The sequence below is a fragment of the Gaetbulibacter sp. S0825 genome (assembly GCF_011777505.1).
Taxonomy (GTDB): Bacteria; Bacteroidota; Bacteroidia; order Flavobacteriales; family Flavobacteriaceae; genus Pontimicrobium.
On record NZ_JAATJT010000003.1, the window covers coordinates 1 to 673,264 of the forward strand.

At 32.7% G+C, this 673,264-nt stretch carries 626 protein-coding genes, 9 tRNA genes, 1 other RNA gene and 3 pseudogenes; 319 read left to right on the forward strand and 320 right to left on the reverse strand.

The window, feature by feature from the left end; translation table 11 throughout:
• The 4 genes from HB672_RS11130 to HB672_RS11145 form a co-directional block, all read left to right on the forward strand.
• The coding region (locus tag HB672_RS11130; protein WP_167769608.1) for a gliding motility-associated C-terminal domain-containing protein at positions 1-1,168 on the forward strand (1,168 nt) is incomplete at its 5' end.
• Between the two features lie 12 nt (positions 1,169-1,180).
• Positions 1,181-2,101 carry a type IX secretion system membrane protein PorP/SprF gene (locus HB672_RS11135; protein ID WP_167769609.1) on the forward strand — a complete coding sequence of 307 codons (921 nt, stop codon included), beginning with the start codon at positions 1,181-1,183 and terminating at the stop codon, positions 2,099-2,101.
• Positions 2,102-2,112: 11 nt separating this feature from the next.
• Complete coding sequence (locus tag HB672_RS11140) at positions 2,113-4,029, forward strand: OmpA family protein (protein WP_167769610.1); 1,917 nt, start codon at positions 2,113-2,115, stop codon at positions 4,027-4,029.
• Positions 4,030-4,438: 409 nt separating this feature from the next.
• Positions 4,439-4,933 carry a CAP domain-containing protein gene (locus HB672_RS11145; protein ID WP_167769611.1) on the forward strand — a complete coding sequence of 165 codons (495 nt, stop codon included), beginning with the start codon at positions 4,439-4,441 and terminating at the stop codon, positions 4,931-4,933.
• 58 nt (positions 4,934-4,991) lie between these two features.
• Here HB672_RS11145 and pdxH read toward each other — a convergent pair whose 3' ends face one another.
• Positions 4,992-5,642: a pyridoxamine 5'-phosphate oxidase gene (gene pdxH, locus HB672_RS11150; protein WP_167769612.1), complete on the reverse strand. Its 651-nt coding sequence runs from the start codon at positions 5,640-5,642 to the stop codon at positions 4,992-4,994.
• Positions 5,643-5,722: 80 nt separating this feature from the next.
• Between pdxH and HB672_RS11155 the strand changes: the two genes are divergently transcribed.
• Positions 5,723-6,034: a DUF3784 domain-containing protein gene (locus tag HB672_RS11155; protein WP_167769613.1), complete on the forward strand. Its 312-nt coding sequence runs from the start codon at positions 5,723-5,725 to the stop codon at positions 6,032-6,034.
• On the opposite strand, the gene HB672_RS11160 is transcribed toward HB672_RS11155, so the two are convergent.
• The 9 genes from HB672_RS11160 to lon form a co-directional block, all read right to left on the reverse strand.
• A complete protein-coding gene (locus HB672_RS11160; RefSeq protein WP_167769614.1) occupies positions 6,031-6,936 on the reverse strand; it encodes a ribonuclease Z in 906 nt (301 codons plus the stop codon). The genes HB672_RS11155 and HB672_RS11160 overlap by 4 nt on opposite strands.
• 3 nt (positions 6,937-6,939) lie before the next feature.
• On the reverse strand, positions 6,940-7,272 hold the full coding sequence (locus HB672_RS11165) for a ribonuclease Z (protein ID WP_167769615.1): 333 nt from the start codon (positions 7,270-7,272) through the stop codon (positions 6,940-6,942).
• 3 nt (positions 7,273-7,275) lie between these two features.
• A complete protein-coding gene (locus HB672_RS11170) occupies positions 7,276-8,205 on the reverse strand; it encodes an aspartate carbamoyltransferase catalytic subunit (RefSeq protein ID WP_167769616.1) in 930 nt (309 codons plus the stop codon).
• 5 nt (positions 8,206-8,210) lie between these two features.
• A complete protein-coding gene (pyrR, locus tag HB672_RS11175; RefSeq protein WP_167769617.1) occupies positions 8,211-8,750 on the reverse strand; it encodes a bifunctional pyr operon transcriptional regulator/uracil phosphoribosyltransferase PyrR in 540 nt (179 codons plus the stop codon).
• 127 nt (positions 8,751-8,877) lie between these two features.
• Positions 8,878-10,710 carry a 30S ribosomal protein S1 gene (rpsA, locus tag HB672_RS11180; protein ID WP_167769618.1) on the reverse strand — a complete coding sequence of 611 codons (1,833 nt, stop codon included), beginning with the start codon at positions 10,708-10,710 and terminating at the stop codon, positions 8,878-8,880.
• A 198-nt stretch (positions 10,711-10,908) separates the two neighbouring features.
• Positions 10,909-11,604: a (d)CMP kinase gene (cmk, locus tag HB672_RS11185; RefSeq protein WP_167769619.1), complete on the reverse strand. Its 696-nt coding sequence runs from the start codon at positions 11,602-11,604 to the stop codon at positions 10,909-10,911.
• A 59-nt stretch (positions 11,605-11,663) separates the two neighbouring features.
• Positions 11,664-12,548: a hypothetical protein gene (locus HB672_RS11190; protein ID WP_167769620.1), complete on the reverse strand. Its 885-nt coding sequence runs from the start codon at positions 12,546-12,548 to the stop codon at positions 11,664-11,666.
• A gap of 98 nt (positions 12,549-12,646) precedes the next feature.
• On the reverse strand, positions 12,647-13,669 hold the full coding sequence (gene porQ / locus HB672_RS11195) for a type IX secretion system protein PorQ (RefSeq protein WP_167769621.1): 1,023 nt from the start codon (positions 13,667-13,669) through the stop codon (positions 12,647-12,649).
• Positions 13,670-13,767: 98 nt separating this feature from the next.
• Positions 13,768-16,218: an endopeptidase La gene (gene lon, locus HB672_RS11200; RefSeq protein ID WP_167769622.1), complete on the reverse strand. Its 2,451-nt coding sequence runs from the start codon at positions 16,216-16,218 to the stop codon at positions 13,768-13,770.
• Positions 16,219-16,456: 238 nt separating this feature from the next.
• Between lon and HB672_RS11205 the strand changes: the two genes are divergently transcribed.
• Genes HB672_RS11205 through HB672_RS11220 form a run of 4 tightly spaced genes read left to right on the forward strand, consistent with a single transcriptional unit; the run spans position 16,457 to position 19,386 of the window.
• Positions 16,457-17,017: an RNA polymerase sigma factor gene (locus HB672_RS11205; RefSeq protein ID WP_167769623.1), complete on the forward strand. Its 561-nt coding sequence runs from the start codon at positions 16,457-16,459 to the stop codon at positions 17,015-17,017.
• Between the two features lie 4 nt (positions 17,018-17,021).
• On the forward strand, positions 17,022-17,576 hold the full coding sequence (locus tag HB672_RS11210) for a hypothetical protein (protein ID WP_167769624.1): 555 nt from the start codon (positions 17,022-17,024) through the stop codon (positions 17,574-17,576).
• Entirely contained in the window at positions 17,554-18,636 is a 1,083-nt protein-coding gene (locus HB672_RS11215; protein ID WP_167769625.1) for a hypothetical protein, read from the forward strand. Before HB672_RS11210 ends, HB672_RS11215 begins: the two co-directional genes overlap by 23 nt.
• A gap of 24 nt (positions 18,637-18,660) precedes the next feature.
• Positions 18,661-19,386, forward strand: coding sequence for a head GIN domain-containing protein (locus HB672_RS11220; protein WP_167769626.1), 726 nt, complete (start codon positions 18,661-18,663; stop codon positions 19,384-19,386).
• A 45-nt stretch (positions 19,387-19,431) separates the two neighbouring features.
• On the opposite strand, the gene HB672_RS11225 is transcribed toward HB672_RS11220, so the two are convergent.
• From HB672_RS11225 to HB672_RS11235, 3 genes are all read right to left on the reverse strand, one after another.
• Positions 19,432-20,745 carry an MFS transporter gene (locus HB672_RS11225; RefSeq protein WP_167769627.1) on the reverse strand — a complete coding sequence of 438 codons (1,314 nt, stop codon included), beginning with the start codon at positions 20,743-20,745 and terminating at the stop codon, positions 19,432-19,434.
• Between the two features lies 1 nt (position 20,746).
• Complete coding sequence (locus HB672_RS11230) at positions 20,747-22,078, reverse strand: MFS transporter (RefSeq protein ID WP_167769628.1); 1,332 nt, start codon at positions 22,076-22,078, stop codon at positions 20,747-20,749.
• A 67-nt stretch (positions 22,079-22,145) separates the two neighbouring features.
• Positions 22,146-22,964 (reverse strand): M48 family metallopeptidase, encoded by an 819-nt coding sequence (locus tag HB672_RS11235; RefSeq protein WP_167769629.1) that lies wholly within the window; start codon positions 22,962-22,964, stop codon positions 22,146-22,148.
• A 192-nt stretch (positions 22,965-23,156) separates the two neighbouring features.
• Here HB672_RS11235 and msrB point away from each other — a divergent pair, with 192 nt between their 5' ends.
• Together msrB and HB672_RS11245 are read left to right on the forward strand one after the other, a co-directional pair.
• Positions 23,157-23,639, forward strand: a complete 483-nt coding sequence (gene msrB, locus HB672_RS11240) for a peptide-methionine (R)-S-oxide reductase MsrB (protein ID WP_167769630.1) — start codon at positions 23,157-23,159, stop codon at positions 23,637-23,639.
• Entirely contained in the window at positions 23,632-24,186 is a 555-nt protein-coding gene (locus HB672_RS11245) for a DUF1572 family protein (RefSeq protein WP_167769631.1), read from the forward strand. Before msrB ends, HB672_RS11245 begins: the two co-directional genes overlap by 8 nt.
• On the opposite strand, the gene HB672_RS11250 is transcribed toward HB672_RS11245, so the two are convergent.
• Positions 24,181-25,476 (reverse strand): TlpA disulfide reductase family protein, encoded by a 1,296-nt coding sequence (locus tag HB672_RS11250; RefSeq protein WP_167769632.1) that lies wholly within the window; start codon positions 25,474-25,476, stop codon positions 24,181-24,183. The two genes, HB672_RS11245 and HB672_RS11250, sit on opposite strands and share 6 nt — an antisense overlap.
• Before the next feature lie 136 nt (positions 25,477-25,612).
• Between HB672_RS11250 and lpdA the strand changes: the two genes are divergently transcribed.
• Complete coding sequence (gene lpdA, locus HB672_RS11255) at positions 25,613-26,989, forward strand: dihydrolipoyl dehydrogenase (protein WP_167769633.1); 1,377 nt, start codon at positions 25,613-25,615, stop codon at positions 26,987-26,989.
• A gap of 53 nt (positions 26,990-27,042) precedes the next feature.
• Here the strand turns inward: lpdA and aroQ are convergent, their stop codons facing one another.
• The 3 genes from aroQ to HB672_RS11270 form a co-directional block, all read right to left on the reverse strand.
• Positions 27,043-27,459 carry a type II 3-dehydroquinate dehydratase gene (gene aroQ, locus HB672_RS11260; protein WP_167769634.1) on the reverse strand — a complete coding sequence of 139 codons (417 nt, stop codon included), beginning with the start codon at positions 27,457-27,459 and terminating at the stop codon, positions 27,043-27,045.
• A 76-nt stretch (positions 27,460-27,535) separates the two neighbouring features.
• The gene (locus HB672_RS11265) at positions 27,536-28,141 is read right to left on the reverse strand and encodes a porin family protein (RefSeq protein WP_167769635.1); all 606 of its coding nucleotides are present in this window, start codon (positions 28,139-28,141) and stop codon (positions 27,536-27,538) included.
• 183 nt (positions 28,142-28,324) lie between these two features.
• Complete coding sequence (locus HB672_RS11270) at positions 28,325-28,870, reverse strand: porin family protein (protein ID WP_167769636.1); 546 nt, start codon at positions 28,868-28,870, stop codon at positions 28,325-28,327.
• Positions 28,871-29,039: 169 nt separating this feature from the next.
• Here HB672_RS11270 and xerD point away from each other — a divergent pair, with 169 nt between their 5' ends.
• Positions 29,040-29,936, forward strand: coding sequence for a site-specific tyrosine recombinase XerD (gene xerD, locus HB672_RS11275; RefSeq protein WP_167769637.1), 897 nt, complete (start codon positions 29,040-29,042; stop codon positions 29,934-29,936).
• Between the two features lie 53 nt (positions 29,937-29,989).
• Here the strand turns inward: xerD and rny are convergent, their stop codons facing one another.
• The 4 genes from rny to HB672_RS11295 all read right to left on the reverse strand — a co-directional run bounded on the left by rny (position 29,990) and on the right by HB672_RS11295 (position 32,396).
• Positions 29,990-31,567 (reverse strand): ribonuclease Y, encoded by a 1,578-nt coding sequence (gene rny, locus HB672_RS11280; RefSeq protein ID WP_167769638.1) that lies wholly within the window; start codon positions 31,565-31,567, stop codon positions 29,990-29,992.
• Between the two features lie 49 nt (positions 31,568-31,616).
• Positions 31,617-31,744, reverse strand: a non-coding RNA gene (ssrS, locus tag HB672_RS11285) — 6S RNA.
• A 50-nt stretch (positions 31,745-31,794) separates the two neighbouring features.
• Positions 31,795-32,088, reverse strand: a complete 294-nt coding sequence (locus HB672_RS11290) for a cell division protein ZapA (RefSeq protein WP_167769639.1) — start codon at positions 32,086-32,088, stop codon at positions 31,795-31,797.
• 17 nt (positions 32,089-32,105) lie between these two features.
• Positions 32,106-32,396 carry a hypothetical protein gene (locus HB672_RS11295; protein WP_167769640.1) on the reverse strand — a complete coding sequence of 97 codons (291 nt, stop codon included), beginning with the start codon at positions 32,394-32,396 and terminating at the stop codon, positions 32,106-32,108.
• 175 nt (positions 32,397-32,571) lie between these two features.
• On the opposite strand from HB672_RS11295, the gene HB672_RS11300 reads away from it, so the two are divergent.
• From HB672_RS11300 to HB672_RS11310, 3 genes are read left to right on the forward strand one after another with little or no spacing between them, the layout of a single operon-like run.
• Complete coding sequence (locus HB672_RS11300) at positions 32,572-34,263, forward strand: M23 family metallopeptidase (RefSeq protein ID WP_167769641.1); 1,692 nt, start codon at positions 32,572-32,574, stop codon at positions 34,261-34,263.
• Positions 34,217-36,730: a TonB-dependent receptor plug domain-containing protein gene (locus HB672_RS11305; RefSeq protein WP_167769642.1), complete on the forward strand. Its 2,514-nt coding sequence runs from the start codon at positions 34,217-34,219 to the stop codon at positions 36,728-36,730. Before HB672_RS11300 ends, HB672_RS11305 begins: the two co-directional genes overlap by 47 nt.
• A 33-nt stretch (positions 36,731-36,763) precedes the next feature.
• A complete protein-coding gene (locus HB672_RS11310; RefSeq protein WP_167769643.1) occupies positions 36,764-37,378 on the forward strand; it encodes a DUF2306 domain-containing protein in 615 nt (204 codons plus the stop codon).
• On the opposite strand, the gene HB672_RS11315 is transcribed toward HB672_RS11310, so the two are convergent.
• Positions 37,368-38,513, reverse strand: a complete 1,146-nt coding sequence (locus HB672_RS11315; RefSeq protein ID WP_167769644.1) for a cysteine desulfurase family protein — start codon at positions 38,511-38,513, stop codon at positions 37,368-37,370. The genes HB672_RS11310 and HB672_RS11315 overlap by 11 nt on opposite strands.
• A 103-nt stretch (positions 38,514-38,616) precedes the next feature.
• Between HB672_RS11315 and HB672_RS11320 the strand changes: the two genes are divergently transcribed.
• The gene (locus HB672_RS11320; protein WP_167769645.1) at positions 38,617-39,135 is read left to right on the forward strand and encodes a hypothetical protein; all 519 of its coding nucleotides are present in this window, start codon (positions 38,617-38,619) and stop codon (positions 39,133-39,135) included.
• Positions 39,136-39,138: 3 nt separating this feature from the next.
• On the opposite strand, the gene HB672_RS11325 is transcribed toward HB672_RS11320, so the two are convergent.
• Positions 39,139-39,690, reverse strand: a complete 552-nt coding sequence (locus HB672_RS11325; RefSeq protein ID WP_167769646.1) for a Smr/MutS family protein — start codon at positions 39,688-39,690, stop codon at positions 39,139-39,141.
• Positions 39,691-39,692: 2 nt separating this feature from the next.
• Positions 39,693-39,887: a hypothetical protein gene (locus HB672_RS11330; protein WP_167769647.1), complete on the reverse strand. Its 195-nt coding sequence runs from the start codon at positions 39,885-39,887 to the stop codon at positions 39,693-39,695.
• A gap of 226 nt (positions 39,888-40,113) precedes the next feature.
• On the opposite strand from HB672_RS11330, the gene HB672_RS11335 reads away from it, so the two are divergent.
• The 5 genes from HB672_RS11335 to HB672_RS11355 all read left to right on the forward strand — a co-directional run bounded on the left by HB672_RS11335 (position 40,114) and on the right by HB672_RS11355 (position 43,279).
• A complete protein-coding gene (locus HB672_RS11335) occupies positions 40,114-41,862 on the forward strand; it encodes a T9SS type A sorting domain-containing protein (RefSeq protein ID WP_167769648.1) in 1,749 nt (582 codons plus the stop codon).
• Positions 41,863-41,969: 107 nt separating this feature from the next.
• Complete coding sequence (locus HB672_RS11340) at positions 41,970-42,254, forward strand: DUF2752 domain-containing protein (RefSeq protein ID WP_244306609.1); 285 nt, start codon at positions 41,970-41,972, stop codon at positions 42,252-42,254.
• Between the two features lie 8 nt (positions 42,255-42,262).
• Positions 42,263-42,586 carry a CCC motif membrane protein gene (locus tag HB672_RS11345; RefSeq protein ID WP_167769649.1) on the forward strand — a complete coding sequence of 108 codons (324 nt, stop codon included), beginning with the start codon at positions 42,263-42,265 and terminating at the stop codon, positions 42,584-42,586.
• Between the two features lie 17 nt (positions 42,587-42,603).
• A complete protein-coding gene (locus HB672_RS11350) occupies positions 42,604-42,882 on the forward strand; it encodes a CD225/dispanin family protein (protein ID WP_167769650.1) in 279 nt (92 codons plus the stop codon).
• 46 nt (positions 42,883-42,928) lie between these two features.
• Positions 42,929-43,279: a DUF2752 domain-containing protein gene (locus HB672_RS11355; protein ID WP_167769651.1), complete on the forward strand. Its 351-nt coding sequence runs from the start codon at positions 42,929-42,931 to the stop codon at positions 43,277-43,279.
• Positions 43,280-43,322: 43 nt separating this feature from the next.
• On the opposite strand, the gene HB672_RS11360 is transcribed toward HB672_RS11355, so the two are convergent.
• From HB672_RS11360 to HB672_RS11375, 4 genes are all read right to left on the reverse strand, one after another.
• Positions 43,323-43,769, reverse strand: a complete 447-nt coding sequence (locus tag HB672_RS11360) for a hypothetical protein (RefSeq protein WP_167769652.1) — start codon at positions 43,767-43,769, stop codon at positions 43,323-43,325.
• An 11-nt stretch (positions 43,770-43,780) separates the two neighbouring features.
• On the reverse strand, positions 43,781-45,025 hold the full coding sequence (rocD, locus tag HB672_RS11365) for an ornithine--oxo-acid transaminase (RefSeq protein ID WP_167769653.1): 1,245 nt from the start codon (positions 45,023-45,025) through the stop codon (positions 43,781-43,783).
• Between the two features lie 239 nt (positions 45,026-45,264).
• Positions 45,265-45,639: a DUF6768 family protein gene (locus HB672_RS11370; RefSeq protein WP_167769654.1), complete on the reverse strand. Its 375-nt coding sequence runs from the start codon at positions 45,637-45,639 to the stop codon at positions 45,265-45,267.
• Positions 45,629-46,183, reverse strand: a complete 555-nt coding sequence (locus HB672_RS11375; protein WP_167769655.1) for a sigma-70 family RNA polymerase sigma factor — start codon at positions 46,181-46,183, stop codon at positions 45,629-45,631. Before HB672_RS11375 ends, HB672_RS11370 begins: the two co-directional genes overlap by 11 nt.
• A 118-nt stretch (positions 46,184-46,301) precedes the next feature.
• Here HB672_RS11375 and rlmD point away from each other — a divergent pair, with 118 nt between their 5' ends.
• The 7 genes from rlmD to HB672_RS11410 all read left to right on the forward strand — a co-directional run bounded on the left by rlmD (position 46,302) and on the right by HB672_RS11410 (position 51,547).
• The gene (gene rlmD / locus HB672_RS11380) at positions 46,302-47,711 is read left to right on the forward strand and encodes a 23S rRNA (uracil(1939)-C(5))-methyltransferase RlmD (RefSeq protein ID WP_167769656.1); all 1,410 of its coding nucleotides are present in this window, start codon (positions 46,302-46,304) and stop codon (positions 47,709-47,711) included.
• Positions 47,712-47,727: 16 nt separating this feature from the next.
• Entirely contained in the window at positions 47,728-48,264 is a 537-nt protein-coding gene (locus HB672_RS11385) for a DUF6452 family protein (RefSeq protein WP_167769657.1), read from the forward strand.
• A complete protein-coding gene (locus tag HB672_RS11390) occupies positions 48,236-48,952 on the forward strand; it encodes a DUF6048 family protein (protein ID WP_244306610.1) in 717 nt (238 codons plus the stop codon). The genes HB672_RS11385 and HB672_RS11390 overlap by 29 nt, the downstream gene beginning before the upstream one ends.
• Positions 48,953-49,009: 57 nt before the next feature.
• Positions 49,010-49,630 carry a hypothetical protein gene (locus HB672_RS11395; RefSeq protein ID WP_167769659.1) on the forward strand — a complete coding sequence of 207 codons (621 nt, stop codon included), beginning with the start codon at positions 49,010-49,012 and terminating at the stop codon, positions 49,628-49,630.
• Positions 49,631-49,761: 131 nt separating this feature from the next.
• Positions 49,762-50,139: a DUF2200 domain-containing protein gene (locus HB672_RS11400; protein WP_167769660.1), complete on the forward strand. Its 378-nt coding sequence runs from the start codon at positions 49,762-49,764 to the stop codon at positions 50,137-50,139.
• Between the two features lie 156 nt (positions 50,140-50,295).
• Entirely contained in the window at positions 50,296-50,748 is a 453-nt protein-coding gene (locus tag HB672_RS11405; RefSeq protein ID WP_167769661.1) for a pyridoxamine 5'-phosphate oxidase family protein, read from the forward strand.
• A gap of 253 nt (positions 50,749-51,001) precedes the next feature.
• Entirely contained in the window at positions 51,002-51,547 is a 546-nt protein-coding gene (locus tag HB672_RS11410; RefSeq protein ID WP_167769662.1) for a DUF4136 domain-containing protein, read from the forward strand.
• A 33-nt stretch (positions 51,548-51,580) separates the two neighbouring features.
• On the opposite strand, the gene HB672_RS11415 is transcribed toward HB672_RS11410, so the two are convergent.
• The gene (locus tag HB672_RS11415) at positions 51,581-52,738 is read right to left on the reverse strand and encodes a THUMP domain-containing protein (RefSeq protein ID WP_167769663.1); all 1,158 of its coding nucleotides are present in this window, start codon (positions 52,736-52,738) and stop codon (positions 51,581-51,583) included.
• A gap of 145 nt (positions 52,739-52,883) precedes the next feature.
• On the opposite strand from HB672_RS11415, the gene HB672_RS11420 reads away from it, so the two are divergent.
• From HB672_RS11420 to HB672_RS11430, 3 genes are read left to right on the forward strand one after another with little or no spacing between them, the layout of a single operon-like run.
• Positions 52,884-53,615, forward strand: a complete 732-nt coding sequence (locus HB672_RS11420; protein ID WP_167769664.1) for a class I SAM-dependent methyltransferase — start codon at positions 52,884-52,886, stop codon at positions 53,613-53,615.
• 2 nt (positions 53,616-53,617) lie between these two features.
• Entirely contained in the window at positions 53,618-54,292 is a 675-nt protein-coding gene (locus HB672_RS11425; RefSeq protein WP_167769665.1) for a ZIP family metal transporter, read from the forward strand.
• Complete coding sequence (locus HB672_RS11430) at positions 54,293-54,721, forward strand: DUF4268 domain-containing protein (protein WP_167769666.1); 429 nt, start codon at positions 54,293-54,295, stop codon at positions 54,719-54,721.
• Here the strand turns inward: HB672_RS11430 and HB672_RS11435 are convergent.
• Positions 54,718-55,470, reverse strand: a complete 753-nt coding sequence (locus tag HB672_RS11435) for a peptidase E (RefSeq protein ID WP_167769667.1) — start codon at positions 55,468-55,470, stop codon at positions 54,718-54,720. The genes HB672_RS11430 and HB672_RS11435 overlap by 4 nt on opposite strands.
• A gap of 177 nt (positions 55,471-55,647) precedes the next feature.
• Here HB672_RS11435 and HB672_RS11440 point away from each other — a divergent pair, with 177 nt between their 5' ends.
• Together HB672_RS11440 and HB672_RS11445 are read left to right on the forward strand one after the other, a co-directional pair.
• Complete coding sequence (locus tag HB672_RS11440) at positions 55,648-57,234, forward strand: serine hydrolase domain-containing protein (protein WP_167769668.1); 1,587 nt, start codon at positions 55,648-55,650, stop codon at positions 57,232-57,234.
• Positions 57,235-57,345: 111 nt separating this feature from the next.
• Complete coding sequence (locus tag HB672_RS11445) at positions 57,346-58,197, forward strand: leucine-rich repeat protein (RefSeq protein WP_167769669.1); 852 nt, start codon at positions 57,346-57,348, stop codon at positions 58,195-58,197.
• Between the two features lie 225 nt (positions 58,198-58,422).
• Here HB672_RS11445 and HB672_RS11450 read toward each other — a convergent pair whose 3' ends face one another.
• Together HB672_RS11450 and HB672_RS11455 are read right to left on the reverse strand one after the other, a co-directional pair.
• Positions 58,423-59,046 (reverse strand): hemolysin III family protein, encoded by a 624-nt coding sequence (locus HB672_RS11450; RefSeq protein ID WP_167769670.1) that lies wholly within the window; start codon positions 59,044-59,046, stop codon positions 58,423-58,425.
• Entirely contained in the window at positions 59,030-59,740 is a 711-nt protein-coding gene (locus HB672_RS11455; RefSeq protein ID WP_167769671.1) for a DUF4294 domain-containing protein, read from the reverse strand. Before HB672_RS11455 ends, HB672_RS11450 begins: the two co-directional genes overlap by 17 nt.
• A gap of 123 nt (positions 59,741-59,863) precedes the next feature.
• Between HB672_RS11455 and HB672_RS11460 the strand changes: the two genes are divergently transcribed.
• The gene (locus tag HB672_RS11460; RefSeq protein WP_167769672.1) at positions 59,864-60,952 is read left to right on the forward strand and encodes a M42 family metallopeptidase; all 1,089 of its coding nucleotides are present in this window, start codon (positions 59,864-59,866) and stop codon (positions 60,950-60,952) included.
• A gap of 47 nt (positions 60,953-60,999) precedes the next feature.
• Here the strand turns inward: HB672_RS11460 and HB672_RS11465 are convergent, their stop codons facing one another.
• Complete coding sequence (locus tag HB672_RS11465; protein ID WP_167769673.1) at positions 61,000-63,387, reverse strand: penicillin acylase family protein; 2,388 nt, start codon at positions 63,385-63,387, stop codon at positions 61,000-61,002.
• 104 nt (positions 63,388-63,491) lie between these two features.
• On the opposite strand from HB672_RS11465, the gene HB672_RS11470 reads away from it, so the two are divergent.
• The 5 genes from HB672_RS11470 (at position 63,492) to HB672_RS11490 (ending at position 68,304) form a co-directional block, all read left to right on the forward strand.
• The gene (locus tag HB672_RS11470) at positions 63,492-64,040 is read left to right on the forward strand and encodes an NUDIX domain-containing protein (RefSeq protein ID WP_167769674.1); all 549 of its coding nucleotides are present in this window, start codon (positions 63,492-63,494) and stop codon (positions 64,038-64,040) included.
• Between the two features lie 18 nt (positions 64,041-64,058).
• Positions 64,059-64,742, forward strand: a complete 684-nt coding sequence (locus HB672_RS11475) for a PrsW family glutamic-type intramembrane protease (RefSeq protein ID WP_167769675.1) — start codon at positions 64,059-64,061, stop codon at positions 64,740-64,742.
• 87 nt (positions 64,743-64,829) lie between these two features.
• The gene (locus HB672_RS11480; protein WP_167769676.1) at positions 64,830-65,315 is read left to right on the forward strand and encodes an acetyl-CoA carboxylase biotin carboxyl carrier protein subunit; all 486 of its coding nucleotides are present in this window, start codon (positions 64,830-64,832) and stop codon (positions 65,313-65,315) included.
• A gap of 1 nt (position 65,316) precedes the next feature.
• Entirely contained in the window at positions 65,317-66,756 is a 1,440-nt protein-coding gene (locus HB672_RS11485; protein ID WP_167769677.1) for an acetyl-CoA carboxylase biotin carboxylase subunit, read from the forward strand.
• A 6-nt stretch (positions 66,757-66,762) separates the two neighbouring features.
• Complete coding sequence (locus HB672_RS11490; protein ID WP_167769678.1) at positions 66,763-68,304, forward strand: acyl-CoA carboxylase subunit beta; 1,542 nt, start codon at positions 66,763-66,765, stop codon at positions 68,302-68,304.
• Positions 68,305-68,316: 12 nt separating this feature from the next.
• Here the strand turns inward: HB672_RS11490 and HB672_RS11495 are convergent, their stop codons facing one another.
• From HB672_RS11495 to HB672_RS11520, 6 genes are all read right to left on the reverse strand, one after another.
• Complete coding sequence (locus HB672_RS11495; RefSeq protein ID WP_167769679.1) at positions 68,317-68,781, reverse strand: hypothetical protein; 465 nt, start codon at positions 68,779-68,781, stop codon at positions 68,317-68,319.
• Between the two features lie 11 nt (positions 68,782-68,792).
• Positions 68,793-69,881: an amidohydrolase family protein gene (locus HB672_RS11500; RefSeq protein WP_167769680.1), complete on the reverse strand. Its 1,089-nt coding sequence runs from the start codon at positions 69,879-69,881 to the stop codon at positions 68,793-68,795.
• Positions 69,882-69,954: 73 nt separating this feature from the next.
• On the reverse strand, positions 69,955-70,431 hold the full coding sequence (locus HB672_RS11505; protein ID WP_167769681.1) for a hypothetical protein: 477 nt from the start codon (positions 70,429-70,431) through the stop codon (positions 69,955-69,957).
• Position 70,432: 1 nt separating this feature from the next.
• Positions 70,433-70,846, reverse strand: a complete 414-nt coding sequence (locus HB672_RS11510) for a hypothetical protein (protein WP_167769682.1) — start codon at positions 70,844-70,846, stop codon at positions 70,433-70,435.
• 12 nt (positions 70,847-70,858) lie between these two features.
• Complete coding sequence (locus HB672_RS11515) at positions 70,859-71,305, reverse strand: DinB family protein (protein WP_167769683.1); 447 nt, start codon at positions 71,303-71,305, stop codon at positions 70,859-70,861.
• A 19-nt stretch (positions 71,306-71,324) separates the two neighbouring features.
• On the reverse strand, positions 71,325-71,939 hold the full coding sequence (locus tag HB672_RS11520; RefSeq protein ID WP_167769684.1) for a DEAD/DEAH box helicase: 615 nt from the start codon (positions 71,937-71,939) through the stop codon (positions 71,325-71,327).
• A 99-nt stretch (positions 71,940-72,038) separates the two neighbouring features.
• On the opposite strand from HB672_RS11520, the gene HB672_RS11525 reads away from it, so the two are divergent.
• Positions 72,039-73,232: a multidrug effflux MFS transporter gene (locus HB672_RS11525; protein WP_167769685.1), complete on the forward strand. Its 1,194-nt coding sequence runs from the start codon at positions 72,039-72,041 to the stop codon at positions 73,230-73,232.
• 48 nt (positions 73,233-73,280) lie between these two features.
• On the opposite strand, the gene HB672_RS11530 is transcribed toward HB672_RS11525, so the two are convergent.
• From HB672_RS11530 to HB672_RS11540, 3 genes are all read right to left on the reverse strand, one after another.
• A complete protein-coding gene (locus HB672_RS11530; protein ID WP_167769686.1) occupies positions 73,281-75,497 on the reverse strand; it encodes a transferrin receptor-like dimerization domain-containing protein in 2,217 nt (738 codons plus the stop codon).
• Between the two features lie 120 nt (positions 75,498-75,617).
• Positions 75,618-76,385 carry an NYN domain-containing protein gene (locus HB672_RS11535; RefSeq protein ID WP_167769687.1) on the reverse strand — a complete coding sequence of 256 codons (768 nt, stop codon included), beginning with the start codon at positions 76,383-76,385 and terminating at the stop codon, positions 75,618-75,620.
• A gap of 220 nt (positions 76,386-76,605) precedes the next feature.
• Positions 76,606-78,378: an ABC transporter ATP-binding protein gene (locus HB672_RS11540; RefSeq protein WP_167769688.1), complete on the reverse strand. Its 1,773-nt coding sequence runs from the start codon at positions 78,376-78,378 to the stop codon at positions 76,606-76,608.
• Between the two features lie 188 nt (positions 78,379-78,566).
• Between HB672_RS11540 and HB672_RS11545 the strand changes: the two genes are divergently transcribed.
• Positions 78,567-79,466, forward strand: a complete 900-nt coding sequence (locus tag HB672_RS11545) for a DUF1837 domain-containing protein (protein ID WP_167769689.1) — start codon at positions 78,567-78,569, stop codon at positions 79,464-79,466.
• A complete protein-coding gene (locus HB672_RS11550) occupies positions 79,433-81,739 on the forward strand; it encodes a helicase-related protein (protein WP_167769690.1) in 2,307 nt (768 codons plus the stop codon). The genes HB672_RS11545 and HB672_RS11550 overlap by 34 nt, the downstream gene beginning before the upstream one ends.
• 44 nt (positions 81,740-81,783) lie before the next feature.
• On the opposite strand, the gene HB672_RS11555 is transcribed toward HB672_RS11550, so the two are convergent.
• From HB672_RS11555 to HB672_RS11580, 6 genes are all read right to left on the reverse strand, one after another.
• The gene (locus HB672_RS11555; protein WP_167769691.1) at positions 81,784-82,068 is read right to left on the reverse strand and encodes a DUF2188 domain-containing protein; all 285 of its coding nucleotides are present in this window, start codon (positions 82,066-82,068) and stop codon (positions 81,784-81,786) included.
• Between the two features lie 280 nt (positions 82,069-82,348).
• Entirely contained in the window at positions 82,349-84,277 is a 1,929-nt protein-coding gene (gene acs / locus HB672_RS11560) for an acetate--CoA ligase (RefSeq protein WP_167769692.1), read from the reverse strand.
• A gap of 282 nt (positions 84,278-84,559) precedes the next feature.
• Positions 84,560-85,489 carry a PD40 domain-containing protein gene (locus tag HB672_RS11565; RefSeq protein WP_167769693.1) on the reverse strand — a complete coding sequence of 310 codons (930 nt, stop codon included), beginning with the start codon at positions 85,487-85,489 and terminating at the stop codon, positions 84,560-84,562.
• Positions 85,490-85,500: 11 nt separating this feature from the next.
• Positions 85,501-87,228, reverse strand: a complete 1,728-nt coding sequence (locus HB672_RS11570; RefSeq protein WP_167770190.1) for a sodium:solute symporter family protein — start codon at positions 87,226-87,228, stop codon at positions 85,501-85,503.
• Positions 87,221-87,478 carry a DUF4212 domain-containing protein gene (locus HB672_RS11575; RefSeq protein ID WP_167769694.1) on the reverse strand — a complete coding sequence of 86 codons (258 nt, stop codon included), beginning with the start codon at positions 87,476-87,478 and terminating at the stop codon, positions 87,221-87,223. Before HB672_RS11575 ends, HB672_RS11570 begins: the two co-directional genes overlap by 8 nt.
• Positions 87,475-88,857, reverse strand: a complete 1,383-nt coding sequence (locus tag HB672_RS11580) for an alanine/glycine:cation symporter family protein (protein WP_167769695.1) — start codon at positions 88,855-88,857, stop codon at positions 87,475-87,477. Before HB672_RS11580 ends, HB672_RS11575 begins: the two co-directional genes overlap by 4 nt.
• Positions 88,858-89,024: 167 nt before the next feature.
• Here HB672_RS11580 and HB672_RS11585 point away from each other — a divergent pair, with 167 nt between their 5' ends.
• The 7 genes from HB672_RS11585 (at position 89,025) to HB672_RS11615 (ending at position 95,561) form a co-directional block, all read left to right on the forward strand.
• Positions 89,025-90,323 (forward strand): M24 family metallopeptidase, encoded by a 1,299-nt coding sequence (locus tag HB672_RS11585; protein ID WP_167769696.1) that lies wholly within the window; start codon positions 89,025-89,027, stop codon positions 90,321-90,323.
• A 40-nt stretch (positions 90,324-90,363) separates the two neighbouring features.
• Complete coding sequence (locus HB672_RS11590; protein WP_167769697.1) at positions 90,364-91,155, forward strand: type II CAAX endopeptidase family protein; 792 nt, start codon at positions 90,364-90,366, stop codon at positions 91,153-91,155.
• A 13-nt stretch (positions 91,156-91,168) separates the two neighbouring features.
• The gene (locus HB672_RS11595; RefSeq protein WP_167769698.1) at positions 91,169-92,287 is read left to right on the forward strand and encodes a diaminopropionate ammonia-lyase; all 1,119 of its coding nucleotides are present in this window, start codon (positions 91,169-91,171) and stop codon (positions 92,285-92,287) included.
• 16 nt (positions 92,288-92,303) lie between these two features.
• Positions 92,304-93,149, forward strand: a complete 846-nt coding sequence (locus tag HB672_RS11600) for a hypothetical protein (RefSeq protein ID WP_167769699.1) — start codon at positions 92,304-92,306, stop codon at positions 93,147-93,149.
• 49 nt (positions 93,150-93,198) lie between these two features.
• Entirely contained in the window at positions 93,199-93,567 is a 369-nt protein-coding gene (locus HB672_RS11605; protein WP_167769700.1) for a TfoX/Sxy family protein, read from the forward strand.
• 143 nt (positions 93,568-93,710) lie between these two features.
• Positions 93,711-94,226 carry a DUF695 domain-containing protein gene (locus HB672_RS11610; RefSeq protein ID WP_167769701.1) on the forward strand — a complete coding sequence of 172 codons (516 nt, stop codon included), beginning with the start codon at positions 93,711-93,713 and terminating at the stop codon, positions 94,224-94,226.
• Positions 94,227-94,322: 96 nt separating this feature from the next.
• Positions 94,323-95,561, forward strand: coding sequence for an alpha/beta hydrolase-fold protein (locus tag HB672_RS11615; protein WP_167769702.1), 1,239 nt, complete (start codon positions 94,323-94,325; stop codon positions 95,559-95,561).
• On the opposite strand, the gene HB672_RS11620 is transcribed toward HB672_RS11615, so the two are convergent.
• Together HB672_RS11620 and HB672_RS11625 are read right to left on the reverse strand one after the other, a co-directional pair.
• Positions 95,558-96,508: a phosphoribosylaminoimidazolesuccinocarboxamide synthase gene (locus HB672_RS11620; protein WP_167769703.1), complete on the reverse strand. Its 951-nt coding sequence runs from the start codon at positions 96,506-96,508 to the stop codon at positions 95,558-95,560. The two genes, HB672_RS11615 and HB672_RS11620, sit on opposite strands and share 4 nt — an antisense overlap.
• Positions 96,509-96,593: 85 nt before the next feature.
• Positions 96,594-97,547, reverse strand: coding sequence for a PhoH family protein (locus HB672_RS11625; protein ID WP_167769704.1), 954 nt, complete (start codon positions 97,545-97,547; stop codon positions 96,594-96,596).
• Positions 97,548-97,657: 110 nt separating this feature from the next.
• Between HB672_RS11625 and HB672_RS11630 the strand changes: the two genes are divergently transcribed.
• The 4 genes from HB672_RS11630 (at position 97,658) to dnaN (ending at position 102,470) form a co-directional block, all read left to right on the forward strand.
• Positions 97,658-98,494, forward strand: a complete 837-nt coding sequence (locus HB672_RS11630; RefSeq protein WP_167769705.1) for an SAM-dependent chlorinase/fluorinase — start codon at positions 97,658-97,660, stop codon at positions 98,492-98,494.
• 2 nt (positions 98,495-98,496) lie between these two features.
• Positions 98,497-98,793, forward strand: coding sequence for an antibiotic biosynthesis monooxygenase family protein (locus HB672_RS11635; RefSeq protein WP_167769706.1), 297 nt, complete (start codon positions 98,497-98,499; stop codon positions 98,791-98,793).
• A 99-nt stretch (positions 98,794-98,892) separates the two neighbouring features.
• On the forward strand, positions 98,893-101,277 hold the full coding sequence (gene gldG, locus HB672_RS11640; RefSeq protein WP_167769707.1) for a gliding motility-associated ABC transporter substrate-binding protein GldG: 2,385 nt from the start codon (positions 98,893-98,895) through the stop codon (positions 101,275-101,277).
• Between the two features lie 74 nt (positions 101,278-101,351).
• On the forward strand, positions 101,352-102,470 hold the full coding sequence (gene dnaN / locus HB672_RS11645) for a DNA polymerase III subunit beta (RefSeq protein ID WP_167769708.1): 1,119 nt from the start codon (positions 101,352-101,354) through the stop codon (positions 102,468-102,470).
• A 115-nt stretch (positions 102,471-102,585) separates the two neighbouring features.
• On the opposite strand, the gene HB672_RS11650 is transcribed toward dnaN, so the two are convergent.
• The 14 genes from HB672_RS11650 to HB672_RS11715 all read right to left on the reverse strand — a co-directional run bounded on the left by HB672_RS11650 (position 102,586) and on the right by HB672_RS11715 (position 119,979).
• Complete coding sequence (locus tag HB672_RS11650; protein WP_167770191.1) at positions 102,586-102,924, reverse strand: DUF4870 domain-containing protein; 339 nt, start codon at positions 102,922-102,924, stop codon at positions 102,586-102,588.
• Between the two features lie 94 nt (positions 102,925-103,018).
• Positions 103,019-103,522 (reverse strand): hypothetical protein, encoded by a 504-nt coding sequence (locus HB672_RS11655; RefSeq protein WP_167769709.1) that lies wholly within the window; start codon positions 103,520-103,522, stop codon positions 103,019-103,021.
• Positions 103,519-105,291 (reverse strand): VWA domain-containing protein, encoded by a 1,773-nt coding sequence (locus HB672_RS11660; protein WP_167769710.1) that lies wholly within the window; start codon positions 105,289-105,291, stop codon positions 103,519-103,521. The genes HB672_RS11655 and HB672_RS11660 overlap by 4 nt, the downstream gene beginning before the upstream one ends.
• A gap of 3 nt (positions 105,292-105,294) precedes the next feature.
• Positions 105,295-106,074, reverse strand: a complete 780-nt coding sequence (locus HB672_RS11665) for a CbbQ/NirQ/NorQ/GpvN family protein (RefSeq protein ID WP_167769711.1) — start codon at positions 106,072-106,074, stop codon at positions 105,295-105,297.
• Between the two features lie 11 nt (positions 106,075-106,085).
• On the reverse strand, positions 106,086-107,345 hold the full coding sequence (locus tag HB672_RS11670) for an alginate export family protein (protein WP_167769712.1): 1,260 nt from the start codon (positions 107,343-107,345) through the stop codon (positions 106,086-106,088).
• 2 nt (positions 107,346-107,347) lie between these two features.
• Positions 107,348-108,076: an iron-sulfur cluster repair di-iron protein gene (gene ric / locus HB672_RS11675; RefSeq protein WP_167769713.1), complete on the reverse strand. Its 729-nt coding sequence runs from the start codon at positions 108,074-108,076 to the stop codon at positions 107,348-107,350.
• 11 nt (positions 108,077-108,087) lie between these two features.
• On the reverse strand, positions 108,088-110,097 hold the full coding sequence (locus HB672_RS11680) for a TonB-dependent receptor (protein WP_167769714.1): 2,010 nt from the start codon (positions 110,095-110,097) through the stop codon (positions 108,088-108,090).
• A 63-nt stretch (positions 110,098-110,160) separates the two neighbouring features.
• Positions 110,161-111,819 carry a nitrite reductase gene (locus tag HB672_RS11685; RefSeq protein WP_167769715.1) on the reverse strand — a complete coding sequence of 553 codons (1,659 nt, stop codon included), beginning with the start codon at positions 111,817-111,819 and terminating at the stop codon, positions 110,161-110,163.
• Between the two features lie 18 nt (positions 111,820-111,837).
• Positions 111,838-113,178, reverse strand: coding sequence for a cbb3-type cytochrome c oxidase subunit I (locus tag HB672_RS11690; protein ID WP_167769716.1), 1,341 nt, complete (start codon positions 113,176-113,178; stop codon positions 111,838-111,840).
• An 11-nt stretch (positions 113,179-113,189) separates the two neighbouring features.
• A complete protein-coding gene (locus HB672_RS11695) occupies positions 113,190-113,558 on the reverse strand; it encodes a cytochrome c (protein WP_244306611.1) in 369 nt (122 codons plus the stop codon).
• 338 nt (positions 113,559-113,896) lie between these two features.
• A complete protein-coding gene (locus tag HB672_RS11700) occupies positions 113,897-115,216 on the reverse strand; it encodes a TolC family protein (RefSeq protein WP_244306612.1) in 1,320 nt (439 codons plus the stop codon).
• Entirely contained in the window at positions 115,203-118,385 is a 3,183-nt protein-coding gene (locus HB672_RS11705; protein ID WP_167769719.1) for an efflux RND transporter permease subunit, read from the reverse strand. The genes HB672_RS11700 and HB672_RS11705 overlap by 14 nt, the downstream gene beginning before the upstream one ends.
• Positions 118,386-118,388: 3 nt before the next feature.
• Positions 118,389-119,504, reverse strand: coding sequence for an HlyD family efflux transporter periplasmic adaptor subunit (locus HB672_RS11710; RefSeq protein WP_167769720.1), 1,116 nt, complete (start codon positions 119,502-119,504; stop codon positions 118,389-118,391).
• Positions 119,505-119,514: 10 nt separating this feature from the next.
• Positions 119,515-119,979, reverse strand: a complete 465-nt coding sequence (locus HB672_RS11715; protein WP_167769721.1) for a MarR family transcriptional regulator — start codon at positions 119,977-119,979, stop codon at positions 119,515-119,517.
• Between the two features lie 130 nt (positions 119,980-120,109).
• On the opposite strand from HB672_RS11715, the gene HB672_RS11720 reads away from it, so the two are divergent.
• Positions 120,110-120,493 (forward strand): hypothetical protein, encoded by a 384-nt coding sequence (locus tag HB672_RS11720; RefSeq protein ID WP_167769722.1) that lies wholly within the window; start codon positions 120,110-120,112, stop codon positions 120,491-120,493.
• A 66-nt stretch (positions 120,494-120,559) separates the two neighbouring features.
• Positions 120,560-122,656 (forward strand): TonB-dependent receptor, encoded by a 2,097-nt coding sequence (locus tag HB672_RS11725; RefSeq protein ID WP_244306613.1) that lies wholly within the window; start codon positions 120,560-120,562, stop codon positions 122,654-122,656.
• Between the two features lie 55 nt (positions 122,657-122,711).
• On the opposite strand, the gene HB672_RS11730 is transcribed toward HB672_RS11725, so the two are convergent.
• The 12 genes from HB672_RS11730 to HB672_RS11785 all read right to left on the reverse strand — a co-directional run bounded on the left by HB672_RS11730 (position 122,712) and on the right by HB672_RS11785 (position 137,490).
• Positions 122,712-122,852: a hypothetical protein gene (locus tag HB672_RS11730; RefSeq protein ID WP_167769723.1), complete on the reverse strand. Its 141-nt coding sequence runs from the start codon at positions 122,850-122,852 to the stop codon at positions 122,712-122,714.
• Between the two features lie 229 nt (positions 122,853-123,081).
• Positions 123,082-124,392 (reverse strand): FAD/NAD(P)-binding oxidoreductase, encoded by a 1,311-nt coding sequence (locus HB672_RS11735; protein ID WP_167769724.1) that lies wholly within the window; start codon positions 124,390-124,392, stop codon positions 123,082-123,084.
• Positions 124,393-124,544: 152 nt separating this feature from the next.
• Complete coding sequence (gene trxA, locus HB672_RS11740) at positions 124,545-124,844, reverse strand: thioredoxin (RefSeq protein WP_167769725.1); 300 nt, start codon at positions 124,842-124,844, stop codon at positions 124,545-124,547.
• The gene (locus tag HB672_RS11745) at positions 124,841-125,869 is read right to left on the reverse strand and encodes a DUF3365 domain-containing protein (RefSeq protein ID WP_167769726.1); all 1,029 of its coding nucleotides are present in this window, start codon (positions 125,867-125,869) and stop codon (positions 124,841-124,843) included. Before HB672_RS11745 ends, trxA begins: the two co-directional genes overlap by 4 nt.
• Before the next feature lie 159 nt (positions 125,870-126,028).
• On the reverse strand, positions 126,029-127,450 hold the full coding sequence (locus HB672_RS11750; RefSeq protein WP_167769727.1) for an MBL fold metallo-hydrolase: 1,422 nt from the start codon (positions 127,448-127,450) through the stop codon (positions 126,029-126,031).
• A 94-nt stretch (positions 127,451-127,544) separates the two neighbouring features.
• Positions 127,545-129,284 carry a solute carrier family 26 protein gene (locus tag HB672_RS11755; RefSeq protein WP_167769728.1) on the reverse strand — a complete coding sequence of 580 codons (1,740 nt, stop codon included), beginning with the start codon at positions 129,282-129,284 and terminating at the stop codon, positions 127,545-127,547.
• Positions 129,285-129,357: 73 nt separating this feature from the next.
• Entirely contained in the window at positions 129,358-131,076 is a 1,719-nt protein-coding gene (locus HB672_RS11760) for a SulP family inorganic anion transporter (protein ID WP_167769729.1), read from the reverse strand.
• Between the two features lie 67 nt (positions 131,077-131,143).
• Positions 131,144-134,056, reverse strand: coding sequence for a molybdopterin-dependent oxidoreductase (locus tag HB672_RS11765; protein ID WP_167769730.1), 2,913 nt, complete (start codon positions 134,054-134,056; stop codon positions 131,144-131,146).
• Positions 134,057-134,073: 17 nt separating this feature from the next.
• Positions 134,074-135,690, reverse strand: coding sequence for an NrfD/PsrC family molybdoenzyme membrane anchor subunit (gene nrfD / locus HB672_RS11770; protein WP_167769731.1), 1,617 nt, complete (start codon positions 135,688-135,690; stop codon positions 134,074-134,076).
• Positions 135,691-135,801: 111 nt separating this feature from the next.
• Positions 135,802-136,215 (reverse strand): DUF6691 family protein, encoded by a 414-nt coding sequence (locus HB672_RS11775; protein WP_167769732.1) that lies wholly within the window; start codon positions 136,213-136,215, stop codon positions 135,802-135,804.
• 12 nt (positions 136,216-136,227) lie between these two features.
• Positions 136,228-136,785: a YeeE/YedE thiosulfate transporter family protein gene (locus tag HB672_RS11780; RefSeq protein ID WP_167769733.1), complete on the reverse strand. Its 558-nt coding sequence runs from the start codon at positions 136,783-136,785 to the stop codon at positions 136,228-136,230.
• 72 nt (positions 136,786-136,857) lie between these two features.
• A complete protein-coding gene (locus HB672_RS11785; protein WP_167769734.1) occupies positions 136,858-137,490 on the reverse strand; it encodes a Crp/Fnr family transcriptional regulator in 633 nt (210 codons plus the stop codon).
• A gap of 189 nt (positions 137,491-137,679) precedes the next feature.
• Between HB672_RS11785 and HB672_RS11790 the strand changes: the two genes are divergently transcribed.
• A complete protein-coding gene (locus HB672_RS11790; protein ID WP_167769735.1) occupies positions 137,680-138,333 on the forward strand; it encodes a hypothetical protein in 654 nt (217 codons plus the stop codon).
• Positions 138,334-138,383: 50 nt separating this feature from the next.
• Here HB672_RS11790 and HB672_RS11795 read toward each other — a convergent pair whose 3' ends face one another.
• Positions 138,384-139,001, reverse strand: a complete 618-nt coding sequence (locus tag HB672_RS11795; RefSeq protein WP_167769736.1) for a hypothetical protein — start codon at positions 138,999-139,001, stop codon at positions 138,384-138,386.
• 268 nt (positions 139,002-139,269) lie between these two features.
• Between HB672_RS11795 and HB672_RS11800 the strand changes: the two genes are divergently transcribed.
• The 6 genes from HB672_RS11800 (at position 139,270) to HB672_RS11825 (ending at position 154,639) form a co-directional block, all read left to right on the forward strand.
• Positions 139,270-139,713 (forward strand): hypothetical protein, encoded by a 444-nt coding sequence (locus HB672_RS11800; RefSeq protein WP_167769737.1) that lies wholly within the window; start codon positions 139,270-139,272, stop codon positions 139,711-139,713.
• Positions 139,714-140,009: 296 nt separating this feature from the next.
• Positions 140,010-141,314 carry a hypothetical protein gene (locus tag HB672_RS11805; RefSeq protein ID WP_167769738.1) on the forward strand — a complete coding sequence of 435 codons (1,305 nt, stop codon included), beginning with the start codon at positions 140,010-140,012 and terminating at the stop codon, positions 141,312-141,314.
• Between the two features lie 187 nt (positions 141,315-141,501).
• Positions 141,502-142,938, forward strand: coding sequence for a gliding motility-associated C-terminal domain-containing protein (locus tag HB672_RS11810; protein WP_244306614.1), 1,437 nt, complete (start codon positions 141,502-141,504; stop codon positions 142,936-142,938).
• Positions 142,939-142,940: 2 nt separating this feature from the next.
• Positions 142,941-145,328: a type IX secretion system membrane protein PorP/SprF gene (locus HB672_RS11815; protein WP_167769739.1), complete on the forward strand. Its 2,388-nt coding sequence runs from the start codon at positions 142,941-142,943 to the stop codon at positions 145,326-145,328.
• Between the two features lie 70 nt (positions 145,329-145,398).
• Positions 145,399-153,621, forward strand: a complete 8,223-nt coding sequence (locus tag HB672_RS11820; RefSeq protein WP_167769740.1) for a T9SS type B sorting domain-containing protein — start codon at positions 145,399-145,401, stop codon at positions 153,619-153,621.
• Between the two features lie 40 nt (positions 153,622-153,661).
• A complete protein-coding gene (locus HB672_RS11825) occupies positions 153,662-154,639 on the forward strand; it encodes a type IX secretion system membrane protein PorP/SprF (RefSeq protein ID WP_167769741.1) in 978 nt (325 codons plus the stop codon).
• Positions 154,640-154,894: 255 nt separating this feature from the next.
• On the opposite strand, the gene HB672_RS11830 is transcribed toward HB672_RS11825, so the two are convergent.
• The 8 genes from HB672_RS11830 to HB672_RS11865 form a co-directional block, all read right to left on the reverse strand.
• Positions 154,895-156,313 (reverse strand): TolC family protein, encoded by a 1,419-nt coding sequence (locus HB672_RS11830; RefSeq protein WP_244306615.1) that lies wholly within the window; start codon positions 156,311-156,313, stop codon positions 154,895-154,897.
• A gap of 13 nt (positions 156,314-156,326) precedes the next feature.
• Positions 156,327-157,001, reverse strand: a complete 675-nt coding sequence (locus HB672_RS11835; RefSeq protein WP_167769742.1) for an ABC transporter ATP-binding protein — start codon at positions 156,999-157,001, stop codon at positions 156,327-156,329.
• A gap of 18 nt (positions 157,002-157,019) precedes the next feature.
• Positions 157,020-157,763 carry a DUF2807 domain-containing protein gene (locus HB672_RS11840; RefSeq protein WP_167769743.1) on the reverse strand — a complete coding sequence of 248 codons (744 nt, stop codon included), beginning with the start codon at positions 157,761-157,763 and terminating at the stop codon, positions 157,020-157,022.
• 15 nt (positions 157,764-157,778) lie between these two features.
• Entirely contained in the window at positions 157,779-160,130 is a 2,352-nt protein-coding gene (locus HB672_RS11845; RefSeq protein ID WP_167769744.1) for an ABC transporter permease, read from the reverse strand.
• A gap of 29 nt (positions 160,131-160,159) precedes the next feature.
• The gene (locus HB672_RS11850) at positions 160,160-162,592 is read right to left on the reverse strand and encodes an ABC transporter permease (RefSeq protein ID WP_167769745.1); all 2,433 of its coding nucleotides are present in this window, start codon (positions 162,590-162,592) and stop codon (positions 160,160-160,162) included.
• A 24-nt stretch (positions 162,593-162,616) separates the two neighbouring features.
• Positions 162,617-165,022: an ABC transporter permease gene (locus HB672_RS11855; RefSeq protein ID WP_167769746.1), complete on the reverse strand. Its 2,406-nt coding sequence runs from the start codon at positions 165,020-165,022 to the stop codon at positions 162,617-162,619.
• 126 nt (positions 165,023-165,148) lie between these two features.
• Positions 165,149-165,826, reverse strand: coding sequence for an ABC transporter ATP-binding protein (locus tag HB672_RS11860; protein WP_167770195.1), 678 nt, complete (start codon positions 165,824-165,826; stop codon positions 165,149-165,151).
• Between the two features lie 23 nt (positions 165,827-165,849).
• Positions 165,850-167,100, reverse strand: coding sequence for an efflux RND transporter periplasmic adaptor subunit (locus tag HB672_RS11865; RefSeq protein ID WP_167769747.1), 1,251 nt, complete (start codon positions 167,098-167,100; stop codon positions 165,850-165,852).
• A gap of 207 nt (positions 167,101-167,307) precedes the next feature.
• On the opposite strand from HB672_RS11865, the gene HB672_RS11870 reads away from it, so the two are divergent.
• The gene (locus tag HB672_RS11870) at positions 167,308-168,660 is read left to right on the forward strand and encodes a sigma-54 dependent transcriptional regulator (protein WP_167769748.1); all 1,353 of its coding nucleotides are present in this window, start codon (positions 167,308-167,310) and stop codon (positions 168,658-168,660) included.
• Entirely contained in the window at positions 168,650-169,993 is a 1,344-nt protein-coding gene (locus HB672_RS11875) for a HAMP domain-containing sensor histidine kinase (protein ID WP_167769749.1), read from the forward strand. Before HB672_RS11870 ends, HB672_RS11875 begins: the two co-directional genes overlap by 11 nt.
• 246 nt (positions 169,994-170,239) lie before the next feature.
• Here HB672_RS11875 and HB672_RS11880 read toward each other — a convergent pair whose 3' ends face one another.
• From HB672_RS11880 to mnmE, 14 genes are all read right to left on the reverse strand, one after another.
• On the reverse strand, positions 170,240-171,259 hold the full coding sequence (locus HB672_RS11880) for a LacI family DNA-binding transcriptional regulator (RefSeq protein WP_167769750.1): 1,020 nt from the start codon (positions 171,257-171,259) through the stop codon (positions 170,240-170,242).
• Positions 171,260-171,301: 42 nt separating this feature from the next.
• Positions 171,302-172,186: a glycosyl hydrolase family 17 protein gene (locus HB672_RS14710; protein ID WP_167769751.1), complete on the reverse strand. Its 885-nt coding sequence runs from the start codon at positions 172,184-172,186 to the stop codon at positions 171,302-171,304.
• Between the two features lie 12 nt (positions 172,187-172,198).
• The gene (locus HB672_RS14715) at positions 172,199-173,605 is read right to left on the reverse strand and encodes an MFS transporter (RefSeq protein WP_244306616.1); all 1,407 of its coding nucleotides are present in this window, start codon (positions 173,603-173,605) and stop codon (positions 172,199-172,201) included.
• A 33-nt stretch (positions 173,606-173,638) separates the two neighbouring features.
• Positions 173,639-175,069, reverse strand: coding sequence for a glycoside hydrolase family 30 protein (locus HB672_RS11895; protein WP_244306626.1), 1,431 nt, complete (start codon positions 175,067-175,069; stop codon positions 173,639-173,641).
• A gap of 51 nt (positions 175,070-175,120) precedes the next feature.
• The gene (locus tag HB672_RS11900) at positions 175,121-176,137 is read right to left on the reverse strand and encodes a glycoside hydrolase family 2 TIM barrel-domain containing protein (RefSeq protein WP_208864217.1); all 1,017 of its coding nucleotides are present in this window, start codon (positions 176,135-176,137) and stop codon (positions 175,121-175,123) included.
• 3 nt (positions 176,138-176,140) lie between these two features.
• Positions 176,141-177,454, reverse strand: coding sequence for a glycosyl hydrolase family 17 protein (locus HB672_RS11905; protein ID WP_167769754.1), 1,314 nt, complete (start codon positions 177,452-177,454; stop codon positions 176,141-176,143).
• A gap of 9 nt (positions 177,455-177,463) precedes the next feature.
• Positions 177,464-180,913 carry a hypothetical protein gene (locus tag HB672_RS11910; protein WP_167769755.1) on the reverse strand — a complete coding sequence of 1,150 codons (3,450 nt, stop codon included), beginning with the start codon at positions 180,911-180,913 and terminating at the stop codon, positions 177,464-177,466.
• A gap of 36 nt (positions 180,914-180,949) precedes the next feature.
• Positions 180,950-181,999, reverse strand: a complete 1,050-nt coding sequence (locus tag HB672_RS11915; RefSeq protein ID WP_167769756.1) for a glycoside hydrolase family 16 protein — start codon at positions 181,997-181,999, stop codon at positions 180,950-180,952.
• 103 nt (positions 182,000-182,102) lie between these two features.
• The gene (locus HB672_RS11920) at positions 182,103-183,044 is read right to left on the reverse strand and encodes a PKD domain-containing protein (protein ID WP_167769757.1); all 942 of its coding nucleotides are present in this window, start codon (positions 183,042-183,044) and stop codon (positions 182,103-182,105) included.
• A 12-nt stretch (positions 183,045-183,056) separates the two neighbouring features.
• Complete coding sequence (locus HB672_RS11925; RefSeq protein WP_167769758.1) at positions 183,057-185,153, reverse strand: hypothetical protein; 2,097 nt, start codon at positions 185,151-185,153, stop codon at positions 183,057-183,059.
• A gap of 11 nt (positions 185,154-185,164) precedes the next feature.
• Positions 185,165-186,646: a RagB/SusD family nutrient uptake outer membrane protein gene (locus HB672_RS11930; protein WP_167769759.1), complete on the reverse strand. Its 1,482-nt coding sequence runs from the start codon at positions 186,644-186,646 to the stop codon at positions 185,165-185,167.
• A 9-nt stretch (positions 186,647-186,655) separates the two neighbouring features.
• Positions 186,656-189,685 (reverse strand): TonB-dependent receptor, encoded by a 3,030-nt coding sequence (locus tag HB672_RS11935; RefSeq protein WP_167769760.1) that lies wholly within the window; start codon positions 189,683-189,685, stop codon positions 186,656-186,658.
• Positions 189,686-189,986: 301 nt separating this feature from the next.
• A complete protein-coding gene (locus tag HB672_RS11940; RefSeq protein ID WP_167769761.1) occupies positions 189,987-192,797 on the reverse strand; it encodes a triple tyrosine motif-containing protein in 2,811 nt (936 codons plus the stop codon).
• 102 nt (positions 192,798-192,899) lie between these two features.
• The gene (gene mnmE / locus HB672_RS11945) at positions 192,900-194,291 is read right to left on the reverse strand and encodes a tRNA uridine-5-carboxymethylaminomethyl(34) synthesis GTPase MnmE (RefSeq protein ID WP_167769762.1); all 1,392 of its coding nucleotides are present in this window, start codon (positions 194,289-194,291) and stop codon (positions 192,900-192,902) included.
• A gap of 132 nt (positions 194,292-194,423) precedes the next feature.
• Here mnmE and HB672_RS11950 point away from each other — a divergent pair, with 132 nt between their 5' ends.
• Entirely contained in the window at positions 194,424-195,563 is a 1,140-nt protein-coding gene (locus tag HB672_RS11950) for a TlpA disulfide reductase family protein (RefSeq protein ID WP_167769763.1), read from the forward strand.
• 34 nt (positions 195,564-195,597) lie between these two features.
• On the opposite strand, the gene HB672_RS11955 is transcribed toward HB672_RS11950, so the two are convergent.
• Entirely contained in the window at positions 195,598-196,245 is a 648-nt protein-coding gene (locus tag HB672_RS11955; RefSeq protein WP_167769764.1) for a rhomboid family intramembrane serine protease, read from the reverse strand.
• Positions 196,246-196,425: 180 nt separating this feature from the next.
• Here HB672_RS11955 and HB672_RS11960 point away from each other — a divergent pair, with 180 nt between their 5' ends.
• The gene (locus tag HB672_RS11960) at positions 196,426-197,325 is read left to right on the forward strand and encodes a lysophospholipid acyltransferase family protein (protein WP_167770197.1); all 900 of its coding nucleotides are present in this window, start codon (positions 196,426-196,428) and stop codon (positions 197,323-197,325) included.
• Positions 197,326-197,338: 13 nt separating this feature from the next.
• On the opposite strand, the gene HB672_RS11965 is transcribed toward HB672_RS11960, so the two are convergent.
• Together HB672_RS11965 and glmM are read right to left on the reverse strand one after the other, a co-directional pair.
• Complete coding sequence (locus HB672_RS11965; protein WP_167769597.1) at positions 197,339-197,515, reverse strand: hypothetical protein; 177 nt, start codon at positions 197,513-197,515, stop codon at positions 197,339-197,341.
• 66 nt (positions 197,516-197,581) lie between these two features.
• Positions 197,582-198,973: a phosphoglucosamine mutase gene (glmM, locus tag HB672_RS11970; protein WP_167769765.1), complete on the reverse strand. Its 1,392-nt coding sequence runs from the start codon at positions 198,971-198,973 to the stop codon at positions 197,582-197,584.
• Between the two features lie 72 nt (positions 198,974-199,045).
• Between glmM and HB672_RS11975 the strand changes: the two genes are divergently transcribed.
• From HB672_RS11975 to HB672_RS11985, 3 genes are read left to right on the forward strand one after another with little or no spacing between them, the layout of a single operon-like run.
• On the forward strand, positions 199,046-199,648 hold the full coding sequence (locus tag HB672_RS11975; protein WP_167769766.1) for an acyl carrier protein phosphodiesterase: 603 nt from the start codon (positions 199,046-199,048) through the stop codon (positions 199,646-199,648).
• A 3-nt stretch (positions 199,649-199,651) separates the two neighbouring features.
• Positions 199,652-200,317 (forward strand): DNA alkylation repair protein, encoded by a 666-nt coding sequence (locus HB672_RS11980; protein ID WP_167769767.1) that lies wholly within the window; start codon positions 199,652-199,654, stop codon positions 200,315-200,317.
• Positions 200,318-201,031 (forward strand): hypothetical protein, encoded by a 714-nt coding sequence (locus HB672_RS11985; protein ID WP_167769768.1) that lies wholly within the window; start codon positions 200,318-200,320, stop codon positions 201,029-201,031.
• A gap of 2 nt (positions 201,032-201,033) precedes the next feature.
• Here the strand turns inward: HB672_RS11985 and HB672_RS11990 are convergent, their stop codons facing one another.
• Both HB672_RS11990 and HB672_RS11995 read right to left on the reverse strand, forming a co-directional pair.
• Positions 201,034-201,564, reverse strand: a complete 531-nt coding sequence (locus tag HB672_RS11990) for a hypothetical protein (protein WP_167769769.1) — start codon at positions 201,562-201,564, stop codon at positions 201,034-201,036.
• Positions 201,565-201,692: 128 nt separating this feature from the next.
• The gene (locus HB672_RS11995) at positions 201,693-202,367 is read right to left on the reverse strand and encodes a DUF4386 domain-containing protein (RefSeq protein WP_167769770.1); all 675 of its coding nucleotides are present in this window, start codon (positions 202,365-202,367) and stop codon (positions 201,693-201,695) included.
• A gap of 169 nt (positions 202,368-202,536) precedes the next feature.
• On the opposite strand from HB672_RS11995, the gene HB672_RS12000 reads away from it, so the two are divergent.
• Both HB672_RS12000 and HB672_RS12005 read left to right on the forward strand, forming a co-directional pair.
• Complete coding sequence (locus tag HB672_RS12000; protein ID WP_167769771.1) at positions 202,537-203,091, forward strand: LemA family protein; 555 nt, start codon at positions 202,537-202,539, stop codon at positions 203,089-203,091.
• A gap of 4 nt (positions 203,092-203,095) precedes the next feature.
• Positions 203,096-204,829 (forward strand): DUF2207 domain-containing protein, encoded by a 1,734-nt coding sequence (locus HB672_RS12005; RefSeq protein ID WP_167769772.1) that lies wholly within the window; start codon positions 203,096-203,098, stop codon positions 204,827-204,829.
• Between the two features lie 52 nt (positions 204,830-204,881).
• On the opposite strand, the gene HB672_RS12010 is transcribed toward HB672_RS12005, so the two are convergent.
• A complete protein-coding gene (locus HB672_RS12010; protein ID WP_167769773.1) occupies positions 204,882-205,259 on the reverse strand; it encodes a hypothetical protein in 378 nt (125 codons plus the stop codon).
• A 375-nt stretch (positions 205,260-205,634) separates the two neighbouring features.
• Here HB672_RS12010 and uvrA point away from each other — a divergent pair, with 375 nt between their 5' ends.
• The 12 genes from uvrA (at position 205,635) to HB672_RS12070 (ending at position 221,826) form a co-directional block, all read left to right on the forward strand.
• Positions 205,635-208,466, forward strand: coding sequence for an excinuclease ABC subunit UvrA (gene uvrA / locus HB672_RS12015; protein ID WP_167769774.1), 2,832 nt, complete (start codon positions 205,635-205,637; stop codon positions 208,464-208,466).
• Between the two features lie 29 nt (positions 208,467-208,495).
• Positions 208,496-209,185, forward strand: coding sequence for a TIGR00730 family Rossman fold protein (locus HB672_RS12020; protein ID WP_167769775.1), 690 nt, complete (start codon positions 208,496-208,498; stop codon positions 209,183-209,185).
• A 25-nt stretch (positions 209,186-209,210) separates the two neighbouring features.
• Positions 209,211-210,467: a T9SS type A sorting domain-containing protein gene (locus HB672_RS12025; protein WP_167769776.1), complete on the forward strand. Its 1,257-nt coding sequence runs from the start codon at positions 209,211-209,213 to the stop codon at positions 210,465-210,467.
• A gap of 1 nt (position 210,468) precedes the next feature.
• Positions 210,469-213,303: a M1 family metallopeptidase gene (locus HB672_RS12030; protein WP_167769777.1), complete on the forward strand. Its 2,835-nt coding sequence runs from the start codon at positions 210,469-210,471 to the stop codon at positions 213,301-213,303.
• Between the two features lie 163 nt (positions 213,304-213,466).
• Positions 213,467-215,878, forward strand: a complete 2,412-nt coding sequence (locus tag HB672_RS12035; RefSeq protein ID WP_167769778.1) for an alpha-ketoacid dehydrogenase subunit alpha/beta — start codon at positions 213,467-213,469, stop codon at positions 215,876-215,878.
• A gap of 79 nt (positions 215,879-215,957) precedes the next feature.
• Positions 215,958-217,562: a class I SAM-dependent methyltransferase gene (locus tag HB672_RS12040; protein WP_167769779.1), complete on the forward strand. Its 1,605-nt coding sequence runs from the start codon at positions 215,958-215,960 to the stop codon at positions 217,560-217,562.
• 99 nt (positions 217,563-217,661) lie between these two features.
• A complete protein-coding gene (locus HB672_RS12045) occupies positions 217,662-218,318 on the forward strand; it encodes a hypothetical protein (protein ID WP_167769780.1) in 657 nt (218 codons plus the stop codon).
• Between the two features lie 322 nt (positions 218,319-218,640).
• Positions 218,641-219,363, forward strand: coding sequence for a sensor histidine kinase (locus HB672_RS12050; RefSeq protein WP_167769781.1), 723 nt, complete (start codon positions 218,641-218,643; stop codon positions 219,361-219,363).
• Between the two features lie 4 nt (positions 219,364-219,367).
• Positions 219,368-220,045 (forward strand): LytTR family DNA-binding domain-containing protein, encoded by a 678-nt coding sequence (locus tag HB672_RS12055; protein WP_167769782.1) that lies wholly within the window; start codon positions 219,368-219,370, stop codon positions 220,043-220,045.
• A gap of 5 nt (positions 220,046-220,050) precedes the next feature.
• A complete protein-coding gene (locus HB672_RS12060) occupies positions 220,051-220,428 on the forward strand; it encodes a DoxX family protein (RefSeq protein ID WP_167769783.1) in 378 nt (125 codons plus the stop codon).
• 103 nt (positions 220,429-220,531) lie between these two features.
• The gene (locus HB672_RS12065; protein ID WP_167769784.1) at positions 220,532-221,032 is read left to right on the forward strand and encodes a barstar family protein; all 501 of its coding nucleotides are present in this window, start codon (positions 220,532-220,534) and stop codon (positions 221,030-221,032) included.
• 53 nt (positions 221,033-221,085) lie between these two features.
• Positions 221,086-221,826 carry a hypothetical protein gene (locus HB672_RS12070; protein ID WP_167769785.1) on the forward strand — a complete coding sequence of 247 codons (741 nt, stop codon included), beginning with the start codon at positions 221,086-221,088 and terminating at the stop codon, positions 221,824-221,826.
• Between the two features lie 34 nt (positions 221,827-221,860).
• On the opposite strand, the gene holA is transcribed toward HB672_RS12070, so the two are convergent.
• Complete coding sequence (holA, locus tag HB672_RS12075) at positions 221,861-222,865, reverse strand: DNA polymerase III subunit delta (protein WP_167769786.1); 1,005 nt, start codon at positions 222,863-222,865, stop codon at positions 221,861-221,863.
• 117 nt (positions 222,866-222,982) lie between these two features.
• Here holA and HB672_RS12080 point away from each other — a divergent pair, with 117 nt between their 5' ends.
• The 3 genes from HB672_RS12080 (at position 222,983) to HB672_RS12090 (ending at position 225,369) form a co-directional block, all read left to right on the forward strand.
• Positions 222,983-223,429: a type I restriction enzyme HsdR N-terminal domain-containing protein gene (locus HB672_RS12080; protein WP_167769787.1), complete on the forward strand. Its 447-nt coding sequence runs from the start codon at positions 222,983-222,985 to the stop codon at positions 223,427-223,429.
• Positions 223,426-224,415: a glycosyltransferase family 2 protein gene (locus tag HB672_RS12085; protein ID WP_167769788.1), complete on the forward strand. Its 990-nt coding sequence runs from the start codon at positions 223,426-223,428 to the stop codon at positions 224,413-224,415. Before HB672_RS12080 ends, HB672_RS12085 begins: the two co-directional genes overlap by 4 nt.
• Before the next feature lie 96 nt (positions 224,416-224,511).
• The gene (locus HB672_RS12090) at positions 224,512-225,369 is read left to right on the forward strand and encodes an OmpA family protein (RefSeq protein WP_167769789.1); all 858 of its coding nucleotides are present in this window, start codon (positions 224,512-224,514) and stop codon (positions 225,367-225,369) included.
• A 51-nt stretch (positions 225,370-225,420) separates the two neighbouring features.
• On the opposite strand, the gene HB672_RS12095 is transcribed toward HB672_RS12090, so the two are convergent.
• Positions 225,421-226,041, reverse strand: coding sequence for an L-threonylcarbamoyladenylate synthase (locus tag HB672_RS12095; RefSeq protein ID WP_167769790.1), 621 nt, complete (start codon positions 226,039-226,041; stop codon positions 225,421-225,423).
• Positions 226,042-226,089: 48 nt separating this feature from the next.
• Between HB672_RS12095 and HB672_RS12100 the strand changes: the two genes are divergently transcribed.
• The gene (locus HB672_RS12100; protein WP_167769791.1) at positions 226,090-226,959 is read left to right on the forward strand and encodes an alpha/beta hydrolase; all 870 of its coding nucleotides are present in this window, start codon (positions 226,090-226,092) and stop codon (positions 226,957-226,959) included.
• 30 nt (positions 226,960-226,989) lie between these two features.
• On the opposite strand, the gene HB672_RS12105 is transcribed toward HB672_RS12100, so the two are convergent.
• Positions 226,990-229,323, reverse strand: coding sequence for a UvrD-helicase domain-containing protein (locus HB672_RS12105; RefSeq protein WP_167769792.1), 2,334 nt, complete (start codon positions 229,321-229,323; stop codon positions 226,990-226,992).
• Between the two features lie 190 nt (positions 229,324-229,513).
• Here HB672_RS12105 and HB672_RS12110 point away from each other — a divergent pair, with 190 nt between their 5' ends.
• From HB672_RS12110 to HB672_RS12125, 4 genes are read left to right on the forward strand one after another with little or no spacing between them, the layout of a single operon-like run.
• The gene (locus HB672_RS12110) at positions 229,514-230,005 is read left to right on the forward strand and encodes a DsrE family protein (RefSeq protein ID WP_167769793.1); all 492 of its coding nucleotides are present in this window, start codon (positions 229,514-229,516) and stop codon (positions 230,003-230,005) included.
• A gap of 12 nt (positions 230,006-230,017) precedes the next feature.
• Positions 230,018-231,289, forward strand: a complete 1,272-nt coding sequence (locus HB672_RS12115) for an amidohydrolase (protein WP_167769794.1) — start codon at positions 230,018-230,020, stop codon at positions 231,287-231,289.
• A gap of 13 nt (positions 231,290-231,302) precedes the next feature.
• Positions 231,303-232,862 carry an FMN-binding glutamate synthase family protein gene (locus HB672_RS12120; RefSeq protein WP_167769795.1) on the forward strand — a complete coding sequence of 520 codons (1,560 nt, stop codon included), beginning with the start codon at positions 231,303-231,305 and terminating at the stop codon, positions 232,860-232,862.
• Positions 232,863-232,865: 3 nt separating this feature from the next.
• Positions 232,866-233,387: a hypothetical protein gene (locus HB672_RS12125; RefSeq protein ID WP_167769796.1), complete on the forward strand. Its 522-nt coding sequence runs from the start codon at positions 232,866-232,868 to the stop codon at positions 233,385-233,387.
• 7 nt (positions 233,388-233,394) lie between these two features.
• On the opposite strand, the gene HB672_RS12130 is transcribed toward HB672_RS12125, so the two are convergent.
• Positions 233,395-234,300, reverse strand: a complete 906-nt coding sequence (locus HB672_RS12130) for a patatin-like phospholipase family protein (protein ID WP_167769797.1) — start codon at positions 234,298-234,300, stop codon at positions 233,395-233,397.
• Between the two features lie 79 nt (positions 234,301-234,379).
• Between HB672_RS12130 and recG the strand changes: the two genes are divergently transcribed.
• The gene (gene recG, locus HB672_RS12135) at positions 234,380-236,482 is read left to right on the forward strand and encodes an ATP-dependent DNA helicase RecG (RefSeq protein ID WP_167769798.1); all 2,103 of its coding nucleotides are present in this window, start codon (positions 234,380-234,382) and stop codon (positions 236,480-236,482) included.
• Between the two features lie 212 nt (positions 236,483-236,694).
• Here recG and HB672_RS12140 read toward each other — a convergent pair whose 3' ends face one another.
• On the reverse strand, positions 236,695-238,848 hold the full coding sequence (locus HB672_RS12140) for a TonB-dependent receptor (protein ID WP_167769799.1): 2,154 nt from the start codon (positions 238,846-238,848) through the stop codon (positions 236,695-236,697).
• A gap of 129 nt (positions 238,849-238,977) precedes the next feature.
• Between HB672_RS12140 and HB672_RS12145 the strand changes: the two genes are divergently transcribed.
• The 4 genes from HB672_RS12145 to HB672_RS12160 all read left to right on the forward strand — a co-directional run bounded on the left by HB672_RS12145 (position 238,978) and on the right by HB672_RS12160 (position 242,455).
• Positions 238,978-239,652 carry a lysoplasmalogenase gene (locus HB672_RS12145; RefSeq protein ID WP_167769800.1) on the forward strand — a complete coding sequence of 225 codons (675 nt, stop codon included), beginning with the start codon at positions 238,978-238,980 and terminating at the stop codon, positions 239,650-239,652.
• A gap of 170 nt (positions 239,653-239,822) precedes the next feature.
• The gene (locus HB672_RS12150; RefSeq protein ID WP_167769801.1) at positions 239,823-241,247 is read left to right on the forward strand and encodes an amidohydrolase; all 1,425 of its coding nucleotides are present in this window, start codon (positions 239,823-239,825) and stop codon (positions 241,245-241,247) included.
• A 67-nt stretch (positions 241,248-241,314) separates the two neighbouring features.
• Complete coding sequence (locus HB672_RS12155; RefSeq protein ID WP_167769802.1) at positions 241,315-241,809, forward strand: RNA polymerase sigma factor; 495 nt, start codon at positions 241,315-241,317, stop codon at positions 241,807-241,809.
• Between the two features lie 4 nt (positions 241,810-241,813).
• The gene (locus tag HB672_RS12160; RefSeq protein WP_167769803.1) at positions 241,814-242,455 is read left to right on the forward strand and encodes a DUF898 domain-containing protein; all 642 of its coding nucleotides are present in this window, start codon (positions 241,814-241,816) and stop codon (positions 242,453-242,455) included.
• Between the two features lie 52 nt (positions 242,456-242,507).
• Here the strand turns inward: HB672_RS12160 and HB672_RS12165 are convergent, their stop codons facing one another.
• The gene (locus HB672_RS12165; RefSeq protein WP_167769804.1) at positions 242,508-243,305 is read right to left on the reverse strand and encodes a lysophospholipid acyltransferase family protein; all 798 of its coding nucleotides are present in this window, start codon (positions 243,303-243,305) and stop codon (positions 242,508-242,510) included.
• A 114-nt stretch (positions 243,306-243,419) separates the two neighbouring features.
• A complete protein-coding gene (locus HB672_RS12170; RefSeq protein WP_167769805.1) occupies positions 243,420-244,061 on the reverse strand; it encodes a CoA pyrophosphatase in 642 nt (213 codons plus the stop codon).
• Positions 244,062-244,063: 2 nt separating this feature from the next.
• Here HB672_RS12170 and HB672_RS12175 point away from each other — a divergent pair, with 2 nt between their 5' ends.
• A complete protein-coding gene (locus HB672_RS12175; RefSeq protein ID WP_167769806.1) occupies positions 244,064-244,765 on the forward strand; it encodes a peptidylprolyl isomerase in 702 nt (233 codons plus the stop codon).
• On the opposite strand, the gene HB672_RS12180 is transcribed toward HB672_RS12175, so the two are convergent.
• On the reverse strand, positions 244,766-245,371 hold the full coding sequence (locus HB672_RS12180; protein WP_167769807.1) for a trimeric intracellular cation channel family protein: 606 nt from the start codon (positions 245,369-245,371) through the stop codon (positions 244,766-244,768).
• On the reverse strand, positions 245,371-246,117 hold the full coding sequence (locus HB672_RS12185) for an RDD family protein (protein WP_167769808.1): 747 nt from the start codon (positions 246,115-246,117) through the stop codon (positions 245,371-245,373). The genes HB672_RS12180 and HB672_RS12185 overlap by 1 nt, the downstream gene beginning before the upstream one ends.
• Positions 246,118-246,140: 23 nt before the next feature.
• Here HB672_RS12185 and HB672_RS12190 point away from each other — a divergent pair, with 23 nt between their 5' ends.
• The 8 genes from HB672_RS12190 to HB672_RS12225 all read left to right on the forward strand — a co-directional run bounded on the left by HB672_RS12190 (position 246,141) and on the right by HB672_RS12225 (position 253,314).
• Positions 246,141-247,118 carry a stage II sporulation protein M gene (locus HB672_RS12190; RefSeq protein WP_167769809.1) on the forward strand — a complete coding sequence of 326 codons (978 nt, stop codon included), beginning with the start codon at positions 246,141-246,143 and terminating at the stop codon, positions 247,116-247,118.
• Positions 247,105-248,049 carry a hypothetical protein gene (locus HB672_RS12195; RefSeq protein ID WP_167769810.1) on the forward strand — a complete coding sequence of 315 codons (945 nt, stop codon included), beginning with the start codon at positions 247,105-247,107 and terminating at the stop codon, positions 248,047-248,049. The genes HB672_RS12190 and HB672_RS12195 overlap by 14 nt, the downstream gene beginning before the upstream one ends.
• A complete protein-coding gene (locus tag HB672_RS12200; protein ID WP_167769811.1) occupies positions 248,042-248,806 on the forward strand; it encodes a DUF4129 domain-containing protein in 765 nt (254 codons plus the stop codon). Before HB672_RS12195 ends, HB672_RS12200 begins: the two co-directional genes overlap by 8 nt.
• Positions 248,803-249,999, forward strand: coding sequence for a DUF4350 domain-containing protein (locus HB672_RS12205; RefSeq protein ID WP_167769812.1), 1,197 nt, complete (start codon positions 248,803-248,805; stop codon positions 249,997-249,999). Before HB672_RS12200 ends, HB672_RS12205 begins: the two co-directional genes overlap by 4 nt.
• Positions 250,000-250,002: 3 nt before the next feature.
• The gene (locus tag HB672_RS12210) at positions 250,003-251,082 is read left to right on the forward strand and encodes a MoxR family ATPase (protein ID WP_167769813.1); all 1,080 of its coding nucleotides are present in this window, start codon (positions 250,003-250,005) and stop codon (positions 251,080-251,082) included.
• A gap of 4 nt (positions 251,083-251,086) precedes the next feature.
• Positions 251,087-251,437, forward strand: coding sequence for a DUF805 domain-containing protein (locus HB672_RS12215; protein WP_167769814.1), 351 nt, complete (start codon positions 251,087-251,089; stop codon positions 251,435-251,437).
• A 26-nt stretch (positions 251,438-251,463) separates the two neighbouring features.
• Complete coding sequence (locus HB672_RS12220) at positions 251,464-252,795, forward strand: DUF58 domain-containing protein (protein WP_348272557.1); 1,332 nt, start codon at positions 251,464-251,466, stop codon at positions 252,793-252,795.
• 99 nt (positions 252,796-252,894) lie between these two features.
• Positions 252,895-253,314, forward strand: a complete 420-nt coding sequence (locus HB672_RS12225) for a DUF2141 domain-containing protein (protein WP_167769815.1) — start codon at positions 252,895-252,897, stop codon at positions 253,312-253,314.
• Positions 253,315-253,404: 90 nt separating this feature from the next.
• Here HB672_RS12225 and HB672_RS12230 read toward each other — a convergent pair.
• Positions 253,405-253,886: pseudogene (locus tag HB672_RS12230) on the reverse strand (Dps family protein).
• 102 nt (positions 253,887-253,988) lie between these two features.
• Here HB672_RS12230 and HB672_RS12235 point away from each other — a divergent pair.
• Positions 253,989-254,927 carry a LysR substrate-binding domain-containing protein gene (locus HB672_RS12235; RefSeq protein ID WP_167769816.1) on the forward strand — a complete coding sequence of 313 codons (939 nt, stop codon included), beginning with the start codon at positions 253,989-253,991 and terminating at the stop codon, positions 254,925-254,927.
• Positions 254,928-254,957: 30 nt separating this feature from the next.
• Here HB672_RS12235 and HB672_RS12240 read toward each other — a convergent pair whose 3' ends face one another.
• The 3 genes from HB672_RS12240 to HB672_RS12250 form a co-directional block, all read right to left on the reverse strand.
• Entirely contained in the window at positions 254,958-255,155 is a 198-nt protein-coding gene (locus HB672_RS12240; protein WP_167769817.1) for a hypothetical protein, read from the reverse strand.
• Between the two features lie 177 nt (positions 255,156-255,332).
• A complete protein-coding gene (locus tag HB672_RS12245) occupies positions 255,333-256,133 on the reverse strand; it encodes a TIGR00266 family protein (protein ID WP_167769818.1) in 801 nt (266 codons plus the stop codon).
• A 61-nt stretch (positions 256,134-256,194) separates the two neighbouring features.
• Entirely contained in the window at positions 256,195-256,614 is a 420-nt protein-coding gene (locus tag HB672_RS12250) for a DUF4442 domain-containing protein (protein WP_348272558.1), read from the reverse strand.
• 180 nt (positions 256,615-256,794) lie between these two features.
• Between HB672_RS12250 and HB672_RS12255 the strand changes: the two genes are divergently transcribed.
• The 5 genes from HB672_RS12255 to HB672_RS12275 all read left to right on the forward strand — a co-directional run bounded on the left by HB672_RS12255 (position 256,795) and on the right by HB672_RS12275 (position 261,226).
• Positions 256,795-257,253 carry a DUF4870 domain-containing protein gene (locus HB672_RS12255; protein WP_167769820.1) on the forward strand — a complete coding sequence of 153 codons (459 nt, stop codon included), beginning with the start codon at positions 256,795-256,797 and terminating at the stop codon, positions 257,251-257,253.
• Positions 257,254-257,373: 120 nt separating this feature from the next.
• Complete coding sequence (locus HB672_RS12260) at positions 257,374-257,715, forward strand: PadR family transcriptional regulator (RefSeq protein WP_167769821.1); 342 nt, start codon at positions 257,374-257,376, stop codon at positions 257,713-257,715.
• The gene (locus tag HB672_RS12265) at positions 257,712-259,436 is read left to right on the forward strand and encodes a PspC domain-containing protein (protein ID WP_167769822.1); all 1,725 of its coding nucleotides are present in this window, start codon (positions 257,712-257,714) and stop codon (positions 259,434-259,436) included. Before HB672_RS12260 ends, HB672_RS12265 begins: the two co-directional genes overlap by 4 nt.
• A gap of 95 nt (positions 259,437-259,531) precedes the next feature.
• Positions 259,532-260,257: a head GIN domain-containing protein gene (locus HB672_RS12270; protein ID WP_167769823.1), complete on the forward strand. Its 726-nt coding sequence runs from the start codon at positions 259,532-259,534 to the stop codon at positions 260,255-260,257.
• A 120-nt stretch (positions 260,258-260,377) separates the two neighbouring features.
• A complete protein-coding gene (locus HB672_RS12275; protein WP_244306617.1) occupies positions 260,378-261,226 on the forward strand; it encodes a DUF2807 domain-containing protein in 849 nt (282 codons plus the stop codon).
• Between the two features lie 53 nt (positions 261,227-261,279).
• Here HB672_RS12275 and HB672_RS12280 read toward each other — a convergent pair.
• Positions 261,280-261,354: transfer RNA gene (locus HB672_RS12280), tRNA-Pro, on the reverse strand.
• A gap of 93 nt (positions 261,355-261,447) precedes the next feature.
• Between HB672_RS12280 and HB672_RS12285 the strand changes: the two genes are divergently transcribed.
• The 14 genes from HB672_RS12285 to HB672_RS12350 all read left to right on the forward strand — a co-directional run bounded on the left by HB672_RS12285 (position 261,448) and on the right by HB672_RS12350 (position 275,130).
• Entirely contained in the window at positions 261,448-262,581 is a 1,134-nt protein-coding gene (locus HB672_RS12285; RefSeq protein WP_167769824.1) for a PQQ-dependent sugar dehydrogenase, read from the forward strand.
• A gap of 36 nt (positions 262,582-262,617) precedes the next feature.
• Entirely contained in the window at positions 262,618-263,223 is a 606-nt protein-coding gene (udk, locus tag HB672_RS12290; RefSeq protein ID WP_167769825.1) for a uridine kinase, read from the forward strand.
• Entirely contained in the window at positions 263,223-263,555 is a 333-nt protein-coding gene (locus HB672_RS12295) for a septum formation initiator family protein (RefSeq protein WP_167770200.1), read from the forward strand. The genes udk and HB672_RS12295 overlap by 1 nt, the downstream gene beginning before the upstream one ends.
• Complete coding sequence (locus tag HB672_RS12300; RefSeq protein WP_167769826.1) at positions 263,548-264,921, forward strand: methylmalonyl-CoA mutase subunit beta; 1,374 nt, start codon at positions 263,548-263,550, stop codon at positions 264,919-264,921. Before HB672_RS12295 ends, HB672_RS12300 begins: the two co-directional genes overlap by 8 nt.
• A gap of 22 nt (positions 264,922-264,943) precedes the next feature.
• A complete protein-coding gene (locus HB672_RS12305; RefSeq protein ID WP_167769827.1) occupies positions 264,944-265,558 on the forward strand; it encodes a hypothetical protein in 615 nt (204 codons plus the stop codon).
• Positions 265,555-267,675 (forward strand): methylmalonyl-CoA mutase, encoded by a 2,121-nt coding sequence (gene scpA, locus HB672_RS12310; RefSeq protein ID WP_167770201.1) that lies wholly within the window; start codon positions 265,555-265,557, stop codon positions 267,673-267,675. Before HB672_RS12305 ends, scpA begins: the two co-directional genes overlap by 4 nt.
• A gap of 327 nt (positions 267,676-268,002) precedes the next feature.
• Positions 268,003-269,319, forward strand: coding sequence for a serine hydrolase (locus HB672_RS12315; RefSeq protein WP_167769828.1), 1,317 nt, complete (start codon positions 268,003-268,005; stop codon positions 269,317-269,319).
• 173 nt (positions 269,320-269,492) lie between these two features.
• The gene (locus tag HB672_RS12320) at positions 269,493-270,260 is read left to right on the forward strand and encodes an AAA family ATPase (protein WP_167769829.1); all 768 of its coding nucleotides are present in this window, start codon (positions 269,493-269,495) and stop codon (positions 270,258-270,260) included.
• Positions 270,260-271,159 (forward strand): ParB/RepB/Spo0J family partition protein, encoded by a 900-nt coding sequence (locus HB672_RS12325; protein ID WP_167769830.1) that lies wholly within the window; start codon positions 270,260-270,262, stop codon positions 271,157-271,159. The genes HB672_RS12320 and HB672_RS12325 overlap by 1 nt, the downstream gene beginning before the upstream one ends.
• A complete protein-coding gene (locus tag HB672_RS12330) occupies positions 271,149-271,751 on the forward strand; it encodes a DUF5683 domain-containing protein (protein ID WP_167769831.1) in 603 nt (200 codons plus the stop codon). Before HB672_RS12325 ends, HB672_RS12330 begins: the two co-directional genes overlap by 11 nt.
• Positions 271,752-271,755: 4 nt before the next feature.
• A complete protein-coding gene (dapB, locus tag HB672_RS12335; RefSeq protein WP_167769832.1) occupies positions 271,756-272,460 on the forward strand; it encodes a 4-hydroxy-tetrahydrodipicolinate reductase in 705 nt (234 codons plus the stop codon).
• Positions 272,461-272,525: 65 nt separating this feature from the next.
• Positions 272,526-274,106: a signal peptidase I gene (gene lepB, locus HB672_RS12340; protein WP_167769833.1), complete on the forward strand. Its 1,581-nt coding sequence runs from the start codon at positions 272,526-272,528 to the stop codon at positions 274,104-274,106.
• Between the two features lie 95 nt (positions 274,107-274,201).
• Positions 274,202-274,822: a WbqC family protein gene (locus HB672_RS12345; RefSeq protein WP_167769834.1), complete on the forward strand. Its 621-nt coding sequence runs from the start codon at positions 274,202-274,204 to the stop codon at positions 274,820-274,822.
• On the forward strand, positions 274,822-275,130 hold the full coding sequence (locus tag HB672_RS12350) for a DUF6122 family protein (RefSeq protein ID WP_167769835.1): 309 nt from the start codon (positions 274,822-274,824) through the stop codon (positions 275,128-275,130). Before HB672_RS12345 ends, HB672_RS12350 begins: the two co-directional genes overlap by 1 nt.
• Here the strand turns inward: HB672_RS12350 and HB672_RS12355 are convergent.
• The 8 genes from HB672_RS12355 to HB672_RS12390 all read right to left on the reverse strand — a co-directional run bounded on the left by HB672_RS12355 (position 275,119) and on the right by HB672_RS12390 (position 281,566).
• Complete coding sequence (locus tag HB672_RS12355; protein WP_167769836.1) at positions 275,119-276,144, reverse strand: endonuclease/exonuclease/phosphatase family protein; 1,026 nt, start codon at positions 276,142-276,144, stop codon at positions 275,119-275,121. The two genes, HB672_RS12350 and HB672_RS12355, sit on opposite strands and share 12 nt — an antisense overlap.
• An 8-nt stretch (positions 276,145-276,152) precedes the next feature.
• Positions 276,153-277,058: a rhomboid family intramembrane serine protease gene (locus HB672_RS12360; protein ID WP_167769837.1), complete on the reverse strand. Its 906-nt coding sequence runs from the start codon at positions 277,056-277,058 to the stop codon at positions 276,153-276,155.
• 1 nt (position 277,059) lies between these two features.
• The gene (locus HB672_RS12365) at positions 277,060-277,794 is read right to left on the reverse strand and encodes a rhomboid family intramembrane serine protease (RefSeq protein WP_167770202.1); all 735 of its coding nucleotides are present in this window, start codon (positions 277,792-277,794) and stop codon (positions 277,060-277,062) included.
• Between the two features lie 9 nt (positions 277,795-277,803).
• Positions 277,804-279,654 carry a DNA mismatch repair endonuclease MutL gene (mutL, locus tag HB672_RS12370; RefSeq protein ID WP_167769838.1) on the reverse strand — a complete coding sequence of 617 codons (1,851 nt, stop codon included), beginning with the start codon at positions 279,652-279,654 and terminating at the stop codon, positions 277,804-277,806.
• Between the two features lie 6 nt (positions 279,655-279,660).
• Positions 279,661-279,960 carry a hypothetical protein gene (locus HB672_RS12375; RefSeq protein WP_167769839.1) on the reverse strand — a complete coding sequence of 100 codons (300 nt, stop codon included), beginning with the start codon at positions 279,958-279,960 and terminating at the stop codon, positions 279,661-279,663.
• Between the two features lie 4 nt (positions 279,961-279,964).
• Positions 279,965-280,183, reverse strand: a complete 219-nt coding sequence (locus HB672_RS12380; protein ID WP_167769840.1) for a hypothetical protein — start codon at positions 280,181-280,183, stop codon at positions 279,965-279,967.
• Positions 280,184-280,312: 129 nt separating this feature from the next.
• On the reverse strand, positions 280,313-280,792 hold the full coding sequence (gene ribH, locus HB672_RS12385; protein WP_167769841.1) for a 6,7-dimethyl-8-ribityllumazine synthase: 480 nt from the start codon (positions 280,790-280,792) through the stop codon (positions 280,313-280,315).
• A 3-nt stretch (positions 280,793-280,795) separates the two neighbouring features.
• Positions 280,796-281,566: a tetratricopeptide repeat protein gene (locus HB672_RS12390; RefSeq protein ID WP_167769842.1), complete on the reverse strand. Its 771-nt coding sequence runs from the start codon at positions 281,564-281,566 to the stop codon at positions 280,796-280,798.
• A gap of 137 nt (positions 281,567-281,703) precedes the next feature.
• Between HB672_RS12390 and HB672_RS12395 the strand changes: the two genes are divergently transcribed.
• From HB672_RS12395 to HB672_RS12410, 4 genes are all read left to right on the forward strand, one after another.
• Complete coding sequence (locus HB672_RS12395) at positions 281,704-282,786, forward strand: DNA replication/repair protein RecF (protein WP_167769843.1); 1,083 nt, start codon at positions 281,704-281,706, stop codon at positions 282,784-282,786.
• A gap of 8 nt (positions 282,787-282,794) precedes the next feature.
• Positions 282,795-283,223: a lipocalin family protein gene (locus tag HB672_RS12400; protein ID WP_167769844.1), complete on the forward strand. Its 429-nt coding sequence runs from the start codon at positions 282,795-282,797 to the stop codon at positions 283,221-283,223.
• Complete coding sequence (locus HB672_RS12405; protein WP_167769845.1) at positions 283,213-283,515, forward strand: DUF721 domain-containing protein; 303 nt, start codon at positions 283,213-283,215, stop codon at positions 283,513-283,515. The genes HB672_RS12400 and HB672_RS12405 overlap by 11 nt, the downstream gene beginning before the upstream one ends.
• 295 nt (positions 283,516-283,810) lie before the next feature.
• Positions 283,811-284,140 (forward strand): hypothetical protein, encoded by a 330-nt coding sequence (locus HB672_RS12410; RefSeq protein WP_167769846.1) that lies wholly within the window; start codon positions 283,811-283,813, stop codon positions 284,138-284,140.
• Between the two features lie 192 nt (positions 284,141-284,332).
• Here the strand turns inward: HB672_RS12410 and HB672_RS12415 are convergent, their stop codons facing one another.
• Positions 284,333-284,752, reverse strand: coding sequence for a nucleoside-diphosphate kinase (locus tag HB672_RS12415; protein WP_167769847.1), 420 nt, complete (start codon positions 284,750-284,752; stop codon positions 284,333-284,335).
• 53 nt (positions 284,753-284,805) lie between these two features.
• Positions 284,806-285,840: an alkaline phosphatase D family protein gene (locus HB672_RS12420; protein ID WP_167769848.1), complete on the reverse strand. Its 1,035-nt coding sequence runs from the start codon at positions 285,838-285,840 to the stop codon at positions 284,806-284,808.
• A gap of 85 nt (positions 285,841-285,925) precedes the next feature.
• On the opposite strand from HB672_RS12420, the gene HB672_RS12425 reads away from it, so the two are divergent.
• Genes HB672_RS12425 through HB672_RS12435 form a run of 3 tightly spaced genes read left to right on the forward strand, consistent with a single transcriptional unit; the run spans position 285,926 to position 288,659 of the window.
• Positions 285,926-286,942 (forward strand): bifunctional oligoribonuclease/PAP phosphatase NrnA, encoded by a 1,017-nt coding sequence (locus HB672_RS12425; protein ID WP_167769849.1) that lies wholly within the window; start codon positions 285,926-285,928, stop codon positions 286,940-286,942.
• The gene (gldI, locus tag HB672_RS12430) at positions 286,939-287,484 is read left to right on the forward strand and encodes a gliding motility-associated peptidyl-prolyl isomerase GldI (RefSeq protein ID WP_167769850.1); all 546 of its coding nucleotides are present in this window, start codon (positions 286,939-286,941) and stop codon (positions 287,482-287,484) included. The genes HB672_RS12425 and gldI overlap by 4 nt, the downstream gene beginning before the upstream one ends.
• A 2-nt stretch (positions 287,485-287,486) precedes the next feature.
• The gene (locus HB672_RS12435; protein WP_244306618.1) at positions 287,487-288,659 is read left to right on the forward strand and encodes a peptidylprolyl isomerase; all 1,173 of its coding nucleotides are present in this window, start codon (positions 287,487-287,489) and stop codon (positions 288,657-288,659) included.
• 51 nt (positions 288,660-288,710) lie between these two features.
• Here HB672_RS12435 and HB672_RS12440 read toward each other — a convergent pair whose 3' ends face one another.
• Positions 288,711-290,171 carry an aminoacyl-histidine dipeptidase gene (locus HB672_RS12440; protein ID WP_167769851.1) on the reverse strand — a complete coding sequence of 487 codons (1,461 nt, stop codon included), beginning with the start codon at positions 290,169-290,171 and terminating at the stop codon, positions 288,711-288,713.
• Positions 290,172-290,245: 74 nt separating this feature from the next.
• On the opposite strand from HB672_RS12440, the gene HB672_RS12445 reads away from it, so the two are divergent.
• The 7 genes from HB672_RS12445 (at position 290,246) to argE (ending at position 300,389) form a co-directional block, all read left to right on the forward strand.
• Entirely contained in the window at positions 290,246-291,313 is a 1,068-nt protein-coding gene (locus HB672_RS12445; RefSeq protein ID WP_167769852.1) for a DUF3810 domain-containing protein, read from the forward strand.
• Positions 291,314-291,393: 80 nt separating this feature from the next.
• The gene (locus HB672_RS12450; RefSeq protein ID WP_167769853.1) at positions 291,394-294,354 is read left to right on the forward strand and encodes an amidohydrolase family protein; all 2,961 of its coding nucleotides are present in this window, start codon (positions 291,394-291,396) and stop codon (positions 294,352-294,354) included.
• A 16-nt stretch (positions 294,355-294,370) separates the two neighbouring features.
• Entirely contained in the window at positions 294,371-295,657 is a 1,287-nt protein-coding gene (locus tag HB672_RS12455) for an amidohydrolase family protein (protein ID WP_167769854.1), read from the forward strand.
• Positions 295,658-295,748: 91 nt separating this feature from the next.
• Positions 295,749-296,546, forward strand: a complete 798-nt coding sequence (locus HB672_RS12460; protein ID WP_167769855.1) for an RNA methyltransferase — start codon at positions 295,749-295,751, stop codon at positions 296,544-296,546.
• A complete protein-coding gene (locus tag HB672_RS12465) occupies positions 296,546-297,778 on the forward strand; it encodes a M48 family metallopeptidase (protein ID WP_167769856.1) in 1,233 nt (410 codons plus the stop codon). The genes HB672_RS12460 and HB672_RS12465 overlap by 1 nt, the downstream gene beginning before the upstream one ends.
• Positions 297,779-297,812: 34 nt before the next feature.
• Positions 297,813-299,216, forward strand: coding sequence for a TIGR00366 family protein (locus HB672_RS12470; protein ID WP_167769857.1), 1,404 nt, complete (start codon positions 297,813-297,815; stop codon positions 299,214-299,216).
• 6 nt (positions 299,217-299,222) lie between these two features.
• A complete protein-coding gene (gene argE / locus HB672_RS12475) occupies positions 299,223-300,389 on the forward strand; it encodes an acetylornithine deacetylase (protein ID WP_167769858.1) in 1,167 nt (388 codons plus the stop codon).
• A gap of 187 nt (positions 300,390-300,576) precedes the next feature.
• Here argE and HB672_RS14720 read toward each other — a convergent pair whose 3' ends face one another.
• Positions 300,577-300,825: a hypothetical protein gene (locus HB672_RS14720; protein ID WP_244306619.1), complete on the reverse strand. Its 249-nt coding sequence runs from the start codon at positions 300,823-300,825 to the stop codon at positions 300,577-300,579.
• Between the two features lie 409 nt (positions 300,826-301,234).
• Between HB672_RS14720 and HB672_RS12485 the strand changes: the two genes are divergently transcribed.
• From HB672_RS12485 to HB672_RS12545, 13 genes are all read left to right on the forward strand, one after another.
• The gene (locus HB672_RS12485; protein WP_167769860.1) at positions 301,235-302,218 is read left to right on the forward strand and encodes a hypothetical protein; all 984 of its coding nucleotides are present in this window, start codon (positions 301,235-301,237) and stop codon (positions 302,216-302,218) included.
• Between the two features lie 225 nt (positions 302,219-302,443).
• Positions 302,444-303,130, forward strand: coding sequence for a hypothetical protein (locus HB672_RS12490; RefSeq protein ID WP_167769861.1), 687 nt, complete (start codon positions 302,444-302,446; stop codon positions 303,128-303,130).
• Between the two features lie 59 nt (positions 303,131-303,189).
• Positions 303,190-303,693 (forward strand): hypothetical protein, encoded by a 504-nt coding sequence (locus tag HB672_RS12495; protein WP_167769862.1) that lies wholly within the window; start codon positions 303,190-303,192, stop codon positions 303,691-303,693.
• 58 nt (positions 303,694-303,751) lie between these two features.
• Positions 303,752-305,965, forward strand: coding sequence for a RelA/SpoT family protein (locus HB672_RS12500; RefSeq protein WP_167769863.1), 2,214 nt, complete (start codon positions 303,752-303,754; stop codon positions 305,963-305,965).
• A gap of 27 nt (positions 305,966-305,992) precedes the next feature.
• Positions 305,993-306,448: a transcriptional repressor gene (locus HB672_RS12505; RefSeq protein WP_167769864.1), complete on the forward strand. Its 456-nt coding sequence runs from the start codon at positions 305,993-305,995 to the stop codon at positions 306,446-306,448.
• Between the two features lie 7 nt (positions 306,449-306,455).
• On the forward strand, positions 306,456-307,727 hold the full coding sequence (locus HB672_RS12510) for an adenylosuccinate synthase (protein ID WP_167769865.1): 1,272 nt from the start codon (positions 306,456-306,458) through the stop codon (positions 307,725-307,727).
• A gap of 126 nt (positions 307,728-307,853) precedes the next feature.
• On the forward strand, positions 307,854-309,623 hold the full coding sequence (locus HB672_RS12515) for an OstA-like protein (protein ID WP_167769866.1): 1,770 nt from the start codon (positions 307,854-307,856) through the stop codon (positions 309,621-309,623).
• A 1-nt stretch (position 309,624) separates the two neighbouring features.
• Complete coding sequence (locus HB672_RS12520; protein WP_167770204.1) at positions 309,625-310,803, forward strand: aminotransferase class III-fold pyridoxal phosphate-dependent enzyme; 1,179 nt, start codon at positions 309,625-309,627, stop codon at positions 310,801-310,803.
• A 117-nt stretch (positions 310,804-310,920) separates the two neighbouring features.
• Complete coding sequence (locus HB672_RS12525; protein ID WP_167769867.1) at positions 310,921-312,324, forward strand: tetratricopeptide repeat protein; 1,404 nt, start codon at positions 310,921-310,923, stop codon at positions 312,322-312,324.
• 34 nt (positions 312,325-312,358) lie between these two features.
• Positions 312,359-313,276 carry a DUF368 domain-containing protein gene (locus HB672_RS12530; protein ID WP_167769868.1) on the forward strand — a complete coding sequence of 306 codons (918 nt, stop codon included), beginning with the start codon at positions 312,359-312,361 and terminating at the stop codon, positions 313,274-313,276.
• Positions 313,277-313,279: 3 nt separating this feature from the next.
• On the forward strand, positions 313,280-314,299 hold the full coding sequence (locus tag HB672_RS12535; protein ID WP_167769869.1) for a DUF368 domain-containing protein: 1,020 nt from the start codon (positions 313,280-313,282) through the stop codon (positions 314,297-314,299).
• Positions 314,292-315,029: a shikimate dehydrogenase gene (locus HB672_RS12540; RefSeq protein WP_167769870.1), complete on the forward strand. Its 738-nt coding sequence runs from the start codon at positions 314,292-314,294 to the stop codon at positions 315,027-315,029. The genes HB672_RS12535 and HB672_RS12540 overlap by 8 nt, the downstream gene beginning before the upstream one ends.
• Positions 315,030-315,114: 85 nt before the next feature.
• A complete protein-coding gene (locus tag HB672_RS12545; RefSeq protein WP_167769871.1) occupies positions 315,115-317,160 on the forward strand; it encodes a DUF349 domain-containing protein in 2,046 nt (681 codons plus the stop codon).
• Positions 317,161-317,411: 251 nt separating this feature from the next.
• Here the strand turns inward: HB672_RS12545 and mazG are convergent, their stop codons facing one another.
• From mazG to mnmA, 5 genes are all read right to left on the reverse strand, one after another.
• Positions 317,412-318,191, reverse strand: coding sequence for a nucleoside triphosphate pyrophosphohydrolase (gene mazG, locus HB672_RS12550; protein WP_167769872.1), 780 nt, complete (start codon positions 318,189-318,191; stop codon positions 317,412-317,414).
• A 148-nt stretch (positions 318,192-318,339) separates the two neighbouring features.
• On the reverse strand, positions 318,340-318,855 hold the full coding sequence (locus HB672_RS12555; protein ID WP_167769873.1) for a hypothetical protein: 516 nt from the start codon (positions 318,853-318,855) through the stop codon (positions 318,340-318,342).
• A gap of 119 nt (positions 318,856-318,974) precedes the next feature.
• Complete coding sequence (locus HB672_RS12560; protein WP_167769874.1) at positions 318,975-319,913, reverse strand: nitronate monooxygenase; 939 nt, start codon at positions 319,911-319,913, stop codon at positions 318,975-318,977.
• Positions 319,914-321,539, reverse strand: a complete 1,626-nt coding sequence (locus tag HB672_RS12565) for a S8 family serine peptidase (RefSeq protein ID WP_167769875.1) — start codon at positions 321,537-321,539, stop codon at positions 319,914-319,916. It abuts the gene before it with no gap.
• 24 nt (positions 321,540-321,563) lie between these two features.
• A complete protein-coding gene (gene mnmA / locus HB672_RS12570; RefSeq protein WP_167769876.1) occupies positions 321,564-322,751 on the reverse strand; it encodes a tRNA 2-thiouridine(34) synthase MnmA in 1,188 nt (395 codons plus the stop codon).
• Between the two features lie 183 nt (positions 322,752-322,934).
• Between mnmA and HB672_RS12575 the strand changes: the two genes are divergently transcribed.
• Positions 322,935-325,184, forward strand: coding sequence for a fasciclin domain-containing protein (locus HB672_RS12575; RefSeq protein WP_167769877.1), 2,250 nt, complete (start codon positions 322,935-322,937; stop codon positions 325,182-325,184).
• 98 nt (positions 325,185-325,282) lie between these two features.
• On the opposite strand, the gene HB672_RS12580 is transcribed toward HB672_RS12575, so the two are convergent.
• The 3 genes from HB672_RS12580 to HB672_RS12590 form a co-directional block, all read right to left on the reverse strand.
• Entirely contained in the window at positions 325,283-325,978 is a 696-nt protein-coding gene (locus tag HB672_RS12580) for a toxin-antitoxin system YwqK family antitoxin (protein ID WP_167769878.1), read from the reverse strand.
• Between the two features lie 99 nt (positions 325,979-326,077).
• Positions 326,078-327,985 carry a membrane protein insertase YidC gene (gene yidC / locus HB672_RS12585; RefSeq protein WP_167769879.1) on the reverse strand — a complete coding sequence of 636 codons (1,908 nt, stop codon included), beginning with the start codon at positions 327,983-327,985 and terminating at the stop codon, positions 326,078-326,080.
• A gap of 91 nt (positions 327,986-328,076) precedes the next feature.
• A complete protein-coding gene (locus tag HB672_RS12590; protein ID WP_167769880.1) occupies positions 328,077-329,711 on the reverse strand; it encodes a CTP synthase in 1,635 nt (544 codons plus the stop codon).
• Between the two features lie 270 nt (positions 329,712-329,981).
• Between HB672_RS12590 and HB672_RS12595 the strand changes: the two genes are divergently transcribed.
• The gene (locus HB672_RS12595; RefSeq protein ID WP_348272559.1) at positions 329,982-330,581 is read left to right on the forward strand and encodes a DUF1080 domain-containing protein; all 600 of its coding nucleotides are present in this window, start codon (positions 329,982-329,984) and stop codon (positions 330,579-330,581) included.
• Positions 330,582-330,628: 47 nt separating this feature from the next.
• Positions 330,629-331,129, forward strand: coding sequence for a nuclear transport factor 2 family protein (locus HB672_RS12600; protein ID WP_167769881.1), 501 nt, complete (start codon positions 330,629-330,631; stop codon positions 331,127-331,129).
• Here the strand turns inward: HB672_RS12600 and HB672_RS12605 are convergent.
• From HB672_RS12605 to bshC, 6 genes are all read right to left on the reverse strand, one after another.
• On the reverse strand, positions 331,126-331,356 hold the full coding sequence (locus HB672_RS12605; protein ID WP_167769882.1) for a DUF3820 family protein: 231 nt from the start codon (positions 331,354-331,356) through the stop codon (positions 331,126-331,128). The two genes, HB672_RS12600 and HB672_RS12605, sit on opposite strands and share 4 nt — an antisense overlap.
• A complete protein-coding gene (locus HB672_RS12610; protein WP_167769883.1) occupies positions 331,356-331,889 on the reverse strand; it encodes a DUF922 domain-containing protein in 534 nt (177 codons plus the stop codon). The genes HB672_RS12605 and HB672_RS12610 overlap by 1 nt, the downstream gene beginning before the upstream one ends.
• A 43-nt stretch (positions 331,890-331,932) precedes the next feature.
• Positions 331,933-333,870 carry a LysM peptidoglycan-binding domain-containing protein gene (locus HB672_RS12615; RefSeq protein WP_167769884.1) on the reverse strand — a complete coding sequence of 646 codons (1,938 nt, stop codon included), beginning with the start codon at positions 333,868-333,870 and terminating at the stop codon, positions 331,933-331,935.
• 70 nt (positions 333,871-333,940) lie between these two features.
• Complete coding sequence (guaA, locus tag HB672_RS12620) at positions 333,941-335,476, reverse strand: glutamine-hydrolyzing GMP synthase (RefSeq protein WP_167769885.1); 1,536 nt, start codon at positions 335,474-335,476, stop codon at positions 333,941-333,943.
• Between the two features lie 91 nt (positions 335,477-335,567).
• Positions 335,568-336,938, reverse strand: coding sequence for an aminotransferase class V-fold PLP-dependent enzyme (locus HB672_RS12625; protein WP_167769886.1), 1,371 nt, complete (start codon positions 336,936-336,938; stop codon positions 335,568-335,570).
• Between the two features lie 3 nt (positions 336,939-336,941).
• Positions 336,942-338,543 carry a bacillithiol biosynthesis cysteine-adding enzyme BshC gene (gene bshC / locus HB672_RS12630; RefSeq protein ID WP_167769887.1) on the reverse strand — a complete coding sequence of 534 codons (1,602 nt, stop codon included), beginning with the start codon at positions 338,541-338,543 and terminating at the stop codon, positions 336,942-336,944.
• Positions 338,544-338,732: 189 nt separating this feature from the next.
• On the opposite strand from bshC, the gene HB672_RS12635 reads away from it, so the two are divergent.
• From HB672_RS12635 to HB672_RS12660, 6 genes are all read left to right on the forward strand, one after another.
• Positions 338,733-341,204 carry a M14 metallopeptidase family protein gene (locus HB672_RS12635; protein WP_244306620.1) on the forward strand — a complete coding sequence of 824 codons (2,472 nt, stop codon included), beginning with the start codon at positions 338,733-338,735 and terminating at the stop codon, positions 341,202-341,204.
• Between the two features lie 11 nt (positions 341,205-341,215).
• The gene (locus HB672_RS12640; protein WP_167769888.1) at positions 341,216-344,065 is read left to right on the forward strand and encodes a pitrilysin family protein; all 2,850 of its coding nucleotides are present in this window, start codon (positions 341,216-341,218) and stop codon (positions 344,063-344,065) included.
• 16 nt (positions 344,066-344,081) lie between these two features.
• Complete coding sequence (locus HB672_RS12645; protein ID WP_167769889.1) at positions 344,082-344,486, forward strand: hypothetical protein; 405 nt, start codon at positions 344,082-344,084, stop codon at positions 344,484-344,486.
• Between the two features lie 20 nt (positions 344,487-344,506).
• On the forward strand, positions 344,507-345,121 hold the full coding sequence (locus tag HB672_RS12650; RefSeq protein WP_167769890.1) for an alpha-ketoglutarate-dependent dioxygenase AlkB: 615 nt from the start codon (positions 344,507-344,509) through the stop codon (positions 345,119-345,121).
• Positions 345,122-345,155: 34 nt separating this feature from the next.
• Positions 345,156-345,710, forward strand: a complete 555-nt coding sequence (locus tag HB672_RS12655; RefSeq protein WP_167769891.1) for an outer membrane beta-barrel protein — start codon at positions 345,156-345,158, stop codon at positions 345,708-345,710.
• Between the two features lie 77 nt (positions 345,711-345,787).
• Positions 345,788-347,098: a carboxypeptidase-like regulatory domain-containing protein gene (locus HB672_RS12660; RefSeq protein WP_167769892.1), complete on the forward strand. Its 1,311-nt coding sequence runs from the start codon at positions 345,788-345,790 to the stop codon at positions 347,096-347,098.
• A 1-nt stretch (position 347,099) separates the two neighbouring features.
• On the opposite strand, the gene rimO is transcribed toward HB672_RS12660, so the two are convergent.
• Positions 347,100-348,401, reverse strand: coding sequence for a 30S ribosomal protein S12 methylthiotransferase RimO (gene rimO / locus HB672_RS12665; RefSeq protein WP_167769893.1), 1,302 nt, complete (start codon positions 348,399-348,401; stop codon positions 347,100-347,102).
• A 78-nt stretch (positions 348,402-348,479) separates the two neighbouring features.
• Between rimO and HB672_RS12670 the strand changes: the two genes are divergently transcribed.
• Entirely contained in the window at positions 348,480-349,565 is a 1,086-nt protein-coding gene (locus tag HB672_RS12670; protein WP_167769894.1) for a serine hydrolase, read from the forward strand.
• Here the strand turns inward: HB672_RS12670 and HB672_RS12675 are convergent.
• The 10 genes from HB672_RS12675 to HB672_RS12720 all read right to left on the reverse strand — a co-directional run bounded on the left by HB672_RS12675 (position 349,562) and on the right by HB672_RS12720 (position 356,473).
• The gene (locus HB672_RS12675; protein ID WP_167769895.1) at positions 349,562-351,190 is read right to left on the reverse strand and encodes an amidase family protein; all 1,629 of its coding nucleotides are present in this window, start codon (positions 351,188-351,190) and stop codon (positions 349,562-349,564) included. The two genes, HB672_RS12670 and HB672_RS12675, sit on opposite strands and share 4 nt — an antisense overlap.
• A gap of 39 nt (positions 351,191-351,229) precedes the next feature.
• Positions 351,230-351,658, reverse strand: a complete 429-nt coding sequence (locus tag HB672_RS12680) for an SRPBCC domain-containing protein (protein WP_167769896.1) — start codon at positions 351,656-351,658, stop codon at positions 351,230-351,232.
• 3 nt (positions 351,659-351,661) lie between these two features.
• Positions 351,662-352,615 carry a signal recognition particle-docking protein FtsY gene (gene ftsY / locus HB672_RS12685; RefSeq protein ID WP_167769897.1) on the reverse strand — a complete coding sequence of 318 codons (954 nt, stop codon included), beginning with the start codon at positions 352,613-352,615 and terminating at the stop codon, positions 351,662-351,664.
• Positions 352,616-352,800: 185 nt separating this feature from the next.
• Positions 352,801-352,953, reverse strand: coding sequence for a DUF4295 domain-containing protein (locus HB672_RS12690; RefSeq protein WP_167769898.1), 153 nt, complete (start codon positions 352,951-352,953; stop codon positions 352,801-352,803).
• 14 nt (positions 352,954-352,967) lie between these two features.
• On the reverse strand, positions 352,968-353,150 hold the full coding sequence (gene rpmG, locus HB672_RS12695; protein ID WP_007648529.1) for a 50S ribosomal protein L33: 183 nt from the start codon (positions 353,148-353,150) through the stop codon (positions 352,968-352,970).
• Between the two features lie 27 nt (positions 353,151-353,177).
• On the reverse strand, positions 353,178-353,414 hold the full coding sequence (gene rpmB, locus HB672_RS12700; protein WP_136842362.1) for a 50S ribosomal protein L28: 237 nt from the start codon (positions 353,412-353,414) through the stop codon (positions 353,178-353,180).
• Between the two features lie 82 nt (positions 353,415-353,496).
• Positions 353,497-354,744 carry a competence/damage-inducible protein A gene (locus HB672_RS12705; RefSeq protein ID WP_167769899.1) on the reverse strand — a complete coding sequence of 416 codons (1,248 nt, stop codon included), beginning with the start codon at positions 354,742-354,744 and terminating at the stop codon, positions 353,497-353,499.
• Positions 354,744-355,085 (reverse strand): Hpt domain-containing protein, encoded by a 342-nt coding sequence (locus tag HB672_RS12710; protein ID WP_167769900.1) that lies wholly within the window; start codon positions 355,083-355,085, stop codon positions 354,744-354,746. The genes HB672_RS12705 and HB672_RS12710 overlap by 1 nt, the downstream gene beginning before the upstream one ends.
• Positions 355,086-355,697, reverse strand: coding sequence for a fumarylacetoacetate hydrolase family protein (locus HB672_RS12715; RefSeq protein ID WP_167769901.1), 612 nt, complete (start codon positions 355,695-355,697; stop codon positions 355,086-355,088).
• Entirely contained in the window at positions 355,697-356,473 is a 777-nt protein-coding gene (locus tag HB672_RS12720; RefSeq protein ID WP_167769902.1) for a 3'-5' exonuclease, read from the reverse strand. Before HB672_RS12720 ends, HB672_RS12715 begins: the two co-directional genes overlap by 1 nt.
• Positions 356,474-356,659: 186 nt before the next feature.
• On the opposite strand from HB672_RS12720, the gene HB672_RS12725 reads away from it, so the two are divergent.
• The 3 genes from HB672_RS12725 to HB672_RS12735 all read left to right on the forward strand — a co-directional run bounded on the left by HB672_RS12725 (position 356,660) and on the right by HB672_RS12735 (position 359,264).
• Positions 356,660-357,724 (forward strand): nickel-binding protein, encoded by a 1,065-nt coding sequence (locus HB672_RS12725; RefSeq protein ID WP_167769903.1) that lies wholly within the window; start codon positions 356,660-356,662, stop codon positions 357,722-357,724.
• A 120-nt stretch (positions 357,725-357,844) separates the two neighbouring features.
• Positions 357,845-358,765, forward strand: a complete 921-nt coding sequence (locus tag HB672_RS12730; protein WP_244306621.1) for a carbon-nitrogen hydrolase family protein — start codon at positions 357,845-357,847, stop codon at positions 358,763-358,765.
• Positions 358,766-358,772: 7 nt separating this feature from the next.
• A complete protein-coding gene (locus tag HB672_RS12735; protein WP_167769904.1) occupies positions 358,773-359,264 on the forward strand; it encodes a DinB family protein in 492 nt (163 codons plus the stop codon).
• A 49-nt stretch (positions 359,265-359,313) separates the two neighbouring features.
• Here HB672_RS12735 and HB672_RS12740 read toward each other — a convergent pair whose 3' ends face one another.
• Positions 359,314-360,177, reverse strand: coding sequence for a winged helix-turn-helix domain-containing protein (locus tag HB672_RS12740; RefSeq protein ID WP_167769905.1), 864 nt, complete (start codon positions 360,175-360,177; stop codon positions 359,314-359,316).
• 147 nt (positions 360,178-360,324) lie between these two features.
• Here HB672_RS12740 and HB672_RS12745 point away from each other — a divergent pair, with 147 nt between their 5' ends.
• Together HB672_RS12745 and HB672_RS12750 are read left to right on the forward strand one after the other, a co-directional pair.
• Complete coding sequence (locus HB672_RS12745; RefSeq protein WP_167769906.1) at positions 360,325-361,137, forward strand: hypothetical protein; 813 nt, start codon at positions 360,325-360,327, stop codon at positions 361,135-361,137.
• A 37-nt stretch (positions 361,138-361,174) separates the two neighbouring features.
• The gene (locus HB672_RS12750; protein WP_167769907.1) at positions 361,175-361,759 is read left to right on the forward strand and encodes a hypothetical protein; all 585 of its coding nucleotides are present in this window, start codon (positions 361,175-361,177) and stop codon (positions 361,757-361,759) included.
• 204 nt (positions 361,760-361,963) lie between these two features.
• On the opposite strand, the gene HB672_RS12755 is transcribed toward HB672_RS12750, so the two are convergent.
• From HB672_RS12755 to recR, 3 genes are all read right to left on the reverse strand, one after another.
• Positions 361,964-363,316: a dihydrolipoamide acetyltransferase family protein gene (locus HB672_RS12755; protein ID WP_167769908.1), complete on the reverse strand. Its 1,353-nt coding sequence runs from the start codon at positions 363,314-363,316 to the stop codon at positions 361,964-361,966.
• 90 nt (positions 363,317-363,406) lie between these two features.
• Entirely contained in the window at positions 363,407-364,504 is a 1,098-nt protein-coding gene (locus tag HB672_RS12760) for a glycosyltransferase family 2 protein (RefSeq protein WP_167769909.1), read from the reverse strand.
• Positions 364,505-364,510: 6 nt separating this feature from the next.
• Complete coding sequence (gene recR, locus HB672_RS12765; RefSeq protein ID WP_167769910.1) at positions 364,511-365,128, reverse strand: recombination mediator RecR; 618 nt, start codon at positions 365,126-365,128, stop codon at positions 364,511-364,513.
• Positions 365,129-365,234: 106 nt separating this feature from the next.
• Between recR and HB672_RS12770 the strand changes: the two genes are divergently transcribed.
• Positions 365,235-366,698 (forward strand): sodium:solute symporter, encoded by a 1,464-nt coding sequence (locus HB672_RS12770; RefSeq protein WP_167769911.1) that lies wholly within the window; start codon positions 365,235-365,237, stop codon positions 366,696-366,698.
• On the opposite strand, the gene HB672_RS12775 is transcribed toward HB672_RS12770, so the two are convergent.
• Entirely contained in the window at positions 366,669-367,028 is a 360-nt protein-coding gene (locus HB672_RS12775; RefSeq protein ID WP_167769912.1) for a CoA-binding protein, read from the reverse strand. The genes HB672_RS12770 and HB672_RS12775 overlap by 30 nt on opposite strands.
• 237 nt (positions 367,029-367,265) lie before the next feature.
• Here HB672_RS12775 and HB672_RS12780 point away from each other — a divergent pair, with 237 nt between their 5' ends.
• Positions 367,266-369,737: an outer membrane beta-barrel family protein gene (locus HB672_RS12780; protein ID WP_167769913.1), complete on the forward strand. Its 2,472-nt coding sequence runs from the start codon at positions 367,266-367,268 to the stop codon at positions 369,735-369,737.
• A 296-nt stretch (positions 369,738-370,033) separates the two neighbouring features.
• Here the strand turns inward: HB672_RS12780 and HB672_RS12785 are convergent, their stop codons facing one another.
• Together HB672_RS12785 and HB672_RS12790 are read right to left on the reverse strand one after the other, a co-directional pair.
• Positions 370,034-370,408, reverse strand: coding sequence for a hypothetical protein (locus tag HB672_RS12785; RefSeq protein WP_167769914.1), 375 nt, complete (start codon positions 370,406-370,408; stop codon positions 370,034-370,036).
• A gap of 46 nt (positions 370,409-370,454) precedes the next feature.
• Positions 370,455-371,459, reverse strand: coding sequence for a beta-ketoacyl-ACP synthase III (locus tag HB672_RS12790; protein ID WP_167769915.1), 1,005 nt, complete (start codon positions 371,457-371,459; stop codon positions 370,455-370,457).
• A 186-nt stretch (positions 371,460-371,645) separates the two neighbouring features.
• Here HB672_RS12790 and HB672_RS12795 point away from each other — a divergent pair, with 186 nt between their 5' ends.
• From HB672_RS12795 to HB672_RS12845, 11 genes are all read left to right on the forward strand, one after another.
• Positions 371,646-374,090, forward strand: a complete 2,445-nt coding sequence (locus tag HB672_RS12795; RefSeq protein WP_167769916.1) for a prolyl oligopeptidase family serine peptidase — start codon at positions 371,646-371,648, stop codon at positions 374,088-374,090.
• Positions 374,091-374,320: 230 nt separating this feature from the next.
• Positions 374,321-376,231 (forward strand): molecular chaperone HtpG, encoded by a 1,911-nt coding sequence (htpG, locus tag HB672_RS12800; RefSeq protein WP_167769917.1) that lies wholly within the window; start codon positions 374,321-374,323, stop codon positions 376,229-376,231.
• Between the two features lie 267 nt (positions 376,232-376,498).
• The gene (locus HB672_RS12805) at positions 376,499-376,897 is read left to right on the forward strand and encodes a hypothetical protein (RefSeq protein WP_167769918.1); all 399 of its coding nucleotides are present in this window, start codon (positions 376,499-376,501) and stop codon (positions 376,895-376,897) included.
• 95 nt (positions 376,898-376,992) lie between these two features.
• The gene (locus tag HB672_RS12810) at positions 376,993-377,238 is read left to right on the forward strand and encodes a DUF1059 domain-containing protein (RefSeq protein WP_167769919.1); all 246 of its coding nucleotides are present in this window, start codon (positions 376,993-376,995) and stop codon (positions 377,236-377,238) included.
• Positions 377,239-377,248: 10 nt separating this feature from the next.
• Positions 377,249-378,370: a VCBS repeat-containing protein gene (locus HB672_RS12815; protein WP_167769920.1), complete on the forward strand. Its 1,122-nt coding sequence runs from the start codon at positions 377,249-377,251 to the stop codon at positions 378,368-378,370.
• 77 nt (positions 378,371-378,447) lie between these two features.
• Positions 378,448-380,100, forward strand: coding sequence for a serine hydrolase (locus HB672_RS12820; RefSeq protein ID WP_167769921.1), 1,653 nt, complete (start codon positions 378,448-378,450; stop codon positions 380,098-380,100).
• 254 nt (positions 380,101-380,354) lie between these two features.
• Positions 380,355-380,957 (forward strand): YkgJ family cysteine cluster protein, encoded by a 603-nt coding sequence (locus tag HB672_RS12825; RefSeq protein ID WP_167769922.1) that lies wholly within the window; start codon positions 380,355-380,357, stop codon positions 380,955-380,957.
• Between the two features lie 62 nt (positions 380,958-381,019).
• Positions 381,020-382,261, forward strand: coding sequence for a DEAD/DEAH box helicase (locus HB672_RS12830; RefSeq protein ID WP_167769923.1), 1,242 nt, complete (start codon positions 381,020-381,022; stop codon positions 382,259-382,261).
• Between the two features lie 102 nt (positions 382,262-382,363).
• Positions 382,364-382,966: a hypothetical protein gene (locus HB672_RS12835; protein WP_167769924.1), complete on the forward strand. Its 603-nt coding sequence runs from the start codon at positions 382,364-382,366 to the stop codon at positions 382,964-382,966.
• Between the two features lie 142 nt (positions 382,967-383,108).
• Positions 383,109-383,744 carry an MOSC domain-containing protein gene (locus tag HB672_RS12840; RefSeq protein ID WP_167769925.1) on the forward strand — a complete coding sequence of 212 codons (636 nt, stop codon included), beginning with the start codon at positions 383,109-383,111 and terminating at the stop codon, positions 383,742-383,744.
• A gap of 1 nt (position 383,745) precedes the next feature.
• Positions 383,746-384,951, forward strand: coding sequence for an MFS transporter (locus HB672_RS12845; protein ID WP_167769926.1), 1,206 nt, complete (start codon positions 383,746-383,748; stop codon positions 384,949-384,951).
• Between the two features lie 12 nt (positions 384,952-384,963).
• Here the strand turns inward: HB672_RS12845 and HB672_RS12850 are convergent, their stop codons facing one another.
• Genes HB672_RS12850 through HB672_RS12865 form a run of 4 tightly spaced genes read right to left on the reverse strand, consistent with a single transcriptional unit; the run spans position 384,964 to position 387,809 of the window.
• Complete coding sequence (locus tag HB672_RS12850; RefSeq protein ID WP_167769927.1) at positions 384,964-385,578, reverse strand: hypothetical protein; 615 nt, start codon at positions 385,576-385,578, stop codon at positions 384,964-384,966.
• Positions 385,579-385,590: 12 nt separating this feature from the next.
• Positions 385,591-386,760 (reverse strand): hypothetical protein, encoded by a 1,170-nt coding sequence (locus tag HB672_RS12855; RefSeq protein WP_167769928.1) that lies wholly within the window; start codon positions 386,758-386,760, stop codon positions 385,591-385,593.
• Positions 386,741-387,277, reverse strand: coding sequence for a hypothetical protein (locus HB672_RS12860; RefSeq protein WP_167769929.1), 537 nt, complete (start codon positions 387,275-387,277; stop codon positions 386,741-386,743). The genes HB672_RS12855 and HB672_RS12860 overlap by 20 nt, the downstream gene beginning before the upstream one ends.
• Positions 387,261-387,809 (reverse strand): RNA polymerase sigma factor, encoded by a 549-nt coding sequence (locus HB672_RS12865; RefSeq protein ID WP_167769930.1) that lies wholly within the window; start codon positions 387,807-387,809, stop codon positions 387,261-387,263. Before HB672_RS12865 ends, HB672_RS12860 begins: the two co-directional genes overlap by 17 nt.
• 132 nt (positions 387,810-387,941) lie before the next feature.
• Here HB672_RS12865 and HB672_RS12870 point away from each other — a divergent pair, with 132 nt between their 5' ends.
• Entirely contained in the window at positions 387,942-389,264 is a 1,323-nt protein-coding gene (locus HB672_RS12870; protein ID WP_167769931.1) for a hypothetical protein, read from the forward strand.
• On the opposite strand, the gene HB672_RS12875 is transcribed toward HB672_RS12870, so the two are convergent.
• Together HB672_RS12875 and HB672_RS12880 are read right to left on the reverse strand one after the other, a co-directional pair.
• On the reverse strand, positions 389,261-389,671 hold the full coding sequence (locus tag HB672_RS12875) for a hypothetical protein (protein ID WP_167769932.1): 411 nt from the start codon (positions 389,669-389,671) through the stop codon (positions 389,261-389,263). The genes HB672_RS12870 and HB672_RS12875 overlap by 4 nt on opposite strands.
• On the reverse strand, positions 389,640-390,239 hold the full coding sequence (locus tag HB672_RS12880; protein WP_167769933.1) for a sigma-70 family RNA polymerase sigma factor: 600 nt from the start codon (positions 390,237-390,239) through the stop codon (positions 389,640-389,642). Before HB672_RS12880 ends, HB672_RS12875 begins: the two co-directional genes overlap by 32 nt.
• A gap of 143 nt (positions 390,240-390,382) precedes the next feature.
• Here HB672_RS12880 and HB672_RS12885 point away from each other — a divergent pair, with 143 nt between their 5' ends.
• The 3 genes from HB672_RS12885 to HB672_RS12895 all read left to right on the forward strand — a co-directional run bounded on the left by HB672_RS12885 (position 390,383) and on the right by HB672_RS12895 (position 393,271).
• Positions 390,383-390,718 (forward strand): DUF6249 domain-containing protein, encoded by a 336-nt coding sequence (locus HB672_RS12885; RefSeq protein WP_167769934.1) that lies wholly within the window; start codon positions 390,383-390,385, stop codon positions 390,716-390,718.
• A gap of 91 nt (positions 390,719-390,809) precedes the next feature.
• Entirely contained in the window at positions 390,810-392,483 is a 1,674-nt protein-coding gene (locus HB672_RS12890) for a D-aminoacylase (protein WP_167769935.1), read from the forward strand.
• Positions 392,483-393,271, forward strand: a complete 789-nt coding sequence (locus HB672_RS12895; RefSeq protein WP_167769936.1) for a PhzF family phenazine biosynthesis protein — start codon at positions 392,483-392,485, stop codon at positions 393,269-393,271. The genes HB672_RS12890 and HB672_RS12895 overlap by 1 nt, the downstream gene beginning before the upstream one ends.
• Here HB672_RS12895 and HB672_RS12900 read toward each other — a convergent pair.
• Positions 393,268-393,939 carry a M15 family metallopeptidase gene (locus tag HB672_RS12900; RefSeq protein WP_167769937.1) on the reverse strand — a complete coding sequence of 224 codons (672 nt, stop codon included), beginning with the start codon at positions 393,937-393,939 and terminating at the stop codon, positions 393,268-393,270. The two genes, HB672_RS12895 and HB672_RS12900, sit on opposite strands and share 4 nt — an antisense overlap.
• A gap of 546 nt (positions 393,940-394,485) precedes the next feature.
• Between HB672_RS12900 and HB672_RS12905 the strand changes: the two genes are divergently transcribed.
• From HB672_RS12905 to HB672_RS12935, 7 genes are all read left to right on the forward strand, one after another.
• Positions 394,486-395,346 (forward strand): SPFH domain-containing protein, encoded by an 861-nt coding sequence (locus HB672_RS12905; RefSeq protein WP_167769938.1) that lies wholly within the window; start codon positions 394,486-394,488, stop codon positions 395,344-395,346.
• 180 nt (positions 395,347-395,526) lie between these two features.
• Positions 395,527-395,685, forward strand: a complete 159-nt coding sequence (locus HB672_RS12910) for a DUF4177 domain-containing protein (protein ID WP_167769939.1) — start codon at positions 395,527-395,529, stop codon at positions 395,683-395,685.
• Positions 395,685-396,188: a DUF1648 domain-containing protein gene (locus tag HB672_RS12915; protein WP_167769940.1), complete on the forward strand. Its 504-nt coding sequence runs from the start codon at positions 395,685-395,687 to the stop codon at positions 396,186-396,188. The genes HB672_RS12910 and HB672_RS12915 overlap by 1 nt, the downstream gene beginning before the upstream one ends.
• A gap of 6 nt (positions 396,189-396,194) precedes the next feature.
• Complete coding sequence (locus HB672_RS12920; protein WP_167769941.1) at positions 396,195-396,353, forward strand: Arc family DNA-binding protein; 159 nt, start codon at positions 396,195-396,197, stop codon at positions 396,351-396,353.
• A gap of 78 nt (positions 396,354-396,431) precedes the next feature.
• A complete protein-coding gene (locus HB672_RS12925) occupies positions 396,432-398,624 on the forward strand; it encodes a DUF5916 domain-containing protein (RefSeq protein WP_167769942.1) in 2,193 nt (730 codons plus the stop codon).
• Between the two features lie 123 nt (positions 398,625-398,747).
• On the forward strand, positions 398,748-400,055 hold the full coding sequence (locus tag HB672_RS12930) for a DUF819 family protein (RefSeq protein ID WP_167769943.1): 1,308 nt from the start codon (positions 398,748-398,750) through the stop codon (positions 400,053-400,055).
• Between the two features lie 47 nt (positions 400,056-400,102).
• Entirely contained in the window at positions 400,103-400,804 is a 702-nt protein-coding gene (locus tag HB672_RS12935; RefSeq protein WP_167769944.1) for a DUF4369 domain-containing protein, read from the forward strand.
• Positions 400,805-400,831: 27 nt separating this feature from the next.
• On the opposite strand, the gene HB672_RS12940 is transcribed toward HB672_RS12935, so the two are convergent.
• The 4 genes from HB672_RS12940 to idi are packed head-to-tail and all read right to left on the reverse strand — an operon-like array spanning position 400,832 to position 403,047.
• Positions 400,832-401,101 (reverse strand): hypothetical protein, encoded by a 270-nt coding sequence (locus HB672_RS12940; RefSeq protein WP_167769945.1) that lies wholly within the window; start codon positions 401,099-401,101, stop codon positions 400,832-400,834.
• Positions 401,102-401,138: 37 nt separating this feature from the next.
• On the reverse strand, positions 401,139-402,110 hold the full coding sequence (locus HB672_RS12945; RefSeq protein WP_167769946.1) for a type I phosphomannose isomerase catalytic subunit: 972 nt from the start codon (positions 402,108-402,110) through the stop codon (positions 401,139-401,141).
• A gap of 3 nt (positions 402,111-402,113) precedes the next feature.
• Entirely contained in the window at positions 402,114-402,524 is a 411-nt protein-coding gene (locus HB672_RS12950) for a 6-carboxytetrahydropterin synthase (protein WP_167769947.1), read from the reverse strand.
• The gene (gene idi, locus HB672_RS12955; RefSeq protein WP_167769948.1) at positions 402,508-403,047 is read right to left on the reverse strand and encodes an isopentenyl-diphosphate Delta-isomerase; all 540 of its coding nucleotides are present in this window, start codon (positions 403,045-403,047) and stop codon (positions 402,508-402,510) included. The genes HB672_RS12950 and idi overlap by 17 nt, the downstream gene beginning before the upstream one ends.
• A gap of 125 nt (positions 403,048-403,172) precedes the next feature.
• On the opposite strand from idi, the gene HB672_RS12960 reads away from it, so the two are divergent.
• Together HB672_RS12960 and HB672_RS12965 are read left to right on the forward strand one after the other, a co-directional pair.
• Positions 403,173-404,762, forward strand: coding sequence for a peptide chain release factor 3 (locus HB672_RS12960; RefSeq protein ID WP_167769949.1), 1,590 nt, complete (start codon positions 403,173-403,175; stop codon positions 404,760-404,762).
• A gap of 174 nt (positions 404,763-404,936) precedes the next feature.
• Entirely contained in the window at positions 404,937-405,173 is a 237-nt protein-coding gene (locus HB672_RS12965; RefSeq protein ID WP_167769950.1) for a (4Fe-4S)-binding protein, read from the forward strand.
• Between the two features lie 153 nt (positions 405,174-405,326).
• Here the strand turns inward: HB672_RS12965 and HB672_RS12970 are convergent, their stop codons facing one another.
• The 25 genes from HB672_RS12970 to HB672_RS13090 form a co-directional block, all read right to left on the reverse strand.
• Entirely contained in the window at positions 405,327-405,644 is a 318-nt protein-coding gene (locus HB672_RS12970; RefSeq protein WP_167769951.1) for a DUF3467 domain-containing protein, read from the reverse strand.
• 46 nt (positions 405,645-405,690) lie between these two features.
• Positions 405,691-409,992 (reverse strand): DNA-directed RNA polymerase subunit beta', encoded by a 4,302-nt coding sequence (rpoC, locus tag HB672_RS12975; protein WP_167769952.1) that lies wholly within the window; start codon positions 409,990-409,992, stop codon positions 405,691-405,693.
• 70 nt (positions 409,993-410,062) lie between these two features.
• Positions 410,063-413,875 carry a DNA-directed RNA polymerase subunit beta gene (rpoB, locus tag HB672_RS12980; RefSeq protein WP_167769953.1) on the reverse strand — a complete coding sequence of 1,271 codons (3,813 nt, stop codon included), beginning with the start codon at positions 413,873-413,875 and terminating at the stop codon, positions 410,063-410,065.
• Positions 413,876-413,998: 123 nt separating this feature from the next.
• Positions 413,999-414,376 (reverse strand): 50S ribosomal protein L7/L12, encoded by a 378-nt coding sequence (rplL, locus tag HB672_RS12985; protein WP_167769954.1) that lies wholly within the window; start codon positions 414,374-414,376, stop codon positions 413,999-414,001.
• Between the two features lie 64 nt (positions 414,377-414,440).
• Positions 414,441-414,962 carry a 50S ribosomal protein L10 gene (gene rplJ / locus HB672_RS12990; RefSeq protein ID WP_167769955.1) on the reverse strand — a complete coding sequence of 174 codons (522 nt, stop codon included), beginning with the start codon at positions 414,960-414,962 and terminating at the stop codon, positions 414,441-414,443.
• Between the two features lie 18 nt (positions 414,963-414,980).
• Positions 414,981-415,670, reverse strand: coding sequence for a 50S ribosomal protein L1 (rplA, locus tag HB672_RS12995; RefSeq protein ID WP_167769956.1), 690 nt, complete (start codon positions 415,668-415,670; stop codon positions 414,981-414,983).
• Positions 415,671-415,687: 17 nt separating this feature from the next.
• Positions 415,688-416,128, reverse strand: coding sequence for a 50S ribosomal protein L11 (gene rplK / locus HB672_RS13000; RefSeq protein WP_167769957.1), 441 nt, complete (start codon positions 416,126-416,128; stop codon positions 415,688-415,690).
• Positions 416,129-416,200: 72 nt separating this feature from the next.
• On the reverse strand, positions 416,201-416,755 hold the full coding sequence (gene nusG, locus HB672_RS13005) for a transcription termination/antitermination protein NusG (RefSeq protein WP_167769958.1): 555 nt from the start codon (positions 416,753-416,755) through the stop codon (positions 416,201-416,203).
• A gap of 13 nt (positions 416,756-416,768) precedes the next feature.
• Complete coding sequence (gene secE / locus HB672_RS13010) at positions 416,769-416,960, reverse strand: preprotein translocase subunit SecE (RefSeq protein ID WP_167769959.1); 192 nt, start codon at positions 416,958-416,960, stop codon at positions 416,769-416,771.
• 16 nt (positions 416,961-416,976) lie between these two features.
• Positions 416,977-417,049, reverse strand: a tRNA-Trp gene (locus HB672_RS13015).
• A 63-nt stretch (positions 417,050-417,112) separates the two neighbouring features.
• Positions 417,113-418,300, reverse strand: a complete 1,188-nt coding sequence (gene tuf, locus HB672_RS13020) for an elongation factor Tu (protein ID WP_167769960.1) — start codon at positions 418,298-418,300, stop codon at positions 417,113-417,115.
• A gap of 64 nt (positions 418,301-418,364) precedes the next feature.
• Positions 418,365-418,436 (reverse strand) — tRNA-Thr (locus HB672_RS13025).
• A gap of 13 nt (positions 418,437-418,449) precedes the next feature.
• Positions 418,450-418,522 (reverse strand) — tRNA-Gly (locus tag HB672_RS13030).
• 26 nt (positions 418,523-418,548) lie between these two features.
• A tRNA-Tyr gene (locus tag HB672_RS13035) sits at positions 418,549-418,631 on the reverse strand.
• A 35-nt stretch (positions 418,632-418,666) separates the two neighbouring features.
• Positions 418,667-418,740, reverse strand: a tRNA-Thr gene (locus HB672_RS13040).
• Positions 418,741-418,842: 102 nt separating this feature from the next.
• Positions 418,843-419,145, reverse strand: a complete 303-nt coding sequence (raiA, locus tag HB672_RS13045; protein WP_167769961.1) for a ribosome-associated translation inhibitor RaiA — start codon at positions 419,143-419,145, stop codon at positions 418,843-418,845.
• 37 nt (positions 419,146-419,182) lie between these two features.
• On the reverse strand, positions 419,183-420,070 hold the full coding sequence (locus tag HB672_RS13050; protein WP_167769962.1) for a tyrosine-type recombinase/integrase: 888 nt from the start codon (positions 420,068-420,070) through the stop codon (positions 419,183-419,185).
• 112 nt (positions 420,071-420,182) lie between these two features.
• Positions 420,183-420,377, reverse strand: coding sequence for a 30S ribosomal protein S21 (gene rpsU, locus HB672_RS13055; RefSeq protein WP_167769963.1), 195 nt, complete (start codon positions 420,375-420,377; stop codon positions 420,183-420,185).
• 80 nt (positions 420,378-420,457) lie between these two features.
• On the reverse strand, positions 420,458-421,597 hold the full coding sequence (locus HB672_RS13060) for an acyl-CoA dehydrogenase family protein (RefSeq protein WP_167769964.1): 1,140 nt from the start codon (positions 421,595-421,597) through the stop codon (positions 420,458-420,460).
• 20 nt (positions 421,598-421,617) lie between these two features.
• The gene (locus tag HB672_RS13065) at positions 421,618-422,487 is read right to left on the reverse strand and encodes a helix-hairpin-helix domain-containing protein (protein WP_167769965.1); all 870 of its coding nucleotides are present in this window, start codon (positions 422,485-422,487) and stop codon (positions 421,618-421,620) included.
• Positions 422,488-422,503: 16 nt separating this feature from the next.
• Positions 422,504-424,132, reverse strand: a complete 1,629-nt coding sequence (locus HB672_RS13070; protein WP_167769966.1) for an alanine/glycine:cation symporter family protein — start codon at positions 424,130-424,132, stop codon at positions 422,504-422,506.
• Positions 424,133-424,255: 123 nt separating this feature from the next.
• Positions 424,256-425,284: a potassium channel protein gene (locus HB672_RS13075; protein WP_167769967.1), complete on the reverse strand. Its 1,029-nt coding sequence runs from the start codon at positions 425,282-425,284 to the stop codon at positions 424,256-424,258.
• Between the two features lie 3 nt (positions 425,285-425,287).
• The gene (locus HB672_RS13080) at positions 425,288-425,515 is read right to left on the reverse strand and encodes a PspC domain-containing protein (protein WP_167769968.1); all 228 of its coding nucleotides are present in this window, start codon (positions 425,513-425,515) and stop codon (positions 425,288-425,290) included.
• Between the two features lie 105 nt (positions 425,516-425,620).
• A complete protein-coding gene (locus HB672_RS13085; RefSeq protein ID WP_167769969.1) occupies positions 425,621-426,889 on the reverse strand; it encodes a DUF2851 family protein in 1,269 nt (422 codons plus the stop codon).
• A gap of 140 nt (positions 426,890-427,029) precedes the next feature.
• On the reverse strand, positions 427,030-427,611 hold the full coding sequence (locus HB672_RS13090; RefSeq protein WP_167769970.1) for an NUDIX domain-containing protein: 582 nt from the start codon (positions 427,609-427,611) through the stop codon (positions 427,030-427,032).
• A gap of 127 nt (positions 427,612-427,738) precedes the next feature.
• Between HB672_RS13090 and pyrE the strand changes: the two genes are divergently transcribed.
• Both pyrE and HB672_RS13100 read left to right on the forward strand, forming a co-directional pair.
• Positions 427,739-428,383 (forward strand): orotate phosphoribosyltransferase, encoded by a 645-nt coding sequence (pyrE, locus tag HB672_RS13095; RefSeq protein ID WP_167769971.1) that lies wholly within the window; start codon positions 427,739-427,741, stop codon positions 428,381-428,383.
• 22 nt (positions 428,384-428,405) lie between these two features.
• Entirely contained in the window at positions 428,406-428,801 is a 396-nt protein-coding gene (locus tag HB672_RS13100) for an SRPBCC family protein (protein WP_167769972.1), read from the forward strand.
• Here HB672_RS13100 and HB672_RS13105 read toward each other — a convergent pair.
• Positions 428,798-429,529: a biotin--[acetyl-CoA-carboxylase] ligase gene (locus HB672_RS13105; RefSeq protein ID WP_167769973.1), complete on the reverse strand. Its 732-nt coding sequence runs from the start codon at positions 429,527-429,529 to the stop codon at positions 428,798-428,800. The genes HB672_RS13100 and HB672_RS13105 overlap by 4 nt on opposite strands.
• 94 nt (positions 429,530-429,623) lie before the next feature.
• Here HB672_RS13105 and rsfS point away from each other — a divergent pair, with 94 nt between their 5' ends.
• The 13 genes from rsfS to HB672_RS13165 all read left to right on the forward strand — a co-directional run bounded on the left by rsfS (position 429,624) and on the right by HB672_RS13165 (position 437,234).
• Complete coding sequence (rsfS, locus tag HB672_RS13110) at positions 429,624-429,995, forward strand: ribosome silencing factor (protein WP_167769974.1); 372 nt, start codon at positions 429,624-429,626, stop codon at positions 429,993-429,995.
• 10 nt (positions 429,996-430,005) lie between these two features.
• Entirely contained in the window at positions 430,006-431,952 is a 1,947-nt protein-coding gene (gene ftsH, locus HB672_RS13115) for an ATP-dependent zinc metalloprotease FtsH (protein ID WP_167769975.1), read from the forward strand.
• 94 nt (positions 431,953-432,046) lie between these two features.
• Positions 432,047-432,655: an LUD domain-containing protein gene (locus tag HB672_RS13120; RefSeq protein WP_167769976.1), complete on the forward strand. Its 609-nt coding sequence runs from the start codon at positions 432,047-432,049 to the stop codon at positions 432,653-432,655.
• Positions 432,656-432,664: 9 nt separating this feature from the next.
• On the forward strand, positions 432,665-433,486 hold the full coding sequence (locus tag HB672_RS13125; RefSeq protein ID WP_167769977.1) for a phosphatidate cytidylyltransferase: 822 nt from the start codon (positions 432,665-432,667) through the stop codon (positions 433,484-433,486).
• On the forward strand, positions 433,476-434,126 hold the full coding sequence (locus tag HB672_RS13130) for a phosphatidylserine decarboxylase family protein (protein ID WP_167769978.1): 651 nt from the start codon (positions 433,476-433,478) through the stop codon (positions 434,124-434,126). The genes HB672_RS13125 and HB672_RS13130 overlap by 11 nt, the downstream gene beginning before the upstream one ends.
• On the forward strand, positions 434,126-434,392 hold the full coding sequence (locus tag HB672_RS13135) for an acyl-CoA-binding protein (RefSeq protein WP_167769979.1): 267 nt from the start codon (positions 434,126-434,128) through the stop codon (positions 434,390-434,392). The genes HB672_RS13130 and HB672_RS13135 overlap by 1 nt, the downstream gene beginning before the upstream one ends.
• Position 434,393: 1 nt before the next feature.
• Complete coding sequence (locus HB672_RS13140; RefSeq protein WP_167769980.1) at positions 434,394-434,759, forward strand: glyoxalase; 366 nt, start codon at positions 434,394-434,396, stop codon at positions 434,757-434,759.
• A gap of 216 nt (positions 434,760-434,975) precedes the next feature.
• Entirely contained in the window at positions 434,976-435,212 is a 237-nt protein-coding gene (locus tag HB672_RS14780) for a hypothetical protein (protein ID WP_348272560.1), read from the forward strand.
• Complete coding sequence (locus HB672_RS14785; protein ID WP_348272561.1) at positions 435,194-435,538, forward strand: hypothetical protein; 345 nt, start codon at positions 435,194-435,196, stop codon at positions 435,536-435,538. The genes HB672_RS14780 and HB672_RS14785 overlap by 19 nt, the downstream gene beginning before the upstream one ends.
• Before the next feature lie 115 nt (positions 435,539-435,653).
• On the forward strand, positions 435,654-436,070 hold the full coding sequence (locus tag HB672_RS13150; RefSeq protein WP_167769981.1) for a DoxX family protein: 417 nt from the start codon (positions 435,654-435,656) through the stop codon (positions 436,068-436,070).
• 120 nt (positions 436,071-436,190) lie between these two features.
• On the forward strand, positions 436,191-436,280 hold the full coding sequence (locus tag HB672_RS14725) for a tautomerase family protein (protein ID WP_348272562.1): 90 nt from the start codon (positions 436,191-436,193) through the stop codon (positions 436,278-436,280).
• A 25-nt stretch (positions 436,281-436,305) separates the two neighbouring features.
• On the forward strand, positions 436,306-436,680 hold the full coding sequence (locus tag HB672_RS13160; RefSeq protein WP_167769982.1) for a nuclear transport factor 2 family protein: 375 nt from the start codon (positions 436,306-436,308) through the stop codon (positions 436,678-436,680).
• Positions 436,681-436,817: 137 nt separating this feature from the next.
• On the forward strand, positions 436,818-437,234 hold the full coding sequence (locus HB672_RS13165; protein ID WP_167769983.1) for a VOC family protein: 417 nt from the start codon (positions 436,818-436,820) through the stop codon (positions 437,232-437,234).
• Here the strand turns inward: HB672_RS13165 and HB672_RS13170 are convergent.
• From HB672_RS13170 to HB672_RS13180, 3 genes are read right to left on the reverse strand one after another with little or no spacing between them, the layout of a single operon-like run.
• On the reverse strand, positions 437,231-437,458 hold the full coding sequence (locus HB672_RS13170; protein WP_167769984.1) for a VF530 family protein: 228 nt from the start codon (positions 437,456-437,458) through the stop codon (positions 437,231-437,233). The genes HB672_RS13165 and HB672_RS13170 overlap by 4 nt on opposite strands.
• On the reverse strand, positions 437,458-437,667 hold the full coding sequence (locus tag HB672_RS13175) for a DUF6500 family protein (RefSeq protein WP_167769985.1): 210 nt from the start codon (positions 437,665-437,667) through the stop codon (positions 437,458-437,460). The genes HB672_RS13170 and HB672_RS13175 overlap by 1 nt, the downstream gene beginning before the upstream one ends.
• Before the next feature lie 2 nt (positions 437,668-437,669).
• Positions 437,670-438,980, reverse strand: a complete 1,311-nt coding sequence (locus HB672_RS13180) for a DEAD/DEAH box helicase (RefSeq protein ID WP_167769986.1) — start codon at positions 438,978-438,980, stop codon at positions 437,670-437,672.
• Between the two features lie 148 nt (positions 438,981-439,128).
• Between HB672_RS13180 and HB672_RS13185 the strand changes: the two genes are divergently transcribed.
• The 5 genes from HB672_RS13185 to HB672_RS13205 all read left to right on the forward strand — a co-directional run bounded on the left by HB672_RS13185 (position 439,129) and on the right by HB672_RS13205 (position 443,998).
• The gene (locus HB672_RS13185) at positions 439,129-440,745 is read left to right on the forward strand and encodes a M28 family metallopeptidase (protein WP_167769987.1); all 1,617 of its coding nucleotides are present in this window, start codon (positions 439,129-439,131) and stop codon (positions 440,743-440,745) included.
• A 25-nt stretch (positions 440,746-440,770) separates the two neighbouring features.
• Positions 440,771-442,039 (forward strand): DUF3472 domain-containing protein, encoded by a 1,269-nt coding sequence (locus HB672_RS13190; RefSeq protein ID WP_167769988.1) that lies wholly within the window; start codon positions 440,771-440,773, stop codon positions 442,037-442,039.
• Positions 442,040-442,960 (forward strand): YitT family protein, encoded by a 921-nt coding sequence (locus tag HB672_RS13195; protein ID WP_167769989.1) that lies wholly within the window; start codon positions 442,040-442,042, stop codon positions 442,958-442,960. It begins immediately after the preceding gene.
• A gap of 57 nt (positions 442,961-443,017) precedes the next feature.
• A complete protein-coding gene (locus HB672_RS13200) occupies positions 443,018-443,581 on the forward strand; it encodes a nuclear transport factor 2 family protein (RefSeq protein ID WP_167769990.1) in 564 nt (187 codons plus the stop codon).
• Positions 443,582-443,665: 84 nt separating this feature from the next.
• Entirely contained in the window at positions 443,666-443,998 is a 333-nt protein-coding gene (locus HB672_RS13205) for a hypothetical protein (RefSeq protein WP_167769991.1), read from the forward strand.
• Here HB672_RS13205 and HB672_RS13210 read toward each other — a convergent pair.
• Entirely contained in the window at positions 443,995-444,675 is a 681-nt protein-coding gene (locus HB672_RS13210) for a uracil-DNA glycosylase family protein (RefSeq protein ID WP_167769992.1), read from the reverse strand. The two genes, HB672_RS13205 and HB672_RS13210, sit on opposite strands and share 4 nt — an antisense overlap.
• 62 nt (positions 444,676-444,737) lie before the next feature.
• Here HB672_RS13210 and HB672_RS14730 point away from each other — a divergent pair.
• A pseudogene (locus tag HB672_RS14730) lies at positions 444,738-444,821 on the forward strand (30S ribosomal protein THX); the annotation flags it as partial.
• A gap of 145 nt (positions 444,822-444,966) precedes the next feature.
• Here HB672_RS14730 and HB672_RS13220 read toward each other — a convergent pair.
• From HB672_RS13220 to HB672_RS13235, 4 genes are all read right to left on the reverse strand, one after another.
• Positions 444,967-445,692: a hypothetical protein gene (locus HB672_RS13220; protein WP_167769994.1), complete on the reverse strand. Its 726-nt coding sequence runs from the start codon at positions 445,690-445,692 to the stop codon at positions 444,967-444,969.
• An 85-nt stretch (positions 445,693-445,777) separates the two neighbouring features.
• Positions 445,778-446,536 carry a peroxide stress protein YaaA gene (gene yaaA / locus HB672_RS13225; protein ID WP_167769995.1) on the reverse strand — a complete coding sequence of 253 codons (759 nt, stop codon included), beginning with the start codon at positions 446,534-446,536 and terminating at the stop codon, positions 445,778-445,780.
• Positions 446,537-446,615: 79 nt separating this feature from the next.
• Complete coding sequence (locus HB672_RS13230) at positions 446,616-447,671, reverse strand: RluA family pseudouridine synthase (RefSeq protein ID WP_244306622.1); 1,056 nt, start codon at positions 447,669-447,671, stop codon at positions 446,616-446,618.
• On the reverse strand, positions 447,658-448,209 hold the full coding sequence (locus HB672_RS13235; protein WP_167769996.1) for a PASTA domain-containing protein: 552 nt from the start codon (positions 448,207-448,209) through the stop codon (positions 447,658-447,660). Before HB672_RS13235 ends, HB672_RS13230 begins: the two co-directional genes overlap by 14 nt.
• A 179-nt stretch (positions 448,210-448,388) precedes the next feature.
• Here HB672_RS13235 and HB672_RS13240 point away from each other — a divergent pair, with 179 nt between their 5' ends.
• Genes HB672_RS13240 through HB672_RS13250 form a run of 3 tightly spaced genes read left to right on the forward strand, consistent with a single transcriptional unit; the run spans position 448,389 to position 450,256 of the window.
• The gene (locus HB672_RS13240; RefSeq protein ID WP_167769997.1) at positions 448,389-449,363 is read left to right on the forward strand and encodes a D-alanine--D-alanine ligase; all 975 of its coding nucleotides are present in this window, start codon (positions 448,389-448,391) and stop codon (positions 449,361-449,363) included.
• An 18-nt stretch (positions 449,364-449,381) separates the two neighbouring features.
• On the forward strand, positions 449,382-449,837 hold the full coding sequence (gene coaD, locus HB672_RS13245) for a pantetheine-phosphate adenylyltransferase (protein WP_167769998.1): 456 nt from the start codon (positions 449,382-449,384) through the stop codon (positions 449,835-449,837).
• A gap of 2 nt (positions 449,838-449,839) precedes the next feature.
• On the forward strand, positions 449,840-450,256 hold the full coding sequence (locus HB672_RS13250) for a VOC family protein (protein ID WP_167769999.1): 417 nt from the start codon (positions 449,840-449,842) through the stop codon (positions 450,254-450,256).
• Here HB672_RS13250 and HB672_RS13255 read toward each other — a convergent pair.
• Entirely contained in the window at positions 450,251-451,927 is a 1,677-nt protein-coding gene (locus HB672_RS13255) for a SulP family inorganic anion transporter (RefSeq protein WP_167770000.1), read from the reverse strand. The genes HB672_RS13250 and HB672_RS13255 overlap by 6 nt on opposite strands.
• A gap of 196 nt (positions 451,928-452,123) precedes the next feature.
• Here HB672_RS13255 and HB672_RS13260 point away from each other — a divergent pair, with 196 nt between their 5' ends.
• The 3 genes from HB672_RS13260 (at position 452,124) to HB672_RS13270 (ending at position 455,543) form a co-directional block, all read left to right on the forward strand.
• A complete protein-coding gene (locus HB672_RS13260) occupies positions 452,124-453,662 on the forward strand; it encodes an amidase (protein WP_167770001.1) in 1,539 nt (512 codons plus the stop codon).
• A 32-nt stretch (positions 453,663-453,694) separates the two neighbouring features.
• On the forward strand, positions 453,695-454,198 hold the full coding sequence (locus HB672_RS13265; RefSeq protein WP_167770002.1) for a GNAT family N-acetyltransferase: 504 nt from the start codon (positions 453,695-453,697) through the stop codon (positions 454,196-454,198).
• Between the two features lie 94 nt (positions 454,199-454,292).
• Positions 454,293-455,543 carry a DUF1015 family protein gene (locus HB672_RS13270; protein WP_167770003.1) on the forward strand — a complete coding sequence of 417 codons (1,251 nt, stop codon included), beginning with the start codon at positions 454,293-454,295 and terminating at the stop codon, positions 455,541-455,543.
• Between the two features lie 6 nt (positions 455,544-455,549).
• On the opposite strand, the gene HB672_RS13275 is transcribed toward HB672_RS13270, so the two are convergent.
• Together HB672_RS13275 and HB672_RS13280 are read right to left on the reverse strand one after the other, a co-directional pair.
• Positions 455,550-456,530, reverse strand: coding sequence for a pyridoxal-phosphate dependent enzyme (locus tag HB672_RS13275; protein WP_167770004.1), 981 nt, complete (start codon positions 456,528-456,530; stop codon positions 455,550-455,552).
• 44 nt (positions 456,531-456,574) lie between these two features.
• Entirely contained in the window at positions 456,575-457,810 is a 1,236-nt protein-coding gene (locus HB672_RS13280) for an FtsX-like permease family protein (RefSeq protein ID WP_167770005.1), read from the reverse strand.
• 9 nt (positions 457,811-457,819) lie between these two features.
• On the opposite strand from HB672_RS13280, the gene HB672_RS13285 reads away from it, so the two are divergent.
• Together HB672_RS13285 and HB672_RS13290 are read left to right on the forward strand one after the other, a co-directional pair.
• A complete protein-coding gene (locus HB672_RS13285; RefSeq protein WP_167770006.1) occupies positions 457,820-459,052 on the forward strand; it encodes a DUF1343 domain-containing protein in 1,233 nt (410 codons plus the stop codon).
• Positions 459,053-459,147: 95 nt separating this feature from the next.
• Positions 459,148-460,221, forward strand: a complete 1,074-nt coding sequence (locus HB672_RS13290; protein WP_167770007.1) for a serine hydrolase domain-containing protein — start codon at positions 459,148-459,150, stop codon at positions 460,219-460,221.
• On the opposite strand, the gene HB672_RS13295 is transcribed toward HB672_RS13290, so the two are convergent.
• From HB672_RS13295 to HB672_RS13315, 5 genes are all read right to left on the reverse strand, one after another.
• Positions 460,222-460,629, reverse strand: a complete 408-nt coding sequence (locus HB672_RS13295) for a hypothetical protein (RefSeq protein WP_167770008.1) — start codon at positions 460,627-460,629, stop codon at positions 460,222-460,224.
• 173 nt (positions 460,630-460,802) lie between these two features.
• Positions 460,803-461,642 carry a sterol desaturase family protein gene (locus HB672_RS13300; RefSeq protein WP_167770009.1) on the reverse strand — a complete coding sequence of 280 codons (840 nt, stop codon included), beginning with the start codon at positions 461,640-461,642 and terminating at the stop codon, positions 460,803-460,805.
• A gap of 137 nt (positions 461,643-461,779) precedes the next feature.
• Positions 461,780-462,208 carry a hypothetical protein gene (locus HB672_RS13305; protein ID WP_167770010.1) on the reverse strand — a complete coding sequence of 143 codons (429 nt, stop codon included), beginning with the start codon at positions 462,206-462,208 and terminating at the stop codon, positions 461,780-461,782.
• Positions 462,209-462,233: 25 nt separating this feature from the next.
• Positions 462,234-463,130, reverse strand: a complete 897-nt coding sequence (locus HB672_RS13310) for a hypothetical protein (RefSeq protein WP_167770011.1) — start codon at positions 463,128-463,130, stop codon at positions 462,234-462,236.
• A 110-nt stretch (positions 463,131-463,240) separates the two neighbouring features.
• Positions 463,241-463,732, reverse strand: a complete 492-nt coding sequence (locus HB672_RS13315; RefSeq protein ID WP_167770012.1) for a YkgJ family cysteine cluster protein — start codon at positions 463,730-463,732, stop codon at positions 463,241-463,243.
• Positions 463,733-463,806: 74 nt separating this feature from the next.
• On the opposite strand from HB672_RS13315, the gene HB672_RS13320 reads away from it, so the two are divergent.
• Positions 463,807-464,502, forward strand: a complete 696-nt coding sequence (locus HB672_RS13320) for a methyltransferase domain-containing protein (protein WP_167770013.1) — start codon at positions 463,807-463,809, stop codon at positions 464,500-464,502.
• Positions 464,503-464,506: 4 nt separating this feature from the next.
• Here HB672_RS13320 and HB672_RS13325 read toward each other — a convergent pair whose 3' ends face one another.
• A complete protein-coding gene (locus tag HB672_RS13325; protein ID WP_167770014.1) occupies positions 464,507-466,252 on the reverse strand; it encodes a TonB-dependent receptor in 1,746 nt (581 codons plus the stop codon).
• A 25-nt stretch (positions 466,253-466,277) separates the two neighbouring features.
• Positions 466,278-469,304 (reverse strand): tetratricopeptide repeat protein, encoded by a 3,027-nt coding sequence (locus HB672_RS13330; protein ID WP_167770015.1) that lies wholly within the window; start codon positions 469,302-469,304, stop codon positions 466,278-466,280.
• Between the two features lie 240 nt (positions 469,305-469,544).
• On the opposite strand from HB672_RS13330, the gene HB672_RS13335 reads away from it, so the two are divergent.
• Both HB672_RS13335 and HB672_RS13340 read left to right on the forward strand, forming a co-directional pair.
• Complete coding sequence (locus HB672_RS13335) at positions 469,545-470,228, forward strand: ATP-binding cassette domain-containing protein (RefSeq protein WP_167770016.1); 684 nt, start codon at positions 469,545-469,547, stop codon at positions 470,226-470,228.
• 2 nt (positions 470,229-470,230) lie between these two features.
• A complete protein-coding gene (locus HB672_RS13340; RefSeq protein ID WP_167770017.1) occupies positions 470,231-471,124 on the forward strand; it encodes a glycosyltransferase in 894 nt (297 codons plus the stop codon).
• Positions 471,125-471,128: 4 nt separating this feature from the next.
• Here the strand turns inward: HB672_RS13340 and HB672_RS13345 are convergent, their stop codons facing one another.
• On the reverse strand, positions 471,129-472,220 hold the full coding sequence (locus HB672_RS13345) for a glycosyltransferase (RefSeq protein WP_167770018.1): 1,092 nt from the start codon (positions 472,218-472,220) through the stop codon (positions 471,129-471,131).
• Between the two features lies 1 nt (position 472,221).
• Entirely contained in the window at positions 472,222-473,313 is a 1,092-nt protein-coding gene (locus HB672_RS13350; RefSeq protein ID WP_167770019.1) for a glycosyltransferase, read from the reverse strand.
• A gap of 92 nt (positions 473,314-473,405) precedes the next feature.
• Here HB672_RS13350 and HB672_RS13355 point away from each other — a divergent pair, with 92 nt between their 5' ends.
• Entirely contained in the window at positions 473,406-474,353 is a 948-nt protein-coding gene (locus HB672_RS13355) for a glycosyltransferase family 2 protein (protein ID WP_167770020.1), read from the forward strand.
• Here HB672_RS13355 and HB672_RS13360 read toward each other — a convergent pair.
• The 10 genes from HB672_RS13360 to typA form a co-directional block, all read right to left on the reverse strand.
• A complete protein-coding gene (locus HB672_RS13360; protein WP_167770021.1) occupies positions 474,346-474,744 on the reverse strand; it encodes an FdtA/QdtA family cupin domain-containing protein in 399 nt (132 codons plus the stop codon). The two genes, HB672_RS13355 and HB672_RS13360, sit on opposite strands and share 8 nt — an antisense overlap.
• Before the next feature lies 1 nt (position 474,745).
• On the reverse strand, positions 474,746-476,224 hold the full coding sequence (locus HB672_RS13365; protein WP_167770022.1) for an oligosaccharide flippase family protein: 1,479 nt from the start codon (positions 476,222-476,224) through the stop codon (positions 474,746-474,748).
• Positions 476,214-477,515, reverse strand: coding sequence for an O-antigen translocase (locus HB672_RS13370; RefSeq protein ID WP_167770023.1), 1,302 nt, complete (start codon positions 477,513-477,515; stop codon positions 476,214-476,216). Before HB672_RS13370 ends, HB672_RS13365 begins: the two co-directional genes overlap by 11 nt.
• On the reverse strand, positions 477,516-478,604 hold the full coding sequence (locus HB672_RS13375) for a DegT/DnrJ/EryC1/StrS family aminotransferase (RefSeq protein ID WP_348272563.1): 1,089 nt from the start codon (positions 478,602-478,604) through the stop codon (positions 477,516-477,518).
• Positions 478,605-478,612: 8 nt separating this feature from the next.
• On the reverse strand, positions 478,613-479,599 hold the full coding sequence (locus HB672_RS13380) for a GNAT family N-acetyltransferase (RefSeq protein ID WP_167770025.1): 987 nt from the start codon (positions 479,597-479,599) through the stop codon (positions 478,613-478,615).
• Between the two features lie 45 nt (positions 479,600-479,644).
• On the reverse strand, positions 479,645-480,238 hold the full coding sequence (locus tag HB672_RS13385; protein WP_167770026.1) for an HAD-IB family hydrolase: 594 nt from the start codon (positions 480,236-480,238) through the stop codon (positions 479,645-479,647).
• A gap of 7 nt (positions 480,239-480,245) precedes the next feature.
• Positions 480,246-482,012 carry a hypothetical protein gene (locus HB672_RS13390; protein WP_167770027.1) on the reverse strand — a complete coding sequence of 589 codons (1,767 nt, stop codon included), beginning with the start codon at positions 482,010-482,012 and terminating at the stop codon, positions 480,246-480,248.
• A gap of 4 nt (positions 482,013-482,016) precedes the next feature.
• Entirely contained in the window at positions 482,017-482,859 is an 843-nt protein-coding gene (locus HB672_RS13395; protein WP_167770028.1) for a UbiA prenyltransferase family protein, read from the reverse strand.
• 93 nt (positions 482,860-482,952) lie between these two features.
• Positions 482,953-483,180, reverse strand: a complete 228-nt coding sequence (locus HB672_RS13400) for a uroporphyrinogen decarboxylase (RefSeq protein WP_167770029.1) — start codon at positions 483,178-483,180, stop codon at positions 482,953-482,955.
• On the reverse strand, positions 483,181-484,980 hold the full coding sequence (gene typA / locus HB672_RS13405) for a translational GTPase TypA (protein ID WP_167770030.1): 1,800 nt from the start codon (positions 484,978-484,980) through the stop codon (positions 483,181-483,183).
• Between the two features lie 385 nt (positions 484,981-485,365).
• On the opposite strand from typA, the gene kdsA reads away from it, so the two are divergent.
• Positions 485,366-486,184, forward strand: coding sequence for a 3-deoxy-8-phosphooctulonate synthase (kdsA, locus tag HB672_RS13410; RefSeq protein WP_167770031.1), 819 nt, complete (start codon positions 485,366-485,368; stop codon positions 486,182-486,184).
• Position 486,185: 1 nt separating this feature from the next.
• Here the strand turns inward: kdsA and HB672_RS13415 are convergent, their stop codons facing one another.
• The gene (locus HB672_RS13415; RefSeq protein ID WP_167770032.1) at positions 486,186-486,569 is read right to left on the reverse strand and encodes a DUF1801 domain-containing protein; all 384 of its coding nucleotides are present in this window, start codon (positions 486,567-486,569) and stop codon (positions 486,186-486,188) included.
• A gap of 25 nt (positions 486,570-486,594) precedes the next feature.
• On the opposite strand from HB672_RS13415, the gene HB672_RS13420 reads away from it, so the two are divergent.
• The 11 genes from HB672_RS13420 to HB672_RS13470 all read left to right on the forward strand — a co-directional run bounded on the left by HB672_RS13420 (position 486,595) and on the right by HB672_RS13470 (position 496,229).
• Positions 486,595-487,551 (forward strand): transglutaminase domain-containing protein, encoded by a 957-nt coding sequence (locus HB672_RS13420; RefSeq protein WP_167770033.1) that lies wholly within the window; start codon positions 486,595-486,597, stop codon positions 487,549-487,551.
• A 79-nt stretch (positions 487,552-487,630) separates the two neighbouring features.
• Complete coding sequence (ggt, locus tag HB672_RS13425; RefSeq protein ID WP_167770034.1) at positions 487,631-489,328, forward strand: gamma-glutamyltransferase; 1,698 nt, start codon at positions 487,631-487,633, stop codon at positions 489,326-489,328.
• Between the two features lie 12 nt (positions 489,329-489,340).
• Positions 489,341-491,416, forward strand: a complete 2,076-nt coding sequence (locus HB672_RS13430; RefSeq protein WP_167770035.1) for an acylase — start codon at positions 489,341-489,343, stop codon at positions 491,414-491,416.
• Positions 491,417-491,489: 73 nt separating this feature from the next.
• Positions 491,490-492,116 (forward strand): hypothetical protein, encoded by a 627-nt coding sequence (locus HB672_RS13435; RefSeq protein ID WP_167770036.1) that lies wholly within the window; start codon positions 491,490-491,492, stop codon positions 492,114-492,116.
• An 11-nt stretch (positions 492,117-492,127) separates the two neighbouring features.
• Positions 492,128-492,415, forward strand: a complete 288-nt coding sequence (locus tag HB672_RS13440; protein ID WP_208864220.1) for a hypothetical protein — start codon at positions 492,128-492,130, stop codon at positions 492,413-492,415.
• Positions 492,416-492,449: 34 nt separating this feature from the next.
• Complete coding sequence (locus HB672_RS13445) at positions 492,450-492,746, forward strand: transcriptional regulator (RefSeq protein WP_167770037.1); 297 nt, start codon at positions 492,450-492,452, stop codon at positions 492,744-492,746.
• 49 nt (positions 492,747-492,795) lie between these two features.
• A complete protein-coding gene (locus tag HB672_RS13450; RefSeq protein WP_167770038.1) occupies positions 492,796-494,196 on the forward strand; it encodes a DUF4173 domain-containing protein in 1,401 nt (466 codons plus the stop codon).
• 3 nt (positions 494,197-494,199) lie between these two features.
• Positions 494,200-494,574 (forward strand): hypothetical protein, encoded by a 375-nt coding sequence (locus HB672_RS13455; protein ID WP_167770039.1) that lies wholly within the window; start codon positions 494,200-494,202, stop codon positions 494,572-494,574.
• 2 nt (positions 494,575-494,576) lie between these two features.
• On the forward strand, positions 494,577-495,209 hold the full coding sequence (locus tag HB672_RS13460; RefSeq protein ID WP_167770040.1) for an ElyC/SanA/YdcF family protein: 633 nt from the start codon (positions 494,577-494,579) through the stop codon (positions 495,207-495,209).
• Positions 495,206-495,574, forward strand: a complete 369-nt coding sequence (locus HB672_RS13465; RefSeq protein ID WP_167770041.1) for a DUF2809 domain-containing protein — start codon at positions 495,206-495,208, stop codon at positions 495,572-495,574. The genes HB672_RS13460 and HB672_RS13465 overlap by 4 nt, the downstream gene beginning before the upstream one ends.
• On the forward strand, positions 495,567-496,229 hold the full coding sequence (locus tag HB672_RS13470; RefSeq protein ID WP_167770042.1) for a DUF1361 domain-containing protein: 663 nt from the start codon (positions 495,567-495,569) through the stop codon (positions 496,227-496,229). The genes HB672_RS13465 and HB672_RS13470 overlap by 8 nt, the downstream gene beginning before the upstream one ends.
• On the opposite strand, the gene HB672_RS13475 is transcribed toward HB672_RS13470, so the two are convergent.
• From HB672_RS13475 to HB672_RS13500, 6 genes are all read right to left on the reverse strand, one after another.
• Complete coding sequence (locus HB672_RS13475) at positions 496,219-496,803, reverse strand: hypothetical protein (RefSeq protein WP_167770043.1); 585 nt, start codon at positions 496,801-496,803, stop codon at positions 496,219-496,221. The genes HB672_RS13470 and HB672_RS13475 overlap by 11 nt on opposite strands.
• Before the next feature lie 165 nt (positions 496,804-496,968).
• Complete coding sequence (locus HB672_RS13480; RefSeq protein WP_167770044.1) at positions 496,969-498,297, reverse strand: RagB/SusD family nutrient uptake outer membrane protein; 1,329 nt, start codon at positions 498,295-498,297, stop codon at positions 496,969-496,971.
• Positions 498,298-498,306: 9 nt separating this feature from the next.
• A complete protein-coding gene (locus HB672_RS13485; RefSeq protein WP_167770045.1) occupies positions 498,307-501,333 on the reverse strand; it encodes a TonB-dependent receptor in 3,027 nt (1,008 codons plus the stop codon).
• 237 nt (positions 501,334-501,570) lie between these two features.
• Positions 501,571-503,073 (reverse strand): helix-turn-helix domain-containing protein, encoded by a 1,503-nt coding sequence (locus HB672_RS13490; protein WP_167770046.1) that lies wholly within the window; start codon positions 503,071-503,073, stop codon positions 501,571-501,573.
• A 173-nt stretch (positions 503,074-503,246) separates the two neighbouring features.
• The gene (locus HB672_RS13495) at positions 503,247-504,620 is read right to left on the reverse strand and encodes a M20/M25/M40 family metallo-hydrolase (RefSeq protein ID WP_167770047.1); all 1,374 of its coding nucleotides are present in this window, start codon (positions 504,618-504,620) and stop codon (positions 503,247-503,249) included.
• Between the two features lie 193 nt (positions 504,621-504,813).
• Entirely contained in the window at positions 504,814-505,692 is an 879-nt protein-coding gene (locus HB672_RS13500) for a PPK2 family polyphosphate kinase (protein ID WP_167770048.1), read from the reverse strand.
• Between the two features lie 63 nt (positions 505,693-505,755).
• On the opposite strand from HB672_RS13500, the gene HB672_RS13505 reads away from it, so the two are divergent.
• Together HB672_RS13505 and HB672_RS13510 are read left to right on the forward strand one after the other, a co-directional pair.
• Positions 505,756-506,967, forward strand: a complete 1,212-nt coding sequence (locus tag HB672_RS13505; RefSeq protein ID WP_167770049.1) for a hypothetical protein — start codon at positions 505,756-505,758, stop codon at positions 506,965-506,967.
• 102 nt (positions 506,968-507,069) lie between these two features.
• Positions 507,070-507,798: a hypothetical protein gene (locus tag HB672_RS13510; RefSeq protein WP_167770050.1), complete on the forward strand. Its 729-nt coding sequence runs from the start codon at positions 507,070-507,072 to the stop codon at positions 507,796-507,798.
• 57 nt (positions 507,799-507,855) lie between these two features.
• Here the strand turns inward: HB672_RS13510 and HB672_RS13515 are convergent, their stop codons facing one another.
• The 6 genes from HB672_RS13515 to HB672_RS13540 form a co-directional block, all read right to left on the reverse strand.
• On the reverse strand, positions 507,856-509,019 hold the full coding sequence (locus tag HB672_RS13515) for a sigma-54 dependent transcriptional regulator (protein ID WP_167770051.1): 1,164 nt from the start codon (positions 509,017-509,019) through the stop codon (positions 507,856-507,858).
• 9 nt (positions 509,020-509,028) lie between these two features.
• Positions 509,029-509,856 (reverse strand): mechanosensitive ion channel domain-containing protein, encoded by an 828-nt coding sequence (locus HB672_RS13520; RefSeq protein ID WP_167770052.1) that lies wholly within the window; start codon positions 509,854-509,856, stop codon positions 509,029-509,031.
• A gap of 3 nt (positions 509,857-509,859) precedes the next feature.
• A complete protein-coding gene (locus tag HB672_RS13525; protein WP_167770053.1) occupies positions 509,860-511,173 on the reverse strand; it encodes an ABC transporter permease in 1,314 nt (437 codons plus the stop codon).
• Between the two features lie 2 nt (positions 511,174-511,175).
• Positions 511,176-512,102 (reverse strand): ATP-binding cassette domain-containing protein, encoded by a 927-nt coding sequence (locus tag HB672_RS13530; RefSeq protein WP_167770054.1) that lies wholly within the window; start codon positions 512,100-512,102, stop codon positions 511,176-511,178.
• 281 nt (positions 512,103-512,383) lie between these two features.
• Positions 512,384-513,502, reverse strand: a complete 1,119-nt coding sequence (dnaJ, locus tag HB672_RS13535; RefSeq protein ID WP_167770055.1) for a molecular chaperone DnaJ — start codon at positions 513,500-513,502, stop codon at positions 512,384-512,386.
• Between the two features lie 4 nt (positions 513,503-513,506).
• On the reverse strand, positions 513,507-514,043 hold the full coding sequence (locus tag HB672_RS13540; protein ID WP_167770056.1) for a nucleotide exchange factor GrpE: 537 nt from the start codon (positions 514,041-514,043) through the stop codon (positions 513,507-513,509).
• A 167-nt stretch (positions 514,044-514,210) separates the two neighbouring features.
• Here HB672_RS13540 and HB672_RS13545 point away from each other — a divergent pair, with 167 nt between their 5' ends.
• Both HB672_RS13545 and HB672_RS13550 read left to right on the forward strand, forming a co-directional pair.
• A complete protein-coding gene (locus HB672_RS13545) occupies positions 514,211-514,849 on the forward strand; it encodes a YceI family protein (protein ID WP_167770057.1) in 639 nt (212 codons plus the stop codon).
• A 152-nt stretch (positions 514,850-515,001) separates the two neighbouring features.
• On the forward strand, positions 515,002-515,403 hold the full coding sequence (locus tag HB672_RS13550) for a hypothetical protein (RefSeq protein WP_167770058.1): 402 nt from the start codon (positions 515,002-515,004) through the stop codon (positions 515,401-515,403).
• 67 nt (positions 515,404-515,470) lie between these two features.
• Here HB672_RS13550 and HB672_RS13555 read toward each other — a convergent pair whose 3' ends face one another.
• Positions 515,471-518,104 (reverse strand): valine--tRNA ligase, encoded by a 2,634-nt coding sequence (locus HB672_RS13555; protein WP_167770059.1) that lies wholly within the window; start codon positions 518,102-518,104, stop codon positions 515,471-515,473.
• 185 nt (positions 518,105-518,289) lie between these two features.
• On the opposite strand from HB672_RS13555, the gene HB672_RS13560 reads away from it, so the two are divergent.
• Complete coding sequence (locus HB672_RS13560) at positions 518,290-518,721, forward strand: DUF1573 domain-containing protein (protein ID WP_167770210.1); 432 nt, start codon at positions 518,290-518,292, stop codon at positions 518,719-518,721.
• 45 nt (positions 518,722-518,766) lie between these two features.
• Here HB672_RS13560 and HB672_RS13565 read toward each other — a convergent pair whose 3' ends face one another.
• Positions 518,767-520,104 (reverse strand): aspartyl protease family protein, encoded by a 1,338-nt coding sequence (locus tag HB672_RS13565; protein WP_167770060.1) that lies wholly within the window; start codon positions 520,102-520,104, stop codon positions 518,767-518,769.
• Between the two features lie 125 nt (positions 520,105-520,229).
• Between HB672_RS13565 and HB672_RS13570 the strand changes: the two genes are divergently transcribed.
• From HB672_RS13570 to HB672_RS13585, 4 genes are all read left to right on the forward strand, one after another.
• On the forward strand, positions 520,230-521,420 hold the full coding sequence (locus HB672_RS13570; RefSeq protein ID WP_167770061.1) for a pyridoxal phosphate-dependent aminotransferase: 1,191 nt from the start codon (positions 520,230-520,232) through the stop codon (positions 521,418-521,420).
• Positions 521,420-522,433: a UDP-N-acetylmuramate dehydrogenase gene (gene murB, locus HB672_RS13575; protein WP_167770062.1), complete on the forward strand. Its 1,014-nt coding sequence runs from the start codon at positions 521,420-521,422 to the stop codon at positions 522,431-522,433. The genes HB672_RS13570 and murB overlap by 1 nt, the downstream gene beginning before the upstream one ends.
• Positions 522,434-522,533: 100 nt before the next feature.
• Positions 522,534-523,064, forward strand: coding sequence for a sigma-70 family RNA polymerase sigma factor (locus HB672_RS13580; protein ID WP_167770063.1), 531 nt, complete (start codon positions 522,534-522,536; stop codon positions 523,062-523,064).
• A gap of 12 nt (positions 523,065-523,076) precedes the next feature.
• Entirely contained in the window at positions 523,077-523,874 is a 798-nt protein-coding gene (locus HB672_RS13585) for an anti-sigma factor (protein WP_167770064.1), read from the forward strand.
• Between the two features lie 65 nt (positions 523,875-523,939).
• On the opposite strand, the gene HB672_RS13590 is transcribed toward HB672_RS13585, so the two are convergent.
• Complete coding sequence (locus tag HB672_RS13590) at positions 523,940-524,641, reverse strand: MIP family channel protein (protein ID WP_167770065.1); 702 nt, start codon at positions 524,639-524,641, stop codon at positions 523,940-523,942.
• Between the two features lie 149 nt (positions 524,642-524,790).
• Here HB672_RS13590 and HB672_RS13595 point away from each other — a divergent pair, with 149 nt between their 5' ends.
• The 7 genes from HB672_RS13595 (at position 524,791) to HB672_RS13625 (ending at position 532,103) form a co-directional block, all read left to right on the forward strand.
• The gene (locus tag HB672_RS13595) at positions 524,791-524,994 is read left to right on the forward strand and encodes a membrane or secreted protein (protein WP_167770066.1); all 204 of its coding nucleotides are present in this window, start codon (positions 524,791-524,793) and stop codon (positions 524,992-524,994) included.
• A 6-nt stretch (positions 524,995-525,000) separates the two neighbouring features.
• A complete protein-coding gene (locus tag HB672_RS13600) occupies positions 525,001-526,110 on the forward strand; it encodes a glycosyltransferase (RefSeq protein ID WP_167770067.1) in 1,110 nt (369 codons plus the stop codon).
• Positions 526,101-526,652: a sigma-70 family RNA polymerase sigma factor gene (locus HB672_RS13605; RefSeq protein WP_167770068.1), complete on the forward strand. Its 552-nt coding sequence runs from the start codon at positions 526,101-526,103 to the stop codon at positions 526,650-526,652. The genes HB672_RS13600 and HB672_RS13605 overlap by 10 nt, the downstream gene beginning before the upstream one ends.
• Positions 526,649-527,878, forward strand: coding sequence for an Nramp family divalent metal transporter (locus HB672_RS13610; protein ID WP_167770069.1), 1,230 nt, complete (start codon positions 526,649-526,651; stop codon positions 527,876-527,878). The genes HB672_RS13605 and HB672_RS13610 overlap by 4 nt, the downstream gene beginning before the upstream one ends.
• Positions 527,879-527,929: 51 nt before the next feature.
• The gene (lipA, locus tag HB672_RS13615) at positions 527,930-528,799 is read left to right on the forward strand and encodes a lipoyl synthase (RefSeq protein WP_167770070.1); all 870 of its coding nucleotides are present in this window, start codon (positions 527,930-527,932) and stop codon (positions 528,797-528,799) included.
• Positions 528,800-528,801: 2 nt separating this feature from the next.
• Positions 528,802-529,797, forward strand: coding sequence for a type I glyceraldehyde-3-phosphate dehydrogenase (gap, locus tag HB672_RS13620; protein WP_167770071.1), 996 nt, complete (start codon positions 528,802-528,804; stop codon positions 529,795-529,797).
• Between the two features lie 83 nt (positions 529,798-529,880).
• Positions 529,881-532,103: an ATP-binding protein gene (locus HB672_RS13625; RefSeq protein ID WP_167770072.1), complete on the forward strand. Its 2,223-nt coding sequence runs from the start codon at positions 529,881-529,883 to the stop codon at positions 532,101-532,103.
• Here HB672_RS13625 and lpxK read toward each other — a convergent pair.
• Positions 532,100-533,104: a tetraacyldisaccharide 4'-kinase gene (gene lpxK, locus HB672_RS13630; protein WP_167770073.1), complete on the reverse strand. Its 1,005-nt coding sequence runs from the start codon at positions 533,102-533,104 to the stop codon at positions 532,100-532,102. The genes HB672_RS13625 and lpxK overlap by 4 nt on opposite strands.
• A 138-nt stretch (positions 533,105-533,242) precedes the next feature.
• On the opposite strand from lpxK, the gene HB672_RS13635 reads away from it, so the two are divergent.
• The 3 genes from HB672_RS13635 to msrA all read left to right on the forward strand — a co-directional run bounded on the left by HB672_RS13635 (position 533,243) and on the right by msrA (position 535,905).
• Positions 533,243-534,337, forward strand: coding sequence for a Nif3-like dinuclear metal center hexameric protein (locus tag HB672_RS13635; protein WP_167770074.1), 1,095 nt, complete (start codon positions 533,243-533,245; stop codon positions 534,335-534,337).
• 2 nt (positions 534,338-534,339) lie between these two features.
• Positions 534,340-535,119 (forward strand): C4-type zinc ribbon domain-containing protein, encoded by a 780-nt coding sequence (locus HB672_RS13640; RefSeq protein WP_167770075.1) that lies wholly within the window; start codon positions 534,340-534,342, stop codon positions 535,117-535,119.
• A gap of 105 nt (positions 535,120-535,224) precedes the next feature.
• Entirely contained in the window at positions 535,225-535,905 is a 681-nt protein-coding gene (gene msrA, locus HB672_RS13645; RefSeq protein ID WP_167770076.1) for a peptide-methionine (S)-S-oxide reductase MsrA, read from the forward strand.
• 101 nt (positions 535,906-536,006) lie between these two features.
• Here the strand turns inward: msrA and HB672_RS13650 are convergent, their stop codons facing one another.
• Positions 536,007-536,807 carry a class I SAM-dependent methyltransferase gene (locus HB672_RS13650; protein ID WP_167770077.1) on the reverse strand — a complete coding sequence of 267 codons (801 nt, stop codon included), beginning with the start codon at positions 536,805-536,807 and terminating at the stop codon, positions 536,007-536,009.
• Positions 536,808-536,973: 166 nt separating this feature from the next.
• Here HB672_RS13650 and HB672_RS13655 point away from each other — a divergent pair, with 166 nt between their 5' ends.
• The 13 genes from HB672_RS13655 (at position 536,974) to HB672_RS13715 (ending at position 547,917) form a co-directional block, all read left to right on the forward strand.
• Complete coding sequence (locus HB672_RS13655) at positions 536,974-537,645, forward strand: hypothetical protein (RefSeq protein ID WP_167770078.1); 672 nt, start codon at positions 536,974-536,976, stop codon at positions 537,643-537,645.
• A 69-nt stretch (positions 537,646-537,714) separates the two neighbouring features.
• A complete protein-coding gene (gene kynU / locus HB672_RS13660; protein ID WP_167770079.1) occupies positions 537,715-538,986 on the forward strand; it encodes a kynureninase in 1,272 nt (423 codons plus the stop codon).
• Positions 538,979-540,376 carry an NAD(P)/FAD-dependent oxidoreductase gene (locus HB672_RS13665; RefSeq protein WP_167770080.1) on the forward strand — a complete coding sequence of 466 codons (1,398 nt, stop codon included), beginning with the start codon at positions 538,979-538,981 and terminating at the stop codon, positions 540,374-540,376. Before kynU ends, HB672_RS13665 begins: the two co-directional genes overlap by 8 nt.
• Positions 540,377-540,381: 5 nt before the next feature.
• Positions 540,382-540,783: a RidA family protein gene (locus HB672_RS13670; RefSeq protein ID WP_167770081.1), complete on the forward strand. Its 402-nt coding sequence runs from the start codon at positions 540,382-540,384 to the stop codon at positions 540,781-540,783.
• A gap of 168 nt (positions 540,784-540,951) precedes the next feature.
• On the forward strand, positions 540,952-541,704 hold the full coding sequence (locus HB672_RS13675; protein WP_167769598.1) for a DUF6090 family protein: 753 nt from the start codon (positions 540,952-540,954) through the stop codon (positions 541,702-541,704).
• A 61-nt stretch (positions 541,705-541,765) separates the two neighbouring features.
• A complete protein-coding gene (locus tag HB672_RS13680) occupies positions 541,766-542,533 on the forward strand; it encodes a DUF6090 family protein (RefSeq protein WP_167770082.1) in 768 nt (255 codons plus the stop codon).
• A 9-nt stretch (positions 542,534-542,542) separates the two neighbouring features.
• Positions 542,543-543,982 carry an aldehyde dehydrogenase gene (locus HB672_RS13685; RefSeq protein WP_167770083.1) on the forward strand — a complete coding sequence of 480 codons (1,440 nt, stop codon included), beginning with the start codon at positions 542,543-542,545 and terminating at the stop codon, positions 543,980-543,982.
• A 5-nt stretch (positions 543,983-543,987) separates the two neighbouring features.
• Positions 543,988-544,428 (forward strand): GNAT family N-acetyltransferase, encoded by a 441-nt coding sequence (locus tag HB672_RS13690; protein WP_208864221.1) that lies wholly within the window; start codon positions 543,988-543,990, stop codon positions 544,426-544,428.
• Positions 544,429-544,483: 55 nt separating this feature from the next.
• On the forward strand, positions 544,484-544,795 hold the full coding sequence (locus tag HB672_RS13695; RefSeq protein ID WP_167770084.1) for a GIY-YIG nuclease family protein: 312 nt from the start codon (positions 544,484-544,486) through the stop codon (positions 544,793-544,795).
• A gap of 40 nt (positions 544,796-544,835) precedes the next feature.
• Positions 544,836-545,618: an SDR family oxidoreductase gene (locus HB672_RS13700; protein WP_167770085.1), complete on the forward strand. Its 783-nt coding sequence runs from the start codon at positions 544,836-544,838 to the stop codon at positions 545,616-545,618.
• Positions 545,619-545,650: 32 nt separating this feature from the next.
• Positions 545,651-546,187 (forward strand): 3-hydroxyanthranilate 3,4-dioxygenase, encoded by a 537-nt coding sequence (locus HB672_RS13705; RefSeq protein WP_167770086.1) that lies wholly within the window; start codon positions 545,651-545,653, stop codon positions 546,185-546,187.
• A gap of 3 nt (positions 546,188-546,190) precedes the next feature.
• The gene (locus tag HB672_RS13710; protein ID WP_167770087.1) at positions 546,191-547,273 is read left to right on the forward strand and encodes an amidohydrolase family protein; all 1,083 of its coding nucleotides are present in this window, start codon (positions 546,191-546,193) and stop codon (positions 547,271-547,273) included.
• Complete coding sequence (locus HB672_RS13715) at positions 547,273-547,917, forward strand: O-methyltransferase (protein WP_167770088.1); 645 nt, start codon at positions 547,273-547,275, stop codon at positions 547,915-547,917. The genes HB672_RS13710 and HB672_RS13715 overlap by 1 nt, the downstream gene beginning before the upstream one ends.
• A 2-nt stretch (positions 547,918-547,919) precedes the next feature.
• Here the strand turns inward: HB672_RS13715 and HB672_RS13720 are convergent, their stop codons facing one another.
• The 5 genes from HB672_RS13720 to HB672_RS13740 form a co-directional block, all read right to left on the reverse strand.
• Complete coding sequence (locus tag HB672_RS13720) at positions 547,920-548,207, reverse strand: twin-arginine translocase TatA/TatE family subunit (protein ID WP_167770089.1); 288 nt, start codon at positions 548,205-548,207, stop codon at positions 547,920-547,922.
• Positions 548,208-548,282: 75 nt separating this feature from the next.
• The gene (locus HB672_RS13725; RefSeq protein ID WP_167770090.1) at positions 548,283-550,586 is read right to left on the reverse strand and encodes a M1 family metallopeptidase; all 2,304 of its coding nucleotides are present in this window, start codon (positions 550,584-550,586) and stop codon (positions 548,283-548,285) included.
• A gap of 150 nt (positions 550,587-550,736) precedes the next feature.
• Positions 550,737-551,240, reverse strand: coding sequence for a DUF6702 family protein (locus HB672_RS13730; protein WP_167770091.1), 504 nt, complete (start codon positions 551,238-551,240; stop codon positions 550,737-550,739).
• A 96-nt stretch (positions 551,241-551,336) separates the two neighbouring features.
• Complete coding sequence (locus tag HB672_RS13735) at positions 551,337-552,134, reverse strand: hypothetical protein (protein WP_167770092.1); 798 nt, start codon at positions 552,132-552,134, stop codon at positions 551,337-551,339.
• Complete coding sequence (locus HB672_RS13740) at positions 552,121-552,924, reverse strand: carboxypeptidase-like regulatory domain-containing protein (protein WP_167770093.1); 804 nt, start codon at positions 552,922-552,924, stop codon at positions 552,121-552,123. Before HB672_RS13740 ends, HB672_RS13735 begins: the two co-directional genes overlap by 14 nt.
• A 100-nt stretch (positions 552,925-553,024) precedes the next feature.
• Between HB672_RS13740 and pepE the strand changes: the two genes are divergently transcribed.
• On the forward strand, positions 553,025-553,732 hold the full coding sequence (pepE, locus tag HB672_RS13745; RefSeq protein ID WP_167770094.1) for a dipeptidase PepE: 708 nt from the start codon (positions 553,025-553,027) through the stop codon (positions 553,730-553,732).
• 45 nt (positions 553,733-553,777) lie between these two features.
• Here the strand turns inward: pepE and HB672_RS13750 are convergent.
• Both HB672_RS13750 and HB672_RS13755 read right to left on the reverse strand, forming a co-directional pair.
• Positions 553,778-553,850: transfer RNA gene (locus HB672_RS13750), tRNA-Gly, on the reverse strand.
• Between the two features lie 48 nt (positions 553,851-553,898).
• Positions 553,899-554,324 (reverse strand): GNAT family N-acetyltransferase, encoded by a 426-nt coding sequence (locus HB672_RS13755; protein ID WP_167770095.1) that lies wholly within the window; start codon positions 554,322-554,324, stop codon positions 553,899-553,901.
• A gap of 143 nt (positions 554,325-554,467) precedes the next feature.
• Here HB672_RS13755 and HB672_RS13760 point away from each other — a divergent pair, with 143 nt between their 5' ends.
• The 3 genes from HB672_RS13760 to HB672_RS13770 all read left to right on the forward strand — a co-directional run bounded on the left by HB672_RS13760 (position 554,468) and on the right by HB672_RS13770 (position 557,271).
• A complete protein-coding gene (locus HB672_RS13760) occupies positions 554,468-555,241 on the forward strand; it encodes a M48 family metalloprotease (RefSeq protein ID WP_167770096.1) in 774 nt (257 codons plus the stop codon).
• An 83-nt stretch (positions 555,242-555,324) separates the two neighbouring features.
• The gene (gene gpmI, locus HB672_RS13765; RefSeq protein WP_167770097.1) at positions 555,325-556,842 is read left to right on the forward strand and encodes a 2,3-bisphosphoglycerate-independent phosphoglycerate mutase; all 1,518 of its coding nucleotides are present in this window, start codon (positions 555,325-555,327) and stop codon (positions 556,840-556,842) included.
• An 18-nt stretch (positions 556,843-556,860) separates the two neighbouring features.
• Positions 556,861-557,271: a hydrolase gene (locus HB672_RS13770; protein ID WP_167770098.1), complete on the forward strand. Its 411-nt coding sequence runs from the start codon at positions 556,861-556,863 to the stop codon at positions 557,269-557,271.
• On the opposite strand, the gene HB672_RS13775 is transcribed toward HB672_RS13770, so the two are convergent.
• Positions 557,272-558,546: an acetyl-CoA hydrolase/transferase family protein gene (locus HB672_RS13775; protein ID WP_167770099.1), complete on the reverse strand. Its 1,275-nt coding sequence runs from the start codon at positions 558,544-558,546 to the stop codon at positions 557,272-557,274.
• A gap of 120 nt (positions 558,547-558,666) precedes the next feature.
• On the opposite strand from HB672_RS13775, the gene map reads away from it, so the two are divergent.
• Genes map through HB672_RS13790 form a run of 3 tightly spaced genes read left to right on the forward strand, consistent with a single transcriptional unit; the run spans position 558,667 to position 561,005 of the window.
• On the forward strand, positions 558,667-559,485 hold the full coding sequence (map, locus tag HB672_RS13780; RefSeq protein WP_167770100.1) for a type I methionyl aminopeptidase: 819 nt from the start codon (positions 558,667-558,669) through the stop codon (positions 559,483-559,485).
• A 49-nt stretch (positions 559,486-559,534) separates the two neighbouring features.
• Positions 559,535-560,233 carry a DUF6090 family protein gene (locus tag HB672_RS13785; RefSeq protein WP_167769599.1) on the forward strand — a complete coding sequence of 233 codons (699 nt, stop codon included), beginning with the start codon at positions 559,535-559,537 and terminating at the stop codon, positions 560,231-560,233.
• Positions 560,234-560,240: 7 nt separating this feature from the next.
• A complete protein-coding gene (locus tag HB672_RS13790; RefSeq protein ID WP_167770212.1) occupies positions 560,241-561,005 on the forward strand; it encodes a class I SAM-dependent methyltransferase in 765 nt (254 codons plus the stop codon).
• Here HB672_RS13790 and HB672_RS13795 read toward each other — a convergent pair whose 3' ends face one another.
• Entirely contained in the window at positions 561,006-561,995 is a 990-nt protein-coding gene (locus HB672_RS13795) for an FAD:protein FMN transferase (RefSeq protein ID WP_167770101.1), read from the reverse strand.
• Position 561,996: 1 nt separating this feature from the next.
• Positions 561,997-562,374, reverse strand: coding sequence for a Na(+)-translocating NADH-quinone reductase subunit F (locus tag HB672_RS13800; protein WP_167770102.1), 378 nt, complete (start codon positions 562,372-562,374; stop codon positions 561,997-561,999).
• A gap of 187 nt (positions 562,375-562,561) precedes the next feature.
• Here HB672_RS13800 and HB672_RS13805 point away from each other — a divergent pair, with 187 nt between their 5' ends.
• The 14 genes from HB672_RS13805 to HB672_RS13870 all read left to right on the forward strand — a co-directional run bounded on the left by HB672_RS13805 (position 562,562) and on the right by HB672_RS13870 (position 575,279).
• Positions 562,562-562,753 (forward strand): hypothetical protein, encoded by a 192-nt coding sequence (locus HB672_RS13805; protein ID WP_167770103.1) that lies wholly within the window; start codon positions 562,562-562,564, stop codon positions 562,751-562,753.
• A gap of 38 nt (positions 562,754-562,791) precedes the next feature.
• Positions 562,792-564,291 (forward strand): M28 family peptidase, encoded by a 1,500-nt coding sequence (locus tag HB672_RS13810; RefSeq protein ID WP_167770104.1) that lies wholly within the window; start codon positions 562,792-562,794, stop codon positions 564,289-564,291.
• 160 nt (positions 564,292-564,451) lie between these two features.
• Positions 564,452-565,144, forward strand: a complete 693-nt coding sequence (locus HB672_RS13815) for a DUF6090 family protein (RefSeq protein WP_167769600.1) — start codon at positions 564,452-564,454, stop codon at positions 565,142-565,144.
• A gap of 31 nt (positions 565,145-565,175) precedes the next feature.
• Positions 565,176-565,883 carry a DUF6090 family protein gene (locus HB672_RS13820; protein WP_167770105.1) on the forward strand — a complete coding sequence of 236 codons (708 nt, stop codon included), beginning with the start codon at positions 565,176-565,178 and terminating at the stop codon, positions 565,881-565,883.
• Positions 565,876-566,607: a DUF6090 family protein gene (locus HB672_RS13825; RefSeq protein WP_167769601.1), complete on the forward strand. Its 732-nt coding sequence runs from the start codon at positions 565,876-565,878 to the stop codon at positions 566,605-566,607. Before HB672_RS13820 ends, HB672_RS13825 begins: the two co-directional genes overlap by 8 nt.
• 1 nt (position 566,608) lies before the next feature.
• Positions 566,609-567,328, forward strand: a complete 720-nt coding sequence (locus tag HB672_RS13830) for a DUF6090 family protein (RefSeq protein WP_167769602.1) — start codon at positions 566,609-566,611, stop codon at positions 567,326-567,328.
• Positions 567,329-567,368: 40 nt separating this feature from the next.
• Positions 567,369-569,042, forward strand: a complete 1,674-nt coding sequence (locus tag HB672_RS13835) for a hypothetical protein (RefSeq protein WP_167770106.1) — start codon at positions 567,369-567,371, stop codon at positions 569,040-569,042.
• Between the two features lie 31 nt (positions 569,043-569,073).
• Complete coding sequence (locus tag HB672_RS13840) at positions 569,074-570,492, forward strand: amidohydrolase family protein (protein ID WP_167770107.1); 1,419 nt, start codon at positions 569,074-569,076, stop codon at positions 570,490-570,492.
• A 7-nt stretch (positions 570,493-570,499) separates the two neighbouring features.
• Positions 570,500-571,243, forward strand: coding sequence for a DUF6090 family protein (locus tag HB672_RS13845; RefSeq protein ID WP_244306624.1), 744 nt, complete (start codon positions 570,500-570,502; stop codon positions 571,241-571,243).
• Positions 571,240-571,962, forward strand: coding sequence for a DUF6090 family protein (locus HB672_RS13850; RefSeq protein ID WP_167769604.1), 723 nt, complete (start codon positions 571,240-571,242; stop codon positions 571,960-571,962). The genes HB672_RS13845 and HB672_RS13850 overlap by 4 nt, the downstream gene beginning before the upstream one ends.
• Positions 571,963-571,990: 28 nt before the next feature.
• Positions 571,991-572,734, forward strand: coding sequence for a DUF6090 family protein (locus HB672_RS13855; protein WP_167769605.1), 744 nt, complete (start codon positions 571,991-571,993; stop codon positions 572,732-572,734).
• 28 nt (positions 572,735-572,762) lie between these two features.
• A complete protein-coding gene (locus HB672_RS13860; RefSeq protein ID WP_167770108.1) occupies positions 572,763-573,476 on the forward strand; it encodes a DUF6090 family protein in 714 nt (237 codons plus the stop codon).
• Positions 573,473-574,243 carry a DUF6090 family protein gene (locus HB672_RS13865; protein ID WP_167769606.1) on the forward strand — a complete coding sequence of 257 codons (771 nt, stop codon included), beginning with the start codon at positions 573,473-573,475 and terminating at the stop codon, positions 574,241-574,243. Before HB672_RS13860 ends, HB672_RS13865 begins: the two co-directional genes overlap by 4 nt.
• Entirely contained in the window at positions 574,236-575,279 is a 1,044-nt protein-coding gene (locus HB672_RS13870) for a DUF6090 family protein (protein WP_167769607.1), read from the forward strand. Before HB672_RS13865 ends, HB672_RS13870 begins: the two co-directional genes overlap by 8 nt.
• A gap of 82 nt (positions 575,280-575,361) precedes the next feature.
• Here HB672_RS13870 and HB672_RS13875 read toward each other — a convergent pair whose 3' ends face one another.
• From HB672_RS13875 to HB672_RS13910, 8 genes are all read right to left on the reverse strand, one after another.
• Positions 575,362-575,820 carry a nuclear transport factor 2 family protein gene (locus tag HB672_RS13875; protein ID WP_167770109.1) on the reverse strand — a complete coding sequence of 153 codons (459 nt, stop codon included), beginning with the start codon at positions 575,818-575,820 and terminating at the stop codon, positions 575,362-575,364.
• Between the two features lie 12 nt (positions 575,821-575,832).
• A complete protein-coding gene (locus HB672_RS13880; RefSeq protein WP_167770110.1) occupies positions 575,833-576,426 on the reverse strand; it encodes a hypothetical protein in 594 nt (197 codons plus the stop codon).
• 156 nt (positions 576,427-576,582) lie between these two features.
• A complete protein-coding gene (nqrF, locus tag HB672_RS13885; protein WP_167770111.1) occupies positions 576,583-577,896 on the reverse strand; it encodes an NADH:ubiquinone reductase (Na(+)-transporting) subunit F in 1,314 nt (437 codons plus the stop codon).
• Position 577,897: 1 nt separating this feature from the next.
• Entirely contained in the window at positions 577,898-578,620 is a 723-nt protein-coding gene (gene nqrE / locus HB672_RS13890; RefSeq protein WP_167770112.1) for an NADH:ubiquinone reductase (Na(+)-transporting) subunit E, read from the reverse strand.
• 11 nt (positions 578,621-578,631) lie between these two features.
• Positions 578,632-579,267: an NADH:ubiquinone reductase (Na(+)-transporting) subunit D gene (locus HB672_RS13895; protein WP_167770113.1), complete on the reverse strand. Its 636-nt coding sequence runs from the start codon at positions 579,265-579,267 to the stop codon at positions 578,632-578,634.
• Positions 579,268-579,269: 2 nt separating this feature from the next.
• Complete coding sequence (locus HB672_RS13900) at positions 579,270-580,019, reverse strand: Na(+)-translocating NADH-quinone reductase subunit C (protein WP_167770114.1); 750 nt, start codon at positions 580,017-580,019, stop codon at positions 579,270-579,272.
• A 2-nt stretch (positions 580,020-580,021) separates the two neighbouring features.
• Positions 580,022-581,227 (reverse strand): NADH:ubiquinone reductase (Na(+)-transporting) subunit B, encoded by a 1,206-nt coding sequence (locus HB672_RS13905; protein WP_167770115.1) that lies wholly within the window; start codon positions 581,225-581,227, stop codon positions 580,022-580,024.
• Complete coding sequence (locus HB672_RS13910; protein ID WP_167770116.1) at positions 581,227-582,582, reverse strand: Na(+)-translocating NADH-quinone reductase subunit A; 1,356 nt, start codon at positions 582,580-582,582, stop codon at positions 581,227-581,229. The genes HB672_RS13905 and HB672_RS13910 overlap by 1 nt, the downstream gene beginning before the upstream one ends.
• A gap of 158 nt (positions 582,583-582,740) precedes the next feature.
• Between HB672_RS13910 and HB672_RS13915 the strand changes: the two genes are divergently transcribed.
• Both HB672_RS13915 and apaG read left to right on the forward strand, forming a co-directional pair.
• On the forward strand, positions 582,741-583,985 hold the full coding sequence (locus tag HB672_RS13915) for a DUF5103 domain-containing protein (protein WP_167770117.1): 1,245 nt from the start codon (positions 582,741-582,743) through the stop codon (positions 583,983-583,985).
• A gap of 106 nt (positions 583,986-584,091) precedes the next feature.
• Positions 584,092-584,478, forward strand: coding sequence for a Co2+/Mg2+ efflux protein ApaG (gene apaG / locus HB672_RS13920; RefSeq protein WP_167770118.1), 387 nt, complete (start codon positions 584,092-584,094; stop codon positions 584,476-584,478).
• On the opposite strand, the gene HB672_RS13925 is transcribed toward apaG, so the two are convergent.
• Together HB672_RS13925 and HB672_RS13930 are read right to left on the reverse strand one after the other, a co-directional pair.
• Positions 584,471-585,472 (reverse strand): DUF6695 family protein, encoded by a 1,002-nt coding sequence (locus HB672_RS13925; protein ID WP_167770119.1) that lies wholly within the window; start codon positions 585,470-585,472, stop codon positions 584,471-584,473. The two genes, apaG and HB672_RS13925, sit on opposite strands and share 8 nt — an antisense overlap.
• A complete protein-coding gene (locus HB672_RS13930) occupies positions 585,465-586,190 on the reverse strand; it encodes an NRDE family protein (RefSeq protein ID WP_167770120.1) in 726 nt (241 codons plus the stop codon). Before HB672_RS13930 ends, HB672_RS13925 begins: the two co-directional genes overlap by 8 nt.
• A 101-nt stretch (positions 586,191-586,291) precedes the next feature.
• On the opposite strand from HB672_RS13930, the gene pruA reads away from it, so the two are divergent.
• On the forward strand, positions 586,292-587,920 hold the full coding sequence (pruA, locus tag HB672_RS13935; RefSeq protein ID WP_167770121.1) for an L-glutamate gamma-semialdehyde dehydrogenase: 1,629 nt from the start codon (positions 586,292-586,294) through the stop codon (positions 587,918-587,920).
• Positions 587,921-587,977: 57 nt separating this feature from the next.
• Here the strand turns inward: pruA and HB672_RS14735 are convergent.
• The 3 genes and pseudogenes from HB672_RS14735 to rsmG form a co-directional block, all read right to left on the reverse strand.
• Positions 587,978-588,067, reverse strand: a pseudogene (locus HB672_RS14735) (16S rRNA (guanine(527)-N(7))-methyltransferase RsmG); the annotation flags it as partial.
• Positions 588,068-588,090: 23 nt separating this feature from the next.
• The gene (locus tag HB672_RS13940; RefSeq protein WP_167770122.1) at positions 588,091-588,903 is read right to left on the reverse strand and encodes a cyclase family protein; all 813 of its coding nucleotides are present in this window, start codon (positions 588,901-588,903) and stop codon (positions 588,091-588,093) included.
• Positions 588,904-588,908: 5 nt separating this feature from the next.
• On the reverse strand, positions 588,909-589,538 hold the full coding sequence (gene rsmG, locus HB672_RS13945) for a 16S rRNA (guanine(527)-N(7))-methyltransferase RsmG (protein ID WP_167770123.1): 630 nt from the start codon (positions 589,536-589,538) through the stop codon (positions 588,909-588,911).
• A gap of 145 nt (positions 589,539-589,683) precedes the next feature.
• Between rsmG and HB672_RS13950 the strand changes: the two genes are divergently transcribed.
• Positions 589,684-590,778 (forward strand): acyl-CoA desaturase, encoded by a 1,095-nt coding sequence (locus HB672_RS13950; RefSeq protein WP_167770124.1) that lies wholly within the window; start codon positions 589,684-589,686, stop codon positions 590,776-590,778.
• 31 nt (positions 590,779-590,809) lie between these two features.
• A complete protein-coding gene (locus HB672_RS13955; RefSeq protein WP_167770125.1) occupies positions 590,810-591,994 on the forward strand; it encodes a pyridoxal phosphate-dependent aminotransferase in 1,185 nt (394 codons plus the stop codon).
• 129 nt (positions 591,995-592,123) lie between these two features.
• On the opposite strand, the gene HB672_RS13960 is transcribed toward HB672_RS13955, so the two are convergent.
• The 3 genes from HB672_RS13960 to trkA all read right to left on the reverse strand — a co-directional run bounded on the left by HB672_RS13960 (position 592,124) and on the right by trkA (position 595,399).
• Entirely contained in the window at positions 592,124-592,381 is a 258-nt protein-coding gene (locus HB672_RS13960) for a hypothetical protein (protein WP_167770126.1), read from the reverse strand.
• Between the two features lie 153 nt (positions 592,382-592,534).
• The gene (locus HB672_RS13965; RefSeq protein WP_167770127.1) at positions 592,535-594,028 is read right to left on the reverse strand and encodes a potassium transporter TrkG; all 1,494 of its coding nucleotides are present in this window, start codon (positions 594,026-594,028) and stop codon (positions 592,535-592,537) included.
• Positions 594,029-594,049: 21 nt separating this feature from the next.
• Positions 594,050-595,399, reverse strand: a complete 1,350-nt coding sequence (trkA, locus tag HB672_RS13970; RefSeq protein WP_167770128.1) for a Trk system potassium transporter TrkA — start codon at positions 595,397-595,399, stop codon at positions 594,050-594,052.
• Positions 595,400-595,513: 114 nt separating this feature from the next.
• On the opposite strand from trkA, the gene ubiE reads away from it, so the two are divergent.
• Both ubiE and HB672_RS13980 read left to right on the forward strand, forming a co-directional pair.
• Positions 595,514-596,245: a bifunctional demethylmenaquinone methyltransferase/2-methoxy-6-polyprenyl-1,4-benzoquinol methylase UbiE gene (ubiE, locus tag HB672_RS13975; RefSeq protein ID WP_167770129.1), complete on the forward strand. Its 732-nt coding sequence runs from the start codon at positions 595,514-595,516 to the stop codon at positions 596,243-596,245.
• Between the two features lie 2 nt (positions 596,246-596,247).
• Positions 596,248-596,961, forward strand: a complete 714-nt coding sequence (locus HB672_RS13980; protein WP_167770130.1) for a porin family protein — start codon at positions 596,248-596,250, stop codon at positions 596,959-596,961.
• Here the strand turns inward: HB672_RS13980 and HB672_RS13985 are convergent.
• A complete protein-coding gene (locus tag HB672_RS13985) occupies positions 596,948-597,682 on the reverse strand; it encodes an RNA methyltransferase (RefSeq protein ID WP_167770131.1) in 735 nt (244 codons plus the stop codon). The two genes, HB672_RS13980 and HB672_RS13985, sit on opposite strands and share 14 nt — an antisense overlap.
• A 163-nt stretch (positions 597,683-597,845) precedes the next feature.
• On the opposite strand from HB672_RS13985, the gene HB672_RS13990 reads away from it, so the two are divergent.
• The 3 genes from HB672_RS13990 (at position 597,846) to accD (ending at position 602,499) form a co-directional block, all read left to right on the forward strand.
• Complete coding sequence (locus HB672_RS13990) at positions 597,846-600,392, forward strand: BamA/TamA family outer membrane protein (RefSeq protein ID WP_167770132.1); 2,547 nt, start codon at positions 597,846-597,848, stop codon at positions 600,390-600,392.
• 130 nt (positions 600,393-600,522) lie between these two features.
• Positions 600,523-601,590, forward strand: a complete 1,068-nt coding sequence (gene fbaA, locus HB672_RS13995; protein ID WP_167770133.1) for a class II fructose-bisphosphate aldolase — start codon at positions 600,523-600,525, stop codon at positions 601,588-601,590.
• Between the two features lie 51 nt (positions 601,591-601,641).
• Positions 601,642-602,499, forward strand: coding sequence for an acetyl-CoA carboxylase, carboxyltransferase subunit beta (gene accD / locus HB672_RS14000; RefSeq protein ID WP_167770213.1), 858 nt, complete (start codon positions 601,642-601,644; stop codon positions 602,497-602,499).
• Between the two features lie 54 nt (positions 602,500-602,553).
• Here the strand turns inward: accD and HB672_RS14005 are convergent, their stop codons facing one another.
• Positions 602,554-603,414 (reverse strand): hypothetical protein, encoded by an 861-nt coding sequence (locus HB672_RS14005; protein WP_167770134.1) that lies wholly within the window; start codon positions 603,412-603,414, stop codon positions 602,554-602,556.
• A gap of 203 nt (positions 603,415-603,617) precedes the next feature.
• On the opposite strand from HB672_RS14005, the gene rpsO reads away from it, so the two are divergent.
• From rpsO to rpe, 5 genes are all read left to right on the forward strand, one after another.
• Positions 603,618-603,887: a 30S ribosomal protein S15 gene (gene rpsO / locus HB672_RS14010; RefSeq protein ID WP_167770135.1), complete on the forward strand. Its 270-nt coding sequence runs from the start codon at positions 603,618-603,620 to the stop codon at positions 603,885-603,887.
• A gap of 200 nt (positions 603,888-604,087) precedes the next feature.
• Positions 604,088-606,334 (forward strand): polyribonucleotide nucleotidyltransferase, encoded by a 2,247-nt coding sequence (locus HB672_RS14015; RefSeq protein ID WP_167770136.1) that lies wholly within the window; start codon positions 604,088-604,090, stop codon positions 606,332-606,334.
• 148 nt (positions 606,335-606,482) lie between these two features.
• Positions 606,483-606,857: a hypothetical protein gene (locus HB672_RS14020; RefSeq protein WP_167770137.1), complete on the forward strand. Its 375-nt coding sequence runs from the start codon at positions 606,483-606,485 to the stop codon at positions 606,855-606,857.
• An 86-nt stretch (positions 606,858-606,943) separates the two neighbouring features.
• Positions 606,944-607,807, forward strand: a complete 864-nt coding sequence (locus tag HB672_RS14025; protein ID WP_136842664.1) for a sigma-70 family RNA polymerase sigma factor — start codon at positions 606,944-606,946, stop codon at positions 607,805-607,807.
• Between the two features lie 132 nt (positions 607,808-607,939).
• Positions 607,940-608,599 (forward strand): ribulose-phosphate 3-epimerase, encoded by a 660-nt coding sequence (rpe, locus tag HB672_RS14030; protein ID WP_167770138.1) that lies wholly within the window; start codon positions 607,940-607,942, stop codon positions 608,597-608,599.
• A gap of 15 nt (positions 608,600-608,614) precedes the next feature.
• Here the strand turns inward: rpe and HB672_RS14035 are convergent, their stop codons facing one another.
• The 17 genes from HB672_RS14035 to mraZ all read right to left on the reverse strand — a co-directional run bounded on the left by HB672_RS14035 (position 608,615) and on the right by mraZ (position 626,081).
• Positions 608,615-609,040, reverse strand: coding sequence for a CBS domain-containing protein (locus tag HB672_RS14035; protein WP_167770139.1), 426 nt, complete (start codon positions 609,038-609,040; stop codon positions 608,615-608,617).
• An 88-nt stretch (positions 609,041-609,128) separates the two neighbouring features.
• Complete coding sequence (locus tag HB672_RS14040; RefSeq protein ID WP_167770140.1) at positions 609,129-609,977, reverse strand: zinc-dependent peptidase; 849 nt, start codon at positions 609,975-609,977, stop codon at positions 609,129-609,131.
• Positions 609,978-610,065: 88 nt separating this feature from the next.
• A tRNA-Arg gene (locus HB672_RS14045) sits at positions 610,066-610,139 on the reverse strand.
• A 6-nt stretch (positions 610,140-610,145) separates the two neighbouring features.
• Positions 610,146-610,595 carry a GatB/YqeY domain-containing protein gene (locus HB672_RS14050; RefSeq protein WP_167770141.1) on the reverse strand — a complete coding sequence of 150 codons (450 nt, stop codon included), beginning with the start codon at positions 610,593-610,595 and terminating at the stop codon, positions 610,146-610,148.
• Between the two features lie 138 nt (positions 610,596-610,733).
• Positions 610,734-612,644, reverse strand: a complete 1,911-nt coding sequence (gene ftsZ / locus HB672_RS14055) for a cell division protein FtsZ (RefSeq protein ID WP_167770142.1) — start codon at positions 612,642-612,644, stop codon at positions 610,734-610,736.
• 33 nt (positions 612,645-612,677) lie between these two features.
• Positions 612,678-614,003 carry a cell division protein FtsA gene (gene ftsA, locus HB672_RS14060; RefSeq protein ID WP_167770143.1) on the reverse strand — a complete coding sequence of 442 codons (1,326 nt, stop codon included), beginning with the start codon at positions 614,001-614,003 and terminating at the stop codon, positions 612,678-612,680.
• Between the two features lie 3 nt (positions 614,004-614,006).
• Positions 614,007-614,729: a hypothetical protein gene (locus tag HB672_RS14065; RefSeq protein WP_348272565.1), complete on the reverse strand. Its 723-nt coding sequence runs from the start codon at positions 614,727-614,729 to the stop codon at positions 614,007-614,009.
• Positions 614,716-616,068: a UDP-N-acetylmuramate--L-alanine ligase gene (murC, locus tag HB672_RS14070; protein WP_167770144.1), complete on the reverse strand. Its 1,353-nt coding sequence runs from the start codon at positions 616,066-616,068 to the stop codon at positions 614,716-614,718. Before murC ends, HB672_RS14065 begins: the two co-directional genes overlap by 14 nt.
• Positions 616,065-617,162, reverse strand: a complete 1,098-nt coding sequence (murG, locus tag HB672_RS14075) for an undecaprenyldiphospho-muramoylpentapeptide beta-N-acetylglucosaminyltransferase (protein ID WP_167770145.1) — start codon at positions 617,160-617,162, stop codon at positions 616,065-616,067. Before murG ends, murC begins: the two co-directional genes overlap by 4 nt.
• On the reverse strand, positions 617,162-618,358 hold the full coding sequence (locus HB672_RS14080) for an FtsW/RodA/SpoVE family cell cycle protein (RefSeq protein WP_167770146.1): 1,197 nt from the start codon (positions 618,356-618,358) through the stop codon (positions 617,162-617,164). The genes murG and HB672_RS14080 overlap by 1 nt, the downstream gene beginning before the upstream one ends.
• On the reverse strand, positions 618,358-619,692 hold the full coding sequence (gene murD, locus HB672_RS14085; protein WP_167770147.1) for a UDP-N-acetylmuramoyl-L-alanine--D-glutamate ligase: 1,335 nt from the start codon (positions 619,690-619,692) through the stop codon (positions 618,358-618,360). Before murD ends, HB672_RS14080 begins: the two co-directional genes overlap by 1 nt.
• Positions 619,692-620,933, reverse strand: coding sequence for a phospho-N-acetylmuramoyl-pentapeptide-transferase (mraY, locus tag HB672_RS14090; RefSeq protein ID WP_167770148.1), 1,242 nt, complete (start codon positions 620,931-620,933; stop codon positions 619,692-619,694). Before mraY ends, murD begins: the two co-directional genes overlap by 1 nt.
• Positions 620,934-622,397, reverse strand: coding sequence for a UDP-N-acetylmuramoyl-L-alanyl-D-glutamate--2,6-diaminopimelate ligase (locus tag HB672_RS14095; RefSeq protein WP_167770149.1), 1,464 nt, complete (start codon positions 622,395-622,397; stop codon positions 620,934-620,936). It lies immediately after the preceding gene.
• Positions 622,394-624,403, reverse strand: coding sequence for a penicillin-binding protein (locus tag HB672_RS14100; RefSeq protein WP_167770150.1), 2,010 nt, complete (start codon positions 624,401-624,403; stop codon positions 622,394-622,396). The genes HB672_RS14095 and HB672_RS14100 overlap by 4 nt, the downstream gene beginning before the upstream one ends.
• Before the next feature lie 10 nt (positions 624,404-624,413).
• A complete protein-coding gene (locus HB672_RS14105) occupies positions 624,414-624,734 on the reverse strand; it encodes an FtsL-like putative cell division protein (RefSeq protein WP_167770151.1) in 321 nt (106 codons plus the stop codon).
• A complete protein-coding gene (gene rsmH / locus HB672_RS14110) occupies positions 624,734-625,630 on the reverse strand; it encodes a 16S rRNA (cytosine(1402)-N(4))-methyltransferase RsmH (protein ID WP_167770152.1) in 897 nt (298 codons plus the stop codon). Before rsmH ends, HB672_RS14105 begins: the two co-directional genes overlap by 1 nt.
• Complete coding sequence (gene mraZ, locus HB672_RS14115) at positions 625,617-626,081, reverse strand: division/cell wall cluster transcriptional repressor MraZ (protein WP_167770153.1); 465 nt, start codon at positions 626,079-626,081, stop codon at positions 625,617-625,619. The genes rsmH and mraZ overlap by 14 nt, the downstream gene beginning before the upstream one ends.
• 302 nt (positions 626,082-626,383) lie before the next feature.
• Here mraZ and HB672_RS14120 point away from each other — a divergent pair, with 302 nt between their 5' ends.
• The gene (locus tag HB672_RS14120; protein ID WP_167770154.1) at positions 626,384-627,148 is read left to right on the forward strand and encodes an alpha/beta hydrolase; all 765 of its coding nucleotides are present in this window, start codon (positions 626,384-626,386) and stop codon (positions 627,146-627,148) included.
• Positions 627,149-627,158: 10 nt separating this feature from the next.
• Positions 627,159-627,770, forward strand: a complete 612-nt coding sequence (yihA, locus tag HB672_RS14125) for a ribosome biogenesis GTP-binding protein YihA/YsxC (protein ID WP_167770155.1) — start codon at positions 627,159-627,161, stop codon at positions 627,768-627,770.
• On the opposite strand, the gene pafA is transcribed toward yihA, so the two are convergent.
• On the reverse strand, positions 627,767-629,434 hold the full coding sequence (gene pafA / locus HB672_RS14130) for an alkaline phosphatase PafA (RefSeq protein ID WP_167770156.1): 1,668 nt from the start codon (positions 629,432-629,434) through the stop codon (positions 627,767-627,769). The genes yihA and pafA overlap by 4 nt on opposite strands.
• A 107-nt stretch (positions 629,435-629,541) precedes the next feature.
• On the opposite strand from pafA, the gene HB672_RS14135 reads away from it, so the two are divergent.
• The gene (locus HB672_RS14135; protein ID WP_167770157.1) at positions 629,542-630,279 is read left to right on the forward strand and encodes an ABC transporter permease; all 738 of its coding nucleotides are present in this window, start codon (positions 629,542-629,544) and stop codon (positions 630,277-630,279) included.
• A complete protein-coding gene (locus HB672_RS14140) occupies positions 630,279-631,046 on the forward strand; it encodes an ATP-binding cassette domain-containing protein (RefSeq protein WP_167770158.1) in 768 nt (255 codons plus the stop codon). The genes HB672_RS14135 and HB672_RS14140 overlap by 1 nt, the downstream gene beginning before the upstream one ends.
• On the opposite strand, the gene HB672_RS14145 is transcribed toward HB672_RS14140, so the two are convergent.
• Genes HB672_RS14145 through HB672_RS14155 form a run of 3 tightly spaced genes read right to left on the reverse strand, consistent with a single transcriptional unit; the run spans position 631,047 to position 634,180 of the window.
• Positions 631,047-632,498 carry a DUF389 domain-containing protein gene (locus tag HB672_RS14145; protein WP_167770159.1) on the reverse strand — a complete coding sequence of 484 codons (1,452 nt, stop codon included), beginning with the start codon at positions 632,496-632,498 and terminating at the stop codon, positions 631,047-631,049.
• A 2-nt stretch (positions 632,499-632,500) separates the two neighbouring features.
• Entirely contained in the window at positions 632,501-633,580 is a 1,080-nt protein-coding gene (locus HB672_RS14150) for a mannose-1-phosphate guanylyltransferase (RefSeq protein WP_167770160.1), read from the reverse strand.
• Positions 633,581-633,583: 3 nt separating this feature from the next.
• Positions 633,584-634,180: a SprT-like domain-containing protein gene (locus HB672_RS14155; protein WP_167770215.1), complete on the reverse strand. Its 597-nt coding sequence runs from the start codon at positions 634,178-634,180 to the stop codon at positions 633,584-633,586.
• Positions 634,181-634,264: 84 nt separating this feature from the next.
• Here HB672_RS14155 and HB672_RS14160 point away from each other — a divergent pair, with 84 nt between their 5' ends.
• Genes HB672_RS14160 through HB672_RS14170 form a run of 3 tightly spaced genes read left to right on the forward strand, consistent with a single transcriptional unit; the run spans position 634,265 to position 637,081 of the window.
• Positions 634,265-635,440: an MFS transporter gene (locus HB672_RS14160; RefSeq protein WP_167770161.1), complete on the forward strand. Its 1,176-nt coding sequence runs from the start codon at positions 634,265-634,267 to the stop codon at positions 635,438-635,440.
• A complete protein-coding gene (locus tag HB672_RS14165) occupies positions 635,433-636,521 on the forward strand; it encodes an alanine racemase (protein WP_167770162.1) in 1,089 nt (362 codons plus the stop codon). Before HB672_RS14160 ends, HB672_RS14165 begins: the two co-directional genes overlap by 8 nt.
• Positions 636,522-636,532: 11 nt before the next feature.
• Positions 636,533-637,081, forward strand: a complete 549-nt coding sequence (locus HB672_RS14170; RefSeq protein WP_167770163.1) for a nuclear transport factor 2 family protein — start codon at positions 636,533-636,535, stop codon at positions 637,079-637,081.
• A 32-nt stretch (positions 637,082-637,113) separates the two neighbouring features.
• On the opposite strand, the gene HB672_RS14175 is transcribed toward HB672_RS14170, so the two are convergent.
• The 3 genes from HB672_RS14175 to HB672_RS14185 all read right to left on the reverse strand — a co-directional run bounded on the left by HB672_RS14175 (position 637,114) and on the right by HB672_RS14185 (position 642,059).
• A complete protein-coding gene (locus tag HB672_RS14175) occupies positions 637,114-640,350 on the reverse strand; it encodes a T9SS type B sorting domain-containing protein (RefSeq protein ID WP_167770164.1) in 3,237 nt (1,078 codons plus the stop codon).
• Positions 640,351-640,429: 79 nt separating this feature from the next.
• Positions 640,430-641,113: an SDR family oxidoreductase gene (locus HB672_RS14180; protein WP_167770165.1), complete on the reverse strand. Its 684-nt coding sequence runs from the start codon at positions 641,111-641,113 to the stop codon at positions 640,430-640,432.
• Positions 641,106-642,059, reverse strand: coding sequence for a M28 family peptidase (locus HB672_RS14185; protein ID WP_167770166.1), 954 nt, complete (start codon positions 642,057-642,059; stop codon positions 641,106-641,108). The genes HB672_RS14180 and HB672_RS14185 overlap by 8 nt, the downstream gene beginning before the upstream one ends.
• Before the next feature lie 159 nt (positions 642,060-642,218).
• Between HB672_RS14185 and HB672_RS14190 the strand changes: the two genes are divergently transcribed.
• A complete protein-coding gene (locus HB672_RS14190) occupies positions 642,219-642,986 on the forward strand; it encodes a helix-turn-helix transcriptional regulator (RefSeq protein WP_167770167.1) in 768 nt (255 codons plus the stop codon).
• A gap of 139 nt (positions 642,987-643,125) precedes the next feature.
• On the opposite strand, the gene HB672_RS14195 is transcribed toward HB672_RS14190, so the two are convergent.
• The 11 genes from HB672_RS14195 to porU form a co-directional block, all read right to left on the reverse strand.
• Complete coding sequence (locus HB672_RS14195) at positions 643,126-643,509, reverse strand: cadherin repeat domain-containing protein (protein ID WP_167770168.1); 384 nt, start codon at positions 643,507-643,509, stop codon at positions 643,126-643,128.
• A 27-nt stretch (positions 643,510-643,536) separates the two neighbouring features.
• Positions 643,537-645,042 (reverse strand): T9SS type A sorting domain-containing protein, encoded by a 1,506-nt coding sequence (locus tag HB672_RS14200; RefSeq protein WP_167770169.1) that lies wholly within the window; start codon positions 645,040-645,042, stop codon positions 643,537-643,539.
• A 30-nt stretch (positions 645,043-645,072) separates the two neighbouring features.
• A complete protein-coding gene (locus HB672_RS14205) occupies positions 645,073-645,540 on the reverse strand; it encodes a hypothetical protein (RefSeq protein ID WP_167770170.1) in 468 nt (155 codons plus the stop codon).
• A gap of 4 nt (positions 645,541-645,544) precedes the next feature.
• Positions 645,545-646,600: a hypothetical protein gene (locus HB672_RS14210; RefSeq protein WP_167770171.1), complete on the reverse strand. Its 1,056-nt coding sequence runs from the start codon at positions 646,598-646,600 to the stop codon at positions 645,545-645,547.
• 121 nt (positions 646,601-646,721) lie between these two features.
• On the reverse strand, positions 646,722-647,468 hold the full coding sequence (locus tag HB672_RS14215) for a LytTR family DNA-binding domain-containing protein (protein ID WP_167770172.1): 747 nt from the start codon (positions 647,466-647,468) through the stop codon (positions 646,722-646,724).
• Between the two features lie 3 nt (positions 647,469-647,471).
• Positions 647,472-649,073 carry a histidine kinase gene (locus HB672_RS14220; RefSeq protein ID WP_167770173.1) on the reverse strand — a complete coding sequence of 534 codons (1,602 nt, stop codon included), beginning with the start codon at positions 649,071-649,073 and terminating at the stop codon, positions 647,472-647,474.
• Positions 649,074-649,576: 503 nt separating this feature from the next.
• The gene (locus tag HB672_RS14225; RefSeq protein ID WP_167770174.1) at positions 649,577-651,181 is read right to left on the reverse strand and encodes a pyruvate dehydrogenase complex dihydrolipoamide acetyltransferase; all 1,605 of its coding nucleotides are present in this window, start codon (positions 651,179-651,181) and stop codon (positions 649,577-649,579) included.
• Positions 651,182-651,184: 3 nt separating this feature from the next.
• Complete coding sequence (gene pdhA, locus HB672_RS14230; RefSeq protein WP_167770175.1) at positions 651,185-652,183, reverse strand: pyruvate dehydrogenase (acetyl-transferring) E1 component subunit alpha; 999 nt, start codon at positions 652,181-652,183, stop codon at positions 651,185-651,187.
• Positions 652,184-652,275: 92 nt separating this feature from the next.
• Entirely contained in the window at positions 652,276-652,758 is a 483-nt protein-coding gene (gene cdd / locus HB672_RS14235; RefSeq protein ID WP_167770176.1) for a cytidine deaminase, read from the reverse strand.
• Between the two features lie 75 nt (positions 652,759-652,833).
• Positions 652,834-654,075, reverse strand: a complete 1,242-nt coding sequence (gene porV / locus HB672_RS14240; RefSeq protein WP_167770177.1) for a type IX secretion system outer membrane channel protein PorV — start codon at positions 654,073-654,075, stop codon at positions 652,834-652,836.
• A gap of 63 nt (positions 654,076-654,138) precedes the next feature.
• Entirely contained in the window at positions 654,139-657,984 is a 3,846-nt protein-coding gene (porU, locus tag HB672_RS14245) for a type IX secretion system sortase PorU (RefSeq protein WP_167770178.1), read from the reverse strand.
• A gap of 242 nt (positions 657,985-658,226) precedes the next feature.
• On the opposite strand from porU, the gene gldJ reads away from it, so the two are divergent.
• The 3 genes from gldJ (at position 658,227) to HB672_RS14260 (ending at position 661,973) form a co-directional block, all read left to right on the forward strand.
• On the forward strand, positions 658,227-659,903 hold the full coding sequence (gene gldJ / locus HB672_RS14250; protein WP_167770216.1) for a gliding motility lipoprotein GldJ: 1,677 nt from the start codon (positions 658,227-658,229) through the stop codon (positions 659,901-659,903).
• A 66-nt stretch (positions 659,904-659,969) separates the two neighbouring features.
• Complete coding sequence (gene murF, locus HB672_RS14255) at positions 659,970-661,250, forward strand: UDP-N-acetylmuramoyl-tripeptide--D-alanyl-D-alanine ligase (protein ID WP_167770179.1); 1,281 nt, start codon at positions 659,970-659,972, stop codon at positions 661,248-661,250.
• Positions 661,251-661,304: 54 nt separating this feature from the next.
• Positions 661,305-661,973, forward strand: a complete 669-nt coding sequence (locus HB672_RS14260) for a hypothetical protein (RefSeq protein ID WP_167770180.1) — start codon at positions 661,305-661,307, stop codon at positions 661,971-661,973.
• A gap of 75 nt (positions 661,974-662,048) precedes the next feature.
• Here HB672_RS14260 and HB672_RS14265 read toward each other — a convergent pair.
• The 8 genes from HB672_RS14265 to HB672_RS14300 form a co-directional block, all read right to left on the reverse strand.
• Positions 662,049-662,123: transfer RNA gene (locus HB672_RS14265), tRNA-Val, on the reverse strand.
• A gap of 62 nt (positions 662,124-662,185) precedes the next feature.
• Positions 662,186-663,403 carry a folylpolyglutamate synthase/dihydrofolate synthase family protein gene (locus HB672_RS14270; RefSeq protein ID WP_167770181.1) on the reverse strand — a complete coding sequence of 406 codons (1,218 nt, stop codon included), beginning with the start codon at positions 663,401-663,403 and terminating at the stop codon, positions 662,186-662,188.
• Positions 663,404-663,406: 3 nt separating this feature from the next.
• Positions 663,407-664,288 (reverse strand): energy transducer TonB, encoded by an 882-nt coding sequence (locus HB672_RS14275; RefSeq protein ID WP_167770182.1) that lies wholly within the window; start codon positions 664,286-664,288, stop codon positions 663,407-663,409.
• 11 nt (positions 664,289-664,299) lie between these two features.
• Positions 664,300-664,695: a biopolymer transporter ExbD gene (locus HB672_RS14280; protein WP_167770183.1), complete on the reverse strand. Its 396-nt coding sequence runs from the start codon at positions 664,693-664,695 to the stop codon at positions 664,300-664,302.
• Between the two features lie 3 nt (positions 664,696-664,698).
• The gene (locus tag HB672_RS14285) at positions 664,699-665,403 is read right to left on the reverse strand and encodes a MotA/TolQ/ExbB proton channel family protein (protein ID WP_244306625.1); all 705 of its coding nucleotides are present in this window, start codon (positions 665,401-665,403) and stop codon (positions 664,699-664,701) included.
• A 53-nt stretch (positions 665,404-665,456) separates the two neighbouring features.
• Positions 665,457-666,851, reverse strand: a complete 1,395-nt coding sequence (gene nhaD / locus HB672_RS14290) for a sodium:proton antiporter NhaD (RefSeq protein WP_167770184.1) — start codon at positions 666,849-666,851, stop codon at positions 665,457-665,459.
• A gap of 18 nt (positions 666,852-666,869) precedes the next feature.
• Complete coding sequence (locus HB672_RS14295; protein WP_167770185.1) at positions 666,870-668,096, reverse strand: Glu/Leu/Phe/Val dehydrogenase; 1,227 nt, start codon at positions 668,094-668,096, stop codon at positions 666,870-666,872.
• Between the two features lie 163 nt (positions 668,097-668,259).
• Positions 668,260-669,324 (reverse strand): anhydro-N-acetylmuramic acid kinase, encoded by a 1,065-nt coding sequence (locus tag HB672_RS14300; RefSeq protein ID WP_167770186.1) that lies wholly within the window; start codon positions 669,322-669,324, stop codon positions 668,260-668,262.
• A 92-nt stretch (positions 669,325-669,416) separates the two neighbouring features.
• Here HB672_RS14300 and HB672_RS14305 point away from each other — a divergent pair, with 92 nt between their 5' ends.
• Positions 669,417-670,559, forward strand: coding sequence for an acyl-CoA dehydrogenase (locus HB672_RS14305; protein WP_167770187.1), 1,143 nt, complete (start codon positions 669,417-669,419; stop codon positions 670,557-670,559).
• A 53-nt stretch (positions 670,560-670,612) separates the two neighbouring features.
• Here the strand turns inward: HB672_RS14305 and HB672_RS14310 are convergent, their stop codons facing one another.
• On the reverse strand, positions 670,613-673,045 hold the full coding sequence (locus HB672_RS14310; protein ID WP_167770188.1) for a helix-turn-helix domain-containing protein: 2,433 nt from the start codon (positions 673,043-673,045) through the stop codon (positions 670,613-670,615).
• Between the last annotated feature and the right edge of the window lie 219 nt (positions 673,046-673,264).

The window sequence follows — 673,264 nt, forward strand, 5'->3', positions numbered from 1 at the left end:
GTCTAACTACACGTTAGTTAGAACTTGGACAGCTACTGATGCTTGTGGATTGGAAACTAGCCATACACAAACTATCTCAGTACAAGATACAACTGCACCTACATTTGTGGAAACACTTCCTGCTGATTTAACTTTAGAATGTGATGACACAATCCCTACTCCTGATGTATTAACTGCTACTGATAATTGTGACAGCAACTTCATTAAAGTAGAATATAACGAAGTAAGAACTGATGGTTCTTGTGGAGGAGATTATATACTAACTCGTAGTTGGACAGCAATGGACAATTGTGGAAATATTGCTGAATACTCTCAAATCATTACTGTTGCAGACACTACAGCACCAATTACAACAACAGATTTTGAATCTGACATTACAGTAAGTTGTGGTGATATACCTAGTGTTCCAGAATTAGAGTTTGAAGATGCTTGTTCATCTCAAATAGATGTAACTTTCAATGAAACAGATACTAATGATGGTAGTGGAGACAACTATGTAATTACAAGAGAGTGGACTGTAAGTGATGAGTGTGATAACGCAAGAATATATACTCAAACAATAAATGTAATACTAGAAGGACGCGTTACAGGTGGATCAACTGACTTATGTGTTGGTGATAATTTTGACTACGATTTGTTTGATTTACTAAGTGGAAACTTTGGAACAAATGGAACATGGGAAGTAACATCTGGAGACGCAACAATAAACGGTAACCTATTTAATCCTTTCGAGTTAAGTTTAGGCGAATATAGATTTACTTATACTGACACAGAAGGTGAATGTCCAAGTGAAACTGAAGTAATTATTACTTTAAATGATGCCTGTATTGTATTACCATGTCTAGATGCATTTGATGCAGATCAACATATTCCAAAAGCAGTAACGGCAAATGGAGATAATATGAATGATACGTTCCGTATTGCTGTATTAGACACAGATTCTGAGTGCTTTGATGTAACTATGCAGTTACAAATATTTAACCGATGGGGTTCATTAATTTATGAATCTAATGACTATCAAAATGATTGGGGTGGAGAATCTCACAACAATTCGGTAGGATCTCACGGTAAAGTACCGACTGGAACTTATTACTATATATTAAAATTAATTGAAAATGGTAGATTGATTGCATCACATGCAGGACCAATTTACGTAGGAACCAAATAAATTTAACCTATCATGAAAAAGTTTATTAAGTTTAACATTATTGCTATTGTATTGCTTAGCTCTTATACAGCTATAAGTCAGCAGTTACCACAGTTTACGCAATATATGTATAATACTATCTCAATAAACCCTGCTTATGCAGGAAGTAGAGAAACTCTAAGTCTTGTTGGACTTCACAGAAGTCAATGGACAGCAATTGATGGAGGGCCAACCACTCAAACCTTTTCTATTCATTCTCCTATGAGAAATGAAAAGGTAGGTTTAGGATTATCATTTATCAATGATAAATTAGGATTCGAGAACTTCACCTATATATATGGAGATTTCTCATATACGCTTAATCTTAGTGAAAAAACAAAGTTAGCACTTGGTTTAAAAGGAGGATTTACTTCATATAGTATTGATCAAGAATTAAGAAATGCATATCCAACAGATCCTGCAATATATGGTATTGAAGATCGATGGAATCCAAATATGGGAATTGGTGGGTTTTTGCATACTAACAAATGGTATTTAGGTTTGTCTGCTCCAAGAATCTTGACTACAGATTTAAATGACCACAATGATGTTAAAGCATTAGAGCGTGTGAGCTACTATTTAACTGGTGGTTATGTGTTTGAACTTAGTAATACTGTAAAGCTTAAACCTGCATTTATGGTTAAAGCAACAAATGGTTCGCCTTTGTCATATGACTTAACTGCCAACTTCTTATTTAATGAGAAAATGTGGCTAGGCGCTGCTTACAGAATTAATGAATCTACTGGTGCTTTGGGAGGCATATTTGATTTTCAGGTATCTAAACAATTACGCTTAGGATATGCTTACGAGCATCCTATTTCAGATATTAGACCATACTCTAGCGGAACGCATGAAATTTTATTAATGTTTGAAGTGTTTAAAAGTAAACGTGTTAAATCCCCAAGATACTTCTAAAATATACTACTATGAAAACAAAAGTTTTACTCATAATATTATTAATAAGTGGCTCTTTGACTTATGCTCAAAGCAAGCTTGCTGATAAATTCTTTGAAAATTTTGCTTACGTTAGAGCTAGCGAACTATATGAAGAAGCTGTAGCTAATGGAGATGATAGTGAGCACGTACTTACACGCTTGGGTGATTGTTATTACAATAACTCCAATGCCGCAAAAGCTGCTACTTGGTACAAAAAAGCTTTAGATAAATACTCAGATATTCATCCAGAATATATCTACAAGTACAGTCAAGTACAACGTAGTTTAGGAAACTATCAAGAAGCTGAAGATTATTTGCAGAAATTCAAAGAAAGACAAAATGAAGATAGTCGTACCAAGTTTATCTTAGGGGATGTTAAAATCTATGATGAGTTATCTTCAATGGAAAAAGTATATATCGAAGTAACCAACTTAGATATTAATACAGAATACTCTGATTTTGGAAGTTTTGAATACGATGGAAACCTATACTTTGCTTCGGCAAGAAATACAAGTAATAAGTTGTACGACTGGAATGAAGAACCATTTTTAGATATCTATCAAGTAGATGTTAAAGATGATAATGGTGTAAAAGCTCTTGGAAAGCCTGGATTTATTATGGCTGAAGATGTAAACACGAATTACCATGAAGCATCGGTAGCTATTACAAACGACGGAAAAACTATCTATTTTACACGTGATAACGTTAATAAACGTAACCGTTTAGACTATGATAAAAAAGGAACAACTCATTTAAAAATTTATAAAGCATCTTTAGATAATGGAAATTGGTCCGATATTGAGGAATTACCATTTAACGATGATGTATTCTCTACTGGTCACCCAGCTTTAAGTCCAGATAACAAAACATTATATTTTGTATCTGATAGAGATGATATTAATAGTTTTGGACAAACTGATATATATAAAGTTACCATTAATGACGATGGTTCTTATGGAGAGCCTGAAAATTTAGGAGCAGCTGTAAACACCGAAGGTCGCGAAATGTTCCCTTTTGTTGCTAAAGACAATACTTTATACTTTTCTTCTGATGGTTACTTAAACCTTGGTCTATTGGATATTTATAAATCTGATGCATTAAACGGAAGTACTGATAAACCTAAAAACTTAGGTGCACCTTATAATAGTGGTGCCGATGATTTTGCTTTCTATATTACTGAAAACGAAACTGGGTACTTCTCATCTAACCGTGAAGGTGGAAAAGGAAGTGATGACATATACAGTTTTGCTGCTTACGAATGTAAGCAAACTGTTACAGGTGTTGCTCGTGATTCGAAAACACAAGAACCTCTTAATGCTGTAACCATTGAAATTATCAATGATGCAGGTGTGATTATTCAAACAGTAACAACTGCTGCTGATGGTGCTTATACTTACGAGGTTGATTGTAACCAAAAGTATAGTATTAGAGGATCTAAACCTAACTATAAAGATGATGTACAACATTTTATAGCAGGTAGCGAGAACAACTTTGAAAATAAAGTAGATCTTAACTTAATACCGCTTTGCTTTGATTCTGAAATTGTAATCAACCCTATATTCTTTGATTTTGACAAATGGAATATTAGAACAGATGCACAATATGAGCTTGAAAACATTGTAAGTGTTATGCGAGATCATCCACAAATGGTGATTAAAATTGAATCGCATACGGATAGTCGTGGTCGAGATGCATACAACATAAAACTATCGGATAGAAGAGCAAAATCTACTAGAGATTATCTTTTATCTCGCAACATTGCACCTGAACGTATTGAAAGTGCTATTGGTTATGGTGAAACACAGTTGCTAAACGAATGTAGCAATGGTGTAAAATGCTCGAAAGAAAAACATCAAAAAAATAGACGCTCTAAATTCTTGATTGTTCAAGGAAAATGCGAAAACTAAAATAATGTAATAATGTTATAATCTTCCCTACACTTATGTTTGAAGAATAGAAATTTACTTATTGGTTGGTTGTAAATTCTGATAATAACTTATTACACTGAAAGCCGCTCGTTAAGAGCGGCTTTTTTATTGTTAAAAAGTAAAAAAAAGCAATTCAAATAAGTAGTAATTACCTTATAATTATCTCCTCATAAAGAGCAATTATTCGCTCTTGAATTTTATACCCAAACCACAATATTTTAATTTCCACCGATAAAAAGTACAAAAACATCTACAAACGTGCGTTTCATCGATAATATGTATTATACTTTCGATGAAATACGTGTTTTTCATCGATTTTAACATTTATTTAACAGTGTTTTTTAAGACGCCTGCTAACTTTACAGTCCCAAATCTTAATAACCTACTTATGAAATTATCAAAGTTTTTGCCAGCTTTGGCACTGTTAGCTTTAATGACTGTTTCTTGTTCTACAGACTCTATTGAAGAAGATAATATTGATGCGCTTTCAACATCTTATGTCCCACAAACAAAAGCTATTGAAATTGAAATTCTAGAATTAATAAACAATCATAGAATTACAGTTGGTTTAAATGCACTAAACGACATGAGTAAAGTAAAAGCAACAGCGTATAGCCATACAGACTATATGAGAGACAAACAAGAGGTATCTCATGATAATTTCTATCAACGTAGTAGTAGTCTAAAAAATAACCCTGGAGCAAGCAAAGTAGGAGAAAATGTAGCTTATGGTTTTAGTTCTGCTCAATCTGTAGTTAATGCATGGTTAAACAGTAGTGGTCATAAAGAAATCATAGAAGGTGATTTTACAAACTTTGACATATCTGCTGAAAAAGATTCAGAAGGAAAATGGTATTTTACCAACATATTTATAAAGAAATAGGTTAAGAATAACTCATAGTATAAACATAAAAAAGAACCGTTAAATAGCGGTTCTTTTTTTATGGTGCTAATCTATCTATTTGCCAATTATAATCTTCCAGAAGCTTGTAACGTATTCTATCATGCAACCTATTGGCTCGTCCTTGCCAAAACTCCATTTCTACAGGTTTAACAATAAAGCCACCCCAATACTTTGGTCGTGGTATTTCTTTACCTTCAAATTGCTTTTCTAAATCTTGTAATTTATCTTCTAATTCTTTTCTGTTTTTAACAACATTACTTTGGTTAGATACTACTGCGCCTAGTTGACTCCCTCTTGGACGTGATTCAAAATAGCCATCGCTTAAGTTTTCTACTATACGTTCTGCTTTACCTTTAATAATTATTTGTCGTTCGGCAGCATGCCAAAAAAAAGATAAACAAACATTAGGGTTTGTTTCTATAGCTTTTCCCTTTTCGCTATTGTAGTTCGTATAAAAAATAAAACCTTCGTATGTATATTTTTTTAACAGCACTACTCTACCCTTTGGATAGCCATCTAGACCTATTGTAGAGACAGTCATAGCATTTGCTTCATCAATAGAATTGTTATTGTCAACTTCATAAAACCACTTTTGAAATAATTCCATTGGATTTTCAGGAATATTACTTTTTAGCAATGCTCCTTTTTCATAGGATTTACGATAATTACTTAAATCGTTATTCTTCATAAGTGCAATTTACAAGATTTAATAATCATATTTTTATCAGAATTTAAAAAACTATTAACTTGTACTAAAAAATAATTATTATGCTTTTTTCATCTTTGTTAATGGGGGTTATTCTTATTATCTGTGGCTTTCTAGTAAAGAAATACCCCAATCTTATTGCAGGATATAACACCTTAAGTGAAGATGATAAAGAAAAAGTTGATATAGAGAATTTGTCTTCAATGATGAAAAGAGCATTAATTACTATTGGTGCTTTAATAATTGTTATGGGATTGATTATGAGTCTTATAAAAGTAAAAGAGCATTATGGTTTGCTAATTACCAGTTCTATCGTAATACTTGGTGTTATTATTATGATAATAAGTGCGAAGAAGTTTAAGAAAAAACCTTAAAACTCGAAGGTTTTTCCTGCTTCGGCTGTATCCACATTTTCAAAAATCTTTGAAGCTTCATCGATAAACTCCGAAACATCTTCATAACGTGTTGAAAAATGCCCTAAAATTAACTGCTTAACATCGGCCTTTTTAGCTATAATTGCAGCTTCTTTAGCTGTTGAGTGTTTCGTTTTTTTTGCCAAATGAGAGAGTTTTTCTAAAAAAGTAGATTCATGATATAATCCATCTACACCTTTAATTATTGGCACAATAGATTCGGAGTAAGCTGTATCACTGCAAAACGCATAACTCCTAGGCACAACACCTCTTTTTGTTACTTGTTCATTTTTTATTAATACACCATCCTCATTTATAACATCAAAACCTTGCTTTAGCTTTCTAAAATATGCTTTGTCTATGTTAGCATCTTCAGCTGCTCCCAACATTAATTTGCGCTCGTTTTCTTTTTCTTTGAATAAAAATCCATTGGTATAAATACGATGGTCTAACGGAATGGTATATACCTCGACTTTATCATCTTCAAAAATTAATTGTGAATCAGTTGATTTTAATTCGTGAAAAATTAATTTATAATTTGTCCAGGAATCGGCAAGTTTCATTTGCAATGTAATTACTTCTTTCAATCCCTTTGGCCCATAAATATGTAAATCGGTTTCTCTAGTTAAGAGTTTAAAGCTTGAAATTAATCCTGCTAAACCATAGTAATGATCACCATGCAAATGCGAAATAAAAATATGCTTTATCCTGTTAAACTTAACCTTATACTTTCTAAGTTGGACCTGAGTACCTTCACCACAGTCTATTAAAAAGATATGGTTTCGTATTTCTAACACTTGAGACGTAGGATGTGTAATAATGCGTGGAGTGGCGCTATGGCAACCAAGGATAGTAAGCTTCATAAATTAAAAACCTAAATCTCTTTCAATTTCTTCCATTTCAATAATATCATAGGCTTCTTGCAATGTTGGAACAATAATCAACTCATCTGGAATGTGGTCACTATTGATTTTATCAGTTACAATTACAAATGAATGTTTAGCCTTTCTATGCTGATTGGAAATCTGTAAAAACTCGATAACATCTTCAGCACTTAAAGGTTTTAAAGTTGTAAGGTTTATAATGATATTATCATTTTTGAACCTACTATAAATTATTTGCAGTTTTTTAACAAGCTCAACAATTGATGCTTTTTCTTGAGTAATAATTGAGATATTACCATCTTTATCAAAAATCATAGTCTATTGTTTTATTTTAGAAGCTAATAAATAAATAACAGCCATACGTATAGCTACTCCGTTTTCAACTTGGTTAAGAATAATTGCTTGGTCAGAATCCGCTACATCACTAGTGATTTCTACACCACGGTTAATTGGACCAGGATGCATAATGGTTATTTCTTTGTCTAAAGAATTAAGTAGCTCTTTAGTAACTCCATATTGTTGTGCATACTCCCTTGTGGATGGAAAATAATTAATTTCCATTCGTTCATTTTGTACGCGAAGCATATTTGCTACATCACACCAATCTAATGCTTTACGCAAATTGGTTTCAACTTTTACTCCTAATTTATCAATATATTTTGGAATTAATGTTTTAGGTCCACAAACCATCACTTTTGCTCCTTGTAATTGCAAAGCAAATATATTTGACAAGGCTACACGACTATGCAACACATCACCAACAATCACTACATTTTTACCTTTTACCTCTCCTAGCTTTTCTCTAATGGAATACGAATCTAATAACGCTTGGGTTGGATGCTCATGAGCACCATCACCTGCATTAATAATGCTTGCATTAATATGGTTAGATAAAAACACACCTGCTCCAGGATTTGGATGTCGCATCACCACCATATCTACTTTCATAGAAAGGATATTATTAACGGTATCTATTAAGGTTTCTCCCTTTTTAACAGATGATTGTGATGCTGAAAAGTTAATGACATCAGCCGATAACCGTTTTTCAGCAAGTTCAAAAGAGAGCTTCGTTCTGGTTGAGTTTTCAAAAAATAAATTTGCAATGGTAATGTCTCTAAGCGAAGGCACTTTTTTAATAGGCCTATTAATAACCTCTTTAAAATGGTCGGCTGTTTCAAAAATAAGCTGAATATCTTGTTTGGTAAGATATTTTATTCCCAGTAAGTGATTGACACTTAATTCGCTCATATTTCTTATTTATTTATTAAATACACTGAATCTTCGCCTTCGTTTTCAATCCAGTTCACCTTTACTTTTTCATCATTAATAGCATCTACCTGTCTACCTCTATAATCAGGTTGAATTGGTAAGTGCCTGCTAAAACGTCTGTCTATGAGTGTTAATAATTCTATTTCAGCTGGTCTTCCAAATGATTGAATAGCTGTTAAAGCTGAACGAATACTTCGTCCAGTATATAACACATCGTCTATAAAAACCACTTTCTTATTTTCAACAACAAAATCTATTTCAGTGGTATTTGCTTCTAATGGTTTATCACCACGTCTAAAATCATCTCTAAAAAAGGTGATATCCAACTGACCTAACCTAACATTTTTTATTTTATAATCTTCTCGAAGCATTTTGCACAAACGGTTAGCAAGGTATTTGCCTCTTGGCTGAATACCTATTAAAACAGTATTAGAAAAATCGTTGTGGTTTTCAATTAGTTGACAAGCCAATCGATGAAGAATGATGTTTACCTCTTTTGCATTAAGTAACACTTTTTGACTCATATAATATCCAAACGTATTTGGTCGACAAAGTTAAGTTAAAAAATTAGGGTTTGCAATGGTTTTATATAGCAATAAAAAAAGCCTCCCAAACGGAAGGCTTTAATTTTATATAAATATCTAAGAAATATTATTTCCCGTCCATTTTATCTTTAAGAGCTTGTAAAGCATCATTAGCATCACCTAAAGTAGGCTTTGCTTCTGCAGCAGCAGCTGAAGCTTTTTTAGCAGCAGCTTTTACAATTTTTGCTTCTTCTTCTCTAAAGATGGCAGTATGAGAAGCTACAACACGTTTAAATTCTTTATTGAATTCAATAATTTTAAACTCTGCTTCTTCTCCTTTCTTAAGTTTCTTACCATCTTCTTTCTCTAAATGACGAGAAGGGATGAAAGCAACGATATCCTCATTAAATGTAACAGTAGCACCTTTGTCTACTATTTCTTCGATAGCTCCAGTATGTGTAGAGTTTAATGCAAACTCAGTTTCATACTTATCCCAAGGATTATCTGTTGTTTGTTTGTGACCTAAACTTAGTTTACGTCCTTCAACATCCAATTCTAATACTACAACATCTAATGTATCACCAACTGCACAGAACTCAGATGGATGCTTAATTTTCTTAGTCCAAGATAGATCTGAGATATAAATTAATCCGTCGATACCTTCTTCTAATTCAACAAACACACCAAAGTTTGTAAAGTTACGTACAATACCTGAATGCTTAGAACCTACAGGATATTTCTTAGTAATATCTGTCCAAGGGTCTGGAGTTAATTGCTTAATTCCAAGAGACATTTTACGCTCTTCTCTATCTAAAGTTAAGATTTGTGCTTCAATTTCGTCACCAACAGTCACAAAATCTTGTGCAGAACGTAAATGTGTAGACCAAGACATTTCAGAAACGTGAATTAGTCCTTCAACTCCTTCAGCTACTTCGATAAAAGCACCGTAATCTGCAATTACTACAACTTTACCTTTTACTTTATCTCCAATTTTAACCTCTTCACCTAAAGCATCCCAAGGGTGCTTACTTAATTGCTTAAGACCTAATTGAATTCTTGATTTGTTTTCATCAAAATCAAGGATTACAACATTAATTTTCTCGTCTAGTTCAACAACCTCACTAGGGTGGTTAATTCTAGACCAAGAAAGATCTGTAATATGTATTAATCCATCAACACCTCCAAGATCCATAAATACACCATAAGAAGTAATGTTTTTAACAGAACCTTCTAGTACTTGACCTTTTTCTAGTTGACCAATAATTTCTTTCTTCTGTAACTCGATATCAGCCTCAATAAGTGCTTTATGAGATACTACAACGTTTTTGAATTCATGGTTGATTTTAACAACTTTAAATTCCATTGTTTTGTTTACATATTGATCGTAATCTCTAATAGGCTTCACATCGATTTGAGAACCTGGTAAGAAAGCTTCAATACCAAATACGTCAACGATCATACCACCTTTAGTACGACATTTAACAAAACCATTTACTATTTCTCCTGAATCGTGAGCAGCATTTACGCGATCCCAAGCCTTAATTACTCTAGCTTTACGGTGAGATAACACTAATTGTCCTGTTGCATCTTCACGAACATCAATTAATACCTCTACTTTGTCTCCAACTTTTAAATTTGGATTGTAACGAAACTCGTTTAAAGAGATAACTCCTTCAGACTTTGCATTAATATCAATAATCGCATCACGATCACTAATATGAATTACTTCACCTTCAACAACTTCATCATCTAAAGTGTCTACAAAATTTTCAGATACTAATTTTTCAAATTCCTCTAATTGTTTGTCATCAACTGGGTCAATTCCTTCTTCGTAATTGTGCCAATTAAAATCTTTTAGAAATTTGTCTGGATTTGCTTGAGCTTCAGAGACTACTGGAGCTTCGGTTGTTGCAGCTTCTTCAACTTGTGCTTCTACTGCTTTTTCTTTTTTTTCAGCCATTGCTGATTTAACATTTGTATTCTGTATGCTTTCAGAAAAATTAAGCGATGTACACACAGAAGTGTTATAATTTGTTTTTTTGTTCCTTTTATTTTCTGATAATCCGCTAAAAGGAGTGCAAAAATACATATTATCTGTGAAATTGCCTAATTTTATTTAAGTAGAAATGCTGTTTTTAAAGTATTGAAAATGAAATAACTATTCTTGGTTCTCAAGCGTCATTCTAACCAAGTTCATAATACTCTCAAATTGCTCTTCTAAAGTAAGGTTGGTATTATCTATTTCTATAGCATCTTGTGCTTTTATTAAAGGTGAATCTTCACGATGTGAATCTATATAATCACGTTCTTGGACATTTTGCAGCACCTCATCAAAATTAACCTTATCACCTCTTTTTATAAGTTCATCATACCTACGTTGCGCTCTAATTTTTGGAGATGCAGTCATAAATATTTTTAATTCAGCTTGAGGGAACACTACAGTGCCAATATCTCGTCCATCCATCACTATACCTTTTCCTTCTCCCATTTTTTGTTGCTGCTTTACCAACTGATATCGCACTTCGGGAACTGCCGACACCTTACTAACATAGCTAGATACTTCAAGCGTTCTAATCTCTTTTTCAACATTTACATCATTTAAATACATTTCAGAAAACCCCAAAGCTTCATTGAATTTAAATGATAAATTAATCTTATCAAGCTCTAGCACAAAGTCATTGACTTTAAAAGAATTTTCGTTAATAAAATTATTTTGCAATGCGTACAAGGTTACTGCTCTATACATCGCTCCTGTATCTACATAAACATAGCCTAATTCCTTAGCTATTTGCTTTGCTAAAGTACTTTTTCCAGTTGATGAAAATCCGTCGATGGCTATGGTAATGTTTTGCATGTTATTTTTAAGTAGTAGGTTTTGTTCTTTTGATGTTTTGTTTAACTGTTTATATATAATTAGTTTTTTTCTAATTCATAAACTCTTTCTCCAAGTATATATGTACCATCTTCTTTGTTTGACAATATATTATGGAAATCAATATTACCATTTTCATTCTTTACATACAAATAATGAAAAGCCTCGCTTTCGTCAATTAAAATATCATCAAAAAACATGACTAAGTCATATTTTGCAGGTGGTCCACAATAAATGTCAGTTGAAAAGTATACGGTAAAATTATCTAATAGACCAAATCCTTTAACAATTCCGTTATTTTCAATAGTTAAGCTTTCAGATAGAATGTTTCCCAAATTGTCTTTTAGAGTATAATTTCCACTAAGAGTTTTACTTCTTGTATAGTAATATAGAGGATTAGGAAATAAATAATCATTTTTAAATTCAAAGGGAATTCTTTTGAATACAATAAATTTCTCTTCATGTCCATTTCCTTTAGGTCTGTATAGAGAAACAGAATTATTATTAATATCCCAAGTAAAATATGAAATCCAATCATAATTGAAATAATAAATATCAGTCGTTTTGTAGTAATTAAGAGAATCTTTAGCTTTTAAGTTAATTTTATATTTACCTTGTTCTCGTATCGTGTCTTTATTATTAATTAAATATTCTGACACTTCAGGATGCAGTAAGTGGTCATGAAGTACTGAATATCCAATATTTAGTATTCCTTTTTTGATTTCTTTTGAATTGATTCTTAGAGCAACTGGATAATTAGGGTCGAATGCATTTTTAGATTTGATAGCACTATTATTTTCTTCAAATGAGTTGTAATATTCTTCAGCAATCCAAATACCTTCCAACATTTTGATTTCTTTTTTAATACTTTGTCCAAAGGAAATAAAGCATAAAAAAAATGGTAGTATTTTAAAAATGTGTTTCATTTTTCAAGTTAAGCCAGCCAAATTTATATGTATTCGTTTTAATGTTATATCTCAATCAAAGGTCGTCTATTATCTTAAAAAAATCAAGAAAAAATAAGCTACTGCAAATCTATTTGTAATCCAAAAAAGCTTGCGTTTGAAGCACTTGTATATCTTGCATGCGAATAACTAAATCGCATTTTATTCATTTTTATTCCTACCCCAAAAGACAAACCTGAAAAATTTCGCTGTTCCAAAATTCGTAACTCTTCGGCACGTCTAAAACTATAGCCTAATCTAATATTAAATCCTTTCTCTGGAAATAATTCGGCTCCTAAAATTAAATGTCGAAAAGCATTATTAAAAAAACTTACTTTTTCTTGAGTTTGGTTACCTTCTAAATCACTTGTTGCTCTTGCAGGATTTGGTCTTCCAATTGGCCATTCTTGCAGATTTTCAAAAGTCATGTGCCAACGTAAAGGGACATGCTCAAGTGTTTGTGACATGCCAAAATCCACTTCAAAAGGTAATGGTTCTCTTAATCCTGCGTAGGTTGTAATTTGACTTCCCAAATTTCTAACAACTACTGCTGCATTAAAATCTAAATTATCATTTATATATAACAATCCTAAATCTACAGCAGCACCAAAAGAGCTATACTGTTCTAATTTGGACGTAATTAGTTTTAAATTTGCTCCAGCATAAAAATCGGAATATCCAATTTGCGTAGCATAACCAACCGAGAGCGCTGTCTCACTACCAGAAAAGCTTCCTGTAGATACGCCATTTTCATCGTAACCATCAAAGCTTCCATAGTTAATATAGGTTACACCTCCATGTATGGTTTGTGTGCGTCTATCTATTGTATAAGCGTAAGCAGCACTACCATAACCAATACCTCCTAAATAACTCGTATAATTTAGTGCTAATTGGTTATCCATCTCCACATTAATGGTTGCAGGATTGTAAAGTCCTTGTGTGACATCATAATCTACATTGGTAATTACTTTTCCGCCCAAAGCTGCCTGACGTGGTGATGATATAAGATTTAAAAATTGATATGTTGACTCACCTCCTACTTGAGAAAAGGAGGTTTTTATAAAAAAAACCAAAAAACATACTGTGGTAATAGTTCTTATCATAAAGAAGGCAAAGTAACTAAATCTATCTTAAAACGATTTGCAATCTGTTTTATTTTTAAATTATTTAAAAAACCTCGACTTAAAATCGAGGCTTTGGTTTATAATTTCTTTGCATTTTTAACCTTTTGCTTTGTAACTGCAATATCAATAACCTCGCTCATGTCACTTACATAATGAAACGTCAATCCTTTTAGATATTCTTCTTTAATTTCTTTAATATCTCTACGGTTCTCTTCACACAGCAAAATTTCTTTGATTCTAGCACGTTTAGCGGCCAAAATCTTTTCTTTAATTCCACCTACAGGCAATACTTTTCCACGAAGTGTGATTTCACCAGTCATGGCTAAGCTTTTTTTAACTTTTCTTTGTGTAAATAATGATACTAAAGAGGTTAACATTGTAACACCAGCACTTGGACCATCTTTAGGAGTTGCACCTTCTGGAACATGAATATGCACATTGTACTTTTCAAATATCTCTGGGTCAACTCCAAAAGTATCTGCGTTTGCTTTTATATATTCCATAGCAATGGTCGCCGATTCTTTCATGACTTTTCCTAGATTACCAGTAATAGTCATAGTGCCTTTTCCTTTTGAAAGAATTGATTCTATAAACAGAATATCACCACCAACACGTGTCCAAGCAAGACCAGTAACAACACCTGCAACATTATTGTTTTCGTACTTGTCGCGCTCCATTTTTGGCCCACCAAGCACTTCAATAATATCTTCGTTGGTCACTTTAATATTGTATGGTTCTTCCATAGCTATATTTTTGGCAGCATGACGTACCATTTTAGCAATTTGTTTTTCTAAACCACGAACACCAGATTCCCTCGTATAACCTTCTACAATTTTTTCTAATTGCGGTTTCCCAATTTTTAAATGCTTCGTAGTTAATCCGTGTTCCTTTAACTGCTTAGGTAATAAGTGGCGTTTTGCAATCTCTACCTTTTCTTCAATAGTATAACCAGTGACGTTTATTATTTCCATTCTATCTAATAAAGCAGGCTGAATGGTTGACAAGCTATTAGATGTAGCAATAAACATGACCTTTGACAAATCGTAACCCATTTCCAAGAAATTATCATGAAACTCAGAGTTTTGTTCTGGGTCTAAAACTTCTAGCATTGCAGATGATGGGTCGCCTTGATGGGAATTGGACAATTTATCAATCTCATCAAGCACAAAAACTGGGTTGGATGTCCCTGCCTTTTTAAGACTTTGAACAATTCGTCCTGGCATTGCACCAATGTATGTTTTTCTATGTCCTCTAATTTCGGCTTCATCACGTAAACCACCCAATGACATACGCACATATTCCCTACCTAAGGCTTCTGCAATAGATTTTCCTAACGATGTTTTACCAACTCCTGGAGGACCGTATAGACATAGTATTGGTGACTTCATGTCGTTACGTAACTTTAAAACAGCTAAATACTCTATGATTCTTCGCTTAACATCATCTAAACCATAATGGTCACGGTCTAAAATCTTTTTGGCTCTTTTTAAATCAAATTTATCTTTACTAAACTCATTCCAAGGCAAATCCAAAAATAAATCTAAGTAGTTACGTTGGATGGAGTATTCAGCAACTTGAGGATTCATACGTTGCATTTTGGCCAATTCTTTATCAAAATGCTTCTTTACTTTTTCATCCCATTTTTTTGATTTGGAGCGAACTCGCATTTCTTCAATTTCCTCATCAGATGATACACCTCCTAGCTCTTCTTGGATGGTTTTCATTTGCTGATGCAGAAAATATTCACGTTGCTGTTGGTTCATATCACTTTGAACCTTAGACTGAATATCATTTTTTAGCTCCAATTTTTGAAGCTCAATATTCATATTCTTTAAAGTCGCTAAAGCGCGTTCTTTTAAATCGTTAATTTCAAGAAGCTTCTGTTTTTCTTCAACTGAAAGATTCATGTTTGAAGACACAAAATTTACTAAAAACGAACTGCTCTCAATGTTTTTAATAGCAAAAGTAGCTTCGGAAGGAATATTTGGACTCTGCTTAATTATTTGAAGTGCCAACTCTTTAATAGAGTCTATAATCGCTCTAAACTCACTGTTATCTGCAGCTGGTCTAGCCTCAGCAACTTCTTTTATTGTTGCATTAATATATGGCTCTTCGGTAATTACTTCGTTTATTTCAAACCTCTTTTTTCCTTGAATAATAATGGTTGTATTACCGTCTGGCATTTTTAAAACCCTTAATATTCTTGCAACTGTCCCTTTTTTATAAATATCCTTAGCAGTAGGATCCTCTATTGTTTCATCTTTTTGTGATACAACACCAATGACTTTACCTCCTTTGTTAGCGTCGTTAATTAGTTTTATCGATTTATCTCTTCCAGCAGTAATTGGAATAACAACACCTGGAAATAAAACGGTATTACGCAATGGCAATATTGGAAGGGCTTCTGGTAATATTTCGTTATTAATTTCTGCTTCATCTTCTGGTGTCATTAACGGAATTAATTCTGAATTTTCATCAAACTCCTGAAATGACAAACTGTCAAGACTTGTAAATTTAGACTTCGCCATACTATTTTTAGGTCATTCTGTCATTAAAACAGAATTATTTTTTATTTCAATTAAATTTATAAACTAAGTAATATGCTAAAAATCCCAATTTCAAAGGGCTTTTAATTGCTTTACACTTACTAATATTCAATTGTTATGCCATTATAATGCTAGTTTTCTTAAATAAAACCAAACTTTTTTTTATCAAACTGTAACAAAGTTTAATTACCTTAATCTTTCTAATAAACAATTTGTTTTAGTGTCACTACCAAACCTAAATACTGAAGCGCTTGCAGAGCTTTGTAAATCTGGCAACCAAAATGCACAATTGGAGCTATACAATAGATATTACAAAGCCATGTACAACATTTCGTTGAGGATTGTTAAGGATAGTTTTGAAGCAGAAGATATTATGCAAGATTCTTTTTTAACAGCGTTTACAAAATTAGGTGAATTAAAAGATTTAAAAACCTTTGGTGCCTGGTTAAAGCGAATTGTAACAAACAATAGTATTTATCACTATAAAAAGAGTCATAAATACCAAAACGTTCCTTTTGACAATGTGCTTTATAAAGTTGAAGAGAATCAAAACATTGGTAGTGATTATGATTTTACAAACTTAAAAGCACAACAGGTGCTTAAGGTTATAAATAACCTTAAAGACAATTATAGAATAGCATTAACCCTAAATTTAATTGAGGGATATGATTATGAGGAGATTAGTGATATTATGGATATTTCGTATTCAAATTGTCGAACAACCATATCACGCGCTAAAGAAAGTCTAAGACAAAAAATACAGCTTACTGCTGAATATTAAAATTATGAGTGAAGATATTTTAAATAACATGTTTAAAAACACCGAAGGTCAGTTCGATACTGAAGAACCAGCTATTGGACATAAACAACGCTTTTTAGATAAGTTAAACACTGTAGCTGTAACTGAAAAAAAATCGATGTTTAAGTTATGGAAACCAATTATTGGTATAGCTGCTTCTATTGTTTTACTGATTACGGTATCCTTTGGAGTTCTAAAAAGTAACGAAACAATAGATTTAGCAAACATTTCTCCAGAAATGGCTACAACGCAAGACTTTTTTACAAATGCAATCACTATCGAACTTGAAAAACTTAACAGTGAAGAATCTCCAGAATATCAAGATTTAATTGTTGACACTATGTTTCAAATGAAAATCTTAGAAGAAAACTACGAACAATTAAAGTTAGATCTCGAAGCAAGTGGTAAAGATGAACGTGTTATTTACGCCATGATATCCAATTTTCAAGACAGAATAGGCCTATTACAAAATGTAGTAGAACAAATAGATGAATTAAAACAAACAAAAAACGAACAATATGAAAACAGCACTACTTTATAGAGCTTTAATCACCCTTATTTTAATGCCATCATTAGTGTTAGCTAACAACAATGATTTAAATGGCAAACACACTAAAGAAAAAAAAGTACATAAAGAGTTTTCAGTAAGCGCTGATGCTACTTTAGAAGTTGATAACAGCTATGGAAATATAGACATAGTTACTTGGAATGAAAACCGCATTGTCATAGATGTAACCATCACTACAAACGGAAACAATCTAGAAAAAGTTGAAAAAAAATTAAAAGATATCAATATAGAGTTTTCTGGTTCTTCAAGTCGTGTTATAGCAAAAACACGCTTTTCTAAAAGCAAATCTTTTTGGAATTGGGGAAATAACAATGTTAGTATGAAAATTAACTACGTTATTAAAATGCCAATGAGTAATAATGTTGACCTAGAAAACGATTACGGTAGTATTAATTTAGATAAACTTGAAGGTCGTGCCACTATTGATTGTGATTATGGAAAAATTACCACTAAAGAATTAATGGCAGATAATAATGATATTTCATTTGACTACACAAAAAACTCATACTTCGAATACATTAAAAGTGGAGTGATTAATGCAGATTATAGTAGCTATACTGTAGGAAAGACAAACGATTTAGAAATTGATGCAGATTATACTAAATCAACAATAGAAATCGCTGAAGATGTTTCCTATAACTGCGATTATGGTTCTTTAACAATTGGAAAAGCTAACAATATTAAAGGTGATGGTGATTACTTAACCTTACGTATTGGTGAAGTTTATAAAAATGTATCTGTAACTGCAGATTATGGCTCCATGAAAATTGATAACATGACTAGTAACGCTGGCGATGTAAACATAGAATCTGACTATATGAAAATAACAATTGGATATTCTTCTGGGTATAGTTTTGACTTCGACTTAGACCTTAGCTATGCATCATTACGTGGTGATGATGACTTAGAGGTGTCTAAAAGAATTGAAAAATCTAGTAGCAAAAAATATTCAGGTTATCATGGTTCTAAAGGATCTGGAAATACTATTAATATTACATCAGATTATGGAAGTGTAACTTTCAAGAAAAATTAAATATCAATCAAAAAACAAACAGAAATGAAGAAATCAATTTTATTATTAGTAGCTATTTTAAGTGTCTCATCAATTAATGCGCAATGGTGGGGAGGAAAAAAAATTAAAGGCAACGGAAACATGACAACTGAAACCAGAAATACTGGAGATTATGAAGGTATTAAATGTGCTGGCTCAATGGATTATATATTAGTTGCTGGAAAAGAAGGAAAAATTACTCTTGAAGGGGAATCAAATTTATTAGAACATATTGTTACTGAAATTAAGGATGGCAATCTTATTGTAAAGGTAAAAAACAAAGTTAATTTAAGTCCAAGTTGGAATAAAACCATCAAGATTACGATTCCTTTTGAAGATATTAGCAATGTATCTTTAGCTGGGTCTGGAGATTTATGGAATAAAGATGAAATTACTGCTACTAATTTTGGTGTGTCATTAGCAGGTTCGGGTGATGTTATACTTAATATTGAAGCTTCTTCTGTTAAAGGTAGTCTTGCTGGCTCTGGTGATTTAACCTTAAAAGGTAGTACTAACGATTTAACAGTAAAAGTTGCTGGATCTGGAGATATTCATGCTTTTGGACTTCAAGCTAATAATACAACAGCTTCTATTGCTGGCTCTGGAGATATTGAAGTAGTAAGTAATAAGAGCTTAAAAGCTCGTGTCTCAGGTTCTGGTGACATTGAATATAAAGGCAACCCTGAAAAAGAAGATACTAAAGTATCAGGTTCTGGTACTATTAGTAACTAAGAACAATTATTTTAGTAAAAAAGCCACTCTATGAGCGGCTTTTTTTTATTTCACATATTTATTACCTTTTATAGTAAATAGAACGATGAGCGCTACTAAAAAGAATATTGCCAAAAATAGTACAGACCATTGCATAGAATTTGTAATTGAAATTAATAACCCAAAAACAAACATTCCTAATACAATGGCTATTTTTTCTGTAACGTCATAAAAACTAAAATATGTAGCATGGTCTTCAGTCTCTGGTAAAAGTTTTGAATAAGTAGAACGCGCTAAAGATTGTGTAGCACCCAAAACTAGACCCAAAACACCTCCAAGCACGTAAAAATACATATCAACATTTTCTTGACTTTTGTCTAAGCTAAAAGCTAAAAAGCAAACCAATCCCCAAATTATCAAGGTTATTTTTAAGGCTGTTAAGTTACCATACTTATTAGATAGTCTTGAAAAAATAAAAGCTCCAGCTATAGCTACAATTTGAACGAGCAGAATAGTTAAAATAAGGTTGGCAGTAGGTAAGCCTAACTCCTCGCTTCCAAAAATTCCAGCCATTAACACAATTGTTTGAACGCCAACACTAAAAAAAGAAAAAGACACTAAAAAGCGTTTTAAATCTTTGTATTCATTCAATTCTTTTGCCACTTTCTTCAACTCATTAAAACCTTTCCATATATAATCTTTTTCTGGTTTTTGATTATAAACATTATTAGGTAAATGTCTGTAGGTTATTTGTGCAAATCCTAACCACCAAATACCAACTAATAAAAACGTAATTCTTGAACCATAGGCTTCATCCAAAAACCCAAAAACGCCTGTTTGAATAAGAACCATACAAAGAACCATTAAAATCACTGATCCTATATAACCAAAAATAAAACCTTTAGCGCTCACATTATCTTGTTGTTCTGGATAAGCTATTTCAGGTAAGTAGGCATTGTAAAACACAATACTTCCCCAAAAACCTACACCTGCTGTAATTGTAAAAAATAAGGCAACCCAAAGTGTAGATTCATCTTTAAAGAAAAACAAGCACATTACTGATAGTGATCCTAACAGACAAAAGAATTTAAGGAATTTTAATTTGTTCCCTGTATAATCGGCAATACCAGAGAGTATTGGAGATATTATTCCTACAATTAAAAAAGTAAGAGACAGTGTATAATTATAAAGTGTGGTAGGATTCCAACTTGTCCCAAGAAAAGTTATGCTACCTTCTAGATTGGCAAATGAAGACGTCATACTACTATAATATATAGGGAATACAGCAGTACTAATAACCAATGAATAAACCGAGTTTGCCCAATCATAAAACGCCCAAGCATTGAGTAGCTTCTTATTACCTTTTTCTAATGTTGCCATATTAAGACTTTGTTGTTAATTGTAATTTTTTAGGAATCCTAAAGAGTAAAATAATTCCAAATAAGAAAAATACAAGCAAAAATAAAATGGCATTTCGCATGGTTCCTGTAATTTGGTCAACAGTTCCATAAATACTCATTCCTATAATAATTCCTATTTTTTCAGTCACATCATAAAAACTAAAATATGATGTTGTGTCTTTAGTCTCTGGTAAAAATTTTGAATACGTTGAACGTGATAATGCTTGCACGCCTCCCATTACAAAACCTACAACTGCAGCAGTCATATAAAACTCTATTGGAGTTTTAACAAAATAGGCAAACACACAAATAAGCATCCAAATAGTATTAATACCAATTAGCGTTGGTATGTTTCCATATTTGGCTGAAGCCCTAGATGTCAAGCTTGCACCAAAAACCGCCACTAATTGTATGACCAAAATACTAATAATCAGCCCTAAGGTTTTTTCATTATTGTCTGCCCAGGAAATTTCTTCTTCTCCAAAATACACAGCCATTAACATAATAGTTTGCACAGCCATACTGTAAACAAAATAGGCATATAAGAAACGCTTCAACCTTAAGTTTTCTTTAAGTTGTTTCCAAACAGAATTCAATTCTTTAAAACCGTTTAACAAAACATCTTTAATAACTTTTTTCTCTTGTGAATTTCCTTTAGGTAAATGATAAAAAGTGTATTGAGCAAATAGCATCCACCAAACACCAACAGTTATAAAAGAAATTCTCATCGCTACCATAGCAGCCTCTTGTTCGCTTCCTTCTATAGCAAACCAATTAGGTTTCATAACCATTGCCAAATTGGCTAATAATAAAATTACACTTCCAATATACCCTATAGAAAATCCTTTGGCACTAATGGCATCTTGTTGTTCTGGATAAGCAATATCAGGTAGATAGGAATTGTAAAATACCAAGCTTCCCCAATACCCTATTAACCCACAAAAATAGAAGAACAAACTTATGTAAATATGCTCCAAACTAAACCAAAACATACCTATACATCCCAAACTTCCTATATAACAGAAAAACTTCAAAAATAATTTCTTGTTTCCAGTATAATCTGCAATTCCAGATAAAATAGGCGATAAAATAGTAACTACAAAAAATGTAAAAGCAGTTACAAAAGATATAAGTGCTGTACTTTTAAAATCAAAACCTAAAAAACGAACGCTTTTTACAGCATCTAAAAATAAAGCTGAATAGAATATTGGAAAAATAGCAGAAGCAATAGTTAGCGTATAAACCGAATTTGCCCAATCGTAAAACGCCCAAGCATTGAGCAATTTTTTGCTTCCCTTTTTTAATATTGCCATAAACAAAAAGCTGCTCTATTATGAGCAGCTTCTAAAGTAAACATTTATTTTTAACCTTAAGAATGATTTATTCTCTAAAAGAAGTGATTCCAAATTTTGCAGCTTCCTTTTTTGCCGTCGGAGCTAGCTTTTGCAAATTAGCAATTCTGGTGTCATTAGAAGGGTGAGTACTTAAAAATTCTGGTGGTGCTTGTCCTCCACTATTGGCTTTCATACGTTTCCATAACTCAGCTGCTTCATCAGGATTATAACCAGCAATTGCCATTATATACAACCCTATTCTATCTGCTTCAGTTTCATGTGCTCTACTAAAAGGCAACATTACACCAACTGTAGAACCAATTCCGTAGTATTGATTGAAAGCATTTCTTGACTTTTCATCTTTAATTGCTATGTTTCCCGCAATTGCAACTCCTTGCTGCAATAAACCAGCGCTCATACGTTGCTGACCATGATTTGCCAAAGCATGTGCAACTTCGTGTCCCATAATAGCAGCTACTCCTGTTTCATTAGCAGCAATTGGTAAAATCCCTGTATAAAAGACTATTTTACCTCCAGGCATACACCAAGCATTAACTGTTTTATCATCTACTAAATTATATTCCCATTTATAATCATTTAAATATCCTTGATATCCATTGGCATTTAGCCAACGTTCAGCAGCTACTGCAATTCGCTGTCCAACCCTAGTTATCATTTCAGCATCTTTAGTTCCTTTTACCACTTTATTTTCACTTAAAAACTGGTCGTACTGTGCAAAAGCAGTCGGAAAAAGCTGGTCGTTTGGTACCAAAGCCATTGTTTTTTTTCCAGTAAAAGGATTTGTAGCACATGAAAGAAATAAAGCTATTATTCCAAAAGTAACTATTAATTTACGAGATTTCATCTGTTTATTTTTTTAATGGTTAAATGCAACCTTTAATATTTAATATCTTGTTAAGACATTTTAAAAATACAAAAAAGGTTTCTTAAATTTAAGACACAACTAATGATAATTTGTCACATTAAAAACTTTGTAATAATTTCAATTTTTTATCGACTTAATTAAAAAGAACCAAAAATTTGCTAAATTAATACTATGAAAAAGATTTTATTTCTTTCGTTTATTAGCTTTTGTTTAAGTTGCAATAGCTCAGCTCAAAAAAAAGAATCTGAAAAAAGTTTTCCAATTACAAAAACTGAAGCCGAGTGGAAAGCAGAACTCACAGATTTACAATATTACGTACTAAGAGAAGCTGGTACAGAGCCTGCATTTAGTAGCTCATTTAACGATAACCATTTAAAAGGTGTATATGTTTGTGCAGCTTGTGAAACACCATTGTTTAAAAGCGATCACAAATACGATTCTCGCTCTGGTTGGCCTAGTTTTGATAGAGAAATTAAAGGAAATGTAGCCTTTTCAGTAGATTATAATATAGGCGTTGCCAGAAAAGAAGAACATTGCGCCACTTGTGGAGGTCATTTAGGACACGTGTTTGATGATGGACCAAGAGAAACTACTGGATTACGTCATTGTGTTAATGGTGCTGCACTAAAATTTATTTCAAAAAAAGATGACTAACAGTTATTTATCTAGCATAATAAAACAATTTGAATACTACAAATCACTTGGTGATAAGACTTTTGAGCAATTAAGTAATGAACATATTCATTGGCAATATAATAACGAAAGCAACAGTGTCGCCATAATTGTTAAGCACATTGTTGGTAATATGTTGTCTCGCTGGACCAATTTTTTAACAGAAGATGGTGAAAAAATATGGCGTGAACGTGATAAAGAATTCATAGATACTTACAACTACAAAGAAGACATGTTAATGGATTGGAATAAAGGTTGGGAATGTCTTTTTGAAGCCATAAAACCTTTAGAAGAAAATCAACTTGAACAAATCATCTATATTCGTAACCAAGGACATACAGTTACCGAAGCTATTAACAGACAATTGGCGCATTACTCTTACCACATAGGGCAAATTGTTTTTTTAGGCAAGATGATAACCAATAATCATTGGAAACCCTTATCAATACCCAAAGGAAAATCAAGTAGTTACAACCAAGAAAAATTTGCTAAAGATAAAGGCAGAAGACATTTTACAGACGATTTATAATTTAATAGATGTATTAACCAATTTATCCTTTAAGATGGCTTCAACCTCTTCAGCAGTTGGGTCAACAGCTAAAATTTCACCAGAGCCATCAATTAAAAACATGCCGCCACCGCCATTCATAACATTATACTTCTCCCAAATTTTATTTTGCCTATCCAACTCAATTAAATTTAACCAAGGCCATTGCTCTTTATCCATAAACTTGTTGTAAGCGTTTAAATTTTTAAACTCTCCTGCTACACCAACAATGGTGAACCCTTTGTCCTTATATTTTTCATAAACTGGTCTTATTTTTCGAGATTTTACAATACAAGGTCCACACCAAGTTGCCCAAAGGTCTAATAATACAATCTTATTTTTATCTACAATTGGTTTTAGTTCATAGGCTACATTATTGATATCTGGTGCTTTAAAGTTAATATACTGACCACCAGGTTGAAGCTCGGTATAGCCAATCCACAGGTTTTGAGCGAGTTTAGAATATGGATGATTTGGGTATTTAGCACTCAATGTGTTATAAGCCTCTACTATTTTTTCCTTTGGTGCTTTGCTGTAATTTAAACTTTGCATATCTCTCATCAAAATAGAATAAGATACTAAAGAAGGGTTTGCTTCTATAAATTCATATTTTTTATTTTGAAATTGTTTAGACAATATATTAACGACTGAATCTAATTCTTTTCCTATTTCACTTCTGTGTTTTTTAGCTTTTTCTAATTTTCTAATGCTTTGATAAATTGGTACTTTTTCTTCCTGAGATTTAGCTTCTCTCAAACGAGAAAATAACTCATTGTACTCTTTTGAGTTGAATTTTTCAAATGAATCAAATAGATTGTAATCTTCATAAACAGCAGTAAGTTGGTTATTATAACCATCTTGAATTGAATCTAAATATATTTGATATAAATTGTTGTTTTCGCCACCCTCACGTGTAAATTTATTAGAATTATCTTGGTCATATAAATTAAAAACTATATCGGCATTTTCCGAAAAAAACTGAGTAGGCATAAAACTTCCAGTTACTAGTTCATCTTTAAAAATAAGTTGATACATTTCTATCTCATCAGACACAAACTTATGCTCAAACTTGCCATTAATTATCGGAATAGTATCTATTATATCTTGTCTGGGATCATCTGTAGCCTTCAACAAAAAAAGAGTATCACTCACTCTATCTACTACAGTTCCTTTGAGCACTGATACATTAATTATTGATTTTCTATTATCATTCTCACATGAAAAAACGTAAATAATAATTAATAAAACAAAAAGTATATTCTGTGCTTTCATAATTGGTTAGCTTTGTATAAAAGTAATTATTTAACCACAATTTATATACCATTAAATTTTAAAATCATAACTATTTAATTATTCAAATGTGATTTCGTAAATTCGTAGCCTAAATTTAAGACTTAAATATATACTCATGAGTAAATACGATATAATTGTTCTTGGAAGTGGTCCAGGAGGCTATGTTACCGCTATTAGAGCGTCTCAATTAGGATTTAAAACAGCAGTAGTTGAAAAGGAAAGCCTTGGTGGTGTTTGTTTAAATTGGGGCTGTATTCCTACGAAAGCGTTGTTAAAATCGGCTCAAGTTTTTGAATATTTAAAACATGCCGAAGATTATGGACTTTCTGTAAAAGATGCCGATAAAGATTTTGATGCGGTTGTAAAGCGTAGTAGAAATGTTGCAGATGGTATGAGTAAAGGGGTTCAGTTTCTTCTTAAAAAGAACAAAGTTGATGTTATTAATGGGTATGGCAAAATAAAACCTGGCAAAAAAGTAGATGTTGATGGTATTGAGTACAGTGCAGATCATATTATTATTGCTACTGGAGCACGTTCTCGAGAATTACTAAGCTTACCACAAGATGGTAAAAAAGTTATTGGTTATCGTGAAGCTTTAACACTAGAAAAGCAACCAAAAAAGATGATTATAGTTGGCTCTGGAGCCATTGGCGTTGAGTTTGCTTATTTCTATAACTCAATGGGAACAGAGGTTACTGTAGTTGAGTATATGCCAAAAATAGTTCCTGTTGAAGATGAAGATGTTTCAAAACAACTAGAACGTTCTTTCAAAAAAAGTGGTATTAAAATAATGACTTCGGCTGAAGTGACTAGTGTTGATACTTCTGGTAAAGGAGTAAAAGCTACAGTGAAAACTAAAAAAGGAGAAGAAGTGTTAGAAGCAGATATGGTGCTTTCGGCAGTTGGTATTAAAACGAATATCGAAAATATTGGATTGGAAGATGTTGGTATTGTTGTAGATAAAGATAAAATTATAGTTAACGATTACTACCAAACAAATATTCCCGGATACTACGCTATTGGAGATGTTACTCCAGGTCAAGCATTAGCTCACGTTGCATCTGCTGAGGGGATTTTATGTGTTGAAAAAATTGCAGGACAGCATGTGGAAGCACTAGATTACGGTAATATTCCTGGATGTACGTACTGTTCACCTGAAATTGCAAGTGTTGGTCTAACTGAAGCTCAAGCAAAAGAACAAGGTTTAGATATTAAAGTTGGTAAGTTTCCCTTTTCAGCATCTGGTAAGGCAAGTGCTGGCGGACATAAAGATGGTTTTGTAAAAGTGATTTTTGATGCCAAATATGGCGAATGGTTAGGCTGCCACATGATTGGTGCTGGAGTAACTGATATGATTGCCGAAGCTGTTTTAGGAAGAAAACTAGAAACTACAGGACACGAAGTATTAAAAGCGGTACATCCTCACCCAACCATGAGTGAAGCGGTTATGGAAGCTGTAGCTGCTGCTTACGGTGAAGTAATTCATATTTAATAAAAAAACAAAAAATATTAAATACAAAGCAGCCCTTTATGGGTTGCTTTTTTTTATAAAAAACTTTGAATAGCCAACTCATAACTCTGCAATCCAAAACCTAGAATTACACCATGTGAGTTAGGAGAAATATAAGATTGATGTCTAAACTCTTCTCTTGAAAATGTATTAGAAATATGCACTTCTACAACTGGTGTTTCAATAGCTTTTACAGCATCTCCAATACCAACAGATGTATGTGTATACGCAGCGGCATTCAATATAATACCATCATAAGCAAAACCAGCTTCTTGCAATTTATCTATAAGCTCCCCTTCTATGTTAGATTGGAAATGTTCTAAACTCACTTCTGGGTATTTTTCTTTAACAGTTTCAAAAAACTCCATAAATGTTAAGCTTCCATAAATATTTGGCTCTCGTTTTCCAAGCAAATTGAGATTTGGGCCGTTTATGATGATAATTTTTTTCATATATCAAATGTATCAAAAAATAATGCATAAAAAAACCGAAGCTTTGAACTTCGGTTTTTTTGAAATAATGTCGTTATTAAAGCTGAAAAATTGCTCCAATATTGAAAGCTGAAGTTGCATTTAACAGATTAAAATCGGCATCAATAATATTTATGAAGCCGTTATACCCTTGATATTCAATGAACAACTGTGTTTTATCTGTAATACTAAATTTATGGCCTATACCCAAACCTAAACCTAGATCAAATGTACTGTCCAGTTCACCTTTTATATCTATTTCTCCTGAAGGAGTATCAGCTTTAGCACTTGCCAAAAACCCTAAGGTTGGCCCAAAGTTTAAAAACCAATTTCTATTAGATCCAAAATGCCAGTTAGCATGAATAGGTAGTGCTATATAATTCAATTTATCTATATAATCATCTCCAGATTCAGTAATTTTTGTACCCTTTGAATCATAAAGTAATCCTGAACGTAAACTCCAGCGATCACTTAAATAATACTCAACAATTGCACCTGCGTTAAATGCTATTCTAATTTTATTGCTCAAACTTTCATTGCTAGTATAGTTTGATAGGTTTAAACCTAATTGTGGTGCAATGGTAAGGTCACCAGAATCGTTCTGCGCATTCAACTGAGTGAATCCAAGGATTACGATTAATGTTCCGAATAATAATTTTTTCATAATAAATTTGGTTTTAAATTTTATTGATTGGCAAAACTAAACGGTTAAAAGAAATAAAGCAACAAAATTAACTTTAATTTAGTGTAAATTTCTTACGCTTAATTAATATAAAATACCACAAAAAAAAGAGCGCCAAAATGTGCGCTCCTTCTTTCTTGATTTGCTATTAATCAATATTGTTTTTTATAAAAAATTGAAACCTATAGAAACTTGGAATACATTATTCTTCCAATCAGCATCTTCTTCATCAACAACGTTCCCTAATCCTAAGTTGTAACGTGCTCCAAAATTTAAACCAGATTCTAGTTGGTAATTCATTCCTATTGCTGCACTAAAATCAGTACTTTTAAGAAACTCCTTAACATCTTCACCATCAGCATCAGCTGAAAGTAAGAACCCTATTTGCGGTCCAACCTCTACACTAAATCCTTCCGCAACTGTAATCTTTGCAAGAACAGGAACATTAAGATAGTCCAATTTCAAATCTGCATCTCCTTCAGAAGCTCCTTGCGATGAATATTGCAATTCTGGTTGAACAGCGAATTTTTCAGATATTCCTATTGTAGCCACACCTCCAAAATGGAAAGATGTTCTGCTATCAAGTCCATCAGCATCATCTCCACCAACACTAGCAAAGTTAACACCTGCTTTCAAACCAAATGTGGTTTCTTGAGCATTAGCAGTGAAACAAAAAGCCACAACTGCCATAACTAATAATAATTTTTTCATAATTTGTAAATTTAGTTTTGATTAATTCACATCAAATTAAAAAATAAAAACGCTTTTCAACAAAAATTTAACCCAAAAAGTAGTACTTTTATCGATAAAACCGCAGTATTACTGATAAAAACAATGTAGTATTTAACTTACGTATTGTTAATAAAACTGACTTATAAACATGAAATGGCTTCAGGCTTTAGAAGATTATAGTAACTATTTAAAGATTGAAAGAGGTCTCTCTTTAAATTCTATTAGTAGTTATTCTAGGGATGTAAAAAAGCTAATTAATTTTCTAGAAGCCAACGATATATCAATGTCTCCCATTAAAATTGAAAAGACAATCATTCAAGAATTTATATACCATATAGCCAAAGAGGTGAATGCTAGAAGTCAGTCAAGAATTATTTCTGGTTTACGAAGTTTTTTTGATTTTTTAATATTCGAAAACTACAGAGAAACCAATCCTTTAGAGTTAATTGAAGCTCCTAAAATTGGTAGAAAACTACCAGACACGTTATCAATTAGTGAAATAGATCTAATTATTAGCTCTATAGATTTATCAAACGCTCAAGGAGAACGTAATAGAGCCATTATCGAAACATTGTATAGCTGTGGATTACGTGTTAGCGAACTTATTAATTTAAAATTATCAGATTTATTTTTTGATGAAGGTTTTATTAAAGTTACAGGTAAAGGAGATAAACAAAGGTTTGTGCCTATAGGAAACCTAACTCAAAAGTATATTAATATCTATAAAAACGAAGTACGTATCCATGTTCCAGTTATAGGTGAATACCGCGATGTTTTATTTTTAAATAGAAGAGGTAAACAACTAACTAGAGCCATGATCTTCACCATAGTAAAACAATTAGGAGAGAAAGCTGGCATAAAAAAAACCATTTCGCCACATACTTTTAGACATTCTTTTGCAACACATTTGCTAGAAAATGGTGCAGATTTAAGAGCGATACAACTCATGCTAGGTCACGAAAGTATTACAACTACCGAAATATATATGCATGTAGACAAAAGCCATCTACGGAATGTTGTAGATAAGTTTCACCCTAGAAAATAAAAAAGCACCCAAAAAATGGATGCTTTAATACTAATTATAATTATTCTTAAAGTTTATTTTGCAATATTTACTGCTCTAGTTTCTCGAATTACTGTTACTTTAACTTGACCTGGATAAGTCATGTCTGTTTGAATTTTTTGAGATATTTCAAACGATAGATTAGCAGCTTTCTCATCGCTTACTTTTTCGCTTTCAACAATAACACGTAATTCTCTACCAGCTTGTATAGCATAAGCTTTCTTTACTCCTGTAAAACCAAATGCGATATCTTCAAGGTCTTTTAAACGTTGAATATATGAATCTAAAACTTGGCGTCTTGCTCCTGGACGAGCACCAGAAATCGCATCACATACTTGAATTATTGGCGACAATAAAAATTTCATTTCTATTTCATCATGGTGAGCTCCAATAGCATTACAAACCTCAGCCTTTTCACCATACTTCTCTGCCCATTGCATTCCTAAAATAGCATGAGGTGTTTCCATATCTGCTTCAGCATCTGGCACTTTTCCTATATCATGTAACAATCCTGCTCTTTTAGCTAGTTTTGGATTAATGCCTAATTCGGCAGCCATGACCCCACAAAGTTTAGCAACTTCACGTGAATGTTGAAGTAAATTTTGACCATAAGAAGAACGGTATTTCATGCGACCAACCATTTTTATTAACTCAGGATGCAAACCATGAATTCCTAAATCTATAACTGTACGTTTACCAACTTCAATAATCTCTTGTTCTATTTGCTTTTGCGTCTTTTTAACAACCTCTTCAATTCTTGCTGGATGAATTCTTCCATCAGTTACTAATTTATGTAATGATAAACGAGCTATTTCTCGTCTTACAGAATCGAAACAAGATAGTATGATAGCTTCGGGAGTATCATCAACAATAATCTCTACGCCAGTAGCAGCTTCAATGGCACGAATATTACGCCCTTCTCTACCAATAATACGGCCTTTAACGTCATCAGACTCTATGTTGAAAACTGATACACAATTATCAACAGCTTCTTCGGTTCCAATACGTTGAATAGTATTAATGATAATCTTTTTAGCTTCCTGTTCGGCAGTAAGTTTAGCCTCTTCCATCTTATCCTGCACATAAACCATTGCATCATCCTTTGCTTCGCCTTTTAAAGATTCTACTAGTTGTGCTTTTGCATCTTCTGCAGACAGTCCAGAAATAACTTCTAATTGTTGTATTTGGCTTTTATGCAGTTTATCAACTTCCGTTTTCTTTTTATCAAGATGCTCTATACGATAGTCGTAATCTTTAATCTTTTCTTCAATTTCGCTGTTTAGCTTTTTTTGTTTAGATAATTCTGAAGATATTTGAGATTCTTTATCTCGAGTTCGCTTTTCTGACTCAGCCATTTTTTTGTCTCTGGACAAAATAACTTTTTCATGTTCAGATTTTAACTCTATAAACTTTTCTTTTGCTTGAAGAATTTTATCTTTCTTTATTGATTCGCCTTCATGGTTAGCTTCTTTAATAATGCTTAAAGCTTCCTTTTTTGCATTCTTAATTAACCTTGAAGCGTTGCTTTTTTCGAGCGTTTTTGCTATAAAAAATCCAACTATTAATCCTAATATAATTCCTCCAACAATTAATAAAATTGTGTTCGTTTCCATTTTGTTTGCTTAGTTTAATAAAAAAAGCCTACATCAGTTTGTTTTGTATAAACTCCTTAAAAACAAGTTTAGGGCTAATAAGCTGATCAAGTATCTGTTTTGCACTGAAACAAGTTCAACACATGCAGCTCGCTTTTACAACTTCAACTCACCCTTTTTAAAGAATTAACGTTGAGTTTATCAAAAATTAACTAATGTAGGCAGTAACCTTATTTATTTTAAAGAACTTAAGAGCTTAAGCACTCTTTTAAAAGCTGGTTCATAGCTATTAACTTGTGCTCGACCTCTTCACTTAAATTATCTTTATCTATTTCTTTTTGTTCTGTTTGAGAAGCAAATTGCAAAGCACACATGGCTAAAACATCTTGTTTATCTCTAACGGAATAACTTTGCTCAAATTGCTTAATCATAGCGTCTATTTTCTGAGCGGCTTTACGCAATCCTTCTTCCTGACTTGAATCAATAGTTAAAGGATATACTCTATTAGCTATGGATAGCTTTATTTTAAGCTTTTCAGACATTATTAAAATATGTTACATTATTCAGATAATTGCGATATACAATGATCGATATCTCTAATTAATGCGTTTATTTTGAGCTTCGTTTCTCTTTTACTCTCGTCACTGCCTAGTATGGAATTTGCAAATTTTAGTGTTTCGTATTTATCAACCCAAGTTGCAACTTCGGCTTCTTGTTTAGATAATCTTTCTTGAGATATTGACAATTCTTCACTTAATTTAGCGTTTGTTTGCTTTAACACTTCTAGTTTATGCAATACTTTACTAATTCTGTTCTCTAAAGAATCTACAATTGCCTCAATATTACTCATTTATCAAATTCAATACTAATTACACAAAGTTAACATACCAATAGTTAATTAGCAATAGTTTTTGAGTAAATTTTAAAAGGCATTAATTATCAGGTAGTTATATTTATTGGCATGCGTTTTGAATATCCTTTGCAAATTTGCTACAAATTAATATTTTAGCAGTAATATCTTACTTATGGCAAAATCCCTCATCATTGTTTTTATTGTTGTCTCGCAATTATCATTTGCGCAAAATCCTTATCCACAAGATTATTTTAGAAACCCTTTGGATGTGACTTTGGTGCTTTCTGGAACTTTTGCTGAGTTACGCTCCAATCATTTCCATTCTGGATTGGATATTAAAACCCAACAACGTGAAGGCTTAAAAGTATATACTGCTGCTGCTGGATACATTAGTAGAATTAAAATCTCTCATTGGGGCTATGGTAAAGCTTTATACATTACACACCCTAATGGCTATACAACTGTTTATGCACATTTACAAAAGTTTGCTCCAAAGATTGAAGCCTATATAAAGAAACTGCAATATGAGAAAGAGAGTTATGAGATAGAAGTGTTTCCTAAAATAACAGAGTTATTGGTTGATACGGATGAAGTGATTGCATATAGTGGCAATACAGGAGGCTCTGGAGGACCGCATTTGCATTTTGAAATTAGAGATAACAAAGAACGTCCAATTAACCCAATGCTTTTTGGTATCGATGTAAAAGATAGTAAACGACCTATGATTCTTGGTATATACGCTTATCCTATCGGTCAGGATTCTCATGTTAATAATATTAACGAAAAAACCAAGTTACGCATTGTGCCAACAAATGATGGCGATTATACAACAGAAGCTATTGATGCTTTTGGGAAAATAGGTTTTGGTGTTGTAACCTACGATCAACAAGATTTGGCTGCCAATAAAAATGGTGTGAGCAACATACAAGCTTTCTACAATGGCAACAAAAACTTTGAAATCGATTTTAAACGGTTTTCATTTAGTGAGACAAAGCATTTAAACCGCTTAATTGATTATGCACATTTTAAAGAGGAAAAATCTAGAATTCAAAAATTATTTGTAGAAAAAAACAATCCTCTTAGTATGTATAATAATGTCGTCGATGATGGTTATATCATAGCTGAAGACAGTACAGCATCAGTTTACAAGTTAAGGGTGAGTGATTATAAAGGAAACGACACCTGGGTAACCATTCCAATTTCTGGCAAAAAAAGCAATACTATTAAAAGTAAGCCTAGAAAAACCACCCAACATTTTGTTTATGCCGACCAATCCAATGTTTTAGAGAAAGATAATATTTCGGTGTATATCCCAAGTAATACTTTTTATGATGATTTTTTTATTGATTTTGATGCCAAAAACGATACTTTAACATTACATGAAAGCACTGTTCCTGCCCAAAAAAACTTCACAATTAGTTTTGATATAAGCAGATATCAAGAAAAAGATAAAGACAAACTATTTATAGCCAGAAAGATTGGTTATAAAGACTTTGTAACTTATTCTTCCACTAAAAGAAAAGGAAATATTCTAAGCAGTAGTACTAAAACACTTGGTACATATACATTGTCAACAGATGTTGATAGTCCAAAAATAAGACCAATAAATTTTCAAGATGGAAAGTGGTTAAGTAAGTATCGCTATTTAAAAATGAAGATAACCGATGATGTCTCTGGAATAAAAAATTATAGAGCAACTATTAATGGTAAATGGATTTTAATGGAGTATGACTATAAAAAGAATAGCTTAATCTATGATTTTAACGACAACATTATTTCAGAAACGAAAAATAATTTAAAGATTATTGTTACCGATAATGTTGGAAATAGCTCTACATTTGAAGCAACATTTTTTAGAAAATAAAAACCTCTTGAAAATCAAACCTTTTTTACTACTCACTCTCTTTATCCTATTACCAATCATAGGGTTTTCGCAAACAGCAACCTTGAAAGGGATTATTCTTGATAAAAATAACTTACCTGTTCAAAATGTTAATATTAAGGCAGGCGATAATGGTACAACTAGTAACGATAATGGTTTTTATTTAATTAAAATTGAAGCAAATAAAGATATAGCTGTTGAGTTTACGCATTTAAACTTTAAAAAAATTACAGCAACTTTCAATTTAAAGAATGGCGAATCCTTTGAGTTTAATCCAGTTCTTGATACACAAATCGAACAAATAGAAACTATTGTTATTACAAGTACCGAACGAAATCGTGTTGAAGGTGTCACCACTATTAAACCAGAAATAATAAGAACCATACAAGGCGCACAACCAGGTGTAGAAAATTTATTAAAAACACTTCCTGGAGTTAATATATCCAACGAATTAAGCACACAGTACTCTGTTAGAGGTGGAAACTTTGATGAAAACCTAGTATATGTCAATGAAATTGAAGTATATCGACCTTTTCTTATACGCTCTGGGCAACAGGAAGGTTTAAGTTTTGTTAATACCGATTTAGTTCAAAATGTCGAATTTTCAGCTGGTGGTTTTCAAGCAAAATATGGTGACAAACTATCCTCGGTTTTAGATATAACTTATCGAAGTCCAATTAAATTTGGCGTTAGTGCTGATTTAAGCTTATTAGGTGGAAGCGTTTCTGCTGAAGCTATTTCAAAAGACTCAAAATTTTCAGGCGTTATAGGTTTACGTTATCGTGATAACAGTTTATTAGTTGAGGCCAAAGAAACCGAAACCAACTACAAACCAAAGTTTGCCGATGTTCAAACCTATCTTACCTATAAGTTTTCAGATAAATTTCATCTAAATTTCTTAGGAAACGCATCTATCAATAGCTACAATTATCAGCCGCAAACAAGACAAACTAACTTTGGTACTCTTACAAATCCGCTTGCACTTTTGGTATATTATGATGGTCAAGAAAAAGACAAATACCAAACATATTTTGGTGCTTTTAAAGCAAATTATTTTGTGAGTGATGATTTGACATTGAAACTAATTGCATCACAATATCATACCACTGAAGAAGAATACTTTGACATTTTAGCACAATACAGGCTTGGAGAAGTAAACAGCAATATTGGCGATGAAAACCTTGGGGAAGTCGAATTTAGTGAAGGTATTGGAAGTCAATTAAATCATGCTCGTAACGATTTAGATGCACTTATTACAAATGTTGAACATAAAGGAAGCTATAATTACAATGATAATCTCTTGGAATGGTCTGTAAAATATACGCATGAAGATATTAGAGACCGTATTGTAGAATGGGAAGTAATCGATTCAGCAGGTTTTTCAATTAATCCACCAAATATTGATAATTTCAATGAGCAACCTTACGAAGCTTATGAAGGTCCTTTAGTGCCGTTCCAAAATGTAAGAGCGACGAATAATACAAAAATTGACCGTATACAAGCTTATGGGCAATGGAGCAAGCGTTCTGAAATTGGTAACCATGAAGTCTTTTACAACGCTGGGGTTAGAGCACATAGCTGGACTGTTAGTGGTAAAGGTATAGAAAGTAATTCTCAAATTGTACTTAGTCCAAGAGCGCAATTTGCCATAAAGCCAGATTGGGAAAAAGATATGCTATTTCGATTAAGTGGTGGTTTGTATTACCAACCTCCTTTTTATCGTGAAGTAAGAGACAAAAATGGTGTAGTGAATCCAAATGTAAAGGCACAAAAGTCAGTGCACATTGTATTAGGTAATGAATATAGTTTCAAGATATGGGAACGCCCTTTTAAACTGGTTTCTGAAGGCTATTACAAAAACATGAGTGATGTTAATCCTTATACATTAGACAACGTTAGAATTCGTTATGAAGCCGATAATATTGCAAAAGCTTATGCTTACGGATTAGATTTTCGCCTAAATGGTGAGTTTGTTCCAGGTACTGAATCGTGGTTTAGCTTTGGTTATTTAAAAACAGAAGAGAACATAAACAACCAAGGGTATATTTCAAGACCAACAGACCAACGCTTAAAATTTGGTGTCTTATTTCAAGATTACATGCCAAACATACCTGACTTAAAAATGTATTTAAACTTGGTATATAATACTGGAGTTCCTGGTGGTTCTCCAAGTTATGCAAACCCTTATGATTATCAAGAACGTTTACCAGATTATAAACGAGCAGATATTGGACTGTCGTATGTTATCATAAATAAAGACAAAACCTATTCTGGATGGAAGCAAAAATTTAAAGAATTGAGTGTTGGTTTCCAAATATTTAACATGTTCGATGTACAAAATTCAATTACCAATACTTGGGTAAGAGATGTATATTCCAAACGTCAATACTCAATACCTAATTACTTAACACCAAGGGTTTTTAATGTTCGTGTTGGCATGCAGTTTTAATTACTATCTTAGCACAACATCAATCATATTATTATGAAACTTAGTAAAGCTTTTTGGGTTCTGGTAGCAATCTTAGCGGTATCCATTGGTCTCTACCCAATTATATATCTAACTACTGATATGAAAAGTAATGGGTTATTAGCTTCCAAAAATCAAGAACTTCTAGCTACATCCATATACAATATTGGCTTTTACACTCACATTTTTCTTGGAGGATTTGCGCTTTTAATTGGCTGGATGCAATTCTCAATAAAACAGAGGCAAAGAAAAATTAAATTGCATAGAACTATTGGAAAGGCTTACATTATATCTGTTTTATTAAGTGGGATAGCTGGTCTTTATATTGCGTTTTACGCTACTGGTGGCATAGGAACAAAACTTGGGTTTGGGATTCTAGCTTTACTCTGGTTAGCTACTACTATTATGGCATATAAAGCTATAAGAAATAAAAAAATTATCGAACATCAAAAATGGATGATAAGAAGTTATGCTCTATGTTTTGCTGCTGTTACATTAAGACTTTGGATGCCAATACTTCCTGCTGTTTTTAATTTGGACTTTAGTGAAGCTTATCCAATTATTTCTTGGCTGTGTTGGGTTCCAAATTTAATTTTTGCAGAAATTTTAATAACAAGAATTAAGAATTGATTAATTCTTTTAAAACCTCAACTGCATAATCTATCTCTTCTTTAGTATTATAAATACTGAAAGAAAACCGAACCGATGGTTTTTTCAATTCATCCTCAGTAAGTATCTGCGAAAGCACATGAGAATTGGATGTTGCACCACTTTGGCAAGCACTTCCTTTAGAACAAGCAATACCTTTTAAATCTAATTGAAACAACAACATAGCAGATTTTTCTTCAGACACTGGCAAACGCATATTAACCAAAGTATAAGTACTGTTTTCCATATCTCCTGAACAACCGTTAAAAGCAACTTCTGGCAGCTCTTTTGAAATTCTTGAAATGAAATACTCTTTCAAACCTTTCACATAAGTACTTTCTTTTTCAAGGTTTTCGTATGCAAGTTTAAGTGATTCACCTAAACCAACAATATTATGTACACTCTCAGTTCCTGCGCGATACCCTCGCTCCTGCTCACCTCCAAAAATTAGGGGTTTTAACCCTGAACCCTTTCTAATAAAACAAAAACCAGCACCTTTTGGTCCATGGAATTTGTGTGCACTTGCTGCCAAAAAATCAATAGGAATTTCCTGCAAATCTAAATCATAGTGCCCAACAGATTGTACGGTGTCACTATGAAACAAAGCAGAATTGGCTTTGCATAAATTGGCAACACGTGAAATATCGAGTTTATTCCCAATTTCATTATTTATGTGCATTAAGGTCACCAACTGTTTTTTATCAGATTGCAATAAGGTTTCCAAATGATTATAATCTATCATTCCTTTAGAATCGATATTTACATATTTTATAGCAATTCCATATTCCTTTACAAGTTCATCAATGGTGTGCAAAATTGCATGATGCTCAATTTTAGAGGTAATAATTTCAGTAACACCCAAATCCCTTACAGCACTTCTAAGTACTAAATTATCAGCTTCTGTACCACCTGAAGTAAATACAATTTCGCCAGCAGACACATTAAAATACGACGCTATATCTTTTCTAATACCTTCTATTAAAGATTTAGATGAACGACCAAAACTATGTGAAGATGAAGCATTTCCGTAATTATTTTTCAAAGAATTAGTCATAGCCTCAATCACTTCACTACGTATTTGAGTGGTGGCAGCATTATCAAAATATACTTGCTTCATGTTTACGTCTTTAGAGGCACAAAAATACATTAAGTAAAATTATTTTCATTATGATTCGTTTTAAAATACAATTCGTTTATTTTTGTTTCTAAACCCATTTACAATGCGCAAATCGTTTTTCATTTTATTAGCAACCATCTTTACAATTACATCATGTGATGATGGCGATATCATTACCGTAGATTTAGAATTTGATAAAACGCTAGCTTTGTGTGGTAATGAGAATAGTGCTAATTATGTAATTTATGATATTAAAACCGACACAAATGAATCTTTAACACTATTGTTTCCTGTTAACGATGCAAACAAGTTGATATTCAATCCTATTGACAATCCACATAGTGGCTCTTTCAACATTGATAACAATACAGTAAAGTTTAATTATAGAACTTATAATGGTGATCCAGAAGAAATGATTTGTCAAGAAATCCCATCATCCACAGTTAGTATCATTAGAGACTACGAAGCTGAGAATGGTACTGTTTACTACACTACTACTTACGAAGATGACTTAGGGGTTAGAACTGTAACAGTAGAATTCACTATAGAAAATTTAGATTTAGATATTTTAAATTCAACCAACGAATTTCTAGGCACTTACACCTATACGTTTACTCTATAAAATTTACTTGCTCTGATAAACATAAACCTCGGTAGCACCTAACCCATATTTTTGGTAATTAGCATCATAGAATTTAATATTATCATATTGCTTAAATAAGTATTCCAATTCAAGTTTAAGCACTCCTTCTCCAACACCATGAATAAATACTATTTTTTGTATGCGCTTACGCATTGCAAACTGCAACTGTCGTTTTGCTGTATCTAATTGCAGGGTTAAAATTTCATGCTTAGACATTCTTTTGTAAGATTTCACCAATTGATGGATATGCAAATCTACCTCCATTGCTGGCTGTGTTCTTTCTTTTCGCTTAACAACGGTAGCTTTCCTTTTTTGTGGATTTTTATCGGAATGTATTTTTTGAAATGTATCCTCGTTAAAACCTGACGATTTTAATATTTTAGGATTTTCTACTTTTACTAATTGTGATGCCTCAAATTCAAACTCAAAATCGTCCTCAGTTTGAATTGTTATAATATTGTTTTTAGCAAAGATAACCTCTCCAGAAAGGTCTTCATCCAACACATCAACATAATCGCCTACTTTTAACGGCATATTTATTCTTTTTCGCTTTTTATAAAACTATCATCATCATCTTTACCCGAAATACCACGAGACAGTCTATACAAACCAGTCATAAGCATTACAATGCCTCCAATCAAAATGTATTCATTTTGATTTTCTTCTGCTTGTGAATAAAGAGCTATTATACCTCCTCCTAAGATTAAAATGATATTTATTATTCTAGACATAATTCTAATTTAATTATACTATAATTTTGGTTCTCTAAAGTATGGCTTTTATTGAAAATAGCATTAAAAAACCATACAAAATAAGTCGACAAACGTATATTTTTTATCGATGAAATACTATTTTTTCAAAAATATATCTATATTTACGAGCAAATTAATCTAAAGCCTATGTAAGGTTATGAAATTGAAAATATTACTTGTTCTATGCTTAGTTTCAAACTTCGTCATGGCTCAGATTTCTGTGAGTGGCAATAACTATATATATGCCACTACTAGTGTTGATGCTCCAGATGTATATGTGTTTGTTGAAGATGATGTGAATTTAGAAAACTCCAACTCTTATTTTTATTTAAGAAATGATGCTCAATTGCTTCAAGGCACAGGTTCAACTGGCAATTCTGGTGTTGGGAAGTTAAGTGCTTATCAAAGTGGCACTGTAAATAATTTCGCCTATAATTATTGGTGTTCACCCGTTGGTAATACTGATTTGGACAATAATGCCAATAGATCTTTTAGACCTAACAATAATATTTATGATGTGACTGCTACGCCAATTACAAGTAGTTTAGCTACCTATACAACTGGTTTAGATGGAACTTCGGGACCATTAGTAATATCAAGTCGTTGGCTATATACATACAACCCTGGGACAACTTATAGTGAGTGGAATTATATATCAGATTCTGGAACAGCTGCTGTTGGCTATGGATTTACAATGAAAGGAACTACAGGTGGTAACCAATTATATGATTTTAGAGGGAAACCAAACAATGGCACCATCTCAACCAATGTTGTAGCTGGAGATTGGACTTTGGTAGGAAACCCTTACCCTTCTGCTCTTGATGCTCTTGATTATATTCACGATACACAAAACCAAACGTCCATAAATGGAGCTTTATACTATTGGGAACAAGATGCAACTGTTAATTCACATAATGTTGCCGATTATGTTGGCGGTTACGCATCATATACCATTAACGCAGCTGGCACAGTAGAAACCTATACAGACGCTACTTTTGACACTTATAATAGTGATGGCTCACTAAACACAACAGGTGGTTCTAGAACAAGTCCAAAAACAGCAAGACGCTATATTCCAATTGGTCAAGGCTTTATGATAATTGGTACTGCAAATAGTACTGCAAGGACATTGAATTCTCATAGAGAATATTATAAACAATCTGATATAGATAGTGAGTTTTTTAGAACCGGAAATTCAAAAAAAGAAAAGAAACCAAACAAAAATATTGATAAAATAATATACAACGATAATGGCTTGCAGATTCTACCCAACGAGTACAAACGTTTTAGGTTAAACATTGATTTTAACGATGTATACACAAGACAGATATTACAAAATTTCCATCATACCGCAAGCGATCGTTTTGACTATGGTTTAGAAATTGAAAGCCCAGAAGGAGTTGATTCTGATGCGTATTGGGTTTTAAATGACAAAGCTTACGTAGCTCAAGCTTTTAATTTTGATGAAAGTATAAAAATTCCTTTGGCTGTAAAGGTTAACAACCAAAATCAATTAATTAGATTTAGAATTTTTGATGTACAAAACTTTAATCCTAATCAAACCATTTACTTGCATGATATTGAGACAGATGTTTATACAGATTTAACTCAAGAAAACCATGAAGTAAATCTTGAAGCTGGAGATTACACCAACCGATTTGAAATAACTTTTACTAATAATAAGAATATTGATATAGAACTTGAGTCTGATAGTTTAGCTGTTTATCAAAACAACCCAGATTCGCAGTTAACTATAATAAACCCTAATAATCTAAATATTGACGATGTGGTATTGTACGATGTGAGTGGTAAGTTAATATTTCATCACAAAGATTTGGATTCAAGAACTAAGCACGAATTTTCTACTCAAGGTTTGAGCAGTGGCATTTATTTAGTTTCAGTAAAAATCAACAAAAGTGCTATTAACAAAAAAGTAGTGATTAGTAATAAATAGTTTTACATTACACCGTATAAATATTAAAAAAGAACTATCTATATGATGGTTCTTTTTCTATTTATTAGAGATACTTTTTTAACTTTGAAAAACTTATAAAACTTACAATGCTTTCTCCTGAAGATTACATGTTACCTTGCCTTAGTAAAAAATTCCTAGGAATAGAGTGCTTTGGCTGCGGATTTCAAAGATCCATATCGTTCTTGTTTCAGGGGGAATTTATAGCTGCATTTAAAATGTACCCTGGAATTTATCCGCTTTTTGCTTTAGGCGTGTTTCTAATTTTAAACTTCTTTTTAAAAATAAAAAATGCTGAAAAAATTAAAATAACTTTAGTAGTTTTAAGCATTGTATTTATTGTAACAAACTATATATTAAAAATAACCAACTAAATAGTATTATGGAAAAACAAAAACTCAACACTACCCTAGTATATATACTTGCAATTTTAGGGTTTTTATGCTGCTGTATTGGTGGTATAGGATTTATTTTTGCAGGAATTGCATTTTATATTGCGCATACTAAACTAAAGGAAGCCTATGCCAATCCAGAAAATTATGAAAACATAGATGCAATGAAAACAGCAAAAACAGTTGCATTAGTAGCACTTATCATTAGTAGTCTTTACTTTTTATACAATGTTTATTGGTTTTCGACTGGTGGATGGGATGAATTTATGATGAAATATCAAGAAGCTATGGAAGAAATGCAACGAAACCAATAACAACTTAAACTTTTAAAATGGAACAAATCAAACCACCAAGACCAGATAGTTATTTAGCTTTAGCAATTATTAGTACCATAATATGCTGCTTGCCTTTAGGAATTGTTAGCATTGTTTATGCTACAAAGGTAAACAGTCTTTATGCTGATGGCAATTACGACGAAGCTATTAGAGCTTCAAAAAATGCAAAAACTTGGGGACTAGTTTCTGTTGGTGTTGCAGTTGTTGGTTTGCTCATTTATATACTGATATTTGGAGTTGCCATTTTTGGAGCATTAAGTAATGGTAATTTCTAAACTAAAATTATCAATAATTATAATTGGAGTGCTAACGTTTTTAGGAATGTTAGCACTTTATATTTTTTGGAATCCCACAGAAACAAATATTTTCCCTAAATGTCCTGTTTATGGAGTAACAGGTATTTATTGCCCAGGTTGTGGTAGCCAACGAGCTGCACATCAAATTTTAAACGGAAACATTATTGAAGGCATAAGACACAATTACTTAATTGGGTTACTTGGATTGGTACTATCATATCAAGCCTTTATGTTTATAATGAATAATGTATTACAAAAAGGAATCGTTAATTTATTACACAAGTCTAAAGTTACATTGGGTATTCTTATAATTGTGATATTATTTTGGATTCTTCGAAATATCAATCTATTTCCATTTACTGAATTAGCACCATAAAAAAAGGCGACCTATTGGTCGCCTTTTTATCCTGAAATCTATATTAAAATAATGATGCTCCAACAATAGCGAGTAAAAACATTATTAGATATAAGCTGAAAATAATTATCGCAAAAATCCCTATAAATTTATAATGAGATTTTAAGTTAGAAAATGCTGATTCAAAATCATCGTTATTATTTGCATGTAATGCTCTTTTCATTTTTCTTGAAAATTTATATAAATAATAAACTGGAAAGAAATATATAAGTGCTATAACTACATAGAAAACTCCCATTCCTGCAGTGTATCCTAATTGATAAGCAGGTGAATCTCCCATAGTCGACATGATAGTCCCAAATAATAAACCTACCACAACCATCAGTCCAATACCGATAAAACCAATTATTGACAAGAAGAAAGACCATTTAGCAATCTCATTTAAAAAACGCTTAATATTAGTTGATATATTCAGCTCAAAAGTGTCAAAAGATGACGGATTATTTTCCATAAATAGTTTATTTAATTTTCAAACTCTTTAAGTGTTTTAATAATAATTGAAACACAATCTAATAATTGTTCTTCGGTCATTACCAAAGGAGGTGCAAAACGAATAATATTACCATGAGTTGGCTTTGCCAATAACCCATTATCTCTAAGTTTTAAACATATATTCCAAGCTGTATCACTGTCTTCATCATCATTAATTACTATAGCATTTAACAAGCCTTTTCCTCTTACAAGTTTAACTATGTTACTTTGCTCTATATACTTGTTCATTTCAGCTCTAAAAACCTTACCTAAAAATTCAGCATTTTCAGTAAGCTTTTCTTCTTTTACAACTTCTAAAGCAGCAATAGCTACAGCAGCAGCTACAGGATTTCCACCATAAGTACTACCATGGTTTCCAGGTCTAATAACATTCATAATTTCATTATTAGCCAATACTGCAGACACAGGATAAATTCCTCCACTTAATGCTTTACCAAGAACCAAAATATCTGGTTTTACATTTTCATGGTCTACAGCAAGCATTCTTCCTGTTCTTGCTATTCCTGTTTGGACTTCATCTGCAATAAATAATATATTATACTTTTCACATAATGCTTTTGCATTTGCCAAATAACCTTCACTAGGCACATAAACTCCAGCTTCGCCTTGAATTGGCTCTACTAAAAACCCTGCAATATCACTTGAACTTTCCAAAGCATTTTCCAATGCTTGCAAGTTGTTGTATTCAATTTTCATGAATCCCTCTGTGTATGGTCCAAAGTTTTTACGAGCTACAGGGTCATTAGAAAACGATATGATAGTCGTTGTTCTTCCGTGAAAGTTGTTTTCACAAACAATGATTTTTGCTTTGTTTGTGTCAATACCTTTGACTTCATAAGCCCATTTTCTGCAAACTTTTAAAGCCGTTTCAACAGCCTCAGCTCCAGTATTTATTGGTAACACTTTATCGAAGCCAAAGTACTCGGTGATATACTTTTCGTATTTGCCTAACATGTCGTTGTAAAACGCACGAGATGTTAATGTAAGTGTTTGTGATTGCTTTGTTAAAGCTTCAACAATTTTTGGGTGACAATGCCCTTGATTAACAGATGAGTAAGCCGATAAGAAATCGTAATATTGCTTACCTTCTACGTCCCAAACATGTACACCTTCTCCTCTACTCAAAACTACTGGTAGTGGATGATAGTTTTGCGCACCATATTTGTTTTCTAATGCCATCGCCTCTTGCGATGAAATGTGGTCTAAAACAGCCATTTTAAAAATAATTTAAGGTTTATGCCTTATCTAAATAAGACACCGTTTAACATCATATTATAATGCAAACATTAATAATTAAATCTCGCTTAGCGAGTAAAATAACCATTCCTTATCTACCTTTATCCTTTCGAGGTATCGAAAATTCAGCGTGGGAAAGAAATCATCCCTAAAGGCTTGCAAATTACTAAATATTAGTTGCTTCCAAAAATCTTCTCACAATATTTTCTAATCCAAAATTATCGTGACAATGACGATACTTGTATCTCTAGGCGTTTAATTTCTCGTGTTAAGGCATTTCTATGAATCTGCATCCAAGCAAATATCTTTAGCATACTAATCATCATAAAACAAAAGAATACACCAGCAACCCAAAGTATTAAATCATTAGTCTCTTCAACATCAAAAGTTTGAATAAGACAATAGATGAGTAATCCAAAAGCAATGGCAGTAATTATATTCATAATAATTAAAAGCCATGAGTTTTTACCTTTAAACAATCCACCAAGCATTTGAAATACGTTTTGCTCGTCTAACTCATCATAAAATTTTGCTTCTTCTTCTGTTAATGTGTCCTTTATTAACTTGTCTATGTCTTCCATGTTAGTTCTCATAATTATTATTTTTTAAGATTATTTTTAATTTTTCTCTTGCATGAAACAGTCTTGATTTGACTGTGCCAGCTTTAACATTTAATAGTTTAGATATTTCGTTTAATGACAACTCTTCGGTGTAGAAAAGTTTTATTATTTGCTGTTGATTTGTTGGTAATTCCAAAATTGCATTGTACAACTTCTTTTTAAGAGCAGTTTTTTCATCATAAGGCTCATCTTCTTCAACTGAATCAAATTTCAATGAATTATTTCCTTTTAACTCTTTTTGACGTTTTCTTAAAACATCAATAGATTTTGTATGAACAATTCGCATTGCCCAACCACTAAAACTTTGCGGCTCCTTTATAGTTTCTAACTTATCAATTATGATTCGCCAACTATCTTGTGCAACATCTTTAGCTTCATCGGCATCTTTAACAATATAAAATGCCTTTGTGCAAAACTTCTTGTGCCAACGTTTTACCAATGCTGCAAGAGCCATTTTATTTCCAGATTGGTAATCTAGAATTAAAAGTCCGTCTTTTTCTTTTTCGGTTTGGCTCATTAAATGGTTGTTTTATATAACAGACGCTAAAACCCAAAATAGGTTCAATTTTCACTGAAGTTTTATAAAGATAGTTGAAATTTGTTCGAGTTACAGGATGCTTTCTTATTTTTGCCGCATGGCAAGAAAAAACAGAAAACAGGTTTTTACAAATTTAGAAGTTATTGACGCAGGTGCAAAAGGCAAAACTGTGGCTAAAGCACCAGATGGTAAGGTTGTGTTTTTATCTAATGCAGTTCCTGGAGATGTGGTTGATGTACAAACATTTAAAAAGCGAAAGGCTTATTACGAAGGTAAGGCCATAGCTTTTCATAAACTATCTGATAAAAGAACTGAGCCAAAATGCGAACACTTTGGTACTTGTGGTGGCTGCAAGTGGCAACACATGAGCTATGATAGCCAATTGTTTTACAAACAAAAAGAAGTTACCAATAACCTTACACGTATTGGACATATAGAATTACCAGAAGTAACACCAATCCTAGGTTCAGCAGAACAGTACTTTTACAGAAACAAAATGGAATTTTCGTTTAGTGATAGCCGCTGGTTAACACTTGAAGAAATACAGTCTGATAAAGATTTAGGTGATAGAAACGCCCTTGGTTTTCATATTCCTGGTATGTGGGATAAAATTTTGGATATCAAAAAATGTTGGCTACAAGCCGACCCATCGAATGCTATTAGAAATTCGGTAAAGCAATTTGCAATCAATAATAATCTGGAGTTCTTTAATACTCGTAATCAAACAGGATTGCTTCGTACCATGATGATTCGTACAACAAGTATTGGTGAAATTATGGTGCTAATTCAGTTTTTTAAAGAGGATTCAGAAAAACGTAAATTATTACTCGACCATTTAAAAAATACGTTCCCAGAAATAACCTCATTACAATACGTCATTAATGGAAAAGCTAACGATACCATTTACGATCAAGAAGTTGTTTGTTATCATGGTCGCGATCATATTTTTGAAGAAATGGAAGGCTTAAAATTTAAAATTAATGCCAAATCCTTCTATCAAACAAATTCTGAACAAGCATACGAGCTTTATAAAATAACTAGGGATTTTGCTGGATTAACAGGAAGCGAATTAGTGTATGACCTTTATACTGGAACTGGAACCATCGCACAATTTGTAGCAAAAAATGCTAAACACGTGGTTGGTGTAGAGTCTGTTCCAGATGCCATTACAGCTGCCAAAGAAAATGCACAATTAAATAACATCGACAACGTTGAATTTTATGTTGGAGACATGAAAAATGTATTTAATCAAGAATTTATTAATACACATGGGCAACCAGACATCATTATAACAGATCCTCCAAGAGATGGCATGCATAAAGATGTGGTTAAACAAATACTAAACATTTCGCCAGAAAAAATTGTTTATGTAAGTTGCAATAGTGCAACCCAAGCAAGAGATTTGGCTTTAATGGACAGTGTTTATAAAGTTACTAAGACGCAAGCTGTTGATATGTTTCCACAAACACATCATGTTGAAAATGTTGTACTTTTGGAACGTCGCTAACAGACATAACAAATAAATGAAAAAAACATCCATACTCATTCTACTTATTTTATTAGCCGTTTTTGCTTGCGAAAAGGATGATATATGCTCCGAAGCAACGGCTACGACACCTCAACTAGTGGTGCGATTCTACGATGCACTTATTCCAGAAGATACCAAATCCGTCTCGGGTTTGTTTGTATATGGTATTAATGATGCTAATGAAGCTGTGTTTTTTAAGAATATTACAGTTGGGACAAAAGATTCTATTGCTATTCCATTAAGAACAGATAGTGATATGACTAAATTAGTATTTCATTCAGATTTTAGTATTGATGATAATGGTACTCCAGATGATGGAAGTGACGATATTGTATTAGGGAATCCTGATACTGTTGATGTCAACTACGCAAGAGACGATATATATGTATCACGTGCTTGTGGCTATAAAGCGACATTCACCAATTTAGGAGCCGTTTTAACACTTGATACTGACAATTGGACAACACAAATTACTATCGAAAATAACACCATAGACAATGAAAATGCAGCGCACATTAACATATATCACTAGTATTTTTGCTGTACTGCTGATGACATTTTCAGTAAGCGCACAAGACGATAGTGTCGCAAACGATTCCATTCGTTATGCTCAAAAATATGGCTTACGATTAGGTGGTGATGTGAGCAAATTAGTGAGGTCTTTTATTGATGATGATTATACAGGCTTTGAAATTAATGGTGATTATCGTTTGTCAAAAAACCTATACATAGCTGGAGAATTGGGTACCGAAGAGAAAACTACCAAAAGTGATTACCTAAACGCAACAGCGCAAGGAAGTTATTTTAAAGGAGGTATAGATTTTAATTTATACGACAATTGGTTTGGTATGGAAAATATGATTTATAGTGGTTTTCGTGCTGGATTCGGTACGTTTAACCAAACTATTAATAGCTATACCATTTTTGACACCAATGGACAGCCATGGGGAAACCAAACAACAGTTACAGATGGTTCCAAACAAAGTGGTTTAACTGCTATTTGGGGTGAACTTATTCTTGGTGTCAAAGCCGAAACACTTAACAATTTGTATGTTGGATTTAACGTGCAACTAAAAGGTCGCATTACAGAAACGGAGCCTAATAATTTTGAAAATCTCTATATTCCTGGATTTGGACGCACTTACGACAGCGGAAACTTTAGTATAGGTTTTGGTTACAATGTGTCCTATTTAATTCCTTTGTTTAAAAAGGACAAGTAATTGTTTTTATACTTTTAGTTATTATAACCTAGTTGTGTAAAATTTAACCAAACCCAAATGAGATTAACTATACTATTTACTTTTTTAATATTTATAATATCTTTGACAAGTTGCAAAGACAATAAAAAAGTATCCATCGAGAATGTGCAGCATAAATCAATTCCTGGTGATTATTTTGAAAATCAAGAAGCAAAAAAACTCAATGATAAGGGAATAGAATTGAGTAAAACTGGCAATTACAAAGGTGGGGAGTCTGCGTTTTTTAAATCATTAGAAATTGAACCTAATAATCCAACCACGTTAAGCAATTTAGGGCTTAACAGATTTTTAGATTATGATTATGATAACGCAATAAAATATTATCAAAAATCTTATACAATATCTGATTCGACATATCATATTCCTGCAATTAATTTAGGTCTGACTTATTTTTATAATAAAGAGTTTGCCAAAGGAATAGAAATCACAAACTATGTTATTGAACACACTAACGACAAAGATATTTTATCTTCTGCATATGTTCATAGAGCATTGAACTATCTTGGAAAAAATGAATGTGACAAAGCACAAACTGATTTGAATTATATCATCGCCAATTTTCAAGAAAGCAGAAATACAGAATATCATATAAAAGACTTGACTGAGAAAATAAAAAACTGTGTACAACACCGTGTATAATTTATTGCTAGTTATAGCTTACTTATGAAAATCCTCGCTGGCTTTATGTCTGTGATTTATTTGCTAACTTTAGTGCTGAACCACCAAACTACTCATAGCCGAGACCGTTGGTAATAATTAAATTAATCAATATGAAAGTTACAGCCGAAAAAAATGAAAAGGTTGCCAATATGATATTTGCAACCATTTATCCACTTTACCTAAATAGATTAGAAAAAAATGGAAGAACAAAAGAAGAACTCGATCAAGTAATTAAATGGTTCACTGGTTTTGATCAAGATACCTTACAAACACTTATTGATGAAAAGGTAACCTTTGGAACATTTTTCCAAAAAGCTAAAATACATTCAAACGCACACATGATTAAAGGAGTCGTTTGTGGTTATCGAATTGAAGAAATAGAGGATGAATTTGAGTTATATAAACAATGTAGACAAATGGAAAAGCTGATTGATGAATTGGCAAGAGGGCGCAAAATGGAGAAAATTTTGCGTGAAGAAAAAAAGTAGAAACTGGTGCTAACAAAGTGTATCAATCATAGCGGTTTAACCGATAAAAAAACAAAGCATAAACGTAAAACGTAGGTTTATGCTAAACAGAAAAGTTAGTGAGTAGAAATCTGCAGCAATTCTTATACAAAACTGTTGTACGTAAGCTAAATCATCATGGAATTAACAGTTGAAATTAAGGAATACATAAACAAAAGTGTTTTGTGCTGGCTAGCAACTGCATCAACTGAAAACCTGCCGAATGTTTCTCCAAAAGAAATCTTCAACTATTATAATACGGACAAAATAATTGTTGCGAATATTGCTTCACCTCAAACCGTTCGAAATATTAAGCAGAACGAAAATGTTTGTGTAAGTTTTATTGACATTCTGGTGCAAAAAGGGTTTCAAGTAAAAGGAAAAGCGAAAATAATTGGAAAAACTGATTCTAGATTTTTGGAAATGAAAAGAATATTGACAAAAATGACAGGTGGAACTATTCCTTTTGCAACCATTACAGAAATTACTATAGAACAAATTAAACCAATTATTGCGCCTAAATATGTTCTCTACCCAGAAACAACAGAAAAAGAACAAATTGAAAGTGCAAAAAAACTATACGGATTTTAATCATCCTATAAAATCCTGAGCGCCACAATGGCTTTAAGTAATCGCTAGTACTCGCCTACTTACTAAAATCTTCATGGGTTTTCTATGCGATATGTGTTTGTTAAATTAGGTGCTTAATCAATTAAGCCAATACAAGACTGCTAAACAAACCTTCATTTTTTTAACAATTTAAACTGACATTTATCATAGTAATTCCCTAAGAGTTTAAAGACCTTTAACTCAATAAAAACATCAATCTTAAATTCCTTTGACTATGAAAACTTTAAAAACACTAAGTATTATTTTTCTCCTTACCCTTTACGGCTGTGCATCTACCGAAGCAGTATTAGCTGAGTTTGATGAAAGCGTAGATTTTGATAGCTATAACACCTTTGTATTATGTATAGACGATTTGTTTGTTGAAAACACTAATTTCCCTAACCATGATAACAATAAAGTACGTGAACTCATAGGAAACGCTGTAGAGAATGAAATGATTAATAGAGGACACAAAACCAATGTTATGGATCCGCAATTACAAGCAGGTTTTAAATTACTGGTTGAAGAAAAAGAAGCCACATTTTACGATTGTAAAGAACAAGACGAATACAGTTATTGGGCAGAATGTACAATAAACACAACTATTTACACTGAAGAAACGTTGGTGGTTTATGTATCTGATTTTGAGAAAAATCAAATAATCTGGCAAGCATCCATGACTTGTGACATGAGTCGCTATAACAAAAAATTACCAGGTTATATAAACGAATTGGTAGAAACCTTATTTAATGAATACCCAAAAATAGGTGGCGCATTATAAAAACTTAAGGCTATGAACTAAATGTTTGTAGCCTTATTGCTTTTTTGCCTTTTTACTGCCTTCGTACATCTCGTATTTAACAAAACGTGCCTCTAATTTTGCATTAAACACTTTAATTTTACGTGAAGGTCTCAGTCCAACAAATTTTAAAGCTTCTATGTTAGAAGTAATAAACCATGCATGGGTTCCAGGGTAACCATGTTTTAAAGTAGTGCCAATATCGCCATAAAATTCTTCTACATTCAAACTCTCTAAACGTTCACCATAAGGAGGATTAAATACCAAATGTAAATGCTCCTCACCTGCTTTTTGCGTTTTAAAGAAATCTTCATGTTTCACTTTTATAAAGTCTTCTAAATTGGCGTTTTTAATATTGTCTTGAGCTTTTCTAACGGCTGATGGCGACTTATCATACCCTATCATTTTATGATGAAAATCTCTGGTTTTACTTAGCAACGATTCTTCTATTTTTTCAAATAAATCGACATCCCAATCTTGCCAACGTTCAAATGCAAATTCTTTCCGCAATAAATTTGGTGGAATATTACAAGCAATCATCGCAGCTTCAATCAAAATGGTACCACTACCACACATTGGATCCATAAAATCACTTTGTCCATCCCAACCTGACAACATCACTAAACCTGCTGCTAACACTTCATTAATTGGTGCAATATTAGTTGCTGTTTTGTAACCACGTCTATGTAACGACTCACCAGAACTATCTAAAGACACGGTGCACAACTGTCTGTCGATATGCACATTAATCTTTAAATCTGGGAAGCGCAAATCCACATTTGGTCTTGTTCCTTTAGTATCTCTAAACTTATCGACAATAGCATCTTTAGTCTTTAAAGCAATATATTTTGAATGGGTAAACACAGTAGAATGCACTGTAGCATCTACTGCCAAAGATCCGTTTTCAGATAGATAATTATCCCAAGGCATTTTATACACTTGTCTGTATAAATCTTCTTCATTAGCAACCCTAAAAGTCTTAATGGGTTTTAAAATTTTTATAGCTGTTCTCAAAGCTAAGTTTGCCTTATACATGAAACCTGTATCTCCAACAAAACTTACATTACGCACTCCAATTTTCACATCTTGAGCGCCTAAATTTCTTAGTTCTTTTGCTAAAAGCTCTTCAAAACCAAATAAGGTTTTGGCTACCATTTTAAAATTATTCTCCATATACTAATTAAATCTTAGAGCTAGTTCGTTTTTTGATAATTAAAACAACTCTTAGATTATCAAATAAAATTTAATACTCAAATCTCGCTTAGCGAGCAAATAGATTGCAAAAATACTTTATTTTTGTTGCGACACACATTAATGTATGACAAAAGACACGAAAGATTGGTACTCATCATGGTTTGATACACCATTCTACCATATTTTGTATAAACATAGAGACGACAAAGAAGCGCACGCTTTTATGGAAAATCTCACGAGTTACCTTAATATTCCTGAAAATAGTTCTATCCTAGATCTTGCTTGCGGTAAAGGTCGCCATGCAGTATACCTAAACAGTATTGGTTATGATGTTACAGGAATAGACCTTTCGGAAAAGAGCATCTCTTTCGCTAAACAATTTGAAAACGATACCTTACACTTTGAAGTTCATGATATGCGTGAAGCTTATTCAAAACAATTTAACGCTGTTTTTAATTTGTTTACGAGTTTTGGTTTTTTTGATGATGATAAAGATGACCTAAATACAATAAAAGCGATTAAAGCAAATTTAAAAAAAGATGGTGTTGGTGTCATTGACTTTTTAAATGCTGATTTTATTGTAAATAATCTAGTAAAAGAAAACACCAAAACTATAGATGGCATCGATTTTTATTTAAAGCGTTATGTTGAAAATGGCTTTATTGTAAAAGATATCTCTTTTGAAGCTGATGGAAAACCTTATCATTACCAAGAACTAGTTAAAGCATTAACACTAAATGATTTTGAAAAGATGTTTACCAAAGCTAACATTCAATTATTAGATGTTTTTGGAGATTACAAACTCAATAAATTTAATAAGGATAATTCGGAACGCCTAATCATGATTTTTATGTAATTATGAATAAATATCTATTCCCAATATACGCAGTATTATTAGGTTTTATAATTGTAAAACTTACAAGAAACAAACCCATAAAGAACATTAAAATTTTGCTTGCTTTTAGTGGTGCATTTTTAATGTCAATCACGTTTTTCGAATTGTTCCCTGAAGTATTTGAACATTTAGATGCTAAACGTGCAGGTTTATGTATTATGATTGGTGTACTCTTTCAAATATTTTTGGAGTTTTTCTCTAAAGGAGCAGAACATGGTCATGTACACATACACAAAAACAGTCATGTCTTCCCTTGGTTATTGTTTTTAAGTTTGTGTTTACATGCCTTTCTAGAAGGTTTTCCAATACATCAGCATAATGATATGGTATATGGTATTATAATTCATAAAATCCCAATAGCCATACTTATAACCTCATATTTATTTCAATCAGATTTTAAAACATATCAAATTATTGCATTTCTAACTGTATTTGGATTAATGACTCCACTTGGAACAGTTATTTCTAACAACGTCTATTTAAGACCCGGACTATTACCACACATAAATGCTGTTGTTATTGGAATATTTTTACACATTTCGACTACTATTTTATTTGAAAGCAGTGAAGGTCATAAGTTTAATCTAAACAAGATTCTAGCAATTATTGTTGCTGTGGCAATTGCCTATTTTATATAAATGTTTAGCAAAGAAGATTCGCGACTATTACGACAGGAGTTTTGGACAAGCTTTGGAAAATCATTTCCAAGAAAATGGTTATTGTATAACACTAAAATTAAAGGCCTTTCTTTTAAATTCTACTTTGATACTAAAAAAGCATTTGTTTGTTTAGACCTAGAAGATGATTTAGATAACCGAATTAATTGCTGGGAAAAATTGCTTGCATTAAAAAATATTTTGTTAGACGACTACCTACCTAGCGCCATTTACAAAGAAGAATTTTATCTAGATAACGGTAAAGAAATATCACGAATATTCGTGCCTTTAGAACAAAAAGTATCCATCCATAACAAAAACACTTGGAGAGATACTATGGAATTCTTTAATGAAAAAATGTTGCTCTTTGAAGCTTTTTTTGAAGAATACAAAGATGTTATAAAAGGCTAATCCTTCAAAATAACCTTATCTAATTTCTCTTCAACTATTTCACCATTTACAAGTGATACATAATAGCAATTGCGTTCTTCGCCCATAGAAACTACTTTAAAAGGTTTGCCATTTTTAAAAATAATTCCAGCTTGATTATCCATAGCATAACCAGCTTCAAAAATGCCGTTTTTTATATTTTTTTCATATAATGGTCTTCGGAATTCCTCACCATCGTAGTGTGGACTATGACTATAAGGCAAAAAGCCTAAGCCTTCCACAACACTTAATTCTATTGGTCTGGAATCGGTTGTGCCATTATCAAACCAACAAAGTGAGCCTGCACTCCCTCCTGCTAACACAATGCCTTTTTCTAATGCTTTCTTTAAAACTTTATCGATACCTTGAGCTTTCCAAATGGCCATCATGTTTAGTGTGTTTCCGCCACCTACAACTATGGCATCCATCCCTAATAGAAATTCTTCAAACGTATATTTTTGTCTGTAAGAGCTTATCCAAACACGCTGTACATAAGGTTCTACTTCAAGGTCGTTCACCAATTCGTACCATCTAATAATACCACTTTCTCTATCTCCTGAAGCTGTTGGTAAATAGCAAATTTTTGGTTTTTCTTTTCCTGTTAACTTAATGATTTCTTTAATAAATGCTTTACTTGGTCCACTTCCATAAGGGAATATGTATTGATCTTGACTAAAAGCAAATCCTGTCGCAAAAAAAGAGACAAGACAAAAAATGATAAATCTTTTCATGAGTTGATATGTATTGGTTGGTTGTTTTTGATGTTCTACCAAATGTAAATTTTTATCCCTTCAAAATCAATTAATTACTTTATAAAAAGTTGTGATTTATTAACAAGCATTTAAAATACGTTAACATAAAAAATGACTAACTTTCTCAACATCTTAATAATGCTAAACTATCAACCAATGAAACATCTAAAGCATCTTCTATGTTATATAGTTATTATAACTGTTATAACGTCTTGTAATTCTAATACTTCAACTGAAATTGAAACTAGTACAACTACTTCATTTTCTAACTCATACAAAGCTCCAGCATTTGAAAACGATAATCGCGTAGAAAAAATTAAACAAGTAGCTCCAGAGATTGAAACAGTGATGATTGAACATGCTAAAGGCAGACATATTCCTGGAATAGCATACGGTATTGTAGTCGATGATCAGTTAGTTATTGCTTCAGCAGATGGTGTATTGGATGTTGATACTAAAAACCCATCAACTACAACTTCGGCTTTTCGAATCGCTTCTATGACTAAAAGTTTTACAGCAATGGCCATCATAAAATTAAGAGATGAAGGTAAACTAGCTTTAAATGATCCAGTTAGTAAATACATTTCCGAAATGTCAAATCTAGAGTATCTCACAAAAGACAGTCCAATTATCAGCATAAACAATCTATTAACTATGACAGCAGGTTTTCCAGAAGATAATCCTTGGGGAGACCGTCAATTAGATGAACCTAATGACATGCTTATTAGTATGATAGACGAAGGTGTGACATTCTCTAACGCACCATCATTTGAATTTGAATATAGCAACACTGGTTATGCTTTGCTTGGTAATATTGTATCACGCGTTTCTGGTGAGCCTTACCAAGAATACATTAAGAATAACATACTCCAACCCTTAGGGATGAACAACACCTATTGGGAGTGGAATGATGTGCCAAAAGAAGAACTTGCCATAGGCTACCGTTGGGAAGACGAACAATGGAAACTAGAACCTATGTTGCATGATGGTTCGTTTGGCTCTATGGGTGGGCTTATCACCACCATTGAAGATTTTAGTAAATACGTAAGTTTTCATCTTTCGGCATGGCCTCCAAGAAGTGATAGCGATAATGGACCAATTAAAAGAAGTTCACTTCGTGAGATGCAAACACCACAGTTTCCAAGACTATATCCAAATGCAAGAGATTACAATGGTGATACTTGTGCCTTAATGAATGGCTACGGATTTGGACTAGGAATTGCTACTTACTGCAACGATATAAAGCGCGTATCGCATGGAGGTGCGCTTCCTGGATTTGGCAGCAACTACTATTTTTACCCTGAGTATGGTGTTGGTGTGATGGCGTTTGGAAACCTTACTTATACAGGACCTTTGCCAATAAGTAAGGTGGAACAATTATTATTTGATAAAGCTGGGTTAGAACCACGCGAACTTCCAGTATCTGACATTCTTGAGAAGCGAAAAGAACAAGTTTTAGACTTAGTACAAAATTGGGATGCTAACCTTGAAAAGGAAATTATTGCTGAAAACTTTTACTTAGATAGGTCTAGAGAGAAGCGAATGTCTCAAGCCAAACAAATTTTTGCTGAAGCTGGAGCGATTGTTAAAGTAGAAGACCTAACACCTTTAAACCAATTACGAGGTCGCTTTAATGTGCAAACTGAAAATGGTATCATCTCTATGTTTTTTACGTTAACACCTGAAAAATCACCAAAAGTACAGCGGTTGAATATATCGTTTAAGGAAACACTATCCGATTAAAGACATTTGACTTTGTAAGAAAAAAAGCCGAACTTCGTTTAACGTCGGATATAAGTCATTCAAACGACGCATATCCGTAAAAACATTAGCCTTTATTAAAAAAAACCGAGAATGAGTAAGTTCAGATTTTTTGACTCAATAAATGATGGAAAATTCTTAAAAATAGAAACTGATAGATTATCAGAAACCATCAAGTATATTAATAAAGAAAAAATCTCAAATTTATATATTAGCAGACATCACGGATATAATTTAAATACAATTGAACCACTTCTTGACTTGAAAGGTATTAAAAAGTTGCAATACCAAGAACATGACAGATTAATATCAATGGAAGGAATAGAAAACTTTTCTGAATTAGAATATCTGCGAATTGATGACGAACAAAAAATTGATTTAAGTGCATTCCCTCACTTAAGATTTCTAATTATTAAATGGTCAAAGAAGATTTTAAATTTTGAAAAGTGCGATAATTTAAAACACCTAAATTTATGGAATTTTAATACAAAAGAGAAAGACTTCTCTAATTTTCCGCATTTAAAAGGTCTTGAAGTTTTAAATCTATTTTGGGGAAATGCTCAAAATCTGAATAAATTACAATTATCTGACAAAATCAAGAAGATTGAATTTCATAGATATCCAAAATTGGAATCCATTTCAAATTTGAAAAATCATAAGACTATTGAGTATCTATACTTTGAAAACTGCAAAAGAATCACAGACATTGAATCAATTACGGGACTTCCAAACTTAAAAACATTTTGTTTTAATGAATGTGGCGAATTAAATAACATAGACTTTATTAGTAAAATGGATAAATTAGTTGATTTCAGGTTTGTACGCACGAATGTGAAGAACGGAGATTTAAAACTATTGGAAAACGATAAGTTTAAGTATATCGGATTTGATAACAAAAAACATTATTCACATAAATATGAAAGTCTTAAACCAATTAAGGAATAACAAAGGCTAACAATGCATAAACAAAATGCTGCAAATTAGCAACTTGAAAGTGTGTACAAGTAATAAGCTCCGCCAATTTTATTTCCTTGCGGAAAGAAAATTGACTACATTGGTGCAAACAAATAAAATTGGCTAAGTAGTAAAATGAAACTAAATAATTCCAAATACGCACATTTGCTTATGCCAACGTTAAACGAACCTCAATATTTAGTTCTTCATTTTTAACTAAACCACATACCATAAAATCATAAAGTAGTGACAAATAGCACCAGCCAACACAAACACGTGCCAAATTACATGATTATAAGGTATTTTATTAATGGCATAAAACACAATGCCTACCGTATAAAATAAACCACCTGCAAATAAAAATAGTAATCCGTTGGTGTGCATTCTTTCTGCTAGAACGCTAAAATCAAAGACGATTAACCAACCCATTACCAAATACAACAGCGTTGAAAATACTTCAAAACGTCCTGTAAAAAAGAGTTTTAGAAATACACCAAAGGCTGCAATTCCCCAAACGGTATAAAACAGAAGCCAACCTTTACTATCTGATAACGTTAACAATAACACAGGAGTGTAGGTTCCTGCAATTAATAAATAAATGCTTATATGGTCAACAATTCTAAAATAGTGCTTGCGTTTTTCGGTTTTGGCTGCATGATATAATGCAGAAGCACTAAACAACACAATAATCGAAAGACCATATACTAATACACTAAACAAACTCCACGGAGCATTAACTTGTTTGCTTACTAGTATAATTAAACCAACAATACCAAATACAGCTCCAATGGCATGAGAGAATGTATTGAGCTGTTCCTCTAACTTAGTTTGTACGCTCAATGGTTTTGGTATTTTGGGTAGTTTTGGGTTTATCTCCTAACCATTTCTGGGTTAGTTCAAAGAAGTCTAAGCCTAAAGCATCTTTTTGTCGTTCTAAACGTCCACTTTGGAAGTTTCGTTGCAAGATATCTTCAATTAAATAATCTTCTTTTACATTCATTGGGTCGAACTCCTTTTTTAAAGACAAATCGAATAAACTTGCTGTATTATTAAACCAAAAGGCACGCCATCCATTACGCAGCTCTTTAATAAGCTCAAATGTCGTATGTCCTGTTTGTCGGTGGATTAATTTAATTAGTATTTGTCCTTCGGTTCGTGTGAGTTTTTTTAATTCATCTGAGAATTCACCTTCAATATACCGTTGTATTTTTTTAGCGTACTGCTTTCTATCACGCTTTTTTTCTAATCTATTTAGCCGCGCATTAAGTGTATCTAATCTAGTAGCAGCCAATTGTGCATAATGATACACTTTTAAGGTTTTACGTTTTAAAATTAAATAACGTCGTCTATCTTCTTTACTATCAAACTCCAATTTATGGAGTAGCATAACTTCGTCTAAATCTATGGCTAATCTTGGAATAGAATCGCCTTTTATTATCAAATATTTTGTTTGAGAAGTATCGGTTTCAGTCTCTTGAACCTGACCAAAACAAAACAATGGTAATACAAATAATATGCAAAGAATCTTTTTCATAATTGGGTTGAATTCAAATTGAGGTGCTTTGAATAAAACTTAACAGTGTAAAGTTAATATTTTACACTCTTTTAAACCTTAAATTCTTATTAATATTATTATTTTAGAGCAAAATATTTTAGAATGGCAAAAAAGAAGATACTCAATAAAAAGTCCATGGACTTTCTTGAAAAATACTTAAATAATGCAGCACCTACAGGTTACGAATGGGATGGGCAAAAAATTTGGATGAATTACCTAAAACCTTATGTTGATGAATTTATTACAGATACTTACGGAACAGCTGTTGGTGTTATTAATCCAGAAGCTGATTACAAAGTAGTTATTGAAGGTCATGCTGATGAAATTTCATGGTATGTTAACTATATTGCAGACAACGGATTAATTTATGTGATTAGAAATGGTGGAAGTGACCATCAAATTGCACCCAGCAAAATCGTGAATATCCACACCAAAAAAGGTATTGTAAAAGGTGTTTTTGGTTGGCCTGCAATTCATACACGAAATCGTTCGAAAGAAGAACCACCAAAACCTGATAACATCACTATTGATATTGGTGCTAAGGACAAAGCAGAAGTTGAGAAAATGGGCGTTCATGTTGGTTGCGTTATTACCTACCCTGATGAGTTCCATATACTTAACAAAGACAAGTTTGTCTGTCGTGCTTTAGACAACAGAATGGGTGGTTTTATGATTGCTGAAGTAGCAAGATTATTGCACGAAAACAAAAAGAAATTACCTTTTGGTCTCTATATCACAAATTCAGTTCAAGAAGAAATTGGATTGCGTGGTGCCGAAATGATTACACATACAATCAAACCCAATGTGGCAATTGTGACAGATGTAACTCATGACACTACTACTCCAATGATTGAAAAGAAAAAAGAAGGTCATTTGGAAATAGGTAAAGGCCCTGTAGTTGCCTACGCTCCTGCTGTACAGCAAAAATTACGCGATTTAATTATCGATACTGCTGAAGAGAAGAATATACCTTTCCAACGTTCGGCATTGTCCAGAGCCACTGGAACAGATACTGATGCTTTTGCGTATAGTAATGGTGGTGTTGCTTCGGCATTAATTTCGTTACCATTACGTTATATGCATACAACCGTAGAAATGGTACATAGTGATGATGTTGAAAACGTGATTAGAATGATTTATGAAACGGTTCTAAAAATAAAAGACGGAGATACGTTTAGTTATTTTGAATAAATAAAAAAGCCCTCAATTGAGGGCTTTTTTATTACAATTAATTTCGATTAGTTTTTCGGAACTACCTTAAGTAATCTTGATGTCTCTATAATCTCTTCTTTATTCATTTTCATTTTTCTAAACGCTCCTTTGCTATACATGACTGCTTGATCATCGTAATGTTCACTAAACGGATTTCCAGATTGTCCTGTTGGCAAAATACTAATACTATTTTCAACATCTGAGAAATCAATTATACGTCTGGTTGAAGGCCCTGCTTTTATGTCATATAATCCTGTATCATTAAAATCGAACGCTTTATTATCAATTACCTCTTCTGTTCCTCCTGTTTCAAATGGCCCAACATTAAAATAAGGTTTCAAAGTCTTTACAGCGCCTAATGCATGACCATGCTCTAAGGTGTGTACTGTTCCCCATTTCCAATTCATAATATCTTCACCAAATTGTGATTCTAAACTCGAAATAGCTTCAATAAATGATGCGTTAATAATATCAGCTTTTGTTTCTTTTACATTGGCAGTTTCAATATCATCCCACCACATAGAGGTGTCATTACCAATTTGTAGTGCTATAGACCTCTTGATTAAATGTGTACGTAGGAGTTGGCTATATAATGTATCGCCCAATTCATCTTTAAACGTATTTTCTAAATAACGATAAATAATACGATGATAAATGGTTGGAGCAATACCATCTACAGCATTATCACCTTCCCAAAGCTGCAATATATCCATTGCGCGTTGTTGATTCTTGTTTAATTTATTGTAATTAATAACCTTGGTCAACACCTTAACATTACTAGTAGCAACAGATGATGTATTATCTACAATCATTTTAGAAAAACTCTCTTTACTCCAATTATTTTTGGGTTCAAGAAGTTCTACAATGCGTTTTGCTCTATCTTCTGGCAAATAATAACCAGGATATAACATTCCTGCAATAGAATCTGGTTGGTTATTTGCTGAATACACATAATTCCAATCAGGATTTTCAGCCATTGGGTTATTAGAAAAGTCTAGATACTCTATTGGGTCATCCTCTCCACTTGCACCATCTAAAACAAACTTAGGGTTCACATGCTCTTTGTGTGTGTAAAGCTGCCCAGAAGCCCACCAAGCGACATTTCCTTTAGCATCACCATACATGACATTTAAACCTGGTGCATGAATCATTGAAGCTGCTTGTTTTACATCTTCCATCGTTTTAGAATGTGAAAGCTTATAACCAGCTTGTAAAATCTCAATTTTATGTTGTGTATATACCCAAGACATAGCAATAGGTCTGTCATGTGATATTTCATCTTGCACGCCATTCATTATTGGTCCATGTCTGGACGATTTAATCTCTAAAACAACATCATCTTCATCTTTAACTTTTATGCTTTTTGTGCTTTTCTTATATGCCGCATAACCTGTTGGTGTTTTATATTCATCTTTATTTGATGGATTATTTGTCTCTTGATAAAAATCGATATCATCATTTTCAAACATCGTTAAGCCGTAGGCGTAGTCTCTATTATGTCCCAATAGGGGAAAAGAAATTCCTGCAATATGGTAACCATACATTTCATAATTTGGTGTTACAATGTGCGCTTCGTACCAAACGGATGGTTGCGCATATCCAATATGTGGGTCGTTAGCAAATAACACACTCCCAGTGCTTGTTTTATTAGCATTAACCACCCAACTATTACTACCTATAAAGGCAGGCATTGGCAGCCTTTTTGTTACTTGGGCTATTTGATTAGATAATTCATTTAATGCTTTAATATTTTCTGAATTGCTCTTAATTAATGTCCCTTTGGTGTTCGGTACTACATCTAAATCCTTCAAGTACTCTGCTCCTAATTTTTCTTGTATAGCAGTTAGCATTGGGTCGGTTTTTTGTGCCATGGCAAAGCTAAAAGCCATATAACCAAAAATGTTATACATATCTTTTAGTTCATATGCTTCTTTTTCAATACCAATTAAAGTAAATTCTATTGGCGTTGCGCCTTCATCAATAAATTGATTGACACCGTTAATATATGCCATAGCGAACTTGTACGCATTACTGCTTTTATCTATATTTTTTATGGCTTTCTCTGTCGCCTCTTCTATTCCTAAAGTTGCAAAAAATTTATCGGTTACTAACAAATCTTTCCCTAGTATTTCTGATAAACGTCCTGGAGCAATACGTTTTAGAAGCTCCATTTGCCATAACCTGTCTTGAGCGTGCAAATATCCTAAAGTTGTATACGCATCTTCTTGATTTTTAGCATAAATATGTGGTATACCATAATCATCAAAATACGTTGAGACTTCTGATTGTAAATTTTGAAGCTCAAGATTTCCAGAATACTGAGGCTTTAGAGAGTTGATATATATAAAGCCAGAAATAGCAACAATTACGAGAAATATTAGAATTCCTAATAAGATTTTCTTAAAAATACGCATGAAATGAAGTTTGATCCTCAAAAATACTATTTACTATAATCAATTTAATTTTTTAAGCTACATATTTTCCATTTAAACTTATCTTTGATTGAAAATTTAAAGAATTGCAAGAGTATATAGACATTTGGACAGAAAATGGTGTGCCTACTGGCAAAAGTAGTTTAAAAGAAGAAGCTCATTTAAAAGGTCTATTTCACCCAACTGTTCATATTTGGTTTTATACCAAAAGTGGTTGCATTTTGCTTCAACAAAGAAGTAAGCACAAAAACACTTTTCCAAGTTTCTGGGATGTTTCGGTCGCTGGACATGTTTTGTCTGGCGAATCTATTTCGGAAGCCGCTATAAGAGAGGTCAAAGAAGAAATTGGTTTAACCATTTTAAAAAAAGACCTATTACAAATTGATGTTAGAAAGAATGTAAACATACATGCAAATGGTATAAATGATTGTGAGTTCCAGCATGTATTTTTGTGTGAATTATTGGTTGATATTAACGATCTAAAAATTCAAGATGAAGAAGTTGATGATATTACCTTAATTTCTTTAGATAAATTGAAATTTTATATCGAAAACCACAACGAAACATTCAAATTAGTTCCTGCAGATTACACTTATTATGCTTTTATCATAGAACAAGTAAACAAAGTAATTTAATTTTTATAATTTCCCTGCATGAATCTTTTAGTTGCTACTGCTACTCCAATACTTATCGTTATTATCTACATTTATATTAAGGATAAGTACGAAAAGGAATCCAAACGTGTATTATTAGTTAGCTTCTTACTTGGAGCCATTTTAAGCATTGTCATCACAACGCTTTTGTATGTGTTTTTTGATTTGTTTTTACCATTACCTGATAATTACAGTATTTTGCAACAATTTGTAAAAGCCTTTTTCGTTGTTGGGTTAATTGAGGAGTTTAGTAAGTATATCATGGTTCGCTATTACGCACAACCAAGAAAAGGTTTCAACGAGCCGTTTGATGGTATTGTATACGCAGTGATGGTTTCTATGGGGTTTGCAGCAGTCGAAAATCTATTTTATGTCTTACAGGGTGGTATTGAAGTTGCCTTAATAAGAGCTGTAACCGCAATTCCTGCTCATGCAACTTTTGCCGTATTAATGGGCTATTATATGGGAAAAGCAAAGTTCACTAACAACCGAGTAAAATGGAACCTTATTGGTTTATCACTAGCAGTTTTATTCCATGGAGCTTACGATTTCTTCCTCTTTATTGGCTTTATACCTGGCATATCCATTGGCGCATTTATCTCTCTCATTATAGGAATAATATTATCCAAACGAGCCATAAAGGCACATCAAAATATTTCCTATTTTAAAGATTCAAAAAAATAGTTGAAAACATGACTTACTTCATGTTATTAAACAAAACTTACTATTAATTTCGTAGCTTTAAAAGTTACCTAATCCACATATAAAGTAATGAGCAAAACATATACATTAAAAGTTAATTCTGATTATGAATTTAAACTAAATGATTTAGATATCTCCAAAGCAGATATAATAAGATTATCAAAATCAAAACACCATGTACTTCACAATAATAAATCAATAATTACTGAGACTATCGACTCAAATTTCAAGGCGAAATCATATAAAGTAAAAGTTAATAACAATAATTACAACATAAACATAAACAATGATTTAGATAGGCTAATTAAAGAAATGGGATTTGAGGTTGGTGTATCGAAATTAGTAAATGAGATTAAAGCACCGATGCCTGGGTTAATCCTTGATATTAGTGTTGAAGTTGGTCAAGAAGTAAAAGAGAATGACGCCTTATTAATTCTTGAAGCCATGAAAATGGAGAATATTATTACTTCACCACGTGATGGAATAATAAAAAACATCTCAGTTACAAAAGGAAACGCAGTTGATAAAAATGAACTGTTAATCGAATTCGAATAATATGAAAAAGATATTAGTAGCAAATAGAGGAGAAATTGCTATTCGTGTAATGCGAACTGCAAAAAAAATGGGAATAAAAACGGTTGCGGTATTCTCTGAGGCTGATAGAAATGCACCACACGTACGTTATGCAGACGAAGCAGTTTACATTGGTAAAGCACCTTCTAATCAATCATACTTATTAGGAGAAAAAATAATTGAAGTAGCAAAAAGGCTACACGTCGATGGTATCCATCCAGGTTATGGCTTCTTAAGTGAAAATGCACATTTCGCTGAATTATGCGAAAATAATAACATCACATTTATTGGCCCAAAGTCTAAAGCCATTAAAATTATGGGTAGTAAACTGGCAGCCAAAGAGGCTGTAAAAGCATACAATATCCCTATGGTTCCTGGAATTGACGAAGCCATTACAGATGTTAAGAAGGCTAAAGATATTGCCAAGGATATTGGCTTTCCAATTCTAATAAAAGCATCTGCTGGTGGTGGTGGAAAAGGCATGCGTATTGTTGAAAAAGAAAGTGAATTAGAGTCACAAATGAATCGCGCCATTAGTGAAGCAACTTCTGCTTTTGGTGACGGCTCTGTATTTATCGAAAAGTATGTTACTTCTCCTCGCCATATCGAAATTCAGGTTATGGCAGATAGCCATGGGAACGTATTGCACTTTTTTGAACGAGAATGCAGTATTCAACGTAGACATCAAAAAGTAGTTGAAGAAGCACCTTCATCTGTTTTGACACCTGAATTACGCAAAAAAATGGGAGAAGCTGCTATTAATGTAGCACGCTCTTGCGATTATCTAGGAGCTGGAACTGTTGAGTTTTTAATGGATGCTGACCTTAACTTCTATTTTCTAGAAATGAATACACGTTTACAGGTAGAACACCCTGTTTCGGAATTGATTTCGGGTGTAGATTTAGTAGAACTTCAAATTAGAGTAGCTCGTGGCGAAGCCCTCGATATAAAACAAGAAGATTTAAAAATCAATGGTCATGCCTTAGAACTTCGAGTATATGCTGAAGATCCATTGAACGATTTTTTACCTAGTGTTGGAACGCTTGAAACTTACAAATTACCCATTGGAAAGGGTATTCGTGTAGATAATGGCTTTGAAGAAGGTATGGAGATTCCTATTTATTACGATCCTATGCTTTCCAAACTAGTAACCTATGGTAAAACACGTAATGAAGCCATACAATTAATGCTACATGCTATTGAAAACTACCATGTTGAAGGTGTTCAAACCACGTTGCCATTTGGAAAATTTGTTTGCGAACATGAAGCTTTTGTTTCTGGGAATTTTGATACGCACTTTGTAAAAAACTATTATTCTCCAGAAAAACTATTAGAACAGCATAATGAAGAAGCTGAAATTGCAGCACTCATTGCCTTAAAGCATTATCTGGAAGACCAACAACTTTTACAATTACCAAATTAGACACTTATGGACTCAAAAATAAAAGCACTTAACGAAAAACTTCAGCAAGCCTATTTAGGTGGTGGTGAATCACGTATTGAAAAACAGCACGCTAAAAAGAAGCTTACTGCACGCGAACGTATCAATTATCTTATGGATGAAGGTTCGTTCGAAGAGATAGGTGCCTTAGTGACGCATCGTACCAAGGATTTTGGGATGGAAAAACAGAAATTTTATGGAGATGGTGTCATTACTGGTTATGGTACTGTTGATGGACGATTAGTATATGTATTTGCTCAAGATTTTACTGTTTTTGGTGGTTCTTTATCTGAGACACATGCTGAAAAAATTTGTAAAATTATGGATATGGCTGTAAATGTTGGCGCACCATTAATTGGTCTTAATGATTCTGGTGGTGCACGTATTCAAGAAGGTGTTCGCTCCCTTGGTGGTTATGCAGACATATTTTACAGAAATGTTCAGGCTTCTGGGGTAATACCACAAATTTCGGCAATCATGGGGCCTTGTGCAGGAGGTGCAGTTTACTCTCCAGCTATGACAGATTTTACCATCATGGTTCAAGACACAAGCTATATGTTTGTAACTGGACCTAACGTTGTTAAAACTGTTACTAACGAAGAAGTTACTAGCGAAGAACTTGGTGGTGCTTCAACACATTCTACAAAATCTGGAGTAGCTCATAAAACCTCGGCTAATGATATTGAGTGCTTAGAGGATGTTAAAGAATTATTGAGCTATTTCCCACAAAGTAATCGAGAAAAACCAACGAGTCTTGCTTATGAGCTAAAAGATGAAATTAGAGATAGCCTCTCGGCTATTGTTCCAGACAATCCAAACAAACCTTATGACATGCATGAGGTTATAAAAGGTATTATTGATACCGATTCATTTTATGAAATCCACAAAGATTACGCTGAAAACATCATAGTTGGATTTGCGCGTTTAGGCGGAAAAAGCATTGGTATCATTGCTAATCAGCCTATGTTCTTAGCAGGTGTTTTGGATGTGGACAGCTCAAAGAAAGCAGCACGTTTTGTTCGTTTTTGCGATTGTTTTAATATACCAATGTTGGTTTTAGAAGATGTGCCTGGATTTTTACCAGGAACAGACCAAGAGTGGAATGGTATTATAGTACATGGCGCCAAATTGCTTTACGCGTTTAGTGAAGCGACTGTCCCGCGAGTTACAGTTATTACCAGAAAAGCATATGGAGGCGCCTATGACGTCATGAACTCAAAACACATTGGTGCTGATATGAATTTTGCATGGCCTAATGCTGAAATTGCCGTAATGGGAGCTAAAGGAGCTGCCGAAATTATTTTTAAACGTGAAATTCAATCAGCAGAAAACCCTGAGGGCAAATGGAAAGAAAAAGAAGCTGAGTATGCTGAGTTGTTTGCTAATCCTTACAGTGCTGCCGAACGTGGTTTTATAGATGAAGTTATTTTGCCAAAAGACACGCGACGTAAGTTATTAAAAGCGTTTTCAATGTTGGAAGACAAACAGGTTAATAGACCTAAGCGTAAACATGGGAATATTCCATTATAGAAAATAATTTTTCTAGTTTCTTTTTATGAAGTCGAAAACATAAGTAACAAGGCTATCGCTTTCAAAGCCTTTTATAGTTCTACGGTAATTATTATCATCTATGAATTCATAAACGACTTGATAAGGATTTTTATAATCCATATTTTCAAAAACCATTTTGCTCTCATTGTGTTCTTTGGATTGAAATATTTTAGGTGTAGAATTCTTTATTACACTAAATAAAATGATTTCATTATTAACTTTTTCAATACGAGTTCTTGCACTATAACTAGTATCCGAAGATTCAATATAATACCCTTCTTGAAGCATCCATCCATCACTATCAAGTTTCCAAGTTTCGTGTAGTTCTCCATCAAAGGCTTTTGCTATCCACTTCCCAGATAATTTATGTTCTAGACTCAATTTGTCTTCAACTTTAAACTCTTCATTACAAGAAAAAAACAATAACATTAAAACTAGAATTACAGAAAATCTCACAACCAAAGTTATTATTTAGGAAACAAACTCTTATCCAATCCTGGAACTATACGTAGTGCATTTTTATAATACACTTTTTTTAATACCTCATCATCAAGATCTAATCCGTACATTGCCCAATACGCATGGTATTTTTTATGATATGGAAAATATTCATCGGCACTTTCTAGTACTCTGAAATAGGTTGGAAACTCTTCTGGTTTCCAGCTATCTTTACCAAATAACACTCTGTCTTGGTATTTGGTGATAAATGCTTTTGCAAATCGTGGTTGCCTCCCTAATTCAGCAATTATAGCACCTATACCAACATTCATATTTGGCATCTCATCAAACAACTCACCTAACCTCCCTAAATCATTAGCCAACCAACTCATATGAGCACTAATAAAAGTCGTGTTTGGGTGTTTCTTAATAATACTATATTGTTCATTCATGATTTGCTGAAATGGCGCAGGGTTTGTATCATCACGCTTACGTCTTGGATGTGTTTTCAACTCTAGCCAACGTTCATTATCACCATCAAACTCATCCCAAAAGGATGCAGGATCTGCTGAGTGAATTAATACTGGTATTCCTAATTCACCACATTTAGCCCAAATTGGATCTAAGCGCTCATCATTAATAGCCAAACGATTTCCTTGAGCATCTTTATTACTTAATCCTAAACTTTTATACACTTTCAAGCCTCGAGCACCATTTTTCACATCTTGCTCTAATTGAGCTACCATTTTTTCAGTCCATCCTTCACTTCCTGCATCTTGAAAATTGATATTCGCAAATACCACAAAGCGACCTGGAAAATTATCAGCTATATTCTTAACAGATTGCACAAGTTGATCACCAGTACGACCACTTAAGTTAACCATAATTCCCATATTTAACTTATCCATGTCAGCAACAACAGAAGTTAAATCTTGTGTTGGCATTCTATATTGATGTCCATGAACATCTATAAATGGGAATTTAGCTTTAAAAATACTATCACCTGGAACAACGAGAGTCGATTTTGGATTATAGTCTTCAAAAGACATTTCTTGCGCTAGTGTTATTGTGGTAATACAAAAGGCTAAACTAAGTATGAAGTAGTGTTTAATATTCATAATATGATTTTTAAGAAACTAAAGGTAAAAAATTGTTTTATTTATAATCTCACTTTATGAAGGCTTTAACGAATTAACTCTCTAATTCTTCAATCATCAAGTTAAAATCATATTGTAAATCTTCATGAATTTTTGCAATGGCTTTTTGAGCCAACTCCAACTGTTTGTTGTATGTGTTCGTTAATACTGTATTTCGCTTATAAGACGGTTTCATTTCGCCTAGTTCTTTACAGAAATAGATGAGCAACTCAGCTTCGGTTTCTTTTTTCTTAGAATAACGTATAAAACGTTTTACCTGTCTTAAAATCTTGCGTACAGATTTTTTTATATAATGATAACTCAAGGTGTTAATCTCTTGAAAGCTGCTTGTAATATAACCTTTTACACTCTCAATATATGTAGCTTCATTTTCAGACTCAAACACTAAATACGTCAATAACTCTTTAGATTCCAATTTGAAGCGAGCCATAGCTAAACAATAGTCAACTAGTTGCTCTTGCGAACGATACTTTAATTCTTTTTTGAGTTCGGTAATTGTGGCTGGTTTCATATTATGTAAAGGGCAATAAATTAGGTTCTAAAAATGATGATTTAGCAATATCTGAATTAAAAATATCAATACTATAATGCTTATCTAACAGTTCTTTAAAGTTTGTTTTTAATCTTGGGTGTTCTAAAATAAAATCCTTGAAATTATTAGAGTTCGATTTTTGCATAAAATGATACACTGCTTTAACTGCAGCTATGGTCACCGTCTTATTATATTTATCTTCTGCACCAAGTGAGCAAACATAGCTATATAATTGACTATCTAAATTAATTAAAGCCTGCTCTATTCCATATTTATTAATATGAATCCAAGCCAAACGAATATGTGCTTCATGATTAAATATAGACGAATCTAACGTACAATTTAAAAATTGCGATTCAAACTCTTCATCTGTAAATTGATAGTGATCTTTCATAATTAGAATTATTTACGAATCTAATAAACGTCTGTGATAATTTATTTGTCCCAAATGGTATGCTAAATGCGTAGAAAGATGCACTAAAAAATAACCTGTAGTCATGTAATCTTCAAAAACCCTTCGTCTATACTCCTTTTCTAAATCTTCTGGTGTTAATTTATTTAAGGTTCTTTCCACAATAGTCATAGTCTCATCAACTTGTCTCAATAACTCATCTCTTGACACATCCTTCAAAGAAAACTCTAAGTCACGCTTTCTAACATAACCAGTACCTCCTAACTCAGCACCAATAAAATGATTTAGATTCCCAATTAAGTGCAAACATAAGTTTCCAGAACAATTAGTAACCTCCTTGTCAATAATCCATAAGTTAGATTCTACTTTATAGGCTTTTATTTCTTCTTTTAATTTATTGAGGTCTCTATTAAAAATTTTTAGTAATGTTTCTAGTAACATAGGTTCTTAATTAAATTGATTATTTAATTTCTACAACTTGAGAATTGTACATAAACGACTCTCGAAAACGCTTAATTTTAGTATCAAATTTATTAGCAAAAATTACATACTGACATTTATTTATGCTCTCTGAAATTCGGTTAATATCCTGGAAATTATTGCTAATTGTTGTAAACTCAGCATCTTCAACAATAAACATTTTTAACAAACTAAAACTAATACTATTTAGAAGAAACAATTTGTTTAAACGTTTTGGTGTTGCAATTATCACATCAACACCTACATAAATTTCATCACGCTGAGCTTCTATATTTTGTTCTTCATAGGCACAATACACTCGTAAATCTGTGTGTCTCGTAAACACATTAAACTTATCTCGTAAAGCCAAGGCTTCTTGCTTGTTTTTAACCACAATAATAGCTCGTGGCACATCTTCAAACGCTTTTCCATTAAGCTTTTGAATTACACTTAATACCAAAGTCGTTGTTTTTCCTGAACCTTCTGGACCAATACCAAATACATTAACACCACTTTTTATTTTTGGTAAACCTACTTTTTGAAAATCTAAGGGTGTTTCAAATTCTAAATGCTCTAAAGTATTTTTTAAAGGCTCAATTAATTTTTTAAATGCCAAATCACTGTTTTAAATATGTATTACAAATGTAACAATATAAATAGAGCATATTAACCATAAGTTTTAATGTACTCTGCAGAATTAAATTACATTTGCACAATGCAAAATAAGCAAACTTTTGAATTTGAATTTGTAGCATTAATGGCGTCATTAATGTCTATTGTAGCACTTTCTATTGACGCTTTATTACCAGCACTTCCTGAAATTGGCACAGCATTAAGTGTCGAAAATCCCAATGACAACCAATTATTGGTGACCATGATATTTTTAGGTTTAGGTTTTGGTCAGCTTATTTTTGGACCTTTATCTGATAGTTTTGGGAGAAAGCCCATTGTATATATTGGTTTTACACTATTTATTATTGCCACTTTTATTTGTGTGTCAACTAATAGTTTTGAAATGATGATTTTTGGTCGTGTCCTACAAGGAGTTGGACTCGCATCACCAAGAACATTAAGCATTGCCATGATTAGAGATTCGTATAGTGGTAATTATATGGCAAAAGTACTATCCATTGTTGTGATGTTCTTCATTTTGGTTCCTGTTATTGCTCCTACGCTTGGGCAGTTTTTATTAAATTACTACAACTGGGAATCTATTTTTTATGTAAATCTAGCATTTGGACTTATTATCATGCTATGGTTTTGGAAGCGGCAAGATGAAACTTTAAGTAAAGATAAACGTATAAAATTTACGCCTATGCTTTTTGTAAATGGCAGCAAGGAGTTTATGAAACATAAAAATGCTGTCGCTTTCACGTTGGTGTCTGGTTTTATAACTGGGTCATTTATGGTGTATTTAAGCACTGCTCAACAAATATTTGAGCAACAATATAATTTGGGAGATAAGTTTCCTATTATCTTCGCAAGTTTAGCCATAGCTGTAGGTTTAGCCACTTTTTTAAACAGTCGCTATGTTGTTAAGTTTGGGATGTGGCGAATTGCATTTGCAGGTACGATTGCGTATTGCATAATTTCAATTTTGTACGTCATTTTGTTTTGGTCTGGAACAAACCCAAGTATTGAAGTCCTTATTGGTTTCTTTGCCTTACAATTTTTTGCTATTGGGTTTCTCTTCGGAAATTTACGTTCGTTGGCAATGCAACCTTTAGGTCATATTGCAGGTATTGGCGCTGCAATTAACGGATTTGTATCGACTGTAATGGCTGTGCCTATAGCTAATTATATTGGTAGCTTTGTATCAAATTCTGTATTACCTCTTTTTATAGGTTTTTCAATATTCGGAATTCTTTCGCTTTTGGTGTTTCTACGCTTAAAAGTATTACACAAATAAAAAGCACCTCGTTAAAGGCGCTTTCATAATGAATATATTTCTTAAGTATTATTTCATGAGTTTTATAGCCTCATCAATATTTGCACTAAAAGCATTTAAGACTTCACTTAAAATAGTAATCTGCTCTGTTACTTCATCAAAGTTTTTCTGTTCAATCGCTTCTCTCACGCCTGGTAAGGTTTTAACACCATAACCTGTGTAAAATCCAGGCGCGTAAATATGATGCTTATACCAAGAACGACGCGGCAAACCATGGTCTCGAATCAACTTGCTTTCCATACTTTTTAAAACTTTATTCAGTTTATTAGTATTAGCCGAATTACTGACACCTTTCTTTGATGCCATGGCAAACTCAGAGGCTTTCTCTTTTAAGTTTTTTAAGGCATTCTCTATTGGTGCAAAGTTGAAATAAGGCACTGGTGTTTTTGGTCCAGGAATTTTAAAATTATCTTTTGGGTTGGAAACTAAATCATAGGCACCACTTTTAATTAATTTGTTATGGCTATCAGCTTCTTTACGCAACTTATCAGCCAACTTGGTCACCTCATCAACATAACCAGATACAATTTTTGTGAAATGCTTAAACTCAAATGGCAATACTTCAGCATTTGCTAAACGTAAACTTGTACGTCCAGCAACCTTAGCCAAGGTCACGCCATATTGAAACGTTGGATCTTTAAAACGCTTATACAACTTATAAGAATCGTACATGGTATGATATTCTCCTCCTGAGCTTTCACCACCAAATCCCATATTAAAAGACGAAATTCCTAAATGCTGAAAAAACGGTGAATAATCAGACCCAGACCCTAAAGCCGATAACTTATAATGCGACCAACTTGGTTGCCCATTAACAATATTTCTAGCGTTACGTCTATCGAACACAGACACGCCTTTTTGTGGGTCGTCTACCACATGTGTAATTTGGTCAAAGAATTTCTCTAAGGTATGTGAACCACCAGCACCAAGAAATCCAGCACCAGTTCCATCAGTATTAATATATGCTACTACTTTTTCGCTCAACTCTTTGGCATGTGTTTCCACCCATTCTGTCGAGCCAATTAAACCTGGTTCTTCTGCTCCCCAAGCACAATACATAAGCGTACGTTTTGGTGTATGACCTTGTTTAGCTAAAATGCTCACTGCTCTAGCTTCTTCCATCATTGCTACCAAACCGCTAATAGGGTCGGCAGCACCATGAACCCAAGCATCATGATGGTTTCCTCTAATCACCCATTCGTCTGGTAATTCGCTTCCTTTTAAAGTAGCTATCACATTATAAGCTGGTTGCAAATCCCAATTAAACTCTAATTTCAACCGTACTTTTGCTGGTCCAGGGCCTATATGATAGGTTATTGGTAACGCACCTCTCCAATTGGCAGGAACCACAGGACCACCAATCGCTTTTAATAATGGTAAGGCATCGTTATACGATATTGGCAATACTGGTATTTTGGTTAAAGACGTGGCTTCACTAATTTTTAAACGCTTAGCACCATCAGTCGAACCATAACCAGGTGTTAATGGGTCTCCAGGAGCATAAGGTAAATCCATTACGGCTCCACGTTGTACGCCATATTCATTTTTAAATGGACCCTTAGGATAAACGTCGCCTTGATAGTAACCATCATCTTTAGGATCGGAATAAATAATACATCCAATAGCACCTTTTTCAGCTGCAAGTTTTGGTTTAATCCCTCTCCATGAGCCTGCATATTTTGCTATGACAATTTTTCCTTCTACCGAAATGCCTCTCTTCTCTAATTCTTCATAATCGGCAGGAATACCATAGTTTACAAACACTAATTCCGAAGTCACATCACCATCAATAGAAAATGCATTATACCCTGGAAGCGCTTCTTTTATTTGCTTAGACGATTCGTCGCCTTCTATAGCTGGCTCTATGAGTTTAGCTTTATACTTCGTTGGCGCAGTCATCTCCAATAGCCTTAATTTTGGCGTTGGAAATAAGACATCAAACTTTTCAATACGCACCTCATAACCCCATTCTTTAAACTTAGCAGCCACAAAATCGACAACTTTTTTGTCGTAAGGTGACCCTACATGATGCGGACGCGCCGTCATATACTTCATCCATTCATCAAGATTCGTCGCCGTAAGCAATTTATCGTAATCTTCTTCTAATTGTATTTGTGATTTTGAAGCTTCATCACTAAAGCCCATAATTGGCGATTGAGCCATCATTGCAGGCATTGACAAACAAAGAGCGATTGCCAATAAAGCAAGAGATTGTAAACGTTTCATAAAATAAAATTGGTTGATTATTCTCAAATATAGCGAATAATAACGCTAGAGAATACCGAAACTTATTAACAACTTGCTCTTAAAAAAAGTAGATTGTAATTGTATGTAAAAAAGTGACTATTATTTTTTTGCGCGAGAACGTCTTGCTGGCTTTGGTTTATTTTTTACATACACCAATTTTGAACGCCCTCTATAGTCTTCACGTCTTTCAATTTCAAATTTACCAATAGATTTAATAAGTGGTGTCAGTTTTTCAAAACCAAAGTTTCTAGAGTCAAAATTAGGTTGCTTTTTTTGCAACAAACTCCCAACATCACCTAAAAATGCCCAACCATCATCGTCTGCCAAATCAGAAATGGTGGACGATATGATGTGAATGTCTTTAGCTGTTATTTTATCATAATCATCTTTAGAGTCTTCAGAAGCGTCACCAGATGATGACTCACCTTCAGATTTTTGATGTTTTAAAATTTCTATATAGATAAACTTATCACAAGCAACAATAAACGGATTAGGTGTTTTCTTTTCGCCTATACCATACACTTTCATGCCTGCTTCACGCAATCGCGTTGCAAGTCTCGTAAAATCACTGTCACTGGAGACTAAACAAAATCCGTTAACTTTCTCAGAATACAGAATATCCATCGCATCAATAATCATTGCAGAGTCTGTGGCGTTTTTTCCTGTGGTATAACCGTATTGTTGTATAGGTGTAATGGCATTTTCCAAGAGCATATTCTTCCATTTAGACAAATGTGGCTTAGTGAAATCGCCATAAATACGCTTAATGGTAGGATTACCATATTTAGCAATTTCTTCCATCATTTCTTTCACATAAGCCGATGGAATGTTATCACCATCAATAAGTACTGCTAATTTAATATCCATATATACTTTGTAGTTTCTTACTTTAATTTTTTGTCTTACTATTATCCTCTAGAAGCTTTCTTAGCGCGTTTTGCTGCCTTTTTTTCTTTTGCTGTTAAAAGGGGTTCTTTTTTAACATTTCGCTTTGCATCTTGTGTTTTTGCCATCGTTTTAAATTTTATTTAAAGGTACGAAAACTGCAAGCAGTAATCCGTTGAAAATGAAAAATTTAAACTTTGCTTTAAATTTTAGATTGATAGGTGTATAAATCATAATACCTGCCTTCTAAAGCTATAAGTTCATCATGCGTACCACGTTCGGCAATATTTCCAGATTCAATCACCAAAATTTGGTCTGCACGCTTAATGGTACTTAATCTGTGAGCGATAACTATCGTAGTTCTATTCTTTGTTAGTTCCGATAAACTTTTTTGAATTAAGCCTTCACTTTCGGTATCGAGATTAGACGTGGCCTCATCTAAAATAATCACTTTTGGGTCTGCCAAAATAGCTCTTGCAATAGCTATACGTTGTCGCTGACCTCCAGATAGCTTCACGCCTCTTTCGCCAATTAAAGTCTCTAAGCCATCATCAAAACGATCTGTAAACTCGTTTACATAAGCTGCATTAACCGCATTTTGTAGTTCGGCTTCGGTGGCATTTGGCTTAGGGAACATTATGTTCTCTTTAATAGTCCCTTCAAATAAAAATTCATCTTGCAGGACCACGCCTAAATACTGTCGGTAGCTGTTTAATTTTACTTTAGATAAATCTTGACTATCGATAGTAATGGTGCCTGAATCTGGATTTAAAAACGTTGCCGATAAACCAGCAATAGTCGATTTCCCTGAACCTGAACTTCCTACCAATGCGGTGACTGAGCCTGATGGTGCTTTAAAATTAATGTTATGCAGTACTTCTTTGTCTTCTTCATACGAAAATGACACATCGTTAAACACAATATCGCCATCTAGTTGTTCTAATTCAATCGTTCTATTGTCATCTTCTTCTTCCGAAGCCATATTCATTAACTCTTCGGTTCTATCTAATCCTGCCAATGCTTCGGTTAATTGACTCCCAATATTGCTCATTTGTACAATGGGTGCAATCATAAACCCTAATAGCAATGTAAAAAATAAGAAATCACCTGTAGTCATGGTGCCTTCAATCATGTAATAACCACCCATTCCCATAATACCAGTAGTAGCCACACCAATTAAAAAGGTAGATGAACTCGTCATTAAAGCTGTGGCTGTTAAACTCTTTTTTACATTTTGATACAATCTATCCACGCCTTTTTCAAACACCTCATTTTCTTGTGCTTCGGCATTAAAGGCTTTAATTACGCGTACACCAGCAAGGGTTTCAGTTAAACGCCCTGTAACTTCTGAATTGATCTTACCTCTATTTCTAAAAATTGGTCGAATGTATTTAAACGCCTTTAAAGCTATAAACCCAAATATGGACAATGGCACAAATACAAACAGCGTCATCCATGGGTTTATTTTAATTAATAAGATTAACGAAATAATGGCAGTAAACAAACCTCCAACCAATTGCACCAATCCAGTACCAATTAAATTTCTAACGCCTTCTACATCAGTCATAATACGTGAGACTAAAGCGCCAGACTTCGTGTTGTCGAAAAAACTAATGGGTAACGACAGTACTTTCTTTTGCACTTGTGCACGTAATTCGCTAATTAAATACTGTGCTTGTACGCTTAAAATTCGTGTTAATAAAAACGAGGTCACTGCTTGAATTAAAATGGCAGATAATACAATAATAATTAACGTCGTTAACTGACTCGTGTCTTTACTAGGTACCACCTCATCTAGTAATACTTTACTTTGCCATGGCAAAACCAAACCAGATAAACTTTTTATTACGATAAGTATCAATCCAATAAACACCAAGTTACGTCTAGGCCAAATAATGGTCTTAAACGCTTGTGTCATGGTGACTTTTGGTTGCTTTTTGGTTGGGTTTTTGGGTTGGGTTTTTAAATTTTGCATGCTCAAAAATAGACAATTAATATGTCATAGCTAAGATGCATGACATATTAACAATGTTAATAATATACGTATAACTACGTATTGTTTTGCACTTGCAAAACTATTACCTTCGTTTAACATCGTATGTAAAAAGTTAAAAGGCTGGTGCTTTACATGAATGGCTACGAATATGAACAACAGAATACAGAATGAGACAATCGTTACTTGACCTTATAGAAAAAACTATTGTATTTCAATATGAATTACCCAATACAACTTTTGGAATTGATAAAACAATTGTTTCTGTTGACAATGACCAATGTTTTAAGTCACTAAACAAAGCCGATTTTTGTGAAATTATATATAATTCAATTTTAGAATATTCTTTTAACGAATTCGAAATTGAAAATAAAGACTATGATAAATTACATTACATAGCATTACAAAAAAGAATAAAATATAATCCTACGATTGGTCTAGACCAAAAAATAAAGTATGGCTTTTTAGGAGAGGTCATATTATTTAGCGTTCTGTACGTTATGTTTAAAGCTCAACCTTTAATTGCTCGAGGATATTTTTATAATCCTCTTGAGAATTCTGAAACTAAAGGCTATGATTCTTACCACTTAATAGAGAATAATCATCAACCAGAACTTTGGTTCGGAGAAGTCAAGTTTCATAAAAACTTTAAAACTGGAATTGACAGTATTTTTAAAAATATTGACAAAGCCATTTCTGATGACTATTTAAAAACAAACGTTTTTGCAATTTCAAACCAAATTAATAATCTTCATTATAAAGGTTCTAAAATAGAAACTGTTATGAAAGATTGGGAGAAAAACCCTTATTTATCGATTATTGATGAAATAAAACAACACAATATGAAATTGGTATATCCAGTTATGCTGTTGTATGAAGAAGATGATTTAGGTTTTGATGAGAGCATAAAAAACATACCGAAATATATTCAAAAAAAATATACCGCAAGTACTTTTAGTATAACTGTAGATTATTCCATTTTCTTTATTTTGGTTCCAATGAAAGATGTTAAAAAAATAAAAGAAGAAGTTATTAAATGGATAGAATTGAGGAAACCACTTATGTCTTAAAACAAATCAACAGATTCAATTCAAAAGAAATATCAGACGATATTCTTATTAAAAAAGTATGCGATTACTTTAATGAAATTAAGCATGATTCTTTAAATCAATCTGATTTAAAATTTCTAAAATATATTTCTAATATTGCTGGAATTCCTCACTATTTTGATTTACTTAATAATTTTGACCAAAATACTGAAATAGAAGAGTATAATTTAAATACTTTTTCGTCATTACTATACGAAAGTACTTTACATACTAGCGAAAATTTAAAAGTCCATAAATATCAAATGGAAATTATGGACTTATTCCAAATTGGAAAGCAAAATAGGTTCTTCTTATCAGCAAGCACTTCATTTGGTAAAACTCATATAGTTTTCGAAATAATAAAAAAAATGAATTATGGAAATGTAGTTCTAGTTTTTCCAACTATTGCTTTGCTTTCAGAAAACTTAGAAAAACTAATATCTGATGATAACTATATTTATTTCAGAGATAAATATAAAATTCACACATTAAGTGAGGTAACTGAATTTGGGACAAACAATTTATTTATATACACACCTGAAAGATTTTTATCCTTTAAAGAAAAAAATCCAACAACCATTAATTTTGATTTTGCGTTTATTGATGAAATATATAAAATTGATAACCAATATATACTCGACGAACAAGTAAGGGAGAATGAGAGAGATGTAGCTTATCGTTTATCTGTTTTTTATGCACTCGAAAACAATGTAGATGTATTACTCGCTGGTCCTTATATTGAATTTTTCAATTCGCTAAATAGTGACTACAATAGCTCTTTCGACAATTTTCTAAAACAGAATAAAATTGAATTAATCAATTATAACAAATATGAAATTGTAAATAAATCTTATGATGATATAAAATCTAGCAAACACGTTGATATTGATAATAATTTAGAGTTCGATTTTGAGTCAACAAGAAAAACAGATAGACTAGTAAATATTGTAAAAACTATAAATAAAATTAAAGAAAATACTATTGTTTATTGTTCAACAAGAAATTATACGGAAAAATATGCTACAATACTGTTGGAATCTGATGTTATTAATAATCATTCTTATACAGATTATTCTGATTTTGTGAACCATATCGCTAAGAACTTCAGTAAGGATTGGACAATAATAAAAGCATTAAAAAAAGGTGTTGGTGTTCACCATGGTTTGATTCCAAAATATATCCAAAAAGAAATAGTTTCATTATTTAATTCAGGTCATTTAAAAGTTCTATTATCAACTACAACAATTACTGAAGGCGTTAATACTTCTGCGAAAAATCTAATTGTACTACACAGTAAAAAAGGTGATAAAGAACTGAAAAAATTTGATGCTAAAAATATTGCAGGAAGAGCTGGAAGATTCTTACACCATTATTCAGGAAGAGTAATTGTTCTTCAAAATGATTTTATGAAAGCAATTGAATCAGAACCAGAAGGTATTAAGCATAAGAATTATGATTTAGAAGCACCAAAAGACGAAATTGATTTATTCTACTCTAAAGATGAATTTCTTTCCCAATCAGATAAAGACAAAAAAATAAACATAAAATTAGAACAAGAAAAAAGAGGAATTCCTGATGAAATATTTAATTTATATAAAGTTGTAAGTAGACTAGATAAAATTATTATTTATGACGAAATAAAAAAGCTGTCAGACGTAGAAATTGAATCAATAAAGAGTTTAATTAGAATAATAACGTATAAAATGGATATTGACAATGATGGCTTTCAAGCAATTTTAAAAGTAGTATATCCAATTATCAAAAATGAAAAACTTAAATTTTTGATAACCGAAAAAGATAGAAATCAACAATATTCAATACTTACTCATTTGTTACACTTTTATTTAGTTGGTGGATTTATGAGCTCTGTGAGATTTAAAATAACACAAGGTAAAACAATAGATAAATCCATTTCTGAAACAGCTCAATTTGTTTACAACACTTTAAAATATCAAGTAGTTAAATACCTTGGTGTTTTTAATATTATGTATCGTTTCATTCAGTCTCAAGAAGAGAACAAGCTCTTTGAAGAAATTATTGGAATTGATAGACTTTTAGTTAAACTAGAATATAATGCCTTAACAGATTTTGGTCGAATCGCAAGTGATTATGGAGTTCCTTCAAGTATAGTTGAATATTATGAAGAAGAAAATAAATCTAGTGAAATTAAAGCGAATTTTGATAACTACGAATTGAAAATATTTGATAGGATTGAAAGAATAATAAACGGAACAGATAAAAGCACTAACGCCTAACAATGTGTATAATTAATTTCTACTCGTCCTTCTTTCAAGAAACCCTAGTCAAAACTAATCCTATCACGTATCGTACCATCCGCACGATGTATAATGACATCGGCTTTGTGTTTTTTGGCAAGTGTCTTAGCTTTGCGTATGGCTGTGCTTTGTTTCCGGTGTTTAGAGGTAATACGCTTGTTGCCTTCACGTCGTACAGCCCAATCGTCTTCATAAGGCACAACATGTTGGTGCCAAGTTCTTGGTCTGCTATTTGAGCTTTTAAAAAAAGCCTCGAGAAGTTCGATGAGTATATTTATCCAATTTTTTGAGTTGCTGCTTTTTAGCATTTTGTAATGATTGTTTAGCGAAGATAGTATTTTTTGATATTATGCTTCTCGATACAATTCACTCGAATCTCGTGAATCACTCGAAGTGACAGGTATGTTTCTTTGTCACATCGAGTGAAACCGAACTTGAGAGGTTTTGTATCGAGATGTAGTTTAATAAGGTTCTCGATACTAAATTGCTACGCAATTTCACTCGAACTGACATTAATATATAATTTTACTCTCTCGATACTATTTGCTCATACTTCGCAAATTACTCGAAGTGACAGTTCGGTTAATGTTACCAATTGGTGTTTTTATAATCTTTAGCGCCTTCAATAATACTTTCTACCACTTCAGGATTTAACAAGGTACTTGTATCACCTAAATTACTAGTATCGTTATCTGCTATTTTACGTAATATACGACGCATAATTTTCCCAGAACGTGTTTTTGGTAAACCTTCGGTAAACTGGATTTTATCCAACTTCGCAATAGGTCCAACATGTTCTGTAATAATCTGGTTAATCTCTTTACGTACATTATCATGGTTTCTAGATTCGCCAGTATCTTTTAATATCACATACCCATATAAGGCATTTCCTTTTACATCATGCGGAAAGCCCACAATAGCAGATTCTGCCACAGCTGGATGTTCGTTGATTGCATCTTCAATGGGAGCTGTCCCCAAATTATGTCCAGACACGATAATCACATCATCCACACGACCTGTAATTCGATAATAGCCTACTTCGTCACGTAAAGCACCATCACCTGTAAAATACATATCTGCAAAAGCAGAGAAATAGGTGTCTTTATAACGTTGGTGATTTCCCCAAATGGTTCTTGCCATACTTGGCCAAGGGAATTTAATACACAAACGACCACTTACTTGATTACCGCTTAGCTCCTCGCCTTCTTCATCCATTAAACAGGGTTGAATCCCTGGAAATGGTAAGGTGGCATAGGTTGGTTTTGTTGGCGTTACATACGGGATTGGACTAATCATGATACCTCCAGTTTCGGTTTGCCACCAAGAATCTATAATTGGTGATTTCTTTTTACCAACATTGTCGTTATACCAATGCCATGCTTCCTCATTAATAGGTTCGCCTACCGAACCTAATACTTTTAAGGATGATAAATCGTATTTTTCTACTAGCTCGACACCTTGTTTTGCCAAGGCACGAATAGCAGTTGGTGCGGTATAAAATTGGTTGATTTTATGTTTTTCTACTATTTGCCAAAAGCGTCCAAAATCTGGATAACTGGGTATGCCTTCAAACATCACCGTAGTTGCGCCATTGGCTAGTGGACCATACACAATATAACTGTGTCCTGTAATCCAACCAATATCTGCGGTGCACCAATACACATCTTTTTCTTTATACTGAAAAGCGTTTTTAAACGAAAACGCCGCATATACCATATAACCTGCGGTTGTATGCACCATCCCTTTTGGCATGCCTGTAGAACCTGAGGTATAGAGAATAAATAAAGGGTCTTCGGCATTCATCACTTCAGCTTTGCCTTCAGGAGAGGCTTCGTCTAATAAGGGTTGTAACCATTTGTCACGTCCTTCTTTCATAGTAATATCTGAATTGATACGCTTTGCTACCAATACTGTTTCTACGCATGAGCAATTCTCTAAAGCGTCATCTACTATGCCTTTTAAGTCAATTGTTTTTGCACCACGATAAGAACCATCGCTAGTAATGACCATTTTACAATCGGAATCGTTTATTCTAGTCGCTAAAGCTTTTGCCGAAAATCCAGCAAACACCACAGAGTGAATAGCGCCTATTCTTGCACAAGCTAATACAGAGATAGCCAATTCAGGAATCATAGGTACATAAATGCAAACTCTATCGCCTTTTTTAATGCCTTGTGCTTTTAAAACATTGGCGAACTTATTAACGCGAGCGTATAATTGCTTGTAGGTAATATGTTCAGCTGGTTCGTCTGGATTATTTGGCTCAAATAAAATAGCTGTTTTGTCTCCACGAGTCGCTAAATGTCTATCGATACAATTCTCTGTGATATTAAGCTGTGCGCCTTCAAACCATTTTACTTCTGGTTTTGTAAAATCCCATGACAAGACCTTATCCCATTTTTTTCGCCAGATGAAATGTTCTTCGGCTATTTCCTCCCAAAATACTTCGGGATTTTGTACAGACTTTCTATAAACTTGATAATATTCTTCGAGGTGTTTTATGTGGTAATTGCTCATAGATTTATGCTTGACTTTAGAAATCTAAAATTAAAAATTTAATGTCACTTCGAGTGGTTTTTCATAGAAAAATTGTATCGAGAAGCATACTAACAAGGTTCTCGATACTTCGTCTAAAGCCTCAACTCAAACAAACAAGACATTGATTATTATATGTCACATCGAGTGTCCTGAGCCTTACAAAGGATGTATCGAGATGTATCTTAATATGGTTCTCGATACATTTCGCTTCGCGAAACACTCGAACAGACAAGACGTTGATTAATTAATGATTTGAAGCCTTTAGTCTTTGAAAGCGTTAACATCAAAACTTGTTTTGTATATTCTATTAAAACCGTTTTGATATCCATTAAATACATTCAATAGGTTTTTTGCAGATGTGATGCTTTTGTTAGCATCAATATTACTGCGTCTGCTCGTGAAGTATAGCTGTGTACCTGAATTTGTTACAAAAGGACAAAAGTCCATATACTTAGAATTGATTTTGTCTCCCATGTTTTTGGCTTGCGTCCAAGTATTATCATCGTTTTTAAAGCTGATATATAAATCGCCACTTCCTAAACCATCTTTTCTTGCATAGCCTCCAAATATCAAATAATCGTCGTTTGGTGAAATAAATGAATTGTACTCGTAACTTTTGGTATTAACACCGCCTTTAAGTGCTACAGGTTTTGAATATGTTCCGTCTTTAAATTCACTTACGAAAATATCGTCTTCACCCATGGCGTTATGACCAACAGATGTAAAATATAGGTTGCCATTTTTTGCAACGCTAGGGTAAAACTCATCTGCTTCCGTATTAATTGGAGCTCCTATGTTTTTGGGCTTAGACCACTCACTAGATGTTGTAGCTCTTTCTACATACCAAATATCGACATCTTTTAATTTACCTCCTTTGGTTAGAGGTCTGTTAGACACGAAAAAGAGTTTTAAATTATCTGGACTTAAGAAAGGTTCTAAGTCTTTATAGGTTCCAGAAAAAGAAGCAATATCTACTTTATTCCATGTTCCATTCTCTTTTGTGATTCTTATAATAACCGATTTCTCTTCTAGATAGCTTTGTGCAGAGACGTAAGCTTCGGTTTCATTATTATTCATCGTAAAGTCACGAACCTTAACGTAATCTCTTAAAATATCTAAAGCTGGTTCTACTTGAAAGGCGTTTATATTTAAAACAAAGCCAATACAAAGTATACTTAAAATGAGTTTCATAATTAAATTTATTAATGATTAGAAGCCTCTCCCGCTCCACTCGGAATTCTAATATTCTCCACAATCTCTTGAACGTCTTCAGGTGGTGCTTTCGTAAATTTCATGACAGTAATGGAAACTATAAAATTAATAACCATCGCCACTGCTCCAAAACCTTCAGGAGAAATACCAAACCACCATTCGCTTTTATTTGGAATAGTGTCATCTAGCCACCCAAATTTATATTTAACAATATAGTATAACATAATCCCTATACCAACCACCATACCAGCCACAGCGCCTTCTTTATTCATGCGCTTGTAGAAAATTCCCAACACGATTGCTGGAAAAAATGAGGCTGCCGCTAAGCCAAATGCCAAGGCGACGACCGCTGCTACAAAATCTGGTGGATTAATTCCAAAATATCCTGCCACACAAACTGCTCCTACTGCTGAGATACGAGCAGCGATTAATTCCCCTTTTTCAGAGATGTTTGGGTTATATACTTTCTTAATCACATCATGCGATACAGATGATGAAATGACTAATAACAATCCTGCTGCTGTAGATAATGCTGCGGCTAAACCACCAGCGGCTACCAGTGCAATAACCCAATTAGGTAAATTGGCAATTTCTGGATTTGCTAATACCATAATGTCCCTATCTACTACTAACTCATTTTGTGCTTCATCAGCGACATATTGAATCAGTCCATCGTTATTTTTATCTGTAAAGGTGATTAAACCTGTAGTTTCCCATTTTTTAAACCATTGTGGTACGTCACTATAAGGTTGATTAGAAACCGTTTCAATCATATTCGTTCTTGCAAACACTGCTACTGCTGGTGCTGTTGTGTATAGAACTGCAATTAAAAGCAATGCAATTCCTGCAGATTTACGAGCATCTCTAACTCGCTTAACCGTAAAAAACCTCACAATAACATGAGGTAATCCAGCGGTTCCTACCATTAATGCCAAAGTGATTGCAAAGACATCTATTAAAGATTTTGAGCCTTCGGTATACTCGGCAAAACCTAGTTCTGTACTTAGTCCATCTAACTTATCTAACAAATAGGTTCCTGAGCCATCAGCTAATTCTCCTCCAAAACCTAATTGAGGAACTGGATTTCCTGTCATTTGAATAGAAATAAAAATAGCAGGTACCATAAAAGCAAATATGAGCACGCAGTACTGAGCTACTTGAGTATAGGTGATCCCTTTCATTCCTCCTAAAACAGCATAAAAGAGTACGATTAACATTCCGATGATAACACCTGTATTAATGTCTACTTCAAGAAAACGAGAGAACACAATACCAACACCTCGCATTTGACCTGCAACATATGTAAACGACACTAAAAGCGCACAAATAACAGCCACAATTCTAGCAGTATCAGAATAATAGCGGTCTCCAATAAAATCAGGGACTGTAAACTTTCCGAACTTACGTAAATAAGGTGCTAACAATAAAGCTAATAATACGTAACCTCCTGTCCATCCCATTAAATACACAGCGCCATCGTAGCCTGCAAACGAGATAATTCCTGCCATACCAATAAATGATGCAGCACTCATCCAATCGGCTGCTGTAGCCATACCATTTGCCCAAGGAGACACACCTCCGCCAGCAACATAAAACTCTTTTGTAGAACTCGCTCTAGACCAGATAGCAATACCAATATAAATTGCGAACGTCACACCAACTAAAATGTACGTCCAGTTTTGAACACTTACGGCTTCGATTAATAATGTTTTATTCATCATAGCCATATTTTTTATCAAGCTTGTTCATTAAGCGAACATAAACGAATATGAGAATAACAAACACATAAATAGATCCCTGTTGAGCAAACCAAAATCCTAATTTAAAACCACCAACTCTAATACTATTAAGCGCATCTTTAAAAATGATTCCAGCACCATAAGACGCTAGAAACCATATCGTTAGTAAGATTAAAACATACCTAATGTTTTCTTTCCAGTAGGCTTTTGCTTTTTCCTGTGGTGTCATGCTTTGTTTTCTTTTAAACGTTGCCTATAAGCTCCTAGCTCTTTGACGACTTTTGGAGCTAATATGATAGTAGATAACATTGTTGGGATTGCCATAAGTGCAAATACACCATCAATTAAGTTTATCATAGCACTTAAAGACGTTGTGGCTCCCAGTATAATACTGACAATGTATATGTAATTGTAATAATGTTTTTTATCTGCGCCTATTAAAAAGGACATACATTTTGTGCCATAATAGGAATAGGAGAATAGTGATGAAATACTAAACACAGCGATACATATTAACAATAAATATTCACCAAACACAGGCATTGCCTCTCCAAAGGCCGAAGCTGTTAAACTCACGCCATTATTTGAGGTTGTTTCCCAAACACCAGTCACCAAAATAGCCAAAGCAGTAAGCGTACAAACTACCAACGTATCAATAGCTGGACCTAACATAGCCACTAATCCTTCACGAACAGGTTCGTCTGTTTTTGCCGCTCCGTGAGCCAATGGTGCTGTACCTAAACCAGCTTCATTTGAGAATGCTCCACGCTTTATTCCGTGCAAAATTAAAGCTCCCACGACACCTCCTAAAAACGTATCCTCTTTAGGGAAGTAATCTGCTGCAAAAGCATCCGTAAAAATCAAGCTTAAATACTGTGGTACTACATCAATGTTAACAGCTAAAATGATTAGTACAGACACAAAATATAATAAGACCATTGAAGGCACCATTTTGGCTGCCGTTTTACTAATGCGTCCTAAACCTCCAAGAATGACTATAGATGTAATACCAACTAATACTAATCCTATAATTAAATTGGAAGTGAAACCTACTTCAACACCATTAGGTGCTAATAAAATATCGTTGATGGCTTGTGTTAACTGATTGACATTAAACACTGGCAATGCGCCAATCATACAACAAAAAGCAAACATAATGGCTAATGGTTTCCAAGATTTACCCAAGCCTTCCATAATGAAGTACATTGGTCCACCTTGCAATTCTCCAGCACTATCCTTTCCTCTAAACATAATGGCTAGCGTCGATGTGAAAAACTTAGTAGACATCCCAACAACTGCGCTTATCCACATCCAAAATACTGCTCCTGGACCACCAATAGAAATAGCGACTGCAACACCAGCAACATTTCCCATACCAATGGTCGAGGATAAGGCTGTAGTCAATGCTTGAAAATGACTTATTTGTCCTGGGTCGTTAGGGTCGTCGTACTTACCTCGTAGTACCTGAATAGCATGTCCTAGCATTAAAAAAGGTGCAAATTTTGAACGTATAAGTAAGTATAAACCACCTCCAATAAGTAGTATTAACAAAGGTAATCCCCAAACTGCGCCAGAAAAAGCTTCAGTTATTTGGTTTAGTTTTTCCATGAAAATTTAGTTAGTTGAAGTTATAAATGTAAGAAAGATGATTGAAACAACTAACAATGTTAATAATTTCTTCTTTCAAGATTATATATAGCATTGACCAATACACTATTAAACCATAACTTAGCTTTGAATAATAATTGAAATACAATCCAATAATACCAGCCAATATGAAAACTATTCTTTATTCTCTTATTTTCCTTTTTAGCATTAATACATTTAGTCAAGAATCTCACCGTAGATGGCGAAAAATGAACCAAGTAAGAAACGACAAATTCGATTTGGTTTTGCCTGAAGCCATGAGAGAAAATAATATAGATATGTGGATTGTGACCAATAGAGAAGGAAATTTTGACCCTTTATATGTCGATATGGGAGAAGGTTATGTTGGTTCTACAGGCTATTACATATTTACAGATAAAGGCGGTGACAGAATAGAAAGAGCTGTTCTTGGAATTAGCGGCTACCTTCTGGAAGGAAGTGGTGCTTTTGATTATTTTGGTTCTCAAACGGAGCTTAAAGCATTTGTTGAAGCTCGTAATCCGAAAAGAATTGGACTTAATATTTCTAAAAACTATGGAGGCGCTGATGGACTTAGCCACTCAAGTTATCTAGAGCTTTCTGAAATTCTTGGAAAAAAATATCAAAACCGATTTGTATCGGCTGAAAAATTAGTTTCTGATTTTAGGTCTCGTCGTGTAGCTAGTGAAATAGCTATTTATGGTGAAGCTGGAGAACTGTCTTACACTATTGCCGAACGTGCATTTTCTAATGAAGTAATCACGCCTGGAGTCACAACCCTCGAAGATGTGGCTTGGTGGATGAAAGAGCAACAATTTAAAAATAATTTGGGCTCGTCTTTTGGGATGCCTTCAGTTTATATTACTGGTCCTGATGGTGTAGAAGCAACGTCTTCTGATAGAATTATTCAACGAGGCGATGTACTTATGATTGATTGGGGAGTCGGTCTTATGAACATGTACACAGATATGAAACGTATAGCATATGTGCTTAAAGAAGGTGAAACTCGTGTTCCAGAAGGTATTCAAAACGCTTTTGATCAAGGTGTGAAAGTGAGAGATATCATAAAGAAAACTATAAAAGCTGGAGTCACTGCCAAAGAAGCAGAAAACAATGTATATGAAGCCTTAACAAACGCTGGTTTTAACAAAATGGAAGCCTTTAATAAATTTACTAATCTTGATAAAACCGATGTTATTATTGGTTGTCACTCTGTTGGAAATTGGGGACATGGCATTGGCCCATCAATTGCATTTTTCAATCCTGTTAGGTTAGGATATGAACTTAAACCAAGTAATCTAATTTCTATTGAATTATTTGCTTACACGAAAATCCCAGAATGGGGAGGTAAAAAGTTAAGAGTTCCTCTAGAAGATGATGCTGTGATAACTGAAAGAGGCATAGAATGGTTATACCCTGTTAACCCACGAATACTAGTTATCAAATAAAGATATTTAAATACTTATAAGTAGAGCTAACTTTATAGATATGAAAGTAGGTAAAACAGCAAAGACAATAATTATAATTATCATTTGCTTCTCAATGTATCTTTACTTTCGTGACTATTTTAAAGCAATTAAAACTTGGCTAGACCCAATCACTAACTTTGGCTTATTGAGCTATTTTTTAACCTATGTAATTCTAGGAATTCCACTTTTTATTGGAACCTATCTTATTAACTTTAATAAAAACATTTGGAAAGATTTAGGGTTAAGTCTTAACATAATCAAACCTTTTGTTTACGCCTTGTTATTCGCAATACCTATGTTACTAGGAGGTATTATTTTCTTTGATTTTAACGCTGATATTAATACTCAAAATATTTTAGCAGGAAGTATTGTCATTGGATTTATAGAAGAATTGTTTTTTAGAGGCTTCCTTTTTGGTCAACTCTTTAAAAACACAAAGCTTGGTTTTATTCCAGCCATATTTTTTGGAGCTTTGGTTTTTGCCATGGGGCACCTTTACCAAAGTCAAGATATTTTTGAGTTGTTTGGCATATTTACAGTAACTTTTATGGGAGCTGTCTTGTTTGCTTGGTTATATGTAGAATGGAATTATAATTTATGGATTCCAATATTTCTACACGCATTAATGAATTTATCATGGAATCTATTTGCCATGGACGAAACTGCTCTTGGAGGCTTACTACCAAATATTCTTAGAGGATTAACCATTACTTTAGCGATAGGTTTTACTATCATTTATAAGCGGAAACGTAATATGGACATGGCTATTACTAAAAACACACTATTCACTTCTTTGAGTATATCAAAATGATATTTTAACTAACATGAGTAAAATTTATTACCAAAACATACCAAACAATAGTATTAGCAATAGTTTTACCAATAACATATTGAAAGCTCACAACGCAACTAAATTTCATGAATCTTTAAAAGGCTATAAGGCAACACCACTAATTCACTTGCCTAACTTATCTAAAAAACACAATGTTGGAACTATTTATGTTAAAGACGAATCATACAGATTTGGTCTTAACGCATTTAAAGTTTTAGGAGCTTCGTATGCCATTAAACAATGTTTAGAAAAAAATCCATCCATCGAAACGGTTTGTACAGCTACCGATGGAAATCATGGACGTGCTGTCGCTTGGGCTGCAAAAAAGTTTAAAAAAAATGCTGTGGTTTTTGTTCCAAGGGACACAACTCTTAAGCGTATAAATGTCATAGAACAGGAAGGTGCTAAAGTCATTCAGGTTGATGGTAATTATGATGACGCTTGCCTAGAAGCAGAAAATGCAAGCAATACCAATAATTGGACATTAATTCAAGATACTGCTTGGGAAGGTTACGAAGAAATTCCTGCAATGATAATGGCAGGATATTTAACCTTATTTAAGGAACTTGAAAATAGTATTCACACGGCTTCAAAACCAAAAATAGATATCGTGTTTTTACAAGCAGGTGTAGGAAGTATGGCTGCTTCAGGCATTTATTATTACCTAAACAAATATGGTGCTAACAAACCAAAAATAGTGATTGTAGAACCTCAAGAAGCCGATGGTATTTTACTATCGTTTTTTAACAACAAAATTTCCACATCAAAAGGGAATAGCAGTACCATCATGGCAGGATTAAATTGTGGAACACCTTCTTTAGGAGCGTGGAGTTTATTAAAAAATGGTGCAGACGTTTCCATAAAAATCAGTGATGATTATACTAAAAAAGCTATGCGAGAACTATATTATCCTACCGCAGATGATAAAAGAATTATTTCGGGTGAATCTGGTGCTAGTGGCTTCGCTGGATTTCTAGCCATTATGAATGATGCTAATTTTAAAACAGTCAAAAAATCCCTTGGTATTAATACCAATAGTAATATTTTATTTATAAGTACCGAAGGAGATACCGATAAACAAGTATTTGTAGACATAATAAGCAACAACTAAATAGAGACAAAAGCTTATGGCATACGACGAATATTCAACAGACAGTATAAGAAGTCTATTTAAAACAAAAAAAACTAGCATTCTTTATTTCTTGACCGCTTTAATTGTATTATACGCATGTGTTGAGAAAGAGACAGCCTCTAATATTTTACAAAAGACCATTCATTCAATAGATACAATTGAAACGATTTACTATAAGCAAGACATGTCGAGGTCAAATCCTCAAAATATTAATGATACAATCTTTCGGTTTCGAGAAATGTATTTTAAAAGATTGATAAAAGATTCCATTGTAGGTGTAAAAGGTCACTGGTACATGTATGTAAACGATAAGGAAAATGTAATTTATGAAGATATCTACGATGGTAATAAATTAATAAGAAAAAACAACCGAGATAGCATTGCAAGAGTTTACGATTTAGTCAAATTTCCTGATTTCAAAAAAAGCCATTTCTGGAGCCATAATACACTTTATGGGATGCAATATGAGTTCAAGTATATTCTAGATAATATGGATTCATACTCAATTAAGCGATTAAATGATACTATTATTGACGGTAAGGACAACTATCAAATTATCGTGAGTTTAGAAAACAAAATGACAATGCCTGGATTCGCAACTAAACTTGAAAATGACGAAGGTAGTATTTCGGAAACTCTATATGTCATTGCTAAGAAGACCTACTATCCCAAAAGAATAAAAGGGTTAAGCTATTGTATAAACAATCCTGAACAAAAAATATTTATTGACCAAAAATATTACGATATTGAATTCAATCTTACAATTGATGATCGCGTTCAGTTTAATACAACAAACCAATCAATAAAAGAGTTTAAAAAAATTGAAATGAAACCTGACTAGTTTTAAAGCAAATAGAACTGATAACATAAGACGAAGCAACAACTTAGTAATGGCATACGACGAATATTTAGCTGACAGAATAAGACAATCTCTAAAAGAAAAGCGAACTATCTTTACCGAACTTAAAATGATGGGAGGCTTATGCTTTAAAGTAGATAACAAAATGCTTTGTGGTATTCATATCGATAAAAAATATGGCGATAGCCTACTTATGGCTAGAATTGGTGAAGACGCTTATAAAACAGCTATTAAAAACGAGCATTGCTTACCAATGGACTTTACAGGTCGTCCAATGCGAGGTTATATTTTTGTGACTCCAGAAGGATTTGATAACGAAAACGATTTATCGCACTACCTAGACTTATGCTTAGCATTTAACCCATTGGCTAAAGCAAGTAAGTCTAAAAAGAAAAAGTAATGCGTATACGTAATTATACGTATTGATTTTATCATTTTAAAAGGCTAACTTCGTTTACTTGTGCTGAACTTGCTTCAGTAACAGTCGATAAACATCAATTAAAACTGAATTTATCTTAACATTGGCAACAAGCAAAAAAAACAATGAAACATAAAGTTTTAATACTGACAATGGGAATTCTTACATCACTTTTTGGGCACGGACAAAATAAAAACTCTGAATCTGACAAAATCTTTCCCGAAGAGAAATTTTCGATTTTGGAAGCAACTCTGACAAATGGAAATCCAGTAGTTGGTTCATTTAATATGTCATATAAAGATTATGACAAGAAATCGAAATTCCCTTGGTGTTTAAGTATTTCTATTGGACTCAAACTGGAAAATTGTAAAGAAAACGGACTTCCAGAATCGGAAGAAATATCAACAGCCAATCGATTTGAAAATGAACTACTTGAAAAAATAAAAGGAATAACAACTGCTCATTACGTTGGACATTTATTTAATGACACTTTTCTGGATGTTTACATATATCTTGATGACCCTGAAAAAGTTCATCAATGGCTTCAAACTCAAATAAACAAAGAAGGATTAATTAGAGGTTTTGGATATGAAATTAATCAAGACCCTAAATGGGAAACAGTAAGAAATTATCTGAATTGAAAACTAAAATGATAAATCCAGTTTCCATCAATGTATAAAAATAATGCTTAAGTTCATTCATTAATCGTAAGTTCGTGCACTTTAAACCATCACTTTATGAAAAATTCTATTCTTGTTCTTCTGCTCTTTGTATTATCAATTAATTTTTCAATCAATGCTCAAGATGATGTTAGTATAGGAAAAATTGAAACTATTGAATCAAAAATTTTAGGCGAAAGTCGAAAAATAATGATTTATACACCAAATGATATGTCTAATCCTGCAAATTTTAATAAAAAATATCCAGTAGTTTATTTATTAGATGGAGATGCGCATTTTACTTCGGTTGTAGGTATGATAGAACAATTCAGTCAAATAAATGGAAATACCATTACACCCGAAATGATTGTCGTTGCCATACCAAATACAAATAGAAATAGAGACCTTACTCCAACAAAATCGCAACCACAACCACCCATGGCACCAAAAGCCTTAACAGATCAATCTGGAGGAGGGAAAAACTTTGTGAGTTTTATGGAAAAGGAGTTATTTCCATATATTGAAACCAACTATCCTACTGTGCCATATCGCATGTTTATTGGCCATTCTTTTGGTGGATTATTAGTTTTGGACACGCTTTTGGACAAACCTGAGCTTTTTAATAGTTATATTGCTATTGATCCTTCTATGTGGTGGGATAACACCTTACTTTTAAATACCATTAAAACTACAGATTTCAATGATGCCAAATACAATAAAAAAGCACTTTACTTAGGTATTGCAAATACTTTGCAAGAAGGTTTGGATATAGATACAACTCGTGACATAAAAGGACCTATGACTGCTCATATAAACTCCATATTAGATACTAGAGATGCATTTAATAAAATTAATAATAATGGTTTTTTATTTGCATCTAAATTTTATGAGAATGATAATCATGGTTCTGCACCATTAATGACTACTTATGATGGTCTCAGGTTTATTTTTGACTTTTATCAATTTGAAGTCAGTTTTGCAGATGTTATGGCTGAAAATACAGACATTGTTGATAGAATGAAAGCTCATTACAGTAATGTTACTAAAACTCTAGGCTACGAAAACAAACCAGATGAAGCTATGATTAATGGCATGGGCTATCAACTCATGGAAATGGGGAAAATCGATTTAGCAGGTGAGTTTTTTAAAATGAATGTAGATTACTATCCAAAAAGTTCAAATGTATATGATTCCCTTGGAGATTATTATTTAGCCAACGAGGATAAAGCTAAAGCTAAAGCCAACTTTGAGAAAGCATTATCTATAAATGAAAATCCTGAATCACGAAAAAAACTAGAGAAATTAAAATTGGATTAACTATTTAAATATCCTAATACATTTTTCTCAATACGCTCTTGAATATTGCTCACATCAGCTTTTACAAAAGTGTCTCCAGTAATATTCTCGTAAAGCTCAATATAACGCTCCGAAACCGTTGTTATGTACTCGTCAGTCATTTCAGGGACGGTTTGCCCTTCTAATCCTTGAAAATTGTTAGCGATTAACCACTGACGCACAAACTCTTTTGAGAGTTGTTTTTGAGCCTCTCCTCTATTTTGACGTTCTTGGTATCCTTCGGCATAAAAATAACGTGATGAATCTGGTGTGTGGATTTCGTCAATCAACACAATTTTTCCGTCTTTCGTCTTTCCAAATTCGTATTTGGTATCAACTAAAATAAGTCCACGTGATGCTGCTATTTCCGAGCCTCTTTGGAATAGTTTTCTGGTATAATCTTCAAGAACTAAGTAGTCCGCCTCAGAGACAATGCCTTTAGCTAAAATATCTTCACGAGATATGTCTTCATCATGATCGCCTTGTTCTGCTTTGGTAGCAGGCGTAATAATTGGTTCAGGGAATTTATCATTTTCCTTCATGCCTTCTGGCATTGGCACACCACAAAGCATGCGTTTACCAGCTTTATATTCGCGAGCAGCATGCCCAGACATATAACCACGTATCACCATTTCTACTTTAAAGGGCTCACACAAATGTCCCACTGCTACATTTGGGTCTGGCGTTGCCACCAACCAATTTGGTACTAAATCTTCAGTTGCTTTCATCATTTTGGTAGCAATCTGATTTAGTATTTGACCTTTATACGGAATACCTTTCGGCATTACGACATCAAAAGCCGATAATCTATCGGTTGCAATCATTACCAACAAATCATCATTGATGTTATAAACTTCGCGAACTTTTCCTTTATAAACGCTTTTCTGGTTTGGGAAATTAAAATTGGTATCTGTGATGGTGTTGTTCATTTTTACAATTTAAAAGACACTTCGACTACGCTCAGTGTGACAACTAATTTTATTGTTGACTGCTACTGCATACTGCCAACTGATTCTATTCTCTATTTTCAATATTTTTATAAGCTGCAATGACCTTCTTAACTAATTTATGACGAATCACATCTTTATCATCTAAGAAAATAATACCTACACCTTCAACGTCTTTTAAAATTAATAGGGCTTCTTTTAAACCCGAAATAGTACGTCTTGGTAAATCTATTTGTCCAGGATCTCCAGTTAATAAAAACTTAGCGTTTTTCCCCATTCTGGTCAAGAACATTTTCATTTGTGCATGTGTGGTGTTTTGACCTTCGTCTAAAATCACAAAGGCATTATCTAGTGTACGACCACGCATAAATGCCAAAGGTGCTATTTGAATGATTCCTTTTTCTATATATCCATCCAATTTTTCATGCGGAATCATATCCCTTAAAGCATCATATAAGGGTTGCATATAAGGGTCCAGTTTTTCTTTTAAATCACCTGGAAGAAATCCTAAATTCTCACCTGCTTCAACAGCAGGACGTGTTAGTATAATACGCTTTACTTCTTTATTTTTTAAGGCTTTTACAGCTAAAGCAACGCCTGTATAAGTTTTTCCTGTTCCAGCAGGACCAATTGCAAAAACCATATCATTTTTACGCATGCTCTCCACCAGTTTACGTTGATTTGCTGTTTGTGCTTTAATGAGCTTTCCACCTACACCATGCACCAATACTTCGCCACTAGCCTCAGAAGTTGCATAATCATCACTTGTCAAGCTAGTTAAAACACGCTCAATAACGTTTTCGTCAAGCTTATTATATTTCCCAAAATGGGTTATAAGCATGGTTAACCGTCTATCAAATTCTTCAAGTAATTCTTCATCACCAAAAGCTTTTAATTTATTTCCTCGTGCAACAATTTTTAATTTTGGGAAGTATTTTTTTAGAAGTTCTATATTGGCGTTTTGGGCACCAAAAAACTCTTTTGGGCTTATCTCTTCAAGCTCGATAATTAGTTCATTCAAATGCTGAAAATTTTATAAGATAAATCACTTTGGATTTATTAGTTTTGTAAGACTCAAAAGTACAAAAATTACTAGCAAACTAGTTAAAAAAAATATCAACAAATTTGCCAATGGCAATTATTACATTAACAACAGATTTTGGAGAGAAAGATCACTTTGCTGGCGCAATTAAAGGCGCTATTTATAGTGAGCAACCTGAAGTAAAAATTGTTGATATCTCACACTCAATATCTCCGTTTAACATTTCAGAAGCTGCCTATGTCATACAAAATGCTTACAGTAGTTTTCCAAAGGGTACTATCCATATTATTGGAATAGACTCTGAGTTAAACCAAGAGAATAAGCATATTACCGTAAAATTGGATGGTCATTATTTTATATGTGCTAATAATGGTATTATGAGCATGATTTGCTCGGTTATTGCACCAGAAAAAATTGTAGAAATCAATATTCACGATAAAATAGAAACCAGTTTTCCAGTGCTCGATGTATTTGTAAAAGTGGCTAGCCACATATCAAGGGGAGGAACATTGGAGGTGATAGGTAAAACTATTGACAGCATTAAACCTATAAGAAATTTGATGCCGTTTGTAAATGATGAAAAAAATCAAATTATTGGAAATGTTATCTATATTGATAATTATGGGAATGTCGTAACCAATATTAGAAAAAAGTTTTTTGAGGGTATCCAAAAAGGAAGAGCTTTCGAAATTTCTGCGAGGAATTATAAATTCAGAACCATTTTTTCTAAATATAGTGAAGTCGTTAACTTTGATATAGAAGAAGACAAACGCAATGACGAAGGGAAATCTTTAGTCGTTTTTAACTCGTCAAACTATTTAGAGATTGCCATTTATAAAAGTAATAGCACAACAGTTGGGAGTGCCTCTACACTTATGGGATTAACGATGATGGATACTGTAACTATAAACTTTTTAAAAGAATAATTATGTTTGTACGAATAGTTAAGATGAGTTTTGATAAAGATTTGATTGATAGCTTTTTAAATGTTTTTCATTTACACAAAGAATCTATACGAAATTTTCCTGGTTGCCGCTTCTTAGAATTGTATCAAGACAAAGACAATCCATCAATATTTTTCACTTATAGTTACTGGAATGATGAAGCAGATTTAGAAAATTATAGAACCTCTGAGTTATTTAAAAACGTTTGGTCTAAAACCAAAACACTATTTAATGATAAACCACAAGCTTGGAGTGTGGATAAAATTGTGTCGTTAAAGTAAACTATCGCAATATTTAGTAAGCAATAAATAAATTATATATTCGTCATAATAATTAGTTAACAAAAAAAACCATCAACAAATAAACAGATAAACTAGAGAATGTTTGCAATCCTTAAAAAAGAAATTCAGTCGTTTTTTACCTCACCAATTGGTTATTTAGTTATTGCTATTTTTTTATTGACCAATGGGTTGTTTTTGTGGGTGTTTAAAAGTGAGTTCAATGTCTTAGACTATGGATTTGCCGATTTATCATCCTTTTTCTTTTTAGCTCCTTGGATATTGCTTTTTTTAATTCCTGCGGTGTGTATGCGAAGTTTTAGCGATGAGAAAAAACAAGGCACTTTAGAACTTTTACTTACCAAACCTATATCGCATACCAATATAGTTTTAGGTAAATATTTAGGTGCATTTGTACTTATTCTTATAGCCTTACTCCCAACGCTACTTTACGTTTACACAGTATATCAATTAGGAAATCCTATTGGGAATTTAGATACGGGAAGCACAATTGGCTCATATTTTGGCTTACTGTTTCTAATTGCAGCTTATACGTCTATTGGGATATTTGCGTCAATCATAACTGATAACCAAATAGTAGCTTTTATTACTGCTATTGCTATAAGTTTTTTCTTTTATTACGGATTTGATGCAATTGCCGATTTTGCTACAAGTACCTTTGTAGAACAATTAGGCATGAATTACCACTTTAAAAGTATTGGTCGTGGTGTTATTGACACAAGAGATGTCTTATATTTTGTAAGTGTGACTATATTTTTTCTTGCTCTCACCATTGTAAAAGTTGGTAATAAAAATATCGTTAAAAAAGAGTGGATTACCTTATCTATATTGCTTTTTGGTCTTTTTGTGGTGAATATTTTTTCAAACTCAATGTATAAACGTTTCGATTTAACTTCAGACAAACGTTACACCTTAAGCGAAGCTTCAAAACAATTAGTTAGGGATGTAAATTCCCCAATTATTATCGATGTGTTTTTAGAAGGCGATGGTTTCCCTTCAGAATTTAGACGTTTAAAAACTGAAACGCAACAATTACTAGAAGAGTTCAGTAATACAAACAAGAACATCAACTTTGGTTTTATCAATCCCATTGCAGATGAAGCGAATAGAAATATAAATATTCAGCAATTGTCTGAAAGAGGCTTAACACCAATGCAGTTGAATGTGCAAGAAAGCGGAAGAACAACTCAAGAAGTCATTTTCCCTTGGGCTTTGGCTAGTTATAACGACCAAACCGTAAAGATTTCGCTTTTAAAGAATAATATTGGTGCTTCAACCGAAGAAAAAGTAGCCAATTCTATTCAGCATTTAGAATATGCTTTTGCCGATGGTTTTAATAAATTAATAAACCCTAAGAGTAAAAAAGTTGCTGTTTTAAAAGGCAATGGACAGCTTGACAATCGTTATATAGCGGACTTTGTCAAGACGATTGGTCAATACTATTTAACAGCACCTTTCACATTAGATAGCGTTGCGAGTAATCCGAAAAAAACACTCAACGATTTAAAAAATTACGATTTAATTGTATCTGCAAAACCAACAGAAGCATTTACAGAACAAGAAAAATATGTGCTTGACCAATATGCCATGAATGGTGGTAAAAGTTTATGGTTAGTTGATAAAGTGACTATGGACAAGGACAGTCTTTATAACGAATCTGGTGTGAGTTTTGCCACAGTTAGGGATTTAAATTTAACCGATTTCTTCTTTAAATATGGCGTTCGTATAAATCCTGTTTTGGTAAACGACATGTACTCTGCTCCTATTGCGTTAGCTATTGGTGAAGGTAGTGAGGCACAATTTCAACCTGTACAATGGCAATATTCGCCTTTAGCTTCAGGAAATAGCAACCATCCCATTGGTAATAATTTAAATTTGGTGAAGTTTGATTTTGCCAATCAGATTGATACATTAAAAAATTCAGTTTCAAAAACTGTACTCTTAAAAAGCTCACCATTGTCAAAATTGGTTGGTGTTCCAAAAGAAATTAGTTTAGAAAGTATTACCCAAGAACCAGATAGAAGCACTTACAATAATGGTAATCAGAATTTAGCAGTGCTTTTAGAAGGAGAATTCACCTCAGTTTATAACAATCGTGTAAAACCTTTTGAGTTAACAGATGACAAATCCACAAGTGTCTCGACAAAAATGATTGTGATTGCAGATGGCGATGTAATAAAGAATGAAATAAGACGAAGTGGTCCCTTAGAATTAGGTTTTGATGCTTGGACAGGACGCATGTATGGAAACAAAGAATTTTTACTAAATAGCATCAACTATTTATTGGATGATGACGGACTTATAAACATTCGTTCTAAAGAAATTGCAGTTGCTTTTATGGATTCGGAAAAAATTTCAGCCGAAAAAAGCAAATGGCAAATTGTAAATATCGCATTACCACTTATTTTACTTGCACTTTTTGGCTTTGCTTTCAACTTTATTAGAAAGAAAAAATATGCCGCTTAGTTGTTAATAAGTTTGTTTCCAATTTAAGCAGCGATAAGATATATTTGTAATAACTAATTATACGAAAGATATACATGAAATTTATAGTATCAAGTACCTATTTACTTAAACAATTACAAGTTTTAGGAGGCGTTATTAATAGCTCGAATACCTTACCTATTTTAGATAATTTTTTGTTTGAACTTAACAACTCTAAGTTAACAGTTTCAGCTAGTGACCTTGAGACAACAATGTCCTCAACCATAAATGTTGAAAGCGATAGTGAAGGGAGTGTTGCAATACCTGCAAAATTATTACTAGATACTTTAAAAACATTTCCTGAGCAACCATTAACTTTTGTTGTAGAAGAAAACAACACAGTAGAAATAAGCTCTAACCATGGTAAATATGCTTTGGCTTATGCTAATGGTGAGGAATTTCCAAAAGCAGTAGCTCTTGAAAACCCAAGTTCTACGACACTTTCTGGCGATGTACTAGCTAATGCTATTTCAAAAACCATTTTTGCTGCTGGAAATGACGATTTAAGACCTGTGATGAGTGGTGTATTCTTTCAATTTTCAACAGAAAGTTTGACTTTTGTTGCAACTGATGCTCATAAATTAGTAAAATACACACGTAGTGATGTGTCTGCCAATGAAACAGCGGAATTCATTATGCCTAAAAAACCTTTAAATCTTTTAAAAGGAATTCTAGCAGGAAGCGATGAAGATGTGCTAATTGAATACAACGATTCTAACGCTAAATTCACGTTTGACAGTTCTGTGTTAATTTGTCGTTTAATTGATGGCAAATATCCAAATTACGAGGCTGTAATACCAAAAGAGAATCCAAACAAATTAACGATAGCTAGAACACAATTTTTAAACTCTGTAAAACGTGTGTCTATTTTCTCAAATAAAACAACACACCAAATTAGATTAAAAATTGCAGGAGCAGAATTAAACATATCTGCTGAAGATATTGATTACAGCAACAAAGCCGAAGAGCGTCTAACTTGTGATTACCAAGGTGACGATATGCAAATAGGCTTTAACTCGCGTTTTTTAAGCGAAATGTTAGGTAACCTTAGTGCAAGCGAAGTACAACTAGAAATGAGTTTGCCAAATAGAGCTGGAATTTTAACGCCAATTGATGGCTTAGATGAAGGTGAAAATGTAACCATGCTTGTAATGCCTGTAATGTTGAATAATTAATATTCAACAATACCAACCTTATATAAAACAAAAAGCTCACTTCCTAAAAAGTGAGCTTTTTTTATCTCTAATAAACTAACTAACTAATAAAACTAAGAGATAATACGTCTTTATATTATTTAATAAATTGAATTGACATTGGATAACTTGGTTTTTCACCGTTACTAGCCTTTATGGCATTAACAATTGGAAAAACAAATGATATAATCCCTAATACAATTAAACCTAATATTCCTAAACCTAATAACAGTATCAACGGAATACAAATAAGGGAGTAAATTAAAATACTCAATTGAAAATTTACGATACTTTTGCCATGATCATCCATTTCATAAACACGCTCTTTATTCGTTGCCCATAAAATTAATGGTAGTATTAAACTTCCAAAACCAATAACTAAGGTGATTAACTGACTTAAATGCGTTAGCACTATAAGTTGCCTATCTTCTCTCATTGCTATGTAATGTTCTTTTCTCATGATTTTTAGATTAATTTGATTGATGTACTTGTTTGACGCAAGTTTATAAGAAATGTTACAAAAATTTCAGTTATTTCTTAGCGATTTTCACAAGAGTATTCTTTTCTACTAAGTATTTATCAACTCCATCAAAATTCCAAGATTTTTCTTGGCTATTATTCATTCCCATTATGTTATAATCTATGGAAAGTGTGTCACCTTCTTTTACCAAAATAATTTTATTAAACGTATTTTGAATTGCTGAGTTTGAAGCTATATTAGGGCATTTTTTGAGTTTATAAGGCGCTAACATATCTTTAGAAAACCATTGTAATAAATTATTTAAATGCTCAGAATCACATTCATCATCAATGTTTAAGTCTTTTAGTATTTGGCATTTATATTTTGTAGAATTTTCTTCACATGCATTACCGTAAGCATATAAATACCAAGATAGTAGTGCTCTTTCAGAATTGCTCAAAGATTTAATAACCTCGGTGTTAATCTGTTCATTTTCAAGAATAACACTAGTTATATTTTCTTGCTTTACACAAGAACAACAAACTAACAATACAACAAACACTAATTGCTTCATGATTGATGTTTAATTTTTTCATACAACTTTACAAGCGATTGCAACAACTCAACTGGTGTGGTTAGAATTTGATAATGATTTTGCCCAAACATTTGCGGTAAATAATACTTTGCCTGAGCTTCTATTGCTAATGCATACGAATTTATTTGTCGCTCATTTAACTCGCGCAAAGCTTGTTTAACATCATTAACGCCATATTTTCCTTCGTACTTATCGTAGTCATTTGGTTTACCATCAGAAATCAAAATAACCCATTTATTTTTGGTGTCTCTTGTATCTAATAATGCTCCAGAATGTCTCAATGCCGAACCAATACGTGTATAACCACTAGGCTCAACAGCTCCAACTTTAAATTTTGCTTTGTTCCAATCTTCGTCAAAACCTTTTAAAGTAATATAATTTGAGTAGTTTCTGGTTTTTGAATAAAAGCAGTTGATAGAAAAATCGATATTAAATTCATCTAAAATTTCTCCAAAAAGTATGGACACTTGTTTTTCTACATCTATGACTCTATTTCCTGCTGCATAACCATCACTAGACAAACTAACATCCAGCAAGAGCAAAATAGAAAGGTCTTTTTCTTTCTTCCTATTTGATAAATAAATCTTCTCAGATGGTGTGTGCCCTGTATGCACATCTACAAACAAATCGGTAATAGCATCAATATCAAACTCGTCGCCTTGATGTTGTCGTCGTTGCTGTTGAAATCTGTTATTAACATTAGACAATAACTTACGTAAACCCAACAACGTTGAGCTATTTTTTGAAATAGTCTCTTTGTAATATTCTGGATTGGTTTTTAGAATCGATTTTGGATAGACCTTACAGAAATCTGGTTTATAGGTTCGAGTTTTAAAATCCCATTCGTCGTATTTTAAATGAAACCCTTGAGCATCAGTTTCAGCACTTTCTGAAATAGTTGTGTTCTCAATAAAATCGGCTTGATAGACAGAGTGTGCTGTATCATCTACCCTAACTGTATATTTCATATTGAGGTCTTCTAGGGCATTTGAGTGATCATCCAAATCATCATCACCATCCATATCTCGCCAATTGCCTCCAAATTCTTCGGCCGTTTCAACTTTTTCAAATTGATGCTGCAATACTGCATCTTCAAGTTGTTTTTCATCTACTTCAACCGACACAATTTCTTCTACTGCATTTGCTTTAAGAATTGTTTTAATGTCTTCTTCTTTTGTTTTTACCTTTTCTGAAAAATTCTCGAGCGTATTCTCTGAATCTGCTTCTGGGTTATTTTTCATCCATTTGCCATAAACATATGTAAGGTCTAGCTTAGAAATATCTTTAACCTGATTTTTATAATGCTCAACAAGTACATTATGAATGTTTTTTGAAGATGGAAACTCATCAAAGAGTTGCTCTAAAACTTTTGTAGAACTCTCCATTGCTTTCTGTCTTGAAAGTTCTAAGTTATCTGGACTTTTTTCAATCCAATTTAAGTCAAATTGTTTCTGAACAGAGAGATATAATACACGAAAAAGATAAAAGGATATATTTAAATCTACCTCTTTAAATTCTGAAAAGCTACTAGGAAGGAAGAAATTATTGTTTTTATACCCTCCTTCCCTTTCAGCTTCATATATTTCAATTGGTTTACCTGTAATTGCTCGAGCTACTAGAGTTAATCTTGGTTTAATATCATACAAATTAACAGTATGGGAAATCTGTTCTAGCTTCTCTTTCTTCTTACGCTTAAAATAGTACGCAAGTTTTGTAAATATATATTCATCTGGCTCAAACTCAAACATACATTATATCATTAAATCTGATAAGTCTTTTAACGCAGTTATCACTTCAAAATCATCACTTAATGGCTCTACTATTGCCACGTGAACAGATAAACGTTTAGGCAACCCACTATGGATTAATTTAGCTGCATCCACTAATAAACGCGTAGATACCGTTTCGGTTAATCCAAGTTCAGTTAGATTTCTAATTTTAGTAGCAATATTTACTAATTTCTTAGCTGTTGGTGCGTCAATTCCAGTTTCTGAAACCAAAATTTCTGCTTCAGTTTTTGCATCAGGATAATCAAACGACACAGCTACAAAACGCTGTCTCGTTGATGGCTTTAACTCTTTAAAACCTCTTTGATAACCAGGGTTAAACGACGCAACCAAGCAAAAATCTTCGTGTGCTTTTACAGTTTCACCTAGCTTATCTATAAACAATTCACGTCTATGGTCTGTTAATGAGTGTATCGCCACAATTACATCAGGACGTGCTTCTGCAACCTCATCTAAATACAAAATAGCTCCTTTTTTTACAGCTGAAGTTAATGGACCATCTAACCAAACTGTTTCTGCTCCTTTTATAATGAAGCGTCCAATTAAATCGGTTGAGGAGGTTTCTTCATGACAAGACACTGTAATAAGCTCCTTATTTAACTGATGAGCCATATACTCTATAAATCGTGACTTTCCTGTCCCTGTTGGACCTTTTAACAAAAATGGCAATTTGTTTAAATAGGTTTTTTCAAAAACTTCTACTTCTTTTCCTATTGGAAGGTAATATGGTGCTATAGTATTCAATTGCTTTTGTTTTATTGTTGTTGAGTTGAAAATAATTTTGGCTTAAAAGTAAACATTAACCAAGCCCAAGAGTTATTTTCGTCGCTATCTCCTCCTTTTAATATTTCCATAGAATCGGTCGCTAACATTTTAGAATAGCCAGCATTTAATGTAATGTCTTTAGATAGCTTATATCCAAATGTAAGGTCTATTTCGGTTCCTAAATTATTATCCATTTTCGTAGAGCCATCATAAATATCTGCTGCCGATGAGAATAAATGTGGTACTAATTTAGCCGAAAATTTATCTTTTTGATAAGAAAATGTGAAGCTAATATCATTAAGTCCTACTGATCCACCATGATTACCTACATAAAAATAATCCATCAAGCCATTAAATTTATGGTTAGTTCCAAATAAAGGCATAAATGATTTTATATCTGAATCGACATCATCTTGATCTTTCCCTGAAAGATATTCATACCCTATACCTAACGAAATATCGCTAGATACTTTATATGCTAAGTTTCCTGTAAAATTAGATGCACTCACATCATTATCGATTGCTTTTCCTGCTTGCAAATATGCAGCTCCATCAACATTAAACTTATCAAACTTATAAGTTAATCGCGAACCTATGGTTTGCATATAATCTATAGTTTGGTCGGTACTACTATCTAAATATTCTATTCCTGTATTTAAAAGTAATACGCTTAAACCTAAATTGTCAAAATTACCATGATACCACGCATACTGGAAGGTTTTGTAACCAGCAGCATTACTATACAAATTATCTAAATTACTTTGAGAATCAGAGTTTAAAGCCAAACCAATGTCCAATCTGTTATTGGCATTTGGTGCATATTTAAACAAAAATGCATCATGGCTTCTAGCTTGTTGCGCCCAACCTACACTACCAAAAATTCTTTGGTCATCGTAAGAGATTTCTTGACGACCAAGTTTTAAAGATATTCCATCACCAAATAATGCTTCACCCCAAGCTTCGTGTAAAGCCGTCGCATTATCATCGCTAGCCAATGTACTAACATCCCCCCAAACCCTTACGTTTTGCATGGAGAGTTTAAATATTAAGTTGTCTTGTTTAAAATCGAAATTAAGCCTAGTTCTTTGTGATATAAAATTAGAACCATCTGCGTCAGTTTCAAGAAGTGTACCAAAACCATGTTTGTTTTCATAGCGTGGCCTTAACTCTGCTGAAATATCTAATTGTTGAGCCAATACTGTTGGCAAACAAAGTATTATTGTTGCTACTGCTAAAATTATTTTTTTCATGACTATAACGATTTTGAAATTTGTTTTTTTAATGTAATTGCTTTAGGAAATAATATGTTATTCTCTAAATGTATGTGTTGATGTAGGTCTTGCTCAAATTCTTCTAACTTAGAATACAAAGCCTTAAAAGTGTTACAAGCACCCTCTGGAGTATTATAATTATTAGTTAAAACTGCTATTCTTTTAAATACGCTTCCAGCATGGTCATGCTCTTCATACATCATTTGAACTGGATTCTCTATGGAGCCAAAATGTGGTCTTTCTAATTCGGTACCATCCTTAAAAGCCTTTACGAGTTTTTTAATGTATGGAAACAAGATTAACTCCTCTTTCTTTAAATGAGCAGACAACTCCTTTACAACATCGCTAACTAGATTGTTAATTTCAATTAATTCGGTATAATGATGATCATGTACTTTTGCTACTTTATTTGTATACTGCACTAATAATGGAATATTCTCTTCAACATAAGTATGATGTATATTGATAATATGGTCAATTAGAAAATCTAACTCCCATTTATCGTAATTATAAGACCTATCTAAGTTGCTGTCTAAAGCCTCAAATTCAGCTTTTAACTCATCAAAATTAGCCTTATTTTTTGCACACGCCTTTTCTATTGTAATGCCTCCTCCACAGCAAAAATCTATACCATGTTTTTTAAATATATGAGCAGCTTTTATGTTTTTTACTACAATTTCGGCTACTGTGTTATCTTCTTTTATATTCATTGCTATTATTATTAAAAATTAAATCTTGTTTGTAAGTAATATGTTGCTCCCCAAAACTGTATGTTACGTTCGTGAGCAGAACCTATTTGATTAAACGTATCAATATCTTTTACGTCTAATAAATTTTTTCCTCCTAAGGAAATCGACAGCTTATTTTGAAGAAATGTTTTTGTTAACGATACATCTAAGTTGTTGAAATCTTCTCTTGTAGACTCTTTTAAGACATCTTCGCCATTTTCTTCTTCAATATAATGCCCTTTGCGCTTTCCTGAATATTTATAGAATGCATTAAGGCTTAAATCAAAAGGCTTGTAATTATATGAAACCGATGAGTTTACATAAGGTGTGTATAGAAATGAATCAGAATTAAATGTATCTGTATATTCCAAATATCTGCCTAAATATGAGAATCCTAAACTCAACTTTAAATCGTCAGATGCTTTGTACTTAATATCTATCGAAGTATTTAAAGATTTTGTTTTATTAAGGTTGACGTAATGCCTTTCAAAACCATCTAACTCACTTAACCCTATCAGGTTTTTTATTTCATTATATATAAAAGAAGGTTCAATTTGTAATGAGCTACTATTACTAATTTGTTTTGTGAATGTGTAGTATAAATTAAAATTATGTGACGATTCTACTTTTAAGTTTTCGTTTCCTGAAAAGGTATAGGTTACTGGTCCAAATGTTGGCATCCAATCTAAATACAGTTCTTTTAAACTTGGTGCTCTATAGCCATTTCCATAGGCAAAACGTAATATATTTTGATTGTTGAATTTATATTTTAAGTTTAGTGCTGGAGATAAAAGACTATTAAATGTACTATTGTAAGTATATCTTAGTGCTGGTTGAATTTCAAATGCATCAGTTATTTTATAATTAATACTACTAAAAATTGAGGTATTACTAACATTTTTTTTACCATCTAAAATTCTATTTCCTTTAGCATAATCTAATTCAAACTCGACCCCAATAACGTAGTTTAATTTATTATCTAAATTACTATTAGCATATTGTGCTTTAGAGAAAAACGTGTCGAAATAATTTGCGTTTTCGTTTGGGTTATTTTCAATTAATTCTGAAGAATTAGTTGCTGGGTCGTACGTATAAGAGGTGTCAAATCTGTCATAATTTAAATATGATAAAGTAACATCGATATAATTTTGATTTTTTAATTTACCTTGAAAGTTAAGCGAATTATCCCAACGCTTTGTTGTATAATCAACATCTGTTGCTGTGCCGCTTCTAGAGCTAATTTCACCTAAAGTGTTAACTTCCTCTTCGGAGAAATTACTGGAAAAAAGCAATTTAAAGTCCCCTAGCTCTCTAATGTACTTTGCATTAGTATGGTACTGATGTTTGTTTGGCCAATTCTGGGTTCTATCAAACTCATCATCGGTGTTAACACCATTAAAGTAATAATAACCTCCTTCTGCTCGAATTAGGTTTTTTCCAAATTTATATCCTAAAGATGCATCGATGTTTTTTGCTTCAACGCTTTCATAATATGCATTTAAACTTCCTATTATTGGTTTAGATTGCTCTTTTTTTGTGATAAAATTAATAGTGCCTCCCATAGCATCTGTTCCATAAAAAACCGAAACAGGACCTTCGACAACCTCAATACGTTCTATATTATCAATATTAATTTGATTTAGGTTTAAAACACCATTTACACGTCCAATTAGTGGTACACCATCAACTAAAATTTTTATGTTTTCTTTGGAAATTCCATTTAACTCAATACCAGCTCCAAACACAGAATTAAATGATAAATCTACATTTAATTCGTTTCTTAAAACGTCAGTAAGATTAGTAGCTGCTTTCGCTTGAATAGTTTTTAAATCGATAACCTTTACTCTATAAATCGCGTTTTTTTCAGTAGTTGGTGCAAATTGTGCTGTAATAACAATTTCATCAAGTTTCTCAACTTTTGTCGAATCTATAGGTTTAGTTTGTGCAAAAAGCGGGTTACATAAAAGCAATAACAAGCCTAAAGAATATAAATAATTCTTCATAATTTAGTGTTTTAAAATCATTCGGTAGTCGTTAACGACTACCGAATGATTTAGACTTTGTTTTTAATAAATATCGTTTGTGGTATTGTAAACGTTGAATTTTCCTGTTGGGTTTTCTACCCAGTCTCCTTGGATAATTTTTTTAACTTTTAAGGTTTTATCGTTATAAATAACAATAGCACTATTCTCACCCATAAAGTAAGACACCCAAACTTCATCCCCTGCTTTATTGTATTCCATGTGAACAGCTCTACCATCAACACCTTCTGGTGCTGGGAGTGTAGCTTTCAACTCTAAAGTATTTGTATCAAATACATCTACTACAGAATTTAATTCAGCATTAGGATTTAAAGTTCTATCTACCCAAAGGTGCTTGGATTTTGGATGTGATTTTACAAATAAAGCTCCACCACCATTTCCAGTAGCTTGAACTTCTTTTACAACTGTCCATTGACCTTCGCCAGGATTTGTTTTGATAAAAGATAGTTTGTTTTCACCTAAATGAGATGTTACCCAAAGATTACCCAAATCGTTTTTAATATTTGTTCCACGACCAGGATGTGGCTTGATACCAGTTTCAATAATTTTAACTAATTTTTTATTTGGCACGTCAATAACTACAATTTTATTACTTGCATTGGCAGCCACTAAGAAATAATGTCCTGTAGAATCCCAACCACCATCATGCAAGAATCTAGCTGAAGGAATTTGAGTAATACCAGGGTTTCTTGGGTCTGTGTAATCTACAATCCAAACCATACCAGTTTCTTTTACATTACAAATCCAAACAGGGTCTGTATGAGACGCAACAATTGAAGCAACACGAGCTTCTTCTAAATACTCTTTATCACCATCACAAGCATTTCCAGCAGTAGGAGTCACACTTAATGGCTCTAGTGTTTGCGCATCTAAAATGGCAATATGACTTGGGCTATATCCACCAAATACTAAGTATTTATCTTCATAACCTCTAAATTTTGAAACCTCAACTGAACGAGCATCAAAACCTCCTTTAACCTCAGCAACAATAGATGGCGATTTTGTGTAGGTATCAATCATAGTAATTCTACCATCTCTACCAACTGAATAAATATATCTACCAGAAGCCGATGTTCTTAAAATGTGTACTGCAAATCCTGTTTTTAAAACAGCTAATTGCTCTTTAGTATCACCATCAATAATGGCTACTTTGCCAGCATCTCTCATAATTACACCAAAGTAATTATCTATATTTCTATTATGTTCTGGCTTGGTTGGTCTATCTGCTACTGGAACAATTAAATTCCAGCTATTGGTGATTTCACCAATTCCATAAGGTGGAATTACAGGCGGATCAACTTGAAGGAAACGAGTCATCAACTCTATTTCTTCATCAGTCATAATTCCTTTCCACTCTGGCATTCCTCCAGGAGTACCATTTTCAATAAATGCTTTAAGACCATCTGTTCCAAACTCTAAGGTACCAGGTTTATCACTTCCTTCAGGTCTAACTGGCAATAAATGCGTACCAGTTGCCCCTAGTCTACTTGAGCCATGGCAACCTGCACATCTATCAAAGTAGATTTCACTACCTCTTTTCATTTCTTCATCAGAAACTCTAACTGCCGCTATATCTTCGGAGTCACTTTTAGTTACTGAATAATCCGACCCTCCTTTTTTATCACTTTTGCAACTAAATGTTAAAGCAATAAGAACTATTACTAAAAATTTTAAGTTTTTCATTTTATTATTTGATTTTATTTAATCTATTGTTTGCTCTAATGCTTCATCATTAGGTTTTCCATGCTTATAAAAATCTATTACATACAGCACTATGCCTGTTGTAAAAATTGTAGCACATAGAATTAATACGACAAAATGTACACTTATTTCTCCTTGCACTTGCATAAAGTCCATACCGAATTTTCTTTCTAAATAGACTTGAGCCACACCAGCGACTCCAAAAGCCACTGTCATACCAATCATACCAATATTAGATAGCCAATAAGCTGCTCGCCCTCTTGTACTTTGATATAATTTTCGTCCTGTTAAATTTGGTAAAGCATAACTTATTATTGCCAATACTATCATACCGTAAGCTCCCCAGAATGCTAAGTGACCATGCATTGCAGTAACTAGTGTTCCGTGAGTATATAAGTTTGTTTGTGGTAATGTATGTGCAAAACCTAATAATCCAGCCCCAACAAAGGATACAATAGCAGCTCCTAAAGTCCAGTATAATGCTAATTTATTAGGATGTTTTTTCTCTCCTTTTCTATACATATTAACTGCAAATAATGCCATTGCTAAGAATGCCAAAGGCTCAAGTGCTGAGAATATACCACCAACTATTAACCAAATTTTATTTACACCAATGTAATAGTAGTGATGTCCTGTACCTAATACTCCAGATAAGAATGTTAATCCAACGATTACATACAGCCATTTTTCTATAACTTCTCTATCTACTCCAGTAAGTTTAATTAATAAGAAAGATAAAATACCTCCCATAATTAACTCCCAAACACCTTCTACCCATAAGTGTACAACCCACCATCTAAAAAATGAATCGGTTACTTGACTATCAAATGGCAGCATACCTGGTAAGTATAACAAAGCAGCAAACAATAATCCCATAGATAGAACTAATGCTGTTGTTGTTCTTCGTTTTCCTTTAAAAAGTGTGACGAGAATGAGTCCTAAAAATAATAGAACATTTGCTACAACCAAGAAATCTAATGGCCTTGGTATTTCTAAAAATTTTCTTCCTTCCCAATAGTTAAAATGGTAACCTACTATAGCAACCACACCAACAACTGCTAAACTTATTAATTGAACATAAGCTAATTTTACGCTCACTAATTCGCGTTGAGCTTCTTCAGGAATAATATAATATGCAGCTCCCATAAAACCAGATAATAACCATACAACTAACAAATTAGTATGCACAGCTCTAGCTGTGTTAAAAGGAATGAAGTCGTGTAAATTGTCGAGGCCTATTCTAGCAAAACCCATTACAAAGCCATATACTATTTGTAATACTAGTAATAGCATTGAAAGGGCAAAAAACCAATAGGCAACTTTTTGTGATTTATATTTCATGATTAGTTAGTTTAGTTATTGATTTTATCTTTTGCTAGTGGAGATACAATTCTATCGAAGCCATTAAGGTCAATTTCGCCTATCCATTCAAAAAAGGCAATCATATCTTCTGCTTCTTGTTCAGTCATACTATAGGCCACCATTTTTCTTCCGTTTGGCTGCCATGGAACTTCTGACATTAAAATACTTTTAATGACTTCTTCTCCCTGTCCATCATACTTTTGGTTAAGCCTGTCTATAACCTTAGTTAATTCTGGAGCGTAGTATGCTCCTTCTCCTAATATTGTATGGCAGCCCATACAATTGTTCTCTTCCCAGATTATTTTTCCTCGAACAACAGATTCAGTAATATTTTCATGGTTAGATTGATCCTGTGACAACGATAAAGAATACACAGTCAAACCGATGAATACTAAAAATGTTACCAAGGTACCGCCTAGAAAGAAAGCTCTTGCTTGTTTTTTAGATAACATGTTAATTGGTTTTTTAGTTTGATTTATAAAAAAGACCTTTTTGTCTTTTTCAAAAGTAACTCACGAAAAAAGTAAAAAACATGACAAAAGTCAGTTTAAGATAAAAATGTCTTAAATACTACTGAATTATGTCTTATAATACCTCAACAAAATTGATAGTTAATTATAAAACTATAATTGCTAAAGAATTGAGCATAAAAAAAGCAGCTATAAAAGCTGCTTCTTATGTTTTAACAGTAGCTAATTTAAAATTCTACATTGAGTAATTCACCACTTAATTGTAAAAGTTCCAGTTCAATTAATTTGGCATCATACTTAGCGTTATTAAAAGCTGTTTGCGTACTTAATAAATTAATTTGTGCCTGTCGAAATTCTATAGAAGTTACTTGTCCTAATTTGTATCGTTCTTGAGTTCTGTCAAAATTGTTTTGGTTAGTAAGAACATTTTGTTTTTGTGCCTCAAGTACAAAAAGTGCGTTATTATAAGCTTCAAATGCATTTTTTAGAGTAGTTTCTATTGTTTCTACTTGTTGTTCTTTTAGTATTTTTTGATTCTCAAGTGCAATTTTAGCATTAGCAACACGTGTTTTAGTATTTCCTCCATCAAATAAATTCCAAGATAAATTGATTCCAGCATTTAAGCCAGTAGAATTTAATCCTGCTAAAAAAGAAGTTGGTGGGTTAATACTTTTGTTCCACCCATACGAACTTGTTAATGATGCAGTAGGCAAAAAGTTTGATTTGTTAATCTTGATATTGAACTCATTTATTGCAATATTCTTTTCACTTTGTTTTAATAGTACATTGTTCTCCTTTGCTTTATCCAATAACTCTTCAAAAGAAATTAACGTGGTAAAATTAACATCTGTTTCTACTTCATAATTAATATCATTTTGTATTCCTAACACAATATTTAAATTGCGTTTTGCATTAAAAAATAATTGTCTTGTTGAAATATAGTTTATACTATCGTTGTTTACATCAACCTCGGCATTTAATAGCTCCAACTTTGTAGATTGACCATACTCATACTGATATTTAGCACGTTCTAATCGTTGTTTAGAAATTTTTAAAGTTTCCTTTAAATTATTTGTATTCTCAGACAATCTTGCAATTTGAAAATACACACTAAACAATTGTAAATACATGTTTTCAATAGTTTCACGTGCTTGTAGTTCTGTGAGGTTATATGTTTCCTTTAACTGCTTATAATTATATTTTCTTCCTAAACCATCAAAAATTGTATAATTTAAGTTTATAGAAGCATTGAAGCTCTTGGTTTCCGCTCCATTAATATTGGTAATACTTCCGTCTTGTCTTTCAATTTCTTGATTACTATTATTATAATTTGCACCAGCGCTGGTAGATACAATTGGTAAAAAACCAGAGTTATATACGCTGGAATTATTTTTAGCTATTTCAAGATTATTATTGGCAATTTTTACACCATAATTATTCTGTAGAGCTATTTTTAATGCTTCATTCTTGGTCAATATCTCTTGTCCATGAGCTTGTAACAAAGTAAAAGCTAGAAAAGTATATATTAATCTTTTAGTGTAATTCATCGTTTTCATATTTTGATTCAATAATTGCTCTTTCTACTTCTTCTTTTGTGATTTCCCTTCCAGTTATCATCCACTTAAAAAACACTTTAACAGAATTAGAAATTGATAACAATAATGGTAACATTACTAAAGTCAATACTGTTGCAATGCCTATTCCGTAAGAGATGGAAACTGCCATTGGTTTTAAAAATTGTGCTTGCCTACTACCTTCTAACAATAAAGGTGCTAAACCAGCTATTGTTGTTAATGAGGTTAAAAAGATTGCTCTAAAACGTGATTTACCTGCTTGTACCAAGGCTTCATTATATGTCATACCTTCTTTTAAATAACCATTAAACTTTCCTATTAAGACCAGACCATCATTAACCATAATACCTATTAAAGCAATAATACCTAACCATGATAAGATATTAATCATAAAACCATGTACCCAATGTCCAAAGGCCACACCTATTAAACTAAATGGTATCATTATCATTAATAAAAATGGTTGGCTATAGGTTCTAAAGGTAAATGCAATAACCATATAGATTAATATCAATATAATTGGACCAACTAACGCTAGTGAATCTATGGTTTTTGATGCTTCCCGATTTTGACCTTCATACAATGCAGAAACGGTTGGATATTTTGATGACAGCTCTGGCATAATTCTATTTCTAACATCATCTAAAACATCGGAAGCACTGTCATCTGGAGATCTTAAATCCGCTGTCAACTGAATTTCTCTTTTACCTTCTAAGTGGTTAATAGCAACATCACCTCTTTCAATTTTATAGGTTGCAATTTCTGAAAACGGTACTTTGCTACCAGATGGTGCAATAATCCACATATCATCTAAATCTTTAATAGATGAACGATCTTCTTTTTTATAACGAACCCAAACTCTTATTTCGTCCTGTCCTCGTTGAAAACGTTGTGCTTGAAAACCAAAGAAACCTGAACGTACCTGAGCCATTACACTTTGTAGATTTAATCCTAATATGTTGGCTTTGTCTTTTAATTCTATTTGTATTTCTTTAATTCCTTCAGGATCGTTATCTGCTACATCCTTCAAAACTGGATTGGCGACTAACTCTGCCTTAAGCTCTTCTTTTGCTGCTTTAAGTTCTTCAATATTATTTCCTAATAATGATACAGCCACAGGGCTACCTCCAAAATTACCTCCAGAGCCAAAGGTTAAACTTTCAACACCATAAATTGTACCTGAAATATCTCGAATCTTGTTTGTTATTTCCTGTGAAGCTAAATCACCCCTCAACTCTCCTGGCAATAAATTAACCGTTAATGAGGCATTAGAAGTTCCTGGTCCTATTCGCTTTATAACATTTTGAACAACAGATTCATTATTAAATAGATTCTTATCATATTGCTCATTAACTATCCATACCTTTTCTTCAATACTTGAAATAATAGAGTCTGTAATTTTTTCATTAGTTCCTTGTGGCATTTCAAGATTTATAGACACAGTATCACTGGCAATTCTCGGAAAGAACGATGTACCAACAATTCCACCTCCAATGGCACCAATACTAAAAATGAACAATGCTATTGGAATAGCAAACCCTAAAAATTTATTCTTTAAAAAGAAACGCAAATATGGTACATAAATAGTATCTCTAAGCTTGACCAATCCTTTATCTGCTCCTTCATTTAATCTCCTAAAAAATTTATCAATCCTATTATATTTTCTTCCTTTACGTTGTAATGCTTTTGAATGTGCAACGTGAGCTGGAAGAATTATTAAAGCCTCAATCATTGAAACCAATAGAGTTAAAATCACTACTGTAGAAACCTCACCGAAAAAATCACCTATTCTTCCATCTAAAAAGAAAAATGTTGAAAATGCTATCATGGTAGTTAATAAGGCTGATACAACTGGTGGCAATACTTCGATAGTTCCATCAATCGCTGCTCTAATTGGAGATTTTCCTTTTTCGTAGTGATGATAAATGTTTTCACCAATAACAATACCATCATCTACTAGAATACCAATAACGATAATCATTCCGAAAAGTGATAACACGTTAATAGTAACTCCCATTTGAGCTGCAAAAATGAACATTCCGAAGAAAGAAATTGGAATTCCTACTGCTACCCAAAGTGCTAATCGTGCATTTAAAAATATTGCTAGAAAAAGAAGTACTAATAGAATTCCCATAATAGCATTATTCACTAGCAAATCTGTACGTTGTGTTAATGTAATAGAGGAATCACTGGAAATATCTAATTGAACATTATCGTACTGTTGATTAAATTTATGTATATACTTTTTTACCTCTTCTGCTGAGGCAATCAAATCTTCATTATTCGTGTTACTAATTCCAATACTAATTGCATTTTTACCATTAAAAAAGACTCTGTCTGGTGTTTCGGACCAAGTATCCTGAACATCTGCAACATCCTTTAATCTAATAATGTTTCCATTTGGCTCAGCTCTTACAATTATGTTATAAAGTTCATTACCATAATACGATCGGTTTCTTGCTCTAATTAAATAATCCTCTTCACTTGTCTTTATATTACCACCTGTTATTAAAATATTTGTTCTGCTAACAGCATTGGCGACATCTTGAAAAGATAAATTATAAGCTCTTAAATCATTTTCTCTTACAGAAATTGCAATTTCTTCAGCAGGAAACCCAGAAATAGATACTTGTGAAATACCCTCTATCCCTCTTAAATCGTTTTCAACTTCTCTTGCATATTGTTTTAAAGTTGTAAGTGGAATATTATCACCACTCAAGGTAAAGCTTATGGTTGGTCTTACCGTTTCTACTTTTGCAATAACAGGTGGTTCCATACCACTTGGAAACGATGGTACTCTATCTACAGCATTTTTAACATCTGCCAAAACAACATCAATATTCTTTCCTTTTTCTGTCTCTACACTAATGGTAGCAGCATTTTCCCTAGAAACAGAAGTAACACGTTCTACTCCAACTATTCCCTTTAAATTATCTTCTATCTTTAAAACCACACCTTCTTCCATTTCTACTGGAGAAGCTCCTGGGTAAATAAGATTGATTTGTATTAATTTTGAATCGGTTAATGGAAAAAACGATGATTTTATTGACAAAGCTCCAATAGTTCCAAAAATTATGAATGCAAAAATCAATACATTAACTGCAACGGGAAACTTTATAAAATAACTAATTACCTTTTTCATCTGTTATTGCTTGTCTTCAAATATTTTAACTTGCATACCGTTATATGCTCCTGGAGTGGGTTTAGAAAGCATAAGTGTGCCGTTCTTAACTCCTTTAATAACAGCGCTTTCTGCTGAAAAATACACAGGTTTAACATCTATAAGTTCTAAAATAGAATCTCTTACAACATATAATTGTTTATTATCTACCAATAACTTTCTAGAAACCTCTATGGCATCTTTTTCACTTCTGGCTGTTAAGTTTGCCTCCAAATAAGTACCTTCTCTTAAATCTTCATGCGCTACTTGAATAAAAGCCTTAATGGTTTGTGAGGTTGCATCAACCTTACCGTTTATTCTAATAACTTTTCCAATATATGTTTTAGTTTTATCTAGATTTTGAAGTGTTACCGCATTACCAACTTTTAATAAATCGGCAAATTCAGCATTAATTGACACCTCCATTTCAAAAATACTTGGGTCAATAAATTCTCCCAATTTTTGGCCAACTCTTACTAAGCTACCTGGAGTCACTAATGCCTCAGTCAATACACCTTTATAAGGTGCTCTCAAATTATATTTACTAAGTTTTACCTCTAAATTCTTAACGTTGTAATATGCTGTATTAATCCCTCTCCCTGAAATAAAATATTTTTCTTTTTCAGAATTAATTTGTGGCAACTCTGGAGTTGATTTGTTTATATCGAAATTATTAAGATACGTTTGCCATTTCTGATAGTCGTCTGGGTAATCTAAACGAATATCAGGCATAATTGAGGTAATACTGTTATAGAAATTACTCTTTTGTGACTGAAGATTGGCATAAAACTCATCACTATTAATTTTAAGGATAGATTCTCCTCTATTATACATAGTTCCAGCTTTAAACTCTTTAGAGGAAGCTTTTAAAACACCTTGTACTTCTGCATAAAGGTCAATTTTATGTTTAGCAACTAAATTTCCACTTGTTGTAATTATTATAGGTATTTCTCTATTATTAACCTCTTCAACAAAAACTGTTTTTACAATTTTGTCGAATTTTGGCTTAGGTCTTTTTTTGTTATCAATTAAATATTTGGCAACAAAGAATGCACCTACTAATAATAAAACCCCTAAAGCGATAGATATAATTTTTCTCATTTTTAGTCAGTTATATAGATTCTATTTTTGAATCGAAATTGTTTTGAATTTTTTTTAAAATCGTTATGATTTGCTTTTTTTCAGAAGCTGCAATATTCTTTTCCATTTTAGTAATCATTTTTTTTATCACTGGTTTCGTTAAATGGAAAACTTCTTTACCTTTTTGAGTTAAATAAACATTATTAATTCGCTTGTCCTCTTTGGATTGTTGTCTTGTTATATACTCTTTCTGTTCCATTTTAGTTAGCAAACGTGTTAAAGATGATTTATTTCTAAGCGTTAAAAATGCTAACTCGTTTTGACTCAAACCATCGTCATTATGCAGCCTCTTAAGAACAATCATTTGCTCTTTAGTTAAATCAAGCCCATGATCATTAAACAATTCTTGTAGATGATACTCAAGAATTTTTACAGTTTTCCCTAACCAAGGACCTATTGAGTTCTCAAAATCTATATTTACCTCTTCTCTTTTCATACGACAAATGTAAACAAATAATTAAATAGTTGCATATGCAACTATTTAATTATTTGTTAATTTTTTTATTATATCTTCAAACATGATAAAAGTCAGTTTAAGATATTTAAGTCATAAATATCTTTGCAATGTGAAACTTAGCTCCGTAATATTATCATTAACTTTATCTGCATTAATACTATTTAATAGTATGCAAGTATCACTAACATTTGCATATTACGAAATTGATCCTATTGACTTTATTGAGAGGTTATGTGAGAATTTAGATAAGCCTGAATTAGAATGTAATGGTAAATGTCAGTTGAAAAAAGTAGCAGAAACCAATTCTACAGATAATAAAAACGTGCCAAATGTTATTGATTTCAAAGAAATATTACTCTATAAAGAAAGTTCAAACAATTACTTTTTAGTAAAAAATGTAGAGAAGGTATTCCAAAATTATAGCTACCAAAACTTCTATAACTACCTAAAGTTTTCAGATTGCTTCCATCCACCTCAAAAATCATTCTCATAACCCATTTTTAAGGCTTTTTTAAGCCAAACCCAAAACAATTTCATTTAAAATTTAAAATTTTGAATCATGAGAAAGATTTATGGTATGCTTTTGTGTATGCTAATTTCAACAATGTCTTTTGCTCAAAATAAGAAAGCAAAAGACACGACAACCCAAAAAACAGTAGAACTGAATAAAGTGATTATTATTGGAAATGTAAAGACAGATCCAACACACTCTAAAGTATCAAATAAATATGACGAAAATATAATACAACCAAAAAATGTTGCCGACCTATTTAAGAACATCAATGGTTTTTCAACAATAAAAAGGGGGAATTATGCTATTGACCCTTCTTTTAGAGCCTCTCAATATGAACAATTAAACGTTCAGTATGATGGTGGGACAAAAGCAATGCATGCTTGCCCAAATAGAATGGATCCTATTACAACTCACATTATTCCTGAGGAAATTGCCAAAATTGAAATTATTAAAGGACCATACACTGTTAGATATGGAACTACTTTTGGCGGTATTATTAATATGGTGACTAAAACTCCAGGAATTGATGACTATGGCTTTCATGGTAATGCATCTTTTGGATATGAAGACAATGGAAATTCTATTTCTAATATGCTAGCTCTTAAGTATGCTTCAGAAAAATATGATTTTACAGTTAATGGAGGCTATAAAGATTTTGGTAACTATAAAGATGGTTCAGACTTAGAGATTCCTTCATCATTTAGAAGTACGGATTATGGGGTTAAGTTTGGCTATAACTTATCAGAAAGCGAACGTGTTCAAGCACATTGGCGACAATCTTTTGGTAGAGATGTTCTACATGCAGGTTTACCTATGGATACAGATTATGATAACAGTAGTATTCTTTCACTAGATTATAAAAAAGAATATACAAACAGTAAGGTTAAAAGCTTAAGTAGCAAACTATACTATAGTTATGTTGATCACTTAATGACCAACTTTAAAAGACCAAACTTTATGATGGTTGAAGCTGAATCTGGTGTAGAGGCTACAACTGCTGGAGGTAAAATAGAGCTAAAAATTGTACCAAACGAAAATTGGCAACTGTATAGTGGTCTTGATGCAACTTACATTGGACGAGAAGGTAATAGAAACCGTTTAGTGAAAATAATGAATGGAAATCCTTTACCTATGCCAATGTCTTTTACAGACAAGATTTGGCAGGATTCACAAATAACAGATATAGGAGTATTTACCGAAGCAAAGTGGTTTGCGAGCAATTCTACCATTTTTAATTTCGGATTGCGCTACAACGCTGTTATTAGCGATATAAAAGATCCTGCCGTTAATTTTGCAGCGATGTATGATTTAGAAAAACGGACAGAAGGTAATTTAAGTGGAACTGTAAGTCTTAAAAAGGTTATTTCACCAGATTTTACTTTAGAAATAGCTTATGGTAGAGGTGTTCGTTCAGCAAGTATGGTTGAGCGCTTTATAAACCATTTTACAGTTGGTCAAGACCCTTATGAATATGTTGGTAACCCAAACTTAAAGGCAGAAGTCAATAACCAATTTGAAATTGGATTTAAAGGCAAAAAGGATTTAACGAACGGTTTTAATAAACTTACTTATTCTTCATCATTTTATTATTCATTTTTCGAGAACTATATTGTTGGTATTGTTGATGAATCTTTAAATAGATTGTATATGCCAATGTTAGAACCAAGACACCCTAAAGTATTTAGAAATTTAGATGAAGCATATAAAACAGGATTAGAAGCTTCGATGAAACTTGAGTTTATGGACAATTTCTTTTTAAAAGCAGATATCGCTTATGTTTATGCAAAAAACAAAGATTTAAAAGAATCGCTTCCACTTACTCCTCCTCTAACAACCAAACTAGGCTTTGGATTCGAGAAAAAGAAATTTTGGGCAAATGCAACTTTTAACTTAGTTTGCAAACAAGATAAAATTGCCGAAAGCTTTGGTGAAACTTATACAAAAGGCTATGAAACGTTAGATATTCGTGTTGGACTAAAACCAATAAAAAATATAACAGTAGGTTTGGCTGCTATTAATCTTTTTGATCAAACCTACAATGACCATTTAAGTTTTTCATTTAACAACCAATCGGGTTTAGGTAGAGTCCCTATTAATGAACCTGGAAGAAACTTAACTGCTTTCTTGCAATACAAGTTTTAAACAACAAAAAAAAGAGGACAAATTTTGTCCTCTTTTTTGTTTTAAATAAATCAATCTATTCCTGATTTTTATCTTTTTTCCCACTACTCATAAAAGAAATCAACACTATAATTAATATTAAACAGATTAGACCAAAAACTGCCATCATAATTACGCCATTGCTCCAATCGTATAATGCAATACTACTACTTATCATATCTTAAATTGTTACTGTTATTTTTTCAAAAATATATGTAATGTGCTTAATATTTTATGACTTTTGTCACAAAAAAGCCCAAGTTTCCTTGGGCTCAACTATTAATCAACTCTAAACGAAACTATGTCCTATTTAAATTGATTTGGTGCAAAAAAGTGAACTTTATGCTTGGTAAAATTACTTAAATAAGTAAACACCTTGAGTAACTCTTGTTACACTAAAGTCAAATTTAAACTTCAATCCCTTTCATCATTTTGTTCCAATATAAATATGGCAATCCATATTTTTTAAGCATCCATAACCTCCAATGCTCTTTTGAAGAATCATTAAGCATCATTGGGAATTTTTTTAATTTAGGGTCTGGTTCAAAATTCTTATCATAGTCAAACTCAGCTAACACCATTTTACCATAACCTGTAACTAATGGACATGAGGTATAACCATTATATTCCTTTGAGGATAACCCCTCTACTTCTATCAATTTTAAAATGTTTGCAACAGTTACTGGAACTTGCTTTCTAATAGCTGCTCCTGTTTTAGAGGTTGGTAGATTAGATACATCTCCAAGACTAAAAATATTAGGATATTTAGTATGCTGCGTGGTTTTAGGATCTACTGAAACCCAACCCGTTTCGGCTGCTAAAGGAGAGTTTCTAATAAAATCTGGTGCACATTGTGGTGGTGCCAAATGCATCATGTCGAAATGAATCCCAAAACGATCTACCTCTCTAGTTACTTTTACGTCTTTATAGTTATACTGAATATCTCTGTCTAACGAAGCCACGTCACCATCGGCGATAGTTACACAACCACCAGCTGTTAAGTCTTTATCTATTTCGTACCATGCAATTTTTTTATCTGCATCAACTTTAACCAACTTATGAAAGAAACGCACATTAATATCTTTTCTGTCTACTACATTCATAAGTGTATCAGCAATAATTTTTACTCCAAAAATAGAACCACTTGGTAGTGCAAAGACTATATCTGATTTTTTTCTGACTCCAGTTTTTCTAAAATAATCATCTGCTAAATACATTATTTTTTGAGGTGCTCCTCCACATTTAATAGGTGTTGTAGGTTGGGTAAATAAAGCTGTACCTCCATTAAAGTTCTTTAAAGTTTCCCAAGTATGGTTTGGATCTGTATAGTTACTGCATACAACGCCTTTTTCCATTGCTTCTGTAAGTCCTTCTACCAATTCTGGTGCAATTTTTAATCCCGGAACTACCACAAGATAGTCATAGGTGAGTTCAGTACCATTTTTAGTAATTAAACTATTTTGTTCTGGTTTAAAAACATCAGCATATTCTTTAATCCAATCGACACCTTTAGGAATTAATGATGCCATTGGCCTAACAGTATCTTTAAATTTATATGTATTGGCACCAACCAATGTCCAAGCTGGTTGGTAATAATGCTTGTCGGATGGCTCTATTAAACCAATTTCTAAACTTGCGTTTTTTCTTTTTAATTGTGAGGCAACCATAATTCCAGCTGTGCCTCCTCCAATTATTAATACTTGATAGTGAGTTCTCATAAAACAATAAAATTTAGTTAGAAGTATCTGATTATTAATTTACTAAAATTAACGTCTATTTTTTAAAATATCTGTAACCTTAGTTACAAAAAAAGGCAGCTTAAAAAGCTGCCTTAGAAATCAATAAACACTATGAACATTAAAAATCGATACTAACTAAATTTATTAATTATGTTTATTAACTCTTCTTTTTTAACAATACCCGATTGACGCCAAACTAATTGTCCTTTCTTAAAAATTAAAAATGTTGGTACACCTCTCACCTGATATTTCCCAGATAATTCTTGATTTTTATCTACATTAATTTTTACAATAGATACTATGTCATTTAATTGATCTTTAACTTCTTTTAATATTGGGCTCATTACTTGACAAGGTCCACACCATTCGGCATAAAAATCCACTAAAACAGGGATTGGCTTATCAATTATTTCTGAAAACTTACTAATCATTTACTGTATTTTATACTCCATATTCCTCGCACTTCATTAACACCATATCCTGTTGCCATATCATTAGGATATAATTGTTTAATTGTTTTGTATGTATCGGATTGGACGTATTCATCCAACTTTCCATGACACTGTAAGCACATCATGTTTGTTGTTATTGGATAATAGAAACTCACATCATTTTTCGATTCTTCAATAATTGGTTTTGGGCCAGTATTATTTAACAATTCTTTTTTAAAAGTTTTGATATGCTTTAACTCAATTGCATTTGCAGTATTTAATGGGTTTCTAGGCTTATCTGAAACTCTTTTAATGTTTGCCGAAAAGACGTTAGCCATACTATCTGTTATTGATAATGCTTGTTCATTACAAAACTCCAAAGCTCCAACTGTCCCTTTTTCTTGAATAGCACCCATCAAATTTTTTCCAAGTTCTTTTTTTGTTGCTAACGCATAATGCATTCCTATTTCTTCAAAACTCTTATCTGTTTTATTAAAACTAGATTGTTGATGCTGCATCTTTCCCTTTCCTTTTCCACTTCCCATGCCTTTTCCTTTGCCATTGCCTTTTCCCATTTCTTGCTGATAATGTTCCTCAAACCATTCTGGTTGTTCTATATCATTATCATAGATATAATCAGCTATTTGTTCTACATCCTCTTCCTCATAAGGTGCATAAGGCATTATTCCAAAATTCCTAATAGCTCCAGGCATTTTTGATATTTCTTCTGAAGGAGCCTTAACCCATTTCTTAATATCATCAATAAACTCTTTCTTAGTGGTATTCTCTTTTTTATAATGTTTCTTAACAGCAATCATTGGAGGTGCTAATCTATTATCATGTGAGGCCATTGGATTATGACAAGCATAACAATAAGTTTCCATTAGTTTTTTTCCAGGATGCTCATTTTTTTGTATTATAGCAACGTCTTCATAATCAGGTCTTAGTTGTATGTAAGTAAAAAACAAGGTGGCAAGTAGTAATAAAATTATTGTAACGGTAAGGATTCTAATTGTACTTTTCATGGCTGTTTTATCTAGAAAAACGCTTTATAACAGTGCGCTTAATTTAATATTAAAATTAAAGCATAATCTTATATTTTGAAGTAACATTAGTTACATACAGCACATAAAAAAAGAGCAGCTTTTAGCTGCTCTTTTTTTATTAAAATAATTTATTAAATTCTACAATAAAGTAGTTGGACAAACATAATCTGTCATAGGAGCATCTGTTTCTTTTAAATCTTTAAATCCTCCTCTTACGTCCGTAACTTTCTCAACACCATTGGCTTTAAAAATTGAAGCTGCCACTAAAGAACGATAACCACTTGCACAGTGCAAGAAATACTCCTTATTAGGATCTATTTCAGCAAAGTTTTGATGTATAAAATCTAATGGGAAGTTTTCAACTCCTTTTACATGCTCAGATAAGTATTCTGATTCTTTACGAACATCGACAGGCTTTTCCATTTCTCCTTTTGCTAATTTTTCTGCAAATGTATGTGCAGAAATAGAGCCAATTTTATCCACTTCATATCCATAGGCTTTCCAATCTTGGATTCCTCCGTTCAAATAACCTAATGTATTATCGTAACCAACTCTAGAAAAACGTGTTACTATTTCGTTTACACGTAACTCATCATCAGCAATAAAAATGATTTTCTGATTAATATCTTTAATCAACGCACCTACCCATGGTGCAAAACTACCATCGATACCAATATACCAAGCTCCAGGAACTGTACCTTCTTCAGTATACAATTGTTTTGAGCGTGTATCTACTACAAGGACATCTTTCTGCTCACTCATTTCTTTAAACGTCGCAGGATCTAAAGGAGTTGTTCCTCTATGCAAAATCTTATCAATACTAGTATTAACAGATTTGTTCATACGTACATTGTTTGGAAAATATTGTGGTGGTGGCTTTAAACCTGTTGTAACCTCCTCAATAAATTCTTCTCTTGTCATATCTGCTCTAAGTGCATAATTTGTTTTCTTTTGATTTCCTAAAGTATCAAAAGTTTCACTACTCATGTTTTTACCACAAGCAGATCCTGCTCCATGGTTAGGATAGACGATAATATCATCTGGTAGAGTCATTATTTTATTTCTCAAAGAGTCAAATAAATGACTTGCTAGATCTCTTTCTGTTAATTCTCCTTGCTTTACAGCCAAATCTGGACGACCTACATCACCTATAAATAAACAGTCGCCAGTACATACGTAAGGTGTGTTCCCTTCTTCATCGGTAATTAAATATGAAGACGATTCCATAGTATGACCAGGTGTATGAAGCAACGTAATTTTACCTCCACCTAGCGGGAATTCTTCGCCATCTTTACCATTGTATATATCATAATCGGCAGTTGCATTTGGTCCAAATATAATTTTGGCTCCAGTTTTTTGAGCTAAATCATATTGCCCAGACACAAAATCGGCATGAAAATGTGTTAAGAAAATGTACTTTATTTTGGCTCCATCAGCTTCAGCCATTCTTAGATATGGCTCTGTTTCTCTTAAAGGATCAATAACAGCAGCTTCCCCATTTGACTCTATATAATAGGCCATTTCGGCAAGGCATCCAGTAAACAATTGTTCTACTTTCATATTATTTTATTTTATTGATTCATAATTATTTAGTAGCTAAATTTAATCAAAAATTACACCAACCATTGTAACTTGTGTTACACAATTAATATACCTATTTATTGGTTTGATTTATATATTGTTTAAAATTATTTTCAACAATCTCTTTTTTCTTATCTGTTTCAAAATAATCTACAGCTTCTTGAATACTCATAAAAAAATGATCTGGTTTAGCTTTTTCCATAAATCCTGATTTCAATAATTTATCTCGTACAGGACCTTTAATTCCAGTAAAGTAAACCGTTATATTTCGTGATTTAAAGTCAGATACTATTTCTTCAAACGCATGAATAGCTGTACTATCAATATTGTTTATACTTTCCCCATCAATTATTAATAGCTTAAGATTTTCCTTTTTTAATCTCTCATACTCATACAATTTATCTTTAAAAAAGTTTGTGTTTGCAAAGAATAGTTGAGCATCAAAACGATAAATTAATATCTCTTCATTAATCTCTAAATCAGAAAAACGTTCCATATTTCTATAAAAATGTGTATTAGGCACTTTAGCTAGTCTTGCTGTATGTGGCCTGGTAGTTTGGAATAAAACCATTGCTAATGATAAAATAACTCCCAAACCAATACCAATTTCTACACCAAAAGCTAATGTTGAAATAAACGTAGCAATGAGCATCCAAAAATCGGTAATATTACTCTTAAATAAATGGATGGCTTCTTTATAATCAATTAACCCAAAAACTGCTACCATAATAACCGATGCTAAAATAGCTTTTGGAAGATTGTAAAAATAAGGTGTTAAGAATAACAAAGTTACAATTATGAGTGTAGCGCTAATAATTGAAGCCAAACCTGTTTTTGCCCCAGCTTGGTCATTTACTGCTGTTCTAGAAAATCCGCCAGTTGTTGGATATGACTGAAAGAACGAACCAAAGACATTAGCCAAACCCAATGAAATAAGTTCTTGATTTGGCTCTACTTTATAATCTCTGTGTTTTGTTTGAATTGCTTTAGCAACGGCTATGCTCTCCATGAAGCTTATAAGTGAGATCGTTAATGCCATGGGTAATAATAACTGGATAATTTCCAAATTAAAGGTTGGAATTACAAAACTTGGCAAAGAACTTGGAATATTCTTTACAATATCAACAGTAGTACTCCCATTTCCTAAACCAAACAATGTAACTGCTAGAATACCAAATATCACAGCAAACAATTGTCCTGGTAAAGATTTCTTTGGTTTTTTTGAAATGATTATGATAAAGATTCCTGCCAAACCAATTATTAGTGAAATCCAATTTATTTCGTTGAATTTATCTACAGCATTCAAAATAATTTCATGTATGTGATGACTTCTAGGAATATTTACTCCCAATAAATGTTTTAATTGACTTAAACCAATTATTAATGCTGCAGCCGATGTAAATCCGCTAACAACAGGGTGTGACAGGAAATTTACTAAAAAACCTAATCTAAAAATCCCGAGTAAGAACTGAATTGTTCCAACCAACAATGCTAATAAAATTGCATAAGAAATATAATCAGAAGTAGATAAACCTTGAAAAGAACCAATTGCTGTAGCTGTTAATAAAGACACCATTGCTACTGGACCAACAGCCAACTGCCTTGAAGTCCCCAAAAAAGCATAAATTAATATTGGAACAATCGATGCATACAAGCCATAAACTGCTGGTAATCCTGCAATAGAAGCATACGCCATTCCTTGAGGAATTAGCATCACTCCTACGGTTAAACCTGCACTAATATCTCCTTTAAGCCACTCTTTTTTATAATTTGGCAACCAACTAAAAATTGGAAAAATAGATTTTAAATTCATAGAATTAATTTGCAATAACAAAGATAGTGCAAGTTGTAATATAGTATGTAACCCAAATTACAATTAAAAGACTTTAATTGGTTTTACATTCATCAAAAACCTTTTCCAAGCAAAGTCCATCTATTTTTTTATGAATTTCACGAATAGCTTCTTTCTTTTTCTGGAAGAAGATGTTATTTCCAATTTTGTCTACAAAACCTCCTTTTTGCAAAACATCCTGACTTACTAGTTTTAGTCCTGAAAAATAAATACCTCCTCGATTTTTTTGCCACTTTTTAATTTCATTTGTTAACCATTCAGCAGCAGCTAAATCAATAAAATTAATGCCATCTGCAGCTATTAAAATATATTGGACTTTATTTTCTTCATAAAGCTTAGAGAAATAGCTAGAAATTTTTTCTATTGACCCAAAATATAATGATCCATCTATGCGAACAATCTTTAGATTAGAGCATTCTTTAGTTTCATCATCTCTAATTATATTAATAAGACGCTGGTTTTTATCAACACCAAGAATTGCGATGTTTGGTTTTGAAGTCCTTTCCATATAAAAGAAAAACGATGTTAAAATACCTGCTAATAAAGCAAATTCTAAATCGAAGAATAATGTTCCAAATAATGTAATGAATAAAACAATTAATTCTCTTCCACTTGCTTTATAAACTTGTTTTATATGATGAAAATCTATTAAATTATAGCCTACTAATAAAATAATTCCTCCCATAGCTGCCTTAGGTAAGTATGATGCATATTTTGCAAATAATAACAGAACAACCATTAAAAAGACTGAGGCAAAAATGGCCGACATAGGTGTTTTAGCTCCAGCCTGATGATTAACACCTGAACGTGTAAACGAGCCTGAACCAGCGTAACTTGAAAAAAAACTTGCTGCCATATTGGATAGGCCTTGACCAATAAATTCTTGATTACCATCAATTTTTTGATGAGTATGTAATGCTATAGCCCTACCAATAGCTACAGCTTCTATTAAACCCAACAATGCTAAAACCATTGCTCCAGAGCTTAATAGCTTAATATTGTTCAAAGTAAAGTCTGGAACTTGAAAAGGCGGCAAATTTGAAGGTATTTTTCCAACGGTTTCAATACCATTTGCATCTCCTCCAAGAAAAATTGCCAATGCACTTCCTAATACCATTGCCAATAACATATAATATCTAGACAATGGTTTAATTAATAATTTTATTATAAGCGCGATGAGCAAAGTTCCTGTTGCTACTGTAAACACATACCAGTTAGTGTCTGAAATATGGTTAGATATATAGACTACAATGTCAATAATTGAGCTTCCCTGAGGAATTTCCACACCAAAAACATGCTTTAATTGTTTAAAAGCAATGAGTATTCCTGCTCCAGCAGTAAAGCCAATAATCACGGAATGTGACACAAAATTCACTAACTTTCCCATCCGTAATAAACCCATTACAAATTGAAAAAAACCAGCTAAAAAAGTAAGCACTAGAGCTAATGACACAAATCCTTCTAAATCGGTTTCTGGGTTTACAAATTTTATTAAGGTAGAATACACTACAATCGAAATTGCGGTAGTTGGTCCAGAAATTAAATGATATGAAGATCCAAATAATGCTGCAATAATTGGGGTAATCATTGCTGTGTAAAAACCGTATACTGGTGGCAATCCAGCAATCATTGCAAAAGCCACAGCTTGAGGAATGACAATAATTGTTCCAGTAATGCCAGCAATTATATCGTCCTTAAGCGTATGTTTTGCTGTTGGTAACCAAGTAAGAAAAGGAAAAACTTTCTTTAGCATGCACTAATTTAATTATTTTATTTTGCCTAAAATAAGATTCCCGCTTTCGCGGGAATACTTATTCTAATTATTTATCTTCTTTAGGTATGTAATAACATCCTCCATCAGACTTATCTGGAGTAAAGGCTCTATTAAACCAAAGTGGTCTTCTTTCACCATTTGGTCCAGGAGCTGGACGTGCCATCGCTAACCATTCTTTATAAATTTCATGCGACTTGTTTGTGTCTACATAAATGTCACCATATTTTTCATCTTTCCCAGGTACTTCTATTCTAACACGTTGATGCCAACAATGCATTCCACTAATTGGATCTGGATGCACAGCATGTGTGATATTTTGATGTACACCTCCATCTTTCCAGAAAATACGCTTTGAATCACTATCATGAGATTCAAAAGGTTTTACTCCAGAAATCGTATTCATTTTCCAACCTCCTTTTCCATCATTTTCAATATTAACCGTATTAGTTGCCCAACGGTTTCCAATTTTGTCTTGTGGTCTTCTCCAGCGACCAATATGATGCGAACAAGCTACAACTCCGGGTTTCATAGATTGGGTTACCCAAACTTTGTCAATAAAATAACCAATATCAGTATTCAATTTAACTAAATCACCTGTTTTGAATCCCCATTTTTTAGCGTCATCTGGATGCATCCAAATTGGGTTTCTATTAGAAATCTCTATCAACCATTTAGCATTACCAGAACGTGTGTGAATTAATGTTGGCAATCTAAACGTCGGCACTAAAACATATTCACCTTTTGATTTGTCTAATACGTCATTATGAATATGACTCTTTATATATGCTGGAGTTGCATATTCTGGCCATTTCCAATCAACCATAGTTTGAGAGTAGAATTCGTTTTTACGTGATGGTGTTGGAAAGCCTATACAAGCTTTACCATTTACCATAACACCAATTGATTTGCCATCTTTGGTAATAACATCTGTTACTGGGTCTACAATTGAGCCTTTTAATTGTTCTTCTGAGAGCTCATTTTCATTGACTTTGTAGGACTCGCCTTCTTCAATGGCAAAAGCACCATACTTTTTCATGTATTCCAATTCTGCAAATTGTCCAGTAAATCCATCTGCTTTTGCTGCTTCAGGCAAACCATTCACACGTTCGAAAATATATTGGTAATATTCGTCAATTGTAATCTTTTCTCCTGGTCTATAAGGCGATTCAAAGGTTTTTCTAATTCCCATACTTCCGTCAGGATCAATTCTCCATGATAATTCAATCCAGAATTCATCTTCCTCCCAAACTTCTCCAGGATTTGCTTGATATGTAAATTCAACAGGTTTTCCATTTCTTCGAGCCGCTTCCCTTAATACTGGTTGACGGAAAGCCACCCAAGTTCCACCATGAGTTGCGTAACTATTTAAATCATGTCGTTCAGAAGCTAATCCCATCGGCAGAACAAAATCTGCATAAAATGCTGTTTCATTCCAAGTTGGTGTTAAGGCTGCATGTATTCCAAATTTAGATTCGTCGGCTAGTGTTTCCATCCAAGTAAAGCCATCAGGATAAGTCCAAACTGGGTTAAACACTCTTGAGAAATACACATCCATTTTCCCTCTTCCTTCTTTTAGGAAATGAGGTAATAATTGACTCATTTCAAAAAATGCTAAAGGGTATTCTTTAGGGAAATGTAATTCGTTCCATTTTTTTTGAGGTGCTGGAGGGTTTGGTTGTGTTGGTTTAAATTTATTCCATGAATTTGGTGACGTCCCTCCTTTAGCTCCAACTGCTCCAGTTAAAACGGTTAAGAAGTGTAACGCTCTGGCAACACACCAACCACCTAGGTTTGATGCACCTGCTGCTCTCCAGTTATGAGATGCGAAACGTTCTCCTGCTTCGCCAATTTTATGAGCAATTTCAACAATCATATCAGCTTTTACTCCTGATTCTTTTTCAGCGAATTCAGGTGTAAACTCTTTATATTCATCAATCATTGCAGCTATATAATTCTCGAAAGTAACGTCTTTCTCTGAATGCCTTGCTTTTAGGTATTCTTTCCAATTTGTCCAATTTTCAAGATACTCTCTATTATATAGACCTTCTTCAAGAATAATTAAAGCCATAGCCAATAAAACAGCTGCTTCAGTACCAGGATATGACGGCAACCAATAGTCGGACATGGACGCTGTATTTGACAAACGTGGATCCATAGTTGCTAATTTAGCACCTTTCATTTTGCCTTCAATGATACGCTGTGCATGCGGATTGAAGTAATGTCCAGACTCTAAATGCGCAGATACCAATAAAATAAATTTTGCATTTGAGTGATCTGGTGAAGGTCTGTCGTAGCCATACCACAAATTGTAACCAAAACGAGCTCCAGAAGAGCAAATATTGGTATGTGAGTTATGTCCATCAATTCCCCAACCTTGAAGTATCCAGTTCATGAATTTTTCATGTCCTGGTCTGCCAACGTGATAGGCAATTTCGTTATGTCGATCTTCTTTTATCGCTTTTCTAATACGAGCTGCAATAGTATCTAGAACTTCATCCCAAGAAACACGTTCCCATTCTCCATCTCCTCTTTTACCTTTTCTTTTAAGTGGGAATAATATTCTGTCCGGATCCTTTATTTGATTTATTGTTGCAGGTCCTTTGGCACAGTTTCTTCCTCTACTTCCTGGATGATGTGGATTGCCTTCAAATTTTTTAACTTCTTGGGTTTCCTTATCAATAAAGGCTGTTAAGCCACAAGCACTTTCACAATTAAAACAGGTTGTTGGTACTATTTGATAGGTTTTTTTATCTTTTTTAGGCCAAACTTTAGGATCATATTCTACCCAATTGTCCCACTTTTCAGGAGGTGGGAAATTTTCATACATTCCAGCAACTTCCTCATCAGTAAAATGACGCATATCATCTTGAAACTCTTGATAGTTCTCTTTATGCAGGTTTGGAATAATTCCTAGTTTTTCTGCTATGTTTTCTATAAATGATGGCTTTTTATATCCCATGATTTTTTTCTTTTAAATTAAGCTAACGGAATTCGCTGAGGAGCTTCTACCCAAATTTTTTCTGTAACATAAATTCCTATCAATACGAGAATTGCTGAAACAGTTAACATAGTTGCACTCGGTGCAAACACTAACAATGCTAATGGAATAATGTTCCCAATTAGTACGACTCCAATCCAAAATAAATTTTTATACCTTCCTTTTGTAATCATTTCTACCACTGTATGTGCAGCTGTACTTGGATGTGTAATAGTTAATTCAGTTACCAATGAGAACAGATTTACTCCTAGAGCAACTATTAATGTTATTTTTAACATTGACATCCAATCTTCATTTCCAAAAATTAGGGAAGCCAACACAAAAATGGCAACACCAGCCATAACACTATGAACTAACATATGTAGAGGTAACGTTGGGCTTTGCCAGAAATCACGCCCTTTTGCTTGAGCAAATAAGAACGCTGTATAGATGGCTAATAGAACTGCAAATACTGCAGTTACCCATAATAATGGCATTTCAGGAATACCTAAATTAAACCAAGTATTTACTCCCCAAAGGGTTACTAATAATCCAAATATTGTAATGGTATAACCGCCTTTTACTAACCATGAATTCCATTGTGGACGTAATAATACATTTAGGAATCTGTCTGGTCTATCCAAATCCATTACTAAGAATAGCCCAGTTAAGGCTAAACCAACTAATGAGATTCCAACTGACCACAATTTAGCAGTATCAGAAATTTCATATCCTAAAAGAATTGCTAGAAATGGAATTAAGAATGCGCCTGCGGCAATGGCTTTTGTAAACACATAAGCAGATACTTCCCAACCCCAAAGAATTCCCTTATCTGGCGTGTCGTAAACTCGTCTTGCTTTTCCACTTAACACATCAATATAGTTAGGGTTTTCACTATCTTTTCTTTGATAAGCAGCTTGCATTTCATTATCAATACTCATTTGTAATAAATCGACATCATCATTAGTATGTAGCATTTTTTCGGCAGCTTTAGCAAAATGACCAACACCGCGTGCTTGAGAGTTCCATAAACCTGGACCAGATTTAGCAGTTGCTTCTGGATTTAGCGATGATTCGTCACCATCTATATAGAACAGATTAGGATTAGTTCCTTTTTCAGGTTTACGCACTTTTACAGCTTGTCTTGCTAAAAGTTGAGAGATTTCTGTATTAGGGTTGTCCATATCTCCAGCAATAATAGCATGTTCAGGACAAACAGAAACACATGCTGGTTCCCTTCCTACATCTACTCTATGTGCACAATAATTACATTTGGCCGCGGTATGTGTTTCAGGATCAATGTATAATGCATCGTAAGGACATGCTTGCATACAGGACTTGCATCCAATACATCGGTTATTATCAAAATCTACAATACCATCTTCTCGAATAAACAATGCTTCAACTGGACAAATTTCCACACAAGGAGCATCTGTACAATGGTTACAACGCATGACTGAAAATATTCGACGAGTATTTGGGAATTCTCCTTTTTCAACCTGTTTAACATATGTTCTGTTAACTCCTACTGCAACATCGTGTTCTGATTTACATGCAGTGGTACAGGCATGACAACCAATGCATTTTCGGTTATCAATTATAAAGCCGTACTTCATATAATAAAAATTGGATAGTTAAATGTTTAGCTTACCTCTCAAAGTTAACCAACTTTCTGTAAAAAAACTGTAACAATGGTTACTTAACTACCCTATTTATTATAATTCTATTTAATGAGGTAATTTATGCTTTATTGCATGGTAAAATAAAACTCCTAAAAGTCCTCCAAATATGACTATTAAAATTGACAAGACTCCTCGTCCTAACAAAATAAACATTGGTCCAGGACAAGCGCCAATTAATCCCCAACCTAAACCAAAAATAGTTCCTCCAATTATGGTTCTATAGAATCCTTTTTTCTTAGGTTCAATCATTATTTTTTTACCTAAATAGTTTTTTATAACTCCTTTTTTGAAGAATGAAAATAGGATAACTCCTAAAATTACTGCTGAACCAATAATTCCATACATGTGGAATGATTGAAATTTAAACATTTCGTAGATGCGATACCACGAAATAACTTCGGCTTTACTTAAAATAATTCCGAAGAGAATACCTAAAATAATAAATCTAATGTTTTTCATAATGTTTCGAAATTAAAATAGTAATGGTAAAATAAGCCAAGTCATAATAAGTCCTCCTATAAAGAAACCAATAACAGCTATTAATGAAGGTAGTTCTAAATTACTCAAACCTGTAATGGCATGACCTGATGTACAACCTCCAGCGTATCTGGCTCCAAAGCCAACCAAAATACCAGCAATAACTAATATTACTCCACCTTTTATGGATAGTAATGCCTCAAGTCCGAATAATTCTTCTGGTAAATATTGTGCTCCAGCATTTTGAAATCCAATGTCAGCTAAGTCACTCACAGTTTGAGGATTTAGCGCAATTGCTTGGTCTGGTGTCATGAATTTGAAAGCTATAAAGCCTCCAATAACCGTACCTACAATAAACATTAAGTTCCAGCTATTTTTTTTCCAATCGAAAGCAAAAAATTCGTGTAATTTTCCAGCACCTCCCATGGCACAAATAGATTCAAGGTTTGATGAAATTCCGAATTTTTTTCCAAAATAATAAAGAAAAAACATGATTAATGTTATGAGTGGCCCACCAACATACCATGGCCAAGGTTCTAATATAAAATCCATATTATATTTTTTTTCAAAATAAGTAATTAATATATGTAAGTATGTAACATTTGTTACTTGAAAAAATTAGTGCTATAAATTGATTATTTTAATACTGTTTCGATATAGTTTAATTTTATTTTCAGTTTCAAGTTTTTTTAACAGCCTCGACACCACTACTCTTGATGTATGCAAATCTTGAGCAATTTCTTGGTGTGTAGTTTTTATGAGGTCATCTCTATTAACCATAGCTTTATCCCTAAGATATTTGTACAAACGTTCATCCATTTTTAAAAACGCTATAGTATCTACTGCTTCTAAAAGCTCTTTCATACGCTCGTGATAGCTTTGAAGAATAAAACTTTGCCAACTTTTATATTTATGCATCCATTCCTGCATTTTTTGGATTGGAATCATTATTATTCTAGTGTCTGTTTCGGCTACAGCTCTAATCTCACTCTTGGTTTCACCCATACAACACGTTATTGTCATAGCACAAGTATCACCTTGTTCAACAAAATAGAGTATTAGATCATCTCCTTTTTCATCTTCTCTCATTACCTTTATCGCACCGCTTAAAATTAACGGCATACTCTTTATATAATCTCCAATATCCATTAGAATGAACCCTTCAGGGACTTCTTTATAAGTACCTATCTCACTTATTTCTTTTAAGAGCTCATCTTCAAACAAATAGGCGTAATTTCTCTGCAATCCTTCTATCATAAGTTTAGTTTTAACCTTTATATTACAGTTGTAAAAATAAGAAACAGTTATGAAATTAAGGCTATGGAATACTTTTTGTTAAGATTACTATAAATTGTTATAAAGTATCGTTAATCTCTATATGGATTAAAAAAATTAAAAATCAAATATATATCTTTAACCCCAAGCATTATTAATGCTAAGTAAGCTATGAAATTTTTTACAACTTTAATATTCTTTTTGTGCTTTGTATATGCTACAATGGCTCAAATAAACGATTCTCAAAAAGGGTTTAAAATTGACCCTGTAGATAGCACTATGCAAGTTGATTTAAAATTATCGTTTAAACTCTCTCCTGTTAAGGGTCTAACAAATAAAAATGTAAGATATACGCTCAGCTATAAATCATTACCAGAATCTAATAAAAAGAAATATACCGTAGATATGACCAAGAAAAGTTCTTTGGTCGATAAAGAATGGACAATTAAGCAACGCTTTAGTGAAGACAGACAAGATTTAAGTGAATTCGAGAAAGATTACTATTTAGGTGATTTAAGAACAACTTCAAAAACAATTGTTATAAAGTGTCGAGATCATGAATATGTTGATGGTGACAGAATAAAACTTACCGTAAATGATGTAGTTATTCATCCAAACATAAGGTTATATGGAGATTTTTACACTATAGATGTAGATTTAAAGGAAGGCTATAATACTATTAATTTTATTGCATTAAACGAAGGTGAGTCTTCTCCAAACACAGCACAACTTATGGTGTTAGACCCAGATGGAAATACTTTGGCTTCAAACAGATGGCTAATTAGAACTGGCTATAAAGCCACTTTGGTTATAATAAAGGATTAAAAGTATTTACGGTTTTATCCTCTATTTTTCAAATAACCGCAATTCTATATTTACAAGGTAGAGTTTTTTTCAAGCACAATATCTTTTGTTACTATAAGCATATCTCCCTGTTTCTCGGGTTTTAAAATATTATCAATCCCTTTTCTTTTTAAACGCTTACGGCATGCTTTAGTTAACAAGGGATCGTTATCAAAAAGTAATGCATCTAAATAATACTCTTGTTTACCATCTTCTTTTATGGTAGGCAATATTTTTTTAAGCCCTTTTCTACGAGGATATGTTACAGGAGCTATAGCAGATCCAGGTATGAAAGTATAAAACGTATATTGCCCATCAGCATTTGTTTTCACCCAACCTCTATGGTACATGTAACGCTTATTATTTTTTTCCTTTATTTGGTAATCACCATTATCATCGGCTTGTTCAATAAAAAGAATTACATCTTTTGCAGGTGTTACACCGTCACTTTCATAAATAGTTCCTGTAATCTTTAATTTATTAGCCTTAGCTTCAAAACCTGGAATTGTATCCGTATTATTTAATTGGTTTTCTGAATAATCATAAATCGGATTGCGTTTTTCATAGTCATCTAAGGCTGCTTGAGTATTTTGAGCAAAACCAAAAACAACAAAACAAGCAAAACTAATAAGTGTAAGTAGATTTTTCATGGGGTAAATTTTTGTTATCGATCTTAAAATTAGCCCATTATGTTTTCTTAGAAATAAAAATCGTCTGAACGCATAAATTTTACGATGTATTGAACAGATTTCAAATGAAAGTCAAAATTCATCGATTAAACGATGAAATGAATATTAACAAAAATTTAGTGACTCAAAATGGAATAAAATTGTTCTTTTAGATTGAAATAATCGATAAAATGTTTGTTTTTTTCGATTAATAGCATAAATTTGTCCTTTAAACCCCAAAATCGTAATCATGAAGAAGCTTATATTATTTAGCTTTTTGTTAGTATTTGGTATTAGCAATGCTCAAAAAAAGAAGAATGAACCTCAAAGTATTATTAGCGTAAATGTTGGTATAAAAAAATACCACAATAAAGAAGAGCTAAATAGAATGCAAAAAGGTGAATTATTAGATTTATATATTGAGCGAATTGAAAGTCTTGTTCAAACTTTACCATATATAGCATTTGCTACAAAACCTGGCAAAACTATGTCTACTTATGGAATCCCTAATACTAAAGAAAATAGAAAAACGCTTGAAGACAAGATAGAAGGCACAAACGATTTTCTTGAAACGACCATTGAATTCCAAAAAAAAATGTTACCATATTCCGATAAGAGCAACTTAATTGCTGCAATTTTGTTTTATGAAGAAACAATGAAATCCTTACATGAATACAATGAGTTTAGACATTAAGCTAAAGATTATTTATATTTAGACTTATTTATATTTTTTGTTAAAAAATTAGCTGTGAAAATTTATTTTTTTCACAGCTTCTCTATTTTAAAAAAAATCTAGCAACATATATATGTTTGATTTATTTAATAGAAAAAGTTAGCATATAAGCATAAAAGTTTCATTTTAGATGAAAATATTATTTTATGTAGGAATTTTTCTATTAATTAGTGTAGTTCATCGAATATTTTTGTGCTTCATAGGTATATTGCATAAGTTTGGGTTATTCAAGAAAATAAAAAAAATAAATTTTCGTTATGAAAAACTTTACCCAAATCATTTGCATGTTTCTATTTGCTTTTGGAAGCATTTCTGCCCAACAAGAAAAAGGAATTGTAGGTATAACTAATTGGTTAAACAATTGGACCGAATTTAACTCTAACTCAGTTGACTATGGTGAACCTACACAAATATTAGCTGGAAATATCACTCAAGATATTACATTGTCCAAAAAATATGTTTACATGTTAATGGGTAGTGTGTTTGTTACAAACAATGCTACGATTAATATAGAGCCTGGAACAGTAATAATTGGCGATTACGAATCAAAAGCTTCTCTTACCATAAGCAGAGGATCTAAAATAATTGCGGAAGGCGAAGAAACCGACCCTATTGTTTTTACATCAAATAGAGGTGTTAAGAGGTCTGGAGATTGGGGAGGAATTATTATTCTAGGTGATGCACCAAGCAACAAGTTTGGTAATGGTTCTGTAGCTTCCTATCATCCAGAGCTTAAACCATCAGAATATGAATATACCAATCATGGTGGAGATAGTCTTACTAGCTCTTCAGGTATTTTAAAATATGTTAGAATTGAATACGCTGGAAAAAGAATTAAAGGTGCTGGTAATTTTAATGGTTTGTTATTAGCTAGTGTTGGTAATCAAACAATTCTAGAAAATATTATGATAAGTCACTCAGCCGGAAATTCTTTTGAAGTTTTAGGAGGAGAAGTTTATTTAGAAAAAGTGGTATCCTACAAATCTGATAAAAATGATTTCAAATTTAACTACGGTGCACAATGCCAATTATATAATTCCTTAGCAATTAGATCGCCTTATGTATCAAGTAGTGATGGATCTAGAAGCCTACTAGTTAAATCTTATGATGAAAAGGAGGAAGTTGATTTTACTAAAAAAGGAACTTCGGTCGTTGCTCAAAACTTAACATTTATAAATAAAAGTGAAGATCTTAAATCTGATGTCGAGTCTGGGTTAGTAAAAGAAGCAATATTCATTGCTGAAAACGCATCATTAGAAATGGAAAAGAGTGTTATTTCTGGTTTTAATCCAGCAGTATTACTTGATGAAAACATAACTATTAATCAAGAAAATCTGGAAAAAATAAAATTCATCAATATGTATTTTAATAATTGTAACGGAAACATTTTTACAGAATATAATTCTAATAATGATGACTTAGAAAATTGGTATGGTAACAGTGCGTTTTTTAATGTATACTCAAAAGGTGATGACGCTGAAACGTTTATTAATTTTGATAGTAATAAAAGACCAGATTTTAGATTAAGAATTAATAAAATACTTGCATCAACTGATGATTAAAACTCATTAATGAGCAAAACAAAAGTATGTTTAATAAGTGCTATAGCGCTAAAAAACCTTAAGCTTTCTCATTTACCTTCCTTATCTATTGTTTATAAAAGCCAGGGAAAATAAAGCTTACTGTTTTAAGCCAGTTAACATTAAAACATTCGCAACCAAAAACACTTGACTAGTAACTTGACAATGTATGATGAGAAACTTTACTTTAATTGTTTTATTATTCTTTTCTTTCACTAATACTATTAGTGCTCAGTTAGTTATAAGCACGCCTAGTTTAGGCTTTAGTCAAGCCTGTGCAAGCGAATCTTTTAATACATATTATGTAACATTTACTTTCTCACCAGAATCAAGTCTTATTCCAACAAATCAATTCATAATAGAGCTTTCAGATAATACAGGAAGTTTTTCAAACCCTACAACAGTTTACACCTCTGCACAAGGTGCTATAACACAATCACCAGCAACTTTAGGTTTTTCGTTGCCAACTACTACAGCTGGTGAAAACTATAAAGTTAGAATAAAGAGTACTGCTCCATCTGCCACAAGTACAGGCTCAGTATCTTTTCCAGCCTACTACAAAATTCAAGATGAACCATTTTCAATTAATAATTTAATTGAAACAGCTGTTTTTTGCTCAGGAAGCAGTTATTTATTGAGTATTGATAATCCAGGAAATGAGAGTAATAACTCGCCATTACAATACCCTTCATTAACCTTTAATTGGTATAAGGAAACTAGTCAAACAACTTCGGTTTTTGTAGCTTCAGGAGAGACATTGTCTGTTACTGAACCAGGAACATACTTTGTTGAAACTAATTATGGTTCTTGTACGTCTGATTCTTTTTCAAATCGTGTCACTGTAAGTGAAGCATCTTCAGGGCAAACTACATCATCAATAAGTTCTAGTTTAGGAAATCCCTATTGTTCAACTCAAGGCTCTACCACTTTAAGTGCCATAAATGGAAATAGTTATAAATGGTTTAAAGATGGTGAAGAAATTTCGGGAGCAACAGACCAAATGCTAGTTACCAATGAATCTGGTTTATTTGAGGTTAGTATTGATTTAGGTGATTGCACTGCAAGTGCTTCCATTGAACTTGATAACACTGGTTTTACAAGTAGCATTGATGCTTCTGAAATAAACTATATAGCTGAAGGTGAAACATTAACGGTTACTGTTACTACAACTGCCAATACTCCAGAATATGTTTGGTATTTAAACGATGTGATTATTTCTGGCGCAACCCAAAATAGCTATGAGGCTTCAGCAATTGGTAATTATAAAGTTGTGGTTACTCAAACGGTTGGCTGTAATGCATCAAAAGAATTTGAATTTGTGATTAGCAATCCTTTTCCAGATGTTTCAAACATTCCAAACTTAATAAGTCCAAATGGTGATAATATAAATGACACATGGATGATTCCACAAGCTTATGTTTCTGGAACAAACACTGAGGTAATGATCTTAGATTCTAATGGAAATATTGTATTAAAAACAAATGATTATAGAAACGATTGGCCACAAAATGAACTAAATTTTAAAAACGTAAATCCAGTTTATTATTACGTGATTACAACTCAAAATAATAAAACAAGAAAGGGCTCAATTACGGTAGTAAAATAAATATGAAAATAAATTTATTAATCATATTGATTCTTATCTGCGCAACGCAGCTTTCCTATTCACAAGAAGATGGAGTAGCCTCACTTGATATACCAGTAAGAAATTCTTTAAGATTCAATAGGTTTATTGTAAACCCTACTTTTAGCTTTGTAAGAGAACAAAATAAATATCTAAGTTTTACTAATAAAAGACAATGGGTACAATTTAACGATGCACCACTTACTTATTTAGCTAGTTATTCTGGTAGATTCAAAGAAAACATAGGTATTGGAGTTGGTCTGTTTCAAAAAAACAATGGTGTACTAACATCTTTTGGAGGTGTTTTAAATTTCGCTTACAATGCAAGGCTTCAACAAGACAGCAATTTAACTTTTGGTATAAATTTAGGCGCCTATAATAGTGGAATAAATGAAGGCAAGGTTATTACCAATCTTCCAGATCCATCACTTAGCAATATTCCATCGAACTTCTTATTAAGCATAAGTCCTGGTATTAATTATGGAACACAATTTTTTGATTTAGGTGTATCTGTAAACAATTTAGTACAATATAATATTACCTCTTCAGAGTTAATAGAAGAAGATCCGCAGCAATCAATTCAGACGCATGTAATGTATACAGGCTACATGGATTCTCGTGGCTTTTTTGATCAAAGCAAATTTTCAACACTAGTCAAGTCTGAGTTTCAAAAAGACAATACTATTATATCTGGAATTGCAATGATTACAGTCCCTAAAGGAATTTGGGGACAAATTGGTTATAATACCCTCTATGGATTTTCTGGTGGGATTGGATTAAACATTACAGAACAAATCGCTATTGAATATAATTTTGAAAAAACAGTTGGAGATTTAGAAACATTTAGGTCTTCACACGATATAACTTTAGCTTATAGATTTAAGAAAAAAGAAAGCTATTATTATGGTGGCGATGATGAAGAATCTGCTTTTGTAATTCCTAAAACAAAAAAACGAAAAAGAGTAGTAGCAAAATCAACTACAACTAATACCGACAGAGCAAAACGAGAACAAGAAAAAGCAAACGCAGAAGAAGAAGCAAGATTAGCAGCAGAAGCAACAGCAAAAGCCAAAGCAGATGAAGAAGCGCGTATCGCAGCAGAAAAACTTAAGGAAATTGAACTAAAAACCAATGCTGACGAAAAAGCAAGATTGGAAGCTGAAGCAAAAGCTAAAGCGGATGAAGAAGCTCGAATTGCAGCAGAAAAACTTAAAGAAATAGAACTGAAAGCTAAAGCTGATGAAAAAGCAAGATTAGAAGCTGAAGCAAAAGCTAAAGCGGATGAAGAAGCTCGAATTGCAGAAGAAAAGCTTAAGGAAATAGAATTGAAAGCTAAAGCTGACGAAAAAGCAAGATTAGAAGCTGAAGCAAAAGCTAAAGCAGATGAAGAAGCACGTATCGCAGAAGAAAAGCTTAAGGAAATAGAATTGAAAGCTAAAGCTGAAAGAGAACGCTTAGAAGCTGAAAAAGCAGTCCAATTTGAGATTACTCATAAAGATGAACTTGCAAGAACTATGTTTAATATGACTGAGTTGGCAAAAATTTCCAAACAAAAACAAGAAGATTTACTAACCAGACTGAATGAAGCAGTAGAGGATAAAAATAAAGATCTTAAGGATTTAAAAGAAGAAAACGATTTAAGTGAACAAGGTATTTATAAAGAGCCAAAGGCATTTAAAAGTGTTACTGCTCAAAACAGAGCCTTGGAAGCTTTAAAGGTAGAAGTTGATAATGCAATAAGTGAACGCTCTAAAAATATTGAAGAATTAGAGAGACAATATAACAATAGACTTAAAAATGTTTCAGATAAAAACGATGCCACTAATCAATATTATCGTGATGCTATTCAACAATTAAAAGACGAGCAAGAACAATCTCTAAGGTCAAAAGCATCTTTAGTATCTCGATTAGAAAAAATTGATCTTGATTTAGAATTTGAGCGAAACCGAAGAATAAAAAGAGCTCTTTATGATAATGAAGAAGATAGATATGAAAAAGATAGAGCGACGCTTAATCAAATAAAACAAAGCACAGAAATTGGTGGAAATAGATTATTAAACGAAGGAGATTTTGATTTTGGTGAGGAACGTGTTTTAGATAATATACAAATTGTTAAAGATGTAAAGCATGTAGATGAAGGTTATTATGTTGTACTCGCAGTGCACAATGATGTTGATAAAAGGGATGAGTTCTTGACAAAAGTAATATCCGCTGGTCAACCAAAAATAGACTTCTTCTACGATATTAATTCAAGTAAATACTTTATTTATTATGAAAAATTTCAAAGTATAGACGAAGCAAGAAAAGCCATACAATTAGACAATGGTAAGCCATATAATAGTAAAATGTCGATAGTGAAAATTGAGAAATAAAATATATTGAAGACGTACCATTTTTTTCAACGATTCCCCAACGCTGAAAAAAATGCAAAAATATACAACCATGAAAAAACCTACTTATTTAAAAACCAGCCTAGTTGTTTTAGCACTATTTTTTGGAATACAGTCTTTTGCACAAAACTATGTTCCATTTACTCCTAGATTTGATCAAGATGTAAAAGGGGATATCGTTTTGATTGGTAACAATATTTTAGGACCAGACAATAATGCATTTAACGATAATTCAGTTTACAATCATAATGTTAATATGCAATATATTGACATTGATTCAGATGCGTCAACATATAATTCTTCTAGTGCAGATTTAGAAATACCAAATCCAAATTGTTATAGAATCATTCATGCTGGATTATATTGGGGAGCGGTTACCAATGGAGCAGAATCAATTACTGATGTAAAATTTAAGGGTCCAGTTGGTCCATATCATGATGTAATTGGAACTGTAATTTTTAATGCTAATGGTACTTCTGTAGATGGTGGCGATAGTTTTCCTTACGCAGCATATGCTGATGTAACATCCATTGTTACAGGTATAGGTAATGGAACTAACCTTGGTACCTATACAATTGCAAATGTATCTAGTGCTCAAGGTCAAACAGATACTTACGATCCATTTAATGGTACTGGTCATTCGGCTGGTTGGTCATTATTTATTGTTTATGAAGACCCAACTATGCCTGGAAAATCTATTACCAGTTTTGATGGTTTTAGTGCTATTAGTGTTCCAGGAGGAAATCCTGCTTTGGATATTCCAGTTTCAGGTTTCAGAACAATTCCTGCACCTGCTCCAGTAAGAGCAAATTTTGCATTTGCAACTTTAGAAGGTGATAGTCCCATTGTAGGCGATCAATTATTGCTTAATAGTGTTAACCTTTCAACAGCAGACAGACCTGCAGATAACTTTTTTAATAGTTCGGTAACGCGATTAGATGCTACACCAGTAACCAATAGAAATCCTAATAGCACAAATACCTTAGGATTTGACACAGGTGTCATGGTAGTTCCAAACCCTGGGAATACAGTTATTGCCAATGATGCAACGAATGCAACTGTACGCTTAGAAACTGATGGTGATACTTTTTTTCCATATTTTTTCGCTTTGGCAGTTGATATTATTGAACCAAACATTGTACTCACCAAAATTGTTGAAGATACTTTTGGAAATAATATTGGTGGTCAGTTGGTAAATCTTGGTGATGAGCTTAATTATGTGATAGGCTTTCAAAATACTGGAAATGATGATGCTACGAATATTACTATTAGAGACGTACTACCAACTAATATTATTTTTAATTATCCAGCAGATATAGTCTCATTACCCGCTGGAGTTACTGTGGATAGCTATAATCCAACGACAAAAGAAATTGTTTTTAGAATTGATGAATCTTTAGTTGAGGAAAATGATCCAGTTTCTGAAATTAGATTTAAAGTAACAGTTGTAGAATCTTGCAGTTTGCTTAGCGATGCTTGTTCTAATATTATAAGCAATCAAGCATTTACTACGTATTATGGAACATTAAACCCTACTTTTCAAATTACGGATGATCCAAGTTTAAGTAGTAATACGGGTTGTTTATTAACACCTGCTGCAACTAACTTTCTGGCTGATTTAAACTGTACGTTTTCGGAAGAAGTCATTCTATGTGGTGATAGTGTAACATTAACTGCAGCTAATGGATACGATTCTTATTCATGGTCAACAAGTCCAACGGGTACGCCAGTAATTGGAACAACACAATCTATTACTGTTACAACAACAGGAACATATTATTCATTCAATACAGCAGCAGCACCTTGTCAGTCTATAGAACAAGAATATGATGTTATAACGTTTGGAGCCAATGTACCTAATCCAATAATTCCTTATGCAGACCAGATAGTTATATGCCCAAATGATGGAAAAGAACTTCCAAATATCTTTTTATGTGGTGCGAATGATGAAAGATTCATTCAAACGGGAATTACTGACACTACATCAATGATTTGGGAAAAATTAGATGAAACTAGTTGTTCTGCAGTTGCAAACCAAGATTGTGCAAACGAAGATGCTACTTGTACATGGAATCAAGTTGCCACAGGACCAGATTATTTAGTGGATACTGCTGGGCAATACAGACTAACTTTAAATTATGAAGGTGGTTGTTTTAACCAATTCTATTTTAATGTCTATACCAATTTATTAGAACCTACAGTTACTTCAAGAGATATTGTATGTACAACACCTGGAGAAATTGTCGTAAACAATGTTCCAAGTGGCTATGAATATAGCATTGATGGTGTGAATTATCAAGCTAGTAATATTTTTTCTGTGGCTACACCAGGAATATATTCAGTTTATATTAGACAAATTGGTGTCTCTCCTAACCCATGCATTTTTTCAGTTCCTGATGTACAAATAAGAGAAAGAGATTTTACGGTTTCAACAATTATTACGCAACCGTATTGTAATGGTGAATTAGGGAGTGTACATATTGCTGCTAATGATGCAGATCCTCAATATTTCTTTTCAATTTATCAAGGAGCTACACTCATTAATAGCGTTGGACCCATAGTACCTAGCGATTATACGTTTAGCAATTTAGCACCTGGTACATATACAATAAATGTGTCTACCGAAGATGGTTGTACTTACACTGGAGATATAGAAATTATTGAACCTCCTTTACTAACAGCAACAGCAGCACTTACAAAACCTCTAACGTGTACCGATGGAGAAATTACAGTGTATCCTGTAGGTGGAACTCCACCTTACTTTTATTTTGTTAATAGCACAACTGTTTTCCAAACAACACCAATAATTACGGTTACAACACCAGGAATTTATAATATTACAGTTGTAGATTCTAATAACTGTACGGCAGACACTACTATAACAGTTGACGTTGCTCCTGCTCCAGATTTTAATATCACCACAACAGATATTTTATGTTCAGATGCTGGAAATGTTGGAGGAATTAGCATTAACGTCACTAATCCTAACGGAAATACTTTAGAATACAGTATTGATGGTGGTACAACATTCTTTAATTCAAATGTTTTTACTGGACTAGCGGCTGGAAATTATGATGTAGTGGTTCAATACACATTAGGAACAGATGTATGTGCAACTACACCGCAAACAGTAACTATCTCTGCAGTAACAGCCATTGATGGAACTGCAACATTAACAACACCTTATACATGTACCACAAATGGTATTATTACAGTTTCGGGAGTTACTGGAGGAACACCTCCTTATATGTACAGCATAGATGGATTTACTTTTCAATCAGGAAATACTTTTACAGGATTAACAGCAGGAACTTATAATATAACTATACAAGATGATAACAACTGTACATTTATAGCTGCGCCTGTAACGATTGATGTATTAAATCCACCAACCGATTTAACTTTTAGCAATACGCCTTTAAGTTGTCCGTCAATTACTTCAGATGTCACAATAACAGGAACTACAGGTGGAACAGCTCCATTAGAGTATCAAATTATTGCTCCAGCAGTATCAGCAACTCCTTACCAAACATCAACTATTTTCCCAGGACTTGCTCCAGGAACTTATACGTTTCAAGTGAGAGATGCTAATGATTGTACCTATAGCGAATCATATACCATTGCTCCATTACCTCCAACGACAGTAAGTACAGTTCTAACAAAAGATTTAGATTGTACAGCCTCTCCTGATGCTATTATTACTGGAACAATTGCTGGAGGAACTGCGCCATTTACTTATGCAGTATCTATAAACGGAGGTGCTTATACCTCATTAGGTGCAACAGGGTCTCCATTTATTTACGCTGCTTCTACAGATGGAACATACCAATTCCAAATAACCGATGCTAATGGTTGTATTTCAGAATCAGGTGTGCAAACGGTGAATGCAATTTCGTTGCCTGAAATAAGTTCAGTAACATCAACACCAAATGTATGTAATGGAGATTCCAATGGCTCTATACAAATAGCAATAAATCCAAGTGTTGGTACACCACCATTTACAATTAACGTTTATAATACTACTACTAGTACAGATTATGGAACTCAAATAAGTGGTTTACCTGCTGGCGACTATACAATAACATTAACAGATGCAAAATCTTGTACAGATACTGAAACTATTACCATAACCGAACCTGACCCCATTTTAGTAACCTACCATACTGTAGATATTACCTGTAGCCCAAGTGGTGTGTCACAAGGTTCCATAATAATCGATGTTGTGACTGGAGGAACAGCACCATATAACTATTTTGTTACAGGAACTAATGGCTATTCAGCATCAGAGCTTAATGCCTCTGGTACAACATCTACAACGTTTGATGTAGTTGATTTTGGGTTATATCAAATCAATGTGGTTGATACCAATGGTTGTTCTGTATTAATTCAAGATGTCTTAGTAGCTTCACCACCAGATGATTTAGACATTTCTATAACATCAACGGTTGATTGTGCTTTAGGTGGAGAAGCCGTAGTGAGTATTGGTACAACATTAATTAGTTCTGGTCCTTTCTATTTTGATATTTACAGAGGCGTTATTCCAGCAGCTCCACCAGGAGGAACTTGGGTTACTAATGGAACTTCGTCTTATACATTTACTGGTTTATTACCTGGAGTTACTTATACATTTATTGTTTATGATGCCTCTACTGGTTGTAGTTATTTTGAAACTGCCACATCATCAATTCCAACCAATTCAACATTAACAGCTGATGCCTTAACAGCAAATAATATTACCTGTGTTGGTAGTGCGGATGGAAACGTATCGTTTACTATAAATAGTGTTTATGGTGTGCCTGTAAATGTTGATTATGAAATATATGATTCGTTATCAACCTTACCAATCATTCCTGGCGTTTCTGGTTCTGGCATAGTTCCAGCTGGAGGGTCGTTAGCTATAAACAATTTAGGTTCTCTACTATTTGGGAATTATTTTGTATTGATTACAGAAACTACTGGACCAAATGCTGGATGTTCTGTTGTTACAGTACCTTTCAATATCACAGAATCTGCTTTTGATTTAAATATCACAGCAACGGTTGATAAAAACGCGAACTGTAACCCAAATTCAGGTGTTATTAGTGCAATTGCTACCGATGGTACTGCACCTTATTTATATCAATTAACTACCTCAGCAACACCACCATTGGCAACAGACCCATCTTGGGCATCTGCCAATGTGTTCAACGTTGATGCTAATAGCTATTATGTGCATGTTATAGATGCTTATGGATGTATTAGAACAACTCCTGTAATTGTATTACCAAATGACCCTGAACCAGTAATTGCTACTTCAGTAAGTAATCAATGTACAGTTACAGATGGAAATTTTGAAATAGATGTAACTTTAACAACCGCTGGAATAGCGCCATATAGCTATAGCATAGATGGTGGTGCATTCCAAACGCTTACTGCACCATTTACAATATCTAATTTAGCTTCAGGAACGCATACCATAGAAATTCAAGATGTTAACGGTTGTGGAAATTTAGTATCAGTAGATATTGAAGCTCCCTTAGGAATAATTCCAGATATAACAACGATGCCTTCTTGTAATAATGATGATGGACAAATTACCATCACAGGTTCTGGAGGAAGTGGAACCTATAATTATGCTATAAGTCCAAATCCAGCATCAATTACCTTAGTTGGCAATGTATTTTCAGGTGTGCCATCAGGAACATATACAGTGACAATAACTGACACAGTAACATTATGTACTGAAGATGTAGAAATAGTTGTACCAGAAGCAACATTACCAACCTTAACTACAACACCAACAGCAGTTACATGTTATGGATATAGTTCAGGTGCTTTTGAATTAAATGTAAGCGGTTATTCAGGTGCTTATAGCTATGAAGTGTTTGATAGTACAAGTACGTCAGTTTTTGGAGTTGTTTCAGCAAACACCTCAACAAATCCAGAAATAGTAACTGGATTAACTGCAGGAACTTACACAGTTGTGATTACTGAAACTGCTAGCCCATTCTGTTCTAATACAACAGGTGTTATTATTTCATCACCAACAGATGCTTTAACAGTAGTTGCAACTGAAACATCAAACGTAACCTGTGATGATGATAGTGGTACCATAACTGCTATTGCAAGTGGTGGTTGGGGAACTTTCGAATATGAATTAACTGGAGCAGCCACAGTTGCTTACTCAGCAAATGGAACGTTTACAAACTTATCAGCTGGTATTTACACAGTAAATGTTAGAGACGCTGGAGGATGTATAGCATCAGATACTGTAACACTAGACATTCCACCGCCAATTGCCTCAACAGTAACAGCAAGTACAACACTATTGTCTTGTTTTGGAGATGACAATGCAACAATAACAGCAAATACCACAACTGGTGGCCAAGGTGCAAACTATACATATACATTAAATATGTTGTCGCCTACGGTAAGTACGTCTGGTCCGCAATCATCGAATGTGTTCGGTAACCTAGGAGCTGGAACTTATCAAGTAGTCGTAACTGATGGTTATAATTGTGAGTTTATTTCAGCTGATATTACTATTAATGAACCAACTCAAGTACAAGCTAGTTTAGTAGCAGCTACTACTCCAACCTGTACAATTGATGCGACGCTTACATTAAGTGCTTCAGGAGGGACAGGAACTTACACATATAGTAATGATGCTAGTTTTTCGACTGTTTTAGGGTCTTTTGCATCATCAACTACATTTTCTGTAACTCCAGGAACATATCAATATTACGTTAGAGATGCTAATGGATGTATTTCTGCTGTATCAAACGAAATAACAATTGATCCGCTTCCAACATTGGATGTTAACTTAGAAGCTACAGATATCTTTATTAATTGCGTTGGAGATAATACTGGCGTTATTGTAGCTACTGCCGAAGGTGGATTAGGAAGCTACGTTTACACCTTACAAGATGGATCAGGAAATGATATTTTACCAGCTCCAACACAAAATAGCCCAGGAGTGTTTACTGATCTTCCAGCAGGAACCTATCAAGTAGAAGTAGAAAGTGGTGATTGTTTATCAACATCAGACATCATAAATATTACTGAGCCATCGTCACCTCTAGTTGCTAATTATACAGTAACAGACATCACTTGTAGTGGTAGCAATAACGGAATGGTTGAGATTACTGCTTCTGGTGGAACTGGAATTATCAAATATGCCATTTCTCCACAATTAAATCAATTTTTTGAATCACCAATATTTGAAGATCTTGCTCCAGGAATTTATCAAGCTATCGCTCAAGATGAACTTGGATGCTTTGTGATTATTGATTTTACAATAAACGATCCAATTCCTGTATCACTTACTATTGTTGGAGGCTCTATACTCCCTGAGATTTGCGATGGTGATTTAGACGGTGAATTTAGTGTTGACATCTTTGGAGGTAATTTACCATACAGCGTTAGTTTAGATGACATAAATGGTACTTATACAATAGGTGGTCCAACTCAAACACAATTTGATTTTACTGGATTAGCTGGAGGCGACCACATTGTTTATGTACGTGATGCACTTGGCTGTGAATCGGAATGGAATATTTCATTCCCTGAATCAGTGTTAATAGACCCACAAGTTGAAGTAGAATTTGGTTGTGTAAATAATGCACCTTCAAATATTGTCACAGTGACTGTTGATGATAGTATCACCAATCTTTCAGATTTAGACTATTCATTAAATGGTGGTCCATATCAAGCTAGCAACGTGTTTGTTGATGTACCTGCAGGGACAGGACATTATATTGATGTAAGACATACAAACGGTTGCATACAAAGAACTGAATTATTTGATATTCCTGATTTTGACCCTCTAGTACTAACATTACATGAAGGTGAAATAAATCAAATTGTGGCTACAACTACTGGAGGTTCAACACCGTATAATTACACGTTAAACGGAGAAGATTATGGAAGTACAGATACATTTATTATTTATGAAACTGGTACTTATACCGTCACTGTAACTGATGCTAATGGCTGTATAGCTACTGCTTTAATTGAGATGACCTATGTAGATGTTTGTATACCAAATTATTTTACCCCTAATGGCGATGGTGTTCAAGATAATTGGGGGCCAGGTTGTACGGCTCAATACCCAAATCTTACGTTCGATATTTTTGATAGATATGGTCGTGTAATAGCTACGCTTAATCAAGGCGACAAATGGGATGGTAAATACAATGGCAATGAACTCCCAACTGGAGATTACTGGTATGTAGTGAAATTAAACGATACGAATGATAATCGCCATTTTGTTGGCCATTTCACTTTGTATCGCTAATAAAAAAGGTGTTATGCGCCTTAACATTAAAACTAATAAAATGAAAAAACGTATCATATATCTTTTAACTTTAATTGTAAGTTACAGTTATGGACAAGAATTAAATCTACCTGTTTTTACACAATATTTGGCAGATAACAATTTTGTTATTTCACCTACGTATGCTGGTATTGGAGATAATTTAAAACTTAGAGCCAATGGCTTAACACAATGGGTTGGAATTAAAGGTGCTCCAGATAATCAATCGTTTTACGGAGATTTTAGAATTGCCGATCGTTCTGGTGTAGGATTATCATTCTATAATGACAGAAATGGAAATACTATACAAAAAGGAGCGAAATTTTCGTTTGCACATCATCTTGTTTTAGATTTAGTATCCGAGCAATATTTATCGTTAGGGCTTTCATATAATTTTAATAATTTTAGGATTGATATTGACAACTTTGTTACAACTCCAGAAAACCCAATAATAGATCCGTTTATTACTGATGATAGAAGAACAAACAATAATAATTTTGATGTTGGTGCGCTATATAGATACAAAGCATTCTTTTTTAGTTTGAATCTTAATAACATTTTAAAGAAAAAAATTGATGAAAACGTTAGAGTATTAGAGCCTAGTTTATTATTAAACTATCAATTCTATGCAGGTTATACGTATGGTCAAGCTAAAGAAGGTGGCATTGAGTTTGAACCTTCAGTATATTTTCAATATTTCACGAGTGATAATCGTTCAAGCACAGATGTAAATATGAAACTTAGAAAGTTTGGCAAAGATGAAAGTTATTTTTGGGGAGGCATATCGTATCGTTTTCTTAACGATCAATTTTTCAAACCGCTTAACATAGGTCCAATGGTTGGGTTTAAACAATCTGTATTCTATTTTGGATATGCTTATCAGTTTACCACTAATGGATTATCTGCATATAATTCTGGTACTCACGTAGTTACTATCGGACTAGACTTCCTAAGAGGCATAAGTGATTGTGCATGTACTAGTAATCGTAGTCCTTGGTAATAATAATATGCTATAGGATGAAATTATCTAACTAAAATATGTTATGTTTTGGTATAGAGTTATTTCCCAATACAAAAACTAAGCTATTAAGCATTATAGTGCTTTTAATAGTAAGGTTACAAATTTGGCACAACTGTTAACAAAATAAAAAAATAGAATAAGGTTTTCATTATTCAAAAAATAAGAAAGTCACTTATTCGATTCCCACCTTGAGTACAGTAAAGCCTTCAACCTTTTTGGTTGGAGGTTTTTTGGTTAAAAATTGCCTCTATAGTATTCTAAAATCTTAACTAGTAATAAATATTCATATTTGGCATTTGCAAGATTAGTTTTGGCATTATCAAAATTATTTTTACTAGTGATGTAAGCCAAAAAGTTTGACACGCCATTATTAAACCTAACTTCATTAATTCGATACGATTCATTAAACGCCTCAACTTGTTTTACCAAACTCTGATAACGCATATAACTAGCATTCATATCAAAATAAACTTGATCAATCGTATTTTTAATTTCTTGTCGAGTTCTATCTAATTCAATAAGAGATTCTTCAAATTTAATTTTTTCAAGAGCGACATTATTTTTTGCTCTAAAACCATTAAATAACGGTAAATTAACAGATACACCAACAACAGTACTTAAGTTATTATCAAACTGGTCTTTATAACTAATTTTGTTACTATTAAAGACTGTTTGCTCTCTTAAAACGGGAGTGTCTTGATTGTTAATGGTTACAAAATCACCAGTTTCAATAATGTTTGAGCCTGTTGCCGAAAACGTTTCTGCTAAGCTAGAATAGTTCGTGTTCAAGCCAGCAAAAGCAGATATTTGTGGTGTAAATTGTGCTTTAGCAATACTAATTCCTTTTTTTGCAGCTTCCACCCTTGTTTCTTTAGCTTTAATAGTTGCTAAACTATTTAAAGCATCATTAAATACATCTTCAGAAGACAGCTCATAGCGCTCAAAATTTATCAACAAATCAATGGTCTCTATATAAATATTTTCATCCAAATTAAGCAATCTTCTCAGATTAAGTTTAGAATTATTCAACGCACTTTCTAGGTTAAGTATATTAGTTTCGTCAAGGGTTTTCTGAGCTTTTATATCTGTATAATCTGCTGGATTACCAACTTCTTCTCGATAGATTTCTTCTTGTCTTTGCAATTGATTATTAGTAACATCTAGACGCTTTTTAGCCAGCTCTAACACATCACGATTGTTAAGAACCTGCAAATAAGCTAAGGTCACCTCTAATATCAAATTTTGCTTTGCTTCATCTGTTTCTTGTTCTGAGGCCTGTCTATTTAAGCGTTCTTGCCTTACAGTATTAATTAATCTAAACCCATTAAATATTATGGCATCCAAATTCAATCTAGCATTAGAAAATGTCAATTCCTGATTAATAAAATCATTTGTAAAAGGGTCAATACTTCTTCCGTCGTTAACACCTATATTAAAGTCTCCGTTAACACTCGGTAATAAGTTGGCTTTTGATTGCTGATGGTTAATTTTTGTAGAATTAGCTCTTAAATTTGCTGATTTTAAATCAAGATTATTCTCTAATGCAATTGATATGCACTCATCCAGAGAATAACTCTTTCGATTTATATCTTGAGCGTGTCCAACCAAGGACATCAATACTATCAAGGCAAATATTACTTGTCTATATTTCATGATTATTATTTTATTATGAAACTATTTTACCATCTAGCAGGTTTACAATTCTTGAACCATAGGACGCATTGTCTTCTGAATGTGTGGCTTGAATAATTGTTACCCCTTCTTTATTCAATTTTGAAAACAGTTCCATGATTTCTGTACTCTGCTTTGAGTTTAAATTTCCTGTTGGTTCATCAGCTAAAATCAATTTAGGTTTTCCAACCAATGCTCTAGCAATCCCAACTAATTGCTGTTGACCTCCACTTAATTGAATTGGGAACAAGTCTTTCTTTCCAACAATATTAAACCGATCCAACATATCTGCTACGAGTGCCTTACGCTCAGAAGATTTTACATTTTTATATAATAAAGGGGTTTCAATATTTTCCCAAACGTTTAACTCGTCTATAAGATGATACGCTTGAAATACAAAGCCTATGTATTCTTTATATAATTTGGATCTATTTTTTTCTTTCATACTGTGCACAGGTTCACCTAAAAAGGTATAACCTCCTCCTGTAAAACTATCTAACATTCCGATACAATTTAGAAGTGTAGATTTACCAGAACCCGATGGTCCCATTAATGAAATAAACTCACCTTCTGTCACTTGTAAATCAATATTATCTAGTAAAGTGACTTTATTACTTCCTGAATTAACAGTTTTTGTTGCTTCGTTTAAGCTTAATAGTTTATTTGCCATTTTTTGTCGATATTTTTATTAATCGATACGACTTATTTTTGAGTCTCCAAAACTCAATCCTTTGCTTACTTCTGCTGTTCCTTTATGATATAATTCAGCTTCTCCATAAGCAGTAAATTTTATTCTCTTTGAAGCTTGCACTCTAAACTCAGCTTCTCCATAAGCTTTAAGTCTTGAGGTTTTATTATCCACTTCAACTAAATTAATTTCTCCTTCTCCAAAAGCAGTTATGTACTGATTCTCAGTATTACCCTTTTTTATTGTCAATTGACTTTCTCCATAAACATCAACATCAAAATTTTTAATATTTACTTCATTAAAAGTTACCTGAGATTCTCCATAAATCTTTAAGTCAAATTTTTCTACATCAATCAAACTTTCACAAACAGCTTTTTGCTCTCCTCGTAATGATAAATTATTAATGCTTCTATAAGTAACAAGAATAGTTAAGACTTTACCTTTATAAATTGGCACCTTCATCTTCACTCCATTTTTCACAATTTTTTCATGCTTAGTAGTTTCTTTAGCATCATCTAAATACACCCTAAGTGTCTCTCCTTTTACTTCTATATTTATTTTATTCTCAGGTTCTGTACTGTTTAGAATTGTAACGGATTCTTCATCGCCTTGCACAAATGTGGTCTCGATGTGTGGGCTGATAATTACTTTATTAAAGGATACTACTTCTTTTGCTGTTTGCGACAATGCAACTTGACATATACAAATTGATACCACAAATGCTATGTGTTTTAAATTTTTCATAATATATTTTAATATTTATTCTGTTTTTAAACTATCTACTGGGTTTGCCAATGCTGCCTTTATTGCTTGAAAGCTCACAGTAATTAAAGCAATAAGTGTTGCCATTATTCCTGCAATAACAAAAATCAACCAATTAACTTCTATACGATATGCATAATCTTGAAGCCAGTTACTCATTGTTAGCCACGCAATTGGAACTGCAATTAAAATTGAAATAAAAACTAGTTTTAAAAAATCTTTAGATAGTAACTTAATAATAGTAGATACGCTGGCTCCTAACACTTTTCGAATTCCAATTTCTTTACTTCGTTGTTCTGCTGTATAAGCAGCCAAACCAAAAAGCCCTAAGCATGAAATAAATATTGCTAACAATGCAAATATTTGTGAAAGATGACCAACAAGTTGTTCGCTTTTAAACTTCGCATTAAACCTTTCGTCTACAAATGTATATTCAAAAGGAAAAGCTGGGTTGTGCTTTTTTAATACAGCTTCAACTTCAGAAAGCATCTCTCCTGCTGCTATATCTGAATTCGTTTTTATATAAAAATATCGTGCATAATTATGGTAGTTAAAAAATAATACTGGATCACTAGCGCCATACATATCTCCATATAAATAATCTTTTACAACACCAACCACTGTATAGGTATCTCCTCTTGTAACTTGTTTACCTATAGCACTCCCTTCTCCCATTAATTTTGCAAAAGATTCAGTAATCATCACATTTGTACTATCAGCATCAACATTTTTATTAAACCCTCTACCTTCAACTAATTCCATTCCTGTAGTATTCAAAAAATCTGAGCTTACATACCTAAAGGAAATTAATACGTCTTCTGTATTGGTTCCGCCTGTCCATTCTAAACCTGATCCATTATTTCCACCTTGTAACAATTGAGAATTACTCAATGTAGCATCTTTAACAACTCCTGTGTTTATCAAATCTTGCCTTATAACCGAAAACTTCTCAATCATGGTACCATTAACATTCATTGAGATCAATTGGTCTTTATCATAACCTAAATCTCTATTCTTAACATGTTGAATTTGTTGATATACTAAAATCGTACTTATAATAAATACAATAGATATTGTAAACTGTCCTACAACTAATCCTTTGCGTATAAATGTTGCCGAACCATGAGTTGCTTTAACTCCTTTTAAAACTTCAACAGGCTTAAAGGATGATAAATAAAATGCTGGATATAAGCCTGCAAAAACACCACAAATCAATGTAATTCCTAATAGAACTAGTACATGTATTGGGTTAGATAATCCTAATATTAAATCTTTTTCTATTAATAGATTAAATTGAGGCAATAGTATTAATAGTAAGAATACACTAAATAACGTGGCTATAAAAGATAGTATCAATGCCTCAGAAACAAACTGAATAATTAATCGTGAACGTCCTGAACCCATAGCTTTACGCACACCAACTTCGTTCGCACGTTTTTCGCTACGAGCTGTTGATAGGTTCATAAAATTTATGCAGGCAATAAGTAATATGATTAATGCAATTATGGAAAATAACCGCACATAAGTTATTCGGCCACCAACTTTTTCACCACCTTCAAATTTAGATCTCAAATGCCAATCTTTGATGGTATGCAAAAAAGCATACGTATCACTCTCTTCGGTTTTCTCTTGAAGAATTTGACGGACTTGTGCATCAACAGTATCAAAATCAGCTTCAGGCGACAATTCAACAAAAGTATCTGAAAAGAAGCTACCATATTCAGTCATCCATTCTGCACCATCTCTATAACGCTCAAAGGGAGCCACCCAACTAAAAGGAAAAGATACATTTTCTAGAAGATTTTCTACAACACCAGTAATTAAATAATTATCAGTATTATTAACTCTTAAAACTTTCCCTAATACTTTTACATTTTTACCGTAAAGATCCTCTGCGGTTTTTCTTGTAAGTACTATTGCTTCTGGGTTAGAAAAAGCATCTTTGGCATTTCCTTCAATAAATGTCAAGCTAAATATTTCTAAGAAATCGGCATCTGCATATCTCCCTCTTCTATTAATAACATTCTCTCCAACTGTAAACATACGTTCTTCACTGCTTGAACGCGTTGCTCTTACTATTCCTGGAATTTCATCTTTCATGGCTTGTGCTAGAGGCCCAGGGGTGGAATAAAATGTACGCCATTCTCCCTCATAACTCTGATTTGTAGGAATAATATATACTTGATCTTGTTTTTCAAATGCATTATTAAAGCTCATCTCATCTTCAACCCAAAGAAAAATTAAGCTTGCACAGGTAATACCAATGGCTAGTCCAAAAATATTCAAGAAGCTATAGCCTTTGTTTTTAAGTAAACTTCTAAATGCAATTTTTATATAATTAAATACCATGATTGTTTGTTTTTGATGATTGATAGATTTTATTCTGTCTTTAAACTATTTACAGGGTTAGCTATTGCAGCTCTAATGGCTTGAAAACTCAATGTTATTAATGCAACTAATAGTGCTACAAATCCAGTTATTGCAAAAATCCACCAATTAAGATCTATTCTAAATGCAAAATCTTGTAGCCATTTATCCATAAACCACCATGCAATAGGTGTTGCTATTACAAATGCAAGCATGACTAGTTTTACAAAATCTGTAGATAACATTTTTACAATATTAGTTACTGAAGCTCCAAGTACTTTACGAATACCAATTTCTTTAGTACGCTGTTCAGCAATATAAGTTGCCAATCCAAATAAGCCTAAGCAGGCAATGATTATTGCAAGTATTGCAAAAGACATTGCAACTTTACCAACTCGCCTTTCTTGACGATACATATTATCAAAGGCTTCATCTAAAAATTCATAATTAAATGGCATACCAGGAGCTGCTGCTTTGTATTTGTTTTCAATTGTCGCCAATAATCCACTAACATCGGTTGTACTAAATCTATAAGCAGTTTCCCAACTGTTATTTCCTAATTGGAAACATAAGGCTCCAACATTTTCGCGTAGTGATGCAAAATTGAAATTTTTAACGACACCAATAATAGTATATGCTTCGAGATTACTATCACCATCTGTTGTATATAGTTTTTTCCCTATAGGGTTTGTAAAACCTGCTAATTTAACAGCAGTTTCATTTAAGATGATACCTGTTGAATCTGAACCGAAATCACGCGAAAAATTTCGACCTGCTTCCATTTCCATACCTATTGTTTCCAAATAATCGTAATCTATATTCCAATACTGCATATTAAACCCATTAGATTCTGTCATAACAGTTTCCGTTGAAAATGTTGTATCCGAACGCGAAGAGCTACCTACTGGTAAATAACCTGCAAACGAAGCGGATGTTATTTCTGTCAATTGCTCAATTTCATTCTTTAGAGATTGCCTAGTCTCACGTGATAGTCCAAAATTATTAACTACTACTACCTGCTCTTTATTAAATCCTAAATTGGAGTTTTGTATATGGTTTATTTGTTTATAAATAACAATAGTTCCAACAATTAATATGATGGATGTGGCAAATTGAAACACGACTAAGAAATTTCTTAATGTGTTTTTATTACTACCTGATGATAATTTTCCTTTTAAAACTTTAATGGGTTGAAATGAAGATAAAAAGAATGCTGGATATGTACCTGCTAATCCGCCTACTATAAAAGGTAGTATAAGAATAAAGATTAAAAATTTTGGACTCAATATAGAAGCCATTGACATTTCTTTTCCTGAAACACCATTAAACCAACCTAACGATAACCATACAAACAATAAGCCTACAAAAAGTGCCAAAACTGCAATTAAGGTTGATTCTGTTAAAAACTGCCCAATTAACGCTTTCTTTTCAGAACCTAAAACTTTACGAATGCCCACTTCTTTTGCTCTACCAGACGATCTTGCAGTGGTAAGATTCATGAAATTAATACAAGCAATCAATAATATAAATAAAGCTGCAGCAGAAAAAATATAGACATATTGAATGTTGCCATTTGCACTTAATTCAGCACCTCTCGAGGAATGTAGATGTATATCTGTAAGTGGCATTAAAGAATACTCTAACTTATTACCACTTGCTTCAAAATCATCCATACTAGAAATTTCCATGAATTGTGCTGCTTGTGGAAGTAAGTATTTATTAATAACTTCTTTGAAATTCTTATTGAAAGCTTTATAATTTGCACCTTCTTTTAATAGTACATAGGTGTGAAAATTATGGCTTAAATAATTTCCAAAACCATAATCTACATTAGCCATGGAAAAAAAGAAATCGAAATTGAAATGCGAATTTCTTGGTATATCCTCAATAACTGCTGTTACTTTATACAACGTGCTTTGATTATCATCAGTTTCTAACAGTTGTCCAATTGCTAGCTCTGGGCTTCCAAAATAACGATTAGCAGCAGTTTCTGTGATAACCACAGTGTTTGGATTACTAAGTGCTGTTTTGGTATCGCCTATTATTGCTGACAAAGTAAAGACATCAAATAAAGTAGAATCTGCGTGAGCAACTGCTGATTCGTTAATATATTCATTTCCTTTTTTGATTAATTTAGATCCGTTAGATGCATAAAATCTTACATAGTTTTCAACTTCTGGATAATCTTTCATTAGAACTTCTCCCATAGGATCTGAACTCACAGCCATACTCATTTCGGTGCCTCCAAAAATGACATCAGAATTTACTCGATAAATGCGATTTACTTTTTCGTGGTGTCGATCATAGTTTAATTCATCTATGACAAACATAGAAATCATAATAAAGCAACCAATACCCATTGACAAACCAATAATATTAATGGCTGTAAAGCCTTTATTCTTTATTAGATTTCTCCATGCTATTTTGAAATAATTTTTAATCATGATGTTCGCTTTTAGATGATTGATTTATTCTGTTCGTAATGAATCTACTGGATTTGATGTCGCTGCTTTAACAGATTGAAAGCTTACCGTTATAAGGGTTATTATTAGTGCTCCTGAACTCGCAATTAAAAACACTCCCCATGAAATATCTGTTCGGTAACTAAATTTCTGTAACCATTGACTCATAATGTAATAGGCAATTGGCGAAGCAATTAAAAGTGAAATAATAACAAGTGTTATAAAGTCTTTTGAAAGAATCATCCATAATTGACTAACAGAGGCTCCTAAAATTTTACGAACACCAATTTCTTTTGTTCGCTGTTCTGCTACAAAGGCTGCCAAACCAAAAAGTCCTAAACAGCTAATAAATATGGCTAATCCTGTAAATACTTTTGCTAAACTCGCGATACGCTCTTCAGATCTAAATTTTCTACCGTATTCTTCGTCTACAAATTGAAAGTCGAAAGGTGTATTTGGGAAATTCTTTTTAAAAGTACTTTCGATAAGCTCTAAATTTTCGCTAGTTCCTTTTTCAGGATTTAATCTCAAATTATAGAATGCTATGTTGCCGTATTTTTCAAAAACATACATAGCTTGTTTTACTGGGCTATAAGGTGATTGAATAACCATATCTTCAACAACTCCAATAATTTTCAAAGGCGGTTCTGGGTTAGGGTCATCTACATCAGAATCTTTAATAAGCTTACCTATTGGATTGGTTAAATTCATATATTTTACGGCTGTTTCATTAAGAATTACAGCATTAGAATCTGTTGCAAATTCACGTGAAAACCCTCGTCCTTCAATAATCTTCAAACCTAAAGTTTCAACAAAATCATAATTAACTGTAGTATGTGCTAAATCTTCTTGAAAACCTACTGGCTTTCCTTCCCAAGTATAACCACTTCGATTAGACCAAACATTTGTTATTGGGCTACTCATTGCCGTCATTTTTACCACTCCACCTGAAGCAATAAACTGATTACGCATGGTTTCGTGTTTTCCTACAAACTGAGAACTCATAACCGGAATTTGAATCAAGCCTTCTTTATCATATCCAACAGGTCTATCTTTACTATGTTGAATTTGATTCATTACCACCAAAGTCCCAATAATTAATGCAATAGAAACTGTGAATTGTGTCACAACAAGTATTTTTCTTGGTAACGATGAATAACGTCCTGCTTTAAAAGTTCCTTTTAAAACGGTAACTGGATTAAAAGACGATAAATACAATGCAGGATAACTACCTGCCAAAAATGAGGTGATTACTATAAAAATTAATGAAACTATCCAGAACATGAAATTTGCCCAAGGAAAAACAATCGATTTACTAGCTAAATTATTAAAACCATTTAAAAACAGTAATACAATACCTAGAGCAACAACAAATGATAGAATAACAATTAAAAACGACTCGCTTAAAAATTGAAATATTAGTTGCCCTCTTTGTGAGCCTATGGATTTTCGGATGCCTACTTCTGTCGCCCTTTTTTCTGAACGTGCGGTACTTAAATTAACAAAATTAATACAAGCTAATAACAGTACAAACAAGCCAATAATACCAAATAACCATACATTTTCAATGCGTCCACCAGACTGAACACCATTTTCAAAATCACCTCTTAAATACCAATCTTTCATTGGAAATAAGAAAACCTGAGGATTAAATTCTGCTTCTTCTGGTGATGCATTTTTCTTAACATCAATAATTTTGGCAGTAATTGCTTCCATTGTTGTGTTTTCATTAATTTGCACAAACATTTGAAACGAATTATTTCCCCAAGATGTTTTAGCGCGTTCTAACCATGGCTGAGTAGTTATATAATACTTCCATGGGATTAAATAATCCGTGTCATTAAATGTGTTATTTTCAGGTATATCTTTATAAACTCCAGAGACAATTAAATCGTCTTGATTATTAACTTTTACGATTTTGCCAATGGCAGTTTCAGAGCCAAATAAAGCCTTTGCAGAAGATTTAGAAAGCATAATTGCATTTTTCTCTTTTAAACCATCTCTTATGCCTTCAACAATTTCTAAGCTCAACATTTCTGGTCCGCCTTCTTGCATTGCATTTCCTTGCCTGTATATATTGGTTTCACCAAAACGAAGATATCTAGGTTGTGTCCAAGACGACATTACAATATGCTTAAAATTATCATTATAATCTTGTCGTAAAGCAAATTCTAATGGCCTTGGAATTGCAGGCCCTGTATCTATCTCCCCATTATTGGATGACGATTCGTAAACCTGAGCTATGGTCGCTTTATTTTCGAAATGATTATCATAACTAAGCTCATCTGCTATCCACAACCCTATCATAATGGTTGCAGCCATACCAATAGCTAGACCAGATATATTAATAAATGAATATACTTTGTTTTTCAACAAGTTTCTTAAAGCTATTTTAAAATAATTTTTAAGCATAATTTTTAAGAATTACTGTTCGTTTTTTGATTGATTTGACTTTAACACTTCAGTATAAATTGGTTGGTTAGTTATTACTTATACTGAAGTGAAATCGCCAGATTGATTATTGATTGATGATTATTTTTAAGCTAAAATATTCTCGGTTACTTTTTGCCCATCCAACATGCGGATAATACGATGACTATATTTTGCATCGTGCTCACTATGCGTTACCATTATTATAGTAGTTCCAGCGTCATTTAAATCGATAAGTAAATCCATAACCTCATTACCGTTTGTACTATCTAAATTTCCAGTTGGCTCATCTGCCAAAATCAATTTAGGATTGTTTACAACAGCTCGAGCTACAGCAACACGTTGTTGCTGACCACCAGATAATTGTAGTGGGAAGTGATTACGTCTATGCATAATCTGCATTTTTTCTAAAACAGCTTCTACTTGAACTTTTCTATCGGCAGGTTTTACTCCTGTATATATTAATGGTAATTCTACATTTTCAAAAACTGTTAACTCATCAATAAGATTAAAGCTTTGAAAAACAAATCCAACATTATGTTTTCGTAGCTCAGAACGTTTGCGCTCGTTATACCCAGACACTTCTTCTCCATTAAATTTGAAGCTACCACCGTCTGAGTTATCTAACAAACCAAGAATATTTAGCAAAGTAGATTTGCCACAACCCGAAGGACCCATTATAGCTACAAATTCACCCTGTTTAACCTCAAAGGACAGTTTGTTTAAAGCAATGGTCTGAACCTCTTCAGTTTTGTAAAATTTTTCTAAATCGTTAATTTGTATCATTGTGCTCATGTTATTTTGATTTCTTATTTTAATATTAATTCTTCTGTATCTCCAAAAGAATCGTAACTCGACGTCACTACTTTATCTCCTGGATTTAAACCCTCTAGTACTTCGTAATATTCTGTGTTTTGGCTTCCTAGCCTAATATTTACTTTATAAGCAGTGTTACCATCTTCACTGACTTTAAAAATCCAATTACCTCCTGTTTTCTGAAAAAAACCTCCTTTAGCAACTAATAAAGCTTCTTTTTCTGCACTTAAAGCAACTCGTATTTGTAAATTTTGACCTCTTCTAATGCCTTCTGGAACTTCACCTTCAAAATTCATATCTACTTGAAAACGACCGTTAGTCACTTGCGTAAACACTTTCTTAATTGTTAAAGTGTAGGTTTTATTATTAAGTATAAATGTTCCTGTTTGCCCGTTATAAATTCTAGAGATATAATGCTCATCAATATCCACTCTTACTTTGTAACCACTCGTTACATCAACTTGCCCTAATCGTGTTCCTTTGGTTATAGATTGACCGATCTCAGCATCTAATGATGTTAGTTGACCATCAATTGGTGCACGTACCACAAGATCACCTACTTTTTTACGCATAAGTTCTAGAGCACTTTGTGTTCTAGCATATGAACTTTTAGCTTGGTTAATTTCCAGTTTTGATGAGATAGAATCTTCAGATAATACTTGCTCTGCCAATTTCATGCGTTCTTTTTGGTAATCGAAATTATTTTTAGAAGATTCATAATCCATTCTACCTATTGCATCTTTTTCGTAGAGTCTCTTGTTTAACTTATAGATACGTTCAGCTTCAATTAGACTATTTTCAACATCTGTGAATTGATTTTGTCTATTGATTGTATTCTGACGTGCAGCATTTTGGGAAATTTGCATCTGTGTCAATAGATTATAAACTGAGGTTTCTTGATTGACTAAACTTAACTCCAAATCTGTGTTTGATAAACGCAAAATTGGTTCGCCTTTCTTCATCATCGCACCATCTTCAACAAACTTCTCTTCTACGCGTCCACCTTCCAAAGCATCTAGATAAATTGTAGTAATTGGCAATACAATACCATTCACAGGAATATTTTCTTGAAACACATCTTCACTTACCGTATTTATAGAAATACGCTCTTTCTCGACATTTAATTTTGAACCTCCAGAGGTTTGCATAATTACATAAACGATTAAAGCCATAATTGCCAATATCCCTATTATGAGGCCTAATTTTTTATTTGAAAATTTCTTCTTCTGAATTGGAACGTCCATTGTTGGTTTTTTATTTATACTATTTATATAGTGAAGATGATGCCAAAATAATAACAAGCTGAAAATCAAACGATTATTGATTTAGCAAAAAATTAAAGTGTTCGGTTTTGATACACATTATGTCCGAAAATGCACACTTTTGTACACCCAAAAAATTTTAGTTTTTGAATATAAAATAGCTGAATATAAAATCGTAATATTGTATTGATGGTTTTAAAAAATGCTTCAATATTAGTTATAGATGACGATGCAGATGTACTCACTGCATTACGCCTTCTTCTCAAACCACTGGTTAAAGAAGTAGTTACCGAAAAAAACCCAAGCAATATTACATCGCAAATAGAACGTGCCAATTATGATGTTATCATTTTAGACATGAACTTTAATGGCCTAGTCAATACAGGTAATGAAGGTATTTTTTGGTTGAACAAAATTCGGAATCAAAAACCAGATACTTCAGTTATTTTAATGACCGCTTATGCTGATATCGATTTGGCAATACGAGGACTTAAAGAGGGTGCTTCCGACTTTTTAATGAAACCATGGAAGAATGATAAAATCATAGAAACCATAACAACTTTAGTCAGCAGGAAAAAGTCCAAAGCTTCTGAAAAAGAAAACCTTAATTCCAGTAGCGTTGAGATTATTGGCGATAGTGAAGTTATGAATGATGTTTTTGTAAAACTAAAAAAAGTAGCACCAACTGATGCCAATATTTTAGTGCTAGGTGAGAATGGAACTGGTAAAGATTTAATTGCTCGTGCCATTCATGATAATTCTAACAGACGCGATAAACCTTTTGTGAAGGTGGATGTTGGAGCCTTAACGTCTTCTCTTTTTGAAAGTGAACTTTTCGGTTACAAAAAAGGCGCTTTCACAGACGCTAGAGAAGATAGAAAAGGACGTTTTGAAGCTGCCAACGGTGGCACTTTATTTCTTGACGAAATCGGAAACATTAGCTTAGGACAGCAAGTTAGATTACTGACCGTGCTACAAAATAGACAAGTAACACCCTTAGGTTCCAATGAGTCTATTCCTGTTGATATACGGTTGATTTGTGCAACTAATATAGACCCAAACATATTAGCTGACGAAAAGAAGTTCCGAAAGGACTTAATCTATAGAATCAATACCGTTGATATTACCGTTCCGCCTCTTAGAAGTCGTGGTACAGATATTACTGAATTATCTCATCATTTTGTTTCACTATATGCGGAGAAATATAATAAAAGTCCTTTTTCGTTTGATTCTGGATTTATTTCAAAATTAAAGAAACACGACTTCCCAGGCAATGTCAGAGAGCTTCAATATGTGTTAGAGCGTGCAGTGATTATGACTGATGGTTCTGTTTTAAAACCAGAGGATTTAGTATTTTCTTCTATTGAGCGTTCCACTATTGTAACAAACAATTTAACTGCAAGTTTAAATTTAGATGATATTGAAAAAAACGCCATCTTAAATGTTCTAGAAAAAAACAAAGGAAATGTTTCAAAATCTGCTAAAGAATTAGGAATTACAAGAGCCGCTTTATATAGACGACTAGATAAGTATGAACTATAAAACTTACATCTTAAGGCTGTTTTTTAGAATTCTACTTCTAGTTGGTGCTATACTATCTTTAACCTATACAATTAACCAAAATTATACAGCTTATACCGTTATTATTTGTGTCAGCTTAGTCTATTTATTGATTAATACTTACATATTTGTAAAGCGTCGTTTTGTAGCAATGGATGATTTTTTTGAAGCTGTAAAGTATCGTGATTTTTCAAGATGGTTTCCAGAAGATAAAGGTCCGAAAGATATAAGGTTTTTATATACAGGTTTTAATGAAATTAATAGAACTATTAAGGAAATTAACTCAAAAAATCAAGCGCAATATGTTTATCTGCAAAAGATATTAGAAATGGTAGATATTGGGATTATAGCATATAACCTTGAATCTGGAGACGTTCTTTGGAGTAATGATTCTTTTGGAGAAATACTAGACATTCCTTCATTTAAGAATATAAAATTTGTAGAAAAAAGAAAGCCAGAATTATTCAATACTATTTTTGATACGTATCACAGAGAACCAAATTCAATTTCTATAGCATTACAAAATGAAAATATCAAAATATTAATTTCTGATACTGTTTTTCAAGTTGAAGAAGATGCATTTAAACTCATTGTTATTCAAGATATCGATAATACTTTAAATAAGAATGAATCCGAATCTTGGAAGAAGCTATTAAGCGTAATGACTCATGAAATAATGAATTCCATCGCACCCATTTCATCATTAGCAGATACACTTCAAAAAAGCCTACAAATTGCTATTGAAAAACCAGAAGATTCTCATTTAGAACTTGATGACCTAAATTCTGGTATTAAAACTATTAAAAACCGTAGTGAAGGGCTTTTAAAATTTGCTAAAACCTATCGTAGTCTAAGCAAAGTGACTAAACTTAAATTGCAAAATGTAAAAATCCCTGAACTGTTTAGTAATATTCAACTATTAATGGCTCCATCTATTGAAGCCAAAAATATAGATATAGAGTTTAAAATTTCTAGTCCAAAGCTAGAATTAGATATAGATACACATCTAATCGAGCAGGTTTTAATTAATCTATTATTAAATGCTGTTGATGCATGCAAAAATCATGATAATCCAGAAATTAAAGTTCTAGCAACTCAAAATTCTAATCGAAATATTGTAATAAAAGTTTATGATAATGGCTCAGGAATTCCTCAAGATATATTAGAAAATATTTTTGTTCCTTTCTTTACAAGCAAAACAACAGGAAGTGGAATCGGTTTAAGTCTTTGCAAGCAGATTATGTTACTTCATAAAGGAAGAATAATCGTAAAAAGTATTGAAGGCGAAGGCTCTGTTTTCAGTCTAATCTTTTAATGCTTAACAAAAAGTGAGAGACTTACTTGCTTTGTTAACTGGTCTGGACCCAGTGATCTTTTTCATTGAACTCACTCCAAACTTTCAAATAAATCTAATAAATGTTCGAACATAGGTCAAAGTTCTGTACTTCATTTCACATATATAACTTTTATATTTGTCCTTTGTTTCTTCTGTAAATACTATTAATCCTAGTAATTTTTTATAAGAAATTGAATAACATCTCTAATTTGAACATTGTGTTATTCAAATTGAACTTCTTGTTGTTTCTTTATGTACTATTTTAAATGGAATTTTAAGTGTTGAATGCGCATTATCCAAATCCTTATTTTTTAACTCATTAACTAACAATCGTAAAGCATTTTCTCCAATTGTTTCAGCATTTTGATCAATATATGACAACTTTGGTATAGATAAATTTGAAACAACTTCATCTGTAAATCCAATTAAGTTTATATTCTTTGGAATATCATAACCCATGTTTATAGCTACATTTACTGTAATGGTTCCTGTAATATTATCAGCAGCAATGATAGCGTCAATATTTGGATTATTTATTAAGAATTTTTTAATCAAATCTTGATAATCATCTTCTTTTTTAATAAATAAATACATAGGATTTAAATCAGGAACAACACTCATTTTAATAGCATTTTCATAGCCTATTCTTCTTAATGCTCCAACATTTAAATCATTTATAGTACTAATAAAAGCAATTTGCTTTTTTCCTCTATTTATAAACATGTTTGTTACTTCATGCGCAGCTTTAAAATCATTAATTATAACTTTATTACATTCAACATCATTTAAGTTACGATCAAACATAATCATTGGGATTCTTTTTTCACTAAGTGTTTGAAGATGTTCAATTCTAGAGGACATTAACGTCTCTTCTGAAACTGCAATAATAAAACCATCTACACTTCCATTTGATAATAGTGAAATACTTTCTTGTTCCTTAACCAATTGTTCGTTGGTTATGCAAGTAATTATACTATATCCCAATTTGGTAGCCTCATTTTGAATACCATATAAAGCCATTGCAAAAAAGCGATTTAAAATATTTGGAATGATAACTCCAATAGTTTTTGTTTCATTTTGCTTTAAACTTAAGGCAACTCTATTTGGTTGATAGTTGAGTTCTCCAGCTAATTTCTTAACACGACTAATTGTTTCTTTACTTATTTCATCACTATCACTTAATGCCTTAGAAACTGTCGAAATAGAAACGTTTAATCTCTCAGCTAAATTCTTTAATGTTATCATATATTAATACTAATATAAAAAGAGCGTCTTTGATTTATTTTCTCAATATTTTAAATTTTCGTTCTTATCCCAAATCCCCCAAAAAGCGCCTACATCGCCTTCTGCGCCAACTTTCCATGATTCATCAAAAGAAGAAAAATAAAACATTTCTATATTTTCTTCTTTTGACCATTTTTGGGCATTTATAAAATACTTTAAGGCATTTTCTTCAGATGGAAATGCGCCTTCTAAATTAGTACCTTCATTTGGCCAACCAGTTTCTGTGATGATGATACGTTTATCGCCACCTGCTCGCTTAGCTCTATTGTACATATCCTTCATATACAACAACGAGTAATCTTGGTCACAACCTTCCCAAAAAGGGTAGCAATTAGCTAAAATAACATCACAAACCTCTGTTATTGCTGGTTTATCTGAAAACTCATAATAAGCATCAACATAGCCTACAGGAACATCTTTAATTTCACTTTTTACTATAAGAATAAAATCAATTAATTCCGCTTCGGTTAGGTCTCCACGATACATGACTTCGTTACCTACAGCTGCAACATTAACATAGCCATTGTTTGCTAATTCTATCAAACCTTTAATTTCGCTTTCATTAATTTCAGAATCATCTCCTAACCAAGCACCAACTAGTGTTTTTAAGCCATATTCTTTAGCAATTTTTGGAATAAGTTCATTACCCTCGGTACATGAAAAAGAACGAATCCAATTCGTATAAGGCTTAATAATTTCTATACGACGTCTTATTTGCTCTTCTGAAATAACTTGACCAGGTTCTTGCCCATCCATATAAGGGCTAAAACATAGCCCGTGCATGCCATTTTTTAGTGTTTTTTTAAATGTCTTTCTTAATCCTTCAATAGATACATCATCATAATCTACAGCAGTTAATGCTAAAAATTTTTCTTCTCTAAGTGACATAATCTTAATCCTTTATTTGATTGCTGTTAAGCTGTTTTTTCGTTCGTTTAATTGTTCTCTAATTTCATTAGCTCTTTTTTCATCAATATCGTAGTCATACATAACGTACAATGCTATTAAAGTTCCGAAAATTGGCAATCCTGAGAAGAACAATCTCAATCCAGTAATTGCCTCTTCAGTTTGAGTCAAAGCACCAGATTCAAACCCAATAATTGAAAATATTACTCCACTTAAACCACCAGCAATACCAAAACCAAATTTCACCATCCACCAATAAATAGCTCCAAAAACTCCTTCACGTCGTTTCCCTGTTTGCAGTTCATCTAAGTCGATTACATCAGCAGTCATAGACATCATTAATGTAAATAAGCCACCAATACCAAATGAAAAGAATGGAAGTGCAAATAAAAACATATAAGGCTTACCAGGTATAAATAAAAACCATAACAGTATATAACCAAAGATTGATACTGACTGTGAAACCATAAATGCCTTCTTTTTTCCTAAAATTTTGGACATTTTCGCTACCAATGGAATTACTATAAATGAAGTAACTAACGCTCCTACACTACCAAAAAGGGTAGGCCACCACCATGCACCATCAGGACCAGTAACGCCATCAAATAAATAGTACACAATAATAAAATATGTAAAAGCAGCTACTGTTTGAAATGCATTGAAAACCAAAAAAGTAGCAATACATAATTTTCTAAATGACTTTAATTTAAATGCTTCACCAAAATTTACTACAAATATTGTGCGTAGTTTTTTTAGAATACTTGAAAAAGTTATACTTTCATAATCTTCATTTATAGTTGACTTCCCCTTTATAAATATTGCTGGTATCATTGCAAAAAGCATACATATAATTGCAACCCAAACAGCTAACTCCCTCACAGCCACTTCACTAGATGAAAACCAATCTTTATCATCCATTAAAACCCAGAACCATGGTGCAATTACCCAAGCCCATTGCCCAATAAATTGAGCGATAGCCATGATATTTGTTCGTTCATGAAAGTCATCACTCATTTCATAACCCATAGCTACATAAGGCACACTAAAAATGGTCAATCCTAAATAAAACACTAATGATGTAAAAAGGAAATAATAAAAATTATAATCAAGACTATTGTCTTTAAATAATTGCCACATTACTATAAAAGAAACACCCATAATTATAGCTCCTAACATTACATACTTCCTTCTTCTTCCCCATCGCGATTTCGTATTGTCAGAAATAAAGCCCATTATTGGATCAGTAATAGCATCAAAAAGTCTTGGAACTAAAGATACCACACCCCACATCCAACCAGGAAACCCTAAACTTTGAACAAGAACTACAATAAATATGCTTATAATAGCTGGAAACATTTGGTTAGCAAGCATACCAAAGCCAAACGCTATTTTCTTTGTCATTGGAACTTTATTTAGAGTAGTACTTGACATATCTTATTTTGTTAGGATAATAGTTTGTATTGCTTGTGCATTAATTGATAAACTTTTTTCTTTTTCACCAATAGAAATACTCATGTTCTTAACCTCATTGCCTTGATTGAGAACAACTATTGCAATTGAACCATCGGGATTTTTAGCTGCAGTAACCATTAGCTCATTATCTGAATTTTTAACTTCAATTATTTTAGCCTCAGGTCTAATGAATTTGCTAAAATGCGCCATGGTATAATATAGTGGCGTAAAATATATCTCATCATTATCAGGGTCCACAATAACAGGAGCTACACACCAGTTTTCAAACCAATTTGGACCTCCTTGTTTATCCAACACCATATTCCAGTCTACCCAACCATCAACCCAATTGTTGAGGCATCCAATAATGTCTCTTGCATATCTATAAACTGGAGAGTATTTTGGATGCAAATACTTCTGCTCTTCAGGTGCCCAATCCCAACCCCAATCTGTAGCTTCTTTGCTCCAATACCATGCATCATCTCTCCATTTAGGAACTTCGGAATCCACACAGCCTTCAGTTTCAATCAAATACTTATTTGGTGCTTTATTATGTGCGTATTGCAAATCGTCTGGAAAATAATCATAAGTACTTTCATACCAATGAATGGCTGTTCCTGCATAATATTTTGAGGATGCTTTATCTTTAAACATTACATCTACCCATTCTTTTAAGCCAGCTCTATTTTGGTCATATCCTAATATGTTAATACTACCTTTTCCTTCTGCTTCTAGTTTTGGACCTAAGTGATTTTGCACAAAATCGGTTTCTTCTTCTGGTGAAAAGTGCATGCTTTCCCAATTGTTACCATTTCCATGAGGTTCGTTTACTGGAGTTAAACCCCAAATATCAATACCTTCAGCTTTATATGCATCTAAATATTTATTGAAATACAAGGCAAATGCATCGTAATACTCTGGCAAAAGTTTTCCTCCAACATAGGCTTTGTTGTCTTTCATCCAAGGTGGTGCTGTCCAAGGAGATGCTATGATGTTAAATCCATCTTTTGAAATTGCCATAGCATCCTTAATCATAGGAATGAGGTCATCTCTATCTTCTTCAATTGAGAAATTTTCTAATGCTAAATCGCCTTCAATTGGAGCGTAGGTATAGTTATTCAATGAAAAATCACAAGAAGCAATATGCGTTCTGGTAAGTGAATATCGAGCACCATCTTCTCCAAAATAAGCTTGTAAGATTGTATCTCTATTTTTTTTACTCAATCGATTTAGTAAATAGGCCGAAGATTCTGTAAATGAGCCTCCAAAACCAGTGATGGTTTGATACGTCTTATCAGGATTAATTATGATTTCTGATGGGTTATCAGAAGGCGTGAATACAGTTAGTTTTGTCAATTTATTTCCTGAAGCCGATGTTTCATAAACTTCAAATTCATTAGAATTACAACTCATACATAATCCAATTAATACAATGATATGATGTTTTAGTTTTATCATCTCGTTTTAGTTATTTGATGATTTATACTTCTGTTTTACAACCTCAAAAGTATTTTTCTTATTTCTATCTATATCAACAATTCCCCAGTATTCTTCATTTGGCGCTCCATCATAGGGCACTCCAGTGCTATTTGGAGCACTTCCACCTGTATCTTGAATACTAGGATTTCCTGCTTTCCACCAGCCATCTAAAAATGAGAAAAGAGTAACTCCTGAACCAATATTAGTATTTGCAAAAACGTCATCTAAAATTTTTGCATTTGCATCAGCTTGTGCTTGTTGATTTTCACCTTCTTGGTATCCAGCCTTGGTAATTTTCATAAAGCTATCTGCTCCAGCTTCAGATAAATACATGGGTTTTCTGCTTACTTTTTCCCATTCTTTGTAAATGGTTCCTGGATTATCCCAACGGTATACATTCATTCCCCAAACATCTATATTTGTTCCCATTTCGAGAGCTAGTTCATCAGGTAAATCACCATGTGCTGTAGTTGTAGGATGATTTGAATCTATTTCATTAATTAACCCAGCAGCATCATTCATTTTGGCATACCAATTTTTAATATCGCCTTTAAACCATTCTGGGTGGTAATTATATTCGTTACCTAACTCCCACATTAGTATGGCATTGTGGTCTTTATATTTTTTTACGTAATTGATGAATGTTCCCGAAACTATGTCGTAAAAACCATCTTGGTCATAACCAAAACCAATAATAACCTTAATTCCAGCATCATGAATTTGGTTTAAAACCTGTAAGTCATCAATTGGTTCGTAAACTCTAATCGTGTTTATTCCTGCTTCTTTCATTAAAGCTAAATCTTGCGTGAGATTATCAAAATTTCTATAATTTTCACTGCCTTTAGGAACTGGATGGTAACAAATACCTTTGATGATATATGGTTTTTTGTTTACCAACAACTGTCTTTCAGAAACGGATACTTCATCAACTTGTGATTCACCGTTACATGACATTAATGACATGTTTAAAAAAGCTAATATGTATAGTATTTTCCTAATCATTTTTTAATTATTAATAACCTCAGCTTTTATGTTTGGAACCAAAACATCTTTCATTAGCTCTTCTTTATTGCCATTGTAGGTTTTAGTAATAGGTTTACCATTTCTTATTAAACCGTCAAAAACACCTTTATCCACTAAATCCCATAGTGCGTATTTAGCTTTTCCATCTAGGGTAAATAATCCGAAATGATTCTCTGAACCTCCTGGGTTTCCAGCATCTTTCCAGTTTTCATCAAAGGCTTCAAAATAGAAGCATGATATTCCAGCTTCATTTGTCCATTCACGTAAATGCTTATAATAAAGTGCAGCTTTGTATTCGTCTGTAGCCTTTGAACCATTACTTCCATATAACCCATTGGATTGTGTAGCCCAACCTGATTCACCAATATGAATTGGTTTATCTATTCCCAAACCATCAATAAAAGATTTTACACCATTATATTGAGATTTAGCATACATTTTGGCTCTTAACATTGCAGCTTCAATTTTTTGCAAATCGGTATCATATGTCGTGGTGTCATTAACCCAGTAATCAGGTGAGTAATGGGTATCGTGATACGCATATGTGTGCATAGAAATATAGTCAACTGCTTTGATTAGTTTAACTAAATCTTCCTTATGATAGACTAAATCACCTCCTCCCCAAGCTGCAAAATTATCAGAGCTTGTAATCCATAAATCTTTAGGGAGTTCTCCTTTGTTCTTTAATTGCTGAAGGTGATTTACCCATTTTAAAATGATTGCTGGTTCAACAAAATATTCGGTAGCCCAATGCACCATAGCCTCATTCCCAACTGCCAAAATCTTAACAATATTCGGATATTGCTTAGTGAGTCTAATAGCCTCTTTCATCTCAGCTTCGTTCCCAATCATCTTGTCGATTTGAGGCATATATCTCTCTCCATCTTGATTACGAATCTTTTCTGTCACATCAGTAAAGGCATGTTTTGCTTCAATCCAAGCTCCTAACATTACATACATTTCGAAATCAGAACCCTCTTTTTTAAGTTCAGAAATTGCTTTCAAAATATTTTCAGCATGAGGAAAATGTACATTATAAGTGCGTAATATTTTAATTCCCATAGCAGCCATAATCTTAAGGTCTTCCTTTATTTCAGGAATAGTAGGTTGTGTTTTACGTGAATTAGTTCGATACGCTCCATAAGAAATTGCCAAATACTCTGAGTTACCCAAAATATCTTTAGCTGATATGCTTTTTTGCGACTGCATTAATTGTTCTTTTGTTTGTTCTTTTTTACATGAAAAAGTAAGCACAACAGCTATAGCTAGTAGTATAATGTTTGCTTTGTTTTTCATATTTACATTTTACTTTAAAATATTTTCTTGAATACTCACTTTTATAAGTGTAACCTCTCCAGTTCTTTGAAATATTTTCTCACTTGTTTGTGCATCAATAATTAAACTATCTAATAGTTCAATTGAATTATCATTCTTAAAAATTTCAATACTATTTTTTCTCGAAATTTCATATACCACAGGTACTTGACAATACGTAAATGCCAACGAGTTTTTAGATAATTCTATATTTTTTTGTTCCTGATTTGTACTTATATATCTAAATGTTTTCTCTTCCTTTAAGAATTCTCTTTGTCTAAGTAAGCACGGATAGAATTGTAATTTACCACCTTCAACAAAAACTCCTAACTCACCAAAACGGCATAAAATATCTTCTTTTACTTGACCAGTCATTCCTGGCTGTTGTGCTCCTTTACCAGCAGGTGTATGAGAATAAGGATCTGTAGGGAATGCGCCATATAATTTTGGTGGTTTGTGTACACCTATTCCTGCGTGAATCTCATAATAATGGTCTAATAGTCTCCCTATAACCTCAGGACTTTCATTTTTTCTAATAGCCTTCAAGCAATTTTCTTGGACACTTAATAATAGTTTAGAAACCATATGCCAATAAATAGAGCCTAAACCTTCATAACCATAAAAAGTACCTGAACGACCTGTGAATGATTTATGGTCAAAAATGTCTTCAAAAATCTCGAGTACTAATTCCATTTCTTTTTTTACAAGTGCTTTATATCTTGGTTCTTGTAAAGATTTCAATGCCAGTTTTAGATCATTTGCATTTTTAAAATTTCCGTTGAAATGATAATCGCCATTTACATCTTGTTCTATAGTCTGGGTGTTTTTATCAGCAACAAGTTGTTGTAATAACTCTGATTTTAAAACCTGGTCTTTTGGAATTGTGTTTCGATTAATAAAGCTTGGCAAGTCTTTATTTGGATATAATAAGTAACTGTATTGATCTTCTCTAAATAAAGCACTTTGCTTCATTGCATCTAATATTTCAACAGCTTTTGTAGCAGATAAGTATTTAGAACTTAATACTGCTACCTGACCTTCAAGCATTTCATTTAAATATGAAATTTTAGCAGTATCATTTTCAACTGTTATCAAATTATAGGCATGAAATAATTTATCCTCTCTCCTATTACCACGAATTGAATGTTCTAAATACTCAATACTTGTATTTACAAAATCCTTTAGACTATCTAACAAAATTTGAGTTTTACGACCAGTAAATGCATTATTATAAATTTTAGTTCTATAATCATTAGCAGCTTTTAGTAAAGGCTCCAATACTTGCATGCGCTGCGCATCGTCAAAATTGTCTGATAAAAGATGTTGATGAGTTTTTAAAGTGTCATGAACTTTATTATAAAATTTTACTAGCTCTATTGAAATTTCGAATGAATCCTGATTGGTATTTTCAAAAACTGTTTTAAAGAAGTCCAGAAAACGACGCAAATAATATAGCGTTACCATAGATACGCCATTACCAACCAATGCATTATTCGCGTCATTCCATTCTGGTCGCTGTGTGTTCATCCAAATACCTGCTTCTGGAATAAAATTAGAAAGCTTTGCCAACGTAGTAGCTAATATTTTTTCAATGAAGTTTACTTTAACGATAAATCTATTTTCATCTCTCAGCAAAGCGCCATCAGCTCCAACTTCCAATCTTTCTTGTCTAATTTTAGCATCTAGCACTTCATCAAATTCTATAGTATCTTTTGGATTACTTAGGATACTCTTATAATCTTTTATTCTATAAGGGACATTAGCATAAACAAATAAATCAGTAGTAAAATAACTTTGCAATTTACCCGGTTTATGTTTTTCTATAAACTCTAAAAATTTAAGTAGATAAATAATTTGATGATCTCCCCAATACCCAATATAAGACCAAGGGTCGTCTGGCTCAATCGTTTCCCAATCAAATCCATCTTTAGTTACACGATAAGGATTATAACCATCAAAAGTAGTAGCATTTAAAAACTTATGAATCATGCTTTCTATAAACTCAGGAAAAGAAATCGCTAAAGCTTCCCAGTTTTGAAAAATATCACGCCAATTACCTTCGTAATCCAAGATTTTTGAACCATCTACCTCACTACGCGTGTTAATTGAAAACTTGTTCCAAGGACGACTTGGGTCTCCATGACGACGACTAAACCTAAGTGGCATATACTCTAAACATAAGCGTCTAAAGTTTGGGTCGTTACTGTTGTTTGCTAAATCATGTAGCATAAAAAGTGTAAACGCCTCTGGCAATTTATTAATAATTACCTCATTGTTTCTTGCTACTTTTTTATTTGCTTTTGATATGTAATTTTTAAAATCACTTTTCTCAATCTGATAATTATCATCAAAAATGCCACCACGCATTATGTTGAACAATGTATTAGAAAAATGTCTGGTATCCCTGAACTTATCTTCTGTTAGTTGAATACCATCTGATGAACCATTGAGTGAAATTAATCGTTGTGTACCAAAATTGATGTTTTCTTTTACTTTGTTAATCAATTGAGCATCTTCTTGAATACTCTTAGATAATGCTGCAATTTCAGAATGATTTTGATTAACATTAGCAATTATCATCCATTTTTTTTCTTCATTAGGATGCAACTCTAAAGTATCATTTAAAAAATAAGCTCCTTTTTCAGCTTTAACATCTGTTTCTTGAGCAATAGATTGTCTATTTCTGAAAGCTTTTAATTGACGAGAAGACAAAAGATGCTTAGGGTTTTCTAATCCTATTGACCAAGCAATATTAGCCTTTAATGCTTCACTTGGTTCTGCTTTATCTACAATAATAGCACTTAAAGCAAAAATACCTAATCCTGTTTTTTCTTCTAATTCGCTACGTTTATAAGCATCAACTAAATTGCTGCTTTGATTCTGTAAATCACTTCCAACACCATAAGGCATAATATTTTGAATACCATCCAATAATGATATACTTACTGAACCTTCACTATGATTTATAAGAGTTGATTCTTTAACAAAACCAAAAATATTACTTGAGCTCCATTGATATCTAAATGTAAGTCCTAAGTCATCATTAACCTCTTCAAACATTACTTTATTACCATATTGGCTCTTATAGAGATTTCTTGTGGTACTATATAAGCCTTCGTAACGATCTGAAAATGGTTCCCAAATATGTGTTTTGTCATATTGATTTACCAAAAAAATTGATTTACTCCCAGTTATATCAGCGGACTCAGTAATTTTGTCATCTGTATAATAAGGGAATAGTGCATACTCAGCATTTTTACGCCCAGCAGTTAGTCCGCCATTGCTCGAAATAAACATCCAATGATTAGAATCACTAACAATGCTCATAAAAAATGATCGCATTGCATCACTATTGGAAATCTTATAATAGTTTTCGCTATTAATTTTTATAAAATCTATAGTTGTATCGTTGTTCAATATTTTTTGATCTAAAAAATTCATTAATTACTAAAAGTCATTAAAAATCAACAGAATAGTTTATTGGTATACTCTAACATAATCAATCTCCATGGTGGATTCAGAAAAATTGGAATCTATGGAAAACCAATTTCCGCCCATTGCTATATTTAAAATAAAAAAGTGTGGATTATTGAAAGGCCACGTAGAAGCATTTTTTACTGTTGGGTTGTACTCATATAAAAAATTATCATCTAAAAAGAAACGCAGTTTATTTTCGGTCCATTCAAGACCATAAACATGAAATTCAGTAGCAAAATCTGAAACAGTGATTTCTCCAACATTAGCATCCATACAACCACCAGAACATGAAGGTGTATGCGTTGCACTTGAAACAATAGTTGGGTTATGTCCCCAATGCTCCATTATATCTATCTCACCACAAGCTGGCCAACCAACAGTATCTATATTTGCTCCTAATAACCAAATAGCTGGCCATGTACCAGCACCCTCAGGTAATTTTGCTCTAACTTCAATTTTCCCATAAGTAAACTCGTACTTATCCTGAGTAGTCATTCTTGTTGATGTATAATCGCTTCCTTGATATGATTCTTTTTTAGCTGTAATTTTTAGTAGACCATTTTCTACAATTACATTATCACTTCTATCAGTATAAAATTGAGATTCCCCATTACCCCAGCCTCCAGCTCCAATATCATAACCCCATTTCGAACTATCTGGTGCTCCATCAGTATTAAACTCATCAGACCAAATTAATTGTGGCTCATCATTAACAAAAACAGTTACATTCTTAAAAGTACTAATTGAATGTCCTGTACTTGAATACGCAAAAACAGATACTAAATGACTATTGTTTCCCTGAGTTAAAAACGTATAATTTACACTTCCATTGGTACTTTGAATTTCTTCGTTGTTAAATTTAAAAACGTACCTAACAGCGTTAGTAGCCGATGCATTAGCAATAATTTCTCCTGAACCATCTCCATTAGGATTTGATGCGCCTGAACCAACTATATCAATATTTAATACCAGATTAGAAGGAATTATGTCCTGTGGTGGTTCGCTAACTGAATCGTCATCGCTTCCACCACTAGAACATGAAAAAACCAAAAAAATCAATAACAGTTTAACACTGCGAAAAAATATGCGACTAACTCTATTCAATATTCAATTACTTTATGTCTCCTTATTTTTTAAGAAAAATCAATTATAATTAATCATTAGGATTATCTGTTTGGTATTTACAATACCAAGCCAATGCTGGATTAGAACTATCTGTCATTCTAACAAACAATGTAGTTTCTGTAATCTCAATAATTTCAACAGAATACACTCCAACATACCATGACATAAAACCACCATCTGAAAAATTAATAGTAGTACCTCTATATTCGCCATCAATAGTTGCCGTAGAATTTGATGGGCTAAAACTTACATTTTTAATACCATCAAGTGATGGTGCCACATCAACTCCATGACAAGTATCTCCATCAACACCAATTGAACCTGCAAAATCGCCAGGTGTATATGCAATATCTGTTAATTGTTCAAAAGTAATATTTCCATTTCCATCTTGTGAGAATACAAATTCGGCATCATACATACAAAGTTTATCTGAATGCCAAGCATCTGACGTAAACCACTGAGACCATGTATGCTCTCCATCTGCTGGATTATTAGGTCCAAGTCCAATATTCCCTGGTTTATCCGCAGCCCAATACCATGTTTTACTATTTCCTGCTCCTCCGCTTAAAAAGTCTTTTGCTTCCTGGTCTTCGAAAGAACTATAAACTTCCACATTTATTGAAGTCGAACTTGTTACACCTCCAACTCCAGAAGCTATTACAGTTACTGCATAAGATTGAACTCCAGTTTGTGTAAATCTATGTGATATAGTTCCTGAAGGAGCTACAACAACATCTGTGTTATCTCCAAAATCATATCTATAGGTTATAGAGTTGTCTGATGAAGATGTGAAATTTACTATTCCAGAACCATCACCGTTAGGGTTAGCAGCATCTGCTCCAACAATCTCTGCTGTTAACTGTAAGTTAGTAGGAGCAATAATTTCTCCTACTGAAAAGTCATCATCTTGACATGACACTGTAACCATTACAATGCCAAATAAAACTAAAATATATTTAAATTTTTTCATGATTTATTTTTTCTAATTATGAAAATAAAGGTTATCAATATAAACAGTAGCACTTGCCCCAGTTGTATCAAAAAGCAGCTGTGTTACTCCTGAAGGGTCTATATCGTAATCGCCTAAAGGAATAGTAACACTCACCCATGTACCTGTCACTATATTTGATACAAATTCGATATCTTCTTCACCAATAACTGTATTCACTATTTTTAATCCTAAAACTGTTGCATCTGGAGTCCAATAATCGAAGTGAACATATTTCATTCCAGATAAATTTGTTGGATTACCATAATCTGTTACAATACCTGTATAATTTAGTAAGTCGTATTGCCAAATGTTATTCCCTCCAATATTTATAGGTGTCAATGTTGTTGTTTGTCCCCAATTAGGATTTAATTCACTTATTCCAACACTTGTATAACTATCACTAAATATCGACATGACATCACTAGCATCAATGGTGGGTACTGGCGCCTCTACTGTTGGTTGCCCTCCAGTTTCAGAATAGAAGTATAGATTGTCTACATACACTTTCGCACTGCCTCCAGCTGTATCAAATAATAATTGAGTTACTCCAGATCTATCAATAGCAAAATCATCTAATGGAATCGTAACACTTACCCATGTTCCTCTTACTCCTGGTTCACCAACAGTAGAAACCCAAACAATATCTTCTTGCCCTACAACAGTATTCACAATTTTAAACCCTAACGGAGTTACATCTGGTGTGAAATAATCAAAGTGTAGGTAATCCATTCCTGATAAGTTTGTAGGATTTCCATAGTCTGTTACAATTCCTGTATAATTTAAAGCTTCGTACAACCAAATATTATTTCCATTAATATCTACAGGTGTTAAGGTTGTTGTTTGCCCCCAATTAGGGTTTAATTCGCTTATACCAACACTCGTATAACTATCGCTAAAAATTGATATCACATCTCCAGCACCGTATGTAGGGGAAGGTGCATTATATTCTGGGACTGTAGCTACAGTTGATGGCTTAAAGAAATAAATGTTATCAACAAACACCGTTCCAGCTGCCCAAGGATCTCCAACTAATTTTAATTGAAAAATATCAGTAACTGTAAGTCCTTGATCTGTATAATCTGAAATAGGTATTTCTATTGTTGTCCATTCTCCTGCAGTTAAATCACTCCATACAGGTGCTTCTGTAGCGCCACCAGGAGTATTATTAATTAGCGATGTTTCAATTCTTGAAGTATCTCCAGAAGTCCAAACATCCATATGCAAGAACTCCATTCCTGAAACATCAACAGATGTCCCATCTGCGAGAGCAATCCCTTGGTAGCTTAAATTAATGTATTGTAACATCTCATCTCCATTCAAATCGAATAAAGCCCAACTACTACCTTGACCTCCTTGTCCCCAATCTGGAAAATAATTAGTTCCTGATACATCAGTATATGTAGAACTAAATATTGAAATCACATCTTGTGTATCTCTATTAGGCTGAGATGGAGCTGGTGCTATAGGTTGCAAAATTTCGGTTACAACAAATTCTTCTACATATTCTGTCGTTTCAATTGCCGCTCCCATAACCACAGTTCTAATTGTATATGTTCCTGAATCTTGGTAAGTATAAGATACTGTTTCTCCAATGTTAGCTACTAAAGGATCATCATTTCCTGGTTCCCCAAAATACACCTCATAAGATATTGCAAAATCGGCATTTGCTGTTACATTAACCTGTTTAGAGATAGCAATATCATTTTCAATAACAATATCTAAATTCTCTGGAGCCTTAAAAGAAACAACTAAAGGCATCGTCGAGACTGTCTTTAAACCAGTAATACCAACTGCTTCAATGCTTACAGTATAACTACCCTCTTCGTAAGTGTGTGTAATAGATTCACCAGAAACAACTTCCTCTGGAGTTTCATTTCCATCTCCAAAAACAATATTAAATAATGATGCACCAACGGCATTTGGTGTAATAGTAACTAACCCTGTATTATCTTGTGTTACCTGCATTAAGGCTGTTACATTAGATGGTGCAACTACATCATCTAAAAAGTTTAGATTGTCGTCATCTGCGCAATTCCAAATTAAAAGCATTGCGAAAAGCGAACCGAATATAAATTTAATTTTTTTCATAATAATTTTTTTTAATATCCTGGGTTTTGTGCCCATCTATTTCCAGATAATTGAATTTCCTCGATTGGAATTGGAAAAAGTTCATGCTTACCAGAAACAAACCCATCAATTTCTTGAGCAGCTTTTCCTGTTCTTACCAAATCAAAGAAACGATGCCCTTCACCTACTAACTCTACACGACGCTCTTTATAGATATCGTTAGTTAAATTAGCTCCTGTAGTACTTACAGAGGGAAGCATTGCTCGATTACGCACTTGGTTTAAATACCCTTGTGCTCTTGCATCACTAATATTACCCCTATTTAAAGCTTCGGCTGCCATTAATAATACATCTGCAAACCTTAAGGCTCGGTAATTATCAGGATTGGTCAACGCTGCATCACCAATATTTAAATCTCCTAAACGTGCTATATATTTTCTATTGAAATAACCTGTTTGTTCGTACCCATCTCCACTCCAACTAGATCCTGGATTATCAATAATATACTGTTCCATGTCTAGTATAGAAGTTTCATAACGTAAATCTCCAGGCTCAAAAGCATCTACTACTTCTTGAACGGGCACATTAAAACTATAGCCAGAATCAAACTTTTCAGCAGCATCTACAAACCCTCTTGGTCCATTGAAATACACTGAATAGTTACCTTCAAGACATTGGAAGCACTCAAAACTTCCACCATCAACATCTGAATACTGTATTTCAAAAACAGATTCTATGTTATTTTCATAATCGCGTTCAAACATATTAGGGTACTCTGCAGATGTTAACAAGCGATGAGGTCCACTATTAATTAAGTCTTCCAAAACTGTCGCAGCTTCTTCAAACTTATCTTGATATAAATATACTTTACCAAGCATTCCTTGTGCAGCACCTTTAGTAACTCTACCTGTTTGATTTTGTACATATGGTAAATTGGCTGCAGCAAAGATTAAATCATCTTCAATTAAAGCATAAACATCTTCTTTTGGCGTTCTATCAATAGTAAACTGGTCTCCAAATTGTATGCGTTTATCAACAAGCATTGGAACATCTCCCCACCATTTTACCAAAATAAAGTTATAATAAGCTCTTAAGAATCTTGTTTGAGCAATAACGCTGGTTTTATTGGAAAAATCTGTTTTGTCTTGAAATTCCATAATATAATTACAACGGTTTACAGCTTCGTACATCCATTGCCACATAGTTCTTAAACCACCATCACTCTGACCATCGGCTGAGTGAATCATATCGTCTATTTGTTGAATATATGGTGAATCTGTAGCACTCTCTCCTCCACATAATGTGTTGTCTGAAGCTATCTCTGCAAATTGATAAAATTTTGCTGTTGTTTGTAAATAATCGTATGCCGCTACAAGTGCAAGTTGATAATCCTCTTCGGTATTAAAAAAGCTTTCTGAATTTTGATCTTCTGAATCAACTTCCACAAAATCATCACTACATGAAAACACTATTAAAAATGTAAAGAGATAAAATATAATTTTTAAATTTTTCATAATACTTAATTAAAATTTTACGTTAAGACCCAATAAAAATGTACTAGCACTTGGATAAAATCCATTATCAATTCCGCCTCCAATTGGAGCCCCATTGCCAATAGTAGGATCATATCCTTTATATTCAGTTAATGTAAATACGTTACTAGCTGAAACATAAATTCTAAACTTGCTTATTTTAGGGTTTTTTAATACACCATCAGAAAAAGTATATCCTAATTGTATATTTTGTAATCTTACAAATGAACCGTCCTCTACATAAAAGTCAGAAAAAACTGTGTTAGAAGTCGCTCCAATTGTATGTAGTGGTGAGTAGTTATTAGTACCTTCTCCAGTCCAACGATCTAAATACCAAATTGGCTTATTCACTAATTGCTGGTTACGTTCATAATTTCGTACAATATCATTCCCAATTGATGCAAACGTATATGCTGAGAAATCAAAGTTTTTATAATCAAAAGATATGTTAAGACCCATTGTTGCATCTGGTATTGGATTACCTAGATTTACTCTATCGTCCAAATCTATAACTCCATCTCCATTTTGATCAACAAATTTTAAATCTCCTGGACGTGCTCCAAGTTTAGTAACTGCGGAATTATCAACTTCTGATTGGTTTTGAAAAACCCCATCGGTTTGGTAACCAATAAAATAACCCATTGGAAACCCTGCTTCCATTCTAGATATAGCAGGTTGTGAAATACCAAAACCACCGCCTTCAAGATATTCACCTTCTCCACTTACTTCGAGAACTTCATTTTTTAAAGTGGTAACATTATACTTTATGTTAAACTTGAAGTTTTCACTTAGATCATCTGAATAACCAATGGCAAACTCAAGACCTTTATTTTCAACAACTCCTGCATTAACAAATGGCGGCGCTCCTGTTCCTAAAAGTCCAGATATTTGAGGTGAGACTAATAAATCTTCTGTTCTCTTTTTAAAATAATCAGCAGTGATATCTACTTTATTATTTAAAATGCGCAAATCAACACCTATATCTAATGTTTTTTGTTTTTCCCACTTAATTTGTGGGTTAGAAATTGGTCCACTTGCTATTCCAAAGATTTCGTTTTCACGATCATTTCCTCCGAAAAAATAGGTCCCTTCCCCAGTCAATAATGATACAAATCTATAATCTCCAATTCTATCATTACCTAAAACTCCGTAAGAGCCTCTAAGTTTTAATAAATCAAAGAAATTATTATCATTCATAAATTCTTCATCTGAAACAACCCATCCAATAGATCCAGAAGGAAAAACACCAAATTTATTACCTGGCCCAAATCTTGTTGAACCATCTCTACGCACTACTGCGGATAATAAATATTTTCCTTTATAATCATACTGCAATCGTGCAAAATAAGATAATAATCTACCATCAAATTTAGGGTTACTACCTCTTTCTGCATATATATCTTGTTGTTCTGATCCTTCTTCTACTGAAGCATAACGTATATCATTATTCTTTATATCAGAGGCAGTAGCTCCAGAAAACATTCCTGTAGTTTTAAAAACAGAAGTCCCTAAGAGTACATCAAGTTTGTGGACGTCATTAAATGTATTTTGGTATTTAATAAATCCATCAAAAGTATAGTCTCTAAAAATATTAAACCCTTCAAAAACGCCACTTCTTTGAGTATTAAAAACTTTTCCACTACCATAATAATCAATTGGATCGAATGAGAAGCTCGATACTTCGGCATAATTAAATTGAAAATTAGCTTCTGCGGTAAAATGATCTAAAAAATTATATGACAAACCTCCAAAACCATTAAACTTCATGACTCTATTTCTATTATATGTGTTAGCCATTTGAGCTACTGGATTAATAACTTCTGCACCTAATCCGTCAGCTAATGAAAACTCACCATTTTCGTTTCTTACTGGAATATTAGGTGCCATATTTAAAGCATTAAAAAGTACAGAACCTAATGCGTTTTCTGGCAAACCTTGACTATTTATTCCTGTAAGAGTAAGACCTGATTTAAACTTAAAATTTTCTAAGAAGTCTAAATTATAACTTGCACTATTTGTTACACGTGTAAAATTTGATTTCTTACCACCAACAATACCATCTTGAGTTAAAAATGAAGAACTAAATGAATATGATGACTTTTCCTTACCACCTTTAAATGTGATACTATGATTCATAATTGGAGCCGATTCAAATACTTCATCTTGCCAATCAGTTCCAACACCTAAAATAGACAAGTCTGGAAAAGGAGGTGTGCCTCCACCTGCAGCATATGCCTCATTAACTATTACACCATATTGTGTTGCATTTAATACTGGAATTTTACGTGTTGTTTGCTGAAAGCCTCCATATGCATTATATTCTATAGTTAATGGCATTTCTTTACGCCCAGTCTTTGTAGTTATAAGAATAACTCCATTAGCAGCTCTTACACCATATATTCCAGCAGTAGCATCCTTAAGAATGTTTATAGTCTCAATATCATTAGGATTCACAACACTAAGATCTTCTACAACATTACCATCTACTAGAATTAATGGACGACTATCTCCGTTTGTAGATACACCTCTAATACTAATAGTTGAACCACCACCTGGAGATCCAGAATTGGTTGTAATATTTACACCTGCTACTTGACCTTGTAAAGCTTGTTCAATACGTGTTGGTTTTAATTTCTCTATGGTCTCACTTGACACCACAGAAACAGCTCCTGTAATTTCTTTCTTGGTTTGGGTTCCATAACCAATTACAACTACTTCATCCAATTGAGCCACATCTGGTTGCAATTGAATATTTAAAACTGAGTTGTCATTAACAGCAACTTCATAAGTTACATACCCTATGTAACTAAATGATAAAACAGACCCTACTGATACGTCTTTCAAATTGAAATTACCATCAAAATCTGTTGAAGCTCCTTTGGATGTTCCTTTTACGATAATGTTTACTCCTGGAATTGGCATTCCAGTTTCATCAAGAACAGTTCCTTTTACATCTAAAGTTTGGGCACTAATTGTTATTACCCCAAACAATGTAATTAGTATTCCTAAAATTCCTTTCATATAAATTAAGTTTTATAGCTCACACATTTTTGTTAAGTTTTTTTGTTTTCCTAATAGGTTTAACAAAAAAAGTTGTGTATGATTTCCGAACTCTATAAAACTAAAGATATGATTTATTAAATCTGTAAATAACACCTAAACAAAAAACATACATAATAAAAAAAACGCCTAAAAATTGTGAATTTATCAATAAAAGGTAATAAAACTAACGAGTTTACAATGTTTAATTATTTGTGATGTATTAAGCTAAAACAATGCCTGTAGTGGTAATGTTGTGGTGTTTTTAAGTTTTGTTAAGTTACTATACTTCTAAAATATAATTTGTTAGACTTGATTCGTGAGCTAATCCCATTTTTTTACGCAATCGATATCGCTTAACTTCAACACTTTTATGTGATATGTTTAGTAATGGAGCTATTTCTTTTGAAGATAGATTAAGTCTTAAATAAGCACACAAGCGCAAGTCATTTGAAGTAAGTTTTGGGTGAATCTCTTTCATTTTCTTTAGAAAATCCTTGTCTGCATTATTGAAGGCTTCTTCAAATAATTTCCAATCATCTGTATTGTTTAAGTTTTTGTCGATTAATTTAACCACATACGACGAATTGCCATCTTTCGTAGTTTTTAATTCGTTTTTAATGTTATTTAAAAACTCATTCTTTTTTATCAAACTCATTGTAGAGATTGCTAATTCTCTATTCTTATTATTAATATCTTGTTCAAGACGCTCATTCTTGTAATTCATTAATTGCTGTTTGTTTTCAAGTTCTTTAAGCGCCAATTCCCTTTGTGCTTTATACAATAGTTTTTCTCTTTGTTTTTTATAATACGATTTATAAATATTATGTGTTAGTATTATTAACAACAAAAATAGTAATGCATAAATGGTAATAGCTAAATTAGAAAGTAATAAAGGTCGTTTTACTTTAAACGAATAAGACGCTTCATTATTTGTAACAGTATCTCCTACTTTGCCCCTTACTTTAAATGTATAATTACCATAGGGTAAATTTTCAAAAAACTCTGAAGAATTTGTAGACCAAGCGCTCCAAGAATCATAGATGCCTTCTAATTTATATTGATATTCTTTAATGTTGAATTTTGAATAGTCTGCCACACTAAACGAAAACTTGAAATTGTGCTGTTGATTTTCAAATACTCCACTTTCTGACTTATCAACAACTTTGAGACTGTCTTGTTCTTTACTTCTGCTATTTTCTATTATGTCTAAAGTAACTTGATAATCTTTGATTTTTGATTTTTTATTTAAATCTATTACAATATAACCTCTTGAAGTACCAAATAAATACTGCTCGTTACCAAGATTTAAAACACTTTCATAACTAGATACCTTATCACCTAAATTGGAAGGCAAGTAGACTTTATCAATACTAGGTTTTGAGCTCAATTTACTTGGAGAAATAAAACTTATATGTGTTTTGGATAACGCGATTAAGGAATTAGAATCTTCATCAAACATTAATTTGCCAGATATATAACTATCATCGTTATAAATTTCACTAAGCTCATTGTCTTTAGTAAATTCTTCACTTGAAAAATTAAATTTAAATACACCATCTTTATAAGCATAATAAATATCTTCATTATAACTAGCAAGACTAGAGCCTATACCCTTTTCTACACTCAACTCTTCTATTTCAATTAGCTCTTTATAATTATTAGTCACTTTTAATTTAAATACACCTTTGTATTCATGGCTAATTAAAATATTATCTAGGTTATATACTTCAACAAATCGAGACGATATGTCAAATCCATTAATTTTATTTCTATAAGTCCATCTACCATTCTTTTTTTCTAAAACAGATAACCCATTATAGCCTCCTTGAAGAATGAGGTTTGTTGAATGCTGTATCTGTTTTAAATTCCAAATTCCTTGTTCTTCTGAAATTTTAGTAGCAGAATTTCTATTTATTAAAAAAGTTCCTGAATTATGCCCACAGAATAACGTGTTATCAATAACTTCTAGACTCCAAACTTGGCCTTTAGTACCACTAATAAATTGAAAATCACTATTAATAGCTGAAAGATTTTTGTAAAACAGGCCTTGATTAGTTCCTAAATACAAAATATTATTGTGCTCCGCTGAAACATAAACAGAACCTAATGAGCCTACATTATCGTAATAAATTCTAAAAGGAGAATTAATATTCAAGCTATTAATACCATTATCCAAACCTAACCAGATATTGTTATCAACATCTTCAAAAACAGCCAATACGGTATTATTTAGTAATCCTTCTTTTTGATTTATGTTATAAGATATAGTACCATTATTTAGATAAACTAAGCCATTTGAAATAGTTCCAAAAACAAAACTTCCATTTTCAAGACGAGTGCTGTTGTACACACTTAAACTAGATAAATTATTACTTTGTGAAACATCCCATTCTTTTAATTGGTTATTGTTAAAAGTGAAAATCCCTTTGTTTTGTGTTTGAATTAATAAATCATCATCATACTGAAACATATTAATTACCTCTTCATTAACTATACTAGAATCATTTGTGAATAGAATATCCTTACCATTTTCAATTTTATAAATGCCGTCATTTATACGCTGAAAAAAAATCGCATCATTGAGATTGAAAACTTTAGTGATTCTGGAATTAGAATCTATAATATTGAATGTTTCATCAACAATATTATAAATATAGATTCTATCAAGAGATTGAAATAATATGTTTTCTTCAAAATCAATAATATTCCAAAATTCTTCATCTTCTTTTAATGGAATATCTAACTTTTTAGCTAGAGAAGTATAATTTAATTGTCCGTAATAATCTCTTATCCAAAATCCAAACTCCATATAGCATCCAGAATATATTCTATTTTCAGTAGCTATAACAGATCTCATAATAGATTCATTTGGAGATTCATACAATCTCCACTTCTCTCCATTAAACTCTAGTAATCCCTTGTTATTTGCAAAGTATAAGTTTTTATCATCTGTTTGAGTAATAGACCAGTTTTGTCTTCCAGCGTTATAAGTATTTGGTGCATATCCATTAATAGGTGGTAATTCTTGTGAAAAAGAAAGCACTGGAACAACTAAAAGAATAGTAAATATTAATCGAAAAACACTTCTCATGCCTAGGCCAATTATTAAAGTTGTTAAGGTACGAAATTTATTTACTATAGGATCTACAGGGCTTTAAACAGAAATTGTATAGTAATTGTAGCGTTTAAAAAGCTATTTTCCGATACAGAAATTAGCAAAAATGTTCCCTAAAAGATCATCACTAGTAATCTCTCCTGTAATTTCACCAAAATGGTACAAGGCTTGTCTAATATCTATAGCTAATAAGTCTCCAGAAAGATTTGAATCCATGCCTTGCTTAACTTTTTGAATTTCTTCTAAGGCTTTTAAAAGCGCATCGTAATGACGAGAATTAGTGACTATAGTATCATTGTTTCTTAAAGCTCCTGTATTGATAAGACTCAATAGTTTATTGGTTAACTCCTCTACTCCAAAACCTGTTTTGGCCGAAAGCAAGATAGCTTCAGAAATATTGTTGGTAAGTTCTGCCAATTGTATGTCATCCAACCTATCAATTTTATTGGCAATGATGATTAATGGTTTTTGTGGATGTCTGTTTTTGATTTTTTCAATTTCAATAAGTACAATTCCTAAGTTAGTAATACTTGTTGCACTATCAAACAAATATATAACCACTTGCGATTGGTCTATTTTCTCGAAGGTTTTTTTAATACCGATACTTTCAACCACATCTTTTGTGTCTCTAATACCTGCTGTATCAATAAATCTAAAACCAATACCACCTATGGTTAATTCGTCCTCAATGGCATCTCTTGTCGTTCCAGCTATATCGCTTACAATCGCTTTTTCTTCGTTAAGCAATGCATTAAGTAAAGTCGATTTACCAACATTTGGCTCACCAACAATAGCTACTGGAATGCCATTTTTTATCACATTCCCAACAGCGAAAGAGTCTATGAGGTGTTTTAAAACTTTCGTAATGCGCTCAATTAAGTCTTTAAATTGGTCGCGATTAGCAAACTCTACATCTTCTTCAGCAAAATCCAATTCCAACTCAATTAAAGAAGCAAAATTCATAAGCTCATCGCGTAGGGCTTTAATCTCATTACTAAATCCTCCACGCATTTGCTGTATGGCCACTTGATGCGATGCCTCATTATCACTCGCAATTAAATCTGCTACAGCTTCGGCTTGACTTAAATCTAATTTTCCGTTTAAAAATGCTCTTAAGGTAAATTCTCCAGGATTTGCAATTCTGCAACCATTCCTTAAAAATAACTGAATGATTTCTTGCTGTATATATGGGCTTCCGTGACACGATATTTCAATAACATTTTCACCTGTATAAGAATTTGGGTTTTTAAAAACCGAAACCAACACCTCATCTAATTCTTTACCATCCTTTAAAATATGCCCTAAATGAATGGTGTGAGTTTTCTGGTCAATAAGCGACTTCTGTTTTTTAACAGACCTAAAGCTATTATTAACTATGCTAATAGCGTCTTTACCAGAAACCCTTATAACAGAGATGGCTCCAGCACCTGAAGGCGTTGCTAATGCAATTATAGTATCGTTATTTGTCACCTAATCTAAATTTTAAGCAAAAATAGGAAATTGACAACGGACTTTATACATATTGTCTGATTATAGCGTAAGTCGTCTACATAAATTTAAAAGAAAACAAAATCGATGTATATTTGTGAAAAAATATAGAAAATGAAAAAGACAATCCTACTTTTGGTCTTAGTAATATTAAATTACAGTTGTAAAACTAACGAACAAGAGCCTCTTGCTCCTAATTCCTACGAAATTAAAGGTACTGCTAAAGGTGTTGTTAATGGCCTTAGAGCTTATATAAATTCTGTTGAAAACAATAGACAAGTTACCATAGATACTGCTATTGTTATGAATGAAGAATTTATATTTCAAGGAAAAGTTGCAAATCCTTCAATAAAAACCATTACTATAAATAGTGTAAATGGTAGTTTACCGTTTGTTTTAGAATCTGGAAAAATTACAATAAACATTAACAAAGACAGCTTATTTTATTCACCTATTATTGGTTCGAAGAACAACGAAGATTATAATTCTTATAAAACTGAATACAGAAAAAAGGGTTCAGCAATTAACGGTTTAAATGATGAGTATAGAAAAGCCACAACGCAAGAAGAAAGAAATAAAATTATTGCAAAAGCAAGAGAGATAACTGCTGAATTAGATGCATTTGGTATGGATTTTATTGCAAACAACCCTAAATCAGATTTTTCATTATTATTGCTTGAAACCCAGATTACGAATCCAGACATCAATCTAGAAAAACTAAAAAACAACTACAAAGCTTTACAACCTTTAATTAATAAGAATGCTGCCTATAAATCTATTGGAGCTAAAATAAAAGGCGAAATAGAAATCATTGAAGCAAGCGCTAACCTTAACATTGGTAAAATAGCACCAAACTTTACGTCACCTTCTATAGATGGTGAAATGATTTCGTTAAACGATATTAAAGGAAAAGCTACTATTATAGAATTTTGGGCGTCTTGGTGTGGACCATGCAGACGTGAAAATCCAAATATTGTAAGGGTTTACGAGAAATATAAAGATAAAGGCTTAGAAATTATTGGCGTATCTTTAGATAGACCAGGACATAAAGAACGATGGAAAAAAGCCATAGAGGACGACAACTTAAACTGGCATCATGTAGGTAGTTTACAATACTTTAATGATCCAGTTGCAAGAATGTATAACATAAATTCTATTCCAGCGTCTTTTATACTAGACGAAAATGGTAAAATTGTTGCAAAAAAACTACGTGGAAGTGCTCTAGAAAAACAGATAGCTTCAATGTTAGATTAATAAAAAAGCCTTCAAGGTTGAAGGTTTTTTTAGTTTATATCCTTCCTGTTTTTCGCATCACATACAGTATTACAATAGGTATTGCTAATAGAATTACCATAAGTAAATGCTCTGTAAACAACCAAGGCGCTAAAATCAAGGTAATCACATAACCACCAATAGCACCTCCAAAATGGGCGTCGTGACCTATGTTGCCGATTCTCTTTTTCATTCCGTAAATGGAATACAACAAATAACCTATTCCAAACAAATAGGCTGGAATTGGAATTGGAATAAAAAACATATACAGCTTCATTCCAGGATTTAATAAAATAGCAGCATATAAAATTCCTGTTACTGCTCCACTCGCTCCTACTGCACTATAATGATATTCATTTTTATGAAAATAAAAGGATAAAAGATTACCAAAAACCAAACTTCCAAAATATATTAGTACAAAATTAAAAGTACCTAATTGTAATACAGGATTTGCGAAAAAGTAAAGTGTAAACATATTAAAAAACAAATGCATCTCATCTACATGTAAAAAGCCAGAGCTTAGCATTCGCACTTGTTCACCTCTTCGTATACCTCCAATATTGAACTTGTATTTTTCAAAAAAAGAAAAGTCATTAAAGCCTTTTAAGGAGACTAAAATATTTGCACCAATAATAATAATTGTAATAGCTTTTAAATCAAACATAAGGTATAAACGTAAAAAGCCAAAAGTACATGATTTTTTTCATTTGGAAATTATCAAAAATCAAATGAAAAAAATTTATGGATTAACGAAGTAGTTACTGAAGCAAAACTAAATTTAGTACATTTTATTAAACTGAATTTAGTTTTTGAAGAAGAAATATAACATATATTTGCCAAAACAATTAAGCATTTGCAACTTCTAGCTTACATAATAATTTATCCTGTTTTATGGATTATTTCAGTACTTCCACTTAGGGTTTTATATATACTATCTGATGGTGTTTATGTATTACTCTACTATATAATTGGCTATAGAAAAAAGGTAGTAAAAGACAATCTTAAATTAGTGTTTCCAAAAAAAAGCGAACAAGACATAAATCGTATTTCGAAGAAATTTTATCATCATTTTTGCGACATGATGTTTGAGGCGATTAAGTCGCTTACTATTTCGGAAAAAGAAATACTAAAACGCTTTAAAGTTACCAATATTGAGGAGCTTAAACAATACGAAGCATCTAAACAAAGTATTATACTTATGTGTGGCCATTATGCGAGTTGGGAATGGTCCATGAGCTTACAAAAACACATCGATTTTATTGGTTATGGTGTTTACAAAAGATTACGAAACCCCTACTTTGACAAATTAGTTAAGCGTGTAAGAGGAAAATACAACACTTTTTTAATACCTACTAAAGAAATTATCCCTAAGCTTGTTCAGTCAAAAAAGAACAATGAACTTTTTTTATGCGGAATGGCAGCCGACCAATCGCCAAAACTAAATAAAGCTTATCACTGGACAGAATTTATGGGAGTGAAAGTACCTTGTTATACAGGTTCTGAAATGCTTGCCAAACGATTGGATTTACCAATAGTTTTTATGGCAATAAAAAAAGTAAAAAGAGGGTTTTATGAAGCCACTTTCAGCACGATAACTAAAACTCCTAAAGATTTTAAAGATTATGATTTAACTGATGCCTTTCATAAGTTAGTTGAAGCACAAATTAAAACAGCGCCCGAGTATTACTTATGGACGCATAAACGTTGGAAGCATAAGGATAATGTTCCTGAAGAGTTTCAATAAATATTTTGAAGATTTAATTAGTTTTTTTTCTTCTACACTTTCTACTTTCGTTTCTAATAGCTGCCGCAAAAGACAAAGCTGTTCCAATACCTATAGATAATCCAACTGCAAGACTATTTGTTGCTACTCCAATACTAATTCCTATGCCTGCTCCAAAAATTAAGCTTGAAGCTATATAATTATTTTTCATACAATATTCAATCTATCTAATTAGTAGTAATTTTCAATTATTGTTACAATGCATAATTATTAAAAATTAATTTATACCTGCAATTTCCTTAATCTCACCCATAATTTTAGTCGCCAAATCATCTGCTTCTTGTTGCGATGTTGCTTCGGTATAAATTCTAATAATAGGCTCCGTATTACTTTTGCGTAAATGCACCCAATTCTCTGGGAAATCTATTTTTACACCATCAATAGTGGTAATGTTTTCATGAGCATAACGTGCTTCCATTTCTTTTAAAACGCCATCAACATCCAAACCTGGTGTTAACTGTATTTTATTCTTACTCATAAAATAGGATGGATACGTTTTTCGCAACTCACTAACTCTCATTTTTTTATCTGCCAATAAGCTTAAAAACAACGCTACACCTACTAAAGCATCTCTTCCGTAATGCAATTCTGGATAGATAATACCTCCATTACCTTCACCACCAATAATGGCGTTATTCTTTTTCATTAACTCCACCACATTTACTTCACCTACAGCACTTGCTTCATAAGTGCCTCCATGTTTTTCTGTGACATCACGAAGCGCACGAGTAGAACTCATATTGCTAACCGTATTTCCAGGTGTATGGCTCAACACATAATCGGTACAAGCGACTAAGGTGTATTCTTCACCAAACATTTCTCCATCTTCGCTTACAAAGGCTAATCTATCTACATCAGGGTCGACCACAATACCAAAATCAGCATGTTCTTTAACCACTTTTTCCGATAAGTCTGTTAAATGTTCTTTTAAAGGTTCTGGATTATGCGGAAAGTGTCCAGTTGGGTCACAATACAATTTTACAGCATGCACGCCCAATCTATCTAACAACAAAGGAATAGCAATACCTCCTGTAGAATTAACACCATCTACTACCACTTTAAACTTTGCTTTTTCAATTGCTTTTTTGTTTACTAATGGCAGTTTTAATACTTCATCAATATGCATATCTATATATGCGTCGTTAATTGTGATTTTACCTAAACTATCAACATCGCTAAAGGTAATATCATCAGATTCTGCCAATCTTAAAATCTCTTCACCATCTGCACCATTTAAAAACTCACCTTTATGGTTTAATAGCTTTAGGGCATTCCATTGTTTAGGATTGTGGCTTGCCGTTAATATAATACCTCCATCTGCATGCTCCATAGGTACTGCAACTTCAACCGTTGGCGTGGTAGACAAACCAACGTCTATCACGTGAATTCCCATACCAACAAGCGTATTCGTTACCAGGTTCTGAATCATTTCGCCAGAAATTCTTGCATCACGCCCCACTACGACTCTGTAGTGTTCCTTTTTGCGCTGTTGCTTAATCCACATACCATAAGCCGATGCGAATTTAACCGCATCGATAGGTGTTAAATTCTCTCCTACTTGCCCACCAATGGTACCTCGAATTCCTGATATAGATTTTATAAGTGTCATATATGTTTATATTTTGAACAAATATAATATTTCAAAACCGTATTCCTCGTTACGAATTTGTAAATTCGACCAATGAATTTTTTAGCACATATTTATCTCTCAGGCGATAGCGATTTAGTAACCATTGGTAATTTTATGGCTGATGGTATTAAAGGAAAAGAATACCGAAAATACCGTAGAGAATTGCAAATTGGCATTCTACTTCATCGCGAAATAGACACGTATACTGATGCGCATCCAACCGTAAGAAAAAGTACAAAACGATTACATGAAAAATACAGTCACTATTCTGGCGTGATTGTAGATATTTTGTATGACCATTTTTTAGCTAAAAATTGGAAAAGCTATTGCGATGTTCCGTTGGACAAATATGTTGAACATTTTTACGATTCGTTAGAAGACAATTTCGATATTATACCTTTACGCATTCAAAAAATGATGCCTTATATGATTACCAATAATTGGCTGTTGAGTTATGCCTCAATTGAAGGGATTGCAAAGATTTTAGAAGGCATGAATCGAAGAACTCACAACAGATCACAAATGAATTTAGCTGTAAACGAACTTGAAGAGTTCTATGAAGAATTTGAGAAAGAATTCACTTCTTTTTTTAAGGAACTCATTACCTTTGCTAAAGAAAAGCTAGCTTATTTATCTGCTCAAAAAACATTGTAATATATGTTTATTAAAGACCTCATCGACTTATACAGTAAGCATGCCAATGCCGAAAATGCAACTCACATGAAAAATTACATGAGAGGTCAATTCGAGTTTTATGGTATAAAAACTAAGGAACGTAGAACGCTTTTAAAACAAGCCATAGCCAATAATAAAGAAGAAGTGGTTACAAATGTTCGCGAACTTACTTTTCAATTATACGATTTGCCTCAGCGCGAATTACACCTTACAGCTAATGAGATTTTCGACAAACAACTCCGCAAAAAATATCTAAAAGATGATATTGTTTTAATTGAAAGGTTAATCACGGAAAACTCTTGGTGGGACACTGTCGATTTTATCGCCAAATGGGTCTTAGGTAACTATTTAACCATGTATCCAGACATGGTTAAAACAACCATAACTAGGTTTTCAAACGTAGATAATATATGGCTAAACAGAAGCACGATTATTTTTCAGTTGGGATACAAACACAATACCGACGAAGAGTTATTGTTTAAACAATGTATGGCTCATAAAGAATCTAATGAATTCTTTATACAAAAAGCCATTGGTTGGGCACTACGAGAATATGGAAAAACAAGCCCTCAATCTGTATTAAATTTCGTAAATTCAACCAGTTTAAAGCCTTTAAGCCATAGAGAAGCTATTAGAAATATTATATAAATGAAGTTGAAAAAGACATTAAAAATTATAGCTGGTGTGGTTGTGTTTTTTACATTGCCAACCTTACTCCTTTTAGGCTACATTTATTTTAAATACAACGAGGATGTGCCTGTTGGGATTGAAGGTGAAGCAGCTGATGCTTTAGCAGATAATATGCTAGATGCTTTAGATTACGAAGCATACAAAAAAACAGAATATATTGAGTGGACGTACCAAAACAAACGTCGTTACGAATGGGATAAAGCCAATAATTTATGTACTGTTCGTTGGAAAGAGTTTAAAGTAGATTTACATCTTAATTTCCCTGAACGAAGTAAGGCTTACGTCCATAGCTTTAATATTATTGGCGATCAAAAAGATGCATTAGTTACTACAGCATTAAATTATTTTAATAATGATTCTTTTTGGATTGCTGCTCCTTATAAAGTCTATGACGATGGTGTAAAACGCAGTGTCGTAAAAAGAGATGGCAAAGATGCACTGTTAGTCACTTACACACAAGGTGGCACGACTCCAGGTGATTCGTATCTATGGTCGTTTGATACCACAGGAAAACCTCTTAAATTTAAAATGTGGACAGACCTTTTACCTATGGATGGCCTAGAAGCTTCTTGGAGTGATTGGACAACCACTAAAACAGGAGCACAACTCCCAACCTTTCATAAAATACTCTTCTTTGGGTTTGAAATAAACCATATTAAAACGACGAGGTAATCCTACTTACTACTCTGCCCTGAAAACTGTTGTGTTTTTTGCTTAAACAACACATTAAACGTTGTTAAACTCCCGTAACATCTCGTAATGTATTGTTGCAAGTCTATTTTTTCTTGCTCGTCAAGATTTTTACTAGAGTTTATTTTTTGCTCCATCACTCGTAGTCTGTCGCGAAGCATGACTATTTTATGAAAAAATGTATCTATTGGCACTTCTTTACTTTGCAACGCTGTATCTCCAGGTTCTAGAATAAGGTTACCACCTTTCCATTTATCTGCAATGGGCACAACCTCACTAGCATCACTCCACTTTTTGAGTATCTCTACTAAACTACTTTCGACATCAAACAAGCTTACTGTATCTACATCGTCTGCGTTTGAACGTTCAATCACTTCAAATTCGCTATCTAATTCTATGGTCTCTAAACCTTTGTCTATAAAGGTTACCCAATAATGTCTTGATGTTACATTTGTCACTACGCCTTTTCCGAAGTCTGAGTGGCTTATTCTAGAGCCTATCCCTAATAATCTCATATAAATTTATTTAAAGTTCCCGTAAAAGTGGGAATCTGTCTTATTACTATACAAGTATATAGATTTTTTTGAAAACTTCGAAAGTTAAAAAGTATGATTTAGCTTAACCACGTCGTGTGCCATTTTTCTTATTCCCTTTCCTCTTTTAATTCTGGAGAACTAAAGCCTTTAATTATTAACCAAATTGGAAGTGCTAATTGTATTAATCCCATTGGAAGCATCATGTTCATACTTATACTCTGTCCAAAAATTGAAAACAACACCTCAACAAACATGAGTAAAACAGCAAATATTCCAAAAATAGAGATTACTCTTGGTACAATCCTTGAAATATAAAAACCATAATACAACACAAATACAGGAAAGCAAGAAACTAGCAAATACATATAATGTGTCCAGTGATGTTTCTCATAAACTAGATTGCCCATTGCTTGTAACGTATTAGAATCTCCATTGGTTACATAGTCATTGCTTAACTCCAACATAGATACAACACTTACGTTATCAAGCATGAGCGCAATAAAATTTAGAATACAAAAAGTCAGATATAAAAATGCCACGTAGTAGCTGTGTTTTTTAAAAATCGGCAACAATAACGTCGCAATAACGATAGATGCTAGACCACTTAAAATACCGAGTAATGCAGAACTAATAATTTTGCTTGAATTTTCAGATGTAGACGTAAGAAAATCATCTGAGAAAAGTACAGGACCTTGTAGCACCTGAAAGATGACTACACCAGAAATAAAAACGAATAGAAATAATAAGCCAGAAATTCTTCCAGTTTTTTTGTTTGAATACATAGTTGATTGTTTTGATTGATTATGTATATGTAGCTTAACTGCACAGAAAGTTACAAATCGTATCTATAGCACTTTACAATTATACAATTTATTATGCTTTTGTTAGTATTTTAAAGACATAGCTTTTTCATTAAATTTTAATATCTTTAATACTTAAAATTTAATTACTATGACAGTAACATACGCATTAATTGGTCTTGTAGTATTAGTAGCATTTTATGGTGTTGGAATTTACAACAGATTAGTAAAATTAAAAACACTCGTAGCCGAGGCTTGGAGTGGCATAGACGTGCAATTAAAAAAACGTTATGATTTAATCCCAAACTTAGTTGAAACCGTAAAAGGCTATGCAAGCCATGAAAAGGAAACCTTTGAAAATGTCACTAAAGCAAGAAGTCAAGCACAAAATGCGACGACTGTTGAAGGACAACAAGCTGCAGAAAATCAATTAAACAAATCGCTAATAAATTTATTTGCAGTAGCAGAACAATATCCTGAGCTAAAAGCAAACGAGAATTTTTTAAGCTTGCAAAACGAATTGTCTGTTGTAGAATCTGACATTGAAAAATCAAGACGATATTATAATGGTACAACGCGAGATTATAATATATTAATAGATTCGTTTCCTTCAAATATTATTGCTGGAATTACTAAATTCACCAAAGCAGTATTTTTTGAAATTGACACTGAAGCTGAAAGACAAAACCCTCAAGTAAAATTTTAAAGCGTTGAAACAACTCTTTTTTATTGTACTATTAATTACAAACACTTTTTCTTTGTTTTCGCAAAGTGAACGAGTGCTTTCATTTCATTCAGACATTGAAGTAGACACCTCAAGTACCATCACTGTAAAAGAATCTATTAAAATTTATGCTAACGGAAACGTTTTTAAAAGAGGTATTACTCGTACTATACCAACAGTAAGTAGAGATAGTTCTGGTAGAAGCGTAAGATTAGATTATAAAATACTGTCTGTAGAAAGAGATGGTAGAGTTTCAAAATACCATACAGAAAAAGCAAGTAATGCCATTACCATTTATGTTGGAGAAAGTGATGTGTTTTTAAATGAAGGTGAATACGACTACACAATTACTTATCGTATGAGTGGACAAATTCGGTTTTTTGACACTTACGATGAAATTTACTGGAATGTCAATGGTTTTGATTGGGAGTTGCCTTTTGGTCAAGTGTCCAGTCAAATCACATTACCAGAAGGCGGAAGCATTATTCAAAACGCTTGTTATACCGGTAGCTATGGCAGCGAAAGTAGCAACTGTAGTGCTACAATAATATCAGACAATAGTATAAGTTTTAATGCTAATAATTTTAGAGCTGGAGAAAACCTAACGGTTGCAGTAGGTTTTAACAAAGGCATTGTAAATCAACCTCCACCACCACCTCCTCCAACATTTTTTCAAAAGTTTGGAGCGCTTATCTTAAGTGGACTTATAAGTTTAATACTTTTATTTTATTACGGTTTTACTTGGTTAAAGTTTGGTATTGACCCAGAAAAACCAACGGTATTTCCCCAATTTGAAGTTCCAGAAAATATGACACCTGCTTCAGTTGGCATGTTAGATAAGTTCCGCTATCATGGCGATTTAATTACAGGTTCCATTTTAAATTTAGCAGTAAAAGGATATCTTAAAATTGAAGAAGATACTCAAGATTATGTTTTTGGCATCTTTAAAAGCAAAACGTTTTTTATCCATAAAGTAAAGGACGATACAGGAGCACTCAACGATGAAGAACGTGTACTGTTTAAAAAACTTTTTTCGACCACATCTACTGTAACCTTAGATGGAAAATACGACTCAAAAATACAAAGCGCGGTTAGCGCCTTTAAATCATCATTAAGGAAACAGCATCATGGTTTAATTTATCAAGGGTTCAATGCAAAATTTTGGGTAGTTCCAATATTAACAATCATCGCTTATGTGTTTTTGTTTGTCTTTTTAGCGTCGCAATATTTCCAAGGTGAAAATGATGGAGTGATATTCGTTTTATTCTTGATTTCAAATATTGTATTCTTTTTAATTTACCAATATTTAATTAGAAAACCTGCTGTAGAAAAACTAAGGCTTAAGTCATTAATTGATGGTTTTAAAATGTACATGAGTGCAGCCGAAGAAAAGCAAATTGCCCACTTTAATCCACCAAATTTAACTCCTGAAATTTTTGAAAAATTATTGCCATATGCAGTCGTGTTAGGAGCAGAAGATGTCTGGGGAAACAAATTCCAAAACCTCATTGATAAATCGCTAATAGACCAAAGCTATCAACCAACATGGTACACTGGAGGACGTATTGGCAACTTCTCGACCTTTAACCATACCTTAAATTCATCATTATCCAATTCCTTAAGCAAATCTGCAACGCCACCATCAAGCAGTGGTAGTGGTTCTGGTGGTGGTGGATTCTCTGGCGGCGGAGGCGGTGGCGGCGGAGGTGGTGGCTGGTAGGCGACACTGTTTTTTGTATAACAATTATACTATGTGCTTAAAATAGATGATTTTATGAAGGAAAAATTTGTTGCAAACAATTACTTTGATCATCTAAAAACTCATTAATCTCTTCAATAAATGTTTCTTTTTGTTCTTCTCGATTTATTGTTAGATGGATAACTATAGATTCTGTTTCTGGCTGAAGTCCAGTTGTAATAGTCCACGTTAAAGCATTAGGACATTCTAACAATGTAAAACGCAATCCTCCTCTAATTTCATTTCTAGTTAAAGTAAATTCACCCCAAATACTTCCAATACTGGCTTCAATATTATTTCGAATACTAATAATAATTATTTCATTGCTCATCAATTCTAGGTTTTCTAGAGTTAATAGCTCTTGTATATCTTTATCTTGTGTCTTTTGTTTAATAATTCGGAAAAACTCCATGTTAAACTTATTTTTTTTAATTTTTATATTCCAATTCGAGTATCGACATAATTATTAGGCTTTGGTATTCTCCATCTTTAAAAATACTATCTCTTAATATACCCGCTTCTTTAAACCCTTTGGTTTGATATAAATCGTTTTCTTTGATTGGATTAAGTATTAGTAATTGAAAGTGTTTTTTCTGAAGTTCGTTTAATGCTTTAATATAAACTTTTTTAATTGTTTATATTAAATGTTAAACGAAGTTAGCCTTTTAAAGTGATAAAATCAATACGTATAACTACGTATATAAACCCACACTTATCAACAATTCACTGTTAGTACTTTGCTTCGTATTTACCTATAAAATCTGTACCTTTGCAACTTTGCCAATTTATGACCAATTTTAAAGACTATATAGATGTTCAAGGTGCTAGGGTTCACAACCTAAAAAACATAGATGTGACTATCCCTAGAGAAAAACTTGTAGTAATTACAGGCTTATCTGGTAGTGGTAAATCATCCTTGGCGTTCGACACCATTTATGCCGAAGGACAACGACGCTACATTGAGACTTTTTCTGCCTATGCACGACAGTTTTTAGGTGGTTTAGAACGTCCAGATGTCGATAAAATTGATGGTCTTTCGCCAGTTATTGCCATAGAGCAAAAAACAACCAGCAAATCACCACGCTCTACTGTTGGCACGATTACTGAGATTTACGATTTTTTACGTCTGTTATATGCACGTGCAAGTGATGCCTACAGTTTTAACACTGGCGAAAAAATGGTAAGCTATAACGATGAGCAAATTCAAGCCTTGATTATAGAGAGTTTCGCAGGCAAACGTATCAATATTTTAGCACCAGTAGTACGTTCTAGAAAAGGACATTACCGCGAACTCTTTGAACAAATTGCCAAACAAGGCTTTGTAAAGGTGCGAACTGATGGAGAAATTAAAGACCTTGTAAAAGGCATGAAACTGGATCGTTATAAAACTCACGATATAGAAATTGTGATTGACAGACTCAAAATTGATGAGAATGTTGATAACGACAAACGCCTCACTGAAAGCATTAATACTGCCATGTATCATGGTGACAATGTGCTTATGGTAATTGATAACGACACCAACGAAGTTCGCTATTTTAGTAGAAACCTTATGTGTCCTTCATCTGGAATTTCGTACCCAAACCCTGAGCCAAATAACTTCTCATTTAACTCTCCAAAAGGCGCTTGTAGCAAGTGTAATGGTATTGGAACCTTATACGAAGTAAATGAAGAAAAGATTATTCCAGACCCAACATTATCTATAAAAAATGGTGGATTAGCACCTCAAGGACCACAAAAAAACTCTTGGATTTTTAAGCAATTGGAAGCAATCGCAATGCGTTATGAATTCGATTTGGCTGACCCAATACATAAAATCCCTAAAGATGCTATGCAAATGATTTTGTATGGTGGTAACGAAAAATTTACCGTAGATAGTAAAACCTTAGGTGTATCAAGAAATTATAGCATCGATTTTGAAGGGATAGCTAATTTTATTGAGAGCCAATATAGAAATGCAGAGTCTACCTCAATTAAACGTTGGGCAAAAGACTATATGGATAAGGTGGTGTGCTCCGATTGTGGAGGTTCACGATTAAAGAAAGAATCATTATACTTTAAAGTTAATGGTAAAAACATTTCGGAATTAGCCAATTTGGATATTGTTGATTTAGCAGATTGGTTTGAGAATCTAGAAAACCATTTATCGGATAAGCAAAAAGCAATTTCAGAAGAAATCATCAAAGAAATAAGGGCAAGAGTTCAGTTTTTATTAGATGTTGGTCTTACGTATTTAACCATAGACAGAAGCTCAAAATCTCTTTCTGGTGGTGAAGCACAACGTATTCGTTTAGCAACTCAAATAGGGTCGCAATTGGTTGGCGTACTTTATATTTTAGATGAACCAAGTATTGGTTTACACCAACGTGATAACGAAAAACTCATCAATTCGTTAATCTCTCTGAGAGATATTGGTAACTCAGTCATTGTGGTTGAGCATGATAAAGACATGATTGAACGCGCAGACCATGTGATAGATATTGGTCCTTTTGCAGGAAAACATGGAGGTGAAATTATTAGCGAAGGGACTCCTAAAGAACTATTAACACACCATACACTCACCGCAGATTATTTAAACGGAACAAAAGAAATTGAGATTCCGAAAAAACGACGCAACGGTAACGGAAAAACAATGAGTTTAACTGGTTGCACTGGGAATAATTTAAAAAATGTGTCGGTAAAGTTTCCGTTAGGAAAAATGATTGGTGTTACTGGTGTTTCTGGTAGTGGGAAGTCCACATTAATTAACGAAACCCTCTACCCTATTTTAAACAACTACTATTTTAATGGTGTAAAAACACCAATGCCTTATACCAAAATTAATGGCTTAAAGCATATCGACAAAGTGATTGATATTAATCAGTCGCCAATTGGCCGAACACCACGCAGTAATCCTGCTACATACACAGGCGTTTTTAGTGAAATACGGAGTTTGTTTGCTAAAATTCCTGAAGCGATGATACGTGGTTACAAACCTGGTCGTTTTAGTTTTAATGTCGCTGGTGGACGCTGTGAAACCTGTAAAGGTGGTGGTTTGCGAGTGATTGAAATGAATTTCCTGCCAGATGTCTATGTGGAGTGTGAAACTTGCCAAGGCAAGCGTTTTAATCGTGAAACGTTAGAGATACGCTACAAAGGAAAATCGATTAGCGATGTGTTGAATATGACTATTGAAGAAGCTGTTCCGTTTTTTGAATTGATTCCAAAAATTCATAGAAAACTAAAAACCATTCAAGATGTTGGTTTGGGTTATATTTCTTTGGGTCAACAAAGTACGACACTTTCAGGTGGTGAAGCACAGCGTATAAAACTCGCTACCGAATTAAGTAAACGCGATACAGGAAACACCTTTTATATTCTCGATGAGCCTACAACTGGCTTGCATTTTGAAGATATTAGAGTATTAATGTTAGTACTTAACAAGTTAGTAGACAAAGGTAATACTGTGCTAATTATTGAACATAATATGGACGTTATAAAAACGGTAGATCACATTATTGATATTGGCTATGAAGGTGGTAAAGGTGGTGGACAAATCATTGTAGAAGGCACTCCCGAAGAAGTAGCAAAACATCCAAAAAGCTATACAGCTAAGTTCCTAAAAAAAGAACTAAATTAGCCTTTGGTTAAAATTAAACAAAAGAATTTATGAATAAGGAATTACATCCAAAAGGTTGGAATGAAATAAAAACAAATGACTCATGGGCAATTTTTAAAATCATGGGAGAATTTGTAAATGGTTATGAAAAATTAAGTCGCATTGGTCCTTGTGTGTCCATATTTGGATCTGCTAGAACAAAACCAGATAATAAATATTACAAATTAGCGCAAAGTGTAGCCCAAGCAATAGTAGAAGCTGGTTATGGCGTTATTACAGGTGGTGGCCCAGGAATTATGGAAGCTGGTAACAAAGGTGCACATCTGGCTGGAGGAACCTCAGTTGGATTAAATATAGACTTACCTTTTGAGCAGCATGACAATCCATATATAGATAGTGACAAGAGCCTTGATTTTGATTATTTCTTTGTTAGAAAAGTAATGTTTGTAAAATATTCACAAGGGTTTGTGGTAATGCCTGGTGGTTTTGGCACACTTGATGAATTGTTTGAAGCGATGACTCTTATTCAAACTAATAAAATTGAGAAGTTTCCAATTATCCTAGTTGGCACTGAGTTTTGGAGTGGTATTATGGATTGGGTTAAAGACACGCTACTTGATAAATTTGGAAATATTAGCGCAACCGATTTAGATTTAATCAATCTAGTAGATACAGAAGCTGAAGTTATTGACATTTTAGATTCATTCTATAAGAAATACGAGCTAAGTCCAAACTTTTAATATAATTAATCCTTTCTCCCTAAGAATGGTAAAAAAATACATAGTAGTAATTTTAGTAATGCTCACTAGTTTTTTTGGGTTTTCACAAGAAACCTTTAAAGCTATGTTTTATAATGTGCTAAACTTTCCCTTACAGCAACCAGCAAGTAGGATTCAACATTTAGATGTGGTTCTAAATGACTATTTGCCTGATTTATTCATGATTTGTGAGTTAAACACTGAAGCTGGAGCAAATACCATATTGCAAACCATGCAATTTATTAATCCAGATTACCAAAGAGCCGCTTTTGTAGAAAACACTTCTGATGATAATTTTGGTGACCAGAATGAATTACAGAATATGATTTTTTATGATAGCTCTAAATTTATTTTAGAATCGCAAGCAGTTGTTACAACTATTTACCGTGATTTTAATCATTATAAATTAAAGTTAAACGCCACCGATCAAGCTAGTAATCCTGTATATCTAGACGTATTTGTAACGCATTTAAAATCTTCCAGCGGAACTGCCAACAAAAATTTACGCAAACAAATGGTTGATGCTTTTGTGGCATATCTAAGTACGATGCCTAACGATAGTAATATTTTATTAGCTGGAGATTTAAACCTATATACCTCTTCTGAACCTGCTTTTCAAGAATTACTTGATAACACCAATAATATTACCTTAATGGATCCAGCAAATCGTATTGGAAGCTGGAGTAATAACACAACATATTTGGATGTATTTACACAATCTACAAGAACCACAAATGCTCTAGGTGGCGCAAGTGGTGGTTTTGACGATAGATTTGATTTTATTATGACATCTGAAAATATGACTACAAATCCTGATATTTCTTTTGTTTCTGGAACTTATCAAGCCTACGGAAACAATAATAATATTAACTGTTATAACGCTGATATTAATTCTGCGAATTGTAGTGGTGCCTCCTTTAGCCAATCCATTAGAGATGCGCTTTACTATTTTAGCGACCACTTGCCAGTAACATTAACATTAGAAACCAATAGGTCTTTATTAAATACCAAAACAGTAGAGTTTAAAAACGGAATAACTATTGAGGGAAGTAATTTAGTGGGTGACATCGTTACATTAAAAATAAGTGAGCAACTAGATATAAATAGATTAACTATTTATAACATTCTAGGTCAAAAAATGAAAGAATTCCAAGTTAATGATAGGAATTTTGCAACTTTAAATGTTTCATACTTGTCAACTGGTATGTATTATATTATTGCTGACAAAAAATTAACAGAGCCCTTAAAATTTATCAAACGCTAATTTGAGAAACAAAATTCTACATATATTAATTGCTGCTTTAGTATGTGCTAACGCATTCAGTCAAGATAAAATTGACATAAAAGCGACGTTTAATGTAGAATTTGATCAAATACAAATCCACCAGTTCATTGCTTATAAAAATGTATCGAAAGACACTTTAAAGAATATCTATTTAAACGATTGGAGTAATAGCTATTCAACAAAATCAACGCCTTTAGCTAAACGTTTTTCCGAAGAGTATGATGGCAAATTTCATTTTGCCGAAAGTGAAGAACGTGGATTTACGGTTATAACATCCATAGTCAATACAAAAAATACCCGTTTAAATTTTGAAAGGCTACAAGAACATCCAGATGTATTAAAAATAGATTTAGCAAATCCCTTACTTCCTAACGAAAGCTATAATATTATATTAGAATATATTGTAAAACTGCCCAAAACAAAATTCACAGATTATGGTGTCACGCCTTTAAAAGATTACAACTTAAAATATTGGTACATAACACCAGCTGTATATAATGGCGACTGGAATTACTATAGCAATAAAAATTTGGATGATCTTTTTATCCCAAAAGCTGACATAACGTTACAAGTAGAGTTTCCGAGAAATTATGTGTTGACTTCAGAGTTAGATTTAGTAAATACCACGCAAAGCAACAATTCTCAAACAATTCTCTTGCAAGGAACTAATAGAGTAGATAGTAAATTGTTTTTACAAAAACTACCATCCTATAAAACAGTTCAAACTGATAATTTTTCTATAGTATCAAATTACACCGAAAAAGATTTAGAACCATCTAAAAAAGCCATTATCACTGATAAAATAACAGCTTTTGTAACAAAACATCTTGGATCATATCCTCATAAAAAACTTATTGTTTCAAATATTGATACTAAAAAAGATCCTGTGTATGGTTTAAACCAACTACCAGATTTTATAAGACCATTTCCTAAAAATTTCCAATACGAATTACAGTTATTAAAAACCACTCTTGGTAATTATCTAGACAACACCTTACTTATCAACCCAAGGAAAGAGCAATGGCTAAAAGATGGAATTCAAGTATATTTTCTAATTAAATATATTGAAGAGAATTATCCAGATATGAAATTAGCTGGTACTCTAGCCGAAATTTGGGGACTAAGATCTTTTCATGCTGCATCTTTAAAATTTAATGAGCAATATAATTTAGTGTATTTACACATGGCCAGAACCAATAGAGATCAAGCTTTAACAACTTCAAAAGATTCTCTATTGCGTTTTAATAGTGATTTAGCAAATAAATATAAAGCTGGAGTTGGATTAAAATACCTGGACGATTTTATTAACGCTCAAACTTTAGAAAACACACTAAAGGAATTTTTAAAAAATAACCAACTGGAGAATACGTCTACCAAAGCATTTGAAACATTTTTAAAATCTAAAACCAATAAAAACCTCGATTGGTTTTTTAAAGAGTACATCAACACCAATAAAAAGATAGATTTTAAAATTAAGGCTGTAAAAAAGACTGAAGACTCTGTAACACTTACCATAAAGAATAAGCGAAACAACAGTATGCCAATTTCGTTGTTCACACTAAGAAACGATACTGTAACATCAAAAACTTGGATAGAGAATATCAAGAATAGTAAAACCATTACTATTCCAAAACATGACATTAACAAGTTAGTTTTAAATTACGACAACTCTATTCCAGAATACAACTTAAGAGACAACTGGAAGTCTTTAAACGGTTTTTTAGCAAATAACAAACCTTTACAAGTTAGACTATTTAAGGATTTGGAAGATCCATCTAAAACACAACTATTTTTAATGCCAGTTGTGGAGTTTAGAAATATATATGATGGATTGATTCTTGGTGGAAAATTTTATAACAAAACCTTATTGCGTCGTGGATTTAATTATAAAATCTCACCTAATTATGGTACAAAATCTAAGTCATTTACTTTTTCGGCTTCAGTCAGTTACACACATAATATTGAAAACAAGGATTTATATGCAGTTTCATATGGGCTATCTGGGAAGTACTCTTCGTATGCGCCAGATTTATTCGCAAGAGTTATCACACCTTATTTAAGGTTTAATTTTAGAGATCATACAGACTATAGATCAAACAAATTTCAATCTCTTAATTTTAGGTATTTAGATATTAACAGAGATGAAGATATTAATAACATAGCCAATAACACCAACCCAAACTATAGTATTTTTAACGCAAGGTACGTCAATACAAACCCAGGATTGATAAACTATTACAAGTGGTTTACCGATTTTCAGTTGTCAAAAAATTTCGGAAAGCTATCGTTTAATTATGAATTTAGAAAACTATTTGAAAGCAACAGACAAATCAATATTCGCTTTTTTGCTGGTGCTTTTTTATACAACAAAAACCCTACAGGTTCCGATTATTTTAGCTTCGCTCTAGATCGACCAACTGATTATTTATTTGATTATAACTATTTAGGGCGCTCAGAAGCTTCAGGAATATTCAGTCAACAAATCATTATAGCCGAAGGTGGTTTTAAATCAAAATTAAATACCCCATTTGCAAACAGGTGGATAAGTTCTGTCAATTTTAGTACTACTCTTTGGAAATATATTCAGGCCTATACCGATTTTGGTTTAGTGAAAAATGCCCTTAATCCTGTCAAATTTCAATATGATTCAGGTTTAAGAGTCAATTTAGTTACCGATTATTTTGAAGTCTACTTCCCTATTTACTCAAATCTTGGATGGGAAATAGGACAACCAAATTACGATCAAAAAATACGCTTTGTATTTACGGTAGACCCAAAATCTCTTTTAGGATTATTCCGTAGAAAATGGTACTAGTTAATTTAAATTATTCTCACCAAAGAATTATTTTTCTTGTTTTTTTTGATTAATCATCAGTTTTATTTGTTTTTTATTGAGAATTTATTAATTTATTAACAATGTGTGCCATTGCGTAAAACATAAAAAATAGCTAAATTTGCAACACCTTAATCCCTAATAAATGCAAACAAATCCAGAGATAACCAAAAGCATGTCTTTTAATGATTTTAAGAGCGAAATCATTAACGATTATACCATTGCAGTTACAAGTAGAGAATGTAGTTTACTTGGTCGTCGTGAGGTATTAACTGGGAAAGCTAAATTTGGAATATTTGGTGATGGGAAAGAGATTCCGCAACTAGCTTGGGCAAAAGCATTTAGAAATGGGGATTTTAGATCAGGCTACTACAGAGACCAAACATTTATGATGGCTATTGGCGAATTAACCATCCAACAATTTTTCGCTGGTCTTTACGCACATACCGAGATTGACGCAGATCCAATGAGTGCAGGAAGACAAATGGGTGGCCATTTTGGAACTCACAGCTTAGACGAAAACTATAATTGGAAAGATCTTACCAAACAAAAGAATTCCAGTTCAGACATATCTCCTACCGCTGGACAAATGCCAAGGTTATTAGGATTAGCGCAAGCATCGAAAATTTACAGAAATGTAGAAGGAATTGATAGCACAAAGTTTTCGGAAAATGGAAATGAGGTTGCTTGGGGAACTATTGGGAATGCTAGTACAAGTGAAGGTGTATTTTTTGAAACCATCAATGCTGCTGGTGTTTTACAAGTACCTATGGTTATTAGTATTTGGGATGATGAATATGGTATTTCGGTACATGCAAAACATCAAACTACTAAGGAAAACATATCTGAAATTCTAAAAGGTTTTCAACGAGATGAACATGGCAATGGCTATGAGATTATAAGAGCAAAAGGTTGGGATTATGCAAGCTTAGTCAATGCATTTGAAGAAGCTTCTAAAATTGCAAGAGAAGAGCATGTTCCAGTATTATTGCACGTTCAGGAATTGACACAACCGCAAGGTCATTCTACTTCTGGATCGCATGAGCGCTATAAAAGTCCCGAAAGATTAACATGGGAAAAAGAACACGATTGCATTGCTAAAATGCGAGAATGGATGATTAGTAATAGTATTATTACAAACGAAGAAGCTACGCAATTAGAAAAAAACATCAAAAAACAAGTAAGAGACGGTAAAAAAGATGCTTGGAACGCATTTATTTCTCCTATTCTCAAAGATAAAAGTGAACTTATAGAATTACTCAACAAAGTTTCACAAACAAGTCACAACAAGGTGTTTATTCAAAAAATAGTAAATGACTTGAATACTGTTGATGAACCAACAAGAAGAGATGTAGTTTCAGCAGCACGTAAAGCGCTACGTTACATTACTTTTGATGACTCTCTTGAAAAAGAAGATTTACAAGATTGGATTAACAACTACTTTGAAACCAATCAGCCAAAATACAGTTCTCATCTTTATAGTCAATCCAACCAAAAAGCTACCAATATAGAAGGAATAACGCCTACCTATGATGCTGATGCTTCTATGGTAGATGGTAGAATAATCATTAGGGATAATTTTGATGCTATTTTCAGTAAATATTCCGAAGCACTAATTTTTGGTGAAGATTCTGGAAACATTGGTGATGTTAATCAAGGACTAGAAGGCTTACAAGAAAAGTATGGCGAACTTAGAGTAGCAGATGTAGGAATTCGTGAAGCCACCATAGTTGGTCAAGGTATTGGTATGGCGATGAGAGGACTGCGCCCAATTGCCGAAATTCAATATTTAGATTATTTAATGTATGCGCTTCAAATAATAAGCGATGACCTTGCTACTTTACATTACAGGACTTTAGGAAAACAAAAAGCACCAATGATTGTTAGAACAAGAGGCCACAGACTTGAAGGTATTTGGCATTCTGGTTCACAATTAGGTGGAATTTTAAATTTAGTAAGAGGCATTTATGTGCTTGTACCTCGAGACATGACCAAGGCTGCTGGTTTTTATAATACCATGCTAGAAAGCGACCAGCCAGCTTTAATCATAGAATGCTTAAACGGTTACAGGTTAAAAGAAAAAATGCCTAATAATATTGGTGAATTTAAAACACCTGTTGGTGTTGTTGAGACTGTAAAAGAAGGAGCAGATATTACTTTAGTATCCTATGGTTCTACTTTAAGAATGGTGGAACAAACTGCAAAAGAATTGCTAGAAGTTGGTATAGATGCTGAAGTGATTGATGTGCAATCACTAATTCCATTTGATATTAACCATGATATTCTAAAAAGTCTTGAAAAAACCAATCGCCTGATGATTATTGACGAGGATGTTCCTGGAGGTGCTTCAGCATATATTCTAGATAAAATTATGAATACTCAAAAAGGGTACTTACATCTTGATAGTCAGCCTAAAACACTAACGGCCAAAGAACACAGACCAGCTTATGGCACTGATGGTGATTATTTTTCAAAACCATCATTAGAAGATATTTTTGAAGCAGTTTATAATGTGATGAATGAGGTAAACCCCGAAGATTACCCTAAACTGCGTTAATTTAATTCATCTATTAAAAAATGTAAAGCGCTTATTAATAGCGCTTTTTTCATATATTTAAGTAATTAACAGCTTAAATATGCTCACAAAAAAAGATAAAGAACAGCTTAGAAGCATCATTTTTCGTCACTTAGATGGCATTGCTGTTGCCACTACTGCTTTTGCCTTGCATAAAAAAGGCATCATCAAGCATTTACAAGATAATAATCAAGATACTTTAAGTGATTTAACGACTACTTTCAATGCAAACGAAGGTTATTTAAATGTAGCCTTAAGAATATTATGCTCACAAGGTTGGTTAGATAGAAGTTTTAATAACAAAAAAAACACTATTACGTATACAACCAACCAAAATAGCAATCAAGCTTTTAATTTAATCCCATTATACGAAGATGCAATAAACCTCATCGCCTATTTCATTAAATTTCCTGAGGAACGCATTGGACCAGATGCATTTAGTGTCTTGGAGAAAATATTTAATAAATACGAAAATGATTTTGGCTTAAAGAATATAAAAGAAGGTTCCATTGAGCATCAAATATTAATGCACATAGAAGGGGTGATTATTGCGCCAATTATTGTGATGTTAGGTGTTAACGGATTATTTCATAAATATTTTATGGAAGCTTCTTTTAGAGCTCAGGAATATCATCAAAACCCTGAAAGTTTTAAAAAAATATTAGACTTCTTCACTTATCTAGGTTGGTTTCTTAAAAAAAATGACACGTATAGATTTACAGATAAAGGTTTGTTTTTTGCAAAACGCGCTAGTGCTTATGGCGTTACAGTTTCTTATTTACCAACGTTTTACAAGCTAGATGAACTAATTTTTGGGAATCCGTTAGTATTAAAAACAGAGTCGCCAAACGACACCGAAAAGCATGTGCATCGTGAAATGAATGTTTGGGGAAGCGGTGGCGCACATTCTACCTATTTTAAAGTGATTGACGCTATAATCATTGAGCTTTTTAATAAACCCATAGACGATCAGCCAAAAGGTATTTTAGATATGGGTTGTGGCAATGGTGCATTTATTCAGCATATTTTTGATGTTATTGAACACCAAACATTAAGAGGAAAACTACTAGAAGAACACCCTTTGCTTCTCGTTGGAGCCGATTTTAATCAAGCTGCTTTAAAAGTAACAAGAGCAAATCTTATTAAAGCTGATATTTGGGCAAAGGTGATTTGGGGAGATATTGGCAGACCTGATTTATTGGCAAACGATTTAAAAGAAGATTACGACATCGATTTAAAAGATTTATTAAACGTTCGTACATTTTTAGACCATAACCGTATTTGGGAGCCTCCAAAAAAAGCAATCAATAAGGTTAGTAAATCCTCAGGCGCTTACGCTTTTGAAGGAAAAAGGCTTAGTAATAATCTAGTTGAAGATTCTTTAAAAGAACATTTACAAAAATGGAAACCTTATGTTGAAAAATTTGGATTACTAATAATAGAATTACATACAGTAAATCCAAAACTTGTTTCAGAGAATTTAGGCAAAACTGCTGCAACGGCCTACGATGCTACTCATGGTTATTCCGACCAATATATTTTGGAAGTCGATGTATTTAATTCTGTTGCCAAAGAAGCTGGCTTATATCCTGATGAACGCTATTTTACAAAATTCCCAAATAGTGAATTGGCTACAGTTAGTATTAACCTTTTAAAAGGAAAATAAATTGTTCGACATGAGTTAATCCATGTTTGGCGAAATTTGTTGATTTACACATTACATTGTTATTGTTTTGTTCTAAGAAATCAAAAAACCTTAGAAATTATGAAAACTAAATCACTAATATTAATTTGCTGCTTAGCATTTTTTAGTTCTTGTATTGTAAAATCTATTCGTCCATTTTACACAGCTGATTCCACAGAATATCAAGCACACTTGGTAGGAGAATGGACAGATAACAAAAAAGGCAGTTGGGCAGTTGCATCATTTAAACAACTATTTTTAGAAGAAAATAAAGATTGGTCTAAAGTTAGTGTGGAGGAGAAAGCTACTTTCGAAAAATACAAAGATGGCTACCAAATTACCTACACAAAAAAGAACAATGAAGCAGTTTTTATGGGAATGCCATTTAAAATAGACAACCAATTGTTTATGGATTTTATTCCTTTTAACTATGAAGATATTGGTAATGACTTAGTGAGTCAGCATTTACTTAGAACACATTCGGTAGCGAAAATAGATAAAACAGCAAACGGTCAACTAAACATTACATGGCTAGATGAAGCTAGATTAACAGATTTGTTTGAGAAAAACCAATTAAAACTTGAATATGAAATTATTGGTTTAGAAGAATCGTTTGTACTAACAGCTACTTCTGAGGAATTGTACGCGTTTTTAAAAAAATACATGAAATCTGATATCGAAAACAAATGGGAATCTTCTGAAAAATTTACTTTAACTAAAACGAATGCTCAACCTTAATCCATATTTAAAAAAACTAAATAACCACAGTCCACTTTTATTTAATTTGGCACTGTGGTTTTGCTCGTTTGTTATTTTACTATTCATTTTTTCTAAAGGACAAAAACCAATTAAGATAGATTATATCTACACTATTAGTTTCTTAGTTAGTGTCGCAATTCCTGTTTTAATTAACTTATACGTATTACTACCACGCCTACTAAAAAAAGAAAAATATTTGTTGTTTGGAATCGCATTTATTGCAAATCTCATCGTATTTACACAATTGCACAATTGGTTATTTGAACCATTGTTAGATAAATTATTCCCAAATTATTTTTTTATGTCTTACTTCTCAAACACCAGACATATCATCATATTTAGCATATTTTTAATTTCAACAACACTTTTAAAGCTATCTGAAGATTGGTTTTATTTTAATCAAAATGAAAATAGAGCCCTAAAGTCTCAAAACGAGCTCATACAAATTCAATTATCTTCTTTACGTTCGCAAATAAATCCTCATTTCTTGTTTAACTCGCTAAACGTTATTTATGCACTAGCTATACAAAAGAAAGACAATATCAAGGATGCTGTTGTACAATTATCTGATATATTACGCTATGTAATTTATGATTCAAATACCGAAAGAGTCACTTTAAAAGACGAAATGATACTTTTAAAAAACTATATAGAATTTCAAAAATTTAGAGTACAAGGGTTTAATAATATCAACCTAAAAACCGAAATAGAGAATGAATCTTTTGAAATTTATCCCATGTTGTTGTTGCCTCTCATTGAAAACAGCTTTAAACATGGTGTAAAAGGCGATTTAGAGGAGACATTCATTAACATAACAATGAGTCAGAAAGGCGATAATTTTAGCTTTAAAATTGAAAATAATAGTTTAGAGGAAAATGACAATAATACTCTTGAAGCATCTGGCGTTGGACTTGAAAACATCAAAAAAAATCTAGACATTGTTTACCCAAATAATCATACATTTATAACAGACAATAGGGATAATATTTTTACTGTGAAACTAACTATAAACGCACAACAATAAGGCTATGAAGCTTAACTGTTTAATTGTAGACGACGAGCCTTCTTCACAATCCATATTAAAAATATTTTGTGAAGATGTGGACTTTCTAAACGTTATTAAAATTTGCAATAACGCTTTGGAGGCAATGTCTATTTTAAACAGTCAAAACGATATTGATTTGCTGTTTCTTGATATTAATATGCCTAAATTATCAGGATTGAATTTTTATAAATCATTATTAAACCCTCCAGATGTCATTTTCACCACAGCCTACTCAGAATTTGCTTTAGATGGCTTTGAAGTAAATGCCATAGACTATTTACTAAAACCCTTCTCTTTCGAACGTTTTTTAGCGGCTGCAAACAAAGCCTTAAACAAGAAAAAATCAGAGAATAATAGTGATGACACAATTATAATTAAAGCAAACAAAGTACTTCACCAAGTACATCCAGATGATATTTTATTTGTGGAAGCATTTGGCGATTATGTAAAAGTGCATCAAAAAAATACGGTAATAACAACCAATAGCACCTTTACCAATATTTTAAAAATTTTGCCTAAACAATTTGTGCGTTGTCATAAGTCGTTTGCTATTAATTTAAAAAAAATGAATAGCTTAGCAGGAAATGTGATAACCATTGGAGATAAAACAGTTCCTATTGGTCAAACTTATAAATCGGACTTTTTAAAGTCATTAAACTAATAACCATGTTTACAAAAAACTACAACGACATAGCCTTAGCCATTTTAAGAATAGGTACCTCAGCAATGATGTTAACCCATGGAATCCCTAAAATAAATCGTTTGTTTGCTGATGAAGTTCAGTTTATGGACTTTCTAGGTTTAGGTGCATCAACATCTCTAACTTTAGCCTTAATAGGTGAAGTGATAGCACCACTATTTATCATTTTTGGGTTTAGAACAAAACTAGCTGCTATTTTCCCGATAGCAACCATGTTAGTGGCTTTCTTTTTTGTGCATTTAGATGACCCTTTTGGGAAACAAGAAAAAGCGCTACTCTACTTAATGGCATTTTTAGTTATATTTTTAGCTGGTCCTGGAAAGTATTCGGTGGATGGGAAATAGAAACTCTGATAAGCCCTGAGTTATAAACATCTAATTCTTATAAATATCATTATATAAATAAGTTGTGCTTCATTATCCAGAACGCACGTGTTGAATACGAAAAATGGAACTAAAAGAAGATAAAATAGAGAGAGATATTGAAATTCTGAAAGACGGACCAATATGTAAATATTTCAAAAATGGAATTTTGAACGAAGATTTAATTTGGTTTAGCAATAACAATTTTGAGATTATAGAAATGAATTGTCAGAATTGGAATCGAAAAAACGCTCATCAGAAATTAAAAATCGCTCTGAATTCTCCAGATTATTATGGAGAGAATTTAGACGCATTCAATGATTGTCTTGGAGATTTATATAACAAAAAATATAAAGGCTTAATATTAGTTTTTAGGAATTTTGACAACTTTGTGGAAGAAGATGGGAGATTTGCGGAAGGAATTCTTGACAATATTGCGGACGAATCTAGAATTTGGCTCGTAACTGGACAAAAATTAATCGGACTTGTACAATCAAACAATCCTGATTTGAATTTTCCAAAATTGGGCGGAATAACTCCAAATTGGAATTCATCTGAATGGTTTGATGCTGACAGAAAAAAATAACGAAATCATACACAAGCACGTTGGCAACAAGCTAAAAAAACAGGACGCTAAAAATGAAAATCCTCTCTTTTATTTTGACATTTTTAATTCTATCAAGTTGCGATGATTCTAAAAATTCTATTCATACTCAAACAAAAATCGACCTTGAATTGGTTGATAATATTTACATTAAAAAAAGACTTAACGAAACTGACTCAATTCGTTTGACCAATGAACAAACTGAACTCTTTGTAAAGGAATGGAATAACGCAAAGTCAGAAGGACTTTATAAAATGGGACCTGAATTTTGGATAATTCTAAAACTCAAAAATGATTCAATAAGAAAGTTCAGGACAAATAGAAATCTAATAAAAGAAAAAAATGATTGGACTTATTCTTTATCCGATTCAACATTAGTTAGTTCATTTTGGAAACCTAAATATCCATTTGCAAAACCCGAAAATTATGACCCAATTTCATTTCTAAAAGAAGTTTCTTCAAATTTAAAAACTGAGAAAGATACTTTAAGAATCGGAATGACAATGATTGGAGATTTTCCACTTGATTGGGTAAAAGTAGAACACATTGAATATTTAATTAGGTCGTTGGAATCAAAAGAAATTTGTGGCTGTTATCTAAACCCATTTTCGTCCTATATACCAACTGACAATTTTGCCGAAAAAGGCGGTTACGCTGGAATTTTTATTAAAGCATATAAAGAGAAACAAAAAGTTGAATTAGGATTATACTCTTGTCCGAAAGTTGATGAAAAACTAAATGCGGAATTGACAAAATGGTGGAAAGAAAGAAAATAAAGCCAGTTGCCAACACCCTATATAGTTCATCACCCTAACTCATAATCCTAACCATTAACTCCTTCAATAAATCACCTTGAGGTACAGCGTTAGCACCAACACCTTTACTTTTTACATCAAACTCACGTAAGGTGGCAATCACGCTACTTACTTTTTTCATTGGGTAGTTTCTTGCTGCATTTGTATATTCATTCACAAAATATGGGTTTACTCTAAGTTTTGAAGCAATATTTCGTGGCGATTTATCATTCAAGCCATGTAAATGCAATAACTGAGCGAAAAAACTAAATAACAATGATACAGTCACTACCATTGGGTTGTCCTTTGGGTTATCAGCAAAGTAATTGATGATTTGGTGTACCTTAACAACATTCCTCTCACCTACTGCCTTACGTAATTCAAAATTATTGTAGTCTTTAGAAATGCCAATATTTTCCTCAATAAGCTCTGGCGAAATTTGAGTGTCTTTAGGTATAATCAGTTGCAGTTTTTCCAACTCATTATTTATTTTACTTAAATCGGTTCCTAAAAACTCCACCAACATTTGTGCAGCTTTTGGAGAAATACTATAACCTTTAGGCGACAATACACGACGTATCCAATCGGCTACTTGGTTTTCGTAGAGTTTTTTGCTTTCGTAAACTACACCAACCTTATTAATCGCTTTATACAACGCTTTACGCTTGTCTATTTTTTTGTATTTATAATTAACAACTAAAACAGTTGTTGGTTGTGGGTTTTCGGCATAAGAAGCTAATTTCTCAATGCTACGCGACAGGTCTTGCGCTTCTTTTACAATTACTACTTGGCGCTCTGCCATCATTGGGTAACGTTTGGCGTTTCCTACAATATCATCAACCGATACATCACGACCATATAACACCATTTGGTTAAAACCCTTCTCTTCTTCTGCAAGAACATTGTCTTCAATGAAATCAGAAATCTTATCAATATAATAAGCCTCCTCACCCATTAGAAAATAAATAGGTTTTAAATTGCCATTTTTAATATCGTTTACTAGCTGTTTAACTTCGTCCAAAGCAATTAATATGATTAATTAAGTCAGTTCGAGTTGCGTCTCAAAATTTCGAGAACTTCTCGATAAAATTTTCTTTGAAAATCACTCGAAATGACATTATAATTATAAATTTGTGATGTGCAAAAATTAGATTTTCCCACATATACCTTCCGATTCAAAAATAGCGAAAATAAACCTTATATTTTTGATGACATCCGCAAAAAATTTGTGGTTTTACAACCAGAAGAATGGGTGCGCCAACATTGTGTGCAATATCTCATTAATGAAAAAAAATATCCCAAATCATTAATTAATGTCGAGAAGGAATTAAAAATAAATAACCTTAAAAAGCGCTATGACATCGTTGTGTTTAATAGTGATGGTACTATACACTTAATTGTAGAATGTAAAGCGCCTAAAATCACCATTAATCAAAGTGCTTTCGACCAAATTGCTCGATACAATTTGGCACTAAATGCCACATTTTTGATGGTTACCAACGGATTAAATCATTATTATTGTAGTATCAATTTTGATGAAGAACGCTATCAATTTTTAAGGGATATTCCTGAATACCAACTGTGAAAATAGCCATTGTCATACTAAACTGGAACGGAAAGGCATTGTTAGAACAATTTTTGCCTTCGGTAATATCATTTTCCTCAGAAGCAGGTATTTATGTAGCAGATAATGCTTCTAGTGATAATTCGGTTGAGTTTTTAAAAACGCATTTTCCACAAGTAACTATTATTCAAAACAGTACAAATGGTGGTTATGCCAAAGGTTATAATGATGCGTTAAAACATATTAAAGCAGATGTGTTCTGTTTATTGAACAGTGATGTTGAAGTAACTAAAAACTGGTTATCACCAATTCAAGAAGCTTTTATTAATGAGCCAAATACTGCAATTATCCAACCAAAAATTCTAGACCAAAAAAACAAAGATTATTTTGAATATGCAGGAGCAGCTGGTGGATTTGTAGATAAATTTGGTTATCCGTATTGTCGTGGACGCATTTTTAACACTATAGAGAAAGATGAAGGTCAATATAATGATATAGCAGATGTTTTCTGGGCTTCTGGTGCTTGTTTATTTGTGAGAAGTAGCGTTTATAAGACTTTAGGAGGTTTTGATGAAGCTTTTTTTGCTCATATGGAAGAAATAGATTTTTGTTGGCAAACTAAAAATTTAGGATTCGATATTAAATATGTAGGCACTTCAACCATTTACCATGTTGGAGGAGCTACATTAAGTAATACAAGTCCAAAAAAAACATATTTAAATTTTAGAAACAGTTTATACACGCTAGTTAAAAATGCATCTGGAAACATTTTTTATCTTGTATTAGTGAGATTGCTTCTAGATGGTATTGCTGGAATAAAATTTCTATTAGAAATAAAACCTAAGCACACATTTGCAATTATTAAAGCACACTTCTCTTTTTACAGTCATTTAAGTACGCTTCTCAAACAAAGAAAATCTCAAAATAGGCTACCAAAATACTACTCTCAAAAAAGTATTGTTTGGACATATTTTATTACCAAAAAACGATATTTTAAAAGTTTATAAGTCCGTTAGTAAAAGTTTTGTTAATACTAAGTATAATTGGGCTTTTTTACATAATTTTGTGATATTCGTCAAATATAAATTAATTAACATCGTATCATGAAGAAAATTTTATTGTTAAGCCTATCTGCAATGCTTGTTTTAAGCTCATGCGTATCTAAAAAAGAATATGCTGCTCTAGAGGCAAAACAACAAGAAACGCAAGACCTATTAAATACTGCAACTATTAAATTAAATGCTTGTCTATCTGACGCTGCTGCTGCAAATGCACGAGCAGAATCTTTACAAGATCGACTTGCAGACATGAAAAAAAATAACGAAAGTCTTATTCAGCAAACTAAAGACCTAACAATGCTTACTGCAAAAGGAGCTGATAACATTGAAAAAACTTTAGAAAGTATTAAAGAAAAAGACCTTAAGATTACACGTTTACAAGATGCTATCAACAAAAAAGATAGTGTAACTCTAGCTTTAGTAACAAGTTTGAAACGAGAAGTTGGCTTAAACGATCCTGATATCGAGATTAATGTTGAAAAAGGAGTAGTGTTTATTTCTATATCTGATAAATTATTATTTAAAAGCGGAAGCTACGTAGTGACATCTAATGCTAAAAATGTATTAGCTAAAGTTGCTAAAGTAGTTAATGACAAGCCAGATTTTGAATGTATGGTTGAAGGGCATACAGATAGTCAATCTTTCCAAAAAGGTGTGTTATTAGATAACTGGGATTTAAGTGTTAAACGTTCTACATCTATTATTAGAGTTTTAGAAGATTTAGGCGTTAATTCTTCACGTTTAATAGCTGCTGGTAGAAGCTACCATGTACCTTTAGTTGATAATGATACTGCTGAAAATAGAGCAAAAAACAGACGTACACGCATTGTTGTTATGCCAAAAATTGATCAGTTTTACGATATGATAGAAAAAGAAATGAAAACACTTTCTGCTGGAAGTTAATCGTATTTCAAAATAATAAAAAAGCTCAACCGAAAGGTTGGGCTTTTTTTATTAAAATATCTCTAAGCTGCCTTTCCCTTCTCTGATCACTTCTGGTTCATCTCCAGAAAAATCTATAATGGTCGACGGTTCGTTATCTCCATAACCACCATCAATCACCATATCAACTAGATTATCCCATTTTTCAAGAATCAATTCGGGATCTGTAGTATATTCTAATATTTCATCTTCATCATAAATTGATGTTGAAATAATTGGATTTCCTAATTGCTTCACAATTTCTAAAGCAATATTATTATCAGGTACTCTAATCCCTACTGTTTTTTTCTTTTTAAATGCATTAGGTAAACTTTTGGCACCAGGAAGCACAAATGTATAAGGTCCAGGAAGTGCACGTTTTAAAACCTTAAATGTTGCAGTATCAATTTGCTTAACGTAATCACTTAAATTACTTAAGTCATGGCACACAAACGAAAAATTTGCTTTCTCGAGTTTAACCCCCTTTATTCTGGCAACACGCTCTAATGCTTTATTATTGGTAATGTCACAGCCCAAACCATATACAGTATCTGTTGGGTAAATAATTAAACCTCCCCTTTTTAAGACAGCAACAACTTTTGCAATTTCTTTTGGGTTTGGGTTATCTTCATAAATTTTCACAAATTCGGCCATAATTATTATCTTGCTAATGCGTTATACAAATAAACTAATTATTTAAATATGAAGACTCCAAAATCTGCATTGTTAAGCATTATTTGCACATTTTTGCTATTTGCTTGCTCATTAAATGATGACAATAACATTCCAAACACAAATACGTTAAATCCTACTCAATACTACCAAGAGCTTGATGTAGCCTATGGAAATGATGCAAAGCAAACATTTGATATATACTTGCCAGCAGATAGAGAAAATACTACAAAAGTGATGATTCTTGTTCATGGTGGTGGATGGTCTGGTGGTGACAAAAGTGAAATGAATCTATTTAAGAATTTTGTGAGACAAGAGCATCCAAATGTTGCCATTGTTAATATGAATTATAGATTGGCAGACGATAACAACAATCCGTATCCAATGCAAATAAATGATATTACTTCTGTAATTAATCATTTAAAAGAGAATAGTGAACATTATACTATCGGTGATGATTTTGGCTTTATTGGCGTAAGTGCTGGTGGACATTTATCGTTGTTATGGAGTTATGCTTTTGACACAGATAATGATGTAAAAATGGTATGCAGTGTTGTTGGACCAACAAATTTTACCGATCCTGCTTACCTAAATAATAATGATGCTCATTTACAGGAATTACTCGATTTGTTTGGAGTAGAACCTACCACCGCCTTTTTGGAAGAAGTAAGTCCGTTACATCGTGTAACAGCCTCTGCGCCACCAACAATTTTGTTTTATGGAGGACAAGACCCACTTATTCCTACCACACAAGGCACAGCTTTAAGGGATGAGTTATCAGATCTTGGTGTAACTCACGAATTTACTTTATACCCTGATGCTGGACATGGTTGGGTTGGCACAGACTTATTAGATACAGTATTAAAATTAAAAGCTTTTACGCAAACGTATTTGGAATAAGAAACAAATATGGAGTTATTTTAACTACTTCTAACCAATAACTTTCAACTTAGCAAAACGTAGCAATAGCTTCTTTGAACCTCCATTTTCAAAGTTAATTTCTGCTTTTATATCAGCTCCTGCCCCTTCTATTTTTACAACTTCGCCTTTACCAAAGCGCAAATGTTTTACGATATTACCCACAGCTAATTTGCTATCAAACAAATTGGTGTTTTCATTAGAACTTGTTATTTTTTTAAAATTCTTGGGTGTACTTATTTTAATACCTTCAGGTTTAGGTTTTACTTTAGTTTTCCTTTTTGACTCATATTTTTTAGGTGGCTTAAACCTAATTTTATTAGGCTCAATATCTCCAAAAATATCTGCTGACAGCATTGGGTTGATACGTCGTTCTTCAATAGGCGTAATGACATCTAAAAATTCATCTTCAATTTCTTCAATAAATCTACTAGGTTCTGAGTCAATCAATTTTCCCCAACGGTAACGCGACAATGCATAGGTTAAATACGCTTGTTTTTCAGCTCTAGTTAAAGCCACATAAAACAAACGTCGCTCTTCTTCTAGTTCGCTACGTGTATTCATACTCATAGCACTTGGAAACAAATCTTCCTCAAGACCAACAATAAACACATGATTAAATTCTAGTCCTTTTGCTAAGTGAATGGTCATTAATGCCACATGATTAGGGTCACCTTTGTCACCGTCCAAATCTGTTGCAAGTGCCACATCTTCTAGAAATTCAGCTAAAGAATCCCCTGCATCAGCTAGTTCCATTTGTCCTTCAACAAAATCTTTAATACCATTTAAAAGTTCTTGCACATTTTCCAAGCGTGTAATCCCTTCAGGCGTGCCATCTTTATTAAATTCTCTTATTAAACCACTGGTTTTGGTTACATGCTCAGCCAAATCAAAAGCATTAGCTGTTTGATTCATCACTTGATAACTTTCAATAAGTGTCACAAAATCTCTTAACTTATTTTTTGTTCCGTTATTGATGTTAATATCAATTGCATCAAGGTTTTTTAAGATTTCAAAAATGGTTTTATTGTAATTATTTGCAGCAACAACCAATCTATCAATAGTAGTTTGTCCAATACCACGCGCAGGGAAATTAATAACGCGCTTTAGCGCTTCTTCATCTGCAGGATTTAAAACCAAACGCAAATAAGCTGTGACATCTTTAATTTCTTTACGCTGATAGAAGGATAAGCCTCCATAAATACGATAAGGGATGTCACGTTTTCGCAATGCATCTTCAATGGCACGTGATTGCGCATTGGTACGATATAGCACTGCAAAATCGCTATTTTGAAATTGGTTATTCATTTTTTCTTCCCAAATGGTACTTGCTACGTAACGCCCTTCGTCCCCATCTGTCAACGAACGATGCACTTTTACTTTTTGACCTTCTTCATTTGAAGTCCAAACCACTTTATCCAACTTGGTTTTATTATGCTCAATCACTGAGTTTGCTGCACCCACAATATTTTTTGTTGAACGATAATTTTGCTCTAAACGATAGAGTTTTACGTCGTCATAATCCTTCTGAAAATTCAAGATATTATTAATATTCGCACCACGAAACGCATAAATACTTTGGGCATCATCTCCAACCACACATATATTTTGAAAACGGTCTGCCAAAGCACGAACTATTAAATATTGCGAGTGGTTTGTATCTTGATACTCATCGACAAGAATGTAACGGAACTTATCTTGGTACTGTGCTAAAACATTAGGAAAGCGTGTCAATAATTCATTTGTTCTCAACAATAAATCGTCAAAATCCATGGCACCAGCTTTAAAACAACGGTCAACATACTCTGCATAAATCTCTCCCATTTTCGGCCGTCTAGCCATAGCATCTGCTTCCATGAGTTCTGGGTTTTTAAAATATGCCTTAACTGTTATTAAACTGTTTTTATAAGATGAAATCCTACTATAAACCTGTTTGGTTTTATAGATGTCTTTCTCTAAGCCCATTTCTTTAATTATTGAGCCTAATAGTTTTTGAGAATCTTGCGTATCGTAAATAGTGAAATTACTAGGAAACCCTAAATGATGCCCTTCAAAACGCAAAATTTTAGCAAAAACGGAGTGAAACGTTCCCATCCAAAGGTTTTTAGCTTCACCATCGCCTACAATTTCAGCGATTCTACCTTTCATTTCTTTAGCAGCCTTATTGGTAAAGGTCAATGCCAAAATATTAAATGCATCTACACCTTGACTCATTAAATAAGCGATTCGGTAAGTAAGTACCCTGGTCTTTCCAGAACCTGCTCCAGCTATCACAATCATAGGGCCATCCTTTTGCAAAGTTGGTGCTAATTGCGCTTCATTTAATTGACTTAAATACTTCTCCAAGACTATTATTTTTAAAGCGTGAATTTAGCCAATGTTATGCTGATTTCTTAATGATATTAGCAATAATTATAAACAATTATATTAATGCTATTAGGTTTCCTAAAAAATTAAATATCTTTAGCATTCTTAATTCATTTATATGAAAAAAACCGTATTTACTTTATCCTTTTTAACCTTAACTTGCTTTTCTATGTTTGCACAAAGTGAACGTATTGAAGGAAAGATTGTTAAAAATTTTGGAGAAACTTTCGATGTTGAAAGTTTAGACATAAAAACCAATACTTCTGAAGACTTTAAAGTAATTTTTGATGTCTCTCAATCATCAAGCGATAAAAGTGTTATCAATAAATACATTGTTACTGCAGCGCGTTTTTTAAACATGCATGCAAATGAAGGTATGAAAAAGGAGCAGCTAAAAGTTGCTATGACCATTCATGGTGGTGCGTGGCAAGATGTATTAAACAATGAGGCTTACAAAGAAAAATATGGTGTTGACAATCCTAATCTGGAATTAATTAATGAGCTTACAGAAGCTGGAGCAGATATTATTATTTGTGGACAAACAGCCTCATTTAGAGGCATCACCAAAGATAATGCTAACCCAAACGTAAAGTTTGCTTTATCTGCTATGACAGCTCTTATACAATATCAAAAAAACGGTTTTACGTTTATTAAATTTTAAAAACACAAAAGCATGAAAAAATTATTACTAATTGCTACTTTTTTATTCAGCACTTTCGGTTTCGCTCAATATGGTTTAGACAAAGAAATTTCAGCTATAGAATCAAAAGTCATTGAATGGCGACGTCATTTTCATCAAAATCCTGAGCTTTCCAATCGTGAATTTAAAACTGCCGAAAAAATTGCGGAACATTTAAAATCTCTAGGCTTAGAAGTTCAAACTAATGTTGCACATACTGGAGTTGTAGGCATATTAAAAGGAAAAAAACCTGGAAAGGTATTGGCTCTTAGAGCAGATATAGATGGATTACCTGTTCCTGAAAGATCAGACTTACCTTTTAAATCGACTGCCATAGGAGAGTACAATGGCGAAGAAGTTCCTGTAATGCATGCCTGTGGTCATGATACACACATTGCAATATTAATGGGAGTTGCCGAAATTATGTCAAAAAACAAAGACAAAATCAAAGGCACTATTAAGTTTATTTTTCAACCAGCTGAAGAAGGCGCTCCTTCTGGAGAAGAAGGTGGTGCAAAATTAATGGTTAAAGAAGGGGTTTTAAAAAATCCTGATGTTGATGCTATTTTTGGATTGCACATTGGTTCTGGACAACCTGTAAATACTATTGGTTATAAATCTGGTGGAACCATGGCTGCTGTAAATAGTTTTGTAATAAATGTTAAAGGAAAACAAACTCATGGTTCTAGACCTTGGGGAGGTGTAGATCCAATTATGGTTAGCGCAAAAATAATTGATGGCTTGCAAACCCTAGTTAGTCGTGAAATGCCTCTTACTCAAGAAGCAGTTGTGTTATCCATAGGAAAAATTACTAGTGGTGTACGTAGTAATATAATTCCTGAATCAGCTGAATTAGTTGGTACTTTACGCACACTAGATACAGATATGCAATCACATATACATAAACGTATGCGAGAAATGGTTGCTGACATTGCTAAAGCTTATCGTGCAGAAGCAACAATTGATATAGATGAAGGTTACCCAATTACTTATAACGACCCTACACTTACTTCGCAAATGGTTCCTTCGTTAGAAAAAGCTGCAGGAAAGGATAATGTAATTGTCATGAAAGCGATAACTGGTGCTGAAGATTTTTCATTCTTTCAACAAAAAATTCCGGGACTATATTTCTTTTTAGGAGGTATGACTAAAGGTAATACCGAACCTTTTCCTCACCATACACCAGATTTCTTTATTGATGAAAGCGGTATGCTATTGGGCGTAAAAGCTTTTATACAATTGTCGTTAGATTATTTAAATGATTAAAAAAGAAAAATAAATGGAGTTCTTACCTAAAATTCCTTGGTGGATATGGGTCTTAATCGTAATAGCACTTGTTGCCATACGTGATGTTTTCATTCAAAAAAAACATACAATTAGTCATAACTACCCTATTATTGGACATTTACGCTATTTATTCGAGAAAATTGGCCCAGAAATTCGTCAGTATTTTGTAGCTAACAATAGAGAAGAACTACCTTTTAATCGCATTGAACGCAGTTGGATTTACGCTTCGGCTAAAAAAGAAAACAACTACGAAGGTTTTGGAACCGATCGAGATATTTATGCGCATCACCATATTTTTATTAATAATGCGATGATGCCCTATAAGCTATCTGAGAATCATCCAAATACCATAAACCCAACCTTTTTGCCTTGTGCTAAAGTCATGGGTTCATTTAATAAACGGAAAAAGCCATATCGCCCAGCGTCTATCATTAATGTTTCGGCTATGAGTTTTGGCTCACTTTCAGCAAAAGCTGTTGAATCCTTAAACAGAGGAGTTAAAATTGCTAGTGCATATCACAATACTGGAGAAGGTGGCTTATCGCCCTACCACAGTAATGGTGGTGATGTTGTGTTTCATTTTGGAACAGGTTACTTTGGTGTTCGTGATACCAATGGTAATTTTTCGATGGAAAAGTTGAAGCAATTAGTAAATGACAATCCGTTTATTAAAGCCATTGAAATAAAACTATCTCAAGGTGCAAAGCCAGGTAAAGGAGGCGTTTTACCTGGAGCAAAAATAACACAAGAAATAGCCGATATTCGTGGTGTTGAAGTTGGTAAAGATGTATTATCTCCTCCAAATCATTCAGCTTTTTCAAATGTTGAAGAATTAATGACTTTTATTGAAGATATAGCCGAAAAAACAGGACTGCCAGTTGGTATTAAAGCAGCTATTGGCAAACTTGACGAGTGGGAAAAACTCGCTAATATCATGTTAGAAACTGGAAAAGGTCCAGATTTTATTACTGTTGATGGTGGTGAAGGTGGCACTGGAGCTGCGCCTCCAAGTTTTGCCGACCATGTATCACTACCTTGGGTATATGGCTTTAGTGATTTATATAAAGTTTTTAAAAAACAAAAACTAACCGAGCGTATCGTTTTTATAGGAAGTGGTAAGTTAGGTTTTCCAGCCACTGCAGCAATGGCATTCGCCATGGGAGCTGACTGTATAAATGTAGCACGCGAAGCTATGATGAGTATTGGTTGTATTCAAGCACAAGTTTGTCACACCAATAAATGCCCTAGTGGTATTGCTACACAAAGTAAATGGCTGCAAAACGGTATAAATATTCCAATAAAATCCTTACGTCTTGCGCAATATTTTAAAACCTTTAGAAAAGAACTGGTAGAGATTACGCATGCAGCAGGTTATGAACACCCATGTCAATTCACAATGAAAGATATTGATGTTAATGTAGATGACCACAATTTATCAGAACAATTAAACAAAACATACAACTACGAAAAAACACCAGTCCCTTACACAAATATGCAAGATTTAAAAGATTGCATATATTTGGGAGGACAACCACAAACCTCAAACACATAAACTATGGAAATTGAAAAAATTTTTGAAGTCATATTATATGCAGTTCCTGCACTAATTACAGGAATGATTGCCTACTACTTTTTTAAGGAACACACAAAAAATGAAGATGGCCGCAGACGTTTTTTATTGCATAAAGACATGCAAGTAAACACACTCCCTATTCGATTACAAGCTTACGAACGCATGGCATTATTTTTAGAACGAATAACACCATCAAAATTACTAATTAGAGTTAAGCCAACTAGTTCTGATGAAAGTACTTACGAATCTTTAATTGTAGCAACTATTGAACAGGAATTTGAACACAATTTATCTCAACAAATATATGTAAGTGACGAGTGCTGGAACATCATTGTCGCTGCAAAAAACACTACTATCCAGCTTATTAGAAAAGCAGGTTTATTGGAAAAAACGGGGACAGCCGACAAACTTAGAGAAGTCATTCTAACCGAAATGATGGAAAAAAGAGCGCCTAGTGATGCCGCCTTAGCATTTATTAAAAAAGAGGTTGGCGAATTGTGGTAATTTAAAATTACTTTAATTCATTAGACAAAGAATCCTGATGTTTATTCTTAGCATATTCGTAGCCTTGCTTCCACCATTTCACCATTAAACGTTTGCTAAAAATAAGTGAGTTCTCTGTTAAAGTTGTTGGTGTGTAATAGATGTTTAGATTTACATTTTTGTTTTTTGCCGCAAGCTTTCCAATCGTGATATCATTTCTTTCAACTTGATTCAGTAAATGACCAAATAAATTAAGCATCAATGAAAATGGATTTTTACCTAACACTTTCTGTTGCTCCATAGTTTCAGCTTCTAAAACAATAGCGTCAATTTCTGTTGCTCCTCGCAAAATAGCTTCTCTTATTGGTACTACACAACCCAACCCACCATCTGCATATTCAAAACCATCAACAGTGGCAAGCGACATAAATGGAATGTAATTACATGAAATCCATATCCAATTACAAAATTCTTCATAAGTACAATCTTTAATTGATTTATACTCTACACTATTCTTTGATAGATTAGAAACCGTTACAACCACATCTTCTTTTGTGGCTAGAATAGCTTCAAACTCATCTCTTGTAAAATTCCGTCGTATATTTCGTTTTAAGTGTTTACTCTCTCCAAAAGTGCGTTTCATACGAATAAATTGCCACAACGAATTCACAAAGTCAATAGATACAAATTCACGGTCACCTTTTTTGCGCTGTACAAAAGGGCTTACACTAAATATATCACGCTGTGTGACATTTGTAAACAACTCGTAAACCTTATCTATTTTGTTTAATGATAAATGTGGAATTAATAAGCTACCCGTTGAAGTGCCAAGAAACATATCGTACTCCTTACCTAGATCTTGCATTAAAAATTGCGCAACACCTCCTGCAAAAGCACCCTTACTTCCTCCTCCTGATATAACTAATGCTCTCATAAATATTTGTGCTATACAAAGTTAGAACCAAATTATCAATTGACCTTGCTATTATTAACAAAAGAATTATTTTAGTTGAATGAACACAAACCTCCAAACTCCAATAGATTATTTAAAGGGCGTTGGTCCAAATCGTGCGGATTTATTGCGCAAGGAGCTTGGTATTCATACCTATCAGGATTTAATTAACCTATTTCCAAACAGATATATTGATAGAACACAGTATTACAAAATCAACCAATTACAGCAAAACTCAGCTGAAGTGCAAATTATTGGTCAAATAACAAGCCTTAAAGAAGTCGCTCAAAAGCGCGGAAAGAGACTTGTAGCCACGTTTCAAGACGATACTGGAACCATGGAGTTTGTGTGGTTTAGGGGACATAAGTGGATTCGCGACAGCATTAAACTAAACACAACTTATGTAGCGTTTGGCAAAATTAATTGGTTTAATGGTAAATTTAGCATACCTCATCCAGAACTAGAATTAGTAGCAGAACATGAAAAGAATTTGCGTTCGGCTATGCAAGCTGTGTATCCTTCAACCGAAAAATTATCAAATAAAGGCATCACCAATCGTGTGATTATAAAAATCATGCAACAAGTGTTTTTGGAAACCAAAGGAAAATTTACAGAAACCTTATCTAAAAACTTAATTGAAGAACAAAAATTATTATCGAAATCTGAAGCACTTTTTAATGTGCATTTTCCGAAGTCTCAATCGCTTTTAGCACGTGCTCAATTCCGATTAAAATTTGAAGAATTATTTTACATTCAACTGCAGTTAATTTTAAAAAACCTCATCCACAAATCAAAAATAAAAGGGTTCCCATTTACAAAAGTTGGCGACCATTTTAATACTTTTTTTAAAGAGCATTTACCCTTCGAATTAACCAATGCTCAAAAGCGAGTTATCAAAGAAATTAGACAAGATTTAGGAAGCAATGCACAAATGAACCGATTACTACAAGGCGATGTAGGTTCTGGAAAGACCATAGTTGCGCTAATGTCAATGTTAATAGCTATTGACAACGGTTTTCAAGCCTGTTTAATGGCACCAACTGAAATTTTGTCAGTACAGCACTATAATAATTTAAATGAACAATGTAAAAAACTGAATATCAGTATAAAACTATTAACTGGCTCAACCAAAGCTTCAGATAGAAGAAAAATTCATGAGTCTTTAGAAAATGGCGAATTAAACATCTTAATTGGGACGCATGCGCTACTTGAAGATAAGGTTAAATTTAAGAATTTAGGCCTTGCAATTATAGACGAACAACATCGTTTTGGAGTTGCTCAAAGAAGCAAACTTTGGAAGAAAAATACCTCTCCTCCACACATCTTGGTGATGACTGCAACACCAATTCCAAGAACCTTAGCAATGTCTGTTTATGGCGACTTGGATATCTCCGTAATTGATGAATTACCTCCAGGCAGAAAAGACATAAAAACCGTCCACCGATTTGATAAAAATCGCTTACAAGTATTTGGGTTTATTCGTGATGAAATAAAAAAAGGTAGGCAAGTTTATATTGTCTATCCATTAATTCAGGAAAGTTCCGCTATGGATTATAAAGATTTAATGGATGGCTATGAGAGCATTTCAAGAGATTTTCCAATGCCAAATTATCAAATCTCTATTGTACATGGAAAAATGAAAGCTACCGATAAAGATTATGAAATGCAACGCTTTGCCAAAGGTGAAACACAAATCATGGTTGCCACCACTGTTATAGAGGTTGGTGTTAATGTACCTAATGCCTCTGTTATGATTATAGAAAGTGCAGAACGCTTTGGCTTATCGCAATTACACCAATTACGTGGCCGTGTTGGTCGTGGCGCCGAACAAAGCTATTGTATTTTAATGACTGGTTATAAATTAAGTAATGATAGTAGAGCACGACTAGAAACCATGGTTAGAACCAATGATGGCTTTGAAATTGCCGAAGTCGATTTAAAACTTCGTGGTCCAGGAGATATTATGGGAACACAGCAAAGTGGTGTATTAAACCTTAAAATAGCAGACATTGTAAAGGACAAAGACATTCTACAACAAGCACGTTTTTATGCTAAACGTGTTTTAAATAGCGACCCTACCCTTACGCTTTCTGAAAATAAATCGATTCTAAATACGTACAAACTACTTAGTAAGTACAAAAACATTTGGAATTATATAAGCTAAAAAATAAAAAAAACTCAAAGACACTACCAACCTAAGCGCTTTGAGTTATAAACTGACATTGATAAATGTTCGTTTTCTAATTGACTTTTTACCAAATTAAAGTTACAATCTAAAATGATGTAAGCTGTTAGCATACTGTTAATTAACGATTTTTTAAGAGTATCTATTGTTAACAAATTGACGCATCAAAATGTTAGTCTTAAAAAAGCTTCTTAAAATTTATCCAACTGGTTACTCGTATTATCCTCACTAATGGTCCAAAAGAAACCAATAAAAAAGAACTGGTCTGCAGCAGGTTTTAAAGCTCTGCTTGCAAAATTGCCATTAATATCTGGTGTGTTAGCATATTGATAACCGTTTACATTTTTAAAACCTGTTACGTTGTTTATAGAGAAATAGAGTATTTTTTGTGGACTCAACAAGTAAGCCCAATTTAGGCTTAAGTTATTATAAGCTTTTGTCTTCTGGTTTAAAAACCCATCCATATTTGGGTTGGTGTAAGTACGTCCAGAACCATAGGTATAACTAAAACCTACTTGACTTTTCCAATCTTCTATAAAATATTTTCCAACAACCGATAGATTGTGTGTATTTGCAAAGTTTGGCTGTGCTTTAGTTGGATAATTACGATAATCTCTCTCAGAATCTAAATAAGAGTAACTCACCCAATAATCGGTGTTTTTAATACTTTTATTATCTCTCCAAAATAAGTCAATTCCTTTTGCAAAACCGTAACCGTCGTTTGAAAAATTGGTGTCAAAATTGGTAAACTCATCATCATACTTTAATAAATTATCATAGTCTTTATAGTAAGCTTCAGCTCTAAAAATGCGTCCTTCGGAATTGAACTGATAGTTTAATATATAATGATCTGTTTGTTGTGATTCAATATTTTTAGTGAACTTCAACACATTGCTTTGCGGATTCTGATAAAAGTTTCCATAAGCAAAAGACACTTGACTTTTAGGTGATGTTTTATAAGCCAAGGATACTCGTGGAGATATAGTAAACTCATTAAATAAGGATGTGTGTTCTGCTCGCAATCCTGCTTTTATAGCAAATGCTTTTGAGAAAATAATATCAGCTTCAGCATAACTTGCAAAAACATTGTTATTAAATCCGTAATCTGTTTTTGCAACAAAATCAGAAGCATACTCCTCGCTAAAATTTGTTGTGAAATATTCACTTCCAAAATATAATTTAAGTCGATTACTAACTCTATTTTTTAGTTTGAATTTAAAATGCGCTGAGTGCTCTTGGTCACGAATATCGCTATCAATAATATTAATATTCTCATCGGCGTACGTATAACTCATGCCACCAAAAACAGTCCATGTATCACTAAGCATGCCTTGGTATGAGCTATTAACATAAAGGTTATTATTTTTCATTTTAAAATACACACCTTCATCATAATTAATATCTTCTTGTGTTAATTCAAAATTAGACGTATCAAAAGCAGCGTAAAGCTTTAACAAACCGTTGTCAAACTTCTGTCTAAAAACAGTTTCGCCAGCAAGCCCTTCATAAGGTTTTTTCCAATCGTTTCTATCTGGAAACAAACCAATATAAGGTGCTAGATTAATATATGAGGCGTTAATACTTAACGAGCTTTTATCCCATTTTTGAGTGTTTCCAAGCGTGCCACCAACAGTCATAATACCAATGTCTGTTTTCTCTTGATCTGGCTCGTCGATAGTATTTAAAAGCAATACAGACGATAAGGCTTGACCATATTCTGCTGAATATCCACCAGTTGAGAACGTAATTCCATCAAATAAAAATGGTGAATAACGACCTCTTGTTGGTGTGTTATTGGTTGTTGGAGAATAAGGTGTAAACACACGAATACCATCGATAAAAATTTGAGTTTCTTCAGCTTCTCCACCCCGCACAAACAAACGACCATCTTCGGCAACGGTTGCTGTTCCTGGTAAGGTTTGTAAAGCCCCTACAAAATCACCTAATGCACTTGCTGTAGTGACTACATCTAATGGTTTCAGTGCATTGACTTTACTGTTATCTCCAGCTTCAAAAGTTCCTGCAGACAATACTACAGCGTCAAGAGCACTAACATCCTCACGAAGTTTAATATCTAGATTTTTCATATATGATATGTCGCCTACCATTGTAAATTTTTCATAAGAAATAAATGAAACTACTAAGATTTGCGAACCAGTTTCGGTAGTATTAAAACTAAATTTTCCTTCTTTATCTGTCGTGGTTCCATCGTAAGTACCTTCAAGGTATACATTGGCACCTTCGATTGGGACACCCTTATTATTGGCGACCTTTCCACTAATAACAGATTGAGCAGATAAACTTAAACTTAGTAAAATTAATAGCGAGGTGATTAGTGTTCTCATCTTGTATCTAATTGTTCGTTTTTAATTGATGAGACAAAATTGCGGCATTAGCAACGTGAATGAAACTTAAAATGACTGAACTGTAAAATTTTAATGATGAATTGAATATATTTGAAAAAAACCACCGAGATGCGTTTCACCAAGGCTGAAAAAATCTTCACGCTCATTTTCCTAATAATAGTATTCTTAGAGCTTTTGTCTGAAAGTACATTACAGATTCTTTCAGTTAGATTTTTACCTAAACCATTAATATTATTATCTCTTATTATCTTTTTTTTAACACAGAGCAAACACTTAACCTCAACCACAAAATTGTTTATGACTCTTGGTCTTACTTTTTCATTAACTGGTGATGTTTTATTAATGTTCGTTGATGCTTCTCCAAACTATTTTATAGGTGGCTTAATTGCTTTTTTAATAGCACATATAATGTATGTCAAGGTATTTCTAGATAAAAGAAATAAAGATAATTCCTTATCAGGAATTTTAGTTGTGTTATTGATATATGCTCTAGGTATATTTTATCTTTTAAGGGATGGCTTGGGAGATATGCTAATTCCTGTGATATTTTATATACTAATTATACTGTCTATGGCAATAACTGCATGGTTAAGGAAAGGAGCTGTTTCCAAATTAAGTTATCTGCTTGTTTTTATTGGTGCACTTTTGTTTGTAGTGTCAGATAGTACTCTTGCCTTAAATAAGTTCTATCAAACTGTGCCACAATCTCATATTATTATTATGAGCACTTATGCCTTAGCTCAGTATTGTATTGCTCTTGGGGTTTTAAGGCAAAAAAACTAAAGATTTAGCAAGGTTAATTCCTGCAAAACCACCACCAATAATAACAACTCGAGGCAATTTAGATTTAGGAATATTCATGATGCTTTAGTGTTTTACAAAAAAACAACCTGCGTTTTAAATAATAGCAATAGAACATTTATATTTGATGTATAACCAACAAAAACCAACCAATGAAATCAATTTATTCACTTTTATTATTAATACTAATAAGTACTAACATACAAGCGCAAAAGAGCAAAGACAAAATACTTAACCAATTAGATAATAAAACTTCATTTTATGGTGATATTGCCCAAACAATTTGGGGTTATGCTGAAATGGGATATAAAGAAGTTAAAAGTTCTGCTTTATTACAAAAAACTTTAAAAGATGAAGGTTTTAAAATCACAACAGGCGTAGCTGGTATGCCAACTGCTTTCATTGCTGAATTTGGCAATGAAGGACCAGTTATTGCAATTTTAGGAGAGTACGATGCTCTTCCTGGTCTATCACAACAAGCTGTAGCTGAAAAAAAATCAGCTGATGCAGCTGCAGGTCATGCTTGTGGACATCATCTCTTTGGAACTGGTGCTGCTGCGGCTGCAATAAGCATTAAGGAATGGCTAACCAAAACAAAAACTAAAGGTCGTATTCGTTTTTATGGTTGTCCTGCTGAAGAAGGAGGTTCAGGAAAAGTTTATATGACTCGCGAAGGTTTATTTGATGATGTTGATGTAGCACTACATTGGCATCCATCATCGGTAAACGCTTCAAATCCTGGAGCAGCTTTAGCAAATAAATCAGCAAAATTCAGATTTCATGGTGTGTCTGCTCACGCAGCAGGTACTCCTGAAAGAGGACGTTCTTCACTAGATGCTGTTGAAAGCATGAACTATATGGTAAATATGATGCGTGAACATATTCTTCAAGAAGCACGTATACATTATGTAATAACTGATGGAGGAAAAGCACCAAATGTAGTCCCTGATTATGCTGAAGTTTATTATTACGCTAGACACAACAATAGAAATGTAGTAATCGATATATTCGACCGTATTGTTAATGCTGCTAAAGGAGCAGCTCTAGGAACAGATACTACAATGGAATTTGAAATGATTGGAGGTACTCACGAGTTACTACCAAATTATGTACTTCAAGAGGTTATGTATAAAAATTTAGTAGCCATAGGTGGTTTTACATTTGATGAAAAAGAATTACAATTTGCCAATGAGATTACTAAAACTCTAGGGCTTGAAAAATTAAACACTTCCTTTAGTGAAGGTGTTGTACCATATACTGAAAAGGCAAAAGCTTATGGCTCAACAGATGTAGGTGATGTAAGCTTTGCAGTACCAACCGTAGGGATGAGTGCTGCTACATGGGTTCCTGGGACTCCAGCTCATAGTTGGCAAGCTGTTGCTGCTGGTGGAACATCTATTGGAACTAAAGGAATGATGATTGCAGCCAAAACATTATCAGCTACTGCTATAGAGTTGTTTTCTAATACAGATCTAATAACAAAAGCCAAAGCAGAGTTTGAATCTAGTAGAGGTACTGACTTTAAATACATTCCACTTTTAGGAAATAGAAAACCTGCTTTAAAATATAGAGATTAAACAATATCAAAATAAGTTGTAACATTTTAAGCTATAAAGCTACTTACAAAGTAACTAACTTATCAAATTGCACAAAGAACTAGAACATAGTTTCGTTGAATTGCTGGAGAAGCATCAAAACATCATACATAAAGTATGCAGACTGTATACGTATGATTATGATGCACACAACGATTTATTTCAAGAAATTACCATACAGCTTTGGAAAGCATATCCAAAATTTCGTGGTGATGCAAAGTTTAGCACTTGGATGTATCGAGTTGGATTAAATACAGCAATTACGCTCTACAGGAAATCGAAACGACGAATTAGCACACAAGATTTTAACGATGTGCAGTTTAAAATTTCGGCAGAAGAATATGACGATACTGAAGAGCAACAACTAAAACTATTATATAATGCTGTAAGGCAGTTAAATGATATTGAAAAGGCATTGGTATTCTTGTACTTAGAAGACAAGAATTATAGAGAAATAAGTGAAACAATGGGGATTAGTGAAGTAAATGCAAGAGTGAAAATGAATCGCGTGAAAACAAAACTTAGAACTATTTTAAATCCGTAATACTATGGATGAATTAGAATTATTAAAAAAAGATTGGAAAAAGGAAGGCAACAGCTTCCCCAAATTGTCTTATAACGAAATTTATAAGATGATCCTCAAAAAATCATCGTCTATTGTAAAATGGATATTCATAATAAGTATCCTTGAATTTGTGTTTTGGGTTGCTATTTCATTTACTCTAAAATATACTGGATTTAGTGACGACATTGCCAATGTTGAATCCAATACCACTTTTATTGTCATGAGCATCATTTCATACCTTATTTTAGCCTACTTCTTTTATAGGTTTTATATGAATTATAGAACGATTAATACTACAGATAATGCAACGACATTAATGGAAAACATATTAAAGACCAGAAGAACCGTTAAACAATACGTTGGTTTTAACTTAATTGCCATAGTAGTTAGTGTTGGTGTTTTACTACCTTATTTTATAAATCAAGACCCAGAAGCACAAACAATTATAGAAAATGCTACTGCAAATGGAGAATTATTCAAGTTTTATGCAGGAATCATTATTGTTACATTATTAATGCTTGCAGCTGTTATAGTGATTTTATTATTGTTTTATTGGCTAATTTATGGCTTGCTTTTAAAACGTTTGAATAAGAATTATCGAGAACTTAAAAAATTAGAGGTATAAGGCCTAAAAAATACCTTACTACAACTGAAAACTGATTACTACCAACTTAAGGCTACCACTCACGCTTTTTATTTAACTCTTCCTTAGCTAATAATTCTTCTTTTGGAATTACTTTTAAAAATGATGGATGTTGCTCTATAGCATATTCAATTTTCTCAACAATTTCAGGAATTGTTTCGTTTTCATAATCTATATCCAAAGGCTCTTTAATTTCCATAGATTGAAGGATGTTTTTCTTTTTAATGCGTAACCCCTTTTTATCAAACGAACGCCTAAAACCATCAATAACTATAGGCACCACAGTTGGCTTATAACGCTTAATAATATGTGCTGTTCCTTTTCTAATTGGTTTAAAAGGTGTTGTTGTTCCTTGCGGAAATGTGATAACCCAACCATCATCTAACGCTTTGGCAATATTGGAAATATCACTCATTTTTACTTGTCTGTTTACATCTTGCCCTTCGGCTCTCCATGTACGCTCAATACTAACCGAACCAACATATGCCAAAATTTTAGGAAGTAAACCAGCTTTCATGGTTTCCTTGGCAGCAACGTAATATATATTAAGCTTTGGATTCCATAAGTAACCAACATTTTTTATAGAATCATCACGACCGCTTAAACTAGCATTAAACACATGAAACATGGCAACAACATCAGCAAAATATGTTTGATGATTTGAAATAAATAGTACGTTGGTTTCTGGTAGCCCTTTTAAAATTTCCGAACCATCAATTTGTAATTCGTTAAATCCTCTAAATCGTCTGTGGGTAATGGCTCCTAAAATTCTAATCAACCATTTTTTTACGAATAGTATATGTCCAAAAGGATTTTTCTTAAATAATCCCATAAATTAATTAGTCGAGTCTATTAGTTAGTGAATGCAAACGTACATATTTTTTCTGTTTTAGGTCGTTAACTAATCCTAATTAACAAATTCTAGAAAACATAAAGCCAACGAATATTATAATACTTTTTTTAAAATATCTTTTATTTCGCTTAACATCATAGCTGTAGCTCCCCAAACTATGTGTCCGTTAAGTTCAAATGCAGGAACTTCAATTTTGGTTGTATAAGATGTTGTTACAGATTTAGTTACCACATTAGTTTCATCTAAAAAATGGGCTAAAGACACCTCAATAATACCTTCAACTTCTTCATCCTGTTTTATAAATCTAGGAGTTTGGGCAGCAATTCCAATAAAAGGTTGCACATAAAAATTACTTGGTGGTATATAAACCTCTGTCATTTGTTTAATTACTTGTATTTGATGATTAGGCACTCCTATTTCTTCCCAAGTTTCTCTAATTGCTGTATCTTTTAATGTTTTGTCTATTGCTTCATATTTACCTCCAGGAAAACCTATTTGAGCCGAATGAACACCTTTATAGGTTTTTCGTAGTATTAACGCTAAGTGAGTCTCCATTGCATTACCTGGATAAAATAATGCCATCACACCTGCTCGTTTAGCATCTTTAATTCGCTCTTTATACTCTTCAATAAGCTCTCTTCTAAAAGGTGGTGACATTTTAAACTGAGATGCTTCGGCTGGCAATGGTATATTTTTTATTTTTGACAGTGAAACTGAAAATTCATCAAAATTCATCTATGAGAGTCTTATTGCTTGTATGCTTTTTATTGCTATTAAACTGTGAAGATAAAAAATCTGAAACTAAAAAAGTAGCAAAACCTACAATTGAAGCCACATCTAACACCGAAAAGAAAGACTCGGTTACTAACACCAATGAAAGAGAATTTCCAAAACTTGACAACAAAAATGCTATGCTTTTCTTTTTAGAGTATGAAAAAGAAAACAAAGAGAATAAAGTAAGAATGACAACCGATTTTGGTGAAATTGATATTTTACTGTTTGATAATACAAAGTTCCATCGTGCAAATTTTATTTTTCTCACCAAACAAAAATATTTTGAGAATACACAGTTTTATAGGGTCATAGACAATTTTATAGTACAAGCGGGAAATAGCGACAATAGAGCAATTTCACGAAAGAGAACAGATATTGGCAGGTACTTATTACCAACTGATACTAAAAAAGGTTATACTCATGATAGAGGTGTAATAAGCATGCCAAGTAGCGAGATCGACAATCCACATAAATTGGCATCACCTTTTGAGTTTTTTATCGTTTCTCAACGAGGTGGTGCGAAGTTTTTAGATGGCGATTATACTATTTTTGGAAAGGTAATTCGCGGTATGGATGTAGTTGATAAAATTGCCGCAGTCGATACAGATGAGGCCGATTGGCCATTGCAAAATATTTATATTAGAAAAGTGGAAATTATTGAGTGATTAACTTGCTCGATAAATATTTGGTAATGCAATTTTAAATTTTACAGCTAACAAGCGTACTAAAATAACTATCGCTCCAGAAATAATAAATACAAAATCGCTTTCTAATGGTAGCTTTCTAATTAGAAAATAGCTTAAACCTCCTAATATACATGCTGTAGCATAAATTTCTTTTCTAAAAATAACTGGGATTTCATTACACAAAATATCTCTAATTACACCTCCAAAACAAGCAGATATTGTTCCTAAGGCAATACATATAATTGGATGCAAACCAGCAGAAAGTCCCTTTTCTACACCAACAACGGTGTACAGTCCAATTCCAATAGTATCAAATAAAAATAAGGAAGTTCTTAAGTAGTTAATTTTATTTCTCAATAAAACTGCAAATACTGCTGAACCTAAAATAACATAGGTAAAGGTCATATCCTTCATCCAACCTACAGGTGTTTGACCAATTAAAACATCTCGCAGCGTTCCTCCACCAACTGCAGTTACAAATGCAATAATTAATATGCCGAACAAATCCATTTTTTTGTTCATAGCCACTAATACACCAGAAATGGCAAAGGCGATCGTTCCTAAAATATCAATAGTATAAAACATTACATGTTTTGTGTGTAGTAGTTATAATCTTTTAAAATCACATCAATAAACTCATGATCTGTATTATGCTTAATTTCTTTTAATTCTAGCACCTCTACAATTTTACTCCTAAGTTTTATAAGTGTTTTGTAATCTTTAGATTTTTTTGCTGTTTTAAAAGTATCTTTTATAATTCGAACATCATTATCCGACAACTTGATAACGCTAGGATATGTTGGCACATAATCCTGTTTTAAGTCTTCTAAAATAGTATGGTTAATATTTACATTATTCTTTAAAGTAATCACAGATGTTCCTGCTGTCATGTCACCAAGGCGCTGATTTCTAGGACTGGTAATTATAGTAATCAAGGCAATAACACCACTCATCATATTTAAATCGACTATTCTAAAAATCCAACGAATTATAAAATCCGACAAAGTAGCTTGGTAACCATCAATCTTTACTACTTTAATCTTTAAAATACGTTTCCCAGGAGTTTGTCCATCCAATAGGGATTCGAATAATAATGAATAGAAAATGACTGGTAAGTAAAATACAGCAATAATAGCCATTTGAGACCAAAAGTCCATATCTTCAATAAATTCATCAATTGTTAACAGCTTAAACATTATCTGGTAAATCACTATACCATAAGCTATTTTAATTAACCAATCTATTCCCCAAGCAAGTATACGCTCACCAACACTTGCTGCGGTAAAATTAATATTTACATTTTGAGTAGTGTTTATTTGTAACTCTACCATTTATTCTGTTAATTTGAAAGTCTATGAGAGAGGTCGCGTTTATCAAACAAAATAAAGAAAAATGGCTAGATTTTGAAAAAGCCATTTTTGGAAAAACACTTAAAAATCCTGATGAATTAGCGTCTTTATATATTCATTTAGTAAACGATTTGTCTTACGCACAAACTTATTATCCCAAAAGTAAAACAATTCTTTATTTAAACAACTTAGCTGCTAAAGCTTTTCAAAAAATTTATAAAACCAAACGTGAAGACTCCAACCGTTTTGTGAATTTCTGGAAAGTTGAAGTACCACTTATAGTCTATCAATATAGGCGTTATGTACTTTATGCCTTTGTGCTTTTTTTATCGTTTGTAGCTATTGGAGCCTTATCTGCTGCTTACGATGATACGTTTGTAAGGCTTATTTTGGGTGACCATTATGTTAATATGACTTTGGAAAATATTGAAGCTGGTGATCCTGTAGCTGTTTACAAAAGTGGCAGCAATTGGGGAAGTGCTTTTGGTATTACACTTAACAATTTATATGTTGGTATAAAGTCCTTTATATTTGGCGTTTTTGGTGGCATAGGCACAGGATTAGTGTTACTTTTTAACGGTATTATGGTTGGTGCATTTCAGTTTTTCTTTTACAAAGAAGGCGTACTATGGGAAAGTGTACGAGGCATCTGGATTCATGGCTCAATGGAGATTTTTGCCATTGTCATTGAAGGAGCTGCTGGACTCATTTTAGGAGCAAGTATTTTGTTTCCTAGAACATATTCACGACTAACCTCTTTTAAAATAGGCGTGAAAGATGGTGTGAAAATATTAATTAGCACCTTTCCTTTTACTATAGCCGCAGGATTGTTGGAAGGTTATGTAACACGTTATTCTAATGCGATGCCTAATTGGTTATCGGTTGGCATTATTCTAATTACACTTAGCATCATTTCATATTACTATTTAATTTACCCTCGTCTAGTACATAAAAAACTTAAACAAACTTATGCAGTTATATAAATCAAGAGGCTTTAGTGCCTTCTTTCAAGATACATTTACCTTTATAAAGCTAAATGGAAAGCATTACTTTAAACACTTCTTTATTGTCAATGGTGTTTTCTTATTAATTTTAATGGCTATTGGGTATTTTATATCCAAATTTTACACAGATATTGTTTTTGGTGGTGTTTTACAAGGCAACAGTAACACACAAATTGAAGAGTATATGAATGAGAATTTTGGAATCTTCATTCTATTAATGATATTCTTTCTAGTTGTAGCACTTATCGCTGGACTTATCTCATACTCCTATTCTGCTATCTATTTAAAGTTGTATGCCGAAAATGATGGTAAAAATTTTGAGACCAAAGAAATAATCCAGATGTATAAACAAAACTTAGGGAAACTTTTCATTTTTCTATTGTGCGGTATTTTACTTGGAATTCCTTTGATATTTGTATTAGGTATTGGAGCTTTTGTATTAATGATAACCATTATTGGAATTTTACTATTGCCTTTTTTAGCTGGTTCTTTTTCGTTGTTTTACAACATGACACTTATGGAATACATACGTCAAGAAAGAGGTATTTGGGATAGTTTTGGGTATGCTTGGACACTTATGACCAGTAAATTTTGGGCATCAATTGGTAGTGTTGGTTTGTTTTACTTAATGGCTTATGTTGTTCAAAATGTTATCACCATGATTCCTTATTTATTTTTTTTAGGGGATATGTTTACAAGCGCACAACAAGGAGAGAGCCTAAACCCTGAGGAAGTTGGTGCCTCACTTATGGTGATGATGCTAGTCATATTTTTTATCACTTTTATTGTTGGTATTATTCTAAATAATATTACACAATTAAACCAAGGTATTGTGTTCTATAGTCTAAAAGAAGACAACGAAAACATTAATACCAAAAGTGTGATTGACCAAATTGGTTCAGGTGGATAAAAACCTTAGTTTACATATCGTCCTATTTTTGTTAGTTTGTTTTTCATTTCAAGAAATTCAAGCTGAAACTCACCACGAATTCTCAATTGTAACAATTGAAAGTGATACGCTTAATGTAGATACTTCAAACGTAAAACCTCGACACTTTAATGATTTAAAAGAAACATATAGCGACGATGATTTTATTTACGAACGCACTATTGAAAACTCTGGTTGGTGGACGCGTTTTAAAAAATGGATAAGCGATAAATTCCGTAGCCTTTTTAATATAAAAAATGCTGGACAAGCTTCAAGAATGACCGATTTAGCCATTAAAATTGGTGGCGTTCTTCTTTTTGTTTTGGTTGTATATTTTATTTTTAGAGCCATTATTAATAAAGAGGGTGCTTGGGTTTTTGGGAAATCGTCTGATAAAAGTATCATTCCTGTTACTGATATTGAAGCTAATATTCATGCAACTGATTTTAAAGCCTTAATTGCTGAAGCAGAAGAAAATTCTAATTACAGATTGGCTGTTAGATATTACTATTTATGGCTACTCAAAAAACTAAGTACTGCTGAAATCATTCACTATGATGTAGAAAAAACAAATAATGACTACCGAAACGAAATAGAAGCCCTTGAAGTAAAAAAAGAATTCACTTACACATCATACTTGTACAACTATATATGGTATGGCGAGTTTAATGTAAACGATGAGCAGTTTGATAAAGCAAAACGTGCTTTTGACTCATTTATAAAATCCATTAAAGCATGAACAAAACCATAAAAATATATGTTGGGTTGTTAATCTTGCTTTTTGTTGGAGCCATTGCCATTGAGTTTTCTAAGCCAAAGCCTATTAATTGGACAAGAACATTTAATGAAGCGCACACCATTCCTTATGGTACGTTTGTGTTGTATAATGAGTTACCAAATTTGTTCCCTGAAAGTGAGGTACAAGATATTGCAGTATCTCCTTACGAGTACTTTGACGAGTATTTTAATTGGTCAGACTCATCTTACACAACCTCTGGAAGCTATATGTTTATTGATGATTATGCCGAAGTAGATGATGTATCTGCTCAAGAATTATTGGATTTCTCCTCACATGGAAACACCATTTTCATGTCAACAAATTATTTGCCAAAAAAGTTTCTGGATACTTTAGGAATAGAACTAAAAAATGATTTTGATTTTAAAGGTAAAGCTGAGTTTCGTTTATCAAATTCTACCTTTAAAAATGATTCTATCACTATTGATAGAGGTTTGAGTAATATTTATTTTTCTAAGTTAGACTCAACTAGAACAACGGTTTTGGGCTATCAAAAATTTAATAAAGAAGAGCGTATAAATTTTATTAAAGTCGACCATGAATTAGGCGAAGTTTATTTGCATTTACAACCAATGGCATTTACAAATTTTTCGCTACTAAAAAATGATAATAAAAAATACGCAGCAGCCATCTTATCTTATTTACCAGATGACACTATTTTTTATGATTCACGCAATAAAAAGCGTACTGAATTAGGTGATTCTCCATTACGCTTTGTGTTAAGTCAACCAGCATTAAAATGGGCTTGGATATTAGGCTTGGTTTCGCTTCTCATATTTATTTTATTCAATGCCAAACGAAAGCAACGTATTGTAAAGGTCATAAAACCATTGGAAAATTCAACCATAGCGTTTACAAAAACTATTGGGAACTTATACTACGAAACAAAAGACCATAATAACTTAATAGAGAAAAAAATCACCTATTTTTTAGAGTCCATTAGGCGCAAATACTATCTAGATACACAGTTACTAGATGAGAAATTCATGAAAAATCTGGCTTTAAAATCTGGAAAAGACCTAGGGAAAACTAAAAAAACCATGAATCTTATTGTACATTTAAAAGCGAAACAAATGTGTAATGAAGACGATTTAAAAAACTTAAATAAAACAATAGAAGACTTTTATAACAACTAATATATGGAGCACACAAACTACTCTCAGGAAAATAACTTAAATCAAGACAATCAAGAGCAATTACCTATTGAGAATGAACCACAACAAGAGGTTCAAGAATCTCAAGAAGACAGTTTGAGCTTTAAAAATCGTATTGATTTATCAGAACTCCAAGCTGGTGTAGAGCTTATTAAAAATGAAATAAGCAAGGTTATTGTTGGCCAAAAAGGTATGATTGATATGCTTATCGCCTCTATTCTTGCCAATGGTCATTCACTAATCGAGGGTGTGCCAGGAGTTGCTAAAACTATTTCGGCTAAGTTGTTGGCAAAATCACTGGATGTTGGCTTTAGCCGTATTCAATTTACACCAGATTTAATGCCTAGTGATATTTTAGGAACCTCAGTTTTTGATATGAAAACTTCAGAATTTGAGTTTAAGCAAGGGCCTATTTTCTCTAACATGATACTTATTGACGAAATAAATCGTGCACCAGCAAAAACACAAGCAGCTTTGTTTGAAGTAATGGAAGAACGCCAAATAACTATTGATGGTCATAAATACAAAATGGATTTACCTTTTATCGTTTTGGCTACTCAAAACCCTGTAGAACAAGAAGGAACATATAGATTACCAGAAGCGCAATTGGATAGGTTTTTATTCAAAATAGATATTGATTACCCTAATCTCGATGAAGAAATAGAGATTATTAATCGTGAACATGGACTTCAAGGTGCAAACAAAACAGCTAAAATAACCTCGCATTTAACCAAAGAGCAAGTCGCCAAATTTCAAGGCTTGGTAAATCAAGTGATTATTGAATCGCATTTGGTAAAATATATTGCTGATATTATTGTAAATACAAGAAATAATCCATTTTTATATTTAGGTGCTTCACCAAGAGCGTCCATCGCAATATTAAAAGCAAGTAAAGCCTTTGCGGCTATGAATGGACGAGATTTTGTAACACCAGAAGATATTAAACAATCGGCAATTCCAGTATTACAACATAGAGTTATTGTTACTCCAGAACGTGAAATGGAAGGCGTTACGACTAAACAAATTATTAATCAAATTATTGAAGCAGTAGAAATTCCAAGATAACAAAATGTTTGAAAAACCATTTTCATTTAAAGGTAGAATCCGCAGAATAGAATACTTTTTAAGTATATTATTTCAAGCTATAATATATTTTCCAATTGTTTATTTAATTCGTGGATTACCTTATGAAGATGAAATTTTTTGGTCGATATTTATAATTCTAGCTTGGTTCATTCTTGCACAAGGAGCCAAACGATGTCATGATATTGGTAGAAATGGGTTTTATCAATTTATTCCATTTTATTTTTTTTGGATGATAGTTGAAGATGGTGAACCTAAAAAAAATAAATATGGTCTAAACCCAAAAGGGCTAAAAGGTCCTGAAGAAACTGGTAAAATTCGTCAAAACGAAAGATAATTCAGTAAACAGAATAAACGAGCTTAGTGAAACTAATTAAACCAATTTACATACAAAACCGCTTTTTTTTCGCATGCATAACACTCATGGTGTTATTTGTGTTCAGCTTTGTATTTCCAAGATGGTTTGTAATTGTAAAGCTATCATTTTTAGTGCTTTTCATATTTACGCTGCTCGATGTTTTAATATTATTTGCTGCAAAAAAGGGTGTAAATGGTCAAAGAATTCTTCCTGAAAAATTTTCAAATGGAGATCAAAATCCAATTAAGATAAGTGTTGAAAACTATTACACGTTTCCCATATTTATTAAGATTATCGATGAAATCCCAGAGCAGTTTCAAGTGCGTAATTTTAGTATTGAACGAAAATTAGATGCCACGAGTAAAACCAAATTGCAATACGAATTACGACCAACAGAGCGAGGTGAATATCACTTTGGTAAATTAAATATTTATGCAACTACTGTTTTTGGGTTAATTGCAAGGCGCTTTAGTTTTTGTGACGATGCTATGGTACCAACGTATCCAAGTTTTATTCAATTACGTAAATACGATTTGATGGCAATTAGTAATAATTTACATCAATATGGTATTAAAAAAATTAGGCGAATTGGTCACACCATGGAATTTGAGCAGATTAAAGAATATGTTTTAGGTGACGATTTACGAACTATAAATTGGAAGGCTACAGCAAAATCCAATCAATTAATGGTTAATCAATTTCAAGATGAAAAGTCACAACCTGTATACTCAGTTATTGACAAAGGTCGTTTAATGAAAATGCCTTTTGATGGATTAAGTTTATTGGATTATGCAATAAATGCTGCTTTGGTGATATCTAATGTTGCTATAAAGAAACATGATAAAGCTGGAATTTTCACGTTTTCAAAGATGGTTGAAAATATGGTGGTTGCCGAAAAACGCACTTCACAAATGAACATGATTCTTGAAGGCCTTTATAATATTAAAACCGATTACTTTGAAAGTGATTTTGGTCGTTTATATGGTGATGTAAGAAGAAACATTACTCATAGAAGCTTATTGCTACTATATACCAATTTTGAAACCTTAGATAGTTTACATAGACAATTACCTTATTTAAAAGGTATGGCAAAAAACCATTTGTTAGTAGTCATTTTCTTTAAGAATACGGAGTTGAACAGCTTAATCGAAAATAAAGCTGAAACAATCCAACAAGTATATGATAAAGTTATTGCCGAAAAATTTGCCTTTGAGAAACGCCTTATTGTTAACGAGCTAAAAAAATATGGTATTTACTCTATTCTTACCACACCAGAAAACTTAACGCTCGACACCATCAATAAATACCTAGAAATAAAAGCGAGAGGACTTCTTTAACAGTTCAGAAGCAAAAAATTACAGTTCGGTAACTCAAATTACCATACCTTGTTTTTATAACTGACTTTTACAGTGTAAAACAAAATAAAACAAAAAATCATGAAAATTTTATCTCTTATCATCACATTAATTTTAAGCACAACATTAAGCTTTGCACAAACAGAAAAAGGTCAAGATGTAACTGTAACTATTGAAAATATTTCAAATGAAAGAGGTCATGTTATCATTGGGCTTCATACTAATGGCACCTTTATGAAAACTGAGGCTTTACAACAAGCTGCTGCAAAAGTAAAAGATGGAAAAGTAGTCTATACATTTAAAAATGTTGCTCCAGGAAATTATGCACTTTTAGCGTTGCACGACGAAAACGATAACAAACGTATGGACTTTGAACCTAACGGAATGCCAATGGAGTCATTTGGAATATCAAATAACCCAATGTTAATGGGTCCGCCAACTTTTTCAGAAGGGAAATTTGAGGTAGGAAAAGAAAATATTGAGTTAACTATAAAATTCTAACAACACATCATATCAATCAAAAACAAAAAGGAGCATGTAAAAAACATGCTCCTTTTTCAATCAATCAAAAAACTAACTATTAATCAATAGTTATACTGTTTCATTTAACCAAGCTTTCATCATCCAAACGGTTTTTTCTTGTTCCGAAATAAAATCGCTCATCATTGCATTGGTACCTTCATCGTCTGCTTCACCTGACTTATTTAAAATATCTCTTTCAATTTTTAATAGTCTGCTAAAGAATCTACTATTAATTTCACTGCCTTGATATCTTCTGAAACGTTTTTACCAACTGGTACTTTTCCGTAATTAGTATAATCATCAAACGTATGTAATGGTGTCTCACCAAGTGTTAAAATACGTTCTGCAATCTCGTCTACCTTAATGTTTGCGTCATTATAAAGCTCTTCAAATTTAACGTGCAAATCAAAAAACGCTCGTCCCTTAATGTTCCAATGTATGCCTCTTAAGTTTTGGTAATACAATTGAAAATTGGCTAATAATGTATTTAAATCTTCAGCTAAAAATTTAGCCTTTTTGCTATCTAAACCTATACTATTTAATGTTGTCATATCTTTATTTTTTTATTTACTACAAATTAAATCTATTAAAAAGGTTGTTTTGTATAAATTTTATTGATAGTTTTTATATCTTTATAGCATAAAATTATAAGCATGACAATTACACAACTATATTATGTTTTAGCTGTTGCCGAACATCAAAATTTTACAAAAGCTGCCGAAAAATGTTTTGTGACGCAACCTACACTAAGTATGCAAATTCAAAAGCTTGAAGACCAATTAGACATTCAAATTTTTGATAGAAGTAAAAAACCTATTGAGCTTACTGAGGTTGGAAAAAAAATAGTAAATCAGGCAAAAAACATTGTAAATGAAGCTGATAGAATACAAGATATTGTTGACCAACAAAAGGGGTTTATTGGTGGCGAATTTAGGCTTGGCATTATCCCTACCATTATGCCAACCTTACTACCCATGTTTTTAAAAACTTTTATTAAGCGATATCCTAAAGTAAAATTGAAAATTGAAGAATTAACTACAGACGAAATCATACAACGAATTAACGATGGGCATTTAGACGCAGCTATTGCAGCTACACCATTAGAAAATGAATCCATAAAAGAACGTCCACTTTATTACGAACCTTTTGTAAGCTATATTCCAAAAGGACATCGATTACATGACAAGAAAAAAATTGATGCTTCCGATTTAGAAATCGAAGATATGCTGTTACTTGAGGATGGCCACTGTTTTAGAGATGGTGTAATTAATCTATGTAAATCTTTTAAACAGCATGACGACGATAATTTTCAATTGGAAAGTGGAAGTATTGAAATGCTAGTTAAACTATCAAACGAAGGGTTAGGCATGACCTTATTGCCTTATTTGAACACTTTAGATATTAAAGAATCTGAGAAATCTAACTTACATAGTTTTAACGATCCAGTTCCAGCACGAGAAGTGAGTATTATTTACCATAAAAGCGAACTTAAAATGCAAATTATTGAAGCTCTACATACTGTTATTTCTGGTATTATTAGAGGAGCTATTGCTTTTCAGAACGTCAATATTATTAGCCCATTGCCTAAATAAAAAAAGCGACTCTTTCGAGTCGCTTTTTAATTATGCTTTTAAATAGATTAAACATTTATTTAATTCTGGGTTCTGTTGTATTAGAGAATTAATAAAAATTTTAAGCTCCTCAATTTCATAAGGTAATAATCTTTGAAGTGCTTTTTCTAGTTCTCTACAGAACAATGTAGCGTCAAAGCTTACTTTTTTAAGTACTGTTTTAGTGTACTCAAACATTGCTCTTGCCATAGTTTACTTAGGTTTTATAGATAAATAATAAAAAGTAGAAATGTTTCTATAGGCTAAAAGTTTATTAATATTTAATCTTAAATTTAAGAAAAAATTTGATTGAATTTCATTTTTGTGGAAACTTTAACAGGCTATTCATGTTAAAATATTGAAAATCAAATAGTTTAAAATAAACTCCTAGAATCTATTATCACCATCCAATATATCTCCAATACCACCTAAAATACTTCCTTCACCTCTATCTTTTCCACCTCCTCTTGGAGCAGTAGCTAATACTCTACCTGCTAATCTACTAAAAGGTAGCGACTGTATATATACAGTACCTGGACCTTGCAATTTTGCAAAGAACAACCCTTCACCACCGAAGACCGTGTTTTTAATACCTCCAACAAATTCTATATCGTAATCTACATCTTGTGTAAAACCTACTATACAACCTGTGTCTACTTTTAAAATCTCTCCAGATTGTAACACTTTCTTAGACATAGTGCCTCCTGCGTGTACAAACGCCATACCATCACCTTCTAGTTTTTGCATGATGAAACCTTCACCACCAAACAGACCACGTCCAAGTTTTTTACTAAATTCTATGCCAACGCTTACACCCTTGGCTGCACATAAAAACGCATCTTTTTGACACACAAATTTTCCTCTAAACTCAGATAAGTCAATTGGAACAATTTTTCCTGGATAAGGTGACGCAAACGATACATTTTTTTTGCCACTTACGTTGTTATAAAAGGCAGTCATAAATAGACTTTCTCCAGTTAAAATACGCTTTCCTGCTCCTAGAATCTTTCCTAAAAATCCTGAATCTTTTTGTGAGCCATCGCCAAAAATGGTTTCCATCTTTATGCCATCGTCCATCATCATAAAGCTTCCTGCTTCGGCTACAACACCTTCTTGCGGATCTAACTCTATTTCAACGTATTGCATTTCCTCTCCATAAATTCTGTAATCAATTTCGTGTGCTGTCATTTTTTATATTGTTAAAGTGTTAATTCTTCTATATGTTGATTTGTTTTGCGTTTTGTTACAATTAAGCTCTAACTTTAATTGACCAAGTAAAACTAAATTTAGACACTTCAATATTATCGCTATTTCTTCCAATAACATTCAGGGCTATTAGTTGCCCTTCTCTACTTTCAATGGCTTTTTTAATAATACCATCTATTAGTTTTCCTTCAGTACATTCAAAAGTGATTCGTCCTGTAGCTTTTTTCGAATAACTAGCATCATTTTTCACCAATAACATGGCAATGTCTTTATCAGTTTCCTTAATTTTTTTGATAATTAATGCTCCAGTTGTTAACTCTGCAGCCATTCCTTGCACAGCCCAAAAAAGTGATTTAAAAGGGTTTTGATTTATCCATCGATGCTTTACAGAAACAATACATTTTTCATTATCTAGATACTTTGTTCTAACTCCAGTAAAATATGCTGAAGGTAATTTAAACATTAAAAAAGTATTGAGTTTTCTCGGGTTTATAGTCATTACGAACGATTATTTGATGCTAAGTTACTCAAAAATGGTGATATCTTAATTGTTAATTTTTTGTTAAATTTTAGTACTTTGTATTGCATAATACCTTTTTTTAGACATATATTTGCATAAGAAATTACTATATGTTTTAATATCATGTTATCAAACCACCATAAAAATGTTGCAGCAATTATTCATTTATCTGCATTATCGAAATTTATTTTTCCGTTAGGAAATTTTATTATGCCATTAATTTTTTGGACGATGAATAAGGATAAATCTGAATTTGTAGACAAACACGGTAAACAAGCTATCAACTTTCAGTTAAGTATTTTGCTTTACACGTTTTTTATTGGAGCCATAACAATACCACTTTTTTTATTTGGTGTTTTAAACCATATAAATTTTCCTGAATTTTGGCAAGCTTATGATTTTGACTTTGATTTTCATTTGTCAAATAGAGACAGTTATAATGTGGTTATATTTTCAATTTTGGCAGGCTTATTAGTTATAGCAGCTTTTATACTGGAAATCATTTTCATCATTATTGCTACAAGTAAGGCAAATCAAGGCGAACCTTATAAATATCCATTAACAATCAATTTTTTAAAATAAAAAACAATCATCAATCGATCATCAATCAAAAAATGAACAGTTATTTAAAAACTTTAATTCTAATATCACCAAACCTCATCAGTTTTAAAATGCTATTAGAAAACAAACAAAAATGAACACATGAAGATAGAAAACACAAAAGCACAAATGCGTAAAGGCGTTTTAGAGTACTGCATACTATCGGTCTTAAAAGACGACGATGCCTATGTTGCAGAGATTCTGGGCACCTTAAAAGATGCAAAGATGCTCGTTGTCGAAGGCACGATTTATCCGTTGCTTACACGTTTAAAAAACGCAGGTCTTCTCAATTATCGCTGGGAAGAATCAACATCTGGACCTCCAAGAAAATATTATGGCTTAACCGAAACGGGGAAACTATTTTTAAACGAATTAAATACTACTTGGAGCGAATTACAAAACGCAGTTAACCTAGTAACAAGAGAAAAAACAACAAAAAAATGAATAAAACAGTCAATATAAATTTAGCAGGTACATTCTTTCATATAGATGAGAATGCTTACCAAAAGTTACAACGCTACCTTGAGGCTATTAAACGTTCATTTACAGACTCCCAAGGTCGAAATGAAATAATAGCTGATATAGAAACACGAATCGCTGAACTTTTCAATGAGCGAGTTGAAAACGACAAACAAGTGGTATCTATTAAAGAAGTAGACGAAGTTATTACTATTATGGGACAACCTGAGGACTATATAGTAGATGAAGAAATATTTGAAGACGAGCCAAAACAATCTTACAAATCTTCAAGAACAGACACTACGAGAAAATTATATAGAGATACCGAAAATGCTTATATAGGTGGTGTTTCATCTGGTTTAAGCCATTATTTTGGTATTGAACCTCTATGGATTAGGCTTATTTGGGTGCTATTGTTTTTTGGCGCAGGAACAGGAATTCTTGTTTATATTTTACTTTGGATATTAATGCCAGCTGCAGAAACAACATCTGAAAAACTGGCAATGTCGGGAAAGCCAGTTAACATTACTAATATAGAAGAAAAAGTAAAAGAAGGGTTTAGTAATGTTAAAGAAAGTCTTGATGGCGTAGCAGATCGAATTTCTAATGCCGATTATGACGGTGTTAGCAATAAGGTAAAGCATAAATCACGTTCATTCTTTGATGCCCTTGGAAATGTAATTATGTTTTTCTTTAAGATTTTTGCCAAATTCATAGGTATTATCTTAATTATTGTTGGTGCTACAACGCTAATTTCTCTCATTGTGAGCTTATTATCTGTTGGCGTAGTAGATATTTTCAATTTTGATGGTATCGATATGGCACACACCTTCTACTCCTCCAATTTACCAATTTGGGTAGTATCTTTATTAGTGCTTTTTGCAGTAGGAATACCATTCTTTTTCATCTTTATTTTAGGATTGAAAATTTTAGTTGATAACCTTAAATCCTTAGGTAAAACAGCCAATTTCACACTTTTTGGTTTATGGTTAGCATCCATCGTTACTTTAGCCATTTTTGCAGCGAGAGAAGTAGCAGAATTTTCAAGAGAAGGTGAATTTACGGAAACTATTGAGTTGAATGTAAAAGCCAACGACACCTTATTTGTTGAAATGGTAAATAACGAAAAATATGCTAGCAATAAATACAGAAGCAATGATTTTGATATCGTATTTGATGGGAATAATAAAAAGCAAATTTACTCATCGGACGTAAGGTTCTTGGTAAAATCAACAAAAGATTCTATAGCTTATATGGAAATTGTAAAAGACGCTAGAGGAAGAACTTATCAAGATGCTAGAGATCGTGCAGAAGAAATAGACTATAATTTTGATTATACAAATGGGAAATTAGCATTAGACAATTATTTCTTAACGGATGCCGATAATAAGTTTAGGAATCAAGATGTAACAATTATCTTATATATGCCAGAAGGAAGCGTTATTTATTCGGATAAAAGTACACGTAACAAAAGAAGCTGGAGATTAGGATCAGATATTATATCTCGCGGAAAAGAAAATCATTTCTTAAAAATTAAGTATAATGATATTGAGTGTTTAGACTGCGAAGAAGAAGATTCAATTATTGAAATTAAAGATGATGAAGGATCATTAGAAATAGACAGTGATAAAATCGAATATAAAGATGGAGAAGTAAAAGCCACTATTGATTCCAGTGGCATTACTATAAAATCGACAGATAATTAACAATTCAGAAACAAAAATCTACAGTTCAGAATAAAACAAATTGTAGACATAACAATAACATAGATATTTACAAAGAATATTAAATCAATCAAATTATGACAACTATATCAAAATTTATCACAGCCCTAATTGCAAGTTTATTGCTGGTTTCGTGTAACTTCGATTTTGGAGGTTTCGGAGTTAGAGGAAATGGAGACGTTGAAACTGCTGAGCGTTTTCTTGACGAAGATTTTACCGAAATTAAAGTTAGCCGAGGAATGGATGTGTATTTAACACAAAGTGACGAAGTGAGTTTAACTGTTGAAGCAGATGAAAACTTACACGACATCATCGTAACCGAAGTAGAAAATGGTGTGCTACGTATTACTACCAATGAAAACATAAGCTACTCAAAAGCTAAAAAAGTAATGGTTAGCTTTAAAGACATTTCAAAAATATCAGCTACTAGCGGAAGTGATGTCTACTCAACAAACACTATTGTAGCAGATAACTTAGAATTATCAACTACTAGTGGTAGCGATATGGAATTAGAAGTTGAGGCTCAAATTGTAGATTGTAGTTCTACTAGTGGAAGTGACCTTAGAGTTTCTGGAACAACAAATAAATTATTTGCTAGTGCAACTAGTGGTAGTGATATAAAAGCGGGAAATTTAAAAGCTAAAATTAGTGAGGCAAGAGCTACAAGTGGCTCAGATATTACTGTTAATACTTCACAAGAATTATATGCTAAAGCTACAAGTGGCGCAGATATAAAATACTACGGAAATCCAGAAAAAGTCACTAAAAAAGATGGCGTTTCTGGTAGCGTACGTAAACATTAAACCAATCAAAAAATATATTCCTTAAAGGAGTATACTAATCAATCATGTTTAACCATTCCATAGTTAAAATATAACTTTGGGATGGTTTTTTGTCTATATTTGTTAGATACTAATTTGATTATGATGCATAAAAAAGGTTTACTACTTACTCTTATTTTACTTTGTAATACAGTCGTTTACGCTCAAAAAAAAGAGAGAATAAAAGGAAATAAAAATGTAACAACTCAAGAAACTCCAATAAATTCATTCAATAAAATTTTAGTTGGAGAAGACTTCTTTATAGATATTATTGAAGGCGAAAATGCATCAGTATTTGTAGAAGCTGATGATAACTTACATGATGTCATCAAGTTTAATGTTTCCGATAGCGTTTTAAGTTTTAAAACAACTAAACGCATTACTTCAAGTAAAAAATTGAGCATAAAGGTTATTTACACAAACTCTTTAAAAGACATTGAAACAATCGACGATGGTGAAATTAGTTCGTTAACATCCATAAACCTAGATGATGTTTCAGTAAAAAGTAGTGGTACATCAAAGGCATTTTTAAATATTAAATCACAAAATTTCAACCTAACAAGTAGTGATAGAGCAAGAGTAAAACTTAATGTAACTGCTAACGAAACCAAATTTGAACTTAGTGACAATAGTAAACTAGATGCTTTAATAAATGCAGACAGAATGCTTATCGATTTATATCAAAGGTCAGATGCCAAAGTGCGAGGGAATTTAGATAAGTTAAAAGTAAGAGCTAGTAATTCTTCCAATGTTGAAGGTAAAGAGTTAGTGTCTATAAATTGTGAAATACTTTCAGAAGACAGCAGCGATGTCGCTGTAAATGTGACAGAGGAACTATTTATAGATGTTTCTGGAAGTGGCGAGATTTATATTTACGATAATCCAAAAATCACTCTAAATAAGTTTGTAGACACTGCTAAGCTTCATAAAAAAGAACTGAGGAAACAGTAGATGTTTTATTTAAGAAAACAAAAAAAGCTGAACAAATGTTCAGCTTTTTTTTGTCGGGGTGGCAGGATTCGAACCTGCGACCTCCGCGTCCCAAACGCGGCGCGATAACCGGGCTACGCTACACCCCGAATTGGTTATCAAAATTAGAGGTGCAAATATATAGCTTTCTTTTAAGAACAAATAATTTTTTATTCGTATTTTCAAGTCAAAATAATAATGAAATGAAATTATCAAAATTACCTATCGCCTTACTAATATTATTTAGCGCTTTTTCATGTAAAGAAAGTAAAACAACCGATTCTCTTTCTTTTAATAATTCAACAACAAAAACAGGAAACTATTCACATGAAGTTGTTGTACCAGATTTGGATATTCCATGGGGATTTATTTTTCTGCCAGATGGCTCCATGCTAATTAATGAAAAAAGCGGTGAGCTAATTCATTATAAAAACAATAAAAAAACAACAATTAGTGGTTTGCCTGAAATAAAGGTGCAAGGACAAGGTGGCTTAATGGATATTGAATTGCATCCTAATTATAATGACAATGGATGGATATACTTGTCATACGCCTCTTCTGATGATGGAAATGGCGCAAATACTACCATTATGCGATGCAAGCTTGAAAACAATGCTTTAACCAATAAAAAAGTGCTTTATAAAGCAACACCAGACAGCAAACGAGGACAGCATTTTGGGTCTAGATTGGCTTTTGATAATGATGGATATTTATATTTTTCCATAGGAGATAGAGGTAATAGAGATGTAAATCCACAAAACATAGAAAGAGATGGTGGTAAAATTTACAGGCTACATGATGATGGTCGTATTCCAGTTGATAACCCATTTGTAAAAGATAGAAACGCAAAAAAAGCCATTTATTCTTATGGGCACAGAAATCCGCAAGGTATGGTCAAACACCCTAAAACCGGAAAACTTTGGGCGCATGAACATGGTCCTAGAGGAGGTGACGAGATAAATATTATTGCTCCAGGGAAAAATTATGGCTGGCCAGTAATAAGTTATGGTATTAACTACAGTGGCACAAAATTTACTGAAATTACCGAAAAAGCTGGAATGGAGCAACCTATACATCAATGGACACCATCTATTGCTCCTAGTGGAATGGAATTTGTAACAAGTGATATTTATCCCGAATTTAAAGGAAACTTATTAGTTGGCTCGCTTAAATTTCAATATTTAGACCTATGCGTCTTAGATGGAAATAAAATTGTTGAAGAAAAGAAACTTATTGAAGGTTTAGGTCGAGTAAGAAGTATAGAACAAGGACCCGATGGTTATATTTATGTTGGTGTGGAAAATGTTGGTATTGTTAAAATAATTCCGAAGAAATAATCTTAAATTTGCCCTGATTAATCAAATAAACTATTCATGCTTATAATTGGAATTGCTGGAGGAACAGGTTGTGGAAAAACTACGGTTGTTAATCAAATACTAAACGAATTACCAGAAGGAGAAGTTGGTGTCATTTCGCAAGATTCTTACTACCAAGATACAACACATTTGAGCTATGAAGAACGTGTGAAAATTAATTTTGACCACCCACGATCCATAGACTTTGACCTTTTAGCAACTCATTTAAAGGAATTAAAAAACCAAAAACCTATAAATCAGCCTGTGTACTCATTTGTTCAGCATAATAGAACTGGTGATACCATTTTAACACATCCAAGAAAAGTAATGATTGTAGAAGGTATTTTAATACTCACAAATCCTGAACTCAGAGATATGTTCGACATTAAAATATTTGTTCATGCCGATAGTGACGAACGCCTAATAAGACGCTTAAAACGTGATATTTCTGAAAGAGGTCGAGATTTGGACGAAGTACTTTCTCGTTACCAAAACACTTTAAAGCCAATGCATGAACAGTTTATTGAACCTATGAAAGAATATGCCGATATTATTATACCAAACAATAAGTACAATACCGTTGCAGTTGACATAGTAAGAACAATTATAAACGAAAGATTGTGATGGTTAACTTTTTAAATAAAAACAAGCGCTTTCTTAAACCGTTTAAAAATGTTGTCTTTGTTATTTCTTTAGTATTTGCTATTTGGATGCTTTTTTTTGATTCTAATTCGTGGTTTATTCATAACGAATTGAATAATGACATTAAGGCACTAGAAAATGAAAGAGAGTATTATAAGAACGAAATTAAAAAAGACAAAAAAGAAATAAAAAAGCTGAGTAACGATAAAGGTGTTGAAAAATACGGTAGAGAAAAATACCATATGAAAAAAGAAAATGAAGAAATTTATATAATTGAATACGAAGACAGCCTTAAAGACAACAAGAATGAGTAAAAAGCTATTCAATGATTTCGAACCAGTTTCTGCCAAAGCCTGGAAACAAAAAATTCAGTTAGATTTAAAAGGAGCAGATTATAACGAAACCCTTATTTGGAATTCTCCCGAAGGTATAGACGTCAAACCCTTTTATAGCTCAGAAGACATAAAGAATAAGACTTCGTTATTTAATTCAGACCACAACTGGCAAATTTGTCAAACCGTTCACGTTGAAAATACAAAAGAAGCTAACTTAAAAGCTTTAGATGTTTTAAACAAAGGTGCCGAAAGTTTAAATTTCGTTATAGCAAATGAAAAAATAAACGCATTAGAACTCTTAAAAAATATAAACTTAAAAAACGTTCCAATATTTTTTGAGTTGGAATTTCTTTCTTCTGCTTATGCATTAACTTTAAATAATATTGCAGAAGAAGAAAATGCTACTTTTTATCTTCAAATAGATATTATTGGACATTTAGCTAAAAGCGGTAATTGGTTTGAAAATCTAAAAGAAGACCACATCGTTTTAAAGCATATCATAGCAAATTGTAAGTCTTTAAAATCATCGGTATCTATAAATGTGTCTCTTTATCAAAATTCTGGAGCAAACATCACGCAACAATTAGCCTATGCTTTAGCACATACAAATGAGTACCTTAACCATTTTGGCGATACTATAAAAAACAATTTGCTATTTAAAGTCTCTGTTGGTTCTAATTACTTTTTTGAGATTGCTAAATTAAAAGCCTTACGATTATTATGGAACACATTGGCTTCAGAGTATTACTCCAACCCACTTTCTTGCATCATAAAAGTGTTACCTACAAAACGCAACAAAACCATTTACGATTATAACACTAATTTGCTTCGTACCACAACAGAAAGCATGAGTGCTAGCTTAGGAGGTGCAGACTTTATTAGTAATTTAAGATATGATGCGATATATCATAACGACAATGAATTTGGTGAGCGTATTGCTAGAAATCAGTTATTGGTTTTAAAACACGAAAGTTATTTTGATGCGGTAAACAATGCTACTGAAGGTGCTTATTATATTGAAACTTTAACGACGCAATTAGCAGATAAAGCCTTAGCTATTTTTAAAAGTATTGAGGCTAATGGTGGTTTTCTAAAGCAATTAAAAGAAGGTATTATTCAAAGAAAAATAAAGGAAAGTGCTTCAAAAGAACAAGAATTGTTTGATAAAGAAGAAATTGTATTGTTGGGTACTAACAAGTACATAAATAAAAACGATAAGATGAAAAATGATATAGAACGCTATCCGTTTTTAAAAAGAAATAAAAGAAAAACGTTAATCGAACCAATTATACCACATCGTTTATCCGAAAAAATTGAAAAAGAGCGCCTAGACAATGAAAAATAACAACAGCCCACTGTTACATATTATGAATTTTAAATCAAATTTTTACTTAATACTTATCTTGCTTATTACATTGTCTTGTAACGATGATAAAAAAGCGAGTACCGAAAATTTATCTGGAAAATATCATTTTTTAGAAGATACTGGAACTCAAATTTACTTACCTAAAGCGTTTGAAAGATATTCATTAACCGAATATCAACGATTATTAGATTCGTTAACCACAAAAAAAGAATACGAAATTGAAACCGAAAGATTAGAATCATTAAGCAAAATGGATGGCTCGTTGTATATATATTACGATAAAGAAAATGGTTCTACTTTTACTATTAATACACGACCATACTTTGCATTTACAAAAGAAGATGCACCTCAATTATTAGGTTTAATTACCGAAAATAATGATAAAGTAAAAGAAAATAGTGATGCAAAATTCACCAAAATAACTGCCAAATATGGTGGCGATAAAAACCAACAACTATTTAAGGCAATTTACAAAGTAAGTGGAAAAAGCATGAAAAATGATGTATATAACACTTCGTATATTATTTCCTCAAAAGGCCAAACGGTTTTTATTCAATTATCAACATTAGAGGAAACTAATTTCGATCCTTACGTTGAAAAGATACTTCTGAAATAATGAGGAAAAATGTCCAACATATAGCATTAAAGCACGAAGCTAGAAGCACGAATACGGAAGTTAAAAACCATAAAACCGCCGAAGACATTCCTGTTAAGTCTGTTTACACGAAGGACGATTTAAACACTGTTGAACACCTCGGCTTTGTAGCAGGAATTGCACCTAACCTTCGTGGTCCTTACAGCACAATGTATGTGAGGCGTCCTTGGACCATTAGGCAATACGCAGGATTCTCAACTGCCGAAGAAAGCAACGCTTTTTACAGACGTAATTTAGCTGCTGGACAAAAAGGACTTTCTGTAGCATTCGATTTAGCCACACATCGTGGTTACGATAGCGACCATGAACGTGTGGTTGGAGATGTAGGAAAAGCTGGCGTAGCTATCGATTCAGTTGAAGACATGAAAGTATTGTTTGACCAGATTCCGTTAGATAAAATGTCGGTTTCTATGACTATGAATGGTGCAGTATTACCAATTATGGCATTTTATATTGTGGCTGCTGAAGAACAAGGTGTAAAACCTGAACAACTTGCTGGAACCATTCAAAACGATATTCTTAAGGAGTTTATGGTACGTAATACCTACATCTACCCTCCTACACCATCTATGAAAATTATTTCTGATATTTTTGAATATACGAGTCAGAACATGCCAAAATTCAATAGTATTAGTATCTCTGGATACCATATGCAAGAAGCTGGAGCGACCTGCGATATTGAATTGGCTTACACCCTAGCTGATGGTTTAGAATATATTAGAAAAGGATTAGAAGCAGGAATGGACATTGACACTTTTGCACCTAGACTCTCATTCTTTTGGGCAATTGGTATGAATCATTTTATGGAAATCGCCAAAATGCGAGCTGCAAGAATGCTATGGGCTAAATTGGTAAAACAATTCAATCCTAAAAATCAAAAGTCTTTAGCGTTACGAACGCATTGTCAGACTTCTGGTTGGAGTTTAACCGAACAAGATCCTTTTAATAATGTTGCTAGAACAACCATTGAAGCTGCTGCTGCTGCATTTGGTGGCACTCAAAGTTTGCATACTAACGCCTTGGATGAAGCCATTGCTTTACCAACCGATTTTTCTGCAAGAATAGCAAGAAACACACAAATATACCTTCAAGAAGAAACCAATATCACTAAAACAGTAGACCCTTGGGCTGGAAGCTATTATGTTGAAAAGTTAACACATGACATTGCTCAAAAAGCATGGGCTTTAATTGAAGAGGTTGAAGAGTTAGGTGGTATGACCAAAGCCATTGAAGCTGGTATCCCTAAAATAAGAATTGAGGAAGCCGCTGCACGTAAACAAGCACGTATAGATTCTGGACAAGATATTATTGTTGGCGTTAACAAATACCGCTTAGGGCAAGAAGATGCTATTACCACTTTAGAAGTTGATAACCAAACAGTTAGAAAAGCACAAGTAGCACAATTAAAAGTACTTAAAGAGACCAGAAATAACGAGGATGTAGTAGACTCTTTATCTAAATTAACTCAAGCGGCTAAAACAGGAAAAGAAAACTTACTATCTTTAGCAGTAGAAGCGGCACGAGAAAGAGCAACCTTAGGAGAGATAAGCGATGCACTTGAAGCTGTATATGGAAGATATAAAGCGCAAATAAAATCATTTTCAGGCGTGTATAGTAAAGAAATAAAAGACGACGAATCCTTTAAAAAAGCAAAACAATTAGCAGATCAATTTGCAGAGCAAGATGGTCGTAGACCACGTATTATGATTGCCAAAATGGGACAAGACGGTCACGACCGAGGTGCTAAAGTGGTTGCTACAGGTTATGCCGATGTTGGTTTTGATGTGGATATAGGACCATTATTCCAAACACCCGAAGAAGCAGCAAAACAAGCGGTAGAAAACGATGTACATATTTTAGGAGTGTCCTCTCTGGCTGCAGGGCATAAGACCTTAGTACCTAAGGTAATTGAAGCATTAAAAGCCTATGATCGCGACGATATTATGGTAATTGTTGGTGGTGTAATCCCAAAACAAGACTACCAATATTTATTTGATGCTGGTGCAGTGGCGGTTTTTGGTCCAGGCACAAAAATTAGTATGGCTGCGATTAAGATTTTAGAGATTTTGATTGAGTAGTTTAGCTTGATTCTTATCGAGAAAAAAGCTAACTTCGTTTAACAGCTGACAGGCTCAAGCCTTTAACGTGCCATAACAGGTGCTAAATGCAATTTGGATCTACTTATTGAACTCCCAATCTAATAAATTTAATTACTAACGGTAGCTTCGATACCTAGTCGATAAACAATATTTTGATACCCAATTATAAACATCAGTCCAATTCTCAAATCATTGTTGCTTAAATTTATTATCTTTTCGTTCGCAAAGCAGAGCTGCGTTTAGCAGGTCGTTAAACGAAATTCAAAAATTACTTCAAAAACTTATAATAATGTAGCTAGTTGCAAAATGATTATCAAAAAACTATATAGTTTTCTTATTATTTCAATAGTATTATTGAATAATTACACATATTCACAAAACCCAAATAAACATTGGAAAAAATATAAGCACATAGAACAATCTGGGTTTTCCAAAGAAAAATTAGCATCTGCTAAAACCTATTATGATTCGTTAAAATCCTCTGCCTTTTTGGTTATTCAAAATGGAAAAATAGTAGCAAACTGGGGCGATATTAACAGAAGATTTATTATTCATTCAACAAGAAAAGGAATACTTAATTCCTTATATGGTATTTATTCTGAGAATGGAACAATCGATTTAAATACAACTATTGGAGAACTTGGAATTACAGATAAAGATTCGTTGTCTGAACTTGAAAAATCTGCAAAAATAATTCACTTATTAAAAGCTCGTTCTGGAATTTATCATAAGGCTGCTGCAGAACCCAGTTGGGTTGATGATTATAGACCTAAAAGAAGTAGTGTACAACCAGATTCTTTATGGTTTTATAACAACTGGGATTTTAATGTATTAGGGACCATTTTTGAACAACTAACCAACACTTCAATTTATGAAGCTTTACATAACGATGTTGCAATTCCTCTACAAATGCAAGATTACAGAATTATGGATGGTGAATATTTTTATGAAAAAGAATATTCAAATCATCCAGCCTATCACTTAAAGATGTCGGCAAGAGATTTAGCAAGATATGGTCAACTTTTTTTACAACAAGGTCTATGGAATGATAATCAAATATTTTCAAAAAAATGGGTAACTAATAGCACTTATCCTACTTCAAAACATGGAGGAGGCGATAAAATTGGCAGATGGTACGGTTGGTTATGGGGAGTTTCAGAATATTATAGTGACTACAAAATGTTTTTTGCTTCGGGAACTGGAGGTCAAATAGTAGCCATATTTCCTAATGATAATTTAATTATCGTCAACCTTTGTAATACATATCAAAAAGATAAAATCACCAGTAAAGAAACTATAAAACTTTTCGATTTAATTTTGGAAGCAAAAATTGATAAGTCTATTAATAACCCTGAATTAATTACAATAAAAACTAGGCCAAGAACTCCTGAAAAATTATACCAACAAAAACTAGATAATGCGAAGTATGTTGGTGATTATATCATTGATGGCAAAAAGGTTTCAATAATTGAATTGAATAGTCATTTAATAATAAAAGATTATTACATGAAACTAAAACTACTTCCAATTTCACAGAATCGTTTTTTCGTTGAGGATATAGAAAAATATCTAAATATTGAATTGGATAATAATGGATTTGCAAAGAAGCTGTATTACGACTAATGTTAAAGTTATTTGTTAACAACTTCAATTTCTTAAACTCGTAAATAATTGTATTTTTACTGCTCATAAACTACCTCGATAAAGCGTACGAGGTGTTTAAGAAAAGAGTATGAATTTCGAAGTAATCTTCGATATATTAAAATCTCGATTATCGAGTAAAACCAAATCAATCAATGGGTAAAATAATAGCAATCGCTAATCAAAAAGGAGGAGTTGGAAAAACAACCACCTCGGTAAACTTAGCAGCTTCGCTTGGCGTTTTAGAAAAAAAAGTCCTACTTATAGACGCCGACCCTCAAGCGAATGCAACCTCTGGATTAGGTTTAGATGTTGAAAACGTTTCTCTTGGCACCTACCAACTGTTAGAACATAGCTGTTCTGCAGAAGAATGCATCATCGCAACCGATTCACCAAATGTGGACATTATCCCAGCACATATAGACCTTGTGGCTATTGAAATTGAACTAGTTGATAAGGAAGAACGTGAGTACATGCTTAAAAAAGCGATTACGCATTTAAAATCGGCTTACGATTATATTCTAATAGATTGCGCACCTTCATTAGGCTTATTAACATTAAATGCACTTACAGCTGCAGATGCAGTAATTATTCCAATACAATGTGAATATTTTGCCTTAGAAGGTCTCGGAAAATTATTGAATACTATTAAAAGTGTTCAAAAAATACATAATGAAGCCTTAGATATTGAAGGTTTGTTATTGACTATGTACGACTCGAGATTACGATTATCAAATCAAGTAGTTGAAGAAGTTCAAAAGCATTTTACCGATATGGTGTTTCAAACCATTATTCAACGTAATGTACGTCTAGGAGAAGCACCAAGCTATGGTGAAAGTATAATTAACTACGATGTGAGTAGCAAAGGAGCGACTAATTACTTAAGTTTGGCTAAGGAAATTATCATAAAAAATGAAGATTAATGGCGAAGGCAACAAAAAAACAAGCATTAGGTAGAGGACTTTCGGCTTTGTTGAAAGACCCTAGTAACGATATAACATCTGCACAAGACAAAAACGCCGACAAAGTTGTTGGAAATATTGTTGAATTAGAACTAAACAGAATTGAAGTCAATCCGTTTCAACCTAGAACAAAGTTCAATGAAGAATCACTTCGTGAATTGGCTTCTTCAATTAAAGAACTAGGTGTTATTCAACCCATTACGGTTCGTAAAATTGCTTTTAATAAATACCAATTAGTGTCAGGAGAGCGTCGTTTTAGAGCCTCGAGTTTAATTGGTCTAAAAACCATTCCAGCATATATTAGAATTGCCAACGACCAAGAGTCGTTAGAAATGGCTTTAGTTGAAAATATTCAACGTCAGGATTTAGACCCAATTGAAATTGCTTTGTCCTACCAACGTTTAATTGATGAAATAAACCTCACACAAGAACAAATGAGTGAACGTGTTGGTAAAAAGCGTTCTACCATTGCCAACTATTTGCGATTGTTGAAATTGGATCCAATAATTCAAACAGGAATGCGCGATGGGTTTATCTCCATGGGACATGGTCGTGCTATTATAAACATAGAAAATCATGTAGCGCAACTTGAGATTTACGAGAAAATTTTAACCAGTAAATTATCGGTTAGACAAACAGAGCAGTTGGTAAAAAACTATCGCCAAAATAAAGAAGTAGCAGTATCAAAGACAACTGAAATGCCGAAACATATTAAAAAAGGCATTAAAGAAATATCGGAATACTTTGGACATAAAATTGACGTTAAACTAGGAAAGAATGGTAGTGGAAAAATCACCATTCCATTTCATTCTGAAGAAGATTTTAATAGAATAAAGAAACTCGTTAAGCGTGAAAAATAAGGCTTTTCTTCTAGTAGTAATATTACTTTTACCCTTTGCGCTAATATCTCAAAATGAGGAAATAACCATTGGTGAAAATGTTGTCATTCAAGATACAATTACCAAAAACTCATTTGACCCTTTAAGACCATCGAAAGCAGCGTTTTATTCTGCCATTTTACCAGGGTTAGGGCAAGCATACAATAAAAAATACTGGAAAATCCCCATAGTCTATGCTGCTTTAGGTACAGGTATTTATTTCTATGCAGATAACAATAAAGACTATAAACGCTACCGAAATGCTTATAAACGTCGTTTGGCTGGTTTTAGTGATGATGAATTTTGGGGAGAAAGCACTGATGGAAGTCCATTATCATCACCAAACATATCTAACGACGGTTTAATTAGAGCACAACGTACTTTACGCAGAAACAAAGAAATTTCATTATTGGTCACCATTGGTATATACGCTTTAAACATTATCGACGCCAATGTAGACGCACATTTACTACAATATAATGTGGATGATAATTTGGCTATAAAACCGCATTTTAACTTCAACGAAATGGATGCTACAACCAACTTAGGACTTACAGTAGGGTTTAAATTTTAAATAGATGAAAATTGCATTACTTGGCTATGGGAAAATGGGAAAAGCTATCGAAAACATAGCTTTAGAACGAGGTCATTCTATTGTGCTTAAAATAAGCGATGATATAAATAATCATAATATTAGAACTGCTGATGTTGCTATAGATTTTAGTATTCCTGAAGCAGCAGTTAAAAATATTTCCAATTGTTTAAAAAATGGTGTTCCTGTTATTTCTGGAACTACTGGATGGTTAAAAAACTATAACGATATGGTTGCTTTGGCTAAAGAACGAGATGGTGCTTTTATTTACGCCTCTAACTTTAGTTTAGGTGTCAATATTTTCTTTGAGTTAAATAAACAGTTAGCAAAAATGATGTCTAACTTATCTCAATACAACGTTGACTTAGAGGAAATTCATCATACACAAAAACTGGATGCGCCAAGTGGCACTGCCATTACTTTAGCTGAAGGCATTATTGAAAACACAACTAATGAAAGCTGGTCTTTGGGTGAAACGGATGAAGCCAACACCATTCCGATAGAATCAAAGCGTATTGAAGCTGTTCCAGGTACTCATTTTGTAAATTATAACTCGAATGTAGATACTATTTCAATATCCCATACAGCACATAACAGACAAGGTTTTGCTTTAGGAGCAGTCATTGCTGCCGAATGGATTATTGGAAAAACTGGCGTATTTACAATGAACGATGTGTTAAATATTGGTTAAGATGGTTTATTATTGTAACACTCAAATAGGACTTTGGTACTAACTAACAACAAAAAACTACGATTATGACATTGACGCAGTGGCTTATATTCATTTTAATAATTCAAGTAGTACATGGATTAGGAACTTGGAAGCTATACATAAAAGCAGGAAGACAAGTATGGGAAGCATTTGTTCCAGTATATAATGCTGTGATACTAATGAAAATCATAAATCGTTCGCCTTGGTGGACGATATTATTATTTCTTCCTATTATCAATCTCATCATGTTCCCAGTTGTTTGGGTAGAAACAGCTAGAAGTTTTGGCAAAAACACTTATACGGATACTATTTTAGCAGTTGTTACACTTGGTTTTTACAACTATTACTTAAACTATGTAGCTGATGTTAGCTATGTTGAAAATAGAGATATCAACCCTAAATCATCGTCTGGTGAATGGGTCAACTCCATTTTATTTGCGATTGTTGCTGCAACACTTGTACACACCTATTTTATTCAGCCTTATACTATTCCTTCATCTTCTTTAGAAAAATCCTTATTAGTAGGTGATTTTCTGTTTGTAAGTAAGGTGAATTATGGCGCTAGAATTCCAATGACTACTGTCGCCGCACCAATGGTTCATGATACTATTCCTGTGCTTAAAAAGAAATCGTATTTATTTAACGATGATATTACTAAAAAGAAAACCTCATGGCTCAACAAATTACAGTTGCCATATTTACGTATTCCAGGATTTGAAAAAATAGACAGAAACGAAATAGTCGTATTTAATAGTCCTGCAGATTCAACTGATAATATAAATCGCTTTACATCCGATAGAAATTATAACAAACCTATAGACAAGAAAATTAATTTGGTTAAGCGTTGTGTTGGTGTTCCAGGAGATTCTTTAGAAGTGCGTGATGGCTTTATATACATTAATGGCGTAAAGAATGAATTACCAGATAGAGCTCAGTTGCAGTTTAGCTACTTTGTTCAACCAAAATCGAATCAATTTAATCCACAGTTGCTCAAAGAAAGGTATGATATTACTGATCGTTTTCAAATTATGAATAATCAGAATACTTACTATTTTTCTGCTATTTCTGATGAAGCTTTAAGTAGATTTAAAAATCATCCAAATGTTTTAAGTATCACACCAAACAAACAAGAAAAGGGTGTGAGAGACCCAAGTATTTTTCCGCACCATCCAGATTATAACTGGAATAATGATTTCTTTGGACCATTATATATTCCAGAAGAAGGGAAAACCATTGATATTAATTTAGAAGTGCTACCGCTTTATAAACGTGTTATTGAAGAGTATGAAGGTAACAGTCTTCGTGTGGAGGGTAACCAGATTTTTATCAATAATGAATTAGCAACCAACTACACTTTTAAACAAGATTATTATTGGATGATGGGAGACAACCGTCATAACTCACTAGATGCAAGAGCTTGGGGCTTTGTACCATTTAATCATGTGGTTGGAAAACCAGTCTTTATTTGGATGAGTTGGGATGGTTTAAAAAATCCTCGTTGGGAGCGTTTCTTTACAACTGTTCATGGAAGTGGAGAACCTGTATCCTATTTAATTCCATTTTTAGTACTGTTATTTGGATATTATGGATTTAAAAAATGGCGTAAGCATAAGAAAAGTAAATAGTTAATTTGTCATTCCTGCGAAAGCAGGAATCCACAATTATAAAATCACTTAAATAAAATAAATTCCTGCTTTCACAGGAATGACAAAACAAATTAATGAACATATTACTGCACCCAACATATTTTCCAAATGTTGCTCACTTTGTAAGTATAATTCATTCAGAGAAGTTGCTGTTTGAAGTTCATGATAATTACCAAAAGCAAACCTACAGAAACAGAACAAATATCTATGCTGCAAATGGTAAACTAGCTTTAACTGTTCCTGTAATTTATTCGCAAAAAAATAGACAGCTTTATCGAGACATCAAAATTTTTAATGATGACAAATGGCAAGCGTTACATTGGAAATCATTACAAAGCGCCTATAGAACCTCACCGTTTTTTGAATTCTATCAAGATGAACTATCACCTTTATTCCATACCAATCAAGTATTTCTTTTAGATTTTAATTTTAAATGCTTGGAAGTAATTTTAGAATGCTTACAGTTAGATATTGAATATGAGACAACACAAACATTTGAAAAAAAACCTAACAATTGTTTAGACTATAGAATTTTGGCAAACGCCAGAAAGGAAAAAGAACACAAGTTTGAGTCTTACACACAAGTTTTTTCAAACAAACACGGATATATTAATAATTTGAGTATTCTGGATTTGTTATTTAATGAAGGCACCAATACTGTTCCTTACCTACAATCACAAAAAATTCAATTATAATGCTGCAACCATTTGTACATTATGGTATTCATTTTTTAGCGCCATTACTTATTGCTTTAATCTTTTTTAAGAATGATTGGATAAAGGCTTTTCTAATCATGATAGCAACGATGTTAATTGACTTGGACCATTTATTAGCCTCTCCAATTTTTGATGCTAATAGATGTAGCATCAATTTTCACCCACTACATTCCTACTATGCTATTGGACTATATATTGTTCTACCTTTTATAAAAAAAACAAGACTACTTGGAATTGGGCTCTGCATTCACATTATTGCAGATTGGTGTGATTGCTTATTTATGTAAACTTACTTTTGCCCGAATTGGGTAATGGTCAGATAATTTTTCTTCAAAAACTTTAAAGCTATTGACTTCAAAAGCGTCATCAACTAAAATAAAATCAATTCGAACAGGGAAATATTTAAAATTAAATGTTCTTCCAAAGCCATTACCAGCTTCTTCAAAACTGTCTTTTAAATCGTCTTTTATCTCCTTATAAACATACGAATAGGGTGAGTTATTAAAATCGCCACAAATCACCATTTTATAAGGTGAATGTTCTTTATGCTTAATAAACAATTCGGCTTGCTCCTGTTGCATTTTAAACGTTTCACTTACCTTATTAATAAGTTTTTCGGAATCCTCTTTTTTTAAGTTTTCAACATTAGCATCAATATGTAGCGACTGTAAATGCAAATTATAGATTCTAATAGTATCATCTTGCTTAACAATATCGGCAAAAATGGCGTTGTTTGCAGTATTTGGAAATTCTACTGAACCAGAACCAATAATAGGGTATTTAGAAAAAATAGCTTGTCCATATTTTACTCTATTGCCAGAGAGCTTTTCATATTTATACTTATAAAAAGACAAATCAATACGTTCGTGAGGATGGTATTCTTGAAAGGAAATAACATCAGGGTTATCATCTTTAATGAGCTCTATAATTTCTTGTTCAACGCTATCGCTATCAATCCAATTATACAAATTAAATAATCTAACATTGTAGTTCATTATTGAGATATTGTTGTCTTCTTCAACATTTTTTGAAGATGAAAACTTGTACAATGACCCAACATAACTATATCCCAACAATAGTACTAAACCAGACAAAAGCAGTTGTTTTTTAGCTTTTAACAGCCAATACAACATAAATAATGCGTTTAAAATAATTAATAGCGGAACTGCTAAACTTAATACGGAAAGGAAGGCAAAATTTTTAGGAGCTACATAAGGTAGAAGGTAAGATAACAATAATACAGCAGCCACCAGAGAATTGATGAAGAAGATAATTTTTTCTGAGCCCTTTAATTGCTTCATAGCGCTTTTTACTTTCCAGATCTGAATAAAAATTCTTTTTCCTCCTTGCTTAAACTTTCGTAACCACTCTTGCTTATTTTGTCTAATATGATATCTATTTGCTTTTGTTTATTAAACTCTACAAACTCGTCTTTAGTATGTCCAGCAAACGTCTTTCCTTTACTTTTAGACCTGTGCACCGTTTTTAATCTTGATTTTTTAGAAAATAGGCTCGAAACACTATCCATAATACGCTCAAAACCTTTACCGATATCTGTACCCTTTTTTAATTGTGTAGCGTATAAAAAGCCCAAAAGAATGCCTCCTAAATGAGCAATATCTCCACCAATATTAGAATTTGATGGTATCTCTGCCGACATTGAGTTTAATAAACCTACAACATCCAAGAATACAAATACCAATCCTATGTACAACAGTTTAATATTAAAATTTACTATTCTAACTTCATAATTAGGCATATAAGCACATAAAAAGATTAATACTGCCCTAACACCTGCAGAAGCACCAATTAATGGCCCTGTAGATTTTAAAATACCATTTGGAAAAACAACAAACACTAACATATATGCTAATGCACCTGTAATTATTCCTAAAAAATAAATATTGAGTGATAATTTGTTACTAAATAAATTTGAGAGCGAACGACCAATAAAATACAGGACTAGCATATTAAAAAATAAGTGCCAAAAACCTATATGTACAAAACCATAAGTGATAATGGTCCAAGGTTTAAATATAAACTCTGAAAATTCTTTAGGTAGCTCTAACCAAGCTAAACTTTGATTTCTAGATACGCTTGAAAAATTAGCAATCAGCCAGCCAATTATATAAACAACGAAGTTAGCTGCAATTATTTTCTCAAAGGCAGTTAAGCGTTTAAGCTTATCTTGGATATCGTGAGATAACGACGTCATTTTAATTCCAACGATTTTTATTAAACTGATTCTTTTTCCAGTACCACATAATGATAAATCCAGTAATAGCGCCACCAACGTGAGCCATATAAGCCGTATTACTTGGGCTAAAGAATGATTGACCAGTTAATGCAGAAATAATATCAAGAATAATAATTCCAGGAATAAAATACTTTGCTTTTATTGGAATTGGCAAAAAGATAAGCATCAGTTTTGCTTCTGGATTCATCATCCCAAAAGCAGCCAATATTCCCATAATACATCCTGAGGCTCCAACCATTGATGCATAATAAATTTCGTTAAATTTAGGTCCTATTGCCGTAAAAACTTTTCCTTCCTTAAAGATTTCTACTATTTGTTGTTCATTGAATCCAAGACTTATTGCTTCTGCTTGCATAGGTAAATATTGAAAATAATAATACCCTAACTGAAACAATACTGCTCCAAGTCCTGCTGAAATATAAATGAACAGGAATTTTTTACTTCCTAATTGTTGCTCAACAGCTGTACCAAACATCCATAAAGCAAACATATTGAACAATAAATGTGCAAAACCACCATGCATAAACATATGTGTAATGACTTGCCAAGGCTGAAACAATTCGTTTTTTGGAAAATATAATGCAAACCATTTATAAAATAACTCGCCATTTCCTCCACCAACAAGCATAGTACCTATAAACATAATCACGTTAATGATTAGTAAATGCTTTACTGTGTCTGTTATCCCTCTCATCATGTTATTCTAATTAAATTTTTTATCAATATCATCAACTTGCATGGTGATAAAAGTAGCTCTATTTGTTGGTGAAATTGAAGGTTCTTTGCAAGCAAATAAACTATTTACTAAGTGTTCTTGTTCTTGCAATGTTAAATATTGCCCTCTTTTAATAGCTAAACTTTTTGCTAAGCTTTTTGCTATTAAGTCTGTTTGGCTAAAATGATTATCTGGAACTTCATTTTCAACATCGTTTATAAGTCTTTCCAATACTTCTGAAACCTTAGAAGCTTCAACGCTTATAGGCACACCTGATATTTCAATCGTATCGCCTTCTAACTTAGAAAATATAAATCCTGTTTGTTCTAATTGTTCTCTAAAATTTGCCAATATGGCTATTTCCATATTAGAAAACTCTATATTTAAAGGAAATAGTAATTGTTGACTCACAGCCTCTTTAACAGTAATATGCTGCAAAAATTGTTCATACAACACACGTTGATGTGCCCTATGTTGGTCAATAAACAACATTCCCGATTTAATAGTATTTACGATATACTTTCCATGAACCTGAAACGTTTTTTGTGTCTTCTCCTTATTGGCGTTATCAAACATCGAAGGCATTTCTTCGTCGTTTTCAACTTGTAGCTGACTAAATACTTCCTTTTTGTTATTGCCTTTAGACTCCAAACCAACGTACAAACTTTCCCAACTACTAGCAGTTTCTTTTTTAAACGAAGTTCCAGAATTTCTCCCAGATACTTTTTCGTCCTTAAATGGATTAAAGCTTCTATCTACTTCTACAACAGGATTTGAAGCTTGCTTATTTTTATAATCATAAGGCGTATCCATACTGCTGTTGTGCTCAAAATCTAAAACTGGCGCAATATTAAATTGTCCCAAACTATGTTTTACTGATGAACGTAATAAAGCGTAAAGCGTATGTTCGTCATCAAACTTAATTTCTGTTTTTGTAGGGTGAATGTTAATGTCTATCGTTTTTGGATCAACTTCTAAATATAAAAAGTAACTAGCGTGTGTACCTTCTCGCAGCAAGCCTTCGAACGCTGCATTAACAGCATGGTTTAAGTAACCACTTTTTATATATCGATTATTTACAAAAAAGAATTGCTCGCCTCTAGTTTTTCTAGCGAATTGAGGCTTACCGACAAATCCTGATATTTTTAAAACCTCAGTCGATTCTTCAACAGGCACTAATTTTTCGTTGGTTTTACCACCAAATACATTTACTAGACGCTGTCTTTTATTGGTAATTGGCAAGTTGAATAGTTCACTTCCATTATGATACATAACAAAAGTGATGCTTGGATGTGCCAAAGTTACACGATTAAATTCATCAATGATATGTCTAGATTCAACCGTATTGGATTTTAAAAAATTACGTCTCGCAGGAATATTAAAAAATAGATTTTTCACAGCGATAGACGTTCCTGTTGGAGTTGCAATAACCTCTTGCGAAACCACCTCGCTTCCTTCTATTTTTATATGTGTACCAACATCGTCAGTATCAAGCTTTGTTTTAAGCTCCACATGCGAAATAGCTGCTATACTAGCCAAAGCTTCTCCACGAAATCCTTTGGTAGTTAAATTAAATAAATCGTCTGCTGATGTGATTTTTGAGGTTGCATGACGCTCAAAGCTTAAACGAGCATCAGTCACACTCATACCTTTACCGTTATCAATAACTTGAATTAATGTTTTACCAGCATCTTTAACAATAAGTTTTATTAAAGTTGCGCCAGCATCAATAGCGTTTTCTAACAACTCTTTCACAACCGAAGCTGGACGCTGTACGACTTCGCCTGCAGCAATTTGGTTAGCGACATGGTCTGGTAATAACTGTATAATATCTGCCATTAATTTTTATGAAAAGAAAATGGATAAGTCAAAGTCTAAAATGTATAAAGATATAAACACTAAAATTATAATTATGATATAAATAGTCCTATTAAACTCAGAATTACCTCTGTTTCTACTACTTATTCTACTCTCTTTCCAATGGCCAGAAAAATCATTATCATTTAATGTTTCGGCGTAAGCGTCAAATTTTGTAGGATATGACATTTCATCAGTATCTTTTTTACCTTTATAATATCTAGGTGTATAATTAAACCTTTTATTTTTTGGTAATCCCCTAAATAATTTAAATTTTATTGGTCCCATAATATTATTGTTTTATGTATCCATTAAGGATATACATTAAAATAAAAGCAAAAACTAAAAAAACAATAAGCATTGGCATTGAAGTAATAAAGCTTTTTTTTCGTTTGGTATTTCCTCTAATTTGATCCCATTGAGCTTTTAAATCTTCATGAGATGGCGATTTTTTTGAATCCGAAATCTTGCCTTTATAATTAAAACGTCTTGGTTTTCGTTGATTAAACATCACTATTAACTAAATTAAATCACAGCTCTAAATGTACTTAAAATACAAGGAAATATTGCTTAAGGATTCCTTAAAATTATCAACAAAAAGGATGCCAAATACAGATAGAAAGATTATTTAAAGATACTATTAACCTTTGATGGCTGCCATTTTAATCGCAGCTATGGCAGCTTCAGTACCCTTATTACCATGAATACCACCAGAGCGTTCAATGGCTTGTTGCATAGTATTATCGGTCAATACACAAAAAATTACTGGAATTTCATGCAATACATTAAGGTCTTTTATACCTTGAGAAACACCTTCGCAAACAAAATCGAAATGCTTGGTTTCGCCTTGTATAACACTACCAATAGCAATAACAGCATCTACATTTTGTTGTTGCATTTTTTTACTTCCATAAATAAGTTCAAAGCTTCCAGGAACATTCCAGCGAATAATATTGCTTTCACTAACACCACAATCTATTAAAGCTTCGTGAGCTCCTTTGTAGAGGCCTTCAGTGATTTTATCATTCCATTCAGAAACAACAATCCCAAACCGAAAATCTTTCGCGTTTGGGATTGTTGTCTTATCGTAATGTGATAAATTTTTATTTACCGTAGCCATGTTTTAGTTACTAGCAGCTTCAGCTTTACCAATAAATGCATCGATATTCGCTGCTTCGGTGCTTGAAGCAAATTCGTCTTTAATTCTGTTAAAATATTGTAATGCCTTAGCATTATCACCTAAATCCAGAGTAATATTACCAGCTTTAAATAAATACATTGGTGTAGTAAAGGCATTTGTAGACATATTTGCAGCCTTAGCATAGTAATCTAAAGCTTCTTCTTTTTGTCCTAACTGAATAAATGCATCTCCAATACCTCCTTGAGCAATTGGTGCTAAAACCTCATCATCTGATTTGAAATTACTTAAATGCTCAACAGCATTTTGATAGTCTTTAAGTTTTAAATAAGACATTCCAGCATAATAGCTTGCTAAGTTTCCAGCTTTGGTACTTTTATACTCAGAAATAATATCTAGCATTCCAAATTTACCTTCACCTCCATTTAGAGCTAGATTAAATAATGAATCTTGCTCAGTGCCTGCTGCTATAGCTTCATCAAAATATTGTTGCGCTTGGAACATATCGTTCATTGCAACGCTTTCTTTAGGCTCTTGGATAAATTTATTATACCCTAAATATCCTAAAACAATTATTGCTGCTAAACCAACAATAATAAAAATATATTTCTGATTTTTTGCAACCCATGCTTCAGTTCTAGAAGCACCTTCATCCAAAGTATTAAATACCTCAGCTGTTGCCGATTGTTCTTCTATTGCGTTAGCTTTATCAGCCTTTGTTTTTGGTTTATAACCTCTTTTCTTATAAGTCGCCATATATTCTATATTAATGCGCCGCAAAAATAAAATTTTTATTGGTATAAAAAAGGTAATTTATTTGTTATTTTTCAATAATTTGCAGCTTCTTTTTAAAGAATTACACCTTCTTTTTAGATTTATAACTTGCTTTTTTAATGGTTTTAAAAACATTATCTGTACTAAATTATAAAAACTTCGATTCAAAAACCTTTGAATTTGATGCAAAAATCAACTGCTTTGTTGGAGCAAATGGCATTGGCAAAACCAATATTCTAGATGCCATTTACCATCTGTCCTTTGGTAAAAGTTACTTTAACCCAATAGCCTCTCAAAATATTAAGCATGATGAAGATTTTTTTGTGGTTGATGGTGTGTACTCAAAGAATGATAGACAAGAAAAAATAATCGTCTCCTTAAAAAAAGGTCAAAAAAAGATTATAAAACGAAATGGTAAGGTTTATGATAAATTTAGTGACCATATTGGGTTTTTGCCCTTGGTTATTATTTCGCCAGCAGACAGAGACTTAATAATAGAAGGAAGCGACACAAGGCGCAAGTTTATAGATGGTGTTATTTCGCAAAGTGATAAAACGTATTTACAACACCTTATTTCGTACAATAAAGTATTAACACAGCGTAATGCATTATTAAAATATTTTGCCCTTAATAACATATTTAATAACGATACTTTAGATATTTACAATGCACAGCTAAACGAATTAGGGCAAGCTATTCATGAAAAACGCAATGCTTTTTTAGAAGTATTTGCACCCATATTTAAAGAACGCTACAAAGCCATTAGCAATGGTAACGAAATTGTAAATCTGTCGTATAAAAGTGATTTATTTGATGACTCACTATCCACACTTTTAAAGACTAATTTAAATAAAGATAAAGCCTTACAGTATACAAGTGTTGGCATACATAAAGATGATTTAAAATTTGAAATTGAAGATTATCCAATAAAAAAATTTGGTAGTCAAGGGCAACAAAAATCTTTTTTAATTGCTCTAAAATTAGCTCAGTTTGACTTTATTAAAACACAAAGTGGTGTAACGCCAATTTTGTTATTAGATGATATTTTTGATAAGCTAGATGAAAACCGTGTCACACAAATTATAGCTTTGGTTGATGATGAGAATTTTGGACAAATTTTTATAACTGACACACATCCTGAGCGTACTGAAAAAGCTATAAAACAAGTACATCAAACCTATCAAATTTTTAAATTGAAGTAACAAAAAAAATGAATTTTAGAAAATCTTTATTTATTGTATTAGTTGCCTTAACTTTTGGCAGCTGTACTTCTAGTCCTGAAGATAAAATTGCCTTTATCGAAGGCTACTGGGAAATTAAAGAAGTGAAAAAAGACAATAAACTTATTAAGGAGTATAATGTAAATCTTTCAGTTGATTATTTTGAAGTAAATGATGACTTAACTGGTTTTAGAAAGAAAGTCACACCAACACTTAATGGCACTTTTACAGTTACACAAGATCAAGCTCTATTTACATTGAAAGCTGAAAACGATTCTTTGAACATCTATTACAATCATAACGATGTAATTACCAAAGAAACTGTTATTAAAGCTACAAAAGAAGAACTTGTTATAGTTAATACTCAAGGCTTTCGTTATATTTACAAACCTTACAAAAGCATTAATATTGAAGAGTAAAAAGCGACATAATGAAAATTTATCTTTAGGAGATGTTCTAAAAGAATTTGTTTCTACAAATAAGCTTCAAGAAGGTTTAGACAAGGTTGAAATTAAAGATGCTTGGAAAAATCTTATGGGAAATGGTGTAAATAGTTATACCACTTCAGTACAATTAAAAAGGGATACATTATATGTTCAGCTTAGTTCATCTGTACTACGAGAAGAACTAAGTTATGGAAAAGAAAAAATTATTGCTATGCTCAATGAAGCATTAGGAAAACCGCTTATTAAAACTTTAGTTCTAAAGTGATTTATTGTCCATATACGTAATTATACGTATTGCACATTAAATAAAAAACTCCTAATTTTACTTTAATCCCTCTATAAAACTTGTGCAAGTTTATCTTGTACAAATTTATAGCTATAAAGTTTAACAATGAAACCGTTTTCCCTAACAACAATCATTGTTTCTAACCTTATGCATTATTGTTTAGGCAGAAATAGATTGTATCTTTTTTTTCATAATAACAACTATGATTATTCTGTATTAAAATTGAATCAGCTTATTTCTAGGATTACAGTTTCTTTTTTTAAATCAATCCCTCATGAGCAAAAATCTTAAAATTTTCTGTCTTAAAAGCTTTCTTAATGTAGTAGCTCTTTGTTTATTCTTAGCTGGAAACATTTATTCTAACACCATTCTAATTATTATTGGTGGTAGTGCTATGATTTTGGTTTCATTTATTTTATATCGTCAATTTTTAAACCCCCTCATTGCAATTGTTCTAGGAGTATTTTTGGCACTTATTATGTCTCCATGGTATCTTGGTGTATTTTGGGCAGTAAGCATCTACCTAATGTTTCAAATTATAACACTATTACACAACTTGTTTACCAAACCAAATTTTTTAAAAACTAGATTTAACAGCAACTAATCAAACAAATATGAATAATACGTATTGCAATTACTTATAATAAATACTATTCTATACTATGCATAACAGGCACCATTAAAGTCTTCCCTAAATTCAACTAGCTATTTTTTTTTTTAGAATTATATGTAATATAAATGTATAAAAAAAGCTGCAACTCACGTTGCAGCTTTTTTTATTGCATATTATTTATAACTAAAACATTTCTCTTCCAGAAAAATGAAAAGCACCTTCTATAGCTGCGTTTTCATCACTGTCACTACCATGAACAGCATTTTCACCAATAGATGCTGCATACAATTTACGTATAGTACCTTCAGCAGCGTCAGCTGGATTTGTTGCTCCAATTAAAGTTCTAAAGTCTTCAACTGCATTGTCTTTTTCTAATATTGCAGCGACTATTGGTCCACGAGTCATATATTCAACTAACTCTCCAAAAAATGGACGTTCGTTATGTACTGCATAAAATGCCTCTGCATCTGCTTTAGTCATTTGTGTTAACTTCATTGCTACAATTCTAAACCCTGAAGCTGTTATTTTTTCTAATATTGCACCAATATTCCCTTTTTCAACCGAATCAGGTTTAAGCATTGTAAATGTTCTATTTGTTGCCATTTTTAAATTTTAAATTCGTGCAAAAATACAGTTTTTATGTAAACTTGCAAGTGTTAGTATGCTTGTATTAATTCTTGTTGCAAAACATTGTTTTCACCTCGCATTTGCATAATAATCTTTTTTGTTTCAAAATTAATCTTTAGTAAGCCAAAACTTAAGTCAGATACAACCTCGCCTTCACGATATTGGTTTGGTTCACCATCAAAGCTACTATATGAGTGCGTCATACCACTTGAAGTAAAATCTATTAATGGGTAATCAACACCATCTATTGTTGTTTTAGAAAATTCAGAAATATGTCTGTCTCCAGATAATATAATAACACCTTTAGCCTTAGAAGCACTAATCATATTTTTAAGTTTGTCGACCTCGTGAGGCATGGTTCCCCAAGTTTCAAAACCATGTTCGGCTGACAAAAACTGAATACTGCTCACAATTAGATTAAAGTCAGTTGTTGAAGAATTTAATTCACCCTCTAGCCATTGCCATTGTGCATTTCCTAACATTGTTCCTTCTCCATAAACATTTGGCTGATATCTCATTTCAGGGTTTTCAGATGGTGTTAAAGCACTTCTAAAATAACGCGTGTCTAAAATTATAACGTTCACGCTTCCCTTATTTGTTTCAATAATTTCTGAGTGATATACACCCTCACGCTCTCTCCTACTATCTGTTTTTGAAACTCCCATAAAGTCTAAGAATAGTTGCTGACTTTCAGCTTTTGCAACATATTCCGCCCCTCCATCATTTAATCCATAGTCATGATCGTCCCAGGTTCCTAAAACCTTCATGTTTTTAACTATCTCACCATAACCTTCTTGTTCAAGTTGTTGTTTGTAGTGTTGTGACATTAATTCCATATCGTCAGTATCAGAATAAATAATGTCACCACCCCAAATCCAAGCTATTGGATTATTTTCTAAAACAGGTTTCCATAGTTTGTTTTCAAACGATTGCCTATTACAAGATCCAAAAGCGATAACTAGGTCATTTTCTGTAGTTTCGCTTAAATTAATTGATTGCTCCTTCTTGCTCTTACAAGAAACAACGATTAAAACAAGCAATGTATATTTAAAAATAGTCTTCATAGGTAATTCTAAAAAAGGTTAATTTTTTACAAAAGTAGCATAATACTTTTAAAGGATTTGCTATTAAATTGTATCTTCGCATCTTATGACAAAAAGAGAGATTTCAGAAATAAAAGACTTATTAAAATCGCCTAAAAAAATAGTGATTGTACCTCATAAAAATCCGGACGGTGACGCTATGGGTTCCACGCTTGGACTATACCATTACCTAAAGCTTTTTAATCATGACGCAACGATAATTGCGCCAAACGATTATCCTGATTTCTTAAAATGGCTTCCTGGAGACGAGTTTGTTTTAAAGTATGACACAGATAAGACCAAAGCAGATGAGTTAATTCTAAACGCTGAACTTGTTTTTACCTTAGATTTTAATGCTTTACATAGAACTGGCGACATGGAAACTGTACTATTTGAAGCAAAAGGGGTGAAAATATTGATTGATCACCATCAACAACCAGATAACTATGCAAAGTATATTTACTCGGATGTTACAATGTGCTCAACAGCACAAATGATTTATCATTTTATAGAGATGCTCGGTGATGTTAAAACAATAAACTCAGATATTAGTACCTGTCTATATACTGGAATAATGACAGATACTGGTTCTTTTAGATTTAGATCTACAACTAGCACCACACATCGCGTAATTGCAAACCTTATAGATAATGGTGCAGATAATGCACAAATACACAATAATGTATATGACACGAACAGTTATAACAAATTACAATTATTAGGATGTGCTTTAAGTAATCTTAAATTGATTTCCGATTCAAATACTGCATATATAACCTTATCTCAAAAAGAACTCAATACATTTGATTATAAGAAAGGAGACACAGAAGGCGTTGTTAACTACGCCTTATCTTTAAGTGGTGTTAAATTTGCTGTTATTTTTATTGAAAACAAAAGCGAAGGTATTATAAAAATATCCTTACGTTCTAAAGGGAATTTTGATGTAAACACATTTGCAAGGGAACATTTTAATGGTGGAGGACACATAAATGCATCTGGTGGAAGAAGCGAATTGAGTCTCAAAAAAACCGTTGAAAAATTTATTAGTATCTTACCAACCTATAAAAATGACCTCAAATCATGAAAAGACTACTAATTTTAACCCTAGCATCCACTCTACTCTTTGGATGTAAGTCGCCTGAAGCAAGGCGTCCAAAAACGGTAAAAACTGGCTCATTTATTGACGCTTCTGTGGAAAGAAATAAGAAACTAAATGAAACCGAAAGAAATGCAATATTAGAACTCATCCAAAAAGATGAAACTGCAGAATATATTGCCTCTGAGAATGGGTTTTGGTACAGCTACAATACAAAAATTGAAGAAGATAACATTACACCAGAATTTGGTGATATTGTTAATTTCAAGTATAACGTATCTGATATAAACGGAAATACCATCTATACCGAAGAAGAATTAAAGACCAGAGATTATGCCATGGATAAAGAAGAATTATTTTCTGGATTAAGAGAAGGATTAAAACTCATGAAAGCTGGTGAAACTGTAACTTTTCTATTTCCTTCCCAAAAAGCTTATGGCTACTACGGAGACACAAACAAAATAGGAACAAATGTTCCATTAATATGTAACGTAACAATAAACTCAATAACTCAAACAGAAACTAATTAACAATGAAGAATTTTAAACATTCTATGAAAATTATTGCATTTGCTTTATTAGCAACATTCCTATCCTGTGACGAAAAATATCCAGATTTAGGAGATGGTCTATTTGCAGAAATCGTAACCAATAAGGGTACAATGGTGGCAAAACTACATTATGAAAAAACACCTGTAACAGTTGCAAATTTTGTAGCATTAGCCGAAGGAAATCACCCAATGGTTGATAGTACTTATAAAGGAAAAAAGTTTTACAATGGTTTAATTTTCCATCGTGTAATGAATGATTTTATGATTCAAGGTGGAGACCCATTAGCAACTGGAAGTGGGAACCCAGGGTACCGTTTTGGCGATGAATTTGACGATACATTAAAACACGATAAACCTGGTATTTTATCTATGGCAAATGGCGGCCCAAACACCAATGGAAGTCAGTTTTTTATTACTGAAAAACCAACACCATGGTTAGATAACATCCATACAGTATTTGGTGAGTTAGTTTTGGGACTTGATATTCAAGACTCAATTTCCAATGTAAAGGTGGCTGAAAGAAACAAACCTGTTGAAGATGTTATAATTGAAGAAGTAAACATTATAAGACAAGGCTTTGAAGCTCGCAAATTTGATGCAGTTAAAACTTGGGAAACCGAATTGCCTTTACTAGCTGATCGTGCTAAAGCAAAGGCTGATGAAGCTCAAAAGGAGGCTAATGAAGCTTTAAAGAAGGCTGAAGAAACTAATCTAGCTGCTGCAAAAGACATTTTACCAACACTTAATGAATATAAAAATAAAGCTAAAAAACTACCTTCGGGATTAATAATTCATACTGTAAAAAAAGGTAATGGAGACAAACCAAAACAAGGTGATAGAGTTAAGGTTTGGTATGAAGGCTACTTTACTGATGGTAGACTATTAGACACTAACGTTAAAGAAATTGCTGAAAAATATGGAAGATATGATGCCATTAGAGACCAACAACAAGGTTATACGCCAATGCCATCACAAGTGAGCCCTAATGCTAGAAATATAGCTGGATTCAATGAAGGCTTGGCAAATATGAATGTTGGTGATAGAATATATTTATATATTCCTTCTCATCTAGGGTTTGGAGAAAATGGTCGCCCACCAGTAGATCCGAATACAGATTTAGTATTCTTTATTGAAATGGTAGAGATTGTAAAATAGAGATTACACTATTATAGTAAATAAAAAAGGCAGCTAAATTAGCTGCCTTTTTTATTTCTTCGGAATGTTTTTAAGTATTTCTAAAACAAACTTCCAGTATTTTTTAACTGAAGATATTTGCGCTCTTTCATCTGGTGAGTGAGCTCCTTTTATATTAGGTCCAAAACTTATCATTTCCATATCTGGATAATTGGCCCCTAAAATACCACATTCTAGGCCTGCATGACAAGCAGCTACATGTGGTTCTTCATTATTCAACTTAACATATAATTCTCTCATCACTTTTAAAATAGAAGATTCCATATTTGGTGTCCATCCTGGATAACTGCCTGAGAATTCAACCTCACATCCTATTAATTCGAAAGTAGCACGAAGTTTATTGGCTAAATCCATTTTAGAAGTTTCAACCGAAGAACGTGTTAAGCAACCAATTTTAATACTTCCATCTTTTACTATAACTCTTGCAATGTTATTAGATGTTTCAACTAATTCTGGTATATCTGCACTCATTCGATAAACGCCATTATGTGCTGCATAAAGCGCTTTGATTAATCCTTCTTGTACACCTAACTCCATAACTTTATTTGGAAGTTCAGTTTCTGAAATAACAACTTTCAAGTTTGGCTCCATCGTTTTTAATTCATTAGAAATAACTTGAGATAATTGCCTCATTTCAAACTTAAAAGCTTCATCATGAATAGTGTCAATTGCTACCTTTGCAAAGCTTTCTCTAGGAATAGCGTTTCTTAAACTTCCGCCATCAATTTCATTAATACATAATCCAAAATTTTCGAAACCTTCAAAAAGAAGTCTGTTTAATATTTTGTTGGAGTTACCTAATCCTTCGTGAATTTGCATCCCAGAATGACCTCCTTGTAATCCTTTTACAATAATTTTATATCCTTTTTTTCCATCTGGAGTGTCTTCTTCTTTATAGGTTCTTTTAGCAGTAACATCTATTCCTCCTGCACAACCAACACCTATTTCATCATCTTCTTCAGTATCTAAATTTAAAAGAATATCGCCTTTTAAAACATTGCCTTTTAAGCCCATGGCTCCTGTCATTCCTGTTTCTTCATCAATGGTAAATAAAGCTTCAATAGCTGGATGCTCAATAGTATTACTTTCTAAAATCGCCATGATAGTGGCGACACCTAAACCATTATCTGCTCCTAAAGTTGTTCCTCTCGCTTTTACCCAATCACCATCAATATACATTTCTATGCCTTGCGAATCAAAATCAAACGTTGTATCAGCATTTTTTTGATGTACCATATCTAAATGTGACTGCATGACAATCATTTTTCTGTCTTTCATTCCTGCTGTGGGTGGCTTTCTAATAATCACGTTACCAACCTCATCTTTGATAGTTTCAAGACCCAAACGTTTTCCAAATTCCATCATAAAAGCAATAACTCTCTCTTCTTTCTTTGATGGTCTTGGAACTGCATTTAAGTCGGCAAACTTATTCCATAGTACTTTAGGTTCAAGGTTTCTTATTTCTGAATTCATTTATCTATAATTAAGTTTTACAAAGGTATATAAGTAAATAAAAGAATTATTAAACTATTGTGTATTTTTGGATAATGCTGAACAAGAAAAAACTAATAATCGCTTTAAGTATTATTCCACAATACTTTATTGTAAAGCTAATGGCTAATTACCCTGAATTTATAGAAACGTATTACAGCAACGGATTATATCAATTTACTTCTAAAATATTAAGGTTCGCTTTTGGTTGGATTCCTTTTTCGGTTGGAGATATACTATATACAATCGCAGGAATATACATTTTAAGATGGCTTGTAATAAACAGGAAACGCTTAAGGTTAGATACAAAAAATTGGCTAATTGAAGTGTTTTCTGCTGTTTCAATTGGTTATTTTGCATTTCATATATTTTGGGGAATGAACTATTATCGCCTTCCAGTATATAAAACTCTTAACATAGATTATAAATACACCACTGAAGAGTTAATACAAGTAACCGAAGGTTTTATTGAAAAATCTAATAGCATTCACGAATCAATTACTAGTAATGATTCTATTAAAGTAACTGTTCCGTACAGTAAAAAGGAACTTTTTGACGGAACAATAAATGGCTATAAAGTTTTAGCTGAAAAACATCACATGTTTGATTATCAAGCAAAAAGCATCAAGCAATCCATTTATAGTTTACCGCTCACATATATGGGATTTAGTGGTTATTTAAACCCGTTTACAAACGAGGCTCAAATAGATGGTTTAATTCCTTTGTATCAATATCCATCTACTGCATGTCATGAACAAGCGCATCAATTGGGTTATGCAGCTGAAAATGAAACCAATTTTATTGGCTATTTAGCAGCCATAAATAATCCAGACGCATATTTTAAATATTCGGGTTATGTGTCAGCATTAAGACAATGCTTAAACGAAGTTTATAAACGCGATAAAGATGCTTATGAAAAATTAAGAAAAAAAGTAAATAAAGGTATATTACTAAACTACCAAGAATCTTATGACTTCTGGACTTCTTACGAAAATCCTCTAGAACCTGTATTTAAAATAGTATATAGCAATTTTTTAAAAGCCAACAATCAAGACAAAGGTATAGAGAGTTATAGCTATGCTGTGGCATTATTGGTCAATTATTTTAAAGATAAACCCTTATAAAAACGTTAAAAAAATCTTAACGTGATATTACTACTTCCATAATCATTATATTTAGTGTTCTAATTTATTACCAACCAAATATGATTAAAAAGTATCTTATCTTAATGATGCTCATGTGTTCATTTTCTATTGTAGCACAAGAGCATGTTCCGAAAAATGATGGCGTAAAATCAGTAAACACAAATTATACAGCATTTACCAATGCTAAAATTTATGTAACGCCAACTCAAGTAATTAACAAAGGCACATTACTTATCCATGATGGGAAAGTAGTGGCGACTGGAACCACAGTAAACATTCCTGCAAATGCTGTAGTAATTGATGTTTCAGGAAAAAGCATTTATCCTTCATTTATTGATTTATACTCCTCATTTGGAGTCGAAAAACCAAAACGTCAAGGTGGTGGTAGTCGGTATGATGCCAATAGAGAAGGATTTTATTGGAATGATCACATTCGACCAGAACAAAATGCAGTAGACCATTTTAAGTACGATTCAAAAACTGCATCAGCTTTACGAAATGCAGGTTTTGGTGTTGTAAACACACATTTACAAGATGGTATTATGAGAGGAACTGGTGCCTTAGTTGCACTTAAAAATGAAGGAGGTGATGGTGAACGTATTCTAGATGACAAGTCAGCAGATTATTTAGCATTAAACAAAAGTGTTAAATCTTCTCAAGCTTATCCAAGCTCCATTATGGGGACTTTTGCACTAATTAGACAAGTACATCATGATGCAGATTGGTATGCTAAAGGAGGTATAACAGTTAAAGACCGTTCGCTTGAAGCTTTTAATAGCAACAAAAGCTTAGTCAAAATAATAGCAGCTGGAAGTAAAATAAATGCCTTACGTATTGATAAAATTGGTGATGAGTTTGGCACACAATATGTGATTTTAGGTGGAGGCGATGAATATGAAAACATTAAAGCAATTAAAGCTACTAATGCTACGTTCATTCTACCATTAAATTTTCCTAATGCGTATGACGTTGAAGATACCTTTGCAGCTAGCGTACTAGAATTATCCGCAATGCGCGAATGGAACCAAAGACCTTCCAATCCTAAAGCATTAGCAGATAATGGTATACCATTCACCTTTACAACTAATGGGTTAAAATCACCTAATATGCTTAATGTTAGTGTAATGAAAGCTATTGAATATGGCTTAGATAAAACGAAAGCATTAGAAGCATTAACAACAGTTCCTGCTCAGGTTTTAGGGCAACCAAACAAAATAGGTTCTCTAAAAAATGGAGCTTTTGCCAATTTCTTAATTACATCAGGTGAGCTTTTTAGTAAAGGCACAAAAATTTATGAAAACTGGGTTAAAGGTGACAGAAACATTATTAGCGACATGACCGTAAAAGATATTGATGGTGATTACAGCTTTACAATGGCAGGAAAAACATACGATGTTTCTATTTCTGGATCATCAAGCAAACCAAAGGCCAATGTTAAAAGTGATGAAAAACAACTAGGTGCAAAAATCACTTATAAAGATAATTGGGTAAACCTAACCTTTACTAGTTTAGATACAACTCAACAAGAATTTATGAGGTTTACTTCAAGAGTGAATCAAGGAGATAATCTCAGTGGAAAACTTATAGATCCTAATGGAAATAGTGTTTATGTAGTTGCACAAAAAGCTCCAAGCGATGATGCTACAAAAAATAAAATGAGCAAGAAAAGCGGAAGCTCAAAAGATGTAAAAATCGTGCCTGTTACATATCCTAACGGAGCCTATGGTGTTTCAGAATTGCCAAGACAAGAAACAATACTATTTAAAAACGCAACAGTTTGGACAAATGAATCTGATGGTATTCTAAAAAACACAGATGTCTTGATTAAAGACGGCAAAATCGCTAAAGTTGGAAGCAATTTGAGTGACCGTAATGCAACTGTAGTAGATGCTACAGGAAAGCATTTAACTGCTGGTGTAATTGATGAACATACGCATATTGCAGCCACTAGTATTAACGAAGGTGGACAAAACTCATCAGCTGAAGTATCTATAGAAGATGTTATCGACCCAGAAGATATTAGCATCTATAGAAATCTAGCAGGAGGTGTAACATCTGCCCAAATTTTACATGGTTCAGCAAATCCAATTGGCGGACGTTCAGCCATCATAAAATTAAAATGGGGTGAATCTGCTGATGGACTTCTAAATAAAAACGCACCTAAGTTTATAAAATTTGCACTTGGTGAAAATGTAAAGCAATCACGTTCACAAAGCGGAACACGTTTCCCAAGAACAAGAATGGGAGTTGAACAACTATTTGTTGACAATTTTACTAGAGCTAAAGAATACGAAGCCAAAAAGAAAAGCGGACAACCTTATAGAAAGGATATTGAAATGGAAACTTTGGTTGAAATAATGAATGGAGACCGCTTCATTAGCTGTCATTCGTATGTTCAAACTGAGATTAATATGATGATGAAAGTAGCCGAAAGATTTGGTTTTAGAGTAAATACATTTACTCACATTCTAGAAGGTTATAAAGTAGCAGATATCATGAAAGAACATGGTGTAGGTGCTTCAACCTTTAGTGATTGGTGGGCTTATAAATACGAAGTTAATGATGCCATTCCTTACAATGCATCCATCATGCACAACGTTGGTATTACAACCGCAATTAATAGTGATGATGGCGAAATGTCGAGACGTTTAAATCAAGAGGCAGGCAAAACAGTTAAGTATGGAGGCGTTAGCGAAGAAGAAGCTTGGAAAATGGTAACACTAAATCCAGCTAAATTATTACACATTGATGATCGTGTTGGGAGTATAAAAGTTGGCAAAGATGCCGATGTAGTGTTGTGGAGTGACCATCCTTTATCTGTTTATGCTAAAGCTGAAAAAACTTTAATTGAAGGTGCTACCTATTTTGATATTGAAAAAGACAAGCAAATGCGATTAAAAATTAAGCAAGAGCGTAGCGATTTAATGTCAATGATGCTGCAAGAAAAAAACAAAGGCATGAAGACACAACCAATTAAAGTAAAAGAAAAGCAACTGCTTCATTGTGATTCAATGGACTAAACAAAAATAATAACAGATGAAAAAAATTATATATATATACTCAATTTTAATGTTATGTTGCTCACTAACTTTTGCGCAACAAACTCCTGCTGGTAAACAGACAGAAGCAATTACCATAACTGGAGCAACAGTACATATTGGTAACGGTACAGTTATAAATAATGGTACTGTAGTATTTGAGAACGGAAAAATCCAAGTGGTAGGAAGCTCAAATACTCCTACTAAAGGTAAAGTTATAGATGCTTCTGGAAAGCATGTGTATCCAGGTTTTATTGGTGCCAATACTAGCTTAGGGCTTGTAGAAGTTGATGCTGTAAACGCAACAAACGACCAAGTAGAAATGGGAAGCATGATTCCGCATGTGCGTAGCTTAATTGCTTACAATGCAGAATCTAAAGTCGTAGAATCTATGCGACCTAATGGAATATTAACAGCTCAAGTATCTCCAAATGGAGGACGAATTTCAGGAACATCATCCATCATGCAATTAGATGCATGGAATTGGGAAGATGCAGCAATAAAAACAGATGATGGCATCCACTTAAACTGGCCAAGTAGTTTCTCAAGAGGTCGTTGGTGGTTAGGTGAACCTCCTGGATTGAAACCAAACAGCAACTACGGAAAACAAGTAAGTGATATCGCAAATTTTGTAAAAGAAAGCAAAGCCTATTTAAAAGGAAAGCGTGCAACTAAAAATTTACCTTTTGAAGCCATGGAAGGCCTATTTGATGGTACTCAAAAACTTTATGTTCATGTAGATGATGAAAAAGGTATCACTGACGCAGTAAACTTTGCTATTGAAAATGGTATAAAAATGGTTGTTGTAGGTGGCTATCAAGCTCATGCAGTTACTGGTTTATTGAAAAGTAATAATATTCCTGTTTTAATAGACCACACGCAAAGTTTGCCAAAGACCGAAGATGAAGATTACGACTTACCATATAAAAATCCAAAATTATTAGCAGACGCTGGTGTTTTAGTGGGTATTCATACTGGTAACAACTCTAACTTCCAAACACGTAATTTACCTTTTTACGCTGGGCAAGTAGTTGGACAAGGAATGAGTAAAGAAGATGCCTTAAAATTAATCACGTCTAATATTGCTAAAATATTAGGGATTGACGACCAATTAGGAACTATAGAAGTTGGTAAAAATGCTACACTTTTTATAAGCGAAGGAGATGCATTAGATATGAGAGGTAACCAATTAACTCATGCTTTTATTGATGGTCGTGCTATTAGCTTAGAAACTCATCAAACAGAATTATGGAAACGATACCATAATAAATATCAAGGACAATAAATTATTTTAACATCCTAAAAGGCGAGCTATATAGCTCGCCTTTTTTATTAAAAACACTGTTCCCCAAAGTATAATTCTTATTTTTGCGACAATGGCAAAACAAATTTTTAGCATACAAAATTCATTAATTAAACAACTAGTTCAATTAAAAGAAAAATCTAGAGCTCGTAAAAATTCAGGTTTGTTTTTAATAGAAGGACAGCGTGAAATTAGTTTAGCTATTAAAGGCAACTACGAGATTGAAACTATTTTGTTTTACCCAAAACTTTTTGCAGAAAAACAACTGAGTAGCCTAACTACACAACAACTAAACACAATAGAAATTTCAAAAGATGTCTATCATAAATTAGCACATCGCGAAACCACTGAAGGCATTTTGGCAGTTGCTAAGGTAAAATCATTAAGCTTAGCTGAACTCAATCTTAAAAGTAAAAACCCACTAATTCTAGTTGCTGAAGCTCCTGAAAAACCAGGTAATATTGGAGCATTACTTCGTACAGCTGATGCTGCAAATGTTGATGCTGTTATTATTGCCAACCCAAAAACCGATTTGTATAATCCTAACATCATTCGTTCAAGTGTTGGTTGTGTTTTTACCAATCAAATTGCAACAGGCTCAACTGAAGAGGTAATTAATTATTTAAAAGAAAACAATATTAATATCTATTGTGCCGCTTTACAAGCTTCAGTTGATTATCATACACAAGACTACACCAAACCAACTGCCTTAGTTGTTGGAACTGAAGCAACAGGTCTGAGTGACAAATGGATAGAACATGCAACACAAAATATCATAATCCCAATGCAAGGTGTTATTGACTCCATGAATGTATCTGTTGCGGCTGGAATATTAATTTTTGAAGCAAAACGACAAAGACAATTTAACTAATGACAAGCACAGCACTATTTTATATCATCATAGGAATTATCATAATCAATTTTATCATTGATAAAATTCTTGGTGCATTAAATGCAAAACACTTTAATGACGAATTACCTCCTGAATTACAAGATGTTTATGATGAAGATGAATACAAAAAATCTCAAGAATATAAAGCGGTTAATTACAGATTTTCAAATTTCACATCGCTATTCTCATTATTTTTAACCTTAGGATTCTTCTATTTTGATGGCTTTGAATATGTCGATAATATTGCTAGAAGCTATAGTGATAATACCATTGTCATAGCTCTCATTTTCTTCGGAATTATTATGCTTGCTAGTGACATCATTACAACACCATTTTCTTATTACAAAACTTTTGTGGTCGAAGAAAAATTTGGTTTTAACAAAACAACAACCAAAACGTTTATTCTTGATAAGATAAAAGGTTGGCTTGTGTTAGTCATTCTAGGAGGAGGAATTTTAACCTTGATTATTTGGTTTTATGAAGCCACAGGTAGCAATTTTTGGTTATACGCTTGGGCTTTGGTGACTGCTTTTTCAGTATTCATGAATATGTTCTACTCTAAACTGATTGTTCCATTGTTCAACAAGCAAACACCTTTAGAGGAAGGTGAACTCAGAAATAAAATAGCAGAGTACGCTAAGACAGTTGGTTTTAAACTCAATAAAATATTCGTAATTGATGGTTCTAAACGAAGCACAAAAGCCAACGCCTATTTTTCAGGATTTGGTAGTGAAAAACGTGTCACACTTTATGACACTTTAATTAAAGATTTAGATGACGAAGAAATTGTTGCTGTTTTGGCTCACGAAGTTGGTCATTACAAACGCAAACACATTATTTTCAACCTTTCTGCATCTATTTTGCTAACTGGTTTAACACTGTATATTTTGTCATTATTAATTTCAAACCCTTTGTTATCAAATGCTTTAGGTGTTGAGATATCGAGTTTCCATATTGGATTAATCGCTTTTGGATTATTATATAGTCCAATTAGTGAAATTACTGGTTTAATTATGAATGTTATGTCTCGAAAGTTTGAGTATCAGGCTGATAATTATGCCAAAGACACCTATGCTGAAGAACCACTTATCACTTCACTAAAAAAGCTATCCAAAAACAGCTTAAGTAATTTAACACCTCATCCTGCGTATGTGTTTATGCATTATTCGCATCCAACGTTATTGCAACGTATTAAGAATTTGAGGTCGTAAAAGAAAAGACTATCTTAGGCTCTTTATTTTTTAAATGAGCGAAATCAATCTTAAAAACAAACCATGGTACAAGCGTATTCCGCATGCAGTAACCATGTTGTTTGGTATCATCATTTTAGTTTCTATTCTTACATATATACTTCCAGCTGGAGCTTATGAACGTATTTTGGTTGATGGCAGAAAAGCAGTCGTACCAGATTCATACAAAGTCATTCCGTCTACACCAATTGGGTTATTGGATATGTTTAAAGCTATGCCTCTTGGGTTTAAAGCAGCTGTAGAAATTATTTTTATTGTATTCGCTGGGGCGATTATGTTTGGATTTATGGAAAAATCTAAAGCAGTCGAAAATTCGGTTGGCACACTCGTTAAATCCTTAGGTTTAAAAAATAAAAACCTCATTATCGTTATCATGACTTTTATCTATGGCCTATTAGGTGTAGCAGTTGGTTATGAAAATAATATTGCTATGGTTCCTATTGCTGCGGTTTTAAGTTTAGCTCTTGGTGGCGATTTAATTTTGGCTGCAGGTATTTCGGTTGGTGCCATGACCATTGGATTTGGACTCTCTCCTATCAACCCTTATACTGTTGGCACAGGTCATAAAATTGCTGAATTACCAATGTTTTCAGGAGCATTGTTACGAAGTATACTTTGTTTTGTTGGCTTAAGCATTATGGCGTATTACAATGTGAGATACTTCAAAAAAATAACAAAACACCCTGAAAAAAGCTTAGGCAAAGGTTTAGATATAAGCAATATGTCTCTATCAAAACCCATTAGGGATTATAGAGTTTCAGGAAATAACTGGATGGTAATTTCCATTTTTATCATTGGCTTATTAGTCATTTTGTATGGCGTTTTCAACTTAAAATGGTATCTCAACGAGCTATCTGCTGTATTTTTAATGATTGGTTTAGTGTGTGGTATTGTGTCTAGAATGGATGCCACAACCATGAGTGAAACTGTTTTAAAAGCAGTATCTGTTGCTGCTCCTGGAGCGTTTATGGTTGGTTTTGCAACATCAATAAAAGTGCTCATGGAAATGGGAAATATTGGAGACACCATCTCCTATAATTTATCAGTGATGCTTCAAGATTTACCTTTGTATGCTTCTGCAATTAGCATGTCGGTTTCACAAACAGTTATCAACTTTTTTATTCCGTCAGGAAGTGGTCAAGCATTGGCAACCTTACCTGTAATGCTCCCCTTAGGAGAATCTTTAGGACTAACAAGACAAATAACCATTTTAGCATTTCAAATTGGCGATGGTTTATCTAATTTAATCAATCCAACTTTAGGAGGTCTCATTGCTATGTTAAGTATGTGTCGAGTACCAATTGACAGATGGATTCGATTTATTTTTCCAGTCTTAATTACCCTATTTTTAATCGCATCTTTGGCACTTGTGATAGCAGTAGCAACAAATTACAGTTAACAACTTATGACAGTAGAAAATATTTTAGCAAAACTCGTGTCCTTTCCAGTACTTGGAGGCGAAAGTAATTTAAGCATCATCCATTGGATTAAAGAGTATATAGAATCTTATGGTATTACGACTACTTTAGTTCCAAATGAAGAAGGAAATAAGGCATCATTGCATTGCAGAATTGGTCCAGCTATTGATGGAGGCATGATTCTTTCTGGTCATACAGACGTAGTTCCAGTTAAAGGTCAAGAATGGACAACAGACCCTTTTAAACTCACAGATAAAGGCGACGGTAAACTCTACGGAAGAGGTTCTTGCGACATGAAAGGTTTTGTAGCTTGTTGTTTAGCTGCATTACCAAATATGGTAAAAGCCGATTTAAAAAAACCTGTTTATTTTGCCTTTTCCTACGATGAAGAAATTGGATGTTTAGCTGGGCCAGAATTAGCTCAAGCTATAAAAACACATTATAACGAAACACCTAAATATGCTATTATTGGTGAACCCTCTTTAATGGAACCCATTGTTGGTCAAAAAGGAATTTATATTTTAGAAACTTACGTAAATGGTTCTGCAGGACATAGTAGCAGAATTAAACAAGAAGTAAGTGCCATACACGAAGCAATGCGACTCATTTTATGGTTAGAAAATAAGATGAATCGCCTCATAGAAGATAATCGATTAGACAAACGCTTTCATCCTCCGCATTCTTCAATTCATGTTGGTCAAGTTAATGGTGGCATTGCACCAAACGTTATTGCAGATAAAGCTTATTTTTATTGGGATTTACGCACTATTCCAATGGATAAAACAGACACGATTGTCAATGAATTTGAAGCCTATTGCAGAGAACGCGAACAAGAATTGCGACAGGTTTTTCCAGATTTTAAAATTAAAACCATAGAAAACCATCCTCCAGTCATTCATTTAGATACTAAAGAAACAGATGATGTTGTAGATTTAATAAAACGTATTTCTGGAAACTCAAAATTGAATACTGTGGCTTATGGCGCTGAAGCTGGACAATTCGCTGCCGAAGGTTTTCAAGCTGTTATATGTGGTCCTGGTTCTATTGCACAAGCACATAGAGCAGATGAATTTATTGCAAAAGATGAATTAGTGAAAGGCATGGAAATGATGAATAAGTTAATTACAGAGCTAAGTTCTACTCATTTACAATAGAAACAAAACATTGACTTTATCATAAAAAACCACTAACTTCGTTTACTTTCAATGAATTAACTTCAGTTGACGTCGGATATAAGTCATTAAAACGACGCATATCTGTAAAAACATTAGCAACAAGCAACATAAATTCATAATTAGATATATACGTGAGCATTCTAAAAACAAAAAGAGAAAACTCTGGCTACACACAATTAGAGTTAGCAAAAAAATCGAAGTTGTCCTTGAGGACAATACAGCGTTTAGAATCCAACAATATAGAACCCAAAGGGCATACTCTAACTGTACTATCTGAAGCTTTTAATATAAATCCATCAGATCTTCTAGAGCAATTCAAAATTGTTGAGCAAACTAAAAAATCTGAAACGGCTTTCATTAGGATTATTAATTTATCTGTTTTATCTTGTTTAGTAATTCCTTTTGGTAATATCATTTTACCATTAATACTTTGGAGGAAAAACCGTAAATCCAAGTTCGTTGATGAAATTGTAAAACGAATTATTAATGTTCAAATCATATGGTGCATATCCCTTTCTTTTTTTCTTTCCATATCACCTCTAATAAGTCGTATGCTTTTCTCAAACAGATCAATAATCTTAATTGTTTTATTTCTGATATATGCTGCTAATGTTATTATTGTTTACTTAACAGCTATTAAACTACAGCGAAATAATTTCAGAATACTAAACATTCCTGTTCGCTTCATATAATACTGAAATTAGAGGAATTGTCATAAAATTGGCGGTATTTCAAACACTAATTTCTTTCATTTTTAGTCTTTATTTGTTTAACTGGACTTTCCATAAACTCAAAGGATTTCATCACATCAAAAAAAGATAATTATGAAGAAAAAATCAAAAATCATTATTTCAATTTCAATACTATGTATTCTATTTGTTGCCTGTGGCTGCTATACTTATAAATCTAGTTTTGGAATTTGGGAAATAAAAAAATCAAGCAAAGCAGAAATTGTATGGGCTGACTTTATATGGAAAAATCAAACCATTAATGGAAAATATTTCGAAAAAACAGCCATGCTTATTCCTTGTAAAATAAAAGAAATAGAAAATAATTTGACTTTCCAATTTGATATAGGTTCTAACAGAACGATGCTTTATGAAAAAAGTCTAAGTTCATTCTATTTTCAAAATGAAACATTGTCAGAGAATGTAGAAAAATTTAAATTTCCTTTGAATTTTTCCAAGAATAAAAAGCTTTTTAAAAATTTAAATATATCATTTGGAGGTTACGAACTTTTCAATGAAAGTTCATATGTGCTAGGAAACTATGGTCTTGTTTCATCTGTTGAAAAAATTAACAAAGGAGATACGATTCATATAGGAACGATTGGAGCTGATTTATTTCAAGGAAAGGTTTTAATTATTGATTATCCAAAACAAAAATTTGCTATTTGTGAAGAAGTTCCGGATCAATTCAAAAAGACATTAGTTGATATTGAATTGGATAAAAATGGCAGACCCGTTCTTCCACTATTATTAAATTCAAAAAAATATAGAATATTATTTGACAATGGGTCAAGTTTATTTCCACTTGCTACCAGTACAAAAAATATCAATAATTTTAGTACAAATCCAGTTTTAGATAGTATTGAAATTTCTTCTTGGGGAGAAAAGCATATAGTTGATAGTAGAATGATTACTGACACATTTGATTTAGCTGGTAGGAAATTTTGTAATGTGAAAATTTACGAAAACCATACAGGTTTAGGAATAGACAAAAAAACAGATGGAATGGCTGGAAATTTTTTATTTTGGAATAGCACTATAGTTATAGACTTTAAAAATAAAAAAATTGGAATATATTAAAAACTCTATCTTGAATGATAAGCCAGTTGCCAACACCGTATATAATTTATTGCTGGCTACTTCCCTATTTACGAAAGTCCTCGCGGACTTTCTTGGTCGGTAATTATTTACTAAATAGTTGCTTGAAACACACAACAAACCATACACAAGACCGTTAAACGAACTTCAAAAAAAATTGAAAGCATTTTTAATTTCATTATCTTAGTTGAAACTAAAACAAACAACATGAAAAGAGTAATTATAGTATTTGCTTTTTTAGCAATATTAACATCTTGTAACTCAGAGTCTAAGACAAAAGATAATGGCACAGAACAATCTGATACGACAACTCAATTAGAAACTGATGCTTCAGAAGAAGTAGATATCACTCTTAAAGACATAACTACAGATGAAGCTTTAATTGCAACCGCATTAATGGCTGCACCTGAAGAAAGTAGAGCAAATGCCACAGTAATTGGATACAATATGGCTGGAGAGTTTGTAACCCTAAAAGAAGGTAGTAATGAATTTATTTGTCTGGCAGATGACCCAAAAAAAGACGGTTTTAGTGCAGCATGCTATCATAAAAATCTTGAACCATTTATGGCAAGAGGTAGAGCATTAAAAGCAGAAGGAAAAACGTTTCAAGAAATATTTAATATTAGAGAAGCAGAAGCTAAATCTGGAAAGCTTGATATGGGAGGGCTTGGATCAACGTTACACATTTACTTTGGACCTGAAACACAATACAATCCAGAAACATCTAAAGTTAAAAACGCAAAGTACAGGTATGTTGTATATATGCCATTTGCTACAGCTGAATCTACTGGTTTACCTGAGGTTCCAATAGCACCTAACCATCCTTGGATAATGAATCCTGGAACTCATAGAGCACATATAATGATTTCGCCCATCCCAGAGAAAAAAGAATAACAAAAATTTACGCAACGTTTTTGTGTTAAATGCATCTATATTGTAAAAGATATGTTATTATGAAAAATTCTATTGTATCCTTACTTATTCTATTAGTAGTATCTTCATGTAGTTCTGATGATGTTGAAAGCTATGATATAAGTACCTTTTACTTCACTACTGAATCCAGAATTTTATTAACTACTGAAAATGAATACACTTACGCCAATATTGAATATGGTGAGAATCTTGTTTTTAAGTATGAGTTCATTAAAGCAGACGACCCTAATATTCAAGACGACGAATATTCCGAAAGACTTATTTTTGAAATTGATCCTTCCTTAGATAATTTCACTTATAATGCCGAAGATATTACAAACGCTAAAGCCTATTTTAACCAATATTGTTTTTGTGCAGACACACAAAGCATTCCTATTGTATCTGGTACTATTAATGGAACAAAACTAGGACTAAATGATTGGTTGGTAAGTATTGATGTAAGCTTTGAACTTAATGGAGAGCTACAATCTAGAAGTATAAACAAAGTGTTTTCGAATAGAGCCCTTTTTCGTCAAAGCTATTAATTAAATTAAATCCCAAAAACATATTGCTCATTAATTTACTTTATGCTATTTTTAATCTATGACAGATGTTGAGATTGAAAAAGAAAATGCAGCCATTGCAAAAGAGTACAAGGAGCTCCTAAAAATTAGTTACCGTATGCTTACCGATGAGGATAAAAAACTCATTAGAAAAGCATTTGATGTGGCTGTTGATGCGCATAAAGATCAACGCCGTAAATCTGGCGAAGCTTACATATTTCATCCTATTGCAGTTGCTAAAATTGTAGCTTCAGAGATTGGTTTAGATGCCACTTCTATTGCTGCTGCATTACTTCATGATGTAGTTGAAGATAATCCTGATTTCACGATTGATGATATAGAGCAGCTCTTTGGTGAAACTGTTGCCAAAATAGTTGATGGGTTAACCAAAATATCATCGCTAAAAAAGGATATGAATGTGTCGATGCAAGCAGAAAATTTTCGCAAAATGCTGCTTACATTGCATGACGATGTTCGAGTGATAATCATAAAAATTGCCGATAGATTACATAATATGCAAACTATGGAATCTATGCGAGCAGATAAGCAAGTAAAAATTGCTTCAGAAACACTTTACATTTATGCTCCTTTAGCTCACAGAATTGGGCTTTACAACATTAAAACTGAACTTGAAGATCTTAGTTTAAAATACACCGAGCCCGAAGTATATAAAGATATACTACATAAAATAAAGGAAAGTAAAGAGCAGCAAGATGCCTACATCAAGGATATAAGTGATATTCTAAAAATTTCTCTGGACAAAGAGGGCTTAAATTATGATATTAAAGGGCGTCCAAAATCTATTTTTTCGATACGCAAAAAAATGGTAAAACAAGGCGTATCTTTTGACGAAGTTTACGACAAGTTTGCAGTTAGAATTATTTACAAATCCGATATTGAAAATGAAAAATTTCTAGCTTGGAAAATTTATTCTATAGTAACCGACCATTTTAGACCTAACCCTATTCGCTTACGCGATTGGATTTCCTCTCCAAAATCCACTGGTTATGAAGCATTACACATTACGGTTATGGGGCCAAAAGGACGTTGGGTAGAAGTACAAATTCGTAGTGAGCGTATGAATGAAATAGCCGAAAAAGGCTACGCAGCGCATTATAAATATAAAGAAGGTAGTGAGAAGGACGACAGCTTAGACACCTGGATTAGCCGATTGCAAGAAGCTCTGGAAAACCCTGATGGAAACGCAGTCGATTTTGTAGAGCAATTTAAACTTAACCTTTATTCTAAAGAAATATTTGTTTTTACACCTACTGGTGAATTAAAATCATTACCCAAAGGAGCTACACCTCTAGATTTTGCATTTAGTATCCATACAGAGGTTGGTATGAAAACTCGCGGTGCAAAAGTAAATGGCAAACTAGTACCATTGAGTCATGAACTACAAAGTGGCGACCAAGTAGAGATTATGACTTCGGAAAATGCCAAACCAAATACCAATTGGTTGGATTATGCCACGACAGCAAGAGCACGAAGTAAAATAAAATCGTCCCTAAAAGCCGAAACCAAAATTGTTGCTGAAGACGGTAAAGAAATTTTACGACGAAAATTAAAGCAACTTAAAATTACGCTTAACGAAAAATCGACCAATGAACTTGTAAATTATTTTAATTTAAAAACAAGTCTTGATCTTTTTTACCGTGTTGGTATTGGTAGTATCGATAGTAAAATGCTTAAAGAATTTTCATCTTCAAGGAGTAATGCTTTAGTTAGTTTTATTAAAAATAAAATCACAAGAAAGCCGTCTATTTCAAAAGAAGATATTGAGAAAGACGAAATAACTGCCAAATACGATATGTTAGTGTTTGGTAAGGAAGAAGAAAAGCTTAACTACAAACTTTCAAATTGTTGCAACCCCATTCCTGGAGATGCAGTTTTTGGTTTTTTAACAATAAATGAAGGTATAAAAGTGCATAAAAAAAACTGTCCAAACGCTCTTAGCTTGCAGTCTAATTATGCTTATAGAATAATGTCGGCAAAATGGATAGATTCCTCTCAACAGGAGTTTACTGCCATTATCAAATTAAATGGTATCGACAACCTTGGCTTGGTTAACGAAATTACCAAAGTAATTTCCAGTAACATGCATGTAAACATGAAGAATATTAGTTTTGATACTGATGATGGTGTGTTTAATGGGAAAATTACAGTAGTTGTAAAAAACAACAATTTGGTAAAGAAATTAATGGATAGACTTAAAAAAATTAATGGTATAGAAAAAGTCTCTAGAGTTTAAAAAATAGTTTAAATTTGCAACGGATTTATGAGTGCAAAAACCGAAAATAAAAACCAAGACATTGTAAAAAATGTATTCACTAAATTTTTAGAAGATAATGGTCATAGAAAAACGCCAGAGCGTTACGCTATTCTTCAAGAAATTTACGATAGTAACGATCATTTTGACATAGAATCTCTATACATAAAAATGAAAAATAAAAACTATCGTGTATCTCGTGCTACACTATACAATACTATTGAGCTTTTATTGGATTGTGCTTTAGTTAGAAAACACCAATTTGGGCAGAATCAAGCGCATTACGAAAAATCTTATTTCGACAAACAACACGACCATGTTATTTTAACCGACAGTGGTGAAGTTATCGAGTTTTGCGATCCAAGAATTCAGTCCATAAAAAAAACAATCGAAGAAGTTTTTGACATTGACATTCATAATCATTCACTCTACTTTTACGGAACAAAAAAACAACCAACTAACTAATTACATAATGGCAGTAGATTTACTACTAGGTTTACAATGGGGAGACGAAGGCAAAGGTAAAATTGTTGATGTACTAACCTCTAACTATAATATTATTGCACGATTTCAAGGTGGTCCAAATGCTGGACACACACTTGTTTTTAACGGCATGAAACATGTTTTGCATACAATTCCATCAGGGATTTTCCATGAAGATGCTGCAAATCTTGTTGGGAATGGCGTGGTAATAGATCCTGTAATATTTAAAAAAGAACTGGACAAATTAGCAGAACAAAATGTAGATTATAGAAAGTCATTATTAATCTCTAGAAAAGCACATTTAATTTTACCAACACATCGTTTATTAGATGCTGCTAGTGAAACTGCTAAAGGAAAAGCAAAAATTGGTTCGACGCTAAAAGGTATTGGACCAACTTATATGGACAAAACTGGACGTAATGGTATTCGCGTTGGCGATATTGAATTAGAAGGTTGGAAAGACAAATATCGTGCCTTAGCAAATAAGCACGAGGCTATGATTGATTTTTACGATGTAAATATTCAATATGATTTAGATGAATTGGAAAAAGAGTTTTTTGAAGCTATTGATGTTTTAAAGTCACTAACTTTCATTGATTCTGAAGAGTATATTTTTCAGGCTCAAAAAAGTGGGAAATCTATTTTAGCAGAAGGTGCGCAAGGGTCTTTACTAGATATCGATTTTGGAACCTATCCTTTTGTAACATCATCTAATACCACAGCAGCAGGTGCTTGTACTGGTTTAGGAATTGCTCCAAACAAAATTGGAGAAGTATTCGGTATTTTCAAAGCCTACACAACTCGTGTTGGTTCAGGACCATTTCCTACCGAGTTATTTGACGAAGTTGGAGAAACTATGGGGCGTGTTGGTCATGAATTTGGCGCAACAACAGGACGTAGTCGTCGTTGTGGTTGGTTAGATTTAGTAGCTTTAAAATATGCCTGCCAAGTGAATGGTGTTACGCAATTAATGATGATGAAAGCTGATGTTCTGTCAGGTTTTAAAAGCCTAAAAGTATGTACTGCCTATAAGTATAAGGGAGAAGAAATCACACATTTGCCTTTTAATATTGAAGCACATAACGTGACGCCTATTTACAAAGAATTTAAAGGTTGGAAAGAAGATTTAACTGCTATGGAGAATGATTTTCAAATACCTAAAGAATTAAACGACTATATAGATTTTTTAGAAAAAGAACTAGAAACACCTATTAAAATAGTTTCTGTTGGACCAGACAGAAAGCAAACTATTTTTAGGTAAATAAAGTTAACTCAATAAATAAAACCTGTAATCAGCCTAGTTGTTTACAGGTTTTTTATGCTAAAAATTTATTAACTAGCAATAAAGAACTAATATAATAGTTATTTTTACCATAAATAATAGGCCTTGAAATTTTATAAATTCACATATCTACTTGTATTCATTACTTTTCTTGTTTCCACTTGCTTATTTGCTCAACAAAAACGAAAAATAGAAGTTAAGTATGCTGGAAATTTTGAATTTAACGAAGAAAAACATCCTGGAGCAAGGATCTTTTTTAGAGACGATTCGCAACAAATTCACATTTTCCATGATGGTATTGATATGTGGTGTGATCAAGCTATATACTTTGAGAAAGAAAACTTTGTAGAAGCTTACGGCAGTGTTATAATAAAACAAGGGGATTCCATTAACATGAACTCGAAATATGTTGAGTATAGCGGAATCACAAAACTAGCTTATGCCAGTGGTGACGTTGTTTTAACAGACCCCACTTCAATCATAAAAACTGATACGCTTTACATGGATCGTGTAAAACAGCAAGCTTATTATAAAAGCGGCGGAACAGTTGTTAAGGATTCATCTGGTACAATTACAAGTCAAAGAGGGATTTATTACATGTCCAATAAAAAGTACCAGTTCGTTCAAAATGTAAAATTGGTAAACCCTGAATATGTTATAGAATCAGACCAGTTAGATTATTATTCTGAAACTGGTAGAGCGTATCTTTTTGGCCCAACAACTATTACTGGAGAAACGAGTACAATTTATTGTGAGCGGGGTTTTTACGATACTAAAAATGACACAGGCTATTTCTTAAAAAAATCACGAATCGATTATGATGACCGAATTATAGAAGGTGATAGTTTGTATTTTGATAGAAACAGAAGTTTTGCTTCGGCAACAAACAATATAAAAATTACCGACACCATAAATAAAGCGATTATAAAAGGCCATTATGCCGAAGTTTTTAGGGATAGGGATTCTGTATTTATTACCAAACGTGCCCTGGCAATTTCAGTTCAAGAAAACGATTCTATTTATATTCATAGCGACACTTTAATGGTCACAGGAAAGCCTGAAAACAGAATTACAAGAGCCTATTATAACGCGAAAATCTACAAATCGGATATTAGCGGAAAAGCAGATTCAATTCATGTAAATCATAAAACTGGATTGACAAAACTTATTAATTTAGGACGCTTTTCATCTAATGATAAATTTGCAAAAAAACGCACACCAGTTTTATGGAATATTGGCAACCAAATGACTGGAGATACCATCCACCTCATTTCTAATCCAGAAACTAAAAAACTAGATTCCTTAAAAGTATTTGATAACGCTTTTATAATTAGTAATGATACTCTTGGAAATGGCTATCATCAAATGTCTGGAAAACAACTTTTTGGTTTTTTTGAAGATAATAAACTCAGCACCATTGACATTATAAAAAATGCAGAGTCCATTTACTATATGAGAAATGACAAAAACGAACTCGTAGGTACAGATAAATCGAGATCTGGAATCATAAAAATATGGATTACCGATAATGCTATTGATGAAGTACGAAAAATTAAAGATGTAGATGGCAATGTATTTCCAGAAGGTGATTTTCCCGAAAAAGAAAGCTTACTAAGAGGTTTTGTATGGAGAGACGATGAGCGACCAAAAAGTGTAGATGACCTTTTTAAAGATGACCCTCCGCTTGAACTACCAGTAATTAAAGGATTGGAAGATTACGTGCCTCAAGATGAATTTTTTGATGATGCATTGATGCTACGTGTAAAAGAATCGGACAAAAAAAGTAACTCAAAACAAAGTAAGGCATCGCGAAAGATTCCTAAGAAACCAAAAATTGGTGAGAAAACATCTAAAAAAATCACAAAACAACAATAACATTAAAAACGATTTTTTTAAATACCAAGCGCAAACAACACCACATCCATTGGCAATGGAAATTTCCCATGCAGATGGGAACTATATCTATGACACCAACAATAAAGCGTATTTAGATTTTGTTGCTGGCGTATCTGCATGCCCTTTAGGTCATGGTCACCCAAAAGTTGTCTCAGCTATAAAAGAACAAGCCGATAAATATTTACACGTCATGGTTTATGGCGAGTATATTCAAAAGCCAGCTATAGATTTAACAAAACTCTTAGCAAAACATTTACCAGACCCTTTAGAAAGTACCTATTTAACCAATTCTGGTACCGAAGCTATCGAAGGCGCACTTAAACTAGCGCGTCGTTATACAGGACGCTCTGAAATTATTGCCGCACACAAAGCCTATCACGGAAATACCATGGGGTCTTTGAGTATCATGGGATTTGAAGAACGCAAGCAACCTTTTAGACCATTAGTTCCTGATGTTCGGTTTATTACTTTTAACAATGCAGAAGAGTTAACAAAAATCACCAAGAAAACTGCAGCTGTCATATTGGAAACCATTCAAGGTGGCGCTGGATTTATCGAGCCAACAAATAATTATTTACAACAAGTACAAAAGCGCTGTAACGAGGTTGGAGCCTTATTGATTTTAGATGAAATTCAACCAGGAATTGGTCGTACAGGAAAACTCTTTGGTTTCGAAAATTACAACTGCATTCCAGATATTGTGGTTACTGGAAAAGGCCTTGGAGGTGGTTTACCAATTGGTGCTTTTACAACTTCAAAAGCAATGATGGATTGCCTAAAAGACAATCCAAAATTGGGTCATATCACCACTTTTGGAGGACATCCTTTAATAGCTGCAGCAGCATTAGCAGCACTTAAAGAAATTACATCTACTAATTTAATTTCTGAAACTTTAAAAAAAGAAACACTAATTAGAGAACATCTTCTGCACCCTCTTATTAAAAAAATTAGAGGAAAAGGATTGATGTTAGCCGCTATTTTACCATCTGACGATATAGTAAATCGTGTTATTTTACAATGTCAAGAAGAAGGATTAATACTATTCTGGTTACTTTTTGAACCTTGTGCCATTCGTATCACACCTCCCCTTACCATATCTGACAGTGAGTTAATTACAGGCTGTGAAATCATAAAAAAAGTATTAAATAAAATAGCTTAAAAAGTCACTTTTAGTAGGAAAATTGCTGTTAATTACTTTGTTGAAAACAATGATTATTCTTTCTCAAATCTAAGCAATAGAATACTAATTTTATTTTGTGAACTTTTAATGCCACCTATGGAGTTTAGTCAATACGACGACAACAATAATCTATCTCTCACAAAATTTGAGTCCATGTTAAAAACCAATAATATATTGTTTTTTGACTCAAATGAATTCGAGAATATCATCCACCATTATTTAGACAATGGGAAAATAGCTTTAGCAAAAAAAGCTATAAATCTTGGGTTGCAACAACATCCAGCTTCTATAAATTTAAAGTTATTTCAAGTTGAAATTTTTGTATTTGAAAATAAGCTGGATAAAGCTGATGCGCTTTTAAATGAGCTATACGAAATAGAGCCTAACAATGAAGAAATCTATATTCAAAAAGCCAATATTTTTTCAAAAAAGGATGAGCATTTAAAGGCAATTCATATTTTAAAGAAAGCATCAGAAATTACTGAAGAATCTGCCGATATTTATTCACTTTTAGGAATGGAGTATCTTTTCTTAGACAAATTTGAAGACGCCAAGTTCTATTTCATGAAATGCTTGGAGGTCGATACCGAAGATTATTCAGCTTTATATAATGTCATTTATTGTTTTGACTTTTTAGAGCAAAACAATGAAGCCATAGATTACTTAAACTTATATCTAGACACAAACCCTTATTGTCAAGTCGCATGGCATCAATTGGGCAAGCAATATTTTTCGGTAAAAGATTACGAAAAAGCATTAGCAGCCTTTGATTTTGCTATTATTTCAGATGATACATTTGTAGGAGCTTACCTTGAAAAAGGAAAGGTTTTAGAAAAATTAATACGCTACGAAGAAGCGATTGAAAATTACAAAATCACACTAGCTATAGACGACCCAACATCTTTTGCATTGCTCAGAATTGGTAAATGCTACGAAAAACTGGATCAAAAAGAGTTAGCAGTACAACACTATTATAAAACAGTTGAAGAAGATCCTTTATTGGATAAAGGTTGGATTGCTATTACAAGCTTCTATAACAAAGCACAAAATTATCAGAAAGCGCTTTTTTACATAAACAAAGCTATTAACATTGATTCTGAAAATGTAATATATTGGAAGCTTTATGCACAACTAAACCAACGCTTGAACTTTTTGGAAGAAGCCGAACGTGGTTATAAAAAAACATTAGAGCTTGGTAATTATGAATTAAAAACGTGGTTATCTAGAGCTGATATTTTAATACAACTTGGTGAGTACGAGGCTGCCATAGTTAGCTTAGATGAAACTTTAGAGTTTTATACTGATAATGAAGAAGTGCAATACCGTTTGGCAGGTTTACATTTTATGCTAGGCAAGGAAAATGATGCACATGTTTATTTAAACAATTCATTACGTATAAACCCAGAGTACTCTTTTATTATTGAAGAACTTTTCCCAGCAATCTATTCTTTGAATAAAGTACAAGAAATTATAGAAAAATATAGAAACCCTTCCAGCTAAAATTACCTAACTTTACGTTTCTTAAATTAAAGTAATGCAAAGACGTTTAATAGATTATCTCGTTATTTCTTTAAAAGGATTGGCGATGGGAGCAGCAGATGCTGTTCCTGGGGTTTCAGGAGGCACCATAGCCTTTATTTCAGGTATTTACGAAGAATTAATAAACACTATTAGTGGTGTAAATTTATCATTATTTACTACTTTAAAAAAACAAGGCTTTAAGGCTTTTTGGAAACAGCTTAACGGTAATTTTATTTTAGCATTACTTCTAGGAATTGTTATCAGTTTTGTATCGTTTATGAAACTTGCAAAGTACCTTATAGAATACCATCCAATATTAATTTGGTCATTCTTTTTTGGACTCATTGTTGCTAGTATTTATTTTGTTGGAAAGCAAATAACCAAATGGAATATAGCCACAGTTTTAGCCATTATCATTGGCACAGCCATAGCATACTATGTTACAACCATTCCAGCTTCCGATGTAAATGACAGTCCTTATTTTTTATTTTTTGCTGGAGCAATAGCAATATGTGCCATGATTTTACCAGGAATCTCGGGTTCTTTTATCCTTGTAATTCTTGGAGCTTACAAAACATTAAGCGATGCTATAGACGTTTTGGATATTAAGAAGCTAGCCTTATTTGTTGGTGGTGCTGTTGTTGGTTTATTAAGTTTTAGTCATGTTTTAAAATGGCTGTTCAAAACCTATCATAACTTAACACTTGCAATTTTAACTGGGTTTATTTTGGGTTCATTAAACAAAGTTTGGCCGTGGAAAGAAGTGTTGAGCTGGAGAACTAACTCAAAAGGGGAAGAAGTGCCGCTTTTAGAACAAAGCATTTCTCCCACATCATTTGATGGTGAACCACAAGTTTTATTCGCTGCTGGATTAATGCTAATTGGCTTTTTAACAATTATTCTTTTAGAGAGAATAGGCAAAAAAAGTTAATTAATGCAAAGCACCAGAACACTTAAAGACAAATTGTTTTTAGTCATTAAAGGACTAGGCATGGGAGCTGCAAATAAAGTTCCTGGAGTATCTGGTGGTGTAGTTGCTTTTGTTGCTGGTTTTTACGAAGAGTTTATATACTCTTTGCAAAAAGTAAACGGAAAAGCTTTTAAATTATTGATAAACGGTCGGTTTAAAAGCTTTTATCGCTATATAAATGGACGCTTTATAAGTCTGTTATTCTTAGGGATGATAGTAAGTTATTTTAGCGTTTCCAAAATCTTAGATTATTTAATTGTTCATTACGAATTATATGTTTGGAGCGTATTTTTTGGAATGATTATAGGCTCAATTTACTATATAGGCAAAGACTTTGATGATTGGTGTAATAAAACCATTATATCGGTTTGTATTGGGATCATTGTTGGTTTAAGCATTAGTTTTTTAGATCCTGCTACTGAAAATGACAACCTGTGGTTTGTCTTTTTCTGCGGAATGATTAGCATAACTGGAATGACACTTCCAGGATTTTCAGGTTCATTTATTTTGATTCTTTTAGGTAATTATGTTTTACTGTTAGTAGATTCTGTTAATGCGCTTTACGATACAATTTTTGATGTTTTTACGGGCGATTTTTCGTTTGCAAGCAATCCTGAGCGTATTAGAATGTTGAAAGTTTTAGGCGTGTTCACACTGGGTTCAGTAGCTGGATTAGTAACTTTTTCTCATATAATAAATTATGTACTAAAGCATTATAGAAACATCACACTTTCATTACTAATGGGGTTTATTATTGGGTCGTTAGGTGTTGTATGGCCTTGGAAAGAAACTATTTATAAAACAACTAAAAGTGGTGCTTTAATTCTAGATTCCAGAGGAGAGAAAATTATTGAAAATTACAGTCGCTATATGCCCCAAATGCAAAACGAAACATATATTGCAATAGCTTATATATTGCTTGGGATTTTAATAGTTTTAGCTTTAGAATGGTATGGTAAAAAAACAAGGAAAATAAATGGCTGAATTTGGACTTATAGGCAAAGATATTGACTACTCGTTTTCAAAATCTCATTTTGGTGAAAAATTTAAAAATGAAGGTTTAAAGCATACCTATGAAAATTTTGATATCGATTCAATTGATAAGTTTCCAGAAATTATAAGCTCAACAAAAAGGCTTCGAGGCTTAAACGTTACCATTCCTTATAAGGAGGCCGTTATTCCTTATCTTACCAGATTACATAAAACAGCAAAAAAAATAGGTGCTGTAAATACTATTAAAATCACAAAAAAAGGAAAACTTATAGGTTACAACACTGATTATTTTGGTTTTAAAAAATCGATAGAGCCACATTTGAAGTCGCATCATAAAAAAGCACTTATTTTAGGAACTGGTGGTGCTTCAAAAGCTATTGTGTATGCTTTAAAAAAACTAGGTATTGATTACAAATACGTTTCTAGAAAAGCAGCAGGCAATCATGTTTTTACGTATGTAACCCTTACCGAAAATGACATAAAATCGTATCAAATAATTATTAACTGTACACCTCTTGGTACCTACCCTAAAACCAACGAATGCCCAGATATTCCTTACGATGCCATTGATAAAACACATTTAGTTTTTGACCTTATTTACAATCCAGAAGAAAGTAAATTTCTAACCATTGCAAAACTCAAAGGTGCAACTATTTGCAACGGTTCAAAAATGTTAGAACTACAAGCAGAAAAAGCATGGAGGATTTGGCAGAAATGCTAAAACCAGTCTAAATAAACTTCATTACTTTGTAATTCCCTGTGTTAATAGTATCTTTAAACTTTAAAGAACCTAAACATTGAAAGATATGTCTGAGAAAGATAACCTGCAAGAAGCAGATGGAATAAAAGAAGAAAACACGCCTCAAGTTGAAAATGCATCTGAAAACACAGATACTGAAGCTGTAGAAGAATCTACTAGCAGCACACAAGCTACTGATGAAGTAAAAAAAGAACCTGAGGTAGTTGAAGAATCTCCAAAAGAAGAAAGTACTAAAGAAGAAGTAAGTTTAGAAACACAAACTTCCAAAGAGTCGTTAGCAGAAAATGACACCTCTGAAAAAACCGATGACGTTTTAGAAGAAATAGAAGCTTCAAACGCCGAAGATGCCGAAGATGAAGCCAATAGCAAACGTCATGACATCAAAGAAAAAGACTATCATGCAATGTCACTTGATGTTTTAGTTGATGAACTTGAATACCTAGTAAAAAATGAGAAAATTCAAACAATTAAATCTCATTTTGAAACCATTAAAAATGAATTCAACACTAAGTTTAGTGCCTTATTAGAGGAGAAAAAAGAAGAATTCATAGAAGGTGGAGGCAACTCAATTGATTTTCACTTTAAAAGTGCAGAAAAAACGCGCTTCAATGATATTTATAGAGAATATCGCGATAAACGTCAGGATTATTATAAAAACTTAGAAAAGAATTTAAAGGCCAATCTTGAACAACGATTAGAGATTATTGAAGAGATTAAAGGGCTTATAAATGTTGAAGAAAACATAAATACTACTTACAAGCATTTTAAAGAACTTCAGGAAAGTTGGAGAAGTGCAGGACCAATTCCAAGAGACAAATACAATAATGTATGGAATAATTACCACCATCATGTTGAGATTTTTTATGACTTCTTACATTTAAATCGCGATTTAAGAGATTTAGATTTTAAACATAATTTAGAGCAGAAGCAAAAAATAATTGCTCGTGCTGAGGAATTAGCTCAAGATAGTGATAGCAATAGAGCTTTTAGAGAATTACAAGTGCTACATAAAATTTGGAAAGAAGAGTTAGGTCCTGTAGATAAAGAATATAGAGAAGATATTTGGGAGCGTTTTAGCGCTGCCACTAAAACCATTCATGAAAAGCGACAAGTGTTTTTTGAAGAGATGGACAAGGTCTACGAAAAAAACTTAGAGCTTAAACATGAAATTATCTCGAAGATAAATGCCATAGCTGAAGATGAAACCAATAACCATAGTGCTTGGCAAAAGAAAATTAAATCCATAGAACAACTACGTCAGGACTTTTTTAATGCTGGAAAAGTGCCTATTAAAGTAAACGAAGAAACTTGGGCAAAGTTTAAAGATTCGGTTAGAGCGTTTAATAGAAAAAAGAATGCGTTTTATAAAGGCTTAAAGAAAGACCAATATGATAATCTTCAAAAGAAATTAGAGCTTATTAAAATCGCTGAAGACAATAAAGACAGTGAGGATTTTGAAGCGACCACTTCGTTAATGAAGAAAATTCAAAGTGATTGGAAAAAAATTGGTCATGTACCAAGAAAGGACAGCGATAAAATATGGAAGCAATTTAAAACAGCTTGTAACCATTACTTTGATAAATTTCATGAAAGTAAAAATGCTGCCAATAAAGAAGAAGTTGAAGCATTAGATAAGAAAACAAAATTGCTTGAAAGTATAAGTTCTTTAGAATTTACAGATAATGTCGAAGCTAGTTTAGCAACCATACAAGAAAAAATTGCTGAATGGAAGGCTATTGGTCGTGTACCATATAATAAGCGTTTTATTGATGGGAAATTCAATAAAGCAATTGATGCCTTATATGGTAAGCTCAACATGAATAAAGCTGATATCGAATTGTTAAAATATGATAATAAATTAATGACAATGTCTAGTGATAAGCGCTCATTGGATAACGAACATAACTTTATTAGAAAAAAAATAGGTGATATTAAAGGAGAAATAAATCAGTTGGAGAATAATTTACAGTTTTTCTCTAATGTTGATGATGACAATCCTTTAGTGAAAGATGTATATAAAAATATAGAAAAGCATAAAAGCAGCTTAAGCACTTGGAAAGAAAAGCTTAAAAGAATTAAGCAATACTACTAAAAAGCACATCCTACTTGCGAAAACAGGTAGGATGTAAACTTCTAACTAAACTAAATAAAATTGATTTTTTTTAAATCCTTATTTAAAAGGATTGTGTGCTATTAATCCGAGCAATTTTATTTCTCTATGATATAGAGTTATTATACTTACGAGTAAAAGTATGTGTTTGGATGTTTTTAAAGTAAAAAAGTTAATCAACTTTATATCTTCCCATGTTTTGAGATTTGAAAATCAATAGATTTTCTAATTCCCTATTTTGGCAATTGCTTCGCTTCTTCCCAAAATACATCCATTTCAGCTAAGGTCATGTCTTTTAATGGCTTATTTAATGCTTTCGCTTTTTCTTCAAGGTACTGAAATCGTTTTGAGAATTTTTTGTTGGTTTTTTCTAAAGCATTTTCTGGGTTTATTTTTAAGAAACGTGCGTAGTTTATCATAGAAAATAATACATCACCAAACTCACTTTCAATCGCTTCTTGATTCCCATTGGCAACTTCAGCTTTAAACTCTTCCAGCTCCTCTTCTACTTTTTCCCAAACTTGTTTTGGTTCTTCCCAATCAAATCCAACACCAGCTACTTTATCTTGAATACGATTTGCTTTTACTAATGCAGGTAAACTTTTAGGTACACCTTGCAACACACTCGTTTTACCCTCTCTTAATTTTAGGTTTTCCCAATTTTGCTTTACTTCTTCTTCATCTTTCACTTTAACATCGCCATAAATATGTGGATGTCTATTTATTAGTTTCTCACAAATAGCGTTGGTCACATCAGCAATATCAAAATCGTTAGTTTCACTTCCAATTCTAGCATAGAATACAATGTGAAGCAGTAAATCTCCTAATTCGCCTTTTACTTCTTGTAAATCATTATCTAGAATCGCATCACCTAACTCGTAAGTCTCTTCAATAGTTAAGTGACGTAACGTTTGCATGGTTTGCTTTTTATCCCAAGGACATTGCTCTCGCAACTCGTCCATGATGGTTAACAATCTATCAAAAGCTTTCAGTTGGTCTTTTCGGGAATTCATGCATTAAAGTTTGAACAAAAATAACAGATTTGAGTGAGGTTTTAGAGAATTGTTATTAACAGAAAATTAAGTGTCTAATTGGAGCTATGCTTATTCTTTACAGCTTAGTCTTCATTTTAATGTGGTTTAGCTATTGTGCATTCTTTTTTTATACGCTATACCATTCAAGAGTTTTAAGATTCTCTAGCTTAATATTTTTAATCTTATATTTTTCAATGATATCTTTAGCTTTCTTAGTACAAATAATCTTCATTGTTGATTCAGGTATAAAAAAGTCGCAACCATCCCATGTTTTAATATCAAACTCATATCCTATTACAAATCCACTTTGCTCAGGTCTTATTGGAGAACCACAAGTTCCAGTGCATTGAAATCCTTTATAGCCATCTAATTCAATATCTGACTCTATGCTAAAAGTCTTCCAACCTGTCAAACTATTTGACTCTAGTGCATAGATAAGACTTGGTGATACCAAAAAATTAAATACGTCTTGCAAGCGGACTATATCATAAGCTTTTCTTCCTTGACTTTTTTTGACTTTCAGAGGGTTAGGATTATACTCACCTGTTTTTAGTTTTTTATCATCATAATCACCAATGACCTCCACAAATAATTCCACATTATTTGAATTAAAACTTAATGAATAAAAATCTTCTTGCTTCATATTTTATTGATGGACAGCGACGTAATAAAATATCGTTTTAATGTTTTATATCAAGTTATAAGTGAAGTTAGAATTTTCTAACTGTAAAGTCAATATCAATAAGACAAACTTATTAAGAATTACAAACTTCCTAATTCTTTTTTAGCCAATTCAAACTCAGAGACAATTTCAGTAACAATTTCTGCAACAGGTTTTATACAGTGTATGAGTCCAGCTATTTGTCCTATTTCGAGTTCGCCATCGTCCAAATCGCCTTCAAACATACCTCGCTTTGCTCTAGCTCTACCAAGTAGTTCTTTAAGCTGCTCTTGTGTTGGTGACGTTTTATACAATTCTTGAATCTCGTTAAAAAATTTATTTTTAATCAATCGTACTGGTGCTATTTCTTTTAAAGTAAGTTGTGTATCGCCTTCTTTAGTATTGACTACAACCTCTTTAAACGCTTGATGGGCTGAACTTTCTTCACTAGCTACAAACCGACTCCCAATTTGCACACCATCGGCTCCTAAAATCATGGTGGCCAGCATCGCTCTTCCAGTAGCAATACCTCCAGCAGCAATTAAAGGGATTTCTATTTGCTCTTTTACCATTGGGATTAATGTGAGTGTTGTGGTTTCATCCCGTCCGTTATGTCCTCCAGCTTCAAAGCCTTCGGCAACAATAGCATCTACTCCAGCTTCTTGTGCCTTTAAAGCAAACTTTACACTACTAACTACATGAACAACTGTAATACCCTTATCTTGTAACCATTTGGTCCAAGTCTTTGGGTTCCCAGCAGAAGTAAAAACAATTTTTACGTCTTCTTCCACGATAATGTTCATGATGTCTTCAATGTTTGGGTATAACATTGGAACATTCACACCAAAAGGTTTATTCGTTGCTTTTTTACATTTTTGAATATGCTTTCTTAATACCTCTGGATACATACTTCCAGCGCCAATCAGTCCTAAAATTCCTGAATTACTTGCAGCAGAGGCTAGTCGCCAACCACTATTCCAAATCATTCCTGCTTGAACAATTGGATATTGAATATTAAAAAGTTGTGTCAGTCTATTCATTTACTCTTTTATGAGTTTAAATGTATTCGTTTTTTTGTTATCGCCTTTTAGCTTAGTAATGTAAATACCTTTTGACAAGTTTTCTATATTAAGAACCTTATTCTCTTGATAGATAACCGTATTAATAACCAACTTTCCTAAAATATCAAACACTTTTACGTCAGCAGCATTGACATTTTCTGGAAAATTGATGAACAATAAATTTTCAGCTGGATTAGGAAATATCTTAAACTCCGTTCCCATAGAATTTCCTTCGCTAAGGACAGCTCCAAGAGCTTGCTGTAAATCTGGAATACCATAGCCAACTTCATAATCTGGCGTGTTATAAATAGAAGCAGATTCACGTACTAATTGCATAATCTCAGCATTAGTCATATTTGGTAATGCTTGCATTAAACACGCTAAACCACCTGTCATTATTGGCGAACTAAAGGATGTTCCATTATTTTGAACGATAAAATTATTTTTGTCAATCACATAAGCTGCACCTCCTCTTGCTGCTACGTCTGGTTTATGAGTAGGTTGGATAGCGCTCCCTTTTGAGCTAAAAGAAACATAATTTTCATTTACATCTACAGCTCCAACTGTGAATACACCTGCTGCATCAGCTGGAGCAGTTACGCCACTATTTCCAGAATTTCCCGCTGAATTCACTACAAGCATCCCTTTTTCATAAGCAATATTGGCACCTCTTGTGATAAAAGCAGTATTTCCATCCATATCTGCGGCAGTATAATCATATCTTGGATACGCTGGAAAATCTAAATAACCTAAAGATGTATTTACAATATCAACACCCAAGCTATCAGCTCTTTCGGCTGCTTCTACCCAATAACTTTCTTCAACTGGGCTTTCGTCCAGACCATCTTCAGTTAAAAACAAATAATACGAAGCATCAGGTGCTGTACCAACATATTGATTTTCTATATAACCAGCCATGGTGCTTAATACTTTCGTGCCATGGTCACTAACAGTTGATGCATATACATCACTTGTTCTGTTTACAAAATCGTAACCACCCAATAAATCACTATTATCTCTTAAGCGCTGAAAAGCTCCCATAGTATCTACATTTGGAAACCCTGCATCTATCACAGCCACAGTAACGCCTTCGCCTGTATAATCAGCAAGGTGCAAATCATCAGCATTAATCATTTCTACCTGGTTTTGCGTGTTTCCATAATTGAAAACTACCCTTGTGTTTTCGACCGAAAACTTATCTTTTGCTTTTTTATTAGGTATAGAAATTCTTGCAGTATTTAAACTTTTATCTGCAAAATCTATATGATCTACAAAACTAAATGTTGTTTCTAAGTTATTGATATCCGTTTCGGTTCCACGTACATGTACCGCATTAAACCACTTGGATTTAGCATATACGGTAATTCCTGTGGCACCTTTTAAACTGGTGATATAAGCTTCATTTACTTCAACATCTCTAGCATCTATAGCGACACTATGTTTGTTTTTTCTGTCTATAGCCTTTTGAGTAAGAATAGTAAGAGGATTCGCAATTTTATTGGCTACATCTACCTTATCTGCAAGATAAACCCAAGCATCTTCAATTTGTGCAGAAGCAAAGAAAGGCAAACAGATCAAAGCAAATATTAGTAGTTTCTTCTTCATAATTAGTGATTTGGTATATGCAATTTAAGAAATTACTCCAGAACCTACTAATTCGTCATCTAAATACCAGGCTACAAATTGCCCTTCGGTTATTGCTGACTGTGGATTTTCAAAAGCTACATATAATCCACTATCTACTTTATAGAGTATTGCTTTTTCCAGAGGTTGTCTATAACGAATACGAGCCAAAACTTCCATTGTTTCATCAACTTCCAGTTTTAAATCTTCACGAATCCAGTGTAATTCGTCATTAGTGACAAATAACGCCTTCTTATAAAGTCCAGGATGTGATTTTCCTTGTCCTGTGTAAATAATGTTGTCTTCAACATCCGTATCAATAACAAATAGTGGTTCTACTGTGCCACCAACTGCCAATCCTTTACGCTGTCCTTTAGTAAAATAATGTGCACCTTGGTGCTTACCAACCACTTTTCCATCATTTATTGAATACTCCATTTTTCGAGATAGATAAGCTAATTCTTCTTCTTTTGAATTGAATTGTGGCTCATTTTTATGATAAACGCCTTGTGACTCTGGGATTTCAACAATGACACCTTCTTTTGGTTTTAACTGTTGCTGCAAAAAATCTGGCAATCTAACTTTACCTATGAAACATAGACCTTGAGAATCTTTTTTGTCGGCAGTTACTAAATCTAGTTTCGAAGCAATGGCTCTTACTTCTGGTTTTGTTAATTCTCCTATAGGAAATAATGTCTTAGCCAATTGCTCTTGCGATAATTGGCATAAAAAGTATGATTGATCTTTATTATTATCCTTTCCAGAAAGCAATTGATAAATTTCCTTCCCGTCTTTGGTTATTGTTCCTTTTCTACAATAATGTCCAGTTGCTACATAATCTGCTCCAAGCTCAATGGCTATTTTCATAAAGACATCAAACTTTATCTCACGATTACATAAAACATCTGGATTTGGTGTACGACCTCTTTCATACTCATTAAACATATAATCTACTATACGCTCTTTATATTGCTCACTTAAATCAACAGTCTGAAAAGGAATCCCTAGTTTTTCCGCAACAAGCATTGCATCGTTGCTATCATCTAACCAAGGACATTCATCAGAAATGGTAACCGAATCGTCATGCCAATTTTTCATAAATAGACCTATGACCTCGTAGCCTTGTTCTTTAAGAACATAAGCTGCAACGCTAGAATCCACACCGCCCGAAAGACCAACAATTACTCGTTTCATTATCATTTAAATTGAGTGCAAATTTACAATTATTTGCTGAAAAACAGCGAAGCCTTACCGTTTCATGAAATTTCATAAATATTCATTTTGTTTAAATTTTTGTTAAAATTTTTAAACACTATATCATTTTGTTTAATGTTTGTATATATTTGTTGAACAAAACAACAAAAAAAAAACCACAGAATGAAAACTTTAAAAAAATTAAACACATTATTTATTGCCTTGATTGTGGCAGTATCTTTTACGTCTTGTTTGACAGACGATGACAACCCAGAAGTAGTTAGAACCTTAAACATTGTAGGTATTGCTAGTCAAACACCAGATTTAAGCATATTAGTTGAAGCCCTACAAGCAGCAGATGGGAATTTACCAGAAGCACTTTCAGGAGGTCCATTTACGGTATTTGCACCAACTAACGATGCGTTTGCTGCATTTTTATCTGCAAATGGTTTCTCTAGTTTAGGCGATGTTCCAACTGATGTATTATCTCAAATACTTCTAAACCATGTAGTGAGAGGCGAATTAAGATCAACAGATCTTTCTACTGGCTATGGTAAAACAATGGCAAGAGAATCATCAACAGGAGAAAACATAAGTATCTTTATTGATACGGCATCTGGAGTGACTTTAAACGGTACTTCTGATGTAACAAGTGCAGATGTTGAAGCTTCAAATGGAGTGATTCATATAGTAGATGCTGTTATCGGTCTTCCTACAGTAGTGGATTTTGCTTTAGCTGATCCAACATTTTCAACTCTTGTATCTGCTTTAACAAGACAAGATTTAACATTTGATTACGTAACAACTTTATCAACACCAGCAGGAACTTCTCCAGCACCTTTCACTGTGTTTGCTCCAACAAATGATGCATTTGGAGATTTGTTAACTGAGCTAGGAGCTACAGGTTTAGCTGATATAGATGAACCTACTCTAAAAGCCACTTTAAACTTACATGCTGTTGCAGGAGCAAATGTTCGCTCATCTGCTTTAATAGACAATATGACAATTAGTACTTTAGGAGGAGATGTTACAGGTAATGTTTCGGGAGGTGCTACAATAACAGATGTTAATGGTAGAATAAGTAATATTATTGTTGTAGATGTACAAGCTGCAAATGGTGTGATTCATGCTATCGATAGAGTAATTTTACCTCAACAACCAAGTATTGCTGGAATAGCTCTAGACACACCAGATTTAAGTATTCTAGTCGATGCCTTAAGTAGAGCTGGATTAGTACAAATATTAAGTTACCCTGGAGATTACACCGTTTTTGCCCCAACAAATGTAGCTTTTACTAGCTTCTTATCTTCAAACGGATTCGCTAGTTTAGATGATGTACCTGTAGATGCTCTAACACAAGTGTTATTAAATCATGTTGTATTAGGTGGAGTAATGTCTACTGAACTCACTACAACTTATATAAATACCGTAGCAACAAAATCTGGAACAGATTTAAACTTAAGTATGTTTGTTGACACATCATCAGGAGTTACTTTAAATGGCGTATCTAACGTATCAACTCCAAATATTGAAGCTACTAACGGAGTTATACATATTGTAGACGCTGTAATAGGTTTACCAACTATTGTAGATCATGCTGTTGCAAATCCTAACTTCTCAAGTTTAGTAGGTGCATTAACATCTTATGGCACAACGTTTACAGATTTACTATCAACTCCAGGAGATTTCACTGTATTTGCTCCAGACAACACAGCCTTTGGTGCATTTACAAATCCAAATTCAAATAGCTTAGACCAAATATTATCTAACCATGTTATTCCTGGTGCTACAGCAATGTCTTCAGGATTAGAAAACATGTATGTAAATACAGCTGCAACATTTAATGGTACAATGGACTACTTAAGTATGTACATTAATACTGATAGTGGTGTGACAATAAATGGAAACTCAAGCGTAACAGCTGCAGATGTAGTTGCTTCAAATGGTGTGATTCATGCAGTAGATGCTGTAATTGATTTACCGACAGTAGTTGATTTTGCAGTAGCAGATCCAACATTTACAACATTGGTTGCAGCATTAACAAGAGATGATTTAACATTTGATTATGTATCAACTCTATCAACTAACATTGGTACAAGTCCAGCACCTTTCACAGTGTTTGCTCCAACAAACGATGCTTTTGGAAGTTTATTAACTGAATTAGGAGCAACTGGTTTAGGTGATATTACAGAACCAGTATTAAAAGCCACTTTAGACCATCATGCAGTAGCTGCGGCTAATGTACGTGCAGAAGATTTAATGGATAACATGACTGTTGGAACATTAGGAGGTGACATTACTGCTAATGTTACAGGAGGAGCTACTTTAACCGATTCTAACGGTAGAGTTAGCAATATTGTTAAAGTGAATGTACAAGCTGCAAATGGTGTGATTCATGTAATTGACAAAGTTGTATTACCAAACTTAGATTAAAACATTATAATTGATTTGAATAAACAAAGTTTAGTTTAGTTAGAAGTAAGCCCTAGTCAGGTTTACAAAAAAAGCTCCTTTATGAAGGAGCTTTTTTTTTATTGTTTTTCTTTCTTTTTGGGAGCGCTAAAGTTAGTTTCTTTTGTTAGTTTTCCATCTTCATAATACTTCCATACTCCTATTTTTTTGCCGCGCTCATACTTACCTTCTGCTAGTAATTCTGCTTTAGGATTATAGTATTTAGCAATACCATGGAGTTCACCATTTTCGTACATAAACTCTTTTAAAACAACACCTTTAACCGAATACCAAAGTGATTTACCATGCTGTTTCCCAGCAACAAAATTAGCACGTTCAGCAACTTCTCCTTCTTTATAATATACTAGCTTTTCACCTTCTAATTCCCCTTTATCATTATAGTTTTCTAGAGTCATTATTTTGTTGGATTTATTATGATAATAAACCCATTTTCCAACATATAATTTTCCAACCATTTTACCTTCACTAATTACTTTCCCATTAGAAGCTAAAAATTTAACCTCTGCACTATTATCATTGGCATTAAACACTTTAGTTGCAGTTAAAATGCTTTTCTTTTTTACAAGTTTATAAAACTTAAATTCCCCTACTTCTTTTCCATGTTCAAACGTTCCTTGGTAACGAATTTGCTTTGTTCCTTCAAAATTCTTTTTCCAAACACCATGTCTTTTACCTTCAGAATCAAACTGATTAATATCTTGGGCTAACGTAAAAGTACTTATAATGACAAGTAGAAATGTGAGTTTTACATTCATTTTAAAATCAATTTTATATGTGTTAAACGTTGCAATTTTACGAAAATTGTCATAACAAAAAAGCTACCTAGTTGGTAGCTTTTTCAATAGTTATTAACGTTACTTTTTTCTGTTTTGTTGTTGTCGTTTTTGTTCTTCAGCTTTTTCCATCATTTCTGCCATTCGCCTTTGGAACTTTCCTTGTTTTTTAGGTTTTTGTTTATTTACCTGAATTTGCGCATGGATTTTATCTTCATCCAAAATATAATTCTTAATAACTAGCATAATACCAATGGTAATTAAGTTTGAAATGAAGTAGTACAAACTTAATCCTGCAGCATATTGGTTAAAGAATACTAATAGCATTAATGGTGAAAAATAAATCATATATTTCATCATTTTCTGCATATCTGGCATACCTTCTTGAGTTGGCTGAGATGCCACTTGCTGTCCAGTTGTCATTTTCATATAGAAGAAAATGGCTATTGCTGCTAATATTGGAAACAAACTAACATGGTCACCATATAAAGGAATCCTGAATGGCAATTCTGCAATGATATCATACGATGATAAATCTTCTGCCCAAAGGAAGCTTTTTTGACGTAATTCTATAGCTGTAGGGAAAAACATGAATAAAGCATAGAAAACTGGTAACTGTAATAATGCTGGTAAACAGCCACTCATTGGGCTAGCTCCAGCTTTACTATACAATGCCATAGTTTCTTTTTGCTTTTTCATTGCATTATCCTTGTACTTTTTACTAATCTCAGCTATTTCAGGTTTTAAAATTTTCATTTTCGCCTGTGATAAATACGACTTATATAGTACTGGAGATAGAACTAGTCTCACAACAATAGTCATGATAATAATGGCTATCCCATAAGGAAAAATACCGCTCAAAAACCCAAACAATGGGATAAATAAACTTTTATTAATCCATCCAAAAATTCCCCAACCATAAGGGATACTCTCCTCTAGGTTTCTATCATATGTTTTTAAAACAGTACCATCAGTTGGACCGTAATACATATTCATAGATTCATTTAGTTCGCCTCCATTTAATTGTAATGGAATAGATGCTGAATAGCTTTTTGTAAACAATGTATCAACCTCTTCATCAATCAATAATGTTTCTGAAGTTAATGACGCTGTTTTAAAAGGTTTATCGGTTAATAAAATAGAACTAAAAAAGTGTTGTCTAAATGATAGCCAATTGACATCTTCTTCTACTTCTTCATCATTTCCTGCTTGAGACAACTTACTTACTTTATCACCATTTTCATACTCATAAGTTAAACGTGTATAACGGTTTTCGTAAGAAATACTTTTAGCGTGACGCCTTCCTTTTAGTTTCCAATCTAAACGGACATCTTGGGAAGTATTAATTATATTACTTAATCCTTGTGACCTTACGGTAAATCCTAACATATAATCGTTAGGTTTAAGCTCGTAACGATATTCTAAAAATTGTGTTTCAGATACTTTCAATTTCATTGATAGTACTTGATTTTCACCACTTTTAGTTAGAGTTGGTTGAAAATAAAGGTCTTTTGTGTTTAAAGTTCTATTATCTGAAGTTCCAAAATTAAGATTGAATAACGCATTTTGGTCCTTAATTAAATATACAGGAACAGAATCGTGATTTACAAACTCCTTTAGTTTTACTTCTTCAAAATAACCACCTTTATTATTAACTGTAATTTTTAGCACGTCATTCTCTAAAACAGTTGTTGCATCTTGCGCTGATGGTAAAGAAGCTGAATAAGCAAATGAGCCTATTCTATTTTGTAAAGCAGCTAGTTGCGTTGAATCGGCTGTTTGAGTTGCTGTAAAATCTGTTGGTGTTGCTTGAAATTCGTCTTTGGCATCTTCGGCCACTTTTTCAGCTTCAATTTGCTCTTGTTTTGCTTCTTCCTGCGCTTGTAATTCTTCAGGCGTTGGCTGGTTTTGATAGAGCATGTATACTAATATCAATGCAATAAGTACAAAACCTATGATTGAATTAATGTCTAATTTTTTTTCTTCCATGTATTACTGTTGTCTTATTAAAAAGATTCCTTCTATTTTAGGGAAGGACAAATATAGTTTTTACCTAACAAAAAGCTATCCATTGTTCTAATTATGCCATACTGACATTATTTTTAGCTTTTGAGTATTTAAGTGCAGCTTTTACAAATGCCACAAATAGTGGGTGCGGATTTGCTACAGTACTTTTATATTCTGGATGGTATTGAACACCAACAAACCAAGGATGTGTAGGAATTTCAACAATTTCTACCAAGCCAGTTTCTGGATTCATCCCAGTAGCTTTCATACCTTTAGCTTCAATTTGCTCAAGGTAGTCACTGTTAAACTCGTATCTATGTCTATGTCGTTCCTCTATGATATCTTTACCATATACTTTAGCAGCAATACTCCCCTCTTGCAATTTACAATCCCAAGCACCTAATCGCATAGTCCCTCCTTTATGAGTCACACTTTTTTGCTCTTCCATAAGGTCAATAACAGGATTAGTAGTAGTTTCGTCCATCTCTGTTGAGTTAGCATCTGCCAACCCTAAAACATTTCTAGAATACTCTATTACTGCCATTTGCATACCTAAACAAATACCCAAAAACGGAATATTTTGCTCGCGCACAAATTTTACTGCTGCAATTTTGCCTTCTATACCACGCTCACCAAAACCAGGAGCTACTAGCACACCATCTAAGTGTGACAGTTTGAGTTTTATATTCTCACTAATTAAATACTCGCTATGTACAGACTCCACATTTACCTTTACTTCGTTTGCTGCTCCTGCATGAATAAAAGCTTCTAAAATGGACTTATACGAATCTTGCAACTCTACATATTTACCAATTAGGCCAATTGTAACTTCTCCTTTTGGATTCTTATGGCGTGACAAAAACTCATTCCATTGTGTTAAATCTGGAGTGTCACTTTGCAATTCTAATTTTTGAAGAACAACCTTATCCAACCCTTGCTCCAACATTAAATTTGGTACATCATAAATAGTAGATGCATCAATAGATTGAATAACTGCTTCTTCACGAACATTACAAAACAATGCTAGTTTGCGACGTAAATCCTCTGGCAATTCATGTTCTGTTCTACAAACCAAAACATCTGCCATCACTCCGCTTTCCATTAAAGTTTTTACACTATGCTGTGTTGGCTTCGTCTTTAATTCTCCCGCAGCAGATAAAAAAGGCACTAAAGTTAAATGAATAACAATCGCATTGTGCTCACCTAAATCCCATTTTAGCTGACGTACTGCTTCTATATAAGGCAACGACTCAATATCACCAACAGTTCCTCCAATTTCAGTAATTACAATATCGTAATCGCCCGAGTTTCCTAATATTTGTACTCGATTTTTAATCTCATCGGTAATATGAGGAATGACTTGTACCGTTTTTCCTAAAAACTCACCACGACGTTCTTTTTCTATCACACTTTGGTAGATGCGTCCTGTGGTAACATTATTTGCTTGAGAAGTTGGTACATTTAAAAAGCGCTCGTAATGACCTAAATCCAAATCGGTTTCGGCTCCATCATCGGTTACATAACACTCACCATGTTCGTAAGGATTTAATGTTCCTGGATCTACATTTATATAAGGGTCTAATTTTTGAATAGTCGTTCTGTAACCTTGAGCCTGAAGTAGTTTAGCCAAAGATGCTGCGATAATACCTTTACCGAGCGACGAGGTTACACCTCCTGTTACAAAAATATATTTAGTTGCTGTAGTCATGTTGCGCTTTTAAACGCAGGCAAATTTACAAAATTTCTACACTTATCTGGGCTTTGTTTTAGGTTATTTATAAGCCATTGTTAATAACCTTCATATATGGCTTGAATACATAGAACTACGTATTGATTTTCTTACCTAAAAACACTAACTTCGTTTAACTATCGATATAGTTCATTAAAACGGAACCATATCATAACATTAAACGAACCTCCAAAATTACATTCACATAAATTAATTACCTTAGTAAAGTAATCATAAAACTATAAAGCAATGATGAAATCTAAAATAATGCTATTTGCAATAGCTTTTGCTTTTCAAGGAATTTCTAATGCGCAAAACTCATCACTGTTTAATGGAAAAAATTTAGATGGATGGCAAATTTATGGTACCGAAAAATGGTATGTTAATGATGGAGTTTTAATATGTGAAAGTGGCGATGATAAAGAGTATGGTTACCTAGGGACTAACAAGTACTATAAAGATTTTATTTTAACCTTAGAATTTAAACAAGAATCTAATGGAAATAGTGGCGTTTTTATTAGATCTACAGTCGATGGTATTAAAGTAAAAGGTTGGCAAGTTGAAGTTGCGCCAATGGGAAATCACACAGGCGGTGTCTACGAATCTTATGGTCGTGGATGGTTAATAAAACCTGACCCGGAAAATGAAAAAGTTTTAAAGGAAGGTGAATGGAATTTAATGAAAATTAAAGTTCAAGGTGCTAATTTAACTTCTTGGTTAAATGGTACTAAAATGGTTGACTTTAAAGACGAAAAAATTGGTGAAGGAGAAGGAGGAATAGTTTTACAAATTCATAGTGGAGGCAATGTAAAAGTGAGTTGGAGAAATATTACTATTAAAGAACTTTAAATAATACTATATCATTGATTTCATAATTCAATTTACCTAAAATAACTATGAATAAGTTTTACCTCATCAGCCTTTTAATAGTACTATGCTTTTCGTGCAACAAACCAGTATCGTTTTCCATTGAAAAGGAAACCGAAAACATATTAAAGTTACATCACGCTCAAAGAGAGTATCACTTTAACAAAGATTCTATTGCTTTTGCAAATCAACTTTCTAAAAATTTTGTTTCTGTAAACAAAGGCGAAATAAGTAACCCAACAAAAGAAGCTACTATTTCAAGATACAACAACTATTTCTCATCTGTGGAATTTGTAAAATGGGATGATGTCTCCGAACCTATAGTTAGATTTTCTGACGATGGTAGTTTGGCTTACACCATAGTTGATAAAGTGGTGCGTGTAGCATACAAAAATGAAAACGATAGTTTAGTTGAAAGTGAAACTCATTTTGCTTGGACTGCTATTTACAAAAAATATGACAACGACTGGAAAATAGACCACGTTGCTTCTACCGACAAGCCAAGTATTATAGGTTCTATAGATAATTAAGACGTTCTTCTAATATTCCTCACCAACTCTTCCAAACCATTTACTTTAAGCTCATAAACTGTTGCGAGCATCTCACCTATTTGCCCTTTAGGGAAGCCTTTAGTTTTATACCACACCACATAATGTTCAGGTAAATCTATCATGTATCTGCCTTTATATTTACCATATGGCATTTTGGTGTTAGCTAGTTTTACTAGAAATTGTTTGCTTTGATTTTCGTTGAGCATTATGAACTGTAACGTGACAATTTATTAAGTGCTTCAATTATCTTGGTTTGCCACTCTTGTTGTTTCTCTAAGTCTTGAGAATGCCTTGTTTCGGCATCATATCTTTTTTGTAATGCTTCCAACTCCTTATTAATGGCTTCATGTAAACGATTCATTTGATTATCAATATTCATTGTGAATCTTGTTTTTTCAATACGCTGCCTAAACAAGCGTGCATGGAGTTCGGTAATATCAAAATGTAATCGTTCGTGATTTAATATATTATTATCCGCTTTCTCTTTTAAATACCAAGATTTGTTCGGATAGAAATCGGCACGGATATTATAATGATAATCTATTAATCGAGTATCTGATTTTTTTGTAGAATAACTAAAAGTAATTCCTGAAGCCGTAACAGCTACTGAGTTATTACTAGGTTTTGGCTCGCCACGAAAGTCACTCCATTCTAATCGATTATTTAAGTCCCAACTTATAGTTGGGCCATCTTGAAATTGGAATAAGGATAAAAAACAAACTAAAAAAAATCTGTGCATAGCAAAGCAATTAATTACAGAAAAAACGCAAGATTAATTACTATTATTGTTTTACTTCAACAATTCTAAGATTATCAAACTTTACAATATACATTGCTTCGTTGTAGTAACCGCCAAACATTTTTTTACCATAACGGAACTTGTTCTCGACATACTCTGTTTCAATATCGTTTGAAGACGCATCGTATAAATCGTCTGCATAAGCCAAACGCAGCAACACATCCATTGTAAGGTCAAAACCTCTAATAGCATAACGATTTGGAGTGGTGTAAAACTTTTTTTGGTAAGCCTTTACAAAACTATCCGTTTGATCTTCGCTAATTGGCCTATTGGGTGATGGGTAATGAAATTTTAACTTAGACAGGGTAATATTGGATACATTATCGCGGTCAAAAGCCCCATTTTTATCGCTTGTTAACAGTACTACTTCACGTTCAATTTTCAAGTCTTCATCAAAACCGATAAACCCAGACAGCATACTTGTTACGTTAGATATAAAGCCTTCGTTGTCTGATTCTAGAAAGACCATATTAAGACCTTCTCTAAGTTCTTTTTCAATATCATCCTTCAAAATGTAAAATTGATCTTTTCCTGTTTCATCATCAACACGAGAAAAAACCTGATTAGATAATGAAAATTCTTGCTTTAGTAGGTTACTTTCATTACGATGTTTTTGATCGGAAATAATTAAAATTCGACTAGGAACTGTATCCAATTGCTTTACAAATTCCACAATGCGTTTACGCTTTAACTCATTAGTTGGAATGGTTTGAAATACATTGTTATATAGATTGCTGGTTTCCATCACTGGAGACACCATTGGTACATTATCGCGACGTAACATAGTTGCTGCGCGATCAAAATTTTGAGGTATAAATGGTCCTATAACTGCATCATAATTTGAGAAATCTTTGTCATTTATAATATTTGCAACCTCGCTTTCTCTTGCTTTAGTATCATACACGTCTAACTTGGTAGAAATACCTAACTGTTTAGCAGAATCTAAGGCCATTAAAACACCTGTATGAAAATCTATTGTTCTAGTTATTAAAACGTTTTCGTCACTTAACATATCCTTTACATCCTCTGTAGCATTCATATCAACACGATCCAATCTAAAAGGTAGCATCACTGCCAAGTTCTTTGTTTCGAAATTGCTTATTTTATTAGCTAATACTGAACGTTCAATATCTCCCGAACCACTATTGTCATTAACATCTTTAGGTACTTTAATAATCATACCTGCTTTTAAACCGCCTTCTTTTAACTCGGGATTTAATTCTTCTATTTCCTCTTGCGATAAACCTAGTTTACGTTTTAAAGCGAAAAAACCTTCACGAGGCACAACTGTGTAATAACCAAATTCTTCATCAATCTCTTTTTCTTCATTATTGGCAATATTTGGTACATTGATTTTTTGACCAACTTGTAAAGTATCTGCTATTTTAGGGTTGAGTTTTTCTAACTCATCGACAGTGATTCCAAATTTATAAGCGATGCGCCATTTGCCTTCTTTAGGTTGTACTTGATAACTTCTTAGGGTATTTTCTAATGTTGTGGTAGTATTTACTTTATCGTATTTTGGAATATTTATCCTATCTCCTTTTCTAAGGTTTTCAGAATATAATCTATTGTTATGTTTTTTTAAATCATCAACGGTCACATTATAAATTTTACTAATGCTATATAAAGTTTCTCTACGTTTTACTTTGTGTGTTTTATAACCAACCAATTTAGTCACCTCTGTCTCCACAGGACTATCTAACACCTTAGATTCAGGTATAATAATTACCATATTAGGTTGCAGGCTGTTTTTAGCATCAGGGTTTAAAGCATAAATATCGTAAGGTGTAACCATGTATATTTTTGCAATACTTTCAATGGTTTCACCAACCTTTACTTTATGTGTTTTATAACCTTGTGCTTTAGCAGACATGCTAAAAAGAATTACAAAACTTAAACTAACTAAAAATTTCTTCATGTGTTATTTTTAAATGTATATACGTAATTATTGCTTATATAGACTTAGACACAAGCAGGTCACATATATTTTATTCCCATTCAATGGTTGCTGGTGGCTTCGAGCTAATATCATATACTACTCTATTAACGCCTTTCACCTTATTTATTATGTCATTTGATGTTTTTTGCAAAAATTCATACGGTAAATTTACCCAATCGGCTGTCATTCCATCTGTACTTTCTACTGCTCTAAGCGCAACACATTTCTCATACGTACGCTCATCGCCCATCACTCCAACACTGTTTACAGGGAGCAACATTGCTCCAGCTTGCCAAACTTTATCGTATAAACCCCAATCTTTTAAACCATTGATAAAAATGGCATCTACCTCTTGTAATATACGAACTTTTTCAGCTGTAATATCTCCTAGAATCCTGATAGCCAAACCTGGACCAGGAAATGGATGTCTGCCTAATAGCTCTGCATCAATTCCCAAAGAAGCACCTACACGTCTCACCTCATCTTTAAATAAGGCTTTTAATGGCTCTACTACTTTTAGCTTCATAAAGTCTGGCAATCCACCAACATTATGATGACTTTTAATAGTTGCACTTGGTCCTCCAGTTGCCGAAACACTTTCAATAACATCAGGATAAATGGTGCCTTGTGCTAACCACTTAACATCTTCTATTAAATGTGCTTCATCATCAAACACTTCAATGAACGCGCGACCTATTGCTTTACGTTTTTTCTCAGGGTCGCTTTCTCCAGCTAGTGCATCCAAAAAGCGTGCCGAAGCATCAACACCTTTTACATTAAGCCCCATTCCTTCGTATTGATTAAGTACATTTTCGAACTCATTTTTACGAAGCAAACCATTATTTACAAACACGCAGTATAAGTTCTTTCCAATGGCTTTATTCAATAATACAGCAGCTACTGTAGAATCGACTCCACCAGATAATCCAAGAACTACTTTATCGTTTCCAATCTTAGCTTTTAAGGCTTCGACGGTTTCTTCTACAAAAGAATCTGGCGTCCAATCTGGGTTTACTTCAGCAATATTTATTAAAAAGTTTTCTAGTAGTTGCTTTCCGTCTGTAGAATGATAAACTTCAGGATGAAACTGAATTGCAAAGGTAGTTTCTCCATTAATCTTATAAGCTGCATTTTGCACATCATGTGTGCTTGCTAATAATTCACCATTGGTTGGCAATTCTTTAATGGTATCACTATGACTCATCCAAACTTGCGAGCCTTCAGAAATACCTTCTAGAAAAGCTTCACCTTCCTTTACATAAGATAGTTTAGCACGTCCATATTCTCTGGTATTTGAAGGTGCTACATTACCACCAGAAAAATGTGCTAAATATTGTGCACCATAACAAACACCTAATAAAGGTTTTTTACCTCTAATATTCGAAAGATCAGGATGCAAAGCTTCGTCACCTCTTACTGAGAATGGACTTCCAGAAAGGATGACTGCCTTGTAATCGTCAATATTTGTTGGAATTTTGTTGAATGGATGTATCTCGGAATAGATGTTGAGTTCCCTAACTCTACGTGCAATAAGCTGTGTGTATTGCGATCCGAAGTCTAAAATAAGTACCTTGTCGTGTTGCATGTGCAAAAGTAATCATTTGCTATTTTTTAGCAACTTTTAAATTAGAAATTTTTGCTACTTTTCTACAAGTTTTTAACAACAAAAATCCACATTAAGCCATAGTATCTAGAATCATCTTGATATCTTCTTCGGTGGTATCTGGATTAATAAAACAAAAACGAGAAACAGTTTCAAATGTATCTCCGTTTTTCCACTTTGTAGGCGTAACTAAAGCAAATCCCTTGTCGTGATTATCATAAGTCCAATTCGTATAATCTTCTGGAATCCAACCTTTTCTTCTATATAATACACAAGACAAACTAGGTTCTCTAACCAATTCAACATTAGGATTATCTTCAATCATTTTACCAGCTATTTGAGCTAGTTCAATGCCACGTTCAACAGCTTCTTTATATTTATCGGTTCCATGAGTTGCTAATGAGAACCATAAAGGTAATCCTCTCACACGACGTGTCAGTTGTATTTGATAATCGGTTGGGTTAAAACCATGTGCGCCTTCATCTTTAAAAATATCTAAGTACGACCCTTGTTGTGAATGCGCTTTCTTAGCAAATTCGGGACGTCTATAAATAACTGCTCCACAATCGTAAGGTGAAAACATCCATTTATGAGGGTCTATGGTAATACTATCTGCTCTTTCAATTCCGTTGAATAAATGTCGAACAGAATCGGCCACCAAAGCACCTCCTCCATAAGCAGCATCTACATGAAACCAAATTCTTTCGTTATCGCAAACCTCAGCAATACCTTCTAAATCATCAATAATCCCTGCATTGGTAGTTCCTCCTGTAGCTACTACTGCAAAGAGTCTCTTACGTTGATGGAAGTTTAGATTATCAATTGTTTCGCGAAGTGCAACTCCCGTTAGTTTTTCTTCAGAATCCACCAATAGAATATCAACATCGGCCACTTTTGCCATGGCTTTAATTGATGAGTGTGCTCCACTTGATGTTATAATTAACCCTTTTTCTCTCTTATAAGTATCGTCTTCTCTCCAATGCTCACGAGCTGTTACAATAGCAGAAAGGTTTGCAGCAGTTCCGCCACTTGTGAATACTCCAAAGGCACCTTCTGGTAATCCTGTTAAAGAAACAATCCATTTCATGGCTTCGTTTTCACAAAAAATACCTCCAGCACCTTCCATCCAATATGCACCATGAATACTAGACACCGATGTCACCAAATCGAACATTACCGCAGCTCTTGTAGGAGCAGCAGGCACAAATGCCAAATTACGTGGATGATCTACAGGCACATTGGCTTTTGCTAAATGCTCTTTCCATAATTGAAATGCCTTTTCGCCACCAATGCCATGATTAGTAATTGTTTCGCCAACTAAGCTTTTTAGCACTTCGGCTTTTTGAGGTTTTCCAACTTTTTGTTTGGTATGTGAAATGCGATCAATAGCGTATTTCATGACGTCCATGGTCATTTCAATAAGCTCAAAATCTATCTTATGCATGTGTTACAGTTCTAATATTAAAAAATCTCCCTTTAGAGGTTGCAAATTTAATACTAACTGTTGGATTAATTGGTCTCCAAACTCAAGATAAAGTTCAGAAAAATTTAAATTCCGTTCTTGTAAACTTTGACCTGGGAATAATTGGTTTTGAATCTCTGTAATTCGAGATATTTGGTCATTCAATTTTCGTTTTTGTGCTTTTAGTAATCGTTTCTCCAAATTAGCTAACCCTTTGATTTGCTTTTTTTCTTGAGCAGCTACTGCTCCAAGAAAGGATTTATCAGTTTTTTTAGCTAATTCATAAAGTGACTTAAACTGCTTTTGAAGATGTTCTTTTTGTGGTGAGAAATCTATATCTATAGTTGATAATCTTTTAACTTGTTTATTAATTAAATCGTTTTGTTTAGAAAACAATTCATTTAATGACACTCCTAATTTTTTTAGTTTTTCAGATTGTTTTGGTGTTTTAATTAGGACAGAATTACGTAACAACAGTATTGGAAAAGGAGCTTTAACTTCCTTAAAATAATTCTTCAATTGAAACCAATATGCTAATTCTCCTCCTCCTCCAATATAACATAGGTTTGGCAAAATAACTTCTTGATATAAGGGACGCATAATCACATTTGGACTGAATCGTTCAGGGTGCGTATCTAATTCTTCTAAAATTTCGCTTTCAGTAAATGAAATATCAGTATCATTTATAACATAGTTACCATTCTGCTTAACTATTCGTTCACGTAAACCATCTTTTAAATAGAACAGATTAATCTCTCTAGGATTAACTTGTATTTTATAATTACTTGGCAAATCGTTTATATCCTGATTTGTTTGTGACACAGCTTTATAGGAGGTTAGATTTAAAAGTTCTTCTTTAATATAAGGTGCAAAAAGTCTTTTTAAATCTTGATTATTAGCATCAATAATCACTAATCCAAGTTCTTTAAATAATTCATTAGCTATATATCTTGTAGCATCAGCAAGATTCTTATGCTTTAAATAGGCGCTATTAAAAAGTTCCTTCAAAAAATTAGCATTTTGACCTTGACCTAACTCTTTAGAGTAAGTTTCAAAAATTTTATCTAATCCGTTAGTATCTAATTCTCCAACACCTCCGCTTGCGTCTCTATTCCATCTAACTTTTTTGCCTTTAAAATTGAAATAGTTAATCTCATCAAAATCATGATCTTCACTAGCCATCCAATAGATTGGCACAAAATTATGCTTAGGGTATTTAGCTTTTAATTCTTTAGTAAGATTAATTGTTGAAATTATTTTATACAAAAAATACAAAGGACCTGTGAACAAATTAAGCTGATGTCCTGTTGTTATTGTAAATGCATTTGGTTCTTTTAACAAAGCAATATTATCAAACGTAGCCTTTGAAGTTTCAACATGTTCGTATTGCTTTTTTAATGCAGAAACTAATACATTGCGATTAGCTATGCTATAACTTGTAGCTTTCTCGTTAATCTGGTCTTTAAAGTTTTCCAGCTTTGGAAAACGGTTATAAAAAGGTTGTAATTCTTGATGTTCATCAAGATAATCACATATTAAAGAAGAAAAATAGTTAGTGTCTCTAAACGGAATACAATCGGTTGGCATAGTTAGCTTTCAAATCTTTTGTAAATATACTGCTCTTTTATCTATTTGAAATTTTCACTTGGTTAAAAAAAGACTAAAATTTAACTGTTTTCTTCAAACGCTAATTTTTTGCAAAAAATATGTTCAAAACTACCAATGTTCGCTTTGGGTTTATATCTTTATAGCTACTATTTTTTAAATCAACCAATAATGCAAAATTTTTATAGAATCGTATTAGTCGTTTTATGTTCAGTTTCCATTACAATGGCGCAACAAATTAAAACGCCAAGTGAGTTTTTAGGCTATGAATTAGGAACTCAATTTTCAAGAAATCATCAAGTTGTAGATTATTTTAAACACGTTGCTTCTACTATGCCAAATCAGGTAAAATTAGAACAATATGGTGAAACCTATGAGCGTAGACCTTTGATTCATGCTTACATCTCTTCTGAGGAGAATATGAAAAACCTTGAAACCATTAGAGAAAATAATTTAAAAAATGCAGGTATCATGTCTGGTGCTCCTTCAAATACTGATATTGTTATTGTTTGGTTGAGTTATAATGTTCATGGTGATGAAGCATCTAGTACCGAAGCTTCAATGAATACTATTTATAAGCTTTTGACGGAGAGACAAGAATTACTAAAAAACACAGTGGTTATTATTGATCCTTGTATTAATCCTGATGGTCGTGACCGTTATGCCAATTGGTACAACGAAACTAAAAGTACACCTTTTGATATAGACCCACAATCAAGCGAACACTCACAACCTTGGCCTGGAGGTAGAGCAAATCACTACTTATTTGATTTAAATAGAGATTGGGCTTGGACCTCTCAAAAAGAATCGATTGCTAGAATTAAAGTGTATAATAAATGGATGCCACAAATTCATGTGGATTTTCATGAACAAGGCATCAACAGTCCTTACTATTTTGCACCAGCAGCTGAGCCTTATCATGAGTTAATAACCGATTGGCAAAGAGATTTTCAATTCCAAATAGGACGGAATCATGCAAAATATTTTGACCCTCAAGGTTGGTTGTATTTTACTAGAGAAAGCTTTGATTTATTGTATCCAAGTTATGGTGATACCTATCCAACATACATGGGAGCTATTGGTATGACTTACGAACAAGCTGGTGGTGGTCGTGGTGCTTTAGGTGTAAAAACATCCGAAGGTCATGTATTAACTCTAAAAGATAGAATTGCACATCACACTACAAGTGGATTATCGACCGTTGAAATATCTTCTAAAAACGCTTCAAAATTAAACGAAGAGTTTAATAAGTTTTTCAAAAATGATGGCTTAAAATACAAAAGCTATGTCATGTCTGGAAACCCAGAGAAAATTGATGCTCTAAAAACTTTATTGGACAGACATGAAATTGCTTATGGCTATGCAACAAGTAAAAAAGTAACTGGTCATAAATACTCTACCAATGCTAATGGAAGTATGAATACTACTTCTAACGATTTGGTCGTAAGTACCAATCAACCAAAAGGTAAAATGATAAAAGCTTTGTTTGAACCAAACGCCAAATTAAGTGACTCTTTAACTTACGATATTACTGCATGGAGTTTGCCTTACGCTTATGGTTTAGAAACAATAGCTAGTACAAGTTTAGTTAGTTCGCAATCTCGACTTGCCCCACCTCCTCCAGTTCCTCCGTTATCTAAAACTTATGGTTATGTAAGTGACTGGAATTCTTTGAAAGATGCTAAATTTCTAGCAATGCTATTAAACAAGAATATTAAAGTGCGTTTTAATCATGAACCATTTTCTCAAAATGGCAATACTTTCAATAGAGGTTCTTTAATTATTCTCCAACGAGATAATACGCACATTGAAAACTTTACAATCGAACTGAGTGAAATTGCTGTAAAAAACCAACAACGTTTAAAAGAAATTCAAACAGGCTTTTCTGATAAATTCCCAGATATGGGGTCATCGTCTATCAGGCTTATCAATAAAACAAGAATTGCTATGATTTCTGGTGAAGGAACATCGTCATTAAGCTATGGCGCTACGTGGCACTTCTTTGAGCAGCAATTAAAATATCCTGTAACATCTATTAATTCTGAAGATTTTGGAAGAGTAAATCTAGCTGAATACGATGTATTAATTTTACCTAGTGGTAGTTACAGAAGTATGCTTAACGACAGTGGCATGAGCAAGTTACAAGATTGGATGCGTTCTGGTGGAAAAGTAATTGCTATTGATAGAGCTTTAAGCACTTTTGCTGGCAAAAAAGGATTTGGCTTAAAATACAATGATAATGATGACGACAACGAATCAAACAATTTAATTCCTTATGCAGATAGACAGCGTGAATCTGCCAAAAATATGATTACTGGTGCCATTTTTAAAACAAACGTAGATAATACTCATCCAATGGCATATGGATATTCTAAAGACTATTTTACTTTAAAATTAGGAGGAACTTCTTATAGTTTATTAGACAGAGGCTCAAACGTTGCTCATATTGGAGATGATGTTATGAAAGTATCAGGTTTTGCTGGAATTAACGCTCAAAAAGGACTTAAAAACTCCCTAGTCTTTGGAGAAGAGCGCCAAGGTAGAGGAAGCATTATATACATGGTAGACAATACACTTTTTAGAAGTTTTTGGGAAAATGGAAAACTATTTTTTGTAAACGCCATTTTCTTTGCAAATAATTAAAATCAATCAAAATGAAAATCACTAAAACACTATTAATCCTATTGGTTTTTATCGTTACATCTTGCGCTAACGAAACAAAAACCACTGCAGACAACAAAGAATTTAAAGTAGAATTTGAAGAGTTTACTTTAGACAATGGCTTATCAGTAATTTTCCATGTAGACAGATCAGATCCTGTAGTTGCAGTAGCACTTACAAGTCATGTTGGTTCTGCTAGAGAAATTGAAGGACGTACTGGGTTTGCACACTTATTTGAGCATTTACTTTTTTTAGAATCTGAAAACCTTGGAAAAGGTGGTTTAGATAAAATGAGTGCTCGAATTGGAGGCTCAGGTGCCAATGGTTCGACAAGTAGAGATCGTACTAACTATTTTCAAACCGTTCCAAAGGACGCACTTGAAAAAATGATTTGGGCAGAAGCAGACAAACTAGGTTTTTTTATTAATACAGTGACAGAACCAGTTTTAGCTAAAGAAAAACAAGTAGTTAAAAACGAAAAACGTCAAGGTGTTGACAACAACCCTTATGGACATACACAATATGTCATCGATAAAAATTTATACCCTGAAGGGCATCCGTATAGTTGGCAAGTAATAGGCTCGCTTGAAGATTTACAAAATGCAACACTTCAAGATGTAAAAGATTTTTATAACCGTTGGTACGTGCCAAACAATGTAACCTTAACAATTGCTGGTGATTTTGACACTGCTCAAGCAAAGCAATGGGTTGAAAAATATTTTAGTGAAATAAAACGTGGTGAGGATATTCCAAAAATGGCAAAACAACCTGTTGAGCTATCTGAAACTAAAAAGCTGTTTTATGAAGATAACTTTGCACGTTTACCACAGTTAACGATTGCGTGGCCTGGTGTTTATCAATATCATGATGATTCTTATGCGTTGAGTGTATTAGCAAGCTATTTATCAAGAGGTAAAGCTGCGCCTTTATATAAATCGATTGTTGAAGAACATCAACTAGCAAGTAATGTGAGTTTGTCTCAATACAATTCAGAAATTGCTGGACAAGTAATGCTACGTGTTACAGCGTTTAACGGAACAAAACTAGACAATGTTCAAAGCGCCATTAATGAGGCTTTCTCCAAATTTGAAGCAGAAGGTATTCCTCAAAAAGATTTAGACAGAATTAAAGCTGGTCAGGAAACTGCGTTTTATAACGGACTGTCAAGTGTATTAGGAAAAGGGTTTCAATTAGCACAGTATAACATATTTGCTGAAGATCCTTCGTATATCAATGAAGATGTAAAAAAGATATTGGCAGTTACAGCTAACGATGTGATGCGTGTGTATAATGCCTACATAAAAAATCAAAATTATGTAGCCACTAGTTTTGTTCCAAAAGGACAAGCTGATTTAGCACTAGTTGATTCTAAATTAGCAGAAGTTGTTGAAGAAAAAATTGTAGAAGGTGCTGAGGAAGAATTCGACCCAAGCATCGTAGCAACCTATGAAAAAACCCCATCAAGTTTTGATAGATCTATAGAACCTCCTTATGGAGGCAGTCCAGATGTAAAAGTTCCAGAAGTTTGGAAAGAGTCTTTATCCTCTGGCATGAATTTGTTGGGCATAGAAAACAATGAAGTGCCATTGGTACAATTTAGAATACAGATTAAAGGTGGTATGTTGCTTGAGGATATTAATAAAATTGGTGTGTCCAACTTATTAGCTAATATGCTCACTAAAGGAACAAAAAACAAAACACCAGAAGAGCTTGAAAATGCTATTCAAAGTTTAGGAGCCTCCATTAATGCGTTTGCATCGAACGAAGCAATTACCATTTCTGGAAATTCTCTTGCTAAAAACTATAAAGCTACGATGGCTTTAGTAGAAGAAATATTATTAGAGCCACGTTGGGACATTGATGAATTTGCATTATTAAAACAAAGTACTATAAGTCAAATTCAGCGTCAAAAAGGAAATCCAAATAGTATTGCATCTATAGAGTTTGCTAAACTAACGTATGGAGATGACCATATTTTATCAAAAAATAATATTGGCACGGAAGCTTCAGTAAATACTATTACTATTGAGGACCTACAAGACTATTATACAAACAATGTTTCGCCAACAGTAACCAGTTTTCATATTGTTGGAGATATTACACAAAAGGAGGTCTTGAATTCTTTAAAAAATTTAGATAGTAATTGGGAAGCTAAGGAAGTGTTATTTCCAGAAATTGCATCACCAATGGCTCCTGAGGTATCTAAAGTCTACTTTTACGATGTACCTAATGCAAAACAATCGGTAATTAGGTTTGGTTATCCAGCTTTAGCTGCAACAGATGCTGATTATTATCCTGCAAGTGTTTTAAATTATCGTCTAGGTGGTGGTGGGTTTGCATCTCAATTAACTCAAGAACTTAGAGAAGGTAAAGGGTACACTTATGGTATTGGCTCTGGGTTTTCTGGTTCAAACATTAAAGGTGCTTTTACTATTTCTAGCGGCGTTAGATCTAATGTAACTTTAGAATCGGCTAGTTTAGTAAAAGAAATTGTAGAAAACTACGGTAAAAATTATACCGAAAAAGACTTAGAAATCACCAAAGGCTTTATGATTAAAAGCAATGCAAGAGCTTTCGAAACTCTAGGGTCTAAACTAGGAATGTTAAGTAATATTAGTAATTACAATCTGCCAGATGATTATGCAAAACAGCGCGAAGCTATTGTAAAAGCGATGACTGTTGAAGATATTAAACAACTCGCGGACAAATATTTAGATGTCAATAAAATGAATTACATGGTTGTTGGTGATGCCAAAACCCAAATGGGTAAACTAGAAGCCTTAGGTTTTGGAAAACCAATTCTCTTAAATGAAGTTGAAGCGAAATCGAATATTGAGCAGTAGATAATTATCTTTTATAATGATTGAAAAGAAGAAATTTTTATTAGATGAAAGATTGGAATCTTCTAAAGAAATATCCTATTCAATCTTTCACTGTGCTTTTAATAGTGACGGTGGATCTATAGATACTCCAATAGGTAGAATTGAGATTAAGAGAAGACAGTCTGGAGACGGATTTAATGAACATACTGAAATTAGAATATTAATGCGTAATGGTGTTTTTAAAAAATGGAGACAGTTAAAAATTATTAAATCACCTAAAAAGCTAAATAGAATAGAAAAAATCATTTCTAAATCCGAACTCAATAAAATTATAAAGGAATTAATTGAAGTAGAAAAAATTTCAGAACCTTACACAATTTATAATTGTATTGAAAACGTAGAAGATTATAGAGCTTTTGGAAAACTTTATAATTGGGATTAAAAAAGCACCTATTATAAACTGTGAAACTTTTTAACGACATCATAGACGAAACCAAAAACCTTTTACCAAAAGATGGTGTGGTTAATTACTATGGGAAAATCATTCCAGAAGCATTAGCTAACACCATTTTTATTAATCTATTAGAAAACCTAAATTGGAAACACGATGAAGCTACAGTTTATGGCAAACATTACATAACCAAACGTAAAGTAGCTTGGTATGGTGATAAAACTTTTGAATATACCTATTCAGGAAAAACAAAAAAAGCCTTACCATTGACTCCTGGATTATTAAAACTAAAACAATTGGTTGAGCTTAAAACAGGAGAAACCTTTAATTCGTGTCTTTGTAACCTTTACCATAATGGAGAAGAAACTATGGGTTGGCATAGTGATGGTGAAAAAGATTTAAAGAAACATGGAGCCATAGCATCCTTAAGCTTTGGAGCTGAACGTAAATTTGCCTTTAAACATAAGCAAACCAAAGAAAAGTGCGAGTTTCTATTAGAACACGGAAGTTTATTGGTCATGACTGGAACCACTCAAGAACATTGGTTGCATCGTTTACCACCAACCAAAAAAATTAAAAACCCAAGAGTTAATTTAACTTTTAGAACCATTGTAGAAAACAATTAATGGTATAACTTTACTCAACTTGAAAATGATAATTATGAAAAAATTTATACTCGCAACAGTTTTAATGTTTTTTGTTGGACACATTTCTGCACAAGACGAAGAGATAATTATACCAGAAATAGGATTTGGGTTAAAAGCAGGTTTAAACTCCATGCACAATAAAACTGTGAATGAATCCAGTGATAATGTTCAAAAAAAATCTGGTGTTTATATTGGTGCTTTTGTGAATATACCAACCTCAGATATTTTTAGTGTGCAACCAGAAATTATTTATTCTTCCACCGAATTTCAAGGCAGAAACAATGCAAGTTTTTTGCACATTCCTGTATTGTTAAATTTTGAATTAGGAAATGGATTTTCTGGATTCATAGGTCCCGAAGGTCAGGTTTTAATTGACTTAGGTGAAGCTGAAAACAGCGATTTATACAACTCATTTATGTTTGGATTTACTTTTGGAGCAAGATATCAAATCACACCAAACTTTTATATTGAAGGTAGGCCTTACTTTGCTTTATCGAAGTTTATTGAAGAAGATTCTGGCTATAGAAAATTTAATACCCTACAAATTGGATTGGCATTTAAATTTTAAAAAAATCTAGGTTAAAATCTAAAAAATCAGTATCTTAAAGGCTCTTACCTCTTACAACAAATAAAAATAAAGTTATCATGAAAAAGGGATACTTAAAACAGAACAAAACAAGCTTCGTTACACTTTTAGTATTATTTACTTTTTTGGTTTTTAATCAAAATACTTCCGCCTTAGCTTTTCAAGAAACTTCACAGTCTTTTGACGAATATAAAGGTCGTGTTATTGGTAATGACACTAAAAAACCATTAGTATTTGCTGATGTTTCAGTAATTAACTCTAATATTAGTACTATCACCAATAAAGAAGGTGAGTTTACTTTAAAAGTGCCTAAATCATTATCTGGCAATAGTGTTAAAGTGTCTTTTCTTGGTTATGAAACTCAAGAAGTTCCATTAAGAAACCTAAAAGGAGAGAACAATACAATTACATTAAATGTTATTACTACTCAACTATCGCAAGTAAACATTAACGTTCCTAAAGATGCTCGTGCACTTGTAAAGGCCACATTAGAAAATCGTGAGGAGAAATATGTAAACGAGAAAACCTTAATGACTGCTTTTTATAGGGAAACCATAAAAAAACGCAATAAAAATGCCTCTTTAGCTGAAGCTGTTGTTAAGATTTATAAAGAACCTTATTCAACATCTAAGAGAGATGCTGTAGAACTTGTGAAATCTAGAAAAAACACTAATTACTCTAGATTGGATACTTTGGCTGTAAAACTACAGGGAGGTCCATTTAGTGCTTTATATTCTGATATTGTTAAGTACAAAGACTATATTTTTGATGAAGAATTATTTGACTACTACAATTTTAATTTTGGTAATTCAACTCAAATAAATGATCGTCAAGTATATGTTGTAAATTTTGAGCAACAACCAAATATAGTAACACCATTATATAGAGGTAAATTATATATTGATGCTGAAACTTTCGCTTTAGTAAGTGCCAATTATAGCTTAAATGTTGAAAACAAAGATGAAGCAGTAAAACTGTTTATTAGAAAAAAACCTCGATTAGTTAGAGTAGAACCAGAAGAAGCTTTGTATCGTGTAGATTATAAAACAACACCTGATGGCAAATGGTATTATAGTTATAGTAATGTGCAATTAGCATTTAGAGTAAAATGGCGTAAAAAACTATTTAGTAGTATTTACACTTTAAATATAGAAATGGCCATAACCGATTGGACAACAAATATTACCTCTACTTTAAATAAAGACAACAGAATAAGACCAACGGTAATTTTAAGTGATCAAGCTTCAGGATTTTCGGACCCAGAATTTTGGGGAGAATATAACATTATAGAACCTGAAAAATCAATAGAATCTGCTATTCGAAAAATTTCAAGACAACTTGAAAAAATCGAAAGAAAAGAAAAAGAGTAAATTAAACAACCTCAGCATAAAGATCGAAGTCTGCTGCATCAGTGATTTTTACTGTAGCAAATTCTCCTGTTTTTAGATATGTTTTAGTTGCATCAATAAGCACTTCATTATCTACATCTGGAGAATCAAATTCTGTGCGTCCAACAAAGTAATCGCCTTCTTTTCTGTCGATAACCACTTTAAACTCCTGCCCTATTTTTTCTTGATTTAATTCCCAAGAAATTTGAGACTGTATTTCCATGATTTCATTTGCTCTCTCTTGCTTCACCTCTTGTGGCACATCATCTTCTAGATTATAAGCGTGTGTATTTTCTTCATGTGAGTAAGTAAAACAACCTAAGCGTTCAAAACGCATATCAATTACCCAATCTTTAAGCTTCTGGTAATCTTCTTCGGTTTCTCCAGGATAACCAACAATAAGTGTTGTTCTAATCGTCATATTAGGAACTTTTGCTCTAAATTCCTTTAACAGCTTTGTCGTTTTTTCTTGAGTTGTTCCACGACGCATGCTTTTTAAAATACTATCGGAAATATGTTGTAATGGTATGTCTAAATAATTACAAATTTTAGGCTCTCTATTCATCACATCTAGCACATCCATTGGAAAACCAGTTGGAAATGCATAATGAAGGCGAATCCACTCAATGCCGTCAACTTTTACTAAAGCATCCAGAAGTTCAGCTAAATTACGTTTCTTATATAAATCAAGTCCGTAATACGTTAAATCTTGGGCAATAAGTATGAGTTCTTTTACACCATTGGCAGCTAGTTTTTCAGCTTCAATTACAATCTCTTCAATTGGTGTCGATTTATGCTTCCCTCTCATTAAAGGAATTGCACAAAAACTACAAGGTCTATCACAACCTTCAGCTATCTTTAAATAAGCGTAATTTTTTGGTGTAGTTGTTAAACGCTCACCTATAAGTTCATGCTTATAGTCTGCACCAAGGGCTTTTAATAAATTTGGTAATTCGGTGGTTCCAAAATACTGATCTACATCAGGAATTTCCTTTTCTAAATCTGGCTTATAACGCTCACTTAAACAACCAGTCACAAACACTTTATCGACATCGCCTTCCTCCTTTTTTTGAAGATATTCAAGGATTGTATTTACACTTTCTTCCTTAGCATTATTAATAAAACCACAAGTGTTTATCACTACAATATTCCCTTCTTCTTCATGTACAACGTCTTTATTATTCGCTTTTAGTTGTCCCATCAACACCTCACTGTCGTAAACATTTTTAGAGCATCCTAATGTTACTACGTTGATTTTATTCTTTTTAAGTGACTTTGTCCTCATGCCTTAATTTTGGTTTGCAAAGATACAATCTAATTTAAACCTTTCATATATTTGAGAGTCTTATTAAAAACCCTACTTATGAAAAATATGCAGTTTTATCTATTTATCATTTGTTCTGTACTTTTATTTAATTGCTCTTCAAGCAATGATTCTGATATAATTGATGAAAACATAATAACAGATTCTAAAATTTATTTTCCATCGATTATATCAAATGAATGGGAAACAACACCTTTAGAGGAACTAGATTGGAATGAAGCTAATTTACAATCACTTCTCGATTTTTTAGAACAAAAAAATACCAAAAGTTTTATCATACTTCATGAAGGCAAAATAGTAGTAGAAGAATATTTTAATGATCATAATTCAACTTTACCATGGTATTGGGCTAGTGCAGGAAAAACACTTACCACTGCTATTGTTGGTATTGCTGAAGACGAAGGTTTAATAAATATTGACAATAAAGTATCAGACTATATAGGAACTGGGTGGACAAGTGCTCCACTAGATAAAGAAAATCTTATTACTTGTAAAAACCTTCTATCTATGACTTCTGGCTTAGATGACAGTTTAGGTGATAGCACATCTCCTGAAGATTTACAATATATATCTGATGCTGGAAGCCGTTGGGCATATCATAATGTATATGTAAAGCTACAAGATGTCATTGCTCAAAACAGCAATCAAACTTGGTCAAACTACTTTAATTCTAAACTAAAGAATAAAATTGGGATGTCTGGCTCTTGGGTACAGAATAACGATTTTAATGTGTATTGGAGTAATGCAAAAAGTATGGCTCGTTTTGGACTTTTAATCTACGCTAAAGGAAAATGGGAAAATGAACAAATAGTCCCTGAAGGTTATTTGAATGACGCTATAAATACTTCTCAAGACATCAATGAAGCATATGGGTATTTATGGTGGCTTAATGGAAAATCAACGTATCATTTACCACAAAGTCAATTTGAATTTTCCGGTAAATTAATACCTAATGCGCCAAACGACATGTATAGTGCTTTAGGGAAAAATGACCAGAAAATATACATCGTACCCAGCAAAAAATTAGTCATTGTTAGGATGGGAAACTCTGCTGATAATGTGAATTTTGCGCTTTCTTCTTTTGACAATGACCTTTGGGAAAAGATAAGCACCTTAATTAACTAGTTATAATTTACTGGAGGTACTCGTTTCTTCGATGCTTGTTCGTATACATAAGCCCATTCTAATAAGGTTTTTTCACTCAAAGGCTTTGAGATAAACGTTAATCCTCTTGGGCGACCGCTTTCTTGATAACCCATTGGAACCGTTAGTGCTGGATATTCAGCTGTGGCTGCCCAACCTGCGTGAAAATTATTGATTGATAAAAAGCCATCAAGATTTTGCTTCTCAATAGGTGTATCAAAATACAATCTACTTTTTGTCTTTAAATCGGTTTTAATAGAATCTAGATATTGCAAACTCCCTGGATCATCTACAATGCCTTTAAAGAGTCTTTGTCCGTAAGGTGCGCGATTTAACGAGTCTAGATTGTTAAAATTTATCACATCCTGAACAGAAGTAACTTCTACAACATTTGCAGCATGATTAGCTAGATATTCTGGCAAATCTTTTTTCATATCTAGATTTAACAAGCTTATAAATCCTGAACGTTGCACATCAATTTCATCAACCTCAACAACTTCAGCACCATTGTCACGTAACACTTTAATAGCATTTGCATATAAAGAGTCTTCCATAAGTCTCTTAAAAGCACCAAATCGTTTGCCTTCAATGCTGCTTTCGGAAAGCGATTCAGAATAACTCAAAACCTGACTTTTAATTGCTTTTGAATCTGAATCATCAAAACCACTCATAGCATCCAACATTATGGCATTATCAATCACATTTTTAGTCATTGGTCCAGGTGTATCTAAAGTTGACGAAATAGGCACAATACCACTTCTACTCAATAAACCAATAGTAGGTTTTAACCCAACTATAGAATTAGAACTGGAAGGCGATAAAATAGACCCTGACGTTTCACTACCTACAGCACCAACACTAAAGTTTGTAGCTACAGACACACCACTTCCTGAACTTGAACCTCCAGTATCCATAGTTCGTCTGCCATAAGGATTTAATGTTTGTCCACCAATGGCGCTATACCCACTTGGACAATCACCACAAAAGAAATAAGCCCATTCGCTTAAATTTGCTTTCCCTAAAATAAGTGCGCCATTACTTTTTAAACGTTCGGTAATAAAAGCATCTTCTGAAGTATTCTCCTGTAATGCCACAGCACCAGCAGTTGTTGTCATTCCAGAAGCATTGATATTGTCTTTTAATAAAATTGGCATTCCAAAAATTTGATGTGGTGGCACAACAAATTGGGTGTTGTCAGCCTTTTTTGCTTCATCAATCACATTTGGGTTTAAGGCAATTATAGAGTTTAGTGACAACTCATTTTCTCTATCGAACTTTCTTATACGATACAAATAAAATTTGGTAAGTACTTCATAAGATAAATCGCCGTTAGTAATATGTTTTTGAAGCGTTGGAATATCTTGCTCTAATACAAGTGGTTTTAACTTATTATAAGTTTCTTCTGTGAAATCTTCTAAATCCTTATTGAACGGTTTCCACAACTCTTCTTTACTAATATATCTAGAATCTAATACTCGAAACTCTCTAAAATCAGTTGAGTCTTTAACAACTTCAAGAATTTCTCTCTCGGTTGTTACAGTTGAAGATGTATCATTTTTACAAGAAAAAACAAGGGCAATAAGAAGAAAATATAAAATGTTACGCATAATTAATATTTTGAATAAAAATACTAATTATTTTAATCACTAATTCCTTTCGTCAAAAGGAACAATCTTTCCTTCTTCTAAATAATTTTTTAGGTCGTTGAGCAACATTGCCCAACAAAATGATGAGTTTTTAAATTCGTTATTCTCTTTTAGCCAATTTACATGACTAAACTTTAACAACGTACCATTTTTTGTATCTACTAAATCAAAACCAAATGTGGTTGGATTCCAATCATCATCAGATTTTGTCATTTTTAAATGAAAAGATTCGTTTGGTTTTACTTGTGACACTTTGCAGTACCAATCGTATTCATCGGTAAAGTTTAAGTTGTATTCTGCATGTAATTCTGGTTTTCCAGAACTTTTCAACGTCCACCAATTATCTAAATGTTTTGGTAAAGTCACCGCATCAAATACTTCTTTTGGAGAAGTATTAATTACTAGATTATGGTAAATATTAAAACTCATTAATTATTTAAAAAACGAATCTACAAACTCGTATTTATTAAACACTTGTAAATCCTCAATCCCTTCTCCAACGCCTATATATTTTACAGGAATTTGAAATTCATCACTAATACCAATAACAACGCCTCCTTTGGCTGTCCCATCTAATTTGGTGACTGCCAACGATGTTACTTCGGTTGCTGCAGTAAATTGTTTTGCTTGTTCAAAGGCATTTTGACCTGTAGAGCCATCTAATACTAATAATACATCGTGAGGCGCATCGTCAACTACTTTTTGCATCACTCGTTTTACTTTGGTAAGCTCATTCATTAAGTTGACTTTATTATGCAAACGTCCAGCAGTATCAATAATTACAACATCAGCATTCTGAGAGACTCCAGATTCTAATGCGTCAAATGCTACAGACGCAGGATCGCTTCCCATAGATTGCTTTACAATTGGAATATCTACACGATCTGCCCAAACTTGTAATTGGTCTATCGCTGCTGCTCTAAAGGTATCTGCTGCTCCTAAAACAACATTCAACCCTTGCTTTTTAAATTGATATGCCAATTTACCAATGGTTGTGGTTTTTCCGACACCATTTACACCAACCACCATAATCACATGCGGTTTTTGAGTGTCAGGAATAGTAAATTCAGTCGCTTCACCTGAATTAGTCTCTGATAATAATCCAGCAATTTCTTCTCTTAGTATCTTGTTTAATTCTGATGTTCCTAGGTATTTGTCTTTTGCAACTCTGGCTTCAATGCGTTCTATGACTTTTAAAGTAGTATTTACACCAACGTCACTAGTTACTAAAATCTCTTCCAAATTATCAAGAACATCGTCATCAACTTTAGATTTTCCAGCAACTGCTTTGTTAAGTTTGTTGAAAAATGAGGTTTTAGATTTTTCTAATCCTTTATCTAGTGTTTCCTTTTTTTCTGAGGAAAATATCTTTTTAAATAAACTCATGTATTGTTATATATTACTTAATTTAGAAATAGCAATATTCTTGCCTAAAGACAATTTCTGCTACATTGTCATTAAATCGTGCATAAAGAAAATAAATATTTCTTGAAGATTGCCTATTATAAGGTATAAAAAAAGCTGCTTTCTATAAGAAAGCAGCTTGAAATATCTTGATTATAAAAAATAATTTATTTTTTATTCAAAAAGTCGTTTACTTGTTCTGGTGCCATAATTGATTCAACAAACATATAGGCTCCTGATTTTGGAGACTTTACCATTTTAATAGCCTTTGTTAATCTTTTAGATCCAGTTTGTAATGATGCTACTGATTTCTTTGCCATGATTCAATTATTTTTTACTTGATTTCTTTATGAACTGTCATACGCTTTAAGATTGGATTAAATTTCTTAATCTCCATTCTATCAGGCGTGTTCTTTTTATTTTTTGTTGTAATATATCTAGAAGTTCCTGGTTGTCCAGATTCTTTATGCTCTGTGCACTCTAATATTACTTGAATTCTATTTCCTTTCTTTGCCATTGTACTACTATTTAAACTGTGAGGCTATTATTTTAAAAATCCTTTAGACTTAGCTTCTTTAATTGCAGCAGAAATACCAACTCTATTGATAGTTTTTAATGCAGCAGCAGAAACTTTTAAAGTCACCCACTTATCTTCTTCAGGAATGTAAAAACGTTTTTTAAGTAAGTTCGCATTAAACTTACGCTTAGTTTTATTCATTGCATGCGAAACGTTGTTTCCAACCATCGCTTTTTTTCCAGTAAGTTCACAAACTCTTGACATGATATCTAACTTTAAAAATATTGTTATTTTAAAACGAGGTGCAAATTTACGAATTCTTTAATGTTTGACAAACTTTATTTTGTCAATTTTTAAAAATTTCTTTTTGAAGCATTTCAAAAGCTTTATTTACAGCTTTATTAATCACTTTTGTTCGATGATTTCCTAGGCTAAATATTTCTGAAAAAACACCATTAGGAGTAGCAATAGCAATACATACAGTCCCAACTTCAACATTTGCATCACCTTTTGTTGGTCCTGCATTTCCTGTTGTGGCAATAGCATAATCTGTTTTAAACAATTTTTGCACACTTTTTGCCATAGCTTCTGCTACTTGAGTACTAACCAAAGAATATTTATTAATTAAATCTTTGTTAATTTTTAATACATCTATTTTAGCTTCGGTGGAATAACTTACCACACTGCCTTTAAAATAGACTGATGCTCCTGAATTTGCTGTGATTCTTTCGGCTATCTTGCCTCCTGTACAACTTTCGGCTGTTGCCAAAGTTTTCCCTAGGCTTGTTAGTTTTTCTCCAATTAATACTTCAATTGCGCCATTTTCTTCAAAACCAGCAAACTCCTTTTCTATTTGAGGTAATAACATTTCTATTTGCTTGTTCATTTCGGCAATCAATAGCTCCTCGTTTGTTCCTTTTGCAGATAAACGTAGTCTTACCATACCTAAATTAGGCAAATAAGCAAGTTTTATAAAAGTTGGAAGATTATCTTCCCAATCTTCAATTTTTTCAGCAAGTTTACTTTCTCCTAGACCATAAGTAAGCAGTGTTTTATGCAAAATAAAAGGTAATTCAAATTGTTCTTTAAGCCGAGGCAGCACTTCATGATTCATTAAAGCCTTCATTTCAAAAGGCACACCTGGAAGTGATATAAATGCCTTATTTTTCTTTTCTAACCACATACCTGGAGCACTCCCAAAATGATTCATTAAAACCTTTGCTTTGGAAGGCACTAAGGCTTGATCGATATTAACCTGTGAAAGCTCCTGTTTGATATACTTTTTCCAAAGTTTTTTAATGTTTTGCAAAACAGCTTCGCTTTGCACCAATGAGTCACTAAAATAATCCGCAAGGGTATTTTTGGTAATATCGTCCTTTGTTGGTCCTAAACCTCCAGTAATAATTATGATATCGGCGTTTTCTTCGGCTTCTTTTAAAGATTTTAGGATGTGTTCTTTATCGTCTTGGACAGACGTAATTTGGTAAACAGATACGCCAATCTTGTTCAGTTCTTTTGAAATAAATGCCGAATTGGTGTCAACTACTTGACCAATGAGAATCTCATCACCAATAGTAATTATCTCTGCTTGCATTATAAATTGAAATCTGACCTAATCTCTTCTACTGCCTTACTAACTGCGCTGAGTACAATTTCTAGTTTTTCGAAAATATCCTTATCGCGCTGCTCAAATTTTCCCCAATCCTGAACTTCTATTAAGTCATCTAAAACACCAAGTTCAAATAAGTCTATAGTAGGTTTCATTTTGTGGGCAGATTTGTATGCAGCTAAATAGTCTTTACTTACAACAGCTGTTTGTAAAAGGAGTGCGTCTTCTGGCACTTCTTCTATAAACGTCATAGCTAAAGTTTTAATAAAATCGGTATCGTTATCAGCCAATTCTCTTACTCTATCGAGTTTGTAATGTTGTTCCATTTATTTAACTGTTATTGAAAACATTTCTTCGTTTTCTATAAATCCTTTTAGTTTATCGTTAGCAACTACCTTGCCAACTCCTGCAGGTGTGCCTGTAAAGATAATATCTCCAATCTTTAAAGTAAAATATTTTGACACATATTCGATTAACTCATCTATCTTCCAAAGCATTAAATTGGTGTTTCCATCTTGCACAATGGTGTCATTTTTATGTAAAGTGAAGCTAATATTGTCAACGTTTTTAAAATTAGTTTTAGGCAACCATTTCCCTATAACCGCTGCGCCATCAAAGGCTTTGGCCTTTTCCCATGGCAATCCTTTAGACTTTAATTGACTTTGCAAATCGCGTGCTGTAAAGTCTATACCCAGACCAATTTCATCGTAATATTTATGTGCGAATTTTCGGTCTATGTGTTTGCCAACTTTATTGATTTTTACTAAAATTTCAACTTCATGGTGTACATCATTAGAAAAATCTGGGATAAAAAACGGTTGTTTTTTTAGTAAAATAGCAGTGTCTGGTTTTAAAAACACCACAGGATCTTTAGGTTTTTCGTTTTCTAACTCTTCTATATGTTTGGTATAATTTCTACCTATGCAAATTAACTTCATTAGAATAATTTATTATTAAAGCTACGTAACTTAATAGCTGTTAATACTTTTTTTGTGTATAACGGAAAATCGGCATTTAGCAACCATCCAAAATAACCAGGTTCTTTCTCTAGAACTTCGGTCACTAATTTTCCTTTATGCTTACCAAATGAGAAGCACTCTTCTCCTTTTTTGTTATAATTAATAAATCCTGCAAAATCGGCAAACTTCTTTCTTGAGCTAAACTCAGCTAAAAATTTAGTGTCATTTTCCAATTCGTCATATTTTTCTATTTGCGATTTAAGCACTTCATAAGTTGCTTTTGTATCAGCTTCGGCGCTATGTGCATCTTCTAGGCTTTCATCGCAATAAAACTTATAGGCTGCACTTAAAGTACGTTGTTCCATTTTATGAAAGATAGTTTGTACATCTACAGCCACACGGTTTTTCATGTCGAAATCTATCTCAGCTCTTAGCATTTCTTCGGCTAACAACGGAATATCAAAACGATTGGAATTGAAGCCTCCTAAATCGGAATCTTTAATCATGTTATGGACATCCTTAGCAATGTCTTTAAAAGTAGGTTCGTTAGCCACTTTTTCGTTGGTAATACCATGAATAGCAATCACCTCGTTAGGAATAACCATTCCTGGGTTAACCAACCATGTTTTACTTTCTTCTGTTCCGTTAGGATACACTTTTAGAATTGAAATTTCTACAACACGATCTTTAGAGATATTTATACCTGTTGTTTCAAGATCGAAAAAACAAATAGGCTTTGTTAAATTTAACTGCATTAATCAACTATTTTTCTAAACACAAAGGTAAATAGAATAAACAAAAAAGAGCCTTTTGAAATTAAAAACCTCATTTGACTATGTTAAAAAAATAGTCGATATTAGTTTTCAACTTATATAAAAATTAAAATACTAGACATATAAGTCTCATTTGATTATTCATAACTCTAACACAAATAAAATATTATGCCTTTATACATGGATATTCACAATGTTGACACTGATGAATTTTCTGCTGAAGATGTTGTAAAAGCTCACATGGAAGATTTAGCGATACAAGATCAATTTGGTGTTAAACAATTAAAGTACTGGGTAAATGAGCAAGCAAAAACAATATTTTGTTTGATGGAAGGACCAAACAAAGATGCATGTAATCAGGTACACTTAAAGTCACACGGAAATACAGCTTGTAATATCATTGAAGTAGCGGACAATGAATACAATTTATTTATGGGACAAGGTACAGATGTGGATGACTTGGCAAAAACAGACTCTGGAGACCTTGATTCTGGATACAGAACAATTCTTCTTGTCAATATTTTGAGCTTTTCTAATAATAATCGAAGATATTTTAGCAAAATTAAAGAGCTAGTTCTAGAGTACAATGGTGTAGTTGTACGTGAGCCTAACAATCAAATTATGATTACATTCATATATGCTACAGATGGCATCTCTTGTGCATCAGATATTATGAAATTCATCAATACTTCAAATGACTTAGAATTTAATTTAGCCGTAGTAAGTGGCAAACCTGTAGATGAAGAAGGTTCGGCTTTTTTTGAAGTAGCCAAAGCAAAAATTAATAAGGTTTGTTCTCTAGGTTTAAATAAGAAAATGTATCTGGACAAAGAGACTATTCTAATTTCAGAAAAAGAAATTCAAGAACCAAAAGAAAAACTGAGCAACTTTACCGTTCTCAATAATGATGACTTTGTCTTTTCTTCTAATCTTCACGATGTAATCAAAAAACACTTTACACGCTCCGATTTTAACAGTGAAGAATTAATCTCAGAAATTGGATTAAGCAAATCACAAGTAAGTCGTAAAGTAAAATCTTTAACTGGATTAGCTCCAAATCAACTCATACAAGAATCAAGACTCCAATGCGCTTTGAATAACATTGCTTCAAGTCATAAAACTATTGCGGAGATTGCCTACGACACAGGATTCAATAGTCCAACATACTTTACTCGTGTTTTCAAAAAAAGATTTGGAATTTTACCCACAGATTTCATAAAGCAACTGAGATAATCAAAGAATAATTGAATTTGAATCAATTGTACCAGTATTTGAATCAATTGTGAAATATTGTCTTACATACATGTTCTAAATTTGTATCATAGAGTTTCAATCAATTTAATTAGAAGCAACATGATGAACAAAACAAAAATAGCAGCAGCTCAATTATCTCCAGTATTTCTAAACAAAGAAAAAACAATTGAAAAAGCTTGTGACGCAATTTTAGAGGCAAGTAATAATGGAGCTAAAGTAATTGTTTTTCCAGAAGCATTTATATCAGGTTATCCAGATTGGATATGGCTTGTTCCCAATAGCAAGGGAGCTGAACTCAATGAACTATATGTAAAACTTGTTGAAAATGCAGTTTCCGTTCCTGACAATTCAACCAACAAACTTTGTGAAGCCGCGAAAAAAGGAAAAATTAGTGTTGTAATTGGGATGCACGAACGCAATACAGAAACAAGTGGTACTAGTTTATTCAATAGTTTATTGTTTATCAATAATGACGGAGAAATAGCGGGGAAGCATAGAAAATTAATCCCAACTGGTGGCGAACGTCTAATCTGGTCACAGGGAGATGGTTCTACTTTCAAATCATATGATACAGCATCTGGAAAAATAGCTGGACTTATCTGTTGGGAAAATTACATGCCTTTAGCACGAAATGCTGTATATGAAACAGGAGCACAGATTCTCGCAGCGCCTACTTGGGATAAAAGCTCAAATTGGTTGCAATCAATACAACATATTGCAAGAGAAGGAGGCTTATTTGTTGTAAGTACTTGTATGGCATTACATATTGATGACATTCCAGACGACTATACATTTAAACATCTTTACCCTGAAGGTAGGGAATGGATAAACACTGGTAACAGTTGCATTATAGACCCAAAAGGACAAGTAATTGCAGGTCCATTAGAAGCACAAGAAGGAATTATATATGCAGATATAGACCTTAACACAATTATAGAAGCCAAACGAATGTTTGATGCTGTAGGTCATTATTCAAGACCTGATGTCTTTAATTTTTCAGTCAAATCAAACCAAAAATAAATATATTATGACAAATTCTAACACACGTGCAATTGCACTAGCAGAAAGATTAACACTAGGAGCAAATGCACTCGCTAATTTCGCAGAAAATTTATCTAATTCTGAGTGGAATAAACCTGTACTTGGAGACGGAAGAACCATTGGTGTTGTAGTGCATCACGTTGCAAGTGTTTATCCACTTGAAATTGAACTAGCTCAAGTAATTGCCTCTGGAAATCCAATCACTGATGCTACAATGGATGTTGTAAATCAAATGAATGCTCATCATGCTAAAGAATTCGCAAATGTGGGGAAAATTGAGACTATAGAACTACTAAGAAGAAACAGTAAAATTGCAGCCGATGCTGTGCGTTCCTTTACAGATAAAGAACTTGATAATGCGTCAACTGTTTCATTAAATGCAAATGCTCCATTGACTGTCCAATTTTTTGTCGAAGACCACGCACTTCGTCATAGTTACCATCACTTTAGTAAAATTAAAGAAACACTTAAAAAGTAATCAAAAAGCACAGTATAAAACTGTGCTTTGGCATTTATCTATAAGATTCCTAACTCACTTCAAGTTTATAACCAACACCATGAACATTAACTAATTTAATGGAATCGTCTTCTTTTAACTTCTTACGAAGTTTTGAGATATAGGTGTCTAAACTTCTACCTACAATTACACCATTATCTTCCCAAACGCGTTTTTCTAATTCTTCTCGCTTTATAATTTGATTTGGATTGGCTACAAAAATTTCCAACAGCTCACATTCCTTTTTAGAAAGGCTAATCTCTATCGCTTGCTTAACTAATTTATTCTGCTCTGGATAAAATTGAAAACTGCCAATAGAGGCATAGTTGTCATTATTACTTTTTTCTAAGTTATTTGATTTACTCTTATAAAAAACAATTCCTAATACAACTATCACAGCAACTAGAAAGTAAAATAGATATTTTAAGCTGCTATTTTGAGAGTTTAATGACTTAGTAAACCTTACACTTACAATGTAACAGGCTTTGTGCAATTGTCTTCCTCCACAAGGCACAATATCCTTATCAACATTTTCTTTCATTTCGTAACTGTAAGCTACCTCACCATCTTCACATTGTTTTACTTCTGTAAGATAATATCTTGGTAAATCTGCTTTTTGAAAACTGCTTTTTATGATATTTACAAGACTATCTGGATGAATTGATACAGATTCTTGAAAGGCCAATTGATACTTTTGATTATCTAATTCTAAAACTGGCTTAACCAAAGATGTTGAATCCTGATTGTTAAGTAGTATTTTATGACCTACATCACGTAATGCTACTTTAGTAACTTCTGAAAAGTTTCTATTTGAATCATTATTACATGATAATATGCAAAATAAAAACATGATGAAGGCTAAGCTACTAGCTAAATATTTGGAGGTGTTATTCATAATTAAGTGTAAATAACACACAATTTCTCGACTTTTTACAACTGTTGACACTTCTTTTACATTTTTTTGACACTTTCATGGTATTCTAGCTCTAGTTTAGCATCATCAATTAACATGAAGTATACTATTAATCATAAAACAAACAAAATGAAAAAGAGAGTTTTAATTATTTCAGCTGCAGTTATTACAGTAAGTATAACAGCATTTAGTGTTATGTCTTTTAACAATTTAAAAAGCAACGAAACAACACAACTAGAAAACAATACAGTTGCCATGAATACGGAGGTCATTAATAAAATGGCCAATAGAATTTTTACCGATTTTATTTACGATGTAGGCCCAAGGTATAATCCTATTAAAAAAACAGACTTAGATGCTGTAAGATCATTTAATGACCTTATTGACTTGGAGCATGCCCAACGAATTGTTGACTACAAATCTATTAGTGTTATTAAAATTATTGATGACAAAGAATCAAATATTCGTGAAACTGGAAACAGTGACGCATTAACTAATAAGCAATTAGAATTTATACAGGCCTCAAATTATTCAACCAATCTAACGTTTTCGGCATATTTAACAGAGAAGAACCCAGAAACAGGAACTATAGAAAACACGCATTGGAGACCTTACTTTACAGTTATTCCAGAAAAACAAGCTGAATATTCAGAAGGCAAAGAGGCACTTAAAAAATATCTTAAAGAAAATAGCAAAGCATCAAGAGATAAAGCAAATGTGGATCCCGAAAAGTTACAAGCTGCCAAATTATTTTTTACGGTAACTAAAAAAGGCGCTATTGAAAATGTTAGGTTAGATAGAACCTCAAACTACCCTTTAGTTGATAAAACCATGATTGAGTTAATAAAAAACACACCAGGAACATGGAAACCTGCTGAAAATTTTGAAGGCAAAGAAGTAGACCAAGAACTTGTGGTTTCCTTTGGATTAATGGGTTGTTAAGCCATAATTTTAAATATAAATTATTAGACTAAAACTTATGAAGAAACATATAGTTACAATTTTGCTGCTATTCTTTTGCATACTATCATATAGTCAAGAAGAGGAAAGCCTTGAAGTGTTTACAACAGATAGCACCTGGATAAAAGAAATTATAAAATTCCCAATTAATTTTGCTCAAGACATCAACTATGAAGGCTTTGAAGATTTAAGATTTCCTCAAGGATGGTCTAACCAAGAGAGTCCAAACTTTTGGTCTTATGTTTGGGCTTGGAATATTAATGGTATTGAAAAACCATCTGAAAGTGACTTAGAAAAAAATGTGCAACTCTATTTTGACGGTTTATTAGGCCTTGATTTCTATAAAATTAATGACGTTAAAACACCAAAAACAAATGCCGTTTTTATTAAAAAAGGGAACACACAATATGTAGGTAAAGTAAAAACCATAGATACACGTTACACCAAACTACCAATGACCTTAAATGTGCTTGTTGAATACTACTATTGTGAGATTCAAAAGAAAACGATTATGGTTTTTAGATATTCGCCAAAACCATTTGATAATGCTGTTTGGTATAAACTTAACGAGGTCAAACTGCGAGCAGATGCTTGTGAGTTTTAATGCTAATTGATAAATTCCTTATTTGACTTTGTAAGAAAAATTGTCGACCTTCGTTTAACAACTGATATAAACAATTGAAAAAGTTCATATCTAAGCATTAAACAAAGACCTAAAATTTTGCAACAAAAAAAGCACAGTTTTAAAACTGTGCTTTTGCTTTTATTAAGACATCTCGACTCGGTTCGATGTGACAGACTAAATGTATTATATTTCTCTATCTAAATCCCAAGCTTCTAAATAATCTTTTACGGCTTTTACAAATTGTCCTCCAAGAGCACCATTTACCACTCTATGGTCATAAGAGTGCGACATAAACATCTTGTATCGTATACCTATATAATCACCTTCAGATGTTTCAATAACAGCAGGTACTTTTCTAATAGCTCCTAAAGCTAAAATACCAACTTGTGGCTGATTAATTATTGGTGTTCCCATAATGCTTCCAAAGGTTCCAACATTAGTTACTGTATAGGTACCTCCTTGTATATCGTCAGGTTTAAGTTGGTTCATTCTAGCACGATTCGCCAAGTCGTTCACTTGTTTTGCCATACCAATTAAATTTAACTGATCTGCATTTTTAATAACAGGCACAATTAAATTACCATCACCTAAAGCAGCTGCCATACCAAGATTGATATGTTTCTTCTTAATGATTTTATCTCCTTGCACCGAAATATTCATCATTGGGTAATCACGAAGTGCTTTTGCTACAGCCTCCATAAATATTGGTGTAAAGGTTAAGTTTTCACCTTCACGCTTTTTAAAGTCGTTTTTATGTTTATTTCTCCAGTTCCATATATTCGTTACATCTGCTTCAATAAAGGACTGCACATGAGCAGACGTTTGTACAGAATCGACCATGTGCTTCGCTACCAATTTACCCATTCTGGTCATTTCAATAATCTCATCTCCTCCACTTACTTCAATAGGTGTTTCTTTAACTTCTGGTTTAGGAGTCACTGGTGCGCTTTGTGTTTTTACTGGTTCAGGTGTTACTTCTTGCTGAGCAACTGGTTGTGGTTCTGGTTCGCTACCTCTATTTCCAAGATATGCTAAAATATCATTTTTAGTGACTCTACCTTCTTTACCTGTTCCCAGGATACTATCTAGTTCAGCTTGTGATAAGCCTTCTTTTTTAGCAATATTTTTAACCAATGGCGAATAGAATCTGTCTTCAGTTGAACTCACAGGAGTCTCTACCACAGCTTTCGCTGCTACTACTGTTTGAGCAACATCAGCAACTGCCTTTGTTGGTGCTTCAACCTTTGGTTCTGCAACCTCTTGCTTTGGTGCAGCAGGTGCTTCAGTAGCACTTCCTTCTATTTCTATAACAGCAATGGTTTGACCTACTTGCACAACATCGTCAACCTCAAATAATTTTTCTACAAGTACACCATCTACTTCACTTGGAACTTCACTATCTACCTTATCTGTTGCTATTTCAAGAACAGCTTCGTCAGCTTCAATAGTGTCTCCCACTTCTTTTAACCAAGATGTTATGGTTGCCTCAGCAACACTCTCTCCCATTTTAGGTAACTTAAGTTCAAATTTTGCCATATCGTTAATACAAAAGCGATTTTTAGGTTATTGACTGCAAAATTAGAGAAAAATGATTAATTCTGTTGCAGTTTTTTCAATAAATTCGATTTAAAACGTGATAACTTCTCCTCTACTATTTGAGCTATCACTACCAATTATAAAGTTAGAATTATTTACTAAAATTCTAAATGATATATCGCTCTTTCTATTCAAATGTATCAAATTAGAAATGATTTCTTTATAAGTCATCGACGATGTGTCGAATATAACTGTGCTAGCATTTTTAATTTCCTCTTTGGAATTAACTAACAAGATTTGTTTTTGCAATTTCTTTGAAAGAAATTCAACATTTTTACTTGAAAACGCATAACTATTTTTTGAATCTTTCTTAGCCACTTTTGGTGCTTTACGAAATAAGAACGCTAGCTTAATTCCTAACCAAACAAACACATCAAACACAATATTAGACTTAAAATGCTTCTTATAAAATATTTGCATTGCTCCATAAAAACGTTTCGCGTAAGATTTGTCTTTTAATGTGCTTTCTCCTTTATAATGAATCACCATAGTTGTTCCGAAATAGTAATTATCTAAGCCAGCTTTTATGGCTTTGTACGATAAGTCAATATCTTCTCCGTACATAAAATAATCTTCGTCAAAACCTTCCAACTGATTATAAACAGCTCGTTTCATAAACATAAAGGCTCCAACAAGGATATTTACTTTTGCAACCTCATCTTCTTGAACATGATTTGCATAATAATTGGCTGAATTTCCTCTTATTTTTTGCAAAGCCACCTTTACTACAGGAATATTACGTTTGCTTTCTGGTAGAAATTTTCCCGAGCCATCTATCAGTTTACATCCAACTATTCCTAAGTTTTCTTTAGCTTCTGAAAACTTTAATAATTGAGAAAACACATCTTCAGGCACTACAGTATCTGGGTTTAAAATGCAGATATACTCTCCTTTTGCAACTGCAACGCCTTGATTATTTCCTTTTGAAAAACCTAAGTTCTCTTTGTTCTCTATTAAAATAACCTCTGAAAATAATTGCTTTACCATTTCGCAACTACCATCATGTGAATTGTTATCGACTACAATAATTTCAGAATCGATATTTGTTGTAGCGGCTTTTACGCTATGCAAACACAGCTCGAGAAAATAGCGAACATTATAGTTTAATATGACAACTGAGAGTTTCACGCGCCATTACATTTTTAAAGACGCTTCAAAAGGCACGCGATTTACAATGCTTCTTCCTAAGGTCACCTCATCGGCATATTCCAATTCGTCACCAACCGAAATGCCTCTGGAAATAGTTGATGTAATCACTTCTAAATCTTGGATTTGCTTGTAAATATAGAAGTTAGTCGTATCGCCTTCCATGGTAGAACTAAGAGCAAAAATTAATTCTTTTATCTCGCCTTGTTTTACTTTTTCAACTAAGGAATTTATGTTTAAATCGTGAGGTCCAACACCATCCATTGGCGATATTTTACCTCCAAGAACATGGTACAATCCTCTAAAAGTACTTGTGTTTTCAATAGCCATGACATCTCGAATGTCTTCAACTACGCAAATAATATCAGTTTTTCTGTGAGGGTTAGTACAAATTTCACATATAGCAACATCACTAATATTATGGCAGCTTTTACAAAACTTAATCTCTTCACGCATTTTAAGCAATGCCTTAGTCAAGTCACTAGTTTGCTCTTTGGGTTGACGTAATAAATGCAGCACTAAACGCAATGCTGTACGCTTACCTATTCCTGGTAATTGCGACATTTCGTTCACAGCATTTTCAAGTAATTTTGAAGAAAATTCCATAGTTGCGAATTTACAATTTTTATCCTGCATTCAAATAGGAAAGAATTTGAATTATTTGGAATTTGAAAATTTTAATTTGTACTTTGAAACACCAATACTAAAACAAATGAATCCAACTCAAATTCTTTTACTTATTGCAGCTTATTTTGGCGTGCTGATATTAATATCGTATTTCACTGGAAAAAATGATAGTAATGCCGATTTTTTTAAAGCTGGAAAAACATCACCTTGGTATGTCGTAGCTTTTGGAATGGTTGGCGCATCACTCTCTGGTGTGACTTTTATCTCGGTTCCTGGTTGGGTTGATGGTTCACAGTTTAGCTATTTTCAAGTGGTTTTGGGTTATATGGTTGGGTATTTTGTAGTTGCCTATGTGCTAATGCCTATTTACTATCGCCTTAATGTGACGTCTATTTATGAGTATTTATTGCAGCGTTTTGGATTTGTAAGTCATAAAACTGGTGCTTTCTTCTTCTTTGTTTCTAGGGTTCTAGGCGCAGCTTTTAGACTCTATTTAGTCGCCATTGTATTACAACAATTTGTGTTTGATGAATGGAATGTACCTTTTGAAATTACAGTAGTTATCTCTATTTTATTGATATGGATTTACACGAATAAAGGTGGTATTAAAACCATTGTTTGGACTGATACACTACAAACATTGTTCATGATTTTGGCTGTAATCTTATCCATCTATTTTATAAACGAAAGTTTAGGATGGAGTTTTAGTGAGTTTTTAGCATCTAGTGAGTTAAAAGAATACAGTAAAATTATGGTTACTGATAGCTTTTTAGAAAGAAGTCATTTTATTAAATCGTTTGTTGGCGGTATGTTTATCACTATTTGTATGACAGGTTTAGACCAAGATATGATGCAAAAGAATTTAACCTGTAAAACACTAAAGGATGCTCAAAAAAACATGGTATCATTTAGTATTGTGTTAGTGGCTGTTACCTTTCTTTTCATGCTTTTGGGTGCGCTTCTTTTTATATATGCAAAAAAACACAACATTGCCACTCCTTTAATGGATGGCACTCCAAAAACAGACTTATTATTCCCAGAAATTGCTTTGAACGGTGGCTTAGGAATAACTCTAGCCATTACTTTTATGCTAGGTTTAATTGCTGCTGCTTATAGTAGTGCAGATAGTGCCTTGACGTCGCTTACTACGTCATTTTGTGTGGATTTCTTAAACATTGAAAAGAAACCAAAAGACCAACAAAAAAGCATTCGTAAAAAGACACATATTGGTATGAGTGTCATGCTCGTTATTGTTATTATAATCTTTAAATATGTTTTGAGTAGTAATGTTATAGATAGCTTACTTACAGTTGCTGGTTATACCTATGGGCCACTACTTGGGCTTTTCGCCTTTGGTATTTTTACTAAAAAACAAATAAAAGACAAGTATGTTTGGATTGTTGCTATTATATCCGTGGTGCTTACTGCAGTTATTGGTAATATTCCAGCTGAAAGCCTTGGTGGTTATGTTGTAGGTTACGAATTACTACCAATTAATGGCATGCTAACGTTTATTGGATTAGTACTGATTAGTAGAAAGCAAGACTAAAGTACAGGACATTTCAAAATTAATATTGTTTTCTTCTAATAGTTTAAAAAACTCTGGGTTTTCGGTTCCCGGATTAAAAATGATGCGCTCAGGTTTTAATGATATAAGATAATTGTAATATTCCTTTTGCCTTTTAGCATTCATATATAATGTCACTGTATCAATATCTTCATAAGGCTTAAGTTCTGTATCAATCATTACACCCTCAACCTCTCCCTCTCTTAAACCAAAGGCAACAACTTCATGCTTATTTGCCACTAAACGTTGTATCGCATAGTGAGAATATCTGTTAGGATTTAATGATGCTCCAAAAACTAAGGTCTTTTTCATGTGTTTATGTTTATTGCTTTTTAATTGTCATACTTCGACTACGCTCAGTACAGACTTATAACATCCATATAATCAATTTCACTTTGACAGAATTATAGTTATGGAAGTTTTATGTAAATGTTAAAAAAATGTTAATGCGTGTTAAAAAAAGTAACAGCATTTAAATATAGTCGTCTGTTAAGTATAAATGTAGTAAAATACATTTATTATTAACATCATCAATCAATCAAAAAACGAATGAAAAAACTGATCACACTGTGTTTGGCAATACTCTTTATTGTACAAAACACTCAAGCAACAAATGACAACTCTAGCGAATTAATCGATGGCTCTATTACTGGAAAGGTACTAGACGCCACACTTAACGAGCCGCTCCCTTATGTAAACATCATCATAAAAAATGATAAAGGTGAAACCGTAACAGGCGCCATCACACTTGATAATGGAACATTTGAAATTAAAAAAATTCCTGAAGGTAAAATTACAGTAACCGCTCAATATATTGGTTACAAAGCCGTAGTTAAAGAATTAACCATTAGCAAAAAAAATCGCAAGTTTGACCTTGGAGAAATTAGATTGGAGGAAGAAGCTGCGGGTTTGGACGCAGTAACCGTAGTTGCTGAAGTATCTACTATACAGCAAAAAGTAGATAGAAAGGTTATTACCATTGGTAAAGACCTTGCTGCTGCTGGTACAGCTTCAGAACTTATGGTTGGTATTCCTTCAGTTAGTGTGGATGCACAATCTGGAGATATTAGTTTAAGAGGAAACTCTAACGTAAGAGTTATGGTAGATGGAAAACTATCTAATATTCCAACAGCTCAATTATTAAAACAAATTCCTTCAACAGCTATTAAATCAATTGAGTTAATTACGAATCCTTCAGCAAAATATAACCCTGAAGGCATGAGTGGAATTATCAATATTGTACTTCACAAAAACACGATGGTTGGCTTTAACGGTAGTGTAAGTGCAGGCATTAGTTATGAAAAAGAAGTAAAATTCAATAGCGCCTTAAATTTAAACTACCGTAATGGAAAGTTTAATTTATATGGTAGTTACAGTAATAATTTAGGTAAAAACCAAAATGTTGGACGAGTTTTTAGACCAACTAACAATTCTGAAATGTTCTTCGATATTTTAGACGAACGAAAAAATCACTTATATAAAGTAGGTGTCGATTATTATATAAATGATAAGAACACCGTTTCTTTCTTTACCAATCAAAGTACCTCCGATAACGGTACTGTAGGTGCTACGAGTGCGCTATTTTACAATAACCCTTCTTTTGACCAAATGCAAGAGTTTGATGCAAGTAACAAAAACAACTCATCGCAATATAACTTCGATTATAAATTAGATTTTGCCAAAGAAGGTGAAAATATTGAGCTGGAAGTAGACCACAACATTTACAATGGTGATGGCCCTGTGGTGTATGACGATATTTCTGGAACTAACGATTATATCGATTCTAACGATACTGAAAGATTACGAACAACGGTAAACTTAGATTACGTAAATCCGCTTTCTGAGACTACGAAACTAGAACTTGGTTTACAAGCAAGGTTATTTAATACAGATATAAAATACTCTTCAACTGGACAATCTTTAGATAGCCAAGGTATGTTGCGTCCAACACCTGACACACGCTTCGATTATACAAGAGATATTTATTCAGGATATGCAACATTTAGCAAAAAATTTGAAAAATGGACATACCAAATTGGAGCTCGCGTAGAAAGTGTGAATGTAGATGCATTAGCTTTAGAAACCGAAATAGGCTCAGGAAACACAACACCTATCGCTTTCGACAATAATTATGTACGTGTATATCCTTCGGCTTTCTTTACCTATACACCAAGCGAAAAGAACCAATATCAATTAAGTTATAGCAGAAGAGTAGATCGTCCTGGAATTGGACAAGTAAACCCAATAAAAGAATGGAGTACACCTTTGGTATCGCAATACGGAAATCAAGAATTAGAGCCACAGTTTACAAACTCATTAGAAGTAAATTACACACGTGGTCTTGAAAACGGAAGTGTAACAGCTGGTGTATTTTACCGTTCAATTTCTGATGAAATAAATCAAGCATTATTAATAGACAGATCTGATGTAAGTGCTGGACGTGTTATTTTAACACACGATAATTTTGATGATACCTCAGCTTATGGATTGGAATTATCAACTAATTATCGTCCAACAAAATGGTGGAGCATTAATTCTAGTTTCGATTTATATTCACAAACGCAAAAGGGTATTTCTGAGAGTTTAACTGAACCTCTTGAAACAGCAACTATAGATGATATTGTTATCGAAGTAAGAGAAGTAGATGTTGTAGCTTATAACTTTAGAATGTTTAACAACTTTAAAGCAACTAAAAACTTAACGTTTACAGCCTTTGGATTCTACCAAGGCGCTAACGAAAACCTACAGTTTGATGTCGATGCCATGTTTTTTGTAAACCTTGGTGCACGATTAAGTTTTGCTGAAGGAAAAGGTAATATAGGTGTTAGCTTTAATGATGTGTTTAACACGATGCAGTTTAAAGGTGTTGGAACAAGACCATACGAACAACGTTTACGCTTTGAATGGGAAAGTAGAACTATTGGCATGAATCTATCTTATAGATTTGGCGGAGGAAAATACCGTGCTAAATCTAGAAAACAACGAGATAACAACGAAAAAGACGGAGGAGGTCTTTTCTAGATATAAAAACTCATTAATAACCTGCGTAATAGTTGATGGTTAGTGTTAATGTTAGGTTATTAATAAAAAGCCCAGGCAATTTTTGTCTGGGTTTTTATTTGTAATGAGATGTGCAAATGTTAAAATTGGTTAAATTAACACTTGTGATGAAATAAAAAGCAAAAACTAACGTCTTACATACAAGAGCATTTAGTTTAAATGTTAATGTTGGTTAATAGCAAAAAAACCCAGAGCATCTTTGTTCTGGGTTTTTTTATGTATTCCTTAGAAGTAAGGAAGTTTGTTACTTTTAATATTTATTTCTTTTTTACAAATTCTATTTTAGTGTCTATACTTCGGCTTTTAGCGTGGACTTTCATTTTACTTCCATTTGTTTCCAAAATTTCAACATAAATTTTTTGCCCAATCACATCACTTACATCATCTGGATAATTTAAAATTTTCTCATATGTCATTTCATAACTACATTGAGATGTCCATTTAATTGAAGAGTAAATAACAACTTCAGTTTCAGTATTTGTTTCAATTTGCATTGATTCAGTTCTAACAATTTTTTCAGGAAAATTTTCATTAACATAAAAAAATGTTCCAGTTTTAAAATCGGAACAATTTTTTTCTTGAGTAAAACTGCTAATTGAAATAAAGAAAATAAAAAATAAATAATTTTTCATAAGATTAATGATTTCTTAATGAAATTCCTTTCCCAAAGGTGTTAGATTACCACTTAATAATAGCACTTCCCCAAGTAAAGCCACTACCAAAAGCAGCTAATACCACATTATCGCCTTCTTTAACCTTGCCCTCTTCCCAAGCTTCAGTTAAAGCAATAATTACAGAGGCAGCCGTAGTATTGCCGTACTTCATAATATTATTAAATACTTGGTCGTCAGATAGACCAAATTTTTTCTGAATAAACTGCGCGATACGTAAATTAGCTTGATGCGGAATTAACATATCGATATCATCCTTTTGTAATCCGTTTTTCATCAACCCTTCCATAATCACTTCGCTAAAACGTACCACAGCATGTTTAAAAACAAACGTACCATCCATATATGGAAAATATGATAAATCGTCTTCTCCGGCTTCCATTATTTCTGGCACCCAATGCCTAATACTTGGTGCTTCAACAATTAGTTTATCGGCATATTTACCTTCACTATGCAAATGCGTAGATAAAATCCCTTTTGAGTTATCTTCTTCTCGCGATACAATACAAGCTCCAGCTCCGTCACCAAAAATAACCGTAACGCCTCGCCCTCTAGTTGATTTATCTAGACCATTAGAGTGATATTCGGCACCAACGACCAGAATATTTTTATACATGCCTGTTTTAATAAATTGGTCTGCTACCGACAACGCATAAATAAAACCAGAACATTGATTTCTTATATCAATGGCTCCAACATTTTTTAATTCCAATAAATCTTGAATTTGCACACCACAACCTGGAAAATAATAATCTGGTGTCATTGTGGCAAACACTATAAAATCGATATCATCTTTATCTATTCCAGCACGTTCAATCGCCATTTCGGATGCCTTTGCTCCCATAATTGCAGAAGTATCATCACTTCCTTGCTTTATCCATCTTCGTTCTTTAATTCCAGTACGTTCTTGTATCCATGCATCATTAGTATCCATCATTTTAGACAAATCATCATTGGTAACCACGTTTTCTGGTAGATATTTTCCAAGTCCTGTTATTCTTGAATTATACATAAGCAACTCTTTTTCTTAAATTAAATTGAATTTTAAATGTAATGAATTATTACAATTTAGCTGTGAAAATATCTCATATTTAATGATTCTGTTAAAAACTTTAACTAATACTTAAGGTCTTACAAAGTATAAAATTGTGTAACTTTAAGCTCATTTATTTTATCGTCTAATTTAAACCAACTCAAAATGAAAAAATCAATTGTTTTAGTGCTTATTTTCTTTGCAGCCCTTTTACAAGCACAAGAAAATGTAAGCTATCAAACGCCTCACGATAATATTTTAGAATTAGCAGATGCAACTGCTGCTCCTGTATTAAGAATGGATAGTAAAAGTGATAAAATGCTATTTCTTTCTAGAAGTAATTTTAAAACCATTGCCGAATTATCTGAAACTGAAATGCGTTTAGGCGGACTTAGAATTAATCCAGTAACCAACATAGGCAGTCGCCAAAATTATTATACTGATATTAAATTGAGAAATGGGAGAAACAGTGAAAATGTTGCTGTAAAAGGCTTACCAAAAAATGGTCGCTATGCCTATTTTAGTTTTTCTCCAGATGAAACTAAAGTAGCATTTACAAATACAACAGACACAGGAGTTGAACTTTGGGTATTAGACTTTGATACTGCAACAGCTACAAAATTAACAGATGCTAGCATCAATGCAAATATGGGAAGTCCATTTGATTGGTTTAAAGACAACAATTCGCTTTTGGTTAAAATGCTATCTAACAACAGGAAATCACTAATAGACACTAAAACAGCAGTTCCAACTGGTCCAACTATTTCGGTAAGTGAAGAAGGTGTAAAAGCCCAAAATAGAACCTATCAAGATTTATTAAAAAATAGAAATGATGAACACAATTTTGAGCAATTAGCCTTAGCACAATTATACAAAGTATCGTTAGATGGCAATAAAACCAAGTGGAAAGATGACGATATGTACACAGGAATATCATTCTCTCCTGATGGAAAATACATCATGGTAAACACCCTACAAAAACCATTCTCTTATATAGTAACCTATGGACGTTTTCCTTCAAGCACAAATATTTATGACACTAACGGAAATTTAGTAAGCGAGTTTTTAAAAACACCTCTTATCGAAGAGTTGCCAAAAGGTTTTATGTCAACTCGAACAGGTAAAAGAAGTGTCTCATGGAGAGCCGATAGGCCTTCAACGTTGTATTGGGCAGAAGCATTAGATGGTGGTGACCCAGCTATTGATGTGGCCTATCGTGATGAAGTATTTCAATTGGATGCTCCTTTTAATGGCACACCAAAATCGCTTGTAAAACTAAAGCAACGTTACGCTGGCGTAATTTGGGGAGACGATGATACTGCTATTGCCATGGATAGATGGTGGAATACAAGAAATTCTAAAACGTACATCTTTAATCCATCAAACAATAAAGAAGCTCCAAAATTACTTTGGGATAGAAATTACCAAGACCGTTACAGCGACCCTGGAAGTTTTGCCACCAAAAGAAATGAATATGGAAGATATGCCTTAGAATTAAGTGGTGATGACGCTTACCTTATTGGAGCTGGTTATAGCAAAGATGGAAAGTTTCCTTTTATTGATAAAATCGACTTAAAGAACAAACAAACCAAACGCTTATATCAATCAACTGAAACCAATAAGCTTGAAAATATTAGTGATATACTTGATGTGAAAAAAGGTGAAATATTGGTACGCGTAGAATCTAAAAACGAGTTTCCAAACTATTATGTAAAAAACATAAAACGTAAAAAAGGTGCAGTAGCATTAACACAATTTGAAAATCCGTTTAAAAGCATTCAAAATGTACATAAAGAGGTTATTAACTACAAGCGTGATGATGGTTTAGATCTTTCTGGAGAATTGTATTTACCAACCAATTACGAAAAAGGTAAAAAATACCCAATGATAGTTTGGGCGTATCCAAGAGAATACAAAGACAAGAGTAGCGCATCGCAAAGTACTGCAAACCCTAACCAGTTTACATATCCATCGTATGGATCACCAATATTCTGGGTAACACGTGGTTATGTAGTATTAAACAATGCGTCTTTCCCAATTGTAGGTGAAGGCAGTAAAGAACCTAACGATAGTTTTAGATCGCAATTGGTTGCTAATGGTAAAGCCGCTATTGATGCCGTTGATAAATTAGGTTATATTGACAGAAATAGAGTGGCTGTTGGAGGACATTCGTATGGCGCCTTTATGGTAGCAAATCTTTTATCTCATTCCGATTTATTTGCAGCTGGAATCGCTAGAAGTGGTGCTTATAATAGAACGTTGACACCTTTCGGTTTCCAAAGCGAAGAGCGAAGTTATTGGGAAGCACCTGATGTTTACTACACCATGTCGCCATTTATGCATGCCGATAAAATGAAAACGCCAATGTTATTAATACATGGTGAAGCCGATAATAATTCAGGAACGTACCCACTACAAAGCGAGCGTTATTTTAACGCTTTAAAAGGTCTAGGTGCTCCAGTGAGGTTAGTAATGTTACCTAAAGAAAGTCATGGTTATCGAGCAAAAGAATCTGTCATGCACTTACTTTGGGAACAAGACCAATGGCTAGAAGAGCATGTAAAAAATAAGCCATCGGTGAATACGCCAAATAAAATATTGAAAGATTAATTAAGTGTTTTTTTATAAAAAAGCCATTCTTCTAAGAAATTAGATTGAATGGCTTTTTTTATGTCAACTTGTCACAAATACACAATTGGTATTTTTTTTGACTATAAGAAACAAAACGAATTATAAATAATAACCGTTAGTTCGAGTTGAGACAAAGTCGAAGTATCGAGAACTTCTCGATAAACCTTTCGACAAGCTCAAGGCACTCGAAGTGACAAATAAATTAAATTATGACAAAAGGAAATATTAATGTTTCGGTAGAGAATATCTTTCCGTTAATTAAAAAGTTTCTCTACAGTGATCACGAAATATTTTTACGTGAGCTTATAAGTAATGCTACTGATGCTACTATGAAGCTTAAGCACCTTACTAATATTGGTGAAGCTAAAGTAGAATATGGTAATCCGAAAATTGAAGTTAAAATTGACAAAGACGCCAAGATACTTCATATTATTGATCAAGGTCTTGGTATGACAGCCGATGAAGTTGAAAAGTACATTAACCAAGTGGCTTTTTCAGGTGCTGAAGAGTTTTTAGACAAGTATAAAGATAAAGTTGATGATGCTGGCATTATTGGTCATTTTGGTCTTGGTTTTTATTCGGCATTTATGGTTGCCGATAAAGTGGAAATCATCACTAAATCTTTTAAAGATGAGCCTGCTGCACATTGGACTTGTGATGGATCACCTGAATTCTCAATGGAGGCTTCTGATAAAACAGAAAGAGGTACAGAAATCATTCTTCATATTGCAGATGATTCTACCGAGTTTTTAGAAGAAAGTAGAATTAGAGAGTTGTTGTTGAAGTATAACAAGTTTATGCCTATTCCAATTAAATTTGGAACTAAAGAAATAAACGACCCAGACTTTACACCTAAAACAACTAAAGATAAAGACGGTAAAGAAACTACTGAGCCTCACAAACAAATAACAGTTGATAACATTATTAATAATCCAAATCCTGCATGGACCAAACAACCAGCAGATTTAGAAGACCAGAACTATAAAGATTTCTATCGCGAGTTGTATCCAATGCAATTTGAAGAACCTTTATTCAACATCCATTTAAATGTCGATTATCCTTTCAATCTTACTGGAATCTTGTATTTCCCAAAGATGACGAATGATTTGAATATTCAGAAGGATAAAATTCAACTATATCAAAATCAAGTATTTGTTACTGATAATGTTGAAGGCATTGTTCCAGAATTCTTAACCATGCTTCGAGGTGTCATTGATTCACCAGACATTCCATTAAACGTGTCTCGTAGTTACTTACAAGCAGATGGAGCAGTTAAAAAGATTTCATCTTACATTACGCGTAAAGTAGCGGATAAGTTAAAATCGTTATTCAATAGCAATCGTGAAGATTTTGAAGCTAAATGGAATGATATCAAAATCGTGATTGAATACGGAATGCTTTCCGAAGAAAAATTCTTTGAAAAAGCGGATGCTTTTGCGTTGTATCCAACTGTAGATGGTAAATACTATACGTTTGAAGAATTAACCAATGCTATAAAAGCAAAACAAACGGATAAGGATGACAAAATGGTGATTTTGTATGCATCAAATAAAGATGAACAACACAGTTACATTGAAGCTGCAAAGGATAAAAATTACGAGGTGTTATTATTGGATTCTCCTATTGTAAGTCATTTAATGCAAAAACTAGAAACGACTAAAGAAAACATATCATTTGCTCGTGTAGATGCTGACCATATTGATAATTTAATTAAAAAAGAAGACACGAAAATTTCTAAGCTATCTGATGAAGAAAAGACAAAGTTGGATGAGCTATTGAAAGAAGTTGTGCCTTCAGAAAAATTCATGGTACAGTTAGAGGCTATGGACAGTAATGCAGCTCCATTTATGATTACACAACCAGAGTTTATGCGTCGTATGAAAGAGATGCAACAAACTGGTGGTGGAGGTATGTTTGGAATGGGTAACATGCCAGAAATGTATAACCTTGTGGTTAATACAAACTCTGAGCTAGTTAACGACATTCTCAACACCAAAACACGTAAAAAACAAGAGCGCTTAATAAACCAAAGTTTAGATTTAGCGCGACTGTCTCAAGGCTTGTTAAAAGGTGAAGAGTTAACTAACTTCATTAAACGTAGTTACGATATGATAAAATAATCGAGTTTTATATAGTTAACGTCATAAGTCTCGTATTTTATAAAACTTATGATTTGGATGAATCGCTCGGGGTATAGAGCATACAATAACTATTAATCATGCAAATTAAATTTCGTGATTTAGAGATAAAACTCTATTTAGTTGAGATAGCTATAGTCTATCTATTGCTATTCTAAAAAAAGAAACCACTTCATAATCGAAGTGGTTTTTTTATTATTTTATTACTATATTACCTCATAATCAATTTATTAACTTAATCCCCAAGTCATGAAAAGAATACTAATTTTAATAGTTTTAAGCTTAACTTTAGGCTGTTCAAACGATAATGATGACAACCCAGATATTGATGTTTGGAGAATGATTCGTTTTCAAACTGGACCTACAGTTAATGATAACTTTGCTGATGATGATATTGAATGGACTTTTAATTTCGACACCAACATTTTAACTGTTGAAAATAGGGTTTTAGCTCTATATCCTGGATTAGTTTCTTCTGGTACATACCCTTTTACATTTGAAAATAATATCATCTCATTTGAATACAATTCGCTTGAATATACTGCCGATTATGATTTATCTGAAAATGATAATAAACTAACTCTGTTTTTCGATTTAATTCCCCAAGCCATTGATGATGAACAAACTTATGGTTTTGAAAAAAAATAGCAGCTATAATATTAATCACGAAACCACTTCAGTTTAGAAGTGGTTTTTTTATTACCCTTGTTTTACTAACTTGAAAGAAATTTTAAAAGACAACTATGAAAACTATGACTTGTAAACAATTAGGAGGCGCTTGCGATATGGAATTCCATGCAAATACCTTTGATGAAATTTCTGATATGAGCAAACAACATGGTATGGAAATGTTTCAAAAAAATGAGGAAGCTCATTTACAAGCAATGCACAAAATGCGTGAGTTAATGCATTCTCCGGACTCTAATGCTATGCAAGAATGGCTAAAAAATAAGAGAGCAGAATTCGACGCACTTCCTGATAATGTTTAATAACAATTTTATGAAATATTCAATACTTGTTTTCTTTCTTATTCTAACTCAAACAACCACATCACAAGACATACAATTTCGCTCAAATTCCAGAACTGTTCTAGGAAATGGTAATGAAAAATCGGCATCCATTGATGTTGGTGATATTGATAATGATGGCGATTTGGACATTCTGGTTGCAAATGGCAGACATTGGCCAGAACCAAATATGGTCTTTATTAATAACGGTCTCGGAATATTTACGGTATCAAAATTATTAGATAATATTAACGAGACAAGCTATGCAACCGAACTAGCAGATTTTGATGGTGACGGAGATTTAGATGTCGCAGTAGGAAACGACATGGCCCCAAACGCCATTTATTTAAACGATGGTGAAGGCAACTTCACAAGAGCTGGTAATTTTGGTAATGATTATTCTCCAACTCGAAACCTAAAAACCATAGACATTGACATGGATGGTGATATTGATATTTTAATCACTAATAGAGGAAAGGAAAATGAAATATGCTTGAATAATGGAAAAGGACAGTTTACTGAAATTGTGAAATTTGGTTCTAAAGATGATTCTACAATCGATGTTGAAGTGGTTGACATAGATAAAGATGGCGACAACGATTTGGTGCTGGCTAATAGAGACCAACAACAAAATTTTGTTTATCTAAACAATGGTAAATTAAATTTTAATGAAAAAATTCCTTTCGGAACAGGAATAGACGAAACAAGAGCAGTTGGTATAGCAGACATTGACGATGATGGACACTTAGATATAATCACCGCAAATATTGATGAATCAAATGTGATTTATTTTGGAAGTAAATCGATGAATTATTCACGTAGTATTGTGTATGATACGTCTTCAAATAACTCCTATTCTTTAAGTATTGGTGATATTGATGGCAATGGCAATAAGGATATTGTAATCGCTAATTCAGGAAAACCAAATATGGTATTTCTTAATTTTAAAAAAGGTGCATCTTGGAAATCAATGAGTCTTAGGAATCAAGAACTGGCGACTTACGACATTATTCTTGCCGATTTAAATAACGACAATAGATTAGATATTATTGAAAGTAATTCAGATGCCACTAATTACTATTACCTAAATATAGCATCCAATAAAAAGCAGTAGAAAAACTGTAACTATAAATCTTTTTATTCGTCATATAGAATAAGTTATAATCTATAATAAATCAAAATACACATACTATGCAGCACAAGTTTTTTAGTAAAACAATTGCCTTATTATCTTTTTGCCTACTCATATCTTTTTCTAATCAAGCACAAAACTTAGAATCTCAAATAGACGATATTCTCAATGCGACCTATAAACCAAATCAACCTGGAGCAACAGCTTTAGTGTCTAAAAATGGTGAGGTTATCTATCGTAAAGGTTTTGGTAGTGCTAATTTAGAATTAGGTGTGGCAATGAAACCAGAACATGTATTTGAAATAGGCTCAATTACCAAACAATTTACTGCCATTGCTATTTTAATGCTCGAAGAACAAGGAAAATTAAAAGTTGAAGACGACATCACCAAATATATTCCAGATTATCCAACCAATGGAAAAACCATTACAATTCATCATTTATTAAATCATACCTCTGGTATAAAAAGTTATACAGGAATGCAAAGCTTTCAAGCCAACGCAAGACGTGATATGACACCAACCGAAATAATAGACTTCTTTAAAAATGAGCCAATGGATTTTGATCCAGGCGAAAAATTTCTATACAACAACTCAGGTTATATCATACTTGGCCATATCATTGAAGTTATTACAGGAAAATCTTATGCCGATTTCGTTCAGAAAAACATTTTTGATAAAGTAGGCATGAAAAATTCCTATTATGGCAGTAAGACAAAACTAATTAAAAATCGAGCTACTGGTTATCAGCAAAGAGAAAATGGTTATCAAAATGCTGAATATTTAAGTTTAACCCTACCTTATGCTGCTGGGTCGTTAATGTCTAACGTAGATGACCTTTTAAAATGGCAAAAAGCCTTAAACACCAACCAACTTATATCTCAAAAAAGTTACGAAAAAGCTATAAACGGTTCGTCTTTAAACAGTGGCGAGCACATTGGTTATGGTTATGGTCTTGGAGCAGGAAAGTTACAAGGCTCAAAGAGTATTTCTCATGGTGGAGGCATATTTGGATACACAACTCAGGGTATTTATATGCCTGAAGAAGATGTGTTTGTGTCTATACTTACAAATTGCGATTGCAACTCTCCTGGAGGTGTCGCAAATAAAATTGCAGCCTTAGCTATTGGAAAACCATTTTTAGATAAAGCAGATGCCATTACATTAAATGAAGCTAAACTAAAGCAATGGGTTGGAGCTTACGAATTCCCTGATGGTGCTATTAGACATATTACTGTTGAAAATGGGAAAATTTTCAGCCAAAGAGAAGGTAGTACAAAGTTGGAAATCTATCCAATGTCTGAATCTAAATTCATTTTTGAAGAAGGTGATATTACCTATAATTTTAGCATGAAAAATGGTAAAAAACAAGCAGCGTTTGTAACAGACGTAACAGCTATTGGAAACGAAATAAATAAAGCACCACCAGCCGAACAAAAAGAAATTACTTTGGCTCCAGATGTTTTAAAACAATATATAGGCAAATACGAATTACAACCAGGTTTTGTTATTATGGTAACCGTAAAAGGAAATCAAATATTTGCACAAGCTACAGGACAACCTCAATTTGAGATATTCGCAGAAAGTGAAGACAATTTCTTTTTTAAAGTAGTACCAGCAAAATTAGTTTTTAGTAAAGACGATAATGGTAAAGTTAATTTGGCGACCCTGTATCAAGGTGGGCAGGAAATACCAGGAAAAAAAATAGACTAATTACCAATAATACATATTTCAAAGCCACTTCAATCGGAGTGGCTTTTTTTTATTGATATTCTCATAAAAAAAGACGAAATTCGTTTGCTTGTGATGAACTTGCTCCAGAATTAAAGCTAAGTCATACATATATTAAAGTTAGCAATAGTTACTTCAAAATCAAATCTTCCTGTAACTAGTAAAACAATATTAATTTCTTTTCAAGAATAAATCAAACTTCATAGCAATATTAAGTCTACCTTCGGTAAAAAATAATGTCAATAGAGCGAAAAGTTCAATTAGTGGAAAGTCTTTTTTCTAAATTAGAACAAGAAACCGCTCAATTTGAGCAATCATCAGTACTTACTTGTGTTTCTGGCTGTGGAAAATGTTGTACTCAACCAAATATAGAAGCCTCTCCTATAGAATTTTTACCGTGGGCATTTCACTTGTTTTTAAATGGAGAGGCAGAAAAAACATTCATTCAGCTTAAGAAAAACCAAAATTCAACTTGTATAATCTACAAACCTTTAGCTATTATTAATCAAGGTCGTTGTAGTAACTACAAATATCGAGGTTTAATTTGTAGACTTTTTGGGTTTGCAGCTAATACTGATAAATACGGGAATTTAAGATTGGCTACTTGTAAAATTATCAAAGAAGGTCAAGCCGACAATTATAGTTCTACTTCCGAAGCCATAACTAAAGGACTTTATGTACCTGTTTTTACTGAATACTATATGCAATTAAATCAGATAGATTTCAACTTAGGAAATATCATTCTACCAATAAACAAAGCTCTTAAAATGGCTTTAGAAGAAGTTTTACAATTTTATGCATACAGACCATTTCTTCATTTAGGAAAAAAATGTGGTTAAAATATCCAAAACCTATTCCTTACCTTTACATTCTTATTAAGATTGAAAAACAATAACACCCTATGTCCTTTAAAGACTTAAAGCTCAACAAACCTTTATTACGAGCTATCGCAGAATCTGGTTATGATAACCCTACGCTAGTACAAGAAAAAACCATTCCTTTAGTATTAGATAAAAAAGATGTCATTACCTCAGCACAAACAGGCACTGGTAAAACAGCTGCTTTTGCCTTACCAATTTTACAGTTATTATTTGATTATCAAGATGCACCAAAAAAAGGTAAAAAAATAAAGGCTTTAATTGTGAGTCCAACAAGAGAATTGGCGGTACAAATTGCTTCAAATTTAAAAACATACAGCAAATACACCAACATACGTACTGCAGTGGTTTTTGGTGGCACATCCATTGAGCCTCAAAAGGATATTCTTAAAAAAGGGGTTGATATATTAATAGCTACTCCAGGACGTTTACTCGACTTACATAAACAAGATTTGATAAACCTTGATTATATTCAAATATTGGTGTTAGATGAAGCTGATTTAATGCTAGACATGGGTTTTATTGACGACGTAAAAAAAATCGAACGCTTATGCCCTGAAACTAAGCAAACCTTATTGTTCTCGGCAACCATCCCATATAAAGTAGAGCAACTGGCAAATACAATTTTAAAAGACCCAAAGCGTATTGAAGTCACACCTAATGCCTCAACGTCCAAAAATGTGAACCAAGCCCTTTATTATGTACCTAAACGTAATAAAATAGAATTGTGTTTGCACTTACTTCGAAACACTATTAAAGGGAATATCATCATTTTTAGACGTACAAAATTTGGTGTGGATAAGCTTGAAAAAACACTTCTTAAAAACGGCTATTTGGTAGGTAGCATTCATGGCGATAAAACTCAAAGCGATAGACAAAAAGCCTTAGTGAATTTCAAAATGAATAAGGTCAATATATTAGTGGCGACAGACGTTGCAGCACGTGGTATTGATATTGACAACTTAGATGCGGTTATTAACTTTGATTTACCAAACGTACCCGAAACCTATGTACATCGCATAGGTAGAACAGCACGCGCAGGAAACAAAGGTGTTGCTTACTCCTTTTGTTCGGCAGATGAAAAATCTTATGTAAAAAGCATTCAACAGCTTATTCAATTACAATTAGACGTTGTTGAAGACCATCCTTATCCTCTAGATCCAAAAGTAAAACCAATAGTTCACACATCCAAAACACCAAAAAGCAAGTACAAAAAAGGACGTAAAAGTGAGGCGTCTAAAAAGAAAAAGAAGCGCTGGTATTAAGTTTTGACTTTGTTAGAAAAAATGTCGAACTTCGTTTAACATCTTATGTAAACAATTGAAAAAGTTCATATCAAGGCATTGCCATTAATACCGAAAAAAGAAATGCAGAAATTTTGGAAGATCAGAGATTCTAAATCAAACAAACTAATTTACATAAAAGATAAAACAATTTATAAAGGAAACCCTAAACATGATGAACTTAATAAATTGAATTCTGAAACTTCAAATTTATCTTTTCTAGAAAACCTTTTTAGCATTCCTTATTCTTATATTAAAAGAATTGAAAATCAAAGCGGAAAGAATGAAATCAAAATATTTTTCGGGAACGATTCAGAAGATGAATTAATTGTAAAAGACAAAAATGTCAAACAAGAAATTTTTGACTTTCTAAAAACTGACTTGACGAATTTTAAATATAGTTCTAAACTTCCAAGTATATTGAGTTACGGAAAAGCACAATTCTTCGCATTATTATTTATGTCTGGAATTTTTCTTTGGTCACTTTACTTAGCTATTCAAATTGAAAATGGAGCTGAATATGAAATAATTGGTAGTGGTCGAAGTATAACTGGAATTGTTCTGTTTTTAGCTAATTTCGGCATTGTAAAGAATATAATCGGATATATTATTATTTTATTAATAATCATAATCTCTCTAGCTAAAAGATTAAAATCAAGGAGCGAGATGGAAATTTTAAAAAGATAAAGTACTAATAGCAACAACGTACACAACTCATTACTTCAGATTTTCCTCTCGGAAAATCCTCGTTGCTGAACAATGGGTTCTTTCCTTTTTGCTATCTTAGTCTCTTCGCAACTAAACCATAGCATAAATCGTTAAACGAAACTTGAAAATAATCTCCACCAATATCGCTAAACCAGGATTTGTAACCATTAATGGTGAAACCCAACGCACTGGTATTCATAAAAAACCAACAACCTCACCAATACATCTAGAAAAGGACAATGTAAAAGGCGACGAAGTCACTAACCGTAGAGTTCATGGTGGTGAGTTTAAAGCCTGTTATTTATTTTCAGCAGACCATTATTCTCATTGGGAAAATCTATATCCTAATTTAGAATGGCATTACGGTATGCTTGGTGAAAACCTAACCGTTGAAGGCTTAGACGAAACGCAACTATATGTCGGCGATGTTTATAAAGTTGGCAATGCACTAATACAAGTGACACAACCTAGAGAACCTTGTACAACGTTTGCTGCAAAAATGGGTACAGCAGATATTATGGAACAATTTATTGCTCATGGCAGGCCAGGGACTTACATTAAAGTTCTAAAAGAAGGAAGCGTTACAGTTGGTGACACGTTTGAACTAGTTGAAAAAACAAATAACAGCATCTCGATTGCTGATTTTTTTAAACTAATATTCGATAGAGAAAAAAATCAAGAGCATTTACAAATAATCGTTAATAGTAATGCTCTACCTGAAAAAAAGCGAAAAGAACTAAAACGCTTTTTAAAATAACATGACAAACTCTATAAAACTTGGTTTAAAAGAAAACTGGCAGCAATTTACCATTCTAGTTATTGTCAACGCTTTTGTTGGTGGCATGGTTGGTTTGGAGCGAAGCATTTTCCCCCAATTTGCAGAAATAGAATTTGGAGTAGCTACCACTTCTGCTATCTTATCTTTTATAATCGCTTTCGGAATTACAAAAGCCATAGCCAATTATTTCACAGGACGTTTAGCAAATAAATTTGGTCGTAAAAATCTTTTGATTTTTGGTTGGATTATTGCTTTACCTATTCCGTTTATTTTAATTTATGCAAACCATTGGAATTGGGTAGTGTTTGCCAACATTTTACTGGGAATAAGTCAAGGATTTACTTGGAGCAGTACTATTGTTATGAAAATAGACTTGGTTGGCGAAAAAAATAGAGGTTTAGCCATGGGACTTAATGAATTTGCTGGTTATTTCGCTGTTGGTATCGTTGCATTTTTAACAGGCTATATTGCCGATAATTTTGGCATTACACCTTATCCATTTTATTTAGGTATTGGTATTGCAGTTCTTGGATTATTATCTTCAATTTTCTTTGTGAAAGACACAAGAGTATTTATGCATAAAGAACATACAACTAATACAACTGAACAGCTATCAAATGTATTTATTGAAACATCATTTAAGAATAAAACACTAAGCTCTATCACACAAGCTGGACTTGTAAATAATCTAAACGACGGTATGATTTGGGGCTTATTACCAATGGTGTTATTATCATTAAACTACTCTACTGAAAACATTGGCATTATTGCAGCTATTTACCCAACAGTTTGGGGATTAGGACAATTATTTACAGGAAAAATGGCAGACCATTATTCTAAAAAAGCCATGTTATTTTGGGGTATGTTATTACAAGGGATTGCTATTATTATTATTCCGTATAGCACTACATTTTTTGAATTAGCAACAATATCTGCGCTTTTAGGTTTAGGAACTGCTATTGTATATCCAATATTTTTAGCAGCTATTGCCGATGCTACAACACCAACCCAACGCGCTGAAAGCATTGGGTCGTTTAGGTTGTGGCGTGATTTAGGTTATGCCATTGGCGCCATTATTTCAGGTATTACAGCAGATGTTTTTGGCATAGACTATGCTATTTTACTTATTGGAGGTATTACTATTTTATCTTCTATAGTCATAAAAACACGTATGCCTAGCAATTAGAGTAAAGAAATTTTATTCAAACAAAATCTCAACAAGAAAGTAATTTGGTATGTTGAAAACTGCTCCCCAATCGTCTGGATGATGCTTACTTCCAGACACCTCACAATACTTTTTCCAGCCAGTTTCTTTATCTAAATAAGGCAAAAAATATCCCATTATGTACGTTGGCTTCCCTATTTCAATTTTCATGGGCTCAGTACCGTTTAAAAAATCATGTAATGCATAATTATCTTTAGTTGATTTAATAGCATATTCCTTGTTTGTAGAAAAGCGATCAAAAATTGATGTCATTTTTATAGTATTGTCCAATTGTGTTTTTACAAAGAATTTAAAGCCAAAATTGTCTTTTTCTATAGGCTGCAAGTAATCATCTTGTTTTGAACTAATTAATGTGTCCGTTTTAGATAAACTCCCATTGGTAAATTCCTTAATTAAAATGGTATACTCTTTTTCTTTTAATTGTTCTCCTGAAAAATTCAGGTCAATAATTTCTATACCTTCAAACCTAAGCAGTTCATGCATATCTTTATTATCTGAACCATATTCTGTTTGTAATTCTAAAGTTTGTTGCGCTGTTAAGCTGCTGAAGCTAATTATAGCAGCAGCTAATAAAAATAATTGTTTCATAGTTATGTGTGTTTAGTTGTCTTTATTTATTAATATAATGGGGTCGTCGTAAGAATATATAACCCCATGAACGATATCAAAATTAATAGCTCCAGCAAAAACTCCTTCTTTTCTGGGTTTTCGCTCCATCATTTTGAACTTTTTACCATTTTTAGTAGGCTGCATTGTAATTTTTGTTTCACCTAAATAGTTAACAGTATTGTTACCAACTACTTTAAGACTATAGTCTGACTCTGGATAGAAATAATGAATTTTTGAATATTCTGAATACAAATTAAAACGACCAAAATCTGTAGACCAATTATAGAACCAATATTCGCTATTAAAATCGGTGATAGTAATATTTTTTTCAATTTCCCCAATTTCAAGTTTAGATAACTCTGAGTTTATTTTAATATTTTTTATACTTCCTATGAGTCCATTACTGACATTGATAAAATCGTAATTACCACCAACTATTTTTTCTGATTTAAAACTTGCTTTAACTATTTTGATTTTGTTGTAATTATTAATGAGTTTCTTTGCTTTAAAAAGGCCCTTATTTAAATCTATAGACAACTCATTAGTCATATCATTGCGAAATGTTATTTGACTCTCTTTGGCATTAATTTTAAGACTTACAGAATTTGGCAGTTTTATTACAAATTGGCTTTTGTACATCTTTACTTTATCAAAATCAATTGGTTTTTCATTATTATCATTATCTAAAAATTTCACACTTTTTAGAATAACTTTTGATAAAGATTCATCATTAATTAACTTAATAATTGAATCTTTAGATTTTCGCATGCTTTTTTGGGTCATGGAATCTGTTTTAAAAAAATCTGATTCCAAAGTCAATCCGAAAGGAGTGTCAAATGCATAAGATGTCTGGGATACTTTGGTAGCACTTTTCGCATCAAGTGTTATGTTATTTTCAAACATAGTTGCTTCTACTTTAATATTATCTAGAAAAGATTTAATCTCTTTTTTAGAATAATTTTTGAATTCAATTTTATAATCAAAATGAATTTTGTCATCTATTGATTCTTCTATTGCAACCGCTGTGTTTTCTAAATTAAAAATTGCCGTTGTGCTTGAATTAGTATCAAAAATTTTAGAATAAATAAGCTCATTTTGAGCAAATGTTGTAATTGATGTGATGAGCATCAATACAAGTATTTTAGATTTGAATAGTTTCATAATATCCGTTTTTTTGATTTAATAATTTAATGTGCTCTTGTATATCTTTTAACAGCCGTAAGCGTGTTTGTAGATTTTTCACTATACTTTCAATAATTAAAATGTTATTGCTATCTGCTTTAAATTGTTCTGATATAAATTGATAATCTCTATTTAAATCATCAAGCTCTTTCTTGTAGCGTTCAACTAATTTTTTATCGTCTGTTAATGCTTTAAAACTTTGCCATTCTTTTTCAATATTTTCTAAATATTGTTGTTCAACTTCTTTTATTTGAAGCTCTAAAGCAGACTCTTTTATAATTGATTCCTGAGTTAATTTGTTTAATGAAACATAACCAAGCGCCACAAATAATATAATTGCAGCTGCATACTTAAATACACTTTGAATGCTATTTTTTTGACTACGTTTAAGTTTATAATCCTTTAGCTTTTTTTGAAACTCATCTCTATGAGAAACTGGCAGCTTTTTATCAGCCTCCATCTCGGTTTTAAATAGTTTTCTAATATCCTGTTCCATATCGTTTATTTTTTAAAAGATCTTGTAATTTTATTCGTCCTCGCCGTAAATGTGTCCTCGAGGTTTTAATTGGAATATCGAGTATTTGTGAGATTTCTTCATGGTCATAGCCTTCAAACAAATAGAGCTTCACAACAATTTTATACTTGTCGCTTAATTGCTCAACATTTTCAATTATTTGATCTTTTGTAATTCTTGCGTTAAAATTCCAATCTTCTGCATCAATAATCTGCAATTCTTCAACCTCTGCATTGACTAATTCCAGTTTTCTTTTCTTCAAATAATCAATACTCTGATTTATAATAATGCGCTTTAACCAGGAGCCAAAACTAAACTCCGCTTTATAGCTCTCAATATTCAAAAAAGCTTTTAAAAAACCTTCTTGCATAACATCTTTAGCATCTTCGTCATTTTTTACATATCTACAAACCACATTATACATAGCATTACAATAATTATCATAGAGTTGCATCTGACTTTTTTCGTCTTTTTTTATGCTTCCTGCTATAAGAGTTTCTATGCTAGATTTCATTTACTTTGGTTAGTGCATTCATAATTAAAAACGAACAAAAAATAAAAAGGTTTCATTTTTAGATAAGATAAATTAAAAGTAACTTTTTACTTTCTTTATAAAGTCATTATCTTTAAAGAAATAATAAGGTAGATGAGTCAAGATTATACCAATCCCGCTTTTAAAAAATTACTTCAAAAACTACAAGAAGAAAGTTGGCAATTGGAATTGCTAATTTCTGGTTTTGCTATTTTTGGATTATACTCAGCGCTTTCGACTATTGAAATAGAAGTAATGGACGCTCAACTCTCTCAACAAATTTATGCGTTTGTTGTCTACTCTATACTTTGGGCTTCATGCAAGATTTTAATTTTTAATCTATTACTTCATGTGTTACTACGTGGTTTATGGATTGGTGCTTTAGGTTTACGCTATGTGTCTGGAGATATTGATTATGACAGTTTAAAATATAGTCCAAAATTTACAAAGTACTTAAAAAAACGTGTTGGTTCTTTTGATAAATATATTGCTACTTTAGAAAATTATTGTAGTGTTATTTTTGCTATAACATTTCTACTTATTTTTTATGTGTTGGCTATCACTTTCACAATAGTTACAATTGCTTTAATTGCAAATTATTTATTAGACAGTGATGATTTACCTGATTGGTTATCAAAAGGAGTTGGCATAACACTCATGTTATTTGTTGTTTTTGGAATGTTTTTTACATTAATTGATTTTTTAACCCTAGGGTTTCTAAAGAAGAAAAAATGGCTTTCTAGAATTTACTTTCCAATTTATTGGGTATTTAGCTTTATCACTTTATCATTTTTGTACAGACCATTAGTCTATAATTTTTTAGATAATAAATTTGGCAAACGTTTAAGTCTTGCTCTTGTTCCATTTTATATTTTAATAGCTTTAACCCAAACAATTAGATACAAAACCTCTAATTATTTTGGTATAGACTCAACATCTTCAGAAATTATTGCAAACAATAATAATTATGAAGATTTATTAACTGAAACAAGCTTTATTGATGATGTAGCCATTCAATCCAAAGTAATCACAGATGATTATGTAAAAGTGTTCGTGCAGTTTAATGAGAACATTGAAAATCGTATGTATATTTACAATAAAGGATTAAAACCTAATGATGATCAACGTGGTTTAGGGTCGAATATTACATTTAATGGTGGGCCAATTATAGATTCTAAAAAACGTGATAGCTTACGAAAAGAATACATTAAAACCTTTAACGATATTTACTATGTAAAAATTGACACAATGGTTTACACAAGCGAGTTTATTTTTGCTAGTAACATTCAAAACAAACCAGGGTTTGAAAGCTATGTACCAACAAAAAACTTAAGCGAAGGCAAACATGTTTTAAGAGTTAGACGAAAAGCTATTAAGGATCAAGATACTACGTATTGGAATGTAGCAACCATTCCGTTTTGGTATTTTAAAGATTAGTATTCTAAGCACTTAGTCATAATATGCTTCATTAGTGGTATTTGTATAAAAAATACCAAACCAAAGAAACCAATGGCATACATTACTGTTTTCGAAAAGGTAATTCCAGAAAGCACACTAGTGACCTTATTGTTTGAAATAACACTATAATCTACAGCATCTAGCAGCGTAGAGCCTTCAACATTTCCTAGAGTCATATATAGTGAAACACCTATCAATATGGCAATAATTCCAAACCAACCATACTTTGTTATTAGTGGTTTATAAACTGTTGAAGAACCAATTCTAATTGATTCGATCTCTTTCATCACTTTAGCTGTAAAATCTATGGATGGTGCTTTTAATCCAGACGATGTCATCGCCTTTTTTGCTAAATTATCTAAATGCTGCCCTGTATGTTCCTTCATAACTTTCAATAATGTCGTTATCTAATTTCCTTTTTAATATGGTCGCTAATTTTTTGCGACTTCTAAAAAGCTTCACTTTTACATTGTTAGGTTTTAAGCTAACAATTTTTCCTATTTCTTCTAACGATAGTTCTTCAAAGTAATATAAAGTTAATAAAAAACTATCTTCGCTGGGCAATAATGCTAAACATTCTTGTATAGCTTCTTCTTTTTCTTTTGCCTCTATTTGATCAAGAGCATTATCCAAGGTCTTAACCTGATGCTCTGTGTATTCATTAATTTCAACAGTATATTGCTGTCGTTTATTTTTTTTTAGTCTATCTAAGCACGTATTATAAGCGACTCTATAGACCCAAGTTGAAAACTTTGAGTCACCTTTAAACTTATTAAGTGATTTATAAGCCTTAATAAAAGTGTCTTGAGCTGCTTCTTCTGCTTCCTCTGTATGCTTCATCATTCTCAATGTCAAAGTATATACTAAGTCCTTATAACGATCTACCAATACTGTAAACGCATTCGTGTCGCCTTTTAAAATAGCCTCTATATAAACTTGATCGTTGGTGGTCATTGTTACTATGACTATATAAGTATGGATTTGGTTACACTTTTTTAAGAAAAAAAATAAATTTTAATTTTTTTGTAACCAATATTCAAAAGCAGTCGTCATAAGCTATGAACACATTAAAAATAATCAATTAAAAACAAACAATTATGGAAGTAGCAATAATGGCAATTATATTCGGATCGATTTTCGGGGTATTTTATTTATTTATTTCATCAAGAAACAAAGAACGTTTAGCATTAATCGAAAAAGGAGCAGATGCAAGTATATTTAATGTTGGTAAACGAGCAGGCTCATCTTGGAAAGTGATTATAATTAACCTAGCATTTTTATCAATGGGAATTGGGCTAGGTGTATTCATTGCACATTTATTAGTAACCTACACTAGCTTAGATTACGAAGTATTCCCTGCACTTATATTCTTTATGGCTGGAGTTGGCTTATTTATAGGATATACGCAAACTAAAAAAGCATTAGACGAATAAAATACTACCTAATCAATCAAAAAATTAAAACCGCTTCGAAATTATCGAAGCGGTTTTTTTGTAACTTTAATTTTTCAACAACCAACCAATTATGAAATCTATTAAATTCCTTCTATTGCTAATAATAATTAGCAGTTGCTCCTCTCCTACTAATTACGATGTTTTAATAAAAAATGGTACGATTGCAGATGGCTCAGGCAATACAACCTATATTGGTAGTATTGGCATTAATGCAGATACCATTGCTGCAGTTGGAGAACTTAAAAATGTCACAGGAAGTATAGAAATTGACGCTACAGGGTTAGTGGTTGCTCCCGGATTTATAAACATGCTCTCTTGGGCAACCGAATCGTTGATTGCAGATGGTAAATCGCAAAGCGATATTCGTCAAGGTGTTACTTTAGAAGTCTTTGGTGAAGGGTCGTCCATGGGACCACTTACAGAAGACAGAAAGAAACAATGGCAAGAAAATCAAGGCGAATTAAAATTCGACATCGATTGGACAACTTTAGACGAATATTTACAATCACTAGTAAAACGAGGTGTTTCGCCAAACGTTGCATCCTTTATTGGCGCGACTACAGTTCGTGTAAATCATATAGGTTATGAAGATAGACCACCTACAGATGAAGAAATGGCATCTATGAAAAACATGGTGAGAGAAGCCATGGAAGATGGCGCACTTGGTGTTGGGTCGTCATTAATTTATGCACCAGCGTTTTATTCTTCAACTGAAGAATTGATTGAACTTTGTAAAGTCGCTTCGGAATATGATGGTATGTATATTTCGCACATGCGCAGTGAAGGCAATCGCTTATTAGAAAGCATGGACGAGCTTATACGAATTGCTGACGAAGCAGATATAAGAGCAGAAATTTACCATCTTAAAATGGCAGGAAAAGATAACTGGAATAAATTTGACGCTGTCGCTAAAAAAATTGATTCAGCTAGAGCAGCAGGTTTGCATATTACTACAGACATGTACACTTATACAGCTGGAGCAACAGGTTTAGATGCTTCAATGCCACCATGGGTTCAAGAAGGAGGTTATACTAAATGGGCTGAACGCTTAAAAGACCCAGAGATTAGAAAACGTGTTTATAAAGAAATGACCAAACCAACGGATGAATGGGAAAACTTAATGTATGCCGCTGGAACACCAGATAACATATTATTAGTGGGTTTTAGTAACGACAGCTTAAGGCATTATACAGGGAAAACATTAACTGAAGTTGCCAAAATCCATGGGAAAAACCCTGAAGAAACAGCCATGGACTTAGTGATTGCAGATGGCAGTCGTGTTGGAACCGTTTATTTCTTGATGAGTGAAGACAACGTAAAAAAACAAATCGCGTTGTCGTATATGAGCTTTGGGAGTGACGCAGCTTCCATAGCTCCAGAAGGGTTGTTTTTAAACTCAAATCCACACCCTAGAGCCTATGGTAATTTCTCAAGAGTGTTAGGTAAATATGTAAGAGATGAGAAAGTAATTCCGCTAGAAGAAGCTATCTATAAGCTAACTAAGCTGTCAGCCACTAATTTAAAAATTAAAAATAGAGGAAGTCTAACTGAAGGCTATTTTGCTGATTTAGCAATATTTGACCCTTCAACAATTCAAGACCATTCAACATTTGCCGAACCTCATCAATTATCAACTGGAATGGTACATGTATTTGTAAATGGAGAACAAGTTTTAAAAGATGGCGAACATACAGGAGCATTACCAGGAAAAGTAGTTAGAGGCCCAGGATATAAAGAAAACTAATGACCATAGACATATTTCAAATAGATGCTTTTACAGACCAGTTGTTTGGAGGAAATCCAGCAGCTGTATGTCCTTTAAAACAATGGTTCCCAGATGCAACATTATTAAATATTGCTAAAGAAAATAATCTTGCAGAAACAGCCTATTTTATTCATAAACACGATAACGTATTCCATTTGCGTTGGTTTACACCTGAAATTGAAATTGACCTTTGTGGTCATGCAACATTAGCTTCTGCCTTCGTGATTCTAAATTGTTTGGATTATAATTTCGATTCGGTAGTTTTTCAAACAATGAGTGGCGAATTGATAGTGTCTAAAAATGAAAGTTTTTTAGAGATGAATTTTCCTTCTCGCCCACCAAGTAAAGCCGAACTACCAGAAATTATATTAAAATCACTAAGTGTACAACCTATTGAGGTTTATAAAGCTAGGGATTATGTGTTGGTTTATGATACTGAAAATGATATTCAAAATTTAAAAGTAGGTGCTTCCGTTTTAGAGCAGATTGATTTAAGTCCTGGTGGTATTATTGTAACAGCAAAGGGTAATGCTTCAGATTTTGTATCAAGGTTTTTTACGCCTGGAGCTTCTGTTTTTGAAGACCCTGTTACTGGTTCCGCGCATTGCACATTAGTTCCTTTTTGGGCAGATTTATTAGGAAAAAATGAATTACATGCACTTCAAATTTCAGAACGTAAAGGGGAACTATTTTGCAAACTTGCTGGTAATCGTGTATTTATAAGAGGTACAGCAGTAAAATATCTTCAAGGAACTATAGACATTTAGTTTACAGGAAAATCAAAATATGTATCTGGAAAAGGTTCATTTTTCAACGTGAAATGCCACCACTCCTTAGTATAATACTTAAAGCCATGTTTACGCATAATGGTTTGCAATAACATTCTATTAGCTCTTTGCTGAGCAGTCAGCTCTAAGTTTGCAACCCAAGATTCAGGTCCAAAAAAGTCCCAAGGACTTCCCATATCTAATTCTTCACCTGTGTTAATATCAACCAACGTCATATCTATTGTGCTTCCACGAGTATGACCAGATTTAGAAGATATATACCCTTCTTCAAAAAGATGTTCTTTTTTTACTTTTGGGTAAAACTTTTGCTTATTAACCGTATCATTTAATTGTTTTGCCCAACGGACAAAATGATTTACAGCAGTTTGCGGTCTATAACCGTCGAATATTTTAACAGATAAATTGTATGACTTTAACTCGTCTTGCACATTTTTTAAAGCAGTTATAGCTTCGGTGGACATAATAGCTACATTCTTTTTATAGCCATCAATAGGTTTACCGATAAAATTATCATTTCCAAAATAACGTAGCTCTAATTGAATATCTGGAATGATGTCGCGTACATAATCAAAACCTTTAGGTAGTCTATTTTGCGAAGTACATGTCCAAGTACAACTTATCAAGAAAATAATTAGTAGTTTTTTCATTTCATATTATTAGTGCCACTAAGTTAAGCAATAATATAAAATAAAAGCCGAGGTCCCTCAACCTCGGCTTTCTTATTTGCTTTTTATTACGGTGATAGATTTAGGGTCTCTAATTCTATTACATAACGCAAATATTAATTAATTAATCCATTGAACTAAAAACTAAATTTTAGTACACACCAAATGTAAAATTAATATTCAAAACATCGCTAAACAACGCTTTTTATTCGATGAAATGCACTTAATTTTAACATTTATCGTTTAAAATAGCTAATTTATCGATGAAATACACTAATAACAAAACCCTTTTGTCGATTATAAAAATGAAAAAGCCTCGTTCTAGATAGATCGAGGCTTTTCTACTAACCAACCAAAAATTGTTACTACGTTTTATAAAGTAACCACACTTTTAAAAACTCTTATGCAGTAACAATTATACTTATTCAATCATCATGCCAAAAAATAAATATTCGAAAATATTTTGAAGAATAAATTTATTTACATATCTTTATGATATCATTTTAATATCATTTAATTTTAAATATCATGAAAGAAGAGAAAATTATTGTCCCAGCTAACGGTTACCTAATGTTATTTGTATTCCTATTGTTGTTTATTGGAGGTATTGTGTCAATAATTACCACACATAGACCATGGTTCGCTTTTGCTATTTTGGCGGCTATATTTATAGCGCCAGGGTTTATTATGGTACAACCAAATAATTCGAGAGTATTATTACTTTTTGGAAAATATGTTGGAACTGTAAAGAAGAATGGTTTTTATTGGGTAAATCCATTCTATACAAAAAAGAAAATATCATTAAGAGCGAGCAACTTTGATAGCGAGCGTCTTAAAGTAAACGACAAACTTGGTAATCCCGTAATGATAAGCACCATATTAGTATGGAGAGTGCAAAACACTTACAAAGCAGCTTTTGATGTGGATAATTTTGAAAACTTTGTTCGTGTACAAACAGATGCTGCTGTTCGTAAACTAGCAAGTATGTATCCTTATGATAATTTTGCTGACGAAGGCCATAAAGAAGATATTACGTTGCGCTCTAGCGTCAATGAAGTAAGTGAAGCTCTCGAAAAAGAAATAGACGAACGCCTCTCAATTGCTGGTATTGAAGTTCTTGAAGCTCGTATAGGTTACCTAGCCTATGCACAAGAAATTGCAAATGCTATGCTAAAACGCCAACAAGCAACCGCTATTGTGGCTGCACGACATAAAATTGTTGAAGGCGCAGTGAGTATGGTAGAAATGGCTCTTGAAGAATTGGGTAAAAAACAAATTGTTGAGTTAGATGAAGAACGCAAAGCAGCCATGGTTAGTAATTTAATGGTTATTCTTTGTGGTGATAAAGATGCATCACCAGTTTTAAATACAGGCACTTTAAATCATTAAAATGAATAAAAACCAAACATATAGCATAGCAATAGGTAGCGCATTAGGCTCAAGCATAGGCACAACTTTTGGAGTGGTACTTAATAATATTGCATTAGGAATTGTGTTCGGGTCTATGTTAGGCCTAATAATTGGTATATTAATAGCTGTATTTTATTTTAAACAAGGTAATAATAGTTTATGAAAGAATATAAAGTTGTAGCACCTAAATTAGGGTTTAAAGAAAGAAATCAAAGATTAGAGGACACTTTAAATCAACACGCACGAGAAGGCTGGGTAGTATCACATATTGCACAAAGCGCCTATTTTATTGTATTTGAACGTGACAAAAATAGATAATGAATAACAAAAGACCTCGTATAAAAGTACCTTTTGAAACGGTAGATATTATTATTGAATTTATCTCAATAACACTACTTATTTTAATGTGGGTTTATTGCATTGTTAATTATATGGAGCTTCCAGACACCATAGCAACTCATTTTAATGGAGCTGGAGAACCAGATGGCTATGGAAGCAAGCAAACTGTTTGGGTTATCCCAATTATTGCAACAGTTATGTATATTGGTTTATTTATATTGAATAAATACCCACATATGCATAACTATATGGTAAACATTACCGAGGAGAATGCTTTAAAGAATTACAAATTTAGCACTCGCATAGTAAGAGTAGTAAACTTTCTTTGTGTACTGCTAATGACATATATAACCTATATGATAGTGGAATCTGCTTTTGGCAAACAATTCAATCTTGGTACTTGGTTTGTGCCTGTAGTTATTGGTGTTAGCATTATTCTACCAATTATAATATTTGTATATATGAGAAAAATGAATAAATAAATTAACATGGCGAAGAAAAAAGCTTTCGCATTGCGAGTGAATGAAGATATGTTAAAAGCTATTGAAAAATGGGCTTCTGATGAGTTTAGAAGTACCAATGGTCAAATAGAATGGATGCTTATGCAAAGTCTTAAAGACGCCAAGAGAGAACCAAAAAAGTCTTAAAACAATCTTAAAGTTTTTCAATAGTAGTAAGATTAGTAATTATTCTTCTAATTTTATACTAACCAACCAAGCTTTACATTGAAAAACACATTACTGCTACTTACGTTATTCTCAATTTCAATTGGGTTTAGTCAAAACAAATCATTTGTTGTTAAATATATAAATACGCCTATTATTCTAGATGGAAACTTAAATGAATCCGTTTGGAATGAAGCAGATTCTGCAACAAATTTTTGGCAATATTTCCCAACCGATTCTCTACAAGCAACGCAACAAGCAGATATAAAAATGCTCTTTGACGATACCAATTTATATATTGGAATGAAAGTCAATGCACCTTCAAATAATTTTGTGATTCCATCATTACGTCGTGATTTTAGAGCTGGAGGCAGCGACAATATAACTTTGATGTTTGATACTTTTAACGATGGTACAAATGCCTTTATATTTGGTACAAATCCAGCTGGAGTACAACGCGAAATATTGTTATCTGGAGGCGGTAATGAGTTACGAGGTTTTAATACTGCATGGGACACTAAATGGCGTAGTGAAACAATAGTGCATGAAAACTATTACACGGTTGAGTGGATTATCCCTTTTTCGGCATTTAAATATCGAGAAGGCGAAACTAAATGGCGTTTTAACAGCTATCATTTTGATACACAAGCTAACGAACGTAATACTTGGATACAAATACCGCAAAACCAACCTATTTTCAGCTTAGCATATATGGGAGATATGGTTTTTGAAAAACCTCTAGGAAACTCAAAAACACCCATTTCTATTATTCCTTATGTGAATGGTTTGGTTGGGAAAGATTACGAAAACGGAACAACAACTGAAGATTTTAAATATGGTGGTGATGCAAAAATGACTATTGGCAATAGTATGAATTTGGATCTCACCGTTAACCCAGATTTTTCTCAAGTTGAAGTCGACCAACAAGTCACCAACTTAACAAGATTTGAAGTATCACTTCCAGAAAGACGCCAGTTTTTTATAGAAAATAGCGATTTATTTGCCGATTTTGGTAATGATAGAGATGCCAATCCTTTCTTTTCTAGACGTATAGGTATTGCTAGAGATACAGATGATAATAGTATTGAGAACGATATTATTGCGGGCGTTAGACTAAGTGGAAAAATAAGCAACAATCTTCGTCTTGGTATTTTAAATATGCAAACAGCCGAAGATTTAGCTAATGAAATTCCAGCTACAAACAATGCAGTTATCACTGCTCAACATAAGCTTTTTAATCGTTCCAATATCAGTTTCATGTTTATCAATAAACAAGCGACTAAGGATTACGATTTTTTAGCCAATGAAGACAAATACAACCGCGTTTTTGGAGTAGATTACCGATTAGCATCAGAAGATAATTCATGGATAGGCAAGTACTTTTTCCATAAATCATTCTCGCCAGACACAAGTGGAAAAGATGTTTCTTCTGGTGCAACAACAGAATATAATAGCAGAAACTGGAATTTTCGTTTTGGTGCTGTTTTCGTTGGAGAAAATTTCAGGTCAGATTTAGGTTTTATTAGAAGAACAGATGTGTTTAAAATAAGCCCAAGAATTGAACGTGTGTTTTGGCCAAAAACAGGAGCCATTCAAAAACACAGTATTTCGGTTATGCCTTTTTATTTATGGAGACCTGAATTAGATTTCGAAAAATCTGATCATACCATAATAACCAGTTGGAATGCAGAATTAAAAAACACATCAAATATAGAGCTTCAAATGAATAACAGGTTCACACATCTTTACGATGATTTTGACCCTACTAGAACAGATGGTGGCACTCCTCTTCCTGGAAACGAAGGTTATCATTATACAAGTTTTGAAGCCAACTATAGGTCAGATCAAAGAAAACAATTTTCATATAATATAAGTCCGTCAATTGGCCAATTTTATAATGGTAAAAAATATTCTCTAGGCGGAATGATGTCATGGCGATTACAACCTTATTTTTCTGCTTCAGTACAAATAAATTATGATAAAATTAATCTGCCAAATCCTTATCCAGATGCCTCTATTTGGTTAATAGGCCCAAAGTTTGACGTTACTTTTAATAAAAATATATTTTGGGCAACCTTTGTTCAATATAGTAGTCAAAGAGATAATTTTAGCATAAACACAAGGTTACAATGGCGTTTTGCACCATTATCCGATTTATTTGTTGTGTATAACGACAACTATTTTACAGACAACATTTTTGCGCCTCGAGTGAGATCTTTCAATGTAAAATTAACCTACTGGATTAATATATAATTATTTTAAAACCAACTCTAAAAAGCATCATTTTAAAATTAAAAAATGGTGCTTTTTTATTTAACACAAACCGTAAAGAACATTTTATTTTCTTATTTTACGACATATTTAAACTAATTATAAATGAAAGATACTTCACCTTTATTTACTGATGACACAATTGTATTTGGTCTATTGATGCTTATGTTAGGATTTGTTTTTTATACATCTACAAGTATAAAACCATATTGGCAAAAATTCTATAAGTACATCCCTGCACTTTTAATGGCATATATGCTTCCAGGTGTTTTAACAACGTTAGGCATTATTGCTCCAGAATGGACAAAAATAACAGAATCTGGAGAGGTCATAGAAGGCTCATCGCAAGTATATTATATTTCAAGTAGATATTTACTGCCTGCGGCTTTAGTTTTAATGACATTAAGTATCGATTTAAAGGCCATTTACAACCTTGGCCCAAAAGCACTTATCATGTTTTTAACAGGAACCGTTGGTATTATTATCGGAGGTCCAATAGCTGTATTATTGGTTTCAATAGTGTCGCCTGAAACAGTTGGTGGCGCTGGCCCAGATGCAGTATGGAGAGGTTTATCAACATTAGCTGGAAGCTGGATTGGTGGTGGAGCAAATCAAGCAGCAATGTTAGAAATTTATGGCTATAATACCGAAAATTATGCAGGCATGGTTATAGTAGATATAGTTGTTGCCAATATTTGGATGGCTATATTAATACTTGGAATTGGTAAATCTGAAAAAATTGATAAGTGGTTAAAGGCAGATACGAGCGCTATTGAAGTCCTTAAAGAAAAAGTATCAAATTATGCTGCTGGAATATCAAGAAATCCAAGTTTAGCAGATTATATGGTTATTTTAGGAATTGCTTTTACTGTCGTTGGAATATCACATTTTGGTGCTTCAGGGATATCAAATTTTTTAAAATCTAATTTTGATGCTGTTAGTGATACAACTTCTGCGATGTCTTCATTTGGCTCACAATTCTTTTGGATGATATCTATTGCAACTATTTTAGGAATCGCGCTATCTTTTACAAGATTTAAACAATACGAGGGAGCTGGAGCCAGTAAGCTTGGTAGTGTGTTTATTTGGATTTTAGTTGCTAGTATAGGAATGAAAATGGACCTTACTAAAATTGCGGATAACCCAGGATTGATAGTCGTTGGTTTAATATGGATGATAATACATGTAGCATTAATGTTTTTAATTGCTAAAATAATTAGAGCACCATATTTCTTTTTAGCTGTTGGTAGTAAAGCAAATATTGGAGGAGCTGCTTCTGCACCAGTTGTAGCTGCAGCATTCCATCCGTCATTAGCTACTGTAGGTGTTTTATTGGCAGTTTTTGGTTACGTGGTTGGAACTTATGGTGCCATGTTTTGTGCCGAATTAATGAAAATAGCAGCAGCGAGTTAGCATATAATAAATTAATATAAGATATTTACCGACATAAATTTTTGTACATGAAAAAGCTCATATTTCTATTAGTAATATTTACTATTATCTCTTGCGGTAAAAAAGAAGCCGATTTAACGGTTACTGGAACAATTAAAGGTTTAAAAAAAGGAACCGTTTACCTTCAGCAGCTAAAAGATTCTTCTTTAGTAGCTTTAGATTCAATAGTTATTAATGGTGAAGGAGCTTTTACTTTACAAAGTGATCTTGAAGAACCTGAAGTACTATTACTAATGTTAGATAAAAATAGTTCAGAAGATTCAAGAATTGCTTTTTTTGCTGATAAAGGTATTACCGAAATCAATGCTACGTTAAAAGACTTCCCGTATAAGCACACTATTAAAGGGGCTTCTCAACAAGAGAAATATACTGAGTTTAAAAACATGATAACTCAATTTAACAATAAGAATTTAGATATTATTAAAGCTCAATTAGAAGCCCAAGTAAGTGGAGATACAGCCGAAGCCAATGCTAAAACTAAAGAAGCTAATAATTTATTGAAAAGTAAATATCGCTTTGCAATAAACTTTGCTATTAATAATAAAGATAGTGAAGTGGCACCTTATATTGCTTTGTCTGAAATTTATGATACCAATATCACTTATTTAGATACAATTTATAAATCATTGCCTAAGCATATAGCAAGCTCTAAATATGGTGTTGAACTAGACAAGTTTATAAAACAAAGAAAAGAGGAAGATAATCAATAAAAAAAAGGCGCCTTAAGCGCCTTTTTTTTATTTTAGTTTGTTTATTTTTTCAATTAAAGCTCGTCCTTTAGATTCAAGCTCTTGATTGATACTTTTAAAGTGAGCTTTTTTATCTTCTACACTCTTATCATTAACTTTTGCGATTAGCTCGTCAAAAGTTTCGATAGCTTCATCAATTATTGCCTCACTTTTTTTGGTGTCTTTATCTGTATTTTCATATTCCCAAAAATATACTGCTTCAATAATATCTCCAAGAACGTAGTTTATATCCTTCTTTAAATTTCTAATGTTTGCCATTTTATAGTAAAATTAATTTTAGCAAAATTACGGAATTTTATACATAAACCTCTAAAAGTTTTGCATTGTTTGCTTCAATTTCAAAATGTTTTAAAACTGCAGGAAGTAACATCGTTTCTCCTTTCTTAATTGTATCAGAAAAACCTTCAATATTTATGTTTATCTCGCCATCAACACACATATATATCATAAAGGAATCATGATAATTCTCCTTTTTGATAGTTTGTGTAAGATGTAAAAAATTTGTTGTGAAATAAGGGCAAGAAACCATTTTGTTTGATTGATTTTTTTGCGTTGAATATGGCACTTTAAAATCATCATCCATATCAAAATCGATAGCATCAATTGCTAAATCGTTGTGCAATTCTCTTTCATTCCCTTCATCATCTGTTCTATCCCAATCATACACACGATAGGTAATATCACTTGTTTGTTGTATTTCAGCCAGCATCACTCCTGCTCCAATTGCATGTACACGTCCAACTTCTATAAAATAGGTATCGCCTTCCTTTACGTGTTCAAAATTCAAAATTTTGGTAAGCGTTTTACCTTCTAAGTGTTTTAAATAAACCTCTGGTGTTATTTTTTTATTGAACCCCACAATTAAATTAGCGTCATCATCAGCATGCATTACATACCACATCTCGGTCTTACCAAAAGAATTATGACGCTTTGCCGCCAACTTATCATTTGGGTGAAGTTGAATAGATAAATCTTCTTTAGCATCAATAAATTTTATTAACAATGGGAATTTTTCTCCAAATGCGTCAAAATTCTTTTTACCAATAAGTTCTTCTTGATATGCTGATAGTAATTGTTTGAGAGTTGCACCTTTTAATTCACCATTACTTACCACAGATGCATCTCCATCAACATCGCTAATTTCCCAGCTTTCTCCAATATTTTTAGCATCACTTTCTTTATTGAGAAAGGTTTTGAGTTTTGTTCCTCCCCAAATCTTTTCTTTTAAAATTGGGTGAAACTTAAGTGGATATAAGTGATTTTTCATGAATTAGTTTCCTGAATAGGTTACGAAATTACGAGGTGTTTCGTAGAGTGTAATTTCCAAATCAAAGGATGCCTTGAGTTTAGGCTTTATTTTATTGTAAATAATCACTACAATATTTTCCGCTGTTGGATTTAAGTCTTTAAACTCTGGAACTTCAATGTTTAGATTTTTATGGTCGAAAGCATCTTCAACTTCTTCTTTAATGATATCTTTTAACCCCTTCATATCAATGACATAACCTGTTTCTTGGTCAATATCTCCAGTAACACTCACAATTAGTTCATAGTTATGACCATGAAAATTTGGATTATTACATTTCCCGAAAACTGCGCCATTTTTTTCATGACTCCAATCTTTTCTATACAATCTATGTGCAGCATTAAAATGTGCTTTTCTACTAACCGTTACCTTCATTATCAACTAAATTTATATGTTTGTAGAATTTATCAAAAATAATTTTAAACCAAGCAGTGTACTTTTCTGGATGTAAAGCCATATCAACTTTTACATCTTCTATATCCATCCATTTCCAAGATTCAACTTCATCAGGATTTATGCTTGGTTCTTCATTGTAAAGACCTACCATGATATGGTCTAGTTCATGTTCAGTCAATCCATTATCAAAAGGAGCTTTATAAATAAATGACGTCGTTTCTTTTAACTCAGTTACAAATCCCATTTCTTCATGTAAACGTCGTTTACCTGCTTCTATATTACTTTCACCATCACGTTGATGGCTACAACACGTATTGGTCCAAAGTCCAGGTGAATGATATTTACTTAAAGCACGTTGTTGCAGCATTAATTCATTTTTATCATTAAAAATAAATACTGAAAATGCACGATGCAGTACTGCTTTTTCATGAGCTTCCATTTTAGGCATTAAACCTATTTGCTCGTCGTTTTTGTTTACTAGAATGACTTGTTCCTCTCTCATAATGTAAAAATACCAAGATATTTTATAATAACAGCAACCCAGACATAGATTTAAAAACGAATGGCATCAATTATATTTATTAGGTCTAATAATCCTATATTTGCATCCCAATTGCAACAAACAAAATGAGTTTTTTAAAAGAAATAGAGCGCAGACGAACCTTTGGTATTATTTCACATCCAGATGCTGGTAAAACCACCTTAACAGAAAAGTTATTACTTTTTGGTGGTGCGATACAAGAAGCAGGAGCAGTAAAAAGTAATAAAATTAAGAAAGGTGCGACGAGTGATTTTATGGAAATTGAGCGTCAGCGTGGAATTTCGGTAGCAACCTCGGTTTTGGCTTTTGAATACAATGGCATAAAAATTAATATTCTTGATACTCCAGGTCATAAAGATTTTGCCGAAGACACCTTTAGAACCCTTACTGCTGTTGATAGCGTAATTGTTGTTATTGATGTTGCGAAAGGTGTGGAGGAACAAACCGAAAAACTTGTTGAAGTTTGTAGAATGCGTAATATTCCAATGATTGTGTTTATAAACAAACTAGATCGTGAAGGTAAAGATGCTTTTGATTTATTAGATGAAGTAGAGCAAAAATTAGGATTAACCGTTACACCAATGAGTTTTCCAATTGGAATGGGCTATGATTTTAAAGGTATCTACAATCTATGGGAAAAGAATGTCAACTTATTTAGTGGTGATAGCAGGAAAAATATCGAAGAAACCATAGAAATTTCTGATCTAGCATCAGAAGAGCTTACAAAATTAGTAGGTGAAAATACAGCTCAAACTTTAAGAGATGAAATAGAATTAGTTGAAGGCATTTATCCTCAATTTGATAAAACAGAATATCTAAATGGTAATTTGCAACCAGTGTTTTTTGGATCAGCTTTAAACAACTTTGGTGTTCGTGAGTTATTAGATTGCTTTGTAGAAATAGCGCCTAAACCAAGACCTAAACAAAGTGAAGAACGATTAGTAAAACCCGAAGAGGAAAAATTTACTGGTTTTGTATTTAAGATTCATGCCAATATGGATCCTAACCATAGAAATCGTTTAGCATTTATTAAAATAGTATCTGGAACTTTTGAAAGAAACAAGCCTTATTTGCATGTGAGACATAATAAAAAGGTGAAATTCTCAAGTCCTAATGCTTTTTTTGCAGAGAAAAAGGAAATTGTGGATATATCATATCCAGGAGATATTGTTGGGTTACAGGACACTGGAACATTTAAAATTGGAGATACACTTACCGAGGGGGAGGTTTTAAATTATAAAGGGGTGCCAAGTTTTTCTCCAGAACATTTTAGGTATATTAATAATGCAGACCCTATGAAATCTAAACAACTTTATAAAGGTATTGACCAATTGATGGACGAAGGCGTTGCGCAATTATTTACACTTGATTTAAATGGACGAAAAGTAATTGGAACAGTTGGCGCACTACAATATGAAGTGATACAATATAGACTTGAACACGAATATGGAGCTAAGTGTACCTACGAAAACTTGAATGTACATAAAGCTTGTTGGGTAGAACCAACAGATAAAAATAATGAGGAATTTAAAGAGTTTTTACGTGTAAAACAACGTTTTTTAGCGAAAGACAAACAAAATCAACTCGTATTTCTAGCAGATTCTATGTTCTCATTGCAAATGACGCAACAGAAATATCCAAGTATAAAATTCCATTTAACTTCTGAATACAACTAATAATCAGTGAGTTATCAAATTATTCTGATATAGCTAAAATGTTATTCGTCTAAAAAATCAACATATATTTGTTTTTAATCGTAATTATCGTACATTTCAACGATGATTTAAAATACTTAGCATTTAGTGTTTATACATTTAAAATAGATTCATAACCCCAAACGTGAACTACTTATGGAAACTCAAGACAACATCTTCAGTAATGAAGACATTACAGTAACCTTCGAACCTTGTAAATGCATTCACGCTGAAAAGTGTGCTAAAGAACTATCTCAAGTTTTTAGGACCTCTGTGATACCATGGATTAATTTAGACGGAACAAAATCCAAACGAATTATTGAACAAATAAATAAGTGCCCTTCTGGTGCATTACAATATTCATTAAATAATATGAAAAGAAAAGTAAGCTAGTAAAGCATAAAAAAAGCCCTTTGTATTTACAAAGGGCTTTTTTTATGCTTTTCCAGTCAGTCCAAAGTTTAATGGCATTGGCGTTTTCTCGCTTTAAATATTTCGAGAAATCTCCTAATATCCAATTACACTTATAGATTACAATTACACCTATTATGCTTGTCCTGTCGGTCCAAAGTTTAACGGCATTGGCGTTTTCTCGTAATCCTTTATTTCACCATGTGCTTTTTCAAAACGATGCACATTATCGCCTAAAGCTTTTACTAAACGTTTAGCGTGTTGTGGTGTTAAAATAATTCTCGATTTCACTTTGCTCTTTGGAGTCCCAGGCATAATGCTAACAAAATCTAACACAAACTCAGATACCGAATGATTAATTATTGCTAAGTTTGAGTAAGTTCCTTCTGCAATTTTTTCATCCAATTCTATATTAATTTGACCTTGCTTTGGGTTGTTTTTATTTTCTGCCATAATATTAATATTAAAAAAAATTCCCGCTCTTGCGGGAATTTTATGTTTAGTTATAATTCATTTCTTGCTTAGCTTGCATCATTTCGTCAAACTCTTCTTTAGAACCTACGATAATGTTTTCGTAATGCCTAAGTCCAGTTCCTGCAGGAATTTTATGTCCAACAATCACGTTTTCTTTAAGTCCTTCAAGCGAATCCACTTTACCAGCTACTGCTGCTTCATTTAAAACTTTAGTCGTTTCCTGGAACGATGCTGCCGATATAAATGATTTTGTTTGAAGTGATGCTCTTGTAATTCCTTGAAGAATTGGTGTTGCTGTTGCTGGATTTGCATCACGAGCTACAACTAGGTTTTTATCTTCACGACGTAACAATGAATTTTCATCTCTTAACTCTCTAGACGTAATAATTTGTCCAGCTTTTAAGTTTTCAGAATCTCCAGAATCTTCAACCACTTTCTTTCCAAAGATTTCATCATTTTCAGTAATAAAATCTGATTTATGAACTAATTGATCTTCTAAGAAAATAGTATCTCCTGAATCCTGGATCCTAACCTTACGCATCATTTGTCTTACAACAACTTCGAAGTGCTTGTCATTAATTTTCACACCTTGCAAACGATATACTTCTTGTACTTCATTTACTAAGTATTGTTGAACTGCAGATGGGCCTTTAATATTTAAGATATCGTTAGGAGTAATCGATCCATCAGATAATGGCATACCAGCCTTAACAAAATCGTTTTCTTGTACAAGAATTTGATTAGATAATTTCACTAAGTATTTTTTAATATCTCCTAGCTTAGACTCAACTATAATCTCACGGTTACCTCTTTTAATTTTACCAAAAGAAACCACACCATCTATAGCACTTACAACTGCTGGGTTTGATGGGTTACGTGCTTCGAATAATTCGGTTACACGAGGTAAACCACCAGTAATATCACCAGCTTTTGCAGATTTACGAGGAATCTTAACTAAGATTTTTCCAATATTAATCTTATCTCCATCATCAATCATTAAATGCGCTCCAACTGGTAAGTTGTACGAACGTATTGTTTCTCCCTTAGAATCTTCAATATGAAGTGTTGGAATAAGTTTTTTATTTCTAGATTCAGATATTACTTTTTCTTGGAAGCCTGTTTGTTCATCAATTTCCACTTGATATGTAACACCTTGCTCAATATTTTCATATCTTACTTTTCCAGCAAATTCCGAAATAATTACACCGTTATATGGATCCCATTGGCATACCACATCATTAGCTTTTAGTTTCTGACCATTTTTAACAAAAATGGAAGAACCATAAGGAATGTTATTAGTACTTAAAGTAATTCCTGTCTTCTCATCAATAAGTTTAATCTCTGATGTTCTTGAAATTACAATATCTACAATATTTCCTTCTCCATCTTCTCCTTTAACAGTTTTTAGATCTTCAATCTCTGCCTTACCATCAAATTTTACAAATAACTTGTTCTCTTCTGAAATGTTTCCAGCAATACCACCTACGTGGAATGTACGAAGTGTCAACTGTGTTCCAGGTTCTCCAATAGATTGAGCTGCAACAACACCTACAGCTTCACCACGTTGCACCATTTTACCAGTAGCAAGGTTTCGACCGTAGCATTTTGTACAGATTCCCTTTTTAGCTTCACAAGTTAATGGCGAACGTACTTCTACTGCATCAACTGGTGAATTTTCTATTTTCTTAGCAATGTGGTCATAAATATGACCTCCGGCTTCAACTAAAAGTTCATCGGTTAATGGATCATAAACATCGTATAACGATGTACGACCAACTATTCTATCTTCTAAACTTTCAACAACTTCTTCGTTTTTCTTTAATGGTTCTACATTAATACCTCTTAATGTACCACAATCTTCTTCATTAACAATTACATCTTGCGAAACATCAACCAAACGACGAGTTAAATAACCTGCATCAGCAGTTTTAAGTGCTGTATCGGCAAGTCCTTTACGAGCACCGTGAGTAGAAATAAAATATTCTAAAATTGAAAGTCCTTCTTTAAAGTTAGAAAGAATTGGATTTTCAATAATTTCTCCTCCACCTGCGTTAGACTTTTTAGGTTTTGCCATCAATCCACGCATACCTGTAAGCTGACGAATCTGTTCTTTAGATCCACGAGCTCCAGAATCAAGCATCATAAACACCGAGTTAAATCCTTGTTGGTCTTCTCTAATACGCTTCATTGACAATTCTGTCAATTCTGCATTAGTAGAAGTCCAGATATCAATAACCTGGTTATAACGTTCGTTGTTTGTTATAAGTCCCATGTTATAGTTAGCTCTAATTCCATCCACCTGCTTATTTGCAGAGTCTATCATAGTATGCTTTTCTGGCGGGATAATAATATCACCTAAACTAAATGATAAACCACCTTGGAATGCAAACTTATAACCTAAAGTTTTAATTTCATCAAGGAATGCAGCCGTTTCAGGAACACTAGTTACCTTAAGAATATTACCAATAATATCTCTTAACGATTTTTTAGTTAATACCTCATTAATGTATCCAGCAACTTCAGGAACTTTATCATTAAATAAAACACGTCCAACAGTTGTTTCAACAATTTGGTTTACTAATTCTCCAGCATCGTTAAAATCTTTAGTTCTAACTTTAATAGACGCATTAAGATCTGCTCTTTTTTCATTATAAGCTATAACAACTTCTTCTGGGGAATAAAATGTTAATCCTTCTCCAACAACTTTCACGTCTTTTGTCGACTTACGTAACTTAGTCATATAATATAAACCAAGTACCATATCTTGAGAAGGTACTGTTACTGGCGAACCATTTGCAGGATTCAAAATATTATGAGAAGCTAACATTAATAGTTGTGCTTCCAAAATAGCTTCTGGTCCTAATGGTAAATGTACTGCCATCTGGTCACCATCAAAATCGGCGTTAAATGCAGTACACACTAATGGGTGTAACTGGATTGCCTTACCTTCGATAAGCTTAGGTTGAAATGCTTGAATACCAAGTCTGTGTAACGTAGGAGCACGATTTAAAAGAACTGGATGCCCTTTTAAAACATTCTCTAAGATATCCCAAACTACAGGCTCTTTTTTATCTATAATTTTCTTTGCAGATTTTACCGTTTTAACAATTCCTCTTTCAATTAGTTTTCTAATTACAAAAGGTTTGTATAACTCGGCTGCCATATTTTTTGGCAATCCACATTCGAATAATTTTAATTCTGGTCCAACAACAATTACCGAACGCGCAGAATAATCAACACGTTTACCAAGTAAGTTTTGACGGAAACGACCTTGCTTACCTTTTAATGAATCTGAAAGAGATTTTAAAGGTCTGTTAGAATCGGTTTTAACTGCTGATGACTTACGTGTGTTATCAAATAATGAATCTACAGATTCTTGTAACATACGTTTTTCGTTACGTAAAATAACTTCTGGTGCTTTTATCTCAACAAGTCTCTTAAGACGGTTGTTACGAATAATTACACGACGATATAAATCATTTAAATCAGACGTAGCAAAACGACCACCATCAAGTGGTACTAATGGTCTTAATTCTGGTGGAATTACTGGAACCGCTTTCATAATCATCCATGAAGGATGATTTTCACGATTCAAATTAGCCTCTCTAAATGCTTCAACAACTTGAAGACGTTTTAAAGCTTCTGTTTTACGTTGCTTAGACGTTTCAGTATTTGCTTTATGACGAAGTTCAAATGATAGTTCATCAAGTTTAATTCTTGATAACAATTCAATTAAACATTCAGCTCCCATTTTAGCAATAAACTTCTCTGGGTCTGTATCATCTAAATATTGGTTTTCTTGTGGAAGTGTTTCAAGAATATTTAAATATTCTTCTTCTGTTAAGAAATCCATTTTTTGAACAGGTTCTCCTTCGGCATTTTTAGCATTACCTGGTTGGATTACTACATAACGCTCATAATAGATAATCATGTCTAATTTCTTAGATGGTAATCCAAGTAAATAACCTATTTTGTTAGGTAAAGAACGGAAATACCAAATGTGTGCTACAGGTACAACAAGGTTAATGTGCCCTACACGATCACGACGTACTTTCTTTTCTGTTACTTCTACACCACAACGGTCACAAACAATGCCTTTGTAACGTATACGTTTGTATTTACCACAAGCACATTCGTAATCCTTTACAGGACCAAAAATACGCTCACAAAATAAACCATCACGTTCTGGTTTATGTGTTCTATAGTTAATGGTTTCAGGTTTTAAAACTTCTCCTCGAGATGCAGCCAAAATAGACTCTGGAGATGCTAAACCAATTGAGATTTTACTAAACCTCTGTACTGTATTCTTATCTTGTTTTCTTGCCATGTTCTTTTAAGTCTTCAGTTTTCAGTCTTCAGTACGCAGTTAAACTATGTACTGAAAACTGTTAACTAATTTATTCTTCTAATCTTATGTCTAATCCAAGACCTTTCAATTCGTGCATTAATACGTTGAAAGATTCTGGTAGTCCAGGTTCTGGCATTGGTTCGCCTTTTACGATTGCTTCGTAAGTTTTAGCTCTACCAATTACATCATCAGATTTTACTGTTAAGATTTCTCTTAACGTTGCTGATGCTCCATAAGCTTCAAGTGCCCATACTTCCATTTCTCCAAAACGCTGTCCACCAAACTGTGCTTTACCACCAAGAGGCTGTTGCGTAATTAATGAGTATGGTCCAATTGAACGTGCATGCATCTTATCATCAACCATATGTCCTAGTTTTAACATATAGATAACACCAACGGTTGCTGGTTGATCGAAACGAGATCCTGTACCTCCATCATAAAGATAAGTATGACCATATCTAGGAATTCCAGCTTCATCTGTAAACCCATTAATTTGGTCGATTGTTGCACCATCAAAAATTGGTGTTGCATACTTACGATCTAATTTTTGTCCTGCCCATCCTAATACTGTTTCATAAATCTGACCAATATTCATACGAGAAGGTACACCAAGCGGATTCAATACAATATCAACTGGTGTTCCATCCTCAAGGAAAGGCATATCTTCTTGACGAACGATACGTGCAACAATACCTTTGTTACCGTGACGTCCTGCCATTTTATCTCCAACTTTTAGTTTACGCTTTTTAGCAATGTAAACTTTCGCTAGTTTTATGATTCCTGCTGGTAATTCATCACCTACAGAAATTGTAAATTTCTCACGTCTAAGAGACCCTTGAAGGTCATTTTCCTTAATCTTATAATTGTGGATTAAATCTGCAACTAACTTATTAGTCTTTTCATCTGTAGTCCATTTACCTGAAACTAAATGCGCGTAATCATCTACAGCATTTAACATTTTTAAAGTAAACTTCTTTCCTTTAGGGAAAACCTCTTCTCCTAAATCGTTAAATACACCTTGAGCAGTTTTTCCAGCAACTATAGCAAAAAGCTTTTCAATTAAAACTTCAATTAAGTCATCAAACTTTTTATCGTAAACAGCTTCAAGTTGAGCAATGTCCTCTTTATCTTGAGCTCTTTTACGCTTATCTTTAATTGCTCTAGCAAATAATTTCTTATCTATAACTACACCATGTAATGAAGGTGATGCTTTTAGAGATGCATCTTTTACATCTCCAGCTTTATCTCCAAAAATAGCACGTAGTAACTTTTCTTCTGGTGTAGGATCACTTTCTCCTTTAGGTGTAATCTTACCTATAAGGATATCTCCTGGTTTAATTTCAGCACCAACGCGTATCATTCCATGCTCATCAAGGTCTTTTGTAGCCTCTTCTGAAACATTAGGAATATCATTAGTAAGCTCTTCGTTTCCAAGCTTTGTATCTCTTACTTCCAAAGAATACTCATCGATATGAATAGATGTGAATACATCTTCTCTAACGACTTTCTCCGAAATTACAATCGCATCCTCAAAGTTATATCCTTTCCAAGGCATGAAAGCAACTTTCATGTTTCTTCCTAAAGCCAACTCTCCACTTTGAGTAGCATAACCTTCACACAATACTTGTCCTTTAGTTACTTTATCTCCTTTTTTAACAATTGCTTTTAAGTTAACAGAAGTTCCTTGATTGGTTTTTCTAAACTTTGTTAAAGGATATGTTACCGTATCTGTATCGAAACTAACCATAGCTTCTTCTTCTGTACGACTATATTTAATTACAATTTCGTTTGCATCTACATATTCTACAACTCCTTTTCCTTGAGCATTTATCAATACTCTAGAATCGGATGCTACTTGGCGTTCCAATCCAGTTCCAACAATTGGAGATTCCGGACGTAATAATGGCACTGCTTGACGCATCATGTTTGATCCCATCAAAGCACGGTTTGCATCATCATGTTCTAAGAATGGAATTAAAGATGCCGAAATTGATGTAATTTGGTTTGGAGCAACATCTGTATAATCAACAGTTAATGGGTCGATTACAGGAAAATCACCTTCTTGACGAGCAATTACTTTTTCATCTAAAATTTTACCAGTGTCATCAACCTTTACAGTTGCTTGAGCAATCATCATATTTTCTTCTTCCTCGGCACTTAGATATACAGGTGTGTTTTTAATATCTACAACACCCTTCTCTACTTTTCTATATGGTGTTTCTAAAAACCCTAAAGCATTAACTTTTGCATATACTGAAAGTGAAGAAATTAATCCAATGTTTGGTCCTTCAGGCGTTTCAATAGGACATAAACGTCCGTAGTGTGTATAATGAACGTCACGAACCTCAAAACCTGCTCTCTCACGAGATAAACCTCCAGGTCCTAAAGCCGATAAACGACGTTTATGAGTAATCTCTGCTAACGGATTTGTTTGATCCATGAACTGAGATAACTGGTTTGTTCCAAAAAATGAGTTAATTACAGAAGACAATGTCTTCGCATTAATCAAATCGATTGGTGTAAATACTTCGTTATCACGAACATTCATACGTTCACGAATAGTACGTGCCATACGTGCTAAACCAACACCAAATTGAGAAGATAATTGTTCACCTACTGTACGTACACGACGGTTAGATAAGTGATCGATATCATCAATCTCTGCTTTAGAATTAATTAACTCGATTAAGTATTTTATAATAGTTATGATATCTTCTTTAGTAAGCACTTGCTTATCCATTCCAATATCTAACTGTAATTTCTTGTTCATTCTATAACGACCAACTTCACCTAAGTTATAGCGTTGATCACTAAAGAATAGCTTGTCAATAATACCACGTGCTGTTTCCTCATCTGGCGGCTCAGCATTACGTAATTGACGGTAAATATGTTCTACTGCTTCTTTTTCAGAGTTAGTAGGGTCTTTTTGAAGTGTGTTATGGATAATTGCATAATCTCCCGATTGGCCATCTTCTTTATGTAAAAGAATAGTTTTAACACCAGCTTCAAGAATTTCTTCAATGTTTTCTTTATCTAAAACAGTATCACGATCTAAAACAATCTCGTTTCTTTCGATAGATACTACTTCTCCTGTATCTTCATCTACAAAATCTTCATGCCATGTATTAAGTACACGAGCAGCAAGTTTGCGACCAATTACTTTTTTAAGTCCAGATTTTGAAACCTTTACTTCTTCAGCAAGGTCAAATATCTCAAGGATATCTTTATCACGTTCAAATCCAATGGCGCGGAAAAGTGTAGTTACAGGTAATTTTTTCTTTCTATCGATGTATGCATACATTACAGAGTTAATATCTGTAGCAAATTCTATCCAAGATCCTTTAAAAGGAATTACTCTAGCTGAATATAATTTTGTACCGTTAGCATGGAAAGATTGTCCAAAGAATACACCTGGAGACCTGTGTAATTGTGATACAACTACACGTTCAGCACCATTAATACAGAATGTACCACTTGGCGTCATGTACGGAATTGTACCCAAATAAACATCTTGAACAATTGTCTCGAAATCCTCATGTTCAGGATCAGTACAATATAATTTAAGTCTTGCTTTTAACGGAACGCTATAAGTAAGTCCTCTTTCAATACATTCTTCTATGGTGTATCTTGGTGGATCAATAAAATAATCCAAAAACTCCAAGACAAATTGATTACGTGTATCTGTAATCGGGAAGTTTTCCATGAAGGTGTTATATAACCCTTCATCACCTCTTTCTTCTGATTTTGTCTCTAACTGGAAAAAATCCTGGAAGGATTTAATCTGAATATCCAGGAAATCAGGATATTCTGTTCTATTTACAATAGATGAGAAATTTAATCTTTCAGCTTTAGTTGCTAACATCGACGGACGAAATTTTGATTAAAAAATAATTTTACGTGCACATAACGTTTATATACACAAAAGGGTCTAGGTCATAGAGAGCATTTCTCTAGACCTAAACCATATTTTGTAGGTTAGTTAAGCTTACTTAAGCTCAACCTCAGCTCCTGCTTCTTCTAACTGAGCTTTTAATGCTTCTGCTTCGTCTTTAGCAACACCTTCTTTAATTGCTTTTGGTGCACCATCAACTAATTCTTTAGCATCTTTTAATCCTAAACCAGTTAATTCTTTAACAAGTTTTACAACAGCTAATTTAGAACCACCAGCTGCTTTAAGGATTACGTCAAATTCGGTTTGTGCTTCACCAGCGTCTTCACCACCAGTTGCACCACCAGCAGCAACAGCAACAGCTGCAGCAGCAGGCTCAATACCATACTCTTCTTTTAATATACCAGCTAATTCGTTAACCTCTTTTACTGTTAAGTTTACTAACTGTTCTGCGAAATCTTTTAAATCTGCCATTTTTCTATCGTTTTAATAATTTTGTAATTTAATTTATTTTGTAAAAAGTGCGTACATTTTTATACTATCCCTCTTTTTGAGATAGTGTTTGTAAAATACCTGATAATTTACCTCCTCCAGATTTAAGCGCTGAAACAACGTTCTTAGCAGGAGATTGTAATAATCCAATAATATCTCCAATAAGTTCTTCTCTAGATTTAATATCTACCAACATATCTAATTGGTCGTCACCTAAGTAAATTGCTTCTTCAATAAAAGCTCCTTTTAATAGAGGCTTTTCTGATTTTTTTCTGAAAGCCTTAATTACTTTAGCTGGTGCGTTTCCAGTTTCAGAATACATAACTGAAGTATTTCCTTTTAATATAGAAGGTAATTCTCCAAATTCTTTCTCTGAAGCATCCATTGCTTTTTCAAGCAAGGTATTTTTTACAACTGCTAACTTCACGTTTGCTTTAAAACAAGCACGACGTAAGTTTGAAGTAGTTCCTGCATCTAATCCAGAAATATCTGCCAAATAAATATTTGCGTTTTCGGATAATTGAGCAGTTAACTCTTCAATTACTTGTGATTTTTCTTCTCTTGTCATAATAAAAAGTTTTACTGCTTAACCTATTTTTGGATCAATTGCAACACTAGGACTCATTGTACTTGACATAAAAATACTTTTTACGTAAGTCCCTTTTGATGCAGTTGGTTTAAGTTTCATTAATGTTGTAAGTAATTCTTGTGCATTACCTGCAATTTTATCAGCACTAAAAGATGCTTTTCCAATTGCTGCATGTACAATACCTGTTTTATCAACTTTAAAGTCAATTTTTCCAGCTTTTACTTCACCAACAGCTTTTGCAACATCCATAGTTACAGTACCTGTTTTTGGGTTAGGCATTAAGCCTCTTGGACCTAATACACGTCCTAAAGGACCTAATTTACCCATAACGCTAGGCATGGTAATAATTACATCTACGTCTGTCCAACCACCTTTAATTTTATCAAGGTATTCGTCTAAACCAACATAATCAGCTCCAGCTTCTTTAGCTTCTGCTTCTTTGTCTGGAGTTACTAATGCTAAAACTTTAACGTCTTTACCAGTACCATGCGGAAGTGACACAACACCTCTTACCATTTGGTTAGCTTTTCTAGGATCTACACCTAAACGAACAGCTAAATCTACTGATGCATCAAACTTTGCATTGGTGATTTCTTTTATTAATACTGATGCCTCATCAACAGAATAAAGTCTTCCTTTTTCTATTTTAGCAACAGCTTCTTTTTGTTTTCTTGTTAATTTTGCCATTTTAAAATCTTTTTAGGTTAATTAGGTGCTTCACCACCTTTAACAGTTATACCCATAGATCTTGCAGTTCCCGCAACCATTTTCATTGCTGATTCTATAGTAAATGCATTTAAATCTACCATCTTGTCTTCAGCAATAGTTTTAACTTGATCCCAAGAAACTTTAGCTACTTTTTTTCGGTTTGGTTCACCTGAACCCTTTTTCACCTTGGCCGCTTCTAATAATTGTACTGCAGCTGGAGGAGTTTTAATTACAAAGTCAAATGATTTGTCTTTATAAACAGAGATAACAACTGGTAATACTTTACCAGGCTTATCTTGAGTTCTAGCATTAAATTGCTTACAGAACTCCATGATGTTAACTCCAGCAGCACCTAAAGCGGGTCCAACCGGTGGCGACGGATTCGCAGCACCTCCCCGAACTTGTAACTTAACTACTTTACCTAATTCTTTTGCCATTTTTAATAATTTAGTTTTGGATGTCTCTTAAATTTGGAAGCTCAAGAACATACATATATAGTGTAACAATTATTATACTTTTTCTACTTGCATATAGCTTAATTCTAATGGTGTTTTTCTTCCAAAAATCTTTACCATTACTTCTAGCTTACGCTTTTCTTCATTTATATTTTCAATAGTACCATCAAAACCGTTGAATGGTCCATCAATTACTTTTACAGTTTCTCCTTTTGTGAAAGGTATCGCAACATTTGCATCAGCTTCTACAGCTAATTCATCAACCTTACCTAACATTCTGTTCACTTCAGATTGTCTTAACGGCACAGGATCCCCTCCTTTTGTTTCTCCTAAAAATCCAATTACATTAGTAATAGATTTAATTATATGAGGAATCTCTCCACTTAAGTTTGCCTGAATCATAATGTAGCCTGGAAAAAAAACTTTTTCTTTATGCACTTTTTTCCCATTACGTATTTGAATCACTCTCTCGGTTGGCACCAAAACTTGATCTACAAAATCGCTTAGACCTAATCTAGCAATTTCGTTTTCGATGTAATTTTTGATTTTGTTTTCTTGACCGCTTACAGCCCTTACAACGTACCATTTTTTTTCAACACTCTCAGACATTCTCAAAATGTTTTTAAATCCAATTAAAATACGCCTTTATAACTCTGCTAAAAACTGTATCTACTCCCCAAATAGCCAGCGAAAAAATAATAGAAAACACAGCAACCAATACTGTTAAACTTTGTGCTTCTGACCAAGGAGTCCAGCTTACATTATTTTTAAGCTCTCCAAAAGATTCTTTTATATAATTTACTATTCCTGCCATTTGTTTTTATTTTTTGCACGGGTTGAGAGACTCGAACTCCCGACACCTGGTTTTGGAGACCAGTGCTCTACCAACTGAGCTAAACCCGTAAATATAAGTCAAGGTATTCCGAAAAAATCGGAATACCTTAACTTAATATTTATTAACTTAAATTAGTCTAAAATCTCAGTAACCTGACCAGCTCCAACTGTTCTACCACCTTCACGGATAGCGAAACGTAAACCTACGTTCATTGCAATTGGTTGGTGTAAATCAACAGTAATTGTTAAGTTATCTCCAGGCATTACCATTTCAACTCCATCAGGTAAATTAATATTTCCTGTTACATCAGTTGTACGCACGTAGAACTGTGGACGGTAGTTGTTATGGAATGGAGTATGACGTCCACCTTCTTCTTTTTTAAGGATATAAACCTCAGCTTTAAATTTAGCATGTGGTGTTACAGATCCTTGCTTACAAATAACCATACCTCTACGGATATCAGTTTTTTCAATACCTCTTAATAAGATACCAACGTTATCTCCAGCTTCACCTCTATCTAATATCTTACGGAACATTTCAACTCCTGTAATAGTAGATGTTAATTTTTCAGCTCCCATACCAATAATATCTACAGGATCTCCTGTGTTAGCTACACCAGTTTCAATACGACCAGTTGCAACAGTACCACGACCTGTAATTGAGAATACATCCTCGATTGGCATTAAGAAATCTTTATCAACATCACGCTTAGGCAATTCAATCCAGCTATCTACAGCTTCCATTAACTCCATAACGGTATCAACCCATTTTTGCTCACCATTTAAAGCTCCTAAAGCAGAACCAGAAATAACAGGACCATTGTCTCCATCATATTCGTAGAAGTTTAATAAATCTCTAACTTCCATGTCTACTAATTCCAAAAGCTCTTCATCATCCACCATATCAACTTTGTTTAAGAAAACAACGATACGAGGAATTCCTACCTGACGTCCTAAAAGGATATGCTCACGAGTTTGTGGCATTGGACCATCTGTAGCAGCAACTACCAATATAGCACCATCCATTTGAGCAGCACCAGTAACCATGTTCTTTACGTAATCCGCGTGACCTGGACAGTCAACGTGAGCGTAATGACGATTAGCTGTTGCATATTCAACGTGTGAAGTATTAATTGTAATACCTCTTTCTTTTTCTTCTGGAGCATTATCGATTTGATCGAAATCTCTTTTTTCAGATAAACCAGCGTTAGCTAATACCGAAGTAATAGCAGCGGTTAAAGTTGTTTTACCGTGATCAACATGTCCAATTGTACCTATATTTAAGTGCGGTTTGGAACGATCGAAAGTTTCCTTTGCCATGATTTAAAATTTAATCTTAGTTATATAATAATATTAGTGTTCAAAATTTTTAAATCTTTATAAGAGCCAATGACGGGATTTGAACCCGTGACCTCTTCCTTACCAAGGAAACGCTCTACCCCTGAGCTACACCGGCCAAAAAAAATTAGAGCGGGAGACCGGGTTCGAACCGGCGACATTCAGCTTGGAAGGCTGACGCTCTACCAACTGAGCTACTCCCGCAATTTTTTTTTAAATCCTTTAAAAAGTGGGGAGAGCAGGATTCGAACCTGCGAAGGTGAAAACCAACAGATTTACAGTCTGTCCTCGTTGGCCGCTTGAGTATCTCCCCAATTATAAAAAATCATCAGTCTTTAAAAGAACTTGAGCCGATGGAGGGACTCGAACCCACGACCTGCTGATTACAAATCAGCTGCTCTAGCCAGCTGAGCTACATCGGCTTAATTTGTTGTTTTTAACGCAACAAAAAGTCCGCTATTTCTAACGGACTGCAAATGTATATATATTTTTTTTTAATCAAAACATTTTTCGAGAAATTTTCTCTATAAATATGTTCTTAATTTTTCTTTTCGTTTTTTTAGCTGTCTTTGTAGTGATGCAACTGCCATATCTGTGCCTTCTTCAAACGTTTTGCATTGTTTTTTTACAACGAAACTATCTCCTGGCACATGTACCTTAGCTTCAAATATCTTATTTTCTTTATCACTTGTGTTTTCAACTTTTAGAAATACATCAGATTTTATGACTTTATCATAATACATTTCTAACTTGTCCATTCGTTTTTGAATAAAGTCTATTAATTTTTGATCTGCATTGAAGTTAACTGATTGCGTGTTTACTTTCATATTCTAATTCTTTTTAGTTAGACAATATTTGTAGTGTTTATTTATTTCTTGGATGTGATTTTGCATATACTTTTTTAAGTTCGGCAATACTATTATGAGTATAAACTTGAGTAGCAGCTAAACTGGAATGCCCAAGTAGCTCTTTAACAGCATTTAAATCGGCACCTTGATTTAGTAAGTGAGTTGCAAATGAATGCCTTAATATATGTGGACTCTTTTTTACTTTAGTTGATGCCTTACTAAAATAGTTATTTATTATTCTGTAAACAAGAGTTTCGTAAATTTTATGACCCTTTTTGGTTAGAAATAAGGTTTCTTTATCTACAATCTTTTCTAATCTATTTCTATTACTTATATATACTTTAATTGTATCCAATACAGATTCTAATAACGGTAAATAGCGTTCCTTATTTCTCTTTCCTAAAACTTTAAGCGTTTTATTAGCTTCATCAACATCTTTTAATTGCAATTGCACTAACTCTATACGTCTAATTCCTGTGGAGTAAAACAATTCGATAATTAACTTGTCCCTTATACCTTCAAATGAATTATCAAAATTGAATTCATCTAGTACCATGTTCACTTCGTTTTTAGAAAAAGGAATTTGAACTTTTTTACTAACCTTGAGAGCTTTATGCTTTGATAATGGGTTCGCCTTAACTACCTCAGTCTTTATTAGAAATTTATAATACGAATTTAATGATGATATTTTTCTATTTACAGTTCTGTTTTCTAAACCAGAATCTACCAAACTAATAATCCAACTTCTAATTTGCGAATAGTTTGCTTTATTTATGTTTTCTTGATTAAAAGTTTCGTAATTAAATTTTGTGAAGTTTTTCAAGTCCTTAGTATAAGCATTAACTGTATGCTTTGAGTATTTCTTCTCTAATAAAAGATAATCATTAAAAGACGATAAGGACATTTTTAAATTTTAGGTTGTTTAAAAGTACAAAACTTTAAAGTACCATATATATTATGTATAAAAAAAACCCACAATATAAATTGTGGGTTTTTAAGTATTTGTTTATTGGGTTTTAGACTTCTTCTGAATCTCTTAACCTTTGAATGTATTGCGCTTTTTGAATTTGAGCTCTACGTGCAACTGAAGGTTTTGTAAACTGCTTACGCGTTTGCAACATACGCTTTGTTCCAGTTTTGTCAAACTTTCTCTTAAAACGCTTAAGTGCTCTATCTATATTTTCTCCTTCTTTAATTGGTATTATTAACATAGTGTCTTAACCTCCTCTCTTTTAGAATTTTTGGATTGCAAATATATAATTTATTATAAAACTACAAATGCAATTATATTTTATTTTAAAATATTTCTGGCTATGACTAATTTTTGAATTTCTGTAGTACCTTCTCCAATAGTACATAACTTAGAATCTCTATAAAATTTTTCTACAGGAAACTCTTTGGTATACCCATAACCTCCGTGAATTTGTACTGCATCGTTAGCAACTTTTACACATACTTCACTTGCGTACATTTTAGACATGGCTCCAATGGTAGTCATGCGTTCGCCTGCATTTTTTTTAGATGCAGCCTTATGCAACAATAGTTCGGAGGCTTCAATTTCGGTAGCCATATCTGCTAACTTAAATGAAATCCCTTGAAAACTAGAAATAGGTTTACCGAATTGATGGCGTTCTTTAGAATATTTTAAGGATGCTTCATAGGCTCCTTTTGATATCCCTAGAGACAAAGCTCCAATAGATATTCGTCCTCCATCCAAAACTTTTAATGATTGAATAAATCCTTCGCCTTCTTCTCCTAACATATTGTCTTTATGTATACGACAATTATCAAATACCAATTCAGCGGTTTCACTTGCTCGCATTCCTAATTTGTCTTCTTTCTTTCCAGAAGTAAATCCTGGTGTGCCTTTTTCTATTACAAAAGCAGACATGCCACGAGAATCACCTTTATCTCCTGTTCTTGCTATTACTACAGCAACATCACCACTTTTTCCATGAGTAATAAAATTCTTTGCACCATTAAGCACATAATAGTCTCCATCTTTAACAGCTGTAGTATTCATTCCTCCAGCATCACTTCCTGTATTATGCTCAGTTAATCCCCAAGCACCAATCCATTCGGCCGATGTTAGTTTTGGCAACCATTTTTGTTTTTGTGCTTCATTTCCAAAATAATAAATATGACCAGTACAAAGCGAATTATGAGCTGCTACTGATAATCCTATTGAAGGGTCAACTTTTGAAATTTCTTCTATAATCGCAATATATTCATGATATCCAAATCCAGAGCCTCCATATTTCTCATCTACAAAAACGCCCATAAAGCCCATTTCTCCAGCTTTTTTAAAAACCTCTACAGGGAAAATTTGAGCTTCATCCCATTCCATAATATTGGGTCTAATATATTGTTCTGAAAAATCTTTAGCTGAAGCTGCAATTAGTAATTGCTCTTCACTATAATTAAAATTCATAGCTATGTAATTGGTACTTATTAATTGAGTGTCAAATATAATTTAATTATCTCAATTTTATCTACTGGAAAGTTTTTTACTTTGGTTAATTCGTCCAAAGATTTAAATCCTTCTCTTAAGGTTCTTTGGTCTAAAATTTCGTAAGCAATCTCGTAGTCTATATGTTGTACAGTCACAAGCTGTTCAATAGAAGCAGTGTTTAATCCAATCTTTTTTATTTGTCTTGGTGTTTTTACTGCAAATTCGTTTAACAATCTTTGTAAAACTTCTGGAGAAATTCCATAGACATCTTGTAACTGAATATCATCAATAAAACCACCTTCGAACTTATTTCTAAACTTAATAATTCTATCTGATAATTTTTCTCCAATCCCATTAATTATCTGTAATTGTTTTGATGTTGCTGTGTTTAAATCTATTTTTTGTGTAAATGTTTTAGGTGTATCATTTTGATATTTAAAACTAGAGGTTGGTTTAGGATTTGTGACCCATTCTGGGAATTTAAAATATGGAGATATACTATTTAATAAAGAATCGGAAACCTTAGTAACATCTTGAAATTGTTTTGCTGAATTCACCCATTTGTTCTGCTCTCGAAATTTTAATAGCCTATCTATTTCATCAGGAGTCATTCCTAAAGTGTACCCTTTATAATCGGTAATATAATTTGGATTGAATGGAAATATTTTAGTTTGCTGCGATTCTATTTCAACCAATCGCAACGAGTCTATTTCGTTCTGGAATGCATTTAATTCATCCTTGTTAACAGATACATCTTTAGAAGAGAAGTCTACAAAATAATATAGACTTTGCATAATAAAAATGATTAACAATAATAAAAAAATCCCACTTCGTTGTCCTTTTGTGAACTTGAAATGGGATTTTTTCATAATATTTTAGTTTGGCTTATTCTTTATTACTCCTAATTGCCGAAAGATACTTAGTCATTTCTTCTCTTACCTTAGGGAATAAGAAGAACAGACCTATCATATTAGGGAATACTAAAGCTAGTATCATTGCATCAGAGAATTTAATAACCGCATCCAGTGTAGCAGCAGCTCCAATAACAACAAATATTAAGAAAAGAAGCTTGTAAACTAAATCAGCTCTTTTTCCTTTACCGAATAAATATTTCCAAGATTGAAGTCCATAATAAGACCAAGAAATCATTGTAGAAAAAGCAAATAAAACAATTGCAATAGTAAGTATATATGAGAATCCTGGGATTACAGAATCAAAGGCCTGAGAGGTTAAATCTACACCTCCTAATTGTCCACCTCCGTTCAAAATCACACTACTTCCATCTACGGCTCCATACTCAAATACACTTTGCATATTAGTTCCATCTATATTAAAGAAAATAATTACTAAAGCCGTCATTGTACAAATAACAACAGTATCAATAAATGGCTCTAATAATGCCACAACACCTTCAGATGCTGGGTATTTAGTTTTTACAGCTGAATGTGCAATTGCAGCAGAACCTGCTCCTGCTTCATTTGAGAAAGCAGCACGTTGGAAACCAACAATAATTACTCCAACAAAACCACCAAGGCCAGCCATAGGTGTAAATGCTCCTTTAAATATTAATCCAAAAGCGTCGTCTATATAACTAAAGTTTGCGAAAATAATCACAAGTGCAGCTAACACATAAATTCCAGCCATGAAAGGCACTATTTTTTCTGTGATTTTAGCTATTCTCTTTATTCCTCCAATAATTACTATTCCTACTAATACAGCAAGTACAGCACCAATGATTAGACCTGTTGCGCCTCCTGATATCCCAAATAAAGAACTCAACTGAACTGCAGCTTGGTTTGATTGAAATGCATTTCCTCCACCAAACGATGCACCTACACACAAGATAGCAAATAACACTCCTAATACTTTTCCAATTCCAGTAAAACCTCTTTCTTTTAGCCCTTTTGACATATAATACATTGGACCACCGTAAACTGTTCCATCTTCACCTACATCTCTATATTTTACACCAAGTGTACATTCAACAAACTTAGTTGCCATACCTATCAATCCACAAACAATCATCCAAAATGTAGCTCCAGGACCACCTAAAGCAATCGCCACTGCTACACCAGCGATATTTCCCAAACCAACGGTTCCAGAAACTGCTGTTGCTAATGCTTGAAAATGCGATACTTCTCCCTCTTGACTTTCATCTCTAATAGTTTCAATTGCATCACCTCCTGGAGTTGAATCACCATAAGCTGGTTCTACTACTGGATGATCAATATCATCATACTTACCTCTTACAGTGTTAATTGCCAATCCAAATTTTGTAATACTTGGAAACTTAAAGTAAATTGTAAAAAAAGTTGCTCCAACAACCAATAAAATCACAACAAAAGGGACATTGTATTCACCTATTGGCACTGTTGTTAATACAAAACCTTCCCACCAAGTTGCAATTGGCATAAAAGCATCATTGACTTTTTCGTCTAGTCCTTTTTCTGCTTCTTGAGCAAAGGTTAAAAGAGGCAACATTAAAGTAAATATTGAAAGAAAATATTTCTTCATAATTAAAAATTATTAGTTAGTTTAATTTATTAAAATCGTTAGTTTAAGTTAGCAAGATGCTAAAAAAAAATGAGTTTTTAAAGTATAATGGTAATTTAACATTGTGTTTCGCTAGCAAAAAGCCTACTCTACTTCAATATTATATAGTGAATTTAGCTTCTGGATTTGTTCTGGTCGTCCTAAAACTATCACTTTAGAATTAGGCACTAATTTGAGTTCCGCTTCTGGGTTTATTAGGTACTCTCCTTTTTCGTTTTTGAAACCTATAACATTACAGCCTGTTTTTTTACGTAAATCTAGATCTCTTATAGTTTTAATTTCTGAAGTGTTATATAGTTTTTCTACTGAAACCTCTTCTATATTTATATTGGTTTCGCCAATAATGGAGAGATTATCAATAAACTCCAATAAATCAGGAACTACAACCAAGGATGCCATGTGGTCACCTCCAATTTTATCTGGCAATATTACATTATTAGCTCCAGCCAGTTTTAATTTTCCATAGGTGGTTTCTTGTGATGCTCGACTTATAATACGCATGTCTTTATTTATTTGTCTTGCCGATAGTACTACAAACACATTATCGGAATCATTTGGTAATGCTGAAATTAAACAATTTGCTCTATCTACTCCTGCTTTTAAAAGCATTTCGTCTTCATTTGCGTTTCCATGAACAAAAGGCACCATGTCACTTTGATGCTTATCAACCGTTTCCTTTTTTGCTTCAATAACGACAAAAGACCTTTTATGAGCTAAGAGCTTTTTAGCTGCTTGTTTTCCGTTTCTTCCGTAACCACAAATAATAACATGGTTTGAAAGTGCATCAATCTTTTTTTGCATCTTTTTTTGTTTTAGTTCTTCAAGATCGTTTTTGGTAATAATATATTCTGTAATCACTTTAATAGCATAACCTACAATAACTACGCTTGTTAAGATTAAGAATATAGTAAATATTTTAGATTCGGGATCTAAGGGCTTAACCTCACCAAAGCCCACTGTGGTAATTGTAATTACAGTCATATACAAGGAATCAATCCAACTGTAATTGGTCATAATTTTAAATCCTATAACACCAATAAACAATAACGCAATTAAAAGAATAACTGCAATATTAATTTTAGATCTAAATACTTTTACTAAGGGATTTGTCATAGGTTATAAATCGAATACTGAGCTTCGTTTAGTGTATAATAAATCTTTAATTCGCATCCAAAATGCTATAAATAAGTATAGTGCAAAACCAAACCCAAGGGTAACAAAGGTTAAGTACATAAACGATGTTCTTACAACTTTAGCTCGAATCCCTAAGCGATCTGCAATACGTTGGCATACATAGTAACCATGCTTTTGAAAATAGAGTAAAGCCTTATAAAAAACATTCATTTGGTGATTAATACTTTATTTAATTGTCAAATGTAATTGGCTAATTATAATATAGAAATATCGAACCTTTACATAAACTCATTTCATACTGCAAGGTAATTAAATCTATGAAATTAACGAACTTCCAATAGCACATTGTAAACATTTATTTTTGTCACAATACTCATTTTTTAATTGTAACAATGCTTGCGAATGAAATGCAGAAGCAGATATCTCTGCTAAAGTATTGAATTTGTTAACTATACTATTTTTTTCTGAAGGCAATTGTTGAATGATACTAAGAATGATATCATTCTCTCCTTTTCCTTGATGCTTTGCGTAAGAAAACTTTAAAGGCACAATAGTATTGATAATTAAAAGATCAATAAACGATTTTGTGAGCTTTTTAACCGAGCGCTTAGATGTCTTATTAAAAGTGTAATGGGTTTCCCAAAACGAAGCTGTTTTTACATTGAAAATTGCATAAATATCTTCACTCGTTTTTGCTTCAGTTATTTTGGAAAATAAATTGTTGTGATTGTGATATAAATTTGCGAGTTGCGACAATCTAATGGTTGGGAAATTTGATGGACGCAATCTAAAAAACTGGATTGGTAATACACCAATATTAGTAAGTTGAAACTTAGTTTTCAAGAACTTATATTCCTTTTGAAGCTCATTTAAATAATGTTCTTGAGCATCTGTATCAAGCAATCCAGCTTGTCCAAACAATAAAGCTTCTAAACTTTGCTGTTTAGGTTGTTGTTTTCGTAATACTGAAAAATTGAATGAATTTGCCAAACTCAAAAAAGCATCACCATTGACTTTTAAACCAAAGTTTTTAGCAAGCATCTTAAACAGCGCTTCTTCCCAACTATTGCTAGATTGTTTTAAGAGCAATTCAATATCATTAGCTTTTCTTTCCAAACGTTCAAAATATAAACGCTCCAGCCAATTTTGCAAGACAAAATCATCTACAGCTGCAAAATCGTTTTCACAATTTATCCATCTTTGCTTTTTGGAAAACAGTTTTTCATAGCTTAATAAAACCTCTTTAGATACATAAGGTTTTAACTCAAGAGTTGGTATTATGGTTTTGTCTTTTCTATAGACTTCTATATCATGTTCCCAAACTACATGCAAAATTACATTGTCATAATTCTTATCGTTTTCATGATTGTGCACATACCAATCACTAGCATTAATGTGCATTTCTACATTTCCTGCCCAGAGTTGTTCTCCAATACTAATTTGAGCATTAAAAAAATCTGGGCCAGCGTTAAAATTATGAATACCAACATTTTTAACAACAATTGTTTCAGCTTCAGTTGTTTTCAATTCTAAGGCATGAAACTTTTTATATTTCCATATATGATGTAGAAAGTCTTCTTGCATGTAACTAAATTAGCTAAAATAGTTGTAAGAGGAAATACGTATAACTACGTATTAATTCAATAGATTAAAATAGGTGCTTTAGTCGATTATTTTACAACAATTAAAAATCATATCATGATAATCAACACCTCCTTCTTAATTCAAAATAATTCCCTAATATTAGCATAGCTATTTTCTAAAGCTTTGACTTGTTTTTTCTTTCCTAGCCATTCTACTTTAGTAATGCCTTCACTAGTTTCAGGTTTCAGCTTTCCGTTATAGGAAGTATGCATTTCAAACCAATGGGTGATTTTAATTTTATAACGTCCATTACGCTTAAAAATATGGTAAGTTTTCTCTAATGGCTTTGTGATTTTAAGTCCTTTCACACCTGTTTCTTCTTCTACCTCACGAATAGCTCCTTCTTCAATAGTCTCTTTACTTTTAACACAGCCTTTAGGTAAATCCCATTTATCGTTTCGATAAATAAATAACACTTTCTCTTTATCATTAATTACTTTACCACCTCCAGCTATAACATTTGGAAACTTTTTTAGAAACTTTTTCAGAAGTTTTTTCTTATTAGGATGGTATAAGTAAACCCCTTTATTTTCGGTTTTTCGAAAATCACGAACCACTCTTGGCAAATCAACATATTTTAGAGGATACGTTTTGTAGAGTTTTCCTTTCGGAACTTCTGAAGTTAGTATGATAGGCTTGTTATTAACAAAAACTTTATACATGGTATATATTAAGGTTAGGTAATGTAAAAATATCAATTTTTAATTCAAAGGAGGTCAACTACAAAAAAATATTTTATTCAAGATTTTTTCATTTCCTAAAAATAAATTTATACGTAGTTTTGCAGCTATGATTGCTAACAAGAACACCGCTAAAAAAACGGCCGAAGTTTTACTGCAAATTAACGCCATAAAACTAAGCCCAAAAGAACCATTTACTTGGGCTTCGGGATGGAAGTCGCCAATATATTGTGATAATAGAATTGTATTATCCTATCCTCCAATTAGAAATTATATTCGTGAGAAAATGGCAAAACATATAGAAAAACAATATGGAAAGCCAGATGTTATCGCTGGTGTTGCAACAGGAGCTATTGGTATTGGTGCTTTAGTTGCTGAGTATTTAGGCTTACCATTTATATATGTACGCCCAGAAGCTAAAAAACACGGTCGTCAAAATCAAATCGAGGGTTATATTCAAAAAGGACAAAGTGTAGTAGTTGTTGAAGATTTAATTAGTACAGGAAAAAGTAGTTTAAATGCTGTAAAAGCACTAAAAGAAGCAGAAGTTAGCGTAAAAGGAATGGTAGCAATTTTCTCTTACGGATTCGATGTTGCCAATGAAAACTTTGTGAAAGAAAATGTAACGCTTCATACCCTTAGCAACTACGAAAACTTACTAGAACAAGCTCTAGATACACATTACATTAACAAAAAAGAATTGGAAACTTTGTCGCAATGGAACGCCAATCCAAGTGAATGGAACGCTAATTGATAGCTTCTTTAAAAAACACATTATGAATTTAGAATCACCTAAAGTATCTGTAGATAAATCGGCACAAGACGTTTTTGATTTTTTAACCAATGTTGAAAATTTCGAAAAACTCATGCCTGAAAACATTAGTAAATTTGAAGTTTTAGACGAAGGCAAATTTTTGTTTGCGTTAAAAGGGATGCCAGAAATTGTTTTAAAACAAAAAGAAGCGACTCCTCCAAATAAGATTGTACTAGGAGCTGCAGGTGGTAAACTAGATTTTTCTTTAATTGGAAATATTACTGAAACCTCAGCTGACAAAAGTGATATTCAATTAAGTTTTGTAGGTGATTTTAATCCAATGATGGCTATGATGATAAAAGGGCCTATATCAAAGTTTATAGAAACGCTTGCAACTAACATCCCAAACTCAATCTAATACAATAACTGGATTTCTTTCAGTTCAAATTCTTTTATAATGCCATCTTCAAGTAGTATTTGAAGCGTCCCATTATTATTAACTCCTTGAATAAATCCAGAGAAAAGTTGTCCTTCTAAATCTTTAAAAGTAGATGGTTTATGCCTTCTAAAAAGTAACGCTTCGTATGCGCGTTTTATAAAATCATGTTTTCCTTTCTCCAGTTTATCAAAATAATATTGAAGCTGTTCCACAATTCGAGTCAACATCTCCTCAACATCAAACAAGGTTCCTGTTAAGTTCTTTAAAGACGACGCTAATGGCAAATTAGAAAATTGTGTTTGATTTACATTAAGTCCAATACCGATAATACTTCCTTCAATATTTTGTTGTTTTATGACATTTTCAATTAAAATACCGCATATTTTTTTTTGTTCTGCCAAAATGTCGTTAGGCCATTTTACAACTAATTTTGGCACTTGAAATTGCTGTAATGTTTTAATAATAGCCAAAGACGTCACCATACTTATGTAAAATGCATCATCAATAGAAACACAGCAATTACGTTTAAATACGCTACAAGTAAGGTTTTTATCTTTTTCTGAATTCCAAACAGCACCTATTTGACCTTTTCCTTTGGTTTGGTGTTTTGCAATAACAACAGTAAAATCCTCTAACCGTTTTTTAGAAGCCAACTCACGTAAATACGAGTTTGTAGAGTCAATGGCATTAAGTTTGATTATATGCATTACATCTAGAAAATTTAAATTATAATTTTCTTAAGATTTTTAAGGGTATTATGACCCAAAAAAATAATAACTTTGCACAAATTAAAACAATTTAATGACGAAAGAAAATAGTAATGCAGACCATTTAATATCAGTTATAGTAAATGGCATTGAAGATGTAAAAGGGCAAAACATTAATATTTTAGATTTAAGAGAAATAGAAAACACCGTTTGCGATTATTTTATTATTTGCGAAGGGACTTCGAATACACAAGTTAACGCCATTGTAAACTCCATCCAAAAAAAGGTTAGTAAAGAAACCAAAGATAAGCCTTGGCATATCGAAGGTAGCGATAATGCCGAATGGGTCTTAATGGATTATGTAAATGTGGTTGTACATGTTTTCCAAAAGCACATTAGAGAATATTATGATATTGAAAGCCTTTGGGGAGACGCCAAAACAACCGAAATAAAAACAAGCTACTAAAAAATACTACATGTCAAAAGATAATAAGTTAAATACAAAAAAACCAAAGTTCAGTCCCTACTGGATTTATGGAATCATTATAGTTATATTTTTAGGGATTCAAGTTCTTTCAGGCGGAATGGGTTCTACAACTGGATCTCCGACAACTCAAGATAAGTTTTTTGAATATTTTGAAAATGGCGATATTGAAAAAGTAGTCATCATTAACAGAATTCAGGCCAGAGTCTATCTAACTCCTGAAGCCATTACTAAAGCAGAACATAAAAACACTGTAAAACCTCAATTGTTACCAATGTCTGGAAAAGCTCCAAACTATCAGTTTCAGTTGGGAGATCTTCAAAACTTTGAAGATAAAATCGATGAAATTAAAGCTGAAAATGTTGACTTACCTACCGTTCTAGATTATAAGATAGAAGAAAACCTTTGGGGTGATTTTCTACTAACACTTTTACCTTTTGTACTTATTATTGGTGTTTGGATTTTTATTATGCGTCGTATGTCGTCTGGTGGTGGCGGTGGTGCTGGAGGGCAAATTTTTAATATTGGAAAATCTAAAGCCAAACTATTTGACCAAAACACCGAAGTAAAAACTTCTTTTAAAGATGTTGCAGGACTTGAAGGTGCGAAAGAAGAAGTTCAAGAAATTGTAGACTTCTTAAAAAACCCTGAAAAATACACCTCTTTAGGAGGTAAAATACCAAAAGGAGCATTATTAATAGGGCCTCCAGGAACAGGTAAAACTTTATTAGCAAAAGCTGTAGCTGGAGAAGCTAAAGTGCCATTCTTTTCTTTATCAGGGTCAGATTTTGTTGAAATGTTTGTTGGTGTTGGAGCTTCCAGAGTTCGTGATTTATTTAAACAAGCCAAGGAAAAATCTCCTGCAATTATTTTTATTGATGAAATAGATGCTATAGGTCGTGCAAGAGGAAAAGCTAATTTTTCTGGTTCTAATGATGAACGTGAAAATACCCTAAACCAGTTATTGACTGAAATGGATGGTTTTGGTACAAACACAAACGTTATTGTACTTGCAGCAACAAACAGAGCAGATGTTTTAGATAAAGCTTTAATGCGTGCTGGACGTTTTGATAGACAAATTTTTGTGGATCTTCCAGATGTTCGTGAGCGTAAAGAAATTTTTGAAGTACACTTAAAGCCGCTTAAAAAAGCAAAAGATTTAAATACAGACTTCTTGTCTAAACAAACCCCAGGATTCTCAGGAGCTGATATTGCCAATGTGTGTAATGAAGCTGCTTTAATTGCTGCAAGAAAAGGAAAAAAATCTGTAGAAAAACAAGATTTCTTGGATGCTGTAGATAGAATTGTTGGAGGATTAGAAAAGAAAAATAAGATTATAACTCCCGAAGAGAAAAAAGCAGTAGCATTCCATGAAGCTGGACACGCAACTATAAGTTGGCTACTAGAACATGCTGCACCATTAATTAAAGTAACTATTGTGCCTCGTGGACGATCGCTAGGAGCTGCTTGGTATTTACCAGAAGAACGTTTAATTGTTCGTCCAGAGCAAATGCTAGACGAAATGTGTGCTGCATTAGGTGGTAGAGCCGCAGAAAAAGTAATTTTCAATAAAATATCAACTGGTGCTTTAAGTGATTTGGAGAAAGTCACTAAACAAGCAAGAGCTATGGTAACCATATATGGTTTAAGCGATAAGGTAGGTAATTTAACCTATTATGATTCTTCTGGTCAAAATGAGTATGGTTTCACAAAACCTTATAGCGAGCGAACTGCTGAGTTGATTGACAAAGAGATTTCAGATATTATTGAAGAGCAATACCAACGTGCAATTAAAATACTGGAAGAAAATAAAGATAAATTGACCTTATTGGCAGAGGAGCTTCTAGTAAAAGAAGTGATTTTTAAAGATAACCTTGAAGAAATCTTTGGAAAAAGTCCTTTTATTAAGCATGATGAAGATATAACGGAAGAAGAATAGAACCGTTACAAAAACCTTAAATAATCCAATGTTTACTTTAGATTTTATATATTTGGTAAAAACTAGGACTTAACTGGTTAATAGCAAACCCTAAATGAGCCTATTTCGAAAAATCTTCGGACTAAAATCCAATGACTCTCAAGAAAGCATTGAAAACGATGAGAGAAGCAAGTATATGCCTGACATTAAGCTACCTATTGATGAGCGTTTTACCATCAATTTTAAAGCTAATGGCGGCAAATTCTTGTATTGCGAAGACTTTGATGAGGTAGACCAAAATTTAGGTCTAATTTTAGAAGAAAACGGTTGGACAGATAAAGGTGTGATGATTATTGATAATCGGTTAAGTGAAAAATTCGCAAACTTTAATCTAAAAACCAATAAAAAAGCAAGTGAATGCACTTACTTTTTAACCACCTGCGAATATTTAATTTCTAACGATGGATCGCTTTTAATTTCGTCCAATCAAATTGCTGAAAAAAAACTAAAAGAGCTCCCTCCAAATTTTATCATTTTTGCAACTACAAGCCAGTTTGTAGAAACTATTAGTGAAGGTTTAAGAGGTATTAAAGACAAAAACCGCGAAAAAATACCTACAAATATTACAACCATAAAACATTTTAAAGCTAGCGAAGATAACGACTTCTTAAGTTATGGAAGTAGCTCAAAAAACTTATATTTGCTCTTATTAGAAGATCTTTAACCCAACCACGTGAAAGAATTAATTGTTAGAGCAATTTCAGGCGTTTTATACATTGCACTCTTTATATTATCATTACAATCACAACACCTTTTAATAGGTTTGTTTTTTGTTTTTGGATTGATTTGTATTGCAGAATTCAATAAACTCATCAACCAAAAAGGCATTAGATCTTATATTATTTTTATAATTTCCTACTTAACTTTTTCTTATTGGCAACTAATGCTTGCTAATAGTGAAGGATTTGATGAAGCAATTCAAATATTACATGTACTTACCATATTTGTAATGCTTTTTTTGATAAAAGATTTATTTTCAAAAAAAACGTTACCACTCTTTATTACCAATAAATATATCAATACCACCTTCTATTTATCTAGTGCATTTATTTTTATCATTCTCATTGCCAATTATTACGAAACATTTAATCCAAATATTTTACTAGGCTCATTTATATTAGTTTGGATAAACGATTCTTTTGCTTACTTAGTAGGTAAAAATTTTGGGAAGCAAAAATTGTTTCCAAGTATATCGCCAAAAAAAACTGTTGAAGGCTTTTTAGGAGGTCTACTTTTTGCTTGCATTAGCAGTTATTTTATAGCGAAATATACTAACACTTTGGGCTCTACCGAGTGGCTTATACTAGCTATAATTGTAAGTGTATTTGGAACTCTAGGAGATTTAATTGAGTCTAAATACAAACGACAAGCAAATGTAAAAGACAGTGGTGTAATAATGCCTGGACATGGTGGATTGCTAGATCGCTTAGATAGTATTATTTTTGCAGCACCATTTATTTATTTATTCTTAAGAATTTTAAAATATGTTTCATAAAGAAGGACATAAAATTATTATAATAACTACAGCTATTGTTGTCGCTGCAACTTTGTTAGCTGATGAGTTTATTAGTATTTCGTGGTTACGAATGTTGCTACAAATTGCTTTTCTTGTATTTTTCGTTCTTATTTTACAGTTCTTTAGGAACCCAAAACGTCATACAAAGTTAAACGATAAGCAAGTGTTGTCTCCTGTAGATGGGAAAGTGGTCGTGATTGAGGAGGTTGAAGAGACCGAATATTTTAAAGATAAGCGCATACAAGTAAGTGTATTTATGTCTCCAATAAATGTGCATGTTACTCGTTATCCTATTGGTGGAAATGTACTATACAGTAAATACCATCCTGGGAAATATTTGGTTGCATGGCATCCAAAATCAAGCACAGAAAACGAACGCACCACTGTAGTTGTTGAAAATGCAACGTACGGAAAAGTACTTTTTAGGCAAATTGCAGGAGCGCTAGCAAAACGCATTGTTAATTATGCAAAAGAAGGAAAGGAAGTAAATCAAGGATCGGATCAAGGATTTATAAAGTTTGGCTCTAGAGTAGATTTATTTTTACCTTTAGATACTAACATTAAAGTCCAGCTCAACCAAAAAGTAAAAGGTGGAGAAAGTATAATAGCAGAAATGTAATGACCTCGGCAGAATTAGACATAAAATTTAGAGAAGCTGTTGATCGTATCAATGCGCATACCGAACCTTTTCCTGCAGATATTTTACTAAAACTTTATGCTTATTACAAAAAAGCAACTAACGATTATGGCAGACCAAAAAGCCGCGAACCGTTAATTAATGCCTTTAAAACCAATGCGCTTTTTCAAGCGGAAGATATAAGCCAAGACCAAGCTAAACAACAATATATTGACTTGGTTAATAATTACTTTCTATATCGCAAATAAAATGACCTTTCAAGTAAAATCAATACGAGCGTTTATTGGTGCTAAAAACTATAATGAATCCAGACAATTTTATTTGGATTTTGGTTTTGAAGAAATAAAAACCTCGCCTACAATGTCTTACTTTAAGCTAGGTGCCTTTGGGTTTTATTTACAAGATGCTTATATAAAAGATTGGGTAGATAACTCCATGATATTTTTAGAAGTTGACAATCTACAACAACACCTTGATGAGATAACGAGTTTACAACTAGACAAAAAATACAAGAATGTACGTATAACCAATATTAGCTATAACTATTGGGGAAATGAGTTTTTTATGTACGACCCATCTGGTGTGCTATGGCATATTGGTGAATTTAAGAAGTAAGCAGTCTTGACTTTCTTAAAAAAATAGTCGAAATTCGTTTAACGTCGGATATAAGTCATTAAAACGACGCATATCCGTAAAAACAATGATGTACATATCAATAGCTATATGCAACCTGTCCACGTTTAATTTGTATTCTAAAAGTATGCAATAAATTGCTTACTTTTAAAACCACAAAATGTGGCTTTACATAGCCCTGCGTTGGCAACAATTAAAATGAAACATCATCTAAAACAGCATATAGAAGAAATAATTAAGTTAACAGACGAAGAGTTTGAATTTATATTGAGCCATTTCGAAACGACAAATAAACGCAAACGTCAATACTTATTGCAAGAAGGTGAAATTGCCGACAAAGAATATTGGATAGTGAAAGGTTGCCTAAAAGCTACTTTTTTGATGAAAATGGAAAAGAACATATTTTACAGTTCGGAATGGAAAATTGGTGGATAACCGATTATGAATCTTTCGTAAAACAATCAAAATCTAAAATCAATATAGACTGCATTGAAGATTGCGAACTTCTTTACATAACATTTGAAAATAGAGAAAAACTGACCAAAGAAATGCACAAAGTGGAACGATTTTGGGCAAAGAAAAGCAAGTTTGGCAGAGTAGCACTTCAAAACAGAATCTTATCGTTATTAAAAAACTCTTCAAAAGAGCGATATGAATTACTTCTCAAACAATATCCAAAACTTTTTCAAAGAGTACCAAAAAAATTAATCGCTTCATATTTAGGTGTCAGTAGAGAAACTTTAAGCAGATTAAATTCGTAAAATAAACTACTTCAAAACGTGACATTTATCACAAATTTATAGTGACAATTGTCCTATGATCTGTGTTGTTATTTCTTGATTTTTGTATCATAATAATTTTAAAAAATTAAATGATATGAGTACTTTAGAAAACATTCAAAAAAAAGACATAGGATTACTAATACAAAGAATTAGTATCGGAATCCTTATTCTATTCCACGGAATTGCAAACTTGACTTCCAATTATTCATTTATTAAAAATTTATTGAATGGCATGGGAATTCCAGAATTTGTTGCATACTCGGTTTTTATAGGCGAAATAATTGCACCAATATTAATAATCATAGGTTTTAGAGTAAGAATGGCAAGTTTAGTTTTAGCTTTTAATATGTTAACAGCTATTTTAATGGCACATTCTTCCGACATTTTCACTTTAAATCAATTTGGTGGTTGGGGAATTGAGTTACAAGGCTTATATCTATTTGGAGCGATAATAATATTTTTATTAGGAGCAGGAAAGTATGCAGTATCGACAACTTCAAAGTGGGATTAATATTCAGCAACTCAATTATTTTAATAAATAAAAAATCATGCCTTACATTAACATAAGAGTTACAGACACAAACGTAACAAACGAACAAAAAAACTATTAATTGAAGGGGCTACAAATTTAGTGGTTAGCGTTTTAAATAAAAACCCTAAAATAACTCACGTGGTAATAGATGAAATACCAATTGAAAATTGGGGATTTAATGGAAAATAATCTTTAGGGAGTAAAAAATAATCAAATGTATATTGACAACATTAAAGAAATCGAAAATTTAATTAATAATTACATAGAGGGAATCTTTTATGGAAACACATTAATCCTTGTAACTTGTTTTAGTGAAAATGCGTTTGTTCATGGAGATTTAAATACATGTGAATATTCTAAGAGTGTGAACGAGTACATTGAGACCGTTAAGGTTAGAAAAAGCCCAAATGACCTTAGAGAAACTCTAAAAATGTCAATCATTGGAATAGATATACTTGGTAAAATTGCAATGGTAAAATTGCACGTTCCAATGCTAGGTTTTAATTATTATGACTATTTATCTCTTTTTAAAATAAATGACGAATGGAAAATAGTCAATAAAATATTTACTCATGTAGATAATGACTGATAGAGTAAATAACAGTTACCAACAACGTGTATAGTTCATTGCTTGTACTCACCCACTTACGAAAATCTTCACGGATATTCTATTCAGTTTGAATTAGCTATATTAGTTATATTATTACTCAACTACTCATAAACACTATGGAACAAAGACTTACTATTATTGGATTAGGTGTAAACGATTTAAAAGCAGCAACTCATTTTTATGAGTATATTTTTGGATGGGAAAAATTAGAATCTAGTAACGAATCTATTACGTTTATTAAGCTTAATGGTATTTTACTGTCATTATATAATAGAGAAGCTCTTGCAGAAGACGCTACTGTAAATGGTAAAGGAGGAGGTTTTAAAGGATTCTCTTTAGCTTATAACACACGTACAAAAGAGGAGGTTGATACTATTATTTCAAATTTAAAACAAAAAGGGGTAACAATAATTAAACCTCCACAAAATGTGTTTTGGGGAGGTTACAGTAGTTATGTTTCGGACCTAGATAATAACCTTTGGGAAATTGCTTACAATCCATTTTTACCAATTGATGAAGATGGTAATATTTAAGACCTTGTATTTTTTAGCATTTTTAAATACATATTTTCAACCTTAGTTCGAGCCCAAGGTGTACGACGTAAAAACTTCAAACTGGATTTTATTGAAGGATCGTGAGTAAAACAGCGAATATTAATGTTGTAGCCTAAATATTCCCAACCATAACGGTCTACCAAATCATTAATGATTTGTTCTAGTTTTATACCATGTAAAGGGTTGTTTGGTTGAGATGCCATTATTCAATAAGCGCTTTTATTTTTACAGCTTTTTCAAAATGGTCTAATTGATGCGTTTGTATCCACCATGTAGCAGCTTCCATCAATAGCTCTGGGTTATCATTCTTATTGGCAAAAAATGCATAGAATGACAAACCAACAGTGTTTCCTTTTTGAGCTATTTTCTTATTGCAAACGCCAATAATTTTGTTTCGTAATTCAGTAGTCATAATTAACGTCTATTTCTATTACGATTTCGGCTTCTGCTTTTATTTCTGCTAGTATTTCTACTATTTCCTGAATCACCACCATCAGCAGATTTTCTCGAACTTTGAGATTTTGGTTTATTAGATCTTCGTTGGTTTCTTCCCCCTCCCTGGCCTTGTTTTATAGGCTTTGTTGATGCATTAGGGTCAGGTTCAAAACCTTCAACAATTTCTACAGGAATTTTTAAACCTACCAGTTTTTCAATGTCTCTTAAATACGTAGTTTCATCGGCACTTACTAAAGACACTGCTTCACCATTTGCTCCCGCTCTACCAGTTCTTCCAATACGGTGTACATAGTCTTCAGAAATATTAGGCAATTCAAAGTTTACAACATGTGGTAATAAAGGAATATCTAATCCACGAGCTGCAATATCTGTAGCCACCAACACTCTAACGGATCCGTTTTTAAACCCTGCTAAAGCTTTTGTTCGTGCACCTTGACTTTTATTTCCATGAATAGCTGAAGCAGAAATACCTGCACTAACCATTTTTTTACAAAGTTTATTAGCACCATGTTTGGTTCTGTTAAACACCAAAACCTGCTTCCAATTGCCTTCAGAAATAAGTTTAATAATTAAATCGGTTTTCTTCGCCTTTGCAACACGATATACTTTTTGTTCAATAGCATCGACTGTAGTGTTTTCAGGTGTTGCTTCAACCAAAACAGGATGGTGTAATATGCTATTTGCCAGATTTTTTATCTCTCTTGAAAACGTTGCTGAAAACAATAAATTTTGTCTTCTTGAAGGCATTAAGCTCATTATCTTGTCAATATCTCTTTTAAAGCCCATATCAAGCATTCTATCTGCCTCGTCTAAAACCAAAATTTCAATTTTTGCAAGCGATAATAGTCCTTGACTATTTAAATCTATAAGACGTCCAGGAGTGGCAATAAGAATATCGACACCATTTCTAATAGTGGCTACCTGTGGTCGTTGATTAACACCTCCAAATATCACTGCCGAACGGATGTCCAAAAACTCACTATATGCTTTTACATTATTATGTACTTGCGCAGCTAATTCTCTAGTTGGCGTTAATACTAAAGCACGAATTGGTCGTTTACGCATATGTTGTCCTTGTGACAATTTTTGCAGCATTGGCAACGTAAAGCCTGCTGTTTTACCAGTTCCTGTTTGGGCAGATGCTAAAACATCTTTTCCTTCTAAAATTAAAGGAATTGCTTTTTGTTGGATTGGTGATGGTGTTGTGTAGCCTTGTTTACTAACGGCTTTTAATAAGGCATCCGATAAGCCTAGGGAATTAAATGACATATAAATAATTGTGCAAATGACATTCTTATTTATAGCGCCATTTTTTTATTAAGCTGCAAAGTTAAGTCTAATTTATGCGATGTCCTTGATTTTATGTAAAAATTAGTCGAACTTCGTTTTTCTACAATACTCATTTAAAATATTATTTATGAAGAATTACTTTAAATTTTTAGTACTACTACTTTTTATTAGTTGTAATAATGACAAAAAAGACACAGCAGGTTTAGTTGAAGTTAGTCAAGAAACGCTTGGAAATCATATTGAACAGTTAGCGTCAGATGAGTTTCTTGGAAGAAAACCATTTACTGAAGGCGAAGTAAAAACAGTTAACTATTTAAAAGATGAGTTTGAAAAATTAGGACTTTTACCAGGAAATGGCGATAGCTTTTTTCAAGATGTTCCACTAGTAGAAATTACTGGAACCCCTTCGAAAAACATGATAATTACTGGAGATAATACGAGTATTAATTTAGAACCTTTAAAAGATTTTGTGGTAACAACTAATAAACCAGTGGAAAATGTGAGCCTTGAAAACTCCGAATTGGTTTTTGCTGGCTATGGTGTTGTTGCTCCTGAATATGATTGGAATGATTATGAAGGTATTGATTGGAAAGGAAAAACTGCAGTTGTTTTAATTAACGATCCTGGATTTAAATCGGGAGATTCAACGTTATTTAAAGGAAACGAAATGACGTATTATGGTCGTTGGACTTACAAATACGAAGAAGCAGCAAGACAAGGTGCTGATGGACTTATTATTATACATGACACAGAGCCTGCTTCCTATGGATGGAATGTTGTAGAGTCTGGCTGGAGTGGTGCTCGCTTAACTATAGAAAGTGATTTGCCGCTTTTAAATGTTGAGTCTTGGATTAGTGGAGAAAGTGCTCAAAAAATGTTTAGTGTCTCTACTATGAAAGGGCAAGATTATAAAAACTTAGCTAGAAATAAAGACTTTAAGCCTGTTCCATTAGGATTAAATGTATCGGTGAGCATAAGTAATAGTATCAAAAAAGATGTGTCTAAGAATGTAGTTGCCATGATTCCTGGAACTGACAGAAAAGACGAAGTAATTATTTACTCAGGACATTGGGACCATTTTGGTGTTGGTAAAGCCATTGATGGCGACTCTATATATAATGGCGCTGTAGATAATGCCTCTGGAACTGCTGGTTTATTGGCTATAGCTGAAGCTTTCAAAAAAAGCAGTCCTACTAAACGTTCTATTGCTTTTATTGCTGTAACAGCCGAAGAACAAGGATTATTAGGCTCTGCTTTTTATGCTGAGAATCCTATTTTCAATCCTAAAAAAACAGTGGCGAATATTAATATAGATGCCTTAGATAGTCCAGGAAAAATGAAGGACTTAACCATCACTGGTTATGGTCAATCTGAAATGGATGAATATGCCAAAGAAGCTGCCACCAAACAAGGCAGGTACATTATTCCAGATCCTGAAGCTGAAAAAGGCTATTTCTTTAGATCTGATCATTTTAATTTTGCTAAAATTGGCATACCTGCTTTGTATGCAAGTGGTGCTTATGAAGGATTTGACATTAGTATTGAAGATATAAAAAAGTATAATGATAACTACCGTATGGTTAAATATCATCAACCTTCTGACGAATATAATCCTGAAACTACAGAATTAAGTGGTATTCAACTAGACTTACAATTATTTTTCAATGTAGGAACAAAATTAGCTAACGAAGATTATTTTCCGAAATGGTATGATGGTAGTGAATTTAAAGCGGCAAGAGATTAGTAATTATTAGGTTCTTTAAAAAAACATGAAATACTCAAAGTTATTTTGCATTTTAATCGTATTTACTTTTGTTGCTTGTAAACAAGAGATGTCTTTTGATGTTTCGCTTTTAAATACTGAAATAACATCAGGAAATAGTTGGGTAATAAATGATGCGTCTAAATCTTCAGAAGTGATTACCAAAGAAGGTATTACAAATTGGCAAGATGCAAACGACACTATTAGAGCTTATTTTTATACCGAAAAAGAAGCTAGTATTCCTTTTGGAATCATAGCTAAAGGTACCTCAGAATTTAAGATTTCTTATAATAACAAAACTGAATCTATCAAGTTAGAAAACTCTGAATTTGACACTATTTATATTGATAATTATAATAGTGAAGGTAAAGGCTATAATCATATTGATTTTCATGACATCACAAATAACAATATAGAAATCAAGAGTATTCTTATTAAGCAACCTGACGACAATACCTTGGTAAAATATATTAAAGACGATTTTTATTTTGGCAGACGAGGTCCTTCAACACATCTGGTATATGAAACACCAACTGATGATATTGAATGGATGTATAACGAAATTGAAATTGATAAAGATCAAGACGTTATTGGTTCCTACTTTATGGCAAACGGTTTTGGCGAAGGTTATTTTGGCATTCAAGTAAACTCAGAAAACGAAAGACGCATTTTGTTTTCTATTTGGAGTCCGTTTAAAACCGACGACCCAAATAGCATTCCTGATGACCAAAAAATAAAACTCCTCAAAAAAGGCGAAGGTGTTACCACAGGTGAATTTGGTAATGAAGGCTCTGGTGGACAAAGCTATAAGGTGTTTAATTGGAAAGCTGAAACTCGGTATGGTTTCCTTACAAGAGTAAAACCAAATGGTAAAAACGCTACAGATTACACATCTTACTTTTTTGATCCTGACACTAATCAATGGCATTTAATAGCAAGTTTTAGACGACCAATAACTAATACTTATGTAACGCGACCTTATTCTTTTTTAGAAAACTTTATTCCGAATACTGGAGCATTAGCGAGACAAGGAGGTTTTTACAATCAATGGATGCGAGATAGTAAAGGTGTATGGTATGAAATTACCGAAGCTAAATTTTCAGCAGATGCAACTGCTAGAAAGGATGCACGATTAGATTATTCTGGCGGAATCATAAATGATGGATTTTATTTAATGAATTGTGGTTTCACAAACGACCATACCACTATCGGAACTATGTTTACAAGGGCAACCTTAAGTGTTTCTCCAATTATCAATTTTAATAATTTAGAATAGATGACTAATAAAAAACTATATACTTATTTCTCAGAATATTTTCAAATAGCTCTAGGGATTTTTCTTGCTAGCATTGGTTTAAAGGCCTTTTTATTACCCAATGATTTTTTGGACGGAGGTGTTACAGGTACAGCTATTTTACTAAACTCGCAGTTTGAGAGTATTAATATTTCAACACTTTTAGTACTCATTAATATTCCGTTTTTAATTCTTGCTTACTTTACACTATCAAAGCGAATTTTAATCAAGTCCATTTTTAGTATTATTGGGTTAGCCTTAGTAATACATTTTGTTGAATTTAATACTGTTACAGAAGACAAATTACTCATCTCAATATTTGGTGGCTTGTTTGTTGGTTCTGGTATAGGTTTAACAGTAAAGAATGGTGCGGTTTTGGATGGTTCGGAAATTCTAGGTGTATTTTTAAACGACCGCTTTGGGTTTAGTATTGGTCAAATTATTTTATATTTTAATATTATATTATTTAGTATTACTGCATTGGTGCTTTCGGTTGAAATAGCTATGTACTCTATACTTACCTATATCGTTACTGCAAAAGTTATTGACTTACTTATTGAAGGGTTTGAAGATTTTATTGGAGTCATGATTGTATCAAAACACCACAAGGAAATTAAGTTAGTCATCATTAATGAACTTGGTGCAGGAATGACCATTTATAAAGGTGAAAAAGGGTATGGGAGCAGTGGGGAAATGCTAAAATTTGATATTATACATTCGGTAATAAATAGAATTGATATTCGAAAAATGCATCGCGTTATAGACAAAGTAGATCCTGATGCGTTTTTAATAGAGTTTGATATTAACCATATAAAAGGCGGTGTTCTTCGTCGATATTTAGCAAAAAACAAAGGAAAACAGCTGCCTAAAGAAATACTGGATTATAATAAAAGTAAGCATTAATTGTAACACTTTTAATAAACTTTACACGTATAGATATCAATCAAAAAAATCAATCAAATGCAATTAAAACCAACCTTTATCCTTTTAGGACTGTCAATCTTGTTTACTAATTGTAAGCAACAAGATGAGGTACATGTAGAAGCTAGTGACAACCAAGTTCATGGTCGCTTAGAAATTTCAAATCACAATTCAGAAAAAGGTGAGTTATTTAATCTACTAAAAGAAAAAGACAGTTTAATGTTTGAGCTATCGTACAATCAACTTGACACAAGTATTCTTGAAGAATTAGCAACTGATGATATCGAGTTTTACCACGACCAAGGAGGTGCAACGTATACCAAAGAAGATTTTATAAATGGTATGAAAAGCTTAGGAAATTTGTCTTATAAAGCTAGAAGAGAATTAGTACAAGGAAGCATAGAAGTGTTTCCAATGCATAAAAACGGCGAGCTTTATGCTGCTATTTTAAAGGGTGAACATGCATTTTATGCTAAAGAACCTAATGAAAAGCCTGAATACTTAACTAGTACTGCAAAATATTCTATACTATGGATTTTAGTTGATGGTGAATGGAAAATGAGTAGAATTTATAGCTACGATCATCAATCTCCAAGCAATTAATTAACCTATAATTACCACAACACCAATTAGTTATTTATAATTAGTTATATTAGTAGGGCATATCACTAATTAATCCCTCGAAAAGTGTTATTTAAAATTATTCTTTGGTCTGCAAGAATACTAGGTGCCTTAGTCATTATATTTTTGTTATTTATGACTATTGGTGAATTATTTACCGATTCGAATACTACTGCTATAAGTAATTCAGACGTTATTGCTTTACTCTTATTTCCAGGTAGCACTATAATAGGCTTGCTATTGGCATTTAAATGGAAAGGTATTGGTGGTTTAATTACGGTTGGAGGAATGATTTTGCTCCATATAATACGACCAGATTTAGCTTCAAGCGCTTTAATAAGTGCCTTTGCTATTCCTGGATTGCTGTATATTATTTATTCCGTTTGGTCAAAAAACTAGAGAAACTCTTTGTATTGCATTACTCTAAAGTCAAACGTATTAAACTTAGGATTCTTTGATTTTTGTTGCTTGTAAAAGGGTGTTCTACTTATTGAAATATTAGCAGCTCCAGAGCCTGAAGTTAATGATACTGTTTTGATTATTCTAAATGAGGTTTCAACTACGCTCGACTTGACAGGGAGTTTAAATTGATGAATTCTTGGAATAACATTAGAAACCATTTCTAGTTTCAAACCATATTCTTTAAGATGTTTTCTGAAAAAATATTCTGGTCCGTTTTTACTGTTTCCTCCAGTAAACAACAAGGTGTTAATATTCGGATAATGCTTTAAATAACCAACAATATCTCTAAGTATAATATTTTTCATACCTAAATCGGATGCATCAATTTTTTCTCTTTCTGCACTTTCAACGATATCGCAAACGCCAATTTTATGTTGTATTAAAAATTGTTTCCGCTCGTTAATAGCTTCTTGTGAATTATCAAAACGTAATCCAAGATTATGGATTTTATCTATAAACAACCACAACGAATTGTAATAACTACCATAACAAAAATCAACATCCTTCTCTAAAAGCTCACCTTTAGAAAATCGTGGTGGTGGTAAAGTACCCACTATTAATTTTGTTGTATCTTGTTGAATAAAAGTTTGATAAGGATGCTTATGAAAAAACATAGTATTTTGAATTCAATGCTAAAAATAGTATTTTTAAATAACTAACCTTTAAATAGTTACTCATGGGAAAAGGCGACAAAAAAACGAAACGTGGAAAAATAACAATGGGGAGCTATGGTGTTAGGCGTCCTCGAAAAAAGCAAAAAGCAATAACAAAAGCAGCACCTAAAGTAAAAAAGACAGCAGAAAAACCTAAAGCAGCAGCAAAACCAAAACCTGCAACCAAGAAAAAAGCAGCTCCAAAAAAGGCTGACAAAAAATAAGTGATAGAAACCTCGCTTTTTCTTAGAATCAATTATACTCTACTAATAGCTTTTCAACTTCCATTATTGTCAACCTATACTTTTTTCTGTTAGGCTTAGTCATATGTTTTGCTTCAGAACTAATATCAAGAAGAATTTCTTTAGCATTTGATGTTTTACCACTTGCATTTAAAAACTTAGCTAAATGTAATCGTTCATTGTAGTTAGAATATCGTTGATTAATTTGCATTAACTCTTTTTCAGCTTCATCAAGTCTATCAAGATGGTGAAGTGCAATGCCGTATAAAAATTGTAATCTAGAATTATTAAAATCTCTATGAGTTTTTACCTTGTCTGCAAAAGTTACAACCTCATCATGTTTCCCTAGCTTACTATAACAGTCAACTATTTGTTCAATAATATGGTAATCGTCACCATAATTATCTTCTAAAGCTATTTTATAATTGTTAAGCGCATTATTATAGTCTGTAATTTCAAAATAAGCATCAGCTAGGTTAATTCTATTCTGGAAAGTATCAGCAAAATCTACTTGAGCCTTTAAATCATTTACCTTTTTTGTTGGATTAATAATTGTAGTAATTTCATTTTGAAGAACTTCAACATCTCTCTTATTAAAAGCCTTGATAATTATATATGCTATACTGCCAAGAGCTGGAATAAAGAAAATCACAAAATACCAGAAAGTCTCATTTCTGTTTTTATAACAATGATAAATGCAAAAGGCTTGTAAAACTACTATAAGGTAATAAGGCATTTAGTTAGGTAAAATTAAACAGACCTAAATTAGAGTTTTTTTTGAGAATAAAAATTATCTACTAAAAGAATTACCTCTTACAAACTTATCTTATAAATACTAGATCGGAATCTGTAGACATGGATTCGCTAAAACCATAACCTTCATAATTAAAGCCTTTAATATCGTCAATGGTATTTGCGTTTGTATCAATAATATACCGCGTCATGTAGCCTCTTGCTAATTTAGCGAAGGTCATAATGGTTTTGTACTCACCATTTTTAAGGTCTTTAAAATTAGCTGTAATTACGGGTACTTTTAATGCCTTAGCATCTATTGCTTTAAAATACTCATTGCTAGCAAGGTTAAGAAAAATCTCATTTTCTTGAAGCTCTTCATTCAAAGTTTTTGTGATTTTTTGCTTCCAAAACTCATAGAGATTTTTGTTTTTACCTACTGGAAATTTTGTTCCCATTTCTAAACGATAAGGCTGAATTAAATCTAATGGTTTTAATAAACCATAAAGCCCAGAAATGATTCTAATAGTATCTTGAACTTTTTCCAGTTTATCTTTAGGGATTGTATAGGCATCTAACCCACGATACACATCGCCAGAAAACGCATACACTGCTTGTCTAGCATTATCTTGGGTAAATGGTAATTGCCATTCTTGATTACGCTCATAATTTAATTGCCCTAAATTATCTGAAATCTTCATAAGCTTAGACAAACTCCTTGCAGATTTCTTTTTAAGCAATTTATTTAAACGCTCAGCTTCTTTTAAAAAACAAGATTCTGTAGCTTTATTGGTTGGCAATTCACTTTCAAAATTCAATGATTTTGCTGGAGAAAGAACTAGTTTCATCGTGATTCATTTTTGTTTCTCAAATTTAAGAGTAACAGCAATGAAATGAAACTAATTTTAGAAGTAATTATATATAGACTTATAAATTATCTTGATGCTTTGAGTAAGCTCGCCACTTTTTAATACATTGTTGCATATCTTCTGGTAATTCTGTGGTAAAACTCATCCACTCGCCTGTTTTAGGATGCTTGAAACCAAGTGTTTTTGCATGAAGTGCTTGCCTTGGCAATACCTTAAAACAATTGTCTACAAACTGCTTGTATTTAGTAAAGGTTGTACCTTTTAATATTTTTTCACCTCCATAACGTTCGTCATTAAACAATGTGTGTCCAATATGCTTCATATGTACCCTAATTTGATGTGTACGACCTGTTTCAAGCCTACAAGACACCAAAGTGACATATCCTAAACGCTCTAGCACTTTGTAATGTGTAACAGCTGGTTTTCCTTTATCTTCATCATCATCAAGATAAACGGTATTCTGCAATCTGTTTTTTGGATGACGACCAATATTTCCTTCAATAGTACCTTCGTCCTCTTCAACATTTCCCCAAACCAAGGCTATATATTCTCTTTTACTTGTCTTTGCTGCAAATTGATTTGACAAATGAGTCATAGCCTTCTCTGTTTTTGCTACGACTAAAAGTCCACTAGTATCTTTATCAATTCTATGTACCAAACCTGGTCTATCACTAGAATTATTTGGTAGATTATCAAAATGAAACGTGAGTGCATTAATTAATGTTCCTGAGTAATTTCCATGTCCAGGATGCACAACCATACCAGCAGGTTTGTTTACTACCAATAGATGTTCATCTTCATAAACAATATCGATTGGAATATCTTCAGGGACTAATAAATTTTCATGAGGAGGATGCTCAAAAAGGACTTTTATTTCATCTAAGGGTTTTACCTTATAATTTGATTTTACAGGAATTCCGTTAACGCGAATACTTCCACCCTTTGCTGCCGCTTGAACTTTATTTCTCGTAGCATTTTCTATAAAATTCATTAAGTATTTATCGATACGCAAAGGTTGTTGTCCTTTTTCAACCGTAAAAGAATGATGCTCGTAAAGTTCAGGGTTTTCTTCTGGAAAATTATTGTCTTCCATCAAGGTATTATTGTTTTCCATTCCCTAAAACTAAGTCTATTTTTGTAGTTTTTTCGAGCATAGTTCCAGGATTAATTTTCTCGCCTTTATATCTTACCTCAATAACTTGGTCTAAACCTATATCGTTTACACGTATTATCTCTCCAACTTCAAAACCCAAGGCTTCTAAAGTAGGTTTTGCTTGCCTAAATGTTCGTCTAATAATATTTGGAACACCTACTTTTTTGTATCCTGACGGATTTAAGGTTAGGTAAATTTTTCGATTTTCTTTTACTAAAGATCCCGCGGCAGGTTGTTGGTCAATTACCGAATATTTAGGGTAATTTGGATTATAATTAGCTGAATCTTGAACAACCATCGTTAAGTCGTTGTCATCAATTTCAATTTGAACTACATTTAAAGTTTTCCCTTTTAGTTCTGGAACTTCAACAAAATCACCATGATTGGTTGAAAATTTTAAATACCTAAGCGTAAAAAAACCAATAATTATAAGCGCAACAATAGCTAATCCTAATTGCTTTAAAAACTCTTTACTGGTTACAAATTTAATAATACTCATACTGCTGAAAAATATTTAACAAAACTACACATTTTTATAGTTTTACGATTAATTGGGTAAACTTTAGTTTTAAGATATACGTATATTAAAACAAAAAGGTTTTGCATTACATGAATAAATGATATTTTTACAAAACGGTCAAAATAGCTATTTTATTGAAACCTAAATACTTTTAATCAATGAGAAAAAATGTTGCGATTATTATGGGAGGTTATTCTAGCGAATATGAAATCTCATTAAAAAGTGGAAATGTTGTATATGAATCACTAGATGATACAAAATACAATACCTATCGCATCCATATTTTCAAAAACAAGTGGGTTTATGTAGATGATAATGACAATGAATTTCCAATTGATAAACATGATTTTTCGGTTATAATACATAATCAAAAAACAAATTTTGATTGTGTATTCAATGCTATTCATGGTTCTCCAGGAGAAGATGGTTTTATGCAAGCGTATTTTGAACTATTGAATATTCCGCAAACAAGTTGTAATATGTATCAAGCAGCATTGACGTTTAATAAACGTGACTGCTTGAGCGTTTTAAAACCTTACGGAATCAAAACTGCAGAATCATATTATATAAATTTAGGTGACAAGATTGATGAAGGTGCCATCATTAAGAAAGTGGGATTACCTTGTTTTGTAAAAGCTAACAAAGCAGGAAGCAGTTTTGGAATTACCAAAGTTTATAAAAAAGAGGATTTACAAAATGCTATTGATGTCGCTTTTGCTGAAGACGATGAAATTATTATTGAATCGTTTTTAGATGGTGTAGAAGTCTCGGTTGGAGTTATAAAATACAAAGGCGAAGTAAAAGTATTACCTATTACCGAAATAGTGAGTGACAATGATTTCTTTGATTATAAAGCTAAATATCTGGGTGAGTCACAAGAAATAACACCTGCAAGAATTAGTAATGATATGACTAAGAAGGTGCAGGCCGTTGCAAAACAAGTATATGAAATACTTAAAATGGATGGCTTCACAAGAAGTGAATACATTTTTAAAGATGACGAACCACACTTACTAGAAGTAAATACGGTTCCTGGGTTAACTAAAGAAAGCATCTTACCTCAACAGGCAGTAGCAGCTGGAATCTCTTTAGAGGAGTTATTTGGAAATGCAATTGAAGAAGCTATGAAATAAAAAGTGTAAATTTAAATCATGAAACAAGCTATATTTCCAGGATCTTTTGATCCAATTACTTTAGGTCACTATGATATTATTAAACGAGGTGTGACACTGTTTGATGAAATTATTGTAGCCATTGGTGTAAACTCTAATAAAAAATATATGTTCTCTCTAGAAGAGCGTAAAAAGTTTATTGAAGATACTTTTGCTAATGAACCAAAAGTAAAAGTAGTTACCTATAAAGGCTTAACAGTAGATTTTTGTAAGGAAATAGGAGTAGAATTTATATTAAGAGGACTACGTAATCCTGCCGATTTTGAATTTGAAAAAGCCATTGCGCATACTAATAGAGATTTAGCACCTATTGAGACTGTCTTTTTGTTGACATCGGCGCAAACATCTTACATAGCATCATCTATTGTAAGGGATGTTATTAGAAATAATGGTGATTATACCAAGCTAGTTCCTAACAGTGTACGAGTAAAATAATCATGAAACCTTTCAGTATCAATTTTTTAGATCATGTGGCTATTCGTGTTAAAGACATGAATGCATCAATTGATTGGTATAGTCATGTCTTAGGACTCAAAAAATATCAGCTGGAAGCATGGGGGGAATTCCCTGTATTTATGTTATCAGGAACATCTGGCCTTGCTATTTTTCCTGCTAATTTGGAGCATGATGAACTTAATCTAGAATCTCGCCATGTAAAAATAGACCATTTTGCATTTAATGTGTCAAATGAAGATTTTATTAAAGCTCAAGAACATTTTAAGGCGTTAGGAGAAGTATATGATTTTCAAGATCATATTTATTTTCATTCTATTTACCTTAAAGATCCTGATAATCATACAGTAGAACTTACAACTCTGGTTGTTGATGAGAAAGACTTCTACAAACATTTATAAATTATACTCTCCCAAACCTTTGGTAAATGCTTCAGGGTTTTCTGCTAAATGATATCGAGGATCATCTATAGCTTCAACTATAACGTCCCTAAACATTGGGCTTGACTTATAGAGCAATATTTTACAATCTTCGCTCAAATGTTTTAATTTAACAGATTTACCAGCATCCTTATATTTATTAACCAAAGCAAAAATAGCTTCAATTGCTGAGTGATCACTCACTCGTGATTCTACAAAGTCAATCTCTACATGGTCAGGATCATTTTTTACATCAAACTTTTCATTAAACGCAGTGATACTTCCAAAGAATAACGGTCCCCAAATTTCATAAATTTTTGTACCATCCTCACGCATACGTTTTCTAGCACGAATACGCTTAGCGTTTTCCCATGAAAACACTAGAGCACTTACAATAACACCTGCAATTACAGCAATTGCCAAATCAAATAAAACAGTTAATCCAGACACCAAGATCAAGACAAACAAATCTGTCCTAGGTATTTTATTCATAATTCTAAAACTAGACCATGCAAACGTCCCGATAACTACCATAAACATTACACCAACTAAAGCTGCAATTGGAACCTGTTCAATGAGACCTGATGCAAATAATATAAAGGCTAATAAGGCTAGTGCAGCAACAATACCTGAGAGACGTCCTCGTCCTCCGCCTTTAATGTTTATTATTGATTGACCAATCATAGCACAACCACCCATACCTCCAAATAAACCAGTGACAATATTGGCGCCACCTTGAGCCAAACATTCTCTGTTTGTATTTCCACGAGTTTCAGTTAAATCGTCTATTAAGTTTAGTGTCATTAATGATTCAATTAACCCAATAGCTGCTAGTATTAAGGCATAAGGACCAATAAAAACTATCGTTTCTAAATTAAATGGTACTTTACTAAAAATATCTGTTTGAAATTCTGGCAAGCCACCTTTAAGACCTTCAACTTTACCTCCACTACCTTCTACAATAAAAGATTTTACTGTAGCAACATCTATATCTCCAAAAATCACAATGGCAGAAACTACTAATATTGCGACAAGAGCTTCAGGTACTTTTTTAGTAAGTTTTGGTAAACCAAACATTATAGACATAGTAACTCCAATGAGTCCTAACATTATCCAAAATTTCCCGTTAGTTGCTAAACTGTTAAATAACTCTCTAAACCAAGTCCCCATGTCTCCCCAAAAAGAAATATCTTCAGGTACTAAAGTTGGAAACATTTTAAGCTGAGCCAAGAAAATCACAATAGCTAAACCATTTACAAATCCCATCATTACAGGATGTGGAATCAATCGCACAAACTTTCCAAGTTTAAAAACACCAGCAAGCATTTGTATAAATCCCATTAAAATGACTGTAGCAAATAGATAATATAACCCTAGCTGCTCACCTTCGGCTCCCATAGCATTCCCCTTAGCAACTAGTGCAACCATAACGACAGCCAAAGCTCCTGTTGCTCCACTAATCATTCCTGGTCGTCCACCAAAAATAGAAGTGATTAAACCAATCATAAAAGCTGCATACAAACCAACCAAAGGGTCCACTCCTGCAACAAATGCAAACGCTACTGCTTCTGGCACTAAAGCCAAGGCAACAGTTAATCCGCTTAAAATATCATTTTTAGCATTTGCTGTTCTTCTTCTGATAAACTCAGTCATAATGGTTTGTTTTAAGAAGCGGCAAAAATAGAACTATTAATTTGACTTACAAATTCTTAAATTCTATGACAAATATTAATTCTCTTTTGACTTAAGTTCCTTTATTACTCAATGTAACCCATTTTATGAATTCAATTATCACTAAACATTTTAATAAAAAATCGCTTATATTTAGTGTGCTAAACTACTAAGTATTATGACTAGAAAACTCATTCTCCTATTTATAATCGCAATTATATGTTTTGTAGGTTGCCAAAAACCTAGTCAAACTCAACCAATACATCTAGAAGAATTAACCATTGCCGAAATTCATAAAGCATATAAAAATGGCACATACAATAGTGAAGCTTTAGTCACTGCATTTTTAAAAAACATAAATTCTTTAGATAGTAAAATAAACGCACTCACAACTATTAATAACGACGCTATTATACAAGCTAAAGCACTTGATAAGGAATATAAAAAAACAGGTGTTTTACGTCCGCTTCATGGTATTCCAATTATAGTAAAAGATAATATTAACACAATAGATCTTCCAACTACTGCTGGTTCTTTTGCGCTAAAAGATTTTATACCAACCGAAAATGCTTTTGTTATAAAAAAACTCATTGATGCTGGCGCTATTATTCTTGCAAAATCCAATATGGCAGAATGGGCTTTTTCTGCTATGCATACCGAAAGTTCAACTGGAGGAACAACACATAATCCTTATAATTTAAATCATGTGCCAGCTGGCTCAAGTGGCGGAACTGCTGCTGCTATTGCATCAAATATTGGTATTGTTGGTTTAGGCACTGATACAGGAAACTCCATACGAGGTCCTTCTTCACATTGTTCTTTAGTAGGGTTTAGAACAACTCTTGGTTTAATTAGTAGAGAAGGAATTGCGCCTTTATTTTTACGAAATGATGTTGTTGGACCAATGTGTCGAACCGTAGAAGATGCAACTCGTGTTATGCAAATAATGGTAGGTTATGATACCGATGACCCTATTACAAAGAATTCTGAAGGAAAAACACCTAACAGCTATACCCAATTTCTTGATGAAAACGGGCTAGTAGGTTCCAGAATTGGAGTCCTTAGAGAGTTAAGTGATAATAACATAGATACAGATATAAAAGATTTGTTTGAAAAAGCACTTTTGGATTTAAATGTTCTTGGTGCCGAAATAATTGACCCTGTAGTCGTTCCAGATTTTTCAAGTCTTGCTCAAAACCAATGGTGTGCTAAATTTAGAGAAGATATTGAAACGTATTTAGCAACATACGTTAAAAGAGACACTATGAAAACTCTTGAAGACATTATACGAGTTGGCACAACTTCCAAATTTTCCAATAGTCGATTAAATCAATATACAACTGCTGATGGTAGATGGGGGAATTCGGACGCCGAATGCTCAGATGCTTATCATGATGAAAGAAGAGTCGCTTTTAGAGAAGCCATAGAAAACGTAATGGATTCTTTAAAATTAGATGCTATTGTCTATCCAACTTGGAATAACAAACCTGCCAGAATTGATAATTTTGAAGAAGAATACAAAGGAGATAACAACCAGATTATTGCGCCTCACACTGGGCAACCAGCTTTTACTGTACCTATGGGAATGAGTCCAGGAAATTTACCTGTTGGCATTCAGTTTCTTGGAAGAATGTATGACGAACCAACATTAATAAAACTCGCCTATTCATATGAACAAGGAACAAAGCATAGAGCTGTACCTCCAAAAACATATTAGAAAATAAATCCTTGAAATAACTATCCCAATTAATGGCCCAAAATATTAACATACGATTCGCTAATGTTTCTGATCTTGATGAAATAGTTGTAATTTTTAATCAAGCTGTCAGAGCTCGAATTAATGGTTCGTTACAAGAAGAAACTGCGCAAAGTCGCTTAGATTGGCTTAACTCTTTTAACCAAAATGATTACCCAATTTACGTAGCCGAACAAAACAATCGTGTGGTTGGCTATTGTTACTTATCGCCTTATAGAGCTGGACGACAAGCCATGAATAAAGTTGCAGAAATAAGTTATTATATAAACTACAATCACCATAGACAAGGTATTGCGTCAAGATTAATTAAGCATACTATTAATGAGTGTCAACGTGTTAACAAAAATAGTTTGCTCGCTATTTTATTAGATAAAAACAAACCAAGTATTGCTATTCTGGAAAAATTTGGTTTCAAAAAATGGGGACATTATCCAGATATTATTGATTTAGATGGCCAGATTTGTAGTCAACTAATTTATGGCTTAAAACTAGGTTAATAACTATCGGTAAGAATCATTTGTTTTTCTTGTTAAAAAACCCTCGAAGTTTTACATTTACGCTTCAATTAACGTTACATATAATTTACAAAGCATGTCTATATTTGTTCCTTTTAAAGCATTTCGTCCTACACAAGAAAACGCAAAATCTGTTGCCAGTAAACCCTATGATGTATTAAATGCAAAAGAAGCTAAGTTAGAGGCTAAAGGAAATCCTGTATCTTTTTATAATGTTATAAAACCTGAAATTAATTTCCCAGAGGATTCTAATTTTTATGCTCCTGAAGTTTACTTAAAAGGAAAAGAAAGATTTGATAATCTTGTTAGTCAAAATATTATTAAACAAGATGCTTCTAATAGTTATTATGTTTACGAATTAACTATGGATGGCCATGTGCAAACAGGCTTAGTTGGTTGTTGCGCTATTGACGATTATTTTAATAATATCATTAAAAAACATGAGTTAACACGTCCAGATAAAGAAGAAGACAGAAAAAATCATATTCGTGCCAGCAAACTTAATTATGAACCTGTGTTCCTTTCATATCCTCAAGTAAATGCCATTGATGATTTAGTTAACGATATTAAGAGCAATAATGTAGTTTACGATTTTATTGCCGATGATGGCATTAGACATCGTCTTTGGACTATTGATGAGGCAAATACACTTGATCAAATTGAATCGCTCTTTAAAACCAACGTTCCAAGTATTTACATTGCTGATGGACACCATCGTACTGCTGCTGGCGCTTTAGTTGGTCAAGAATTAAGGAATTCTAGAAATGGAAACTCCAATGACAATGGAAGAGACAATTACTTTATGGCTGTTGTATTTCCAGATAATCAATTAAAGATTTTAGATTACAATCGTGTAGTAAAAGATTTGAATGGTTTGTCTGAAGATGAACTAATCGAAAAATTACAAGAGAATTTTACTATTGAACAAAAGGAAAATCAGTATCGCCCTGAAACAATGCATACCTTTGGAATGTACTTAAATAACAAATGGTACAAGCTTACAGCAAAAGATGGGACTTACAATGATAACGATCCCGTTGGACAACTTGATGTTACTATTCTATCTGCTAATGTACTTGAACCAATTTTTAATATTGTTGACCTCAGAAAAGATAAGAGAATAGATTTTGTAGGTGGTATGCGTGGACTTGGTGAATTAGAAAAACGTGTTGATAGTGGCGAAATGAAAGTCGCATTTTCTATGTATCCAGTAAGCATGAAGCAATTAATAAGCATCTCGGACAACGACCTTATTATGCCTCCAAAAGTAACTTGGTTTGAGCCAAAATTAAGAAGCGGCTTGTTTGTTCACAATCTAGATGAGTAAATTACTTTAATCTATATAACCCATTTCACGCATCCAGTCGTCGTTAAACATTTTACCAACATAACGACTTCCATGGTCATGGAATAACACCACCACAACATCGTCTTTTGTAAAATGCTCTTTAAGTTGTAACAACCCTTTAATTGCTGCTCCAGCCGAGTTTCCTAAAAACATCCCTTCTTTTTTGGCAAGCAATTGTGTATAGACTGCAGCATCTTTATCGGTTACTTTTGTAAAGCCATCAATGATACTAAAATCTACATTTTCTGGTAAAATATCTTCACCTATCCCTTCAGTTACATAAGGATAGATTTCCTTTTCATCAAACTCACCTGTCTCGTGATATTTTTTAAACACACTACCATAAGTATCAATTCCCCACACTTTGATGTTTGGATTTTGCTCTTTTAAATATTTTCCAACACCTGATACGGTTCCTCCTGTTCCTACGCCTACTACAAAATGTGTGACTTTACCATCTGTTTGTTTCCAAATTTCTGGTCCTGTGCTTTCGTAATGTGCTTTAGCATTACTTGGATTGTCGTATTGATTCACATACCAAGAATTTGGCGTTTCTTCTCCAAGACGTTTAGAAACGGAATAATAACTTCTAGGGTCCGTTGGCTCAACATCTGTTGGACACACAACCACCTCAGCTCCTACTGCACGTAGTATATCCATTTTTTCTTTGGATTGCTTATCTGAAATCACAAAAATACACTTGTAGCCTTTTACAATGGCTGCTAAAGCTAAACCCATTCCAGTATTTCCAGAAGTCCCTTCAATAATAGTACCTCCAGGCTTTAAGCGTCCGTCAGCTTCGGCATCTTCAATCATTTTTAAAGCCATTCTATCCTTTACAGAATTTCCTGGGTTAAATGTTTCGTATTTAGCTAATACTAAACATGGTAAGTCTTCAACCAACTTATTTATTTTAACCAATGGTGTATTTCCAATGGTTTCTAATATATTTTTAGCGTATTCCATTTTAATTTTTTGATGATGCAAAAATAGTAAAACTTATGACTATTCTATTCAAATCGCATAGCTTTGACTGGAGATATTTTTGTGATAATGTATGAAGGCACTAACAACATTATTAAGCACAAAATAAACGTGCCAATATTAAGTACAATAATATAAGTTGCACTTATGTAAACAGGTGCTTCGGTCACATAATAGACACTAGGGTCTAGCGGAAATAGTTTAAAGTATTTTTGGGCAAACAATAAGCCTAAACCAATGAGGTTTCCCCAAAATAATCCTAAGACAATTAAATAAGAGGCGTTGTATAAAAATAGTTTTCTAATACTCCAATTATTACTCCCAAGCGCTTTTAAAACCCCTATCATTTGAGTTCTTTCTAAGATTAATACCAAGAGCGCAGTAATCATATTAATTCCTGCTACTAAAATCATAATACCAATAATGGCATATATGTTTTTATCAAAAATATTTATCCATTCAAATACTGTAGGATATTTTTCTTCAACAGTTCTAGAGGTATAAAAGGAAGAAATATTTTGGTAGATTTCTTCTTCTTTCTGGACTATTTGAGAATAATCGTCTATAAAAACTTCAAAGTGTCCAATTTGGTCATCTTCCCATTTGTTAAAAAAACGGATATGCCTAATATCTCCTAGTAAATAGGTTTCGTCTAATTCTTGAAAACCTGAATTATAAATACCTGAAACGGTAAATGTTCTAATAAAAGGTAATCTGTCAACTCCATCTCTCTCAAATAACATTTGGAAAGTATCTCCAACTTTAAACTGCAGCCTATTAGCTAAATACTGTGATATTAGCACCTCATTACTAATGTTGTCTCCATATATTGGCAATTTGCCATCAACTAAAAACTCTTCAAAATACTTCCAATCATAATCTTGTCCAACACCTTTTAAAACTGCTCCATCAAAATCGGTTTCTGTCCTAATCAAACCCCATTTCGTGGCAATACCCTGAATATGAGTAATTCCATCTATATTGGAGAAATTTGGGTAGAAATCTTGATTGATAGACAGTGGAACTTCCGATTCATCAGAAGCATTCGAGTTAAAAGTTGTAATGGTTATATGTCCATTAAAAGCGACTGCTTTATCACGGATTTTTTGTTGCAAACCAATACCTGTTGCAATAGCAATCATCATCACTACCATGCCAATGGCAATAGCAGTAATTCCAATTTTTATTATTGGTGCCGATACACTACTTTTATACGACTTGCTACCAATAATGCGTTTAGCAATAAAATACTCGAATTTCAATTTGTGATAATGGTTTTAAACGTTTTCAAAAATACAGTTTTATTCTTTCTTTTGGCATTCATTTCATGTGGTTCTAAAACTAAAGAGCAACATTCTAACAATAATGAACTTACTAATCTAGTTCAGGAGGACAAAAACATCATCGTTGGTGCTAATCAAACCGAAACATATTTACCTCTTTTAAACGGAAAACGTGTTGGGATTGTTGCTAATCAAACTTCCGTTATTTTTAAAGATGATAATACATATACACATTTAGTTGATTCGTTGGTTGACTTAAACTTAGATGTAAAAAAAGTGTTTTCTCCTGAACATGGTTTTAGAGGAAATGCTGATGCTGGTGAACATGTTGCAGATGGTGTAGATATTAAAACTGGTTTGCCAATTTTTTCCCTTCACGGAACGAGCAAAAAACCAAGTAAAGAACAGCTAGAAGGCGTAGATATAATGATTTTTGATATACAAGATGTTGGCGTGCGTTTTTACACATACATTTCAACGTTGCATTATATCATGGAAGCTTGTTCTGAAAATAACATTCCGCTTATTATTTTGGATAGACCAAATCCTAATAGCCAATATGTTGATGGCCCAACCTTGAAAAAAGAGCATCAAAGCTTTTTAGGCATGCACCCAATTCCTTTGGTTCATGGTATGACTATTGGTGAATATGCACAAATGATTAATGGTGAAAAATGGTTGCCAAATGGAATTCAATGTAATATCACTATTATTCCATGTAAAAACTATGCTCACGATATGCCTTATAGTCTTTCCATAAGACCTTCACCAAACCTTCCTAATGACCATTCCATAAAGCTCTATCCTAGTCTCGGCTTATTTGAAGGCACCAATGTGAATGCTGGACGAGGCACCGAATTTCAATTTCAACGATATGGAGCGCCTTTTTTGAATCCTGAAACAATGACATTTACTTACACGCCTCAATCAAATTTTGGAGCTAAATACCCAAAACATAAAGACGAATTGTGCTATGGTGAAGATTTAAGCAATGTAAATCTTACAAATGAAATAACTTTAAAATGGATTATTAAAGCCTATCAAAATTCAACTGATAAATCTCTTTTCTTTTTAACGAACGGATTTACAAAACATGCAGGAACAACAATATTGCAGAAACAAATAGAATCTGGAATGACTGAAGCAGACATTAAAGCTACTTGGCAAGAAGGCCTAGACGCTTTTAAAAAAACACGAAACAAATACTTATTATATAACTAATGAAAGCCCATAATGGGCATTTGGCAGATAATGGTTATTAACAAAAACTAAATTATTAAAATTTGAATAATTACAACTTACAAAATCTTAAAAAAATGAGCAAACTAACTTTTCTATTTCTACTATTCACTGGTTTTGCATTTAGTCAAACTTTTGATAAAGCATACGCCGAAAAAATTGAGAACGCTCAGGAGATTGCCAATCAATTTTTAAACGATGTGAAAATTCCTGGAATGTCTATTTCGGTTTCAAAAAATGGTAAACTTATTTGGTCCGAAGGTTTTGGATATTCTAATATTCAAACCAAGCAAAAGGTAAATCCAAGTGTCACACAATTTAGAATTGCCAGTATATCAAAATCAATTACAGCAGCAGCTTTAGCAAAACTTGTGGATGATGGGAAACTAGATTTTGATGGAAGCATTTACACCTACATTCCAGATTTTCCAAAAAAGACATACGATTTTACCGTGCGTCAAGTTGGAGGACATATAGCAGGTGTAAGACATTATAATGGCAATGAATTTATACTTAACAAAAAAATGACTATCGTAGAAGGACTCGATATTTTTAAAGACTCACCTTTAAAATTTAAACCTGGAAGCGATTATAGTTATAGTACTTATGGTTGGAATTTGCTGAGTATTGTTGTTCAAAATGCTTCAGGGGTTGAGTTCAATAAATACATGACTGAAACCATTTTTAACCCTTTAAAAATGGATAATACTGAATTAGGCCTATCTGATGTTGATATGCCAAATCGCACGCAATTTTATATTAAAACAAACTCTGGAGATATCAAACTAGGAGTTCCTGTAAGCAATGAACATAAAGTTGCAGGTGGCGGATTTATAGCTACCTCAGAAGATTTAGTAAAGTTTGGAAACGAAATTGTTAATCCAACCATACTTTCAAAAGCTTCAGTTAAAGAATTAGTAACTCCTTTATATACTGATGATGGTAAAAGCACCGAATATGGTATTGGCTTTGGTGTTGTAAAAACTAAAAACGACACACCTCGTTACAGTCATTCAGGTGGTGGTATGGGAGCAACCACGTTTTTAATGATGTATCCAGAAGAAAATATTGTTATATCTATAGTTACAAATCTTTCGCAAGTACCAATTAGACAACTTACAGCAAAGCTAGAAGATGTGTTTATAGATTAGTTATTTTTTATCGTTATTAGAAGCCGTTATTTTTTCAACTTCAACTTTTGAGAATTCTTTTGGGTCTTGCAATACTCTTACAACAAAAACAATTTTTAGAGGCACTTGTTCAACAACAAAAATATGCTTCCCTTTGCTTAAGTGATTTAAAGCAACTTTAGCCGAATTAGCATCAATGTATTCTTGAGTTTCTCGCTTATAATTAGTGTTTATTGAATACACGCTTCTAATTCGCTTATCTCCGTTAAGGATTAAGGTATCTTTAGTTTTATTCAAATCATGGAATAGGTCACTAGCAGTAATATTCACGTTCTTTTCGATTAACGCGAAATCTTTCTTTTGTGCAGTTGCACTATTACATAGAAGACCAGAGCATGCTATTATTAGCACTACGAGAGTTTTTTTCATACAAAAAGCTGTTTAATATCAAATAATATTTGAATTAAATAGCAATTATCGACCCTCGTTGGCTAATCTAGGCAAGATTGATATACATTCAGAAAAAAAATCTATGAACGGTACAAAATATTAGAGGAACGTACTTTGATTGTTAATAAGTATGTTGAAAACTCAAAAATCAGCTACTTTTCTTCTGGAAGAATCGTGGGTTTTTGATATTCTTGAAATGGCTGTTTTAATAATTCCATAACGTTGCCATTTTTAACTTCATCTGGAAAGACATCGACACCATACACCAGCTTTTCTCTATCCATTTTCATATAGGTTCCAAAAAGTCGGTCCCAAATAGAAAAAATATTGCCATAATTAGAATCGGTATAAGGCAATACGTAATGATGATGAATTTTATGCATATCTGGAGATACCAAAATATAGCTTATAAAATGGTCGACCTTTTTAGGCAATTTAATATTTGCATGACTAAACTGAGTTGCAACTAAAGACATCGATTGATACAACATAACAATACCAATTGGCGCGCCTATAATGATAACGCCTACTAACGTAAAGGCATAGCGTATTAAGCTTTCTAATGGATGATGCCTGTTTGCAGTAGTTGTATCCACCTTATGGTCGGTATGGTGCACTAAATGTATCATCCACAATGGCTTCACTTTATGCTCTATATAATGCGCTAGATAAGCACCAATAAAGTCCATTAACAACACACCAAGCAACACATACAAAGCTAAAGGCATTTCTGGTAACCAATTAATAATTCCGAAATCGTTTGCTATTACCCAATCGGCTGCTTTTAATAATAAGAATGCTAATGCAAAATTAATAATGATGGTTGTAAAGGTGAAAAAGATATTAGGAACAGCGTGTTTCCATTTATGATATTTAAACCTAAATAAAGGCACAGCTCCTTCTAGTAACCAAAAAAAAGTTAATCCCCCAACAAGTATCAAACTTCTATGAAGTGAAGGAATGGTTTCAAAATAATTGATTATGGTTTCCAATAACTTGTTTTATGTGGTTGAGAGACTAATTTAGGAAATAAAAATTTGAATAGAAAATCTTCTTTCGCAACAAAAGCTATCCGAATTCTTGAATAAGTTTGCTAACCAGGAATTATTCTTTTTGTTGGCTGTCGGTTTTATTCAGTTTTTAATTTAGTTAGTATAAACTTATCATAACTTAATTCTAATATTTTAAATTCCATTCCATAGCTTGCAATTCCAACACTTGTTTTCAAAATCATATTTATTTTGTCAATAGACCAACTACCTCTTTTAGGATTTAAGCTATTATCGTTTAAACAAGGGATTGAATTAGCAGAATATCCAGAAACAAACCCTCCATTGTAATAAAATATAACTAGTTGACTAATATAATCTTTGTTATAAGCTAATCTTTTTACTAATACAATATTCTCGCCACTTCGGTTAGATTGGACTTCCCAAACTTCAGACAAATCTCCATAAAGATACTTAAAATCAAATTCTGCTGAATCTTTGATTTGTCCATAACCTATTCCAAAAACCGAGGCTATAAAAACTATTGATAAAAAAAACTTAACTTTCATTCCTATTCTTTTCTAACTGCGGTGACTACCTATTACTATTAACAATCAATTCCGTCTTTTTTAAATCTACTGCAGAGAGTTTATCCTTAAATAAAGCCGCATCATCTTCTTTTTTTAACAATTTAAAAGTCGTGTAGTTTAAGAAATTGTATAATGTTTGGTTGGTCGAATCAATTTCAGCTTCATCTATCCTTTTTAATAATCTACGCGCTTTACCAGGGTTATTTAAAATTAACGCTTTTTCAATATCAAGAAAATCCAATCGCTGCAAAAACCCTACTTTGTTATTTAAACTGCTTTTATCAAGATATTGCTTCGCTTCATCAAAATAAATATCTGCTAGCTTAATTACCTCAGGCCTAACATTCTTTTGTACGTATATTGAAAAATCTAAATATTTAGACCCCAAATTAAATGCTGTAGTGACATTTTGTTCTTTAGAATAATTGTTGAGTTCATGTTTTAAAAAGGTGGTGCTTAAAGCATACTTTTTAATTAATAACGTTAGGTTTTCGATTGGAACATCGTATGGCTCAATATTTAAAATATTTCCGTTAGCATCCATAATTTTAATGCTATCGTCTTTTAACTTATCTAAATACCATGTGCTTCTATTTTTTTTAGCTTCATTATATAATTTATCATACTCCGTCTCTAATAAGATAAGAGGTACAAAATGCTTCCAAATCAAACTATTTACCTCATCGTTTTCATTTAAATCTACCACAACTGAAACGCTTTTCTCGCCAACTAATCTTACTGGATACGGATAATCCAAGGTGTTTTGCCACATAACCAATAACATTTTGTCTTGTACTAATGCCAAACGCTTTGCTACATCAAAAGAGGTAAACCACTCTTGGGCATTACAAATAGTAATTGAGCTAAATGCTATTAAAAAAATAAGGATTGTTTTTTTCATGTGTTCATTTATATTGTTTTTCAATTGTCATACTTCGACTGCGCTCAGTACAGGCTTGTAACATCCATTTAATCATTTTTATGTTTGATTAAATTATAGTTATGAGTGTTTCATTGAATGTTCTTTTTCATTTCTTCAACAATATTAAAAGCAGCTGGACAAATAGCCACATTTTTAAGTGTTAAGTTAGTAATTTGCTGAAACTTTTTTCTATTAGTGTGCGGAAATTCTCTGCATGCCTTTGGTCGTACATCATAAATCGCACAATAATTATCACTTCCTAAAAAGGTACAAGGTACACTTTGCAACACATAATCGTTGTCTTCATCTAGCCGCAAAAATTGTTCCGTAAATTGCTGCGGTTTTAATTTAAAATGTTTTGAAATTCTCTCAATATCTTTACTAGTAAATAAAGGCCCTGTGGTTTTACAACAGTTAGCACACTCTAGGCAATCTGTTTTTTTAAATTCCTCGTCGTGCAAGTCTTGCATGATATAGTCTAATTGCTTAGGTGGTTTCTTTTTTAGCTTTGCAAAGAAGGTTTTATTCTCCTTATGTTTATCTTTGGCGAGCTTTGGAAGATTATTAATAATGTCTTGCATAGTGTAAAAATACTAAAGTTCTCGATACAATTTCGATAAATCGAAATCACTCGAACTGACGAAAACTATATTCAATGAAAGACGTATTTGGAAAAGCTATTTTAGATTATCAAAACGGAAACTATACAGAAGACATCATTACTTCTACAAGTATTTCGGATGACGATGTGTTACCTATTCCTTACTTGTTTAGAGGCTTTTCTGAAATGCCAAACATAGAACAAAAGGCTTTACAACTAGCTAAAGGAAAAACTTTAGATGTTGGTTGTGGTGCAGGTTCGCATAGTTTGTATTTACAAAAAAAAGGCATAGATGTAAAGTCTATTGACATCTCAGAAGGTGCTATAGACACCTGCAAGCTAAGAGGCTTAGAAAATGCTCATGTATTTGATATATTAGATGAAACCGAAACCTTTGATACTATTTTAATGCTTATGAATGGATCTGGGTTTTTTGAATGTTTACAACGAGCACCTTATGTTTTAAATCATTTAAAAGGTTTACTTAATAAAAATGGACAAATACTTATTGATTCTTCAGACATTAAATATATGTATGAAGACGACGATGGTGGGTTTTGGTTTGATGCAAATAGCGACTATTATGGTGAATTAGAATACCATGTAACATACAAAGGTGAAACCGAAAGTTTCACCTGGATGTATTTAGATTTTGACAATCTTAAAACCGCTTGTGACATTGTTGGATTACAATGCGAACTCGTTTTAGAAGGTGAGCATTATGATTTTTTAGCAAGAATTACCAACTAGCTTTTTAAAAATCAAACTTATAAGTAGTTCCAGCTATAAACTGAATACCTTGAACTGGATAATTCAACCACCTTTTATAATCTTGATTTGCAATGTTATTTGCTTTAGCATACACAGACCACTTATCGTTAATTCGGTAACCTAAATGTGCATTGGCGTCGAAATAACTTTCTAGGGTGTGTGTGGTTGTTAAACTTTCGCTTGGATCTAACGAACCTTCAATAGAACTTTGGTCAAAACGCTCGCCTATATAAAACAAATTAGCGCCTGCAAACCAATGCTCATCAAATTGAATATCCATAAAGAGCGAGCCTTCAAAATCAGGTAGATTCCATGGTTTTGCTTCGTTTTTGGTATTGTATGAGAAATATTCGGCTTTTATTCCTAAGGTGAAGTTCCTGTTTACATCTACATTTATTTCACCAAAAACACTTAATGTTGAAACATTATCATACACTACATTATATGAATTTCCTTTGTTATAATTATTGTTAGTGGTTTGATTCATGTCTTTATTATTCTTAAATAATGCCTTATCGTTTTCGGCATAATACTTACCTCTAATATTATAACTCATATTGTTAGACAACTTTCCTTTTAAACCCACATAAGCATCATATTGCTTGTCTGTAGGCAAGATATTAAGTGTTGGAGATACATACGGATTTTCATTAGCAAACTGATGATACGTGTTTTGAATTAAACCCCCTTCAAGACCTCCATAGGCTATTAATAACTCATTTACCAATCTGTAAGTTGCTGTAATGTTAGGATAAATATATATTTTGTTTTTTCCAGCTTCGGTATCGTTTAAATAAAACACAGACGCTCCAAGATTAAGTGTTAAGTCATCTTGTTTCATTTGATAACTAGAAGATACACCAACATTAAAATTACCATATTTTAATTTATCACTTGTTTCATACGATTGGTTAAAAGACCCATTTAAATAATCTAGTTTTATGGTTGTATTTAAATCACCATCGTTTAATGGAATGTCAAAATTCGTGCTCATTGCAAAGTGATTTTCTCCTGAATCATAGTCGTCAGCAAAACGTCTAAAACGCATATTGCCATTATTGAATAATCTGTCGTCAAAATCTATCTTTCCACCAAATTCAAACGTAAAAAACTTATGTTGAGGCATCATTGGGTCTGCAAAAGCTTGGTCGTATGTAGGCTGTGGCAAACCGTACCAATTAAACACTTGCTGCTGAAATCCTGCATCTACATTCCAAGAATAATCACGAAGTTTTCTTGCGTAATTGGTATTGATTTGTGTATTTGAAAAAGCATCATCTAATAATATATCTTCAATCCCTCCTTGTGATGAATGGTGACTTACGTAACCTCCAACACTTTCGGTTCTATTTATGGCATGATTTAAATATACTTCGCCTAAAAAACTGGTATAAGAGCCAACTCCAAACGATGCGTAATTATCATACAGCTTAGCTTTCTCTCCTTTGTCCACTTCAGCTGCTTTTCCTTTTGCAGGTGTAAACGTCGATGCCACTGGGATTGAAAAAATATTATATTTTATTACTTTTTTGGTCGTTGTGTTTTCATCATCTAACGACGGAATTTCCTTTACCTTAAATGCATCCGAAATTTTTGGCGTATAAGGTTTTACCACATTCACAACCTCGGTGTTAATAGTATCCTTGGTTTTTCTGTTTTCTTGTGCAATCACTGTTACAGTTGAAAATAAGAAAGTAACTATAAAGATGTTTTTGATTTGATTTAACATGCTTGTATGTTTTCGTTTTTTGATTTTAATTTCCATTATCGGTTTCTACTGAAGCATTTGTTTTTGCTTGTTCCGATTTGATTCTACGAAGTTCAGTCCTTGCTTCATCGACTACATCATCAAACTCAACAAAGTTTTCAGTAACACTCTCTAAAATATAGGTTGCTTGATAGGCATCACCTAAAGCATAAAAATTCTTTGCCATAATTACCAAACCTTTCGCACCATATAATTTATAACCTGAATAATCTTTAGCTAATTTTTGAACTACTGTATTAGACGATTTATACTGTCCTTCTTGGTTTTTGAAATAAGCATTATAATACAATGCTTCGGCTGCTAATTCTCCAGATGCGATTCTTTCAACTTGGGCGTACGCCGATTTAGCTTTACTTTCATCGCCAGTTTTCATAGCTGATCGTGCTATAATAACATGTGCATCACTTTTAACATTCTTATCCGTTCTAGAGCTTGCTAGTACTTTTTCGGCATAGGCTACAGCTTGATTGTAATCCTGTAACTGGTAATGTACTTTCATTAAATTAGATTGTGCAAATACTACATTTTGAGGGAAATCTGCTTCGTTTTCCAAACGCTCTAAAATCGGCATTGCTCTTGTAACATCTTTCTCATTCAAATAGATTTCTCCTAATCTCGTTAAGGCTAGTTCTGTGAACTCACCACTTTGCTTATTAACCACATATTCGTAATGAGGTGCTGCATTTGTTTGCAAATCATCTTTATAATATAACTGTGCTAAGTAAAAATGAGATTTTAAGGCATGTAAGCCATTTGGGAACTCGTTTAAATAACCGTTAAATAACCTAATTGCTCTACCTGTGTCTCCCGCTAAATATTGTTTTTCGGCAGATTCGTAAGTTGTATTATCTAAATCGGCATCAGAAACATTCACATAATCCAAGCCTTTTACCCAACGTGCGTATTCATCTACACGACCAAGATCTATATAAATTAATCGCGCCGTGGACACAGCTTGCATACCTTCAGGAGATCCTGGGTAATTGTTAGCAACATTTTTAAACTTAGATAATGCATCTTCATTTTTGCCAGCATTATAATACACTAATCCTTGTCTTAACAGCGATTTAGATGCATAAGGGCTCGACCTGTATTCTTTATTTAGCTGATCGTATAGCTGCATTGCTCTATCTTCCTCACCTTTTTTAACATAGGAGTTTCCTAGTTCATAAAGTGCGTCATCACGTAGCGGCGACCTTTTATATGTAGTAATAAATTCTTCTAATTCCTTAATCTTTGTGCTTCCTTGACCTATATAACCATAGCTTATTGCTTTTTGAAAGAAGGCATAATCTGGTTCAATCTGGTTCATTTTAATTGCTCTTTCGTAAGCATTTATCGCCTTGTTGTAATCACTGGATACGAAATGACCATCACCCAAACGTAAAAAAGCATCGTTGATTCTTAACTTATCTTCAGAAGTATTGGAAATGTACTTTTGGAAATGCTCTGTTGCTTTTGCATAGCTTTTTTGCTTGAAATAGGTATAACCTAAGTTATAATCGATGTTTTTAATTTCTGGAGTTCCAGATGATTGGCTACTACCTTGAAATTGTTTAAAACCAACCAAAGCATCGTCATAATTGGTGAGGTTATAATCAGTTTCAGCTTTCCAAAAAATAGCTCTAGCTAAAAATTTCTCGTCTCTTGGCTCAGCAATAGACTTATCAAAATACGATTCGGCTTCTAAGTATTGGCTTTCATTATATAACTCGACACCTCTATAAAATGCTACTTTTTGGTAAGCAACTTTGTTTTCGAAACTTTTTCTTCCTTCTAAAAGATTTAAAGCCTCTTTGTAGTTTTTTGATGTAATGTAAGAATCAATCAACAAGGTTTCAATTTCTTCCTTATAGCCTGTATCTGGGTATTTATCTAAATAGCCTGCTAACACTTGTGGTACTGATTGATACGGATTACCTATTTCGTAGCTAATCTTTGCATAATTTAACCAAGCATCTTCCTGAATTTTTAAATCGTAGTCCATTTGAGAAGCATTACGAAAGGCATTTAAGGCTTCTTGTTTTTTATCGACATTAATGTAGCTCTCCCCTAAATGGTAATAGGCGTTTTGCGCTACAGAATCGTTTCCATCAATAATTTTATTGAATTCTGAAATCGCATTTTCAAAGTCATTTTGTTTATAATATGCATATCCTAATAGGTAATAATCGGTATTATTCCAACGTTTGCGCTTTCCTTGATAGGCTTTTAAATATGGAATGGCTTCGGCATATTGTTCTAGGTTAAAATAGCTTTCGCCTATAATTTTAGATAATTCTGAAACCTCAGTATCATCGCTCGTTGGCAATTTCTCTTTGGCTAATTCTATTGCTTTTTCGAAGTTTCCTAATTTAAAGTTTAAGTCTGCTTGGTAATAAGACAGTCCTTCTTGATATTTTTCGTTATCACTTACTTGCTCAAAATATTCTGAAGCTTTGTCGTAATCGTCTCCTTCATACGCCATATATCCAATATAGTACTTTGCTTGAGAGCCATACTTTTCAGAGTTTTCTACTCTTGATAAATATTTTTTGGCACCTTGTGCATTATTGGTCGCATAAAAAGAATAGCCATAATTAAAATAGAACTTCTCGCGCTCACTTCTAGCTAAGGCTTCTTCATCCACTTTATCATACCACTTTCTTGCGTAAGCAAATTTTGAGTTTTCAAAATAGTAATCGGCCACATCAATATATGCTGTGTTACGTTTAGTACTAGTAGGGTAATCGTTTACAAAATTTTGTATTAAATCGTCAGCATTTTGTTGATTTAATCTCACTGCACAATTGGCTATATAGTAGGCACAATCGGACTTTACAACTTCATCCGTTGCTGTATCCTCAATTTTATCGAACATAGATTGTGCTGCTAAATATTGCTTGCTATTGTAAAGTGATAATGCTTTTTGAAAATCTACTAAGTCGCTTGTATAAGCTGCTGTTTGTTGCGCAAAAACACCAAGATTAATTGTCAGTGTCAATACAATTGCTAATAATCTTAATTTAGTCATTAACTTCGTTTTTTGTTGAGAAATTATTAGTATAAACTAATGTGATACTTTTCTTAGTAATCAATATTGATACCAAAAATACTTTATATCGTTTTTATAACGTTAGAAATTTATGATAATTATAAACCAAGTTATTAAATGTTAAAAAGTTGTCAATTAACTTCGTTTAAATACTGCGTATTTTTTGAGTAATTCCTTATTTAATAATACATTTACAGTACTTTAAAACTAAAAGATTTTATGCCTGAAACAGTTTTACAATTAAAAGATGCGTCTATTTATCAAGGTGATAGTTTAGTGCTCGCCGATGTGAATTTTGAAATGAACAAAGGCGATTTTGTCTATCTAATTGGTAAAACTGGAACAGGTAAAAGTAGTTTTATGAAAACGCTTTATGGTGACTTAGAACTCACAAAGGGAGAAGGCAACATTGTAGATTTTGATTTAGCAAAATTAAAAGAAGATGACATTCCTTTTTTACGAAGAAAACTTGGTGTTGTGTTTCAAGATTTTAAACTCCTTAACGATAGAACAGTAAATGCAAATTTAGAGTTTGTTCTAAAAGCTACTGGATGGAAAGACAAAGAAGAAATCGCCACTAAAATTGAAGATGTTTTAAATCGCGTTGGCATGAAAACCAAAGGATTTAAATATCCTTATGAGTTGTCTGGAGGTGAGCAACAACGTATTGCTATTGCTAGGTCCCTATTAAACGACCCTGAATTAATTCTAGCAGATGAACCAACTGGAAATCTAGACCCTCAAACTAGTATTGAGGTTATGGAAGTACTGCAAGAGCTCAACAAAAAAGGACATACTATTTTAATGGCAACACACGACTATGCCTTACTTTTAAAATATCCAAGCAAAACATTAAAATGCGACGACAATAAAGTGTTTGAAGTTGTGCAACGTAAAGGCTAATTATGCTCTCTGTTTTAATTCCTGCTTATAATTACAATATCACTCAGTTAGTAAATGAGTTACATAAACAGCTAGTAGCTTCAAATATTGATTTTGAAATTATTTGTTTGGATGACAAGTCTAACCAAGATATTATAGATTCCAATTTAAGCATAAGTGTGTTATCAAATACCGCTTATAAACTATCCGATAAGAATAATGGTATAGCTGTAAACAGGCAAATCTTAGTCGATACTGCAATTTATGACTGGATTATATTGATTGATGCCGATATGGAATTAATTGATGATAGCTTTATTTCAAATTATTTACAAGCGATTAACAATGGTTACGAAGTGATTTTTGGTGGTATTTCGTATAAAAACTCACAACCAAACTCTAACAATATTTTAAGATGGAAGTATGGTAAACAATGTGAAGAACTTAATGCGAAAAAACGCAACAAGCGTCCCTACAAAGTAACTTCTGCTGCCAATTTATGTATAAAAAAAGATGTATATAAACAGTTTGGTTTAGGAGATGTTGGTAATTCTTATGGTATGGATATCTTTTTTGGACCTCAACTAAAACTGCACAAAGTTCCTGTAATACATATAGATAATAGTGTTTATCACTTAGGTCTCGAAAGCAGTAGTAAGTATTTAAGTAAAGTAGAGTTTGCAGTTAGTACATTACATAATCTCTATTATGAAGGTAAGATTAAAAAACATGAAAACAGTTTACTTAAAACATTTCTGTTAATGAAAAAAACTGGTTTTAACTATGTCTGTTCAGGGCTTTATAAGGTTTTTAATTCTAAAATCAAGACACAATTGCTATCAAGAAATCCAAAAATTAAATTGCTTCAACTTTATAAAATTTTATATATGTGTTATTACGATTTATATACAAAGTAAAACTCTATTCTAGTGATTGAAATAAGTCGTGCCATTGCTTCATTATAATATCAATATCAAATTTTTTCACACTCTTTTTTGCATTTTCACCTAGTTCTCTTATTAATGTTTTATCATCTATTAACTGTTTTATTTTATTAGCATAAGCATCAATATCAAAGCTTTTAATCAAGTAACCATTAGTACCATTATCGATTAACATTTTTGGACCAGAAGCACTTTCAAATGCAATGGCTGGCAAACCATAAGCCATAGCCTCAATAATCACCAATCCAAAAGCTTCTGAGGATGATGTATTTAAGAGCATTGAAGCATTTACATATTCTGCTGTAATATTTTTTGTTGGTGGATGAAGTTCTACCTGAGTACCAATCTCTAGTTTTTTAACCAATGTTTCTAATGCCTTTTCATTATCACTTTCACCAAAAACTTTAAGAGTCCAATCAGGATAATCTTTAACTACCTTTTGCCATATTTTTAATAGTAAGTCAAATTGTTTTTCTACCGAATGTCTTCCAACAGCTAAGACTATTTTATTGTCAAATTTAGGGTCATCTAGAGGTGGCTTAAACCAAATTGGGTTATAAATTAACTTGACATTGTTGCATTTCCAATCTTTTCTATCATCATCATTCGAGACAGCGAAAACTATATATTTTTTAATACTTTGGTCAATTAAAAAATTGGCTCCCTTTTTCTTAAGGTATTCTACAAATGTTGTTGTTTTAATTTGTCTGCTACCATGTCTTTCATAAACTAATGACGCATTAGATTTAACCAAAAGAGGTAGTAGAGTTCCTTTAAAACCATTGTCACAATTAATAATAACTTCTGGTTTTACATCATTAATTATACTTTGCAGCATTCGTTTATATTTCCTTAAATGCCAAAATCCAAAATCTTTAATATCAATTTTATGAAACTTAATGTTGTTATTAAACTCATAAAAAAAAGTATTGGATTTATTGTTGGTTGTAATTACATCAATATTATAACCATATGTTTCAACCAAGTAATTAAGTTTTACAGACAGTAATCTAGAAACACCTCCAGAGCCTTGTAGATTTGTAGTTATATATAGTAGTTTTGGTGACAAATTAATTTTTATATTTCATTAAATCTAACCATTGCTTTCCAATAGCTTCAATCGAAAATTTCTGAGCTGTTTTAAAAGCATTCATCTTACAAGTGTCATATAATTTACTATCATACATCATTGTATTTATTCCTTCGGTTAAAGCTTTAATATTTTGATGTTCTATTAAAAGCCCATTTTCGCCAGGACTAATCACTTCTTCTGGACCAGTTGGACAATTAAATGACACCACTGGAGTTTTACACGCCAATGATTCTAACAAAACCATTGGCAAACCTTCTAATTCACTTGATAATACAAAGAACTTAGCATTCTTAATATACTTAAAAGGGTTGTTTTTAAACCCTAAAAAATGCACTAAACTTTCAATATTAAAAGATTTTGCAATAGACTTTAAATTTTCCTTCAATTTTCCTTCTCCTAATATTACTAAAGCAATTCCTTGATTTGGCAATTTAGATTTTGCATAGGCTTCAATAAGTTTATCAAACTGTTTTACATTAGTATCGTACTGGCCTACTCCAATTATATATTTAAAATCCAATTCGATTGCATCTTGACTTTTAATAACAATATCATCAATATCTATAGAATTATATATTGTCGATACATTATCTAAATGATGTTTATTTTGAATTAGCTGTTGCATAGTTTTAGTAATAGCAACATTTTGAAATGCATTGCCATACATTAATCTAGTTAAAGGTGAAAAATTTGGCATATAGCTATCTATTTTAGAGCTATGAACAGTAAATATCGTTTTAGTATTATAAACCCATCTTGAAACTAATAGTTCTTGAATCGGTTTAATTCTAAATCTAAAGTCAATAATAAAATCAAAATCATGCTTATTTAAATATTTCTTTAAAGCGACTAATCTTTTAATCTTGTTAAAAATGCCATTATACTTGTTCTTTAACTTTCCTAAATTAAAAACTTCGCCAGAGTGAGGGTACTTTATGTCATCAAGTACAATTATGTTATGAACTTCAACATTGTTAGCATGAAAAAAGTTAGATAAATTTGCCATTACTCGTTCAGCACCTCCTTTATTTAATCGATATCCTACTAAAGCAATTTTTGGTCGACTCATTATTAAAACAATGTTTCTTCAAAAATAAATGATTAATTCATTTATTCTATTTTTCTTTATTCTAAATTTATACAATAAAACTGTTTCATTGGATGATTTTGCTATCTGTACATCTTATAACTTTTAATAACGAGCAACATATAGAAGAGACTCTTCAATCTATCTTAAAGCAAAAAGTTGATTTTGATTATGAAATTGTTGTTGGTGATGATTGTTCAACAGATAGCACTTTAAATGTTATTGAGACTTATGCTGCAAAACATCCAAACATATTCAATATTAAAAAGAATAGTGAGCAATTAGGAATTCTTAAAAACTTTAAAGCAACTTTAGATAGATGTAGTGGGACTTTTGTGTTTGATATTGCTGGCGATGACATGCTTAAAACTACTGATGCATTACAAAAAATGGTGAATGTACTTAAGAGTAATCATATTTTAGGTTTTGTTGACAGTGGGTTTGATAGTTATTACGAAGACACAAAAACCATCAGCGTATTTAAAAATGAATCAATTATTTGCGCTATGAAAGAAGCATACAAAGAAGCTGTCTTACTAGGTAACGTTGCTCCTATTGGTCAATGTTTTAGAAAAGATGCAGTGCTTAAACATGTAGATTTTGACACCTATATAAATATGAACATCACCATTGAAGACTATCCCATTCTGGTAGACATGGTCATGAACACTGAATTTGAAAGAATAAATGAACCGTTGTGTGTTTATAGATCACATGATGCTTCTTACTCTCATGAAAAAGATTTAGATAAGTTTGTTTTTCAAAAACTTCAAATGAAAAAATTGTTTAATTATTTCGCAAAAAAATATACGTTCCCTATTGAAATAAGAAAAAGTTATTTAAGCAGTCACAATAAAGCCTTGTTATTTTATGCTGGTTATTTTAGTAATAAGAAACTTGGAAAAGAGGTCTATAAATCCATTAAATCAAAATCTTTAAAAGATAGGATTCATTATTTAGCAAGTCAATATCCTACAATTAGAAAACTGGTTTCTTTAAGGAAAAGCCTGAAAATCAACTAGCACAAAATACATTAAAATCTCTAATGTAATCGTCTTTATCATAAACTTCTGAGGCTACAACCAAACAAATGGCTCCAGAAGAAAACTCCTCTAGTTCTCTCCAAACCATATTAGGAATCAATAGTCCTTTATTAGGTTTGTTTAAAGTAATTGTTTGTTTGTCTCCGTTTTTATCTTTTAAAACCACATCAAAACTTCCACTAATAGCGATTAATAATTGCTGTAATTGTTTATGTGCATGACCACCTCTATAGGAGCCGCTAGGTACATCATACAAATAATAAACACGTTTGATATCGAAAGGAATTACATCGTTTTCTATAACAGAAAGATTGCCTCTAACATCAGTGATTTTTGGAATATCGATTATTTTAATTTGGCTTAAACTCAAACTACTTACTTTTTGTTATTCGTTGTTTTATTTGCTTAATTAAATCGGTTTTTCTATCTAATCTATTAATGCTAAAAATACTTGATGCAGCAATAAAAACAAACAGTATTGCATATTTTATGTATAAATTATCAATGTAAGTTGCCAAATAAGTTCCAAAGCATAGTATTAAACAAATAAATAATATTTTATAAAATTCGTTTTCAAACTTAAATTGATATTTATTATTTGTTATAATTTTTATTCCAAAAAGATATATAATATAATACACAAGATAACCTATCCCAATACCTGTAAGTCCACCATAAACATACCCGAAAACACTCATTATTAGCAGTAACACGTTAAAACCAACTTCGGTTTTTATATAAAGTTTAGAATCTCCTTTAGCCACAAGTATATATCCCATAGACCAAGACACTGCTTTAAATATTGTGGCTAAAATTCCGAAGGTTAGAATACCAATAATTGGCATAAATTCTTTAGTAAAAAGTATACTAATAATGGTAGGAATAAATGCCAGAAAGATTACTATAATAGGCGTTAACAATAAAATAGCTACGTAAGCTTGCTGATTTACAACCTTAAGCATAGTTTTTTGTTCGTTAACAATAGAAGATAATCTTGGAAAATAATCTTTACTCATAGCACTAAAAACAACACCTACATAAGCATTAATTATTATAAAAGCAGCATTGTAAAACCCTACCTCATCTACACCTCCATTATTCGTAATAAAGATTTGGATTGCATAAATAGTTATAACAGTTGCAAGACTTCCTAAGCTTAAAACAAAGCCTAGCTTCATCATAGATTTTCCCTGGCTCAAAGTTTCTTTTACAGCAAGTTTAGGTTGGTTTACAAACTCCTTTTTAGTGTAAATCCAAGAAAATATATAAGTGAAAAATGAGATTAAGATAATAGCTGGAACAATTCCACTAATACCATAATAATAATACAATGGGATAATGACTATTAGGCTAAAAAAACTTCCCCATAATGAAGCTTTCGCCAATTTCTTTAACCTTCTTAATCCTTGTAAAATTGCAAGATTTCCAACTGTGAGTTGATTGAATAACACAGCAACGGACAAAAGCATAAAAGATACTGTATGCGATGAATCTTCAAAAGCTAATTTGCTTAACCAAGGAGACAATACAAATGTGATAACAGCTCCCAGTAATCCAGTAATCCAGCACAACCTTTTTAGGACACTTACTATTCTTAATACTTTCTTTTCATCTTTATCATATAAAGCTGAAATCTCCTTTACGGCACTTACATCCAGGCCTAGTTTAGAAAAACCGATGATAACATTTAAAGTAGAGTTTAAAACACCTACTATACCTACTCCCGCTGGACCAATAAGCATAGCTGCTAATTTCGATTTTGCTATAGAAATAAAAACACCTAAAACCTGAACACCACTAAATAAAGATGTAGTTTTTAAAATATCTCGATATGAATTTTCACTCTTCATGTTCAGGAATTACACCAAATAGAGAACTGCTAAAAATTATTACTATAATTATAAAATACAAAACATAACTAACAAAATGCGCCATGTTTGCTCCTACAACACCATACATATCCACAAAATATAAACTCGTAAAATAAGTTATAAATACTAAAAATAGCTCTGTTATAATAAAGTGCCAAAACATCTTTTTGGCAATAAAATTATAAGCTATTAAAACGGATAGAATTTTCACAAAATCTCCTAATAATTGCCATCCAAACAACTCTTTAACGGGCAAGAAATCGTCTGTTAAAAATAGCATAATTATAAAGGGTTTGAGTAAGTAAATTACCAAAAGTCCTAAACCAAAAACAGGTGCTATATTTTTATAAAAACTAGTTATTTCAGCTCTAAATTCCTTTTTTTCTTTAATTTCAGCAAATCTTGGTAGAAAATAAAGCGCCATTATAGAATTTACAAACATTAAATAATAGGTTGAAATTCTATTCATTGCTTCCCAATAACCAGCACTGTTCATACCTTCATTAGTAATTATATAATTTCTAATACCAATAGTTACTAAAGGCAATGCAATACCAGTCACCAAAGCAATGAGTGCAAATGGACCAAGTTTTTTAATCCATTGAAAATCTATGTTTTCAACCTTAATTTGGTTAATTAAATTTCGCCTATTTAAAATACCCACAAGTGTAATTAAAAAGATAAGCGATGGCGAAATAACTACCGAAATAAGTGCTCCATCTATATTATTTTTCCATATTAATAGTAAGGTCACTCCCAATCCCATGATTTGTCCAATAATATTGATAACCAAAAGGATTTTATACTTCGAAAACCCATTCATAATGGAAAAACAAAACATATTTAAGGCATAGAAAGGGATTGCCAATGCCATTATTTTTATGATATATGCAAAATCGTAATTATCAGAAAACAAAAATATATTAACTCTTTCGGCATTATAATAACACATTAAACTCACTAAAATAGTAGCAAAAAAACCTAAATAGTAGGCTGTAGAAATCGTTTTACTCAACTTGGCCGCATCTTCCTTAAACTCGCCTATATATTTTACGACGCCATTATAAAGTCCAACGGTTGCAAAGGTTTGAATTGAGGTAAAAAAGCTCCTTAAGTTTCCAATTAACGCCATTCCCTCAGCGCCAATAAAAATGGCAATGAATTTGGTGGTCAAAAAACCTGAAATAATTTTAGTCAATACTGTTGCAGAATGCAACCAAGCAACTTTAACTAAGACTTTACTATTAATATATTTAATTAACTTTTTCAATTAGTAGGCATTTAAAAGTTCTATTATTGTTTGCACATCTTGGTTTGTCATTGTTGGGTACAAAGGCAAACTTACAACTGTTTTATGGATTTTCTCTGTAATAGGAAAACTCAAATATGAAAATTCTTCTAATGCTTTTTGTTTGTGGGGCGGAATTGGGTAATGGATTATTGTCTCTACTCCATTTCTATTTAAATAATCTACAAAAGCATCCCTATCTTTTACTCTCACCACAAATTGATGAAACACATGATTTCCTTTTTCTGATAAACTAGGTAATAATATTTTAAGAGAAGTTATTCCTAAGGTATATTGTTTTGCTATTTCTATTCTACGTTTATTATCCGAGTCAAGAAAAGGTAATTTAATATTCAAGAACATGGCTTGAATTTCATCCAATCTAGAATTGAAACCTTTAACTTCATTTACATATTTTGAATCAGTTCCATAATTACTCAATTTGCGAATCATGTTCGCTAACTCTTTATTATTAGTAGTAACACAGCCTCCATCACCTAATGCTCCTAGATTCTTACTTGGGTAGAAACTAAACCCAGCTGCATCACCAAAATTTCCTGCTTTTATTCCTTCACCATTAACTGCTCCATGTGCTTGAGCAGTATCCTCTATTGACAACAAATTATGCTTAATTGATATTTTTTTTATTGCCTCAACATCTGCAAGCTGACCATATAAATGGACCACCATTATTGCTCTAGTTTTCCATGTGATGGCATCCTCAATTTTAGTAGGAGAAATATTAAAAGACTTCTCATCTGGCTCTACCAATACTGGATTTAATCCAGAATGAATAATAGCCAATATAGATGCTATATAAGTGTTTGCAGGAACAATTACTTCATCACCTTTTTGTAATAAACCAAGCTCTATATACGCTTTAAAAATTATTGTTAATGCGTCTAAACCATTTGCAGTACCAATACAAAATTTAGTGCCACAATAATTTGCGAAATTAGTTTCAAAAGCATCTACCTCATCGCCTAAAATATATCTTCCTGAAGCTAAAAATTTAACGTAAGCTGCTCTAAATTCCTTATCAAATCGCACATTAACACTATGCAAATCCATAAAACATATCATATAAAAACTGAATTAAGTTCTACATAATTTTTCGTGTCTACTTTATAAAACTCATGCACAATAGTTCTAGCACCAAAAGATTCTTTCCATGACAATAAGCCTTCATTAATTTGCTTTCCTTGATTGATATTGGAAATGCCAAAATCAAAATACTTCTTGGTTTTAAAAACATCATTTATTAGATGGTGAAAAAGCACATCTAAACTTCCAAGTTTTTGTTTATCATCGTTAGCCGAAATATACTGCACGTGTGCTACATGTTTTGTGTCAAATATCGTAGCTCCAGCGACGACTTCGCCATCACTAAAAACATTAAATTGCCTAATTTGCTTTAGAAATTTAGATTTAAGAAAGGTGATTTCCTCTAGTGAATGTACTGGATTTGTTAGATGTCTTTTTTTAAGATTTGGAATTAAAATTTCATTCCAAAAGTCTTCAAAATTATTTATTTCTCGAATCTCCAAATTGTGAGACTTAGCTTTCTTTAAACCTCTTTTTCTGTTTGAAGACTGAATTGATAATTTATATTTAGCATCAATAACAGAGGTTATATCTCTTCGGGTTAATTTGGCTTTAGTCTTAAAAAGCAAATAATTCATTTCATCACTAGGCAACGTGTTATAGATTTTTGGCAGAAGTTTTATATGAAGCTGGCTAATCGCTTTATTATGAAGAAATTTTAAAAGTTCCTTATAAACCAGTAATACATCTTTAAAAGCTATTTCATCACTAAGAATGAGCCCTCCATAAGTTAATCCTTGATGTGAATACACATTCTCTTTGTCTTTATTGGCTGGGAAAATTGCAATTAGCACTTCATCTTTAAAAACCAATAATGAAAAATCATGAAATCTATCATTATGGTACTCAATAAAATCACGGTAAAATAAAAAAGTAGCATTTTTTGATTTAGAAACAAAATTATTCCATTCATCAAAATATTTTGAAGTGTACTTTAAACAATTATAAACACTATTACTCATACTATACTTTCGTAAACAAGTTCATATTTAGATAACAGTTTTTAATTATCTAATAGAGTTCATATATCCCTTATTTGAATACTCAATAAGTTCTTTATCCCCTTTACTATTCCCAAACGAAATTAATTTATATGATTCTCTATTGGGAAATTTATTTAAAATTCTCAGCACTTTTTCTTTTCCTTTACAATTTTTTGAAAGGAAACACCCTGTTAAAAATCCATCCTTATCAACTTCAATTTGTGTGGCAACAACATCATCAATTCCATTTTTAACTGCCCATGGTTTAATCCAATTCTCAATTGAAGCACTAACAATTATTATTTCATGATTGGGTTTTTTAAACGAATTAATCGTTTGTAAGGCTTCTTGACGTAAAAATAGGTCAATTTTACTAGAAAAACTTCTACTTTTTAAATTAAACTCATTGATTGATAGTCCTTTAAAAAAACGGTAAAACACCTTCTCTTTTGCACCATCTACAGTAATAATTCTCAATTTAGCAGCAAGCCATAAAAAGGCTAAATATGGTAAATTCAAAAAGAAAATAGTAGTGCCTTTACAAAATTTAATAAACTCAATAAAGGAATCCTTTTTTGTGAGTGTACCATCAAAATCAAAAGCAACAATCGTTTTCAAAGTTATACTAATTTGAGTTTGGTTTTAAAATATCAAAATAATCATTACTCCACACTACGACATAGTGATTCCTCTTAAGGAAAGCATTCATGGCTTTTACTCTACCTCTTTTATAAAGATAATTTTCTTCCTTGGTTTCATCCATATAGTCTTTTATTGGCTCAGAAAAGCCTCCTATGGTTTCAAATTTTTGCTGTACTACAAGAGGTAGCGCGTCAATTTCACTCTCAGCTTGCATTAGTTTTCTTTCAAATGTATAGCTATCATATACCCAAACCCAAGAATTTCCCATATAGGGCTTTGTTTTTGTTAAGTAGTTTATCATTGGGATATTATCAAAAGCCAAAAGGTAATCATCCTCTTGAACAAAATCTTGCAATTCACCTAATAAATCATTGATAATAGTTGCCCTTTTATGTGTTGTGTAGGTGTTGGCCAAATTACTGTTTATTATATGCACTTTATTTAATCTGCTACCATAATCAAAATAACTAGTGTTACTCATTTTATAAATCTTGGTAATAAAAAAAGCCAGAATAAAAACAGCAATAACTTGTTTAATTACATTATGATTGATAGAAATATTACTTAACGAATTAAAGCTCTTCAAGCTAAATTCGATATCATTAATATTCAATATATACCAGAAGAAAAATGGTAGTGAAAACCATAAACTCACATAGCCTGCATTATGTATGCCACCATCGCTGCCAAATGGCAAAAACACCATAAACAGCAGCGATAGTAATGCCAATAACCTTATTTGAATATCTACTGTCTTAGAAAGTATAGTCGCCAAAGTACCAAAGAGTCCACAGGCATACATTATATTTATATTTTGAGAATAAATTAAATAAGAAAAAGCTGTAAGTGTTACTAAAAGCAAACCATATTTTAATACGATACTTTTATTTTTATAACTATTAATAGCACCATATACTCCAAAAATAACGACCAATTTTAAGGCTGTTAATAAAACCCCTGCATATTCTGATTTATACACTTTAAATAACCTAAAAATGTTATGGTTACTATCTTGTTCACCTCCTTTATCAATAATACCTAGAACAGCATTTTTAAATATATCAAGATGACCAAACGCTAACAATGCAAAATAACTTATTACAAAACCCAATATTGCACCAAAAGAATAATACAGCATATTATTTATGCATGTTTTTAAACTTTTATCATGACTATCCAGTAAATACTGAGCAGGAAAAACTAAGATGAAACTAAATAATGTAATATTTGGAAGTCTTGCAAAAATATTAGCAGCTGTAACTAATCCTGCAAAAAATATTAGCAACCAATTATTTTTTCTCAATCCTGATGATAACAACCAAATAACAATTACCGCTAGAAGACTAGATAGATGATTATAGTAAAATGCCAATAACGCAAAGTCATTAATAAAAAAAATCATTACTAAGCCTAAAAGGACTATTTCCTTTTTAATAAATGACTTTAAAACTTTATAAGAAATTATAAAAGTCCCCAGGTTGATTATAAGTGCCAATATTCTAAAAGAGACTATGCCGCCATTAGGGAATATTTTATACCAAGTACCTCCAATGATTCCTGTGAGCCAAAAAACAAAATTATATTCGACTGTTTCCGGATTATCAAAAATTTGCTGGTAAAAAGAAAGATACCAACCTTCGTCACAAACATCAAAACCTTGAAAAGATAACAAGGCGAAAACACAAAATAAAAGCCCCAGTATTAATGGAACATTTTTAAAAATTTTGATGTTTTCTAGATAATTACTCATTCAATTAAAAATAAATAAAAAAACAAAAGCATAAAATCCATCCTAAAACTATCAATTGCATGACATTATCGCTCCATAAAATTTTAGTTGGATTAGCAGAGTTTAATCTTCTCAAAATTAGATTAAAATACCTTATCATTCCGGCAATTACAAAAATAGCTGTAATAAAAATATAGTCACTCCCATAATTATTAATGGCATTTTTTGAAAAACTATAAATTATATACAAGATTATTAGAAGTGTAGCAATTCCATACAAAAACTTGTCAATTATCTTAATATTATAATATTCAATATTTTCTCTAACCAAAATATTTGTATCATTAAAAAACAATACTTCATCGCGTCTTTTACCTAATGTAAGGAATATGGCTAATAGAAAAACCATAATTAATATCCAATAGGTTAACGGTGTTTCTGTTGCAACTCCTCCAGCCAAAACCCGAAGCACGAAACCAAAACTTATCATTAGTATATCTAAAACAATAATTTTTTTTAACCCGAATGTGTAACCAATATTTAGAATAAAATATAGAACTAAAACGAAAACAAATTCTTTATTTATAAGAAAAGACCCTAGGATTATTCCAAAAAGAAAAAATGAAATTGCTATTCTTTTTGCAAAAGCTTTGGTTATTGTACCTTTTGCTAATGGCCTGTTTTTTTTATCAATATGATTTTTATCGAAATCAACATCAACAATATCATTAAAACAATAAACAGCGCTTGATATAAGTGAAAAGGAAATAAATGCCAATAAACCTAATAATATTGTATCAAAATAATAGAATTGCTTATTAAAAAACATTGGTAAAAAAACAAATGTGTTTTTTATCCAATGTTGCACTCTAATAGTTTGAAAAAAATCTTTAGGTTTAATATCTAGGTGCGTTTTTCTTATAATATACCAACAAAAGTATTTATTTAATTGAAAAAGGCCCTATTTCTTGATAAACAAATAATAGAAGTTGATACAAATAATTGCTGAATTCGTTATTACAATCGGCCAAGACGTACTTAACATGAAACCGTAAACAACGAATAAGCCACAACCTACAGAGTTAATTATACGAAGGTTTTTCACATCCTTCATTATAAACGACACCAACAATGCAAACATAGCTGCATATCCAACCCAATCGGTTAAAGAAATTCCTAAAATATCCATTTAGATACTTTTATTACGCTTTCTATCAACTTCTTTTAATAACACTTTACGTAAACGCAAATGATTTGGCGTAACCTCAACATACTCATCTTTTTGAATATATTCCAATGCTTCTTCTAATGAAAATTTAATAGCAGGAACAATTTTTGCCTTATCATCAGCACCAGAAGAACGAACGTTACTTAACTTTTTTGTTTTAGTAACATTTACAGTCATATCATCGCCACGAGAGTTTTCACCAATAACCTGACCTTCATAAATATCTTCGCCTGGATCTACAAAAAACCTACCTCTATCTTGTAATTTATCAATCGAATAAGGAATGGCTTGTCCTTTTTCCATAGATACCAAAGATCCGTTTTGGCGTTCAGGAATACCTCCTTTTATTGGCTGATATTCTTTAAAACGGTGAGCCATAATGGCCTCACCTGCTGTAGCAGTTAATAACTGGTTACGTAAGCCTATAATACCTCTTGATGGCACCATAAATTCACACACCATTCGGTCGCCTTTTGCTTCCATACTCAACATCTCTCCTTTACGCATGGTTACCATTTCTATCGCTTTTCCTGAAACAGATTCAGGTAAATCAATAGTCATTTCTTCTACAGGCTCACATTTTACACCATCAATTTCTTTAATAATAACTTGTGGCTGCCCAATTTGAAGCTCGTAACCTTCACGACGCATCGTTTCGATTAATACAGATAAATGCAAAACACCACGACCAAAAACAAGAAACTTATCGGCACTATCGGTTGCATTAACACGAAGCGCTAAATTCTTTTCAAGCTCTTTATCTAAGCGTTCTTTTATATGTCGAGATGTTACAAACTTACCATCTTTACCAAAAAATGGTGAATCGTTAATGGTAAATAACATACTCATAGTTGGCTCGTCAATAGCTATGGTTTTTAACCCTTCTGGGTTTTCTAAATCGGCAATAGTATCACCAATTTCGAATCCTTCTAATCCTACAATAGCACAAATATCACCCGTTTGAACTTCTTCAACTTTTAAACGCCCTAGACCTTCAAAAGTGTGTAGCTCTTTTATTTTTGATTTCACAATACTTCCATCTCTTTTAACCAAAGAAATATTTTGACCAACTTTTAATTCGCCTCGTGTTAAACGTCCAATGGCAATTCGTCCAGTAAATGAAGAAAAATCTAAAGAAGTAATTAACATTTGTGTAGTTCCTTCTTCAATTTTTGGAGCAGGAATATGTTCAATAACCATATCTAATAATGGCTCTATATTATCAGTTTCGTTTTGCCAATCGTCACTCATCCAGTTGTTTTTAGCAGAACCATAAACTGTAGGGAAGTCTAGCTGCCACTCCTCTGCTCCAAGCTCAAACATTAAGTCAAACACTTTTTCGTGAACTTCATCAGGTGTACAGTTTTCTTTATCAACCTTATTGACAACTACGCATGGCTTTAACCCTAAATCAATAGCTTTTTGCAATACAAAACGTGTTTGTGGCATTGGTCCTTCAAATGCATCTACTAATAACAACACACCATCAGCCATATTAAGTACACGCTCTACTTCTCCTCCAAAATCGGCGTGACCAGGTGTATCAATAATATTAATTTTAGTGTCCTTGTAAACAACCGATACATTTTTAGATGTAATGGTAATACCGCGTTCACGTTCTAAATCGTTATTATCAAGAATTAAATCTCCTGTATTTTCGTTTTCACGAAATAACTGACAATGGTACATAATTTTATCTACCAAAGTAGTTTTACCGTGGTCTACGTGTGCAATAATTGCAATGTTTTTAATATTAGCCATAATAGTGCCTTATTTTGCGCGTGCAAAGGTACTGTTTATTTTATAATATAGTTAAAAATATGTTATTATTAAATACTCCTATAATTTTAGAATATTAAGTACGTTAATCTAAATACCACTAACCTCTCTTTAAAATTTAAAAAATAGAATTATGAAATTTTATAAGATTAATCACTATGTGTATTTTGTTAGTGTTGCTCTGTTTTGGTATACAGTATTAGAATTTATTACAACACTTTTTGTGCTTGATAATCAAACCAAACAAACTATATTATTTACAGGTCTTTTAGTAACTATAAATTTTTCGTTGATGTTTTGGATTATAAGAAATTCTAGAAAGAAACGTATTTAATATGTAACTTTACAGCTTAAAATTTTTAAGCCAATGAATCTTCAAGATATTCCAAAAATAAAACATACTAATTCAAACAATTTCTTTTTGTTAGCTGGCCCATGTGCCATTGAAGATGAAGATATGGCGATGCAAATTGCTGAAAAAGTAGTTGGCATTACTAACAAATTAGAAATCCCTTTTATTTTTAAAGGTAGTTTTAAAAAAGCCAATAGAAGCCGCATTGATAGTTTTACAGGCATTGGAGATAAAAAAGCACTTGAAATATTAAAAAAAGTGTCTAAAACATTTGATGTTCCAACAGTTACAGATATTCACGAAGTATCGGATGCAAACATGGCAGCACAATATGTTGATGTGTTACAGATTCCAGCCTTTTTAGTTCGCCAAACTGATTTGGTAGTTGCGGCAGCTAAAACAGGTAAAGTTGTTAACTTGAAAAAAGGACAATTTATGAGTCCTGAAGCCATGAAACATGCAGTGCAAAAAGTAAAAGATGCTGGGAACGACAAAGCGTGGATTACAGATAGAGGCACTATGTTTGGTTACCAAGACATGATTGTTGACTTTAGAGGTATTCCTACTATGCGTCAATATGCGCCAACCGTTTTAGATGTGACACACTCTTTACAACAACCTAATCAAAACATAGGTGTTACTGGAGGACGACCAGACATGATTGAAACCATTGCCAGAGCTGGTATTGTAAACAATGTAGATGGTTTATTTATTGAAACCCATTTTGATCCAGCTAACGCCAAAAGTGATGGCGCTAATATGCTACATTTAGATAATTTAGAGCAATTACTGACTAATTTGGTGGCTATTAGGAAAACCATAAATAGTTTATAATTTAACTATCTAAAAGCCATGCTCTCTTCTTTTTTTTGGTTTGAATTGCTGCTACTTTAAGTAGCTCAACAAATAGTAGTTCATCTAAATCTTCAATAGTTCTAAGTTGAATTGAGCGTACTTGTTTACGGTTATTATCATTTCTTAGAATTGGAAATTCTTTTTCAAAAACGATTCCATGTACAAAAGCTACATCTACATAATCCTTACCTTTTAGAACATTGAGATATAGCATAGGCTTTTTACCAATATTATAAAAAGGAATGTTATAGCTACAACGTTCAATAACATCAGGCAAGGTTTTTAATATCACACTTCTTACATAAAGCATAATAGATTGATAAGGTTCATTTTGATTAAAAAAATAAGTGTCTACTGGCTTCAATGTGATTTTTTGGTATATTTACTTTATGCGTAATCTAATTTTTTATTTCTTTTTCATCTGCACTACAGCATTTTCTCAAAACTACGAATTAGTTGATAAAGTAGTTGGTGATTATCCATCTTATTCAAACTTGGAAACTTTAAGTGAAAGAATTAAAAAAGATTTTAAAACTGATATCAATAAAGCTAGAGCTGCCTACGTGTGGATTGCCAATAATATTGATTATGATATAGAAACTACTAGAAAACCTAAGGTTTTTAACACATTTATGTATTTCTCTGAAAAAGATTATGAAAGACATGTAAAAGCACGTTTAAAGCGTAAAGTAAAAATGGCGTTAATGACTAAAAAAGCACTTTGCGAAGGCTATAGTGCAATGTTTGTAGAATTATGTGAGCTATTAGACTTAGAGTCTAAAATAGTTAATGGTATAGCTAAAGTTCGTCCTTCAGAAATTAACTCTAATAAAAAAACAAAGAACCATGCTTGGAATGTCATAAAAATAGATGGCAAGTGGCAACTAGTGGATGTTGGTTGGGCAAATGGTTTTATAGATGATATTTCTGGGGATTGGGTTAATGATTTTAATGATTTTTTCTTCCTTACAAATCCAGAACACTTCATTACTTCTCATTATCCTAAACTAAAAGAATGGCAATTACTTAACAAAACAATAAGCTTAGAATCGTTTTATGAAAAGCCGATTTTTTACACGCATTACTTTAATAGTGATCTAGTTTTAAATGAGCAACAAAAAGGCAATTTAAAAGTGTCTAAACGACGAATAGTTTTAAGTTTCAAACAAAAAGGAGAAAAGAATAATCTTTTCTATAAACTCTCTGGAGACAAGTATGTTAAAAGTCTAAAAGTCTTTAAAAACACTGAAGACACTTATAACGCAATTATTTATTGTAATAATACTAGCGATATACTTACACTTTATGAAAACTTAAATCCCGTATTAGGCTTTAAAATAAATTAAGTCCCAATACAAAATTTCTATTTTAATATTCAAAAAAGTTTAACTTTAGCATTATCATTTTTCACAAACACCATTTAATATGAAATTACATTTCAAACAGTTCATCTTTTCTTTATTGACTCTTATTTTTTTACTAACAACTTCACAACTCGTAGCCCAAACTTACGCCAAGAACGGCATGGTTGTGTCAGCTAGTAAAATAGCTTCTCAAACAGGTGTTGATGTTTTAAAACAAGGTGGTAATGCAGTAGATGCAACTATTGCAACTGCTTTTGCTTTAACAGTAACACATCCTACCGCCGGAAATATTGGTGGTGGAGGTTTTATAGTATTTTTAAATAGCGAAGGAGAAGCAACCACGATAGATTTTAGAGAAAAAGCACCTTTGGCGTCTTCCGAAACCATGTTTCTAGATGAAAACGGAAATATAAAAGACAACAGTAACCATAAAGGTTTGTTAGCTGTTGGCGTTCCTGGCACAGTTGCAGGACTCTACTTAGCGCATCAAAAATACGGCAAACTTCCATGGAAAGATTTAGTACAACCAGCTGTTGATTTGGCAGAAAAAGGGTTTGAATTCAATTGGACGTTATACGGTAATGCGTTAAATTTTAAAAGACAAGAAGCTGATTATCCTTTTATGGCAACTTATTTCAACAATGATAAAGGAGAAATTACACAACCAAATGAAGTTTGGAAACAACAAGCGTTGGCAAATACTTTAAAACAAATTCGAGATAAAGGTCGTGATGGTTTTTACAAAGGAAAAGTTGCCAAAAAGATTGAAAGTTATATGAAAGCCAATGGTGGTATTATTACTACCGAAGACTTAGAAAAATATGATGCCATTGAGCGTAAACCAGTAAAAGGCACTTACAAAGGCTATGATATATATGGAATGCCGCCTCCAAGTTCTGGTGGTGCAACACTTATACAAATGATGAATACTATGGAATTGGTAGATTGGGAAAACATTGAGTTTAACTCTACTGAATATGTACATGTAGTTGCTGAGGCAATGCGTCGCGCCTATGCTGATAGGGCTGAACATTTAGGTGACCCAGATTTTAATCCAGATATGCCTATAGACCGATTGTTATCTAAAAAACACGCAAAAAATCGTTTTGAGAACCTAAACATGGAGAGAGCTTCCGTAAGTGACTCTTCTAAATTCGGACAAATTTACGATGGTAAAAATACGACTCACTTTTCGGTTATTGATAAAGATGGAAATGCTATTTCTATGACATACACGCTAGAAAATAGCTACGGTGTAAAAATGGGTTCCAAAGAACTTGGATTCATTTTTAATAATGAAATGGGCGATTTCAATCCGGTTCCTGGAGTCACAACTTCTGGTTGGCAAATTGGTACTAAGCCCAATTTAATAGCACCTCAAAAACGTATGTTATCTAGTATGACGCCAACCATAGTCGCAAAAGATGGCAAACCCTATTTACTTATTGGAAGCCCAGGAGGACGAACCATTATTAACACCGTTTTTCAAACTACTCTAAATGTTTTAGAGTTCGATATGCGAATAGACAAAGCCATTGAAGCCATGAAAATTCATCACCAATGGTCACCAGATGTTTTACAATACGAACGCCACTTAATGTCGCCAGATACTCGTAAAGCACTTGAAGCTATGGGGCATACTTTACGTGCAACAGGAGGCTTAGGAGCATTAATGGGAATTACTTACGATGCCAAAAACAACATTATCACTGGTGCTGCAGATTCTTCAAGACCTGAAGGTGCAGCCATTGGTTATTAATAAAAAAGTTCTATGAAGAAAATAGAAATAGTACTCATTATATCTTTATTTATCCTCAATGTTTCCTGTAAATCTCAAGAAACGCAAGAAGCCCAAATTGTTTGGGACACTTGGGGTGTACCGCATATTTACGCTGATACTGTTGAAGATTTATTCTTCCAGCAAGGTTGGGCACAAATGAATAATCATGCTAACCTTATTTTAGAACTTTATGGAAGCTCTAGAGGAAAAGGTGCAGAATATTGGGGACAAAGTAAGCTGCAAAATGATATGCTTATTCACACACTTGGTTTTGAAGAATTAGCAGAAGAATGGAAAACTCAACAAGACCCAGAAATAAAAACAATGTACCAAGCGTTTGTGGATGGCATGAATGCCTATGCACAAGCCAATCCTGAAACTATTGATGATAAAAATAAAGTCGTTTTGCCATTAACCTCAAAAGACGTGAACATGCATAGTATGTACGTTATTTTTACACGTTTTATTGGTGGAAATGATTTAGGTCTTGTGCAAGAGTGGCCAGATATGGGAAGTAATGCCTATGCTATTGGTCCAAAGCGTTCGACATCAGGTAACGCTATGTTGGTTCAAAATCCGCATTTACCTTGGTTTCAAGAATTTTTATTTTTTGAATCTAATCTAAATCTTGGAGGAAAAAACATGTATGGGACAACACTTGTTGGTTTTCCAGGAATTGCCATAGGTTTTAACGAGAATCTTGGTTGGAGTCATACAGATAATACCATAGATAATGCCGACACTTATGAACTAGAACTAAAAGATGGTGGCTATGTATTGGATGGTGAAGTAAAACAATTTGAAGCTTCAAATAAAACAATAAAAATAAAACAGGAAAATGGTTCTTTAATTAATCAAGAAATTCCGTTGTTAAAAACCATTCATGGCCCTGTTGTAAATAAAAAAGATGATAAAGTTCTTGCTTTACGTATGGTAGGTTTAGACAGACCAAATATGTTTTTGCAATGGTGGCGAATGATAAACAGCAACAATTTTAACGAATTTGAGTCTGCTTTAAAAATGGCTCAAATTCCATTTTGGAATGTGATGTATGCCGATAAACAAGGTGAAATATTTTACCTGTTTAATGGTTTGGTTCCTAAACGAAATGAAGATGCTTGGAGTTATTGGGATAGAATAATTCCTGGTGGAAAAAGTGCCGATATTTGGACAGAAGTTCATAGCTATCAAGATTTACCAAAAGTTAAAAATCCAAAAGATGGTTGGCTGCAAAACGCTAACGATCCGCCTTGGACGAGCACAATACCAATGACATTAAATCCTGATGATTATCCTGGGTACATGGCACCTCAATATATGCCGTTTAGACCACAACGTTCCGCAAGAATGCTTATAGAAGACGAATCCATTACGTTTGAGGAACTCGTAGAATATAAGCTTTCGACAAGATTAGAGTTTGCCGATAGAATTTTAGATGATTTATTTGCAGCTATAGACGCTTCAGATTCAGAAAAAGCAAAAGAAGCAAAAATAGTATTAGAAAATTGGGATCGAGAGGCTGATGCCGATAGCAAAGGCATGCTCCTTTTTTATAATTGGTCTAACAAATTTAATGTTTGGAGAAATTCAAACTATATAGAATCTTGGTCTATGGAAAAACCTAATACAACCCCTGATGGTTTGTCAAATCCTGAACGTGCCGTAAGTCTTTTAGAACAAGTAGCAATTGAGATTGAAACTAAATTTGGAAGCTTAGAAACACCTTGGGGAGATTATTATAAAATAAATTACAATGGTAAAAACTTACCAGGAAATGGTATTGATGGGTCTCTAGGAGTGTTTAGAGTTGCATGGCCTGGAAGCGCAGACGATGACTATATGTATATTGGCGGAGGTGACTCATGGGTAAGCATAATTGAATTTGACGAGCAAGTAAAAGCTAAAGTACTTTTAAGCTACGGCAATGCTACACAAAAAAATTCACCACATAACGGCGACCAATTAGAATTGTTTTCAAAAAAAGAAATGCGAGATGCTTGGTTTACACAAGAAGCCATTAAAGCTAATACTAAGCGCATTGAAAAACTCTCTGAAATAAAACAGTAAACTTTATTTAACAAAAAATTAGTTGTAGATATAGATTAGTTTTACTTACTTTGTAATTCAAAGTACTTTTAATATGGAATCAAAAGATTATTTACAAGACCTAAGCGAGATTAAGCATCTTATGAATAAATCATCTCGATTTATGTCACTAAGTGGTTTATCAGGCATACTTGCAGGTATTTACGCGCTTATAGGAGCTTACCTTGGTTATACAATTATTTATAGAGATAATGTAATCTCAAATGATGGCTATAGAACATTGATTCTAGATGGAAAAGATATTATAAATATAGTTTTAATAGCATTTGCTGTAGTTACTTTGTCTATCATTACTGGCGTTTTTTTAAGCTGGCAAAAAGCCAAAACTCAAAATGAAAGTTTCTGGAATTCTGCTTCAAAACGCTTGCTTATAAACTTTTTAATTCCCTTAGCAACTGGAGGATTCTTTATATTATTTCTAATTGAAAAAGAAATCTATGCGTTTGTTGCTCCACTCACACTTGTTTTTTATGGTCTTGCATTAGTTAACGCCAGCAAATATACTTTAGGATACATTCGCTATTTTGGAATTACGATGATACTTATTGGTTTAGCATCCGTTTGGTTTTTAGGATATGGTTTATTCTTTTGGGCTTTGGGCTTTGGAGTATGTCATATTATTTATGGCGCATTAATGCATTTTAAATACGATAGAAAATAATATATAGAATCATGATACAAAATAAACGACTTACTTATATTTTCACATCAATAGCATTTATACTTTTAATCCCATTAGTAGCAATGCAGTTTACTAATGATGTACATTGGACTTTATCTGACTTTATAATAGCTGGCGTATTACTTATTGGAACAGGATTAGTATGCGAATTTGTAATGAGAAAAGTAAAAACAAAAGAAAACCGAATAGCTTTAATTGTAATGACTATTGCACTATTATTATTGATTTGGGCAGAATTGGCTATTGGCATTTTTGGAACACCTTTAGCAGGAAGTTAAATTAAAAGAGATTCCTGCTTATGCAGGAAGTATTATGAGCTTACTAACAAATATAAATAAAGCATTCGATCACCGTATTAGGTTAGGCATCATGTCTATTTTAATGGTAAATGAGTATGCCGATTTCAATACACTTAAAGAATTACTTGATGTGACCGATGGTAATTTGGCAAGTCATTTAAAAGCTCTTGAAAAAGAAGATTTTATAAGCATAGAAAAACAATTTATTGGTAGAAAACCTAATACACGTTACAGCGCTACCAAAATTGGAAAAAAAGCATTTAAAGACCATATTGATGCCCTAGAACGTATTATTAATAAACAGAAGTAAAAAAATTTATCAATCTACTTTGAAATTCAAAGTGAAATTTATTATAAACATGAAACACATAATAATAATTATCTCATCCATCTTATTTAGTACTTTATTCTACAATCAACAAATTGGATTGAACATTTCAATTTTTAGTGTATTAACAGTAATAATACTAGCAGTTAGCAATACACATAAATTCAAAAATAAAACTACCCTATTATACATATTCATTTACTTGTTAACAGCAGCTTTAGTATTTATTCAATACACTAATTTGTCAATACTAGCAAACATCATAGCCTTTTTGACCTTGATTGGAAGTGTAACAGAATCTAAATCATCCATTTATGTGCAATGGTATAATGGCATTTACACAAGTATTGTAGGTTATTTTCATAGAAAATTTATCAAGCAAAACATAAAAGATGAAGATGAAACACAAAAAAAGGCAATTGATGTTTTACACATCACAAAGCTCATTGGCATTCCCTTAATATTCATTATTGGTTTTATAGTGCTTTACAAAAATGGTAACCCTATTTTTAACGATATAATATCAAAAATTAATTTCGATTTTATTAATCTACAATGGTTACTATTTACTGTATTAGGCTATTATTTATTTAGCAATATATTTAACCCTGTTCAAGTAGATTCTGCAACTAATATAGATTTACAAACTGGTAACACATTACGTAAATCTGAAACATTTTCAATTGAAGCATTAAAAAAAGAGAAACAATTAGGCACTATACTATTATTACTACTTAATATACTTATTGTTTTCTATTTAGCTACAGATATTATTTCATTAAGTACTATTAATTCAACTCACGCTTCAGTCCTTTCCAGTCAAGTTCATAGCGGAATATATACATTAATTGCTTCAATAATCATTGCCATTATAATAATACTCTACTTTTTTAGAGGAGACCTTAACTTTTTCAAGGATAATAGAATACTAAAAAACCTATCTTATACATGGATTTTTTTAAATGCAGTACTTGTCATTTTAATAGCAACAAAAAACTATAATTATATTGCTTCATTTGGACTAACCTACAAGCGAATAGGCGTTAACATTTATCTATTTCTCACTCTCATTGGCTTAATCACAACATTACTAAAAGTTTCTAAGGTTAAGAATTTCTGGTTTTTAATGAGAATAAATACGCGAATAGCATTTGGATTTCTTATACTTTTTAGCATAATTGATTGGGATTATTCCATCACAAAATACAACATTAATCATGCGCCTTCATTAGACTTAAATTACCTCATCAACTTATCAGATAACAATGCTGTTTTACTTAATGAATATAGAGAGTCAACTAACCTTAATACAGAACAAAATAATAGGATTTTCACTAAGCATCTTGACTATATAAAAACAGTCAACAATAGAAATTGGCAAGAATTCACCTATTCTAATCTTAAATTAAAAAAACTGCTAAAAAAACTATAACAAATGCATATTCTAAGTAACATTGGGAAATCATCACTTTTAGCTGCTTCAATATTTTGGATTATTATTTTATCAGACACCTTTAACTGGGATATGGCGCCATATATTTTTCTTTCATTAATTCCAATATATGTAATTTGTGCGCTAACCATTTTAATCACTATTTGTCCCATATTTTGGTTTTTAGAAAACGATAACTATAGTAAGCAAAGAATTTTTAAAACTTACTTCCCAATATATACAATAATTGCATTTGTGCTCTGTGCGTATAGTATTTACAAATCTTCGTTTGATGTTTTTGCTTTAAGTTTTTACGCTTCTGCGTATATTACAACTACACAATCTTGGGTATGGTTTGCCAAGAAAAAAAGGAAATAGACATGAAAAAAATCCTGAAACTTATTACAATCTGCATCATTCTTTTAATTGGAAGCCTTTTTATTCCTAATAAAATTATTATTTCAAATGCTGAAGAATTAACATATAATTCTATTTCTGAAATACCGAAAAACAAAGTAGGTCTTCTTCTTGGCACGAGTAAATACTTAGCAAATGGAAACATAAATCTATACTATAAATACAGAATAAATGCTACTTCTGAACTTTACAAATCAGGCAAAATTGACTTTGTTCTAGTAAGTGGTGACAATAGCACTAAAAGTTATGATGAGCCATCAACATTTAAAAACGATTTAATTACTAAAGGCATACCAGAAGAAAAAATCTTTTTGGATTATGCAGGTTTTAGAACATTAGACTCTGTAATAAGAGCAAAAGAAATATTTGGTTTAGAAACTTTTACAGTTATTTCACAAAAGTTTCACAACGAGCGTGCTATATATTTAGCAAAAAAACATGAAATACAAGCTATAGGTTTTAACGCAAAAGACGTTGAAGGAAGGTCTGGGTTTAAAACAAAACTTAGAGAGTATTTTGCAAGAACAAAAGCCGTTTTGGATGTTATGACTGGGAAGAATCCAAAATTCTTGGGAGACAAAATTGAAATAAAATGAAATTCTCAAAAATATATTTCATACTATTCTTAATGCTATTTACTATAGAAGCATACATCGCTTATTTCTTGAAAAGTGGCTTCATTCGCCATACGTTTGGCGATTTTTTGGTGGTTATTATGTTGTATTGTTTATTTAAAAGTTTTATAGACTTAAAACCAATTACTTTAGGCTTAATAGTCCTATCTATTGCTTTTATTGTTGAGTTTCTACAACTGACGCCATTATTGGAATTGATGAATTTGCAAGATAATAAGACAGCTAAAATTATTTTCGGAAGTACGTTTCATGTATCAGATTTACTAGCATATACTTTAGGTATCATGACTACTATAATAATTGAAAAGAAATTAAACAATGACTAATTTAAAAACACTCATAAACTCAAGGTTTCAGTTACTCACTTATATGGCATTGTCAATGATGCTAAGTGGATTTCTACTACTACTTAGAGTAAAGCTAAACCAATCGTTTTACTACTTATTTTTAGTGTGGAATTTGTTCTTAGCTTTTATTCCATTTTGCATGACATTATATCTTAGAAGCAAAACTAGAATAACCAGAACAAAGCTACTTACTTATTTCACAATTTGGTTATTATTCTTGCCAAATGCACCTTATATAATCACCGATTTGTTGCATTTTAAAAGAAGTACAAGCACATTTTTATGGTTAGATATTTTAATGGTAACATCATTTGCAATAAATGGATTAGTACTTTTTAACTTAACACTTTTGGATATGGAAACTCTGTTGAGGAAATTCATGAGTAATAAGAAAACTAACTTTCTATTGTTATTTATTTTCTTTTCAACTGGGTTTGGAATGTATTTAGGTCGTTTTTTAAGATTCAATTCTTGGGATATTTTACAACATCCAGATATGTTGCTACTTAATATCTGGGACATACTAATTTCTCCAACCCAACATCTTGAAGCTTGGGCCTTCACATGCTGCTTTGGCGCCTTTTTAGGATTAAGTTATTATGTAATTAAATCGATAAAGCAAACTAATCTCTAACTTTACCCTGAAGAACGCTTACTTTTGAGTTAAACGGGTTTCCTGAAGTTCGTCTGTGCGTAATCACTTGTCCTACATGCCATAATGCATCAGATATTGGTCCATTAATTTGATTCCAAAACGGATACTCAGTAGTGTTTTCTCCCCTTACGAATACCATAGTAAATTCTGACAAATCATCACTCTTACGAAAAATATCAGCAGCTTGTTTTAATAGATTTAATGTCTTAGCTCTTTTTTCAGCAAAGGTCATTTCTGCCTCTTCAGTTGGAATATTTGGTTTCTTTAATGCCGAATTAATAATTGTTTTGGTCAATCCGTAAATATGGTCAACAGTTTCACTTGTTGTTCTACCTCCTTCACTAGGTTTAAAGGCTAAATCTTCATCTCGCAAACCTTCAGTTGCCCAATAGTATCTAAATCCTAACCCATCAATCAATCTTGCAACTACAGTACATTCATTATATTCTGCTGGGTAATCAGGAATTTTATGATAAGGTAATTCTTTATTTTGTGAATTTGTGATCTGCGACACACAGATAGCAGCTATAACAAGTAATAATTTAATTTTCATGAGTAAATAATTTAGCTAAAGTTATTAATAAAAAATTATATAAAAGTAGAATCCCTTCAAGAATATACTTGAAGGGATTCACCGAATTAAGAACCAATAAAAATTGGCACCAACCTTTTTCTTAATTCATAGCTATAAAAGTTATCGTTAGTTTACACTTTTATCTTAATAATCAGGATTTTGACTCAACAATGGATTTCTATCCCTTGCCGATTGTGGTATAGGAAAAACCAACTTGTTATCATTATAAGGCAATCCTCCTATATCTCTCTGAGTTCTCTTATAATCATGCAAAACAAATCCTTCAAAACCTAATTCCAGTTCTCTTTCATTTAGTATTAAATCTAATGTCAACGCTCCTAAAACTGGAGCAGATGACCTTGACCTTAACGTGTTAATCTCCACTAATGGATCTAATCCTAATGATGTACCTTCTCTAAAATTTGACTCTGCGCGAATTAAATGCATCTCTGCCAATCGCACTTGCTCTGTGTTGGCAAATTGTCGCACATATTTTAAGCTCAAGGTTAATCCTGCGTCAGTATAATAGAAATTTCCACGTTCATCTAATGGTGAATCAAACTTGCTCAAATAAGCTGGTGTTATTGAAATATCACCTCCTCTACCACCTAAGGCTTGTGTTGCAAAATGAGTAACTTGTGCATTAGCACCTTCTTGGGTCGTAATTACCCAAGAAAAAATAGTTTCGGCTGTGTTATCATCTGAATTAAAAACAGCGCTAAAAGTTGGCATTAAACCATGTCCGCTATTTTCAATAACATCATGAGCAGCATCTCTTGCAGCACTATAATTACCTTGCTGTAAATAGACTCTTGCCAACAATGCCTGAGCTGCATATTTATCTGCTCTATTACCATTATCATCAGGTAGAATAGCATAAGCATCTGTGAGGTCACTTATTACTTGAGCATAGACTTCTTCAACTGTATTTCTAGCCACTTGCCTTGTAACATTTGGAGGATCTAACACAATAGGGACTGCCTCTTGAGTATTCCCTCCTGCTGCGTTGTATTGTTGTCCAAAAAGACGAACCATATCAAAATAAGCAAGCCCTCTTAAGAATTTAGCTTCTCCTTCAACACGATCTTGTCTATCAGGATCTGTAAACTTATCTAAATTTGCCAAAACGGTATTAACGTTACCAAATAACAAATAGTAGTTTCCATAAATAGTATTTGCAGAGCCATTATTATTTACCATCTGCTTAAAATAAATATCTCTAAGATTAGAAAAAGTTCCATTCCATTCAACTTGATTAGTATTACCAAATAGCACACTAATGTTTGCTATATCTCCATCATAATTACCTCTACCTGTATTATAAGCACCTACTAAAATTGCTTCGATATTATCGGCTGTTGCAGTCGCAACATCTTCACTAACACTTTGTTGAGGTTCTATATCTAATTCGCTTTCGCATGCAACGATGTAAAACGAACATAAAACAATGATTATATATTTTATATTTTTCATAACGTATTTTTAAAAGGTTAAATTAACTCCAAGTGTAAATGTCTTAGCAGGTGGTGCCGAATAAAATGTATTACCTACATTAGTATTTGTATTGGCATCATCATTTGATGATTCTGGATCATAACCTCTATAATCTGTAATAGTAATTAGATTTAAACCTGCCAAATACACCCTTACTTTACTAAAACCTATTTTCTCTAGCACACTTTCTGGCAGTGAATACCCAAGTGTTATATTTCTAAGTCTAATAAAATCAGCATCTTGTAAATATCTAGAACTAGCTGAATGTCCATTATTTCTAAACAATCTCGCTTGCGGTACATTAGTTATGTCTCCAGGATTTTGCCATCTATTCTTGAAAATATATACATCCTGATTATCCAAACCATTACCAAAACCTGTTTCTTGATATTGCCCAGCGTTATTATACAAACTTGCTCCCCATTGTCCTTGGAACGTAAACGAAAAATCGAATGTCTTATAATTTAAATTACTCGACAAACCTCCAATAAGATCTGGATTTGGATTACCCATAATAATACGTTGCGCTTGAGAAAAATCGTTTGTAGTCGTTTTGTTTAAAGAACCATCAGAATTTTCAGTATTTAAATAATACAATGCATCACCATTTGATGAATCAACACCTGCATATTCAGCCATATAAAAAGCATTGATAGGCTCACCTTCTCTAAGGATATTTCGTCCTGTAATTAGGTCTGCGCCATTAGGTAAGTTAGTTACCTTGTTTTTATTGGTTGCAATGTTAAAACTGGTTTTCCAGGTTAAATCATCCGTTTGAATATTGGTCGTATTTAAAACAAATTCAAATCCTTTGTTTTCAAGATTTCCAACATTTTTCAAGATAGCATGTCCTGGAGCTCCTGCCTCAAATGGAATACGCTCATTAAATATTAAATCGTTTGTTTTCTTTACATAATAATCAATTTCACCGCTTATTCTGTTATTAAGAAATCCGAAATCGATTCCAATATCAGTTTGGGCTGTTTCTTCCCATTTTAAATCAGGATTTTCAATTTGTGTAAAAGCAATACCAGACACGCCATCATAAGCAGTACCTCCATAAAGTCCTAGGCTTCCAAAGTTAGCAACTGGTGTATTACCATTTATTCCCCAACTTGCTCTTAGTTTTAAATTTGAAACCACATTAGAGCCTTTTAAGAAATCTTCTTCTGATATAATCCATCCAGCTGATGCTGCAGGGAAATATCCATTACGTTGGTCTGCACCAAATCGAGATGATGCATCATTACGAAGTGAAGCCTTTAATAAATATTTATTATCATAACTATAAGTCGCTCTAGCAAAATAAGATACTTGCGCCCAATTTGTAAATGTTCCTGTTCCCGCTGAAATTGTTGCAGCACTTGAAACAGATTTAAAATCGTCGGTTGGAAAACCATCTCCTGTAACAGAAATCGCTCTGTTTTTTAATCTAGTATATGTCATACCAGCTACAACATTTAAATCTGATAATTCTCCAAACGTATGATCGAAAGTGAAATAATTATTTGTCGATATAATTTCAGTTCCATTATTAGAAGCAAATGTTTGACCATTTGTGGATTGAAAAGGCGCTAGTCTTCCTGTATTTCTGTCAACTGTTTGACTTAAATAATCGTAACCAAACTCTGTTCTAAAACTTAAAGATGGTAAGAATTGATAATCTCCAAAAACCTTACTTAAAATCCTCCTAACCGATGTTTTTCTAAAAGAATGCTTGTCTTGCAACAAGAAATTAGCATATAAAGTACCGTCATTCGGGTCTCCATTACTTAAATATACTGGTGAGGTTGGCACTTGCGCAATTGCTTGTAGTGGCGTTGTAAACGAATTATCTCCAGATATTCTATCAATAATTGTACTGGAATAATTTGCATTAAGACCAACATCAAACTTATTACTTACCTCATGGTCTAGGTTTGCTCTTAAACTATAACGTTTTAAGTTATTACCTCTTACAATTCCTTCGGTATCATTATAAGCACCAGAAATATAACTTGTTGTTTTTTCATTTCCTCCTGACACTGATACGTTAACATCTTTAGTGATACTGTTTTGAAAAGCTTCTTCTTGCCAATCAGTATCTACATTTCTCCAGTCCTCATCACCTTGATATCTTGGTAAACGACCATCAACCCATGCATCTGATGCTGCTTGATCTGCAAAAAAACCACTATTAAAAGCTGATTCTCTTAGCAATTCAACATATTGAGCTGCATTTAACCAATCTCTTTTATTGGTTGGCTCTCCAACTGTTGTAGAAAAATCTACAGACACCTTAGATGCTCCTAGCTTTCCTCTTTTAGTTGTAATTAAAATAACGCCATTAGTCCCCTTTGCTCCGTAAATTGCAGTTGCTGAAGCATCTTTTAAAATGTCAATCGAGGCAACATCATTAGGGTTTAAGGATAGTAACGGATTTAAATTAGCTCCAATAGAAGAGGTGTTTCTATTATTCATTTCAATTCCATCAATGATATACAATGGCTCTTGAGATGCTGAAACCGAAGAAAGACCTCTAATAATGGTTTTCACACCACCTTCAACTTTACCGTTAACTTGTGTAATTTGTACACCAGCAGCCTTACCAACAATAGCTCCTTGAAAACTAGGTGTTGAAATACCTTCAATTTGGCTAGCATCAATTTTTGCAACATTATCTGTTAGTAATTTTTTGGATTGCGTACCATAACCAATTACTACAACCTCTTCTAATGCTGCAGCATCCTCTTCCATAGTAACGTTTATAGTATTGGAAGATGCTACTGTTATCTCTACAGACTTAAGTCCTACGTACGTAAATGCAAGGGTCTGACCTTCATTTACATTAATTGAATATTTACCATCAAAATCTGTTTGTGTTCCATTAGTTGTACCTTTTACAACAATGTTAACACCTATAAGAGGAACACCAGATTGGTCCGAAACTGTTCCCGTTACGGTTTTTTGTTGTGCAAAAGCAATGGAAATGTTTAAAAACAATAGTAAAAAAACAACTTTGCATTTTTTCTTCATAATTCTTTTTTTAGTTATTAATTCAGTTTTACAACCAAAAAAAGCCTGTGGTAAAGCGAAGACTAACTCAAATAAATATCTTTCTAAATTGGTTTAACGAAAACAAAGTCTAATGAAAGATGTAAAAATTACGACAAGCCTTTTTGATTGATTGTATATCAAAAGAACTTGTTATTACTGTGTTTCTAGGGAAACCCTATAAGAATTAACCAAAGCCGAAGAATATTTACTTTGTATTTACGCTCTTAAGGATTTAATGTATTGTGTTGGCGTAAGAGATAGCTGTTTTTTAAAATATTTATTAAAAGACACCTTATTGTTAAAACCAACTTCGTACGCAACTTGAATAATACTTAAGCTATTGTATTCATCTCTTTTTAGTATTTCCGTTGCTTCCTCAATTCTATATTGATTCATAAGCTCAGAAAAACTCATGTTAAAATGCTCGTTAATTACTTGAGATGTATTATGTCTTGTTGTATTTAATTTGATTGATAATGACTCAAGATTTAAATCATTATCTAAAAACACTTTATCTTCATTAAGAAGTTTTAAAAGGTTTTCCTTTAATTCTAATGATAAAGACGACGTTAATCCTGATTTTTTATATTTAAATAATTTCAATGGATCTAATAATTTCATTTTTCCTTTGAAAATCTCAGGCTGTCCATAAGCTATATAAGCAACATAAAACACTACGCTCACCATAACTACGATTTGCAAATGGAATAAAGGTTGAAAATTAACTATTCCAGTAATTCCCCCAGCATATATAATATAAGCGATTGTATAAATTATGTGAAGTGAGAGTAAATTTCTTTGCCAACAAAATGTATCATTTCTTTTACTATTGATAGTCTTTTTGTTTTTACGGTACATTTTCAAAATTAAAAAAGCATAAATAGACAAAGAGAGTATTTTTACAATAATAACAGTATATGCCGCGGATTGCAATACATTTTTTCCATCAAAAAGAATATTAAACTTCTCCAACGGAGACATCATATAATAAGGCAAAATTGAAACAAAGAGAATTACAGAAGGTAATAAATGTAATGTATCTATTAATTTAAACTTATAATTATAATTAATTCTTTTAAAATAAAAATAAAGCAATGGACCATATAAAAAAGAAAACGTTGCAGTCATTAATAATGCTTGAGGCAAATGATATTGATAATTGATTACATACAAGCTTAAATGCAAAATAAACAATGAGTTAAAAAGTACAAATAGACTAATTAAAAATGTACCCAATCTATCCACTCCTTTTTTAATATTTAAAATGATAAAAATAAAAATCCCCAAGAAGCCTGCATAGAAATAAATTATTGCCATAAAATTGAATTTTGGCAAATACTTTTCCTTAAACTCAAGATATTTATCAGTGCTATTGATATTTGAAAATAGGTGGTCGTTAATAATAGACAAGTCTGCTGTAGCACCTATATACTTTTCAATATATAGCATTGCGCTATCAACATTATTGTTATTGGAATATTCTATTGCTAAATCCCTAAAAACTTCTATAGAATCCAACGTAGACGCTCCCCTTGAGACCAATGTGGTCGAAGGGTTAAAAAAAGAAGGAAATTCTAACAGTTTATTTTCATAGGTTTTCAATTCTACACCTTGAATAAAATTTTGCTCAAATGCAAAAGCACTTGAAAACAAAGCAAGAAAAATAATTAGAATAAAGTCTTTTTTTGGATAAACTATATGTGATTTAAGTTTTACCAAAGCGTAATTTTTACAATTAAATATACGATATGAAGCCCAAAAAACACCTACAGAAAGTAAAATCCGATAATTATTTACTTAAAATTTAGCATTATTTTAAGACATCTATCACATAAATGTCAATAATCACAAAAAAATTATGATTTGACTTATTAGTCGTATTAATTAGCTTTTCATTTCACACCATACTTATCATATAAATAAACCAAAGCAGTCATAGTAGCTGCACCAAGCTCTAATTCTCTTTTATTGACAGCATCAAAAGTATCATTTGCTGCATGGTGATAATCAAAATAACGCTGTGTATCTGGGCGAAGTCCAGCCAACACCACATTTCCATCTTTTAATGGTCCAATATCTGCACCACTACCTCCTTTAACAAAAGAATGGACTAAATAAGGCTCAAATAGATGCTTCCAACTTAATACTTGATTAAACTCATTATTGCTACAATCAAAAGAAAATCCCCTAGGTGTAAAACCTCCAGAGTCACTCTCTAAAGCAAATATGTGATTTTCTCCTTTTTGTTTAGCTACTTCAGCGTATTTTCTCCCTCCTCTTAAACCATTTTCTTCATTCATAAAAAGCACCACTCTTATTGTTCGTTTTGGTCGTATTCCTGATTCCTTTAAAAGCCTTAGCACATCCATAGATTGCGTGCAACCTGCTCCATCGTCATGAGAACCATCTCCTAAATCCCATGAATCTAAATGACCTCCAACAACAATTATTTCTTTAGGAAATTCACTTCCAGTTATTTCACCAATAACATTATGTGATTGAACATCTGGTAATTGTTTACAGTTTTGTTTGAAATAAAATTTTACATCTTCATCTAACTTAATCATACTACTTAACAATTCTGCATGATTGGTACTAATTGCAGCAGCCGGAATTCGCTGATTAATTGGTGTATCTCCATAATTAGTCCCTCCAGTATGCGGAAAATCGTCAAGACGCAAATTCATAGACCTTACAATAACTCCAACAGCTCCATATTTAGTTGCTTCTTTAGCACCAGAACCTCGTTGGTCAACACAACCTCCATAAGCATTAAAAGTATTGATATGTGTTTCGTCCATTGGTCTATTAAAAAACACTATTTTTCCTTCTAGTTTTTCACGACCAAGAGTTTCGAGTTCATCAAGACTATGTACTTCAACAACATTTGCTTTAATACCAAGTGCAGGCGTAGCAACCGAGCCTCCTAAAGCGCAAATATTCACATTGATTGTTTCTCCTGGCATTGTTTCGATGTATGCATACTCAGCAGCACCTCTTACCCATTTTGGTACCATTACTGGTTGTAACCAAACTTTATCTAATCCCAACTTATCGAGTTCTTCTTTAGTCCATTGCACTGCTCTTTCTGCATTTAGCGACCCAGATAATCTTCCTCCTATTTGATTTGATAAATGGTCTAGCCATTCATAGCTTTTTCCGTTAGAAAGTGATGTATCGAAAATCTTCTTAAAGACTTCTTCATCTGTTTGGGAATAAGCATTGATTGACATTAGGAATACAAAAAATATAAATACTTGTTTCATCTGTTAATTGTTTTATGTTTTTAAATATACTATTAATAGACTTATTGAATAACAAAGAATCTATAAAAAAATCCAGCCTAAGCTGGATTTTAAGAATAACTGTAAAAATTAACGTCTTAATATTAAAAAATCACACAATCAAGACGTTATCCCTATATTTAAGACTCTAATAGAGCAGAAAAGTTTAAACCTTTTACTCATTTTCTAATTGTTCCTTGTACAAATTAAAATTTGCCTTTACTTCATCATCTAATTCTGGCTCTTTAATATCTTTATACGTTTGCAATGTTTCCAATAATATTTTAGCAACAATATATCTCGCTGTAGGTTTATCATCTGCAGGAATTGTATACCAAGGTGCATGCGGTTTAGATGTTCTATTTATGGCATCTTCATAACATGCAAAATACTTATCCCATAGCTTACGCTCTTTTAAATCACCGGGAGAAAATTTCCAGTTTTTTTCCTGTTTGTTAAGCCTTCTCAGTAGTCTATTTTTTTGCTCTTGTTTTGAGAGATTTAAAAAGAACTTAAATATGATTGTACCATTATCTGTTATATGTTTTTCAAAATTGTTTATTTGCTCAAAGCGCTTGTTCCAGAAATCGTCATTAATATCATCAATAGAGTTAACTGAGGGAATATTTTCTCCAAATATGTACTCTGGATGTACTCTAGTTACCAATACGTTCTCATAATGTGTTCTATTAAAAATTCCAAATTTTCCTCTTTCAGGTAAAGCAATGTAATGCCTCCAAATATAGTCGTGTGACAACTCTTTTGGGGTTGGCACCTTAAAACTATGAACAATAACACCTCGCGTATTAAAATCTTTAAAAACCTCACGAATCATACTATCCTTACCAGCAGTATCCATGCCTTGAATACAAATAAGCACTGCGTATTTACCATGAGCATACATGGTATCCTGTAGCTTCCCTAGTTTTTTTCGAACCTTTTTAAGCTCTTTTTCGGTTGTTTTGCTATCCTCTTCTAAACTGTAGATAGTTGACCTATCTGATAGATTAATTTTTTCAGAAACTTTAAATTCGTTAATATCAATAGATTTCATATAAGATTAATTTTTTCTAAATATAGCGAAGATTTTGTAGTTTTATAGTTACTAAATCCTTGCATGAAGAATATTACATTTATTACTTTTCTGCTTTATATTTTTTGTGCAACAGTATATTCCCAGGAAATATATTCTAGCGACGTTACATTAAAAAATGGTATTTCAAAACCTAGCGTATTATCAACACATCCTTTTGGAATCTTTTTTTCTAGAATTCAAGGTAATTTTAAAATTCATCCTACAAAAAAAACTCAATTAAAAATAAATTTAGAAAGCGGAAATGTTTGGGGTACTCAAATAAAAACTTACATACCTAACAATATTGAAGTTAGAAATGAAGTAAGGAATCATCAATGGCATCAAGCACAATATTTTTTTGATGAAGAAACCCTTGACGCAAAATCTTATGAATTACAAATAGATGGAGTAATTAAAGGGCTAAGACTTAAAACGTCTCTTAATTTAGGAAATAAGCAGGAACTTAATATTGGTCTCAGATTATTTATGTTATCTAAAGGGGAAGCTCCATTTTCTATTTTAACCAGTGATAGATTTATTGAAAATTTTCACAAAAAAATAGCTGGTGGATCTGATCCTTTTGATAGAAAAGTCTTTGGTTATAATAAAGCTTTAATTAAGTATACTGATAGAAATGGTAACACTTTAGAATTAAACAATAATGGTTTGTTTGTCGGTGGATTAGAAACTTCATATTACTATTACCCAAGCAGTTTAGTTTCTAAAACATATTCAATGAATTTTGGGGCTCATTTAGGCTATAACCTTTCATCATATAATAATTCGTTAGATTTTGGTTTATCGACTAATGCAATTAAAGTTATACCTATAAATAAAAATCAATATTTTCAAATAGGTTTAGAAATTGGGTTTTTGCGAAAAGAACTTGTTAGCTTTAGTAAAAACAATGTCGATTTTGGAACTAATAATTACCTCGGAAATATAGAAAGTATTATTGAATACAACATCATTTCAAAAGGAAATACCACACATTCTATAGGCTTAGACTATTATTTACAAACTAGTCTAAATAGAAGAGACGAATTAGAATATGCTATTCCAATAAGACATCCTGATGCACATAAATCTTGGGGACATGGTGTAACCAATTTGTATAGAAATAATAACTACTGGTCACTACTTTACTCTATTACTAAAAAAACATCTTTAACATTCTATCTACAGCAAGATTTTGAAGTCAACAACAACCCAGATATTCAAACTGGCATAAGTTTTACCTTCAATTTAAAGTAATCACGACGCAACACTTCATCGATAAAATGCATAAAAAATACGTCTAATAGCATTTTTTTATTACATTAGTCCCTACCTACTTAACATATTAACCCAAATGCCATGAAAAAAAACTACTTATTTTTTCTGTTATCCTTAGTGTTTTTATATTCAAATTCACAGAATAAATGTGAAGATGCCCATTCGGATGTTATTTATGCTTATTCGCATGTAAAATCTGCATATGACTCAAATAATATCTCTCATTTAAAAGATTATTCTTATCGCTCTACTGATGCCTTTAATCGTGCCAAAAAAATATTGAATGACTGTGGTTGTGAAACTTCATATAATTATGCTTTTGATGCTTCAGAATTGTTAAGTAAAGTTGAGAATACTAAAACATTTGAAGATGGTCGCTTTTATGTCAAACGTGCTCGTGACATTGCCAAAAAAGTTATTAATGAATTGGAAATATGCACAAAGTTAACTCAAGAAGATGAATCACTTGCCGAATTGGAAAATGATAGACTCAAACTTCAGCAACAGCAAATTGAGTTAAGTTTAAAAGAGGAAAAAATAAAACAAAAATTAGCTGAAAAAGAAGCAGCCGAACTTAGGCTAAAAAAGGAACAACTCATTATAAAAAATGATATGGTTTTAACTTCTAATTTAAAAAACTTTAATGCTATTTTAAACGTTTGCGATTGCGATATTGAAATGCCTGAAATAAATTATGAGAAAGAGGCATTACTCTCTAAAGACCTTAAAGAGATTAAGAAAGAATACTTAATAATTTTTAAAAATATGACTAGTAATTATCTAGATAAATTAAACGCATGTAACGATTAATTGTTGTCTGTAAGAGGTCTGAAAAAAGAAACATGAATTAGTTTCAGACCTCTTTTTTTATTTACTGGCAAACATTTTTACGTCTTCCTCACTAACCTCAGCACCTCCAAGTATAATAAGTCTTTCTACTACGTTTCGTAGTTCTCTAATATTCCCTGTCCAATCATACTCTTGAAGTAGTTTTATGGCTTTGGTTGAAAAAGATTTTTTTGAAATACCTTGTTCATTTGCAATTTTTGATGAGAAATACTCGATAAGCAAAGGTATATCTTCTCTCCTATCGTTTAATGCAGGAACTTTTATTAAAATAACAGCCAATCTATGGTATAAATCTTCTCTAAATTTTCCTTCTTCAATTTCTTTACTAAGGTCTTTATTTGTAGCTGCTACTACTCTCACATTCACTTTTATATCCTTATCACTACCAACCCTTTGAATACGACTTTCTTGTAATGCTCTTAAAACTTTAGCTTGGGCTGACAAGCTCATATCACCTATTTCATCAAGAAAAATGGTGCCTCCATTTGCTGCTTCAAACTTTCCTGCTCTATCTTTATTAGCACTGGTAAAAGCGCCTTTTACATGTCCAAATAATTCACTTTCTATAAGTTCACTGGGGATAGCTGCACAATTCACCTCTATCATTGGTCCTTTTGAGCGTTCACTTTTTTGGTGTAACCAATGTGCCACCAATTCTTTTCCAGTTCCGTTAGGCCCAGTAATTAGCACACGAGCATCAGTTTGCGACACCTTGTCTATCATGTCTTTAATTTGTGAAATTGCTTCGCTCTCACCAACCATTTCGTAGTTTTTACTAACTTTTTTCTTTAAAAGTTTGTTCTCAACTACAAGTTCTTTTCGGTCAAGCGCATTTCTGACAGTATTTAATAGGCGGTTTAAATCTGGTGGCTTAGAAATATAGTCAAAAGCTCCAAGACGCATAGTGTTTACTGCAGTATCTAAATCACCATGACCAGAAATCATCACCACAGGAATCTCTGGTTTAATCTTTTTAATAGCTTCTAGAACTTCTACACCATCCATTTTTGGCATCTTAATATCGCAAAGCACTAAGTCGTAATCTTCTTTTTTTATTTTTTCTATGCCTATTAATCCATCTTCAGCTTCATCCACATTATAGGCATCACTTTCTTCAGAAAGTATTTTTGTAAGGACTCTTCTAATTGCTGCTTCGTCTTCTATTACTAGTATTTGTGGCATATAATCTTTTTAATTATTGTATAAATGAACGTCTCTTTGTGGAAACGGTATTGTTATATTATTTTCTTTGAACAGTCTATTAATTTCAAAACGAATGTCACTTTGCGGCAATACCGCTTCAAAACTATTATTTAACGTAAAAATAAGTTTGAAATTTAGTGAGCTGTCACCAAAATTCATGAATAAAACTAAAGGAGGTGGATGCTTCATTACTTTAGGATGTGTTTTAGCTGCTTGTAGCAGCAGCTCTTTAACTAAGTCTACATCACTACCATAGGCTACTCCAACACTAACACTTTCTCGTGTTTTAGTCCCATTTTCAGTCCAATTATAAAGTATTGAAGTTAAATATTTATGATTTGGGATTACCAACACTTTATTGTCTATGGTCACTGCTCTTGTTGTTCTTAATTTTATCTCCACCACTCTACCAACTTTTCCATCAATTTCTATAATATCACCAACGTGAACCGATTGGTCGAGTAAAATAAAAATACCAGAAATAATATCCTGAAAAAAAGTTTGCAGTGCCAAACCAATACCAACTAAAAGCGCCGCAGAAGCTGCTAAAATAGCTGACATTTGTACACCCATATTTTGCATGGTAATAAAAACTACCACTAGATAAATAAAGTACCTAGCAAAGGAGAATACAGACGTAAATTTTAGTTTGTCTTCTTCAGGCAGTTTTCTAGTTAAAAGCTTTTTTATTCCTCTTAATATAATAGCAGTAAGAATAAAAACTGCTATAACAACCAAAACCATTTTAACAGTTAAATGACCTGAATCACCTATCTTAATAATCTCATAATTTAAAAAATCACTAAGCTTTTCCATTTACTAATACTTCAACCATTTATAGAGTTCTTTGTAGCTAGGTTTTTTTCCATACATTAAAATACCTACACGGTATATTTTGGCAGCAAACCAAACTGTAAACATAAATGTACCAATTAAAATTAATACTGAGACCACTTGTTGCCATATTGGGACTCCAAATGGAATACGCATAAGCATTACCACAGGAGACGTAAGCGGAATAAATGAAAAAACCGTAGATACTGTACCATGGGGATCTTCTATAACTGTAAATATACCAACATAAACCGCTAAAATTAAAGGCATTAAAATTGGAAGCATAAATTGTTGTGTATCTGTTTCGTTATCAACAGCTGCACCAATAGCAGCATATAATGAGCTGTACAACAAATAACCTCCAATAAAAAATAACAAAAACATTATCACTAAATTGGTTAATGGTAAGTTATAAATGGAGCTTATAAGGCTTTGAATTTTCATATCGGCACCTTGAGTTTCCATAGTTTGTTGCATTAGCTCTTGTTGTGGCGCTTGCATTTCTGTCATGTTTATCCCAAAAATGGCTGAAACTACCATCATTAAAACACCTCCAAGAATAATCCAAATAATAAACTGTGTAATTCCCGCTAACGACGTTCCAATAATTTTTCCTAGCATTAATTGTACTGGTTTTACAGAAGAAATTATAACTTCTATAATTCTGCTTGTTTTTTCTTCAATCACACTACGCATAATCATATTTCCATAAATTATGATAAACATGAACAGCATATAACCTGCAAATCCACCAAAAATGAGTTTTACAACATTATCTATTTTAGATGATTTTTCGCCTAGGAAACTTTCTTGAGCAATGCTAATTCTAGCTTCTGATGATTTTAATTTATCAATATCTACACCTTGCTCCTGCAGTTTTAAATCTGTAAATTTTCTTTCAAGCTTACTTTCTAAACCTTCCATTAAGGTTATTGAAGGCGTGTCTTTTGAATAAAATTTAATATCATCCAGCACATCGTCAATACTTTCACCTTTAGAAATATGAAGCAAACCATATTGCTCTTTTTCTTCAACTTGCTTTTTAGCATCATCTATTGAAACATCATTTAAAATCACATAATTTGTGTTCTCTGTACTTTTAAATATACTTTCCACCATTCCAGATTCATCAAGTATTGAAATAGTTCTTTGCTTGCTATTATTAAGTTGTGACAAATAAGCAACAACTGCAATAAGCGCAATCATGATTATTGGGCTTAAAATAGTCATGATTATGAACGATTTGTTTCTAACCTTAGTTAAATACTCTCGCTTTATAATTAATGGTAAATGGTTCATAATTAACTATTCTTAACGGTTTGAATAAATATATCGCTTGCAGTTGGTACTAACTCATTAAAATGATTTACTTCTGCTTTTGAAGTTAAAAATCGTAGCAAGTCGTTTGAAGTATCATTATCATTAAGCTTAATATTTAATTTTAAATCGTCGTTTAATGATTTAAAATCTGCTTTTGAAACGTCAAACTTTTCTTTTATTAAATTGGTTAGATCGACTTCATTATTAGTTACCAAACCAACCTCAAAAGTGTTGGTCTTAAACTCTCTTTTAATATCTTGGAGCTTACCATCCAATATTTTATTAGATTCATGGATTAAAGCAATATGGTCACATAATTCTTCTACCGATTCCATTCGATGTGTAGAAAAAATAACAGTTGCGCCTTCATCTCTTAGTTGTAAAATTTCATCTTTTATCAAATTTGCATTTATAGGGTCGAAACCCGAAAAAGGCTCATCGAAAATCAATAATTTAGGTTGATGTAAAACGGTTACCACAAACTGTATTTTTTGCGCCATCCCTTTGGACAATTCTTGAATTTTTTTATTCCACCAATCTCCAATTTCTAATTTATCAAACCAATATTTTAAACGTTTCTTTGCCTCACTTTTACTCAAACCTTTTAATTGAGCGAGATACAACGCTTGCTCACCTACCTTCATGGATTTGTACAAACCACGTTCTTCTGGCAAGTAACCAATATCCCTAATATGATGAGATTGTAAAGGTTGACCATCTAACATAACACTACCAGAATCTGGCATTGTAATTTGATTAATTACCCTAATTAAAGTAGTCTTTCCAGCACCGTTGGGTCCTAACAAACCAAAAATACTTCCTTTTGGAACCTCGATAGAAACATTATTTAATGCAGTAAATTTCCCGAAGTTTTTAGAAACCGAATTGGCCACTAATAAGTTATTCATTTAATTTCTTTTAGTGTTTTAATAAGTGTGGTAAAGATATTAAATGTTACAAGAACTTATCCTTTTTTTAAAAATAGAATTGTATAAAAACAAAACCCACCCTTAAAAAATTTAAGGATGGGAAAAATTGCTATGAAAAAGAAAAATTACCACTAAAATTCATTAGTGGTAAATCAAATATACATTTTTTTCTTAAATAATTCTTAAAATAGAACATTATCTTAAACAATGCTCCAAATAGAAAGAAATATATTACAAGTTTAAAAAATTGATGTTACAGGTTAAGAAAACATGTCTTTTACCTTTTCAAAAAAAGACCTATCAGTACTTTCTGGTTTAGGACTAAAATGTTCATCATCTCGCATGTTCTCAAAAAACTCCTTTTGCTGTTTGCTTAGTGTTTTAGGTGTCCAAACATTAATGTGCACTAATAAATCGCCTTTACCATAGCCGTTAATACTTGGGATTCCTTTACCTCTTAAACGTAATATTTTTCCAGACTGGACTCCAGCTTCAACTTTAATTCTAACTTTTCCTGTAACAGTATCGATTTCTTTGGAAGTTCCTAAAACTGCATCAGGATAGCTTATATATAAATCGTAATGCAAATTATCGCCTTCGCGTTGCAAGGTTGGATGGTCTTCTTCGGTAATTGCTACCAATAAATCACCAGAAATTCCATTTCCAGGCGCTTCATTACCTTTTCCCGATACTTTTAATTGCATTCCATCTACCACTCCAGCTGGAATTTTAATAGACACTGTTTCTTCTGCTACTTCTAATCCTTGAGCATCTGCTCCAGCAGGTCTATTATCTAAAGTTTGACCTGCTCCTCCACACACATTACAAGGTGCAGACGTTTGCATTCTTCCTAAAATAGTATTAGTCACTCTAGTAACTTGACCAGAACCTTGACAGGTTGGACAGGTTTTATAAGTCGTCCCTTTAGCTTGCTTTTTTCGTTTTACTTTTACCTTCTTCTCAACACCATTTGCAATTTCCTCAAGCGTTAATTTTACTCTAATGCGTAAGTTACTTCCTTTTACAACACGTTGTCTTTGACCTCCAAATCCTGAAAACCCGCCTCCACCTCCAAAAGCGCCTCCAAAAATATCACCAAATTGACTAAAGATATCGTCCATATTCATACCTCCACCACCAAAGCCTCCAGTTCCATCAAAGGCTTGATGCCCAAATTGGTCATAACGTGCTTTTTTATCGGCATCACTTAAAACTTCATAAGCTTCAGCAGCTAATTTGAATTTTTCTTCGGCTTCTTTATCGTCTGGATTCTTATCAGGATGATATTTTAAAGCTTGTTTTCGGTATGCCTTTTTTATTTCAGCAGCCGACGCTCCTTTACTTAATCCTAATATTTCGTAATAGTCTTGCTTTGCCATAAATTTATTGTCCTATAACCACTTTTGGAAAACGAATTACTTTATCTCCTAAAGCATATCCTTTTTCGATTACATCTATAATTTTACCTTTAAGGTCTTTACTTGGTGCTGGTATTTGAGTAACCGCTTCATGGTTATCGGCATTAAATACATCGCCTTGCGCTACTTTAATTTGCGACAAGCCTTTTTGCTCTAAAGTATTGAGTAGTTTTTGATAAATCAATAATACGCCTTTACGTAGTTCTTCGGCTTCTTTATCTTCATCAATATGTGTTAATGCACGCTCAAAATCGTCAAGTATTGGTAGCATCGATACCATAACATCTTCACTCGCTGTTTTAAATAACTCTATACGCTCTTTGGCTGTACGCCTTTTATAATTTTCGAACTCAGCAAACAAACGCAAAAATTTGTCTTTTTCAGACTTTAATTCTTGTAACTGTTCTTCAACAGTTTGTTGTGGAGCTTCCTCAACTTGCGCTTCCTGTTGGGCATCTATTTGCTCTTCTGCCACATCTTCTTTTTTACTTTTCTTGCTCATGTTTTTTTAGCTAAAGTTTTAAAAAAATCATTACTTAATAACAGTTGGCAAAAGTACTGCCATTATTATTAAAATGTCAAAATGTCACAAAATATTTTCACAACTTTTTAACTATTCTGATTTTATGAATTAGTATTTTTGCTAAAACACTTTAAAAAACAACAACTATGAACAAACCTGTTTTAAAAATTTTTACAATTTTAATGTTGACTATAGCTTTTGCAAGCTGTAAAGACAAAGCTGATGAAGCAAAAACCACTGAAGCTACTGAGGCTACTGAAGCTCAAGCAACATCTACTAAATACATGGCTAATCCAGCAAATACATTAATCGAATGGGCTGGATATAAACCTACTGGAGAACATTTTGGAACCATCATGCTAGAATCAGGAGTATTTACAGTTAATGATAATAAAATTGAAAGCGGAACATTCATTATTAACATGTCTTCGATAAAGGATTATGATGGTAGCGCAAGGTTAGAAGGCCATTTAAAAAGCGCTGATTTTTTTGACGTAGAAAACCATCCAAGTGCAGCTTTTGAAGTAACAGGTTTTGAAGAGGTTGAAGGAAAAATGATGCTTTCTGGAAATTTAGCTTTAAAAGGAAAGAAAAATAACGTTACATTTCCTGTGACTTTAAGTGAAAAAGATGACATTTTTACTATTACAAGTGAGAAGTTTATCATAGATCGTTCTAAATGGGATGTGAAATATGGCTCTAAATCGTTCTTTGATAATTTAGGAGACAAATTTATTAATGATGATATTGAATTAAAGATTGTTGTTAACGCAAAGAAGTCTTAATACTATAACCTTTAATTTAAAAAAAGCCACTCATTCCTAAATATCGAAAGAGTGGCTTTTTTACATGCATTAAGTTAAAACTATCTTAAGTATTGTTTACTTTTAAACATTAAGTAGTATTTTCATTATTAAACATATAGTATATTTTTAGCATGAAACACTTTATTTTAATAATTGCTCTTTTTTTAAGCTCGCTAAGTTTTGCACAGGTTGATGATAGGCTAACTACTATTGAATTTGTGGAAGTTGTTAACAACAATAAAGCAGAAGCTCTATTCTATTTCCAAAACAATTGGAAAGTGTTACGCGATAAAGCCATAAAGAAAAACTACATACACTCTTACCAGCTTCTTGAAACTCCTGCGAGTGATGACGCCTCTTTTCAAATCATGTTATTAACAACCTACCAAAACAAAACTCAATATGACCAACGGGAAGAACACTTTCAAGAACTGATTAAAGAAAGTGGTGGCCTAAAATTATTAAATAATAAAAAGCCAGTAGAATTCCGTAAAAGTTTGTTTAGCAAAGACATGGTAAGACATTGGAACTAAAACAACTCTTGACTTTTTAAGAAAAAAAAAGAAAAAAAAAAGAAAAAAACGACCTTCGTTTAACTGCTTAATTCAAACTAGCCAAACTCGCTTTAATCGTTTCAATTTTTGCCAAAGCATCTGCTTCTTTTTTCTTTTCACTCGCAACAACCTGTTCTGGTGCTCCAGCAACAAAGCGCTCATTAGAAAGCTTCTTTTGTACCGATTTTAAAAAGCCCTCGGTATAATTAAGTTCTTCTGTAAGTTTTGCTTTTTCAACTTCAACATCAATACTTCCTTGCATTGGGACAAAATACTCATTAGATTTTGCTCTAAAGGTTAATGCGCCATCAATTGCAGTATCTGTATAATTTAATGCAGAAATATTACCGAGTTTACTTATTACCACATCAAAGTTAGTAGCTGCTTTTCCATTATTCAATATAAACAGTTCAATTGCATCCTTAAACGGAATGTTTTTTTGCTTTCTAATAGTACGAATACCCGAAATAACATCCGATGCAAAATCAAACTCTTTGATTATTTTACTATTTACAGATTCTTTCTCTGGCCATGTAGCAACGATTAATGCTTCATCTGGAGAACGCTTAGCAATAAGCTGCCAAATTTCTTCCGTTAAGAAAGGCATAAATGGATGCAATATTTTTAAGTTATTCTCTAAAATAGCAATTATAGCATCAAATGTTGTTTTATCAATTGGTTGTTGGTAAGCTGGTTTAACCATCTCTAACAACCACGAACAGAAATCGTTCCAGATAAGTTTATATGTTTCCATTAAAGCATCACTTAAGCGATACTTACTAAAGTGATCCTCTATTAAAGCTAGGGTCTGTTGGAACTTATTTTGATACCAATCAATAGCTATTTTAGCGTATTCTGGTTGTTCGATATCTGCTACTTCCCAACCATCAATTAACCTAAAAGCATTCCAAATTTTGTTAGCAAAAGCTTTTCCTTGTTGGCACTTTTCTTCGTCAAATAATAAATCGTTTCCAGCTCCTGAGCTTAAAAGCAACATGCCTATTCTTACACCATCTGCTCCATAAGTTTCAATAAGTTTTAAAGCATCTGGTGAATTTCCCAGCTGCTTAGACATTTTACGCCCTTGCTTATCACGCACAATTCCTGTAAAATAAACATTATTGAAGGGCTTTTCGTTTTTATACTCGTAACCAGAAATAATCATTCGTGCTACCCAAAAGAAAATAATATCTGGACCTGTTACCAAGTCGTTTGTTGGGTAGTAATAATTTATGTCTTTATTATCAGGATTTCTAATACCATCAAACACACTTATTGGCCATAACCAAGATGAGAACCAAGTATCTAAAGCATCTGAGTCTTGAACTAAGTCGTTTATAGAAAGTGCTTTGTTTCCAGATTTTTCTTGTGCAAATTTAAGAGCTTCTTCTTTAGACTCGGCAACTACAAAATCTTCCTGACCATCTCCAAAGTAATAGGCTGGAATTTGTTGTCCCCAAAGTAATTGACGAGAAATATTCCAATCACGAATATTTGTCATCCAATGTCTATAGGTATTTTCAATTTTCTTTGGAAAAAACTTAATGTCACCTGTTTCTAAAACTGCCGAAATTGCAGGTTTTACAAGATTTTCCATTTTTAAGAACCATTGATCGCTTAAACGTGGTTCTATAATGGCTTTTGTACGTTCCGAAATACCAATTCTATTGTTGTAATCTTCAACTTTTATTAAACAACCTAAGTTTTCTAATTCCTTAACAATCTCTTTTCTTGCTTCAAAACGATCTTCACCTTCATAATGCAAACCATAACTGTTAAGTGTGGCATCATCATTAAAAATATCTATGACTTCAAGGTTGTGCTTATCACCTATTTCCTTATCGTTTACATCATGAGCAGGTGTAATTTTTAAGCATCCTGTTCCAAATTCAATATCAACATAATAATCCTCAATTATAGGAATTTCTCTATTACAAATAGGCACAATTACTTTTTTGCCTTTAAGATGGGTATACCTTTCATCGTTTGGGTTAATACAAATTGCTGTATCGCCTAAGATTGTTTCTGGGCGTGTTGTAGCAATAGTAACAACATCGCTAGAGTCTTTTATTTTATAAGCAACGTGATATAGTTTTCCTTGTTTTTCAATATATTCAACTTCTTCATCGGACAACGTTGTTTTAGCTTCAGGATCCCAGTTTACCATTCGGTAACCGCGATAAATCAGTCCTTTATTAAACAAATCCACAAAAACTTTGATAACGCTTTCGCTCATATCGTCATCCATCGTGAATTTTGTCCGATCCCAATCGCAGGAACATCCTAATTTTTTAAGCTGCTCCAGAATAACGCCTCCATATTCATGGGTCCAATTCCAAGCATGCTTTAAAAACTCATCACGTGATAAATTATTTTTATCTATTCCTTGTTGCTTTAACTTAGCCACAACTTTAGCTTCAGTAGCAATAGATGCGTGATCTGTACCAGGAACCCAACAGGCATTTTTACCTAATAAACGTGCACGACGAATCAATACATCTTGTAACGTATTATTGAGCATGTGTCCCATGTGTAAAATTCCAGTAACATTTGGAGGAGGAATTACTATAGTATAAGGCTCTCTTTTATCTGGTTCTGAATGAAAATAATTATGTTTCATCCAGTAATCGTACCACTTATTTTCTACATTATTTGCATCAAAATGCGATGGTATAGACATACTTTGGAATAATTTTTGAATACTAATGTGCAAAAGTAGGTATATTTTGTTTTCTGCGAAATTAAAATGACTTAATAATGACCTTAACGATAGGTTGAATGCATAATCAAGAGTGCATTACGTCTAATAATTTTGTAGAATGATGAAAATGTATGTATGTTTACAATGATTAAAAACCTAAAATGATGAAAAAATTAGTAATCTTATTATTTGTTGGAATGATTGGTTTTGCAGTATCTGCTCAGGATAAAGTAGCAAAAATCAAGTTTAAAACTGAGACCATTGACTATGGTACAATTGAAAAAGGTGCTGATGGTGTTCGTGTTTTTGAATTTACAAATACAGGTGATGCTCCTTTGGTTATAACCAAAGTTAAGTCTACATGTGGTTGTACAGTACCAAAAAAACCTGAAGCTCCAATTATGCCTGGAGATACTGGTGAAATTGAAGTTAAATACGACACAAAACGATTAGGTGTTATTATGAAAACCATATTAGTTACTTCTAATGCTGAAACATCAAGCGTTGCTTTAAAAATTAAAGGGAAAGTTATTGACCCAAGTAAGAGTAGTGTGTTGGAGAAAAAAAGTAAAAGTGTTTTAGAACAAACACAATAAAATATTAAAAGATTTATTAAAATCCTCCATATGGAGGATTTTTTTTTAGAATAAACTTTCTAGTTGAAATTGAAATTTCATTTGAACTCCATTTCTATCAATAATCATTTTTATACGCCTACCATTATGTCCGTAAAATAGCTGGGTTACTTGTTGTATAGAATAAAGATGAGCATCTTTGTTATTAACACTTAAGATAATATCATTTAGCCTTAAACCCGCTCTTTCAGCTGGGGAGCCTTTTCGCAACTCAACAATTGAAAATGATGGCGCCAATGCGTATTTGTAAGATTTAGAAAAGTCAATAAAATTCCCTCCAGCACTGTTATTAGTTGTTCCATATGGCATTTTAACTTGACTTGAATTTAACTCCTTTACAACTCTAACACCGCTATGTTCAAGAGAAATACCACTCTTATTATAATTAAAAGGGTCTTTAAATTTACTGTTTTTACGCAAGGTTATTTTCTTGTTTTTATAATCAAATATTACATTGAACCGCTTTAATATTTCCCCTCCCAAACTTCCATTTCTTTCTTTAAACTTTCTGGCAAAACTAACGGAGGTCGAATCTGGAAAAGCAGTATTTACTTCCTCTAAAGAAAAACTACCAATAGAAAAACTATAAACTTTTGAGCGTTTACCATAAACACTTCCGCTTAACCCTCTACCTAAAAAATCTATAAAAAACTTCTTTGGAACATTAATATTTTTTTTTTCATCATTAAATAACCATAATGCATCACTTCCTCCACTATCAATTAAAAGTTTTACTGGAATGGGTTTGTCATTTTTTCCCACTATAACACTTCCATCAATAAATGGCTTTTTACCTGAAAAATCTAAATTAAATGTTTCACATTTTTTACATTTTTTAGCTTTATAAAACTCTGGAGCATAAAAAGTTATATTTTTTTTGGAATAATTAATTTCTACTATAAAATCTTTTAATAAGTCATAACCTATAATACCATGTATAGGTATCCCAAGTTGTGGTGTAAAGTTTAATGAAGGATCAAAAATGGCAAATACATCCTGGGTGATATTAACAGCATCACCAATTTTAAAAACATTGTCTTTTGACCTAAGAGCTTCTACAGAATCTCCTTCTCCTAAACCTCTTAAAAAGATTTGTTCCGTTTTGTTTATTTTAAGTTCGCTAGATAAATTAACAAAATTGAATATAATTGCTTTACTAACTCCTGTGTCCAACAAAAAAGACAATGGGACACCATTAACCTCAACAGGAATAACTACAAGGTTATTTATTAGTTTAAAGCTAACCTTATCTTTATCACTATCTTGTAGTACAAACTTACCTTGCGTATAAGCAGATAAGGTCAATACGAATAGTATTGAAAAAATTAAACACCTCTTTTTCATGCAATTAATTATAGGCTAACAACAATTTACAAATCTTTTTATAAAATACTTTCTAAAGCAGCATTTTTTAAATAAACTTTAGGATTATTTTTTGCAACTTTGTAATTCTATTAAACAACTATAAAATGCCAACTATATCTAACAAAGGAAAAGCAATGCCACAATCACCAATTAGAAAATTGGTGCCATTTGCTGAAAATGCTTATAAACAAGGTAAAACAGTTTACCATTTAAATATTGGACAACCAGATATTAAAACACCACAGGTAGCTTTAGATGCTGTGAAAGTACACTCTTTGGATATTTTAGCTTATACACGTTCTGAAGGTTCTGAAGGCTACAGAACTAAAATAGCCGATTATTATGCTAAAAATGACATCTATATAAACCATGATGACATTATAGTGACCACTGGAGGAAGCGAAGCTTTACTTTTTGCCTTTGGAAGCATCATGGATACTGACGACGAAATCATTATACCCGAGCCTTTTTATGCCAACTATAATGGCTTTTCTACTGCTTCAGGAGTAAAAGTTGTTCCTGTAATTTCTAAAATTGAAGATAATTTTGCCTTGCCTCCAATTGAGGAGTTTGAAAAACTTATCACACCAAAAACAAAAGCAATTTTAATTTGCAACCCTGGAAACCCAACAGGTTATCTATATTCTAAAGAAGAAATTAAAAAACTAGCTTCAATAGTAAAAAAATATGATTTATTTTTAATTGCAGACGAAGTGTATCGTGAATTTGCTTATGATGGTGCTAAGCACTATTCTATTTTACAAGGAAACGATCTTGACCAACATGCAATTATAATTGACTCTGTTTCTAAGCGCTATAGTATGTGTGGCGCAAGAATTGGTTGCATGGTGTCAAAAAACAAAGAAGTAATACAAACAGCATTAAAATTTGCACAAGCACGTTTGTCTCCTCCAACATTGGCTCAAATTGCTAGTGAAGCAGCTCTGGCAACACCACAAAGCTATTTTGATGAAGTTATAACCGAATATGTTGAAAGACGTAACACACTTATTGAAGAATTACAAAAAATAGATGGTGTTAAAGTAGCCAAACCAAAAGGTGCTTTTTATTGCATTGCAGAATTACCAATAAATGATGCCGACGCTTTTGCACAATGGTTGCTTGAAAAATTTGATGTTAATGGAGAAACTGTTATGGTTGCTCCTGCTGCTGGATTTTACTCAACACCTGGAGTTGGACTTAACCAAATAAGAATTGCTTACGTATTAAATAAAGAGAGTTTAGTTAAAGCTGTAAATATTTTAAAAGAAGCACTAAAGGTTTATAAAGATTAGTGAATATTCAAAAAAACATATCTCTAAAACCTTATAATACCTTTGGCATTAATGTTTTTGCAAAACAATTTATGTCAATAAATAGTATTGAAGAGTTGCAAGAAGTTTTAAAGTCGGAAGACTACTCAAACACATTTATTTTAGGTGGTGGTAGCAATATGCTACTCACAAAAGATATTGACAAATTTGTACTTCATATTAATTTAAAAGGCATTGACGTAGTTTTTGAAACAGCATCTACAGTTCTCGTTAAAGCGAATGCTGGCGAAAATTGGCATGAATTTGTCCTTTGGTGTATTGATAATGATTTTGGTGGTATTGAAAATTTGTCACTAATACCAGGAAATGTTGGTACTGCTCCTATTCAAAATATTGGTGCTTATGGTGTGGAGTTAAAAGATGTTTTTGAGTCTTGCGAAGCTTTACACATGGCATCTGGTGAAATAAAAATGTTTACAAAAGAAGATTGCCAATTTGATTACAGAAATTCTGTATTTAAAAATGAGCTTAAAGGTCAATACATTATTTTGAATGTAACCTTTAAACTTACCACTCAAAATCATGCTATTAAAACCGATTATGGTGCGATAGGCAATGAATTAGAAAAACAAAACATTACAAAACCAACCGTAAAAGATATCTCTAAGGCTGTTATTGCAATAAGGTCATCTAAACTTCCAGACCCAAAAGAAATTGGAAATAGCGGGAGTTTTTTTAAAAACCCAATAATTCCAAAAACACAGTTTGACACACTTAAACAAAATTTCCCTAAAATACCAAGTTATAGCGTTTCGGAGGAGTTAGTTAAAATTCCTGCAGGATGGTTAATAGAACATGCTGGTTTTAAAGGTAAAAAGTTTAATAATTATGGTGTTCATAAAAATCAAGCATTAGTTTTGGTAAATTATGGAAATGCTAATGGAAATGACATTTTAAACCTATCTAAACTCATTCAAAAAACTATAAAACGTATTTTTGACATTAATTTAGAAGCTGAAGTAAATATTTTTTAACATTTAGCGTTACTCTCATTAAAGTTTCAAGAAATCAATTTACCTTTTTAATTAATCAGTATAATTGCTATCTTGTTTTAAATATATTATATAACCCAATTTGGTTTCACAATTAGAACTACATATTGTTAGTCTTTTAAAGGAAGGAGATAAAAGAGCCATTCCTATTATTTATGAGAATTATTCAGGTTCCTTACTTGGTGTGATTCAAAAAATAATAAAGGATGAAGCCATGGCGCAGGACGTTCTTCAAGAAACGTTCATAAAAGTTTGGAAGTACGCAAAAAAATATGACGAAAAAAAAGCCAAATTGTTTACTTGGTTATATCGTATTGCAAGAAACACTGCTATTGATAAATTACGAAGTCACAATCTAAAATTTGAAAAAGAAATCCAAATAGCCGATTCTAACGTATATAAGATATCAACAGCAGGATTAAATCAAGACGCAATTGATTTACAAAAGCATGTTGCAACATTGGATGTAAAGTACCAGATAGTGTTAAAAGCCTTATTTTTTGAGGGCATGACACAACAGGAAGCAAGTGATGAGCTCGATATTCCGTTAGGTACAATAAAGTCCAGATTAAAAATTGGATTAAGAGAGTTAAAAAAAATCTATAGTCCATAAATTATTACAGTCATGGAAAAAAAAGTACAAAAATTTTTAGCATCTGGTTTACTGGATAAGTACTTGATTGGAGCCACTACAGCTTCAGAAACTGTAGCAGTAGAATCATTTATACTTAAACATCCTGAGGTTAAAGAAGAATATGATTTGTTGCAAGAACGACTAGAATTAGCAGCAAAAACTCAAGCTGTTAGACCTCCTTCATATACATTAGATGTTATTTTAGATACCATTAACGAAAAGCCTGTAATTCATTTACAGCCTCAACGTAAAGTATCTGCATGGTTTAGTATAGCTGCAAGTGTTGCTGCACTAATATTTGCTGGAACTGCTTACAAACTATATGATAAAAACCAGGATTTGTTAAACGAGAACAATACTATTGCCGAAGAAATTTTCGACTTAAGAGACGATATTCAAGAAAACAATAGCAAGCTTGATGATGTTATGAGACAATTCATGAAGCTAAACAATCCTGAAACCGAGAAGTATGTATTGAGAGGAAATGATAGAGCTGAAGACTTAAAAACTGTGGCATATATCAACCCTATTGAGAAATCATCTTTGATAGATGTTGTGTCACTTCCAGAAATTTCGCAAGAGCAATCATACCAGTTATGGGCGCAAATGCAAGACAAAATGGTGAATTTAGGTATTCTTGATATTGAAGACCGTAAACTTAAATCGGTACCTTATATTGAGGATGCATTGAGTTTAAATATTACTATTGAGCCTAAAGGAGGGAATAGCAATGCTTCTTTAGAAAATTCAGTAGCCGAAATTTCTTTAAAACAAAAAAACAACAATTAACACTTATAGTACACTTAGTAATAAAAAAGAGCCTTTTTAATATAAAGGCTCTTTTTTATTATGTATTAATTGTCGCTAGTTGCAATTCCGTATTTCCAAATTAATGTACCTAAAATACCACCTGCAATTGGCGCTACTATAAAAAGCCAAAGCTGTTGTAATGCCATTCCTCCAGCAAAAACAGCAGGCCCTAAACTACGAGCAGGATTTACAGAAGTACCTGTGATTGGAATCACTACCATGTGTATTAAAACCAATGTTAAACCAATGGCTAAACCTGCCATTGTTGCATTACCAAGTTTAGACGTAACCGCATGAATTACTATTAAGAAGATAGCTGTAAAAACAAGTTCAGCAATAAATGCTGCTTGCATCGAATAGTTACCTAGGTAACCTTCTCCCCAACCATTGGAACCATAAGCCCATTCACCTGCTTCAAACCCTGATTGTCCATTTAGCAGAGTAGATAATACTAGAATCGCTAAAACAGCTCCAATACACTGTCCAATGACATAACCAACAGTATCTTTTACCGAAAGCTTCCCAGCAACCATCATTCCAACCGAAATAGCTGGATTAATATGGCAGCCAGATATGGGTCCAATGGTATAAGCCATAGCTACTACCGCTAAACCAAAAGCGAGAGAAATTCCTAATAATCCAAGCCCAGAAACAGCTCCAACAGAGCCTCCTGCTATGGCTGCTGCACCACAACCAAATAAGGTGAGGCAAAACGTTCCAAATAATTCTGAAATAATGTTTTTCATAATAGTTAATTTAATTAGTTAGTAACAATAAATATAAGCAATTAAAAATAAGACACTTAACTATAATATTTGTCACATTTAGACACTAACACTTTGTTTTTTATAATAATTTACTAGAATGAATTATCTTTGTACAAACATTTTTATACATGAAACTTCTTTTAATCACATTAGTCTTACTAGGGCTAGCAATTGCTGGAATTGCAATTAAACTTTGGGCAAAAAAAGATGGTGAATTTGCAGGAACTTGCGCGAGCCAAAACCCTATGTTAAATAAAGATGGAGAAGCTTGTGGTTTTTGTGGAAAAACGCCTGACCAATTTAAAGATTGTAATGAAACTGAGCACTCTTAAGCAATAATGATTGTGTTAGATATTTTATTTTACACATTTATTGCTGTTGTTATTATTCAGTTAGGTTTTTATGGTGCTATTTTTTCAAAATTTACTTTTCACACACATCAAAAGCAAAAGCAAAAAAATATTGCTGTTTCGGTTTTAGTTTGTGCAAAAAATGAAGCAGAAAATTTAAAAGAATTTATTCCTCTAATTTTAGAACAAAATTATCCAGCTTTTGAGGTAATTCTTATCAATGACGATTCAAATGATGGCACCTTAGATGTCATGAAGTCTTTTCAGTCATCTCATAATAACATTAAAATAGTAGATGTAAAACCTATTGAAGCTTTCTGGGGAAACAAAAAATACGCCTTAACTCTTGGTATTAAAGCCTCATCAAACAACTTCCTTCTTTTTACTGACGCCGATTGTACACCACTTTCCAATAACTGGATAAAGGAAATGAGTAGCCATTTTACTAACAAAAAAACAATTGTTTTAGGTTATGGTGCTTATAAAAAAACTAAAGGACTACTTAACAAACTTATTCGGTTTGAAACCTTATTAACTGCCATTCAGTATTTTTCTTATGCAAAAATAGGCATGCCGTATATGGCTGTTGGAAGAAATTTAGCCTATAGAAAAGAAACGTTTTTTGAAGCCAAAGGATTTATGAATCACATGAATGTTCGTTCTGGTGATGATGATTTATTTGTTAATCAAGTTGCAAATGCATCAAATACAGCTATTTGCACTACAAAAGATAGCTTTACTGAATCTATTCCTGAAAATTCATTATCTGAATGGTTTAAACAAAAAAAGCGCCATGTTTCAACTGCAAAATATTATAAACCAAAACACAAATTATTTTTAGGATTATTTTATGTATCACAAATCCTTTTTTGGTTGTTAAGCCTGATTTTTTTAGCAACATTATTTAATTGGAAAATAGTTTTAGTGTTATTTCTTCTAAGGTTTATTGTACAATTTTTTGTTATTGGCTTATCTGCCAAAAAATTAAACGAGGAAGACACAATTATCCTACTTCCTTTCCTCGAATTATTTTTAATTGTCTCGCAAATGGCTATCTTTATATCTAATATTACTTCAAAACAAGATCGTTGGAAATAGAAGATGCCATTAAAAAAGCAAAAGAAAACAATCAAATAGCTTTCAATTTTTTGTTAGACACCTTTTGGAATGACGTTTATGGGTTTTTACTAAAACGCACCCAAAATGAAAACGACACAGAAGATATTACCATTCAAACTTTTTCAAGGGCGTTCGATAAAATTGGTACTTACAACGAAAAATATAAGTTTAAAACATGGCTTATTACCATTGCAAAAAACATTCACATAGATTTCCTAAGGGTTAAAAAAGCGTCCATAACAAATGAAAGAGGTCATGACCACGACGAACGCGTTAAAGAAATTATTGATGAAACACCAACCATTGAAGATACTATTATTACTGAGCAAAATTTAGCAAAATTACTTCGTGACATAAAAAAATTAAAACCTCATTATCAAGAAGTTATTAATTTACGATACTTTCAAGAGTTGAGTTATCAAGAAATATCAAATGCACTTAATGAGCCTATGAGTAATGTAAAAGTGAAGTTACTTAGAGCAAAAAAATTATTAGCAGAAATTATTCAGAAGAAAAAATGAAATTAAGTATTAAAAATCTAGGACCTGGATTATTGTTTGCTGGAGCTGCCATTGGCGTTTCACACTTAGTGCAATCAACAAGAGCTGGAGCCGATTTTGGTTTAGGCTTGCTTTGGGCATTACTATTAGTAAACCTATTTAAATATCCATTTTTTCAGTTTGGACCAAGATATGCTTCAGCAACAGGAGAAAGTTTATTAGATGGTTACAAAAAAATGGGCAACGGTATTTTAATAGCCTATTTTATTTTAACGTTTGCTACTATGTTTACAATACAAACAGCAGTAACGATTGTCACAGCAGGATTAGCATCTTCCTTATTTGGCGAACTTGGTTTTGATGCTGAATTTGCCGTAAAAATATGGACTATAATTGTTCTTATTGTTTGTTTAGCATTACTTATTTTTGGAAAATACAAACTACTAGATAGACTAATAAAAATTATTATTATTACCTTATCCATTAGTACAATTGCAGCTGTTATAGTTGCCTTATCAAGTAACCCAGCTCCAATTTCATTTACACAAATATTACCAGAAGGCACTATTGAAATTGGATTTTTAATTGCTTTTATGGGTTGGATGCCAGCACCTTTAGATATTTCGGTTTGGCATTCTCTTTGGGCTATAGAAAAACGAAAAGATGACAAAGAATTTAATGCTAAATCAGCTTTGTTCGATTTTAATGTAGGATATATTGGCACTGTTATTTTAGGCATTTGCTTTGTGTTATTAGGCTGTATAGTAATGTTTGGCTCAGGAGAATCATTTAGTAATGCAGCTGGAGTATTTTCGGGGCAGTTAATAGATATGTATACTTCTAGCTTAGGTGAATGGGCTTATATAATTATTGGCATTGCCGCTTTTACTACTATGTTTAGTACTACACTTACATGTCTAGACGCCTCTCCTCGAGCTATGGATAGAACTATTGAACTCTTATTTAATAGGGACTATAAACTTGGCTACTTAGCTTGGATACTATTATTGGCCATCGGAACTATTAGTATTTTCTTCTTTTTTGATTCAGAAATGGGATTATTGGTGAAAATTGCAACAGTACTCTCGTTTTTAACTGCTCCTTTCTATGCCATTATAAACTATAAGCTTATTAGTAGTAAGTACACCCCTAAAAATGCAAGACCATCATTGAAAATGCACATTTTAAGCTGGTTAGGCATCATTTTTTTAATTGGTTTTAGCATATATTATCTAACAACTTTATAATCTATTTTTAATTCTATACTTTGTATCTTTGCAACCATATTTATTAAAAGCATGAGTACCGAATCAATTACAACTAAACGTCAACCTAAACCAAAGTGGCTTAGAGTTAAATTACCTACAGGAAAAAAGTACACCGAATTAAGAGGGTTGGTTGACAAGTATAAATTAAATACTATTTGCACTTCAGGTAGCTGCCCAAATATGGGTGAATGTTGGGGAGAAGGAACTGCTACTTTTATGATTCTTGGCAACATTTGTACTCGTTCATGTGGTTTTTGTGGTGTAAAAACTGGAAGACCAGAGTCGGTAGATTGGGATGAGCCAGAAAAAGTGGCACGTTCTATCAAAATCATGAACATTAAACATGCTGTTTTGACGAGTGTTGATAGAGATGACTTAAAAGACATGGGAAGCATTATGTGGGCAGAAACTGTAAAAGCAGTAAGACGCATGAATCCAGAAACCACAATGGAGACGTTAATTCCAGATTTTCAAGGAATTGAGCAACATTTAGACAGGATTTTAGAAGTATCTCCTGAAGTTATTTCACATAATATGGAAACTGTTCGTCGTTTAACAAGAGAGGTTCGTATTCAGGCAAAATATGATAGAAGCTTAAGTGTTTTAAAATATTTAAAAGATAACGGACAACGCAGAACTAAGACAGGAATCATGCTTGGATTGGGTGAAGAACGCGAAGAAGTTATAGAAACACTATATGAGTTAAAAGAAGCTAAAGTAGATGTGGTTACTATTGGTCAATATTTACAACCAAGTAAAAAGCATCTTCCTGTGCAACGCTTTGTTACTCCAGATCAATTTCAGGAGTATAAAGAAATAGGTTTAGACCTTGGTTTCCGTCATGTAGAAAGTAGTGCTCTGGTTAGGTCCTCATACAAAGCTCAAAAACACATTAATTAAGCATGATTAATGTTGCTATAAACGGTTTTGGCAGAATCGGAAGACGTGTTTTTAGATTACTACTAAATAACCCTAACATACAAGTAGTTGCAATCAATGACCTAGCTGATAGTAAAACACTTAGCCATCTACTTAAATATGATAGTATTCACGGTGTACTACCAAATACTATATCCTTTGATAATGACAATATTACTATAGACGGTAAAAAAGTAAGTCTACAAAACCATAACTATCCAAAACTTATTAATTGGAAACCTTTTAATATTGATGTTGTTATAGAGGCTACAGGAAAGTTTAAATCTACAACCGATTTAAACCACCACATAAACAATGGTGCTTCAAAAGTCATTTTGTCTGTTCCACCTACTGACGATTCTATAAAAACAGTAGTTTTAGGGGTCAATGACAATATTTTAAGCGAAAATGATAATATCATTTCTAATGCTTCCTGCACGACAAACAATGCTGCCCCAATGATTGACATCATTAATAATTTGTGTGGCATTAAACAAGCATATATCACCACTATACATTCATATACCACAGATCAAAGTTTACACGATCAACCGCATCGTGATTTACGTCGGGCAAGAGCCGCTGGACAATCTATTGTTCCAACAACAACTGGAGCTGCCAAAGCATTGACTAAAATTTTCCCAGATTTATCTGAAGTTATTGGTGGATGCGGTATTAGAGTTCCCGTGGCAAACGGCTCACTTACAGATATAACCTTTAATGTAAAGAAAATTGTAACTGTAAATGAGGTGAATTTGGCATTTAAAAAAGCTGCAGAATCAAACTATAAAGGTGTTTTAGAATATACCAACGACCCGATTGTATCCATTGATATTGTTGGCAATCCTCACTCTTGTATTTTTGACTCCCTCATGACATCTGTTATTGGAAATATGGTAAAAATTATTGGTTGGTACGATAACGAAACTGGATATTCTAGCAGAATTATCGATTTAATTTCCAAATTGGAAAAGAACTAGCTTATCGACCAAATGCATATTTTTTTTCAAAAAGTGCATTTTATCGAATAAAATGTTATATTTGTCGATAAAACGATCTAAAAATGTCCCAAATCAAATATTACATATTTGTTTTTTTAGTCTTAATAACTACAAATTTTTACCCTCAGGATAATATTGAGGATGACATTTCTTTGGATAAAAATAGAATTGACTTTTTTGTTGAAGAAGCTGATAAAGAAACTCAAAAGTCCAACTATTTTAATGCTATTACCATACTTCAAAAAGCATTGGTTATTGCCGAAAAAATTGAAAGTGAGAAAGACCAAGGTATTTTACATTCTAAGATAGCGAACTTACAATACAACTTAGAAAAATATCAAGAAGCTAACTTTACTATCATTAAGGCAATGACTATTCAAAGTAGGATTGATGATACAGCTAACCTTGCAGTATCAAGATATACATGCGGAATTATTTATCTCGCACAAGAAGATTACACTAATGCTTTAGACTATTTTAAATCTGCAAAAACGATATTCGAAGAAAAAAATTATAATGAGCTTGTTGCTAAAGTAACGCTTAATGAGGCAAAAGCTTACTTAGGGCAAGGCAACTTAACCGAGGCCAATGCTTTAGTGGATAAAGCTATTATTTCATCAAAAAAATATAAGTTACCTGACGTTCAAAGTGCTGCTTTAATAAAAAGCGGAGAAATCGCATATGCTGAAGGCAAATACGAAAGAGCTTTAGCTCAAACCTTAGAAGGATCAAATATTGCCAAAAGTTCTGGCAATCTTGTTGTTTTAAACGAAAGCTATAAGGCTCTAAGCAATATCTATGAAAAGACAGGTAATTACCAATTGGCAAATACAAACTTGCATCTTTTTATAAAACTTAGTGATTCTATTTCAAACATAAGAAATGAAAACTTACTTGCTGAAAAAGAAATTATAGATGCTGATAAAGACACTTTAATTCAAACCCAGAAAGAACAAATTGACGAAAAAAATGAGTCAGATAGTTTAAACAAACTAACCACTATTTTAAGTGTTGGATTAATAACCATTCTTTCTCTTTTAACACTTTCATTATACAAAAACAACAATATTAGACTAAAAACTAATAATATGTTGTATCGCAAAAATGAAGAACTTTTAACCGAAAAGGAAAGAGCAGAAATTGCTGCTAAAACAAAAACAAATTTCTTATCTACGGTAACACATGAATTAAGAACGCCTCTATATGCCGTTACTGGTTTAACTAATATGCTATTAGAAGAAAACCCAAGAAAAGAGCAAATGCAACATTTAAAATCACTTAAATTTTCTGGTGATTACTTGTTAACCTTTATCAATGATATTCTTCAAATAAATAAAATTGAAGCCAACAAAGTAGAGTTAGACCCTGAAGTTTTCAATCTAAAAAATAAAGTAGAAAATGTAATAGCTGCATTAAATAATTCAGCTATTGACAATAATATTTTTATCCATTTTGAATACGACAAAAAGCTACCAGAAATATTTAATGGAGACCAATTAAAAATTTCTCAAATTCTTATTAACCTTATTGGCAATGCAATAAAGTTTACTAAAGATGGAGATATATGGGTAAGAGTAACACAATTAGGTCTTAAAGGTAAAAAACACTCTATTCGCCTTGAGGTAGAAGATAACGGAATTGGAATCACCAAAGAAAAACAAGAAAGTATGTTTGAGAGTTTTTCTCAAGGATCAGTTCAAATTAACCGAAAATATGGTGGTACAGGACTTGGACTATCAATTGTAAAAGGTTTGGTTAAAATTTTAAAAGGTAAAATTTATTTAAAAAGCGAATTGGGGAAAGGAACAAGCTTTTTTGTAGAAATGCCTTTAGAAGAAGCTCAAGAAGTAACAAATGTTAAAAGTAAAGATTACGCAAAAGATTTAAATAACTTAGATTTAGAAAACGTGAGAATTTTAGTAGTAGAAGACAACAAAATTAACCAGATGATCACTAAAAAAATCTTAAACAAGATGAACTTAGTTTGTGATTTGGTTGACAACGGTGAAGACGCCGTTGAGAAAGTTAAGGAAGTGACCTACGATGTCGTACTTATGGACATTCACATGCCAGGAATTAGTGGCTTAGAAGCCACTAAACAAATACGTGCATTCGATAAAGAGCTTACCATTTTTGCTCTTACAGCAGTAACGCTCGAGGATAAAATGCAAGAGTTTGAAGAGGCTGGTTTTAACGATATTATATCGAAGCCATTTAAGCAAGAAGATTTTGAGAAAAAATTATATGAAGCATTAAAGGAAAACGAAACCTCTGCTTCGGCTTAATATTTAGTACAAAAAGCCAATAGTATTTTATTGAATTTTTCATGCTCAAAAATTTTGGTTTCAATTGGTAAATAATAAAGCTTATTTTCAATTAATTTATTACCAAGTTTGGTAAAATCTTTTTCAGTTGTTACAATTATTTCTTTTTCATTTAAAGCCTCAATATCTGCATCGGTAAAAATATGGTGATCTTTAAAGTTTATATGTTCAAAATTATAACCTTCATCATTCAAAAAATTCACTAAAGGTATTGCATTGGCAATTCCAGTCACAAGCGTGAAATTCTCATCTTTTAACCCACTTAAATTAACATTGTCACTGTTAGAATAGATAGTACTAGAGTAATCAATAGTACTGAAAAATACTTCTTGATGTGATTTTGGTTGTAATCTATGTTTAAGCTTGCTTCGTTCTTCAATAGTAATGTCTTTAGGACATTTTGTAACTACAATAACATTGGCTCTTTTAGCTCCAGATTTTGGTTCTCGTAAATCGCCTGTTGGTAAAGTGATATCATCAATATATAGTTTATCGTAGGTAGTTAACAAAATATTAAATCCTGCGTCTACTTTTCTATGCTGAAACGCATCATCCAATAATATAACATCAGGGTTTTTTAAACTTTGTAATTTAGAAATTCCATGTTGCCTATTAGCATCAACACTCACTGTAATACCTTTAAATTTCGAATAAAATTGATAAGGTTCGTCTCCAATAGTTTCAGCACTTGACATGTCATTTGCTATTTGAAAACCATCAGTTGAGCGCTTATAACCTCTACTTAAAGTTGCTAGCTTATAGTTATCCTTTAAAAGTCTTATTAAATATTCTATCATTGGTGTTTTTCCTGTACCACCAACACTTAAATTTCCAACGCAAATTACTGGAAAATCATAACTTTTAGATTTAAAAACGCCTTTATCATACAAAACATTTCGCAACCATGTAACGCCATAGTAAATAGGAACAATTGGTAATAATATGTTTCTTAATAGCTTCACGATAACGTAATCAAAATAATTTATAAAAGAGTGCCAAGATAATAATTAAATCATTCAAGATTACACAAGGCTAATTGAAAACAATGAAAGTCAACTTGTGGAAGTAATTATTTATCTTTGAACTAAACATAACTTTTTATGATTGTACAAGACGTTATTAATCACCTAGAAGAATTAGCTCCAATGTCTTATGCTGAAGATTTTGACAATGTTGGTTTATTAGTGGGTGATAAAAATAATAAAGTTTCAGGCATCCTTGTTACATTAGACACTCTTGAAACAGTAATAGATGAAGCTATTGAGAAAAATTGCAATCTCATAGTAAGTTTTCATCCTATAATTTTTAAAGGATTAAAAACTATTACAGGAAAATCCTATGTAGAACGTGTTGTAATTAAAGCCATAAAAAATAACATTTCAATTTTTGCAATTCATACAGCTTTAGACAATGCATTACAAGGAGTAAACGATAAAATATGTGAGCAACTTGGGCTATTAAATAGACAAATACTAATCCCTCAAGTTGGCACCATAAAAAAATTAACCACGTATATTCCAAAAGATAAAATTGAAAAAGTAAGAGATTCATTATTTAATGCTGGAGCTGGTTCTATTGGTAATTACAACAATTGTAGTTTCAATGTTAATGGTATTGGCACCTTTAATGGAAATGAAAACTCAAATCCAACAATTGGAGAAAAGGGAATTACTCAACAAGAAGAAGAAATAAAACTCACTGTTACTTTTCAAAAACATCTTGAATCCAAAGTTTTACAAACGCTTTTTAAAAATCACCCATACGAAGAAGTTGCTTATGAAGTGACAACACTAGAAAATAAAAATCAGCATATTGGCATGGGAATGATAGGCGAATTCGAAAATGCTATGACAGAAACTAGCTTTCTGGAACATTTAAAATCAACAATGCAAACTAAATGTGTGCGTCATTCTTCTTTTTTAAATAAACCAATAAAAAAAGTGGCTGTATTAGGAGGTTCAGGAAGCTTTGCAATTAACGCCGCAAAAGCTGCTGGAGCAGATGCATTTGTTACAGCCGATTTAAAATACCATGACTTTTTTACTGCCGAAAACAAGCTGCTTTTAACAGATATTGGACACTACGAAAGTGAACAATACACAAAAAACCTTTTAGTAGCGTATCTTACAAAAAAAATTCCTAATTTTGCAATCGTTTTATCAAACACAAATACCAATCCTGTAAAGTATTTATAAGCATGGCTAAAAAGAAAGAAGTTACTGTAGAAGAGCGATTAAGAGCACTATACGATTTACAATTAATCGATTCTCGCGTTGACGAAATTAGAAATGTAAGAGGAGAACTTCCTTTAGAAGTACGTGATTTAGAAGATGAAGTTGAAGGATTAAAAACTAGACTTCAAAAATTAGATGACAGTCTTTTAGATATAGGTGAGCAAATTAAGTCTAAAAAGAACTTAATTGAAGAAGCAAAAGCACTTATAAAAAAGTACTCTGAGCAACAAAAAAATGTTAGAAATAACAGAGAATACAACTCTTTAACTAAAGAAACTGAATTTCAAGAATTAGAAATTCAATTGGCTGAAAAGCATATTAAAGAATTTAATGCTCAAATTGAGCAGAAAAAAGAAGTTATAGACGAGACAAAATCTCGTTTAAAAGAAAGAGAAACACATTTAAAACACAAAAAAGGTGAATTGGATGCTATTCTTTCTGAAACTGAAAAAGAAGAACAAGCTTTATTAAAGAAAAGCGAAGAGTATAAAAAGACAATCGAAGAGAGATTAGTGCTTGCATATTCTAGAATTCGTGAAAATGTAAAAAACGGACTAGCAGTAGTTGCTATTGAAAGAGGAGCTTCTGGAGGTTCTTTCTTTACAATTCCACCTCAAGTTCAAGCTGAAATTGCTTCTCGAAAAAAAATAATCACTGACGAACATAGTGGTCGTATTTTAGTTGATGAAGCTTTAGCAAATGAGCAAAAAGCAAAAATGGAAAAAATGTTTTCTAAATTATAGTTAGAATACAAAAAACATAGAAAAAGCCTTTAACAATCTGTTAAAGGCTTTTTTATTGTGTAATTTTTTTGTTAATTATCGACTTATAGGAAAAGGAAAACATATATGAAATCATTAATAGTATCTCTCTCAGTTGCATTATTATTTAGCTGTCAAAATAATGCACAACAAAAAGCAGTAGCAACATCTAATAAAAGTAAAATAGAACAAGGGTTAATGACAGCAGACCCTATTGAAGTTCCTTTACAAGATGGTTTAGCAAGAGCCTATTTTGCGAGTGGCTGTTTTTGGTGTGTTGAAGCTGTGTATGAAAGCGTAAAAGGAGTTAAAGAATCTATTTCTGGTTATTCTGGTGGACACACATTAAATCCAACGTATGAGTCTAGTAATACAGGAAGAACTGGTCATGCCGAAGCTGTTGAGATTATTTACGACCCAAAAATTGTGAGTTTTGCTACATTGGTTGATGTGTATTTTGGGTCTCAAAATGTGACTCAAGTAAACGGTCAAGGTCCAGATATTGGCTCACAGTACCGTTCTATTATTTTTTATCAAAATGAAAAGCAAAAGGAAATTATTATTCAAAAAAAAGAAGCTTTAGCAAAAAAACTCGATAAACGTATTGCTGCTGAAATTATGCCTTTTCAAAAATTTTGGATTGGTGAAGATTACCATCAAGATTTCGAACGCCTAAATCCAGACAACCCTTATATACAAGGTGTTTCTATTCCAAGACTAAATCGTTTTAAGCAAAAATTTCCTCACTTATTAAAGGATAAGCATTAATACTTAACATTGACTTTCTCATAAAAAAACGATAACTTCGTTTAACGTCGGATATAAGTCATTAAAACGACGCATATCCGTAAAAGCATTAAACGAACTTCTCAAATTTTTCTCACCCTTAGCTCAAAAATCAAAGGGTATAATTGGTCTTTAGTGGCATACATTCCAGATTCAGTTTTAACTAAATTTGGTAACACATCATAAGGGCTTTCATTGTATTCGTTTAAATAGTCTATATGTAAACCAGCTTCTGTAAGTGCATTAATCACCTCACTCAATCCATGATTCCATCCATATTCTTTACTAATCATTTTTGAATCTTGATTAGCATAAGTACCTTCATACTCTTCATAAATCACCTCATTTTGCATATAACCATATTTCATTTCTTGTTTATCATTTGCGTAATCAAACATCCACACAATTGGATGAAATTCAACCATATAAAAAACGCCTCCTGGTTTTAGTCTTTCGGCAATCATTTTACCCCAAGGTTTTAAATCTGGTAGCCAACCAATAACACCATAGCTTGTAAAAACGATATCAAAAGTCTCCTTGACGTATTTAGGTGTATCCAAAACATTACAGCAAACAAATTCAGCATCTAGTTGTAACTCGTCATTTAGCTTGTTTGCCAATGCAATACCTTCATCACTTAAATCCACACCAACACACTTCGCTCCTAACCTACTCCAACTTAAGGTATCTTGACCAAAATGACATTGCAAATGCAACAACAATTTTTCTTTTACATCTCCCAAAGCATTTAATTCATAGGACATTAAAGAAGATTTCCCTTTTTTAAAGGCTTCCAAATCATACATAGCACTTTTAGCATGAACTTTAACCTTTTCATTCCACGTATCCTTATTAACCTCGAAATATTTTTTATGACTTGTCATTAGCTAAAATTGAGCTTCTAAAATAAGATTTCTAAATTAATTGTGTTTAGTTTCTTATTTTTGATGAAAATCCAACCACATGAAACATCCGCACTAAATTTCTAATATTCAATAAAAATATTATAGATGTTACATGTGACCGTTGAAAAACAATAAATACTATCACATGAAAAAATTATTCCTCCTTTCGTTTCTAATTATATTTTCTGCTTGTAAACAAGCTGAAGAAAAAAAAGAAGAACCTGTTAAAGAATTAACAGTTGCTGAAAAAATTGCTAATGCGCATGGCTATGAAAACTGGGATAACGTAAAAACCTTTGCATTTACCTTTGGAGGCACTTTAGAGGATCCAAACAGTGGTCGTTCATGGGTATGGAATCCTAAAACGAATGATATTAAATTAACCCGTAATGATGAAGTTTTAGAGTACAATAGAAGTAATATGGATTCTGTGGACTTAAAAGCAGATAGAGGGTTTATTAATGATAAGTTTTGGGCTTTAATCCCATTTCAACTGGTCTGGGATGAAGGCACAACAATTTCGGAGCCCGAAAAGGCTATATCTCCTGTAAAACAAGAAGAGTTTAATAAATTGATAATTACCTATTCCAGTGAAGGCGGTTATACACCTGGAGATGCGTACGACATTTATTTTGACGAGGATTATATTATTAGAGAGTGGAGTTTTAGGAGAGGTAACGCTCCAGAACCAACCATTTCAAATACTTTTGAAAACTATAGTGATTATAATGGTATTAAAGTTGCTCAAGACCATAAAAGAAGTGCAAGTGACAGAAATCTTTTAATCAGAAATATTAAGGTCGAATTAGAAGAATAATTCACCTAATTAAGAAGTAAAATATCATTCAAATTTTCCTATTTTTGGGTAAAACCAAAACATTTTACTTTGTCCAACTATAAACTAGGTCTTGAATATGCTAAACAACAAGACCAAAATGATGTTCTAGCTTCTTACAGAAATCAATTTCACATTCCTAAAGATAAAGAAGGAAACGATTGGTTGTACTTTACAGGAAATTCACTTGGCTTACAACCAAAATCAACCAAATCTTATATAAATCAAGAGTTAAATGACTGGGCAACCTTAGGTGTCGAAGGTCATTTTGAAGCTAAAAACCCTTGGATGGGATACCATGAATACTTAACGGAATCCATGGCTAAAATTGTTGGCGCAAAACCTATTGAGGTTGTTATTATGAATACCCTTACCACAAATCTGCATTTGTTAATGGTATCTTTTTATCAACCAACAAAAACCAAGTATAAAATAGTTATTGAGAGCGATGCATTTCCATCAGATAGATATGCAATACAAACACAATTAGAGTTTCATGGGTTTGATGCTAACGAAGGATTGATTGAATGGAAACCTCGACAAGGTGAAGAATTACTGCGAATAGAAGACTTAGAAACCATTCTTGACCAACAAGGTGATGACATTGCATTGCTTTTAATTGGAGGCGTCAACTATTATACAGGACAATATTTTAATCTAAAACGAATTGCAGAGCTAGGTCATTCCAAAGGTTGCATGGTTGGTATCGATTTGGCTCATGGTGCTGGAAACATACAACCTGAGTTACATGATTCAGGTGTTGACTTTGCTGCTTGGTGCACTTATAAATATTTAAATTCTGGTCCAGGAAGCTTAGCTGGTTTATTTGTACATGAAAAACATGCGTATAATAAAGATTTAAAACGTTTTGCAGGCTGGTGGAGCCATAACAAATCGACGCGATTTAATATGCGTCAACCACTTGATGTAATTCCAGGTGCGGAAGGTTGGCAATTAAGCAATCCTCCTATTCTATCTATGGCAGCAATTAAAGCTTCATTGGATATGTTTAATGACGTTGGCATGAATGCTTTAAGAGCAAAATCTAAAAAACTTACTGGATACTTTGAGTTCTTGATTAATGAACTGGAAAATGATAACATAAAGATTATTACGCCTTCAAATCCAGACGAACGAGGTTGTCAATTATCAATACAAGTTAAAGATGCTGATAAAAGTTTACATAAAAAGTTAACTGATGCTCATATCATTACTGATTGGCGCGAGCCAGATGTAATAAGATGCGCTCCAGTGCCTTTATACAACAGTTTTGAAGATGTTTATAGAATGGTTGAAAAATTAAAAGAAATTTTAAGTGAATAGAAAACAAAACATACTCATCATAGGTGCTGGACTTTGTGGTTCACTTCTCGCTTTGCGTCTTGGTCAACGAGGTTATAACGTTACTGTTTACGAAATGCGTCCTGATTTACGCAAAGTAGATATTTCAGCAGGACGTTCAATCAATTTGGCTTTTTCTGATAGAGGAAATAAAGCCATGAAATTGGTTGGCATTGAAGACAAAGTAAAAGCACTTTGTATACCAATGAATGGTCGTATGCTGCACGACAAGGAAGGCAATACATTTTTGTCAAATTATAGTGGAAGAGACCATGAATACATCAACTCCATTTCTCGTGGCGAACTAAATGGTTTGCTATTAACTGAAGCTGAGAAACATGATAATGTGACGATTCATTTCAACAAAAAGTGCAAGTCGGTTGATTTTGAAAAAACCACAGCATTATTTAAAGATTACCATACTAAAGATGAATTCATTGAAGATGCTGATATCATCATTGCTACTGATGGCGCTGGTTCAGCAATGCGAAAAAGTTACTATTTAGGAAAGAAATTCCTGTTTAGTTTTTCGCAAGACTATTTAACGCATGGCTATAAAGAATTAAGCATTCTTCCAACAAAAGAAGGTGGTTATAAAACTTATAAAAACGCCTTACATATTTGGCCTCGAGGCGATTTTATGCTCATAGCATTACCTAATTTAGATGGTAGTTTTACGGTCACACTGTTTTTGAGTCATGATGAAGGTGCTTATAATTTCGGAAATTTGACAACTCCTAAAATCGTGACAGAATTCTTTAAAAAAGAATTCCCAGATGCACTTGAATTGATGCCCAATTTAGTTGACGACTTTTTTGAAAACCCAACAGCAGCATTAGGAACTGTAAAATGCTCGCCATGGCATTACAAAGGAAACACCTTGTTAATGGGAGATGCAGCACATGCTATTGTTCCTTTTTATGGACAAGGTATGAATGCCTCGTTTGAAGATGTGGTGGAATTTAACAAAATTCTTGACCAGAATCTTGATAATTGGGAAGCCATTTTCACAGCCTATGAGAAGTCTCGCAAAAAAGATACTGATGCCATTGCAGATTTAGCCATTGATAATTTTCATGAAATGAAAGACCATGTTGCTAACCCAATATTTCAAAAGAAACGAAAGATTGAAATGGCCTTAGAAAAGCATTTTCCTAATGACTATTCTTCCAAGTATTCATTAGTGACTTTTAATGAAGATATAAACTATAGAGACGCTATGTTAAGAGGGCGTGCACAAGATAAAGCCATATTGAATATGCTTTCAGATGGTGAGATTGATACTAATGGCGATTTACAAAGTATATTAGAAAAAGTAAAACAACAAACCGAAGCCATTCTAGAAGATGATAGAATTGCTGGATTAAAATAAAAACTATGAGTGACAAAGTAACACCAAGAGGAGCCTATCCACATAATAGAAGAGCTGGAGATTTTATTTTTATATCAGGCACAAGCTCTCGTCGTGCAGATAACACCATTGCAGGAGTTGATATTATTGACGAAATGGGAACCAAACGTTTAAATATTGAAGTTCAAACTCGTGAAGTATTGCAAAATATTGAAAAAAACCTGAAAAGCGCTGGTGCCGAAATGAGCGATGTGGTAGATGTGACGTCGTTTTTAGTAAACATGAACGATTTTGCAGGTTATAATAAAACTTATGCAGAATTTTTTAATGCAGAAACAGGACCAGCCAGAACAACCGTTGCTGTTCATCAATTACCTCATCCAGATTTAGTGGTAGAGATTAAGGTGATGGCTTACAAGCCATTGTAATAACTCCTTCCCTATTTTAGGGAAGGTGGATTCAATTCCATTTAAAGGAATTGAAGTCGGAAGGGTAAACATTCGTTTTATCAATAAGGCCATTATTTAGAATTGTTTACATTTAGCATAACCAACCTCAAACCAACCAACGCTTAATCACTTATTAATTTTAAAAATGTGATTAAATTTTTCCGTCGTATTCGCCAACAACTTCTAACTGATAACAAGTTCAGTAAGTACTTACTCTACGCCATTGGCGAAATTATACTTGTGGTAATTGGTATTCTTATTGCCCTTCAGATTAATAATTGGAATGAAGGTAGGAAATTACAAAACGAAATAAACATCTATCTTAATCAGAAACTTGAAAATCTAAAAGAAGATAGATTACGTTTAATTGAAATTAGAGATGTAAGACAGGAGAAGGCAGAAAAAAGCAAATATGTTTTTGATGTTGGGCTAAAAAATATTGATGCTATTTCAATTACAAATATCATATATTTTATTCTTGTAGAACGTCATTTTATTAGTGCAATAGAGCGCAACGAATCTTCAATTACAAAATATTATGCTGGTTCTAGTGAAGCAACTATAAACAAACTAGAACTATTATATATCAATAATATTAAAGAAATGACCTTAGAAGAAAATCGCCTTAACACCTTTAGTGAAAATGCGGAGTTTAGTTTATGGACCGATGGTTTTTTAGTAGATAACAGAGATTTGTTTGCAACAACCATTGAAAATTTGGGAGAATTAAAATATAATGATGGCGTTCCAGAATTAACCTTGAATGGTAACAGTCAAAAAGTACTAGAAGGAATATTTAGAAGGAACGAACTGGCAAATGAAAGTCTTATAGCTAAGCTTAATACACTTATTGAGATTAATGAACAATTCATTAAAGAAATTGAAAACTATTTAAATTAAAGTTACAACTGTGATTAAATTCTTTCGACAAATACGTAAAACACTAATTAACCAAAACAATATGGGAAAATATTTTAAATACGCTATTGGCGAAATTTTGTTGGTTGTAATTGGTATTTTAATTGCTTTGCAAATCAATATCTGGAATGAACAAAAAAAAGAACAAAAAATAGTTAAATCTTATTTAAAGAACCTTGTTGTAGATTTGAATGAAGATATTAAAATGACAGAAAACTTAACTCAAATTATAAAGTATAAAGTTTTGTATATAGACAAGCTTGCAACGTTTTTTAGAAACAAAGAGATAAATGAATTGGATAATTTAGAGGTGTTTTATGAAGCTTATGATACCTATGGATATAGACCTTTTACTTGGTATAAAAGTACTATTGATGAAATAAAAAATTCGGGGAGTTTAAAATTGATAAAAAATGATTCGCTACGAAAACAAATTAATCAATACTATGCATTAACAGATCATTTGGATCAGGATTTTATCAATGATAGTGAAGGGGCTGCATCATTACGTTCGTCTTTATTTAATATTGTAAATACAAATTACCCAAACCGTAAAGACCTAATAGACACCTTAAATCTATCCTACAGAAAAAGTGATAAATCTATATTTACAAACTCAAGGGTTTACAAAGAGGCTAAAAAAAGCAATTTTAAATTGCTTACAAATGATATCAATGATATTCATGTGTTTGTAAATAACTTATTTCGATATAATGGTTTATTAAACGTTAGATACAAAAGCGAGTTTCCTAGATTAATAAAAATGGGTAAGAATATAATTGAAATGATAGAGAATGAATACAATGATTAAATTTACAGAATGAACATTCAAAACTACATAAACGGCAACTTTCATAATCCAATACAAGATAATTGGCTAGACAACTACAATCCCTCAAATGGAGAAGTGTATAGTCAAATACCTAACTCTACTAGTGAAGATGTCGAAAACGCATACATAGCAGCAAAATCTGCTTTTCCAAGTTGGAGTCAAACCACTTTGGAAGAACGAAGCAGAATCATGCTCAAAATTTCAGAGCTCATTGAAGCAAATCTAGATAAGCTAGCTGAAGCCGAAAGTAAAGACAACGGCAAACCCATTTGGTTGGCCAAAGCGATTGATATACCTCGAGCATCTAGTAATTTTCGCTTTTTTGCAAATGCCATTACCCAATTTGCTAGCGAAAGTCATGAAAGTGTTGGTCAACAAGCTATAAACTATACGCTCAGGCAACCTATTGGAGTTGTAGGCTGTATTTCACCTTGGAACCTTCCACTCTATTTGTTTACATGGAAAATCGCTCCAGCCATTGCAGCAGGAAATTGTGTGGTTGCCAAACCAAGCGAGGTCACACCAATGACTGCTTATTTATTAGGTGAAATCTGCACAGAAGCAGGTTTACCAAAAGGTGTACTAAACATCGTTCATGGCTTAGGAACAACAGCAGGACAAGCCATTGTAGCGCATCCAGACATTAAAGCTATTAGTTTTACAGGAGGCACAGCAACTGGAGCACATATTGCTAGGACAGCTGCACCAATGTTTAAAAAACTATCCTTAGAGTTAGGAGGTAAAAACCCAAACATCATTTTTGCCGATTGTGATTATGAGGATATGTTAAAAACCACAGTTCACTCATCATTCGCCAATCAAGGTCAAATTTGCTTGTGTGGAAGTCGCATTTTTGTAGAAGATTCCATTTACGAACAATTTAAAACTGATTTTGTTGAGCGTGTTAAAAAAATGAAGGTTGGTCATCCATCAGATGAAAAAACAAAGGTCGGTGCTTTAGTCTCTAAACAACATTTAGAAAAAGTATTAAGCTATGTTGACATTGCAAAAGAAGAAGGTGGAACAGTATTATGTGGTGGAAATAAAGTAACTGTTGAAGGCTATGAAAATGGCTATTACATGCAACCAACCATAATTGAAGTTAAAACAGACGAATGTCGTGTTAATCAAGAAGAAATATTTGGTCCAGTTGTAACCATTATGCCCTTTAGCAATGAAGATGAAGTGTTACAAAAGGCCAACAAGGTAAAGTATGGATTATCAGCCACTTTATGGACAAACGATTTAAAACGCACGATGCGAATGAGTAACCAAATACAAGCAGGTATTGTTTGGGTTAATACGTGGTTATTGCGTGATTTACGTACACCTTTTGGTGGTGTTAAAGACTCAGGAGTTGGTCGTGAAGGAGGTTTTGAAGCGCTACGCTTTTTTACAGAGGCTAAGAATATTTGTATTAAGTATTAAGTACAATGATAGAAGTTCAAAAAGACATATTCTTCTCTTCAGATAAAAAAGATATGGATATGGAATTGATTTATAATTTCATTCATAATAGTTATTGGGGAAACAATAGGACTTTTGAGGAGCAAAAAAAGGCTGTAGAAAACACACTTAATTTTGGTTTATTTCATAACGGAAATCAAATAGCCTTTACTAGAGTGATGACGGATTTCGTGTTTTTTGCTTACATTCTTGATGTTTTCGTCATTGAAGACTATCAAGGAAAAGGTCTATCCAAATTATTGATGAAGCATATATTAGAACATGAACCTATTAAAAATGTAGACAAATGGATTCTAGCAACGCGAGATGCTCATGGTTTATACAGTAAATTTGGTTTTGAATCATTAAAAAATCCAGATATGATTATGGAAAAAATGAGTGAACGCGCTAAAAAAATATATCAGTAATAACTTGTGCTTGTCATATCGAGCGCAGTCGAGATAAAGCACAAGTCAAATATTCATGAAATTATACTATGTTTACATATTAAAATGCTCTGACAATTATACTTATACAGGTATTACTAATGATATTGTCAGAAGATTAAAAGAACATAAAGAAGGTTTTAACAAAGAGTGTTTTACATACAAAAGAAGACCATTGAAATTAATATTTCATCAAGAATTCAACGATGTAGAGCAAGCAATATATTTTGAAAAGAAAATTAAAAATTGGAGTGCAAAAAAGAAATTTGCGTTAGCTAATGGTGAGTTTGATATGCTACAAATATTATCTGAATGTAGAAATGCAACACATTCAAAATTTAAACCATGACCAAAAGTAGGTCTCGACTGCGCTTGACCAGACAAATATTATGAACTTAAACTTAAATAATAAATACGCTTTAGTCTGTGGAAGTACTGCAGGAATAGGTAAAGCAACTGCAATAGCTTTAGCTTCGGAAGGTGTACAAGTAACACTTGTTGCAAGAAATGAAGGCAAACTAAAATTAGCACTAGCAGATTTACCTCAACAACGAACTCATGATTATATCGTCGCCGATTTTTCAAATCCAGATGATTTGAAGAATAAAGTGTCAGAATATATAATTAATAATCACGGATTTCACATATTAATAAACAATACAGGAGGCCCAAAAGGAGGCCCTGTGTTTTCAGCAGATGTTGAAGAATTTGAAAATGCGTTCACGCAACATTTAAAATGTAATCATGTTTTAGTACAAGCGGTTGTACCATTCATGAAAAGTGAAGGCTTTGGGCGCATTATTAATGTCATATCAACTTCAGTAAAACAGCCTTTAGATGGTCTTGGCGTAAGTAATACCATTCGTGGTGCTGTTGCAAATTGGAGTAAAACTTTAGCTAATGAATTGGGGCAATTTGGCATTACTGTAAACAATGTGCTCCCAGGAGCCACTGGAACTGAACGTTTAACAGAAATTATTAAAAATAAATCGGATAAAACTGGCAACACTGAAGAAGCTGCCGCCAGCACTATGAAAAATGCTATTCCAGCAAAACGATTTGCAAAACCTGAAGAATTAGCTGATGCCATTACTTTTCTAGCTAGTGAACGTGCAGCTTATATTAACGGAATTAACCTTCCTGTTGATGGTGGACGAACAAAATCTTTGTAACTTTATATCATTCTTTTTAAAATCATAAAATCATGAGCAAATTATATCCTCCAATAAATTTTAAAGCATGGATTGATGAAAATAGACATCTTTTAAAACCACCTGTAGGTAATAAAGTTGTTTGGAAAGATGGTGATTTTATTGTTATGGTAGTTGGTGGCCCTAACAGCAGAAAGGATTACCACTATAATGAAACTCCAGAATTTTTCTATCAAGTTGAAGGTGATATTGTTTTAAAAGTGATTGATAAAGGCACTCCAAAAGATATTCATATTAAGGAAGGGGAAATATTCTTATTACCTCCAAAAGTACCGCATTCTCCGCAGCGAGGTGCAAATACAGTTGGATTGGTTATAGAATATCCAAGAGAAAAAGGTGTGCAAGACGCACTACTCTGGTTTTGTGAAAATTGTACAACAAAATTATATGAAGAAGACTTTACATTAGATAATATAGAGACAGATATGCCCGGGATTTTTGACAAGTATTATGGTGATAAAGATAAGCGAACATGTCCTAATTGTGGTGAAATAATGCAACCACCAAAAAAAGTACAGATAGACGAATAATATATGAAACGTAAACTTCGAATTAACGGTCACTCTCATCTCCTTCCTTATCCTGAGGAAATCCCTCAATTTATGAAGGATAAAGGTATTTTTTGGGTAGATAAGGACCGGAAATTTATGCTTCAAAAAGACTGGAATCGTCCAATTACAGATTCTAGCTTTTTCTTGAATGAAAAATTGGCTTGGATGGAACGTTTTAACATTGACCATGCAGTTGTTTTAAACTTATCACAATTGTATGGTAATGGTTTGCGTGTGGAAGAAATGAAACAAGCACTTCGATTTCAAAATGATTTTAATGCAAGAGTGCAGCAAGAAAACCCAAGTAAATTCACTTGTGGCTTTGTGGTTCATCCTGGTTTTGTTAAAGGAGCTTGTTGGGAAATTGAACGTTGCGTTGAAGAGTTGGGCATGCAACTTTTATGCTTACCAACGCACTATATGGACACCATAGGCACTTGGCGTTGTATTTTTGATGAAGAAAACGAACCAATTTTTGAATTGGCGAGCAAATACAACCTAGCTGTTGAAATTCATCCCTATGATGGTGAAAAATTTATCAAGTTAGAAAACACCTCTTGGCGTTTTCATCTTATATGGATGCTTGCTCAATGTGCAGACGCTTATCATTTTCTAACCTTAAACGGTTATCAAGATAAATATCCAAATATGCGAACTTGTTTTGCTCATGGAGGGCAATTAGCACAAATTAATTTAGGCAGACGTATTCAAGGTTTTGATGGACGACCAGATTTATTTGAAGGTAAAAGCCACCCAAGAAAAGCAGTTGGTCACAAAAATATCTTTTTCGATACCTTAGTACATGATACTGGAGGATTAGAATTGCTTATAAAGAATCAAGGTTCTAAACAAGTTTTAATGGGACTTGACGACCCTTATCCGCTAGGTGAAATGGAAAGTGAGAAACAAAGTTCTTATCCTGGTAAAATTTTAGATTTGGCAATTGACCAAGATATAATAACTGAAAATGAACGAGACGCTATTTGGCAAGACAATGTAATACAATGGTTGTGCGGCGATGATGAAGCTGCTAAACAAAAATTAGTTAATAGAATTTTAGCCTAATGAATTTTTTATCGGAAGAACTTGATAACTATGTGGTAGGCCACAGTCAAGATGAACCTGAATTACTGCAACAACTCAATAGAGAGACCTATCAAAAAATATTACAGCCTCGTATGTTGAGTGGTCACTACCAAGGCCGTGTTTTGAGCATGATTTCTAAATTAATAAACCCTAAGAACATACTAGAAATTGGGACTTACACAGGTTATTCTGCTTTATGCCTAGCTGAAGGCATGCAACTATCTGGAGAGTTACATACTATTGATATAAATGAAGAATTATTTGATTTTCAACGGAAATACTTTGATAAATCTGGGTATGGTGAACAAATATTTCAACATTTAGGAAATGCTTTAGATATCATTCCAAAACTGAATAAAACATTCGATTTAGTTTTTATTGATGCGGATAAAGAAAATTATGTGAATTATTTTAATGTAATTATTGATATAATGACCCCTGGAGCAATTATTTTATCCGACAATGTACTTTGGAGCGGTAAAGTTCTAAATACTGAGTTTAAAAAAGAAGACATTTCTACACCTGCTCTTATAGAGTATAATAAACTATTAAAAGAAGATAAAAGAGTGGAAACTGTAATGTTACCTATTAGAGATGGATTAACTATTTCTAGAAAATTATAGTGTTACAACTTTCGTTTTACTGAACCAGTAAAATCATCAATCCCATCCTTTACTTTAGTAATTTCCTCATTAATACTGCTAGCTACATCAGTATCAATACCATGTTTATCGGCACTTTTTGCAATTTCGTGCTTTATATCGTTTGTAGCATCTTTTAGAGTACGCATACCTTTTCCTAAACCACGAGCTATCTCAGGTATTTTATCTGCACCAAACACCATCACCACTATAAAAAGGATGAATGCAATTTCGGCACCGCTAATAAATAAAAAGGTTGCTTGTTGTAACATGGTACAAATATAATGAGTATGTATAAAAAAACCGACTTAAAAAAGTCGGTTTTAATATTAAATTACAAACTTTAACTAGTTTTTGTTCTTAAATTGATCAAACTTACTTTGCTTAACTTCTTTTGGCCAAGAGTTGTTAGATGTATCAATATCTGCAGTTTCTAAATCTGGATCTACTACAATAGATACAATTTCTTTTTCAGAAGCAATAGATTTGCTTACTTCTTTATCGTTGTGTCTCCAAATTTCAGCAGGATATGTTTCACGTTTCTTCGTTCCATCTGCATATTCATATTCAACAATAATTGGCATTACCAGACCTCCTGGTTTATTAAATGTTACATTATAAATATACTTAGGTGATTTAATATTTTTACGCTCCTCAGTAGTAAAATTATCCATTAAATACTCTTTTAATGTTGGTGCGTTCTCTAAAGTAGATTTGTTTTTTATAGCTTCCGTAAACTCTTCGCTTCCTTCTTCTACCATGTAAACTAATGGAGGTAAATCTTCTACCTTCATACCATTTCTACTTGCAATATTCTCTACAATATTCTTAGGTGCATCTGTAACATACATCTTCTTAACCTCTTTTAAACCTATATCTGTATAATCAGTTGTATAGAACCAACCTCTCCAGAACCAGTCTAAATCCATTGCTGATGCATCTTCCATAGTTCTAAAGAAATCTTCTGGCGTAGGATGCTTAAATTTCCAACGGTTAGAGTACTCTTTAAAAGCATAATCAAATAACTCACGCCCCATAATGGTTTCACGTAATATATTTAAACCAGTAGCAGGTTTTGCATAAGCATTATTCCCAAATTGGTAAGTATTTAAACCTTTACTCATAATTGGTGCTAAATAATCTTGGTCGGTACTCATATAAGGCACAATTTTATCTGCAGGACCACGTCTTGCAGGAAAATCGGTATCACCTTCTGCTAAAGCACCTGGATATAATTTAGCAAAATCTCGTTCGGCTACATATTGTACAAAGGTATTTAAGCCTTCGTCCATCCATGTCCATTGACGCTCGTCACTGTTTACAATCATTGGGAAGAAATTATGTCCAACTTCGTGAATAATAACTCCCATCATACCGTATCGTGTTCTCTTTGGAATTGTTCCATCTGGATTAGGGCGACCAAAGTTGTAGCATATCATTGGATATTCCATTCCCATTGGTGCACTAACCGAAATTGCTTTATGATAAGGGTAATCAAAGGTCATTCTTGAATAAGAAATTAATGTACTAGCAACAGTTTTAGTAGACCAGTCTCCCCATAGAGGATTTGCTTCTGGTGGATAAAGTGATACAGCCATTACATTTTTGTCACCAATTTTAACAGCCATCATATCCCAAATATGCAGACGAGAAGAAGTCCAACCAAAATCACGTACGTTTTCAGCATATAATTTCCAGGTCTTTGTTCCTTTGCTTTTCTTCTTTGCTGCAGCTTCAGCTTCTTTTTGAGTTACAATTTCTACTGGTTCATCAAAAGACTTTTTAGCTTTTTCAAAGCGCTTCATCATTTCTTTACTAAATACTTCGCTTCTATTTGTTAATCGTCCTGTACCGTCTAATACATGGTCATCAGGAACTGTAATATTAACCTCAAAGTTCCCAAATGGTAATGCAAATTCATCGCGCCCAAAGAACTGCGAATTTTGCCATCCTTCAACATCGTTATATACAGCCATTCTAGGATAGAATTGTGCCATTACATAAATTTTATTATCCGACTCTTCGAAATACTCATAGCCAGAACGACCTCCTTCAGTTACGTGATTGTTAATATTATACCACCATTTAATTTGGAAAGAAAACTTGTCTCCAGTATTCATTGGTTTTGGTAACTCAACACGCATCATTGTACCATTTATCATATGAGGTAATGGTTTTCCATTAACATCGCTTACTTGCTGAATATTAAAACCTCTTTCTGGAGCTTCTTCCATGTAGCTTTTTGAGAAGTTAGCAGCTGGCTGTAGTTTTTGCGTTCCGCTACTCTCAATTAAAGGTGTTTTAGAGTCTTTAGCTCTCATGTTTTGGTCTAATTGCACCCATAAAAACTTTAACTCGTCAGGTGAATTATTAGTATATGTAATAGTTTCAAAACCAGATAAACTTGCTTTATCATCGTTTAACACTAAATCCATTTTATAATCTGCTTGCTGCTGATAATATTCTGGTCCTGGTGCTCCAGATCCAGTTCTAAACATATTAGGAGTAGAAAACTCATTATACATTTGTCTAAATTTATTGATGTTTACGTGACCTGGTTTTCGTTCAGGCTTCTCTTGCTCTTGTTCTTGAGCAAAAACCCCTACTGAAACAAACATGGCTGACAGTAGGAAATACTTAAGTTTTTTCATTAGAAAATATTTAATTGTTTTAAAAGATTAGAATTATAAACCCTAGTTTAGTTGTAGAAAACATATACTTAATAAGGCTTTATAAATTACTATAGTTGGTTACAAATTCTAATTGTTGAAATTAACAAATTTTAAGGAATTTTTAACCTTTTAATTAAAGTTTAACACTCCTTTATCATTTTGAGGTATGAGCATAAAACTCTTTCTTTTAGAATTGATTTTTGTTTTTACCAAATTTTGCTGATCATCGAAAACATCAAAAAGAACTTGGTTTACAATTTCGAAATTATTTATAGCAGAAACATCTGTTATTTCTAAATAGCAAAATAGAATATCATCTTCATATTCTTTTCCTAAAAATTCAAATTGCTGTAAAGTATTATCAATTGTTATTTGTAGTTTACTACTTAAATATTTTTGTATGTAAGCGTCTATTTGAGTTTCATCTTTCCCAATATCTAAGGTGATACTTTCATCATATCGCTCTCTCAACATTTTCTCGAAATCATCAATAAAAATCCTTGTTACTATTTGCACAGATTCTTGCTCTTTAACATACTCAACTTCGGTAACACTCACATAATATTTATGCGTTATGGTAAATGACATTAAAGGCATTATTATCAAAAAAATCAATAATTTATTAATTTTCATAACTCTGTTTATTTTTTAAAGTGTAGTTAACAAATGTACTTATTTTGTTTTATCATTTGTTAGTAATTGTAGGTCAAAAAGTGTTCCAAAATAAAATTAATTGCCTTTCAATTTTAAATTTACCTTATAAGCAGCCATTTTTTCAGCTAAAAACTCAAAAACCTCAATATCACTTTTATCCTTACAGCGTTTTTCAAAATTTTCGTCATCAGAACAGAAATAGAAGAAGTCTGTTCGCAGTGTCTCATCCAAAGGATAAGTAACAAAAAAATCTTCGGTTAAATTTGCTTTTATCCTTTCTAAAAGCACATCGTTATTCTCTTTTTCAACTCGATCTTTAAGTTTTTTTGTTCTGCCTGAGATTTTATTTAATATTTTATTAAGGTTTAATCCAACTCCCAATCCCACGTACACATATTTACCTGCATCTGCTTCATATAGTCTACGTTCGCTTTGAGTTTTTGGCTTCCCTTTATAACCAGGTAAGCCAACATCATAAAAATTTATTGGTCTTTCGGCATCAGAGTTTTTTATGTCGGAATCTAAACTACCTGTAAGCACTTTACCAACAAGAACCTCGCCTAACTCATTGACCTTATCTTCTAAAAAAACCATCATTCTTTTTTCGGAAATAATTTTTGGTGTTATCAAAATCGAGTGCAAATTATATTGCACAGATGAGAAGACTAAAGTGTCGGACAGTTTCACTTGAATGGTAAACGCTCCAAGCTTGTTGGTGGTAGTAAATTTATTGGAAGTTTTATTTATAACATGAATATTCTCAACATCTGTACTTCCAGTAACCACACCTTCAATTTCAATAGTTTGAGAGTATATTGAAGAGAAAACGAAACAGCACAAAACAACTAAAAAATAACTATTAGTTTTTACCATATTTTTTTTTGACAAACTTTTTTTCCAGTTGCTTTATAAAGGCTAAAAAATCTAGTTTTCTATTAGGTTCTAGCAAAGAACGGTCAAAGTTATTCTCTTCAATATAATAGACAAACTCGACCACATCCGTGTCTTTAATACTTAACGTTTCACTTAAATATTCTTTAGAATAAACATCTAGTATGCTTCCTTTTTTATAGTTAGGTATTGCCTTTGTTTTAGTTTTTTTTGATTTAAAAATTGGTATTAATAATTTTCCAAAAATATTTACAACATCAATGCCATTTACCAATCTATTTTCGTTCATGGCAATATTTTCTATTTCAGAAAGATGGTCAGGTGTAAATTCAAATTTATCAAGATTACCTAAACCAAAGTATAACGCATCTAAATTTGGGTTCATTAATTCAATATTACTAACATCAAAAGACAAATCACCTGTTAAATTATAAGGCAAAATTAAAACCTCATCCAGTTTGTTAATTTGTTCAATTAAAAATACCGTAATCTCCTTTACATCAATAATTTGCTGTGTTATTACAACTTTAAAATCTTCGAACTGTAATGCAGAAAATTCAATGCGGTCGTTTAAAGCAACTTCAATAGTAAATTTCCCATCCTCATCTGTTATAGTCCCTTTGCCTGAAGAGCTGTTAAATACTGTTACACCTTCTTTATCGTTTCTATCAACGATAATAGTACCTGTAATTTCAGTACGGCTTGTGCCTTGGGAAAAGGTTTGTGTGCTTGTTAAGCACATTAAAAGCAATAAAATTAGGTTAGTTTTCATGTGTTAAAGTAAGTGATTACTTATCTTAATAAAATGTAAATAGCTTTTAAACTTTTGTTAAAAGATGTATTTACATAAATTTACAACAATATTTAACCAAATGAAAAAAATTCTTATTGCAAGTACCTCTACAATACATGGAAGTAATTTTTTAGATTACTTATTGTCAGATTTAGAAGAACATTTTAAAGATACAACCGAAGTGCTTTTTATTCCCTATGCAAGACCAGGTGGTATAAGTCATGAAGATTATACTAAAAAAGCCCAAGGCGCTTTTAAAAAAATAAACAAAACACTGATAGGGCTACATGAATTTACAAACGTAAAAGAAGCACTAACCAATGCTAAAGGTATTTTTGTTGGAGGTGGAAATACTTTTGTACTTGTCAACAAACTTTACAAAAACGACCTAATAACAACACTACAAAAAGTAGTTTTAAATGGCACTCCATACCTAGGAACTAGTGCAGGAAGTAATATTTGTGGACTAACCATGAATACAACCAATGATATGCCAATTGTATATCCTCCTAGTTTTAAAACATTAGGCTTCGTACCTTTTAACATAAATCCCCATTATTTAGATCCAGACCCCTCAAGCACTCACATGGGTGAAACTAGGGAAACGAGAATACAAGAATTTCACAAATTCAACACACAACCAGTTATAGGTTTAAGAGAAGGCAGTTTTTTAAAAGTCTTAAATGAAGATATTGTTTTAAAAGGACATTTATCTGCACGAATATTTTTACATAATGAAGAACCTTACGAAATAGAAACTAATACTAGCCTTAACTTTTTAAAGTAATTAAATTCCATAAAAAAAGCTTCACTAAACTGAGAAGCTTTTTTGAGCGGGAGACCGGGTTCGAACCGGCGACATTCAGCTTGGAAGGCTGACGCTCTACCAACTGAGCTACTCCCGCAATACCTGGCCAAATATATATAATCTTATTGTTTTGCTAAAATAAAATTTACAATTTCTTTGCGAAATGATATCCGTAAATTTTAAATCCTTGATTGTGATAAAACTTATGAGATGGATGATTAGTTACATAGGTGTTTAATTCTATTTCTTCGCATCCTTTGGCTTTAACATACTTATAAATCCAATTGAAAAATAAATCTCCAAGACCTCTACCTCTATGTTCTTCATAAATAAAAACATGGTCAACCTCAACGCTTTTTCCTGAGTAATGTCTAGTACAAAACCACATACCACAAATACCTATCAACTCATTTCCAATATATATTCCAGCACACTCATAATTTTGTGTAAACATTTCGACAAAACGTTTTCTCAATACTTCATTTGTGAATTTTTCTTCGGTAAATTTTTGCATCAAAGGTAGTATTGCATCAATATCTTGAGACGTTAGCAATTTATAATCATACAACATAATTCAATTTATTTAAAATTCTCTCAAATATAATTTTAAAAACGTGACATTTTTTAATTTCTGTGTCTATATAATATAGCCCTTTATATTTTAGTTAAAATTCTGTAAACTTTTGTATTTTTAGGATACTTAAAACATTAACCATGAGAAGAGGAAGTAGCAAAATAAGATTATTAATTGGTGCTGGAATTGTATTATTTGCTGTTATTAAATATTGTTCAAGTGCTGAGACAAATCCATATACAGGCGAGAAACAACATATAGCCTTAAATGAAGAACAAGAAATTGCTTTGGGTTTGCAAGCTGCTCCACAAATGGCACAACAGCATGGAGGTTTGTATCCCAATGAGAACTACCAAGCATTTGTAGATCAAGTAGGAAATCGTTTAGTAAATAATAGTATTGCAAGGCAAACTGGCTATAGGTATGAATTTCATTTGTTAGCTGATAAAAACACCATTAATGCATTTGCATTACCTGGAGGGCAGATTTTTATTACGTATGCTCTTTTTTCTAAACTTGAAAATGAAGACCAATTAGCTGGTGTTTTAGGTCATGAAATTGGTCATGTAGTAGGCAGACATTCTGCAGAAAGAATGGCAAATCAAGGGCTTATGGAAGGTATTTTAAATGGTGTAGCAATTGGCATAGACCCAAATACTGCACAAGGTGCAGCTGCTATAGGCCAAATGCTAAATATGAGTTATGGCAGAGAAGACGAATTACAAAGCGATGATTTAGGTGTGAAATTTATGATAGAATCTAATTACAATCCTGAAGAAATGATTGGTGTTATGGAAATATTAAAGGCTGCCGCAGGACCTAACAGAACTCCAGAACGAATGAGTACACATCCTGACCCTGAAAATCGCGTTGAAAAAATTAAAGAAGCTATAGAAAAATATCGAAACCAATAGCACTGACGATAACATATTTTATTAATAAATCCTGCTAATTAGCAGGATTTTGTTTTTATCTTTGAAGTGATAATCTTTATATCATGAACAAAAAAGTAATCTTGATGATTTTGGACGGTTGGGGAAAATCTCCCGACCCAAAAGTATCAGCCATAGAACATGCCGAAACACCTTTTATTGACAGCCTGTATTCTAAATATCCAAATGCTAGTTTACGTACAGATGGATTACATGTTGGTTTACCAGAAGGTCAAATGGGAAACAGTGAAGTTGGACACATGAACCTAGGTGCTGGGCGTATTGTATATCAAGATTTAGTAAAAGTGAATCTGGCAGTAAAAAACAAAACACTACAAAATGAGCCAACACTTGTTAAAGCTTTTACTTATGCGAAAGAAAACAATAAAAAAGTGCATTTTTTAGGGCTTGTAAGCGATGGAGGTGTTCATTCGCACATAAATCATTTGTTTGGTCTTGTGGATGCAGCCAATGAATTTGGTATTAAAAATAGTTATGTCCATGCATTTACAGATGGTCGTGATGTTGACCCAAAATCTGGATATGGATTTATTACTGAGCTTGAAAACTACATAGAAAATACACCAACCAAACTAGCTTCTGTTACAGGACGCTATTATGCTATGGACAGAGACAAACGTTGGGAACGTGTGAAATTAGCTTATGATGCTGTTGTTAATGGAAGAGGTGAGACATCTGTTAATATTCCAAAATCGATTCGTAAAAGTTATGAAAACGATATCACTGATGAGTTTTTAAAACCAATTATCAAAGTTGACAACAATAGCAATCCCATTGCTAAAATTGAAGAAAGTGACGTTGTAATCTTTTTTAATTTTAGAACAGATCGCGGCAGACAGCTCACACAAGTTTTAACTCAAGAGGATTTCCATGAGTACAATATGCACAAATTACACCTGCATTATGTAACGCTTACCAACTATGATGAAACATTTAAAGGTATTCATGTTGTTTTTAACAAAGACAACCTTAAAGAAACTTTAGGCGAAGTATTAGAAAAGCACAATAAAACCCAAATTAGAATTGCTGAAACAGAAAAATATCCACATGTTACTTTTTTCTTTTCAGGTGGTAGAGAAGAACCCTTTAAAGGTGAGCAACGCATTTTATGTAACTCACCTAAGGTAGCAACTTACGATTTAAAACCAGAAATGAGTGCCTTTGAATTAAAAGACGCCTTAGTCCCAGAATTAAAAAAAGGCAAGGTTGATTTTGTCTGCTTAAATTTTGCAAATGGCGATATGGTAGGACATACAGGTGTTATGGAAGCAGCCATAAAAGCTTGTGAAGCTGTAGATACATGTGTTGCCAAAGTAATTACTACTGCATTAGAAAATAACTATACAACCATACTTATTGCCGATCATGGCAACTGTGAGACCATGATTAATCCTGATGGCACACCACACACAGCGCACACCACTAATCCTGTACCAATAATTTTAATTGATAAGAGTTTAAAAGAGATAAAAAATGGTATTTTAGGCGATCTGGCTCCTACTATATTGGAGCTTATGGGAGTTGAGAAACCAGAAGCAATGACTCAAAATTCATTACTTTAGTAAAAATTTTTAATTTAAATGAAACTTTACAATCGGTTAACAATAGCTATAGATTTTGATGGCACCATCGTTGACGATGATTTTCCTGGTATTGGTAAACCTAGAATTTTTGCATTTGAAACTCTAAAAAAACTACAAGAAGACGGTCATAGGCTAATTTTATGGACATATAGAAGTGGTCTAAAATTAGAAGATGCTGTGCAATTTTGTAAAGATAATGGCGTAGAGTTTTATGCAGTTAATAAAAGTTTCCCCGAAGAACAGTTTGACTATACTAAAAGCCGTAAAATAAATGCGGATATTTTTATTGACGACCGCAACCTTGGTGGCATATTAGGTTGGGGAGAAATTTATCAAAAAATCACCAATAAATCTCCTCAATTTGAAGGGACGAGAAAGAAAAAAAGTTTTTTCGGTTTCTTTAAATAATTAGCCTCTTATTAAATCAAAATATTGTTTATCAATCGTTTCTCTATGATCTGGATGTGCAATTTCAGTTAATGCTTTTACACGTTGTTTTATTGTTTTTCCATAAAGATTGGCAATACCATATTCTGTCACGATATAATGCACATGAGATCTTGTAGTTACAACTCCAGCACCGGGTTTTAAAGCTGGTACAATTCGACTCACTCCTTTTCTAGTAATCGATGGTAAAGCTATTATTGCCTTTCCATTTTCACTTAAAGAAGCACCACGAATAAAATCCATTTGACCACCTACACCAGAATACATCTTAGCCCCAATAGAATCAGCACAAACCTGACCTGTAACATCAACTTCAATTGCAGAGTTTATAGCCACCATTTTTGGGTTTTGCTTGATAATTGAAATGTCATTTACATAATCTGATGTTCGCATCTCGATATAGGGATTATCGTCAACATAATCATATAATCGTTGGGAACCCATTAAAAAAGTAGCCAAAGCGCGACCTGGATTAATCCCTTTATGGTTGCCATTAATAACATCCTTTAATATTAAATCAATAACACCATCAGAAAACATCTCAGTGTGCAATCCTAAATCTTTATGATTCACCAATTTGGTTAAAACTGCATTAGGAATAGAACCAATTCCCATTTGCAAAGTGCTTCTGTCTTCTATTAAACTTGCAACATTATTACCTATTTTATTTTCTATTTCTGTTGGCTCAACAACAGGATGAGCTGGCAATGGCTCGTCACATTCAACAAAAGCATCAACCTCAGATACATGAATAATACCATCGCCAAAAGTACGTGGCATTTGTTTATTTACTTGCGCAATAACATAGTCAGCATTTTCAATAGCTGCAACTGTTGCTTCAACCGAAACACCTAAAGAACAATATCCATGAATATCAGGGACAGACACATGAATTAATGCTACTTGTAAATCCACAATATTACGCTTAAACAGCAAAGGCAATTCACTTAGAAACACTGGTGTATAAGACCCATTTCCAGCTTTAAGTGTGTGACGAACATTTTTTCCAATAAAAAAAGAGTTCACATGAAAGCTTTCTCTAAGTTCTGGATTTGCATAAGGCGCCTCGCCTTCGGTATGTAATTGGCAAATTTCAACACCTCTCAATTCTTCATGTCTTGCTGTTAAAGCACGAATTAAAACTTGAGGAACTGCAGATGCTGCTTGTATATATACTTTATCTTTAGATTTTACAATTTTAACTGCTTCTTCTGCACTTACTACTTTATACTTCATAACTAATTTTATTGAGGCAAAAATATTGATTAGCTTCTTTAAATAAGCTGTCAAATGTCATAAAAAACGAAAAAATATTTACATCTTAATTTTAAGTATCTTTGCCATTATTTTTTAAATATGATTGTAGTAAAAACAAAAGAAGAAATAGAATTAATGCGTGAAAGTGCTTTGGTAGTTTCTAGAACCTTAGGAATGTTAGCCAAAGAAGTTAAACCAGGCGTTACCACCTTACAACTTGATAAATTGGCCGAAGACTATATTCGCTCACAAGGCGCTATTCCTGGATTTTTAGGCTTGTATGATTTCCCAAATACATTGTGTATGAGTCCAAACGAGCAAGTGGTCCATGGCTTTCCAACTAACGAGCCTTTAAAAGAAGGTGATATTATTTCAATAGATTGTGGTGCCATTAAAAATGACTTTTATGGCGATCATGCATATACATTTGCCGTTGGCGAAATAGATTCTGAAACTAAAAAGTTATTACGAGTAACTAAAGAATCACTTTATGTTGGCATAAGAGAATTTAAATTAAATAATCGTGTTGGCGATGTTGGTTATGCTATTCAGCAGTATTGTGAAGCTCATGGATATGGTGTGGTTAGAGAACTCGTTGGCCATGGAATAGGTAGAAAAATGCATGAAGATCCTGAAATGCCAAATTATGGTCGTAGAGGTCGTGGTAAAAAATTTGTTGAAGGAATGGTAGTTGCCATCGAGCCAATGATAAATATGGGAACGCATCGCATTAAACAACATCGAGATGGCTGGACAATTACTACTCAAGATGGAAAACCAAGTGCACACTTCGAGCATGATGTTGCCATTGTAGATGGAAAACCAGAATTACTTTCAACGTTTGCTTACATTTATGAAGCACTAGGAATTGAAAGTAATGAAGAAGATGAGTTTCGCCAAAAGACTTTAGTAATATAATCTTTATTTAATAATGCTCAAGTTTTTTAGAAAAATTCGATACAATCTTATGAGTGAAAACAAATCTCGAAAATATATTAAATATGCCTTTGGAGAAATTATTCTCGTGGTCATTGGTATTTTAATAGCACTTCAAATAAACAATTGGAATCAAAATAGGAAAGATCGCATTCTTGAAACAGAATACCTTACTAGATTACGAGCTGATATTGAATTTGACCATGGTTGGTTAGATTTCTATTTCATTAATAGGTACAATCGAAAAGTAGAAGGCCTTAAAAAAGGTAAAGCTTATTTTCAGGGAGAACTGGTTATTAAGGACACTTTACAGTTTTTAAATGATATCGGCTATGGTGGCGTATTTGGACATGCTTCTTGGGGTCTTAGTAAGAACAGCTACAACGAATTAATAAGTACTGGTAATTTAACAAAAATTGAAAATGATTCTTTAAGAACAGAGATTATCAAATATTACGAAAATAGCAATGCAGTAGTAGAAACTAGTAAAGCTTATGTTTCTGGTTATGTAAAATTCACTAATTCATTTACGGCTTTCAACACCAACGACCCAAACCATATAGAAGCTTTTGACCAAAAACTTTTTTTGAAAAACATTAAAACCCTTGAATATTATCGCTTAGCTAATACAGAACTTACACTTGCACATAGACTATTAGATTGGGCAAAAGAAGTAAAAACAGATGCTAAAGAGTTAATAGCATTAATTGACAAACAATTAAATGACTGATCTTTTTGTGAAAAAGCTCTTTAAATTTTTTCTCAATTTTTTTCCTAGACCTTTTTTAATTAGGTTGAGTTATACAGCACGTCCTTTTTTAGCTTTTTTCTTAAAAGGTGATACGTATACCGATCCTATTGATGGTAAAAGTTTTAAATCATTTTTGCCTTATGGCTATGGTAATCAACGTAAAAATGCGTTGTCACCTTCCACGTTATCACTAGAGCGTCATAGATTGTTATGGTTATATTTAAAAAACGAGACCGATTTTTTTTCTGCCTCAAAAAAAGTTCTTCATTTTGCACCAGAACAGTGTTTTTTAAAACGTTTTAGGGATTTAAAAAATTTAGATTATACTACCACCGATTTAGAATCACCTATTGCTGATGTCAAGGCTGATATTTGCAACTTGCCTTTTGAAGATAATAGCTACGATGTTATTTTATGTAATCATGTTTTAGAACACATTCCAAATGACACCAAAGCAATGCAAGAATTGTATCGTGTACTAAAACCAGGAGGTATGGGCATATTTCAAATTCCGCAGGACTTAAACAGAGAAGCCACTTTTGAAGATGATAGTATTACAGATAAAGCAGAACGTGCTAAAATATTTGGTCAATACGACCATGTACGTATTTATGGGCGCGACTATTTTAACAAACTACGCACTATTGGGTTTAAAGTTAATGAAGTAGATTACACTACTACGCTTTCTAAAGAAGACGTTACAAGATACTGTTTAGCAAAAGGAGAAATTATTCCTGTTGTTTATAAGTAATTATGCTTCAGGGAAATAATTTAAAGACAAGGTTTCAAGTTCATTATTATCATTTTCAAAAATCACAAACACCTTAAGCTCCGGGTGTTTTTTTACAAAATTTTTAATACCATCAACTGTCATAGTCATTAAAGCTGTTGCATAAGCATCAGCAATCATACACTCTTTAGTTATAACCGAAACACTTAGTACGTTATTTTTGCTAGAATAACCTGTTTTGGGGTCAATAATATGTGCATATTTATTACCCTTTTTATCTATTTTAAACTTTCTATACGTTCCTGAGGTTGCCATGGCTTCATCAGTTAACGAAATAGCTTTCATAACGCTTTGTGAGCCGTCAAAATTTGGATTCTCCACACCTATTTTCCATGGATTTCCACTATCTAAATTAATCCTTTTAGTTCTTATTTCACCGCCAATTTCAACCAAATAACTTTCAACATTTTGTGTGTCCAAAAAATTTGCAATAACATCTACACCATACCCTTTGGCTATTGCGCTAAAATCAATAATAGTCCCTTCGTGTTGCTTATTAATTTTGTCATCCTCTCGTACTACTTTATCAAAACCAACAGATAACATTAAACTATCAATGGTAGTTGCATTCAAATTTTCAACGCCATCATCCGATCCAAAATTCCATGCATTTACCATCACGCCAATAGTTGGGTCAAAAGCACCATTGGTGGCAGTATATATGTCTTTTGAAGCATCAAAAACCTTTCTAAAATGTGAATCGATAGACACTTCTTCATTTCTATTAATTTTAGAAATTATGGAATTTTCTTGATATGTTGACATGGATTTATTAATAATATAAAACAACTTGTCAAACTGCTCTTGAAAATCAATTTTAGATGCAGGCGCTTCAAACTGTACTGAATACGTTGTTCCAAAAACATTACCTATAAGATGATGGTTTTGCACCTCATCCTTACAGGAAGCGACTATTAACACTAAAAATAAATACTTAAATACGTTTTTCATCTTAATTAAGATTAGTTTCTATAAACTGTATACCATTGTACTCACATAAGTACTCTTCATTTAAATAAATTGGCAACTCTTCACCATCAGGATTCCCAAGTGCAACGCCTGCATATAACACTTTCGCATCTTTATCTCTAGCATGTTCTTTAAACGTTTCCATCCACACCACATCGTAATTATTTGGGTTTTCTGGTAACTTAACCGTACGAACAATTACAAAATAATATTGACTTGTTTTATCAATACACACAAATTGTGGGTGCTTTTTAAGCTTACTATTTACAGCAATAAACTCGAAGCCTCTTTTTTCTAAATCTTTGCCTACAAGATTCATGGCTAAATTGTGTAATTCCTGCTCGCTAAGTGGTGTACTCATAATGCAAAACTACTACTATTATTTTCTATCATAAAATTGTTTAACTTTAAATGCTATTACCAACCAAAACTACTCATTACTAAAAACTACTTACAAAACTTGTAAGTAAATGGATAGGCTTTTTCTAAGCCTTATCAAATCATTACTTATTAAAATATATAATTAACTATAAATACATGTAATATCCATGGGAATATTTTGGGATTTAATCCAACAAGACGAATTACAAAAACAAGAAGACAAAGCCAACAGTTTAGAGGACAGAGTTGAGCAATTAGAACAAGAGTTAGCAAACACTAGAACATTACTTAAAAAAACATTAGTGGCATTAGAAACACACCTCATTCAGGATATTGATGGTGACGGCAAAATGGGATAAACAACAGAAAACATTATTAACAATAGAAATACATACAAATGAAAAAATTAGCATTATTACTAACGCTTGCAAGCGTTTTTACACTTACAGCACAAACTGAAATTGAAAAAGTAACCGAAACTGTTAGCAAAAGTGATATAGAAGGTCATATTTACTTTCTAGCAGACGATTTACTAAAAGGAAGAGAAACAGGCACACCTGAGCTTAAAATTGCAGCGTCTTATTTAGCAAACCAATTTAGAGGCTATGGCGTAAAACCCAACCCAAAAACAGGAACTTATTATCAAGAAGTAAACTTTAAACGTGTATCGCCTCCAGAAGATGTTTCGATGCAAGTGAGTAATCAAGCAATTAACGATTATGTGTTAATATCGTCATCTCCATTTAATACAGAAGCTGATGCAATATTCTTAAATCATGGTATGGCAGAAGACTATGCAGGGAAAGATGTAAAAGGTAAAGTAATTGTAATTCAAGCTGGTAATGCCGAAGCTGGGGATTTTAGAGCTTCATTTCGATTACGAGGCCAAAAGCAAAAATTGGCTAAAGAGAATGGTGCGATAGCAATTCTTGAGCTAATGGACATGCAAACTGAAATGTGGGATAATGTGAGTCATAATTTTAATGGCTCAAGATTATCTGTTGTGACTGGTAATGAAACAGCATCTGAACAAAATAACGAGGATATTGTCCATGCCTGGGTTTTAGATAAAGGAAACAGTATGCTTAATCAATTAAAAGGGTCTAAAACTATTAGTACTAAAATTTCTGTGAGCGGTAAGAAAGAAGAACCTGTAATATCTCAAAATGTTATTGGTGTAGTAGAAGGTACTGATCCAGTACTTAAAAACGAATATATTATATATTCTGCACATTACGACCATGTTGGCATTGGTAGTCCAGATGAAACAGGTGACACTATTTATAATGGAGCTAGAGATAACGGTGTAGGCACTACAACTGTGTTAGCAATGGCTGAAAATTTAGCAAAATACCCAACGAAACGCTCAGCTCTTTTTATATTGTTTACTGGAGAAGAAAAAGGTTTATTAGGCAGCCGCTTTTATGTTGAAAATCCAGTATTGCCATTAGAGCAAATGGTGTATTGTTTTAATAGTGATAATGGCGGATATAACGATACGTCTTTAGCAACTATCATAGGGCTTACAAGAACCTCAGCCGAGAAGAATATTTATGATGCTGTTAAAACTTTTGGTCTAACTGCTATTGAAGATCCAGCAAAAGAACAAGGCTTATTTGACAGAAGCGATAATGTAAACTTTGCTAAAAAAGGAATTCCAGCACCAACTTTCTCATTAGGGTTTAGGTCTTTTGACGGAGAAGTGACTAAATACTATCACAGACCTGGAGACGAGGCTCATACCTTAGATTACGATTACTTATTAAAATTCTTTAGAGCTTATGTACTCGCTGGTCGTAAAATTGCTAATGATGGTGCTACACCTGTTTGGAATACTGGCGATAAGTATGAAGAGGCTTCTAAAAAACTCTATAAAAGAGAAGCGGTTAAAAATTAGTCTGTAAAAAATATGGAGACCAAAACCATTATTTATTTAGTGGTAGCTACCTTAATATTACGCATTATTATTAAGGTTGCTGCTCACTATTTTAAAGACCAAAAGAGCAGCTGCGACGTTTTCTATGCTTAAATTCTTTAGAAAAATACGATACAATCTCATGAGTGAAAACAAGACAGCTAAATATTTTAAATATGCTATTGGCGAAATTGTACTCGTCATGATTGGTATTCTCTTAGCGCTTCAAGTTAATAATTGGAACGAGAGCAGGAAAAATAAAATAAATGAAACCAAACTTTTAACTGAGTTATTTAACGATGCCAAATTAGATTCTGTGTTCTTTGAATCTAGGAATAGTAGTCTTAAAAAACATTTGGTAACTGTTAACCATTTAAACAGTATACATTTAGGTATAAATGCAGATTCCATTTCTGAATTGCCTTTAGATTATGAGTTTATATTCGACCCAAGTTTAGCATATCAATCTACAGTCGATGCCAATTTCAATAACAGGATTGATGCAATCTCGAATGATAAAATTAAAATGAACCTAAGAATGTATAGTCTCGCATATCATTATTTAAAATTACATTATGAAAGACGCAATAGAATATTCGAAATTAATTGTAATGATTTATCTGTAAAATATCACAGTTATAGAACTCAAATTGACTCATCCACAACCCTTGGAAATTACTTTTTAGGCATAGAATTCGCAAAACATGAAAAAGTAATCAATTATACAAATGAGGCAGTAGTTTTATCTAAAGAAAGAACGGAAAACTTTATTACAATAAACACAATGCTGTTAAATGAATTGCGTGCAATTTTAGACATTACCACTAATGATTAAGTACTTTCGACATATTCGTAAATCACTTCTTATGGAAAACAAAAAACACAAATACTTTAAATACGCTATTGGTGAAATCATTCTAGTAGTTATTGGAATTCTTATTGCTTTAGGCATTAACAATTGGAATGAGCATAGAAAAGATTTGGAAAAGGAGAAAAATATAAGTGCTAATCTTCAGCAAGAGTTTAGTCAAAATCTCAAATTAATTGATATAATCCTTGAAGAAGTTAACAATAATGAACAGGCTTGTTTCACGCTTATGGAATATATGAATCAAGATATAGATGAAACGAAAAGCAAAACAATTGACAGCCTTATATATTGGGCTATAGAGCACAATTCTTTCAACCCCGCTAATAGTACTTATACCGAAATATTAAACACTGGAAAAATAGAATTGGTTCAAAACAAAAAACTTAAAACTAGTCTTTTTGATTGGTCTCGAGAATTAGAAGAAAATAAGGCAACGCATTACATTTTCGAGAAATGGATTGAAGAGGGTATACTACCCTATTTATCTAAAAATATTGCACTAAAAAATATTGACATGAATGGTGCTTTAGCTTGGGATAAGGAATCTGAATTTAATAGTGGGGTTTCTAATATTATGAAAGATCGTGAATTTGAAAACGTTATCGATAACAATATCTATCACATATCAAAAATTAAAGACGAATATCTAAATCTAAAAAAGATAATTGAAACCATTATAGAAGAAACTAAAGGCAATGATTAAATTCTTTCGTAAAATACGCTACAACCTCATGGAAACAGGAAAAACAGGCAAATACTTTAAATACGCTATTGGTGAGATTATTCTAGTCATGATAGGGATTCTCCTTGCATTACAGGTAAATAATTGGAATGAAAATAAAAAGACAAAGCATACAGAAGTGTTTGTTTTAAAAGAAGTATTAAATAATTTAAATGAAGATGCCACCATTTTAAACGACATAATAAATCAAAGGCTAAAGACCAAAGTATCTATAGCAAACATGCTTGTCTATTTACAAGAAGAAACAATAAATAAAGATACTTTAGAAAAAGATCTAGTAAACTATATGACATTCGAGAGATACTTTCCAATAAATAATGCCTATGAAATATTAAAATCTAAAGGCTTACAACTTTCTAATAATTCGCTTACCACTAAAATATCCCGCTATTATGATTTTGAGCAAAAAAAAATAAATCGCAGTATTCTAGATGTTGAAAATGCCATTCTTAATGTGCTTGAGAATCCTTCTGGTATTATTCAATATGTAGAATCAATCGAACTAAATAAAAAAGTCTCAATAATTAACAGTAATGACCCAAATTTGAAACATGATCTTAATAGGAATTTAGTTGCTTTTAAACACAATAATATTGGCACACTTGACAAGCTAATTGTATTCAATAAACTTAATAAATCTCTAAGAAATAGCATTGAAACCGAACTAAAATTAATCGGCATTTAAAATGATTAAATTCTTCAGACATATACGCTATAAACTTATGGAAACAGGAAAAACAGGCAAATATTTTAAATATGCGATTGGTGAAATTATCCTAGTCATGATTGGTATTCTACTAGCCTTACAAGTCAACAATTGGAATGAATCTAGAAAAGTACAAACACAAGAATTTCACCTAGCCACACAATTATTAGAAGATGCTAAAGCTGATTCGGTTTTTTTTGAATCAAGAATTACTTTTCAAAAACAAAGAGACACATTATATAACAACTTATTGAATCTTTACAAACAAATAGCTGTGGACTCTATTTCAAAACTAACAGTAAACGATGACCCTTTTTTCTTTAGGTTGGCTTATCAATCAAACCTCATCAATAATAATCCTGATGCTTACGAACTTATAAGTAATAAAATCATTAAATCTAAGCTTCGTGACTATGCTGCAAAATATGATTATGTAGTACATGGTATCGAATTAAATAATCGTATTAGTGAAGAATATGGTGTGCCATTGGAAATAAAATATTACGCCCAAAGAGAAAAATTACCAGAAACCCCAACTTATAAAGATTTTCTTTTTGCTATTGAAGACGAAGAAACCGTCGCCTCGTTTCAATTGTTTAAAAAATACGGCATCAACTACCTCGTACAGGTACAAAACTTTTTAATAGTTAATCAAGAACTTAAGCTATTACTTGAAACATATATAAAAGAGAATCAATGATTCTCAAAAAAAATAAAATAATAACTAAACCAACCAACCAATGAAACATTTATTAGTTATCCTAAGCATTAGTTTTCTAGTTTTTAGCTGTAATACAGAAGTAAAAACAGATACTGCAAATAATACAAAAACACAAACGTATCAGAGTAATAGTTATGATGATTTAGTCGTTTTATTTAAAGAATGGCGAGCTTTTGAAAACCCTCCAAAACTTGATGGTGCACCAGATTATACCAAAGCTACCTTCGAGAAGCGTTGGCCACAGTTTAAAGAACTTCAAAATCAATTAAAAGCTATTGATACATCAAATTGGTCAATCGAAAATCAAGTAGATTGGATGATTGTTTGGGCCGAAATGAATGGTTACGATTTTAACCATAACATTTTAAAGCCTTGGGTTCGCGATCCTGCTTATTACAAAGTATTATGGAGCTATAAAAGTGACGTACCAGCACATGAAGGTCCAACAAACCATGGTACTACCGAATTATGGACTTATAAGTTTCCGTTATCTACACAAGAACGTACACGATTTATAACCGATTTAAAAGTGATTCCTCCTTTTTACAAACAAGCCAAGCAAAATCTAACTGGAAACGCCAAGGACTTATGGATTACAGGAATTAGAGATATTCAGTATCAAAGTGTCTTATTAAATAACTTAAAAGAAAAACCTGAAATTAAAAGAGATGAAGAAATTATTTCAGTGATTGATAATGCTATATCTGCAACCAATGATTTAGCCTCATGGTTACAAAAAAAATCTACGTCTAAAACTGGTCCTTCAGGAATTGGTAAGGACAACTATACTTGGTATATTCAAAATGTACACTTACTACCTTTAACTTGGGAAGATGAAGTGATGATATTAAAACGTGAACTAGCACGTGCTTGGGCAGCTTTAAAACTAGAAGAACATAGAAATAGAAATCTTCCAGAATTAGTCGATGTAAATTCTCCTGAAGCGTATAATAAAATGGCAGACGAAGCCGCAAAAAGTTTAATTAATTTTTTAGACCAACAAGACATAGTAACTGTAAAACCTTATTTCGATACAGCACTACGTGAGCATTTAGGGTCATTCATCCCAAAAGAGAAACGCAACTTTTTCTCGATAGGACAACATTACGATGCACGACCATTATATTCTCATTTTTATCATTGGTTTGAGTTAGCACGTATGGATTTAGAACCTCATAAAAGTGAGATACGTCGTGAACCATTGCTGTACAATATTTTTGACTCCAGAAACGAAGGAACAGCTACAGCAGTAGAAGAAATGTTTATGCAAGCTGGCTTGTATGACGATAGTCCAAGAACTAAGGAAATTGTTTATATCATGATTGCACAACGTGCTGCAAGAGGTTTAGGCTCACTATATGCACACTCTAACGACATGACTATGGAAGAAGCTGGAGGCATCCATAGCGAATACACACCTCGTGGTTGGATGAAAACCGAAAAAGAACTCCTAATTTTCGAGCAACATTTGTATTTACGTCAACCAGGATATGGCACTAGTTATATTACTGGAAAATATTTACTAGAAGCTGCTCTAGCAGATTATGCACGCATACAGGAGCTTAAAGGAAATGACTTTAAAACTAAAGATTTTTTCGACACGCTTAATAGCACTGGTAGTATTCCAACATCGCTTGGGCATTGGCAAATGACAGGAGAAAAGAAACATTTAGAATCTATCATCAATGATTAAATTCTTTTAACAGAACCTAAAAAAGCAAACCATGAAACTAAAACTAACCATCATTACCATTCTATGTTGTATAATACAAGTACAAGCACAAGAATTCTCATCGCAAGTAGAACGCTTTATTAATGTCGATGATGCTGAATTTGCTATAACCAATGTTACTGTTATTGACGGTACTGGTAATACTGCCAAGATCAATCAAACTATTGTGGTATCTGAAGGAAACATTATTGCTTTGGGGAATAAGAGTGAGGTTAACTTACCTCCAAATGCCAAAATTATTGATGGGACTAGTAAAACTATTGTGCCAGGGCTAGTAATGTTACACGAACACATGTTCTATACCATGCCATTCGAAAATTGGTTTAGTGTAGGACAAATGACGTTTACCTTTCCTCGCCTATATTTAGCTGGTGGTGTTACATCTATGCGAACTGGTGGTAGTATACAACCACAAACCGATTTAAATGTGCAAAAATGGATTAACGAAGGAAAAATGACAGGTCCAAAAATGCATGTTACTGGTCCTTTTATTGAGCGTGAAGGCCCCAAAGTACCAGAACTTGGCTTTATAGGAAATACTGATGAAGTAGCCAAGATTGTAAATTATTGGGCAGATAAAGGAGTGACCTCCTTTAAAGTATATAATAACATCACAAAAGAAGACTTAAAGATATGTGTTGAAGAAGCACATAAGCGAGGTTTAAAAGTCACTGGACACTTATGTTCGTTAACTTATGAAGAAGCCTCTAATATAGGTATTGACAACTTAGAACATGGGTTTATGGCTGCAAGTGACTTTGCTGAAAACAAAGAAGAAAACATTTGCGATCCTTTTACTGCTCGACAAGGGTTGACAAACGAACCTGAAGATGGTGATAAAATAAATAGACTAATAGATTTACTAATTAAAAACAAAACAGCAATTACAACTACTCCCAATGTTTTTGAGCCCTATACAGATCGAGAAATTGCTCCTGGTGGAGGTTTAGAAGCTTTGGCTCCACAAATACAAGAACGCTTAAAAGCAAGTTATGAACGCTCACAAGGTAAAGATGCTGGCACTCTAGCTCGATTTAATAAAAACCTTACTTGGATTAAACGTTTTTACGATAAAGGAGGAATTCTAGTAGCAGGAACCGATCCTACAGGAGCTGGCAGGACAGTTGCTGGTTACTCAAACCAACGCACTGTTGAAATTTTAGTGGAAGCTGGCTTTACCGTAGAGGAAGCCATTAAAGTGTGTACTTTAAATGGTGCAAAATTTCTTGAACAAGACAAACTTATTGGAACGCTTGAAGTAGGTAAAAAAGCAGATATCTTACTTATTAATGGTAACTTAAAAACCAATATAAAAAATATTAGAAACATGGAAATAGTTTTTAAAGATGGTATTGGTTTTGACTCCCAAAAATTATTCGAATCAGTTAAAGGGCAAGTTGGTCTTAATTAATTGAGTTATGATAAAATTCTTTAGAAGTATTCGTAAATCACTGCTTATGGAAAACAAAACAGGCAAATACTTTAAATACGCTATTGGTGAAATTGTACTTGTTGTGATTGGTATTCTAATCGCGTTGCAAATAAATACTTGGAATCAAGAAAAAAGCAACCAAAGTACTTTAAAACAGTTTCTTGTGGAATATAAAGAAGAACTACGTTTAAACATTAAGGACTTTAAATTAGACATTAAATTAATTGCGTCGCAAAAAAAAAATAATGACAATCTTTTAAAAAATAAAAGGTTAGATACAATACCACTAGACTCCTTAGAAAAACATCTAGAACCTGCATATATAAAGGTAAGTTATAGTCCCACCTTACTAAAGCGTTTTGAAAATTCACAGATTACAAACTACGGGAAATACGACTCAATTTTTTACAACTTACAAGAACTATATGGCTATTTGTGGCCAGAATTTAACATTGATAAGAATAAGCACAATACTAAGGTAGATGAAATCAAATCATATTGGCTTTACCAACAAAGCAATTATGAATTTAATTTTTCTCATGGAGATAATACTTTTATTAATGATTCAACCCAACGTAAAAAAGTACTTATTAATTTGTTGATGTCGCCAAAAGCCAGAAATCTCTTAAAAGTGGATTCAAGATCAAAAGAATTTATTAAGAAAAAGATGGATCAATTAAAAGGTTTTGCCGAGACTAATCTTAAGGAAATAAATAAATTATTAGAATGATAAAATTCTTCAGGCGTATTCGTAAATCACTACTCATGGAAAACAAAACAGGCAAATACTTTAAATACGCTATTGGTGAAATACTTCTAGTTATGATAGGTATTTTATTAGCATTGCAAGTAAATAACTGGAATGAAAACAGAAAACAACTCAAACAACAAGATTTTTTATTCACACAATTACTATCTGATGCTAAAGCAGATTCTGTTTTTTTTAAAAGTAGATTACTTGGTCTTGAATTATTAGATAGCACATTAATCAATATTAAGCAATTTGGTATGGATTCTACATTAAATATTTCTACAATAAACACTAATGGAACTGGAAAAGTTTTACCAATAATTGCTTTTAGACATGCATCAAATCTTCTAGATAATAATCCAAACGCTTATCAAGAATTATTAGATAATGAAATTAAGGATATGCTTAGAGATTATAATGCAAAATACAGCTATTTGTCTCCTCAATTTTTATTTTTAAATACGCTGTTGGAAAAAAATAGAGATATAATCTCTAGGCGTTATTACAAAGAACTACGAGAAAACAAAAGGACTAAATCAATTAAAACTTTATCAACTATATATAAGGATGTAGAGTTACAATCTGATATAGATAATATTAGAATAGCATTAGAAGCGGCTCATCGACGAACCAATGAATTTATGGGAATAAATAAAAATATAACTAAGGCACTTACTAATAGATTAAATAATGATTAAGTTTTTTCGCAAAATACGCTATAACCTCATGGAACAAAACAAGACAAGCAAATACTTTAAATATGCCATAGGCGAAATTGTACTTGTTGTAATTGGTATTCTCATCGCCTTGCAGATTAATAATTGGAATGAACACCGTCTTGAAAGAATTGAAGAAAAAGCAATTTTAGAGGCCATAAAGGTAGATTTTAAAAATGCAATAGTAGAGTTTAATGAGCTAAATAATAATAGAACAGTTCTTGAAGAAGCTAGTAAAACAATTTTTACAATTATAAAGGCAAAAGAAATAATATATACTAAAGCTGAATTAGATAGCATATTATCCATTTTATTGATTGGCCCAACATACAACAGCCAAACCAAAACTTTAGAAGTTTTATTTAATTCTGGTAAAATGAATTTTATTTCTAATGATAGAATAAAAGATAAGCTTGTTAATTGGCCAAAACTTGTAGAAGATATGACGGAAGGCGAGTTGCAAGGTATTGAAGTTCTAAGAGATAAAGTAATACCATTACTAAATACTTATGTGTCATTTTTTGATCTTAACACCAAGTTTAAGTTTAAAAATTATGATATGTTCGATAAAACTTTAGAAAGTGCTTATAGTAGTAAATATAAAGAATTGTTTGAAGATAGAAACTTTGAAAACGTTCTAAGTTTAAGAGAACTATATAATAAAGTAGCAATAATTGAAACCAACCAGCTAATTGCGGAAGCAAAAATTATCATTGAATTAATAAACAAGAAACTAAACCTTGAAGATGATTAAATTCTTTCGAAAAATAAGATACAACCTTATGGAAACAAGAAAAACAAGCAAATACTTTAAGTACGCTATTGGTGAAATTATATTAGTTATGATAGGTATTTTACTTGCCTTACAAGTAAATAGCTGGAACCAAATGCGATTGGATAGAATTGAAGAAAAAACCATACTATCTAATTTGCACAGTGAGTTTCAAGAAAACAAAATCCTTTCTACACAGAATATCAATTTAATGAAAGGAGCGATGAAAGCAAATAAGGATCTCATGGCTTTAATGGGGAGTTCTGGCGATGAATTACAAAAACACAATTTAGATAGCCTATTTTATAGCTCTCTTCCAGCAGCACAATTTACCGCTTCTGAACAAAGTATTTCAAACATTATTCAAGGAGGAAGAATGAATATTATTAGAAACCAAGAGATTAAAAAATTACTCTATCAATGGCAAGCACAATTAGATGCTGTCGAGATAAGAGAACGCGCCTTAGATAATTGGAGTTATCAACAGATACTACCAATTATGTCTAAATACATTTCGTTCAAAGAAATGGATGCAAATGGCAACTATGATTGGGCTGGAAAATCGAAGTTAAAAAAAACTTACGATCCTTTATTCCAGTCGTTAGAATATGAAAATCTATTAGACAATTTTTTATTCTTGCATTTAAATAATTTACAAGAAATTGAAAAAGCAAATATTATAATCACTCAAATTTTAGATATAACTAAGCCATATACTAAATGATTAAATTCTTTAGACATATACGTAAATCACTACTCATGGAAAATAAAACATCCAAATACTTTAAATATGCAATTGGTGAAATAATTTTAGTAATTATTGGAATATTAATGGCTTTACAAATTAATAACTGGAACATAGAAAGCAATAATAAAACTATTGAAAAACAACTCTTAATTTCTTTACAAAAGGACTTTACAGAAACAAAAGACAATCTGCAAAATACAATCAAACTGCAAAGTAATGTAGTTAAGTTGTCCAAAACATTAATGCAGCATTATATAACCAAAAATATAGAGTTAAGTAAAGACTCCATTTATAAAATGTTGACAACAGGTGCACAATCATTTTGGAGAATAGAACCAACAATCGGAACGTATCAAAGTATGTTAGGTAGTGGAGATTCTAAACTCATTCAAAGTCAAAAACTAGTCCAACAAATGACACGTTTTTATGGCGAAATCAGTTATGGCTTTGAAGATCATGATGTTTGTATGGATATCATTATGGGTATACTAAACGATTTAGCTGAACATATCACATTAGCAAATGAACCCTACTTCTATTTGGACACCTATAAAAGACCTGATAATTATGCAGAAATCATAAAAAAAGAAATAAAAAAATTATATGATAATCATGCTTTGTTTGTGAAACTAGATTCTAAAGTAGATTATGAATCAAACAGATTAGATTGGCAAATGGACTTGAAGATGAAAGTAGAAGATATTTTAACCGAAATTGAAAAGGAACTAGAAAACCATGATTAAATTCTTTCGAAAAATACGATACAACTTTATGGAAACAGGAAAAACAGGCAAATACTTTAAATACGCTATTGGTGAAATATTCCTAGTAATGATTGGTATTTTGCTGGCATTGCAAGTAAATAATTGGAATGAAACCAGAACCAATGAAGAACGTTTTATGAAAATTTTAAAAGAGGTTAGAAACGATCTAGAAGTAGATATTGACCGATCTATAAGAGTATTAGAAAGGGGTAAAGAAATGGACTCGTTAGTAAACCTTGTTTTAGATGAAAATCTTACTACAGAAGATTATTTAAAAGAAGAAAATAGGAATTTGTTTTGGGTTGGGTTACAGTTTTCTCCTTTTGACTATCAAAAAACTGCCTTTAATAAATTTGAAGGTTTTAATAATGTAATTCCTCAAAAATATGAGACTATAATTAGCAGCATAAACAATCACTATAACGCAACAGGCAAACTGTATGATGATCTATATCAAATCTTTAGAGAACAAATTAAAGACAGGCATGATTATTTAGCAAATAATCAAAACTGGTATTATTTATTGCGAATGCAACAAACCACTGATGAAATGATTGATTTTTTCCTAAACGATCCTAAATATAAAAATTGGATAGTCCAACATCAGGTAGATAACACTGCTAGCGATAAATATGGAGTGCTAAAAGATTTACAATCTAGTGCTTTTGGATTGGCAAATGAAATTAGCGATATTTTAAATGATTCGTTCAAGTTCAAAAACGACAAACTTTACAAAAAATTTGGTGAACCGCTAACACAAGCTTCTGATTGGATAGGTAAATATGAAGAAGAAGATAAAGACGTAGTCATAATAAAGAATAAAAATGGTTATTTGTTTTTAAACCAGTATTTATTAAAATTAGTAAGTAAAGACACTTTATTTTTCGATAGTAGATACTTCAACAGTAGACTGGTAGCAGACAGAGATAATGGTGGTCAAATAAATGGCTATAAGTTTATTAACTTAAAAGATTCGACTCATAACGAATATGTAAAAAAAATTGAGGATGATTAAGTTTTTTAGACACATTCGTAAATCACTCCTAATGGAAAACAAAACAGGAAAATACTTTAAATATGCTATTGGCAAAATAATGCTATTCGTTAACATCTTTTACACCAGAAACATGAGAGGTTATGGCTTTCCAGATGCCATCTTTTTTAATTAACACATTACTAGATTGATAAATAGTTTCTGTAGAATCTTTAAATATATGTCCAGTTCCTGAGATTAATGCTGTTCCATTTTCATATATAGACAAACGTTTAATATCGTAATAAAAAGAATCGTTATCAGATTTATTATACTTTACCCAATTTAATTCGTCAGCTCTAGTAAACCATTCTCCATTATCTCGAACCATTTTAAAATCATCATTCAATATTCTATCTAACAATACAGTGTCTCCCTCACGATAAGCTTTTGGCCATTCTACCTCTTTTAAATAGGTTAGTTTTTGCCTGTCATCTTCAGTAATAACAGAATTTCTTTTATCATTTTGAGTACATCCAACAATCAATAGAAATACAATAAAATACAAACTTATTTTTTTCATAGTAATAAAATATTAACTCACTTCTAAATTATAATACGCATCATTTTCAGGATAGTTAATTTCATAGCGTTCACCATTTCCTCCAACAATAGCTCGAATATTAAACTTTAGTCTCCAGATACCTTTACCGAATCTCGATTTACTAATTTGTATTTCTCTACATTCAGCATTTTTAAAATTGATTTGTGGCTCATCTCCAGTACGATCCATACCGTTTAACCAAACCACATTAGATGTCCAACCATCAATTTCCCACCATAAGTCACTTGTTGAGTCTTTAGGCTGTTGCTCATCATTACCTATTTCCCATTCACCTAGTTGTGCAGATACATGTAAATTTAATGGTGTATCTAAGCTCTCACTATCTATTTCTAGATCTAAAGTACCGAAACTACCTTCAGGGTAATTATAGGCCAACCACACATAGTGTTCGTTTTGATATATATATAAGTTAACATCATCAGACAATGCTATAGGCTCAACTCCTAATCTAACATAGTCATCATATTTCCCATCTACCAAAGGAGGCTCAAGTGAGATTTTATTGCTATTACAGGAAGTAGTTATTAATAGAATAATGTACAGAAATAAAAAGGAGGGTCTCAAGATTGAAAGTGTTTAATTAAACATAGCTATTCAAAGCTACTATCTAATTTTTTAGATTTACTTATAATTTTGTTAAAACAAAAAGCCCAACACAATGTGTTGGACTTTTCAAATATTTAAATAAATTCTTCCTGATCTGTAGAATGAATCTTTGGTCTATCCTCCAAAGTCATCAAAACGTATGTTTTCATCGTCTATACCAAAATCTTCTCCCATTTTCTGAACTGCTTGGTTCATTAATGGAGGTCCACAGAAGTATAATTCAATATCCTCTGGTGTTTCATGCTTTGATAAGTATTGGTCTATTACCACTTGGTGAATAAAGCCAACAAAACCATCACCTTCTTCATCATTAATATCCTTCTTAACTTTCCAATTATCTTGTTCCAATGGTTCAGATAATGCCAAATAGAATTTGAAATTTGGAAAATCTTTTTCAAGATCTCTAAAATAATGTATGTAGAATAGTTCGGCTTTAGAACGACCTCCATACCAATACGTTACTTTACGTCCTGTTTTTAAGGTTCTAAATAATTGGTATAAATGCGAACGCATAGGCGCCATTCCTGCACCACCACCAACATATAACATTTCGGCTTCAGAATCATTAATAAAAAATTCACCGTAAGGTCCAGAAATTGTTACTTTATCTCCAGGTTTTTGATTAAAAATATATGATGAAGCAATACCTGGGTTAACATCCATCCACCCACCCTTGGCGCGATCGAAAGGAGGCGTAGCTACACGTACATTTAACATAATTTTTCTTCCTTCAGCAGGATACGAAGCCATAGAATAAGCCCTTTCAACAGTTTCGGTATTCTTCATTACTAAAGGCCAAAGTCCAAATTTTTCCCAATCTGGTTTAAATTTATCCGGCTCTCCAGGATGATCTTCAGGATGCGCAGACACATCCATATCAGAATATTTAATCTCGCATTCTGGAATCTCAATTTGAATATAACCTCCAGCTTTGTATCCCATATCTTCTGGGATTTCAACAATAAATTCTTTAATAAATGTAGCAACATTATAGTTAGACACTACCGTTGCTTCCCATTTTTTAATTCCAAATACTTCCTCTGGAATTGTAATTTCCATGTCTTGCTTCACTTTTACTTGGCAAGACAAACGTGCACCATGTGCTAATTCTTTACGTGTAAAATGAGGCGTTTCGGTAGGTAGAGCTTCTCCTCCACCAGATAGTACGTGGCACTCACATTGTATACAAGTTCCACCACCACCACAGGCAGATGGTAAAAATATTTTTTCTGCTCCAAGCGTAGTTAATAAACTATCTCCAGAACTAACCTCTATTTCACGTTCACCATTAATTAGAATCTTTACAGGTCCAGATGGTGATAATTTTTGTTTTACAAATAATAACAACGTTACCAATAATAAGGTTACAACCAAAAATGCAGCTACCGTCGCCAAAATTGTTCCTAATGTACTTGCGGCTAATATCATGTTATTCGTTTTCTTTTAAAGTGTTATCGTTATTAGCTAACTCTTCTTTAATATCTTCTTGTACAGTTTCAACTTGAGCCGTAGTTTCTTCTTTAGCTTCCTCATCTCCTCCTGTTAACATACCACCAAAACTCATAAACCCAATAGCCATTAATCCAGTGATAATAAATGTGATTCCTAAACCTCTTAAAGGCCCAGGTACGTTTGAGTATCTAATTTTTTCACGAATAGCCGCAATAGCTAGAATTGCTAAAAACCAACCAATTCCCGAAGAAACTCCATAATTGAATGCTAAGCCTAAAGTCGCAATTTCACGAGATTGCATGAATAATGAACCTCCTAAAATGGCACAGTTCACAGCAATTAATGGTAAGAATATACCAAGTGAATTATATAATGATGGTGAGAATTTCTCTACTACAATTTCTACCAATTGTACCATGGTTGCAATAGTTGCGATAAACATGATAAATGATAAGAAACTTAAATCGTAACTAGCATATTCTTCACCTAACCATGCTAAAGCACCTTCTTGTAAAATGTATTGATCTAACAACCAGTTTAAAGGTACAGTGATGGCTAAAACAAAAATTACTGCTGCTCCAAGTCCAACTGCTGTTGATACTTTTTTAGATACTGCAAGGTATGAACACATCCCAAGGAACGTGGCAAATACCATGTTATCTATAAATATTGATTTGAAAAATAATTCTATATGTTCCATAATACTGTCTTCTAGTTGTCTTCAATTAATGCTGGGTTTCTACTACGTTGAACCCAAATTATAATACCTACAACAATTAATGCCATTGGTGCTAATAACATAAATCCGTTATTCTCGTAACCAATGCTATACAATCCTGTTTTTGCAATTGGATCTCCCAATACTGGAAAACCTAATAATGTTCCTGAACCTAATAATTCTCTAAAGAATCCAACAATAATCAGGATTAAGCCATAACCAAGTGCGTTTCCAATTCCATCAAGAAATGATCTCCATGGTCCATTCGCTAAAGCAAAAGCTTCAAAACGACCCATAATAATACAGTTGGTTATAATAAGTCCGATAAATGCTCCTAGCTCTTTACTTAATTGATATGAATAGGCTTTTAAGACTTGGTCTACAATAATTACCAAAGCAGCTACAACTGTAAGCTGTACAATGATTCTAATTTTTGATGGAATGATATTTCTAATTAAAGAGATAACTACATTACCAGCTCCCATTACAAAAAGCACTGAAATTGTCATAACAATTGATGCTTTCAATTCTGCAGTAATCGCTAAAGCAGAACAGATACCTAATACTTGAATTGTAATTGGGTTATCGTCTCCTAAAGGATCTAATATTAATCTACTATCTTTTGCCATGACTACTTCTTTAATGTTTTAAAATAAGGTACGTACAACTTTAAATCACTTCGTAACATTGCTGACACACCATCACCAGTAATAGTAGCTCCAGCAATGGCATCAACTTCATTATCTGTTTTATCTTCGTTTAGAGGATCACCATTACTTTTTGAAATATTAATTCCAACAAAGTTTCCTGAACTGTCCAATAGATGTTCTCCAATAAAATCATCCATAAAAAAACGTTGCTTTATATTGGCTCCAAGACCTGCAGTTTCAGCTTGATGATCAAAATAAGCACCTAGCACTACCATATTCTCATCCATAGCAACATAAGCCCAAACAGCATCCCAAAGTCCCTTACCTCTAATTGGTGCTACATAGAATGTTTTTCCTTCTTTCTCACCAATAAAAAGTGGTAAACGTCTTTCTTCACCATCTTTAGCTTTAGACTGCTCTTTCTTAACATCAATTAAATACGCTTCATTATCTTCTACTACTTCAGTACCATTTGTAATGACTAACTGATTGGTAATATATTTTTGAAACTCAGCACCTACTTTATCATCGGCTACGAAAATGGCGCTACTTTCGTCATTCTCATTTACTCCCATAGCATATAGAATATTTTGTTGCTTTTCTATACGCTTGTTCTCATCAATTTTTGGTCTTAATGAAGATGCAACAAAGGCCAACAAGGATCCTACTACTATTACCATACCAGTGGCAAATAGCATTGTATATAAATTTTTATCTGTTTTCTTTTCCATCGTTAAGCCGTTTTTGGTTTTAGACGTTTAAGCCTACGTTTAACATTACCTTGAACTACATAATGGTCGATTGTTGGCGCAAAGACATTCATTAATAAAATAGCTAACATTACACCTTCTGGATATGCAGGATTAAATACTCGTATCATTACAGAAATAAATCCAATCAAGAATCCATAAATCCATTTTCCTTTATTAGTTTGTGATGCTGTTACAGGGTCTGTTGCCATAAACACAATACCAAAGGCTAATCCACCTATTAAAAGATGATGCCACCAAGTAGTGCTCATTAATCCGTAAAATTTGCTGCCTTCCGAAATCCATTCAGAATCCACAACAAAATTGAAAATTAATCCCATTACTAAAGCTCCAACAACTGAAGATAACATGATTCTCCAGCTTCCTATTTTAGCAAAGATTAAGAATAACCCTCCAAGCAAAATTAATATCGTTGATGTTTCACCAACTGACCCAGGAATAAACCCTAAGAACATATCTGCTACTGAGTGCATGACTTCGTTATTTTGTGCTAGACTTCCTAAAATGGTTTCTCCAGAAATTGCATCTGGTGTTCCAGCTCTTTCCACAGCACCATGTACCCAAACTTTATCACCACTCATCCATGTTGGATAGGCGAAGAATAAAAAGGCTCTAATGGTTAACGCAGGGTTTAGAATATTCATTCCAGTTCCTCCAAATACTTCTTTTCCAATTACTACTCCAAATACCACTGCAACAGCAAGCATCCAAAGCGGAATATCTATAGGAACAATTAATGGTACAAGCATTCCAGTTACTAGATAACCTTCTTCAACTTCATGTCCTTTGATAACTGCAAAAACAAATTCAACTGCTAAACCTACTCCATAAGACACTATCACCAAAGGCAATACTTTCCAAAGACCAATAACTAAATTATCCCATGACCAAAAAATCGAATCGAAAAATCCACTAGCATTCTCTATTGCTCCAGCAGCTAAATGATGCTGATAACCAGCATTAAACATACCAAAAATTAAACATGGCACTAAAGCCATGATAACTGTATTCATTGTACGCTTTAAATCATCGGCTGATTTTATATGAGTTCCATTATGAGTGGTCTCGTTTGGCATAAATAAAAACGTATGGATTGCAGAAAATGCTGGCAACCATTTTTTGTCTTTATTCTTTACTTTAAAATTATGTAAACTATTTTTTAAACCCATTATCCTATCTCTTTTAGCATTAAGTCTAAGCCTTCTCGTATAATTTTTTGATGTGGCTGTTTAGACACACATACAAATTCTGTTAACGCAAAATCTTCAGGAGCAACTTCATACATACCAAGTGCTTCCATTTCATCTAAATCCTTATACAAACATGACTTTAAGATTTGCATTGGAAAAATATCTAACGGAAAAACTTCCTCATAAGTTCCAGTTGTAACAAAAGCACGATGCTCACCATTTGTATTCGTATTTAAATCAAATTTTTTCTTTGGAGTTAACCATGAAAAAGTTAATGCTCTCGAAGTAGATATTTTATTAAAAATCGGCTTGTTCCAACCAAAGAATTCGTAATCATCTCCTTCAGGAATTATAGTAATTACGTTACTGTAATAGTCTAAATAACCATCTGGTTTTATTTGCTTTCCACTTAAAACATTTCCTGAAATAATACGTACGTTAGCATCCTTTTCAATACCATGATCATAAATCATTGTTGCTACTTCACTACCAAGCTTTGTTGTAAAATATCTTGGTTTTTGAACTGACGAACCAGCCAAGGCAACAACACGTTCTGCGTTAAATTTTCCAGTTAACAATAGCTCACCAATAATAACAAGGTCTTGAGCATTCACTGTCCAAACTACTTCACCTTTATTTATTGGATCAACTTTATTAATTAAAGTGCCTACATTCCCAGAAGGATGTGGTCCTGAAACCTTATGAATAGCTGCACCTGAAAGATTAGCTAATGGTGAATTTGCATTTTTCCCTACAGAAACATGCACTTTCCCTTCAGTTAATTTTCCCAATGCTGATATAGCTGCTTGCAATTCTGCTTCTTTACCTTGAAGTGTAAAATCTAAGTCGGCTGCTAAAGGTGCTGATGCATATCCTGAGATAAAAATCGCTTTCGGCGCTTTATCGGGATTTGCAATCACATCGTAAGGGCGTTGCTTAATAAATGGCCAGCAACCCGCAGTTAATAATTTTGATTTCACCTCATCTGCTGATGCATTATCAACATTTAATAATCCAAAATCTTGATACGATTGCTCTTTGTCGGCTTGAATTTTAATAGATAAAATTCTACGTTTTTCACCACGTGCAATCTCCTTAACTTCACCAGAAACTGGAGAAGCAAATTTTATAGCTTCATTAGATTTATCGTAAAAAACGGTTTCACCAGCTTTTACTTTAACACCTTCTTTAGCAACAAGTTTTGGAATAACACTATGGAAGTCTTCAGGTCTAATGGTGAAGAAATTGCTAATAACAGCAGCTTCTTTAGCCTTTTGAGCCTCACCTTTAAGATTAATGTCTAGACCTTTTTTTATTCGAATGTCGTTTGACATATTTAATTTTTTGAGATTAGTTGTCTAAAAATCCGTGCAAATTTACGGATTTAATAAACAATTTTCATAATAAATTACTTAGAATTTTACAATGCAAATAGTTCAAAGAATTTTAGGTATGAAATTTGTTTATCTTTACCCAAACAACTCAAATGTTCATGACAAAATATAAGTTTTTATTCTTATTCCTTATGTGCACTTTTCTTGGTTTTTCGCAAGTTGAAGAAGAGGTTAATCCACCAGATTATATAAAAACCATCAACTTTAAAGGCCACACGAACGAAAGTGAATTACCAATCATTAAACTTAATGAACGAGTGCAACTCTCGTTTGATGCCATTAACGGTAATGAGGACGACTTTTATTATGTGATAGATCATTACAATTTCGACTGGACACCTTCACAACTCATGAAATCGGAATATTTACAGGGTTTTGATAATATTCGTATCTCAAATTATGAGAATTCATTTAACACCTACCAAATTTACTCACATTACAGGTTACAAATACCAAATCAACAAACTCGAATAAAAAAATCTGGAAATTATATTCTTAAAATATATGATGATAATGGTGACATGGTATTTAGCAGAAAATTCATGATTTATGAAAATTTGGCAAATGTAGGTGTATCTATAAAACGTTCGCGTAATGTAAAACACATTAAGCATAAGCAATCGGTTGATTTTAAAATATCATCACCTACAATTTTGTTTAACAACCCTCAACAAACTGTTAAAGTTGCTGTTATTCAAAACAACAACTTAAACACAGCTATAACAAACCTAAAACCGCAATATACACTTGGTCGTGAGCTTATTTATAAATATGATGACGAATCGAGTTTTTGGGGAGGCAACGAATATTTGTATTTTGAAAACAAAAACGTTAGAGCTGCAAATATTGGAGTGCAATATGTAGACCTTAAAGACATATACGAACACTATTTATTTACAAATATTATTAGAGCAGACAGACCTTATACTTACAATCCAGACATTAACGGAAACTACTTAATTACTGCTGTAGACACAGATAATACAGATATTGAAGCTGATTATACGGTTATACATTTCTCATTACAACACCCAGAAGTTTTTGGCAAAAACATCCATATTTATGGTGGTTTTAATAATTACGCTATAACTGAAGATACAAAAATGACTTATAACCCTACTTCAGGGTTTTACGAAACCTCCCTAATTTTAAAACAGGGATTCTATAATTATAAACATGTTATAGTTGACGAAAATGGAAAATTAAACGAAGGCGCCATTAGCGGAAATTTTGATGTTACAGAAAACAATTATAAAGTATTAGTCTACTATAGAAACCTTGGAGCAAGATATGATAGACTTATCGGTATTGGCGAAGGCTCGTCAACGACTATTACCAACTGATTATCCATTAAATTGTTAAAATTATCTAAGAAATAGGATTTTTGAAATTCTAAAGCAATTATTTAGTATTTTTGAGTGTAATAATTGGGTTTCCTCACTAAAAAACATGGTACAACAAGTAACAAAAGGCATAAAAATTTCAGTTGAAACTAATTTTGAAGGTACTTTCTATAAAAACTATAAAGTACACTTTGCTTTTGGTTATAAAGTTACTATTGAAAATCAAAGTAAAGATTCTGTGCAGTTAAATTCCAGACATTGGAAAATTCTAGATGCTTTAAATAAAGATGAAATAGTAGAAGGCGAAGGTGTTATAGGAAAAAAACCAATTATAAAACCTGGAGAATCTCATACTTACAATTCGGGCTGCCTCTTAGCATCTCCTTTTGGAGCTATGCATGGTCACTACAACATGGTGAATTTCACTGATACCAAAAAATTTAAAGTGGTTATCCCATCCTTTAAATTGAGCGCACCTTTTGCGCTTAACTAAGCCTTTTAATTAAATCGAATCTATAAATTTTTTCTTGCTGTTCTATATGATAGAATGCACAATTTGAATAGTGCACAAAACTATAACCTTCCTCATATTTAAAACATTCTTTATCCACTTTATATAACCCATCTACATCAATATTCCCATAAGGTGAAATGCGTCTAAATCTATATTCATGCATAATATCAGTAACATGTAACTCAAACCAAGCACCAGCTGCAATACCATCTAACCACTGAGCATGATGACTTTTATCTTCAATATGCTTAGGTTCTAATGTCCCAATAAAATTTGGTTTATGCTGCGTTAAACGATCTAAAAAATAACGTCTATTATCTTTTTTTACAGATGATTGATATTCTAAAATCTCACCAACTTCACTAACTTCATAAATATGATTTTCTGTATCAGCAATTACAACATTACCAATCGTGCTTGGTGTAAACCATTTTGACTTTTTTAATTGCTTCTTAATTTTGAAATCAGTTACAGATGCTATTAAACTATCGGTCACAAATCTGGCACAATTGCAAGCATCTTTGATGAAAGCTGCATAACGAATAAAATGACGATTTTGCATTCTAGTAATATGGCTTCGAGCTTTACTATAATCAATTGCGTTACAAACCGAAGCTATTAATTTACCATCGCCATGAGTCAATTTTGGATGCGTAGCTAAAAAATGTAGAATATCATCTAAGTTTTCAATTTTATCTTCCTTTACCACAGCTTTAATTGGGAAATCCAATTCATGGTCTGTATCTTTTCCTCTTACACGACCATTTGGAATTGGCGTAATATAGCGTCCAAAATCATGATACTCTAAAACTCCAGTCATCTTATTTATTAAAACTAACGCAGCATGACCAGCTCTAACATAATTTTTTTTACCAATACCAAGATAACGCATGTATGGCGAGTACCATTCGTCTGCAACCATAACAATGGTTTCAGGATAAGCTAATGTTAAAATGATTCCAGAATTAGTCATCTACTGAGATAGGAAATTGGAATTTATGATTAGATTTTTCTTTTGTTTGAAGGTTTTCAAAACTCATAATAACGTCATTCTCATTCTTAGATATTTGTGTAATGCTAGTAGTTTTTACAAAAAAACGATCCATAATCACCCCATAGTCTTCGTTCCCTTTTCCAGCCGTATTATGAAACTTTAAGATACTGCTTGATGTCAATTCAAAATCTTTTTTAAAATCTTCAAACCACTGTAATCGCTCTTTTTTCATTTCAGCATTGTATAGTGAAGATGAAGACCAAATTATAGGTTTTAGAGGTAAACTACTTAAATGTTTATCTTTTCCGTCCCAAATTAATTCTTTAAATTTCATTATAGAATTCCACTCAACAATAACAAGTGTAAAAGGTTCAACACCTTCTAAGTTATAAGTGTTTATAGTTTCATCAAGGTTTTTAGCAATAAGTAAATCTTTTAAAACCACTCCTCTGCTCAATCTATAAGAAGCTTTACGCTCATGCATTTTAAAACCACCATTTAGCACGCACAAAACACGCTGTCTTTCACTAACTCCAATCCAAGAACCACCAGCAACCTCATCTTTTGGCATAAGTAGTTTTGTGTTTTCAACACTATAAAAATCTGGTGGCAAGGTCTTTCTATTTGGTGCTTCATCTCTATTAGATGTGAGCACAAAACTTTTTTGGCCTGTTGGAATAAGGGTTACTGTACACATGATTTTTTAAGTCTGTAAACCATTGAGCAACTTACAAAATATCATCAAAAAAATCGTAACTTTGCAATCATTTTTAATATTTACAAAAACAAAAATATATTATGGGAAAAGGTTTCTTTAACGTACCAATTGCAGTAAACGAACCTGTAAAAAGATACGCTCCAGGATCTCCAGAGCGTGATGCTGTTTTAAAAGCATACAAGGACATGTTTAATAGTAACACTGACGTGCCAATGTACATCAACGGTAAGGATGTTACTACTGGAAATATACGAACAATGTCTCCACCTCACGATCATCAACATATTGTTGGGCAATACCATATTGCTGAACAATCGCATATTGAAGAAGCTATTTCAACAGCATTAGAAGCTAGAAAAAATTGGGCAGAAATGCCTTGGGAACATCGTGCAGGAATCTTTTTAAAAGCTGCCGAGTTAATAGCTGGACCATATAGAGCAAAAATAAATGCTGCAACCATGATTGCTCAATCAAAAACAGTACATCAAGCCGAAATTGATGCAGCATGTGAGTTGATTGATTTTTTACGTTTCAATGTTCAGTTTATGACTGATATTTACATGGAACAACCTGAAAGTACTAGTGACGCATGGAATCGCATTGAGTACAGACCTCTAGAAGGTTTTACCTATGCTGTAACACCCTTTAACTTTACTGCTATTGCTGGAAATCTTCCTGCATGTATGGCTTTAATGGGAAATGTAGTTGTTTGGAAGCCAAGTGATAGTCAAGTATATTCTGCTAAAGTAATTATGGATGTATTTAAAGAAGCTGGTGTTCCTGCAGGTGTAATCAACGTGGTATTTGGTGACCCAGTAATGATTACAAATACAGTAATGGCTAGTCCTGATTTTTCTGGATTGCACTTCACTGGTTCTACTTTTATTTTTAAAGAACTTTGGAAGCAAATAGGAAACAACATACATAACTATAAAACATATCCAAGAATTGTTGGTGAAACTGGTGGAAAAGATTTCATCGTGGCTCACAAAACAGCAAACGCAAAACAAGTTGCAACTGCTATAGCAAGAGGTGCTTTTGAATTCCAAGGACAAAAATGTAGTGCAGCATCAAGAGCTTATATTCCTACTAATTTGTGGAGTGATGTGAAAAACTTTTTGTTAGAAGACATCAAGTCCTTTAAAATGGGATCTCCAGAAGATTTAAACAATTTCATAACTGCAGTAATCCATGAAGGTTCTTTTGATAAACTTGCAAAGTATATTGACCAAGCAAAAGCTGATGGCAATGCTGAAATTATTGCAGGTGGTGGTTATGATAAGAGTAAAGGCTATTTCGTTGAACCAACAGTTATTGTCACTAAAGACCCAAAATACACAACCATGTGCACAGAGTTATTTGGTCCTGTTATGACCATTTATGTATATGATGAAAATGAGTATGCTGAGACTTTAAAGTTGGTAGATGAAACTAGTGAATATGCATTAACAGGAGCTATTTTAGCAACCGATAGATATGCAGTTGAACAAGCTACAAAAGCACTTCAAAATTGTGCAGGAAACTTTTATATTAACGATAAACCAACAGGAGCGGTTGTAGGTCAGCAACCATTTGGTGGTGCAAGAGCCTCAGGAACAAATGATAAAGCTGGAAGCGCTCAAAACTTGTTACGTTGGGTATCTCCAAGAATGATTAAGGAAACGTTTGTAACTCCAACAGATTACAGATATCCTTTCTTAGGAGAATAGTAGATACTGTTATAAAGATAAAAAAACCTGCAATTGCAGGTTTTTTTATTTGCTAATTTATCCTTTATACTTCAAAGGTAAGTGCACCACTTTTTTTGTGTCGAAAAAATCTTCTTCAAAATAATCACTAAGACAATATAAAGTGGCTTTTGGGAAGCAACTTATAGAAATTAACGTAGTACAGCATATAAACGCACTTGTCCACCAGAGCCTCCTTGAATTTTTACGGGTGCTACAATTAGGAATATACCTTTAGGTGGTAGCAAATGTAAATTAGCTACGTTTTCTAACTGGTATTTTCCTGATCCATTAACTACGCTATGAACTGGTAAGCCTTTAGCTTGAGCTGCATCTACGCTCATATTGTCTATACCAATACCTTTTATGTCTCGCTCATCAATTAAAAATTGTGCAGCTTCCTTAGAAAAACCAGGAAAATGCATTTTGCCGTTACTATCTTCATTTTTATAGGCTTTATAATCGTTCCATTTTTTACTCCAACCAGTATATAAAAGCACTATTACGCCTTTAGGAAGTACTCCATTAACTGTTTCCCATTTTAAAATATCAGACTTACTTAATATATAATCAGGGTTTGTTCCACTTTGCTCAGAAATGTCGATGACTACCGCTGGTCCAAACAAATCGGTTGCGCTAAGCTGTTCTACTGATTTTAAATTATCTCCACCATGAATTGGCGCATCAATATGCGTTCCAAAATGCTCAGGTGTGCTATAAGCTCCCATTCCTGGTGCACCACTTTTACGTGCAAAAATAGTATCGTACTCAAAAGGGTTTCCTTTGTCATTTGGCCAATAAGGACTTGTATTGTTAAGCACATGTGTTAAATCAATAATTTGTAACTCACCATCAATAAGTTGCTGTAGTGTATCTTTTGAAGGTGTTTCTTGTTTGCAGCTAGAAAATGAGATGCTAAATAGTAATACAAACAATCCTTTTTTAATTATAGTTTTAACCATCATAGTATTTATGGTTTATACTTTAATGGCAAATACACCACTTTTTTAGTTTCGAAAAAATCTTCATTGAAATAATCACTAAGACTATATATAGTGGCTTTGGGGAAGTCTTGCAATTCTTCGGTTAAATCTCCTCCCTTTAAGTATAGAATTCCATTTTTAAGCTCGTGGTTACTTTTTTTGTTTACTTTTCTTTTCACCCAACCAACAAAACTAGACATAGATGTAACCGCTCTACTTACAATAAAGTCGAAGGTTTCATTAATATCTTCAGCGCGCTTATGCGAGGTCTTTACATTTGATAAACCTAAACTTTCTACTAATGCGTCAACCACTTTTAATTTCTTATTAATACTATCCACCAAATGAAAATTGCATTCTGGGTAAAGTATAGCTAATGGAATCCCAGGAAACCCTCCTCCAGTACCAACATCTAAAACAGTTGTTCCATCTTTAAACTGTATTACTTTTGCAATACCAAGAGAATGCAATACGTGACGTAAATACAATTCATCAATATCTTTTCTTGAAACCACATTAATCTTGGAATTCCAATCTAAATAAAGCTCAAAAAGTTGACTAAATTGTTCCTTTTGAATTTCAGAAAGTTGAGGGAAATATTTTTGAATTAATTCCATTAATTAATATTTTTAGACAAAATTAACTATTTAAACCAATAATAATTCTTTTGCTAAAAGATTATCGATTTAATAATTAATATATTTGCAACTTATTATATAAAAACGAACAAACTAACGTTATTATATTGATAATAAACAAAACATGAATAAACAAACTCTCACCTTTTCAAGAACTGATTCAGCCAAATTTTTTAGAACCCTAAATAAACGAGTAAACGATTATTTTAAAGAAAATAACCTAAAAAAAACAGGTAACTGGAAATTATATACAAAAGCCATCATAATGTTTACATTATTGCTTGGACCTCTAGTACTCTTACTTACTGTTAATTTACCAGGTTGGGCTTTAGTTTTATGCATGATAACGATTGGTGTTGGTATGGCTGGTGTTGGTATGAATGTAATGCACGATGCTAACCATGGATCTTTTTCCAGTAAAAAATGGGTAAACAAGCTAATGGGAAGCAGTATACATATATTAGCTGGAAATGATTATAACTGGAAAGTGCAACACAATGTATTGCACCACACATATACTAACATTCAAGGTCATGATGAGGATATTGATGCTGGAAGAATCATTCGTTTTTCAAAACATTCAAAGTGGTTGAAAATTCATCAATATCAAAAATATTATGCGTTCTTTTTATATGGATTATTAACAGTAAATTGGGCTATTACTACCGATTTTAAGCAAACATACCTATACTTAAAAAGAAAATTATCTTATGGAAAAATGCCAAATCCTGCAACACAATGGACTAAGCTAATTATTGGAAAAATAATTTATTACTCTATTTGGGTAGTTTTACCGTTATCTTTAGGATATACTTGGTGGCAAGTATTAATAGGCTTCTTAATAATGCATTATACTGCGGGAATTATTTTAAGTGTTATTTTCCAATTAGCACACGTAATGCCAAACACCGAGATGCCTTTGCCTGATGAGGATGGAAATATGAAAAACACTTGGGCAGTTCACCAATTATTTACAACATCTAATTTTTCACCCAAAAGTTGGTTAGTAGAGTTTTACACTGGTGGCTTAAATAGACAAGTTGAACATCATTTGTTTTCGCACATTAGTCATATTCACTATAAAAACATTGCAAAAATTGTTAAGCAAACTGCAAAAGAATGTAGTTTACCTTACAATGAATACAATACAATATGGAAGGCTATTGCAGAACATTACAGACAGTTAAAAGTCTTAGGCCAAAAGCCTGCATTAGCTTAGTTTATTTTTACGCTACTAACAATACATTACAATGAGCCTACTTTCTGAAAGAGTCTTAAAAATGTCTACCTCTGCAACTTTAGCTATGGCTGCTAAAGCAAGAGAATTAAAGGCTGAAGGAAAAGACATTATTAGTTTAAGTTTGGGTGAGCCAGATTTTAACACCCCAGATTTTATTAAAGATGCTGCTATAAAAGCAATTAATGAAAACTATAATTCGTATACACCTGTTGATGGTTATGTAGAATTAAAACAAGCTATAATCACTAAGTTTAAACGTGATAACAATCTAACATATACCTTACCTCAAATTGTTGTTTCTACTGGTGCTAAACAATGTTTAGCTAATATTGCTGCCACAATGATTAACCCTGGTGACGAAGTAATTTTACCTTGTCCTTATTGGGTAAGCTATAATGATATAGTAAAATTAAATGAAGGTATTCCTGTTGAAGTTACTACATCCATTGAGACAGACTTCAAAATGACAGCTAAGCAGCTTGAAGCAGCCATCACACCAAAAACAAAAATGCTTTGGTACAGTTCGCCATGTAACCCAAGTGGTTCAGTATATAGCGAACAAGAGCTTAGGGACATTGCAGATGTTCTACAAAAACATCCAGATATTTATGTGGTATCCGACGAAATCTATGAACACATAAACTTTGAAGGTGGTCATGCAAGTATGGCACAATTTGATGATATGTACGATAGAACTATTACTGTAAATGGTGTCTCAAAAGCGTTTGCTATGACAGGTTGGAGAATAGGTTTTATTGGTGCACCTACCGAAATTGCTAGGGCTTGTAATAAAATGCAAGGTCAAATAACAAGTGGTGCCAATTGTATTGCACAACGTGCTGTAATTACAGCTATGGAAGCTAACCCAAGTAGTGTAAAATATATGGTTGACGAATTTAAGGTGCGTCGCGATTTAGTATTAAATCTTCTAAAAGACATTGAAGGTTTTAAAACCAATACTCCTGAAGGTGCCTTTTACGTATTACCAGACATTTCGAGTTATTTTGGAAAAACATTACGAGGCAAAACCATTAATAATGCAACAGATTTTTCATTGTTTTTATTAGAAGAGGCACTCGTAGCTACTGTAACAGGAGAAGCTTTTGGAAATGCCAATACTATTAGAATATCGTATGCAGCATCACAAGAAGAATTAATTGAAGCTATAAAACGTATAAAAGAAGTAGTTAATTAAAACTACTTGTCACTTCGATAAAAAAATATCCATAAATAAAAAGCCACATACTGTTAAAGATGTGGCTTTTTAGCATAACCAACCAAGGTTACTAACTAACTAAATTAAAATATATGTTGATGTATGTGTTTAACTAAAAACCGCTATGATTGCTATTGCGAAAACTGACAATTTTAAAACAGCATCAATACCTAAAGTATATTGATATTGAAAACTCTTAATACGTTGTTTAACTCCAAAAACAGATTTTGGACTAGACTGAAAGAAGTTGTTCTTTATTTCTTCTTTATAGGCTGAACTTAAAATACCTTCATTATTAAAAACAAAATGCTCTCTTTTCTTCTTGGGTAATGGTTCAAATTCTTGATGTGATAATACTAATTCCATGATTTAATTTTTTTGATTGATTTATACATATAAGACGATGATTAAATAAAAATGTTACATAACATATTCTAAAATCATTTTGAAAATAAGCATGAAAAATCACGAAAGATATTGTAAATATTGAAGAAAATAGATTTAAAAAAACTAAAGAAATTATCTGTTTCTCCAGAAAAAAGGTGTTAATAAAATAAGAACTGTAAACAATTCTAAACGACCAATAAGCATTAAAAAGGACGCCCACCATTTACCAATTGCAGGCATATCGTAAAAGTTATTTACTGGTCCAAAGTCTCCCAACGCAGGCCCAACGTTTCCTAAACTTGAAGCTGCAACACCTATAGCAGATTTAAAATCTAAACCTAACATAGAAAACACCAATGCACCAACAATAAATGACAGCATATAGAGAATAAAAAACGCTAGAATATTAAAAATAATCTTCTCGTCAATAGATTTTTTATTGTAACGTACAGGTAAAATAGCATTTGGGTGTAATGTGCGTTTAAACTCCATAAAGCCATTGCGAATCATTAATAAATGTCGCACTACTTTCACGCCACCAGAAGTACTTCCTGCTGATCCACCAAGAAACATTAATCCAAAAAAGAAAACGGTTAAAAATGGTGTCCAAAGTGTAAAATCGGCAGTAACAAATCCTGTGGTAGTAATAATTGCAAGCACTTGAAACAAGGCGTGTCTTAAAGCACTTTCACCTTCTCCCCAAACCATTGGATGTGCAATGGAAGATGCTGTAACATCTGCCTTAAAGTAAATAATCAAAGAGGCTACAATTGTAAAAATTACAATAAATTTAAAGTACAATTTAAACTCTTCATCTTTTATTATTTTTTGAACACGTCCTTTAAACGCAAAGTAACTTAGTACAAAATTGGTTCCTGCTAAGAACATGAACAAAATCACAATGTATTGAATGATAGGCTGATTATTCCAATATGCTAAACTTGCATTTTTTGTTGAAAACCCACCAGTAGACAAAGTACTCATTGAATGATTAATAGCGTCAAAAAACGACATTCCTGCAACTTGCAACAATACTGTTTCCGCTGCTGTGTATCCAAAATAGATTAACCATAAACGCTTAGCGGTATCGGTAATTCTAGGATGTAACTTATCTGCACTTGGCCCAGGAGCTTCAGCAGCAAATAACTGCATTCCTCCAATACCCAATAATGGTAAAATAGCAATGGCAAGTACAATAATTCCCATACCTCCTATCCAATGCGTTAAACTTCTCCAAAATAAGACTCCTTCTGGTAAGGATTCTATATCATTTAAAATGGTTGAGCCAGTTGTTGTATATCCCGAAATGGTTTCAAAAAAGGCATTAGTGAAACTTGGAATAGAATCGGTTAAAACATAAGGTAGAGTTCCAGAAAGTGCCATGATAATCCACCCAAAGGTTACTACAATATAACCTTCACGTTTATTCATTTCTTTTTCATGATTTTTGGTAATCAACATAACAAGAATGCCAATAACCATAACCGCAATTCCAGATAATGAAATACTAAGTGTCGCACCATCATTATAAGCATAACTCATAATGGCCGCAAGCAACATAAAACCACCATTAAATAATAGTAGTAATCCAAGAAAATGAAAAATTATTTTATAGTTAAGTTTCATTAACGATACTCATTTCTTTCACTAATAGAAAAAGCTTTCAACTTTTTTAATTGATTGAGGCAAGCAACACACCACTACTCTGTCTCCTGCTTCAACTTTAAAATCTCCTAAAGCAATAACACCTTCATCATTACGTATAACACCACCAATAATTGCAGAACGGGGGAATTTAATCTCCTTTATAAGTTTATTACAAATTTTTGATTCAGGTTTTACAATAAACTCCAGCAACTCAGCATCCATATTGTTGAGTTTTGTCATAGCTACAACCTCACCTTTACGTATATACCTAAAAATATTGTTTGCTGCTAAGAGTTTTTTATTAATTAAAGTATCGATACCTATAGAATGGGACAACTCGAAATAATCCATATTTTCAACCAAGGCAATTGTTTTTTTAACGCCTCTTGAATTTGCAACAAGACATGACATTATATTTGTTTCGGAGTTTCCAGTAACCGAAATAAAAGCGTCCATATCTTCAATGTTTTCCTCATCAAGAAGCTCAACATTTCTTCCATCACCATTAATAACCAAAGTATTTGGAAGCTCATCAGCAAGATCCATTGCAATATCTCTATCCTTCTCTATTAACTTGATATTAAATTTATTGTCTGTTAAATCTCTTGCTGTTTTTGAGCCAATTTTTCCTCCTCCAAGAATCATGACATTCTTAATTTCGGTCTTAAATTTTCCAGTAAGTTTACATATCTCCTCATCACCTCCTTTTGAGGTCATAAACACCACGTGATCACCTTCTTTTAAAAGTGTATCTCCTCTTGGAATGATAGTTAAATGCGACCCAAAACGCTGTATTGCAATAGGCATAAAATGTACTTCAGGCATCAACTTTGCAGCGTCTTTAACTGACTTTCCGACTATTGCAGCTGTTCTTGAAAGATTGAGTCCAAGCATTGTCAAAGCACCATCTTCGAACTCATAAGTATCGCTAAAAACAGATTGATTTAAAAGCAATTCTATTTCGGCTGCTGCCAAAGATTCTGGAGAAATCAACTCATCAATTCCAAATCTGGTAAAGCCTACTTCATCTTTAAAATCTATAAACTCTGTATTAGAAATTCTTGAAATAGTTTGTTTTGCTCCTAATTGTTTTGCTAAAACACTGGCGGTAATATTTGTGGTTTCTGAAGATGTTACTGCTATAAACAAATCGGCATTATCAACACGACAATCTTTTAAAATAGCAATAGATGTTGCATCTCCTTTAACAACCTTAATATCTAAATGCGTATCCGCATAAATAAGGCTATCTTTTTTTGAGTCTATTAATGTAATTTCTTGAGATTCGTAAGATAAAAGTTTTGCTAAATGAAATCCCACTTCACCAGCTCCAGCAATAATAATCTTCATCTGTTATTATTAAATATAAAGATGTGCAAATATAATTTATTTTTAGGGATTTGTATGCGAATTGCATTTCTTTGCACTAAATATCACTTAACATCAAATTTTTCTAACATATTCATGTCTAAAAAAGTAAACCCATATAAAAACAGCGATTTAAGCAAGAAAGAGCAGGTTACAAAAATGTTTGATACCATTTCTAAAGAATATGATGGCTTAAATCGTGTAATTTCTTTTGGCATAGATGTGAAATGGCGTAAAAAAGTTGTGGCTATCGTTGCAAAAAAACAACCTGACACCATACTTGATATTGCAACAGGAACAGGAGATTTAGCGATTAACTTATCTGAAACCAATGCTTCAAAAATAATTGGATTGGATATTAGCGATGGCATGCTAGAAGTTGGTAGACAAAAAATCACCAAAAAACATTTGAACAATAAAATTGATATGATATTAGGTGATTCTGAAAATCTGCCTTTTGATGACAATACATTTGATGCAATAACTGTAGCCTTTGGTGTACGAAATTTCGAAAACTTAGAAAAAGGGCTATCCGAAATTTTACGTGTTTTAAAACCCCAAGGTATTTTTGTGATTTTGGAAACATCAGTACCAACTAAATTCCCTTTTAAACAGGGTTATAATATTTATACTAAAGGAATTATGCCATTAATTGGTAAATTATTTTCTAGAGACAAAGTTGCCTATTCCTATTTAAGCGAATCGGCTTCAGTTTTTCCTTATGGCGAGGCATTAAACAATATTTTACATAAAATTGGGTTTATTAATGCGGAAGCATTGCCACAAACATTTGGTGTGGCAACCATATATAAAGCAACTAAGCAGTAACTATGAAGAACATACTTTTAGTTTTAACATTACTAATATTTACGCAAACAGCTTCGGCACAACTATTTAGCAAAAATAAAATCCAAAACAATCAAAACATGGATAAGCCTAAATGGTCTTATGGTTATTTTTTAGGATTTAATAGTTATGATTATAATTTTGACTACAACCAAGATTTACCAGATATCCAAACACTAAAAACTGTTGGCTTTAGCGTTGGTCTTGTGGGTAACATGCGTATAAACGATTATATAGATATACGTTTAGAACCAGGTTTATACATTACTAAACGTGAATTACATTACCATAGCAGTTATTTTAATGGTGTATCTTATAACGACTCAGACCTATTGAGAGAAGTAAACTCTACGTATATACATTTTCCTCTGCTTTTAAAATTATCTACAAAGCGTGTCAATAACATTAAACCGTTTGTGGTTGGTGGTTTTTCTACTTCTGTAAACTTATCCAGTAACCAAAATAACCCTGATGATAACAGCAATGGTCAGTTTAGAACAAAAAATGGTGTAATTTTTTACGAAGTTGGTGCAGGAATAGACATCTATTTACCATGGTTTAAATTTACGCCTTCTGTTAGAGGTGTTTTTGCTATTAATGATGAATTGGTTAGAGATGTAGATCCAGATAGCCCTTGGACTAGCAATATAACAACTATGAAATCTAGAGGTTTGTTCATCAACTTTACATTTCAATAGATCTTCTCTTAAACTCACTTAATAATATCGCTGTGGCGTTTGCTACATTTAAACTTTCGGTTGCTTGCAATTCACCAAAACGAGGAATAGAAATCCGTTTTGTTACTTGACTTTCTATGTCATGGCAAATACCGTTTGCTTCGTTTCCTAAAACCAAAATTCCAGAATTTGGCAATTTACTTTCATACACATTTTCTCCGTCCATAAATGCTCCAAAAACTTCTGCTTTTTGAATTTGTAGCACTTGTTTTAAATCTATATAACTTACGTTAACTCTTGTAATAGAGCCCATTGTGGCTTGTATTACTTTTGGATTATAACAATCTACAGTTTCATAGCTGCATATAAGGTCTTTAACACCAAACCAGTCGCATAATCGAATTATTGTTCCTAAATTCCCAGGATCTCTAACGTCATCTAATGCAACAACTAACTTAGAAAAGTCGATAGAAGTTTCATTTGGAATTTCAAAAACTGCCAAAGCGGTATTTGGTGATTTTAAAAAACTGATTTTTTTAAGTTCTGTGTTTGAAATTTGAGTCATTAAGTCATCTAAAACATCAAACTCCAACATAGTTGTGTATAGCTGATGTAATTGTAAATTTGACTGTAATAGTTCTAGAATAGTTTTTTTCCCTTCAGCAACAAATAACTTGTATTGCTGACGGTACTTTTTTTGTTTTAGACTTGTTATGAGCTTTATTTGACTTTTACTTAGCATTCCAACAAATATCGAATTTTATCGTTTTAAATTTATATAAAGAAACATATTAATTATAAACAATAATAACCTCTTAGCTAATTATTTTTTTTCGATGGAAATAATGTATTTTTGAAGCTACTAAGGTTTTGCTTTTTACAAACTTTTAATTTTTCCTTTTTAATTGAAACACATCTTTACGAAAATATTATTTCTAGTAATTTTTATTAGCAGTATTGTATCATGCAATGTAGTTAAAAGAGTTAGTGAAGATGAGCATTTACTAACCAAAACCTCGGTTACTGTTAATGAGAAAACTACATCATCCGAAGAGATTAACAATCTTGTATATCAACGAGCAAACAATAAACTACTTGGTTTTCCTTTAAGATTGCATATCTACAATTTAGCACGCCCAAATTTAGACTCTATATTAAATGAAAAAATTTATAATAATCCTAAAAAATTAGCTCGAAAAACCAAGAGACTTTCTAGAAAACAACTAGAAAAAGACATAGAAACTAGAAAAAACCTAAACAGCTGGTTAAAAAAAACTGGGGAACCTCCTGTAATTTTAGATAGCATAAAAACCGAACGTTCGAAAAATAATTTAAACAATTATTATTACTGGAACGGTTGGTTTGATAGAGAAGTTACTTACGAGATTGATAAAAAAGAAAATAAACGAGCTGCAGTTAATTATTTTGTTAAAACTGGTAAGCCGTATTTATTAGATTCTATTTACAGTTCTAACTCAGCAAAATTAATAGATTCACTTTACCAAAATGTCCAAGCTACGAGTTTGTTAAAAAAAGGAGATCAATTTAAAAAAGTAAATATTGACAATGAAAGAGAAAGACTTACTGCATCCTTTAGAAACTCAGGTTTATATCATTTTTCTCAAGATTACATAGAGTTTGATATTATCAAGGATGATAGCATAAAAAGAGCAGATGTTGATGTAAAAATTAGAAACCGTACTATTCGTAATGAAGATTCAGTAGCTGTGGTGCCTTTTAAACCTTATAGAATTAGAAATGTAAATATTATTACAGACGATTCTTTTGAAAAAGAAGGCGAAGAACCTCAACTTACTGCTAGATATGGTAATGCTCGATATTATAGTTTTGATAAATTGCGTTATCGACCAAAAGCTCTCCAGCAAGCCATCTTTATTAATAGAGGTGATTTATATAGCGATATAGATAGAACTAGAACATTTCGATACTTAAACAAATTTGGAATTTTTAAATATCCAAGTATTAGATATGATATACATGAGCAAGACTCCACATTAACTGCAAATATAAAACTGTCACCAAGAAAAAAATATGGTCTTGGATTAGATGTTAATGTATCGCAAAGCAATATTCAATCTGTTGGATTTTCCTTTAACACAGGGTTACTTATTCGAAATATTTTTAGAGGTGCAGAAACTTTTGAGATTTCAGCATTAGGTGCCATTGGAGCATCTAAAAATGGCTCAAGTAGCGATCAATTTTTTGATATAAATGAGGTTGGTGTCAATACAAAATTAACCATTCCTAGGTTTTTCTTTCCTTTTAATACAGAGAGGATTATCCCTAAATATATGTCACCAATTACTAGGTTAAGTTTAGGTTTTACAAGTCAAACAAATATTGGTTTGGATAAACAAACGGTTAATGGTATTTTAAACTACAATTGGAATCCTTCTGAAACTGTCACCAATAATCTGGATTTATTTAACACGCAATATGTTAGAAATTTAAACCCCGGAAATTATTTTAAAGTCTATCAAAATTCATTTAACCGTTTAGAGAATATCGCAGTAAACACCTATAATACGCCGCCAGAATTTATTACAAACGATAATGGAACAGATGAATTAATTAGAAGTAAAGCCGATGAGTTCATAGATTTAGTGTTGCAAGATTCTGGTTTTGAAAATACCAACAGTGACGAGTACAAAACTGTAAATAATATTAAAGAACGTAAAGATAGACTTACCGAAGACAACCTAATTTTCGCTACTAGTTTTAGTTATGTAAAAGACAATCGAGAAAACTTGATTGATGAGACTTTTTCTATATTCAGGTTTAAATTAGAATCAGCTGGGAATTTATTAACGACAACATCAAAATTGTTGGGATTAAACAAGAACAATGACAATAGATATAAGCTATTTGGCGTACCTTACTCTCAGTATATTAAAACCGAATTTGACTATATAAAACATTGGGATATTGGCAGAAATAATGTTATAGCTATACGAAGTTTCTTTGGCATAGCAATACCTTATGGAAATTCTAATAACATACCATTCTCGAAAAGTTTTTTTGCAGGAGGTGCTAACGACAATAGAGCTTGGACAGCATATAATTTAGGACCAGGAAGTTCGGACAGTAATAATGAGTTTAACGAAGCAAACATGAAAATTGCCCTTAGCCTCGAACATCGTTTTAATTTATTTGGAAACCTAAACGGGGCTCTTTTTATAGATGCTGGAAACATATGGAATGTATTGGATAATGAAGATGACCCTAATGCAACTTTTACTGATTTTAATTCGTTAAAAGACATTGCCATTGGTTCTGGCTTCGGATTAAGATATGATTTTGGATTCTTCGTATTTAGGAGTGATATCGGCTTTAAAACCTATGACCCATCATACAAAACTGCCAATCGATGGTTTAATGACTACAATTTTGGAAACGCAGTTTATAACATCGGAATAAACTATCCTTTTTAACATAATTCTTTTGTTTTTTACTAAAACGATTGCGCAAACTTTTTGATTTTTTGGGTCTTCTAGCAAACCCATTTTGATTAAAATTTATGTAGTTTTGTATTTTACAAATCATCTACAAAAACATCATAAAATGGGACATAACATTAAAGCTGGAGTAGCAACTGGAAAAGAGGTACAAGAAATTTTTAAACTAGCCAAAGAAAAAGGGTTTGCATTACCTGCTGTAAATGTTGTTGGTTCGAATAGTATTAATGGTGTTTTAGAAACCGCAAGAGATTTAAACGCACCTGTAATCATCCAGTTTTCCAATGGAGGTGCACATTTTAATGCAGGAAAAGGATTATCTAACGAGAATCAAAAAGCTGCCATTGCTGGTTCTGTCGCTGGTGCAAAACATGTACACTTACTAGCAAAAGAATATGGTGTCCCTGTAATTTTACACACCGATCATTGTGCAAAAAAACTATTACCATGGGTAGATGGCCTATTAGATGCAAGTGAGCAACATTTTGCAAAAACTGGCAAGTCACTATATAGCTCGCACATGATTGACTTATCGGAAGAACCTATTGAAGAAAACATAGAAATATGTAAAACATATCTTCAACGCATGAGCAAAATGGGGATGACACTTGAAATTGAATTAGGCATTACAGGAGGTGAAGAAGATGGTGTGGATAATACAGATGTAGATGATTCAAAACTATACACCCAACCAGAAGAAGTTGCTTATGCTTTTGAAGAATTAAGCAAAATTAGCAACCAATTTACCATTGCAGCAGCTTTTGGAAATGTACATGGTGTTTACAAACCTGGAAATGTAAAACTAACACCAAAAATTTTAAAAAATTCTCAAGAATATGTATCTAAAAAATTTAGTTTAGACCATAACCACATAGATTTTGTGTTTCACGGTGGCTCAGGTTCTACCGTTGAAGAAATTAGAGAAGCCATTGGCTATGGCGTTATAAAAATGAATATTGATACAGATATGCAATATGCGTTTATGAGTGGCATTAGGGATTATTTTAAAACAAATGAAGCCTATTTACAATCGCAAATTGGAAACCCTGATGGCGATGATGTCCCAAACAAAAAATATTATGATCCAAGAAAATGGCTACGTGAAGCAGAAAATTCTTTTGTTGAACGCTTAAAGAAAGCATTTGAAGATTTAAATAATGTAAATACATTATAAAATTTATGTAGTTTTGCATTCATACTAACTAATATAACTTAGATGAGTAAAATGGCTTGGTTTAAACGTAAGGACAAAGGAATCCAAACTCCCACAGAAGCAAAAAAAGATACTCCAAAAGGATTATGGTACAAATCTCCTACTGGAAAAGTAATTGATACCGAAGAATTAGAAAAAAACTATTATGTAAGTCCAGAAGATGGTTATCATGTTCGCATTGGCAGTAAAGAGTATTTTGAAATCCTTTTCGATGATAATAAATTTAAAGAACTAGACGAAAAGCTAGAATCCAAAGACCCTTTAAGATTTACCGATAATAAAAAATACACAGATCGTTTAAAAGCAGCTAAAGAAAAAACAAATCTAAAAGATGCTGTACGTACAGCTGTTGGAAAATCCAAAGGAAAAGAACTTGTTATTGCATGTATGGATTTTAGTTTTATTGGAGGGTCTATGGGAAGTGTTGTAGGTGAAAAAATTGCACGTGCCGCAGATTATTCTTTAAAAAAGAAATTACCTTTTATGATTATTTCAAAATCTGGAGGTGCACGTATGATGGAGGCTGCATTATCTTTAATGCAATTAGCAAAAACATCTGCAAAATTAGCTCAACTTGCTGATGCAAAAATTCCATACATTTCACTATGTACAGACCCAACAACTGGTGGAACGACAGCATCGTTCGCAATGTTAGGAGACATTAATATAAGTGAACCTGGAGCGTTAATTGGATTTGCAGGGCCTCGTGTTGTTAGAGATACCACAGGGAAAGAATTACCTGAAGGTTTCCAAACCGCTGAGTTTTTACAAGAACATGGTTTTTTAGATTTTATAACTCATAGAAAAGACCTTAAAGACAAAATCAATCTTTATATAGATTTAATAACAAATCAACCTTTAAGAACATAAAAAAAGCGAGCCAGTTGGCTCGCTTTTTTTATAACTACAAAATCAAAAACCTACTTATCTAAGTGTAATATCTCTTACGGTACCATCCTCGAAAGTAAAAGTCGCTTGATTATCGCAATCGCCATCTCCATAATCAAAAACACCTGCAAAATTTGTGCGCTCTACATCTATAGAACCACTTACAAAAAATCGACATATAACTTCTCTTCTTAATGGATTAGTCACTTCGTACGAATGCGTGTTTCCGTTTCTAAAATTCGATGTCCAGTTTCCAGTAACTTCAAACACATTATCGCTCCAAACTCCGCTTCCATGTCCTTCTACCCATTCTCTAACTTTTGTTCCTACTCTAGATGCTTCAACCTCATCAGGCCAAACAACCGTAATATCTACTGTTTTGGTAAATTGAGGATTTCCATTAACATTAGAACGTTCACGCAAAATAGTTTTTCCTCCGAAAATATTTTTATCATTAAAATAAAAATCTTCAAACGTTTTAGTAATCAAAATCTCCCTAGCTTCTGGATCTCTAGTATAAGATAAAATAATTTTACCCTTTAAAATATTGTTTCTCACTTCACATCCTTCAGTTCCAAAATCAATAGTTAATTCTCTATAATTTTGTTGAGCAACAACTGTAATGGTTACACAGTCAGGTAGTGTAAAAAATTCATTACCATTGGTAGTTCTACCTGAAGTATCTTCATTAACTTCTTGTTCTTCATAAGCATCAATAGCAATATCATCCATAGTCTCTAAAGCAACATCCATTTCGGCTGATAATGCCACTTCAGTAGAATTAAGGTCTTGTTCTAAATTTTCAATAGGTTCATTATCACTACATCCAAAAAAGACAAGTGTAAGACCTAATGATGCCACTAACATTTGTTTCGTTACATTTAATTTTTTCATCATTGCAAATTTTAAGTTTATATATGTTAAGACTTTCTTAAAATGAAATGGTTTAATTGTTTTAAAAATGACTGGCAAAAATTATTACGTTTTAAGATGTAAAAACAGGCCTAAAAAAATTGCAAGTCTCTAATTTTTACTATCTTTGCCGCTTGAATACGAAAACCGTAATCAAGTACATAAAAATCATTTACAATAATATTAGCATGTATTTAACAAAAGAAGCTAAAGAGAAACTCTTTAAAAAACACGGTAAAGATGCAAAAAACACAGGTTCTGCTGAAGGACAAATTGCATTATTTACTCACAGAATTAATCACTTAACTGAACACTTAAAAAACAATCGTAAAGATTTTAATACTGAGCGTTCACTAGTAAAATTAGTAGGTAAGCGTCGTGCTCTACTAGATTATTTAACTAAGAAAGATATCTTAAGATATCGTGCCATAGTAAAAGAATTAGGATTAAGAAAATAATTAAAAAGAGGCTTTACGCCTCTTTTTTGTTTTAATATAACTCGAGCGCAAGAGTTTAAACTGCGCATTGAAGAAGCTAAATATAGTTTTTCATTGGTCAGACACTTAGGTGTCACACAACAACTACAACAACACAACGACCATTGTTTAACAGTGTTCTGACAATAATTAAATCGTCAGTAACTAGAATTAAAAAATTTATGATTCCACAAGTTTTTAAAGAGGTCATAGACCTAGGGGACGGTAGAGAAATTTCTATCGAAACCGGAAAATTAGCAAAACAAGCTCATGGTAGCGTTGTTGTGCAATCTGGAAAATGTATGTTATTATGTACAGTTGTTTCCAATTACAAACAAGCAGATGTCGACTTTTTACCATTAACGGTAGATTATCGTGAAAAATTTGCTGCTGCTGGACGTTATCCAGGAGGTTTCTTTAAAAGAGAAGCAAGACCTAGTGATGGTGAAGTATTGACTATGCGTTTAGTAGACCGTGTTTTACGTCCACTATTCCCAAAGGATTATCACTCTGAAACTCAGGTGATGATACAATTAATGTCACATGACGAGAATGTTATGCCAGATGCTATGGCAGGTTTAGCCGCTTCAGCAGCTATTCAATTAAGTGATTTCCCATTTGAATGCCCAATTTCCGAAGCGAGAGTTGGTCGTGTAAATGGTGAGTTTATAATCAATCCAACACTTGCACAATTAGAAGAATCTGATTTAGATATGATGATTGGTGCTTCTGCTGATTCAGTTATGATGGTTGAAGGTGAAATGGATGAGATTTCTGAAGAAGAAATGGCTGATGCCATTAAGTTTGCTCACGAAGCAATTAAAGTTCAATGTGCTGCTCAAGTTAGACTAGCTGAAGCATTTGGAAAGAAAGAAGTACGTGAGTACGAAGGAGAAAGGGAGGATGAAGAATTGGCAAAGAAAGTTCATAATATGGCTTATGATAAAGTATATGCCATAGCAAAAGCTGGATCTTCTAAACATGAAAGAAGTGCTGCATTTGAAGAAATAAAAGAAGAGATAAAAGCCACTTTTTCTGAAGAAGAATTAGAAGACTTTGGTGATTTAGTATCTAAATATTATCGTAAAGCTGAAAAATCTGCTATTCGCGATTTAACCTTAAACGAGGGCTTACGTTTAGATGGTCGTAAAACAGATGAGATTAGACCAATTTGGTGTGAAGTTGATTATTTACCTTCAACACATGGTTCTTCAATCTTTACACGTGGAGAGACTCAAGCTTTAGCTACAGTAACTTTAGGAACATCTAGAGATGCAAACCAAATAGACATGCCATCTCAAGAAGGTGAAGAACGTTTTTATTTACATTATAACTTCCCTCCTTTTTGTACTGGAGAAGCTAGACCAATCCGTGGAACATCTCGTAGAGAAGTTGGACATGGTAACTTAGCGCAACGTGCTTTAAAAGGCATGATTCCTGAAGATTGTCCTTATACAGTTCGTGTGGTAAGTGAAGTATTAGAATCTAATGGTTCGTCTTCTATGGCAACTGTATGTTCTGGTACAATGGCACTTATGGATGCTGGTGTACAAATGACAAAACCAGTTTCTGGTATTGCCATGGGATTAATCTCTGATGCAGATTCTGGAAAGTACGCTGTATTATCTGATATTTTAGGTGATGAAGATCATTTAGGAGATATGGATTTTAAAGTTACTGGTACGGCTGATGGTATTACAGCTTGTCAAATGGATATTAAAGTAAAAGGATTATCATACGAAATTTTAGTGAATGCATTAAAACAAGCTCGTGAAGGTCGTTTACATATCTTAGAGAAATTAACGGATACTATTGCACAACCAAATGCTGAAGTTAAGGAACACGCACCAACTATGGTAACACGTCGTATTCCTAATGAGTTTATTGGTGCTTTGATTGGTCCAGGAGGTAAAGTCATTCAAGAATTACAAAAGGAAACTGATACAACTATTGTTATCAATGAAGACCCAGTGACTGAAGAAGGTATTGTGGAAGTTCTTGGTGTAGGCAAAAAAGGTATTGAAGCTGTAATGGCTAAAATAGACTCTTTATTGTTCAAGCCAGAAGTTGGAAGTATTTACGAGGTTAAAGTAATTAAGATGCTTGATTTTGGTGCTGTTGTAGAATATACCGAAGCTCCAGGAAACGAAGTATTATTACACGTAAGTGAATTAGCTTGGGAACGTACTGAAAATGTAAGCGATGTTGTGAATATGGGAGACGTTTTTGATGTAAAATATTTTGGAATAGATAAACGTACTCGTAAAGAGAAAGTATCTCGTAAGGCGATTTTACCAAAACCAGAAGGTTATGTAGAAAGACCACCAAGAGATAATAATCGTGGACGTGATAATCGTGGACGAGATAACCGAGGTAGAGATAATCGTCGTGACGATAGAAGACCTAGAGAAGGCAAGAAAGAAGAATAAAAAATCCTTCTATCTACTATAACTATAAAACCTCTCAATTAATTTTGAGAGGTTTTTTTGTTTAAAAACAATCGTTTGCAAGCAATAACAAAACGTTTAAGTATCAATAAAATTTGTAAATCCAATAAATTTCGTTATATTATGAGCTATGACATTTAACGACAAAGAAGAGTATTCAGATTTTTTAGAAACCTCAGTAAATTACTTGCAAAATTTGGGCTACCAAAATATCAAGGCAGATATGAAAGGTTACGAAACACCAAAATCATATCACAAAAAAGGTAGTGATATTACAATAACACCCGATATTGTAGCCGAAAAAGAAGGCAGAAAGCATATTTTTGACATTAGTTTAAAAACCTCTAAAACCAATTTGTTGAAATCGAAATGGTTATTTTTAAATACGCTAAGTGTAATAAAATCTCATAATTTTAGGCTAATTACTACTCGTGGTCATTACAAATTCACTGACGAAATGCTTAGTGATATTAATTTAACGGACAAAAAATTAATTAAAATTTAATTTTTTGTAACATTTTAGTAACATTTCACGTATAACTATACGACAGGAGTATTAATCCCAATAAACTTAAAACAGGAGACCTTTAGATGAGACAACTTAAAATTACGAAGCAGGTTACTAATAGAGAAACTGCATCGTTAGATAAATACCTACAAGAAATAGGAAAAGTTGACTTAATTACAGCAGACGAAGAAGTAGAGTTAGCACAACGTATTAAAGCAGGAGACCAAATTGCTTTAGAAAAATTAACAAAAGCTAACTTACGATTTGTAGTATCTGTAGCTAAGCAATACCAAAATCAAGGACTTACTTTACCAGATTTAATTAATGAAGGTAATTTAGGTCTTATAAAAGCCGCACAACGATTTGATGAAACCAGAGGTTTCAAATTTATATCGTATGCAGTATGGTGGATTCGTCAATCAATTCTTCAAGCATTAGCTGAACAATCACGTATTGTACGTTTACCACTAAACAAAATTGGTTCTATTAATAAAATTAATAAAACCTATGCATTCTTAGAGCAATCACATGAGCGCCCACCAAGTGCCGAGGAAATTGCTAAAGAATTAGACATGACAATAAACGACGTTAAAGAATCTATGAAGAATTCTGGACGTCATGTATCAATGGATGCACCTCTAGTAGAAGGTGAAGATTCTAACCTTTACGATGTATTACGTAGTGGTGAATCTCCAAATCCAGATAAAGATTTATTACACGAATCGTTACGTACAGAGATTGAAAGAGCTTTAGAGACGTTAACACCTCGTGAAGCAGATGTAATACGTTTATACTTTGGTTTAGGCAATCAACACCCAATGACTTTAGAAGAAATTGGTGAAACTTTTGACCTTACTAGAGAACGTGTTCGCCAAATAAAAGAAAAGGCAATTCGTAGATTAAAACATACATCTCGTAGTAAAATTTTAAAAACTTACCTAGGATAGTTATATTTATCCTAATAAACGCAACAAACAGTTACATAACTGTTCGTTTTTTGATTGATGAAAGAACCCAGAGCTGATTACTCTGGGTTCACTTTTTTACACTATTTTTGCCAAAAGACATATTTTTATAAAATGAGTAAATTAATAGCACCTTCAATTTTAGCAGCCGATTTTTCAAACCTTCAAAGAGATATTGAAACAGTAAATAATAGTGATGCTGATTGGTTTCATATTGATATTATGGATGGTGTATTTGTACCAAATATTTCTTTTGGGATGCCTGTTTTAGAAGCTATTACAAAACATGCAAAAAAAACTATTGATGTTCATTTAATGATTGTAGATCCTGATAGATATATTAAAACCTTCGCTGCTTTAGGAAGCAATATACTTACAGTACACTATGAAGCTTGTACACATTTACATAGAACACTTCAAGCAATTAAAGCAGAAGGAATGAAAGCTGGTGTGGCTCTAAATCCGCATACAAATGTGAGCCTTTTAGAAGATACTATTAATAATATTGACCTAGTGTGTTTAATGAGCGTTAACCCAGGTTTTGGAGGACAAAGTTTTATTGAAAACACTTACAATAAAGTTGAACAATTAAAGGAATTAATTGTACGTAAGGGTGCTTCAACTTTAATTGAAATTGACGGTGGCGTCACCAATAAAAACGCCAAAGCACTTGTTAATGCAGGAGCTGATGTACTAGTTGCAGGTAGCTTTGTATTTAAGAGTTCTAATCAAATAGAAACTATTAAAGACTTAAAAACCCTTGCTAATTCCTAAAAATTTTTAGGACAACTATTCATCGAATTGCGTTAGTAAATAATTTATTAAATCGGTAGTAGTTACAATACCCACCAATTTATTATTATCAACCACAGGAATAGCATGAAACTCTTTTTTTGCTAGAATTTCTGCTACTTCTTTAATAGTAGTTTTAGATGTAACACTTATTAAATTTTTAGCCATGACTTGTTCTATCGTAAACATATTGTATACGATGGTGTCTACATAATCTTCAGTTTCATCAACAGCATCAGCGAAACTAATACGTAATAAATCTGTAAGACTTAACATTCCTTTTATGCTTTTTCCACTAACCACTGGAATATGTCTAATATGATTTTGCTTAAATAAACGTTCAGCAGTTTCTAAAGTATCCGATGTATTTAATGTAATAACATTCTTTGTCATTATTGCCGAAATTGGTGTTCCTCTTTTCATCATTCTAGGTTTTATATTTACCTTTAAAGTTAACTAAGAAGAGGTTTTTAAATTATGACAAAAGTCATGTAGTAAGAATAAACAAGCATTAATATTTAGCATAACTAAAGTTTAACATCTGTTTTACTTTAAGATAAATACTTGGAAATTGTGTTTTAAACTCAACTGGTGTCTCAAAAAAATATTCAATTAACACTGCAAGAAATTCAAATTGATTGGTATACGCATACTCCCTAAAGTATCTAGAAGCTATTAACTTATCCCTCATTGGCTTACTATTAGAAAGTATCTCTGTTAATTCCTTAAAAGAATCTTTAAATATCGTTGAACTGACATCTCGTTCTTTTAAACTGTTTAAATGTATGGCGTGTGCAAATTCATGGATGCCTAAATTTAAATTATCATCACCAATATTGTAACCATGCATAAAATCCTCCCATGAAAGTACTAAGGATTTTAACTTAGGATTAAATTCTCCTTTATGATAATCGTCATTCGTTTTAGAATAAAAGGATTTTGGGTAAACAAATATCTTATCAATTAAGCCAATGTAAAAATCTCTAAAACCAAAAGTAAGCATTATAGCTGTTGCCGAAATCAACACTTTAACTTGATCGTCTATTCTTAATTCATCTCTTCCAATGAAGGTTTTATCTTCTATAAAACAAGCCACACGATGCTCAAAATATCCTTTTTCCTTTTTTGATAACCTACCATAAAACAAAAAATCCTTTAATATTAATTTTTGTTTTGGTGTAAGCCTTTTTTTAATTGGGTAAAAATGAGTGAAAAAAGGTTTTTTATAACGCATCACTCTTGCCATTTCAAGCATTCTAAATCCATAATAAAGCATCATGATTAAAAGTGCCAACAAAAATATGGCAATAATAATGTTATTGGAAGGTGTCTCTTGGATTAAGAAATGGGGTAGCGTCATATTACAAAGTAACGCAATTATAAATTGATAATTGTTTAGCTACTCAATAAAAAAGAGCGCCCTAAAGCACTCTTTAATTTAAATAATGTGACTCCTCAGGGATTCAAACCCCGAACCGCTGGAGCCGAAATCCAGTGCTCTATTCAATTGAGCTAAGGAGCCCTAATTTTATATCAATTTTGACTTAACAATAGTAGATATAGTCTTACCATCGGCTTGTCCTGCTAGTTGCTTACTAACGACTCCCATAACTCTCCCCATATCCTTCATACCATTTGCTCCAGTACTTTCTATTACTTGTACTACTATTTTCTCTATATCTTCTTCACTCATTGCTTCTGGCAAGAACTGTGCAATAATTTCAGCTTCAGCTAGTTCAGGTGTTGCAAGATCTTCACGACCTTGCTCTAAAAATATGGCAGCACTATCTTTTCGCTGCTTTACTTGTTTTTGAAGTAGTTTTAATTCTTGCTCTTCCGTAAGTTCACTAGCTGCGCTACTTTCAGTTTTTGCCATTAAAATGGCAGATTTCACTGCTCTTAATGCTGTTAATGCTGTTTGGTTTTTTGCTTTCATTGCTTCTTTCATAGAAGTCATGATTTGATCTTGTAAACTCATATAAATAATTATTTTAGGTTCTGCGAAGATACTAAAAAAGTAAGCAAGAAATATTTAAGGAAAGAACAAAAGAAAACCCTAAAAACTTGAGGAAAATTTTTAGGGCTTTAGGTTAAATACTAAAATTCTCGCTATTAATTAATCTACATTATCGTGTAAAAAAGAATTATTACTTCTTAATTGAACATCGTCGTTATCATCCATACCAATAGACATTCTAGATGCATTAGTCTCGGATGAATGCTGTACATCATTTAAGTCTACTCCTTGCCTTTTATAAGCTGGCTCTTTTTCTATATCGTCAATTTTTGCATTGTTGAATTTATAATTAAACTCTTTCATTTTTTTACGACGCTCATTAGCTCTCTCTTTTAAGAGTTGAGAAATCGGGCTGTTTATAGGGTCTAATTCATCTCCTAAATCTTCCTCTGTTTCTTCTTGAATAGTTTTCTTTTCAAAAACTATTTCATCTTCAACTTCTAAAACAACTTCTTGCTTTTGTTCTTTTTCATTAATGGCAGATTCTAAAACAATATAATCGTCAAGTGCATATTTAGTTTCGCCATCTTTATTTGCTTCTGTTACAGGGATTAGCTCAACATAGTCTTTTACAGACATATCTTTTACCTCATCATCTAATTCGAAAGTGATTTTTTCACTTACAGTTTCTATTTCCTCTATCTCCTTTTTTTGTGTAGACAAAGGCAAATCAAAAGTTAACATAATTTGCTCTTCCTGCACTTGCTCTTCTTCTACAGTTTCTTCAGTAGTTATTTCATTTATAATAAACTCCGTATCATCTACATTTGCAAGAACTTCATCGTACACTACATTAATATTTTTAATGATTTCGGTAGTAGGAATCAAGTTCATATCATGACGCTCTTCGTCTTCATCAACCAATGTGTGTATTACTTTTTCTTCCTTTACTTCTTTTTCTAAAATAATATCTGGTGTAATGATAGCTGGCTCTTTATCCTTAGATAAATCCTGATCCATGCTTTGATCTTCTTCTAAAGAATGTATTACTTTTTTTGTTTCTGTATTAGAAATTTCATTTTGCTGTTCTACATCAAAACCTGTTGCAATAATGGTTACTGAAATTGCTTCTGCTAATGCTTCGTCTTCACCAACTCCCATAATAATATTCGCGCCATAACCAGCTTCGGCTTGAATATGATCATTGATTTCACCAATTTCATCAATAGTGATTTCTTGAGAACCCGAAACGATAAGCAACAATACGTTTTTAGCTCCTGTAATTTTATTATCATTTAATAATGGTGAATCCAGTGCTTTCATAATCGCTTCTTGAGCACGATTAGATCCTGAAGCACTAGAAGAGCCCATAATGGCTGTTCCACTATTACTCAATACGGTTTTAGCATCTCGTAAATCGATGTTTTGTGTGTAGTGATGTGTAATTACTTCAGCAATACCTCTAGAGGCTGTTGACAGCACTTCATCTGCTTTAGAAAAACCAGCTTTAAAACCTAAGTTTCCATAAACTTCTCTTAGTTTATTATTATTAATTACAACTAAAGAATCTACATGTTCGCGAAGCGTTTCAATACCTTTTTGAGCTTGAGCAATACGAATTTTTCCTTCAAACTGAAATGGCATCGTTACAATACCTACAGTTAAAATGTCCAGCTCTTTTGCCATTTTTGCAATAATTGGAGCAGCTCCTGTACCTGTTCCACCACCCATTCCAGCAGTGATAAACACCATTTTTGTATTGGTATCTAACATGCGCTTTATATCTTCAAGGCTTTCTACAGCGGCTTGTTCTCCAATCTCTGGATTTGCTCCTGCTCCTAATCCTTCGGTAAGGCTAACGCCTAATTGAATTTTGTTTGGAACTCCACTGTTGTTTAGGGCTTGTGCATCTGTGTTGCAGATTACAAAATCTACACCTTTAATTCCTTGTTGGAACATGTGATTGATAGCATTGCTACCTCCACCACCAACACCAATTACTTTAATGACGTTGGATTGATTTTTTGGCAAATCGAATGTAATGCTCCCAATGTCTTTGTTGCTACTCATAAAATTAGTTTTTACTGGTTTCTTTTATTTTGTTTACTCAGCGTTATCTAAAAAATCTTTAACGCGTTCGGTTAATTTATCCAGAAAAGATTTTCGTTCTTTTCTAGGTTGTTCAATGGTTTGTTCTTGTTCGTTATCATCTAGTACCTCACTAGCTTCAAGGGTAGCTTGTGCGACACTTTCTATTCTTTTTTTCTCTTGACGTTTTAGACCATCCATAACCAACCCAACTGCTGTCGCAAATAAAGGACTCGTTACTTCATCATCACTTTCTCCTGCCAAGTGCTCATTTGGATAGCCAATTCTGGTATCCATTCCAGTGATATATTCTACCAACTGTTTTAAATGTTTTAATTGACTTCCACCTCCTGTTAAAACTATTCCTGCTATTAGTTTCTTTTTTTGTTCTTCATGACCATAGTTTTTTATTTCAACATATACTTGTTCAATAATTTCTACGACTCTTGCATGAATAATTTTTGACAGGTTTTTTAATGTAATTTCTTTTGGTTCTCTACCTCTAAGTCCTGGGATAGAGACAATCTCGTTATCTTTATTTTCTCCAGGCCATGCAGAACCAAATTTAATTTTTAGTAATTCGGCTTGCTTTTCTATGATTGAGCATCCTTCCTTAATATCTTCGGTAATAACATTTCCTCCAAATGGAATGACTGCTGTATGGCGAATGATTCCATCTCTAAAAATGGCTAAATCAGTTGTTCCACCTCCAATATCTATAAGAGCAACTCCTGCATCTTTTTCGTCTTCGCTCAATACTGCATTCGCAGAAGCTAAAGGCTCTAAAGTGATACCTTCCAGTTCCAATCCTGCGCTTTTAACGCATCGTCCAATATTTCTAATAGAAGACACTTGACCAACAACGACATGAAAATTTGCTTCAAGCCTACCTCCATACATACCTATTGGCTCTTTTATTTCGGCTTGTCCATCAACTTTATATTCTTGCGGTAATACATGGATAATTTCTTCTCCTGGAAGCATTACCAATTTATGCACTTGATTGATTAATCTGTCTATATCGTCTTCGTCTATTACTACTTCAGAATTTGATCTTGTTATATAGTCACTATGTTGAAGACTTCTAATATGTTGTCCTGCAATACCAACCGTAACTTCATTAATTTTCATCCCTGAAGCTGCTTCGGCTTCTTGTACTGCTTGCTGAATTGACTGTGTTGTTTGCGTAATATTATTTACTACACCTCTATGAACTCCCAAACTCTTAGATTTTCCAATACCTAGAATTTCTGCTTTTCCATATTCATTTTTGCGTCCAATCATGGCCACAATCTTTGTGGTTCCAATATCTAGTCCAACCGATATATTATTACTCTCCATAATTTACTTTTTAGTGCAAACAACTTGATTATCAAACTGCAAATTCACTTTACTATACTTACTTAGCATATCATCTTTTTTCGCTTTTTGATAAAATGCTTTTAAATTGCTTATTTTGTTATCTAGTTTATCTAGATTTCCCAACCATATTTCAAAATCGAAAGCTCTTGTTTTTAAAACAAATGTTTCATCTTCGTTTTGATAAATCTCTACAACATGAGTCTTTAAAAATTGGTCATTAAAAATTTTGTCAGCAATTATGTACACATTGCTTAATTTATTTTTTTTAACATGACCTGTTACTAAAGGCACACGAGCTGTATGAAACGTAGATAAAGGCATAAACGCGCCTTCATCATCTATATAATATGACGCATTTGTGCTTACTCTAGCTATTGGTTTTCGCTGTAAAATATCAGCTCGAACCTCGCCATTAACAGTAAGATGCACTTCTGCGGTTTTGATCATTGGATTAGATTTTAGGGCACTTTCTATATCATTCAAATCTAAAATTTCTTTAGCCATGTTTGGAAGCTCTTCGTTATTTTGTATTAACAATTTATTAACCGATGCCTCGGTCATGAATAAATTATTTTCACCAAGAAAATTCACCTTTATTTCTGCGATTTTTCTTACATTATTTCTAAAAGAAGAAAACACAAAAACAAAGCTCACCAAAGCAATTAAACCCAATCCTTTTATGTAATTCCAGTTAACTCGCAACACTTAATTGTTCTTTAATGTTATTAACTTCTACTCCAATATCTCCAGCACCAAGAGTAATTATTATTTGTGCGTTACTTTTTTTAATTTCAGACACAATATTTTCTTTACTTATCAATGCCTTATTTGGGTTTTTAATTTTATTTAATAACCAATTTGAATTAACGCCATCAATAGGCAATTCTCTCGCTGGATATATCTCTAACAGTAAAACACTATCGAATTTTGATAAGCTCTCTGCAAATTCATCAATAAAATCTCTTGTTCTACTAAATAGATGTGGTTGAAAAACCACCAACACTTCTTTGTTTGGATACATTTCCCTTACAGCTTGATGCACGGCATTTATCTCTTCAGGATGATGAGCATAATCATCAATAAATACAAGCTCTTCTGTTTTAATTTGATAGGTGAACCTACGTTTTACACCTTTGTAAGATGCTAATGCGCTGGCAAGGCTATAAGGAGCGCAACCTAATTCTATAGCCATTGCCAGTGCTATTAATGCATTCGACAAATTATGTCTACCTGGTAGGTTAAATAAAAAATCTTTAATATGTTGACTAGGTGTTTTTACATCAAACACGTAGCTTCCTTCTTTTATTCTAATATTAATTGCTGAATAGTCTGCATCTTCATCTACTGCATAAGTAATTCCATTTATTGGCAACCCCTTTTTAACAAACAGTTTTCCATTTGGTTTTAATTTCTTAGAAAAATCTCTAAAGGAATCATCTAAAGCTTCTTTCTTTCCATAAATATCTAAATGATCTGCATCCATCGAAGTAATACAAGCCAAGTCTGGTGACAAGGTTAAAAATGAACGATCAAATTCATCAGCTTCAACAACAGATACTCTAGTACCTTTTAAAATGAGGTTTGAGTTATAATTCTCTGTAATTCCTCCAAGAAATGCTGTTACTTCTACACCACATTCAGCTAGTAAATGACCTAAAATACTTGTCGTGGTTGTTTTGCCATGAGTTCCTGCAACCGCCAAACAATAAGTATCCTCAGTAATTAAACCTAATACTTGTGAGCGTTTTAAAACCTTAAAATTATTATCTCTAAAATAATTTAACTCACTATGTTCCTTTGGAATTGCTGGTGTATAAACCACAAGCGTTTTTTGGGAGTCTAAAAAGTTTTTAGACACATTATCTAAACTATCTTCAAAATGCACATCTATTCCTAATGTTTCCAACTCACTAGTAAGTTCTGTTTGTGTTTTATCATAGCCAGCAACTTGTTTCCCACTAGCAACAAAATATCTAGCAAGCGCACTCATACCAATGCCTCCAATGCCAATAAAATAGATATTATGTATGCTATTTAAGTTCATTTACTTTTTAAAAGTTTTTCTACTTCGTCTGCTATATCCTTAGTTGCATTTATTAATGCTAATTTTTTAATATTATTACTTAATAATTCTTGTTTTTCTTTAGAGTTATTTAAGAGTTTGAACTTGTTTTCAAAATCAACATCTAAATCTGCTTCTTTAATCAAAATAGCTCCATCTTTTTCAACAATAGCGTTTGCATTTTTTGTTTGATGATCCTCAGCTACATTTGGTGAAGGAATAAATATTACTGGCTTCCCAACAATACATAATTCTGACACGGAACTTGCTCCTGCTCTAGAAATAATTATATCTGCGGCAGCATAAGCCATATCTATTCTATTTAAAAAAGCATGGACTTGTACATCTTTAATATCTCCATTAATCTTATAATCTTGATAATATAATTTTCCACACTGCCAGATAATTTGCACATTTTGCTCATGAAAAAAATCTAATTTTTTCACTATTAATTCATTAATTCTCCTTGCACCTAAACTACCACCCAAAACAAGTAATGTAACCTTGTTATGCTTTAATCCAAAAAAATCTTTTGCTTCAATAGATTTATTATCCAAGCTGAGTAAATCTTGTCTCACGGGATTTCCTGTTTTAACAATCTTATCTTTTGGAAAAAATCGTTCTAATCCATCATAAGCAACACATACTTTATTCGCCTTTTTAGATAGTATCTTATTGGTAATCCCAGGATAAGAATTCTGTTCTTGTATTAAACTTGGAATACCCTTTGAAGTGGCCACTTGCAATAATGGTCCACTAGCAAAACCTCCTGTACCAATAGCAACATCTGGCTTAAATTGCTTAATTATTTTTCGAGACCTCAATAAACTAGCAATAAGTTTAAAAGGAAATGATAGATTTTTTAAAGTCAATTTTCTTTGAATTCCAGAAATCCACAACCCTTCAATGTTATATCCAGCTTGCGGTACTTTTTCCATTTCCATTTTATCTTTTGCTCCAACAAATAAAAACTCAGCGTTTGGATAACGCTGTTTTAACTCATTTGCAATGGATATAGCAGGATAAATATGTCCTCCTGTACCACCTCCAGATAATATGATTTTATAGTTACTCATTATATTGTCTCACTTAAAATTTCAAGTGGATTATCTTCTCTTTCTTCTTGTTCTTTAATTTCTTGTCTTCTTGCACTAACACTAAGTATGATGCCAATTGCCAAACAGGTAATCCAAATGGAAGTTCCACCACTACTTATTAATGGTAGTGTTTGACCTGTAACTGGAAATAGCTCTACAGCCACAGCCATATTTATAAGCGCTTGAAATACTATTGGAATCCCAACTCCTATCACTAAAAGCTTACCAAAAATAGTGTCGGCCTTATGTGACGCTATTACTATTCTAAACAACAATAACAAGTAAAGTGTCATTAAAAACAACCCTCCTATTAAACCATACTCTTCAATGATAATTGCAAAAATAAAGTCGGATGATGACTGTGGCAAAAAGTTCTTTTGAGTACTTTTTCCTGGACCAACTCCTTTTATATATCCTGATGCTATTGCTATTTTTGCTTTTTCTATTTGATAATCAGCCTCAGTATCTTCACCGTTTGCAAAATTTTCTATTCTACTTGCCCAAGTATCGATACGATTTGGCATAACATCTGGAAATGCTTTGGCAACCAAAATAAATAGCGCAAAAGCCGCAACACCTGACAATAGAATTAACAATAAATATTTAACAGGATAACCTCCTAAGAATGCCAATGCAATTACCATTGTAAAAATGATAGCTGTTGTTGAAAAATTAGCTGGTAATATTAACACCAAAACTAAAAATACTGGGAACCATAACGGTAAGATTGTTTCTTTAAACGTGACTGTTTTATCTTTTATTTTTGATAAATACCTAGCTACATAAACCATTAAAACTACAGATGCCAAAGTTGAGGGCTGAAACGTAAAACCAACTATTGGTACTTTTATCCAGCGCTTTGCATTTGTTAAACTTTCGGTGGTTTCTGGTTGAAACATAGTAGCAGCCAACAATACTAATACTACTGGAATCATAACCATTGATAATCCGCGAAAATATCTATAAGGCACTTTGTGTACACCATATATAATCGCAAAACCTAGAAATAAATGCACAAAATGTTTAACAAAATAATTAAAGGTATTTCCATCACCGCTTATGTACGCCAAATTACTAGCTGCACTGTACACAGGAAGGAATGAGAATATTGCTAGTAATGCTGCAATAGCCCAAATTAACCTATCTCCTTTTAAATTGTTAAACAATAATTGCATTATAATTTTCTTACTGCATTTTTAAACTGACGTCCTCTATCTTCATAATTTTCGAATAAATCAAAACTTGCACAAGCTGGTGACAAAAGAACATTATCTCCAGCTTCAGCAATTTTATAAGCTATTTTCAATGCTTCGCTCATAAACTGAGTTTCAACCATTATCTCTACCATATTACCAAATGTTTCAAAAAGTTTTTTGTTATCCACACCCAAACAAATAATAGCTTTTACTTTTTCGTTTACAAACGGAAAAAGCTGTTTATAATCGTTGCCTTTATCTACTCCACCTACAATCCAAACGGTTGGTGCTTCCATACTTTCTAAAGCAAAATATGTGGCATTCACATTAGTTGCTTTTGAATCGTTTATGTATTGCACTTTATTAATACGCAATACATTTTCTAAACGATGTTCTGCGCCTTGAAAATTCTCAAGGCTTTCACGTAATGTGTGACTTCTAATTTTAAGCAAATGCGCAACCGTCGAGGCTGCCATTGCATTTTTAATATTGTGCTTTCCCTCTAAAGCTAAGTTTGCTGTTGGCATAATTATATGGCTATTATCAATTAATATTTTTATGTTGTTATTTTCTAAATACGCTCCTTGTTCCAATTTCTTTGTTAATGAAAATGGCAATAATGTTGATTGAATTGGATGTGATTTTAGATAGTTTGTTATGTCTTTATCATCAGCATCATAAATCAAGTAATCTTCTTTGGTTTGATTCATCGCTATTCTAAATTTTGAAGCGATATAGTTTTCAAACTTGTAATCATATCTATCTAAATGATCAGGAGAAATGTTTGTAATAATGGCAATGTGCGGTTTAAATGTTTTTATTCCATCTAATTGAAAACTACTCAACTCTAAAACAAAATGCTCATAACTTGAGTCTAACACTTGCTTTGCAAAACTATCACCAATGTTTCCTCCCATAGCTGCTTTTAAACCTCCTTGTTTAAGTATATGGTGTGTCCACATGGTCGTGGTAGTTTTACCATTGCTACCTGTTATTCCAATAATATTAGCCTTTGTGAATTGTGATGCAAATTCAATTTCGGAAACAACCGAAATATTATTTGCTAACAACTTTTGCACTAAAGCCACTTTATCTGGAATTCCAGGGCTTTTCATTACAACATCAGCATTTAGAACTTTAGATTCTGTATGCTTTTCTTCTTCCCATTCAATCTCATTATGTATAAGAACTTCTTTATATTTTTCTTTAATTTTTCCTTTATCAGAAACAAACACATCATATCCTTTTTCATTTCCCAATAGTGCTGTTCCAACACCACTTTCTCCTGCTCCTAATATCACTAGCCTTTTCATTAGCGAATTTTCAAGGTCACTATTGAAAGGATGGCTAGCAGAATACCTACAATCCAAAACCGTGTTACAATTTTACTTTCGTGATATCCTGATTTTTGATAATGATGATGCAAAGGCGACATCTTAAAAATGCGCTTTCCTTCACCAAATTTTTTCTTTGTGTACTTGAAATAGCTTACCTGTAGTACAACTGATAAATTTTCGGCTAAAAAGATGCCACATAACAGTGGAATAAGCCACTCTTTACGAACTGCAATTGCTATTACTGCTATAATTCCGCCAATAGTTAAACTTCCTGTATCTCCCATAAACACCTGAGCTGGATATGTATTATACCATAAAAATCCAATAAGCGCCCCCACAAATGCAGCGATATATATGGTGATTTCCTCAACACGAGGTATATACATAATGTTTAAGTAATCTGAGAAAATGATATTACCAGAGACCCAAGCAAAAATCCCAAGAGTTAAAACAATAATTGCTGATGTTCCTGCTGCAAGTCCATCGATACCATCTGTAAGGTTTGCTCCATTAGAAACTGCAGTAATAATAAAAATTGCTGCTAGGATAAAAATTATCCAAGCATATGGTTTTAAGCTAGGGCTTATCCAAGTTATTAAACTGGCATAATCAAACTCATTACCTTTTACGAAAGGTATGGTTGTTTTTGTTGATTTAATTTCGTCTTCAAATAATTTGGCTTGTGGTATGGTAGGGTTTTCAGCTAGTAATTCTTGCTGTTGCGCAATTGGCAGTTTTTCCTTAATGGTCACATCATTATTAAAATATAATGTTGTGCCTACGATTATTCCGAGACCTACTTGACCTAATATTTTAAATCTTCCTTTTAAACCTTCTTTATCGTTTTTGAATTTTTTAATGTAATCATCGATAAACCCGATAATCCCCATCCAGATTGTTGTAATTAACAATAAGATGATATAAATATTATCAAGTTTTGCGAATAAAAAAACAGGAATTAAAGTGGCAAGGATAATGATAATTCCACCCATAGTTGGTGTTCCCGCTTTTTCAGCTTGTCCTTCTAGACCCAAATCTCTAACAGTTTCACCAACTTGTTTTTTTTGTAAAAATTTAATGATACGCTTACCATAAATAGTAGAAAATAACAACGACAAAATTATAGCCATAGCTGCCCTAAAGGATAAAAACCCAAACAAGGATGCGCCTGGAAACTGAAATTCTTTTTCTAAATATTCAAATAAATAATACAGCATTTATTTTTGTAATTGTTTTAAAAATTCTTCAACTATTTTATAATCATCAAAATTGGTTCTAACACCATTAATTTCTTGATAGGTTTCATGACCTTTTCCTGCTATTAGGATAATATCGTTTGCATTTGCTAACTGACAAGCCGTTTTAATGGCTTGATTTCTATCTACAATCGACATTGTTTTTTTAAAGTTTTGTGGCTGTACGCCAACTTCCATATCTTTAATTATTTGCTCAGGATTTTCGGTTCTAGGGTTATCACTAGTAAAAATGACTTTATCACTTAAAGCTGATGCGATATGAGCCATTTTTGGTCGTTTAGTTTTATCTCTATCACCTCCACAACCAACAACAGTTATGAGCTCTTCATTTTTAGTACGAATACTATTAATGGTTTCTAACACGTTCTTTAAAGCATCTGGTGTATGTGCATAATCAACTATAGCAGTGATTTTTTCATCAGAAATTAAGTATTGAAATCTCCCACTAACACTATCTAACTCACTCATTAAACGAAGCACCTCAACACTTTCTAAGCCTAATAAATCTGCAGTTCCATAAATCGCTAATAAATTATAAGCATTAAAATTGCCTATTAACCTAGTCCAAACTTCATTATCATTTATTTTTAAAAACAAACCGTTCAATTGGTTTTCTAAAATTTGAGCTCTATAATCCGCAAAGCTTTTTAGTGCATATGTGTATTTTTTAGAAGCCGTATTTTGTAACATTATAGCTCCATTTTTATCATCAACATTCACTAATGAGAATGCTGATTTTGGGAGGTTGTCAAAAAATGATTTTTTTACATCACGATATTCAGCGAATGTTTCATGATAATCTAAATGGTCGTGTGTGAGATTTGTGAAAATCCCACCTTCAAAATGAAGACCCTCTGTACGCGATTGATGAATACCATGAGAGCTTACTTCCATGAAGCAAAACTCAACGCCTTCATCATTCATTTCACTTAAATACTTATTTATAGTTAAGGAGTCTGGTGTTGTGTGAATAGTTTTATATTCTTTTTCGTCAACTAAAATTTTTACAGTTGACAATAATCCAACTTTATAACCTGCTTTTTTAAAAAGTTGATATAATAGTGACGCTATAGTTGTTTTACCATTAGTGCCAGTAACACCAACTAATTTTAAGTTCTCTGATGGTACACCATAATAATTGGAAGCCATTATCGCTAAGGCTTTAGAGGAGTTATCTACCTTAACATAAGTGACACCCTCAATAGTCATGTCTGGAATTTGCTCACAAATAATGGTATTAGCTCCTTTCTCTATGACCTGTTCAATAAAGTCATGTCCATCTACCACACTTCCTTTTACTGCAACAAACACATCATTTTTAGATACTTTTCTAGAATCGAATTGAATGCTGTTAATAGACACACTTGTATCACCCACAACAGCGTCGAGGGTTACTTTATACAGTATGTTTTTTAATTCTATCACGATAATTCTAAGACTATTGTTTGTTTTGGCTTAAGTTTTACACCTGAGGATACCGATTGTTTCACAACTTTTCCGTTACCTTTTAAGCGTACTTTCATTCCCATATTTTCCAGTAACACAATAGCATCCATTGCTGGCATACCTTTTAAATCTGGCATTATGGTTTTATAAGTTTGCGCAACATCATAATAGGCTTCAAAACTCCTATCAACATCAACATGCATTTCTTCTAAATTTTCAACAGCATCAATAATTGGCGTGTCTGTATATATTTTTTGTGCTATTTTCTTGAATACAGGACCAGATACATCCGCACCATAATAACCCACCTCTTTATCAGGTTCATGAATTACGACAATACAAGAATACTTAGGATTTTCAACTGGAAAATAACCAACAAATGAAGAGATATAATTAAGTTTATCTTTATCTACATAATCCTTCTGGCAAGTGCCTGTTTTTCCAGCCATCGAAAAATTATCAGCATACAAACCATTTCCAGTACCATGTTTCTTTTCAACAACATTTGCTAAAAGTTTTTGGAGTTTAGCTACCGTTTCCTTAGAGCATATTTGCTTATTAATCACATCTTTGTCAAACGTTTCAACAGAGTTACCATATTCTTTCACCTCTTTTAGGAATCTTGGACGGACCATTTCACCATCATTAGCAATGGCATTATAAAAGGCAAGTGTTTGCATTGGCGTAAAAGACACACCATATCCGTAAGCCATCCACTCAAGTGCTATACCGCTCCAGCGATTATTTTTAATTCTAGGATCAGGAATTATAGGTTTACCCTCGCCAATTATTGGTAAATCCAATGTATTTTGAAGGTTCATATCATATAAACCATCCACGAATTTCTTAGGGTTATCCTTATAATTATTATGAATTGCCTTAACAATTCCAGTATTTGAAGAGACCTCAAATGCCTTTGCAACAGAAATTTTACCATAACCTCCATTTTTAGAATCTCTAACCTTTTTTCCATAGAATGTTAAAATTCCATTTTCAGTATCAACAACTGTAGAAGTGTCTATTACTTTATCATCTAATGCAACTGCTAAAGCCATAAGCTTAAATGTAGAACCAGGCTCATGTGATTCTCCAACAGCATAATTAAGTTTTTCATAATAAGTACCTTTTGACGTACGCCCAAGGTTAGATATAGCTCGTATCTCTCCCGTTTTAGTTTCCATAACCACTACAGAGCCATGATCTGCTTTATATTTTTCTAACTGTTCTAATAAAGCATGATGTGCAATATCTTGAATATTTACATCTATAGTTGTGTATACATCGTACCCATCTTGAGGCTCGACTTCGTTTGCATCACTTACAGGCTTCCATTGCCCTTTACCTATTTGTTGCTTTAATCGTCTACCATTGGTTCCTCGTAAATACTGCTCTCCAAAGGCACCATCTATTCCTGGACGTGTTACATTACCTTCTTCATCCCAACGCTCATAACCTATCGTACGCTCTGCAATGCCACCCATTGGGTGTTCGCGTTTTGTATTCTGCTCCACAATTAGCCCACCTTTAAAAGCACCCATATTAAGTAACGGAAAGTTTCTGAATCGTAAATAATCTGAATACCCCAGGTTACGAGCCAACAGAAAATACCTATTCTTGTCTTGCCTTGCTTTACCTATGGCTTTTTGGTAATATCCTGAAGTTTTACCATGAAATTTAGCAAGCGAATCACATAAAGGCTTTAAATATTTTTTGAAATTTTTAGCAGAAGGCGTTAAAGCATCTATTCTAATATCATATTTTGGAACAGAGGTCGCCAACAAACTTCCATCGGCTGAATACAAATTACCTCTATTTGCAGGAATGTCAACTGTTTTTAATGATCTTTTTTCAGCTAAACCTCTATATTGTTCTCCTTGAACAAACTGAATATTTACAAGTTTAAACACCACAAGAAGCGCGAAGATGAACAAACATCCCGCTACAAAATACAATCGTTTTAATATGTTCTTCTCGGTTACTGCCAAAACTGAACTTTTAATCTTGTGATTTAACTTTTATTTTTTTTGGTGGCTCTGTGGAAGGCAACACCTCTTTACTTGCTAATTTTTCTCTAATGTTTGATTCCATTTTCAACTCCATTAATATGGAGCGACCATCTATGAATGCCGAACGATACTCCTTTACCTCTTCACCAAGTCGTGCAATTTCATGTACTTTTCTATCTGCGCTATGCGAACTAGCAATCATTACAATGGCCAGAAATGAAAAAAAGATGATCATTCTCCAATTTTTAAAAGAATCATCACTTACTAAAAAAGTGCCTTTTAAAATGTTATAAAACTTCTTTTTTGCCATTATACTTTTTCTGCTATTCTAAGTTTTGCGCTTCTTGCTCTGTTATTTTTTTTTATTTCTTCTTGTGATGGAATAATAAGTTTCCCTATTCGCTTTAGAGGCACCTCAAAATTCCCAAATACGTCTTTCTCAGGCTCCCCCTCAAACATCCCACTTCTAATAAATCGCTTTACTAATCTATCTTCAAGCGAATGATAGGAGATAAAACTTAAACGTCCCTCTGGGTTCAATAATTCTGGAACTTGCGTTAAAAATTCCTTTAATGCTTCAATTTCCTGATTTACCTCTATCCTTATGGCTTGATAGATTTGAGCAAGAATCTTATTTTCTTTTCTTGGTGGTAAATACTTTTTCAATACACTTTTCAACTGCTCTGTTGTTTCGATTTGCCCCTCCTTTCTCTCTGCAACAATTGTCCTTGCTAAAGCTGGTGCTTGCCTAAGCTCTCCATACTCCCAGAACATTTTTCTTAAAGCCGCTTCATCATATTCATTAATCACATGAAATGCCGACAATTCATCTTGCTGATTCATTCGCATATCCAACTTCGCATCAAACCGAATTGAAAAACCACGATCAGCTTCATCAAATTGATGTGATGACACACCAAAATCGGCTAAAATACCATCCACTTTCTTTACGCCATGAAACCTCAGAAACCTCTTGAGGTATCTGAAGTTTTCATTTATAAGCGTAAATCTGCTATCAACTATTGTATTTAAAAGAGCGTCTTGATCTTGATCAAATGCAATTAACTTTCCTTTTTCACCCAAACGACTTAAAATCTCACGACTATGTCCTCCTCCTCCAAAAGTGACATCTACATAAACGCCATCTTCCTTAATATTTAAACCTTCTACTGTTTCCTTTAATAAAACCGGATTATGATATTCCATCTTCATCTTGCCCCATAACTTCTTCAGCTAAATCTGCAAAGTCCACAACGGCATCATCAATAGCTTTTTCATAATTTTCTTTATCCCAAATCTCAAGTATATTACCAACCGAAGACACCACAATGTTTTTTGACATACCAGCAAATGCAATTAAATCTTTTGCCACTAGTAATCTTCCAGAAGCATCTAACTCAATAAATTTTACACCTGCTGTAAAACGACGAATGAAATCGTTGTTCTTTTTCTTGAAACGATTTAGCTTATTTACTTTTTGCATCAAAGTTTCCCACTCGCTCATAGGATACAACTCCAAACAAGATTGAAACACTGCTCGCTTTAAAACAAAACCATCTTGCATTACCGAAGACAACTGCTTTTTAAAGGCAGAAGGCAGCATCAATCTCCCTTTAGAGTCGATTTTACATTCGTATGTTCCAATTAGTGAATTCAAGCGTTTACTATGGTATTTATATATAAGTTTCAAATCTAATAAAAAATTCTCCACTTTTTACCACTTTACCCCACTTTGTTGATAATTTTTTTTCAATCACCTTAAAATTCGATAGAATTAACAAACATCTCTCAACATAATTATTGAAAATCAATAAGTTATAAAATGTCAAAGTTTAATTAACATTAGTTATTTACTCACTAAATATTATCCTTTTTAGATATAGATAATGTCTATGCGCTATTCCATACTTTAAAATAAATTTATGTAGATTTGCCAAACAGAGAAACCACAACTATAACATGGCTCACACTTTAAAAAAAGAAGGGGACTACAGCTATATAGAAGCAGGAGAAGGTACACCAATTATCATCTTACATGGATTAATGGGAGGCTTAAGTAATTTTGATGGCGTTACTGATTTTTTTAGTAAAAATGGCTATAAAATTGTTATTCCAGAACTTCCTATTTACACCATGTCATTACTTAAGACAAATGTTAAAAGTTTTGCTAAATATTTAAAAGATTTTATTGAATTTAAAGGTTACGAACAAGTTATACTTCTAGGAAACTCTTTAGGCGGACATATTGGTTTGTATCACACAAAACTTTACCACGAAAAAGTAAAAGCTTTGGTTATTACTGGAAGCTCTGGCTTATATGAAAGCGCAATGGGTGGTGGTTATACCAAGCGAAGTGATTATGAGGTTATCAAGAAAAAAGCACAAGACGTTTTTTATGATCCTGCAGTTGCAACCAAAGAGATTGTAGATGAGGTTTATGCTACTGTTAACGACCGAAATAAGCTTATAAAAACCTTAGCTATTGCTAAAAGCGCCATAAGACATAATATGGCTAAAGACCTTCCTAAAATGCTTACACCAACATGCATTATTTGGGGTAAAAATGATAATGTGACACCACCAGAAGTTGCTGTAGAGTTCAATGATTTGTTACCAGACTCGGAACTGTTTTGGATAGATAAATGTGGGCATGCTGCAATGATGGAGCATCCTGACACTTTTAATGAAATTCTTTTTGATTGGTTAAAAAAAAGAAAGTTCTAAACTTTTTGAAATGCAAATAAAATCTGCCGAATTTGTCGTTAGCAACCAAGATGTTGCTAAATGTCCAAATAACAATATTCCCGAATATGCTTTTATTGGCAGAAGCAATGTTGGTAAGTCTTCTCTTATAAATATGCTTACTGATAGAAAAAGCTTAGCAAAAACATCTGGACGACCTGGAAAAACGCAGCTTATTAATCATTTTATTGTTAATGACAATTGGTATTTAGTTGATTTACCTGGTTATGGTTATGCTAGAGTGTCAAAATCAACCAAAAAAGTCTTTCAGAAGTTTATTACTGCATATTTTGAAAAACGCAAACAACTTGTTTCAGCATTTGTTTTGGTAGATATTCGCCATAAACCTCAACCAATAGATTTAGAGTTTATGCAATGGCTAGGAGAAAGCACAATTCCGTTTTCAATCATTTTTACAAAAGCAGACAAGTTGAAGCCTAAGGCTATTGAAAATCATATTGAAGATTATAAAAATATTCTTCTTGAAACATGGGAAGAAATGCCTAACTACTTTGTAACCTCGGCTTCTAAAAAAATTGGAAAAAACGCCCTTTTAGAATATATCGATTCTATAAATAAGGAAATAAACCAAAACAAAAATTAGTCTTGCACTAGAACTGATTGAATAGGCAAACCAATGTTTCCATTTGGAAAACTTATACCTAATAATGCAGATATTGTTGGTGCAATATCTACAATTCTAGTTCGCTTAACAGTACTTCCTTTGTTAATTCCATTTCCATAAAACAATAATGGTACATGAGTATCATAGCTCATTCCACTACCATGAGTTGAACCAGTAAGACTGTATGAAATTGTTGCAGGGTCGTAAACATAAATCACATCTCCTGAACGTTTTTGATTAAATCCATTTTGAAGTAATTTCTCAATTCCACTACTATACGATGTATTAGACATTGCATAAGCTGTATATGCCTTATCAATATTTCTATAATTAATAATCTCATTTACAATAGCATCCTGTACCTCATGTAAATCTAAACTGAGTTCTTTTACTTTTTCTCTATTTAAAAATACTTGATTATTGCTTACACTTTCAATTAATTCATCCGAATTATATTTTTCTTTTAAAAACGCTTCAAACCTAACTTTTGTTTGCGTTGAACTAATATATCCTGCAGGAATTTTTACACTTTTTAAATACGAAGGTACGTGAACCGCACCATGGTCTGCGGTTAAAAACACGGTGTAATTTCCTTTTCCAACTTTAGTGTCAAGTGCATTAAACAAACGCTCTAAATCTTTATCCAAACGAAGATATGTGTCTTGAACTTCTTTAGAGTTTACTCCAAAATTATGACCAACATAATCTGGACTAGAAAAACTCACTGCAAGCACATCTGTATTATTGTCTTTTCCTAATTGTTCGCCATCTATAGCAGCAATAGCAAAATCGGCCACAATACTATTTCCAAAAGGTGTAGACTTGAGTATATCGAAGCCACCATTTTCGGCACTTAAAGCTTTTAAATCATAAGGAAATGTTGCAGATTCCTTTCCTTTAAATCCACCTTCAAAATCATTTAAATCACTACCGCTTTCAACATAAGTTGAAATATCATAAAGTGTATTCCACTCTTTCATATACTTTGAAACACTATTACTTTCATTATATGTTTTTACCCAATTTGGTAAGTCAGTCATATAAAACGTACTAGATATAAAATTACCTTCTAATTTTCCTTGAAACCAATATGCAGCATTAGCCGTATGTCCTGCTGGTAATATTGCACCTCTGTCCTTGATAGAAATTCCAATAGATTTCCCTCTCATTTGCGTAAACAATCTATTTTCATCTGCAAAAGTGGTCGTTTTCATTCTTTGCGGTGACATTTGTCCAGATGTATCTTCAGTTCCAACTGAAGCAACGGCATCATCACCTGCACAATACACATACTTTTTACTTACTTTATCATACCAACTATTAGAAATTACTCCATGATATTTAGGTGTAGTTCCTGTATAAATTGACGCATGCCCAGGGCCTGTATAGGTTGGCACATAGTTATAATGATTGTTCTTGCAATTAAACCCATCATTAACCATTCTCATAAAACCACCTTGCCCAAATCGTTCCTGGAATCTAGTTAAATATTCATAACGCATTTGGTCAACTACAATACCTACTACAAGCTTAGTCTTTACATTTTCAGTGGTTGTTTTCTCAAGCTGAGTAGTTTGTTTTTGAGCCACACATGAAAAACTAAATACAACACTTATAATAAATAACAAGAAATTCTTCACCATAATTAATTTTAATCTTATATATCAAAAATACGTTTTTTAATAATTCTTATGTTGTTTAGACGTTAAATAATATTGTATTTTTTACTTTAGCGGTAACAAAATTAAATATGACATATCTTAACAATATTGGTCTTTATTTTTTAATGATAAAGGAAATGTTTCGTAAGCCAACAAAGTGGTCGGTTATGAAAGGTTTAATTTTAAAAGACATTGACGATCTTGTTATTGGCTCATTAGGTATTGTTGCATTTATATCATTTTTTGTTGGTGGTGTAATTACAATTCAAACAGCGCTAAATATTACTAACCCTTTAATTCCAAAGTATTTAGTAGGTTTTGCTACCAGACAATCCGTTATTTTAGAGTTCGCACCAACATTTACCTCTATTATTATGGCTGGAAAAGTCGGCTCGTTTATAACATCAAGCATAGGAACAATGCGAGTTACAGAGCAGATTGATGCGCTTGAGGTTATGGGGATTAATTCGTTAAACTATTTGGTTTTCCCAAAAGCAGTTGCCATGATGCTATACCCTTTCGCTATTGCTATAGGTATGTTTCTTGGCATTCTAGGAGGAATGGCTGCTTGCGTTTACGGAGGCTATACAACTCTGGAGGATTACATAACTGGTATACAAATGGATTTTGATGGTTTTCACATGACCTATTCATTTCTAAAAACTTTTGTGTTTGCATTTATTCTAGCAACAATCCCTTCATTTCATGGGTATTACATGAAAGGTGGCGCTTTAGAGGTTGGAAAGGCAAGTACCACATCGTTTGTTTGGACAAGTGTTGTGATTATTTTAATAAATTATATACTAACTGATATGCTCTTAGGGTAATGATAGAAGTAAAAGGCTTACATAAATCGTTTGGTGATGCGCATATTTTAAAAGGTATAGATGCGTATTTCGAAAAAGGAGAAACTAGTTTGGTTATTGGGCAAAGTGGCTCTGGAAAAACAGTATTTATAAAGTGTCTTTTAGGTTTATTCCCTTATGATGAAGGCACTATCTCGTATGATGGGAAAATTTATTCAGAATTATCTGAAGACCAAAAAAGGGACTTAAGAGCAGAGATAGGCATGGTATTTCAAGGTAGTGCTTTATTTGACTCTATGACCATACAAGAGAATGTGATGTTTCCATTGCGCATGTTTACTAAAATGAGCAAAAGCGAAATGGAAGATCGAGTTGACGTGGTTTTAAAACGTGTAAATTTAGATGATGCGCATCACAAAATGCCTAGTGAAGCATCTGGTGGTATGCAAAAACGAGTTGCAATTGCTAGAGCTATTGTAAACAACCCTAAATACTTATTTTGTGATGAACCCAACTCAGGTTTAGATCCAAAAACAGCTATAGTTATTGATAATCTTATTCAAGAGATTACAGATGAGTACCAAATAGTCACTGTAATTAACTCTCACGACATGAATTCTGTTATGGAGATAGGTGAGAAAATTGTATTTTTACAACATGGTTATAAAGAATGGGAAGGCTCTAAAAACACCATCTTTAAAACCGATAACAAAGCTGTAACCGATTTCGTCTATTCTTCGGAATTATTTAAAAAAGTGCGTAAAATGTATCTTGAAGAGAAGCAGTAATTAGTCTCTTTTTATAATTACATTATCAATCTTCAGCTCTTGTTTTAACCAATTACTAAGTTCAACTTCTTTAACAGTCATAATACTATCGGTAAGTGATGTATTCCATTTAACATTTGCAATAGCTATGGTATCGGCTTTTCTAAAATCAGACGAAGCAAGCATCTTAGCATATCCAAAATATTGCAAATCGGTAAATTGAATTTTAGCATCTTTTGCTAAAGATGTAAAGTCGTTAGCATCAAGAATATTACTCTTTTTTGCAAAATACGCCTTGACACTATCTAATTCTTTTTGCTTTTCAAACAATAGACTATCGCGTTGTTCAATGTTAACTAGTGATTTGTCATATAAATCCATTAAACGTTCAGCACTTACATTTTTATTTCCATTAATAACAAGGTCAAAATCTTTAATATTACTATACTTATTTAGCTCATTTCGCAAATCAGACTCTGTAGCTTCTGTTATTTCACCATTGAAATACAATGTGATTCTATTATTATCTGGATCGAGCTTTTCACGTTGTAACCACAGTGATTCGTTAGAATCTATTTCATTAGCAATAAATTGTTTATAATCATTTTCCCGCTTACTTTCTCCCCAAACATTATAAAATGTCCATCCTGCAGGAATCATAGCAATAAGCGCCAATAAACCCGCGAGTTTAGCAATTCTTCTTCTTTTGGCAGAATTTGCATAACGCAACATTGGAAAACGCAATAGTTTTAAAACCAAAAATGTTGCTAAGGCTATAAATACTGTATTGATACTAAAAAGATACATTGCCCCTCCAAAATAGCTCCAGTTTCCTTTAGCCAATCCGTATCCAGCTGTACATAATGGTGGCATTAAGGCTGTTGCTATAGCCACACCAAAAATTACTGAAGCGATAGTTCCTTTTTTGGTTCTAGCAATAATTAATGCTAAACCTCCAAAAAATGCAATTAGTACATCTCGAATATCTGGTCGTGTCCTTCCTAATAGCTCTGAAGTGTCTTCGCTAAGTGGGAATAGCCAGAAAAACAAAAATGCAGTCAATAAACTTAACACTATCATGACTGCTAAATTGATAAGCGATTTACGAAGTGTATCAATATCATTAATAGCAATAGACATTCCAACACCCAATATTGGACCCATTAAAGGTGAAATTAACATGGCTCCAATAACCACAGCAGTGGAGTTTGCATTAAGTCCAACAGATGCTACCATAATAGAACATATCAAAATCCAAGCAGTTGCACCCTTAAAGGGTATATCCGCTTTTATAGCATCTATGGTTGCATCGCGATCTGTGTCTTTTCTAAAGCTAAAAATTTCAAACAAAAATTGCTTTGAGTTACTAACTAAACCTTTAGCATCTTTTACAATGGCTTCTTTTTGTTCTTCTACGACTTTTTGTTGTCCTTGAGATTCATCATCAGTAAAATTAAACTTATTTTCTTCCATACTTACACGTACTTATTACCAAATTTATCACTAACGCTTTTTCGTAAATCTTTAATCTCTTGCTCTTTATCTTTTGGAAAGATAAGCAAAACTTCGTCTTTATCGACTATTATAAAATCCTTTAAGTCTTCTATAACTACAATTTTTTCTTTTTCTGAATATATCATATTTCCAGAAGCTTCTTTACTTAACACGTTTGCATTTACTACTGCGTTTTTTCTTTTTCCTTCATCAATTTTATCATATAAACTTCCCCAAGTCCCAAGGTCATTCCAATCAAACGTTGCTGGCAACACATATACATTATTGCTTTTTTCCATAATAGCGTAATCGACAGATATATTTTCGGCTTTACCGTAATTATCTCTTACAAAATCATCTTCAAAATCGGTGTTATACACATCAATTCCTTTTTCAAATAAGTTAAATAATTCTGGTTGGTTATTTTGAAAAGCTTCCACTACACTATTGACGCTCCACATAAAAATTCCTGCATTCCACAAAAAATTCCCTTGTTCTAAGAAAGATTTTGCTGTTTCGTAATCTGGTTTTTCTCTAAATTGATTAACGCTTTTTATTTCTTCATTTGAAGATTTATCAAACTCGATATAACCATAGCCAGTATTAGGAAAGGTTGGCTTTATACCTAGAGTCATCAATGCGTTTTTAGCAGCACAAAAATCAAAAGCTTGCTGTACGTTTTCGGTAAAAGCTGCTTCATCTTCAATCCAATGGTCACTTGGCGCAACGATCATTACTGCATCTGGATTTTCCTTTTGTATTTTTAAAGCCGCGAACAAAATACAAGGCGCAGTATTGCGCATTGCAGGCTCCAACACCACTTGTCGTTTAGTCACTTTTGGTAATTGCTGAAACACTAAATCGTTATAACGTTCGTTGGTAAGAATAAAGATATTTTCTTCAGGAATGATATTAGATAAGCGACTAAAGGTCTTTTGAATTAAGGTTTCTCCTGTTCCTAACATATCGTGAAACTGTTTAGGAAATTCTTGGGTACTTACAGGCCAAAATCGCGACCCTACTCCTCCTGCCATTAAAATGGCGTAATTGTTTTTGTTCATCTATTAATCTAATAATTCAACTTCTGCATTCGGATTGAAAAGATACAACTTTCCTGTATTAACCTCAACACATTCAAAACGTTTTATACGCTTATTCCCTTTTTTAAAAACTCGTTTATTGTGCAATTTAAATTTACTCCCATAAGGCACTTCGAAAATATAGGTTTTTCCATTTGGTTCATCATATTGTTTTAATGCCAACGCTAAAATAGCATCACTATCACTACTAGCTTTTGGATTCTTAAAATGCTTTGCTAAAAGCGGTAATAAACTGTTTGGGAAAATATTAGGGTTTAAAAAAGGTAACATTATATGCTGAAATATATATTTCCATTCTTCGCCATGTGGTTTTATATCTCTTCCATACTCTTTGTACGTTTCAAAATGTGCTATTTCATGTAATAACGTAATTAAAAACCTATACTCATTTAAATTTGAGTTAACCGTAATTTGATGCTGACCATTCAATAACCGCTTGTAATCGCCATGTCGAGTTTTGCGTTCACTTTTTATTTTGACAACCAAATTGTCATGTTCCAACAAACTAAGAGTCTTGGGTAACGCTGCATCTGGAATGTAATCTTTTAATTTGTTTCGCATCACGACAAAAATAAAAGTTTAAATTGCTCTAGCATAATAAAACAGCTATTTTAGTAAACGTTAAGACCTATCTATACACAACAGATGAAATCAAAAATAATTCTTCCAATAATTGTATTTTCACAATTTTGTTGCACCTCATTATGGTTTGCTGGAAATGGTGTTATGGCAGATTTGATTTCGACGTTTAATTTAAACGAAAGTGCTTTGGGGCACATTACTTCTGCTGTCCAATTTGGATTTATTAGTGGTACATTGGTTTTTGCTTTATTAACTATATCTGATAGGTTTTCACCATCTAAAGTTTTCTTTTTTTGTGCTTTAATTGCAGCTCTTTTCAATTTAGGGGCCATCCTTGAAAACAACTCATTTTTCTCTTTATTCATTCTTAAATATTTTACTGGTTTTTTCCTCGCTGGTATTTATCCTGTTGGCATGAAAATAGCAGCAGATTTCTATGATAAAGGTTTAGGGAAATCGCTTGGGTTTTTGGTTGGCGCATTGGTTGTTGGGACTGCCTTCCCTCATTTATTAAAAGGATACTCCTTTGGGTTTTCGTGGCAATATATTATAGTTTTTATTTCGATCTTAGCACTATTTGGAGGTCTACTTATGTTGTTATTTGTTCCAAACGGACCTTATAGAAAGGCAAGTCAGAAATTAAAACTAAATGCATGGTTAAAAAACTTTAAAGACTCAAAATTTAGGTCAGCAGCTTTTGGGTATTTTGGGCACATGTGGGAACTATATACGTTTTGGGCATTTGTTCCTGTGATATTAAGTCTTTATAAAGAAAATAATCTTGAATCTACTTTAAATATTCCACTTTGGTCCTTTATAATTATTGGAGTTGGAGGATTATCTTGTGTTGTTAGTGGTTATTTATCTTCCATTTTTAAAACTAAAAAAGTAGCATTTACCGCTTTATTATTATCATGTCTTTGCTGTTTGATATCGCCATTTATTTTTTTAACCAATTCAGAATCTATTCTACTCAGTTTTTTGGTTTTTTGGGGAATGGTAGTCATTGCAGACTCCCCTTTGTTTTCAACTTTAATAGCACAAAATGCGATTCCAAAATATAAAGGCACTGCCTTAACCATAGTGAACTGTATTGGGTTTGCCATTACAATTATTAGCATTCAGTTATTAAATTACTTACATTTAAAATATAATTCAAGTTTCCTATATATGATACTAGTCATAGGTCCAATTTTAGGTCTTATAGCTTTATCTAGAAAACCAATAACACATGATTAGCAAACCCACTTTATTACTCGATGAAACAAAATGCAAAGCCAATATTGCATTTATGTCTGAACGTGCCAAACGATTTAATCTTGAATTGCGACCACATTTTAAAACACATCAATCCTTAGAAATTGGTAGATGGTTTAAAGATGCTGGCGTTTCTAAAATCACAGCTTCCTCATTAGATATGGCTAACTATTTTGCTGAAGAATGGAATGATATCACTGTAGCATTTCCTATAAATATTTTAGAAATAGATACCATTAATGATTTAGCAAGTAGAGTTACCTTAAATGTTTTAATAGAGTCTAAAACAAGTTTAGAATTTCTAAAAATCCATTTACAACATCCTATTAATTTTTACATCAAAATAAACATTGGCAACAATAGAGCTGGATTATTGCACTATGATACCGAAAGTATTGATGCACTATTAGAAATTTCAAAGAACAGTGATAAACTGAATTTTATTGGATTTTTAGGTCATGCTGGACAAACCTATAAATGCAGAAGTAAAGCAGATATTATTAGAGTTCATGAAGAAGCCAAAAAGAAATTGGTAATCTTAAAAAATCAATATAAAACAAGCTATCCTGATATTATTGCTAGCTATGGAGACACCCCTAGTTGCAGTGTTGCTGAAAACTTTGAAGGCATAGACGAAATCCGTCCAGGAAATTACGCATTTTACGATATGATGCAAATACAAATTGGCTCTTGTAATGTCAATGATATTGCTGTGGCTATAGAGTGTCCTATTGTTGCTATCCATCCAAAACAGAGTGAATTAGTTATATATGGCGGTGGCATACACTTGTCAAAAGACCGAATGGAGGATGATACTTTTGGAACTATTTATGGAAATGTTGCACAAAAATCTAGCAATGGTTGGAATGAGCTTATAGCAAATACATATGTTCGTGCCATTTCGCAAGAACATGGCATTGTTAAAGTACCTAAAAGTGATTTAAAAAATTATAAAGTTGGTGACACACTTTTAGTATTACCAGTACATAGTTGTATGACAGCCGATTTGATGAAAAAATACCAAACTTTAGAAGGAAAAAACATAAATATGTTAACCTATTAAAACTAATAATTATGAAAAAAATAGTATTCTTTACAGTACTTTTATCAATAAATGCAACTGGAATTACGCATTGTGACAACCATCTAAATAATTTGACAAAAAGTATAGATGTTGCAAAAGACTCAACGCGATTAGCTGAACTTAACAACTATTGGAAAGAATTATCTAGAACAGTACGTGAAGGTGATTTTGAAGGTTACAAAGCTACTTATCATGAGGATGCTGTGGTTATTTTTGCTACTGGTGAAAATAAAATGTCAACTGCTATAGCATCAGCATTAGATGGTTGGAAACAAGGATTTATAGATACAAAATCTGGGGAAGTGAAAAGTGATGTAAACTTCCGTTTGTCACAAAGAATAGGCGATGCGACTACAGTACATGAAACAGGCATTTTTCATTATACGTCTATTAATAGTGATTGTAAAGAATTAGCAAATCAATTAATTCATTTTGAAATGCTATTAGTAAATAAAAATGGCAAATGGCTTGCTGTTATGGAATATCAAAAATCTGTTGCTAACCAAGAGGAATGGAATGTTATGGAAAAATTAGAGTGAAATTATTTTTATAGAAAAACAAGGAATTTCTTTTAACGTTTAAGGGTGAAATGTCCTTTAAATTGCTTTGTATTATCTAGATTAGCGGTAAACCAATAATCAGATGACGGTAACAGCTCACCATTAAAAGTACCATCCCAACCATTAGAATTAGAAGAGAGTTGTTTTAAAAGTTTTCCATACCTGTCATAGATAAAAACTTGAATATTATTGAAATTATCAACGCCTCTAATTTGCCAATAATCATTAATACCGTCATTATTAGGTGTGAAAAATTTGGGGTAATCTATAATGACAACATTTTCTTGGTCTCCTCCGCAGCCGTACTTATCCCTTACATATACCGTATAGATGCCTCCTAAAACACTATTAAATGTATTACTATCTTGATATCTAACACCATCAATAGAGTACTCAAAATCGCCATCGCCCGAAGCTATAATTTTGATATAGTTATTGTTTGAGAGTTCTTGAATCTCAACATTTTCAATATTTGGCAATACCGACCTAATTAATTCAAAATTATAAGTGTTTTCACATTCAATTCCATTACTGATTTCGGTCACTCTTAAACTATAATTTCCAGCGTCAATTAAATTAGTTTCAAAATTGTTAGAAACAATCGTTCCATCTTGATATTTCCATTCCCAAGAGTTTAAGTTTTGATTTACTGAAATTGGCAAACTAGGCTCAAGATTACACAAAAAATAACTTTCTTCAAGAGTTACTTCTGGAAGCGCGTTTACTATAAGATTAAAACTTGTTTCCGTGAAACACATTGTACTTAAAACGTTTTCAACTTTTACAGTTATAGTTTCATTCCACGCTTGAGAATTTCTATAATTAGATGAAATTGAACCAGTTATTTCATTACCGGTTGAATCAAAATAATACACGTTTAAGTTATTTTGATTACCAATGATTTCATTTTCTAAACCACTCAAATCAAACGTTGAAATTCCGTTGCCATAATCACAAGCATATTTATCCAGAGGAGTGTTTATGTTTGGTTTTTCGGAAGTAGTTAATCTTAATTGCGTTTCAGAAAAACATTGTGTAATAGTATTGGTAACCCTTACAGTTAAAACTTCTTGATTTGGCACTGCGTTTGTATAAGGGTTTGGTAGCGGATTTGATAATATGTTTCTATTTGCATCATAATAACTTACTTCCATTCCTGTTTGATTTCCTAACACTGTACTTTCTACATCTGTTAGGTCAAAGTACTCAGAAATGCCATCAGAATTATCATCACATCCAATGATATCTTCTAATGGGTAAGCAATAGGCAAAGTGTTAACTATTAGTTTAAATGTGATTTCATTATAACAATTAACTAAATTATCATAAAGTCTTAAGTTAATTGTTTCTTCATTAATAATTTGATTTTCAACAGCAGCAAGATTACCTATTATTTGTGTACCATTTTCATAGTAAAACTCTACACTTGTATTTGCGTTGTTAACGACAATATCATTTTCAATAACACTAAGGTCAAATAAAGCAAAACCATCTGTATCATCATCGCACTCTTCCAAGTTATTAATACTTGAAACATCTGGTAATGGATTTACTATTAAATCGAATGTTATTTCAGAGTAACAACATAATTCATCATTTCTAGCAATTCTCACGGTAATCGTTTCTCTATCCTTTACAGTATTTGTAAATGGATTAGGTAACACATTATATTCATTACCACTACCATCTATAAACGTTACCGTTTTATTGGTTTGTCCACCTAAAACTTGCGACAAAACATTAGACGTATCAAAAGTTGACGAAAAACCTGTATCAAAATCATCTTCGCAAGCCATTAAATTATTTATTCCATAAGCATTGGGAGGTTCTTTTACTTGAATGGTTTCTGTTAAAACCTCAACTGTTCCAGTATTTGCTGTAACAGTTGCAGTAACAGTATAAGTACCATCAGAAGAAAAATCGTGAAACGGAGATAAATCTGTGGACGTATTATCTACTCCAGAAGCAGGGTCTCCAAAATCCCAAACTACTTGAGATGCATTATTTGTATCACTAACACTAAACTCCTTTAAAAATTCGGAGCAAATGTTTGAAATATTCATTTCAAAGTTGTTGGTGACGTGATTAACGTTTCCTGTTACATTTATGTAAAAATTTGTGTCTGGACGACCTAAATCACTAGTTTTTGTATAAGTCATAGGTGGACAACCCCCATTACTTGATCGAAACCACGAATCATCATTAAATTGATTAGTTCCTGCTGTAAATGCGATTGCACTATGGCTACCATGTAACTGGAAAACCTCAACAAGGATTTTGTCTATATTTGCTGGCACAACGATTGGTGTATCAAAATCAACATTAATAATCTGTGGGTTTGAACCAAAATTATAAATACGAACAATTTGACTAGAACCTATTAAATCTGTGTCGGAAAATGTAGCTGGAAAATTATCATCTATACTATAAATTTTAAATTGGATATTCACATCTCCAGAACCAACCTCCGCTAAGGCTATTTGTCCAGATTCAATTATATACTCCTCATTATTACTTATTCCAAAATCATCTAAAGTATACGTTCTTCCCCAATTGATACCTCCCGAACTACAAGCATACATCTGGTTTTCTCTTAAATCATCACATAAATTATGAGTTAATGTTGCTTTTGACCCATAACTAGAAGCATTAAATTTTTCTCCCGTAACATATATAAAAAAGTTTGCATCTGGAACTGGGTTATCAAGTTCAGTTGTTGGAGTATGAGAGTAATATTGACTACACCCTAAATACCATGAAATATCATTATCGTATTGAGTGCCAGCAATATAAGCAGTTGAAGGTGTTGGATTGTAAAAACCCCTATCATACTTATTTACACGCACTAATATCTTTTCCACATTTACAGGGACAACAATTGGTCTATTAAAATCTACGTTAATAATTTCAGGAACGCCATTAATAACAGGTATCTCAACTCCTTGGCTCCCTCCTAAAAATTTAGGATCGGAATTTGGAAAATCAGAATCAATACTGAAAATACCAAAACTTAAATTAGCTCCGCCATAAGATCGACTAATTGCAACTTGCCCAGATCTAATAATAAATTGTTCGTTAGTTGTTATTCCAAAATCAGATAAGGTAAAAGTTCTTCCCCAGTATTCATCATCCTCACATGAAGTAATATCAGTAACAACAGGTACATTACCAACATTATGAGTTAGAGTAATTTGGGCATTAACCGAAGTAAATAAAAAGAAAAATAGTAGGGCGATAAAATTCTTCATGTCGCTAATATAGAAAATACCTACAATATGGATTTATTCATAAGTTAAAAAGCACTAAATTAAGTTAAAAGTCAAAACATCAAGGTGTCGAATTAGACACTTGCAATAATTTTCCATTATAGTATTTGTGACCATTTAAGGAAAAATTATAAATATAATTAGCCATCTCTAAAGCGGTAGTTGGTGCTTTGTACCCTGGAAAGGCTTCTTCTAACATTTCTGTTTGTACGGCTCCAAGTGCCAATACATTAAAAGATATTCCTGATTCTTTATATTCTTCGGCAAGTAACTCTGTTAACGTAATTACAGCGCCTTTACTAGAACTATAAGCGGCTAAACCAGGGAATTTCATACTACCTTGTACACCTCCCATCGAACTGATAGTCACTACATGACTATTAGCTTTCATAAATGGCAAGACAATTCTAGTTAATTCAGCAACCCCAAATACATTGGTTTTATAAATGTATTCAAAATCATCAAAAGTCGTTTCAGCAAACGGTTTATTCAATAAAGCTCCTGCATTATTAATTAAAACATCTACTTGCTGCCAATTTTCTTTAACGAAACTGCTTACTTTTTTATAGGAAACTTCATTACTAAGGTCAAAAGACCAAGTGGTAACATTTTTTAAACCTAAATCGTTAACTGGTTTTTCGTTTCTAGATAATGCCAAAACATTATGTCCTTGGGCTGCAAATAATTGTACCAACTCAAAACCAATACCTCGACTAGTACCTGTTATGATGATGTTTTTACTCATCGTTCATTTTTATTTCTTGTGTTGGTGCATTAATCATACCTTCCATAGCTGGAAACAAATTGTTAATTGTACTTGCCATGTGGTTGTAATCCATAATATCTGCTTCATCATCCACATGGTGATAAAAGTCGAAATTAGTTAAATCGCAAGATGAAATAGTTTGTGCTGCTATTTTAAAATGTTCATAAAATGCATAGTTATCCGAGCGCTTAAATAAATTAAATTTTGCAGCTTCATCAGATTTTCCAACTAGTTTATTTCCTGCATATTTGTTTAACACCTCAGCCATATTAGACAAATCGTAACCTGTTGCAAACACTTGATAATCCCTGTCAGGAAAAGGAACACCTAACATCTCAAAGTTTACCATTGTATACAATTTTAAATTTTCATTCTTTAAACGTTCAGCTAATTGCTTTGCACCTCTTAAACCCATTTCTTCTCCAGAAAATAAGGCAAACATAATGCTACGTTTATTATTCTTTTTAGCTGCAAAATATTTTGCCATAGCTATTACCGTAGATGTCCCTGAAGCGTTATCGTTAGCACCATTACCAATAGAGTCGCCCTCAACCGGTTTTGCCCTTCTACCAATATGGTCGTAATGCGCACCAATAATCACTACCTCATCTTTTAATTTAGGGTCACTACCTTCTATAAATCCAACCACATTAAAAGCATCCAAACTGTCTATTTTAAAATTGTCTCGATAGGTATCAAAATATGGCTTTACACCATAATCTTTGAATTTAGTTTCTATATAAGTAGCCGCTTTTTCTATACCTACAGAGCCTGTATTTCGTCCTTCCAATTCATCAGATGCCAAGAAATAAACAATATCTTTGATATAATCACTTGTGACCGTGATTGATTGTGTTTCTTCTTTCTTTTTACAACCAACAATAAAGGTTAACAACAACAAGGCAATAATAGTAATACGTTTCATAAGTGTTTTTTAATTTAAGGCTTAAAGATAATAAAATAGTTAAGCTTTAAATCATGTGTCTTACTGTAAATTATTGCTTTAACACTTAATCTGTACGCTTATTTTTCTAGTTTAATTTCTTAAAAATCACTAACTTGTAGAAAGCTATATCTTTCTACTATGAATTCTGACACTTCCTATATAATGGTTATTGAAACTAGTGATTATCTTCATAGACTGGAAGCCAATCAATTTAATTTATTTACACAAAAGCTCCACAATGGTATTTCTAACTTATTAAAAAAATTTCGAGGCACTATATTAAAACATAATGACAACACTTATGTAGTTTCTTTTACCACAGTAACGAATGCTGTGTTATGTGGTCTGAAATTAAAAGCTAATTTTAAATACATTACACCAAAGTTTGATAAATCAATTCGTGATTTAAAGCTGGGGATTACTGAAGGTGAATCAAAAAAATCTAAAGTTTTAGCAACTAGAATGTGTGAAATTGTCGTTAATGATAAATTTGTAATTTCAGAAGCAGTTAAAAGAGCCTACGAAAAAGAAAACAGTAATAGTTTTATTAATAGAGGTGATATTAAAATCCTAAAGTCAACTGAAGCAAGTTTCTTGACAGACTTGATGAATTATGTTGAAAAAATATGGAATGATACTAACTTCAATGTTTCCAACTTCAGTAAAGAGTTGGGGTTAAGTAGTTCGCAATTTTACAGAAGGCTAAAAAACCTAACTGGGAAATCTCCAAGCATTTTTTTAAGAGATTACAGGCTTAAACGAGCTATGATTATGCTACATTACAAAAAAGGAAACGTTACCAAAATATCCGAAAGAACAGGATTTAATAGTCCTGCTTATTTCTCAAAATGCTTTAAAGAGACTTTTAATATTTTGCCTTCAAAATATATGCAACAACATACATAAAAAAATCCTGTTCTTTCAAACAGGATTTCGAGATTTGGGTCTAATTAAACTAAAAGTTTTAAAAAACAAACTAATAAAGTTGAATAAAAAACTACTAGAAATAATTCTAGCCTATATTTTTGAAACTTAATTAGCATGTTTAACTAGGCTCATGTACATCTAAAATATTAATCGTAAGCGTTAATTCTGTTGTACTAACTCCATCTGTAACAGCAATTATAGCCGTTATAGTAGTATTCTGCTCATAGTCAAAAGCATTAATATCTGCTATAAAAACCTCGCCTGTAGTTTCATTAATTATTACGCTTCCAACTGGATTTTGAGAAACAATAGAATATGTTAAATCATCACCATCTAAATCTGTTGCAACAATAGTGGTCAATAAATCTGATGTTGGGTTCTCGTCCATGTTAACCACCATATCTTCTGAAACTGGCGCATGGTTTTTTGGGGCGTCATCATTACTACATGATGCAAATACAGCTATTATTAGCAGTAATGATAAAATTTTTAATTTGTTCATAATTTTAAATTTAGGGTTTATATTTATTTATTGTTTAACTATTTTTTTTGTTATCTCACTATTATTAGTTTGAATTTTTACAAAATAAATTCCACTTGACAAATCTGAAATATCGTATCGATTTTGAGTCTTTAATTTTTTTATAATCTGCCCTTCTATCGAATATATTTCTATGTTACTTAAAATTGAATTGGATGTAATTTCAAAATAGCTAGTTATTGGATTTGGATATAATGACATATGTCTTTCTATTAAATTACTATCATTAACACCTAAACTAGTTTGATCTCTATATACTCTCACTTGGCCAGCATCAGTACCATTAGTAGAGTTTTTTGGTGCTCCAGAAGCAATTGTGTAACCATCACCACTTATTCCCACAGAATATCCAAATTCTTCTCCTGCTGTAACTCCATTAATCTCTGTGAATGCTTGAGTCCATGAACCAGAAATGTTATCAAAAACAATAGTTTGCCCTGAATTACTTCCATTTATATCTCTGGCTTTTGCTCCAATTGCAACTCGATTACCACTATTACTAAGACTTACGGAAAATCCTAATTGATCTCCTTGAGCAGAACCATTAATATCAGCACCAACTTGCATCCAAATTCCAGATATTAACTCATAAACTCTAACATGTCCTGTGCTTGCAATACCATTAGCTCTTGCTCCAATTGCAATAACATCACCTTGCTCATTTATACTTATTGAAGAACCTGAAGCATCTCCAACAGCTTCTCCATCAATATCAACACCAACTTGGGTCCAAATGTTAGAAATTAGTTCGAAAACCCTAACATGTCCAGAACCATTTCCATTTCCATCATTATATGGTGCTCCAACTGCTACAATATTTCCATCAGAATTTATACTAATACTAGCACCAAAACCATCTTGCATGGCTTCTGAACTAAGAAGACCTCCTAGAGGTGTCCAAATACCTGAAATCAATTCATAAACTCTTGCATAACCTCCAAAGCTTGAATTGAATGGATCTTGTCGAGCTCCGACTGCTAGAATATTACCTTCAGAATTTAAATCTACAGAAAAACCAAACCAGTGTTTAGCTCCTCCACCAAGTATATCTTGACCAGCTTGCACCCAAGCTCCTGAAACATTTGCATAAACTTTAACTCTACCAGACTCTGCACCTGGACCAGAATTAAAGCTATGTGGTGCTCCAATTGCTATAACACTACCATCAGAATTTAAGCTTAATGGTGCAGCGTCATAATTATTCAATAAATCGAATCCTCCTGAATAATCCATGGTAATTGCGCCATCAATATCGTCTCCTATTTGTCGCCAAACACCTGATTGGTTTTCGTAAACACGAATATGACCAGAGTTGCTTCCGTTTCCGTCATTAAATGGCGCAGCAATAGCTAATACCTTTCCATTAGAGCTCAATGCAATGGTTTGGCCTGATCTATCTCCAACTGTTTCTCCATCGATAGGGGAACCAATAATGCCCCATTGACTAAACATAAGCATTGGACAAAACAATAATGCAAGTAATATTTTCTTCATAATATTTGGGTTTAAAAGTTTAATTTTTAATTATTGTAGCGCATCCAACAGCATACCATCTTCTAACTCATTTTTTAGATAAACAAAGGTTTTCCAATCGCCAATATTTGCAGATCCAAAACGCTCTAATCCTACTAAAACGCTAACCGTTTTATAATCATCAGTAGGTGTCTTTTTAGAGCCAAAATTGTCAAAAAGATTATCAATTTTATCGTTAATATTATTTAAGTCTTTTTTCGCTGCTGTCTTTTTTTGTTTTACAATTGCGGTGGTGTCTTCAAAAACAGCAAGTTCTAAATAGCTTTTCTTTATTTTACCTGTATTGGTTTTTAAATGATACTTGTTAATGACTTGTGCTTCGGTACGAATGCCTTGGTTTAATAAGCTTTTTTCGTAATTGAGTTTCATTATAGATTGACCAACAACGAATACTAACAAGATTGCTAAAAAGCTTCCGCAGACGATGTATATTTTTTTATTTAAGGCTTTATTACTCATTGTACTACTTGTTTATGTTTTCGCATAAAAAACTATCGGATGCCATATTAGATTTTCCTGTTGCAAAATCATTATATCCTGAACCATTGTATTGTTGATAGATATGATAGTTGATGTACAATCTGCATTCCCCTTTTTTATTATCCTTAAAGGCAATAGCTGCAAAGTGCTTTCTTCCTAAAATGGCTCCCGTGTATTTGTTTTTAATAATAGTCCAACCTCTGTCAGTAATATTTATTTTAAGCAGCGTTCTATCCCAATTGGTGTCTTTACTTTCGTTATTAAAAGCTGTTTTGAAAAGACGCTCAATTTTAGCATCTGTAATTACTGCTGACGGCATTTTTTTATTGGCTAACTTTTCATTTTGAAATGTCTTGGATGTTTTTTTTACATCTTCAAGAGAGCCTACTGTTTCTGCGAAATCATTATATTTTTTTGAAGCTTCAACCACTGAACGTTCTTCTGGCAAAATAGTAGCTGCTGTTTGCCAGAATAGTTTTTTACTATTCAAATCCTTAAAATGATTTTCCATAGTTTCATTATCTGCTCCTTCAGAAAAATTCACTTTCAACCGACTTAAATTTCTGTCCACAGTTTTTGTTCTAAACTGGATTTCTTCAACATCATTATCATAACCCCTATAATCCTTATTCGCTGCTATTACTTTATTTGCTAGTTCTTGTGTGATAATTAGTTCTGATAAAAACTTGGTCATAATTTTTTGTCCGTTTAGTTTCTCATCAAAAGCATCTCTCATTCCTTTTCGTTCTGCTAAAGTTTCTGTTTTATTAGCACCACAACTCACCCTTAATTCTTCTAGCTTTTTCTCTAGATTTGATGTATCAAAGTCTGGGTCTTTCTTCTTTATAGATACCAATGAACGTTCTAAAGAAGCTATTTTACCTTCAGCTGTTTTAAAACGATTTTGTTCTAAAGCTTTATTGGCGACTTCAATTTGCTTTTCAAAGGCATTTACAAGAATTTTTGCTCTACTATTCTGCGCATTCATAACATGTAGATTTAAGGTTAAAATGAATAATATGAAGATTGTTTTTTTCATGACTGTAGGTTTAAGTGCTATCCAAAAGTCATAAAAAAAGCCAGTAAAAACTGGCGATATAAATAGATGTATTACTAAAATTATGTAAGTGTAGCGTAATTGAGTAAAAGTGATACAGTGCTTATAATTTGTCTAAAAGCTGAAGTATTTGCGTCTTTTTTCGATGTGAAACAGGAATTTCCTCCAATGTTTCCATAATTAAACTTCCACCATCTACTTTATCAAATCGCAGAATTTTATCGATATTTATTAAATGTGAATGATGCGGGCGAATAAAACCGTAAGGTTCTAAAAGTAATTCGTATTCTTTTAAAGATTTAGAAATAACAATCCTTTTTGCATCTTCAATATAAAATTCTGTGTATTGCCCTGATGATTCACAGCGAATAATATCATTAACATTCACAAAATAAATAGAACTACTATCTTTTAAAACTATCTTTTTTTCTCGCGATGTAATTTTATTTAAACTTTGTTGCATCACTTGAAGTTGGTGATTCAAAAATTTGTTTTTATGCTGTTGCTTCACTTTTTCAAAAGCATTTATTAATTCATCTGGCGCAATGGGTTTTAATAAAAAATCGATAGCACTAAACTTAAATGCATCTATGGCATATTTATTATGTGCTGTAATAAAAATGAGATGGAAGTTTATTTCTGATAGTTTAGATAGCAAGTCCATTCCTGTACCATCGTCTAATTCTACATCCAAAAAAACAACATCTGGGTCGATTTCAGCAATTTTATTAAGTCCATTTTGCACACCATCGGCTTCATAAATTTCGGTAATCCCTTCGCAAAAACCACCAATCATTTCTACAATACCTTCTCTAATATTTGTTTCATTATCTATTACAAGAACTTTCATTTATTAATAAAGTTTAGGCAAAGTTATTACTATTTTAAAGCCTTTTTTGTTTACATCCACAATTTCATAAAATGCATTTGACTTATGTTGCTTGTTGAATAAAAACAATCTATCTTTTATTATTTGCATTGCTCTAGATTTATGAGTTTTTTTATTTTCAATGGAGTTGAATCCTACTCCATTATCTTCAACAATTACCATTACTTGATTGTTCCTTTGCTTAAAATTTATATCCAACTTACCTTTATAATCTATACCCTTAAACCCATGTTCAATGGTATTTTCAACAAATGGTTGTGTGAGCATTCCTGGTATTTTCAATTCATTTATCTCTAAATCATTATCAATATGAAATTGGTACTCAAACTTATTTGGAAAACGCAATTTTTGAATTTCTAGATATTGGGTTAAAAAGTCTATTTCGTTTTCAATAGTAACAACTTCCTCATACGTGTTTTCTAACGATTGTCTCATTATTTTTGCCAGTCGCGATGTGTATAGCGTGGTTTGACTACTTTTTTCTTGTTGCGCTAATCTTTGTAATGATGCCATAGCGTTAAAGAAAAAATGCGGGTTGATTCGCGCTCGATTTAAACGCTGTTCAATTTCTAAAATTTTCTGTTTGTTTTTTAATGAGCGTTGACGGAAATAGAAAACAATAGTTAAAATAGTTAATAAACTACCTATAATCAAAAACAAGTAAAGTTGTTTTGTTTTTTCAAGAGAGGTTATTTTTTGAATATCTTTTGCTTTATTGTATTTTATTTCTAACTCATTTATACTTTCTAGTTTTTTTGAGTTAAGTATACTATCCTTAAGTTTACTATATACTTTGTAACTTTTAAGAGCTTTATCAAGTTCGCCTGAGTTTTCATAAATTTGAGCTGCTTCAGAATACAACATCATACTTGCAGCTGTTTGCTTATTCTTAACATGAAATAAAGAGGTATCCATCCATTTACTGGCCTCATTAAATTGTCCTAAATCTAAATGATTCCATGCTTTGGATAAATACAACCCATGCAAATTTTTATATCCTTCTACTTTTTTCCCATAGTAAATTGCAGAATCTGCATATATTAATGCATTCTCTAATTCACCTCTATGATACGAACAAGCTTCTTCAACTCTGTAACATTTAGTAATCTCATCAAACAAATGGTATTTGAAAGCTCCTTTTTTAGCTTCGTTTATAAAAATCAAAGTAGAATCTATAAGGGGTTCCCTTTCAGTTATAGTGTACTTATTTTCATACTGAAATGCTAACCAAGTGTAATAGTGAGGATATAATTCTGGTTGTTTTAATCCTAAGATTAACTGTTGAGCTCGTTTAATATATTTCCAGTTTTTTTCATCTTCATTTAATCTTGTAAATAGATAAACAAGTTCTTGAATTGATTTAATCTCTTTTTCAGCATCACTAAGTCGTTCAGCTTCAGCTAACGCCTTGAATGCATAATCTGATAATTTTTCAAAATCATTTGTTGCATGGTAATAACGTGCCTTATTATATACAAGTTTAAATAAAAAGTCATTATTACAGTCTATATTATTTAATAATGCCTCTTGTTCTTGTAATAGGCCATAGGCTTTTTTAAACTGCAATTGGCTGTTATAGAATTGAAAATCAAGACTTATGCCTTCATATTGGCAAATTTTAAATCTCGAGTTTTTTAATTTTTTAATGAGTTCAAATTGTTTTATTGAATCTTTTTTTTGTAGTAATTCTAATTTTTCTACAACTAAGAACTGATTACAATCGCACTTTTCTTGTGCAAATAATGAACTAGATATAAGTAAAAAAAATAATGCACAAGTTTTAAAAAACAGAAATGAATTTAATTTTAATTGTTTATAAAAATTTTCAAAAAAACACTTCATGCTTCTGCTTAGAAAGAATATGACTAAAATAAGTATATTTTATCTTATGAAGACATATTGTATTAGTAGAATATCATTTTTATTCTTCTAAATTGATAAGTGTTGATATTGAATATATAAGTGTGAACAGTATAAAATATATTTAAAAAAACCTGCTTCAAATAAATGAAGCAGGTTTCTTTATATAATAAGACCTCTAGACTGTGCTCAAGGCGACAAAATTATTTTTAAACCAACATCGTCACTGGATTCTCAATATATCCTTTTAATGTTTGTAAGAACATAGCTCCTGTGGCACCATCAACAGTTCTGTGGTCACATGCCATAGATAACTTCATGGTATTACCAACCACAATCTGACCTTCTTTAACCACTGGCTTTTGCACAATAGCTCCAACAGACAATATTGCTGAATTAGGTTGATTAATAATTGACGTAAAACTATCAATACCAAACATTCCAAGATTAGAAATTGTAAAGGTACTACCTTCCATTTCTTCGAGTGTTAACTTTTTATTCCTTGCTCTACCTGCGTAATCTTTTACTGCAGCATTAATTTGTGGTAATGATTGCTCGTTAGCAAAACGAACTACAGGAACAACCAATCCATCAGGAACAGCAACAGCTACACCAATATGTACATGATTATTCATTCTCATTCTATCATCAAACCACTGAGAGTTAACCTGAGGATGTTGTTTTAATGCTAACGCACATGCCTTTACGACCATGTCGTTAAATGATATTTTTGTATCTGGTAATGTGTTATACTGAGTTCTAAACGCAATAGCATTATCCATATCAAATTCTACATTCAAGTAGTAATGTGGTGCTGTAAATTTAGATTTTGCTAAGTTTTTAGCAATAGCCTTACGCATATTCGAGTTTGGAACTTCATCAAAATCTTCTTGTCCAGAAGGTACAAATTTACCAACTGAAGCAGTAGATGCAGCTGGAGTAAAGTTTTCAATATCACGTTTTACAATGCGTCCATTTTCTCCTGAACCTTGAACTTGGGATAAATTAATGCCTTTTTCTTCTGCTAATTTTTTTGCTAGAGGAGATACGAATATTCTACCTGAACTTGAAGTTGAAACTGAATCCTTAACCTCTTGTTTTGGAGCCTCTTTCTTGTCTTCAACTTTAGTTTTTGGCGTCTCTTCTTTCATTTCTTCTTGCTTTGGAGTTGAATCTCCAATAGCTTTAAAGTTTTTAGCAATACTAGAAACATCTGTTCCTTTTGGGCCAATTATTGCCAATAATGCATCTACTTTAGCTGACTCACCTTCATTTAATCCTACGTGTAACAAAGTTCCTGATTGAAAGGACTCAAATTCCATAGTCGCTTTATCTGTTTCTATTTCAGCAAGAATATCTCCTTCTTCAACTGTATCGCCAACGTTTTTTAACCAAGTCGCCACAGTTCCTTCCTCCATAGTATCACTTAATCGTGGCATAGTCACGACAGTCACACCTTCCGGTATATCTACAGATTCAGTTAGTATTTCTTCATTTGAAGATTGATTCTCTTCTGTTTGCTCTTCTTCTTTTGCATCAGAATTGGAATTATTTAACAATCCTAAAATATCTTCTCCTTTTTCTCCAATAATAGCTAAAAGCTCATCAACTTTGGTAGTTTCTCCTTCTTTAACTCCAATATGTAACAACGTTCCTTCATGAAAAGACTCAAACTCCATTGTAGCCTTGTCCGTTTCAATTTCAGCTAAAATATCGCCTTCACTTACTGTATCACCAACTTTTTTAAGCCAAGAAGCTACAGTACCTTCCTCCATGGTATCGCTTAAACGAGGCATTGTAATAATTTCTGCCATGACTTATAATTTATGTTGTAAAAATGGATAATCTTCTTGCTCGTAAACTGCATCGTACATCAAACTCTTTTCTGGATAAGGTGATTCATCGGCAAATTTCTCGCATTCGCTAACTAGTTCTTTAACACGCTTATCAATAACTTTTAAGTCAGCTTCTGTTGCATATTTATTCTCTAAAATAATATCCTTTACTTGTGTAATAGGGTCTATTTTTTTGTATTCTTCAACTTCGTCTTTTGTTCTGTAATGCTGCGCATCACTCATAGAGTGCCCTCGATAACGATATGTTTTCATTTCTAAGAACGTTGGACCGTCACCACGACGTGCTCTATCTATAGCTTCATGCATTGCTTCGGCAACTTTTACAGGATTCATCCCATCTACAGGTCCACAAGGCATTTCGTACCCTAGACCAAGTTTCCAAATATCTGTGTGGTTTGCTGTTCTTTCTACTGATGTTCCCATAGCGTAACCGTTGTTTTCACAAACAAAAACTACTGGTAACTTCCAGTTCATTGCCATATTAAATGTTTCGTGTAATGACCCTTGACGCACTGCTCCATCTCCCATATAGCATAAAGTAACAGCACCTCTATCATGATATTTATCACCAAAGGCCATTCCAGCACCTAAAGGAATTTGTCCTCCAACAATACCATGTCCTCCATAAAATCCTTTTTCTTTAGAGAAAATATGCATAGAACCACCAAGTCCTTGAGATGTTCCTGTGGCTTTTCCATAGAGTTCCGCCATCACTCGTTTTGGGTCAACTCCCATTCCAATTGGCTGTACGTGATTTCTATAAGCAGTTATCATTTTGTCTTTAGACAAGTCCATAGCATGCAAAGCACCTGCTAATACGGCTTCTTGTCCATTATATAAATGAAGGAATCCACGAACTTTTTGTTGAATATATACTGCGGCTAATTTATCTTCGAACTTTCTCCAAAACAGCATGTCTTCATACCATTTTATATACGTTTCTTTAGTGATTTTTTGCATCGACTAATTTTGGTTTTAATTAAGCGAATAACAAAAGTAATACTTTAGTTATTAACCTAAAAACTGTTAAGAGTTAATTTTAAACGAAAACGTTATAGAACAGATTTATCGAACACTAATGGCAATAAGTTTTTAAGAGAATTTGACTTTACAACTTTACCTGTTTCCCCCATAAAATAGATTTCTATTGGAGATTTTTGATTTATTTCATACTCCACAATAGCTTGCCTGCATGCTCCACAAGGCGGAATTGGCTCTGTAGTTTTATTAATTTGTGAGCTTGCTGTAATTGCCATTTTCAAAATTTTAGCTTCTGGATACTTGGCTCCCTTATAATAAATAGCTGTTCTTTCGGCACAAAGCCCTGAAGGATACGAGGCATTTTCTTGATTACTACCTATAACCACCTCACCATTATCAAGTAACAAAGCAGCTCCAACATTAAATTTTGAATATGGCGCATAGGCTTTGTCTCGCGCTTGATGTGCATTATTCATTAAATCTTGTACATCACTTGGTAAATCTTTTACTGTATTATAAACGTAAAGTGTCGATTCTATTTTTATTTCCTTCATTACCACCTTTTTTAGACAAAAAAACTATTGTAAAATACAATAGTTTTTTAAAAATCTTAAATATGTTGTTCTTTTCTAGTATTCGTTATACTCGCCATCTCCAAAATTGAAGGTTAAAGAAAAACGTAATGTGTTTTCTAATGGGCTTTGTACTTTAGATGCTGAAAACAGATAAGACATGTCAACATTAATAGTTGTATACTTAAAACCTGCACCAAGTGCAAAGAATTTTCTTGCTCCTTTTTCTTCAGCTTCATTAAAGAAACCTGCTCTTAAAGCAAAAGAATCTTGATATTGGTATTCGGCTCCTAAAGCCCAAGTAAATTCTTTAAGCTCTTCACTAAATCCTCCTGGGGCATCTCCAAATGATTGAAACACACCCGAAATAAAGCTAACGTCTGTAGATTTACCTGAAATAATAACGTTGTCTTTTTCACTAATTAATGTATCTGTCCCTTCCTCGTAAGTTCCATTTCCATTTTCATCTTCAAACTGAACTTCTCTACCTAAAACTGGAGGTGTCGGCACTAAAAGTTTTGTAAACTCAGCTGTTACAGCCAATTTATTGTATTGGTCGAATATAAAATCGAATCCTCCACCTAATCTTAAATTAGTAGGAATAAAGTTTTCACGACCTGCATCGTCATATTTTATTTTTGGTCCTAAATTTTGAATAGCAAATCCACCTCTCCAACGACCATTAAAATCACTGTAAGCTTGTTCTTCGCCTTGATAGAATCCAGAAATATCAACACCAATGGTACTAGCTGGTGCTGGATTTTGATCTACTCCAATAATTTTTAAATCTGAACGTAAATAACGTAATGCTACTCCCATAGCAAATTGATCTGCTAGACGCAATGTATAAGATAAATCCATAGTCATTTCGTTTGGCTTTGCAATTCTTGGTGTATCATTAGGTCCGTCAACCAGTTCAATTTCACCTAAACTGAAATATTTAAAACTTCCTGCAAAAGCACTACGCTCATTAAGTCTATTAAAATAAGTTACCTGTCCAATAGAAATATCGTTAACTAGCTTACTCAAATAAGGTGTATAACTAATACCTATACCAGATTTAGCAGTTGAAAAAGCGTATTTTGATGGATTCCATTGTTGCGAATAGACATCTACGGAAGTTGCAACTCCCATATCTCCCATACCTGCTGCTCTTGCATCTGCTGCAATAAGTAAAAATGGGACTCCTGTTGTAATGACCCTACTATCATTTGAATAGGGAATAATTTCGGTTAATGTTTGTGCATTAACTTGAACGAAAAAACCTAGTGTGATTAGGGCTAAAATGTAGTTTTTCATAAGTAAATGTTGATTTAAGTTGCTGTTTTTACAGCCATAATATGTTGGCAAATATAATTATTATTATAGTATCACAAGTTTTTCAAACTTTTCCACCTGTTTATTTAATTGATTTGAACGTACAGTTAATTTATATACATAAACTCCTTTTCCAATTTTTTCACCAAAGTCGTCTCTTCCATCCCAAACAATATCTTTAGATACGGAACTTGTAGACTTTAATCCTCCGTTGGTTTGACCGTTTAAAGTCCTAACGAGTTTTCCAGAAACTGTGAATACTTGTACTGAAACGTCTAAAACCTCCGAACTATTGTGGTTGAACCAAAATTCTGTGTAATTAACAAAAGGATTTGGATAATTCAACACATTATCGATAACTAGTGACTCATTTTCGTCGTAAACCACAAATTGTATCTCAGCAGTCGATGAATTGTTGTAAACATCCCATGCCTTGAGGGTTAATGTGTGTAACCCTGGCTCTAAATCTCTAAATGGATAGGTTACTGTCCCATTTTGGTAATCGTCAACTTCGGTGGTATAGTAATCATTTAACTTATACGGATTAGTTTCATCACCATCTAAAATGGCAATAATATCGTGACCAATTCCGCTTGCTGTATTAATGCCGTTTTCATCTTGCAGTTTTGCTAACAAAGTTGGAGATTCATTGGTAATTCCTCCATACACAAAGCTTTCATCGTTCATAAATAGATTAATAATAGGACCTTCATTATCTTCTGGTGCATTGTTATTAATTCCTCCAATTTGTATATCAAAATTAGCGCCTGCTTGATCTTGTAATGGGTTGTCATTTTTAGCATAGAAGCTTATTTTACCATTCCCAACTGGAACACCAATATCTCTAGGTACTACAAAATCAAACTCAAAAACACCATTGACGATGGTTGCCTGACCTCTAAATATGGTTTCCCCAAGTGTTTTATAGTCCATAACCACTCTTTGACCACCGTTGGTGGTACCATCGTTTGATAAGGTTTGTCTATCAATTTCCTTATCAAAAATTGTAGTAGTAACCACACCATTATAATTGGTTAACACAATTCCTGATTCATCAACAACTTCTCCTTTAATCTTTGCTCGACCTAATGCTTGTAACACATCAATATTACTAGTTATTGGCACATCATTTATTTCGGTAAGTCTAACACTTGGTTTTGGCAATGCTAGTTTCATGGCTGGATCGCCAATAAAAAACACTAATCGCCTTTGGCTAACTCCAGAAATACGAGGATCGTTTTTAGTTAAGCGCAATGCTTCTGCCATTGAAGGATAGTCGTTAGTCCCAAACGCAAACATATATTCACCCAAAACAACATTAAAAGACACACCAACACTTACAAAAATTTGTCGTGTCGTAGTTATTAGCCCAATTGCTCCTCCTTTTTTGTTCCAATATAAGTACTCTCCTGCTGTGACACGTAAAGGGTTATCAAATTTTGTATACTCACAGGTTACTGTTACAAAACAATTTAGTTTGCATATATTTTTAAGTTCTTGGGCGTTTATTTTATCGAAGATTCGTTCGCTTGCCAATCCATCTTCACCTCCATGCCCAAAATAATTAACTACTAATGCACCTACTTCTATATTATCGAAAATAGCCTTATTTACTGATGGATACCTTTCTCCTCCTGCTGTTGATTGCTGCACAAATGCATCCGTATGTACCTTTATCGCATTAATAAATGGCTTGTTTTGTGTAATATCATTTGCGATATCATCCGTTGTTTGTTGCAAAATCCCTTCCCATGACTCGTCTACATCATCAGAAACCACCATGACATTATTACGCCAATTACCATAAGCCTCTTCTTGATAATAGGATTCTATTTTATCGACAAGTTCTCTAGCTCTTTGAGGTGTGTCGGCTAAAACTCTACCTACTGCTATATCTAATTTATCTGAAGAATGCATAGTTCCTTCATTTAGATCCATCATACCAAAAAAATCATCAGACACAAACGAGCTGGATAAACTAAAACTATTTAACGAATGCCAAGAAGGAACAACGTTGGTGTTATTTGAGACTCTATCTTTATAATCAAAGGATGCATCTCCAAACAAGCATAGATATTTTAATCTATTAGTTGGTGTACTAGCATTATCATAGACGTATTTTACAAAATTCCTGATTCCTGATATATCTTGGTTACCAGAACTAAACTCATTATATATATTTTGCAATGTGTAAACCTTAACGTTCAATTTATTTTTGTCTCTGTTTATTTGTGCTAACCGTTCAGCTTGACCAAGCATGTCTTCTCTAGCAATAATAATATAATCCACGTCTTGAAACTGCCCTTGAGCATTTTCAAATACAGTTCCCTTTATATTTTGATTAACTACTCGAGATTTTGATTCACTTTTTGGCGTGTGAAAATCCGAATCATCTATTGCAATATATTTTCTTTCTTCTCCTAATTGTGCTTTAAAACTTAATGTATTTGAAGCATCACTATTTTGTATGGATGTAATATTATACTTGTCGGTAACATCCCAAACTTCGGTAATATTTGAAGCATTAGATAAATCGTACTGACCAATTCCAGATAATAGCGGGACATTATTGTTTTTAAATAGAAATTGTTCTCCTACTCCTTCTAAACTTCTAGTGGCTTCAATTGAAATATAATCCAAATAGCCCTCAGAAGTTGGATTACCATTATTATTATAGGTGAGATTTACCGATATATTTCCAGACGTAACATTAATGTTGCCATTAAAAAAATCTTGTGTTGCAAGAATAGGACTGTTTATTGCAGGAAAAGTAAAATTATCTACATCTGTACCATTTACCCTAACTCGCATACTTGTTTGCACAACTCCAACTGCTGCTGCATAAACCTTTAAAGCTACAGGCTCAGAAGTCACTATATTTTTCACTTCAAAATCAAATACTTTATCTGGGTCAAAATCGAACCTATCTCCAAACCAACGTCTTCCTAATTTAGCAAGGTTGTACTCATCTAACTCATGAAACTGATAATCGTGAAATGTATTAATAGTAGTATTTGCAACTCCTACAGGCTCAATATAATCTTGTACTTGTTTTGCATTGCCACCTGAATTTACATTTATAAAGTAATATGCCTTATCGGTATATGCATTAATGTTGGTATTGCTTTCACTATTATAACCCTTTGGTCCTTCACCATAAAATAATATATAATCGTTATTATTAAATTTACCGTCTTCACCACCAATAACTTCTATAGGGTTCTCTGTTAAATCTAAAGGATAATACACCGAATTTCGCATTGGCAACATATTACCTCCTTGTCCAAATACTCTAATAGATCTTGGATCAATATTATTCATACTAATACCCAAACTACTTAAAAAGCTTCTAGACAATTTAAATACTCCCGTTTGTTCAATATAAAACTTATACCAATCTCCCTGGTTTAAAACCGAATTAACAATAACTCTACTTGACGCCCCACTTCTATTAGCTTGATTAAAATTATATGTTATAGTAAAGCTTCTAACTTTTTTATAAATACCATTATCATTAATAATTGGAGACATTTCAAAATAAACAGATCGTTTACCTCTACTATTTGTGTTTTTTATTAATAATTGTATTTTTTTTGGAATAGTTTCTAACCTAATATCTTTTAATTCATTTTTAGATATTGTTAAGTAAGATATATTAGAAATTTTTAAGGAATTTTCATTAACCAAACCATTAGACTCCCATTGGCTTATATATTTTAATCCACTTACATGGTCGAAACTAAAATTAGAATTATTAAATGACGGCACTTCTACTTTTGAAGAAGAGGTAGACAGTGTTCTAGTGCCATTCCAATCAATAGTAAATTGTTTTTGTTGAGAATAGCTTAATGATGTGGTTAATAAAATAATAGAAAAAAGAAATTTCTTCATAAAAGAATTAACGCTGGTTATTTGGGTATAGTATAGCAATATTAATTTTGTTCAAAGTTACGATAATAAATAATGATAAACTGCGTTTTAGAGTAACAAAATTAGGCAGAAAGAGGATTAAAAATCCGATATTCTGTATAAAAAATAGGATGAAATGCACATTTTTTTCAAAAAAACCTTGTGTTATTATCTTTAATTACTATATTGCAACACCAAATATTAAACTGACTTACTTAAAAAGTATGGATATGAAAAACGCCGCAACACTAAGAATAATGCTAGTTCTAGCATTATCACTATCAATGTTTAGTTGTAAAAAATCATCTAATTCTAAGAACACTTCTAGAGGAACTGGATGGGCAATTAACTCAAATGATGGAGGATTTCAATACAACACAAACTTTAAAGAGCAGGCAACTGCTCCTGGTTTAGCATTTATTGAAGGAGGAACTTTTACCATGGGTAAAGTTCAAGACGATGTGATGCACGATTGGAATAATACTCCAAATCAGCAACACGTACAATCGTTCTATATGGATGAGACCGAAGTTACCAATATGATGTACATGGAGTACTTAGATTGGATTAAAAGAGTTTATCCGCCAGAAGACCCAAATTTTAAAGCTATCTATAATGGTGCGCTTCCAGACACATTGGTTTGGAGAAACCGTTTAGGATACAACGAAATGATGACTAACGAATATTTACGTCATCCTGGATATGCCGAATATCCTGTGGTTGGTGTGAGCTGGATTCAAGCTGTAGAATATGCAAATTGGAGAACAGATAGAGTTAACGAAATGTACCTTGAAAGACAAGGGTATTTAGCTCGTGACGCTAAAAATACTGCCACTGCAGATGCTAATTTTAGTACAGACACCTATATAAATGCTCCAAAGGAAGTTTATGGAGGTAATGAGGAAATTGTAAGAACAGATAACAACAATATTAAAACTGATGCTGATGGTAATGAAAGTAATGTCTATGCTAACAGAGGTACAGGAATTTTATCTCCAAAATACAGACTACCAACAGAAGTTGAGTGGGAATATGCTGCTTTAGGGCTTACTGAATTAAGAAGCTATAATGTATATAGAGGGCGTAAAAAATATCCATGGGATGGACAATATACGCGTTCAGGAAGTCGTAAAGTACGTGGTGACCAATTAGCTAACTTTAAGCAAGGAAAAGGTGACTATGGTGGAATTTCAGGATGGTCTGATGATGGTGCTGATATTACTGCTCAAGTAAGATCCTACGAACCTAACGATCATGGTTTATATGATATGGCAGGAAATGTTGCCGAATGGGTTGCAGATGTTTACAGACCTATTGTAGATGACGAATTTAACGACTTTAACTACTATCGTGGTAATGTGTATACTAAAAATGCCATTAACGAAGACGGTACAGTTAAAATAGTAACGACTAACGATATTGTTTATGACACTTTAAGTAATGGTAAAGTAATTGCTAGAAACTTACCTGGTGAAATAGCACAAGTTCCTGTTGACGAAAACGAAACATACTTAAGAAACAACTTTGATACTAGTGACAACCGTAACTTTAGAGATGGTGACAAGCGTTCGTCTCGTTACTTCGAAAGCTTTAATGAAAGTGAAGAAGGTGAAGATGCTTCAACTACAAAGAAAATGTATAATGCTCCAAGGCATAATGTAGAAGTAGATTCGGCTGGAAACTTAATTAGAGAATACGATAAAACCAATGCAAGAACATCTTTAATTAGTGACGAAGTTCGTGTTTACAAAGGTGGATCATGGAGAGATAGAGCTTATTGGTTAGATCCTGCACAAAGACGCTACTTCCCACAAGATATGGCAACAGACTATATTGGATTTAGATGTGCAATGTCTAGAATTGGATCGAAATCTAAACAAAAGAACAAAAAGAAAAATTAAACTTTTTAAGTTATAAAATTAAAGTCCTAACGGTTTCGTTGGGACTTTTTTTATTACATTTAATCTATGAACATCGAAGCACTACATAAACTTTTTTTAAAGCACCCAACGGTATGTACAGACACCAGAAAAATCACTAAAGACTGTTTGTTTTTTGCTTTAAAAGGCGACAACTTTAACGGAAATCTATTTGCAGAAGATGCTTTGGCAAAAGGCGCAAAATATGTGGTCGTAGATGATAAGGCAGTTGCTTTAAATGATAGTTATGTTCTTGTAGAAGATGTACTCAACACGCTTCAAAAGTTAGCAAATTACCATCGTAACTTTTTAGGATTAAAAATAATAGCCCTCACAGGAAGCAATGGCAAAACCACTACTAAAGAACTTATTAATTCTGTTTTGTCAAAAAAGTATAAAACTACAGCTACCGTTGGTAATTTAAACAATCACATTGGAGTACCTTTAACATTGCTTTCAATGGATAATGCTACCCAAATAGGTATTGTTGAAATGGGAGCAAATCACCAAAAAGAAATTGAATTTTTATGCGCAATCGCTCAACCAGATTATGGATACATTACCAATTTTGGAAAAGCACATTTAGAAGGTTTTGGAAGTATTGAAGGTGTTATTAAAGGCAAAAGTGAATTATACGATTTCTTGAAAGCACATGACAAACTTATTTTTATCAATGCCAATGATTCAACGCAAGTAAAGCAATTAAATAACTATCAAAACTCATATAGTTTTGGTAATAATACATCTAATTGTAATATTGAGTTTATAGAAGCTAATCCTTTTGTAATTGCTAAATATGACGACACCATTATTGAAAGCCAATTAATTGGGGCTTATAACTTTAATAATATCTCTGCAGCAATAACAATTGGTAAGTATTTTAAAGTTTCAACTCAAGAAATTAAAAACGCTATTGAAAGCTATATCCCAGAAAACAATCGCTCACAAATCATACAAAAAGGCACCAATAAAATAATACTTGACGCTTACAATGCAAACCCATCTAGTATGGTTGCTGCGTTGGAAAATTTTGAAATACAAAAAGACACATTAAAAATAGCTATTCTGGGAGATATGTTTGAGCTTGGTAAAGAGGCTCAAAAAGAACATCAATATATCGCAGATTTGGCATCAACTATGCCTTTTAATCACTTAATTTTAGTTGGAGAAAACTTTAATAAAACCAAGATTGTTTCTCCTAAAGTATCAGTATTTAAGTCATTTCAAGATTTTAAAACTAACTTTAATTTTTCACAACTTGACAAAGCCACCATACTCATTAAAGGCTCAAGAGGCATGGCTTTAGAGCGTGTTTTGGAAATAATATAATTTGGTGTTATAAGAAAAAACCGTTAGCTTACATTTATTATTCACCTATTAGATATGAAACAACTACTCAAAATTTTAACAATCTTTTGTTTCTTTAACTCACATGCTCAAACTGACATTAAGGAGTTTTATTTCTCAAAGAATAATAATGTCATCCCTAAAATTTTTAAATATGTTAATCTAAATGATTCTACTGACCAATTTTTTTGGAAAGTAATTTATGATAAAGAGAAAGACCTATTAACTACAGAAGGTTTTAATGAAGATTTTTTTAAATTCAATTCTTTCGTTGAGAAGTATATAAAAAATGGAACTATTGTAGTGGAATTCATAAATTATGAAAAACTCCTGTTTTCATTTAAAAAAGAACATATTGGTGAAATAGTTGAAAATAATGTTATCAAGTGGGATGATGATGAAGAGTATAAATACCAAATAAAAATAACAAGCGAGTATGGAAATACTACATTAATCAAGAAAAGAAAGTTTATTGGTTATGAAACTATTCAAGTAAATGGCAAATCATACAATTGCGTGAAATTTATGGAAAACTATGTAAATACATTTCATGACCAAAATGTAACTTTTAAATTTCATCAAATTACCTATTATACCTCAAATTTAGGAATGATAAAATGCATAAAATATTTTGATGATGAAACTTTAGTATACGAATTATCATCAATCCTAACAGATAAAGAATTCGACAATCTGAAAGATTAAATTAAAAAGCAATGATTTATATATTGAATTTAAAACAAAAAAATCCACACATTAGTGTGGATTTTTTAATTTTTGTGGGCGCAGAGGGATTCGAACCCCCGACCCCTTGGGTGTAAACCAAGTGCTCTGAACCAACTGAGCTATGCGCCCTCTAAATTGGACTGCAAATATAAGTCAGTTTTTTAATCTAACAAACATTTTTAAATAATTTTCTAAATAATTTCAGCTACTACAAATGTGCTTCCTCCAACATAAATTAAGTCATCACTTTTTGCTTGTTTTTTAGCAAACTCAAGCGCTTCATTTACCGTATTATAAGCACTTCCCTTATAGCTTTTTTTAGTAAAATACTTCTCTAAAATAGTTGCATCAAGCCCTCTTGGGATATTTGGTTTGCAGAAATAATAAGCAGCATTTTTTGGAAACAGATCAATAATACTATCTACATTTTTATCATTTACCATACCTATTACCAGGTGTAGTTTGTTAAATTCTTCTTTTGCTAGTTGTTGCATTACATACGTAAGTCCTTCCCTATTATGAGCCGTGTCACAAATAATTTTAGGTCCATATTGCAATGTTTGCCAACGACCTAATAATCCTGTGTTTTTTACAACATTTTTGAGTCCTTTTGCAGTTTGCTTTTCAGAGGTATTATAACCAAGCGATTGCAAAGCGGTTAAGGTTTGTGCTACAGTTTTAATATTTTTTACTTGATAGCTTCCTTTTAAATCAGATTCGTATGCTTTTTTAATGGTTTGGTCTGCAAAATAAATAGGAGCATTATTTTCTTTGGCTATTCTTCTAAAAATAGACGTGGTTTCCTTTTGCGTTTCGCCTATAACAACAGGAATATTTGGTTTAATTATTCCAGCTTTTTCATGTGCTATTAGTTCTAAGGTGTCGCCTAAAAATTGTGTGTGATCGAGTCCAATATTCGTAATTACTGATACTTGAGGCGTAATAATATTGGTAGAGTCTAATCGTCCTCCCAATCCCACTTCTATTATGGCTACATCAACATTCTGTTTTGCAAAATAATCGAAAGCCATTCCAACGGTCATTTCAAAAAAAGACAATTTATGGTTTTCTAAAAATGATTTATTTCTTTTAATAAATTGGATGACAAATTGCTTGCTAACAACCTTACCATTTACTTTTATACGTTCTCTAAAATCTTTTAAATGTGGTGATGTATATAATCCTACTTTAAAACCAGCTTCTTGCAACACCGAAGCAAGCATGTGGCTAGTAGAACCTTTACCATTGGTTCCAGCTACGTGAATGGATTTAAACTTTTTTTCGGGATAATTTAAGTGTTTCGCTAAAGCCAGTGTATTTGTAAGGTCTTTTTTAAAAGCGATTTTACCTTTGTTTTGATACATTGGCAATTGGCTAAACATCCAATTTACAGTATCGAAATAATTCATAAGTTATTGAGTAACGCTAAAGTTAATTACTACAAAACCTACTTGTTTTGTTGGCGCTTTAGAATCGGCAGGCCACTTATAAGTCAAAGCTGTTTTTTTGGCTGCATCGTATAGACAACTTACTCCTGTAGTTCCTCTTTTACCAGGAATAGCATTAACTACATTTCCTTGTCTATTTACATGAATTTCAACAACCACTTTACCTTCTTCATTACACTCAGGAAGGACTTTCGACTTTGAAGGTCTCCCTCTACCACGTAGTCCGTAACCTGATCCGCCGCCCCCAGCTCCTGGTTCTCCAAAATAACTTGGTGCATAAGGGTCTCCATTTAATTGCCCTTTATCTCCTGCTTTATTATCGTCACCTTCACTACCAGAATCTGTACCATCGCTGTTTTTTATACCACCTAGAAGACCATCAACAGCATCACGCTTTGCTTTTTGTTCTTTTCGTTCTTTCTCCAATCTATCTGCTTCTGCTTTCTTTTCACGTTCAATACGTTCAGCTTCAGCCTTAGCTTTAGCTTCTTCCTTTGCTTTTTTTAGAGCTTCTTCTTTTTGTTTTTTTATGGCAATACTCTCTGCATTATCCTCAGTAATAACGTTCTCAGCCTTAGTTTCCTGAGGTTTTGAAGGAGTTGGTTTTGCTTCTTCAACTTTTTTTGGAGGAGTTACAACTTCTTTTGGCGCTTGTCGTATTGGCTCTTTAGGTTGAACGCGACCACTACCAAAATCGGTAGTCCCAAAGTTAACAGCTACGCCATATTCCTCTGGTGGGTCTAAGTATTTTGGACCAACAATAAATATCAGCAAAATAAGAATCACTGCTAATAACGCTGTAATTCTTGCTGAATCTTTTTCATGTTTGGTTTTAAAATACTTCATTATCCAATCTATTAATTATTTGGTTTTACAGCCAGTATCACTTTAAACTTATTTCTATTGGCTATATCCATAACTTTTACAACATTGTCTACAGGAACAGATTTTTCGGCTCTTAAAACAATTGTTGGCGATTCTTCGCTTGATAAGGCACTAACTAATTGACTTTCTAGCACACTTTCACCAACACGCTTTTGGTCTATGTAATAGGTTAAGTCTTTCTTTATACTAACGGATACAGATTTTTTATTCTGTGTTTTCCCACTTGCTTTTGGTAATAAAATATCAATAGCACTAGTGGTTACTAAAGTAGACGCTAACATAAAAAATATCAATAACAAGAAAACAATATCTGTCATTGACGACATATTGAATTCTGGTGTTACTTTATTTCTTCCTCTAATATCCATATTCTAAATTGGTTCGTTTAGTAGGTCTAAAAATTCAACCGAGTTAGCTTCCATTTGGTGAATAACTTTATTTGTTCTTGCTACTAAATGGTTGTAACATATATAACTTACAATACCCACAATTAAACCAGCTACTGTCGTTGTCATTGCTGTATATAAACCACTAGCTAAAACATCCATCTGTATAGTTCCTCCTGCATTGGCAAGTTCAAATATTGCTAATATCATTCCAACAACTGTACCAAGAAATCCAATCATTGGTGCAGCTCCAGAAATAGTAGCCAAAACACTTACATTTTTTTCGAGTCCGTAAACTTCCAGACGTCCAGCGTTTTCTATAGCAGTATTAATATCCTCAAGCGGTTTTCCAATTCTTGTAATTCCTTTGCTAATTAATCTTGATACTGGAGAGTTAATTTGAGCACAGAGTACTTGAGCAGATTCTATTTTACCATTAGACACATGGTCTTTTATTTGGTTCATAAAGTTTGTATCTACTTTTGAAGCCGATTTAATTGCAAACAAACGTTCAAAATAAATATAACTTGCAACTAGAAGTAGCACAAACAATAAAAGAATTATAATTTGTCCTGCGGTTCCACCACTTTTAATAAGCTCAATAATAGAAAGTGTTTTTTCTACAGATTCTTCATCAGTAATTAGTTCAGCTCCTTCCTGAACAGTTTTGAGCATTGCTGTGTATAACATATATTATATTGTTAGATTTTGAATAATAACGATTGATTTTTAAATAAAGTATTTTAAAACAGTGTTCTTGTGAAAAAGAAAACTAAAGCACCAGCTAAGAAACCTAGTAATGCTAACCAAGCTATCTTCTTTAAATACCAGAAGAAGTCTATTTTCTCCATTCCCATAGCTACAACTCCAGCAGCAGAACCAATTATTAACATACTACCTCCTGTTCCAGCAGAATATGCAATGAAATGCCATAATACATCATCCATTGGTTCAGAGAACATTCCTAAACTTGCAGCTACTAGTGGTACATTGTCAATGACTGCTGAACCTATTCCTAATAGTAACACTACTAAATCTGAAACTCCTTGAGGGTCTAATTCTGTTCCTAGCATTGGTGTCGTTTCTTTTAAGGTGTTGGCAAAACCAAACAAGATTCCTAAAGACTCCAAAGCAGCTACAGCCATTAATATTCCTAAGAAAAATAATATACTCGGTAACTCAATTTTTGATAAAGAATGGTGCACAGGGCTATGATGTGCGTGTGCATCACTTTCAGCACTATTAACTTCGGTTAAACTAAACTTAGAGTTACTATATACTTCAGCAAATACAGCCACCACACCTAATGCTAACATCATACCTACATAAGGAGGCAAATGTGTAATAACTTTAAAAATTGGTACAGAAACAATAGCAGAAAGTCCTAAAAATAACATGGTAGAACTAAATTTACTTTTTGGCTTATCATTATCACTTTCTTCAATTTCTAAATTACCTTTAAAAGCAGGCAAGAAAGAAGCAATTAAAGTTGGAACTGCCATACACACAAACGATGGCAATAATAAATAACCTATTAAATGACCTGTACTTACTTTATCTCCAATCCAAAGCATTGTTGTGGTTACGTCTCCAATTGGCGACCAAGCACCTCCTGCATTAGCGGCTATAATAATTAAACCCGCAAACCAAAGACGAACACTTCTGTCTTTTACAATTTTTTGTAAAATTGAGATTAGCACTATAGTAGCTGTAAGGTTATCTATAATTGCAGATAGAATAAATGCCAAAAATGCAAAAATCCATAGAATTTTTGTTTTCTTTTTTGTTTTAATAAAGCCCTTGATTGTAGAGAAACCATCAAAGTAATCGATAATTTCAACAATAGTCATTGCACCTAAAAGAAATACTAATATTTCGGCAGTTTTTCCTAAATGATGCAATAAGGTTTCCTCCATTAAGTGCATTTTGTTTTCATGATCTAAAGCTGCAAAACCGTCTACTAAACCATGATTTGCAGAATCAAACCACTGCGGAAAAGCATCAATCCCTAAAGAAATAAGAGCCCAACTTATAGCCATCATGACCAAAGCAGGAATGAGTTTATCTATTTTTATATTATGTTCTAATGTTATGGCTAAATAGCCTACTACAAATACAATAATGATTGCTGCTTCCATGTTGCTGTTGGTTTTTAATTATACAAGTTCACTTAATGCTAAAGTGAAAGCGGTTTTACTCAATTCAGTTTTATGATGATTGTGATCATATATATTTTGAATTGCATTTTTTATAATATTGGACGTGTCACCAAAAATAGCATCATCAGTCATCTCCACACGTCGCTCCATAAAATATGCAAAAACACGAGCCATTCCACAATTAGAAATAAAATCTGGAATAAGACTCACTTTACTATCGGTAAATTCCATAATAGGTCCAAAGAAAATTTCCTTATCCGCAAATGGTACATTTGCTCCGCAAGAAATAACTTCTAAACCACTTTTTATCATTGTGTCAATTTGCTCTTTTGTTATTAATCTTGACGCTGCACAAGGTGCAAAAACTTCAGTTTCTAGCGACCAGATTTTTTCGTTAATCTCTTCAAACGGAATTAAATTATCACTTTCGAGTGTATTACTCGTTTTTTCGAGAAACAAGTTAGTGATTTCTTCAAAAGTAAATCCGTTTTCGTTTATTAAACCTCCAGCAATATCAATAATCCCTACAACTTTCGCTCTCATCTGCGCTAAATAAAAAGCTGCTGCTGCTCCTACATTTCCAAAACCTTGGACTACTACTCGCTTACCAACTATTGTTCCTCCATAAATATCATAATAGTGTTTTACTGCTATTGCAACACCAAATCCAGTAATCATATCGGCTATTGTAAATTTTCTAAAGACATCAGGAGAATACTCTGGGTTTTCAATAACCTTTATTACTCCATGGCGTAATTGCCCAATACGATTTATTTTATCTGCTTCTGTAGGTTTAAAATGGCCATTAAAAACACCTTCTTGAGGATGCCAAACACCAGATTCTTCTGTAATTGGAATCACTTCGTGAATTTCATCAACATTTAAATCGCCTCCTGTTCCATAATAACTTTTAAGTAATGGAGATACTGCCGCATACCACCTCTCTAAAACACCTTTTTTTCTTGGATCCCTCGGATCGAAATTAATTCCTGATTTAGCTCCTCCAATAGCTGGTCCAGAGACAGTAAACTTCACTTCCATCGTTTTGGCCAAGGATAAAACTTCATTCATATCCAAGCCTTTACGCATTCTTGTTCCTCCTCCAGCTGCTCCTCCTCGTAAAGAATTTATAACTGTCCATCCTTCGGCTTCAGTTTCAGAATCTTTCCAATTAAATACTATCTCAGGTGATTTATTCTCGTATTTACTTAATAATTCTTTCATTTAATATTATTGATGATTCTTTAACTTTTTTTGTTTCTCTAATTTTATTTTTTCTACTTATTTCTAAGTACAGCTAAAGTTGATTCATCTTGAAAGTGCTTTTAATTGTTGCTAATAACAAATATAAAAAACTAAAATTCTTATGTATTAATTTAAGAGAAATTTATGGAATAAAAATATTACCCGAGCTATGATCATATTTGGCGCCAGTAACACTACTTAAACAGTTGTTTTCTCCTCGCAATTTAAGCACACCTAGCAATCCAAAAATTAAAGCTTCTTTATATTCTATAAGGTTTTTAGAAGGAATTACTATTTTATTTTTTGTTAACTCTTTTAATCTATTAATTAAAAATAAATTGTAAACGCCTCCTCCAGTTATTAGCACCGAAGCATTTTTAGATTTGTTTATTTCGATTGCAATTTGATAAGCAGAATGCTCTACAAAGGTTCTTAAAATGTCTTCAATACTTAGTTTATGCTTGTCAATTATTGAAATTATCTTTTCTCTAACCCACTCTAAACCCAATGACTTTGGTGGTTTCAACCTATAAAATTCTAGTTCGTTTAGTTCTGCTAGTAATGTTTTATTTATCTGTCCTGAAGCGGCTACATTCCCATTGTCGTCATAATCAACACCAAGCCTAGAAACATAATAATTTAAAACAATGTTTACAGGACTAATATCAAAAGCTAATCTTTTTTTATCAATTTTTACTGAAATGTTTGCAAAACCCCCAAGGTTTAGACAATAATCATAGTCTAAAAATAATAATTCATCTCCAATGGGAACCAAAGGAGCGCCTTGACCTCCAAGTTTAACATCCTGTACTCGAAAATCACAAACAACAGTCTTTCCAATTAACTTACTCAATTCTTTCTGGTTTCCAATTTGATATGTTAATCCTTTTTCAGGTTGATGTAATGCTGTATGACCATGAGAGCATACTGCATCCAAATCTAGAATATGATGTTTCTTAATAAAATCGTTTATAGCCGAAGCTAAATATGCTGTGTATTTTTGGTCAATTTCTTGCAATTCTTCTAATGAATTAGAAACCAAATTTTTAAGTATGTTTTTCCATGCTTTTGAATAAGCAATAGTTTCAGCCATGACGATTTTAAAACTCAACGAATTTTCATAATCAAACTCAACATAAGCCAAATCTAATCCATCAAGTGATGTTCCGGACATGACACCAAGAACCTTGTATTTCGATTTTATCATATAATGTAAAAATATGTATTCAAATTGAAAAAAATGTAATAAAACTTTATCTTTGCGTACATTTTTTATCAATTAAGCAATACTACACAATAATGGATTTTAGCCTTACCGAAGAACATTTAATGGTTCGTGATGCAGCAAGAGATTTTGCTCAAACCGAATTACTTCCAGGAGTTATAGAACGTGATGAAATACAAAAATTTCCAGATGAATTAGTAAGAAAAATGGGAGAACTTGGCTTTTTAGGCATTATGGTAGACCCAAAATATGGAGGAAGTGGTATGGATGCCATTTCTTACGTGCTTATTATGGAAGAATTATCCAAAGTTGATGCATCTGCCTCAGTAATCGTTTCGGTAAATAATTCATTGGTATGTTATGGATTGGAAGCCTATGGTAACGAAGAGCAAAAGCAAAAATACTTAACTAAACTTGCTACTGGTGAGTTCATTGGTGCGTTCTGTTTAAGTGAACCTGAAGCTGGTAGCGATGCTACTTCACAAAAAACAACAGCCATTGACAAAGGTGATCATTACTTATTAAACGGAACAAAAAACTGGATTACTAATGGAGGAAGAAGTGATGTCTATTTAGTAATTGCACAAACAGATAAAGAAAAAGGTCACAAAGGTATCAATGCTTTTATTGTTGAAAAAGGTATAGAAGGGTTTGATATTGGTCCAAAAGAAGATAAACTTGGAATTAGAGGAAGTGATACACATACGCTCCAATTTAACGATGTAAAAGTGCCTAAAGAAAATAGAATTGGAGAAGATGGTTTTGGTTTTAAATTTGCTATGAAAACCCTCTCTGGTGGTAGAATTGGTATTGCATCTCAAGCATTAGGAATTGCTTCTGGAGCTTATGAATTGGCTCTTAAATATTCTAAAGAACGAAAAGCTTTTGGCACAGAAATTTGTAATCATCAGGCAATCGCTTTTAAGTTAGCAGATATGGCAACCGAAATTGAAGCTGCACGTCATTTAGTAATGAAGGCTGCTTGGGATAAAGATCAAGGCAACAATTACGATATGTCTAGTGCTATGGCTAAACTTTATGCCTCACAAGTTGCAATGACACATACGGTTGAAGCAGTTCAAATTCATGGTGGAAATGGTTTTGTAAAAGAATACCATGTAGAACGTTTAATGCGTGATGCAAAAATCACTCAGATTTATGAAGGCACCTCAGAGATTCAAAAAATTGTAATTTCCAGAGGAGTTATAAAAGGATAAATCATCAATAGATATTAAAATGAAAAGCTTCAAAACTAAATTTTGAAGCTTTTTTATTTATTTAAACTCTCTAAAACTAAACGAATTTCTCCGTATGAATATTTATCGTTTAGCTGATGCTTAAGATCTGATAGATTTTCGAATTTGGTCTTGGGGATTAGTTCTTTTAATTCTAGATAATGTTCTTCTGAAATTAAATCGATAATTTTCACTTCTCCTGAAGAAATAAAATTTGCTAAATGACCAATAACTGTTGTAGAATTGAGTTCTCGCTCATTAGCAATCTCCTCAATAGATTTTCCCTTCTTAAACAAACCTAAAGAAATCTTTTTAGTATCGCCTTTTTTCTTTTTTGGTTTTGTTGTTTCAAACACAAAAGGTCTTTGAGAAATTTCAATATCATTTTCATTACAATACGAGTGGATAATATTTAAAATTTTGGATCCATATTTTTCAATTCGTGTTTTACCCATACCATGAATCTGCTTTAATTCCTCCATTGTTGTCGGCAAAGTTTCGCACATCGCATATAATGATTTTTGAGTGAAAATTTGAAAATGAACCAAATCTTCTCGGTTTGCAATTTGATTTCGTAGTTCTCTAAGCAATTCAAAGAGCTCAACATTTGTTGTTCCGTCAATTACAGTTTTTCGCTGTTTTTTGGGCTTTTCCTTTCCTAAGAAAACAGATTTTGCCCTTAACTTTAAGAAACTTTCCGTTTCAAAGCCTTCTTTTAATCCTTCAAAGTATAAAAGTTTAATCTCCAATAATTCTTCTAAAGCATCTAATTGTTTCTCTATATCTTTATGAATTGCTTTGTTGTCCGTCGAAAAACTAAAATCTTTTAATGATGATTCTATGGTCGATTTTGTCTGTTCCTTAAAATAAGTAATAGCTTTTGTAAACCGTTCTTGAAGAGCATTATTTACTTCTGGGATTTCTATATTACCAACCAATGTTTGTAATTGAGATTTAAAACCATTACTAACTTTAAGTAGGCTTGTAGTACTTTCCTTGATTGTATTTAATGGCTCTTCTACTGAGCCTTCAACACTTCCTCGGTTTTTATAATAAATATCTAAAATTCGTCCAACCGGATATAAAAACTTATAAAAATCGAAAACTTCTGAAATTAAATCCAGTTGAAATTCTCTTTTAGATTGTTGCAAAATATCTTCATTGGGTTGGTTAGCTTCGGCATTTTTATTGAAGTCTAGAACATGTGAATCAGTTATAATTTGATTTGGTTTAATTTTACTTTTTAAAACCAAGCCTTCAAGAGATTTACAACGGCTGAGCGCCACATAAGTTTGTCCATGTGCAAAAGCTCCTTGAGAATCAATAATGGCTTTTTCAAAAGTTAACCCTTGACTTTTATGTATCGTAATTGACCAAGCCAAACGCAAAGGGATTTGAGAATAACTACCTATTTTATCTTCAGTAATTGCTTTCGTTTCAGAATCTACTGTATATTTTATATTTTCCCATGTTTCTAATTTTGTTACAATATTAAAGTCGTCTTCTGGGCAATTCACAACTACTTCATCTTTTTCCAATGAAATTACTTTACCAATTTTACCATTGAAATAACGCTTTTCAAGTGAACTGTCATTTTTAATAAACATAACCTGAGCACCAAATTTCAATTTTAGCTCCTCTTTATTTGGAAATAAATGTTCAGGAAAATTACCTTCCACAATTGCCTTATACACATGCTCCTTTCCTTCTAATTTTTCTAGTTCATGCCTATTTGCTTCTCGCGCTTTATTGTTATGTGTTGTTAATGAGATATAACCTTCTTCACTACTTGGCTCAAAATCTTTAATGTAACGTTTGTTAAGTTCTTTTGCTGAACTGATGCTTAAATTATTGTTCCGGATTTTGTTTAATATATTTATGAATTTCGGATTTTCTTGACGATAAATATGTTTTAGCTCTATAGTTACTATATTGGATTGTTGATAAGCTTGGCTACTAAAAAAAAATACATTTTTATAAAATACCTTCAATAATTGCCATTCATTCTCTTTAACTACTGGAGACAACTGTTGTAAATCTCCAATCATTAATAATTGCACCCCACCAAAAACCAGGTTTTTATTCTTATAACGCCTTAAGGTCTTATCTATTCCATCTAACATATCTGCTCTAACCATGCTAATTTCATCTATAACCAAAAGATCTAAAGATTTAATAATATCTATTTTGGTTTTACTGAATTTTCTATTGAAATTAGAAGAAGATTTAAGCTCTTTATCTGGCAAAATTGGTCCAAAAGGTAATTGAAAAAATGAATGAATAGTCATGCCTTTTGCATTTATAGCAGCAACACCAGTAGGGGCAACTACAACCATTCGTTTTTGAGACTGCATTTTTAATTTGTGCAAAAAAGTAGTTTTGCCTGTACCTGCCTTACCTGTTAAAAACATATTCCTGTTAGTATTTTCAACAAAATCCCAAGCTAAATCTAATTCGTTATTTTCCATTAAACTCATTAAAAAACAAACATACTAGATATTTATGACTTAGAAATAAAGTTGAGCATTTTAAAAACTAAGAGCTCCTAATTTGATTTAAATAATATTTAGTTTTCCCTTACAAAACGGCATAAAAAAAACCCTTACTATAATAGTAAGGGTTTTACAAATACTGACATTATCGTCAGTACAAAAAAGGCGGCGACCTACTCTTCCACGATTGTAGTA

Bases quoted from the DNA above. Each gene is read 5' to 3' on its own strand.
- HB672_RS11585 (WP_167769696.1), top strand. From the start codon at position 89,025: ATGAAAACTATTCTTTATTCTCTTATTTTCCTTTTTAGCATTAATACA.
- HB672_RS13085 (WP_167769969.1), bottom strand. From the start codon at position 426,889: ATGCAAGAAGACTTTCTACATCATATATGGAAATATAAAAAGTTTCAT.
- HB672_RS12960 (WP_167769949.1), top strand. From the start codon at position 403,173: ATGAGTTTTTTAAAAGAAATAGAGCGCAGACGAACCTTTGGTATTATT.
- HB672_RS14170 (WP_167770163.1), top strand. From the start codon at position 636,533: ATGAAAAAAATAGTATTCTTTACAGTACTTTTATCAATAAATGCAACT.
- HB672_RS14025 (WP_136842664.1), top strand. From the start codon at position 606,944: ATGAGACAACTTAAAATTACGAAGCAGGTTACTAATAGAGAAACTGCA.
- HB672_RS14165 (WP_167770162.1), top strand. From the start codon at position 635,433: ATGATTAGCAAACCCACTTTATTACTCGATGAAACAAAATGCAAAGCC.
- HB672_RS11320 (WP_167769645.1), top strand. From the start codon at position 38,617: ATGCGCAAATCGTTTTTCATTTTATTAGCAACCATCTTTACAATTACA.
- HB672_RS11690 (WP_167769716.1), bottom strand. From the start codon at position 113,178: ATGAAATATAAATCACAAAAAGTTGCCTATTGGTTTTTTGCCCTTTCA.
- msrB (WP_167769630.1), top strand. From the start codon at position 23,157: ATGAAAAAGATTTTATTTCTTTCGTTTATTAGCTTTTGTTTAAGTTGC.
- HB672_RS12440 (WP_167769851.1), bottom strand. From the start codon at position 290,171: ATGAATTCAGAAATAAGAAACCTTGAACCTAAAGTACTATGGAATAAG.
- HB672_RS11145 (WP_167769611.1), top strand. From the start codon at position 4,439: ATGAAATTATCAAAGTTTTTGCCAGCTTTGGCACTGTTAGCTTTAATG.
- HB672_RS13845 (WP_244306624.1), top strand. From the start codon at position 570,500: ATGATAAAATTCTTTAGAAGTATTCGTAAATCACTGCTTATGGAAAAC.
- HB672_RS11580 (WP_167769695.1), bottom strand. From the start codon at position 88,857: ATGGAAAAACTAAACCAAATAACTGAAGCTTTTTCTGGCGCAGTTTGG.
- HB672_RS14050 (WP_167770141.1), bottom strand. From the start codon at position 610,595: ATGAGTTTACAAGATCAAATCATGACTTCTATGAAAGAAGCAATGAAA.
- HB672_RS12305 (WP_167769827.1), top strand. From the start codon at position 264,944: ATGAATTTTAAATCAAATTTTTACTTAATACTTATCTTGCTTATTACA.
- HB672_RS12265 (WP_167769822.1), top strand. From the start codon at position 257,712: ATGAATAAAACAGTCAATATAAATTTAGCAGGTACATTCTTTCATATA.
- HB672_RS11905 (WP_167769754.1), bottom strand. From the start codon at position 177,454: ATGAAAAACAAAGCAAACATTATACTACTAGCTATAGCTGTTGTGCTT.
- HB672_RS12930 (WP_167769943.1), top strand. From the start codon at position 398,748: ATGAAAGATACTTCACCTTTATTTACTGATGACACAATTGTATTTGGT.
- HB672_RS11430 (WP_167769666.1), top strand. From the start codon at position 54,293: ATGTTTAGCAAAGAAGATTCGCGACTATTACGACAGGAGTTTTGGACA.
- HB672_RS11685 (WP_167769715.1), bottom strand. From the start codon at position 111,819: ATGAAAAACTTAAAATTTTTAGTAATAGTTCTTATTGCTTTAACATTT.
- HB672_RS12705 (WP_167769899.1), bottom strand. From the start codon at position 354,744: ATGCAAGCAGAGATAATTACTATTGGTGATGAGATTCTCATTGGTCAA.
- mraY (WP_167770148.1), bottom strand. From the start codon at position 620,933: ATGCTGTATTATTTATTTGAATATTTAGAAAAAGAATTTCAGTTTCCA.
- HB672_RS14005 (WP_167770134.1), bottom strand. From the start codon at position 603,414: ATGATGAAAAAATTAAATGTAACGAAACAAATGTTAGTGGCATCATTA.
- HB672_RS13365 (WP_167770022.1), bottom strand. From the start codon at position 476,224: ATGAAGAGTGAAAATTCATATCGAGATATTTTAAAAACTACATCTTTA.
- HB672_RS13050 (WP_167769962.1), bottom strand. From the start codon at position 420,070: ATGTCCTTATCGTCTTTTAATGATTATCTTTTATTAGAGAAGAAATAC.
- HB672_RS11930 (WP_167769759.1), bottom strand. From the start codon at position 186,646: ATGAAAAATTTAAAAATTATATTTTATCTCTTTACATTTTTAATAGTG.
- HB672_RS11975 (WP_167769766.1), top strand. From the start codon at position 199,046: ATGAATTTTTTAGCACATATTTATCTCTCAGGCGATAGCGATTTAGTA.
- HB672_RS11870 (WP_167769748.1), top strand. From the start codon at position 167,308: ATGGTTTTAAAAAATGCTTCAATATTAGTTATAGATGACGATGCAGAT.
- HB672_RS12125 (WP_167769796.1), top strand. From the start codon at position 232,866: ATGGAAATTGAAAAAATTTTTGAAGTCATATTATATGCAGTTCCTGCA.
- HB672_RS11920 (WP_167769757.1), bottom strand. From the start codon at position 183,044: ATGAAAAAATTTAAATATATTTTAGTTTTATTTGGCATTGTAATGGTT.
- HB672_RS11270 (WP_167769636.1), bottom strand. From the start codon at position 28,870: ATGAAAAAATTATTATTAGTTATGGCAGTTGTGGCTTTTTGTTTCACT.
- HB672_RS12625 (WP_167769886.1), bottom strand. From the start codon at position 336,938: ATGCATAAGATAGATTTTGAGCTTATTGAAATGACCATGGACGTCATG.
- HB672_RS11310 (WP_167769643.1), top strand. From the start codon at position 36,764: ATGAAACTTAGTAAAGCTTTTTGGGTTCTGGTAGCAATCTTAGCGGTA.
- gldI (WP_167769850.1), top strand. From the start codon at position 286,939: ATGAAAAGACTACTAATTTTAACCCTAGCATCCACTCTACTCTTTGGA.
- lon (WP_167769622.1), bottom strand. From the start codon at position 16,218: ATGGCGAAGTCTAAATTTACAAGTCTTGACAGTTTGTCATTTCAGGAG.
- lpdA (WP_167769633.1), top strand. From the start codon at position 25,613: ATGAGTAAATACGATATAATTGTTCTTGGAAGTGGTCCAGGAGGCTAT.
- HB672_RS11265 (WP_167769635.1), bottom strand. From the start codon at position 28,141: ATGAAAAAATTATTATTCGGAACATTAATCGTAATCCTTGGATTCACT.
- HB672_RS13185 (WP_167769987.1), top strand. From the start codon at position 439,129: ATGAAGAATTACTTTAAATTTTTAGTACTACTACTTTTTATTAGTTGT.
- HB672_RS12675 (WP_167769895.1), bottom strand. From the start codon at position 351,190: ATGCGTAACATTTTATATTTTCTTCTTATTGCCCTTGTTTTTTCTTGT.
- HB672_RS13785 (WP_167769599.1), top strand. From the start codon at position 559,535: ATGAGTGAAAACAAATCTCGAAAATATATTAAATATGCCTTTGGAGAA.
- HB672_RS13470 (WP_167770042.1), top strand. From the start codon at position 495,567: ATGACTAATTTAAAAACACTCATAAACTCAAGGTTTCAGTTACTCACT.
- porU (WP_167770178.1), bottom strand. From the start codon at position 657,984: ATGAAGAAATTTCTTTTTTCTATTATTTTATTAACCACATCATTAAGC.
- HB672_RS12285 (WP_167769824.1), top strand. From the start codon at position 261,448: ATGAAATTATCAAAATTACCTATCGCCTTACTAATATTATTTAGCGCT.
- HB672_RS11500 (WP_167769680.1), bottom strand. From the start codon at position 69,881: ATGAATATTAAACACTACTTCATACTTAGTTTAGCCTTTTGTATTACC.
- HB672_RS13235 (WP_167769996.1), bottom strand. From the start codon at position 448,209: ATGAGTATTATTAAATTTGTAACCAGTAAAGAGTTTTTAAAGCAATTA.
- dnaN (WP_167769708.1), top strand. From the start codon at position 101,352: ATGAAATTTATAGTATCAAGTACCTATTTACTTAAACAATTACAAGTT.
- HB672_RS13700 (WP_167770085.1), top strand. From the start codon at position 544,836: ATGAACTTAAACTTAAATAATAAATACGCTTTAGTCTGTGGAAGTACT.
- HB672_RS13335 (WP_167770016.1), top strand. From the start codon at position 469,545: ATGCCTGAAACAGTTTTACAATTAAAAGATGCGTCTATTTATCAAGGT.
- HB672_RS13590 (WP_167770065.1), bottom strand. From the start codon at position 524,641: ATGAAAAACATTATTTCAGAATTATTTGGAACGTTTTGCCTCACCTTA.
- HB672_RS12525 (WP_167769867.1), top strand. From the start codon at position 310,921: ATGGAGTTTAGTCAATACGACGACAACAATAATCTATCTCTCACAAAA.
- pyrE (WP_167769971.1), top strand. From the start codon at position 427,739: ATGATTGCTAACAAGAACACCGCTAAAAAAACGGCCGAAGTTTTACTG.
- HB672_RS13910 (WP_167770116.1), bottom strand. From the start codon at position 582,582: ATGTCAAACGACATTCGAATAAAAAAAGGTCTAGACATTAATCTTAAA.
- HB672_RS14270 (WP_167770181.1), bottom strand. From the start codon at position 663,403: ATGAATTATTTCGATACTGTAAATTGGATGTTTAGCCAATTGCCAATG.
- HB672_RS14120 (WP_167770154.1), top strand. From the start codon at position 626,384: ATGGCTCACACTTTAAAAAAAGAAGGGGACTACAGCTATATAGAAGCA.
- HB672_RS13860 (WP_167770108.1), top strand. From the start codon at position 572,763: ATGGAAACAAGAAAAACAAGCAAATACTTTAAGTACGCTATTGGTGAA.
- kdsA (WP_167770031.1), top strand. From the start codon at position 485,366: ATGAATCTTCAAGATATTCCAAAAATAAAACATACTAATTCAAACAAT.
- HB672_RS12020 (WP_167769775.1), top strand. From the start codon at position 208,496: ATGAATAAGGAATTACATCCAAAAGGTTGGAATGAAATAAAAACAAAT.
- HB672_RS11875 (WP_167769749.1), top strand. From the start codon at position 168,650: ATGAACTATAAAACTTACATCTTAAGGCTGTTTTTTAGAATTCTACTT.
- HB672_RS12380 (WP_167769840.1), bottom strand. From the start codon at position 280,183: ATGTTTAATCAACGAAAACCAAGACGTTTTAATTATAAAGGCAAGATT.
- coaD (WP_167769998.1), top strand. From the start codon at position 449,382: ATGAAACAAGCTATATTTCCAGGATCTTTTGATCCAATTACTTTAGGT.
- HB672_RS12580 (WP_167769878.1), bottom strand. From the start codon at position 325,978: ATGAATGTAAAACTCACATTTCTACTTGTCATTATAAGTACTTTTACG.
- pyrR (WP_167769617.1), bottom strand. From the start codon at position 8,750: ATGAGTCAAAAAGTGTTACTTAATGCAAAAGAGGTAAACATCATTCTT.
- pdxH (WP_167769612.1), bottom strand. From the start codon at position 5,642: ATGAAGAATAACGATTTAAGTAATTATCGTAAATCCTATGAAAAAGGA.
- HB672_RS12360 (WP_167769837.1), bottom strand. From the start codon at position 277,058: ATGACGTCGTTATCTCACGATATCCAAGATAAGCTTAAACGCTTAACT.
- HB672_RS11455 (WP_167769671.1), bottom strand. From the start codon at position 59,740: ATGAAAAAGATTCTTTGCATATTATTTGTATTACCATTGTTTTGTTTT.
- HB672_RS12375 (WP_167769839.1), bottom strand. From the start codon at position 279,960: ATGGGACCAATAAAATTTAAATTATTTAGGGGATTACCAAAAAATAAA.
- HB672_RS13610 (WP_167770069.1), top strand. From the start codon at position 526,649: ATGAAATTAAGTATTAAAAATCTAGGACCTGGATTATTGTTTGCTGGA.
- HB672_RS13165 (WP_167769983.1), top strand. From the start codon at position 436,818: ATGGAACAAAGACTTACTATTATTGGATTAGGTGTAAACGATTTAAAA.
- HB672_RS12900 (WP_167769937.1), bottom strand. From the start codon at position 393,939: ATGAAAAAACTACTAATTATTTTCTTGATAAGTTGTACTTGGACATGT.
- HB672_RS11475 (WP_167769675.1), top strand. From the start codon at position 64,059: ATGAATCTTTTAGTTGCTACTGCTACTCCAATACTTATCGTTATTATC.
- HB672_RS11555 (WP_167769691.1), bottom strand. From the start codon at position 82,068: ATGCTAAAAAGCAGCAACTCAAAAAATTGGATAAATATACTCATCGAA.
- HB672_RS11485 (WP_167769677.1), top strand. From the start codon at position 65,317: ATGAAAAAGATATTAGTAGCAAATAGAGGAGAAATTGCTATTCGTGTA.
- HB672_RS12795 (WP_167769916.1), top strand. From the start codon at position 371,646: ATGAAAAAATCAATTGTTTTAGTGCTTATTTTCTTTGCAGCCCTTTTA.
- HB672_RS13290 (WP_167770007.1), top strand. From the start codon at position 459,148: ATGAGCAAACTAACTTTTCTATTTCTACTATTCACTGGTTTTGCATTT.
- HB672_RS13310 (WP_167770011.1), bottom strand. From the start codon at position 463,130: ATGAAAAAAACAATCCTTATTTTTTTAATAGCATTTAGCTCAATTACT.
- HB672_RS11170 (WP_167769616.1), bottom strand. From the start codon at position 8,205: ATGAGCGAATTAAGTGTCAATCACTTACTGGGAATAAAATATCTTACC.
- HB672_RS14140 (WP_167770158.1), top strand. From the start codon at position 630,279: ATGATAGAAGTAAAAGGCTTACATAAATCGTTTGGTGATGCGCATATT.
- HB672_RS11345 (WP_167769649.1), top strand. From the start codon at position 42,263: ATGGAAAAACAAAAACTCAACACTACCCTAGTATATATACTTGCAATT.
- HB672_RS14785 (WP_348272561.1), top strand. From the start codon at position 435,194: ATGGAAAATTGGTGGATAACCGATTATGAATCTTTCGTAAAACAATCA.
- HB672_RS12945 (WP_167769946.1), bottom strand. From the start codon at position 402,110: ATGAAAAATCACTTATATCCACTTAAGTTTCACCCAATTTTAAAAGAA.
- HB672_RS11360 (WP_167769652.1), bottom strand. From the start codon at position 43,769: ATGGAAAATAATCCGTCATCTTTTGACACTTTTGAGCTGAATATATCA.
- HB672_RS12510 (WP_167769865.1), top strand. From the start codon at position 306,456: ATGGCAGTAGATTTACTACTAGGTTTACAATGGGGAGACGAAGGCAAA.
- HB672_RS12610 (WP_167769883.1), bottom strand. From the start codon at position 331,889: ATGCACAGATTTTTTTTAGTTTGTTTTTTATCCTTATTCCAATTTCAA.
- HB672_RS13250 (WP_167769999.1), top strand. From the start codon at position 449,840: ATGAAACCTTTCAGTATCAATTTTTTAGATCATGTGGCTATTCGTGTT.
- HB672_RS11165 (WP_167769615.1), bottom strand. From the start codon at position 7,272: ATGATTTTTGATAAAGATGGTAATATCTCAATTATTACTCAAGAAAAA.
- yihA (WP_167770155.1), top strand. From the start codon at position 627,159: ATGCAAATAAAATCTGCCGAATTTGTCGTTAGCAACCAAGATGTTGCT.
- HB672_RS13760 (WP_167770096.1), top strand. From the start codon at position 554,468: ATGAGAAGAGGAAGTAGCAAAATAAGATTATTAATTGGTGCTGGAATT.
- HB672_RS11635 (WP_167769706.1), top strand. From the start codon at position 98,497: ATGTTTGTACGAATAGTTAAGATGAGTTTTGATAAAGATTTGATTGAT.
- HB672_RS13800 (WP_167770102.1), bottom strand. From the start codon at position 562,374: ATGAGTACACCACTTAGCGAGCAGGAATTACACAATTTAGCCATGAAT.
- HB672_RS12345 (WP_167769834.1), top strand. From the start codon at position 274,202: ATGAACATATTACTGCACCCAACATATTTTCCAAATGTTGCTCACTTT.
- HB672_RS11510 (WP_167769682.1), bottom strand. From the start codon at position 70,846: ATGAAAGATCACTATCAATTTACAGATGAAGAGTTTGAATCGCAATTT.
- HB672_RS11845 (WP_167769744.1), bottom strand. From the start codon at position 160,130: ATGGTATTTAATTATATAAAAATTGCATTTAGAAGTTTACTTAAAAAC.
- HB672_RS12680 (WP_167769896.1), bottom strand. From the start codon at position 351,658: ATGAGTTTTAATATTTACCATAATCTAGTAATTAATACTTCTCCAAAA.
- HB672_RS13505 (WP_167770049.1), top strand. From the start codon at position 505,756: ATGAAGAATATTACATTTATTACTTTTCTGCTTTATATTTTTTGTGCA.
- HB672_RS11225 (WP_167769627.1), bottom strand. From the start codon at position 20,745: ATGGCAACATTAGAAAAAGGTAATAAGAAGCTACTCAATGCTTGGGCG.
- recR (WP_167769910.1), bottom strand. From the start codon at position 365,128: ATGGAATTTTCTTCAAAATTACTTGAAAATGCTGTGAACGAAATGTCG.
- HB672_RS13985 (WP_167770131.1), bottom strand. From the start codon at position 597,682: ATGCTAAGTAAAAGTCAAATAAAGCTCATAACAAGTCTAAAACAAAAA.
- HB672_RS13925 (WP_167770119.1), bottom strand. From the start codon at position 585,472: ATGACTAATTCTGGAATCATTTTAACATTAGCTTATCCTGAAACCATT.
- gap (WP_167770071.1), top strand. From the start codon at position 528,802: ATGATTAATGTTGCTATAAACGGTTTTGGCAGAATCGGAAGACGTGTT.
- HB672_RS11420 (WP_167769664.1), top strand. From the start codon at position 52,884: ATGACAAAAGACACGAAAGATTGGTACTCATCATGGTTTGATACACCA.
- HB672_RS13170 (WP_167769984.1), bottom strand. From the start codon at position 437,458: ATGGCATCTCAACCAAACAACCCTTTACATGGTATAAAACTAGAACAA.
- HB672_RS12025 (WP_167769776.1), top strand. From the start codon at position 209,211: ATGGTAAAAAAATACATAGTAGTAATTTTAGTAATGCTCACTAGTTTT.
- HB672_RS12100 (WP_167769791.1), top strand. From the start codon at position 226,090: ATGAAGACTCCAAAATCTGCATTGTTAAGCATTATTTGCACATTTTTG.
- HB672_RS12805 (WP_167769918.1), top strand. From the start codon at position 376,499: ATGAAAAGAATACTAATTTTAATAGTTTTAAGCTTAACTTTAGGCTGT.
- HB672_RS13720 (WP_167770089.1), bottom strand. From the start codon at position 548,207: ATGTTACAACAAGCAACCTTTTTATTTATTAGCGGTGCCGAAATTGCA.
- HB672_RS12150 (WP_167769801.1), top strand. From the start codon at position 239,823: ATGAAATCAATTTATTCACTTTTATTATTAATACTAATAAGTACTAAC.
- HB672_RS12245 (WP_167769818.1), bottom strand. From the start codon at position 256,133: ATGACAGCACACGAAATTGATTACAGAATTTATGGAGAGGAAATGCAA.
- HB672_RS14280 (WP_167770183.1), bottom strand. From the start codon at position 664,695: ATGGATATTAGAGGAAGAAATAAAGTAACACCAGAATTCAATATGTCG.
- HB672_RS12115 (WP_167769794.1), top strand. From the start codon at position 230,018: ATGAAAAAATTATTACTAATTGCTACTTTTTTATTCAGCACTTTCGGT.
- HB672_RS13520 (WP_167770052.1), bottom strand. From the start codon at position 509,856: ATGGAAAAGCTTAGTGATTTTTTAAATTATGAGATTATTAAGATAGGT.
- HB672_RS14195 (WP_167770168.1), bottom strand. From the start codon at position 643,509: ATGAACAAATTAAAAATTTTATCATTACTGCTAATAATAGCTGTATTT.
- HB672_RS13915 (WP_167770117.1), top strand. From the start codon at position 582,741: ATGACAAAATATAAGTTTTTATTCTTATTCCTTATGTGCACTTTTCTT.
- HB672_RS13120 (WP_167769976.1), top strand. From the start codon at position 432,047: ATGAGCCTATTTCGAAAAATCTTCGGACTAAAATCCAATGACTCTCAA.
- HB672_RS13515 (WP_167770051.1), bottom strand. From the start codon at position 509,019: ATGCCACAAATACTAGTAATAGAAGACGAAGCAGCAATTAGAAGAGTC.
- HB672_RS11785 (WP_167769734.1), bottom strand. From the start codon at position 137,490: ATGATAGAAGGATTGCAGAGAAATTACGCCTATTTGTTTGAAGATGAG.
- pafA (WP_167770156.1), bottom strand. From the start codon at position 629,434: ATGGTGAAGAATTTCTTGTTATTTATTATAAGTGTTGTATTTAGTTTT.
- HB672_RS14105 (WP_167770151.1), bottom strand. From the start codon at position 624,734: ATGGCAAAAAAGAAGTTTTATAACATTTTAAAAGGCACTTTTTTAGTA.
- HB672_RS13060 (WP_167769964.1), bottom strand. From the start codon at position 421,597: ATGAATTTTAATTATAGTGAAGAGCAATTACTAATTGCAGCTTCAGCT.
- HB672_RS12435 (WP_244306618.1), top strand. From the start codon at position 287,487: ATGAAGAATTTTAAACATTCTATGAAAATTATTGCATTTGCTTTATTA.
- HB672_RS12850 (WP_167769927.1), bottom strand. From the start codon at position 385,578: ATGAAACAATTATTTTTATTAGCTGCTGCTATAATTAGCTTCAGCAGC.
- idi (WP_167769948.1), bottom strand. From the start codon at position 403,047: ATGAGAGAGGAACAAGTCATTCTAGTAAACAAAAACGACGAGCAAATA.
- HB672_RS12490 (WP_167769861.1), top strand. From the start codon at position 302,444: ATGAAAAGAGTAATTATAGTATTTGCTTTTTTAGCAATATTAACATCT.
- HB672_RS12190 (WP_167769809.1), top strand. From the start codon at position 246,141: ATGAGAGAGGTCGCGTTTATCAAACAAAATAAAGAAAAATGGCTAGAT.
- HB672_RS13650 (WP_167770077.1), bottom strand. From the start codon at position 536,807: ATGACAAGTCATAAAAAATATTTCGAGGTTAATAAGGATACGTGGAAT.
- HB672_RS12455 (WP_167769854.1), top strand. From the start codon at position 294,371: ATGAAAAAAATTATATATATATACTCAATTTTAATGTTATGTTGCTCA.
- HB672_RS12065 (WP_167769784.1), top strand. From the start codon at position 220,532: ATGGAACTAAAAGAAGATAAAATAGAGAGAGATATTGAAATTCTGAAA.
- murD (WP_167770147.1), bottom strand. From the start codon at position 619,692: ATGAAAAGGCTAGTGATATTAGGAGCAGGAGAAAGTGGTGTTGGAACA.
- glmM (WP_167769765.1), bottom strand. From the start codon at position 198,973: ATGACACTTATAAAATCTATATCAGGAATTCGAGGTACCATTGGTGGG.
- nusG (WP_167769958.1), bottom strand. From the start codon at position 416,755: ATGTCTGAGAGTGTTGAAAAAAAATGGTACGTTGTAAGGGCTGTAAGC.
- rpsO (WP_167770135.1), top strand. From the start codon at position 603,618: ATGTATTTAACAAAAGAAGCTAAAGAGAAACTCTTTAAAAAACACGGT.
- lipA (WP_167770070.1), top strand. From the start codon at position 527,930: ATGAGTACCGAATCAATTACAACTAAACGTCAACCTAAACCAAAGTGG.
- HB672_RS13305 (WP_167770010.1), bottom strand. From the start codon at position 462,208: ATGAAAGTTAAGTTTTTTTTATCAATAGTTTTTATAGCCTCGGTTTTT.
- nrfD (WP_167769731.1), bottom strand. From the start codon at position 135,690: ATGAAGTACGGCTTTATAATTGATAACCGAAAATGCATTGGTTGTCAT.
- HB672_RS11620 (WP_167769703.1), bottom strand. From the start codon at position 96,508: ATGAACAACACCATCACAGATACCAATTTTAATTTCCCAAACCAGAAA.
- HB672_RS12195 (WP_167769810.1), top strand. From the start codon at position 247,105: ATGCAGTTATATAAATCAAGAGGCTTTAGTGCCTTCTTTCAAGATACA.
- ftsH (WP_167769975.1), top strand. From the start codon at position 430,006: ATGTCAAAAGATAATAAGTTAAATACAAAAAAACCAAAGTTCAGTCCC.
- HB672_RS13465 (WP_167770041.1), top strand. From the start codon at position 495,206: ATGAAATTCTCAAAAATATATTTCATACTATTCTTAATGCTATTTACT.
- HB672_RS11375 (WP_167769655.1), bottom strand. From the start codon at position 46,183: ATGAGCCAAACCGAAAAAGAAAAAGACGGACTTTTAATTCTAGATTAC.
- HB672_RS13150 (WP_167769981.1), top strand. From the start codon at position 435,654: ATGAGTACTTTAGAAAACATTCAAAAAAAAGACATAGGATTACTAATA.
- HB672_RS12485 (WP_167769860.1), top strand. From the start codon at position 301,235: ATGAAGAAAAAATCAAAAATCATTATTTCAATTTCAATACTATGTATT.
- HB672_RS12500 (WP_167769863.1), top strand. From the start codon at position 303,752: ATGACAGATGTTGAGATTGAAAAAGAAAATGCAGCCATTGCAAAAGAG.
- HB672_RS11980 (WP_167769767.1), top strand. From the start codon at position 199,652: ATGTTTATTAAAGACCTCATCGACTTATACAGTAAGCATGCCAATGCC.
- rpmG (WP_007648529.1), bottom strand. From the start codon at position 353,150: ATGGCAAAGAAAGGAAATAGAATTCAAGTAATATTAGAGTGCACAGAG.
- HB672_RS12210 (WP_167769813.1), top strand. From the start codon at position 250,003: ATGGAGCACACAAACTACTCTCAGGAAAATAACTTAAATCAAGACAAT.
- HB672_RS11480 (WP_167769676.1), top strand. From the start codon at position 64,830: ATGAGCAAAACATATACATTAAAAGTTAATTCTGATTATGAATTTAAA.
- HB672_RS13735 (WP_167770092.1), bottom strand. From the start codon at position 552,134: ATGGTAAAAACTAATAGTTATTTTTTAGTTGTTTTGTGCTGTTTCGTT.
- aroQ (WP_167769634.1), bottom strand. From the start codon at position 27,459: ATGAAAAAAATTATCATCATAAACGGCCCAAATCTCAATTTGCTTGGA.
- HB672_RS11910 (WP_167769755.1), bottom strand. From the start codon at position 180,913: ATGAATTTTTTAGATCAAAAAATATTGAACAACGATACAACTATAGAT.
- HB672_RS11210 (WP_167769624.1), top strand. From the start codon at position 17,022: ATGAGTGAAGATATTTTAAATAACATGTTTAAAAACACCGAAGGTCAG.
- HB672_RS14260 (WP_167770180.1), top strand. From the start codon at position 661,305: ATGAAACAACTACTCAAAATTTTAACAATCTTTTGTTTCTTTAACTCA.
- HB672_RS12575 (WP_167769877.1), top strand. From the start codon at position 322,935: ATGAAAACTTTAAAAAAATTAAACACATTATTTATTGCCTTGATTGTG.
- dnaJ (WP_167770055.1), bottom strand. From the start codon at position 513,502: ATGGCAAAGCAAGACTATTACGAAATATTAGGATTAAGTAAAGGAGCG.
- HB672_RS12755 (WP_167769908.1), bottom strand. From the start codon at position 363,316: ATGGCAAAATTTGAACTTAAGTTACCTAAAATGGGAGAGAGTGTTGCT.
- HB672_RS14295 (WP_167770185.1), bottom strand. From the start codon at position 668,096: ATGAAAGAATTATTAAGTAAATACGAGAATAAATCACCTGAGATAGTA.
- HB672_RS11955 (WP_167769764.1), bottom strand. From the start codon at position 196,245: ATGTTTGATTTAAAAGCTATTACAATTATTATTATTGGTGCAAATATT.
- gldG (WP_167769707.1), top strand. From the start codon at position 98,893: ATGTTTGCAATCCTTAAAAAAGAAATTCAGTCGTTTTTTACCTCACCA.
- HB672_RS12715 (WP_167769901.1), bottom strand. From the start codon at position 355,697: ATGAAGTTAATTTGCATAGGTAGAAATTATACCAAACATATAGAAGAG.
- HB672_RS11965 (WP_167769597.1), bottom strand. From the start codon at position 197,515: ATGAAAAATAATTATATAGCTTCAAGCTTAATTTTTGGAGCAGGCATA.
- HB672_RS12160 (WP_167769803.1), top strand. From the start codon at position 241,814: ATGGATGAATTAGAATTATTAAAAAAAGATTGGAAAAAGGAAGGCAAC.
- HB672_RS13855 (WP_167769605.1), top strand. From the start codon at position 571,991: ATGGAACAAAACAAGACAAGCAAATACTTTAAATATGCCATAGGCGAA.
- HB672_RS13830 (WP_167769602.1), top strand. From the start codon at position 566,609: ATGATTAAATTCTTCAGACATATACGCTATAAACTTATGGAAACAGGA.
- ubiE (WP_167770129.1), top strand. From the start codon at position 595,514: ATGTCTAAAAAAGTAAACCCATATAAAAACAGCGATTTAAGCAAGAAA.
- HB672_RS13295 (WP_167770008.1), bottom strand. From the start codon at position 460,629: ATGAAAAAAACTCTCGTAGTGCTAATAATAGCATGCTCTGGTCTTCTA.
- HB672_RS14040 (WP_167770140.1), bottom strand. From the start codon at position 609,977: ATGACGCTACCCCATTTCTTAATCCAAGAGACACCTTCCAATAACATT.
- HB672_RS12215 (WP_167769814.1), top strand. From the start codon at position 251,087: ATGTTTGAAAAACCATTTTCATTTAAAGGTAGAATCCGCAGAATAGAA.
- HB672_RS11340 (WP_244306609.1), top strand. From the start codon at position 41,970: ATGCTTTCTCCTGAAGATTACATGTTACCTTGCCTTAGTAAAAAATTC.
- HB672_RS12810 (WP_167769919.1), top strand. From the start codon at position 376,993: ATGAAAACTATGACTTGTAAACAATTAGGAGGCGCTTGCGATATGGAA.
- HB672_RS13200 (WP_167769990.1), top strand. From the start codon at position 443,018: ATGCAATTAAAACCAACCTTTATCCTTTTAGGACTGTCAATCTTGTTT.
- HB672_RS13930 (WP_167770120.1), bottom strand. From the start codon at position 586,190: ATGTGTACAGTAACCCTTATTCCAACAGGCCAAAAAAGTTTTGTGCTC.
- HB672_RS14225 (WP_167770174.1), bottom strand. From the start codon at position 651,181: ATGGCAGAAATTATTACAATGCCTCGTTTAAGCGATACCATGGAGGAA.
- rplK (WP_167769957.1), bottom strand. From the start codon at position 416,128: ATGGCAAAAGAATTAGGTAAAGTAGTTAAGTTACAAGTTCGGGGAGGT.
- HB672_RS11610 (WP_167769701.1), top strand. From the start codon at position 93,711: ATGAAACATAAAGTTTTAATACTGACAATGGGAATTCTTACATCACTT.
- HB672_RS12820 (WP_167769921.1), top strand. From the start codon at position 378,448: ATGCAGCACAAGTTTTTTAGTAAAACAATTGCCTTATTATCTTTTTGC.
- HB672_RS12275 (WP_244306617.1), top strand. From the start codon at position 260,378: ATGATGCATAAAAAAGGTTTACTACTTACTCTTATTTTACTTTGTAAT.
- HB672_RS11295 (WP_167769640.1), bottom strand. From the start codon at position 32,396: ATGAGTAATATTGAGGCAATTGTAGATTCTTTAGAGAACAGAATTAGT.
- HB672_RS11880 (WP_167769750.1), bottom strand. From the start codon at position 171,259: ATGATAACATTAAAGAATTTAGCTGAGAGATTAAACGTTTCTATTTCG.
- HB672_RS11445 (WP_167769669.1), top strand. From the start codon at position 57,346: ATGAGTAAGTTCAGATTTTTTGACTCAATAAATGATGGAAAATTCTTA.
- HB672_RS13195 (WP_167769989.1), top strand. From the start codon at position 442,040: ATGACTAATAAAAAACTATATACTTATTTCTCAGAATATTTTCAAATA.
- typA (WP_167770030.1), bottom strand. From the start codon at position 484,980: ATGGCTAATATTAAAAACATTGCAATTATTGCACACGTAGACCACGGT.
- HB672_RS13940 (WP_167770122.1), bottom strand. From the start codon at position 588,903: ATGATGGTTAAAACTATAATTAAAAAAGGATTGTTTGTATTACTATTT.
- HB672_RS11290 (WP_167769639.1), bottom strand. From the start codon at position 32,088: ATGTCTGAAAAGCTTAAAATAAAGCTATCCATAGCTAATAGAGTATAT.
- HB672_RS11760 (WP_167769729.1), bottom strand. From the start codon at position 131,076: ATGCTAAAGAAAGTTTTTCCTTTTCTTACTTGGTTACCAACAGCAAAA.
- HB672_RS11550 (WP_167769690.1), top strand. From the start codon at position 79,433: ATGGATAGAATTGAGGAAACCACTTATGTCTTAAAACAAATCAACAGA.
- rsfS (WP_167769974.1), top strand. From the start codon at position 429,624: ATGACGAAAGAAAATAGTAATGCAGACCATTTAATATCAGTTATAGTA.
- HB672_RS13445 (WP_167770037.1), top strand. From the start codon at position 492,450: ATGAGCTTACTAACAAATATAAATAAAGCATTCGATCACCGTATTAGG.
- HB672_RS12870 (WP_167769931.1), top strand. From the start codon at position 387,942: ATGAGTCAAGATTATACCAATCCCGCTTTTAAAAAATTACTTCAAAAA.
- HB672_RS11650 (WP_167770191.1), bottom strand. From the start codon at position 102,924: ATGAGAGAAGATAGGCAACTTATAGTGCTAACGCATTTAAGTCAGTTA.
- HB672_RS11435 (WP_167769667.1), bottom strand. From the start codon at position 55,470: ATGAAAAGATTTATCATTTTTTGTCTTGTCTCTTTTTTTGCGACAGGA.
- nhaD (WP_167770184.1), bottom strand. From the start codon at position 666,851: ATGGAAGCAGCAATCATTATTGTATTTGTAGTAGGCTATTTAGCCATA.
- HB672_RS13540 (WP_167770056.1), bottom strand. From the start codon at position 514,043: ATGAGCAAGAAAAGTAAAAAAGAAGATGTGGCAGAAGAGCAAATAGAT.
- HB672_RS11400 (WP_167769660.1), top strand. From the start codon at position 49,762: ATGAAAGTTACAGCCGAAAAAAATGAAAAGGTTGCCAATATGATATTT.
- HB672_RS14300 (WP_167770186.1), bottom strand. From the start codon at position 669,324: ATGATAAAATCGAAATACAAGGTTCTTGGTGTCATGTCCGGAACATCA.
- HB672_RS13320 (WP_167770013.1), top strand. From the start codon at position 463,807: ATGAAAGACGTATTTGGAAAAGCTATTTTAGATTATCAAAACGGAAAC.
- HB672_RS12255 (WP_167769820.1), top strand. From the start codon at position 256,795: ATGTTATCAAACCACCATAAAAATGTTGCAGCAATTATTCATTTATCT.
- HB672_RS12940 (WP_167769945.1), bottom strand. From the start codon at position 401,101: ATGGCAAACATTAGAAATTTAAAGAAGGATATAAACTACGTTCTTGGA.
- HB672_RS14310 (WP_167770188.1), bottom strand. From the start codon at position 673,045: ATGGAAAATAACGAATTAGATTTAGCTTGGGATTTTGTTGAAAATACT.
- HB672_RS12825 (WP_167769922.1), top strand. From the start codon at position 380,355: ATGTCAATAGAGCGAAAAGTTCAATTAGTGGAAAGTCTTTTTTCTAAA.
- HB672_RS14150 (WP_167770160.1), bottom strand. From the start codon at position 633,580: ATGAACAAAAACAATTACGCCATTTTAATGGCAGGAGGAGTAGGGTCG.
- HB672_RS12660 (WP_167769892.1), top strand. From the start codon at position 345,788: ATGAAAAAGGGATACTTAAAACAGAACAAAACAAGCTTCGTTACACTT.
- HB672_RS11680 (WP_167769714.1), bottom strand. From the start codon at position 110,097: ATGAAGAATTATTTATATTCTTTAGGCTTGTTATTGCTTTTATGTAAC.
- pepE (WP_167770094.1), top strand. From the start codon at position 553,025: ATGAAAAAAATTCTTATTGCAAGTACCTCTACAATACATGGAAGTAAT.
- murG (WP_167770145.1), bottom strand. From the start codon at position 617,162: ATGAGTAACTATAAAATCATATTATCTGGAGGTGGTACAGGAGGACAT.
- HB672_RS12165 (WP_167769804.1), bottom strand. From the start codon at position 243,305: ATGGGATTATTTAAGAAAAATCCTTTTGGACATATACTATTCGTAAAA.
- HB672_RS11135 (WP_167769609.1), top strand. From the start codon at position 1,181: ATGAAAAAGTTTATTAAGTTTAACATTATTGCTATTGTATTGCTTAGC.
- recG (WP_167769798.1), top strand. From the start codon at position 234,380: ATGAACACAAACCTCCAAACTCCAATAGATTATTTAAAGGGCGTTGGT.
- HB672_RS11410 (WP_167769662.1), top strand. From the start codon at position 51,002: ATGAAAACTTTAAAAACACTAAGTATTATTTTTCTCCTTACCCTTTAC.
- HB672_RS12875 (WP_167769932.1), bottom strand. From the start codon at position 389,671: ATGAAGGAACATACAGGGCAGCATTTAGATAATTTAGCAAAAAAGGCG.
- HB672_RS11545 (WP_167769689.1), top strand. From the start codon at position 78,567: ATGAGACAATCGTTACTTGACCTTATAGAAAAAACTATTGTATTTCAA.
- mnmA (WP_167769876.1), bottom strand. From the start codon at position 322,751: ATGAAACGAGTAATTGTTGGTCTTTCGGGCGGTGTGGATTCTAGCGTT.
- HB672_RS13870 (WP_167769607.1), top strand. From the start codon at position 574,236: ATGATTAAATTCTTTCGAAAAATACGATACAACTTTATGGAAACAGGA.
- HB672_RS12140 (WP_167769799.1), bottom strand. From the start codon at position 238,848: ATGAGAACACTAATCACCTCGCTATTAATTTTACTAAGTTTAAGTTTA.
- HB672_RS14205 (WP_167770170.1), bottom strand. From the start codon at position 645,540: ATGAGTAATAAAGCCTTAAATAAAAAAATATACATCGTCTGCGGAAGC.
- HB672_RS12315 (WP_167769828.1), top strand. From the start codon at position 268,003: ATGATTATCAAAAAACTATATAGTTTTCTTATTATTTCAATAGTATTA.
- HB672_RS12355 (WP_167769836.1), bottom strand. From the start codon at position 276,144: ATGAAGCAATTAAAGGGCTCAGAAAAAATTATCTTCTTCATCAATTCT.
- HB672_RS12400 (WP_167769844.1), top strand. From the start codon at position 282,795: ATGAATTTTAGAAAATCTTTATTTATTGTATTAGTTGCCTTAACTTTT.
- HB672_RS13690 (WP_208864221.1), top strand. From the start codon at position 543,988: ATGATAGAAGTTCAAAAAGACATATTCTTCTCTTCAGATAAAAAAGAT.
- HB672_RS11405 (WP_167769661.1), top strand. From the start codon at position 50,296: ATGGAATTAACAGTTGAAATTAAGGAATACATAAACAAAAGTGTTTTG.
- HB672_RS13835 (WP_167770106.1), top strand. From the start codon at position 567,369: ATGAAACATTTATTAGTTATCCTAAGCATTAGTTTTCTAGTTTTTAGC.
- HB672_RS13080 (WP_167769968.1), bottom strand. From the start codon at position 425,515: ATGAATGTTTTTTATAAGGCTTTACTCTATTTTCAAAAGCATGGTTAC.
- HB672_RS13980 (WP_167770130.1), top strand. From the start codon at position 596,248: ATGAAGAACATACTTTTAGTTTTAACATTACTAATATTTACGCAAACA.
- HB672_RS14275 (WP_167770182.1), bottom strand. From the start codon at position 664,288: ATGAAGTATTTTAAAACCAAACATGAAAAAGATTCAGCAAGAATTACA.
- HB672_RS11530 (WP_167769686.1), bottom strand. From the start codon at position 75,497: ATGAAACGTTTACAATCTCTTGCTTTATTGGCAATCGCTCTTTGTTTG.
- HB672_RS12645 (WP_167769889.1), top strand. From the start codon at position 344,082: ATGATTGAAAAGAAGAAATTTTTATTAGATGAAAGATTGGAATCTTCT.
- HB672_RS14135 (WP_167770157.1), top strand. From the start codon at position 629,542: ATGACATATCTTAACAATATTGGTCTTTATTTTTTAATGATAAAGGAA.
- tuf (WP_167769960.1), bottom strand. From the start codon at position 418,300: ATGGCAAAGGAAACTTTCGATCGTTCCAAACCGCACTTAAATATAGGT.
- HB672_RS13090 (WP_167769970.1), bottom strand. From the start codon at position 427,611: ATGTATAAAGTTTTTGTTAATAACAAGCCTATCATACTAACTTCAGAA.
- HB672_RS14185 (WP_167770166.1), bottom strand. From the start codon at position 642,059: ATGAAACGTATTACTATTATTGCCTTGTTGTTGTTAACCTTTATTGTT.
- uvrA (WP_167769774.1), top strand. From the start codon at position 205,635: ATGACCAATTTTAAAGACTATATAGATGTTCAAGGTGCTAGGGTTCAC.
- HB672_RS12845 (WP_167769926.1), top strand. From the start codon at position 383,746: ATGACAAACTCTATAAAACTTGGTTTAAAAGAAAACTGGCAGCAATTT.
- HB672_RS13875 (WP_167770109.1), bottom strand. From the start codon at position 575,820: ATGAAAAAAATAAGTTTGTATTTTATTGTATTTCTATTGATTGTTGGA.
- HB672_RS13390 (WP_167770027.1), bottom strand. From the start codon at position 482,012: ATGAGTAATTATCTAGAAAACATCAAAATTTTTAAAAATGTTCCATTA.
- yidC (WP_167769879.1), bottom strand. From the start codon at position 327,985: ATGGAAGAAAAAAAATTAGACATTAATTCAATCATAGGTTTTGTACTT.
- HB672_RS12605 (WP_167769882.1), bottom strand. From the start codon at position 331,356: ATGCTCAACGAAAATCAAAGCAAACAATTTCTAGTAAAACTAGCTAAC.
- HB672_RS12860 (WP_167769929.1), bottom strand. From the start codon at position 387,277: ATGGAACAGGATATTAGAAAACTATTTAAAACCGAGATGGAGGCTGAT.
- HB672_RS11465 (WP_167769673.1), bottom strand. From the start codon at position 63,387: ATGCGTATTTTTAAGAAAATCTTATTAGGAATTCTAATATTTCTCGTA.
- HB672_RS13350 (WP_167770019.1), bottom strand. From the start codon at position 473,313: ATGAGTCGACCAAAAATTGCTTTAGTAGGATATCGATTAAATAAAGGA.
- HB672_RS11325 (WP_167769646.1), bottom strand. From the start codon at position 39,690: ATGCCGTTAAAAGTAGGCGATTATGTTGATGTGTTGGATGAAGACCTT.
- HB672_RS12240 (WP_167769817.1), bottom strand. From the start codon at position 255,155: ATGGCAAGAGCAATGTTTGAGTACACTAAAACAGTACTTAAAAAAGTA.
- ftsA (WP_167770143.1), bottom strand. From the start codon at position 614,003: ATGGAGAGTAATAATATATCGGTTGGACTAGATATTGGAACCACAAAG.
- HB672_RS14175 (WP_167770164.1), bottom strand. From the start codon at position 640,350: ATGAAGAATTTTATCGCCCTACTATTTTTCTTTTTATTTACTTCGGTT.
- HB672_RS11815 (WP_167769739.1), top strand. From the start codon at position 142,941: ATGAAAATAAATTTATTAATCATATTGATTCTTATCTGCGCAACGCAG.
- HB672_RS11790 (WP_167769735.1), top strand. From the start codon at position 137,680: ATGAAATTTTTTACAACTTTAATATTCTTTTTGTGCTTTGTATATGCT.
- rpoC (WP_167769952.1), bottom strand. From the start codon at position 409,992: ATGGCAAGAAAACAAGATAAGAATACAGTACAGAGGTTTAGTAAAATC.
- HB672_RS12450 (WP_167769853.1), top strand. From the start codon at position 291,394: ATGATTAAAAAGTATCTTATCTTAATGATGCTCATGTGTTCATTTTCT.
- HB672_RS13865 (WP_167769606.1), top strand. From the start codon at position 573,473: ATGATTAAATTCTTTAGACATATACGTAAATCACTACTCATGGAAAAT.
- HB672_RS13905 (WP_167770115.1), bottom strand. From the start codon at position 581,227: ATGGGTTTAAAAAATAGTTTACATAATTTTAAAGTAAAGAATAAAGAC.
- HB672_RS13255 (WP_167770000.1), bottom strand. From the start codon at position 451,927: ATGACTGAGTTTATCAGAAGAAGAACAGCAAATGCTAAAAATGATATT.
- HB672_RS12600 (WP_167769881.1), top strand. From the start codon at position 330,629: ATGAATAAGTTTTACCTCATCAGCCTTTTAATAGTACTATGCTTTTCG.
- HB672_RS14145 (WP_167770159.1), bottom strand. From the start codon at position 632,498: ATGGAAGAAAATAAGTTTAATTTTACTGATGATGAATCTCAAGGACAA.
- HB672_RS11850 (WP_167769745.1), bottom strand. From the start codon at position 162,592: ATGATTAAAAATTATTTCAAAATAGCATGGAGAAATCTAATAAAGAAT.
- ftsY (WP_167769897.1), bottom strand. From the start codon at position 352,615: ATGAGTTTATTTAAAAAGATATTTTCCTCAGAAAAAAAGGAAACACTA.
- HB672_RS12880 (WP_167769933.1), bottom strand. From the start codon at position 390,239: ATGACCACCAACGATCAAGTTTATATAGAGGCTATTTTAAAAGGCGAC.
- HB672_RS11795 (WP_167769736.1), bottom strand. From the start codon at position 139,001: ATGAAAAATCTACTTACACTTATTAGTTTTGCTTGTTTTGTTGTTTTT.
- HB672_RS13105 (WP_167769973.1), bottom strand. From the start codon at position 429,529: ATGCATATAATCAAACTTAATGCCATTGACTCTACAAACTCGTATTTA.
- HB672_RS11215 (WP_167769625.1), top strand. From the start codon at position 17,554: ATGAAAACAGCACTACTTTATAGAGCTTTAATCACCCTTATTTTAATG.
- HB672_RS12815 (WP_167769920.1), top strand. From the start codon at position 377,249: ATGAAATATTCAATACTTGTTTTCTTTCTTATTCTAACTCAAACAACC.
- HB672_RS14180 (WP_167770165.1), bottom strand. From the start codon at position 641,113: ATGAGTAAAAACATCATCATAACAGGTACTAGTCGAGGTATTGGTTTT.
- HB672_RS12710 (WP_167769900.1), bottom strand. From the start codon at position 355,085: ATGGAACAACATTACAAACTCGATAGAGTAAGAGAATTGGCTGATAAC.
- HB672_RS13950 (WP_167770124.1), top strand. From the start codon at position 589,684: ATGAATAAACAAACTCTCACCTTTTCAAGAACTGATTCAGCCAAATTT.
- HB672_RS11935 (WP_167769760.1), bottom strand. From the start codon at position 189,685: ATGAAAGGAATTTTAGGAATACTAATTACATTGTTTGGGGTAATAACA.
- porQ (WP_167769621.1), bottom strand. From the start codon at position 13,669: ATGATAAGAACTATTACCACAGTATGTTTTTTGGTTTTTTTTATAAAA.
- HB672_RS12350 (WP_167769835.1), top strand. From the start codon at position 274,822: ATGCTGCAACCATTTGTACATTATGGTATTCATTTTTTAGCGCCATTA.
- HB672_RS13495 (WP_167770047.1), bottom strand. From the start codon at position 504,620: ATGAAACAAGTATTTATATTTTTTGTATTCCTAATGTCAATCAATGCT.
- mazG (WP_167769872.1), bottom strand. From the start codon at position 318,191: ATGAATTCCCGAAAAGACCAACTGAAAGCTTTTGATAGATTGTTAACC.
- HB672_RS12175 (WP_167769806.1), top strand. From the start codon at position 244,064: ATGAGAGTCTTATTGCTTGTATGCTTTTTATTGCTATTAAACTGTGAA.
- HB672_RS13265 (WP_167770002.1), top strand. From the start codon at position 453,695: ATGGCCCAAAATATTAACATACGATTCGCTAATGTTTCTGATCTTGAT.
- HB672_RS11865 (WP_167769747.1), bottom strand. From the start codon at position 167,100: ATGGACGTTCCAATTCAGAAGAAGAAATTTTCAAATAAAAAATTAGGC.
- HB672_RS13965 (WP_167770127.1), bottom strand. From the start codon at position 594,028: ATGAAACTTAACTATAAAATAATTTTTCATTTTCTTGGATTACTACTA.
- HB672_RS12460 (WP_167769855.1), top strand. From the start codon at position 295,749: ATGGCAAAACAAATTTTTAGCATACAAAATTCATTAATTAAACAACTA.
- HB672_RS13100 (WP_167769972.1), top strand. From the start codon at position 428,406: ATGAATTTAGAATCACCTAAAGTATCTGTAGATAAATCGGCACAAGAC.
- HB672_RS12250 (WP_348272558.1), bottom strand. From the start codon at position 256,614: ATGTTTAAATTACCTTCAGCATATTTTACTGGAGTTAGAACAAAGTAT.
- argE (WP_167769858.1), top strand. From the start codon at position 299,223: ATGACAGTAGAAAATATTTTAGCAAAACTCGTGTCCTTTCCAGTACTT.
- HB672_RS12690 (WP_167769898.1), bottom strand. From the start codon at position 352,953: ATGGCAAAGAAATCAGTAGCATCATTACAAACTGGATCTAAAAGATTA.
- HB672_RS13740 (WP_167770093.1), bottom strand. From the start codon at position 552,924: ATGAAAACTAACCTAATTTTATTGCTTTTAATGTGCTTAACAAGCACA.
- HB672_RS13450 (WP_167770038.1), top strand. From the start codon at position 492,796: ATGAAACACATAATAATAATTATCTCATCCATCTTATTTAGTACTTTA.
- HB672_RS12145 (WP_167769800.1), top strand. From the start codon at position 238,978: ATGCGTTTCACCAAGGCTGAAAAAATCTTCACGCTCATTTTCCTAATA.
- HB672_RS13900 (WP_167770114.1), bottom strand. From the start codon at position 580,019: ATGGAAAAGAAAACAGATAAAAATTTATATACAATGCTATTTGCCACT.
- HB672_RS13655 (WP_167770078.1), top strand. From the start codon at position 536,974: ATGAAAAAATTATTCCTCCTTTCGTTTCTAATTATATTTTCTGCTTGT.
- HB672_RS13815 (WP_167769600.1), top strand. From the start codon at position 564,452: ATGAGTGAAAACAAGACAGCTAAATATTTTAAATATGCTATTGGCGAA.
- HB672_RS11595 (WP_167769698.1), top strand. From the start codon at position 91,169: ATGAGTAAAATTTATTACCAAAACATACCAAACAATAGTATTAGCAAT.
- HB672_RS13270 (WP_167770003.1), top strand. From the start codon at position 454,293: ATGTCTATATTTGTTCCTTTTAAAGCATTTCGTCCTACACAAGAAAAC.
- xerD (WP_167769637.1), top strand. From the start codon at position 29,040: ATGAAATGGCTTCAGGCTTTAGAAGATTATAGTAACTATTTAAAGATT.
- HB672_RS13545 (WP_167770057.1), top strand. From the start codon at position 514,211: ATGAACAAACCTGTTTTAAAAATTTTTACAATTTTAATGTTGACTATA.
- HB672_RS12390 (WP_167769842.1), bottom strand. From the start codon at position 281,566: ATGGCGACTTATAAGAAAAGAGGTTATAAACCAAAAACAAAGGCTGAT.
- HB672_RS12410 (WP_167769846.1), top strand. From the start codon at position 283,811: ATGAGCAAAAATCTTAAAATTTTCTGTCTTAAAAGCTTTCTTAATGTA.
- HB672_RS13455 (WP_167770039.1), top strand. From the start codon at position 494,200: ATGCATATTCTAAGTAACATTGGGAAATCATCACTTTTAGCTGCTTCA.
- HB672_RS11525 (WP_167769685.1), top strand. From the start codon at position 72,039: ATGCAAAATAAGCAAACTTTTGAATTTGAATTTGTAGCATTAATGGCG.
- HB672_RS11505 (WP_167769681.1), bottom strand. From the start codon at position 70,431: ATGAAACCAGCCACAATTACCGAACTCAAAAAAGAATTAAAGTATCGT.
- HB672_RS13160 (WP_167769982.1), top strand. From the start codon at position 436,306: ATGTATATTGACAACATTAAAGAAATCGAAAATTTAATTAATAATTAC.
- HB672_RS12555 (WP_167769873.1), bottom strand. From the start codon at position 318,855: ATGAAGCAAGAAGATTTTTATTCATTAAGTTTTAATTCAAATAATGTG.
- HB672_RS11220 (WP_167769626.1), top strand. From the start codon at position 18,661: ATGAAGAAATCAATTTTATTATTAGTAGCTATTTTAAGTGTCTCATCA.
- map (WP_167770100.1), top strand. From the start codon at position 558,667: ATGATTGTAGTAAAAACAAAAGAAGAAATAGAATTAATGCGTGAAAGT.
- HB672_RS13840 (WP_167770107.1), top strand. From the start codon at position 569,074: ATGAAACTAAAACTAACCATCATTACCATTCTATGTTGTATAATACAA.
- HB672_RS11630 (WP_167769705.1), top strand. From the start codon at position 97,658: ATGGCAATTATTACATTAACAACAGATTTTGGAGAGAAAGATCACTTT.
- HB672_RS11700 (WP_244306612.1), bottom strand. From the start codon at position 115,216: ATGAATTACACTAAAAGATTAATATATACTTTTCTAGCTTTTACTTTG.
- HB672_RS11830 (WP_244306615.1), bottom strand. From the start codon at position 156,313: ATGAAATATAGACAAGTAATATTTGCCTTGATAGTATTGATGTCCTTG.
- HB672_RS13285 (WP_167770006.1), top strand. From the start codon at position 457,820: ATGGTTTTAAACGTTTTCAAAAATACAGTTTTATTCTTTCTTTTGGCA.
- HB672_RS12775 (WP_167769912.1), bottom strand. From the start codon at position 367,028: ATGAAAAAGACCTTAGTTTTTGGAGCATCATTAAATCCTAACAGATAT.
- HB672_RS13805 (WP_167770103.1), top strand. From the start codon at position 562,562: ATGGGAATATTTTGGGATTTAATCCAACAAGACGAATTACAAAAACAA.
- HB672_RS13190 (WP_167769988.1), top strand. From the start codon at position 440,771: ATGAAATACTCAAAGTTATTTTGCATTTTAATCGTATTTACTTTTGTT.
- HB672_RS11515 (WP_167769683.1), bottom strand. From the start codon at position 71,305: ATGTTACTAGAAACATTACTAAAAATTTTTAATAGAGACCTCAATAAA.
- HB672_RS11780 (WP_167769733.1), bottom strand. From the start codon at position 136,785: ATGGATTTTATATTAGAACCTTGGCCATGGTATGTTGGTGGGCCACTC.
- HB672_RS11615 (WP_167769702.1), top strand. From the start codon at position 94,323: ATGAAAAATTCTATTCTTGTTCTTCTGCTCTTTGTATTATCAATTAAT.
- rimO (WP_167769893.1), bottom strand. From the start codon at position 348,401: ATGAGGACAAAGTCACTTAAAAAGAATAAAATCAACGTAGTAACATTA.
- HB672_RS11605 (WP_167769700.1), top strand. From the start codon at position 93,199: ATGGCATACGACGAATATTTAGCTGACAGAATAAGACAATCTCTAAAA.
- HB672_RS13705 (WP_167770086.1), top strand. From the start codon at position 545,651: ATGAGCAAATTATATCCTCCAATAAATTTTAAAGCATGGATTGATGAA.
- HB672_RS12185 (WP_167769808.1), bottom strand. From the start codon at position 246,117: ATGGTAGAGTTACAAATAAACACTACTCAAAATGTAAATATTAATTTT.
- HB672_RS13550 (WP_167770058.1), top strand. From the start codon at position 515,002: ATGAAACACTTTATTTTAATAATTGCTCTTTTTTTAAGCTCGCTAAGT.
- HB672_RS14200 (WP_167770169.1), bottom strand. From the start codon at position 645,042: ATGAAGAAAATATTACTTGCATTATTGTTTTGTCCAATGCTTATGTTT.
- HB672_RS12965 (WP_167769950.1), top strand. From the start codon at position 404,937: ATGGAAACTCAAGACAACATCTTCAGTAATGAAGACATTACAGTAACC.
- trxA (WP_167769725.1), bottom strand. From the start codon at position 124,844: ATGATTAGTAAGTTTTCAGAAATAATTGATAAGCCAATCCCTGTTTTA.
- HB672_RS11575 (WP_167769694.1), bottom strand. From the start codon at position 87,478: ATGACACCACAGGAAAAAGCAAAAGCCTACTGGAAAGAAAACATTAGG.
- HB672_RS13325 (WP_167770014.1), bottom strand. From the start codon at position 466,252: ATGTTAAATCAAATCAAAAACATCTTTATAGTTACTTTCTTATTTTCA.
- HB672_RS11895 (WP_244306626.1), bottom strand. From the start codon at position 175,069: ATGAGTTGTAATTCTAATGAATTTGAAGTTTATGAAACATCGGCTTCA.
- HB672_RS11425 (WP_167769665.1), top strand. From the start codon at position 53,618: ATGAATAAATATCTATTCCCAATATACGCAGTATTATTAGGTTTTATA.
- HB672_RS13420 (WP_167770033.1), top strand. From the start codon at position 486,595: ATGCGTAATCTAATTTTTTATTTCTTTTTCATCTGCACTACAGCATTT.
- HB672_RS12745 (WP_167769906.1), top strand. From the start codon at position 360,325: ATGAAAAAGAGAGTTTTAATTATTTCAGCTGCAGTTATTACAGTAAGT.
- HB672_RS12110 (WP_167769793.1), top strand. From the start codon at position 229,514: ATGTTTGCACAAAGTGAACGTATTGAAGGAAAGATTGTTAAAAATTTT.
- HB672_RS14155 (WP_167770215.1), bottom strand. From the start codon at position 634,180: ATGCGAAACAAATTAAAAGATTACATTCCAGATGCAGCGTTACCCAAG.
- HB672_RS14080 (WP_167770146.1), bottom strand. From the start codon at position 618,358: ATGCAATTATTGTTTAACAATTTAAAAGGAGATAGGTTAATTTGGGCT.
- rpoB (WP_167769953.1), bottom strand. From the start codon at position 413,875: ATGTTAGCAACTAAAGCTGAAAGATTAAATTTCTCATCTATTGTAAAT.
- HB672_RS12750 (WP_167769907.1), top strand. From the start codon at position 361,175: ATGAAGAAACATATAGTTACAATTTTGCTGCTATTCTTTTGCATACTA.
- HB672_RS12120 (WP_167769795.1), top strand. From the start codon at position 231,303: ATGGAGTTCTTACCTAAAATTCCTTGGTGGATATGGGTCTTAATCGTA.
- HB672_RS13670 (WP_167770081.1), top strand. From the start codon at position 540,382: ATGAGTGACAAAGTAACACCAAGAGGAGCCTATCCACATAATAGAAGA.
- HB672_RS12885 (WP_167769934.1), top strand. From the start codon at position 390,383: ATGGAAGTAGCAATAATGGCAATTATATTCGGATCGATTTTCGGGGTA.
- HB672_RS11730 (WP_167769723.1), bottom strand. From the start codon at position 122,852: ATGATAAGTAGTAGTATTGCATTATACGATTGGAGCAATGGCGTAATT.
- HB672_RS11415 (WP_167769663.1), bottom strand. From the start codon at position 52,738: ATGGAGAATAATTTTAAAATGGTAGCCAAAACCTTATTTGGTTTTGAA.
- rny (WP_167769638.1), bottom strand. From the start codon at position 31,567: ATGGAAACGAACACAATTTTATTAATTGTTGGAGGAATTATATTAGGA.
- HB672_RS14710 (WP_167769751.1), bottom strand. From the start codon at position 172,186: ATGTCACTTAGAGAAGAAAAATTTTTAGCATTAACTGCTGTAGATTAT.
- HB672_RS13850 (WP_167769604.1), top strand. From the start codon at position 571,240: ATGATAAAATTCTTCAGGCGTATTCGTAAATCACTACTCATGGAAAAC.
- HB672_RS12905 (WP_167769938.1), top strand. From the start codon at position 394,486: ATGAAAGAAGAGAAAATTATTGTCCCAGCTAACGGTTACCTAATGTTA.
- acs (WP_167769692.1), bottom strand. From the start codon at position 84,277: ATGAGCAATTACCACATAAAACACCTCGAAGAATATTATCAAGTTTAT.
- HB672_RS11820 (WP_167769740.1), top strand. From the start codon at position 145,399: ATGAAAAAACCTACTTATTTAAAAACCAGCCTAGTTGTTTTAGCACTA.
- HB672_RS12920 (WP_167769941.1), top strand. From the start codon at position 396,195: ATGGCGAAGAAAAAAGCTTTCGCATTGCGAGTGAATGAAGATATGTTA.
- dapB (WP_167769832.1), top strand. From the start codon at position 271,756: ATGAAAATTGCATTACTTGGCTATGGGAAAATGGGAAAAGCTATCGAA.
- HB672_RS13895 (WP_167770113.1), bottom strand. From the start codon at position 579,267: ATGGCAAAAGATAGTAGATTAATATTAGATCCTTTAGGAGACGATAAC.
- HB672_RS12050 (WP_167769781.1), top strand. From the start codon at position 218,641: ATGTCTTACTTCTCAAACACCAGACATATCATCATATTTAGCATATTT.
- HB672_RS13770 (WP_167770098.1), top strand. From the start codon at position 556,861: ATGAAACTTTACAATCGGTTAACAATAGCTATAGATTTTGATGGCACC.
- rsmH (WP_167770152.1), bottom strand. From the start codon at position 625,630: ATGGAATATCATAATCCGGTTTTATTAAAGGAAACAGTAGAAGGTTTA.
- HB672_RS13065 (WP_167769965.1), bottom strand. From the start codon at position 422,487: ATGAAAAAATCCCATTTCAAGTTCACAAAAGGACAACGAAGTGGGATT.
- HB672_RS14720 (WP_244306619.1), bottom strand. From the start codon at position 300,825: ATGATATTACCAAAAGGAATTACTAAACAAGATAAAACAGATAAATTA.
- HB672_RS13695 (WP_167770084.1), top strand. From the start codon at position 544,484: ATGAAATTATACTATGTTTACATATTAAAATGCTCTGACAATTATACT.
- HB672_RS13825 (WP_167769601.1), top strand. From the start codon at position 565,876: ATGATTAAATTCTTTCGTAAAATACGCTACAACCTCATGGAAACAGGA.
- lepB (WP_167769833.1), top strand. From the start codon at position 272,526: ATGACATTGACGCAGTGGCTTATATTCATTTTAATAATTCAAGTAGTA.
- msrA (WP_167770076.1), top strand. From the start codon at position 535,225: ATGAAATCATTAATAGTATCTCTCTCAGTTGCATTATTATTTAGCTGT.
- HB672_RS11565 (WP_167769693.1), bottom strand. From the start codon at position 85,489: ATGAAACTCATTTTAAGTATACTTTGTATTGGCTTTGTTTTAAATATA.
- HB672_RS13795 (WP_167770101.1), bottom strand. From the start codon at position 561,995: ATGAAAAACGTATTTAAGTATTTATTTTTAGTGTTAATAGTCGCTTCC.
- accD (WP_167770213.1), top strand. From the start codon at position 601,642: ATGGCTTGGTTTAAACGTAAGGACAAAGGAATCCAAACTCCCACAGAA.
- HB672_RS12260 (WP_167769821.1), top strand. From the start codon at position 257,374: ATGAAGATAGAAAACACAAAAGCACAAATGCGTAAAGGCGTTTTAGAG.
- ribH (WP_167769841.1), bottom strand. From the start codon at position 280,792: ATGGCTACGGTAAATAAAAATTTATCACATTACGATAAGACAACAATC.
- HB672_RS13075 (WP_167769967.1), bottom strand. From the start codon at position 425,284: ATGACAAATCCCTTAGTAAAAGTATTTAGATCTAAAATTAATATTGCA.
- HB672_RS11950 (WP_167769763.1), top strand. From the start codon at position 194,424: ATGAAAAAGACAATCCTACTTTTGGTCTTAGTAATATTAAATTACAGT.
- HB672_RS12090 (WP_167769789.1), top strand. From the start codon at position 224,512: ATGAAGAAAATTTTATTGTTAAGCCTATCTGCAATGCTTGTTTTAAGC.
- guaA (WP_167769885.1), bottom strand. From the start codon at position 335,476: ATGCAACACGACAAGGTACTTATTTTAGACTTCGGATCGCAATACACA.
- HB672_RS14715 (WP_244306616.1), bottom strand. From the start codon at position 173,605: ATGACAAAGAAAATAGCGTTTGGCTTTGGTATGCTTGCTAACCAAATG.
- HB672_RS11155 (WP_167769613.1), top strand. From the start codon at position 5,723: ATGCTTTTTTCATCTTTGTTAATGGGGGTTATTCTTATTATCTGTGGC.
- HB672_RS12070 (WP_167769785.1), top strand. From the start codon at position 221,086: ATGAAAATCCTCTCTTTTATTTTGACATTTTTAATTCTATCAAGTTGC.
- HB672_RS11860 (WP_167770195.1), bottom strand. From the start codon at position 165,826: ATGATACAAATTAACGATTTAGAAAAATTTTACAAAACTGAAGAGGTT.
- HB672_RS12415 (WP_167769847.1), bottom strand. From the start codon at position 284,752: ATGGCAACAAATAGAACATTTACAATGCTTAAACCTGATTCGGTTGAA.
- HB672_RS12540 (WP_167769870.1), top strand. From the start codon at position 314,292: ATGGCTGAATTTGGACTTATAGGCAAAGATATTGACTACTCGTTTTCA.
- rpmB (WP_136842362.1), bottom strand. From the start codon at position 353,414: ATGTCAAGAGTTTGTGAACTTACTGGAAAAAAAGCGATGGTTGGAAAC.
- HB672_RS12010 (WP_167769773.1), bottom strand. From the start codon at position 205,259: ATGGAGTTTTTCCGAATTATTAAACAAAAGACACAAGATAAAGATATA.
- porV (WP_167770177.1), bottom strand. From the start codon at position 654,075: ATGAAAAACTACATTTTAGCCCTAATCACACTAGGTTTTTTCGTTCAA.
- HB672_RS13685 (WP_167770083.1), top strand. From the start codon at position 542,543: ATGAACATTCAAAACTACATAAACGGCAACTTTCATAATCCAATACAA.
- HB672_RS14210 (WP_167770171.1), bottom strand. From the start codon at position 646,600: ATGAAAAAAACAATCTTCATATTATTCATTTTAACCTTAAATCTACAT.
- HB672_RS12915 (WP_167769940.1), top strand. From the start codon at position 395,685: ATGAATAACAAAAGACCTCGTATAAAAGTACCTTTTGAAACGGTAGAT.
- HB672_RS11355 (WP_167769651.1), top strand. From the start codon at position 42,929: ATGTTAGCACTTTATATTTTTTGGAATCCCACAGAAACAAATATTTTC.
- HB672_RS13810 (WP_167770104.1), top strand. From the start codon at position 562,792: ATGAAAAAATTAGCATTATTACTAACGCTTGCAAGCGTTTTTACACTT.
- HB672_RS13175 (WP_167769985.1), bottom strand. From the start codon at position 437,667: ATGACTACTGAATTACGAAACAAAATTATTGGCGTTTGCAATAAGAAA.
- HB672_RS12640 (WP_167769888.1), top strand. From the start codon at position 341,216: ATGAAAATCACTAAAACACTATTAATCCTATTGGTTTTTATCGTTACA.
- HB672_RS12895 (WP_167769936.1), top strand. From the start codon at position 392,483: ATGACCATAGACATATTTCAAATAGATGCTTTTACAGACCAGTTGTTT.
- HB672_RS12595 (WP_348272559.1), top strand. From the start codon at position 329,982: ATGATGAAATCTAAAATAATGCTATTTGCAATAGCTTTTGCTTTTCAA.
- HB672_RS14285 (WP_244306625.1), bottom strand. From the start codon at position 665,403: ATGTTATACACAGCAATGCTCAAAACTGTTCAGGAAGGAGCTGAACTA.
- murF (WP_167770179.1), top strand. From the start codon at position 659,970: ATGAACATCGAAGCACTACATAAACTTTTTTTAAAGCACCCAACGGTA.
- HB672_RS11490 (WP_167769678.1), top strand. From the start codon at position 66,763: ATGGACTCAAAAATAAAAGCACTTAACGAAAAACTTCAGCAAGCCTAT.
- HB672_RS12295 (WP_167770200.1), top strand. From the start codon at position 263,223: ATGGTTAACTTTTTAAATAAAAACAAGCGCTTTCTTAAACCGTTTAAA.
- HB672_RS12180 (WP_167769807.1), bottom strand. From the start codon at position 245,371: ATGTTTTATACTATTGATATTTTAGGAACGATCGCCTTTGCCATTTCT.
- rplL (WP_167769954.1), bottom strand. From the start codon at position 414,376: ATGGCAGATTTAAAAGATTTCGCAGAACAGTTAGTAAACTTAACAGTA.
- HB672_RS12735 (WP_167769904.1), top strand. From the start codon at position 358,773: ATGACAAATTCTAACACACGTGCAATTGCACTAGCAGAAAGATTAACA.
- HB672_RS12835 (WP_167769924.1), top strand. From the start codon at position 382,364: ATGCAGAAATTTTGGAAGATCAGAGATTCTAAATCAAACAAACTAATT.
- HB672_RS13475 (WP_167770043.1), bottom strand. From the start codon at position 496,803: ATGAAAATTAAATTATTACTTGTTATAGCTGCTATCTGTGTGTCGCAG.
- HB672_RS12040 (WP_167769779.1), top strand. From the start codon at position 215,958: ATGCTCACAAAAAAAGATAAAGAACAGCTTAGAAGCATCATTTTTCGT.
- HB672_RS12395 (WP_167769843.1), top strand. From the start codon at position 281,704: ATGGTTTTAAAAACATTATCTGTACTAAATTATAAAAACTTCGATTCA.
- HB672_RS13820 (WP_167770105.1), top strand. From the start codon at position 565,176: ATGGAAAACAAAAAACACAAATACTTTAAATACGCTATTGGTGAAATC.
- HB672_RS13565 (WP_167770060.1), bottom strand. From the start codon at position 520,104: ATGAAAAAGAGGTGTTTAATTTTTTCAATACTATTCGTATTGACCTTA.
- HB672_RS12970 (WP_167769951.1), bottom strand. From the start codon at position 405,644: ATGGCAGAAAATAAAAACAACCCAAAGCAAGGTCAAATTAATATAGAA.
- HB672_RS13210 (WP_167769992.1), bottom strand. From the start codon at position 444,675: ATGTTTTTTCATAAGCATCCTTATCAAACTTTTATTCAACAAGATACA.
- rplJ (WP_167769955.1), bottom strand. From the start codon at position 414,962: ATGACAAGAGAAGAAAAATCACAAGTAATTGAAGAGTTAACTGCTCAA.
- HB672_RS11390 (WP_244306610.1), top strand. From the start codon at position 48,236: ATGCAGCGCACATTAACATATATCACTAGTATTTTTGCTGTACTGCTG.
- HB672_RS11900 (WP_208864217.1), bottom strand. From the start codon at position 176,137: ATGATTAGGAAAATACTATACATATTAGCTTTTTTAAACATGTCATTA.
- HB672_RS11985 (WP_167769768.1), top strand. From the start codon at position 200,318: ATGAAGTTGAAAAAGACATTAAAAATTATAGCTGGTGTGGTTGTGTTT.
- HB672_RS11230 (WP_167769628.1), bottom strand. From the start codon at position 22,078: ATGGCAATATTAAAAAAGGGAAGCAAAAAATTGCTCAATGCTTGGGCG.
- HB672_RS13480 (WP_167770044.1), bottom strand. From the start codon at position 498,297: ATGAAAAATATAAAATATATAATCATTGTTTTATGTTCGTTTTACATC.
- HB672_RS11775 (WP_167769732.1), bottom strand. From the start codon at position 136,215: ATGAAAAACATTAGATTTATTATTTTAGGTATTCTCTTCGGAATTATT.
- HB672_RS12130 (WP_167769797.1), bottom strand. From the start codon at position 234,300: ATGAGAGCATTAGTTATATCAGGAGGAGGAAGTAAGGGTGCTTTTGCA.
- HB672_RS13775 (WP_167770099.1), bottom strand. From the start codon at position 558,546: ATGAAGTATAAAGTAGTAAGTGCAGAAGAAGCAGTTAAAATTGTAAAA.
- HB672_RS13140 (WP_167769980.1), top strand. From the start codon at position 434,394: ATGACCTTTCAAGTAAAATCAATACGAGCGTTTATTGGTGCTAAAAAC.
- HB672_RS12060 (WP_167769783.1), top strand. From the start codon at position 220,051: ATGTTTACAAAAAACTACAACGACATAGCCTTAGCCATTTTAAGAATA.
- rpe (WP_167770138.1), top strand. From the start codon at position 607,940: ATGAGTAAATTAATAGCACCTTCAATTTTAGCAGCCGATTTTTCAAAC.
- rplA (WP_167769956.1), bottom strand. From the start codon at position 415,670: ATGGCAAAATTAACAAGAAAACAAAAAGAAGCTGTTGCTAAAATAGAA.
- rpsA (WP_167769618.1), bottom strand. From the start codon at position 10,710: ATGGCTGAAAAAAAAGAAAAAGCAGTAGAAGCACAAGTTGAAGAAGCT.
- bshC (WP_167769887.1), bottom strand. From the start codon at position 338,543: ATGCCAACCGATTGTATTCCGTTTAGAGACACTAACTATTTTTCTTCT.
- HB672_RS14015 (WP_167770136.1), top strand. From the start codon at position 604,088: ATGATTCCACAAGTTTTTAAAGAGGTCATAGACCTAGGGGACGGTAGA.
- HB672_RS11440 (WP_167769668.1), top strand. From the start codon at position 55,648: ATGAAACATCTAAAGCATCTTCTATGTTATATAGTTATTATAACTGTT.
- HB672_RS11235 (WP_167769629.1), bottom strand. From the start codon at position 22,964: ATGAAATCTCGTAAATTAATAGTTACTTTTGGAATAATAGCTTTATTT.
- gpmI (WP_167770097.1), top strand. From the start codon at position 555,325: ATGAACAAAAAAGTAATCTTGATGATTTTGGACGGTTGGGGAAAATCT.
- HB672_RS11855 (WP_167769746.1), bottom strand. From the start codon at position 165,022: ATGCTTAAAAATTATTTTAAAATAGCTTTAAGAAACTTGTTGAAAAAC.
- HB672_RS12890 (WP_167769935.1), top strand. From the start codon at position 390,810: ATGAAATCTATTAAATTCCTTCTATTGCTAATAATAATTAGCAGTTGC.
- HB672_RS14035 (WP_167770139.1), bottom strand. From the start codon at position 609,040: ATGAAAAGAGGAACACCAATTTCGGCAATAATGACAAAGAATGTTATT.
- HB672_RS12950 (WP_167769947.1), bottom strand. From the start codon at position 402,524: ATGAAGGTAACGGTTAGTAGAAAAGCACATTTTAATGCTGCACATAGA.
- HB672_RS13375 (WP_348272563.1), bottom strand. From the start codon at position 478,604: ATGGATTTGCATAGTGTTAATGTGCGATTTGATAAGGAATTTAGAGCA.
- HB672_RS11140 (WP_167769610.1), top strand. From the start codon at position 2,113: ATGAAAACAAAAGTTTTACTCATAATATTATTAATAAGTGGCTCTTTG.
- HB672_RS12855 (WP_167769928.1), bottom strand. From the start codon at position 386,760: ATGAAACTATTCAAATCTAAAATACTTGTATTGATGCTCATCACATCA.
- HB672_RS12420 (WP_167769848.1), bottom strand. From the start codon at position 285,840: ATGAAGACTATTTTTAAATATACATTGCTTGTTTTAATCGTTGTTTCT.
- HB672_RS12790 (WP_167769915.1), bottom strand. From the start codon at position 371,459: ATGTATAATTCAAGAATAACAGGACTTGGAAAATATCTACCAGAAAAC.
- HB672_RS11940 (WP_167769761.1), bottom strand. From the start codon at position 192,797: ATGAGAAGTGTTTTTCGATTAATATTTACTATTCTTTTAGTTGTTCCA.
- HB672_RS13430 (WP_167770035.1), top strand. From the start codon at position 489,341: ATGAAGAAAATAGAAATAGTACTCATTATATCTTTATTTATCCTCAAT.
- HB672_RS13730 (WP_167770091.1), bottom strand. From the start codon at position 551,240: ATGAAAATTAATAAATTATTGATTTTTTTGATAATAATGCCTTTAATG.
- HB672_RS13510 (WP_167770050.1), top strand. From the start codon at position 507,070: ATGAAAAAAAACTACTTATTTTTTCTGTTATCCTTAGTGTTTTTATAT.
- fbaA (WP_167770133.1), top strand. From the start codon at position 600,523: ATGGGACATAACATTAAAGCTGGAGTAGCAACTGGAAAAGAGGTACAA.
- HB672_RS12865 (WP_167769930.1), bottom strand. From the start codon at position 387,809: ATGAAATCTAGCATAGAAACTCTTATAGCAGGAAGCATAAAAAAAGAC.
- HB672_RS11460 (WP_167769672.1), top strand. From the start codon at position 59,864: ATGGCAAAAAAGAAGATACTCAATAAAAAGTCCATGGACTTTCTTGAA.
- HB672_RS13440 (WP_208864220.1), top strand. From the start codon at position 492,128: ATGATACAAAATAAACGACTTACTTATATTTTCACATCAATAGCATTT.
- HB672_RS11330 (WP_167769647.1), bottom strand. From the start codon at position 39,887: ATGTCTAGAATAATAAATATCATTTTAATCTTAGGAGGAGGTATAATA.
- HB672_RS13435 (WP_167770036.1), top strand. From the start codon at position 491,490: ATGGAATCAAAAGATTATTTACAAGACCTAAGCGAGATTAAGCATCTT.
- HB672_RS13530 (WP_167770054.1), bottom strand. From the start codon at position 512,102: ATGAATAACTTATTAGTGGCCAATTCGGTTTCTAAAAACTTCGGGAAA.
- mutL (WP_167769838.1), bottom strand. From the start codon at position 279,654: ATGGCAGATATTATACAGTTATTACCAGACCATGTCGCTAACCAAATT.
- HB672_RS12505 (WP_167769864.1), top strand. From the start codon at position 305,993: ATGAGTGCAAAAACCGAAAATAAAAACCAAGACATTGTAAAAAATGTA.
- htpG (WP_167769917.1), top strand. From the start codon at position 374,321: ATGACAAAAGGAAATATTAATGTTTCGGTAGAGAATATCTTTCCGTTA.
- HB672_RS11805 (WP_167769738.1), top strand. From the start codon at position 140,010: ATGAAAAACTTTACCCAAATCATTTGCATGTTTCTATTTGCTTTTGGA.
- HB672_RS11755 (WP_167769728.1), bottom strand. From the start codon at position 129,284: ATGAATTTAAAATCTATTTTTCCAATTTTTAGTTGGTTGCCAAATTAT.
- HB672_RS14305 (WP_167770187.1), top strand. From the start codon at position 669,417: ATGGATTTTAGCCTTACCGAAGAACATTTAATGGTTCGTGATGCAGCA.
- HB672_RS14215 (WP_167770172.1), bottom strand. From the start codon at position 647,468: ATGAAAGTTCTTGTAATAGATAATGAAACAAATATTAGAGAAGGTATT.
- HB672_RS12425 (WP_167769849.1), top strand. From the start codon at position 285,926: ATGACAAAAAGAGAGATTTCAGAAATAAAAGACTTATTAAAATCGCCT.
- HB672_RS11245 (WP_167769631.1), top strand. From the start codon at position 23,632: ATGACTAACAGTTATTTATCTAGCATAATAAAACAATTTGAATACTAC.
- HB672_RS12785 (WP_167769914.1), bottom strand. From the start codon at position 370,408: ATGAAAAATTATTTATTTTTTATTTTCTTTATTTCAATTAGCAGTTTT.
- HB672_RS11395 (WP_167769659.1), top strand. From the start codon at position 49,010: ATGAGATTAACTATACTATTTACTTTTTTAATATTTATAATATCTTTG.
- HB672_RS12465 (WP_167769856.1), top strand. From the start codon at position 296,546: ATGACAAGCACAGCACTATTTTATATCATCATAGGAATTATCATAATC.
- HB672_RS12530 (WP_167769868.1), top strand. From the start codon at position 312,359: ATGCAAAGACGTTTAATAGATTATCTCGTTATTTCTTTAAAAGGATTG.
- HB672_RS14020 (WP_167770137.1), top strand. From the start codon at position 606,483: ATGACATTTAACGACAAAGAAGAGTATTCAGATTTTTTAGAAACCTCA.
- HB672_RS12830 (WP_167769923.1), top strand. From the start codon at position 381,020: ATGTCCTTTAAAGACTTAAAGCTCAACAAACCTTTATTACGAGCTATC.
- HB672_RS12545 (WP_167769871.1), top strand. From the start codon at position 315,115: ATGTCTGAGAAAGATAACCTGCAAGAAGCAGATGGAATAAAAGAAGAA.
- HB672_RS13460 (WP_167770040.1), top strand. From the start codon at position 494,577: ATGAAAAAAATCCTGAAACTTATTACAATCTGCATCATTCTTTTAATT.
- secE (WP_167769959.1), bottom strand. From the start codon at position 416,960: ATGGCAGGAATAGTAAATTATATAAAAGAATCTTTTGGAGAGCTTAAA.
- HB672_RS14190 (WP_167770167.1), top strand. From the start codon at position 642,219: ATGAATTCTGACACTTCCTATATAATGGTTATTGAAACTAGTGATTAT.
- HB672_RS12470 (WP_167769857.1), top strand. From the start codon at position 297,813: ATGAGCGAAATCAATCTTAAAAACAAACCATGGTACAAGCGTATTCCG.
- HB672_RS12095 (WP_167769790.1), bottom strand. From the start codon at position 226,041: ATGGCCGAATTTGTGAAAATTTATGAAGATAACCCAAACCCAAAAGAA.
- HB672_RS13485 (WP_167770045.1), bottom strand. From the start codon at position 501,333: ATGAAGAAAAAATGCAAAGTTGTTTTTTTACTATTGTTTTTAAACATT.
- ric (WP_167769713.1), bottom strand. From the start codon at position 108,076: ATGAATATAAAAGAAGATAACACAGTAGCCGAAATTGTAGTAAAAAAC.
- HB672_RS12740 (WP_167769905.1), bottom strand. From the start codon at position 360,177: ATGAATAACACCTCCAAATATTTAGCTAGTAGCTTAGCCTTCATCATG.
- ggt (WP_167770034.1), top strand. From the start codon at position 487,631: ATGAAATTACATTTCAAACAGTTCATCTTTTCTTTATTGACTCTTATT.
- HB672_RS12670 (WP_167769894.1), top strand. From the start codon at position 348,480: ATGAAAAATATGCAGTTTTATCTATTTATCATTTGTTCTGTACTTTTA.
- HB672_RS13755 (WP_167770095.1), bottom strand. From the start codon at position 554,324: ATGTTGTATGATTATAAATTGCTAACGTCTCAAGATATTGATGCAATA.
- HB672_RS13275 (WP_167770004.1), bottom strand. From the start codon at position 456,530: ATGGAATACGCTAAAAATATATTAGAAACCATTGGAAATACACCATTG.
- HB672_RS12770 (WP_167769911.1), top strand. From the start codon at position 365,235: ATGAATCCAACTCAAATTCTTTTACTTATTGCAGCTTATTTTGGCGTG.
- HB672_RS13330 (WP_167770015.1), bottom strand. From the start codon at position 469,304: ATGACTAAATTAAGATTATTAGCAATTGTATTGACACTGACAATTAAT.
- HB672_RS13220 (WP_167769994.1), bottom strand. From the start codon at position 445,692: ATGCCTTATTACCTTATAGTAGTTTTACAAGCCTTTTGCATTTATCAT.
- HB672_RS12270 (WP_167769823.1), top strand. From the start codon at position 259,532: ATGACAACTATATCAAAATTTATCACAGCCCTAATTGCAAGTTTATTG.
- nqrE (WP_167770112.1), bottom strand. From the start codon at position 578,620: ATGGAACATATAGAATTATTTTTCAAATCAATATTTATAGATAACATG.
- HB672_RS11835 (WP_167769742.1), bottom strand. From the start codon at position 157,001: ATGGCAAATAAACTATTAAGCTTAAACGAAGCAACAAAAACTGTTAAT.
- HB672_RS11660 (WP_167769710.1), bottom strand. From the start codon at position 105,291: ATGTTTGAGTTTGAGCCAGATGAATATATATTTACAAAACTTGCGTAC.
- HB672_RS13680 (WP_167770082.1), top strand. From the start codon at position 541,766: ATGGGAAAATATTTTAAATACGCTATTGGCGAAATTTTGTTGGTTGTA.
- HB672_RS13340 (WP_167770017.1), top strand. From the start codon at position 470,231: ATGCTCTCTGTTTTAATTCCTGCTTATAATTACAATATCACTCAGTTA.
- HB672_RS12655 (WP_167769891.1), top strand. From the start codon at position 345,156: ATGAAAAAATTTATACTCGCAACAGTTTTAATGTTTTTTGTTGGACAC.
- HB672_RS11535 (WP_167769687.1), bottom strand. From the start codon at position 76,385: ATGGATATTAAATTAGCAGTACTTATTGATGGTGATAACATTCCATCG.
- HB672_RS11710 (WP_167769720.1), bottom strand. From the start codon at position 119,504: ATGAGAAAAATTATATCTATCGCTTTAGGGGTTTTATTATTAGTAGGT.
- HB672_RS11995 (WP_167769770.1), bottom strand. From the start codon at position 202,367: ATGTATTCAAACAAAAAAACTGGAAGAATTTCTGGCTTATTATTTCTA.
- cmk (WP_167769619.1), bottom strand. From the start codon at position 11,604: ATGCAAAACATTACCATAGCCATCGACGGATTTTCATCAACTGGAAAA.
- HB672_RS11350 (WP_167769650.1), top strand. From the start codon at position 42,604: ATGGAACAAATCAAACCACCAAGACCAGATAGTTATTTAGCTTTAGCA.
- HB672_RS11305 (WP_167769642.1), top strand. From the start codon at position 34,217: ATGTTGGAAATAGCTCTACATTTGAAGCAACATTTTTTAGAAAATAAA.
- HB672_RS11250 (WP_167769632.1), bottom strand. From the start codon at position 25,476: ATGAAAGCACAGAATATACTTTTTGTTTTATTAATTATTATTTACGTT.
- gldJ (WP_167770216.1), top strand. From the start codon at position 658,227: ATGGATATGAAAAACGCCGCAACACTAAGAATAATGCTAGTTCTAGCA.
- HB672_RS13625 (WP_167770072.1), top strand. From the start codon at position 529,881: ATGTCCCAAATCAAATATTACATATTTGTTTTTTTAGTCTTAATAACT.
- HB672_RS13715 (WP_167770088.1), top strand. From the start codon at position 547,273: ATGAATTTTTTATCGGAAGAACTTGATAACTATGTGGTAGGCCACAGT.
- rpsU (WP_167769963.1), bottom strand. From the start codon at position 420,377: ATGTTAATAATACCAATTAAAGAAGGAGAAAATATAGATAGAGCACTT.
- HB672_RS13500 (WP_167770048.1), bottom strand. From the start codon at position 505,692: ATGAAATCTATTGATATTAACGAATTTAAAGTTTCTGAAAAAATTAAT.
- HB672_RS12780 (WP_167769913.1), top strand. From the start codon at position 367,266: ATGAAAAAACTGATCACACTGTGTTTGGCAATACTCTTTATTGTACAA.
- HB672_RS12720 (WP_167769902.1), bottom strand. From the start codon at position 356,473: ATGCAGTTAAATTTAACAAAGCCTATTTGTTTTTTCGATCTTGAAACA.
- HB672_RS13555 (WP_167770059.1), bottom strand. From the start codon at position 518,104: ATGTCTATACCATCGCATTTTGATGCAAATAATGTAGAAAATAAGTGG.
- HB672_RS12615 (WP_167769884.1), bottom strand. From the start codon at position 333,870: ATGAAGAAATTTTTAGTTAGTTTAAGTTTTGTAATTCTTTTTAGCATG.
- HB672_RS11810 (WP_244306614.1), top strand. From the start codon at position 141,502: ATGATGAGAAACTTTACTTTAATTGTTTTATTATTCTTTTCTTTCACT.
- HB672_RS11925 (WP_167769758.1), bottom strand. From the start codon at position 185,153: ATGAAAAAAATTAAATTTATATTCGGTTCGCTTTTCGCAATGCTTTTA.
- HB672_RS13560 (WP_167770210.1), top strand. From the start codon at position 518,290: ATGAAAAAATTAGTAATCTTATTATTTGTTGGAATGATTGGTTTTGCA.
- yaaA (WP_167769995.1), bottom strand. From the start codon at position 446,536: ATGAAACTAGTTCTTTCTCCAGCAAAATCATTGAATTTTGAAAGTGAA.
- HB672_RS13315 (WP_167770012.1), bottom strand. From the start codon at position 463,732: ATGCAAGACATTATTAATAATCTTCCAAAGCTCGCCAAAGATAAACAT.
- apaG (WP_167770118.1), top strand. From the start codon at position 584,092: ATGGTACAACAAGTAACAAAAGGCATAAAAATTTCAGTTGAAACTAAT.
- HB672_RS13570 (WP_167770061.1), top strand. From the start codon at position 520,230: ATGCCAACTATATCTAACAAAGGAAAAGCAATGCCACAATCACCAATT.
- HB672_RS13135 (WP_167769979.1), top strand. From the start codon at position 434,126: ATGACCTCGGCAGAATTAGACATAAAATTTAGAGAAGCTGTTGATCGT.
- HB672_RS13640 (WP_167770075.1), top strand. From the start codon at position 534,340: ATGGCTAAAAAGAAAGAAGTTACTGTAGAAGAGCGATTAAGAGCACTA.
- HB672_RS12635 (WP_244306620.1), top strand. From the start codon at position 338,733: ATGCAAAATTTTTATAGAATCGTATTAGTCGTTTTATGTTCAGTTTCC.
- HB672_RS11800 (WP_167769737.1), top strand. From the start codon at position 139,270: ATGAAGAAGCTTATATTATTTAGCTTTTTGTTAGTATTTGGTATTAGC.
- HB672_RS13635 (WP_167770074.1), top strand. From the start codon at position 533,243: ATGATTGTACAAGACGTTATTAATCACCTAGAAGAATTAGCTCCAATG.
- HB672_RS13955 (WP_167770125.1), top strand. From the start codon at position 590,810: ATGAGCCTACTTTCTGAAAGAGTCTTAAAAATGTCTACCTCTGCAACT.
- murC (WP_167770144.1), bottom strand. From the start codon at position 616,068: ATGAACTTAAATAGCATACATAATATCTATTTTATTGGCATTGGAGGC.
- HB672_RS13400 (WP_167770029.1), bottom strand. From the start codon at position 483,180: ATGGATATTTTAGGAATTTCTTTAACCGATTGGGTTGGATATGCAGCT.
- HB672_RS12725 (WP_167769903.1), top strand. From the start codon at position 356,660: ATGCCTTTATACATGGATATTCACAATGTTGACACTGATGAATTTTCT.
- HB672_RS13180 (WP_167769986.1), bottom strand. From the start codon at position 438,980: ATGTCATTTAATTCCCTAGGCTTATCGGATGCCTTATTAAAAGCCGTT.
- HB672_RS13130 (WP_167769978.1), top strand. From the start codon at position 433,476: ATGTTTCATAAAGAAGGACATAAAATTATTATAATAACTACAGCTATT.
- HB672_RS12495 (WP_167769862.1), top strand. From the start codon at position 303,190: ATGAAAAATTCTATTGTATCCTTACTTATTCTATTAGTAGTATCTTCA.
- HB672_RS13525 (WP_167770053.1), bottom strand. From the start codon at position 511,173: ATGAACCATTTACCATTAATTATAAAGCGAGAGTATTTAACTAAGGTT.
- HB672_RS14160 (WP_167770161.1), top strand. From the start codon at position 634,265: ATGAAATCAAAAATAATTCTTCCAATAATTGTATTTTCACAATTTTGT.
- pruA (WP_167770121.1), top strand. From the start codon at position 586,292: ATGGGAAAAGGTTTCTTTAACGTACCAATTGCAGTAAACGAACCTGTA.
- HB672_RS11705 (WP_167769719.1), bottom strand. From the start codon at position 118,385: ATGAAAAAGGTAATTAGTTATTTTATAAAGTTTCCCGTTGCAGTTAAT.
- HB672_RS11840 (WP_167769743.1), bottom strand. From the start codon at position 157,763: ATGAAAAATTTAAAACACATAGCATTTGTGGTATCAATTTGTATATGT.
- HB672_RS11715 (WP_167769721.1), bottom strand. From the start codon at position 119,979: ATGAAAAGAGAAGAGGTAAATATAGATTTTGAGAACTCAATAGGTCCT.
- HB672_RS11370 (WP_167769654.1), bottom strand. From the start codon at position 45,639: ATGAGAACTAACATGGAAGACATAGACAAGTTAATAAAGGACACATTA.
- HB672_RS12300 (WP_167769826.1), top strand. From the start codon at position 263,548: ATGAGTAAAAAGCTATTCAATGATTTCGAACCAGTTTCTGCCAAAGCC.
- HB672_RS13240 (WP_167769997.1), top strand. From the start codon at position 448,389: ATGAGAAAAAATGTTGCGATTATTATGGGAGGTTATTCTAGCGAATAT.
- HB672_RS13595 (WP_167770066.1), top strand. From the start codon at position 524,791: ATGAAACTTCTTTTAATCACATTAGTCTTACTAGGGCTAGCAATTGCT.
- HB672_RS12045 (WP_167769780.1), top strand. From the start codon at position 217,662: ATGAAAACTAAATCACTAATATTAATTTGCTGCTTAGCATTTTTTAGT.
- HB672_RS11600 (WP_167769699.1), top strand. From the start codon at position 92,304: ATGGCATACGACGAATATTCAACAGACAGTATAAGAAGTCTATTTAAA.
- ftsZ (WP_167770142.1), bottom strand. From the start codon at position 612,644: ATGAGTAGCAACAAAGACATTGGGAGCATTACATTCGATTTGCCAAAA.
- HB672_RS11655 (WP_167769709.1), bottom strand. From the start codon at position 103,522: ATGAAGCAATTAGTGTTTGTTGTATTGTTAGTTTGTTGTTCTTGTGTA.
- HB672_RS11335 (WP_167769648.1), top strand. From the start codon at position 40,114: ATGGCTCAGATTTCTGTGAGTGGCAATAACTATATATATGCCACTACT.
- HB672_RS13260 (WP_167770001.1), top strand. From the start codon at position 452,124: ATGACTAGAAAACTCATTCTCCTATTTATAATCGCAATTATATGTTTT.
- HB672_RS11385 (WP_167769657.1), top strand. From the start codon at position 47,728: ATGAAAAAAACATCCATACTCATTCTACTTATTTTATTAGCCGTTTTT.
- HB672_RS11190 (WP_167769620.1), bottom strand. From the start codon at position 12,548: ATGAAACACATTTTTAAAATACTACCATTTTTTTTATGCTTTATTTCC.
- HB672_RS11745 (WP_167769726.1), bottom strand. From the start codon at position 125,869: ATGAAAAGTACAATTAGAATCCTTACCGTTACAATAATTTTATTACTA.
- HB672_RS13725 (WP_167770090.1), bottom strand. From the start codon at position 550,586: ATGAAAAAACTTAAGTATTTCCTACTGTCAGCCATGTTTGTTTCAGTA.
- HB672_RS11315 (WP_167769644.1), bottom strand. From the start codon at position 38,513: ATGAAGCAAGTATATTTTGATAATGCTGCCACCACTCAAATACGTAGT.
- nqrF (WP_167770111.1), bottom strand. From the start codon at position 577,896: ATGATATTAGCCGCAAGTACATTAGGAACAATTTTGGCGACGGTAGCT.
- HB672_RS13960 (WP_167770126.1), bottom strand. From the start codon at position 592,381: ATGGAATTAGTATTATCACATCAAGAATTTGAACCATTACCCAAGAAG.
- HB672_RS13710 (WP_167770087.1), top strand. From the start codon at position 546,191: ATGAAACGTAAACTTCGAATTAACGGTCACTCTCATCTCCTTCCTTAT.
- HB672_RS13355 (WP_167770020.1), top strand. From the start codon at position 473,406: ATGATTTTGCTATCTGTACATCTTATAACTTTTAATAACGAGCAACAT.
- HB672_RS12235 (WP_167769816.1), top strand. From the start codon at position 253,989: ATGACAATTACACAACTATATTATGTTTTAGCTGTTGCCGAACATCAA.
- rsmG (WP_167770123.1), bottom strand. From the start codon at position 589,538: ATGGAATTAATTCAAAAATATTTCCCTCAACTTTCTGAAATTCAAAAG.
- HB672_RS11590 (WP_167769697.1), top strand. From the start codon at position 90,364: ATGAAAGTAGGTAAAACAGCAAAGACAATAATTATAATTATCATTTGC.
- HB672_RS13230 (WP_244306622.1), bottom strand. From the start codon at position 447,671: ATGGAAAACAATAATACCTTGATGGAAGACAATAATTTTCCAGAAGAA.
- raiA (WP_167769961.1), bottom strand. From the start codon at position 419,145: ATGAAAGTAAACACGCAATCAGTTAACTTCAATGCAGATCAAAAATTA.
- HB672_RS13380 (WP_167770025.1), bottom strand. From the start codon at position 479,599: ATGAGTAATAGTGTTTATAATTGTTTAAAGTACACTTCAAAATATTTT.
- HB672_RS11160 (WP_167769614.1), bottom strand. From the start codon at position 6,936: ATGAAGCTTACTATCCTTGGTTGCCATAGCGCCACTCCACGCATTATT.
- HB672_RS11540 (WP_167769688.1), bottom strand. From the start codon at position 78,378: ATGCAAAATTTAAAAACCCAACCCAAAAACCCAACCAAAAAGCAACCA.
- HB672_RS11825 (WP_167769741.1), top strand. From the start codon at position 153,662: ATGAAAAAACGTATCATATATCTTTTAACTTTAATTGTAAGTTACAGT.
- HB672_RS11990 (WP_167769769.1), bottom strand. From the start codon at position 201,564: ATGAGATTATTAGGGATAGGCTCTAGAATAAGCCACTCAGACTTCGGA.
- HB672_RS12590 (WP_167769880.1), bottom strand. From the start codon at position 329,711: ATGACTACAGCAACTAAATATATTTTTGTAACAGGAGGTGTAACCTCG.
- HB672_RS11750 (WP_167769727.1), bottom strand. From the start codon at position 127,450: ATGAAAGTAGAACAATTGTTTACTGGATGCCTTGCCGAAATGGCCTAT.
- HB672_RS12320 (WP_167769829.1), top strand. From the start codon at position 269,493: ATGGGTAAAATAATAGCAATCGCTAATCAAAAAGGAGGAGTTGGAAAA.
- HB672_RS12205 (WP_167769812.1), top strand. From the start codon at position 248,803: ATGAACAAAACCATAAAAATATATGTTGGGTTGTTAATCTTGCTTTTT.
- HB672_RS11735 (WP_167769724.1), bottom strand. From the start codon at position 124,392: ATGAGAACTCACTATCAAGTATTAATAATTGGAGGAGGCACAGCTGGA.
- HB672_RS12055 (WP_167769782.1), top strand. From the start codon at position 219,368: ATGAAGCTTAACTGTTTAATTGTAGACGACGAGCCTTCTTCACAATCC.
- rocD (WP_167769653.1), bottom strand. From the start codon at position 45,025: ATGGCTGTTTTAGACCACATTTCATCGCAAGAGGCGATGGCATTAGAA.
- HB672_RS13600 (WP_167770067.1), top strand. From the start codon at position 525,001: ATGATTGTGTTAGATATTTTATTTTACACATTTATTGCTGTTGTTATT.
- HB672_RS12170 (WP_167769805.1), bottom strand. From the start codon at position 244,061: ATGAATTTTGATGAATTTTCAGTTTCACTGTCAAAAATAAAAAATATA.
- HB672_RS12225 (WP_167769815.1), top strand. From the start codon at position 252,895: ATGAAAATTTTATCTCTTATCATCACATTAATTTTAAGCACAACATTA.
- HB672_RS11725 (WP_244306613.1), top strand. From the start codon at position 120,560: ATGAGAAAGATTTATGGTATGCTTTTGTGTATGCTAATTTCAACAATG.
- HB672_RS12565 (WP_167769875.1), bottom strand. From the start codon at position 321,539: ATGAAGAAGAAACTACTAATATTTGCTTTGATCTGTTTGCCTTTCTTT.
- HB672_RS12560 (WP_167769874.1), bottom strand. From the start codon at position 319,913: ATGAATAGACTGACACAACTTTTTAATATTCAATATCCAATTGTTCAA.
- HB672_RS12935 (WP_167769944.1), top strand. From the start codon at position 400,103: ATGAAAAAGCTCATATTTCTATTAGTAATATTTACTATTATCTCTTGC.
- HB672_RS12730 (WP_244306621.1), top strand. From the start codon at position 357,845: ATGATGAACAAAACAAAAATAGCAGCAGCTCAATTATCTCCAGTATTT.
- HB672_RS12910 (WP_167769939.1), top strand. From the start codon at position 395,527: ATGAAAGAATATAAAGTTGTAGCACCTAAATTAGGGTTTAAAGAAAGA.
- HB672_RS11765 (WP_167769730.1), bottom strand. From the start codon at position 134,056: ATGGGATATAAAAAGCCATCATTTATAGAAAACATAGCAGAAAAACTA.
- HB672_RS12535 (WP_167769869.1), top strand. From the start codon at position 313,280: ATGCAAAGCACCAGAACACTTAAAGACAAATTGTTTTTAGTCATTAAA.
- HB672_RS14780 (WP_348272560.1), top strand. From the start codon at position 434,976: ATGAAACATCATCTAAAACAGCATATAGAAGAAATAATTAAGTTAACA.
- HB672_RS12325 (WP_167769830.1), top strand. From the start codon at position 270,260: ATGGCGAAGGCAACAAAAAAACAAGCATTAGGTAGAGGACTTTCGGCT.
- HB672_RS11670 (WP_167769712.1), bottom strand. From the start codon at position 107,345: ATGAAAAAAATAATTTTAGCAGTAGCAACAATAATACTTTGTTTGCCA.
- rlmD (WP_167769656.1), top strand. From the start codon at position 46,302: ATGGCAAGAAAAAACAGAAAACAGGTTTTTACAAATTTAGAAGTTATT.
- HB672_RS12000 (WP_167769771.1), top strand. From the start codon at position 202,537: ATGACAGTAACATACGCATTAATTGGTCTTGTAGTATTAGTAGCATTT.
- HB672_RS13070 (WP_167769966.1), bottom strand. From the start codon at position 424,132: ATGAAGAAATATTTTCTTTCAATATTTACTTTAATGTTGCCTCTTTTA.
- HB672_RS11300 (WP_167769641.1), top strand. From the start codon at position 32,572: ATGGCAAAATCCCTCATCATTGTTTTTATTGTTGTCTCGCAATTATCA.
- pdhA (WP_167770175.1), bottom strand. From the start codon at position 652,183: ATGCAAAAAATCACTAAAGAAACGTATATAAAATGGTATGAAGACATG.
- HB672_RS12445 (WP_167769852.1), top strand. From the start codon at position 290,246: ATGCTGAACAAGAAAAAACTAATAATCGCTTTAAGTATTATTCCACAA.
- HB672_RS11570 (WP_167770190.1), bottom strand. From the start codon at position 87,228: ATGAATAAAACATTATTAATCGAAGCCGTAAGTGTTCAAAACTGGACG.
- trkA (WP_167770128.1), bottom strand. From the start codon at position 595,399: ATGAAGATTATTATTGCTGGAGCTGGTGAAGTGGGATTTCATTTAGCA.
- HB672_RS12365 (WP_167770202.1), bottom strand. From the start codon at position 277,794: ATGAGAGGGATAACAGACACAGTAAAGCATTTACTAATCATTAACGTG.
- udk (WP_167769825.1), top strand. From the start codon at position 262,618: ATGCTTATAATTGGAATTGCTGGAGGAACAGGTTGTGGAAAAACTACG.
- HB672_RS13585 (WP_167770064.1), top strand. From the start codon at position 523,077: ATGGAAAAAAAAGTACAAAAATTTTTAGCATCTGGTTTACTGGATAAG.
- HB672_RS12035 (WP_167769778.1), top strand. From the start codon at position 213,467: ATGCAAACAAATCCAGAGATAACCAAAAGCATGTCTTTTAATGATTTT.
- cdd (WP_167770176.1), bottom strand. From the start codon at position 652,758: ATGAAGGAAATAAAAATAGAATCGACACTTTACGTTTATAATACAGTA.